General features: G+C 65.3%; 849 protein-coding genes, 3 tRNA genes, 2 rRNA genes, 2 other RNA genes, 3 pseudogenes and 3 riboswitches (2 of these 862 running past the window's edge). Of the genes and pseudogenes, 497 read left to right on the top strand and 362 right to left on the bottom strand.

Annotated elements, in window-relative coordinates; all coding sequences use genetic code 11:
• Window positions 1–124: the 3' end of a cytochrome P450 gene (locus BRADO_RS26800; protein WP_012029329.1), read on the top strand. The gene continues 1,055 nt to the left of window position 1, outside the view; only the last 124 of its 1,179 coding nucleotides appear in the window; its start codon lies beyond the left edge, outside the window; the stop codon is at window positions 122–124.
• A 219-nt stretch (window positions 125–343) separates the two neighbouring features.
• Here BRADO_RS26800 and BRADO_RS26795 read toward each other — a convergent pair whose 3' ends face one another.
• A complete protein-coding gene (locus BRADO_RS26795) occupies window positions 344–2,818 on the bottom strand; it encodes an LPS-assembly protein LptD (protein WP_012029328.1) in 2,475 nt (824 codons plus the stop codon).
• A 409-nt stretch (window positions 2,819–3,227) separates the two neighbouring features.
• Complete coding sequence (locus BRADO_RS26790; protein ID WP_012029327.1) at window positions 3,228–4,700, bottom strand: ATP-binding protein; 1,473 nt, start codon at window positions 4,698–4,700, stop codon at window positions 3,228–3,230.
• 378 nt (window positions 4,701–5,078) lie between these two features.
• Between BRADO_RS26790 and BRADO_RS26785 the strand changes: the two genes are divergently transcribed.
• A complete protein-coding gene (locus BRADO_RS26785; RefSeq protein WP_012029326.1) occupies window positions 5,079–7,208 on the top strand; it encodes a phosphocholine-specific phospholipase C in 2,130 nt (709 codons plus the stop codon).
• 48 nt (window positions 7,209–7,256) lie between these two features.
• Here BRADO_RS26785 and BRADO_RS26780 read toward each other — a convergent pair whose 3' ends face one another.
• Window positions 7,257–8,768, bottom strand: coding sequence for an ATP-binding protein (locus BRADO_RS26780; protein WP_012029325.1), 1,512 nt, complete (start codon window positions 8,766–8,768; stop codon window positions 7,257–7,259).
• A gap of 239 nt (window positions 8,769–9,007) precedes the next feature.
• Between BRADO_RS26780 and BRADO_RS26775 the strand changes: the two genes are divergently transcribed.
• Window positions 9,008–12,703 carry a PAS domain-containing protein gene (locus BRADO_RS26775; RefSeq protein ID WP_012029324.1) on the top strand — a complete coding sequence of 1,232 codons (3,696 nt, stop codon included), beginning with the start codon at window positions 9,008–9,010 and terminating at the stop codon, window positions 12,701–12,703.
• Window positions 12,696–13,067 (top strand): response regulator, encoded by a 372-nt coding sequence (locus tag BRADO_RS26770; protein ID WP_012029323.1) that lies wholly within the window; start codon window positions 12,696–12,698, stop codon window positions 13,065–13,067. The genes BRADO_RS26775 and BRADO_RS26770 overlap by 8 nt, the downstream gene beginning before the upstream one ends.
• A 37-nt stretch (window positions 13,068–13,104) precedes the next feature.
• Here BRADO_RS26770 and BRADO_RS26765 read toward each other — a convergent pair whose 3' ends face one another.
• Complete coding sequence (locus tag BRADO_RS26765) at window positions 13,105–13,692, bottom strand: TetR/AcrR family transcriptional regulator (protein WP_012029322.1); 588 nt, start codon at window positions 13,690–13,692, stop codon at window positions 13,105–13,107.
• 118 nt (window positions 13,693–13,810) lie between these two features.
• On the opposite strand from BRADO_RS26765, the gene BRADO_RS26760 reads away from it, so the two are divergent.
• Entirely contained in the window at window positions 13,811–15,049 is a 1,239-nt protein-coding gene (locus BRADO_RS26760) for an MFS transporter (RefSeq protein ID WP_157872618.1), read from the top strand.
• Window positions 15,050–15,090: 41 nt separating this feature from the next.
• Here BRADO_RS26760 and BRADO_RS26755 read toward each other — a convergent pair whose 3' ends face one another.
• Together BRADO_RS26755 and BRADO_RS26750 are read right to left on the bottom strand one after the other, a co-directional pair.
• Entirely contained in the window at window positions 15,091–15,933 is an 843-nt protein-coding gene (locus BRADO_RS26755) for a MoxR family ATPase (RefSeq protein ID WP_008964954.1), read from the bottom strand.
• A 104-nt stretch (window positions 15,934–16,037) separates the two neighbouring features.
• The gene (locus tag BRADO_RS26750) at window positions 16,038–16,283 is read right to left on the bottom strand and encodes a GlsB/YeaQ/YmgE family stress response membrane protein (RefSeq protein WP_041756979.1); all 246 of its coding nucleotides are present in this window, start codon (window positions 16,281–16,283) and stop codon (window positions 16,038–16,040) included.
• A gap of 114 nt (window positions 16,284–16,397) precedes the next feature.
• On the opposite strand from BRADO_RS26750, the gene BRADO_RS26745 reads away from it, so the two are divergent.
• From BRADO_RS26745 to sseA, 3 genes are all read left to right on the top strand, one after another.
• Window positions 16,398–17,573, top strand: coding sequence for a VWA domain-containing protein (locus BRADO_RS26745; RefSeq protein WP_012029319.1), 1,176 nt, complete (start codon window positions 16,398–16,400; stop codon window positions 17,571–17,573).
• A 129-nt stretch (window positions 17,574–17,702) separates the two neighbouring features.
• Window positions 17,703–18,116, top strand: a complete 414-nt coding sequence (locus tag BRADO_RS26740; RefSeq protein WP_012029318.1) for a rhodanese-like domain-containing protein — start codon at window positions 17,703–17,705, stop codon at window positions 18,114–18,116.
• Between the two features lie 109 nt (window positions 18,117–18,225).
• A complete protein-coding gene (sseA, locus tag BRADO_RS26735) occupies window positions 18,226–19,083 on the top strand; it encodes a 3-mercaptopyruvate sulfurtransferase (RefSeq protein WP_012029317.1) in 858 nt (285 codons plus the stop codon).
• A 9-nt stretch (window positions 19,084–19,092) separates the two neighbouring features.
• Here the strand turns inward: sseA and BRADO_RS26730 are convergent, their stop codons facing one another.
• Window positions 19,093–20,091 (bottom strand): hypothetical protein, encoded by a 999-nt coding sequence (locus tag BRADO_RS26730; protein ID WP_012029316.1) that lies wholly within the window; start codon window positions 20,089–20,091, stop codon window positions 19,093–19,095.
• A gap of 365 nt (window positions 20,092–20,456) precedes the next feature.
• On the opposite strand from BRADO_RS26730, the gene BRADO_RS26725 reads away from it, so the two are divergent.
• On the top strand, window positions 20,457–21,698 hold the full coding sequence (locus BRADO_RS26725) for a L,D-transpeptidase (protein ID WP_012029315.1): 1,242 nt from the start codon (window positions 20,457–20,459) through the stop codon (window positions 21,696–21,698).
• A 62-nt stretch (window positions 21,699–21,760) separates the two neighbouring features.
• On the opposite strand, the gene BRADO_RS26720 is transcribed toward BRADO_RS26725, so the two are convergent.
• Together BRADO_RS26720 and BRADO_RS26715 are read right to left on the bottom strand one after the other, a co-directional pair.
• Window positions 21,761–22,723, bottom strand: coding sequence for a D-2-hydroxyacid dehydrogenase family protein (locus BRADO_RS26720; RefSeq protein ID WP_012029314.1), 963 nt, complete (start codon window positions 22,721–22,723; stop codon window positions 21,761–21,763).
• Window positions 22,724–22,829: 106 nt separating this feature from the next.
• A complete protein-coding gene (locus BRADO_RS26715) occupies window positions 22,830–23,048 on the bottom strand; it encodes a hypothetical protein (RefSeq protein ID WP_012029313.1) in 219 nt (72 codons plus the stop codon).
• Between the two features lie 302 nt (window positions 23,049–23,350).
• Here BRADO_RS26715 and ettA point away from each other — a divergent pair, with 302 nt between their 5' ends.
• The 4 genes from ettA to BRADO_RS26695 all read left to right on the top strand — a co-directional run bounded on the left by ettA (window position 23,351) and on the right by BRADO_RS26695 (window position 27,226).
• Window positions 23,351–25,000 (top strand): energy-dependent translational throttle protein EttA, encoded by a 1,650-nt coding sequence (ettA, locus tag BRADO_RS26710; protein ID WP_012029312.1) that lies wholly within the window; start codon window positions 23,351–23,353, stop codon window positions 24,998–25,000.
• A gap of 144 nt (window positions 25,001–25,144) precedes the next feature.
• On the top strand, window positions 25,145–25,726 hold the full coding sequence (locus BRADO_RS26705) for a TIGR00645 family protein (protein WP_012029311.1): 582 nt from the start codon (window positions 25,145–25,147) through the stop codon (window positions 25,724–25,726).
• A gap of 56 nt (window positions 25,727–25,782) precedes the next feature.
• Complete coding sequence (locus BRADO_RS26700) at window positions 25,783–25,983, top strand: hypothetical protein (RefSeq protein ID WP_012029310.1); 201 nt, start codon at window positions 25,783–25,785, stop codon at window positions 25,981–25,983.
• A 13-nt stretch (window positions 25,984–25,996) separates the two neighbouring features.
• On the top strand, window positions 25,997–27,226 hold the full coding sequence (locus BRADO_RS26695; protein ID WP_371259370.1) for a lytic murein transglycosylase: 1,230 nt from the start codon (window positions 25,997–25,999) through the stop codon (window positions 27,224–27,226).
• 83 nt (window positions 27,227–27,309) lie between these two features.
• Here BRADO_RS26695 and BRADO_RS26690 read toward each other — a convergent pair whose 3' ends face one another.
• Complete coding sequence (locus BRADO_RS26690; RefSeq protein ID WP_012029308.1) at window positions 27,310–27,591, bottom strand: hypothetical protein; 282 nt, start codon at window positions 27,589–27,591, stop codon at window positions 27,310–27,312.
• A 222-nt stretch (window positions 27,592–27,813) separates the two neighbouring features.
• Window positions 27,814–28,152, bottom strand: coding sequence for a hypothetical protein (locus BRADO_RS26685; protein ID WP_012029307.1), 339 nt, complete (start codon window positions 28,150–28,152; stop codon window positions 27,814–27,816).
• Between the two features lie 164 nt (window positions 28,153–28,316).
• On the opposite strand from BRADO_RS26685, the gene BRADO_RS26680 reads away from it, so the two are divergent.
• The 3 genes from BRADO_RS26680 to bfr all read left to right on the top strand — a co-directional run bounded on the left by BRADO_RS26680 (window position 28,317) and on the right by bfr (window position 29,636).
• Window positions 28,317–28,583, top strand: a complete 267-nt coding sequence (locus BRADO_RS26680; protein WP_012029306.1) for a hypothetical protein — start codon at window positions 28,317–28,319, stop codon at window positions 28,581–28,583.
• 161 nt (window positions 28,584–28,744) lie between these two features.
• The gene (locus tag BRADO_RS26675) at window positions 28,745–29,029 is read left to right on the top strand and encodes a bacterioferritin-associated ferredoxin (RefSeq protein ID WP_012029305.1); all 285 of its coding nucleotides are present in this window, start codon (window positions 28,745–28,747) and stop codon (window positions 29,027–29,029) included.
• Window positions 29,030–29,150: 121 nt separating this feature from the next.
• A complete protein-coding gene (gene bfr / locus BRADO_RS26670) occupies window positions 29,151–29,636 on the top strand; it encodes a bacterioferritin (protein ID WP_006615586.1) in 486 nt (161 codons plus the stop codon).
• A 100-nt stretch (window positions 29,637–29,736) separates the two neighbouring features.
• Here the strand turns inward: bfr and BRADO_RS26665 are convergent, their stop codons facing one another.
• The 7 genes from BRADO_RS26665 to BRADO_RS26635 all read right to left on the bottom strand — a co-directional run bounded on the left by BRADO_RS26665 (window position 29,737) and on the right by BRADO_RS26635 (window position 36,913).
• The gene (locus tag BRADO_RS26665) at window positions 29,737–30,048 is read right to left on the bottom strand and encodes a DUF3240 family protein (RefSeq protein WP_012029304.1); all 312 of its coding nucleotides are present in this window, start codon (window positions 30,046–30,048) and stop codon (window positions 29,737–29,739) included.
• Entirely contained in the window at window positions 30,045–33,119 is a 3,075-nt protein-coding gene (locus tag BRADO_RS26660; protein WP_012029303.1) for an efflux RND transporter permease subunit, read from the bottom strand. Before BRADO_RS26660 ends, BRADO_RS26665 begins: the two co-directional genes overlap by 4 nt.
• The gene (locus BRADO_RS26655) at window positions 33,116–34,240 is read right to left on the bottom strand and encodes an efflux RND transporter periplasmic adaptor subunit (RefSeq protein WP_012029302.1); all 1,125 of its coding nucleotides are present in this window, start codon (window positions 34,238–34,240) and stop codon (window positions 33,116–33,118) included. The genes BRADO_RS26660 and BRADO_RS26655 overlap by 4 nt, the downstream gene beginning before the upstream one ends.
• 164 nt (window positions 34,241–34,404) lie before the next feature.
• Complete coding sequence (locus tag BRADO_RS26650; RefSeq protein ID WP_012029301.1) at window positions 34,405–35,010, bottom strand: pyridoxamine 5'-phosphate oxidase family protein; 606 nt, start codon at window positions 35,008–35,010, stop codon at window positions 34,405–34,407.
• A 28-nt stretch (window positions 35,011–35,038) separates the two neighbouring features.
• Window positions 35,039–35,455, bottom strand: a complete 417-nt coding sequence (locus tag BRADO_RS26645) for a DoxX family protein (RefSeq protein WP_012029300.1) — start codon at window positions 35,453–35,455, stop codon at window positions 35,039–35,041.
• Between the two features lie 24 nt (window positions 35,456–35,479).
• Entirely contained in the window at window positions 35,480–35,833 is a 354-nt protein-coding gene (locus tag BRADO_RS26640) for a hypothetical protein (protein ID WP_012029299.1), read from the bottom strand.
• An 18-nt stretch (window positions 35,834–35,851) separates the two neighbouring features.
• A complete protein-coding gene (locus BRADO_RS26635; protein WP_012029298.1) occupies window positions 35,852–36,913 on the bottom strand; it encodes an alpha/beta fold hydrolase in 1,062 nt (353 codons plus the stop codon).
• A 93-nt stretch (window positions 36,914–37,006) separates the two neighbouring features.
• On the opposite strand from BRADO_RS26635, the gene BRADO_RS26630 reads away from it, so the two are divergent.
• Window positions 37,007–37,279, top strand: coding sequence for a DUF2277 domain-containing protein (locus BRADO_RS26630; RefSeq protein ID WP_012029297.1), 273 nt, complete (start codon window positions 37,007–37,009; stop codon window positions 37,277–37,279).
• Between the two features lie 30 nt (window positions 37,280–37,309).
• Here the strand turns inward: BRADO_RS26630 and BRADO_RS34350 are convergent, their stop codons facing one another.
• Entirely contained in the window at window positions 37,310–37,864 is a 555-nt protein-coding gene (locus tag BRADO_RS34350; RefSeq protein ID WP_012029296.1) for a collagen-like protein, read from the bottom strand.
• A 161-nt stretch (window positions 37,865–38,025) separates the two neighbouring features.
• Window positions 38,026–38,295, bottom strand: coding sequence for a helix-turn-helix domain-containing protein (locus BRADO_RS26620; protein ID WP_012029295.1), 270 nt, complete (start codon window positions 38,293–38,295; stop codon window positions 38,026–38,028).
• A gap of 598 nt (window positions 38,296–38,893) precedes the next feature.
• On the opposite strand from BRADO_RS26620, the gene BRADO_RS26615 reads away from it, so the two are divergent.
• On the top strand, window positions 38,894–39,334 hold the full coding sequence (locus BRADO_RS26615) for a hypothetical protein (protein WP_012029294.1): 441 nt from the start codon (window positions 38,894–38,896) through the stop codon (window positions 39,332–39,334).
• Window positions 39,335–39,809: 475 nt separating this feature from the next.
• Here BRADO_RS26615 and BRADO_RS26610 read toward each other — a convergent pair whose 3' ends face one another.
• On the bottom strand, window positions 39,810–40,349 hold the full coding sequence (locus tag BRADO_RS26610; RefSeq protein WP_012029293.1) for a mismatch-specific DNA-glycosylase: 540 nt from the start codon (window positions 40,347–40,349) through the stop codon (window positions 39,810–39,812).
• A gap of 108 nt (window positions 40,350–40,457) precedes the next feature.
• Here BRADO_RS26610 and BRADO_RS26605 point away from each other — a divergent pair, with 108 nt between their 5' ends.
• Window positions 40,458–41,078: a glutathione S-transferase family protein gene (locus BRADO_RS26605; protein WP_012029292.1), complete on the top strand. Its 621-nt coding sequence runs from the start codon at window positions 40,458–40,460 to the stop codon at window positions 41,076–41,078.
• A 30-nt stretch (window positions 41,079–41,108) separates the two neighbouring features.
• On the opposite strand, the gene BRADO_RS26600 is transcribed toward BRADO_RS26605, so the two are convergent.
• Complete coding sequence (locus BRADO_RS26600; protein ID WP_012029291.1) at window positions 41,109–41,378, bottom strand: hypothetical protein; 270 nt, start codon at window positions 41,376–41,378, stop codon at window positions 41,109–41,111.
• Window positions 41,379–41,427: 49 nt separating this feature from the next.
• On the opposite strand from BRADO_RS26600, the gene BRADO_RS35915 reads away from it, so the two are divergent.
• Entirely contained in the window at window positions 41,428–41,550 is a 123-nt protein-coding gene (locus BRADO_RS35915; RefSeq protein WP_256374568.1) for a hypothetical protein, read from the top strand.
• A 37-nt stretch (window positions 41,551–41,587) separates the two neighbouring features.
• Here the strand turns inward: BRADO_RS35915 and BRADO_RS26595 are convergent, their stop codons facing one another.
• The 8 genes from BRADO_RS26595 to BRADO_RS35520 all read right to left on the bottom strand — a co-directional run bounded on the left by BRADO_RS26595 (window position 41,588) and on the right by BRADO_RS35520 (window position 48,667).
• On the bottom strand, window positions 41,588–41,842 hold the full coding sequence (locus BRADO_RS26595; RefSeq protein WP_012029290.1) for a hypothetical protein: 255 nt from the start codon (window positions 41,840–41,842) through the stop codon (window positions 41,588–41,590).
• A gap of 366 nt (window positions 41,843–42,208) precedes the next feature.
• Complete coding sequence (locus BRADO_RS26590; protein ID WP_012029289.1) at window positions 42,209–42,595, bottom strand: RidA family protein; 387 nt, start codon at window positions 42,593–42,595, stop codon at window positions 42,209–42,211.
• A 165-nt stretch (window positions 42,596–42,760) separates the two neighbouring features.
• Window positions 42,761–44,662: a phosphomethylpyrimidine synthase ThiC gene (gene thiC, locus BRADO_RS26585; protein WP_012029288.1), complete on the bottom strand. Its 1,902-nt coding sequence runs from the start codon at window positions 44,660–44,662 to the stop codon at window positions 42,761–42,763.
• Between the two features lie 138 nt (window positions 44,663–44,800).
• Window positions 44,801–45,409: a thiamine phosphate synthase gene (locus tag BRADO_RS26580; RefSeq protein WP_012029287.1), complete on the bottom strand. Its 609-nt coding sequence runs from the start codon at window positions 45,407–45,409 to the stop codon at window positions 44,801–44,803.
• On the bottom strand, window positions 45,396–46,178 hold the full coding sequence (locus BRADO_RS26575) for a thiazole synthase (protein WP_012029286.1): 783 nt from the start codon (window positions 46,176–46,178) through the stop codon (window positions 45,396–45,398). Before BRADO_RS26575 ends, BRADO_RS26580 begins: the two co-directional genes overlap by 14 nt.
• Before the next feature lie 328 nt (window positions 46,179–46,506).
• On the bottom strand, window positions 46,507–46,704 hold the full coding sequence (gene thiS, locus BRADO_RS26570; protein WP_012029285.1) for a sulfur carrier protein ThiS: 198 nt from the start codon (window positions 46,702–46,704) through the stop codon (window positions 46,507–46,509).
• Window positions 46,695–47,708, bottom strand: coding sequence for an FAD-dependent oxidoreductase (locus BRADO_RS26565; protein ID WP_012029284.1), 1,014 nt, complete (start codon window positions 47,706–47,708; stop codon window positions 46,695–46,697). The genes thiS and BRADO_RS26565 overlap by 10 nt, the downstream gene beginning before the upstream one ends.
• Window positions 47,696–47,806, bottom strand: a riboswitch (TPP riboswitch). Its footprint overlaps the gene before it by 13 nt.
• A gap of 78 nt (window positions 47,807–47,884) precedes the next feature.
• Window positions 47,885–48,667: a lytic transglycosylase domain-containing protein gene (locus BRADO_RS35520; protein WP_012029283.1), complete on the bottom strand. Its 783-nt coding sequence runs from the start codon at window positions 48,665–48,667 to the stop codon at window positions 47,885–47,887.
• 214 nt (window positions 48,668–48,881) lie between these two features.
• Between BRADO_RS35520 and BRADO_RS26555 the strand changes: the two genes are divergently transcribed.
• From BRADO_RS26555 to BRADO_RS26545, 3 genes are all read left to right on the top strand, one after another.
• Window positions 48,882–50,363 carry a hypothetical protein gene (locus tag BRADO_RS26555; protein ID WP_012029282.1) on the top strand — a complete coding sequence of 494 codons (1,482 nt, stop codon included), beginning with the start codon at window positions 48,882–48,884 and terminating at the stop codon, window positions 50,361–50,363.
• Between the two features lie 152 nt (window positions 50,364–50,515).
• The gene (locus BRADO_RS26550) at window positions 50,516–50,764 is read left to right on the top strand and encodes a hypothetical protein (RefSeq protein WP_012029281.1); all 249 of its coding nucleotides are present in this window, start codon (window positions 50,516–50,518) and stop codon (window positions 50,762–50,764) included.
• Between the two features lie 324 nt (window positions 50,765–51,088).
• Window positions 51,089–51,625, top strand: coding sequence for a PRC-barrel domain-containing protein (locus tag BRADO_RS26545; RefSeq protein WP_012029280.1), 537 nt, complete (start codon window positions 51,089–51,091; stop codon window positions 51,623–51,625).
• Between the two features lie 68 nt (window positions 51,626–51,693).
• Here BRADO_RS26545 and BRADO_RS26540 read toward each other — a convergent pair whose 3' ends face one another.
• From BRADO_RS26540 to BRADO_RS26515, 6 genes are all read right to left on the bottom strand, one after another.
• On the bottom strand, window positions 51,694–53,097 hold the full coding sequence (locus tag BRADO_RS26540; protein WP_012029279.1) for an ATP-binding protein: 1,404 nt from the start codon (window positions 53,095–53,097) through the stop codon (window positions 51,694–51,696).
• Between the two features lie 23 nt (window positions 53,098–53,120).
• Window positions 53,121–53,861, bottom strand: a complete 741-nt coding sequence (locus tag BRADO_RS26535) for a response regulator (protein ID WP_012029278.1) — start codon at window positions 53,859–53,861, stop codon at window positions 53,121–53,123.
• 442 nt (window positions 53,862–54,303) lie between these two features.
• Window positions 54,304–55,515, bottom strand: a complete 1,212-nt coding sequence (locus tag BRADO_RS26530) for an ABC transporter substrate-binding protein (protein ID WP_012029277.1) — start codon at window positions 55,513–55,515, stop codon at window positions 54,304–54,306.
• Between the two features lie 373 nt (window positions 55,516–55,888).
• The gene (locus BRADO_RS26525; RefSeq protein WP_008961706.1) at window positions 55,889–56,050 is read right to left on the bottom strand and encodes a Flp family type IVb pilin; all 162 of its coding nucleotides are present in this window, start codon (window positions 56,048–56,050) and stop codon (window positions 55,889–55,891) included.
• Between the two features lie 197 nt (window positions 56,051–56,247).
• Window positions 56,248–57,885, bottom strand: coding sequence for a DUF4403 family protein (locus tag BRADO_RS26520; RefSeq protein ID WP_012029276.1), 1,638 nt, complete (start codon window positions 57,883–57,885; stop codon window positions 56,248–56,250).
• Window positions 57,886–58,127: 242 nt separating this feature from the next.
• Window positions 58,128–58,826 (bottom strand): L,D-transpeptidase, encoded by a 699-nt coding sequence (locus BRADO_RS26515; RefSeq protein ID WP_012029274.1) that lies wholly within the window; start codon window positions 58,824–58,826, stop codon window positions 58,128–58,130.
• Here BRADO_RS26515 and BRADO_RS35305 point away from each other — a divergent pair.
• From BRADO_RS35305 to BRADO_RS26495, 4 genes are all read left to right on the top strand, one after another.
• The gene (locus tag BRADO_RS35305) at window positions 58,756–58,935 is read left to right on the top strand and encodes a hypothetical protein (protein WP_162093038.1); all 180 of its coding nucleotides are present in this window, start codon (window positions 58,756–58,758) and stop codon (window positions 58,933–58,935) included. The two genes, BRADO_RS26515 and BRADO_RS35305, sit on opposite strands and share 71 nt — an antisense overlap.
• 238 nt (window positions 58,936–59,173) lie before the next feature.
• The gene (locus BRADO_RS26505; RefSeq protein WP_012029273.1) at window positions 59,174–60,235 is read left to right on the top strand and encodes a glycosyltransferase family 1 protein; all 1,062 of its coding nucleotides are present in this window, start codon (window positions 59,174–59,176) and stop codon (window positions 60,233–60,235) included.
• A gap of 51 nt (window positions 60,236–60,286) precedes the next feature.
• Window positions 60,287–60,976 carry a class I SAM-dependent methyltransferase gene (locus BRADO_RS26500; protein WP_085972819.1) on the top strand — a complete coding sequence of 230 codons (690 nt, stop codon included), beginning with the start codon at window positions 60,287–60,289 and terminating at the stop codon, window positions 60,974–60,976.
• Between the two features lie 144 nt (window positions 60,977–61,120).
• Window positions 61,121–61,753, top strand: a complete 633-nt coding sequence (locus tag BRADO_RS26495) for a hypothetical protein (RefSeq protein WP_012029271.1) — start codon at window positions 61,121–61,123, stop codon at window positions 61,751–61,753.
• 248 nt (window positions 61,754–62,001) lie between these two features.
• Here BRADO_RS26495 and BRADO_RS26490 read toward each other — a convergent pair whose 3' ends face one another.
• Window positions 62,002–63,663: an aminotransferase class III-fold pyridoxal phosphate-dependent enzyme gene (locus tag BRADO_RS26490; protein ID WP_041757740.1), complete on the bottom strand. Its 1,662-nt coding sequence runs from the start codon at window positions 63,661–63,663 to the stop codon at window positions 62,002–62,004.
• 38 nt (window positions 63,664–63,701) lie between these two features.
• Here BRADO_RS26490 and asd point away from each other — a divergent pair, with 38 nt between their 5' ends.
• The 7 genes from asd to BRADO_RS26455 all read left to right on the top strand — a co-directional run bounded on the left by asd (window position 63,702) and on the right by BRADO_RS26455 (window position 71,601).
• Window positions 63,702–64,577 carry an archaetidylserine decarboxylase gene (asd, locus tag BRADO_RS26485; protein ID WP_012029269.1) on the top strand — a complete coding sequence of 292 codons (876 nt, stop codon included), beginning with the start codon at window positions 63,702–63,704 and terminating at the stop codon, window positions 64,575–64,577.
• A gap of 107 nt (window positions 64,578–64,684) precedes the next feature.
• Window positions 64,685–65,707 carry an NUDIX hydrolase gene (locus tag BRADO_RS26480; protein ID WP_012029268.1) on the top strand — a complete coding sequence of 341 codons (1,023 nt, stop codon included), beginning with the start codon at window positions 64,685–64,687 and terminating at the stop codon, window positions 65,705–65,707.
• A gap of 135 nt (window positions 65,708–65,842) precedes the next feature.
• Window positions 65,843–66,367, top strand: a complete 525-nt coding sequence (locus BRADO_RS26475) for a (2Fe-2S)-binding protein (RefSeq protein ID WP_012029267.1) — start codon at window positions 65,843–65,845, stop codon at window positions 66,365–66,367.
• Window positions 66,364–67,380, top strand: coding sequence for a xanthine dehydrogenase family protein subunit M (locus BRADO_RS26470; protein ID WP_012029266.1), 1,017 nt, complete (start codon window positions 66,364–66,366; stop codon window positions 67,378–67,380). The genes BRADO_RS26475 and BRADO_RS26470 overlap by 4 nt, the downstream gene beginning before the upstream one ends.
• A 4-nt stretch (window positions 67,381–67,384) precedes the next feature.
• Window positions 67,385–69,589, top strand: coding sequence for a xanthine dehydrogenase family protein molybdopterin-binding subunit (locus BRADO_RS26465; protein ID WP_012029265.1), 2,205 nt, complete (start codon window positions 67,385–67,387; stop codon window positions 69,587–69,589).
• A 35-nt stretch (window positions 69,590–69,624) separates the two neighbouring features.
• Window positions 69,625–70,551 (top strand): DMT family transporter, encoded by a 927-nt coding sequence (locus BRADO_RS26460; protein ID WP_244422894.1) that lies wholly within the window; start codon window positions 69,625–69,627, stop codon window positions 70,549–70,551.
• Between the two features lie 162 nt (window positions 70,552–70,713).
• Window positions 70,714–71,601: a DUF3313 domain-containing protein gene (locus BRADO_RS26455; protein ID WP_012029263.1), complete on the top strand. Its 888-nt coding sequence runs from the start codon at window positions 70,714–70,716 to the stop codon at window positions 71,599–71,601.
• 209 nt (window positions 71,602–71,810) lie between these two features.
• Here the strand turns inward: BRADO_RS26455 and BRADO_RS26450 are convergent, their stop codons facing one another.
• Genes BRADO_RS26450 through BRADO_RS26440 form a run of 3 tightly spaced genes read right to left on the bottom strand, consistent with a single transcriptional unit; the run spans window position 71,811 to window position 76,586 of the window.
• Window positions 71,811–73,772 carry a MacB family efflux pump subunit gene (locus BRADO_RS26450; protein ID WP_173363532.1) on the bottom strand — a complete coding sequence of 654 codons (1,962 nt, stop codon included), beginning with the start codon at window positions 73,770–73,772 and terminating at the stop codon, window positions 71,811–71,813.
• The gene (locus BRADO_RS26445; protein WP_012029261.1) at window positions 73,772–75,064 is read right to left on the bottom strand and encodes an efflux RND transporter periplasmic adaptor subunit; all 1,293 of its coding nucleotides are present in this window, start codon (window positions 75,062–75,064) and stop codon (window positions 73,772–73,774) included. Before BRADO_RS26445 ends, BRADO_RS26450 begins: the two co-directional genes overlap by 1 nt.
• A 34-nt stretch (window positions 75,065–75,098) precedes the next feature.
• A complete protein-coding gene (locus tag BRADO_RS26440; protein ID WP_012029260.1) occupies window positions 75,099–76,586 on the bottom strand; it encodes an efflux transporter outer membrane subunit in 1,488 nt (495 codons plus the stop codon).
• Between the two features lie 217 nt (window positions 76,587–76,803).
• On the opposite strand from BRADO_RS26440, the gene BRADO_RS26435 reads away from it, so the two are divergent.
• The gene (locus BRADO_RS26435; RefSeq protein ID WP_012029259.1) at window positions 76,804–77,571 is read left to right on the top strand and encodes a response regulator; all 768 of its coding nucleotides are present in this window, start codon (window positions 76,804–76,806) and stop codon (window positions 77,569–77,571) included.
• Entirely contained in the window at window positions 77,561–78,946 is a 1,386-nt protein-coding gene (locus BRADO_RS26430; RefSeq protein ID WP_012029258.1) for an ATP-binding protein, read from the top strand. The genes BRADO_RS26435 and BRADO_RS26430 overlap by 11 nt, the downstream gene beginning before the upstream one ends.
• A gap of 65 nt (window positions 78,947–79,011) precedes the next feature.
• Here the strand turns inward: BRADO_RS26430 and BRADO_RS26425 are convergent, their stop codons facing one another.
• On the bottom strand, window positions 79,012–79,776 hold the full coding sequence (locus tag BRADO_RS26425; protein WP_012029257.1) for a DUF2147 domain-containing protein: 765 nt from the start codon (window positions 79,774–79,776) through the stop codon (window positions 79,012–79,014).
• A gap of 399 nt (window positions 79,777–80,175) precedes the next feature.
• Here BRADO_RS26425 and BRADO_RS26420 point away from each other — a divergent pair, with 399 nt between their 5' ends.
• Together BRADO_RS26420 and BRADO_RS26415 are read left to right on the top strand one after the other, a co-directional pair.
• On the top strand, window positions 80,176–81,363 hold the full coding sequence (locus BRADO_RS26420; protein ID WP_012029255.1) for an extensin family protein: 1,188 nt from the start codon (window positions 80,176–80,178) through the stop codon (window positions 81,361–81,363).
• A gap of 292 nt (window positions 81,364–81,655) precedes the next feature.
• Entirely contained in the window at window positions 81,656–81,919 is a 264-nt protein-coding gene (locus BRADO_RS26415) for a hypothetical protein (RefSeq protein WP_012029254.1), read from the top strand.
• Window positions 81,920–82,242: 323 nt separating this feature from the next.
• On the opposite strand, the gene BRADO_RS26410 is transcribed toward BRADO_RS26415, so the two are convergent.
• The gene (locus tag BRADO_RS26410) at window positions 82,243–84,564 is read right to left on the bottom strand and encodes a TonB-dependent receptor (protein ID WP_041756971.1); all 2,322 of its coding nucleotides are present in this window, start codon (window positions 84,562–84,564) and stop codon (window positions 82,243–82,245) included.
• Between the two features lie 187 nt (window positions 84,565–84,751).
• Between BRADO_RS26410 and nikR the strand changes: the two genes are divergently transcribed.
• Window positions 84,752–85,249, top strand: a complete 498-nt coding sequence (gene nikR, locus BRADO_RS26405) for a nickel-responsive transcriptional regulator NikR (protein ID WP_012029252.1) — start codon at window positions 84,752–84,754, stop codon at window positions 85,247–85,249.
• A 1,175-nt stretch (window positions 85,250–86,424) separates the two neighbouring features.
• Here the strand turns inward: nikR and BRADO_RS26400 are convergent.
• Entirely contained in the window at window positions 86,425–87,057 is a 633-nt protein-coding gene (locus tag BRADO_RS26400; protein WP_012029251.1) for a TetR/AcrR family transcriptional regulator, read from the bottom strand.
• A gap of 186 nt (window positions 87,058–87,243) precedes the next feature.
• Here BRADO_RS26400 and BRADO_RS26395 point away from each other — a divergent pair, with 186 nt between their 5' ends.
• The 3 genes from BRADO_RS26395 to BRADO_RS26385 all read left to right on the top strand — a co-directional run bounded on the left by BRADO_RS26395 (window position 87,244) and on the right by BRADO_RS26385 (window position 92,509).
• A complete protein-coding gene (locus BRADO_RS26395; RefSeq protein ID WP_012029250.1) occupies window positions 87,244–88,587 on the top strand; it encodes an HlyD family secretion protein in 1,344 nt (447 codons plus the stop codon).
• A gap of 195 nt (window positions 88,588–88,782) precedes the next feature.
• Window positions 88,783–90,372, top strand: coding sequence for a DHA2 family efflux MFS transporter permease subunit (locus BRADO_RS26390; protein WP_012029249.1), 1,590 nt, complete (start codon window positions 88,783–88,785; stop codon window positions 90,370–90,372).
• A 319-nt stretch (window positions 90,373–90,691) separates the two neighbouring features.
• On the top strand, window positions 90,692–92,509 hold the full coding sequence (locus BRADO_RS26385) for an ABC transporter ATP-binding protein (protein WP_012029248.1): 1,818 nt from the start codon (window positions 90,692–90,694) through the stop codon (window positions 92,507–92,509).
• Window positions 92,510–92,553: 44 nt separating this feature from the next.
• Here the strand turns inward: BRADO_RS26385 and rnpB are convergent.
• An RNA gene (rnpB, locus tag BRADO_RS33470) (RNase P RNA component class A) lies at window positions 92,554–92,979 on the bottom strand.
• Window positions 92,980–93,119: 140 nt separating this feature from the next.
• Here rnpB and BRADO_RS26380 point away from each other — a divergent pair.
• Together BRADO_RS26380 and BRADO_RS26375 are read left to right on the top strand one after the other, a co-directional pair.
• A complete protein-coding gene (locus BRADO_RS26380; RefSeq protein WP_012029247.1) occupies window positions 93,120–93,473 on the top strand; it encodes a YciI family protein in 354 nt (117 codons plus the stop codon).
• Window positions 93,474–93,506: 33 nt separating this feature from the next.
• Window positions 93,507–94,751: an RNA polymerase sigma factor gene (locus BRADO_RS26375; protein WP_041756969.1), complete on the top strand. Its 1,245-nt coding sequence runs from the start codon at window positions 93,507–93,509 to the stop codon at window positions 94,749–94,751.
• Window positions 94,752–94,755: 4 nt separating this feature from the next.
• Here the strand turns inward: BRADO_RS26375 and BRADO_RS26370 are convergent, their stop codons facing one another.
• The gene (locus tag BRADO_RS26370; protein WP_012029245.1) at window positions 94,756–95,607 is read right to left on the bottom strand and encodes an N-acetylmuramoyl-L-alanine amidase; all 852 of its coding nucleotides are present in this window, start codon (window positions 95,605–95,607) and stop codon (window positions 94,756–94,758) included.
• Window positions 95,608–96,104: 497 nt separating this feature from the next.
• Between BRADO_RS26370 and rsmH the strand changes: the two genes are divergently transcribed.
• From rsmH to ligA, 19 genes are all read left to right on the top strand, one after another.
• Complete coding sequence (gene rsmH, locus BRADO_RS26365; RefSeq protein WP_012029244.1) at window positions 96,105–97,100, top strand: 16S rRNA (cytosine(1402)-N(4))-methyltransferase RsmH; 996 nt, start codon at window positions 96,105–96,107, stop codon at window positions 97,098–97,100.
• A gap of 3 nt (window positions 97,101–97,103) precedes the next feature.
• Window positions 97,104–97,496, top strand: a complete 393-nt coding sequence (locus BRADO_RS26360; RefSeq protein ID WP_012029243.1) for a hypothetical protein — start codon at window positions 97,104–97,106, stop codon at window positions 97,494–97,496.
• The gene (locus BRADO_RS26355; RefSeq protein WP_012029242.1) at window positions 97,493–99,241 is read left to right on the top strand and encodes a penicillin-binding protein 2; all 1,749 of its coding nucleotides are present in this window, start codon (window positions 97,493–97,495) and stop codon (window positions 99,239–99,241) included. The genes BRADO_RS26360 and BRADO_RS26355 overlap by 4 nt, the downstream gene beginning before the upstream one ends.
• A gap of 71 nt (window positions 99,242–99,312) precedes the next feature.
• The gene (locus tag BRADO_RS26350) at window positions 99,313–100,773 is read left to right on the top strand and encodes a UDP-N-acetylmuramoyl-L-alanyl-D-glutamate--2,6-diaminopimelate ligase (protein WP_012029241.1); all 1,461 of its coding nucleotides are present in this window, start codon (window positions 99,313–99,315) and stop codon (window positions 100,771–100,773) included.
• On the top strand, window positions 100,770–102,146 hold the full coding sequence (gene murF / locus BRADO_RS26345; protein WP_012029240.1) for a UDP-N-acetylmuramoyl-tripeptide--D-alanyl-D-alanine ligase: 1,377 nt from the start codon (window positions 100,770–100,772) through the stop codon (window positions 102,144–102,146). The genes BRADO_RS26350 and murF overlap by 4 nt, the downstream gene beginning before the upstream one ends.
• Window positions 102,147–102,329: 183 nt before the next feature.
• On the top strand, window positions 102,330–103,436 hold the full coding sequence (gene mraY / locus BRADO_RS26340; protein WP_012029239.1) for a phospho-N-acetylmuramoyl-pentapeptide-transferase: 1,107 nt from the start codon (window positions 102,330–102,332) through the stop codon (window positions 103,434–103,436).
• A 108-nt stretch (window positions 103,437–103,544) separates the two neighbouring features.
• Window positions 103,545–104,945 (top strand): UDP-N-acetylmuramoyl-L-alanine--D-glutamate ligase, encoded by a 1,401-nt coding sequence (murD, locus tag BRADO_RS26335; protein ID WP_012029238.1) that lies wholly within the window; start codon window positions 103,545–103,547, stop codon window positions 104,943–104,945.
• Window positions 104,946–105,085: 140 nt separating this feature from the next.
• On the top strand, window positions 105,086–106,237 hold the full coding sequence (gene ftsW, locus BRADO_RS26330; RefSeq protein WP_012029237.1) for a putative lipid II flippase FtsW: 1,152 nt from the start codon (window positions 105,086–105,088) through the stop codon (window positions 106,235–106,237).
• A 55-nt stretch (window positions 106,238–106,292) separates the two neighbouring features.
• Window positions 106,293–107,396, top strand: a complete 1,104-nt coding sequence (murG, locus tag BRADO_RS26325) for an undecaprenyldiphospho-muramoylpentapeptide beta-N-acetylglucosaminyltransferase (RefSeq protein ID WP_012029236.1) — start codon at window positions 106,293–106,295, stop codon at window positions 107,394–107,396.
• Between the two features lie 169 nt (window positions 107,397–107,565).
• Window positions 107,566–108,969 carry a UDP-N-acetylmuramate--L-alanine ligase gene (gene murC / locus BRADO_RS26320; RefSeq protein WP_012029235.1) on the top strand — a complete coding sequence of 468 codons (1,404 nt, stop codon included), beginning with the start codon at window positions 107,566–107,568 and terminating at the stop codon, window positions 108,967–108,969.
• Window positions 108,970–108,973: 4 nt separating this feature from the next.
• Entirely contained in the window at window positions 108,974–109,897 is a 924-nt protein-coding gene (gene murB, locus BRADO_RS26315) for a UDP-N-acetylmuramate dehydrogenase (protein ID WP_012029234.1), read from the top strand.
• A 68-nt stretch (window positions 109,898–109,965) separates the two neighbouring features.
• Window positions 109,966–110,955: a D-alanine--D-alanine ligase gene (locus BRADO_RS26310; RefSeq protein ID WP_012029233.1), complete on the top strand. Its 990-nt coding sequence runs from the start codon at window positions 109,966–109,968 to the stop codon at window positions 110,953–110,955.
• A gap of 292 nt (window positions 110,956–111,247) precedes the next feature.
• Entirely contained in the window at window positions 111,248–112,285 is a 1,038-nt protein-coding gene (locus BRADO_RS26305) for a cell division protein FtsQ/DivIB (RefSeq protein ID WP_012029232.1), read from the top strand.
• A complete protein-coding gene (ftsA, locus tag BRADO_RS26300) occupies window positions 112,282–113,601 on the top strand; it encodes a cell division protein FtsA (RefSeq protein WP_012029231.1) in 1,320 nt (439 codons plus the stop codon). Before BRADO_RS26305 ends, ftsA begins: the two co-directional genes overlap by 4 nt.
• Window positions 113,602–113,691: 90 nt before the next feature.
• Window positions 113,692–115,536 (top strand): cell division protein FtsZ, encoded by a 1,845-nt coding sequence (gene ftsZ / locus BRADO_RS26295; RefSeq protein WP_012029230.1) that lies wholly within the window; start codon window positions 113,692–113,694, stop codon window positions 115,534–115,536.
• A gap of 345 nt (window positions 115,537–115,881) precedes the next feature.
• On the top strand, window positions 115,882–116,841 hold the full coding sequence (lpxC, locus tag BRADO_RS26290) for a UDP-3-O-acyl-N-acetylglucosamine deacetylase (RefSeq protein WP_012029229.1): 960 nt from the start codon (window positions 115,882–115,884) through the stop codon (window positions 116,839–116,841).
• 380 nt (window positions 116,842–117,221) lie between these two features.
• Entirely contained in the window at window positions 117,222–118,115 is an 894-nt protein-coding gene (locus BRADO_RS26285; RefSeq protein WP_012029228.1) for an outer membrane protein assembly factor BamD, read from the top strand.
• 121 nt (window positions 118,116–118,236) lie between these two features.
• Window positions 118,237–119,910, top strand: a complete 1,674-nt coding sequence (gene recN, locus BRADO_RS26280) for a DNA repair protein RecN (RefSeq protein WP_012029227.1) — start codon at window positions 118,237–118,239, stop codon at window positions 119,908–119,910.
• A gap of 109 nt (window positions 119,911–120,019) precedes the next feature.
• Window positions 120,020–122,170: an NAD-dependent DNA ligase LigA gene (gene ligA / locus BRADO_RS26275; RefSeq protein WP_012029226.1), complete on the top strand. Its 2,151-nt coding sequence runs from the start codon at window positions 120,020–120,022 to the stop codon at window positions 122,168–122,170.
• A 389-nt stretch (window positions 122,171–122,559) separates the two neighbouring features.
• Here the strand turns inward: ligA and BRADO_RS26270 are convergent, their stop codons facing one another.
• Together BRADO_RS26270 and BRADO_RS26265 are read right to left on the bottom strand one after the other, a co-directional pair.
• Window positions 122,560–123,843, bottom strand: coding sequence for a multidrug effflux MFS transporter (locus BRADO_RS26270; protein ID WP_012029225.1), 1,284 nt, complete (start codon window positions 123,841–123,843; stop codon window positions 122,560–122,562).
• A gap of 287 nt (window positions 123,844–124,130) precedes the next feature.
• Window positions 124,131–125,954 (bottom strand): aminopeptidase P family protein, encoded by a 1,824-nt coding sequence (locus BRADO_RS26265; RefSeq protein ID WP_012029224.1) that lies wholly within the window; start codon window positions 125,952–125,954, stop codon window positions 124,131–124,133.
• Window positions 125,955–126,032: 78 nt separating this feature from the next.
• Here BRADO_RS26265 and BRADO_RS26260 point away from each other — a divergent pair, with 78 nt between their 5' ends.
• On the top strand, window positions 126,033–126,269 hold the full coding sequence (locus BRADO_RS26260; protein ID WP_041756966.1) for a hypothetical protein: 237 nt from the start codon (window positions 126,033–126,035) through the stop codon (window positions 126,267–126,269).
• A 175-nt stretch (window positions 126,270–126,444) separates the two neighbouring features.
• Here BRADO_RS26260 and BRADO_RS26255 read toward each other — a convergent pair whose 3' ends face one another.
• Entirely contained in the window at window positions 126,445–127,341 is an 897-nt protein-coding gene (locus BRADO_RS26255; protein ID WP_012029222.1) for a 50S ribosomal protein L11 methyltransferase, read from the bottom strand.
• Window positions 127,342–127,613: 272 nt separating this feature from the next.
• Here BRADO_RS26255 and BRADO_RS26250 point away from each other — a divergent pair, with 272 nt between their 5' ends.
• A complete protein-coding gene (locus BRADO_RS26250; protein ID WP_009031146.1) occupies window positions 127,614–127,778 on the top strand; it encodes a Flp family type IVb pilin in 165 nt (54 codons plus the stop codon).
• 193 nt (window positions 127,779–127,971) lie between these two features.
• Here the strand turns inward: BRADO_RS26250 and BRADO_RS26245 are convergent, their stop codons facing one another.
• Complete coding sequence (locus BRADO_RS26245; protein ID WP_012029221.1) at window positions 127,972–129,573, bottom strand: NAD(P)/FAD-dependent oxidoreductase; 1,602 nt, start codon at window positions 129,571–129,573, stop codon at window positions 127,972–127,974.
• A gap of 214 nt (window positions 129,574–129,787) precedes the next feature.
• On the opposite strand from BRADO_RS26245, the gene BRADO_RS26240 reads away from it, so the two are divergent.
• The 4 genes from BRADO_RS26240 (at window position 129,788) to BRADO_RS26225 (ending at window position 135,541) form a co-directional block, all read left to right on the top strand.
• Window positions 129,788–132,067, top strand: coding sequence for a spermidine synthase (locus tag BRADO_RS26240; protein WP_012029220.1), 2,280 nt, complete (start codon window positions 129,788–129,790; stop codon window positions 132,065–132,067).
• A 113-nt stretch (window positions 132,068–132,180) separates the two neighbouring features.
• A complete protein-coding gene (locus BRADO_RS26235; RefSeq protein ID WP_012029219.1) occupies window positions 132,181–133,131 on the top strand; it encodes an acyl-CoA desaturase in 951 nt (316 codons plus the stop codon).
• Window positions 133,132–133,170: 39 nt separating this feature from the next.
• Window positions 133,171–134,553, top strand: a complete 1,383-nt coding sequence (locus tag BRADO_RS26230; RefSeq protein ID WP_012029218.1) for an MBOAT family protein — start codon at window positions 133,171–133,173, stop codon at window positions 134,551–134,553.
• Complete coding sequence (locus BRADO_RS26225) at window positions 134,528–135,541, top strand: hypothetical protein (protein ID WP_041756964.1); 1,014 nt, start codon at window positions 134,528–134,530, stop codon at window positions 135,539–135,541. Before BRADO_RS26230 ends, BRADO_RS26225 begins: the two co-directional genes overlap by 26 nt.
• Before the next feature lie 9 nt (window positions 135,542–135,550).
• Here BRADO_RS26225 and BRADO_RS26220 read toward each other — a convergent pair whose 3' ends face one another.
• Together BRADO_RS26220 and BRADO_RS26215 are read right to left on the bottom strand one after the other, a co-directional pair.
• Window positions 135,551–137,269: a fatty acyl-AMP ligase gene (locus BRADO_RS26220; RefSeq protein ID WP_012029216.1), complete on the bottom strand. Its 1,719-nt coding sequence runs from the start codon at window positions 137,267–137,269 to the stop codon at window positions 135,551–135,553.
• Between the two features lie 22 nt (window positions 137,270–137,291).
• The gene (locus BRADO_RS26215) at window positions 137,292–137,546 is read right to left on the bottom strand and encodes an acyl carrier protein (protein WP_012029215.1); all 255 of its coding nucleotides are present in this window, start codon (window positions 137,544–137,546) and stop codon (window positions 137,292–137,294) included.
• Window positions 137,547–138,227: 681 nt separating this feature from the next.
• Here BRADO_RS26215 and BRADO_RS26205 point away from each other — a divergent pair.
• The 3 genes from BRADO_RS26205 to BRADO_RS26195 are packed head-to-tail and all read left to right on the top strand — an operon-like array spanning window position 138,228 to window position 141,735.
• Window positions 138,228–139,181 carry a sugar-binding protein gene (locus tag BRADO_RS26205; RefSeq protein WP_012029214.1) on the top strand — a complete coding sequence of 318 codons (954 nt, stop codon included), beginning with the start codon at window positions 138,228–138,230 and terminating at the stop codon, window positions 139,179–139,181.
• A gap of 13 nt (window positions 139,182–139,194) precedes the next feature.
• Window positions 139,195–140,697, top strand: coding sequence for a sugar ABC transporter ATP-binding protein (locus BRADO_RS26200; RefSeq protein ID WP_012029213.1), 1,503 nt, complete (start codon window positions 139,195–139,197; stop codon window positions 140,695–140,697).
• A gap of 12 nt (window positions 140,698–140,709) precedes the next feature.
• The gene (locus tag BRADO_RS26195; protein WP_012029212.1) at window positions 140,710–141,735 is read left to right on the top strand and encodes an ABC transporter permease; all 1,026 of its coding nucleotides are present in this window, start codon (window positions 140,710–140,712) and stop codon (window positions 141,733–141,735) included.
• Window positions 141,736–141,995: 260 nt separating this feature from the next.
• Here BRADO_RS26195 and BRADO_RS26190 read toward each other — a convergent pair whose 3' ends face one another.
• Entirely contained in the window at window positions 141,996–142,802 is an 807-nt protein-coding gene (locus BRADO_RS26190) for a L,D-transpeptidase (protein ID WP_012029210.1), read from the bottom strand.
• A 334-nt stretch (window positions 142,803–143,136) separates the two neighbouring features.
• Here BRADO_RS26190 and BRADO_RS26185 point away from each other — a divergent pair, with 334 nt between their 5' ends.
• A complete protein-coding gene (locus BRADO_RS26185) occupies window positions 143,137–143,487 on the top strand; it encodes a hypothetical protein (protein ID WP_012029209.1) in 351 nt (116 codons plus the stop codon).
• Between the two features lie 16 nt (window positions 143,488–143,503).
• Here BRADO_RS26185 and BRADO_RS26180 read toward each other — a convergent pair whose 3' ends face one another.
• Window positions 143,504–144,265 carry an ABC transporter permease gene (locus tag BRADO_RS26180; RefSeq protein WP_012029208.1) on the bottom strand — a complete coding sequence of 254 codons (762 nt, stop codon included), beginning with the start codon at window positions 144,263–144,265 and terminating at the stop codon, window positions 143,504–143,506.
• The gene (locus tag BRADO_RS26175; protein WP_012029207.1) at window positions 144,262–145,182 is read right to left on the bottom strand and encodes an ABC transporter ATP-binding protein; all 921 of its coding nucleotides are present in this window, start codon (window positions 145,180–145,182) and stop codon (window positions 144,262–144,264) included. The genes BRADO_RS26180 and BRADO_RS26175 overlap by 4 nt, the downstream gene beginning before the upstream one ends.
• 276 nt (window positions 145,183–145,458) lie before the next feature.
• On the opposite strand from BRADO_RS26175, the gene BRADO_RS26170 reads away from it, so the two are divergent.
• Window positions 145,459–146,193, top strand: coding sequence for a hypothetical protein (locus BRADO_RS26170; RefSeq protein ID WP_012029205.1), 735 nt, complete (start codon window positions 145,459–145,461; stop codon window positions 146,191–146,193).
• A gap of 116 nt (window positions 146,194–146,309) precedes the next feature.
• Window positions 146,310–147,353 (top strand): LysM domain-containing protein, encoded by a 1,044-nt coding sequence (locus tag BRADO_RS26165; RefSeq protein ID WP_012029204.1) that lies wholly within the window; start codon window positions 146,310–146,312, stop codon window positions 147,351–147,353.
• A gap of 13 nt (window positions 147,354–147,366) precedes the next feature.
• Here BRADO_RS26165 and BRADO_RS26160 read toward each other — a convergent pair whose 3' ends face one another.
• From BRADO_RS26160 to BRADO_RS26135, 6 genes are all read right to left on the bottom strand, one after another.
• The gene (locus tag BRADO_RS26160) at window positions 147,367–147,990 is read right to left on the bottom strand and encodes an isoprenylcysteine carboxylmethyltransferase family protein (RefSeq protein ID WP_012029203.1); all 624 of its coding nucleotides are present in this window, start codon (window positions 147,988–147,990) and stop codon (window positions 147,367–147,369) included.
• Between the two features lie 43 nt (window positions 147,991–148,033).
• Complete coding sequence (locus BRADO_RS26155; protein ID WP_012029202.1) at window positions 148,034–149,059, bottom strand: NAD-dependent epimerase/dehydratase family protein; 1,026 nt, start codon at window positions 149,057–149,059, stop codon at window positions 148,034–148,036.
• Entirely contained in the window at window positions 149,059–149,610 is a 552-nt protein-coding gene (locus tag BRADO_RS26150) for an Mpo1-like protein (RefSeq protein ID WP_012029201.1), read from the bottom strand. Before BRADO_RS26150 ends, BRADO_RS26155 begins: the two co-directional genes overlap by 1 nt.
• Before the next feature lie 237 nt (window positions 149,611–149,847).
• Complete coding sequence (locus BRADO_RS26145; RefSeq protein WP_012029200.1) at window positions 149,848–150,516, bottom strand: OmpA family protein; 669 nt, start codon at window positions 150,514–150,516, stop codon at window positions 149,848–149,850.
• Complete coding sequence (locus BRADO_RS26140; RefSeq protein WP_012029199.1) at window positions 150,516–150,932, bottom strand: hypothetical protein; 417 nt, start codon at window positions 150,930–150,932, stop codon at window positions 150,516–150,518. Before BRADO_RS26140 ends, BRADO_RS26145 begins: the two co-directional genes overlap by 1 nt.
• A gap of 120 nt (window positions 150,933–151,052) precedes the next feature.
• Complete coding sequence (locus tag BRADO_RS26135; protein ID WP_012029198.1) at window positions 151,053–153,650, bottom strand: ATP-dependent helicase; 2,598 nt, start codon at window positions 153,648–153,650, stop codon at window positions 151,053–151,055.
• 293 nt (window positions 153,651–153,943) lie between these two features.
• Here BRADO_RS26135 and BRADO_RS34335 point away from each other — a divergent pair, with 293 nt between their 5' ends.
• Window positions 153,944–154,117 carry a DUF1328 domain-containing protein gene (locus BRADO_RS34335; RefSeq protein ID WP_008964634.1) on the top strand — a complete coding sequence of 58 codons (174 nt, stop codon included), beginning with the start codon at window positions 153,944–153,946 and terminating at the stop codon, window positions 154,115–154,117.
• 192 nt (window positions 154,118–154,309) lie between these two features.
• Here the strand turns inward: BRADO_RS34335 and BRADO_RS26125 are convergent, their stop codons facing one another.
• The 5 genes from BRADO_RS26125 to BRADO_RS26105 all read right to left on the bottom strand — a co-directional run bounded on the left by BRADO_RS26125 (window position 154,310) and on the right by BRADO_RS26105 (window position 159,036).
• Window positions 154,310–155,545, bottom strand: coding sequence for an OmpA family protein (locus BRADO_RS26125; protein WP_012029197.1), 1,236 nt, complete (start codon window positions 155,543–155,545; stop codon window positions 154,310–154,312).
• A gap of 475 nt (window positions 155,546–156,020) precedes the next feature.
• Complete coding sequence (locus BRADO_RS26120) at window positions 156,021–156,665, bottom strand: hypothetical protein (RefSeq protein WP_041756959.1); 645 nt, start codon at window positions 156,663–156,665, stop codon at window positions 156,021–156,023.
• The gene (locus BRADO_RS26115; RefSeq protein ID WP_012029195.1) at window positions 156,662–157,405 is read right to left on the bottom strand and encodes an OmpA family protein; all 744 of its coding nucleotides are present in this window, start codon (window positions 157,403–157,405) and stop codon (window positions 156,662–156,664) included. The genes BRADO_RS26120 and BRADO_RS26115 overlap by 4 nt, the downstream gene beginning before the upstream one ends.
• 1 nt (window position 157,406) lies before the next feature.
• Window positions 157,407–158,168 (bottom strand): MBL fold metallo-hydrolase, encoded by a 762-nt coding sequence (locus BRADO_RS26110; protein WP_012029194.1) that lies wholly within the window; start codon window positions 158,166–158,168, stop codon window positions 157,407–157,409.
• A gap of 46 nt (window positions 158,169–158,214) precedes the next feature.
• Complete coding sequence (locus BRADO_RS26105) at window positions 158,215–159,036, bottom strand: roadblock/LC7 domain-containing protein (protein ID WP_012029193.1); 822 nt, start codon at window positions 159,034–159,036, stop codon at window positions 158,215–158,217.
• Between the two features lie 262 nt (window positions 159,037–159,298).
• Here BRADO_RS26105 and BRADO_RS26100 point away from each other — a divergent pair, with 262 nt between their 5' ends.
• Entirely contained in the window at window positions 159,299–160,798 is a 1,500-nt protein-coding gene (locus BRADO_RS26100; RefSeq protein WP_012029192.1) for an amidase, read from the top strand.
• A 1-nt stretch (window position 160,799) separates the two neighbouring features.
• Here the strand turns inward: BRADO_RS26100 and BRADO_RS26095 are convergent, their stop codons facing one another.
• Window positions 160,800–161,309 carry a thioesterase family protein gene (locus BRADO_RS26095; protein ID WP_041756957.1) on the bottom strand — a complete coding sequence of 170 codons (510 nt, stop codon included), beginning with the start codon at window positions 161,307–161,309 and terminating at the stop codon, window positions 160,800–160,802.
• 72 nt (window positions 161,310–161,381) lie between these two features.
• Between BRADO_RS26095 and BRADO_RS26090 the strand changes: the two genes are divergently transcribed.
• Window positions 161,382–162,803 carry an FAD-binding oxidoreductase gene (locus tag BRADO_RS26090; RefSeq protein WP_012029190.1) on the top strand — a complete coding sequence of 474 codons (1,422 nt, stop codon included), beginning with the start codon at window positions 161,382–161,384 and terminating at the stop codon, window positions 162,801–162,803.
• 131 nt (window positions 162,804–162,934) lie between these two features.
• On the opposite strand, the gene BRADO_RS26085 is transcribed toward BRADO_RS26090, so the two are convergent.
• From BRADO_RS26085 to BRADO_RS26070, 4 genes are all read right to left on the bottom strand, one after another.
• On the bottom strand, window positions 162,935–163,222 hold the full coding sequence (locus BRADO_RS26085; RefSeq protein ID WP_012029189.1) for a GCG_CRPN prefix-to-repeats domain-containing protein: 288 nt from the start codon (window positions 163,220–163,222) through the stop codon (window positions 162,935–162,937).
• A 246-nt stretch (window positions 163,223–163,468) separates the two neighbouring features.
• The gene (locus tag BRADO_RS26080) at window positions 163,469–163,708 is read right to left on the bottom strand and encodes a hypothetical protein (protein ID WP_012029188.1); all 240 of its coding nucleotides are present in this window, start codon (window positions 163,706–163,708) and stop codon (window positions 163,469–163,471) included.
• 321 nt (window positions 163,709–164,029) lie between these two features.
• Window positions 164,030–165,784, bottom strand: coding sequence for a SulP family inorganic anion transporter (locus BRADO_RS26075; protein WP_012029187.1), 1,755 nt, complete (start codon window positions 165,782–165,784; stop codon window positions 164,030–164,032).
• Window positions 165,785–165,817: 33 nt separating this feature from the next.
• Window positions 165,818–166,735, bottom strand: a complete 918-nt coding sequence (locus BRADO_RS26070; RefSeq protein ID WP_012029186.1) for a LysR family transcriptional regulator — start codon at window positions 166,733–166,735, stop codon at window positions 165,818–165,820.
• A 100-nt stretch (window positions 166,736–166,835) separates the two neighbouring features.
• On the opposite strand from BRADO_RS26070, the gene BRADO_RS26065 reads away from it, so the two are divergent.
• From BRADO_RS26065 to BRADO_RS26000, 14 genes are all read left to right on the top strand, one after another.
• Window positions 166,836–167,270, top strand: coding sequence for a DoxX family protein (locus tag BRADO_RS26065; protein ID WP_012029185.1), 435 nt, complete (start codon window positions 166,836–166,838; stop codon window positions 167,268–167,270).
• Window positions 167,271–167,481: 211 nt separating this feature from the next.
• Window positions 167,482–168,294, top strand: a complete 813-nt coding sequence (locus BRADO_RS26060) for a class III extradiol ring-cleavage dioxygenase (RefSeq protein WP_012029184.1) — start codon at window positions 167,482–167,484, stop codon at window positions 168,292–168,294.
• 1,018 nt (window positions 168,295–169,312) lie between these two features.
• Window positions 169,313–170,617: an MFS transporter gene (locus BRADO_RS26055; protein ID WP_012029183.1), complete on the top strand. Its 1,305-nt coding sequence runs from the start codon at window positions 169,313–169,315 to the stop codon at window positions 170,615–170,617.
• 71 nt (window positions 170,618–170,688) lie between these two features.
• Window positions 170,689–171,921, top strand: coding sequence for a cytochrome P450 (locus tag BRADO_RS26050; RefSeq protein WP_041756955.1), 1,233 nt, complete (start codon window positions 170,689–170,691; stop codon window positions 171,919–171,921).
• A gap of 174 nt (window positions 171,922–172,095) precedes the next feature.
• Complete coding sequence (locus tag BRADO_RS26045) at window positions 172,096–175,923, top strand: AsmA-like C-terminal region-containing protein (protein WP_012029181.1); 3,828 nt, start codon at window positions 172,096–172,098, stop codon at window positions 175,921–175,923.
• Window positions 175,924–175,954: 31 nt separating this feature from the next.
• On the top strand, window positions 175,955–176,896 hold the full coding sequence (locus BRADO_RS26040; protein WP_012029180.1) for a LysR family transcriptional regulator: 942 nt from the start codon (window positions 175,955–175,957) through the stop codon (window positions 176,894–176,896).
• A gap of 123 nt (window positions 176,897–177,019) precedes the next feature.
• Window positions 177,020–177,901 carry a shikimate dehydrogenase gene (locus BRADO_RS26035; protein WP_012029179.1) on the top strand — a complete coding sequence of 294 codons (882 nt, stop codon included), beginning with the start codon at window positions 177,020–177,022 and terminating at the stop codon, window positions 177,899–177,901.
• Between the two features lie 79 nt (window positions 177,902–177,980).
• Window positions 177,981–179,120, top strand: coding sequence for an ABC transporter substrate-binding protein (locus BRADO_RS26030; RefSeq protein WP_012029178.1), 1,140 nt, complete (start codon window positions 177,981–177,983; stop codon window positions 179,118–179,120).
• Between the two features lie 74 nt (window positions 179,121–179,194).
• Window positions 179,195–180,070, top strand: a complete 876-nt coding sequence (locus tag BRADO_RS26025) for a branched-chain amino acid ABC transporter permease (RefSeq protein WP_012029177.1) — start codon at window positions 179,195–179,197, stop codon at window positions 180,068–180,070.
• The gene (locus BRADO_RS26020; protein ID WP_012029176.1) at window positions 180,067–181,065 is read left to right on the top strand and encodes a branched-chain amino acid ABC transporter permease; all 999 of its coding nucleotides are present in this window, start codon (window positions 180,067–180,069) and stop codon (window positions 181,063–181,065) included. The genes BRADO_RS26025 and BRADO_RS26020 overlap by 4 nt, the downstream gene beginning before the upstream one ends.
• A complete protein-coding gene (locus tag BRADO_RS26015) occupies window positions 181,062–181,805 on the top strand; it encodes an ABC transporter ATP-binding protein (protein WP_012029175.1) in 744 nt (247 codons plus the stop codon). Before BRADO_RS26020 ends, BRADO_RS26015 begins: the two co-directional genes overlap by 4 nt.
• 11 nt (window positions 181,806–181,816) lie before the next feature.
• Complete coding sequence (locus tag BRADO_RS26010) at window positions 181,817–182,554, top strand: ABC transporter ATP-binding protein (protein ID WP_012029174.1); 738 nt, start codon at window positions 181,817–181,819, stop codon at window positions 182,552–182,554.
• Complete coding sequence (locus BRADO_RS26005; protein WP_012029173.1) at window positions 182,551–184,422, top strand: bifunctional sugar phosphate isomerase/epimerase/4-hydroxyphenylpyruvate dioxygenase family protein; 1,872 nt, start codon at window positions 182,551–182,553, stop codon at window positions 184,420–184,422. The genes BRADO_RS26010 and BRADO_RS26005 overlap by 4 nt, the downstream gene beginning before the upstream one ends.
• 46 nt (window positions 184,423–184,468) lie before the next feature.
• Complete coding sequence (locus tag BRADO_RS26000; protein WP_012029172.1) at window positions 184,469–186,037, top strand: carboxylesterase/lipase family protein; 1,569 nt, start codon at window positions 184,469–184,471, stop codon at window positions 186,035–186,037.
• Between the two features lie 15 nt (window positions 186,038–186,052).
• Here BRADO_RS26000 and BRADO_RS25995 read toward each other — a convergent pair whose 3' ends face one another.
• Window positions 186,053–186,976 carry a LysR family transcriptional regulator gene (locus tag BRADO_RS25995; protein ID WP_012029171.1) on the bottom strand — a complete coding sequence of 308 codons (924 nt, stop codon included), beginning with the start codon at window positions 186,974–186,976 and terminating at the stop codon, window positions 186,053–186,055.
• Between the two features lie 90 nt (window positions 186,977–187,066).
• Here BRADO_RS25995 and BRADO_RS25990 point away from each other — a divergent pair, with 90 nt between their 5' ends.
• Complete coding sequence (locus tag BRADO_RS25990) at window positions 187,067–187,849, top strand: NAD(P)H-dependent oxidoreductase (protein WP_012029170.1); 783 nt, start codon at window positions 187,067–187,069, stop codon at window positions 187,847–187,849.
• Window positions 187,850–187,866: 17 nt separating this feature from the next.
• Here the strand turns inward: BRADO_RS25990 and feoB are convergent, their stop codons facing one another.
• The 7 genes from feoB to ssrA all read right to left on the bottom strand — a co-directional run bounded on the left by feoB (window position 187,867) and on the right by ssrA (window position 193,583).
• Window positions 187,867–189,744 carry a ferrous iron transport protein B gene (gene feoB, locus BRADO_RS25985; RefSeq protein WP_012029169.1) on the bottom strand — a complete coding sequence of 626 codons (1,878 nt, stop codon included), beginning with the start codon at window positions 189,742–189,744 and terminating at the stop codon, window positions 187,867–187,869.
• 21 nt (window positions 189,745–189,765) lie between these two features.
• On the bottom strand, window positions 189,766–190,041 hold the full coding sequence (locus tag BRADO_RS25980) for a FeoA domain-containing protein (protein ID WP_012029168.1): 276 nt from the start codon (window positions 190,039–190,041) through the stop codon (window positions 189,766–189,768).
• A 107-nt stretch (window positions 190,042–190,148) separates the two neighbouring features.
• Entirely contained in the window at window positions 190,149–190,445 is a 297-nt protein-coding gene (locus BRADO_RS25975) for a ribbon-helix-helix domain-containing protein (protein ID WP_012029167.1), read from the bottom strand.
• Complete coding sequence (locus tag BRADO_RS25970; RefSeq protein ID WP_009029404.1) at window positions 190,445–190,630, bottom strand: DUF4169 family protein; 186 nt, start codon at window positions 190,628–190,630, stop codon at window positions 190,445–190,447. Before BRADO_RS25970 ends, BRADO_RS25975 begins: the two co-directional genes overlap by 1 nt.
• Before the next feature lie 232 nt (window positions 190,631–190,862).
• On the bottom strand, window positions 190,863–192,287 hold the full coding sequence (gene fumC, locus BRADO_RS25965) for a class II fumarate hydratase (RefSeq protein WP_012029166.1): 1,425 nt from the start codon (window positions 192,285–192,287) through the stop codon (window positions 190,863–190,865).
• A 96-nt stretch (window positions 192,288–192,383) separates the two neighbouring features.
• A complete protein-coding gene (locus tag BRADO_RS25960; RefSeq protein ID WP_012029165.1) occupies window positions 192,384–192,950 on the bottom strand; it encodes an SspB family protein in 567 nt (188 codons plus the stop codon).
• 267 nt (window positions 192,951–193,217) lie between these two features.
• Window positions 193,218–193,583: a transfer-messenger RNA gene (gene ssrA / locus BRADO_RS33520) on the bottom strand.
• A 94-nt stretch (window positions 193,584–193,677) separates the two neighbouring features.
• Between ssrA and BRADO_RS25955 the strand changes: the two genes are divergently transcribed.
• The 11 genes from BRADO_RS25955 to BRADO_RS25905 all read left to right on the top strand — a co-directional run bounded on the left by BRADO_RS25955 (window position 193,678) and on the right by BRADO_RS25905 (window position 203,501).
• A complete protein-coding gene (locus BRADO_RS25955) occupies window positions 193,678–194,274 on the top strand; it encodes a chromate transporter (protein WP_012029164.1) in 597 nt (198 codons plus the stop codon).
• Window positions 194,271–194,804 carry a chromate transporter gene (locus BRADO_RS25950; RefSeq protein ID WP_012029163.1) on the top strand — a complete coding sequence of 178 codons (534 nt, stop codon included), beginning with the start codon at window positions 194,271–194,273 and terminating at the stop codon, window positions 194,802–194,804. Before BRADO_RS25955 ends, BRADO_RS25950 begins: the two co-directional genes overlap by 4 nt.
• A gap of 99 nt (window positions 194,805–194,903) precedes the next feature.
• A complete protein-coding gene (locus BRADO_RS25945) occupies window positions 194,904–195,683 on the top strand; it encodes a tripartite tricarboxylate transporter TctB family protein (protein ID WP_012029162.1) in 780 nt (259 codons plus the stop codon).
• Window positions 195,684–195,690: 7 nt separating this feature from the next.
• Window positions 195,691–197,202, top strand: coding sequence for a tripartite tricarboxylate transporter permease (locus tag BRADO_RS25940; protein ID WP_012029161.1), 1,512 nt, complete (start codon window positions 195,691–195,693; stop codon window positions 197,200–197,202).
• Window positions 197,203–197,352: 150 nt separating this feature from the next.
• A complete protein-coding gene (locus tag BRADO_RS25935; protein ID WP_012029160.1) occupies window positions 197,353–198,147 on the top strand; it encodes a thymidylate synthase in 795 nt (264 codons plus the stop codon).
• A gap of 3 nt (window positions 198,148–198,150) precedes the next feature.
• Window positions 198,151–198,636: a GNAT family N-acetyltransferase gene (locus tag BRADO_RS25930; RefSeq protein ID WP_012029159.1), complete on the top strand. Its 486-nt coding sequence runs from the start codon at window positions 198,151–198,153 to the stop codon at window positions 198,634–198,636.
• A complete protein-coding gene (locus BRADO_RS25925) occupies window positions 198,633–199,145 on the top strand; it encodes a dihydrofolate reductase (protein WP_012029158.1) in 513 nt (170 codons plus the stop codon). Before BRADO_RS25930 ends, BRADO_RS25925 begins: the two co-directional genes overlap by 4 nt.
• 250 nt (window positions 199,146–199,395) lie before the next feature.
• Window positions 199,396–200,526, top strand: a complete 1,131-nt coding sequence (hflK, locus tag BRADO_RS25920) for an FtsH protease activity modulator HflK (RefSeq protein WP_012029157.1) — start codon at window positions 199,396–199,398, stop codon at window positions 200,524–200,526.
• Window positions 200,523–201,464: a protease modulator HflC gene (hflC, locus tag BRADO_RS25915; RefSeq protein ID WP_012029156.1), complete on the top strand. Its 942-nt coding sequence runs from the start codon at window positions 200,523–200,525 to the stop codon at window positions 201,462–201,464. Before hflK ends, hflC begins: the two co-directional genes overlap by 4 nt.
• Window positions 201,465–201,571: 107 nt before the next feature.
• Window positions 201,572–201,778 carry a DUF2065 domain-containing protein gene (locus tag BRADO_RS25910; protein ID WP_008960820.1) on the top strand — a complete coding sequence of 69 codons (207 nt, stop codon included), beginning with the start codon at window positions 201,572–201,574 and terminating at the stop codon, window positions 201,776–201,778.
• Between the two features lie 223 nt (window positions 201,779–202,001).
• Window positions 202,002–203,501, top strand: coding sequence for a Do family serine endopeptidase (locus tag BRADO_RS25905; protein ID WP_012029155.1), 1,500 nt, complete (start codon window positions 202,002–202,004; stop codon window positions 203,499–203,501).
• 953 nt (window positions 203,502–204,454) lie between these two features.
• On the opposite strand, the gene arsH is transcribed toward BRADO_RS25905, so the two are convergent.
• The 3 genes from arsH to serB all read right to left on the bottom strand — a co-directional run bounded on the left by arsH (window position 204,455) and on the right by serB (window position 206,882).
• Window positions 204,455–205,156, bottom strand: coding sequence for an arsenical resistance protein ArsH (arsH, locus tag BRADO_RS25900; RefSeq protein ID WP_173363513.1), 702 nt, complete (start codon window positions 205,154–205,156; stop codon window positions 204,455–204,457).
• Window positions 205,157–205,454: 298 nt separating this feature from the next.
• A complete protein-coding gene (locus BRADO_RS25895) occupies window positions 205,455–205,724 on the bottom strand; it encodes a hypothetical protein (protein WP_012029152.1) in 270 nt (89 codons plus the stop codon).
• A 267-nt stretch (window positions 205,725–205,991) separates the two neighbouring features.
• On the bottom strand, window positions 205,992–206,882 hold the full coding sequence (gene serB, locus BRADO_RS25890) for a phosphoserine phosphatase SerB (RefSeq protein WP_012029151.1): 891 nt from the start codon (window positions 206,880–206,882) through the stop codon (window positions 205,992–205,994).
• 3 nt (window positions 206,883–206,885) lie between these two features.
• Here serB and miaA point away from each other — a divergent pair, with 3 nt between their 5' ends.
• The 9 genes from miaA to ilvC all read left to right on the top strand — a co-directional run bounded on the left by miaA (window position 206,886) and on the right by ilvC (window position 215,185).
• A complete protein-coding gene (gene miaA / locus BRADO_RS25885; protein WP_012029150.1) occupies window positions 206,886–207,812 on the top strand; it encodes a tRNA (adenosine(37)-N6)-dimethylallyltransferase MiaA in 927 nt (308 codons plus the stop codon).
• 27 nt (window positions 207,813–207,839) lie between these two features.
• Complete coding sequence (locus BRADO_RS34325; RefSeq protein WP_244422893.1) at window positions 207,840–208,100, top strand: plasmid stability protein y4jJ; 261 nt, start codon at window positions 207,840–207,842, stop codon at window positions 208,098–208,100.
• Window positions 208,097–208,531, top strand: coding sequence for a PIN domain-containing protein (locus tag BRADO_RS25875; protein WP_012029149.1), 435 nt, complete (start codon window positions 208,097–208,099; stop codon window positions 208,529–208,531). Before BRADO_RS34325 ends, BRADO_RS25875 begins: the two co-directional genes overlap by 4 nt.
• A gap of 333 nt (window positions 208,532–208,864) precedes the next feature.
• The gene (locus BRADO_RS25870; RefSeq protein ID WP_012029148.1) at window positions 208,865–210,634 is read left to right on the top strand and encodes an acetolactate synthase 3 large subunit; all 1,770 of its coding nucleotides are present in this window, start codon (window positions 208,865–208,867) and stop codon (window positions 210,632–210,634) included.
• Between the two features lie 158 nt (window positions 210,635–210,792).
• On the top strand, window positions 210,793–211,776 hold the full coding sequence (locus tag BRADO_RS25865; protein WP_012029147.1) for a threonine dehydratase: 984 nt from the start codon (window positions 210,793–210,795) through the stop codon (window positions 211,774–211,776).
• Between the two features lie 151 nt (window positions 211,777–211,927).
• The gene (ilvN, locus tag BRADO_RS25860) at window positions 211,928–212,470 is read left to right on the top strand and encodes an acetolactate synthase small subunit (protein ID WP_012029146.1); all 543 of its coding nucleotides are present in this window, start codon (window positions 211,928–211,930) and stop codon (window positions 212,468–212,470) included.
• 3 nt (window positions 212,471–212,473) lie between these two features.
• Window positions 212,474–213,163: a class I SAM-dependent methyltransferase gene (locus tag BRADO_RS25855; protein ID WP_012029145.1), complete on the top strand. Its 690-nt coding sequence runs from the start codon at window positions 212,474–212,476 to the stop codon at window positions 213,161–213,163.
• Between the two features lie 249 nt (window positions 213,164–213,412).
• Window positions 213,413–214,015, top strand: a complete 603-nt coding sequence (locus BRADO_RS25850) for a LysE family translocator (RefSeq protein WP_012029144.1) — start codon at window positions 213,413–213,415, stop codon at window positions 214,013–214,015.
• A gap of 150 nt (window positions 214,016–214,165) precedes the next feature.
• Window positions 214,166–215,185 (top strand): ketol-acid reductoisomerase, encoded by a 1,020-nt coding sequence (gene ilvC / locus BRADO_RS25845; protein WP_012029143.1) that lies wholly within the window; start codon window positions 214,166–214,168, stop codon window positions 215,183–215,185.
• 329 nt (window positions 215,186–215,514) lie between these two features.
• Here ilvC and BRADO_RS25840 read toward each other — a convergent pair whose 3' ends face one another.
• Window positions 215,515–216,627 carry a DUF2336 domain-containing protein gene (locus BRADO_RS25840; RefSeq protein WP_041757734.1) on the bottom strand — a complete coding sequence of 371 codons (1,113 nt, stop codon included), beginning with the start codon at window positions 216,625–216,627 and terminating at the stop codon, window positions 215,515–215,517.
• 377 nt (window positions 216,628–217,004) lie between these two features.
• On the opposite strand from BRADO_RS25840, the gene BRADO_RS35175 reads away from it, so the two are divergent.
• The 6 genes from BRADO_RS35175 to BRADO_RS25815 all read left to right on the top strand — a co-directional run bounded on the left by BRADO_RS35175 (window position 217,005) and on the right by BRADO_RS25815 (window position 221,579).
• Window positions 217,005–217,145: a hypothetical protein gene (locus tag BRADO_RS35175; protein ID WP_157872617.1), complete on the top strand. Its 141-nt coding sequence runs from the start codon at window positions 217,005–217,007 to the stop codon at window positions 217,143–217,145.
• Between the two features lie 26 nt (window positions 217,146–217,171).
• Complete coding sequence (locus tag BRADO_RS25835; RefSeq protein WP_012029141.1) at window positions 217,172–218,029, top strand: SDR family oxidoreductase; 858 nt, start codon at window positions 217,172–217,174, stop codon at window positions 218,027–218,029.
• On the top strand, window positions 218,029–218,340 hold the full coding sequence (locus tag BRADO_RS25830; RefSeq protein ID WP_012029140.1) for a hypothetical protein: 312 nt from the start codon (window positions 218,029–218,031) through the stop codon (window positions 218,338–218,340). Before BRADO_RS25835 ends, BRADO_RS25830 begins: the two co-directional genes overlap by 1 nt.
• A 269-nt stretch (window positions 218,341–218,609) precedes the next feature.
• Complete coding sequence (locus BRADO_RS25825) at window positions 218,610–219,191, top strand: DUF3592 domain-containing protein (protein ID WP_012029139.1); 582 nt, start codon at window positions 218,610–218,612, stop codon at window positions 219,189–219,191.
• A 176-nt stretch (window positions 219,192–219,367) separates the two neighbouring features.
• Window positions 219,368–221,077 (top strand): sulfatase-like hydrolase/transferase, encoded by a 1,710-nt coding sequence (locus BRADO_RS25820; RefSeq protein WP_041757733.1) that lies wholly within the window; start codon window positions 219,368–219,370, stop codon window positions 221,075–221,077.
• 106 nt (window positions 221,078–221,183) lie between these two features.
• Window positions 221,184–221,579: a rhodanese-like domain-containing protein gene (locus BRADO_RS25815; RefSeq protein WP_012029137.1), complete on the top strand. Its 396-nt coding sequence runs from the start codon at window positions 221,184–221,186 to the stop codon at window positions 221,577–221,579.
• Window positions 221,580–221,885: 306 nt separating this feature from the next.
• Here the strand turns inward: BRADO_RS25815 and BRADO_RS25810 are convergent, their stop codons facing one another.
• Both BRADO_RS25810 and BRADO_RS25805 read right to left on the bottom strand, forming a co-directional pair.
• Window positions 221,886–223,442, bottom strand: a complete 1,557-nt coding sequence (locus BRADO_RS25810) for an ABC transporter permease/substrate-binding protein (RefSeq protein WP_041756949.1) — start codon at window positions 223,440–223,442, stop codon at window positions 221,886–221,888.
• Complete coding sequence (locus BRADO_RS25805; protein ID WP_041756947.1) at window positions 223,439–224,224, bottom strand: ATP-binding cassette domain-containing protein; 786 nt, start codon at window positions 224,222–224,224, stop codon at window positions 223,439–223,441. Before BRADO_RS25805 ends, BRADO_RS25810 begins: the two co-directional genes overlap by 4 nt.
• A 116-nt stretch (window positions 224,225–224,340) precedes the next feature.
• On the opposite strand from BRADO_RS25805, the gene BRADO_RS25800 reads away from it, so the two are divergent.
• The 5 genes from BRADO_RS25800 (at window position 224,341) to BRADO_RS25780 (ending at window position 229,044) form a co-directional block, all read left to right on the top strand.
• Entirely contained in the window at window positions 224,341–225,153 is an 813-nt protein-coding gene (locus tag BRADO_RS25800; RefSeq protein WP_012029134.1) for an ABC transporter ATP-binding protein, read from the top strand.
• 220 nt (window positions 225,154–225,373) lie between these two features.
• A complete protein-coding gene (locus BRADO_RS25795; protein WP_012029133.1) occupies window positions 225,374–226,159 on the top strand; it encodes an ABC transporter permease in 786 nt (261 codons plus the stop codon).
• A 222-nt stretch (window positions 226,160–226,381) separates the two neighbouring features.
• On the top strand, window positions 226,382–227,389 hold the full coding sequence (locus BRADO_RS25790; protein ID WP_012029132.1) for an ABC transporter substrate-binding protein: 1,008 nt from the start codon (window positions 226,382–226,384) through the stop codon (window positions 227,387–227,389).
• Window positions 227,390–227,392: 3 nt separating this feature from the next.
• Complete coding sequence (locus BRADO_RS25785) at window positions 227,393–228,109, top strand: NUDIX hydrolase (protein WP_012029131.1); 717 nt, start codon at window positions 227,393–227,395, stop codon at window positions 228,107–228,109.
• On the top strand, window positions 228,106–229,044 hold the full coding sequence (locus tag BRADO_RS25780) for a polyphosphate kinase 2 family protein (protein WP_012029130.1): 939 nt from the start codon (window positions 228,106–228,108) through the stop codon (window positions 229,042–229,044). Before BRADO_RS25785 ends, BRADO_RS25780 begins: the two co-directional genes overlap by 4 nt.
• A gap of 115 nt (window positions 229,045–229,159) precedes the next feature.
• Here the strand turns inward: BRADO_RS25780 and BRADO_RS25775 are convergent, their stop codons facing one another.
• Window positions 229,160–231,928: an EAL domain-containing protein gene (locus tag BRADO_RS25775; protein WP_012029129.1), complete on the bottom strand. Its 2,769-nt coding sequence runs from the start codon at window positions 231,926–231,928 to the stop codon at window positions 229,160–229,162.
• Between the two features lie 144 nt (window positions 231,929–232,072).
• Window positions 232,073–233,224: a FecR family protein gene (locus BRADO_RS25770; protein ID WP_012029128.1), complete on the bottom strand. Its 1,152-nt coding sequence runs from the start codon at window positions 233,222–233,224 to the stop codon at window positions 232,073–232,075.
• Between the two features lie 181 nt (window positions 233,225–233,405).
• Here BRADO_RS25770 and BRADO_RS25765 point away from each other — a divergent pair, with 181 nt between their 5' ends.
• The gene (locus BRADO_RS25765; RefSeq protein WP_012029127.1) at window positions 233,406–235,151 is read left to right on the top strand and encodes a ShlB/FhaC/HecB family hemolysin secretion/activation protein; all 1,746 of its coding nucleotides are present in this window, start codon (window positions 233,406–233,408) and stop codon (window positions 235,149–235,151) included.
• 7 nt (window positions 235,152–235,158) lie between these two features.
• Here BRADO_RS25765 and BRADO_RS25760 read toward each other — a convergent pair whose 3' ends face one another.
• Window positions 235,159–236,406, bottom strand: a complete 1,248-nt coding sequence (locus BRADO_RS25760; RefSeq protein ID WP_012029126.1) for a multidrug effflux MFS transporter — start codon at window positions 236,404–236,406, stop codon at window positions 235,159–235,161.
• Between the two features lie 214 nt (window positions 236,407–236,620).
• On the opposite strand from BRADO_RS25760, the gene BRADO_RS25755 reads away from it, so the two are divergent.
• Window positions 236,621–236,941: a YqfO family protein gene (locus BRADO_RS25755; protein WP_041756945.1), complete on the top strand. Its 321-nt coding sequence runs from the start codon at window positions 236,621–236,623 to the stop codon at window positions 236,939–236,941.
• Complete coding sequence (locus BRADO_RS25750) at window positions 236,942–237,559, top strand: CAP domain-containing protein (protein WP_012029124.1); 618 nt, start codon at window positions 236,942–236,944, stop codon at window positions 237,557–237,559.
• Window positions 237,560–237,568: 9 nt separating this feature from the next.
• On the opposite strand, the gene BRADO_RS25745 is transcribed toward BRADO_RS25750, so the two are convergent.
• Window positions 237,569–238,294 carry a Crp/Fnr family transcriptional regulator gene (locus BRADO_RS25745; protein WP_012029123.1) on the bottom strand — a complete coding sequence of 242 codons (726 nt, stop codon included), beginning with the start codon at window positions 238,292–238,294 and terminating at the stop codon, window positions 237,569–237,571.
• Between the two features lie 125 nt (window positions 238,295–238,419).
• Between BRADO_RS25745 and BRADO_RS25740 the strand changes: the two genes are divergently transcribed.
• Window positions 238,420–238,653 (top strand): hypothetical protein, encoded by a 234-nt coding sequence (locus BRADO_RS25740; RefSeq protein ID WP_012029122.1) that lies wholly within the window; start codon window positions 238,420–238,422, stop codon window positions 238,651–238,653.
• 145 nt (window positions 238,654–238,798) lie between these two features.
• Window positions 238,799–239,365 carry an HXXEE domain-containing protein gene (locus tag BRADO_RS25735; RefSeq protein ID WP_012029120.1) on the top strand — a complete coding sequence of 189 codons (567 nt, stop codon included), beginning with the start codon at window positions 238,799–238,801 and terminating at the stop codon, window positions 239,363–239,365.
• 181 nt (window positions 239,366–239,546) lie between these two features.
• Here BRADO_RS25735 and BRADO_RS25730 read toward each other — a convergent pair whose 3' ends face one another.
• The 4 genes from BRADO_RS25730 to BRADO_RS25715 all read right to left on the bottom strand — a co-directional run bounded on the left by BRADO_RS25730 (window position 239,547) and on the right by BRADO_RS25715 (window position 243,176).
• On the bottom strand, window positions 239,547–239,843 hold the full coding sequence (locus BRADO_RS25730) for a hypothetical protein (RefSeq protein WP_012029119.1): 297 nt from the start codon (window positions 239,841–239,843) through the stop codon (window positions 239,547–239,549).
• Window positions 239,844–239,945: 102 nt separating this feature from the next.
• A complete protein-coding gene (locus tag BRADO_RS25725; RefSeq protein ID WP_012029118.1) occupies window positions 239,946–240,545 on the bottom strand; it encodes a hypothetical protein in 600 nt (199 codons plus the stop codon).
• Window positions 240,546–240,752: 207 nt separating this feature from the next.
• Entirely contained in the window at window positions 240,753–242,291 is a 1,539-nt protein-coding gene (locus tag BRADO_RS25720; protein WP_371259345.1) for a serine hydrolase domain-containing protein, read from the bottom strand.
• A gap of 150 nt (window positions 242,292–242,441) precedes the next feature.
• Window positions 242,442–243,176 carry an alpha/beta fold hydrolase gene (locus tag BRADO_RS25715; protein ID WP_012029116.1) on the bottom strand — a complete coding sequence of 245 codons (735 nt, stop codon included), beginning with the start codon at window positions 243,174–243,176 and terminating at the stop codon, window positions 242,442–242,444.
• Window positions 243,177–243,937: 761 nt separating this feature from the next.
• Here BRADO_RS25715 and BRADO_RS25710 point away from each other — a divergent pair.
• The 9 genes from BRADO_RS25710 to BRADO_RS25675 all read left to right on the top strand — a co-directional run bounded on the left by BRADO_RS25710 (window position 243,938) and on the right by BRADO_RS25675 (window position 254,601).
• A complete protein-coding gene (locus tag BRADO_RS25710) occupies window positions 243,938–245,095 on the top strand; it encodes an IS481 family transposase (RefSeq protein WP_011923567.1) in 1,158 nt (385 codons plus the stop codon).
• Between the two features lie 334 nt (window positions 245,096–245,429).
• Window positions 245,430–245,558 (top strand): hypothetical protein, encoded by a 129-nt coding sequence (locus BRADO_RS35910; protein WP_256374567.1) that lies wholly within the window; start codon window positions 245,430–245,432, stop codon window positions 245,556–245,558.
• A gap of 127 nt (window positions 245,559–245,685) precedes the next feature.
• The gene (locus tag BRADO_RS25705; protein ID WP_012029114.1) at window positions 245,686–247,263 is read left to right on the top strand and encodes a 2-isopropylmalate synthase; all 1,578 of its coding nucleotides are present in this window, start codon (window positions 245,686–245,688) and stop codon (window positions 247,261–247,263) included.
• A gap of 289 nt (window positions 247,264–247,552) precedes the next feature.
• Complete coding sequence (locus tag BRADO_RS25700) at window positions 247,553–248,569, top strand: TRAP transporter substrate-binding protein (RefSeq protein WP_012029113.1); 1,017 nt, start codon at window positions 247,553–247,555, stop codon at window positions 248,567–248,569.
• 120 nt (window positions 248,570–248,689) lie between these two features.
• Entirely contained in the window at window positions 248,690–249,256 is a 567-nt protein-coding gene (locus tag BRADO_RS25695; protein ID WP_041756943.1) for a TRAP transporter small permease, read from the top strand.
• Window positions 249,253–250,578: a TRAP transporter large permease gene (locus tag BRADO_RS25690; protein WP_012029111.1), complete on the top strand. Its 1,326-nt coding sequence runs from the start codon at window positions 249,253–249,255 to the stop codon at window positions 250,576–250,578. Before BRADO_RS25695 ends, BRADO_RS25690 begins: the two co-directional genes overlap by 4 nt.
• A 149-nt stretch (window positions 250,579–250,727) precedes the next feature.
• Window positions 250,728–251,345, top strand: coding sequence for a Spy/CpxP family protein refolding chaperone (locus tag BRADO_RS25685; protein ID WP_012029110.1), 618 nt, complete (start codon window positions 250,728–250,730; stop codon window positions 251,343–251,345).
• A gap of 174 nt (window positions 251,346–251,519) precedes the next feature.
• Window positions 251,520–251,595 (top strand) — tRNA-Lys (locus BRADO_RS25680).
• Between the two features lie 588 nt (window positions 251,596–252,183).
• On the top strand, window positions 252,184–254,601 hold the full coding sequence (locus tag BRADO_RS25675) for an SIR2 family protein (RefSeq protein ID WP_012029109.1): 2,418 nt from the start codon (window positions 252,184–252,186) through the stop codon (window positions 254,599–254,601).
• Window positions 254,602–254,905: 304 nt separating this feature from the next.
• Here BRADO_RS25675 and BRADO_RS25670 read toward each other — a convergent pair.
• Window positions 254,906–255,145 (bottom strand): annotated as a pseudogene (locus BRADO_RS25670) (hypothetical protein); the annotation flags it as partial.
• Between the two features lie 71 nt (window positions 255,146–255,216).
• Here BRADO_RS25670 and BRADO_RS35830 point away from each other — a divergent pair.
• The 3 genes and pseudogenes from BRADO_RS35830 to BRADO_RS25655 all read left to right on the top strand — a co-directional run.
• Window positions 255,217–255,345: pseudogene (locus tag BRADO_RS35830) on the top strand (RidA family protein); the annotation flags it as partial.
• A 126-nt stretch (window positions 255,346–255,471) separates the two neighbouring features.
• Window positions 255,472–256,863 (top strand): M20/M25/M40 family metallo-hydrolase, encoded by a 1,392-nt coding sequence (locus BRADO_RS25660; RefSeq protein ID WP_012029107.1) that lies wholly within the window; start codon window positions 255,472–255,474, stop codon window positions 256,861–256,863.
• Window positions 256,864–257,066: 203 nt separating this feature from the next.
• The gene (locus tag BRADO_RS25655; protein ID WP_041756939.1) at window positions 257,067–257,291 is read left to right on the top strand and encodes a hypothetical protein; all 225 of its coding nucleotides are present in this window, start codon (window positions 257,067–257,069) and stop codon (window positions 257,289–257,291) included.
• Between the two features lie 33 nt (window positions 257,292–257,324).
• On the opposite strand, the gene BRADO_RS35515 is transcribed toward BRADO_RS25655, so the two are convergent.
• Window positions 257,325–257,480, bottom strand: coding sequence for a hypothetical protein (locus BRADO_RS35515; protein WP_012029106.1), 156 nt, complete (start codon window positions 257,478–257,480; stop codon window positions 257,325–257,327).
• A 176-nt stretch (window positions 257,481–257,656) separates the two neighbouring features.
• Here BRADO_RS35515 and BRADO_RS25650 point away from each other — a divergent pair, with 176 nt between their 5' ends.
• Window positions 257,657–258,157, top strand: coding sequence for a ferritin-like domain-containing protein (locus BRADO_RS25650; RefSeq protein ID WP_012029105.1), 501 nt, complete (start codon window positions 257,657–257,659; stop codon window positions 258,155–258,157).
• Window positions 258,158–258,358: 201 nt separating this feature from the next.
• Here BRADO_RS25650 and leuD read toward each other — a convergent pair whose 3' ends face one another.
• The 3 genes from leuD to BRADO_RS25635 are packed head-to-tail and all read right to left on the bottom strand — an operon-like array spanning window position 258,359 to window position 262,579.
• Complete coding sequence (gene leuD, locus BRADO_RS25645; protein WP_012029104.1) at window positions 258,359–258,976, bottom strand: 3-isopropylmalate dehydratase small subunit; 618 nt, start codon at window positions 258,974–258,976, stop codon at window positions 258,359–258,361.
• On the bottom strand, window positions 258,973–260,391 hold the full coding sequence (gene leuC, locus BRADO_RS25640; protein WP_012029103.1) for a 3-isopropylmalate dehydratase large subunit: 1,419 nt from the start codon (window positions 260,389–260,391) through the stop codon (window positions 258,973–258,975). Before leuC ends, leuD begins: the two co-directional genes overlap by 4 nt.
• Before the next feature lie 40 nt (window positions 260,392–260,431).
• Window positions 260,432–262,579: an FAD-dependent oxidoreductase gene (locus tag BRADO_RS25635; protein WP_244422891.1), complete on the bottom strand. Its 2,148-nt coding sequence runs from the start codon at window positions 262,577–262,579 to the stop codon at window positions 260,432–260,434.
• A 2-nt stretch (window positions 262,580–262,581) separates the two neighbouring features.
• Between BRADO_RS25635 and BRADO_RS25630 the strand changes: the two genes are divergently transcribed.
• The 11 genes from BRADO_RS25630 (at window position 262,582) to BRADO_RS25580 (ending at window position 274,842) form a co-directional block, all read left to right on the top strand.
• The gene (locus BRADO_RS25630) at window positions 262,582–263,406 is read left to right on the top strand and encodes a GntR family transcriptional regulator (RefSeq protein WP_012029101.1); all 825 of its coding nucleotides are present in this window, start codon (window positions 262,582–262,584) and stop codon (window positions 263,404–263,406) included.
• Window positions 263,403–264,626, top strand: coding sequence for an ABC transporter substrate-binding protein (locus tag BRADO_RS25625; protein WP_012029100.1), 1,224 nt, complete (start codon window positions 263,403–263,405; stop codon window positions 264,624–264,626). The genes BRADO_RS25630 and BRADO_RS25625 overlap by 4 nt, the downstream gene beginning before the upstream one ends.
• 246 nt (window positions 264,627–264,872) lie before the next feature.
• Window positions 264,873–265,745, top strand: a complete 873-nt coding sequence (locus BRADO_RS25620; RefSeq protein WP_012029099.1) for a branched-chain amino acid ABC transporter permease — start codon at window positions 264,873–264,875, stop codon at window positions 265,743–265,745.
• On the top strand, window positions 265,742–266,710 hold the full coding sequence (locus BRADO_RS25615; protein ID WP_012029098.1) for a branched-chain amino acid ABC transporter permease: 969 nt from the start codon (window positions 265,742–265,744) through the stop codon (window positions 266,708–266,710). The genes BRADO_RS25620 and BRADO_RS25615 overlap by 4 nt, the downstream gene beginning before the upstream one ends.
• Window positions 266,710–267,453, top strand: coding sequence for an ABC transporter ATP-binding protein (locus BRADO_RS25610; protein ID WP_012029097.1), 744 nt, complete (start codon window positions 266,710–266,712; stop codon window positions 267,451–267,453). Before BRADO_RS25615 ends, BRADO_RS25610 begins: the two co-directional genes overlap by 1 nt.
• Window positions 267,446–268,147 (top strand): ABC transporter ATP-binding protein, encoded by a 702-nt coding sequence (locus tag BRADO_RS25605; RefSeq protein ID WP_012029096.1) that lies wholly within the window; start codon window positions 267,446–267,448, stop codon window positions 268,145–268,147. Before BRADO_RS25610 ends, BRADO_RS25605 begins: the two co-directional genes overlap by 8 nt.
• A gap of 42 nt (window positions 268,148–268,189) precedes the next feature.
• Window positions 268,190–269,068 (top strand): oxaloacetate decarboxylase, encoded by an 879-nt coding sequence (locus tag BRADO_RS25600; protein ID WP_012029095.1) that lies wholly within the window; start codon window positions 268,190–268,192, stop codon window positions 269,066–269,068.
• The gene (locus BRADO_RS25595) at window positions 269,065–270,798 is read left to right on the top strand and encodes a hydantoinase B/oxoprolinase family protein (protein WP_012029094.1); all 1,734 of its coding nucleotides are present in this window, start codon (window positions 269,065–269,067) and stop codon (window positions 270,796–270,798) included. Before BRADO_RS25600 ends, BRADO_RS25595 begins: the two co-directional genes overlap by 4 nt.
• Window positions 270,795–272,855 (top strand): hydantoinase/oxoprolinase family protein, encoded by a 2,061-nt coding sequence (locus tag BRADO_RS25590; protein ID WP_012029093.1) that lies wholly within the window; start codon window positions 270,795–270,797, stop codon window positions 272,853–272,855. Before BRADO_RS25595 ends, BRADO_RS25590 begins: the two co-directional genes overlap by 4 nt.
• Window positions 272,852–273,466: a cysteine hydrolase gene (locus BRADO_RS25585; protein ID WP_012029092.1), complete on the top strand. Its 615-nt coding sequence runs from the start codon at window positions 272,852–272,854 to the stop codon at window positions 273,464–273,466. Before BRADO_RS25590 ends, BRADO_RS25585 begins: the two co-directional genes overlap by 4 nt.
• Complete coding sequence (locus tag BRADO_RS25580; RefSeq protein ID WP_012029091.1) at window positions 273,463–274,842, top strand: FAD-dependent oxidoreductase; 1,380 nt, start codon at window positions 273,463–273,465, stop codon at window positions 274,840–274,842. The genes BRADO_RS25585 and BRADO_RS25580 overlap by 4 nt, the downstream gene beginning before the upstream one ends.
• 1 nt (window position 274,843) lies before the next feature.
• Here BRADO_RS25580 and BRADO_RS25575 read toward each other — a convergent pair whose 3' ends face one another.
• Genes BRADO_RS25575 through BRADO_RS25555 form a run of 5 tightly spaced genes read right to left on the bottom strand, consistent with a single transcriptional unit; the run spans window position 274,844 to window position 278,810 of the window.
• Window positions 274,844–275,599 (bottom strand): ABC transporter permease, encoded by a 756-nt coding sequence (locus BRADO_RS25575; protein ID WP_244422890.1) that lies wholly within the window; start codon window positions 275,597–275,599, stop codon window positions 274,844–274,846.
• 8 nt (window positions 275,600–275,607) lie between these two features.
• Window positions 275,608–276,375, bottom strand: a complete 768-nt coding sequence (locus tag BRADO_RS25570) for an ABC transporter permease (RefSeq protein WP_012029089.1) — start codon at window positions 276,373–276,375, stop codon at window positions 275,608–275,610.
• A complete protein-coding gene (locus tag BRADO_RS25565) occupies window positions 276,372–277,175 on the bottom strand; it encodes an ABC transporter ATP-binding protein (RefSeq protein WP_012029088.1) in 804 nt (267 codons plus the stop codon). The genes BRADO_RS25570 and BRADO_RS25565 overlap by 4 nt, the downstream gene beginning before the upstream one ends.
• Window position 277,176: 1 nt before the next feature.
• On the bottom strand, window positions 277,177–277,875 hold the full coding sequence (locus tag BRADO_RS25560) for a GntR family transcriptional regulator (protein WP_012029087.1): 699 nt from the start codon (window positions 277,873–277,875) through the stop codon (window positions 277,177–277,179).
• The gene (locus BRADO_RS25555) at window positions 277,875–278,810 is read right to left on the bottom strand and encodes an ABC transporter substrate-binding protein (protein WP_012029086.1); all 936 of its coding nucleotides are present in this window, start codon (window positions 278,808–278,810) and stop codon (window positions 277,875–277,877) included. Before BRADO_RS25555 ends, BRADO_RS25560 begins: the two co-directional genes overlap by 1 nt.
• 99 nt (window positions 278,811–278,909) lie before the next feature.
• Between BRADO_RS25555 and BRADO_RS25550 the strand changes: the two genes are divergently transcribed.
• Together BRADO_RS25550 and BRADO_RS25545 are read left to right on the top strand one after the other, a co-directional pair.
• Complete coding sequence (locus BRADO_RS25550; protein ID WP_012029085.1) at window positions 278,910–279,899, top strand: fumarylacetoacetate hydrolase family protein; 990 nt, start codon at window positions 278,910–278,912, stop codon at window positions 279,897–279,899.
• A 46-nt stretch (window positions 279,900–279,945) separates the two neighbouring features.
• Window positions 279,946–280,722: a cyclase family protein gene (locus BRADO_RS25545; RefSeq protein WP_012029084.1), complete on the top strand. Its 777-nt coding sequence runs from the start codon at window positions 279,946–279,948 to the stop codon at window positions 280,720–280,722.
• A gap of 242 nt (window positions 280,723–280,964) precedes the next feature.
• On the opposite strand, the gene BRADO_RS25540 is transcribed toward BRADO_RS25545, so the two are convergent.
• On the bottom strand, window positions 280,965–281,576 hold the full coding sequence (locus BRADO_RS25540; protein ID WP_012029083.1) for a heme-binding protein: 612 nt from the start codon (window positions 281,574–281,576) through the stop codon (window positions 280,965–280,967).
• Between the two features lie 964 nt (window positions 281,577–282,540).
• On the opposite strand from BRADO_RS25540, the gene BRADO_RS25535 reads away from it, so the two are divergent.
• Window positions 282,541–283,335 (top strand): fumarylacetoacetate hydrolase family protein, encoded by a 795-nt coding sequence (locus BRADO_RS25535; RefSeq protein WP_012029081.1) that lies wholly within the window; start codon window positions 282,541–282,543, stop codon window positions 283,333–283,335.
• Between the two features lie 521 nt (window positions 283,336–283,856).
• The gene (ccoG, locus tag BRADO_RS25530) at window positions 283,857–285,350 is read left to right on the top strand and encodes a cytochrome c oxidase accessory protein CcoG (protein WP_012029080.1); all 1,494 of its coding nucleotides are present in this window, start codon (window positions 283,857–283,859) and stop codon (window positions 285,348–285,350) included.
• Between the two features lie 8 nt (window positions 285,351–285,358).
• Here the strand turns inward: ccoG and BRADO_RS25525 are convergent, their stop codons facing one another.
• Complete coding sequence (locus BRADO_RS25525; RefSeq protein ID WP_012029079.1) at window positions 285,359–286,297, bottom strand: acetamidase/formamidase family protein; 939 nt, start codon at window positions 286,295–286,297, stop codon at window positions 285,359–285,361.
• A 307-nt stretch (window positions 286,298–286,604) separates the two neighbouring features.
• On the opposite strand from BRADO_RS25525, the gene BRADO_RS25520 reads away from it, so the two are divergent.
• On the top strand, window positions 286,605–286,979 hold the full coding sequence (locus tag BRADO_RS25520) for a transposase (protein WP_012029078.1): 375 nt from the start codon (window positions 286,605–286,607) through the stop codon (window positions 286,977–286,979).
• A 71-nt stretch (window positions 286,980–287,050) separates the two neighbouring features.
• Here BRADO_RS25520 and BRADO_RS25515 read toward each other — a convergent pair whose 3' ends face one another.
• The 6 genes from BRADO_RS25515 to xoxF5 form a co-directional block, all read right to left on the bottom strand.
• Window positions 287,051–289,384 (bottom strand): molybdopterin cofactor-binding domain-containing protein, encoded by a 2,334-nt coding sequence (locus BRADO_RS25515; protein WP_012029077.1) that lies wholly within the window; start codon window positions 289,382–289,384, stop codon window positions 287,051–287,053.
• A 2-nt stretch (window positions 289,385–289,386) separates the two neighbouring features.
• Window positions 289,387–289,839, bottom strand: coding sequence for a (2Fe-2S)-binding protein (locus BRADO_RS25510; protein ID WP_008964122.1), 453 nt, complete (start codon window positions 289,837–289,839; stop codon window positions 289,387–289,389).
• Window positions 289,840–290,211: 372 nt separating this feature from the next.
• Entirely contained in the window at window positions 290,212–290,775 is a 564-nt protein-coding gene (gene gfa, locus BRADO_RS25505; RefSeq protein WP_012029076.1) for an S-(hydroxymethyl)glutathione synthase, read from the bottom strand.
• Between the two features lie 33 nt (window positions 290,776–290,808).
• Window positions 290,809–291,918 carry an S-(hydroxymethyl)glutathione dehydrogenase/class III alcohol dehydrogenase gene (locus BRADO_RS25500; RefSeq protein ID WP_012029075.1) on the bottom strand — a complete coding sequence of 370 codons (1,110 nt, stop codon included), beginning with the start codon at window positions 291,916–291,918 and terminating at the stop codon, window positions 290,809–290,811.
• A gap of 63 nt (window positions 291,919–291,981) precedes the next feature.
• Complete coding sequence (locus tag BRADO_RS25495) at window positions 291,982–292,461, bottom strand: c-type cytochrome, methanol metabolism-related (protein WP_012029074.1); 480 nt, start codon at window positions 292,459–292,461, stop codon at window positions 291,982–291,984.
• 132 nt (window positions 292,462–292,593) lie between these two features.
• Window positions 292,594–294,396: a lanthanide-dependent methanol dehydrogenase XoxF5 gene (xoxF5, locus tag BRADO_RS25490; protein WP_012029073.1), complete on the bottom strand. Its 1,803-nt coding sequence runs from the start codon at window positions 294,394–294,396 to the stop codon at window positions 292,594–292,596.
• Window positions 294,397–294,803: 407 nt separating this feature from the next.
• Here xoxF5 and BRADO_RS25485 point away from each other — a divergent pair, with 407 nt between their 5' ends.
• A complete protein-coding gene (locus BRADO_RS25485; protein WP_041757729.1) occupies window positions 294,804–295,757 on the top strand; it encodes a helix-turn-helix domain-containing protein in 954 nt (317 codons plus the stop codon).
• Between the two features lie 11 nt (window positions 295,758–295,768).
• Here BRADO_RS25485 and BRADO_RS25480 read toward each other — a convergent pair whose 3' ends face one another.
• Genes BRADO_RS25480 through BRADO_RS25470 form a run of 3 tightly spaced genes read right to left on the bottom strand, consistent with a single transcriptional unit; the run spans window position 295,769 to window position 298,735 of the window.
• A complete protein-coding gene (locus BRADO_RS25480; RefSeq protein WP_012029071.1) occupies window positions 295,769–296,704 on the bottom strand; it encodes an ABC transporter substrate-binding protein in 936 nt (311 codons plus the stop codon).
• Window positions 296,704–297,045: a cytochrome c gene (locus tag BRADO_RS25475; RefSeq protein ID WP_012029070.1), complete on the bottom strand. Its 342-nt coding sequence runs from the start codon at window positions 297,043–297,045 to the stop codon at window positions 296,704–296,706. Before BRADO_RS25475 ends, BRADO_RS25480 begins: the two co-directional genes overlap by 1 nt.
• A gap of 25 nt (window positions 297,046–297,070) precedes the next feature.
• Entirely contained in the window at window positions 297,071–298,735 is a 1,665-nt protein-coding gene (locus tag BRADO_RS25470) for a methanol/ethanol family PQQ-dependent dehydrogenase (RefSeq protein ID WP_012029069.1), read from the bottom strand.
• A 264-nt stretch (window positions 298,736–298,999) separates the two neighbouring features.
• Here BRADO_RS25470 and BRADO_RS25465 point away from each other — a divergent pair, with 264 nt between their 5' ends.
• Together BRADO_RS25465 and pqqA are read left to right on the top strand one after the other, a co-directional pair.
• Window positions 299,000–299,392 carry a hypothetical protein gene (locus BRADO_RS25465; protein WP_244422889.1) on the top strand — a complete coding sequence of 131 codons (393 nt, stop codon included), beginning with the start codon at window positions 299,000–299,002 and terminating at the stop codon, window positions 299,390–299,392.
• A 191-nt stretch (window positions 299,393–299,583) separates the two neighbouring features.
• Window positions 299,584–299,664: a pyrroloquinoline quinone precursor peptide PqqA gene (pqqA, locus tag BRADO_RS34315; protein ID WP_009031067.1), complete on the top strand. Its 81-nt coding sequence runs from the start codon at window positions 299,584–299,586 to the stop codon at window positions 299,662–299,664.
• A gap of 96 nt (window positions 299,665–299,760) precedes the next feature.
• Here the strand turns inward: pqqA and BRADO_RS25460 are convergent, their stop codons facing one another.
• Window positions 299,761–300,069, bottom strand: a complete 309-nt coding sequence (locus BRADO_RS25460) for an EthD family reductase (RefSeq protein WP_012029067.1) — start codon at window positions 300,067–300,069, stop codon at window positions 299,761–299,763.
• Between the two features lie 202 nt (window positions 300,070–300,271).
• Here BRADO_RS25460 and BRADO_RS25455 point away from each other — a divergent pair, with 202 nt between their 5' ends.
• Window positions 300,272–300,484, top strand: coding sequence for a hypothetical protein (locus tag BRADO_RS25455; RefSeq protein ID WP_012029066.1), 213 nt, complete (start codon window positions 300,272–300,274; stop codon window positions 300,482–300,484).
• A 26-nt stretch (window positions 300,485–300,510) separates the two neighbouring features.
• Here BRADO_RS25455 and BRADO_RS25450 read toward each other — a convergent pair whose 3' ends face one another.
• From BRADO_RS25450 to BRADO_RS25435, 4 genes are read right to left on the bottom strand one after another with little or no spacing between them, the layout of a single operon-like run.
• Window positions 300,511–300,858: a hypothetical protein gene (locus BRADO_RS25450; RefSeq protein ID WP_012029065.1), complete on the bottom strand. Its 348-nt coding sequence runs from the start codon at window positions 300,856–300,858 to the stop codon at window positions 300,511–300,513.
• A 36-nt stretch (window positions 300,859–300,894) separates the two neighbouring features.
• Window positions 300,895–301,605, bottom strand: coding sequence for an ABC transporter ATP-binding protein (locus BRADO_RS25445; RefSeq protein ID WP_012029064.1), 711 nt, complete (start codon window positions 301,603–301,605; stop codon window positions 300,895–300,897).
• Window positions 301,595–302,332 carry an ABC transporter permease gene (locus BRADO_RS25440; protein WP_012029063.1) on the bottom strand — a complete coding sequence of 246 codons (738 nt, stop codon included), beginning with the start codon at window positions 302,330–302,332 and terminating at the stop codon, window positions 301,595–301,597. Before BRADO_RS25440 ends, BRADO_RS25445 begins: the two co-directional genes overlap by 11 nt.
• Entirely contained in the window at window positions 302,332–303,312 is a 981-nt protein-coding gene (locus BRADO_RS25435; protein WP_012029062.1) for an ABC transporter substrate-binding protein, read from the bottom strand. Before BRADO_RS25435 ends, BRADO_RS25440 begins: the two co-directional genes overlap by 1 nt.
• Before the next feature lie 86 nt (window positions 303,313–303,398).
• Here BRADO_RS25435 and BRADO_RS25430 point away from each other — a divergent pair, with 86 nt between their 5' ends.
• The gene (locus BRADO_RS25430) at window positions 303,399–303,758 is read left to right on the top strand and encodes a hypothetical protein (RefSeq protein ID WP_012029061.1); all 360 of its coding nucleotides are present in this window, start codon (window positions 303,399–303,401) and stop codon (window positions 303,756–303,758) included.
• 23 nt (window positions 303,759–303,781) lie between these two features.
• Here BRADO_RS25430 and BRADO_RS25425 read toward each other — a convergent pair whose 3' ends face one another.
• Window positions 303,782–304,603 carry a quinoprotein dehydrogenase-associated SoxYZ-like carrier gene (locus BRADO_RS25425; RefSeq protein ID WP_012029060.1) on the bottom strand — a complete coding sequence of 274 codons (822 nt, stop codon included), beginning with the start codon at window positions 304,601–304,603 and terminating at the stop codon, window positions 303,782–303,784.
• Between the two features lie 56 nt (window positions 304,604–304,659).
• A complete protein-coding gene (locus tag BRADO_RS25420) occupies window positions 304,660–305,586 on the bottom strand; it encodes a quinoprotein relay system zinc metallohydrolase 2 (RefSeq protein WP_012029059.1) in 927 nt (308 codons plus the stop codon).
• A 161-nt stretch (window positions 305,587–305,747) separates the two neighbouring features.
• On the opposite strand from BRADO_RS25420, the gene BRADO_RS25415 reads away from it, so the two are divergent.
• Both BRADO_RS25415 and BRADO_RS25410 read left to right on the top strand, forming a co-directional pair.
• A complete protein-coding gene (locus BRADO_RS25415; RefSeq protein ID WP_012029058.1) occupies window positions 305,748–306,623 on the top strand; it encodes a substrate-binding domain-containing protein in 876 nt (291 codons plus the stop codon).
• Complete coding sequence (locus tag BRADO_RS25410) at window positions 306,620–307,180, top strand: PQQ-dependent catabolism-associated CXXCW motif protein (protein WP_012029057.1); 561 nt, start codon at window positions 306,620–306,622, stop codon at window positions 307,178–307,180. Before BRADO_RS25415 ends, BRADO_RS25410 begins: the two co-directional genes overlap by 4 nt.
• A 191-nt stretch (window positions 307,181–307,371) precedes the next feature.
• Here the strand turns inward: BRADO_RS25410 and BRADO_RS25405 are convergent, their stop codons facing one another.
• The 5 genes from BRADO_RS25405 to BRADO_RS25385 form a co-directional block, all read right to left on the bottom strand.
• Entirely contained in the window at window positions 307,372–307,983 is a 612-nt protein-coding gene (locus tag BRADO_RS25405) for a hypothetical protein (protein WP_012029056.1), read from the bottom strand.
• Window positions 307,980–308,834, bottom strand: a complete 855-nt coding sequence (locus BRADO_RS25400) for an ABC transporter permease (protein WP_008961651.1) — start codon at window positions 308,832–308,834, stop codon at window positions 307,980–307,982. Before BRADO_RS25400 ends, BRADO_RS25405 begins: the two co-directional genes overlap by 4 nt.
• On the bottom strand, window positions 308,831–309,658 hold the full coding sequence (locus BRADO_RS25395) for an ABC transporter ATP-binding protein (RefSeq protein ID WP_041757727.1): 828 nt from the start codon (window positions 309,656–309,658) through the stop codon (window positions 308,831–308,833). Before BRADO_RS25395 ends, BRADO_RS25400 begins: the two co-directional genes overlap by 4 nt.
• Window positions 309,658–310,725, bottom strand: a complete 1,068-nt coding sequence (locus BRADO_RS25390) for a YVTN family beta-propeller repeat protein (RefSeq protein WP_244422888.1) — start codon at window positions 310,723–310,725, stop codon at window positions 309,658–309,660. Before BRADO_RS25390 ends, BRADO_RS25395 begins: the two co-directional genes overlap by 1 nt.
• Before the next feature lie 173 nt (window positions 310,726–310,898).
• Window positions 310,899–312,107: an ABC transporter substrate-binding protein gene (locus BRADO_RS25385; RefSeq protein WP_012029053.1), complete on the bottom strand. Its 1,209-nt coding sequence runs from the start codon at window positions 312,105–312,107 to the stop codon at window positions 310,899–310,901.
• 140 nt (window positions 312,108–312,247) lie between these two features.
• Between BRADO_RS25385 and BRADO_RS25380 the strand changes: the two genes are divergently transcribed.
• Window positions 312,248–312,727: a DUF3280 domain-containing protein gene (locus BRADO_RS25380; RefSeq protein WP_012029052.1), complete on the top strand. Its 480-nt coding sequence runs from the start codon at window positions 312,248–312,250 to the stop codon at window positions 312,725–312,727.
• An 881-nt stretch (window positions 312,728–313,608) separates the two neighbouring features.
• Here the strand turns inward: BRADO_RS25380 and fghA are convergent.
• Together fghA and BRADO_RS25370 are read right to left on the bottom strand one after the other, a co-directional pair.
• Window positions 313,609–314,454 (bottom strand): S-formylglutathione hydrolase, encoded by an 846-nt coding sequence (fghA, locus tag BRADO_RS25375; RefSeq protein ID WP_012029051.1) that lies wholly within the window; start codon window positions 314,452–314,454, stop codon window positions 313,609–313,611.
• 60 nt (window positions 314,455–314,514) lie between these two features.
• Window positions 314,515–315,135: a response regulator transcription factor gene (locus BRADO_RS25370; RefSeq protein WP_012029050.1), complete on the bottom strand. Its 621-nt coding sequence runs from the start codon at window positions 315,133–315,135 to the stop codon at window positions 314,515–314,517.
• A 209-nt stretch (window positions 315,136–315,344) separates the two neighbouring features.
• Between BRADO_RS25370 and BRADO_RS25365 the strand changes: the two genes are divergently transcribed.
• From BRADO_RS25365 to BRADO_RS35510, 4 genes are all read left to right on the top strand, one after another.
• On the top strand, window positions 315,345–316,709 hold the full coding sequence (locus BRADO_RS25365) for an ATP-binding protein (protein WP_012029049.1): 1,365 nt from the start codon (window positions 315,345–315,347) through the stop codon (window positions 316,707–316,709).
• Window positions 316,710–316,815: 106 nt separating this feature from the next.
• Window positions 316,816–317,172, top strand: a complete 357-nt coding sequence (locus BRADO_RS25360; protein ID WP_012029048.1) for a hypothetical protein — start codon at window positions 316,816–316,818, stop codon at window positions 317,170–317,172.
• A gap of 133 nt (window positions 317,173–317,305) precedes the next feature.
• Window positions 317,306–317,494: a DUF2934 domain-containing protein gene (locus BRADO_RS25355; RefSeq protein ID WP_012029047.1), complete on the top strand. Its 189-nt coding sequence runs from the start codon at window positions 317,306–317,308 to the stop codon at window positions 317,492–317,494.
• 25 nt (window positions 317,495–317,519) lie between these two features.
• The gene (locus tag BRADO_RS35510) at window positions 317,520–317,675 is read left to right on the top strand and encodes a hypothetical protein (RefSeq protein ID WP_012029046.1); all 156 of its coding nucleotides are present in this window, start codon (window positions 317,520–317,522) and stop codon (window positions 317,673–317,675) included.
• A gap of 290 nt (window positions 317,676–317,965) precedes the next feature.
• Here BRADO_RS35510 and BRADO_RS25350 read toward each other — a convergent pair whose 3' ends face one another.
• Window positions 317,966–318,148 carry a hypothetical protein gene (locus tag BRADO_RS25350; protein ID WP_012029045.1) on the bottom strand — a complete coding sequence of 61 codons (183 nt, stop codon included), beginning with the start codon at window positions 318,146–318,148 and terminating at the stop codon, window positions 317,966–317,968.
• A gap of 151 nt (window positions 318,149–318,299) precedes the next feature.
• Here BRADO_RS25350 and BRADO_RS25345 point away from each other — a divergent pair, with 151 nt between their 5' ends.
• Window positions 318,300–319,157, top strand: a complete 858-nt coding sequence (locus BRADO_RS25345) for an SDR family oxidoreductase (protein ID WP_012029044.1) — start codon at window positions 318,300–318,302, stop codon at window positions 319,155–319,157.
• A 282-nt stretch (window positions 319,158–319,439) separates the two neighbouring features.
• Here BRADO_RS25345 and BRADO_RS25340 read toward each other — a convergent pair whose 3' ends face one another.
• Together BRADO_RS25340 and BRADO_RS25335 are read right to left on the bottom strand one after the other, a co-directional pair.
• Window positions 319,440–319,760: a bacterioferritin-associated ferredoxin gene (locus BRADO_RS25340; protein WP_244422887.1), complete on the bottom strand. Its 321-nt coding sequence runs from the start codon at window positions 319,758–319,760 to the stop codon at window positions 319,440–319,442.
• Between the two features lie 28 nt (window positions 319,761–319,788).
• Window positions 319,789–320,622: a xanthine dehydrogenase gene (locus tag BRADO_RS25335; protein ID WP_157872616.1), complete on the bottom strand. Its 834-nt coding sequence runs from the start codon at window positions 320,620–320,622 to the stop codon at window positions 319,789–319,791.
• A 326-nt stretch (window positions 320,623–320,948) separates the two neighbouring features.
• On the opposite strand from BRADO_RS25335, the gene BRADO_RS25330 reads away from it, so the two are divergent.
• The 7 genes from BRADO_RS25330 (at window position 320,949) to BRADO_RS25300 (ending at window position 329,655) form a co-directional block, all read left to right on the top strand.
• On the top strand, window positions 320,949–321,794 hold the full coding sequence (locus tag BRADO_RS25330; RefSeq protein WP_012029041.1) for an SDR family NAD(P)-dependent oxidoreductase: 846 nt from the start codon (window positions 320,949–320,951) through the stop codon (window positions 321,792–321,794).
• 413 nt (window positions 321,795–322,207) lie between these two features.
• The gene (nifA, locus tag BRADO_RS25325) at window positions 322,208–323,947 is read left to right on the top strand and encodes a nif-specific transcriptional activator NifA (RefSeq protein ID WP_012029040.1); all 1,740 of its coding nucleotides are present in this window, start codon (window positions 322,208–322,210) and stop codon (window positions 323,945–323,947) included.
• 567 nt (window positions 323,948–324,514) lie between these two features.
• A complete protein-coding gene (locus BRADO_RS25320) occupies window positions 324,515–324,709 on the top strand; it encodes a 4Fe-4S dicluster domain-containing protein (RefSeq protein WP_006609648.1) in 195 nt (64 codons plus the stop codon).
• Between the two features lie 39 nt (window positions 324,710–324,748).
• Complete coding sequence (gene sufB / locus BRADO_RS25315; protein WP_012029039.1) at window positions 324,749–326,266, top strand: Fe-S cluster assembly protein SufB; 1,518 nt, start codon at window positions 324,749–324,751, stop codon at window positions 326,264–326,266.
• A gap of 38 nt (window positions 326,267–326,304) precedes the next feature.
• A complete protein-coding gene (sufC, locus tag BRADO_RS25310; RefSeq protein WP_012029038.1) occupies window positions 326,305–327,066 on the top strand; it encodes a Fe-S cluster assembly ATPase SufC in 762 nt (253 codons plus the stop codon).
• A gap of 18 nt (window positions 327,067–327,084) precedes the next feature.
• Window positions 327,085–328,410: a Fe-S cluster assembly protein SufD gene (sufD, locus tag BRADO_RS25305; protein ID WP_012029037.1), complete on the top strand. Its 1,326-nt coding sequence runs from the start codon at window positions 327,085–327,087 to the stop codon at window positions 328,408–328,410.
• 3 nt (window positions 328,411–328,413) lie between these two features.
• Window positions 328,414–329,655 (top strand): cysteine desulfurase, encoded by a 1,242-nt coding sequence (locus BRADO_RS25300; protein WP_041757725.1) that lies wholly within the window; start codon window positions 328,414–328,416, stop codon window positions 329,653–329,655.
• A gap of 269 nt (window positions 329,656–329,924) precedes the next feature.
• On the opposite strand, the gene BRADO_RS25295 is transcribed toward BRADO_RS25300, so the two are convergent.
• Both BRADO_RS25295 and BRADO_RS25290 read right to left on the bottom strand, forming a co-directional pair.
• Window positions 329,925–330,383 carry a SufE family protein gene (locus BRADO_RS25295; RefSeq protein ID WP_041756932.1) on the bottom strand — a complete coding sequence of 153 codons (459 nt, stop codon included), beginning with the start codon at window positions 330,381–330,383 and terminating at the stop codon, window positions 329,925–329,927.
• 45 nt (window positions 330,384–330,428) lie between these two features.
• Window positions 330,429–330,821 carry a response regulator gene (locus BRADO_RS25290; RefSeq protein ID WP_012029034.1) on the bottom strand — a complete coding sequence of 131 codons (393 nt, stop codon included), beginning with the start codon at window positions 330,819–330,821 and terminating at the stop codon, window positions 330,429–330,431.
• Between the two features lie 448 nt (window positions 330,822–331,269).
• Between BRADO_RS25290 and nifH (BRADO_RS25285) the strand changes: the two genes are divergently transcribed.
• From nifH (BRADO_RS25285) to hspQ, 10 genes are all read left to right on the top strand, one after another.
• Entirely contained in the window at window positions 331,270–332,157 is an 888-nt protein-coding gene (gene nifH, locus BRADO_RS25285; protein WP_012029033.1) for a nitrogenase iron protein, read from the top strand.
• A gap of 77 nt (window positions 332,158–332,234) precedes the next feature.
• A complete protein-coding gene (gene nifD, locus BRADO_RS25280; RefSeq protein WP_012029032.1) occupies window positions 332,235–333,737 on the top strand; it encodes a nitrogenase molybdenum-iron protein alpha chain in 1,503 nt (500 codons plus the stop codon).
• A gap of 83 nt (window positions 333,738–333,820) precedes the next feature.
• Window positions 333,821–335,380 (top strand): nitrogenase molybdenum-iron protein subunit beta, encoded by a 1,560-nt coding sequence (gene nifK / locus BRADO_RS25275; RefSeq protein WP_012029031.1) that lies wholly within the window; start codon window positions 333,821–333,823, stop codon window positions 335,378–335,380.
• Window positions 335,381–335,510: 130 nt separating this feature from the next.
• Window positions 335,511–337,184, top strand: a complete 1,674-nt coding sequence (nifE, locus tag BRADO_RS25270) for a nitrogenase iron-molybdenum cofactor biosynthesis protein NifE (RefSeq protein ID WP_012029030.1) — start codon at window positions 335,511–335,513, stop codon at window positions 337,182–337,184.
• A gap of 10 nt (window positions 337,185–337,194) precedes the next feature.
• On the top strand, window positions 337,195–338,592 hold the full coding sequence (nifN, locus tag BRADO_RS25265) for a nitrogenase iron-molybdenum cofactor biosynthesis protein NifN (protein WP_012029029.1): 1,398 nt from the start codon (window positions 337,195–337,197) through the stop codon (window positions 338,590–338,592).
• Between the two features lie 25 nt (window positions 338,593–338,617).
• A complete protein-coding gene (gene nifX, locus BRADO_RS25260) occupies window positions 338,618–339,013 on the top strand; it encodes a nitrogen fixation protein NifX (protein WP_012029028.1) in 396 nt (131 codons plus the stop codon).
• Window positions 339,014–339,023: 10 nt separating this feature from the next.
• Window positions 339,024–339,494 (top strand): NifX-associated nitrogen fixation protein, encoded by a 471-nt coding sequence (locus BRADO_RS25255; RefSeq protein ID WP_006609661.1) that lies wholly within the window; start codon window positions 339,024–339,026, stop codon window positions 339,492–339,494.
• A 16-nt stretch (window positions 339,495–339,510) separates the two neighbouring features.
• A complete protein-coding gene (locus BRADO_RS25250; protein ID WP_006609662.1) occupies window positions 339,511–339,711 on the top strand; it encodes a CCE_0567 family metalloprotein in 201 nt (66 codons plus the stop codon).
• 23 nt (window positions 339,712–339,734) lie between these two features.
• Entirely contained in the window at window positions 339,735–340,022 is a 288-nt protein-coding gene (fdxB, locus tag BRADO_RS25245) for a ferredoxin III, nif-specific (RefSeq protein ID WP_006609663.1), read from the top strand.
• Between the two features lie 18 nt (window positions 340,023–340,040).
• Entirely contained in the window at window positions 340,041–340,367 is a 327-nt protein-coding gene (gene hspQ / locus BRADO_RS25240) for a heat shock protein HspQ (RefSeq protein WP_012029027.1), read from the top strand.
• A 502-nt stretch (window positions 340,368–340,869) separates the two neighbouring features.
• Here hspQ and BRADO_RS25235 read toward each other — a convergent pair.
• From BRADO_RS25235 to BRADO_RS25225, 3 genes are read right to left on the bottom strand one after another with little or no spacing between them, the layout of a single operon-like run.
• Window positions 340,870–341,187: a hypothetical protein gene (locus tag BRADO_RS25235; protein WP_006609665.1), complete on the bottom strand. Its 318-nt coding sequence runs from the start codon at window positions 341,185–341,187 to the stop codon at window positions 340,870–340,872.
• Between the two features lie 30 nt (window positions 341,188–341,217).
• Window positions 341,218–342,069, bottom strand: coding sequence for a sulfurtransferase (locus BRADO_RS25230; protein ID WP_012029026.1), 852 nt, complete (start codon window positions 342,067–342,069; stop codon window positions 341,218–341,220).
• A gap of 49 nt (window positions 342,070–342,118) precedes the next feature.
• On the bottom strand, window positions 342,119–342,577 hold the full coding sequence (locus BRADO_RS25225) for a hypothetical protein (RefSeq protein ID WP_012029025.1): 459 nt from the start codon (window positions 342,575–342,577) through the stop codon (window positions 342,119–342,121).
• A 196-nt stretch (window positions 342,578–342,773) separates the two neighbouring features.
• Here BRADO_RS25225 and BRADO_RS25220 point away from each other — a divergent pair, with 196 nt between their 5' ends.
• A complete protein-coding gene (locus BRADO_RS25220) occupies window positions 342,774–343,199 on the top strand; it encodes a Rieske 2Fe-2S domain-containing protein (protein WP_041757723.1) in 426 nt (141 codons plus the stop codon).
• Between the two features lie 217 nt (window positions 343,200–343,416).
• On the opposite strand, the gene BRADO_RS25215 is transcribed toward BRADO_RS25220, so the two are convergent.
• Window positions 343,417–344,025: a hypothetical protein gene (locus tag BRADO_RS25215; protein ID WP_006609669.1), complete on the bottom strand. Its 609-nt coding sequence runs from the start codon at window positions 344,023–344,025 to the stop codon at window positions 343,417–343,419.
• Between the two features lie 326 nt (window positions 344,026–344,351).
• Here BRADO_RS25215 and BRADO_RS25210 point away from each other — a divergent pair, with 326 nt between their 5' ends.
• The 20 genes from BRADO_RS25210 (at window position 344,352) to BRADO_RS25120 (ending at window position 355,043) form a co-directional block, all read left to right on the top strand.
• Window positions 344,352–344,672 carry an iron-sulfur cluster assembly accessory protein gene (locus BRADO_RS25210; RefSeq protein WP_006609670.1) on the top strand — a complete coding sequence of 107 codons (321 nt, stop codon included), beginning with the start codon at window positions 344,352–344,354 and terminating at the stop codon, window positions 344,670–344,672.
• Between the two features lie 29 nt (window positions 344,673–344,701).
• The gene (locus BRADO_RS25205; RefSeq protein ID WP_009032140.1) at window positions 344,702–344,992 is read left to right on the top strand and encodes a NifU family protein; all 291 of its coding nucleotides are present in this window, start codon (window positions 344,702–344,704) and stop codon (window positions 344,990–344,992) included.
• A gap of 9 nt (window positions 344,993–345,001) precedes the next feature.
• Window positions 345,002–346,216: a cysteine desulfurase NifS gene (gene nifS / locus BRADO_RS25200; RefSeq protein WP_012029023.1), complete on the top strand. Its 1,215-nt coding sequence runs from the start codon at window positions 345,002–345,004 to the stop codon at window positions 346,214–346,216.
• Window positions 346,213–346,434 (top strand): putative nitrogen fixation protein NifT, encoded by a 222-nt coding sequence (nifT, locus tag BRADO_RS25195; protein WP_012029022.1) that lies wholly within the window; start codon window positions 346,213–346,215, stop codon window positions 346,432–346,434. Before nifS ends, nifT begins: the two co-directional genes overlap by 4 nt.
• Complete coding sequence (locus tag BRADO_RS25190) at window positions 346,434–347,300, top strand: SIR2 family protein (RefSeq protein WP_012029021.1); 867 nt, start codon at window positions 346,434–346,436, stop codon at window positions 347,298–347,300. Before nifT ends, BRADO_RS25190 begins: the two co-directional genes overlap by 1 nt.
• Window positions 347,301–347,560: 260 nt before the next feature.
• Window positions 347,561–349,123 (top strand): nitrogenase cofactor biosynthesis protein NifB, encoded by a 1,563-nt coding sequence (nifB, locus tag BRADO_RS25185; RefSeq protein ID WP_012029020.1) that lies wholly within the window; start codon window positions 347,561–347,563, stop codon window positions 349,121–349,123.
• A gap of 55 nt (window positions 349,124–349,178) precedes the next feature.
• The gene (locus BRADO_RS25180) at window positions 349,179–349,403 is read left to right on the top strand and encodes a YfhL family 4Fe-4S dicluster ferredoxin (protein WP_006609676.1); all 225 of its coding nucleotides are present in this window, start codon (window positions 349,179–349,181) and stop codon (window positions 349,401–349,403) included.
• A 10-nt stretch (window positions 349,404–349,413) separates the two neighbouring features.
• Window positions 349,414–349,743 (top strand): iron-sulfur cluster assembly accessory protein, encoded by a 330-nt coding sequence (locus BRADO_RS25175; protein WP_006609677.1) that lies wholly within the window; start codon window positions 349,414–349,416, stop codon window positions 349,741–349,743.
• 11 nt (window positions 349,744–349,754) lie between these two features.
• Entirely contained in the window at window positions 349,755–350,288 is a 534-nt protein-coding gene (locus BRADO_RS25170; RefSeq protein WP_012029019.1) for a hypothetical protein, read from the top strand.
• A complete protein-coding gene (locus tag BRADO_RS25165; RefSeq protein ID WP_012029018.1) occupies window positions 350,281–351,054 on the top strand; it encodes a 4Fe4S-binding leucine-rich repeat protein in 774 nt (257 codons plus the stop codon). Before BRADO_RS25170 ends, BRADO_RS25165 begins: the two co-directional genes overlap by 8 nt.
• On the top strand, window positions 351,051–351,374 hold the full coding sequence (locus BRADO_RS25160) for a nitrogen fixation protein NifZ (protein WP_009032133.1): 324 nt from the start codon (window positions 351,051–351,053) through the stop codon (window positions 351,372–351,374). The genes BRADO_RS25165 and BRADO_RS25160 overlap by 4 nt, the downstream gene beginning before the upstream one ends.
• A complete protein-coding gene (locus tag BRADO_RS25155; protein WP_012029017.1) occupies window positions 351,371–351,610 on the top strand; it encodes a nitrogen fixation protein NifZ in 240 nt (79 codons plus the stop codon). The genes BRADO_RS25160 and BRADO_RS25155 overlap by 4 nt, the downstream gene beginning before the upstream one ends.
• A gap of 15 nt (window positions 351,611–351,625) precedes the next feature.
• Complete coding sequence (locus BRADO_RS25150) at window positions 351,626–351,982, top strand: DUF3024 domain-containing protein (RefSeq protein WP_012029016.1); 357 nt, start codon at window positions 351,626–351,628, stop codon at window positions 351,980–351,982.
• A 17-nt stretch (window positions 351,983–351,999) separates the two neighbouring features.
• Window positions 352,000–352,260 carry a hypothetical protein gene (locus BRADO_RS25145; RefSeq protein ID WP_012029015.1) on the top strand — a complete coding sequence of 87 codons (261 nt, stop codon included), beginning with the start codon at window positions 352,000–352,002 and terminating at the stop codon, window positions 352,258–352,260.
• Window positions 352,260–353,474, top strand: coding sequence for a DegT/DnrJ/EryC1/StrS aminotransferase family protein (locus tag BRADO_RS25140; RefSeq protein WP_041757722.1), 1,215 nt, complete (start codon window positions 352,260–352,262; stop codon window positions 353,472–353,474). Before BRADO_RS25145 ends, BRADO_RS25140 begins: the two co-directional genes overlap by 1 nt.
• A gap of 35 nt (window positions 353,475–353,509) precedes the next feature.
• Window positions 353,510–353,818: a 2Fe-2S iron-sulfur cluster-binding protein gene (locus BRADO_RS25135; RefSeq protein WP_012029013.1), complete on the top strand. Its 309-nt coding sequence runs from the start codon at window positions 353,510–353,512 to the stop codon at window positions 353,816–353,818.
• Between the two features lie 12 nt (window positions 353,819–353,830).
• Window positions 353,831–354,037 carry a hypothetical protein gene (locus BRADO_RS25130; protein WP_012029012.1) on the top strand — a complete coding sequence of 69 codons (207 nt, stop codon included), beginning with the start codon at window positions 353,831–353,833 and terminating at the stop codon, window positions 354,035–354,037.
• Window positions 354,038–354,075: 38 nt separating this feature from the next.
• The gene (locus tag BRADO_RS25125) at window positions 354,076–354,390 is read left to right on the top strand and encodes a DUF6156 family protein (protein WP_012029011.1); all 315 of its coding nucleotides are present in this window, start codon (window positions 354,076–354,078) and stop codon (window positions 354,388–354,390) included.
• A 10-nt stretch (window positions 354,391–354,400) separates the two neighbouring features.
• Complete coding sequence (locus tag BRADO_RS35505; RefSeq protein WP_012029010.1) at window positions 354,401–354,568, top strand: hypothetical protein; 168 nt, start codon at window positions 354,401–354,403, stop codon at window positions 354,566–354,568.
• A gap of 16 nt (window positions 354,569–354,584) precedes the next feature.
• Entirely contained in the window at window positions 354,585–355,043 is a 459-nt protein-coding gene (locus tag BRADO_RS25120; protein ID WP_012029009.1) for a group II truncated hemoglobin, read from the top strand.
• 478 nt (window positions 355,044–355,521) lie between these two features.
• Here BRADO_RS25120 and BRADO_RS25115 read toward each other — a convergent pair whose 3' ends face one another.
• The 5 genes from BRADO_RS25115 to BRADO_RS25095 all read right to left on the bottom strand — a co-directional run bounded on the left by BRADO_RS25115 (window position 355,522) and on the right by BRADO_RS25095 (window position 359,085).
• Window positions 355,522–356,868 carry an IS1182-like element ISBrsp2 family transposase gene (locus BRADO_RS25115; protein ID WP_050781079.1) on the bottom strand — a complete coding sequence of 449 codons (1,347 nt, stop codon included), beginning with the start codon at window positions 356,866–356,868 and terminating at the stop codon, window positions 355,522–355,524.
• Between the two features lie 209 nt (window positions 356,869–357,077).
• Window positions 357,078–357,320 (bottom strand): hypothetical protein, encoded by a 243-nt coding sequence (locus BRADO_RS25110; protein WP_012029008.1) that lies wholly within the window; start codon window positions 357,318–357,320, stop codon window positions 357,078–357,080.
• A 24-nt stretch (window positions 357,321–357,344) separates the two neighbouring features.
• Complete coding sequence (locus BRADO_RS25105) at window positions 357,345–358,100, bottom strand: dienelactone hydrolase family protein (protein ID WP_012029007.1); 756 nt, start codon at window positions 358,098–358,100, stop codon at window positions 357,345–357,347.
• A 36-nt stretch (window positions 358,101–358,136) separates the two neighbouring features.
• On the bottom strand, window positions 358,137–358,499 hold the full coding sequence (locus BRADO_RS25100; protein ID WP_012029006.1) for an iron-sulfur cluster assembly protein: 363 nt from the start codon (window positions 358,497–358,499) through the stop codon (window positions 358,137–358,139).
• 94 nt (window positions 358,500–358,593) lie between these two features.
• Window positions 358,594–359,085: a lipopolysaccharide assembly protein LapB gene (locus BRADO_RS25095; RefSeq protein ID WP_012029005.1), complete on the bottom strand. Its 492-nt coding sequence runs from the start codon at window positions 359,083–359,085 to the stop codon at window positions 358,594–358,596.
• 263 nt (window positions 359,086–359,348) lie between these two features.
• On the opposite strand from BRADO_RS25095, the gene BRADO_RS25090 reads away from it, so the two are divergent.
• From BRADO_RS25090 to BRADO_RS25080, 3 genes are read left to right on the top strand one after another with little or no spacing between them, the layout of a single operon-like run.
• Window positions 359,349–359,582 (top strand): BolA/IbaG family iron-sulfur metabolism protein, encoded by a 234-nt coding sequence (locus BRADO_RS25090; RefSeq protein ID WP_006609694.1) that lies wholly within the window; start codon window positions 359,349–359,351, stop codon window positions 359,580–359,582.
• A gap of 39 nt (window positions 359,583–359,621) precedes the next feature.
• Complete coding sequence (grxD, locus tag BRADO_RS25085) at window positions 359,622–359,951, top strand: Grx4 family monothiol glutaredoxin (protein ID WP_012029004.1); 330 nt, start codon at window positions 359,622–359,624, stop codon at window positions 359,949–359,951.
• Window positions 359,948–360,310 carry a ferredoxin gene (locus BRADO_RS25080; RefSeq protein WP_012029003.1) on the top strand — a complete coding sequence of 121 codons (363 nt, stop codon included), beginning with the start codon at window positions 359,948–359,950 and terminating at the stop codon, window positions 360,308–360,310. Before grxD ends, BRADO_RS25080 begins: the two co-directional genes overlap by 4 nt.
• Before the next feature lie 18 nt (window positions 360,311–360,328).
• Here BRADO_RS25080 and BRADO_RS25075 read toward each other — a convergent pair whose 3' ends face one another.
• Window positions 360,329–360,745 (bottom strand): ArsC/Spx/MgsR family protein, encoded by a 417-nt coding sequence (locus tag BRADO_RS25075; RefSeq protein WP_012029002.1) that lies wholly within the window; start codon window positions 360,743–360,745, stop codon window positions 360,329–360,331.
• A 1-nt stretch (window position 360,746) separates the two neighbouring features.
• The gene (locus BRADO_RS25070; protein ID WP_041756928.1) at window positions 360,747–361,178 is read right to left on the bottom strand and encodes a response regulator transcription factor; all 432 of its coding nucleotides are present in this window, start codon (window positions 361,176–361,178) and stop codon (window positions 360,747–360,749) included.
• 418 nt (window positions 361,179–361,596) lie between these two features.
• Between BRADO_RS25070 and nifH (BRADO_RS25065) the strand changes: the two genes are divergently transcribed.
• From nifH (BRADO_RS25065) to BRADO_RS25015, 11 genes are all read left to right on the top strand, one after another.
• Window positions 361,597–362,484 carry a nitrogenase iron protein gene (gene nifH / locus BRADO_RS25065; protein ID WP_006609699.1) on the top strand — a complete coding sequence of 296 codons (888 nt, stop codon included), beginning with the start codon at window positions 361,597–361,599 and terminating at the stop codon, window positions 362,482–362,484.
• An 84-nt stretch (window positions 362,485–362,568) separates the two neighbouring features.
• Window positions 362,569–363,294 (top strand): nitrogen fixation protein NifQ, encoded by a 726-nt coding sequence (locus tag BRADO_RS25060; protein WP_012028999.1) that lies wholly within the window; start codon window positions 362,569–362,571, stop codon window positions 363,292–363,294.
• 18 nt (window positions 363,295–363,312) lie between these two features.
• Complete coding sequence (irrA, locus tag BRADO_RS25055; RefSeq protein ID WP_012028998.1) at window positions 363,313–363,807, top strand: iron response transcriptional regulator IrrA; 495 nt, start codon at window positions 363,313–363,315, stop codon at window positions 363,805–363,807.
• Window positions 363,808–364,138: 331 nt separating this feature from the next.
• Window positions 364,139–365,278 carry a homocitrate synthase gene (gene nifV / locus BRADO_RS25050; protein ID WP_012028997.1) on the top strand — a complete coding sequence of 380 codons (1,140 nt, stop codon included), beginning with the start codon at window positions 364,139–364,141 and terminating at the stop codon, window positions 365,276–365,278.
• A 2-nt stretch (window positions 365,279–365,280) separates the two neighbouring features.
• Window positions 365,281–366,072: a serine O-acetyltransferase gene (gene cysE, locus BRADO_RS25045; protein WP_012028996.1), complete on the top strand. Its 792-nt coding sequence runs from the start codon at window positions 365,281–365,283 to the stop codon at window positions 366,070–366,072.
• Window positions 366,069–366,407, top strand: a complete 339-nt coding sequence (gene nifW, locus BRADO_RS25040; protein ID WP_012028995.1) for a nitrogenase stabilizing/protective protein NifW — start codon at window positions 366,069–366,071, stop codon at window positions 366,405–366,407. The genes cysE and nifW overlap by 4 nt, the downstream gene beginning before the upstream one ends.
• 258 nt (window positions 366,408–366,665) lie before the next feature.
• The gene (locus tag BRADO_RS25035; RefSeq protein ID WP_012028994.1) at window positions 366,666–367,511 is read left to right on the top strand and encodes an electron transfer flavoprotein subunit beta/FixA family protein; all 846 of its coding nucleotides are present in this window, start codon (window positions 366,666–366,668) and stop codon (window positions 367,509–367,511) included.
• A gap of 60 nt (window positions 367,512–367,571) precedes the next feature.
• Window positions 367,572–368,678, top strand: a complete 1,107-nt coding sequence (locus BRADO_RS25030; protein ID WP_012028993.1) for an electron transfer flavoprotein subunit alpha/FixB family protein — start codon at window positions 367,572–367,574, stop codon at window positions 368,676–368,678.
• 19 nt (window positions 368,679–368,697) lie between these two features.
• Window positions 368,698–370,005 (top strand): FAD-dependent monooxygenase, encoded by a 1,308-nt coding sequence (locus BRADO_RS25025; protein WP_008966546.1) that lies wholly within the window; start codon window positions 368,698–368,700, stop codon window positions 370,003–370,005.
• A 41-nt stretch (window positions 370,006–370,046) separates the two neighbouring features.
• Window positions 370,047–370,343 carry a ferredoxin family protein gene (locus BRADO_RS25020; RefSeq protein WP_012028992.1) on the top strand — a complete coding sequence of 99 codons (297 nt, stop codon included), beginning with the start codon at window positions 370,047–370,049 and terminating at the stop codon, window positions 370,341–370,343.
• Window positions 370,344–370,496: 153 nt separating this feature from the next.
• Window positions 370,497–370,703 (top strand): molybdopterin-binding protein, encoded by a 207-nt coding sequence (locus BRADO_RS25015; RefSeq protein WP_009032254.1) that lies wholly within the window; start codon window positions 370,497–370,499, stop codon window positions 370,701–370,703.
• Window positions 370,704–370,733: 30 nt separating this feature from the next.
• On the opposite strand, the gene BRADO_RS25010 is transcribed toward BRADO_RS25015, so the two are convergent.
• On the bottom strand, window positions 370,734–371,297 hold the full coding sequence (locus BRADO_RS25010) for a DUF2478 domain-containing protein (protein WP_012028991.1): 564 nt from the start codon (window positions 371,295–371,297) through the stop codon (window positions 370,734–370,736).
• A gap of 131 nt (window positions 371,298–371,428) precedes the next feature.
• Here BRADO_RS25010 and modD point away from each other — a divergent pair, with 131 nt between their 5' ends.
• Window positions 371,429–372,289: a ModD protein gene (gene modD / locus BRADO_RS25005; RefSeq protein ID WP_012028990.1), complete on the top strand. Its 861-nt coding sequence runs from the start codon at window positions 371,429–371,431 to the stop codon at window positions 372,287–372,289.
• Between the two features lie 13 nt (window positions 372,290–372,302).
• Here the strand turns inward: modD and BRADO_RS25000 are convergent, their stop codons facing one another.
• The 4 genes from BRADO_RS25000 to BRADO_RS24985 form a co-directional block, all read right to left on the bottom strand.
• The gene (locus BRADO_RS25000) at window positions 372,303–374,657 is read right to left on the bottom strand and encodes an ABC transporter substrate-binding protein (protein WP_012028989.1); all 2,355 of its coding nucleotides are present in this window, start codon (window positions 374,655–374,657) and stop codon (window positions 372,303–372,305) included.
• Window positions 374,658–374,759: 102 nt separating this feature from the next.
• On the bottom strand, window positions 374,760–375,680 hold the full coding sequence (locus BRADO_RS24995) for a hypothetical protein (RefSeq protein WP_012028988.1): 921 nt from the start codon (window positions 375,678–375,680) through the stop codon (window positions 374,760–374,762).
• 500 nt (window positions 375,681–376,180) lie between these two features.
• Window positions 376,181–376,726 carry a carboxymuconolactone decarboxylase family protein gene (locus BRADO_RS24990; protein WP_012028987.1) on the bottom strand — a complete coding sequence of 182 codons (546 nt, stop codon included), beginning with the start codon at window positions 376,724–376,726 and terminating at the stop codon, window positions 376,181–376,183.
• Window positions 376,727–376,728: 2 nt separating this feature from the next.
• On the bottom strand, window positions 376,729–377,283 hold the full coding sequence (locus BRADO_RS24985; protein ID WP_009032247.1) for a peroxiredoxin: 555 nt from the start codon (window positions 377,281–377,283) through the stop codon (window positions 376,729–376,731).
• A 582-nt stretch (window positions 377,284–377,865) separates the two neighbouring features.
• Here BRADO_RS24985 and BRADO_RS24980 point away from each other — a divergent pair.
• The 6 genes from BRADO_RS24980 to BRADO_RS24955 all read left to right on the top strand — a co-directional run bounded on the left by BRADO_RS24980 (window position 377,866) and on the right by BRADO_RS24955 (window position 383,586).
• Window positions 377,866–378,912 carry an ABC transporter substrate-binding protein gene (locus BRADO_RS24980; RefSeq protein ID WP_012028986.1) on the top strand — a complete coding sequence of 349 codons (1,047 nt, stop codon included), beginning with the start codon at window positions 377,866–377,868 and terminating at the stop codon, window positions 378,910–378,912.
• Window positions 378,909–379,733 (top strand): ABC transporter ATP-binding protein, encoded by an 825-nt coding sequence (locus BRADO_RS24975; protein WP_050781042.1) that lies wholly within the window; start codon window positions 378,909–378,911, stop codon window positions 379,731–379,733. Before BRADO_RS24980 ends, BRADO_RS24975 begins: the two co-directional genes overlap by 4 nt.
• A complete protein-coding gene (locus tag BRADO_RS24970; RefSeq protein ID WP_012028984.1) occupies window positions 379,730–380,581 on the top strand; it encodes an ABC transporter permease in 852 nt (283 codons plus the stop codon). The genes BRADO_RS24975 and BRADO_RS24970 overlap by 4 nt, the downstream gene beginning before the upstream one ends.
• 61 nt (window positions 380,582–380,642) lie before the next feature.
• Window positions 380,643–381,566: an acetamidase/formamidase family protein gene (locus BRADO_RS24965; protein WP_012028983.1), complete on the top strand. Its 924-nt coding sequence runs from the start codon at window positions 380,643–380,645 to the stop codon at window positions 381,564–381,566.
• A gap of 30 nt (window positions 381,567–381,596) precedes the next feature.
• The gene (locus BRADO_RS24960; RefSeq protein ID WP_012028982.1) at window positions 381,597–382,352 is read left to right on the top strand and encodes an SDR family NAD(P)-dependent oxidoreductase; all 756 of its coding nucleotides are present in this window, start codon (window positions 381,597–381,599) and stop codon (window positions 382,350–382,352) included.
• Window positions 382,353–382,473: 121 nt separating this feature from the next.
• Window positions 382,474–383,586 (top strand): mechanosensitive ion channel family protein, encoded by a 1,113-nt coding sequence (locus tag BRADO_RS24955; protein WP_012028981.1) that lies wholly within the window; start codon window positions 382,474–382,476, stop codon window positions 383,584–383,586.
• A 6-nt stretch (window positions 383,587–383,592) separates the two neighbouring features.
• On the opposite strand, the gene BRADO_RS24950 is transcribed toward BRADO_RS24955, so the two are convergent.
• The 3 genes from BRADO_RS24950 to BRADO_RS24940 are packed head-to-tail and all read right to left on the bottom strand — an operon-like array spanning window position 383,593 to window position 386,146.
• Window positions 383,593–384,294, bottom strand: a complete 702-nt coding sequence (locus BRADO_RS24950) for a DUF1045 domain-containing protein (protein WP_012028980.1) — start codon at window positions 384,292–384,294, stop codon at window positions 383,593–383,595.
• A gap of 5 nt (window positions 384,295–384,299) precedes the next feature.
• Window positions 384,300–385,487, bottom strand: coding sequence for an alpha-D-ribose 1-methylphosphonate 5-triphosphate diphosphatase (locus tag BRADO_RS24945; protein WP_012028979.1), 1,188 nt, complete (start codon window positions 385,485–385,487; stop codon window positions 384,300–384,302).
• Complete coding sequence (locus BRADO_RS24940; RefSeq protein WP_012028978.1) at window positions 385,484–386,146, bottom strand: acetyltransferase; 663 nt, start codon at window positions 386,144–386,146, stop codon at window positions 385,484–385,486. Before BRADO_RS24940 ends, BRADO_RS24945 begins: the two co-directional genes overlap by 4 nt.
• Window positions 386,147–386,327: 181 nt before the next feature.
• Between BRADO_RS24940 and phnC the strand changes: the two genes are divergently transcribed.
• The 9 genes from phnC (at window position 386,328) to BRADO_RS24895 (ending at window position 394,696) form a co-directional block, all read left to right on the top strand.
• A complete protein-coding gene (phnC, locus tag BRADO_RS24935; protein ID WP_012028977.1) occupies window positions 386,328–387,137 on the top strand; it encodes a phosphonate ABC transporter ATP-binding protein in 810 nt (269 codons plus the stop codon).
• Window positions 387,138–387,214: 77 nt separating this feature from the next.
• The gene (gene phnD, locus BRADO_RS24930) at window positions 387,215–388,147 is read left to right on the top strand and encodes a phosphonate ABC transporter substrate-binding protein (protein WP_012028976.1); all 933 of its coding nucleotides are present in this window, start codon (window positions 387,215–387,217) and stop codon (window positions 388,145–388,147) included.
• A 96-nt stretch (window positions 388,148–388,243) separates the two neighbouring features.
• On the top strand, window positions 388,244–389,128 hold the full coding sequence (gene phnE, locus BRADO_RS24925) for a phosphonate ABC transporter, permease protein PhnE (RefSeq protein WP_012028975.1): 885 nt from the start codon (window positions 388,244–388,246) through the stop codon (window positions 389,126–389,128).
• Window positions 389,125–389,973, top strand: a complete 849-nt coding sequence (gene phnE / locus BRADO_RS24920) for a phosphonate ABC transporter, permease protein PhnE (RefSeq protein WP_012028974.1) — start codon at window positions 389,125–389,127, stop codon at window positions 389,971–389,973. The genes phnE (BRADO_RS24925) and phnE (BRADO_RS24920) overlap by 4 nt, the downstream gene beginning before the upstream one ends.
• Window positions 389,974–390,128: 155 nt before the next feature.
• A complete protein-coding gene (locus tag BRADO_RS24915) occupies window positions 390,129–391,136 on the top strand; it encodes an ABC transporter substrate-binding protein (RefSeq protein ID WP_012028973.1) in 1,008 nt (335 codons plus the stop codon).
• A 50-nt stretch (window positions 391,137–391,186) separates the two neighbouring features.
• Window positions 391,187–392,002 (top strand): ABC transporter permease, encoded by an 816-nt coding sequence (locus BRADO_RS24910; RefSeq protein WP_012028972.1) that lies wholly within the window; start codon window positions 391,187–391,189, stop codon window positions 392,000–392,002.
• A gap of 3 nt (window positions 392,003–392,005) precedes the next feature.
• Complete coding sequence (locus BRADO_RS24905; RefSeq protein ID WP_012028971.1) at window positions 392,006–392,791, top strand: ABC transporter permease; 786 nt, start codon at window positions 392,006–392,008, stop codon at window positions 392,789–392,791.
• A gap of 2 nt (window positions 392,792–392,793) precedes the next feature.
• Window positions 392,794–393,849 (top strand): ABC transporter ATP-binding protein, encoded by a 1,056-nt coding sequence (locus tag BRADO_RS24900; RefSeq protein WP_012028970.1) that lies wholly within the window; start codon window positions 392,794–392,796, stop codon window positions 393,847–393,849.
• Window positions 393,850–393,853: 4 nt separating this feature from the next.
• A complete protein-coding gene (locus BRADO_RS24895) occupies window positions 393,854–394,696 on the top strand; it encodes a phosphodiesterase (protein ID WP_012028969.1) in 843 nt (280 codons plus the stop codon).
• Window positions 394,697–394,727: 31 nt separating this feature from the next.
• Here BRADO_RS24895 and phnF read toward each other — a convergent pair whose 3' ends face one another.
• Complete coding sequence (gene phnF, locus BRADO_RS24890; RefSeq protein ID WP_012028968.1) at window positions 394,728–395,453, bottom strand: phosphonate metabolism transcriptional regulator PhnF; 726 nt, start codon at window positions 395,451–395,453, stop codon at window positions 394,728–394,730.
• A 119-nt stretch (window positions 395,454–395,572) separates the two neighbouring features.
• Here phnF and phnG point away from each other — a divergent pair, with 119 nt between their 5' ends.
• Genes phnG through BRADO_RS24845 form a run of 9 tightly spaced genes read left to right on the top strand, consistent with a single transcriptional unit; the run spans window position 395,573 to window position 402,524 of the window.
• A complete protein-coding gene (gene phnG, locus BRADO_RS24885; RefSeq protein ID WP_012028967.1) occupies window positions 395,573–396,028 on the top strand; it encodes a phosphonate C-P lyase system protein PhnG in 456 nt (151 codons plus the stop codon).
• Window positions 396,028–396,639: a phosphonate C-P lyase system protein PhnH gene (gene phnH / locus BRADO_RS24880; protein ID WP_012028966.1), complete on the top strand. Its 612-nt coding sequence runs from the start codon at window positions 396,028–396,030 to the stop codon at window positions 396,637–396,639. The genes phnG and phnH overlap by 1 nt, the downstream gene beginning before the upstream one ends.
• Window positions 396,640–396,641: 2 nt before the next feature.
• On the top strand, window positions 396,642–397,745 hold the full coding sequence (locus BRADO_RS24875) for a carbon-phosphorus lyase complex subunit PhnI (protein WP_012028965.1): 1,104 nt from the start codon (window positions 396,642–396,644) through the stop codon (window positions 397,743–397,745).
• Window positions 397,742–398,626, top strand: a complete 885-nt coding sequence (locus BRADO_RS24870) for an alpha-D-ribose 1-methylphosphonate 5-phosphate C-P-lyase PhnJ (protein ID WP_012028964.1) — start codon at window positions 397,742–397,744, stop codon at window positions 398,624–398,626. The genes BRADO_RS24875 and BRADO_RS24870 overlap by 4 nt, the downstream gene beginning before the upstream one ends.
• Complete coding sequence (gene phnK, locus BRADO_RS24865; RefSeq protein ID WP_012028963.1) at window positions 398,619–399,413, top strand: phosphonate C-P lyase system protein PhnK; 795 nt, start codon at window positions 398,619–398,621, stop codon at window positions 399,411–399,413. The genes BRADO_RS24870 and phnK overlap by 8 nt, the downstream gene beginning before the upstream one ends.
• 11 nt (window positions 399,414–399,424) lie before the next feature.
• Window positions 399,425–400,123 carry a phosphonate C-P lyase system protein PhnL gene (gene phnL / locus BRADO_RS24860; RefSeq protein ID WP_041757715.1) on the top strand — a complete coding sequence of 233 codons (699 nt, stop codon included), beginning with the start codon at window positions 399,425–399,427 and terminating at the stop codon, window positions 400,121–400,123.
• Window positions 400,124–400,139: 16 nt separating this feature from the next.
• On the top strand, window positions 400,140–401,297 hold the full coding sequence (locus BRADO_RS24855; protein WP_012028961.1) for an alpha-D-ribose 1-methylphosphonate 5-triphosphate diphosphatase: 1,158 nt from the start codon (window positions 400,140–400,142) through the stop codon (window positions 401,295–401,297).
• Complete coding sequence (gene phnN / locus BRADO_RS24850) at window positions 401,294–401,935, top strand: phosphonate metabolism protein/1,5-bisphosphokinase (PRPP-forming) PhnN (RefSeq protein WP_012028960.1); 642 nt, start codon at window positions 401,294–401,296, stop codon at window positions 401,933–401,935. The genes BRADO_RS24855 and phnN overlap by 4 nt, the downstream gene beginning before the upstream one ends.
• Entirely contained in the window at window positions 401,913–402,524 is a 612-nt protein-coding gene (locus BRADO_RS24845; RefSeq protein WP_012028959.1) for a pyridoxamine 5'-phosphate oxidase family protein, read from the top strand. Before phnN ends, BRADO_RS24845 begins: the two co-directional genes overlap by 23 nt.
• 47 nt (window positions 402,525–402,571) lie before the next feature.
• Here BRADO_RS24845 and BRADO_RS24840 read toward each other — a convergent pair whose 3' ends face one another.
• Window positions 402,572–402,793, bottom strand: a complete 222-nt coding sequence (locus BRADO_RS24840) for a hypothetical protein (protein ID WP_012028958.1) — start codon at window positions 402,791–402,793, stop codon at window positions 402,572–402,574.
• A 326-nt stretch (window positions 402,794–403,119) separates the two neighbouring features.
• On the opposite strand from BRADO_RS24840, the gene BRADO_RS24835 reads away from it, so the two are divergent.
• The gene (locus BRADO_RS24835) at window positions 403,120–404,112 is read left to right on the top strand and encodes a YbhN family protein (RefSeq protein WP_244422886.1); all 993 of its coding nucleotides are present in this window, start codon (window positions 403,120–403,122) and stop codon (window positions 404,110–404,112) included.
• On the opposite strand, the gene BRADO_RS24830 is transcribed toward BRADO_RS24835, so the two are convergent.
• Entirely contained in the window at window positions 404,090–404,416 is a 327-nt protein-coding gene (locus BRADO_RS24830; protein ID WP_012028956.1) for a multidrug efflux SMR transporter, read from the bottom strand. The two genes, BRADO_RS24835 and BRADO_RS24830, sit on opposite strands and share 23 nt — an antisense overlap.
• A gap of 172 nt (window positions 404,417–404,588) precedes the next feature.
• A complete protein-coding gene (locus tag BRADO_RS24825; protein WP_012028955.1) occupies window positions 404,589–404,852 on the bottom strand; it encodes a hypothetical protein in 264 nt (87 codons plus the stop codon).
• A 226-nt stretch (window positions 404,853–405,078) separates the two neighbouring features.
• Between BRADO_RS24825 and BRADO_RS24820 the strand changes: the two genes are divergently transcribed.
• Window positions 405,079–406,053 carry a quinone oxidoreductase gene (locus tag BRADO_RS24820; RefSeq protein ID WP_012028954.1) on the top strand — a complete coding sequence of 325 codons (975 nt, stop codon included), beginning with the start codon at window positions 405,079–405,081 and terminating at the stop codon, window positions 406,051–406,053.
• A 96-nt stretch (window positions 406,054–406,149) separates the two neighbouring features.
• Here the strand turns inward: BRADO_RS24820 and BRADO_RS24815 are convergent, their stop codons facing one another.
• A complete protein-coding gene (locus tag BRADO_RS24815; RefSeq protein WP_012028953.1) occupies window positions 406,150–406,425 on the bottom strand; it encodes a hypothetical protein in 276 nt (91 codons plus the stop codon).
• A 120-nt stretch (window positions 406,426–406,545) separates the two neighbouring features.
• The gene (locus BRADO_RS24810; RefSeq protein ID WP_012028952.1) at window positions 406,546–407,172 is read right to left on the bottom strand and encodes a helix-turn-helix transcriptional regulator; all 627 of its coding nucleotides are present in this window, start codon (window positions 407,170–407,172) and stop codon (window positions 406,546–406,548) included.
• A 143-nt stretch (window positions 407,173–407,315) separates the two neighbouring features.
• Here BRADO_RS24810 and BRADO_RS24805 point away from each other — a divergent pair, with 143 nt between their 5' ends.
• The 3 genes from BRADO_RS24805 (at window position 407,316) to BRADO_RS24795 (ending at window position 409,302) form a co-directional block, all read left to right on the top strand.
• A complete protein-coding gene (locus BRADO_RS24805) occupies window positions 407,316–407,873 on the top strand; it encodes a GcrA family cell cycle regulator (protein ID WP_012028951.1) in 558 nt (185 codons plus the stop codon).
• A 51-nt stretch (window positions 407,874–407,924) separates the two neighbouring features.
• Complete coding sequence (locus BRADO_RS24800; protein WP_012028950.1) at window positions 407,925–408,539, top strand: DUF6456 domain-containing protein; 615 nt, start codon at window positions 407,925–407,927, stop codon at window positions 408,537–408,539.
• A gap of 334 nt (window positions 408,540–408,873) precedes the next feature.
• The gene (locus tag BRADO_RS24795) at window positions 408,874–409,302 is read left to right on the top strand and encodes a hypothetical protein (RefSeq protein WP_012028949.1); all 429 of its coding nucleotides are present in this window, start codon (window positions 408,874–408,876) and stop codon (window positions 409,300–409,302) included.
• 42 nt (window positions 409,303–409,344) lie between these two features.
• Here BRADO_RS24795 and bamA read toward each other — a convergent pair whose 3' ends face one another.
• On the bottom strand, window positions 409,345–411,666 hold the full coding sequence (gene bamA / locus BRADO_RS24790) for an outer membrane protein assembly factor BamA (protein ID WP_012028948.1): 2,322 nt from the start codon (window positions 411,664–411,666) through the stop codon (window positions 409,345–409,347).
• A gap of 247 nt (window positions 411,667–411,913) precedes the next feature.
• On the opposite strand from bamA, the gene BRADO_RS24785 reads away from it, so the two are divergent.
• The gene (locus BRADO_RS24785; protein WP_012028947.1) at window positions 411,914–412,969 is read left to right on the top strand and encodes a hypothetical protein; all 1,056 of its coding nucleotides are present in this window, start codon (window positions 411,914–411,916) and stop codon (window positions 412,967–412,969) included.
• A 45-nt stretch (window positions 412,970–413,014) separates the two neighbouring features.
• Window positions 413,015–413,692 carry an isoprenylcysteine carboxylmethyltransferase family protein gene (locus tag BRADO_RS24780; protein ID WP_012028946.1) on the top strand — a complete coding sequence of 226 codons (678 nt, stop codon included), beginning with the start codon at window positions 413,015–413,017 and terminating at the stop codon, window positions 413,690–413,692.
• 146 nt (window positions 413,693–413,838) lie between these two features.
• Here the strand turns inward: BRADO_RS24780 and BRADO_RS24775 are convergent, their stop codons facing one another.
• Window positions 413,839–414,072, bottom strand: a complete 234-nt coding sequence (locus BRADO_RS24775; RefSeq protein WP_012028945.1) for a hypothetical protein — start codon at window positions 414,070–414,072, stop codon at window positions 413,839–413,841.
• A gap of 431 nt (window positions 414,073–414,503) precedes the next feature.
• Here BRADO_RS24775 and BRADO_RS24770 point away from each other — a divergent pair, with 431 nt between their 5' ends.
• The 3 genes from BRADO_RS24770 to BRADO_RS24760 all read left to right on the top strand — a co-directional run bounded on the left by BRADO_RS24770 (window position 414,504) and on the right by BRADO_RS24760 (window position 415,930).
• Complete coding sequence (locus BRADO_RS24770) at window positions 414,504–414,692, top strand: hypothetical protein (RefSeq protein ID WP_012028944.1); 189 nt, start codon at window positions 414,504–414,506, stop codon at window positions 414,690–414,692.
• A 495-nt stretch (window positions 414,693–415,187) separates the two neighbouring features.
• On the top strand, window positions 415,188–415,487 hold the full coding sequence (locus tag BRADO_RS24765; RefSeq protein WP_041756924.1) for a hypothetical protein: 300 nt from the start codon (window positions 415,188–415,190) through the stop codon (window positions 415,485–415,487).
• Window positions 415,488–415,576: 89 nt separating this feature from the next.
• The gene (locus tag BRADO_RS24760; RefSeq protein WP_012028942.1) at window positions 415,577–415,930 is read left to right on the top strand and encodes a phasin; all 354 of its coding nucleotides are present in this window, start codon (window positions 415,577–415,579) and stop codon (window positions 415,928–415,930) included.
• A gap of 81 nt (window positions 415,931–416,011) precedes the next feature.
• Here the strand turns inward: BRADO_RS24760 and BRADO_RS24755 are convergent, their stop codons facing one another.
• The 3 genes from BRADO_RS24755 to BRADO_RS24750 form a co-directional block, all read right to left on the bottom strand.
• Window positions 416,012–416,326, bottom strand: a complete 315-nt coding sequence (locus BRADO_RS24755; protein ID WP_012028941.1) for a cytochrome c — start codon at window positions 416,324–416,326, stop codon at window positions 416,012–416,014.
• Between the two features lie 135 nt (window positions 416,327–416,461).
• Window positions 416,462–416,596 (bottom strand): hypothetical protein, encoded by a 135-nt coding sequence (locus tag BRADO_RS35905; protein WP_256374566.1) that lies wholly within the window; start codon window positions 416,594–416,596, stop codon window positions 416,462–416,464.
• Between the two features lie 284 nt (window positions 416,597–416,880).
• On the bottom strand, window positions 416,881–417,126 hold the full coding sequence (locus BRADO_RS24750; protein WP_012028939.1) for a hypothetical protein: 246 nt from the start codon (window positions 417,124–417,126) through the stop codon (window positions 416,881–416,883).
• A 366-nt stretch (window positions 417,127–417,492) separates the two neighbouring features.
• Between BRADO_RS24750 and BRADO_RS24745 the strand changes: the two genes are divergently transcribed.
• Window positions 417,493–418,644 carry an OpgC domain-containing protein gene (locus BRADO_RS24745; RefSeq protein ID WP_041756922.1) on the top strand — a complete coding sequence of 384 codons (1,152 nt, stop codon included), beginning with the start codon at window positions 417,493–417,495 and terminating at the stop codon, window positions 418,642–418,644.
• A 7-nt stretch (window positions 418,645–418,651) separates the two neighbouring features.
• Here the strand turns inward: BRADO_RS24745 and BRADO_RS24740 are convergent, their stop codons facing one another.
• Window positions 418,652–418,912, bottom strand: a complete 261-nt coding sequence (locus BRADO_RS24740) for a hypothetical protein (RefSeq protein ID WP_012028937.1) — start codon at window positions 418,910–418,912, stop codon at window positions 418,652–418,654.
• 210 nt (window positions 418,913–419,122) lie between these two features.
• On the opposite strand from BRADO_RS24740, the gene rocF reads away from it, so the two are divergent.
• Window positions 419,123–420,097, top strand: coding sequence for an arginase (gene rocF, locus BRADO_RS24735; RefSeq protein ID WP_012028936.1), 975 nt, complete (start codon window positions 419,123–419,125; stop codon window positions 420,095–420,097).
• 66 nt (window positions 420,098–420,163) lie between these two features.
• On the opposite strand, the gene BRADO_RS24730 is transcribed toward rocF, so the two are convergent.
• Window positions 420,164–421,795 carry an NAD-dependent malic enzyme gene (locus tag BRADO_RS24730; protein WP_012028935.1) on the bottom strand — a complete coding sequence of 544 codons (1,632 nt, stop codon included), beginning with the start codon at window positions 421,793–421,795 and terminating at the stop codon, window positions 420,164–420,166.
• 185 nt (window positions 421,796–421,980) lie between these two features.
• Window positions 421,981–423,279, bottom strand: a complete 1,299-nt coding sequence (locus BRADO_RS24725; protein WP_371259369.1) for an NRAMP family divalent metal transporter — start codon at window positions 423,277–423,279, stop codon at window positions 421,981–421,983.
• A 131-nt stretch (window positions 423,280–423,410) separates the two neighbouring features.
• Here BRADO_RS24725 and BRADO_RS24720 point away from each other — a divergent pair, with 131 nt between their 5' ends.
• Both BRADO_RS24720 and BRADO_RS24715 read left to right on the top strand, forming a co-directional pair.
• Window positions 423,411–427,310 carry an ATP-binding protein gene (locus BRADO_RS24720; protein WP_041756920.1) on the top strand — a complete coding sequence of 1,300 codons (3,900 nt, stop codon included), beginning with the start codon at window positions 423,411–423,413 and terminating at the stop codon, window positions 427,308–427,310.
• Between the two features lie 97 nt (window positions 427,311–427,407).
• The gene (locus BRADO_RS24715) at window positions 427,408–428,352 is read left to right on the top strand and encodes a hypothetical protein (protein WP_041756918.1); all 945 of its coding nucleotides are present in this window, start codon (window positions 427,408–427,410) and stop codon (window positions 428,350–428,352) included.
• Window positions 428,353–428,365: 13 nt separating this feature from the next.
• Here BRADO_RS24715 and BRADO_RS24710 read toward each other — a convergent pair whose 3' ends face one another.
• A complete protein-coding gene (locus BRADO_RS24710) occupies window positions 428,366–428,551 on the bottom strand; it encodes a hypothetical protein (RefSeq protein ID WP_012028931.1) in 186 nt (61 codons plus the stop codon).
• Between the two features lie 616 nt (window positions 428,552–429,167).
• Here BRADO_RS24710 and BRADO_RS24705 point away from each other — a divergent pair.
• From BRADO_RS24705 to BRADO_RS24685, 5 genes are all read left to right on the top strand, one after another.
• Window positions 429,168–429,428 carry a hypothetical protein gene (locus BRADO_RS24705; protein WP_041757711.1) on the top strand — a complete coding sequence of 87 codons (261 nt, stop codon included), beginning with the start codon at window positions 429,168–429,170 and terminating at the stop codon, window positions 429,426–429,428.
• Between the two features lie 163 nt (window positions 429,429–429,591).
• On the top strand, window positions 429,592–429,828 hold the full coding sequence (locus tag BRADO_RS24700; protein WP_012028929.1) for a hypothetical protein: 237 nt from the start codon (window positions 429,592–429,594) through the stop codon (window positions 429,826–429,828).
• Window positions 429,825–430,124: a hypothetical protein gene (locus BRADO_RS24695; protein WP_012028928.1), complete on the top strand. Its 300-nt coding sequence runs from the start codon at window positions 429,825–429,827 to the stop codon at window positions 430,122–430,124. The genes BRADO_RS24700 and BRADO_RS24695 overlap by 4 nt, the downstream gene beginning before the upstream one ends.
• A 4-nt stretch (window positions 430,125–430,128) precedes the next feature.
• Window positions 430,129–430,596 carry a GNAT family N-acetyltransferase gene (locus BRADO_RS24690; protein WP_012028927.1) on the top strand — a complete coding sequence of 156 codons (468 nt, stop codon included), beginning with the start codon at window positions 430,129–430,131 and terminating at the stop codon, window positions 430,594–430,596.
• A gap of 161 nt (window positions 430,597–430,757) precedes the next feature.
• The gene (locus tag BRADO_RS24685) at window positions 430,758–432,041 is read left to right on the top strand and encodes a CaiB/BaiF CoA-transferase family protein (protein WP_012028926.1); all 1,284 of its coding nucleotides are present in this window, start codon (window positions 430,758–430,760) and stop codon (window positions 432,039–432,041) included.
• A gap of 52 nt (window positions 432,042–432,093) precedes the next feature.
• Here the strand turns inward: BRADO_RS24685 and BRADO_RS24680 are convergent, their stop codons facing one another.
• A complete protein-coding gene (locus tag BRADO_RS24680; protein ID WP_012028925.1) occupies window positions 432,094–432,822 on the bottom strand; it encodes a CBS domain-containing protein in 729 nt (242 codons plus the stop codon).
• A gap of 159 nt (window positions 432,823–432,981) precedes the next feature.
• Between BRADO_RS24680 and BRADO_RS24675 the strand changes: the two genes are divergently transcribed.
• Together BRADO_RS24675 and BRADO_RS24670 are read left to right on the top strand one after the other, a co-directional pair.
• The gene (locus BRADO_RS24675) at window positions 432,982–433,344 is read left to right on the top strand and encodes a hypothetical protein (protein ID WP_012028924.1); all 363 of its coding nucleotides are present in this window, start codon (window positions 432,982–432,984) and stop codon (window positions 433,342–433,344) included.
• 98 nt (window positions 433,345–433,442) lie between these two features.
• A complete protein-coding gene (locus tag BRADO_RS24670; RefSeq protein ID WP_012028923.1) occupies window positions 433,443–435,203 on the top strand; it encodes an alpha/beta hydrolase in 1,761 nt (586 codons plus the stop codon).
• Between the two features lie 51 nt (window positions 435,204–435,254).
• On the opposite strand, the gene BRADO_RS24665 is transcribed toward BRADO_RS24670, so the two are convergent.
• Both BRADO_RS24665 and BRADO_RS24660 read right to left on the bottom strand, forming a co-directional pair.
• Complete coding sequence (locus BRADO_RS24665; protein ID WP_012028922.1) at window positions 435,255–436,805, bottom strand: bifunctional aminoglycoside phosphotransferase/ATP-binding protein; 1,551 nt, start codon at window positions 436,803–436,805, stop codon at window positions 435,255–435,257.
• A 16-nt stretch (window positions 436,806–436,821) separates the two neighbouring features.
• Window positions 436,822–437,817 carry a zinc-dependent alcohol dehydrogenase family protein gene (locus tag BRADO_RS24660; protein ID WP_012028921.1) on the bottom strand — a complete coding sequence of 332 codons (996 nt, stop codon included), beginning with the start codon at window positions 437,815–437,817 and terminating at the stop codon, window positions 436,822–436,824.
• Between the two features lie 254 nt (window positions 437,818–438,071).
• Between BRADO_RS24660 and BRADO_RS24655 the strand changes: the two genes are divergently transcribed.
• Window positions 438,072–440,765 carry a bifunctional acetate--CoA ligase family protein/GNAT family N-acetyltransferase gene (locus BRADO_RS24655; protein ID WP_012028920.1) on the top strand — a complete coding sequence of 898 codons (2,694 nt, stop codon included), beginning with the start codon at window positions 438,072–438,074 and terminating at the stop codon, window positions 440,763–440,765.
• Window positions 440,766–440,795: 30 nt separating this feature from the next.
• On the opposite strand, the gene BRADO_RS24650 is transcribed toward BRADO_RS24655, so the two are convergent.
• Both BRADO_RS24650 and BRADO_RS24645 read right to left on the bottom strand, forming a co-directional pair.
• Window positions 440,796–441,299 carry a phage holin family protein gene (locus BRADO_RS24650; RefSeq protein WP_041756916.1) on the bottom strand — a complete coding sequence of 168 codons (504 nt, stop codon included), beginning with the start codon at window positions 441,297–441,299 and terminating at the stop codon, window positions 440,796–440,798.
• Complete coding sequence (locus tag BRADO_RS24645) at window positions 441,300–441,569, bottom strand: hypothetical protein (protein WP_012028918.1); 270 nt, start codon at window positions 441,567–441,569, stop codon at window positions 441,300–441,302.
• 164 nt (window positions 441,570–441,733) lie between these two features.
• Here BRADO_RS24645 and BRADO_RS24640 point away from each other — a divergent pair, with 164 nt between their 5' ends.
• Genes BRADO_RS24640 through BRADO_RS24630 form a run of 3 tightly spaced genes read left to right on the top strand, consistent with a single transcriptional unit; the run spans window position 441,734 to window position 444,755 of the window.
• A complete protein-coding gene (locus tag BRADO_RS24640; protein ID WP_012028917.1) occupies window positions 441,734–442,870 on the top strand; it encodes an ABC transporter permease in 1,137 nt (378 codons plus the stop codon).
• Between the two features lie 2 nt (window positions 442,871–442,872).
• Complete coding sequence (locus tag BRADO_RS24635; RefSeq protein WP_012028916.1) at window positions 442,873–443,652, top strand: ABC transporter ATP-binding protein; 780 nt, start codon at window positions 442,873–442,875, stop codon at window positions 443,650–443,652.
• A 2-nt stretch (window positions 443,653–443,654) separates the two neighbouring features.
• A complete protein-coding gene (locus BRADO_RS24630) occupies window positions 443,655–444,755 on the top strand; it encodes an MlaD family protein (protein ID WP_012028915.1) in 1,101 nt (366 codons plus the stop codon).
• Window positions 444,756–444,774: 19 nt separating this feature from the next.
• On the opposite strand, the gene BRADO_RS24625 is transcribed toward BRADO_RS24630, so the two are convergent.
• Window positions 444,775–445,092: a cytochrome c gene (locus BRADO_RS24625; RefSeq protein WP_012028914.1), complete on the bottom strand. Its 318-nt coding sequence runs from the start codon at window positions 445,090–445,092 to the stop codon at window positions 444,775–444,777.
• A gap of 139 nt (window positions 445,093–445,231) precedes the next feature.
• Here BRADO_RS24625 and BRADO_RS24620 point away from each other — a divergent pair, with 139 nt between their 5' ends.
• The gene (locus tag BRADO_RS24620; RefSeq protein ID WP_041757710.1) at window positions 445,232–445,945 is read left to right on the top strand and encodes a helix-turn-helix domain-containing protein; all 714 of its coding nucleotides are present in this window, start codon (window positions 445,232–445,234) and stop codon (window positions 445,943–445,945) included.
• A gap of 573 nt (window positions 445,946–446,518) precedes the next feature.
• Window positions 446,519–447,250 (top strand): Crp/Fnr family transcriptional regulator, encoded by a 732-nt coding sequence (locus BRADO_RS24615; RefSeq protein ID WP_012028912.1) that lies wholly within the window; start codon window positions 446,519–446,521, stop codon window positions 447,248–447,250.
• Window positions 447,251–447,397: 147 nt separating this feature from the next.
• Here BRADO_RS24615 and BRADO_RS24610 read toward each other — a convergent pair whose 3' ends face one another.
• The 4 genes from BRADO_RS24610 to BRADO_RS24595 form a co-directional block, all read right to left on the bottom strand.
• Window positions 447,398–448,687, bottom strand: coding sequence for a TRAP transporter large permease (locus BRADO_RS24610; RefSeq protein ID WP_012028911.1), 1,290 nt, complete (start codon window positions 448,685–448,687; stop codon window positions 447,398–447,400).
• A gap of 23 nt (window positions 448,688–448,710) precedes the next feature.
• Complete coding sequence (locus BRADO_RS24605; RefSeq protein WP_012028910.1) at window positions 448,711–449,223, bottom strand: TRAP transporter small permease; 513 nt, start codon at window positions 449,221–449,223, stop codon at window positions 448,711–448,713.
• 33 nt (window positions 449,224–449,256) lie between these two features.
• Window positions 449,257–450,255 (bottom strand): TRAP transporter substrate-binding protein, encoded by a 999-nt coding sequence (gene dctP / locus BRADO_RS24600; RefSeq protein WP_041756914.1) that lies wholly within the window; start codon window positions 450,253–450,255, stop codon window positions 449,257–449,259.
• A 62-nt stretch (window positions 450,256–450,317) separates the two neighbouring features.
• A complete protein-coding gene (locus BRADO_RS24595; RefSeq protein WP_012028908.1) occupies window positions 450,318–451,004 on the bottom strand; it encodes a GntR family transcriptional regulator in 687 nt (228 codons plus the stop codon).
• 427 nt (window positions 451,005–451,431) lie between these two features.
• Here BRADO_RS24595 and BRADO_RS24590 point away from each other — a divergent pair, with 427 nt between their 5' ends.
• The 5 genes from BRADO_RS24590 (at window position 451,432) to BRADO_RS24565 (ending at window position 459,361) form a co-directional block, all read left to right on the top strand.
• Window positions 451,432–453,519, top strand: coding sequence for a molybdopterin oxidoreductase family protein (locus BRADO_RS24590; RefSeq protein WP_012028907.1), 2,088 nt, complete (start codon window positions 451,432–451,434; stop codon window positions 453,517–453,519).
• A 531-nt stretch (window positions 453,520–454,050) separates the two neighbouring features.
• Window positions 454,051–454,254 (top strand): hypothetical protein, encoded by a 204-nt coding sequence (locus BRADO_RS24580; RefSeq protein WP_244422882.1) that lies wholly within the window; start codon window positions 454,051–454,053, stop codon window positions 454,252–454,254.
• Window positions 454,255–454,346: 92 nt separating this feature from the next.
• On the top strand, window positions 454,347–457,772 hold the full coding sequence (locus BRADO_RS24575; protein ID WP_012028905.1) for an acyl-[ACP]--phospholipid O-acyltransferase: 3,426 nt from the start codon (window positions 454,347–454,349) through the stop codon (window positions 457,770–457,772).
• Window positions 457,772–458,509, top strand: coding sequence for an alpha/beta fold hydrolase (locus BRADO_RS24570; RefSeq protein ID WP_012028904.1), 738 nt, complete (start codon window positions 457,772–457,774; stop codon window positions 458,507–458,509). Before BRADO_RS24575 ends, BRADO_RS24570 begins: the two co-directional genes overlap by 1 nt.
• A gap of 72 nt (window positions 458,510–458,581) precedes the next feature.
• Window positions 458,582–459,361 carry an enoyl-CoA hydratase/isomerase family protein gene (locus BRADO_RS24565; RefSeq protein ID WP_012028903.1) on the top strand — a complete coding sequence of 260 codons (780 nt, stop codon included), beginning with the start codon at window positions 458,582–458,584 and terminating at the stop codon, window positions 459,359–459,361.
• A gap of 681 nt (window positions 459,362–460,042) precedes the next feature.
• On the opposite strand, the gene BRADO_RS24560 is transcribed toward BRADO_RS24565, so the two are convergent.
• The gene (locus tag BRADO_RS24560; RefSeq protein ID WP_012028902.1) at window positions 460,043–461,290 is read right to left on the bottom strand and encodes a DUF418 domain-containing protein; all 1,248 of its coding nucleotides are present in this window, start codon (window positions 461,288–461,290) and stop codon (window positions 460,043–460,045) included.
• 97 nt (window positions 461,291–461,387) lie between these two features.
• Between BRADO_RS24560 and BRADO_RS24555 the strand changes: the two genes are divergently transcribed.
• Complete coding sequence (locus BRADO_RS24555; protein WP_012028901.1) at window positions 461,388–462,251, top strand: GNAT family N-acetyltransferase; 864 nt, start codon at window positions 461,388–461,390, stop codon at window positions 462,249–462,251.
• Window position 462,252: 1 nt separating this feature from the next.
• Here BRADO_RS24555 and BRADO_RS24550 read toward each other — a convergent pair whose 3' ends face one another.
• The 6 genes from BRADO_RS24550 to BRADO_RS24525 all read right to left on the bottom strand — a co-directional run bounded on the left by BRADO_RS24550 (window position 462,253) and on the right by BRADO_RS24525 (window position 469,163).
• Window positions 462,253–462,615: a VOC family protein gene (locus BRADO_RS24550; protein ID WP_012028900.1), complete on the bottom strand. Its 363-nt coding sequence runs from the start codon at window positions 462,613–462,615 to the stop codon at window positions 462,253–462,255.
• A gap of 79 nt (window positions 462,616–462,694) precedes the next feature.
• Window positions 462,695–463,699, bottom strand: coding sequence for an SDR family oxidoreductase (locus BRADO_RS24545; protein WP_012028899.1), 1,005 nt, complete (start codon window positions 463,697–463,699; stop codon window positions 462,695–462,697).
• 106 nt (window positions 463,700–463,805) lie between these two features.
• Window positions 463,806–464,666 carry an MBL fold metallo-hydrolase gene (locus BRADO_RS24540; RefSeq protein ID WP_012028898.1) on the bottom strand — a complete coding sequence of 287 codons (861 nt, stop codon included), beginning with the start codon at window positions 464,664–464,666 and terminating at the stop codon, window positions 463,806–463,808.
• A 66-nt stretch (window positions 464,667–464,732) separates the two neighbouring features.
• A complete protein-coding gene (locus tag BRADO_RS24535; protein ID WP_012028897.1) occupies window positions 464,733–465,161 on the bottom strand; it encodes a heme-binding protein in 429 nt (142 codons plus the stop codon).
• 166 nt (window positions 465,162–465,327) lie between these two features.
• Window positions 465,328–468,282 (bottom strand): FAD-binding and (Fe-S)-binding domain-containing protein, encoded by a 2,955-nt coding sequence (locus BRADO_RS24530; protein ID WP_012028896.1) that lies wholly within the window; start codon window positions 468,280–468,282, stop codon window positions 465,328–465,330.
• 122 nt (window positions 468,283–468,404) lie between these two features.
• Window positions 468,405–469,163: a GntR family transcriptional regulator gene (locus BRADO_RS24525; RefSeq protein ID WP_012028895.1), complete on the bottom strand. Its 759-nt coding sequence runs from the start codon at window positions 469,161–469,163 to the stop codon at window positions 468,405–468,407.
• 127 nt (window positions 469,164–469,290) lie between these two features.
• Here BRADO_RS24525 and BRADO_RS24520 point away from each other — a divergent pair, with 127 nt between their 5' ends.
• The 6 genes from BRADO_RS24520 (at window position 469,291) to BRADO_RS24495 (ending at window position 476,055) form a co-directional block, all read left to right on the top strand.
• On the top strand, window positions 469,291–470,496 hold the full coding sequence (locus tag BRADO_RS24520; RefSeq protein WP_012028894.1) for an alanine--glyoxylate aminotransferase family protein: 1,206 nt from the start codon (window positions 469,291–469,293) through the stop codon (window positions 470,494–470,496).
• Between the two features lie 208 nt (window positions 470,497–470,704).
• Window positions 470,705–471,898 (top strand): alanine--glyoxylate aminotransferase family protein, encoded by a 1,194-nt coding sequence (locus tag BRADO_RS24515; protein WP_041756909.1) that lies wholly within the window; start codon window positions 470,705–470,707, stop codon window positions 471,896–471,898.
• Window positions 471,898–472,695 (top strand): enoyl-CoA hydratase/isomerase family protein, encoded by a 798-nt coding sequence (locus tag BRADO_RS24510; protein WP_012028892.1) that lies wholly within the window; start codon window positions 471,898–471,900, stop codon window positions 472,693–472,695. The genes BRADO_RS24515 and BRADO_RS24510 overlap by 1 nt, the downstream gene beginning before the upstream one ends.
• A gap of 129 nt (window positions 472,696–472,824) precedes the next feature.
• On the top strand, window positions 472,825–473,811 hold the full coding sequence (locus BRADO_RS24505) for a tripartite tricarboxylate transporter substrate binding protein (protein WP_012028891.1): 987 nt from the start codon (window positions 472,825–472,827) through the stop codon (window positions 473,809–473,811).
• A gap of 30 nt (window positions 473,812–473,841) precedes the next feature.
• Window positions 473,842–474,384 carry a tripartite tricarboxylate transporter TctB family protein gene (locus BRADO_RS24500; RefSeq protein WP_012028890.1) on the top strand — a complete coding sequence of 181 codons (543 nt, stop codon included), beginning with the start codon at window positions 473,842–473,844 and terminating at the stop codon, window positions 474,382–474,384.
• Between the two features lie 150 nt (window positions 474,385–474,534).
• Complete coding sequence (locus BRADO_RS24495) at window positions 474,535–476,055, top strand: tripartite tricarboxylate transporter permease (RefSeq protein WP_012028889.1); 1,521 nt, start codon at window positions 474,535–474,537, stop codon at window positions 476,053–476,055.
• Window positions 476,056–476,517: 462 nt separating this feature from the next.
• On the opposite strand, the gene BRADO_RS35500 is transcribed toward BRADO_RS24495, so the two are convergent.
• The 9 genes from BRADO_RS35500 to BRADO_RS24450 all read right to left on the bottom strand — a co-directional run bounded on the left by BRADO_RS35500 (window position 476,518) and on the right by BRADO_RS24450 (window position 487,007).
• Window positions 476,518–476,679, bottom strand: a complete 162-nt coding sequence (locus BRADO_RS35500) for a hypothetical protein (RefSeq protein WP_012028888.1) — start codon at window positions 476,677–476,679, stop codon at window positions 476,518–476,520.
• A 166-nt stretch (window positions 476,680–476,845) separates the two neighbouring features.
• The gene (locus BRADO_RS24490) at window positions 476,846–478,036 is read right to left on the bottom strand and encodes a CaiB/BaiF CoA-transferase family protein (protein ID WP_012028887.1); all 1,191 of its coding nucleotides are present in this window, start codon (window positions 478,034–478,036) and stop codon (window positions 476,846–476,848) included.
• A 133-nt stretch (window positions 478,037–478,169) separates the two neighbouring features.
• Window positions 478,170–479,393, bottom strand: a complete 1,224-nt coding sequence (locus BRADO_RS24485) for a phenylacetate--CoA ligase family protein (protein WP_012028886.1) — start codon at window positions 479,391–479,393, stop codon at window positions 478,170–478,172.
• A gap of 149 nt (window positions 479,394–479,542) precedes the next feature.
• A complete protein-coding gene (locus tag BRADO_RS24480) occupies window positions 479,543–480,382 on the bottom strand; it encodes an ABC transporter ATP-binding protein (protein ID WP_012028885.1) in 840 nt (279 codons plus the stop codon).
• A 165-nt stretch (window positions 480,383–480,547) separates the two neighbouring features.
• Window positions 480,548–481,834 (bottom strand): ABC transporter substrate-binding protein, encoded by a 1,287-nt coding sequence (locus tag BRADO_RS24475; protein WP_012028884.1) that lies wholly within the window; start codon window positions 481,832–481,834, stop codon window positions 480,548–480,550.
• A gap of 59 nt (window positions 481,835–481,893) precedes the next feature.
• Window positions 481,894–482,967: a branched-chain amino acid ABC transporter permease gene (locus BRADO_RS24470; RefSeq protein ID WP_012028883.1), complete on the bottom strand. Its 1,074-nt coding sequence runs from the start codon at window positions 482,965–482,967 to the stop codon at window positions 481,894–481,896.
• A gap of 110 nt (window positions 482,968–483,077) precedes the next feature.
• Window positions 483,078–483,971, bottom strand: a complete 894-nt coding sequence (locus BRADO_RS24465; RefSeq protein ID WP_009031500.1) for a branched-chain amino acid ABC transporter permease — start codon at window positions 483,969–483,971, stop codon at window positions 483,078–483,080.
• A gap of 238 nt (window positions 483,972–484,209) precedes the next feature.
• Entirely contained in the window at window positions 484,210–486,141 is a 1,932-nt protein-coding gene (locus tag BRADO_RS24455) for a long-chain fatty acid--CoA ligase (protein WP_041756906.1), read from the bottom strand.
• Entirely contained in the window at window positions 486,138–487,007 is an 870-nt protein-coding gene (locus BRADO_RS24450) for an ABC transporter ATP-binding protein (RefSeq protein ID WP_050781041.1), read from the bottom strand. Before BRADO_RS24450 ends, BRADO_RS24455 begins: the two co-directional genes overlap by 4 nt.
• Window positions 487,008–487,295: 288 nt before the next feature.
• On the opposite strand from BRADO_RS24450, the gene BRADO_RS24445 reads away from it, so the two are divergent.
• The 3 genes from BRADO_RS24445 to BRADO_RS24435 all read left to right on the top strand — a co-directional run bounded on the left by BRADO_RS24445 (window position 487,296) and on the right by BRADO_RS24435 (window position 490,113).
• Window positions 487,296–487,970, top strand: a complete 675-nt coding sequence (locus BRADO_RS24445) for a Crp/Fnr family transcriptional regulator (protein ID WP_012028881.1) — start codon at window positions 487,296–487,298, stop codon at window positions 487,968–487,970.
• Between the two features lie 123 nt (window positions 487,971–488,093).
• Complete coding sequence (gene gmd, locus BRADO_RS24440; protein WP_085972816.1) at window positions 488,094–489,176, top strand: GDP-mannose 4,6-dehydratase; 1,083 nt, start codon at window positions 488,094–488,096, stop codon at window positions 489,174–489,176.
• Window positions 489,160–490,113, top strand: coding sequence for a GDP-L-fucose synthase (locus tag BRADO_RS24435; protein WP_083794960.1), 954 nt, complete (start codon window positions 489,160–489,162; stop codon window positions 490,111–490,113). The genes gmd and BRADO_RS24435 overlap by 17 nt, the downstream gene beginning before the upstream one ends.
• A 270-nt stretch (window positions 490,114–490,383) precedes the next feature.
• Here BRADO_RS24435 and BRADO_RS24430 read toward each other — a convergent pair whose 3' ends face one another.
• Window positions 490,384–491,208, bottom strand: coding sequence for a uroporphyrinogen-III synthase (locus BRADO_RS24430; protein ID WP_012028878.1), 825 nt, complete (start codon window positions 491,206–491,208; stop codon window positions 490,384–490,386).
• Between the two features lie 149 nt (window positions 491,209–491,357).
• Here BRADO_RS24430 and purU point away from each other — a divergent pair, with 149 nt between their 5' ends.
• Window positions 491,358–492,221 carry a formyltetrahydrofolate deformylase gene (gene purU, locus BRADO_RS24425; protein ID WP_012028877.1) on the top strand — a complete coding sequence of 288 codons (864 nt, stop codon included), beginning with the start codon at window positions 491,358–491,360 and terminating at the stop codon, window positions 492,219–492,221.
• Window positions 492,222–492,225: 4 nt separating this feature from the next.
• Here purU and BRADO_RS35825 read toward each other — a convergent pair whose 3' ends face one another.
• On the bottom strand, window positions 492,226–492,522 hold the full coding sequence (locus BRADO_RS35825) for a hypothetical protein (protein ID WP_244422881.1): 297 nt from the start codon (window positions 492,520–492,522) through the stop codon (window positions 492,226–492,228).
• 276 nt (window positions 492,523–492,798) lie between these two features.
• On the opposite strand from BRADO_RS35825, the gene BRADO_RS24415 reads away from it, so the two are divergent.
• The 6 genes from BRADO_RS24415 to BRADO_RS24390 all read left to right on the top strand — a co-directional run bounded on the left by BRADO_RS24415 (window position 492,799) and on the right by BRADO_RS24390 (window position 499,050).
• Window positions 492,799–493,977, top strand: a complete 1,179-nt coding sequence (locus BRADO_RS24415) for an ABC transporter substrate-binding protein (protein WP_012028875.1) — start codon at window positions 492,799–492,801, stop codon at window positions 493,975–493,977.
• Window positions 493,978–494,214: 237 nt separating this feature from the next.
• A complete protein-coding gene (locus BRADO_RS24410; protein ID WP_012028874.1) occupies window positions 494,215–495,084 on the top strand; it encodes a branched-chain amino acid ABC transporter permease in 870 nt (289 codons plus the stop codon).
• Window positions 495,085–495,091: 7 nt separating this feature from the next.
• Window positions 495,092–496,129, top strand: coding sequence for a branched-chain amino acid ABC transporter permease (locus BRADO_RS24405; RefSeq protein WP_012028873.1), 1,038 nt, complete (start codon window positions 495,092–495,094; stop codon window positions 496,127–496,129).
• Entirely contained in the window at window positions 496,126–496,872 is a 747-nt protein-coding gene (locus BRADO_RS24400; protein WP_012028872.1) for an ABC transporter ATP-binding protein, read from the top strand. Before BRADO_RS24405 ends, BRADO_RS24400 begins: the two co-directional genes overlap by 4 nt.
• Entirely contained in the window at window positions 496,872–497,588 is a 717-nt protein-coding gene (locus BRADO_RS24395; protein ID WP_012028871.1) for an ABC transporter ATP-binding protein, read from the top strand. The genes BRADO_RS24400 and BRADO_RS24395 overlap by 1 nt, the downstream gene beginning before the upstream one ends.
• Window positions 497,589–497,931: 343 nt before the next feature.
• On the top strand, window positions 497,932–499,050 hold the full coding sequence (locus tag BRADO_RS24390; RefSeq protein WP_012028870.1) for a cobalamin-independent methionine synthase II family protein: 1,119 nt from the start codon (window positions 497,932–497,934) through the stop codon (window positions 499,048–499,050).
• Window positions 499,051–499,178: 128 nt separating this feature from the next.
• On the opposite strand, the gene BRADO_RS24385 is transcribed toward BRADO_RS24390, so the two are convergent.
• From BRADO_RS24385 to BRADO_RS24365, 5 genes are all read right to left on the bottom strand, one after another.
• Window positions 499,179–499,508, bottom strand: a complete 330-nt coding sequence (locus BRADO_RS24385) for an addiction module antidote protein (protein ID WP_008965667.1) — start codon at window positions 499,506–499,508, stop codon at window positions 499,179–499,181.
• Window positions 499,509–499,511: 3 nt separating this feature from the next.
• The gene (locus BRADO_RS24380) at window positions 499,512–499,805 is read right to left on the bottom strand and encodes a type II toxin-antitoxin system RelE/ParE family toxin (RefSeq protein WP_041756904.1); all 294 of its coding nucleotides are present in this window, start codon (window positions 499,803–499,805) and stop codon (window positions 499,512–499,514) included.
• 86 nt (window positions 499,806–499,891) lie between these two features.
• Window positions 499,892–501,016, bottom strand: a complete 1,125-nt coding sequence (locus tag BRADO_RS24375; RefSeq protein ID WP_012028868.1) for an acyltransferase — start codon at window positions 501,014–501,016, stop codon at window positions 499,892–499,894.
• A 105-nt stretch (window positions 501,017–501,121) separates the two neighbouring features.
• The gene (locus BRADO_RS24370) at window positions 501,122–501,814 is read right to left on the bottom strand and encodes an SGNH/GDSL hydrolase family protein (protein WP_012028867.1); all 693 of its coding nucleotides are present in this window, start codon (window positions 501,812–501,814) and stop codon (window positions 501,122–501,124) included.
• A gap of 47 nt (window positions 501,815–501,861) precedes the next feature.
• Window positions 501,862–502,239, bottom strand: a complete 378-nt coding sequence (locus BRADO_RS24365) for a DUF2147 domain-containing protein (protein ID WP_041756902.1) — start codon at window positions 502,237–502,239, stop codon at window positions 501,862–501,864.
• A 189-nt stretch (window positions 502,240–502,428) separates the two neighbouring features.
• On the opposite strand from BRADO_RS24365, the gene BRADO_RS24360 reads away from it, so the two are divergent.
• Window positions 502,429–503,592 carry a bifunctional 2-polyprenyl-6-hydroxyphenol methylase/3-demethylubiquinol 3-O-methyltransferase UbiG gene (locus tag BRADO_RS24360; RefSeq protein ID WP_157872615.1) on the top strand — a complete coding sequence of 388 codons (1,164 nt, stop codon included), beginning with the start codon at window positions 502,429–502,431 and terminating at the stop codon, window positions 503,590–503,592.
• A gap of 49 nt (window positions 503,593–503,641) precedes the next feature.
• Here the strand turns inward: BRADO_RS24360 and BRADO_RS24355 are convergent, their stop codons facing one another.
• A complete protein-coding gene (locus tag BRADO_RS24355; protein ID WP_012028864.1) occupies window positions 503,642–505,312 on the bottom strand; it encodes a caspase family protein in 1,671 nt (556 codons plus the stop codon).
• A gap of 155 nt (window positions 505,313–505,467) precedes the next feature.
• Between BRADO_RS24355 and BRADO_RS24350 the strand changes: the two genes are divergently transcribed.
• From BRADO_RS24350 to ahcY, 3 genes are all read left to right on the top strand, one after another.
• Window positions 505,468–506,817: a hypothetical protein gene (locus BRADO_RS24350; RefSeq protein WP_012028863.1), complete on the top strand. Its 1,350-nt coding sequence runs from the start codon at window positions 505,468–505,470 to the stop codon at window positions 506,815–506,817.
• 69 nt (window positions 506,818–506,886) lie between these two features.
• The gene (gene metK, locus BRADO_RS24345) at window positions 506,887–508,083 is read left to right on the top strand and encodes a methionine adenosyltransferase (RefSeq protein ID WP_041756898.1); all 1,197 of its coding nucleotides are present in this window, start codon (window positions 506,887–506,889) and stop codon (window positions 508,081–508,083) included.
• Window positions 508,084–508,321: 238 nt separating this feature from the next.
• The gene (ahcY, locus tag BRADO_RS24340) at window positions 508,322–509,734 is read left to right on the top strand and encodes an adenosylhomocysteinase (protein WP_008962703.1); all 1,413 of its coding nucleotides are present in this window, start codon (window positions 508,322–508,324) and stop codon (window positions 509,732–509,734) included.
• A 326-nt stretch (window positions 509,735–510,060) separates the two neighbouring features.
• On the opposite strand, the gene BRADO_RS24335 is transcribed toward ahcY, so the two are convergent.
• The 6 genes from BRADO_RS24335 to BRADO_RS24310 form a co-directional block, all read right to left on the bottom strand.
• Window positions 510,061–511,098: a D-alanyl-D-alanine carboxypeptidase family protein gene (locus tag BRADO_RS24335; protein ID WP_012028861.1), complete on the bottom strand. Its 1,038-nt coding sequence runs from the start codon at window positions 511,096–511,098 to the stop codon at window positions 510,061–510,063.
• A 143-nt stretch (window positions 511,099–511,241) separates the two neighbouring features.
• Window positions 511,242–511,877 carry a cytochrome b/b6 domain-containing protein gene (locus BRADO_RS24330; RefSeq protein ID WP_041756896.1) on the bottom strand — a complete coding sequence of 212 codons (636 nt, stop codon included), beginning with the start codon at window positions 511,875–511,877 and terminating at the stop codon, window positions 511,242–511,244.
• Window positions 511,878–511,917: 40 nt separating this feature from the next.
• On the bottom strand, window positions 511,918–512,196 hold the full coding sequence (locus BRADO_RS24325; RefSeq protein WP_012028859.1) for a PepSY domain-containing protein: 279 nt from the start codon (window positions 512,194–512,196) through the stop codon (window positions 511,918–511,920).
• Window positions 512,197–512,379: 183 nt separating this feature from the next.
• On the bottom strand, window positions 512,380–513,087 hold the full coding sequence (locus BRADO_RS24320) for a hypothetical protein (RefSeq protein WP_012028858.1): 708 nt from the start codon (window positions 513,085–513,087) through the stop codon (window positions 512,380–512,382).
• A complete protein-coding gene (locus BRADO_RS24315) occupies window positions 513,084–514,157 on the bottom strand; it encodes a hypothetical protein (RefSeq protein ID WP_012028857.1) in 1,074 nt (357 codons plus the stop codon). Before BRADO_RS24315 ends, BRADO_RS24320 begins: the two co-directional genes overlap by 4 nt.
• Window positions 514,158–514,166: 9 nt before the next feature.
• A complete protein-coding gene (locus BRADO_RS24310; protein ID WP_157872614.1) occupies window positions 514,167–514,427 on the bottom strand; it encodes a hypothetical protein in 261 nt (86 codons plus the stop codon).
• Window positions 514,428–514,494: 67 nt separating this feature from the next.
• On the opposite strand from BRADO_RS24310, the gene BRADO_RS33380 reads away from it, so the two are divergent.
• Window positions 514,495–514,662: a hypothetical protein gene (locus BRADO_RS33380; protein WP_157872613.1), complete on the top strand. Its 168-nt coding sequence runs from the start codon at window positions 514,495–514,497 to the stop codon at window positions 514,660–514,662.
• A gap of 86 nt (window positions 514,663–514,748) precedes the next feature.
• Complete coding sequence (locus BRADO_RS24305) at window positions 514,749–515,240, top strand: ATP-binding protein (RefSeq protein ID WP_012028855.1); 492 nt, start codon at window positions 514,749–514,751, stop codon at window positions 515,238–515,240.
• A 106-nt stretch (window positions 515,241–515,346) separates the two neighbouring features.
• Here the strand turns inward: BRADO_RS24305 and BRADO_RS24300 are convergent, their stop codons facing one another.
• Window positions 515,347–516,078, bottom strand: a complete 732-nt coding sequence (locus tag BRADO_RS24300; protein ID WP_012028854.1) for an alanyl-tRNA editing protein — start codon at window positions 516,076–516,078, stop codon at window positions 515,347–515,349.
• A gap of 147 nt (window positions 516,079–516,225) precedes the next feature.
• A complete protein-coding gene (locus tag BRADO_RS24295) occupies window positions 516,226–516,951 on the bottom strand; it encodes a hypothetical protein (RefSeq protein ID WP_041756893.1) in 726 nt (241 codons plus the stop codon).
• 146 nt (window positions 516,952–517,097) lie between these two features.
• On the opposite strand from BRADO_RS24295, the gene BRADO_RS24290 reads away from it, so the two are divergent.
• Window positions 517,098–518,555 (top strand): NAD(P)/FAD-dependent oxidoreductase, encoded by a 1,458-nt coding sequence (locus BRADO_RS24290; protein ID WP_012028852.1) that lies wholly within the window; start codon window positions 517,098–517,100, stop codon window positions 518,553–518,555.
• Between the two features lie 225 nt (window positions 518,556–518,780).
• Here the strand turns inward: BRADO_RS24290 and BRADO_RS24285 are convergent, their stop codons facing one another.
• Entirely contained in the window at window positions 518,781–519,233 is a 453-nt protein-coding gene (locus BRADO_RS24285; RefSeq protein ID WP_012028851.1) for a MarR family winged helix-turn-helix transcriptional regulator, read from the bottom strand.
• 101 nt (window positions 519,234–519,334) lie between these two features.
• On the opposite strand from BRADO_RS24285, the gene BRADO_RS24280 reads away from it, so the two are divergent.
• The 3 genes from BRADO_RS24280 to BRADO_RS24270 all read left to right on the top strand — a co-directional run bounded on the left by BRADO_RS24280 (window position 519,335) and on the right by BRADO_RS24270 (window position 522,618).
• Window positions 519,335–521,263 (top strand): FAD-binding monooxygenase, encoded by a 1,929-nt coding sequence (locus tag BRADO_RS24280; RefSeq protein ID WP_012028850.1) that lies wholly within the window; start codon window positions 519,335–519,337, stop codon window positions 521,261–521,263.
• Window positions 521,264–521,381: 118 nt separating this feature from the next.
• Window positions 521,382–521,627 (top strand): PilZ domain-containing protein, encoded by a 246-nt coding sequence (locus BRADO_RS24275; RefSeq protein WP_041757700.1) that lies wholly within the window; start codon window positions 521,382–521,384, stop codon window positions 521,625–521,627.
• Between the two features lie 121 nt (window positions 521,628–521,748).
• The gene (locus tag BRADO_RS24270; RefSeq protein WP_012028848.1) at window positions 521,749–522,618 is read left to right on the top strand and encodes a tetratricopeptide repeat protein; all 870 of its coding nucleotides are present in this window, start codon (window positions 521,749–521,751) and stop codon (window positions 522,616–522,618) included.
• Window positions 522,619–522,621: 3 nt separating this feature from the next.
• Here the strand turns inward: BRADO_RS24270 and BRADO_RS24265 are convergent, their stop codons facing one another.
• From BRADO_RS24265 to cpaB, 4 genes are read right to left on the bottom strand one after another with little or no spacing between them, the layout of a single operon-like run.
• Window positions 522,622–523,890, bottom strand: coding sequence for an AAA family ATPase (locus BRADO_RS24265; protein ID WP_012028847.1), 1,269 nt, complete (start codon window positions 523,888–523,890; stop codon window positions 522,622–522,624).
• Window positions 523,887–524,621 (bottom strand): CpaD family pilus assembly protein, encoded by a 735-nt coding sequence (locus BRADO_RS24260; protein ID WP_041756891.1) that lies wholly within the window; start codon window positions 524,619–524,621, stop codon window positions 523,887–523,889. Before BRADO_RS24260 ends, BRADO_RS24265 begins: the two co-directional genes overlap by 4 nt.
• Before the next feature lie 32 nt (window positions 524,622–524,653).
• Window positions 524,654–526,132 carry a type II and III secretion system protein family protein gene (locus BRADO_RS24255; RefSeq protein ID WP_012028845.1) on the bottom strand — a complete coding sequence of 493 codons (1,479 nt, stop codon included), beginning with the start codon at window positions 526,130–526,132 and terminating at the stop codon, window positions 524,654–524,656.
• Between the two features lie 8 nt (window positions 526,133–526,140).
• Window positions 526,141–526,950, bottom strand: coding sequence for a Flp pilus assembly protein CpaB (gene cpaB / locus BRADO_RS24250; protein WP_012028844.1), 810 nt, complete (start codon window positions 526,948–526,950; stop codon window positions 526,141–526,143).
• 798 nt (window positions 526,951–527,748) lie between these two features.
• On the opposite strand from cpaB, the gene BRADO_RS24245 reads away from it, so the two are divergent.
• The 4 genes from BRADO_RS24245 (at window position 527,749) to BRADO_RS24235 (ending at window position 530,614) form a co-directional block, all read left to right on the top strand.
• Window positions 527,749–528,444 carry a PilZ domain-containing protein gene (locus tag BRADO_RS24245; RefSeq protein WP_012028843.1) on the top strand — a complete coding sequence of 232 codons (696 nt, stop codon included), beginning with the start codon at window positions 527,749–527,751 and terminating at the stop codon, window positions 528,442–528,444.
• 180 nt (window positions 528,445–528,624) lie between these two features.
• Window positions 528,625–528,780, top strand: a complete 156-nt coding sequence (locus BRADO_RS35495) for a hypothetical protein (RefSeq protein ID WP_012028842.1) — start codon at window positions 528,625–528,627, stop codon at window positions 528,778–528,780.
• 394 nt (window positions 528,781–529,174) lie between these two features.
• Complete coding sequence (locus tag BRADO_RS24240) at window positions 529,175–530,104, top strand: aspartyl/asparaginyl beta-hydroxylase domain-containing protein (protein ID WP_012028841.1); 930 nt, start codon at window positions 529,175–529,177, stop codon at window positions 530,102–530,104.
• A gap of 114 nt (window positions 530,105–530,218) precedes the next feature.
• Window positions 530,219–530,614, top strand: coding sequence for a hypothetical protein (locus BRADO_RS24235; protein ID WP_041756889.1), 396 nt, complete (start codon window positions 530,219–530,221; stop codon window positions 530,612–530,614).
• A 170-nt stretch (window positions 530,615–530,784) separates the two neighbouring features.
• Here the strand turns inward: BRADO_RS24235 and BRADO_RS24230 are convergent, their stop codons facing one another.
• Entirely contained in the window at window positions 530,785–531,858 is a 1,074-nt protein-coding gene (locus tag BRADO_RS24230) for a GTP-binding protein (protein ID WP_012028840.1), read from the bottom strand.
• Between the two features lie 115 nt (window positions 531,859–531,973).
• Here BRADO_RS24230 and BRADO_RS24225 point away from each other — a divergent pair, with 115 nt between their 5' ends.
• From BRADO_RS24225 to BRADO_RS33515, 3 genes are all read left to right on the top strand, one after another.
• A complete protein-coding gene (locus tag BRADO_RS24225; protein ID WP_012028839.1) occupies window positions 531,974–533,077 on the top strand; it encodes a cyclase family protein in 1,104 nt (367 codons plus the stop codon).
• A 138-nt stretch (window positions 533,078–533,215) separates the two neighbouring features.
• Window positions 533,216–533,593 carry a hypothetical protein gene (locus BRADO_RS35170; protein WP_157872612.1) on the top strand — a complete coding sequence of 126 codons (378 nt, stop codon included), beginning with the start codon at window positions 533,216–533,218 and terminating at the stop codon, window positions 533,591–533,593.
• A gap of 820 nt (window positions 533,594–534,413) precedes the next feature.
• Entirely contained in the window at window positions 534,414–535,640 is a 1,227-nt protein-coding gene (locus tag BRADO_RS33515) for a reverse transcriptase/maturase family protein (RefSeq protein WP_012028837.1), read from the top strand.
• Between the two features lie 824 nt (window positions 535,641–536,464).
• Here the strand turns inward: BRADO_RS33515 and BRADO_RS24215 are convergent.
• The 3 genes from BRADO_RS24215 to galE all read right to left on the bottom strand — a co-directional run bounded on the left by BRADO_RS24215 (window position 536,465) and on the right by galE (window position 540,113).
• Window positions 536,465–537,166, bottom strand: coding sequence for a fumarylacetoacetate hydrolase family protein (locus tag BRADO_RS24215; RefSeq protein ID WP_012028836.1), 702 nt, complete (start codon window positions 537,164–537,166; stop codon window positions 536,465–536,467).
• A 24-nt stretch (window positions 537,167–537,190) separates the two neighbouring features.
• The gene (locus BRADO_RS24210; protein ID WP_012028835.1) at window positions 537,191–538,996 is read right to left on the bottom strand and encodes an ABC transporter ATP-binding protein; all 1,806 of its coding nucleotides are present in this window, start codon (window positions 538,994–538,996) and stop codon (window positions 537,191–537,193) included.
• Window positions 538,997–539,099: 103 nt separating this feature from the next.
• Window positions 539,100–540,113, bottom strand: a complete 1,014-nt coding sequence (gene galE / locus BRADO_RS24205; RefSeq protein WP_012028834.1) for a UDP-glucose 4-epimerase GalE — start codon at window positions 540,111–540,113, stop codon at window positions 539,100–539,102.
• Between the two features lie 128 nt (window positions 540,114–540,241).
• Between galE and BRADO_RS24200 the strand changes: the two genes are divergently transcribed.
• On the top strand, window positions 540,242–541,291 hold the full coding sequence (locus BRADO_RS24200; RefSeq protein ID WP_085972814.1) for a glycosyltransferase family 4 protein: 1,050 nt from the start codon (window positions 540,242–540,244) through the stop codon (window positions 541,289–541,291).
• Here BRADO_RS24200 and BRADO_RS24195 read toward each other — a convergent pair.
• The 3 genes from BRADO_RS24195 to waaF are packed head-to-tail and all read right to left on the bottom strand — an operon-like array spanning window position 541,273 to window position 543,519.
• Entirely contained in the window at window positions 541,273–541,800 is a 528-nt protein-coding gene (locus BRADO_RS24195; RefSeq protein ID WP_012028832.1) for an HAD-IIIA family hydrolase, read from the bottom strand. The genes BRADO_RS24200 and BRADO_RS24195 overlap by 19 nt on opposite strands.
• Window positions 541,801–542,397, bottom strand: coding sequence for a D-sedoheptulose 7-phosphate isomerase (locus BRADO_RS24190; RefSeq protein ID WP_012028831.1), 597 nt, complete (start codon window positions 542,395–542,397; stop codon window positions 541,801–541,803).
• Between the two features lie 57 nt (window positions 542,398–542,454).
• Window positions 542,455–543,519 carry a lipopolysaccharide heptosyltransferase II gene (waaF, locus tag BRADO_RS24185; protein ID WP_012028830.1) on the bottom strand — a complete coding sequence of 355 codons (1,065 nt, stop codon included), beginning with the start codon at window positions 543,517–543,519 and terminating at the stop codon, window positions 542,455–542,457.
• Between the two features lie 148 nt (window positions 543,520–543,667).
• On the opposite strand from waaF, the gene rfaD reads away from it, so the two are divergent.
• The 4 genes from rfaD to BRADO_RS24165 are packed head-to-tail and all read left to right on the top strand — an operon-like array spanning window position 543,668 to window position 549,348.
• On the top strand, window positions 543,668–544,648 hold the full coding sequence (gene rfaD / locus BRADO_RS24180) for an ADP-glyceromanno-heptose 6-epimerase (protein WP_012028829.1): 981 nt from the start codon (window positions 543,668–543,670) through the stop codon (window positions 544,646–544,648).
• A gap of 37 nt (window positions 544,649–544,685) precedes the next feature.
• Complete coding sequence (gene rfaE1, locus BRADO_RS24175; RefSeq protein ID WP_012028828.1) at window positions 544,686–546,158, top strand: D-glycero-beta-D-manno-heptose-7-phosphate kinase; 1,473 nt, start codon at window positions 544,686–544,688, stop codon at window positions 546,156–546,158.
• On the top strand, window positions 546,155–547,438 hold the full coding sequence (locus BRADO_RS24170; protein ID WP_012028827.1) for an O-antigen ligase: 1,284 nt from the start codon (window positions 546,155–546,157) through the stop codon (window positions 547,436–547,438). Before rfaE1 ends, BRADO_RS24170 begins: the two co-directional genes overlap by 4 nt.
• Window positions 547,435–549,348 (top strand): nucleoside-diphosphate sugar epimerase/dehydratase, encoded by a 1,914-nt coding sequence (locus tag BRADO_RS24165; protein WP_012028826.1) that lies wholly within the window; start codon window positions 547,435–547,437, stop codon window positions 549,346–549,348. The genes BRADO_RS24170 and BRADO_RS24165 overlap by 4 nt, the downstream gene beginning before the upstream one ends.
• Window positions 549,349–549,352: 4 nt before the next feature.
• Here BRADO_RS24165 and BRADO_RS24160 read toward each other — a convergent pair whose 3' ends face one another.
• The gene (locus tag BRADO_RS24160; RefSeq protein ID WP_012028825.1) at window positions 549,353–550,354 is read right to left on the bottom strand and encodes a glycosyl transferase; all 1,002 of its coding nucleotides are present in this window, start codon (window positions 550,352–550,354) and stop codon (window positions 549,353–549,355) included.
• The gene (locus tag BRADO_RS24155) at window positions 550,351–551,508 is read right to left on the bottom strand and encodes a glycosyltransferase family 4 protein (protein ID WP_012028824.1); all 1,158 of its coding nucleotides are present in this window, start codon (window positions 551,506–551,508) and stop codon (window positions 550,351–550,353) included. Before BRADO_RS24155 ends, BRADO_RS24160 begins: the two co-directional genes overlap by 4 nt.
• Window positions 551,509–551,756: 248 nt before the next feature.
• Here BRADO_RS24155 and BRADO_RS24150 point away from each other — a divergent pair, with 248 nt between their 5' ends.
• The 3 genes from BRADO_RS24150 to BRADO_RS33370 are packed head-to-tail and all read left to right on the top strand — an operon-like array spanning window position 551,757 to window position 554,575.
• Window positions 551,757–552,704, top strand: a complete 948-nt coding sequence (locus tag BRADO_RS24150) for a glycosyltransferase family 2 protein (protein WP_041756886.1) — start codon at window positions 551,757–551,759, stop codon at window positions 552,702–552,704.
• Entirely contained in the window at window positions 552,688–553,821 is a 1,134-nt protein-coding gene (locus BRADO_RS34280) for a polysaccharide deacetylase family protein (protein WP_012028822.1), read from the top strand. The genes BRADO_RS24150 and BRADO_RS34280 overlap by 17 nt, the downstream gene beginning before the upstream one ends.
• Window positions 553,822–553,831: 10 nt before the next feature.
• Entirely contained in the window at window positions 553,832–554,575 is a 744-nt protein-coding gene (locus tag BRADO_RS33370) for a trans-aconitate 2-methyltransferase (RefSeq protein WP_012028821.1), read from the top strand.
• 19 nt (window positions 554,576–554,594) lie between these two features.
• Here BRADO_RS33370 and cysN read toward each other — a convergent pair whose 3' ends face one another.
• The 30 genes from cysN to BRADO_RS23985 form a co-directional block, all read right to left on the bottom strand.
• Window positions 554,595–556,457, bottom strand: a complete 1,863-nt coding sequence (gene cysN, locus BRADO_RS24135; protein WP_012028820.1) for a sulfate adenylyltransferase subunit CysN — start codon at window positions 556,455–556,457, stop codon at window positions 554,595–554,597.
• Window positions 556,457–557,389 (bottom strand): sulfate adenylyltransferase subunit CysD, encoded by a 933-nt coding sequence (gene cysD, locus BRADO_RS24130; protein ID WP_012028819.1) that lies wholly within the window; start codon window positions 557,387–557,389, stop codon window positions 556,457–556,459. Before cysD ends, cysN begins: the two co-directional genes overlap by 1 nt.
• Window positions 557,390–557,430: 41 nt before the next feature.
• Window positions 557,431–558,558: a DegT/DnrJ/EryC1/StrS aminotransferase family protein gene (locus BRADO_RS24125; protein WP_012028818.1), complete on the bottom strand. Its 1,128-nt coding sequence runs from the start codon at window positions 558,556–558,558 to the stop codon at window positions 557,431–557,433.
• Window positions 558,555–559,574, bottom strand: a complete 1,020-nt coding sequence (locus BRADO_RS24120; protein ID WP_012028817.1) for an NAD-dependent epimerase/dehydratase family protein — start codon at window positions 559,572–559,574, stop codon at window positions 558,555–558,557. The genes BRADO_RS24125 and BRADO_RS24120 overlap by 4 nt, the downstream gene beginning before the upstream one ends.
• Window positions 559,571–560,590 (bottom strand): Gfo/Idh/MocA family protein, encoded by a 1,020-nt coding sequence (locus BRADO_RS24115; RefSeq protein WP_012028816.1) that lies wholly within the window; start codon window positions 560,588–560,590, stop codon window positions 559,571–559,573. Before BRADO_RS24115 ends, BRADO_RS24120 begins: the two co-directional genes overlap by 4 nt.
• A 72-nt stretch (window positions 560,591–560,662) precedes the next feature.
• Window positions 560,663–561,433, bottom strand: coding sequence for a sulfotransferase (locus tag BRADO_RS24110; protein WP_157872611.1), 771 nt, complete (start codon window positions 561,431–561,433; stop codon window positions 560,663–560,665).
• Between the two features lie 69 nt (window positions 561,434–561,502).
• A complete protein-coding gene (locus tag BRADO_RS24105) occupies window positions 561,503–562,630 on the bottom strand; it encodes a DegT/DnrJ/EryC1/StrS aminotransferase family protein (RefSeq protein WP_157872610.1) in 1,128 nt (375 codons plus the stop codon).
• An 87-nt stretch (window positions 562,631–562,717) separates the two neighbouring features.
• Window positions 562,718–563,215 carry an acyltransferase gene (locus BRADO_RS24100; protein WP_012028813.1) on the bottom strand — a complete coding sequence of 166 codons (498 nt, stop codon included), beginning with the start codon at window positions 563,213–563,215 and terminating at the stop codon, window positions 562,718–562,720.
• A 149-nt stretch (window positions 563,216–563,364) separates the two neighbouring features.
• A complete protein-coding gene (locus tag BRADO_RS24095) occupies window positions 563,365–565,698 on the bottom strand; it encodes a hypothetical protein (RefSeq protein WP_041756881.1) in 2,334 nt (777 codons plus the stop codon).
• Between the two features lie 491 nt (window positions 565,699–566,189).
• Entirely contained in the window at window positions 566,190–568,250 is a 2,061-nt protein-coding gene (locus tag BRADO_RS24085) for a TIGR04372 family glycosyltransferase (RefSeq protein ID WP_012028811.1), read from the bottom strand.
• 74 nt (window positions 568,251–568,324) lie between these two features.
• A complete protein-coding gene (locus BRADO_RS24080; protein ID WP_012028810.1) occupies window positions 568,325–569,383 on the bottom strand; it encodes a glycosyltransferase family 2 protein in 1,059 nt (352 codons plus the stop codon).
• Between the two features lie 41 nt (window positions 569,384–569,424).
• Complete coding sequence (locus BRADO_RS24075) at window positions 569,425–570,174, bottom strand: ABC transporter ATP-binding protein (protein ID WP_012028809.1); 750 nt, start codon at window positions 570,172–570,174, stop codon at window positions 569,425–569,427.
• Between the two features lie 36 nt (window positions 570,175–570,210).
• Window positions 570,211–571,053, bottom strand: a complete 843-nt coding sequence (locus tag BRADO_RS24070; RefSeq protein ID WP_012028808.1) for an ABC transporter permease — start codon at window positions 571,051–571,053, stop codon at window positions 570,211–570,213.
• A gap of 146 nt (window positions 571,054–571,199) precedes the next feature.
• On the bottom strand, window positions 571,200–572,465 hold the full coding sequence (locus tag BRADO_RS24065; protein WP_012028807.1) for a class I SAM-dependent methyltransferase: 1,266 nt from the start codon (window positions 572,463–572,465) through the stop codon (window positions 571,200–571,202).
• A 68-nt stretch (window positions 572,466–572,533) separates the two neighbouring features.
• Window positions 572,534–573,274, bottom strand: coding sequence for an SDR family NAD(P)-dependent oxidoreductase (locus BRADO_RS24060; RefSeq protein ID WP_012028806.1), 741 nt, complete (start codon window positions 573,272–573,274; stop codon window positions 572,534–572,536).
• Window positions 573,271–573,807, bottom strand: coding sequence for a WbuC family cupin fold metalloprotein (locus BRADO_RS24055; protein ID WP_041756876.1), 537 nt, complete (start codon window positions 573,805–573,807; stop codon window positions 573,271–573,273). Before BRADO_RS24055 ends, BRADO_RS24060 begins: the two co-directional genes overlap by 4 nt.
• Window positions 573,804–575,000 carry a class I SAM-dependent methyltransferase gene (locus tag BRADO_RS24050; RefSeq protein WP_157872688.1) on the bottom strand — a complete coding sequence of 399 codons (1,197 nt, stop codon included), beginning with the start codon at window positions 574,998–575,000 and terminating at the stop codon, window positions 573,804–573,806. Before BRADO_RS24050 ends, BRADO_RS24055 begins: the two co-directional genes overlap by 4 nt.
• A 306-nt stretch (window positions 575,001–575,306) precedes the next feature.
• Complete coding sequence (locus tag BRADO_RS24045; protein ID WP_012028803.1) at window positions 575,307–575,969, bottom strand: class I SAM-dependent methyltransferase; 663 nt, start codon at window positions 575,967–575,969, stop codon at window positions 575,307–575,309.
• A 27-nt stretch (window positions 575,970–575,996) separates the two neighbouring features.
• On the bottom strand, window positions 575,997–577,040 hold the full coding sequence (locus BRADO_RS24040) for an aminoglycoside phosphotransferase family protein (RefSeq protein WP_012028802.1): 1,044 nt from the start codon (window positions 577,038–577,040) through the stop codon (window positions 575,997–575,999).
• Window positions 577,027–577,641: a hypothetical protein gene (locus BRADO_RS24035; protein WP_012028801.1), complete on the bottom strand. Its 615-nt coding sequence runs from the start codon at window positions 577,639–577,641 to the stop codon at window positions 577,027–577,029. The genes BRADO_RS24040 and BRADO_RS24035 overlap by 14 nt, the downstream gene beginning before the upstream one ends.
• Window positions 577,642–577,650: 9 nt before the next feature.
• On the bottom strand, window positions 577,651–578,688 hold the full coding sequence (locus BRADO_RS24030) for a zinc-binding dehydrogenase (protein ID WP_012028800.1): 1,038 nt from the start codon (window positions 578,686–578,688) through the stop codon (window positions 577,651–577,653).
• Window positions 578,689–578,696: 8 nt separating this feature from the next.
• Window positions 578,697–579,620, bottom strand: a complete 924-nt coding sequence (locus BRADO_RS24025) for a transketolase family protein (protein WP_012028799.1) — start codon at window positions 579,618–579,620, stop codon at window positions 578,697–578,699.
• Window positions 579,617–580,465, bottom strand: coding sequence for a transketolase (locus tag BRADO_RS24020; protein ID WP_012028798.1), 849 nt, complete (start codon window positions 580,463–580,465; stop codon window positions 579,617–579,619). Before BRADO_RS24020 ends, BRADO_RS24025 begins: the two co-directional genes overlap by 4 nt.
• Window positions 580,466–580,507: 42 nt before the next feature.
• Entirely contained in the window at window positions 580,508–581,506 is a 999-nt protein-coding gene (locus tag BRADO_RS24015) for an NAD(P)-dependent oxidoreductase (protein ID WP_012028797.1), read from the bottom strand.
• A 12-nt stretch (window positions 581,507–581,518) separates the two neighbouring features.
• Window positions 581,519–582,127: an SIS domain-containing protein gene (locus BRADO_RS24010; protein WP_035640025.1), complete on the bottom strand. Its 609-nt coding sequence runs from the start codon at window positions 582,125–582,127 to the stop codon at window positions 581,519–581,521.
• Window positions 582,124–583,062 (bottom strand): NAD(P)-dependent oxidoreductase, encoded by a 939-nt coding sequence (locus BRADO_RS24005; protein ID WP_012028796.1) that lies wholly within the window; start codon window positions 583,060–583,062, stop codon window positions 582,124–582,126. Before BRADO_RS24005 ends, BRADO_RS24010 begins: the two co-directional genes overlap by 4 nt.
• A 95-nt stretch (window positions 583,063–583,157) precedes the next feature.
• Window positions 583,158–583,880 carry a nucleotidyltransferase family protein gene (locus BRADO_RS24000; protein WP_012028795.1) on the bottom strand — a complete coding sequence of 241 codons (723 nt, stop codon included), beginning with the start codon at window positions 583,878–583,880 and terminating at the stop codon, window positions 583,158–583,160.
• A gap of 21 nt (window positions 583,881–583,901) precedes the next feature.
• On the bottom strand, window positions 583,902–585,404 hold the full coding sequence (locus BRADO_RS23995) for a PfkB family carbohydrate kinase (RefSeq protein ID WP_012028794.1): 1,503 nt from the start codon (window positions 585,402–585,404) through the stop codon (window positions 583,902–583,904).
• A gap of 411 nt (window positions 585,405–585,815) precedes the next feature.
• The gene (locus BRADO_RS23990) at window positions 585,816–586,826 is read right to left on the bottom strand and encodes a hypothetical protein (RefSeq protein ID WP_244422879.1); all 1,011 of its coding nucleotides are present in this window, start codon (window positions 586,824–586,826) and stop codon (window positions 585,816–585,818) included.
• Between the two features lie 138 nt (window positions 586,827–586,964).
• Window positions 586,965–588,470 carry an MBOAT family protein gene (locus BRADO_RS23985; RefSeq protein ID WP_012028792.1) on the bottom strand — a complete coding sequence of 502 codons (1,506 nt, stop codon included), beginning with the start codon at window positions 588,468–588,470 and terminating at the stop codon, window positions 586,965–586,967.
• 233 nt (window positions 588,471–588,703) lie between these two features.
• On the opposite strand from BRADO_RS23985, the gene BRADO_RS23980 reads away from it, so the two are divergent.
• On the top strand, window positions 588,704–589,900 hold the full coding sequence (locus tag BRADO_RS23980) for an acyltransferase (protein WP_244422878.1): 1,197 nt from the start codon (window positions 588,704–588,706) through the stop codon (window positions 589,898–589,900).
• Window positions 589,901–590,009: 109 nt separating this feature from the next.
• On the opposite strand, the gene BRADO_RS23975 is transcribed toward BRADO_RS23980, so the two are convergent.
• From BRADO_RS23975 to BRADO_RS23965, 3 genes are all read right to left on the bottom strand, one after another.
• Entirely contained in the window at window positions 590,010–592,058 is a 2,049-nt protein-coding gene (locus BRADO_RS23975) for an acyltransferase family protein (protein ID WP_041756874.1), read from the bottom strand.
• A 238-nt stretch (window positions 592,059–592,296) separates the two neighbouring features.
• Window positions 592,297–594,099: a TIGR04372 family glycosyltransferase gene (locus tag BRADO_RS23970; protein WP_012028789.1), complete on the bottom strand. Its 1,803-nt coding sequence runs from the start codon at window positions 594,097–594,099 to the stop codon at window positions 592,297–592,299.
• Window positions 594,096–596,129, bottom strand: coding sequence for an acyltransferase family protein (locus BRADO_RS23965; RefSeq protein WP_012028788.1), 2,034 nt, complete (start codon window positions 596,127–596,129; stop codon window positions 594,096–594,098). The genes BRADO_RS23970 and BRADO_RS23965 overlap by 4 nt, the downstream gene beginning before the upstream one ends.
• A gap of 303 nt (window positions 596,130–596,432) precedes the next feature.
• Between BRADO_RS23965 and asnB the strand changes: the two genes are divergently transcribed.
• Window positions 596,433–598,403, top strand: a complete 1,971-nt coding sequence (gene asnB / locus BRADO_RS23960; RefSeq protein WP_012028787.1) for an asparagine synthase (glutamine-hydrolyzing) — start codon at window positions 596,433–596,435, stop codon at window positions 598,401–598,403.
• A gap of 6 nt (window positions 598,404–598,409) precedes the next feature.
• Here the strand turns inward: asnB and BRADO_RS23955 are convergent, their stop codons facing one another.
• A complete protein-coding gene (locus BRADO_RS23955) occupies window positions 598,410–599,372 on the bottom strand; it encodes a lysylphosphatidylglycerol synthase transmembrane domain-containing protein (protein ID WP_012028786.1) in 963 nt (320 codons plus the stop codon).
• 213 nt (window positions 599,373–599,585) lie between these two features.
• Between BRADO_RS23955 and BRADO_RS23950 the strand changes: the two genes are divergently transcribed.
• The 5 genes from BRADO_RS23950 to BRADO_RS23930 all read left to right on the top strand — a co-directional run bounded on the left by BRADO_RS23950 (window position 599,586) and on the right by BRADO_RS23930 (window position 607,930).
• Complete coding sequence (locus BRADO_RS23950) at window positions 599,586–600,869, top strand: nucleotide sugar dehydrogenase (protein ID WP_041756872.1); 1,284 nt, start codon at window positions 599,586–599,588, stop codon at window positions 600,867–600,869.
• Between the two features lie 10 nt (window positions 600,870–600,879).
• Window positions 600,880–601,896: an NAD-dependent epimerase gene (locus tag BRADO_RS23945; RefSeq protein ID WP_012028784.1), complete on the top strand. Its 1,017-nt coding sequence runs from the start codon at window positions 600,880–600,882 to the stop codon at window positions 601,894–601,896.
• 12 nt (window positions 601,897–601,908) lie between these two features.
• Window positions 601,909–603,321, top strand: a complete 1,413-nt coding sequence (locus BRADO_RS23940) for a mannose-1-phosphate guanylyltransferase/mannose-6-phosphate isomerase (RefSeq protein ID WP_012028783.1) — start codon at window positions 601,909–601,911, stop codon at window positions 603,319–603,321.
• A 69-nt stretch (window positions 603,322–603,390) separates the two neighbouring features.
• Window positions 603,391–605,610, top strand: coding sequence for a tetratricopeptide repeat protein (locus BRADO_RS23935; protein ID WP_012028782.1), 2,220 nt, complete (start codon window positions 603,391–603,393; stop codon window positions 605,608–605,610).
• Window positions 605,611–605,710: 100 nt separating this feature from the next.
• Window positions 605,711–607,930: a tetratricopeptide repeat protein gene (locus BRADO_RS23930; RefSeq protein ID WP_012028781.1), complete on the top strand. Its 2,220-nt coding sequence runs from the start codon at window positions 605,711–605,713 to the stop codon at window positions 607,928–607,930.
• A gap of 7 nt (window positions 607,931–607,937) precedes the next feature.
• Here the strand turns inward: BRADO_RS23930 and BRADO_RS23925 are convergent, their stop codons facing one another.
• Window positions 607,938–608,651, bottom strand: a complete 714-nt coding sequence (locus tag BRADO_RS23925; RefSeq protein WP_012028780.1) for a thioredoxin family protein — start codon at window positions 608,649–608,651, stop codon at window positions 607,938–607,940.
• Between the two features lie 344 nt (window positions 608,652–608,995).
• Between BRADO_RS23925 and BRADO_RS23920 the strand changes: the two genes are divergently transcribed.
• The 9 genes from BRADO_RS23920 (at window position 608,996) to BRADO_RS23880 (ending at window position 621,907) form a co-directional block, all read left to right on the top strand.
• Entirely contained in the window at window positions 608,996–609,997 is a 1,002-nt protein-coding gene (locus BRADO_RS23920) for a Gfo/Idh/MocA family protein (RefSeq protein ID WP_012028779.1), read from the top strand.
• 48 nt (window positions 609,998–610,045) lie between these two features.
• A complete protein-coding gene (locus BRADO_RS23915; protein ID WP_012028778.1) occupies window positions 610,046–611,194 on the top strand; it encodes a DegT/DnrJ/EryC1/StrS aminotransferase family protein in 1,149 nt (382 codons plus the stop codon).
• 1,261 nt (window positions 611,195–612,455) lie between these two features.
• Window positions 612,456–613,985, top strand: coding sequence for a murein biosynthesis integral membrane protein MurJ (gene murJ, locus BRADO_RS23910; protein WP_012028776.1), 1,530 nt, complete (start codon window positions 612,456–612,458; stop codon window positions 613,983–613,985).
• A 111-nt stretch (window positions 613,986–614,096) separates the two neighbouring features.
• Window positions 614,097–614,480, top strand: coding sequence for a DUF2946 family protein (locus BRADO_RS23905; protein ID WP_012028775.1), 384 nt, complete (start codon window positions 614,097–614,099; stop codon window positions 614,478–614,480).
• Window positions 614,481–614,521: 41 nt separating this feature from the next.
• Window positions 614,522–616,732: a TonB-dependent receptor gene (locus BRADO_RS23900; protein WP_012028774.1), complete on the top strand. Its 2,211-nt coding sequence runs from the start codon at window positions 614,522–614,524 to the stop codon at window positions 616,730–616,732.
• A 59-nt stretch (window positions 616,733–616,791) separates the two neighbouring features.
• Window positions 616,792–617,757, top strand: a complete 966-nt coding sequence (locus BRADO_RS23895; protein WP_012028773.1) for a DUF1775 domain-containing protein — start codon at window positions 616,792–616,794, stop codon at window positions 617,755–617,757.
• Window positions 617,758–617,962: 205 nt separating this feature from the next.
• Window positions 617,963–620,272 carry a xanthine dehydrogenase family protein molybdopterin-binding subunit gene (locus tag BRADO_RS23890; RefSeq protein ID WP_012028772.1) on the top strand — a complete coding sequence of 770 codons (2,310 nt, stop codon included), beginning with the start codon at window positions 617,963–617,965 and terminating at the stop codon, window positions 620,270–620,272.
• A gap of 130 nt (window positions 620,273–620,402) precedes the next feature.
• Window positions 620,403–620,855 (top strand): cytochrome c, encoded by a 453-nt coding sequence (locus BRADO_RS23885; RefSeq protein ID WP_041756870.1) that lies wholly within the window; start codon window positions 620,403–620,405, stop codon window positions 620,853–620,855.
• Window positions 620,856–620,992: 137 nt separating this feature from the next.
• Window positions 620,993–621,907 (top strand): cytochrome c, encoded by a 915-nt coding sequence (locus BRADO_RS23880; protein WP_012028770.1) that lies wholly within the window; start codon window positions 620,993–620,995, stop codon window positions 621,905–621,907.
• Window positions 621,908–621,956: 49 nt separating this feature from the next.
• Here the strand turns inward: BRADO_RS23880 and BRADO_RS23875 are convergent, their stop codons facing one another.
• Window positions 621,957–623,117: an ABC transporter substrate-binding protein gene (locus BRADO_RS23875; RefSeq protein WP_012028769.1), complete on the bottom strand. Its 1,161-nt coding sequence runs from the start codon at window positions 623,115–623,117 to the stop codon at window positions 621,957–621,959.
• 235 nt (window positions 623,118–623,352) lie between these two features.
• On the opposite strand from BRADO_RS23875, the gene BRADO_RS23870 reads away from it, so the two are divergent.
• Window positions 623,353–625,866: an EAL domain-containing protein gene (locus BRADO_RS23870; RefSeq protein ID WP_012028768.1), complete on the top strand. Its 2,514-nt coding sequence runs from the start codon at window positions 623,353–623,355 to the stop codon at window positions 625,864–625,866.
• Here BRADO_RS23870 and BRADO_RS23865 read toward each other — a convergent pair.
• Together BRADO_RS23865 and BRADO_RS23860 are read right to left on the bottom strand one after the other, a co-directional pair.
• On the bottom strand, window positions 625,820–626,881 hold the full coding sequence (locus BRADO_RS23865) for a helix-turn-helix domain-containing protein (protein ID WP_012028767.1): 1,062 nt from the start codon (window positions 626,879–626,881) through the stop codon (window positions 625,820–625,822). The two genes, BRADO_RS23870 and BRADO_RS23865, sit on opposite strands and share 47 nt — an antisense overlap.
• Before the next feature lie 351 nt (window positions 626,882–627,232).
• Window positions 627,233–627,478 (bottom strand): Lrp/AsnC family transcriptional regulator, encoded by a 246-nt coding sequence (locus BRADO_RS23860; RefSeq protein ID WP_012028766.1) that lies wholly within the window; start codon window positions 627,476–627,478, stop codon window positions 627,233–627,235.
• A gap of 121 nt (window positions 627,479–627,599) precedes the next feature.
• Between BRADO_RS23860 and thiD the strand changes: the two genes are divergently transcribed.
• Window positions 627,600–628,400, top strand: a complete 801-nt coding sequence (gene thiD, locus BRADO_RS23855; protein WP_012028765.1) for a bifunctional hydroxymethylpyrimidine kinase/phosphomethylpyrimidine kinase — start codon at window positions 627,600–627,602, stop codon at window positions 628,398–628,400.
• Between the two features lie 115 nt (window positions 628,401–628,515).
• Complete coding sequence (locus BRADO_RS23850) at window positions 628,516–628,974, top strand: ester cyclase (RefSeq protein WP_012028764.1); 459 nt, start codon at window positions 628,516–628,518, stop codon at window positions 628,972–628,974.
• 28 nt (window positions 628,975–629,002) lie between these two features.
• Here BRADO_RS23850 and BRADO_RS23845 read toward each other — a convergent pair whose 3' ends face one another.
• Window positions 629,003–630,052 (bottom strand): AraC family transcriptional regulator, encoded by a 1,050-nt coding sequence (locus BRADO_RS23845; protein WP_012028763.1) that lies wholly within the window; start codon window positions 630,050–630,052, stop codon window positions 629,003–629,005.
• A 150-nt stretch (window positions 630,053–630,202) separates the two neighbouring features.
• On the opposite strand from BRADO_RS23845, the gene BRADO_RS23840 reads away from it, so the two are divergent.
• From BRADO_RS23840 to BRADO_RS23785, 12 genes are all read left to right on the top strand, one after another.
• On the top strand, window positions 630,203–631,027 hold the full coding sequence (locus BRADO_RS23840) for an alpha/beta fold hydrolase (protein WP_012028762.1): 825 nt from the start codon (window positions 630,203–630,205) through the stop codon (window positions 631,025–631,027).
• Window positions 631,028–631,042: 15 nt separating this feature from the next.
• Window positions 631,043–631,549, top strand: a complete 507-nt coding sequence (locus tag BRADO_RS23835; protein ID WP_041756868.1) for a hypothetical protein — start codon at window positions 631,043–631,045, stop codon at window positions 631,547–631,549.
• A gap of 30 nt (window positions 631,550–631,579) precedes the next feature.
• Window positions 631,580–632,230, top strand: coding sequence for a hydrolase (locus tag BRADO_RS23830; protein WP_012028760.1), 651 nt, complete (start codon window positions 631,580–631,582; stop codon window positions 632,228–632,230).
• Window positions 632,231–632,238: 8 nt separating this feature from the next.
• The gene (locus tag BRADO_RS23825) at window positions 632,239–632,526 is read left to right on the top strand and encodes a XapX domain-containing protein (RefSeq protein ID WP_012028759.1); all 288 of its coding nucleotides are present in this window, start codon (window positions 632,239–632,241) and stop codon (window positions 632,524–632,526) included.
• A complete protein-coding gene (locus BRADO_RS23820; RefSeq protein WP_012028758.1) occupies window positions 632,523–634,400 on the top strand; it encodes an amidohydrolase in 1,878 nt (625 codons plus the stop codon). The genes BRADO_RS23825 and BRADO_RS23820 overlap by 4 nt, the downstream gene beginning before the upstream one ends.
• A complete protein-coding gene (locus BRADO_RS23815; protein ID WP_012028757.1) occupies window positions 634,400–634,825 on the top strand; it encodes a DoxX family protein in 426 nt (141 codons plus the stop codon). Before BRADO_RS23820 ends, BRADO_RS23815 begins: the two co-directional genes overlap by 1 nt.
• Window positions 634,826–634,851: 26 nt before the next feature.
• Window positions 634,852–635,742, top strand: coding sequence for a hypothetical protein (locus BRADO_RS23810; RefSeq protein ID WP_012028756.1), 891 nt, complete (start codon window positions 634,852–634,854; stop codon window positions 635,740–635,742).
• A 22-nt stretch (window positions 635,743–635,764) separates the two neighbouring features.
• On the top strand, window positions 635,765–637,156 hold the full coding sequence (locus tag BRADO_RS23805) for an alginate export family protein (RefSeq protein ID WP_371259344.1): 1,392 nt from the start codon (window positions 635,765–635,767) through the stop codon (window positions 637,154–637,156).
• 19 nt (window positions 637,157–637,175) lie between these two features.
• Window positions 637,176–637,865: a YoaK family protein gene (locus tag BRADO_RS23800; protein ID WP_012028754.1), complete on the top strand. Its 690-nt coding sequence runs from the start codon at window positions 637,176–637,178 to the stop codon at window positions 637,863–637,865.
• 162 nt (window positions 637,866–638,027) lie between these two features.
• Window positions 638,028–639,299 (top strand): HlyD family secretion protein, encoded by a 1,272-nt coding sequence (locus tag BRADO_RS23795; RefSeq protein WP_012028753.1) that lies wholly within the window; start codon window positions 638,028–638,030, stop codon window positions 639,297–639,299.
• Between the two features lie 13 nt (window positions 639,300–639,312).
• Window positions 639,313–640,893: a DHA2 family efflux MFS transporter permease subunit gene (locus BRADO_RS23790; RefSeq protein WP_012028752.1), complete on the top strand. Its 1,581-nt coding sequence runs from the start codon at window positions 639,313–639,315 to the stop codon at window positions 640,891–640,893.
• Window positions 640,894–641,427: 534 nt separating this feature from the next.
• Window positions 641,428–642,774: an IS1182-like element ISBrsp2 family transposase gene (locus tag BRADO_RS23785; RefSeq protein WP_012029481.1), complete on the top strand. Its 1,347-nt coding sequence runs from the start codon at window positions 641,428–641,430 to the stop codon at window positions 642,772–642,774.
• Window positions 642,775–642,917: 143 nt separating this feature from the next.
• Here BRADO_RS23785 and BRADO_RS23780 read toward each other — a convergent pair whose 3' ends face one another.
• From BRADO_RS23780 to BRADO_RS23765, 4 genes are read right to left on the bottom strand one after another with little or no spacing between them, the layout of a single operon-like run.
• Window positions 642,918–643,769 (bottom strand): fumarylacetoacetate hydrolase family protein, encoded by an 852-nt coding sequence (locus BRADO_RS23780; RefSeq protein ID WP_012028751.1) that lies wholly within the window; start codon window positions 643,767–643,769, stop codon window positions 642,918–642,920.
• Window positions 643,770–643,783: 14 nt separating this feature from the next.
• Window positions 643,784–645,103, bottom strand: coding sequence for an MFS transporter (locus tag BRADO_RS23775; RefSeq protein WP_012028750.1), 1,320 nt, complete (start codon window positions 645,101–645,103; stop codon window positions 643,784–643,786).
• 28 nt (window positions 645,104–645,131) lie between these two features.
• Window positions 645,132–646,652 (bottom strand): bifunctional 3-(3-hydroxy-phenyl)propionate/3-hydroxycinnamic acid hydroxylase, encoded by a 1,521-nt coding sequence (locus BRADO_RS23770; protein WP_012028749.1) that lies wholly within the window; start codon window positions 646,650–646,652, stop codon window positions 645,132–645,134.
• A 23-nt stretch (window positions 646,653–646,675) separates the two neighbouring features.
• A complete protein-coding gene (locus tag BRADO_RS23765; protein ID WP_012028748.1) occupies window positions 646,676–647,569 on the bottom strand; it encodes a VOC family protein in 894 nt (297 codons plus the stop codon).
• A 173-nt stretch (window positions 647,570–647,742) separates the two neighbouring features.
• Here BRADO_RS23765 and BRADO_RS23760 point away from each other — a divergent pair, with 173 nt between their 5' ends.
• Complete coding sequence (locus tag BRADO_RS23760; protein WP_012028747.1) at window positions 647,743–648,456, top strand: GntR family transcriptional regulator; 714 nt, start codon at window positions 647,743–647,745, stop codon at window positions 648,454–648,456.
• Between the two features lie 296 nt (window positions 648,457–648,752).
• Here the strand turns inward: BRADO_RS23760 and BRADO_RS23755 are convergent, their stop codons facing one another.
• Entirely contained in the window at window positions 648,753–649,409 is a 657-nt protein-coding gene (locus BRADO_RS23755; RefSeq protein ID WP_012028746.1) for a TetR/AcrR family transcriptional regulator, read from the bottom strand.
• 166 nt (window positions 649,410–649,575) lie between these two features.
• Here BRADO_RS23755 and BRADO_RS23750 point away from each other — a divergent pair, with 166 nt between their 5' ends.
• The gene (locus tag BRADO_RS23750) at window positions 649,576–650,004 is read left to right on the top strand and encodes a CHRD domain-containing protein (RefSeq protein WP_012028745.1); all 429 of its coding nucleotides are present in this window, start codon (window positions 649,576–649,578) and stop codon (window positions 650,002–650,004) included.
• 9 nt (window positions 650,005–650,013) lie between these two features.
• On the opposite strand, the gene BRADO_RS23745 is transcribed toward BRADO_RS23750, so the two are convergent.
• From BRADO_RS23745 to BRADO_RS23730, 4 genes are all read right to left on the bottom strand, one after another.
• Window positions 650,014–651,588, bottom strand: a complete 1,575-nt coding sequence (locus tag BRADO_RS23745; RefSeq protein ID WP_244422877.1) for an EAL domain-containing protein — start codon at window positions 651,586–651,588, stop codon at window positions 650,014–650,016.
• A gap of 168 nt (window positions 651,589–651,756) precedes the next feature.
• Entirely contained in the window at window positions 651,757–652,947 is a 1,191-nt protein-coding gene (locus BRADO_RS23740) for an MFS transporter (protein WP_012028743.1), read from the bottom strand.
• Window positions 652,948–652,976: 29 nt separating this feature from the next.
• Window positions 652,977–654,341, bottom strand: a complete 1,365-nt coding sequence (locus BRADO_RS23735; protein WP_012028742.1) for an NAD(P)-binding domain-containing protein — start codon at window positions 654,339–654,341, stop codon at window positions 652,977–652,979.
• 49 nt (window positions 654,342–654,390) lie between these two features.
• Window positions 654,391–654,708, bottom strand: a complete 318-nt coding sequence (locus BRADO_RS23730; RefSeq protein ID WP_012028741.1) for a helix-turn-helix transcriptional regulator — start codon at window positions 654,706–654,708, stop codon at window positions 654,391–654,393.
• A gap of 161 nt (window positions 654,709–654,869) precedes the next feature.
• Here BRADO_RS23730 and BRADO_RS23725 point away from each other — a divergent pair, with 161 nt between their 5' ends.
• The 3 genes from BRADO_RS23725 to BRADO_RS23715 are packed head-to-tail and all read left to right on the top strand — an operon-like array spanning window position 654,870 to window position 656,447.
• The gene (locus tag BRADO_RS23725) at window positions 654,870–655,232 is read left to right on the top strand and encodes a helix-turn-helix transcriptional regulator (RefSeq protein WP_041756863.1); all 363 of its coding nucleotides are present in this window, start codon (window positions 654,870–654,872) and stop codon (window positions 655,230–655,232) included.
• On the top strand, window positions 655,225–655,752 hold the full coding sequence (locus tag BRADO_RS23720) for an arsenate reductase ArsC (RefSeq protein WP_012028739.1): 528 nt from the start codon (window positions 655,225–655,227) through the stop codon (window positions 655,750–655,752). Before BRADO_RS23725 ends, BRADO_RS23720 begins: the two co-directional genes overlap by 8 nt.
• Window positions 655,752–656,447: an MIP/aquaporin family protein gene (locus BRADO_RS23715; protein ID WP_041756861.1), complete on the top strand. Its 696-nt coding sequence runs from the start codon at window positions 655,752–655,754 to the stop codon at window positions 656,445–656,447. Before BRADO_RS23720 ends, BRADO_RS23715 begins: the two co-directional genes overlap by 1 nt.
• A gap of 24 nt (window positions 656,448–656,471) precedes the next feature.
• Here the strand turns inward: BRADO_RS23715 and BRADO_RS23710 are convergent, their stop codons facing one another.
• Complete coding sequence (locus BRADO_RS23710) at window positions 656,472–656,672, bottom strand: hypothetical protein (protein ID WP_041756859.1); 201 nt, start codon at window positions 656,670–656,672, stop codon at window positions 656,472–656,474.
• A gap of 339 nt (window positions 656,673–657,011) precedes the next feature.
• On the opposite strand from BRADO_RS23710, the gene BRADO_RS23705 reads away from it, so the two are divergent.
• Genes BRADO_RS23705 through BRADO_RS23695 form a run of 3 tightly spaced genes read left to right on the top strand, consistent with a single transcriptional unit; the run spans window position 657,012 to window position 659,398 of the window.
• Window positions 657,012–657,317, top strand: a complete 306-nt coding sequence (locus BRADO_RS23705; protein WP_012028735.1) for a PepSY domain-containing protein — start codon at window positions 657,012–657,014, stop codon at window positions 657,315–657,317.
• Window positions 657,318–657,983 carry a response regulator transcription factor gene (locus tag BRADO_RS23700; RefSeq protein ID WP_012028734.1) on the top strand — a complete coding sequence of 222 codons (666 nt, stop codon included), beginning with the start codon at window positions 657,318–657,320 and terminating at the stop codon, window positions 657,981–657,983. It begins immediately after the preceding gene.
• Window positions 657,980–659,398 carry a sensor histidine kinase gene (locus BRADO_RS23695; RefSeq protein WP_012028733.1) on the top strand — a complete coding sequence of 473 codons (1,419 nt, stop codon included), beginning with the start codon at window positions 657,980–657,982 and terminating at the stop codon, window positions 659,396–659,398. Before BRADO_RS23700 ends, BRADO_RS23695 begins: the two co-directional genes overlap by 4 nt.
• Window positions 659,399–659,441: 43 nt before the next feature.
• Here BRADO_RS23695 and BRADO_RS23690 read toward each other — a convergent pair whose 3' ends face one another.
• Window positions 659,442–659,900, bottom strand: coding sequence for a hypothetical protein (locus tag BRADO_RS23690; protein ID WP_041756857.1), 459 nt, complete (start codon window positions 659,898–659,900; stop codon window positions 659,442–659,444).
• A gap of 230 nt (window positions 659,901–660,130) precedes the next feature.
• Here BRADO_RS23690 and BRADO_RS34270 point away from each other — a divergent pair, with 230 nt between their 5' ends.
• The 3 genes from BRADO_RS34270 (at window position 660,131) to glgX (ending at window position 663,792) form a co-directional block, all read left to right on the top strand.
• Entirely contained in the window at window positions 660,131–660,391 is a 261-nt protein-coding gene (locus tag BRADO_RS34270; protein ID WP_371259343.1) for a DUF3551 domain-containing protein, read from the top strand.
• Between the two features lie 850 nt (window positions 660,392–661,241).
• Complete coding sequence (locus tag BRADO_RS23685) at window positions 661,242–661,523, top strand: DUF3606 domain-containing protein (RefSeq protein ID WP_012028730.1); 282 nt, start codon at window positions 661,242–661,244, stop codon at window positions 661,521–661,523.
• A 34-nt stretch (window positions 661,524–661,557) separates the two neighbouring features.
• Window positions 661,558–663,792: a glycogen debranching protein GlgX gene (gene glgX, locus BRADO_RS23680; protein ID WP_012028729.1), complete on the top strand. Its 2,235-nt coding sequence runs from the start codon at window positions 661,558–661,560 to the stop codon at window positions 663,790–663,792.
• Window positions 663,793–664,047: 255 nt separating this feature from the next.
• On the opposite strand, the gene BRADO_RS23675 is transcribed toward glgX, so the two are convergent.
• Entirely contained in the window at window positions 664,048–664,965 is a 918-nt protein-coding gene (locus tag BRADO_RS23675; protein ID WP_012028728.1) for a LysR family transcriptional regulator, read from the bottom strand.
• A gap of 199 nt (window positions 664,966–665,164) precedes the next feature.
• Here BRADO_RS23675 and BRADO_RS23670 point away from each other — a divergent pair, with 199 nt between their 5' ends.
• The 4 genes from BRADO_RS23670 to BRADO_RS23655 all read left to right on the top strand — a co-directional run bounded on the left by BRADO_RS23670 (window position 665,165) and on the right by BRADO_RS23655 (window position 669,862).
• Entirely contained in the window at window positions 665,165–666,238 is a 1,074-nt protein-coding gene (locus tag BRADO_RS23670) for a tartrate dehydrogenase (RefSeq protein WP_012028727.1), read from the top strand.
• Window positions 666,239–666,393: 155 nt separating this feature from the next.
• Entirely contained in the window at window positions 666,394–667,812 is a 1,419-nt protein-coding gene (gene pyk, locus BRADO_RS23665; protein ID WP_012028726.1) for a pyruvate kinase, read from the top strand.
• Between the two features lie 191 nt (window positions 667,813–668,003).
• Window positions 668,004–668,816 (top strand): UDP-2,3-diacylglucosamine diphosphatase, encoded by an 813-nt coding sequence (locus tag BRADO_RS23660; RefSeq protein WP_041756855.1) that lies wholly within the window; start codon window positions 668,004–668,006, stop codon window positions 668,814–668,816.
• Between the two features lie 56 nt (window positions 668,817–668,872).
• Complete coding sequence (locus BRADO_RS23655) at window positions 668,873–669,862, top strand: threonine/serine dehydratase (RefSeq protein WP_012028724.1); 990 nt, start codon at window positions 668,873–668,875, stop codon at window positions 669,860–669,862.
• 7 nt (window positions 669,863–669,869) lie between these two features.
• Here BRADO_RS23655 and BRADO_RS23650 read toward each other — a convergent pair whose 3' ends face one another.
• Together BRADO_RS23650 and BRADO_RS23645 are read right to left on the bottom strand one after the other, a co-directional pair.
• Window positions 669,870–671,597, bottom strand: coding sequence for a caspase family protein (locus BRADO_RS23650; protein ID WP_173363511.1), 1,728 nt, complete (start codon window positions 671,595–671,597; stop codon window positions 669,870–669,872).
• Window positions 671,598–671,717: 120 nt separating this feature from the next.
• Window positions 671,718–673,256, bottom strand: coding sequence for a hypothetical protein (locus tag BRADO_RS23645; protein WP_012028722.1), 1,539 nt, complete (start codon window positions 673,254–673,256; stop codon window positions 671,718–671,720).
• A gap of 85 nt (window positions 673,257–673,341) precedes the next feature.
• Here BRADO_RS23645 and BRADO_RS23640 point away from each other — a divergent pair, with 85 nt between their 5' ends.
• Window positions 673,342–674,529: an MFS transporter gene (locus BRADO_RS23640; RefSeq protein WP_012028721.1), complete on the top strand. Its 1,188-nt coding sequence runs from the start codon at window positions 673,342–673,344 to the stop codon at window positions 674,527–674,529.
• Here the strand turns inward: BRADO_RS23640 and dgcA are convergent.
• Window positions 674,511–675,506 (bottom strand): N-acetyl-D-Glu racemase DgcA, encoded by a 996-nt coding sequence (gene dgcA, locus BRADO_RS23635; protein WP_012028720.1) that lies wholly within the window; start codon window positions 675,504–675,506, stop codon window positions 674,511–674,513. The two genes, BRADO_RS23640 and dgcA, sit on opposite strands and share 19 nt — an antisense overlap.
• A 158-nt stretch (window positions 675,507–675,664) precedes the next feature.
• Between dgcA and BRADO_RS23630 the strand changes: the two genes are divergently transcribed.
• The 3 genes from BRADO_RS23630 (at window position 675,665) to BRADO_RS23620 (ending at window position 678,606) form a co-directional block, all read left to right on the top strand.
• A complete protein-coding gene (locus BRADO_RS23630) occupies window positions 675,665–676,798 on the top strand; it encodes an ABC transporter permease (protein WP_012028719.1) in 1,134 nt (377 codons plus the stop codon).
• A 6-nt stretch (window positions 676,799–676,804) separates the two neighbouring features.
• Entirely contained in the window at window positions 676,805–677,575 is a 771-nt protein-coding gene (locus BRADO_RS23625) for an ABC transporter ATP-binding protein (protein ID WP_008962303.1), read from the top strand.
• Between the two features lie 149 nt (window positions 677,576–677,724).
• Complete coding sequence (locus BRADO_RS23620; protein WP_012028718.1) at window positions 677,725–678,606, top strand: MlaD family protein; 882 nt, start codon at window positions 677,725–677,727, stop codon at window positions 678,604–678,606.
• 561 nt (window positions 678,607–679,167) lie between these two features.
• Here BRADO_RS23620 and BRADO_RS23615 read toward each other — a convergent pair.
• Entirely contained in the window at window positions 679,168–684,930 is a 5,763-nt protein-coding gene (locus BRADO_RS23615; protein WP_012028717.1) for a methyl-accepting chemotaxis protein, read from the bottom strand.
• Between the two features lie 385 nt (window positions 684,931–685,315).
• On the opposite strand from BRADO_RS23615, the gene BRADO_RS23610 reads away from it, so the two are divergent.
• The gene (locus BRADO_RS23610; protein WP_041756853.1) at window positions 685,316–685,690 is read left to right on the top strand and encodes an Hpt domain-containing protein; all 375 of its coding nucleotides are present in this window, start codon (window positions 685,316–685,318) and stop codon (window positions 685,688–685,690) included.
• Window positions 685,691–685,773: 83 nt separating this feature from the next.
• Window positions 685,774–686,094, top strand: a complete 321-nt coding sequence (locus BRADO_RS23605; protein WP_012028715.1) for a 2Fe-2S iron-sulfur cluster-binding protein — start codon at window positions 685,774–685,776, stop codon at window positions 686,092–686,094.
• Window positions 686,095–686,148: 54 nt separating this feature from the next.
• Here the strand turns inward: BRADO_RS23605 and BRADO_RS23600 are convergent, their stop codons facing one another.
• Window positions 686,149–686,613: a thioesterase family protein gene (locus tag BRADO_RS23600; protein ID WP_012028714.1), complete on the bottom strand. Its 465-nt coding sequence runs from the start codon at window positions 686,611–686,613 to the stop codon at window positions 686,149–686,151.
• A gap of 176 nt (window positions 686,614–686,789) precedes the next feature.
• Here BRADO_RS23600 and BRADO_RS23595 point away from each other — a divergent pair, with 176 nt between their 5' ends.
• Complete coding sequence (locus BRADO_RS23595; RefSeq protein WP_012028713.1) at window positions 686,790–687,818, top strand: NAD(P)/FAD-dependent oxidoreductase; 1,029 nt, start codon at window positions 686,790–686,792, stop codon at window positions 687,816–687,818.
• 171 nt (window positions 687,819–687,989) lie between these two features.
• Window positions 687,990–688,610 carry a DUF2147 domain-containing protein gene (locus tag BRADO_RS23590; protein ID WP_041757693.1) on the top strand — a complete coding sequence of 207 codons (621 nt, stop codon included), beginning with the start codon at window positions 687,990–687,992 and terminating at the stop codon, window positions 688,608–688,610.
• A gap of 874 nt (window positions 688,611–689,484) precedes the next feature.
• Here the strand turns inward: BRADO_RS23590 and BRADO_RS23585 are convergent.
• A complete protein-coding gene (locus BRADO_RS23585) occupies window positions 689,485–691,434 on the bottom strand; it encodes a hypothetical protein (RefSeq protein WP_041756851.1) in 1,950 nt (649 codons plus the stop codon).
• 108 nt (window positions 691,435–691,542) lie between these two features.
• Entirely contained in the window at window positions 691,543–692,634 is a 1,092-nt protein-coding gene (locus BRADO_RS23580) for a YbhN family protein (RefSeq protein ID WP_012028710.1), read from the bottom strand.
• A gap of 394 nt (window positions 692,635–693,028) precedes the next feature.
• Between BRADO_RS23580 and BRADO_RS23575 the strand changes: the two genes are divergently transcribed.
• Window positions 693,029–693,535 carry a ferritin-like domain-containing protein gene (locus BRADO_RS23575; RefSeq protein ID WP_012028709.1) on the top strand — a complete coding sequence of 169 codons (507 nt, stop codon included), beginning with the start codon at window positions 693,029–693,031 and terminating at the stop codon, window positions 693,533–693,535.
• Between the two features lie 71 nt (window positions 693,536–693,606).
• On the opposite strand, the gene BRADO_RS23570 is transcribed toward BRADO_RS23575, so the two are convergent.
• A complete protein-coding gene (locus tag BRADO_RS23570) occupies window positions 693,607–694,038 on the bottom strand; it encodes a hypothetical protein (protein ID WP_012028708.1) in 432 nt (143 codons plus the stop codon).
• A 48-nt stretch (window positions 694,039–694,086) separates the two neighbouring features.
• Here BRADO_RS23570 and BRADO_RS23565 point away from each other — a divergent pair, with 48 nt between their 5' ends.
• The 3 genes from BRADO_RS23565 to BRADO_RS23555 all read left to right on the top strand — a co-directional run bounded on the left by BRADO_RS23565 (window position 694,087) and on the right by BRADO_RS23555 (window position 696,991).
• Window positions 694,087–694,677, top strand: a complete 591-nt coding sequence (locus tag BRADO_RS23565) for a hypothetical protein (RefSeq protein WP_173363531.1) — start codon at window positions 694,087–694,089, stop codon at window positions 694,675–694,677.
• A gap of 88 nt (window positions 694,678–694,765) precedes the next feature.
• Complete coding sequence (locus tag BRADO_RS23560; RefSeq protein WP_012028706.1) at window positions 694,766–695,353, top strand: YdcF family protein; 588 nt, start codon at window positions 694,766–694,768, stop codon at window positions 695,351–695,353.
• Between the two features lie 291 nt (window positions 695,354–695,644).
• The gene (locus tag BRADO_RS23555; RefSeq protein ID WP_050781079.1) at window positions 695,645–696,991 is read left to right on the top strand and encodes an IS1182-like element ISBrsp2 family transposase; all 1,347 of its coding nucleotides are present in this window, start codon (window positions 695,645–695,647) and stop codon (window positions 696,989–696,991) included.
• Between the two features lie 163 nt (window positions 696,992–697,154).
• On the opposite strand, the gene BRADO_RS23550 is transcribed toward BRADO_RS23555, so the two are convergent.
• Complete coding sequence (locus BRADO_RS23550; RefSeq protein WP_012028705.1) at window positions 697,155–697,580, bottom strand: universal stress protein; 426 nt, start codon at window positions 697,578–697,580, stop codon at window positions 697,155–697,157.
• A 53-nt stretch (window positions 697,581–697,633) separates the two neighbouring features.
• Window positions 697,634–698,173: a histidine phosphatase family protein gene (locus tag BRADO_RS23545; protein ID WP_012028704.1), complete on the bottom strand. Its 540-nt coding sequence runs from the start codon at window positions 698,171–698,173 to the stop codon at window positions 697,634–697,636.
• Window positions 698,174–698,290: 117 nt separating this feature from the next.
• Between BRADO_RS23545 and BRADO_RS23540 the strand changes: the two genes are divergently transcribed.
• The 10 genes from BRADO_RS23540 (at window position 698,291) to BRADO_RS23495 (ending at window position 713,376) form a co-directional block, all read left to right on the top strand.
• Window positions 698,291–699,718 (top strand): FAD-binding oxidoreductase, encoded by a 1,428-nt coding sequence (locus BRADO_RS23540; protein WP_012028703.1) that lies wholly within the window; start codon window positions 698,291–698,293, stop codon window positions 699,716–699,718.
• Between the two features lie 94 nt (window positions 699,719–699,812).
• Complete coding sequence (gene msrB / locus BRADO_RS23535; protein WP_012028702.1) at window positions 699,813–700,316, top strand: peptide-methionine (R)-S-oxide reductase MsrB; 504 nt, start codon at window positions 699,813–699,815, stop codon at window positions 700,314–700,316.
• 299 nt (window positions 700,317–700,615) lie between these two features.
• Window positions 700,616–702,421: a flagellar hook-basal body complex protein gene (locus BRADO_RS23530; protein WP_012028701.1), complete on the top strand. Its 1,806-nt coding sequence runs from the start codon at window positions 700,616–700,618 to the stop codon at window positions 702,419–702,421.
• 43 nt (window positions 702,422–702,464) lie between these two features.
• A complete protein-coding gene (flgK, locus tag BRADO_RS23525) occupies window positions 702,465–704,330 on the top strand; it encodes a flagellar hook-associated protein FlgK (RefSeq protein WP_012028700.1) in 1,866 nt (621 codons plus the stop codon).
• A 13-nt stretch (window positions 704,331–704,343) separates the two neighbouring features.
• Window positions 704,344–706,215, top strand: coding sequence for a flagellar protein (locus BRADO_RS23520; protein WP_012028699.1), 1,872 nt, complete (start codon window positions 704,344–704,346; stop codon window positions 706,213–706,215).
• A gap of 92 nt (window positions 706,216–706,307) precedes the next feature.
• On the top strand, window positions 706,308–707,111 hold the full coding sequence (locus tag BRADO_RS23515) for a hypothetical protein (protein ID WP_012028698.1): 804 nt from the start codon (window positions 706,308–706,310) through the stop codon (window positions 707,109–707,111).
• Between the two features lie 10 nt (window positions 707,112–707,121).
• Window positions 707,122–708,738 carry a hypothetical protein gene (locus tag BRADO_RS23510; RefSeq protein ID WP_012028697.1) on the top strand — a complete coding sequence of 539 codons (1,617 nt, stop codon included), beginning with the start codon at window positions 707,122–707,124 and terminating at the stop codon, window positions 708,736–708,738.
• A gap of 52 nt (window positions 708,739–708,790) precedes the next feature.
• Entirely contained in the window at window positions 708,791–709,981 is a 1,191-nt protein-coding gene (locus tag BRADO_RS23505; protein WP_012028696.1) for a RimK family alpha-L-glutamate ligase, read from the top strand.
• The gene (locus BRADO_RS23500) at window positions 709,978–711,492 is read left to right on the top strand and encodes an aspartate aminotransferase family protein (RefSeq protein WP_041756847.1); all 1,515 of its coding nucleotides are present in this window, start codon (window positions 709,978–709,980) and stop codon (window positions 711,490–711,492) included. The genes BRADO_RS23505 and BRADO_RS23500 overlap by 4 nt, the downstream gene beginning before the upstream one ends.
• A 336-nt stretch (window positions 711,493–711,828) precedes the next feature.
• Window positions 711,829–713,376, top strand: a complete 1,548-nt coding sequence (locus tag BRADO_RS23495; protein WP_041757692.1) for a flagellin — start codon at window positions 711,829–711,831, stop codon at window positions 713,374–713,376.
• A gap of 181 nt (window positions 713,377–713,557) precedes the next feature.
• Here BRADO_RS23495 and flbT read toward each other — a convergent pair whose 3' ends face one another.
• A complete protein-coding gene (gene flbT, locus BRADO_RS23490) occupies window positions 713,558–714,004 on the bottom strand; it encodes a flagellar biosynthesis repressor FlbT (RefSeq protein WP_041756846.1) in 447 nt (148 codons plus the stop codon).
• Between the two features lie 387 nt (window positions 714,005–714,391).
• On the opposite strand from flbT, the gene BRADO_RS23485 reads away from it, so the two are divergent.
• The 3 genes from BRADO_RS23485 to flaF all read left to right on the top strand — a co-directional run bounded on the left by BRADO_RS23485 (window position 714,392) and on the right by flaF (window position 718,483).
• The gene (locus BRADO_RS23485; RefSeq protein WP_041757690.1) at window positions 714,392–715,936 is read left to right on the top strand and encodes a flagellin; all 1,545 of its coding nucleotides are present in this window, start codon (window positions 714,392–714,394) and stop codon (window positions 715,934–715,936) included.
• A 230-nt stretch (window positions 715,937–716,166) separates the two neighbouring features.
• On the top strand, window positions 716,167–717,741 hold the full coding sequence (locus BRADO_RS23480; protein WP_012028691.1) for a flagellin: 1,575 nt from the start codon (window positions 716,167–716,169) through the stop codon (window positions 717,739–717,741).
• 376 nt (window positions 717,742–718,117) lie between these two features.
• Window positions 718,118–718,483 carry a flagellar biosynthesis regulator FlaF gene (gene flaF / locus BRADO_RS23475; protein WP_035648247.1) on the top strand — a complete coding sequence of 122 codons (366 nt, stop codon included), beginning with the start codon at window positions 718,118–718,120 and terminating at the stop codon, window positions 718,481–718,483.
• A 198-nt stretch (window positions 718,484–718,681) separates the two neighbouring features.
• Here the strand turns inward: flaF and BRADO_RS23470 are convergent, their stop codons facing one another.
• From BRADO_RS23470 to BRADO_RS23455, 4 genes are all read right to left on the bottom strand, one after another.
• Entirely contained in the window at window positions 718,682–719,068 is a 387-nt protein-coding gene (locus BRADO_RS23470) for a hypothetical protein (RefSeq protein ID WP_041756845.1), read from the bottom strand.
• A gap of 250 nt (window positions 719,069–719,318) precedes the next feature.
• On the bottom strand, window positions 719,319–719,804 hold the full coding sequence (locus BRADO_RS23465; protein ID WP_012028688.1) for a hypothetical protein: 486 nt from the start codon (window positions 719,802–719,804) through the stop codon (window positions 719,319–719,321).
• A gap of 48 nt (window positions 719,805–719,852) precedes the next feature.
• Window positions 719,853–720,269 (bottom strand): flagellar assembly peptidoglycan hydrolase FlgJ, encoded by a 417-nt coding sequence (flgJ, locus tag BRADO_RS23460; RefSeq protein WP_012028687.1) that lies wholly within the window; start codon window positions 720,267–720,269, stop codon window positions 719,853–719,855.
• Window positions 720,269–721,393: a flagellar basal body P-ring protein FlgI gene (locus BRADO_RS23455; RefSeq protein ID WP_041756844.1), complete on the bottom strand. Its 1,125-nt coding sequence runs from the start codon at window positions 721,391–721,393 to the stop codon at window positions 720,269–720,271. The genes flgJ and BRADO_RS23455 overlap by 1 nt, the downstream gene beginning before the upstream one ends.
• A gap of 269 nt (window positions 721,394–721,662) precedes the next feature.
• Here BRADO_RS23455 and BRADO_RS23450 point away from each other — a divergent pair, with 269 nt between their 5' ends.
• Window positions 721,663–722,076 carry a flagellar assembly protein FliX gene (locus BRADO_RS23450; RefSeq protein WP_012028685.1) on the top strand — a complete coding sequence of 138 codons (414 nt, stop codon included), beginning with the start codon at window positions 721,663–721,665 and terminating at the stop codon, window positions 722,074–722,076.
• Window positions 722,077–722,115: 39 nt separating this feature from the next.
• On the opposite strand, the gene BRADO_RS23445 is transcribed toward BRADO_RS23450, so the two are convergent.
• Complete coding sequence (locus tag BRADO_RS23445; RefSeq protein ID WP_012028684.1) at window positions 722,116–722,490, bottom strand: helix-turn-helix domain-containing protein; 375 nt, start codon at window positions 722,488–722,490, stop codon at window positions 722,116–722,118.
• Window positions 722,491–722,634: 144 nt separating this feature from the next.
• Here BRADO_RS23445 and BRADO_RS23440 point away from each other — a divergent pair, with 144 nt between their 5' ends.
• The 5 genes from BRADO_RS23440 to BRADO_RS23420 all read left to right on the top strand — a co-directional run bounded on the left by BRADO_RS23440 (window position 722,635) and on the right by BRADO_RS23420 (window position 728,313).
• Window positions 722,635–723,246 carry an NAD(P)-dependent oxidoreductase gene (locus BRADO_RS23440; protein ID WP_012028682.1) on the top strand — a complete coding sequence of 204 codons (612 nt, stop codon included), beginning with the start codon at window positions 722,635–722,637 and terminating at the stop codon, window positions 723,244–723,246.
• Between the two features lie 228 nt (window positions 723,247–723,474).
• On the top strand, window positions 723,475–723,840 hold the full coding sequence (gene dksA / locus BRADO_RS23435) for an RNA polymerase-binding protein DksA (protein ID WP_172889752.1): 366 nt from the start codon (window positions 723,475–723,477) through the stop codon (window positions 723,838–723,840).
• A 271-nt stretch (window positions 723,841–724,111) separates the two neighbouring features.
• Entirely contained in the window at window positions 724,112–726,223 is a 2,112-nt protein-coding gene (locus BRADO_RS23430; protein ID WP_012028680.1) for a sensor histidine kinase, read from the top strand.
• A 108-nt stretch (window positions 726,224–726,331) separates the two neighbouring features.
• The gene (locus tag BRADO_RS23425) at window positions 726,332–727,360 is read left to right on the top strand and encodes an aldehyde reductase (RefSeq protein WP_012028679.1); all 1,029 of its coding nucleotides are present in this window, start codon (window positions 726,332–726,334) and stop codon (window positions 727,358–727,360) included.
• Window positions 727,361–727,521: 161 nt separating this feature from the next.
• Entirely contained in the window at window positions 727,522–728,313 is a 792-nt protein-coding gene (locus BRADO_RS23420; RefSeq protein ID WP_012028678.1) for a 2-keto-4-pentenoate hydratase, read from the top strand.
• Between the two features lie 532 nt (window positions 728,314–728,845).
• Here BRADO_RS23420 and flgH read toward each other — a convergent pair.
• Genes flgH through flgF form a run of 4 tightly spaced genes read right to left on the bottom strand, consistent with a single transcriptional unit; the run spans window position 728,846 to window position 732,283 of the window.
• The gene (gene flgH / locus BRADO_RS23415; RefSeq protein WP_012028677.1) at window positions 728,846–729,625 is read right to left on the bottom strand and encodes a flagellar basal body L-ring protein FlgH; all 780 of its coding nucleotides are present in this window, start codon (window positions 729,623–729,625) and stop codon (window positions 728,846–728,848) included.
• Between the two features lie 5 nt (window positions 729,626–729,630).
• Complete coding sequence (flgA, locus tag BRADO_RS23410; RefSeq protein WP_012028676.1) at window positions 729,631–730,686, bottom strand: flagellar basal body P-ring formation chaperone FlgA; 1,056 nt, start codon at window positions 730,684–730,686, stop codon at window positions 729,631–729,633.
• A gap of 18 nt (window positions 730,687–730,704) precedes the next feature.
• A complete protein-coding gene (flgG, locus tag BRADO_RS23405; protein WP_012028675.1) occupies window positions 730,705–731,493 on the bottom strand; it encodes a flagellar basal-body rod protein FlgG in 789 nt (262 codons plus the stop codon).
• 25 nt (window positions 731,494–731,518) lie between these two features.
• The gene (gene flgF / locus BRADO_RS23400) at window positions 731,519–732,283 is read right to left on the bottom strand and encodes a flagellar basal-body rod protein FlgF (RefSeq protein ID WP_012028674.1); all 765 of its coding nucleotides are present in this window, start codon (window positions 732,281–732,283) and stop codon (window positions 731,519–731,521) included.
• A gap of 388 nt (window positions 732,284–732,671) precedes the next feature.
• On the opposite strand from flgF, the gene fliL reads away from it, so the two are divergent.
• From fliL to BRADO_RS23375, 5 genes are all read left to right on the top strand, one after another.
• On the top strand, window positions 732,672–733,166 hold the full coding sequence (gene fliL, locus BRADO_RS23395; protein WP_012028673.1) for a flagellar basal body-associated protein FliL: 495 nt from the start codon (window positions 732,672–732,674) through the stop codon (window positions 733,164–733,166).
• A gap of 19 nt (window positions 733,167–733,185) precedes the next feature.
• Window positions 733,186–734,388 carry a flagellar motor switch protein FliM gene (fliM, locus tag BRADO_RS23390; RefSeq protein WP_012028672.1) on the top strand — a complete coding sequence of 401 codons (1,203 nt, stop codon included), beginning with the start codon at window positions 733,186–733,188 and terminating at the stop codon, window positions 734,386–734,388.
• Window positions 734,385–734,873 carry a DUF6468 domain-containing protein gene (locus tag BRADO_RS23385; RefSeq protein WP_012028671.1) on the top strand — a complete coding sequence of 163 codons (489 nt, stop codon included), beginning with the start codon at window positions 734,385–734,387 and terminating at the stop codon, window positions 734,871–734,873. The genes fliM and BRADO_RS23385 overlap by 4 nt, the downstream gene beginning before the upstream one ends.
• Window positions 734,870–735,640 carry a MotE family protein gene (locus BRADO_RS23380; protein ID WP_012028670.1) on the top strand — a complete coding sequence of 257 codons (771 nt, stop codon included), beginning with the start codon at window positions 734,870–734,872 and terminating at the stop codon, window positions 735,638–735,640. The genes BRADO_RS23385 and BRADO_RS23380 overlap by 4 nt, the downstream gene beginning before the upstream one ends.
• Window positions 735,641–735,744: 104 nt before the next feature.
• Entirely contained in the window at window positions 735,745–739,494 is a 3,750-nt protein-coding gene (locus BRADO_RS23375) for a hypothetical protein (RefSeq protein WP_041756842.1), read from the top strand.
• Window positions 739,495–739,901: 407 nt separating this feature from the next.
• Here BRADO_RS23375 and fliP read toward each other — a convergent pair whose 3' ends face one another.
• Complete coding sequence (gene fliP, locus BRADO_RS23370; protein WP_041756840.1) at window positions 739,902–740,657, bottom strand: flagellar type III secretion system pore protein FliP; 756 nt, start codon at window positions 740,655–740,657, stop codon at window positions 739,902–739,904.
• On the bottom strand, window positions 740,654–741,703 hold the full coding sequence (locus BRADO_RS23365; protein ID WP_012028667.1) for a flagellar biosynthetic protein FliO: 1,050 nt from the start codon (window positions 741,701–741,703) through the stop codon (window positions 740,654–740,656). Before BRADO_RS23365 ends, fliP begins: the two co-directional genes overlap by 4 nt.
• A gap of 388 nt (window positions 741,704–742,091) precedes the next feature.
• On the opposite strand from BRADO_RS23365, the gene flgB reads away from it, so the two are divergent.
• The 10 genes from flgB to BRADO_RS23315 all read left to right on the top strand — a co-directional run bounded on the left by flgB (window position 742,092) and on the right by BRADO_RS23315 (window position 751,234).
• Complete coding sequence (flgB, locus tag BRADO_RS23360) at window positions 742,092–742,499, top strand: flagellar basal body rod protein FlgB (protein ID WP_012028666.1); 408 nt, start codon at window positions 742,092–742,094, stop codon at window positions 742,497–742,499.
• A 32-nt stretch (window positions 742,500–742,531) separates the two neighbouring features.
• A complete protein-coding gene (gene flgC / locus BRADO_RS23355; RefSeq protein ID WP_012028665.1) occupies window positions 742,532–742,957 on the top strand; it encodes a flagellar basal body rod protein FlgC in 426 nt (141 codons plus the stop codon).
• Between the two features lie 16 nt (window positions 742,958–742,973).
• Window positions 742,974–743,330: a flagellar hook-basal body complex protein FliE gene (gene fliE, locus BRADO_RS23350; RefSeq protein WP_012028664.1), complete on the top strand. Its 357-nt coding sequence runs from the start codon at window positions 742,974–742,976 to the stop codon at window positions 743,328–743,330.
• A 135-nt stretch (window positions 743,331–743,465) separates the two neighbouring features.
• Window positions 743,466–743,729, top strand: coding sequence for a flagellar biosynthesis protein FliQ (fliQ, locus tag BRADO_RS23345; protein ID WP_012028663.1), 264 nt, complete (start codon window positions 743,466–743,468; stop codon window positions 743,727–743,729).
• A 170-nt stretch (window positions 743,730–743,899) separates the two neighbouring features.
• Window positions 743,900–744,667 carry a flagellar biosynthetic protein FliR gene (gene fliR / locus BRADO_RS23340; protein WP_012028662.1) on the top strand — a complete coding sequence of 256 codons (768 nt, stop codon included), beginning with the start codon at window positions 743,900–743,902 and terminating at the stop codon, window positions 744,665–744,667.
• A 14-nt stretch (window positions 744,668–744,681) separates the two neighbouring features.
• Window positions 744,682–745,761 carry a flagellar biosynthesis protein FlhB gene (flhB, locus tag BRADO_RS23335; RefSeq protein WP_012028661.1) on the top strand — a complete coding sequence of 360 codons (1,080 nt, stop codon included), beginning with the start codon at window positions 744,682–744,684 and terminating at the stop codon, window positions 745,759–745,761.
• Window positions 745,762–745,916: 155 nt separating this feature from the next.
• On the top strand, window positions 745,917–748,487 hold the full coding sequence (gene cckA, locus BRADO_RS23330) for a cell cycle histidine kinase CckA (protein WP_041756839.1): 2,571 nt from the start codon (window positions 745,917–745,919) through the stop codon (window positions 748,485–748,487).
• Window positions 748,488–748,642: 155 nt separating this feature from the next.
• A complete protein-coding gene (locus BRADO_RS23325; protein WP_012028659.1) occupies window positions 748,643–749,617 on the top strand; it encodes a Tim44 domain-containing protein in 975 nt (324 codons plus the stop codon).
• 164 nt (window positions 749,618–749,781) lie between these two features.
• Window positions 749,782–750,474 (top strand): hypothetical protein, encoded by a 693-nt coding sequence (locus BRADO_RS23320; protein WP_012028658.1) that lies wholly within the window; start codon window positions 749,782–749,784, stop codon window positions 750,472–750,474.
• A 55-nt stretch (window positions 750,475–750,529) separates the two neighbouring features.
• A complete protein-coding gene (locus BRADO_RS23315; protein WP_012028657.1) occupies window positions 750,530–751,234 on the top strand; it encodes a glutathione S-transferase in 705 nt (234 codons plus the stop codon).
• 356 nt (window positions 751,235–751,590) lie between these two features.
• On the opposite strand, the gene BRADO_RS23310 is transcribed toward BRADO_RS23315, so the two are convergent.
• Together BRADO_RS23310 and BRADO_RS23305 are read right to left on the bottom strand one after the other, a co-directional pair.
• Window positions 751,591–751,803, bottom strand: coding sequence for a hypothetical protein (locus BRADO_RS23310; RefSeq protein WP_041756836.1), 213 nt, complete (start codon window positions 751,801–751,803; stop codon window positions 751,591–751,593).
• 164 nt (window positions 751,804–751,967) lie between these two features.
• Window positions 751,968–752,447 carry a hypothetical protein gene (locus tag BRADO_RS23305; protein WP_041756835.1) on the bottom strand — a complete coding sequence of 160 codons (480 nt, stop codon included), beginning with the start codon at window positions 752,445–752,447 and terminating at the stop codon, window positions 751,968–751,970.
• 511 nt (window positions 752,448–752,958) lie between these two features.
• On the opposite strand from BRADO_RS23305, the gene BRADO_RS23295 reads away from it, so the two are divergent.
• The 3 genes from BRADO_RS23295 to BRADO_RS23285 are packed head-to-tail and all read left to right on the top strand — an operon-like array spanning window position 752,959 to window position 755,793.
• Entirely contained in the window at window positions 752,959–754,614 is a 1,656-nt protein-coding gene (locus BRADO_RS23295) for a fumarate hydratase (RefSeq protein ID WP_012028654.1), read from the top strand.
• Between the two features lie 39 nt (window positions 754,615–754,653).
• Entirely contained in the window at window positions 754,654–755,097 is a 444-nt protein-coding gene (locus BRADO_RS23290) for a MaoC family dehydratase (RefSeq protein WP_012028653.1), read from the top strand.
• Between the two features lie 27 nt (window positions 755,098–755,124).
• Window positions 755,125–755,793: a DUF429 domain-containing protein gene (locus tag BRADO_RS23285; protein WP_083794947.1), complete on the top strand. Its 669-nt coding sequence runs from the start codon at window positions 755,125–755,127 to the stop codon at window positions 755,791–755,793.
• A gap of 1,027 nt (window positions 755,794–756,820) precedes the next feature.
• Here BRADO_RS23285 and BRADO_RS23280 read toward each other — a convergent pair.
• From BRADO_RS23280 to BRADO_RS23260, 5 genes are all read right to left on the bottom strand, one after another.
• Window positions 756,821–757,117, bottom strand: a complete 297-nt coding sequence (locus BRADO_RS23280) for a hypothetical protein (RefSeq protein WP_012028651.1) — start codon at window positions 757,115–757,117, stop codon at window positions 756,821–756,823.
• 137 nt (window positions 757,118–757,254) lie between these two features.
• On the bottom strand, window positions 757,255–757,806 hold the full coding sequence (locus BRADO_RS23275; RefSeq protein WP_012028650.1) for an inner membrane-spanning protein YciB: 552 nt from the start codon (window positions 757,804–757,806) through the stop codon (window positions 757,255–757,257).
• Between the two features lie 23 nt (window positions 757,807–757,829).
• Window positions 757,830–758,414 carry a hypothetical protein gene (locus BRADO_RS23270; RefSeq protein WP_012028649.1) on the bottom strand — a complete coding sequence of 195 codons (585 nt, stop codon included), beginning with the start codon at window positions 758,412–758,414 and terminating at the stop codon, window positions 757,830–757,832.
• 232 nt (window positions 758,415–758,646) lie between these two features.
• The gene (locus BRADO_RS23265; protein ID WP_012028648.1) at window positions 758,647–759,204 is read right to left on the bottom strand and encodes an inner membrane-spanning protein YciB; all 558 of its coding nucleotides are present in this window, start codon (window positions 759,202–759,204) and stop codon (window positions 758,647–758,649) included.
• Between the two features lie 62 nt (window positions 759,205–759,266).
• Window positions 759,267–760,679: a carotenoid oxygenase family protein gene (locus tag BRADO_RS23260; RefSeq protein WP_012028647.1), complete on the bottom strand. Its 1,413-nt coding sequence runs from the start codon at window positions 760,677–760,679 to the stop codon at window positions 759,267–759,269.
• Between the two features lie 109 nt (window positions 760,680–760,788).
• Between BRADO_RS23260 and BRADO_RS23255 the strand changes: the two genes are divergently transcribed.
• The 3 genes from BRADO_RS23255 (at window position 760,789) to BRADO_RS23245 (ending at window position 763,085) form a co-directional block, all read left to right on the top strand.
• On the top strand, window positions 760,789–761,499 hold the full coding sequence (locus BRADO_RS23255; RefSeq protein ID WP_012028646.1) for a TetR/AcrR family transcriptional regulator: 711 nt from the start codon (window positions 760,789–760,791) through the stop codon (window positions 761,497–761,499).
• A gap of 45 nt (window positions 761,500–761,544) precedes the next feature.
• Entirely contained in the window at window positions 761,545–762,243 is a 699-nt protein-coding gene (locus BRADO_RS23250; protein WP_012028645.1) for a DUF6321 domain-containing protein, read from the top strand.
• A 173-nt stretch (window positions 762,244–762,416) separates the two neighbouring features.
• The gene (locus BRADO_RS23245) at window positions 762,417–763,085 is read left to right on the top strand and encodes an SET domain-containing protein (RefSeq protein ID WP_012028644.1); all 669 of its coding nucleotides are present in this window, start codon (window positions 762,417–762,419) and stop codon (window positions 763,083–763,085) included.
• Between the two features lie 26 nt (window positions 763,086–763,111).
• On the opposite strand, the gene BRADO_RS23240 is transcribed toward BRADO_RS23245, so the two are convergent.
• The 3 genes from BRADO_RS23240 to BRADO_RS23230 form a co-directional block, all read right to left on the bottom strand.
• Entirely contained in the window at window positions 763,112–763,729 is a 618-nt protein-coding gene (locus BRADO_RS23240; RefSeq protein ID WP_012028643.1) for a bifunctional 2-polyprenyl-6-hydroxyphenol methylase/3-demethylubiquinol 3-O-methyltransferase UbiG, read from the bottom strand.
• Between the two features lie 122 nt (window positions 763,730–763,851).
• Window positions 763,852–764,250, bottom strand: a complete 399-nt coding sequence (locus tag BRADO_RS23235; RefSeq protein WP_012028642.1) for a hypothetical protein — start codon at window positions 764,248–764,250, stop codon at window positions 763,852–763,854.
• Window positions 764,251–764,282: 32 nt separating this feature from the next.
• Window positions 764,283–764,507 carry a hypothetical protein gene (locus tag BRADO_RS23230; RefSeq protein ID WP_012028641.1) on the bottom strand — a complete coding sequence of 75 codons (225 nt, stop codon included), beginning with the start codon at window positions 764,505–764,507 and terminating at the stop codon, window positions 764,283–764,285.
• A 101-nt stretch (window positions 764,508–764,608) separates the two neighbouring features.
• Between BRADO_RS23230 and BRADO_RS23225 the strand changes: the two genes are divergently transcribed.
• Both BRADO_RS23225 and BRADO_RS23220 read left to right on the top strand, forming a co-directional pair.
• On the top strand, window positions 764,609–765,424 hold the full coding sequence (locus BRADO_RS23225; protein ID WP_012028639.1) for a helix-turn-helix domain-containing protein: 816 nt from the start codon (window positions 764,609–764,611) through the stop codon (window positions 765,422–765,424).
• Window positions 765,425–765,493: 69 nt separating this feature from the next.
• On the top strand, window positions 765,494–766,156 hold the full coding sequence (locus BRADO_RS23220; protein WP_012028638.1) for a DsbA family oxidoreductase: 663 nt from the start codon (window positions 765,494–765,496) through the stop codon (window positions 766,154–766,156).
• Here BRADO_RS23220 and BRADO_RS23215 read toward each other — a convergent pair.
• The 3 genes from BRADO_RS23215 to BRADO_RS23205 form a co-directional block, all read right to left on the bottom strand.
• A complete protein-coding gene (locus BRADO_RS23215; protein WP_041756832.1) occupies window positions 766,134–767,357 on the bottom strand; it encodes a GNAT family N-acetyltransferase in 1,224 nt (407 codons plus the stop codon). The two genes, BRADO_RS23220 and BRADO_RS23215, sit on opposite strands and share 23 nt — an antisense overlap.
• Window positions 767,358–767,496: 139 nt before the next feature.
• Window positions 767,497–768,543, bottom strand: a complete 1,047-nt coding sequence (locus tag BRADO_RS23210) for an HD-GYP domain-containing protein (RefSeq protein ID WP_041757687.1) — start codon at window positions 768,541–768,543, stop codon at window positions 767,497–767,499.
• A 206-nt stretch (window positions 768,544–768,749) separates the two neighbouring features.
• Complete coding sequence (locus tag BRADO_RS23205) at window positions 768,750–769,160, bottom strand: hypothetical protein (RefSeq protein ID WP_050781038.1); 411 nt, start codon at window positions 769,158–769,160, stop codon at window positions 768,750–768,752.
• Between the two features lie 203 nt (window positions 769,161–769,363).
• On the opposite strand from BRADO_RS23205, the gene BRADO_RS23200 reads away from it, so the two are divergent.
• Complete coding sequence (locus BRADO_RS23200; protein ID WP_012028634.1) at window positions 769,364–770,875, top strand: caspase family protein; 1,512 nt, start codon at window positions 769,364–769,366, stop codon at window positions 770,873–770,875.
• A gap of 69 nt (window positions 770,876–770,944) precedes the next feature.
• Here BRADO_RS23200 and BRADO_RS23195 read toward each other — a convergent pair whose 3' ends face one another.
• Both BRADO_RS23195 and BRADO_RS23190 read right to left on the bottom strand, forming a co-directional pair.
• A complete protein-coding gene (locus BRADO_RS23195) occupies window positions 770,945–771,196 on the bottom strand; it encodes a PilZ domain-containing protein (protein WP_012028633.1) in 252 nt (83 codons plus the stop codon).
• 145 nt (window positions 771,197–771,341) lie between these two features.
• The gene (locus BRADO_RS23190) at window positions 771,342–771,782 is read right to left on the bottom strand and encodes a PaaI family thioesterase (RefSeq protein ID WP_012028632.1); all 441 of its coding nucleotides are present in this window, start codon (window positions 771,780–771,782) and stop codon (window positions 771,342–771,344) included.
• A gap of 268 nt (window positions 771,783–772,050) precedes the next feature.
• On the opposite strand from BRADO_RS23190, the gene BRADO_RS23185 reads away from it, so the two are divergent.
• Together BRADO_RS23185 and BRADO_RS23180 are read left to right on the top strand one after the other, a co-directional pair.
• Complete coding sequence (locus tag BRADO_RS23185) at window positions 772,051–772,353, top strand: hypothetical protein (protein ID WP_041756830.1); 303 nt, start codon at window positions 772,051–772,053, stop codon at window positions 772,351–772,353.
• A 101-nt stretch (window positions 772,354–772,454) separates the two neighbouring features.
• Window positions 772,455–772,700, top strand: a complete 246-nt coding sequence (locus BRADO_RS23180) for a hypothetical protein (protein WP_041756828.1) — start codon at window positions 772,455–772,457, stop codon at window positions 772,698–772,700.
• Window positions 772,701–772,717: 17 nt separating this feature from the next.
• Here the strand turns inward: BRADO_RS23180 and BRADO_RS35490 are convergent, their stop codons facing one another.
• The 3 genes from BRADO_RS35490 to BRADO_RS23170 all read right to left on the bottom strand — a co-directional run bounded on the left by BRADO_RS35490 (window position 772,718) and on the right by BRADO_RS23170 (window position 774,776).
• A complete protein-coding gene (locus BRADO_RS35490; protein WP_006610147.1) occupies window positions 772,718–772,891 on the bottom strand; it encodes a hypothetical protein in 174 nt (57 codons plus the stop codon).
• Between the two features lie 159 nt (window positions 772,892–773,050).
• Window positions 773,051–773,290 carry a hypothetical protein gene (locus tag BRADO_RS23175; RefSeq protein WP_015665825.1) on the bottom strand — a complete coding sequence of 80 codons (240 nt, stop codon included), beginning with the start codon at window positions 773,288–773,290 and terminating at the stop codon, window positions 773,051–773,053.
• A gap of 1,192 nt (window positions 773,291–774,482) precedes the next feature.
• Window positions 774,483–774,776 carry a hypothetical protein gene (locus BRADO_RS23170; RefSeq protein WP_012028628.1) on the bottom strand — a complete coding sequence of 98 codons (294 nt, stop codon included), beginning with the start codon at window positions 774,774–774,776 and terminating at the stop codon, window positions 774,483–774,485.
• 443 nt (window positions 774,777–775,219) lie between these two features.
• Between BRADO_RS23170 and recA the strand changes: the two genes are divergently transcribed.
• A complete protein-coding gene (gene recA, locus BRADO_RS23165; protein ID WP_012028627.1) occupies window positions 775,220–776,308 on the top strand; it encodes a recombinase RecA in 1,089 nt (362 codons plus the stop codon).
• A 164-nt stretch (window positions 776,309–776,472) separates the two neighbouring features.
• On the opposite strand, the gene gcvP is transcribed toward recA, so the two are convergent.
• The 3 genes from gcvP to gcvT all read right to left on the bottom strand — a co-directional run bounded on the left by gcvP (window position 776,473) and on the right by gcvT (window position 781,034).
• Window positions 776,473–779,346, bottom strand: coding sequence for an aminomethyl-transferring glycine dehydrogenase (gcvP, locus tag BRADO_RS23160; RefSeq protein ID WP_012028626.1), 2,874 nt, complete (start codon window positions 779,344–779,346; stop codon window positions 776,473–776,475).
• Between the two features lie 155 nt (window positions 779,347–779,501).
• Window positions 779,502–779,867, bottom strand: coding sequence for a glycine cleavage system protein GcvH (gene gcvH, locus BRADO_RS23155; protein ID WP_012028625.1), 366 nt, complete (start codon window positions 779,865–779,867; stop codon window positions 779,502–779,504).
• Between the two features lie 9 nt (window positions 779,868–779,876).
• Complete coding sequence (gene gcvT, locus BRADO_RS23150) at window positions 779,877–781,034, bottom strand: glycine cleavage system aminomethyltransferase GcvT (protein ID WP_012028624.1); 1,158 nt, start codon at window positions 781,032–781,034, stop codon at window positions 779,877–779,879.
• 142 nt (window positions 781,035–781,176) lie between these two features.
• Window positions 781,177–781,288: riboswitch (glycine riboswitch) on the bottom strand.
• Between the two features lie 181 nt (window positions 781,289–781,469).
• On the opposite strand from gcvT, the gene alaS reads away from it, so the two are divergent.
• Window positions 781,470–784,145: an alanine--tRNA ligase gene (alaS, locus tag BRADO_RS23145; protein WP_012028623.1), complete on the top strand. Its 2,676-nt coding sequence runs from the start codon at window positions 781,470–781,472 to the stop codon at window positions 784,143–784,145.
• 2 nt (window positions 784,146–784,147) lie between these two features.
• Window positions 784,148–785,377 carry a cyclic nucleotide-gated ion channel gene (locus BRADO_RS23140; protein ID WP_012028622.1) on the top strand — a complete coding sequence of 410 codons (1,230 nt, stop codon included), beginning with the start codon at window positions 784,148–784,150 and terminating at the stop codon, window positions 785,375–785,377.
• A gap of 111 nt (window positions 785,378–785,488) precedes the next feature.
• Here BRADO_RS23140 and BRADO_RS23135 read toward each other — a convergent pair whose 3' ends face one another.
• From BRADO_RS23135 to BRADO_RS23115, 5 genes are read right to left on the bottom strand one after another with little or no spacing between them, the layout of a single operon-like run.
• The gene (locus tag BRADO_RS23135; RefSeq protein WP_012028621.1) at window positions 785,489–785,734 is read right to left on the bottom strand and encodes a formate dehydrogenase subunit delta; all 246 of its coding nucleotides are present in this window, start codon (window positions 785,732–785,734) and stop codon (window positions 785,489–785,491) included.
• Window positions 785,724–786,560: a formate dehydrogenase accessory sulfurtransferase FdhD gene (gene fdhD / locus BRADO_RS23130; protein ID WP_012028620.1), complete on the bottom strand. Its 837-nt coding sequence runs from the start codon at window positions 786,558–786,560 to the stop codon at window positions 785,724–785,726. Before fdhD ends, BRADO_RS23135 begins: the two co-directional genes overlap by 11 nt.
• A 13-nt stretch (window positions 786,561–786,573) precedes the next feature.
• A complete protein-coding gene (gene fdhF / locus BRADO_RS23125) occupies window positions 786,574–789,453 on the bottom strand; it encodes a formate dehydrogenase subunit alpha (RefSeq protein ID WP_012028619.1) in 2,880 nt (959 codons plus the stop codon).
• A gap of 24 nt (window positions 789,454–789,477) precedes the next feature.
• Window positions 789,478–791,034 carry an NADH-quinone oxidoreductase subunit NuoF gene (locus BRADO_RS23120; RefSeq protein ID WP_012028618.1) on the bottom strand — a complete coding sequence of 519 codons (1,557 nt, stop codon included), beginning with the start codon at window positions 791,032–791,034 and terminating at the stop codon, window positions 789,478–789,480.
• Window positions 791,031–791,507, bottom strand: a complete 477-nt coding sequence (locus BRADO_RS23115; protein ID WP_012028617.1) for a formate dehydrogenase subunit gamma — start codon at window positions 791,505–791,507, stop codon at window positions 791,031–791,033. The genes BRADO_RS23120 and BRADO_RS23115 overlap by 4 nt, the downstream gene beginning before the upstream one ends.
• A gap of 261 nt (window positions 791,508–791,768) precedes the next feature.
• Here BRADO_RS23115 and BRADO_RS23110 point away from each other — a divergent pair, with 261 nt between their 5' ends.
• Complete coding sequence (locus BRADO_RS23110; protein ID WP_041756826.1) at window positions 791,769–792,662, top strand: LysR family transcriptional regulator; 894 nt, start codon at window positions 791,769–791,771, stop codon at window positions 792,660–792,662.
• A gap of 286 nt (window positions 792,663–792,948) precedes the next feature.
• Window positions 792,949–794,190: a YeeE/YedE family protein gene (locus BRADO_RS23105; protein ID WP_012028615.1), complete on the top strand. Its 1,242-nt coding sequence runs from the start codon at window positions 792,949–792,951 to the stop codon at window positions 794,188–794,190.
• Between the two features lies 1 nt (window position 794,191).
• Here BRADO_RS23105 and BRADO_RS23100 read toward each other — a convergent pair whose 3' ends face one another.
• Window positions 794,192–794,497, bottom strand: coding sequence for a hypothetical protein (locus BRADO_RS23100; protein WP_012028614.1), 306 nt, complete (start codon window positions 794,495–794,497; stop codon window positions 794,192–794,194).
• Between the two features lie 183 nt (window positions 794,498–794,680).
• Between BRADO_RS23100 and BRADO_RS23095 the strand changes: the two genes are divergently transcribed.
• Together BRADO_RS23095 and BRADO_RS23090 are read left to right on the top strand one after the other, a co-directional pair.
• The gene (locus tag BRADO_RS23095; protein ID WP_012028613.1) at window positions 794,681–795,232 is read left to right on the top strand and encodes a DUF4240 domain-containing protein; all 552 of its coding nucleotides are present in this window, start codon (window positions 794,681–794,683) and stop codon (window positions 795,230–795,232) included.
• 355 nt (window positions 795,233–795,587) lie between these two features.
• A complete protein-coding gene (locus tag BRADO_RS23090; protein ID WP_050781079.1) occupies window positions 795,588–796,934 on the top strand; it encodes an IS1182-like element ISBrsp2 family transposase in 1,347 nt (448 codons plus the stop codon).
• A gap of 170 nt (window positions 796,935–797,104) precedes the next feature.
• Here BRADO_RS23090 and BRADO_RS23085 read toward each other — a convergent pair whose 3' ends face one another.
• Together BRADO_RS23085 and BRADO_RS23080 are read right to left on the bottom strand one after the other, a co-directional pair.
• Window positions 797,105–799,429 carry a PAS domain-containing sensor histidine kinase gene (locus BRADO_RS23085; RefSeq protein WP_012028612.1) on the bottom strand — a complete coding sequence of 775 codons (2,325 nt, stop codon included), beginning with the start codon at window positions 799,427–799,429 and terminating at the stop codon, window positions 797,105–797,107.
• A gap of 209 nt (window positions 799,430–799,638) precedes the next feature.
• The gene (locus BRADO_RS23080) at window positions 799,639–800,952 is read right to left on the bottom strand and encodes a cation diffusion facilitator family transporter (protein ID WP_244422876.1); all 1,314 of its coding nucleotides are present in this window, start codon (window positions 800,950–800,952) and stop codon (window positions 799,639–799,641) included.
• On the opposite strand from BRADO_RS23080, the gene BRADO_RS35900 reads away from it, so the two are divergent.
• Window positions 800,933–801,061 carry a hypothetical protein gene (locus BRADO_RS35900; RefSeq protein ID WP_256374565.1) on the top strand — a complete coding sequence of 43 codons (129 nt, stop codon included), beginning with the start codon at window positions 800,933–800,935 and terminating at the stop codon, window positions 801,059–801,061. The two genes, BRADO_RS23080 and BRADO_RS35900, sit on opposite strands and share 20 nt — an antisense overlap.
• A gap of 97 nt (window positions 801,062–801,158) precedes the next feature.
• On the opposite strand, the gene BRADO_RS23075 is transcribed toward BRADO_RS35900, so the two are convergent.
• The 6 genes from BRADO_RS23075 to BRADO_RS23055 all read right to left on the bottom strand — a co-directional run bounded on the left by BRADO_RS23075 (window position 801,159) and on the right by BRADO_RS23055 (window position 807,259).
• The gene (locus tag BRADO_RS23075; RefSeq protein WP_012028610.1) at window positions 801,159–802,127 is read right to left on the bottom strand and encodes a zinc-binding dehydrogenase; all 969 of its coding nucleotides are present in this window, start codon (window positions 802,125–802,127) and stop codon (window positions 801,159–801,161) included.
• Window positions 802,128–802,259: 132 nt separating this feature from the next.
• Window positions 802,260–802,679: a CBS domain-containing protein gene (locus BRADO_RS23070; protein WP_012028609.1), complete on the bottom strand. Its 420-nt coding sequence runs from the start codon at window positions 802,677–802,679 to the stop codon at window positions 802,260–802,262.
• A gap of 214 nt (window positions 802,680–802,893) precedes the next feature.
• The gene (gene oxlT / locus BRADO_RS23065; protein ID WP_012028608.1) at window positions 802,894–804,213 is read right to left on the bottom strand and encodes an oxalate/formate MFS antiporter; all 1,320 of its coding nucleotides are present in this window, start codon (window positions 804,211–804,213) and stop codon (window positions 802,894–802,896) included.
• Between the two features lie 250 nt (window positions 804,214–804,463).
• Complete coding sequence (oxlT, locus tag BRADO_RS23060; protein ID WP_012028607.1) at window positions 804,464–805,750, bottom strand: oxalate/formate MFS antiporter; 1,287 nt, start codon at window positions 805,748–805,750, stop codon at window positions 804,464–804,466.
• Window positions 805,751–806,038: 288 nt separating this feature from the next.
• The gene (locus BRADO_RS35165; RefSeq protein WP_157872609.1) at window positions 806,039–806,176 is read right to left on the bottom strand and encodes a hypothetical protein; all 138 of its coding nucleotides are present in this window, start codon (window positions 806,174–806,176) and stop codon (window positions 806,039–806,041) included.
• Between the two features lie 270 nt (window positions 806,177–806,446).
• Window positions 806,447–807,259: a membrane protein gene (locus tag BRADO_RS23055; protein WP_041756823.1), complete on the bottom strand. Its 813-nt coding sequence runs from the start codon at window positions 807,257–807,259 to the stop codon at window positions 806,447–806,449.
• A gap of 315 nt (window positions 807,260–807,574) precedes the next feature.
• On the opposite strand from BRADO_RS23055, the gene BRADO_RS23050 reads away from it, so the two are divergent.
• Entirely contained in the window at window positions 807,575–808,054 is a 480-nt protein-coding gene (locus BRADO_RS23050; RefSeq protein ID WP_011927759.1) for a peptidoglycan-binding domain-containing protein, read from the top strand.
• Window positions 808,055–808,344: 290 nt separating this feature from the next.
• Here the strand turns inward: BRADO_RS23050 and BRADO_RS23045 are convergent, their stop codons facing one another.
• Entirely contained in the window at window positions 808,345–808,902 is a 558-nt protein-coding gene (locus BRADO_RS23045; RefSeq protein ID WP_244422875.1) for a hypothetical protein, read from the bottom strand.
• A gap of 68 nt (window positions 808,903–808,970) precedes the next feature.
• Window positions 808,971–809,378, bottom strand: a complete 408-nt coding sequence (locus BRADO_RS23040; protein WP_011927757.1) for a hypothetical protein — start codon at window positions 809,376–809,378, stop codon at window positions 808,971–808,973.
• A 278-nt stretch (window positions 809,379–809,656) separates the two neighbouring features.
• Between BRADO_RS23040 and BRADO_RS23035 the strand changes: the two genes are divergently transcribed.
• Window positions 809,657–810,406 (top strand): hypothetical protein, encoded by a 750-nt coding sequence (locus tag BRADO_RS23035; protein WP_011927756.1) that lies wholly within the window; start codon window positions 809,657–809,659, stop codon window positions 810,404–810,406.
• A gap of 124 nt (window positions 810,407–810,530) precedes the next feature.
• Here the strand turns inward: BRADO_RS23035 and frc are convergent, their stop codons facing one another.
• From frc to BRADO_RS23020, 3 genes are all read right to left on the bottom strand, one after another.
• The gene (frc, locus tag BRADO_RS23030; protein ID WP_011927755.1) at window positions 810,531–811,808 is read right to left on the bottom strand and encodes a formyl-CoA transferase; all 1,278 of its coding nucleotides are present in this window, start codon (window positions 811,806–811,808) and stop codon (window positions 810,531–810,533) included.
• A gap of 61 nt (window positions 811,809–811,869) precedes the next feature.
• Window positions 811,870–813,600, bottom strand: coding sequence for an oxalyl-CoA decarboxylase (gene oxc, locus BRADO_RS23025; RefSeq protein ID WP_011927754.1), 1,731 nt, complete (start codon window positions 813,598–813,600; stop codon window positions 811,870–811,872).
• Window positions 813,601–813,664: 64 nt separating this feature from the next.
• On the bottom strand, window positions 813,665–814,360 hold the full coding sequence (locus tag BRADO_RS23020; RefSeq protein ID WP_371259368.1) for a GntR family transcriptional regulator: 696 nt from the start codon (window positions 814,358–814,360) through the stop codon (window positions 813,665–813,667).
• Window positions 814,361–814,586: 226 nt separating this feature from the next.
• On the opposite strand from BRADO_RS23020, the gene BRADO_RS23015 reads away from it, so the two are divergent.
• From BRADO_RS23015 to BRADO_RS23005, 3 genes are all read left to right on the top strand, one after another.
• Window positions 814,587–816,728, top strand: a complete 2,142-nt coding sequence (locus BRADO_RS23015; RefSeq protein ID WP_011927753.1) for an acetate--CoA ligase family protein — start codon at window positions 814,587–814,589, stop codon at window positions 816,726–816,728.
• A gap of 126 nt (window positions 816,729–816,854) precedes the next feature.
• Window positions 816,855–817,700, top strand: a complete 846-nt coding sequence (locus BRADO_RS23010; RefSeq protein ID WP_011927752.1) for an IclR family transcriptional regulator — start codon at window positions 816,855–816,857, stop codon at window positions 817,698–817,700.
• An 83-nt stretch (window positions 817,701–817,783) separates the two neighbouring features.
• Window positions 817,784–818,245: a hypothetical protein gene (locus tag BRADO_RS23005; RefSeq protein WP_011927751.1), complete on the top strand. Its 462-nt coding sequence runs from the start codon at window positions 817,784–817,786 to the stop codon at window positions 818,243–818,245.
• A 135-nt stretch (window positions 818,246–818,380) separates the two neighbouring features.
• On the opposite strand, the gene BRADO_RS23000 is transcribed toward BRADO_RS23005, so the two are convergent.
• Window positions 818,381–819,019 (bottom strand): hypothetical protein, encoded by a 639-nt coding sequence (locus BRADO_RS23000; RefSeq protein WP_157872607.1) that lies wholly within the window; start codon window positions 819,017–819,019, stop codon window positions 818,381–818,383.
• 191 nt (window positions 819,020–819,210) lie between these two features.
• Here BRADO_RS23000 and BRADO_RS22995 point away from each other — a divergent pair, with 191 nt between their 5' ends.
• The 6 genes from BRADO_RS22995 (at window position 819,211) to BRADO_RS22970 (ending at window position 828,960) form a co-directional block, all read left to right on the top strand.
• On the top strand, window positions 819,211–821,013 hold the full coding sequence (locus tag BRADO_RS22995) for an adenine deaminase (RefSeq protein WP_011927749.1): 1,803 nt from the start codon (window positions 819,211–819,213) through the stop codon (window positions 821,011–821,013).
• A gap of 168 nt (window positions 821,014–821,181) precedes the next feature.
• Window positions 821,182–822,969: a glyoxylate carboligase gene (gene gcl / locus BRADO_RS22990; RefSeq protein ID WP_011927748.1), complete on the top strand. Its 1,788-nt coding sequence runs from the start codon at window positions 821,182–821,184 to the stop codon at window positions 822,967–822,969.
• Between the two features lie 33 nt (window positions 822,970–823,002).
• Complete coding sequence (gene hyi / locus BRADO_RS22985; RefSeq protein ID WP_011927747.1) at window positions 823,003–823,794, top strand: hydroxypyruvate isomerase; 792 nt, start codon at window positions 823,003–823,005, stop codon at window positions 823,792–823,794.
• A 439-nt stretch (window positions 823,795–824,233) separates the two neighbouring features.
• Window positions 824,234–824,821 carry a hypothetical protein gene (locus tag BRADO_RS33365; protein WP_050781037.1) on the top strand — a complete coding sequence of 196 codons (588 nt, stop codon included), beginning with the start codon at window positions 824,234–824,236 and terminating at the stop codon, window positions 824,819–824,821.
• 46 nt (window positions 824,822–824,867) lie between these two features.
• On the top strand, window positions 824,868–827,564 hold the full coding sequence (locus BRADO_RS22975; protein WP_083794945.1) for an AAA family ATPase: 2,697 nt from the start codon (window positions 824,868–824,870) through the stop codon (window positions 827,562–827,564).
• 40 nt (window positions 827,565–827,604) lie between these two features.
• Entirely contained in the window at window positions 827,605–828,960 is a 1,356-nt protein-coding gene (locus tag BRADO_RS22970; RefSeq protein ID WP_041756820.1) for a tetratricopeptide repeat protein, read from the top strand.
• A gap of 57 nt (window positions 828,961–829,017) precedes the next feature.
• On the opposite strand, the pseudogene BRADO_RS22965 reads toward BRADO_RS22970, so the two are convergent.
• Window positions 829,018–829,206: pseudogene (locus BRADO_RS22965) on the bottom strand (permease); the annotation flags it as partial.
• 189 nt (window positions 829,207–829,395) lie between these two features.
• Between BRADO_RS22965 and BRADO_RS22960 the strand changes: the two are divergent.
• Window positions 829,396–830,028, top strand: a complete 633-nt coding sequence (locus BRADO_RS22960; RefSeq protein ID WP_041756818.1) for a glutathione S-transferase family protein — start codon at window positions 829,396–829,398, stop codon at window positions 830,026–830,028.
• A 179-nt stretch (window positions 830,029–830,207) separates the two neighbouring features.
• Here the strand turns inward: BRADO_RS22960 and BRADO_RS22955 are convergent, their stop codons facing one another.
• On the bottom strand, window positions 830,208–830,675 hold the full coding sequence (locus tag BRADO_RS22955) for a hypothetical protein (protein WP_011927742.1): 468 nt from the start codon (window positions 830,673–830,675) through the stop codon (window positions 830,208–830,210).
• A 776-nt stretch (window positions 830,676–831,451) separates the two neighbouring features.
• On the opposite strand from BRADO_RS22955, the gene BRADO_RS35160 reads away from it, so the two are divergent.
• Together BRADO_RS35160 and BRADO_RS22935 are read left to right on the top strand one after the other, a co-directional pair.
• Window positions 831,452–831,679 (top strand): hypothetical protein, encoded by a 228-nt coding sequence (locus BRADO_RS35160; RefSeq protein WP_157872606.1) that lies wholly within the window; start codon window positions 831,452–831,454, stop codon window positions 831,677–831,679.
• 2,283 nt (window positions 831,680–833,962) lie between these two features.
• The gene (locus tag BRADO_RS22935) at window positions 833,963–834,352 is read left to right on the top strand and encodes a DUF1236 domain-containing protein (RefSeq protein ID WP_009030550.1); all 390 of its coding nucleotides are present in this window, start codon (window positions 833,963–833,965) and stop codon (window positions 834,350–834,352) included.
• Between the two features lie 57 nt (window positions 834,353–834,409).
• On the opposite strand, the gene BRADO_RS22930 is transcribed toward BRADO_RS22935, so the two are convergent.
• The 3 genes from BRADO_RS22930 to BRADO_RS22920 all read right to left on the bottom strand — a co-directional run bounded on the left by BRADO_RS22930 (window position 834,410) and on the right by BRADO_RS22920 (window position 836,076).
• Window positions 834,410–834,763: a VanZ family protein gene (locus tag BRADO_RS22930; RefSeq protein ID WP_041756815.1), complete on the bottom strand. Its 354-nt coding sequence runs from the start codon at window positions 834,761–834,763 to the stop codon at window positions 834,410–834,412.
• Window positions 834,764–834,931: 168 nt separating this feature from the next.
• Window positions 834,932–835,531 carry a thiamine pyrophosphate-dependent enzyme gene (locus tag BRADO_RS22925; protein WP_011927735.1) on the bottom strand — a complete coding sequence of 200 codons (600 nt, stop codon included), beginning with the start codon at window positions 835,529–835,531 and terminating at the stop codon, window positions 834,932–834,934.
• Entirely contained in the window at window positions 835,528–836,076 is a 549-nt protein-coding gene (locus BRADO_RS22920; protein ID WP_011927734.1) for a thiamine pyrophosphate-binding protein, read from the bottom strand. Before BRADO_RS22920 ends, BRADO_RS22925 begins: the two co-directional genes overlap by 4 nt.
• Window positions 836,077–836,216: 140 nt before the next feature.
• Between BRADO_RS22920 and BRADO_RS22915 the strand changes: the two genes are divergently transcribed.
• Together BRADO_RS22915 and BRADO_RS22910 are read left to right on the top strand one after the other, a co-directional pair.
• Window positions 836,217–837,266: a hydroxyacid dehydrogenase gene (locus BRADO_RS22915; protein ID WP_011927733.1), complete on the top strand. Its 1,050-nt coding sequence runs from the start codon at window positions 836,217–836,219 to the stop codon at window positions 837,264–837,266.
• Window positions 837,267–837,696: 430 nt separating this feature from the next.
• Window positions 837,697–837,909: a hypothetical protein gene (locus BRADO_RS22910; protein WP_011927732.1), complete on the top strand. Its 213-nt coding sequence runs from the start codon at window positions 837,697–837,699 to the stop codon at window positions 837,907–837,909.
• Window position 837,910: 1 nt separating this feature from the next.
• Here BRADO_RS22910 and BRADO_RS22905 read toward each other — a convergent pair whose 3' ends face one another.
• Both BRADO_RS22905 and BRADO_RS22900 read right to left on the bottom strand, forming a co-directional pair.
• Window positions 837,911–838,483 (bottom strand): GNAT family N-acetyltransferase, encoded by a 573-nt coding sequence (locus BRADO_RS22905; RefSeq protein ID WP_011927731.1) that lies wholly within the window; start codon window positions 838,481–838,483, stop codon window positions 837,911–837,913.
• Window positions 838,484–838,490: 7 nt separating this feature from the next.
• Entirely contained in the window at window positions 838,491–840,848 is a 2,358-nt protein-coding gene (locus tag BRADO_RS22900; RefSeq protein WP_011927730.1) for an Orn/Lys/Arg decarboxylase N-terminal domain-containing protein, read from the bottom strand.
• A 189-nt stretch (window positions 840,849–841,037) separates the two neighbouring features.
• On the opposite strand from BRADO_RS22900, the gene cobT reads away from it, so the two are divergent.
• From cobT to cobS, 3 genes are read left to right on the top strand one after another with little or no spacing between them, the layout of a single operon-like run.
• Entirely contained in the window at window positions 841,038–842,093 is a 1,056-nt protein-coding gene (cobT, locus tag BRADO_RS22895; RefSeq protein WP_011927729.1) for a nicotinate-nucleotide--dimethylbenzimidazole phosphoribosyltransferase, read from the top strand.
• Window positions 842,093–842,686 (top strand): histidine phosphatase family protein, encoded by a 594-nt coding sequence (locus BRADO_RS22890; protein ID WP_011927728.1) that lies wholly within the window; start codon window positions 842,093–842,095, stop codon window positions 842,684–842,686. The genes cobT and BRADO_RS22890 overlap by 1 nt, the downstream gene beginning before the upstream one ends.
• Complete coding sequence (gene cobS / locus BRADO_RS22885) at window positions 842,683–843,402, top strand: adenosylcobinamide-GDP ribazoletransferase (RefSeq protein ID WP_011927727.1); 720 nt, start codon at window positions 842,683–842,685, stop codon at window positions 843,400–843,402. The genes BRADO_RS22890 and cobS overlap by 4 nt, the downstream gene beginning before the upstream one ends.
• Here cobS and cobD read toward each other — a convergent pair.
• A complete protein-coding gene (cobD, locus tag BRADO_RS22880) occupies window positions 843,399–844,421 on the bottom strand; it encodes a threonine-phosphate decarboxylase CobD (protein WP_011927726.1) in 1,023 nt (340 codons plus the stop codon). The genes cobS and cobD overlap by 4 nt on opposite strands.
• A 22-nt stretch (window positions 844,422–844,443) precedes the next feature.
• On the opposite strand from cobD, the gene cbiB reads away from it, so the two are divergent.
• Complete coding sequence (cbiB, locus tag BRADO_RS22875) at window positions 844,444–845,415, top strand: adenosylcobinamide-phosphate synthase CbiB (RefSeq protein WP_011927725.1); 972 nt, start codon at window positions 844,444–844,446, stop codon at window positions 845,413–845,415.
• On the opposite strand, the gene BRADO_RS22870 is transcribed toward cbiB, so the two are convergent.
• Genes BRADO_RS22870 through cobU form a run of 3 tightly spaced genes read right to left on the bottom strand, consistent with a single transcriptional unit; the run spans window position 845,402 to window position 848,048 of the window.
• Window positions 845,402–846,889, bottom strand: coding sequence for a cobyric acid synthase (locus BRADO_RS22870; RefSeq protein ID WP_011927724.1), 1,488 nt, complete (start codon window positions 846,887–846,889; stop codon window positions 845,402–845,404). The genes cbiB and BRADO_RS22870 overlap by 14 nt on opposite strands.
• A gap of 3 nt (window positions 846,890–846,892) precedes the next feature.
• Window positions 846,893–847,501, bottom strand: a complete 609-nt coding sequence (gene cobO, locus BRADO_RS22865; RefSeq protein WP_011927723.1) for a cob(I)yrinic acid a,c-diamide adenosyltransferase — start codon at window positions 847,499–847,501, stop codon at window positions 846,893–846,895.
• A 13-nt stretch (window positions 847,502–847,514) separates the two neighbouring features.
• A complete protein-coding gene (gene cobU / locus BRADO_RS22860; RefSeq protein WP_011927722.1) occupies window positions 847,515–848,048 on the bottom strand; it encodes a bifunctional adenosylcobinamide kinase/adenosylcobinamide-phosphate guanylyltransferase in 534 nt (177 codons plus the stop codon).
• A gap of 34 nt (window positions 848,049–848,082) precedes the next feature.
• Window positions 848,083–848,276, top strand: a riboswitch (cobalamin riboswitch).
• Window positions 848,277–848,399: 123 nt separating this feature from the next.
• Here cobU and BRADO_RS22855 point away from each other — a divergent pair.
• The 8 genes from BRADO_RS22855 to cobJ are packed head-to-tail and all read left to right on the top strand — an operon-like array spanning window position 848,400 to window position 857,325.
• Entirely contained in the window at window positions 848,400–849,032 is a 633-nt protein-coding gene (locus BRADO_RS22855; RefSeq protein WP_011927721.1) for a HupE/UreJ family protein, read from the top strand.
• Between the two features lie 3 nt (window positions 849,033–849,035).
• Window positions 849,036–849,431: a DUF1636 domain-containing protein gene (locus BRADO_RS22850; protein ID WP_041757680.1), complete on the top strand. Its 396-nt coding sequence runs from the start codon at window positions 849,036–849,038 to the stop codon at window positions 849,429–849,431.
• 15 nt (window positions 849,432–849,446) lie between these two features.
• Window positions 849,447–850,484, top strand: a complete 1,038-nt coding sequence (gene cobW, locus BRADO_RS22845; RefSeq protein WP_011927719.1) for a cobalamin biosynthesis protein CobW — start codon at window positions 849,447–849,449, stop codon at window positions 850,482–850,484.
• A gap of 9 nt (window positions 850,485–850,493) precedes the next feature.
• Entirely contained in the window at window positions 850,494–853,904 is a 3,411-nt protein-coding gene (cobN, locus tag BRADO_RS22840) for a cobaltochelatase subunit CobN (protein WP_011927718.1), read from the top strand.
• On the top strand, window positions 853,901–855,181 hold the full coding sequence (gene cobG / locus BRADO_RS22835) for a precorrin-3B synthase (RefSeq protein ID WP_011927717.1): 1,281 nt from the start codon (window positions 853,901–853,903) through the stop codon (window positions 855,179–855,181). The genes cobN and cobG overlap by 4 nt, the downstream gene beginning before the upstream one ends.
• Window positions 855,174–855,806, top strand: coding sequence for a precorrin-8X methylmutase (locus BRADO_RS22830; protein WP_011927716.1), 633 nt, complete (start codon window positions 855,174–855,176; stop codon window positions 855,804–855,806). The genes cobG and BRADO_RS22830 overlap by 8 nt, the downstream gene beginning before the upstream one ends.
• Window positions 855,803–856,561, top strand: coding sequence for a precorrin-2 C(20)-methyltransferase (locus BRADO_RS22825; RefSeq protein ID WP_011927715.1), 759 nt, complete (start codon window positions 855,803–855,805; stop codon window positions 856,559–856,561). Before BRADO_RS22830 ends, BRADO_RS22825 begins: the two co-directional genes overlap by 4 nt.
• A complete protein-coding gene (gene cobJ / locus BRADO_RS22820; protein WP_011927714.1) occupies window positions 856,558–857,325 on the top strand; it encodes a precorrin-3B C(17)-methyltransferase in 768 nt (255 codons plus the stop codon). Before BRADO_RS22825 ends, cobJ begins: the two co-directional genes overlap by 4 nt.
• On the opposite strand, the gene BRADO_RS22815 is transcribed toward cobJ, so the two are convergent.
• Window positions 857,289–858,062: a cobalt-precorrin-6A reductase gene (locus BRADO_RS22815; RefSeq protein WP_011927713.1), complete on the bottom strand. Its 774-nt coding sequence runs from the start codon at window positions 858,060–858,062 to the stop codon at window positions 857,289–857,291. The genes cobJ and BRADO_RS22815 overlap by 37 nt on opposite strands.
• A 14-nt stretch (window positions 858,063–858,076) precedes the next feature.
• Here BRADO_RS22815 and BRADO_RS22810 point away from each other — a divergent pair, with 14 nt between their 5' ends.
• The 3 genes from BRADO_RS22810 to cobM are packed head-to-tail and all read left to right on the top strand — an operon-like array spanning window position 858,077 to window position 860,465.
• The gene (locus BRADO_RS22810) at window positions 858,077–859,312 is read left to right on the top strand and encodes a bifunctional cobalt-precorrin-7 (C(5))-methyltransferase/cobalt-precorrin-6B (C(15))-methyltransferase (RefSeq protein WP_011927712.1); all 1,236 of its coding nucleotides are present in this window, start codon (window positions 858,077–858,079) and stop codon (window positions 859,310–859,312) included.
• Window positions 859,309–859,707: a cobalamin biosynthesis protein gene (locus BRADO_RS22805; protein WP_041756812.1), complete on the top strand. Its 399-nt coding sequence runs from the start codon at window positions 859,309–859,311 to the stop codon at window positions 859,705–859,707. The genes BRADO_RS22810 and BRADO_RS22805 overlap by 4 nt, the downstream gene beginning before the upstream one ends.
• Complete coding sequence (cobM, locus tag BRADO_RS22800) at window positions 859,704–860,465, top strand: precorrin-4 C(11)-methyltransferase (RefSeq protein WP_011927710.1); 762 nt, start codon at window positions 859,704–859,706, stop codon at window positions 860,463–860,465. Before BRADO_RS22805 ends, cobM begins: the two co-directional genes overlap by 4 nt.
• Here cobM and BRADO_RS22795 read toward each other — a convergent pair.
• Window positions 860,435–861,577: a cobalt-precorrin-5B (C(1))-methyltransferase gene (locus BRADO_RS22795; RefSeq protein ID WP_011927709.1), complete on the bottom strand. Its 1,143-nt coding sequence runs from the start codon at window positions 861,575–861,577 to the stop codon at window positions 860,435–860,437. The genes cobM and BRADO_RS22795 overlap by 31 nt on opposite strands.
• 35 nt (window positions 861,578–861,612) lie before the next feature.
• Here BRADO_RS22795 and BRADO_RS22790 point away from each other — a divergent pair, with 35 nt between their 5' ends.
• Both BRADO_RS22790 and bluB read left to right on the top strand, forming a co-directional pair.
• Window positions 861,613–862,953: a cobyrinate a,c-diamide synthase gene (locus tag BRADO_RS22790; RefSeq protein WP_011927708.1), complete on the top strand. Its 1,341-nt coding sequence runs from the start codon at window positions 861,613–861,615 to the stop codon at window positions 862,951–862,953.
• Window positions 862,950–863,606 (top strand): 5,6-dimethylbenzimidazole synthase, encoded by a 657-nt coding sequence (gene bluB / locus BRADO_RS22785; RefSeq protein WP_041756810.1) that lies wholly within the window; start codon window positions 862,950–862,952, stop codon window positions 863,604–863,606. The genes BRADO_RS22790 and bluB overlap by 4 nt, the downstream gene beginning before the upstream one ends.
• A gap of 51 nt (window positions 863,607–863,657) precedes the next feature.
• Here the strand turns inward: bluB and BRADO_RS22780 are convergent, their stop codons facing one another.
• The 3 genes from BRADO_RS22780 to BRADO_RS35155 all read right to left on the bottom strand — a co-directional run bounded on the left by BRADO_RS22780 (window position 863,658) and on the right by BRADO_RS35155 (window position 866,598).
• Window positions 863,658–864,383 carry a formyltransferase family protein gene (locus tag BRADO_RS22780; protein ID WP_011927706.1) on the bottom strand — a complete coding sequence of 242 codons (726 nt, stop codon included), beginning with the start codon at window positions 864,381–864,383 and terminating at the stop codon, window positions 863,658–863,660.
• A gap of 19 nt (window positions 864,384–864,402) precedes the next feature.
• Window positions 864,403–865,731 carry a hypothetical protein gene (locus BRADO_RS22775; protein ID WP_011927705.1) on the bottom strand — a complete coding sequence of 443 codons (1,329 nt, stop codon included), beginning with the start codon at window positions 865,729–865,731 and terminating at the stop codon, window positions 864,403–864,405.
• Window positions 865,732–865,962: 231 nt separating this feature from the next.
• On the bottom strand, window positions 865,963–866,598 hold the full coding sequence (locus BRADO_RS35155) for a hypothetical protein (RefSeq protein WP_157872605.1): 636 nt from the start codon (window positions 866,596–866,598) through the stop codon (window positions 865,963–865,965).
• 20 nt (window positions 866,599–866,618) lie between these two features.
• Here BRADO_RS35155 and BRADO_RS22770 point away from each other — a divergent pair, with 20 nt between their 5' ends.
• From BRADO_RS22770 to cyoB, 13 genes are all read left to right on the top strand, one after another.
• Complete coding sequence (locus BRADO_RS22770; RefSeq protein ID WP_011927704.1) at window positions 866,619–867,323, top strand: RNA polymerase sigma factor; 705 nt, start codon at window positions 866,619–866,621, stop codon at window positions 867,321–867,323.
• Window positions 867,324–867,461: 138 nt separating this feature from the next.
• Window positions 867,462–868,289, top strand: a complete 828-nt coding sequence (locus BRADO_RS22765; protein ID WP_011927703.1) for a flagellin — start codon at window positions 867,462–867,464, stop codon at window positions 868,287–868,289.
• A gap of 61 nt (window positions 868,290–868,350) precedes the next feature.
• The gene (fliD, locus tag BRADO_RS22760) at window positions 868,351–870,063 is read left to right on the top strand and encodes a flagellar filament capping protein FliD (protein ID WP_041756809.1); all 1,713 of its coding nucleotides are present in this window, start codon (window positions 868,351–868,353) and stop codon (window positions 870,061–870,063) included.
• Window positions 870,063–870,488: a flagellar export chaperone FliS gene (fliS, locus tag BRADO_RS22755; protein WP_011927701.1), complete on the top strand. Its 426-nt coding sequence runs from the start codon at window positions 870,063–870,065 to the stop codon at window positions 870,486–870,488. The genes fliD and fliS overlap by 1 nt, the downstream gene beginning before the upstream one ends.
• A gap of 207 nt (window positions 870,489–870,695) precedes the next feature.
• Complete coding sequence (locus BRADO_RS22750) at window positions 870,696–870,992, top strand: hypothetical protein (protein ID WP_011927700.1); 297 nt, start codon at window positions 870,696–870,698, stop codon at window positions 870,990–870,992.
• Between the two features lie 353 nt (window positions 870,993–871,345).
• Complete coding sequence (locus BRADO_RS22745; protein WP_011927698.1) at window positions 871,346–872,002, top strand: flagellar hook assembly protein FlgD; 657 nt, start codon at window positions 871,346–871,348, stop codon at window positions 872,000–872,002.
• A gap of 22 nt (window positions 872,003–872,024) precedes the next feature.
• Window positions 872,025–873,272, top strand: a complete 1,248-nt coding sequence (gene flgE, locus BRADO_RS22740; RefSeq protein WP_011927697.1) for a flagellar hook protein FlgE — start codon at window positions 872,025–872,027, stop codon at window positions 873,270–873,272.
• A 2-nt stretch (window positions 873,273–873,274) separates the two neighbouring features.
• Complete coding sequence (locus BRADO_RS22735; RefSeq protein ID WP_011927696.1) at window positions 873,275–873,544, top strand: hypothetical protein; 270 nt, start codon at window positions 873,275–873,277, stop codon at window positions 873,542–873,544.
• Between the two features lie 16 nt (window positions 873,545–873,560).
• On the top strand, window positions 873,561–874,013 hold the full coding sequence (locus BRADO_RS22730) for a flagellar basal-body protein flbY (RefSeq protein ID WP_011927695.1): 453 nt from the start codon (window positions 873,561–873,563) through the stop codon (window positions 874,011–874,013).
• 21 nt (window positions 874,014–874,034) lie between these two features.
• Window positions 874,035–875,780: a flagellar hook-associated protein FlgK gene (gene flgK, locus BRADO_RS22725; protein WP_011927694.1), complete on the top strand. Its 1,746-nt coding sequence runs from the start codon at window positions 874,035–874,037 to the stop codon at window positions 875,778–875,780.
• Between the two features lie 15 nt (window positions 875,781–875,795).
• Window positions 875,796–876,704 carry a flagellin gene (locus BRADO_RS22720; protein WP_011927693.1) on the top strand — a complete coding sequence of 303 codons (909 nt, stop codon included), beginning with the start codon at window positions 875,796–875,798 and terminating at the stop codon, window positions 876,702–876,704.
• 126 nt (window positions 876,705–876,830) lie between these two features.
• Window positions 876,831–878,597, top strand: coding sequence for an SDR family oxidoreductase (locus BRADO_RS22715; protein ID WP_050781036.1), 1,767 nt, complete (start codon window positions 876,831–876,833; stop codon window positions 878,595–878,597).
• A 12-nt stretch (window positions 878,598–878,609) separates the two neighbouring features.
• The gene (cyoB, locus tag BRADO_RS22710) at window positions 878,610–880,610 is read left to right on the top strand and encodes a cytochrome o ubiquinol oxidase subunit I (protein ID WP_011927691.1); all 2,001 of its coding nucleotides are present in this window, start codon (window positions 878,610–878,612) and stop codon (window positions 880,608–880,610) included.
• 51 nt (window positions 880,611–880,661) lie between these two features.
• Here cyoB and BRADO_RS22705 read toward each other — a convergent pair whose 3' ends face one another.
• The 8 genes from BRADO_RS22705 to BRADO_RS22670 form a co-directional block, all read right to left on the bottom strand.
• Window positions 880,662–881,171, bottom strand: a complete 510-nt coding sequence (locus tag BRADO_RS22705; protein ID WP_011927690.1) for a hypothetical protein — start codon at window positions 881,169–881,171, stop codon at window positions 880,662–880,664.
• Between the two features lie 146 nt (window positions 881,172–881,317).
• Window positions 881,318–881,722: a BA14K family protein gene (locus BRADO_RS22700; RefSeq protein ID WP_011927689.1), complete on the bottom strand. Its 405-nt coding sequence runs from the start codon at window positions 881,720–881,722 to the stop codon at window positions 881,318–881,320.
• Window positions 881,723–881,879: 157 nt separating this feature from the next.
• Window positions 881,880–882,266 carry a hypothetical protein gene (locus tag BRADO_RS35150; RefSeq protein WP_011927688.1) on the bottom strand — a complete coding sequence of 129 codons (387 nt, stop codon included), beginning with the start codon at window positions 882,264–882,266 and terminating at the stop codon, window positions 881,880–881,882.
• 123 nt (window positions 882,267–882,389) lie between these two features.
• The gene (locus tag BRADO_RS22690) at window positions 882,390–883,175 is read right to left on the bottom strand and encodes an alpha/beta fold hydrolase (protein ID WP_011927687.1); all 786 of its coding nucleotides are present in this window, start codon (window positions 883,173–883,175) and stop codon (window positions 882,390–882,392) included.
• A gap of 3 nt (window positions 883,176–883,178) precedes the next feature.
• Window positions 883,179–884,474 carry an O-acetylhomoserine aminocarboxypropyltransferase gene (locus tag BRADO_RS22685; RefSeq protein WP_011927686.1) on the bottom strand — a complete coding sequence of 432 codons (1,296 nt, stop codon included), beginning with the start codon at window positions 884,472–884,474 and terminating at the stop codon, window positions 883,179–883,181.
• A 104-nt stretch (window positions 884,475–884,578) separates the two neighbouring features.
• Complete coding sequence (locus tag BRADO_RS22680) at window positions 884,579–885,196, bottom strand: nitroreductase family protein (protein ID WP_011927685.1); 618 nt, start codon at window positions 885,194–885,196, stop codon at window positions 884,579–884,581.
• An 82-nt stretch (window positions 885,197–885,278) separates the two neighbouring features.
• Window positions 885,279–886,208, bottom strand: coding sequence for an aliphatic sulfonate ABC transporter substrate-binding protein (locus BRADO_RS22675; protein ID WP_011927684.1), 930 nt, complete (start codon window positions 886,206–886,208; stop codon window positions 885,279–885,281).
• 1,329 nt (window positions 886,209–887,537) lie between these two features.
• The gene (locus BRADO_RS22670) at window positions 887,538–888,212 is read right to left on the bottom strand and encodes a TetR family transcriptional regulator (protein ID WP_011927683.1); all 675 of its coding nucleotides are present in this window, start codon (window positions 888,210–888,212) and stop codon (window positions 887,538–887,540) included.
• Between the two features lie 95 nt (window positions 888,213–888,307).
• On the opposite strand from BRADO_RS22670, the gene BRADO_RS22665 reads away from it, so the two are divergent.
• Together BRADO_RS22665 and BRADO_RS22660 are read left to right on the top strand one after the other, a co-directional pair.
• Window positions 888,308–888,979: an O-methyltransferase gene (locus tag BRADO_RS22665; RefSeq protein ID WP_011927682.1), complete on the top strand. Its 672-nt coding sequence runs from the start codon at window positions 888,308–888,310 to the stop codon at window positions 888,977–888,979.
• A gap of 205 nt (window positions 888,980–889,184) precedes the next feature.
• A complete protein-coding gene (locus BRADO_RS22660; protein WP_011927681.1) occupies window positions 889,185–889,835 on the top strand; it encodes an aspartate/glutamate racemase family protein in 651 nt (216 codons plus the stop codon).
• 16 nt (window positions 889,836–889,851) lie between these two features.
• On the opposite strand, the gene BRADO_RS22655 is transcribed toward BRADO_RS22660, so the two are convergent.
• Window positions 889,852–891,210: an LLM class flavin-dependent oxidoreductase gene (locus tag BRADO_RS22655; protein ID WP_011927680.1), complete on the bottom strand. Its 1,359-nt coding sequence runs from the start codon at window positions 891,208–891,210 to the stop codon at window positions 889,852–889,854.
• Between the two features lie 183 nt (window positions 891,211–891,393).
• Between BRADO_RS22655 and BRADO_RS22650 the strand changes: the two genes are divergently transcribed.
• Window positions 891,394–893,082, top strand: a complete 1,689-nt coding sequence (locus BRADO_RS22650) for a tannase/feruloyl esterase family alpha/beta hydrolase (protein ID WP_011927679.1) — start codon at window positions 891,394–891,396, stop codon at window positions 893,080–893,082.
• Between the two features lie 142 nt (window positions 893,083–893,224).
• Window positions 893,225–893,434, top strand: coding sequence for a hypothetical protein (locus tag BRADO_RS22645; protein WP_011927678.1), 210 nt, complete (start codon window positions 893,225–893,227; stop codon window positions 893,432–893,434).
• 7 nt (window positions 893,435–893,441) lie between these two features.
• Here the strand turns inward: BRADO_RS22645 and BRADO_RS22640 are convergent, their stop codons facing one another.
• A complete protein-coding gene (locus BRADO_RS22640; RefSeq protein WP_011927677.1) occupies window positions 893,442–893,861 on the bottom strand; it encodes an NUDIX hydrolase in 420 nt (139 codons plus the stop codon).
• A 258-nt stretch (window positions 893,862–894,119) separates the two neighbouring features.
• On the opposite strand from BRADO_RS22640, the gene BRADO_RS22635 reads away from it, so the two are divergent.
• From BRADO_RS22635 to BRADO_RS22570, 14 genes are all read left to right on the top strand, one after another.
• Complete coding sequence (locus BRADO_RS22635; RefSeq protein WP_011927676.1) at window positions 894,120–894,347, top strand: hypothetical protein; 228 nt, start codon at window positions 894,120–894,122, stop codon at window positions 894,345–894,347.
• A 301-nt stretch (window positions 894,348–894,648) separates the two neighbouring features.
• A complete protein-coding gene (locus tag BRADO_RS22630) occupies window positions 894,649–895,809 on the top strand; it encodes a transporter substrate-binding domain-containing protein (RefSeq protein WP_011927675.1) in 1,161 nt (386 codons plus the stop codon).
• The gene (locus tag BRADO_RS22625; protein ID WP_011927674.1) at window positions 895,806–896,471 is read left to right on the top strand and encodes an ANTAR domain-containing response regulator; all 666 of its coding nucleotides are present in this window, start codon (window positions 895,806–895,808) and stop codon (window positions 896,469–896,471) included. Before BRADO_RS22630 ends, BRADO_RS22625 begins: the two co-directional genes overlap by 4 nt.
• 9 nt (window positions 896,472–896,480) lie before the next feature.
• Window positions 896,481–897,719 carry an urea ABC transporter substrate-binding protein gene (locus tag BRADO_RS22620; RefSeq protein WP_011927673.1) on the top strand — a complete coding sequence of 413 codons (1,239 nt, stop codon included), beginning with the start codon at window positions 896,481–896,483 and terminating at the stop codon, window positions 897,717–897,719.
• A gap of 91 nt (window positions 897,720–897,810) precedes the next feature.
• A complete protein-coding gene (locus BRADO_RS22615) occupies window positions 897,811–898,683 on the top strand; it encodes a branched-chain amino acid ABC transporter permease (RefSeq protein ID WP_011927672.1) in 873 nt (290 codons plus the stop codon).
• 10 nt (window positions 898,684–898,693) lie between these two features.
• Window positions 898,694–899,758: a branched-chain amino acid ABC transporter permease gene (locus tag BRADO_RS22610; protein ID WP_041757675.1), complete on the top strand. Its 1,065-nt coding sequence runs from the start codon at window positions 898,694–898,696 to the stop codon at window positions 899,756–899,758.
• Complete coding sequence (locus BRADO_RS22605) at window positions 899,758–900,474, top strand: ABC transporter ATP-binding protein (RefSeq protein ID WP_011927670.1); 717 nt, start codon at window positions 899,758–899,760, stop codon at window positions 900,472–900,474. Before BRADO_RS22610 ends, BRADO_RS22605 begins: the two co-directional genes overlap by 1 nt.
• Window positions 900,467–901,183: an ABC transporter ATP-binding protein gene (locus BRADO_RS22600; RefSeq protein ID WP_011927669.1), complete on the top strand. Its 717-nt coding sequence runs from the start codon at window positions 900,467–900,469 to the stop codon at window positions 901,181–901,183. The genes BRADO_RS22605 and BRADO_RS22600 overlap by 8 nt, the downstream gene beginning before the upstream one ends.
• Window positions 901,184–901,214: 31 nt before the next feature.
• Window positions 901,215–902,204: an acetamidase/formamidase family protein gene (locus BRADO_RS22595; RefSeq protein ID WP_011927668.1), complete on the top strand. Its 990-nt coding sequence runs from the start codon at window positions 901,215–901,217 to the stop codon at window positions 902,202–902,204.
• 11 nt (window positions 902,205–902,215) lie between these two features.
• Complete coding sequence (locus tag BRADO_RS22590; protein WP_011927667.1) at window positions 902,216–903,955, top strand: nitrilase-related carbon-nitrogen hydrolase; 1,740 nt, start codon at window positions 902,216–902,218, stop codon at window positions 903,953–903,955.
• A 598-nt stretch (window positions 903,956–904,553) separates the two neighbouring features.
• Window positions 904,554–906,042, top strand: a 16S ribosomal RNA gene (locus BRADO_RS22585).
• A 245-nt stretch (window positions 906,043–906,287) separates the two neighbouring features.
• Window positions 906,288–906,364 (top strand) — tRNA-Ile (locus BRADO_RS22580).
• A 147-nt stretch (window positions 906,365–906,511) separates the two neighbouring features.
• Window positions 906,512–906,587: transfer RNA gene (locus tag BRADO_RS22575), tRNA-Ala, on the top strand.
• Window positions 906,588–907,107: 520 nt separating this feature from the next.
• Window positions 907,108–907,374: ribosomal RNA gene (locus BRADO_RS22570) — 23S ribosomal RNA — on the top strand; it runs 2,578 nt beyond the window's last position.
• Together the 16S and 23S rRNA genes with 2 tRNA genes alongside form the textbook arrangement of a ribosomal RNA operon.

The following is a 907,374-nucleotide window of genomic DNA, read 5'->3' as shown; positions in this document are numbered from 1 at the left end:
GCCGACATTGTTCGCGCGGCTGCAGAACCTGCGGCTGCGTGACGCCGAGCCGGTGCGCATCGGCGGTTGGGCGTTTCGCGGCCTGCTCAACCTGCCGGTGACGTGGGATGCGACACGGCGCTGACGGACGAAACGAGCCTTGACAGTCTCTTGGTCACATCGGCGGAATGCAGATCTCCACCGTCATCGTCCGCGCAGGCGGACGATCCATTACGCCGTGACATCTCGGTTCGAAATCCTCTGCCGCGGAGTACTGGATGCTCCGCCTTCGCGGAGCATGACAGTGGTGGAGACGGCGAGAGCGCACCCAGAAACAACAGCTGGTTCCAGTGGAAAAACAGGACTAATTGACCGGTACCGGCAATGACACATTGCCGATGGTCCGCAGCCCCAAGGTCAGCATGACTGTCTGATTGGTCTGCGGCGTCGCGCCGGCGATGGCGTAACTCGTCGAGGTGACATAGCTCGCGGCCAAGGTGAAGCAGTCGTCGACATAGCCGGCGCCGACGAGATATTGGTTCATCTTGTTGGCCACCAGATCCCAGCGCGCGCCGCCGGAGACGACCCAGTTCTGCGCCACCTTGACCGAGCCGTTGCCGAGCAGGCCCTCGCGCCGGTCGAGATTGCCGATCGCCGGCTGGGCCGCGTAGTTGCCGTAGGTCAGCGCCGCGGACCAGCGGTCGAAATTGACTTTGCCCTCGGCCTCGAAGCGCTGGACGTTGAGGCTCTGTTCGTCGAGCCGGCTGCGCATGCTGAGTGTGTAGGTCCGGTTCGGCGAATAGTCCACCCGCGTCACGTAGTCGGACATGGTCTTGTCGAGACCGGAACCGATACCGGTGTTGTTGGCGTCCTGGACGGCGTAGGAGTTCAGCCCGAACAGCTGGGTCGACTGGCCGAACAGCAGATTGACGGTGCCGCCGCGATCGAACTGCGTTGTCGCCTGCGCGCCAATATTGGCGCGGCCGCCGCCCGCGACGCGGTCGTAGCCGGAGAACTTGTCGACGCTGAACAGATTGCTGGCGTCGAACACGAGGCTCTGCGCGTCCTCGTTCGGCAGTCGGCCGGCCGAGGTCTCGTTCGGCCGGACGATGAGCTGCGCGATCGGCTCGACCGTGGTGGTGCCCCATGACTGCACGTTGATGAACGGGTAGCGATAGTCCAGGCCGACCGTCGGCGTCACCCGCAACGCCTGGGTATCGCCGGTCGGCAGGAAGTTGCCGACGCCAGGCTGCGCGGTTACGTTGGCATTGATCGCGTCGGCGCGCAGGATCGCGAACGGCGTCCAGATCTCGCCCATCGGATCGGTGAACGACTTCCGCCACTCCGCCTGCGCGGTCAGCCGCGTATAGGTGCCGGGCGCCGCGCGCAGCAGGCACTGCGATGGCAGCCGCGCCAGCGGATCCGCCGAGGCCGTCGTGCACAGGCCGTTGGTGTTGGCCGTGGTGGTGACCGGATCGAACACCGCCTGCTCGCGGGTGAGATTGACGAAGTTGGTCTTGGTGCTGAACTCGCCGCCGAGCACGGGAGAGTTCAGCACGTTTGAATAGTCCAGCACCGGATAGACGATCGGAACTGTCTGCTGGTTGCCCGAGAAGCTCAGATAGTGCATCGCCCTGATGTCGAAGACGCTGCGGCTGCCGACGCCGGTCAGATACAGCTGCGAGATCGCTTCCGTCGGCAGAGTCATGAAGGCGTTGAACGGATCGCGGTACTGCACGAGCCGATAGTCCGACAGGAACGTGTAGTCGGACAGCAGGACGCCGTCCCAGCCGAACGTCCATTTGTCCGACAGCGCGAGCTGGCCCCTGCTGTCGATGCCGCCGCGCAGCTGGCGATCGCCCGGCTGTCCGGCGAAGGCGTTGCGATCGAGCTGATCGATGCCGTAGAAGCGCACCTGATAGCTGCCATTGTCGAGCCGCTGGCGGAATTCGGTCTGAACCAGCACGCCCTGCCTGGAGGTGAGGCGCGGCGTGAAGGTCGCGTCGTAGCTCCCGTCGATCGCCCAGTAATAGGGGATGTCGACGCCGATGCCATAGGCGTTGTTCTGCGAGAAGCCCGGCATCAGGAAGCCGCTCTTGCGCTTGACCGTCGGATCGGGCGTCGAGAAATACGGGATGTAGGCGAGCGGGACGCCGAACATTTCGAGCTGGGCGTTCTCGAAATACAGCATCTTCTCGGTCTGGTCGTGGATGATCCGCGCCCCCTTCACCTGCCACAGCGGCGGCTTTTTCGGATCGTCCCGGCACGGCGCGCAGGCGGTGTAGACGCCGTTCTCGAAGACCGTGGTGTTGCCCTTGCTGCGGTCGGCGCGGGTCGCGGCCATTCGCGTCTGGTCCTCGGTCTCGACGCGCAAGGAATCGACGAAGCCATCGCGGTAGTCGTCGGAGAGATCGAGGCTGTCGGCGTAGGTGATCTTGCCGTCGGCGTCGGTCATGCGGATGTTGCCTTCCGCATGTAGGCGCTTGGTCTTCTGGTCGTAGATCACCCGGTCGGCCTCGACCGAGGAGCCGTTGTAGAACAGCTGCACGTTGCCGACCGCCGCGACGCGCGAATTGTTGGCGTCGTATTCGACGGTGGTCGCCTGCACCAGCATCTGGTTGTCGTTGGCGACGCGCGGTGGCGGCGGCTTCGGCGGGAGCGGATTGTAGGTGAAGCTCTGGGCGTACGCGGTCGCCGGCAGGACCGCCCCGGCGGCCAGCACAACGCACACGGCGAGCGCAGCGGGGCTCCTCCTGAGGGCCCGCACGCGGCGCGAGTCCGTCGACGCCGTTCGGGAGCGAGCAAAGCAGCGGTCGGTCACGCGGGCAGGCTTCGTCATGGGACGCTTCGACATCGATTCACGCAAAAGATTGCTGACGCGGCAAGGCGAATCCATGTTGCGCGGCGCTGGTGGCTTTTTTGGCGCGCTTGTGCCGTCTGCGGCTTAATTGGCGCAAAAATATCGTGAGCCAGGCCGGCGACATCCTCGAATCCATAGCCCAGGCACGACGTGCGGCGGGAAGGCGATGACGGGTCCTCAGACCAGCAGTTTGGTGGAAGATGCTGACGAAGACCTCCGCTGTCGTCCCGGCCTCGAGCCGGGACCCATAACCCCCAGGGAGATGTGCGAGGTACGATGGTGGACCCATCTGGCCTAGCCACCGAAGCCGGTGGCTATGGGTCCCGGCTCAAGGCCGGGACGACACCGGAATTTGGGGCGGGCATTGTGGCAAACCCTGCCGGCCGCCTCACGCCTCTAGCGCGGTCCGGATCATGCGTGCGAGATCGGCGCTGAGATAGGGCTTGGCGAGCAGCAGGACGTCGGCATCGAGGCGGCCGTGATGCACGATCGCGTTCTCCGTGTAGCCCGAGGTGTACAGCACCTTCAGCCCGGGGCGCCGCTTCTCGGCCTCGATCGCGAGCTGGCGGCCGTTCTTGCCGCCGGGGATGATGACGTCGGTGAACAGCAGGTCGATCCGCTCGGGACTGTCGATGATCGCGAGCCCCTCGGCGGCGTTGCTCGCCGACAGCGTCCGGTAGCCGAGCCGGCGCACCTGGGCGACGACGTAGTCGCGCACCAGCGCGTCATCCTCGACGATCAGGATCGTCTCGTCGCCGCGCGCCACCGCCGGACGGCCGCTCTCGGCGGCCGGCAGCTCCGGCGCGCTCGCCGCCCGCGGCAGATACAGCTTCACCGTGGTGCCGTGACCTTGCTCGCTGTAGATCTTGACGTGGCCGTTGGACTGCTTGACGAAGCCATAGACCATGCTGAGTCCGAGGCCGGAGCCCTTGCCGACGTCCTTGGTGGTGAAGAACGGCTCGAACACCTTGTCGAGCAGCGAGGCGGGAATGCCCTGGCCGGTGTCGCTGACCGCGATCATCACGTAGCCGCCGGGCTTGGCATCGCGGTTCAGCCGCGCGTAGTCCTCGTCGAGCGTGATATTCTTGGTCTCCAGCGTCAGCTTGCCGCCATCGGGCATGGCATCGCGCGCGTTGATCGCGAGGTTGAGGATCGCGGTCGAGAGCTGGCTCGGATCGATCAGCGCCGGCGCGCTGTCATGGGAGAGCATCGATTCGATCTCGATTTGCTCGCCGAGCGTCGGCCGCAGCAGGCGCGCGGCGTCGACCACGAGCGCGTTGATGTCGGTGGCGCGCGGCTGCAGCGGCTGCCGGCGCGAGAAGGCGAGGAGATGCCGGGTCAGGTCCGCGCCGCGCTCGGCCGCGGCGCTGATCATCGCAGCGATGCCGGCGAGCTGCGGCTTGTCCTTGACCGCGTCGGCGAGAATCTCGATCGTCCCGGTGATGACGGTGAGGATGTTGTTGAAGTCGTGCGCGACGCCGCCGGTGAGCTGGCCGATCGCCTCCATCTTCTGCGCCTGTCGGACCTGGGCCTCATTGGCCTCGATCTCCTGGAAGCGCCGCACCATGGCTTCCGCGGCGCGGCGCTGCCGGACCTCCTCCTCGAGCTGGGCATAGGCCTTCTGCAGCGTGATGCGCGTCGGCAGCACCAGGAGTTGCGGCAAAATCTTCAGCATGAGTGCGATGAGGCCGAACGAGAGCAGGGCCTGCACGGCGTCGATCACCGTGCCGGCGCCGGCAGTCGGAAGCCAGAGATCGACGATGGCAACGAGGCGCCCGACGCCGCAGACCGCCGCATAGCCGGCGAGCCCGGCGATCACGCCGCGAAACAACACGTCGCGCCAACGTCGCCACAGGAACATGCCGATCACCGCGGCGATCGTGAAAAAGGCGCAGGCGATGACGGCATGGGACGCGGCCTGCAGCCAAATCCATCCTGGCACGCCTGCCGCCAGCGGCGTCAACCTCGGCATCGGCAAAAAACCCTCAACAACGCAAGGCGTCCGGCCCGTGGCCAACCGGGCCTGCCATCGCCTCAAAACGAGGGGATCATTCAGCTTTTCCGCTCCAGCGCAAGGGCGATGCCGATCCTGATGGGGATGGCGGCGATCCTCGGTGCGCGCGCCCCTCGGCCAGCCGCTGTCAAACCCGTGCCACACATCCTTAACCGCCCGGTCACGCCCCTGTTAACGCAGCGACCTAAGTCGCTCGACACTGTCATCACTTGGGGAGTGAGAGAGATGTCGAACACGATCGCGCATAACCGGCGTGAGTTCCTGCGCCTGCTCGGAGCCTCGGCTGCGACGGCTGCGCTCAGCCAGAGCATCGAGCGCGCGCATGCCATTCCGGCGTTTAATCGCCATGGCAGCATCGAGGACGTCAAGCACATCGTCGTGCTGATGCAGGAGAACCGCGCCTTCGATCATTATTTCGGCGCGATGCGTGGCGTCCGCGGCTTCAACGACCCGCGCGCCGTCAAGCTGCCGAACGGCAATCCGGTCTGGCAGCAGCCGAACGGTTCGGGATCGGTGATGCCGTTCCGTGTCGACAATGCCGGCCAGGTCTATGTCGAGGATGTCGCGCATGGCTGGAACGACGGCCAGAAGTCCTGGAACAACGGCAATTACGACAAGTGGATCGCCAACAAGGGCACCACAACGATGACCTGCATGAACCGGCAGGATCTGCCCTGGCACTACGCGCTCGCCGACGCCTTCACGATCTGCGACCAGTATTTCTGCTCGGTGATGGGACCGACCGACCCGAACCGCTATTATCTGTGGACCGGCTGGGACGGCAATGACGGCAAGAACGGCGGCCCGGTCATCACCAACGCCGAGGCCGGCTACGACTGGACCACGTTCCCGGAGCGGCTGGAAAAAGCCGGCATCTCCTGGAAGGTCTATCAGGACATCGGCGTCGGCCTCACCGCTGCAGGCTACTGGGGCTGGACCGAGAATCCGTGGATCGGCAATTACGGCGACAACTCGCTGCTCTACTTCCACCAGTACCAGAACTCGCAGCCGGGCAGCCCGCTGTATGAGAAGGCGCTGCGCGGCAGCAACATCGCCAAGGGCGGCACGTTCGAGAACCTGTTCGATGGCCTGCGCAACGACGTCCGCAACGGGACCCTGCCTCAGGTGTCGTGGATCGCGGCTCCGGAAGCGTTCAGCGAGCATCCGAACTGGCTGCCGGGTCCGGGCGCCTGGTACATCTCCAAGGTGCTGGACATCCTGACCTCGAATCCGGAGCTGTGGAGCAAGACCGTTCTGCTCATCAACTATGACGAGGGTGGCGGCTTCTTCGATCACGTCGTCGGCCCGTATCCGGCGATGTCGCAGGCGTGGGGTCAGTCGACGGTCGACGTCAGCACCGACCTGTTCGCCGGCGACGCCAACCACGTCGCGGGTCCCTATGGCCTCGGCGTGCGCGTGCCGATGATGGTGGTGTCGCCGTGGTCGCGCGGCGGCTATGTGTGCTCGCAGGTGTTCGACCACACCTCGGTGATCCGCTTCATCGAGCAGCGCTTCCATCGCCACGCGAAGGATCTGTTCGAGACCAATATCCCGGCCTGGCGTCGCGCGGTGTGTGGCGATCTCACCTCGGCGTTCAACTTCACCTCGCCGAACGAAGGCATGGCGCCGCTGCCGAGCACGGCCGGCTTTAAGCCGCCGGTCGCCGATATCACCTCGGGGGCACGCTTCGACGACTATCATCCGGTGCCGCCGGCCAAGCAGGTCCTGCCGCAGCAGGAGCCCGGCATCCGCCCGGCGCGCGCACTGCCTTACGATCTGCGCGTCGACGGCGATGCCGATGCCTCCAACAAGAAGTTCGGCATCCGCTTCGTCAATCCGGGGCAGGCGGGCGTCTGCTTCCACGTCCGTTCCGGCAACACCGCAACCGGCCCGTGGAGCTACACGGTCGAGGCCGGCAAGTCGCTGAACGGCGTGTGGGACCTCGCGGCCAGCGCCGGCCAGTATGATCTGTCGGTGTACGGCCCGAACGGCTTCTACCGGCACTTCAAGGGCGGCGTCGTCTCGACGGCGGCATTGATCGACGTCGACACCGTGCATCTCTGCGACCGGGAGGAAGGCGACGACGATCGCAGCCTCGCGATTGCGCTAACCAACAAGGGCGCGGGCTGCGTGGTGACGATCGCCGACAACTACACCGGCCGCAGCGAGCGGCATCGCCTGCAGCGCGGCCAGCGCCTGGAGACGCAGGTTCGCCTGCGCCAGACCCATGGCTGGTACGACCTGACGGTCACGACCGACACCGATGCCAATTTCAACTGGCAGCTCGCCGGTCATGTCGAGAACGGCCGTCCCAGCATCAGCGATCCCGCGATGGGCAAGATCGCCGCGACCTGATCGCGGACTTTACCAACGCGATGCGCCCGGAGCGATCCGGGCGCATCGTCAAGACGAAGAGGTGACGAGCGATTGATCGGCGTCGTCGGCGTTGGGATCACCGGGTGCGGTGGCCCAGGCGAGCTCGACCAGGGTGACGATGCGGCGGCCGGCGCCGTCGAGCTGGCAGACGATCAGGCCCTGGTCCTCGATATAGGTGAGCAGGCGCTGTGCCCGGCGCAGCGAGTGCGAGCCGTAGGCGCGCGCGATCGCGGCGTCGCTTGGGCAGGGGCGGCCGTCCTTGGCGGCGCGGGCGAGCATCATGAACACGCCCTGCATGTCCTCGGGCAGCAGCGAGGCGCGCAGGGTGACGTCCTGCCAGCCGGCGTCGTCGGACGCTGCATCGTTCCCGAGTCCGGCGCGGGCGCGGGTGAGCATGCGGCGGAATTCGTTGAGGTCGGGCACGGCTGTTCCCAATCCCTCGATGCGGCAGCGGACGACGAATTCCTGGTAGAGCACGCCGACCGCGCGGAAGCCGGCGTCGGGCTCGGCCAGCACGGCGCGCAGCACGCGTTCCACACGGGTGCGGCGCTCGGCGAGCTCCTCCTCGCTGACCTCCGGCGGCGGCGGCTCGGGGCGCAGCTCCAGCGCGGCGGACTTCGCCGCCATCAGCTGGTCGAGCAGCTCCGGCTGCGGCTTGCGCTGCGGCCGCGCGGTGGTCTCTGGCGGCGGTGCGGCCAGGATGACCGAGCGGGCGTCCTCGAGCGCGGACTCCGGCAGCGGCATCAGCCGCGGCGTCGCGTTGCGCGGCTTGGTCTCGGTCGGGCCGATGCGCAGGCCGAGCGGCCGGCGCGACAAAGCGGGCCCGAGCGCCATGAATTGGCCGCGCTCGAGGTCGCGGAAGGCTTCGGCTTGGCGTCGCTCCATGCCGAGCAAATCGGCGGCGCGGGCCATGTCGATGTCGAGGAAGGTGCGGCCCATGAGAAAGTTGGAGGCCTCGGCCGCGACGTTCTTGGCAAGCTTCGCCAGCCGCTGTGTCGCGATCACCCCGGCGAGCCCGCGCTTGCGGCCGCGGCACATCAGATTGGTCATCGCGCCGAGCGAGGCCTTGCGCGCCTCGTCGGAGACTTCGCCGGCGACGGCGGGCGCGAACAGCTGGGCCTCGTCGACGACGACGAGCATCGGGTACCAATGGTCGCGCGAGATCTCGAACAGGCCGTTGAGAAACGCGGCAGCCCGCCGCATCTGGTTCTCGGCGTCGAGTCCTTCGAGGTTGAGCACCGCCGACACGCGATGGATCCGCGCCCGCTCGCCGGCCACCTGGAGCGCACGCTCGGTGTGGTCCTCGGCCTCGATGACGAGATGGCCGAATCGCTCCGCCAAGGTGACGAAGTCGCCCTCGGGATCGATGATCGTCTGCTGCACCCACGGCGCGCTCTGCTCCAGCAGCCGTCGCAGCAGATGCGATTTGCCGGAGCCGGAATTGCCCTGCACGAGCAGGCGCGTCGCCAAGAGCTCTTCGAGGTCGAGCGCCGCAGCCGATCCTGCCGCCGTCTGCCCCATCTCGATCGCAACCGTCATGTGCCCCGACTCAAACCGCATGCCGCAGAGGCTGCGCGCTTAACAAGCGAGGACCCACCCGTCGAGCCGTCGGTGCCGCGTTGTCCCGTGTTGAGCGGCAGCCTGTGGATGGTTCCAGCAGGCAATGGAACCGAGCCATGCTCGGTGAGTTCCACGCTGCTGGCTTGGTGGTCGGGAACTGGCCAAGCTTGGCCTGATGACGCGATTGGCGCTACTCTGCGGCCAAAGGGGGGCAGCGAGTGAACGAGCATTCGGACGCCGGTCGGGCAACGTTTCAGTCGATCGTGCGTGGGGCCGACTTCCTGCAGGGCGGCGGCGAGATGGGGGCGTTGATGCGCTTCCATGACTGGGCGCGGACGCCGCTCGGGCCACCCGAATGTTGGCCGCAATCCCTGCGGACATCAGTGAGCACCTGCCTTGATTGCGCGTTCCCGATCCTGATCTGGTGGGGCCGCGAGCTCGTCATGCTCTACAATGACGAGTATCGCGCGATCCTCGGATCGCAGAAGCATCCCGCCGCGCTGGGTACGCCCGGGCGCCTGGTCTGGCCGGAAATCTGGGATGTCATCGGTCCCATGCTGCAGCAGGTCATGGTCCGCGGCGAGGCCACGCGCTCGCGCGACCTCCCGCTGTTCATGGACCGTCACGGCTATACCGAGGAAACCTACTTTTCGTTCTCCTACTCGCCAATTCGCGACGAGACCGGCGGCGTCGGCGGCGTGTTCACGCCGGTGATCGAAACCACTGCGCGGATCGTCGGCGAGCGCCGCATGCGCACGCTGCGCGATCTCGCGGCACGCGGACGTTCGGACAGTCTTGAGGACGCCTGCCAAGAGGTTGCCGATGTGCTCGCCGAGAACCGGCACGACATTCCGTTCGCGCTGATCTACGAATGGAATGACGACGGTGACGCGCGTCTGCTCGCCGCGGCAGGTGCGCAGCCCGGCAGTTCCATCGCTCCCTTCCGGATCATGCGCCACAGCGGCGACGAGGGGCCATGGCCGATTGCCGCGGCGGTGCGCGCCGCCGCTCCTGTCCGCGTGACGCTCGACGCCACAAGATACCCCGACGCTCCGACCGGCGCCTGGCCGGAGCCGCCTCAGCTGGCGCTCATGCTGCCGGTCACCACAGGACGAGAGCGGCCGACGGCGATCTTGATCTGCGGCGTCAATCCGCGTCGCGCGCTTGATGCCGAACATCAGGGGTTTTTCGAGTTGATGGCAAGCCAGCTTGGCAGTTCGTTCGCCGAGACGCTGGCCTATGAGGAAGAGCGGCGTCGGGCCGAGACGCTGGCCGAGATCGATCGCGCCAAGACCGCATTCTTCGCCAATGTGAGCCACGAATTCCGCACCCCGCTCACGCTGATGCTCGGGCCGCTGGAGGACGTGCTGTCCCAGCCGCAGGTCCTGTCCGCGGCGGACCACGACAGGCTTGAGATCGCACAACGTAATGCGCTCCGGCTGCTCAAGCTCGTCAACACGCTGCTCGATGTCTCGCGCATCGAGGCCGGTCGGATGCAGGCCGCCTATGTCCCCACCGATCTGCCGAGCTTCACGGCGGAGGTCGCCAGCGTCTTCCGGTCCGCAATCGAGACAGCGGGTTTGAAGCTGATCGTCGATTGTCCGCCGCTGCAAGAGCCCGCTCATGTCGATCGGGAGATGTGGGAAAAGATCGTTCTCAACCTGCTCTCCAACGCGTTCAAATTCACCTTCTCGGGCGAGATCGAGGTGAAGCTCCGCGAGGTCGACAGCCACTTCGAGCTGACGATCCGCGATACCGGCACCGGCATTCCGCAGCACGAGCTGCCGAAGCTGTTCGAACGCTTCCACCGCGTCGCGGGCGCAAGCGGCCGCACCCATGAAGGCTCGGGGATCGGTCTCGCGCTGGTGCAGGAGCTGGCCAAGCTGCATGGCGGATCGGTCGGCGTCACCAGCACGCTGGGACAGGGCAGCACGTTTGCCGTGCGCGTTCCCCGCGTTCGAAGGCATCTGCTGGCCACGCTCCACGCCGTTCCTGACGCGCAGGCCGACATCGCGCGCGGTGCGCGCCCCTTCGTCGAGGAGGCTCTGCGCTGGCTGCCGGATGCAGCCTCTTTCGACACGAATGCGGCTACGAACGTTGATCTTGCCACCCCGTCCACCGAGGCGGCTGCGCCGCGTGCCCGCATTCTGCTCGCTGACGACAATGCCGACATGCGCGACTACGTGCGCCGCCTGCTCGTCACGCGGTACGATGTCGAGGCCGTTGCCGACGGCAAGGCCGCGCTCGAGGCGATCGCCCGCGCCAAGCCGGACCTCGTGCTGTCCGACGTGATGATGCCGCAGCTCGACGGTATGCAACTGCTGGCACGCGTCCGCGCGGACGCTCAGTTCAGCACCGTTCCCGTCATTTTGCTCTCGGCCCGCGCGGGCGAGGAGAGCCGTGTGGAGGGCATGCAGGCGGGCGCGGACGATTATCTGATCAAGCCGTTCAGCGCACGCGAGCTGCTGGCCCGTGTCGAGGCTCATCTCAAGATGGCGCGGCTTCGCGCCGAGGCGACGGAACGTCTGCGCGCCAGCGAGGAGCGGTTTCGCGCGTTCGTCACCGCGAGCTCCGATATCGTCTATCGCATGAGTGCCGATTGGACGGAGATGCGCTATCTGCAGGGCAAGGATTTCATTGCCGACACGATGACACCGAGCCAGCTCTGGCTTGCCAAGTACATTCATCCGGACGATCAGGCGCAGCTCACGGCCGCTGTCGCCAGAGCGATCGAGACCAAGAGCGTTTTCGAGCTGGAGCATCGCGTCAACCGCGTCGATGGAACGTTGGGCTGGGCGCATTCGCGGGCCATTCCCGTGCTCGGCGACGATGGCGACATCGTTGAGTGGTTCGGCGCTGCCCGCGATATCACCGATCAGAAACAGGCTGAGCACGAGCTGCGCAAGAGCGAGGAGCGGCTGCGCAGCGCGGTCGAGGTCGGCCGGCTCGGATTGTGGGACTGGAACGTCGTGAGCGGCGATGTCTACTGGTCCGACGAGCATTTCCGCATGGAAGGCTACGGCGTCGACGAGGTGACTCCGAGCTACGAGGCGTGGACGGCGCGCATCCATCCCGAGGATCGTGAGGCAACCGAGGCGGCGCTGCGTCGGGCAATGGACGCCCACGAGGAATATGCTCGCGAGTTCCGCGTGATCCATCCTGGCGGCATCGTGCGCTGTCTCTATGCTCGCGGGCGATTCTTCTACGACGACACCGGGCAGCCGGTCCGCATGACCGGCGCGATGATCGACGTGACCGAGCGGCGCGAGTGGGAGGAGCGGCAGAAGGTGCTGGTCGCGGAGCTGCAGCATCGCACCCGCAATCTCCTCGGCGTCGTCCGCTCGATGGCCGACAAGACGGCGCGGGCCAGCACGGATCTGGCTGATTTTCGCGCTCGCTACAAGGATCGGCTGGATACCTTGTCGCGCGTGCAGGGGCTGCTGTCGCTCCTGAAGGAGCATGACCGCATCAGCTTCGACGATCTGATCCGGAGCGAGTTGACGGCCGTCGCCGGCGTGTCCGAGCGCGTCGTCCTCGATGGGCCATCGGGCGTGCGGCTGCGGTCGTCGACCGTGCAGATGCTGGCCATGGCGCTGCATGAGCTGGTCACCAACGCGGTCAAGTATGGCGCCCTGGCGCAACCGGCCGGTCGCCTGGCGGTCGTCTGGACCCTCGAACGCGATGGCGATGACGACAGGCCGTGGCTGCATATCGACTGGCGGGAGAGCGGCGTCGACATGCCGCCTCCGGGGGCGGTGCCGGCCGGCACGGGGCAGGGCCGCGAGCTGATCGAGCAGGCCTTGCCGTATCAGCTCAGCGCCAAGACCTCGTACCGCTTCACCGACGATGGTGTCCGCTGCACGATTTCCATTCCCGTTTCGCTCAATACGCTGGAGCTCGACGAGCATGCTTGAAAGCCCGCTTCGTGACCGCCGTATCCTCGTTGTCGAGGACGAGTACATGCTTGCCGACGAGCTGCGCGGCGAACTCGGCGAGGCCGGCGCGACCGTGCTGGGGCCGGTCGGAACCGTTGCCGACGCGCTTGCCCTGGCCACACGCGAAGGCCGGATCGATGGTGCCGTTCTCGACGTGAACCTGCGCGGCGAAATGGCATTCCCGGTGGCCGACCTGCTGATCGAAAGCGGTGTGCCCTTCGTGTTCACGACGGGCTACGACGAATCGATCATTCCAGAGCGTTTCTCGACGATCCTTCGCTGCGAGAAGCCGATCGCCGTCGACGGCATCATCCGCACGCTAGAGCGCCTGATCGACAGATGATCGTCTGCAGTTCGACCAGTCCGAGGACGGAAAACGGTCAGGGGGCACGCTGACCCAAGCTTTCGGCAGCAGGCAGCGACCGCAGCCGTTGCAGCAGCTGCCGGCAATAGTCCGGAGTCAACGTACGGTCGCTGAACAGGATGTGGTAGACGATGGGCGCGACGACGTGGTCGATGACCTCCTCGACATCGAAAGGCCGCTCGCCACGCGCTGCGGCCCTGGAGGCAATGGTCTCGAGATTGGCGCGCGTGAACGTGCAGCATTGAGCCGGGAAGTTTTCTCCCGCCGGCCACAGCACGTCGCGCATCAACGCCTGTCCGACCGGGGAGGACATCTCCTCCGCGTACTGCTCGATGAACAGCCGCAGGTCGCTGGCGGTCGCCCCAGTATCCTCGGGATCGCCGGCTGGCCGCAGCCGTTCGACGGCGACATCGGCCAGCAAAGCGGCGAGGTCACCCCAGCGGCGATAGATGGTAGAGGGAGTGACGCCAGCCTCGGAGGCGATCTGGGGCACCGTCAGCGCGCTGCGGTCCGTCGCCGCGCTGAGGCGTTTCACCGCCTCGTGCACGGCCGTCTGGATGCGTGCGCTGCGACCTCCAATCCTGACGCGTTCCTTGAGGGCCACCTGTCACTCCGTGCAATCGAGCCATGCGAGAGGCGCGGTACTCCACTAAAGCAAATGATTTGCGTTAAGGCGGCCGCTCGCCTATCCTTAATGCAATATATTAGCTTTAGGAGATCCCATGCAAGGCTGTCCGACCGGTGCCTCCGCTGCGACGTCGACCGCCAACCAGGAGCCGACAGCTTCAAAGCGCGCCCTCTGGTCGTTGCCGCTGGGAGCCGTGACACCGTTCGCTGCGGCGAGCGTGATCATCCTCATGGCGGGCACCAGCGCGGTGACGCCGCTCTACCGGATCTATCAGCAGACGATGAATCTGACCCCGTTCTGGATCACGGTCGTTTTCGCAAGCTATGTCGTCAGCCTGCTCGCGGCCCTGCTGACTGTCGGCGGCCTTTCCGATTATGTCGGTCGCCGGCCCGTGATGCTGGCTGCGCTGCTGATCAACGCCGCGGCCATGATGATCTTTGCGGAGGCGGACAGCCTCTGGCAGCTGATCGCCGCGCGGATGGTGCAGGGCCTGAGCGTTGGCATCGGCACGACGGCGTTCGGCGCCGCCATTCTCGACACCAGCCGCACTCGCGGACCGCTGCTGAACAGCGTCGCGGCATTTCTCGGCATGACAGCCGGCGCGCTGGTGAGCGCGACGCTGATCGTGTTCGTTCCCGATCCGCTGCATGCCGTCTACGTCGTGGTGCTCGCCTTCACCCTGCTGATGCTGCTTCTGCTCGTGGTCATGCCGGAGAGCTGCACGCCCAAGGATGGTGCCTGGGCTTCGCTTCGCCCGCATGTCGCGGTGCCCCCGCAGTCACAGCCGGTGCTCGCGAGACTGACGCCGGCCAATGTGGGGGCCTGGTCGCTTGGCGGGTTCTATCTGTCGCTGATGCCGACCGTTGTCGCGACCGCGATGAAAGTTGCCTCGCCGTGGATCGGAGGGCTCGTCGTGTCGGCGTTGATGCTGACCGCCGCGCTCGCAGTGGCGGTGTTTCGCCATTGGCCGGCCCGCCGCCTCGTCCTCGCAGGTGCCAGCACGGTGCCGGTTGGTGTTGCCATCTCGATGATCGGGATTCAGCAGCAACACGTGCTGGCGCTACTGGCCGGCACGATCATCGCGGGCGCCGGCTTTGGCGCGAGCTTTTCCGGAACGCTGCGCGCCTTGCTGCCGACGGCGCACGCTCACGAGCGCGCCGGCTTGCTCTCGGCGTTCTATCTGCAGTCCTATCTGGCCTTTGCCGTCCCCGCCGTCGCGGCAGGACTATCTGTGCCGCTGATCGGCCTGTCGCTCGTGGCCTACATCTACGGTGCCGTCATCATCGTGCTGACGATCGTATCGGGCATCGCAACGCTGATGTCCAAGGGCTGAAAGGTGCCGGCGGCACCGCCAGCCCTCGGCGCATCCGAGGTTTAGACCTCTCTGCGGCTGAGGAAGGCGAGCCGCTCGAACAGGTGCACGTCCTGCTCGTTCTTGAGCAGGGCCCCGTGCAGCGGCGGGATGAGCTTGCGCGGATCGCGCTCGCGCAGCTGCTCCGGGCCGATATCCTCGTTGAGCAGCAGCTTGAGCCAATCCAGCAGCTCAGACGTCGACGGCTTTTTCTTGAGGCCCGGGACATCGCGCACCTCGAAGAAGATCCGCAGCGCTTCCTCGACAAGCCGCTTCTTGATGTTCGGGAAGTGGACGTCGACGATCCGGCCCATCGTGTCGGCGTCGGGGAACTTGATGTAGTGGAAGAAGCAGCGGCGCAGGAACGCGTCCGGCAGCTCTTTCTCGTTGTTCGAGGTGATGATGACGATCGGGCGCAGCTTGGCCTTGATGGTCTCGTTGGTCTCGTAGACGTGGAATTCCATCCGGTCGAGTTCGAGCAGCAGATCGTTGGGGAATTCGATGTCGGCCTTGTCAATCTCGTCGATCAGCAGCACCGGCCGCTGCTCGGCGGTGAAGGCCTCCCAGAGCTTGCCCCGCTTGATGTAGTTCTTGATGTCCGACACTCTGGAGTCGCCGAGCTGGCTGTCGCGCAGCCGCGACACGGCGTCGTATTCGTAAAGGCCCTGTTGCGCCTTGGTGGTCGACTTGATGTGCCAGGTGAGCAGCGGCGCGTTGACGGCCTTGGCGACTTCCTCGGCCAGCACGGTCTTGCCGGTCCCCGGCTCGCCCTTCACCAGCAGCGGGCGCTCGAGCACGATCGCCGCGTTGACGGCCACTTTGAGGTCGTCGGTGGCGACGTAGTCCTGGGTACCGGTAAATTTCATCGCGCCTCGCTTCCGGATCGAACTTGTGTTGGTCGAACTTGTGTTGAGTGGCTACGCCGCGGCTGCGGCTTTGAGATGATGGCTGCCATCGGAAGGAAAAATAATCAAGCGCGCCTGATCAAGGAGAGGATCACGAGCACGATGACGGCGCCGATCGTGGCGTCGAGGATCGCGCCCAACGTGCCGCTGGCGAGCGCGATGTGCAGCGCCGGCAGCACGTAGCTCGCGACCAGGGCGCCGATGATGCCGACCACCATGTTGCCGACCAGGCCGAAACCGGCGCCGCGCACGATCAGCCCCGCCAGCCAGCCCGCGATCGCGCCGATGATCAGCGCTGCGATGATACCCATGAAAGCCCCCATTCCATCCGATGTTCCAGGGATTGTAGAGCAAAAAGCAGCGCGGTCCAGGGCAGGCGCGCGGCGGCCCTTGACGCGCCCTCCGGGCCGCGCGATCTAATGGGCATGTTCCTGCAATTCTTCACAGCACTGCGCGACGCGCAGGTCCCGGTCTCCTTGCGTGAGTATCTCACGCTGATGGAAGCCGTCGATGCCGATCTCGCCGAGCATTCGGTCGAGAATTTCTACTATCTGTCGCGCACGGCGCTGGTGAAGGACGAGCGCAATCTCGACAAGTTCGATCGCGTGTTCGGCACCGTGTTCAAGGGATTGGAAAATCTCCTGGATGCGATGGAGAAGGCCGAAATCCCCGAGGAATGGCTGCGGAAGCTCGCCGAGAAATACCTCACCGAGGAAGAGAAGAAAGAGATCGAGGCCATGGGCTGGGACAAGCTCATGGAGACCTTGAAGAAGCGGCTGGAAGAGCAGAAGGGCCGCCACCAGGGCGGCAACAAGTGGATCGGCACGGCCGGTACGTCGCCGTTCGGCGCCTATGGCTACAACCCCGAAGGCGTGCGCATCGGCCAGGAGAAGAACCGCAACAACCGCGCCGTGAAGGTGTGGGACCGCCGCGAGTTCAAGGATCTCGACGGCAATGTCGAGCTCGGCATCCGCAACATCAAGGTCGCGCTGCGCCGCCTGCGCAAGTTCGCGCGCACCGGCGCGCCGGATGAGCTCGATCTCGACACGACGATCCGCGAGACCGCCAATCACGGCTATCTCGACGTGCACATGCGTCCCGAGCGGCGGAATGCCGTGAAGGTGCTGGTGTTCTTCGATATCGGCGGCTCGATGGATTCGCACGTCGCCCAGGTCGAAGAGCTGTTCTCGGCGGCCAAGAGCGAATTCAAGCACATGGAATATTTCTACTTCCACAACTGTCTCTATGAGGGCGTGTGGAAGCAGAACAAGCGGCGGTTCACCGATCGCACGCCGACCTGGGACGTGCTGCATAAATACCCGCACGACTACAAGGTCGTGTTCGTCGGCGACGCCTCCATGAGCCCTTATGAGATCATGGTGCCCGGCGGCTCGGTCGAGCACGTCAACGAGGAGCCGGGCTCGGTCTGGCTCGATCGGGTCATCCGCACCTATCCGCACACGGTGTGGCTCAATCCGGTGGCGCAGAAGCACTGGGACTATTCGGAGTCCACCACCATCATCCGCCGCATCTTCTCCGAGCGCATGTATCCGATCACGATCGAGGGGCTGGAAGCGGCGATGAAGGAGCTGGTGCGGTAGGACTGCCCCGTCATTCCGGGGCGGTCGCGACAGCGACTGAAGCCCCGATCTCGACATGGGGCCATCAACTCGAGCTTCCGGGTTCGATGCTTCGCATCGCCCCGGAATGACGTTGGAAGGACATAAGACATGCCCCAGACCATCACCCGCGGCATCAAGGCACTGATCGACGAGGCCAACGCCGAGATCGAGACGCTCTCTGCGGCTGAGGCGATCGAGGCGGCCAAGCGCGACGACGTTGTCATCGTCGATATCCGCGATCCTCGCGAGATCGAGCGGGAGGGTAAGATCCCCGGCGCATTCTCCTGCACGCGCGGCATGCTGGAGTTCTGGATCGATCCGCAGAGCCCCTATGCCAAGCCGGTCTTTCAGCAGGACAAGACATTCATCTTCCACTGTGCCGGCGGCCTGCGCTCGGCGCTCGCGGCCAAGACCGCGCAGGACATGGGCCTGACACCGGTCGCTCATATCGGCGGCGGATTTGCCGCCTGGCGCGAGGCCGGCGGGCCTGTCGAAGCCTGGGTGCCAAAGAAAAAGGATTGAGCCCAACTCGTCACACGCGGGCTTGACCCGCGTGTCTATCGCTTCGACAAGATGGATCGCCGGATCAAGTCCGGCGATGACGAATGTGAAGTGATGCTGGAGCCAGGCCATGACTACCCCCAACGACCCGCTCGTCTCCACGGACTGGCTCGCAGCGCATCTCGACGATCCCAAGATCAAGGTGCTCGACGCCACCTTCAAGATGCCCGGCGTGCTGCCGCTGCCGAAGGACGACTATCTGAAGGCGCACATTCCCGGCGCGGTGTTCTTCGACGTCGACGAGGTCTCCGATCATTCCAATCCGCTGCCGCACATGTATCCGAGCGCGGATCAGTTCGGCCGTGATGCGGCACGGCTCGGCGTCAGCAACGATGACACCGTGGTGGTCTACGATGCCGGCGGCTGGGTCGCCGCGCCGCGCGCCTGGTGGATGTTCCTGTCGTTCGGCCACAAGGACGTTCGCGTGCTCGACGGCGGCCTGAAGAAGTGGATCGCCGAGGGCAGGCCGGTCGACAGCGGGCAGGTGACCCCTGCGGCCGGCACCTACATCGCAAGCTTAGACGCCGCGCGTGTGCGCAAGGTCGAGCAGATGGTCGCGAACCTCACCGGCGGCGCCGAGCAGGTGATCGACGCCCGGCAGGCGCCGCGCTTTGCCGGCGAGGTGGCCGAGCCCCGGCCCGGCCTGCGCTCCGGCCACATTCCGGGCAGCCGCAATCTGCCTTATGCGGAACTGTTCGATGCCGCCACCGGCGTCATGAAGCCGCTCGATGAGCTTCGCAAGGCATTCGGCGCAGCCGGCGTCGATCTCGGCAAGCCGATCGTGACCTCGTGCGGGTCGGGTGTCTCGGCAGCGGTGCTGACGCTGGCGCTCTACCGGCTCGGTCTGCGCGACACCGCGCTCTACGACGGCTCCTGGTCGGAATGGGGCGTCGAGAACGGGCCGCCGGTCGCAACCGGGCCAGCCTGATCATCGCCTCTATCGCGTGCGCGGTCCGGCGGCCTGCTGGCCGATCGCTGCCGGCTGAGCGAACTGCTGGCTGAACGGATCGGGGAAGGCTTGCTGTTGCTGCTGCTGCTGCTGGGCAGCCGCATCGCGGGCCGCCTTTGCGCGCTGCGCGTAGCGCCGCTGCTTGGCACGGCGCGCCGCGAGCTGTTTTTCCCGCGCCTGGCGCTTCTTGAGAATGCTCCGGCGCAACTGGACGCTGGCGACCTTCACCGAGGCCCGATGCTCGCTTGCGGCAGGGCGCTCCGGATGCGCCGGCTGTTCGGCGAGCGCTGCGAGCTTGGCCGCGATCGGGTCGAGCACCGCCGCGACGGGCGCCGGGGCAGCGGAGGGAGGAAGGGACGCGGCCGTCGGGTCTGCGCTTGCGACGAGTTGGGCAGGGGGCGGCGCGACCGGAACGACCGCGGCATCGTTGGAGGCGACGGAGACGGCCGGACCTGAAGCATCCGGCGCGATGTCCATCTTCGGCTTGTCGACGGCCTTTTCGACGGTCGTGGTGATCGCCTCTGAAGCGGCGCGGTCCGATTGGACGCTGTCGCCGCCGTTGTCGGACGTCACGACGGCGTTGGCCACAATGGCGGCTTTGGACGTGTCGACGGTCTCTGCGGGCAGGGATGGCGTCGGTAGCGCGGGAGCCTCCGCGACAGGTGTGATTTCGGGCGTCTCCGCAACGGGAGTCGGCACGTTTGCCGCGCTCGGCTGCTCCGCCGGACTGGCCGCGGCCGGTGGCGGCTCGACTGGGAGCGTGGGCTGAGTCGGGCTCGGCTCGACCCGCAGCACGGCGAGGACCGGCGCCGGCTCGGCCGGAGGCAGGAACGTCGTGAAGCCCGAGGCCTGTGTCGAGCGCCAAGACGAGTTGCTGGCGAACTGCTCATGGGCCGCGCGCAACAGGGCGGCGGCGCCCATACCGAAGATGGTGAGAGAGATGGAGCAGACGATCGCGGCGACGAGGAAACGGAAGCCGGGAAGCATTGACGGGAACTCTCCGCCACGGCAGCGGGACTGCCGAGACATTCGAGCCAGTAGGGAACGCGGTGATCACAGGGAATGCCGCGTTCGCGACGGGGGCCGGCTTCTGCCGTGCATCGCGAATCAGGCTGAGGTCAGAATACCGAAAGCGTTCCCGGCCGCTCGCCAAATCGAGGCATTCATGCGGCCTTCATCGGCCCCGCTGCACTTTTTTGGCGGCGTGAGACTTCCGTGCAACGACGGGTGACATGATCACAAATTGCCGAATTGGGACCGCACTGGGCCGATTTGTCTTGAATGCGCCGCTATCTTCGGCCATCTGGCACAGCAGAGATCCCAATCGGCGGCTTGGGGATACTGCAAGGGCAATGATGATCAGACAAATCCTGACGGTTTGCGCGGTCGCGGCAGCGGGCGTGGCGGCAACTTCGTCTGTCGAGGCACAGCAGGTCTATCAGACGGCGCCCGGAGCGTATTCACCCGCGCCGACGCCTTACCCGGCAGATGTGCGCGGCCAGGGTCCGGATTTCGACGCGCTCGACGACGAGGACACGCCAGGCAATTCGGCCGCGCTGCCGCCGCCGGGGCCGGTGATATCGCCGGACGATCCGCGCTATGGCCGTCCAGCCCATGCTCCAGTTTATGGCGCCGGGCCGACCGGGCCGATTCTATCGCCCGATGATCCGCGCTACGGACGTCCGGCCGGTGCGCCGGTCTATGGCGCCGGGCAGAACGGTCCCGTGATGTCTCCGGATGATCCGCGTTACGGTCGCCCGGCCGGTCCACCGCCGGTGATCTATGCTGATCGTCCGGCCGCGGGCCAGCAGGCCTATGGTGGCACGTACGGCAATGCCGCGCCCGGCGTTGACGCCGGTGCGCCGCGCCCGCCCGGAGCCGTCGGTGGTGCATCCTCGGTGCCGGGCACGGCCCAGGCTCCGGCCGGCAATCGGCCGATGACGGTCGCGGCGCTTCCCCCTGAAGAGCAGCCCGACGCTGCGCCAGCGCCACTGCCGCCGAATCTGCGCCGCCAGGAGGTCGACTTCGTCACCAAGGAGCCCCCGGGGACGATCGTGGTCGATACGCCGAACACCTACCTCTATCTGGTGCTCGGCAATGGCCGGGCGCTGCGCTACGGCGTCCGTGTGGGCCGCGAAGGCTTTACCTGGACGGGCGTGCAGAAGATCACGAAGAAGACCGAGTGGCCGGACTGGTATCCGCCAAGCGAGATGATCGAGCGCCAGCCCTATCTGCCGCGCTTCATGGCCGGCGGCGAGGGCAACCCGCTCGGCGCCCGAGCGATGTATCTCGGCTCGACTGTGTATCGCATTCACGGCACCAACCAGCCCTCGACAATCGGCAAGTTCGTCTCGTCCGGCTGCATCGGGATGCTGAACGACGACGTCTCCGACCTGTTCGACCGCGTCAAGGTCGGCACCCGTGTCGTGGTCATGCCGGGCGGCGCGCCGGCGGGATCCAACAAGAACATGGCGGCCGCAGCCAACGGCGCCGCGATACCGGCCGCTCAGGCTCCGGTTCAGGCGCAAGCGAATGTCCCGGCCGCCCAGCCGGCCACCATGCAGCCACTGCCGCCGCCGGTCACCATTCGCTGAACAGGCGCTGATCGATCTCGCAACACCCTCCTCGCGGAGGGTGTTTTGCTTTTGGGAGCCGATCAGGCCAGCCGCCGCGGCGGCTCGGCGCCGTCAAGCCAGGCGGCGATGCACGCGACCATCTGGCCATAATGGGCGCGAAAGCTCTCTTCGGTGACGTAGCCGAGATGTGGGGTCAGCACGACGTTGTCGAGCCTGCGCAGCGGGTGCGTGACCGGAAGCGGCTCGACGGAGAACACGTCGAGGCCGGCGCCGGCGATTCGCTTGTCCTTGAGGGCCTGTAGCAGCGCGACCTCGTCCACGATCGGCGCCCGCGACGTGTTGACCAGATAGGCCGAGGGTTTCATTCGGGCGATGTCGGCCGCGCCGACCAGCCCGCGGGAGCGGTCGCTGAGCACGACATGGATCGTGATGATGTCGGCGGCGGCAAATAGCTCGTCCTTGCCGGCGTAGCCGACGCCGGCGTCCTTGCAACGCTCCGGCGTCAGGTTCGGGCTCCAGGCGATCACGTTCATGCCAAACGCCTTGGCAAGCCCGGCGACCTTGGTGCCGAGCTTGCCGAGGCCGAGGATGCCGAGCGTCCGGCCCTCGATTTCGATCCCGCCCAGCGCCTGCCAGGGCTCTCCGGCGTGCATGCGGGCGTTTTCCTGGCCGATCTTGCGGGTCAGTTCCAGGATCAGGCCCATGGTGAGCGGCGCCGTCGGATCACGGCCATATTGCGTGCCGCAGAGCACGATCCCGCGCGACTTCGCGGCTTCGCTGTCGATGGCGGCATTGCGCATGCCGGAGGTGATCAGCAATTTCAGCTTCGGCAGCCGCTCGATCAGGCCGCGCGGGAACGGCGTCCGCTCGCGCATCGCGCAGACGATGTCGACGTCGGCCAGCGCGGCGGCGGCCGCGTCCTCATCGGCGAACGGATGAGTGAAGGCCGTCACATCGACGCGGTCGGAAAGCCCAGGCCAGTCCGCCAGCGACAGGGCCGTGTCGTAATAGTCGTCGAGGATTGCACAGCGCAGCCGCGTCATCGGTCAAATCCATTCGGCAGGAAAGGGCGACGCGCGGTCGCCTGGGCGAATGGATGTCATGCTTGCGCGCAAAGCGCCGATGGCGCAAGCGGGGTGCCGCTCAAGATCAGTCGAGATCGGCCTTGAGCCGGAAAGCGGCGTCGCTGCCGTATTTGGCGCGCCAGGCCGGGCCCGGTCCGCGCATATAGTGCAATTCCGGCCGGTAGGGATTGAAGGCGCGGGTGACGAATTCGCGCCAGAAGTTCCTGATGTCGTCGATCAGGCCGGATCGATGCGGGCGTTCTGCCGCCGCGGCGGGCAGGGAGGCTGACGTGAAGGTGGCCATGACGGGCTCTCGCTGTTGTCGTCTCGGCTTGTCGCCGCTTGGGCGCGCGGTTCTTGCGGGCCGAGACGCAGTGTCCCGCCGAATTAATTAAAAGATGGTTGCAATTGTCGTGATCGACCGCACACATGGTGAGGGACCCGTAATCATCCTGGACACGCGGCCAAGCGGTACGCTCCGAGCCGCACTCTCCGGGTGATTGTCACGGCCAAAAGCCGCCTCGCCGGTTGCCCTTTGGGGACCGCGCGGTTACATCAGCGGCAACCATTTTCCGAAAATTTCCGGCCGGTTTCGAGGGACACGCGATGGCGCGCCAGTTCGTCTACTTCATGCAGGGTCTGTCCAAGGCCTATCCGACCCGCAAGGTGCTCGATAACATCCACCTGTCGTTCTATCCCGACGCCAAGATCGGCGTGCTCGGCGTCAACGGCTCCGGTAAATCGACCCTGCTTAAGATCATGGCAGGCCTCGACAAGGAGTACACCGGGGAGGCCTGGGTCGCGGACGGCGCCCGCGTCGGCTATCTCGAGCAGGAGCCGCAGCTCGATCCGAAGCTCTCGGTGCGCGAGAACGTGATGCAGGGCGTCGCCAAGCAGAAGGCGATCCTCGATCGCTACAACGAGCTGGCGATGAACTACTCCGAGGAAACCGCCGACGAGATGACCAAGCTGCAGGACGAGATCGAGGCCCAGGGCCTGTGGGATCTCGACAGCAAGGTCGACCAGGCGATGGACGCGTTGCGCTGCCCGGCCGACGATGCCGATGTCAGCAAGCTCTCCGGCGGTGAGCGCCGCCGCGTCGCGCTGTGCCGGCTGCTGCTCGACCAGCCCGACCTCCTGCTGCTCGACGAGCCGACCAACCATCTCGATGCCGAATCGGTGTCCTGGCTGGAAGGCCATCTGCGCAACTATCCCGGCGCGATCCTGATCGTCACCCACGACCGCTACTTCCTCGACAACGTCACCAGCTGGATTCTCGAGCTCGATCGCGGCCGCGGCATTCCCTACGAAGGCAACTACTCGTCCTGGCTGCAGCAGAAGCAGAAGCGGCTCGAGCAGGAGGGCCGCGAGGAGGCCGCGCATCAGCGCACGCTGGCGCGCGAGCAGGAGTGGATCGCGGCCTCGCCGAAGGCGCGCCAGGCGAAGTCCAAGGCGCGCTACCAGCGCTACGAGGAGCTGCTCAAGAAGGCCAGCGAGAAGCAGACCCAGACCGCGCAGATCATCATTCCCGTGGCCGAGCGGCTCGGCCAGAACGTCGTCGATTTCGAGGGCCTCTCGAAGAGCTTCGGCGACCGCCTGCTGATCGACAATCTCACCTTCAAGCTGCCGCCGGGCGGCATCGTCGGCGTGATCGGTCCGAACGGCGCCGGCAAGACCACGCTGTTCCGCATGATCACCGGCCAGGAGAAGCCCGACGCCGGCACCATCACCGTCGGCGAGACCGTGCATCTCGGCTATGTCGACCAGTCGCGCGACGCGCTCGACGGCAACAAGACGGTATGGGAGGAGATCTCCGGCGGCAACGAGCTGATCCTGCTCGGCAAGAAGGAGGTGAACTCGCGCGGCTATTGCTCGTCGTTCAACTTCAAGGGCGCCGACCAGCAGAAGAAGGTCGGGGCGCTCTCGGGCGGTGAGCGCAACCGCGTGCATCTTGCCAAGATGCTGAAGTCCGGCGCCAACGTGCTGCTGCTCGACGAGCCGACCAACGATCTCGACGTCGACACCTTGCGTGCGCTCGAAGAGGCGCTGGAGGATTTCGCCGGCTGCGCCGTCATCATCAGCCACGATCGCTGGTTTCTCGACCGCATCGCGACCCACATGCTGGCCTTCGAGGGCGACAGCCATGTCGAATGGTTCGAGGGCAACTTCCAGGACTACGAGAAGGACAAGATGCGCCGGCTCGGCCAGGACAGCGTGATCCCGCACCGGGTCAAGTACAAGAAGCTGACCCGCTGACCCCTCGATGGCGCGAGGCGCGACGTTGTCTCTCGCGAGGCAAAGCGTCGCGCCCCGGCTGCGACCCGTTGTCGCTTTTCCGCGTGCTGCGATTGCGTAGATAGATGATCCGCAAATCCCATCCCAGCCGCGAGATCTTCCATCATGTCTTCCTCCGACGCGACCCTGTCCTCCAAGGGCGGTGCGCTGCGCCCCATACCCATGCTGATCTTCGGCTCGCGCTGGCTGCAGCTGCCGCTCTATGTCGGGCTGATCATCGCCCAGGGCGTCTACGTCGTGCTGTTCCTCAAAGAGCTATGGCACCTGTTTGCGCACGCGTTCGATTTCTCCGAGCAGCAGATCATGCTTGCGGTGCTCGGCCTGATCGACGTGGTGATGATCTCGAACCTGCTCGTGATGGTGATCGTCGGCGGCTACGAGACCTTCGTGTCGCGGCTCAATCTGCAGGGCCATCCCGACGAGCCGGAATGGCTCAGCCACGTCAATGCCAGCGTGCTGAAGATCAAGCTGGCCATGGCCATCATCGGCATCTCCTCGATTCATCTGCTGCGGACCTTCATCGAGGCCGGCGCTCTGTCCTCTGGCAAGTCGACCTACACCGAGACCGGGGTGATGTGGCAGACCATCATCCATACCGTGTTCATCCTGTCGGCAATCGGCATTGCCGTGGTCGACAAGATTTCCAATGCCGCGATCGAGGAGGCGAAGCAGGCGGCGGGGCATTGAGGAAGCAGTGCAAGTCGGCTGTTCACATTTCGTTCGCAGCGTGGTACGCTCTTCACATGACCGAAGTCGAGAACCTCGTGCTGGAGCATCTGCGCCACATCCGCGGCGCTCTCGATCATGTCCGTGATGACATTCGCGAACTGAAGCAGCGTATCGGGAACCTCGAAAATCAGTACGCCAGCATGTCCAATCGGCTGGACCGGATGGACCTGAGAATAGAGCACATCGAACGGCGGCTTGGCCTTCAGGATGCCTGATCAGGTGCCGCGTCTGCTTCGCCAGTGCCTCGCGGTTTTCCTGTTCGGCGTCCTCCTGTGCCATGCCGGCTTGGCGACCGCCGCCGACGCCGCCTTCACCCAATTCGTCGCGTCGCTCTGGCCCGAAGCCAAGGACCAGGGCGTTTCGCGCGCCACCTTCGAGTCCGAGACGCGCGGGCTTGAGCCCGACTATAAGCTTCCCGATCTGCTGCTGCCCGGCCGGCCTGCAACCGGCGCACCGGCGCAAGCCGAGTTCGTGCAGGTGCCGGCCGACTACATCAAGGAAGCGTCGATCGCACGGCTGGCCGCGCATGGCCAGACGCTGATCCTGCAATACCGGCCGGCGCTGGCCGAGATCGAGCGCCGCTTCGGCGTGCCTGGTCCGATCGTGCTCGCGATCTGGGGCCGCGAGACCGATTTCGGCCGCTACGCGTTGCCCTATGACGCGCTGCGCGTGCTGGCGACCCAGGCCTATGTCGGACGGCGCAAGGAGCAGTACCGCACCGAGTTCATCATGGCGCTGAAGATGCTGAGCGATGGCGTGGTGTCGCGCCGCGATCTCAGGGCGTCATGGGGCGGCGCGGTCGGCCTGACCCAGTTCCTTCCCTCGGAGTACTACAAGCACGGCGTCGATCTCGACGGCGACGGCAAGGTCGATCTCTGGCACTCGGTGCCGGATGCGCTGGGCTCGGCGGCCAAGCAACTCGCCAACAAGGGCTGGCAGAGCGGCGTGCGCTGGGCCTACGAGGTCAAGCCGCCCGCCAACGTCGATTGCACGATGGGCGTGCCTGAGTTGAAGAAGCCGATCGCGGAGTGGCTGCGGGCCGGATTCGCGCCGGTGCGCGGCCAGCGGCTGAGCGCCGCCGAGCAGCAGCAGCCGGCGTCCCTGCTGCAGCCCGAAGGCATCTATGGCCCGTCATTCCTGACGACCGCAAACTACTTCGTCATCAAGGAATACAATTTCTCGGATCTCTACGTGCTGTTCGTTGGCCATCTCGCCGACCGGATGACCAGCCCGGCCGGCTTCGCGACGCCGTGGTCGGCTTCCCAGCAATTGCGGAGCAAGGATGTGGAGTCGATGCAGAAGGGTCTCACGCGCCTCGGGCTCTACGCGGACAAGCTCGACGGCAAGGCGGGGATGCAGACGCGTGCCGCGCTCGGCACGTTTCAGAAGAACGCCGGCTTGAAGGTGGATTGCTGGCCGAGCGAAGCCGTGCTGCAGGCGATCAACGCCTCGCGCTGACGGCCTGTGCGGCCATCGGACGCAGCCAGCAAAAAGCCCGGCCGCAGGGCCGGGCTCTGCCGCATGGAGATGCGAGGTTTCGATCAGTAGCAGACGCGAACCGGGCGGGAGACCCAGCCGTAGCCGTCCCAATAACGCTCACGGCGCCACACGCACGGCGGCGGGCCCGGCGGGGGGGCTTCGACATACACCGGACCGCCATAGGCCGGACGGCTGGAGGCGATCGCGCCGCCGATCAGGGCGCCGCCAATCAGGCCGGCAGCCACGCCAGCGCCGACGTCACCGGCCTTCGCAGCCGGTGCGGTAACGCTCAGCGAACCGGCGATTGTCGCAACCGCAAGCATTGCGGTCAGGATCTTCTTCATGGTTCGAGATCTCCTGGAGAAGCGCCGAAACAGGCGCCGGGTGGGTGATTGTTTTACGCTTGACCGAGGGGGCGTCAGCATCGTGAGAAAACACGACAATCTGTCAACCCATCGTAAACCCTCGTTGACCCCATGCGACCGAAAAACGGTTTTTTCTGGCCAAGGCTGCCGCGCCTATCCGATTTTCTGGTGCAAGGTCATGGAATTAATGAAGGTGAACGTTCACTCGCAAACGCGCACGCGGCGAATCCGCCAGCCATAGCCGTCCCAGAAGCGCTGGCGCTGCCAGTAGCAGGCATAGCCGGGATCGGCCACATAGGCCGGGCCGCCATAGTACGAGTAGCCTGGGCCATAGGCGTAGCCCGGAGAATAGGAATAGCCAGGGCCGTAGTAGTAGGGATTGCTGCCCGCGGCGATCGCGCCCCCAATGAGCGCTCCGCCGATCAATCCGGCCGCGACGCCCGCGGCAACGCGACCGTTGCGCGCTTCCGCCGGGGCAGGGGCCAGCGCGGCAGTCGACAGGGTCGCGACGGCGGCCAGGGCCGCAAGAGTCTTCTTCATGACCTCACCTTTCTCAGTCCAGGTCGGCAACGGCGCATCTAACGACGCGACAGGTTCCCACATCCCGCTTGAATGATCAATGAACGGGCAACTCCCATTGGACGACCTATGCCCAGGATGCGTTCAATGCTGCATTGCACAAAAGTCAATTGGACTCCAATTTCATGACCAAAACCGTAGCCATTGCTGTGTCGGTCGGGTTGGCCTCGGCTGTGGGTTACGTGCTCCTGGTAATGAAGGATCGCTGGCGGGGCGCGCGCCGCGGGTCGGACGGCGGCAGCCTCGACGCGGGCAACTCCTCGAGCAATGGCGAAGGATTCGATCCTGGCAATTGGTTTTCAAATACCGCAACCGACGTGACGGGGAATCCGATCGACGGTGGAGGCGACGGTGGCGGAGACGGCGGCGGTGATGGCGGAGGCGGCGATTGAGCCAGCACGGCAGCGACTTTGATCTGCAGCAAGGTCGCGTAGTTAGAGCCGTTCTAGTTAGCTTGTGAGATTGGAATAGCTTCAAAAGCGCGGTTTTCCCTTTGCGCCATTCGGGGCTGATGACTATCGATAGCTGACCAAGGACGATTGGCCGGTTTCTCATGATTGTTTGTTCCTGCAACGTCATCAGCGATCACGACATCCGCAAGGCGGTGAGTTCGGCGGACGAATTGCCGCGGAGCCCGAAGCAGCTCTACGGCTGCCTTGGCTGCAGCGCGGAATGCGGTCGGTGTGCGCGCACCATCAAGACGATCATCGATGAGGCCTTGGGTCCCTGCGCCCGTGCTTGCCAGGCCGGCTGCCAACACGCTCACAGCCATGCTCACGCGTCGGTTCAGCCGGCGGACGAAGATCTCCAGAGCCGGTTCGCGCTGGCGGCCTGCTGAGCCGCGTCTGCCTTCAATCTCGCCTGCTTACGCCCCAAAAATGCACATGAACGGGGGTCGTCTCCGCACTTCGAACCTGTTATTGAGCGCCTGCGGCCTCTAACTCTTTCGGAGCTTATCTATGCAGGGCGACCCCAAGGTCATCGAATATCTCAACAAGGGATTGCGCAGCGAACTGACTGCCATCAACCAATATTGGCTGCACTACCGCCTGCTGAACAATTGGGGCCTTTTGGAAATGGCGAAGGTCTGGCGCAAGGAATCCATCGAGGAGATGGAGCACGCCGACAAGTTCACGGACCGCATCCTCTTCCTCGACGGCTTCCCGAACATGCAGGTGCTCGATCCCCTGCGCATCGGCCAGAACGTCAAGGAGATCATCGAGTGCGATCTCGCCGCCGAGATCGGCGCGCGGACGCTCTACCAGGAAGCCGCAACCTACTGCCACGGCGTCAAGGACTACGTGTCGCGCGATCTGTTCGAGCAGCTGATGAAGGACGAGGAGCATCACATCGACTTCCTCGAGACGCAGCTCGATCTGATCGGCCGTATCGGCCTCGAGCTCTATACCCAGAAGCACGTCGGCGGGCTCGAGAGCGAGCACTGACCAACGCATCTCTCCTCCTTGGGGCGAGGTCGATTCGGGGCCGAGACCAGACCTTGAATCGACCGCCCGGCTTCCGAACGCCGGCAGTGGCGGACGCGGATCAGTCGATGCTGCCGAATTCCGTCACCGGCACGACCCAATAGACGAGCTTCGTTCCCGCGAACGCGCTCCTCAGCCGCTCCAGCAGCCGCTCGACAGCCTTCTCCTGCAGCACGATCGAAACAGCGACCGCGTCGGCATGTCCCTTGACCTGCTCCGCAGGCGTGCGCAGCCGGACGCGGGCGCCGTGCCCGGCGGCATCCAAGGCGGTGAAGCCGGTGACCAGATCCGACTGGTCGTTGATGTAGTCGAACAGCTCCTCGCGCAGCTCGCGCGGCGCGATCAGCGTCAGGCAGGCTGCTTGAGAGGTCATGCCGCCTCCTTGGCGGCGCCGTAGCGGCGGTACAGGATCGGCAGCAGGATCAGGGTCAGCAAGGTCGACGATAGCAGGCCGCCGATCACGACGATGGCCAGCGGCCGCTGCACCTCCGAGCCCGGCCCGGTGGCGAACAGCAGCGGGATCAGGCCGAGCGCGGTGATGCTCGCCGTCATCAGCACCGGACGGAGCCGGCGCTTGGCGCCGTCGACCACGATGCGCTGCTCGGACAGCCCGTGGGCGCGGAGCTGGTTGAAGTAGGAGACCAGCACGACACCGTTGAGCACGGCGATGCCGAGCAGGGCGATGAAGCCCACGGAGGCCGGCACGGACAGATATTCGCCCGTCGAGACCAGCGCGAATACGCCGCCGATCAGAGCGAAGGGAATGTTGACGAGCACCAGCAGCGCCTGGCGGACGGAGCCGAACGTCGTGAACAGCAGCACGAAGATCAGCCCGATCGCGACCGGCACCACGACCGACAGGCGCGCGGCGGCGCGCTGCTGATTCTCGAACTGTCCGCCCCAGGTCAGCCGGTAGCCGGCCGGCAGCTGCAGCTCGGACGCGACCTTCTGCTGGGCGGCCTGGACGAAGCCGACCATGTCGCGGCCGCGGACGTTGCTGCGCACCACGCTCATGCGATTGCCGTCCTCACGGTCGATCTTGACCGGGCCGTCGACGCGCTGGATGCGCGCGACCTGCGACAGCGCGACGTGCTGTCCGGCCGCCAGCGTCAGCGGCAGCATCGCGAGCAGGGTTGGCGCCTCGCGCGTGGTCTCGCTGCCACGGACCAGGATCGGCGTCCGCCAGCCGTTCTCGAGCGCGGTGCCGATCGTCCGTCCTTCGATCTGGGTGCGCAGCGAGTTGGCGATGGAATCCACCGTCAGACCCAGCCGACCTGCTTCGAGCCGATTGACATTGACTGTATAGTATTGCGCGCCTTCGTTCAGCGTCGTGTATACATCCTCCGCGCCATCGATGCTCGACAAGATCGTTGACAGCTTCGCGGCGATGTCATTGAGCGTGCCGATGTCGGGGCCGAAGATCTTCACGGCGACGTCGCCGCGCACGCCGCTGATCATCTCCTGCACGCGCATGTCGATCGGCTGCGTGAAGCTCAGCGAGATGCCGGGGAAATCAGCCAGGACATCGCGCAGCTTCTGCAGCAGCACGTCACGATTTTCGCTCTGCCGCTGATCGGCCGGCTTGAGCACCAGGAACGTGTCGGTCTGGTTGGGACCCATGGGATCGAGGCCGAGCTCGTCCGATCCGGTGCGGGCGATGATGCCGGCGATGTCGGGAACCTTCATCAGCGCCGTCTGCAGCCGGGCGTTGATCGCAAGGGATTCGTCGAGATTGACGGAGGGGAGCGTCTCGACGCTCACGATCACGTCGCCTTCGTCCATGGTCGGCATGAACGTCTTGCCGAGCTGAGCGTAGCCATAGCCTGCCGCGACGAGGCTCAGCAATGCGACGGCGATCACCTTGCGCTCATTGGCGAGCGCCCAGGTCAGCGCGGGCGCGTAGGCGCGCTGCGCCGCGCGGACCAGCAGCGGATCCTCATGCGAGGCAGATTTGAGCGCAAACGACGTCGCGACCGGAAGCACCGTCAAGGCGAGCAGCAGCGAAGCCGCGAGCGCGAAGATGATCGCCAGCGCGACCGGAATGAAAAGCTTGCCCTCCAGTCCCTGCAGCGTCAGCAGCGGCACGAACACGATGATGATGATCAGCACGCCCGAGGCGACAGGCTGCAGCACCTCGCAGACCGAGCGATACACGATGTGGACCAGGGGTGCCGCCCTGTTGGACTCGTGCCTGCCGAGATTGCCGACGATGTTCTCGACCACGACGACCAGCGCATCGATCAGCATGCCGATCGCGATCGCGAGCCCGCCGAGGCTCATCAGGTTGGCCGACATGCCGACGGCGCGCATCACCAGGAGCGCGATCACGATCGCGAGCGGCAGGCTCAGCGCGATGACCAGCGAGGCGCGCCAATTGCCCAGGAACAGCAACAGTAACACCACGACCAGCACGGTGGCCTCAGCCAGCGCCCGGACCACCGTTCCGACAGCGCGGTTGACCAGCCGGCTGCGGTCATAGAACACGTTGATGGTGACGCTCGCGGGCAGCGATGGCTTCAGTTCCTCCAGCCGCGCGCGCACGTCGCGCACGAGCTGTCCGGCATTGGCGCCGCGCAGCCCGAGCACGAGGCCCTCGACCGTCTCGCCCTTGCCGTCAGCCGTGACAGCGCCGTAACGGGTCAATGCGCCGATCCGCACCCGCGCCACGTCGCTGACGCGGATCGGGATGTTGTCGCGGGTGTCGACGACGATCGCCTTGATGTCGTCGATGCTGCGGATGCTGCCCTCGATCCGCACCAGCGCGCTGTCCTCGCCCTGGTTGACGCGGCCGGCGCCGTCGTTGCGACTATTGGCCTCGATCGCCTTGCGGAACAGCTCGTAGGAGATGCCGCGCGCCGCCAGCGCATCATTGCGCGGCACGATCTCGAAGGCGCGGACAAACCCGCCGAGCGAGTTCACGTCAGCCACGCCCGGTACGGTGCGCAGTGCCGGCCGGATCACCCAGTCGAGCAGGCTGCGCCGCTCGGCGAGCGACAGCTCCGGGCTCTCGATCGTGAACATGAACATCTCGCCGAGCGGGCTCGTGATCGGCGCGAGCCCGCCGCTGACGCCATCGGGAAAGTCGCGCGAAACGTTCGACAGCCGCTCAGAGACCTGGTTGCGCGCCCAATAAATGTCGGTGCCGTCCTCGAAATCGACGGTGATGTCGGCGAGCGCATATTTGGTTGTGGTGCGCAGGATCTTCTTATTGGGCAGGCCGAGCAGCTCGAGTTCGATCGGCACTGTGATGCGCTGCTCGACTTCCTCGGGGGTGAGGCCCGGGGCCTTCATGATGATCTTGACCTGAACCGGCGAGACGTCCGGGAACGCGTCGATCGGCAGGCTCGGCAGGAACACGAGGGCGGCGCCGACCAGCAGCAGCACGCTGAGCAGCACGAACAGACGTTGCGCCAGCGCGAAGGCGACCAGCCGCTGCAGCATCATTGCCCCAGCCGCGAGAGAATGCCGCGCAGCGCCGAGATGCCGCCGACCGCCACCTCGTCCTTGTCGGAGATGGGCCCGGACACCACCACATGGTCCTGGTCCTCCGCGAGCAGCGTCACCGGCACCTGCCGGAAGCCGCCTTCGATCGCGACGAAGATCGAGGTCTGCTCGCCGCGCCGGACCAGGCCGCTATAGGGGATCTCCCAGGCGCTTTCGCCGGCCGAGACGAAGCCGATGCGCGCGGCCGCGGTCTGACCGGAATGCAGCCCGCCATCGTTGGGAATCTCGGCGCGGACGAGGATCGTCTGGGTCGCCGTGTCGGTCGTTTCGGAGACCAGGATGACGCGGCCTGGCGTTGCATAGCCCTCGATGTCGACGCGCGCGCCGGTCTTGATGGCGGCGATGTTGGTGGCCGGGATCGCGATCTCGGCCCAGAGCGGCGACAGCCGCGCGAGTTTCACCAGCGGCGCGGCCTGCTCCATGCGCTGGCCGGGCGACACCATGATGTCGACCACGGAGGCGGCCTGCGGCGCGTTGACGGTCAGCGTCGCGCTGATCGCCGCTTCATTGGTGAGCCGCGCGACGGCCTCGTCCGAGAGGCCGCTGAGATGCAGCATCTGACGCCGCTCGGCGACGACGATGCTGGCCTGCCGCGCCTCGGCCTGGCTGGATTCGAGCACGCGTTGCGGGATCGCCTTGCCCTCGAACAGGTCGGCGTTGCGCTTCAGCTGCTGGACGGCGAGGACCTCCTGCGCCAGCGCATGCAGATACTCGCGCTGCAGCGACACGAAGCTCGGGCTCTCGAGCGTCAGCAGCGGCTGGCCGATGCTGACGCGATCGCCCCGCGCCACCGCCAGATTCGTAACCATGCCGGAGACTGGTGCGCTGACCACCCATAATTGCGGTGTTGGAATGACAATCTGCGCCGGGTAGGGCAGCGTCTGGTCGTTCCGGCTCGAAGTCGGATGTGCGACGCGGATGCCGAGATTTTGCGTCTGGGCCGGGGTGAGCTTCACATCCTCGGCAGACGCCGCGCAAGGCGTCGCGCAGGCGGACACCAGCAACAGCGCGCCGGCCAGATGGCGAGGCGACAGCAGATGAGCGGCACGGAAAGAGGGCATCGAGGGAGATCGTTTCCAGCTTCAGCGGCACGTCATAAATGAGCCCGGGCCGTTCGGCGACCCCTGAGCTGCATCAAGATGTGGGCTCGCAAGCGCGAGCGCGCCACTGATGGACCAGGAAAGATGACTCGACGCTGACGCCAGCTTGCGAATGGATGGCATTCTCAAAGCTGCTCGCGCCAGCGCGCGTCGGTCACCACCTGCGGCTCGGGCGTGCCCAGCGCGGTCTGATCATGGATGATCTCGCTGATGCTCGGCATCGCCGAGCGTGGCACCTGTGCATCCTGCAACCACAGCTTGGATCGCATGATGGCCTTGCCGCAATGGAAGTATGTCTCGTGCACGTCGATCACGAGCGCCGAGCGCGGAGCTTTGCCGAACTCCTCCAGCTTCGACAGAAGCTCCTGATCGGTCGACACCGATGCCGTGCCGCCGACCCGCAGCGTCTCGTTGATGCCGGGAACGAAGAAGATCAGTTGCACCCGGCCGGAGCCTTCGGACACGTTGCGCAGCGTGTCGAGCCGGTTGTTGCCCGGACGGTCCGGCATCAGCAGGCGCTGGTCGCCGTCGATGTGGACGAAACCCGGATGGCCACCGCGCGGCGAGGCATCGACGCTGCCGTCGACGCCTGATGTCGCGACCACGCAGAACGGCGACAGCCCGATGAACTTGCGGCTGTGCGCATCCAGCGCCGGACGCACCTTGGCGATCACGCGCTCGTTCGGCGGCGGATAGATCGCGGCAAGATCGGTGTTTGTCGGGTCGCTCACGGCGCGCCTCCATTCGGCTTCATCTGCGTCAGGTCCTGCGCTGCCACGGCCAATCGATCAGCCCCGCGCTGTACAGCCCCCACCACACCAGCACCGGCTGAAACGCCAGGCGCGGACCGTGATAGAGCCAGCTGCTGCCGAGAAGAGGCAGGTCGATGCCGTCGATCGCATGCTTGAAATTCGCCGGCCAGACGCAGATCGCATAGGCCGCGAGCCCGAGCCCCGCCCAACGCCGCAGCGGCGTCGTCACCAGCCCGACAGCGCCGGCGAGCTCGCACAGGCCGGTCAGCAAGATGACCTGTGGCGCGAACGGAACGAAGGACGGCGTGATGCGCAGGAAGGGCTCGGGGATCGCGAGATGCGCGATGCCCGCCGCCGCATAGAACAGCGCCATCAGCCAGCGCATGACCGCGCGGGTCATGTCGTCGCGCAAGCTTCCAGTCATGCCCCGCTTCCAATGACCGACCCCTTAGACCGCATCGGCCGGCACGAAGCAGCTGATGATGATGTCCCCGCGGTGATGAACGTACCACACCACGGCCTCGCCGACCGGATTGCCGCGGTCGCGGATGATGGCGCGCTCCGGCACTGCCATCCAGCGTCCCTCGATCGGCACCCAATAGGTGCCGTCGCGCACGTCGTAGGTGGTGCGGTGCCCGTCCGAGACGTCGCAGCAGGGCACGCCGTTCGGCGCGATCACGCTCTTGAACCAGGCGCGCACATCAGGCGGCACGTTCTCGAACTGGCCGTTGTCGATGGCCAGCGCGACGGGCGCGCTGGCCAGAGAGCTGAGCATCAGAGCGGCCAGCACGATCCCGCGCATTCACGACTCCTTCCAGGCCTACATGCCGCGCTGTGGCACCGTTGCCAGCAACTCGCGCAGCGACTCGACATAGAACTTCGCGTTTCCGGTGGTCAGATGACCGCGCGTCTCGGCCGAGGCCGGGATCAGCAGCACCTTGCCATTCTTGACGCGTTTCATCGCGTCGGCGGTTACGCCGGTCTCCGGCGGATTGCGCTCGTCGTCGGCGGAGTTGATCAGCATCACCGTGGCCTTGATCTTGTCGAGATCGGCCGACGGATTGTAGTCGTGCGAGGACTCCCACTGATAGATGAAGTCGTTGGCATCGCTCGGGACAGGCTGGGCCAGCCGTTCCTCGACCATCTTGTCGGCCTTGGCAGCCGTCGGTGCCGCCAGCTGATAGGCGATGGTGCCGCCGGCGGTTGCCGTGCCATAGGCCGTGACGGCATATTTCATCATGCGCGGCTGCGCGGTGTAGTTGCCGCCATTGTAGTCGGGATCGTTGCGGATCGTCTCTAGCATCAGCCGGCGCAGCATCCAGTTGCGCGCCGCCATCTCCGTCGGCTGCGAGGCCATCGGCACCGCGATGTCCATGAAATCCGGATAGCGCGTCGCCCACACCCAGCTGTGCATGCCGCCCATCGAATTGCCGATGATCAGCCTGAGATGCTTGATCCCAAGTCCTTCGGTCAGCAGCCGATACTGCGCATCGACCATGTCGGCATAGTCATAGGCCGGAAACTTCGTCTTCAGCCCGTCCGAGGGCTTGGACGATTTGCCGTGGCCGATGCTGTCGGGAATGATGATGTAGTACTTCGTCGCGTCGAGCGGCTGGTCCTTGCCGAACAATTCACCGGCGAACGGCGCCACCAGCATGCTGGCTCCGGAGCCGCCGGTGCCGTGCAGCACCAGCACGGGCTGGCCCGTCGGCTCACCGACGGTGGTGTAGTGCAGCTTCAGCTCCGGCAGCGTCTCGCCGGTGTGAAACTTGAAATCCTTGAGCACGACGTCGCCCTGCTTCGGGACGGGATACTCGGCGGACCAAGACGGCGCGCAAAAGACCACCCAAGCGGCAACAACGGCGGCAAACGGTCGAAGCATGTGTTTCCCCTGCGATTGCGCGGCTCTTTGCGACCGCGTCGGAGGCATGATAGCACATTCGACAAATTGGTTCAGCACCGGATTAGCCCCGCCATGTGCCGCAACATCAAGACGCTGTTCAATTTCGAGCCACCGGCGACGGAGGCGGAGATCCAGGCTTCGGCGCTGCAATTCGTGCGCAAGCTCTCCGGCTTCAACGCTCCGTCTCAGGCCAACGAGGCCGCCTTCGCACGTGCGGTCGAGGAGGTCGCCGATGCGGCGCGGCGGCTGTTGACCTCGCTGCAGACCCAGGCGCCGCCGCGCGACCGTGAGATCGAGGCGGCCAAGGCTCGCGAGCGCTCGGCGATCAGGTTCGGCAAGGTCTGAGGCCAGGCCGTCCGCGGGGTCGGTCGCGGGTCAGAACTCGTCGTCCTCGCCCTGCTGCTCGCCGTGGTCGTCGCCGGAGTGCTTGCCGTGCTTCTTTCTCTTTTTCTTGTGCTTCTTCTTTTTCTTCTTGGGCGCGTCGATCTCGTGCGGATCGTCGTCCTCGAACGCCTCTTCGAGTGCCTCGTCATGCTCGGTGGCGGCGAAGATGTCGCGGACGGCGATCAGCTGCGCGTCGCGCTCATGCGCCTCGCGATCCCGGTTGCGCTTGTAGTCGTCATAGGCGGCGAAGATCTGCTCGAGCCAGGGCATCAGCTGATCGATCGTCGGCAGCGTGCCCGGCGCTCCTTGTTCGCCACGAGGACCCTGCGGTCCCTCGGGTCCGGGCTTGCCGGGCGGGCCTTGCTCGCCGCGCGGCCCTTGCGGACCGGGTTTGCCCTGCGGTCCTGGCTTGCCCTGTGGCCCGGCCTTGCCGTCAGGACCCGGCTTGCCGCGCTGACCATCAGGTCCGCGCCGCCCGGGCTGCCCTTGCGGGCCTCGTGGACCCACGGGGCCCTGCAGGCCGCGTCCGGCCGTATTCTTCGCCACTACCGCAACTCCGCTACACATCTGTGATTCGCGGCGAAGCGTAACAGAGGCGCGATGACGGCAGCAATTGCACGAGGGCTGCGGAGCCGACTGATCAACATCAATCGGCGCCGCATCCTGATGAGTTCCACACGATGGGATATCGCGCGGTCGCCGTTGGATCAGGCCGAATAGGCCGGCACCGCGATGCCGTCGGCCGTGTAGCTGCGGATCTTGTTCCGCAAGGTGCGCACGGGCATTCCGAGCAGCCGTGCGGCGTGGGTGCGATTGCCGTTGCAGCGGGCCAGTGTCTGAACGATGAGCTCGCGCTCGATTTCGGACAGTGGCGTGCCGATCAGCAGCGGCAGAACCTCCGCCGCGGACGGCGGCGGTGGCACAATGAGGGGGACCAGTGACGGACTTGCGGCATCGGCTGACAACTCTTGCGACATAACTCCTCCCGATCAACGCCCGCACCGCCAGCAAGGACGGCGCGAAAACATCGAGACCAACTAAACATCCAGCCCGTAAACGACCGTGGTCCGACAAGGTTAACGGCTCCTTAACATCGGCCTCGGGCAGCTCTTTCCCGGCCAAATACCCCGAAATTGCCTTGGTTTCGCGCGGGTCTGGACGAATTTGACCCGGGAGCGTCCCTCCGTCCGGCGTTCATTCGGGCTTGGCCCTCGGAGACTGTGGTGGCCGCGGCGCAGCAGATGGTCCTTCGTCGCCAGCCCTTCGATCAGGCTCGGCACCGGCCTCGTGACCGCTTGATTAGTTGCCCGGCCACGGCCTGGTCCGCATGCCATTGTCCCGCACCTGACAAAGCCGGTGTCCGATGGCGTCGATCTGCGCGGAACCGGTTCGATCGCGCGCCCTCTTCCGAGATGGCGACTTTTCGAACACACCGGCGGCGGTGCATGCACGCTGCCGCGCAAACGGCTAAATTCGGCCCGATCGATTCGTTTGGTGGGCACGATCGTGATGCGCGGCCATCGAAATACCTTGAGTTTCGCGCAGTCCCTATTCACCTCGCTGGAGACTTCATCCATGAACATTGCATCCTTGCTTCGCGGTCTGTTGGTGGCGCTCGTGGCCGCGACCGGCGCCATCCTGCCGGCCACGGCGCGCGCCGATGGCGGCTTCATCACGCTGACCATCTACAAGGCGGGATGGATCATCGGTGGCTCCGGCGGCAGCGGCGTGCTGAGCTTCCACGGCCGGGCCTATCCGCTCTCCACCGGCGGTATCGACTACGGTCTCGTGTTCGGCGGCTCGCGCACCGTGCTGCGAGGCCGCGTCAGCAACATCTGGCGTCCGTCCGATGTCGAAGGCGTCTACGGCGCCGCCGGCGCCGGCCTCGCCGTCGGCCGCGGCGTGCGCGGCATCGTGCTGACCAACCAGAAGGGCGCGGTGCTGGAGCTGTCCGGCGAGCAGGTCGGCCTCCTGGCCAACGTCGACCTGTCGGGCCTCGCCATCACGATCAGATAGTTGCGGTATCGTTGACCGCTATCTCACAACTAGCAACAGCGTCGTCCCGCCCTCGAGCCGGGACCCATCGTATAGTCAGCCGAGCATGACGCTGTGAGATACAGCGCCTTCTCCCCCTTTGCGGGAGAGGGCATCGACGTCCCATCAGCATGCTCACTCGGGTGTGGGTCTCTCTCCCCGAGCTGCGGTCGTCGAGGCATACCCCTCACCCGAGCGAGCTGGCCGCGCTGTCCTGCATGCCCTCTCCCGCAAGGGGAGATGGCGCAGTCATGGGCATCGCGCATGCCGGTCTGTATGGCTGTCTACGCGACCATCATAGTTACTGATCGGGCACGAGATAACATCGAGCATGGGCCTGCGTAGGGTGGGCAAAGGCGCGCCCGCGTGCTCGTGTCTGCCGCGCTCCATCTCGCGGCGGGCACGCGGATGCATGCTGGGCACGCGATCTCCGTTGCCAGCGGCTGCTTTGCCCAGCTTACGGTGCATCGTTGAACGCCGGCTGTTTCGCGTGCGGACGATCGCGTTCGACATGCGCCGCCAGATCCAGCCATGGCTGCAAGGTCCACGCCCCCGATGCCGCGCCTGACGGCGACGCCAGCACGAAGGTGGCCGGAAAATCCTTCTGCGTCGGCTGCAGGCCCAGTGCGATCGCGCCGGTCGGCCGGCCGTAAAACAGGCTTGCGGCCTTTTTGCTGGTGAAAGCGATCGTCGCCGGCCGATAGCGTTCGATCTTGGCCGCGAAGCCCGCGACATCGACGCCGGCCTTCAGGGCGACGTGATCCATCCCGGCGCCCTGCTTGCACAGGTCGGTGAAGCCGATGCCGAGCGACAGCAGCAGAGGAAACTCCTCCGGCTGATGCAGCCGCGGCGTCAGGCCCGTCGCATGCAGCGTGCGCCAGAAGCGGTTGCCGGGGTGCGCGTAGTAGTGTCCGGTCGCAGCCGACCGTTCGCTCGCGGCCGTGCCGACGAAGACGAGGCGCAGGCCGGGCTGCAACTGATCGGGCAGGCGATCCATGAGCCGTTGTCGCATTATTGCGCCGGTCGCAACAAGCCATTGATGGCGGCCGGCGTTGTTGATCTGTCAGCCCGGCGCTACACGTCGCTCCAGCAACGGGAGCCCATCATGTCGCAACGCCGCCTTTATCATTTCGCCCTGTCCGGCCATGCGCATCGCGCGCGGCTGATGCTGAGCCTGCTCGGCCTGCCGTGCGAGCTCGTCGATGTCGATCTCCCGGGCGGCGCGCAGAAGCAGCCGGATTTCCTGGCCCTGAATCCGTTCGGCCAGGTGCCGGTGCTGGTCGACGGCGATGCCGTGATCCCCGACTCCAATGCGATCCTGGTCTATCTTGCCGGGCGCTACGATCCGGCTGGCCGGTGGTGGCCGCGCGATCCCTTGGGACAGGCGCAGGTCCAGCGCTGGCTGTCGGCGGCAGCCGGGCCGCTGGCGTTCGGTGCGGCGGCGGCGCGGATCGCGACCTTGTTCGGCGCGCCGCTCGACATGGCGAGGGCGCACCAGATCGCCAACAACCTGTTTGCGGTGATGGAGCGCGAGCTTGGCGTCCGGCCGTTTCTCACCGGCGAGACACCGACGATCGCCGATGTCGCGCTCTATAGCTACACCGCGCACGCGCCCGAGGGCGGCGTGTCGCTGACGCCCTATCCGAACGTCGGGGCGTGGCTGGCGCGGATCGCCGATCTGCCCGGCTTCGTGCCGATGCAGGCGAGCGCGGTCAGGGCCGCCTGACCGCCACGCACGATGGCGTGCGAACGCCGCTTACAGGAAGCAGCGGCGCTCGTCGCGCAGCTTGAGCTGGATGTTGGTGGCTTCGACGAAGGTCGACACCGGCTTGGAGACGATCTTGTAGGTCGAGGGCCATTCGAGCGGCTTCGACTGAAGATCGGTGTTCCAGATCTGGCAGATGCCGGTGTTCTCCCAGCGGATCACGTAGTAGCCGCTCTTGGGCGCGGGAGCGGCAAAAGCGGGGGCGGCGACCGAGGTGGCCGCGAGAGCGGCGGCAGCGGCAACAGAGGTTAAGCGGCGCATCGTCAATCTCCTGAACGGACCAACCAAATCATCGTCGGTGCACGCTGCGGTGATCAAACCGCGCGGCGGCAGCGACCGCGAAGTGGTGCGACAAAAGCGCGCGCGGCGCAAGACGCTGGCGCTGGTCGTTCACAGCGATATCAGGGATTTGTGCAAGATGGAGGCAGGATGAGGCCGCCGCGCCGGAGCGGGACGGCATCGAAGGGGGCTCACAGCGTGCACCGCCCCTGCCGGCGCAGCCTGACCTGCAGATTGACGGCATCGCTCAAGGTCGGCACCGGGCGGCTGATCACCTGATAGCGTGACGGCCATTGCACCGGCCTGAATGTGAGCGCCTCGTTCCAGACCTGGCAGATGCCGGTGTTGTCCCAGCGCAGGATGAAGTAGCCGGCTTGTGCCGGGGCGGCGGCGAGGCTCGCGGCAACGAGGCTCATGACAAAAACAAACATGGTGAAACGCGACATTGGCAAACTCCGGCAACAAACAGGCCCCCAGCCTCAAGCGCGGCCTGTGTCGGAGTGGCGTCGTTCAATTTAAAGGCGGTTCGCCGCGAACCGTGCGGCAAATCCGCGCGAGCAGACTTGCGTTGCTGATGGCGCATGGCCGGGCGGCCCGTTCGCGGGCCGCGCGTATGGATTGGCTGAGCGAACGACGGTCGTGCGCTTCGTTGCCACGTTGCTCGGCCAGAGCCAAGAACGTAGGGTGGGCAAAGCAGGCGCCCGCAGGGCGGTCGCGTGCCCACCGTCGTGCAGCAGGCTCGGCTGTGAGATGGTGGGGCACGGCGCCACCACCGCCACCGCAGAGACAGTGCGTCCGCGCCTTTGCCCACCCTACGTGGTCGCGATCGCCGCGACGCCCTCGATCTCGATCAGCATCTTCGGATCCGGCAGCGCCACCACCACGCACGTGGTCCGCGCCGGATAGGGCGCCGGCCCGAACGCCGCGGCATAGAGCCGGTTCATGACAGCCACATCGTTCGCGCGCGTCAGCAGCACGTTGACCTTGACGAGATCGCGGAGAGAGGCGCCGCCCTCTGTCAGCACGCGCGTGAAGTTGGTCACGACGTTGGCGAACTGCGCCTCGAAGTCGTCGGGCAGGTTGCCGTGGGCGTCGAAGCCGGGAATGCCGGAGATGAAGAGCAGGTCGCCGACACGGGTGCCGAAGGAGAGCGGCGGGGTTTTGATGTGCGGTGGGGCGGCGATGTGGTGGATGGGCATGGCAATTCCGTCTTGAGCGTTGTCGACCCGGAGTATTTAGTTGGACAGGCGCGTATTGTTGATGCGAATGGTCTAATCATCAAACAAAAAAGCCGGGCTTGCGCCCGGCTTGATGGATGGCCGGGTCAAGCCCGGCCATGACGATGGAGAGCGATGCGCGAGAGGTCAGGACAACGCCTTGTTGCTCTCCTTCACCTTCTCCGCATCCAGGTACACGCTGCCGCCCATTTCCTTGAACTTGGCGCTCATTTGGGCCATGCCGTCCTCGATGGTGCCGGAGATGGTCATGCCGACCGTCGCCGGATCGTTCAAGGTCGCGGCGTAGTCGCGGACGTCCTGGGTGATCTTCATCGAGCAGAATTTGGGGCCGCACATCGAGCAGAAATGCGCGACCTTGTGGGCTTCCTTCGGCAGGGTCTCGTCGTGGAAGCTCTTCGCGGTGTCCGGGTCGAGGCCGAGGTTGAACTGGTCGGTCCAGCGGAACTCGAAGCGGGCGCGCGACAGCGCGTCGTCGCGTAGCTGCGCTGCGGGATGGCCCTTGGCGAGGTCGGCGGCGTGGGCGGCGATCTTGTAGGTGATGACGCCGGTCTTGACGTCGTTGCGATCGGGCAGGCCGAGATGCTCCTTCGGCGTCACGTAGCACAGCATGGCGCAGCCGAACCAGCCGATCATGGCCGCACCGATGCCGGACGTGATGTGGTCGTAGCCCGGCGCGATGTCGGTGGTCAGCGGCCCGAGCGTGTAGAACGGCGCCTCGCCGCACTCCTTGAGCTGCTTGTCCATGTTGATCTTGATCTTGTGCATCGGCACGTGGCCGGGGCCCTCGATCATGACCTGGCAGCCCTTGTCCCAGGCGATCTTGGTCAGCTCGCCCAGGGTCTCCAGCTCAGCGAACTGGGCGCGATCGTTGGCATCGGCGATCGAGCCGGGGCGCAGGCCGTCTCCGAGCGAGAACGAGACGTCATACTTGCGCATGATGTCGCAGATCTCATCAAAGTGCGTGTACAGGAAGCTCTCCTTGTGATGCGCGAGGCACCACTTCGCCATGATCGAGCCGCCGCGGCTGACGATGCCGGTGACGCGGCTCGCGGTGAGGTGGATGTATTGCAGCCGCACGCCGGCGTGGATGGTGAAGTAGTCGACGCCCTGCTCGCACTGCTCGATCAGCGTGTCCTTGTAGAGCTCCCAGGTCAGCGCCACCGGATCGCCGTTGCACTTCTCCAGCGCCTGGTAGATCGGCACGGTGCCGATCGGCACCGGCGAGTTGCGCAGGATCCATTCGCGGGTGGTGTGGATGTTGCGGCCGGTCGAGAGGTCCATCACCGTGTCGGCGCCCCAGCGGATCGCCCACACCATCTTGTCCACTTCCTCTTCCACTGAGGAGGTCACCGCCGAGTTGCCGATATTGGCGTTGATCTTGGTGAGGAAGTTGCGGCCGATGATCATCGGCTCCAGCTCGGCGTGGTTGATGTTGCAGGGGATGATGGCGCGGCCGCGCGCGATCTCGTCGCGGACGAATTCCGGGGTGATGAAGGCGGGGACCGACGCGCCAAAGCTCTCGCCGTCGGCGAGCGCGGCCTCGGCGCGCTCGAGCTGAACTTTACGTCCGAGATTCTCGCGCTCGGCGACGTAGATCATCTCCTTGGTGACGATGCCGGCGCGGGCAAATTCGAGCTGGGTGATCTTGTGGCCGTCGAGTCCGCGCAGCGGCTTGTGGTGCGCGGTGAACGCCTTCGCCGCCTTGTCGGCGCCGACATTGCCATTGTCCTCCGGCTTGATGTCGCGGCCGACATATTCCTCGACGCCGCCGCGCTCGAGCACCCAGGCGATGCGGTTGCGGGGCAGACCCGCGTTGACGTCGATGGTGACGGACGGGTCGGTGTAGGGGCCGGAGGTGTCGTAGACCGGCAGGTTCGGCTCGCTGGCTGCTTCCGACAGGATGATCTCGCGCAAGGGCACGCGCAGATCGGGGGCGGAGTCCGGCACAGCGTAGATCTTGCGCGACGACGGCAGCGGGCCAGTGGTGACGGCGGGCAGGGTGGTGTCGGGATTGGAGCGGATGTTCATGGGGGCCTCCTTAATTGTCGTTGCCGGAGTGAATAGGAGCGTCATTGCGAGGAGCGTAGCGACGAAGCAATCCAGGGCGGCACGCGCGGCCCTGGATTGCTTCGCTTCGCTCGCAATGACGGTGGAGCGAGTGGGGCATCATGCCGGCTCCTTGGTCGCGTCGAGCCAGGCGCGGACGCGGGCGTCGGGATCTGCGTTCTGGGTGACGTCGGAGACAACCGCGATGGAATCAGCGCCGGCGGCAAAAATCTCCGCGGCCTGCTCCAGTTTGATGCCGCCGATGGCGACCAGCGGAATGCTGCCGACGCGCTGCTTCCACACGCTGATCTTCGGGATGCCCTGCGGCGCGAAGCGCATCGCCTTGAGCGTGGTCGGGAAGATCGGCCCCAACGCGACGTAGTCGGGCTTCGCCGCGAGCGCAGTCTCCAGTTCGGCATCGTCATGCGTCGACAGGCCGAGCGTCAGGCCGGCGTCCTTGATCGCCTTGACGTCAGCCTCCGCCAGATCCTCCTGGCCGAGATGGACATGCGCGGCGCCGGCGGCGATCGCGGCGCGCCAGTAGTCGTTGACGATCAGCTTGGTCGCGGTGCCCCGGGTGATGGCCAGCGCGTCGGTGACGATCTGCAGCGCCGCGGCGTCGTCGAGATTCTTCGCGCGCAATTGCACGGTGCCGACGCCGAGACGGGTGAGACGCTCGACCCAGGCGAGGCTGTCGACGACGGGATAGAAGCGATCAGGATACGGCATGCCAGAACGGAGTCCCAACGACAGGGGTGGAGGGCGAGGCGAAATCGCGGGCGTCCATCAGACCGGCCTCGTAGGCGGTGCGGCCGGCTTCGACTCCGAGCCTGAAGGCGCGCGCCATCGCGACCGGATCGGCGGCTTTCGCGATCGCGGTGTTGAGCAGCACGGCGTCATAGCCGAGCTCCAGCGCCCCCGCGGCGTGCGAGGGCGCGCCGAGGCCGGCATCGACGACGAGCGTGATATCGGGCAGGCGGTCGCGCAGCAGCTTCAGCGCGTCGCGGTTGATGATGCCCTTGGCCGAGCCGATCGGCGCCGCCCAGGGCATCACGACCCTGCAGCCGGCATCGACCAGGCGCGTGGCGACGGTGAGGTCCTCGGTGCAGTAGGGGAAGACCTCGAAGCCGTCCTTAATCAGGATGGTGGCGGCCTCGACCAGGCCTATGACGTCGGGTTGCAGGGTGTCGTTGTCGCCGATGACCTCGAGCTTGATCCAGGACGTGCCGAACAATTCGCGCGCGAGCTTGGCCGTAGTGACGGCCTCGCGCACGCTGCGGCAGCCGGCCGTGTTCGGCAGCACCGTGACGTTCAGCTCGTTGATCAGCTTCCAGAACGCATCGCCCGTCTTGCCGCCCGCGGCCTCCCGCCGCAACGACACCGTGACGATCTCGGCGCCGGAGGCACGGATCGCGTCCTGCATGATGGCAGGCGAGGGATACAGCGCGGTGCCGATGAGGAGGCGGGAGGTGACGGTCTTGTCGTAAAATTTCAGCATCGATTGTCTCCGTCATGTCGGACGGTGGTCGCCACAAGGAACGCCGTCATCCCCGCGCAGGCGGGGATCCAGTATTCCAGAGGCAGTCGTGTTGAGCCGAGAGGCCGCGGCGTACTGGATCCCCGCCTGCGCGGGGATGACGGCTGTGGGTGGGGCGCGACCTCCCACCTCGTGTCGTCCCGGCGAACGCCGGGACCCATACCGCGTGATGTTGCATCGAGGCACACTTGGAGAGATCGAGTATCACCACGGCCGGCGGTGACTATGGGTCCCGGCGTTCGCCGGGACGACAGCTGTGGGTGGCGTACGAGCGCGCGCTCCATCATCATCACCCTCCCTGCCGGGGCGTGATGATCTCGATCTCGTCGCCGGCCTTCAGCGCCGTGTCGGCCCAGCGGCTTTTCGGCACGACGTCGTAGTTCAGCGCGATCGCGAAATGCGTGCCCTCGTAGTCGAGCTCCGACAGCAGCGCGGCGACGTCGGTCGCGCTGATGTCGCGGGCCTCGCCATTGACCGTCACGCGCATCGCATCACCTCGTTGTCGATCTGGCCATGCGCCACGTAGTTCAATGTCGCCTGCGCCAGCGCGGGCGCGATCAGGAAGCCGTGGCGATAGAGGCCGTTGACGCGGATCTCGCGCTCGCTTCTGACCGTGATGCGCGGCAGATTGTCGGGATAGGCCGGCCGCAGGCCCGAGCCGAATTCGAGGATGCGGGCCTCGCCGAACGCCGGATGCACCGAATAGGCCGCGCCCAGCAGCTCCAGCGCCGAGCGCAGGCTGACGCCGGTGTCCTCGGCTTCCAGCGAGGTCGCACCCAGCATGAACAGATTGTCCTCGCGCGGGATCAGATAGAGCGGAAAGCGCGGATGCATCAGCCGCACCGGACGCGCGAGGCTCACCTCGGAGGTCTCGATCAGGATCATCTCGCCCTTGACGCCGCGCAGCTCAGGCTCGGCCTGGCGCGCGGCGAGACCGCGACAGTCGATCACGAGGCCGTCGAGATCATCAGTGCTGACATTGCTGTTGAACAGCACGCGGCCGCCGGCCTCGACGATGCGCTGGTGCAGCTTCGGCAACACGCGGCGCGGCTCGACATGGCCCTCGGTTGGATAGAACAGGCCTTCGCGGAAACGGCCCTCCAGCGACGGCTCCAGCTCCGCGAGCGCCGCCGCATCGAGCCGCTGATAGCCGGAGGTGCGGCGGGCGAAGCGGTCGTAATCGGCGCGGTCGCGGGCATGCGCGATGACCAGCGAGCCATTGAACGGCGTCTCGGGCATCTCGCGCCGCCAGATGTCGAGCGAGGCGAGGCCGAGGCGGCTGATGATCGGTTCGGAGACTTCGCTCTCGCAATAGGGCGCCAGCATGCCGCCGGCCCAATGGCTTGTCGAGAGCATCAGCGCCGCGTCGCTGCGCTCGTGCAAGGTGACATCGTGGCCGGCGCGCGCGAACAGCAGCGCCTGCCAGGCGCCCGCAATACCGGCGCCAATGATGGATACGGGGCGATCCCCGCGCGTGGGTGTCTGCTGCATCCCTGTCCCTTCGCCGGCATGACCCGGATCAGGTTCAAAGGGTCACCGCATCACGTGCGGTATCTCAGCTCCCCCTCGGAGCTCCCCTCGGAACGCGCTTAAAATAGACCGATACGGCAGCGTGTCAACGGAGTGTCACGGAAAGACCGTTGCCGTCCGTTAGGAACCAATCAGGCTCAGTGCGCGCGGGCGTGGCGCGAGGTGGCGATCTTCGGCGTGATGTCGAGCGGAGCGCTGACGCGCTCGGAGCGGCTCACGGGCCGCGCATCGGCCAGGCGCTGGCGCTTGGCCTCCTCGTAATAGCCCTTGGCGAAATAGGCGACCGCGCGGTCGTGGTCGCCATGGGCGGCGCGGTAGGCACCGGCGAGATAACGCACGCCATAGGTGAGGTTGGTGTTGGGATCGTGGAGGCCGGCCGCGTCGCCGGTGTAGCCGAGACCGCGCGCGGTGCCGAGCTTGATCTGCATCAGGCCGATGCAGCCGCAGCGGCCCACCAGGTCCTGCCGGTACTTGCTCTCGCGCACGATGACCCGGTGGACCAGCGCTTCGGGCACGTTGTTGGCAGCGGCATGCACGGCGACCAGAGCGTCGATGTGCGGATGGCCGGTGTTCATGTGCTGCGGCTTGGCGTCCGCGGACTTGCGCTCGGCCTCGGGCGCGGGGGCGGTCGCATCCGGTGCGGTTTCGACGTCGGCCGGCTGGGCCGACACATTGGCATCGACGGGAGTGGTCGTATCGGCTGTGCTCACCGCCTCGATCGCCTCGACCTCGCGCGCCGTCCGGGTGACGGCGCCGCGCGCGGCGAGATCCTTGATGCTGTCGGCGCGGACATGGGCCAGCTTGATCTTGCCAGGCTTCACCTTGGCGGCGCTGTCCGCCTCCTCGGCCGCTCCGGCCGGCGGCGCGGTGCCAAGCGTTGCGAAGCCTGCGAGGCAGGCCGTCAGCACAAGACGTCTCATGTGTCAGGATCCCCCGGGAACCACGCGCATGCCGAGCAAGGCCCCCCAGCATGCGTTTACGCTTTGCACACCCTAATTGGTCCAAACGGCGGGCGATATTGTGGCGTAAATGTGACGTGAGCCCTCGTAAGGTCACGGATATCAGGCGGTTTACCGCGAATTATGCCGGACCGTGCTTGGCTGCTTTACAGTCAGTCCACTGGATCCCGCTGCCATGACGCTTTCCGTCGCCCACACCGAAGCGAGCGCCAGACCGGCGCAGACGCTGCTCCCGCTGTGGGTCGGAGCCGGCGTCTATGCGCTCCTGATCCTGTCCGGCAACCGGATGCTCAACGATCCCGACACGATGTGGCAGATCACGGTCGGGCAGTGGATCATCGATCATCGCTCGGTGCCCGAGGTCGACGTCTATTCCTTCACCATGCGCGGCGCGCCGTGGATCTCCACACAATGGCTGGCGCAGGTCGCCTACGCGGCAGCCTACAAGGTCGCGGGGTGGACCGGGCCGGTGGTGCTGGCAGCCTTCGCCATCGCGCTATCGTTGGCGCTGTTCGCGCGCATGCTCAGCCGGCATCTACGCGACAGCACGACCTTGTTGTTCGTCGTCGCGGCCTTCCTGCTCTGCCTGCCGCACCTGTTGGCGCGGCCGCATGTGCTGGCGTTTCCGCTGCTCGTGGCCTGGATGGCCGGGCTGCTCGACGCCGCCGACCGCAAGGACGCGCCGCCGCTGGTGCTGGTGGTGCTGATCGCGCTGTGGGCCAATCTTCACGGCGGCTTCGTGTTCGGCCTGTTCTTCATCGCACCCGCCGCGCTCGACGCGCTGGTCAACGCCGAGGCCGCCGCGCGCCGTAGCCTGGCGCTGCGCTGGGCCGCCTTTGCGGCGCTTGCAGTGGCGGCGAGCTGTTGCACGCCCTATGGCTGGAACGCGCTGCTGGCATCGCAGAAGATCCTGTCGCTCGGGCAGGCGCTGCCGCTGATCCTGGAGTGGAAGGCGACCGACTTCCAGAATCTCGGCCCGTTCGAGATCTGCCTGCTGCTTGGGATCGGCTTCGCGTTGTTGCATGGGCTCAAGCTGCCGCCGGTGCGCATCCTGATGCTGCTCGGCTTGTTGCACATGGCGCTGGCGCAGGCACGCGCCGCCGAGCTGTTCGCACTGATCGGGCCGCTGGTGCTCGCGGCACCGCTCGCCCGGCAATTCGGCGTTGAAACGCCGCCGCTGACCACGCTGCGCCTCCCGCTCATCGCAGCGATCGTGCTCGCGCTCGGCATCGGCACGCTGACCTCGGCCTCGATCCTGACTTATGCGCCGAACATGCGCGGCACGCCGGTAGCCGCCGTCGTCGAGCTGAAGAAGCTCAACCTCGCCCGTGTCCTCAACGACTACGATTTCGGTGGTTACCTGATCGCTTCCGGCGTCGCGCCGTTCATCGACGGCCGCACCGAGCTCTACGGCGAAAAATTCTTCGTCGATCACAACGCCGCGTCAGGCCTGATGGAGCCGGACAATCTGTTCCGGCTGCTGAAGGACTACGACATCGAGGCGACGCTGCTGCGCACGCAGAGCGCGGCAACCAAGCTGCTTGACCATGTCGACGGCTGGCAGAAGGTCTATGCGGACGACATTGCCACGATCCATCTGCGCAGCCCGGGCGCACGCCATCAGGTGGAACCGGCAGTGGTTCCCGCTCGCCATTGAACACGCGTTCGAATCTCCGTGAGGCCGGATGTCGCGCGGCATCCCGGCGCGTGCAAGGGCTTAGCTCGGCAGCTATAATGCGATGGTCAGATCGACGGCGAGACTGACGCATTCAAAGCTCTTAAGAAACCTGAACAGAGAGGGAGTGTGTCATGGCCGCGAAGGCAACCGACATCCACTTTCGTCAGCTCGACATTCCGCAGGCTCCGGTGCGCGTCCTGGACCTGCCGCGCAACAATCCCTGTGCCCAATGCAGCGAACCGATTGCGCTGCCCTCCTGGGTCGAGAAGGATGGCCGGCGCACCGCCTATCTCTGGCACTGCCGCCTTTGCGACTATCGCTACGAGACGATCGCGTTCTACGCCGAGGCCGTCGACGAGGACGGCGCGCTGGCGGCGTAGTCGATGAGCTGCGCGATGCAATGAAACGATAGGCCGCGGTCTTGTCGGCGGCCGCGATCTGCAGCCGCGTTGACGCTGCACACCCTCGCCCCGTAAGAACGGAGCGAGGAGCGCAGCGTCATCCGCCACGAGCAGCCCCTGCGCATCGGATATTCAGCTCCGATTCGATACGTCTTCCGCACCCCTCTGTCGAACCGTCACTCGGTAACACTTCGCGCTGCGGTGGGACCGGTTGTCGCGCAGCATGGCGAAATCGTGGTTCCCTGGGAACGCGGACTGTTCGTTGCAGTTCTCTCGTCACCATTCACTGAGAGGAGAAACCACATGGTGATGAAGACTGTTGCGGCCGGCCTGGCCGGTTCCCTGCTGCTCGCGACCGCTGCCTTTGCCGCGGAGAGCACCACCACGACGACCAGCACCACGGTCAAGAGCGACACCACCGCGGCATCGTATCAGGGCGACTGGCGCGCCTCGAAGCTCGTCGGCGTGAAGGTCTACAACAACAACAACGAGAACGTCGGCTCGATCGATGATATGCTCGTCGACAAGAGTGGCAACATCAAGGGCGTCGTGATCGGCGTCGGCGGCTTCCTCGGCATGGGCGAGCATCTCGTCGCCGTCTCGTTCGACCAGGTGAAGTTCTCGGATCAGCCGGTGCAGTCCACCACCGCCTCGAACGCGCCGGCCACCGGCACGACCTCCTCGACCAACCCGCCGGCCTCGACCACGACGACCGGCGCCGCGACTTCGTCGTCCTCGTCGATGAGCTCCTCGAAGAACCGCTGGTATCCCGACCACGCGATGATCAACGCGACCAAGGACCAGCTGAAGTCGATGCCGGAGTTCAAGTACTCCGAGTAACGACGTCACCGACGATCGGTTGATTGTCTCGACGCGGCGCGCCCGGACCATCCGGGCGCGTTTGCGTATCAGGCCGCGGGGCGCAGCTTGCTCCGGCTGAGCGGAAGCTCGATGCGCGCGATTAGCCCATGCGGCTTGCGATCGTGCAGCGACAGCTCGCCACCATGCGCCTGGACGATCGCCTTGGCGATCGACAGGCCGAGTCCGAAGCCGGTCGCCTCGTCCATGTTGCGGGCGTCGTCGCCGCGCACGAACGGCTCGAGCATGTCGGACTTGCGGGCATCTGCGATACCCGGGCCGTCATCCTCGACATCGATGGTCAGGCGCTTGCCGGAGATGGTCAGCCGGACGACGATCTCCTTGCCGTACTTCGTGGCGTTCTCGACCAGGTTGGTCACCGAGCGCATCAGATCGTCCGGGCGCACCGTCGCCATCGCGCGCGCCGGTCCCACATAGCTGACAACGTGGCCCACGTCGGCGAACTGGTCGGCGACAAGCTGCAGGATGCTTGCGATGTCGACCAGGGTCATCGGCTCGAGCTTGCGGCCGTTGCGCAGGAACGACAGCACCGAGCCCAGCATCGCGTGCATCTGGTCGAGATCGGCCAGCATGCGGCTGCGCTGCAACTCGTCTTCAACGAACTCGCAGCGCAGCCGCATGCGCGTCAAGGGCGTGCGCAGGTCGTGGCTGATTGCCGCGAGCATTTTGGTCCGGTCATTGATCAATGCCGTGATGCGTGAACGCATCCGGTTCAGCGCGCGCGCCAGCGAGCGGATTTCCTCCGGTCCGCGCTCGGGCAGAGCAGGGCCCTCGCCATCGAGGCTGAAATTCTCGGCCGCCTTGGCGAAGCTCGACAGCGGCGACGTCAGCGCGCGCGCCGCCCACAGGCCGAGCAGTGTGGTGCTGATCAATGCGAACAGGATCGTGGTCAGCCACGGCGCGCCCCAGAACGGCGGCCGGCGGGGCCGCTCCGGCGCCTTGGCCGAAATGAGGTCGCCGTCCGGCAGCGCGAATACCACGCGGTGCGCGCTCGATCCCGGTGGCGGCATGAAGACTCGATAGCCAGGGCCGAGGCCGCGGAAGCCGCCCGGTCCGTGAGCGGTCTCCGATGGGCCGCGTGGCCCCGACTCGGGCTCCCCGCCATGAGCCGTGCCGTCTCTCTCCGGCCCGGCGGCCGGTTGTGCCAGATCGGACGGCAGTGGTCCCGATTGCGCCTTGATGTCGAACTCGGGATAGGCGCGGGCGATGTCGGCCAGCAGCCGGGCGCGCTCATCGGCGGGAGCGTGTCCGAGCACGCGGATCACGGTGGCGAGCTGGAACGGGCCGGCCTCGTTCTCACCCGGAGGCTGCTCGGCGCGATAGATCAGGAAGGTCGCAGTGATGATGGCGTGCAGCGCCACGATCGAGATGGCCACCAGCGCCGTGATCTGGCCGCGGATTCCCTTCAGGTTGAGAAAGCCGAACGACATCATGCCAGCGCCACCCGATCGACCGGTCAATGGCTCTGCGGCGCGGTCACCACCTCGACGACGGGCGTGAACATGTAGCCGCCGGACCGCACGGTCTTGATCATCGTCGCCTCCTGCGGATCAGGTTCGATCTTGCGGCGGATGCGGCTCACCAGAACGTCGATCGAGCGCTCGAACGAGCCGGCGCTGCGGCCTTGCGTCAGGTCGAGCAGGCTGTCACGCGACAGCACGCGGCCCGGCCGTTCGCAAAAGGTGCGCAACAGGTCGAACTCGGCGCTGGTCATGGCGACGCGCGCGCCTTCGGGATTGCGCAGTTCGCGCAGGCGGAAGTCGATCTTCCAGCCGAGGAAGCTCAGCGCGGTCGCGCCCTCGGTGGCGCTCGCGGTGATCGCCGCGGCCTGGCGGCGCAGCACCGCATTGATGCGGGCGAGCAGCTCGCGCGGATTGAACGGCTTCGGCAGATAGTCGTCGGCGCCCATCTCGAGCCCGAGAATGCGGTCGACGTCCTCGCCGCGCGCTGTCAGCATGATGATCGGCACCTGCGATTCAGCGCGCAGCTTGCGGCACAGGGTCAAGCCGTCCTCGCCGGGCAGCATCACATCGAGGATCAGGAGGTCGATGCGGTGATCGCCCATGATCCGGGTCATCTCGCGGCCGTCGGTCGCGGTGGTCACGTTGCAGGCGTTGTTGCGCAGATATTTCGCGATCAGCGTGCGCGTCTCGCGGTCGTCCTCGACGACAAGGATGTGGGGTTGTGTCTGGGCCATGCTGATCAATTGACCTAGAATCGCGGCGTTTTGCGAAATTTTTTGTTACGGAATGTTTCCTGGCGGCAACGTCCGGCAAGGCTGGGATACCGAGTGGCGCCGTGTTGCGGCTTTCGTAGGGAGGCGTCAAGCGCGATGCGTGTGGGAGAGCTGCTGCGGTGGGGCAGGCTGCATCGGGCTACCAGGAAAGCCACCGGCTGGAACGTGGAGCGATTCAGTGGTCGTTATTGCGCCCTCTCCCCATGTGGGAGAGGGCATGTAGGACAGAGCGGCAAACGCGCTTGGGTGAGGGGTATTTCTCCACGAGTGAGCCCGCGGAGAGAACCCCTCACCGGAGCGAGTAAGAGGATGGGCCGGCGCTGCCCTCTCCCGCAAGGGGAGAGGGCACGGTATCGGGCAGCGGTGCTGCGACAAATAACAAATATATGAGTTTCGTTCCGTCCTATTTCACCAGCGGGCAGCCGCCCTTGTCGAGCGGGCGGAACGCCTCGTCGCCCGGCACGGTCGCGATCAGCTTGTAGAGATCCCAGTCGCCCTTCGACTCCTCGGGCTTCTTGACCTCGAACAGATACATGTCGTGGACCATGCGGCCGTCGATGCGGATCTTGCCGTTCTTGGCGAAGAAGTCGTTCACGGGGGTGGCGCGCATCTGCTCCATGACCTTCGGCGCTTCGTCGGTGCCGATCGCCTCGATGGCCTTGAGGTAATGCATGGTCGCGGAGTAGAGGCCGGCCTGGATCATGGTCGGCATGTGCCCGACCTTCTCGTTGAAGCGCTTGGAGAAGGCGCGGGTCTCGTCGTTCATGTCCCAGTAGAACGCGTCGGTGACGATCAGGCCTGATGTCGACTTGATGCCGAGCGAATGCACGTCGGTGATCTCCATCAGCAAGGCGATCATCTTCTGGCCGCTCTGGGCCAGGCCGAACTCGGCGGCCTGCTTCAGCGCGTTCTGGGTGTCGCCGCCGGCATTTGCGAGGCCCACGACCTTCGCCTTGGAGGCCTGCGCCTGGAGCACGAAGGACGAGAAGTCCGACGAGTTCAACGGATGCCGCACGTCGCCGAGCACCTTGCCGCCGGCTTCCTTCACCACGTTGGCGGCGTCGCGCTCCAGCGCCTGCCCGAACGCGTAGTCGGCGGTGATGAAGAACCAGGTGTCCTCGCCGCGTTTGACCATCGCCTTGCCGGCGACGTTGGACAGCGCATAGGTGTCGTAGGTCCAGTGCACCGTGTTGGGCGAGCACTGCGTGCCGGTGATATCGGAGGAGCCGCCGCCGGAATTGATGTGGATCTTGTTCTTCTCGCGCGTCAGCGCCGAGATCGGCAGCGCGACCGAGGAGGTCGGCACGTCGAAGATCGCGTCGACCTTCTCGTTGTCGTACCAGTTGCGGGCGATGTTGACGCCGACGTCCGGCTTGTTCTGGTGGTCGGCGGAGACCACCTCGACCTTCTTGCCCTTGACCTTGCCGCCGTAATCCTCGACCGCCATCTGCACCGCTACCAGCGAACCCTTGCCGGTGGCGTCGGCATACAGGCTCGACATGTCCGTGAGCACGCCGATCTTGACCATGTCGTCGGAGATCGTCTGCGCGTGAGCGGTTCCGCAAAGCGCTGCAAGCGCGATGGCGGCGGCGACGGCGTGCGTCGAGGGCCTCATTGTTTTCTCCCGTTCTTGATGTCTTGCTCGTTGGCCTTTGCTCTCTAGCCGGTCTTGCAGCACCGGCCAAGAAAAACCCGAGCCAAAGCTGAGCAGATGGGGGAACCGCTGAGGATCGATCAGGCGGTCGTCAAAATTCCTTTGCGCGGCATGGAGAGGGTTCTCCCGACGGCAAGATGACCGCGACGGCGTGCCTGACGGGTTTGCTCGATAGCTCATGGCTCACGAACGCGGATCTCCGCGCCTGCGGCCGGAGAAATATCGACGTTCGATCGCGTGGTATTTGTCGAGATGAGCTGTTCGGGCGATCTCTCGAGCGAGACAAAAGCCGTATGAGTGTTCGATCCGCTCGAGTTCATGCCATTACCATAGACTACTTCAGGCTGCTGTTGATCGACGTGAACTTCGTGTTGAGCTTGCTGCCGAGGCCATTGACCGATGCGATGATGGCAATCGAAATACCGGCGGCGATCAGGCCGTATTCGATGGCCGTGGCGCCGCTCTCGTCTTTCAGGAAACGCAGGATGACCGACATTGATACCGTCCTCGTAAAATCCGATGATGAGTTGAACTAATTCCGCAGCAACGAGTAGGCGCCAACCTTTAAATGCAGGTTCAGCTGATCGCAGACTCTCTGCTGCTAAATGTTACCTCATGTGTCCGGAAGATGGGCCTTCGCGTCGGAGGGGTGATGCCGTCGCGCTCTGCCGGCGGCCGTTCGCCGGCCCGGCATTACAGGCCGGGCAGCGTGTTGATGCGAACCATCATGCTGCCCTCGGCGGTCGCGATCACGCGCAGCGTGGTGGCATCGAAGGTGATGTCGGCGAGCGCCAGATTGTTGACGTCGGTGTCGACACGGATGCCGTTCTCGTTCTTCTGCATCTCGGCGATCGCGGTCGCGATCTTCTCGCGGACATTGTCGGCGAACGGTTTGAGATCGATCACCGAGCGTTCGAGCAAGGCGCGCTGCAGGTGAGGAATGGCCGCGCGGGCCGCGGCGCCGAGCAGGCCGAAGGCGGCCTCTGATTCGACGGCGAGCTGCAGGTCGGAGAGGCGCAGGATCTGCTGCGCCTGATCGACCATCGGCCGGCCCCAAATGTGCACCGTCGCGTCGGCGCCGAAGCCGAAGAAGCTCTCCTTCTCCTTGCCCTTGACCTGCAGCGATATCAGCAGCCGGTTGCCGGAGGGCACAACGGTCGCATGCTTCACGGTGACCGCCACCGGACCGGAGCCGTCCTCGGGAAAGGTGCGGCCCGCAAGCTGCGAGTCGATCAGCTTGTTGAGCTCGGTGAAGGGGACGTCGATCGGCACCGCGACATTGATGCCGCCCGTCGTCGGCGGCACGATCGTGATCTTCTCGGGGAAGGGGCAGACCGGCTTGGTCTCGGCCGGCGTCACCTTGGTTTCCGCCTCGATCCCGATGGTGATGCTGGTGGTGGTGGAGTCGATCACCGGCTGCGCGGCCAGCGCGCGCGTCGGCTTGATCTCGAGCCAGACCGCGGGCAGCCCCGGCGCGGTGCCCTGCAGCGGCACCGAGCGGCAGGCGCGCGCCCATTGTGCCTGCGCGGTGCGCTTCAGCGTCGGATCCTTGCGCAGCCGGTCGCTGACCCCGGCGAGCTGGTCATTCACCGTCTTCTCGACGATCGGCTTCATCTGCGCCGGCACGTTGACCCGGGCGCCTGCGACCGTGAGCGCAGTGTCGCCGAGATTGACCTGGGCCGAGAAGTTCGGCTCGACATACCAGGATGCGGCAACGCGCGGCCGCATCGCGATCAGCACATTGCCCTTGATGTCGGCAGTGGCGTTCAGGTTCTTGATGTTGATGCCGCCGATCTGCTTGGCCGCGTCGGAGCCGAGCAGGCCCCCCAGCGCATCCCCGATCGCTCCGGTGGCCTTCGACGACAATGAGCCGGTGACGTTGAGCCGTCCGGACAGCGGCGTCGCCAGCGACAGCGTGTCCTGAGTGCCGGTCGCGGCAATGGCGCCGCGGTTGACCGTCCAGCCGATGTCGGCGTTCTGCAGGATCTGGCTGACGGGATTGTCGGCCTTGCCGGAGAAATTGCGCGGAGTCGTCCGTTCGGCGGCGTCGCGGATCGCCCCGAGCGAAATCGAAATAGGCGCCATGACGATCGAATTGCGCGTCGCCGGCGGCAGCGGCGGCAACTGGGCGATTGGCGGTGCCGGCGTGCTGCCCGAGAACAGAAACACTTCCGCGACGATGATTCCGATGAGGACGAGAGCTGTCAGCGCCACGGCGCCGATCAGGATCAGCCGCAGCCGAGGTCGCGAGCGCCGCGGGGGCCGCTGCGATTTCGGCGCGAGCGGGTGAGGCCTGCTCTGCCAGTCCGGTCGCGGCGTCGGAAGGTTCATGTCGGGTCCACGGACTCCAGGCGGCGCGGGCCCGGCAGGTCCGGGCGCGGCGAGATCGCGGTTAATACAAGATTGCCGAGCTTACAGGGCCGGACCGGGGCGCGCCAGAGCAGGCCGCAAAGCTGCGGGCCATCAATCGGCCGTGATGGTGAACGCCCCGGCATGCGCAAAGAAATGACCGCCGGGCACGGGGCCGCGGCGGTCCAGTCAGGGAGGATCCTGGAGAGCGAAAGAAAATGCGATCAGCGCGTAACGTGGCCAAGGTCGGCGCGGCGCTCCATCGGCAGCACGATTACTTTGGCGCCGACATTGACGCGGGAATAGAGATCGATCACGTCCTGGTTGGTCAGGCGGATGCAGCCCGACGACACATGCGTGCCGATCGTTTCCGGCGCGTTGGTGCCGTGAATGCGATAGACTGTGCCGCCGAGATACATCGCGCGGGCACCCAGCGGATTGCCTGGGCCGCCGGCCATGTGGCGCGGCAGATAGGGTTGACGGGCGATCATCTCCGGCGGCGGTGTCCAGTCCGGCCATTCCGCCTTTTTGGTGATCGACTGCACGCCCGACCAGGTGAAGCCGTCGCGGCCGACGCCGATTCCGTAGCGCATCGCCTGGCCGTTGCCGAGCACGTAGTACAAGTACTTGTTCGGCGTATCGATCACGATCGTGCCGGGCGCCTCGCGCGTCGAATAGCTCACGACCTGGCGGCGCAGTCGCGCGGGCAACTCATAAGGCGCCGCCTCGTCTTCTTGCGGATTGACGACCTGCGGCGCCGTTGCCGGCGGCTCGTAGGTCGCGACCGGCGGCGGCAGCAGGAACGGGAAGGGGAGCGGCGCCGGGGAGGCGGCGTAGGTCGGAGTGGCGGCCATGATCGCACCGGCAATGAGTGCGCCGAACAAGCCTCGGATGGGTGACCGGACTGTGCCTGACGTGATCATGGACGTCCCCTTGGTTGATCGCTTGGCGCGCGCCGCCGTCGTCTCGGCCGGCTCTTTTGAAATCAGCTGCTTGTCATCTTTGTTAGTGGCGCTTTGGACCTGCGCCTGATGTTGCAACTCATAAGGGAGAAAAGTTTCGTTGCGTTTGCGCGCTGCAGGCAAAACGGTTTCGTCGGCTTAACCGTTTGTTTCATGACGGTTTCACGACAAGGCGGGCACGTCACGGCCATCAGAACGGGGGACGCCGGTAAAAAGAACTCTCGACAGTTCGATGACGTCACACGCCTGAAATAACAATGTCGGAATTTGCGGCCGTTCAGAATCGCTGCAACTTTCCGGATCGCCTTATGCGGATCTTAATCGCAACCGACGCCTGGCACCCGCAGGTCAACGGCGTGGTGCGCACGCTGACATCGCTTTCGCGTGCCGCCGCCGGCCTCGGCGCCGACATCACCTTCCTCACGCCGGAGGGTTTTCCGTCCTTCGCGGTGCCGACCTATCCGGGGCTGCGGCTCGCGATCCCCAGGGCCGGCGAGATCGCGCGGCGCATCGAGGCGGCCGCGCCGGATGCGATCCACATCGCGACCGAAGGCACGATCGGCTGGGCGGTGCGCCGCTACTGTCTGCGTCGCGGCCTGCCGTTCACGACGTCCTACACGACACGCTTTCCCGAATATGTCTCAGTGCGCACCGGCATTCCCGACGCGGTGGGTTATTGGGTGATGCGCCGCTTCCACGATGCGGCCGCGATGACCATGGTGGCCACCAATTCGCTGCGGCAGGACCTCGCCTCGCGCGGCTTCAAGCGGCTGGGCTTCTGGACCCGCGGCGTCGATACCAAGCTGTTCAATCCCGACGCGCCGGCAGCGCTCGATCTGCCGCGCCCGATCTTCCTGTCGGTCGGCCGCGTCGCGGTCGAGAAGAACCTCGAGGCGTTCCTGTCGCTCGACCTCCCGGGCTCGAAGGTCGTGGTCGGCGACGGTCCCGCCAAGGCCGAGCTCGCGCGCCGCTTTCCTACGGCGCATTTCCTGGGCGAGAAGACCGGCCAGGATCTGACCGCGCATATGGCGGCGGCCGACGTGTTCGTCTTCCCCAGCCTCACCGATACGTTCGGCGTGGTGCAGCTGGAATCGCTCGCCTGCGGCACGCCGGTGGCAGCGTTTCCGGTTACCGGGCCGCTCGACGTGATCGCCGATCATCCGATCGGTGCGATCGACTGGGATCTGCGCGCGGCCTGCCTGAAGGCGCTGACCATGTCACGCGCCGACTGCCGGTCATTCGCGCTCGATCGCTCCTGGGAGAACAGCGCCCGCCAGTTCATCGGCAACCTCGCCATTCTCCAGCCTTCGCGTGTGCTTCGTCCGGCACCGGCACCGGTGCTCGCCGGCGAGAGCGTGGTGCGCGGCTGATCGCGAACGGCGCGTGACTTCATTCATTCCAAAACCAAGTGAGATGTAACGATGGCAGAAACCATGAAGCTCGACGGCGCGCGGGAGCTCGACTTCGACCGCGAGCAGGTCGAGCAGGCCTATGACCGCTGGGCGCCGATCTACGACCTGGTGTTCGGCGGCGTGTTCGCGAAAGGCCGCAAGGCCGCGATCTCGGCCACCAACAAGATGGGCGGCCGTGTGCTCGAGGTCGGCGTCGGCACCGGCATCTCGCTGCCGCTCTACGCGCCGCACGTTCGCGTGTTCGGCACGGACATCTCCGAGGCGATGCTCGGCAAGGCGATGCGCCGCGTCGCCGAGCAGCGGCTGAAGAACGTCGAGGGTCTGGCGGTCATGGACGCTGAAAACCTCGATTTTCCCGATGATTCCTTCGACGTGGTTATGGCGCAATACGTCGTCACCGCCGTGCCGAATCCGGAGGTCGCGCTCGACGAGTTCGCCCGCGTGCTGCGTCCCGGCGGTGAGCTCGTCATCCTGACCCGTGTCAGCGCCGATGACGGCCTGCGCCGCGTCATCGAGCAGGCGCTGCAGCCGGTGGTGCGCCGCCTCGGCTTCCGCACCGCCGAGTTCGGCTGGTCGCGCTACATGCGCTGGCTCGCCGGAGCGCAGCGCATGGAGCTGGTCGAGCGCCGCCTGATTCCGCCGCTCGGCCACTTCTCGCTCGTGCGTTTCCGCAAGATGGATCTCGCTGCCGCAGCCTGAAGGCGCGGCAGCCTCCTACCTCTTGGCGGCCTTCCCCGTAGTTTCCGACGTTTCCTTGCGTCCGACCGTGTGACATCTTGATGATGTCACACGATTTACACCGAATCCCTGTACACGACCTGCAACTCATTCTTCGGAGCAACCATGATCAAGAACTTTCTGGAGCAGCTGCGGATCCAGCGCTGGGACGACCACCGCTACTATCACCACAGCCGCATCAATCAGAGCCTTCACTTCGTCAGCGCGCTCAGCTTCCTGATCGCCTATGTCATGATGGTGTTCGACCCGCTGATGTCGGCGCTGATCGGCTGGCTGGTGTCGATGACCTCGCGCCAGGCGGGCCACTTCTTCTTCGAGCCGAAGGGGTACGACCACGTCAACCAGGCGACCCACGAGCACAAGGAAGAGATCAAGGTCGGCTACAACCTGCAGCGCAAGGTCGTGCTGATGTCGATCTGGGCCGCCGCGCCGGTGGTGCTGTATCTGCAGCCGACGTTCTTCGGCCTGCTGTCGCCATGGACCAGCGCGATGGATTTCGCCCGCGAGACCGCCAAGCTGTGGCTGGTGATCGGCATCGGCGGCCTCGTGTTCCGCACCGTGCAGCTGTTCTTCATCCGGGACGTCGAGACGGGCCTCGTCTGGATGACCAAGATCATCACCGATCCGTTCAACGACTTCATGCAGTACCGCTCCGCCCCGCTCGCACTGCTGCGCGGCGAGCTGATCGATCCGGGCCTGCATCTGATGAACGAAGGCCTCGAAGAGCAGCACGCCTGAGCTGGTTCGAAGTCTGAAGTGTCGCGATGCCCGGGCCAGTCCCGGGCATCGGTGTTTGTGGGGATTGCTTGATGTCGAACGGAGACTGGCGCGGCGCGGACGGTGCGCTCCCTCTCCCGCTTGCGGGGAAGGGCGGGGGAGGGGGAGGGCTTGCTCCGCTCACCGTGAGAGCGCGTCGTGCGGCGGCTCCCACCCGTCGGGCTCTGCGAGCCCGCCGACCTCCCCCGCAAGCGGGGGAGGCGCAAAACTCAGCGCTTGATGACCGCCCCGAGCATCTCTTTCAGGATCAGCCGCTTGATCGCCTTGTTGGTGAGGGTGCCGTCGTTCCACCACCAGCCGTCCTGCTTCATCTTCTCGGCCGCCGCGACGAAGCGTTTGGTGACCTCGGCGAAATCGGCGTCGGTGTAGTTCAGGCTGAAGATGAAGCGGCCGGTGCCGACCCAGCTGAGCGCCAGGCCTTCGGCGCGCAGATAGTATTGCAGCATCCAATTGTAGCGCGACGGCACGGTGTACTCGACCAGCCAGATCGACTGCATGTTGGACACGCGCACCGGCAGGTCCCTGGCGGTGAGCTCCGCATTGAGCTTGGAGGCGCGGCCGTTCCAGGTGTCGTCGAGGCCGTTGTAGACGGCGCGGAAGTTCGGACTGTGGAGCCGGCTCAGGAACTCGTCCATCGCCGTCATCACGTAGGGGTGCGAGTTGAAGGTGCCGCGGGCGAAGCAGATGTCGGCGGGACGGTCGTCACGGAAGCGGCGCATGTATTCCTTCTTGCCGCAGACCACGCCGATCGGGAGACCGCCGCCGAGGCTCTTGCCGTAGGTCACCATGTCGGCCTTGACGCCGAAATACTCCTGGGCGCCGCCCGGCGCGAGACGGAAGCCGAGGAAGACCTCGTCGAACAGCAGCACGATGCCGCGTTCGGTACACACCTCGCGCAGCTGCTTCAGCCACGCCGTGTAGGCCTCGCGGTCGTAACGGCCCTTGCGCGACGAATCGACCAGCGCCGAATCGCCGGGCGCATTGCTGTTCGGATGCAGCGCCTGCAGCGGGTTGACCAGCACGCAGGCGATGTCGCGCCGCGTGCGCAGCACATGCAGGGTCCGCTCCGACATTTCTGCGAGCGTATAGGTCTCGTGCGGCGCGATCGGATTGCCGACGCCGGGCTGCACGTCGCCCCACCAGCCGTGATAGGCGCCGGCGAAGCGCACCAGATGGCTGCGGCCGGTATGGTAGCGGGCGAGCCGCACCGCCTGCATCACCGCCTCGGTGCCGGACATGTGGAACGACACCTCGTCCATGCCGGACAGTTCGGTCAGCCGTTTCACATTGTCGGCAACCACCGGATGATACAGCCCGAGCACCGGGCCGAGCGCCTGCGCGCGGCGGTCGGCGGCGGCGATGCACTCCTTGTAGAAATCGTAGCCGAAGATGTTGACGCCGTAGGAGCCGGTGAGGTCGTAGAACTGGTTGCCGTCGAGATCGGTGATGGTGACGCCGGACGACGACTGCATGAACGATCCGGCGCCGAGCTGTTCCTTGACCAGCCTGCTGTACTGGAACGGCACCCGGTAAGCCTGGGTGAACTGCAAATCGGAGATGCGGCTTGCGGCCTCCGCCGTCAACGCGCGGCTCTTGGCGAATTTCTCCTGGAACTGCGCGCCGAGCCGGAAGAAGCCGTCCTGACGCCTGGTCGCGACGTCAGGCGGCGCGCCGTCGGAGCGGAAGAAATCGTCGATGTCGAATTCATAGCGCGGGATCAGCTTGGAGATCCGGCGGGACATCTTGGAATGGCCGGCCAGCGAACGGTGCTTGGCGCGCGACAATTCGATGCGGGCCTTGACCTTCGGGGCGACGGCGGCCGTCACGGCAGCGCCAACGGCGAGCGATACATAAGGAATCGAGGTTTCCATCATGTCCAAAAGCGCTAACCCCACCTGCTGACAGATTCATGACAGTCAAAAGCCTGATCGCTTCCTTCACCCAACAGGAAGATCTTAACTTCCTGCTCACCAACCGCGTGCCGCGCGCCGCGCTGACCCGCTTCATGGGCTGGTTCTCCAAGATCGAGAATCCGCTGGTGAAGGACACATCCATCGCGCTGTGGAAGCTGTTCTCCGACCTCGACCTCTCCGAGGCCAAGGAGAGCCGGTTCAAGAGCCTGCATGCCTGCTTCACCCGCGAATTGAAGCCGGGCTTGAGGCCGTTCGATCCCGATCCCGCCGTTGTGACGACGCCCTCTGACGGTATCATCGGCGCGCACGGCCAAATCCGCGACGGCGAATTGTATCAGATCAAGGGCGCGCCGTACTCATTGAAGGATCTGGTCGCCGATCCCGCCGTCGTCGAGACCCACCGCAACGGCAGCTTCGTCACCATCCGGCTGACGTCGAGCATGTATCACCGCTTCCACGCGCCGGCGGATATGACGCTGGAGCATGTCAGCCTGATCCATGGCGACGTCTGGAACGTCAATCCGATCGCGTTGAAGCGCGTCGAGCGGCTGTTCTGCAAGAACGAGCGCGCGGTGATCCGCACGCATCTTGCCACGGGCGAGCCGTTCACGATCGTGCCGGTCGCCGCGATCCTGGTCGCGAGCATCCGGTTGCACGCGCTCGACCGCGTGTTGAATGCGCAGACCGAACGGCCGCTGACCTATGTCTGTCACGACGCGGTGAAGAAGGGCGACGAGCTCGGCTGGTTCGAGCACGGCTCGACCATCATCCTGCTCGCGCCCGGCGACTTTACCTTCGCTCCGGGAATCGCGGAGGGCGCGCGCGTCAGGGCCGGTCAGCCACTGTGGCGCAGGCGCGTCGCTGCCGGCTGAATGTGACGGGCGCACGACGGGTATCTCGATTTCCCGTTGCGCGTCGCCATATCCTGGCGTTGAACTGGCGAATCGCATGGGTTGCAACCCGTTATGTGGGAGAGGCGATGGCGAGAACGCCGATCATGGCAGCAGGCGGCATCGTGCTGCGGCGGGAGCAACCGCCGCGGATCGCGGTCGTGCGCCTGCGCAAGCGCGACGAATGGGTGCTGCCCAAGGGCAAGCTCGATGATGGCGAGACGCCGCGCGACGCGGCCAAGCGCGAGGTGCTCGAGGAGACCGGCCACAGGGTGACCGTGCACGAATTCCTCGGCACCCTCGTCCACGACACCGGCGCGCGCTCTAAGGTCGTGCACTACTGGCGGATGGAAGCAAGCGGCACGCAGACGCAGCCGCTGATGGACGATGTACGCGCGGTCGACTGGCTGCCGCTGGATGCCGCGGTCGAACGCCTCTCCCGGGATCATGAAAAGACGTTCCTGGAGACCGTGGGCCCCTATGCGCTCGCCGGCCTGATCCGCAAGGCCAAGGCCAAGCCGGCGCTGGAGCCCAAAACTGTCGACAAGGCCGTGGATAAGGCTGTCGACAAAGCTGTGGTCGAGAAGATCGATAACGCGTCGGTCGAAAAGCTTGCCGCGGAGAAGCCTGCGACGGCGAAGCGGCGCCGTAGCCGCGTGGCTGCGCAGCCGGTGCCCTCCGAATTGCCGGCCGCGCCGCCTGTGGCAGCTGAGCTGCTCGCGCCGATCCCCGAAGCCGCGGAGCCGGCGGAGATCCTCCCGGAGGTGGCGAGCGAACCCGTGCGGGATGAGAGCCCCGCGTTGGATCTCCCGGAGCCGGTTGCTTCGGAGGCGGCGCCGCCGAAAACGCAGCCGGTGGCCGCGCCCGAGGCTGCGATCCCGGAGCGCGTGCCGGCGGATCTCGAGCGTGTCGAGGCTGTGGCGGCGGCGATCAAATCGCTCGTGCCTGCGCCATCCGAGCCTGTGAGCGACGACAGTCGACAGAGCAAGGATGCGCCGACGCCCGAGCCGGCGGCTGAGCTGCTGGACAGTGCCGGCGCCGACGCGCCGGACGGCCATGGCCGCCGCAGCCTGGCGCAGAAAATGCGGGCCTGGCTCGGCCGGGCTGCCTGAGCCCGCCGAACCTCGCGCCGGAGCGGAAGCGACCGCGCGGGCCTTGGCCATGCCCGTCGTCCGCCGCGCGAAAAATTGTTGAGAACTATTCGCGCCATTGCGTGTTGATGCGGGTCCGTCAACGGAGACCCCCGCATGAGCCAGTCGCGCGAGAGTGCCGCATCTCTCACCAAACCTGCCCCGCTGTCCGTCAGCTTGCGGATCAATGGCGAAAGCCGCACGCTATCGGTCGCGCCCTGGACGACGCTGCTCGACCTCCTGCGCAATCATCTCGACCTCACCGGCACCAAGAAGGGCTGCGACCACGGCCAGTGCGGCGCCTGCACGGTGCTGATCGATGGCCGCCGCGCGCTGTCCTGTCTGACGCTCGCCGTGATGAAGGACGGTGCCGAGATCACCACCATCGAAGGCCTCGCCAAGGGCGATGAACTGCATCCGCTGCAGCAGGCGTTCATCGATCACGATGCTTTTCAATGCGGCTATTGCACGCCCGGCCAGATCTGCTCGGCCGCCGGCCTGATCGCCGAGGGCAGGGCGAAGACCAAGGATGAGATCCGCGAGCTGATGAGCGGCAACATCTGCCGCTGCGGCGCCTATCCGAACATCGTCGGCGCCATCGAGCAGGCGATGACCAAACAGGCCATGGGAGGCGGCCAATGAACAGCTTTGACTACGCACGCGCCTGCGACGTTGCGGAGGCGGTCAGGCTGAAGGCGGGAGCACCCGACGCGAGATTCATCGCCGGCGGCACCAACCTGATCGACCTGATGAAGTATCATGTCGAACAGCCGCGCCGGCTGATCGACATCAGCCGCCTGCCGCTCAACGCGGTGGAGGAGACCAGCAACGGCGGCGTCAAGATCGGCGCGCTGGTGCCGAACAGCACGCTGGCCTATCACCCGATCATCGAGAGCCGCTATCCGCTGCTGGCGAGCGCAATCCTCGCCGGTGCCTCGGCGCAGTTGCGCAACATGGCCTCGACCGGCGGCAATCTGCTGCAGCGGACCCGCTGCGCGTATTTCTACGATGTCGCCACGCCCTGCAACAAGCGCGCGCCGGGCGCGGGCTGCTCGGCCATCGACGGCCTCAATCGCAATCACGCGATCCTCGGCACCAGCACGTCCTGCATCGCGACCCATCCGTCCGACATGTGCGTGGCTCTGGCCGCGCTGGAAGCGAGGGTTCACGTCGTCGGTGCGCAAGGCGAGCGTATGATTGCCTTCGGCGATTTCCACCGGCTGCCTGGCGGGCGGCCAGATCTCGACAACACGCTGCGCGCCGACGAGATCATCACCGCGATCGAGCTGCCGGCACGGGGCTTCGCCGCCAACTCGAGCTATCTCAAGATCCGCGATCGGCTTTCTTACGCCTTTGCGCTGGTCTCCGTCGCTGCAGCGCTCGAGCTGGACAACGGCCATATCCGTGGGGCCCGGCTGGCGCTCGGCGGCGTCGCCCACAAACCGTGGCGGAACGAGGCCGCGGAAGCGGCGCTGCGCGGCCAGGCGCCGGAGCGCGTCTCCTTCGAGCGCGCGGCCGACATCCTGCTCCAGGAGGCCAGGCCGCACCGGCACAACGCCTTCAAGCTCCCGCTCGCCCGCCGCGCTATCGTCAGGACCCTGACGCAGGCGGCCAATGGCACGCCGCAGATCCAATCCATCAAGTCCATCCGGTGATCTCATGACAGCTCACATCGGCACCGCCACCTCCCGCGTCGACGGCCGCGCCAAGGTCACGGGTTCAGCCAAATACGCCGCCGAGTTTTCCGCGCCCGATCTCGCCTTCGGCGTCGTGGTCAGCTCCACGATCCCCAAGGGGCGGATCGTCAGCATCGATGCCAGCCGCGCCCGCGCCGTCGAGGGCGTGATCGACGTGCTGACTCACAGCAATCGCGTCCGCATGGCGGACAAGGACGACGGCTACCGCGACGAGGTCGCGCCCGAGGATGGCTCGCCCTATCGTCCGCTCTACGACGACCGCGTGCATTTCAACCTCCAGCCGGTCGCGCTGGTGATCGCCGAGGACGAGGACACGGCGCGCTTCGCCGCGACGCTGGTCGACATTCGCTACCACACCGAGGATTTCGCGACCGACCTGCATGCCCAGCGCGAACAGGCGTTCAAGGTCGACAAGCCGATCAAGCCGCGCGGCGATGCGACAAAAGCGCTAGCCAGTGCGCCGGTGCGCCACGATGCCGACTATGGCGTGCCGATGGAGTATCACAATCCGATGGAACTCTACGGCTCGACCGTGCTCTGGCAGGACGGCGGCAGGCTCGTCGTCTACGACAAGACCCAGGGCGTGCAGAACGTGCAACGCTATGTCTGCAGCGTGTTCGAGCTGAAGGAGAACGACGTCCAGGTGATGTCGCCCTACGTGGGCGGCGCGTTCGGCTCGGGGCTGCGGCCGCAATACCAGGTCGCGCTCGCGGCGATGGCCGCGCTGAAGCTCAAGCGTGCCGTGCGGGTCGTGCTCAGCCGCGCCCAGATGTACGCGTTGTGCTACCGCCCCGCGACCATCGAGCGCCTGGCGCTGGGCGCCGCGAGCGACGGCGCGCTGAAGGCGCTGACCCACGAAGCCATTTCGATGACCTCGCAGCACGAGGCGTTCTCGCGCAATGACATCGGCTGGGGCGAGGTGCTCTACATATCGGAGACTTCGCGCGCGACACATCGGCTGGCCAAGCTCGACGTGCCGACGCCCGGCGACATGCGCGCGCCCGGTGCGGCCAGCGGCATCTATGGCCTGGAATGCGCGATGGACGAGCTCGCCGTCGCGCTGAAGATGGATCCGCTGGAGCTGCGGCTGCGCTGCTACTCCGATCGCGATCAGGACAAGAATCTGCCGTTCTCCAGCAAGCGGCTGAAGGAGTGCTATCAGCAGGGCGCCGAAGCCTTCGGCTGGGCGAAGCGCAGCGCCGAGCCGCGCTCGATGCGCGACGGCCGCGAATTGGTTGGGTGGGGCATGGCGAGCGGCGCGTGGGAGGCGATGCAGATGCCGTTCGCCTCGCGCATCGTGATGACCGCCAACGGTCATGTCGAGGTGGCCAGCGCGACCTCCGATATCGGCACCGGCACCTACACCATCATGGCGCAGGTCGCCGCCGACATGCTCGGCGTGCCGCTCGACAGCATCACGGTGAGGCTCGGTGATTCCACTCTGCCGAAGACGCCGGTCGAGGGCGGCTCCTGGACCGCCGCGTCGATCTCGCACGCCATCGTCAATGCCGCCGACGACATCCGCGCGGAGCTGCTCGCGATCGCGCAGACCATGCCGGGCTCGCCACTGCAGGGGCTGACCGCCGACGAGGTGACACTGGCCGACGGCGCCATCGTCGCCATCGCCGACCGCAGCCGGTCGATTCCGATGTCGGAGGTGATGCGCCACGGCGGCAAGGACCGCATCGAGAGGGAGCGTGGCGCTGACTTCGAGGAGGACGACAAGCACGCCCACAACACCCATTCCGCCGTCTTCGCCGAAGTGAAGATCGACGAGGAGCTCGGCGTCGTCAGGGTAACCCGTATCGTCAACGCCGTCGCCGCCGGCCGCATCCTCAACACCAAGACCGCATCGAGCCAGATCATGGGCGGCATCGTCATGGGCATCGGCATGGCCCTGCATGAGGAAGCCATGATCGACCATCGCTTCGGCCGCATCATGAATGCCAACATCGCCGAGTACCACATGCCGGTGAACGCCGACGTCCACGACATCCAGGTGATCTTCGTCGAGGAGGAGGACCGCATCATCAACAAGATGGGCATCAAGGGCGTCGGCGAGATCGGCATCGTCGGCGTCCCTGCGGCGATTGCCAACGCGGTCTATCACGCCACCGGCAAGCGCGTGCGGGACCTGCCGATCACGCTGGACAAGCTGCTGGGGTGAGCATCACTTGACCCGACGGCGCGAGCGGATCATGGTTGTCGGCCGAGTTCATTGTCCGACTTTGGACGCGCGTGCTGATTGTCATGGTCTCCGATCTGGCTGCGTTGGCAGCTGCGCTCAGCATCGCCGTTAGCAACATCATCGCGCCATCGGCGGTGCGCCTGCTCGGCCCGGTGGTTTTCAACGCGATCCGCTTGTCGGCTGCGCTTCTCGCGGTGCTCATCACGGTCACAATGCGGGGTCGATGGGCGCTGCCGTCGACGAACCACTGGCTGATGCTGGCGATCTCGAGCCTGCTCGGCATCGTCGTGGCAGATTCCTGCTTCTATGCGGCGCTGGCGCGCCTCGGGCCGCGCTTGACCGCTGTTGTCTATGCGAGCTGGGCGGGGTTCGCCGCCATGCTTGGCTATCTGCTGCTCGGCGAGAGGCTGTCTGCCATCAAGATCCTGGGCATCGGCTTCATCATGGCCGGCGTCTGCGTCGCCGTCATCTTCAGGCAACCCGGAGCGGTCGCTGCGGAGACGCACGGCTCGCTGCGGACGGGCCTTCTGTTCGGTCTCGCAGCCGCCTTGTTCGCGGCCGCAGCTGTCCTGATCGCGCGTCCCGTCATGGCGGCCGGACTGGATCCCGCATTGGCGACGTCCATCCGTGCCGGGATCGGATTGATCGCGTTGTTGATCTTGTCCGCCATGACCAGATTCCGAAGCTCCATCCCAGCTAACCGATCCGTCGTCATCCGGTCCGCGCTGAGCGGCGTGCTGGGGATGGGGGTGGGCATGACGCTCGTATTGTTTGCGTTGACGAGCCGCCCTGTCGGGATTGTGTCCAGCCTTTCATCGACGACGCCCGTCATGATCCTGCCGTTGCTGTGGTGGCACACAGGGCTCAGGCCTTCGGCGGCGGCCTGGCTCGGAGCGGTTCTTGCGGTCGCGGGCGTTGCCGCAATCACTAGCGGATTTTGAAACCCGCGCTCGTATCGCGACCAATCCTGCCCCAGTCTTACCTTGGTTTGCGGTGCGAGGTGACATCTCTCCACGCTTCCGCCCCATGCTCTCCGAATTGTCGGAGGACAAGCAGGCGGCGCCACAGCGGGCGCACATCGGTCAGCGTGAGGCAATCCCGCCATGGTCGACATTCAGCGTATGGTCCGGTCAAGGCCTCTGTCCCTCGCACGTCTGGCCGCTCTGTGCGCGGCGCTCGGCGTGTCCGGCTGCGCGACGGCACCGATCACCCAGAGCGGTGCGCTTGCGTCCTATCGCTCCCTCGAGGAGTCGAACGGCGTGCTCGCCAAGTCGGTGCTCAACATCAACAAGGACAACGTGCTTGCCGCCACGACCGTGCGGATCATTCCGACGATGTTCGCAGGCGATGTCGGGTCGGTGCTCGGCGAGCCGCAGCAAAGACTGGTGACCAACGCCATCGATCGCGCGCTCTGCCTCGATCTGAGTGAGCGCTTCATCGTGGTGGCGCCCAACGAGCGGGCCGATCTCACGACGCGCACGTTCATCACGCAAACAGCCGCGACGGATCCGGTCGCGGCGGGCGCCTCAAAGGTCGTGTCCGCCGTGCCGGGCGCGCTCGGCGTTCCCGTGCCGGTGCCGCGGCTTCCGATCGGGCTCGGCAGTCTGACCGTTGAAGCCGAAGCCGTCGATCGTCGCGGCCGGCAGCAGGCGGCCATGGTGTGGGCGCGCGGCGCCAACTCGTTCACCAACTCGCCGGTGATCTCGCAAGCCGGCGACGCCTACGATCTCGCGGGCTCGTTCAGCGCCGATTTCAGCCAGCTGCTGGTGACCGGCGAGACACCCTTCGGCAAGCCGCCCAAGATCCCCTCCATCGACCGCATCGGCGCCGCTCTCGGCGGCAAGCCGAAGAACCCCGCGTGCGAAGCGTATGGCAGAGATCCCGGACTGATCGGCATGGTCGCCAACCGCCTCGGTGCTCCGCCGGAATGGATCGACAAGGGGGCGCCGGCCGACGCGCAGGCGAGCACGCAGATGGCCGCGAAGCGGTAGGCGATGGCCTCACAACCGGCACGAGGCCGCGTCATACTTCGACGTCGTCCCGGCGAACGCCGGGACCCATACCGCGTGATGTGAATTGGTGGACGACTCTGCGTCGTCTTTCTTCGTCCGCAAGATCGACGGTGGTTATGAGTCCCGGCGTTCGCCGGGATGACGGCCGTTTGCGCGGCAACCCGTCGGGTTGACCGCAGCCGATAGAACTACTCCCGCGCCAGCGCGGTGGCCGGATCGAGCCGCGACGCGTTGCGGGCGGGCATGTAGCCGAAGCCGATTCCGATGGCCATCGAGATGACGGCGGAGCCGGCCATGGCGAGCGGCGAGTAGATCAGCTCGAAGCCGACGTCGAGCGCGTTGAAGACGGCGCCGAAGCCGACCGCGAGCGAAAGGCCGAGCGCGCCGCCGAGCAGGCAGACCAGCACCGCCTCGATCAGGAACTGCATCAGGATGTCGCTGCGCCGGGCGCCGACCGCCATGCGCACGCCGATCTCGCCGACGCGCTCGGACACCGACACCAGCATGATGTTCATGACGCCGATGCCGCCGACCAAAAGCGAGATCACGGCGATGGCCGCGACCAGCAGGGTCAGCACCTGCGTCGTGCTCTCGACCGTCTTGCGGATGTCGTCGGTGTTGAGCACGAAGAAGTCCTTGGCATTGTGCCGCGCCGTCAGCAGCGCCGTCGCCGCGCGCTCGGCATCCGCCATCGGCGTCGCCTCGTCGACGCGCATGCTGATGCTGCGCAGCACCTGGTTGCCGGTGAAGCGCGCCTGCACGGTGGTGTAGGGCAGGTACACGATCGGCGTCGAGCTGGAGCCGAAGCCGGCCTGCTGCTGCTTGGTGACGCCGACGATCCGGCACGGCACCTTGCCGATCAGGACAACGCTGCCGAGCGGGCTGACATCGGAATCGGGAAACAGCGCCTTGCGCGCATTGTCGTCGATGACGGCATCTTGCGCGTAGGACCTGATGGTCTCGGCGTCGAGATAGCTGCCTTCGGCAAGCTCGGTGTTCTTGACCCGGAAATACTGCTCGCCGACGCCCGAGACCTGGGCGGTGACCTCAATCGCGCCGTAGCGCAGCGTGCTGGTGGTCGAGACGGTCGGCGAGATCGCATCGACATAGGGCTGCTCGGCCATCACTTTGGAGTCCGCCAGCACGAGCGTGCGGATCTTGCTAGCCTTGGTGTCGCCGAAATCCTTGCCGGGGAAGAACTCCAGCGTATTGGTGCCGAGCCGGTTGATGTTCTCCAGCACGCGCGCCTGCGAGCCGCGGCCGAGCGCGAGCACCAGGATCACCGAGGCGACGCCGATGATGATGCCGAGCATGGTAAGGAAGGCGCGCAGCCGGTGCGCGTTCATGGCGAGCAGCGCCATCCGCGCGGCTTCGCGCAGGCGATCGAGATGGCTGCGCCACCACGACGCGACCGGGGCCGGATGGTCCTCGCCCCCGCCGGACGTCGCAGGGCTTGATGCGCGCGGGTTGGGCCGGTCGGAGATGACGCGGCCGTCCTGCAGCTCGATGATGCGCCGGGCGCGCTGGGCGACGCCGGCATCATGGGTGACGATGATGACGGTGCGTCCCGAGGAACTGATCTCGTCGAGGATGCGCAGCACCTCCTCGCCGCTGGCGCGGTCGAGCGCGCCGGTCGGCTCGTCCGCCAGGATCACGTCGGGATCGTTGACCAGCGCGCGTGCGATCGAGACCCGCTGCTGCTGGCCGCCCGAGAGCTGGCCCGGCCTGTGCCCGATACGGCCGCCCATGCCGAGCCGCTGCAGCAGCGCCTCGGCCTTGCGACGCCGCGCCTCGGGCGCAAGCCCCGAATAGACCGCGGGGACCTCGGCATTCTCCGCCGACGTCAGTTCGCCGAGCAGATGATAGCGTTGGAAGATGAAGCCGAAATGCTCGCGGCGCAGCGCTGCCAGCTCGTCCGGGTCGAGCGAGCTCATCTCGCGTCTGGCGATCCTGTAGCTGCCGGAGGTCGGCCGATCGAGGCAGCCGAGAATGTTCATCAAGGTCGACTTGCCCGAGCCGGACTGGCCGATGATCGCAACCATCTCGCCGCGCGCGATCTGGATGTCGACGCCGCGCAAGGCGTGGACGGTGCTCTCGCCGGACGCGTAGCGCCGTCCGACATTCTGCAGATCGATCAGGATCTCCGCCATCATGGACCTCCGGCTCCGGGCGGCGGCGGCATGATGGTCTGCTTGGGGCCTTCGCTGGCGGCCGAGATCACGACGCGCTCGCCCTCCTGCAGGCCGGTGTGCACCTCGGCCCTGATCTTGTTGTTGAGGCCGATCCGCACGCCGCGCTTCTGCACCGTGCCGGCGCTGTCGATCACGCGAACGCGATAGCTGCCGTCGGGTTCGGGATTGCCCAGCGCGGAGGAGGGGATGGTCGGCACCTTGCGGGCCTCGCCGAGCAGGATGTGGACCTCGGCGGTCATGTAGGTCATGAGCCGCCCGTCCGTATTGGCAACGTCGAAGACGCCGTTGTAGTAGATCGCCGACGAGGTGGAGGAGGACGACGTGCTGCTGCTGCTCGACGTCGTGGTGGTGCTGGACGAGAAGCTCGAATCGCTCTTGATCGATTCCGGCGCCGGCTCGATGAATCTCAGCGTCGCCTCATAGCGGCGATCGGGATCGCCGAGAATCGTGAAGTAGACGTTCTGGCCAGGCTTGACGCGGACGACGTCGGCTTCGGAGATCTCGACACGCACGGTCATCGTCTCGACCTGGCCGAGCACCACGATGGTCGGCGCGGACTGCACCGCATTCACCGTCTGGCCCTGCTGAGTGACGATCGACAGCACGGTGCCGTCGATCGGCGCGGTGATCTTGGTATAGCCGAGATTCACCCGCGCCGTCTCGATGGCGACCTCGGCCTCGACGAGCTGCGCCTCCAGCTGCGCGATCTGCGCCTGCGTCTGCTTCACGGTGGCTTCGGCGCTGTCATAGTCGGCGCGCGACGAGGCCTTCTGCGCCAGCGTGGTCTGCTGCCGCGCCAGGTTCGCCTCGGCGAGCGCCAGCGTCGCCTGCTTCTCGTCGCGCTGAGCGCGCACGTTGCGCAAGGCGGCCTCGTTGGTGCGCAGCGTGTATTGCTGGGTCAGCGAATCGATCTCGGCGATGAGCTCGCCCGCCTTCACCTTCTGGCCGAGCTTGACGTTGAGCGCGACCAGCCGGCCGGACGCCTGCGCGCCGACCGCGACCAGCTTGACCGGCTTCAGCGTGCCGGTCGCGAGCACGGTCTGCTCGATGTCGCCGATCGTGACCGGAGCGGTGGCGAGATTGGCGTTGGGATTGCGCGTCGCGCGCTTGACGCCGACGCCGAGCACCACCAGCACGGCCAGGCCGGTGACGATCAGCGGCCAGCGCCGCCGTCGTTTCGGCTTGGACGGGGACGCGACGCCATCCTCGACCGCGACCGGCTGGGGCATCTGTGGCAGGGGTGCATTCATCAGACGACTTCGCACGCTGGTGGATTACAGTTGGTCATCGAGGCGCGGCGGCCTGCGCGAGATGCGGTCCGGTGCCGCCGTCGACGACCTCCGGCACCGAGCTGTCGATCGGGCCGCTCCAGCCGCCGCCGAGCGCCTTGGCCAGCGCGACATAGTTCTTCGCGAGGGCGGCGCGGCTCGCGAGCAGGCTGTCTTCCGCCGTGAATTGCGAGCGCTCGGCGTCGAGCACGTCGAGGAAGGTGCTGGAGCCGGTCTGGTAGAGTCCGCGGGACAGCCGCGCGGCCTCGTTATAGCGGCGCGCCGATTCCGTCAGGCTGCGGATGCGCAGCCGCTCCTGGCCGAGATTGACGATGGCGTTCTCGACGTCCTCGAGCGCGCTCAGAACCGCGCTGCGCCAGGCGACGTGATATTCGTCGCGCTGCGCTTCCGCGACCTCGACCGCTGCCTGCAGCTTGCCGCCGTTGAAGATCGGCACCGAGAGGCTCGGACCGATCGACCAGCCGATGGTCGAGCTCTTGCCGAGATCGCCGAGCTTGAGCGCCGATGTCGAGACCGTGCCGGTCAGGCTGATATCCGGATACAGCGCAGCGGTCGCCTGGCCGATCTTCGCGGTGAACTGTGCGAGCTGCCGCTCGGCCTTGCGGATATCGGGACGCATCACCAGCACGTCGGCCGGGATGCCCTTCGGCAGCGGCCGGCGCGGCGCGGGGATCGGCAGACTTCGGGACAGCCGCTGGCTGAGCGCGGTCGGGTCGCGCCCGAGCAGCACGCCGAGGCGATGCAGCGCCTGCTGGTAGCTGCTCTCATAGGTCGGGATGGTCGCTTCCGTGCTGGCGGCGAGCGCGCTCGCCTTGGCGGTGTCGACGGCCGACGCCGAGCCGGCCTCCTGCTTGCGCGCCGTCAGCGCGGCGGTCTCACGCTGCGAGGCGGCGGTGCGCTGCGCCAGCGCGACCCGCGCCTGATAGGCGCGCGCATCGATGTAGTTCGAGGCGACGTCGCCGATCAGCGTCAGCAGCGTGGCGCGCAGATCGTCCTTGGCGGCGTCGACGCCGTAGGAGGCCGCCTCGACGGCGCGGCGGTTGGCGCCGAACAGGTCGAGCTCCCAGCTCGAATCGAAGCCAGCCTGGAACTGGCTGGAGGTGGTCGGCGCGATCGCGATGCCGGCCGTCGTAGAGCCGGCGCTGCGGGTCTCGGTCGCCGAACTGGTGCCGCTGACGGTCGGAAACAGCGCGCCCACCGCCTGGCGCTGCGTCGCGCGCGCCTCGCGGATACGCGCCTTGGCCGCGGCGACGTCGAGATTTCCGCTGACGGCTTCGCCGATCAGCTGATCGAGCGGCGCGTCGCCGAGGTTGCGCCACCATTGCGCGAGCCTGAGCTGTTGCGCCGGCTGGTTACGGTCGCTGCTCCAGCGCGCCGGCGTGCCGAAATCCGGCGTGACGTAGTCGGGCCCGACGGCGCAGCCGGCGAGCAGCGGGGAGGCGAGGCAGAGGGCGAGCAGGACGGGCTTCACGGGGCTGAGCATCGCGGTTCGGAGGAGAGCCGCGCCGGCCGGTCAGCCTCGCCGCAGGACTTCCCTGTTTGATGGTTGTCTGATCCACCAAGCCTTAGGCGCGATGGCCGTTGCGCAGGGTTAAGTCGCGTGAAGAAATGTTTCCGCCTTAACAATACAACTTGATTTCGCCACGATCGCACGCGGCTTCGGACTGTTCTTTTCGGCCTAAATCGACCATGTTCCGCGCATGATGTCGTCACACAATACCGCCGTGACCCTCGACGCGAACCTGCCGGCCGCCGCGCGCATCCTCTGTGTCGAGGACGATCGCGAGATCGCCGCCTTGCTCACCGAGCTGTTGCAGGAGCACGGCTTCGCGCCGCGCTTCGTGGCCTCGGCCGCGGCGATGAACGACGTTCTGCAGCGCGAGCAGGTCGATCTCATCATGCTCGACCTGATGCTGCCGGACGAGGACGGCATGAGCATCTGCCGCCGCCTGCGCCAGATCTCGGCGGTGCCGATCATCATGGTGACCGCCAAGGGCGAGGACATCGACCGCATCCTCGGCCTCGAGCTCGGCGCCGACGACTACGTCGTCAAGCCGTTCAATCCGCGCGAGCTGGTGGCGCGCATCCGCGCGCTGCTGCGCCGCTCGCAGCTGCATCCCGCGGTGATCGCCGCGCGCCAGGCGCCGATGATGTTCGACGGCTGGCGGATCGAGCCGGCGACGCGCACGCTGTTCGATCCCGACCGCGTCAAGATCACGCTGACCAGCGCCGAATTCGACATCCTGCTGGCGTTCTGCCGCAACGCCGGCCGCGTGCTGTCCCGCGAACAGCTGATCGAGCTGGCGCATGGCGGCCAGGCCGGCCCGGTCGAGCGCAGCATCGACGTCCACATCAGCCGCATCCGCCAGAAGATCGAGCCCGGCGCCAGGAGCTGGAGCATGATCAAGACCGTGCGCCTCGGCGGCTACGTCTTCACGCCAAGAGTCGAGACCCTCGATGAAGCCTGACAGCAAGACGTGCGGCAACACGTTGCCTCGCCTCGGCCTCACCACGCAGATCGTGACCTTGGCGTCGCTGTCGGTGCTGTTCGGCATGGTGCTGATGATCGCGGCGGCGATCCTGTTCCTCGATCCGCCGGACGAGCAGGAATCACCGGCCTATGGCGTCGCGCGCGTCGCCGAGGCGGTGCACTTCGTGCGCGCCGCCAGCGACTCCGCCGCGGTCGATAGCAGCCTGTCGAGCCTGCGCAGCTCCGGCATCCAGGTCGAGCTCGTGCCGCTGGCCTCGCTCACGCTGCTGGCGAAGCCGGTGCAGAACGTGCCCTTCACCTCGAAGCTCGCCCGCCGCCAGCTCAGCGTGCTGCGCGACGTCAGCCTGCTGCACGGCGTGAGCTATGGCGCGGCGCCGCCGACCCAGATCATCGTCCAGGTCGACGGCGAGCGCGCGCTGGTGTTCGACGACGTGCCGCGGCTGGAATTCTGGTCGATGGTGCTGAAGCCGACCGTCGTGTTCCTCTTCATCATCCTGATTCTCGGCGTGCTCCTGTCGTTCTACGCAGCGCGCGCGATCATTCGGCCGCTGTCGGAGATGGCACGCGCGGCGGCCGCGTTCGGCCGCTCGCCGGGCGCGCAGGAGCCGCTCGGCCGGCGCGGGCCAAGGGAGATCGTCCAGGTCGCCGACGCGCTGAACGACATGCAGGCGCGCATCCGTGCGCTGCTCGACGACCGCACGCGGATGCTGGCAGCGATCAGCCATGATCTCCGCACGCCGCTGACCCGGCTTCGGCTGCGCTCGGAGCGGATCGGGCAGGGCGACATGCGCAGCGCCATGCTGCGCGACATCGACCAGGTCAGCCGCATGCTCGACGAGACGCTCGACTATTTGCGCGACGACACCAAGGCCGAGCAGCCGGCGCGCATCGAACTGTCGAGCCTCTTGGAAACCATTTGCTGCGACTTCGCCGATGTCGGCCACGCGGTCAGCTATCGCGGCCCGCAGCGGCTGGTCTGCGAGGGCCGGCCGCGGGCGCTGTCGCGCGCGGTGACCAACGTGGTCGAGAACGCCGTCAAGCACGGCACCGAGGTCGTCGTGAGCCTCGACAGCACGGCGGACGGCGTGATCGCCATCGAGGTCGCCGATGACGGCCCGGGGATTCCCCAGGCGCTACAGGCGCGCGCGCTGGAGCCGTTCGTCAAGCTCGACCAGGCGCGCGCCGCCGGCGGCTTTGGCCTCGGCCTGTCGATCGCCCAGGAGATCATGAAGAAGCACGAGGGCGGCATCGCGCTGATGCCGAACACGCCGCGCGGCCTTCGCGTGCGGCTGTCATTGCCGCTGCGCGCGGCGCTGCCCGCCGCCGCGCCGATCCCCGCCAAGGTGGCGTAAGCGAAAGACCCCGCCGGAGGGACTGGTCCCGGCGGGGTCTCGCATCGCTGACGACGGGGGCGGCGTCAGCTGATCCGCTTCCAGGTCTGGCCGCCGCAGAACAGGCCGCCGAACGCGCAGCCCTGGACGCGCAAGGTGGTCGAGTTCTTCAGCACGATCGTGGAGTCGTAGTTGCCGCCGCCGTCGGGATCACGGATGCGGCCGACCCATTTGCTGTCCTTCGGCTTCATGTTGATCAGGATTTTTTCGCGCGACTTTTCCGCAAAGCCGCAGATGTTGGGGCCGCACGGCTCGATCACGACATTGCCCTTGCCGCCCTCGGTGGCCCACAGGCCGAGCGGCGAGTTCGGATCGGCGGCCGGCGCCGGCGCGCCCTGGGCTGCCGGCGGCGCGGTGGCCACGGTGGTCGGTGCGGGCGCCGGGTCCGGTGTCGCGGGCTGCGGCTGTGCGACGAGGGCGGTCGACGCGACGGGCGCGGGCGCCGCAGGCATCTGCACCGGCGCCGCGGCAACGGGTGTGGGCGGAGTCACCACCGGCGCAGCAGCGAGCGTCGCAGGCGCGGTCACGGCGGGCGCCGCTGCGACCGGCGCGGCCGCAGCGGGCGCGCTTGCGGCCGGAGCGGTGCTCGCCGCCGGCGCATCATCGTCGAGCTTGGATTTCAGACCGCTGAGATCGACGCCGGAGACCTGTAGGCAGGACAGCGCCTGGCAGTTGCGCGGCACGGTGACACGGATCTTGTGACCATCGAAATCGAACGCGATCGAGCTGCCGGCCTGTGCGGCGCTGCTCGCGATCAGAATTGCGGCGGCGGCGAGATACACGGTCTTCATGGATGAGCTCCCTCGGGCGGCGTCGTGAACCTGAGGGAACTTTTAAAGCGGCGTGACTCTCGCCTCCGTGATGCGCATCACGGTTCTCGTTCGCGCTTCGGATCGCGCGGTATCTCGGCCGGCCGCAATTCCTAGAGCAGCCCAATCACGATCGCGCCAACGAAGGCAAACGCAGCATATGCGATGATCGTGCTCAGCCGACCGGCATTGATCATGACACGGCTCCCGTTCTCAGCGGTTCCAGCGCATCGCAGATCCTAATCGTGCCGCTTCGCCCGAAAAAGACAGCGACGCTGCCGTGAGCGCGTCGATCGCCCGACCGCCGTCTCATGATGGTTTCCGCGCCCTCAACGGACGGCATTGACAGCTCCTTAAGCAAATTGCCGCAAACCTCTGCAGATGACGCGCGGAGTTCGTTTGTATCTCGTCGGCTCCATCGTCCTTGTCTCGCTTGCGGGTTGCGGCCGTGGATTCTTCCAGGAGCGCGAGCCGTGGCGGGCCGAGGCCGAGATCGCCTGCCTGAAGTCCGGTACGGTGAAGGAGAGCGCGGACATCGTCCGCATCGATCCGATCTCCGGCCCCGGCATGTGTGGCGCCGACTATCCGCTCAAGGTTGCGGCGCTCGGCGAGTCCGCCGCGACCTACGGCTTCGCCGACGAGAGCCTGCGTCCGCCGGGATCGATCAGCGGCCAGCCACGCTGGCCGATCAACCAGCCGCCGCGTTCTTCGCCGCCTGCGACCTATCAGTCCCAGCCAGCACCGCAGTCCGTCTATCCCGCATCGGGTGTTGCTTATCCGAACGCAGCGGCAGGCCCGCCATCCCTTGGCACACCCCCCGGCGCGCCGCTGCAGCTCGAGCCGCCGGCCGGCGAGGACGATGTCAATCTGCCGCCGGATGCATCCGATCCCGCCTCGCCCTATCGGCCGCAGGCTGCGCCGCGCACGGCCTATCCGCAGGACCCGCCGCGCCTCGGGCCATCGCGCGATCCGGTCGGCGCCACCGGCCCCGTCGCGGTGAAGCCGACCGCCACGCTCGCCTGTCCGATCGTGTCCGCGCTTGACCATTGGCTCGCGGAGTCGGTGCAGCCGGCGGCGCAGCGCTGGTTCGGCCAGCGCGTCGTCGAGATCAAGCAGATTTCAGCCTATTCCTGCCGCGGCATGAACGGCAATCCGAGCGCGCATATCTCCGAGCACGCCTTCGGCAACGCGCTCGACATCGCCGCCTTCACGCTCGCCGACGGCCGCCGCATCACCGTCAAGGACGGCTGGATCGGGCTGCCGGAGGAGCAGGGGTTCCTGCGCGACGTGCAGGGCGGCGCCTGCCAGCAGTTCACCACCGTGCTCGCGCCGGGCTCCAACAGCTATCACTACGATCACATCCATGTGGACCTGATGCGCCGCGCCAGTCGCCGCCTGATCTGCCAGCCGGCGGCGCAATCCGGTGAAGCGGTCGCCGCCCGCGCCCAGCAGCGCCGCTACGGCTACGGCCAGCGCGAGCCCGACGTGACGAGCTCGATCGCCTCGCGCAAGCAGCCCAAGTCGATCGGCCAGCTGATCAACGAGGAAGACGAGTTCCGAGACTATTGAGGACGGGCGAACGAGGAATGGCGATCCGCAGATCGAGGTCATGACGATCGAATGCCGGTCGCCATCCGCTATTCTGTGCTCACCTGTGCGCGTCTGTGGATTTCTCTTGCCAGACTCCGGCGCCGGCCGCGTCCTGTCCCGCTCCGGAACGAAACTGCGACCAGCGCCGATCGCGCGTTAGCAGTTCGTTGACCATTTTTGCCGTCCGCCATTGGCCGACACTAGACCTGCCACAGTCCCCAGGAACAAGGCGCGCGGGGTTCTGGTTGCACGCCGGATGGGAGAGGTGGACATGGCATCGTATCGCATCAAGGCGATTGGCATGGGTTTCGAGGTCAGCACCGAGGAGCATCCGGTGCTGCTCTGCCGCTCGCTGAAGATCGCCCGCCGCGCCGTCGCCGACGCGCAGCGGCTCGCACGGCTGCCGCCGAAGCCGATCCCGTGGCGCGTGCCGCCGCAGGCCGACGCCGCCCTGGGAACGCCAGACACTTCACGCAGTGATCATGCCGATCTCGACATCGCGATCTTGCTTGACGGACCGCCGCCGTGTGGTTGACGACCAGACCTTTGATCGCGTCCGCCGCGCATGCGGTGGCCATGGCTGTGCCCTCGCCCCTTGTGGGAGAGGGCATGTCGGACAGTGCAGCAAACTCGGTTGGGTGAGGGGTTTGCCTCGGCGACGCGCTCGCGGAGAGAGAACCCTTCACGCAACTGAACTCGTGGCGCCGTCCTACAAGCCCTCTCCCACAAGGAGAGAGGGCGCTCTCTCGCGCAGCGATGCTGCTGATCCAGTCTGCTCCGAGCCCGCAACGAGCACACACGTCCCCGCTGCTCGATTGCGGGAAGTGGTGAACAAGAAAAGGACGGGATCACTCCAGATCAGAACGTGCCCGCCACCGTCACCCGAAACGTCAGCGGCTCGATCGGGTGTAGCACGCGATCCATCACGCCGGTCTGGCACACTTGCGCGGGCAGTCCTTTGGGCGCGCTCCCGTAGCAATCCGCGTAGAGCTGATCGCTCGGCAGCAGCGAGCCATAGCCATAGGAGATCTGGTTGGCCTTGGTGTTGAACAGGTTCAGCACGTCGAGCTGGATGCGCCAGCCATTGGCGTCGCGGAAGCCGATACGGCCGTTGAAGATGCTTGTGGCGGTCGAACGGAAGTAGTTGTCCTCGGTCAGCGGCGTCGATCCGAGATAGCGCCAGCGGACGCCGCCGAACCAGCCGGTCTTTTCCCCGAGCGTGATGCCGGCGGAAGCGATCATCGACGGCGCGTTGGGGATGTAGTTGCCGGGCGCGTTGCCGCGCAGCACCTCGGACGGCGCGCCCGAACCGACCAGCTGGGCATAGGTCGTCGCCTGATCGGCATCCTCGCCGACGAACCGGGCATGCGTCATCGCGAGGTCGGCATCGATGTCGACCCACGACGCCGGGCGATAGTGATTGGTGAACTCGAAGCCGTAGCGCCGGCTGGGCCGGCTGGCTTCGGTGTCGCCCGCATCGCCGGAGAACAGGATCTCGGAATCCTGGTTCAGCATGAACAGGCTCAACGAGGAGTCGAGCCCCGGAATGACGCGCGTGCGCACGCCGACCTCGGCACCCTTGGTGCGGACCAGCAGCGGCGAGGAGTCGATCCGGTTGCCCGGCGCGTTCGGATCGTCCGTCGTCGTCGCGCCGCGTGCATCGTTGCTGTGCATGCCGTAGCCGGCGCCGAGGAAGAACTCGGTCTGGTTGAATGGCCCGAGCACCATGCGGAATTTCGGGCTGCCGAGACTCGCGGAGGCATCGCCGGTGTTGTTGCCATTAAAGTACGAGTAGACGTGGGTCTGGTAGTAGTCGCCGCGATAGCCGATGGTTGTGCGCAGCCAGTCGGTCCAGCGCACCGTGTTCTCAACATAGACTCCGACGCTGCCTTCGCCGACCTTGTCGTTGCGGACGGAGCTCAGATACGCTCGCTGCGCCGTGTAGCTCAGCGCCAGCGCGATGTCGTCGTAGCGCGTCTGGATGCCGAACGTCGTCTCCATCGGCTGCCCTGCAAAGCTGCCGTTCAAGGTGCGCGACGCGTTGGCGCCGAGCATCAGCCGGTCGTCGTGCTGGTGAAACTGGTCGCCATTATCCTGATCGCGCAACCAATAGGTGAAGTTGTTGTAGAGGTCGAGCTGGCTCTTCACCACATAGGCGTTGGCCTTCCAGGACCCGGCATCGTCGCTGCCGGCGATGCGGCCTGACAAGGCGAAGCGGTTGGTCTTGCCGCCGTCGGTTGGATCGATCGCGTCATAGCGGCCGAGCAGGCCCGAGGTGATCGCTCGCTCCGGCACCTGGTCGGTCGAGGTCCAGCGGTTCGCATAGGCCATGCCGGTGATCGAGAAGCCGTCGGTCGCGGTGCCCTGCGAATAGCGCATCAGGCCGTTGAGCTTCTTGGCATCGTCCGGCGTGGTCCACGGGCCGTCGTAGCGGCCGGCCTCGCCTGCGATCAGGAGATGCCCATCGCCGGCATGCACCGAGTCCATGCCGAAGAAGCGGCGATAGCCGAAGCTGCCCGCCGTCATCTGCGCGATCGCCTTGGGCACGCTGTCCACCAGCCCGATATGCACGCTGCCCACCGAGGCGAAGTCGCCTTCGTCGGCGAAGTAGGGGCCCTTGCGGACGTCGACGCGGCCGATCGTCTCGGGCATCAGCCAGTTGAGATCGGCATAGCCCTGGCCGTGCGCATGGGTGCGCATGTTGACCGGCACGTCGTCGACGAACAGCGCGAGATCGGTGCCGTGATCGAGATTGTAGCCGCGCAGAAAATACTGATTGGCTTTGCCTTCGCCGGAGTGCTGCGTGACGATCAGGCCGGGCACGGCCTCCAGCACTTCCCCGGGACGCGTTGCCGGGCGGGCGTTGATCTCGTCGCCGGTGATGACCGTCTCACTCGCCATGCCCTGCACTTGCGGGGCACCAGAGCCGACGTTCGGCGCACCTGACGGCGCAGAGGCCGCTGTGGCTGCCGAGGGCTGGGTCACCGGCATCCGAGACACGCCGGGCTGCGCCCGCTGTGCGTCACGCCGGATCTGCGGCTTGGGCTTTGACCTGGTCGTCCGCTTCGGCGCATCGACATCGACCGTCGGCAGTTCGGCCGGGACGCGCTCGGGATGCGCGGCCGCCTGTTGCGCCAATGCCGCCAACAGCACCCCGACACTTGCTCCACGCCACCGCATCGCCGCCACGCCCCTCGATCCCAGGCGGGACGCGCGTCATCGTCTGCCGCGAGCCCTCGTCGGCTCGTGACAAGCTCGCTTGGATCGCCCCGCTGTCGAGTGTTAGAGAACGCTAAGGTGACACCAGTATGATGTCAATGAGCAAACATCATACTCAGATGGCAGTGTTGCCGCCGGGAGACGATGCATGCAGCGCCTGACGATCACCATCGACGACGATCTGCTCGCCGAGGTCGACGCCTTCATGGCCCGGCGCGGCTACGACAACCGCTCGGAGGCGTTCCGCGACCTCCTGCGCAGCGGCCTGGAGAGCGCTGAGATTTCCGGCACTGACAGCCGCCACTGCATCGCGACGCTCAGCTACGTTTACGATCACGCCGCGCGTGAGCTGCCCAAGCGGCTGACGCAGGAGGCGCACGATCATTCCGGCCTTGCTCAGGCCACTCTGCACGTCCACATCGACCAGGAAAGCTGCCTCGAGGTCACCGTGCTCAAGGGCGAGCGTCGCGAGGTGAAGGCCTTCGCCGACCACGTCATCGCCGAACGCGGCGTCCGCCACGGCCACGTGGCGCTGATGCCGATCGACGCGGCGCATGATCATGGCCATGCGCACAGCCACTCGCACAGTCACAGCAGCAGCCACAGCCATTCTCATTCCCACACGACCAAGAGCGGGAAGAAGTAGCGCGCAAAGAGATCGGCCACGCCCCCCGCTGTCATGCCCGCGCAGGCGGGCATCCAGTACGCCGCGGCCTTTCGGCGTGATCAAGACCGTCTCGGCGTACTGGATCGCCCGGTCAAAGCCGGGTGATGACAGTTGTTGGTGTGGTGCGCAGCACGCCACAGGCTGTAGGGTGGGCAAAGGCGCGCCGGCGATGCTGCTGATAGGACTCCGTCTATCCCGCGCCGTGCCCACCGCGGTCCCTCGGTCGAGCACGGTGAGCGCGGCGCGACGCAGTGTTGCGCGTCGATGCAGCGGAGCAGGCGCCTTTGTTCACCCACTGCGGGCTTGTAGTTGAGCGCTCCGCCGTCATGCCCGCGCAGGCGGGCATCCAGTACGCCGCGGCGTCTCGGAGCTATCAAGGCCGTCTCGGAGTACTGGATCGCCCGGTCGAGCCGGGCAATGACGGTGTGAATGGGCGCGCAGCATGCCCAAATCGTCATTGCGAGGAGCGCAGCGACGAAGCAACCCAGAGTCGCGGGTGACGCCCCTGGATTGCTTCGCTTCGCTCGCAATGACGGAGGAGGGACATTTGCGAACTACAGAAACGGCGTGCGCGCAAAAGCGAATTTACTCCGTCCCATCAACCTGATTTGCCCTGTCCAGTCCCTCGCGCAAAAATAATCATCTTCCATTTTTCCGAATTCCATGCTTCACTCTTCCCATCCCGCCTCTCTCGAAGAGGGACGTTTCGCGGTCGTCACGAGCGTTGGGGGCGGGGAGCGGTGGCCTGTCGGCGCGCAGCGCGCTGAATCGCGAGCGGACGAACGCGACCGGCAGGACGGTGAAGTCGCAGGGTCCTGGCGCCCCGATGCTGGCGTCAAGTTCGCGGAAGATGCTCACGCATCGCGCGAATGACGGTGGCTAACAAGCCGGACACCGGGGAGACTGCGTATAAGCCGTAAGCCCATCGCGCAGGGGAGGCCGGGTGTTCTCGGCCAGACCTGTGGTACCTACCGCCTGCATTTTTCTCGCAGGCGGGCCACGGGCGCGGCCGGCGCCCGGCCTTCCCTGCGCCCTCCGATCCAGACGAGGGTGATCTGATTGCAAAGCTCGGGCGTCATACACCGCGAGAAGGACAGCTCATGCCTGGTGACGACGAGGCCGACCCTGCGATGCCGCGCGCGACGCGCGCGCCGTCAATCCCTCACGCCGTAATTGGCGAGAAACATCGTCACCGCGCTGCCCACCACCTTGCGGATGCGATCGGGCGAAGGGGCCGGCTCGGCCTGGAAGATGAAGGGGAGGAACAGCGTGGCCTGGCACATCAGATGAAATTGCGAGGCGGCGAGCTGGCAATCGTCGATCGCCAGCTGTTTCGCCTCGACTCGGTCGCGCAGGTAGGTTGTGAGACAGCTGATCGTGCCTTCGAGCACGCGATCGTAATAGCGGCGGCCGACATCGGGCATCCGCTCGGCGATCGCCATGACGGTGCGGATCGCGGAGCCGCCGCCCGGTCGGCAGACGAGCGCGATATAGGCCTCGCCGAACCCGAGCAGGTTGGTGGCGATGTCGCGGCTGGTGTCGAACCTGAACAGCAGCGCGGTGCGGGTTTCCTCTTCGACGATGGCTTCGAACAGGCCGATCTTGTCGCTGAAATAAACGTACAGCGTGCCCTTCGAGACGCCGGCCGCGCGCGCGATCTCGCCCATGCTCGCGCCGTCGAAGCCGAGATCCATGAAGACCTTGCGGGCGCCATCGAGAATCTGGCGACGCTTCGAGGAATCCTCGTCCTGGACCATCAGGGTAGTGTTGCTGGCGGTATCAATCATTGGTTCAGAATGTTCCCGAAGATTTGGCCGGCGGCAACGTGACGACAGCATCTGCGCAGATATGTTGCACACGCGAAATATATATTGACCGAACGGTTCGGTCAATGATACAGATCAATTGACCGATCGGTTCGGTCAAATAATCCGGGGCCGGGGCGGCCCCGCTTTGATGGGTGGGAGTCTCAGATGGCTGCTGCGAGAGAACAGGCTGTGCGGGCGCGTCGGCCGGATGCCGAGGAGGCATTGGGCCAGGCCAAGCACGATGCCGTCCAGCGCAAGCAAGCCGAGACCAACCCGGTCGAGACCAAGACCGTTGATACCAAGACCGCCGCGCCAAAAGCGGACCTCGGCGCCGAGACCCCGCTCGAGCTGCCGCCGGCTCCGCCCGCCTCAGCTCCCGCCGGCGCGAAGCCTCAGGCCGCGCCGGCTGCTCCGCCGAAATCCGGCAAGCGCAAGCGCGTGCTCGCAGGCATAGGCCTTCTGCTCGCGCTCGCCGCAGCCGGCTACGCCACGCATTACATCATGGTCGGCCGCTTCATGGTCTCGACCGACGACTCCTATGTCCGCGCCAACAACACGATGCTCGGCGCGCGCGTCTCGGGCCACATCCAGGAGATCGTGCCGCGCGACAACTCGGTCGTGCACAAGGGCGATGTGATCTTCCGCATCGACGACGGCGACTACAAGATCGCGGTCGACGCCGCGCGCACCAAGATCGCAACGCAGGAAGCAACGATCGCGCGCATCGGCCGCCAGGTCGCCGCGCAGCAGAGCGCGGTCGAGCAGGCGCAGGCCAATCTCACTTCCTCCGAGGCGGCGATGAAGCGCGCCGGGCTCGACTATGAGCGCCAGCAGGCGCTGAGCAGCAAGGGCTTCGCTTCGCATGCGACCTTCGAGCAGTCGGAGGCCGCGCGCGATCAGGGCCAGGCCGCGGTCCGCGCCGCGCAGGCGGCGTTCGACGCCGCGCGCGACAATGTCGAGGTCACCAAGGCGCAGCAGGCCGAGGCCCAGGCGCAACTCGCCGAACTGAAGACCTCGCTCGCCAAGGCCGAGCGCGATCTGGAGTTCGCCATCGTCCGCGCGCCGGTCGACGGCACCTTCTCCAACCGCCTCGTGAGCACCGGCGACTTCGTCGCGGTTGGCCAGCGGCTCGGCAACGTCGTGCCGCTCGATGATGTCTTCATCGATGCGAACTACAAGGAGACCCAGCTGAAGCGAATCCGTCCCGGCCAGCCGGTGACGATCAAGGTCGACGCCTATGGCGCGCGCGGCTTCAAGGGCGTGGTCGACAGCATCTCGCCCGCCGCCGGCTCGGTCTTCACTCTGCTGCCGCCCGACAATGCGACCGGCAACTTCACCAAGATCGTGCAGCGCCTGCCGGTTCGCATCCGCGTGCCGAAGGAGGTGGCGCGGCAGAACCTGCTGCGCGCCGGCATGTCCGTCTACGTGACGGTGGATACGACCGACGGCGCCAAGGATGCCGACAGCGACACCGACCTCGACGCGCCGGCGACGGTGCAGGGGAAGTAGTTAGAACTGATGCGATCGTACTCGCGGTCGCGTCATCGGAAGTCAGCTCCCTCCCCCTTGTGGGGGAGGGCTGGGGAGGGGGCCTCCGGGCGAGACCGCCGCTGTGGGCCCCCCTCCCCAGCCCCTCCCCACAAGGGGGAGGGGGGCGCACCACTCGTGCGGCGCGGTTATGGACCTCCAGCGGACTAACTGACCATGGCCACCGCCACCACAGCCAACCCCACCATGAGCGCGCCCGCCGCGCCGGCGGATCGCATCGCCCCGCGCCGGCTGATCGCATTCCTGATCATGGTGTTCGGCATGTTCATGGCGATCCTGGACATCCAGATCGTCTCGGCGTCGCTGAGCGAGATCCAGGCCGGCCTGTCCGCGAGCTCCAGCGAAGTCTCCTGGGTGCAGACCGCCTATCTCATCGCCGAGGTGATCGCGATCCCCTTGTCCGGCTTCCTGTCGCGCGCGCTCGGCACGCGGCTGTTGTTCGCGATCTCGGCGGCCGGCTTCACCATCTCCAGCTTCCTGTGCGGCTTCGCCTCGTCGATCGAGCAGATGATCGTCTGGCGCGCGCTGCAGGGCTTCCTCGGCGCCGGCATGATCCCGACCGTGTTCGCCTCGGCCTACACGGTGTTTCCGCGTTCGAAGTTCCACATCGTTGGCCCGATCATCGGCCTTGTTGCGACGCTCGCGCCGACCGTCGGCCCGACGGTCGGCGGCTACATCACCGATGCGATGTCATGGCACTGGCTGTTCTTCGTCAACATCGTCCCCGGCGTCATCATCACCACCGGCGTGCTGGCGCTGGTCGATTTCGACCAGCCGAATTTCGCGCTGCTTGAACGGTTCGACTGGTGGGGCCTCTTGTTCATGGCGGGCTTCCTCGGCTCGCTGGAATATGTGCTGGAGGAGGGGCCGCAATATGAATGGCTGCAGGACACGTCCGTGGCGATCTGCGCCGCGGTCTGCGCCGTCTCGGCGGTGTGCTTCTTCTGGCGCGTGCTGACTGCGGACGAGCCGATCGTCGACCTGTTCGCGTTCGGCAACCGCAACTTCGCGGTCGGCTGCCTCCTGCAGTTCTGCATCGGCATCGGCCTCTACGGCCTGACCTACATCTATCCGCGCTATCTCGCCGAGGTCCGCGGCTACAGCGCGCTGATGATCGGCGAGACGATGTTCGTCTCGGGCGTGACGATGTTCCTGATGGCGCCGGTGGTCGGCCGCCTGATGCTGAAGATCGACATGCGGCTGATCATCGCCTTCGGCCTCGTGATCTTCGCGATCGGATCCTATGAGATGACCGGGATCACCCGCGACTACGATTTCTGGGAGCTGTTCCTGCCGCAGGTGCTGCGCGGCGTCGGCATGATGTGCGCGATGGTTCCGACCAACAACATCGCGCTCGGCACGCTCGCGCCCGATCGCGTCAAGAATGCCTCCGGCCTCTTCAACCTGATGCGCAATCTCGGCGGCGCCGTCGGCCTCGCGGTCATCAACCAGGTGCTCAACGAGCGCACCGACCTGCATATCTCGCGCCTGCACGAGCGCGTGAACTGGGGCAATGCGACCGCGGTCGAGACGCTGAACATGCTGCAGCAGAAGCTGCAGGGCATGGGCGACTCGGCCTTGATGGCGATGAAGCAGCTGTCGCAGATCGTGCATCGCCAGGCGGTGGTGATGGGCTATGGCGATGCGTTCTTCATGCTGACATGCTTCTACGTCGCGCTCAGCATGATGGTACTGCTGCTCAACAAGCCGAGCTCGCCGATGGCCGGCGGCGGCGACGCGCATTGACGTGAGACGCCCCGCGGGGCCTGCGGGTTGCCAAATCATACCAGCGATGGTATGGAACGGGAATTGTCGCTCGAACCGGGGAGATCTGCATGACTACATCGCATCTGCAGACCGCATGCACCCGGTCGATGCTCCCGCTGTCGACGCTTGTTGTTTCTCAGCCCGCGCGGTCGATGCCAGTCCTGGTGTTCCGTCGCTCGCATTGAGCGCCACCGTTTCACTTCCCAACGCCTGATTCATCATTCGCAGACCACGCGCCGCGTCGTGTCTGCTTCATTTGGAGCCGGTCCGTCGCCCGCGAGCGCGGCCGGATGATGCCATGACCATCGAAGTCTCCGGCCTGAAGGCCGACAAGCGCCCCGCCGCCATCCGCGTCGTGATCCCGTTCGTGTTCCGCCACTGGCTGAAGCAGCCGCGCATGACCCTCGGCATTGCCATGTGCTTGCTCGGCGCCACCGTCGCCGACCTGTTCATGCCGGTGTTCTCCGGCCGATTGGTCGACGCGCTGACCCTCGGTCCGGCAAACATCGACGCACGCCACACGGCGCTGGTGTCGTTCGCGGGCATCGTCGCCCTCGGCTTCGCCTCGATCGTGCTGCGGCTGTCCGGGCTGCAGCTGATCGTGCCGTTCACGCTGCGCATCATGTCCGACGTCGCGCGCGAGGCCTTCGTGCGCGTGCAGCGCTTCTCCACCGACTGGCACGCCAACAGCTTCGCCGGCTCCACGGTGCGCAAGATCACCCGGGGCATGTGGGCGCTCGATCTCTACAACGACACCATCCTGCTGGCCCTGCTGCCATCGCTGTCGGTCCTGCTCGGCTCGATGGTCCTGCTCGGCCTGCATTGGGGCGCCCTCGGCGCGGTGATCGCCGTCGGCGCGGTGCTGTACGTCGCGATGACGGTCGTGTTCTCGACCCGCTACATCGCGCCCGCCGCGCGCATCTCCAATGCGTGGGACACCAAGGTCGGCGGGACGCTCGCGGATGCGCTGAGCTGCAACGCGGTGGTGAAGTCGTTCGGAGCGGAGGCGCGCGAGGACGGCCGACTGATGCGCGTCGTCAACCGGTGGCGGCGGCGCATACGCCGCACCTGGCTGCGTTACAACACGACGGCGGCCGTGCAACTCGGCGTGCTGCTCTGCCTGCGCTCGTCGGTGATCGGCGGCGCCGTGCTGCTATGGATGGCCGGCCGGGCCTCGCCGGGCGACGTCACCTATGTGCTGACGAGCTACTACGTCATCCACGCCTACCTGCGTGACGTCGGCATGCACATCAACAACCTGCAGCGCGCGGTCAACGACATGGATGAGCTGGTGGCGATCCATGGCGAGCCGATCGGCATCGTCGATGCCGCCGATGCCAAGCCGATCGCGGTGAGCGGCGGGCATATCGTGTTCGACGCGGTGACGTTCCACTATGGCGGCCACCGCACGCCGCTGTACGACCGGCTGTCGGTGGACATCCGGCCGGGTGAGCGGATCGGCCTGGTCGGGCGCTCCGGCTCCGGCAAGACGACCTTCGTGAAGCTGGTGCAGCGGCTGTACGACGTCAGCGGCGGGAGGATCCTGATCGACGGGCAGGACATTGCGCACGCGAAGCAGGATTCGTTGCGCAGCCAGATCGCGATCGTGCAGCAGGAGCCGATCCTGTTCCACCGCTCGCTGGCCGAGAACATCGCCTATGGCCGGCCGGGCGCCAGCCAGGCCGAGATCGAGCAGGCGGCGCGGCTCGCCAACGCGCATGAGTTCATCACGCGCCTGCCCAAGGGCTACGGCACGCTGGTCGGCGAGCGCGGCGTCAAGCTGTCGGGCGGCGAGCGGCAACGGGTGGCGTTGGCGCGGGCGTTCCTGGCGGATGCGCGGGTGCTGATCCTGGACGAGGCGACCTCGAGCCTCGATTCCGAGTCGGAGGCGCTGATCCAGGAGGCGATGGAGCGGCTGATGAAGGGCCGGACGGCGATCGTGATCGCGCACCGGCTGGCGACCGTGCGCAGCCTCGACCGCATCCTGGTGTTCGACCGCGGCCGCATCGTCGAGCAGGGCAGCCACGCCGTCCTGGTCGGCAAGCCCGGCGGACTCTACCGCAGCCTGTTCGAGCGCCAGGCCATCGAGTTCGGCCAGCTCTCGGCCGCAGGCTAAAATGGTGAGGGGCCCGGCGCTGTCAGCGCCGAGCCCCTCATGAACATATCAGCCGGCCTGTAAGCCGGGTTCTGTAGGGCACCGTGATGCTTGCGCATGACGATACGTGACGGCCATTCCTCTGGGATCGCGCTTGCGCGTGACCTCGGGCAACCTACCCGGACGGCGAGCCTGACATCGCTCCCGCGGACGTCATCGTCGAAACGATTGTCTCCGCGTGGCCGTCCCTATTCGGTTTTGCTCCCGGTGGGGTTTACCATGCCGGTTCCGTTGCCGGTCCCGCGGTGCGCTCTTACCGCACCTTTTCACCCTTACTGCCTCCCTCGCGGGAGGAAGCGGTTCGTTCTCTGTGGCACTGTCCCTAGGGTCGCCCCCGCCGGACGTTATCCGGCACCGCATGTCGATGGAGCCCGGACTTTCCTCCCCGGCGGCCTTTCGGCACCTGCCGGAGCGGCCGTCCGGCCGACTGACGGGGCTTGAATGGGGCTTATCGACCAGCGCGTCAAGCCATCGCCGCGCGGGTGTAAAATAATATCGTGGGCGTGTCGTGCGGCGCCTGCGCCGTTCGACTGGATGTCGGCAAACCAGCCGAAACCCAAGGAGCAGTCCCATGCAATATCTGCTGATGATCTACCAGAACGAGGTCGACTACGCGAAGATGGAGAAGGAGGCCGCGGAAAAGATGATGGCGGAGTATCAGGCCTTCACCCAGTCGATCATCGCGAGCGGCAATTTCAAGGGCGGCGACCGGCTGCAGCCGACCTCGACCTCCACGACGGTGCGGGTGCGCGACGGCAAGATCCTCGCGACCGATGGTCCATTCGCCGAGACACGCGAGCAACTCGGCGGCTACTACATGATCGAGGCGCAGAACATCGACGAGGCGATCGGCATCGCCGCGCGCATTCCTGGCGCCCGCCTCGGCTCGATCGAGGTCAGGCCGGTCTGGCAATACAATCCTTGAGGACGACGCTGCGGACCGGCGACGATGTCATTGATGACACCCGAGGCGATCGAGAGCGTGTTCCGTGACGAGGCCGGCCGCGCGCTCGCGACCTTGATCAGGCTCGTGGGTGACTTCGATCTGGCCGAGGATGCGTTGCAGGACGCCTTTGCGGCCGCGTTGCTGAGCTGGCGGGGGCGAGAGGTCCCCGCCAATCCCAGAGCCTGGCTGGTGAATGTCGCCCGCAACAAGGTGATCGATCGCTTTCGGCGGCAACGCAGCTTCCGCGACAAGGAAGCGGAGATCATCCATGCGATCGAGCGTGACGCCGCGAGCGACGCGTCTGACGTGCCGCCCGATCTCGACGACGACATGCTGCGGCTGATCTTCACCTGCTGCCATCCGGCGTTCGCGCCGGAGGTGCAGGTGGCGCTGACGCTGCGTACGGTCTGCGGACTGACGACCGCCGAGGTAGCCCGCGCTTTCGTGACCGGCGAAGAAGCCATGGCGCAGCGCCTCGTCCGTGCCAAGCAGAAGATCCGCCTCGCCGGCATTCCCTATGATGTGCCCGCTCGCGATACTCTCGAGGAACGACTCCGCGGCGTTCTCACCGTGATCTACCTCGTGTTCACCGAAGGCTATCTCGCGACCTCCGGCCCCGAACTGATCCGCCACGATCTTGCGCGGGAAGCGATCCGGCTCGGCCGCCTGCTGCTCGGGCTGATCCCGGACGCGCCGGGTATCAAAGGTCTGCTCGCCCTGATGCTGCTGCACGATGCGCGCCGTGCAGGACGCACCGATGCGTCGGGTGACATCGTGCTGCTCGAGGAGCAGGATCGCTCGACATGGGATCACGCGCAGATCTCGGAAGGGCTGACGCTGGTCGAGCAGGCGCTCCAGGCGAAGGGACGGCCCCAGCCCTATACAGTTCAGGCGGCGATCGCCGCGCTGCACGCCCAGGCATCGAGCTACGAGGAAACGGACTGGCGCCAGATCGTCGGCCTCTACGAGGTGCTGCTGCGGATCGCGCCGTCGCCCGTCATCGAGCTCAATCATGCGGCCGCCGTTTCGATGGTCGACGGTCCGGCGCGGGCGCTTGCGCTGGTGGATTCGCTCGCCGCGCGCGGCGGCTTGAAGCAATACGACCTGCTGCCGGCCGTACGCGCGGATCTGCTGCGGCGGCTCGACCGGCGCGAGGAGGCGCGTGTGGCCTATCAGGCGGCGAGCGATGCGACGCAGCTTGCTCCGCTCAAGCGACTCTATGCGCGCCGGATCGGGCAACTCGATGCCACAATTTGACGCGTCAAGCCCGCGGCACGGTCTCTTCGGCCGGCAGACTGGTCAGCAGCGCATGCAGCGTCCACAAAGTCGAGCGGTCGGCGATGCCGTCGACCCGCTCGGGACGAAAGTGGCGCTGGAACGCCGTGACGACCTCCATCGTGAGACCATCGAACTTGCCGGTGATCGGCACGCCATAGCCATATTTCGCGAGCGCCTTCTGCAAGCCTTTGACGTCATCGCCGATGCTCCCGAGCTTCAGGGTCTCGCCCTTGGTGATCGCCGCCGGCTGGACCCAGTGGCCCACGCCGGAATTGGCGAGGGAGTGCCAGGGAAACTTCTCGCCCGGGTCCTTCTTGCGCGACGGCGCCACATCGGAATGCCCGAGCACGCGGTGCGCCGGCACGTTGCGGCGGAGCATGATGCCGCGGCACAGCGCGATGACGGCTGCGATCTGGCGTGGCGGAAAATCCGGGTAGCCCCAGTCGTGGCCGCGGTTGACGATCTCGATCCCGATCGAGCACGAATTGATGTCCTCCTCGCCGCCCCAGGACGAAAGCCCCGCATGCCAGGCGCGCAGAGCCTCGGGCACGCATTGGACGATGCGGCCGTCCTCGAGAACGATGTAGTGCGCAGACACTTCGGTTCCGGCGGTGCAAAGTTTGTTGATCGCACCCTCGGCATCCGGCATCCCGGTATAGTGGAGGATGATCATGTCCGGCTGACGGCCGCCCTTGCGTTCGCCGAAATTGGCCGACGGGATCACATCGGACGCGATCGACGAGTCCGGCGTGAACATGGGCAGGTCAGACACGCCCTTGGGCATCGGCAGCGCGCGAAGACGCTTCGAATCCGGCTTGTCGGAGGAATTTGGCATGAACGACTCGAAGCGGGCGGCGAGGGCAATGGCTCAAATCGAATATGGGGTGGCACTACTCCTTTACATGTCCCAGCCGCAATCGAAATCGCATGCGAACGCGCATATTCGTCGGCGATTGCGCAGAGGAGCGGCGGCTTTCCAAGTGCCCAACATCTGCCACAGACCATCAACGGTTTGTTAACGCTAAACGCCGTTACTAAGTGGTGAAGAGCCAAGCCGGCTTTCGGGGCGGCAGCTGCCACATGCAAGGTCCTGCACGGGAGAACACGGTCTTGAGCGGTGCCGGGGACACCCGGTCGCGCGCGATCGACATCGGACCAGGTATCGCCCCGGCACGATCATCGCGTGGCGGGGCTCATGCATTGGCAAGGCGGGTCATCGTCGGTTCCAAACGATGGCTTGGCAAGTTGACGGGGTGCGGGGATCGAAGGCGCGATGGACTCGCAGCCGAACAACATCAGTCCGGAACGGCGGCCATCTCCGGGAGCGGCCCCGTGAGCACGGCTGACCCACGGCACATCCCGGTGCTCGGGCCCGAGGCGGTTGCCATGCTGGCGCCGCGCGACGGCGGAACCTATGTGGATGCCACTTTCGGTGCGGGCGGTTACACCCGCCTGATCCTGGCGACACCGGGAACACGCGTCATCGCGATCGACCGCGACAGCACGGCGATCGCCGGCGGCGCCGATCTTGTCGGCGAGGCAAACGGTCGGCTGACGCTGGTGGAGAGCCGTTTCTCTGCGCTGGCCGAGATCTGCGCCGCGCAAGCGGTGGGCCAGGTCGACGGCATCGTGATGGACGTCGGCGTGTCCTCAATGCAGCTCGATACGGCGGCACGCGGGTTCTCGTTCCGGTTCGACGGTCCGCTTGATATGCGCATGGCTGACACCGGGCCGTCCGCGGCCGATGTCATCGCGCAAGCCTCCGAGCGCGATCTGGCCGACGTCATCTACATTTTCGGTGAGGAGCGGCATTCCCGCGGCATCGCGCGCGCGATCGTAGCGGCGCGGAAGGAGCAGCAGATCACCACGACGCGACAGCTTGCCGACATCGTCGCGCGCGTGGTGCGATCGAAGCCGGGCGACATTCATCCGGCAACGAGGACCTTTCAGGCGCTGCGCATTCTCGTGAATGAGGAGCTCGACGAGCTGGAGCAGGCCCTGTCCGCCGCGGAGCGCATCCTCCCACCGAGCGGCCGTCTCGCCGTCGTTTCGTTCCATTCACTCGAGGATCGAATCGTCAAGACGTTCCTGGCCGAGCGCAGCAAGATAGGTGGCGGCTCTCGCCATCTGCCCGAGATCGCGCAGCAGGCGCCGAGCTTCCAGCTGCTCAATCGCAAGCCGGTGGTGGCCGACGAAGCCGAGACTGTGGCCAATCCGCGTGCGCGCTCCGCCAAGCTGCGCGGCGCCGCGCGCACGACAGCGCCGGCGCATCCGCCGTCCTCCTCGTCAGCCTGGCCCCGCCTGGCCGATGTCATGCGGGGAGGGTGACCGATGCGCCTCCTGCATCTCGTCGTGATCTGCTCGCTGATCTTCGCGGCGGCCTACGTCTATCGCATCAAGATGGAATCGACCGCGCGTGTCGAGCATGTGTTGCAGTTGCGTGCCGAGATCCGCGAGCAGCGCGAGGCGATCGCCGTCCTGCGCTCGGAATGGGCCAAGCTCGATGCGCCGCTGCGGCTGCAGGGGCTGGTCGAGCGGCATCTGCCGCTCAAGCCGCTGAACGCCACGCAGTATGACAGCCTCAAGAACCTGCCGGAGCGGCCGCCGCGCTTCGCCCGGCCGGACAATCCGGATCCGATCGGCTCGATGATCGATACGATCGACGCGATCAATGAAGAGCCCCCCGTGACCGGATCGGTCTCTCGTCCGGAGGATCAGCGATGACCGACCAGCTTCGGCCGCACGTGAAACCACAGGAGCCCTGGCGGCAGCGCCTGGTCCGCACGCTGCTGTACGGGCGCGATGTCGATCGCACGGCCAAGGCGCGCGCGCGCATCGGATTGGCGATCATCGCCTTCGCCGCCGTCTATGCGGTGATCGGCGGCCGTCTGGTGATGTTTGCGGTCGGCTCCGACGGCCCGAGCGCGCGGCGCGCCGCGCAGCAGGACGCCATTGCGACCGCTCGGCCGGATATCATCGATCGCAACGGCGCCGTGCTGGCGACCGATGTCAAGACGCCGAGCCTGTTCGCCGAGCCGCGCCGCCTCATTGACAAGGACGAGGCGATCGAGCTGCTCACCGCGACCTTGCCCGATCTCGATACGAACGAGGTGCGCGAGCGCATGATGTCCCGCAAGGGCTTCGTCTGGCTCAAGCGCGAGATGACACCGAAGCAGCAGCAGGACATCCATCGCCTTGGTCTGCCGGGCGTCGGCTTCCTGCGCGAGAACAAGCGCGTCTATCCGACCGGCAACGAGGTGGCGCATCTGATCGGCCTGGTGAACATCGACAACCAGGGCATCGCCGGCATGGAGAAGTGGCTCGACAATCAGGGCCTCGCGGACCTGCATCGCGCCGGCTTCGCGACCGACCGCCTGCAGCGGCCGATCGAGCTGTCGGTCGACCTGCGTGTCGAGCATGCGCTGCGCGACGAGCTGCTCAAGGCCAAGGAGAAGTTCAAGACCAAGGCCGCGTCCGGTCTCGTGGTCAACGTCCGGACCGGTGAGATTATCGCGATGGTGTCGCTGCCGGATTTCGATCCGAACAACCCGAAGGAGGCGCACGATCCGGACCGGATCAACCGCCTGACCACTGGCGTGTACGAGATGGGCTCGACGTTCAAGGCGTTCACCCTGGCGATGGCGCTCGACACCGGCAAATATGATCTCAACTCAATGTGGGATGCACGCGGAGCGCTGCATTACGGCAAGTTCGCGATCCATGACGACGAGCCGAAGGGACGCTTCCTCAGCATGAAGGAGGTGTTCTACTTCTCCTCCAACGTCGGCGCGGCCCGGATCGCGTTGACGCAAGGCGTGGAAGCGCACAAGGCTTTCCTGCGCAAGATGGGCCAGTTCGACCGTTTGCGCACCGAGCTTCCGGAGAGCGCCTCGCCGATCCTGCCCAAGCGCTGGAGCGAGTTGAATACGATCACGATCTCGTTCGGCCATGGCATGGCGGTGGCGCCGTTGCAGGGCGTGATGGGCGTCAGCGCGCTGGTCAATGGCGGCTACCTCATTCCGCCGACCTTCATGAAGCGCACTGAGGCCGAGGCGATGCAGATCGCCAAGCGCGTGATCAAGCCGGAGACCTCGGAGAAGATGCGCTACCTGATGCGCTTGAACGCCGAGGTCGGCACCGCGCGCAAGGCTGACGTCAAGGGCTACTACATTGGCGGCAAAACGGGCACCGCCGAAAAGGTGATCAACGGCCGCTACGCCAAGAAGAAGGTCCTGACGCTCTTCACCGCCGTGATCCCGGCGGACAAGCCGAAATATCAGCTCCTGATCATGCTCGACGAGCCGCAGCCGCTGAAGGAGACCTACGGCTTCATCACCTCCGGCTGGAACGCGGTGCCGACGGCCGGCAACGTGATCTCCCGGATCGGCCCGCTGCTCGGCATTGAGCCCCGGTTCGACCTGCCGCCGTCCGACCGCCAAATTCTTGCGGCATCGCGGCTGACGCAGTAAGCCGTCCGCGAATCGCATGGCTTTGGAGCCGCCGCCGCCCGGGGCGGGGCCAGGACCGGTACGGGACCAGGATGAAACTTCACGACCTCCTCGGCGATCAGGCGGGGCTTGACCCGCGCGTCGCCGCCGTCGAAGTCTCCGGCCTTGCCGCGGACAGCCGCGCTGTCCGGCCCGGAGACCTGTTCTTCGCGCTGTCGGGAACCAAGACCGATGGCACTCGCTTCATCGCGGCTGCGGTCGCTGCGGGGGCGATCGCGGTGGCCGGCCACGAAGCCCCGGCCGGTGATCTGCCCGTTCCCTTCGTCTCGCTGCCAAATCCGCGACGTGCTCTGGCGCTTGCTGCATCGCGCGTCTTCCCCCGGCAGCCGGCAACGATCGCGGCGGTGACCGGAACCAGCGGCAAGACGTCGGTCGCAGCCTTCACGCGGCAGATCTGGCAGAGCCTCGGCCACAACGCGGCGAGTATCGGCACGGTCGGATTGATTTCGGACAAGCGCACCGTCTACGGCTCGCTGACCACGCCCGACCCGATTGCGCTGCATCGGCAGATCGACGAGATCACCCAGGACGGCGTGACGCACCTCGCTTTCGAAGCGTCGTCGCATGGGCTCGATCAATACAGGCTGGACGGCGTCAGGGTCTCGGCCGGCGGGTTCACCAACCTGTCGCGCGACCACATGGATTACCACCCCGATCTCGTCCATTATCTCAATGCCAAGCTGCGGCTGTTTCGCGACCTTGTGCCGCCGGGCGGGCCGGCGGTGATTTCGGCGGATCATGAGTGCTCGGCAGAAGTGATTGCCGCGGCTGATGCGCGCGGGCTCCGGCTGATGACGGTGGGGACGCATGGCAATGGCGCAGGGGCGGGCATCCGTCTCGTGGCCGCCGCCGTCGATGGCTTTGCACAGCAGCTCGAGCTCCAGCATTGCGGCCGGATCACCTTCCTCCGCCTGCCGCTGGTCGGCGCGTTTCAGATCGAGAATGCGCTGGTGGCCGCGGGCCTTGCCATCGGCACCGGCAGCGATCCGCAGGCGGTGTTCGAGGCTCTGGAAAAGCTCGAAGGCGCCAAGGGCCGGCTCGAACTGGTCGGTGAGCACAACGGCGCGCCCATCTTCATCGACTACGCTCACAAGCCGGATGCGCTGGCGAAGGCGCTGCACGCCTTGCGGCCGTATGCCCAGAGAAAGCTCGTGGTCGTGTTCGGCGCCGGCGGCGACCGGGACAGCGGCAAGCGGCCGCTGATGGGCGAGATCGCCGCTGCCGGCGCTGATCGCGTTATCGTCACCGACGACAATCCCCGGAGCGAGAATCCCGCTGCGATCCGCGCCGCGATCCTGGCCGCCGCACCTGGTGCGCGCGAGATCGGCGATCGCGCCGAGGCGATCCGGGTGGCGATCAGCGAGCTTCAGCCGGGGGATGCGCTGGTCATCGCCGGCAAGGGCCACGAGACCGGACAGATCATCGGCGATACGGTTCTGCATTTCAGCGATCACGAAGCGGTCGCGGACGCACTGGCAACGAGGGCATCATGACGAAGGCGCTGTGGACGGTGGCCGAGGCGGCGCGCGCGCTCGGTCTCGCCGGCGACTATCCTGAGACCGCGATCGATTTCGTCACCCAGGACAGCCGCGCGGTGAAGCCCGGTAGCCTGTTCGTCGCGCTGAGCGGCACGCCGAGCGGCGGCTTCGTATCGAGCTTCGCCTCCAGCCGCGACGGCTGGGAGTTTGCCGCCAATGCCGAGCAGGCTGGCGCGGTGGCGATGATCGTGCCGCATCGGATCGAGGGCGTCACCGTGCCGCAGCTGGTGGTGACGGACACGCTGATCGATGGGCTATGGGCGCTGGCGCGCGCCGCACGGTCGCGCTTTCATGGTCCCGTGATCGGATTGACCGGCAGTGCCGGCAAGACCTCGACCAAGGAGTTCATCGCGGCCTATCCCGGGGCATCAGCGAGCCCGTCGAGCTTCAACAATTTCTGGGGCGTGCCGCTGACGCTGTGCAATGCCGATCCCTCCGCCTCGGTCTGGGTGGTCGAGATGGGCATGAACCAGAAAGGTGAGATCGCGCGGCTGACCGAACTGTCGCAGCCGACCGTCGCCCTTGTCGTCAACGTTCAGCCCGTGCATCTGGAAAAGCTCGGCAGCCTCGAGGCGATCCGGCAGGAGAAGGTCTCGATTGCGCGCGGCCTGCCGTCAGGCGGGATCCTGGTGCTGCCGGCCGATCTCGCGGCTCCTGAATGGTCCGGCAAGACCATTCGCTTCGGCGGCGATGCCGAGGTGCGCGAGCTGTCGCACACCGCCCGCGGCGAGAGCTGGGACGTGACGGCCGACATTGCAGGCTGCAGCGTCAACTTCGCGCTCACGCCCGGCGCGCCGCACCGGCTGCATAATGCCCTCGCGGCGCTTGCCTCTGTGGCCGCCGCCGGCCTCGATCCGGCGCTGTTGGCACCGGAGCTCGGCGAGGTCGGCATCATGACCGGCCGCGGCGTCGAGCAGACCGTCGGCGACATCGTGCTGATCGACGACAGCTTCAACGGCAATCCGGCCAGCATGGCGGCGGCGCTCGATGGGCTGCAGGCCCGGCCGGTGCGGGGGCGGCGGATCGCCGTGATCGGGGATATGCTGGAGCTTGGCGACGAGGCGCCGGCCTATCACGCCAAGATGGTCGGCCATCTCGCCGGCATCGACGGCGTCTTTTGTGTCGGGCCGCTGATGCGTCACCTGTTCGAGGCCTTGCCGCAAGGCAGACGGCTCGGCTGGCACGAGGACCCCGTCACGCTCGACCCGAAGCAGGTCGCGGCGCTGCTCGCGCCCGGTGACGTCGTGGTCGTCAAGGGCAGCAAGAAGATCTTCTGGGTCAACAAGTTCGTGGCCAAGCTCGCCGCCGCGCTGCAGGGCAGCGCGTGAAATCGGGCGGTATCGCGGCGCGGCAGAGGGCGATTTTCCACTGGTGGTCGGTGCAAGGGCGGGCGGAACAAACCGTCGGGATGAGTCGCACCGGGCTCCGATCATGGTTAAAAGAGGCGGGGCCGGATTCGCTGGGGCGGGTTCGCGTTCGCAGCCTCGGTTGAGGCGGCATAGGCGGGTTGGATGTTCTACTGGTTGATCGAGCTGACGAATACGTTCCCGAGCCTGTCGGTGTTCCGTGGCGTGCTGAACGTGTTCCGCTACATCACGTTCCGCACTGGCGGTGCCGTCGTGACCGGCGCGCTGTTCGTGTTTCTGTTCGGGCCCTGGATCATCGATCATCTGCGCCTGCGCCAGGGCAAGGGCCAGCCGATCCGCACCGACGGTCCGCAATCGCACATCATCAGCAAGAAGGGCACGCCGACGATGGGCGGCCTGATGATCCTGTCCGGCCTCGTCGTCTCCACCGTGCTGTGGGCCAACCCGCTCAATCCCTACGTCTGGATCGTGCTGGCGGTGACGCTCGGCTTCGGCTTCGTCGGCTTCTATGACGACTATCTCAAAGTCACCAAGCAGTCGCACTCCGGCTTTGCCGGACGTGCGCGATTGCTGATCGAGGCGGCGATCGCGCTCGTTGCCTGCTACGCGCTGGTCCGGCTGGGGCGTGATCCCTCGTCGACCGGGCTCGCGATCCCGTTCTTCAAGGATCTCGTCATCAAGTTCGGTTGGATGTACGTCATCTTCGGCGCCTTCGTCATCGTCGGCGCCGGCAATGCGGTCAACCTGACCGACGGTCTCGATGGCCTCGCCATCGTGCCTGTCATGATCGCCTCCGCGAGCTTCGGCCTGATCGCCTATCTTGCCGGCAACGCGGTGTTCTCCGACTATCTGCAGATCCATTATGTCGCCGGCACCGGCGAGCTCGCGGTGCTGTGCGGCGCGGTGCTCGGCGCCGGCCTCGGCTTCCTCTGGTTCAACGCGCCGCCGGCCTCGATCTTCATGGGCGACACCGGCTCGTTGGCGCTCGGCGGCATGCTCGGCTCGATCGCGGTCGCGGTGAAGCACGAGATCGTGCTGGCGGTGATCGGCGGCCTGTTCGTGCTCGAAGCCGTGTCGGTGATCGTGCAGGTCGCCTCGTTCAAGCTGACCGGCAAACGCATCTTCAGGATGGCGCCGATCCATCATCATTTCGAGCAGCTCGGCTGGACCGAGCCGCAGATCGTGATCCGGTTCTGGATCATCTCGGTGATGCTGGCGCTGGTCGGCCTCTCGACCCTGAAGCTGCGCTGATGATCTATCCTCAATCCCACTGTCATTCCGGGGCGCGCGGAGCGCGAACCCGGAATCTCGAGATTCCGGATCACCGCTGCGCGGTGTCCGAATGACGGAGGTCTTCGCATGATTCCCGTCACCTCTTTCGCCGGCAAGACAGTCGCCGTGTTCGGGCTCGGCGGCTCCGGGTTGGCCTCATGCCACGCGCTGCGCGCCGGCGGTGCCGAAGTAATCGCCGCCGATGACGGCGCCGATCGCATGACGGAGGCTGCAAAGGCGGGCTTCATCACCGCCGATCTGCGCACCGTCTCCTGGTCGAACTTCGCTGCGCTGGTGCTGGCGCCGGGCGTGCCGCTGACCCATCCGGTGCCGCATTGGAGCGTGCTGAGGGCGCGCGAGGCCGGCGTCGAGGTGATCGGCGACATCGAGCTGTTCTGCCGTGAGCGCCGGCGCCACGCGCCGGATGCGCCGTTCATCGCCATCACCGGCACCAACGGCAAGTCGACGACCACCGCGCTGATCGCGCATCTGATGCGGGTGGCCGGCTACGACACCCAGATGGGCGGCAATATCGGCACCGCGATTCTGTCGCTGGAGCCGCCGCGCATGGGGCGCGTTCATGTGATCGAGATGTCGTCCTACCAGATCGACCTGACACCGTCGCTCGATCCGAGCATCGGGATCCTGCTCAATGTCAGCGAGGATCACATCGACCGTCACGGCACGATCGAGAACTATGCGGCGGTCAAGGAGCGCCTGGTCGCCGGCGTGAAGCCGCAGGGCACCGCGATCGTCGGCGTCGACGACGGCTTCTGCCGCGCCATCGCCGACCGGCTCGACCAGGCCGGCAAGCGCGTGGTCCGTATCTCGGTGAAGAACCCGCTGGCCGATGGGCTCTACACCGAGCACGAGACCATCGTACGCAGCTCCGGCGGCGCGCGCAGCGAGGTCGCGCGGCTCGGCGGCATCGGCTCGCTGCGCGGCCAGCACAATGCGCAGAACGCGGCCTGCGCCGCCGCGGCCGCGCTCGCGATCGGCGTGAGAGAGGATGTGCTGCAGCAAGGCCTACGCAGCTTCCCCGGCCTCGCGCATCGCATGGAGCAGGTCGGGCGTCTCGGCAACGTGCTGTTCGTCAACGACTCCAAGGGCACCAATGCGGACGCCACGGCGCACGCGCTGTCGTCCTTCGCCGATATCTTCTGGATTGCCGGCGGCAAGCCCAAGGCGGGCGGCATCACCAGCCTCGCCGGCTTCTTCCCGCGCATCCGCAAGGCCTATCTGATCGGCGAAGCGGCCAAGGAATTCGCCGGTACGCTCGGTGAGAAGGTGCCGCACGCGATGTCCGGCACGCTGGAGGTCGCCGTGGAGCAGGCGGCTGCCGACGCCAAGGCATCAGGCTTGAAGGAGGCCGTCGTCCTGTTGTCCCCGGCCTGCGCCTCGTTCGACCAGTTCCGCAACTTCGAGATCCGCGGCACCCGCTTTCGCGACCTGGTCCAGGCGCTGCCGGGCGTGGAAAAGGTCGTCTAGGCTGCAAACTCCGCTGTCGTCGGCGCCGCGACGCGCTGGCGCGCGTCACGGCTTGTCCGGGACGACAGCGAGATTCTTAACCCTTCGATAACCATCCTGGGCGCCAATGGGCTGATTCCTTCGGCTCAGGTGGTGGCCCGATGCTCTCCCGTGAAGAACGCAATCCGCTGTCGGACTGGTGGTGGACCGTCGACAAGCCGCTGCTGGGCTCGATCCTGGCGCTGATGCTGTGCGGGGTGATCCTGTCGCTGGCGGCGAGTCCGCCGGTCGCGACTCGCATCGGGCTCGATCCGTTCCACTTCTTCAACCGTCACGTCCTGTTCCTGTTGCCGTCCTTCGTCGTGCTGATCGGCATCTCCTTCCTGTCCCCGCGGCAGATCCGGCGCAGTGCGCTGGTGGTGTTCGCGATCGCGATCGTGCTGATCGTGTTGACGCTCGCGATCGGCCCGGAGGTGAAGGGCTCGCGGCGCTGGATCACGCTGGTCGGCGTCAACATCCAGGCGTCGGAAGCGGCCAAGCCGGCCTTCGTCGTCGTCGCGGCGTGGTTGTTCTCGGAATCGGCGCGTCGGCCGGACATGCCTGCGACCACGATGGCGCTGGTGCTCTTGCTGATGCTGGTGTCGCTCCTGGTGATGGAGCCGGATTTCGGACAGACGATGCTGATCCTGATGGTCTGGGGCTCGCTGTTCTTCATCGCCGGCATGCGCATGATCTGGGTTGCGGGCCTCGCCGGTGCCGCGGCGGCCGGCCTGTTCGGCGCCTATCTCCTGGTCCCGCACGTCGCCGGGCGCATCAAGCGCTTCATGAATCCGGCCTCGGGCGACACCTTCCAGGTCGACACTGCGATGGAGGCCTTCTCCAATGGCGGCTGGTTCGGGCTCGGGCCGGGCGAGGGCATCGCCAAGCGCAGCCTGCCGGACAGCCACACCGACTTCGTCTTCGCCGTCGCCGCCGAGGAGTTTGGCATCATCCTCTGCCTGGCGCTGGTCGCGCTGTTCGGCTTCATCGTCATCCGCACGCTGTCGCGGGCCTATGCCAGCGAGGACGGTTTTTCGCGCTTCGCGGCCTCGGGCCTCGCGATCCTGTTCGGCATCCAGGCGGCCATCAACATCTCGGTCAACCTGCAGCTCATCCCGGCCAAGGGCATGACCTTGCCGTTCATCTCCTATGGCGGCTCCTCGATCGTCTCGCTGGCCTATGGCGTCGGCATGATGCTGGCGCTGACGCGGCAGCGGCCGCGGATCGAGGCCGAGGTCACGGATGCCGCGGGGACGCTACGCACCTACGCCTGAAGGTCCAGGTCCGGCCGGCTCGCAATGTCGACACATTGCCTGTAAACAAGCCCGCATGATCTCATCTGCGCCTCTCATTCTGCTGGCCGCCGGCGGCACCGGCGGCCATCTGTTTCCCGCCGAAGCGCTCGGCGTCGAGCTGATCAAGCGCGGCTACCGCGTCCGCCTCGTCACCGATGCGCGCGCGCTGAAATATAGCGGCCTGTTCACCAAGGACATGATCGACGTGGTGCCGAGCGAGACGGTGCGCAGCCGTTCGCCGGTGGCGCTGGCGCGCACCGCGCTGCTGCTCGGCACAGGCACACTGGCCGCCTTCAACCTGATGCGGCGGCTGAAGCCTGCTGCCGTGATCGGCTTCGGCGGCTATCCGACCGTCCCGCCCCTGCTGGCGGCGCGGCTCGCTGGCGTGCCCAGCCTGATCCACGACGCCAATGCGGTGCTCGGTCGCGCCAACCGTTTCCTGTCGGCGCATGTGAAGGCGATCGCGACCTCGCTTCCGGGGGTGCTCGATCGCGATCCCGCGCTGGCGGGCAAGACGACGACGGTCGGCACGCCGATGCGTCCGGCCATCCTCGAAGCGGCGGCCGTGCCCTATGTCGCGCCTGAGACCGCAGGCCCGCTGCGGCTGCTCGTTGTCGGCGGCAGCCAGGGCGCGCGCGTGATGAGCGACATCGTGCCCGGCGCGATCGAGCGGCTGGAGCCTGCTCTGTGGAGCCGGCTGGTGCTCGCCCAGCAGGTCCGGCAGGAGGACATGGCTCGGGTGCGCGCCGTCTATGACCGTCTCAAGATCAATGCCGAACTGCAGCCCTTCTTCACCGATCTGCCGGCGCGGCTTGCGGCCAACCATCTCGTCATCTCGCGCTCCGGCGCGGGCACCGTAGCCGAGCTCGCCGCGATCGGCCGGCCGTCGATCCTGGTGCCGCTGCCCGGCGCCATCGACCAGGACCAGTTCGCCAATGCCGGCGTTCTGTCGGACGCGAATGCCGCGATCCGGATCGTGCAGACCGCCTTCACGTCCGATCGGCTGGCCTCGGAGATCTCGTCGCTGGCCGCCGAGCCGACGCGGCTCGCAGCCATGGCCCAGGCCGCCCGCGCGGCCGGCCGGCTCGACGCCGCCGAGCGGCTCGCCGACCTCGTGGCGAAGACGGCCGGGCTCTGATCGAGACGGCCGAAATCGGCCGAAATCCGGGCGGAGCGTCTGAAAATTCGTGGTTTTTCCAGCTTTTGCGCACTTGTCCCGGCCTGTCATGTCTTGCATGAAGGGCGGATGATTCGGGGCGCGGCGGGCCCGAGCCGGGCGCCCCGCGAGACCATGGACGGGATGCCTCATGAGACTGCCGCGCGAGATCGGACCCATCCACTTCGTCGGGATCGGCGGCATCGGCATGAGCGGCATCGCGGAGGTGCTGTGCAATCTCGGCTACACGGTGCAGGGCTCCGACGCCTCGGACAATGCCAACGTCGCGCGGCTGCGCGAGAAGGGCATCACGGTCAGCGTCGGTCACAAGGCGGAGAACGTCGCAGGTGCCGATGTGGTCGTCGTCTCGACCGCGATCAAGCGTGACAATCCCGAGTTGATGGCCGCGCGCGCGCAGCGTATCCCCGTCGTCCGGCGGGCAGAGATGCTGGCCGAGCTGATGCGGCTGAAGAGCTGCGTCGCCATCGCCGGCACCCATGGCAAGACCACGACCACCTCGATGGTCGCGGCGCTGCTCGATGCCGGCGGGCTCGATCCCACGGTCATCAACGGCGGCATCATCAACGCCTATGGCACCAATGCGCGGCTCGGCGGCGGCGAGTGGATGGTGGTGGAAGCCGACGAGAGCGACGGCACCTTCCTGAAGCTGCCGGCTGATGTCGCCATCGTCACCAATGTCGATCCCGAGCATCTCGACCACTTCAAGACCTTCGAAGCCGTGCAGGACGCCTTCCGCGCCTTCGTCGAGAACGTCCCGTTCTACGGCTTCGCCGTGATGTGCATCGATCATCCGGTGGTGCAGGCGCTGGTCGGCAAGATCGAGGACCGCCGCATCATCACCTATGGCGTGAACCCGCAGGCAGATGTCCGGCTGGTGGATCTCACGCCGATGGGCGGCGGCTCGTCGTTCAAGGTCGTGTTCCGCGACCGCAAGAGTGGCGCGACGCATGAGATTTCAGACATCGTCCTGCCGATGCCCGGCCGTCACAATGCCTCGAACGCAACGGCCGCCATCGCAGTGGCGCGCGAACTCGGCCTTTCGGACGAGGCCATCCGCAAGGCGATCGGCGGCTTCGGCGGCGTCAAGCGCCGCTTCACCCGCACTGGCGAATGGAACGGCGTGACCGTGATCGACGACTACGGCCACCATCCCGTCGAGATCGCAGCCGTGCTGAAGGCGGCGCGCGAATCCAGCAATGGCAAGGTCGTTGCCGTGGTGCAGCCCCATCGCTACACAAGGCTGCAGTCGTTGTTCGAGGAGTTCTGCACCTGCTTCAACGATGCGGACGCGGTCGTCGTCGCCGACGTCTATCCGGCCGGCGAGGCGCCGATCGAGGGCATCGACCGCGATCATTTCGTGCTCGGTCTGCGCGCCCACGGCCATCGCGACGTGCTGCCGCTGCCGAAGGCCGCCGATCTCGCCGGCATCGTGAAGGACCTCGCCAAGCCGGGCGACCTCGTCGTCTGCCTCGGCGCCGGCAACATCACGCAATGGGCCTACGCGCTGCCGAACGAGTTGAAGGCGCTGGGGTAGGGCGGTGAGCTTTCCCGACATCACGCCCGATCTGAAGGCCGCGATGCCCGCGCTGCGCGGACGTCTGCTCGCCAATGAAAGCCTCGCGCCGCTCACCTGGTTTCGCGTCGGCGGTCCGGCGCAGGTGCTGTTCACGCCGGCCGATGCGGACGACCTCGCCTACTTCCTGAAGCACCTGCCGGCCGAGCTACCCGTGTACGTCATCGGCGTCGGCTCCAACATGATCGTGCGCGACGGCGGCGTGCCGGGCGTAGTGATCCGGCTGGCGCCGCGCGCGTTCGGCGAGGTCAAGGCCGAAGGAGACATCATCACGGCTGGCACGGCAGCGCGCGACAAGCGCGTCGCGGAGGTCGCGGCGTCAGCCGATCTCGCCGGTCTGGAATTCCTGTTCGGCATTCCCGGCACCATCGGCGGTGCGCTGCGCATGAATGCCGGCGCCAATGGTGGCGAGACCAAGGACATCCTGGTTGAGGCGACCGCGATCGATCGCCGGGGCGAGACGCATCGCTTAAGCAATGCCGACATGAAGTTCACCTATCGCGCGAGCGGCACGGACGCGGCGCTGATCTTCACGGCCGTACGCTTCCGTGGCACCCCGTCCGAACCAGCGGCGATCCGCGCGCGCATGGCCGAGGTGCAGGCGCATCGCGAGACGGCGCAGCCGATCCGCGAGAAGACCGGCGGCTCGACCTTCAAGAACCCGCCGGGCCATTCGGCCTGGAAGCTCGTCGATGCCGCCGGCTGCCGCGGCCTCAAGGTCGGGGGCGCGCAGGTCTCGGAGATGCACTGTAACTTCCTGATCAACACAGGCAATGCCACCGCCGACGATATCGAGACGCTCGGCGAGACCGTGCGCGAACGGGTCAAGGCCAGCTCGGGCATCGAGCTGCAGTGGGAGATCAAGCGGATCGGAGTCAAGGCGAGCTGACGACCCGCTTCTTCACGTGACGTCCACGCTGTCGCAACCGCATTCTGAGATCAATCGAGAAACCATTGATGCGCACCACGATTCTGTTCGGCGGCTCCAACAAGGAACGTCTCGTCTCGGTCGCCAGCGCCAAGGCGCTGCACGCCGCGCTGCCGGAGGCGGACCTCTGGTTCTGGGAGGCCGACGACACTGTGCAGCAGGCAAGCGGCCCAGCGCTGGTCGCCCACGCAAAGCCGTTCGAGGAGCCGTTCACGGCCGACGGCGTCCGGATCGGCACGCTCGCCGAGGCGCTCGATCGTGCCCGCGCCGAGGACCGGATCCTGGTTCTCGGACTTCATGGCGGACGGGCGGAGAACGGCGAGCTTCAAGTGATGTGCGAGATGCGGGGCGTGCCGTTCACCGGCTCGAGCTCGGCGGCCTCGCACCTCGCCTTCGACAAGGTCGCCGCCAAGCGCTTCGCCGTACTCGGTGGCGTCACGGCGGCCGAAGGTGTCGCGCTCGACAATGCCGAGACAGCTCTCGCGCGTTACGGCAAGCTGATCGCCAAGCCGGTGAAGGATGGCTCGAGCTTCGGCCTGATCTTCGTCAACGCCAAACAGGACCTCGTCGCCGTTAAGGCCGCCGCTGCGACCGAGGAGTATCTCATCGAGCCGTTCGTCACCGGGAAGGAGGCGACCTGCGGCGTGCTCGAGCAGGCGGACGGCTCGTTGATCGCGCTGCCGCCGATCGAGATCCTGCCGGCCGACGGCGCCTTCAACTACTTCGCGAAGTACCTGGCGGCCGCGACGAAGGAGATCTGTCCGGGACGCTTCAATCCGGAGGTTACGGCAGCGCTGCAGCGAGAGGCGATCAAGGCGCATCGTGCGCTGTCCTGCGGCGGCTACTCGCGCACCGACTTCATCGTCTCGGCCGACGGCCCGGTCTATCTCGAGACCAACACGCTGCCCGGCTTGACCGCCGCCTCGCTATATCCGAAGGCGCTCGCGGCGCAGGGTATCCCCTTTGCCGACTTTCTGCAGCAGCAGATCGCCTTGGCGGAACGCCGCGTTCGGCACTGAATTCGTGCGGTAGTCGCACCGGAGGAACCCGGCCCGGCGTCCCCCGGAGGTTCCTGTAACCCGTAAAATGCTTAAGAATTCCGGGCAAGGTCCTCATAAATCGGAGAAAAAAATCGCCTCTCCGGACCTATTTTACTTTTTGTTTACCAGGACGTCCGAAGGTTAACGCTGGCGCCTCAGTGGTGCTCGGCTGCCGGGTCATGACCGCGTCCATCGCGATGGTCACCAGCCGCCGGGACCGTGGGCGTGGGTCCGCGAGTATTGCGGGCGCAACAGTTGATGAGCTCGTGCAATGGATGGTGCAGGACGCCTCGCTCGATCGCAGAGGCCTCAAGCTGACCTGAAAGCCGCTGCCCTTGGCGCGGCGATCCTGCTGCGCGAGTATGTCTCAGCCCGCCTGCCGCGCATCAATCTGCAGCGCGGACGCAAGAAGAATGCGCGTCGAGATCGTGCGCCGATGAACGCGGCGCTGGCGCCCATGGTCGGGCGCGAGGCGCCGCCGCGCGTGGTCGATCTGGTCGAGCGTTATCTGCCGCGCCGGCTCGGCACGGTCGCCACCGTGGCGCTGCTGTTCGGCAGCGTCTGGCTCGGCATCGTCAAGGGCGGCCATGCGCAGGACGTCAGCGCGGCGCTCTCCGACACCCGCAACGCCCTGGCCAACGCAGCCGGCTTCCGCATCACCGCGGTCGCGATCAATGGCCGCAAACAGCTGACCCAGGACGAGGTGCTCGCGATCGGGGGCGTGTCCGGCCGCTCGTCACTCTTGTTTCTGGACGCCGCCGCTGTTCGCGACAAGCTGAAGGCCAATCCCTGGATTGCCGAGGCGACCGTGCAGAAGTTCTTTCCGAACCAGCTGCAGATCGACATCGTCGAGCGCAAAGCATTCGCGCTGTGGCAGCAGGACGGCCGCCTCTCGGTGATCGCCGACGACGGCGCCGTGCTCGAACAATATGTGTCGCGGCCGTTCCTTACCCTGCCGCTCGTGGTCGGCAAGGGCGCCGAGAGCCGCGCGCGTGATTTTCTGGCGCTGCTCGCCCGCTATCCGCAAGTGCGCGCCGTGACCAAGGCGGCCGTGTTCGTCGGCGAGCGCCGCTGGAACCTGCGCACCAAGGACGGCCTCGACATCCGCCTGCCGGAGAACGATGTCGGCAACGCGCTGGCGACGCTCAGCCAGCTCGACCAGGATGACAAGCTGTTCTCGCGCGACATCGTCGCCATCGACATGCGCCTGTCCGATCGGCTGACGGTGCAGCTGTCCGATGACGCCGCAAAGGCGCGCGAGGAGCTGTTCAAGGACAAGAAGCCCAAGAAGAAAGCCGGTGACGCATGACCGGCTTCGATCGCCAGACACCGAAGACGCGCCCGATGGGCCAGAAGCGCACCGCGCTGGTGGCCTCGCTCGACGTCGGCACAAGCAAGATCGCCTGCATGATCGCGCGATTGAAGCCGGCGCCGCCGAGCGATGCGCTGCGCGGTCGCACCCATGCGGTCGAGCTGATCGGCTACAGCCAGATCCAGTCGCGCGGCGTCAAGGCCGGTGCCGTCATCGATCCCGTGGAATGCGAGCAGGCGGTTCGGCAGGCGGTCGCGCTGGCCGAGCGCATGGCGAAGGTGCGGGTCGAGTCCGTTTTGCTGCCGGTCGCCGGCGGCCGGGTGATGGGCCATTTGATCGAGGCGACCTCGGATATCCGTGGCGGTGCCGTGACGCAGGCCGATGTCAGCCGCGTGACATCCACCGGCATGCATCATGCGACGGGCGAGGGGCGGGCGGTGCTGCACGCTTTGCCGGTCGGCTATACGCTCGACGGGGTGAAGGGCATCCGCGATCCCCGCGGCATGCTGGCACGACAGTTTGGTGTCGACATGAATGTCGTCACCACCGACGCCACCGTGGCCAAGAACCTGATGCTCGTGGTCGAGCGCTGCCATCTCAATGTCGAGGCGATGGCGGCGAGCCCGTATGTCGCGGGTCTGTCCGTGCTGACTGACGACGAGGCCGATCTCGGCGCGGCCGTGGTCGAGATGGGCGCGGGCACCACGACGATCGCGATCTATTCCGGCGGCCGCTTCGTCCATGCCTCCGGTTTTGCGCTCGGCGGGCATCACGTGACCATGGATCTTGCGCGCGGACTATCAGCGTGCATTGCAGATGCCGAGCGAATCAAGACGTTATATGGCACGGTGCTGACTGGCGGGTCCGACGCGCGTGAGTTGATGTCTGTTCCGACGGCGGGTGACAACGAGCGGGATGTTCCGCAGATCGTGTCCCGCGCCACCATCGCGAACATCGTCAGGCACCGCGCAGAGGAGATATTTGAAATGGTCCGCGACCGGCTGAAGGATTCGCCCTTTGCGGCAGAACCCAAGGCGCGCGTCGTCCTCAGCGGAGGCGCCTCCCAGCTGACGGGTCTGGTCGAATTGGCGACCCGGATCCTCGACCGCCCGGTGCGGGTCGGCCGTCCGCTCGGCTTCGGCCGTCTCCCCAACGAGGCTAAGAACGCCGCCTTCGCGGTGCCCACCGGGCTCCTGGTCTATCCGCAATACGCGCATCTCGAACACGTCGAACCGCGACATACGCGGCAGGTCGGGACAGGAACCGACGGCTACCTCGGAAAGGTCGGACGATGGCTACGCGAGGGCTTCTGATGACCGACGTCCGCACCAACCGAATTTCACCAACACCACCCACGGCCGGCGGCCGGGGCGAACCCACGCGCGCGTGATCGAGAGGCAATCATGGCACTCACAATTACCCCTCCTGATATCCACGAGCTGAAGCCCCGGATCACCGTGTTCGGCGTCGGCGGCGCCGGTGGCAACGCCGTCAACAACATGATCACGGCCGGCCTGCAGGGCGTCGACTTCGTCGTCGCCAACACCGACGCGCAGGCGCTGACCATGTCCAAGGCGCAGCGCATCATCCAGATGGGCACGCAGGTCACGCAAGGGTTGGGCGCCGGCTCGCAGCCGGACGTCGGCGCTGCCGCCGCGCAGGAGGTGATCGACGAAATCCGCGATCATCTCTCCGGCGCCAACATGGTGTTCGTGACCGCCGGCATGGGCGGCGGCACCGGCACGGGCGCTGCTCCCGTCATCGCCAAGACCGCGCGCGAGATGAACATCCTCACCGTGGGTGTCGTCACCAAGCCGTTCCACTTCGAGGGCGCGCGCCGCATGCGCACCGCGGAGTCCGGCATCTCCGAGTTGCACAAGGTGGTCGACACCTTGCTGATCATCCCGAACCAGAACCTGTTCCGGGTCGCCAACGAGAAGACGACCTTCGCCGACGCCTTCGCGATGGCCGACCAGGTGCTGTATTCGGGCGTCGCCTGCATCACCGACCTGATGGTCAAGGAAGGTCTCATCAACCTCGATTTCGCCGACGTCCGCGCCGTGATGCGCGAGATGGGCAAGGCGATGATGGGCACGGGCGAGGCCTCCGGCGAGAAGCGCGCGCTGACCGCCGCGGAAGCCGCCATCGCCAACCCGCTGATCGACGATTCCTCGATGAAGGGCGCCCGCGGACTGCTGATCTCGATCACCGGCGGCAAGGACCTGACCCTGTTCGAGGTCGACGAAGCAGCGACTCGCATCCGCGAGGAGGTCGACCAGGACGCCAACATCATCGTCGGCGCCACCTTCGACGAATCGCTCGACGGCCTGATCCGCGTCTCCGTGGTCGCCACCGGCATCGAGCAGGCGCAGTTCAACCGCGGCGTCACGACGACTGCACAGCCGGCGGCGGCTGTCGCCCCGATTGCCGCCGCCCCGACCGCTCACGCGGGTCTTCCTGAAAGCCGCCTCGCCGACCTGACGGCGCGCTTGCGCGCCGACAACCAGAGGCTGGCGGAACGCGCGGCCAAGCTCGAGCAGCAGGCGTCGCAGGCTCCGGCCGTCGCGCAACCTGCGCCCGCGCCGGTCGCACCTGCACCGCGTCCGGCTCCGAATCTCGAGCGTGACACCTTGGCCGCCGTGGCTGCCGCCATGGCGAACGAGCCCGCGCCGGCGCCCGCTCCGGTGCCGACCGCGGCGTCCTATGGCGACGTGACCGTGCGTCCGATCGCGCAGAAGCCGTCGCTGTTCCCCGAGCCGGAAGCCCAGCGCGCCGCGCCAGTCGAGCCGGCTGCTCCGCCGGAGACCTTCATCCCGCAGGCCGCCGAGCGGGTTCCCACCCGCGCGCCGCGCATGCCGAAGTTCGAGGATCTGCCGATGCCGGCCCAGGCCGAGATCCGGCAGGCGCGGGGCGACGAGGGCGAGGAGCATCCGCAGAAGACCCGCATGTCGCTGCTGCAGCGTCTCGCCAACGTCGGCCTCGGCCGCCGCGACGAGGAGAGCGAGCCGCCGATGTCCGGTCGTGCCGCCGCTCCGGCGATGCCGCAGATGCCGCCGCTGCCGGAACGGAAGCCGCAGCGGAACGTTTCCCAGCAGGTCGCAAGCCACGAATCGCCTGTCTCGGAATACGCCCGCCGCCCGGCTCCGCAGGGTCTGGACGTCCATGGCCGCCCCGCGCCTGTGTCCCCCGCGCCACAGGGCGACGACCATTTGGATATCCCGGCCTTCCTCCGCCGGCAGGCAACCTGAGAATTGTTACAGCCCCGAGGGTGCTGAACAGGCCCGGCTCGTGAGAGCCGGGCCTTTTTGCTGGGCTGAGAGGAACCGTGAATGTTCGTTCAACTAACTGATTTTAAATGATTAATTATTCTTTCGGTGTTTAGATGGGGAACACGGAGGGTTAAGGCGGCGTTCCAGTTTGGTTAAGGGTTGGCGCGAATACGGCAGAGATGGGGTAACAATCCGTAAAGAAGCGTGAGTTGGCGCTCTTTGGGGGGCTCGTTAAGTTCTGCCGTGACTTGGGGATGCCTGAAAATGAGTCGGTTCGCGAGGGGCGGCCGATGGAGGTTCAGGCGGGGTCTTGGGCGATCGTCGATGAAATTCAGCAGGCAAACAACGCTTCGTTCGCAAGCCACTGTCACTGGCGTAGGCGTCCACTCTGGCGCGCCGGCCAGCCTGACGATCGGGCCTGCGCCTGTTGATGCGGGGATCGTGTTCCTCCGCACCGGCCTGGAAGGCGCCGACCGCGAAGTTCTGGCCTCGTTCGGTTCGGTGATCGCAACGGAGCTGGCGACGGTATTGGGCGACCGCCATGGCCCGTTGGTTTCCACCGCTGAGCACATCCTCGCCGCGCTGCGCGGCATGGGCGTCGATAACGCTCTGATCGAGGTCGACGGTCCCGAAGTTCCGATCATGGACGGCAGCGCTGCGCCGTTCGTTGCGGCGATCGATCAGGCCGGGATCGTCACCCAGTCGGCCGCGCGCCGCTACATCCAGGTGCTGAAGCCGGTTCAGGTGACGATGGGCGCCTCGATGGGCGAACTGCGTCCCAACAACTCCGGTTTCCGGGTCGAAGCCGAGATCGACTTCGCCAATCCGGTGATCGGCCGCCAAGCCTATCATTTCGAGCTCAGCCCCGAGCGTTTCCGCCGCGAGATCTCCCGCGCCCGCACCTTCGGCTGCATGAGCGACGTGGCGCGGTTGTGGAACGCCGGCTTTGCACTGGGCTCCTCGTTCGACAACACCCTGGTGTTCGACGAGGAGCGGCTGCTGAATCCTGAAGGCCTGCGCTACGCCGACGAGTGCGTCCGCCACAAGGTGCTCGACGCGATCGGCGATCTCGCGCTCGCCGGCCTGCCGATGCTCGGCACCTATCGCTCCGTTCGCGGCGGCCACAAGCTCAACCACGCCGTCCTGACCGCGCTGATGGCCGATCGGACCGCCTGGCGGGTGGTCGAGGGCGAGACGGTGCGCCGTCCCCGCGTGGCGGCCGAAGTCGTCGGCGGCATGGTTGGTGGCATGATCGCTCCGGCCTTCGGCCCGGACGTGTCCTGAGCTTTTCGGGCTGGGCCGACTGCGACAGCTCGAATCGATGAGCGTTCGCCCACGTGCTGCGACGTCGCCGCAGCGATGATCTTCTAGAAATCTTCGTTAGCGGTTGTTGCCAGCGGTGTTCGCGTCACCGACGCGACAACTGCGTCTGCCCGCTTTTCCAACGCCTTTTCCAGCGGTAACCATGATGCGGGGCGGTAGCCTCGGTGTCGCCTTAATCCGGGCGGATTGGCTGCCTATGCGGTTGGTTGACGAAGTGTTTTCGGTTAGAGAGGCCGTGGCGGCGTGATGCGTGCCACAACAGGCTCTTCCTTCGCGGTCATGAGACGATGATCATGATGCGCGGCGTAGATCAGATCACAGGCATCGGGTTCCAAAGCAGCATGTCGACACAGCGTCTCCCGCGCGAGCTCAGTCCTCAGGCCATCTCGATCGGCCGCCGCATGCGCTTCGCCGCATCGCTGGCGCTGCTGGCGTTCCCGCTGGCCGGCTGCGGCACCGGCGGGCTCTGGGACAAGTTCCTTGCCAAGGACGATACGTTCGTCGATGAGCCCGCGGACAAGCTCTACAATGAGGGCTTGTACATGCTGAACGAAAAGAAGGACATGAAGGGCGCGAACAAGAAGTTCGAGGAGGTCGATCGCCAGCATCCTTATTCCGACTGGGCGCGCAAATCGCTGCTGATGTCGGCCTACGCCTCCTACCAGGCCGGTGATTACGACGGCTGCATCGGTTCGGCGACCCGCTACGTGACGCTGCATCCCGGCAGCCCGGACGCGGCCTATGCGCAATACCTCATCGCAGCGTCGCATTACGATCAGATCCCGGACATCAGCCGCGACCAGGGCCGGACGGAAAAGGCGATCGCCGCGCTCGAAGAGGTGGTGCGCAAATATCCGAACTCGGAATATGCCACCAACGCCAAGGCGAAGATGGAAGGCGCGCGCGACCAGCTCGCCGGCAAGGAGATGGATGTCGGCCGCTACTATATGCAGAAGCGCGACTACACCGCCGCAATCAACCGCTTCAAGACGGTGGTGACTCAGTACCAGACGACCCGTCATGTCGAGGAGGCCTTGTTCCGTCTGACCGAGGCCTACATGACGATCGGCATCGTCGGCGAGGCGCAGACGGCCGCCGCCGTGCTCGGCCACAACTTCCCGGACAGCAAGTGGTACAAGGACGCCTATAACCTCGTGAAGTCCGGCGGGGTCGAGCCGGAGGAGAACAAGGGCTCCTATATCTCGCGGGCGTTCAAGAAGCTGGGGCTCGGCTGAGCTGGCAGGGACTTGAAACTGGTCCTGCTTTGTTCTCAATTCTTGTTTTGTTCTCATTTTGCTGCTAGCATCGAGTCGTTCGCTCAGGGGTATCCTGCCCCGTTACGAAGGACCTCGGTTCATGCTGGCGCGACTGTCGATCCGTGACATCGTCCTGATCGAACGACTCGATCTCGAATTCTCCGAGGGGCTAGCGGTGCTGACCGGCGAGACCGGCGCCGGCAAGTCCATCCTGCTCGATGCCTTTGCCCTGGCCCTCGGCGGGCGCGGCGATGCCAGCCTGGTGCGGCACGGCGCCGATCAGGGGCAGGTCACGGCCGTGTTCGAGATCGGCAAGGATCATCCGGCCGCGCGGATCCTGGCCGCCAACGGGCTGGATGCCGACGGCGAGATGATCCTGCGCCGGGTCCAGTATGGCGACGGCCGCACCCGCGCCTTCATTAACGACCAATCGGTCAGCGTTCAGACCCTCAAGGCGATCGGGGCCACCTTGGTCGAGATTCACGGCCAGCATGACGAGCGCGCGCTGGTCGATGCCGCCACCCATCGCAGGCTGCTCGATGCCTTTGCCGGGCTCGAGAAGGATGTTGCCGGCGTCGAGACGCTATGGGCGGCGCGCCGTAGCGCGGTCTCGGCGCTCGATCAGCATCGCGCCGGGATGGAGCGCGCAGCGCGCGAGGCCGACTATCTGCGGCATGCCTCGGACGAATTGAAGAAGCTGGCGCCGAAGGAGGGCGAGGAGACGCAGCTCGCGACCCGACGCACGGCGATGATGCAGGGCGAGAAGATCGCCGGCGATCTGCGCGACGCTCAGGATGCCGTCAGCGGCAATCAGTCGCCGATCGCGGCGTTGGCAGCGGCGGTCCGCCGGCTGGAGCGGCGCGCGGTCAGCTCGCCGGCCCTGGTCGATCCCGCCGTCAAGGCGATGGACGCCGCGATCAACGCGCTGGAGGAGGCCGATCAGCATCTGACGGCGGCGCTGGCAGCCACCGACTTCGATCCGCTGGAGCTGGAGCGCATCGAGGAGCGGCTGTTCGCCTTGCGCGCGGCGGCCCGCAAATATTCGACGCCGGTCGATGGCCTGGCGGCGCTGGCCGCCAAATACGCCGCCGACGTCGTGCTGATCGACGCGGGCGCCGAGCAGCTGAAGAAGCTGGAGGCGGCGGCAGCAGCGGCGGATGCGCGCTACGCGGCGGCCGCGGCCAAGCTTTCGGCGGCGCGTATCAAGGCGGCTGAGAAGCTCAACCGGGCCGTCCATGCCGAGCTCGGCCCGCTGAAGCTCGAGCGCGCGAAGTTCATGACCCAGGTCGACAGCGACGCCGACGTGCCGGGGCCAGAGGGCATCGACCGCGTCGAATTCTGGGTCCAGACCAACCCGGGCACCCGGCCCGGTCCGATGATGAAGGTCGCCTCAGGGGGCGAGCTGTCGCGGTTCCTGCTGGCGCTCAAAGTGGTGCTGTCGGATCGCGGCTCAGCGCCGACCCTTGTATTCGACGAGATCGATACAGGCGTGGGCGGCGCGGTGGCGGACGCCATCGGCGCCCGCCTGGCGCGGCTCGCCCACGGCGTCCAGGTCATGGCCGTGACCCATGCGCCGCAAGTCGCGGCCCGGGCGGACCAGCATCTCTTGATCTCCAAGGATGCGCTCGACCGCGGCAAGCGCGTCGTCACCCGCGTCAACACGCTCGCCACCCTGCATCGCCGCGAGGAGATCGCCCGCATGCTGGCCGGCGCCGAGGTCACCGCCGAAGCCCGCGCCGCCGCCGACCGCCTGCTGGAGGCGGCGGCGGCCTAAGTTAGGGGGTGACCCGAACGCTTTTGGCACCGCCGCGCGCATTGTGTAAACCGTCGTCCTTGGGAGGCCTGAAGCCTGCCCCTGGTTCGACGAGCAGACATTACGCAGTATGGCCAAAACAGCAAAATCCAAGCAGTCCGTCGACGTCGCCGATCTGACCAAGGCCCAGGCCAAGGTGGAGTGGAAGCGGCTGGCGCTGGAACTCGAGACCCACGATAGGCTCTACTACCAGGAGGACGCGCCGAAGATTTCGGACGCCGCCTACGACGAGCTGCGTCGTCGCTTCAACGCCATCGAAAAGCGCTTTCCCGAACTCGTCAGCCGCGACTCGCCGTCCCAGACGGTGGGCGCCGCACCGTCCGGCCGGTTCAAGAAGGTCCGGCATGCGGTGCCGATGCTGTCGCTCGATAATGCCTTCGCCGAAGAGGACGTGCGCGACTTCGTCGGCCGCATCGCGCGCTTCCTGAAGCTTGCCGAGGATGATCGCATCGCTTTCTCCGCAGAGCCGAAGATCGACGGGCTGTCGATGTCGCTGCGCTACGAGGGCGGCCAACTGGTCACAGCGGCGACCCGCGGCGACGGCGCGGAGGGCGAGGACGTCACTGCCAACATCCGTACCTTGAAGGACGTGCCGCAGAAGCTGCATGGCCGCAACCTTCCCGACATCTGCGAGATCCGCGGCGAGGTCTACATGACCAAGCAGGCGTTTCTCGCGCTCAACGAGCGCCAGAAGGAAGCCGGGGACACGATTTTCGCGAATCCCCGCAACTCCGCCGCGGGGTCGTTGCGCCAGAAGGACCCGACCATCACGGCGTCGCGGCCCCTCGGCTTCTTCGCCTATGCCTGGGGCGACATGAGCGCGATGCCCGCGGAGACGCAGAGCGGCATGATCAAATGGTTCGAGCATTGTGGCTTCACCACCAACCCGCTGACCAAGCTCTGCCACTCGGTCGAGGAGCTGATTGCGTTCCACCGCGCGATCGAGGAGCAGCGCGCCGAGCTCGACTATGACATCGACGGTGTCGTCTACAAGGTCGACCGCATCGACTGGCAGGAGCGGCTCGGCTTCGTCTCGCGCACGCCGCGCTGGGGCATCGCGCACAAATTCCCGGCCGAGCGTGCCATGACCGTGCTGAAGGACATCGAGATCCAGGTCGGCCGCACCGGCTCGTTCACGCCAGTCGGCAAGCTTGAGCCGGTCGGCGTCGGCGGCGTCATCGTGCAGAACGTCACCCTGCACAATGAGGACTACATCAAGGGAATCGGCAACAAGGGCGAGGTCTTGCGGGAGGGGCGCGACATCCGTATCGGCGACACCGTCGTCATCCAGCGCGCCGGCGATGTCATTCCTCAGGTGGTTGACGTTCTCATCGACAAGCGGCCTGCCGATGCCGAGGTGTTTGCCTTTCCCAGAAAGTGTCCCTGCCCGCTACACACCGACGTCGTCCGCGAGGAGACTGCGGCCGGCGAGGAGGGCTCGCGCGCCCGCTGCACCGGCGAGTTCGCCTGTCCCTATCAGAAGATCGAGCACCTCAAGCTGTTCGCCTCGCGCCGCGCCTTCGATATCGACGGTCTCGGCGAAAAGCAGATCCAGTTCTTCTTCGATGAAGGCTGGGTGAAGGAGCCGGCCGACATCTTCACCCTGCAGAAGCGCAACGCCAAGCTGAAGCTGGAGGAGGTCGAGGGCTATGGCGAGACCTCCGTGCGCAATCTCTTCAACGCCATCGAGGCGCGGCGCGAGATGGCGCTGGAGCGGTTCATCTACGCGCTCGGCATGCGCTATGTCGGCGAGACCACGGCCCTGGCGCTGGCGCGCGGCTACGGCTCCTGGGAGGCGTTCCACGACGCCTGCCTGAAGGTTGCCAATGGCGACGAGGAGGCGATCGCCGAGATGGATGCGCTCGACCAGATCGGCGAAACAGTGATCAAGAGCGTCGCCGCCTATTTCGGCGAAGACCACAATCGCGGCATCGTCGAGCGGCTGACCCGCGAGGTGAAGATCCTGGATGCCGAGAAGCCCAAGCGTAATTCGCCGATCGCGACCAAGACGGTGGTGTTCACGGGCACGCTGGAAAAGATGACGCGCGACGAGGCCAAGGCCACAGCCGAGCGGCTCGGCGCGAAAGTGTCGGGATCGGTATCAAAGAAGACGGACTACGTCGTCGCCGGTCCTGGTGCGGGCTCGAAGCTGAAGGATGCCGAGAAGCACGGCGTCAAGGTGCTGACCGAGGACGAGTGGCTGCAGCTGATCGGGGAGTAGCTGTTCGTGGTGGCGGTCGCCGCCGATGCTGTTCGGCTTCGATCGCGCGCGCATGTTCTGCGCTGCGCCCCACGCGTGAGGTGGACCGCATGATCTGCCACAGCAAGCGCGTCATCCCCGCCGTCGTCCCGGCCTCGCGCCGGGACCCATAGCCACCGCCCGTCGTGGCTGGGAACGCGCCATCCACCAGCCTGCCTCGAACATCTCCCTGGGGGTATGGGTCCCGGCGCGAGGCCGGGACGACGGCGACACTCACAGCTGTCATCATCCGCGAAAGCGGATGATCCAGTATTCCAGAGGCGGTTGTGATGGAGCCGCGCCGCCGCGGCGTACTGGATACCCGCCTTCGCGGGTATGACACCGAGAGACATGCGAAAGCGCGCGATCCCTCACATCACCCCGCCCTCGTCCTCCTCCGCCGCTTCGATCAGCTCCTTGGTCACCGTCACCGTGACCGGCGTGCGGGGAACGAGGAAGATCATGCAGCCGGCGCAGGCCAGCGACAGCGTCAGCATCGCCGACGTCAGGGGCAGCGTGGTCGCATAGTGACCGCCGAGATACGCCCCGAGCTGCGAGGTCAGCGCGCCCAGCCCCATCTGCAGAAAGCCCATCGCGCCCGAGGCGGTGCCGGCGGCGCCCGGCCGCACGCTGATGGCGCCGGCGGCGGAGTTTGCCATCACGAAGGCGTTGGCGAACATCAGCAGCATCTGCGTGCCGAACAGCACCGACGGCATCTGGTTGAGACCGAAGATGCCCCAGGTGAAATTCAGCGCGGCGCTGGTCAGCTGCAAGGTCAGGCCGAACCAGATCAGCCGGTCGAGCGCGTGCCGCGGCGCGTAGCGGACGCAGAACAGATTCCCGACGAAATAGGCAAAGCCTGTCGTCGCGAACCAGGCGCCATACTCTGCCGACGAGCGGGCCATCTGCACCTCGACGATGTAGGGGCCGCCGCCGGCAAAGGCGAAGATGATCTGCGACGCCAGCACCTGGCACAGCATGTAGCCCAGAAAGGCGCGGCTCTTGACGAGTATGACCACGTCGCGGCGGAAGCTGGCGCCCTCGACGCGGGCTGGGCGGGTTTCCGGCAGCGCCAGCGTTACAGCGATGCCGACGGCAATCGACACCGCTGCCACCACGTAGAAGATGGCATGCCAGCCGAACGCGATCTCGATCAGGCCGCCGGTCAGCGGCGACAGCATCTGCGCGATCATCATGACGGCGACGACGAGGCTGATCATCGCGCCAATGCGCTCGCGCGGATAGAGGTCGCGGATGATCGCCCTGCTGATCACCATGCCGCTGGCGCCGCCGAGCGCCTGAAAGAAGCGCGCCGCGATCAGCTGCGGCAGGGTGTCGGCCAAGATGCAGCCAAAGCTCGCGATGATGGAGAGCGCAAGGCCGGCGAGCATCACCGGACGGCGGCCGAAGCGATCGGACAGCGGGCCCAGCAACAGCTGCGAGATGGCAATGCCGATCATGTAGAACGACACCGTCATCTGCACCACCGAGGCGTCGCGCCCGAAGGTGGTCGCGAGCAACGGCAGCGCCGGCACCAGCAGGTACAGCGAGATCGGCGCCAGTCCGGTCATGACGACGAGCAGCACCAGCAGCGTGCGCGACGGAGCCGCGCGCTGTGCGACGGCTCCCGGCGGTCTGCTGATCATTCCATGCATCGTGCCGCTCAAATCAGGTGGACGCCGCGACTGTAGCGGCCTTCCGCGTCACGGAAACGCCTGTTTCTGCATGCGCCCATACCGGCAGCGGGACCATGGCGGCCGGACACGCAACGAGGCTGGTGTAGTTCGTCGATCCGTAGGGTGGACAAAGGCGCGCCCAACTGCTCGCTCGTTGCGCTGAGCCATCGCGCGCCGTGCCCACCGCTGCGCGGATGAACGCACTGAGACGCGGTGGGCACGCTGCCGCCTGCGGCGGCCGCTTTGCCCACCCTACGGCTTCATGGTCAGAGTGGCGCTGTCGCCTGATCGAGCCACAGCTGGTCGGGCTCGTTGAGGGCCGCGTGCACGGCCTCCCTGACGCGGGCGTGATAGACGTCGAGCCAGCTGCGCTCCTCGCTGCTCAGCATCGCCACGTCGATCAGCCGGCGATCGATCGGCGCGAGCGTCAGCGCCTCGAAGCCGTTCATCGGCTTCTCCCCGCCCGCAATGTCCTTCGCCACGACCAGCTCGAGATTCTCGATGCGGATGCCGAAGGCATCGGTCTTGTAGTAGCCGGGCTCGTTGGACAGGATCATGCCGCGCTTCAGCGGCGTCGTGCCGAGCTTGGAAATCCGCGCCGGTCCTTCGTGCACCGACAGATAGCTGCCGACGCCATGTCCGGTGCCGTGCTCGAAGTCGATCCCGGCCTGCCACAGGAACTGCCGTGCCAAGGTGTCGAGCTGGGCGCCGGTGGTGCCGTCGGGAAACAGCGCGCGCGCGATCGCCAGATGGCCGCGCAGCACGCGCGTGAAGCGGTCGCGCATCTCCGTGGTCGGCGCGCCCACCGCGATGGTGCGCGTGACGTCGGTCGTACCGTCCTGGTATTGCGCGCCGGAATCGATCAGCAGCAGATCGCCGGTCATGATGCGCCGGTTGCTCTTGCGAGTGACGCGATAATGCACGATGGCACCGTTCGGGCCGGTCCCGGAGATGGTCGGAAACGACACGTCCTTCAGCGCGCCGGTGTCGCGGCGAAAGCTCTCCAGCGCCTCGACGGCGTCGATCTCGGTCAATGTCCCCTTCGGCGCCTCGCGATCGATGAAGGCGAGAAAGCGCGCCAGGGCGACGGCGTCGCGCCGGTGTGCGCGTCGCGTGCCCTCGATCTCGACCGCATTTTTCGCGGCCTTGAGCAGGCTCACGGGATCGGCACCACGCACCGGCTTGCCGCCCGCGCCCTGGATCAGCCGCGTCAGCGCGTCCGCCGCGGTGGCGCTGTCGAGCGCGATGGCTGCGCCCGACCGCGCGAGCTCCGTCAGGCGCGGCGCCATCGCGTCCGGCTCCGCCACGTCAGCGCTCTGCTCGAGGTGATCGCGTGTCAGGTTCGAGAGCTTGCGGGAATCGATGAAGATCGTCGGCCGTCCGGTCTTTGGCACCAAGGCGTAGGAGATCGGCAGCGGCGTGTGCGACACGTCGGCGCCACGGATGTTGAACGTCCAGGCCACATTGTGGGAATCGGACAGCACCAGCGCCTCGACGCCGAGCCTCTCGATCTCCCGGCGGATGCGTTCGAGCTTCTCGGCCTCGACCTCGCCGGACAATTCCGCGCCATGGATCGAGACCGCGCCGAGCGGCGGCTGAGGGCGCTCGGTCCAGATGCTGTCGACCGGATTGGTCTCCACTGGCACCAGCTCGGCACCTGCCTTGGCGCAGGCCGCCGCGAAGCGTTCGGCAGCGGCCGTCGTCTGCAGCCAGGGATCGAAGCCGATACGGTCGCCGCGCTGCAGATGCCCCGTCAGCCAGCTTTCGGGCGGCGGCTCGATCAGCGATTCCACGGCCCAGGCCTTCCCATCGACCTGCTTGCCCGCCTGCAATGTGTAGCGGCCGTCGACGAAGATCGCGGCCTCGTGCAGCAGAACGATCGCGAGACCGGCCGAGCCGGTGAACCCGGTCAGCCACGCCAGCCTCTCCTCGGACGGCGGCACATACTCGTTCTGCTGCTGGTCCGCGCGCGGCACGATGAAGCCGGTGAGCTGGCGCCGCGCCAGCTCCTCGCGGAGCGCGGCGAGTCGTGCCGTCAGCGCGACACCGGTTTCGGGTTCTTCGAACGTCTGGAACAGGGCTTCGAACATCGGTCTCATACTTTGGGCGTGGATCTTCACCGCGATCGATACTCATCCAGTTGGGCGTGCGGTGCACGAAGAATCTCCTTGCATTCGCCTGTGCAAAAAGATTTGCTGTCGCATGCTGGTCATCCGGAAGAGATGCAGCGAGGAAACGTGATGGATGTGGTGGCCATGATCGTAAAGATCATCCACGGTCACACAATCCGGGGAGTGCCTCAACTCAATGGCGAGGGGACGCACGATGCCTGCTTTTACCTTCGAGAAACTGTCGGCGCCGACGCCACGCGCTCCGACACCCGCACCCGCGGAGAAGCCGCGTAGCGCGCTGGCCGATCTCATCAACCGTCTCGTGGAACCGCGCGTTCGACGCGGGCGCGTGAAGGCCGAATCCAGCCTTCAAAAAGGCCAGCCCAAGACATAATCGTCTTCGGCCTGATCGTTCTGAATTTGCTGCCCTTGGTTCAATCCTTGGCCGACCAGCGGAGCTGATCGGATCTCATTGTTTCTTCTGCAGCAACAAGCTGCTCCACCCCTCGATTGTCAGATGCCGGATCGGAACCAGCCCGCGTGCGCGATAGGCTGCAAGAACGCCGCGGGCTTGTGGGGTCAGGAGACCTGACAGGATCACGTTCGCCCCTGGCGCAAGGTGGCGCTGCATTGGCGCCGCCAGTTGCCGCAGCGGATTGGCGAGGATGTTCGCCAACACCAGATCGAACGGGCCTGCTTCGGCAAATTCCGCCGCCGCAAAGCCGGTGGCGCGGATGACCTGGACCAGGGGGCCTGCGCCGTTGAGCCGGGCGTTCTCCCGCGCAACGCTCACGGAGGGCGCATCGATGTCGCTGCCCAGCACGGAGCGGCGGGTCGCCTTGGCGGCTGCAATTGCAAGGACGCCGGTTCCGGTGCCGAGGTCGAGGACGCGTTGCGGCGACCCTCGTTTCAGAACATGGTCGAGCAGCAGCAGGCAGCCGCGGGTGGTTCCATGATGGCCGGTTCCGAAGGCGAGCGCCGCCTCGATTTCAATGCCGATCTTGTTGGCCGGAACCCGAGCCCGGTCGTGAGCGCCATGAACCATGAAGCGTGCGGCCGGCACGGGAACCAGATCGTCCAGGCTTGCCTTGACCCAGTCCTTGACTTCAACCGTCTCGAACGTCAGGGTTCCCGCAGCCTCTGTTCCCGCCGCTCCGCCGATCAGCTTGCGCAACAGGGCCTGGTCCGGAGGATCGGCGAAATGCACCGTGACGTCCCAGCGCCCATCCGGCCGCTCGAACGCGGCCACCGCTGCGTCTCCCTCGAAGAAGACCTCCGTCAGACTATCGACCGCCGGCCGCGCGGCGCCCTCGTCCGCGACCGTGAAGCTCGCTTTGTACGTCGCCGGCGGGGAATCTGATGTCATCTGGCAGGGTCCGAAGCTGATTTGTTGGCGTGGTTAAGCAATCTGACCGCCAGCGCAAGCGCTTTGGCTAAGGCAGGACGATGTTTGCTGCAGCTTTCGGTTGTTTTTACATGCCGCCGGCATGTGTCTAAAAGTTGCGCCGGAATTGCTGCAAAAATCGCAAGGACTTGAACCGACCGCATTACACCAACCTTAGGTTTTTACCTCCTATGGTCCACGCCATGGGAACCGCACAACCCCAGGGTTCCCCGGTTGGGAAACGAGGTTTAGTGATGAAGACCTTTGTGTTGAAGTTTTTGCGTGATGAATCCGGTGCAACCGCCATCGAATACGGCCTGATTGCAGCCGGAATCTCGCTGGCGATCATCGCGGCGGTGAACGGCCTGGGCACCTCGCTGAGCAGCAAGTTCGACTCCATCAACTCGTCTCTGAAGTAATCGATCAAGCGGCGTTCTCGGAGAACCGGGCCTCGAGCCCGGTTTTTCCTTTTGGCGCGGCCATCTTCGACAGCCTATCCCGGATGTATCCAGAGAGTTATGCACAGCCCCAGTGCCCGGCATCCACAAGGTAGGCTGCTGCTTGTCCACAGGCTCTCCATGCACCGGTGAACAGCCTTTCCTCCGCCTGTCCTCAATTGAAGATCGCCCGGTGATCGGCCAGGACGGCCTGGGCGGCATTATGGCCGGGCGCGCCGGTCACCCCGCCGCCTGGATGGCTGCCGGAGCCGCAGTGATAGAGCCCCTTCAGCGGCGAGCGATAGTCGGCATGCCCCAGCATCGGCCGGGCGGAAAACAGCTGGTTCAAGCTCAGCGCGCCGTGAAAGATATCGCCGCCCAGCAGGCCGAACTGGCGCTCGAGATCGAGCGGTGACAGCACCTGCCTGCCGAGGACGCTGGCGGCAAATCCCGGCGCGTAGCGGTCGACGGTCGCGATCATGAGATCAGCGACCGCGTCGCGATGATCGTCCCATGACCGGCCGTCCGGAAGCTCCGGCGCGACATGCTGGCAGAACAGGCTGGCGACGTGCTGGCCGGGGGGCGCCAGCGTGGCATCGAGCGTCGACGGAATCAGCAGCTCGACGACCGGATCACGGCTCCAACCATGGGCGCGCGCATCGAGATAGGCCTGGTCCATGTAGCCGAGGCTGGGCGCCAGGATGATGCCGGCGGAGAGATGATCGCCATCGCCGGGCAGCGCGCTGAACGAGGGCAGGCGGCTCAGCGCGACGTTCATGCGGAACGTGCCCGAGCCGTTGCGCCAATTGCGGATCCGGCTCAGGAAGGCCGCGGGCAGGGCGCCTTCCGGCACCAGGCGGGTGTACAGCAGCTTGGGATTGACGTTGGCGACGACGAAGCGGGCGCGCAGCGCGCGGCCATCCTCCAGCACCACGCCCACGGCACGGTCGCGCTCCACGATCACCTCACGCACGCCGCAGTCGACCTCGACCAGCGTCCCCAGCTCTTTCAGCGCCCGCGCCATCGCCTGGGTGATCGCGCCCATGCCGCCGATGGCGTGGCCCCAGACGCCCTTCTTTCCGTTCACTTCGCCAAAGGCGTGATGCAGCATCACATAGGCCGAGCCGGCGGCGTAGGGGCTGGCATAGTTGCCGACGATGGCGTCGAAGCCGAACAGCGCCTTGACCAGATCGGTCTCGAAGATCTCGTCGAGCATCTCGCCGGCCGATCGCGTGAACAGATCGAGCAGATCGCGCTGCTGCTCCAGCGACAATGCGCGCAGCGCATTGGCGGTGCCGAGCGCGTTGAACGCTTCGCGGATCGCGCCCACGCCGAATTGCGCGACCAGATTGGGCGGAGCGCGCAGCACCAGGCTGCGCAGCACGTCCGCGATCGCCTCGAGCCGTTCGGAGAAGGGGCCGATGGCCTCCGCATCGCGCGGGCTGAGCCGCGCGACCGACGCCTGTGTGCGACCTTCGCCGGTCAGCAGATAGCGGCCATCCGGCGCGGGGAGAAAGTTTTGCGCGCGACGCTCGACGATCTCGAGCCCGTGCTGGTGCAGCTTGAGGTCGGCAATGACGCGCGGATTGAGCAGGCTCACCGTGTAGGACGCCACCGAGTTGCGGAAGCCCGGGTGAAACTCCTCGGTCACCGCCGCGCCGCCGACGACCTTGCGGCGCTCGACGACGTGCACGCGCAGGCCGGCCATCGCCAGATAGGCCGCACAGGTCAGGCCGTTATGGCCCGCGCCGATGATGATCACGTCGGTTTCGTTCATGTGCGCTTCAAAAAGCCCTGATTAATCACCGGCTGTGCGGGTCGCCGGGAACCGCGACGAGATGGTGCTGTCGCCCCGGATCGTCGCCGCGTCAAGGGGAACTCGGTTTTGCCGCAGCTCCTCGCCATACCGCCCCTCGATCCGCTATGTGTCGTCTGCACGTCGCGGCCGGGCCAGCTCACCTGAGACCGGCCGTCCCGCTGCTGGAGTTACCATGACCTCGATCGCCTCGACCGCCGCCGTCGCTCAGCCCTCCGCCGCCCGCAACCGGCTGGTGCTCGTGGTCTATACCGCCGCCATCTTCGTCAGCGCATTGCTGCTGTTCTCGGTGCAGCCGCTGTTCACGAAGATGGTGCTGCCGCGGCTCGGCGGCTCGCCGGCGGTATGGTCGGTGGCGATGGTGTTCTTCCAGGCGCTGCTGCTCGCCGGCTATGCTTATGCGCATTTTCTGACCCAGCTGCGCAGCCGGGTGATCCCGATCGCCATTCACCTGCTGCTACTCGGCTTCGCGCTGCTCAGCCTGCCGCTGTCGATCGCCGGGCACTGGGGCGATCCGCCGACGTCGGGCTATGCGCTGTGGCTGCTCGGACTGTTCGCTGCGTCGATCGGCCTGCCGTTTTTCGCGCTCGCCGCCAATAATCCGCTGCTGCAGGCGTGGTTCGTGCGCACCGGCCACCCGGCCGGTCCCGACCCGTATTTTCTCTACGCCTCGTCGAACATCGGCAGCTTCCTGGCGCTGCTGTCCTATCCGTTGCTGATCGAGCCGATCTTCAGCCTGCGCATGCAGAACCTGATCTGGGCCGGCGGCTATGGCCTGCTGATCGCGCTGATCGCCGGCTGCGGTGTGCTGCTGCTGCGCTCACCCGTGACGGTCGCGAGCCTGCTGCAGACCGATGTGGGCGACGCGCCGGCACCTTCATGGCTGCTGCGCCTGCGCTGGATTTTCCTCGCGGCCGTACCGTCCGGTCTCTTGATCGCGGTGACGGCGCACATCTCGACCGACGTCGCGGCGGCGCCGCTGCTCTGGGTGCTGCCGCTGTCGCTGTATCTGCTGACCTGGGTGCTGGTGTTCCAGTCGCGGCCGGTGCTGCCGCACAAATGGATGCTGGCGCTGCAGCCGCTCGCGATCGCCGGCGTCGTCGTGCTGCTGGCCTTCGGCGGTGAGCAGAATCTCGCGCTCACGCTCGGCGGTCACCAACTGTGCTTCTTCATCATCGCCATGGCTTGCCATGGCGAATTGGCCCGCACGCGTCCGGCAGCCAGATATCTCACCGGCTTCTATGTCGCGCTGTCGTTCGGCGGCATGGTCGGTGGCCTGTTCGCGGGGCTGATCGCGCCTTTCACCTTCTCCTGGGTGGCCGAGTATCCGATCCTGCTGGCACTGGCTGCGCTGTGCCGCCCCGCGGCTGATGAGCGTCTGCCCAAGATCACGCGCTGGTATTGGATCCCTTTGGCGGTGATCGCCCTGGCGCTGCTGGCGCCGGCCAGCATGACGGGGAAAGTCACGACCTATCTCGAGGATCATCGCGTCTGGGTGGCGGGTGCCGTCGGCGCGCTCGCGGCATTGCTCGCGCTGCTGCTCAATGCCGGCCGCTGGAAGGTGTTCGCGACGGCCGCGCTGGCGCTGGTCTTGATCCGTGCCTATCCGGCCGATGACGGCCGTGTCGAGACCGTGCGCAGCTTCTTTGGCGTGCACAAGATCGTGGTCACCTCGGACGGTCACTACCACGTGCTGATGCACGGCACGACCATCCACGGCGCGGAGAAATATCTCAACGCCGACGGCTCCAAGGTCACCGGGCGTCCCGAGCCGATCACCTATTATCACAAGGACGGCGGCATCGGCCGCGCCATCACCGCGATCCGCGAGCGCAAGGGCGCACCGCTCAAGGTCGCCGTGATCGGCGTCGGTTCGGGCACGCTGACCTGCGCCGCCGAGCCCGGCGAGGATTGGAAGTATTTCGAGATCGACCAGACCATGGTCGATACCGCGAGCGATCCGAAATATTTCAGCTACATCAAGAACTGCGCGCCGGACTTCAAGCCGGTCATCGGCGACGCCCGGCTGACTTTCGCCAAGGAGCCGGATGGTGTCTACGACCTGATCATCGTCGATGCCTATTCCTCGGACGCGATCCCGATTCATCTGGCCACGGAGGAGGCGATGGCCATCTACAAGGCCAAGCTGGCGCCGCAAGGCGCGGTCGTCATGCACGTGTCCAACCGCCATCTGGAGCTGGAGAGCGTCGTCGTCGGCATCGCCGACGCCAACGACATGAAGAGCTGGGTCTACAACGAGGACTCCGGTCGCGACGACGAGTACATCTTCTCCACCGACGTCGTCGTGAGCGCCCGCGAGGAAGCGGATGTCGGCAAGCTCGCCTCCTCGGACAAATGGACCGAGACCGAGCCGACCGACGGCGAACGGGTCTGGACCGACGATTATTCGAACATTCTGGGAGCGGTATACCGGCGGCTGCGCGACGGCGAGTAGCGGCGCTTCCGCCACACTTCCCGCCCTCCTTGCGAGGGAGCACCTCCTCGCGGTTGCAGCATGCCGCGAAGCGTGTACTTTGTCGTGCATTGTTTGATGATCTTTGGAAGGCCATGCGCGACAATCGAGTGCTCAGGGGCCGACATCTGCATCGGCTGCAGCGACGCCACTTCATCCTGTTCGACGTGCTGCCCTTCGTCGGTACACTAGCGGCGCTGGCGCTGCTGGCGGTCCGGCCGATCGGGGGCATGGAAATCGGCCTGTTCGCGGCGATGTGGTTGGTCACCGGCCTCGGCCTGACCGTCGGCTATCATCGCCTGTTCACTCACGGCGCCTTCACCACCACGGGCTGGGTCAGCAATCTCCTGATCGTCATGGGATCGATGGCCGGCAGGGGACCTATGATCTCCTGGGCCGCAATGCATCGCCGCCATCACGAGCTGTCCGACCACGACGGCGATCTGCATTCGCCGAACCTGCACGGCGCCGGCTGGCGCCGCCGGCTGCACGGCTTCGTCCATGCCCAGCTCACCTGGATGGTCGAGCACGACTATCCCAATGTCGCGCATTATGTGCCGGATCTGATCGCCCGGCGCAGCTGGGTGAACGTCAACGGCTATTACTACGCGTGGGTCCTGCTCGGCCTCGCCATTCCCGCCGTCCTCGGCGGGCTGATCTCGGCGAGCGTATGGGGCGTGCTCACGGGCTTCCTGTGGGGCGGTGTCGTGCGGATGTTCGTGGTCGAGCAGACGATGTCGGCGATCAACTCGCTCAACCATATGCTCGGCAGCCGCCCGTTCCAGACCCGCGGCGACAACAGCCGCAATCTCGGTGTCATGGCCTGGCTCGCCTGGGGCGAGGGCTGGCACAACAATCATCATGCCTTTCCGTACTCGGCCGCGTTCGGCCTGCGCTGGTCCGAATTCGATCTCGGCTTTCTGTTCATCAGGGCGCTCGAGGCCGCCGGTCTCGCCTGGAACGTCAAGGTGCCCGCGCCGGAGCGGATCACCGCGCGCATGACGGCGCACCCGGCCGAAGCCGCGCCCGATTTCGGGCATGGCTGATTGTCTTGGGATTGAGCAGGGCGGGCGGGACGCCGCCTGATGCTGTTCAATGGCTATCCGTTCCTGCTGGTGTTTCTGCCTGTCGCCATCGTGCTGGCGCGGCTTGCCGATCCCTTCCCGTCGTTGCGGATGCCCGTGCTGGCAGGACTGTCGCTCGCCTTCTACGGCTATGGCGATCCGCCGTTCCTGCTGCTGCTGATCGCCTCCATCCTCGGCAATTGGCTCGCCGCGCGACTGTTCGCCCGCTTCAAGGCCCGCGGCATCCTGACGTTTGCGATCCTCGCCAATTTCGTCGTCCTCGGCCTGTTCAAATACGCCGACTTCGCCGCTGCCAATCTCGGACTGCTGATCGGCCATCATTTCCCGCCGCTGCAGTTGGCGCTGCCGCTCGGCATCTCGTTCTTCACCTTCCACCACATCATGTATCTGGCCGATCTGCGCGCGGGGAAGGCGCCGTTGACGTCGCTCGACCGCTATGCGCTGTACATCGCCTTTTTCCCGCAGGCGATCGCCGGGCCGCTGGCGCGCTGGTCGGAGGTGATGGGGCAGTTCGGGCAACGGATCTATGCGCCGGGATGGCAGCAGCGGTTCTATCTCGGCATCGTCTTCATCGTCGGGGGCTTGATCGAGAAGATCATGTTCGGCGACCGGCTCGGCCGCCTGCTCGATCCGATCTATGCGCAGGCGGCGAGCGGCCCGTTGCCGGCCGGCGAGGCGTGGCTTGCAGCGTTCGCGTCGGTGCAGATCCTCTACGACTTCGCCGGCTACTCCGACATCGCCATCGGCCTCGGTTTGCTGTTCGGCGTGCGGTTGCCGTTCAATTTCGACGCGCCGCTGCGTGCCACTAACATGCAGGATTTCTGGCAGCGCTGGCACATGACGCTGATGGCGTTCCTGCGCGACTACGTGTTCCGGCCGATGGTCAACGCCCGGCTGCTGCCGCGGCGGCTGTTCGCGGTGCAGTATTTCGCGGCCATGTTCATCACCATGATCCTGTGCGGCCTGTGGCATGGCGCCAGCTGGAGCTTCGTGTTGTGGGGCACGCTGCACGGCATGGCCGTCGTCATCTGCGCGCTGTGGCGTCGGTTCGGTCCGCGACTGCCGGCGGGGCTCGGCTGGCTGCTGACCTTTCTCGTCGTGCTGGGCACCGGCGTCATCTTCCGCGCCGGCTCGGTGGAAGCGGCGTGGCACGTGTTCCAGGGACTGGCCTCACCGCCGCCGTTCGATCGCGGCGTGCGGCTGCTCCCGGTCGTGATCCCGACCCTGGCCGCGCTGCTGCTACCGGCCAGCCAGGACGTGGCCGCCCGGCTGACGCGCCGTCCGAATGTCGGCTTGGCTTGTCTGCTCGGCGTAGCGGTGCTGGCGCTGTTGATCGAGCTCGGAGAGCGTAATGTCCATGAGTTCATCTATTTCAAGTTCTGAGGCCGTCGCGCCGGCGGCCTGGGGCCGCTGCATCGCCGCGTTCCTTGCTGCGCTTGGCGGTGGCGCCTTGCTCGTGCTGGCGCTGATGATCATGGTCGATCCCTATGACAGCGGCCGCTTCGGCCTGCTCGGCATCAAGGGGACGGGCGACAGCTGGGTCGCGATGGCGCAGGCCAGCCGGGCGCGCGATGGCGGCTTCGATGCGGCGATCATCGGCAACTCCACCGCCCAGCTGATCCGGCCGGAGACGCTGTCGTCCGCGACGGGGCGCCGCTTCGTGCAACTGTTCGTTCCCGGCGCGTCGCCCAACGGGCAGCTCGCGGTGCTCGACTTCTTTCTCCGCCACCATCCGAAGCCGCAGGGACTGGTCGTCGTCATCGATGATCCCTGGTGCGCCCATGACGACGGCGTGGCGTCGAATGACAGCTTTCCCTACTGGCTTTATGGCGACAGCGTGCTCGACTACACCGCGCATCTGTTCACCTGGCGCGCCTTCGATCTGGCGATCCGCCGCATCAAGATCTGGCGCGGCGTTCGCGCCGCTGAGCCGGCCGACGGCTATGCCGACTACGAGATCGACTATCCGCCCGGCAGCCAAGCCCCCGCAGACGTGCCGCAGCCGCCGTCGCCTCGCTTCGATGGTGCGATCGACATGACGTTCCCGTTCGCGCAACGTTTGCAGCAGGTCGTGCGGCGGCTGCCGGACACGGGCGTCGTGCTGGTGGTGCCGCCGACCTTCTACAGGATCCTGCCGACGCCCAGCAGCCGCGCCGCCCGCGAGCGCGAGGCGTGCAACGCCGCGTTCCGACAGCTCGTCGCTGGGCGCGCGTCCAGCAACCTCATCGATTTCCGGGTCGACAATGCGCTGACGCGAAATCCCGCCAACTTCCTCGACTTCATCCACTATCGCGCGCCGATCGCGCGACGCGTCAATGGCGGCATCATCGCAAGCTTCCGCGATGCAGCGGCGGCGCGGATCGAGTTCTGACGCGATCCGTCATTGGGCGCCGTCGAGCGGCGGCAACTGTCCGTCGAGCCACATCTGCCGCGCCCGTCGGCGCTGGATCTTGCCGCTGGTCGTCTTCGGCAGCTGCCCGGGGCGGATCAGCGCGATGTGGCGCGCGAATACCTCGTGCTGCTCGGTGACGCGCTCCCGGATCATGCTCGTGAGCTCGGCGAGATCGATCCGCTTGCGCTCGGTGCGCTCGACCTCCTGCACGATGGCGAGCGTCTCGCTGCCATCCTCGTCCGGAACCGAGAACGCCGCTCCGCAGTTCGGCCGCAGCGCCGGATCGGTGGCCTGCACCGTGTGCTCGATGTCCTGCGGGTAATGGTTGACGCCCCGGATGATCAGGAGATCCTTGATGCGGCCGGTGATGAACAGCTCGCCATCGGCATCGAGAAAGCCGAGATCGCCGGTGCGCAGCCAGGACACCCCGCTAGCGTCGCCTGTGATGGTCGCGCGCAGGCTCGCGACGGTCGCTTCCGGATTGCGCCAATAGGAGCGGGCAACGTTCGGGCCGGCCACCCAGATCTCGCCGACCTCGTCGCAGGCCAGCCGCCTGCAGCTCTCGGGATCGACGATGGCGATCTGCTCGCCGGCAAGCGCGCGGCCGCAGCCGACGACCACCTGCGAATCCTCCGGGGTCGACGGAGCCTCCGCGCGATGCGTCTGCAACGCGCGATGGCTGAGCTCGCGGAGCAATGGCCCGGCGCCGCGACGGCCGCCCGAGATCAGCAGGGTGGCCTCCGCCATGCCATAGGCGGGGTAGATCGCCTCTGCCGCGAAGCCATGCGGCGCAAAGGTCTGCGTGAACCGGTGCAGCGTGTCCGCGCGCACCGGCTCGGCGCCGTTGAGGGCCACCTTCCAGCAGGACAGATCGACATCCTGCATCTGGTCGGCGCGATAGCGCGCGGCGCAGAGGTCGTAGCCGAAGTTCGGACAGCAGGCGACCTCGGCGCGGTAGCGGCCGATCGCGCGCAGCCAGTTCAGCGGGCGCTGCGTGAACGCATTGGGCGCCATCAGCACGCAGAGCGATCCGACATACAGCGTCTGGAGCGCGTTCAGGATCAGCCCCATGTCGTGATAGAGCGGCACCCAGTTGACGTAGGTCGAGCTCCGGCTGTTGCCGAGCGCGATGCGGATCATCTCCGAATTGGCGAGCAGGTTGGCGTGGCTCACCGCGACACCCTTCGGCTCCGATGTCGATCCGGACGTGTATTGCAGGAAGGCGACGTCGTCGGCCTCGATGCGGCGTGCCGGCGCGGTGCCGCCGGCGTCGGATGACGTCAGATCGACCTCCAGCCACGTCAGCCCGTCGCGCGCAAAGCGCTCTCTGAGATCGCCACGCAGCGCAAAGGCGGAGCTGCTCAGCGCGAGCCTGGGCGCGCAGTCGGCGATGATCGCGCCGCTCGCATCACGCGCTCCCAGCCGCCGCGGCATCATCATGGGAACGGCGATGATGCCCGCGATCAGGCAGCCGAAAAAGGCAACAAAGAATTCGAGCCCCGGCGGAAACACCAGAAGCGCGCGGTCGCCGGGCGCGGCGTGGTCGGCGAGCCGCGCCGCCATGTCGCGGGCTCTCGCCTGCAGGTCGCCGAATGTCAGCCTCGATTCCTCGGTGCCGCGATCGTTGAGGAACAGATAAGCGGGATCGTCGGCCTGCGATTGCGCTCGCGCCGCGAGCAGGGCCACCAGCGAGCCGAACTGATCCATTGGGCGCGTGTTGAGCTTGAGCCTACGCGGCAGACCGTGCCGCGCAACGACCTGCCAGCTGCTGCGACAACTCGTCGATCGTCGGATAGTCGTACAAGTCGTCCATCGACATTTCGAGACCGAGCTTCTCTTCGAGTTCCATCATGACATACACGACCATCGCAGAGTCCAGCCCGAGCCGGCTGAACTTGCTCGTCGTATCGATCCGATCAGGAGAGAGACGGAGAGTCTTGGCGAGCGAAGCGACGCAAAGTTCCGAGATCTGTTCACGCGTCATCAACGGACCTTATCTGCAAACTCGGGAAATATGCCGCCACAATACGAGGGCGGTGCAGCAAGTCAATTTCGCGCCGCCTGATGCTCGGTGTCGCATGCGATGTGCGGCCGAAAGATCATGCCGCCCTGACGCTGAGGAAGTGCTGCTGCAAGATCGAGGGATGCTTCTCCCAGAACCCGAGATGCCGCCGTGGGCGCCGCCGGCCGTTGCGGGTCATGGAAGGATCGATGTCGAACCGCTGTTTCGATCCGATCAGAAAGAGGTGCGCGCCTCGAATGGGGCGGCCGACCTGTTGCGCCGCCGCATGTCCTGGATAACGAGGCTTGGCAAAGCTGAGCGTACCGCGGCGCAAAACGCGAGAGTTGCGTCAGACTGTCATGGTCATCTGTTGCGTGCCGGTCACCACCATGCTACCTGAGGTGCGCCCCTCATGAGAGACCGCAGAATGCGGCTTCGCAGCGGGGCACGTTTGTCGGCAGCGGCGCCGCAAATGTCCGACGTCGCTCCGTGCCGGGAATGGCGGTCGTGGCTTTCAAAAGGTCGACGACCGGCTGATGCCGGCGGCGCCGAGGCGGAGGTCCCGCAAGGCCCGGGTCGAGCGATCGTTCGGGCAAGTCGCATCTGTCGTGAGTCCAAAACGCCGGTCGCATCAAGCAGGCCGGCTTACATGGGAGGGGTTCGATGAAGCGTCTTTGGATGGTCGGCGCGTCTGCTCTGTTGGCGATGGCGCTCGGCATGGGCTCGGCGGGAGCGGCCGATAAGAAGGTGCTCGCCTTCGTGGTCAACGGCGCGTCCGATTTCTGGAAGATCGCCGAGGCCGGCCTGAAGAAGGCGCAGGGCGAACTGCCCGATTACACCCTGCAGCTCAAATATCCGGAGCAGGCGGCGGCCGCCGTGCAGCAGCGCATGCTGGATGATCTCGTCGCGGCCGGCGCCGCCGGCATCATGGTCAGCGCCGTCGATCCGAAGAACCAGACCGAGCATCTCAACAAGATCGCCGGACAGACGGTGCTCTTCACCACCGACAGCGACGCGCCGCAATCGAAGCGCATTGCCTATATCGGCTCCTCCAACACCGAACTCGGCAAGGATGCCGGCAAGCTGATGCTGAAGGCGCTGCCGAATGGCGGCAAGTGCGTCGGCTTCGTCGGCCTGCTCGGCGCCGACAATGCGCGCGAGCGCATCGAGGGCGTGAAGGAGACGATCAAGGGCTCGAAGGTCGAGCTGGTCGACGTCCGCGGCGACGAGATCGATCAGACCCGCGCCAAGCGCAATGTCGAGGACATCCTGGCGGCCATGCCGGACGTGAGCTGTCTGGTCGGCTTCTACTCCTACAACACGCCGCGGATCTACGAGGTGCTGAAGGAGGCCGGCAAGCTCGGCAAGATCAAGATCATCGGCTTCGACGAGGATCCGATCACGCTTGGCGGCGTCAAGGACGGCGCCATCGAGGGCACCGTCGTGCAGCAGCCGTTCGAGTGGGGCTATCAGGGCATGAAGCTGATGGCGAAGGTGGTGCAGGGCGACAAGTCCGGCGTTCCGGCCAACGGCATCATCATCGTGCCCGGCAAGGTGATCGAGAAGTCGAACGTCGACGACTTCATGGCGCAGATGAAGACGATGCTGAAGAAGTGACGCGACGGCCGGCGTGCGCGAGCCCTTCCTCGAGCTGATCGACATCGGCAAGACCTATCCTGGCGTGGTCGCGCTCGACCACGTCAGCCTGTCGGTCGCGCCGGGCGAAGTGATCGCGCTGCTCGGCGAGAATGGCGCCGGCAAGTCGACCTTGATGCGCGTGCTCGGCGGCGTCGTGGCGCCGAGCCGCGGGACGATCCGGATCGATGGCAGCGACCGGACCAGCTACACAGTCACGGATGCGATCGCCGCCGGCATCGCCTTCGTGCACCAGGAGCTGAACCTGTTCGACAATCTCGACGTCGCCGGCAACGTCTATATCGGTCGCGAGCCGGTCTATGGCGGGCCGCTGCGGCTGATCGATCGCACGGCGCTCACGGCCAAGGTGCGGCCGCTGATCGCGCGGCTCGGCGCGGATTTCGAGCCCGACACGCCGCTGGCCGAGTTGTCGCTGGCGCAGCGCCAGCTGGTCGAGATCATCAAGGCGCTCTCGCTCGACGCGCGCTGTGTCATCATGGACGAGCCGACGTCGAGCCTCACATTGTCCGAGACCGAGCGGCTGATGCAGGTCATCGCCGGCCTGAAGGCCGACGGCGTCAGCGTCATCTTCATCACCCATCGCCTGAACGAGGTGATGCAATGCGCCGACCGCGCCATCGTGCTGCGCGATGGCCGCATGGTCGGCGCGCTGGCCCGCGACCAGCTCAATCCTGCCGCGATGATCCGGCTGATGATCGGCCGCGACCTGCGCTCCATCTACGTCCCGCCGGCCGCGCCGCCGGGCGGTGCCGTTCTCGACGTCGTCGATGCCGTGACCTCCACCTATCCAGGCCAGAGCGTCAGCCTGCAGCTCCGGCGTGGCGAGATCCTCGGGCTTGCCGGCCTGGTCGGCTCGGGCCGCACCGAGCTTGCGCGCGCCATCTTCGGCGTCGATCCCCTGCTCGCCGGCGGCGTCCATCTCGAAGGTACGCCGATCCGCATCGCCACGCCGCGCACCGCGATCGATCGCGGCATCTATCTCGTGCCGGAAGACCGCAAGGGCTGCGGCCTGCTGCTCGACCTCGCGATCGCCGAGAACATCTCGCTGCCGGACCTCGCTTCCCATTCGCGCTTCGGACTGGTCGATACCGCAAGCGAGACCGAGAATGCCGATCGCCAGCGGGAGCGGCTCAACATCCGGACGACGGACGTGCGAACGACGGTCGGTACTCTGTCGGGCGGCAACCAGCAGAAGGTCGTGCTCGCCAAATGGCTGTCGATGCGGCCCAAGGTCCTGATCTTCGACGAGCCGACCCGCGGCATCGATGTCGGCGCCAAGCAGGAGATCTACGACATGCTGCGGCGGCTCGCCGACTCAGGCGTCGCCATCCTGATGATCTCGAGCGACATGGAAGAGGTGATCGGGGTGAGCGACCGGATCGCGGTGATGCATGAAGGGCGAATCTCCGGCTTTCTGGCGCGCAGCGAGTTCAGCGAGCACAATGTGCTCCAGCTCGCTGTCGGCCATACGATCTAGAGCGAGGGGACGGTGCACAAGAAAGATCTCAGCCTCCTGGTCCTGATCCTGGTGGTCGGCGCGGTGGTGGCGTTCATCAATCCGCGCTTCCTGCTGGTCGGCAATCTGTCGAACACGGCCAATCAGGTCGGCATGTTCGGCATCTTCTCGATCGCGGAGGCCTTCGTCATCATCGTCGGCGGCATCGAGCTGGCGGTCGGATCGGTCATCGCGCTGCTGGGCGTGCTGTTCATCGACCTGATCGTCAACCGCGACGTCGACTGGATCCTGGCCTTTGTCCTGATCATTCTCGGCGGCGTCGCGATCGGCACCATTCACGGCACGCTGGTCACCAAGATGAAGATTCAGCCGTTCGTAGTGACCCTTTGCGGGCTCCTGATCTATCGCGGCGCCGCGCGCTACTACACCGAGGACGCGACCGCCGGTTTCGGCTATGGCGCGAGCTTCCCGGTGCTGGAATGGCTGACGGCCGGCCGCACCAATGTGCTCGGCTTCCCGCTGCCGCACAGCGTCGTGGCGCTGGTGATCGTGGCCGGCATTGCCTGGCTGGTGCTGCATCGCTCGGTCTACGGCCGCTATTTCTACGCCGTCGGCAAGAACGAGGAGGCCGCACGCTATTCCGGCATCCGGTCCGACCGCGTCACGATATCGGCCTATGTGATCTGCGGCGGCCTGACCGCGCTGGCGGCGGTCCTTCTCGCGATGTACACCCGCTCGATCTCGCCGGCGGTGCACGGCTCGTTCTACGAGCTCTACGCGATCGCTGCCGCTGTGCTCGGCGGCTGCTCGCTGCGCGGCGGCGAGGGCTCGATCATCGGCGTCGTACTCGGCACGATCCTGCTGCAGGTGCTGCAGAACCTGGTCAACCTCTTGGGCATTCCGAGCTCGCTGAATTTCGCTGTGATGGGCACCGTGATCCTAATCGGCGTGCTGGCCGACCAGTATCTGGTGCAGCGCCGCCAGCGTGCGCCGTCGGCGCGGGGGCAGGTGAGTGCCGAGACCAAGCCGGCCACGCTGGAGCGCGTCAGCGCCGAATAGGGCAGGGCTATCGGATATGGAGATTCGCAGCGTACCGGCGAGAGAACCTGCCAACTCCGTCATGCCCGGGCTTGTCCCGGGCATCCACGTCGATCCCAGCACTCCCGCCGACGTGGATGGCCGGGACAAGCCCGGCCATGACGACTTTGGAGAGACGACCGCATGATAACTGCGATCGTCAGATGCGATCGATCTGGCTGAGGCGGGGAGAGAGACCGAGCCGGGTCTCGCGCAGCGGATCCGGCCTCCGCCGATCGGGGTCAATCCTGATAGGTATAATAGCCGCGCGGCTGATAGGACTGGCGCGGCTGGTAGTAGCGTGGCTGCGCGTAGCTCGGGTTGTCGTAGTCGTAGGAATACTGCGGCTGCTGCTGCGGATAGGCCTGCGCGCCATACGTTTGTGCGCCGTAGACTTGGCGGCTGGTGCCGCGCGGCGCCGGATAGCGCGCGCCATTGTCGCTGCCATCGGCCGGATAGATGTATCCGTCATCCGCACGCTGCTGGGGCAAGACCTGACGTCCCGGCAGCAATTGCGGCTGCGGCGTCAGCACGACCGGTTCGCCATTGCTGTCATATTGCGGCTGGACGTCACGACGGGCGACTGCGGTGCCACGGCGAGGATTGCGCGCCAGCGCCACTTCCGCCGATCCGGTCAGGGTCACCGTGGTGTTGAGCACGCCGTCCTTCTGCACCAGATCATAGAGCGTCGTGGCGTTCGCCTTCGACAGCCGGACGCAGCCGTGCGACGCGGGCGTGCCTAGCCGGCCTTCGGAGTCGGTGCCGTGGATGGCATGTCCGACCTTGGTGAAGAAGATCGAATGCGGCATCGGCGCATCGTCGAACTCCTTCGAGAAATGGTCGGCCTCCATGCGGAAGGCCCTGAAGGTGCCATTCGGCGTCTCGCGCGACGGGATGCCGGTGGAGACCGGCCAGCGGTAGCGCTCGACGCCATCGACGGCGACCGTCATGATCTGGTTGTTCTTGTCGACGGTGATGTCGATCTTCGCCAGCGCCGGCGTGGCGAACAGCAGGGCAAAACCGGCAACTGCAAAAAGACTGGTACGCATCTAACCTCTGGCCTCCAGGCCCTCGACTTTGGCGAGACCTTGAAACGGTGTCTAGAATTTGCCGCAGGGATCACCGGAGCGGCCTGCACTATGTCGGAAGTCCGCGCTTTGTTCCAGCCGGCGCAGGTCTCAACCTTAATGTCCGGCACGGATGAGGCAAAGACGCCGGGCCGTTCATCGGAAGTGACATTTTCGCGACTGGTCGTGGAAGCCGGTCTTGAAGGCCGGCCGGTGTTTTAGGACCTCTCTAATCCGCCCCATTCATCGCGCCCCCGCAACTTTTTGGCCGCATCCGCGTTCCAGATAGTCCTCCATGCAGTTCCCAGGGTTCAAAATGTTGACGATGAAGGCCAAGACGGCGGTGCTCGATGACCGGGCGCCGCAGCGGCTGACCTATCTGCTTGCAGCGCTGGCGCTGTTCATCCTGGCGCTGGCCTGGGTCGCGCTCCCGCAATTCGCTCATGCCCAGGGCATCATCCGCGGCGCCCATGAAGGCGCGCATGAAGGCCATCGCATCGCAGGCCCGGTGGGCGGCGTGGTCGGAGGCGCCGTCGGCGCCGGCGTGGGTGGTGCGGTCGGCGCCGTCGAGGGCGCGCTCGGCATTCCGCATCGCGCCTACTATCACCGGCACTATCATTGCCGCGGTTATCGCGACGGCTACGGTCACTTCCACTGCTACAAGTAGCCCGAGCGGCGCCGGCTCAGCGCTTGAGCCGATAGCCCGTCTTGAAGATCCACCAGATCACGGTCATGCAGATCGCGAGGAACGCCAACGTCATCGCGACGCTGATCTCCACCCTGACGTCGGCGATCTCATAGAAGCTCCAGCGGAAGCCGGAGATCAGGTAGACCACCGGGTTGAGCAGCGCGATCGAGTGCCAGGTCGGCGGCAGCATGTTGACCGAGTAGAAGCTGCCGCCGAGGAAGGTCAGCGGCGTCACCACCAGCATCGGGATCATCTGCAGCTTCTCGAAGCCGTCGGCCCAGATGCCGATGATGAAGCCGAACAGGCTGAAGGTCACCGCTGTGAGCACCAGGAACGACAGCATCCACACCGGATGCTGGATGTGCAGCGGCACGAACAGCCCGGCCGTGGCCAGGATGATCAGGCCGAGAATGATCGATTTGGTCGCGGCCGCGCCGACATAGCCGAGCACGATCTCGACATGCGAGATCGGCGCCGACAGGATCTCGTAGATCGTGCCGATGAATTTCGGGAAGTAGATCCCGAACGAGGCGTTGGCGATGCTCTGCGTGAGCACCGACAGCATCACGAGACCGGGCACGATGAACGTGCCGTAGCTGACGCCCTGAACCTCGCTGATGCGCGAGCCGATCGCCGCGCCGAACACCACGAAATACAGCGAGGTCGAGACGACCGGCGACACGATGCTCTGCAGGATCGTGCGCCAGGTGCGGGCCATCTCGAATTTATAGATTGCGCCGACGGCTCGCAGATTCATTGGCTCACCAGGCTGACGAAGATGTCTTCGAGGGAGGATTGCTTGGTCTCGAGATCGACGAAGCGGATGCCGGCGGAGCGGAGATCGCCGAGCAGGCTGGTGATGCCGGTGCGCTCGCCCTTGGTGTCGTAGTCATAGGCGAGCCGCCAGCCGTCGGCGGACAGCGTGAGATGATACGGCGCGAGCGCGTCGGGAATGCTGTCGATCCTGTGCTGCAGTTGCAGGGACAGCCGCTTGCGGCCGAGCTTCTGCATCAGCTTGGCCTTGTCTTCGACCAGCACGATCTCGCCCTTGTTGATGACGCCGACACGGTCGGCCATCTCCTCGGCTTCCTCGATGTAGTGCGTGGTCAGGATGATGGTGACGCCGGCGGCCTTGAGCTCGCGCACGACGTCCCACATGCCCTTTCGCAGCTCGACGTCGACGCCCGCGGTCGGCTCGTCCAGGAACAGCACCTGCGGCTCGTGCGACAGCGCCTTGGCGATCATCACGCGGCGCTTCATGCCGCCGGACAGCGTGATGATCTTGGCGTCCTTCTTGTCCCACAGCGAGAGATCCTTGAGGATCTTCTCGATCAGCGCGGGATTACGAGGCTTGCCGAACAGGCCGCGGCTGAAGCTCACGGTCGCCCACACGCTCTCGAACGAATCGGTATGCAGCTCCTGCGGCACCAGCCCGATCAGCGACCGCGCCGCGCGGTAACCATCGTTGATGTCGTGCCCGCCGACCGCCACCTTACCCGTCGACGCATTGACGATGCCGCAGATGATGCTGATCAGCGTCGTCTTGCCGGCGCCGTTCGGGCCGAGCAGCGCGAAGATCTCGCCGCGCTCGATCGACAGATTGATGTTGTTGAGCGAGGTGAAGCCCGACGGATAGGTCTTCGACAGGCCGGAAACAGAAATGACGGGAGCCATTACGGGGGATTCGGTGTGATTCGGGAGCCTGCGCGAATGAGACGCGCATGTGCGGGCGAAGCGCTCAGATAGGGACGAGGTCACTGTCCCGCAATCGCAGGCCCGTGAATGGATCATGTCGATATCGGGACTTTTCCGTGGCCAATTCCGTCAGGTGTTGCCGTGCGGCCACGTCGGAATGATGAACGCCGCCGCTGATGCCGTGCCATGTTGCGTCCGCGAGCATCTCTTGTACGGTTCGCGCCGTCTCGACATTTCCGCCGTGGAGAAGGACCGATGACGCCACGAATCAGCACCACCAGCACCATCTCGCAGCGCCTTCCGACGCGCTGGCTCGGCATGGTCGCACTGGCGCTCGCGCTGGTCCTGCCGCTCGGAACCGGGTCCGTCCGCGCCGCGCCCAGCCCGGCGGCGGCAAGCGCCGCCAGCACCACGCATGTCTACCTGCTGCGCGGCGTGCTCAACATCTTCTCTCTGGGTCTTGACGATATTGCCGCCAAGCTCGATTCGCAGGGTATCCCGAACACCGTCGCGAATTTCGTCTCATGGTCGTCGCTCGCCGACGATGCGGCGACTGCCTACAAGGCCGGCCGCATCAAAACCATCATCCTGGTCGGCCATTCCTCGGGTGCGACCGCGCTGCCGGACATGATCAACAAGCTCGGCCAGCTCGGCGTGCCGGTGAAGCTCGCGATCGGCCTCGACTCCGTGTTCAAGACCAAGCTCGTCGGCGGCAATGCCGAGCGCTACATCAACTTCTATATCGCCAGCGGCGCCGGCGAGCCGGTGCGCCGTGACGACGGCTTCCACGGCAAGCTCGAGAATGTCGACGTGGGGTCTGCGGTGCCCGGCGTCGGGCACATCACGATCGAGAAGAACCAGATCATGCAGCAGAAGGTGATCGGCGCCATCGACTCGGTCGTCTTCAGCGGCAAGGGACGGCAGCCGGCTGCGCCGCCGACCCGCATGGCCGCCCCGCAGCGCGCCGCCAGCGCCACGGGATACCGGTAGTCATCCGGGGGGCGCGTTGTGGCGCCCCAAAATGCTCCCATTCGGCGACGACAAGCGGTATGGCAGGGCAGCATGACCCAGCCTGTTCCTAGCTTTGAGTTTTCCCGGGAGCGCGAATGACCCGTTCGGCGCGAATCGCGAGGGGCTGGCTCGGCGCCGCCCAGGTTGCCGCCAGGCAGGGACTGTCCGGGCTGCTTGCCGCAGGGCTCATCGCGACCGCCGCGCCGGCGACCGCCAAGGCCGGAGCTGCTCCGGCAACCGCCCCCGGCAAGGCCGCCAAGACCGCCGCGGCGTCACCGACCCAGGCTGCCATCCGCCCTGCCGCGCCGGAACATCCTCCCGAGCCGGTTCAGACGCTGCCGCCGCCCCGGGTCTATCTGTTCCGCGGCGCGCTCGGCCCGCTGTTCTCCACCGGCATGGACCGCCTCGCCGAGAAGATCGAGAAGGCGGGCTACTGGGCCAGCGTCTATGAATTCACGCTGTGCGACCTGATCGCGCTTCAGGTCGCCAAGAACTACCGCCAGGACCAGGCACCGATCGTGCTGATCGGCCATTCGATGGGCGGACTCTGCAGCGTCCGCATCGCGATCACGCTGCAGGAGCAGAACATTCCGGTCGCGCTCGTCGTCACCGTCGACCCCGCGCATGCGACCAAGAGCGTGCCGCCGAACGTGCAGCGCTTCATCAACCTGTTCCTGTCCGACAACATTCTCGGCGGCGGCGACGTCAAGCCGGAGCCCGGCTTTCGCGGCCATTACGCCAGCTTCGACATGAAGGACCATGACGAGGTCACACACATCAACATCGACAAGATGGAGGATGTGCATGCTCAGTTGGTCACCATGATCAGCCAGCTCTCGCAGACCTCGGCCAGCGCGGAGGCGGATCCGGTGCCGCTGCGCTATCTGATCCCGCCGAAGACGTCGGTCGAGCTGTGGGACAGCGGCACCGCCGTTGCGGTGCGCCCCGGCGAAACCCTCGACCAGATCGCCGCCGCGTACCGTATTCCGCTCTGGGCCCTGCAGCAGTCCAACCGTGGCCTCGCCACCCAGCCGCTCGTGCCCGGCCAGCGCATCATCCTGCCGCGCCATCTGCTGCCGCAGGCGGCCAACCAGCCGCCGCAACAGTCATCGGAAGCGCCGGCGCCGGCCCGGCGCTGACCGGGCGAGCCCGTCAGCCCGCCGGCAGGAACGGGATGATCATCGGCACGCGCCGGCTGTAGGCCACGTAGTCGGGCCCCAGCTCCTGCGCCAGGAAGACCTCTTCCATCTTCGCCTTCCAGGCCATGCCGAGCGAGATCAGGATGGCGCCGAGCACGGCGGTTACCGTCCCCACCGCGATTCCCGTCGCGATCATGCCCAGGATCAGGCCGGTATAGATCGGATGCCGCACCATGCCGTAGGGGCCGGTGTCGATGACCTTGTGGCCTTCCTTGTGGGTGATCGCGTTCGACCAGAACCGGCCGAGATGAATACGTGCCCACCAGGTGAAGGCGATTCCAGCCAGGGTCACGACGGTGAGCAGGTAGACGCCGGTCTCGCCGGGGCGCCAGAACGGCGTCTCGCCTAGGAGGCGCGAGGTCCAAGGCGTGAACAGGATACCGCCGAGCACGATCAGCGCATGGTAGCGGCTCGTCTTGATGACCGTGACGTGCTTGCGGGTCTGCCCGGACCAGAACGAGGCGCCGACCCAGCTGGCGAGCCAGATCAGCCAGATGATCGCGAGCAGGGAGGTCGGCCAGGTGGTGGTCCAGCCGCTGAACGCAACTGACGAGATGGGGCTGGCATCGCCGGACATGTCTTTGAAAACCGTTATGGGACGTGGGACCGGCTGCTCTTAGCTATTCGGCCGCAGTGCGAAAAGGGTGTTGTTTCTCGTCGAGCCGCTTGGCCTGCTCGGTGCCGAGCAGGAAGTCGATGGTCTCGCGCAAGGTCGGCTCGATCGGACGGGGCGTGTAGCCGAGCTCCCGCTTGGCCTTGTCGATCGACAGGTCAGAGGCCGAACGGGCGATCCGCACGCCTTCGGCCGTGCCGGACGGACACTGCTTGGTGAGGCGGTCGGAGATCAGCTCCAACATGCCGGCCGACAGTTCGGCGAAACCGCCAGGCACGGAGATCGCCACATGCTTGCGGCCGCTGATCGTCGCCATCAGCTCGAGGATGCGGCTGAGACGCAGGCTCTCGCCACCGAACACGTAACGATCGCCGACCTTGCCGCGCTCCATCGCCAGGATCAGACCCGCCGCGACGTCGCGAACATCGACCAGATTGACGATGAAATCGAGGTAGAGCTGCACCCGGCTGTCGAGGAAGTGCCGCAGCATCTGCGAAGGCGGTGTCAGGTTGCTGTCGTGCGGCCCGATCGGCATCGTTGGGGTGCCGACGACGACCGGGAAACCGTCCGCCGCTGCTGCCATGGCGCGGGCCTCGGCCAGCGCTTTGGATCGGGTGTAGGCGCCCGGCATCGCGTCCGCCGGCGGTGCCGTGGGGGCCGCGGCTGCATTGGTCGAGCCGGGGTAGTCGAACAGAATCGACTCGGTGGAACAATGCAGGAAGCGGCGCACCTTACCGGCGCGGGCCGCGGCCAGCACGGTTTCGGTGCCGACGCAGTTCACGCGGTAGAAATCCTCGCGGTCCGGCATCCACATGCCGGGCAGCCCGGCGAGATGGTAGACCTGATCGACCCCGGCGACCGCCCGCTTCACCAGGTCGGCATCCAGCACCGAGCCCTCAAGATACTCCGCCTCGGCCATCATATGGGTCGGCGAGCGGATGTCGAGCACGCGCACGTCCATCCCCCGCGCCACGAGCGCAGAGACGAGATGATGGCCGATGAAGCCGCTGCCGCCGGTAACGAGGACTTTCATTAGGGACGCGAGTGCTGATCGCCTTGAAGACGGTCCGATGCAAGCCGATCCGGCGACCAGTCCGGCGTGATGAGATCAGCCACCGACGGCTTGAATCCCAGCGCCATGTAAAGTTTCGCCATCACAAACATCGGTCCAAGGAAGAGGTGTGCCGGATGATCCAGCAAAGAAGGATTGTTGCGCTCGAAGAACTTGTGTCCGACGGCCTGCGACACGAGGCCGAGAATCACGAGCGCGGCAAACAGAGCCCACAGGCCCAAACCGTGGACGTGATCGGCAATCATCATGGCCACAGAAAGGAACACCACGGCAAAAGCGAGAATGCCGGCGCCGAGCGCGGCATCGAGCAGCAGCCAATACAGCAGCACGGGCAGCGCCAGCACCGCGCCCAGGCTGATCCGGACGCCGAACGCGTCGAAATGCCACAAGCTGAGCGGCAGCACGGCGCCCAGGAACAGCAGGATGATCCCGAGCACATGCATCAGCCCGTTGCGCGGATCGCGATGGTATTCGACGTAGTCGACCATCTGGCGTCTGAACATGGCATTCATGGCAGGCTCGCTCGTCCATGGATCGGCCACCGCTCAATCGACGGCCGTAAGGACGCGGCTATACCATCAAGCGGCTGCATCGACAAACCGGCAATCGAGGCACCCCGCGCGGGACCCTCCGCGCAAATTGACAGTGGGTTCCATGAGCGCCCGTCGGCAGGGCCGCAGACGTCGGATCTCAATGCTGTCGCGCCGGAGCACCCAAGGGTTCATGCGCAGATGCAGACCTCGCTTGCATCAATTGCGGTGCTTGCGTGGAGCCTGCTTGCTGGGCGCGGCGGGGGCCGCTGCCGGAGGCGGTGCCGCGGCCTCCTCGACGGCCTTTGCGACCGTGATGATCTGGATCTGCTGATTGATCGGCGCGGTCGGCTTGGACGGGTCGAGCAATTGCTCCTCCCCCAGGCCGACGGATTGCAGGCGCTTGACCGAGATCTTGAAGGTATTCGCCAGGATGTCCCGGATCGCGTCGGCGCGGCGCTGGCTCAGGATGACGTTCGACTCGCGCTTGCCGTTGGCTTCGATGTGGCCGACGATCAGGAACGTGTAGGGCAGGAGATCAGCGTACACCATCGCGTCGGCAATGCGCCCCACGGTCTGGTAGGATTCCGGGCGCACGATCGGCGTGTCCACATCGAACTGGATGTCGACGTTGAAGGTCGGCAAGCTCGTCAGCTCCGGCGCGATCGGCGGACGCTTCGAGGGCGGCGGCTCGTTGCGGCCGCGCATCTTAGAGCGTTCCTGTGTCTGCTGCTTGAGCGCGGGAAGGTCGATCGTGGGCGCGGCCTCGAACCGGCTGAGCTGGCGCACGATGTCCTCGCGCGTCACCTCTTGCGCGCGCGCCGGCGCGCTCGCCAGCGGCAGCGATGCGGCGATCAGCCAGAGCAGCGATGTCGTCGTCTGCCGCATCAGCGATACCCCGCCTCGCCCATCGCCTGCTGACATCGCGCGCTGACGCCATTGGCAGTCAGGAGGCACGGGATCGATTTGCTGGTTTCCTTGGTCGAGCCGCCGCACAGCTTGACGATCTCACGCTGGCAGGCGTTCGCCACGGTGACGCGGGCGGAGATGCGCTTCTGGATCGCCTCGAACGCCTTGAAATAGGTCGCCTTGCACTGCGCCGAGACGACGTCCTGGTTGCGCGACAGGCATTCCTTCAGACGGTTGGAATCGAGATTGACGCCGCGGCAATTGGCGGTGATGTCGGCGCCGCAACTCGACGCGATCAGCCCGGCGGAGTCGCCAAAGCTCATCGTCTGCGCCATCGCAAGCGAGGGCATGCTGAGCGCGACCGCCACCATGAACAGATTGTATCCCCGGACCATGCACGCATCTCATACGACGCGAGCTGCCATGGTCAAGGCCTAACAAAGGCGAAGTGTGAAGTTCGGTGACGATGATGCGACTGCTGTCGCACGGCGGCAGATCCCGCCGTGGCCGTCAGGTCACGCGCGCTGCACGAAGCTGTCGACGACGTGCTTTTCGCCGGCCTTGTCGAAGCTGATGGTCAGCTTGTTGCCGTCGACCTTGATGACGTTGCCATAGCCGAACTTCTGGTGAAAGACGCGGTCGTCGACCGAAAATTCCGACGTGGTGCCGGTGGATTTCGCCACCAGCTCGCCTTCGATGGTCAGCGGCCCGCGCTTGTTGCGGCCGAAATTACCGTTGAAGCCGCCGCCGAACGGATCGCGCCCCGAGAACGGTGATTGCTCCTCCTGGAAGCCACCCTCTGAGCTGCCCCGAGCCCCACCAGGACGCCGCGCCTGCGCGCGCTGCCAGCCGGGCGTCGAATAGCTCGACCCGAACGATTCGACATTGTCGAAACGCGATGGGCCATAGCCGCCGGCGCCGCCCCAGCCCGAGCCGCCCTTGGATTCGGTGATCTCGACGCTCGCGGCCGGCAGTTCGTCGAGGAAGCGCGAGGGGATGGTCGTGGTCCAGGTGCCGTGGATGCGGCGATTGGTGGCAAAATAGATCTTGGCGCGCCGCCGCGCGCGCGTCAGGCCGACATGGGCAAGGCGACGCTCTTCTTCCAGGCCGGCGCGGCCCTGCTCGTCGAGGGTGCGTTGGCTCGGAAACAGGCCTTCCTCCCAGCCGGGCAGGAAGACGTTGTCGAACTCTAAGCCCTTCGCCGAGTGCAGGGTCATCAGCGACACCGCCTCCTCGTCGGCGCCGCCCTCGCGGTCCATCACCAGCGAGATGTGCTCGAGGAAGCCGTGCAGATTCTCGAACTCCTCCATCGAGCGGATGAGCTCTTTCAGGTTGTCGAGACGTCCGGCGGCATCGGCCGAGCGGTCCTTCTGCCACATCTCGGTGTAGCCGCTCTCGTCGAGCACGATCTCGGCGAGCTCGGTGTGCGGCGTCACCTCGCGCTGCGCGCGCCAGCGCTCGAACTGCAGGATCAGCCCGCGCAGCGAGCCGCGCGCCTTCGGCTTGAGCTCATCAGTTTCGGCGACCGCGCGCGCCGCCTCGAACAACGGGATGCGACGCTTGCGGGCATGGTCGTGCAGCAGCTGCACGGTGGCATCGCCGAGCCCGCGCTTCGGCACGTTGACGATGCGCTCGAAGGCGAGGTCGTCGGCCGGCGAGTTGATGACGCGCAGATATGCGAGCGCATCGCGGATCTCGGCGCGCTCGTAGAAGCGCGGACCGCCGATGACGCGGTAGGGCAGGCCGAGCGTGACGAAGCGGTCCTCGAACTCGCGCATCTGGTAGGAGGCGCGCACCAGGATCGCGATGTCGTTGAGATGCTCGCCCTTGCGCTGCAGCTCCTCGATCTCCTCGCCAATGCCGCGCGCCTCCTCTTCCGAGTCCCAGGCGCCGGTGACGGTGACCTTCTCGCCCTCGACGTCCTCGGTGTGCAGCGTCTTGCCGAGCCGGCCTTCGTTATGGGTGATGAGGTGCGAGGCGGCCGCGAGGATGTGGCCGGTCGAGCGATAGTTGCGCTCGAGACGGATCACCTTGGCGCCCGGAAAGTCGTGCTCGAAGCGCAGGATGTTGTCGACCTCGGCGCCGCGCCAGCCATAGATCGACTGATCGTCATCGCCGACGCAGCAGATGTTCTTGGGCGCAGGCGCGCTCTGTGCCGCGTCGTCATTCCGGAGCGCACCGTCAGGTGCGAACCCGGAATCCCGCAGTTGTGGGTCCTCAGCTCGAGATTCCGGGCTCGCCTCTTCGAGCCGCCCCGGAATGACGGAGGATGGCGTGACGGCGCGCGACGAGCTCGGCGCCTGCGACAGCAGCCGCAGCCACAGATATTGCGCGACGTTGGTGTCCTGATACTCGTCGACCAGGATGAACTTGAAGCGGCCCTGATATTGCCGGAGCACGTCCGGGTTCTCGCGAAACAGCCGGATGTTCTCGAGCAGCAGGTCGCCGAAATCGGCGGCGTTGAGAATCTTCAGCCGCTCCTGGTAGCTCGCATAGAGCTTGCCGCCCTTGCCGTTGGCAAAAACGGCGGCTTCGCCCGACGGCACCTGCGCCGGCGCCAGGCCGCGATTCTTCCAGCCGTCGATCAGATTGGCGAGCATGCGCGCCGGCCAGCGCTTGTCGTCGATATTCTCGGCCTGCAGCAGTTGCTTGAGCAGGCGGATCTGGTCGTCGACATCGAGCACGGTGAAGTTGGATTTCAGCTGCACCAGTTCGGCATGGCTGCGCAGGATGCGGCCGGCGATGGAGTGGAAGGTGCCGAGCCATGGCATGCCCTCCACCGCCTGGCCGAGCATCTCGGCGAGGCGCGTCTTCATCTCGCGCGCGGCCTTGTTGGTGAAGGTCACCGACAGGATCTCGCCGGGACGCGCGCGGCCCATGCTCAATATGTGCGCGATGCGCGTCGTCAGCACGCGGGTCTTGCCTGTGCCTGCGCCGGCCAGCACCAGCACAGGGCCGTCGAGCGTCTCGACCGCGTCGCGCTGCTCCGGATTGAGGCCCGCGAGGTAACGCGCACCGCCACTCGCGGCTGCACGGGCGCGCGCAGCGATACCGCCGGCGACGGGCTGGTGGTCAGGCGCAGGAATACGGCTCACGCGATTGGGCTCGGTCATCAGCGAATCAGTCTCATCCCTCTGACGGCATCATATGACGACATCAAGGGGTCTACAGGAAGGAGCCCTCATAGCAGGGATTGACGGTGATATGGGGCCGCTCAGCGCGTTTTACAGCCCTAAATCGAGGGCCGTCGGCGCCGACGTGCCCATCACGGGCGGTTTTGTTCCGCTTCACCGCGAATTTTTACCCGGCGAGCCCGCCGGAACCTTTGTTCCCGACCTCGATTGTCCAGGCAACGGCGCAAGCTCCGCGTCGCTTGGAACCGCAATCGAGAGACAGAGGTCGTGTCATGTTAGGCTGGGTCGTTACCTTCCTGGTTATCGCATTGATCGCCGGCATTCTCGGCTTCGGCGGCGTCGCCGGTGCCTCCATCGAGATCGCCAAGATCATCTTCTTCATCGCCATCGTGCTGTTTCTGGTGTCGGCTGTCGTGGGCCTCGCCCGCGGCCGCACCCGCGTGTAGTCGGCCTCATCCCCTGACAATGAGGTCGGCGAAGGGCGCAGTGCCTCGCAAGAGGTGCTGCGCCCTTTGCGCTTTTTGGGGCACCTCAAGACGGGGCGACGGGCATCTCGCCGAGCGCGGATCTCTTTCGAGGTGGCGCGGACGAAAGGGGATCGATTGCGTCTGTTCGGAGCGCCGGCAGATCGATTCGGATCAGCTCGAGCAATTGATGATCCTGAGCTCGACACGACGGTCGAGTGCGTCGCTCGGATCGTCGCGGCCGGTACCGACGATCATCTCGCGAGACCCGCGGCCGCTGGCGATCAGTCGGCCCGCGAGGCCTTTGTCCTCGGCCAGGATCTGATCCTTGACATAGGCGGCGCGCAGGACGGACAGCCGGTCGTTGACGCCGGAATATCCCGTCGCGCTGGTATGACCGGCCACTTCGAGGCAGACATGATTGGCGGCGGTCCGTCGCGCGATCTTGCCGATCCAGGCCTGATAGGGCGCGCGCACCTCCGGATCGGTGTAGAACAACGTCGAGCCCGGCTTGAACAGGAACTTGATCGCGAGCCGATCGCTGTTCTTCAGCCCGAAATCGAGCAGCCGGTCGAATGCCTGCATGGCGAGTTGCGTGTGGCCGAGCTTGAGGGCGGACAGGTAGATTCCGCTGTAGATGCGCAGCTGCTCGCCGCCGTCCATCCGTAGCGCGGTCTGATAGAGCTCGAGCGCGGCCTTGTAGCGGCCGGCATTGTAGGCCTCGATTGCCTCGTTGACCTGAGCCGATGCGAGGATGTGATTGGTGTAGGTCTGGTCGACGGCGTCGCCCGGCTTTGCGCCCTGGCAGCTTCTCACATAGGCCTCGGTGGCCGGGTCCTTGGTGTAGACCGGACTGTCCTTGAAGAAGGGGACCGGTGTCGGATCGACGTCGTCGGGCAGCGCGCGCGCGACACCTTTTGAGACCACAGTGTTACTGTTCAGATCGGCGATCGCAAGGCAGATCCGGTAGGCGTCCCGAGGACCCGTAGGCAGGCCCTCGTTGTTGATCGGAGTCAGGGTGCCGATCAGCACGAGCGGCTTTCGTAACAGCGACGCCACCGTGAAAGGCAGGGTGTGGATCCGGGGGTAGTTCGCCGCGATGAGCGCGGTGATGCGCTGCTGCTCCAGCAACGTTGCCGTCGATTGCACCCGGGTGACGCCGTCGATCAACGGGTCGATCACCAGTTCGAGCTGGCCCTGCGCGTCGTCCTCGAATTTGGAGAGCAGGTCATGGGCCGCTTTCGACAGCGCATCTTCGAGCGGCACGGGCGTTGGAGGAGGCGCGATCGCTGCCAATGGCGGCGTTGCCTGTGCCGACGGCGAGACCTCCAGCGCCCGGATCGCCGGACCCGGACACGCGACGATCAGCCAGCAAAGGGCGAGCCCGATCGGGCCCTTGCGAAGAAACACGACGTGCTCTCGTCAGACGACAGATACCAACCTGTGGAATGATTGAGGAATTTCTTGTCGAAAGCAGGTCGCTCGACCGGGGTTTGTGGATTTTTCGAGTTGCACGAATCGTGCGCTCTGCCGGGGGTCTGGCGCAGACTCGCCACACCTTCGCTCGATTTCAAATGCCCCACGGGCGTCGCTCTGCCCGCTCCTCGATCACCTGATGCTTTTGAATCCAAGACCATCGCGGCCACGCATCGCGTCAGCGATCGCATTTCGTCGCCTCAATTATGACGGTCGGATCCAGCGGCGCATGGCGGCGCGCGCCCAAGTGTTGTGCGATATTCGCTGAAAATGTGGCTTGGACGGGGTCCGTGAATCGTTTGCCGCGTAAGAATGACTCTGCCGGCCCGCACCTGTTGTCGGCCGCATGCCTGACAATGAAATCGGCGAAGGGCGGGGCCTCGAAAGAGGTACTGCGTTGTCGCAAAATTCAAGCCGGCGCGGTCAGCGCCACCTGCACCTTCGCGAGGGCTGGATCGAGCGCCACCGATGCGAGGCGCGGATCGTTCGAAAGTGCCGTGAGCGTCAGCGTCTGATCCTGGACGCGGAAGATCCGGCACAACGTCGTCGCCTCCGAGGCATCGCGCAGCATGACCGACAGCGGCGCGACGTCGTGCGCGCCGCTGACCTTCTCGGCGACCAGCGACAGCCGCGTCGCCGCCGCGGCCAGCCGCTCGGTGTGACGGCCGGCCGTATTGGCGGCCAGCGGCAGGCCTTCCTCATTCGTCAACAGCACGGTCTCGAAGCGGCCGACTTCGGCGATCCGGTCGAGCAGCGGCACCAGCTCGCGCCGCCGGCCCGGCCTGGTTGCCAGCTGCGCAAGATCGAGCGAGATGCGCTCGCGCTCGACCAGCGGCGCTAGCACGTCCTGAATCGCGCTACGCAGGCTCGTTTCCCGCTCGCTCGCGTCGTGACTGTTTTGCTCCTGCAACTGATCGAGGCTTGCGGCCTGCACTTGCACCTGGCGCCGCAGATGGTCGCGTGCCAACGCGCCCCGGCGCGCGCCGACCAGATAGCCCGCTGTCAACAGCAGGATGGCAGCGCCGACGCCGCTCACGAGAGCAAAGATGGTCATGGTCGCTTGGCCTCCGTGACGTGATCGCAATCGTCGACGCCGGCGATCCGCAGGACGGCCTTGCGATCGTCCGCGGCCGCTTCGGTATCGCCGCGCGCCGTGCCCGCGCCGGCGGCGCGGACCGCCAGCTGTTGCGCCGGAATGCCGTCCTTCTTCAGGAGCTCCGCAACGGCTTTGGCGCGCGAGAAGCTCAAGAGCACGTTGAGGTCCTCGCTGCCGTTGGCATCGGCATGGCCCTCGACGAGCAGCGTCGCGTCGGCGTGCCGCGACAGCGCTTTCGGCAGGATCGAAAGCGCGCGTTTCATATCGGCCGGATTGGGGCGCGTGCTGCCGCGCTCGAACGCGATCGCCAGCGGCGCGAAGCACTCGGTGGATGCCTTTGCGATGCTTGGCGGCTCGGCGCGGCCGATCGGTGTGGCGGCCGGGACCGGTGGCTCGACCGGGATGGCTGAAGGAAGTGGCACCGGAGGAGCAACGATCTGAGCGGGCAGGGGGACCGGCGACTCCGGCTGCGGAGGCGGAGGCTCGGCGACGGTCGGCTGCGGCATCACGACCGCGGCCATGGCTTGCGGCGCGGCCTGCGCCTGTTGCCAGAGCGCGGCCGACATTACCGCGATCAGCGTTCCCGCGACGGCAAAGGCGATGGCGAGCCAGACTGGCGCATCTTCGCCGGCCACGATGCAGTTGTCGACGCGCGGAGCGGACGGCGGACATGCGAGGTTGGGGGAGGGCGCCAGCATGTCAGCCCGCCGGTACCTTGAACAATGGCGCGATCAGGTCGATGCCGCATTCGAGCCCGGCGCACCACTCGATGAACTGGCGCGACATCGCCGCATCCGGAAACAGCGCGCCATGCTGCGGGGCGATGATCTCGATGTCGAGCGGCCGCACCATCTGCGCCCACGCCTTCATCACCCGGTTGGACACCATGTAGCGGCGGTGGAAACCTTCCATGAAGCGCGTATGCGCCTTGAAGTCGCGCGTGACGATGTAGTCGACGCCGATCGAGGCGCCGAGATCGCCGCTATAGAGGATTTTCGAGACGGGATCGTAGAGCTGAAAGTTGCCCTCGCTGTGCAGGAAATGCGCGGGCAGCGCGTAGAGCTTGCTGCCGGCGAGATCGAACACCATGCCCTCATCGGGGATCGGCTTCAGCCGGTCCGCGACGATGTGATCGAAACCGAAATGCGGCACGAAGCGGGTCCATAGCGACGAGATGTAGGCGTCGGCATCGGTCGTCATCAGCCAGCCGTTGATGGCCGCGACGATGTCGGGGTCCTGGTGCGACAGGAACAGATATTGCAATCGCCCACCCGAGAGCTCGCTGAAGGTCTCGCCGAGCACCTTGGAATAGACCTTGTGGCCGCCGGGATCGAGCAGCATGCCGACGCGGTCGTGGATGATGAGATGCTGGTTTGCCTGCACCGCGAGGTCGCCGGCGCTGAAATCCTCCAGCAGGATGTTCTTATGAACGCCGTCATCATAGAGGACGGTATTGGCCATGACGCAACTCCCGCCGGCGCCTTGCGCCGGCTTATTTGTACGACCGCTACAGCACCTTCTGCAGCGAGCGGACGGCCTCGCGCATGTCGAAGAAGGTCAGGCCCAGCTTGCTGTTCTCATTGGTCAGCGCGAGCAGCAGCGCGCCGCGGCCGGCGCTGACCAGAACCGCGTACCCGGATTCGCCGCGGATGATCACCTCCTGCAGATGGCTGCGGCCGAGCTCCATCGCGGCGCGGCCGCCGAGCGAGAGAAGCGTCGCGGTCATGCCGGCGACGCGCGTCTCCTCCATGTCGGCGGCGAGCACGCTCGCGATCATCAGCCCGTCCTCGGAGATCAAGGCGCAGGCTTCCACGCCGAACGAGTCGCTCTGCAGCTTGCGCAGGACACGGTTGATTTCATCGAGTCGGGACATCGGCTTCTCCTCGACGGCGCGCGGGGAAAACTTGGACTGAAACTGACTGTGAGCCATGACGGGGTCCTCGGCTTCATCGTGAGCTGTTGAAACGAACATGGGCGAACGATCGGGATCGGAAGAGGAAACAGGCGGGGTGTCCGGCACCAGCGATGAATCGGCAGCGTCCTCCGCCGTCAGCGCGCGTGTCTCGATGGTGTCGACGGCGTCGTCGAGCGCGCGCTGCTCGGCCTTGATGCGCGAGCGAGACACCGGCGGATGCATCGCCTCGAGCTGGCTGACCAATGCCTGGCGTGCCGATTGATAAACTTCGGCGCGGCGCTCGGCGCTCGACTCAGGCAGGTTCTCCATCGCCCGCGACAGCAGGATGAAGTAGTCGGCCGTCGTCGACGGTGTGGCCAGCTCATCCTCGTGCGGGCCATGTGCGCGGCTCAGCAGGCTTGCGAGGCGTCCCATCGCTCTCTCGTCTACTCAACGCAACTAACGATGAGTAAGGTTAGGTCGACACAAGGCACGCGACGAATGATCTGAATCAAATTAACTCAACGTGTGACCGCCAGGCACAGGACGGTCACGTTCTGCGCGGGTTGATGACACCCTATCGCCGTCTCGATGGCGGTGCTGCCCTGATTTTGCCGCGTTCGATCCGGCGGTGCCGCCGTTGCAGCCAGAATCAGTTACCATCACGGCGGCCGTTTGCGGTCACGGGGAGGAGAATGTGAAGCTCCAGGACTTTCTGCAGCGCGACGCGACCGCGCTGGCCGAAGCCGTACGCGCCGGCGAGACGACCGCTGCCGAGCTGCTCCAGCTTGCGATGCAGCAGAGCGAGCGCGTCCAGCCGCGCACCAACGCCATCTGCACGATGATGGAGCGCGAGGCGCGCGCGCAGCTGGCCAGGCCAGCGACCGGGCCTTTCACCGGCGTGCCGTTTCTGATCAAGGACTGCGCGCAGGACTATGCTGGCCTGCCGACGGCCTATGGCAGCAAGGCGCTGTCCGGCCGCGTGGCAACCGAGCATGCCTCCGTGGTCCGGCGCTACCTCGCGGCCGGTCTCGTGATCTTCGGCAAGACCAACCTCCCGGAGCTCGCGCTCAAGGGCGTCTCCGACTCGCGCGCTTTCGGGCGCGTCAACAATCCCTGGAATGCGGCGCATACGCCCGGCGGCTCCAGCGGCGGTGCGGCGGCAGCGGTCGCCTCGGGCGTCGTGCCGATGGCCGCTGGCAATGACGGCGGCGGATCGATCCGCATTCCCGCCGCCTGCTGCGGTCTGTTCGGGCTGAAGCCGTCGCGCGGGCTGGTGTCGTCCGGGCCGGGCTTCGGCGAATACTGGTTCGGCGCCTCCTGCGAAGGCGTGCTCTCGCGCAGCGTCCGCGACACCGCGGCAGCGCTCGACGTGATCTCGGGCGCCGAGCCCGGCGATCCCTTTCTCGTCGCGGAGCCCGGCGTGGTGTTCGCGAATGCCGTCACACGCGATCCGCCGCGCCTGCGCATCGGGGTCACGACGGCATCGCCGATCGGCACCGAGGTGCACGCCGAGGCGAAGCTCGCGGTCGAGACCACCGTGAAGCTGTTGCGTGGACTCGGCCATGAGGTCGAGGAGGCCGCGCCCGAGATCGACGGCGCCGCGCTCGCGACCTCGTTCCTGCACATCTATTTCGGCCAGGTCGCCGCCTTCGTGGCCGAGGCTCGCGCCAACGGTGCGCGTGGCGACCAGTTCGAGCTGCTGACCCGCGTGCTGGCGACGCTCGGCAGCGCGATCTCGGCCGGCGCGCTGACGACGCAACTGCTCAAATGGAATGAGTTTGCCCGCGCGCTCGCGCGCTTCCATGCCCGCTACGACCTGCTGCTGACCCCGACGCTCGCGCATCCGCCGATCCGCCACGGCCAGGGCGATCCCTCGACCGCCGAGCAGACCCTGCTCGACATGCTCGACCGCATCGGGCTGCTCGGGCTGTTGACGCGCTGGGGCGCGCTGGACGGCATGATCGACAAGATCGCCCGCGACAGCCTGCAATATGTGCCGTTCACCCAGCTTGCCAATCTCACGGGAACGCCGGCGATGAGCGTGCCGCTGCACTGGACCGCAGACGGCCTGCCGCTCGGCGTGCAGTTCACCGGCCGGCTCGGCGACGAGGCGCGGCTTCTGCAGCTCGCCCGCCAGCTCGAGCAGGCGCAGCCCTGGTTCGACCGGTTGCCGGACTGGGTGCGATCGGACTAATTCATCGCTTCGCCGGCATGCTGATGGCGCGGCCGAGCCCGTCCGGTCGCGGCAGCGCGGCATGCGCCTGCAGCACGCGGGAAATGTTGGCCTGGATGTCCGGCGGAAACGGCGCGACTTTGCGCTTGGTCATGTCGATGTGCACCGACATGTTCTCCGACGTCGCGGAGATCCAGCCTTCTTCGGCGTGGCGCAGCTCCTCGAACGTATGCAGCCGTTTCTCGTCGGCGGCGATCAGCCAGACGGCGATCACAACGGGATCGCCGAGATGGATCTCGCGCAAGTACCGCACGTGGCATTCGGCGGTGAAGGTCGAGCCCTGGCGCTCCTTCATGTAGGCCGGTCCGATGCCGAGCTCGGCCCAGATCTGGTCGATCGCGCGGTCGAACATCACGTTGTAATAGGCCATGTTGAGATGGCCGTTGTAGTCGATCCATTGCGGCTCGATCTGCATGATGGACGACAGGAACGGTCCACCTGCAGCCGGCGTAGGCACTGCATTATCGCTCATCGGCTCTTCCGTTTGCTCCCTTGACCCTTGTTGCGTCCTTTGCCACGGTCCGCCCAACTTTCGGAGGAAGCTGTGGCGACGACGATCCCCCATCACGATCTGAAGCGGCCCGCGCCGGAGGCGCTGAAAAGCGCGCTCGACGCGCTCGCGGCCCGCTTCGGCAACAGGCTCATCACCTCGCAGGCCGTGCGCGAGCAGCATGGCCATACCACGACCTGGCTGCCGACGCAGCCGCCGGATGGTGTGGTCCTGGCGCAGGAGACCGCCGACATCCAGGACGTCGTCCGCATCTGCGCCCCGCTCGGCGTGCCGATCATTCCGTTCGGCACCGGCACCTCGCTCGAGGGCCAGGTCAACGCGCCCGCCGGCGGCATCTGCATCGACATGCGCGACATGAACAAGGTGCTGGAGGTGCATGCCGAGGATCTCGACTGCGTGATCCAGCCCGGCATCACCCGCAAGACGCTGAACGAATATCTCCGCGACCAGGGCCTGTTCTTCCCGATCGATCCCGGAGCCGACGCCTCGCTCGGCGGCATGGCCTCGACGCGCGCCTCCGGTACCAATGCGGTGCGCTACGGCACCATCCGCGAGAACGTGCTGGCGCTGAAGGTGGTGCGCGGCGACGGCGAGATCATCAAGACCGGCACCCGCGCCAAGAAGTCGGCCGCCGGCTACGACCTGACGCATCTGTTCATCGGCGCCGAAGGCACGCTCGGTATCATCTGCGAGATGACGATCCGCCTGCGCGGCATTCCCGAGACGATCGCGGCCGCCTCGTGCTCGTTCGAGACCGTGCGCGGCGCCTGCCAGGCGACGATCCTCGCGATCCAGACCGGCATCCCGATGGCGCGGATCGAACTCCTCAACGCGGCGCAGGTGCGGGCGTGCAACGCCTATTCGAAGCTGACCCTGCCGGAGACGCCGCTGCTGCTCTTGGAGTTCCACGGCAGCGAAACCGAGGTCGCCGAGCAGTCGCGGAATTTCGCCGAGATCGCCAGGGAATGCGGCGGCGGCGACTTCGCCTGGACCACCAAGCCGGAGGACCGCACCAGGCTGTGGCAGGCGCGTCATGATGCCTATTGGTCCGTCAAGGCGATCCGGCCCGGCGTCGGTGTCGTCGCGACCGACGTCTGCGTGCCGATCTCGCGTCTCGCCGATTGCGTCGGCGAGACCGAGGAGGACCTCGCGCGTCTCAAGCTGACCTCGCCGATCGTCGGTCATGTCGGCGACGGCAATTTCCACTGCTCGCTGATGTGCGACGTCGACGATGCCGACGAGATGGCGCGCGGCGAGGACTTCATGCATCGCCTCGTGGAGCGCGCCCAGGCGATGGGCGGCACCTGCACCGGCGAGCACGGCATCGGCCAGGGCAAGCAGAAGTACCTGAAGTCGGAGCTCGGCCAGGAAGCGCTCGACGCCATGCGCGCCGTCAAGCAGGCGCTCGACCCGCAGAACATCTTCAACCCTGGCAAGATCATTCCGGCGAATTGATCGCCTTCATTGAAGCCGAGCTGTTGCCGCCGGCATTGCGGCGACAGCTCCGAACTCACCTCATCAGAAAAGCATCAAATGAAAACGCCGCCGCATCCGGGATGCGGCGGCGGCCTTAGTTCGCGCGCAGGTCAGCGGCAGACGCGGCGCGGACCCCAGGGAGTCGGGCGGATCCAGCAGGTGCGCGGGCCGTATCCGTATCCATAGCCATAGCCATAACCATAACCGTAATAGGCGCGTGGGGCCGGGCGGCAGTTGCCCCAGCCGTCGCGGAACCAGCCCGGACCGCAGCCGCCGGCGACACGCTCGACATTGCTGTCCGGAGCAGCCGGCTGAGCCGGCAGCGTGAAGGCCTGCGCGGCCGACGCGCCCACCATGACGGTCGCGGCGAGCAGGGCGGAGGTGAACAGATTGCGCATTGCGGTGCGGTCCTCTCGTTGGTTTCGAATCAGTACAGTCGTGAGACGTCGGCAGTCGTCGTTTGGTTTCGCAGTTTTTTCGACGCGACGAAACCTCCGCCTCATACCATGGCATCGGCGTCGTGCCGATGATGCGCTGCAGCTCTGCTCATCATGTGGCGCATCCCTGCAGCGGCGTCACGATGTCGAAGTCCTACCGCAGGCCTGCTGCAGGGAAGATGAACAGCGGTAGCTTGTCGCGCGGAATCATTTGCCACCCTGTTGCGCCTTGACCTCGTTGGCCTCCTTCAGCGCGCTCCTGCAGCCGTCGGACAATCTGTCGGACTTCTCGACCATGCACTGTTTGATGCGGCCGCCGCCCGGCGTGATCCCGGCGCATAGCGTGCGCACCTCGGCTCCGCAGGCCTGGCGCACGGCGCTCATGTCCTCGGCGTGTGCGGTGGCGATCGGGCCGATGATGAACAGCAATGGCAGCAGCTTGCGCATGAACGATGATCCTTAGTCGGAGGCCGCGGCCGATCGGCCGGGCGTCATGAGGGAAGGACTTCTCGTCGCCGAACGTTGCCGGCATGTGTCGTGCCGGGCTCTGGTTCGTAACGATTTGTATCAGACGACGTTGGGCATGAGATTGATGCTCCCTTCGCCGTCGCGAAGACACGATCGCCCGGTCCAGTCACCGCTGTCGTCCCGGGCAAGCCTGAACGTCGCGATGCGACGTTCAGGCGCCGACCCGGGACCCGTACCGCGTGATCGATGTTCGAGGCAGGCTGGACGTCGACCATCCTGCTCAAGCAGCCCGGCCGGTGGCTATGGATCCCCGCTTTCGCGGGGATGACGCGAGTGTGGGGTGGCGCCGTTGGTCTCACGCGCACCGCTCAAAGGCTCGACGCGCAGGCTCCGCAGCGCGAGATCGACGCTGTGGAATACGTGATCTCGCGGCAGCACGTCGTACAGGCCGAAGCGTTCGAACGCGGCCTGTGCGCGCAGCGATTCGAGCCGTGCCACCGCGAACACGATCCCATCTTCATTGCATTGCCGGATCACCTCGCGCATCGCCTGCGCGGCGGTGAAGTCGATCTCCACCATCGCGCTGGCTTCGAGCACCAGGAGCCGCGGCTGGCGTTGCTGCAGCAGATGCTGCAGGTCGGCGCGGAAGGTCGCGGCGTTGAGGAAGCTCAGCGGCGCCTGGAAGCCGACTACGGCGATGTCCGACAGCTCCTCGCCGCGGATGTGCGGATGCGCCGGCCACCAGATCGTGGTGTCCGGCACGCGCTCGAAGATCATGAGATGCGCGCGCGTCGTGCTCCAGATGCCGTGCAGCAGCGACAGCGAGATGCCGAGCGCAACGCCTTGCTCGATCGGCAGCACGACGATCGCGGCTGCGGTGGCGACGATCAGCAGGAACTCGCCCTTGGAGGCATGATAGATCTGCACGATCTGCGTCACGCGGATGATGCGCAGCGCAACGAACAGCAGAACGCCGCCGAGCGCCGCTTCCGGGACGTGCGCCAAGAGCCGCGCGCCGAACAGCACGAGCAGCAGCACGATGACCGCGGCCGAGAGGCCCGCGACCTGCGAACGGCCGCCGGTCTCCACGACGATGCCGGTGCGCGGCGGGCTCGCATTGACCGGAAACGTGCCGAACAAGCCGGCGAGCACGCTGCCCGCGCCGGCGCCGAGAAAATCGCGGTCGACGTCGGCCGGACGATCCGGCTCGGACGGGAACGAGCGTGTCGTGGCCGCGGTCTGCATCATCACGACGACGGCGATCAGGAACGCGAGCGGCACCAGCTTCACCCATTGCTCCGGCGCAATCAGCGGCACCGACGGCATCGGTACGCCGCCGGAGATCGCGCCGATGACCGGGACACCGCGGGCTTCGAGCCCGGCACCGATCACGAAGATCGTGGCGGCGGCGAGCGCGATCAGCGCCCCCGGGATGCAGGCGCTGATCCGCTCGCACACCGCGACGGTCGCGAGCACGCCGAAGCCGATGATGAGGGTGTAGATGTTGGTCTTGCCAAGCTCCCCGGCCATGGCCGCGATCCGCGCCAAGGTCGATCCGCTCGGCGCGGGCAGGCCGAGAACGCCGGGCAGTTGCGACACGATGATGTGCACCGCGATGCCGGAGAGGAAGCCGACCGTGACCGGCACCGACAGCAGATTGGCGATGCCGCCGAGCCGGAAGCCGCCGGCCAGCACCAGCATGACGCCGACCAAGAGCGCCAGCGCCGCGGCGATGCTGCCATATTCGGGCGTGCCGCTGGCAGCGAGCAGCGCCAGCCCGCCGGCGAAGATCGGCGTGATCGTCGAATCAGCGCCGCAGGACAGGAAGCGGTTGGCGCCGAACAGCGCGAATCCGAGCGAGCCCGCGAGGAAGGCGAAGAAGCCGGTTTCCGGCGCGAAGCCGCCGAGCTTGGCGGTCGCCATCTGCTCGGGGATCGCGATCGCGGCGAGCGTCAGCCCGGCGGTGAGATCGGCGGGCAGGGTGCTGATCCGCCAGCCCTGCAGCGAGCGCAGCATCGCCCAATGATGGCTGCCGTCGTGAGGTTGCTCAGTCATGTCGATGTCTCCGCGCGCAGGCAGCGCGTGTGCTTATCCAAGGTCGCGATCCCATGGGGGGAGCGGCGCGAATGCCGCGGCGAGGTAATCGATGAAGGCGCGTACCTTGGCCGAGGGCGTGCGGTCCGGCAGGTACACCGCGTGCACCGCCAGCAGATCGGATGGCGGAACGTCGAGCGTCACCGGCACCAGCCGTCCGGTCCGCAACTCGTCGCCGACGATGAAGGTCGGCTGATAGATCAGGCCCTGGCCGGCGAGCGCCGCAGCGAGCAGCGCATCGCCGTTGTTGGCGCGCAGGTTGCCGCTGACGGTCACGTCGATCGCCGCCTTGCCGCCCATGCGCCAGCGCGACGGGCCGGCGGCGGCGAGCGTATAGCCGAGGCAATTGTGCGCGGCGAGGTCGGTTGTCGTGCGCGGTGTGCCATGCGTGGTGAGATAGGATGGCGCGGCACAGATCATCATCCGGCACGGCGCCAGCCGACGCGCCACCAAGGTGGAGTCTTTCAGCGTGCCGATCCGGATCGCCAGATCCCAGCCTTCCTCGATCAGGTCGACCAGCCGGTCGTTGAGGCCGAGCTCGACGCTGACGCCAGGATAGAGCGCGGCGAAGCCGGCAAGCAGCGGCGCAATCTGCCGGGTGCCGAAGGCGAGCGGGACGTTGAGGCGCAGCACGCCGCGCGGCTCGACGCGATCGGCCGCAATCGCGCTCTCGGCGGCCTCGAAATCGCCGAGCACCCGCTCGGCGAGATCGAGATAGCGCCGCCCTGCCTCGGTGATCGTCAGCCGGCGGGTGGTGCGGTGAAACAGCTTGGTGCCGAGCCGCGTTTCCAGCGCCGCGAGATGCTTCGTCACCATGGTCGGCGACATCCCGAGCAGGCGCGCGGCGCCCGACAGGCTGCCGCTGCCGGCCACCTTGGACAGCACTTCCAGCCCGGTCAGGCGATCGAGCAACCCTGGATCTCGCTCTCTCAGTGTGAACTGAATTTCCCTTGTACCGGATTATCGCTCGGCAGGGAATGATCCATATCCCCGGTGTCCCACGGAGGTTCTGATGATCGATTCCCGCACCGCGCCCTATGCCGCGCTCCTGCTCCGCCTCACCCTCGGCGGCCTGTTCCTGGCCCATGCCAGCCTGAAGCTGTTGGTGTTCACGCCGGCCGGCACGGCCAAGTTCTTCGGCAGCATCGGCCTGCCGCCCGAACTCGCTTATGTCACCATCACCGCCGAGATCCTGGCCGGCAGCGCCCTGATCCTCGGCGTCGCCACCCGCTGGGTCGCGCTCGCCGCCGTGCCGATCCTGCTCGGCGCCATCTTCACCGTGCACGGCTCGGCCGGCTTCTTCTTCAACAACCCCAAGGGCGGCTGGGAATATCCGGCGTTCTGGGCCGTCACCCTGGTGATCCAGGCCCTGCTCGGCGACGGCGCCTATGCGCTCGGCAACCTCCGCGCCAACCTCGCCGGCGGCCAGCTCCGCAGCGCGCATTGACGGTGAGGGGCGGTCGCCCTTCGCTCCAAACTCGGTGTCATCCCCGCGAAAGCGGGGATCCATAACCACCGGCGGCACTGAGTTGAGCAAGCTGGTCGACGCCCAGCCTGCCTCAAGCCGCGATCACGCGGTATGGGTCCCGGCTCAAGGCCGGGACGACAGTTGTGGATGGGGCGCGACCTGAGATACCAATCAAACGAGGAGTTCTGACATGACCCTGCCCAGCATCTTCCTGTCGCACGGCTCGCCGATGCTGCCGCTGACGGCGTCGGCGGCGCGGGACTTCCTGTCGGGCCTCGGCGACAGCCTGCCGCGACCGAAGGCCATTCTCGTGATCTCGGCGCATTGGGAGACCGACATCCCCGCCGTCAACGTCGTCGCCGCCAACGACACGATCTACGATTTCTACGGCTTTCCGCGCGAACTGTATCAGCTGCGCTACCCGGCGCCGGGCGCGCCTGATCTCGCCCGCGCCGTCGCCGAGCGCCTGCAGGCCGCCGGTCTTCCCGTCGGCGTCGACCGCGAGCGCGGCCTCGATCACGGCGCCTGGGTGCCGCTGCTCCTGATGTATCCGCAAGCCGACATTCCCGTGATGCAGCTGTCGATCCAGACCGAGCAGGGCCCGGCGCATCATCTCGCGCTCGGCCGCGCGCTGGCGCCCTTGCGCGACGAGGGCGTGCTGATCATCGGCAGCGGCAGCTTCACCCACAATCTCGGCGAGTTCCGCAAGCGCCGGCTCGACATCGACGATCCCGCGCCCTCCTGGGTGGTCGACTTCGCCGACTGGGTGCACCAGGCCGCGATCGAAGGCCGCGTCGACGACCTCGTCAATTATCGCCGTCTTGCCCCGCACGCGCGCGACAACCATCCGACCGACGAACACTTCCTGCCACTGTTCGCAGCGCTCGGCGCGGCGGGCGAGAACGCCCGCGTCGAGCGCCTGCACAACAGCGCCAATTACGGCGTGCTGCGCATGGACGTGTATGCGTTTCATGGCGCGGATGAGGTCAAGGCTGCGGCGTAAGCCTGCGCTATCCGAAATCCTTGTCCTTTCGCGACGGACATATGAACAGGCAAACACAGGTGTCATCGTCCACGAAGGCACGAAGGCGGACGCTCCAGTACGCCGTGACGTCACGGTTCAACGTCGTCTGCCGCGGAGTACTGGATGCTCCGCCTTCGCGGAGCATGACAGCTGTGGAGATGGCAAGAGGTCGACCACAGTTGCCGCCAGCCCTGGGTGGACACCTGTGTAGTTCATGAGAATGTTGCCCGTCGGGTTACTTTGTCGCAGCCGATTTCCCTTGTGTCGACGGGCAAATCACCACGATCCTCTCGCACATCCCGCCTCACTCTGAAGGGGCGTTGCGCGCGATCGTCACGACACGCGAGGCGGGGAGCGGTGGCCGCGGGAGCTCGCAGCATGTCCTGAAGGGCGTGCGGACGAACGATGCGCTTGCGGACGTGTAGTTGCAGGGTTCTGATACCTCGACGCTGGTATCTCCGCGCAGCGCGTGACACGCGCTGCCGCGCATGGCGGCCAACAAGCCCGAGCGCCAGGAAGCCTGCCTATAAGCGCGAAGACCACCGCGCAGGGAGGGCCGGGCGTTCTCGGCCACACCTGTGGTACCTGCCGCCTGCATTTTTGTTCGCAGGCGGGCCACGGGCGCGGCCAGCGCCCGGCCTTCCCTGCGCCCTTCGTTCGAAGAGCGCGAGCAACTCTCCCATAGCCCGGGCGCATCGCGTCGCGAGAACGTGCAGCCGTGACCGACGACGCGCGCCACACCTTCGGTGTCGTCCCGGCCTTGAGCCGGGACCCATAACCACCGGCGGCCCTGAGATGCGCAACTGGCAGCGACGTTCCTCGCGAGATCACGCGGTATGGGTCCCGGCTTTCGCCGGGACGACACCGAGAATGGCGACAGTGCGCCGCACACATGACCTCGGAGGTAGCTGACGCCGGTGCGCGAGCGGCAGAAAATCCTTGACCCCTCCGCATGCAAATGATGCGAAGGGTGCACCAGGGAGTGAAAACAACAGCCATGCGCCTGCCGTTCTATTATGGCTGGGTCATCGTCGCCGTGACCTTCGTGACGATGGCGATCGGCGTCAATGCGCGCACCGCGTTCTCGCTGTTCTATCCGCCGATCCTGGCCGAGTTCGGCTGGGACCGCGGCGTCACCGCCGGCGCCTTCTCCTTCGGCTTCGTCGCGTCCGGCATCGTCAGTCCGCTGATCGGACGGCTGATGGACCGCACCGGCCCGCGCGCGGTGATGGAACTCGGCGTCGCGCTGATGGGCGGCGGACTTCTGCTCGCGCCGCTCACCTCGCAGCCCTGGCATCTCTACCTCACCATCGGCGTGATGGTGGGATCCGGCAGCGTCTGCCTCGGCTATTCCGGCCAGTCGCTGTTCCTGCCGAACTGGTTCATCCGCCGCCGCGGGCTCGCCATCGGCATCGCGTTCGCCGGCGTCGGCCTGGGCTCGATGACCCTGCTGCCCTGGGTGCAGCACATGATCGCGCAGACCAATTGGCGCACCGCCTGCACCGCGATGGGCATCGTCGTGCTGGTCGTACTCGCGCCGATCAATCTCCTGCTGCGCAAGAAGCCGGAGGAGATGGGGCTGCGTCCTGACGGCGACGCTGCGCCGCTCGCCAATGCCGCGAAGCCAATCTCGAACATCGTCGATCCGGCCTGGGCGGGCATCGACTGGACGCTGGCGCGCGCGCTGCGCACAAGTCGGTTCTGGTGGCTCGCGCTTGGCTATTTCTTCGGCCTCTACGTCTGGTACGCCGTCCAGGTCCATCAAACGAAGTATCTGCTCGAGATCGGCTTCAGCTCGGGTGTCGCGGTGTGGGCGCTCGGCGCCGTCAGCCTGCTCGGCATTCCCGGACAGATCGCGCTCGGCCATCTTTCCGACCGGCTCGGCCGCGAGACGGTGTGGGGGCTCGGCTGCCTCGGCTTCGCAATCTGCTTCGCCGCGCTGATCGCGCTCAAGTCGTCGCCGTCGCTGCTGTTGATCTACGTGATGGTCGCGACACAGGGCGCGCTCGGCTACGGCATCACGTCGGTGATGGGCGCGGTGGTGCTGGAGATCTTTCAGGGCGCGCAATTCGGCAGCATCTTCGGAACGCTGATGATGATCGGGCTGTGCGGCGGCGCCGCAGGTCCCTGGGTCACCGGAGTGCTGTATGATCTCACCGGCAGCTACACGCCGGGCTTTGCGATCGCCTTCGCCGGCGCCTTCGTGTCGGCGGCCGCGATCTGGATTGCGGCGCCGCGCCGGGTGCGCGTCGTCGCCGGGCAGTTACATAGGTTGAAGACCGCGGCGGAGGCTGCGGCATGATGTGTGAACTGGCCGACTTGCCATAGCGCCGCGGCCGTGAACCAATGAGCGAACTCTGGGAAAGGGATCACATGAACGAGCACGTCCAGGCTGCCAAGGCGGCGCCGCTGTTCAATCCGCTGTCGCCGGAGTTCATCCGAAATCCCTATCCGTTCTATCAGCAGCTCCGCGACAATGATCCGGTCCATGTGACGCCGTTCGGCTCGTTCCTGGCGAGCCGGCACGCGGAGTCGAGCCTCGTGCTGCGCGACAAGCGCTTCGGCAAGGATTTCGTGGCCCGCTCGATCCGCCGTTACGGCCCCGAGATCATGAACGAGCCGATCTTCCGCAGCATGAGCCATTGGATGCTGCAGCAGGATCCGCCGGATCATACGCGGCTGCGCGGCCTGGTGGTGAAGGCGTTCACGGCGCGCCGGGTCGAGGACATGCGGCCGCGCATCCAGGCGATCGTCGATTCGACGCTTGACGAGATCATTCCGCGCGGCCGGATGGACCTGATCGAGGATTTTGCCTTCAAGCTGCCGGTCACGGTGATCTGCGACATGCTGGGGATCCCCGAGGAGCACCGCGAGGCGTTCTACAAGAGCTCGCGCGAGGGCGGGCGGCTGCTCGAGCCGGTGCCGCTGTCGAAGGCCGAGATCGAAGAAGGCAATGCCGGCAACGCGGTCTCCAGGGCGTATTTCCAGCATCTGTTCGAGCTGCGCCGCAAGCAGCCCGGCGACGATCTGACGACGCAGCTGCTGCAGGCGGAGGAGGACGGCGCCAAGCTCTCGCACGAGGAGCTGACCGCCAACATCATCCTGCTGTTCGGCGCCGGGCATGAGACCACGGTCAATCTGATCGGCAATGGCCTGCTGGCGCTGTATCGCAATCCTGACCAGCTCGCTTTGCTGAAGGCGCGCCCTGAGCTGATGACCAACGCGATCGAGGAGTTCCTGCGCTACGATTCCTCCGTGCAGCTGACCGGGCGGGTCGCGCTCGAGGACATCGAGGATCTTGGTGGCCGCCGGATCCCGGCTGGGGAGACCGTATTGTGCCTGCTCGGCTCGGCCAACCGCGACCCGGCCGTCTACCCGGACAATCCGGAGCAGCTCGACATCACCCGGGCGAACGTGAAGCCGCTGTCGTTCGGTGGCGGCATCCATCATTGCCTGGGGGCACAGCTCGCCCGCATCGAGGCCGAGGTCGCGATCGGAACCCTGCTGCGGCGGCTGCCGGAGTTGAAGCTGGATGATCCGGACAACCCGGAATGGCGGCCGACCTTCGTGCTGCGCGGCCTCAAGCGGCTGCCGGCGCACTGGTAACCATCTTCGTTAACGGAGTTGTTGTGCAACGCCCCCGGAAAGAACGACAGCGCTGTGACTTCGCCATACTTAATCCTATATGATGCAGCGCTCCGGTATCGACGTCCGTGGGGCCGCGGCCGCGCGGGCTGAAGGCTTTGGGACGCCGGAGCGTTGTCCTTTGAGGGAGACCCCGTGCAGACGACCCTGCTCGGCTTGGCGATTGCCTTCATCCTTGCGCTTCTTGCTGCGCTGATCGGCCCGTATTTCGTCGACTGGAACCAGTTCCGGCCGCAGTTCGAGGCCGAGGCGGGCAAGATCATCGGCGTGCCCGTGCGGGTCGCCGGTGCGCTGGACGCACGGCTGTTGCCGACGCCGACCTTGCGGCTGCGCCAGGTCACCTTCGGCGGCGCCAACCACCTCGGCAAGCTGCGCGCCGACAAGCTCGACGTCGAGTTCAGCCTCGGCGACCTGATGCGCGGCGAGTGGAAGGCGAACGAGCTGACCATCGGCGGCATGGCCGCCGATCTCGGCCTCGACGCCAAGGGCCAGGTCGACCTGCCGTCCGCGTCCGGCCGGTTCAATCTCGCCGCGCTCGCGATCGATCGCTTCAACCTGACCGGCCGCGTCGCCCTCCACGACGCCGCCAGCCGCTCGACCCTGGAGCTGACCGACATCGTATTCTCCGGTGACGTCCGCTCGCTGGCCGGCTCGCTGCGCGGCGACGGCGCGCTGTCGATCCGTGGCGGCCGCTATCCGTTCCGGCTGTCGTCGAGCCAGGACAAGGAGTCCAACGGACTGCGCGTCCATCTCAACATCGATCCCGGCGAGCGTCCGGTTGTGGCCGATGTCGAGGGCCTGATCAGCTTTCCCAACCGCTCGCCCAAGTTCGAAGGTGCGCTGACGCTGTCGTCCCCGCCGAAGGAGCAGGTCGCCGACAAGCCGGCCAAGGACCCGTCAGGAAAGGACCCGTCAGGCAAGGACCTGTCAGGCAAGGACCAGGCAAGCAGGGATCAACCGAGCAACGACCAGCCCGGCAGGCAGGCGAAGAGCGCTCCCGCGACCGCACCCTCCGGCACGCCGTGGCGCATTACGACCAAGATCGTCGGCGACCAGGCCTCCGCCAAGTTCGACCAGATCGAGGTGAGCTTCGGCCAGGAGGATCGCTCGCTGAAGTTCGCCGGCAGCGGCGATGCCAAGTTCGGTGCCGCCCCGGTGCTGAAGGCGTCGCTGGCAGCGCGTCAGCTCGATGCCGACAAGCTCCTCGCAGGCGACGAGGTGAAGGACCGTCGTGCAATCGCGCCGGCGCTGGTGCTGCCGGCGCTTCGCAATTGGATCGCGCAGCTGCCGACCCTGCCGCTGCCGGCGAACGTCCAGTTCACGACCGAGCAGATCATGCTGTCGGGCCGGCCGGTGCAGAACTCCACGGCCGATCTGCACAACGAGACCACCGCCTGGAGCCTGGAGAAGGTCGACCTGCGCGCACCCGGATCGACCCATCTGACGTTCCGGACCATCGGCATCTCGACCTCGGTCACCGCGGGCTTCACGGGCGCGCTCGATCTCGACTCCTCCGAGCCGGACGCCCTGGTCGCCTGGCTGCAGGGCCGCACCGACAACAGCTATCGCACCCAGCGCCCGCTGCGCATCCGCGGCGATCTCAACGTGGCGCCGGAGCGGGTGGCCATCGACGGCCTGAAGGCCGACATCGACGGCGGATCGGTCGATGGCCGCGTGGCGCTGATCAACCGGCCGGCCGGCGCCGGCTCCCGCTTCGAGGCGGCGCTGAAGGGCGACCGGCTCGATCTCGATGCCGCGATGGCGATGACGCGCTCGCTGGTCGGCGTCACCGGCGAGTGGCCGGCGGAGGCCAGCGTCGCGCTGGATGTCGGCCGCGCCAAGCTCAGCGGCCAGGAACTGCGTCCCCTAACTGCCCGCGTCTCCTACGATCCGAAGACGATCGCCGTCGACCAGATCAAGTTCGGCCAGAGCGGGGGCGTCACCACCGAGGGAGTCGGGCGTTTCGATCGCGCCGATGCCACGGGGCGGCTGACGTTGACGTCGATGGCCGGCTCGCTGAAGGAGATCACCGCGCTGGTGCAGCCGTTCGCGCCGCAGATCACCGCGCGCTTCGACGCGTTGGCGACGCCGGCCGGCGCCGCGCGGCTGAAGCTCACGCTGGACCTCGCCAAGGATCCCGCCAATGCCGATCGCAGCCAGGCCAAGGCGGTGCTCGATCTCGACGCGCCGCAGCTGAAGGGCCAGGCCACCCTGACGGCAAAGCCGTCGGCGGCGGCACTGCGCAGCTTCGAGGTCGATGCGATCGACCGGACCGAGCTCGGCGTCGAGAGCCGCATCTCGGCCGAGCAGGGCAATGTCGTGCTGGCGCTGCTTGGGCTCGATCGGTTCGCCGCCGTCGGTAACGGTCCGGCCGAATTCCAGTCGAGCGTGACCGGCGGCTGGCGCACGCCGCTGCGCGTGACTGCGAAACTCTCCGGCGTCGGTCTGGACGGCGACGCGCAGGGCACCGTCGAGCCCTGGGGCGACGCCACGAAGGCCAACGTCAATCTGCGGTTGCGCAATGCCAATCTCGCGCCTTTGTTGGGCCTGAAGCCGCAGGATGCCGCCGCGCAGAACATCCGCCTGTTCGGCAAGCTCGGACTGTCGGGCGGCCGCCTGACGCTGGAGGACATCGACAGCACGGTCGGCGGCTCGCGGCTGCGCGGCCGGCTGGCGGTGAATCTCGACGACGACAAACAGGTCGATGGCGAGGTCGGGCTCGACGCGCTCGAGGTGCCGCAGGTGTTCTCCGTGCTGGTCGGCGCGGCCGGGCGTGAGCAGGCCGAGCCGTTGGGTCCCGGCCTCGTGAAGGGCTGGCGCGGTCGCGTCGCATTCCAGGCGCTCAGCGGCGCGGTGTTGAACGGCACCGACCTGCGGCCGCTGGCGGGTGCGATCAAGAGCGACGGCCAGTCGGTGACCATCGAGAACCTCAAAGGCAAGCTCGGTGGCGGCGACGTGATTGCCACTGTCGAGGCGCGGCCGAACCCGAACGGCCTGGTTCTGAACGGACGGGTCGAGCTCGCCGGCATCGACGGCAGTGCGCTGCGCTACCGCAATCTGAAGATGCCCGCGGGCAAGATCTCGGCGCAGATGACGCTGGCGGCCGAAGGCCGCAGCGTGCAGGGACTGGTCAATGCGCTCTCAGGCAACGGCACCGTCACGCTCGACAATGCGTCGATCGCCAATCTCGACCCGCGCGCGTTCGACGCCGCCTTGCGCGCCGCGGATGCGGGGCAGGTGAGCGACGACGGCAAGCTGCGGCAGGTGGTCGAGCCGGCGCTGGCGTCGGGGACGCTGTCGGTCGCATCAGCTCAGATCCCCTTCATCATCCGCGACGGCCGCGTCCGCGTCGGCGCGACCACGCTGGAGGCGCAGGGGGCCCGCGCGATCGTCTCCGGCGGCTTCGATATTCCGGCTGATCAGGCCGACATCCGCGCCAGCCTGAGCTCGAACACGATCGGCAATGCCAATAGCCGGCCGGAGGTGCAGCTGTTCGTGATGGGCACGCCCGATACGCTCAACCGCGTCGTCGACGTGACATCGCTGTCGTCCTGGCTCGCGGTGCGTGCGATCGACCGCGAGACGCGGCGCCTGGATGCAATCGCGCGCGGCGAGGTGCCGCCGGCCTTTCCGTCGTCGACGGCGTCGCTGCCGGGCGGTCCGGAGGTTGCGCCGGTGACGCCCAATGCCGCCGACGTGCCGATGCCCGGACGTGATCCGCGGCGCGACCCACGCGCCAAGCTCGGCGGCCCGCGTGCCGCCGTGCCGCCGCTGACGGCGCCGCTCTCGGCTCCCGCCGCGACCCCGCCGGCTGCGCCCTCCGCGCCCGTCGCATCGAGCCAGCCCCAGATCGCGCCGCTCCCGCCCCCGGTCGAGATCAGGCCGGCGCCGGGCGCGGCGCCGCCGCGCCCGCGGCCCGTGCCGCGTCCGCCGATCCCGCTGACGCCGCCGGGCAGCCCGTGACGTCCGGGCGCGTCGGGGAGGGGCCGCGCCGATGATGACGCTGCGACAGGTCGAGGTCATTCGCGCGGTCATGGTGACCGGCACCATCAACGGCGCCGCGCGGCTCTTGAAGGTCTCGGCACCCGGCGTGAGCCGCCTGGTGAAATACACCGAGCGCTCGCTCGGCATCCGCTTCTTCCAGCGCCAGAACGGCCGCTACTTCCCGACGCCCGAAGCACAGAACATCTTCGAGCAGATCAACAGCGTCTACGAGAAGGTCGACGATCTCAGCTACATCATCTCCAACATCGGCCGCGGCGCGCTGTCAGAGCTGCGCGTCGGCTCGGTGCCGAGCATCTCCCAGGTGATGGTGCCGCGCGCGATCGAGCGCGTCCGCCGCCGCTATCCCGATCTCGGCATCGACATCAACATTCTCAAGATCGAGGAGGCGATCGACTATCTGATGCTGGGCAAGGGCGAGTGCGTGGCGATGAGCTATCGGCTCGATCATTCCGGTCTCGAATTCATGCCGCTCGCCTCGGGCGAATTGTACTGCATCGTGCCGCCTGGCCATGAACTGGCGGGACGCAAGCAGGTCTCGGCGGCAGAGATGACGCGCTATCCGCTGATCGGCATCGACCCGAATGACCCTTACGGCCGCATCATGGCGGAGATCTTTTCGCGCAACAAACTGAGCTACAACATTTCGATCAAGGCGCGCTTCGGCACCACCGTGTGCGCGCTCGTGAAAGCCGGGCTCGGCATCGCCGTCATCGACCAGTTCACCGTCGCACACGGCGGCTATCCCGGCATCGAGCTGATCAAGATCGCGGAGCCGACGCGGTTCGACACCTACATCGCGGTCAAGCGCGGCACTCCGCTGTCTCTCTATGCCGAACACTTCATCGAGTGCCTGCGGACGGAGATGCGCCCGCTCGAGCCGGGCCGGCGTCAGAGCCCGAGACCCGCGAAAGCAACCAGTGGCAAAAGATAACATGATGTTAGGTTCGGCGGATATTTGGGTAATTGTGTTAGGCGTGGGACGCGCTATCGTCCCCGCCGACATCCATCGCTCGTGCGGCGATCGCGCGAGGCGGCAGCAGAGACTGAAGCGAACGTGCCTGACCTTTCCGCGCTCAAAGCCCGCAAATTCCTGACCGGCTTGATCGGTGCCCCGATCGCGCATTCGGCCTCTCCAGCCATGCACGAGCATGCTGCGGCTGCGCTCGGTCTGCGCTGCCACTACCAGCTGATCGAGGTCGCCGGCGCCGACCGCGCGGGCCTGTCGATGCTGCTCGAAGGCGTGCGTCGGCTGGGCTTCGCCGGCGTCAATGTGACCTATCCCTACAAGGAAGCCGTCGTCGAACTGCTCGACGAGCTCGCGCCGAAGGCGGCGGCGATGGGCGCGGTCAATACCGTCGTCGTGCGCGACGGCCGGCTGATCGGCCACAACACCGATACGACCGGGTTCGAACGCGCGGTGGCGCCGCTCGTCGGCCAGAGCGGCCGCGGCGTGGTGGCGCTGATCGGGGCTGGCGGAGTTGGCAAGGCGATCGCCTTCGCACTTGCGAACCTCGAAGTCGCTGGGCTGCGCATCTATGACATCGAGCGGGCGCGTGCCGAGAAGCTCGCGAAGCTGGTGAGGGCCGGCACAACGGTTAATGTGGTCGACAGCGTCGAAAGCGCGCTCCAGGGCGCAGTCGGCGTCGTCAATGGAACACCAATTGGCATGCTGCCGAACCGCGGCACGCCGGTTGCGGATCATCTGCTGCGCGACGATCTCTGGGTCGCTGACGCCGTCTACTCGCCGCTTTGGACGCCGCTGCTGAAGGCGGCGAAGGCCAGAGGGGCTCAAGTCCTGCTCGGGCGCGAGCTCGCGATCTATCAGGCTGCCGATGCTTTCGAGCTGTTCACCGGACTTGCGCCGTCGACCGAAGCGATGGGCGCGGCGTTCGACAATCACATGGCGGAGAGATATCAGGCGGTTGACGCCGCCTGAGCCGACCGCCAATACGCGGCGGAACACATCGTTCAAGCAAGAAACGCAAACAAGCGTTTAGAGCAGAGGAGGAAACAACGTGAGATCGATCATCCTGGCCGGACTGTGCTCCGCCGTACTGCTGTCAGGAGCCGCCTACGCGCAATCCGGCGCCCCCATCAAGATCGCAAACGTCGCCGAGCTTTCCGGCGGCGGCGCGACCGTCGGTACCAACTGGAAGAACGGCATCGACCTCGCCGTCGAGGAAATCAACGCCAAGGGCGGCATCCTCGGCCGCAAGATCGAGGTCAGCCACGCCGACTCGCAGTCGAACCCCGGCGTCGCCCGCGCGCAGGTGCAGAAAGCGCTCGACAGCGAGCCCTACGTGCTGCTCGGGCCGGGCTATTCCGGCTCGGTGAAGGTGACCGCGCCGCTGGCCGCTGAAGCCGGCATCACCCAGATCATGGGCGGCGAGGCGGCCGAGCTGACGCAGGCCGGCAACAAGTTCCTGTTCCGCACTTCGTTCGGCCAGCAGTCCTCGATGCCGAAGGTCGCCAAGTACATCAACGATGAGCTGAAGGCGAAGTCGGTCGCGGTGGTCTGGGTCAACAACGATTTCGGCCGCGGCGGGCGCGACGTCATCACCAAGGAGTTCAACCGTCTCGGCATCAAGGTCGCCGCGGACCTCTCGACCGAAGCGGGCCAGGCGGACTTCGCCGCCGACGTCAGCAAGATCAAGGCGGCGGCACCTGATGCCGTCTTCATCTACGTCAACGAGGAAGAGAGCGCGCGCATCCTGAAAGAGATCAAGCGCCAGGGCGTGACCGCGCCGCTGATCGGCGAGACCACGCTGGTCGGCCAGAAGGTGATCGAACTCGCCGGCGATGCCGCCAACGGCGCCCGCGGCCACGTCGGCCTCACGACCGATGCGCCGGTCGAGGCTATCAAGGCGTTCCGCGACCGCTTCGTGAAGAAGTACAACTACGTGCCCGACCATAACGGCCTGAAGGGCTACCTCGCCATCTACATGGTCAAGGCCACGACCGAGAAAATGGGCAAGGTCGATTCCAAGGGCTTTGCCGATGCATTGCACGGCTTCACCATCAAGACCTCGGCCGAGCCGAACATCCTGATGGATGTCACCTTCGACCAGAACGGCGACATCGATCGCCAGGGCTTCCTGGTCGAGGTCGTCGAAGGCAAGCAGGTCGTCAAGCAGGTGCTGCCAAAGCTGAACTAACGAGACCGGTCGATCTGCGGCGCTGGAGGGGGACTGTCCAGCGTCGCCGTCACCCAAGGGCTCACGGGGAAACGATGTCCAATCTGCTCGACCTGATCGTGGCGGGGCTCGCCACCGGCGCCATCTATGCGCTCGTTGCCGTCGGCTTCACGCTGCTGTGGCAGACCTCGCAGACCATCAACTTCGCCCAGGGCGAGTTCGTGATGCTGCCGGCCTTCCTGATGCTTGCCGTCATGCATCTTGGTGCGCCGTTCTGGCTCGCAGTGCTCGTCGGCGTGCTGCTGTCGGCGCTGCTGCTCGGTCTCGCCTTCAAGCTGCTGCTGGTCGATCCGATGTTGCGGCACGGCGTGCTGCCGCTGGCGATCGCCACCATGGCGCTGGCGATCGGCATCAAGGAGGCGGTGAAGCAGTTCTTCAGCGCCGAGGCGTCGCCGTTCCCGTCGATCGTTCCGGTCGGCGATGTGTCGATCCTCGGTCGGACCATTTCGCTGCAGAGCCTCGGCGTGCTCGCGGTTGCGATCCTGGCCGTCGTCGGGCTGACCATGCTGTTGAACCGCACCTCGCTCGGCCACCAGATGCAGGCGGCGGCGCAGAACCCGACGGTGGCGCGCATCATCGGCGTGCCCGTCGAGCGCATGATCCTGCTGACCTTCCTGATCAACGCCGTGCTGGTCGCGCTGGCCTCGCTGCTGATCACGCCGATCTATCTGGCAAAATTCTCCAGCGGCGAGGTGCTCGGGCAGGCAGCCTTCATCGCTGCGATCGTCGGCGGCTTCAACCAGGTGCGCGGCGCCATCGCCGGCGGTCTGCTGATCGGCGTCGTCGACAACCTCGCCGCCGCCTATGTCTCCACGCAGTATCGCGCCGCCGTTCCGATGGTTCTGCTGATCCTGGTCATCCTGTTCCGGCCGCAGGGCCTGCTCGGTCGGGCCGAGGAGCGCACGGTATGAGCAAGCATAGCAGACTGCTCCTCGCCGCGCTGGCGGTCGTCGTCATTGCCGGCCTGATCATCATCCCGATGAACTTCAACCGCTATGGCCTGTACATCTTGAGCCAATGGGCTGTCATGACCATCGCCGCGATGGGGCTCAATTTGACGCTCGGCTATGCCGGCCAGGTGTCGCTGGCGCAGGGCGCCTTCGTCGGCATGGGTGCGTATGGCGCCGCCATCCTGACCACCCACGGCTGGCCGCTGATCGCGGCCCTCGGGCTCGTCATCGTGATCTGCTTCATCGTCGGCTGGCTGCTCGGTTATCCGGCGCTGCGCGTGCAGCATCACTATCTCGCTTTCGTGACGCTAGCGTTCTCGACCCTGATGTTCCTGGTGTTCCGCAACGAGACCTGGCTGACCAACGGCATCTATGGCATCAGCAACATCCCGCGTCCCGAGGTCTTTGGCTTTCCGACCCGCAAGCCACTGCCGTTCTACTACCTCTGCCTCGGCTCGCTCGCGCTGGTGACGCTTGCGATGTGGTGGCTGATCCGCTCGCCCTGGGGCCGCGCCTTCATGGCGCTGCGCGAGAATCCAATCCGCGCGCAGTCGCTCGGCATCGACACCCGCCGCTACACCTTGATGGCCTTCGCGATCGGCTCTGTGCTCGGCGGCATCGCCGGCGTGCTCTATGCGCCGCTCACGCAATATGTCGATCCCGTCCCGTTCAACCTGCAGCTCTCGCTCGATCTCTTGATGATGGTGATCGTCGGCGGGGCCGGCTTCATGCTCGGACCATTCCTCGGGGCGATGATCGCGGTGCTGCTGCCGGAATGGCTGCGCGTGGCCGAGGGTTACTATCTGATGCTCTATGCGATCGCGGTCATCGCGCTGCTGATCTACTCGCCGACCGGCATTCTCGGCATCCTCGATCGTTATCTCAGCTCACGCCGGACACAGGCGGCGTCCGCGTTGCGCGCAGCGGCGCAATCCAAGCTGGAGACCGCGCAATGACCGCAGTGCTCGATGTCCGCGACGTCAAGAAGAGCTTCGGCGGCATCACCGCCGTCGACGGCGTCAGCTTCGACGTGCAGGAGGGCGAGATCCTCGGCCTGATCGGGCCCAACGGCTGCGGCAAGTCGACCTTGTTCAACTGCATCCTCGGCCAGCTCGTACCGAGTGCGGGTGAAGTGCGGGTCGATGGCAAGCTCGTCACCGGACAGCGGCCGGCGGAGCTCAACCGGCTCGGCGTCAGCCGCACCTTCCAGCTGCTGCAGGTATTTCCGAAACTCTCGGTGCGCGACAATCTGATCCTCGCCGGACAGGAGCATCGCGGCAGCATGCTGTCGCGCCTGTTCGGTCCGTCCGATGCGGGCCTCACCGAAACCGCCGATCAGATGATCGGCTTCTTCAAGCTGGAGCATCTCGCCAACGAGCCGGCCGGCGGCCTGTCCTACGGCCAGCAGAAGCTGCTGGATGCCGCCATGGCGTTCATGGGCGGCCCGCGGCTGGTGCTGCTCGACGAGCCCGCAGGCGGCGTCAATCCGACCATGCTGGGCGACCTCAAGGAGCGGCTGATCGCGATCAACCGCGAGCGTCGCGCCACCTTCGTCGTGATCGAGCACAACATGGAGTTCGTGATGTCGCTGTGCTCGCGCGTCATGGTCATGGCGGAAGGCAAGGTCTTGGCGATCGGCAAGCCGGACGAGATCAGGGCCAATCCGGCCGTGGTCGAAGCCTATCTCGGACACTGACGGAGGCGGCCGTGAGCGAACCCATTCTCGATGTCCAGAACCTGGTCGGCGGCTACGGCAAGATGACGATCCTGAACGGCACGACCTTTTCGGTGCCGAAGGGATCGATCACCACCGTCATCGGTCCGAACGGCGCCGGCAAGTCGACCGTGTTCAAGGCGATCTTCGGGCTTCTCAAGCTCCGCGAAGGCAAGGTCGTATTCAAGGGCCGTGATGTCACGGGCCTCAGCCAGCGCGCGCTGCTCGGCGCCGGCATCTGCTACATTCCGCAGGGCCGCAACATCTTCGGCGAGCTGTCGGTGCGCCACAACATCGAGCTCGGCGGCGTGGCCGCGCCGGCCAACATCGATCTGCCGGCTCGGGTCGAGGCGGCGCTCGACGTGTTTCCGGTGCTGCGCAAGAAGGCGGATCGGCAGGCCTCGACACTGTCGGGCGGCGAGCAGAAGCAGCTCGAGATCGCGCGCGGTCTCTTGCTGGAGCCGCAGCTCGTGCTGATCGACGAGCCTTCGATCGGGCTGTCGCCGCTGATGGTGCAGCAGACCTTCGACATGCTGAAGCAGCTGCGCGACAAGGGCGTGTCGGTGCTGCTGATCGAGCAGAACGCGCGCTCGGCTTTGGAGATCTCCGACTACGGCATCGTCCTGGAGCTCGGCCGCACCCGGATCGTCGACAAGGCTGATCGCGTGCTGGCCGATCCGCGCATCGGACAGCTGTTCCTGGGCGGCGCGATGGAGGAGACGGCGGCATGAACCAGCGCTCGATCGCAACGGTCTCCATCTCAGGTGCCCTCGACGAGAAGCTCAAGGCGATCGCCGCGGCCGGCTTCGAACTGGTCGAGATCTTCGAAAACGATCTCGTCGCGTTCGGGATGCGGCCGCGGGAGATCGGGCAGATGTGCCGCGACCTCGGGCTCGCGATCTGCGCCTATCAGCCGTTCCGCGATTTCGAGGGCATGCCGGAGCCGCAGCGCGCCCGCAACTTTATCCGCGCCGAGCGCAAGTTCGACCTGATGCAGGAGCTCGGCACCGATCTGCTGCTGATCTGCAGCAACGTTTCGCCGCTGTCGCTCGGCGGCATCGATCGCGCCGCCGCAGATTTCCATGAGCTCGGCGAGCGCGCCGCCAAGCGCGGCCTGCGCGTCGGCTACGAGGCGCTGGCCTGGGGCCGCCACGTCCACGACTATCGCGATGCGTGGGAGATCGTGCGCCGCGCCGATCACAAGGCGATCGGCGTCATCCTCGACAGCTTCCATGCGCTGGCCCCGTCGCTGCCGACCAATGCGATCCGCGCCATTCCCGCCGACAAGATCTTCCTGGTGCAGTTGGCCGACGCGCCCAAGCTCGAGCTGGACGTGCTGTCCTGGAGCCGGCATTTCCGCAGCTTCCCGGGGCAGGGCGACCTGCCCGTGGGCGACTTCATGGAGGCGGTCGCCGCGACCGGCTATTCCGGGCCGCTGTCGCTGGAGATCTTCAACGACCAGTTCCGCGCCGGCTCGGCACCGCGCACCGCGCTCGATGGCATGCGCTCGCTGCTGCTGCTGCAGGACGATCTTGCCGGGAAGATTCCGGCATCGTCCGCCGCACGCTTCGAGCCGCGCGTGAGAAGCCACGGCATCGGCTTCGTCGAATTCGCCGTCAGCGAGGACAAAGCGGAATCGCTTGCGACGTTGTTCAGCCAACTCGGCTTCCGCAACACCGGGCGGCATCGTAGCAAGGCGGTGCAGCGCTGGTCGCAAGGCGCGATCGAGCTGGTGATCAATTGTGAGCCGGCGAGCTTCGCGCATTCGCATTACGTCACGCACGGTCCCGGTGTCTGCGCGCTGGCGTTGGACGTCGACAGCGCCGACCGCGCGATGGCCCGGGCGCAATCCTTGAAGACACGCACGTTCACGCAGCCGGTCGGTCCGGGCGAACTGGAGATTCCCGCGATCCACGGCGTCGGCGGCAGCCTGCTGTATTTCCTCGACACCCACGGTCGCCATTGGGACGTCGACTTCGAGGCTGTCCCGAGCGACAAGGCAGCCGATCGCCTCCTCGCCGTCGATCACATCGCGCAATCGATGCCGCACGAGGAAATGCTGTCCTGGCTGCTGTTCTATGCCGGGATCATCGACTTCTCGCGCCTGCCGCAGATGGAGATCGCCGACCCACGCGGTCTCGTGCAGAGCCAGGCGATCGTCAACGGCGATCGCAGCCTGCGCTTCATCCTCAACGGCTCCACGGCGACGCGCACGCTGTCGTCACGCTTCATCTCGGAGTTTTTCGGCTCCGGCGTGCAGCACATCGCCTTCTCCTGCGATGACATCTTTGCAGCGGTGGCCGAGATGCGCGCCCGTGGGGCGGGCTTTCTCGACATCCCCGACAATTACTACGACGATCTCGAAGCCAAATACGATCTGGCGCCCGAGACGATCGCCGCGCTCCGCGGCAACGAGATCCTCTACGACCGCGACGGCGACGCCGAGTTCTTCCAGGTCTACACCCACATCTTCGAGGAGCGCTTCTTCTTCGAGATCGTCCAGCGCCGCAACTACCAGGGTTTTGGCGCCCCCAATGCCGCGATCCGGCTCGCGGCGCAAGCACGCGAGGTCCGGCCGGATACGATGCCGCGGCTTTAGAAGCCCCTGGGCTCAGTGATAAAACAAGAAAACATCGGGAGAAAACATGACGCGGATGAATTGGCGGCTGGCCTGCATGGCCATGCTGATGGGCGCATGGACGGCTTCGGCTGAAGCTGCCGGCGTGGACGTCACGATCGACGCCGGTCCGATCAGCGGCAAGTTTCAGCGCAACACGTCGGTGCGGGCCTTCCTTGGCATTCCCTTTGCCGCGCCGCCCGTCGGTGATCTCCGCTGGAAGCCGCCGCAGCCGGTCGCCGCATGGCAGACGCCGCGCGCCGCCACGGCCTACGGCGCGCAATGCATGCAGCCCGGCCGCTCGAAGACCTCGGTGTATTTCGAATATGCCGGCGAGCAGCCGAGCAGCGAGGACTGCCTGTTCCTCAACGTCTGGGCGCCGTCCGACGTCAAGGATGGCAAGCTGCCGGTGATGGTGTGGATCTATGGCGGCGGCTTCCAGCAGGGCTCGGCCGCCAATCCGGTGTTCGATGGCGCAGCGCTCGCGGGGCGCGGCGTCGTGGTCGTGTCGGTCAACTATCGCGTCGGCATCTTCGGCTTCATGGCGCATCCCGAGCTGACGGCCGAGTCGCCGCAGCGTGCCTCGGGCAATTACGGTCTGCTTGATCTGGTCGCGGGACTGAACTGGGTCAAGCGCAACGCCGCGACGTTCGGCGGCGATCCCGACAACGTCACGATCTTCGGTCAATCCGCGGGTGCGGCCGCGGTCAGCTACCTCTACACGTCACCTTTGGCGCGCGGACTGTTCGCCCGCGGTATTGCCGAGAGCTTCGGCGTCGCCAACAAGACAATGGCGAGCCTCGTCGATGGTGAGAAGGCCGGCGTCGCGCTTGCTGACAAGACCGGCGCGCCCACACTGCCGAAATTGCGCGCGCTGTCCGCCGCTCAGCTGCTCGAGACCAAGCTCGGAATGAGCCCGATCGTCGACGGCTACGCGCTGCCGGCCAATCCCTACGCGGTGTTCGCTGAGGGCAAGGAGGCTCCGGTGCCGCTGCTGACCGGCTGGAACAGCGACGAGGGCACGACCTTCCCGCATGCGAAGACGCTGCCCGCCTATCAGGACTGGGTCCGCCGCAAATATCCCGAGATCGCCGACCAGTTGCTGCGATCGTATCCTGCCAGCACCGACGACGAAGCGAGGAACGCCAACAAGGCGATCGTGCGCGATGCGTTGTTTGCCTGGGGCCCGTGGGCCGTTGCGCAGCTTCACGCCAAGAACGGCTTTCCGACCTACCTCTATCATTTCAACCACAAGCAGCCGCTCAAGGCGGGCGTCAGCTATGACGAGATCGACACCGCCGAGGGGCTCGGGACCTTCCACAGCTCCGAATATCCCTACATCTTCGGCACGCTCGATGTGCTCAGCCGCGATTGGACAGACGCCGACCGCCTGATCTCGAACACCCTGCAGTCCTACTGGGTGGCCTATGCCTATGCCGGTAGCCCGAACGCGCCCGGCCTCTCCAGCTGGCCGCGCAGCGATGCAAAGGCCGAGACGACGATGTTCCTCGGCGACAAGGTGGGCGTCGGACCTGTGCCGCAGCTCGATCGCATCCGGCTGTTCGACCAGCTCGGCTCACCCTTCAAGGGCTTCTGAACGGTCGCCTTTGGATCATGGCTCCGGGCGGATGCCCGGCAGCCGGACGATCTCCTCGGCGAGATAGTCGATCAGCAGCCGCACGCGCGCGATGCCGGCGCGCTCCGGCACGATCAGCATGTTGAGGGGAGTCGACGGCAGACGGTGGTCGGGCAGGATTACCGTAAGCCTGCCGGCCGCGATCAGGTCGTGGACGAGCCATGCGTGGCTGCCGCCGATGCCGCGCCCGGCCAGCACGGCTTCGCGAACACCCAGTCCATGATTGGTGCGGAAGCAGCCCCTGAACGGCACCTCGTGGCGCTCGCCGCCGGGTCCGATGACGACGAGGACGTCGCTGCCGGCGACATTGGTCATGCGGATGCCGTCGTGGCCGATCAGCTCCTGCGGCGTGCGCGGCGTGCCGCGCTTCGCCAGGTAGTCGGGCGAAGCGACCAGCAGCCGGTGCGAGTAGCCGAGCGACCGCAGCTTGAGCGAGCTGTCGGTGAGCGGAGCCAGGCGCAGCGCGATGTCGACACCCTCGCGCACAAGGTCGATGCGCTCGTCGGTGAGATTGAGATCGATCGCAATGTCCGGGTAGCGATCCTGGAAGGCGAAGACGAGCCGTGTAATGTGCAGGATGCCGAAGGCCGCCGTACAGGAGATCCGGATCGTGCCGCTGGCGGCGCCACGCGCGCCGCGCGCCTCGTCACCGGCCTGTTCGACCAGGCGGAGGATCTGGACGCAGTTCGCGTAATACCGGCTGCCTTCGTCGGTCAGGGTCACGCGGCGGGTGGTGCGGCTGAGCAGCGGGACGCCGATCGCCTCCTCCAGCTCCTGCAGATGGCGCGAGATGGTGGATTGGCCGACTCCGAGCTCACGCGCCACCGCTGACAGGCTGCCGCGTTCGGCCACCCGAACGAAGCTGCGCATGTTGACGAGGCTAATGTCCAATTTATCCATAATACAGCATAGTATTATCAATATACGTCATGTAGCGGATAAATCGGTGCGCGTCTATGTTCCGGCTGTTTCCAGCAAAGGATCCAAGCCATGAACGTCCTGATCGTTTTCGCTCACCCCGAACCCCGCTCGTTGAATGGCGCCTTGCGCGACGTTGCCGTCGCCGAGCTGAAGGCGCAGGGCCACGAGGTCCGGATCTCAGATCTCTATGTGATGGGCTGGAAATCGGCGGCCGACCGCGCCGACTTCCCGCTCCTGGCGCCGGATGCGCCTCTGAATGTCGCCGCAGCCTCCGGCGAGGCCTTCAAGAATGGCACCTTGACCCAGGACGTCAGGGCCGAGCAGGACAAGCTGCTCTGGGCCGACGCGGTCATCCTGCAATTTCCGCTGTGGTGGTTCACGATGCCGGCAATCCTGAAGGGGTGGGTCGACCGGGTCTATTCCTACGGATTCACCTATGGCGTCGGCGAGCACAGCGACAAGCGCTGGGGCAATCGGTACGGGGAAGGCGTGTTCGCCGGCAAGCGTGCGATGCTGGTCGTGACCACCGGCGGCTGGGCCGAGCACTATTCCGACCGCGGCATCAACGGGCCGATCGACGACGTGCTGTTTCCGATCAACCACGGCGTCCTGTTCTATCCCGGCTTCGACGTGCTTCCGGCCTTCGTGGCGCACAGGGCGAGCCGGATCGATGCTGCCGGATTTGCTGACCTTGCCGAACGGCTGCGTGCGCGCATGCGGACGCTGTTCACAGATCAGCCCATTGCGTACCGGCGACAGAACCACGGCGACTATCTGATCCCGTCGATGCAGCTGCGTCCCGGGCTTGGCGATTCCGACGCCCACGGCTTCGCGCTGCATATCGCGCGATGAGGCCGATGGGCGTGGGCTCAGCCCGCGCCCATCGCCACCGCGATGTGGTAGGTCGCGAATGCCGCCGCATAGGCCAGCGCGAACATGTAGAAGAAGGTCACTGCCATCCAGCGCCAGCTGCCGGTCTCGCGGCGGATGACAGCGAGCGTGGAAGCGCATTGCGGCGCGAAGATGTACCAGGCGAGCAGCGCCAGCGCGGTCGCGAGGCTCCATTTGGTGGCCAGCACCTGGCCGATCTGCTCAGCCGCCTCCTTGCCGCCCTCGATCGCGTAGACCGTGCCGAGCGCCGCCACAGCGACCTCGCGGGCCGCCATGCCCGGCACCAGCGCCACCGCGATCTGCCAGTTGAAGCCGACCGGATGGAGCAGCGGCGCAATGGCCTGGCCGATCATCGCGGCCAGGCTGTAATTGATCGCCGGCTCGGTGGCGGCGGCAGGCGGCTGCGGGAACGAGGCCAGGAACCAGATCAGCACCATCATCGCGAAGATCGTGGTGCCGGCGCGCTGCAGGAACATCTTGGCGCGGGTGTAGACGCCGATCGCGATGCTGCGCAGCCGCGGCATCTTGTAGTCGGGCAGCTCGAGCATGAACGGCGCCGGCTGGTAGTCGCGCATCAGGAAGAACTTGACCAGGAACGACACCAGCAGCGCGCTGACGATCCCGGCCGCATAGAGCCCGAACATCACGAGGCCCTGCAGATTGATCAGGCCCCAGACCTTGGTCGGCGGGATGAAGGCCGAGATGATCAGCGTATAGACCGGGATGCGTGCCGAGCAGGTCATCAGCGGCGCGATCAGGATCGTGGTCAGGCGGTCGCGGCGGTTGTCGATCACGCGCGTCGCCATGATGCCGGGAATGGCGCAGGCGAAGCTCGACAGCAGCGGGATGAAGGCGCGGCCGTGCAGGCCGGCGCCGCCCATGATGCGGTCCATCAGGAACGCCGCGCGCGCCATGTAGCCGAAATCTTCGAGCAACAGGATAAACAGGAAGATGATGATGATCTGCGGCAGGAAGACGATCACGCTGCCGACGCCGGAGATCACGCCGTTCTGCAGGAAGCTCTGCAGCAGGCCTTCAGGCAGCTGGTCATGAACCAGCTGTCCGAGCGCGTCGAAGGCCGCCGACAGCAGCTGCATCAAGGGCTGCGCCCAGGCGAACACGCCCTGGAACATGATGAACAGAATGGCCAGCAGGATGACCAGGCCGCCGACCGGATGCAAAGCGACGGAATCGATCCGTGCCGTCCAGGTGTCGGGCCGCTCCGGCAGGCTGACGGTCGATGCGATGATGCGGTCGGCCTCGCGCTGGGTGGCGCGCAGCTCCGGCACGGTCAGCGGCCGCCAGGTATTGGCGCGATCGCCGCTTGCCGCAGTTGCCTCGGACAGCAGCCGATCGGTCAGCTGCAGCAGGTCGTCGGTCCCGCCCTTGCGGACGGCGATCGAGGTCACCACGGGCACGCCGAGCGCCTGCGACAGGGCGGCGACATCGACCGTCACGCCGCGGCGCTTGGCGATGTCGAACATGTTGAGAACCAGCGCCAGCGGTCGTCCGGTGCTCTTGAGCTCGAGCAAGAGGCGGATCGTCAACCGGAGGTTGGTGGAATCGGCAACACACAATACGAGGTCCGGCAGAACCTCGCCGGTGGCCCGTCCCAGGACGAAATCGCGGGTGATTTCCTCGTCCGGGCTGCGGCCGCGCAGCGAATAGGTGCCGGGGAGGTCGACCAGCGAGACCTGGCGCCCCTGCGGCGTCACGAACGCGCCCTCTTTGCGCTCGACGGTGACGCCAGGATAGTTCGCGACCTTCTGACGACTGCCCGTCAGGGCGTTGAATAGGGATGTCTTGCCGCTGTTGGGTGTCCCCACCAGGGCCAGATGCAGCAGAGGGCTATCCATGGTCGACGCTTCCCGCGCGGCCTACGCCACGATGACGGCCATGGCCTCGCGCCGGCGGACCGCGACGGTGATGTTGTCGACCCGGACGGCGATCGGATCCCGCCCGACGATCCCTTCATGCAGAATCTCGACCCGGGCGCCCTCGACGAAGCCGAGCTCGATGAGCCGGCTTTCCAGCTCGACGTCCGGAAGGGACGAGGCCGTCCCTTCCGCAGCAAGGTGCTGGATCGTTCCGGTATAGCCACGCCGGGCCAGACCGAGCGGCAGGGGCGGCCGTGTGTCGCAGATTTCGCTCATAGCCTGTATTTTCAATCGCGTGCCAAGAGGTCAAGCGCGGCATGCGAAATGCCGCGTCTTCTTAGAGCGATTTTAAACAGACCGGGCCGGCCGCCCTCTGATCTGCCTCAAGGAGCGGCAGCGGATGCCGAGTGCCGGCTGTCCACCGAGGCCTTCGGCTCGATGCCGGCGGAGGCCGACGAGGCCGCGGCGCGGCTCTTGAAGTGGTCGAGCACGAACAGACGGATCGCCGAGGACAGGTTGCCCTGCTGACGATTGTTGTCGATCTCTCCGACCAGTTCGGACAGGGTCATGTTCCGGAGACCCGAAATCTCCTTCATGCCGTTCCAGAAGGCCTCTTCGAGGCTGACGCTGGTCTTGTGACCTGCGACCACGATTGAACGTTTTACGACGGGCGACTTCATCACGCGTCCTCGCCATTGATACGATGTTGATCGAGTAATTCGTTCGCGCGCTTGTCGCGTTGTGCGTCAGTTGCGCGTTCGGACTTCGTCCTGCCGTAGCGAGCGCGGTTGCTTTCGGCGACCTTTGCTGCCTGATCGCGCTCAACGCGCTTTCTGAAACGCTTTAGGTTGATGACGTCCCCCATGCTTGCTCCGATCATCTAAGGCATCGAACATCGTTGTGAGAGCGTGCGCGTTGCGCAGAGCCTCGGCGTTATGCAGACAATCACGTCACCGCTCCCTGATAGTTCGACAGCCATCGCGTCGTTGCGAGCTGGATTTGTATTCACCAAACACAGCAGAACTTGTAGTCGAGACTATCCTTTAGGGGTTAACAGCGAGAATTGCATCACCCCCCGTAGTACTACGGGACTACCGTCATGATCTTCCGGGCCTCGTCATCTTCTCGGGCTGCACAAGACGGTCGAATTCATCTTCGGAGACAAGGCCGAGACGCACGGCTTCTTCCTTCAGCGTGGTGCCGCGCTGGTGCGCCGTCTTCGCCACCTTGGCCGCGTTGTCGTAGCCGATTTTCGGTGCGAGGGCCGTTACGAGCATCAAAGAGCGCTGCATCAGCTCGCGAATCCGCGTTTCGTCGGCCTGAATTCCGGTCACGCAATGTTCGTGGAACGAACGTGCAGCGTCGCCTAGTAATTGTATGGACTGCATCATGCAATGTGCGAGCAACGGCTTGTAGACGTTCAACTCGAAATGGCCCTGGCTGCCGGCCATGGTGATGGCGGTGTGATTGCCGAACACCTGGCAGCACACCATCGTCAGTGCTTCGCACTGAGTCGGGTTCACCTTGCCCGGCATGATCGACGATCCCGGCTCGTTCTCCGGCAGAATCAATTCGCCGAGCCCCGAGCGCGGGCCCGATCCGAGGAAGCGGATGTCATTGGCGATCTTGAACAGGCCGGTGGCGGCCGCATTGATCGCGCCATGCGCGAACACATAGGCGTCGTTGGACGCGAGCGCCTCGAATTTGTTGGCGGCGGTGGTGAAGGCAAGGCCGGTGATGTCGGCGACATGTCTGGCGAACAGGCCCGCGAAATCCGGATGAGCGTTGAGTCCGGTGCCGACCGCCGTGCCGCCCTGGGCGAGCGGCAGCAGATCGTGCGCAGCGGTCTTGATCCTGGTGATTGCGCTCTCGACCTGCGCGGCATAGCCGGAGAACTCCTGGCCGAGCGTCAGCGGCGTGGCGTCCTGGGTATGGGTGCGGCCGATCTTGACGATGTCCGCGAACGCATCCTGCTTGGCGCGGAGCGCCGCCAGCAGCTCCGACAGCGCCGGCACCAGATGTCCCGAAATCGCCCGCGCTGCGGCGATATGCATCGCCGTGGGGAAGGAGTCGTTCGAGGACTGGCTCATGTTGACGTGATCGTTGGGATGCACGGGCTTCTTGGTCCCGCGCTCGCCGCCCATCAGCTCGCTGGCACGATTGGCGATCACCTCGTTGAGGTTCATGTTGGTCTGCGTGCCGGAGCCGGTCTGCCAGACGACGAGCGGAAAATGGTCGTCGAGCTTGCCGTCGATGATCTCCTGTGCGGCCTGGACAATGGCGTCAGCCATCGCAGGATCGAGTAGTCCGAGCTCGCGATTGGTCTTGGCCGCGGCCAGCTTCACCAGCGCCAGCGCGTGCACCACGCCGAGGGGCATGCGGTCATGGCCGATGCGGAAGTTCTGCCGGCTGCGCTCGGTCTGGGCGCCCCAATAGCGGTCCGCCGCGACCTCGATCGGACCGAAACTGTCGGTCTCCGTCCGGGTCGGTCCGGAAGATGATGAACTCGCTGATGTCGCCATGTCGGATACCCATGATTGGTCGCGAACCGGCGTGGGCCAGTTCAAGCATGCGTCAATCTATGGGCTCGCTGGCCGTTCCGCGCGCGACGAATGCGCCTACTTCTTGCGGAATCGATCGAGGCGGACCACCTCAGCGCCTTCGCCCGAGGACGGCGGAGGGGCCGGCTCGTCGTCAGCGAGGTTGTCGCCTGCCTTGTCGCTTGTCTGATCACTTGTCTTGGCGGCCGAGGTCGGAAGAATGGCCGGGACGGCAGACGGCATCGGAGCTGCCGGCAATTTCGGCGCAGCCGGGGTTTCCGCGATCGCCTCCGACGGCTCGAACTGCAGGCCGAACTGCACCGAGGGATCGAAGAAGCTCTTGATGGCGTGGAAGGGCACCACGAGGCGCTCAGGGATGCCGCCAAACGACAGGCCGACCTCGAACCGGTCCTCGGTCACGACCAGATCCCAGAACTGGTGTTGCAGGATGATCGTCATCTCGTCGGGATATTGCGCGAGCAGCCGCGGCGACAGCTTCACGCCCTCGGCCTTGGATACGAAGGTGATGAAGAAATGATGCTCGCCGGGGAGGCCATGCGTGGCGGCGTCCGTCAGAACCCGGCGCAGAACCCCGCGCAGCGCGTCGCGCGCAAGCACATCGTATCGAATATGATCGGTCGCCATGGTCGGTCCTGTGTCGTGTGGGCCGTGCTTCGCCCGCGTCGGAATGCCGCGCCGCGGGCAGCAGCATCCGCGACTCGTATCCGGGCCCATCGTACTCCGGCTTGCCACGGAGGTCAGCAGCCAAGCCGATGTGAGATATGGGAACCGGTAGAAGCCGACGGAAGTCGGGTCAATGAAGGAATGAACGGGGAGAGGCTATCAAAAAGTTGGGGAGATCGGCTCCCATGAAGGGCTCCCTGAAGCGGTCGTGCCGGCGCGTCGGATGAAAGTGGAGGCTTCTGTTGCCAGGTGCCTCCGAACCCCGCCTAACGGAGCTTAACCCGTTAGGACTTTAAGGTGGTCTTTCAAACTGCGTTACGCAGCCTGAGCAACCGGAGCAAAGTTGTCGTTGGCAACTATTGCAGTAGCCCGATAACGGCGGAACAATACCGGGAAAAAGCTCGCCCTTTACGCCCTCGTCGATCCTATTTCGCCCCCGCCAAAACCCGTCTCAGCCACTCGACGGGACGGGCTTTGGTGGAGGCGCCGGGTACCGCCCCCGGGTCCGAATGGTTTATTTCGACGGCGATTTATTTCCATAGCCGGCAAGCCGGCGTCCCCTATATAGGCCGCCCGCGGGCCGATGCACAGAGCCCAGACGCCGCGGGCGGCGACAAAAATGTGGGCCGGTGCGGGGAACCGCCCGTTCGATCTTGGCAGGCCGGATTTTGTCCTCCTAGAGTGCTGCATGTCCTCCGAGATTGCGCCGGCGGCCGCTCCTGCAGCCGATATCGTCAACAGCCCTCCCAGCCTTCGCACTCTCTTTTTCGCATTTGCGAAAATGTCGCTGTCCGGCTTCGGTGGCGTGCTGGTGTTCGCGCGCCGCGCGATCGTGGACGAGCATCGCTGGATGACAGCGGAGGAGTTCAACGAGACCTTCGCGCTGTGCCATTTCATGCCAGGACCCAACATCGTCAACCTGGCGATGGTGTTCGGTGCGCGCCTGCGCGGCATTCCCGGCGGGATTGCCGCCTTCGCCGGCCTGCTCGGGCCGCCGATGCTGCTGATCACGGCGCTGGCCGCGCTGTATGATCATTCGGGGCAGGCGGAAGGGCTGAGGCGCGCGCTCGCGGGCGTGTCCTGCGCGGCCGTCGGCCTGCTGGCCTCGGTGGTCTTCCGGATGGTGTCGCCGCTTGTGAAGAAGAGCGACGTGATCGGGCTCTTGCTCATGACCGCGGTGTTCATCGCCATCGGACTGGCTCGGCTGCCGCTTCAGGCGGTGCTCCTGGTCGCCGTGCCACTGAGCCTTGCCGTCACCTTCGCGAAGGCAAGGTGGGTGCGATGAGCGGCGATGACAATCCGCTGTTCCAGCTGTTCTGGACGTTCGCCCTGATTTCGCTGTTCGCGGTCGGCGGCGCCGTCGCCGCCATTCCGGAATTGCATCGTATCGCGGTCGACGTCCAGCACTGGATGACCGACAAGCAATTCGCCGACGTGTTCGCGCTGTCGCAATTGTCGCCCGGTCCCAACGTTCTGATCGTCACGCTGATCGGCTACTCGGTCGCAGGCGTCGCAGGTGCGGCAGTTGCAACGATCGCAATGTGCGGTCCGACGGCCGTTCTCACCTACCTCGTCAGCCGCTGGCTCTCCAATGCGCATGGTGCGCGCTGGCCCGCGATGGTGCAATCGGCCCTGGTGCCGCTCTCGATCGGCCTGATGGCCGCGAGCGGCTGGATTCTCGGGCTGTCGTCCGACCAGTCATGGCGCGCGGTTGCGCTCACCGTCATCGCGGCCGTGATTGCCTCCGTCACGCGGCTCAATCCGCTGTGGCTGTTGGCGGCGGGCGGCTGTCTCGGTTTCGCTGGCCTTCTCTAGGGAAAGCCGTTAGGCAAAATGAACGCGGGTCCGGCGCTTGCCGGGCCGGCCAAACGAAAACAATCCCGGCCATCAAGGCCGATCGGGGAGGGCGAGGACATGGCCGAGACCACGGGCCAGTTGTCGGGCGGGGCGGCCAGCGTGCCATCCGCGCGCAACGTCACCGGCGCTTTGATCATTCTGCTGCTCGCTTTCGCGCCGCAACTCATCGAGCTTGCCATCTCCGTCGCCGGCCTGGTCGCCGCGGTCTCCGCACGGTCTCCGCTGCAGGTGATCTCGGCGCATGGCGCGGCCCTGGTCGATTCGCTGCCTGTGCTGCTTCGCCAGTGGACGGAGGGTGGCAAGATCAACTTGCGGTCGGATGCGCTGCTCGTGCTGATCTACACCTATCCGCTGGTCGCCATCGCGCTATTCACCTTCCTGGCGCGTCCGCGCGCGCCGCAGGACTATTTCGGTGGCGTCGCGCTGATGGCGATCGCCCTGTTCGCATTGTGGGCCGCCAGCGATCTGTCGGGCATGCGCGGCTTCACGTTCGGCCCTGGTACGGCGCCGCGCATGCTGGGCGTGCTTCTGCTCGGGATGGGGGCTGCGGTGGCCGTGATCGGCCTTGCGACCGAGGGACCCGCGCTTCAGGTCTATCATTGGCGCGGCCCGCTGTTCGTATCGCTCGCCATTTTGAGCTTTGCCGTGGCGATCCGGCCGCTCGGATTGATCGTCGCGGCGCTTGCGAGCTTCCTGATTGCGGCACTCGGCACGTCCGAGACCCGCTGGGGTGAAACGTTGATCGTCGGCGTGGTCCTGACGCTCGGCTGCGCGCTACTGTTTCCCTACGTGCTGGGCCTGCCGATGCCGTTGTTCCCGCGTTTCCTGGTGCAGTGAGGACGGCATGCTGGATCTGTTTGCGAACCTGGCCCACGGCTTCGCCGTCGCCCTCAGCCCGATCAACCTGCTGCTCTGCCTGGTCGGCGCCCTCGTGGGGACGCTGGTCGGCGTGCTGCCGGGCATCGGCACCATCGCCACTGTGGCGATGCTGCTGCCGATCACCTTCGGCCTGCCGCCGGTCGGCGCGCTCATCATGCTCGCCGGCATCTATTACGGCGCCCAATATGGCGGCTCGACCACGTCCATCCTCGTCAACATTCCCGGCGAGGCGACCTCCGTCGTCACCACGCTCGACGGCTTCCAGATGGCCAAGCAGGGCCGTGCGGGCCCGGCGCTGTCGATCGCGGCGATCGGCTCGTTCATCGCCGGCTGTGCCGCGACCGTGCTGATCGCGGTGCTCGGCGCGCCGCTGACCAAGCTGGCGCTGCTGTTCGGGCCGGCCGAGTATTTCTCGCTGATGGTGCTGGGCCTGATCTTCGCGGTCGTGCTGGCCAAGGGCAGCGTGCTCAAGGCGGTGGCGATGATCGCGCTCGGTCTGCTGCTGTCGATGGTCGGCGCCGATCTCGAGACCGGCGCCTCGCGCATGTCGTTCAACATCCCCGAGCTCGCCGACGGGCTCGGCTTTGCCACCGTCGCCATGGGCGTGTTCGGCTTCGCCGAGATCATCCGCAACCTCGACAGCGGTTCCGAGGCGGATCGCGAGCTGGTGCAGCAGAAGATCACCGGGCTGATGCCGACGCGGAAAGACCTCGTCGAATCGGCGCCCGCGATCTTCCGCGGCACCGTGCTCGGCTCGATCCTCGGCATCCTGCCCGGGGGTGGGGCCGTGATCGCGTCGTTCGCGGCATACACATTCGAGAAGAAGATCGCGCGCGATCCCTCGCGCTTCGGCCGCGGCGCCATCGCCGGCGTCGCCGCGCCGGAGAGCGCCAACAACGCGGCCGCGCAGACGTCCTTCATTCCGCTGCTGACGCTCGGCATCCCGCCTAATGCCGTGATGGCGCTGATGGTCGGGGCGATGACGATTCATGGCATCCAGCCGGGACCGCAGGTGATGCAGAAGCAGCCGGACCTCGTTTGGGGCATGATCGCTTCGATGTGGATCGGCAATCTGATGCTGATCATCATCAACCTGCCGCTGGTGGGCATCTGGGTGCGCCTTCTGCGCGTGCCGTACCGGCTCATGTTCCCCTCGATCGTCGTGTTCTGCGCGATCGGCATCTACTCGATCAACAACGCGCCGGTCGACGTGATCCTGGCCGGTGCCTTCGGCCTTTTCGGCTACTGGCTGATCAAGCACGATTTCGAGCCGGCGCCGCTGCTGCTCGGCATGGTCCTGGGCACGCTCATGGAGGAGAACCTGCGCCGGACGTTGCAGATCTCGCGCGGCGACTGGTCGGTGTTCGTCACGCGTCCGCTGTCGGCCGCGCTGCTGGCCGTCGCCGGCGCATTGCTGGTGCTGGCGGTCCTCCCGGCGCTCCGCCGCAAGCGCGACGAGGTGTTCGTCGAGGGGTAGCCGCCCGGTTCCATGGTGGCCCATCCGGCCCTGGCGATCGGCTTTTCCCCAGCATATTTCTATGGCGAAGGGGGCTCTGGCGGCCGGGACTGTCGGCGGCAAAGCGGGTCCGCTAAACCTGCACCTTCACAAACCCAGACGTCGCCGGCCATGCACCAGTATCACGACCTGCTCGAACGCATTTTGTCCGATGGCGCGCAGAAGCACGACCGCACCGGCACCGGCACGCTGTCCGTGTTCGGCCATCAGATGCGCTTCAACCTCGCCGCCGGCTTCCCGATGGTCACCACCAAGCGGTTGCCGCTGAAGGCGATCGTGCACGAGCTGCTGTGGTTTCTGAAGGGCGACACCAACATCAAATATCTGCACGACCACGGAGTCACCATCTGGGACGAGTGGGCCGATGCCAACGGCGATCTCGGTCCCGTCTACGGCTACCAGTGGCGCTCCTGGCCGACGTCGGACGGCGGCCAGATCGACCAGATCAGCAATGTCGTCGACATGATCCGGCGCAACCCGGATTCGCGCCGGCTGATCGTCACCGCGTGGAATCCGGCCGACGTCGAGAAGATGGCGCTGCCGCCGTGCCACTGCCTGTTCCAGTTCTACGTGGCCAATGGCAAGCTGTCCTGCCAGCTCTATCAGCGCTCGGCCGACGTCTTCCTCGGCGTGCCCTTCAACATCGCCTCCTATGCGCTGCTGACGATGATGGTGGCGCAAGTGACGGGGCTGAAGCTCGGCGAGTTCGTGCACTCGTTCGGCGACGTGCATCTCTATTCCAACCACATCGAGCAGGCCCGCCTGCAACTGAGCCGAACCCCGCGGCCGCTGCCGACCATGACGCTCAATCCCGACGTGAAGGACATCTTCGCCTTCCGCTATGAGGATTTTGCGCTCGCCGGCTACGATCCGCATCCGCACATCAAGGCCGAGGTCGCGGTCTAGCGCATGCCGGTCACGATCCGCAGCGCCAAGCCTTCCGACATCGGCGTCGTGTTCGCGCTGATCCGCGAACTCGCCGATTACGAGAAGCTCTCGCAAGAGGTGGTCGCCTCCGAGGCCGACATTGCCGCCGCGCTGTTCTGCGATCACCCGACGCTGTTCTGCGATCTCGCCGAGTGGAATGGCGCCGTGGCGGGCTTCGCGGTCTGGTTCGTCAACTTCTCGACGTTTGCCGGCAAGCCCGGCATCTATCTCGAGGACCTGTTCGTGCGGCCGGTGTTCCGCCGCAACGGCATCGGCCAGGCCCTGCTTGGCCATCTCGCCCGCACCTGCGTCGCGAAGGGCTGGGCCCGGATGCAATGGTCGGTGCTCGATTGGAACGCGCCGTCGATCACCTTCTACAAGTCGCTCGGCGCCGAGCTGATGGACGACTGGAAGCTCTGCAAGGTCACCGGGCCCGCGCTGACGCAACTGGCCGAAAGAGCCCCATGATCGAGATCGTGCAGATCGTCGCGGTCGCCGAGAACGGCGTGATCGGCGCTGCCGGCGCCATTCCCTGGCGGCAGAAGAGCGACATGCAGCGCTTCAAGGCGCTGACCATGGGACGGCCGATCGTCATGGGCCGCAAGACCTTCGTGTCATTTCCTCGCCGGCCGTTGCCGGGTCGGACCAACATCATCGTCACCCGCGACGCCGCGTTTCGCGCCGCGGGCGCCATCGTGACTCACCGCATCGCCGAAGCGCTCACCGTCGCGCGGGGCGATGCGCTGCGGCGTTCGGCCGCGGAAATCGCCATCGTCGGCGGCGCCGAGATCTATACGGCGACCCTGCCATTGACCGACAGATTGGAGATCACCGAGGTCCACGCGCGGCCGCCGGGCGACACGCTGTTTCCGGCGATCGATCCGGCGCAGTGGGAGGAGGTGGCGCGCGAGCGTCACGCGTCGGGGCCGGACGATCAGGCCGACTTCTCTTACGTCACCTATCGCCGGAAGCGCTGACCGGCACCTGCCCGCAAAGTCCCTGCCGCCCCTTCAAGACCATCCGTTAATGATGAAGTCGCGTTGTTTGGCCGCGGTGGCCCTGTCCAGCCGCGGCAAACCAGCGCTTGGCGCGCTGTTTACATTGACAAAACCGGGTTCGGGCTTAGCTGGAGCGCTACGTTGTAAGGGGCGGGGCCGTCCCTTATAAACCGGCCGCCGTCGGGGGCCGGCGTCTTTGCAGTATCAGCCTCTCGGAGGAGATCGATCGATGGCGTGGAAGAATCAGGGCGGAGGCCCGTGGGGTCCGGGTCCGAAGGGACCCTGGGGCTCGGGACCGCAACCGGTCGGTCCAAGGCCCCCCGACCTGGAAGATCTTCTGCGCCGCGGCCAGGACCGGCTCCAACAGTTCATCCCCGGGGGCGGCTTTGGCTCCGTCGGCGTCCTCCTGATCGTGCTCGGTGCGATTGTCATCTGGCTGCTGTCCGGCTTCTACCGGGTGCAGTCCGAAGAGCTCGGCGTGGTGCTCCGGTTCGGCAAATATGTCCGCGACGAGCAGCCCGGTCTGCGTTACCATTTGCCCTATCCGATCGAGACCGTGCTGCTGCCCAAGGCGCTCCGCGTCAACTCGATCTCGATCGGCTTCACCGCCAATGACGATCCCGGCCGCCGTGGCCGCAGCGGGCGCGACGTGCCGGAGGAGAGCTTGATGCTCACCGGCGACGAGAACATCGTCGATGTCGACCTGACCGTTTTGTGGCGCATCAAGCCGAAGGGCGCTGCCGACTTCCTGTTCAACATCCAGAACCCCGAAGGGACCGTCAAGGCGGTCGCCGAAAGCGCGATGCGCGAGGTGATCGGCAGGTCCAACATTCAGCCGGTGCTCACCGGCGCGCGCACGCAGATCGAGCAGAGCGTGCTGGAGCTGATGCAGAAGACGCTCGACAACTATGGCTCGGGCATCCAGGTCGACAATGTGCAGATGCAGAAGGTCGACCCTCCGGCGCAGGTGATTGCGGCGTTTCGTGACGTGCAGGCCGCGCGAGCTGACTTGGAAAAAGCGCAGAACGAGGCCCAGACCTACGCCAACAAGGTGGTGCCCGACGCCCGCGGCCGTGCCGCTCAGATCCTGCAGGTTGCCGAAGGCTACAAGGAGCAGGCGATCGCGGAGGCCAAGGGCCAAAGCGCACGCTTTCTGAAGGTCTATGAAGAGTACAAGAAGGCGCCCGACGTGACCCGTGAACGCATCTATCTCGAGACGATGGAGCGCGTGCTCTCCGGCTCCGAGAAGCTCGTGCTCGATGGCGGCCCCGGCGGTCCCGTGCCGCTGCTGCCGCTCGGCGATCTCGCGCCGCGGCGCCAGGCCGCCCCGAGCACCACGCAGCAGGGAGGCGTCCGATGAGGTCCCCCGTCACAGGCATCGTTGCGCTGGTCATCGCCCTCGCGCTCGTCGTCATCGGCTACAGCTCGCTGTTCACGGTGGCACAGACGGAGCAGGCGCTCGTTGTGCGGTTCGGCAAGCCGGTCGATGTCGTCACCGAGCCCGGGCTGAACGTCAAGGCGCCGTTCATCGACAACGTGATCCTGATCGACAAGCGCATTCTCGACCTCGAAAATCCGTCGCAGGAGGTCATCGCCTTCGACCAGAAGCGGCTGGTGGTCGACGCCTTCGCGCGCTACCGGATCAAGAACGCGCTGCAGTTCTATCAGCGAGCCGGCACGATCCAGAACGCGAACGTCCAGCTTGGCACCTTGCTCAACGCGGCCCTGCGCCGCGTGCTCGGCGAGGTCACGTTCACCCAGGTCGTGCGCGACGAGCGCGAGACCTTGATGCGCAAGATTCGCGACCAGCTCGATCGGGAGGCTGACGCCTACGGCATTCAGGTGGTCGACGTTCGCATTCGTCGTGCCGACCTCCCCGAGGCCAACAGCCAAGCGGTTTACGATCGCATGAACAGCGAGCGGCAACGTGAGGCGGCCGAGTTCCGGGCTCTCGGCGGCCAGAAGGCGCAGGAGATCAGGTCCAAGGCCGATCGCGAGGCGACCGTGATCGTCGCCGAGGCGAACTCGCAGGCCGAGCAGACCCGCGGTGCCGGCGACGCCGAGCGCAATCGGCTGTTCGCCGAGGCCTACGGCAAGGATCCCGATTTCTTCGCCTTCTACCGCTCGATGACGGCCTATGAGACCGGCCTGAAGTCCGGCGACACCCGCTTCCTGCTGCGGCCGGATTCCGAGTTCTTCCGCTACTTCGCCAATCCCTCGGGGAAGGCGGCGGCGGGACCGGAGACGCCGTCGGCCGCCAGCGCAACCGCGGCGGCGGCACAGGCCGCGAAACCCTGAGGTCGCCGGGCGGTTGTTGCCGGCGAATAAGAGTTGACACGGACGGGGCGAAGCCGTTGCTTCGCCCCGTCTGATATCAAGAAGGTCAAACGGGAGGTCCGGGTCCGATGAGGTCCATTGCGTTTTCCGATTTCCTCATCGGATTAGGTATCCTGTTCGTGCTTGAAGGCCTGATGTTCGCGGCGAGTCCGGAATGGATGCGGCGGGCCATGAAGACCGCCATGACCACCCCCGACAACGTGCTGCGCGCGGTGGGCATCGGCTCGGCGGTTGCCGGCCTGGTGCTGATCTGGGTCATCCGCAGGCCGATCTGAGGGGCAGCCGCCGCGCCACATCCCGACAGGAACCGCCGACCGCCGCAACGATTGCCGTCCGCTGCCCGGCCAACGCCATTGTGAGGCGATGGCTGTGCCATTTTGCCGTATTAGGTCGCCTTCAATGATGAATCGGGCGCCGCGCGCCGGCGCGCTTGCGTCGCTGCCCGGTTCCGGCGCACTGTACCCGTTGAATTTTCCGCCTTTTCTGGAGATCCGCCCGATGACCGCAACCCTTGCTTTCCGCCGTCGACTGCGTCCGATCCTGACTGCGGCAGTGCTCGCCGCGGGCTGGGCGCTCGTGCCGGCGCCGGCCTCGGCGCGGGGGCCGGAAGGGATCGCCGATGTCGCCGAAAAGGTGATCGATGCCGTCGTCAACATCTCGACCTCGCAGACCGTCGAGGCCAAGGGCGGTGGAGGCGAGGGCCGCGGCGCCAATCCGCAGGTGCCGCCGGGCTCGCCGTTCGAGGAGTTCTTCGACGACTTCTTCAAGAACCGCCGCGGTCCGGGCGGCCGAGGCGGCGCCGACAATTCGCCCCGCCGCACCAACTCGCTCGGCTCCGGCTTCATCGTCGACGACAGCGGCATCGTGGTCACCAACAACCACGTCATCGCCGATGCCGACGAGATCAACGTGATCATGAACGACGGCACCAAGATCAAGGCCGAGCTGGTCGGCGTCGACAAGAAGACTGACCTCGCGGTGCTGAAGTTCAAGCCGCCGCGGCAGCTCACCGTGGTCAAGTTCGGCGATTCCGACAAGCTCCGGCTCGGCGACTGGGTGGTCGCGATCGGGAACCCGTTCAGCCTCGGCGGCACCGTCACCGCCGGCATCGTCTCGGCCAAGAACCGCGACATCTCGTCGGGCCCCTATGACAGCTACATCCAGACCGACGCCGCCATCAACCGCGGCAATTCCGGCGGCCCGCTGTTCAACCTCGACGGCGAGGTCATCGGCGTCAACACGCTGATCATTTCGCCCTCGGGCGGCTCGATCGGCATCGGCTTCGCCGTGCCCTCGAAGACCGTCGCCGGCGTCGTCGACCAGCTGCGCCAGTTCGGCGAACTGCGCCGCGGCTGGCTCGGCGTGCGCATCCAGGGCGTCACCGACGAGATCGCCGAGAGCCTCAACATCAAGCCGGCGCGCGGCGCGCTGGTCGCCGGCGTCGACGACAAGGGCCCGGCCAAGCCGGCCGGCATCGAGCCGGGCGACGTCGTCGTCAAGTTCGACGGCCACGACATCAAAGAGCCGAAGGACCTGTCGCGCATCGTCGCCGACACCGCGGTCGGCAAGGAGGTCGACGTCGTCGTCATCCGCAAAGGCCAGGAGCAGACGCTCAAGGTCAAGCTCGGCCGGCTCGAGGACAACGAGAAGGTTCAGCAGGCGGCGATCAAGAAGGACGAGCCGGCGGAGAAGCCGGTGACCCAGAAGGCGCTCGGGCTCGATCTTGCTGCTTTGTCGAAGGATCTGCGCACCCGCTACAAGATCAAGGACAGCGTCAAGGGCGTCGTCGTCACCGGCGTCGACCAGGCCTCCGACGCCGCCGAGAAGCGGCTGTCGCCCGGCGACGTGATCGTCGAGGTCGCCCAGGAGGCGGTCACCTCCGGCGCCGACATCAAGAAGCGCGTCGACCAGCTCAAGAAGGACGGCAAGAAGTCGGTGCTGCTGCTGGTGTCCAACGCCGACGGCGAACTGCGCTTCGTGGCGCTGAGCTTGCAGTAGGGGCGCGGTCTTTCGTTCCAAACGCGGCTGCGTAGGGTGGGCAAAGGTGCGCCCACGTCTACGCGTGTTGTCTCTATCTCTCACGCGCCGTGCCCACCATTGCCTTCCGCATTTGCGGATCAATGGTGGGCACGCGACCGCCCTGCGGGCGTCCACTTTGCCCACCCTACGGCAGCTCCGCACTGCGCCGTCGTCCCGGCCTTGAGCCGGGATCCATACCCCAGGGAGCGGTTTGGGGCAGGCAGGTCGTTGGCATTTTGCCCATCACATCCGCCGCGGCGTATGGGTCCCGTATCGGCGCCGGACCGCGCTTGCGCGCGTCGCGGCTTGTCCGGGACCACGATTGAGGAAACATCCGATTCACATCTCAAACAGCGCAGAGCTGGCTGGACCAGCGAGCTAACTAATCCATGAGGCCACGAGATCGCATTCTCGCGGCGGATCTCGCCCGAGCTCTGCGACCACTGGTCCCTCGCGAATATGCAGAGGGCGCAGGGAATGCCGGGTGACAGCCTCACCCATGGCCCGCCTGCGGGAAAAAATGCAGGCGGCAGGTACCACAGGCAAAGCCGGACCACACCGGCATTCCCTGCGCGATGGTCTTCACGCTTATACGCAGTCTCCCTGGTGCGCCGGGCTTGTTGGCCACCATCACCACGCGGCACACTCTGGCGCCATCGCGGCTTGACACCAGCATCGGGGTATCAGGACGCTGCGACTTCACGTCCGCAAGCGATCGTTCGTCCGCGCCCTCGTGAGAGGACGCTGCGATCTTTCGCGGCCACCGCATCCCACCTCGCGTGTCGTGACGATCGCGCGCAACGCCCCTCTGCGGTGAGGCGGGATGGGCGGATCCAACCATGATTTCAGAAAAGTAGCAAGAAGATTATTTTTATCGGAAGTCGAGGACGCTGGGCCGGCGCCGCGGCGCGCTGGTTCTTCCTCCCGACCGCTCACAGCGAGCGCTGATTGACGCGCTTCGACAGCTCCTCGGCGCTCTCCTTGCGCTCGGAATAGCGGTCGACCAGATAGTCCGCCCGGTCGCGCGTCAGCAGCGTGAACTTCACGAGCTCCTCCATCACGTCGACGATGCGGTCGTAATAGGCCGAGGGCTTCATGCGGTCATCGTCGTCGAACTCCGCGAACGCCTTGGGCACCGACGACTGGTTCGGGATGGTGATCAGGCGCATCCAGCGCCCGAGCACGCGCAGCTGGTTGACGGCGTTGAACGACTGCGAGCCGCCACTGACCTGCATCACCGCGAGCGTCTTGCCCTGCGTCGGCCTGACTGCGCCGAGCGACAGCGGGATCCAGTCGATCTGGGTCTTCATGACGCCAGTCATCGCGCCATGGCGCTCCGGCGAGCACCACACCATGCCCTCGCACCAGGTGACGAGCTCGTGCAGCTCTCCGACCTTGGGATGATCGGGCCAGGCGTCGTCGACCAGCGGCAGCCCGTGCGGATCGAAGCTGCGCGTCTCCGCACCGAAGCGGGCGAGAATGCGCGCCGCCTCCTCGGTGAGCAGCCGGCTGAACGAGCGCTGCCGCAGCGATCCGTACAGCAGCAGAATGCGCGGCGGATGTGAGGAGAGCGTGGGCTCCAGCAGCTTGGCGCGGTCGATCGGTTGAAAGCAGCCATCGTCCAGCTGCGGCATGTCATCGGGCAACGCGGCACCTCAGAGTGCGATCGGCGTTCGGCGCTGAGAGCGGGATCCGACCGGGCGGCCGTGCGAACGGCACGATGCAACATGGCGGTCCCGATCGGGCCGGTCAACTCTGGGATCGCACGCGATCCGACGAACCACAAGCGAGGCGCAATCGTGGCGTCAACCTGTGCCGCCTGCGGCAATGATCTGGTGCCGCGCGCGAGATCCGTGATCTCGTCCCAGAGGGAGCGCGGTCTCGCCCGGCGAGACGCGCGCTGCCTGTCGCGTCGTGAGATGTTCGCGTCGCTTAGTTGCGGACGCTGCCGACGGTGGTCGGGGCGACCAGCGCAGTGCTGCGGCGGTGCTGGGTGAGCACGGCGAGCTGGTGCGGGGAGACGGCGCTGTCGGTGTTGATTGCGACAGTCTGCTGCGCACCGGAGGCGCCGACGACGGAGAGCTGGTGCGGAGTAGCCGGCAGCGCGCCGACTTCGTAGCTCGGCAGCTCTCCGGCGACGGCGGCGCCGCCCAGCAGCGCGAGAGCAACGAGAGAGGCGGGAATGATGTGCTTGATGGTCATCGGGAGGTCCTTCTGTGACGATGATCGGCTGCATCACATGCAACCGTTTTCGTTTCCTTGGACGCTCCCTAGCGCTATACGCGATATATGCGATGCAACATGATTTGACAATTCATGGATTTGTGACGCGGTTAAAATGGCAGGGTCGTACCTGCCTTGATGCGCAAGACGAATGGTCTGATTGGCGATCGCGAATGAGATTGGAATGGAGTTGCGCGGAAGTTAGCCGGATTGAAACAAATAAGCGGAATAACAGCCAGAGCGTCGTCACTCCACGAACTGATCGCGCGTGTAGCCCTGGGCGTAGAGCAAAGCGGTGAGGTCGCCGTGGTCGATGCGGGCTGACGCTGCGGCCGACACGGCGGGCTTGGCGTGATAGGCGACGCCGAGGCCGGCGGCCTCGATCATGCCGAGGTCGTTGGCGCCGTCGCCCACGGCGAGCGTGTCGATCTCGTCGAGGTCGAACGACTCGCGCAGCTCGACGAGAGTGGCGAGCTTGGCGTCGCGGCCGATGATCGGCTCGCGGACCTCGCCGGTCAGCTTGCCGGCGTCGATGACAAGCTCGTTGGCGCGGTTCTCCTGGAAACCGATCTTGGCGGCGATGGCGCTGGTGAACAGCGTGAAGCCGCCGGAGATCAGGCAGGTATAGGCGCCGTGGGCGCGCATCGTCATCACCAACTGACGGCCGCCCGGGGTGAGCTTGATGCGCTTGGCCAGCACCTCGTCGACGACGCTGACCGGAAGGTCTTTCAGCAGCGCGACGCGCTCGCGCAGCGCCGGCTCGAAGGCGATCTCGCCGCGCATGGCCCGTTCGGTGATGGCGGCGACGTGGGATTTGAGCCCGGCAAAATCGGCCAGCTCGTCGATGCATTCCTGGCCGATCATGGTGCTATCCATGTCCGCCAGAAAAAGCTTCTTGCGCCGGACGGCCTCAGGCTGCACGACGATGTCGATCGGCATGTCGCCGCGCAGGTCGCGCAAGCGCGCCTCGAGCTTGTGGACCTCGCCGTCATGCGAGAACGGGATGTCGATCGCGACCTCGTCGAACAGCCAGCGCGGCGTGCCCGGCGATGGCAGCACGGCCAGGAAGGCCTCCACGATCGTGGTATCAAGTGCGGGATCGGCGGGATTGCAGATGAAGGTGGCGACGAGAGACATCGGGTGACTTTGCTAAGCGACAACAAAGCGGTGCTTATCGCAGGGCCGACCGCCAGCGGCAAGTCGGCGCTGGCGTTGGAACTTGCGCAAAAAGCGGGCGCGGTCATCATCAACACCGACTCGATGCAAGTCTACCACGATCTGCGGGTGCTGACGGCGCGGCCGGCACCCGAGGACGAGGCGCTGGTCCCGCATCGGCTTTACGGTCACGTCGATGCTGCGGTGAACTACTCGGCCGGCCATTATGTCCGTGATGCCGCTCAGGTTCTCGACGAGGTCAGGCGCGAGGGCCGGCTGCCGGTCTTCATTGGCGGCACCGGCCTGTACTTCAAGGCGCTGACACGCGGATTGTCGGCGGTGCCGCCGGTGCCGGACGACATTCGCGAGGCGGTGCGTCTCAAGCTCGATCGCGACGGTGTCGAGGCGCTGCACGCCGAACTGGCGCGGCGCGATGCCGCGGCGGCGGCGCGGCTGAACGTCCGCGACCGCACCCGCATCGCCCGGGCGCTGGAGGTCATCGAAGCGACCGGTCGGCCATTGGCCGACTGGCACGCCGAGACCACGCCGCCGTTGCTGCCCCCGGAGCGCACGCATGCGCTGTTCATCGCGCCGGAGCGCGAGGCGCTGTATGCCAGGATCGACGCGCGCTTCGAGACGATGCTCGAGGCGGGCGCGCTCGCGGAGGTCGAGCGGCTCGCCGCCCGCGGCCTCGATCCGCTGCTGCCGGCCATGAAGGCCCACGGCGTGCCGGCGCTGATCCGTTACCTCCGGGGCGAGATCACCCGCGAGGAGGCGGCCACCATCGGCAAGGCCGATACAAGGCATTATGCCAAGCGGCAGTTCACCTGGTTTCGGCATCAGCTGCCGGAGTTCGAGTGGATGAGCCCGGAGGCAGCAAAAGGGTTGGTCAGAGCGTTGAAGGTTCGATGATATCGTGATATCAAGTCATCGGAGGCGATGATGGCCGATATCCTGATCCGCAAAGTAGACGACGAGACCAAGGAGTTGCTTCGGCTCAGAGCCGAACGCCGCGGCAAGAGCTTGGAAGCCGATCTCCGAGAGACACTCGAAAAGCTCGCGCGCGAAGAGGCTCAGTCGCCAGATGATGCTCAGCCGTTCGGAAGTTGGCTGGTCGCGATTTCGCGACCAGGAATCGACCTCGACGAAGCGCTCGATCAACTGCGCTCCGCACCGGTTCGGCCGGCCCAATATGAATGATCTTGCTTGATACCAACGTGATTTCCGAGGCGCTGAGGCCAGCGCCGTCACCAGAGGTCGTTCGCTGGCTCGACGCAAATTTTGCCGGCAGTGCAATTTCAAGCATCACCATCCTTGAGCTCGGTGCCGGGCTCGCGCTGCTCAACGCCGGCAAGCGCAAGGACGCGCTGGAGAACGCGATCACGCGAACAGTCAGGCGGTTTGGGAGTCGCGTCTACGCGTTCGACGCTGCCGCGGCGCATACGGCTGCAGCACTGCTCGCTGAGGCCCGGGCGCGGGGACTTGCTCTTCATCAGATTCCGAACAAGCTCGCTGATCTGCAGATCGCGGGGATCGCACTGGCCTATGGCCTCGACCTTGCGACTCGCAACGTCGGCGATTTTGAAGGCCTGCGCCTGAAGCTTATCAATCCGTGGTCGGTCGGGACCTGACAGCTATGTCGCAAATTACCGCTCGCCGAACGTCAAAATCCGCGCTACCTTGACAAAATCGCGCTGACGAGCCTCGCTTTGCCTTGACATCAAGGTCACCATGGTTATGTTCGCGCAACCTTTGGGAAGCCAGCTCGCCGTCATGCGCAATTTTATTGCCATTCTCCTTATCGTAGTCGTACCCAGGCGCATCGCCGGGGATGGCTAGCGGCCATCCAAAATCCGAGCGGTGCGCAGGGCCTTCCAGGGCCCTTTTTTATTGCCCGAACCGACCCCGACCGAACCGAAAGACCTAACGACAAGCCGCTGAGACACAGCGATCCGGAGCCCACCATGACCGACAAGAGCCACGATCCGAACCAGATGACCGGCGCCGCGATGATCGTGCGCGCGCTCATCGACCACGGCGTGCAGCACATCTTCGGCTATCCCGGCGGCGCAGTGCTTCCGATCTATGACGAGATCTTCCAGCAAAGCGAGGTCGAGCACATCCTGGTCCGCCACGAGCAGGGCGCCGGCCATGCCGCCGAGGGCTATGCGCGCTCGACCGGCAAGCCGGGCGTCGTGCTGGTGACGTCGGGCCCCGGCGCCACCAATATGGTGACGCCGCTGGCGGACGCGATGATGGATTCGATCCCGCTGGTCTGCATCACCGGCCAGGTGCCGACGCATCTGATCGGCAACGACGCGTTCCAGGAGTGCGACACCGTCGGCATCACTCGGCCCTGCACCAAGCACAATTGGCTGGTCCGCAATGTCAACGACCTGGCCAAGGTGCTGCACGAGGCGTTCTATGTCGCGACGTCGGGCCGGCCGGGCCCGGTCGTCGTCGACGTGCCGAAGGACGTGCAGTTCGCCACCGGCACCTATCATCCGCCGCGCAAGTCCGACGTCCACATCTCCTACGCGCCGCGCGTCAAGGGCGACGCGATGCAGATCCGCAAGGCCGTCGCGCTCTTGGCCTCCGCCAAGCGGCCGGTGATCTATTCAGGCGGCGGCGTCATCAATTCGGGGCCTGACGCGTCGCGGTTGCTGCGCGAGCTGGTCGAGGTCACCGGCTTTCCGATCACCTCGACCCTGATGGGGCTGGGCGCCTATCCGGCGTCGGGTCCCAATTGGCTGGGCATGCTGGGCATGCACGGCACCTACGAGGCCAACATGACGATGCATGATTGCGACGTCATGCTGTGCGTCGGCGCGCGCTTCGACGACCGCATCACCGGCCGCACCGATGCGTTCTCGCCGAACTCGAAGAAGATCCACATCGACATCGATCCGTCCTCGATCAACAAGAACATCCGCGTCGACGTCCCGATCATCGGCGATTGCGGCGACGTGCTCGCCGACATCCTGCAGGTGTTCAAGGCGGAAGCGAAGAAGCCGGACATCAAGGCGTGGTGGCAGCAGATCGCGACCTGGCGCGCGCGCAACTCGCTCGCCTACAAGCCGAACCGCGACGTCATCATGCCGCAATATGCGATCCAGCGGCTGTTCGAACTGACGCGCGGGCGCGACACCTACATCACCACCGAGGTCGGCCAGCACCAGATGTGGGCGGCCCAGTTCTACGGCTTCGAGGAGCCGCACCGCTGGATGACCTCGGGCGGCCTCGGCACCATGGGCTACGGCCTGCCGGCGGCGATCGGCGTGCAGGTCGCGCATCCCGACAGCCTGGTCATCGACATCGGCGGCGACGCCTCGGTGCAGATGACGATGCAGGAGATGTCGACGGCCGTGCAGTACGAGCTGCCGGTCAAGATCTTCATCCTGAACAACCAGTACATGGGCATGGTGCGGCAGTGGCAGCAGCTCCTGCACGGCAATCGCCTGTCGCATTCCTACTCGGAGGCGCTGCCGGACTTCGTCAAGCTCGCCGAGGCTTATGGCGGCGTTGGGTTGCAGGTGAGCAAGCCCGGTGATCTCGACGGCGCGATCAAGGAGATGATCTCGGTCAAGAAGCCGGTGCTGTTCGACTGCCGCGTTGCTGCGCTCGAGAACTGCTTCCCGATGATCCCGTCGGGCAAGGCGCACAACGAGATGATCCTGCCGGCCGAGGCGTCCGATCCCGCCGCCGCGTTCGCGGGCGGCAAGGCGCTGGTGTGAGGACGGATCGTGGGCATAACTCGCTCGACACACTCCGCTGTCATCGCCCGGCTTGACCGGGCGATCCAGTACGCCGCGGCCGTGGTGAGTCCCACGACCGCCGCAGCGTACCGGATGCCCGCCTTCGCGGGCATGACAGTCGTGATGAGGAGGCGGCTGTGTTCACACTAGCAGAGTTGGAGCAGGCCCACGCGATCGTCGGCATGGCCGTGCCGGCGACGCCTACGCATGCGTGGCCGCTGCTGGCGCAGCGGCTGGGGACGCATGTGGTCGTCAAGCACGAGAACCATACGCCGGCCGGCGCTTTCAAAGTGCGCGGCGGGTTGGTCTATGTCGACAACCTCAAGCGAACTCATCCGGATGTCCGCGGCCTGATCACCGCAACGCGCGGCAATCACGGCCAGAGCATTGCGTTCGCCGGCCGCCGCAACGGCCTGCCGGTAACGATCTACGTGCCCGAGGGCAACTCGGTCGAGAAGAACCGGGCGATGGCCGCGTTTGGGGCTGAACTGATCGAGCATGGCAGCGACTTCCAGGAATCGCGCGAGGAGGCGATCCGCCGCGCCGCGCGCGAAGGCCTGCACATGGTGCCGTCGTTTCATTCGGACATCGTCCGCGGCGTCGCGACCTACGCGCTGGAGCTGCTGCGTGCGGCGCCTGATCTCGACGTGCTCTATGTGTCGGTCGGGCAGGGCTCGGGCATCTGCGGCTGCATCCTGGCGCGCGACCTGCTCGGGCTGAAGACAGAGATCGTCGGCGTGCAGTCGACGGGCGCGCCGTCCTATGCGCTGTCGTTCGCGGCGCGGACCGTCGTGACCACCAACAGCGCCGACACACACGCTGACGGGCTCGCGACTCGCAGCCCGGATGCCGATGCGCTCGCGATCATCCTGAAGGGCGCGTCGCGCATCGTGCAGGTCAGCGACGCCGAGATTGCCGACGCCATCCGCATCTTCTGGACCGACACGCACAATGTCGCCGAGGGCGCCGGCGCGGCGTCGCTCGCCGCCGCGTTGCAGGAGAAGCCCAAGCTCGCCGGCAAGCGCGTCGGCCTGGTGCTGACCGGCGGCAACATCGATCTCGACCTGTTCAGGCGCTGGGTGATGCCGGCGGCCGCCGAAGACATCGCAGGAGCGTCTTGATGGGCACTCCGCTCACCACACCCACCGCTGTCATCGCCCGGCTTGACCGGGCGATCCAGTACGCCGCGGCGTCCGTGAGTCTCACGACTGCCGGCGTTGACTGGATGCCCGCCTGCGCGGGCATGACGGGAGACACACCACGGGGACACCAATGAACCAGCCAGCCTCCGCTTACTTCATCGAAGAGCGCCACGATCCCAACGAGACCCACACGCTCTCGGTGCTGGTGCAGAACGAGCCCGGCGTGCTCGCGCGCGTCATCGGGCTGTTCTCGGGGCGCGGCTACAACATCGAGAGCCTCACCGTCTCCGAGACCGAGAGCCAGAAGCATCTGTCGCGCATCACCATCGTGACCACGGGCACGCCGATGGTGATCCAGCAGATCAAGCACCAGCTCGACCGCATGGTGCCGGTCTATCGCGTCGTCGACATGACGTTGACCAAGCGCGCCATCGAGCGTGAGCTCGCGATGGTCAAGGTGCGCGGCACCGGCGATCCCCGGGTCGAGGCGCTGCGGCTGGCGGATGCGTTCCGCGCCCGCGTCATCGACGCCACGACGGAAAGCTTTGTGTTCGAGATCACAGGCAACACCGACAAGATCAATCAGTTTATCGATCTGATGCGCCCGCTCGGTCTGGTCGAAGTCGCCAGGACGGGCGTGGCGGCGATCGGGCGGGGACCGGAAGGGATGTGAGCCATGCTGGCGCGCGACTGGTACTACAACGAACGCAACCGGATCGGGCTCGATCATGCGGTGGCCTCGATCTACGGCTCCGGCGATGATGCCGACGAGCGCGCGCGCGCCGCGTTGAAGATGCTTGGCGTCAAGCCGGGCTGGCGGGTGGCCGACATCGGCTGCGGCAACGGCGTGCTGGCGACGGAAGCGGCGCTGATGGGCGCGGTCGTCGACGCCATCGACATCTCGCCGGCGATGCTGGCGCTGACCAGGATCTACACCCGCGACCGTCGTACCGCGGTGCGGATGCATTCCGCCGGGCTGTTGTCGTTCGCTTACGAGCCAGCGAGCTATGACCTGATCGCCAGCGAGTTCACGCTGCATCACCTCCCCGACTTCTGGAAGGCGGTGGCGCTGGCGCGGATCTTCGCGGCGCTGAAGCCCGGCGCGCAATTCTTCTTGCGCGACATCGTCTACGTCGCAATGCCCGACGGCGCCGAGCGCTCGGTCGAGCAATGGGCCGATTTCAACATCAAGAACCACGACCTCGCCCGCGACAGCGTCATCACCCATATGCGCGACGAGAACTCGACCTTCGCCTGGGTGATGGAGCGCATGCTGAGCGAAGTCGGCTTCGTGATGGTGTCTGCGGACTACCACGCCCCCATGCACGCCACCTACGTGCTGCAGAAGCCGGCGGGGCAGGGCTAGGCGCGAGGCGGTGGCGAACTTGGCAAACATAGGCGGGGGCATCCCGTCATCTCACGGGATTGCTCGGCCGTACGTGGGGCCGTGGCCGGTGCGTGTGGCCATCCTTCGAGACGCCCGCCTGCGGCGGGCTCCTCAGGATGAGGAGTCGTTTTCTGGCTCGCTGCCACTCCTCATGGTGAGGAGCGCCGCGTGCGGCGCGTCTCGAACGATGAGGCCCCCTGCGCTCGGCTTCAACGAGGACCGCTAGCCATGTCCCAGCAGCTCCTCATCGCCTTCGTGACCTTCGCCTTCGTGATGTCGTTCACCCCCGGGCCGAACAACATCATGCTGCTGTCGTCCGGCGTCACCTACGGCTTCCGCCGCACCGTGCCGCACATGATGGGTATCAGCTTCGGCTTCGCCTTCATGGTCGGCGCGGTCGGCGTCGGACTCGCCACGGTGTTCATCACCTATCCGGTGCTGCAGCAGGTGTTGAAGTATCTCGGCGCCGCCTATCTGATTTATCTCGCGATTGCGATCGCGTTCTCCGGGTCAACCAAGCCGGAAGAGGCCACACCGCGCGGGCCGATGTCGTTCTGGGGCGCGGCGCTGTTTCAGTGGGTCAACGCCAAGGGCTGGGTGATGGTGATCAGCACCATCACCGCCTATGCCGCGATCGCGCGCTTTCCCGCCAATGTTGCGCTGCAGGTCGCGATCAGCTTCGTGATGGCGATCGGATCGACCGTCACCTGGACCCTGTTCGGCACCGCACTGCGGCCGCTGCTCAGCTCCGAGCGCGCGGTGCGCGGCTTCAACATCGTGATGGCGGTGCTGCTGCTCGCCTCGCTCTATCCCGTGTTCATGGACGCATGAGGGAGGGCGCCGCCATGCGAGATCGGGGTTTCCATCCGCCCCCAAAATGCTCTAGACACGGGCCGGATTTCGTCCGGGCGCAGCCGCCCGTGCCTCACCCAAGCGTCTGACTTTTCAGCCAATTCCGGCATCTCTCAAGAGGAAACGACAATGCGTGTCTACTACGATCGCGACGCCGATCTGAACCTGATCAAGGGCAAGAAGGTCGTCATCGTCGGCTACGGCAGCCAGGGCCATGCCCATGCGCTGAACCTGAAGGACTCTGGCGTCAAGGACGTCGCGATCGCGCTGCGCAAGGGCTCGGCCTCGGCCAAGAAGGCCGAAGGCGCCGGCTTCAAGGTGATGGAAGTCGCCGAGGCCGCCAAGTGGGCCGACCTCGTGATGATGCTGACCCCGGACGAGCTGCAGGGCGACATCTACCGCGAGCACCTGCACGACAACATGAAGCAGGGCGCCGCGCTGGTGTTCGCGCACGGCCTCAACGTGCATTTCAATCTTCTTGATCCCCGGGCAGATCTCGACGTGCTGATGATCGCGCCGAAGGGCCCCGGCCACACCGTCCGCTCCGAATACCAGCGCGGCGGCGGCGTGCCCTGCCTGATCGCGATCGCCAAGGATTCCTCGGGCAATGCCCATGACCTCGGCCTGTCCTACGCCTCGGCGATCGGCGGCGGCCGCGCTGGCATCATCGAGACCACCTTCAAGGAAGAGTGCGAGACCGACCTGTTCGGCGAGCAGGCGGTGCTGTGCGGCGGCCTGGTCGAGCTGATCAAGGCCGGATACGAGACCCTGACCGAGGCCGGCTACGCGCCGGAGATGGCCTATTTCGAGTGCCTCCACGAGGTGAAGCTGATCGTCGACCTGATCTATGAAGGCGGCATCGCCAACATGAACTACTCGATCTCCAACACCGCCGAATATGGCGAGTACGTCACCGGCCCGCGCATCATCACCCCCGAGACCAAGGCCGAGATGAAGCGTGTGCTCGACGACATCCAGTCCGGCCGCTTCGCCCGCGACTGGATGCTCGAGAACAAGGTCAACCAGTCCTCGTTCAAGGCCACCCGCGCCCGCCTGTCGCAGCACCCGATCGAGGAAGTCGGCGCCCGCCTGCGCGACATGATGCCCTGGATCAAGAAGGGCGCGCTGGTCGATAAGAGCAAGAACTAAGGGGTGTGATCAGCGGTCGGGACGCGGATCCGCGTTCTCGGCCATCAGCTCAATCGAAAGCCTCCGTCCCGGCCAGGGCGGAGGCTTTTTACGGCCACAGCAAAACATCGCGGTTCAGCCCGCCTGGCTGCGAAACACACAGCCGTCGTCCCGGCGAACGCCGGGACCCATAACCACCGTCGTTCGTGGTGACGACCCGTGGCAACTCCGACCTCTCTCCGCCAACTGGCATCACGCGGTATGGGTCCCGGCGTTCGCCGGGACGACAGCGGGGGATGAGGTTGCGACGGAGGATGATGCATCAATTCAGGGGAGCTCGCCCGTCCCGCTCACTTCTCCACCTTGTTGTGCACCATCCAGAACCGCAGGGTGCGCTGGGCGGTGTCGAGCGACAGGCGGCCGTAGTCGCGTTCGGCGAGCTTGAGGGTCTCGCTGTCGATGGCGTGCTTGATCGGGCGGTGGGTCAGGATCTTCGCCACCACCGACCAGCTCAGGCCGGCGGCGCGGCAGGGGATCAGGACGATGTCGGTGCGCGGGCCTTCCAGCACCTTGGCCATCATCTCGGTGGGCACGTTGTTGAGCAGGCCGAGCGCGGCTGCGACCTCGCCGAAGCGGCGGGTCTCGGCGAAGAAGCCGATCGCGGAGTCATTCAGCTCGTTCAGCCCCTTCATGCGCTTGACCGCCTCTTCGGCCAGCGTGAAGTCGCGGCCGATCAGGCCGCCATCACTGCGCGCAGCATCCGCGATCCCCTTGAGGACCTTCTTGATCTCCTGTTGCAGCGCCGGCGGCGCCGACGCCATCAGCTTGGCGCGAACGGAGTCGGTGGCGCGGCGCAGGAGGTCGCGCAGGTGTTTGCTGGGCAGGTCGACGCGCAGCCCGATGATCTCGGTCAGCTCGTCGTCATCCTCGGCGTGCGCCATCATCCCCGAGTAGCCGGTCTCGGAGAAGCGGGCGGTCTGGTTGTTGGCGAGCTTGCGGATGACACGGCGTTCGCCGCGATCGACGATGATGTCGGTGACGGCCTCGGTCAGATGCGGACGGCTCGAGATCGCCATCAGGTGGTCCTGGCCCTTGGTCGTCGCGACCTCGACCAGCGTGTGCTCCGTCAGGCGGGTGGAGTGCATCAGCACGCTCTCGGCGACCGAGATCTCGTCGTCGCGCGCCAGCTGCTGGATGACGTCGATCGGGGCATAATCGACCGGGGCGAGATGCTTGCTGAGCTCGGCGCGCGCCCGGGTCTCGACGCGCGAGACCAGCATGCACAGCACGTTGTCGAACACTTTGATCTGGTCCTCGCTCAGGCGTTCGCCATCGTGCAGGAACAGATTGGTGACCTGGCGGAGCGTGTTGACACGTTTCTCGGACGAGCCGCTGCGGACGGCGTCCTCGAGTTCGCTGATGATCGAGTGTTCTGAAGGCGGAAGCTGTTCTGGCTGATGCACGTTGGCGCTCATCTGGTCCGGATGTCCGGGAGCGGCAGCGACGCGCGTCTGGTCCACTGCAGGTTTCCCCGGCGGAACCAGTTTTCGCCATGGGCGATAACAATGCGTTAGGGGCGAGGGGCGTAGTACTCCGGAGAAACACGGATACGGAAAATTAATTCCAGGGATGTAGTGCTCGCCGAAGACGGAACTCCGTTCGGCGCCGTCGATTCCGCCGACGGTTCGGTGAATTCCGCTCTCAAGCCCGCTGTCCGTGAACCGGAGCTGGAAATGAGATCGAAAGGTTAATGATCTCATAAGGTCACCAGCCTTTCCTCACCTGACTTGCCAGCCCGCGCCGACCTCACCTCAGCTGTCATCCATCGAAGAAATGAAACTTGAACCACATTCTTGCCGCGATTGCCGCGGCAGAAGCGGTGCTGGCCGGCTTCATCCGCGATATCTCCAGCCACGGGCGGCGCAGACGTGACTTGAAGCGCGAAATCAGCACCAGCGTGACGCCGCATCCCGTGCGATAATCGGTTCGCATCTTACTGAGGTCGCCATGAAATCCGTCGTCATCACCGGAGCCTCCACCGGCATCGGTTACGCCTGTTCGAAGCTGCTGCTCGCACGCGGCTTCCGCGTGTTCGGCAGTGTTCGCAAGCCTGAAGACGCGGAGCGTCTGCGCGGCGAGCTCGGCGCCAATTTCGTTCCGCTGCTGTTCGACGTCACCGATGAGGTGGCGGTGAAGGCGGCGGCCGGCGAGGTGCGCGCGGCTCTCAACGGCGAGGCGCTCGCGGGCCTGGTCAACAATGCCGGCATTGCCGTCGCCGGGCCGATCACCGAGCTGCCGATCGACCAGTTTCGCAAGCAGATGGAGGTCAATGTCATCGGCCCGGTCATCGCGACCCAGGCGTTCGCGCCGCTGCTCGGCGCCGATCCGGCGATGACCGGCGCGCGGGGGCGGATCGTGATGATCAGCTCGGTCGCCGGCCGCAATGGCAATCCGCTGATGGCGCCGTATTCGACCTCCAAGCACGCCGTCGAAGGATTGTCGGAGAGCCTGCGCCGCGAGCTGATGCTGTTCGGCATCGACGTCGTGATCATTGCGCCGGGCGCGGTGAAGACCCCCATCTGGGCCAAGGCCGAGGAGGTCGACCTATCGCCCTACCAGAGCTCGCCGTTCTTTCCGGCCCTGCAACGCATCCGCGGCTTCATGCTGCATCTGGCCAAGACTGGGCTGCCGGCTGAAACCATCGCCGAGCACCTGCACCAGGCGCTGACGGCGCCTTCGCCGAAGGTGCGTTACGAGCTCGCGCCGGATCCGCTCAGGCAATGGATCGTCCGGGTGCTTCCCAAACGCACGGTCGACCGTATCGTCGGCAAGCGGCTCGGCCTGTTGCCGGGGACCAAGGCCTGATGCCGGCGGGCACGACGACCGGCAAGACCCTGGCGGAGCTCACCGGTCTGGTGGAGGACGCCATCCGCGCCGAGCCGGGCTGCGACACCGCGCGCGTGCCCGCGGTGCAAGCGCTCGACGTGCGCAACGGTCGCAACTGGGAAATCCCCCGCGTCGTCCTCGGCGACAGCCTGATCAGCGACGTCGACCGCGCCGTGATGAGCGTGCAGCGCCGGCTGGGGCGGGAGTTTCATCTCGTCACGCTGCACGACGTCGAGGAGGCGGCAACGGGTCCGGCGGGCGCAGCGCATGTCGCTTCGGAAGAGTCCTGACATCCTTTGATCCTGGGGCGTTCCCTGGAGCGGATCGTTGCCATCGAATCACCGACGACGGCCCGCGCCTGTTCGGAGAGGCCGCGGGCGACAGCTGGCAGGCGCGACCAAACGAAAATTTGCGACGCGTCAGGGATGACACTTAAGCTGCGGATTTAGCAGGGCTATTATGTGGATTGCCGGTGTGGTCCAGTGGGTGTGCGGCATTTGAACGTCGTATTTTACCCACGATTGATTTTTTCGATGCAGCTTCCTGCGGGGGCATCGGAATGGTCGATCATCATTTTCTTGGCGGGACCGCTCACTACCAGATCGCGTTGTTGTTCATGGCCGCCGCAGCGAAGGCGCCGCATCGCCGCGCGTTGCGGTTGCCGGAGCGGCTTGCTGCCAGCATGGCGGCCATTCTGCTGGTCACGACGATCGCCCTTGCAGCCTACGCCATTCGCTTGGAATTGCCGGGGCTGCGGACCGAAGGCCAGGTCGTCGCGGTCAGGGTGGAGGGGTACGAACCCGACCGCGAACCGACCTATTTCCCCGTGATCGAGTTCGCGGCGATATCCGGACAGATCGCGCGCTTCGAGGATTTCGGCGGCAGTTCGCCGCGCTACCGCGTCGGCGACCGGGTCATGGTGCGCTATCGCGGCGACGACTCCTCGCGGTTCGCGATCGTCGATCGTGATCGAGGCTCGAACCTGCTGCTGCCGCTGCTGCCGCTGTTTGGCGCGTTATGGTTCGGCTGGCCCTTCATCCGACGCATCCCGCAGCGTCTCAAGGCCAGGACAACCGGCCGCGCCACACGTGGGACCACCCGCGGCGCCGTGCGGCCGCAACGCCCGATGATGAACGTTTGACAATCGTCCAGGCTCGTCGTCCGGATCGCTGCTGCGACGCGACAACGGCGCGGCATTCCGGGCAAATCCGGACTGTTGTTATTTGTGACGATTTCATTACGGTCACATGACAGGATCAGGCGTCCTTGATCAGCCGGCATGCGCCGGCGAAGGACGCTTGCCTGATCGACCGCCTGATGTCTCTGACCCCGAACCACGAACCGATCACGACGCTCACGGCGGCGAGCGCGACACGTTCGACCATTGTGCGGCTCTCGGCCGTCGCCGCGCCGCATGTGGCCGCGCTGGCGCTGATGCTGCACACCGAGACCGATTTCGGCTCGCGGCTCGGCTTCCTGCTGGCGTGGGGCATCCTGAACGGGTTCTGGCTGGTGATGTTGCGGCGGCCGGCGGTGTCGGGCGCGCTGGCCCTGACCATGGTCGTGGTGCTGGTGCTGCTGTCGCAGCTGAAGCATGCCGTGGTCCAGATGACGGCGAACTTCGTCGACGTGATGCTGATCGACCATGACAGCGCAGCCTTCCTGTTCACGATCTTCCCGAACCTGAAGCTGTCAGTGCTCGTTGCGGCGGTGGTCGTCGTGCCGCTGATGGGGCTGTTGTGGTGGGTCGATCCGTTTCGCGTCGCGCGCCTGCCGGCGCTGGCCGGCAAGCTCGCGTGCCTCGCGGCGCTGACGCTGTATTCGCTCAACTGGCGCGACGAGGCGTGGCGCGGCTATTATGACGACGGCTATCTCTCGAAATTCGCGCGCTCCGGCGTGACCGCCGTATCGGATTTTCTCGCCAACGGCTTCATGGAGTCCGATGCGACAGCCGACCGCAGGCTGGCCGCTTTCGTACCGGATTCCTGTCATCCCGCCGGGCGGCGCCCGAACATCGTGCTGATCCACGACGAATCCAGCTTCGACATTCGCTCCGCGCCGGGCATCAAGGTGCCCCAGGGCTATGGCAGCCACTTCAAGTCCTATGACGGCAAGGCGCGGCAGTTCATGGCCGAGAGCAATGGCGGGCCGAGCTGGTTCACCGAGTACAACGTACTCGCCGGCCTATCGTCGCGCTCGTTCGGCCGTTTCGCCTATTTCGTGACGCGCATCGCCTCCGGCCGCGTCGAGCGCGGCCTGCCGCTGGCGCTGCGCAATTGCGGCTACGACACTTTGTCGCTGTATCCCGCGCATGGCGCCTTCATGAGCGCGCGCAGCTTCCAGACCACCGTCGGGGTCGACCGCTTCCTCGACGCGCGCGATCTCGGCGCCAAGGGTGTCGAGCCTGACGGCTTCTTCTACGATGCCGCGCTCGACCTGATGCAGCAGCGCAAGCCGGGCAAGCCGCTTTTCATGTTCGTCTATCTTGCCGCCAATCATTTTCCTTGGGAAACGACGTTCCGTCCCGAACTGACGCCGTCCTGGCGCGCGCCTGGCAATCTGCCCGCGATCGATGAATATCTGCGCCGGCAGGCGATGAGCGCATCGGACTATCAGCGCTTCCTGGCGAGCCTGAAGAAGCGGTTCGGCGACCAGCCGTTCCTGATCGTGCGCTATGGCGACCACCAGCCGGAATTCTCGCCGCACATCCTCGACCCCAAGCTCGACGAGGCCGGCATCGGCGAGAAGCTCGAGAGCTACGATCCGCGCTATTATCAGACCTATTACGCGATCGATGCCGTCAATTTCGAGCCGCGCCAGAGCAGCGTCGTGATGGACAGGATCGATGCCGCCTATCTGCCGCTGGTCACACTCGAGGCCGCCGGCATTCCGCTCGATCCGTCCTTCGCCGAGCAGAAGGACATCATGCAGCGCTGCAAGGGCGTGTTCTACGCCTGCGGCGACGGCGCCGAAGCGCGCCGCTTCAATCGCATGCTGATCGACGCCGAGCTGATCCGCGGACTGTGAGCCGCCTCACGCTCACGGCATTGCGACGATCGTTCCTCGGCTCGGAGCATTGCGGCGACGACCGCGCTGGGCTACCGATGCGCTCCGTGCAATCGGAGGTCCGACAATGACTACATCCGTCAAAGAGATGATGGCCGCCGCGAATGCGGTGGTGCCGAAGATCACGCCGGCCGAGGCGCAGGCGATGATCGCCGAAGGGAATACGCTGGTGCTCGACGTGCGCGATGCGCCGGAGATCGAAAAGAGCGGCAAGATCGAAGGCGCGCATCACGTCTCGCGCGGCATGCTCGAATTCCGCGCCGATCCGGACTCGCCCTATCACGACAAGGCCTTTGCCAAAGACAAGAGCATCATTCTGTACTGCGCCTCCGGCGGCCGCTCGGCGCTGTCGGGCAAGACGCTCAAGGATCTCGGCTACGGCAAGGTCTTCAACGTCGGCGCGTTCAAGGACTGGGCCGAGAGCGGCGGCGCGGTCGAGAAGCCGATCGAGCCGGGGATGTGATTTCGCTCGGCTGATCGTTCGGCAATCGTTTTTCAACCACCACGCTCGCAATGAGGGCTGTGGTTCAAGCTCCGCTGTCATGCCCGCGCAGGCGGGCATCCAGTACGCCGCGGCGTTTCGGTGGACTCACGGACGTCTCGGCGTACTGGATCGCCCGGTCAAGCCGGGCGATGGGGGCGACCACACTTTCCACTATCGTCATCGCGAGCGTCAGCGAAGCGATGCAGGGCGGCAACGCAGAAGGTGTGCATCGTAGCCCCTGGATTGCTTCGCTGCGCCCGCAATGACGCGTCGAAGCAGGCGGAACTACTTCGCAATCCTGCTCCACAGCCAGCGCGCCACCGCGTGTGGCGATGAGTCCGCGTCGCTGCCCGATGCCCGCAGATTGGCCTGCTGCATCGTCGCGATGTCGATGCGGCCGAGCAGGGGGCGGAGCGCATCCTGCAGCGCGCGGTCGTCCGCGCGCTTGGGCGACAGCAGCAGGATCGCGTCATAGGGCGGGATCGCCTGCTTGGGATCGTCGAGCACGACGAGGTCGTATTTCGCGATCAGTCCGTCGCTGGTGTAGCCGGCAATGACGTCGACTTCGCCCGACGCCACCGCGGCGTACATGAAGTCGGGCTGCATCTGGCGCTGGGTACGGAAGGCGAGGCCGTAAGCGTCGCGCAACGCCGCCCATTCGGGCCGTGAGAAGAATTCGTAGTCGCCGGCGATCGACATCTCGCGAGTGTGGCGGGCGAGATCCTCGATCGAGCGGATGCCGAGCGCCTCGGCCCTCTTGCGCGGCATCACCAGAGCATAGGCATTCTCGAAGCCGAGCTCGCCGAGCAGGGTCACCTTGTCCCGGGCGAGGTCCTGCTTCAGCGCGGCCAGCAGCGCCTCGCGCGGTCGTTGCTCGGTGTGGTGGAACTGGTTGGCCCAGAGGGTGCCGGAATAGTCGACATAGGCGTCGATGTCGCCGTTCTTCAGCGCCTCGTAGATCACGCTGGAGCCGAGACCTGCGCGCGATGTGGCCGACAGGCCTGACGCCTCCAGACGCTCGCTGATCAGCGCCGACAGCACATATTGTTCGGTAAAGGTCTTGGCGCCGACCACATAGCGCGCGGCGTTGCCGGCGAGCGCAGGCAGCAGGCTGGCGCCGGCCATCAGCACGATCGTCGCGGTGCCGATCCCGACGCGGACGCGGCTGCGCCCGCGCAGCCCGTTCTCGATCAGCGCCAGGAGTTGGTCGACGGCGAGCGCCAGCACCGCGGCGGCGACGCAGCCGAACACGACCAGCACCCAGTTCTGCGTCTGCAGGCCGGCGAAGATGTAGTTGCCGAGCGAGGTCTGGCCGATCGGCGTCGAGAGGGTCGCCGTCCCGATCACCCAGACCGCGGCGGTGCGGATGCCGGCCATGATCACCGGCAGCGCCAGCGGCAATTCGACCATCGTCAGTGCCTGGCGCTCGGTCATGCCGACGCCCTTGGCGGCCTCGATCAGGCTCGCGTCGACGCCGTTCAGCCCGGTGATGGTGTTGCGCAGCACCGGCAGCATCGAATACAGCGCCAGCGCCAGCACCGCCGGCAGAAAGCCGAACGCCGAGAACGACAGCCCGAGCCAGCGCAGGCTCAGCGCGGCGAGCGCCAGCAGTAGCGGATAGAACAAGGCGAGCAGCGCCAGCCCGGGCACGGTCTGCACCACGCTGGCCAGGCCGAGCAGCAGATTGCGCAGCGACGGCGTGTTGCGCGCGGCCAGCGCCAGCGGAAAGCTGACGGCGAGGCCGAGCCCGAGCGCGGCGATGGACACGCGCAGATGGCTGCCGAGATAGTCGGCGAGATGCGACAAGGCCTCGGCGAAGCGGGGATCGGACAACAGACTCATGCGGCGCCGCTCCCGGGCAGCAGCGCGGCGAGCCGCGCGGCTTGGCGCCGCGGCGTCGACATCAGCTCCGCGACATAGGGCTCGTGGCTCGCCGCGAGCTCGGCCGGCGTGCCGATCTCGATCAGGCGGCCTGATCGCATCACCGCGACGCGGTCGGCGAGCAGCAGCGCCTCGGTGATGTCGTGGGTGATCATCAGCGTCGTCAGCGCGAGCTTGTCGTGCAGCGCGCGATAGTCGCTGCCCAGCGCGTCGCGCGTCAGGGGATCGAGCGCGCCGAACGGCTCGTCCATCAGCACGATGCGCGGATGCGCCGCCAGCGCCCGGGCGACGCCGACGCGCTGGCGCTGGCCGCCGGAGAGCGCGTCGGGCAGGCGGTTGCGGTAGGCCTTGCGGTCGAGCTGGACGAGGTCGAGGAGCTCGTCGACGCGCGCGGCGATCTCGCTTGAAGGCGTTCCCAGCAGCCTCGGGGTGATGCCGATGTTGGCGGCAACCGTAATATGTGGAAACAGCGCGCCATTCTGGAACACGGTGCCGATGCGGCGCCGCAGAGCGACGGGCTCCAGTCCGCCGATGTCCTCGCCGCCGATCCGGATCGTGCCGCTGTCCAGTGCGATCAGCCGGTTGGTCAGCCGCAGCAGCGTGGTCTTGCCCGAGCCGGAGCCGCCGACGATCGCCAGGAACTCGCCCGCGGCGATCTCCAGCGAGACGTCGTCCACCGCGACCACCGGGCCGGGGAAGGTTTTGCGGACATGATCGTAGCTGATGAGGGATGTGCGCGGCATGCAGCCTTTCGGGGCGGGGGGCCTCGGCTCCAGATCTAGCACGTCCAGCCCCCGCGTTGAACTTCGCCGCGCAAGCGGCTAAGCCGTCCCGGCCATTTTCGGGGAGGAACTTGGACGTGACGACACCAACGGCCGCCGCGGTCGCGCTCGACGGGACCACGGTCGCATTCCGTCTCGCCGGCGGCCGCACCTATACCGCCGTCGAGACGGCGCAGCTGAGCGTCGAGCACGGCGAGTTCGTCGCCATCGTCGGGCCGACCGGCTGCGGCAAGTCCACCCTTCTCAACGTCGCCGCGGGGCTGCTGAAGCCGGCCGCGGGCAGCGTGCGCATCTTTGGCCAGCCGCTGGCGGGACTCAATCGCGAGGCCGGCTACCTGTTTCAGGCGGATGCGCTGTTTCCCTGGAAGACGGCGCTGGAGAACGTCGCCATCGGCCTCGAGGTCGCGGGCACCCCCGCGCGAGAGGCCACCGCCAAGGCGCAGCAATGGCTGACGTCTGTGGGCCTCGGCGCCTTCGGCAACCGCTATCCACACATGCTGTCGGGCGGCCAGCGCAAGCGCGTCGGCCTCGCGCAGGTGCTGATCCGCAATCCCCGCATCATCCTGATGGACGAGCCGTTCGGCCCGCTGGACGCGCAGACGCGGCAGATCATGGGCAATTTGCTGCTCGACCTCTGGAACGCCGACCGCAAGGCGGTGCTGTTCGTCACCCACGATCTGGAAGAGGCGATCGCGCTCGCCGACCGCGTCGTCATCATGTCGGCGGGCCCCGCCTCGCGGATCATCGGCGACTGGCGCGTGACCCTGCCGCGCCCGCGCGACATCTTCGAGGTGCGCATGAAGCACGAGTTCCACGAGTTGCATCGCGAGATCTGGCAGACGCTGAAGGCCGAGGTCGAGAAGACCTACAGGCAGGCGGAGGCGGTGTGATGTCGCGGGTGTGTTCGGCTGCTTGCCAAGGGCTCCGCTCCGACTCCCCTCCCCCCGCGCGAAGCGAAGCTTCGCTAGGCGGGGAGGGGTCGGGGGTGGGGGTCCCAGCAAAGACTTCCCGTGTGGACCCCCCACCCCGACCCTCCCCCGCAAGGGGGGAGGGAGTGCACCACCTGCGCGGCATGGACATCGCGTTCCCCTTGCAGCGGGGAGCAGCCTGATGTCGCGCCTCGGTCTGCTCGCGCTGCAGCTGCTGGTCGCGATCGTCGCGATCGCGCTGTGGCAGTTGTTGTCCAACGTCCCGGTGTTCGGCCGCATCTGGCTGCCGCCGTTCTTCTTCTCCAACCCGGTCGACGTAGCGGCGCAAGTCGTGAAATGGTTCGCGACCGGCGCGATCTGGAAGCATCTGGCGATCACGCTGTGGGAGTCGATCCTGGCGTTCGCCATCGGCTCGCTCGGCGGTGTGCTGGTCGGCTTCTGGTTCGCGCGCAAGCCGCTGGTCGCTGCCGTGTTCGACCCCTACGTCAAGATGGCCAACGCGCTGCCACGTGTGGTGCTGGCGCCGATCTTCACGCTGTGGCTCGGCCTGGGGATCTGGTCCAAGGTCGCGCTCGGCGTCACGCTCGTCTTCTTCATCGTGTTCTTCAACGTCTATCAGGGCGTCAAGGAGGTCTCGACCGTCGTGCGCGACAACGCGCGCATGCTCGGCATGAGCGAGCGCCAGCTGATGCGCCACGTCTATTGGCCGTCGGCGTTGTCCTGGATGTTCTCGTCGCTGCACACTTCGGTCGGCTTCGCGGTAGTGGGAGCCGTCGTCGGCGAGTATCTCGGCTCGGCCGCCGGCCTCGGCTATCTCATTCAGCAGGCCGAAGGCGTGTTCGACGTCGCCGGCGTCTTCGCCGGCATGTTCGTGCTGTCGGCCTTCGTCATCCTGATCGACATCTGCGTGACGCTAGTAGAGCGGCGGCTCCTGGTGTGGCGGCCGGACGCGGCGGATGGCCGGTGAGGGTGGCGCCGTCGCTCCGCATTCCGCCGTCGTCCCGGCGAAAGCCGGGGCCCATAACCACAGGGAGTGGTTTGGGGCAGGCGGGACGACCGATCATTTCTCACCGCGACATCACGCGGTACGGGTCCCGGCTTTCGCCGGGACGACGGCTGCGGCTGGGGCGGCCTTCTCAATCAAATCGCAGACGCCTAATCTGGCCAACGACACGAACGGAGGAAACACATGAACAAGATCATCGGCCGGGTGGCCGGCGCGCTGCTGGCGTTGACGCTGAGCACGGGGCTGGCATCGGCCGCGACCAAGGTGACGATCGCGGTCGGCGGCGGCGCCTGTCTGTGCTATCTGCCGACGGTGCTCGCCAAGCAGCTCGGCGAATATGAGAAGGCCGGGCTCGATGTCGAGCTGGTCGATCTGAAGGGCGGCTCGGACGCGCTGAAGGCCGTGCTCGGCGGCAGCGCCGACGTCGTGTCAGGCTATTTCGATCACTGCGTCAATCTCGCCGCCAAGAAGCAGGAGATGCAGTCCTTTGTGGTCTACGACCGCTATCCGGGCCTGGTGCTGGTGGTGGCGCCGTCGCACAACAAGGAGATCAACTCGATCAAGGACCTCGCCGGCAAGAAGGTCGGCGTCAGCGCGCCGGGCTCCTCGACCGACTTCTTCCTCAAATACATGCTAAAGAAGAACGGCCTCGATCCCGCCGGCACCTCGGTAATCGGCGTCGGCCTCGGCGCGACCGCGGTGGCTGCGATGGAGCAGGGCCAGATCGACGCGGCCGTCATGCTCGATCCCTCGGTCACCGTGCTGCAAGGCACGCATCCGGATCTGAAGATCCTCTCCGACACCCGCACCCAGCACGACACGCTCGAGGTGTTCGGCGGCGAGTATCCGGGCGGCGCGCTGTATTCGACGGTGGCCTGGATCGCCGGCCACGAGAAGGAGACGCAGGCGCTGACCAACGCCATTCTCGCGACGATCGCCTGGATCCATGCGCATACGCCGGAGGAGATCATGGCCAAGATGCCGGAGGAACTCGTCGGCAAGGACAAGGCGCTCTATCTCGCCGCGCTGAAGAACACCATTCCGATGTATTCGCAGACCGGCAAGATGGACCCGAAGGGCGCGGATGCGGTGCTCGCGGTGTTCTCGACCGGCTCGCCCGACGTCGCCAAGGCCAATATCGACGTCAGCAAGACCTTCACCAACAAGTTCGTCGAGCAGGCGAAGAAATAGCGGATGACCGAGGTCGTCATCCATCGTGTCACCACGCTCGACCTTAAAGTCGAGCCATGGGACTGGCCGTTCGCGCAAGAGCGTCGCGATGACATCGCGGCGCATTTCGCCGAGCGGCAACGCGAGAAACCCGGGCTGTGGAACGGACGCATCCTGCTCGGACGTGACGCCCGCTTCGAGTCCGGGCAGTTCTCGGCGCGCTATTTCGAGACCGATTTCGCCAGCCTGCTCGCATGGCGCGACTGGGGCTTTCCGGACCGCACCGCTTTCAACGGCTTCGGCATGGGCGCGCTGCGCTCCGCCGACGGCGCCTTCGTACTCGGCGAAATGGGCGCGCACACGGCCAATGCGGGCCGGCTGTATTTCCCGGCCGGCACGCCGGATCTCGACGATGTCGATGGCAATACGCTCGATCTTGCCGCCAATGTCGCGCGCGAGGTCGAGGAGGAGACCGGGCTCACGCCCGCGGACTATCGCGCGTCGGCGCATTGGGACTGCGTCGTCACCGGCGCCTCGATCGCGCTGATGCGCGTGCTTGACGCGGCGCAGACCGGCGAGGTCCTGCAGCGCCGGATCGAGGCCCATCTCGCCGCGCAGGACGAGCCGGAACTCGCGGGCGTCCGGCTCGTTCGGTGCAGGGCGGATCTGACCGCGGCGATGCCGCGCTTCGTCACCGCCTTTCTCGAAACCCAGTTCAGCGCCGGAGAGCCGTCCTCATGAGCAAGAAAGCCCGTTCGCTTGCGGCGGAGCTCGACCCCTTCATCTCGCCGTTCCGGGTCGATGGCGGCGGGAAGTTTCGTCTGAAGTCGCACAAGACCAAGGAGAAGGGCGGGCTCGACAAGGAGCAGGGCGAGGCGATCATCGAACAGAACCGCAAGCGGCTCGCCGACTTCCAGGAGAAACTCTACGCGCAGGACCGCTGGTCGGTGTTGGTGCTGCTGCAGGGCATGGACGCCTCTGGCAAGGACAGCGCCATCAAGAGCATCTTCGAGGGCGTCAATCCGCAGGGCTGCGAGGTCACTTCGTTCAAGCAGCCGACCTCCAAGGAGCTCGACCACGATTTCATGTGGCGCAGCGTGCTGGCGCTGCCCGAGCGCGGCCGTATCGGCATCTTCAATCGCTCTTATTACGAGGAATGCCTGGTCACGCGCGTGCATCCGGAGATCCTGAAAGCGGAGAAGCTGCCCCCCAAGCTCGTCACCAAGAGTATCTGGCACGAGCGGTTCGAGGATATTTCCGCCTTCGAGCGCTATCTGACGCGCAACGGCACGGTGATCCTTAAGTTCTTCCTCAACATCTCCAAGGAAGAGCAGCGCGAGCGCTTCCTCGGCCGGCTGGAGGAGCCGGCGAAGAACTGGAAGTTCTCGATGGGCGACGTCACCGAGCGCGCCAAGTGGCAGCGCTATCAGGCGGTCTATCAGGACATCGTGCGTCACACCTCGACGTCCCATGCGCCATGGTACGTGGTGCCCGCCGATCACAAATGGTTTGCTCGCGTCGTCATCGGCTCGACCATCGTCGCCGCGCTCGAAAGCCTCGATCTGCAGTTTCCGCGCGTCGACGTTGCCTCGCGCGACGAGTTCAGGGCCGTGCGCAAGGCGCTGGAGAACGAGGGCAAGGGCGGGAAAAAGGGGCGGCCGGCAAAGGCAGATTGAAGCGCGAAGGCTGCACAAGACTTTCTCGTCATTCCGAACTCGCGCTGCGCGCGCCCCAAAATGACGGCGCAGACAGTCGGTGGCTTTCATTGGCTTTCAGCAGAAGATCTGAGCCTCATGCCACGCCGGCTTGGCGCGTCTCGTCGTCGACCTGCAGGAAGCGCCGCTCGAAGTCCGCTGCCGGCATCGGCTTGCCGAAATGATAGCCCTGACCTTGCTCACAGCCGAGCCGGAGCAGGAACTCGGCTGTCGCCTCGTTCTCGATGCCCTCGGCAATCACGGCCAGCCCGAGTTGCTTGCTGAGACTCACCGTCGAACCGACGATGGCAGCGTCGTCGGTGCGTGTCAGCACGTCCTGCACGAAGGATCGATCGATCTTGAGTCCGTCGAGCGGGAACTTCTTGAGATAGCTGAGGCTCGCATAGCCGGTGCCGAAGTCGTCGAACACGAGGCTGACGCCGAGCGCCTGCAGGCGGTTGAAGGTGTGGAGCACGCGGGGCTCGTCGTGCAGCAGGATATCCTCGGTGACTTCGAGCTCGAGCAGGGCCGGCGACAGCTCCGTCACGGTCAGCAGCTTGCCGACGAAGGCTGCGAGATCGCCCGCCTGAAATTGCGATGGCGACAGGTTGACACCCATGCGGATCTCATGCCCGGCAAGCTGCCATTGCCTGGCCTGCCGGCACGCCGTCGCCATGACCCAGGTCGCGACCGCCTCGGAGAGCGGCGAGGTGTTGACGACCGGAATGAACTCGCCCGGAGGCACCAGGCCGCGCGTCGGATGGCGCCAGCGGATCAGCGCCTCGGCGCCGACGACGCGGCCGCTCAGCAGGTCGACCTGCGGCTGGTAGAACAGCTCGAACTCGCTCCGTTCGACGGCGAGCGCAAGCTCCGCCTCCAGCGTGAGTCGTCGTTCGAGCTCGCAACGGATCGCGCTTTCGAAGATCACGTGGCTGCCGCGCTCGTCGGTCTTGGCACGACAGAGAGCGAGATGAGCGTTGCTGAGCAGTTCGTCCGCGGTCTGGCCACCGACGGGGTGAACGGCAACTCCAAGGCTGACCCTGACGCGCTGCTGGCGACCGTCCGCGTCGAGGGGCGTGTCGAACAGGCCCGCCAGAAGTTGGGCGAGTTCCGCCACGGTGCCGCCGATGGCAGAGGAAAGAATGGCTACGGCAAACTCGTCGCCGCTGAGACGGGCCACGCGGCCCATGTTTCCGATCTCGGCACCCAGCCGCTCCGCCGCCGCGCGCAAGACGCTATCCCCATAGGTGTGGCCGAGCATGTCGTTGATGTGCTGGAAGGCGTCGAGGCCGATCACCAGCAGCACGACCTGGTCCGACGCGGCATCGGCCGCGTCGATCATCGCCGCGAGATCCGTCTGCAGCGTGTTGCGGTTGATCAGCCCGGTCAGCGTGTCGTGATCGGCCAGGTACTGGATGCGCGCTGCCTCGCGCTTTCGTAGCGAGATGTCGCGCAGGATGACGCCATAGTGCAGGCCGTCGGCACCTTGCCACGCCGAGAAGCTCGCCTCGACCGGAAACACCTCGCCGTCCTTGCGGCGTCCGTCGAACTCGACCATGGCCCCGCCGGGCAGCAGCGTCGCCGGCAGCGCCGCCTCCTGCAGCGGAAACAGATCATCCGTCTGGCCATTATCCTTGGCGTGCAGCCGCGCGAACGGCTGGCCGATGATCTCCTCGGCGCTGTAGCCGAAGATCGCCACCGCGCCGGGATTCCACACCGTGATCCGCTTGTGCTGGTCGGTGCAGACGAGGCCGTCGCCGATCGACATTGCGATCCGCTCGAAGCGGCTCTCGGCGACGTGCCGCAACAGGCCGCGGAAGTCGATCTCGTCGAGCGCGGTCGCAACAAGATAGGTGACGAGCGCGATCTGCAGCAGCGAGCTGTCGAGCACCAGGGCGTAGCTGTGGTGCAGCACGAGTGCGAGCGCCTCGATGCCCATGCCGATGAGCACGATCAGCACGCAGCGCCGGGCGGCCGAGAAACGCGGCCAGCTCACGAACATCGCGAGGACGATCAGCAAGAGGGCACCCAAGGTGGCCACGGTCGACGTCTTGAGGAGGGTACGGTCCTGGATGATCGATTCGGCCGCTGTCGCCTGCAGCACGACGCCAGGCAGGACGCGGCCGTTCGGCACGCTGTAATAGTCGCCCAATTCGATAGCGGTCGCGCCGATGATGACGCGCTTGTCCTTGAGCGCAGTCAAGGCGGCAGCATCGCCTTCGAGCACGTCGACATACGACACTTTCGGGACTGACGACGGATCGATCCCATAGTCGATCAGGAAGTAGTCGGCCCGGATTGCGTCGCTGCCGGCCAGAAAGGCTCCGAAGGATTGCACGAACGTCCTCTCGTGATCGTTCTCGCAATACTCCCCGTAGGTGTAGCGCCTGACGCGGCCGTCGCGCGCCACCTCGATGTTCACCAGGGCGGACCAGGCCAGCTTCTCGAATTGCGGCAGCGGTCGGTTGGTGTGAATGGCCGTGTCGCGCTGCGCCGAATTGAGCTGCATGAACGCCGGCAGCGCGACCGAGCTCTTCGCATTCTGCAGCGCGTCCTGAAAGGCCCGGTCGCTCGCGGCATCCGAGGGGGAGCTGAAGTCCACATCGAAGGCGACATCGCGAACACCGGCACGCTGCAATTGGTCGAGCAGGCGCGCATGGGTCGCGCGCGGCCATGGCCAGACGCCGAGGGTCTTGATCGAGCGCGGATCGATCGTCACGACCGCGACGTCGCCGCTGGCCTGACGCTTGTCGAGGCGGAAGCGCAGGTCGACCAGCGCGTTGCCGAGCAACTCGTAGCAGCCTGACAGGCCGACGGTCAGCAGCGCAACGACGACCAGAACATGCGGCGTGAACCGCCTGAGCATTCCCCCTCCCAAATATCCGTGCGAGCGGACGACGCCATTGTCCCCGATCCCCGCAACCTCTCTGCGTCCCCATCTGCAGGGCCGTTATCGGTCCTGGCAGAGTCCCTTGTCAGCTATCGTCGCAAGAACAGCTGTCGCGCTGCGTCAATCCTTGTTGTGGCCGTAGGCATGACCCCGACCACGGCCGCTGCCATGGTCGTCGTCGCTGTTGCCCTTCCCGCTGTTGCCGCTATTTCCGTTGCCGCTGTTGCCGTTGCCGTTGTTATTTGCGGCGGCGCTACCAGTCGTCGTGCTGCTGGCAGAGGCAGTCGGTGAGCCGACGGCCGCGGTCACGGCGGCTGACACCGATGACGCCCCGGAGCTGCTGGTCGAGTTGCCGTTGTTGCCCCGGGTATCGGTCGATAGGCTGCTTCGTCCGCCGCCCATACCTTGTTGGGTGCCGTGGGCAAGGCCCCGCGTGGCCTTCTGAATGTTCAGATTGACTTCGCCGATGGAGCTCGAGATCCGCACCACGTTTGGTTTGGCTCCGGTGGACGCGGCGGCGGAGCGCTGCGGCGACGACGGTGGCGTGCTCGCGCGGGCTGGCGCGTTGCCGTTCAGCGCGTGGATGACGCTGCCCTTGGTTTCGCGCGGCGCATGCAGGCCGTCGCGTGGCACCGAAACCGGGTTGATGGTCGGCGCGCGGGGGCGGCCCTGTTCGATCGGATTGAAGTTGCCGGCGCCGGAGAGTTTGAGTCCCGAGCGGCCGATGGTGGACGTGGTCGCCGCCTGGCCGGGCATCACTTGGGCGATCTGGCCGGACTTGAAGTCGGACACCTGCACCTGGCCGCGACTGACTTCGACCTTGGCTCTGCGGCCTTCCACGGTGACTCTGAACTGCGTGCCCTTCACCACGGCGGCGAGAAAGGGCGTCTCGACCTCGAAATGCTGCACGTTGCGCTTCTCGACATCGAGCAGGATCGAGCCCGCGCGCTGCAGGATCGTGGTTGCCATGCCATCCTTGGCGGCGGCGGGCAGGCCGACCTCGGAGTTCGGCGCGATGACCATCGTCTCGGCGCCACGGGTCAGCCGCACGCGTCCGTTCGGGCCGGTGCGGATCGTATCGCCGGGCTTCAGCGCCTCTGCCGAACCGAGCGACACCTGTGTCGCGCCTTGAGTTCCGCCTTGCGTCGTCACCCAGATCTCGCCGGATGATTTGCTCACCAGCCACGGCTCTCCGTCGGCCGCGGAAGCGGCGGACGCCGCGCCGAGGAGGCACGCGATCAGTCCCGGAATCAGAAAACGCTTGGATGGCATGGCACGAGCTCGCGTCGTTGGCGACGCTCGAAACTAATCCAAATGTTTCAAGAGACCCTTAGGAGTTGCGATGGAGTCTGGTGCACGCATTTACGGATCATTGACCTTAATAAACTAAGAACGAGGCATGCGTGCTGGTTGTGTCGAGGGAACTGTGAGTACTACGGGCCGGCGCGCCAGGATGGCCGCCCGGCCCGCGGCGCGCGCGTGGGTCGGGACCGCATCCGTCACATCCGTGTGCCTCTCGTTGTTCTGTTTCGCCGGCGTCGCGCAGGCGCAGCAGGTCAGCCAGCCGGGCTTCGATCCGCGTCAGACCGAAAGGTATTTCGACGAGCAGTCGCGCGCAGGCCAGCCGGCGCCGCCGCGGCCGCGCGCGCCGCAATTCGAGACGCAGCGTAGCGGCGGCGATCGTAAGGCTCTGTTCACCTTGCGAGGCGTGAGTCTGACAGGCGCCACGGCGCTGCCGGCCGATCAGCTCGCAACGGTCTATCAACCTTATCTTGGGAAGCAGGTCTCGCAGGGTGATCTCGCCGACATTGCGACCGCGATCGGCGACAAGTATCGCGCCGCAGGCTTTCATCTCAGCCGCGCGATCGTGCCGGCTCAGGACATCAGCGGCGGCACGGTCCGCATCCAGATCATCGAGGGCAGCATCACCGAGGTGAGCCTGAAGGGCGAGGGGGCCGAGGAGTTCGGCATCCGGCCGCTGCTCGGCCCGGTGCTCGCCGAGCAGCCGTCCCGGCTCGCCACGCTCGAACGGCAGCTGATGCTGGTCAACAGCCGCGGCGGCGTTCGGCTCGCCGATTCCACGCTCGAGGAGATTGGCGGCACGACGGGTCGGTTCCGCCTGGTGCTCGAGCTCAAGACCTGGCACGTCTATGGGGCGGCGAGCCTCGACAATCTCGGCTCCTCGACCGTCGGTCCCTGGCAGAGCTACGCCACCGCCGCGTTCAACTCCTATCTTCTGCCCGGCGACACCCTGATGGCCAATCTGTCAACGACGCCCGGCGATCCGCGCCAGCTCGCGTTCGGACGGCTGTCCTATGACGTGCCGGTCGGCACCGACGGCGTCCATGTCGGTGCATCGGCACTGTACAGCGAGGTGCGGCCGGGCGACGTCAGGCGCCTGATCAACGACAGCACGGTGACAGAAACCGTCGAGCTGCGCGGCGGCTTTGCGCCGATCCAGTCGCAGCGGACCTCGCTCAACCTGACGATCGCTGCCGCCTTCAGCGACGTCACCGAGCGTGACGTGTTCGGCCTCTGGTATCGCGACCGCATCAGGACAGTGACCTTCACCGGGGATTATCGCTGGAAGGACGATGTCGGCGGCGACAACTATCTGACATTGGCCTATCGGCAGGGGATCAACGCCTTCGGCGCGACGGCGGCCGACGATCCGCTGGTCTCGCGCCCCGGCGCCTCGCCGAGCTTCTCGGTCGTCAACGGCTGGTTCGCGCGCTATCAGACGCTGACGGAGTCGTGGTCGCTGAAGCTTGCCGCCGCCGGCCAGCTCGCCTCGGGGCCGCTGTACAATTCGCAGCAGTTCTATCTCGGCGGGCTGTCCTATGGCCGGGGCTATGGCAGCGCGGAGATCAGTGGCGACAACGGCATCGCCGGCACGTTCGAGGTGCGCTTCGACCAGAAGCCGGATACGGCCTATCTCAAGAGCTATCAGCTCTACAGCTTCTTCGATGCCGGCCTCGCCTGGAACTTCGGCTTCCGGCCGTCGGATGGCGTGGCGCTGACCTCGGCCGGCGCAGGTGTCCGCTTCACCTTCCCGAACGACTGGCGCGCCGATCTCGGCGTCGCCGTCCCGCTCGGCTATCGCGCGCCCGACAATTCGACGCGCAGCGCGCGTCTGCTGCTGTCGCTGTCGAGCGTGCTGAAGATGTGCCCGCAGCGCGGGCAGGGGTCCTGCCTCTAGGGCCGGTTCAGACCGGCTTGGCGGCGCCGTGGAACAGACGGCCCTTCTCGGTGATCAGCACGATGGCCAGCGCGGTCGCGGTGCAGGCGAGGAAGCCGGTCGCGAACGGCAGCGGCGTGCCGTCGAAGGCCTGGCCGACCACGGCGCCGGCGGCCATGCCGAGCAGCGTGGTGATCGAGCCGTAGAGCGACGACGCAGTGCCGGCATTGGCGCGCTGCGGCTCCATCGCCAGCGCGGTGAAGTTCGCGAACATCAGGCCGAACGAGAACATCATCGCCGCCGACAGCACCATGAACAGCCACAGCGGCAGCGCGCCGAGCAGGGCCGCGGCGAAGCAGGCGAGTGCGACCATCACGCAGCCGACCAGCGCGCTGTGCGAGATCTTGCGCATGCCGAGCCGGCCGACCAGCCGCGCATTGAGGAAGCCGGCGACGGCGATGGTGGCCGAGATCGCGGCAAACGCCAGCGGGAAGTAGTGGCCGAGATGATAGACGCCGGTGAACAGCTGCTGCGACGACAGCACATAGGCCAGCACCGCGCCGAAAATGCCGCTGGCGGCGAGCGCATAGCCCAGCGTCTGGCGATTGGTGAGCGTAGCGCGGAAGGCGGCGCTGATCGCGGCGACGTTGAATGGCTTGCGCTCGGTCTCCGGCAGCGTCTCCGGCAGGCGGAACACCGTCCACAGCAGCGCGATCACGCCATAGATGGTCAGCACCACGAAGATGCCGCGCCATTGCGTCAGCAGCATCACCGCCTGGCCGAAGGCCGGCGCCACCACGGGGACCGCGATGAACACCATCATCGCCAGCGACACCACGCTGGCCATGCGCCGGCCGGCATAGCAGTCGCGCACGATGGACGTCGCGATCACGCGGGTCGCGGCAGTGCCGAGGCCTTCCAGCACGCGCGCCAGCAGCAGCGTCTCGAATGACGGCGCCGCGAGCGCGAGCAGGCTGGCGATGACGTACAGCACCATGCCGCTGAGCAGCACGGGACGGCGGCCGAAACTGTCCGACAGCGGGCCGATCGCGAACTGGCCGACGCCGAAGCCGATCACGAACGCCGACAGCACCATCTGCACCCGGTTGGCGGTGCCGATGTGGAACGCCGAGCCGATGTCCGGCAGCGCCGGCAGCATCATGTCCATGGCGAGCGGGTTCAGCGCCATGATCGCCGCGATCACGATGACGAACTCCGCGAACGCCATCGGGCGGTGACGGACGAGCTCGATGTTGTCGGCACTGGTGTCGGTCAAGGCGCGGCTTTCCGTAAGGGCGGGGGGACGGCGGTTGCGAGCTTTGATGTGTATCGGACTTGCTGCGTCGCACAAGACGCGTTTCGGAATGGCTGGTCAGCAGCCTGGCGCAGCGGCGCTGGCGCGATTGTGACCGGCTGTGAGCTGGTGAAAATTGCGCCAGCCGGAGGGCAATGGTAACGCGCGTGTGATCATCCAGCGGGTTCGCGGGCGCATGAAGACCTTCAAGATCGTCGTCTACGTCCCCACGGCAAACGCCGAGGCGCTCCGCGGCGCCATGGGCGAGGCCGGGGCCGGGCGGATCGGCAACTATGATTACTGCTCGTTTACCTTGACCGGCACCGGCCGCTTCCGCCCGCTTGCCGGCGCCAATCCGAGCATCGGCGCCGTCGGCAAGCTGGAAGACGTCGCGGAAGACCGAATCGAGACCGTCTGCGCCGAGGACCGGCTGAAGCCGGTGCTAGCGGCCATCCGTGCGGCGCACCCCTATGAGGAGCCCGCGATCGACGTCTATCCGCTCGCGGTGGTGGACTAGATGAGAGTGCTTCGTCTGCTGGGCGCGACGCTGGTTGCGGTCTCCATCGCCTCGCCGGCTCCGGCGTTCGCTCAGGACTCCGCGCCGGCCGACCAGATCTCGGCGTTCCGGCTGCAGCACGGCGAAGGCCGGGTCACGCGCGACGTCACGCTGGATCACATCGCGATGGAGCAGGCGCGCGCGATGGCCGAGAAGGACGATCTCAGCCATGAGGTGCTTGGTCCCTTCACCCGCCGCGTCGCCCCATCGAAAGCCGGCCGCGCTGCCGAGAACATCGCTTATGGCTACGACAGTTTCGACAAGACGCTCGGCCAATGGATCAACTCGGCCGGCCATCGCAAAAACCTGCTGCTGCCCAAGGCCACCAAGGTCGGCATCGCCAGTGCGAAGACGGCCGGCGGCAAGCGCACCTATTGGGCGATGGTGATCGCCGGCGACTACGAGACGGACAAGCCGAAGCCGGCTCCGAAGAGCAAGGGCAAGGCGGTCGTGGCGCAGAGGGGCGGCGGCAACACGGATAACAAGACCGAGGCCACGACACAGACGCGCTGGGGCGCCAAGCCTCCCGCCAGCAAGGACTGCCATCTCAACATCAAGCTGATCGGCCTGTGCATCTGACGCCGCGTCTCAGCGCGGCTGCTTCTTCAGGTGCAGATAGCCGGGATCGAACTCGCCGATCGCGCACAGCCGTTGCCAGTTGTGCACCGACATCGTGCCGCTGCGGAAATCGACCGCGCGGCTGGCGCGCAACTCGACCAGCGTGCGATTCACCGTCGCGATCGCCATGCCCAACGCCTCGCCGAGCTGCGCCAGGCTGACCGGGAGCAGCAGCTGATCGCCCTCGACATGGCCGAGCGTGCGGGCGCGATAGAACAGCTCGCAGAACAGATGGGCCATGCGCGCCGGCTTGCCCCGTGCGCTGTTGTTGGTGATCGCCTCGCGGAAGATCGCCGCGTCGATCAGCGTCTCGCGCCAGATCGCAAAGCCGAGCGCCGGGCGCCGGACGAGCGCCCGCGTCAGCTCCTTGTGCGCGATGCCGGAGACCACGGCCGGTCCGATCGCGCACACCGCATGATCCATGCGGTCAAGGAACAGCGCCTGCGCATCCGGCCAGTCGCCGGCCATGTGGAACGAGAGATATTGCCGGCCCCCGCCCGGCAGCAGATGATAGCGCGCCACCCAGCCGGAGAGCACGACGACGGACTTGTCGGGCTCGTCGCCCTGCCGGATCAGGTCCTCCTGATCGGCGAGCCCGCGCGGCATGAAGGTGAGATCTCTGATCTCGGCGATGTCTTCGCCGGAAAGCCGGGAATGCTCCCTGAGCTTGTTGATGACGATCTTGTCGGCATCCATGGAAATCGGGCCTGTTGATTCTCACGTATCAAATGAGATCACGCGGCCCACGGTTCCTACTAAGGTCGACGTTGGTATCAGGAAATGCGGAGAATGTCGCCGGTCGCCGCATCGGGAGAACTGCCGTGCCCCACCTCGCGTTCCTCGACCGGCTCCGCCGATGGCTTGGCGGCTCCGGCCCGCATATCGAGACCATCGCAACGGCGCTGACGGAGGGCCGGCTCCAACAGCCCGCGCATCCGATGTCGGACCAGGAGCTGTCGCAGGCGATCCGCGAGTTCCAGAGTCTGCCGCCGAGCGAGGCGAGCCTGAAAAAGCTTGCGCAGCGCCTCGGCGGTTCCGACCGGAAGTCTCATTAGGGCGGACTGTTTCGGTTTGCGGAACGCACGTGCCGCTCTAAGCTCCATCGCCTCGAGGTTCTCGCGGGCTGCGCAGGCGCGGCGCACCAGGGGTCCCGGAGGACTCCGGCTTGGCAACGCCGCTCGATTCACGCATCAATGGGTCATGTTCGATCTCCTCGCCCGACATTGGGTTGCCGGCGCCGTCTTCATGGCGGCCGCGCTGCTGGTGCTGGTGCCGCTGCTGGCGGCGGACTGGCCGCTGGCGCTGCTGCTGATCTTCCTGCACTCGCCGGGCTACATGATTCACCAGGTCGAGGAGCACACCGGCGATCGCTTCCGCAGCTTCGTCAACCGCGTGATGTTCGGCGGCCGCGAGGCGCTGACGACAGGCGATGTGCTGTGGGTCAATTGCGGCGCGGTCTGGGGCATCGATCTCGTCGCGCTCTATGTCGCCTGGGTGGCCGGTCCAGGCTGGGCGCTGGTCGCGCCCTATCTGATGCTGGTGAACTCGCTGGGCCACATCGGTCCGGCGCTGCGCTTCCGCAGCTACAATCCGGGTCTCGTGACGGGTCTCGTGCTGTTCATTCCGCTTGGGCTGATCACCCTGCTCGTCGTCCCGGCCAGTCCCGCGCAGCACCTGCTCGGCTTCGGCCTGTCGCTGCTGCTGCACATCATCATCGCCGCCAACGCCATTCGCCGCGCCCGCGTCGCCGGTCCGGTCAGCGCGTAGAACGACAACAAAGAAAGTAGGTGGGCCTAGGCGCGCGCATATGCCGCCGCTCGTGCCCTGTTGTCGTCCGCGCCGTGCCCACCATCGTGAGGTCGACACGATGCGTGGTGGTGAGCACGGCGCGCACGACAGCGCTGATCGATCAGCAGCATCACGGCGCGCCTTTGCCCACCCTACGGCCCTATTTGCCGTTGCTCTTGGCGCCGGCATGCGGGCTCATCGTCCCCATCGTGCCGTTGTCGGTGCTGCCATTGCTCATGCCGGTGTGACCGCCGGTGGCGCTGGTGTCGGTGCCGGTCGTGGTGCGGCCCATGTTGGCGCCAGTCGTGCCGGTGCCGTTGCCGGTCATGCCGGGGCTGGTCGTCGTTCCCGATGCGCCCGTGCCCGAATTGGCCCCGGCGCCGCTGCTGCCCTGGGCCAGTGCCAGCGAGCTCGTCAGCGCGAACGCGGTCGCAAGTGCGATGGTGGTGATCTTCATGGGGAGTCCTTTCTCTGTCTGCTGAGCAGAGCTAACAGGACAGTGCCGCCGCCGTTCCTTTGTGACCGGTGGCGCGCCGTGTCGGAGCGTCACGGTCCGTGCTCAGCCGCGGCCCTTGTTGTCGGTGTGATCCTGATATTGCTCGGTCTCGACCCAGCGGCCGTCGAGGTCACGCTCGCGCGAGCTCTCGGTCTTGTCGCGGTTCGATAGCACCATGTTGTCGCCGACCAGATCCTCCTGCAGATCGGTCATTGCGCCGGAGCCGTCGCCCTTGGCTTTGATGCGCGGCGCGGGAGCGCCGTCGGCGTTGCTCGCCCTGGCATCGGTCACACGGGCGCGGTGCTGGTCCCGCTCGATCTCGCGCGCGAGCTGATTGGAGTCCGGATGGTCGGGCTTGCTCTCGAGCATGCGCAGCTGCTGTTCATGCGTCTTGCGGCCCTGCAGCTCCTTGTGACGGGACGGCTGGTCGCGATCATGTTGCGGCGGCCCGCGCCGGCGGTCCATCACCTCGGCCTTGTCGATGCCCCCTTGGGCATTGGTGTCGTTCTCGATGTCGCCCTGAAACGTGTTGGCGCCTTCCAGCTGCTCGAGATCGTCGAGGCTCGCCTGCGCCATGGTGACGCCCTTGGAGCCGCCGATCAGCGGATTGCGTACGAGGTCGACATCGCTTGGGCGCGGCATCTTCGGATGCTTGTTGCTCATCGGCTGCCCCTTCCATGGAGGGGCTCGCCCTTGGTCTCGGTCGAGGTGGACATGATCGGTTCCTCGCGTTTCTAGCCCGTCGCAGACCGGCTTGCTTGCGAGAGACCAACGCGAGCCCCGCGACGGGGTTCTAAATACAAACTGGATTGATCACGCGGAAGAACGCGCGATGGCAGCACGCTGCCAGCTCGGGAAACGGCGTTTGACCTAGTTGACGGCCTGTCCCTCCACCGCCACGTCCTTGCCATAGCGGCCCTTGGTCCGGAACGTCACCTTGTCGCCGTCGAAGCTGAGCCGCCAGTTGCGCTCCTCGCCCTGGCCGATGAACTGCACGTCGATCGTGAAGGTCATGGCGTCGACCCAGCTGCCCTTCATCGCCCGGTAGACGAAGGGCTCCCACGGATGCGGTGGCACGGTCTTGCGATAGAGGCCGTCGAGGCCGATCGGGCTCTGCAGATGCACCGTGCCGCCGGAGCGGTCTCGCGACGGGATGTCCCAGGTGACCTGCGGCTCGGGTCCCATGAGGTCGAGCTTGATCGTGTTGATGCCGAGCGGGCCAGGCGGGAAGCTGTAGGTCTTCCCAGAGATGGCCGCCGCGGTCTCCGGCACCGCGCCGACGGGGCCTCGCAGTTCCGTCGCGGCCTCGCGGACATCAGTGGCGAGCGCGGCCGCCGCGTCGGGCGCCGCCGGCAGCGTGCTGTCGGACGTCGCGGCCGCCACGATGGCATTGGCGAGCTTGCGGAACGGACAGAAGTCACGCGCCGTCATCACCGCCACGATGTCGCGATCGGGCAGCACCATGATCACCTGGCAGTGATAGCCTACTGCCATGAATACGTGCTTGTCGGGCAGGGCCCAGAACTGATCGGCGTAGGAGAGCCCGGGATCGAATTTCGCATTCATGCTGACGGTGGCATGGTTGACGGCGTCGATCCAGTCGGGCGGCAGCAATTGCTGCGCGCCCCAGCGGCCGCCGCGCAGATAGAGGTAGCCGAGCTTCGCCATGTCGCGCGGCTTCAGCGCCAGCCCGAAGCCGCCGCTGGAGATCCCCTTGGAATCCTTGAACCAGGCGTGCTCGCTGATGCCGAGCGGCCCGAACAGTCGCTCCTGGGCAAAATCCTCCGCGCTCTTGCCGGTGAGCTTGGTGACGATCGCGGACAGCAGATGCGAGTTGCCGCTGTTGTAGTAGAACGTCTCGCCGGGCGCATGCGCCATCGGCCGGTCGAGAATGTACTGCACCCAGTCCGGGCTGCGGCCCATCTCGTAGAGCGACGTTTCGGCGCCGCCATTATAACCTTCGTCCCAGTCGAAGCCGGAGGTCATGTTGAGCAGATGCTGCACCGTCAGCGCCTGCTTGCGCGCGTCGACATTATCGATCTTGCGATCCGCAAAGAAGTCGAGCACCGGATGATCGAGGCTGTCGAGCACGCCGTCCTTGAGCAGCATCGCGATCAACGTCGCGACGACCGCCTTTGTCGAGGAATTGATGATGTGCGGTTGATCGGCGCTGTACGGCGCGTAGGAGGCATCCAGCACGACCCGGCCATGACGCGTGATCAGCAGGCTGTCGAACCGCATCGCCTTGCCCATCGCGACGAGCTTCGCCAGCGCGGCGGAATCCATGCCTTCTTCTTCGGGCGTGGCGGTCGCCCAATCGGGTTGAGGGAAGCCGGCGAGGCCGGCATCCTCGGCCGAAGCTGCATTGATCAGCAGACCGACGACAAGCAGGGTTGCGAATGATGCCATGAGACGCATCATGTCGGATGTCCTCCGATGAGCGACGTCATCTTAGGGTATCAGACGACCGCAATCCACCGAAGATTGTGTGATGACTGCTGCGCGCGTCGAGCCGCCGTAACGCTCTCCTCGTCAAGCGGATTCAACACTGGCTCATGCTCACGCGGCCCAATGCGCGCGCAGCGCCGCTGCGATGCTCTGCGGCCGCTCGACGATGCTCCAGTGACCCGCATCCGGCTCGACATGCAGCCGCGCGCCATGCGCGTGCGCGAAGCGGCTGAGAGTCTCGAGCGGCACGAAAGGGTCCTGCGTGCCCGAGATCACCAACCCGCGCCGCGGCAGCTGAGCAAGCCGCGCGATCCAGTCGCCGCCAAAGCGGAGCCCATCTGCGGAGCGATACAGCGCGAGGATCGCCCGCCGCATCGGCGCGCGCCACGCCGAAGCTTCGCGCGCCGCGAGCTGCGATGGCAATCCGCTCTGCCGGAACATCCGCGCCATGGCGCTCCGAGTCGACAATGCCATGAAGATTTCGCCCAGCACGGGCGTATTCCAAATCCGCGCGATGCGATGTCCCCGATAATCGGCATCGAGCGCGCCGCCGGCCACTGCCCAGGACCGCACCAGCTCCGGCCGCAGCGCCGCCGCGCGCAGCACCAGCAGCGCGCCCCAATCATGCCCGACCAGATCCAGTGGCCCGAACGCCGCATGCTGTGCTTCCATCAGCGCAATCAGCCAGTCGGCGTAGGCATCCTTGGTGCAGGCGAAGCCAGGAGGGACATCGCCATCGAAGCCGGGCAGGGCAGGTACTGCCACGGTCTCGCCGAGTGCCGCAATCAGCGGGTCCCAGATCGCGGGCGTATCGGGGACGCCGTGGAGCAAGATGCGGTTGGTCATGCAATCACGTTACCACACGTTCGATCTTTCGTGTTCGCCGAAATTTGCGCTTTCCTTTTTTCAGAATTTATGGTTGGATGCGCCATCCCGCCTCATCGAAGAGGGGCGTACGCGTCGTCACGATACGTGGAGTGCGGGGAGCGATGGCCGTGAGGCGCCGGATGACGACCGGCGGCTTGCGGACGGCGAAGTCGTGTGGTCCTGGCCTCCCGATGCTGAGGTCAAGTTCGTGCCGTTGCGCGAAGCAGCCGTGCGGATGATGGGGGCAAGAAAGCCCGGTCCCCAGGGAGAGCGCGAAGGAAGCCGTAAAGCCGTTGCGCAGGGAAGGCCGGGATGTCCTGGCCGATCCTGTGGTTCCTGCCCCGTGCACTCTCTTCCGCACGGGGGCCGCGGGTGTCGGCAGACGCCCGGCCTTCCCTGCACCCTCGATTGGCGAGGGGCGATGCTGATGATCAGCCCGGGCACGATGCTGTCGCGGGAGCGGAGAGGTGTGTGCGGATGCGATTTGAACAATCGGTCAAAGCCAGAGGGGCGCCCAGCTTGTGCGTCAAACACCGACGTCATTCCAAGCGAAGCAATCCAGGGCTGTGTGCATGAATCTGGATTGCTTCGCCTCGCTCGCAATGACGCGGGGAGAGTTTGCCCCACCCACGGCTGTCATCGTCCGCGCAGTGTTCAGCCCGGGGACATAGCTGACGGGTGTTCGGACACATGGTTGACACGTCAAAATCGGCTCGATTCGTCAAGCAAAGGGGCGAGCGATGCCGTGGCGAGAGGTGTCTGTCATGGACCAGCGACGAGAGTTTGTGATGCTTGCCAAGCAGGAAGGGGCCAACCGGCGGGAGCTGTGTCGGCGGTTCAGCATCAGCCCCCAGACGGGCTACAAATGGATCCAGCGGCATGACACTGGCGACACGGCGCTGGCAGACCGGTCGCGGCGGCCTCATCGCAGTCCTGAGCGCACTGCGGCTGCGATCGAGCAGCAGATTGTCGCGTTGCGCGATGCTCACCCGGCCTGGGGCGCGCGCAAGCTCGCACGTCGTCTCGAGCGCGACGGGCAAGCTGTCCCGGCGATATCCACCGTGCACACCATCCTGCGCCGCTACGATCGCGTGATGGAGCCTGCAGGCACGCCCGGACAGCCCTACACTCGGTTCGAGAAGGATACGCCCAATCAGCTTTGGCAGATGGACTTCAAGGGACACAGTGCGCTGGAAAACGGTGTGTCCTGTCACCCGCTGACGGCGTTGGACGATCACTCGCGCTTCTCGTTGTGCCTGGCGGCTTGTGACAACGAGCGCGGCTCTACGGTTAAAGGACATCTGGAGACGACGTTCCGCCGCTATGGATTGCCGGATGCGATGTTCGTCGACAATGGTGGCCCTTGGGGCTTTACACTTGAAGACCCCTGGACCGCACTGACGGTCTGGCTTCTGAAGCTCGGCGTTCGAACAATCCACAGCCGGCCCTACCATCCTCAGAGCCGCGGCAAGAACGAACGCTTCCACCGCAGTCTGAAGGCTGAGGTGTTTGCCTTCAGGCGCTACCGTGACCTTCCCGATGTCCAGCGGGCATTCGACGAATGGCGCTCCATCTACAATCTCGACCGGCCGCACGAGGCTCTGAACTTCGACGTGCCGGCAAGCCGCTATCGACCAAGCCAACGCACGATGCCGGACCGCCTTCCAGTAGTCGAATACGACGAGGGTGAGACCGTTCGCTCCGTGTCGACCACCAAGGCCTACGTCAGCTTCGAGGGACGGCTGTGGAAAGTCCCGCAAGCCTTTCGCGGAGAGCGGCTGGCTATCCGGCCACTCAGCGCCGACGGACAGTTCGGAATATTCTTTGCCGCGCATCAGATCGCAGCCATCGATTTGCGCGACCCCAAAAGTGTCAACTATGTCCCCGAACAGGTGTAAGCTATGTCTCCGGGCTGAACAGCAGGCGGACGATCCAGTATTCCAGAGGCAGTTGTGAGTGAGTCGAGGGGCCGCAGCGTACTGGATACCCCGCTTTCGCGGGGTATGACGGCGGAGAGTGGGGCAGCTGAGCGGGCCGGCCGCGCGAGCGCAACGGCGGAAGAAGGCGGCGCGAGAGGGAAGGGTTCAGGGCTCGATACGTCACCCCTCCTGACCCTTATTCGGCGTTGCGAGGCCCTGTCATTCCCGGTAAAAGCACCGTTGAGGACGCCTCGGCAACATTCCGTCAACGGTTTTGCCGCACCATTTTCGTGTCTTCGCAAAGGGTTTGGCAATGCTGATTCGCAGCGCAGAGATCGAGGCCATCGCCGGGGCAGACGCCCGGTTGATCGCGCTCGCCTCGCTGCAGCCTCGCGCCGCCCTGATCGGCGCGCTCGAGCTTCTGCTTCTTAGCTGCCCCTGAGGGCCGGCTGGGCGGGATGCGCCTGGGCACTCAGGGGGCTGCTTCGACACCGAAACACCCTTCAGCGCCCAATGTCTGGAGATCCTGACAGCCAGGCGCACCACCTTCAGACTCCGAGGAATAGCCAATGTCCAATCCCGTTCAGTCCGACAAGGACCGCGTCGTCATTTTCGACACCACCCTGCGCGACGGCGAGCAGTGCCCCGGCGCCACCATGACGTTCGAGGAGAAGCTCAACATCGCCGCCATGCTGGACGACATGGGCGTCGACATCATCGAGGCCGGCTTCCCGATTGCCTCTGACGGCGACTTCGAGGCCGTCAACGAGATCGCCAAGCGGTCGAAGAACGCGGTGATCTGCGGCCTGTCGCGCGCCGGCGCCAAGGACATCGATCGCTGCGCCGAGGCGATCCGCCCGGCCAAGCGCGGCCGCATCCACACCTTCCTGTCCACCTCGCCGGTGCATATGAAGTACAAGCTGCAGATGGATCCGCAGCAGGTGTTCGAACTGGTGATCTCCTCGGTGACCCGCGCGCGCAACCACACCGACGACGTCGAGTGGTCGTCGGAGGACGGCACCCGCACCGAGTTCGACTTCCTGTGCCGCTGCGTCGAGGCCGCGATCAAGGCCGGCGCCAGCACCATCAACATCCCGGACACCGTCGGCTACGCCGTGCCGGAGGAGTATTACGACCTGTTCAAGCGGGTGCGCGAGACGGTGCCGAACTCCGACAAGGCCGTGTTCTCCGTCCACTGCCACAACGATCTCGGCATGGCGGTCGCCAACTCGATGGCCGGCGTGCGCGCCGGCGCCCGCCAGATCGAATGCACAATCAACGGCATCGGCGAGCGCGCCGGCAACGCGGCGCTCGAAGAGGTCGTGATGGCGATGCGCGTGCGCAACGACAAGCTGCCGTTCTGGAACAAGATCGACACCACGCAGCTGACTCATGCCTCGAAGGTGGTGTCGGCGGCGACCTCGTTCCCGGTGCAGTACAACAAGGCCATCGTCGGCCGCAACGCCTTCGCGCATGAGAGCGGCATCCATCAGGACGGCATGCTGAAGAACGCGCAGACCTACGAGATCATGCTGCCAGAGACGGTCGGCGTGAAGCAGACCTCGCTGGTGATGGGCAAGCATTCCGGCCGTCACGCCTTCATCCACAAGCTGGAGGAGATGGGCCACAAGCTGTCGAGCAACCAGGTCGAGGATGCCTTCGTCCGCTTCAAGGCGCTGGCCGATCGCAAGAAGCAGATCTACGACGAGGACATCGAGGCCCTGATCGACGAGGGCATGGTGAGCGCCCATGACCGCATCAAGCTGCTGTCTTTGAGCGTGATCGCCGGCACCCGCGGCCCGCAGCGCGCGACCATGAAGCTCGACATCGACGGCGTGACCAGGATCGAGGAGAGCGAGGGCAACGGTCCGGTCGATGCGGTGTTCAACTGCATCAAGTCGCTGGTGCCGCACGAGGCCAAGCTGGAGCTGTACCAGGTCCATGCCGTCACCGAGGGCACCGACGCGCAGGCCGAAGTCTCGGTGCGGCTGTCGCAGGACGGCCGCTCGATGACCGCGCGCGCCGCAGATCCGGACACGCTGGTCGCCTCGGCCAAGGCCTATCTCGGAGCGCTGAACAAGCTGGTCATGAAGCGCCAGCGCGATGTCGCGCCAGGGCATGGCGCCTCGGCGGCCGCGGCGAGCTGATCCCGCGCAACGTCATTCCGGGGCAGCCGCGCCAGCGGCTGAACCCGGAATCCCGAGCTTGGTTTGCACCTCTTCCTACAATTTCGAGGTTTCCCAATGCGCAATTGCGCATCTGAGGTTCGGCGCTGCGCGCCGCTCCGAACGACGAGCGGATGGTGCATTGCAGCACTTGAATCCCGCGTCTGCGGCTAACGGTCAATGGCAATCCCGCCGTCGACCAGCTAACAATGTCCCTGGCATACAAAGCGGGGGCGTCATTGCAATGCCCCCCGAACGTCGGGAGGACACCTTGCAGCCGTTCAAATTCCGTCACGTGATCGCCACCGCCGCCTCGCTGGCCGTGCTCGCGCTGGCCGGCCCGGCACTCGCGGCCGATCCGATCGTCATCAAGTTCAGCCACGTGGTGGCCTCGAACACGCCGAAGGGCCTCGCCGCCGACAAGTTCAAGGAACTCGCCGAGAAGTACACCGACGGCAAGGTGAAGGTCGAAGTCTATCCGAACTCGCAGCTCTACAAGGACAAGGAAGAGCTTGAGGCGCTGCAGCTCGGCGCCGTCCAGATGCTGGCGCCGTCGAACTCGAAGTTCGGCCCGATCGGCATCAAGGAATTCGAGGTGTTCGATCTGCCCTACATCCTGCCCGACCTCGCCACGCTGCGGAAGGTCACGGACGGCCCGCTCGGCGCCAAGCTGCTCAAGCTGCTGGAGCCGAAAGGGATGATCGGGCTGGCCTATTGGGACAACGGCTTCAAGCAGATGAGCGCCAACAAGAAGCTCGTCGATCCCGCCGACTACAAGGGCCTGAAATTCCGCATCCAGTCGTCCAAGGTGCTGGACGCCCAGTTCCGCACGCTCGGCGCCATCCCGCAGGTGATGGCGTTCTCCGAAGTCTACCAGGCGCTGCAGACCGGCGTCGTCGACGGCCAGGAAAACACGCCCTCGAACATCTACACCCAGAAGATGCACGAGGTGCAGAAGTACATCACGCTCACCAATCACGGCTATATCGGCTACGTCGTGGTCGTGAACAAGAAGTTCTGGGACGGCCTGCCGCCGGACATCCGCGCCGCCTGCGACAAGGCGATGAAGGAGGCCACCGAATACGGAAACGGCCAGTCCGCGAAGGAGAACGACGACGCGCTGGAGGAGATCCGCAAGTCCGGAAAGTCCGAGCTCGTCAAGCTGACGCCGGCGCAGGACGAGGCGATGCGCAAGGCGATGATGCCGGTCTACAAGGACGTCGCCGGCCGCGTCGGCCAGCCGCTGATCGACGAGTTCCTGAAGGAGACTCGCGGCACGACGAACTGATGAATTGAGCGAGACAGGCGCGGGCCGGCGGCCCGCGCGGGGCAAGGCCTGGCAGGGCGCCAGGATAAGCAGACGGCGCAGTCAAGCGTCGCGAACGTTTGATTGTTGGGGGGAGGGGACTTGGGCTTCCTGTTGCGCATCCTCGATCGGCTCGAGGAGATCCTGATCGCATTCCTGATCGCGGCGGCGACCTCGATCATCTTCGTGGCCGTGCTGCACCGCTATCTGGTCGGCATCCCCTTGCTCTATCCGATCCTGTTCCCGATCGATTTGTCTTGGGCGCAGGAGCTCTGCATCTACATGTTCGTGTGGATGGCGAAGTTCGGCGCCGCCTATGGCGTGCGCACCGGCATCCATGTCGGCGTCGACGTCCTGGTCAACATGCTCCGGCCGTCGCTGCGCAAGGTGACCATCCTGTTCGGTCTGCTGTGCGGTGCGCTGTTCACCGCGATCATCGGCACGATGGGCGCCAAGTTCGTTTATGGCCTGTCACAGACCGACCAGGTCACGCCCGACATGGAGCTGCCGAGCTGGCTGGTCTATCTCTGCATCCCGCTCGGCTCGTACCTGATGTGCTTCCGCTTCCTCCAGGTCGCCTGGCACTATCTCCGCCACGACGAGCTGCCGCATCATGACCACGCGGCGGTCGAGGGCATCGAGACCCCGGGCGTGGAGGCTGTGCGATGAGCAGCCTCCTGATCTTCGGCCTGCTCATCTTTTTGATGCTGACAGGCATGCCGATCTCGATCGCGCTCGGCCTCACCGTGCTGTCCTTCGTCTTCTTCATGACGAACGTGCCGACCGAATCGGTCGCGTTGAAGCTGTTCACGGGCATCGACAATTTCGAGATCATGGCGATCCCGTTCTTCATCCTCGCCGGCAATTTCCTGACCCATGGCGGCGTCGCGCGACGGATGATCAATTTCGCGACCTCGATGGTCGGACACTGGTATGGCGGCCTCGGCCTTGCCGGCGTGATGGCCTGCGCGCTGTTCGCGGCCGTGTCAGGCTCGTCGCCCGCGACCGTGATCGCGATCGGCTCGATCATGCTGCCGGCGATGGTCAAGCAGGGTTTCCCAAAACGCTTCGGCGCTGGCGTCATCACCACCTCGGGCGCGCTCGGCATCCTGATCCCGCCTTCGATCGTCATGGTGGTGTATTCGGTCGCGACCGGCGGCAGCATCGCGCTCGACCCGGCCGGCCATCGCGTCTCGTCGGCCTCGGTCGGCCAGCTGTTCATGGCCGGCGTTATCCCAGGCCTGATGCTGGCAAGCCTGCTCGGCTTCACCACCTTCTACCGCGCCTGGAAGAACGACTATCCGCGGCTGCCCCGCGCCAGCTGGGCGGAGCGCTTCACCGCCTTCCGCAAATGCATCTGGGGCCTGCTGCTGATCGTCATCGTGCTCGGCGGCATCTACACCGGCAAGTTCACGCCGACGGAAGCCGCCGCCGTCAGCGCTGTCTACGCCTTCGTCATCGCCGTGTTCGTCTATCGCGACATGTCATGGAAGGACGTGCCGAAGGTGCTGCTCGGCTCGGCCAACATGAGCGCGATGATCCTCTACATCATCACCAATGCCGTGCTGTTCTCGTTCCTGATGGCGAACGAGAACATCCCGCAGCAGATCGCCAACTGGATGGCGTCGGCCGGCGTCAACTGGGCGGTGTTCCTCTTGGTCGTGAACATCCTGCTGCTGCTCGCCGGGAACGTCATGGAGGCGACCTCGATCGTGCTGATCATGGCGCCCATTCTTTTCCCGGTGGCGGTCAAGCTTGGCATCCATCCGGTGCATTTGGGCATCCTGATGGTGGTCAACATGGAGGTCGGCATGTGCCACCCGCCGGTCGGACTCAACCTCTACGTCGCCTCCGGCATCGCCAAGATGGGCATTACCGAGCTGACCATCGCGGTCATGCCGTGGCTGCTGACGATGCTCGGCTTCCTTGCGCTCGTCACCTACGTCCCGGAAATCTCGCTCTGGTTGCCGCGGATGCTGGGGATGCTCTGAGGCGCAGCAATGAAATGATACCGAATTGCAAAAACAGAAAGGTATCTGAAGCAATTACATCTTCGTAAGGTCGTACACTCTGTCCAAACTGTAAGTTGAAGGCCAGAGGCGGCGGGATCATGCTGGTCCGGCTTTCCAAGGAGGTTGGCATGAGAAAGTTCACCATTGCCGCGGTTGCCGTGCTCGCCATCGCCGGCTCGACCGCGGTCTACGCGCAGCGCGGCTGGATTCATGATCACATGCATCATGTGCGGATGAATCCGGAGGATCGCGCCGCCATGCTCGATGCGCGCATCGCTTCGGTCCATGCCGGCCTGAAGCTGAATGCGGACCAGGAGAAGCTGTGGCCGCCGGTCGAGAGCGCCGTCCGCGACCTGGTCAAGCTGCGCTTCGACCGCGCCAATGCGCGAATGAAGGCGGCCGACGACGCGCAGGACAAGGACCTCGATCCGGTGGCGCGGCTGCGTGAGCATGCCGACACCATGGCGGCAACGGCGGACGCGATGAAGAAGGTCGCGGATGCCGCCGACCCGCTCTACAAGACCCTCGACGAGGGCCAGAAGCGCCGGCTGTCGATGCTGACCCGGCCGATGGGCCGCATGATGGGACCGGACGGCCCGCGCCATCACCGCTGGATGGAGCGCGGCGAGGGCGGCCCGGATGGCCCCCGCTTCGGCGAGAACAGATTCGGCCCGGGCCCGATGGGCCATCCGCCGATGGGGCACATGGGCTGGTCCGACGACGAGCACGACTCCGGGCGGCTGTGAGGATCGTTAACGATCCCGCTGAATACGCTGCGGGATTCGCTTTAGGAAAACCGCCGCCCGCCGGCGGTTTTTCTGCATCGAAAATGCCAAATAATCGTCAGTGATCGCTGGACATCCCGAAATCGCTTTGCTAAACGACCGGCTCTCGCGGGGGCTTTCTCCGGATGAAGATCCGGGCGCATAGCTCAGTTGGTAGAGCAGCTGACTCTTAATCAGCGGGTCCTAGGTTCGAGCCCTAGTGCGCCCACCAAAAGCCTCTGCAAAATCAATGACTTATCAGGCGACCAACTCGCGTTCGGGTGCTCCAGGCGCATCTAAACTCGTCTAAATGAACCTGTTTAGATGTAGTTTAGACACCGCATGGCAGGCGATCGCGAACTTCGATGCTGCGTGGGATTTGTCTGCGGCGACTCTGCCGCCTTCCAGATTTCAAACGTTGTGAGAAAACCCTGCAATAATAGGCATTGGCGGAATTTTGAAAATGAAGCCGGAGGTAGAAAGGATACACTGGTCGCGGTAGCAGTTGGAGTTGCCGCGAAGAACAGCTGACAAACGCTCAGTCGGTCCGCCGCCAATAGAAGGTAAGAACTTGACTTTCTTCGTGATACCTCAGTTCTGAGCCTCTTAGTTCCACCGATACAGCAGCGATGAGCTCAATCATTTTCGAGATCCTCTCTGCCCTCTGCACGCCGTTGCCATCCAGCAGAACAAAACTTCAAGCTGAATTTGGACCGGTTCCCCCTAGCACAAGCATATGGATATGCTCCGCTTATTATGCTCCTCTAAGCTGTAGAATCAGCTGGGGTTATGCCAGCGATCATCCTTCAGAGGTGTCAGCTTGGTCGAGAGCGTCCAGAGCGTTATCAACCGCATCCAGCCCGACCGGACAATTCTGCTGTTCGGTGCTGGCTCATCCATCCCGTCCAGAGCGCCGACATCCCAGGATCTCATAAACCACTTTGCTAAACGCTTCATGGTTCCGAACAGTGGCTTCACGCTACCGGAGCAAAGCGGGTTGGCAGAGCGGAAAGCTGGAAGACGTTCGCTGATAGAGGCGTTACGCGAACTTTTTAAAACCCTGAAGCCCACAGGGGGCTTGCTAAATCTTCCACTCTACAACTGGAAAAGCATCTTCACGACGAACTACGATGATCTTGTGGAGCAGTGCTACCACCGTCGCAATCTGCCGATCAGTGTGTACTCGTCCGACTTTGACTTTCGTGGTCAAGAGAATGCTTTGGCTCAGAAGCTTTTCAAATTGCACGGGACGATCGAAAAGGATGTGGCGGACGGACACCAGTCCCGCATCATCCTCACAGATAGCGACTATGATCTCACCTCAGCTTTTCGCGAGCAGCTGTACGGCCGCTTGAAGACTGACCTCGCGGGCTCCACCCTCATCATTATCGGGCAATCGCTGGCTGATCCCGACATACGCGAGATCACTAACAAGGCGGCCAACCTGAATGCTCAAATGGACAACGGCGGGCAGATCATCTTGTTTCTGTACTCGCGAGACGAGGATCGTGCCAGCATATTCGAGGCGCGAGGTCTAACGGTCTGCTTCGGAGGAATAGATGAGTTCTTTGCTGCGCTCACGGTCAAGAAATTTGGTCAGGTCGCGGCGGAACCATCAGACGATCCTTTAGACAAACGTCCAGTGCTCCGGCCCGCGACTATCGACGTAGCCCATGCATCGGATCCGAGACGCTGCGATGTAGGCGCCATGTTCAACGGGCGTCCTGCAACTCACGCCGATATCCTCGCAGGGCTGACCTTTGAGCGCGCTCTATGTATACAGATCGCTCAGACGCTGGTGGACCAGACGAAGCTAGTCGCGATTCTTCTTGGAGCGAGTGGTGTTGGGAAAACTACTGCGGCGCGCCAAGTGCTGCAAAAATTGCGGCAGCAGGGCGTCCACTGTTGGGAACACAAGACCGATATGCCGTTGGCTGTAAAGGAGTGGTTTGCGCTTGCACATGAGCTGCAACAGGGTGGTTCAAGCGGAGTTTTATTGGTCGACGATGCTCATAGTCATCTCTTTGAGATCAATGAGCTGGCTGACAGGCTGCTTGCTGCAGATAATCCCCACCTCAAGCTAATGCTTGTTTCGACTCGGCATCAGTGGAATCCGCGTGTGAAGTCTGGAACGCTCTACAAGTTCGGAGCCGAATTTCGGCTTTCGCAACTCAGTGGCGAAGAGATCGAGCGACTTTTGCAGCTGGTTGACGTCAACCAGTCGATCAAGCGGCTTATAGAACCAAAGTTCACTGGCTTTTCTCGAGCGGAGAAGCGTCGCCGGCTTCTAGATCGCTGCGAAGCAGATATGTTCGTCTGCCTGCGGAGCATTTTTGACTCCGAAAACTTTGACGACATTATCCTTCGTGAGTACGCAGACCTGACGCCGCAGCTCCAAGACATATATCGTCATGTGGCTGCAATGGAGAACGCGGGAGTACGCGTACATCGGCAGTTGCTTGTCCGGATGCTCAACATCCCACCACAGACGATCTCGGCCATCTTGGATGGTCTCGTCGACATCATCACCGAATACGACGTGGATGTACGAGAAAGCATCTACGCGTGGCGAGCCCGCCATACGGTTATTGCCAACATTGTGGCGCGGTACAAGTTCAGCGACACAGACAAACTTGTCGCTCTTTTCGAGCAGGTAATCCGCAGCTTGCTTCCCACTTACGACATCGAGGTGATGACCATCAAGGAGCTGTGCAACATCGACACAGGCATTCCCTCCATTCCCGACAAAGAGACCCAGAACAGGCTATTGCGCATGATGATTTCTACCGCGCCAGGGGAGCGGGTTCCGCGTCATAGGCTTATCCGCAATCTAATCTCAGGCGGCGAGTACGACCGAGCGGAGACTGAGATCCGCGTTTTCGAGTCGGATTTTTCACTTGATGGACCTGTCTATCGTTACAAAGTCGACTTGATGGTCGCGCGCGCCAGTAGGTCACCTGGCTTAATGAAAGAGGATCGAATCACAATTCTTGAAGAAGCGCGCGAACTTGCCCTCATGGGAATGAACCGCTTCGGGCTCAATAAGTCTCTATTGGCCGCGTACGGCGAGTTGGGCGTTGAATACTACCGAATGATCAACGATTATGGCGTATTCGATGACGCACTAGCTAGACTGCGCGATGCAGCCGAACGGCTTGGAGATCCCGACGTTGGCCGGATCATAACCCGGCTTGAGAGGCGTATCCAAGGGAAGCCCACTGCCGCTGATATGGACTAGTGCGCATGGTGCAGAAGGCTGGTCTCGATTGGCTGTTTCAGAGAGGGTACCTCGTGCATTGCTGGCAAACTCTCTTGCTTTTGCGGCCGTCGAGTGGTCCATTCCGTTCGGTGTGGAAGCGAGGCTGGATCGCAAGTCCAGGGTCGACTTGCTTGTGGCAAGAAAGGTTTTCATCTTCAGATTGAGGTTGATCATTTTAGAAAACAATGCGTAACCCTTTGATTTTGCACAGGTCCAATTCTGTCATTTAGATATTAAGCTATTGAATTTGCTCGATAAAGCCTGGACTCTTAATCAGCGGGTCCTAGGTTCGAGCCCTAGTGCGCCCACCAAGCCTCCCCGAGCTTTCTCTTTGATCGTTCTGTCTGGCGAGCGCATTCAGCGCGCGCCGAACCGTCTCGACCAGATCGAGCGCGACCGGCGACGGGCTGCGTTGCGGCGGAAATACCGCGGCGAATTCGAAATCGATGCGCGGCGTGAAGGGTCGCGCCACGACGCCGCGGGCATCGAACTCGTGCGCGGTGAAGGGATCGCAGATCGAGACGCTTGCCGGCAGCACCGCGACGCGTGGCAGCGCCGGCAGCCTCACGCTCGGCAGGCCGGCATGCTCGATCGAAGAAGGAGATGGATGCGGCCTAGACCGGGTTCTTCGGCGATGATCTGCCGGTCCGCGCCACGGTCGGCGTGTCCGATCTCGGCGGCGGCGCGCTGATCGAGATCGTGATCACCGCCGTCAAGGGCTGAGCAGCGCATCACACGATTGATCGGTCGATGACGCGCGGAGTTCGCTTCGCTCGTCATTTGCGTTCCGGACGAATCCGATCGAACATGGCGACTCTCTCATCGCACGGGCCAGGAGAAGCCAGCCGCATGAACGACATCAGCAGCCTGCCGTCTCCATCCGCCGGCCTGGATGCGGTGTTCGCCCATGTCGATAGCAACAAGCAGGATTTCCTTTCCCGCGTGATGGACTATGTGCGTCATCCCTCGATCAGCGCGCACAATGTCGGCATCACCGAGGTGGCCGCGCTGCTGGTGAAGATGCTGCGGGAGATCGGGCTGGAAGCCGACACCGTGCCGACCGCCGGACATCCGATGGTGCTGGGACGCTGGCACAAGAAGCCCGATGCGCCGACTGTGCTGCTGTATGGCCACTACGACGTGCAGCCGCCGGATCCGCTCGATCTGTGGCTGAGCCCGCCCTTCGAGCCCACCATCCGCGACGGCCGCATCTATGCGCGCGGCATCGGCGACAACAAGGGCCAGCATTTCGCGCAACTGATGGCGATCGAATCTCATTTGAAGGTGCACGGCAAGCTGCCCTGCAATGTCACGTTTCTGCTCGAGGGCGAGGAGGAGATCGGCAGTCCGCGCATTGCCGAATTCGTGGCTGAACATCGCGAGCAGCTGAAGGCGGATGTCGTCGTCACCGCCGATGGGCCGATGCATCCGTCGGGGCGCCCGACAATGACCTATGGCGTTCGCGGCATGTGCTCGTTCGAGCTGCGCGCCAGCCACGCGAATCGGGACGTGCATTCCGGCAATCTCGGCGGCATCGTGCCGAATCCGATCTGGACCCTGGTGCATCTGCTCGGGACGATGAAGAACGCCGCCGGAGAGATCACGATTGAGGGTTTGCATGATGCCATCGTGCCGCCAAGCGCGCTCGATGTGGCTGCGGTGAAGCGCCTGCCGCTCGATCTCGACGCCGCCAAGGCGAGCCTCGGCCTTAGCCGGCTCGATGCGCCGGCCGAACGCGGCTACTACGAAAGGCTGATGTTCCATCCGACGCTGACCATCAACGGCTTCCATGGCGGCTATGGCGGACCGGGCAGCAAGACTGTCCTTCCCTGCGAGGCGTTCGTGAAGTGCGACATACGCCTGGTCGAGGCAATGACGCCGGACCACGTGCTGGCCAAGGTCGAGGCCCATGTGAAAAAGCATGCGCCGGAGGTCGAGTTCATCCGGCGCGGCGGCATGCTGCCGTCGCGCGTGCCGCTCGATTCGCCGTTTGCCGCGATCATCCGCGACGCGATCACGCTGGCGCAGGGCGTTGCGCCGCTCGAATTTCCGTGTACCGGCGGCAGCTTGCCGGACTACGTCTTCACCAAAATTCTCGGTGTGCCGGCTTTCGTCGTCCCCTATGCCAACGCCGACGAGGCGAACCACGCGCCTAACGAAAACATGATCATCGACTGCTTCACCGACGGCATCCGCACCGGCGCGGCGCTGCTTGACCGCGTCGGTGCAAGTCGCAATTAGTGCCGACGACGGGCGATCACGATTTTTTGCGTCGCCGAGGCGGTCATCGCGCGGCCACGAAACGATGGCATTGAGGCCGCGCTTGCTTGCAGCGCGGGATGAGCCGATCGCACGCGGCGAGATCGCGCATGGATTAACCCAGTTGATATCGCCTAAGCTCGATGAGGATTAGTAGCCGTCGCTTCAGGGCTCGGAGCTGCCATATGCACGACCCCGTTGACCAGCCGAGTGATCACGCGAGTTCCCGCAGGCCCGGCCGCCGTGTCGAGCCGGAAACCGCAGCGGCCGTGACGATCGCACCGGACATCCCAGCCGACGAGCCGACCGCGACCGAGCCTGCAGACGGCAATGGCCTTGCGTCCGATGATCGCGAGAACGCGCGTCCCGACGGCACGACACGGCTCGTCACGCCGACGATGTGGCGGTGACCTCTACGAAGACTTCACGCAGTTCATCCTCGATCAGGAGCGCCCTCTTTCAGGGACGGTGACCCGGGCGGGCGTGCCCTGCGTCTCGCTTTGCTCCTGCTGCGCGAGCTGCTTGTCGATCGTCTCGCGCGATCCCTCGGCGGGCTCCTTGTCGAACGGGCTCTGTTGCTGCGGCGGCTGCTTGGTCATCTCGTTCTCTTTGCGGCTCTGAAGCGAACAACGGCGCAGGTGAGGCGTTCCTGGCGCGCAAGCGATCTGCGGTGCGTGCGACACCGACGCGGGAAGCGATTTGGAACGTTTCCTCCGTGCGTCTGGTTGTGCGGACGATCGCGGCGCTTTCGCCCATACACACAGGAACGCAAGACATGAGCAACAAAGCGCGGGACATCTTCATCCTCGGCCTTCGCAACGCTCACGCCATGGAAGTCCAGGCGCGGGAATTGATGGAGCGGCAATCCGAGCGGATGGACGACTACCCGGAAGTCAAGGCGAGGCTGCAGACTCATCTGCAGGAAACAAATCAGCAGCTGCATCGGCTGGAGCGGTGCCTGGAGGCGTGCGGCGAGAGCAGCTCGACGCTGAAGGACACGATGCAGTCGGGCATGGCCAATCTGATGGCCATGGGCCATGCGATGTCCGGCGATGAGATCCTGAAGAACACCTTCGCCAACAATGCGTTCGAGAATTTCGAGATCGCCGCCTACAAGTCGTTGCTGGCGCTGTGCTCGGCCGCCGGGGCCGAGGACGCCCGCGGTCCGCTGCAGCAGTCGCTGCAGGAGGAAGAGCGGATGGCGGAGTGGGTGGATTCCAACGTCGAGAAGGTCACCCTGCAATTCGTCGAGAACGAGACGCGGCAGGCGGCCTGATCGTCGGTATCTCAGGCCGGATTTGGAACCGCTCACCGTGTCGCAACCTCCGGTATCATCCGGATACCCGCGACTCAGTTGATCGGGTACACCGAATTCAGCCCTTCTTGGGGCGTTTCCTCCCTGGACTTGGGCCGCCTGCACGCTACGTGCGGGCGGCTTCTTTCTGTGGAGGTCGATCAGCTCAATCGCTGCTGTCCTTCAGCTGCGCCCAGGCAGCTGCACCCAGGGCCGCACGGCGCTGTCTTGTTGCTCGAACCGGACGATATCTCCGGTCAGCGAGGCCGTGAGGTCGAGATCGTCCCAGCCGTTGAGCAGCTTGGTGCGCCAGATCGGATCGATCGAGAAGGTAAACGTACGGTTGCCCAGCCGTATCAGCGCGTCGTGGAGATCGACCGTGATGGTGGTTCCCGCCGTCTGCAGCAGCGCCAGGATCTCTTCCGCATCGGCTTCGCTGACCTTCGCCGGCAACAATCCGTTGTTCACCGCGTTCGAGGCGAAGATGTCGCCGAAGCTCGGCGCGATCACGCAGCGGAAGCCGAAATCGACCAGCGCATAGACCGCCGCCTCGCGCGACGAGCCGGCGCCGAAATTCCGCCGCGTCACCAGCACTTCGGCGCCCTCCGCCGAGGCCGCGTTGAGCGGAAAGTCGGAGCGTGCCGCGCCGGTCTCGTCGAAGCGCATGTCGTGGAGGAGAAACTGTCCATAGCCGTCGGCGCGCGAGCGCTTCATGAAGCGTGCGGGGATCAGCTGATCCGTGTCGATGCTGGCGAGCGGCAGCGCGCAGGCCGATGTCGTGAGGATGTCGAACGGCGTCATGCATCGCTCCTCAGCAGCGGCCGCACGTCGGTGAGATGGCCGGTGACCGCGGCGGCCGCGACCATCGCCGGCGACATCAGATGCGTGCGCGCGCCGGGGCCCTGGCGGCCCTTGAAGTTGCGGTTGGTGGTGGAGGCGCAGCGCTCGCCCGCTGGAACGAGATCGCCGTTCATGCCGACGCACATCGAGCAGCCTGAACCAACCCAGTCCAGGCCGGCATCGACGAAGATGCGGTCGAGGCCTTCCTGCTCGGCCTGCTGCTTGACAAGGTGCGAGCCCGGCGAGACGAGACCGGGCACGCGCGCCTTACGGCCAGCGAGGACGCTTGCCGCAGCGCGCAGATCCTCGATGCGGCTGTTGGTGCAGGAGCCGATGAACACGCGGTCGATCCTGACCGTCTCGAGTGATTGGCCGGGCGCGAGGCCCATGTAGTCGAGCGCCTCGCGGACATGGCTCGCGCGCGACGCATCGTCCATGGCTGCGGGATCAGGCACCGACGCGCCGATCGGCAGCGCATCCTCTGGGCTGATGCCCCAGGTCACAGTCGGCGCGATGTCCTTGCCATCGAGCAGGACCGCGCGGTCGAACGCCGCGTCGGCATCGCTCGTCAGCTCTCGCCAGGCCGCGATGGCGCCGTCGAGCACCTCGCCGGCGGGCGCGAGTGGCCGTCCCCTCACGTAGGCGAACGTCGTCTCGTCAGGCGCAATCATGCCGCATCGCGCGCCGCTCTCGATCGAGAGATTACAGAGCGTCAGCCGGCCCTCCATCGTCAGCGCGCGGATCGCGGATCCCGTATACTCGACCGCGTGCCCCTGCGCGCCGTCGGCGCTGATCCTTGCGATGATCGAGAGCGCGATGTCCTTGGCGGTGATCCCCGGCGCGGTCGCGCCGTCCACCGTGATGCGCATCCGCCTTGGCTTCTTCTGCCACAGCGTCTGCGTCAGCAGCACATGCGCGACCTCGGAGGCGCCGATGCCGAAGGCCAGCGCGCCGAACGCGCCATGCGTCGAGGTGTGGCTGTCGCCGCAGACCATGGTGAGTCCGGGCAGCGTCAGGCCCTGCTCGGGACCGACGACGTGCACGATGCCCTGGCGGGGATCGTCGAAGCCGAAGATGCGGATGGCGTTGGCGCGGCAATTGTCGTCGAGTTGACGGATCATGCCGGCGATGTCGGGCGCGACCTCGCTCAGCGCGCGCGTACGAGTCGGCACATAATGATCCGCGACACCGATGGTGAGATCCGGCCGCCGGACCTTGGCGCGCTTGTCCTTGAGCTTGTTGAAGGCATGGAACGAGCCCTCATGCAAGAGGTGGCGGTCGATGAACAACAGCTCCGCGCCGTCCTCGCGGCGCGTCACCACATGCCCATCCCAGACCTTGTCGAACAGCGTCCGCGGCTGCCCTGTTCCCGTCATTCCCGAATGTCCTCAGTCGATCGCATCATCAGCGCACCAGTCATGTCGGATGTTCGGCCGCTTCAGGGAAGGGGGCGCGCGCGGCCATGTGACCCTGATAGACCGCTTCGAGCGCCGTGCGCGGCGCATTGTTGTCGCCGACCTGCATCACCGGCTTTCCGGCGCGCCGCAAGGCGAGATACAGCGACTGATCCGTGCTGTTGTGATCGACGGCGATCAGCGCCGAGAACCCCGTCAGGCGCTCGACATCGCCGGTCGAGAGATCCTCGACCTCCAGCGTCTCGCCATCATATGCGCGAACGGCGCGCAAGGTCGCGATGCGGACCTTGCGCTCGCGCAGGCGGCGGCTGTTGGCGAGCGTCGAATAGATCGTGGTGCGCCAGGCGTAGCTCGTCGCCGGCACGAACAAGGTCACGGCCTTGCCGAGATCGGCGAAATGTTCCAGCGCCGCCAGCGTGCCCCATTCGCCGGTGCGGTCAAACACGGCGACCGATGCGCCGAGCTGCCCCGGCGCGCGCAGCGCATCGGGCAGGGTGAACACGGGGCCGTTGCCGGCCATGGGCATAGCGGTCGTGGCGGAGCCCGTCGCCAGTACGATGCGATCGGCGCCGAAGGCGGAGATCCCTGTGGCGTCCGCCTCCTTGTCGAAGACGATGGTCGCGCCGAGCCGCCTCAGTGCCGCGATCTGGAACTCCACGAACGCCTTGAAGTTCGTACGCTTCGGCATCAGCCACGCCGTGCGCAACTGTCCGCCAAGCTGATCGCTGCGCTCCCATAGCGTGACATGATGCCCGAGCGCAGCCGCCACGCGCGCGGCTTCCAGTCCTGCAGGCCCGCCGCCGACGACGAGAACGCGTCGCGGCGCCGTGCGAGGCAGCGCCTCGGGCTCGTCGAACTGCCCTTCCAGTCCGGCAATCGGATTGATCAGGCAGCGGATCGGCAGGTTCCGCTCCAGCATGCCGGCGCAGCCCTGGTTGCAGCCGATGCAGCGGCGGATTTCGTCGAGACGTCCCTCGACCGACTTCTTCACGATGGCCGGTTCGGCGAGATGCGCGCGCGCCATCCCGATGGCGTCGGCAGCGCCCGCGGCGATCATCGCCTCGGCCTCGTCAAGTCCCGTAAATCGGCACACGGCGAACACGGGCGTCCCGAATCCCTGCGCGCGCAGCTCGAGGCGGATGCGCGCGGGCAGAGCGCGGAACGGCGACGGATCGAGCGCCATGTCGGCCATCTGCGTCGCCAGCGAATAGTTCGCGACGTAGGCTGAATGCGAGACGTTGACGAAGTCGATCTGGGTCTGCCGCGCCAGCATTGCCACGATCCGCGCGGCCTCGTCGATGCCAAGGCCACCGTCGGCATATTCCTCGCCGCTGATGCGGATGCCGAGACAGAATTCGTCGCCAAGCTCGGCCCGCAACGCCGCGAGCACACGGGCCGGGAAGCGCAGACGGTTCTCCAGCGTGCCGCCGTATTCATCATCGCGCTTGTTCGACAGAGGTGACATGAACTGCTGCAGCAGATGACCATGCGCCATCTGCAGCTCGATGCCGTCGAATCCGGCCGCGACGAGGTTGCGCGCGGTGACGAGGTGCCCCTCGATCACCTGCTCCATGTCGAACTCGTCCATCGGCCGCGGCGGCAGCGCCGAGATCGACCACGGAATGGGCGAGGCGCCCCACGACACCGTCCGCTCGAAATCGCCCTCGACCTGCCGCCCCAGATGGATGATCTGGCCGAGCATGCAGGCGCCTTCGGCCTTCACCGCATCGGTGATGCGGTGGAAGGGATCAATGCAGGCGGGATCGAAGCCGCACACCGCTTGCGGACGGCCCAGCGAATTGGCGTGCACACGAATGGATTCGAAGATGATCGCGCCCACGCCGCCACAAGCACGAGCGTGATGATAGGCGAGGTGCTGCGCGCTCGGGAGGTGGTGCTCGCCGAAATTCGTGGTGTGCGCGGGAACGAAGATGCGGTTGCGGAAGCGTAGGCGACCGACATCGAGCGGGCTCAGCACCTGTGCGTATGGCCAATGCTGCGACAAATCGCGTGATCCTCCCGGTGCCCCATCCATGGCTCGATCCTTGCTCCAGAGGAGCCGCGCGAGCTGGTTGACCGAAGCTGTTATATTTTCTATACACCTACTGTATTGAAAGCAAGATAGCTCTGCAACCTCGGGACATCTCACCCTTGCGCACCGCGTCCGAGCCGCTGAAGGCACGACGGATCTACCTGTTGCTGAAGGACAAGATCGGATCCGGCGAGCTCGCGGACGGCGAGCGGCTGCCCGGCGAATTCGCGCTCGCCGAAGAGCATAACGTCTCCCGTGTCACCATCCGCCAGGCGCTGGATCTGCTCGCGGGCGAGGGCCTGATCGAGAAGAAGAGCGGGCTCGGTACCTTCGTGCATCGTCCTGCGTCCAAGGTGCGGACAGTTCTTGCTGACGTGTCCAACGTGTTCGCGCATCTGATCGAGATGGGGCGCACGACAGACGTACGACTGTTGTCGTTCGACTATGTCGCGCCGCCTGATCAGATCCGCGAAGCCTTGCAGCTCGCCCCCGACGAGCGCTCGCAGCGCTCGGTGCGCGTCCGCCTCGTCGACGGCGTGCCGTTCTCTTATCTCATCGCCAACGTACCCGAGCGCATCGGCCGTAACTATTCGCGCGAGGATCTCGCGCGCATGCCGCTGCTCGAATTGATCGAGCGCTCCGGTCTCACCAGCGCCTCGGCGCGGCAGGAGATCAGCGCGGTGCTGTCGAGCCCCGACGTGGCGGAGGCGCTCGACATCGATGTCGGCATGCCGCTCGTGGCCTTGCGCCGCACGGTCTACGGTAAGGACGGCCAGCCGATGGAGCACCTTCAGGCACTCTACCGGCCCGATCGCTACACATTGCAGATGAACCTCGAACGGACGGGCGACGAAGGGCACCGGCACTGGAGCCCGACCGCCGAGGTGTACCGCAGGGAGCGCCCGCGCCGGCGGCCGCCAGTCAGGAAAGTGGGGAAGTCATGACGTTGAGCTCGAAGTCACTGTCACGCCGCACCGTGCTCAAAAGCGGTGTCGCGCTCACCTCGATGCTGGCGGCGCCTGGCCTGCTGCGCGCCGAGCCGGCGCCGGTCAAGGTCGGCCTGCTGCAGCCGATCTCCGGCGCCTTCGCGCTCGACGGCGATCTCGCCAAGATCGGCGCGGAGTTCGCGATCAAGGAGATCAACGACGCCGGCGGCATCAAGGCGCTGGGCGGCGCCAAGCTCGAGCTTATCGTCGGCGACAGCCGCTCGAACGCGGAGGCCGGCGCGCAGGCGACCGAGGAGTTGCAATCGGCCGGCGTGGCCGCCGTGCTCGGCGGCTTTGCCTCGGGCATTGCTCTGACCGCCACGCAAACCGCCTCCCGCTACGATCTGCCCTTCGTGGTCGACTGTGCGGTGGCGGATACGATCACCGAGCGCGGCCTCAAGAACACCTTCCGCTTCAATCCGAATTTCAGCATGGCGACCGCGGTCGCGCTGAAGAACCTCGTCAAGCTCAACGACGACGCCGGCAAGCCGATCAAGACGGTGGCGATCGTGCACGAAGACGGCCTCTTCGGCTCGGGCCTCGCCAAGATCATGCAGGAGAAGCTGCCGCCGCTCGGCTTCCAGATCGTCGAGACCATCGCGCATCCGACCCCGGCGCGCGACATGACCAACGTCGTGCTGCGGCTGCGCGCGCTCAATCCAGATCTGATCGTGCCGTCGCATTACTTCAACGAGTTCGTGCTGATGGCCCGCACTCTGCAGCAGCAGCGCGTGCGCCCGAAGGGCATTTACGCCGTGTTCGGCGGCGCGGCATCGAGCTATCGCTTCGTGAACGAGTTCCCCGAGGCTGCCCAGGGCGTGATGGACTGCAACCATTGGGGTGATCCGAAGAGCCCGATCACGGCCAAGCTGCGCGAGACCGTGACCGCTGCCGGCAAGTTCTACGCCTACAATACGCCGATCAACTATTCGCTGGTGAAGGTGTTCGCTCAGGCTGTCGAGAATGCCGGCAGCGCCGATCGTGCCAAGATCATCGAGGCGCTGGCAGCGAACGAATTCGACAGCGGCGTCATGCCCTATGGCAAGACCAAGTTCGACGCCAAAGGCCAGAACACCAGCGCACTGCCGCTGAACACGCAGGTGCAAGGCAAGGACATCAAAGTGATCTACCCGGCGGACTACGCCGACGCAAAGCCGGTGTTCCCGATCAACGGGTGATCGGGGGGCACGACTCCCGCTTCGGTAAAAAAGCCGTGGCGATTGCGGTAGACTTGGCCATCCGTCGAGACGCCCGGCCTCGCCGGGCTCCTCAGGATCAGGACGGAGAGCGCTGCCTCGTCTGCTTACCCTCATGGTGAGGAGCGCCGCTTGCGGCGCGTCTCGAACCATGAGGCCCCCATATGCCGGTCTTTGATCCGGCTTCTCCGAGAAAGCGTTGAGCTTTCTCGATGACCAGAGGATCTCATGTACTCGCCCCAGATCGTCGTGGAGGCGCTGTTGAACGGACTGATGCTAGGCGCGATCTATGCCCTGATCGCGCTTGGTCTCACACTGATCTACGGCGTGCTGCACATCGTGAATTTCGCCCACGGCGCGCTGCTGACCGTGGCGATGTTCATGGTGTGGCTCGCCTGCGCTCGCTACGGGATGGACCCGTATCTCGCGATCCTCTTTGTCGCACCCGCGATGTTCGCGCTCGGCTATGCTTTGCAGCGCTTCATCATCGGCCCGGCGAGCCACAGCAAGGATAACGGCATTCTGCTGGTAACGCTCGGCCTGTCGATCATCATCGAGAACGCGCTACTCGCCGCCTTCCGGTCCGACACCCGCACGATCACCACGGACTACTCGTTCCGCGTCGTCGAGCTCGGGCCGCTGCTGCTGTCGTTCCCGCGTGTCGTCGGCTTCGGCGTCACCATCGCGACCACGCTTCTCCTTTGGCTGGTGTTGCAACAGACCGACATCGGCAAGGCGATCCGCGCGGTCGCCAAGGAGAAGCTCGGCGCCAGCCTCGTCGGCATCAGCGTGCCGCATGTCTATGCGATGACCTTTGCGATCGGCTGCGCCTGTCTCGCCGTCGCCGCTGGTCTGCTGATGCCGTCCTTCTATGTCAGCCCGAAGACCGGCGCGGCGTTCGTGCTGGTCGCCTTCACCATCGTCGTGCTCGGCGGCATGGGCTCGATCCCCGGCGCGCTGATCGGCGGTCTCTTGATCGGCGTCGTCGAAGCCGCGTCCAGCCTGTTCCTCGGTGACAGCCTCGGTCAGATCGGTATCTTCCTGATTTTCATCGTCACTCTGCTGGTGCGCCCGACCGGCCTGTTCGGAGCGCGCTCATGACCAGGCCGCGTCTCACCACGCTCGCCGTAATCGTCGTGGCGCTCGCCGTGGTCCCGTTCCTCGGCCTGTCCGGCGCGCTACTGAATCTCATGATCTTCATGATGATAACAGCGCTGGCGGCGCAAGGCTGGAACATCCTCGGCGGCTATGCCGGCCTGTCGTCGTTCGGCCACGCCGCGTTCTTCGGCGCCGGCGCCTATGCGATGGCCGTGCTGCAGACCCGCTTCGGCGTCAACGCCTGGATCGCGCTGGTCATCGGTATCGCGTTGGGCGCGCTGGTCGGCGCTGCCATCGGCTTTCTCAGTTTCCGCTCCGGCCTGAAAGGCTCGTACTTTGCGCTGATCACCTTGGCCTTCGCCGAGGTCGCGCGCATCCTCGCCAACAGCACCAATTTCACCGGCGGCGCCGCCGGCATCCTGCTGAAGCTGCAAACGGGTCTGCCGTACCTGCAATTCGCCGACCGCCGCTATTTCCTGCTGATCGCGCTCGGCTTCGTCGCGATCGGTCTGCTGGTGAGCTGGTGGCTGGAGCATTCGCGGTTCGGCGCCTATCTCGTGGCGCTGCGCGAGAACGAGCAGGCAGCGCAGGCGCTCGGCGTCGATGTGTTCGCGGTCAAGATGAAGGCGATCGCGATCTCCGGCGCGCTGACAGCTGCCGCCGGCTGCCTCTATGCGCAGAACTATCTGTTCATCGATGCCAATGTCGCGTTCGGCTCGTGGATCTCGATCGAGGCGCTGTTCGCGGCGATCGTCGGCGGCTCCGGCACCGTGCTAGGGCCCATGCTGGGTGCGATCGTGCTGCTGGGACTTGGCGAACTGACCAAGGGCCTCTCCGGCGGCATTCCCGGGATGGATCTCATGGTGTTCGGCGTCATCCTCGTGCTGTCCGTGGCGTTCTCGCCGAATGGCCTGGTGATGCTGATGAAGAGCCTGGGCTTGTCCACGGCAAGAGCGAAGGAGGCGTGATGCTCGAGGTCAAGTCCCTCACCAAACGCTTCTCCGGCCTCGTCGCGGTCGACCAGGCGTCGCTGTCGGTCGCCAAAGGATCAATCACGGGCCTAATCGGGCCGAACGGCGCCGGCAAGACTACGCTGTTCGCGATGGTCGCGGGCTTCTTGCAGCCTGACGGCGGCTCGGTCAGCTATGACGGCCGCGACATCACCCAGCTTGCCCCGCACGTCCGGGCGCGCGAAGGCATCGCGCGCACGTTCCAGATCGTGCAGCCGTTCGAAGGGCTGAACGTGCAGGAGAACATCGCGGTCGGGGCCTATCTGCATACGCCCGACGCCAGCGAGGCGATGCGACAGGCGGCCGAGATCGCCAAGCGCGTGGGCCTCGGCGCCGATCTCGCCAAAGCCTCGTCGGATCTCACAGTAGCTGGCCGCAAGCGGCTGGAGGTCGCGCGCGCGCTCGCGACCAAGCCGAAGCTGCTGCTGCTCGACGAAGTGCTCGCCGGTCTCAACCCTTCCGAGATCCGCGACGTGCTGCCGCTGGTGCGCGACATCCGCGACCGGGGGGTCACCATCCTGATGATCGAGCACATCATGCAGGCGGTGATGAATCTCTGCGACAAGGTCTACGTGCTGTCGCAGGGCCGCATGATCGCCGAGGGCGAGCCGAAGGCGGTGTGCGAGGATCCCCAGGTGATAGAGGCCTATCTCGGTCATGGCGCAGCCGAGCGTCTGCGCGCGGAGCAGGCCCATGCTTGAGGTTCGCGATCTCCGCGCCGGCTACGGCGGAACAGAAGTGCTGCGCGGCGTCAGCTTCGACGTCAACGCCGGCGAAGTCGTGGCCGTGCTCGGCTCCAACGGCGTCGGCAAGACCACATTGAACAAGGTGCTCTCGGGCGTCGTACCCGCCACTGCCGGCACCATCCGATTCAACGGTGCGTCGCTGGAGCATGCGGCCGCGCCCGACATCGTCACCGCGGGCCTGATCCACGTGCCCGAGGGCCGCAAGATCTTCCCCAATCTCTCCGTGCGCGAGAACCTCGAGCTCGGCGCCTATTGCCGGCCGCGCCGCGGGCGCACCGAGCGCATCGAGCAGATCTACGCGACGTTCCCCAAGCTGAAGCAGCGCGCGCGGCAATATGCCGGCACGCTGTCGGGCGGCGAGCAGCAGATGCTGGCGATCGGTCGCGGCCTGATGGGCGAGCCGAAGCTCCTGATCCTCGACGAGCCGTCGCTCGGCCTGTCGCCGCTGATGGTCGAGGAGATGTTCGCGCTGATCGCGCGGCTCGCGGCATCAGGCCTCGCCATCATGCTGGTCGAGCAGAACGTCGTGCAGTCGCTCGAGCTCGCCGGCCGCGCCTACATCATGGAGAACGGCATCATCACGCTCTCCGGACCAGCTTCCGAGCTGAAATCCAATGCCGAGCTGAAGCGCGCCTATCTCGGTCTGTGACGTCAGATTCAGCGAACAGTTGAGACAAACAAGGAAACGATAATGAGCCTGAGATCCACTCTGGCATCCGCCGAGACGACGATCGCGCCTGGCGTGTACGATGCGCTGACCGCGAGCATTGCCGTCGAGGCCGGCTTCAACGCGCTGTACCTGACTGGCGCGGGCATCGCTTACACGAAGCTCGGCCGTCCCGACATCGGCCTGGTGTCGATGATGGAGGTCGCCGACACCATCGCCATGATCCGCGACCGCGTCGACGTGCCGCTGGTGGTCGACGCCGACACCGGCTTCGGCAATGCGCTCAACGTGCAGCGGACAGTGCGGCTGTTCGAGCGCATGGGCGCCTCGGCGATCCAGCTCGAGGACCAGACCACGCCGAAGCGCTGCGGCCATCTCACCGACAAGACCGTGATCAGCGCGAGCGAGATGGTCGGCAAGATCAAGGCCGCTCTCGACGCCCGGCAGTCCGCCGAGACCTTGATCGTCGCGCGTACCGATGCGCTGGCGATCGAGGGCATGGAGGCCGCGATCGAACGCGCCGAGCGCTATGCCGAGGCAGGCGCCGACGTGCTGTTCGTCGAGGCGCCGAAGAGCAATGAGCAGTTGTCCGCGATCGCTGGCCGTCTCGCGTCGAAGCGGCCGCTGCTCGCCAACATGGTCGAGGGCGGCTCGACGCCGATCCATGCGGCCTCAGAGCTCGGCGCGCTCGGCTTCAAGCTCGTGATCTTCCCCGGCGGCATCGTGCGCGCGCTCGCGTTCTCGGCGCGGGCCTACTATCAGTCGCTGGCGCAGGCCGGCTCGACCAAGCCGTTCGCCGACCGCATGCTCGATTTCGCCGGTCTCAACGCGATGCTCGGCACCGCCGATATCCTGGCGAACGGTGCCCGTTACGCAGCAGATGACGAGGGAACGCGGGCATGACCAACATGGATCCGATCACGCTCGCGGTGCTGAAGGGGCGGCTGGAGCAGATCGCCGACGAAATGGATGCGACGTTGTACCGCTCCGCGTTCAACCCGACGATCGCGGAGGCGCGCGACGCCTGCCACGGCATCTATCACGCGACGACCGGCGACACGCTGGTGCAGGGGCAGGGCGGTCTGCCGATCTTCGTCGGCGCGATGGCTTTCGCCGTGCGCGCCGTCATCGCCAAGGTCGAGAAGGAGGGCGGGCTCGAGGAGGGCGACACCTTTATCTTCAACGATCCCTATGACGGCGGCACCCATCTTAACGATTTCCGCCTGGTGCGACCGGTGTTCCGCGACAACAGGGTGTTCTGCTGGATTGCCTCGGTCGGCCACTGGCTCGACATTGGCGGCAACGTCGCCGGCGGCTACAATCCGAAGGCGGTCGAGAGTTTTCAGGAAGGCATGCGTATCCCGCCGGTCAAGCTGATCGCGGCGGGACGCATGAACCACGACATCCTCGGCATCATCGAAGCCAATTCGCGCGTGCCGATGTCGAACTGGGGCGACCTCAACGGCCAGCTCAACGCGCTCGATCTCGGCGAGATCAGACTGCGCGCGCTGCTCGACGATTACGGCGACAAAACCGTCTCCAATGCGTTCGAGGCGTTCTCTGATCGCGCCGAGACCCTGATGCGGGCGGCGATCGCCTCACTGCCGGACGGCACCTATTCATTCGAGGACGTGCTCGACAATGACGGCATCGTCGACGAACCGCTGACCGTCGCGCTCGATGTCACCATTGCCGGCGACACGCTGACGCTCGATTTCACCCGCTCGTCGGCGGCCTGCAAGGGCCCGATCAACATCTCGCGCTCGACCACGATCGCGGCCTGCTACGTCGCGCTGAAGCATGTGTTCACCGAGGTGCCGGCCAATGCCGGCTGCCTGCGGCCGATCTCGTTCGACATCACCGACGGCTCGCTGCTGGCGGCCGGGCCGCCGAAGCCGGTCGCGGGCTATACCGAGACCATCCTGCGCCTGATCGGCGTCGTGCTCGGCGCGCTCGCCAAGGCCGATCCGTCGCGCGCCACCGCCGCGCCGTTCGGCACCATCAATGCGCTGTCGATCGCGGGCCATCGCAAGGACAACAGCCGCTTCGTGATGTTCTCGTTCTTCGGCGGCGGCCTCGGCGGCAATCCCGCGACCGACGGCCTCAACCACGCCAACAACCCGATCTCGACCGCGACCATTCCGCCCGTGGAAATCTTGGAAGCAGCCTATCCCGTCATGTTCACGCAATGGGCGTTGCGCCCGGATTCCGCCGGTGCCGGCACCCATCGCGGCGGCGTCGGCGCTGTCTATGAGGTCGAACTGCTGGCCGATGCCGATGTCGCGCTGCTCGGCGAGCGCGGCAAAGCGGCGCCGTTCGGCGTCGCCGGCGGCGGCAGCGCCGCGCTCAATCATTTCGCCTGGCAGACGGAGCAGGGCGAGGCGAGCCCGCCGATGGTGTCCAAGATCACCGACCTGCATTTGAAGGCCGGCAAGCGCGTGCGGCTGGAGACACCCGGAGGCGGCGGCTGGGGTCCGCCGGAGGCGCGGCCCGTTGCTGAGGTCGCGCACGACGTCGCGCTCGGCTTCGTCTCGGCGGCGCAGGCGCGTGACGTCTACAAGGTTGCCGTGAAGGCAGACGGCGCGGTCGATGAAGCCGCGACGCACACGCTCCGTGCGGGAGGTGCGGCATGAGCAAGCTCGGCACCATCGTCGGCGTCGATGTCGGCGGCACCTTCACGGACCTGTTCTACTTCGACGAGGCGAAGCGCAGCTTCCGCACCAACAAGGTGCCGTCGAACCGCGGCGACGAAGCGGTCGGCTTCCTCGAAGGCCTGCAAGGTTTCGGCGCGGTCTCGCATCTCACCTCGATCGTGCACGGCACGACCGTCGGCACCAATGCGCTGTTGGAGCGCAAGGGCGCGCGCATCGGCCTGATCACGACGCGTGGCTTCCGCGACGTGCTGGAGATGCGCCGCCGCGACCGCCGCAACACCTGGGGCCTGTGGGGCGACTTCGTGCCCGTCGTCGAGCGCGACATGCGCGCCGAGGTCGACGAGCGCGTGCTGTCGGACGGCACCATCCGCACGGCCGTTGACGTTGCGCAGGTCGAGACGACCGCGCGCGAGCTGTTGGCAAAGGGCGCGCAGGCGCTGGCGATCGTGTTCGTCAACGCCTTCGCCAATCCCGACAACGAGCGCCGCGCGCTCGAAGCCGTGCAGGCGATCTGGCCGAACGACAATGTCGCCTGCTCCAGCCAGATCCTGCCGGAGATCCGCGAGTTCGAGCGGACCTCGACGACCGCGCTCAACGCCTATCTGCAGCCGGTGGTCGGCTCCTATTTGCAGAAGCTGCAGAACGCGCTGGCGGGTGAAGCGTTCGACGGCCGCTTCCACATCGTGCAGTCCAATGGCGGCGTGATGTCCACGGACGCGGCGCGGCGCTTCCCGATCCGCACCGCGCTGTCGGGCCCGGCGGCTGGCGTGATCGCCGCGGCGGAGATCGCCAAGGCGGCCGGCTTTCCCAACGTCATCACCGGCGATCTCGGCGGCACCTCGTTCGACGTGTCGCTGGTGGTCGACGGCGCGACCTCGCTGGCGGCGCAGACCACGATCGATTTCGGCCTCGTCGTGCGCACGCCGATGATCGAGATCACCACCATCGGCGCCGGCGGCGGCTCGATCGCTCATGTCGATGCCGGCGGCCTGCTGCAGGTCGGCCCGGAGAGCGCCGGCTCGCGTCCGGGTCCGGTGTGCTATGGCGGCGGCAACGACCGGCCGACGCTCACTGACGCCAACGTCGTGCTCGGCCGCATCAATGCTGACAGGCCGATCGGCGGCAAGCTCAAGGCGCTCGATGTCGAGGCCGCCAAGCGCGCCATCGCCAAGCATGTCGGCGAGCCGCTGGGTCTCGGCGTGATGGAGGCGGCGGAAGCCATCGTGCGCATCGCCGACAGCAAGATGGCCGGGGCCATCCGGCTGATGTCGATCGAGCGCGGCCATGATCCGGCGCGCTTCGCGGCGGTGCCGTTCGGCGGCGGCGGCGCGCTGCACGTCTCGGCGCTGATCAAGGATGTCGGGCTCAAGGCCGCGCTGGTGCCGCGCTATCCCGGCGTCACCTCGGCGCTCGGCTGCGTCATCGCCGACATCCGCCATGACCAGGTGCAGACGCTCAACATGTTCGTCGACGGCCTCGACATCGCGGCGCTGATCCGGTGGATGCTGTCCGAGGCCGAGCATGCCCAGGGCGTGGTGAAGGACGCACGGCTCGCGGTCGAGCGTATCGACACGCTGTTCGAGCTCGACATGCACTATGTCGGCCAGACCCACACCATCCGCGCGACCGTGCCGGCCGAGATCCGCGACGGTGCCATTGCGCTGACCGTGGAGGACGTGCGCAAGGCGTTCGAGACCGCCTATCAGAAGAGCTTCAGCCGGCTGTTGCCGGGCGTGCCGATCAAGATCGTGAATCTGCGTACGGCGGCGATCGGCGTGCGGCCGCGCTTTGACCTCTCGGCCCTCGCGCCCGATGCCGGCGCCGATTTGATGACCGCGCGGCTCGGCAGCCGCGACGTCTGGTTCGACGGCAAATGGTGGAGCACGGCGATCTACGCCCGGCTCGGTCTTCCGGTCGGCAGCGACATCGCCGGGCCCGCGATCCTGGAGCAGCCGGACGCGACCACGGTGATCGCACCCGGCTTCAAGGCGCGGGTCGACCAGTTCGGCAACGTCATCGTGGAGCGCAGCGCATGAGTGATCACAAGGTGTCGGCCGCGCAGAGCGCGCTGCTGATCGTCGATCTCCAGAACGATTTCCTCGATCCGAATGGCGCGTATGGCCGTGCGGGACAGACGGCGGCTGACATCGCGGCGCTGCCGCCGCGGCTCAAGCCGTTTGCCGATCTGATGCGAAGCAAAGGCGGCTTCGTCATCTCCACCCAGTTCACGCTGGTGCCGGGCAAGGGCGGTGACCCCCTGATCTCGCCGCATCTGAAGCAGCTGCGGCCGTTCCTCGCCAAGGGCGATTTCCTGCCCGGCGCGTGGGGCCATCAGCTGGTGGAGACGTTGCAGCCGGCCGACGTCACGATCGAGAAGATCGCCTATTCGGCATTCTACATGACACGGCTCGAATGGGTGCTGCGCAAGTGCCGCATCGAGAAGCTCTATGTCGCGGGCATCGTCACCAATGGCGGCGTGGCGTCGACCGTGCGTGACGCGCACATTCGTGACTTCGAGACGGTCGTGCTCGAGGATGGATGCGCCGCGTTCACGGCGGAGACGCATGCGACCGCGATCGCCGCGCTGAAGCCGGTGTGCCGCGTCACCTCGATCGCGGAGGCGATCAAGGAATTGGCCGCGTCATGAGTTCGGTCGAGACGATCGATCGCACGCCCGAGCTTGCCGTCGACTGCCTGATCATCGGCGCGGGTGCGGCTGGGCTCGTCGCTGCGCTGTCGGCGGCCGAGAGTGGCGAGAGCGTGCTGGTGCTGGAACGCGATGCCGTACCGCAGGGCTCGACCGCGCTGTCGGCCGGACTCATTCCGGCTGCCGGCACGCGCTGGCAGGCGGCGCTCGGCATCGACGACAGTCCCGCGCGCTTCGCGGCCGACATTATGCACAAGGCGCATGATGAGCCGGATGCGGCGCTGGTGCAGCTCGTCACCACGACCATCGGCCCGACGCTCGAATGGCTCGCGGACCGGCATCGGCTGCCATTCTCGCTGGTCGACAATTTCAGCTATCCCGGCCACTCGCGCTATCGCATGCATGGGCTTCCGAGCCGCGCCGGACGCGAGCTTATCGACCGGCTGCGCACGGCCGCCGAGGCCGCCGGAATCGATATCCTCTGCGACGCGCATGCGGCGTCCTTGCTGCTCGACCGCGCGCAGCGCGTCGTCGGTGTGCGCTTCGCGCGGCCCGACGGCGGCAGCGACGAGATCGGCTGCCGCCGCCTGATCCTCGCCTGCAGCGGCTACGGCGGCAATCCCGCGCTGGTCGCCCGGCACATCCCGCAAATGGCGAGCGCGACCTATTTCGGCCATGTCGGCAACCAGGGCGATGCGCTGACGTGGGGCGAGCAGCTCCGCGCGGCGACGAGGCATCTCGGCGGGCACCAGGGCCACGGCTCGGTCGCGCATCCCGCAGGCATCCTCATCAGCTGGGCGACCATCACCGAGGGCGGTTTCCAGGTGAATTCCGACGGCCAGCGCTTCTCGAACGAGGCATCGGGCTATTCCGAGCAGGCGGCCCACGTCCTGGCGCAGCCGGAGGGCATCGCCTGGACGATCTTTGATGCGCGCATCGCTGGCATTGCCGCGCAGTTCGAGGATTTTCGGAATGCGATCGCGCATGGCGCGGTGCTGGAGGGGTACGATATCGGGAGCCTCGCAGCCGCGATGCGCGTCCCGGCCGATGTCCTTGCGCGCACATGCGAGGAAGTCAGCGACGCCAAGGCCCAGCATCGCACCGATCGTTTCGGCCGCAGCTTCGCCGGCGTGCCGCAACTCGCGCCACCCTATCGCGCGGTCAAGGTCACCGGCGCGCTGTTTCACACCCAGGGCGGCCTCGTCATCGACGAGCGGGCGCGCGTCGTGCGCAACGACGGCACCGCGATCGACAATCTGTTCGCCGTCGGTGGCGCGGCTTGCGGCGTCTCCGGCGCGGACGCCGCCGGCTATCTCTCCGGCAACGGCCTGCTCACCGCCGTCGCGCTTGGCCGCGTCGCGGGGCTGGCGCGCTGAGCTATCGCCGCGCGGCCTGCCAACGCAAGAGGCGGCTTTCGGCGGCGCCCATTGCGACCGACGTGACGTAGCCGATGGCGCCGAGCAACAGCACGCCGGCGAACAGGTCGGCGGATCGGAACGCGCGCGCCGACAGCAGCACCCACTGGCCGAGGCCGTCGAGCCCCGCGAGCATCTCGCACACGACGGCGAGGATCAGCGCCACGGTCAAGCTCAGCCGCATCCCGGCGAGAATGTCGGGCGCCGCTGACGGCAGCGCGATCTTGAAGATGACGGCAAGCCGCGACATGTGCAGCACGCGTGCGACCTCATAGAGCCGAGGCTCGACCGCGGCAAAGCCGTGGATGGTCCCGAGCAGCATTGGCCACAGCGAGCCGAACGCGATCACGAACAGCGCCATGCTTTGGCTCAGGCCAAGCGCGGCGATCGCGACCGGAATGATCGCCGAGACCGGCAGCGGCCGCAGCAGCTCGAGCGTCGGCGCGACGTAGCTGCGCATCGCCTTGGAGGAGCCGATCATCGCGCCGAGCGCGATGCCGACGATCGAGGCGAGCAGCCAGCCATAGGCCATGTGCGCCAGCGTGCCCGCGAGCTTCGTCAGCAGATCGCCGCTCGTGAAGCCGCGCAGCAGCGATGCCCAGGCGCGATCGGGCCCCGGCAGGAACACGGGCGAGACCAGGCGCCGATCGGCGGCAAGCTGCCAGGCCGCGATGAAGCCTGCGGCAACGGCGAAGCTGGCAACACGCCACGCGATCACGGACCATCTCATGGATTGTCACCTGACAATGCGGCGCGCCCGAACAAAGTCCGCTGTGCGGCGATCAACGCAGCATTGAGCGCGAATCCCGTGACGCCGATCCAGACGAGATAAGCGAGCATCAGGTCGGGCTGCAGTCCCTGCTGCGCCGTCATGATGCCGGCGCCGAGGCCGAGCGGGTTGATCGCGATCTCCACCGTGACGGCCACGATCAGCGCGATGCCGGCGGCGAGCCGGAAGGCGAGGAAGATGCGGGGCAGGGCGGCGGGAATGACGATCTTCATGACACGGTCGAGCTGCGTCAGCCGCAGCACGCGCGCGACCTCGATCAGCCGCGGCTCGATGCCGCCAACCGCGGCGCGCGTCATGATCAGCACCGGCCAGACGCACGCGAAGGCGACGATCGCGATCTCCATACGATAGCCGAAGCCGAGCGCGATCAGGGCGAGCGGCAGCAGGGCCACCGAGGGGATCGGCCTGATCGCCTCGATCGTGACCTCCATCAGCCGGCTGAGGATTTGCGAGAGCCCCAGCGTGATGCCGAGCACCAGCCCGATCGCGCCGCCGAGCGCGAGGCCGGCGAACGCCGAGGCGAGCGTATCGCGTGTCGCGATCAGCAGCGAGCCGTCGGTGAAGGCGCGCAGGAGCGCGAGCAGAACCGCGCTCGGCGGCGCCAGCGAGTCGCTCTGTACGGCAGCGAGCCGCATCCACGCCTCGAAGGCGAATAGCGCCGCGAGCGGCAGCAGCACCGGCTTGATGCGCTCCGGCAGGGTCATTCGCTGGCCTTGATGAAGTCGAACAGCGCGCGGCGCAGCCGCAGGAATTCCGGATGCTCGCGCGTCGCCAGCTGGTCGCGCGGCCGCGGCAGGCCGATCGTCAGGTCCAGGCCGACGCGGCCGGGATGCGGCAGCAGGCCGACGACGCGGTCGCCGAGATAGATCGCCTCCTCCAAATCATGCGTCACGAACACGACGGTGGCGCCGGTCGCCGCAACCAGCGCCAGCATCTCGTCCTGAAGGCCTTGCCGTGTCATGGCATCCAGCGCGCCGAACGGCTCGTCCATCAGCAGCACCTTCGGGTCCTGCGCGAGGCAGCGCGCGATCTGCAGCCGCTGCTGCATGCCGCCGGACATCTCCGTCGGATATTTGGCGGCGTGGCCGGCGAGCCCGACCTTGGCGAGCAGCTCGGTGATGCGCGCCTCGCGCTGCGCGGCGGGCATGCCGATCGTTTCCAGCGCGAGCGAGATGTTGCCGGCCGCGGTGCGCCAGGGCAGCAGCGCCTTGCCATAGTCCTGGAACACGACCGCGATCTCGCGCCGTGGCGCGCGCATCGGCTCGCCCTCGAAGCGCACGTTGCCAGCGGTCGGCTGATAGAGGCCTGCGGCGAGCCGCAGCGCCGTGGTCTTGCCGCAGCCGGAGGCTCCGACGACGCACAGGATCTCACCCGCCTGCACATCGAGACTGATCGTGTCGATGATCGCCTTGCCGCCGAGCACCAGCGCGACATTCTCGAACGCGATCTGCGCCCGCGCGGGCGAGGGAGATGATTGGACCAAAGCGAGGGCAGGCTCCGCCATCTCAGGCTCCCTTGGGCTGGGGATACACGATCTCTATCGTCGAGCGCAGATGCGCTGCGAGCCGCGCCTGCGCGGCGGCGGCATCGCGCGCGAGCACGAGTTCGGCGAGTGCCTCGTGCTCCCGGATGAAGCCGCTGCCGTCGTCGAAGCTGCGCATCATCACACGGCGGTAACGGTAGGCCTGGTCGTAGAGATCGGAATGGGCGGCGAGCAGGCGGCGCGATCCGCAGGCGTCGAGCAGGGCAGTATGAAACGCCTTGTGCAGGCGATCGAACTCAGGCGCGCCCTCGCGGAATTCGCTTTGCATGCGCTGGATGTAGCGTCGCATCTGGTGCAGCGCTGCAATGATGCCGGCCTCCCAGGAGTCGCCGCCGTTCTGCATCGCCAGCCGCAGCGCCTCATTCTCCACCACCGTGCGCATCCGCGTGATGTCCACGAGATCCTCACGGCTCACCTCGGCGACGCGAAACCCGCGCTGGCCGATGCCGACGATCAGACCGCGCGACACCAGCCGGGACAGCCCCTCGCGCACCGGTGTCGGCCCGATCTCGTAGCGTCTGGCGAGCTCGACGATGCCGAGCCGCGAGCCGGGCGTGAGAACGCCCGCGACGATGTCGCGCTCGATCAGCGCGGCGGCCCGCTCGCTGAGCGTATCGCCGCTCGCCGTCTCGGTCTGCAGGATTGGTGTCGAGGCCGTCATCAATTGAGGATCAGCTTCTTGAGGTCCAGCTTGCTCTGCAGCATCTTCTGCGCCGACATGACGTCGATCCACCATGCGAGCTGTTCCGGCTTCAGCTCCGGTTCGGCGTAGTTCGGCGTCGTCATCTTGACGAGGTCGAGCGGCTGCCTGGTGAACTTGGCGATCGCGGCCGAGGCCTTCTCACGATCGTTGTTCACGATCGGGGCCGCCTCGGCGATGGCCGCGCGGAATTTCTTCACCGTCTCTTGGTTCTTCTCGGCCCATTCGCGCGACGCCGCATAGAAGATGATCGGCTCGGTCCGGGCGAGCTCGGCGGCGTAGCGCGCGCCGACCATGCCGAGATTGGCGTTGGTCATGCGCATGACGAACGGCTCGGCCGTCAGGACGGCATCGACCCCGCCCGACTTGATGGTGTCGGCCATGGTCGGGAACGTCACCTCGACGAAGTTCACGCTCTTCGGATCGACGCCCTTCTCGACCAGCCATTTCACGAACAGCACCTGCAGGAAAGCGCCGATGCCGGGCGCGCCGACCTTTTTGCCCTTGAAGTCCTGCGGACCGTTGATGATGACGCCGTTGCGCACGAAGGCGGCGATGGCGTCGTTCGAGGTCTTGTTCATAATCGAGGCGCCGGAGATCGCAACGAGGTCGAGGCCGCCGTCGGCGGCCTGCAGGAACACGGTCGAGGTCGGCCCGCCGATCTGGATCGAGTTGGAGAGAATGGCGGCGGGGATGTTCGAGTTGATCCCGATCAGCACCATCTCGACGTCCAGGCCATGCTTCTTGAAGAGGCCCTCGTCGACCGCGATCATCGCCGAGGCGCAGTCCGACGTCGCCGTGCAGCCGATCTGGATCTTGTCGGCGCGGGCGGCAGACGTGAGCGCAAGGGCGGCCAGCACCGATCCCAGCACGGCTCCCATGACCTGATGACGCATGGTTGATGTCCTCCCCCGGGGATTGGCCCGTTCGGCCTCTTGTTTATCGATATTTTCTATGATTGTATATTTTGTAAGAAAACACAAGGGGAGGCCGGCGTGAAGCTTGCGACATTTCGAACCGAGGGCCGGGAGCGGATCGGCGTGGTCCACGCCGGTGATTCCCGGCTCTTCGATCTGGCAGCCGCCGCCGATCGCGCCGGCAAAACCAACCCGGCCTTCGCCTCGATGCTGTCGCTGATCGATGCCGGCGACGCCGCGCTCGACGAGGCCCGCGCGCTGATCGAGCGCTATGGCGGCGACGAGAGCCTGTCGCGAGATGCCGCGGGCACGGAGCTGCTGGCACCGGTGCCGGAGCCGCGGCAGATGCGCGACGGCATGTCGTTTCCGCTGCACATCCTCCAGGCGCCGCGCGGCCAGCGCAAGCTCGCGGCGCGCCAGCGCGGCGACACCGAGGAGCTCGCGCGCATCGATGCCGAGCCGCTCGGCGAACTGCCCGAGGTTTATCGCAAGGTCCCGATCTTCTACATCACCAACCGGTTCAGCGTGCGCGGTCCCAACACGGTCGTGACATGGCCGCGCTACAGCCAGGTGATGGACTACGAGCTGGAGTTCGGCATCATCACGAAGGGCCGGGGCAAGGACATTGCGGCCGGCAAGGCGGGCGACCACATCTTCGGCTTCACCATCTTCAATGACTTCTCCGCCCGCGACACGCAGCGCGTCGAGATGGACGGCCGCCTCGGTCCCTCCAAGGGCAAGAGCTTCGACGGCGGCAACGTCATGGGGCCGTGGATCGTGACGCCCGACGAGATCGGCGATCCCTATCGCCTGAAGATGGAGGCGCGCGTCAATGGCGCGGTCCGCTCGCGCGGCGTCAGCGAGGGCATGCTGTTCTCGTTCGAGGAGCTGATCGCCTATATCAGCAAGGACGAGACATTGATGCCGGGCGAGTTCATCGGGTCGGGCACGGTCGGCAATGGCTGCGGGCTCGAGCTCGGCTGGTACCTCGAGCATGGCGACGTCATCGAGCTCGAGGTCGAGAAGATCGGCATCCTGAAGAACAGGGTCGAGCGGCAGGACGTCTGACACGACCGGCGATGACAACCAAGAACGACAAGAGAGAGGACCGCCCATGGCCCGCAAGCTGATCGACATCTCCGTGCCGCTGCAGAACGACGTGCCGGCCGATCCGCCTGGTAATCATCCGACCATCACCTATATCGACCACCAGCAGGGACTGCCGCGCATGCTGCAGTTCTTTGATGGGCTGAAGGCCGAGGACCTGCCGGACGGGCAGGGCTGGGCGGTCGAGCAGGTCAATTTGTCGACGCATAACGGCACCCATCTCGACGCGCCCTGGCACTTTCATCCGACGATGAATCGCGGCGAGCGCGCCTGGACCATCGACGAGGTGCCGCTGGACTGGTGCCTGCAGCCGGGCGTGAAACTCGACTTCCGGCATTTTCCCGATGGCTATGTGGTGACGGCAAAGGACGTCGAGGCCGAGCTGAAACGCATCGGCCACACGCTGTCGCCGCTCGAGATCGTTGTGGTCAACACCTCCGCCGGCGCGCGCTTCGGGCAGGCGAACTACGTCAACTCCGGCTGTGGGATGGGCTATGAGGCGACGATGTATCTCCTCGAGCGCGGCGTCCGGTTGACCGGCACCGACGGCTGGAGCTGGGATGCGCCGTTCGTGTTCACAGCGCAGAAATATGCCGAGACCCACGACGCGGCGCTGATCTGGGAAGGCCACAAGGCCGGCCGCCACATCGGCTATTGCCACCTCGAGAAGCTGCACAATCTGGAGCAGCTGCCGCCGACCGGGTTCATGGTGTCGTGCTTCCCGGTCAAGATCGAGCGCGCGTCCGCTGGATGGACGCGCGCGGTGGCGATCGTGGAGGAGTGAGGGCAAAAAGCCGAGCTGAAATCTCAGACAGTGCTGTGATTTGATCACAGCTCGCGCGGCGACGGTGGTGTACCTCGCCCCGCTGGCTGGAAGAGGTCGGATTGCATCGAAGATGCAATCCGGGTGAGGGGGACAGGTCGATCCGCGAACAATTCCCGGGCGTTTTGCCCTCACCCAGCCCTCTCCCCGTGCAGGACGGGGAGAGAGAGCGCACCAGTATTGTGGCAGCAAACTCGGCTAGACTAACAACTACACGCCAGCATCACCTCGTTCCGCCGCAGCATCGGCAGCGTCCAGGGCGGATTGTAGAAGGCGAGCAGCGGCGTGCCGGAGACGGTGATGCCCTGCCGCTGCGCGTAGTCGCGCAGCTCGCGGGTCTTGTCGGCCAGAATTCCGTCGGAATACGAGCCCGAGAACGTGATCGCGAGCATGCGCTGCGCCGGCAGGGGCGTCAGCTTGATCCTGGCATCCGCCGGTGGCGGCAGGGTGTCGAGCGACCAGCTCGACGGCATCACGAAGCTGACGCTCCAGCGGTCGCTGGCCACGCCATCCGCGGGAGCTGCCGCGGCCGCCTGCTGCTGCACCGGCGCGGTCATCGCGATCTTCGCCTTGCCCTGGTTGGCGCCAAAGATGTAGCCGCCGATGATGCGGAAGCCTTCCTCGATCGCGGGCCTGCGCGCGCCCTGCACCTCGGCCTGCGCGATGATCATCGGCGCGTAGGCGCGGATCTCATAGTCGCCGTCGCGGCTGACCACGTCGTATTTGGGATGTTCGACCCGGCTCATGAGCGGCCCCGCAGCAATGGCGGCGCCGGCCAGCACGAGCACGACGAGACCGGTCAGCCCGATCAGCATGCGGCGTCTCCTCAGTGGTGTCGGCTCGGTCATGGCGTGCGCCGTTCGGTTGATGACAACGAGGGAACGAGGCGGGAGGTCCCGCGGATCAGAGGAACCGGTCACTGTACCCTTTGCATGAACACGCCCGTCGACGTGTTTATGATCAATGTGCAGCGCCGACCTCGGTGCCGGACCCTCACGGTGAGGAGCGCCGCGCCAATCAGGCCAATTGCGAATCAAGGTCGTCGTTCGCGGCGCGTCTCGAACCACGAGGCCCGACCGAGGCCTCGCCCTTCGAGACGCCCGCCGGAGGGCGGGCCCCTCAGGGTGAGGGTTTGGGGGGTCGTGCAGGACGACAGGGATCGGACCGAAGCGAACATGTCTGCCCTGGGTACGAGAAAAAAAACTATTGCGATTTTTCCGAAATAATGATCATATCAGCCCATCCCGTCCTCATGCTGAGGGGCGTACGCGTCGTCACGATACGCGGAGGCGGGGAGCGGTGGCCGCGGGCTTGTCAGGTGCTGAAGCGCCGGACGATTGGCAGCCTGCGGACGGTCAAGCCGTGTGGTCCTGGTGCCCCGAAGCTGGCGCCAAGCCCGCTGCGTCATGATCCGTGACGGGACGTGACGCGCGGGTGACGGGGGCAAACAAGCCGGTCCCCGGGGAGAGCTCGGAGCAGCCGTGAAACCCATCGCGCAGGGAAGGCCGGGTCTGTCCGGCTGAACCTGTGGTACCTGCCGCCAGCATTTTTTTGAGCAGGCGGGCCACGGGCCTCAGTCGAGGTCCGGCCTTCCCTGCGCCCTCGCCTGGTCGAGCGAGGGTCTCGGCCATCGCTTCGGGCGCGTGCTGCGTCGCGAGAGCGACGGCGCGTGCGCGGATTGTGGCGCTGGCATAATGGATATGCTTATCAGTCAAGACGCGCCGAAGCGCCGAAGAACAACAGGCTGCCTGGGAGGCGGCCGATCTCAGGAGGAACCGAATGGCAGAGCCCTCACGCCGCAATCTTCTCGTCGCGGGCAGCGCCGCCGCCGCGGCCGCGCTCCTCACGGACACTCAGCCTGCCGCAGCCCAGGTCGGACCGAAGCCGATCTTCGCCGTAGCGGCGACGACGATTCCGATCGCTGGCGAGCAGGGCGTGTTCCCCGTCCGCCGCATCTACTGCATCGGCCGCAACTACGCCGCGCATGCGATCGAGCGCGGCTCCGATCCGAACCGCGAGCCGCCATTCTTCTTCCAGAAGCCGACGGATGCCATCCAGAACGTCGCGGTCGGTGAGGTCGCCGACCATCCCTATCCGTCGCTGACCAAGAACTATCACCACGAGGTCGAGCTGGTCGCCGCGCTGAAATCCGGCGGCACCAACATCCCGGTCGAATCCGCGCTCGACCACGTCTATGGCTATGCGCTCGGCCTCGACATGACCCGGCGCGATCTGCAGAACGGCATGGCCGCCGAGAAGAAGCCCTGGGAGATCGGCAAGAGCTTCGATCATGCCGCCGTCATCGGCCCGATCCATCCGGTTTCGAACGTCGGCCATTTCACCAAAGGCGCGATCTCGCTCGCCGTGAACGGGACGGTTCGGCAGAGCTCTGATCTCACCAAGATGATCTGGAGCGTCGCCGAGCAGATCGCCAAGCTCTCCGAGGCGTTCGAGCTCAAGGCCGGCGACATCATCTATTCCGGCACGCCGGAGAATGTCGGACCCGTCGTGAAGGGCGACGTGCTGCTGTGCAAGCTCGAGGGCCTGCCGGATATGTCGATCAAGATCGTTTGAGGATGAAGGCGGCTGGCCTCGTAGCCCGCATGAGCGCAGCGACATGCGGGTTCTCCGAAGGCACCGGTGAGATCCCGGATATCGCTTGCGCTCATCCGGGCTACGGCACTGCCGCTGCCGATGATTTGCTCCGTCATGCCCGGGCATCCACGTCGTTCTCAGCATGCCGACCGACGTGGATGGCCGGGACAGGCCCGGCCATGACGATGTGGAGACAGACGCGTACTGAACTCCGAAGGTCATACGCGATTGCCCTGCCGCACACGGTGAGAGACGCGCGGCGGGCATTGCCGCTGCGCGGCACCAAGAGAACGCGGCGGACGCCATTATCCCATCGGGTGTTGCATTTGCCGCCATCGCACTCGCGGTGCCGCGCCCTCTCATCGCCCGCCCGGCCCTGGCACTCGTTGCTCCCGCGCAAACAGCGGCTGCCACACGTTCGCAAGTTTGTGGCCCGACAAAGAGCCGGCTCGCACCGCCGCCTATCGTCGCATGCAACAGGCAAGCGAACGAGGGCAGACGTGGCCATCACCATCGAGATCGATCACGCCAGGACGCGCCGCATGGCGCAGGGCGAACGCAAAAGCCAGGTCCCCGCTCAGGGCGCAACGCGTGTGCGCAAGCCGGCACGATCGCCGCGCCAGCCCGGCGGTCCCGTGGTTCCGCAAGGCGTCAGGGGGCCGATCCGCCGGCTCAAATGGCTGATCCTGATGCTCACGCTGTCAGTCTACTACGTCACGCCCTTCATCCGCTGGAACCGCGGTTCGAACGCGCCGGACCAGGCGGTGCTGCTCGATTTCGCCCACGGCAAGCTCTATCTCGGCCCGGCCGAAATCTGGCCGCAGGACCTCTATCTCATCACCGCGGCCATGCTGCTGGCGACCTTGATCCTGATTCTGGTGAACGCGCTCGCCGGCCGCTTGTGGTGCGGCTTCGCCTGTCCGCAGACGGTGTGGACCGACCTGTTCCTGCTGGTCGAGCGGCTGGTCGAAGGCGACCGCCGGCAGCGGCTGAAGAATCTCAGTTCGCCGCTGACGGCGAAGCGCGTCGCGCAGATCGCGACCAAGCATGCGCTGTGGATGCTGATCGCGCTTCTCACCGGCGGCACCTTGATCTTCTACTTCACCGACGCGCCGGAACTGCTGCGCGATCTGGCCCACGGCGAGATGACGGTCACCGCCTTGACATGGACGCTCGTGTTCGCCGGCACCACCTACGGTCTCGCCGGCTTCGCGCGCGAGCAGGTCTGCACCTTCATGTGCCCGTGGCCGCGTTTTCAAGGCGCGATCTGGGATCCCCAAGCCTTCACCGTGAACTACCGCGACTACCGCGGCGAGGTCCGGATGTCGGTGAAGAAGGCGGCCGAGGCGCGCGCGCTGGGCGAGCCGGCGGGCGACTGTGTCGATTGCGGCGCCTGCGTCGCGGTCTGCCCGATCGGCATCGATATCCGCCAGGGGCCGAACTTCGCTTGCATCAATTGCGGCCTCTGCGTCGATGCCTGCGACGGCGTAATGGCCAAGCTCGACCGGCCGCGCGGCCTGATCGACTACGAGAGCTGGACCAACATCGAACGCGGCCGCGCCGGGCAGCCGAGGGTCTCGCGGCTGCTGCGGCCGAAGACGATCGGTCTCGCGCTCGCCTGCGTGGCGCTGGCCGGCCTGATCGCGGTGTCGTTCGTGACCAAGACCACCGCCGTGCTGTCGGTGCAGCACGACCGCGATCCGATGTCGGTGCGGCTGTCGGACGGTTCGGTGCGCAACGCCTATACGGTCAAGCTGCTCAACAAGTCCTCGGCCGCGCAAAGCTTTACGCTCGGCATCAGCGGCGTCGACGCGGCGCTCGCGATCGTCGGGCACGCCACGGCGGATGCGATCGAGGTCGAGCCGGATGGCTCGGAGACGCTGCGGGTGACGCTGACCATGCCCGAGCCTTTGGATGCCGATGTCACCTTCCAGGCGATCGATGCCGCCGGGCAGGTCGTGCTGAGCGCGCACGACCGCTTCGTCAACCGGTAGAGGAGGGACTAAAGATAAGCCTTCGGCAGCAGCATGTGGATGCCCTTGTTGCCGTCCACCATCTGGGTGACGCGCAGATTGCCGGCCAGCGAGCACAGCATGTAGGCCTGGTTGCGCGACAGGTTGGTGCGGGCGCAGACATGCTTGACCATCTCGCGAGTCGCCTGCTTGGCGGCGTCGTCGAGATCCTCGTCGAGGCCGATCGACATCAGGTGGGTGGCGTTCTCGGCGAACGGCCAGGTGATATCCATGTCCTTGCGTACCGTGAGGCGGAAGGTGCCGGTGACGCCGGTCTCGAGCGCGGTGATGCAGACCTCGCCGTCACCCTGCACGCCGTGGCCATCGCCGGCGAAGAACAGCGCGCCCTCGTTGAACACGGGCAGATACAGCGTCGTGCCGGGCCGCAGCTCCTTGTTGTCCATGTTGCCGCCGAAGCTGCGCGGCACCGGAGAGCCGCACCGTCCCCACGCCGGCGGCGGCGCTGTCGCGATGATGCCGAAGAACGGATCGAGCGCGATCTCGGTGCCCCAGGGCATGATGCAGACCTGGCGCTCGTGATCGACCTTCGGATGGATGGTCTCGTAGTCGGTGAACTCGTCGGGCAGGGTGCCGAGCAAGGGCAGGATCGAGACGAAGCCCCAGTCCTGGCTGACCTTGCAACTGAGGATGTCGACCTGCAGCGTGTCGCCGGGCTGTGCGCCCTTCACATAGACCGGGCCGGTGATGAAATGCGGCCCCGGCCCCTGGATCATGGTGTCCAGCGCGGTGAGGTACGCAGGCGGAACGATGCTGTGGTCCTTGGGCAAGGTCTCCTTGCCGCCGGCCGGGAAGGAATGCAGCGTCACCGTATCGCCGGAGGCGACCTCGAGCACCGGCGGCGTGGTGCTGTCGAGATAGCCCCACACCATGCTCTCATGCGTCGCGGGAATCTCGTGGCGTTTGGACATGGGCTGTCTCCGTCGGGCTCGGGTCTGCGCGCTGATTTCAAGGCAGGTCGCGGCATCGAGCAATGCCAAAAACTGTTCAGCCTTGCTTACGCTCCTGGCAAAACGGTTGGGCCGCGGCGGCTTGTGTCAATTTTGACAATTGGCGGGGCGGCGGCGTCAGGTCTTGAGGAGCCATCTTCGGCGCGGTGGCCCGCTCTCGCCGCATGCGCATGCGGCGCGCGGTCGCGAGCGCCATGCGCTGGCGCTCTATCAAGCTTATGGAAATCATGCGAGAATAGTCGTGTTGGCCGCGTGGGGGTGTATGAGCATGCGACGTTCCCTGCACACCGAGCACGAGATCCTGGTTCTGCTTTGCGAGGCGGAGTCGGGCGTTCCGATTGCCGAAATTTGCAGCACGGCCGGCGTGTCGCTGCGCACCTTCTATCGCTGGCGGCAGCGCTATGGCGGTCTCACCAGTCCGGCCCTGCGGCATCTGAAGGAGCTGGAGATCGAGAACCAGCGGCTGCGCTCGCTGGTGACCAAGCTCGTCGAGGGCCACCCGCCTGCGACCGCTGCGACGAAGCCTGCGCCGGCGCCGCTGCGCCAGGATTGCGGCAGCACGCCGCATGGCGTGGCTGGTGTGCCGGGACAGACCCGTGGCGCGGTGATCGGCCGCTATGCCTCGGTGCGCTACGGGCGCTGATAGATCAAAGCTCTGTCGAGGCGCTCATCGGCCGGATTGCTCCGGCCGATGACGTCGTCGTGTCGCGGCCGTCAGGTCGCGAGCTGGTTGCCGATTGGCAGCGCCCGCAGCCGTTTGCCGGTGGCGGCAAAGATCGCGTTGGCGAGCGCCGGCGCGAATGGCGGCACGCCCGGCTCCCCGACGCCGCTCGGCGGCGTCTCGGCATCCGCCGGGACGATGTGCACGTTGGTGACCAGCGGCGCCTCGTCGATCCGGACCACCTGATGGTCGTCGAAGTTGCGCTGCTGCACCCGGCCGTTCTTAAAGCTGACCTCGCCATATTTGGCGAGGCTCAGCCCCATGATCGCAGCACCTTCGAGCTGCGACTGGATGCGCTCCGGGTTGACGAACACACCGCAGTCGATCGCGCTGTCGACCTGATGCACGGTCAGCTTGCCCTTGTCGTCGACCGACACCTCCACGATGGTGGCGATGTAGCTGACGAAGCTGCGATGTGCGGCGATGCCGAGCCCGTGGCCCTTGGGAACGCTGCGGCCCCAATTGCCCTTCTCCGCGACGAACTCGACAACGCGTCGCAGCCGTCCGGTGTCGATCGGATAGCTCTCATAGGGCTCGCCATAGTTCCAGAGATCCTTCACCGAGGCGAGCTTGACGACGCGCGGACTGCCGATCAGCTCGAGCAGCATCTCCTTCTGGTCGCGGCCAGTGGCGGCGGCGATCTCGCCGACCATCGACTGCACGGCGAAGGCGCGCGGAATGTTCGAGACCGAGCGGAACCAGCCGATGCGGGTCATTGCCTTGGCGGCGGGGTTCTCGCATTGGATGTTGGCGATCTCGAACGGCATGTCGACGAGGCCCATGCCGAGCTCGAACGGCGCGGCATGGTCGGCGCCGGCCGCGAAGGTCGACAGGATCGTCGGCGCGACGCTGCGGTGACGCCAGGCGACGACCTTGCCGCTCTTGTCCAGCCCCGCCTCGATGCGCTCGACCGAGACCGTGTGCAGGAAATCGTGCTGGATGTCGTCGTCACGCGTCCACTGCACCTTCACCGGCGCGCCCAGCTCCTTGGAGAGCAGGGCGGCTTCGAGCGCGAAGTCGCATTTCGATTTGCGGCCGAAGCCGCCGCCGAGCAGGGTGACGTTGACGGTCACGTTCTCGATCGGGATCTGCAGCGTCTTGGCGACGTCCTCGCGGGTGCCGCCGGGGCTCTGCACCGGCGCCCAGATCTCGGCCTTGTCGCCCTTGACGTCGGCGACCGCGACCGGCGGCTCCATGCTGGCATGGGCGAAATGCGGCAGGTAGTACTCGCCGGTGATCACCTTGTCGGCCGATTTCAGCGCCGCTTCGGCATCACCTTCCTGGCGCACGACAAGGCCCGGCTGTCGCGCAGCGGCTTCGAGCTCGGCGCGATAGGCGACCGAGTCGTAGGCCGCATTGGGACCGTCGTCCCACTCGACCTTCAGGGCGTCGCGGCCCTTGATCGCAGCGCCCGTGTTGCGCGCAATGACAGCGACACCACCAAGCGGCTGGAACTTCGATGGCCACGGCCAGCCCTTGACCTCGAGCACCTTCTCGACGCCGGACACTTTCAGCGCCTCGGCGGAGTCGAACGACTTGACCTTGCCGCCGGTCACCGGCGGCCGGGCGATGACGGCGTATTTCATGCCGGGCAGGCGGACGTCGGCGCCGTAGCTCGCCTTGCCGACGGTGATGTCACGGAGATCGACGATGCTGACCTGGCCCTTGCCGAGATAGCGGAAATCACCAGGCGACTTCAGCTTGATGGTGTCGACCGCGGGCACCGGCTGGCTGGCCGCATCGGCCGCGAGCTCGCCGAAGCTGAGGCGCTTGCCGCTGGCGCTGTGCACGACCTCGTGGTTGACCGCCTTCACCTCGCTTGCGGGCACGCCAAGTTTCTTGGCGGCAGCGGCTTCGAGCATCGCGCGCGCCATCGCGCCGATCTGGCGCATCGGCAACAGATAGTGCCGTGTGCTGCGCGAGCCGTCGGTGTCCTGGTTGCCGAACTTCACCTCGTCGCCGGGCGCCTGCACCACGCGCACCTTCGTCCAGTCGGCTTCCATCTCCTCGGCCACGATCAGCGGCAGGCTGGTGCGCACGCCGGTGCCCATCTCGGAGCGATGCGCCAGGATCGAGACGATGCCGTCGGGCGCGATCGACACGAAGACCTTCGGATCGACCACGGTGCCGTGCGGCATCTTGCCGGCGCCGGTCTCATAGGCGGCGAATGCGGGCCGCGAGAGCAGGGGCGCAGCGAGCACGAAGCCGCCCGCGAGACCTAGCGTCTGCAAGATGGCGCGGCGCGAGACGTTCTCGACCTTGAGATGCCGCTCGAAGCCGCGGCGCGAGTTGGAACTCGCGATGTCCGGATTTGCGATGATGGTCATGATCACACCCCCGTCGAGGCCAGATGGACCGCATTCTCGATGCGCTGATAGCAGCCGCAGCGGCAGATATTGCCGGACATCGCGTCCCGGATCTGGTCATGCGACGGCTTGGGATTTTCGTTCAGCAGCGCGGCCGCCTGCATGATCTGCCCGGCCTGGCAGAAGCCGCATTGCGGCACGTTGACCTGCCGCCACGCCTTCTGCACCGGGTGGTCGCCGGTCGGATGCAGGCCCTCGATGGTCGTGACCTCACGACCCGCGACATCCGAGATCGCCGTGATGCAGGAGCGCGCGGCCTCCTTGTCGACCATGACGGTGCAGGCGCCGCACAACGCCTGGCCGCAGCCATATTTCGAGCCGGTGAGCCCCAGTTCATCGCGCAGATACCACAACAGCGGCAGGCTCGGATCGCCATCCCAGCTCTGCTCCTGTCCGTTGATTTTCACCTTGATCATGATCGCCCTCGCTCTGTCGGACCAATGGTCGTTGGTTCTGATCGCTGGTGGACGCGCGCGGGACCACAAGTCCCGGATGCACGCGCCGGATCAATTGAGAGTTGTCGGAAAGTCTCTCATGATAACAGACCGGGACGGAGGTCGGACTACACAGGCGCGTGTGCTGATGACATGCGCGCCAGCCGTGTGCGGGTGCAGTATTGCAGATCCATGACGCCGCAGCGCGAAGCGCAACAGTGGCGCGCGCCGGACAGGTGGCCCCAAGGCAAGATGCACCACCAAGAAAGAATGCCTCGCCAGCGCGAAGGCGGGCGAGGCACCAAGTCTTCAGGAAGGAACGCTTCAGTCGTTACGCTTGGTAGTCCGCGGCCGTCAGGCCGCCTTTGCTTTCGCCACATGTGTGGCAATCGCATCCATCAGCGCCGGCGACAGGCAGTCATAGGGCTCGAGCCCCAGCTCCTTCAGCCGCGCGCGAATCTCGCCCATCTGCTCCGGCTTCACGCCCGATTCGATTACCGAGGAGACGAAGGCGGCAAAGCCTGGGGCTGCCGAACCCTGCTCCTGGAACAGCTCGGGATGGATGAAGTCGAGGCCATAGAACGGATGACCCGTGTTCTCGATCCGCCCGTACATATGCGTGCCGCAGCCCGTGCAGGCGTAGCGCTGGATCACGGCCGAGGCATCGACGATCTTCAACTTGTCGCCGTTCTCGAGCACCGTGACGTTCTGCCGCGGCACGACGGCTACGACGGAGAAGGTTGCGCCCGACGGCTTCCAGCATTTGGTGCAGCCGCACGCATGGTTGTGCGCGACGTCGCCCTTGATGCCGACCTTCACCGGCCGATCGTGGCACTTGCAGACCAGGGTGCCGCCCGCGAAGTGGCCGCTCCCTTGTTTCACTCCATGGTCGACGGACGGATGAATGTGGACAGTCATGGCGCAATCCTCCTCGGTTTTGCGTGGCTCGGGTCAGAACACGACGACGGAACGGATCGACTTGCCCTCATGCATCAGGTCGAAGCCCTTGTTGATGTCTTCGAGCTTGAGCGTGTGGGTGATCATCGGGTCGATTTCGATCTTCCCGTTCATGTACCAGTCGACGATCTTGGGAACGTCGGTGCGCCCGCGCGCGCCGCCGAACGCGGTGCCCTTCCAGACCCGTCCGGTGACGAGCTGGAATGGACGGGTCGCGATTTCCTTGCCGGCCTCGGCGACACCGATGATGATCGATTCGCCCCAGCCGCGATGGCAGGCTTCGAGCGCCTGGCGCATGACGGTGGTGTTGCCGGTGCAGTCGAAGGTGTAGTCGGCGCCGCCATCGGTGAGCGCGACGAGGTGCTGGACGATGTCGCCGGTCACCTTCTTCGGATTGACGAAGTGGGTCATGCCGAAGCGGCGGCCCCATTCCTCTTTGCTGTCGTTGATGTCGACGCCGATGATCTTGTCGGCTCCCGCCATCCGGGCGCCCTGAATCACGTTCAGGCCGATGCCGCCGAGGCCGAAGATGACGACATTCGCGCCGGGCGTGACCTTCGCCGTATTCACGACCGCGCCGACGCCGGTGGTGACACCGCAGCCGATGTAGCAGCTCTTGTCGAACGGCGCGTCCTCGCGGATCTTGGCGACCGCGATCTCCGGCAGCACGGTATGGTTGGCGAAGGTCGAGCAGCCCATGTAGTGGTAGATGGTCTGGCCCTTATAGCTGAAGCGCGAGGTGCCGTCCGGCATCAGGCCCTTGCCTTGGGTGGCGCGGATCGCGGTGCAGAGATTGGTCTTGCGGCTGAGGCAGCTCTTGCACTGGCGGCATTCCGGTGTGTACAGCGGAATGACGTGGTCGCCTGGCTTGACCGAGGTGACGCCAGGCCCGATCTCACGCACGATACCGGCGCCCTCATGGCCGAGGATCGAGGGGAAGATGCCCTCGCTGTCGAAGCCGTCGAGCGTGTACGCATCGGTGTGGCAGATGCCGGTCGCCTTGATCTCGACCAGAACCTCGCCGGCCTTCGGTCCCTCGAGGTCGACCTCGACGATCTCCAGCGGTTTCTTGGCTTCGAAAGCGACCGCGGCGCGCGTCTTCATGTCTCAAACTCCTGTTTCAGTCTCTCAAGGCCGCGGCCCTGCCCAGAGCGCGGCCTTCGTCGGTCATTTCTTGCCCATGCAGGAGTTTTCCGCTTCCGTATAGGCTGGCGGCTTGTCCTCGTGCTTGGCCGGGCGGACGCGTCCCACCGCGTCATTGCTGCGGGCGCGAAGATAGATATACAGGTCGTCCATGTAGCAGGCCACATTCGGATTGTCGCCGAACGCCGGCATGACGTTTTCCTGCGCGGTGCTGACATTCTTGCGGCCGCTGGCGACGACGCCGAGGAAATCGCCGTAGCTCATGTTCTTGACCGAATCCTTGAGCGCTGGCGCGTAGGTCGATCCCATGCCGTCGGGACCGTGGCAGACGTGGCACTCGGAATGATAGCGGCGGTATCCGGAGTAGGTGTACCAGTCGACCGTACCGTCGGCGGCGACCTTGTAGGTCGGATTGCCCTCCTTGTCGAAGTACTTCCCATCCTCGGACTTCACCGCCGAGGCGTCTCCCGGGCCTTCCGCCCAGGCGTTTTCGGCGACAGTCATCCCGCCGGTTGCCAGGCTCAGTGCCGCGGCGACCGCAAACCAGATTCTACGCAAGGGCGTTTTCCCTTAATTTTTTGGGGTAGGCGAGCCGGCGCATGGAGGACATCCATGCGCCGGAGCAGAGGACCTGGCTTACTGCGGGAGCGAGAACACGGTGAGCGCGCCGCCGAGAGCGGTGTAGTTGCTCAGCGCCGCATAGCCGCCGACCGCGCCGAGACCAGCCGTCGGATCGGTCAAGCCGGCCGCGAGGCCGATGCCGGCCCAGCCACCGACACCCGACAGCACCGCGACATACTGCTTGCCGCCGGCCTCATAGGTCGTGACGTTGCCGATGATGCCGGACGGAGTCTTGAACTTGTAGAGCTCCTTGCCCGTCTTGGCATCGACCGCCTTGAGGTAGCCTTCCAGCGTGCCGTAGAACACCACGCCGCCGGCCGTTGCGAGGGCGCCCGACCACACCGAGAACGGCTCCTTGTTCGACCAGGCGATCTTGCCGGTCTTGCCGTCCCAGGCGATGAAGTTGCCCATGTTGGTCTCACCCTGGGGCGGATACATCGAAAGCGTCGCGCCGACATAGGGCTGACCTGCGGTGTAGCTCACCTTGAAGGGCTCATAGTCCATGCAGACATGGTTGGTCGGCACGTAGAACAGCTGCGTATCCGGCGAGTAGGCCGCCGGCTGCTCGTCCTTGGTGCCGAGCGCGGCCGGGCAGATGCCCTTGGTGTTGACGTCCTCGCCCTGCTTGTCGGTCGAGTACTGGTCGAGAACCTTCGGACGGCCGTAGGTCGCAGAATTCTTGTCCATGTCGACGCCGGAGGTCCAGTTCACCTTCGGATCGTACTTCTCGGCGACGAGCAGTTCGCCATTGGCGCGATCGAGCGTATAGGCGAGGCCGTTACGATCGAAATGCGTCAGCAGCTTGCGCGGCTGGCCGTTGATCGACTGGTCCGACAGGATCATCTCGTTGACGCCGTCATAGTCCCACTCGTCGTGGGGCGTCATCTGATAGACCCACTTCGCCACGCCGGTATCGGCCGCGCGGGCGAAGATCGTCATCGACCATTTGTTGTCGCCCGGACGCTGCTTCGGATTCCAGGTCGAGGGGTTGCCCGAGCCGTAATACACCATGTCGAGCTGCGGATCGTAGGAGACCCAGCCCCAGGTGCAGCCGCCGCCGGTCTTCCACTGATCGCCCTGCCAGGTCTTGAGGCTCGAATCCTTTCCGACCGGCTTGCCGAGCGAGGTGGTGTTCGCGTCGAACAGGATCTGATCGTCCGGACCTTCCGAATAGGCCTTCCAGACCTGCTTGCCGCTCTTGATATCGTAAGCGGTCATGCTGCACTGGACGCCGAACTCGCCGCCGGACGTGCCGACCAGAACCTTGTCCTTCACCACGAGCGGAGCCGAGGTGCCGGTCTGGCCCTTGCTCGGATCACCATTGACCGCGGTCCAGACATGCTGGCCGGTCTTGGCGTCGATCGCGACGAGCTTGTCGTCGGCCTGATGCAGGAAGATCTTGCCGTCACCATAGGCGACGCCGCGATTCACCGTGTCGCAGCACATCACCGGAATGACGTTCGGATCCTGCTTGGGCTCGTACTTCCAGACGATCTTGTTGTCGTTGGCCAGATCCAGCGCATACACCTTATTAGGGAAGGGCGTATGCACATACATCATGTTGCCGACGATGAGCGGGCCGCCTTCATGGCCGCGCAGCACGCCGGTGGAGAAGGTCCACGCGACCTGCAGCTTGCCGACATTCTGGGCGTTGATCTGGTTGAGCTTGGAGTAGCGCGTGTTGGCGTAGTCGCCGGCCGGCATCACCCAGTCCTTCGGGTTGGCCGACATCTTGACCAGCTCTTCGCTGGCAAATGCGCCACCCGCGGCGAGCGCCGCGACTGACGTCAGACATGTTGCGAGTAGCACTCTTCGCATCGTCTTTCCTCCCGGGTTCAACTGAGGTTCCGCAGCACGCGGCCCAGTATTCGTTTTCGGCATCATTGATTATCCACTTCCGGATCGGGAAACTTGCCCAAGAGAGAAAAGCGCTTGCTCAAGAGTGAAGCGAAGAGAAGTTTTTGAAGGAGAATTTGCTTTGCTGGTCCGCAACACAAAACGCATTCTTGCTGCGTAGCATCAATTCGCAGCATGCGGTTCCACCGAAGGTTGATGTTTTTCTTGACCTTGCAGAGACGAAGGCGGAGGATCGTCGAGGGCGTTTTATGGAACTGATGTGTCGCGAAGGGATATCGCGGCCTTAAAATCGGAGTAATCTGTCAGCACTCTCATCCGCCGTCCTGCGGCGGACCCGTTGCGTCTCGATCTTGAATCGGTGGATGAAGATGTCCGATACGATCCGCTCGCTTACCACCTCCGGGTTCTCACCCAAGAGTCAGATCCAGCGTTGGTCAGATGCACTGACCGATCTCTGTGGGCGCTTCGATGTCGATCCGTTGGAAGGCGCCTCGTTCGAGGGACGCATCAACTTCACCACCGTCTCGCGCTTGAAGCTGTGCCAGATCGAGGCGAGCCAGCACCGCATCGCACACACCTATGCGCGGGCGCAAAAGGTGGCGCATCCCTACATCAAGATCCTGTTCCAGACCTACGGGACCTCCTATTTTGAGCAGGATGGCCGCCAGATCGAGATCGGTCCCGGCGATTGCCTTGCTTATGATGTGTCGACGCCGCACACCATCATCAGCCCGGCGCTGACACGCCATGACGTCGTGATCGTGCCGAAGGAACTGCTGCAGGAGCGCGGCTTCCGGTCCGAGAAGATGCCGGCCTACAAGCTCTCGGCCCGCAGCGGCACCGGCCGGATCGCGCACGATGTCACGCATTCCGCGTTCGACGAGGCGACACGGTTGTCACCGAACTCGGCGGCCAGCGTCGCCGAGTCGCTGATTGATCTGTTGCTGCTGCCGTTGCGCGAAGCGGATCGCATGCTCGACCGGGCCGGGCCCGAAGCCGTCTACATCCGCGCGCAGGCCTTCATTCGCGAGCACCTGCGCGATCCCGATCTCTGCATCGACCAGATCTCGGCAGCCTTGGGTTGTACCAAGCGCTACCTCCATATGGTCTTCAGCGACCGGGGCATGACGGTGAGCGACTACATCTGGCGCGCAAGGTTGCAGCACTGTCGCCAGGAGCTGGAAACGCAAGGCGGTAAGACCATCACCGACGTCGCGTTCTCCTGGGGCTTCTCGAGCTCCTCCCACTTCAGCCGCGTGTTCCGCAAATATTTCGGCGTGGTGCCGTCGTCGGTGCACAAGACGGCTGCGCGCGCCGACTAAGCGGGACGGCCCTAGCGCGCGCCACCCCGGATGATCTTTTGAAACGCATCGCCGAGAATCATCGGCTCGCGTGGGGGCAGGTAGGTCAGACCGGCCGACCGCGCCAGATCTGCCAGGTCGCCGGCGGCCCCGAGCTCCGTCAACACCTTGTCGATCGACGCCAGCAACTCGGCAGAGCTCGACAGCCCGACATAACCCCGGCTCACGCCGATCGGGTAGCTGTAGCCGGAGGCCGCAAGCTTGCTATCTGGATGAGCCGCCCGATACGCATCGAACCGCCGGCTGTCGAGCAGCGTCGCGTCGAATTTGCCCTGCTCGAGCGCGCCGAGAAGGTCATCGCGCGTGGGAATGAGATGCGTGATATCGTCGATCAGGCGGCCTCTATCGAAGGTCATCAGGATGGCGTCAGCCAGGGTGCCGCTCTCGATCGCCAGCCGAAGACCGGCGAGATCGCCGATATCGCTGATCTGGCGCTGCTTCGCGCCCGGTCCGAGAACCACGGTGAGAGTCGAGAACAAATACGGCTTGCTCGGCACCAGCGTGCCGACCGGGATACGCCGGCGCCGATCGTCGCGCGTCGCGCCGTCGAAGTCCGGCAGCTTGGCTGTCTTGACGCCCGGCGTGACCAACCCGTCCTGTGTGAACGCATAGCTTGCCACGAGCGCGCAGCGCCCGTCGGAAAGGAGAGCGTTCGCCTCGAGCGCGGGGCTCGAATCCTCGTCAAGCTTGCTTTCGAACCACTGGATCTCGAGCTTCTTGCCAAGGCGATCCGCGATCGTCTGGCCGAGCAGCACATCGAATCCGGTGCCAAACTTGCCGCGATGATGGACCGACAGCGGCGGAAGATTCTCGTCCAGACAGATACGCAGCACGTCGTCAGCAGCATACGCCGCTGGCGACGCCGCCGACATCAGGAGGGCAGCCGCCCACAAAGCAAGGCGGCGCATCATTGCGCTCTCCGGCTCGACACATAGGCCCACAGCGCGGTGATCTCATCATCGCTGAGAATATCGCCCCACGGCGGCATACGGCCGTTCTTGCCTTGCTTCACGGTCGTGACGAAGCGCGGCTGATCGTCTGGAAACCGGCGCAGGTCCGGCGTGATCGTGCCGGAGTTCACCATGTTCGGTCCATGGCAATGCGAGCACTTCTGAGCGAAGGTCATCTTGCCAAGGTCAATCGGACTATGTGCGGCCTCGCCGTCCTGCTGTTGAGCGAAGGCAGCCGCGGAAAGCGCGGCCGAGATCGCAACGACGGCGGCGAAGGTCGCCGCCGTTCTCATGAACATCTTCTCTGTCACGGGCAATCCGAACTCAGTTCTTGACCGCGAAGACCCAGAGCGAGCCACCCGCCGGAACGTTGGCGAGGCGCTCATCACCAGAGAACAGCGAGTACACGCCGCCATAACCAGACGTCACGGCGACGTACTGCACGCCATCCTGCTGCCAGGTGACTGGCTGACCTTCGATCCCGGAGCCGGTCTGGAACTGCCAGAGCTTCTTGCCGCTGTCGGCATCAAAAGCTTCGAACTCGCCCGTGAGCTTGCCCGAGAACACGACGCCGCCCGCGGTCGACAGCACGCCGGAGAAGCGCGGAATGTCGCTCGGCTGCTCCCACTTGGTCTTGCCGGTCATCGGATCGATGGCCTTCAGCTGACCGCGCGGACCTTCCGGCCAATCCCAGAGATCAGTCAGGTCCATGCCGAGGTACCACTCGCCGGCCTTGTAGGTCGCGGGCTCGGTCTTGTAATGGCCGCCGAACACCAGCGTGTTGGCATAGACGAGACCGGTCTGCGGGTTGAACGACATCGGCTCCCAGTTCTTGCCGCCGAGAATCGACGGATAGACCGTAACCTTCTTGCCCTCTCGCGCGTCACGCGTCACGTCGGTCTCGACCGGCTTGCCAGTCTTCAGATCGATGCTGGAGGCCCAGTTGACCTTCACGTAGGGGTTGGCTGCCAGCAGCTTGCCGTTCGTCCGGTCGAGCACGTAGAAGAAGCCGTTGCGGTTGGCGTTCATCAACACCTTTGTCGGCTTGCCCTCGACGTTCATGTCGGCAAGCACCATCTCGGCGACGGCGTCATAGTCGAACGGATTGTTCGGCGAGAACTGGAAGTGCCATTTCATCTTGCCGGTCTTCGGATCGAGCGCGAGCACCGAGCAAGTGTAGAGGTTGTCGCCCGGACGCACCGCCGCGTTGAATGGGCCGGGATTGCCGACACCCCAGAACACGGTGTTCTGCTCGGGATCGTAGGAGCCGGTGATCCAGGTCGAGCCGCCGCCGAGCTTCCAGGTGTCGCCCTTCCAGGTGTCGCCGCCCGGCTCATCCGGGGTCGGGACGGTGTGTGTGCGCCAGAGATGCTTGCCGGTGGCCGGATCCCAGCCGTCGATGAAGCCGCGAGTGCCGAACTCCGCGCCGGAGATGCCGGTCAGCACGACGCCGTCGGCGACGAGCGGCGCGACCGTCATCGAATAGCCTTCCTTGATGTCGGCGGCTTTCTGGCGCCACAGTTCCTTGCCGGTCTTGGCATCGAGCGCGATCACATTGGCATCGAGTGTGGTGCGAAAGACCTTTCCATCATACAGAGCCGCGCCGCGGTTGATGATGCCGCAGCAGACCACCCGCGGCGTCTCGGCCGGATATTCGACCTTGCTCTTCCAGATCTGCTTGCCGGTCTTGGCATCGACGGCCATCGTCGCATTGTGCGTCGTGACGTAGAGCACGCCCTGGTACACCAGCGGCTGCGATTCCTCGCTGCGATCGTCGGCGAAGCTGTAGTTCCAGACCGGAACGAGATTTTTGGCGGTGTCCTTGTTGATCTGCGTGAGCGGGCTGAACCGCTGCAGATTGTAACCCATGCCGTAGTTGAGGACGTTTGCCGTATCAGTTGCACCCTTGACCAACTGATCGGCGCTTTGCGCGTTTGCACCTTGAGATGCAAGCACAGCGAGGCCCGCGGCCAGCGCGATCCGCTTCATTCATTTCCTCCAAGATCTTTCTGCGCGCCTATCCTGACGCTGCGGGAACAACACTCCGCTCGATTGCGGAAAGCGTCAATACGAAAAGCTGGGCAATCACCTTCTGAAAGTCGGGAATGTTTTCCCGTGCGACGGCAAGCGCTCAGCCAAGCCTTTGTAGTTCCTCCACAATTGCGGTCGGCATGATCGCACCTTTTTCATGCTGCTCTGCGGCATGAACATTGCTTCGCTGCAACATGCCAGGATCAACAGAGGAGTAGACGGATGAGGCGAACCATCCTTTGGCTCGGCACGCTGTGTTGCCTTTGGGTGAGTGCGAATGCGCGGGATCTCGGTCAATGGGGGGCGGCCGATCCAGCGCTGCGAAAATGGTACGAGGCGCTGATGCAGCCCGATGTGCCGACGGCGTCCTGCTGCGGCGAGGCCGACGCCTATTTCGCCGACGAGATTCACGTCCGCGACGGCAAGACCTATGTGACCATCACCGATGATCGCCCGGACGAGCCGCGTGGGCGGCCGCATATCGATGTCGGCACGGAGATCGAAGTTCCCGATTACAAGCTGAAGTGGGACAAGGGAAATCCGACCGGTCACGGCGTGATCTTCCTGAGTCGCAACCGCTATGTGTTCTGCTACGTGCAGCCTGGCGGCGCTTGAGCGAGTGCCGATGATGATTGAGGCGGAACGTTGTCGGGCGACAGGTACGGGCGTCGCGCCGGTCAATTGAACGATCGCTCAGCCGAGCGAGCTCGTGCGGTCGCGTCTTGCGTTCAATCGGGCGCGGCCCTAGCTTCGATGTCGGCGCGCGTGACGCGCCAGTCAATGATAGTCAAACTTGGGAGCTTGAGATGGCCTGGAAGACACCGAAGATCGTCGAAGTGCCGGTGGGCATGGAAATTAACATGTACGCTTGTGCAGCGCGCAAGTAATCCGTAGCGATCTGCCAAGTCGTTGCGAATGATCAGTTCGCCGATGACTTGGCAGATCCAATCCTTGTCGGGCCGAACGCCTCGACGGTGCGCCGGTCAGACGTCCTGGGTGTCGAAGATGTAGAGGTCGACACCGCCGTCCGCGAAGTTCGGCAGATCTCCCGCCGCCGCCTTGCCCTCCGCCGAGCCCATGCCGGCCTGCAGGGACTGCATCGAATCGAACACCAGAGTGGCGACAAGGTGGATGTTGGTCGCCCCTGCCGGTCCGTTCACCGGCCCGCGGCTGATGTCGTAGGACCTCAAGCCCGGGATCTTCTTCGCCAGCGGTACATGGACGTTCATGTAGTGCTTGTCGAACGCCTCGGCGCTCTTGGGGGTCTTGTAGAGTACGAGAACCTTGGGCATCTGCTTCCTCCGCATTCGTCTTTTTGAGGTCGATCGACCGGTACCCATTGCAGCCGATCTGCGGGCTTGGATCAAGCGCCGCGACCTCGCAGGGGTCAGCGAAGTTCCGCCTGCAGAAAATGTGGCGCGCCGAGAAACCGATGCAGCCGGACGTCGTAGTTTGAGGTAATCTCCGTTCGGCCTTGCCCAGGGATTCCGAGCCATGAGCCCCATCGATCTCGTCATCACCGTCTGCGCGGTGCTGTCCCCCGCCACCTGCGAGGAGCAGCACCTCGTCTTTGCCGACGGCGGCGCATCGCTGCAGCAATGCGCGATGAAGGCGCCGCCCTACATCGCCCAATGGATCGGCGAGCACCCGAAATGGACCGCGGTGCGCTGGCGCTGCGAATATCCGCACAGCAACGACAAGGCCTGAGGCAAGCGCCTCAGCTTGCGTGGCGCTTACTTCGTGCACTCCTTGAGATCCTTGTCGGCCACCGAGACGACGGCATCGGCCTTGATGTCGATGTTTCGAACGATGCATTGCCGGTCGCCGGCATAGCTCACCTTGGCATCGTAGCGGCCCGGTTCGATGCCGCTGAGCTTCAGCCGTTCGTCGTGATCGAGCTCCTTGTCCTTGTCATTCAACGTCTGATTCGGACCCCAGTTGTTTTGTCCTGCCGGCGAGAGCTGGAAGCCGGTCATCGTCGCGCTGGTCAGATTCCACAGCCGGATGCCCTTGCTCTGGGCGGACACTGCGATCGGCAGAGCTGACAAAACGAGAGCGGTCACGGCGAGGGCGGATCTCATAGGCGTTTCCCTGGGTTCTGATGTTTATTTCCCTCACTATGACATGGAAAAATCCCGCCGCGCCAGATCGGCCCTGATGGCGGCCACGGTCTCCTCGCTGCGCTCGGCGCGCGGCACGGTGATTGGCGTCGTGCGCAGCAGCCGGGCGGGGCGCGCGGATAGCAGGAAGATGCGATCGCCGAGCCGCGCCGCATCGTCCATGCTGTGCGTCACCAGCAGCGTGATCATCGGCCGCGATGCCACCAGCGTGGCGATCTCCTCGCGCAGCCGTGCGGCCAACGCGTCGTCGAGCGAGGCCAGCGGCTCGTCGAGGATCAGGAAGTCCGGCTCGACCGCGAAGGCCCGCGCCAGCGCGACGCGGCGGGCGAGGCCGAGCGACAGCTCGCCGGGAAAATGGCTGCGATGGCTTTCGAGCTCGAGCACGCCGAAGATCGCGGCGAGCCGCTCCGCGGTGACCTCAGGCGCCGCCAGCCGGACATTGGCATCAACCGAGCGCCAGGGCAGTAGCCGTGGCTCCTGAAACACCATGGCCAGCCGGGCGCCGGCCGGTTGGGAGACGCGCCCCTCGTAGTCGCTATCCAGGCCGGCGAGGATCCGCATCATCGTGCTCTTGCCGCAGCCGGAGGGGCCGACCACGACGCCGAGCTCTCCGCGCTCCAGGGTGAAGGCAATGCCTGATATCACCTCCTGGCGCTTGCCATTGGCGCTGGTGTAGCTCTTTGACCTGATATCGACCTCAAGCCGCACGGAGACGCCACCTCGATGCGCGCTGCTCGAATGGCTGCACGAAGAGAGCTTCGATCACCAGAACGACGGCGGCGAAGCTGAGGGAGTAGGCGAGCAGCAGCGGGATGTCGAACAGCTGGAAGGCGACGCCGATCTCGAAGCCGATGCCGTTAGGCCGTCCGAGCAGCTCGGCCACCAGCACGATCTTCCAGACCAGCGACAGGCCGGAGCGCGCAGCGGCCGCAATATAGGGGGCGAGCTGCGGCAGCAGGACGTGGCGGAGGATGCGGCTGCGCGGCAAGGCGAACACCTTGGCCATCTCATCCAGCGACGGATCGAGCGCGCGGGCCCCCTCGCGCAAGGTGACGACGGCGGTCGGCAGCTTGTTGATCGCGATCGCCGCGATGGCCGCGACCTCGGTGAGGCCGGCCCAGATATAGGCCAGCACGATCACCACCAGCGCCGGCAGGTTCAGCAACAGGATCAGCCAGGGATCGCCGAGGCGGTTGGCGAGACGGCTGCGGCCCATCCAGTAGCCGAGCGCCGATCCGATCGCCATCGACAAGGTGAAAGCGAGGGCGACGCGGGCGAGCGTCGCGCCGAGGTGGAGGAACAGCGCGCCGGATTTTGCTTCCGCGACGGCGACCGCCAGCACGGTCGAGGGCGGCGGCAGCTTGGCGCTGCCGGCGAGGGTCGCGGCCACCCACCAGGTGGCCAGCAGGAGCGCGAAGGATAGAAGACGCAGCACTAATCCCTCGCATCCGCCCTGTAGTAAGTGCCGGGACTGAGCTCAGCGGCGGGGCCGACCAGATCGCGGCCGCCGATCGAGGCGAGCACGCCGTAGAGAATGCGCGCGTCGGCCTCTTCCTCGGCCACCGAGCGGCGCGGAATGCCCTCGCGGTAGCGATCGCGATAGGCGCGCAATGTCGCGTCGTCCTGGGCACCGGTCAGCGGCGCAATGGTCTGCCAGTCGGCATCGGACGTCGCCAGGATCTCCTTGGCCTTGCTCGTCACCGACAGGAATCGATTGACGAGATCGCGATGCTTGCTGGCCCACTCCTCGTCGAACACATAGCCGATCACCGCGGTGCGGCCCTTGGCGCCGAAGGCAGGCAGGATGTCCTCGATGCCGGCGAGGCGGCGAAAACCCTTGGCTTCCAGTGCCGCGCAGAAATTCCAGTAGTTCAGACCGGCATCCATCTCGCCATCGGCGAGCTTGGCGGCGAGCAGCGGCGGTGCGCCATAGGTGATGGTCGCCTGCGACTTAAGCTCCACGCCGTCGCGCTTGAGCGCCGCCTGCAGCAACAGCCAGCTCTTGTCGAGCGGGCCGCCGGCGACCGCGAGCTTGCGTCCCTTGAGATCGGCGAGCGTCTTCAGCGGCGAGCTGGCCGGCACCATCACCGCGCCGAGCGCGCTGGAATAGGGGGAGAAGGTCAGCCTGGCGCCGAGCGCGCGCTCGCGCGACACCCACAGCCAATCGGACACCATGATATCGGCGTTGCCCGCCCGCAGCGCGATCTTGCCGGCCTCGGGACTCGCGAGCTCGACCGAGTCGATCAGGATACCAGCCTGCTGGTCGAGCTCATGGGCGCGAATGACGGCCAACTCCCAGGCGAAAGTGCCGGTCTTCTGCACCGCAACCTTGACGGTCTCGGCGGCGCGCGAGGTCGAAAGCGGCAGCAGCGCGCAAGCGATGATAGCAATGAACAAGCGACCGAGCTGGGTCATGGGCGCGTCTGCGTTTCCTCGAAATGTGTTCTTTCCAGCCTCATTCCCTTAGCATAGCGTAGACGACGATGCTGCGGAGGACTGTCATGCGTTGCGCTGTTCCGGTAGGACCGATTGTCGCCACCTTCTGTGTTCTGGCCGCGTTGACCGGCCCGGCGCGGGCCGAGGACCTCAACGATTATCCGACCTCGGCGCGGGCGGAATATGTGTTCGGCTGCATGAAGGCCAATGGGGAAACGCGCGAGGCGATCTCGCAATGCTCCTGCTCGATCGACGTGATCGCCTCGATCATTCCCTACGAGCGCTATGTCACCGCGGAGACCGTGCTCAGCATGTCCCAGGTGAAGAGCAACCTCGGCACCCAGTTCCGCACCTCCGAGCAGGCCGCCAACGCGCTCAACGACCTCCGCCGCGCTCAGGCCGAAGCCGAAGTGAGATGTTTCTGACGCCTCGCGTTCTCGTCTGGCCATCAGGTGCCTGAGCCCTCCGCGGGCCACTCATGCTCGAAGACGTGACCCTGCGTATCCCGCGCTTCGGCGCGGAAGTGCTTCGCGCCGTTGGACACGTAGGTGAAGCGGATGTTGGGATCCTCCGAGATCGAGATGCCGCCTTCGACCGACAGCACCAGGCTGCCGTCCTGCGACAGCGTCAGCCGGTCGACGAAGAAGGCAGGGATGTAGAGCTGCGTCACCTGATCCATCTGGAGCCCGGAATTGTTGGGATGTCCGACCATCACCTGCGCCTCGCGAATGCCGCTGCTGGCGCCGTCGCCGCCTTGTGTGAACTGCCGGTAACGCATCTGGCCAATGCGCGCCTTGGCCTCGTCGGGATTCTTTGCCGCCGGCGCGGAGCACCCGCCGGACGCTTTCACGAACGTCTTGACGACATAGAGCTGGCCGTCGGTCAGCTCGGCCACGGCATGCACATCCGTGTAGTTGTTCACGCGAACGCGCGTCGAGATCGCCGTAACGTTGGCATCCTGTCCGAGCGTAAACCTGGCGGCCATCGGCGCCGGGTTCTGGTCGATCACAAGCGTGATCGTCTTGATGCGGCGGTCATCGGCGGGCGAGAGCTTGCTGCGCAGGGTGACCGGAACGACCGAGGCATCCTCGGCGCGCGTCGGCATCTCGATCGACAACACGTTGCCGCCGTCCTGCATCGGCTTGTTGTTGAAGATGTCCTGCACCAGTCCCGGCCAGGGATCGTAACCCTCAGCGGCTTTCGCAGGTGCGAAAGCAAGCGCCAGGACGGCGCTGAGAAGCACTGTGGACGGCAGGCGGAGCCCGATCATGGCGCAGTCCTCCGGAAGCGTTCTGGTTTGCTTGCGATCATAGCGCGTCCCCCACCTCATTCCCATTCCAATTCCGAGAAGGCCGCGGTGGCGTTGCGCGCATTGTAGTCGTCGAACAGCTCCCATTTGCCGCGTTCCGATTGGGCGGCGCCGGCGGCATCTGCGATCGGCCTGCCGGCCGTGACCAGCCCGCGGACGTCGTGAGCGAGCGTGTCGAGGTAGCGACGCTCATCGCTGAGCGCCCATGGCCACGAACTGACGGGCCCATGGCCCGGTACCACGCGATCGGCCGAGATCGCAGCGAGTTGCCGGAGGTCGGCAATCCAGCCGCGCAGGCTGCCGTCCATCACGGGGATGTGACGCAGGAAGACGAGGTCGCCGGCAAACAAGGTTCGGCTCCGCTCGTCATAGACCGTCAGATCGCAGTCGCTATGCGCCGTGCTCCAGGCCTTCAGGGTGAGTGTGCGGCCGCCGAGATCGAGCGGCATTTGGTCCTCGACGAGGATCGACGGCGGGACCAGACGGACCTCGTCGATCAACTCTGCGCCCATCAACCGGCGGAACGCCTCGATGTAATGCGGTCCGCGCAGGGCAAGCGCCCGGGGCAGATTCGTGGCGCCGACAAAGCTGGTTCCGTCAGCCTGGAACGCGGCGTTGCCGAACATGTGGTCGGGATGGGCGTGGGTGTTGATGACGTAGCGGATCGGCTTGCCGGTGCGGGCGCGGATCGCGGCGAGCAGCGCGCGGCCTTCACGGACGCTGCCGCCGGTGTCGATCACGGCCACGGCCTCATCGCCGATGATGAAGCCGACATTGGCGATGGCTCCGTTGTTGTCGGCTGTCATCAAGGCGGTTTGGCCGATGTACACGAACACGCCGGGCGCGATCTCGCTCACACGCAGGTCCTGCGGTTCGGCCCGCGCCGGGCCGCCGAATGCGAGAGCGCTGCACGCTGCAACGGCGATGATCAAAAGTCTCACCATCGCTTCGCCTTGCTCGCGTGAGACGAGTGCATCTCGCCGCCGACGTTGCGGCGCAGCATCCGCTCACCTCTTCGCGATGACGGCAGCTGTTGCGCATGCGAGGCCGGCGGCCTAGCATTTTCAAAAAGATCTCGATGGGCTCGATAGGGATGGAAGCAAGAATGACGAAGCGTCGTACTCTGATTGGTTCGCTGGCGGTTGCCGCGGGCCTCACGCTGCTGGGACCTGTCGCCTCCTACGCGCAAAGCAATGACGGCCTGGACCTGTCGATCGAGCTGGTCGATCCGAAGGTGCTGCGCGTCTGCGCGGATCCGCGCAACCTGCCGTTCTCGAACGAGAAGGGCGAGGGGTTTGAGAACAAGCTCGCGGATTTCCTGGCCGCCAAGCTGCAGAAGAAGGTCGACTATACGTTCTTTCCGCAGGCCACTGGGTTCGTGCGCATGACGCTCGGCTCGCACCGTTGCGACGTCATCATGGGCTTTCCGCAGGGCGACGATCTGGTGCAGAGCACCAGTCCCTACTACCGGACGGCCTACGCCATCGTGACTAAGCCCGGCTCCGATCTGGCCGACGTCACCACGCTGGAAGACGCCAAGCTCAAGGGCAAGCATATTGGCATCGTGGCCGGCACGCCGCCGGCCACCAACATGGCGCTGGCCGGTTTGATGACGACGGCGAAGCCGTATCCGCTGATGATCGACACCCGCGTGGATTCGTCGGCCGAGGCGATGATCAATGATCTGAAATCCGGCGAGATCGATGCCGGCGTGCTGTGGGGGCCGATGGCCGGCTACTACGCCAAGCAGGCGAGCCCGCAGCTGCACGTCACGCCGCTGGTGAAGGAGACGTCCGGGCCGAAGCTGATCTACCGCATCGCCATGGGCGTGCGCGGCGCCGATCAGAACTGGCGGCGGCAGCTCAACAAGCTGATCCAGGAGAACCAAGGCGAGATCAACAAGATCCTGCTCGATTTCGGCGTGCCGCTGCTGGATGAGAGCAATCATCTGATCACCGCCGAGGCTGCGACGAAGCCATGATCAGCCGGCTCGCCGTTGCGGCATTGGCAGGCCTGCTGCTGATCGCCGCGGCGGTGCGGGCCGACGATCTCGTGCCGGAGCCGGACAGCTATCGCACGGAGACCTACCGCGCGCCGGTGCCGACGACGCTCAAAGGCGCTCGCGTGCTGTCGACGCGCGAGACCGAGGCGATCTGGCGCGACAAGTCCGCTGCCTTCATCGACGTGCTGCCGCGCCCGCCGAAGCCGAAGAACCTGCCGGCTGGCACCGTGTGGCGGGAACAGCCGCGTCTGGACATTCCCGGCAGCATCTGGCTGCCCGACACCGGCTATGGCGTGCTGGCTGCCGTCACCGAGGACTATCTGAAGCGCGGCCTTGCGCAGGCGTCCGGCGGCGACCTGGGCCGTCTGCTCGTGTTCTACTGCCTCGAGGATTGCTGGATGTCGTGGAATGCCGCGCGTCGCGCGCTGACCTATGGCTACCGCAACGTCGCCTGGTATCCCGACGGCACCGACGGCTGGGCCCGCGCCGACCTGCCGCTGCAGCAGACCCAGCCCGAGCCAAGACCCGAGGAGTGAGCGGACAATTTGGCAGCTACAAACTCCGCTGCCTATTGTTTGGCTCGTCATGGCCGGGCTTGTCCCGGCCATCCACGCCGCGCCAAGCCGCCGGACGTGGATGCCCGGGACAAGCCCGGGCATGACGGTGTGGAGGCATCGGTGCCTTCGCTCGACTTGGTCGCTTGGTCTGGCGAGCGGCATCCGCGGGCCTACTCCATGTCCTGCTGGATCTCGCGGGCGAGGGCGAAGAGGCGCTGGTCGATGGCGGTCGGGACCTCGCAGACGAATTTCATCACGCGGCGGCGGTCCTCGAAAATGCGCGTCTCCCAGTTCAGCTGATTGCTCAACTCCTCCACCTTGGCTTCGTCGCGGGTGGCGCTGCTCTGCATCTCCTGCAGCGCGATGGTGTCGCCTCGCACCTTGTCGACCGCCTCGCGCTGCTTGCGCATGACGCGTTCGAGTCCGTTCATGACCGACGTGCGCTGGGCGTTCAGCGTGTCGAACAGGCCTGCAAACAGGAGCTTGCCCTTGCGGGTCTTCTCCTCGGCTGTTCCGGTCAGGAAATCGGCGACGTCCTTCTGCGCCTGCTCCAGGGGAATGCGTCGCGCCGCGAGCTTGACGACGAGCTCAGCGATCTTCGCGTCGTCCTTCCAGCTCGCGCCGACATCGTCGACCGGCGGACCGGCCCACACCGCGGCGATCGAGATTTCCGGCACTTTGGCCTGCGGACACGGCCAGTCGGGATAGCGCGGATCGGCCGCATATGCTGAGCCTGCGGTCGCGAGAAAGGCGATGCCTGCTATCAACGATCTCACCCTCATGCCTCGCCTCCGGGGCCACGCCTGACAAAACCCCGCGATGGATCGTAGGCCAGGATCGCGCCGATCATGAACACGGCGGTGCAGCCGCCGACCACGGCCAGCGACACCCAGTTCAGCTTGCCATAGAGCGCAAAGCGGATGAGCTCGACCGCGTGGGTGAAGGGATTGGCCTCGCAGAGATAGGCGAGCCACGGGCTGCCTTCCTCGACGCGCCACAGCGGATAGAGCGCGGACGAGGCGAAGAACATCGGGAAGATCACGAAGTTCATGACGCCGGCGAAATTCTCCAGTTGCTTGATGCCGGAGGAGATCAGCATGCCCAGCGCGCCGAGCATCAGGCCGGACAGGATCAGCGCAGGCAGCACGGTGAGATAGCCCATCGGCGGCGGTGTGATGTCCCAGAACCAGGCGATGACCAGGAACGCATAGACCTGCAGCACGGAGACGGCGGTGCCGGCGAGCAGCTTGCAGAACAGCAGATAGCCGCGTGGCAGCGGGCTCACCAGCAGGGTGCGCATGTTGCCCATCTCGCGGTCGTAGACCATCGACAGCGACGACTGCATGCCGTTGAACAGCTGGATCATCGCCATCAGTCCGGGCGCGATATAGACCTCGTAGAGGATGTAGGTCTCGTAGGGCGGGATGATCGAGATACCCAGCACCTGGCGGAAGCCGGCGGCGAAGATGAACAGCCACACCAGCGGCCGCACCAGCGCCGAGACGAAGCGCTCGCGCTGATGCAGGAAGCGCAGGCCCTCGCGCCAGACGATGCCGATCAGGCATGTGATGTACTCGCCGGCGGAAAAGCCGCTGCGGGCCGGGGCGGGAGTATGGACGGTCGTCACGGTCATGTGTCGGCACTCCGCGCCGGACCTGCGCTGGCCGGGCTGGCCTGGGTGGTCAGCCGTGCAAACGCGGCGTTGACGTCGGAGGCGCCGGCCTCGGCGATCACCTGCGGCACCGGCCCGCGCGCCAGCACGCGGCCCTGATGCAGCACCACGAGGTCATCACTTGCGGCGATCTCGTCGAACAGATGGGTCGCCCAGAGCACGCCGATGCCCTGCTCGGTGACGAGCTGGCGGACATGGCCGACGATGTCGGCGCGCGCCTTGACGTCGAGCCCGACGGTGGCCTCGTCGAGCAGCAAGAGGCGCGGCCGGTGCAGCAGGGCCCGGGCGATCTCCAGCCGCCGCATCTGGCCGCCGGAGAGATCGCGCACCTTGTTGCCGGCGCGGTCGGCCAGGCCGATGCGCGCCAGCAACTCCTCGCTACGCGCGCGGGCTTCGCGGCGCGAGATGCCGTGCAGGGCGGCGTGATAGAGCAGGTTCTGCCGCAGCGACAGATCGAGATCGACCGTGCGCGGCTGGAACACGACGCCGAGCAGCCGCAGCGCCTCGCCCGGCGTGCGGCCGATGTCATGGCCGAAAATGTCGATCTTGCCCGATTGAACCGCGAACAGGCGGGTGATCAGCGAGAACAGCGTGCTCTTGCCGGCCCCGTTGAGGCCGAGCAGGGCGGTGAAGCTCGCAGGCCTGACGGCGAAGCTGACGTCGCCGAGCGCCTTGCGTGCGCCATAGGAATGGCTGACGCCGGCGACCGACAGGGCCGGCACCTGATCAGACGCCGGCTGCGGCGCTAGGTTCGTGGAGTCGAGAGCGGGGGCGTTCTTCGTCATCATGGCTGTGCAATCGTGATGCCCCAGGGCAGCTCGCCGACCTGGATGGTCTTGATCACCTTCTGCGCGGCGACGTCGATCACCGAGACATCGTTGGAGACGCCGTTGGTGACGAGCAGATACTTTTCGTCGGGCGTGAACTCCATGTGCCAGACGCGCTGGCCGACGAGGAGATACTTCTTCACCTCATGCGTGGTGCCGTCGACGACCGCGACGCGGTTGGCCGGGCCGAGCGCGACGAAGCCGGTCTTGCCGTCCTTGGTCAGGCTGATGCCGACCGGCTGGATCGCCTCGCTGCGCAGGCCCGGCACGGCGAACTTGATCTTGCCGGTCACCTCGCGCTTGGCGGGGTCGATGATCGACACCGTGCCGCCGATCTCGGCGGAGACCCACAGCTCCGAGCCGTCGGTCTTGAACTCGGCATAGCGCGGCCGCGCATCGACCAGCACGTTGGCCACGATCTTGCGCGTGGCCGTGTCGATGAAATGCGCCATGTTGGTGGTCTCGGAGGTGCAGATCAGGATCTTGCCGTCCGGGCTGAGCATCATGCCTTCGGGCTCGACGCCGACCTGGACGTCGCCGATCCGCACGCGCTTCTCGAGATCGAGCACGGTGACGGTGTTGTCGTTCTCGTTGGCGACGTAGAGCGTCTTGCCGGCGGTGTCCTGCGCGAACAGCTCGGGATCCGGGCCGGAGGGCAGGGTGTCGACGATCTCCATCTTTTTCGCGTCGATGAGCTGGATGGTGTCGTCGTCGCCGACCGCCACCATCACGAATTTGCCATCGCGCGTGAACGCGATGCCGCGCGGGCGCTGGCCGACCTTGATGGTTTTTGTCACCGTCCAGCTGTCGGTGTCGATGACGGATACGGTGTTGCCTTTTTCGTTGGACACGAAGGCGACGTAGGCTGAGGCGGGGGAGATCGCGGCGAGGGAGAGTGCGGCCGCGAGCAGGCAGGCTGCTGCGTTGAAGCGCTTTCGAACTTGCGGCCGTCCTTCGAGACGCCCGCCGGCGGCGGGCTCCTCAGGACGAGGGCTGAACGCGCGGCGATATCGAAAACTCTCCATAGGGAGGGCAGCCCGGTGATGACCCTCATGGTGAGGAGCGCCGCCGGCGCGTCTCGAACCATGAGGCCCCAGCGAGGCCTCGCCCTTCGAGACGCCCGCCTTCGGCGGGCTCCTCAGGGTGAGGGGAGACGCTGGGCCGTAAAGCTGCTTCATCACCATCATCACATCCGACATCATTGCAGCTTGCACTTGGTTTCGGGGCGGTCGACGCCAAGGGTGTCCAGTTCGGAGACCTGGTGCAGGAAGCCTTCCTGCGGGGAGACGGAGACGATCATGCGGCCGTCGGCGAGCAGGATCGGCTGGCGCAGCTGCAGATTCCAGTCGCGCAACGACAGCCGCGTGCCCTTGAAGGCGGCGATGGTGAAGGCCGGGCTCTTCAGATAGTCCGTCATCGCCTTCGCATCGCCGGAGTTGGTGCGCGACGCGGCTTCGCCGACCATCCGCACGGCCATCCAGGCCTGCATGTCCAATGCATCCATGCGGCGCGAAGCGAGCTTCATGAAGCGGTTCTGCAACTGCGTCGCGCCCCACTGGTCCTGTGCCGGATCCCAACTGGTCGGCCGCAGCCCCGCCGAGCCCGCGACGGGGCGCGGATCCCAGGTGCGGTAGGGCAGATAGTCGGCGAACACCTCGCTCTCGTCGGCGGCGACCAGCACGTCATACGCCGGCGCCTTCTGCGTGAACACCGGCATCTGGCGCTGGATCAGGGTGACGCCGCTGTCGGTGCGCCGTGCGCCGCCGGTGTCCTCGAACGTGCGCTCCTCGACGATCTTGGCGCCGAAGCGGGTGGCGGCCCGGCGCAGCGCGTCGGCGAACAGCTTGTCGTTGTCATGCGAACCGGTGACCAGCAGCCAGCGCTTCCACTGCTTCCAGACCAGATATTGCGCGAGGCCATCGGCGAGCATCGAGCGCGTCGGCGCGACGTGAATGACGTTGGCGCGGCAATCCTGCTCACGCAGCCGATCATCGGTGGCGCCGACATTGAGCAGGGCGACGCCGCGGCCGCGCAGGCTGTCGGCGACCTTGAGCAGCGCATCCGCCGGGAGGTCGGCGAGGATGAAGGCTGTTTTCGCCGCGAGCTCATTGGCCGCCTGCGCGGCGTCCTCGTCGTCCTTGACCTTGCGGTCGATCAGCGTGAAGCGCTGGTTGAGGAACTTGCCGGTGGTGTTGTTGTCCTCGATCGCGAGCCTCGCGCCGGCCACGCCGTCATCGGCCGCCGGCTGGTCGAGCGGCGACAAGGTCTGCGGCACGCCGGCGCGGCCGAGATAGCCGATCGCGATGTCGACCGGGTCCGCCGCATCAGCGGCGGTTGCGGCGGCCATGAGGCCGATCGCGCCGATCAGAGATCGGGCCAGAACTCTCAGGACCACATGTCCTCCCATTGTTCCCTCGTCCTTTTTGGCGAGGTTTCGTCTTGCAAGATGAACGATTTGGCCTAGCTTTCAACCCCACTTTTCGCCGCTCCCGCGTCATTCGGATCACGACCTTGAAACTGGCTGTCCTCCTCGCGTCCCTGATCCTGATGTCTGCAGCATCAGCGCATGCCGAGCCGCCCAAAGTCGCGGTGTTCGATTTCGAGCTGATCGACACCAGCCTGCAGGGCGAGGTGCAGGGGCCGCGGCAGGACGAGCAGCAGAGGCTGGCACATGCGGCCGAGCAATTGCGCGCGGCGCTGCAGGAGTCCGGCAAATTCCGCGTGCTCGATATCGCCGCTGTTAACGATGCGGCGCACCACAGCAATCTGCAGGCCTGCGGCGGCTGCGACATCAAGCTCGCCGCCGACATCGGCGCCGATCTCGCCATCACTGGCACGGTGCAGAAGGTGTCCAATCTCATCCTCAACATGAACATCTATCTGCGTGACGCGCACACCGGGAAGCCCGTCGCGGCGATGACCGCCGACATGCGCGGCAACACCGACGAATCCTGGACCCGCACCATGGCCTGGCTGCTCCGCAACCGCCTGCTGGCCCCGAACTATGGCGCGCCGCAGGCGCAGTAGTCGGTGACCGCATCGGGCGTGGCCCCGGCAGCGCCCGCGGCCATCCTTCGAGACGCCCGCCTGCGGCGGGCTCCTCAGGATGAGGGTTGAGTGCGCGGTGAGATCCAAGACGTTCTCGTCGAGAGTGATGCTCCCGCCCCTCATGGTGAGGAGCGCCGTGCGCTGAAGCCTGCCTCACCATCGATGCCTCCGAAGGCGCGTCTCGAACCATGAGGCCCCGGTGATCGGTCGACTGATTAACAAAGGCTCTCATTGGATATGACGGTGCATCCTCGCGGCGCCTGACGCCCGAGCTTTGCATCTCGATCGCCTCCCTCAAACAGAGAGGCGCAGGGAAGGCCGGGAGCCTGCCGCCCCCATGGCCCGCCTGCAGACAAGAATGCAGGCGGCAGGTACCACAGGTTCGGCGGGGACATCCCGGCCCTCCCTGCGCGGATGGTCTTAACGGTTGCTTCGCGTTCTCCCCGGTGCGCCGGGCTGTCTGGTCACCGTGCGCGACGACGCGCTATGAGTGCGCCGCCGCGGGGGCATCGGCTTCGGGATGCCAGGACCACGCGACTTGGCCGTACGCCGGTGCGCGTTCGTCCGCACGCTCTCACGAGCCATGCTGCGCGCCGCCGGCGTCCACCGCATCCCGCCTCCACGTTCGTGACGACCGCGATACGCCCTCTCGACGAGGCGGGATGGGTGCCAGACAACCACGATTTCCGATAAGGCGAAAGTAAATTCTTTTTTGCTCAAGGGCTGGACAGCGCTGATCATGTTGAGCGCGCGACGGAAATGGCCATCTACGCGCAAGCAACGGTCCGACGAGGAACGCGATCGCCGCGCCGCCCGTCGCACGGCATCGCGCCCGACGGGCAACTCAAGCCGAGCCGATGTCAGCGGCCGAGCCGGGCCGCGTGCCAGCGCAGATGATCGGCCATGTAGGTCGAGATGAAGTAGTAGCTGTGGTCGTAGCCGTCCTGCTTGCGCAGCAGCAGCGGGATGTTGGCCTTGTCGCAGGCGGCCTTGAGCAGCTCGGGGCGCAATTGCTGCGTCAGGAACTGATCGGCGGTGCCGATATCGACCAGCAGGTCGGAGACGCGCGCGCCATCCTCGATCAGCGCCACCGCGTCGTGCTTGCGCCATGCCGCCTTGTCGCTGCCGAGATAGCCTGACAGCGCCTTCTCGCCCCATGGCACCTGCGAGGGGGCGACGATCGGCGAGAACGCGCTGGCCGCGCGGTAGCGGTCGGGGTTGCGCAGCGCCACCGTCAGCGCGCCATGGCCGCCCATCGAATGGCCCATCACCGATTGCCGGCGCGGATCGACCGGGAAATTCGCGGCGACCACGTGCGGCAGCTCCTCCGTGACGTAGCTCCACATCCGATAGTTCTTCGCAAACGGCTCCTGCGTCGCATCGACGTAGAAGCCGGCGCCGAGGCCGAAATCATAGGCGTTGTTCGGATCGCCCGGCACGCCGTCGCCACGCGGCGAGGTGTCGGGCGCGACGAAGATCAGGCCGAGCTCGGCGCAGGCGGCACGGAACTCGCCCTTCTCGGTGACATTGGCGTGGGTGCAGGTCAGGCCGGAGAGATACCAGACGACCGGCAGCTTCGCGCCGTCCGCATGCGGCGGCACAAACACCGAGAACGTCATCTCGGTCTTGGTCTCCTGGCTGGCATGGCCATAGACGCCCTGAACGCCGCCGTGGGATTTGTTCTGGGACACGGTCGTGAGCGTCATGGGATCACCTGTCGAAAAGGAACATGGGGCGGCGGAACGGAGCGCGCCGCCGGCCCGATGTCAAGCGACGCCGTTCTCGATCGCCAAACGCACGAGCTCGCCGGACGTTCTTACGCCGAGCTTCTGGCGGATGATGGAGGAGGTGTTGGCCACGGTCTTGTAGGACGAATGGATCAGCCAGGCGATCTCCGTCAGGCTCTTGCCGGCGCTGAGCAGGCGCAGGATCTCGAGTTCGCGCGAGGTCAGTTTCGCCAATGGGCTCTGCGCGACGGCGGCGCCCGCGAAGGCGATGCTGCGCGCGATCGCCGGCGGCAGGTAGCTGCCGCCGCTGAAGACCTCGCGGATCGCCTCGGCCAGGTCGTTCGGATCGCCGCTCTTCGAGACATAGCCCTTGGCGCCGATGTCGATCGCGCGCGCGGCGAACACCGGATCGTCGTTCATGCTGAACATGATCAGCCGGGCGTTCGCGTCATGCGCGAGGATGCGGCGCGCCAGCTCGAATCCGGAGACGGTCGGCAGGTTGATGTCGACGACGCAGACGTCGGGCCGGCGCGCGATGAAGCTCGCTTCGCCGCTCTCGGCATCGGCGGCCTCGATCAGCTCGAGGTCCGCATCGCCCGACAGCAGGGCCCGGCAGCCGGATGCAACAATGGGATGATCATCGACGATCAGGATGCGCATGGCCTTGAGGTCACCTTGGGGGTCCCGGACTCATTTTCAACCCGCGTTATTGTTGCGATGCATCATGGATGCATGGGCTGCGCGGTGCTGCAACATGTTGCAATTAGATCGCCGGCGGATTTGTCTGTCAATGAATGCGCGCGTGAAACAACTCAGTGAAACAGCTGAGTGAAACAGCTGAGTAAAACTGGGGCCTCGGGACGGTGACAATGTGGCAGAATTGGTCGTTGCGCAGGCGCATCAACGTGCTGCTCGCGCTGGTGCTGACGCTGGGGCTCGCGCTCAATATCGGCCGGCTGGTGCTGGAGGCGGCGCCGCGCGTGCTCGCCGAGGACCAGAGCGTCATCCGCCTGACCCGCGCCTTCATCGAGACCATCATGGACGAGGTCAACGACGCGCCGGATCCGGATTCCCGGTTGAACCGCATCGTCAGCGATCTCGGCCAGCTGCGCCATGTCAGCGTGGCGAGGCAGGGGGCGGCGGTGCAGTTGCCGTCCTCGCAAGGCGCGGCGCGGGCGGCGCCGGCCTGGTTCATCGCGCTGGTTCACCCGGACAAGACCTCGGTCAGCATGCCCGTGATCGTCGCAGGACGGGCCGACACGCTGGTGATCACCTCGCATCCCGACGACGAGATCGCCGAGATCTGGGACGGCATCGTCACGCAGCTGGTGGTCGGCTCCCTGGTCGGTCTGGCGCTGTTCGGAATCACCACGCTGGTGGTCGGCCGCGCGCTGGCGCCGCTGTCGGATCTGTCCGACGCGATGAGCCGTATCGAGACCGGCGCCTACGATGCCCGCGTCAAGCCGGGCGGCGCGCCCGAGCTCGCCGCGCTCTGCGCCAAGCTCAACCATCTCGCCGCCGCGCTCGGCGAGGCGGTAGAGGACAAGCGGCGGCTCGCCGAGCGGACAGTGTCGCTGCAAGACCTCGAGCGCAAGGAAATCGCGCGCGAGCTGCATGACGAGTTCGGCCCGCATCTGTTCGCGCTGCGCGCCCATGCCAGCGCGCTGATGCGATTGCCGGAGGCGGACAGGCTGGACGTCGGTGCGATGCGCCGCCACGGCCAGGCGATCCTCGACCAAGTCAATGCCGTGCAGCAATTCAATCGCCGCATCCTGGAGCGGCTGCGCCCGATCGGTCTGGCCGAGCTCGGCCTGCGCGAGGCGCTTGGCGCGCTGGTGCGGCTCTGGCGGGAGTCGCGGCCGGAGGTGGTGATAGCGACCAGCTTCACCGACGAGGTCGCGCACGGCAACGAGACCGCCGAGCTGACGATCTATCGCGTCGTGCAGGAGGCTCTGACGAACGTGTTCCGCCATGCCGAGGCGACCTCGATCGATGTCAGCATCGAGCCGCTGCAGCAGACCGGCTCCGGCCAGCGCCGCAGCTACACACGGGTGCGCGTGCGCGACGACGGCCGCGGCCTCAAGCCCGAGCACAAGCTCGGCTTCGGCCTCACCGGCATGCGCGAGCGGCTGCTGGCGCTCGGCGGCACGCTGACCGTGACATCGAGCGGCACGGGGGTCACGATCGAGGCCATGGTGCCGGCGGATGCCACGGTGCCGGCTGACGCGGCGTGAGTTCACGGCGAGGAACATTCAACCTCGGAGCGCATTCATCGGTCATCCTGGTGATCCCCGCGTGCGCCGCAGTCCGGAGCACGCGCAGATAGCTCGCGGTGATCAGATGACGAGAACCTTGCTTGCGCTGAGCGGCGCAGCCTTGGCGGCTGCGCTGTGGTTCAACACTGCCGTCGCGCGTGACGACGGTCGTTATACCAACTCGCCACTCAAGGGTTGGTTCGACAGCTTGAAGAGCGGCCGTGGTCCATGCTGCTCCGATGCCGACGGCTTCGCCGTCTCCGATCCGGACTGGGATCTGCAAGGCACGCATTATCGCGTGCGGCTCGATGGCGAATGGATCGTCGTCCCGGACGATGCCGTGATTACCGAGCCGAACCGCGCCGGACGCACGATGGTGTGGCCGGTCAAGGGCTCGCTCGGCACCTCGATCCGCTGCTTCATGCCGGGCAATCTGAGCTGATCGGGCAGGCGACGCGTCTGTCTGATCATGCTGCACGGCTGCGGCGGATCGCCCGCTCGCGACGGCGCTTGGAACTTCGACTGCTCGCGATGATTGCCTCGCAGGTCGGACGCGGCCGCATGCGAGGAGCATCATGGACCAGATCAGCGACGCGGAACTTCAGGACAGAATTCGTGAGCGCGCCCATCATCTGTGGGAGCAGGCGGGACGCCCCGGCGGTCGCGAGGACGAGTTCTGGTATCAGGCCGAACAAGAGATTCGTCAGATGCAGGAGCTGAACGACGAGGCGACGGCGCCGCCTCCGACGATGCTGCCGGATTGAGCGGCGATAGCAGGAAGGACCAGCGATGAGCAAGGAAACCCCGAAGGACGATCCGCGCCAGGAGAGCGATTGGGGATCGATGAAGCAAACCGACAAGCCCTGGGCCAAGAAGCCGGAAAAGGAGCAGCAGTCGGAGCCTGCCAAGGATCTGGAGAAGTGGGGTGAGAGCAAGACGCATTGAGGCGAGAAGTGGCGGCGCCCCATGAGTGCGTCGTGTCTTACTGAGACCGTCCGTGTGGCTGCCCCTCACGCCGACCCTCTCCCCGCAAGAACGGGGAGAGGGAGTGTACCGCTGGCTGTGGTGGATAGCCGACTCCTACTCACTTAGCTACGTCTTCATACTCACATCATGCCGCGCAGAATGAGCAACGGTCTCGACCGTGAGCTGATAGCTACGCTACGGCGGTGGTGACAGTCGTTAGCTTTGTCTCCTGCCGCCTTGCCCGGGGGCTCTCGATTGATGGCAACCCATCACGCCGTATGCCCGGGATCGACATCGTCCGGCGTCTTCTTGTCGCGCTGCGGCGTCATCTTCGCCGGATCTTGTCCGCCCGGTACGCCGCGCGGGCCGAGCTGATCGCGCTGGATGTCGTCCTCGGAGCGGTCGGGCTCGCGCCCGTTGATCGGGAGATCCTTCGGATCATCTTTGGCCATCGCGCGGTCCTTTCCTGGTCTGACGCAGCACGGCAATGCAGGCGGAGGTGCTGCCGTTCCGTAACGAACAGGCTGCCGCGGTCGCATCGCGCTCAGGAACGCCGTCTCCGCGCTGCGATTGAAGCTGCAGCAACCGCCAGGAGCAGCACCGATGTCCGATCACCCCACGCCGCCATTTCCGCCGCAGCGGCAGCCCATGCCGGGCACGACCGCCGCCATGCAGCCGAGGCCAGATCACGGCGAGACAAGCTACAAGGGGGCGGGCAAGCTGACGGGCAAGAAGGCCGTCATCACCGGAGGCGACAGCGGCATCGGCCGCGCCGTGGCGATCGCCTATGCCCGCGAGGGCGCCGACATTCTCATCGCCTATCTCGATGAGCACGACGACGCCAAGGAGGTTCAGCAACTGATCGAGAAGGAGGGCCGGAAAGCGCTGCTGATGTCCGGCAATATCCAGGATCCCGCGCATTGCCGGGCGATCATCCAGCGTGCCGTCGACGAATTCGGCGGGATCGACATTCTCGTCAACAATGCCGCGCACCAGGCGACGTTCAGCGACATCGGCGACATTTCGGATGAAGAGTGGGAGATCACCTTCCGCACCAACATCCATGCGATGTTCTATCTCACCAAGGCGGCGGTGCCGCACATGAAGCCGGGCAGCGCGATCGTCAACACCGCCTCGGTCAATGCCGATATGCCGAATCCCGGGCTGCTCGCTTACGCCACCACCAAGGGCGCGATTCAGAATTTCACCGGCGGACTCGCCCAGATGTTGGCGGAGAAGGGTATCCGCGCCAATGCCGTGGCGCCCGGCCCGATCTGGACACCGCTGATCCCCTCGACCATGCCGGAGGAGAAGATGAAGAGCTTTGGCCAGCAGGTGCCGATGCAGCGTGCCGGCCAGCCGGCCGAACTGGCGACGGCCTATGTGATGCTCGCCGATCCGTTGTCGAGCTACACGTCGGGGACGACGGTGGCGGTGACAGGGGGAAAGCCATTCATTTGATAAGTCTGTCGGGACATCTCGGGCCTCATGGTTCGAGACGGCGCTGCGCGCCTCCTCACCATGAGGGTCAAAAGCCGAGGGTGGAACTGCACAAGGACCAAAGCTGCGTCCGATGCTCAGGCTTCGCCCCTCACCCTGAGGAGCCCGCCGCAGGCGGGCGTCTCGAAGGGCGAGGCCCCGCTACAGCCAATTGATCCAAGGTGCGCCTCCCTGGGAGCTCGTGTCGGTTTTGTCCGACATCCGACAGCGCGCGATGCGACACGCGCGTGCGTCGTCGCCCTCTTACGCCGCCGACATCAGCTCGCACGGCGTGGGTTCGGCGTGCACGGGCCAGACCACCGCAGTTGCCGTTTCCCCGCTGTGCTCGTCCAGGATCCGCTTGACCGAGCGCGAGCAGAGGCCGCATTGGACCGAGCAGCCGAGACAATCATAGACTTGTGCCGGTGAGCCGAAGGTGGTGGCGGCCGTCGTGACGATGTCGCGAATGGCCGTGTCGCTGATGACGTTGCAGGAACAAATGATCATGGCTGGTGCTCGCTCCTGCCAACAATAAGCAACGGCGATGCCAAGCCCGATGCCGAGATGGGCGATCGAGACTCGCATTAGCGAGAATCGTTCGAAAGCGCTGCAATCAGCGGGAGGCGGCCGCGCTCGCGCCGATGCGATCGGCCGCGTGCAGCCGGATGGCCGCGAGCGTTGCCTGTGCGAGCGCCTGCCCCTTCGCGTCGATCCCGGTCCACTGGGCATGACGGCCGCGCGGGTCGATCTCGGCGAGCGCGATGCCCGCGGGCACGTCGCTGCCGTCGCGGACGATGCCGCGCAGGATGCCGTCATAGGGCGCGGTGATCGCGACGCCGGAAAGGTGACCGACCACGAACCCCTTGTAGATCCGGGTGCCGATCTCGACCGGCGAATGCCAGCGGCCTTCATGCGGTGAATTTACCAACCTGTCTGCTCCGACGCCGCCGAGTTCGCCAATATCGTCCTTCGCGAGGGTCCAGCCCTCGCGCACGATCTGCCCGAGCCGGTCCGGCCGGGTCTCGATCGCGATGTCGCAATTGGCCGATGGCGAGAAGCCCGGGCCGATGCCGATCGACAGACGGGTCATGCCGCGCAGATTGGGCGTGACCTCGCGCGTCTGCATTCGCGCATCGATCAGAACATCGATGGCGCGGACCGGCAGCAGATCGAGCAGGCCGAGCGGCGTCACCAGGACGTGCTGGGGATCGCCGAGTGCCTTGAACACGTCCATCGTGCTGTCGATGCGCTCGCCGATCACATTCTCGATACGCACGGCGTCGCCGAAGAGGGCGTCGTGAAACGCCATCTTGCGCCGCATGACCGGCGGGTTGGGGTCATGCGACAACACCACGCAGAAGCCCTCGCGATGCAGATGCACCGCGATTGCGGAGGCGACGTCGTTGGTCCCGAGGACAACGGCGAAGCGCACTGCATTCGTCCCCATGTCCCGGTCCATACGGCGTTCGATGTCTCGTGGCTGTCCGTCGTGAGACTGGAAAGCCAGCTTCCAGTTCGAATGATCAATGAGTTGAGCAAGAGTTGGACCAGCGCCGGAGCTCTTGGAAAAGGATCATCGTTTGAAGGCCTTGGGATCGGCGCGGCGGAAAGCCGACGCTGGACATTGTTCTGAAGCGGCCAATCTGTCGCGAACCCGACAAGGAGGTGCTGACAATCGCGCCGTTTTTTCTCTGGCCCGGAATCTGCACAACCGCCGCATGACAATACCGCGCGTGGTTTCAGCGAGCGCGGTGCAGGATCAGGACGAATGAGGTGAGCCTCGATCTCGACCAGGATGTTCGCGAGGGCGCCATCGACACGGCGGAGATCGAGTCGTGCCCGTTTCATCGGGACGCTGCGGCGGCCGAGCGTCCCGGACGCACCGAGCAGAAGACGCTGGTTCTGACCGGCGGCTCGCGCGGCATCGGCCACGCGACGGCCCGGCTGTTTTCCGATGCCGGCTGGCGTATCATCACCTGCTCGCGCCAGCCGTTCGATGGCGGGCGCTGTCCCTGGGATGCCGGGCCGGACAATCACGTTCAGGTCGATCTGAGCGACCGCAAGGCGATCCCGCGCGCGATCGCGGATATCAAGGACCGGCTGGACGGCGCGCCGCTCCATGCCTTGATCAACAATGCCGCGATCTCGCCGAAGGCTGAGGATGGCGGCCGGCTCGATTCGCTCGCGACCTCGGTCGAGACCTGGATGACGGTCTTTCACGTCAACTTTCTCGGGCCCATCCTGTTGGCGCGCGGCCTGTTCCAGGAACTGAAACGCGGCCAGGGCGCGGTCGTCAACGTGACCTCGATCGTCGGTACCCGCGTGCACCCGTTTGCCGGCACGGCCTATGCGACATCGAAGGCGGCGCTGGCCTGCCTGACCCGCGAGATGGCGCATGATTTCGCGCCGCATGGCATCCGCGTGAACGCGATCGCACCCGGCGAAATCAAGACCGAAATGGTGTCGCCGGAGACCGAGGCGCGATTCTCACCGTTGATCCCGATGCGCCGGATCGGCGCACCGGAAGAGGTCGCGAAAGTGCTGTTCTTCCTCTGCTCGGATGCGGCCAGCTATGTGACCGGCGAGGAAATCCAGATCAACGGAGGGCAGCACCTCTAGATTGAATTGAGCGACACGCCGATGTGAGACGTGCGACGTCAAAAGCTGGCAGCCGCATGCGGCGAGTGCTACGGCGGATGTGGAAAGTAGGTGTTCAGTTCGACGCTTTGCGAGCTGCTCGCAAACCGGTGCGTATGCTGAATCCTAGGTGTCGGGAAGACAACAGGAATTCGTCAGCTACGCGATTTTCATCGCGTCATAGGTCGTGCCATGTGTGCGTCGGCGGCGGTGTAAACTAATTTGTTAAGATCATGAAGTTCTGCAGCTTTTCTGTTCTTTTTGCTGCACACTACTTCTGCGGCAATGCAGCAAAGTTAGGCACGACAATCATCTGCAATTAAGGAAGGATGTTAGAACGCCTACAATCGCGGGTGTTCTCGTCAAGAGCGTCCGTGACCATCAGAGAAGCGACCATGGTCCAAACGGAAACACGTCAGGTCGAAGCTCAGGACATCAGGTCCCATGCCGCCCCGATACCGCTCAGCGAGATCGCGCTGACCGGAATTTTCGAAATCTCGAAAATTCTCGCCGCGCCGACGCGGCTGGAAATCACCCTCGCCAACGTCGTCAATCTGCTGCAGTCGTTCATGCAGATGCGCCACGGCGTGGTGTCGTTGCTCGCCGATGACGGCATTCCGGATCTCGCGGTGGGAGCCGGTTGGAGCGAGGGCAGCGATCAGCGCTATCGCGAGCGCCTGCCGCAGAAGGCGATCGACCAGATCGTCGCGACCGCCGTGCCGCTCATTGCTGAGAACGTGGCTGATCATTCCGCCTTCAGCGCGGCTGATGCGGCAACGCTGGGGGCAGGCGCCGACACGCGGGTGTCGTTCCTGGGCGTGCCCATCCGGATCGACCAGCGTGTCGTCGGCACCTTGACCATCGATCGCGTCTGGGACGGTCGCGCCGTGTTCCGGCTCGACTCCGATGTCCGCTTCCTGACGATGGTCGCCAATCTGATCGGCCAGACCATCAAGCTGCATCGTGTCGTCGCGCGCGACCGCGAGCGGCTGATGGCAGAGAGCCACCGGCTGCAGAAGGAGTTGATGGAGCTGAAGCCGGCGCCCGCCAAGGGCAAGAAGGTGCTGGTCGACGGTATCGTCGGCGACAGCCCGGCGCTGCGCGCGCTGCTCGACAAGATCAACGTCGTCGCCAAGTCGAATGCGCCGGTGCTGCTGCGCGGCGAATCCGGCACCGGCAAGGAGCTTGTGGCGAAGGCCATCCACGAACTCTCCAACCGCGCCAAGCGGCCCTTCATCAAGATCAATTGCGCGGCGCTACCGGAGACGGTGCTCGAATCCGAGCTGTTCGGCCACGAGAAGGGGGCCTTCACCGGCGCGATCAACGCGCGCAAAGGTCGCTTCGAGCTCGCCGACAAGGGCACCTTGTTCCTCGACGAGATCGGCGAGATCTCGCCGGCGTTCCAGGCCAAGCTGTTGCGCGTGCTGCAGGAGCAGGAGTTCGAGCGCGTCGGCGGCAACCAGACCATCAAGGTCGATGTCCGCATCGTCACCGCGACCAACCGCAACCTGGAAGAGGCGGTGGCGCGCAACGAATTCCGTGCCGACCTCTACTACCGGATCAGCGTGGTGCCGATCAAACTGCCGCCGCTGCGCGATCGGCGCAGCGACATCCCGCAGCTGGCGCGCGAGTTCCTGCGCCGCTTCAATTGCGAGAACGAGCGCGATCTCACCTTCGACGTCAGCGCCATCGAGGTGCTGATGCATTGCGGCTTCCCCGGCAATGTGCGCGAGCTGGAGAACTGCGTGCAGCGGACGGCGACCCTGGCTGCGGGATCGGCGATCGGCCAGCACGATTTCGCCTGCAGCCGCAATGAATGCATGTCGGCGATCCTGTGGAAGGGCAACACCGTGACCCCGCCGCCGCCGCGCGGCCAGCCGATGGTGCCGCTGCCGATCCTGCCGCGGACATCAGCACCGATCGAGACTCCAGTCGATCTGCCTGCGGTTGAGGCCGACGATGGTGAGTACTCCGAGGCGATGGATGGCGGCGCTGTCCCCGAGCGCGAGCGCATCGTCCAGGCGATGGAGCGCTCCGGCTGGGTCCAGGCCAAGGCGGCGCGGCTGCTGGGCCTGACACCGCGCCAGATCGGCTACGCGCTGAAGAAGTACAACATCGAGGTCAAGCGGTTCTGAGCGGATTGATTTTGCTCGGATCAAAAGGCGCGCGGATGTGCGCCTTTTCTGTTATGGGTGCATGCATCGTCATCGATCCGATGGTCGTGAAATCCGAGCTCGCGCGCCGACGGTGGTGGGCTCCCCTCCCCCTTGCGGGGAGGGGTCGGGGGTAGGGGTCCACGAGCACACTGCCGTGATGCGCGCTGGTGCTCTTTTCGTTGTCAGAACCATCGCCCTTCGTTGGTAGACCGAGTGCTGACTTAGCTCACGGTCGTCTTCGAGCGATCCCACAGCAATCCATCGGACTCACGACGTTCAGCGCCCGGAGACCCCCACCCCCGACCCCTCCCCGCAAGGGTGAGGGGAGCTCACCGGTCGCGCGGCGAACAGCTCGACAAACCGAGCGCACGCTCATCAACAGCGCCTGTCGCACTTACGACATGCTGTCGGGAGCGCGACAGCTGACCGCCGCCCGGGCCATTTAGAATCCTCCTTAGAAATCAACCAAATGCGCTCTGGCACGGTGCTTGAAAGATCATGCCTGAAAGACATCGTCCGATGTCGCTGGAGCGCGGGGAACAGCACATGACCTACAAGATCATCGCCTCACAATGCACGGTCTGCGGAGCCTGCGAGTTCGAATGTCCGAACGCGGCCATTCGGCTGAAGAACGACATGTACATCATCGATCCGAAGAAGTGCACGGAGTGCGAGGGCCACTTCGACGCGCCGCAATGCGCCGCCGTCTGTCCGGTGCCGGACACCTGCGTGCCCGCCTGACGCGGGCACCTCGTCGACAGCTTGGAAGCGGAGTGAGAGATGGCAGCGGTTCAGGAGACCATTGATCGCGTCAAGGGCATTGACGTCGATCAATATCGTTACGGGTTCGAGACGCAGATCGAATCCGAGAAGGCTCCGAAGGGCCTGTCGGAAGACACCATCCGCTTCATCTCGGCGAAGAAGAACGAGCCGGCCTGGATGCTGGAATGGCGGCTGGAGGCGTATCGCCGCTGGCTGACCATGACCGAGCCGACCTGGGCCCGCGTCGGCTATCCGAAGATCGACTATCAGGATCTCTATTACTATTCGGCGCCGAAGCCGAAGAAGAAAGTCGCCTCGCTCGACGAGATCGATCCGGAGATCCTCAAAACCTATGAGAAGCTCGGCATTCCCCTGCGCGAGGTCGAACTGCTCGAAGGCGTCGAGCGTCCCACCGTAGCCGCGGAATCCGAGGATGGCGAGGCGGCGGCGCCGCGTACCAAGATCGCGGTCGATGCCGTGTTCGACTCGGTGTCGGTGGCGACCACCTTCAAGGAGGAGCTGAAGAAGGCTGGCGTGATCTTCATGCCGATCTCCGAGGCGCTGCGCGAGCATCCCGACCTAGTGCAGAAGTATCTCGGCACGGTGGTGCCGACCACCGACAACTATTTTGCGACGTTGAATTCGGCGGTGTTCTCCGACGGGTCGTTCGTCTACATCCCGCCGGGCGTGCGCTGCCCGATGGAGCTGTCGACCTATTTCCGCATCAACGAGCGCAACACCGGCCAGTTCGAGCGGACGTTGATCATCGCCGACAAGGGCGCCTACGTCTCCTATCTCGAGGGTTGCACCGCGCCGCAGCGCGACGAGAACCAGCTGCATGCCGCCGTCGTCGAGCTGGTCGCGCTGGACGATGCCGAGATCAAATATTCGACAGTGCAGAACTGGTATCCCGGCAATTCGGAAGGCGTGGGCGGCATTTACAACTTCGTCACCAAGCGTGGTGATTGCCGCGGCGTCAATTCGAAGATCTCCTGGACGCAGGTCGAGACGGGCTCCGCGATCACCTGGAAATATCCGAGCTGCATCCTGCGCGGCGACAATTCGAGCGGCGAGTTCTATTCGATCGCGATCTCCAACGGCTTCCAGCAGGTCGATAGCGGCACCAAAATGATCCATCTCGGCAAGAACACGTCGAGCCGGATCATCTCCAAGGGCATCGCCGCGGGCAAGTCGCAGAACACCTATCGCGGCCTCGTCAGCGCCCACCGCAAGGCGTCCGGCGCGCGCAACTTCACCGCCTGCGATTCGCTGCTGATCGGCGACAAATGCGGCGCGCACACCGTGCCCTATATCGAGGCCAAGAATTCCTCGGCGGTGTTCGAGCATGAGGCGACGACCTCGAAGATCTCGGAGGACGTGCTGTTCTACTGCATCCAGCGCGGTCTCAGCCAGGAAGAGGCGGTCGGCCTCGTCGTCAACGGCTTCGTCAAGGACGTGCTGCAGCAGCTGCCGATGGAGTTCGCGGTCGAGGCGCAGAAGCTGATCTCGATCAGCCTCGAAGGTTCAGTCGGATAAGGACGTCGCGCGCGGCGACAACAGATGAGGAGTGTTCGATGACGGCCTTGCTCGAAATCAAGGGGCTCCATGCCGAGATCTCCGGTGGTCGCAAGATCATCCAGGGTCTGGACCTCACCGTGAACAAGGGCGAGATCCACGCCATCATGGGCCCGAACGGCGCCGGCAAGTCTACACTCTCCTACGTGCTCGCCGGCAAGCCCGGCTATGAGATCACCGCCGGTGAGGTCTATCTCAACGGCGAGGATCTGCTGGCGATGTCGGCCGACGAGCGCGCCGCGAAGGGCGTGTTCCTGGCGTTCCAGTATCCGCTGGAGATCCCGGGTGTCGCGACCCTGACCTTCCTGCGTGCCGCCTTCAACGCCCAGCGCAAGGCGCGCGGCGAGGAGGAGCTGTCCTCGCCCGACCTCATCAAGCGCGTGCGCGAGATCGCCAAGACCCTGAACATCGACTCGGAGATGCTGAAGCGGCCGCTTAATGTCGGCTTCTCCGGCGGCGAGAAGAAGCGCAACGAGACCCTGCAGATGGCGCTGCTGCAGCCCTCGCTCTGCGTGCTCGACGAGACCGACTCGGGCCTCGACATCGACGCGCTGAAGGTGGTGGCCAACGGCGTCAACGCGCTGCGCTCGGCCGAGCGCGGCATGATCGTAATCACCCACTACCAGCGGCTGCTCGACTACATCGTGCCGGATATCGTCCACGTCTTCGCGGCGGGCCGTATCGTCCGGACGGGGGCTGCGGATCTCGCGCGCGAGCTCGAGGCGACCGGCTACGCGCAGTACCAGAGCGAAGCGGCGTAAGGGGCGGGGAGCACGAGCATGGGCGTCGCGATCCGCAAGACCAAGGCCGAGCTGGGATTGGCCGATCTGTACCAGGTCGCCCGCCGCTATCTGCCGGGCGGCGAGGAGATCACGGCGGTGCGCGCCGCTGCGTTCGATCGCTTCACGGCGGTCGGCCTGCCACACCGGCGGGTCGAGGCGTGGCGCTACACCGATCTGCGGACGCAGATGAAGGAAGCCAAGCGGCTCGCCTCGCTGCCGGACGACGCGGCCAAGGCCAGGGCCAGAGAGGCAAAGGACCTGTTCGTCGGCGCCGGCTTCCGCAAGCTCGTCATCGTCGATGGCGCATTCGTACCTGAGCTCTCCGACCTCGCCGAGCTCGAGACCGGCCTCACCATTCAGCCGATGGCGGATGCGCTCGCCGCCGACAAGCCGCTGCTGTCGCAGCGCCTCGGCGCGATCGTACCGGATGACGATCCGGCGCTGGCGCTCAACACCGCGCTCGCCGCCAATGGCGTCGTGATCCTTGTCGCGCCGGGCACCGCGCTGAGCCGGCCGATCCATGTCGCCTTCGTCACGACCAACTGGGTCGCGACCTCGATGTTCACCCGCTCGCTGGTCAATATCGGTGCGGGCGCGAGCGCCACCATCGTCGAGTCGCATCAGGGGCCCGACGGCAGCGAGTATCAGGTCAACACCGCGATGCAGCTCGTCGTCGGCGACGAGGCGCGGATCGACCACATCAAGGTCGTCAGCGAGGGCGGCAGCGCGCTGCATATCGGCTCGCTGCTCGCCAATATCGGCGCGCGCGCGACCTTCAATCAGCTCGGCTTCGTTGCCGGCGGCAGCCTGGTCCGCAACCAGCTGTTCGTCCGCCTGGCGGGCGAGGGTACCGTCGCCGACATCCGCGGCGGTTCGCTGCTGTCAGGGACGCAGCACGCCGACACGACGCTGTCGATCGAGCATGCCGCCGAGAACGGCCAGAGCCGCGAGACCTTCAAGGCGGTGGTCGGCGACACCGCCCGCGCCGTGTTCCAGGGCAAGATCACGGTCGCCCCGGGTGCGCAGAAGACCGACGCCAAGATGATGTCGCGGGCGCTGCTGCTGTCCGACGAGGCCGAGGCCGATAGCAAGCCGGAGCTCGAGATCTTCGCCGACGACGTGCAGTGCGGCCACGGCACCACGACCGGCGCGATCGACGACGAGCTGCTGTTCTATCTGATGGCCCGTGGCATTCCGCCGGCGGAGGCCAAGGCGCTGCTGATCCAGGCCTTCATCGGCGAGATCATCGAGGGCGCGGCCAACGAAGCCGTGCGTGACGCGCTGACCGGGGCGCTGCTGGGCTGGCTCGGACGACGGGAGTAGATGATGCATGCAGCGGTGAACGGGAGCGGCTACGACGTCAGCCGCATCCGGGCGGATTTTCCCATTCTCGGCATGCAGGTCCACGGCAAGCCGCTGGTCTATCTCGACAACGCCGCCTCGGCGCAGAAGCCGCAGGCCGTGCTGGACCGGATGAACCAGGTCTACACGTCCGAATACGCCAACGTGCATCGCGGGCTGCATTATCTCGCCAACGCCGCCACCGAGGCCTATGAGGGCGCCCGCGCCAAGGTGGCGACCTTCCTCAACGCCGAGAGCCCCGAGCAGATCATCTTCACCCGCGGTGCCACCGAGGCGGTGAACCTGGTGGCCCAAACCTTCGGCCGCGAGCGCATCGGGCCGGGCGACGAGATCGTGCTCTCGATCATGGAGCACCACGCCAACATCATTCCCTGGCATTTCCTCCGGGAGCGCCAGGGCGCCGTGATCAAGTGGGCTCCCGTCGACGATGACGGCAACTTCCTGCTGGATGAATTCGAGAAGCTGCTGAGCCCGCGCACCAAGATGGTGGCGATGACGCAGATGTCGAACGTGCTCGGCACGGTCGTGCCTGTGAAGGAGGTCATCCGCATCGCGCATGACCGCGGCATTCCGGTGCTCGTCGACGGCTCGCAGGCTGCGGTGCACATGGAGGTCGACGTCCGGGATATCGATGCGGATTTCTACTGCATCACCGGGCACAAGATCTACGGCCCGACCGGGATCGGTGCGCTGTATGGAAAGCGCGAGCTCCTGGCCTCGATGCCGCCGTTCAACGGCGGCGGCGAGATGATCCGCGAGGTGTCACGCGACTGGGTCACCTATGGCGATCCGCCGCACCGCTTCGAGGCCGGCACGCCGCCGATCGTCGAGGCCGCAGGCCTCGGCGCCGCGATCGACTACGTCGCCTCGATCGGCAAGCAGCGTATCGCGGCGCATGAGCATGATCTCGTGACCTACGCGACCGAGCAGCTCCGCGAGATCAATTCGCTGCGCATCATCGGCAACGCCGCCGACAAGGGCGCCATCGTCTCGTTCGAGATGCAGGGCGCCCATGCCCACGATTTTGCAACGGTCATTGACCGTTCCGGCGTCGCGGTGCGCGCCGGGACCCACTGCGCCATGCCGCTCTTGGAGCGCTTCGGCGTGTCCGCGACCTGCCGGGCGTCGTTCGCGATGTACAACACGCGGGAAGAGGTCGACGTGCTGGTGCGCGCGCTGAAGAAGGCGCAGGAGTTCTTCTCGTAGAGACAGAATTCCGCGCGCAATTGACGCGAAGAAGCGGTGCCAATTGCTGCGCCCTCTCCCCTTGTGGGAGAGGGCTACACCGCTATCAGCTCCAGACTCGCTCGGGTGAGGGGTTGTCTCCGCAAATCACTAACGTCTGAGTATGCCGACGCAACCCCTCACCCGGCGCGCCTTCGCTGCGCTCGTGCGCGCCACCCTCTCCCACAAGGGGAGAGGGTGTATGCCGCGCTAGACGGGCTCAATTAAACAAGCAAACCAGCCGATTCGACTTATGCCGCCGCGGCCATCGCCGCCTGCGCATCCGCCTTGATCCGGCTCACCATCGAGCGGAAGCCGTTGGAACGCTGCGGCGTCAGATGCTCGCGCAGCCCGAGCTTCTCGAACAATGCGATCGGATCGGCGGCGAGGATCTCCGGCGCGGTGTGGCCGGAGACCATCGCCAGGAGGATCGCGACCAGGCCGCGGACGATGTGGGCGTCGCTGTCGCCGACGAAGTCCAGCACCGGCGCCGCACCGTGGCGCACCGAGGTGGCGACCCACACCTGGCTGGTGCAGCCCTGCACCTTGTTGCTGTCGTTGCGGTCGGCGTCGGCCAGGGGCGTCAGGCCGCGGCCAAGCTCGATGACGTAGCGGTAGCGGTCGTCCCAGTCGTCGAGCAGGGCAAAATTCTCGACGATGTCCTCGATATCGGGATTCGCGGGAGCTGCCGTCTGCACCATCTTCAACATGATCCTCTCCTGGTCGTCTGCTGATCTCAATCCGCCTCGGCGCGGCTACGTCGCGAGGCTCGGCTCAGTGCCGCGGCGCGCCAGCACCGTATCGACCGCATGCGTCACGCCGTCGAAGGTGATCGGCTTGGCGATGATGGCCTCGGCGCCCTGGCGAAGACCAGCCAGCGCCAGCGGCGACTTGGTCGAGCCGGCCACGACGATGATGCCGGCCTGATGCATCTTGCGGGCGAGCATGCCGACCGTCTCGGCGCCGTCGTCCTCCAGAATGCTGCTGCCGATCAGCACCGCGTCGGGCGTGGCCCGGGCGGCCTTGCTCAGCGCGTCCGCGGTCTCGGCGAAGGTGAATGTCTCGTGACGCTCGCTGAGGATATAGCCGAGCGCCGAGCGGATCACCTGGTCGGCTTCAATGACAAAGACGCAAGCTTTGCCGGACATCGAAATACTCCTGCTGCCCCGTCCGCAAACGGGTTTGATCTACATCAAGCAAACTCCGTACCGCGGCCTGAGCGGGCTTCATACAAGCGCTGCGAGGAAAGTTCGCTGCGGCGCTGCGTGGAGCCGGCGACGACATGTGTCGTTTCGGACAGCACGTCGCGGGAGCGTCGGGTGAAAAACTCCGATGTCGGGTTTGCAACAAGCTCATCCTAGCTTCGAGCTTGGCCGCATCTCTTTCAAAACATGGCCTTTTTAACGATTCCAAAGCTCTGGCACATCAGTTGCAAAACTCTGTTCAGGCAATGGTTGAGGGCTGAGTGCACGCCGACGCTTCGGACGAGCGATGCTCTCCTTCCCAATAACCCGTCTGCCGGTTCTGGAGAGAGGACGCGGTCCTGGTCATGCAAGGCGCATGCGGGACATTGGCAATCGGTTGATGGAGAGCAGAATGTCATCACTTCGACAAATCGCATTCTACGGCAAAGGCGGCATCGGCAAATCGACGACGTCGCAGAACACGCTCGCGGCGCTCGCCGAGATGGGTCATCGGATCCTGATCGTCGGCTGCGACCCCAAGGCGGATTCGACCCGCCTGATCCTGCACGCCAAGGCGCAGGACACCATCCTGAGCCTGGCCGCTGCCGCGGGCAGCGTCGAGGACCTCGAGATCGAAGAGGTCATGAAGGTCGGCTATCGCGACATCCGTTGCGTCGAGTCCGGCGGTCCGGAGCCGGGCGTCGGCTGCGCCGGCCGCGGCGTGATCACCTCGATCAACTTCCTGGAAGAGAACGGCGCCTATGAGGACATCGACTACGTGTCCTACGACGTGCTCGGCGACGTGGTCTGCGGCGGCTTCGCGATGCCGATCCGCGAGAACAAGGCGCAGGAGATCTACATCGTGATGTCCGGCGAGATGATGGCGATGTATGCCGCCAACAACATCTCCAAGGGCATTCTGAAGTATGCGAACTCCGGCGGCGTGCGCCTGGGCGGCCTGGTCTGCAACGAGCGCCAGACCGACAAGGAGCTGGAGCTGGCTGAGGCTCTCGCCAAGAAGCTCGGCACCCAGCTGATCTACTTCGTGCCGCGCGACAACATCGTGCAGCACGCCGAGCTGCGCCGCATGACCGTGCTGGAATACGCGCCGGACTCGGTGCAGGCCGGTCACTACCGCAACCTGGCGACCAAGATCCACGGCAATGCCGGCAAGGGCATCATCCCGACCCCGATCACGATGGACGAGCTCGAGGACATGCTGATGGAGCACGGCATCATGAAGGCGGTCGACGAGAGCCAGGTCGGCAAGACCGCCGCCGACCTCGCCGCCACGGCCTAAAGCGTCACCGGTCATCCGGCCCGTCGTGTTCGACGGGCCGGGCGATCTCCGCAACCGATCATCGAGGAAAAAGCCAGATGAGCGTTATCGAGAAACAAAGCGTTGCCGAGATCAAGGCACGCAACAAGGAACTGATCGCCGAGGTCCTCAAGGTCTACCCCGAGAAGACCGCCAAGCGTCGCGCCAAGCATCTCAACGTCCACGAGTCCGGCAAGTCGGACTGCGGCGTCAAGTCGAACATCAAGTCGATCCCGGGCGTGATGACCATCCGCGGCTGCGCCTACGCCGGCTCGAAGGGCGTGGTGTGGGGTCCGATCAAGGACATGATCCACATCAGCCACGGCCCGGTCGGCTGCGGCCAGTATTCCTGGGCGGCGCGCCGCAACTACTACATCGGCACGACCGGCATCGACACCTTCGTCACGATGCAGTTCACCTCCGACTTCCAGGAGAAGGACATCGTGTTCGGCGGCGACAAGAAGCTCGCCAAGATCATGGACGAGATCCAGGAGCTGTTCCCGCTGAACAACGGCATCACCGTGCAGTCGGAATGCCCGATCGGCCTGATCGGCGACGACATCGAGGCGGTGTCGAAGGTCAAGTCGAAGGAGTACGACGGCAAGACCATCGTCCCCGTCCGCTGCGAAGGCTTCCGCGGTGTCTCCCAGTCGCTCGGCCACCACATCGCCAACGACGCGATCCGGGACTGGGTGTTCGACAAGCTGCCGGCCGACGCCGCGCCGCGCTTCGAGCCGTCGGATTACGACGTCGCGATCATCGGCGACTACAACATCGGCGGCGACGCCTGGTCCTCGCGCATCCTGCTCGAGGAGATGGGCCTGCGCGTGATCGCCCAGTGGTCGGGCGACGGCTCACTGGCCGAGCTCGAGGCGACGCCGAAAGCGAAGCTCAACGTGCTGCACTGCTACCGCTCGATGAACTACATCTCGCGTCACATGGAAGAGAAGTTCGGTATTCCGTGGTGCGAGTACAACTTCTTCGGGCCGAGCAAGATCGCCGAATCGCTGCGTAAGATCGCCAGCTATTTCGACGACAAGATCAAGGAAGGTGCCGAGCGCGTCATCGCCAAGTACCAGCCCCTGATGGACGCCGTGATCGCCAAGTACCGGCCGCGCCTGGAAGGCAAGACCGTGATGCTGTTCGTCGGCGGCCTGCGTCCGCGCCACGTGATCGGCGCCTACGAGGACCTCGGCATGGAGGTCGTCGGCACCGGTTACGAGTTCGCCCACAACGACGACTATCAGCGCACCGCCCAGCATTACGTCAAGGACGGCACGCTGATCTATGACGACGTGACCGGCTACGAGTTCGAGAAGTTCGTCGAGAAGGTCCAGCCGGACCTGGTCGGCTCGGGCATCAAGGAAAAGTACGTCTTCCAGAAGATGGGCGTGCCGTTCCGCCAGATGCACTCCTGGGACTACTCGGGTCCCTACCATGGCTATGACGGGTTCGCGATCTTCGCCCGCGACATGGACATGGCGATCAACTCGCCGGTCTGGAAGATGACCAAGGCTCCCTGGAAGCAGGCGCCGAAGCCCCTTCTCCAGGCGGCCGAGTAACAACCACCACCCACGGCCTGGCTCTCCTTCGGCGGAGAGCCAGCGCTCCCTGATCGACACAGGAACATAGAGAGGGTTTTCCCATGACACAGTCTGCCGAACATGTGCTCGATCACTTCGAGCTTTTCCGTGGTCCCGAATACCAGCAGATGCTGGCCAACAAGAAGAAGATGTTCGAAAATCCGCGCGATCCCGCGGAAGTCGAGCGCATCCGCGAATGGGCCAAGACGCCCGAATATCGCGAGAAGAATTTTGCCCGCGAGGCGCTGACCGTCAACCCGGCCAAGGCCTGCCAGCCGCTCGGCGCCGTGTTCGTCGCCGTCGGCTTCGAAAAGACCTTGCCGTTCGTGCACGGCTCGCAGGGTTGCGTCGCCTATTATCGCAGCCATCTGTCGCGCCACTTCAAGGAGCCGAGCTCCTGCGTGTCGTCGTCGATGACCGAGGACGCAGCCGTGTTCGGCGGCCTCAACAACATGATCGACGGCCTCGCCAACGCCTACAACATGTACAAGCCGAAGATGATCGCGGTGTCGACCACCTGCATGGCGGAAGTCATCGGTGACGACCTCAACGCCTTCATCAAGACCTCGAAGGAAAAGGGCTCGGTTCCGGCCGAGTACGACGTTCCCTTCGCTCACACCCCGGCTTTCGTCGGCAGCCACGTCACCGGCTACGACAACGCGATGAAGGGCATTCTCGACCACTTCTGGGACGGCAAGGCCGGCACCGCGCCGAAGCTGGAGCGCGTTCCGAACGAGAAGATCAACTTCATCGGCGGCTTCGACGGCTACACCGTCGGCAACATCCGCGAGGTCAAGCACATCTTCGAGGAGATGGGGATCGAGTACACCATCCTCGGCGACAACTCGAATGTGTTCGACACGCCGACCGACGGCGAGTTCCGCATGTATGAGGGCGGCACGACCCTGGAAGACGCGGCCAATGCCGTTCACGCCAAGGCGACGATCTCGATGCAGCACTATTGCACCGAGAAGACGCTGCCCTTCATCGCCAACCATGGCCAGGAAACGGTCTCGTTCCATCACCCGGTCGGCGTCTCCGGCACCGACGCCTTCGTGATGGCGCTGTCGCGCATCTCGGGCAAGGAGATCCCGGAATCGCTCGCCGTCGAGCGCGGCCGCCTGGTCGACGCGATCGCCGACTCCAGCGCGCACATCCATGGCAAGAAGTTCGCGATCTATGGCGATCCGGACCTCTGCCTCGGCCTCGCCTCGTTCCTGCTGGAGCTCGGCGCCGAGCCGACCCATGTGCTCGCCACCAACGGCAACAAGGAGTGGGCGGAGCGCGTGCAGGCGGTGTTCGATGCCTCGCCGTTCGGCAAGAACTGCCACGTGTATCCCGGCAAGGATCTCTGGCACATGCGCTCGCTGCTGTTCACCGAGCCGGTCGACTTCCTGATCGGCAACACCTACGGCAAGTACCTGGAGCGCGACACCGGCACGCCGCTGATCCGCATCGGCTTCCCGATCTTCGATCGCCACCACAAGCATCGCTATCCGGTGTGGGGCTATCAGGGCGGCCTGAACGTGCTGGTCACGATCCTCGACAAGATCTTCGACGAGATCGATCGCAACACCAACGTGCCGGCCAAGTCGGACTACAGCTTCGACATCATCCGCTAAGACACGGCGCGCGGCGGTCCCCAGGGGCCGCCGCGCTTCGCTCCAGACGATGCGGCTCGTGGGAAGGCACCAAGCCTGAGCCGCCTCGTCCGACCAAGACGCGCAGAAGGTCCGCCAACAGGAGAAGCCGATGAGCTCGCTGTCTGCCACGATCCAGAACGTCTTCAACGAGCCGGGTTGCGGCAAGAACGCCAACAAGTCCGAGGCCGAGCGCAAGAAGGGCTGCACCAAGCAGCTGCAGCCGGGCGGCGCGGCCGGTGGCTGCGCCTTCGACGGCGCCAAGGTCGCGTTGCAGCCGCTGACCGACGTCGCGCATCTCGTGCACGGGCCGATCGCCTGCGAAGGAAATTCCTGGGACAACCGCGGTGCGGCCTCGTCTGGCTCGCAGATCTGGCGCACCGGTTTCACCACCGATATCAACGAGACCGACGTCGTGTTCGGCGGCGAGAAGCGCCTGTACAAGGCGATCAAGGAAATCATCGAGAAATACGATCCGCCGGCGGTCTTCGTCTACCAGACCTGCGTGCCCGCCATGACCGGCGACGACATCAACGCGGTCTGCAAGGCGGCCTCGGCCAAGTTCGGCAAGCCCTGCATTCCCGTCAATTCGCCGGGCTTCGTCGGTCCGAAGAACCTCGGCAACAAGCTCGCAGGCGAGGCGCTGCTCGACCACGTCATCGGCACCGTCGAGCCGGAGGTCACGACGCCCTACGATCTCAACATCATCGGCGAATACAATCTCTCGGGCGAGCTCTGGCAGGTGAAGCCGCTGTTCGACGAACTCGGCATCCGCATCTCCGCCTGCATCTCGGGCGACGGCCGCTACAAGGACGTCGCGTCGTCGCATCGCGCTCGCGCGGCGATGATGGTGTGCTCCAAGGCGATGATCAACGTCGCCCGCAAGATGGAGGAGCGCTACGGCATTCCGTTCTTCGAGGGCTCGTTCTACGGCATCCAGGACTCCTCGGACTCGCTGCGCGAAATCGCACGCCTGCTGGTCGAGCGCGGCGCGCCGGCCGACCTGCTGGACCGCACCGAGGCGGTGATCGCGCGCGAGGAGGCCAAGGCCTGGGCGGCGATCGAGCCGTTCAAGAAGCGGCTGACCGGCAAGAAGGTGCTGCTGATCACCGGCGGCGTGAAGTCATGGTCGGTGGTGGCGGCGCTGCAGGAAGCCGGCATGGAGTTGGTCGGCACCTCCGTGAAGAAGTCCACCAAGGAGGACAAGGAGCGCATCAAGGAGCTGATGGGCCAGGACGCCCACATGATCGACGATATGGCGCCCCGCGAGATGTACAAGATGCTCAAGGACGCCAAGGCCGACATCATGCTGTCCGGCGGCAAGTCGCAATTCGTGGCGCTGAAGGCCGCGATGCCCTGGCTCGACATCAACCAGGAGCGCTCGCACGCCTTCATGGGCTATATCGGCATGGTGAAGCTGGTCGCCGAGATCGACAAAGCGATCTACAACCCGATGTGGGAGCAGCTGCGCAAGCGGGCGCCCTGGGAGACGGCCAGCAACAACTGGCAGGCCAAGGCGATCGCGCAGGCCAATGCAGAAGCCGCGGCGCTCGCCGCCGATCCCGTCGCTGCCGAGGCCGCGCGCCGCGCCAAGAAGATCTGCCACTGCAAGTCGGTCGATCTCGGTACCATCGAGGATGCGATCAAGGCGCATGGTCTAACCGACGTCGCCGGCGTTCGTACCCACACCAACGCCTCGGGCGGCTGCGGCGCCTGTGCCGGTCGGGTCGAGGATATCCTGGCGGCGCAGAAGGCGCCCGCCGAGCTGCTGCAGGCAGCGGAATAGGGTGGCGCTCATGGCCAAGGTCACCATCGGAAAGAAGGCCTGCGCGGTCAATCCGCTGAAGATGAGCCAGCCGATCGGCGGCTCGTTCGCCTTCCTCGGCCTGCGCGGCGCGATGCCGCTGCTGCACGGTTCGCAGGGCTGCACCTCGTTCGGCCTCACCCTGTTCGTGCGCCACTTCAAGGAAGCGGTGCCCATGCAGACGACGGCCATGAGCGAGGTCGCGACCGTGCTCGGCGGATACGAGAATGTCGAGCAGGCGATCCTCAACATCTACAAGAAGCAGAAGCCGGAGATCATCGGCATCTGCTCCACGGGCGTCACCGAGACCAAGGGCGACGACGTCGACGGCTACATCAAGCTGATCCGCGAGAAGCACCCGGAGCTCGCCAATTATCCGCTGGTCTACGTCTCGACCCCGGACTTCAAGGATGCGTTCCAGGACGGCTGGGACAAGACGGTTGCCAAGATGGTCGAGGTGCTCGTCGACAAGCCGACCTCGACCCGGCGCGATCCTGCCAGGGTCAACGTGCTGCCGGGCTGCCATCTGACGCCCGGCGATATCGAGGAGCTCCGCACCATCTTCGAGGATTTCGGCCTGGAGCCGTCGTTCCTGCCGGATATCGGCGGCTCGCTCGACGGCCACATCCCCGACGAGTTCACGCCGACCACGATCGGCGGCATCGGCCTCGAAGAGATCGCGACCATGGGCAGCGCGTCCTGGACGATCGCGATCGGCGCGCAGATGAAGCGCGCGGCGGAAGCGATGCAGGCGAAGACCGGCGTGCCGTACCGGCTGTTCGAGCGGCTCTGCGGCCTGCTGCCGAACGACGAGTTCATGGCCTTCCTGAGCGAGATCTCGGGGCGTCCGGTGCCGGCGAAATATCGCCGCCAGCGCGGCCAGCTCGCGGATGCGATGCTGGATGCGCATTTCCATATCGGCGGCCGCAAGCTCGCGATCGGCGCCGAGCCGGATTTGCTGTTCGACGTCGCCAGCATGCTGCACGACATGGGCGCCGAGATCGCGGTCGCCGTCACCACCACGCAGTCGCCGGTGCTGGAGCGCATGCCGTGCGAGGAGGTGCTGATCGGCGATCTCGAGGATCTGGAGACGCGCGCAAAAGAGCGCGACTGCGGTCTGATGATGACGCATTCGCACGGCCGCCAGGCGGCGGCGCGGCTCAAGATCCCGTTCTACCGGATCGGCTTTCCGATGTTCGACCGGCTGGGTGCTGGGCACCTGTTGACCGTCGGCTATCGCGGCACCCGCGACCTGGTGTTTGCGCTCGCCAACCTGATCATCGCCGACCGCGAGGACAACCATCAGCCGACGCCGGACACCTGGATCGATCCCTGGAAGGATTTCCAGCAGGCCTCGACCGAGTCCGCCGTCGCGGCGCCGTTGCATTGACGCTCGAGGAGAAAGGACCGACGACATGAAAGTCGCATTCGCTACCCAGGATCTGAAACGCGTCGACGCCCATTTCGGCTGGGCCAAGAACATCGCGATCTACGATCTCGATCCCGAGGGCTATCGCTTCGTCGAGACGGTCGAGTTCGACGGCGATCTCAAGGAGGACGGCAACGAGGACAAGCTGGCGCCGAAGATCGAGGCGATCAAGGATTGCGCGATCCTCTATGTCGCCGCGATCGGCGGCTCCGGCGCGGCGCGCGTGGTCGCCAACAACATCCACCCGATGAAGGTCACCCAGCCCGAGGAGATCACCGATCTCCTCGGCAAGCTGCAGGCGGTGCTGAAGGGCACGCCGCCGCCGTGGCTGCGCAAAGCCTTGGCCAAAGGCCAGGAACGCGCGCTCGATTTCGAGGAATGAGGAAACGAACATGTCTGATACCGCAGTCGTAGAAGAAGTCGTCCCCGCCGAGCAGCGGCCCTTCGTCAAGGAGCTGATCAAGGTCTGGCGCGCCCAGGACACCCATGGGGCCTGGGAGGGCAAGAAGGACGTCGAGCTGCTCGAGCCCTACATCCTGGACAAGGAAAAGCGGCGCGCGCTGCCGATCATCGGCGATCCCGATCCGGAGACGATCTGGCGTCTCGAACTGTTCTTCAACGCGATCGCGCTGTCGATCGAGAAGGCCACCGGCGTGATGATCTCGCCGATGCTGAAGATGAGCCATGAGGGCTTTGGCCGCATGGTGCTGATCGGCGGCCGGCTGATCGTGGTCAACAAGCAGCTGCGCGACGTGCATCGCTTCGGCTTCGACAATCTCGGCAAGCTCGCCGACGAGGGCGACAAGTTCGTCAAGGCCGGCGTCGAGATGATCGAGAAGTTCAAGGACGTCGCGAATTACTAACGGCGAGGATGAGACGATGAGCGACCTGGATACATTGAAGGCCGAGATCAAGAAGCTGTCGGCCCGCGCCATGGATGCCAAGATGAACCTGCACGACCTGTCGGAGGAACTGCCCATCAACTGGGACCAGATCCTGCCGACGGCGCAGAAGGCGCATGAGGCATTCGCCGAGCTGGAGAAGAAGCGGGCCGAGCTGAAGAAGCTCGAGGCCGCGTAAAGCCCGCACAAGGACCTGTCACCATGTCCAATTCAACCCGCGACGGCCGCGACTGGCGGCCGGACTATCTGGTCGCGATCGATGCGGCCAAGTGCATCGGCTGCGGCCGCTGCTACAAGGTCTGCGGCCGCGAGGTCATGACCCTGAAGGGCATCAACGACGAGGGCGAGTTCGTCGAGCTTGACGACGACGAGGATGACGAGGTCGAGAAGAAGATCATGGTCATGCACGACACCGGCGCCTGCATCGGCTGCGGCGCCTGCGCCCGGGTCTGCCCGACCAATTGCCAGACCCATTCGCCGGCGGGCTGAGACATCGGACGTGCTACCATGCTGCGGATGGACGCAAAATTCACGATCGGACAGGTGGCCCGACACCGCGTCTACGATTTGCGCGGTGTCGTGTTCGACGTCGACCTGTCATTCTCCGAGGAGGAGGGTTGGCGGGCGATCACGATGGACGCCAGGCTCGACAAGGAGCAGCCGTTCTATTATCTGCTCGCCGAGAGCGGCGACAGCAGCTACATCGCCTATGTGCCCGAGCAGAACCTGATCGCCGACGCCTCGGGTGAGCCGGTGAAGCATCCGGACATCGGCGAGCTGTTCGATGTGGATGACGGCGGCAGCTATCATTACCGCGGGCGGATCTTCCAATAGTCGACTGGCTATCCAGCGACAGCCGTCATTGCGAGGCGCCGCAGGCGACGAAACAATCCAGAATCCCCGCACCGCCCTGGATCGCGTCGCTGCGCTCGCGATGACGGTTGGGTCGGTAGGGTGGGCAAAGGCGCCTGGGTGGTCTCACGATAGATACTCGGTCTCACGCGCCGTGCCCACCGTCTCTCCGCGCGCGCAGCGACAATGGTGGGCACGCCATCGCCCGGCGCTTCGCGCCGGCCGCTGGCTTTGCCCACCCTACGATTCTTGTCCTCCGAATCCAGCGCGGCTAGACGAAAATCAGTCCATCCGCTCGTCATTCCGGGGCATCGCGCAGCGATGCGCCCGGAATCCATAACCGCGATCGGTTGTTGCCTTCGAAGACAAGCGCCACGGTCATCCCGCGGCTTATTACCGGCTGTGCCTATGGATTCCGGGCTCGCGCTGCGCGGGCCCCGGGATGACGGTTGAGAGCGGCGGGGTGCAGCCGTGAAGCAGGGACCTACTCGATCCCCTGTTCCCTGGCCTTCCACATCGCGGCGATCCGGAAGCGTTCGTTGATCGCGGCGGGGCTGGCGAGGATCTCGGACTGGGCGCCAGCGAAGGCGCCCTCGACGATCGCGGCTTCCTCCTTCGTCAGCGTGATGCGGCCGGCCATGTGGGTGGCATCCGGCGCCGCTTCCCAGATCTTGCGGCGGTTCGGATGCAGCTTGACCTCGACCAGCTCGAACGCTTCGAGCTCGCCGTCGAGGCAGATGGCCAGCCCGATCACTTCCACCTTGCGGCCGTCCTGCGTGGTCTTGACCAGAGTCTTTGTCATGCGTGGGCTCCCGTCATCGAGGTCCAGAGGTCACGCCGCCGCCGGCGTGTCGTCGAGCTGGCTCCATTCCGCCCAGGCGCCGTCGTGGACCGCGACGGTGGGAACGCCGAGCCGGTACAGCGCCAGCGCCAGCATGCAGGAGATGATGCCCGAGGCGCAGGTGGTGACGATCGGCTTCGCCAGATCGACACCGGCGGCCGCGAAGCGCGCGGCAAGTCCGTCGGGCGGCAGCAGCACGCCGGTGTCGGGATCGACCAGATCGGCCCAGGGCAGGTTGATGGCGCCGGGAATGTGGCCCTGGCGCTTGAAGGAAAAAACGTCCGGCTGCGTGCCGTCGAACTTGCCCGGACCGCGGGCGTCGACCAGCTGCCCGCCACTTTGCAGCGCGCCCTGCACCTGCGCAGAGGTCGCGACCAGCTCGGGCCGGAAGCTGGCCGTGAAGCTGGCCGGCGACGGGCGCACCGGCGTCATCTCCGCCGGCTGCTTCTCCTTGGTCCATTTGCCGAAGCCACCATCGAGCAGGGCAACGTTATCGTGGCCGAAGACGCGGAACATCCACCACACGCGGCCCGCGGCGGAGCCGCCATAGTGGCGGTCATAGACGATGACCCGGTCGGCATTGCTGATGCCGAGCAGCCCGACCTTGTGGGCGAAGTCCTCCGCCGTCGGCAGCATATGCGGCAGCGGGTTGGTCTTGTCGGCGACCTGGTCGATGTCGAAATGCACCGAGCCCGGCAGGTGCCGGCCGCGATACTGTGTGCGGCCGTCGAGATTGGTGCTCGGATGATGCCAGGTGCAGTCGAGGATCTTGATATCCGGATCAGACAAATGCTGCGCCAGCCATTCGGAGCTGACGAGGGCGTCGGAAGGATCTCTGCTCATGCATGCGCTCTCGATGAGGGCCAACGGGACAGCTGACGCGAAAAGCGCGTCAGAGCGTTTTCGGCATCGCGTAGCCCGGGCGCGGATGGCTGTCGTAATATTCCGGCCGCTCAGGCCAGCCGCCATCGGCGATGATCTTGAAGGTCGCAACCGTCACCGGCGCGCCGGGCGAGCAGGACACTTCGGTGAACTTGATCTCGCGCTCGCCGGGGCCGGCCGAGAAATCGGCAACCGTGGTGCCGTCGGCCTTGCGGGCGCGGGCGAAGCCGGGCGTGCCGACGGTGGCGGCCGGCACGGCGGCGGCGACGAAGATCGGCTGCTCCAGGCCGTCGACTGCGGGTCCGAAAGCGGGCGAGCCAAAGGTGAAGGTCGCGAGCACGCCGCTGCGGTCGACCGCCTTGTCGGCGGTGGTCGGACGCGCCACGGAGTAGACCGTCAGCGTGCCGCCGTCGAGAGCGGCCTTGATGTCGTCGAGCGAGCTCTCGACGAAGTCCAATGTCACGTTCATGTCGATCTCCTTACAAAGGGCCGTTTGCAGGAGAAATTTTCAAGTTCTGTGCCAGTCTCTCGCAAAAGCGAGAAAGGCAGGTGACGCGCTGAGTTGCGCGAATCTTGCAACGTGTGCCGTCAGCGAGCCGACGGTCGCTCTCGCTGTGTGGAAAGCGGCAATGTCGGACATGCGCCAGACATCGATGGAGCCCGACATGACGACCGACGTCGCCTACGCCATCTGCAGCTTCAACGACATCCCGAGCCGCCGCGCCATGGGCTTTCAGCTCATGATCGTGGCGGAGGACGGCAGCCATCGCCCGTGGCCGATCTTCGTGATCCGCTGGGGCAAGCAGGTGTTCGGCTATCTGAACATGTGCCCGCACGACAAGGTCAATCTGGACTGGGAGCGCAACCAGTTCCTGGACGGCAACGGCCTGCGCATCCTCTGCGGCAAGCACGGCTCGCTGTTCGAGATCGGCACCGGGATGTGCGTCGATGGCCCGTGCAAGGGCGAGAGCCTGACGCCGGTGGCGCTGTCGGTCATCGATGGCGACATCTGCGTCACCGGCGTGACCCTGGTCGAGGACGACGAGGACGATGAGGAGTCCGAGACCGGGCTTCAGTGCGAAGAGGGCTGAGATCTCACCTGAAGTCCTGGCGCAAGGGCCGGGACTTCATCTTATGCTGAGCGCCTGTTCTACCGTCTTCGCACCTTGGTCATGTAAGCCCGGCTGTCATCGTCCGCGAAGGCGGACGATCCAGTACGCCGTGACACCTCGGTTCAATATCTTATGCCGCGGCGTACTGGATGCCCGCCTCCGCGGGCATGACGGCTGTGGAGATGGCGAAAAGACCTCAAACAGGTCGGTTTTCATTGCGGTTCTTCACCGGCTCCATCTTGGCCAGCGCGTCGGCATAGGCGATGACCTCGTAGCTCTCGCTGAACTTCACCGCGGCGTCGAGCACGTAGTCGAGCTTGCCGGCGGTATCGAGCTTCTTGATGTCGTTCTTGTCGATCGACAGAAGATCCATCATCTCCTTCCAGACCGTCGATTCATCGCACGGCAGGACGTAGAACGTCACATCGCCCATCTTGATGCGGTATTTCGCCAGCAGGTCGATGTTGTTGCAGAACATGAAGTAGCTGCCATCCGGCTTCAGCAGGCCCTTGAGCACCTCGACCGCCGTCTCGAGATAGGCGAGCGAGTGGATGTAGCCGACCAGCACCGGAATCGTCGGCTCGCCGTCGTTGACGATCGTCAGCACCTGCTCGATCGAGAAATCCGGCGGGCGCTTCTCGTCGGCGACCTGGGTCTGGAATTTCAACGCGATGTCGCCGCGGAAGCCGAACCGGCCGGGCTTCGTCGTCGGCGCCTTCAGCACGGCATTGAGCAGCCGTCCCTCCTTGTCGAGCTGCGCGAGCGCGGTGGTCTCGATCGCAACCGTCTTCTCCAATGTCGTCATCAGCAAATCCCCTCGCATGTCCTTCATGAGCCGTTCGCCGCACGGCGCGGTCAAAAGGGCGGTGATGCAAGTTGTCTGCCGATGTTCGTTGCGCGTTGATTTGCCTGGAATTTTCGCCCGTCGGGCCAACCGATTGTCGGATTTGCGCCGCGACATCGCGGCGTTACGGGCGCGACACGGCGTGAACCGCGTCTGTCGCAAAGTCGACACGCGTCGGAAACGCCACAGAGACAACGCGAAAAGCCGTGGTCTTTCAGGCGATTGTTCGATGGCACGAGACTTGCCAATTCCGTTCGCAACAGCCGGATGGGAAAGGCCAGACGATGATGATCAACCTGACTGACAGCGCCGTCAACGCAGTGCGCAACGCGATCACGACCTCCGACAAGCCGGTCGACGGTCTCCGGATCATGGTCGAAGCCGGCGGCTGCGCCGGGCTCAAATACAACATGGGCCTCGTCAGCGGCAGCGAGCCCGAGGACACCGTGATCGAGCGCGAGGGTGTGCGCGTGCTCGTCGATCACAAGAGCCTCGAATATCTCGAGGGCACGACGATCGATTTCGTCGTTGCGCTGGAAGGCTCCGGCTTCACCTTCGAGAACCCCAACGCCAAGTCGAGCTGCGGTTGCGGCAAGTCCTTCGCTTGACCCCTTCAACATCTGAAAGAGCTGATATCATGCTGGTCGAAACCCAGGGCGTCGTCGAAGCGCCGGCTCAGATGAGCGAACGCGAGCGGATCATCCGCGCCGTGATCGAGGAGGTTCGTCCGAACCTCAAGCGCGACGGCGGCGATTGCGAGCTCGTCGAGATCGACGGCAACAAGATCATGGTCAAGCTCGCCGGCGCCTGCATCTTCTGCAAGCTCGCCAGCGCGACCCTGGAAGGCATCCAGGCCCGCATGATCGAGAAGCTCGGCGAGTTCGTCCGTCTGGTTCCGGTGGCCGGCGCTGCGAAGGCGCGGCATTAAGGAGCGGCCGTGCGTCCGGTGTACCTCGACAACAACGCCACGACGCGCGTCGACCCCGAGGTCGTCGCGGCGATGTTGCCGTTCTTCACGGACCAGTTCGGCAATGCCTCGTCCTCGCATGCCTTCGGCAGCGAGGTCGCGGGCGCCGTCCGCCAGGCGCGCAAGAGCCTGCAGGCGCTGCTCGGCGCCGCGTTCGACCACGAGATCGTCTACACCTCGGGCGGGACGGAATCGGACAACACCGCGATCCTCTCGGCGCTCGAGACTCAAGACGGGCGCGACGAGATCGTCACCACCGCGGTCGAGCATCCCGCGATCCTGACGCTGGTCGAGCATCTCCGCGACAAGCGCGGCGTCACAGTCCACCTGATCGGCGTCGATGCCGCCGGGCGGCTCGATGTCGACGCCTACAAGCGCGCGCTTGGGCCGCGCACCGCGATCGCGTCCGTGATGTGGGCCAACAACGAGACCGGCACGCTGAACCCCATTCCGGAGCTGGCCAAGCTCGCGCATGATGCCGGCGCGCTGTTCCATACCGATGCCGTGCAGGCCGTCGGCAAGATCGCCATTGACCTGAAAGCCACTGCCGTCGACATGCTGTCGCTGTCCGGACACAAGCTGCACGGGCCGAAGGGCATCGGTGCGCTGTATGTCAGGAAGGGCACGCCGTTCGCGCCGCTGGTGCGCGGTGGCCCGCAGGAGCGCCGCCGGCGTGGCGGCACCGAGAATGTTCCCGCCATCATCGGCCTTGGCAAGGCGGCCGAACTCGCCGCCAAGCATCTCGCCGACGAGCAGGGCCGAGTCCGCGCGCTGCGCGACCGGCTGGAGCAGGGAATCACCCAGGGCGTCGGCCATTGCGCCATGCTCGGCGATGTTGCGCAGCGACTCCCGAACACCGCCAATATCGCGTTCCAGCATCTCGAAGGCGAGCCGATCGTGATGCGGCTGAACCAGGCCGGTATCGCCGCCTCGCTCGGCTCCGCCTGCGCCTCCGGCTCGATGGAGCCGTCGCACGTGCTCAGGGCGATGAACGTACCGCCGGAGCTGCTGCGCGGCGCGGTGCGCTTCTCGTTGTCGCGCGACACCACCGACGACGATATCGATGGTGTGCTGGCCGTGCTGCCCGACATCGTCGGCCGTCTCCGCGAGACCTCGCCGTCCTGGCTGCAACATCATCCGTCAAACGCGGCGGACGCCCTTCGTCCCACGGAGCTTACGCAATGAAAGTCATGATCCGCCGCTCGCCGGAAACCGGCCTCTCCATCTACGTCCCCAAGAAGGACCTGGAGGAGCCGATCGTCGAGACCGAGCACGAGACCTTGTGGGGCGGCTGGATCCGCATCGCCAATGGCTGGGTGCTCGAGCTGCCGCAGATGGCCGCCGACACGCGGCTGCCGATCACGATCAATGCGCGCAAGCGCGGTGGAGAAGGGGACGAGTGATGAATGCGCCGCTTCCTCATATCGACATCATCAGGCAGGCCGACGCCGAGGCGCTGCTGAAGGACGTCGTCGCCAAGCTGAAGGCTGGCAAGGTCGTTCCGTTTCTCGGTCCGGCCGTCTCGGAGCAGTCCGGCGCCCCTGTGCCGATGAATCCGGAGGCGCTGGCGGCGTTCTTCGGTACCAAGGTGGCGCTGCCGCGCCGCGCAAAGGGCAATGCCTGGGCCTCGGCGCAGCACATCGAAAGCACGCGTCATCGGAACACGGTGACAACGCTGATGACGGAGGCTTTCGCCACGCCGGTCGCGCCGACGCCGTTGCAGCAGCATCTCGCGTCGCTGCCGCTGCCGATGATCGTCGACAGCTGGTATGACGGCGCGATGCGGACGGCGCTGGCCGGCCGCGGCGACTGGGGCGAAGTCCAGGGCATCACCCGCGCCCATATCGGCGAAGACCGCTGGTATCGCTTCTACGACGCTGATGGCGGCGAGAGCGATCGCGAGAAGGCCAGTGGCTGGACCACGCTGCTGTACAAGCCGCATGGCGGCATCACGCCGGCCAAGAACTTCCTGATCACCGACGCCGACTATGTCGAGGTCCTGACCGACATCGACATCCAGACGCCGATTCCCGACACCGTGAAGGATCGCCGCACCGATCGCGGCTTCCTGTTCATTGGCTGCCGCTTCAACGACCAGCTGCTGCGCACCTATGGCCGCCAGGTCATCAAGCGCTCGGGCAGCGAGCACTACGTCCTGGTCGAGCCGGACACGCTGTCGAAGAACGAGTTGAAATTCTTCATCGCCGAGCGGCTGACGCCGATCGCGATCCCGCTCGCCCGCGCCACCGAGATCATCATCGGCGGCTGAGCCCCGCCCGTCACACTCACGAGCAGCGCGGCCACAAGCCGCGCTGTTTTGCTGTGCGTCCGCTCGTCGGTCTGAGTCTGTAACGTTTCTAACAACGCATCAAACGAGAGGCTTTCGCATGTTGGCAAGGCGACAGCCGCAATGATTTTGCTAACGCGTTGATAGTCCGAAGAAATGATCTTGTCCGCGGCGTGGCACGCGAGTTGCTGAACTCCTTACCAAGGCGGTTTGCGGCTCGCCAGCAACGTTAAGGAGCGGACATGGACGCGTCAGTGCAGCACGAACAGGCGACGATACCGGACGGCGACAAGCTGAGCTCGGTGATGCAGACCATCGCAGAACATAAGGGCTGCGGCACCTCGGGCGGCAGCGGCAAAGCGAGCTGCGGCTCGGGCGCCGGCGAGAACGACCTCCCGCCGGAGATCTGGGAGAAGGTGAAGAACCATCCCTGCTACAGCGAGGAGGCGCATCACCACTACGCGCGCATGCATGTCGCCGTGGCGCCCGCCTGCAACATCCAGTGCAACTATTGCAATCGCAAATATGACTGCGCCAACGAGTCGCGTCCGGGCGTCGTCAGCGAGAAGCTCTCGCCGGAGCAGGCTGCCAAGAAGGTGCTCGCGGTCGCCTCGACCATTCCGCAGATGACCGTGCTCGGCATCGCCGGCCCCGGCGATCCGCTCGCCAACCCCGAGAAGACCTTCAAGACGTTCGAGCTGATCGCGCGCACCGCGCCCGACATCAAGCTCTGCCTGTCGACCAACGGCCTCGCGCTGCCCGACCATGTCGACACCATCGCCGGCTTCAACGTCGACCACGTCACCATCACCATCAACATGGTCGATCCCGAGATCGGCGCCAAGATCTATCCCTGGGTGTTCTGGAAGCACAAGCGCTACACCGGCGTCGAGGCGGCCAAGCTGCTGACCGACCGCCAGCTGCAGGGCCTGGAGATGCTGACCGAGCGCGGCATCCTCTGCAAGGTCAACTCGGTGATGATCCCCGGCGTCAACGACAAGCACCTCGTCGAGGTCAACAAGGCGGTGAAGTCGCGCGGCGCCTTCCTGCACAACATCATGCCGCTGATCTCCTCGCCGGAGCATGGCACCGTGTTCGGCCTGACCGGCCAGCGCGGCCCGACCGCGCAGGAGCTGAAGGCGCTGCAGGACGAGTGCGAAGGCGAGATGAACATGATGCGGCACTGCCGCCAGTGCCGCGCCGACGCCGTCGGCCTGCTCGGCGAGGACCGCTCGGCGGAGTTCACCACCGACAAGATCATGGCGATGGAAGTGAACTACGACATCGACAGCCGCAAGGCCTATCAGGAGGCGGTCGAGAGCGAGCGTGTCGCCAAGGTCGTTGCCCGCCAGGAGGAGCTTGCCTCGCTCGCCGGCCAGTCCAGCGACGTCAAGCTGCTGGTCGCGGTCGCGACCAAGGGCTCGGGCCTGATCAACGAGCATTTCGGCCACGCCAAGGAGTTCCAGGTCTACGAACTCTCCACGGCCGGTGCGAAGTTCGTCGGTCACCGCCGTGTCGACCTGTACTGCCAGGGCGGTTATGGCGACGAGGACAGCCTGGAGACCGTGATCCGCGCCATCAACGACTGCCATGCGGTGTTCGTGGCCAAGATCGGCGGCTGCCCGAAGAGCGACCTGCAGGCCGCCGGCATCGAGCCGGTCGACCAGTTCGCCCACGAGTTCATCGAGAAGTCGGCGATCGCCTGGTTCAAGAGCTACCTGGACAAGGTCAACAGCGGCGAGATCGAGCACGTCGTGCGCGGGGACGCCGAGATCCGCCAGGGCGCCCTGACCTCGGCGGCGTGAGATCCGATCCCGGCGGCGTCGCGGCGCCGCCGGCCCCTTTCGACAGGAGCGTTTCATGACTTTGAAGATCATTGCCTCGCAATGCACGAGCTGTTCGGCCTGCGAGCCCGAATGTCCGAACGTGGCGATCTCCGAGAAGAACGGCACCTTCGTGATCGACCCCAAGAAGTGCACCGAGTGCATCGGCCATTTCGACGAGCCGCAATGCGCCGCGGTCTGTCCGGTCGACAACACCTGCGTCATCGACAATTCGTTCCCGCGCTATCAGCCGCCGGCCTGAGGAGAGCCAGATGAACTTCACGCTCACGCCAGCCGCGCAGAAATTCATGCGCATGATGCTGCGAGCCGACGGCGCCGCCGGCGCCGGCTTCCGCCTCGCGGTGTCGCCGGGCGGCTGCTCGGGTCTCGCCGCCGACATCAGCGTGCTCGCCACGCCGCTCTCCGGAGACGCTGTGGTCGAGCGCGACGGCGTCAAGCTGTTCCTGCCGGCCGAGAGCCGGTTGCTGCTCGATGGCGTCACCATCGATTTCGCTGACACCGCCACCCAGACCGGACTGGTGTTCCATGATCCGAAACAGGTGTCGTGCTCCAGCCATGCCTTGAAGGCGCTGCAGGACTAGGACAGCAGATCATGCCGACCGATGCCCGGCCCAACTCCCAAACTGCCATTGAGGACGCGCTGCTTGCGGACGCGCTGCTCGGTGGCGGGCTGCCGGAAGAGGCCGAGCATCAGCTGTGGCAGGCCAGTCAGAGCTATCATCTCGACGATGTCGCCGAGGCTCATCTGAAACAGGCCGAGGCGCTGGCGCCGGATCATGCGGCGGTCCTGATCGGCTTCTATCGTTTCTACTTCTACAAGGGGCGGCTCAACGACGCGCTCCGTATCGCCAAGCGCTGTCTCGCCAAGGCCGCGCTCGAAAACCATCTGCCGCCGCATTGGCGTGACGTCCGGCCGGAGCATGCCGAATTCGGCAGCTTCGACCACATGCTGCCGCGCTTCTTCATGTTCACCTTGAAGGGCTACGCCTACCTGCAGATGCGGCTCGGCAATCTCGTCGAGGGGCGGCTCGCGGTGCAGAAGCTGCTCGACCTCGATCCCACCGACAAGATCGGCGCGCGCGTGCTGCTCGAGGTCGTCGACCGGGTGGAGCTCGACGATGAGTGACGACATCGACGAAGCCATCGACTGGCAGGGCCACGAGATCAGCTGCACCGGCTGCGCCCACGAGCAGCTGAGCGCGGCCGGTGGCTGCAAGCTCCGCCACGCCTGCGTGCACGACCGCTACGCGCGGCGCATCGACCGCTTCTTCAACTGGAATCCGGCGCTCGCCAACGACTACGTCAAGCATCCGCATTTCGAGGTGCGGGCGATCGCCGCCAAGCATGCGAGCCCGTTCTACTTGCCGCCGCTGCTCGACGATCCCGAGGAGACCGTGCGCTGGAATGCGGCGCGGCGGCTGCCGAAACGGCTGGTACTGCGGCTGCGCCACGACCCACATCGCGAGGTCCGCATCCGCATCGCGACCGTGCTCGATCCCGAAGACCTGATGCCGATGATGATGGACGACGACTATTACGTCCGGCTGGTCGTCGCGCGCCGCATCGTGCCCTCAGTGCTCGGCCGCATGATGGGCGATCCCGAGGCCGAGGTCCGCCGTGTCGTCGCGCGGCGTATCCCGAGCGACTGGCTGCTCGGCATGATCAGCGATCCCGATGCGCGGGTGCGGCTGGAGATCGCCGAGCGCCTGGCGCCCGATCTGCTGACAGCGATGCGTCGGGATCCCGACTGGCGTGTGCGCCATGAGGTCGCGAGCCGCATCCCGCTCGCTGAGATCGCCGAGCTCGCGCGCGACGAAGATCCGCTGGTGCAGGAGATGGCGCGCGGCCGGCTCGACAACCGTTCGGGAGCTGCGATGGAGAAACCGGCATGAGCAACATCGTTCGTGACAGCGAGGTCGTCGAGCTGTCGGCGCCGCCATACTTCACCTTCGGCGAGAAAGTGAAGGCGAAGCGCACGATCCGGAACGACGGCACCTATGCGGGCAAGGAGATCGGCGAGATCCTCGCGAAGAAGGGCGAGATCGGCTACGTCGTCTCGATCGGCACCTTCCTGCAGCAATTCTACATCTACGGCGTCGAGTTTCTCGAAAGCGGAAACCGCGTCGGCATGAAACGCAAGGAGCTCGAATCCACTGTCCCCCGCGGGGAGGCCGAGGACGAGCTGCCGCTGCCGGGAGCGTACAGGTCATGATCGAACCGCGGATGCCGAAATACCAATGGGGCCAGCGCGTCAAGGCGCTGATCGACCTCGTCAATGACGGCTCGTTCCCGAATGCGCCGGCCGAAGCCAAGCTGGTCGGCATCGGCGACATGGGTGAGATCGTGCAGGTCGGCACCCATACCGAAGCGAACATGCCGATCTACCTCGTCGAGTTCGGCGAACAGCTCGTCGTCGGTTGTCTCGAAGAGGAGATTGTCCCGGTCTAAGGACAATGATCAGCCATGGTGGCAGCCGCGCTCAAGCCCAGCTTTGTCCTGCCCGCGCATCCCAACGAGTTGGATCGCAAGCGGATCGAGCGCGCGCTGAAGTCGCGCAAGCGTTACCGCTATGTCGAGCCGACGGTCGTGCCGGTCGATGAAGGTTATCAGGTCCGCAGTCCATGCTGCTCGCGCAACATCGACAAGGACGGCGGGGTGATCGATGTGGCGCTGCTGCGTCACGACCCCGCGAAGACGATATGGAAGCTGTTCTGGAGAGATCACGCGCAAGGGATCTGGGAGCTGCACAGTGTGCACCAGCGGTTGACGGCGGCGGTCGACGAACTGAACGCCGATCCCGAGCGGATATTCTGGCAGTAGAGAAAAGGACGGGTGACATGGCGCTTGCCGAGCAGGAACTTAATGAGATCGCGCAGGTCCTCGAGCAACCTGACGCCGGCAGCGCGGCGTTCGGCGAGCTGCGACGGCGCTTTCCGAAGCTGGTCCTGACGCGGTGCGACGCCTCGGACGTCACGGAGCCGCCGTTCCGCAGCTATCCGGCGTTCGACCTGCATCTGCTCGACGCGAGCGAGCACTGCGCGGGTGTGACCGACGATCCCTCGAAGGCCACCGGCCTGATCCTGGCCAAGCGGAGCTGATCATGAAGCCCTATCTGGTGCATGACGCCGACCGGCAGGAGCAGGACGAAGCCGAGCTGACGCCGGTCGAAGCCAGCTTCATTCCGCTGTCCGATCCGGACATCACGACGGCGGAGATCGCAGCCGTGGACGCCGCGTTGCGCTCGCCGCGGCTCTCCCACGGGCCGCTGGTCGAGGAATTCGAGGCCGCCTTCGCCGCCTATCTTGGGCGTAAATACGCCATTGCCGTTCCGAGCGGGACTCTTGGCCTTGTCCTGGTTCTGCGGGGCTTGGGAATCGGCCCTGGTGACGAGGTGATCGCGTCGTCCTATTCGTTCCGCGAGGTCGCGCATGCGATCAGCATTGTCGGCGCCAAGCCTGTGTTCGCCGATATCGACTATTATTCCGGTACGCTCGCGCCAAGCAAGATCGAGGCGCGCATCACGCCACAGACCAAGGCGATCCTGGCCGGCAACACCAATGGCCATCCGGCCAAGTGGTCGGAGCTGCAGGCGATCGCCAAGGCACACAGCCTGACGCTGCTCGAGGATTCCACCGAGGCGATCGGCTCGAAATACAAGGGCGCGCTGGTCGGCACCTTCGGCGCGGCCGCGGTGTTCGACTTCTCGCAGCCATTCGCGCTGACCTGCGGCGAAGGCGGCATGGTCGTCACCGACGACGTCGACATTGCCGTGGCCGTGCGCCGCCACCGCTCGCACCGGCTCGACGAGCGGAGCTCGGTCGTGGTCAGCGGCACGCCGTCGCATCAGGCGGTCATGAGCGACGTCACCGCGGCGCTGGGGTTGGCGCAGCTCAAGCGCATCGACGAGATCCTGGAGCGCCGCCGGCTGATCGAGCAGATCTATTACAGCCAGGTGCAATCGTTCGAGGGCATCAAGGACCCCTATGTCGGGCCAGATGTCACCGAGGTGAACTGGTTCCTCTACCAGGTGCATCTCGGGACGCGGTTCTCGAAGTCGAGCCGCGACTCGATCGTCGAGGACCTCCGCGTCGAGCAGGTCGAGGCTGTCGCCTATTCCAATCCGCTGCATCTGCAGCGGCACTATTTCGACATGGGCTACCGCCGCGGCGACTGTCTCGTGACCGAGAAGGTCGCCGATCGCGTCGTGGCCCTGCCGTTCCACGTCCATCTGACCACCGACCAGATCGCCTTCATCGTCGCGACGATGAAGGACGCCTCGGTCAACGTCGGAGCGGGCGCGGCGATCTACTGAAATAGAGCGAATCCAACCAGCAAAGGAGACTCCACATGGCAACTCTGACGGTCATGCCCTCTGGAAAGACGATCGAGGTGGGTGAGGGCACCACCATTCTTGCGGCGCTGCTCGCCGCCGACGTCGAGATCCCGCACAAGTGCGAGGGCCAGGCCAAGTGCGGCTCGTGCCACATCTTCCTGCAGGAAGGACGCAAGGGCGTGTCGAAGGTCAGCAAGCTCGAGAACGAGAAGCTCGACAGCATCGTCGGCGTCGGCTCGAAGTCGCGCCTCGCCTGCCAGGCGACAATCCTCGGCACCGAGAACGTCAAGATCGAGCTGCTCGGCTTCGGCTCGGGCCTTTAACAGGAGGATCCCATGGACAACGTCACGCTCCACGTTCGTTTTGCCCCGGATGGCACCGTCGCTGAGATCAGCGAGCGGCCGGCGACCCTGACGCCGCAGCAATGGTTCAACAAGCTCAGCGAGGCGATCGGCCTGAAGGCTTATCAGACCTTTGCCGGCGGCCGCGGCGTGTTCAAGACGACGCGCGACCAGATCGAGGCGTTGAAGACCGCAGCCTGACCTGTTGCGCCCTCAACCAGGAACGAAGCGGCGGCGCGATGACGGGTACAGGACAGGACTGCCAGTTCTTCGTCTCGTATACGGGCGTCAAGCTGCCGCTGCGGCTGGTGACGGCGATCGCGCCGGAGCAGCTGTCGAACCGCAACACGTTCATCCGCGGCTATTTCAATGCCGCGGGTGCGCTGACCGGATTCGAGAAGGTGGTCTATGGCGAGATCGAGCTGACGCACCGCTATTGCTACCATGCCAACGGAGCTCTGCGCAGTGCGGAGATCGTCATGCTCGACGAGGATCCGGTGACGTTGCATTTCGATGAGACCGGCGCTGTTGTCGCCGGTCAGGACGCTGCATGAGGGAGGCCCCGTGACCGTCGCCAAGCTGATCGAGGCTCTTGCCAGCATGCCCAAGGACGCTATCGTGCTGATGGACTCCGGCGCCGGATTGTCACGGGTCGATACGCTGGAGCTCGTGGCCGAGCAGGGGCCCGGCGCACCGGCCGAGGTGATCCTGCAGCCGAGCTTGGACGAATAGAGACGGGACTGGTTGGATGGCGGACGCAGGCACGACTGAGACTGACACATCTGCGACAGGGCCGGTGATCACGCCCTATGAGCGGATCGGCGGTGCCGCCGTGATCGATCGCCTGGTCGAGTCGTTCTACCACCGCATGGATACGCTGCCCGAGGCCAAGACGATCCGCGACATGCACGGCACGAACCTCGGACCGATCAAGGTCGTGCTGAAGCGCTATCTCTCGGAATGGCTCGGCGGCCCGAAACTGTACTCGCCCGAGAAGGGCCATCCGCGGCTGCGCCAGCGCCACATGGGATTTCCGATCGGCAACGCCGAGCGCGACGCCTGGCTGCTGTGCATGCGCGGCGCACTCGATGAGACGGTGGCGGATGTGGCGGCCCGGCAGGACGTCGACGCCGCGATGACCAAGCTCGCCGACTGGATGCGCAACCAGGCCGGCAATCCGCATGACGCGCGGGCTGCGCCGCCGTGAGTTCGGGTCACCGTCTCAGTCGTCATTGCAAGGAATCGAAGGCGACGAAGCGATCCAGAGTGCGGGACTCTGGATCGCCTAGCTACGCCGCTGTGCTTGCAATGACGATGGTCGACAGTGTCGCCCCGCCACGGCGTCATCGCTCGGCTTGACCGGGCGGTCCAGTACGCCGCGGCGTCCGTGAGTCCACCGAGAGGCCGCGGCATACTGGATGCCCGCCTGCGCGGGCATGACAGCGAAGCGTCAATCATAGTCGTCATCGCGAACGTCAGCGAAGCGATCCAGGGGCAACACAGAGGGTGTGCAGTTTAGCCCCTGCTTCGCTCGCAATGACGGAGATACGAGGCGTAGAGCTTGTGAGCCAATTTGAGTTCAGGGCTGAGTTTGCGACGAGGGGCTGTCGCCGCGGGATAGCCGTTGTGGGCGGCTCTGTGCGGCGGATTGTCCCGGAGGATCCCTCGGATGCCGCTCCCGGCGACTATGATGCTGCTTTTTGACAGGCGATGAGGTGCAATCCTTGCAGAAGGTTGTTGGTGAACGCGTACCAGCTCACGACGGCGCGAACCTTGTCGATGCCGCGTACCGTCACTTGCCGGAGGTCCCAGTTGCGCCAGCGGGCGTGGATGCATTCGCACAGCGAGCGGAGCTGATACTGAGCCTTGCCGGCTTCGCTCGCCATGCGCGCTCGCCAGGCCGCCACACCAGGGCCATCGGTATCTCGGGGCAGATAAGGATCAACACCGCTTTTTTGCGAGCGCGGCGGACAGTAGATCTCGATGTTCTGGCCATGCGCCCATTCGATGTCGTCGCCACGGCAGTATCCGCCATCGACGAGGTAGCGCCTGGGCAGGCGTTGCAGCTTGTCGCGCAGCCGCTCCAGCATCGGTCGCATCAGGCCGCCGTCTGATCCGTTGTTGTCGATGTCGATTGCGACCACGATCATCGCAGCTGCAGCGCTGACGACCTGCACGTTGTAGGCGGGACGGAAGCCGGCATCGGCCATCTTCATCCGCCGCGCCTGCGGATCGGTGGTGGAGGCCCGAGGCTCCTTCGGCTTCTTGCCGTTACCGCCTTTTTCCTCGAGCTTCTGGCGCTTGCGCTTGATCTCCTCCAGCGCCGCCTGCGCCGCTTCGACCTTCTGTTTATGCTCGCGTGCGGCGCGCTCACGCGCCGCGCGGATGCGCCGGTTGCTGGCTTCTGGATCTGCATCGACTTCCCGCTTGAGCTCTTCCACCACCTCCGTTGCTTCCGCCAGCTTCTGCTGCAGCCTCGCTTCGCGCCGGAACGAGCTGGCCCCCGCATTGGCGCGGATCCGCACCCCGTCCTGTGCCAGCGTATCGAGATCGACCAGCCCGGCCTCGCTCAACGCCGCCAGATGTTCGCTCATCAGGCGGTCGAGCACATCGGCACAGCCGACGCGGAAGTCCGATAGCGTGTGATAGTTCAGCGATACCCCGCCACACAGCCAGCGATAGGCATCATGGCTCTCGCACAGGCGATCCAGCGCCCGAGCACTGCCGACGCCGTCGCTGGTGGCATAGAGCCAGAGCGCCAGCAAAAGGCGTGGCGACGGTGCCGGATGACCAGGCCTGTTCTCCCGCGCCTTCACTCGGTCTTCCAACTCGCTCAGGTCGAGCGTCTCGACATAGGTCCAGATCATCCGCGCCGGATGATCCTGCCCGATCAGGCTGTCGATATCGACCGCGCGCAGCTCGACCTGGTTGCGCTCCGGAACCCGCAGACGAGGCGCACCCTTCGGAAGCTCCCGCGCTTTGGGACCCGACTGCTCCGGCAATCCATCGAAAAGCTCGTCCTTAGCCATCATGACCTCCAGCAAACCGCTCCGCTCAGAGAATCATAGTCAGCGAGAATAGGCATCGAAAGATTCACAGCCTCGTAGGGTGGGCAAAGCGAAGCGTGCCCACCGGCCGCTAGATCCCCAGATACCGCCGTTGGAATGGTGGGCACGGCGGACATCGAGCTGTGCTAAATCGCCGCCGCCGGTGGCGCCTTTGCCCACCCTACGGGCCTCAACTAATATAACGGCACCCCGAAGAAGTTCTCATCATCGCCGCCCCAGGCGCGGTGCAAGGCCAGCGCGTTCTGCCAGTGCGCCATCTCGGTCTCGCTGGCGTTGCGGTGGGTGATCTTGCCCTCGGGCATCTCCGCCAGCAGATAGGTCTTGCCGTTGCGGATGAAGCGGTTGAGGTCCTTGGTGTCGTTGGGCCGCACCACGCAGCGCGGCCGCTCGTCGATCAGGATGGTGGTCGGCAGCATCTCGGCGCTCACTGCAACGGATGATCAATCAGCCGGAGGTCCCATGTCGTCATCGGCCTTTTTCTTTTTTTTCTTGTCGACCTTGGCGAGCGCATAGGCGCCGGCGTTCTTCAGCGTGATCGGCGGCTGGCCGACGACGTATTGCGAGATCCAGGCGAGCGTCCTCTCCTGGGCGAGCGCGGTGGCCGTTTCGTCATACGTCGCGCCCTCGGCGTCGAAGTCGTGGGCGGCATTCGGATAGGAGAAGGCGCTGACTTCGGGATGATGGGCGCGGAACATGTTCACGGCTGGAAACGGCACGACCGGATCGGCTTCGCCGAAGTGCAGCAGCGTCGGCACCTTGCGCTTGGCGCCGGCGGCGTCGACCACGCCGGTCGCGTAGTAGCTCACGGCGCAGGCAAGCCCGGACACACGGTTCGCGGCGCTGTAGGCGAGCCCGCCGCCGGCGCCATAGCCGACCACGGCCACCTTGCCGCAGTTCTTGACGCTGTCGACGGTGGACTGGATTTCGGCGAGCAGAGGAGCGACCGGATCCTGTGTGGCGGCCGGCGGCTCGCCGTCTGCTTTGGGCTCAACGGTTGCTGGCGGTGACAGCTCCGGCGCAATGACGACATAGCCGCTCGCGGCGAAGGCGTCGGCGACCTTGCGGATCTTGCTGCTGCCATTGCCGTCCGGCAGCACGACGATGGCACCTTTGGGCGTGTCGGCCGGATCGGCCCGGAACGCCTGGAACGTATGCCCGTCATTGGCGGTGAGCTTGATGGTGCTCTCGGTAGCCATGTGATGCTCCTGCGTCGTTGGCGCGGTTTGCGTGCGTTACAACAAGCCCAGCTCCAGGGCGGTCTCTTCCGACATCCGCGACTTGTCCCACGGCGGCTCGAACACCAGGGTGACCTTGACCGAGACGACGCCGTCGACGGCCTGCACGGCGTCCTCCACCATGCGGACGATCTCGCTCGCGACCGGGCATCCCGGAGCTGTGAGCGTCATGTCGATCTCAACCGCGCCGCCGCCTTCATGCGCGATGCGATAGACCAGGCCGAGGTCGTAGACGTTCACCGGAATTTCCGGGTCGTACACCGTCCGCAGTGCGGCGATCACGCTCTCGGCGGCATCCTGGGAGCCGGTCGCCAGCGCGTTCGGCGACGGGGAGGGAGGGGCAGCGGCGTGCATGCTCATCATGCGTTGGGTCCTCTCATGGTCCTGGTTCGCACCGGGGGATGGTCGTTCGAAGTCGTGTCGAGATTGCGCTGAAGATGCTGCATGGCAAGCCTCACTCCGCGCCCAGTCCGTCGGCGAGCGCGGCCACGACCGGCCACCCGACGGCGCCGGACGGATCGAGCTGGCGCAGCGCGGCCAGCATCTCGACCGCGCTCTCCGGATCGTTCTTGCGCAGATGGATGAAGGCCAGCGCCTTCAACGTGTAGAGGGCGAAGCGGCCGGCGCCATCGGGCAGCGGATCATGCGGCGCCCATTGACGCCAATCCGACGACCAGCCGGCCTGGCGCGCAGCCTCGATGAGGCCGAGCTCGGCAACTGCCTTGGCTTCGTCGAGGTGGCCTTGATAAGTGTGGATCTTATAGAGGCAGAAATAGGTCGGCAGCTCCTGCGGTGCGGCAGCCAGCGCCTGGCGAAACAGCCGGTCGGCGCGCGCGTGATCGCGGCGATAGGCCGCCACGCCCTGCTGCAGCAGCGCGTCGATCTCCTCGGGAAGATCGCCGAAGTTGATCGTGTCGGGTTCGCTGACCAGTTCGAGCATCTGCATTGACCTCGATCAAATCATTGCAAGACGCGGACCGTTTTTGCGGTGGTGCAGCAGAGGCTGTCATCGCCGCGAAGTCGGCCAAAACGTGCGGGCCTGTTGGATTTTGAACGCCAGATCTGGGTCGCATTGTTGTCCTTGTCGCAAAGCCGACGCGACCATCGTCAATTCGGTGCCTGCGCAGAGGCGGCACGGCATTCGTGACCTGCAAATGGCTGGTTCGGAGCTTGCATGACACTGTCATCAATCCAGCGGGAGACACAGCGATGGCGATGGCAGCAACTGATATCGAACGTCTGATCAAGGAGGCGTTCCCGGATGCAGTCGTCGTGATCGAGGATCTGGCCGGTGATGGCGACCATTATTCAGCGCGCGTCACCTCGCAGGCTTTTGCCGGAAAGAGCCGGGTGCAGCAGCATCAGATGGTCTATTCGGCCCTCAAGGGCCAGATGGGCGGCGTGCTGCATGCGCTGGCGCTCGAGACGTCATTGCCGAAATGATCGCTGCCGCGACACCTCCAGGGACGAAAGGATAAAACAATGTCGACATCCGAACGTATTCAGAAGCTGATCGACAGCAATGACATCGTTCTCTTCATGAAGGGCGTGCCGGCGGCGCCGCAATGCGGCTTCTCCGCCGCCGTGGCGCAGATCCTGGCCAAGCTCGAGGTGCCGTATGAGAGCGTCAACGTGCTGGCCGATCCCTTCATTCGTGAGGGCATCAAGGAATTCTCCAACTGGCCGACTATTCCCCAGCTCTATGTGAAGGGCGAATTCGTCGGCGGCTGCGACATCGTGCGCGAGATGTTCCAGGCCGGCGAGCTCGCGACGTTGCTGGCCGACAAGGGCATCAAGGCGTCCGCATCATGAGTGATGGTGGTGTCGCGGAGGCGGAAGACGAGTTCGAGATTCCGCAGCTCTACAAATATCACGCCTTCGTCTGCCTGACGCAGCGGCCGCCCGGCCATCCACGCGGCAGCTGCGGCGCGCTCGGCGTGCAGCCCTTGTGGGACCGGCTGACCAAGACCATCGAGGCGCAGCGGCTGACGGATGTCGGCGTCACCGCCGCCGGCTGCTTCGGCTTCTGCAGCGCCGGGCCGATGATGGTGGTCTATCCCGACGGCATCTGGTATCGGCCGACCAAGCCGGAGGATATCGACGAGATCGTCGAATCCCACTTCAAGCAGGGCAAGCGCGTCGACCGTCTGGTGATGGTGCTGAAGCGCTGAAACCTGGACCGGAGCCGCTCAGCGCGGCTCCGGGCAGGGCGACGCTTCGGGCCGCGTGCAGCCCTGGACGTCGTCGAGATCATCCTCCCGCTGCAGCAGCGACAGCACTGGCTCGCGGTCGAAGCCCGCGCAGCACTGGCCGCCGGCCTCGATCAGCGGACGGCGGATCAGCAGCGGATCCTCCAGCATCAGGTCGATCGCCGCGACGGCCTCGATCGCCTCCGGCTCGATCTCGCCTGACTTCACGCGCGGCGAGGCCGGGTTGAACCAGGACCACACCGGCGTCCCAGCGAAGTAGGCGCGCAGCCGCTCGCCGGTCCACGGTTCGGTCAGCAGATTCCTGGCCTCGACCTCATGGCCGGCGCGCGTCAGCATCAGCTTCTGCCGGGCGTTGGTGCCGCAGCCCGGCTTTTCGTAGAACACGACGGTGGTCACGTCAAAGCCCGCCGAGTTGGACCAGCTGCGCGCCGCCGGCGCGGCCGAGGATGGTGTCGACCTTCTTGCGCACCGACTCGATCGTCAGCGGCTTGACCACCGCGCCATGCGCGCCCGCCTTCAGTCCTTCGATGGCGATCGCCTCGTCGGCCTTCGCCGTCACGATCAGAATGCGGACGCCCTTGAATTTGGCGGCAATCTCTCGCACCAGCTCGGGCCCACGCTGCTTGAGAAAGGAGACGCCCAGCAACACCACGTTCGGCGCCAGCCAGTCGACGCCCTTCTCATAGGCTTCTTCCGGCGTCGCCAGCTCGTGGGTCTCGATCTCATCGTGCAGCATGAACTGCAGGGCGGCGCGGGTGATCTCGTCGTCATCGATCACGAACACGCGCCGCTGGTCCACCGCTTTCGCCGTCTCCACTCCGATCTGCATCGCATCCTCCTCAAATCGCAAGATCCTTGGCCGCAAGGCTGCGATGAGGATCTAGCAAATCCCGTTCCGGCTCGGATTCCGCAGGAAAACAGCCGCTCTTGTGTCGTTTCGGACAGCGGCGCGCCGCGTCCGATCTTGCGAAGCGTTCCGATGTCGGGTTTGCAACAAGCCGCCATGATCGCGGGATTGTGCTTCATCTCCTTCAAAACATGATCGTTTTCGCTCGCCTCCGGCGCTGGCACAGCCGTTGCAAAACTCCGTTCAGGCAATGGTTGAGGGCTGAGTGCACGCCGACGCTTCGGACGAGCGATGCTCTCCTTCCCAATAACCCGTCTGCCGGTTCGGACACATGAGAGGACGCGGTCACGCCCTGCGGAGAAGCGGGCGCGGCCATAGCAATCGGTTGATGGAGAGCAGAATGGCATCCCTGCGACAAATCGCATTCTACGGCAAAGGCGGCATCGGCAAGTCGACGACGTCGCAAAACACCCTGGCCGCGCTGGCCGAGATGGGTCATCGGATCCTGATCGTCGGCTGCGACCCCAAGGCGGATTCGACCCGCCTGATCCTGCACGCCAAGGCGCAGGACACCATCCTGAGCCTGGCCGCTGCCGCGGGCAGCGTCGAGGACCTCGAGATCGAAGAGGTCATGAAGGTCGGCTATCGCGACATCCGTTGCGTCGAGTCCGGCGGTCCGGAGCCGGGCGTCGGCTGCGCCGGCCGTGGCGTGATCACCTCGATCAACTTCCTGGAAGAGAACGGCGCCTATGAGGACATCGACTACGTGTCCTACGACGTGCTCGGCGACGTGGTCTGCGGCGGCTTCGCGATGCCGATCCGCGAGAACAAAGCGCAGGAGATCTACATCGTGATGTCCGGCGAGATGATGGCGATGTATGCCGCCAACAACATCTCCAAGGGCATTCTGAAGTATGCGAACTCCGGCGGCGTGCGCCTGGGCGGCCTGGTCTGCAACGAGCGTCAGACCGACAAGGAGCTGGAGCTGGCTGAGGCTCTCGCCAAGAAGCTCGGCACCCAGCTGATCTACTTCGTGCCGCGCGACAACATCGTGCAGCACGCCGAGCTGCGCCGCATGACCGTGCTGGAATATGCGCCGGATTCCGTGCAGGCCGGCCACTACCGCAATCTGGCGACCAAGATCCACGGCAATGCCGGCAAGGGCATCATCCCGACCCCGATCACGATGGACGAGCTCGAGGACATGCTGATGGAGCACGGCATCATGAAGGCCGTGGACGAGAGCCAAGTCGGAAAGACTGCCGCCGATCTCGCCGCAACGGCTTAAGCAGTCTTGGTACCGGCCTTCCTCCCGTCGGAAGGCCGGTACCTCTTCTTCGAACTCTCATCGGCCTCGATAGGAGATCGCGCCATGACCATCGCAATCGTCGATACGTCGCATGCCGCCGCGGTGCACCTGCAAGCACCGCTCGCCTTCGAGGACGACAAGCGGCATCATGGCCGGCAGATCTACCGCCTGCTGACAGGCAACGACCCAGCCGAGGCAGTCATCGACGATGATTTCAACTTCGACCGCCATGTGATCGCATCGATCCTGGCGGTGTCGGCGATGGAGCATGGTGCGCTCGCGGAGCGCGCGGGGCTTTCGACCGTCGAGCTGATTGCGCTATTGGCGCAGCTGTTTCCTGCCGCAGCAATCGATTCCACCTGGCTGCCGATCAACGGCGCCGCGCCGGCGCCCGATGATGACGAGATCGCGATGGTGCGAGACCTGCTCGCCGCGCAGCGCTCGACCGATGGCGATATCAGCCGCTGGCTCGCGGCGATGGTCGCGCGCCGCGCGATGGAGCCGAACCATCTCTGGGAAGACCTGGGCCTGCGCGAGCGCTCCGAATTGTCGCGGCTGCTGATGCGCCATTTCGCGCCGCTGGCTAGCCGGAACGTCAGAAACATGCGCTGGAAGCGCTTCTTCTATCGCATGCTGTGCGAGGACGACGGCTTCGTGATGTGCACGACGCCGGTCTGCACCCAATGCAACGATTTCGCGCTCTGCTTCGGCGAGGAGAGCGGCGAGAGCCGGATGGCGGAGCGGCGCCGCGAGGTGGCGCTGCAGGAGGCGGCCAGCGCCGCACAGTGAGTTCGAGGAACTGCGACGATGTTGATGGACCCCCAGCTCGGATCCCCCTGCAACTCCGACCACGGACGCTGTCCCGAAGCGGAGACCTGCAAGGCTGGCGAGGCCCTGATGCGCCGTTGCGAGGACGCGCTGCGGCTGGCCGGGTTGCGCCCGACCCAGCAGCGCCAGCAATTGAGCCGCATCCTGTTCGGCAATGGCAACCGTCACATCACCGCAGACGTGCTCTATGCCGAGGCGGTCGCCACCGGCCTGAAGATCTCGCAGGCCACCATCTACAACACGCTCAATCAGTTCGTGGAGCTGGGCCTGCTGCGCCAGATCGGCGTCGACGGCTCCCGCTCGTTCTTCGACACCAACACCACGGTGCATCCGCACTTCTTCTACGAGGACGAGGGCGAGCTCGTCGACGTGCCCGATGTGGTCGCGTTCGAGCAACTGCCCGAGCCGCTGCCGGGCTATGCGATGGAGCGGATCGATGTCGTCATTCACCTGCGCCGCGCGCGCCAGGGCTGACGGGGCAAGCCTCCGTCTGGGCGCAGATCTCTCCATCTCCGCCACGTCCGATTCCCGACCCTGTTGCAAATCCGACAATCTCGGCTTTCCGAAAAAGCCGTTTGCATTCAAGCAAATAGCATGGTGCTTGGCCCTGGCATGGCCGTTGCTGAGTGACTGACAGGCCTCAGACTGAGCGAACAGCTCTGGCGGTCGACACAGGTTGCGACGGAGCAAGTGAATGCCTGACGTCTTCGGACCACGCGAGCCCAAGAATGTCAGCAGGAATGGCCGGGAGGCCGGCTCTGCGCTCGGGAGCAAGGGTCTTGTGCGTTCCACGTCCGGGAGCCCGATGCGCCGGGTTATCCTGAACGACACCACGCTTCGCGACGGCGAGCAGGCCCCGGGCGTCGCTTTCGCCCTTACCGAGAAGGTCGCGATCGCCCGCGCGCTGGCGCGGGCCGGCGTTCCCGAGATCGAAGCCGGCACGCCCGCGATGGGGGCCGACGAGATCGCCGCGATCAGGGCAATCGTCGAGGCCGGTCTGCCGGCGACCATCATCGGCTGGTGCCGGATGCGCGAGGCGGATGTCGATGCCGCCGTCGCAGCCGGTGTGTCGATGGTCAATGTCTCCATTCCGACGTCGGATGTTCAGATCGCAGCCAAGCTCGGCGGTGGCCGCAGCGTCGCGCTGGAATTGCTCAAGCGCGTTGTCAGCTATGCAAAGAGCCGGGGATTGGACGTTGCCGTCGGCGGCGAGGATTCCTCGCGCGCGGACGTCGGCTTCCTGGCGGAAGTGATTGCGACCGCAAAGGCGCTCGGCGCGCGGCGCTTCCGTGTCGCCGATACCCTGAGCGTGCTCGATCCCGACGCGACATCGGCGCTGGTCGGAGCCTTGCGCGCGACGACCGACCTGGAGATCGAATTTCACGGCCACGATGATCTCGGCCTTGCCACCGCCAACACGCTCGCCGCCGTGAAGGCCGGCGCGACGCATGCGTCGGTCACGGTGATCGGCCTCGGCGAGCGCGCCGGCAATGCGCCGCTGGAGGAGGTGGCGGTCGCGTTGCGGCAGCTCTACCGTCGCGAGACCGGCATCGTGCTCGCCGAGCTCGATCATGTCGCCAATGTCGTCGCAGCCGCTGCGGCGCGCGCGATCCCGCTCAACAAGGCGATCGTTGGCGAGCATGTCTTCACCCACGAGTCCGGTATTCACGTCGATGGCCTGCTCAAGGATCAGCGCACCTACCAGGCGCTCGATCCCATGCTGTTCGGCCGTTCCAACCGGATCGTGATCGGCAAGCATTCCGGTCTCTCGGCGATCACCTCGCTGCTGTCCGACCTGCGTCTGCCGGCGAGCGCCGACCAGGCGCAACGCATCCTCGCGCGCGTGCGCAAGCATGCGGTCGCGCACAAGGGTCCTGTGCCGAAGGAAGCCGTTGCCGCCATCTGGCGCGAAGTTTGTGATCACCCGCATGCGAGCTTTGCCTGATCATGACCGACATCATGGATAACCCGATTGCCAAGAGCGCTGCCGCCGACGCGAGCCCGCCGTCGCTGTTCCGCCTCATCCGCGAGGACATCGGCTGCGTCCGATCGCGCGACCCGGCCGCGCGCAGCGAGATCGAGACCTTGCTGACCTATCCCGGAATTCACGCGCTGATCTGGCACCGTCTCGCGCATCGCTTCTGGATCAGCGGCTGGCGGTTTCCGGCGCGGCTCTTGTCATGGCTTGGACGCTTCCTGTCGAACGTCGACATTCACCCCGGCGCCCAGATCGGCCGGCGCTTCTTCATCGACCACGGCGCCTGCGTCGTGATCGGCGAGACAGCCGAGGTCGGCGACGATGTCACGCTGTATCACGGCGTCACGCTGGGCGGCACGTCGTGGTCGCCGGGCAAGCGGCATCCAACACTCGAGAACGGCGTCGTCGTCGGGGCCGGTGCCAAGATCCTCGGGCCGATCACGATCGGGCCGCGCACCCGCGTCGGCGCCAACTCCGTCGTCATCCAGAGCACGCCGCCTGATGTCACCGTGGTCGGCATCCCCGCCAAGGTGGTGCGGCCGGAGTTCACGCACCGCCGCACCGTCGGCCGCATCGATCTCGATCATCACCTGATGCCTGATCCGGTCGGCGAGGCGTTGTCGGTGATGCTCGACCGTATCGAGTTCCTCGAAGCGCAGCTCGCGCATGTCCGCCAGAAGGTGCGCCAGGGACCGCCGCCGCCGGCGCCGATCAATGGATGCGAGGTTGACCCGACTTTGACTCAAGGAGCGAAGCAATGAGTGCGGCAACACCGAATGTGCTCGAACAACTGAAGCAGACGTCGGCGGCGGAAGAGTTCTTCAAGCTGCTCGGCGTCGACTACGATCCCAAGGTGCTGAACGTCTGCCGTCTGCACATCCTCAGGCGGATGGGGCAGTACCTCGTCAGCGAGGATTTCTCGGACGTTCCCAATGAGGAGATCGCAACGCGGTGCAAATCGTTCCTGGAGCAGGCCTATCAGGACTTCCTCGTGTCGACGCCGCTCGACCAGCGCGTCTTCAAGGTGCTCAAGGAAGCCGTTGCGCCGCCGAAGCCTGCACCAAAACCGTTCGTGTCGCTGACGACGCTGAAGTAACAGACGAACTCCTCTCGATATCCGCAAGCGCCGCCGGTCCTGCCGGCGGCGCTGTTGTTTGTGAGCGAGCGCAGCGAATTGACGTTCTGTCGTATTCCCGACGCGTGCTGCTTGCGACGTGTCGGACCTCTGCATGAACTCTAAGCAGAATTTCAGGTGCCTGGCGCAAGGCGTTGAATCGACGATGATAATCATCGTGCTCGAAACTGGTACGACAATTGCTGACCTCATCGCAGGCACACACACCGGAGAGATCGCATGCATATCGTCGTCTGCATCAAGCAGGTCCCGGACTCCGCGCAGATCCGCGTCCACCCGGTGACCAACACCATCATGCGCCAGGGTGTGCCGACCATCATCAATCCCTACGACCTGTTCGCGCTCGAAGCCGCGTTGCAGCTGCGTGACAAGTTCGGCGGCGAAGTGACCGTGCTGACGATGGGACCGCCGTCCGCCGAGGATTCGCTGCGCCGCGCGCTGACCTACGGCGCCGATCGCGCGGTGCTGCTGACCGACCGCTTCTTCGCCGGCGCCGACACGCTGGCGACGACCTATGCGCTCGCGACCGCCATCCGCAAGATCAGCGAGACCTTTGGTGCGCCGGATATCGTGTTCACCGGCAAGCAGACGATCGATGGCGACACCGCCCAGGTCGGTCCCGGCATCGCCAAGCGGCTCGGCCTGCTGCAGCTGACCTATGTGGCCAAGATCAACGAGGTCGATCCGGCCGCGCGCACCATCGAGGCGGAGCGCCGCTCGGAAGGTGGCGTTCAGGTGCTCAAGACCAGGCTGCCGTGCCTGGTCACGATGCTCGAGGCGACCAATGAGATCCGCCGCGGCGGCATGGCGGATGCGCTGCGTGCCGCGCGCGCGCAGATCGTGACCTGGAGCGCCAAGGACGCCGGCGTCGAGGACATCTCCAAATGCGGCCTGAAGGGCTCGCCCACGATCGTCAAGCGGGTGTTCGCACCTTCGGCGCGCGCCGAAAAGGCGGTCTTCGTCGATTTCAGCAATAAGCCGCCGGCGGAGGCGCTGATCGAGGAATTGTTCAAGCGGCAGCCGAAGCTCGAGGCCGAGCTGATCTCGTCGGCGCACGGCTACTGACTTCGCCATCTCACGACGGTTGAGACTTCCAGCTTCTTTCGGATCAACGGGACGACGACCATGAGCGAACCCACCAAAGCACCGCCCGCCGCAGCCGGTCGCGCCGCGACCAAGAAGGAGCTGCCGGAGCATTTCAAGGCCTACAAGCACGTCTGGGTGTTCATCGAGCAGGAGCGCGGGCAGGTTCATCCCGTGTCCTGGGAGCTGATGGGCGCCGGCCGCAAGCTCGCCGACAAGCTGAAGGTCGATCTTGCGGCCGTGGTCATCGGACCGCCCGGTGAGGCCGTGCAGCATGCCGCCGCCGAGTCGTTCTGCTACGGTGCCGATCTGGCTTACATCGTGGCCGACGAGGTTCTTACCGACTATCGCAACGAGGCCTACACCAAGGCGCTGACCGATACCGTCAACACCTTCAAGCCGGAGATCCTGCTGCTCGGCGCCACCACGCTGGGCCGCGACCTCGCCGGCTCGGTGGCCACCACCTTGCTGACCGGTCTCACCGCCGACTGCACCGAGCTCGACGTCGATGCCGACGGCTCGCTGGCCGCGACGCGACCGACCTTCGGCGGTTCGCTGCTGTGCACGATCTACACGCTGAACTACCGGCCGCAGATGGCGACCGTGCGCCCGCGCGTGATGCCGATGCCCGAACGGGTCGAGAAGCCGGCGACCCGGATCATCGAGCACAAGCTCGGCCTGGTCGAGGAGGACATCGTCACCAAAGTGCTGTCCTTCATTCCGGACCGCGACTCCGCCAAGTCCAATCTCGCTTATGCCGACATCGTCGTCGCCGGTGGGCTCGGACTGGGCTCGCCCGAGAACTTCCAGCTCGTCAAGGGCCTGGCGGCGGTGCTCGGCGCGGAGTTCGGCTGCTCGCGCCCGCTGGTACAGAAGGGCTGGGTGACTTCGGACCGCCAGATCGGCCAGACCGGCAAGACGATCCGTCCGAAGCTGTACATCGCCGCCGGCATCTCCGGCGCGATCCAGCATCGGGTGGGCGTCGAGGGCGCCGATCTGATCGTCGCCATCAACACCGACAAGAACGCGCCGATCTTCGATTTCGCGCATATCGGCATCGTCACCGACGCGATCCGGCTGCTGCCGGCGCTCACCGAAGCATTCCGCGCGCGGCTGTCGCCGCATTCGCGCGACCGCATCGCAAGCTAGGCACCAGAGGAGCAGGGCAATGATCGAGGAACGTTTCGACGCGATCGTCGTGGGCGCCGGCATGGCCGGCAATGCGGCTGCGCTGACCATGGCCCAGCGCGGCATGAAGGTCTTGCAGCTCGAGCGCGGCGAGTATTCCGGCTCGAAGAACGTGCAGGGCGCCATTCTCTATGCCGACATGCTCGAGAAGCTGATCCCGGATTTCCGCGAGGAAGCGCCGCTGGAGCGGCACCTCGTCGAGCAGCGCTTCTGGATGCTCGACGACAAGTCCCATGTCGGCCTGCACTACAAGTCGGACGACTTCAACGAGGAGAAGCCGAACCGCTACACCATCATCCGCGCCCAGTTCGACAAATGGTTCTCGTCCAAGGTCAAGGAAGCCGGCGCCACCGTGCTGTGCGAGACCACGGTGACGGAGCTGGCGCAGGACGCCTATGGCAAGGTGATCGGCGTCAAGACCGACCGCCGCGACGGTGAGATCCATGCCGACGTGGTCGTGCTGGCCGAGGGCGTCAACGGCCTGCTCGGTACACGCGCCGGCTTGCGCGAGCGGCCGAAGCCGGAGAACGTCGCGCTCGCGGTCAAGGAGATGCACTTCCTGCCGCGCGAGACCATCGAGGCCCGCTTCAACCTCAAGGGCGACGAGGGCGCGGTCATCGAGGCCGCAGGGACGATCTCCCGCGGCATGACCGGCATGGGCTTCATCTACTCCAACAAGGAGTGCATCTCGCTTGGTATCGGCTGCCTCGTGTCCGACTTCCAGAAGACCGGCGAGACGCCTTATGGATTGCTGGAGCGCTTCAAGCAGCATCCGTCGGTCGCGCCGCTGATCGAGGGCTCCGAGGTGAAGGAGTACTCGGCGCATCTGATTCCTGAGGGCGGCTACAACGCGATCCCGCAGCTCTGCGGCGACGGCTGGGTCGTGGTCGGCGACGCCGCCCAGCTCAACAACGCGATCCACCGCGAAGGCTCCAACCTCGCCATGACCTCAGGGCGCATCGCCGCCGAGGCGATCTTCCAGGTCAAGTCGCGCCGCGATCCGATGACCAAGGAGAACCTCGCGCTCTACAAGAAGATGCTGGAAGAGTCCTTCGTCATCAAGGATCTGAAGAAGTACAAGGACATGCCGGCGCTGCTGCACAACCAGTCGCAGAACTTCTTCCTCACCTATCCGCAGCTGGTCTCCAAGGCGATGCAGAACTTCGTGCGCGTGGACGGCACGCCGAAGAAGGAGAAGGAGAGCAGCATGCTGCGGTCCTTCGTGAGTGCGAGGTCGTGGACGGGCCTGTTCGGCGATGCCTTCAAGTTCGCCCGGGCGTGGCGCTAATCGGTGAATGAACTAAGCAATCGAAGCGAGGGAGATCAGAGATGAGCACGGACGTTGCAGTCAGGGTCGAAGACAAACTGTTCTACAATCGCTACCAGGTCGATCCCGGCCGGGCCCATATCAAGGTCCGTCCGCACACCACGCCGAGCCCGCAGCTGAAGGCGCTGCTCAAGGCGTGTCCCGCGCGCTGCTACGAGCTCAACGACTCCGGCCAGGTCGAGATCACCGTCGACGGCTGCATCGAATGCGGCACCTGCCGGGTGATCGGCGAAGGCAGCGGCGACATCGAATGGAGCTATCCTCGCGGCGGCTACGGCGTGCTGTTCAAGTTCGGCTGAGCGCCGAGGCAGGCAGGGCGGCGCATGTCCCGCGAAATGCGCCGCGGACCATCCGATGCTATATCATTCTTGATATAGGTCATTGAACACGGGTGTTCTCTCTGCTTTCATCGGACTGCAGCAGGGTTGCTGCCGAAGAGGAGGAGCAGGTCAGTGAAGCTGAGCGCGCGGAACGTCTTGCCGGGAACGGTGATCTCGGTCTCCAAGGGAGCGACGACGGCCCATGTCAAGGTCGAGCTCGCCCCCGGGCTGACGGTTTTCTCGGCCATCACCAACGAGGCGGTCGAGGAGCTCGCTCTCGCGGTCGGCGATCGCGTGTCGGCCGTGATCAAGTCGTCGGACGTGATGATCGGGAAATAGCCCTGGGGTAACGGCGACCGTGTGCGTCGCTTAGCCGGCGCTCGCGGGCTGGGAGCCCAGCGTCAGCCACCATGCGTCCATGGCGGAGCGCGACGGCGGCAGCAATGTGCCGAGGTCACCGGCGAAGTCCCGCCAGTCGGCGATGCACTTCTGCGGCACGGCCGTCAGCACCGGGATTCCCGATGTGATCGCGTCGGCCAATTCGCCGCGCAGGCCGCTTCCCGACGCCTCCTGCTTGGAGAATTTATTGATGACGATGAGGTCGGCGTGAGCCTTGATGGCGCGATGAACGGCCATGCCGGCTTCGGCGAGGCCGGCCGCGTCGAGCTTGCAGGCGGTCGATCCGCTGCCAAGATCCTGGCAGATCGAGATCGTGTCGCCATTGGTGAGGTCGATGACGTCCATCCCGCTCTTGCGGCCGATCGCGTCCCTTGTGTTGCGCTGGACAATTCCGCCGACGCGCACCCCGCGTTGCTGCAGCCCCTGGACAAAATCATCCAACAGCGTGTCGGCGTCGTCACCCGGTCCATAGAGCACCGCGGCGAGGCGTGGCGGGTTGAGCTCGGCCGGCTCGGCGAATTCATGCGGCGTCATGTGTCGACCTCGGGCCACTGCGATGCTTCCGTTCGGCCCGTCCACCTCATGTCAGGCCTGCCATCGTGAGCGTGCAGGGCGCCGTATATATATCGGGAATAAGGCCTGCCTACCAACAGGAGATCTCGCACGTGCCGACCACCGTGACGCACCATGATCTGGAAGCGCTGCTCCGGGACGATGTGCCCTATGGCGACCTGACCACGGAGGTGCTCGGAATCGGCGCCGAGCCTGCGGAGATGTTGTTCGTCGCGCGCGACCGGATGGTGCTGGCGCTCGCAGAGGACGCCGCCGCGCTGATCGAGCTGGCCGGTGGCCGTGTCGAACAGCTTGCAGCCAGCGGTGCGGCACTCGAGAAGGGCGCGCCGATCCTGCGGGCGCGAGGGGGCGCCGCCGGCCTGCTGCGCAGCTGGAAGGTCGCGCAAACGCTGATCGAGATCTGGTCGGGTGTCGCCACGGAGGCCGCCGCCATCGTGGGTGCCGCGCGCGCGGCAAGGCCCGGCATTGCCGTGGCCTGCACGCGCAAGAATGTCCCGGGCACCAAGCAGTACGCCGTGGCTGCGGTGAAGGCGGGTGGAGCCGTGATGCATCGGCTCGGCCTGTCCGAGACCATCCTCGTTTTCCCGGAGCATCGGGCGTTTCTTGGCGAGACGCCGCTCGCCGACATTGCCGAGCGGTTGCGCCGTACCGCTCCGGAAAAGCGTCTCGTCATCGAGGTCACGACCATCGAGCACGCCGTGGCGGCTGCTGCCGCCGGCTTCGACGTCATCCAAGCTGAAAAATTTCCGCCTGCCGACATCGCGGCACTGGTTCAACGCGTGAGGACGCTGGCCACCTTGCCGGTCCGGCCGATCGTTGCGGCCGCGGGCGGCGTCAATGCGCGGAACGCCGCGGCCTATGCCGAGGCTGGCGCCGATGTGCTCGTCACCTCCGCGCCTTATCTCGCGCGTCCCTGCGACGTGCAGGTCAGGATCACCAGGGCAGCGGCCTGACGCTTTGCATCGATCATTGCGGCGGCCGGGCGGCCGGCCGCTTCTGGCGGTTGGCCCGCCACTCCAGGAACTCGCGAAACAGTTTCGGGTCGTTCGCCGCGTTCGGCGGGAGGTCGCTGGCCTGGGCATTGGCGCCCACCACCTGGGCTGCCGGCATATTGCGATCGAGCCAGTCCTGCGCCGTCTTGAACCGGGTCCAGCCGGCGATCGGCGCCAGCGGCGCGACCTCCAGCCATTTCGGATGAAACGGCGGCCGCTGCAGCGTCTGAAGGTTGTTGAACAGCGCTTCGACCAGCAGCGACAGCCGGCGGTGGCGATCGCTGCCGGCCTGCCAATTATACGACGCCAGCAGCGCCTCGGCGGCGATCGTGTTCACCGGGGTGCCGGCGCTGACGAGGTTCGGATAGTCCTCGGCTGACAGCTGCGCCGGCAGATAGTCCTCGCGGAGCGCCTTGTCGTACTCGACCGGCACGAGATGCAGGTTCGGATCCCTGATCTGGCTCAGCCATTGCAGCGGCTTGCCCTCGACGGCGATAATCGCGTCGATGTCGCCCCGGCGCAGCATGTCGACCGCGAGCCGCGGCTCGATGTAGAGCAGATGCGGCCTGATCCCCAGACGCTCGAACACGTTGATCGAGGTGACGAAGGTGCCGCCATCGGGAAGGTCGACGGCGATCGTCTTGCCGTCGAGCTCGCTCAAGCTGGTGATCGATCTCGGCGCCACCACGTGCATTTCCTCGTTGAACAGCTTGGCGACATAGACCAGCTGCTCGCGGACGTTGTTGGCGAAGTCCTTCCGTTCGAGGAAGGCGAGGGTGTCCTTGCGGATGACGCCCGCATCGACGCCGCGCAGGAGCAGGATGTCGGCCACCGACTGCACCGAGCCGCGACCGATCACCGGCAGGACCCGCAGTTCGGCGCCCTTGTCGAGGACCGAAGCGAGATCCGCGCCCATGTTGGCATAGGTGCTGCCGAACGATCCGGTCATCAGCGTCACGGTGTTCGCGTTCAACTGATTGGCGAGATCCTTCTTCGCGGTGCCGTAGCGGAAGATCGTCTTGAAGGACTCGCTGACGGTACCTGGGTCGATGCCGCTGCGGACCGGACCGAAGCGCTGCCATTTGCCGCCGATGAACTGCATCATCTGCATCTGCTCCAGCGGCGCGTGATCGTGGACGCTGGTGTTGATCGTGATGCCCGGCAGCAGCATCGGCACCTGGAGGCCCTTGAGGGACGATGCCTGCCTGATGATGTTCTCGCGCGACAGATCGTCGCCGCATTGCTTCAGCACGGCCACCATCGTCTCGGCGACGATATAGCCGTAGATCGCAAGTCCGTTGCTGCGCGAGACCTGAGGCAGGTAGCGGTCCATGAACGACGCCCATTCGCGGTGGGCCGGATCGTCGGTCGTCGCCGTGTCGTCCTCATCGGTGAAGTAGTTGGCGGACAGGATGCCTTCCGAATTCTGCGCGCCGGCGGCCAGCATCACCGCGGAGGTCGAATCCGACACCGAGGTGAGGAGATGGTCCGGATGCCAGCCGATCTCGGCGACTCGCCGGATTGCCATGATCGCGAATTTCGGGGTGGTGACGTCGAGCAGGATGTCGGCGCCCGAGGCCTTCAAGGTCGCGATCTGCTGGTTGACGTTTGCATCGGTGACCTTGTAGCCGGCCTCGGCGACCACCGGAATCTTGCCGCCGAGAGCATCCTTCAGGCCCTTGATGTAGTCCTTGCCGAAATCATCATCTTGATAGAGGATCGCGATCTTGCCGCGTGAATGCGTCTCGAGCAGATATTGCGCGAAGATGTGCGCCTCGGTCTGGTAGCTCGGCTGAAAGCCCATGGTCCAGGGAAAGTCCTGCGACTGATCCCATTGCGAGGAGCCGGAAGCGACGAAGAGCTGCGGAATCTTGTTGGCGTTCAGATAGGGACGGACGGCGAGGCTCGTGGCGGTGCCCAGGCTGGCAAACATCAGCAGGACATTGTCCTCCTCGACGAGCTTGCGAGTCATCTCGACCGTCTTCTGCGGATTGTAGCCGTCGTCATAAGAAATGAAACTGATGCGGCGGCCGTCGATGCCGCCTTCGGCGTTGACCTTGTTGAAATAGGCCGTGATCGCCTTGCCGATGACGCCGTAGGCGAGCGCCGGGCCGCTATAGGGCATGGTGTTGCCGATGCGGATTTCATTACCGGCGGCTGCGGCTGGACGGGGCTGGGCGACCTGCAGCGGAATTGCGAATGCGAGCGCGAGACAGGCTGCCTTTCCGGTCATCTCCGCACGGCTCACCGGCCGTGCCGGGCGCGGCAAACCTGAACTGCACGGGGCCGTCACGTCGGCACGAATCGCAGTGTCGATGCCCTGCATCATGAATCCTCCCGTCGATGGTCCGGCTTTTGAGCGCAGGGGATCGCTGCCGCCCTTGTTGCCAGGCGGTCCGGATCGCGTCTGAGAAGCTGAGATCTGACGTCGTCAGCGCGCCGCGGAGATCCGGCGGTTGGCTTCCGGCGATCCCTGCTCTGCGGCCCTGAGATACCAGGTGCGCGCCCTGGCCGCGTCGGGGACGGCCCCGAGGAGACGCGACTTCGTCAGCTCGTTCGGGTCGTAGGTGCGTGCGAGCAGAAGCGATGCGTCGGCGATGCCCGCATCGGACAGCCTTGTCAGGATCAGGCGGGCGCTCGCAACATCGCCGGCGGCGAGCAGGTCGCGTCCGCGCTTCATCAGCGAATCGACTTCGTCGCGGGGCAGCGGGATTGTCGGACGAGATGTCGCGACGGGCGGCGGCGACGGCTGGCTCGAAGCTGCCGGCGGCGCGGCGGTCATGGATGGAGGCGATTGGGGTGCCGCCGGCCAGCTACGCGTCGCCGCCTCGGTCGTGCTGGGTGTCGCGAGCGATGCGACCGTCTGCGGCGGATCATCCTGCGCGACCTTGGCCTCCGCCGGGTCGATCTGGGCGAGACTCTCCAGCACGGTGGAGGGCATCATCGGGCCTTTGCCGGCCGCCGCGGTCCCGCTCCCGTCGACTGCGACCATATTGGCGACCATCAGCGCGATGGACGCTGCGATGCCGACGGCCGCGCTGATCTTGATCACGAGGCCGAGCGGCGACGCCTTGTCCATGTCCTCAGGCGGCAGCGGCATCACGACGGGATCGAGCTTCGCGCTCCAGGCGCGACGCACCTCTTCGTCGTCCAGATTGATCGCTGGCTGGCGCACTGGCAGCAAGTTTTTCCGTGCCACGAGATGGTGCGGCAGGGAACCGGCGTCCTGAGGCAGATCGTAAGGCGCCGGGCTAGCATCAGGCTGACGGCGGCGCGGCGCGTATTTGCGAAGCTCCGCGCTGGCCCAAGGCGGCGCCGGCCTGTCCGGATCATTCTGAACTGGAGCACTCATCACTAGCCTCCTGTCTCCGGCGATCCGCTCGCCGGAGAGAGCTTCAGGGCGTCAGGCATGCGCGGCCTGCCCGATGATCGCATGTTGCGAGATCGGAGGAAATGCATCCCCGCTTGCGTCGCGACTGACAGGTCCGGTTTCCTTCCGACACACGCGCCACTGTTTTCGCGCGCCCTGGTCACAATCGATGTTGCTTGGCCCTTAAGCTGATCAATGTTCTTGGCGGGAAGCGTGAGGTGGTAAGGCTATTTGATGGAAATTTCCCGGCTCGCACGACCCGGGAATGCTCGTTGTGCGGGAAGAGGCAGGAGCGTCCCGGTCTTACGGCAGGAGGCGCGGAGTACCCCGGTGCCGCCGGGGGCGCGGCTTCGCCGCGCGTTCAGGGGCTTAGTCGAATGAACGGCTGCATCGTCGCCGCGGCGACTTCAACCCTGAAGTGAACTCACAAAAAACAAATGCGGCCGGACATTGCCGGCCGCATTCACAGATAAGATAGATTTCTACTCGGCGGCCAGCGCGACCGTCACACCGGCGGCCTCGATGGCCACTGCGACCGACTGAATGATGGCCGCGAAGCGGACGGCGGTCTGGATCGAGGCAGCGGGAACGGCGGCCTCTTGCAGGACCTTTTCGTGGGCGTCGATGCAGGTGCCACAGCCATTGATGGCCGACACCGCCAGCGACCACAGCTCGAAATCCGCCTTGTCGACCCCGGGATTGGCGATGACGTTCATTCGCAGCCGGGCCGGCATCGTCGCGTACTCCTTGTTCGAGGCAAGGTGCACAAAACGATAGTAGACGTTATTCATCGCCATGATCGCGGCGGCCGACTTGGCCGCCGCAAGCGCCGTCGCCGACAACTGTGCCGCTGCGACCGCTTCGAAGGCCGCCATCACCATCGGATTGCGCGTCGCAATCGCGCAGGCGACGAACAGGCCATACTTCGCCTGCGGCGACAGCGTCTCGTCGGACGCCATCGACGACAGGTTGAGCCGGACGTCCTTGGCGAAGTCCGGAATCTGGTCCTTGAGCTGCTCGATCGACATGATCAAGCGACCTTCAGGGTCTCGCCGCCGACCTCGCGGTTGCACGGGCAGAGCTCGTCGGTCTGCAGCGCGTCGAGCACGCGCAGCGTGTCCTTCGGCGCGCGGCCGACATTGAGGTTGGTCGCGTAGACGTGCTGGATGGTGTTGTCCGGATCGACGATGAACGTATAGCGGTAGGCGACGCCATCCGGCGAGCGCACGCCGAGGCCGTCGACCAGGGAGCCCTTTGTGTCGGCGAACTGCCAGATCGGCAGCTTGTGCAGATCCTTGTGGTCGCGACGCCAGGCCAGCTTGCAGAACTCGTTGTCGGTGGAGCCGCCGAGCACGACCGCGTCGCGGTCGGCAAAGTCCTTCGACAGCCGCGCGAACTCCGCGATCTCGGTCGGGCAGACGAAGGTGAAGTCCTTCGGATAGAAGAAGATGATCTTCCACTTTCCGGGAAAGCTGGCTTCGGTCAGGGTCTCGAAGGCGCTCTCGCCCTTCTCCTCCTGCAGATGAAAACCAGGCTTCACACCGACGATTTCGAACGACGGCAGCTTACTTCCAATTCCGAGCATGTCGCACTCCAAGAAATTTCTGCGCTGCAATAGCGAGGCGCATTGTGCATTGCAAGCGATATGCCATTAGCTATCAACATCAATGCGTTGTCGGGAAAGCGACGCTTGACTTGGTCATGTTGCGATTGCGAACGAATGCGATGTCAGGGATGTGACACGGGCACGTGATGCATTCGCTCAACGTGCGATTCGCGACAGACCGTCTTTACGCATTTGCCGCGTGCATCCGTGCGAGGTCGCAGAGAGAAGTTGATCGTAGGGGTCGGCTGATCGCTGAGGCAGGAACTGACGGGACGCTAGCGAACGCGTCGAGACCTGCAATTTCTTTGTGCGGTCTGAGTGGCAAAATTGACATTAAGGGCCTTGCTGCGATGCACGTTTGACCACCGCGGCTCCGGAAGCGGCAGTCAGGTGACAAGCGCGCGGCAGCTCAAAGGTATCGGGCGCAACGGCGTCGTGGGCCGGACGTGATGACGTCAGCTTTTCAGCAGACCGCGTCTGTTATTTCGCCTTGCTGCTGAAGCGCGCGGCCATACTCTCCCGGCGGGATGACATCCACTGGCCTGGGAGGAGTTCTGCACCATGAGCGAACGTGTCTCGGCAATATCTGCGAGCGCGAGCCTGTCCCTCGATCGACGGCGCTTTCTGACAACATCGGCCGCACTGGCCGCGGGACTCGGAGCGCCCTCGCTCCTGGGAACCCGTAAGGCATTGGCGGCCGGCCTGAAGACGGTCCGCTTCAGCGAGGCCGTGCACAATCTCGGCTACATCAATCTCTACGTCGGCATGCATGCCGGCATCTTCAAGAAGAACGGCCTGGACATGCAGGTCAGCGCCGCCGGCGGCGACACGCAGACCTTCGCCGCCGTGCTCGGCGGCTCCGCAGATTTCGCCATCGGCGATGCGACGATGGCGCAGATTTCGCGCGAGAATGGCGGGCCCGGTGTGGTCGTCGGCACGGTGGTGCAGCGCGCGCATTATTTCGGCGTCTCCAAGACGCTGGAGCCGATCACCGATCCCAAGGGCTTCAAGGGTCTCAAGATCGTGACCTCGCCCGAGCCCAACACCAACTACAGCGTCGCCAAGCGCCTGCTCGAGAAGGCGGGCATGAAGGTCGGCGTCGACGCGACGATCGTTCCCGTCAATCCCGGCACCGAGATCGCCGCGATGCTCGCCGGGCAGGCCGACATCGCCATCGCCTATCAGCCGAGTGTCGCGGCGGCGGAAGCGCAGGGCGCCAAGGTGGTGTTCGACTTTTCCAACTATATCGGCCCGTTCTGCAACACCGGCATCATGGTGCTGCCGACCACGATCCAGAAGGATCCGGAGATGGTCCAGGCGCTGGTGACCTCGTTCGAGGAGGCCTCGCGAAAGACCTATGCCGATCCAGCCTTCTCGAAGGAGGTGGCCCGCAAGGAATTCCCGGATCTGCCCGGCGAAGTCGTTGACAAGGCGATCGATGCCGAGCTGAAATATCTCATCCCGGCGCAGTCGGTGATCACCAAGACCGATCAGTGGGCCAACCTGATGGAGATGCAGGTCTATCTCGGCAATGCCAAGGGCTCGGTCCCGTTCGATCAGATCATCGACAACTCGTTTGCAGAAAAGGCGATCGCCAGTCTCAAATGACTGAGGTGAGCGGTACGGTGCAGATCGGGCCGGGCGCCCCGGCGGCGCCCGCGCCCCCGCTCGTCGTCGAACATGTGGCCAAGAGCTATGAGCTCGACGGCGGCCGCATCGTGCCGGTCATCGGCGATCTCAGCTTGACACTGAAGGAGGGCGAGATCGTCAGCATCGTCGGCCCGTCCGGCTGCGGCAAGACTACGCTGCTGAATACGCTGTGCGGACTGCTCGCGCCCGATGCCGGCCGCATCCGCTGGCATGGTCTGGAGGTCGCGGGACAGCCGCAGAATGTCGGCTACATGCTGCAGAAGGATCTGCTGCTGCCGTGGCGGACCGCGCTCGGCAACACGATGCTCGGCCTCGAGATCCGCGGCGTGCCGGCGGCGCAGGCCGAGGACCGCTGCCGCGCGATGCTCGATCAACTCGGGCTGCACGGCTTTGCCGATCACTATCCTTCCACCTTGTCCGGCGGCATGCGCCAGCGCGTGGCTCTTGCGCGGACGCTGGTCAACGAACCGGACGTGCTGCTGCTCGACGAGCCGTTCGCCGCACTCGATTTCCAGAGCAAGCTGCTGATCGAGAACGACACGGTCGAACTGGTGCGGAAAGGCCGGCGCTCGCTGCTGCTGATCACCCACGATATCGAGGAGGCGGTGTCGCTCGCCGACCGCGTGATCGTGCTGACCAAGCGTCCGACGCAGATCAAGACGGTCTACGACATCGCGCTCGGCGCCGATCGCCGCGACGTGATCTCGGTCCGGCAGGCGCCGGGCTTCAGCGATTATGTCCGCAGCATCTGGGCTGATCTCGACGTGGTGCTGCAATGACCGCGGAGATCGACGTGACGCCGGCCGCTGCCAAGGGATTGAGCGATCGCGCTGCACCGGCAGGGCGGCGTTGGCTGCGTCTGCGCAACACGCTCGGAGTGCTCGCGACCCAGCTCGTCGTGCTCGCGGCCTTCCTGGCGTTCTGGGAGTACGCGACGGGCCAGAACAAGGCGGCGGCCTTCATGTTCGGCTCGCCCTCGGCGATCTTCAAGTTCCTGTCGCAGATGGCTTACGATGGAAGCCTCTGGCGCGACACGTATGTCACGGGCCTCGAGACGCTGCTCGGCTTCTTCGTCGGCAACTGCACCGGCACCTTGATCGGGCTGTCGCTGTGGTATTCACGTTTCGTCTCGCGCGTGGTCGAGCCGTTCGTCATCGCGCTCGGCTCGATCCCGATTATCGCGCTGGCGCCGATCATCATCATCTGGTTCGGCACCGGCCTGATTTCGAAGGTCGCGATGTCAACCCTGTCGGTCGTGATCGTGGCGCTGGTGACCTCCTACAAGGGCGCGACCGGGGTCGACCCCGACCAGATCAACCTGCTGCGCACGCTCGGCGCCTCGAAGTTCCAGATCTTTCGCAAGCTGGTCGTGCCGGCGTCGCTGACCGACATCTTCGCAGGACTGAAGCTCACGGTCGGCTTCGCGCTGATCGGCGCCATCGTCGGTGAGTTCATGTCGTCATCCGAGGGCCTGGGGCACGCGATCTTCAAGGCCGGCTCGTTGTACATCATTCCGAAGGTCTTCGCCGCGCTGGTCGCCACCATCGCGCTGGCCCTGGTCCTGACCTTTGCCGTTGGCAAGATCGAGCAGCTTCTGATGCCATGGCGACGGCAGCTGCAACGATGAGGCGGGATTCTCCGATCATGCATCACCAGAAACGAAACGGCGGACAAAACAGGGAGTGATCATGTCAAAGCGCGTCAGCAAGGCGGGCAACATCAAATACGCGCTCTCCGGCGATGATAAGTTCATCGCGTCAGTGGAGCCCGGTGAGATCTTCGTCGTCGAATGCGCGATCAACGTCAATGACGGCACCATTCGGGCACTCGGCCAGCAACTGGTCGAAAGCGACGTGACGCTGCCTTACGTCAACGGTGCGACCGGTCCGATCGAGGTGCGCGGTGCCAAGGCCGGCGACATGCTGCGGCTCGACATCATCGACATGGAGCTCGACCGCCTCGGATTCACGGCACTATGGCCCGGCATCGGCATGTTCCCCGACTGGGTTCGGCGCAAGGAGTTCGGCATCCAGACCCGTGTCGTCGCCGTCGAGAACGGTCAGGTGCTGTGGAACGAGCATGTGAAGCTGCCGGTGCGGCCGATGATTGGCGTCGCTGGCGTGGCGCCGGTCCATGGAGCGGTGCTGACGGTCGACAACGGCCCGCATGGCGGCAATCTCGATGTGCAGGAGATCACGTCGGGCAATTCGGTGTTCTTCCGCGTCAACAAGGATGGCGCGCATCTTTTCCTCGGCGACTGCCACGCCATCCAGGGCGATGGCGAGGCCAACGGCATGGGCGCGATCGAGATCGCGGCGAACCTCACCGTCAAGGTCTCGCTCGACAAGGCACCGGCGCGGCTGAACCATCCGCGTATCGAGACACCGACGCATATCTGCACGCTCGGCTGTGCGCGCCCCCTGGAGGATGCGATGCGGATCGCGTTCGAGGAGATGATCAACTGGCTCGAGGATGATTGGAAGATCCCGGCAGCGGAGGCCTATATGCTGCTCGGCCAGGTCGCCGAGGCGCGCTGTACCCAGGTGGTCAATCCGAAATACACCTACATCTGCAAGGTCAACAAGACCTTGCTCGCCGGCTATCACGGCTGAGGCCGTTCACTCGAGACGAAGGAGGACATCATGGATCTGGGATTGGCGGGCAAGAGCGTGCTGATCACGGGCGGTAGCAAGGGTATCGGACTCGCGATCGCCGAATTGTTTGCCGCCGAAGGCGCCAACGTGGCCATCTGCGCCCGCGACGCCGAGGCCGTGAGCAAGGTGGTCGCCAAGCTCGTGGCGAAGGGCGTGAAGGCCTGGGGGCAGGGGATCGACGTCGCCGATTCCGTCGCGCTGAAGGGCTGGGTCGAAGGCGCAGCCAAAGAGCTCGGCGGCGTCGACTGCGTGGTCTGCAATGTCAGCGCGCTCGCCGTCGGCGACACGGCGGAGACATGGGAGAAATCCTTCCGGACCGACATGATGCACACCGTCAATTCGATTGCGGCGGCGGTTCCCTATCTCGAGCAATCGAAGTCGGCCTCGATCAGCATCATCTCCAGCGTATCCGGCTTCGAGGTCGACTTTGCCGCGGGATCCTATGGCGCGATCAAGGGCGCGTTGATTCACTACGCGAAGGGCCTCGCTCATCAGCTTGTCAGCAAGGGGATCCGCGTCAACGCGGTTTCGCCGGGGAACACCTATTTCGAAGGCGGCATCTGGCAGAACATCGAGAACGGATCGCCGGATCTGTTCAAGATGGCGATGGGCCTGAACCCAACGGGGCGCATGGGAACCGCCGAGGAGGTCGCCTTTGGCGTGGTGATGCTGGCGAGCCCGCTGGCCAGCCGCATCTCGGGAACCAACCTGATCATCGATGGTGCCTTGACGAAGGCGGTCTAGATTCGCCTTCGCGCAAGCTTGGCAGCCATGCAGCAAAAGAATGCTGCACTGCGGCCAACGTCCGACTCTCCAAGCGGCCTCACGAGTTGAGAGCGCTTGAGGCTGCAAGGGAGAACAGGGCATGCAGGCACTCGTACAGCAGTTGTCCGCGCTGGTTCCCGACTGGATGGTCGGGCCAGCTTTGATCATCGGCGCCGTCCTGGGCGCGCTGCTTGTCTACAAGGTGCTCCGTGCCGTGGTGAGGCGCGCGATCGGTCCGCGTCAATCCATCCTGCTGCCGATCCTGCAGCGGACTGCAGGCCCGGCGCGACTGGCACTTTGTCTCATTGCGTTGGCGCTGGTGCTGCCGCTGGCGCCATTGAACGAGGGCTGGCGGCGCGCGCTGGCGCATCTGTTCGTGGTCGCGACGATCGCACTGGTCGGCTGGATTACGATCCGTATCGTCGACATGGTGTCCGCACGCTATCTGCAACGTTTTCGCGACGACATCACGGAGAACTTCCTCGCCCGCAAGCACGTGACCCAGGTCCGTGTCTTCAAGCGCGTCATCGATACGCTGATCATCACCGTCGCCGTGTCGGCGGCGCTGATGACGTTCGACTCCGTCAGGCAATATGGCGTGAGCCTGTTCGCATCGGCCGGCGCCGCCGGTCTGATCGTCGGTCTCGCAGCAAGGCCTTTGCTCAGCAACCTGATTGCCGGCGTCCAGATCGCGGTGACTCAGCCGATCCGGATCGAGGACGCCGTGATCATCGAGAACGAATGGGGGTGGGTCGAGGATATCGCCTCGACCTATGTCGTGATCCGGCTGTGGGACTGGCGGCGCATGGTGGTGCCGCTGTCCTATTTCATCGAGCGCCCGTTTCAGAACTGGACCCGGGATGCGGCCTCGCTGATCGGCTCGGTCGTGCTGCATGTCGACTACGCCGCTGATGTCCCGCGCATCCGCAAGCGGCTGGAGGAGGTGGCGAAGGAATCCAAGATCTGGGATGGTGCCGTGGTCAATCTTCAGGTCGTCGATACCAATGCGCGCACAATGGAGCTGCGCGCATTGGTCAGCGCGCGCAACGCGCCGCAGGCCTGGGACCTGCGCTGCGAGGTGCGCGAGAAGCTGATTGCCTTTCTGCAGCGGGAGATGCGCGAGGCACTGCCGCGCGACCGCGCCGACATCTCGCCGCCGCTGTCGGTGTTAAATCCGCAGTCGCCGCCGCATTTCGCGGCCGCGGCGAACTGAGCTAAATTAGCTTGCTGCGATCGGCCAGCTCCCGACGATGCTGAAGCGGCTGCCCGATCCCGATTGCCGGAACAGCGCAATGCGATCGATGGCGAGCTCGGTGAGATCGAGGCCGGCGAAACGGTCTTTGAGCATCGCGAGAATGGGCGGACGCCGCTCGTCGGACAGCCGGCACGTCAGTGTCATGTGGAAGCGAAAATCCTCCATGACATAGGGGTAGCCCCAGCGGTCGAGGTGCGCGCGCTGCCGCGGCGTCAGCAGCTCCGGCCTGCGCCGGGCGCGGTCCTCCGCGCTCATCGGCGCCCGGAACGTCTCGAACGTCTCGACACAGTCCGCGGCGAGCTGTTGCAGCCTCGGGACGACCTCGCTGGGAATCACAGCAATGAAGCCGCTGATCGCGTCGATGACGGGACCGATGATCGGCACGGTCCTGGGCGTCGTGGCGAACGCCGCGCAGGCGCTGATGAGCTCAGCCTCGGTCCGCGCATCATGCAGCGGGAACGGCGCCTTCAGGGTGGCGTGGAAGCCGTACTTCCGCGCGTCCGCGGTCAGCTCCGCCCAATCAGCTATCGTATCGAGAATTCCGCTTGGGAAATCCCGCTCCTGAGCGGTCCAGGCGTCGTAGCCGAGCAGATGAGCGCCAAACACGCTCAACGCTGTGTCCGGCGCAGGCGTGTAGTAGATGGCGTAGCGCGGATAGCCTTCCACGGTGCTCACTCCGCCGCCGCTGCGCGGCGTACCGCATGCGTGGTGAGACGGTCAGCGTCCGTGAGATGGACGAGACGCCCGGCCGCGATCACGGCGACGATGCGTGGACGCATCGAGGAGCTGTCATCGACCAGCACGATGTCCGCCCGCTGCCCTGGTGCGAGCGTGCCGCGGTCGGACAGGCCTGCGGCCTGCGCGGGGCCGGCTGAAATCAGGCTCCAGGCGCGGGCCAGCGGCAGAACGCCGTCCGCGACGAGACGATAGGCCGCGAGCAGGGGCGCAGGATAGTAGTAGTCGGATGCCAGCACCGAGCAGAGGCCCTTGGCGATCATGTCGCTTGCCTTGGTCCAGCCGGTATGGCTGCCGCCGCGCACCACGTTCGGCGCACCGAACACGATGGCGTCGCCGCCTGCGGCGGCCTCGCGCGCCGTTTCCTCGTTGACCGGGAACTCGGCGATGGAGACGCCCTGACCGCGAAAGGCGCGGCGCATCTCCGGACTTTCGTCGTCGTGCGACAGCATGCGCACCCCGGCCGTGCGCGCCGTCTCCGCCAGACGTGAGATGGAGGACGGCACCGCGTCCGCGCGAGCCGCGATGCGGCCGACGAGGCGGTCGAACTCGTCGCCGGACAAGCCTGTGCGATCGACCATGCGCTGGCGCTTGTGCGGCTTCTCCAGGCTCGCGACAGTCGAGTCCATATGATCGTTGAAGGCAAACAGGTCGATCCGCCGTGCAGCGAGCAACTGGCGGATCTCATCCTCGTCGTCGAGATTGTAGGTCTCGTGCCGGAGGTGGAAGCGCGTGTCCGCGGCGAGCCGCGGACGCAGGGTCTCGATCGCCTCCAACAACTGGCGTGCATTGCCGGCACTGCGCAGGCCGGGCTCCCACGACCATGTGGTCGCGTGGAACACCGTGGTGATGCCGTTGCTGACGGCCTGGCGGTCGCTGTCGACAAGCGCGACGTCGATCGGGAAGTCGACGCCAGCCCGCGGCATCATCTGCCGCTCGAACGCATCGCCATGGATGTCGACGATCCCGGGCAGGACCGTGAGGCCGGCGGCATCGAGATCCAGCGCGGCACCGCGCGTGGGGACATCGAGCCGGTCGATCACGCCTTCGGATACGGTCAGAGAGGTGTCAGCGAAGTCGGCGCCGATCAGACAGCGGCCCGAGGAGATGGAGATGTCTGTCATTGCGCGGCACTCTGCCGCACCTGGCGCCTGCCGTCGAGAGCCGTCTCGTATTTGTCCAGGAATTGGCCGATCTCGAGCTGCCGGAAATCCGGTAGCGCCGCGCGGAGCGTCTCATGGTCCCAGTCCCACCATGCCAGATTGACGAGACGCTGCTCGATTTCGATCGGAAACCGCCGCTTGATGATCCGGGCGGGATTGCCGGCGACGATCGTGTAGGCCGGCACGTCCTTGGTGACGATGGCACCCGCGGCGATCACGGCGCCGGTGCCGATGGTCCGTCCCGGCAGCACGATCGCGCCATGGCCGATCCAGACGTCGTGGCCGATGTCGACGTGATGGCGCCTGCGCCAGGCGAAGAACTCGGCATCGTCGGCTTCGCCGGGAAAGTAGGCGCTGGCGCGATAGGTGAAGTGGGCCTGGGTCGCGCGATACATCGGGTGGTTGCCGGGATTGATCCGGGTCAGCGCCGCGATCGAGCAGAACTTGCCAATGGTCGTATAGGTGATCTGCGCGTCGTTGACGACATAGGAGTAGTCGCCCATCGTCACCTCGTGAAGGATGGTTCGCGCACCAACCTCGGTATACGCGCCGAGATGCGTCTCATGGAGCTTGGCGCTGGGATCGACGGTGGGATCGATGGAAAGCGATTTGCCGACCATGTCTTTCTTATTCCCTTGAGATCAAGCAGAACCTGTAGGGCGTCCATCATGACATTCGCGTGACATCACCATGACAACGTCGATGCGCGTATGGATGAGCCAGGCGGCGTCAGCGGACTGTCACATAACTGTTTAAACCAGACGCTAGCGGTAGAGCAAAGCGAGGCGTCTGGAGAAGTCCATGCTGGTGGTCAATGGTCTGACGTGCCGTTTCGGCGCGAAAGCCGCGGTCGACAATGCGTCCTTCTCAGTGCCGCCGGGCAGCTTCGTCGGCGTGATAGGTCGGTCCGGTGCCGGCAAGTCGACCCTGCTGCGCTCCATCAACCGGCTGAGTCCGATCAGCTCCGGACAAGTCCTGTTCAAGGATCTTGACGTGACCTCGCTGCGCGGCCGCGATCTGCGCCAGTGGCGCGCCCGCTCGGCGATGATCTTCCAGCAGTTCAATCTGGTCGGGCGGCTCGACGTTCTCACCAATGTGCTGATGGGCCGGCTCGCCCAGGTTCCGTCCTGGCGGTCGCTGGCGCAAATGTGGCCGGCCGACGACGTCGCGATGGCATTGTCCGCGCTCGAGCAGTTCGACATGGCCTCGCTCGCCGCGCAGCGCGCCGATCAGCTCTCGGGCGGTCAGCAGCAGCGTGTCGCGATCGCCCGCGCGCTGGTGCAGAACCCGGAAATCATCCTGGCCGACGAGCCGATCGCCTCGCTCGACCCGCGCAACACCAAGATCGTGATGGATGCGCTGCTGCGCATCAACAAGCATTTCGGCATCACGGTGATCTGCAACCTGCATTCGCTCGATCTCGCGCGCAGTTATTGCGACCGCCTGATCGGCATGGCGCAGGGCCGCGTCGTGTTCGACGATTTGCCGGCGGCGCTCACCGCGCAGATCGCGCGCGAGCTTTACGATCTGGAGGCCGACGAGGTCATGGATGCGGTGCATCCAGCGCCGGTGGGGCCGGTCCCCGCACTCGGCGAAGCCGCCGTGGCCTGAGATCTTGGTTTCTACCGTCACGGGCTCCGCATCGCGGGGCGCGAGACTCGTTACTTACTGCAACAAGAGGGAATGTTATGATCAATCGTCGCATCGTTCTGGCGGGCGTCGCTGCGCTGGCTTTCACGGCCCAGGCGTCGGCCGAGGATTGGAAGGCGAAGTATCCTGAACTGACCTTCGCTGTGGTCCCGGCGGAGAATGCCTCGGGCGTGACCGAGCGCTGGACGCCGTTCGTCAACTATCTGTCCAAGGAGCTGGGCGTGAAGGTCACGCTCCGCATCGCCAACGACTACGCCGCCGTCATCGAGGGCCAGCGCGCCGGCAACATCCACATCGCGAGCTACGGCTCGGCCTCGTTCGCCCGCGCCCGTTTGACGGGCGTCAAGACGGACGCCTTCGCCAACGACATCAACGCCGACGGCAGCACCGGCTACTACTCGGTGTTCTTCGTCAAGGCCAACAGCCCCTACAAGAAGGTCGAGGATCTCAAGGGCAAAAACCTCGGCCTGGTCGATCCGAACTCGACCTCCGGCAACAACGTGCCGCGCTTCGAGCTCAACAAGATGGGCGTGACCGACGCCGAGGCCTATTTCGGCAAGGTCGTGTTCACCGGCAGCCACGAGAACGCGGTTCTCGCCCTCAGCCAGGGCACCGTCGACGTCGCCGCCAACCAGTGGACCAGCGACAACGACTCGACGCTCGCGCAGATGCTCACCAAGGGCATGCTGAAGAACGCAGACGGCTCGCCGATGAAGAAGGACGACTTCCGCATCATCCACAAGTCGGCCCCGATCATCAACGGCCCCTATGCCTACAACACCGATCTGCCTGAAGACGCCAAACAGGCGATCGCCAAGGCCTTCTTCGACGCGCCGACCAAGGACAAGGCGGCGTTCGACCGTCTCTCCGACGGCCAGAAGAAGGGCTTCCATCCGGCCACGACCAAGGACTGGGACGGCACGATCGATCTGATCAAGTTCGTCGACAGCCTGCGCAAGAAGGCGTCCTGATCGACGTCCCATCCAAGCGGGAGCCGGGTCGGGCATGACCCGGCTCTCGCCTTGACCAGAGCCAGATCGTTTCACAGAGAGAGCAGCACGCATCCGATGGCGGTCGCCGTTTCGATCCTGCCGAGCCAGCAGCTTGAGGCTCTGAGCGATGCGTATCGCCGGGCGGTCTCGCGCCGCCGACTGCGCCTCGCGCTGTGCGGCCTGGTGTTCCTGGCCGTGCTGCTGGCCGCCGCCGTCGGCGCGGAAGTCAATCTGCGGACGTTCTTCACCTATTTCGGCAACTTCCTCAGCTATTTCGACCGTATCTTCACGCTCGACGACGGTCACCGCGTCTGGACCAACGTCCCCGAATGGTTCTGGGGCTTCAAGAAGTGGATCAAGCTGCTTGGTGAGACGCTGCTGATCAGCTATGTCGGCACGCTCGCAGGCATGCTGGTGGCGTTCTGCCTCAATTTTCTCGCCGCCGAGAACACGTCGCCGGCGCCGTGGGTCCGATTCACGGTGCGCCGCGTGCTCGAATTCGCCCGCACCGTTCCCGGCATCGTGTTCGCGCTGATCTTCGTCATCGCCTTCGGTCTTGGCCCGGTGGCCGGCGTGCTCGCGATTGCGCTGCATTCCAGCGGCGCGCTCGGCAAGCTGTTCTCCGAAGTGGTCGAGAATGCCGACATGAAGCCGGTCGAGGGCATCAGAGCCACCGGCGCGAGCTGGCTGTCCTGCATGCGCTTCGCCGTGCTGCCGCAGGTCATTGCCGGCTTCTCCAGCTACACGCTGCTGCGCTTCGAGATCAACGTCCGCGAGGCTTCCGTCATGGGCTTCGTCGGCGCGGGCGGCATCGGCCAGGAGCTGGTCGTCGCGATCCGCAAGTTCTATTATTCGGACGTCAGCGCCATCCTCGTGATGATCGTGGTGACGGTGTTCCTGATCGATATCGGCACCGGCTGGCTGCGCGGGCGGCTGTTCGGCGCGGAGGCGCGGACATGAGCCTTCCGGACACGCCGGATCCGACGCAGCTGCGCGAGCGCTATCCGCACATCTTCAACCGGCCGATGTCGGCACGGCTCGCGACCCCCTTGGTGCTGCTGCTGGCGCTCGCCGTCTTCGTCTTCGGTCTCGTCGACCTGGATTTCTCGCCGTCGCGCATTCTGTCCGGCCTTGGCCAGCTCGGCTGGATCGCGCGTTTGATGCTGCCGCCCGACCCGGGCGGCTCGCTGCCGGTCTATCTCAAGGCGCTCGGCGAGACGCTGTCGATCGCGGTGCTCGGCACCACGCTCGCCGCATGCCTTGCGTTCCCGGTCAGCCTGCTCGCCGCCCGCAACGTCATTCCCTCGGCGATCTTCCGCTTCCCGGTGCGGCGGCTGTTCGACACGATCCGCGGCGTCGACACGCTGATCTGGGCGCTGGTCTGGATCAATGTCGTCGGGCTCGGCCCCTTCGCTGGCGTGCTCGCGATCGCGGTCTCGGACTTCGGCGCGCTCGGCAAGCTGTTCTCGGAGGCGATGGAGAGCGCCGACCGCAAGCAGGTCGAAGGCGTGCGCGCCGCCGGCGGCAACGCGCTGCATGAGATCCGATTCGGCCTGCTGCCGCAGGTGCTTCCGGTCATCGCGGGGCAGGTGCTGTACTTCATCGAGTCCAACACCCGTTCGGCGACCATCATCGGCATCGTTGGTGCCGGCGGCATCGGCCTGCAGCTCGCCGAACAGATTCGCGTGCTGGAATGGCAGAAGGTGTCGTTCCTGATCCTGATGATTCTGGTGGCGGTGGCCGCGATCGACTGGATCTCGAACAGGCTGCGCTTCGCCATCATCGGACGTCGCGCCGTCGCCTGATCGCGGCGGCATCTGAAGGTTGCGATTGTTCGTAGGCGAACGATCCAGCTGTGCTCGCGCGTGTGTGCACTTCACGCGCTGTCGCAAATCTTTCATCTGCCGGCCGTAAGGGGCTCCGGAACTGGCCGTGATGCCAGGCATACGGAGTTTCATTCATGAAGGTCATCCGCCTCGTTCTTGCGCTGCTCGCGCTGTTCGTTCTGGCGCCGTCGCAGCCCGCCAAGGCCGCTGACGTCATCTGCTACAATTGTCCGCCGGAATGGGCCGACTGGGCGTCGATGCTGAAGGCGATCAAGACCGATCTCGGCTACGACATCCCGCACGACAACAAGAACTCCGGCCAGGCGCTGGCGCAGATCCTCGCCGAGAAGGCCAATCCGGTCGGCGACATCGGCTATTTCGGCGTGACTTTCGGTATGAAGGCCAAGGCGCAGGACGCGCTGGAGCCGTACAAGCCCGTCAACTGGGATCAGGTCCCGGCCGGCCTGAAGGATGCCGACGGCTACTGGACCACGATCCATTCGGGCACGCTCGGGCTGTTCGTGAACAAGGATGCATTGGGCGGCAAGCCGATACCGGCGTGCTGGAAGGATCTGCTCAAGCCCGACTATAAAGGCATGGTCGGCTATCTCGATCCGAGTTCGGCTGCGGTGGGCTATGTCGGCGCCGTGGCCGTCAATCTCGCGCTCGGCGGCTCGCAAACCAATTTCGATCCCGCGGTCAGCTTCCTCAAAGATCTGCGCAGGAACGATCCGATCGTGCCGAAGCAGACCTCCTATGCGCGCGTGGTCTCGGGCGAGATCCCGATCCTGTTCGACTACGACTTCAATGCCTATCGCGCGAAATATACCGAGAAGGGCAATTTCGAGTTTGTCATTCCCTGCGAAGGCTCGGTGGTCTTCCCCTACGTCGTCGGTCTCGTAAAGAACGCGCCCGACAAGGACAAGGCGAAGAAGGTCATGGACTATCTCTTGTCCGACAAGGGCCAGGCGATCTGGACCAATGCGTATTTGCGTCCGGCCCGTCCGATCGAGCTGCCGGAAGCCGTCAAGAGCAAGTTCCTGCCGGACAGCGACTACGCCCGCGCCAAAAGCGTCAACTGGGGCGACATGGAGGCCGCGCAGAAGGGCTTCGTCGACCGCTATCTGTCCGAAGTCCGCTAAGGGAGTCGCGTGCCCCGCTGGCCAACAGCCGACGGGGCACGCTCGAGATCATGTCGCACAAATCCTTCGTCTGGGCGTGTCTGTTGCCATTGGCGGCCGTGACGGCCGCCTTCTTCGTTCTGCCGGTGGTGCATCTGCTGGTCACCGGCGCGGAGGGGCTGCGCGGACCGGCGGAGTATCTCGCCATCATCGCCGAGCCGCGCTATCGCGCCACGCTCCTGAGCACGGTGCTGCTGGCGGCCGCGACCACGGTCGCGACGCTGATCGTCGCGACGATCGCCGGCCTGTTCCTGCAGCGTCATCGCTTTCCGGGCCGTGCCGTTCTGGTGGCGATCCTGACCTTTCCGCTCGCGTTCCCCGGCGTCGTGATCGGCTTCATGATCATCCTGCTCGCCGGCCGCCAGGGCCTGATCGGCGACGTCTCCTCGCGTCTGCTCGGCGACAAGATCGTATTCGCCTATTCGATCTACGGCCTGTTCCTGGGCTATCTCTACTTCTCGATTCCCAGGGTCATTCTCACCATCATGGCGGCGGCGCAAAAGCTTGATCCGAGCCTGGAGGAGGCGGCCCGCTCGCTCGGCGCGAGCCCGTGGGCCGTGCTGCGCGACGTCGTCCTGCCGGCGCTGGCGCCTGCGCTGGTCGCCTCGGGCGCCATCGCCTTTGCAACCGCAATGGGCGCCTTCGGCACGGCGTTCACGCTCGCGACCAACATCGACGTGCTGCCGATGCTGATCTACACGGAGTTCACGCTGGCCGGAAACCTGGCGACCTCGGCGGCGCTGTCGGTCGGCCTGGGCGCGATGACGTGGCTGATCCTGGCGCTGGCGCGCAGCTTCACCGGCAACTCCGTGGCAGCGGCGGGCTAGCACGTGCGCAACCGGATTCTCTTCACGCTTCAATTTCTGTTCACGCTGCTCGTCGCTGCGTTTCTGGCGGTGCCTGCCGGACTCTCGATTGCCGCGGGCGTGACGGTGAGTTACTTCCGCGGCCTTCAGTCGGGTGTGACCCTGCAATGGGTCGCCCAGGTCTGGGAGCTCTACGCCGGAACGATCCTGGCCTCGATCATGATTGCGCTGGGCACGCTCGCGGTCACGCTCGTGGTCGGCGTGCCCGCCGCCTACGCCCTGTATGTCCGTGGCGGGCGGCTGGCGCGCCTGATCGAGGAGATCATCACGCTGCCGCTCGCCATTCCCGGGCTCGCGATCGCGCTGGCGCTGCTGCTCACCTATGGCGGCTTCGGCAGCTTCCGCCGCTCGTGGCTGTTCATCCTGGCAGGGCACGTGATCTTCACCATGCCGTTCATGGTCCGCTCGGTGATGGCGGTGTTCGCGACCATCGATGTCAAATCCCTCGACGAAGGTGCTGCCTCCGTCGGCGCGCCACCGTGGCGCCGTTTCGTCGATGTCATCGTGCCCAATGCCGCGCCGGGAATCCTGGCCGGCAGCCTGATGGTGGTGACGCTGTCGCTCGGCGAGTTCAACCTGACCTGGATGCTGCACACGCCGCTCACCAAGACATTGCCGGTTGGCCTTGCCGACAGCTACGCATCGATGCGGCTCGAGGTCGCCTCGGCCTATACGCTGATCTTCTTCGTCATGATCATCCCGCTGCTGGTGGCCATGCAATGGATCGGCGAAAGAGGACAATCACGGTGAACATGATGACCCGGCACGGCGCCGCGCTGAAGGTGGAGAATTGCGGCAAGACCTTCGCCGACGGGACCTGCGCGCTGGCGCGCGCGACCCTCGATATCGCCCAGAGCGAGACGCTGGTGCTGCTCGGGCCGTCCGGTTGCGGCAAGACCACGCTGCTGCGGATCGTCGCCGGCCTCGAGACACCGGACAGCGGCGGTCGTGTGCTGTTCGACGGCAAGGATCTCACGCGCCAGCCGATCGAGAAGCGCAATGTCGGCATGGTGTTCCAGTCCTACGCGCTGTTCCCGAACATGAGCGTCGCCGGCAACATCGGTTACGGGCTGAAGCTCCGCGGCCTGTCGAAGGCCGAGCGCGCGGCGCGCGTGGCCGAGCTCGTCGCGCTGACGAATCTCGGGGGTCTGGAGGACCGGCGCATCGACCAGCTCTCCGGTGGACAGCGCCAGCGGGTTGCGCTCGCGCGCGCGGTTGCGATCCGGCCGAGCGTGCTGCTGCTGGACGAGCCGTTGACGGCGCTCGACGCGGCGCTGCGCGAGCGCCTGCGCGGCGAGCTCAACGACCTCCTGCGCAAGCTCGGCATCACCGCGATCTATGTAACCCATGACCAGGCGGAGGCGATGGAGCTCGGCGACCGCATCGTGGTCATGCGCAAGGGGTCCATTGCGCAGGTCGGCACGCCGCGCGAGATCTACTTCACGCCGGCCAACCGCTTCGTCGCCGAATTCGTCGGGGCCGCGAATATCATCGAGGCGCCGATCGAGAGCGGCACGCTGATCCTGCCCGGAGGCCGGGTGCCGGTGAGCGGACGAGATGCGATGAGCAGGGCGGTCGCGATGGTCCGCCCCGAGACCATCATGCTGGCCGATGCCGCGACGGCTGACCTTGCGGGCACCGTCGACAGCGTTCGTTTCGCCGGAGATCGGCAGCGCATCATCGTGCGTGATGCGGCGTCGGTTCCGCTGGCGGTGGATGCGCCGAATACGTTCACGGCCAGCGCCGGCGAGCGCGTGGGGCTTTCGATTCCACCGGCGGCCATTCGCCTGCTTCCTGACGAAGGCTGACGCCATGACAAAGCCCCCCGTCACCATCGCCCAGATTTCTGACCTGCACATCAAGGCGCCCGGGCGTCTCGCCTATCGCCGTGTCGACACCGCGCAGGCGCTATCCCGCTGCATCACGGAACTCAACCGGTTCGCGCCCCGAATCGACCTCGTCGTGATCTCGGGCGATCTGGCCGACACGCCGTCCGCCGACGAGTACACTCATCTGAAGACCCTGCTGGAGGCGTTGCAGCTTCCGTTCGTCGCGATCCCCGGCAACCACGATTCGCGCGAGCTGATGCGCGCTGCATTCCCCGACCATGCGTACGAAACGGCGTCGGGTGCGCTCAACCGGCACGTCCAACTGGCCGAGCTCGATCTGCTGCTGCTCGACTCCAGTGTGCCGGGCCAACCGCACGGTGAGCTCGATGCGCACAGCCTTGGCTGGCTGGAAACCATGCTTGCTGCCAGCTCCGACCGACCGGCGCTGCTGTTCCTGCATCACCCGCCCTTCGCCGCCGGCATCTGGCACATGGACCGGCAGAATCTGCGCAATGCCGACGAGCTCGCCGCTATCGTGCGGCGCCATCCGCGGGTGCAACTGATCGGCTGCGGCCACGTTCACCGCGCCGCGCTGACGCGCTTTGCCGGCGTTCCCTGCACGATCTGCCCGGCGCCGAACCATGCCGTCGATCTCGACCTCGCCATGTTCCGCACGCCGGCCTTCAAGGTCGAGCCGCAGGCGTTTCATCTACACGCCTGGTTTGCCGGGCCGGAGTTCGGAACGATCGTGACTCATCAGGTCCCGATCGGCGACTTCGAGGGGCCGCACCCGTTCTTCAATCCGGATGGGACGTTGATCGACTGATTGGCGGTTCGAGCCGCGCCGCGGACGCCGATCAGCCTTCCACCTCGAAGGTCACGCGCTCCGCGGCAAAGCGCGAGCGCTTGCTGACCAGTGGGGTGCCGTCGGCGTCGATGTCGGTGCTGTCCACGACCAGCACGGGGCGCCCCAACGCGAGGTCGAGTCGCGCGGCGTCGCCGGCGTCGGCGATCGCAGCCGTGATACGGGTCCCGCCGCGGCGATAGTCGCGGATGCCGTAATGCGCCAGCAGGGCCGTCATCGAGCGGACCGCGGCAAAGATGCCCCCCGCGTCCGGAAACCGCTCGGCTGACAGAAAAGACGTGCTGACGCAGATCGGCGTCTTGTCGGCGAAGCGCAGCGCCTCGATGCGGATGAGAGGCGCGCCGGTCTTCAATCCCAACGCGCGCGCGAGCTCGCGCGTCGCCGGCTCCTCGGATGCCGCGATCAACTGTCCGCGCGGCTCGCGGCCGCCGGCGCCGACGATCTCGGAGAAGCGCGTGCGCGAACGCAGCGGATAGGACAAGCGAGGGGCCTCGACATAGGTCCCGCTGCCGCGCTCGGCGCGCACCAGTCCGCGTTCGGCCAGGGTCGCGAGCGCGCGGCGGACGGTGTGGCGGTTGACACGATAGCTCTCTGCGATCTCGGTCTCGCCGGGCAGCCGTGTTCCCGCCGGGAAGCGACCTTCGGCGATCTCGCGCTCGATGCCGTCGGCGACGCGCCGCCACAGTGCCACGCCAGATCCGGCGTCCTCAATGCTCATCGCGGCTCCAACCAGCGGCTGCCGAAAATCACAGCCATGTCATCAAACAGTCATGGCGCTCTCTTATCAAGTTGTCTATTATCATAGACAACTTGAGCCGGGCAAGATCGGAACGGGCGATGAGCGGTGACACGGCGTTGCAGGAGAGGCGGAAGGGAGCGATGCGCGTGCTCGCGCATGTTCCTTCTGCTGACATCGGGACGCGAATGGCTGAAGTGACGGTGCCGCCGCATCGGGAGCTCCGGGCCGCCGAGAGCGGTCTGGTCATGGTGCGCGGCCGTGTCGGCGGCGATGGCGCGCCGTTCAATCTGGGCGAGGCGACCGTGTCCCGTGCGGCCATCCGGCTCGACAGCGGCGAGGTCGGTTTCGGCTATGTGCTCGGGCGTGACAGCGACAAGGCGCGGCTGATCGCGCTGTGCGATGCGCTGCTGCAGTCGCCTGAGCATGCCCAGGCAATTGAGACCAAGGTTGTGGCTCCCCTGCGCGCGCAGCTGCGGGCGGATCAGCAGCGGAGCGCAGCGGAGGCCGCGGCTACGCGCGTCGATTTCTACACCATGGTGCGGGGAGAAGGCTGATGGCGGCGACGACGACCGAACTGCAGCCCGGGTTCGCCGACAAGGTGCTGTCGGCGCAGTCGATTTTTCGCACGGTGATGGAGGCGATGGCGCGTCCGGGGCAGGTGATGACGATCGACGGCGACGTCGGCCGTCCGCCGTCGATGATGGCGGGTGTCGCGGCTGTCGCGCTGACCCTGTTGGATCAGGACACGCCGGTCTGGCTGGATCAGGCCTTCGCGCGCGCGGCTGATGTCGGTGCCTGGCTGAAGTTTCACACCGGCGCGCCGATCGTCTCGCAGCCGGACGCAGCGAGCTTCGCGCTGATCGCAGAGCCCGGCGCCCTGCCGGATCTGGCCTCGTTCGCGCTGGGGACGGCCGAGTATCCCGATCGCTCGACCACGCTGATCATGCAGGTGCCGAGCCTGGCTGCAGGCGAGTCGTTTCGCCTGCGTGGTCCGGGCATTGACGGCACGACGGCGTTGACGGCCACGCTCGCGCCAGCCGACCTGTTCGCGCGGCTGTCGATGAATCAGGCGCTGTTTCCGCGCGGCATCGACGTGATCCTGGTCGATGATCGCTCGCTGGTCGCAATCCCGCGCACGACGCGCCTCGCAGCCTCGGGAGTCTGACCATGTATGTAGCGGTGAAGGGTGGCGAGCGCGCCATCGAGAATGCGCACCGGCTGCTGGCGCATGAGCGTCGCGGCGACCGCAGCGTGCCGGAGCTGTCGCTGTCGCAGATCTCCGAGCAGCTCGGGCTCGCGGTCGATCGCGTCATGAGCGAGGGCTCGCTGTATGACCGCGAGCTGGCGGCACTCGCGATCAAACAGGCGCGCGGCGATCTGATCGAGGCGATCTTTCTGGTGCGTGCCTTCCGCGCGACCTTGCCGCGCTTCGGTGCGACCGAGCCGGTCAATACCGGCGGGATGCGCGTGCAGCGGCGGGTCTCGTCCACCTTCAAGGACATTCCCGGCGGGCAGGTGCTGGGACCGACTTTCGACTACACGCATCGGCTGCTCGACCCGGGCCTGGCACAAGGCGGCGATCCGGAAAATCCGGCCCTCGCTGCAACGTCCGATGTCCCGATGCCGCGCGTGACCGATATCCTCGGTCAGGACGGACTGATCGAGCCGTCTCCCGCAGCGGAGGCCGATGCGCCGGTCGGCGATCTCACGCGCGATCCCCTGAGCTTTCCGGCCGGTCGCGATCTGCGGCTGCAGAATCTGGCGCGCGGCGACGAGGGCTTCCTGCTCGCGCTGGGCTACTCGACCCAGCGCGGCTACGGCCGCAATCATCCCTTCGCAGGCGAGATCCGCTTCGGCGAGGTCGAGGTAGAGTTCTTTGCTGAGGAGATCGGCTTCGCAGTGCCGCTCGGATCGATCGAGTTGACCGAATGCCAGATGGTCAATCAGTTCAAGGGCTCGGCCACCGAGCCGCCGTGTTTCACGCGCGGTTACGGGCTGGCGTTCGGCCAGAGCGAGCGCAAGACGATGTCGATGGCGCTGGTCGATCGCGCGCTGCGCGCGCGCGAACTCGGTGAGGACGTCATCGCGCCGGCGCAGGACGAGGAGTTCGTGATGTCGCACTCCGACAACGTCCAAGCGACCGGCTTCGTCGAGCATCTCAAGCTGCCGCACTACGTCGACTTCCAGTCCGAACTCGGCCTGCTGCGAAAACTGCGTCAGGAATTTGCCGACGCCAATGCCGCTCCCGCGATGAAGGAGGCTGCGGAATGAACGCGCCGACCTACAACTTCGCCTATCTCGACGAGCAGACCAAGCGGATGATCCGCCGCGCGATCCTGAAGGCGATCGCGATCCCGGGCTACCAGGTGCCGTTCGCGAGCCGCGAGATGCCGATGCCCTATGGCTGGGGCACCGGCGGCGTCCAGGTCACCGCGGCCATCCTCGGTCCCGACGACGTGCTCAAGGTGATCGATCAGGGCTCGGACGACACCACCAATGCGATCTCGATCCGTAAGTTCTTCGCCAAGACCGCGGGCGTCGCGACCACGACGTCGACGGATGCTGCGACCGTGATCCAGACCCGCCACCGCATTCCCGAGGCGCCGCTGCGCGCGGGACAGGTGCTGGTGTATCAGGTGCCGATCCCGGAGCCGCTGCGGTTCCTCGAACCGCGCGAGACCGAGACGCGGCGCATGCATGCGTTGGCCGAATATGGTCTGATGCACGTCAAGCTGTATGAGGACATTGCACGCTTCGGCCACATCGCGACCTCCTATGCCTATCCGGTCAAGGTCAATGCGCGCTATGTAATGGACCCGTCGCCGACGCCGAAGTTCGACAATCCCAAGATGGACAATTGCCCGGCCTTGCAATTGTTCGGTGCCGGCCGCGAAAAGCGCATCTACGCTATTCCGCCTTATACGTCGGTGGTGTCGCTCGATTTCGAGGACCATCCGTTCACGCGCTACAAGTTCGATGCGCCCTGTGCGCTGTGTGGAGCGGAAGATTCTTATCTCGACGAGATCGTGACCAACAACAAGGGCAGCCGGATGTACGTCTGCTCCGATACCGACTATTGCGAGGGCCGCCAGGCGGCCGGACATTGCGGCACCGAGAGCGCCGCTCCGCACAAGGAGGCGGCCCATGGCTGAGGTGACCGGCGCATCGGATCAGCCGCTGCTCGCCGCCGAGGGGCTGACCAAGAGCTATGGCCGTCTCGCGGCCTGCCGCGACGTATCCTTCGTGCTCTATCCCGGCGAGGTGCTCGCGATCGTCGGTGAATCCGGCTCGGGCAAATCGACGCTGCTGCAGATGCTGTCGGCCCAGCTCGCGCCGAGCGGCGGCCGCGTTTCGTATCGGATGCGCGACGGCGTGCTGCGCGATCTCGCTGAGCTCGGTGAGGCCGAGCGCCGCTTCCTGTTTCGCACCGACTGGGGCTATGTGCATCAGGACCCGGCCCAGGGCTTGCGCATGGCGGTCTCCGCCGGTGCCAATGTCGGCGAGCGGCTGATGGCGGTCGGCTGGAACAACTACGGTCGTATCCGGCAGACGGCGTCGTCCTGGCTCGAGCGTGTCGAGATCGACGTTGCGCGGATCGACGATGCGCCGCGGACCTATTCCGGCGGCATGCGGCAGCGGCTGCAGATCGCGCGCAATCTGGTCACCGAGCCGAGACTGGTGTTCATGGATGAGCCGACCGGCGGACTCGACGTCTCGGTGCAGGCGCGGCTGCTCGACCTGATGCGCAGCCTCGTCAACGAGCTCGGCCTCGCCGCGATTGTCGTCACGCACGACCTTGCCGTGGCGCGGCTGTTGTCCCATCGTGTGATGGTCATGAAGGAGGGGCGGGTGATCGAGACCGGCCTGACCGACCAGGTGCTCGATGATCCGCGAGAGCCCTACACACAGCTTCTCGTCTCCTCGATCCTGCCGCCATGAGCCCGATGACCATGACCGTGATGCTCGACGTCGACAATGCCCGGAAGACCTTCACCATGCACCTGCAGGGCGGCATCTCGCTGCCGGTGGTGCAGGGCGTCTCGTTCCAGGTCGCGGCCGGCGAATGCGTCGTGCTGTCCGGCCCGTCGGGGGCGGGCAAGTCGTCGATCCTGAAGATGATCTTCGGCAACTATCGCTGCGACGGCGGCCGCATCAGCGTCCGTCACCAGGGCGAGATGACAAATCTCGCCGGCGCCGAGCCGCGCCTGGTGCTCGACGCGCGGCGGCACACGATCGGCTATGTCAGCCAGTTTCTGCGTGCGGTGCCGCGCGTGGCGGCGCTGGATGTCGTCGCCGAGCCGCTGCTGGCGGCCGGCGGGACACGCGAGGAGGCACGCGCGCGCGCCGGCGCGTTGCTGGCCCTGCTGAACATTCCGGAGCGGCTATGGTCGTTGCCGCCGTCGACGTTCTCCGGCGGCGAGCAGCAGCGTGTCAACATCGCGCGCGGCTTCATCTCCGACCTGCCGATCCTGCTGCTGGACGAGCCGACGGCCTCGCTCGATGCGGCGAACCGGGCCGTGGTGGTCGATCTCATCGCCGCAAAGAAGCAGGCCGGCGTCGCGATGATTGCGATCGTGCACGACGATGATATTCGTGCTGCCATCGCGGACCGCACGGTGGATGTGACGAATTTCGCAGCGGCGGCGTAGCAGGCAGAGGGAGCAGATGAGCGCGAACATGTCCGACACCGTGATAGGCAACGCCCGGCTGGTGCTCGCCGACCGTGTCATCGAGCAGGGGTGGGTGGCGTTGGCCGGAGGCCGGATCGCCGAGATCGGCGAAGGCGCCGCGCCCGCTGGCAGTCATGACGCAGGCGGCGATCTGCTGATGCCCGGGCTTGTCGAGTTGCACACCGATCACCTCGAAGCGCATTTCGTGCCGCGCCCGAAAGTGTATTGGGATCCGGTCGCCGCGGTGATTTCCTATGACGGACAGCTCGCGACGGCCGGCATCACCACGGTGCTGGATTCGCTGCGCGTCTGGAGCGAGGAGGGCGCCGAAGGCGTCGATGGCCAGGCCAATGTGCTGGCGGATGCGATCGCGCGCGCGCGCGACGCACGCCTGCTGCGCGCCGATCATTTCCTGCATCTGCGCTGCGAAGTGCCGATGCCGACCGTGGTCGAGGAGGCAAAGCAGTTGGCGGGCCGCTCCGATGTCCGGCTGATGTCGCTGATGGACCACACGCCGGGCCAGCGCCAGTTCCGCGACGAGGGCAAGCTGCGGGACTACTACCGCGGCAAGAGCGGCGGCAAGACCGACGCGGAGCTCGACGTGATGTTCGCGCGTCGCTTCGCCTATCAGCAGGCCTATGCGGCAGCGAACATGCGCGACATCGTCGCGCTCGCCAAGACCCATGACGTGCCGCTCGCCAGCCATGACGACACCACCGACGAGAACGTCGCCGACGCGATCAAGGACGGCATCGCCGTGGCGGAATTTCCGACCACGATGGAAGCGGCACGCGGACTTCACGAGGCTGGCATCAGCATCCTGATGGGTGCGCCCAACGTGGTCCGCGGCGGCTCGCATTCCGGTAACATTGCAGCTGTCGATCTCGCGCGCGAGGGTCTGCTCGACATTCTGTCGTCGGACTATGTGCCGTCGAGCCTGCTGATGGGCGCGCTGCAACTGCCACGGCGCGTCCCGGCGATCGACCTCGCTGCCGCGGTTCGCACCGTCACCAAGGCCCCGGCCGACGCGGTCGGCCTGCGTGACCGCGGCGAGATCGCTCCTGGCAAGCGCGCGGATCTGATCCGCGTTCACGTCGCCGGCGACCATGCCGTCGTACGCAGCGTCTGGCGGGAAGGGCTGCGTGTGGCATGAGCGCGGCGTCGACTGGCTCGGATCACAACGCCCGCCTTGGTCCGGGCCGGCTGGTGCTCGTCGTCGGACCGAGCGGCGCGGGCAAGGACACGTTGATCAATCTGGCGCGGGCTGCGTGCGACGACGACGACCGCATCGTGTTTCCGCAGCGGGTCGTGACCCGTGAAGCGTCCACTTTCGAAGACAATCGTGAAATGAGCGAGGCCGCGTTCCGCGAGGCTCTCGCGTCCGGCGCGTTCGCGCTGCATTGGACCGCGCACGGTCATTGCTACGGCGTGCCGCGCGCGATCAAGGACGATCTCGCCGCCGGTCGCACCGTCGTGGTGAACGTGTCGCGCACGGTCATCCCCGCGGCACGCCGCGACTATGCCGATGTCGTCGTCGTGAACATCACCGCGCCGGCGGACGTGCTTGCGGAGCGGCTGGGCAAGCGGCATCGTCCGAGCGACACCGACATCGGTGAGCGGCTGCATCGGACCGTGGGCAACGAGTCGGTGATCGCTGACCTCACGATCAACAATGTCGGCGATCCCGCCACTCACGGACTCAGGCTGATCGAGGTGATCAAGGGATCCGATGCGAGTGCTTCGGCCGAGTTGATGGGAGCTGTGAACGATGTCGATCATCACCACCGTTGAGCAACTCGAGGCGATCTACGGCGAGACCGGACTGGCGTCGACGGCCAAGGTCGCCGATCGGGTGACGCCGCAGTATCGGGTGATGATCGAGAAATCGCCGTTCGTCGCGCTCGCGACATCGGGCCCGGAAGGTCTCGATTGCTCGCCCCGCGGCGACCGTCCGGGTTTTGTCCGCATTCACGACGACAAGACGCTGATGCTGCCCGACCGGCGCGGCAACAACCGCGTCGATTCATTGCGCAACATCGTGCGCGATCCGCGTATCGGCCTGCTGTTCCTGATTCCGGGATCCGGCAATACGCTACGCGTCAACGGGCGAGGCCATCTGTCAGCGGATGCGGAGCTGCTCGAATCGTTCCGGATGGAAGGCAAGCTGCCGCGGACGGTGCTCGTGATGACGATCGAGGAGATCTACTTTCAATGCGCCCGCGCCATCGTGCGTTCCGATCTCTGGAACCCGGACAAGCGCGTCGATCCGCGCGAGATTCCGACACCCGGGCAGATCCTGGCCGCGATGACCGCCAACGCCGTCAACGGCGAAGAGTACGACCGTGAGTGGCCCGAGCGTGCGCGGAAGTCGATGTGGTGAGCGCGGAGCTGCGGGCCATCAATGTGATGGGTTGGAGAGACGGCTGGTCAAGCGGCGACGTCGAGCAGGCGCGACGAGCCGCGGATGAGGACCTTCCGTCCATCGGGCGTGATCTGCGCCGTTTCGTTGCTGATCACCGCGAGCCCAAGCGCAACGAGTTGGCCGACGATGAAGCCGTTCGGCCGACGGCCGTCGCGCACGGGACCGCGGAGCGCCTTGAGCGTCTCCCATTGATCTGGCGTGAGCTCGTAATCGGATTCTGCGTTCATGTTGCCTCGAAGCTTCTTGTCGCGCACACGTCTTAGGAAGTCAGCGTGACGAAGATGCGACCGCTCTGCATCCGTAGTGATACGGCACACTCATTACGCGTGAGGGGCGCAGCGATTAATTCAAATTTGAATGATCCGCAATGTGCGATGCAGCGTTCTGAGCATCTCTGCAGCGCACCACGCCTCTCGTGCCTCGTTGACAAATCGTTAACTGCGTATGTCCCGCAATGGAACGGTAACGCAGCTGTCACATCGCCGTGTCAGACGGCGCCATTATCCTGCTCGAATCAGCCGGCGCGTACCGCCTCGGCGAGAAGATCCGCTGAATGGCCGTACTGAACGATGATCTGCCGCCGCAGCTGAACCGAAGGGCTTGGCTGCGGGGGCTCGCGGGCTTGGCGATGAGCCTCGTGATCGCGGGCATCGCAATCGCCGTGCTCATGCGCGCTGTCAAGAAGCTCGATATCGGCCATGTGCTCGCAATCGCAGAGGCGACGGATCCGAAGCTCATCGCGTTGGCGCTGATGCTGATCGCGCTGTCTTACGCTGGTCTGACACTCTACGACCTCTTCGCGCTGCGCGCGATCGGTCGCGATGACATCCCGTTTCGGGCCGCGGCTGTCGGCAGCTTCACCAGCTATCCGATTGCGCATGGCATCGGTGCGGTGGCGCTGATCTCTCCCTTGGTGAGATACCGGATCTACGCGCCTTATAGGCTGCGCGCGATGGACATCGCCAAGATCAGCTTTCTCACCGGCTTGACCTTCTGGCTCGGCAACCTGACTGCGCTTGGGCTCAGCCTGATGATCGACCCGGATGCGTTCGGCTGGGTGGAGTACTGGCCGCCCACGCTCAACCGGCTGATCGCGGCGGCACTGCTTTGCGGCATCCTCGGCTTCGTGATCTGGAGCTGGCCAGGACGCGGGAGCCGGCGATGGCGTGTGCGCCTGCCGTCGGGACCCCTGGTGCTGCTGCAGATCCTGATCGGACTGTTCGATCTCAGCACCGCCGCGCTCGCCATGTACATGCTGATCCCGGCCGAGCTCGGCATCGACGTCGCCCGGCTGATGGCGGTGTTCATCGCAGCGACCCTGCTCGGATTCGCAAGCCATGCGCCGGCCGGCATCGGGCTGTTTGATGCGACCATCCTGCTCGGCCTCGGTGGCGACGATCAGGAGAAGCTGCTGGCAGCGCTGCTGATCTTTCGCGTGCTCTATCACCTGATCCCGTTCGTGCTGTCGCTGGCGCTGTTCGGCGGCATCGAGATGCGACGGAGCTGGCGCAGGACGCGAGCGGTCAAACCGGCGAGTTCAGCTTGAGGCCCATGATGCCGGCGATGATCAGCGTCAGGCAGAGCAGCCGGACCGGATCGGCCGGCTCGCTGTAGAGCCACATGCCGACGACCATGCTTCCGGCCGCTCCAATTCCCGTCCACACCGCATAGGCGGTGCCGAACGGCAGCGACCGCAAGGCGAGCGACATCATCGCAAAGCTCAGCAGGATCGCCACGACGGTTCCGAGACTCGGCCAGAAACGGGTCAGGCCGTCGGAATGCTTCAGGCCGAGCGCCCAGATGATTTCGAGCAGACCTGCGGCCAGGAGTGCGAGCCAGCCGCCCGTCATGATCGCAGGCTCGCTGATGGCGGAGCGGTCGCACGCGCTGGTCCGGGCATTCTGGTCTCCACGCGATCCGAATGCCGCTCATCTGCAATCTTTGCACGACGCGCATGTGACAACGCCGATGGCTTACGCGCGCGCGAGCCTCGCAGCAGCGCGGACCGTACTTGGAGTCGTCTTAAGACCGCTCTTCCATCATCGTGAACACGAAGCCGGTCAGGCTCGCGCCGACGGCGAAGGCCAGCGTGAAGGTGCCGACGAAGACCACGAACGTCATATGCGGATCGGGGCTGTGAGCGATCAGTGTCGAGATGCCGAACGCGTCGACCTGCGTCAGGGCAAACGCCAGCCCCAGCCCCAGGGCGATGCCCATGATCGTGTGACAGGCAAGTTCGATCAGGATGGCCGGGCTGACCACGGCGCTGCGTTTTTTTGGCGGCATGAGACGGGTCCTCGACGTTCGCCGGTGAACGCAGGACCGGCCGGCGTGGTTCCTGGCCGGCGATCCGGGATCGTGAGGGCGGCTCTGAAGGCGGTTGCCAAGCGGCGAGGCGAGCGGCTACCACATGAGCCGGTATCGATTGCCCGAAGACGATTGTGCCGATGCAGGCAGAACGACCGCGACAGAGCGGAGCGGCCTCGGGCGTCAAGCAGGGAGGATGAGCAGCATGACGAACGCCATTCGTTTCCACAAGACCGGTGGTCCGGAGGTTCTCACCTGGGAGCAGGTCGAGGTCGGCAAGCCCGGCCCGGGCGAAGCGCGCATCCGCCATACCGCGGTCGGCCTGAATTTCATCGATATCTACAATCGGTCGGGGCTCTATCCGGTCCAACTGCCGAGTGGATTGGGCAGCGAGGGTGCCGGCGTCGTCGAGGAGGTCGGCGAAGGGGTGACGGACCTCAAGGTCGGCGACCGCGTCGCCTATGGCTCGTCGCCGCTGGGCGCCTATTCCGAGGCGCGACTGATGCCGGCGGCGCTGCTGCTGAAGTTGCCCGACGAGATCGACGACAAGACGGCCGCTGCAATGATGCTCAAGGGTCTCACGGCGCAGTACCTGATCCGACAGACCTACCGCGTCAAGGCGGGCGAGACCATTCTGCTGCACGCCGCTGCGGGCGGCGTCGGCCTGATCCTGAGCCAGTGGGCCAAGCACCTCGGCGTGACCGTGATCGGCACGGTCTCGAGCGACGACAAGGCGCAACTGGCCGAGGCGCATGGCTGCGAGCACACCATCGTCTATTCGCGCGAGGACTTCGTCGCCCGTGTCAACGAGATCACCGGCGGCAAGAAGGTGCCGGTGGTCTATGATTCCGTAGGCAAGGACACATTCCTGAAGTCGCTCGATTGCCTGGCGCCGCTCGGTTACGCGGTGCTGTTCGGCCAGTCCTCCGGTTCGGTCGATCCGCTCAATCTCGGCCTGCTGGCGCAGAAGGGCTCGCTGTTCGTGACCCGGCCGACGCTGTTCACCTACGCCGCCAAGCGCGAGAGTCTGGTGGCGATGGCCAATGAGCTGTTCGACGTCGTCAAGTCGGGAACTGTCAAGATCGAGGTCAATCAGACATACCCGCTGAAGGACGCGGCCAAGGCCCACGCCGACCTCGCCGCGCGCAAGACGACTGGATCCACCGTCCTTCTGGTCTGAGGCATCGAGACGTCATGGGTTGGCCGGACCGCAGAGGGCCGGCCAAGTTGATTGAGCGCGGTGACCACGGGTGGCGCGGGCGCCGGCAGGATGCCGTCAAGCCCGCTCGTGCTTGCGCAGGTCTCGCATATGGTCGGACCGCCCGGCCTGCAGATCGGCATCTGACGTGTCGATCTCGGGCGGCCGTGCTTCGGACAGCAGATCGGCCGTGATGTCAGCGACCGAATGGCCGGCGATCTCGTGAATGAAGCTGATATTGTCATACTCGCCCGACGCGATGCGTGCGACGACGTCGCGCCGGGTCAAATCCGGATCGACCACGGCCTCGCGTCCGCGGCGGCCGTAGTCGATCATCACGACGAAATACTGCATGGAGCGCCAGTTCGCCTTCGGCTGACGGTGATCGCGCCATTATTTCTGTAAATCAGAAATTTGTCAAGCTGATTCGGACAGGACGCAGGCGAGAGCGCCCGGCATCCCTCCGATCGTGCCTTAGCGCTCCGACTTGCTCGCCGCCCGGGCGCGCGACTTCGCCGCCGCCTTGGCGCGGATCCGCGAGATCTGGCCGCGCGGCAAGGTGACGAAGATCTCGCCGATCCAGTCCAGCTTGACGCCGACGATCGGTTTGGCGTTGAAGCTCTTCAGATTGACCACGGACGGCGACTTGCCGCGCTCGATGGTCTTCAGGTAACGCTCGCCGGACTTCAACCGCACCACGGCCTCCTCGCCGTAGTAGCTGGACAGCGGGTGGCGCTGCTCCTTGTACACGACGATCACGTCGCCATTCTCATATTTCGGCAGCATCGAATCGCCGGTGACCTCGAAGGCGATGGTCTCCTCGAAGATCGGGAAGGGCAGGGCGACCTCGCCGATGCCCTCCAGCGGAACCTGCTCGTAATCCGGCTCGATCACCGAGCCGGCGCCGACCCGGCCCATGATCGGGACGGAGTTGAGCTCCAGATATTCGGTGATCAGCGGGATTTCGGCGGCCTTGATCAGGCGCTGGCCCCCGAGGATCTCGGAGACGGCGCCCGGCCGCACGCCCATGGCGCGGGCAAGCCCTCCCTTGGTCTTTCCCGGCTTCTCGAGTGCACGCTCGATCATGGCGACGTCCAACATGGCTTTGACCCCTTTTGCGAATCTCGGAAACGAGTATATGTTTCGATTTATCAGAACTCAAGCTTGACTTTTTCTTCGGAATAACGGAAATTGAGCCGTCGGGCAAGAGCCTTCGGCGCCCGATCCAGAAGAAAGAGGCGAGAATGCAGTCCACCGACTGGCCAGACCACCACTCCAGGATGCTGTGCGAGCTCCATGCCAAGGGGCTCTCTTATGCCGAGATCGCGCGCGCCCTCAATGCGCAGTTCGGGACGGCCTATACGCGCAATGCGACGCTCGGCCGCGGCAAGCGCATCGGGCTCGTGGCGCCCGCGTCCAAGGGAGAGTTCAAGGCCGAGTTCGAGTCCGTCCGTTGCGAGCCCCGGGCGATGTCTGCCGCGGCCGCACCCGGACGACGGAGCCCGGACGCCGGCGTGCGGCCGGTCGCGATGCCCCGGTCGCCAAAGGCGGCCGCGCGGGTCAAGCTGCGCTCGGTCGGCATCAGTCCGCGGCTGCTGGCGTTCGACCAGCTCGCGCCCGATGATTGCCGCTACCCCTATGGTGGCGACCGCGACGGCGATCCGATCACCTTTTGCGGCCATCCGCGCCAGCCGGGCTCCTGCTATTGCACCCCCCACCATCAGCTGACGCGGACTCCGCCCGAGGAGACCGCTGTTCGTCCCGCCGGCCCTCTGGTCCTGCGGCTGGTCGCGGCCGCCTAGCGCGGCGAACCCGATCACACCTGACCCCATTCCATCTTCCGGAGACGAGACATGGCGCGCCCCCGACGCAGCAAGCCCCTTCGCACGTCCAAGATCCAGCACTCCAGCACTCACGATCGTCGCGCTCAGGAGCTGACGCGCCATGCCGACGTGGTTCCGGTCGAGATCGATGATCCCTTGGCGCTCGAGCCTGGCGAGAAGATCGTGACGCTGCGATCGGTGCGCAACGATCCGCTGGGTCGGCTCCATGCGCACAAGCAGCTCGACGACGCCCAGTATCGGGCGGGGCGGGCGTTCCAGAACGACTGGGAGCGGGCCGAGCGGGGCCCGCAGGCGATCGATCCGTCGCGCGAGCATGTCGACGGCGCGCGCGGGCGTGAGCCGGTCACCGAAAGTCAAAGACAGGCGGTGCTCCGGCTGAATCGGGCCGAGCGCGAGCTCGGTCTGGATGGAGCGGCGATCACCCATGACGTCCTGGTGCATGGCTTGACGATGGAACAGGTTGGGCAGAAGCGCGGATTGGCCAGCCAGCGCTGGAACGACTATTTTGCGCGCCGCTTCAAGGAGTGCCTGGATCGCCTGGCTGTGGTCTATGGCTTTTCCACCGGTCGGGTCGCAAGCCACGATGACCGCAGGGGGCGATCGGACTCCCGCATCGACCGCTAGCGGCAAATTGGGCCATCGCTCATGCGATCGACATGGACGATGGCCAGCGAGCCGAAAATCGTTCGGTTGAAAATGAATGTCATGAGTTCCTGTCCGCCCCGGACCTTGCGTGTTCCCGACAGTAGGCATTGGTATCCCGCGATGCCCTCAGGGTTCGTGAAAAAACCCGTTCATCGCGATTGAACCTTGGGTCAGGGGCGGAGCCCAAGGCATCGTAGATCGGCTCTGAGCTCAGAACGGCGCATGCGCCCGGGGCCGATGCTGTGTTGATGCAGGTCAACCGCCCCACGACGCCATGTTGTAATCGAGACGAGCGGAAAAGACGGGGGATATCATGGTTGGTCATCAGTATCTGTTCCGGTCGGCGAGCGCGAAGCTCGCGCTTGCTGCAGTCATGGCGACCGTGCTCACGGCGGCTCAGTCCGCGCCGACCTCGGCGCGAGCGGCAGGTCCGAGCACGCATCCGTCGGTGATCAAGGCGGCCGCAAGCGATGTGACGGATGTCAGTGCGCGGCGGCGTCATCGCCATGTCTATCGGGGCAACCCGGCCGCGGGTCTCGCCATCATGGGCGCAATGATCGGGACGTTCGGCGCGATTGCGGCGCACTCGCACGACGACGACTACTACTATGGACCGGGCTACTACGCCGGACCCGGCTACTATGGCCCGCCGGTGTATTATGCCCCCCAGCCGTATTACGTGCGTCCGTACTACGGTCATCCGTACTACGGCCCACGTGTCCACTATTATCATCCGTACTGAGGATGGAGGTCGGCGCCGCGGCTTTCACGCGGCGGCGTCTGCCTAGAAGCCGCCGGCGCTGAAGCGGAACGGTTGCACGACGTCATACGCCGCCTTGCTGATCGGCACGGAATAGTCGACCGTCAGCGGGCCGAAGGGCGACGCCCAGGTCATCCCAACGCCGACGGAGGAGCGCAGCACGTTCTTGTTCGCGACCTGAACGTTCTGGGCCGGCCCGCGATAGCCAAACACGGTGCCGGCATCGACGAAGGCCGAGCCGCGCAAGCCGTATTCCTGGGGCACTCCCGGGATGTTGCTCTGCAGCTCCGCCGTGGTCGCCCAGTAGAAGCTGCCGCCGACATTGTCCATCGTCGAACCCGCCGTGAGATCGCGCGGGCCGAATCCGCCGGGGGCGAAGCCGCGCACCATCGTCGGTCCACCGAAGAAGCTGTTGAGCAGCGGCGCCTGTTGGCCGCCCAATCCGGTGATGTAGCCGCCCTGGCCGCGCACCATGGCGGTCAGGTCGCTGTTGATGGATCGGTAGTAGCGGACGTCAGCGGTGGTTTTCAGGAAGCGGACATCGCCGCCGAGGCCGGCGAGATCCTGGCTCAGTTGCGATCGAATGCCGCTGGTCGGCATCTTGGCGTTGTCGAGCGTGCTGTAGGTGACGGTGTTGCCTAGCTGCGAGACTGTCTGCCGGCCCGCGGCGATTGCCTGCCGAACCGGAACGGACACCGCGGCAGGGGAGATCCCCGGCGCGAGCACGACCTTCTGGTCGTAGAGCGAATAGCGCCACAGCATCGCGGTCTGCTCGCTGACCGGCATGCCAAGGGTGAAGGCGCCCCCATAGGTGTTGTTGCCGAACGACTGGAACGTCGTGGCCATGCTCTGTCGCGCGAACAGCTCGACGCCCGGCGTCAGCCGTCCCAGCGCATAGGGCGATGTGAAGGACAGTGTGGCGCCGCGCGCGAACTGGCCATAGGTGAACGTGGCCTGCGCGGTATTGCCCGTGCCGAGCACGTTGCGGTCGCCCACCTTGACCTCGGCGAGCAATCCGTCCGTCGACGAATAGCCGCCTGAGACGTTGAAGTCGCCGGTTGCCTGGTCGACCACCTCCACGTCGAGCACCACGCGATCCCTGGTCGAGCCGGGGCGCGACGTGATCTTGACCGTCTTGAAGTAGTTGAGGTTGCGCAGCCGCCGCTCGGCACGGTCGATCAGCGTCTTGTTGTAGGCGTCGCCCTCGCCGATGTCGAACTCGCGGCGGATGACGTCGTCGCGCGTGCGGGTGTTGCCGTGAATGTCGATGCGCTCAACATAGCTGCGCTGACCCTCGTCGATCTGGAAGCTGACATCCGCCAGCCGCGCCGGCGTGTTGCGATTGACCCGGGGCTCGACCTGCGCGAAGGGAAAGCCCAGCTTGCCGAGCTCTGCGGTCAGCACCTCGGTGGTCTTGTCGAGCTTGCTTGCATCGAACGTGTCGCCCCGCTGAGGGAGCAGTTGCGTGCGCAAGCCGTCGCAGGCGAGCCCCTGCACATTGCAGGCGAAGTCGATCGCGCCGAACTTGTAAGCCACGCCTTCGTCGATCGTGAAGCTCAGATTGAAGCCGTTGGACGCGCGATCGAATTCGACACTGACATTGGTCACCTCGGCATCGGCGAAACCGTGGTTGCGGTAATATTGCCGCAGCTGCTCACGGTCCTCGTTGACGCGGTCGGCATCATAGGCATCGCCGCCGGTGACGAAGCTCAGTACCGTTGATTCCGACGTCTTGATGACGGCGCGCAACTGCCGCGCGTCATAGGCCTTGTTGCCGATGAAGCTGATGGCTCTCACCGGCGTTTTCTTCCCCTCGGTGATCGTGAACACAAGATCGACGCGGTCGTTGCCGCGGTCGATGATCTCAGGGACGACACGGACGTCGTCGCGGCCGACGCGGTGATAGGCCTGGAGGATGCGGGCAACATCGCCCTGCACGGTGGCGCGCTGCAGCGCCGAGCGCGGCTTCGACAGCACGGCGCTCGTCAGGTCCGCATCCTTCACCTTCTTGTTACCTTCGAAGGCGACCCGATCGAGCAACTTTGCTTCCGCGAGCCGCACGACGATCTGTCCGCCGTTGCGGCTGATCTTGACGTCGTCGAACAGACCGGTCTCGACCAGCGCCTTCAATCCGGCGTCAAGGGCGGCGGCGTCATAGCGTCCGCTGGCATCGGCGTGGAAGCGAGACGTGACCATCGCAGCGTCGACGCGTCGATTGCCCTGCACGGCAAGAGTTTCTGCGGAAGCAGCCAGGATCGGACACATCAGGACAGTCAGCGCTGCCGCGACCGACGTGACGTGCCGAGATTTGCCGAAGCGACGAGGACGCCGGTTCCTGGCGTTCATGGTGTTCGCTCCTGCCTGATGGTCATCACCGTCATGCAAGAGCGGGTGGAGGGCCAAATCATGTCAGGCGTGTGGAGACTTGGCGTCGCGCGATCACGCCTGCGAAGGGGAGAGCGGCGCAGACCCAATGATGGTCGTAGAATCGACGCAGACCGGATCCAAAGCGCTGATGGCTCATATGTCGTCGCCAACATGTCGTCCGGCGCGTGGCCGAGGACGATCGGCGAATGCTTGTCGGGAGCAGATCATGCGCACCATCGCTCTGGCCCTCATCGCGTGGACCTTCGTTCAATCGGCGCTAGCCGCGGCTGTCGTCCCTGACATCGATCCGCGCGCCTCGCTCGGCGTCGTTCAGAACTGGATATACAACTACCGCACCAAGCCCGATTACGCCCATGTGCCGGCAGCCGTGCGGGTGTTGTTCCATTCGCAGACGTTCAAGGAGCCGGAGAACTCCGGCATCTATCTCGGCTTCGTCGCGGGCGCGATCGGCTCGAACCCCGCGAAGGCCGAGCAGCTCGTCAACAGCTTCTTCCCTGTTCCGCCCGAGGAGGAGTGGGTCATCGTGCGTGCGATCGCCTATTCAGGTCTGCCGGACTGGCGCAATCTGATGCGGAAGGTCGCGCCGAAGATGCCAGGCCGCCGCGTGATGATCGATGGCTATCTCAACGGCACACAGCCGGTGCTCATGGAGATCCCCCTGGAGGAAGCCAAGCCGGGCATGATGGACAAGCTGCGCGGCGCGCTCACGGAAAACCCGTTCAAGAAGGAGGAGCGCAAGCTCGACACGCGGCTGACCTACGCGACCCACCAGGATCTGCTCGACATCCTCTGGGGCTATTACTTTGCAACCGGCTCGCATGTGCCGATCCAACGCATCGTGCAGATGCTCCCATGGTCGAAGAGCCGGGACACGGTCGACAAGCTGACCATCGGCAGCATGGCGCGCTATACGCTCGCGAGCTACGCGGTCCGCGATGCCAGCCTTCGCGACTATCTTCGCGAAGAGCTCGCGCGGCAGTCGGGTCCGGTCAAGGAGCCGCTGCGTGAGGTGGTCGAGGCGGCGGACACGGTGCAGCTCGGCGCCGTACGCAAGGATGCTGTCGCCGCGGTTGACGAGCTCAAGCTCAAGGGCTCCGACTCCAGGCGCAACATGGATTTCTGGGGACAGCTCGGCGTCGGCGCATTGGCGCTCGGCTGCGTGTCCGCGGCCGCGCTGGGTCAGGTTGCCGTCGGGATCCCCTGCGTGATTGGCGGCTCGGCCTCGCAGGGACTGCTCTCGTTCTGGGAGAAGCAGCAGTAGGAATTTCGGTCGGAACGGGCGGACGCCGGCGCTATTGTGGCAGGCATGAACGGCCTCAACGCGAAGACGCTGGCAAGCCTCGTCATCCTGCTGCTCGCGATGGGCGGGGTGATCTTCGGCGCTGCAGGCACCTTGAATTACTGGCAGGCTTGGCTCTTCCTGCTGACCTATTTCACCTTGTCTCTCTGTGTTTCAATCGATCTCATGCGGCGGGATCGCGCCCTGCTGGAGCGTCGCATGCGGGGAGGGCCGTTCGCCGAGAAAGAGCCGGTGCAACGCGTGATCATGGCGATCATTTCCGTGTGGTTCATTGGCTTGCTGCTGGTGCCTGCGTTGGACCATCGCCTCGGCTGGTCGCGCATGAGCCCACTGGCCTCCGTGGGCGGCGATGTCCTGGTTGTCGCCGGCTTTCTCGGGATCTGGCGCGTGTTTCGCGAAAACACGTTCTCCGCAGCGACCGTCGGTGTCGTTCAGGGCCAGGTGGTGGTATCGACCGGTCCGTACGCCATCGTGCGACATCCAATGTATGCGGCGGCTCTGGTGCTGCTGGCGGGCATCCCGATCGCGCTCGGATCCTGGTGGGGGCTTGCAATGACGGTCGTCATTCTTCCCATCCTGATCTGGCGGCTGCTTCACGAGGAGATCGTGCTCGCCGAGCGCTTGCCCACTTATACGGCGTATCAGGAGACAGTCAGGTGGCGGTTGTTGCCGTTCGTCTGGTGAACTCGATTCGGCACACGAAGCGACCAGACGTGTCAGCCGTCAGGCTGGTGCGGGCGACCACTCGATGGTTGCGTATCCCGCCATAATTTCTACGGAAAGTTGTATTTGGCGCCGTCCCTTATTCGCGAGCGCGACCCCTTCAAAAATCAGGACAGGCTGGCCTTCACCGCGGCGGGGTAAACGGGCTCGCGATGGATCTCCGCGCCGGACTCATCGACCACGACGATCGATAGCCGACGGTCGGTGATGCGGGGATCGTGCCGAAGCCGACGGGCCAAATCCCGGCTGTGCTCGATCGCGCCTGCACTTGTCGCGAACTCCAAACCGGTCCGGTCCCGGGTTGGAATGCCATCCTTCATGTCGAAATAATAGGTGCGCATGGTCTTCCTGCGGCGGCTGTACGGGCGAAAACGGAGGCCGGGCTAGACCCGCAATCCGTCATCTTCCCGCTTGAACTATAGAAGACCTCTAAGATGGAGGACAAGCTTACCTCTGCTGTAATCCCAGCTTCTGGTTCGGTAAATGACCGTTTTTTTCTGGTATACAGCCCCAAAAACTGCCAGAAGGCTCAAATTGTGTCGTAAAAATCGACCGTCTGGTCAGTTCGACTTGCTGCAGGAGTTGTTCGCTGGCATACTTTCAACCTGATCGCGTTCCGCGCGCTCGATTTGTGCAGCAGCGCCATTCTGAAGATCAGGGTCGTCGTCGTCAAACCAAGACTTTCAGCCTCGATTGGGGCAGTATCCGTACTGCGTACAAGGCCTCCACGTCTGCTGAGCACTGGCATTACCTTTTCTGCCGAAGGTGTGAGATGAAGAATCAAACTTTCACCGCTGAGCTGCATACAAAGCTCGGAGCCCCGACGAGCGAAGCGGTAGAGAGTCTTCGGCTGCTAAAGGCCTTTCTGAAGCTCGCGCCGGGCCAACGTGTCGAGTTGATTGAGATGGTCGAGAAACTCACCTCCAAGTCGCATATTGAGACGGACCGCCCTCTTTCCTGATCGTTTATCTGCAGCCATTGATTGATTTTCAGACTTGATAGTCTCTTCAATTGTATTTTGCGCCTCTCATTCGATGCTGTCTCGGTCTATAAGACGCCGTGCGCACCGGGCACGCGCCTGCCGTACCCCGAGCCCGCTCTTCAAAAACGCCTAAGGTACATCACAGGCGACGCGACGCTCGATCGCCGAATTGGAGCTTTGACTGGCAGCAGCAGGATGAGGCGGCAGAGTACCGCTCGTGCCTTCGCCTGCTGACAAGCAAGCCGGATTTTGCGCCGCGTTTGGGTGCCCCAACCATCGCAGGGGGATCATTGCGGCCTTCCAGGTCGATCGCGGCCCGATGCGGCTTGTTTTCGAGTTAATCCCGCCGCTCGCGTTGGGACCGTTGCGGCCATGCCGTCTGCAACCGGTCTAAGGCTTCAGTAAAATGCCGCGCGTATAAAAGCGAAAAATTGATTCAGATCCGCTTTGAGATCAGCAGCGGGGGAGAGCCAAATGTCCAACGTCATTCCGTTCAGCTCCCGGATAGTCTCGTATCGTGCCGCGGCTGCGACGGCTCGCGCGGAAGCCGTGGCTGCGGTTGCTGTCGCCGGCCGGCACGAGGACGGGGCGGGGGCATCGGTCGTCCGGGATGATCTCAGGAAGACCGTCATCCTGCTCGATCTCGCTCTGCAGCATGCGCGCGAGCTTTCGGATCTCGTCACCGACGAACGCGCGCATCGGACATTCGACCGTCATCTCGATTCGATAGCATATTCGCTGCAGATCGCGCGTGAGCGTATGGGCGCGTCCTGAGAAATCCGCATCCGCCGCGTTCCCATCCATTTGCACGGGGACGAACGGAGCCAGATGTGGTAGCTGGGATTGTCGTGGAGGACGTAACGATGACCCAAACCAAACTGGAAGTGCCCGCTGAGCTGCGCGACCTCGCTGAAAAGACCATCGCGCAGGCGGAGAGGGCATTCGAGATGTTCTTCGACGCAGCCGGTAAATCGATCAGCTCGGTTCCCGGACCTGCAGCCGACATGTCGAAGCAGGCGCTCACGCTCACCGAGCAGAACATCAAGACGGCATTCGAGCACGCCCGTAAGCTCGTCCACGCGACTGAGCTGGAAGAGGCGATGCGGATTCAGTCCGAATTCCTGCGCAGCCAGTTCACCACCGCCGGCGAGCACATGAAGACGATCACGGCGGGCATCATGTCGGCCGCCACCAAGGCCGCCGAACCGAAGTCCTGAGCGGCGGCCGCAGCCGCTGCAGCGGGCTCGTCATCATGCTGAGAGAGCGGCGGCCTGTCGGGCCGCCAGCTATCACCAGAACTACTTGCGCAATGACCCGATATAGGCGGCGATGTCGGCTGCTTCGAGCCGATTGAGCGGGAAGCTCGGCATTTTCGGATGCGGGTCCAGCAGGAAGAACGCGATCTTCTCAGGAGTGAAATCCGCCTTCTGTGCGATCTCCGCAAAGGACGGGACATCCGCGCTGGCCTGCTTTTGCGCTCCCTCGATCAGATGGCATGAGGAGCACCAGCGCCTTGCGAGATCGGCACCGTGGTCCGCATCGGCGGCCCAAGCCGAAGCCGAAGCCGCGGTCGAAGCTACGACCGCCAAAACTCTGATCAACAGGACGCGCATCCGGTCACTCCGATGATGTGAATGGGTGAGGTCCGAGCGAAATGCCGGCCGTTGAGGATTGCGGCAGCTCGGGGGTGTGGGACTGTCAAAAGATCCTGATCCGTCGATTTTCGCGGGCGAGCGCGCGCTTCGCGGTCAGCTGCAGCATGATCTCGGAAAATGCGACAGGTCGATGCGGCTGACGATGGTCTTGACGAGCGTGACGAGCCGGCGGAGCAGCGATGGGCCGGCTACAGGCGCTGCCGTCAGCTCATCTGCAATGGTCGACATGGCGAGCCCTCCCTGTCACTCGGCGTCTTTCCGGTGCGTCTGTTGACGAGGTGCAGACGACCGCATGCGGGACATGCGACCGCCTCATAAGCATCGACGTGGTCGCCCCACGGCGACGCCGTCAAGCCGATCTGCACGTTCGATCCCGTCTGGGAGCAGCGAAAAACGAGAGTTTCCATCGCCTGAAGATGACGGATCGCAGCTGGTATGCCTTGATCTGTCTCAACAGCGACGGACGGCGGATCGCGCGAGGATACGCTGGAAAAGCGTCAGGCCAGAAAGCGTCAGGTCAGACTATGCGAGACCTTGGCCATCTCCAGCCGATCAGCGACATTGGCGGCCGTCACCGAGCCCGTCTGGGTTGCACGGAGCGCTGCGTCGATCTTCGACTTCACGCGGCGTGCGGCGAGAGCGGCGAGCCTCGTTTGGGTTCGTCCAGTCTTCACCTGATCGCCGAACTCGTAGCGCCATTCCCAAATGTCCGGTTCGGCAGTCGCTACGACCGTATATTGGACACCTCGGTGGATCACGGAACCCCCCTTTAACTCTTCCACTGCAAGTCAACGTCTAACCAGCCTACAATCAATCCGGGTAAATACGGGAGTGGAACAATTGCCAGCTGAGCGAGCGTAAAATGGTTAACACCACCGACCGCAGAATGTTCCATTGCGTGCATGGTTCCCCTTGCGCACTTTTTCCGCAGCCGTCCGAACGTGCTGCGTGATGCACGCAAAAAGCGAGAGAGACAGTTTACGCAAGATTTTGGACCGCGGCGCAGAATCTGAAACGACATGGAACCCCGATAGGTCATCGGATATCGATTGTGAAGACGCTCCGGAAGCAGGCGAACGTTGGAAGGCGAATGCGGGATCAACCTCCGGACGAGGCTCAGCTTGATGGCAGGTGATCCAGAGCTGGCGAAGACCAGCATCGTCGGCGAAGCAACGGACGCACATCGCGACTTGAGGATCGACGCATGCCGCGGTCTGGCGCTGTGGTTCATCTTTGTCGATCACGTGCCGGACAATTCGCTGGCGTGGCTGACATTGCGGAACTACGGTTTCAGCGACACGTCCGAGGTCTTCGTCTTCATCTCAGGTTACACCTGCATGCTGGCCTATGGCGGGGCGGTGGAGGCGCAAGGCTGGGTCACGACGGCGGTGCGAGCCTTGCGTCGCGCCTGGGAAATCTATGCGGCTTTTCTGGTGCTGCTGCTTGCCTACGCAGCGCTGGTGTGGGTGATCGGCGGCGGGAGCCGCTTCGTCGACGAGACCAACACCGGGTTCTTGTTTCGCGAGCCCGGTCCGACGCTCGTGCACGTCGCGCTGCTGCAGTTCGCCCCGGTCAACACCGACATCCTCCTGACCTTCGCGATCCTGCACATCTGCTTTCCGGTCGTGTTGTGGCTGATGATGACGAGCGCGACAGCCACGCTCGCCGTCTCTTTTGTGCTCTACATGATGGTGCAGCTGTTCAGCTGGCAGGTGCCGGCGTGGCCGAGCGGCGAGCTGTACTTCAATCCCTACGCCTGGCAGTTCCTGTTCGTGATCGGCGCGTGGTACGCCTACGGCGGACGGCAGAGGCTGCGTCCTCTGCTGTACTCACGCACGCTTCTGATCATGGCGCTTGCCTATCTCGGCTTCAGTCTGCTCATGGCTTTGAGCTGGGAATTCAAGAGCCTCGAGAGCCTGCTTCCGCAGGCCATCGCCGCTCTGATCTATCCCATCTACAAGAGCCACCTGGCGCCGGTACGGCTGTTGCATTTTCTCGCGCTCGCTTTCGTGGTGTCGCGGCTGGCGCCACCGCAATGGCACGGCCCGATCCGTCCGCTGATGACGGCCATGATCCGGTGCGGCGAGAACTCGCTGTCGATCTACTGCATCGGCGTGCTGCTGGCGTTTATCGGCCAGGTGGTGCTGACCGACGTCGCAAGTGGCTTCGCGATGCAGCTCTTGATCAGCGTCATCGGCATTGCCGTCATGGTGTTCGCGGCCACGCTGCTGACGTGGGAGTCTCAAGTCGATCGACGCGGGCCGAGGCTGTTCTGATCGCTTCTCAACGCCGGCGCGCGACGGCCACGCCGAACAGGAAGGCAACGAACAGACTGGCGAGCGGAGCCTCGCGCGTAATCGCGCTCAGAGTGGACAGCGCCGTTCCCGGCCGGCGCGCATCCTGCGCCGCCGCGCTCAATCGGTCGACGGCGGCACTGAGCGTCCCCACCACCTCCCCAAGCGAGCGTGAGAGGTCGGTTGCGGTGTCGAGCGCGCGTTCGGCGACGCCCGGCTGCGGAGGTGTTTCAAACGATTCGGTGCTCACTAGCGTTGCCTTCTCGCCGCGCATCGGCCGGATTGAGTTTGCACCCTCGGGGTCAAATCGCGGGGTGGCTCTGACGATCCAAGAAATGCCGGCTGACGCGTTTGGTTCCGTCCGACCGCGAGGCCTCGAAACCGGTGGATCGTAGCCGTCGGGTGCGCCACTCCAGCACCACGCCCGTTATGGTGGGGCGGATGTTGAAAGGATCTCACAGTGGCACCATCAGACCCAGCATCGCCGCACCGCATCGCCGTGCTCGGTGCACCGATCGATCTCGGCGCCTCCGTCCGGGGGACGCTGATGGGCCCCGCGGCGTTGCGGACCGCGGGTCTCGTCCCTGTGCTGGAAAGCCTTGGGCTCGAGGTCACGGACTACGGCGATGTCGGCATTGCCGACATGGCCGAGCTCGGTGATGACCCGCCTTCCAGCGCCAAGCATTATCGCCAGATCCAGCGCTGGTCGCGGGTGCTGGCGCGCCGCAGCTACGAATTGGCGCAGACCGGAGCTCTTCCTGTGTTCCTGGGGGGCGATCATTCCCTGTCGATGGGATCGGTCAATGGCATCGCCCGTCACTGCCGCGATATCGGGCGTGAGCTGTTCGTGCTCTGGCTCGATGCGCATGCCGACTACAACACGCCTGCGACGACCATCACCGCCAACATGCACGGCATGTCGGCGGCGTTCCTGTGCGGCGAGCCGGGGCTGGATGGGCTGCTCGGCGACGAGCCGCGGGTCGGCATCTCATCGGCGCAGCTCGAGCTGTTCGGCATCCGCTCGATCGACAAGGCGGAGAAGGATCTGCTGCGGCTGCGGCGCGTCAGCATCGCCGACATGCGCGCGATCGACGAGTTCGGCGTAGGTGTCCTGATGCGCAGGGTGCTCGACAAGGTCCGTGCCCGCGACGGCGTTCTGCATGTCAGCTTCGACGTCGACTTTCTCGATCCCGACGTGGCGCCCGGCGTGGGGACCACCGTGCCGGGTGGCGCGACCTATCGCGAGGCGCATCTCATCATGGAGCTGCTGCACGATTCTGGACTGGTCTGCTCGGTCGACATCGTCGAGCTCAATCCGTTTCTCGACGATCGCGGCAAGACCGCGCGTGTCGCCGTCGAGCTGATCGGCAGCCTGTTCGGTCAGCAGATCACCGACCGGCCCACCCCGACCAATGCGATCGTGCCGGATCAATAGCCGGGTGCCTTCGGCGGGTCGTGGAGACGCGGATGCCTCTTTTGCAAGGCATCCGCGCGAGCGCGATCAGTAGCGCGCGTCGTACATCTTCGACTCGACGAAGCCGAGCAGATCGTTCGGTGCAGGGCCGGTGGCGAGCCCGTTCTGATAGGCGACGCCGGCGACGGCCGCACCGATATGGGCGGACACCTCGCGGATGCGCGGCAGGGCCGGATACAGGCTGCCCTGTTCGAGATCGGCACCCGTGACGCAGTTCGCAAGCGTATGAGCCGCCGCCATGAACATCTCGTCAGTCACCAGCCGCGCGCCGCTGGCGATGGCGCCGAGGCCGACGCCGGGAAAGATGTAGGAGTTGTTGCCCTGGCGCGGCACGAAGGTCTTGCCGTCGAGCTTGACCGAATCATACGGACTGCCGCAGGCGAACAGCGCGCGTCCCTGCGTGTAGCGATAGGCGGCCTCCGCCGAGCATTCCGCCTTCGAGGTCGGGTTCGACAGCGCAAAGATGATCGGGCGCTCGTTGAGCTCCGCCATCGCCTGCAGCACCTCCGGCGTGAAGGCGCCGCCGACCGCGGCCACGCCGATAATCGCCGTCGGCTTGAGCGTCTTGATCGCGGACAGGAAATCGCCGATCGGCGCCTGGTCGTGCGCATAACGCAGCTTGTGGCCGTGCAGATTCTCGCGCCCCTTGATGACGAGGCCGCGCGAATCCGTCAGCCAGTTGCGCCGCAGCGCCTCGGCCTCGGACAGCCCCTCGGCCATCATCGCCGAGACGACGAGATCGGCAATGCCGGTCGCCGCCTCGCCGGCGCCGAGAAACAGCACGGTCTGATCGCGCAGCTTGCCGCCGGTGATGCGCAGAGCGGAGAAAAGCCCGGCGAGCGCGACTGCCGCGGTGCCCTGGATGTCGTCGTTGAAGACGCAGGCCTCGTCGCGATATTTGTGCAGCAGCTTGAACGCGGCGTGGTTGGCGAAATCCTCGAACTGGATCAGCACGCCGGGGAAGGCCGTTCGGGCGGCGGTCATGAATTCGTCGACGAAGGCGTCGTAGGCTTCGCCGGTCAGGCGCTTCTGGCGCAGTCCGATGTAGTAGGGATCGGCGAGCAGCTCCTCATTGTTGGTGCCGACGTCGAGCATGACCGGAAGGCATTCCTCAGGGTGAATGCCGGCGCAGGCCGAGTACAGCGACAGCTTGCCGACCGGGATGCCCATGCCGTTGGCGCCGAGATCGCCGAGGCCGAGAATACGCTCGCCGTCGGTGACGACGATCAGCCTGGCGCGATACGGCCAATTGGCGAGGATCTCCGCGATCCGCCCGCGATCATTGGCCGAGATGAACAGGCCGCGCGGACGCTGGAAGATCAGGCCGTATTTCTGACAGGCGAGGCCGACGGTCGGCGTGTAGATCAGCGGCTGGATCTCGTCGATGTTGTCGCAGACCACCCGGAAGAACAGCGCCTCGTTGCGGTCGTGCAGCGCGTTCAGCGCGACGTACTTCTCCAGGTCGTTCGACAGGCTGCGCAGATTGACCAGGATACGCTCGGCCTGGGCCTGCATCGACATGACGCCTGCGGGCAGGAAGCCGCGCAGGCCGAGCGCGTCGCGCTCCTGCTCGGTGAAGCCGGTGCCCTTGTTGAGCAGCGGGTCGCGCAGCAGCGTCAGGCCGCGCGGGGAATGGGTTGAGTGCGTCGGTGCGCTCATACGTTGCGGTTGGGTCAAGGCAGTCTCCGAGGTCCTTTGTTCGAGCCTCGCCATTCCGGAGCGCGCCGGCGTTGATCGGCATCAACAGCGGCGGGATGGCGGGAACGGACTGTTAACACAGTTTACGTACCGCATTGCACCAATGACGTTGTGCAACTGCGTTGCGCCGCGCGCGGGTGGGATGGCTAGCCTTGGCCGGTGACGAAGGACCACAGCAGCGCCAGCACGGCGACCGCCATGATCGCGGTGCCGACCCAGCCGAGGCCGATCAGCCAGGAGCGGGCGCGGAAGCGGCCCATCAGCCCGACGTTTGAGACGATCACCATCATCATCGCCATGATCGGCACGGCGGCGATGCCGTTGAGCACCGCGCTCCACACCAGCATGTGGATCGAATCGATGCCGGTGAAGCCGAGACCGAAGCCGATCAGGGTGGCGGCGGCAATGATGCTGTAGAACCCTGCCGCCTCGTCAGGCTTGGCCTCGAGCGTCGCGTGCCAGCCGAAGATTTCCGCGACACCATAGGCCGCCGATCCCGCCAGCACCGGAATGGCGAGCAGGCCGGTGCCGATGATGCCGAGCGCGAACAGCAGGAAGGTGAAGTCGCCGGCGAGCGGACGCAGGGCGTCCGCCGCCTGGGTCGCCGAGTCGATCTTGGTGATGCCACTGCCGTGCAGGACGGTGGCGGTCGTCAGGATGATGAAGAAGGCGATCGCGTTGGAGAAGATCATTCCGATCGTGGTGTCGATGCGCATGCGGCGCAACTCGGGATGATTTTTTCTGGAGAGCTCGCGCAAGGGGCGGTCGACCTTGCCCTGGTTCATCTCCTCGACTTCCTGCGAGGCCTGCCAGAAGAACAGATAGGGGCTGATGGTGGTGCCGAGCACGGCGACGACGGTCAGCAGATAGTCGGCATCGGTCGAGGGATTCGGCCAGACCGCGGCGAGCAGCGCCGTGCCCCAGGGCACCTTGACCATCAGCGCCGTGGCGACATAGGCGAACAGGCTGAGCGTGAGCACCTTGATGAACGGGGCATAGCGCCGGTAGGGCAGGAAGACCTGCAGCAACGTCGAGGCGGCTGCGAAGATCAGCGCATGCTCGTGGTTGAGCCCGCCGATGACGAGCGACAGCGACTCCGCCATCGCAGCAATGTCGGCGGCGATGTTGAACGTGTTGGCGCCGACCAGCAGCGCCACGAGGCCGAAGACGATCCAGCGAGGCGCCACCGCTGTGATGTTGGCGGCCAGACCTTTGCCGGTCACGCGGCCAATGCGCGCGCTCACCAACTGGATCGCGATCATGAAGGGGGTCGTCAGGAAGACGGTCCAGAGCAGCCCGTAGCCGAACTGCGCGCCGGCTTGGGAGTAGGTGGCGATGCCGGAGGGGTCGTCGTCCGCCGCGCCGGTTACGAGCCCAGGGCCCAGCAGCCGGAAAAAGCTCCCCGCCGATGTCTTCGGCTTGTTGGGCTCGGTTGCAACGGTCATCGCCACGGCCACGTCCCCGCGAGAAAGCTAATGAGACTGGAAGTCGCTAGGCGCCGTTTTCGTTCCGGTCATTGGAACCTCATGAGAATACCGGCGTTCTGATCGCGGCTGAGTTTGTATGGGGGGCGTGTTTGCCGGACGAGCGGCAGTCAGGAGATCGCGAGGGGCTCGGCAGCGCCGAGCGCGAACGGCTGTTCTCGGGTGGCAGCGAGCTTGCCGGCTTGATGCTGCGGCTGGATTGGGCGAGCACGTCGATCGGCGCGCCCGAGCACTGGCCGCAAAGTCTGAAGACCGCTGTGAGGATCATGCTCACCTCGCAGCAGCCGATCTGGATCGGCTGGGGCCGGGAGCTGATCTACCTCTACAACGATGCCTACAAGGCGATCATCGGCGGCAAACATCCCTGGGCACTCGGCCGACCCACGTCCGAGGTCTGGCACGAAATCTGGGAGGACATCGGCCCGCTGTTGGCGACGGCGAGCGGGGGTGATCAGGGGACCTACGTCGAAGCGCAACTGCTGATCATGGAGCGCAACGGCTTTCCGGAGGAGACGTACTACACGTTCTCCTACAGTCCCATTCCCGATGACGACGGATCGCCCGGCGGCATCTTCTGCGCCAACACCGATGACACCCAGCGCGTGATCAGCGAACGCCAGCTCTCGCTGTTGCGCGCGCTCGCCAATGCCGGAGCCGAAGCCCGAAGCACTGACCAGGCCTGCCTGAGCTGCGCACAGGCCTTGGCGCATGAGCCGCGCGATCTGCCCTTCGTGATGATCTACATGACCGAGCCGGATGGTGAGACGGCGCGCCTCGAGGCCTTGACCGGCATCGCGCGGGATCATCCCGCGGTTAAGCCGACGCTGCGGATACAGACGGAGGGTTCATGGCCCCTGGCCGAGGCGTTGCGGCTGCAGAGCGCCGTGCTCGTCCGCGATCTTGCGCGATTGTTCGGCGTCACCTTTCCAAGCGGCGGCTGGCGGCAGCCGCCGCGACACGCCGTGGTCTTGCCCATTCCGTCCTCGGGCGAGACCGGGCAGGGCGGCTTCGTCATCGCGGGGCTCAACCCCTTCCGGCTTTATGACGAGAGCTATGCCCGCTTTCTCAATCTCGTCGCCGGACAGATCGCGGCCGCCGTCAGCAACGGCAGCGCCTATCAGACCGAGCGGCGCCGTGCCGAGGCGCTGGCGGAGGTCGATCGCGCCAAGACGACGTTCTTCTCCAACATCAGCCACGAATTCCGGACTCCTCTGACGCTGATGCTCAGCCCGCTCGAGGACCTTCTTGCCCGCGACGAGGGGACCATCGCCGCCGAGGACCGCTCGGTCCTGACACTGATCCACCGCAACAGCCTTCGCCTGATGAAGCTCGTGAACACGTTGCTCGACTTCTCGCGGATCGAGGCTGGCCGCATGACCGCAAGGTTCGAGCCAGTCGATCTCGGCGGGCTGACGTCCGAACTGGTCTCGAACTTCCGCTCGGCGACCGACCGCGCCGGCCTGCAACTCGTGATCGAGACCGAAGCTCTCCCCGAGCCTGTTCATGTCGATCGCGACATGTGGGAGAAGATCGTCCTGAACCTGGTCTCCAATGCGTTCAAGTTCACCTTCGAAGGCGAGATCGCGGTCTCAATAGGCTTGTCGTCCGACCGCCGTCAGGCCGAGCTCAGGGTTCGCGACACCGGCACCGGCATTCCGCCGGGCGAGCTGCCGCATCTGTTCGAGCGCTTCCGCCGCATCGAGGGCGCCCGCGGGCGATCATTCGAAGGCAGCGGCATCGGTCTTGCGTTGGTGCAGGAGCTGGTGAAGCTGCATGGCGGCGAAATCACGGTCGAGAGCGAGCTTGGCCGGGGCTCGGTCTTCTGCGTGCGTATTCCTCTCGGCACTGCGCATCTTCCCGCGGGGCAGCTTGGAAGCGCGCGAAGCGAGGCCGTCGCCACGCGGCGTGCGCAAGCCTATATCGACGAAGCGCTGGGCTGGATGAGCGGCGACGGTCCGCTGGATCGCCCGCACCCGTCCTCGCCCGATGATCTCGGCCTTCAGCCCTTGACCCTGTCGGCGCGCGATCGCGTCGTGCTTGCCGACGACAATTCCGACATGCGCGACTACGTGTGCCGCCTGCTTGGCGACGACTACGAGGTCGAGGCTGTTGCTGACGGCGTCGCCGCGCTGGAGACAGTTCGCCGCCGCCGGCCCGATCTGGTGTTGACCGACGTGATGATGCCGCGACTCGACGGCTTCGGTCTTCTGAAGGCGCTGCGCAGCGACCCACAGCGGCGCGACATTCCAGTGGTCATCCTGTCGGCGCGTGCCGGCGAGGAGGCGAAGGTCGAGGGGCTGGATGCCGGCGCCAGCGACTATCTCAGCAAGCCGTTCAGCGCGCGTGAGCTGTTGGCGCGGGTGCGCGTCAACATCGATCTCGCGCGGGTCAGGCGCGCGGCGGAGACCACCTTGCGCGACCTCAACGAACGGCTGGAGGCGCAGGTCTCGGAGCGCACCGCAGAGCTGCAGGCCAAGGAGGCGCGGCTTCGCACCATCTTCGAGGCGAGCTACACATTTCAGGCCTTGCTGTCTTCGGACGGCACGTTGCTCGACGCCAACGCGACGTCGCTCGAGGCCATCGCTGCGCCATTGCGCGAGGTCGTCGGCCAGCCGTTCTGGGAGACGCCGTGGTTTGCGTCCACGCCCGGCATGCCCGGGGTGATCAGATCACTGGTCGACGCCGTGGCCCGCGGCGACGAGGCGCGGCGGGAACTGCACCTCGACCTGCCGGTCGGCGGCTGGCGCTGGTTCAATTTCCAAATGCGCCCGGTGCGTGACGACACCGGGCAGGTCGTCGCCATCGTGCCCGAGGCGGTCGAGCAGACCGAGCGGCGCAAGGCCGAGGAGGCGTTCCGGCAGGCGCAGAAGATGGAAGCGATCGGCCAGCTCACCGGCGGCGTCGCGCACGACTTCAACAATCTCTTGACGGTGATCCGGTCGTCGGCCGATCTGCTGCGCCGGCGCCAGCTGTCGCCCGAGCGCATGCGCCGCTATGTCGATGCGATCTCGGATACGGCCGACCGCGCGGCCAAGCTGACCGGACAGCTGCTCGCCTTCGCGCGCCGCACCCCGATGGAGCGCTCGGTGTTCGACGTCGCCGGGCATATCGAGCAGATCGAGGACATGCTGCAGACAGTGCTCGGCGCGCCCGCCGTGATCGAGCTCGACCTGCGCTCGCGGCCGCTGCCCGTCGATGTCGACGTCAATCAGCTCGAGACGGCCCTGGTGAATCTCGTCGCCAATGCGCGTGACGCGATGAACGGCCGGGGTGTCCTGACCATCCGCGGCGATCGCGTTCAACAGCAGACTGCAGGCGGTGCGCAGCCGTTCGTGTCGATCGCGGTCAGCGACACCGGATGCGGCATCGCGGCCGATCAGATCGACCGGATCTTCGAGCCGTTCTTCACGACCAAAGGCGTCGGGCGCGGCACCGGGCTGGGCCTGTCCCAGGTCTACGGCTTCGTCCATCAATCAGGCGGCCGCGTGCTGGCGGAGAGCGAGCTCGGCAAGGGGACCACACTGACGCTGCTGCTGCCGCTCACGTCCAAGCCGCTCGGACGGCGCGAGCGCAGCGACGACGGACCCGAGATGCCCGCCGCCCGCTGGAACGTGCTCGTCGTCGAGGACAACCCCGAGATCGGCGAGTTCTCGACGCAACTCCTCGAGGACCTCGGCTATCGCACCGTGCTGGCGCGCAGCGGCCTCGACGCGTTGCGCCTGATCGAGGACAATCCCGACGGCTTCGACCTCGTGCTCAGCGATGTCGTCATGCCGGGAATGGACGGCGTGACGCTCGGCCAGGAAATCCGGCGGCGGCTGCCGACGATCCCGATCGTGCTCAACAGCGGCTACAGCGACGTGCTGGCCGATGGCGACCGACACGGCTTCAGCCTCATCCACAAGCCCTACTCGGTGGACGAGCTGTCGCGCGTGCTGCGTCAGGTCATGGCTGCGCGCGGAGCGGGTCCGTCGGGCCCGCCGCCGGGATAGGCCGCGATCGTCCCCTGATCTTCCGATCCTGACTGGTGGTCCAGACTTGAAGGCGCGCGCCGCGCCGGAGTAGCTTCGGGTGCTGGGGGACGTCAGAATGGCGCACGAGGACTCGTTGCGGGGTGAGGGCGCGTTGCGGTGGGTTTACGCTGTCATGGTCGGCACGGCGTTGCTCGTCGGCGACAGCGCAGTGGCAAAGGACAAGGCGGACGAGGGTGACGGCGCGTCGCCATCCGGCCTCGCCAATGTCTACATCGATTTCCGCACGAACTATTCTTATGTGCCTGGCGGGTCGCTAGCGACAGGGCTCGGCGACACCTCCCTGTTCGGAACGCTGTCGCAGCTCGCGACCGTCCGACGGCTGCTCGACCGCCCGACCTTGCCGGGGCGCCCGCAGCTCTCGGCTCCCACCAACCAGGGTGTCGGCGCCGACGTTCCGCTCACGGTGGATATCGGCGAGGCGCTGTCGCTCTATGGGGGCTTCACCGGCAGCGCCTCTTACAACGGCCGGTCCGCCTGGTCCGACGTCGCGGTGACCAGCTGGTTCCTCGGCTTTCAGGCCGATGTCTATCAGCAGAACGGCGGCGCGATCCCGACCGTCACGCTGCAGTCGACGCTCACGCGTTCGGTGCCGGACTCGCCGCTGGCGACCACGTCGTTCGCTACGGTCGTCGAAGCCAAATACGCACTCGATCCCGACGAGATGCGCGGCTGGCTGGCGGGCGTCCAATATACGCATACCGAGATCGAAACGGTTCTGGCGCGGGTCGGCGACACCACCGTTGGGTATGTCGGTGGCTTCTATCAATGGGACAACAATTGGAAGGCCTCGGCGCGCGTCGGACTGCAATCGTTCGGCGGCGCGCAGCTGCTCGCGGTCGCGCCGATCGCGTCCTATACCCAGCCGCTGGTCAGGCTCGATCTCGATCGTATGGATGACGATGACAACCGGCTGTTCGGCATCACGGCGCAGATCGCGTGGGCGCCGAAGCCGGTCTATCAGCTGACGGTCCGAACGCCGCTTTACGCAATCAAGAACTAATCGACGTTGCCGGCTAACGTATGCTGACGAACTTGCCCCAGAGGCCCGCGAGCACCGCACTCGTCATCATGTAGTACGGCTTGTCGCAGAACAGGCTGCCGACCTGGCAGACATCGGCGCCGACAGATCCGAGCTGATGCTGGCCGGCCGCATAGAACAGCGCGGACAAGACGGCTAGAATGACTGCGACGACATACATCATGAACCTCCTTCCGGCTCAGCCCGACGGGCTGCGAGATGAACTGACGATGGCCGCGCGTTTGCGCGCTTGACACGTCGGGCAAATCAGGCGCATTTTGTCATCGTCGCAGTAATCATAGAGCCCGCGCCGAAAATTGGCTGCGGGCTTTTTGTTTTACGGCGAGAGGAATTCGCGAAGCCGGTTATCGAAACTGGAAGTCCGGTCGCCGCAATTCCATCAAATTTGACACGTCGGGCAAATCACCGGCAGAATGCCAGCATCGAAATTTCCAAAATCGCTGCCGCCACGGCCCGTGCCAACAACCGCGGACCTTTGTTCGCCCGCAGCGCCTGCACGCCCCATCATCCGGATAATGACCGTCCGCGCGAACGGGGCGGCCGCGGGCATGGCGATCGCCGCCGCGCCCGCAGCGGTCCCTCTCGCGAGGGATAGGGTTCGCGCCCGAAGCGATCGCGTTGGCCGCGATCCGCCGCGCTTTTCTCTCAACGATCCGAAGCGGACGATGACCGTCACACTGATCTCGTTCGCCGCTGTCGGCCTCGTCGCGATTGCCGTCGCGACGCGTCGTCGCGACCACGTTCCGCATCGACACTGCAAGACCCGGGAAGCGACCATGTCGAAGACGATCACCGAAATCCGCTCGATGGCGCGCAGCCACACCAAGACTGCGATCAACACGCTGGTCGGCGTGATGCGATCACCCAAGGCAACCCATGCCGCGCGCGTCTCGGCCGCCAACGCCATCCTCGATCGCGGCTGGGGCAAAGCGCCCCAGGCTGTGCAGAATGGTGAGGACGGTGCGCTGGAGCTGATCCATCGCATCGAGCGCGTGATCGTACATCCGGACGACTCGGATGATGAGCAGGAGGGCTGACGAGGGAGAGCCTGAGGGTGGTCGTGCTTTCAAGCGACGGCTCGCGGTCGGCTCTCTGCGAGATATTCGTTGGAGGATTGCCGGCTTGGATTCGTCCTGATTGACGAAGATCCATTTGCGCCGAACCTTTGAGCCGAGCGATTGCCTCGAGAGAGGGCCGTCATTGTCCACCCTCAAGATCCCCACCGCAAAAGTGTTCGAGCCATTGCTCCGGCCGGCGCGCTACAAGGGCGCGTTCGGCGGCCGCGGCTCGGGCAAGCTGCTTGTGTGGGACAAGGTTCTCGGGCTCGGCTCGACGGATCCGCTGGCGGGCTTCGCCTCGACGACGGCCAATCTCGTCATCTCATTCTACTTCGCCAAGCGCGGCTTCGAAAACGTAGCGAGGATCATCCGACGATGAGCATGACGCATGACGAGATCAGAGCGGTCGTAGCCGAGACCCTGGGCACGCAGAGCAACCTGCAGCGGGAAGAGATGGACGCCGTCGTGATGCGGGCGATCGTCACCATTCTCACCTCGTTCGGCATCGAGGAAGAGGACCGCAAGGAATTGCGGGCCGACTTCCAGCACCTGCGGCGCTGGCGCAAGAGCGTGGAGCAGGCGCAGAGCTACACGTTCAAGGCCGTCATCACCGTCATCGCGACCGGCCTCGTCGGCGCGATCTGGCTCGGCATCAAAGTCGTGCTCGGAAAATGAGGTCATGCCGAGCCATGTTCCGCGGCGGCAGCGCCGCTTCCGCATCCGCGAGGTCGATGCCTCCGAGCCAGACGTCGCGGAGACCCTGAAGGATCTTCATGCAAGGACGTTCCTCGATCGGGCTCCCGTGCCGGATTTCGAAATTGGCCATTGGTGGATCACGACGGAGCAGGGACGTCCGACCGCCTTCGCTGGCCTCGTTCCGTCCATCCTCGGCGAGGGGATCGGCTATCTCGCGAGGGTCGGCGTGATTGGCGAACGCAGCGGGCAGGGCCTTCAACGCCGCATGATGCGGGCGATCGAACGATACGGGCGGCGTTCCGGACTGTATTGCATCGTGTCGGATACGACGGACAACATAGTCTCCGCGAACAACTTCATCCGCTGCGGTTACGCCTTGTTCCAACCTCCGCGGCCCTGGGCTTGGGACCATTCGCTGTACTGGCGGAAGATGATCCGTCCCGATTCATGACCGGTTGCGTTGCAGCAGGAAAGGCGAGGTGAGCCGAATTGTCGGCCGGGCTATTGTTATGCGATGATTCAAGTCACCGTGCTCCGGGGGAGGCTCGCGCAACCGCGTCCATCCGCCGGCCAACGATCGCTTGAGACGATCGACAAGGGAAGGGAACCTCAATGCCCATTCAGGTCGCGCTACAGGACCGCAACCCGCGCCCGGCTGATGCGCCGGCAGCTTTGGCTGGCCTGCTCGTGATCGATTTCACGCGCGTGGTGGCCGGGCCGGCGTGTACGCAAACCTTGGCGGACTTCGGTGCCGAGGTGATCAAGATCGAGCAGCCGATCAAGGGAGATGACACGCGGGCCTACGAGCATGCCGAGCTCGGTGGCGAAAGCGCAGCTTTTCTCAGCCTCAACCGCAACAAGCAAGGGATGGTGCTGGACCTCACGACTCCGGAAGCGAGAAATATTGCGCGCGCGCTCATCGCCAAGGCCGATGTCGTCGTGGAGAATTTTTCGTCGCATGTCATGGAGAAGCATGGTCTGGACTATCCGACGGTGTCGAGCGCCAATCCGAGCCTGATCTATTGCTCGATCTCGGCCTATGGACGCACCGGTCCGTTTGCGTGGCGATCGGGTTTCGATCCGATCACCCAGGCCGAAAGCGGTTTCATGTCGCTCAACGGTTTTCCCGATGGTCCACCAGTGCGGACAGGTCCCCCCATCGTCGACTTCGCTACCGGCATGTCGGCCTGCAATGCCATCCTGCTGGCGCTTGCGGCACGACAACGGCTCGGCCGGGGGCAGCACGTCGAGGTGGCCTTGTTCGACACGGCTCTGGCGCTGACAGGCTTTTCTGGAATGGCTTATCTGATGAGCGGCGTGAATCCCACGCGCACTGGAAACTCGCCGAACGATTCGCCGACGGTCGGTGTGTTCGAAGCGTCGGATGGTCCGCTCTATGTGGCCTGCGCCAACGATCGGCTCTACCATCGGCTGGTCGCCGAGGTGCTCGAGCGCCCGGATCTGCTGAGCGATCCGCGCTTCGCGACGAGGAAAGCACGCTGGAGCAACCGCGCCCAACTGCGTGGTATCCTCGCCGACATCTTTGCGGCCAAGCAGATGGAGGTGTGGATCTCGCGGATGAACGATGCCGGGGTCCCCGTCGGCCGCGTCCGAACGGTGGCACAGGCCTTCGGCGCGCCAGAGGTGCGAGAGCGCAACCGGATCTGTCGCATCCCACACATGACGGCAGGTGCCGTACCCAATATCGAGCCAGCGATCAGCATGCAGATGACGCCCGCCGTCACGCCCCGAGCGGCGCCGCGGCTCGGCGAGCACACGGCTACTGTTCTACGTGACAGGCTGGGATACTCCGAGCAGGAGATCGAAGCGCTTCGCGATCGGGGCGCCTTCGGTCCGGACGCCCCGGCTATCCAAGGTCAGCCGACTGACAAATAGCTGGCCAACGCCGGCGATCGACCGACTGGTTCATGCGGCCGACGTTTGATCCTCAGCTCGCCTTCGCCATGTCCTCGTCTTCCGGCGAATTCAGGTACATGCCGGACATCGTGTCGACCCAGCACAGATGGTCGTGAACCTTGCGGACCCCAGCGATATTTTCAGCTGCGACGACGGCCGCCTGCCGAGAGCGTTCCTCGGTGATGACGCCGCTCAGATGAACGATCCCGTCCTTGACGATGACCGACAAGCCGAACGGACACCAATCGTTCTTCTCCATCATGTCGATCACGCGGTCGCGGATGTGATCGTCGTCGGCGGTCGGATCGGGAACCTGCCGGCCCAGCGAGGCGACGGCCTGCAGCAGGTTAGCCCGTGAGACGATCCCGACCACCTGGTCGCCCTTGACCACCGGCAATCGCTTCACGTGATTCTTTTCCATGATCTCCACGATTTCAGCCAGCGCGGCGTCCTCCGTGATGGTCAGGGGAGACCTCGTCATGACCTCCGAGACTTTGCGGCCGTGCTCATGGACGAAATCGGCGGCCGACTTCCCGGGACCCAGGATGAAGCGAAGCCAGCGGCCGCGCTTACGTCCGGTACCGATTTCGGTCCGACGGATGAAGTCTCCCTCCGAGACGACGCCCACCAGCTTGCCGCTTGCATCGACCACCGGAAGGCCGCTGACATGGCGCTGAAGCATGATGTTGGCCGCATCCACAATCGAGGTATCCGGCGTGACGGTGATGACAGGACGGGTCATGATCTGATGGGCGCGCATGGGGAACTCCAGTGCCGTGGGTCAGACAACGGTAGTCCACCGGTCACGTCCTGAATTGACCCAGGTCAAAGAGCAGCTTGCCGGTTCTTGATGCAGCTCAAGGACGAGGCACCGCCCGCGGGCTAACAGACATCACCATCCAGCAAGAGGAGCGGTGCCATGTCCGAGCTCGCCAGCGCCAATGCCGTGGCCGAGGAAACGGCCCAGCTCACCGAACGTGTCGCGCTGTCCAACAAGCACGCACTCGAGCTGCTGATCGGGTCCCAGCAGATTGTCCTTGAGGAGATGCTGTTCGCCAGCAACGAGCTGCTGGATCGTACGCGGACGGAAACACATCTGCTCGCCGAGTTCGTATCGAAACTGGCCGGCGTGCATTCCGTCAAGGGCATACAGACAATGGTCCAGGAATGTGGACAGCATCAGCTTGACTTCATCAGGAGGGATTGCGACCGCCTTTTCAGGCACGGACAGCGCCTGATCGATGCCAGTGTAAATCTCATGGGGCAACGGTGGCAGAATTGAAGAGTACGAGTGTATCTCGTTCGGATCGCGAAGAACAGAATCAGCGCGGGCAGACGAGCATCGTCGAAATATCTCCGGCAGCCGGCGGTCACCTCGGCGTGACTGATGTCAGGCTGCTCGCTCAGGACGATGTCGGCGGAGAGTTTGGGCGCGAGGATCACGAACTCGACAAGGCCTTCAGCGCGGTTCTTGCCCGCGTGACCGGCGGAATCTCCCCGGCAGCGTTGTCGATGGCTTACCTGGACTGGGCGTGCCATCTGGCGGCCGCCCCCCAGCGGCAGCTCGACAATGTGCGTCGCGCGTGGGATGGCGTAACGCAACTCGCCGAACGGTCGCTCCATTTCGCCGATCCCAACCGTGGTCCCTGGGACCTGATCAAGCCGCAGGCCAATGATCACCGATTTTCCAAGCCGCAATGGGGTATGCAGCCGTTCAACCTGTTTGCCCAGGCCTTCCTGCTCGGCGAAGATTGGTGGCACAAGGCCACGACGAACATTCGCGGTGTCAATCCGGCCAACGAAGCCGTGGTCGACTTCTCGGTCCGTCAGCTGCTCGACATGTTCGCCCCGTCCAACTTTGCAGTGACGAACCCCGAGGTCGTGGAAAAAACTTTCCAGACCGGCGGCGAAAACCTCGTCTTCGGCTGGCAGAATTGGCTCGCCGATCTCATGCAGGTCTTGCAGCCGGGAAGAACGTCGGAAAAAGCCGAGTTCTTGCCCGGTCAGACGGTTGCGACGGCGCCCGGCAAGATCGTGCTCCGCAATCGGTTGATCGAGCTGATACAATACGCGCCGACGACCCGGCAGGTGCGTCCCGAGCCGATCCTGATCGTGCCGGCCTGGATCATGAAATACTACATTCTCGACCTGTCGCACTACAACTCGTTGGTCAGGTATCTGACGGACCAGGGCTTCACGGTGTTCATGATCTCCTGGCGCAATCCGGGCGCCAGAGATCGCGATATAGCCTTCGACGACTATCGCTCGACCGGTGTCATGGCGGCCTTGGACGAAATCGGGAAAATCGTTCCGAATGCGCCGGTTCATGCGGCCGGCTACTGCCTCGGAGGCACGCTGCTCTCGATCACTGCGGCTGCGATGGCGCGCGAGGGTGATACCCGTTTGAAGACGATCACGTTGTTTGCCGCACAGACCGATTTCACCGAAGCGGGAGAGCTCACTCTCTTCATCAACGAAAGTCAGGTCGCCTTCCTTGAAGACATGATGTGGGAGCGCGGCTATCTCGATACGACGCAGATGGCTGGAGCGTTCCAGTTGCTGCGATCCAACGATCTGATCTGGTCACGCGTTTCGCGCGACTATCTGCTCGGCGAGCGGGCTCATCCGAGCGATCTGATGGCATGGAATGCCGACGCGACACGGCTTCCGTATCGGATGCACTCTGAATACCTGCGCAAGCTGTTTCTGAACAACGATCTGGCCGAGGGACGGTATCGCGTTCAGGGGAAGCCGGTGTCTCTCTCCGACATCCACACGCCGATGTTCGTCGTCGGAACGCTGCGCGACCACGTCGCGCCGTGGAAATCGACGTACAAGATCCATTACGAGGTGGATGCCAACGTCACGTTCGTCCTGGCAAGTGGCGGTCACAATGCAGGCATCGTCGCGCCGCCCGATGAGCAGGGACATTCGCATCAGGTACGCACCAAGGCGGCCGATGAGCCCTATCTCGGGCCCGACGAATGGCAGAGCACATCCCCGCACATAGAGGGATCCTGGTGGCCGACATGGATCAGCTGGCTTGCTCAACATTCGGAAGCGCTGACTATTCCGCCGCGACTTGGAACGGATGACGGACATGAGCTTGGGGACGCGCCAGGCGAGTATGTGCACACGTGAGGTCGTCCTTCGGCACAGTTCGCCACGGGTTTGGCCATGAGTCCAGAAGCCTCAGTCTGACCTGCCGATCCGCAACACTGACAGGCTTTTGTCCAGCGTGGATTCTGGCGTTCCGGACGCGTCCACGCGGAGCCAATCCAGCATTCCGATGTCATAGCGTTCCTGATCCTGCGCAATCGCGCTGGTTGCATCGGAAGCGTCGTTGACTCGTCCCTCTATCCGCTCTTGTCGGATGCGGAGGTCGGCAACGAGAAAGAGGCCGGCGAAGGGCACGTTCTGCCGGGTCGCCAGTGTCCGGATCTCCTCTCGCTCATCGTGTTTTGCAAACACAGCGTCGACCACGACCGCGAAACCCTGCGCCAGCACACGAGCTGCTGTTTTCGTCAGTTCATGATAGACTCGTAAGCTCGCGTCGGGCGAATAGGCCTTTTGGGGCAGTCGCTCGGTTTCGGCGACGCCAAATAAATGTTTGCGCAGCACGTCGCTGCGGACAACGATCGCTCCCGGTCGCGGCTTCAGGATAGGTGCCAGCGCTCTTGCCAGGGCCGATTTGCCGGTTCCTGAGAGCCCGCCGACGGCAATCAGCATCGGAGCCGATGGCCGAATAAGCTGCCGCGCAAGCTGGAAATAACGCGTGGCAGTCTCGAACGTTGCGGAGCCGTCGGGATCGGTATGATCGGTGTCGCCACGATCGAGCTTTGCCAGGAAGACCTGTGCGCGGATGGCGGCGCGAATCGTCATGAACAGAGGTAACAGTATCAAGCCATCGATCTGGTCCGAGGCGGCTATCGACAGATAACGATTCAGGAGATGATTGGCCGCAACCGGCAGATCGAAGTACAGCATATCCATCAGCGGAAACGCGAGGTCGTAGAGAATGTCGATCGTAGCGATGCTATCATCGAACTCGATGGCGTCGAACAGCACCGGTCTTTGGTCGATCACCACGATATTTGCCAGATGAAGGTCACCATGACAGCGCCGGACATAACCCTTTTCGACGCGATGCTCCAGAATTGGCGTGAGCCGGGACAGCGCCGCATGGCAGAGTTCGCGGAGCTCCTCGATTTCGATCCGCGCCATCCGCGGGTTGGATTCGAAGCTCTCAAGGAAAGCGTCGATCCAACGCGGGATACTCCTGATCCACGAGTCAGGCGGGACTTCTGCTGCGACTCGATGCGAGGCTGCGACCGTCTCAGCCAGATCGTCGGCCAATCTAGCGGTCAGCTCGCCTCGGCGTGCGAGGTGATCGAGCGTATTGTTATCGTCGAAGCGACGCATCTCGACGGCATATTCGATAGGGGCACCGGATCCATCGATATCGAGCGATCCGTCCGCCGCACGGGTGATCGGGACCACGCGCAGGTAGATGTCGGGTGCGAACGGGCGGTTGATCTCCAACTCCTTCGTGCAGGCGGCGTGCCGGAGCGCGAGCGTCGAATAGTCGAGAAACGGCAGCCGGATCGCCCGCTTGATCTTGAAGGCGCGTTTGCCGAACAGGAAAACCGAAGCTGCGTGGGTGTCGATCCTGCGGACGTCCGCATGGCGATCGGTGTCGCCCAGGAAGGCGAAGACGAGATCCTGATCGGACGATGAGGTCATGGCCGCAGCTCTTGCATCAGAATCCGAAGTCCGGAACGAGAACGGCGGCCCCGAGAACGTCGCCGTGCCTCAAGCGGTTCAGAACATCATTCGCATCGGTCAGTGGATACGGCGTCGTGTGAGTGCGGATCTGCGCCTCACGAGCGACACGCAGGAAATCCAGACCATCCTGTCGAGTCAGGTTGGCAACAGACATCACGTGACGTTCGCCCCAGAGAAGCGAGTAGGGGAAGCTCGGAATCTCGCTCATGTGGATGCCCGCGCACACGACCCGACCACCCTTCCGCACCGCTTTCAATGCGGCGGGGACAAGCTCACCGGCAGGCGCATAAATAATGGCCGCGTCCAGTGGAACATCAGGACGCGCGTCGGACGGACCCGCCCATGTCGCACCGAGTTGGAGCGCGAGATCCTGCGCGGTCCGATCGTCTCGTCGGGTGAACGCATAGACCTTGCGCCCCTGCCAGCGGGCGACTTGGACGACGATATGACCTGCGGCTCCGAAACCGAAGATGCCCAAGTGCTCTGCGTCGCCGGCCATGACCAGCGATCGCCAGCCGATCAGGCCGGCGCACAGCAAGGGTGCAGCGGCGACGTCGTCGCCCAGACCTTCTAGCGGGAACGCATAACTCGCATCGGCAACGGCGTGCGTGGCGTATCCGCCATGGCGCGTGTAGCCGGTCAATCCGGGCGCGTCGCAGAGATTCTCCATTCCACGCGCGCAGAAGGGGCAGAGTCCACAGGTGTGGCCCAGCCAGGGAATTCCGACCCGTGTCCCAAGCCGATGCGTCGTGACGCCTGCTCCGATACGGTCGATGTGGCCGACGATCTCGTGACCCGGAATGATCGGATAGACGATGTCGGGCAGTTCGCCATCGAGAAGATGCAGATCGGTGCGGCAGACACCGCACGCGCTGACCCGGACCCGAATCTCACCAGGACGCGGCTCAGGATCGGCAAGCGTCTCAAGTCGAAGAGGTCCCCCCGGTTTTTGCAACACCATCGCGTGCATCGAGGCTCTCCTGGAGACTTGTGGCCGATCGCATAAGCCAACCCGGGGCGCACCGGTTTGATGTTCCTCAAGGTGCTCAGCGACGTCCGCAGACTATCAGACGTGAAGGCGGCGGGCGAGGGCATGCTCCTGGAACGGAGCCGTGTCACCGCTGTGTCTGCTTGAGATGATAAGTCGCGCTGGACCCGCGGCGGATTGAAACTAAGATGCCTGTGCGGGAATTGGCCGCCGTCCGCGGGCTGATGGATAGCGACATGTCGACGTACCGTTTGCGGAACCTGCTTTTGCCTCGCTCGATCGCCTTGGTCGGAGGCAGTCCGCGGCAGAACTCGGTGGGACGAGCCATTCTCGACAATATCGTCAAGGCGCGCTTCGAGGGAAAGCTTGGGCTGGTCAATTCACGACACAAGGAGATCGCCGGGGTCGCCGCCGTGGCAAGCCTCGCTGACTTGTCGTTCGTACCGGAAATCATTGTCATCACGACACCGCCGGCCTCGATTCCGGATCTGATCGAGCGTGCGGGCGCCCTGGGCACCGCCGGGGCGCTCATCATCACATCCGGGCTTGGGCATGGAGATGGCTCTGTGGCCGATCAGGCCGAGCGAGCGGCGCAGAAACACGGCATGCGTCTGGTCGGGCCAAATTGCCTTGGCATCATGATGCCGACCATCAAGCTCAACGCCAGTTTCTCCGCTCACATGCCCGTTGCAGGCAACCTTGCCTTGATTTCGCAGTCCGGCGCGATCGCTGCCGGAATGGTCGACTGGGCAGCTCAGCGCGGCGTCGGTTTTTCCGGCATCGTCTCGATCGGCGATCAGTTGGATGTCGATCTGGCGGACCTCCTGGATCACTTTGCCCTGGATGGCGGCACTCGCGCGATCCTTCTCTACATCGAAGCCGTCAAGGATGCGCGTAAATTCATGTCGGCGGCGCGAGCCGCGGCCAGGGTCAAGCCGGTCGTCGTGGTGAAGTCGGGCCGTGGCGCTGTGGGGGCCAAGGCCGCTGCAACTCACACGGGCGCGCTCGCGGGAGCCGATGCGGTCTATGAAGCGGCGTTTCGTCGTGCCGGCGTTCTGCGCGTCTCCGATCTGCGCGAGCTGTTCGACTGCGCCGAGACATTGGGGCGCGTGGAGTCGCCCACTGGCAAGAGTCTCGCGATTCTCACGAATGGCGGCGGAATCGGTGTGCTCGCAATCGATAGGCTGGTCGAACTCGGGGGTATCCCAGCGCTGCTGTCACCGTCCGTTCACGACCGGCTCGACGCGGTACTGCCGCCAACCTGGTCGGGGTCCAATCCTGTCGATATCGTCGGCGATGCCGATGCAGCCCGCTATACGACCGTGCTCGAGGCGCTTCTGGCAGACCAGGCGAACGACGCCATTCTCGTGATGAATGTGCAGACTGCGATTGCGTCCGCAAGTGAGATTGCCTCGGCCGTCACCGAGTTTGTCAGCGCTTATCGCAAACAGCACCGGCGTTGGGCCAAGCCGGTGCTCGCGGCATGGGTCGGCGCTGAGCAGCAGGTCATCGAATCCTTGAGCGGCGCGGGCATTCCGAATTATCCCACCGAAGATGACGCCGTTCGCGGCTTCATGCATCTGGTCCGCCACCGGGAGGTCGTCGAGTCGCTCGCGGCAGTGCCGCCGGCGATGCCGAGCTCATTTGCGCCCGACGTCGAGGCCGCTCGTAACATCGTGACCTCAGCGCTCGCCGACGGACGAACCTGGCTCGACCCGGTCGAGATCAGCCGACTGCTGGAAGCCTACGATATTGCGATGGTTCCGACCTTCGCCGCGAGTTCGGTTGACGAGGCGGTTGCCTATGCAAACCAGCTCTTTGCTCAGGGCGCGACCGTCGTGCTCAAGATCCTGTCACGCGACATCGTTCACAAGTCGGACGTCGGCGGTGTCGTTCTCAATCTGACCACCGCAGAAGCTGTCCGCAAGGCAGCCCACGAGATCATGGCGCGCGCCAAGGCGGTCCGGCCCGACGCTCGGATTTCGGGTGTGATCGTACAGGCCATGGTCGTGCGCGCCAAGGCACGGGAACTGATCATGGGCATTGCCGATGACCCGACCTTTGGGACGGTCATCGTGTTTGGCCGCGGCGGCACCGCCGTCGAGGTCATCAACGACAAGGCACTTGGCTTGCCTCCGCTCGACCTGCATCTCGCGCGCAACTTGATCGAGCGCACGCGGGTCTCCCGATTGCTGCGGGCCTATCGGGACGTGCCGGCGGTCAAGCCAGACGCGGTTGCGATGGTCCTGGTCAAGCTAGCGCAACTCGCAGCCGACGTGCCTGAGATTCGCGAACTCGACATCAATCCGTTATTGGCTGACGAGAGCGGCGTCATGGCGGTCGATGCGCGTGTCGCAGTCGGCAGGGTTCCACGGAAATTCAAAGGAGCGGGTCCGGCCAATTTTGCTGTCCGGCCCTATCCGTCCCAATGGGAGCGGCATCTCCAGGTCAAGGATGGCTGGCGCATCTTTGCACGGCCGATCCGGCCCGAGGACGAACCGATCATCCATGAGCTCCTCAAGCATGTCACGCCCGAGGACCTGCGCTTGCGGTTCTTTGCCCCGATGAAAGAGTTCACTCACGAGTTCATCGCGCGCCTCACCCAGCTCGATTATGCGCGCGCAATGGCCTTTGTCGCGCTCGACGAAGCGACAAATGAGCTGGTCGGCGTCGTCAGGATTCACTCCGACTCGATCTATGAGAGCGGAGAGTACGCCATTTTGTTGCGATCGGATCTGAAAGGGAGGGGACTTGGCTGGGCCTTGATGCAACTGATCATCGAATATGCCAAGGCGGAGGGCCTCAAAATGATCTCCGGCGATGTGCTGCAGGAGAACATCGTCATGCTGGAAATGTGCAGAAATCTCGGCTTCGAGGTCAAGACCGATCCGACCGAGCGCGATCTCTGCAACGTGAAGCTGAGACTTTAGGCGACTCGTTCAGCCGAGGCGGCAAAGCGGTCAAGTCGCGGGCGGGCCATCGGATGGTGGACTCGCCGGATCGCTCATGGACGAGGCGTGCGAACGAAGCGATTTGAGGATCATCGTTGCCAGCGGGACGATGAGGAGAGGAATGAGGCTGTTGAGCGGATGGTTGACCACGCTCGAGATCTGCGTTTGCAGGGAGCGCGCCTCCAGCTGGAGAGCGTCCATGGACGCGGAGTGGATTTCGTTGGCGAGCTCCAATTCGCGACCCGAGGGGGCGCCGGAGGCAACAGTCAGCAAAACGGCGGCAATGACGAAATTGCCGAAGCCGAGCGCAGCGGCCGCCAGAACCGCTGATGTCACCTGAACCAGTGCAAGATAGGCAGCCAGTTCGAGCATCAGAAGGCCAAAGACGGCAATCAGTGCGGCGAAAGCGCGCAAACCTAGTCCGGCGAGCAGATGCCGAAGCCTGATCTCGGCGATGGCGCGGTCGGTCCGCAAGAGGACGCGCAAATGCTTAGCGACGTTGTCCGTATCCACTTAGCTTCTCCGCAGTATGAAGCCGACGACCATGCCGACCGAAAATGCGGCAAGTGTTGCCGTGATCGGACGCTTCCGGACCAATCGTTCGAGTTCAACGTCTGTGTTGCTCAGACCAGCGCCCAGAGCGCTGATGGCCGCGGCGACCGGCTCCAGGATCGGCGAGCTGTCGAGGCCATTCTGACGTCTGCTGCGATCTCCCAACAACTGACTAAGCTCGCGCGTCAGAGCATCGAGCTCTTTCCTGAGAAGAGCAGGGTCAATCGCCATATTTGGTCTCATCATGGATTCATTGTAGAATCGGCTGCGCGGCGGAGCTTGATTTCGGTCAACAGGTCGCGAGCTGCGTGCTTGATGCATATCAAGCCGGGTAGATCGATGGGATCTAGGAACGGGTGATGCCCCCGGGCAGCGCGGAGCAAGGAGACATTCAGTTGGATTCTCGTCCAGGATTGATCGCCGAGGCGACGGAAGAGGTACTCGAGCTCCGTGCCAGTGGGTCCTGGGTGTCTCGCAATGTGACCCAGCTTGAAAGCCTGACCGGTTCTGCTTGCGCGAAGCTCGGCCATGCCGGCATCGTGAGGCTCGACCTCGGATCAGTCAGCGAGATCGATACCGTCGGCGCCTGGCTGATTGAGAAGCTCAGTCGCAGAGCGGGCGTTGGTGGCCGCCGGGTCGAGATGACGGGTGTCGCCGCGAGCTATAGCGGCCTCGTAGACGAAGTTCGACAGGTCAATCGGCGAGAGATCGCGCCGGCGCCCCGGCCCAATCCGATCGTGGCAAGGCTTACCGATCTCGGCCGCTCGACGATGGGAGCGGCGAAGGACGTCACCATTTTCCTGGACATGCTGGCGGCGTTGTCGTTTGCGTTGGTGCGAACGTTGCGCCGCCCACGGTCGCTGCGCGTCACGTCGCTCGTCTATCAGATGTACCGGATCGGATGGCAGGCCATTCCGATCGTGGTGCTGATCACATTCCTGATCGGCGCGATCATTGCTCAGCAGGGCATCTTCCACTTCAGACGGTTCGGTGCCGAATCCTACGTGGTCGACATGGTCGGAATTCTGGTTCTTCGTGAGCTTGGCGTCCTGATCGTTGCGATCATGGTGGCTGGCCGGTCGGGAAGCGCATACACCGCCGAAATCGGATCGATGAAGATGCGCGAGGAGATCGATGCACTGGTGACGATGGGGCTCGATCCGGTAGAGGTGCTGATCCTGCCGCGTATCGTGGCGCTGATTCTGACCTTGCCCATTCTCGCCTTCATCGGGTCGATGGCAGCGCTCTATGGCGGAGGACTGGTTGCTCAGCTCTATGGCGGCATGGGACCGCCGATCTTCATCGCGCGCTTACATGAGGCAATTTCGGTCACGCATTTTGAAGTGGGCATGTTGAAGGCGCCCTTCATGGCGCTGGTGATCGGCATCGTTGCCTGCAGCGAGGGCTTGCGGGTCAAGGGCAGCGCCGAGTCGCTGGGACAGCAGACCACGACGTCGGTCGTGAAGTCCATCTTCCTGGTGATCGTGCTCGACGGCCTCTTCGCCATCTTCTTTGCGTCCATTGGAATGTAGCAATGGATGATCGCGGCGTCTCGAGCGCAATCCGCGTTACTGATCTTGTCGTCGGATTTGGCCGGCAGATCGTTCTCAATCAATTATCCCTCGAGGTCCGCCGGGGCGAAATTCTCGGGCTGGTCGGGGCGTCGGGCGGCGGCAAATCGGTTCTGATGCGGACGATCATCGGACTCATCCCTCGCCGCAGCGGGACCATCGAGGTGATGGGAATCCCGCTCGGTCGCGCGGACGAACGCGCCACGCAGGACGTGGCGACGCGTTGGGGCATCCTGTTCCAGCAGGGCGCTCTGTTTTCGTCGCTGACGGTGAAGCAGAACGTTCAATTTCCACTGCGCGAAAACCTGCAGATGTCGCCGAGCCTCATGGATGAGATTGCGATCGCCAAGCTCGAAATGGTCGGGCTGCGCGCCGAGGATGGGGACAAATTTCCGGCCGAACTCTCCGGCGGCATGACCAAGCGCGCCGCGCTGGCCCGAGCCCTCGCACTCGATCCGGCGATCGTGTTTCTCGACGAGCCGACCTCCGGGCTCGATCCGATTTCCGCCGGCGATTTCGATGCGCTGATCAAGACGCTGCAGCAGACGCTGGGCTTGACGGTGTTCATGGTGACGCACGATTTGGCCAGTCTGAATACCGTTTGTGACCGCGTGGCAGCCTTGGCTGACGGCAAGATCGTTGCGATCGGTCCGATGCCCGATCTGCTCCGGTCCGAGCATCCTTGGGTCAAGGCCTATTTCCACGGCAAGCGGTCCCAGATGCTGCAACCGAAGGTGAATTGAACATGGAAACGCGTGCGCCATTCGCTGTGATCGGCGGGTTCGTGCTGGCCGCGATCGTTGCGATCTTTGGTTTCGTGTACTGGCTCAACAACACGGGAGGCCTTGGACCACGGACGACCTATCATGTGCAGTTTGAAGGATCCGTTCCTGGTCTGCTGGTCGGTGCCGCCGTGCTGTTCAACGGAATCCGGGTTGGCGAAGTCACCGAACTCGGTCTGGCGCCGGATAATCCGCGGCGTGTCAATGCCACCATCTCGGTCGCGTCGAGTACTCCTGTGCGAACCGACACCAAGGTGGGACTTGAATTCCAGGGCCTGACAGGCGTTCCGGTCGTTGCGTTGGAGGCGGGATCGCTGACGGCGGCGGCTCCTGGGTCGACGTTGATGGCGGAGCCCGGCGCTGGCCAGAGCATGACGCAGGCGGCGCGCGATGCCCTTCGCCGCGTCGATGCGGTGCTCGCCGAGAATGCCGGCCCGCTCAAGGACACGATTGCCAACCTCAAGACCTTTTCGGACGGCCTCGCGCGCAACACCGGCAAATTGGACGGGATCGTCTCGGGTCTCGAGAAGATGACGGGCGGCGGCGCTCCGGCCCAAAAGGTGACCTACGATCTCACGGCGCCGCGCGATCTCGGTCCGGTGAACAAGACCATCAAGGGGCAACTCGCGATCCCCGAGCCGACGGCTGTCGCGATGCTGCAAACCCAGCGCATGCTGTTTTCGCCGGCCAAGGATTATCCCGGGTTTGGCGATGTGCTGTGGGCGGACAGCATCCCGAAATTGCTGCAGGCGCGGCTGATCGATACGTTCGAGAACTACGATGTTGCTCACGCGCCGTTGCGCGCCTCGGACCTCGGACAACCGGACGTGCAACTGTTGATCGATGTCCGGCGCTTCCGAATCAATGTCGACGCAACGGCGGTCGCGGACATTGGTCTTTCGGCTCGCCTGGTTGACAAGAGCGGCAAGATCATCGCGTCGCGGCTGTTCGACGAAAGTCAGCCCGTCGGCCAGATCAATCCTGCCGACGCTGTTGCTGCCTTTGACCAGGCCTTCGGCCGGCTGGCCAAGTCAATCCTCGCCTGGACTGTCCAATCGCTCTAGAACCAGTCAGAAGCCTGACCTATTCCAGGCTCTTCAGATACGACAGGAGATCGTTGATCTCAGGCGGTGTCAGCTCGAACTGCGGCATGGCCGGATGCCCGGTGACGATGCCCTCGGCAAGAGCCTCGCCCAGTGTTTCGATCGGATAATGCAAGTGCAGCGTTCTGAATGGAGGAGCCGGCTTGAACGGACTTTCTCCCGTTCGGCTGATGGCATGGCAGCGTGCACAATGAGTCTTGGCGTACACGCGCCCCCGTTGCTCCGGCGTCGATGCCGCAAATGTCGGAGCGGCCAGCGAGAGGGTCATAAGAAGAGCGCAAAAAGCCGGGCGCCGCATGTGTCACGTCCATCGTACGAGCCGTTTCTGTCACGATAGGGCCCGGATCATCCCCTCATTTGATTTGAATCAACTGGAACTCCGCGCATCCGGTAGAATGCCGCCATTCTCCTTTGCGTGTGGCCTTGCGGAGCTCTGTATGAAGACGTCTCTGGTTGCAGTCGATTTGCATGGGCAGGGCTGTGCGGATTGTGCCGTACGAGGATTCAGCGTCTGCGCGTCCCTGGATCAGTTCGAGATGCGGGAATTCGAGCATCTGAGCCGCCGCGTGAACTTTGCATCCTGCGAGACGGTTTTCGCTCAGGAGGACACGTCGTCTTTCTTTTACAATCTGCTCGACGGAGTCATGAGGCTCTACAAGCTCCTCCCCGATGGCCGCAGGCAGATCGTCGGGTTCGTGCTGCCCGGCGATTTCGTCGGCATGACGACTGAGGAGCGGCATGGGTTTTCGGCCGATGCGATCGGCCCGGTCACGGTCTGTCAATTTGCCAAGGTGCCGTTTGGCCGGTTTGCCGAGGACAAGCCAAACCTTCTGCGGCGGATGAATGAACTGGCCGTGCAGGAGCTCAACCAGGCGCGCGATCACATGGTGCTGCTGGGCCGCCGCTCAGCCGAAGAGAAGGTTGCAACCTTCCTCGTCGGCTGGAGAGATCGCCTGGTCGAACTGCGGGGACCCTCTAATATAGTACCGCTGCCGATGAGTCGGCAGGACATCGCTGATTATCTTGGCCTGACCATCGAGACGGTCAGCCGGACCTTCACCAAACTGGAGCGGGATGGGGTTATTGCGATCCTCCCCGGAGGGGTGTCGCTGCGGGATTCGGCGCGTGCGGAGGCATTGGCAGCAGCCTGATACGGTGCTCGCCTGGGATCCTCGGCCTGCATTGATCCTGGTCAAAGACTGAAGAGCTGCCGCCGGGAACAATGTCTCAACTCTAAAAAGGGGAGAGAGACATGCCATTCGATGCCATGATGGTCAGCGTCGCGGTCGTGGGGGTTTTTGTCGCATTCGCGGTCGTTCTGCTCTGGGCTGATGCCCAGACCAAGCATCGCGCCTGACAGAACGGACCGTCGGTTGCAACGGCTTGGGTCACCGGCCGTTGCGAACGACGCCTGGGTCACTCCGGCGTGATGGGCTGACGGCTGATCTGCGGCGCAGAACGCGGTCGTCTTGCCTCCTCGGAGAGGCGCAGTGCCCCAGCCGACGGCCGGATTTCTGGCGCGGGGGTGTGTCTCTGCTGCATTTTTCTGGACAATCTCCCGATCTGCCGTATTTCCAAACAGCGTGGAATCGAGGGATCGGCTGTCGGATGGCCAAGGCGCGTGTGCTGGCAACTGGAGGTCATACCCGTCCTCTCGCGGCATCGGCGCTTGGCCATCGACATCTCCCTTGATTGGCGGTGCATGAACGCCAGGGAGAGTCGGGGTGATCGAGGACAAGAAGGGGAGCAACCGACCGGCCAGCAGCGGCAAGCTGTCGGTGCTGCGGCAGCATCCGATCTTTTGCGAACTCGACCCCGAAGCCCTCGATCAGCTCTGTCGGTATGCAAAGCCGACCACACTGAAGCGCGGCGCGACGATCTTCTCGAAGGGAGACCCGGGGTCCAGCCTGTACGCTGTGATCAGCGGGACGGTTAAAATCAGCGTTTCGTCGCCGGACGGCCGTAACGCGATCCTCAATCTGATCAGCGCGGGTGAAATCTTCGGTGAGGTCGCCGTGCTCGACGGCCGAGAGCGGACGGCCGACGCCACCGCAAACACCAATTGCGAGATCCTGGTCATCGACCGGCGCGAATTCCTGCCCTTCGTCAAGAGCCAGCCCGTGCTCGCGATGAAGTTCATCGAGTTGCTCTGCGACCGGCTTCGTTGGACCAGCGATCAGGTCGAGCAGGTCATCCTGCAGGATTTGCCACGACGTCTGGCCAGCGCTTTGCTCGGCCTGACTGAAAAGCAGAAAGTCGACTCGTCAAATCGAACCATCGCGATCACCCAGCAGGAGATCAGCGAAATGGTGGGCATGACGCGGGAAAGCATCAACAAGCAATTGCGCGCCTGGGCAGCCAGGGATTGGGTCCGGCTCGAGCATGGGGCGATTGTGCTTCTCAATCCCGAGCCATTGCGTGGATTGGCAGATGCGGGTCAACACGACGACGAATAGCCGCTCCGATCCGGCCTGCTTACGTCGATGTCGCCGATCCAGTCGTCAGCGACATCTCGCTCGCTGGTATGCGCTCTTTCTCAGCCTCTCAGCATAGATCAGACCAGTGCGAACCTGGCGGGGGCGCGGACCCGGATGCGAGAGCCTTCATCGGAGAATATGGCGCGGCAGCCAGAGCGAGATTTCCGGAATATAGGTGACGGCCATCAGGACGCCGAACATCACCGCGTAGAACGGCCAGATCCTGCGCATGACCTGCTCGATCGAGACCTTGCCGACGGCGCAACCAACGAACAGGATTGCGCCGACGGGAGGATGACAAAGCCCGATGCCGAGATTGAGCAGCATGATCATGCCAAAGTGAACCGGGTCGACGCCGAAATTCTGCATGACGGGGAGCAGGATCGGTGTCGCGATCAGGATCGACGGGGCCATGTCGACGAGCGTCCCCAGCAGCAAGAGCAGCACGTTGATCAGGAGCAGGATGACGTATTTGTTGCTCGAGATCGACAGGAAGAACTGCGTCATCTTTGACGGCATCTGCGTGAGGGCCATGATATAGCCGACCGCCGAAGCACAGGCGATCAGGGTCATGACCATGGCGACCGTGCGCAGCGTCCGATGCAGCAGCACAGGCAGATCACGCCAGCGGTAGTCGCGATAGATGAACATGGTGACGAAGAATGCCCAGATGCAAGCGACGGCACCGGCTTCGATCGCTGTGAAGATGCCGCCAAGAATGCCCCCGAGGATGATCACAAGCGTGATGAGGCCCCACGCCGCATCGATGGTGATCTTCACCGCGTCCTTGGCGGGAACCCTCTGGCCCTGCGGATGACCCTCGCGATAAGCGATCACGATGCACAGCATGATCAGTGAAAAGCCGAGCAGGAGGCCCGGAAATACGCCCGCCATGAACAGCGCGCTGATCGAGATCGTGCCGCCGGTCGCGAGTGAATAGAGGACCGCGTTATGGCTTGGCGGAACCAGAAGCGCCTGAACCGACGAACTGATGGTCAGATTGGTGGCGAAGACACGCGGATAGCCGTTGCGCTCCATCTGCGGGATCATCACCGAGCCGATTGCGGATGTATCGGCGACGGCTGAGCCGGAGATGCCGCTCAGGAAGGTCGTTGCTAGCACGTTCACGATCGAAAGGCCGCCGCGCAAGCGGGTCAGGCCGACCAGAACGTCGGCGAACGCCACGAGCCGTTTGGCCATTCCACCTTCCGCCATGATCGCGCCGGCAAGCACGAAAAACGGGATCGTCAGCATCGCGACCTTGCTGACGCCGTCCGAGATCTTGAGCATCACGGCTTCGAGTGGAATGCCGACGGAGAGTGCGCCGGCGATTGCGGCAAGCGCCAGGGAGTAGGCGATGGGCATCCCGATCAGGAAGCACACCAGCATTGTCGCAAGCAAAATAAAGATGTCCATCGGGTCTGACTCGGCTGGCGGGCTTACTCGAACGAATCTGTGTCGTGGTGCGGGATCGGGTCCGGCGGCGCGCCGAGGAACAGCCGTTCGATGATGAAAAGCAGCAGACACAAGCCGCCGATCGGGATCGGCAGGTAAGTGACGCCGACCGAGAGGAACGGGAAATCGCCGATCGTATTGCTCCAGGTGACCTCGACCAGCCTTTCGCCCCAAATGATCATGAACAGCGCGATGAGCCCCATCAGCAACTGCACGAGCACATCAAGCGCTCTTCTGATCGGGGGCGGTGTTTGATTGGCGAAGTAGGCCAGGTTCATATGCAGGTTGAGCCTGTACCCCGCGGCGGCTCCGATGAACGTGAGAAGGATCGTCAATAGGACGGCCATCGGTTCGGGCCAGGAGGCCGCGCTGTTCAGAATGTAGCGGGTGAAGACCGCCCAGGGTATGACCGCTGAGATCAGCACCAGCGCTATCACGCCCACGATGACGCAGGCGAGATAGAGCGCATCCATCGCTCGGCGATAGAGTCCGGCCATGGCAAACCTCCTGATTGTCCGACCGAGATCGCCCTAGGCGATTTCTTGGATGCGCTTGATCATGTCCTGGTATTTCGGGCCGTATTTGTCCCAGACCGGCTTGACGGCCTTCTGGAACGGCGCCTTGTCGGCGATCTCGATGACCTCGCAGCCGGCCGCCTTGGCCTTCTCCATGGCCTCGCGCTCGTAAGCCTTCCAGAGTTCGCGCTCTTCCATCTGAGCTTCGCGCGCGAACTTCTTGATCAGTGCCTGGTCGTCATTGGAGAGGTTCGCCCAGGCTCGTTTCGAGAACACGAGGACTTCCGGGATGACGAGATGCTGAGTCAGCGAATAATACTTAGCGGCCGTATAGTGATTGCTGAAGACGTAGCTCGGAGGATTGTTCTCGGCTCCGTCGATCACGCCGGTCTGCAAGGCGCTGAAGACCTGATCGTAGCCCATGGCCACGCCGTTGCCACCCAGCGCGTTCATCATGTCGATGAAGATCGGATTTCCGATGACGCGGATCTTCAGGCCCTTGACGTCCTCGACCGTCCTGATCGGCTTCTTGGTGTTGTAGATGCTGCGCGCACCCGAATTCATCCAGCAGAGCGCCACCAGGTTTGCGTTTGCATTGGCGCTCACGCGATCGAGGAGATCCTGCCCGATCGGTCCGTCCATCATCTTCTCGGAATGCTCGATGCTTTTGAACAAGAATGGCATGTTGACGACGTTGATGTCGTCCACGATCGGGCCCAGCGCGCCGGCGCTGACGCGCAGCATCTGGATCGCGCCGATCTGGGTCTGCTCGATGGTTTCCTTCTCGCCGCCAAGCTGTGCGGAAGGATACATCTGGATCGTCAGCCTGCCATTGGTCGCGGCTGCGAGCTTCTTGCCGAGGCTTTCGGTTGCCGCAACCGTCGGATAGCCGGGAGGCTGCACGTCAGACGCCTTGAATACGGCCTTCGATTGCGCGAGCGCCGCTGAAAACGGTGGAAGCGCCGTTGCACCGGCGATGCCTGCGGTCAATTTGATGAAATCACGTCTCTTCATGGCGTCCCTCCCACGGACTTTGCCTGGTCGACAGACCGCAGTGGATGCCGCGGCTGCAATTGCTAGCTCGGTTGGTCGAAACACTCGGGATTGAGGGTCTGAATTTCAGAGATATCGTCGAGCAGCCGTTCGAGATGACTGGCCATGGCAGCGCGTGCGCCGTCGGTGTCGCGCCGTTCGATCGCCGTCAGGATCGGCTCGTGTTCGCCAATCACTTCCGTCATTCGTCCGATCTGCGGCAAGGTCAGGCGTCGAAACCGGTCGACGTGCACCTTCACTTGCAGGATCAGCTTCCATATCCCAGGATAGCCAGCCACCTCGGCGATACCCGCATGAAACAGCTCATCCGCTTGGTGAAAGGCTTCGCGATCTTTCGCAGCGCACGCTTCGCGTTGGCGCTCCAGTATCGCTCGCAAGCTGAGAACTTGGCTGGATGTCGCGTGCTCGGCGGCCATTCGCGCGGTCGTCTCTTCAAGAGACTTGCGAATGATGATTGTTTCGGGGAGCGCAGCCACTGGTATTCGAGAGACGAAAATGCCGGACTGCGGGAAGATCTCGACCAGCCCTTCGTCCGAAAGTTTCAGGATGGCTTCCCGAACCGGCGTCCGGCTCACGCCGTAGGCCGTTGCGATCTGCGCTTCCGAAATCGGCTCGCCCGGCCGGCGCACCAGGGACACCAGCTCGGCGCGAAGGTCAGCATAGATCCGCGATGCCGCCGTGGCTCCACGCGGCCGGCCGTTGCGGCGCATGCGGGCGACGACGGGATGTGGCGCGGGAGTCAATTTCCTAGGGGCGCGGCTGGGCATCGATGTTTCCTCAACTAATATACTAATATACGAATTGACTTTGGCAATAGAAAATACCGCCTACCCGAAGCTTCATCGTGGTGCGGTGCGATGCCGATCTGCAGCGAAGAAAACAGGGCGATCCAGAGCCATCGGCCCCGATTCATTCTTGCACTGTTCGGCGCGTGCAATGCCTTCGGGAACGACACTCACGGCAAGCAGGCGAGGATGCGCTCGTGGGTTAGTACGGCAACCAATCAGCGCTCGGTCCTGTCGGTGCTGGTCCAAATGTCGCGACGGGGGTTCCCCTTGCGGTGGAGGCCTGCAGCCTTTGTGCAAATGCGTCGCGAAGGCTCTCGGCTGAGGTCTTTTTTGATGTTAAAGATTGGGGATGAACCAGCAGCCTCGCGTCGATATCCGCCATTCCACGTGTCCGCACGATTGTCCCTCAGCCTGTGCGCTCGATGTCGAGGTGATCGACCAGAGCACGATCGGGCGGGTTCGCGGCTCGAAGCGCCAGACCTATACGGCCGGTGTGGTCTGCGCCAAGGTGGCTCGATACGCCGAGCGCATTCATCACGCCGAACGACTGACCTTTCCCCTGCGCCGCATCGGGCCGAAAGGTTCGGGGCAGTTCGCGCGGATGTCCTGGGACGACGCGCTCGACGAGATCGCTGAGCGTTTTCTGCTGACGGAGCGCGAGTTCGGGTCGCAGGCGGTGTGGCCTTATTATTATGCGGGGACCATGGGACTGGTGATGCGCGACGGCCTCAACCGTCTGACGCATGTGAAGAGGTACTCGCGTTTCTATTCGACGATCTGCGCCAATGTCGCGCGTGTGGGATTTGCAATAGGGACAGGCAAGATCGCAGGCGTTGATCCCCGTGAGATGGCGCTGTCCGATCTGGTGGTGATCTGGGGCACGAACCCGGTGAACACGCAGGTCAATGTCATGACTCATGCCGCTCGGGCGCGGAAGGAGCGCGGGGCAAAGATCGCCGCCGTCGACATCTACGACAATGAGACGATGAAGCAGGCCGATATCAAGATCATCCTGCGCCCCGGGACGGACGGTGCCTTTGCCTGCGGCGTGATGCATGTCCTGTTTCGCGACGGCTATGCCGATCGTGCCTACATGGCGAAATACACCGACTGTCCAAGCGAACTCGAAGCCCATCTGAAGACGCGGCCGCCGGAATGGGCGTCGCAGATCTCTGGTGTTTCGGTTGTCGACATTGAGGCGTTCGCGAGACTGGTCGGCGAGACCAAGCGCACCTTCTTCCGGCTTGGCTATGGCTTCACCCGCAGCCGGAACGGCGCAACCCAGATGCACGCGGCGTCGTGTATTCCCGCGGTGACGGGCGCCTGGCAGTACGAAGGAGGCGGGGCCTTCTTCAACAATGCTGCGCTGTGGCACTTCGACGAGTCGATCATCGAGGGCCACGACGCGATCGATCACGCCACCCGTTTTCTCGATCAGTCCCAGATCGGCCGCATCCTGACGGGAGATCCAGAATCGCTTTGCGGCGGACCGCCGGTCAAGGCGATGCTGATTCAGAACACTAATCCCATGACGGTGGCGCCCGAGCAGGATCTCGTCAGGAAGGGCTTTGCGCGTGATGATCTGTTCGTTGCGGTCCACGAGCAGTTCATGACGGAGACGGCGCAGATGGCAGATATTGTGCTGCCGGCAACCATGTTCATGGAGCATGATGATCTCTACTACGGCGGCGGCCATCAGCACATTTCGGTCGGACCGAAGCTGATCGATCCCCCGGGTGAGTGCCGATCCAATCACGAGGTCCTGCGGGGCTTGGCGCGCCGGCTTGGCGCCCATCATCCCGGCTTTGAAATGACGCCGCGCGAACTGATCGATGCGACCTTGAAGAAGAGCGGCCATGGCGACATCGCCGCGCTCGAGGCAGATGTGTGGCGTGACCTGCAGCCTGATTTCCGCACCTCGCATTATCTCGACGGCTTCGCGCACAGGGACGGCAAGTTTCACTTCAAGGCCGACTGGGCTCATCCGCCGTTCGGGCGCGTGATGGGCCATCCCGAGCGCATGCCGTCGCTGCCTGACCACTGGGCGGTGACCGAAGAGACGGACGAGCAGCATCCGTTCCGGCTGGCGACGAGCCCGGCGCGCTCGTTCCTCAACACCTCGTTCAACGAGACGCCCTCATCCCAGGCTCGCGAGGGCGCGCCGACGGTGATGATCCATCCGCTCGACGCCGAACCGCTTGGCATCGCCGACGGCGAGGCCGTCACGCTCGGTAATCTTCGCGGACAGACGTCGCTGAGGGCGCGGCTGTTCGAGGGGGTCCAGCGCGGCGTTCTGATCGCCGAATCGATCCACCCCAATGCCGCCCATATCGGCGGCCGCGGCATCAATTCGCTGACCGCTGCGGACACTGTCGCTCCGATTGGGGGAGCGGCCTTCCACGACAACAAGGTGTGGCTGCGCAAAGCGCAGGCGTGAGGCGCTTCCGGAGATTCAAGCACAATCAAGTCGTTATGAGGCCGTCTGCGCTTGGCGCGGGCGGCTTTTAACGTTTTGGTGACCATCTCGCTTCGAGCTGTCGAAATAACTTGAGCGGCGCTCAACATTCCGGTAGATATTTGAGCGTTGCTCAAATATGGAGTGATCTTATGCAATCCCTCAGTCCTCGTGATCAGCCTTTCGTTGTCGATGTTCGAGCGTTGCTGAACGGCTTGGCTCGGGCAGCGTCTCATCTGACGGCTACGCGCATCGAACGCATCGCCAGCGCCTGCGATGTCGCCGGTCTGCTGGCGGCACGACGGATGCGCGCGGGCGCCGGCCAAGGCCTGTTTCGCGCGGCTCGCCGCGAAGGGCACCGGTCGCGAAGCCGCGGACTGTTCGGCTGCTTTCATTACCTCAGCGACCTGACCTGACCACGTCTCAAATCCCCCGCACACGCGCAAGGAAGCGGTCACCATGTCCTCACGTCCGATGTCCTCAGTGCAACGGCCCTCGCTTCGGATAAGCTTTTTGCACATCACCTTTGCGCTAGCCTTTGCGCTGGTCGGCGGTGGCATCGTTGCGTTGCCGCTCGACTGGCCGCTGCGCGGGGGGGTGGGAGCAGGGCTCGTGGCGCTGGTGTGGTCCTCGTTCACGCTGGCCGACACGATGACGCTGTTCACGCGACATTCTGCGCGGGGGCAACGACACTACCCAGTTGGTCGCCGCGCCTGACCGGGCGCCCGGCGGCAGATCTGATTTTCAGCACCAAACCTCGGCAGTCTCGCGATCCCGGCGGCCCAGCCGCAACACACCAGGAAACGACCATGATCAAGCAGTTGATGTCGTCGCGCCGCTTTGCCCCGCTGTTCTGGGCGCAGTTGTCCTCGGCGCTGAATGACAACGTTCTGAAGAATGCGCTGGTCATCATGCTGCTCTACGGCGGCATCGTCGACCATGGTGCGACGCTCGTCACCGCTGCCCTCGGGGTCTTCATCTTCCCGTTCTTCATTCTGTCGGGACTCGGTGGGGAGCTCGCCGATCGCTACACCAAGGGTATTGTCGCGCGGAAGCTGAAGTTCGCCGAGATCGGCGCCGCAGGCTTTGCCGCGCTGGGCTTCTTCCTGCATTCGGTCCCGCTGTTGTTCGTCGCGCTCGGCTTGTTTGGCGTCATCGCGGCGCTGTTCGGCCCGGTCAAATATGCGATGCTTCCCGACCAGCTCACGGTGGGCGAGCTCGCGACCGGCAACGCGCTGGTCGAGGGCGCGACCTTCATGGCGATCCTGATCGGCACCATAGCCGGTGGCCAGCTGGTCTCGGGCTCGTCGCATATGGGCTGGGTGTCCTCCGCCGTGATTGGGCTTGCGCTGATCTCCTGGGCCGCAGCGGCGCGCATTCCGCACACCACGCCGTCCGCTTCGGATCTGCCGATCACACGCAATCCGTGGACGTCGACGTTCCATCTGCTGAAGCTGCTGCATGCGACGCCGCGGCTGTGGGATGGCTCGGTCATCGTGTCCTGGTTCTGGACGGTCGGCGCCGTCGTCATGTCGCTGCTGCCGGCCCTGATCAAGGACGTCGTCGGCGGCACCGAAGGTGTCGTCACGCTTTGCCTTGCGATCTTCGCGATCGGCATCGCCGCCGGCTCGCTGTTCGCCGCGCAGCTCAGCCATGTCCGCCCGAACCTCGCTTTGGTCCCGATGGGTGCCATCGTGATGGGCGTGCTCGGCCTCGATCTCGCATGGGCGATCGGAACGACCGAAACCGCCAAGGACGTCACGGCGCTCGCCTTCATCGGCTCGTGGGCAGGGGCGCGCATGCTGATCGATTTCGCGCTGTTCGCCTTCGGCGGCGGCTTGTTCGTGGTGCCGGCCTTTGCCGCCGTGCAGGCCTGGTCGGAGCCGGCCGAACGCGCGCGCATCATTGCCGCGGGCAACGTGCTGCAGGCCGCCTTCATGGTGGGCGGAACGGCGATCGTGGCGACGCTGCAGGGGCTGGACGTTTCGATCGCCTGGATCATGTTCGGCCTTGCGGTCGCCTGCTTCGGCTCGGTCTGGTTCGTGCTCAACAAGTGGGGCCGTGAAGGCGTGCGCGACTTCGGCGCGATGCTGTTCCGCGCCCTGTTCCGCACCGAGGTGCGCGGCCTGGAGAACCTGCCGCCGGCCGGCACCCGCATGCTGATCGCGCCGAACCATGTCAGCCTCGTCGACGGTCCGCTGCTGCATGCCGTGCTGCCGATCGATGCGACCTTCGCCGTCGACACCGGCATCTCCAAGGCGTGGTGGGCGAAGATCTTCCTCAAGCTCGTCCGCCACATCACGATCGATCCGACCAAGCCGCTCGGCGCCCGCGACCTGATCAAGCTGGTCGCGAGCCAGGAGCCGGTGGTGATCTTCCCGGAGGGCCGCATCACAGTCTCCGGCTCGCTGATGAAGGTCTATGACGGCACCGCGATGATCGCCGACAAGGCCGATGCCGTCGTCGTGCCCGTGCGCATCGAGGGCGCGCAGCGCTCGCATCTGAGCTATCTCAAGGACGGCCAGATCAAGCGCTCGTGGTTTCCGAAGGTCACGGTGACGATCCTGCCGCCAGTGAAGCTCACCATCGACGCGGCGCTGAAAGGCAAGACCCGCCGCAACGCGGCCGGCGCGGCGCTGCAGGACGTGATGATCGAAGCCATGGTCAAGAACGCGATGCTCGACCGCACGCTGTTCGAGGCGCTGGCGCATGCTCATCGCGACCACGACACCGGCAAGGTGATGATCGAGGACCCGCTCGGCACCAAGCTGACCTATCGCAAGCTGCTGCTGGGTGCCCAGGTGCTTAGCCGCAAGCTCGAGCATGGCACGATGGTCGGCGAAAACGTCGGCGTGTTGCTGCCCAACTCGGCAGGCGTCGCAGTGGTGTTCATGGCCCTGCAATCGATCGGCCGCGTGCCGGCGATGCTGAACTTCTCCGCCGGCCCGGTGAACGTGCTGGCCGCGATGAAGGCGGCGCAGGTCACCACCGTGCTTACCTCGCGCGCCTTCATCGAGAAGGGTAAGCTCGACAAGCTGATCGCCGCGATCGAAGGGCAGGCACGCCTCGTCTATCTGGAGGACGTCAAGGCCGCCGTCAGCGCCGTCGACAAGATCAAAGGGATCCTCGATGGCACCAAGCCGCGTGTGGCTCGCAACGCCGATCACCCGGCCGTGATCCTTTTCACTTCCGGATCGGAGGGGACGCCCAAGGGCGTCGTGCTGTCCCACCGCAACATCCTCGCCAATGCGGCCCAGGCGCTGGCGCGGGTCGACGCCAATGCTAACGATCTCGTGTTCAACGTCCTGCCGGTTTTCCACTCCTTCGGCCTCACCGGTGGCATGATGATGCCCATGTTGGCGGGTATTCCGATCTACATGTATCCGTCGCCGCTGCATTACCGGATCGTGCCGGAGTTGATCTATCAGACCGGCGCCACCATTCTGTTCGGCACCGACACCTTCCTGACTGGTTATGCCCGCTCGGCCCATGCCTATGATTTCCGCACCTTGCGGCTGGTTATCGCCGGCGCCGAGCCGGTCAAGGACCGCACGCGGCAGGTCTACATGGAGCGTTACGGCATCCGCGTGCTCGAAGGCTATGGTGTCACCGAGACCGCGCCGGTGCTGGCGATGAACACGCCGATGGCCAATCGCGTCGGCACCGTCGGCCGCCTGTCTCCGCTGATGGAGTACCGGCTCGACAAGGTGCCGGGCATCGACGAGGGCGGACGGCTCTCGGTCCGCGGCCCCAACGTCATGCTCGGCTATGTCCGCGCCGAGAATCCGGGCGTGCTCGAGGCGCTGCCGGAGGGCTGGCACGACACCGGCGACATCGTCACCATCGATGCGCAGGGCTTCATCACGATCAAGGGTCGTGCGAAGCGCTTCGCCAAGATCGCCGGCGAAATGGTCTCGCTGACGGTGGTCGAGCAGATCGCCGCGACCCTGTGGCCGCAGGCGGCCTCCGTCGCGGTGTCGATCCCCGACCAGCGCAAGGGCGAGCGCATCGTGCTGATCACGACGCAGAAGGATGCCGAGCGCGCAGCGATGCAGCGCCAGGCCAAGGCGCAAGGCGCGCCGGAGCTCGCGGTGCCGGCCGTCGTCATGGTGGTCGACAAGATCCCGCTGCTCGGCTCCGGCAAGACCGACTATGTCGGTGCGAAGGCGCTGGCCGAGGAGAATGCGAAAGCAGTCGCTCCAGAGCGCGAGACGGAGGAGCGGGAAGTCGCGTGATGACCTCGCTGCGCCGACGTCGCCACCAGAACGGCCCCCGCAACGCGGGGGTCGTGCTGCTGCATGGCATCGCCGGCCGCTCATTGATGCTGCGTCCGCTGGAAAAGCGGCTGCAGCTGGCGGGCTTCGCCACGCTGAACCTGGACTATGAGAGCCGCAAGAAGCCGCTCGAGCAGTTGGCCGAGGATATCCATCCGGCCATCGCGGAGTTCGCGGCCGGCATCGACGGTCCGATCCACTTCGTCACCCATTCGATGGGCGGGCTGCTCGCGCGCGTCACCATTGCCAAGCATCGTCCGCCGCGTCTCGGTCGCGTCGTCATGCTCGGCACGCCCAATGGCGGCAGCGAGATTGCGGACCGGCTGCAGAATGTCGGGCTGTACCGCACCTATTTCGGGCCAGCCGGTCTGCAACTGGTCACGACCAAGCATGATACGCTCGCCGCCTTGCCACCGGCCGATTACGAGATCGGCGTGATCGCTGGAAACCGTTTCCTCGATCCGATTTCCGGCCTGTTCCTGCTGCCCTGGCCGAATGACGGCCGCGTCTCGGTCGAGAGCTGCAAGCTCGCCGAGATGACGGACTCCACGGTGATCAAGGCCTCGCATATGGGCCTCCTGGTGCACCCGGCCTCGTTCCGGCAGACCATCGCGTTTCTCCGCGACGGCCAGTTCGAGCCTGCGCGCCCGCTGCTGCGTGGCGTCATCGCCGAGATCGGCCGCCGCGCGGCCTCCTGACGCAAGTTTTCCTTGCCGTCCGCGGCTATCCCGCGACAATCCCGCACTCGACATCCATCGACAGGCGAAGCCATGACCAACGACAGCGTGATTCTCGACAGGCGCGGGCAGGCCCTCTGGATCACCATCAACCGGCCCGAGAAGCGCAACGCGCTCAATGGCGACGTCATCGCCGGGATCTCGCGCGGCTATCGTCAGGCGCATGACGATCCCGAGGTGCGCGTCATCGTGCTGACCGGAGCGGGTGACAAGGCGTTCTGCGCCGGCGCCGACCTGCAGAACTCGGGGGCCGCCTTCGCGATGGATTTCTCGCGGCCCAATGTCGACTATGCCGATCTGCTCAGGCTGTCGCAGAACGCCACCAAGCCGGCGATCGCCCGCGTGGGCGGCGTCTGCATGGCGGGCGGCATGGGCCTGTTGTGCATGACCGATATGGCGGTCGCGGCCGACCACGTCGTCTTCGGCCTGCCGGAGGTGAAGGTCGGCGTGTTCCCGATGCAGGTGCTGAGCCTGCTGCAGAGCATCGCGCCGCCACGCCTCGTCAACGAATGGGCTTTGACGGGGGAGCCGTTTGATGCCAAGGCGGCGCAGGCCGCCGGCCTGCTGAACCACGTCGTTCCCGCCGCCGAGCTCGATGCCAAGATCGACTGGCTGATCGGCCGTTTGGTTGACAAATCGCCGACAGCGATCCGCCGCGGCAAATACGCGATGCGCGCGATCGCCTCGATGTCGTTCGACGAGTCCATTGCCTATCTCGAAAGCCAGATCGCATTGCTGGCGATGACCGAGGATGCCAAGGAAGGGCTGAAGGCTTTCGCAGAAAAGCGTAAGCCGGTCTGGCCGGGGAAGTAGTCGCGCGCCTGACGGCCGCTCTGTTGTCCTCGCTGTCATGCTCTGCGAAGGCGGAGCATCCAGTACGCCGAGACCTCTCGGTTCGATCATAACCGCCTCTGGAATGCTGGGTTGCTCGCTTTCGCGGGCGATGACAGTGGAGTGGTGGCAAAGCGCTCGCTCCACTTTCGTCGACATAACGCAACACATAAGTCCGCGATCTCGCGGCGCTCAGCGCCCGAGTTTTGTCCTGATATCAGCCCTCTCAAGCAAGAGGGCGCAGGGAAGGCCGGGAGCTCGCCGCCCCCATGGCCCGCCTGCAGGAAGAAAAGCAGGCGGCAGTCACCACAGGTTTGGCCGCAACTACCGGCCTTCCCTGCGCGATGGGCTTACGGCTTATACGTGATCTCCCTGGTGCGCCGGGCTTTCTGGCCACCATCCCCACGCGAAGCAGAGCCTCGTCGCGAGTTGACATCAGCGTCGGGATGTCAGGACCACACGATTTCGCCGTCCGCCGCCCCACCAGTCGTCTTGCGCAAACGCGCCTGATGTCGCAACGGCCACCGCATCACCGGCCCAACGCTCGTGACGATCGCGAGGCGCCCCTCTCGTAGGCCGTGACGTCGGGAAATGTGCAGCTGATTTGCCCGACGGTGCAACAGCCATGGGGGTGCGACATAGTAACCCGACGGGCAGTTCGCATCAGGAAGGCAGCTGAAGCCGCAGCGGCTGCAGCTTGTTGTACATCAGGCTGCGCCACAGCCATTCGATCGGCCCGAACTGGAAGATCTTCAGCCAGCACCGGCTGGCGATCACCTGGATCGCATAGACGATCATGCCGATGCCAAGAGCGAGCGAGACGCTGAGCCGGCCGAACAGGCCGAGGCCGTAGCCGTAGAACACGATGCTGAAGATGACGGACTGCATGAGATAGTTGGTGAAGGCCATCCGGCCGACGGGAGCCGCCCAGCCGAGCAGGCGGACGCCCCATGTGGTGCTTGCAGCCGAAAGGATCAGCGCGCCATAGGCAAGCGCGAGGCTCACAGTTGCAAGCGATGAGCCGGCATCGATCGTGACAGCGAGTGCGGCCAGGGCCGTCAGCAGCAGCACGATGCGGTGATACGGCGTATCGCGCAGCACGCGGAAACGCCAGATGACGATGCCGGCGAGGAAAAGTCCGAGGGTCCGCGGAAAGATCCAGAGATGCAGCGGCGCGATGGCACTGATCTCGGACAGTCGGAACACCAGGGTCTGCGAGAAATTGCCGTCCGCGTAGATATGCGCAGCATCCGCGACATGTTGCATCATCCAGGCGGAGCTCGGCAGCGGCAGCATGTGGGTCAGCCAGCCGGTGAAGTATAAGCCGAGCAGGGCGAGGCCGCTCGCTAGCACCAGCCAGCCTGGCGCAAACAGGAACGGCAGCGCGATCAGTCCGGCGATCGCATATTCGGTCAGGATGTCGCCATTCCACAGCAGTGTCAGGTGCAGAATGCCGATCGCGAGCAGGACGAGCAGCCGCCGGATCAGCAGGGTAACACGTCGCTCCGGAGCGATCCGGTCGAACTGCATGGCCAGACCGACGCCGAACAGCAGCGAGAACAGGGCAAACGCCTTCATCGAGACGGCGCGCGCGAGACCATCCTCGATGGCGCGATTGAAGTGCGAGTCCCCGATGATCATCCACAACAGATCGACCATCTCTTGCGACAATGATCCTGCGAAGAAAATTGTCCCTGCCTCGTGCGTTGTCGTTGCTGGCAGAAACTGCCGGAAGATCGAGATCCGGAATTCAAACACGACGTTGATGGCCATCACCCCGAACAGAGCGAGGCCGCGCAGGATGTCGAGGCTGACAAGACGGTCGGTGGTTGCGACAGAGGAAAGCGGACTCCGCGCGGTGTCTCTGCTAAGAGGGGCTGTCAACTCGACCTCGGTGGTACGACGTTTCATCGGCGGGCAATGCCGACAGTGAAGGAGCAGTGGATGTGGCCTCAGTCAAGGCTTCGTTGTTGATGCGCGGCTGTATTCAAGGCATGAGGATGAGGACATGACCACGTCCCATGCCGTCGACGGTCTTCTCATTCGGCCGATGCGGCCTGACGAGATTCCGCTGGCCATCGACTGGGCGGCGGCCGAAGGCTGGAATCCCGGTCTGTCCGATGCGGCGTGCTTTGCCGCCGTCGACCCCGACGGCTTCCTCGTCGCTGAGCGCGATGGGAAGGCGGTCGCGACCGTCTCCTGCGTGAACTACGACGACCGCTTCGCGTTTCTCGGCTTCTATATCGTGCGTGCCGATCTGCGCGGCCAGGGCTATGGCCTGCGGCTCTGGCAGGCCGCGATGGCGCATGCGGGACCGCGTGTCGTCGGGCTCGACGGCGTCGTCGCGCAGCAGGACAACTATCGCAAGTCCGGGTTCAGCTATGCTTATGCCAATGTCCGCTACGGCGGTAAGGCACTGGCGCTGCCGGCTGCCGTGCGATCGGACGTGGTGCCGCTGACAAACGTGCCGCTGGCCGACATCGCAGCCTCCGATGCGGCGGTGTTTCCGGCGCCGCGCCGGGCCTTCCTGCGGGCCTGGACCGAAGCGTCCGGCCATGTCGGCCGCGCTGTCATCCGCGCTGGCGCGCTTGCCGCCTGGGGCGTGATCCGTCCCTGTCGCAGCGGCTACAAGATCGGGCCGCTCGTCGCGCAAAGCCGGGCCGACGCCGAGGCCATCGTCTCGGCGCTGCTGAGCGAGATCGGCGACGCCGAGGTCTTCCTCGACGTGCCCGCGATCAATCCGGACGCGGTGGCGTTGGCGGAGAGTCTCGGCCTGAAGCCGGTGTTCGAGACCGCGCGCATGTACACTGGCCCGATCGCGCCGCTGCTGATCGAGCGGGTATTCGGCGTCACCACTTTCGAACTCGGTTAGCTCAGCGCCGAAGGGGCCGGGCGAAGCTCAGCTCGTGGCCGTCGGGATCGGTGAGGTGGAAATAGCGCTCGCCCCATTCGGCGTCGCGCGGTGTCGTGGAGGGCGAGAAGCCGGCAGCCAGCGCCTTGGCGTAGACGGCGTCCACATCTTTGACATGGAAGATGATGCGGCCCCACCAGCTCCACTGCTTGTCCTCCGGCATGGTGATCAGGTTGAGAAAGCCTGCGCCGACGCGGAAGGTCGTGAACGGCGACTCCGCGCCGCCATAGGGGATGTCGTCGAAGCCGAGCGCGCGATAGAACGCGACCGCGCGGGCCATGTCGTGGGTCGCGATGGTGATCGCGCTGATGCTCTCGATGGTCATGGAGACGCTCCGGACCCGAAGGGACGCCGCGGACCAGAGAAGCGCACCTTGCCGGTGTCACGCAAGAGCCGGCGTGCGGCTAGCGCCAGCGCCGCCGGCCCATCGTCGCTCCCAGCGCAAAGAAGATCGCCGCGCCGATCGCGACGGTGGCGGCGCGCGCAACGTCGCCCGGCAGCAGCACCGACTGTTGCGCCGCGCCTTGGCTGAATGAGCCGCGCGTGCGGTGCAGGCGCGTCACTGGGCGGTCGAGATTGTCGCTGCGGTCTGGGACCAGCGGCACGTCGGTCTGCTGGCCCGCGATCGCCTTGGCGGCGAGATAGCGGTCGAGCACGGCCGGCGCGACGGCGTTGCCGATGATCGTGAGCAGCGTCGGCCAGCCGATCCAATATTCGCGGAAGCCGCCGTCGGCGACGCGATAGACCGCATCGGCAATCACCTCCGGCTCGACCGGCCGTCCCATCGGCCGCGGCGTGTGCGCGAGATGGGCGCGCGCCCAGTCGAATTGCGGCGTGTTCACGGCCGGCAGATCGACCATGCACAGCGTGATGCGCGAGCGCTCATGCATCAGCTCGGCGCGCAGCGAGTCGGTGAAGCCGCGGATCGCGTGCTTGGCGCCGCAATAGGCGGCCTGCAGGGGAATGCCGCGATAGGCGAGCGCCGAGCCGATCTGGATGATGCGGCCTTCGCCGCGGCGGCGCATGGAGCGTAGCGCCGCCATCGTGCCGTGCACGAAGCCGAGATAGGTGACCTCGGTGACACGGCGGAATTCGTCGGCCGTGATGTCGGCGACGGTCGAGAACACCGTTTCCATCGCGTCGTTGATCCAGATATCGACCGGACCCAGCCGCTGCTCGAGCCGTTCGGCGGCCGCGAACAGCGCCTGCGCGTCGGCGACATCGACCGCCTCGTATTCGGCATGGGCAAAGCGCGCCTGCAGCTCGCGCTGAACGTCGCGCAACGCCTCCTCGTCGCGGGCGATCACGCCGACGCGGTCGCCGGCCTCCGCGAAGCGTTTCGCCATGGCGCGGCCGACGCCGGCGGAGGCGCCGGTGATGATGATGGTGCGGGCTGGTCTGCGAGGCATGTCCGGGTTCTCCACGCGCCCCGTCGTACAAACGTGCAGCCCGCGGCAATGTTTCGGGCGCGAAGAGCCGCGCCGATGAAAGCTTGGTAAGATCCCGCAGCCTGGCTCAGCCCGGTTGCGTGCCGCGCCTGTCCTCGGGAACAGCGACGCTGTCGAAGTCCCGTGCCAGCTCGGCCAATGCCTGCTTCATCTCCTGGCCGCGCATGGCAGCGCCATGGCCGGTGATCGCCATCTCGGGCGACAACGCGTCGATGGCGCGAACGGAATCGCGCGCGGCCGCCCAGTCCGGGGTGAAGTACATCGGCGGTCCGTGCATCTCGGGTGCCTGGGTGACCGAGGCATAGACGGATTCCTGGGCCGTGGTGACGATGGCGTCCCCTGCGATCAGCAGGCGGTCGTGCTCGCGCCATAGCGAGACGTGGCCGGGCGCGTGGCCCGGCGTATGGATCCATCTGAAGTCCGGCATGAACGGGACGGAGTGATCCGCCGGCAGCTCGCGCAGCTGAGTGCCGACATCGACCGGGCTGGTCGGGAACAGCGGCGACAGCGTCGCGAGCATGCCGCCGCCGACATGGGGATCGGGCGGCGGGTAGGAGCGCGTGCCGTTCAGATAGGGGTGCTCCAGCGGGTGCGCATAGACCGGCACGTCCCACGCGCGGCTCAAGTCTTCGAGCACACCGACATGGTCGAAATGGCCATGCGTGAGGATGATGCAGGCGGGGCGTCCGCTGCCGCCGAACCGCGCCTGCGCGGCATGGCGGATCGCGGGGCCGGAGCCGAACATGCCGGCATCGATCAGCACCCATCCGCCGTCTCCAGCGCCGGGCCGGCCATAGAATACGACATTGACGATCGCGAGCTGGCGATAGGCAAGATCAGGCGCGATCTCGCGGACGCCGTCGTCGCGCGCCGCATCGGCCTCATGGTTCTCGGCCAGCGCCGATGCCGGCAACGGAATCTGGGTCATGCGAGCTCCCTCAGTTCAGATCAACCAAGGAAGCCGCAGCGGATCGAAAGGTTGCTAAGCGGGCGTTCAGCCCGCGTTCGCCTTGAGGCCGGCGGCCTCGATGCCAGCGACGGCGCAGATCTCGTCATTGTCGGAGGTGTCGCCGGAAACGCCGACGGCGCCGAGCAAAGTGGGCCCATCCATGATCAGCACGCCGCCGGGCACCGGCACCATGCGGCCCTGCGCCAGCGTGTTCACGGCGTCGATGAAATAGGCCTGCTCCTGGGCGCGCTGGAACAGCGCGCGCGAACCGAGGCCGAGCGCCAGCGCGCCATAGGCCTTGCCGTGCGCGACCTCTGCCCGCATCAGGCTGGTGCCGTCCTGCGCGGCGGCGGCCTTCAGGCAGCCGCGCGCGTCGAGCACCATGACGGCCAGCGGCTTCAGCTTCTTCTCGACGCCCTTGGCGAGCGTGGCGTCGAGGATCTTGCGGGCGGTGTCGAGCGAGAGGTCGGCCATGTCGGTGTCCTTTGTGATCTGCAATTCAAAGTGGGCTTTATCGGCCGTCATTGCGAGCGAAGCGAAGCAATCCAGGGGCCAAGCAAGAAGCCCTGGATTGCTTCGTCGCTTCGCTCCTCGCAATGACGGACATTGAGATCGCGCTCCGCGGTTGGCTGCGCGCGCATTACGCGCTCGGCTGCCCCCGCTCCAGGCTCATCGCCAGGAGCTGCGCGGCGTGGACGGCGCCGCGGGCGGCGCCGTCCTGGATTTGGTGGCGGCAGGAGGTGCCGTCGGCGACGATGAAGGTGGTGCTGTCGGCCTTGCGCACGGCGGGCAGCAGCGAGGCCTCCGCCATCCGCAGCGAGACGTCGTAGGTCTCGGCGCCGTAGCCGAACGCGCCGGCCATGCCGCAGCACGAGGATTCTATGGTCTCGACCGCGAGCTCGGGAATGAGGCGGAGCACCTGCTCGACCGGCTTGAACGCGGCGAAGGACTTCTGGTGGCAATGGCCGTGCAGCAGCGCCTTGCCGGGCAGGGGGCCGAGCGGCAGCGCCAGCCGGCCGCTCTCGGCTTCGCGCGCCAAAAATTCCTCCAGCAACAGCGCATGCGCGCTGATCGTCCTGGCCGTGGTGTCATGGCGCAGGGACAGCAGCTCGTCGCGCAGGGTGAGGAGGCAGCTCGGCTCGAGACCGATGATCGGCACGCCGCGCGACGCAAACGGCGCGTAGGTCTCGACCAGGCGCTGCAGCTCGGACTTGGCTTCGTCGACGAGGCCGGCTGAGAGGAACGTGCGGCCGCAGCACAGCGCGCGACCGCCATCGGCCGGCCTGGGCACATAGACGCGATAGCCGCCGGCGATCAGCACGCGCAGCGCGGCGTCGAGGTTCTCGCGCTCATAGATGCGGTTGAAGGTGTCGCCGAAGAGGACGACCTCGCGGCCGTTCTCGGGGCCGAACGCCTCGGCATCGGTGCGGAAGGTGTCGCTGCGGAATGCCGGCAGCTGGCGCCTGGCGCTGATGCCGGCGACGCGCTCCATCAGCGCGCGCAAGGGCGCGACATGATTGCGCAGGTTCACCAGCGGCGCGAAGCGGGCGACCATGTCGGCGTAGCGGGGCAGATAGGCGACGAGGCGATCGCGCAGAGTGAGGCCATGCGTGCTTGCCCGCGCGGCCAGCACCTCGATCTTCATCTTGGCCATGTCGACGCCGGTCGGGCATTCGCGGCGGCAGGCCTTGCAGGAAACGCAAAGCTTCAGCGTCTCCATCATCTCGTCTGACGACAGCGCGCCGGGACCGAGCTGGCCCGAGATCGCGAGCCGAAGCGTGTTGGCGCGGCCGCGCGTGACATCCTTCTCGTCGCGGGTGGCGCGATAGGACGGGCACATCACGCCGCCGTCGAGCTTGCGGCAGGCGCCGTTGTTGTTGCACATCTCGACCGCGCCCTGGAAGCCGCCGGCGGCGCCGGGATAGGCCGACCAGTCCAGCACGGGCTTGATGTCGTCGACGCGATAGTCCGGCGCATAGCGAAACAGGGAGCGGTCGTCCATCCTGGGCGGATCGACGATGCGGCCGGGATTGAGCACGTTCGTGGGGTCGAAGCGCTGCTTGACCTCCTTGAAGTCGGCGACGATCCGCTCGCCGAACATCTGCGCGTGGAATTCCGAGCGCACGATGCCGTCGCCATGCTCGCCGGAATGTGAGCCCTTGTACTCGCGCACCATCGCAAACGCTTCCTCGGCGATGGCGCGCATCGCCTTGACGTCCTTTTCCAGCTTCAGGTTCAGCACTGGGCGGACGTGCAGGCAGCCTTCGGAGGCATGCGCGTACATCGTGCCGCGGGTGCCGTGTTTGGCGAAGACCTCGTTGAGGCGCGCGGTGTAGTCGGCGAGATGCGGCAGCGGCACGGCGCAGTCCTCGACGAACGACACCGGCTTGCCGGCCTCCTTCATCGACATCATCACGTTAAGGCCGGCAGCGCGGAAGTCGGCGACGGCGGCCTGCAGCGCGGGCTCGGTGATCTCGACCAAGCCGCCCCATTTGCGGGTCTCGTTCGTCCAGTCAAAGCCGAGATCGCCCATCAGCTCGGACAGCTGCCTCAGCTTGGCGAGGTTCTCGTCGACAGTCTCCTCGGCGAACTCGACGACGAGAATGGCGTCGGGATCGCCGCGCACGGCGGCCGCGATCACCGGCTGGAACATCGCGATGTCGCGGCCAAGCCCGATCATGGTGCGGTCGACCAGCTCGACCGCGATCGGCTTCAGCTTGACGAGGTGCTGGGCCGCGTCCATGGCCTGGTAGAAGCTGCCGAAATGGCAGACGCCGAGCACCTTGGTGCGGATCAGTGGCCACAGCTTCAGCTCGATCCTGGTGGAGAAGGCGAGGGTGCCCTCCGAGCCGACCAGCAGATGCGCGAGATTGTTGGCGGCATTGCGCGGCGTCAGCGCGTCGAGATTGTAGCCGCCGACGCGGCGCTGCACTTTTGGAAACTTGTCGGCGATCTCCGCCGCCTCGCGCTCGCCGAGCGCCAGCATGTCGCGGAACAGCGCGCGGGCGTTGTCCGGCGCGCCGACCTCGCTGAGATCGCGCGGCACCTCGCCGAAACGCGCCAGCGTGCCGTCGGCGAGCGCGGCATCGATCGCGACGGTGTTGTCGCGCATCGTGCCGTAGCGCAGCGAGCGTCCACCGCAGGAATTGTTGCCGGCCATGCCGCCGATCGTGGCGCGCGAGGCTGTGGAGACGTCGACCGGAAACCACAGGCCATGCTTTTTGAGCTGGCGGTTGAGATCATCGAGCACGATGCCCGGCTCCACCACGCAGCTGCGGCCCTCGACGTCGAGCGAGACGATCCGGTTGAGGTGCTTGGAGACGTCGACGACGATGCCGTCGTTCACGGTCTGGCCGCATTGCGAGGTGCCGCCGCCGCGCGGCGTGACGATGCGGCCGTCGTCGCGTGCAATGGCCAGCGCGCGCAAGGCTTCGTCCATCGTCCGCGGAACGACGACGCCAGCCGGGACGATTTGATAGAACGAGGCGTCGGTGGCGTAGCGGCCCCGGTTGAAGCGGTCGAAGAAGACGTCGCCGGTGATCTCGGCGCGGAGCTTCCGTTCGAGGCTGGACGGACCGGCTTTGGCGTTCGGCATGGTGATCCCTGGTCAGCCCTGGTCGCGTCGCAGTTCCACGGGGCTCGTCCCGGTGTCAATCATTTATGAAGAAGGGTCAACCGGATTGCATGCAATTCCGGACGATGGACCTCGACTTTAGTCTATCCGGGACTGCCTCCAGGCGCTGCGGCGGGCCCTTCGAGGCTCTCCGCAAAATACGTGATCGCGGCCGCCCCTTTGTTGCGCAGGTGCTGAAACAGGATGTCCGACAGCTCGCTGCCGGCGCGGCGGCGCAGCGCGTCGAGGATCAGCTCGTGCTCGCGCATGGCCTCGCTCCAGCGCTCCCGCCTGCGGGCGAAATTGGCCGAGAAGCGCACCCGGCGGATACGTCCGGCCAGGCTTTCATACGTCGATTGAAGCGTGGCATTGCCGGCGGCATTGACGATCGCGCGGTGGATGAGCTGGTTCATGCGGAAATAGCCCTGCATGTCCTGCCGCATGTAGAATCCGTACATATCGTGATGATATTGCTCGATCTTCGCGATCGCTTCATCGGCGATCTTCTCGCAGGCGAGGCGTCCCGCGAGGCCCTCCAGCCCTCCCATCAGGTCGAACAGCTCGCGGATGTCGGCGGCGCTCAGCGGGCGGACGCGGGCGCCGCGGTTGGGTAGCAACTCGACCAGGCCCTCGGCAGCCAGGACCTTGAGAGCCTCCCGCAGGGGCGTCCTGGAAACGCCGAGCATCTCGCACAACTGCCGCTCCGACAGCCGGCCGCCATCGGCGACATGGCCCTCGACGATGTAGTCGCGCAGCCGCGCCAGGATCTCGTCATGCAACGATGTCTCGTCGCGCGCCGGAAGCGCGCGAACGCCAGGATCTGCCACGGAGGGCGCCTCGGTATCGGGAGTCGTGGAACTCATGCCCTACCATTGTAGCGGGGGACACAGATGAGGTCGATCTCATATATGAATGCATTAATTTCTTGTATTACTATATTTTGAATGCAATTGTTGGTGTCATAATGCCGCTTGTTCTCGGAGTTCTGCCGTGACCCGCCATCAAGGTCGTCATTTCCTGCACATTCCGGGGCCCAGCCCAGTCCCCGAGCGCGTGCTGCGGGCGATGGACATGCCGGTGATCGACCACCGCAGCGCCGAGTTCGCCGAGCTCGGCAAGGCCGTGCTCTCTGGTTCGCAGAAGATCTTCAAGACCACGGGCCCGGTCATCATCTATCCGTCATCTGGCACGGGCGCCTGGGAGGCTGCGATCGTGAACACGTTGTCGCCAGGCGACAGGGTGCTGATGGTCGAGACCGGCCACTTCGCGACGCTGTGGCGCCAGATGGCGGCGCGTTGGGGCATCGAGGTCGATTTCATTCCCGGCGACTGGCGCCGCGGCGTCGATCCCGCTGCCATCGAGGAGAAGCTGACGGCCGATACCGCGCACCAGTTCAAGGCGGTGATGGTCGTGCACAACGAGACCTCGACCGGCGCGACCAGCCGGATCGGCGAGGTGCGCGCCGCGATGGACCGCGCGGGGCATCCGGCGCTGCTGATGGTCGATACCATCTCCGGCCTCGCCTCGGCCGACTTCCGCTTCGACGAGTGGAAGGTCGACGTGGCCGTGTCGTGCTCGCAGAAGGGCTTCATGTTGCCGCCGGGCCTCGGCTTCAACGCCGTCTCGGACAAGGCGCGCGCCGTCGCCAAGGCGAACAAGATGCCGCGTTCATTCTGGGATTGGGAGGATATGCTGAAGCTGAACGCGAACGGCTTCTTCCCCTATACGCCGGCGACGAACCTGCTTTACGGCCTGCGCGAGGCGATTGCGATGTTGCTCGAGGAAGGGCTCGAACAGGTGTTCGCGCGACACCAGAAGCTCGCGGCGGCGACCCGCGCGGCGGTCGAGCATTGGGGGCTCGACGTGCTGTGCCAGGAGCCGCGGGATTATTCGCCGGTGCTGACCGCCGTGCTGATGCCGCCCGGGCATGACGCCGATCAGTTCCGCCAGGTTGTGTTGGACAATTTCAACATGTCGCTGGGCTCGGGCCTCTCGAAGGTCGCCGGCAAGGTGTTCCGCATCGGCCATCTCGGCGAGTGCAACGAACTCACCCTGATGGCGGCGTTGAGTGGCGTTGAAATGGGCTTGCGCGTCGCCGGCGTGCCGCATCGTGGCGGCGGCGTCGATGCCGCGATGGCGCTGTTGGAGCAGCCGCTGCCCGGCAACGCGCCGCGGCATCTCGCAGTCGTGAAGTAGGGTCGGAGCACGTGCAGCGCCGCGCCAGCCCCGGTCATGCCGCGCTGCACATAAATGGGAGATCTGTGTGTTGCTGAGAGATGCCAGCCCGAAGCCATCGGCGCCTGCGTCTTCTTTATTGACGCCAGCGGTCTGGCGGGAGAAAAGCGCGGCGAGCGCGTGGGATGCCACGTCCGCGCACCAACCAAATGACCGGGGATGGACGCCAATGACTGTGCACACAGGACGGCATTTTCTTCAGATTCCGGGGCCGACCAACGTGCCCGATCGCGTGCTACGCGCGATGGACATGCCGACGCTGGACCATCGCGGTCCGGAGTTCGCCGAGCTCGGCTTCGCCGTGCTCGCCGCCAGCCAGCGCATCTTCCGCACCAAGCAGCCGGTGGTCATCTATCCGTCGTCCGGCACCGGCGCGTGGGAAGCGGCCATCGTCAACACGCTGGCGCCCGGCGACAAGGTGCTGATGGCCGAGACCGGCCAGTTCGCCGTGTTGTGGAAGGCGATCGCCGACAAGTTCAAGCTCGATGTCGATTTCATCGCGGGCGACTGGCGGCATGGCGCCGACATTGCCGCGATCGAGCAGCGCCTCGTCGCGGACAAGGCGCACAAGATCAAGGCCGTCTGCGTCGTGCACAACGAGACCTCGACCGGCTGCCTCACGCCGCCGCTGGACGTGCGCAAGGCGCTCGATCGCGCCGGCCATCCGGCGCTGCTGATGGTCGACACCATCTCAGGTCTCGGCTCGATGGAGTATGAGCACGACGCCTGGGGCATCGACGTCTCCGTCGCCGGCTCGCAGAAGGGCCTGATGCTGCCTCCGGGCCTCGGCTTCAACGCCGTCTCCGAGAAGGCGCTGGCCGTCGCCAAGGCCAACCCCGGCATGCGCTCGTACTGGGACTGGCAGGAGGTCATCAGCTTCAACAAGCTCGGCACCTTCCCCTACACGCCGGCCTGCAATCTGCTGATGGGCCTCAACGAGGCGCTCAAGATGCTGGAGGAGGAGGGCCACGAGAACGTGTTCGCGCGTCACCGCCGCCATAGCCTGGCGACGCGCGCGGCCGTCAAGGCCTGGGGCCTGGACACGCAGTGCCAGGATCCGCAGGCGCATTCGCCGGCGCTGACCGGCGTCGTCATGCCCGAGGGCCATGACGCCGATGCGTTCCGCAAGACCGTGCTCGAGAACTTCGACATGTCGCTCGGTACCGGCCTCAACAAGATCAAGGGCAAGGTGTTCCGCATCGGCCACATCGGTCACTTCAATGACCTGATGCTGATGGGGACACTGTCCGGCGTCGAGATGGGCCTCGCGCTCGCCAATGTCCCGCATCGCGCCGGTGGCGTGCTCGCGGCGATGGATGTCCTCAAGGCGCGCGAGGCTGCGCCGATTCCGAAGGTGGCCTGATGAGCGCTCCTGCGACCGGATCCGACGATCTCCTCTATGCCGTCGACGACGGCATCGCCAAGATCACCTTCAACCGGCCGCAGGCGCGCAACGCGATGACCTTCGCGATGTACGACCAGATGGCCTCGATCTGCGAGGCCATCAACGCCGACCGGTCGATCAAGGCGCTGATCCTGACCGGGGCCGGCGACAAGGCCTTCGCCTCCGGCACCGACATCTCGCAGTTCCGCGCCTTCAAGACCGCGCAGGACGCGCTCGACTACGAGGCGCGGATCGATCGCGTGCTCGGCACGCTCGAGCTTTGCCGCGTGCCGGTGATCGCCGCGATCGCGGGCGCCTGCACCGGCGGCGGCGCCGGCATCGCCGCGTGCTGCGATATCCGCATCGGCACCGAGACCACGCGCATGGGCTTTCCGATCGCGCGCACGCTCGGCAACTGCCTGTCGATGTCGAACATCTCCCGCGTGGTATCGCTGATCGGGCCGGCGCGCACCAAGGACCTGATCTTCAAGGCCCGCCTGGTCGAGGCGCCGGAGGCGCTCGCGCTCGGCCTGCTCAACGAGATCGTGCCCGACGTCGAGACCTTGCAGACGCGCGCCCTGGAGACCGCGAAGCTGGTCGCCTCGCATGCGCCGATCACGCTCGAAGTCACCAAGGAGGCGGTGCGCCGCATCCGCCGCACCTTGTCCCGCGATGAGGGCGAGGACCTCATCCTGCGCGCGTATATGAGCGAGGATTTCCGCGAGGGCATGGACGCGTTCCTCAACAAGCGGACACCGAACTGGAAGGGCAAGTAGTCCGATGATGATGCGACCTTATGCCGAGGACATGAGGCTGCATCTCGCTTGTGTTCTTGAAGTGACCACAATAAGCCAGCAGTATCCTGGTAGGGTAAAAGCTGGCGCTTCGAACGGGGATGAAAACACGTGCGTAACCTGATCAAGATCGCGGCCACCACCGTGGCCCTTTTCGCAACCGCGCCGGCCTTCGCCGGATGGGAGCCGACCAAGCCGGTCGAGATCGTCGTCGCTGCCGGCGCCGGCGGTGCATCCGACCAGATGGCGCGCATGATGCAGGCCGCGATCCAGAAGAACAATCTGCTGAAGCAGCCGGTCGTCGTGTCGCTGAAGGGCGGCGCATCGGGCGCCGAGGCGCTGATGTACATGAAGTCCAGCGATGGCGATCCGAACAAGATCCTGATCGCCTATTCGCTGATCTATATGCTGCCGCTGTCCGCCAAGCTGCCGTTCGACTGGAAAGAGCTGTCGCCGGTCGCGGTGATTGCGCTCGATCAGTTCGTGCTGTGGGACAACGTCAACGGCCCGAAGACGGTGAAGGAATTCATCGACGCCGCCAAGGCGTCGAGCTCTCCGTTCAAGATGGGCGGCACCGGCTCCAAGCGCGAGGATCACGTGCTCACGGTGTTCGTCGAGAAGAAGACCGGCGCGAAGTTCTCCTATTTGCCCTACAAATCGGGCGGCGAGGCCGCAACCCAACTCGTCGGCGGCCACACCGAATCCAACGTCAACAACCCCTCGGAAAATCTCGAAGTCTGGCGCGCCGGACAGGTGCGTCCGCTCTGCGTGTTCGACAAGGAGCGCATCTCCTACACCACCAAAGTGACCGAGACGCAGTCCTGGAACGACATCCCGACCTGCAAGGAGCAGGGGCTCGACGTTCAGTATCTGATGCTGCGCGGCATGTTCCTGCCGGGCAAGGTCACGCAGGAGCAGCAGGAGTTCTACGTCGACCTGTTCAGCAAGCTGGTGCAGACGCCGGAATACAAGGACTACATGGAGAAGCAGGCGCTCAAGCCGATCTTCCTCACCGGCAAGGACATGCTGCAGTTCCTCGAAGAGGACGGCTCTCTCAACAAGCAGCTGATGACGGAAGCCGGCTTCGTCGCCAAGTAGGCGGCGAGGCGAGGGGAATAGGGAAGTTTGATGTCCAACGCTGAGCTCGAGATTGCCGTCGACGATCCGACCGCGCCGGAGGAAAATTCTCCGGCCGTGACCTCCAACCGGACCGTCGATGTCGCGGTATCGCTCCTCTTGCTCGCGCTGGCCGTCGTGCTCGCCTGGGACAATTGGCGGACCGGCGCGTCCTGGGACTCCACCGGTCCGGAGCCCGGCTACTTCCCGTTCTATCTCTCGGTCATTCTCGGCGGCGCCAGCCTGTACGGCATCGGCGCGGCGTTCCTGTCGCGCAAGGAGGCGGTCGAAACCTTCGTGACGCGGGCGCAGCTGCGCCGCGTCATGGCGGTGTTCGTGCCGACCCTGCTGTTCTGCATCGCCATGCAGTTCCTCGGCATCTACGTCGCGAGCTTCCTCCTGATCGCCGGCTTCATGCGCATCGTCGGCAAGATCGCGATCTGGAAGTCGCTGCTCACGGCGTTCCTGTTCAGCGCCGTGATGTTCGTGACTTTCGATATCGTGTTCGACGTGCTCATGCCCAAGGGACCGCTCGAAGCGGCGTTCGGCTATTAACTTTTATCTCTCCCGTCATTGCGAGGAGCGAAAGCGACGAAGCAATCCAGGTGCTGCGCTCTCGACTCTGGATTGCTTCCGCCTACGCCCGGTGGGCTTCGGCGGACACGTCGCTGCTGGCAATGACGACGAACTAGCTGGAATGGAATCATGGAAGCCTTGGGTCTGCTGCTGCACGGGTTCGCGGTCCTCCTGACCTGGAAGACGCTGCTCTTGATGATGGTCGGGCTGGTGCTCGGCGTCTTCGTCGGCGTGTTGCCGGGGCTCGGCGGCCCCAACGGCGTCGCCATCCTGCTGCCGCTGACCTTCTCGATGGACCCGACCTCGGCCATCGTGATGCTGTCCTGCATCTATTGGGGCGCGCTGTTCGGCGGCGCCATCACCTCGATCCTTTTCAACATCCCCGGCGAGGCCTGGTCGGTCGCGACCACCTTCGACGGCTATCCGATGGCGCAGCAGGGCAAGGCCGCGGAGGCGCTGACGGCGGCGTTCACCTCGTCCTTCATCGGATCGCTGGTCGCGGTGCTCTTGATCACCTTCCTGGCGCCATGGATCTCGTCCTTCGCGCTGAAGTTCGGCCCGCCCGAGTTCTTCGCCGTCTATCTGCTCACCTTCTGCTCGTTCGTCGGCCTGGGGCGCGAGGACAAGCACAAGACCGTCATCGCGATGTCGCTCGGCCTGCTGCTCGCCGGCGTCGGCATGGACACGGTGTCGGGCCAGCTGCGCATGACCTTCGGCTCGACTGATCTCTTGCGCGGCATCAACTTCCTGGTCGCCGTGATCGGCTTGTTCGGCATCAGCGAGATCCTGCTGACGATGGAGGAGCGCCTGGCGCTGCGCGGCCACGCCGCGTCGATCTCGCTGCGCACGGTGCTCGCGGTGTGGATGGACCTACCGAAATACTGGATGACGCTGCTGCGCTCGTCGGTGATCGGCTGCTGGCTCGGCATCACCCCGGGCGGCGCGATCGCCGCCTCCTTCATGGGCTACAACCTCGCCAAGCGCTTCGCCAAGGACCAAGACAGTTTTGGTAAGGGCCGCATCGAGGGCGTGTTCGCGCCCGAGACGGCTGCGCATGCCTCGGGCACCGCGGCGCTGCTGCCGATGCTGGCGCTCGGCATTCCCGGCTCGGGCACCGCGGCGATCCTGCTCGGCGGCCTGATGGTCTGGGGCCTCAATCCCGGACCGCTCTTGTTCGTCGAGCACAAGGATTTCGTCTGGGGCCTGATCGCCTCGATGTATCTCGGCAACGTCGTCGGCCTCGTGCTGGTGCTTTCCACCGTGCCGATCTTCGCGTCGATCCTGCGCGTGCCGTTCGCGGCTGTCGCGCCGATGATCGTGGTGTCCTGCGCCATCGGCGCCTATGCGATCCAGAACGCGATGTTTGACGTCTGGCTGATGCTCGGCTTCGGCGTCGTCGGCTACGTCTTCAAGAAGATCAAGATTCCGCTGGCGCCGTTCACGCTTGCGCTGGTGCTCGGCAGCCGCGCCGAGGACGCGTTCCGGCAGTCGATGATCATCTCCGGCGGCAACATGAAGGTGTTCTGGGCGAACGGCCTGGTCGGGACCATCACGACGCTGGCCATCGTGCTCTTGTTCTGGCCGCTGATCGACCGGCTGGTGGCGAGCTTCGGCAAAGCGAGCCCGCCGCCAGCGAAGGCGGAGGCGTAGAGCGCCTTCTTCGAAATACTTGTCATTCCCTGGCAAGGCCGCAGGCCTCGCACCCGGAATTTCTAGCTTGCAGGTCGAACGAGTGTGGCGCGGATGCCACGTTTCCAGACTACGATGAGCCGCGACGGACCGTTGTTCGATTCGCTCCGGCGCTTCTCCAGAGGTTGTGTCTTTGCGATGACAGTATTTTAGGCAGAGCGGTGGTAGGCTTCATTCGTGGGCAGACGTTGTGCTGCCCACGCGCGGTGCTCGATCTGTGGTCATCGCGTCCTGATGTTTCCTCCCGAGACGATCTCTTGCCCGGCGCTTGCGTCGGGCATTTTTTTGCCGCGAGGATCGGCTGCTGATCCCTGCGGCCTGCAGCTTTGAGGGGAAAAAGCAAAAGCCTCCGTTCGGGCTGATCGAACGAAGGCTTCGTGTCGAAGATCATCAGGACGCGCGTGGGATCGCGTCAGCTCCGTCTCAGTTGACGGTCTCCTCGACCGGCATGTGATACCAGTCAGACTCATTGTCGAGCATCGTCTCGTCAAACGGAAGAGCGCTCCCGTAGCTGAGGGCAGCAGCGTTGACGTCGCGAACCATGTCCATCGCCGTCAGAAACTCGTTCAACTCGGATGCGCTCATGACCCGCTACTCCTCACGCCCGCGGGCCCCTCAGGTCCGCGTCAACTCATGAGAAGAGATTAGCGCGGTCTTGCTCTGGCCTCAATCCGGCCAAGGTGGAAGTTCCAAAGTGGTGACATCTGGGCCACAGCGGTGGAATGCCACGGGTCCGTCATATTGCACATGCTCACACGACCCGATGCAGCCGGAGATCGGCGATCTCGCCGTCGGTAAAGCCAAATTCCAAGAGGATCTCCTCGGTCTGCTCGCCGAACTCCGGCGGCCGCGCCGCCATCCGGCTCGGCGTGCGCGACAACGTGAACGGCTGCGCCACAAGCGTGATGTCGCGGCCGTCGTCGCTCGGCACCGGCTGCGCCATGCCAAGATGCTTCACCTGGGGATCCTCGAACATCTGATCGATCGCATAGATCGGCCCGCAAGGCACGCCGGCGGCATTGAGCTCGGCGACCCATTGCTCGCTGGTCTTGGCGAGCGTACGGGCGTTGATCTCGGCGTTGAGCGCGTCGCGGTTCTTGGAGCGCGCCGGCGCGGTCGCGTAGTCCGGATGGTCGATCCATTCGGGTGCGCCGAGCGTCTGGCACAGGCGCTCCCAGATGCGGCCGCCGGTGGCGGCAATGTTGATGTAGCCATCGGAGGTCTTGAAGACGCCGGTGGGGATGCTGGTCGGATGATTGTTGCCGGCCTGGGGCGCGACGTCCTTTTCCATCAGCCAGCGCGCGGCCTGGAAGTCGAGCATGAAGATCTGCGCCTGCAACAGCGAGGTCTGGACCCACTGGCCTTCGCCGGAGACCTCGCGTTCGAGCAGCGCGGTGAGAATGCCCATCGCGCAGGACAGGCCCGCCGAAAGATCGGCGATCGGGATGCCGGCGCGCATCGGGCCCTCGCCGGGGGCGCCGGTGATCGACATCAGCCCGCCCATGCCTTGCGCGATCTGATCGAAGCCGGGCCGCTTGGAATAGGGGCCATCCTGGCCGAACCCGGAGATGCTGCCATAGACGATGCGCGGATTGACCTTGCGCACCGCCTCGTAGTCGATGCCGAGCTTGGTCTTCACGTCCGGGCGATAGTTCTCGATCACGACGTCGGCCTGCTTCGCCAGCCGCATGAACACGTCGACGCCCCTGGGATCCTTCAGGTTGAGCGTCATCGCACGCTTGTTGCGATGCAGGTTCTGAAAGTCGGAACCGCGCCGCGGACCGCCGAGCGCCTCGCCGCCGTCCTCCATCATCGCGTCGATCTTGATGACGTTGGCGCCCCAATCGGCGAACTGCCGCGCGCAGGTCGGGCCGGCGCGCACCCGCGTCAGATCGAGCACGGTGAAGCGGGACAGGGCTTTGGACGCGCGCGGGAAGGCCATGCGGACGAACTCCAAGAGAACGTGACATGGCTGTATAGGAGAGCGCGCGGGAGGCGACAATTGCGCAACGGCGATGCGCGCTGCACGGCTCATGCCACCGCCGCAGGGCTTCGGTTGGATGCAGGAACCAGCCTCAGCGTTCGTCCGCGATGACCTTACCGTCGTTGGGGAGCGTTCCCGGCGCGACCAGCGCGACACTGCCGCCGAGCTTGGTGACGCTGCGAAGACTGGCGTTCAGCGCCTCGGAGAGACTGTCGGAGGGCGCAGCGGATTCGGCCTTCAACGTCATCGCATCGGTCTCGCCGGCGCGGGTGACGACCAGGCGGAGGCGGCCGAGCTCGGGATGGCGCTTGCCGATCTCGGCGACCTGCTCGGGTCGCACGAACATGCCCTTGATCTTGGTGGTCTGGTCGGCACGGCCCATCCAGCCCTTGATGCGCATGTTGGTGCGGCCGCAGGCGCTGATTCCGGGCAGGGCGGCGGTGAGGTCGCCGAGCGCAAGGCGGATCCAGGGATGATGCGGATCCAGCGAGGTGACGACGATTTCGCCGACATCGCCTTCGGCGACGGGATCGCCGGTGCCGGGGCGGACGATCTCGAGGATCAGGTCCTCGTTCACGACCATGCCCTCACGCGCTGATGTCTCGTAAGCGATGATGCCGAGATCGGCGGTGCCGAACGCCTGGTAGGCGTCGATGCCGCGCGCCTTGATCTCGGCCTGCAATGACGGCGGGAAGGCTGCGCCCGACACCAGCGCGCGCTTGAGCGAGGTGACGTCGCGGCCGGCGCTGGCGGCGCCGTCGAGCAGGATCTTGAGGAAGTCGGGCGTGCCGCTGTAGCCGATCGGGCGATAGGCCTCGATCAGCTCGAACTGTGCTTCGGTATTGCCCGGGCCCGCGGGGATGACGGCGCAACCCAGCGCGCGCGCCGAGGCGTCGAAGATGAATCCGCCGGGCGTGAGGTGATAGCTGAAGGTGTTGAGCACGACGTCGCCGCAGCGGAAGCCCGAGGCGAACAGCGCCCGCGCGCCGTGCCAGGGATCGCTATGCGCGGCCTCCGGCTCGAAGATCGGGCCGGGCGAGGTGAACAGCCGCGAGAACGCGCCAGGCGCCTGCGCGACGAATCCGCCGAACGGGGGCGCGGCCTTGTGCAGGGCAGGGAGCTCGGACTTGCGCAGCACCGGTAGTTGGGCGAGCGCGGCGCGGGTGGTGATGTCGCCGGGGTTGATGCCCTGCAGCAGCGCCGCATAGGCCGGTGCCTTCATCGCCGCACGCAGCACGTCGGGCAGGCGGCCGAACAGATCCTGCCCGCGCTCGGTAGGGTCACGTGTCTCGAGGGCGTCGTAGTGGGTATTCATGCCCGGTCCTTCGGTCTTGTGCCATCATGCCCGGGCAATAGCGCGAAGCGCGTCTTCGCATTTTCGCCCCGGGCATCCACGTCGTTCGTCGTTGCGGCTCGCGCGTGGATGGCCGGGTCAAGCTCGGCCATGACGAGGAGAGAGTTACGCTAAAGCCACCGCTTGCGCCGCTTGAAGCTCTTCAGGTTCTTGAAGCTCTTGCGCTGGTCGCCGGCGCCGCCGAGGTAGAATTCCTTGACGTCCTCATTGTCGCGCAACGCATCCGCAGTGCCGTCGAGCACCACCTTGCCCTGCTCCATGATGTAGCCGTGGCTCGCGACCGACAGCGCCGCGCGTGCGTTCTGCTCGACCAGCAGGATGGTGACGCCGAGATCCCGGTTGATCTCCTTGATGATCGCGAACACCTCCTTCACCAGCAGCGGCGACAGGCCCATCGAGGGTTCGTCCATCAGGATCATCTTCGGCCGCGCCATCAGCGCGCGGCCGATCGCCAGCATCTGCTGCTCTCCGCCCGAGAGGTAGCCGGCGAGGCCGGTGCGCTCCTTCAGCCGCGGGAAATAGTTGTACACCATCTCGATGTCGCTGTTCACTTCGCGGTCCGAGCGCGTGAACGCGCCGAGCTTGAGGTTCTCCAGCGACGTCATGTCGGCGACGATGCGCCGGCCCTCCATGACCTGGAAGATGCCGCGGCGGACGATCTTCTCCGGGTCGATGCCGTCGATACGCGCGCCGTCGAACATGATCTCGCCGCGCGTGACCTCGCCGTCCTCGGTCTTGAGCAGACCGGAGATCGCCTTCAGCGTCGTCGACTTGCCCGCTCCATTGGCGCCGAGCAGCGCGACGATGGCGCCCTTGGGCACGTCGAGGCTGAGCCCGCGCAGAACGAGAATGACGTCGTCATAGACGACCTCGATATTGCGCACGGAGAGCAGCGGGGCGGCTGTCGTTGCGCTTGCGCTCGTTCGCGGAGTGTCGAGTGTCTCGGTCATTGTGATTGTCCACCGCTGTCGTCCCCCGCGCCGGCGGGGAACCCAGTATTCCAGAGACGTCGTTGCTTCACCGAGAAGCCACGGCGTACTGGATCCCCGCCTTCGCGGGGATGACGATTGTGTGTGGAGTTGCTGCCGAAACTCACTCGGCAGCAACTCGGCAGCTTACCAACCCGCCCATTCCGCCTTGCGCGGCAGCTCGATGGTCTTCACCTTCTCGAGCTTGATCACGCCCTTGGCCATGAGGTCGTTCAGGTCGCCATCGGTCGGGCCGGTCACGCGCGCGCGATAGAGGTCGACCTTCATCGTCCCGCGGTGGTCCTTCTCGGTCCAGGTCGAGGGGCTGCAGACGCCTTCCATGCCGGCCGGCACCCAGTCCTTCTTCTGGTGGAAGCCCTTGGCGACGTTTTCGCCGGTGGCGCCGCCGTTCTTGGCCGCCCAATCCAGCGCTTCCTTCATGTAGAGCGAGGAGCAGATCGCCGCGACGTAGTGCACCGGGCGATACACCTTGCCGGTCGGGTCGGACATCTTGGAGATTTCCTGCACCGTCTTCATGCCCGGCGCGTCGCCGCCCCAGCCGACCGCCGTGCGCAGCGGGAAGATCACGCCGTCGGCGGCATCGCCTGCGGTCTTGGCGGCGTTCTCATCCATGCCCCAGACGTTGGACAGGAACTGGATGTCGACGCCGGCATTCTTGCAGGCCTTCATCACCGAGATGTTGGAGGCCGCGGTGTTGCCGAGATAGGCGTAGTTGGCGCCGGAGCTCTTCAGGCTCAGGCACTGCGCGCTGTAGTCGCCGGGCGCGAGCGCGAACACCAGCGGCGGCAGCACCTCGAAGCCGAGCTCGGTGGCGAGCGCCTCGCCGGCCGCCTTCGGCGCGTTGGGGTAGGGGTGATTGGCGCCCATGTGGACGAATTTCGGCTTGCCCGGCTTGCCCTTGGCCTTCCAGTCCTCGGCCGCCCAGGTCAGCTCGGCGCGCAGCGCGTCCGAGTAGCTCGGGCCGTAGAAGAAGTTGTAGGGCGCGGGCTTGGCCTTGCCGCTGGTACCCTCGGGATCGGTGAGCGCGGCGGCATAGGAGCCGGACATGTCCGGGATCTTGTCATTGGCGAGGAAGCCGGTCAGCGCCTCGGTGTCGGCGGTGCCCCAGCCCATGATCGCGGCGACCTTGTTGTCCGGCGCCGACCACTTCTTGTACAGCGCGATCGCCTTCGGCACCTGGTAGCCATAGTCGTTGCTGTCGACCGCAAGCTGCTTGCCGCCGATGCCGCCGTTCTTGTTGACCCAGGCGAAGGTGTCGACCACGCCCTGGCCATAGGGCGTGCCGACGTCCGAGGTGCCGCCGGAGAGATCCTGCAGATGGCCGATCGCGATCTGCTGCGCGTTCGCGGATGACGCGAAGGTGCCGGCGAGCAGCGCCAGTGCCGCCGAGCCGAGCCATGATTTGATCGTCATAGTGCTTCCTCCTGTGGTGCGTTCCGGGCCGGATTGTCGCCGGTCCCTGTTGGTTGGAATCAATGCGAGAACGGGTAGAGCTTCCAGTATGTCTTGATCTGCCGCCAGCGATGCGCCAGCCCGTCCGGCTCGAACATCAGGAAGGCGATGATGATCAGGCCGATCGCGATCTCGCGCAGGAAGGTGATGTTGTTGTTGAGCGCGAGCGCCTTGTCGATCGCGCCGCCCTTGAGGTAGTGGCTCAGCAATTCCATCGATTCCGGCAGCAGCACGACGAAGGCGGTTCCCATCAGGGTGCCCATGATCGAGCCGGTGCCGCCGATGATGATCATCGCCAGGAACAGGATCGAGCGCTCGATGCCGAATCCTTCTTGTGAGACCACCAGCTGGTAATGCGCGTAGAGCGCGCCGGCGATCCCTGCGAAGAAGGCGGCCAGCCCGAACGACAGCGTGCGGTACTTGGTCAGGTTGATGCCCATGATCTCGGCCGAGAGATAATGATCGCGGATCGCGATCAGCGCGCGGCCGTCGCGGGTGCGCATCAGATTGGTGACCAGGATGTAGCAGACCAGCACATAAGCGAGGACGACGTAGAAATATTGCCGGTCGCCGCGCAGCGTGTAGCCGAAGATCGAGAACGGATTGGCCGAGGCGGGCACCGAACCGCCGGAGAACCATTCGGCGCGGGAGAAGAAGTCGAGCAGGATGTATTGCGCGGCCAGCGTCGCGATGACGAGATAGAGCCCCTTCAATCGCGCCGCCGGTAGACCGAACACGAGCCCGACCAGCGCGGTGATGACGCCGGCGAGCGGGATCGCGAAGAACACCGGGATCGCATAGGTGTTGTTGATGTAGGCCGAGGTGAAGGCACCGAGCAGGAAGAAGCCGGCCTGGCCGATCGAGATCTGGCCGGTGAAGCCGACCAGGATGTTCAGGCCGAGGGCAGCGATCGAGAAGATGCCGATCTGGATCGCGATCGACAGCCAAAACTCCGAGAACACTTGCGGCGCGAAGCACAGCAGGATCACGCCGGCGATCGCGAAGTTGCGGCTCGTCTTTGTGGGGAAGATCGTGGTGTCGGCCGCGTAGGAGGTGCGGAAGTCACCGGCGGGAATGGTGGAGCGTGCAACCATGATGGGCTTCTATCTCGCCTCAGGCTTGAGTTGCGTCATGGGCTCGCCCTTCTCTTTTGTTCGAGCATGATCGTTACCGAAAACCGGTGCCCACTTTTCGGCGATCATGCTCATATCCGCTCGATGTCTCTGGTGCCGAACAGGCCGTAGGGCTTGATCATCAGGATGATGATCAGAACGTAGAACGGCGCGATCTCGTAGAGATTGCCCCAGTGCAGGTACTGGCTGTCGACATATTGGGCGATGTTCTCCAGGAGGCCGATGATGATGCCGCCGAGCACGGCGCCGCCGACGGAGTCGAGACCGCCGAGGATCGCCGCGGGAAACACCTTGATGCCGTAGGCCGACAGTCCCGAGGACACGCCGTTGACCACGGCGACGACGACGCCGGCGACGGCCGAGACGGTCGCCGAGATCGCCCAGGCCATCGCGAACACGCTCTTCACGGAGATGCCGAGCGACTGCGCGACCTGCTGATTGAAGGCGGTGGCGCGCATGGCGAGGCCATATTTTGAGGCTTTGAAGAACCAGGCCATGCCGAGCATCATCAGCACGGAGACGACGAGGCTCATCACATAGACGGTCTGGATCTGCAGCCCGAAGATGTCGACCGCTTTGCTGGAAAACACCGGCGGGAACGGCTGCGGGTTGACGCCGTAGATCCATTTCAGCGCGGCCTGGAACACGGTCGACAGGCCGATCGTCACCATGATGACGGAGATGATGGGCTCGCCGATCATCGGCCGGAGGATGACGACCTGGATCGCGATGCCGAAGGCGAACATGAAGATCAGCGACAGCGGCATGCCGGCCCAGAACGGCACCTGGAATTTGGTGAGCAGCGTCCAGCACACCCAGGCGCCGATCAAGAGCAGCTCGCCTTGCGCGAAATTGACGACCTGCGTGGCCTTGTAGATCAGCACGAACGACATCGCGACCACGCCATAGAGCGTGCCGACCACGAGGCCGTTGACGAGGAGCTGGATGAGGAAGGCGGTGTTCATGATCGGTCTCACTCGTCATCGCCGGGCTTGACCCGGCGATCCCTGGCGAGAGGGATTGTAGGGTGGGCAAAGCGAAGCGTGCCCACCCTCGGCTGCGTTCGGAGTGAGTCGGTGGGCACGGCGCTTTGCGCCTTTGCCCACCCTACGGATATCCGTCCGACATCCGCATTGCTCGCAACGGGATGGATGCGCGGGTCAAGCCCGCGCATGACGGTCTCGTATGACAAAACGCCCATTATCACTCCGCCGCCTCCGACATCGGTCCATGCCCGCCGAGATCCACCACCTTCAGCGTGGTGCGGATGCGCTGCGTGGTGCCGTCCTGGAAGCGGATGACGGTGTCGACGGGGATGGCCGGCTTGCCGCCGTAGATGCCGTCGATGATGTCGGCGTATTTCTCGTTGATCACGCTGCGGCGAACCTTGCGGGTGCGGGTCAGTTCGCCGTCGTCGGCGTCGAGCTCCTTGTAGAGCAGCAGGAAGCGTGCGATGCGCTGGGCCGGCGGCAGGTGCGCGTTGACGGTCTCGACCTCCTTCTGCAGCAGCGCATAGACCTCGTTGCGCGAGGCGAGATCCGAGTAGGTGGTGAACGCGATGCGGTTCTTCTCCGCCCATTTCGAGATGATCGAGTAGCGGATGCAGATCATCGCCGCGAGGTGCTCGCGGCCGGCGCCGAGCACGACGGCCTCCGCGATATAGGGCGAGAATTTCAGCTTGTTCTCGATATATTGCGGCGAGAAGCGCTCGCCGCGCGACGTCTCGGCGAGGTCCTTGATGCGGTCGATCACGACGAGCTGCCTGGCGTCGTTGAAATAGCCGGCATCGCCGGAATGCATCCAGCCGTCCTTGATGTCGGCGGCCGAGGCTTCCAGGTTCTTGTAGTACCCTAGGAACATGTTGGGATGACGCACCAGGATCTCGCCGATGCCCTGGCTGTCGGGCTGGTCGATCCGGATCTCGATGTCCGCGGCCATCGGCACGCCGGTCGTGTCGGGATCGACCTTGTCGTCCGGATGCAGCGTATAGGCGCCGAGCAGTTCGGTCTGGCCGTACAGGGTCCGCAGCGGCACGCCCATGGCGCGGAAGAATTTGAACGTGTCGGGCCCGAGCGCGGCGCCACCGGTGGCGGCCGAGCGCAGCCGGGTGAAGCCGAGCCGGTCGCGCAGCGCGCGAAACAGCAGCATGTCGGCGAAGCCGGAATGCTGTCCCTTGTCCAGCGCCGCAAGGCCCGCCGACATGCCGATGTGATACAGCCGCTGCTTCAGCGGCGAGGCGTCCATGACTGCCGCGCGGACGTCAGCCGCGATCTGCTCCCACACCCGCGGCGCAAACAGGACGAACGTCGGCGCGATCTCGCGGAAGTCGTTCATCATGGTGTCCGGCTCTTCGACGAAGTTGACCTTCATCCGGCAGAGCAGACCTTTGCCGAGCACATAGACCTGTTCCATGATCCAGGGCAGCGGCAGCACCGAGACGTATTCGTCCTCCGGTCCCTTGGGGTCGAACGCGAGATAGTTCGCGCAATGCCTGAGCACCCGCGCGGCCGAGAGCATCGCCAGCTTGGGATGTGATGTCGTGCCTGAGGTGGTGCAGAGGATCGCGACGTCGTCGCCGACGGTCGCATCCACCATCCGGTCGTACAGATCGGGCTCGCGCGCCGCCCGGGCGCGGCCGAGCTCGGCGAGCTTGTCGGCCGGCATCAGCCTGGGATCGTCATACTTCCGCATGCCGCGCGGATCGGAATAGATGATGTGCTTGAGTGCCGGCACGCGGTCGGCGAGGTTGAGCAGCTTGTCGACCTGCTCCTCGTCCTCGGCGAACACCAGCCGCGCTTCGCCGTAGTTCAGGAGATAGGCGGCCTCGTCGTCGAGCACGTCGCGATAGAGGCCGAGGCTGTGGCCGCGGATCGCGTGCGTCGCGATCTCCGCAGCCACCCAGTCGGGCCTGTTGTCGCCGATGATTCCGATCACGTCGTCCTTGCCGAGCCCGACATCGACCATGCCGAGCGCAAAGTCGCGCACGCGCGCCTGGTAGTCGGCCCAGGTGAAGGTCCGCCACAGCCCGAGATCCTTCTCGCGCAGCGCAATCTCCTGGCCGTGCTCTTTGGCGTTCAGGCGCAGCAGCTTTGGATAGGTGTCGGCCTGCGTCACGCGGCGAGCATAGTCCATCATGCCGCGTCCTCCGCGATGGACGGCGCCTCGTCGGGATCGACGAGCAGTTCGTCTTCCTCGCCGAGATAGGCGCGCTTGACGTGCGGATCGGCGAGCACGGCGGCGGGATCGCCCTCGGCGATCTTGCGGCCGAAATCGAGCACCATCACGCGGTGGGAGATGTCCATGACGACGCCCATGTCGTGCTCGATCATCACGACCGTCATGCCGTATTCCTCGTTGAGATCGACGATGTAGCGGGCCATATCCTCCTTCTCCTCGAAGTTCATGCCGGCCATCGGCTCGTCGAGGAGGATGAGATGCGGCTCCAGCGCCATGGCGCGGGCGAGCTCGACGCGCTTGCGCAGGCCGTAGGAGAGGGTGCCGGCCGGCGCCTTGCGCACCGACTGCAGGTCGAGGAAGTCGATGATCTGCTCGACCTTCTCGCGGTGCTTCAGCTCCTCGCGCCGCGCGCCGGTGAGCCAGTACAGCGATCCCGTGAGGAAGTTGTTCTTCAACAAATGATGCCGCCCGACCATGATGTTGTCGAGCACGCTCATGTGGTGGAACAGCGCGAGGTTCTGGAAGGTGCGGCCGATGCCGATATTGGCGCGCGCGTTCGGCGGCAGGCCGGTGATGTCGCGCCCGCGATGGAACAGGCGGCCTTCCGTCGGCTTATAGCGGCCGGAGATGCAGTTCACGATCGAGGTCTTGCCGGCGCCGTTCGGGCCGATGATCGAGAACAGCTCGCCCTCGCGCACGCCGAAGCTGACGTCGGTCAGGGCTTTCACCCCGCCGAAACGCAGCGAGACTCCGCGCGCTTCCAACGTATAGTCCAAGTCGTCCTCCCGAACGGTCTTCGGCGCTTGGCGCGCTCTCTCGGTCATCGTGTCTCGCGACGTTCAGCGCGTCGCTTTGGCCGCAATCCTATCCCGGGCATGGGTTCCGCGCCATCCGACGAATGACGGGCCACACCGGTGGTGCAGTTTGCCGCACCTTGATGCGCCCCGGCGCTGTGCCGCGCCATGGATTCGGCCATCGAATGCGGTGGTCCTGGATAGGAGAAAGCGCTATCAGGAACTGTCTTGTGCCTGACAATTCCCAGGCAAAATTCACCGGGGTGTTGTTGCAATGCAATATGATCGCCGTGAGATTCGACACGACGAGATGACGGCTTGATTGCTTCCGACACCCTGCTGCGCATCGCGCCCTGGTCGCGCCATCTGAAGCCCGAGGAGATTGACGTCGCCGCGGCCGGCGTCGTCGAGCGCTCCTTCGCGGCCAACGAGCACATCTTCCTCCGCGGCGATCAGTTCGAATATTGGACCGGCATCGTCACCGGGCTGGCGCGCATGAGCACGGTGTCGCGGAGCGGCAAGGCGACGACCTTCGCCGGCATGTCGGCGGGCGCGTGGTTCGGCGAGGGGAGCGTGCTCAAGAACGAGCCGCGCCGCTACGACGTGGTGGCGCTGCGCGACACCCGCGCGGCGCTGATGGAGCGGCCGACCTTCATGTGGCTGTTCGAGAACAGCGTCGGCTTCAACCGTTTCCTGGTGACCCAGCTCAACGAGCGGCTCGGCCAGTTCATCGGCCTCGTCGAGGTCGGTCGCACGCTGGATGCGACGGCGCGGCTGGCGCGCAGCATCGCCTCGCTGTTCAATCCGATCCTCTACCCCAACACGACGCGCCATCTGGAGATCACCCAGGAGGAGATCGGGGCACTGTCGGGCCTGTCGCGGCAGAACGCCAATCAATGCCTGAAGACGCTGGAGCGCGAGGGCCTGCTGCGCGTGGAATATGGCGGGGTGACGGTGCTCGACCTCGACCGGCTGCGCTGCTACGGGGATTAAATCCGGCCTTGAAGCATCTGATCCGGCACGGCTTTGTCCCGGCACTTGACCGCTCGTCCCGGCTATGAACTGGTCACAGGACCCCTCGGCTCTGACGGCCGGGGGCAGTGTGGTGGAGACGGTATGACGGAGCAGAATTTCAGCGGCCGCGTGGCTCTGATCACCGGTGTGACGGGACAGGACGGCGCCTATCTCGCCGAATATCTGCTCGGCCTCGGCTATACCGTGCACGGCGTCAAGCGACGTTCGTCGTCCTTCAATACCGCGCGCGTCGATCATCTCTACCGCGACCCGCACGAAGACAACGTGCCGTTCCTGCTGCATTACGGCGACATGACCGATTCCACCAACCTGATCCGGCTGGTGCAGCAGATCCGCCCCGACGAGATCTACAATCTCGCCGCCCAGAGCCATGTCGGGGTCAGCTTCGAGAGCCCGGAATACACCGCCAATGCCGACGGGCTCGGCGTGCTCAGGCTGTTGGAAGCCATTCGCATTCTCGGCATGGAGAAGCAGACGCGATTCTACCAGGCCTCGACCTCGGAGCTGTATGGCCTGGTCCAGGAGATCCCGCAGCGCGAGACCACGCCGTTCTATCCGCGCTCGCCCTATGGCTGCGCCAAGCTCTACGGCTACTGGATTACGGTCAACTATCGCGAAGCCTACGGCATGTTCGCCTGTAACGGCATCCTGTTCAACCATGAGAGCCCGATCCGCGGTGAGACCTTCGTCACGCGGAAGATCACCCGGGGCGTCGCCCGGATCGAGGCCGGCCTGGAGGAGACGATCTATCTCGGCAATCTCGAGGCCAAGCGCGACTGGGGCCACGCCCGCGACTATGTCGAAGGCATGCATCGCATTCTCCAGGCCGATGCGCCGGACGATTACGTGCTGGCCACCGGCGAGACCCATTCGGTGCGCGAGCTGGTCGAGCTCGCCTTTGCCGAGGTCGATCGCCGCATCTCATGGCGCGGCGAGGGCGTCGAGGAGACCGGCATCGATTGCAGATCCGGCAAGACAGTGGTGCGCATCGACCCGACCTATTTCCGGCCGACAGAGGTCGATCTGCTGGTCGGCGACTGCAGCAAGGCGCGCGACAAGCTGGGCTGGACGCCGAAGACGAGCTTCGCGCAACTGGTGAAGGAGATGGTGGCGAGCGATCTCAGCACGGCGCGGCAGGAGACGACCCGTGGCCACGCCTTTTGATCTGCATGGCAAGCGGGTCTTCGTCGCCGGCTATCGCGGCATGGTCGGCAGCGCGCTGGTGCGGCGCTTGGCAAGCGAGGGCGTCGAACTGCAGACCGTGTCGCGCGGCGAGGTCGATCTGCGCGACCAGGCTGCAGTGTTCTCCTGGTTCGCGCGCGCGAAGCCCCAGGTCGTCTTCCTCGCGGCCGCCAAGGTCGGCGGCATCGTCGCCAACAACACGCTCCGTGCCGAGTTCATCTACGACAACATCGCCATCGCCACCAACGTCATCCACGCCGCGCATGTGAACGGCGCCGAGAAGCTGATGTTTCTCGGCTCGTCCTGCATCTATCCCAAGCTCGCTCCGCAGCCGCTGCGCGAGGATGCGATGCTTACAGGGCCGCTGGAGTCGACCAACGAGCCCTATGCGATCGCCAAGATCGCCGGCATCAAGATGGTCGAGGCCTATCGCAGCCAGTATGACGCCGACTTCATCAACGTCATGCCGACCAACCTCTACGGCCCCGGCGACAACTATCACCCCGAATACAGCCACGTCGTCGCGGCGCTGATCCGCCGCTTCCATGAGGCGAAGCTTGCGGACGCGCCAGAGGTCGTGGTCTGGGGCACCGGCACGCCGCGGCGCGAATTCCTCTATGTCGACGACATGGCGGACGCCTGCGTGCACCTGATGAAGACCTACTCGGATCACGAGCTGGTCAACATCGGCACCGGCGAGGACATCACCATTGCCGACTTTGCCCGCGTGGTGGCCGCAACGGTCGGCTATCAGGGGCGCCTCAGCTTCGATCCCTCGCGCCCCGACGGCACGCCGCGCAAGCTGCTCGACGTCTCGCGGCTCGCCAAGCTCGGCTGGCGCGCGACGACGTCGCTGGAGGATGGCATCGCGCGCGCCTATCAGGCGTTCCTGCGCGAGACCGGGCAGGCCGCCGCGTAACTCTCCGCCGTTGTCCCGGGTCAAGCCCGGGACGACACCGTTAGTGAGGCGCCATTCGCTGTGCTTTCACAGCAAGCGCAGTAGTCATGGCGAGATCAGCGGCGTGCGGCAGGCTGCTGCCTCACACTCCGCCGTCGTCCGGCCTCGAGCCGGGACCCATAGCCACCGAACGCCATGGGACGCGTGGGATGGGCCGCCTGCCTGTTTCGGACATCACGCGGTATGGGTCCCGGGTCAAGCCCGCGACGACACTGTTAGTTTGGCCGCGCGCTACGCCTTCACACCCAGCGCCGTGGCCATCGCCGAGATCAGCGGCTTCATGAAATAGGCCTCGCCCACTGGGGTGATCGATGGCGACAGGCCGTGCGCGGCCAGCTCCTCCGTCACGACAGGCCCGACCGAGGCGATTTGCGTGCGCGCCAGGCCATGGCGCAGCCGATCCTCGACGCCGTGCGCCTTGGCGACATCGAACAGCCGGCGCGGCTGGCCCGAGCTGGTCAGCGCGATCGCATCGACCTTGCCGGCGGTCATCTCGTCGATGGCGGTGAGGATGTTCGCATCGGCCGCCTTGGCGTCGTAGACATAGGGCAGCACGGCGTCGACCTCGGCGCCGGTCGCTTCGATGGCGCCGATCAGCGCGGAATGGTCCTTGTCGGGATAGAGCTGCAGGCCGAGACGATGGCCTTTCAGGTCGTAGCGCCCCAGCAGTTCGGCGACGCCTTCGGAGGTCGGCTTCTCGGTGGTCACCTGCGACTCGAGGCCGAGCTCGCGCAAGGCGCGCCCGGGCTTCGGCCCGCGGGTGAACTTGCGGGCCTTGCCGAGCGCGGCGACGAACTCGGTTTCCACTCCGATTCGGCGCACCACGGTCATCAGCCGCCGCAGTCCTTCGCCGGTCATCAGCACGAGATCGTCGAACGGCCTGTCGGTGCAGCGGCGGATCCAGGCCTCGATCGGCGCCGGGTCCGGTGCGTCCTGGATCGTGAACATCGGACATTGCAGCACGTCGGCGCCTTGCTCGGCGAGCAGACGCGAGAACTGCGCTTCCTCGCGCGTTTCCAGGATCAGGATGCGGTTGCCGCTCAGCCGGTCGGCCATGGTCAGTCTCCACCGAAAGAGGTGATGTTTTGTTCATCCTGCCCCCGCGCCGAGCGTTGGCGCAAGGGCGCGGAGGGTGATAGAGCAGGGCATGGAACGGCCGTCAGGCCCGCCGCCAGATCACTTTTCCCATTCGGTCCCTCATCGCCATGTCCGACCACCAATATGTTCTGACCCTGTCCTGCCCGGATCGTCCTGGGATCGTCTCAGCCGTCTCTACCTTCCTTGCCCATAACGGCCAGAACATCCTCGATGCCCAGCAGTTCGGCGACTTCGAGACCGGTCACTTTTTCATGCGCGTGGTGTTCACGGCTGCCGATCTCGCGGTCAACCTGCCGGCGCTGCAGACCGGCTTCGCGGCGATCGCCGAGCGCTTTGCGATGGATTGGCAGATGCGCGACCGCGCCGGCCAACGTCGTGTGATGCTCTTGGTCTCGAAGTTCGACCATTGCCTCGTCGACATCCTCTATCGCTGGCGCACCCGCGACCTGTCGATGATCCCGACTGCGATCGTCTCCAACCACCCGCGGGAGACCTATGCCGGGCTGGATTTGGGCGAGATCCCGTTTCACCACATGCCGGTCACCAAGGAGACCAAGCGCGACCAGGAGCAGGCGATCCTCAAGCTGGTCGACGACACCAAGACCGATCTCGTGGTGCTGGCGCGCTACATGCAGATCCTGTCGGACGAGATGTCGGCCAGCCTGTCCGGCCGCTGCATCAACATCCACCACTCGTTCCTGCCGGGCTTCAAGGGCGCCAAACCCTACCACCAGGCCTATGAGCGCGGCGTCAAGCTGATCGGCGCCACCGCCCATTACGTCACCCGCGACCTCGACGAGGGCCCGATCATCGACCAGGACGTCGAGCGGATCAGCCATCGCGACACGCCCGAGGATCTCGTGCGCAAGGGCCGCGACATCGAGCGCCGCGTGCTGGCGCGTGCGATTCGTTATCACCTCGAGGATCGCGTCATCCTGAACGGCCGCAAGACCGTCGTGTTCATGGATTGATTGTTCAGCGAGTGGGGGCAGCCGCCTGCGCATTGGCGTCGGACTGCGTCTCCTTGTCGCGTTCGGCGGCCGGCAGCTGCCTCTGCCGCTCGCGCTCTTGCATGAAGCGCGCATATTCCGGGGTGCCGGGCCGGGGCGGCGCGCCGGCCGGCAGGCCGCCGGCCCATTGCGGCATCAGATCCCCCATACCCGCGCCGACCTTCTCGTTGATCGACGAGCAGCCGGCCAAAATCAGCACAACCCCGGTCAGCACGGTGATCGCGGCCAGCGATCTCGTGCCAAAGACAGTCCTCGCCGGCATTGAGGGAACACCTTTCATCGTCGCGGCTGCGACCCTATCGGCTTGCCATCAATTGGTAAAATTTGGCCGTTCGAAGTCGAAGTAACATAATACCTCTAACGTTCTGTGATCTGTTCCGGAAACTTACCGTCCACGAAACGCTCCCATGAAACGCCATTGACAATACCGTCCCGAGTCCGCAGCGATGCGCGCGCGATATCGTGAACGAGATCGCACAGGTGAGACAACAATGGCCGGCGGGCTTTCGGTCCTGATCCGACCAGGGAGGTGGTTTCCATGTTCGTGCGAAACAAGACACTGACGCTGGCTGCCGGTGCGGCCGTGGCCGCGGCGCTTGCGTCCGGTGCGGCGCGGGCCGAGGACGTGTTCAAGATCGGCCTGATCGTGCCGATGACCGGCGGCCAGGCGTCGACCGGCAAGCAGATCGATAATGCGATCAAGTTGTACATGCAGCAGAACGGCGACACCGTGGCCGGCAAGAAGATCCAGGTCATCCTCAAGGACGACGCCGCGCTGCCGGACAACACCAAGCGCCTGGCGCAGGAGCTGATCGTCAACGACAAGGTTAACGTGATCGCCGGTTTCGGCGTGACGCCCGCCGCGTTCGCCGCCGCGCCGCTCGCCACCCAGGCCAAGATTCCCGAGGTCGTAATGGCGGCCGGCACCTCGATCATCACCGAGAAGTCGCCCTACATCGTCCGCACCAGCTTCACCCTGCCGCAGTCCTCCACCATCATCGGTGACTGGGCGGTCAAGAACGGCATCAAGAAAGTCGCGACGCTGACCTCCGACTATGCGCCGGGCAATGACGCGCTGGCCTCGTTCAAGGAGCGCTTCACCGCCGGCGGCGGCGAGATCGTGGAGGAGGTCAAGGTTCCGCTGGCCAATCCGGACTTCGCGCCGTTCCTGCAGCGCATGAAGGATGCCAAGCCGGACGCGATGTTCGTGTTCGTGCCGGCCGGCCAGGGCGGCAACTTCATGAAGCAATATGCCGAGCGCGGACTCGACAAGAGCGGCATCAAGGTGATCGGGCCGGGCGACGTGACCGACGACGACCTGCTCAACGACATGGGCGACGCGGTGCTCGGCGCCGTCACGGCGCACATCTATTCGGCGGCGCACCCGTCGGAGAAGAATAAGGAGTTCGTCGCAGCCTACAAGAAGGCCTTCAACAGCCGTCCGGGCTTCATGGCGGTCGGCGGCTATGACGGCATCAACCTGATCTACCAGGCGCTGAAGAAAACCGAGGGCAAGACCGACGGCGATTCCCTGATTGCGGCGATGAGGGGCATGGCCTGGGAAAGCCCGCGCGGTCCGATCTCGATCGATCCGGAGACGCGCGATATCATTCAGAATGTCTACATCCGCAAGGTCGAGAAGGTCGACGGCGAGCTCTACAATGTGGAGTTTCAGACCTTCGAGGCCGTCAAGGATCCGGGCAAGGCGAAGAAGTGACGCGTGAGCGTCGTGAGGGGGGAGCCGACGGCGGCTCCACTCCCTCCCCCGCCTGCGGGGGAGGGCCGGGGTGGGGGCGCCCCACGGCACACTGTTCGTGGAGAGAGTTTCCCCCACCCGGATCGCATCGTTCGATGCGATCCGACCTCCCCCGCGCGCGGGGAAGGCGCTGACCGAGCCAAGCGTGACATGGCCCTTCGCTGGAAGGGATGAGACCGGGGACAGACGTACACTTCAATGACCGCCATCCTCACCAACCTGTTCGACGGCGTCGCCTATGGCATGCTGCTGTTCGTGCTGGCCTGCGGGCTCGCCGTGACGCTCGGCCTGATGAACTTCGTCAATCTGGCGCACGGCGCCTTCGCGATGGCCGGCGGCTATGTCTGCGCCGTGCTCGTCAACCGGATCGGCTGGCCGTTCTTCGCCGCGCTGCCGCTGGCCTTCGTTGCCAGCGCGATGATCGGCGCGCTGCTGGAGCGGACGCTGTATCAGCATCTTTACGCGCGCAGCCATCTCGACCAGGTGCTGTTCTCGATCGGGCTGGTGTTCATGACGGTCGCGACCGTCGACTACATCATGGGCTCGTCGCGCATCTTCATCAAGCTGCCCGACGTGCTGCAGGGCCAGTTCGACATTTTCGGCGTCGGCATAGGCCGCTACCGGCTGATGATCATCGTGATCTGCGGACTGCTCACGGTGGGCTTGCAGCTCGTGCTGTCCAAGACCCGCTTCGGCAGCCGGCTGCGCGCCGCGGTCGATGATCCGCGCGCGGCCAGCGGCCTCGGCATCAACGTGCCCCAGGTGTTCGCCTTCACCTTTGCGTTCGGCTGCGGCCTTGCCGGCCTCGGCGGCGCGCTCAGCGCCGAGATCCTCGGCCTCGATCCGTATTTCCCGCTGAAGTTCATGATCTACTTCCTGATCGTGGTCACCGTCGGCGGCTCGTCCTCGATCACCGGACCCTTCCTGGCCTCGCTGCTGCTCGGCATCGGCGACGTCGCCGGAAAATACTACGTGCCGAAGCTCGGCCCTTTCGTCATCTACACCATCATGATCGTGATCCTGATCTGGCGTCCGAACGGCCTGTTCGGTCGCACGGCGACGCGGTGAGGATCGCATGACAACGAATGCACAAACCGAGGTCGGCTTCCACGCCCGGCAGCATGGCCGCTGGCACTGGAGCGAGTTCGCCTTCTGGATCGTCGTGCTGGCGGTGGGGCTCGCCGTTCCGTCGCGCTATTTGATCATGACCGAGATCCTGCGGCTGGCGCTGTTCGCGCTGTCGCTCGATTTGATCCTCGGCTATGCCGGCATCGTTTCGCTCGGCCACGCCGCCTTCTTCGGCGTCGGCGCCTATTGCGCCGGGCTGCTGTCGGTGCACGGGATCATCAACGAGCCGGTGCTGGCGCTGATCGTGGCCGGCCTCGCCGCCACGGTGCTCGGCTTCGCCACCAGCTTCCTCGTCATCCGCGGCGTCGACCTGACGCGGCTGATGGTTACGCTGGGCATCGCACTGCTGATGGAAGCGCTCGCCGAGCGCTTCTCCAACATCACCGGCGGTACCGACGGCCTGCAGGGCATCGACATCCAGCCGATCTTCGGCCTGTTCGCCTTCGACATGTTCGGCAGGACTGGCTTCTTCTATTCGCTCGCAGTGCTGTTCGTGCTGTTCCTGCTGGCGCGGATGATCGTGCATTCGCCGTTCGGCCTGTCGCTGCGCGCGATCAAGAACAATCCGCTGCGCGCGTCGGCCATCGGCATTCCCGTCAACAAGCGCCTGATCGCGATCTATACCGTCGCGGCGTTCTATGCCGGCATTGCCGGCGCGCTGTTCACGCAGACGACGGCGCTCGCCTCGCTCGACGTGTTCTCGTTCGAGCGCTCCGCCGACCTCGTGCTGCTGCTGGTCATCGGCGGCTCCGGCTATCTCTATGGCGGCCTGATCGGCGCGGCCGTGTTCCGGATGCTGCAGGAGCTGTTCCAGTGGATCACGCCGCAATACTGGATGTTCTGGATCGGCCTCGTGCTGGTCGTGATCGTCATGGTCGGCCGCCATCGCATCCACGCCTATGCGCTGTGGTTGCCCAATCTGATCCTGAAGCAGATCGCCGGCCGCAAGGCCGCGGTTGTCCTCACCGACAACGAGGCGCCATGACCTACGCATTGGAAACGCGCGGCCTCGACAAGCATTTCGGCGGACTTCACGTCACTCGCAATCTGTCGCTGCAGATCAGGCCCGGCGCGCGGCATGCGCTGATCGGCCCGAACGGCGCCGGCAAGACCACCGTGATCAATCAGCTGACCGGCGTGCTCGAGCCGAGTTCGGGGCGCATTCTGCTCGAAGGCCAGGACATCACCGACCTTCCGGTGCACAAGCGCGTGCTGCGCGGCCTGTCGCGGACCTTCCAGATCAATCAGCTCTATCCGGATCTGACTCCGCTCGAGACCATCGGGCTTGCGGTGTCGGAGCGGCTCGGCGGCGGCGGCAATTGGTGGCGACGCATGGGCACGCGCGACGACATCAATGCCGAGATCGCCGACACCCTGGAGCGCTTCCGCCTGCTCGACGTGATGAACGACCGGACCTCGACGCTTCCCTATGGCAAGCAGCGCCTGCTGGAGATCGCGGTTGCGATCGCCGCCAAGCCGCGCGTGCTGCTGCTCGACGAGCCGGCCGCCGGCGTGCCCGAGGGCGAGCGCAAGGACATTCTCGCCGCCGTCGCCGCGCTGCCGCGCGACGTCACGGTGCTCTTGATCGAACACGACATGGACCTCGTCTTCTCCTTCGCCGACCGCATCTCGGTTCTCGTCTCCGGCGCTCTTCTGGTGGAGGGAGCCCCCGACGAGGTTGCGCGCGATCCGCAGGTCAAGGCGGTCTATCTCGGCGAGGCCGCGTGATGACCGATCTGCTCGCCATCGAGAATCTCCGCGCCGGCTATGGCCAGGCGGTCGTTTTGCCGAACATGTCCTTGAGGCTGCCGGAAGGCCAGGTACTGGCGCTGCTCGGCCGCAACGGCACCGGCAAGACCACGCTGATCAACTCGATCGTCGGTGTCACCCGTCGTTTCTCCGGCAAGCTCGCGCTCGGCGGCACCGACATCACGTCCTTGCGCGCCGACCAGCGCGCCCGCGCCGGCATCGGCTGGGTGCCGCAGGAGCGCAACATCTTCCGCTCGCTGACGGTGGAGGAGAACATGACCGCGGTGGCGCAGCCCGGGCCGTGGACGGTCGAGCGCGTCTACCAGATGTTTCCGCGGCTCAAGGAGCGCCGCAATAATTTCGGCAACCAGCTCTCCGGCGGCGAGCAGCAGATGCTGGCGATCGGCCGCGCGCTGACGCTCAATCCCAAAGTGCTGCTGCTGGACGAGCCGACCGAGGGTCTGGCGCCGATCATCGTCGAGGAGCTGCTGGCGGCGATCGGCACGATCAGCCGCGCCGGCGGGCTGTGCTCGATCATCGTCGAGCAGCATGCGCAGAAACTGCTCGCGCTCGCCGATCGCGTTGTCATCCTGGAGCGGGGCACCATCGTCCACGACGCGCCGTCCAGCGCCCTGAAGGCCGACCCTGCGCCGCTGGAGCGGCATTTGGGAGTCGCGAGCGCCGCCGCGCATTGACCCGCCGGCTTCTGCCGCCGAGCAGGCACGACGGGAAAAGAGGTTTGGGGTTATTCTGTATACCGGAATGGCCGGATGACTATCGAGGCGATCAGGCGGCACCGGAGGTAAAGGCGGCGGAAATGAACGATAACGGGCGGATAGTGCCCGCTGCACTGGACCGAACGCTCAGCGTGCACAATCCTGACCGGAACGTAATTGTATACTGGTCGGATACGAGGTAGGGCTTGCCCCGGCCTTTCAGGACGCGCGTGTGCCGGCCACGGGACCGCTCGTTCGGGTAGAACAGTTAACCGGTCGATCGCTCAGATCCAAGACGTCGAGCATTCCAAGGAGTGAAGAGATGCAACGCACCAAGCCCCCCTTCCGCGCCGACGAAGTCGGCAGCCTCTTGCGCCCGCAGAAGATCAAGGAGGCCCGCGCCAAGCTCGAGAAGGGCGAGATCTCCGCGGCTGACCTCGCCAAGATCGAGGATATGGAGATCGAGAAGGTCGTGCACCGCCAGGCCTCGACCGGCCTGAAGCTCGCGACCGACGGCGAGTTTCGCCGCTCCTGGTGGCACTTTGATTTCCTCGCCAAGCTGACCGGCTGCGAGCTGTTCCACCCCGACACCGGCATCCAGTTCACCGGCGTTCAGACCCGTCACGACGCGGTGCGTGTGATCGGCAAGCTGGACTTTCCCGATACTCATCCGATGCTCGACCACTTCCGCTTCCTCAAGAAGCACGCCGACACCGCGCATGTGACGGCGAAGATGACGATCCCGTCGCCGGCCGTGCTGCATTTCCGCGGCGGCCGCAAGTCGATCTCGAAAGAGGTCTATCCCGATCTCGACGCCTTCTACGAGGATCTCGGCAAGACCTACCGCAAGGCCGTGAAGGCCTTTTATGACGCCGGCTGCCGCTATCTGCAGTTCGACGACACCGTGTGGGCCTATCTCTGCTCGCAGGACGAGCTGAAGAAGGCCAGGGAGCGCGGCGACAATCCGGACGGCTTGCAGCAGATCTACTCGCGCATCATCAACTATGCGATCGCCGAGCGTCCCGCCGACATGACGATCACGACCCATGTCTGCCGCGGCAATTTCCGCTCGACCTGGATCTCCTCGGGCGGCTACGAGCCGGTTGCCGAGACCATGCTCGCCAACACCAACTATGACGGCTACTTCCTGGAGTATGACAGCGAGCGCGCAGGCGGCTTCGAGCCGCTGCGCTTCCTGCCGAAGGGCAACAAGGTCGTCGTCGTCGGTCTCGTCACCTCGAAGGTCGGCGAGCTCGAGAAGAAGGACGACATCAAGCGCCGCCTGGAGGAGGCCTCGAAGTTCGCGCCGCTCGATCAGCTCGCGCTGTCCCCGCAATGCGGCTTCGCCTCGACCGAGGAAGGCAACATCCTGAGCGAGGAAGAGCAGTGGGCCAAGCTGCGCCTCTGCGTCGAGCTCGCCGAGGAGATCTGGGGGAAGTAAGAGGCTCGCGACCTACGCTCGTCTGATCAGGCCGGATCGGTTTATCCCGATCCGGCCTTCTGTTTTGAAGACCTGACGATTCACGCCAATAGGGCTTTGGTTTCGATGTGGGCGGCAGCGGTCAGGAACTAAGCCGCCCGCCGACTTGTTTTCTTTGCGCTCTTCCGCTTCGGAGCCGCCTTGGGGGGCGCCGCGGTGAGCTTCACGCCGAGGGCGCGCAGCACCTTCAGGATGGTCGCGAACTCCGGGTTTCCGTCTTCACCAAGAGCCCGATACAGCTGCTCGCGACGGATGCCGGTCGCCTTGGCGACCTCTGACATGCCGCGTGCCCGGGCAATTGTGTTGATCGCAGCGCGGATGTCATCAGCGGTGCCATCCTCGAGCGCCGCCGCCAGGAATTCGGCTTGGGCCTCCGGCTCTGCAAGATATTCTGCGGCATCGAAGCGCGTCGTTGCCATTCGCTATTCCTCTCTCTCAGCCAATTCCTGAGCGCGCCGGATATCGGAACGCTGGGTGCTCTTGTCACCTCCGCAAAGCAGGATCACCAATATCTTGCCTTTCTGGTGAAAATAGACGCGATAGCCGGGGCCATGATCAATCCGCATCTCGGAGACGCCGCCACCGACAGGCTTGCTGTCTCCAAGGTTGCCAGCTTCGGCCCGAGCAATGCGGGCAGCAATACGCGCCTTTGCTCTCGCATCTCGCAAACCAAGGAGCCATTCCTTGAATTCGTTGGTCTGCCTGATTTCGAGCATGGAGAAATGTATCTTAAAAGATACAGATTTGCAAGAGAGAAGAGCGCGACGTGGCTGCTGCCCGGCAGCAGGACTGCGCGCCTCGATTAGAGTTGGGACGCCGGAGCCATCCGCCCCGCTTCATTCTTGCGCAGCAGCGCCCGGCGGATCCGCCGCTGGGCGGGGGCCTCGAACCAGACATAGGTGAGATACGCCGACGTCAGGGTCAGCCCCATGAAGCCGATCCAGAACGAAGGATTGCCATAGGGGATCGTGCGACCCCAAGCATCGAAAGCCAGCGCGATGGCAAGCTGGATCGGGAAGTGCAGCAGATAGCACGAGTAGGTCATGTTGCCGGCGGCCTGCAGCAGGTCCTCGATGCGGCGGGGCAGGGTGATGGGTGTCGCGCAGACGAATAATAGGACCGGGACATAGATCAGCAACAGCGCCGCGGCGCGTTCAGCAAGCTCGATGCCCGAAAGCCAGAGCGCTGCCGGGATGGCGACGGCCGCGCAGCCGGCGAGAGCCTCGAGTTTCGCGCGGTAAGGGGCACCGGCCACGTTCTGCCGCGCCATGGCGGCGAGGCCGCCCGCGTAGAAGAATACAAAGCATTTGCCGACCAGCGTGCCGCTGGCGATTCCGGCCAGAATCATCGCGAGATTGAGCAGCGGCGATGTCGTGACGAAGCGCAGCCCAAGGAAGAACACGGCATAGACCAGCACCTCGATCGAGACCGACCAGATCGGGCCGTTGAAGCTGACGCCGGTCGGCGGCAGCCAGTCGCTGGCCATGAAGAGTTGCGCGAGGAAATGGCCCAGATCGTTGCTCTGGTAGACGAAGGCGAAGCCGTGCTGCGCGACGTAGATCGCCTGCAGGCCCGCGACCAGCAGCAGCGTCGCGAGATGCAGCGGGTAGAGCCGCGACAGCCGGTTGATGAAGAAGGTCCAGCCATCGACCGCGCCATTCGGGATGAGCGCGCTGTACTTCAAGAAGAAGATGAAGCCCGAGATGCACCAGAAGATCACGACGCCGTATTCGCCGAGCTCATAGAACGGGAACAGCACGCGGTAGAACGGCAGCTCGCCGCGGACGAGGCCGACCGGCGTATCGGCGACATAGGCGAAATGGGGATAGTGCCACAGCAGCACCGAGATCGTGGCGAGGAAGCGCAGCAGCTCCAGTCCGAGCAGCTTGTGAGGTCCTGGCGACGACGATGGTGGGGGCAGGGCCATGCAGTGTTTCGTTAACCGTATCGACGGGAGGCGCTGCGCGATCCTAGCCCTGACGGAGTGAAGGATTGTTTTCGCTGGCCGAGTCACGGCTCGGCGCGATTGGCCTCAGCGGCAGGCGAGCTCGATGGCCTGCTGGATGGCCTGGTCCCAGGACCGGTAGCCGGCCGCATTGAGGTGGATGCCTTCGAGCGTGAACGGCGCGTCCATCGGCGGCAGCGGCACGAAGGTCGCGCCGGCGCGCTTGGCGAGGTCGGGCAGCGCGGTACGATAGCCGGTGATGCTCGCCATCGCAGTCTTCTCCATCGCCGCCGTGAACGGTCCGCGGGCTTCGACCGGAGGAAACTCGATGACGAACAGGCGCGTGGTCAGCGTCGTCAGCTCGCGCAGCAGCGCCTCGAAGCGGCCGGCGAACGCCTGGCTGGAGTCGGGCTTGGCGCTCAGCGCATCGTTGACGCCGAGCGAGACGATGATGGCGAACGGCCGCTTGGGTCCGAGCGCCGGCTTGAGCCAGCCGGCCAGATCGCTGCGTGTCCCGGCGCCGCCAAGGCCGGCATTGACGATCGGATGTCCGCAGGCGCTGGCCGGCAAGGTCGCCGCCTCGACGATGCTGTCGCCGAGCACGATGATCGGATCATCCGGGCGTGACAGCAGGTTGTAGTGCACGACGAGCTGGCGGACCGTGCGATGGTCGCTGCCGGACGGCGCCGCCGAGCGGCGCACCAGCACGAAGGTCGCGGCCGCCGCGACGATCACCGCGAACAGCACGAATCCTAGCCGGGCCTGCGCTCTTGCTGCCATTGGACGATCGATGTCCTCGTGTGGCCCGCCGTGGTGCGAGGCTGGCCCTAGTTCGTCCGTGTCCAGGTCGAGGAGCGGCAGATCACGCCGCCGAACGCGCAGCCGGCGGTGGTCAGCGTGCCGCCCGAGAGCGTCATCTTGGCGTCATAGGTCTTGCCGTCGTCGGGATTGCTGTAGCTGCCGGCCCAGGCGTTGGGTCCGGTCGGCTTCATCCCGGAGAACAGCCGCTGGCCGACCTTGGCGGGGGTGTCCGTGCCCTCCTTGATCCAGACCAGGGTGCCGCAGATGGCGCCGCCACACGGCGCGAACTTGACCTTGGACGCGCCGCTCTCGCGCAGCCAGACGCCGGTGACGTCGTCGGCGACCGCGGGGCCCGCAGCCAACGCGAGACCAAATGCCAAGACCAGACCAAGTCGACTGGACATACGTAACCTCCCATGCGGATTCTGAAACGAGCAAGTTGCCAGCCGATCGTGTCGACCGAGCGGCATGTCGAGAACGTTCCGCAGCGTCTCCATTGAGAGACGATAACAGGATTCGCGCGCACTGCATCGTCTGCGGGATGGGCATGTTGGTCTGACTTGTCGCAGGCCCTGGGGAGCACGGAGGCAGGTGTGACGCGCCGTTTGCGGCTGTTGGACAGATCCGCGTACAGATCTACCGCCACGAAATCTAAAGGCTTCGTGCTGAACCATGCTGCGGCCATTGACCGGCGCTCCGGTTTGAGAAAACCTGCCGTGGTCGAGACCGGGGCATCGCGCATGAACACCGATCCAGTCTGCCCCGTCTGCAGCGGGCACAGGACGGACGTACGTTTCGCTGTTTCGGCCAGTCAGGCCGCCCAGCACTTCGTGCAGCAGCAGGAGCATCCGGATCTCAACCGGACGCTCGCCTCCCATATCGAGACGCTGTGGGGGAATGGGAGCTGCCAGATCAGGGCCTGCGAGTCCTGTGGCTTCGGCTTTTGCTGGCCGTTCGTCGCCGGTGATCAGCTCTTCTACAATCTCGCTTATCCTTACGTCGCCTATCCGCGCGACAAATGGGAGTTCGGCAGAACCATCGAGGCGCTCCGGGGGCAGGATCTGCGAGGCAAGGCCATGCTCGAGGTCGGCGCGGGCTACGGTTACTTCCTCGACTTGTTGTGTGGGCGAGGAGCCTCGCCGTCGCTGCTGACGGCCACCGAATACGGTCGGACCGCCAGCGCCAGGCTGCGCGCCCGCGGCGTCGAGGTCATCGAAGATGATGTGCGAAGCGACGTCTTGCTCGCGATGTCGTCGCGCTTCGATTTCATCTTTCTGTTCCAGGTCGTGGAGCATATGGACCGTCTCGACGAGCTCTTTCACCGTCTGGCGCAGCTCGCCAAAACAGGAGCATGCGTCTTCATCGCCGTTCCCAACACGGCGCATACTGACTACCAGGAAACGCACGATTCTCTGATCGACATGCCGCCGAACCACGTCGGGCGATGGACGATCGAGGCATTCAGGCGCATCAGTTCGCGCCATGGCTTCGAGGTGATCGCGCACGAGACGCAGCCCTTCAATGCGCGTCTCTTCATCAGGCACGACCTCGTCTTCAGCCATGTTAGACGGGCTCAGGATGCTCCCCGGAGTCTGTCCGGGCGCGTGAGATCGTTGCCAAGATCGCCGCTCAGGACGGTCCTGGAAGCCGCCGTGATCGCGGCCGGCAGCATTCGCCGTCTGCCGCATTGGCGTGCGGCCTATGCTGATCGGGAACGCCTCGGGCACTCGCTCTGGGTCCAGTTGAAAGCGACCTGACGTGGACGGCCCTGCTCGACGCGCCCGCGCCGGTGCGCGGCACTCCGACTCATCTGGCCGCCAGATAGACCTCGCCCAGCAGCGAGGAGTTCGACCACGGCACCTGCTTGTTTTTGGTGCCGGCAACGACCTCGGCGCGCACGCGTGTCAGCATCTGCTGCACCTCGAGTCCGGGCGTACCGATGTGGCGCGACAGCGCCGCGGAGAACGGGCTGTTCTCGCCGTCGCCGTCGAGCGCCGCCTTGCCTGGCGCGGTCGCGAACGCGATCAGCGTGCCGGCGCCGGACGTCGCGCCGGTGCCGAGCGACGAGGGGGCCGCAAGGCCAGTGGCGCTCAGGCCGCGGCTCGGCGCGGGGCCTGAGCCTTCCGGCGGCGCGAACGGATTGTTGCGGCAGGCGTCGAGGATCAGGATGTTGGTGCGGACCTGGTCGTCGAGCCCGGCGAGGATCTGGTCCATGTCGACCATCGCGGAGACGACGTCGCTGCCGTTCGACAATGCGATGTCAGTGGGGAGGAGATAGTTGCGGCCGTCGATCTGCACGCCGTGACCGGCATAGAACACGACCGCCACCTGCGCTCGCGCGGCCTCGCGCAAGAAGTCGCGGGTCCTGGCCTGCATCGCCGCGCGATCCAGATCGATGCCTTCGACCACGCTGAAGCCGATGTCGCGCAGGCTCTTGGCGATCGCGCGGGCATCGCGCGGCGGATTGGGAAGGGCTTGCACATGCGCATAGGCGCCGTTGCCGATGACGAGCGCCATGCGTTGGCCCGTCGTCGCCGGAGCAGGAGATGACGGCGAGACCGGCGCCTCGGCGCGCTGCTGCGGCGGCGGGGCCGGCTCCGACAGCAGCGACAGCCGCACCTTGGCGGTCGCCTGGTTGGCTTTGCTGCCGGAATCCGATGCCAGCGGCTTCAGCGCGGCCGCATAGTCGGCCTTGGCGGCGTCGAACTCGCCCCTGGCTTCATAGGCGAGCGCGCGATGCACCAGCGCCGCGATGACGACGCTGCCGGGCGGGGTCATCACATTGGCGGGCGGGTTCTGCGCCAGCCTGACCGCCTCGGAGCCGTCGGCGATGGCGCGCTCGATATTGCCCTTGGCGCGCCAGATCACCGAGCGGTTGGTCATGGCCGAGGCCAGCGATGGCGACAACCGGATCGCTTCGTTGATGTCGATCAGGGCGCCGTCGAGATCACCCTGGGCAGCCTTGGTGATGCCGCGGTTCTGCCAGCTATAGGCTTCGCGCGGGCTCTGCTTGATGGCCTCGTCGTAATCGCTGAGCGCGTGGGCGTAGTCGCCCTTGGAGCGATAGGCATTGCCGCGGTTGTGATAGATCGTCGCGCTCGGCGGACCCAGCTTGAGTGCGTCGTTGAAGTCGGCGATGGCGATGTCGTCCTCGCCCTTGTCGTAATAGGCCGAGCCGCGGAGATTGTAGACCGCCTGCGACGGCTGCAGCCGGATCGCCTCGGTGGTATCAGCGATCACATGGGCGTAGTCGCCCTTCTTGTTCCAGCCGACGGCGCGCCAGAAATAAATCGTGGCAAGCTGGCCCCCGGAAAACACCTTCAGCGCGATGATCTTGTTGCAGGCTGCGATCATCTGGTCCGCCGGCGTGGTTTCGGTGGTGCAGAGCGGGCCGAGCTGGGATTTCGACTGAGCGAGGCTGGGAGACGCCCAGAGCAGGCCGAGAAGCGGGAGAAGAAGCAGGGGCGAGCGGCGCATAAGGAGGGACCGGAACGGGAAGCGCGGGGAAACCATATCCCGTTTGTTGCGCCCGGAAGGTTCCGGGTTCAGGCCCTTTCCATTGGTGGGCAGAAGGTGCTAGGAAGTTGGGCCAGAGGCTACCTGCCCACTCAAATTTCCCACCGATTGGCCGCATGAAGAACGACCAGCTGCTCGCCCAGATCACGGAGTTCTGCCGCCAGTCGGACATGGCGGAATCGACGTTCGGCCGGCGCGCCGTCAACGACGGCAAGCTGGTGCAGCGGCTGCGCGAGGGCAAGCGCATCACCATCGACACGCTGGATCGCATCCAGGCCTATATCGCCGCGTCCACCGGCACCTTGCCGCCGCCGCGGCTCGACATCGTGCCGGAGAAGCGTGACCCCAAGAGCAATTTCCGCTTCTTCGAGAACCGGCAGAAATACCTGCTGTTCGTGCATACCTGCAGCGAGAAGCGGGTGGTAGCCGAGCGCGTGGGGCTCGAACTCGCCAGCATCCATCCGCGGCCGCCGGCGCTGCGGCTGTTCGATGCCGGCGTCGGCGACGGCACCGTGCTGTCGAAGGTGCTGCGCACGATGCACGGCCGTTTTCCACACATTCCGTTCTATGTGGCCGGCAAGGAGCTGAGCCTGGAGGACGTCCGGCTGACGCTCGAAAAGGTGCCCGACCGGCTGTTCGAGCATCCGGCCTCCGTGTTCGTGTTCACCAACATGAACTATGCCGAGGCGCCCTGGCTGACGCCGGCCTCGCCGTCGGTGGCGGCCTCGATGATCTGGCATGAGGTCGTGCTGCAGGGCGATTCATCCGGCGATTTCGAGACGCAGATCACCGCGCTGAAGCCGTTCCTGGAGCAGAACTGGCGCGCCAACGTCTCGCCGCGAACGGGCATGCCAGTCTATGAGCGGCCGATCGCGCTGGTGCTGTACCGCGAGGATCATCGCTTCCTGCTCGACAACATCATTCCCAGGGCGGGGCGGGTCGAGGCCAATTTCGATCTGATCATCGCCTCGCAGCCTTATCGGGCGCGATCGTCGGTCAATTTCCGCGCCAAGCGCATCATCGCACCGCTGGCCCGGGCCCTGAAACCGGGCGGCCGGCTGATCGGAATCCACTCCCATGGCCAGGATCCCGGTCTGGAAATCATCCAGTCGGTCTGGCCGGGAGAAAATCCTTTCTCGGTCAGCCGGCATGAGCTATTGCGCGCCGTCAAGTACGAGCTGGGTTCCGGTGGGCGAGACTTAAATTTTAACGCCTATGCGGACAATCGCTCGATTTTCAGGTATGAGATGGAGGCTCTGCCCAACGAGGTCACCGGTGCGATCGGAACCTCGACGGCCTTTGCAGCCTGGAACGCGGCGGTGTATGTCGCGCAGATCGAGGAGGACCGCCTGACGGAGGTCGCCCACTCGTCCCGCGCGCTCGACGCCGCCAGAGAGGTCCTGCGAAAGCACAACGGGTTGTGGTTCTACGACGAGTCCTACGTCATCTCGCGGCGTCGCGACTGACATCCTGGGATCAGGACATTTGGGATCAATACGAACGACCGCCGTGGGCGGCAAAGAAGGGATTGCTTGATGCGCGCGTCATATCTGTTCACCTCGGAATCGGTGTCCGAGGGCCATCCGGACAAGGTCTGTGACCGGATCTCGGACGAGATCGTCGACCTGTTCTACCGTGAAGGGCCGAAGGCCGGCATCGACCCCTGGCAGATCCGCGCCGCCTGCGAGACGCTCGCCACCACCAACAAGGTCGTGATCGCCGGCGAGACCCGCGGCCCGTCCTCGGTGACGAATGAGCACATCGAGCACGTCGTCCGCGAGGCGATCAAGGATATCGGCTATGAGCAGGAGGGCTTCCACTGGAAGACCTGCGACATCGAGATCCTCCTGCATCCGCAGTCGGCCGACATCGCGCAGGGCGTCGACGCGCTGCAGCCGGGCGAAGTCAAGGAAGAGGGCGCCGGCGACCAGGGCATCATGTTCGGCTACGCCTGCAACGAGACGCCCGACCTCATGCCGGCGCCGATCTTCTATGCCCACAAGATCCTGCGCATGATCGCCGAAGCCCGGCATTCCGGCGTCGAGAAGGTGCTGGGCCCGGATTCCAAGAGCCAGGTCACCGTGCGCTATGAGAATGGCAAGCCGGTCGGCGTGCGCGAGATCGTCGTCTCGCACCAGCACCTGATCCCGGATATGACCTCGGCGCAGGTGCGCGAGCGGGTCGAGCCCTATGTGCGCGAGGCGCTGCCGAAGGACTGGATCACCAAGGACACGATCTGGCACATCAACCCGACCGGCAAGTTCTACATCGGCGGCCCCGATGGCGACACCGGCCTCACGGGCCGCAAGATCATCGTCGACACGTATGGTGGCGCGGCCCCGCATGGCGGCGGCGCGTTCTCCGGCAAGGACCCGACCAAGGTCGACCGCTCGGCCGCCTATGCGGCGCGCTACCTCGCCAAGAACATCGTGGCCGCCGGCCTCGCCGATCGCTGCACGCTGCAGCTCGCCTACGCCATCGGCGTGGCGCGGCCGCTGTCGATCTACATCGACACCCACGGCACCGGTAAGGTCTCCGAGGACAAGCTCGAGAAGGCGGCGGCCGAGGTGATGAACCTCACCCCGCGCGGCATCCGCTCGCATCTCGACCTCAACCGTCCGATCTACGCGCGCACCGCGGCGTATGGCCATTTCGGCCGCACGCCCGACAACGAGGGCGGCTTCTCCTGGGAGAAGACCGACCTCGCCGAGGCGTTCAAGCGCGCGGTGTAGTTGCTACTTCACCTCTCCCCGCCAGGGCGAAGCGAAGCTTCGCGGGGGCGGGGAAAGGTCGGATTGCACCGAAGATGCAATCCGGGTGAGGGGACTCTCCACGAATTCTTTACGTGGAGGCTCCCTATGATCCCAGCCCTCTCCCCGCCGGATCGGGGGAGAGTGATCCAGACAGCGCTGCGACGCGTCTCGTTCAATCGTTACAACCCGTTCGAATTCATCCGACCAGGAACCCCACATGACCGCCTTCAACGACTACATCGTCAAGGACATTTCGCTCGCCGAGTTCGGCCGCAAGGAGATCTCGCTCGCTGAGACCGAGATGCCCGGCCTGATGGCGACGCGCGAGGAGTATGGCCCGAAGCAGCCGCTGAAGGGCGCGCGGATCGCAGGCTCCCTGCACATGACCATCCAGACCGCGGTGCTGATCGAGACGCTGAAGGCGCTCGGCGCCGACATCCGCTGGGTCTCCTGCAACATCTATTCGACGCAGGACCATGCCGCCGCGGCGATCGCCGCCGCCGGCATTCCGGTGTTCGCCGTCAAGGGCGAGACCCTGGTCGACTACTGGGACTACACTGCCAAGCTGTTCGACTGGCATGGCGGCGGCCATCCCAACATGATCCTGGATGACGGCGGCGACGCCACCATGTACGTCCATCTCGGTCTCAAGGCCGAGAACGGCGACGCGGCGTTCCTCGACAAGCCCGGCTCGGAAGAGGAGGAGGTGTTCTTCGCGCTCCTGAAGAAGCAGCTCAAGGAGAAGCCGAAGGGCTACTTCGCCGAGATCGCCAAGTCGATCAAGGGCGTCTCCGAGGAGACCACCACGGGCGTGCATCGTCTCTACGACATGCAGAAGGCCGGCACGCTGCTGTGGCCCGCGATCAACGTCAATGACAGCGTCACCAAGTCGAAGTTCGACAATCTTTATGGCTGCCGCGAGTCGCTGGTCGACGGCATCCGCCGCGGCACCGACGTGATGATGTCGGGCAAGGTCGCGATGGTCGCGGGCTTCGGCGACGTCGGCAAGGGCTCGGCCGCCTCGCTGCGCCAGGCCGGCTGCCGCGTCATGGTCTCCGAGATCGATCCGATCTGCGCGCTGCAGGCATCGATGGAGGGCTATGAGGTGACGACGATGGAGGACGCCGCGCCCCGCGCCGACATCTTTGTGACCGCCACCGGCAACAAGGACATCATCACCATCGAGCACATGCGCGCGATGAAGGATCGCGCCATCGTCTGCAACATCGGCCACTTCGACAACGAGATCCAGGTCGCCTCGCTGAAGAACCTGAAGTGGACCAACATCAAGCCGCAGGTCGACGAGATCACCTTCCCCGACGGCAAGCGCATGATCCTGCTGTCCGAAGGCCGGCTCGTGAACCTCGGCAATGCGATGGGCCATCCGTCCTTCGTGATGTCGGCGTCATTCACCAACCAGACCCTGGCGCAGATCGAGCTCTACGCCAACAACAAGGACGGCAAGTACAAGAAGGAAGTCTACGTGCTGCCGAAGTCGCTCGACGAGAAGGTCGCGCGCCTGCACCTCGCCAAGATCGGCGTCAAGCTCACCGAGCTGCGCCCCGACCAGGCCGCCTATATCGGCGTCAAGCCGGAAGGCCCGTTCAAGTCGGAGCACTACCGTTATTGAGCTGCACTCAAGCGCGGTGGAGATGACGAAGGCCGGGGCATCGCCCCGGCCTTTTGCTTGATCGCGTACTTGATTAGCTATCAGCAGTTCTGCGATGAGCTATCAACGGTGTCGCAGATCGGCAATGGTCGTGAATGCGCCCTCTCCCCTTGTGGGAGAGGGCATGTATGACAGTGCGGCAAGCTCGGTTGGGTGAGGGGTTTCTGTCCACGAGCGTGCTCCCGGAGAGAGACCCCTCACCCAACCGCGCTTGGGGATGGGCCGGAGATGCCCTCTCCCACAAGGGGAGAGGGCGCATTCACGAGCACCGCAACGGACGCTTGTAATCACCCCGTGCGCCGTGACGACGGCGCCGCGGCCCGCACGGCCTTGCCGCGCTTGGCAGCGTGATGCTCCGCCCGTGCCGCGATCCGCTTGTGCTTCCTCGTCTCCGCCGCCGCGACCTTCACTGCCGGCGTGCGGTGCTTGGTGTATTCCTCGCCGTCGACCGGGCCGACATGCGGCGGGTCGCGGTCGAGATACGGCCGGCCGATGCCAAAGCTCTTGCCGTTGGCGTCGACCCATTTCCACAACTGCTCGGTCGCCACCCAGCGCTGCGCGCGCGTGGCGCCGTTGACGGAAACGATGTCGGCCGCGAGCCCGTGGCCATAGCCGCCGCGCAGGCTGCCGCCGTGATAGGAGCGGTTGGTCGCCGCCTTCAGCCCGCTCGCGATCTCCTGGCGATAATCGTCGCGGAAGCCGCTGGTGATGCCCGGCGCCAGCCCCGCGGCTTCGGCGGCGTGCAGCGTCTGAAACAGCTTCATCTTGAAACCGCGGTCCATGCCGCCGATGACGTATTCCATCATCGTCTGGCCGACGCGCTCGGCGGCCTTCGGATCCTTCCATGCGAAATCATTGTCGACGAGCTTGCTGAAGCTGCGCGTCACCTTGACCTGGCGGCCCTTGCGCTTGACCGTGACGACGCGGCGCTCGGTCTCCCGGATCTTGTCGAGCTTCGGCGCGCGCTCATACAGCGCCCACAGATAGCGATCGACGCAGACATCGATGTCGGGACATTCGTCGAGGATCTCGACGCGGTCGGCGCTCGCCACCGTCGATTTGGGCATCTCGCCCGACGGGGTCGGAGAGGGCAGCTCGTCGACCGGGAGAGGCGCCGAGGGCGTGATCGATGCGGTCGTGAGCGCCGTCTCCGAGGGGAGGGGCTGTGTCGCCGTCGGTGCCGTCGCGGAGACCGTCACGTCTGCAACCGCCGGCGTCGTGGTTGCCTCCGGCTCGGCGGCGGTTGCGGGCCAGGCCATGACGCAGCCGGCAAGGACAACTGATCGGCACAACGCACGCGTGGTGAACTGCTGCGAGCTCATCATCCGGCCTCCGAGATCCAGGCACCTGCAAGCAGGCGCGGTCAGGCATCCGATACCTGCGATTGTTTGGTGCTTGGCGGCCGCGCGCAATAACGCAGCGCGCGATGTCGGCAGCTTTTGCGGGAACTGTGGCTTGTGCGCAACGATCAGGGATTGTGAGTTCCGTGTGTCCCTGATGAGTCCGTTTGGCGTTGAACGATGCGTTGCGTCGTGCGGTGGAGCAGCTTGCGTCCCGTCAGCATGGCGCGTGCGAGGTTCTCCCGCTGCAGGCGGCTGACCAGCACGACGCCGGCGACATGCAGCACGACGAGCAGGATCAAGAGATACGACGTCACCTCATGCGTATCCTCGACCCACCACACGCCGAAGAAGCGCACCGTGACCTGCATCGCGCCGGTCACCGCGGAGACGATCAGCACGAGCAGCAGCGCCAGCTGCATCGCCGTGCCGGCGGGGTTGAGCCCGAGATAGCGTCCGGTTCTGCCGCGCCGCAGATTCCACAAATAGGCCGGCGTGGCGCGCAGCCGCGCGCGAAGGCTGCGGAAGCGCGAATGGCGGCTGCCGATCAGGCCCCAGATCAGGCGGAAGGCGAGCAGCCCGAGAATCGCGTAGCCCGCCACGCGATGCAGGCCGTCATGGACGTTCGGCGTCACCCAGGCGACGAGCACCAGCACAGCCAGCATCCAATGCCACAGGCGCAGCGGAAGATCCCAGACCTGCACGGTCTCGGCAGGGCTGGGGTCCTTCAATCCGGCTCTGGGAGCTGTGCCGTGCATGAGCATCACGAAGCGGCGTGCAGCGCTGCGGCACGCCGCGCGCCGACTACTTGGCGATGGTGTGCTTCAGGCTGAGGTCTTCCGGGCTGTAGAACAGCTCATACAGCTTGCCGCCCTTGACGCCGTAGACCTCGTAGCAGCTGCCCTCGACCTTCGAGCGGCGCACCTCGTAGCCCGCATCCTTCGCCTTGGCTTCCGCCTCGGCGGCCGGCTTCCACTGGGCCTTGTCGAGCTTGGTGCAGGTCTTGTAGCCGTCGGCCATGGCGGGCGAGATGGCAAAGCCGGCGAGTGCGGCGCCGAGCAGGGCGGCGGTGATCAGTCTCATCAATCCCTCCAATGAGCAAACTCAAACACGATGCATCGTGGCACCAGTGGAGACGGCATGGGGCCGAATGTGTCAACGGAGCGGCGGCTGGAATTGCTCTTAGAGGGGTTCCAAAATCGTACCGGCTTGCAAAACAAGGCCTTGGAGAACAGCCGCGGTCTCCGCGACGTTAGGTCTCGCTCGTCACTTGAAGCCCAGAGCGAGCCGCCAAGTCGCTTCGAATTCGGAAGCCGAGATCGCGTGCGCGGAAAATCCGCTGAGATCATTGATCTCCGAAACCGTCGGAATCACGCCCTCCGGCATCATGTCCCGCCAGTTCGCCTGGGCGTAGCTGCAGGTCTCAAAACGACCGTCGGAATACTTCCGGATCCACCGGATCGGATAGCGATCGCGATCGAGTTCGCCATAGCACTCGAGCTCGATGTCGTCCTCCCGGGGATTGACCGTGTGCATGTAGCTGTCGGGTGGCCCGACCGAAGGCGGCGGTGGCAAGTTGCGCATGTCGTTCACGAAGTCGATCGCGGATTGTTGACTTCCCGCTGTCGCGATCCAGCTCACGTCGTGCTCCGTCAACCCGAGCGTCGCGAGAACCTCGGCGAGCAGGTCAGCAAGGCCGTGGGTGGCGAGCACGGCGCCATCGACGAAAGCCGTCGGTCCCGTTGCGCCGAAATGCTCGATCTCGTGGCGCAGTTCCATGAGAAGAACCGTGTGCCCCGAGCCGAGCCTGAGGAACACGCCTGACGCATCGCCGAGCCCGCCCTCCTGCCACGTCTCCAAGGTCCAGCCATGGCTCGCCGCGAGCTCGGCGAGCGGACGCGACAGCGTCAGGATAGCGGTGGCACAATCGACGTTCGGAAAGCGATAGTCGAAGATCTGTTCTGCCGGCGTCATCGCGGTGGCTCGCTCCGGTCCGCTGCCGCCAGCGCCGTGCGGTCGAACGTGATCACCGTGATGCTCTCCTCTTCGGCGACGGCGAACCGCAGGCCGTTCCGGTCGAACGCCATCGGTGGCGGCTTGGCGTTTTCATCCCTGTTGATGATGCTGCTGATCTGCAGGCCGGTTTTCAAGGCGCTCCAGCTATGAACGATCTCGCCAGTCGACATATCGATCAGCTTGGGGTGGCGATAGAGCGACAACAGGTGGCGGTCTCCGACGGCGAAGATCGTGCCTGCCGGCTCGCCGAGTTGCACCGTGCGCAGGCAAGTTTGGCGCGCGACATCGTACACGGCGAGCCCGCATGGACGCAGGCGGGGGGCGGCCTTTGCTGCGGCTTCGTTCATCTCGGGTTCCGCCGACGCCGCCACGATGAGACGATCGTCGTCTAGCCAACAGGCGGCGCTCTCCTCGGCCAGATACGGATTGTACGGGCGATGCGCGACGTTTGGCGTGTCGAGATGCTGTGGGTTTGCGAGCGCCTCAGCGACGTCGAACCAAATGACTTCGTCCCGCGGATGCCAGACCCAGCCCGCGCTGAGCAGCCGTGTGCCGCTCGGGCTGGCTGCCAGTCGCGAGTGGAAGAAGTCGGCAGGCTTGCGCTCCATCACTGACGTCAGTAGGCGCCCGCTTTCGGCTTCCTCCAGGTCGAGCCGGCAATAGTCTTTCGGGCAGTGGGCAAGGAGAGTGCGACGATCGGGGTCGTCGAACAGCGCCAATGGGAATTCGTACGTTTCGGCAAAATAATAGCTTCGATTGATCTCACGCAGGACGCGACCGTTATCGAACAGCAAGCCCTTGGTCCCGAGCTTCTCATAAATCACGACGAACCTGCCATCGGGCGACGAAGTCGCGGCGTCGAAACGATAGGGATAGTAGACGTTGCTCGGCCGCTCCGTCCCATCCAGCGCAAACGCCCGTCCTCCGCTGACCCAGTCGATCAGTTCGTCGCCCCGCCAGCACAGCGAGGCGACGTTCTTGGCGGGGAAGCTGGTTTGCGTGAACAGCGGCGGACATTCCGCGGGCATCGGCGCGACCTATTCCTTTCGCGCGAACACGGCGACGTGACCGAGTAGATTCGGTATGCGGTCTGGCATGTCGATCCGCAGGCAATGCTCCTGAACCGTCACATCAGGAAAGTCGGCCAGCACCTCCGTCGCCACGCAGCTCATCGACTCCCGGTCATGCTCGGAGATCTCGCCGTCGAAGACACAGAAGATGTCGATGATGCCGTCAGTGAAGGCATATCGAACCTCCCGCAGTGACGCCGACACCTCGCCTAGAAGGGCGCGGTTCACCTAAAAAAGAATGGCCGATCTCTCGAGCAAGGCCGGACTCCAACTCCGCACGTGCCTGGAAGGCTTGATGATCGATACGGCACGCCATTCTAACATAACCAGCGCGGAGATCGTCAACGCGGGCAGGGTGTTCTGCTGGACGACGTCGCCGATGTCTGTCAAGATGTTCGTAATGACCTTGCATGTTCACATCGCAGGCGCGGCGCTCTGCCGCCGAATTACCGACCCGGCCTGATCCGTCGGGCCGGGCACGTTTGCCTGCGACTTGATCTGTGAACATCTACGGCGCCCGGGGCGGTGCCGCACGCGAGGTCTCCATCCATGTCTCCGAACCGACCCATGCTGCACCTCGTGTGCGGCAAGATCGCTGCGGGCAAGTCGACGCTGGTCGCGGAGCTCGGCCGGCGCCCGGCCACCGTGGTGGTGGCCGAGGACGAGTGGCTGGCGCAGCTCTACCCAGGCGAGCAGAACAGCCTCGCTGACTATGTCCGGAATTCGTCCCGGCTGCGCGCCGTGATGGGCCCGCATGTCGTGGCGCTGCTGCGCGCCGGCGTGTCGGTCGTGCTCGATTTCCCCGCCAACACGCGGGCGAGCCGTAGCTGGATGCGCGGCCTGTTCGAAGCGGCGGAAGTGCCGCACCGGCTGCATCATCTCGACGTGCCCGACGCGCTCTGCAAGGCGCGGCTGCGGGCGCGGAATGAAGCGGGGGAGCATGCGTTCTACGTGACAGACGAGGAGTTCGACCTGTTCACGTCCTACTTTGAGGCGCCGTCGCCCGAGGAAGGATTCGACGTGATCGTGCATCGGCCGTAGCTGTTACAGCCTGGTAGCCCGGATGAGCACAGCGACATCCGGGATCATCGAGAGAGCGCGTGAGACCCCGGATGTCGCTGCGCTCATCCGGGCTACGCGGCCGTTGCTAATCACTCCCCAGCCCGATCCTGAACCGCCGGTTCTGCCGCCCCTTGTTGTCCACCTTCAGAATCCGAATGCGCCGCGCCTGCGCCGTCGACACCAGATGCGTGCCGCCGCAGGCCTGGCGGTCGAGGCCGTCGATGTCGACGATGCGGATCATGCCGTCGGCCTGGCGCGGCGGGGCAACAGATTTGGCGCGAAACAGCCCGGCGGTGGCCTGCGCGTCGTCATAAGGCATGTCGAAGGCGCGCACCGGGCGGCCGTCGGAGATGGCGGCGTTCACCGCGTCCTCCACTGCGCGCAACTGCTCCGGCGCCACCTTCGGCAGGTCGAAGTCGACGCTGAACTCGTCGGTGTCGGTCATGCGCACGCCGGTCAGCAGCGCGCCGTCGAACAGCGTGTAGACCGCGCTGTTGACGAGATGGGCCACAGTGTGCTGCTCGCACATGCGCTGGCGGAAGGCCGCGTCGACGCGGAGCGTGATTGTCCCCCACGGCACCGCGTCGTCACCGAACTGGTGCCAGAGGCCGTCCGACGTCGGCTCGAAGCCAGTGACGTCGCGTACGATCCCGTTCCACGCGATGGTCCCGCGGTCCGGCAATTGGCCGCCGCCTCCGGGATAGAACGGCGAGCGTGACAGCAGCACGGCGCCATGGCGGACGTTCAATGCCGTCGTATCAAGCTCGAGCACATCGGGATGATCGACGGCGAACGGGCGGGCCAGGACATTGGTCATGCAAAACGGCTTGCTGTCGTAGCCCGGATGAGCGAAGCGACATCCGGGTTCATCGAGAGGGTGCGCGAGAACCCGCATATCGCTGCGCTCATGCGGGCTACGAATTCTACGCAGCGTCACCCGTTCGCACAATGTGCTCGCCGCCAATCACCGGCACGCCGTCACCGTGAACCAGGCCATGCGGAACGCACCGTCGCCGAGACGCAGGCACACGGTGTCGCCGGGCTGCAGCCGCTCGTAGAGCGCCTGGGGCACATGCGCGTCCGTCGCCGCCGCGAACGGCCCCCAGGCGTCCAGCGTCACCTGATGCATCGCGAGCCTACTGTGGCCGAGATGTTTCGCCAGCACGCGGCTGCGCAGCAGCGCCGGTGCCGAGCGGTCGAGCGCGGCGTTGAACTGGCCGAGCGTTCCGAAGGCATAGGCGGCGACGAAGACGGCGGCGAGCAGGAGCCGCCAGCCGCGCCGGCGCAGCTGGGTCTCGAACCGTGCCGCCACGATCAGGAAGACGACCGCGACCGCGATCGCGAATGCCGTGATCGGCAGCCAGCTCACGAGATTGATATCCGAGAGCGTGCGCGCGGCGAGCGTGCCGGCGGCCACGATGCAGCCGGTGCCGAGATTGGCGCCGTAGCCGGAGCCGAGCCCGATGCGGAACCGGCCGGGGAAGCGCAAGGTCAGGCCCAGCGCCAGCAGGGGAATGACGGTGATGACCGCGATCAACTGGCCGGCCGGGAAGCTCGGGAAGAGCGACCAGCCGGCGAGCCCGATGGCGGCGATGGTGAAGCCCAAGGCGATGCGCTGCGCCGGCACGCTGCCGCCTTCCCGGCTGCCATCATGGCCAGGCGTTTCGTGCTGCGGGGCGGCGGCGTTCATGGCGATGTCCGTGTGAGTCTGGCCCTCTTGATAGGACAGGAGGGTTGATCGATGACGAACGCGCCTGCGATTTGACACCGTCAAGCGGGGTTGCCACTGTCGGTCACCGGCGCGGGACGCCGGCCAGGGAACGCCAGGATCACCTCATGTCAACAGAGCATGTCGACGTGCTGATCGTCGGCGCCGGACTGTCCGGCATCGCCGCCGCCTATCATCTACAGCACAAATGCCCGGGCAAGCGCTTTGCGATCCTCGAAGGGCGGGGTGCGATCGGCGGCACCTGGGACCTGTTCCGCTATCCCGGCATCCGCTCCGACAGCGACATGTATACGCTCGGCTATTCGTTCAAGCCGTGGACCGATCCCAAGGCGATCGCCGACGGGCCGCAGATCCTCAACTATGTCCGGGACACCGCGACCGAGAACGGCATCGATCAGCATATCCGCTTCAACCATCGCGTCATCAGCGCCTCCTGGTCGAGCGCGGATGCACGCTGGACGGTGGAGGCTGAGCGCAAGACGGAGCAGGGCACTGAAACCGTGCGGATGACTTGCGGCTTCCTGTTCATGTGCTCCGGCTATTACCGCTACGAGAACGGCTATCTGCCGGACTTCAAGGGCATGGCCGATTTCAAGGGCCGCATCGTGCATCCGCAGGCCTGGCCTGAGGATCTCGACTACGCCGGCAAGCGTGTCGTCGTCGTCGGCTCCGGCGCCACCGCGGTGACGCTCGTGCCGGCCATGGCCAAGACCGCGGCCCATGTCACGATGCTGCAGCGCTCGCCGACCTATGTGGTGTCGCGCCCGGCGCAGGATGCCCTCGCCAACAAGCTGCGCCGGCACCTGCCGCCGAGCCTCGCCTATCACCTGATCCGCTGGCGCAACGTGCTGTTCGGGATGTATTTCTTCCAGCTCAGCCGGCGCAAGCCGGAACGCGTCAAGCAGCTCATCCTCGGGGGCGTGCGCGCCGCGCTCGGCGCCGACTACGACATCGCCACCCATTTCACGCCGCGCTACAATCCCTGGGACCAGCGGCTGTGCCTGGTGCCGGACGGCGATCTGTTCAAGACCATCCGCGAGCAGCGCGCCTCGGTCGTCACCGCGGGGATCGAGACCTTCACCGAGCGCGGGCTGCGCCTGTCGGACGGCCGTGAGCTCGAAGCCGATGTCGTCGTCACCGCGACCGGCCTGGTGCTGCAGGTGCTCGGCGGCATCGCGGTCGCGGTCGACGGCCGCACCGTCGATTTCGCCAAGACGCTCAACTACAAGGGCATGATGTATTCCGACGTGCCGAACCTCGCGGCGACGCTGGGCTACACCAATGCGTCCTGGACCTTGAAATGCGATCTCACCTGCGAATATGTCTGCCGTCTCATCAACTACATGGACCGGAACGGCTACCGGCAATGCGTGCCGCACAATGACGACTCGACCGTCACGCCGCTGCCGTCGCTGAGCTTCAGCTCCGGCTATGTGCAGCGCTCGATCGCCGACCTGCCCAAGCAGGGCTCGAAGCGGCCGTGGCGGCTGTATCAGAACTACGCCCTCGACATCGTCTCGCTGCGTTTCGGCAAGGTCGACGACGGAGTGATGCGGTATTCGTGAGGGAGGACTGCGGTGAGCATGAGAGCCTCATGGTTCGAGACGCGCCGCATGCGCGCCCTACCTCGATTTCCTGCGGCACATTGATCGTGAGCGGAGTACTCATGCAGAGGCCTTCGATGGAGACCGGGAGAGCGAGCGCAGCGGTGCTTGAAGGCCGATGCTCTGGTCGGGGATGCCGATGCGCGCTCTGATCCCGAGACGATCCGAAGCCGCGGTTGTCGACAATCACCGACCCGTCGTCCCATCGCGCAGCGGCGCGCGGCTGAGCTCGTTGCCGGCGGCGATGACTTTTCGCAGCAGGCGGGTGAGCTCTTTGGCCTCGGCCCCCGTCAGACCACGCACCATCAGACGCTGCGCCGCCTCGACGGCCGGCGTGATCGCGTCCAGTGTCCGCTGTCCGTCCGCGGTGATCAGCAGCTCGCGCGCGCGGCGGTCGCGCAGGCTCGCCTGACGAACCACCAAACCCTTCTGCGCAAGGCGGTCGATGACGCCGGTGATCGTGGTGCGGTCATAGGCGATCAGGCCGGCGAGGGTGATCTGGTCGATCGCGGGATTGGCCGCGATGGCCGCCAGCGCCGCATATTGCACCGGCGTCAGGTCGAAGCCGGCCGCGCCGACCTCCGCAAGAAACACCGCCACCGCGATCTGCTGGAACCGGCGCGCCAGGTGTCCCGGCATGTCCTCCATTTCGGTCACCACGAGTCTCCTTCGGTCTGCTTGACAAGCATACTGATGATCAGCATACTGATCAATAAGGAAGCGCAAGGGAGGGTGGTCACGTGCAATTTCATCTCAACGGCTTTCAGCCGGGCGACCCTGAGATTTTCGATACGGCGGAGCGCGTGGCAAGCTCCGGCGCGGCAGGCGCGCTGCCCTCGGAGGTCGACGTCCTCATCGTCGGCTGCGGCCCGGCGGGATTGAATCTCGCGGCCCAGCTGTCGGCTTTTCCGGACATCACAACCGCTATCGTCGAGCAGAAGCCGGGCCGCCTGCTGCTCGGCCAGGCCGACGGCATCGCCTGCCGGACGATGGAGATGTTCCAGGCCTACGGCTTCGCCGAGAGGGTGCTGAAGGAGGCCTGCTGGATCAACGAGACCACGTTCTGGAAGCCCGCTGAGGCGAACACCGCGCAGATCGCGCGCAGCGGCCGCGTGCAGGACGTCGAGGATGGCCTGTCCGAGATGCCGCATGTCGTGCTCAACCAGGCCCGCGTGCACGATTTTTTCCTCGACGTCATGCGACACTCGGCGGCGAAGATGCAGCCGTACTACGCGCGGCGCCTGCGCGATCTCACGATTGATGAAGCCGCGCCGGCCGGCGCGCACGGTGTCAGCGTGAGCTTCGACCGCATCGATGCCGCGCATGAGGGGCAGGTCGAAACGGTGCGCGCGCGCTACGTCGTCGGCTGCGACGGCGCCCGCAGCGTGGTGCGCAAGGCGATCGGCCGCGAGCTGCATGGCGATTCCGCCAACCACGCCTGGGGCGTGATGGACGTGCTCGCGGTCACCGATTTCCCCGACATCCGTTTCAAGTCGCTGATCCAGTCGCCCAAGGACGGCAGCCTGCTGGTGATCCCGCGCGAGGGCGGCTATCTGGTGCGGCTGTATGTCGAGCTCGCCAAGCTCGAGGTCGGCGAGCGTGTCGCCGGCCGCAACATCACCGTCGAGGAGGTGATCGCCAAGGCGCAGCGCATTCTCGCGCCTTATACGCTGGAGGTGAAGGAGGTCGCGTGGTGGTCGGTCTACGAGATCGGGCAGCGCATCACCGACAAGTTCGACGACGTGCCGGAGGCGGAGGTCGCCACAAGGCTGCCGCGCGTGTTCATCGCCGGCGACGCCTGCCACACCCACAGCCCCAAGGCGGGGCAGGGCATGAACGTGTCGATGCAGGACACCTTCAATCTCGGCTGGAAGCTCGCCGCCGTGCTGGGCAAGCGCTGCGCGCCCGAGCTGCTGCACAGCTACTCGGCCGAACGCAAGGCGATCGCGCAGGAGCTGATCGATTTCGATCGTGAATGGTCGGGGATCCTCGCCTCCGCCGCCAAGCAGGGCGGTGCGGATGCGGCCAAGACGCAGGACTATTTCGTCCGCCACGGCCGCTACACCGCCGGTACCGCCACGCAGTACCGGCCCTCGCTGCTGACCGGCGACGACACCTTCCAGCAGCTCGCCGCCGGCTTCGTCATCGGCAAGCGGTTCCACTCAGCACCCGTGATTCGCCTCGGCGACGCCAAGCGGGTGCAACTCGGTCACGTGGTCCAGGCCGACGGCCGCTTCCGCCTGTTCGCCTTCGCCGGCGCCGAGGACCCCACGGCTCAAGTGTCCGCCATCCGCCGCCTGTGTGATTTCCTCAGTGACAACGCGGCCTCGCCGCTGCGGCGCTACACGCCTGCCGGCGCCGACATCGATTCCGTGATCGACCTTCGCGCCGTATTCCAGCAGGGCCATCGCGAGCTCGCTCTGGAGGAGATGCCGTCGCTGCTGCTGCCGCGGAAGGGCCGCTACGGCCTCGTCGATTACGAGAAGATGTTCTGCTCCGATCTGAAGAGCGGGCAGGACATCTTTGCGATGCGCGGCATCGATCGTGAGGGCGGCTGCCTCGTGATCGTGCGGCCTGACCAGTATGTCGCCGACATCATGCCGCTCGACGATGTCGGGCGGCTGTCGGCCTATTTCGACGGTTTCTTGCTGGCGGCCGGCTCAAGGTAAACGAAATCCGAATCGCAGCCCCGGAATCCCCGACGTCACGCTAGCCAGATTCCAATGTTTCGCCGTTACAGATGATCGTCCAGGATGGACGATTGAGTGGGCGAGTGACGAAATGTTGATGTTGGCGAACCGTCGTAAGAGCGAACGTCGGCTGTGCAGGCGGATCGCGAAGATCCATTGCGGCAATGGCAGCCTGCCGCGGGACTGTACGGTCACGGATATTTCCGACGGCGGCGTCAAGGTGGTTGCCGAATTCGTCGAGATTCCCCAGCAGTTCACCATCGTGTTCGCGCCCGACCATCAGCGCAAATGCCGTCTCGCCTGGCGGATCGGCTGCGAGTTCGGCGCCGAATTCATCGATTGAGCTTTGAACAGGGCCTTGGATTGAGCCTTGGATTGAGCCTTGGCGATCGCGCAAGCTTAACGGGACCTTAGGGTTAATCTGCCAGCGTGCAGATCATCTGGTCCCGAAGTAGTTCAGTTGCATGCGTCCACGGCCCTCTTACTCTCGTCCTGTGTTGCGGCCGGCTGCGTTCGCGCTGTCCTTCACCGTCGTGCTGTTCGGCCTCGGTGCCTGCCAGACCACCGACCTCGGCGACATCACCGGCGCGCTCGGCGGCAAGTCCGAAAAGCCGGGCGCCGCCGCCTCTGATCCGCGCGCCGAGGTCGATCAGCTGCGCGAGCGCTTTCGCGCCACCCCGAACGATCCCGACCTCGCTTTGCGTTACGGCAGCGCGCTGCGCGCTACCGGTCAACGCTCGCAGGCCGTCGCCGTGCTGGAGCAGGCGACCATCGCCAATCCGGGCAACCGGGCGCTGCTCGCGGCCTATGGCCGCGCGCTCGCCGACAACGGCAATTTCCAGCAGGCCTTCGACGTGCTGAGCCGGGCGCATTCGCCGGAGGATCCCGACTGGCGCATCCTCTCGGCGCAGGGCGCCGCGCTCGACCAGATGGGGCGCAACGAGGAGGCGCGGCAATACTACGCGACCGCGCTGAAGATCGCGCCCGACGATCCTTCGGTGCTGTCCAATCTCGGCCTGTCCTACGCGCTCTCCAACGAGCTGCCGAAGGCCGAGGAGCAGCTGCGCAAGGCGGCCGCCAATCCCGACGCCAGCCCGCGCGTGCGCACCAATCTCGCCGTCATCGTCGGGCTGCAGGGCCGCATGAGCGAGGCGGAGAGCATCGCGCGCGCGGCACTGCCGCCGGAGCAGGCCAGCGCCAACGTCGCCTATGTGAGGAAGATCCTGGTGCGCCGGCAGGTCGCGCAGCGCGAGCTGTCGCCGCGGCAGGACCGGCCCGTCGCGGGCCAGCCGGACAAGGCGCTGGCAAAAGCGCTGAGCCGCTCCGACGACTGAGCGCTATTTCGCGCCGAGCAGCTTTGCGATCGGCGCCAGCAGCGAGCCGCGCTGCGGCTTCGGCTCGACGCGTCCGGTCAGCCGGTTCGCGAGCTCCTTGAACAGCTTCGGCGTGCGGCTGAGCGCACCGACCTCCGCGATCATCTGGCCGTTGTTGGCGGCGGTGCCGAACAGCTTGCAGTCGAACGGGATCACCGCGACCGGCTCGGCCTCCACCGTCTTGGCGAAGCGCTTCAAATCGATCTCCGGCCGCTTGGGCATGCCGACCTGGTTCAGGCAGTACAGCGGCGGGCGGTCGTTGGGGCGCGAGGATTTCAGCACGCTCAAGAGGTTCTTGGCGTTGCGCAGATTGGCGAGATCCGGTTCGGCGACGACGAGGATGTCATCGGCGTTGATCAGCGCATGCCGCGTCCAGGCCGACCATTGGTGCGGCACGTCGAGCACGATGCATTGCTGCGTTAGCCGCAGCGTGTCGAAGATCGCGTCGAACGCGTCGGCGCCGAAATCATAGACGCGGTCCAGCGTCGCGGGGGCTGCGAGCAGATTGAGGTGCTCGGTGCATTTGGCGAGCAGGCGCTCCATCAGCGCCGTGTCCGGCCGGTCCGGCTGGAAGATGGCGTTGGCGATGCCCTGCATCGGATCCTGGTTGTAGTCAAGGCCGGCGGTTCCGAACGCCATGTCGAGATCGATCACCACGGAATCCAGCGTCAGGTCGCGCGCCATGCTCCAGGCGACGTTGTGCGCCACCGTGGAGGCGCCGACGCCGCCCTTGGCGCCGACCACCGCGATGATGCGGCCGGTGATGACGGCCTCCGAGGCCGAGAACAGGCTGCAGATCGAGCGGATCACGTCGATGGTCTCGACCGGGCCGATCACGTAGTCGTTGACGCCGCGGCGCACCAGCTCGCGATAGGCAACGCCATCGCTCGGGCTTCCGATCAGCACCACGCGTGTGCCGGGATCGCAGACGCTGGCGAGATCGTCGAGGCCGCCGATGATGTCGCCGCCCGGCTTGGTCTCGATGACGATGACGTTGGGCGTCGGCTGCGAATGATAGGTCTCGATGGCGCGGGCCATGCCGCCCGCCTTGATCGTGATGTGCGCCTTGCCGAGCCTCCGGTCCTGGCTCGCCGCGAGCACCGCGGACGAGGTCTGGTCGGTCTCGGTGAACGCCTGCACCGAGACGCGGGGAACCGGCGCGATGTGATCGTCGAGCACCGGGCCGCTCGGCGCCGGCTGCTCATGCTGGCTGTGACGGGACGCGTTGATCATTTGCCTGTATCGCTCAGCTTGGCCTTCTCGGTCTCCGGATAGGTCACGGCCGTCGACTCGCCCTTGCGGTACTTCTCGAACAGAGCGGAGCGGCGCGGCGTGTAGGCGGCGGTCTCGGAGCGCGGCTGCTCGAGATCGGCCGGATTGTCGATCATCGCTGCCAGATTGCGCTGCGTGGCGCAGCCGAAGTTCTGATAGTGCTGGTTGCTGCTGTAGCCGGGATTGTTGATGTTCGGCCCGAGATCGTCCTGCCACAGCCCGCAGGGGCCGGCGACGGCGGCGATCTTCGGATAGCTCAGCCGGATCACGGCGAGCTGCCGCGGGTCGTCTGGCGTCGGATGGCGCATCGTGATGGCGCGCGACGGCACGCCGCCTTCGGTCAGCATCGCATGGATCTCGCGATAGGCATCTTGCGCGGCGCGCGCGTTCGGCGTGCCGGCCGGGACATCGGCGACGATGGCGCCGGTGCCTTCGCGCCGCCAGGAGCGCGCCAGGCCCGCGACGTCGGCGCGCTGCGGCATGGTCAGGCCGCCGCGGCCTGAGCCGATAAACACGACGATCGATTGCCGGCCTTCCTCGATCGCGATCGGATGCCGCATCTTGTAGTCATCGGGGATCGTCGCCACGACCTCGCCGCTGGTGGAGTTGCAGGCGCCGAGCGTGAGCGCCAGCCCCGCCAGCGCGCCGAGGCGAGCCGCTGCGCGCCGCCTGTCTGCAGATGATCCCGTCATGTCCGTTCCCCCGTGCCCCTGATCCCGCCGTCTCAATCGATGATGAAGCCGAAGCCGGCCGGCTGTCCGGTCACGGCGTCGACCTTGGCGGCGACGCCGTAGAGCCGGTTCATGCGGCCGAGCAGCGCCGATTCCGAATCGGTCGCCGGCGCGAAGCCGTCATCCGGGCGCGACAGCTCCTTCTGCGCGACGGCGCGCACCACATAGGGCGTCACCAGCACCATCAGCTCGGTCTCGTTGTTGACGTAGTCCTGGCTGCGGAACAGCTGGCCGAGCACCGGCAGCTGGTTGAGCCCGGGCAGGCCGTTGATCGCCTGCTTGGTCTGGTTCTGGATCAGGCCGGCCATCGCCATCGAGCCGCCGGAGGGAATCTCCAGCGTCGTCTCGGCGCGGCGGGTGCGGATCGCAGGGATGGTGACCGACGAGGCCGAGTTCGCGCTCGTTGCGTAGGACAGCGTGATCGCGTTGTCGTTCGACAACTCCGACACTTCGGTCATGACGCGCAGGCTGATGCGGCCCTCGCTCAGCACCACCGGCGTGAAGTTGAGCGAGATGCCGAACTTCTTGAACATCACCGAGGTGCTGCACAGGCCGGTCTTGGGATCGCAGGAGTAGCCGCCGGGGACCGGAAACTCGCCGCCGGCGATGAAGGTCGCGGACTCGCCGGAGATCGCGGTCAGGTTCGGCTCGGCCAGCGTCTTGACCACGCCCGCGGTCTCCATCGCGCGCATGGTCGCCGACACCGACGACAGATTGCCGCCGCCGATGGCGGAGAGGCCGTTGCCGGCCGCCAGCGACTTGCCATAGGCCGTGAACGGATTGGTCTGGTTGAAGTTCACGACCGCGGTGCCGTAGGTCATGCTGGCGCTGAGATCGATGCCCAGCTGCTTGACGATCTCGCGCCGCACTTCGGACACGTTGACCTTCAGCATCACCTGGTCGCGGCCGCGCACGACGATCGAGTTCACCACCTTGTCGGCGCCGCCGACCAGCCGCGCGGCGATCTCGCCCGCCTGCTGCGCCTCGACCGGGCTCGATACGGACCCGGTCAGGATCACGCCGTCGCCGACGCCGTCGATCTTGACGCCGGGAATGCTCTGGCTGAGCGCCTGGCGCACGCCGTTGAGATCGCGCTTGATCGCGATGTCATAGGCCGCGACCTGCTGGCCCTCGCCGTCGAAGAACACCACGTTGGTCTGGCCTATCGCTGCTCCGATGATGTAGGCGCGCTTGGCCGAGCGCACCACGGCGTTGGCGATCTTCGGATCGGCCACCAGCACGTCCTTGACGTCCTGCGGGAAGTCGACCACGACCGACTTGCCGATGCCGAGCGAGAGATAGTGCACCTTCGACGAGCCGACCGAGACCGTCGGCGCGTCCCTGTCCTCGGCCGCCTTCACCGGCGCCAGCGCCGGATTGAGCACCAGGGCGATGGCCGCCGACATGGCGAGGGCGCGCATCAGCGCCGTCCCCATTTTTCCGCTTTGATGCCCACCCATCATTGTCCCCATCCTTCTCGTCACTTCTGCGCCGTCAGCGAGCTCGTGACCCCGTAGCGAATGATCTCGATGGCGTTGCCCCGCCGCGCCATCTGCTGCTGCTCTGTCTCGGTCTTGCCCGTGTCGGGCGCGTTGATGTCGGCGATGCTGCGCAGCGCCAGCGCCAGCGTGCCGGCCTGTCGCGCGCGCGAGAGCGTCTCGGCCTGCTCGGGCTTCAGCTCGAGCGTCACGGTCTTGCCGACGACCGTGTTCTGGCCTTCCTTCTCCTTCGGCGCCTGGTCGATCGCCAGCACGCGCACATTGGACAGGATGATCTCGGAGACGATGGAGTCGGCGGCGGCCGGCTTGTCGGGATTCTTCTCGCGCCGCGACAGGATCACGTCGACGCGGTCGTTCGGCAGGATGAAGCCGCCGGCGCCGGTCTCCGGCGAGATCTCGGTGGAGATCGCGCGCATGCCCGCGGGCAGGATCGCCGCCATGAAGCCCGAGCCGTCCGACTTGACCAGCTTCTGCTCGCGGATCGGCTCGCCGATCACGAACGGCGCCCGCGCGATCGAGCCGACCAGCTGAGTGGCGGCCTCGGGCCGGTCGCCGCGGCGAATGAAGATGTTGCTCGCCGCCTCCGGCCAGGTCTGCCAGATGAGATCGCCCGGCTTGATCGCCTGTCCCAGGCCGATGTCGGCCTTCGCCACCAGCACCTCGACGGTCGGCAGCTGAGCGACCGGCGCGACCGGCGCCGGCTGCTGGCTTTCGGAACTGCTGACCAGATAGGCCGCAACACCGCCTGCGCCGAGAGCGATGGTTAACACTACGATGCGTGCCGTCATCATCAGCGAACGACTTTCTACTCATACACCGGGAGCAACGCGCAGGCCTGCGGTCAGCGGTTCGCCCTGACTAACGACTAAGCGCCAATGGTATAAGCAGACTTGAACGACGCGGGCCGCGGCGCTTGCGCCAAGCGACGATTGCGCAAGTGGTGAACAGGTTGTTAGCTCGCTAATAGTGAAACGCCGCGAATGTGTTAGCTATTTGCGCGAGAGCCGCCTGCGCGCGGCGGTTGGTGAGGCCGTGTCCGAATCGTGCGATGAGTTGCGCCGCTGCATCAGGCGAAATCCGTTAAGCTGAATCCTTTGCTAAGCGCGTCATGCGCTGGATTTGTCATGCGCGAGATGCGCAGCTGCAGCGCCGTCTCGAATCATGGGGCCCGAGCAGGGGCCTCGCCCTTCGAGACGCCAGCCTGCGGCGGGCTCCTCAGGGAGAGGAGCAGAGCGGGGTGTCCTGAGGCGCGACCGGCGCGTCGCGTGAGTCCTGCTGGACGCTGATGCGTCCAACCTGCAGCGTGCAACCGATGGTTAAGTGTCCTGCGTTCACCCGTAATCAGACGGGCCAGTATCTTCAGAAACCGGAAACTGGTTGGTCCTACGATTCCGTTGGGCGGGATTCCATCTCCAGATTCAGAGTTCCTTAGGGATTTGCGCGCACGGTCCGCGCATGACGGCTGATATCGTTTCATTTGATGTAGCTCGCGTGAAAATACACGCAGAGATTGTATCAAGCGCATCGCGCCGCGGCGGGGGCCCGGCCATCAGCCATGGGGATGCAAGAGGGACGAGGGGAGGCGTGCAATGTCGTCAGTTGCCCGATTCCTGAAGCAGCGCGCCGTCAGGATCCAGACGGCGGGGACCTACACGCTGCCCAACTGGTACGACCCGGAAGGCAAGCTGCGCTCCTTCGCCTGCCGCACGACGAGGGTGTCGCCGTTTCGCGCGCTGCTCGACGTGCCCGTGGTCGGCAAGGTCGGCGACCGGCTGACGTCGTATTTCCGCGACTTCGGCAAGTTCGAAGGCGAGATCAGCGACACCGTGCATGGCGGCTTCCTGCTCGAGCTGGAGATGACGCGCGCCGAGCGCGCCAAGCTCGCCGAGAAGCTGGTGTGGCTGGAGAAGAAGCAGAAGGATCCGACCGTCCGGGATTCCCGCCGCGAGGCGCGGTTCGTGCCGAACTCGCCGCACTCCGCGCTGACGCTGGCCGATGGCAGCATCATCCCGTGCTTCGTCATCGATGCGTCGATGTCGGGCGCTGCGGTGTCGGCGGAGGTTCAGCCGGAGATCGGCACGCCGCTTGCCGTCGGCAGTTGTGTCGGCCGTGTCGTCCGGCATTTCCCCGACGGCTTTGCCGTCAAATTCGTCGACACCCTCTCGGCCACAACCGAGCTCGAGCGGCGCGTCATCACGCCGCCGACCCGCCCGACGCGGCAGAAGCTGGTCTCCCATGCCGATGATGACCGGATCGAGGCACCGGAGGATTTCTTCATGGTCTGATCGCGGCGGCTTCACGTCGCAAGCTGATGCGGGCGTTCGTCATGCGCGGTTTCGCGTATTGGGCGAGCGCGTGAATCAATGCATGGAACTGGCAGCCCGGTCGCACAGTTAACGCGGTGTTAAGCGACATCGTGAACCCTGGTGCGCGCCGGGTTTGCACGCCCAAGAGGAGCCAGTGCCATGGAGGCCCAGAAGACCGCCGTCGACGCGATCGTCGTCCTGACCGGTTACGACCGCGATGCCGTCGCCGCCTATATCAGGCGCATGTATCTCGCCGGCGTCCGCGATCCCAAGCGGCTCACCTTCAAGGGCCTGCAGGAGCTGGCGCGCAGCTAGGGCGGCGCGCTCGGTCAGTACCGCGCGCGTGGAAGGCGAGCTATCGCGACCTCCACCGCTGCCATGCCCGCGAAAGACGTGACTAGGCCGAGACGTCACGGCGCTCTGGATCATCCGCGGACGACAAGCGGGCGTTTAAGGTGGATCAACCAGGACTTTGGAGATAGGTGCGCGAGCGATCGCGTCGGTTCCGGCTGTGGCCTGTCGGACACGCGGGGGCCGTGTCGTTTCAGCTTTTTGCTGACAACTGCCAAGCTGGGGGATGCAGCCCGCCGCGCATGCGGCTATTGTGGGGGCTTGCGGCCTGTATCAGATCACCGTCGTTGAGAACGTCCATCGGGGCGACACGGTTCTGCGCGAGCGCTCTGAGCGGCCGGATCAATGGGGATCGGGTATGCTGCGTCAGCTTTTCGCGCCACAGCTCATTGGGCTCTATGTTCTGATCGGGGCCACCATCTACGTCCACTTCCGCGGCAAGCAGCGGCTGCGCTTCGCCCGCCAGCTCGGCGATCACTCCACCTATCTCGCCCCCTACAACGTGCTGATGTATGCCGGCTCGGCCGTGCCGAACACGCCGGTCATCCCGGTCGAGCAGTTTCCCGAGCTGCAAAAGCTCACCGACAATTGGCAGGAGATCCGCGAGGAGGCGGTGCGCCTGTTCGACGAGGGCTTCATCCGCGCCGCCGCCGCCAACAACGACTGGGGCTTCTATTCCTTCTTCAAGAGCGGCTGGAAGCGCTTCTATCTGAAATGGTACGACGACTTCCTGCCGTCGGCGCGCACGCTGTGCCCGAAGACGGTGGAGCTGCTCGACTCCATCCCGAACGTCCACGGCGCGATGTTCGCGATGCTGCCGCCCGGCGGCAAGCTCGGCGCCCACCGCGACCCCTTCGCCGGCTCGCTGCGCTATCACCTTGGCCTGGTGACACCGAACTCCGACAAGTGCCGCATCCTGGTCGACGGCGTGCCCTGCGTCTGGCGCGACGGCGAGGCTTTCATGTTCGACGAGACCTTCATCCACAGCGCCGAGAACTTAACCGACGTCAACCGCATCATCCTGTTCTGCGACGTCGAGCGCCCGATGAAGTACGGCGCGATGACCGCCATCAACCGCTGGGTCAGCCATCACATCGTAAAGGCCTCGGCAACGCAGAACGTCGAGGGCGAGCACGTCGGCGTGCTGAACAAGGTGTTCGGCAAGCTGTACGAGTTTCACCTGGCGACACGCAAGGTGAAGGCGTGGAATCGGACGGTGTACTACGCGGCAAAGTACACGCTGACGGTCGCGATCGTCGGCGCGATCGTGGTCTCGGCGTTTCGGTGAGCAGAGTAGGGCGGATGAGCGAAGCGTAATCCGTCGTTCGTCGGGGTGAACCGCGGCGGATGACGTCTTCGGCTAATCCGCCCTACGAATTGCTGGCGCAAATGGAGCGTTGCAATGATGTCGAGAGTCGACAGATATCTGGCGATGCTCCTGCTGGTCACGAGCGTCAGTCCCGCGCTTGCGGAGATGAAGAAATTTCCTTCGGGGCACTCTTATGATGTCACCTGCGCCAAACTGCCTTTGTCGCCCGGCAAAGAGGATGCGCGGCCTGGTATAGATGAGTTGAGTTTCGGTTTCTCGGATACTCAGCAACGTCGCGTCGATCTGATTGTCGGTCCCGTACGCAGTGATGAGGAGCGGGTCGTCCTCTTCGATGCTGAGGAACATCGTGGGGCAGGCTTGGACGTTTCACTCTCCCGCGTAACCGGTGTTTTGACGATTGGGGACCGGTCGGGGTTGAGGGAAGCGACGTATCTCTGTGAAAGCAGCCCAGCTGGAAAGTCATTCTAGGCGCGTCGTTCGTGTGATGACTGCATGCGGGTTGACGGTGGCCAATGTCGGCGTGATCGTGGTGCCAGCGGTCCGCTGAAGGGCCGGGAGAGTGGACGAGCCACGCGTCGTTCACGTTCTTCGTCGTAGCATGCGGCGGATGACGCCGTCGGCTAATCCGCCCTACACGCCTACGCCGCCGCGCGTCCAGCTTCCCACAACGCGAGCACATCGTCTCGCGTAATCCCCCGCGTGATGAAGACGATGCGCGAGCGACGGTCGGCATCGGGCCATGCGGGAAGCGCAACTGGCGGATGGAAAACATGGTGGACGCCGTGGATGACGACTGGTGTCGCTTCTCCGATAAGATTGAGGACGCCCTTCACCCGCAGCAGATCCTCGCCACGCACCTGGCGAAGATAAGCGAGCCAGCCGGACACGTTCGTCCAGTCCAGCGGCTCGTCGAACGCGATCATGAAGCTCGTGACTGACGACTCATGAGCGTGGCCGTGATCGTGATGGCCGTGACCGGCATGATCGTGGGTGTGATGCTCATGCGCGGCCCCGACATCGTCAGCGAAAACCTGTTGGTTGAGCCAGCGCGCAACGTCGATCGCCTTCTTGTCCGGATCGATCAGCGCGCCACCGAACAGATCAGCGGGATCGATCTCGCCATGACTCACGCGTTCGATCCTGGCGCCTGGATTGAGCCGCCGCAGCCGCTGCTCCAATGCGGCAACATCGCTGACCAGGTCAGATTTGGTGACCAACAGCCGGTCGGCCAGCGCAACCTGCTTCACCGCTTCATATTGGCGATCGAGCTGATGCGCCGCGTTGACGGCGTCGACCGTCGTCACGACGGTGTCGAGCCGCAGGAAATGCGAGACCAGCGGATTGTTCAGCAGCAGCTGGAGGATCGGCGCGGGATCCGCAAGGCCGGTCGTCTCGATGAGGATGCGCCGGAACGGCGGCACCTCGGCGCGGTCGCGCCGCACCAGCAGCGCGCGCAGCGTCTCTTCGAGGTCGCTGCGGATTGTGCAGCACACACACCCACTCGCGAGAACCGCGACCTCGCCGTCGACGCGTTCGACCAGGAGATGGTCGAGCGAGATCTCGCCATACTCGTTGATGATGACGGCGCTGTCGCTCATCTCGTCGCGGCGCAGCAAGCGATTGAGCAGCGTCGTTTTGCCGCTGCCGAGAAAGCCGGTGATCAACGACACGGGCAAACGCTGGGCTGACTTGTCGCTCTCGAACAGACTCATCGGCGTCTCCACCCGCTGTCTTATTTTTGTCTCTGGACATTAGACTAATGGAGGAGGAGCATGGCGAAAATCATTTTTTAAAGCCCAGCAAATGGGCGCAACAGGGGAGGCGACAATGGACGACGGGGTCAGGAGTCAGCAGACCAATCAGGATCGCAACGAGGGGCCGGCAACCGATCGCCGGACTTTGCTACGCACGGCAGGTCTTGCCGGTGCGGCCGGCGCGGCGCTCGCCGGCTCCATGCACGGCAAGTTCTCGCTGGCGCCGATCAGCGAGGCGCAAGCGCAGGCCGCGCCGATGCCGAAGGGGACCGACAAGCCGTGGTGGCCGTCGAAATGGGGCAAGGACGACGAGGCCGGCGCGTCCAACCACATCACCCCGGAGAAGGTTCTCGACACCGTCAAATGGATCAAGGACGGCAAGATCTACAAGATCGGCCGCGTCTACGAGAGCGCAATGCCGCTGTTCGGGGCACGCGCGTTCTCCTTGCGCATTCCCGGCAGCCCGACCGGCGGACCGTTCGGCGACAATCGGATGGTCTATCACGACGAGTTCCTCGCCACCGAGATCGGCCAGACCGGCACCCAGTTCGACGGCCTCGGCCACATCGGCATCCAGCTCGGCAAGGACGGCGACAAGAGCGAGATGAAGTTCTACAACGGCTTCTCCGCGCAGGAGATCAGCGACGCCTACGGCCTCAAGAAGCTCGGCGTCGAGAAGCTGAAGCCGCTGTTCACCCGCGGCCACCTCATCGACATGGTCGCGCTCAAGGGCGGCATGATGGATGCCGGCCAGGAGATCACCACAGCGGACATCAAGGCGGCCTTGCAGAAGCAGAACATGAGCGAGGCCGACATCAAGCCGGGCGATGCGATCTTCTTCCACACCGGCTGGGGCTCGCTGTGGATGAAGAACAACGACCGCTTCAACAGCGGCGAACCCGGCATCGGGATGGATGTTGCAAAATGGGTGATCGAGAAGGATCTCGCGCTGACCGGGGCCGACACCTGGGCCGTCGAGGTCGTCCCCAATCCCGACAAGTCGCTCGCCTTCGTCGTCCACGCCGAGCTGCAGACCAAGCACGGCATCCACAACCACGAAAACCTGGTCTTCGACGAGCTGATCGCCGCGAAGAAGTACCAGTTCGTCTATTGCTTCACACCCGCCCCGATCAAGGGCGCCACAGGCAGCAACGGCTGCCCGATTGCGATTACGTGATCGGGGGCGCCGACGTTTCGGTGAAAAACGGAGGAGGGCGGATTAGCGAAGCGTAATCCGCCGTTCTTCGTCATGAAACGCGGCGGATTACGCCTTCGGCTCGTCCGCCCACGAGCTGTGTCTGGGGATCAAACAACGATGACCACCGATCTCACGACAGCTTATCTCGATGACGTCGTTGCTCGGGCTGTCAGCGCGCCGGTCTTACCGAGAGAGCCGTGGGCGGACGCGTTGCCGAACGACTGCCACACCAACGCGGAAAATTTCGCCCAGCTATCTCCGGAGTATGCGGTTGTCCGCGGCTGGCTTGTTAACAGCGGGCATTGGCTTATGCCGCACAGTGTTGTGCGGCATATTCCATCAGGTCGGCTCATCGACGTCACGCCTGACCCGAGCAATAGCTCCCATCCTTTCGTCGAGCATTGTGGCACGGAGCGGGATTTTGCGATTCTGCGGCATGGTCGTGATGGTGGTTGGCTGCATCCACCGTTCGGCATGGAAGTGAGGGCGAAATAGCGCAGCGTGATCCGCCGTTCTCTTCACCGCCTCGTGTACTTTAAATCATCTCCGGCCGGCGCTGGTCCAAGTACCTGCACATCCCAGGCATGGTTCGTATGAACGAATTCGTTTCCGCCGTCTTTGTCAGTCAGCTTGGCATAGACCAGAAAGCGTGTGCCCAGCGGGTGAGCCCGACGCAGTGCTTTCGGAAAGCGAACCCGTAGATCTTGCGGGAGAGCTTGACCAGAGATTGGTCTGACGTGGAGGTCTCCATGGAGACCGGCGCCGCTCTCAAGGTAGGTTTCAACGACGATTAGGACGTAAGGCTCTTACGGTTTTCCCATGTTCGCCTCCATTTCAGGACCTGCCGGCGCGCTCACGTCCGTCAATCTACGGATATTGCAGTCGTACGAATCGATTCGCGGGTGGATCGACTAAGTGTCAAGTTATAATGTGAGTGCTTCAACTACAAAATGTGTGTTAGCACCCGGTTGCGTCGATCTTGCAAAAATTGAGACCCCCGCCCAACTAAAGGCGGCCCCCGGAATTGGCCGAAGGGCACGGTCGTTGAACCTGTCAACTGGTTGCATGATGAGCGCGACGCTGAAACTGATCAGCATCGGCCAACTGTCCTGCAGCGACGAGACTGCGAGCATCGCTCGTACCTCCACGACTAGACTATACCGCCTTGTGTTCTAAGACCCGCGTTAGCAATCGACCACTTACTGCAGTGGAAAATCGCTGATGGATATAGGCGTGCGTTTGGGAGGCGTTCGACTTTTGTCGAGGCTCGGGGTCAGAGCTAGTCTCCCAAACTCTGCACATCGAAGGGGCAGATGTGACGATCGATTGGTTTAAGCCGCGAGGCTATAGGCATTTTGATGCGCAGATCGGCGAGCAATATGCCATTAAGGTTGCAGATGAAGGTTTTGTTGAGCGCCATGCTTGGCTGCCTTTAATCCGCTACCAAAAGCGGGTTAAGCGCTATAAGCCAAAGCTCGGCAAGACGGTCTTTAAGCAAAGACCGATCATGTATGCTTCGCATAGAGACTCGTGCATTCTCTCTAAATATGCGTGGGATCTATCCAAGCGCCTGGATGCGTATTATGAGCGCAAAGGCTTGGATCGGAACGTAATTGCCTACCGAAGGCTTGGAAAGTCGAACTATCATTTCTCGGCTGAAGCGTTCCAGTTCGCAAAGAGTAGGCCGGGTTGCGTGGTATTATGTTTTGACATAAGCGGATTCTTTGACAATCTTGATCATCGAATCCTGAAGCGACGATTGAAGTTCATTCTCGAAGTCGAGGAGCTTGGTCGCGACTGGTTTGCAGTCTTTCGTCACGTGACGCGGTTTAGCACAGTCGATAAGTCCGCACTTGCTGCTCACCCCCGATTTTCTTCGCAGCTTTCGGGCGACTCTAGAGAGCCAATCGCTACAATTGCCGAAGTCAAATTGGAGGGGATTCCAATCCTGGTGAATGATGAAAGGTTTGGAATCCCGCAGGGAACTCCTATTAGTAGTGCGCTATCGAACTTGTACATGTTGGAACTAGACGAAAGAATGGTTGAGTGCTGCCGAAGGTGTGGGGCCCTATATCAAAGGTATTCGGACGATATTTTGATAGTTTGCAATATCGGTGACGAAGTTCAGCTCAGGTCGGCCTTCCTAACTGAGCTAAAGAAGCATCAACTGGAAATCAACGAAGACAAGACTGAAAGGGTTGTGTTTGGCTCGGTGGGGGCGCGAGAGTTTCAGTACCTTGGATTCAACATTTCCGCCAAGGGCGCTGCGATCAGGCCGGGCTCGCTAGCTAGGCAGTGGCGAAAGGCAAAGCGCAGTATAGCTCGCACCAAGCGTATCGGGAGGGCGGAGATGGCATTGGGAAACGCTACCAAGATTTATACTAAGAAGCTTAGGAAACGATTCTATCCAGTAGGATCTCGTAACTTCTCTTCCTATGCGCGGCGTTCAGCTAGTGTTTTCGAGAGTAAGCAGATGTTGAGGCAGGTTCTCCGTTTTGAGCGAATGATAGATGCTGCCTTGCGCAGCATGGACGATCCTTAGGCTGGTTTAGCGCGGGCATTTTCATAATAACGGCGCCTTGACAAATTCGCCAAATCAGCATTACAGTCCCGTCCATCCCGATGCGCGGTAGGGGACGGTTCGCGGTCGTCACGGACGTTGGCAGCGGGGAGCGGTGGACGCGGGAGGCGGCGTGTGATGAGCACGGACGAACGTTTGGCTCGCGGACGGTGAAGGCGTGTGGTTCTGATACTCCGATGCTAGTGTCAACCCGGCGACGATGCCTAACGGCATCGCGTTGGGGATGGTGGCCAGAAAGCCCGGTGCACCAGGAAGAGCGCGCTATAGCTTGTTAAAACCATCGCGCGGGGAAGGCCGGGTGTGTTCGGCCAGACCTGTGGTGACTGCCGCCTGCTTTTTTGTCTGCAGGCGGGCCACGGGCGCGGCCAGCGCCCGGCCTTCCCTGCGCCCTCCATTCTTAAGAGGGCGGGAGTTGGAGCATCACTCGGGCGCGGAATGCGTCGCGGGAAGGTGGATGCTCGTTCCCTGATCAGCCCCATGCTGTTTGAGATTGTGGATCAGTGTTGCCGCTTGCGTCATTGCGAGCGGAGCGAAGCAATCCGGAGTCCTCGTGACGCCCTGGATTGCTTCGCTGCGCTCGCAATGACGGAGTTTGGGGCAGGCGATCTGCCAAGCCACCAGGTGTCATCGTCCGCGAAGGCGGACGATCCAGTATTCCAGAGGCGGTGATGATGAACCGAGAAGCCTCGGCGAACTGGATGCCCGCCTTCGCGGGCATGACGGCGAAGAAAAAGCCGCGCAGGGCGCGGCTTTTTGGAGTGCTAGCAGAACGTTTGAAGCGCCGCTTACGTCGCCGCCGGCCCGATGCTCACCTTCAGCGTGCCGACGCCGTCGACGCCGCATTCGATCTTGTCGCCGGCGACGACCGCCGCCACGCCCGCCGGGGTGCCGGTCATGATGATGTCGCCGGCGGCGAGCTCGACCTGCTGGGAGAGTTTCCAGATGATCTCCGGCACGTTCCAGATCAGCTCGGAAAGGTCGCCGGTCTGGCGCTCGGTGCCGTTGACGGACAGCCAGATCTTGCCTTTCGACGGGTGGCCGATCTTCGCCGCGGGCACCACGGCGGAGCAGGGCGCGGAGTGGTCGAAGGATTTGCCGACCTCCCAGGGGCGCTGCATCTTGCGCGAGGCGAGCTGCAGGTCGCGGCGGGTGAGGTCGATGCCGACGGCGTAGCCGTAGACGTGGTCGAGCGCCTTGTCGGTCGGGATGTTCAGGCCGCCGCTCTTGAGCGCGACGACCAGCTCGACCTCGTGATGCATGTCCTGCGTCAGCGGCGGGTAGGGGATGACGGCGCCGTCGGGCGCCAGCATGTCGGCGTGCTTCGCAAAGAAGAACGGCGGGTCGCGCTCGTCATTGCCCATCTCGCGGATGTGCTCGAGATAGTTGCGGCCGACGCACCAGATGCGGCGGACCGGGAAGACACCGGCTTCGCCTGTGACGGGAAGCGAAGGCTGCGGGAAGGCCGGGATGACGGTGGAGGCGCTCATGACATGTCTCGATGCGGTCGCGGTTCAGGAGGTGGCGGTCATGGGGATCACGTTCGGCCCCATGTCGCGCTGTTGCAGGCGGAAGAACGAAGCATAGCGGCCGCCACGGCGCAACAGATCGTCATGCCGGCCCCGCTCGACGATCTCGCCGGCCTCGACGACCAGGATGGCATCGGCGTTCATGATGGTGTGCAGGCGATGCGCGATGACCAGGGTGGTGCGGTTCTGGCAGAGATGCTCGATCGCCTCTTGCACCTGCCGCTCCGACTCGGAATCCAGCGCCGCGGTGGCCTCGTCGAGCAGGATGATCGGCGCGTTGCGGATCAGCGCGCGGGCGACCGCGATGCGCTGGCGCTGGCCGCCGGAGAGCTGGGTGCCATGCTCGCCGACCGGCGTGTCGTAGCCGAGCGGGAAGCTCATGATGAAGTCGTGCGCGCAGGCCGCCTTCGCCGCCTCGATGATCTCCGCCTCGGTCGCGCCTGGCTTGCCGAAGGCGATGTTGGCGCGGATGGTGTCGCGGAACAGATAGACGTCCTGGCCGACATAGGCGACCTGCTCGCGCAGGCTCCGTCGCGACACCTTGGCGATCGACTGGCCGTCGATCAGGATGTCGCCCGCGGTCGCCTCGTAGAAGCGCAGCAGCAGCGCCAGCACCGTCGACTTGCCGCCGCCGGACGGGCCGACCAGCGCGGTGACCTTGCCGGGCTCGGCCGTGAAGCTCATGCGGTTGAGCACCGGCTCATTGTCGCGATAGGCAAAGGAGACGTCGCGCAGCTCGATCCTGGCTTGCGTGAGCTTCAGCGCCGGCTTGTCGTCGTCAGGCTGCTCGCTGGCCGGGCTGTCGACGACCTCGAGCAGCATGCGGGCGCCGACCAGCTGGCTGTTGAGATCGATGTTGAGCCGCGCCAGCCGCTTGGCCGGCTCGGTCGCCATCAGGAAGGCGATCATGAAGGAGAAGAACTGGCCGGGCGTGGCATTGAGCGCGACCACGGAATAGCCGGCATACATCAGGCAGCCGGCGACGGCGAAGCCGCCGAGCATCTCCATCAGCGGGTTGGAGCGGTTGGAGACGCGGGCCATCTTGTTGGCGTTGCGCTCGACCACGGCGATGTTCTCGTCGATGCGCGCGCGCATCGTGTCTTCGAGCGTGAACGCCTTGACGGTGCGGATGCCCTGCAGCGACTCCTGCATCGTCTCGAGAATGTCGGCGGTGCCGGTGAACTGGTTGTAGGCGAGGCCCTTGATGCGCTTGACCAGCTTGCGCAGCACCAGCATCGCCGGCGGCACCACCAGCAGGCCGAGCAGCGACATCCAGGGATCCTGCAGCACCATCACGGCGATCATGCTGATCAGGGTGACGAGATCGCGCCCGATGGCGTTGATCAGCATGCTCAGGATGTCGGTGATCGACTTGGCGCCGGAGGTCAGCCGCGCCAGGAACTCGGAGGAATGGCGCTCGGAGTAGAAGCCGACGCTCTCGTTCATCAGCTTGGCGAACAGCTGCCGCTGGTTGTTGGCGAGGATGGCGTTGGAGATCTTGGACAGGATGACGGCGTAGCTGTAGGTCGTCACGCCCTTGACGAACAGCAGCAGCACGGTGACGCCGGAGAGCAGGACGATGCCCGGAATGCTCTTCTCGACATAGGCCTTGTTGATGACCTGGCCGAGCACGTAGGTCGCCGCGGCGCTGGCTCCGGCGGCGACCGCCATCAGCGCAAACGCAGTGAGATAGCGGCGCCAGTAGGCGAGGCCCTGTTCCAGCACGAGGCGACGGACCAGGATCGCGGCGCCATAGGGATCGTCGGTGATCTTCTTCGGAAATTCGGCCATTCTGGTCCCTGGCCGCGCGGGCAAATCGCCGGGCGGACCAGGAGTGCTTGCCCGCTCGGGGCGGCTTTTTCAAGCCCCCCGCTTCGGGCTTAAGTGCTTGATTCTAGGCCGAGGCCCGCTGCTCCCCATGGCTGTGGCGTTCCAGGAACAGTTTGTGCTCCCAGGCCAGCGCGTGGGCCGCGATTGTGTCCAGATTGTCATAGGCCGGCGTCCAGTCGAGCGTCGCCCGGAGCCGGCTGGTGTCGGCGACCATGCTCATGATGTCGCCGGGGCGGCGCGGCGCGGTCTGCACCGGAATGGCGCGGCCGGAGGCGCGTCGGACCGCCTCGATGGTCTCGAGCACGGAATAGCCGCGGCCATAGCCGCAATTCAGCGTGACCGAGGGGCCGCCGGCGCGCAGATAAGCCAGCGCGGCGCGATGCGCCTGGACGAGGTCGCAGACATGGATGAAGTCGCGGACCGCGGTGCCGTCCGGTGTCGAATAATCGGTGCCGTAGACGTCGATCTTGGCGCGCTGGCCGGTGGCGACCTCCATCGCGATCTTCATCAGATGCGTGGCGCCGACGGTGGCGAGCCCGATGCGTCCCTGCGGATCGGCGCCGGCGACGTTGAAATAGCGCAGCACGGCGTAGTTGAGCTCATACGCCGCGGCGGTATCGTGCAGCATGATCTCGGCCATCAGCTTCGAGCTGCCATAGGGCGAGGTCGGCCGCGTCGGCGCGGTCTCGGGCACCGGAACCTGGGCCGGATTGCCGTAGACGGCCGCGGTCGAGGAGAAGATGAAACGGCTCACGCCGCGCTTGACCGCCGCATTCAACAGGCTGCGCGTGGTCATGGTGTTGTTGCGGTAATACAGCAGCGGATCGCGCACCGATTCCGGCACCACGACCGAGCCGGCGAAATGGATGATGCTGTCGACCCCGTGCTGGCTGATGACGCCGTCGACCAGGTTCTCGTCGCCGGCATCGCCGATGAACAGCGGCACCTCGCTCGGCACGAAGGCGGAGAAGCCGGTCGAGAGGTTGTCGATCACCACGACGCTTTCGCCGGCCTCGGCCAGCGCGAGCACCATGTGGCTGCCGATATAGCCGGCGCCGCCGGTGACAAGCACGGTCATTGTTTGACGCGATCCCTGTTTGTTTTGCGCGACGCTAACGCCCGCGAAATGAAGGACCGGTTGAACGCGGATGCGAACTGGCGATGGTGCTCAATGTTGCGTATAGGGAACCGTTAAAATTGGAGTGGATGGTGCAAGCCGAGCCGTTTTCCGCCGGAGACCTCGACGTCATCGTGCCGAACCTGCACCGCCGCTATTCCGGCGTGACGGCGACCAACCGCATGGTGGCGCCGAAGCTCGCGAGACTGGTGCGCGCGGCCTGGCTCGGCAGCTACGCGCCGGAAGGGATCGCGCGGTTGCGCGCGCGTGATCTGCTCAAGGTGCGGGGCCGTCGCCGGCCGTTGATCTGGCACGCGCGCCGCAACGACGAGATGATCGTCGGCGTGATCCTGCGCGCGCTGGGCTGGCCGTTCAAGCTGCTGTTCACCTCGGCCGCGCAGCGCCATCATAGCTGGATCACACGCGGGCTGATCCGGCGCATGGACGCGATCATCGCCACCAGCGACATCTCAGCGTCCTATTTGAAGCGCGCGGCGACGGTCATCACGCATGGCGTCGATACCGAGGTGTATAAGCCACCCGCCGATCGCGCCGCAGCCTTCGCCGAGAGCGGCCTGCCCGGCCGATATGCCATCGGGTGTTTCGGCCGCGTCCGTGCGCAGAAGGGCAGCGACCTCTTCGTCGCGGCGATGTGCCGGCTGCTGCCGAAGTATCCGGACTTTTCCGCGGTACTGGTCGGCGCCGTCACGCCCGAGCAGATGCCGTTTGCAGCCGAACTGAGGAAGCAGATCGCCGCTGCGGGATTGGAGCAGCGCATCGTCATCACCGGCGAGCTCGACATCGCCGACGTGCAGCGCTGGTACCAGCGCCTGACGATCTACGCCTTTACCTCGCGCAATGAAGGCTTTGGCCTGACCCTGATCGAGGCAATGGCCGCCGGCGCAGCGCTGGTCGCTGCGCGCGCAGGCGCTGCGGAGATCGTGGTGGAGGAGGGCGTGACCGGGAGGCTGGTGCCGCCGGGCGATGTCGATGCGCTGGTCGCCGCGCTGGAACCGCTGATGCAGGATCCCGAGGCGGCGCGGGTGATGGGGGAGAAGGCGCGGACGCGCGTGGTGGAAAAGTTCAGCCTCGAGGCCGAGGCCGAGAAGATCGCCGCCGTCTACCGCGGACTGGTCTGAGCGATGACCTCGGTGACAAATGCATCGAGGTCGCCGCCGGCGAACAGGAAGCCGGGCAGGCCGGCCGCTTCGGCGGCTGCGATGTCGGAGGCCCGGTCGCCGATCACGAAGCTGCCCTCGCGCCGGACAGCCCAGTGCTGCATCAGGTCGAGGATCATTCCCGGCTGTGGCTTGCGCCAGGGATGCTCGCGCAGGTATCGCTCGACGGAGCCTTCGGTATGGTACGGGCAGTAGCGGATGTCGTCGATCACGGCCCCCTGCGCCGCCAGCTCCGCCCGCATCCAATCATGCAGGCTGAGCACGTCGTCCTCGCTGAACAGCCCGCGCGCGACGCCCGACTGGTTGGTGAACAGGAAGACGTGATAGCCGGCCTCGTTCAGCCGCCGGATCGCAGCCGCCACATTCGGCATCCAGCGGATGCGCTCGGGCGAGCCGATGTAGTTGTCGTCGTGGTTGATGACGCCGTCGCGATCGAGGAACGCCGCGGGCTTGAGCTGAGGAGTCGTCATCTAGCGCGCGTCCTGCATCAGCGCCGCCTCGATGGTCTCGCAGATGCCGTGCGCGGTGGCGAGGTGGATCTGCTGGATCAGCGGCGTATCGTCGCTCGGCGCGACCAGCAGCTCGTCGCACAGTTCACCCATGCCAAGGCCGTTGGTGCCGGTGAAGCCGATCGTCACCAGCCCGCGCTCGCGAGCCTTGCGCAGCGCGTTGAGGATGCTCGGCGAGCGGCCGGAGGTCGAGATCGCCAGCAGCACGTCGCCGCTGGCGCCGAGTCCCTCGACCTGGCGGGCGAACACGTGATCGAAGCCGTAATCATTGCCGATCGCGGTCAGCGCCGAAGTGTCGGTGGTCAGCGCGATCGCCGCAAAGGCGGGCCGCTCCTGCTTGTAGCGGCCGACGATCTCGGCCGCGATGTGCTGCGCATCCGCCGCGCTGCCGCCATTGCCGACGATCAGCAGCTTGTGGCCGCCGCGCAGCGCTCCGATGATCGCCGTCGCGATCCGCTCGGCGCTGGCGAGAAGTGCGCCATCGACAGCCGCGCGCTCCATCGCCGCGCGGGAGCGGGCGAGATGGTTGGAGATCAGGCTGTCCAGTGCGTCGGTCACGATGGCGGCTCGGATTGCGATAGGGCCGGTGTAGGGGGCGCGCCGTCCCCGCGCAAGCTAGGGGGCGACCGGGATCGCCGCCTCAGCCAGCACGCGCTGGGCGATCGCGGCCACATCGATGGCCGGGATGTCCCGCATGCAGCGGTGATCGTTCATCCGGCAGACCGGACGATGGCAAGGCTGGCAGGGCACCTGCGTCTTTGTCTGCACGGTCGCGGCGAGGCCGTTCAGCGGCGCCCAATGGTACGGGCTGGTCGGGCCGAAGATACCCATGGTCGGCGTGCCCAGGGCGGCGGCGATGTGCATCAGGCCCGAATCGTTGGAGATGGCGACACCGGCCGCCGCCATCGCCAGGATGCCGTTGCGCAGGTCGGTTCCGGTGAGGTCGCGGACCTCCGGGCCGCCTGTGGCGACGATCTCGGCGGCGAGCGCCTTCTCGCCGGGACCGCCGACCACCCAGACATCGAGGCCCGCCGCGTGCAGCAGTCGGGCTGCCTCGCCGTAGAAGGGCCAGCGCTTCGCGGCGCCGACCGACCCCGGCGCCAGCGCGACCGCGGGCCGACTCCCCAGGCCGTTCGCCTCGCGCCAGCGCGCGACATCTCCCGGCGGCACCCGGAGCTGCGGCACCGGCCATTCCGGCGGCAGCGGCGCGCCGTCGGGCAAAGCGAGGGCCGCGTTCTTGTCGATGAAGCGGGGCAGCGCCTTCTCGCCCCAGCGCCAGCGGTTCAGCAGGCCGAACCTGATCTCGCCGACGAAGCCGACGCGTTCGGGAATGGCGGCAAGCGCCGGCGCCAAGGCGGACTTCCACGTGCGCGGCATCACCAGGGCGGTACCATAGTGGCGCTCGCGCAACAGGCTGGCGAGATGCCACTGCCTGGCCAGCGCCAGCCGGCTGCGCGGCAGGTCCCAGACGATGCCGGAGCGGACGCCGGGCATGTAATCGACCAGCGGCGCGCACAACGAGGTCACCAGCAGGTCCACGGGCCGATTCGGCCAGCGCTCCTTGAGCACCCGCACCACGGTGTGGCCGCGGACGAAATCGCCGATCCACATATAGGGAATGATCAGGATCGGGCTGGTGTCGTCAGCGTCCACCGCGATGTTGGCCGAATTGGAATTCATTCTTTGTCTGCCTGGCTCCGGCGCGCTGGTAGCCGCTCAGCCGCCACAGGTAAAGTGGCCGGTCTCGGCCGTCACCAAAGCGCTTACACTTTGTCGCCGCATGCGCTACGCGAGGGCCGGGTTTTCGGGATCAGGACGGGCTAACGGAATGTTGCTGGTGACCGGCGGCGCCGGGTTTATCGGATCGAATCTGGTCGCGGCGCTGAACGACGCCGGCCGTACCGATGTCGTCGTCTGCGACACCCTCGGCAGCGAGGGCAAGTGGCGCAATCTGGCCAAACGTCAGCTCGCCGATGTCGTGCCGCCGTCCGACCTGGACGCCTGGCTGAAGGGCCGTCGTCTCGACGCCGTCCTGCACATGGGCGCGATCTCCGCGACCACCGTGGTCGACGGCGACCTCGTGATGGAGCGCAATTTCCGCAGTTCCCTGCGTCTGCTCGACTGGTGCACGGCCAACACCACGCCGTTCATCTACGCCTCCTCGGCTGCGACCTATGGCGACGGCGCGCAGGGCTTCGTGGATGATCCGTCGCTCGCGGCGCTGAAGACGCTCCGGCCGATGAACCTCTACGGCTGGAGCAAGCATCTGTTCGACACGGCGATCGCGGCGCGCGCCGAGCGCGGCGAGCGGCTGCCGCCGCAATACGCTGGCTTGAAGTTCTTCAACGTGTTCGGTCCCAACGAGTACCACAAGGGATCGATGATGAGCGTATTGACGCGCCGCTTCGACGACATCAAGGCCGGGCACACTTTGCAGCTGTTCAAGTCGCACCGGGACGGCATTGCCGACGGTGACCAGCGCCGCGACTTCATCTATGTCGACGACGTCGTGCGCGTGATGCTGTGGCTGCTGGCGACGCCATCCGTCTCCGGGCTGTTCAACGTCGGCACGGGCCAGGCGCGCAGCTTCAAGGACATGATGCTGGCGGTCTACGCCACGCTTGGCGCTGTGCCGCGGATCGACTACGTCGACATGCCCGAAGCGATTCGCGGCAGCTACCAGTACTTCACCCAGAGCAATGTCGATCGCCTGCTGGCCGCCGGCTACAACGGCGGCTTCACGCCGCTCGAGGATGCCGTGGCCGCCTATGTCCGAGACTATCTCGATTCCGCCGACCGCTTCCGCTAGACGAACTGTTCTGGATCACCTACCGAGACTGCCGCTGATGTTCGACTTTGACGATCTCTCGCAAGCGATCGCCCGCCAGACGGTGCTGTGCGTCGGCGACCTCATGCTGGACGAGTTCGTTTACGGCGAGGTGTCGCGGATCTCGCCGGAGGCACCCGCGCCCGTCATCGCGGTCCAGCGCAGCGAAACCAATATCGGCGGCGCCGGCAATGTCGCGCGCAACATCGCAGCGCTCGGCGCGCGCGGCATCTTCGTCGGCCTGGTCGGGCAGGACGCAGCGGGCGACCAGCTCGAGGCCGAGCTTGCGAAGGTTGATGGCATCGAGAGTGTCCTGGTGCGCGACCCGTCGCGGCCGACGACGCGCAAGGTGCGCTTCGTCTCGGAGCATTTCTCGACCCACATGCTGCGTGCTGACTGGGAGCGCGCCGCGCCTGCGTCCGAGGACATCGAGCAGAAGCTGATCGCCGCCATCCTGCCGCTGATCGCGCGGGCCGACATCGTGCTGCTGTCGGACTACGCCAAGGGCGTGCTGACCGCGCGCGTGCTGCGCAATGTGATCGACGCGACGCGCAGGGCCGGCAAGCGCGTGATCGTCGATCCCAAGAGCGCGAATCTCGCGATCTATCGCGGTGCCAGCGTGCTGACGCCGAACCGCAAGGAATTCTCGGAAGCGACCCGCAGCCGCGCCGAGACCGAGCAGGAGATCGCCGCGGCCGCGCAGGATGCGATCTATCTGGCCGATTGCGAGGCGATCCTGGTGACGCAGAGCGAGCGCGGCATGACCCTGGTGCCGCGCCAGGGCGATCCGATCCACGTGCCGGCCTATCCGGTGAAGGTGCGCGACGTCTCCGGCGCCGGCGATACAGTCGTCGCCGTGCTGGCGGCAGCGCTCGCCGCCGGCGCAGCCTGGGAAGACGCGCTGCGGATGGCGAGCGCGGCAGCGGCCGTAGCTGTCAGCAAGCAGGGGACGGCAAGCGTGACATCGGCGGAGCTGCGCCGCAAGATTCTGCCGCATGCCTACCGTGCCGCCGAAGAAAAGATCATCGAGAACGATGGCGAACTCGCAACGCGTGTCGCCGTTTGGCGAAGCGAAGGTCTGCGCGTCGGCTTCACCAATGGCTGCTTCGACATCCTGCATCCGGGCCATGTGAAGGTACTGACGGCGGCGCGCGCCGCCTGCGACCGGCTCGTCGTTGGACTGAACAGCGACACTTCGGTCAAGCGATTGAAGGGTGAGAGCCGTCCGGTGCAGGACGAGCGCGCGCGGGCCGAAGTGCTGGCCGCATTGGAAGCGGTGGATCTTGTTGCGATCTTTACGGAGGAGACGCCGCTGCGCCTGATCGAGCTGGTGCGACCGAGCGTCCTGGTCAAGGGCGGCGACTACACGCGAGAGCAGGTGGTGGGCCACGAGGTGGTCGAGGCCGCCGGCGGCGAGGTGCTGTTGATCGACATCCTGAAGGGACACAGCACGACAGCGCTGGTCGATCGTGCCCGGAGCGATCAGCGATGAGCGCGCTTGCAGGTCATCCCGGCCCGGCGCTGCTGGCCCGCCGCTGGCGCGATCCGGCGGCGTGGCGGACCACGGTGGACGTCGTCGCCGTTCTGCTGGCCGCGTCGCTGCCGTGGTCGACCTCGCTGGTGTCCATCCTCGGCGTCGTCATGCTGATCACGATGGTGCCGTTTCTCGATCTCGATCGTCTGCTGCAGATCCTGAAGCGGCCGATCTCGCTGGCGCCGATCGCGCTGTTCGTGCTGGCGCTGGTCGGCACGTTATGGTCGGACGCGGCCTGGGGCGCGCGGCTCTATGCGGTCGGGCCGGCCGCGAAGCTCCTGGTGCTGCCGGCGCTCCTCTACCACTTCCAGCGATCCGAGCGCGGCCTGTGGGTGTTCACGGCGTTCCTGGCGTCCTGCGTGCTGATGGTCGTGATGTCCACGGCGGTGGGGTTCAATCCGGCCCTGGCGCTGAAGGCCAACGCGGATCGCGGCATCTTCGTGAAGAACTATATCGACCAGGGCCAGGAATTCTCGCTCTGCGCGGTGGCGCTGGCCTATCCGATCGCTCAGCTGTTGCGCGCGCGCCGTTTCGTGCCGGCGGGCATTCTCACCGCGATCATGATCGCATTCCTGGCCAACATGATCTTCATCGTGGTCTCGCGCACGGCGCTGGTGACAATTCCGGTCCTGCTCGCTGTGTTCGGCCTGATCCATCTGAAATGGCGGGCCAACCTGCTGATCGCCGTGTCGGCTGTGGTGATCGGCTTGGCCGCGTGGTCGGTCTCGCCGCAACTGCAGCAGAAGGTAGCGACATTCACGCAGCAGTATCAGGATTACCGGAACGACCGCGCCGTCACATCGATCGGCGAACGCCTGGAGTTCTGGCGCAAATCGCTGCATTTCTTTGCCGACGCACCGGTGATCGGCCATGGCTCGGGCTCGACGCGGCATCTGTTCGAGCTGGCCGCGAGCGACCGCACTGATCTCGCCGCCGGCACCGTGGTCGGCAATCCGCACAATCAGACGCTCAACGTCGCGGTCCAGTGGGGCACGCTCGGCGTGGTCGTTCTCTACGCGATGTGGGCGTTGCATCTCCTGCTGTTCCGCGGCGACGGTCTCGTGCCGTGGATCGGGCTTCTCGTGGTGGTGCAGAACATCTTCACCTCGCTGTTCAACTCGCACATCTTCGATTTTCACGAGGGGTGGATGTACGTCATCGGCGTCGGCGTGGCCGGCGGCATGGTGCTGCGGCTGAGGAAACAGCCTGATGCGGAGCAAGGGGGCGTCGTGCCATGACGCGCCTGTCGCAGCTCACCTCGCGGAACCTGCTGATCGCGGCGCATGACCTTCTGGTGAGCATCGCCGCGCTGTTTGCGGCGTTCTACATCCGCTTCGAAGGTGCCAGCACGTTCTGGGAGCGGGTGCCGCTGCTACTGCAGATCCTGCCGTACTTCATCGCCTTCAGCTTCGTCGTCTTCTACTTCTCCAACCTGCTGACCACCAAGTGGCGATTCACGTCGCTGCCGGATGCGCTCAATATCGTGCGCGTCGCGACCGTGCTGACGCTCGCCTTCCTGGTGCTCGACTACATCATCGTCGCGCCCAACGTCCGCGGCACTTTCTTCTTCGGCAAGCTCACGATCATCCTGTTCTGGTTCCTGGAGATCTTCGCGCTCAGCGCATTGCGCTTCGCCTATCGCTATTTTCGCTACACGCGGGTGCGCCGTCACGCGAAGTCGGAGGATGCGGCCCCGGCGCTGCTGATCGGCCGCGCGGCCGACGCGGAGGTGGTCCTGCGCGGCATCGAGAGCGGCGCGGTCAAGCGGATCTGGCCGATCGGCATTCTCTCGCCGTCGATGGCCGACCGTGGCCAGTTGATCCGCGGCGTTCCCGTGCTCGGCGGCATCGACGACGTCGAGGATGTGGCGGCCGACTTTGCCCGGCGCGACCGGCCGATCGCGCGCGCGCTGATGATGCCCACCGCGTTCGAGCCGGACTGCCATCCGGAGACCTTCCTGATGCGTGCGCGCCGCTTGCGCCTGATCGTCAGCCGCCTGCCGTCGCTGGAGAGCGGCGATGCGCCCCGTCTCGCCCCGGTCGCGGTCGAGGATCTGCTGCTGCGGCCAAGCCACAAGATCGACTACGGACGGCTGGAAGCGCTGGTGCGCGGCAAGGCCGTGGTCGTGACCGGCGGGGGCGGCTCGATCGGCGCCGAGATCTGCCAGCGCGTCGTTGCGTTCGGCGCGGCGCGGCTGCTCATTCTCGAAAACTCCGAGCCGGCGCTCTATGCGATCACCGAGGCGCTCGCGGCCGATCCCGAGGCGGATGTCGCCGTCGAGGGGCGCATCGCCGACATCAGGGATCGCGACCGGGTGTTCGCGCTGATCGGCGAGTTCAAGCCTGACCTGGTGTTCCACGCCGCGGCTCTGAAGCACGTGCCGATCCTGGAGCGTGACTGGAGCGAGGGCGTCAAGACCAACATCTTCGGCTCGATCAACGTGGCCGATGCCGCGGTGGCGTCGGGTGCCGAGGCGATGGTGATGATCTCGACAGACAAGGCGATCGAGCCGGTGTCGATGCTCGGCCTGACCAAGCGCTTCGCCGAGATGTACTGCCAGGCGCTCGACCGTCAGCTCGCCGAGCGGCCCGTTGGCCGGCCGCCGATGCGGCTGATCTCGGTACGGTTTGGCAATGTGCTGGCGTCGAACGGCTCGGTGGTTCCGAAGTTCAAGGCGCAGATCGAGGCGGGCGGTCCGGTCACGGTGACGCATCCGGACATGGTGCGCTACTTCATGACCATCCGCGAGGCTTGCGATCTCGTCATCACCGCGGCCTCGCATGCGCTCCGGCCGCAGCGGCCCGATGTTTCGGTCTACGTGCTGAACATGGGTCAGCCGGTGCGCATCGTCGAGCTCGCCGAGCGCATGATCCGGCTGTCCGGCCTGCAGCCGGGCTACGACATCGAGATCAAGTTCACGGGCATTCGTCCGGGCGAGCGGCTGAACGAAATTCTGTTCGCGAGCGAGGAGCCGCCGATCGAGATCGGTGTTGCCGGCGTCATGGCGGCGACGCCGAACGAGCCGCCGATGCCGACGCTGAAGGGGTGGATAGCGGCGCTCGATCAGGCGATCGGGCGCAACGATCCGGTGACGATTAAATCGGTCCTGAAGGATGCAGTGCCGGAGTTCGGCTCGACCGCGGCCTGAGCCGTCAACGGCGAGGCCGTGAGAACCGGCTCAGCACGAAGGCGACGGCGCCGAGACCGAACACGAGCAGGATGACGTCGGCGACCAGCGATTGCAGCGCCACCGAGAGGACAGCGAGCGCCGCAAGCGCGATATTGAGGACGAACACCTCGCCGACGACGCGCGCGACGGTGAAGCCGTTGTCGGTGGCTTGTTGATAGAAGTGGGTGCGATGCGCCGCCCAGAACGGCTCGCGCCGCGCCATCCGCCGCAGCAGCGTGAAGGTGGCGTCGACGAGATAATACAGCGGCAGCAGCAGCGCGGCGGCGATGGAGCCTTGCCAGGCGAGATGCAGCAGGCCCCAGCCGAGCAGGAGGCCGATCGGCAGGCTGCCGACATCGCCGAGAAAAACATTTGCGACCGGCTTGTTGAAAGGCGCGAAGCCGAGCATGGCGCCGGCGAGCGCAGCGGAGATGGCGGTCGCCGGCCATGGCAGGCCCCCGGAGAGGCCAAACAGGACGAGCGTCGTCGTGATCGGCGCTGCTTCGGCCACGGTCATCAGGTCGAGCCCGTCCATGAAGTTGACGAGATTGACGAACCACAAACCGGCGATCAGCAGCAGGGTGCGCTCGACCGCCAATGGGATCTGAAACAGCCTGAGATCGTCAGGCGCGGTGAAGACGACGAGGCCGACGGCGAGCCCTTGCAGGACGAAGCGCGGCAGCACCGGGATCGGCCTGATGTCGTCGACCAGGCCGACCAGCGCCAGCATCGGCACGGCGATGAACAGCATCGAAAGCGGCGCGAAGCCGAGCACGGAGGCGAAGGCGCCGCCGACCACCAGCGTCGCGCCCACGACCGCGATGCCGGCGCCCTGCGGCGTCGGAATCTTGTGCGACGAGCGCGCATTCGGCCGCGCCAGCGCATAGCGCTGCAGCAGCGGGCGCAGCAGCACGATCGAGACGGCGCACATCACCGCGGCCAGCAGGGCGATGAGAGCGGCATTGGCAGCGGGGCTGGCGATCATTGGTGGTCGCCTGAGGCCGCGGTGAGACGATCATAAAGCGCCACGACGGAGCGGCCGATGATCCTGGCCGAGAGCTTGTCCTCGACGAGCTGCCGCGCGGCCTGACCATAGCGCGCGCGCAGCTCGGGCGACGTCGCGAGCTGCGCCATCGCTTGCGCGAGCGCGGCGGCATCCTCGACGAGGACCGCGAGCCCGGTCTGGCCGTGGATCGCGATCTCGCGGCAGCCGGGAGCGTCCGTCGAGACCAGCGGCCGGCCGCAGGCGGCAGCCTCCAGCAGGCTCACCGGCAGTCCCTCGCGATGCGAGGGAAGCACGGCGACGTGGCAGCGCCGCCAGAGCTCGGTGATGTCTTTGATCTGGCCGAGCAGGGTGATGCCGGGCTCTGCGCGCCAAGCCTCGATTTCCGCGGCCGAAACCGAGGCCGGGTTGGCCGGATCGGGCGAGCCGGCGATCAGCAGCTGATCGTTGCGGCCTTGCTGCCGCAGCATCCGGTGCGCCGCGATCAGCGCGCGAATGCCCTTGTCGGTCAGCAGACGTCCGGCGAAGCCGAAGGTGATCGGCCCGTCGGGCTCCGGCAGCGGCCGGAAGCGGTCGGTGTCGACGCCGGAGCCGGGGATCAGCGTGATTTTGTCGGCGCGCACGCCCATCGCCTGAAGGGCATCACGATCGTCGGGGTTCTGCACCAGCACGCAGCTCGGGCGGCGGTTCATCAGCCACGGCAGCAGCGAGAGCAGGCCCCGCTTCAGCAGGCGCGAGCGCCAGCTCGACGACGTGAAGATGTAGCCCATGCCGGTCATGGCGTTGACGACCGGGGCAGGGCGCCCGAGCGCGGCCAGCGAGCCGAGCACGCTCGCCTGCAGCCCCGAATGATGCACGATGTCGGGTCGGATCGCCGCTTCCACGGCGCGGATTGCTCGGACCGTGGGCAGAGCTGACGACGGCGAAAGTCCGCCGCGCCGGAACGGGATCGGATGCAGGACGAAGCGCTCGGCGGCGATCGCGGCGGCGCCCGCATTGACGTTGGTCGCGACATGCACCTCGTAGCCGGCATCGCGCGCGGCGCGCGCCATCGGCAGCCGGTGCATCAGGAACGCGAAATCCTCGTTGGCCACGTAGAGCAGGCGGCGCGGCGAAGCGGAGTGGGGCGGGGGCATCAAACTCACGGGTCTCGGGCGGTCTTGGCGCCGTATAGGCCAAGACCGGGCTGCACGCGAGCCGTACGTTATTAGGGCAGATGATGTTTACTTTTCGTTCTCGACGGCGTGCGGCGTCTCCGCCGAACTCCCAATGGTGTTCGCTCAAGGGTTTGCCGCTTGACATCTCCTCTTGAAGGCATGATGCAGGACGATGGAATGACGGCGACCGAGGGCGAATTGTGAATGGCCAGTCGAGACCATGCTTATTGCTGATTACGCCCGTCTTCAATGAAGCGGCCAATCTGGATCGTTTCGTCGACCAAGTTTCCCAAACTCTGCTCACAGCCACAGACGTCGATATTCGCCTTCTTCTTGTCGACGATGGCAGCAGCGATGACAGCTGGACGAAAATCGAGCAGATTTGCAAGAAAAATGCTGCGTTTTCAGCTCTACGGCTCTCCCGCAATTTTGGAGCGCATCTGGCTCTGACGGCGGGTATGGACCATGTCAGCGCCGACGTCGACGCCGTTGCAACACTGGCGGCTGATCTACAAGATCCGCCCGAAGTTGTTCTGCGGTTTTTCGCCGAATGGCGCAAAGGTGCGTCTATCGTGTGGGGGCGCCGTCGCACAAGACAGGATCACGGCTGGCGCCGCTTGGTGTCGACGCTGTTTGAGAACCTGATCCGTCGCTATGCCATGCCGCGCGGCTCGAAGTTTACGACCGGAAGCTTCTTCCTGGCCGACCGTCGGGTCGTCGATTGTTTCAGGGAAATGCGCGAGTCGGCGCGCGTCACTTTCGCCCTCATTGCATGGACCGGCTTTGACCAAGCGGTGGTGGAATACGACCGATTGTCGCGAACGGCAGGCAAGTCCGGGTGGACGTTCGGTCGCATGATCCACGCATTCTATGACGTGGTTATGAGCTTTTCTCAGATGCCTGCACGCCTGTTGACGTTCATTGGACTTGCAACCTCGGCCCTGAGTGGTGCGGCGCTAATTTATCTTGTTGGAATTTGGCTTCTCTCCGAGGTGCAACCGGGCTGGACCGGAATCATGGCGACCATGACTCTCTTCTTCGGCATCTTGTTCCTTATGCTGGGCGTCATTTCCGAGTACCTCTATCGCATCCTGTTAGAAACAAAGAATCGGCCGCTATATTTCGTAGCCCAATCAGTCGGCTCCCGAAGCGAGGCTCGTGAACTTGAACACTGACGAACTTGTCTGGACGGAGTTGGAGCGTTATGCGCTGCCTCCATCGCTGAGTTGGATTGCGGATCGGGGGTTCAATTGGCCCGAAGCGATCCACAAGTCGCAGGGACGGGGCGCGACAGCGATCGATGTCGAAACGCTCAGAGCTCTTGCAGCTTTTACCAACGAACGTCCGGCATCCGCGAAATTGCCGTTCGCTTACACGAGGGTTCCTCCTTTCGCCCGCCAGTTGATCGCCAAGGCGATCGGTCGCATGCAGCGGGTGAGACAGAAAAAATGGGCGAGATTTCCCGCATGGCCGGTCGATCTCAGCGTCGACGCACTCGCGGACATGTCCGGCGTCCCCTCGATCAAATTCCCGGTTACGCCGGTCATGGTGTCGCACGACATCGACAGCCCGGAGGGGCTTGCCAACCTCGTCAAGCAGTTCCTGCCGATCGAGGAGCGGGCCGGGTGCCGGTCTGCTAACTATATCGTTCCATGCGCGTGGTCGATCGACCACGCTATCGTCCGCGAGGCTGCTCAGCGCGGACACGAAATTGGGGTGCACGGCTACGATCATTCCAATTGGACGCCTTTTGCAGATCCAGCCGAGCGGGCCCGCCGCCTCGAAGAGGGTTATCGCCTGGCGGAACGCTACGATGGCATTGGCTATCGGGCTCCATCGCTGGTCCGGACACAAGAACTAATCGACGGACTTAAGCGACACTATAGATATGACTCCAGCATACCCACGTCAGGAGGTCCGTTTCCGGTACCTAACAACGGATGCGCGAGCGCACGGCCTTGGCTCTTCGGAGACATGTGGGAACTCCCTTTGACGATGCCGCGCGACGGCAGCCTGCGATTTCTCGGCTATTCTCCGGACGAGATTCTGTCACTGTGGACATCCTCAGCTGAGTACATTTCACGCTCTGGTGGAATTATTTTTCTATTGACCCACTGCGAAGCGGGGTTTTCTGGCAATCCTCCAATGCTGGCGATCTACGAAGCTTTTCTGCAATGGTGCGCCAGTAATCCTTCGATGCGCTTCTGCTGTCCTCGCGATCTAGTTGACGAACTGGCTGCCGCTGAGAACGGTCCTGGCGGCGCCGAGCCGACGGCTCGGGCAAACCCATAGGGGATCGAGAGTGGATGAACGTCAGACAGGATCTCTCAAGCGTCTCAAGCGTCCGGTCGACTACGTTGGTCGATATCAGACCTCAGACTACGTGGCCGACAGAGTCAGCCGGGCGGTGATCGATTGCCTGGTCGGGGTCAAGGAACCGACGGTCGTTGAAATCGGGTGCGGCACAGGCGAAACGTTGCTAGCTGTCGCCCGTGCCCGGCCGGATGCGCAATTGATCGGCCTCGACATCTCCTCATTGAACATCGAGGCTGCAGACCGCAAAAGAGAGAATGATCTGGCTGATCGCGTGACTTTTGTCGCCTCCGATTTCATGAACTGGCAAGGTCCTCAGGCCGATCTCATCTTTGCCGAAAGTGTACTGCACCTGGTTGTGGCTGACACGGATCGACTTGTGGAGAGGTTGGCAAGCACTCTACGTGCTGGGGGCCAGCTTGTGTTCACGATCCCGCGCGATTGTCTGCGGAATCACGCTCTCTTCCTGCTGCGACGTGCCTGGAGTACCCTGCCGCACAAAGCGGCGGACCACGTAGCGCTCGCTTTGGCGCGGAAGGTCTATCCAACACTTCCCGAGGATCTGCTTCGAGACCGCTTGGGCTATCTCAGGTTGATTCCCGAGCGTACTGATGGAGCTAAGCTTCACGAGTCTCTTCGTCGAAACGGGCTCTCACCGTCGCGCCGAACGGTATGGCCAGTCACGACACTCCTGCAGGCAAGCCATAGTTTTTCGGTCTGGAGAAAAGATTGACACTCATTAGTTGATTAACTCAGTTTCGGGTCGCGAGTTTATCGACGATCTTCTGTGCGAGTTGCTCAGGCTCGTGCCCAACGGTGCTAAGGTGGAGATCGGGATTGAGCGGTGGTTCGTACGGAGCGTCGATCCCGGTGAAGTTTGCGATCTTTCCAGCCCTGGCCTTGGAATACAGGCCCTTGGGGTCGCGTCGCATGCACTCTTCAAGTGGAGTATCGACGAACACCTCGAAGAAAGTCGCCGGAGGCATGAGCTCCCGCACCATGTCTCGGTCCGAGCGGTAGGGAGAAATAAAGGAACATATCACGATCAGTCCGGCATCGACGAAGAGCTTGGCGACTTCACCGACCCTTCGAATGTTCTCGACACGATCGGCTTCAGTGAAGCCGAGATCACGATTTAGGCCCTGCCTGATGTTGTCTCCGTCCAGCAGCATCGTATGGAAGCCGGCGGTGTGCAGCTTCTTCTCAAGGCAGTTTGCAATGGTCGATTTGCCCGCGCCAGAGAGGCCAGTGAACCATACGACTGCTGGGACTTGGCGCTTGATCGCCGCGCGTGCCTCTCGATTAACGAGGAGCGGCTGCGATTGCACATTGGAACCCCGCCGCAACCCGAAGAGGATCATGCCCGCTCCGACCGTCTCGTTCGTGAGGCGATCAATGACGATGAAGCTGCCAGTCGCGCGGTTGGCTGCGTAGGGGTCGAACGCGATCGGTCTGACCGTCGCGACGTTGCACAAACCGATCTCGTTCAGAGCCAGGACGCTTGCAGCCAAGCGCTCACCGGTGTTGACGTCCATTTTGTGTCTTATGGCAGTGACGCTCATGGATATCGTGCGCGTACCGATACGGGCGAGATAAGACCGGCCGCTGATCAGTGGCCGGTCGCTCATCCAGATGATGTGCGCGGCGAACTGATCATTGATTTCTGGAAGGTGATCGGGCGACGCAAGGAGGTCGCCGCGCGAAACGTCTATCTCGTCCACCAGTGTCAAGGTAACGGCTTCTCCGGCCCGGGCTACTTCGAGCATCCCGTCAGCTGTGACAATTTCCCGAACCGAAGTGGTCTGCCCGGCAGGGGTTGTCGTGACCCGGTCCCCCACCCGGATATCACCCGACGCGACCGTCCCCGAATAGCCCCGAAAGTCCAGATTGGGACGGTTCACCCGTTGGACTGGAAATCGGAATGGCAGCTTGTTGAGATCGGATGCGACATCGACATTCTCGAGGCAATCGATCAGTACAGGCCCCGAGAACCATGGTGTTCGATCGGAGCGGGTCGTTACATTATGGCCGTAGCGGGCCGAAAGAGGGATGGGGACGATCGTAGCGAAGGCGAGGTGTGCAGCGAAAGCCGTATAATCATTGACGATCGCGTCGAAGGTCGCTTTGTCGAAGTCGACCAGGTCCATTTTATTGATGGCAAGAACGATGTGGCGAATGCCAAGCAGCGAGCAAATCAGCGAATGCCGGCGCGTCTGCAGCAGGACGCCCTTGCGTGCATCAATCAGGATGATGGCCAAACTGGCTAATGAAGCGCCAGTGGCCATGTTGCGGGTGTATTGCTCGTGCCCCGGAGTATCGGCCACGATAAACGACCGCAGCGGCGTACTGAAGAAGCGGTAGGCGACGTCGATCGTAATTCCCTGCTCCCGTTCGGCTTCTAATCCGTCCACGAGCAGCGCCAGATCGATCTCTTCCCCTGTGGTGCCGAACTTCTGCGAGTCGGAGGCAAGGCTGCGCAGCTGGTCCTCAAAGATGACGTGAGAATCGTGCAGGAGGCGTCCGATGAGTGTCGATTTTCCGTCATCGACCGAACCGCAGGTGATGAAGCGCAGAAGGTCTCTGGACGGCGCCCCTGGTGCCTGAGCTGCAGCCATCAGAAGTAGCCCTCTTTCTTCTTTTTCTCCATGGATGCGGCCTCGTCCGTATCAATGAGGCGTCCCTGACGCTCCGAGATACGCGTAGTCCTCATTTCATCGAGGATGTCTTCGACCGATGTTGCAGCCGACTCTATGGCGCCTGTCAGAGGATAACAGCCGAGTGTTCTAAAGCGGACCTTGCGAAGCTGCGGTGTCTCGCCAGGCGCCAGCGGGAAGCGCGCGTCGTCAACCATGATCCAGGTGCCATCGCGCCAGACGACCGGACGTTCCTTAGCGAAATAGAGTGGGACGACCGGAATCCTTTCGAGAGATATGTAGTGCCAGACATCGAACTCCGTCCAGTTCGAGAGTGGGAATACGCGGAGCGATTCGCCCGGCCTAATACGTGTGTTGAACAAATTCCAAAGCTCGGGACGCTGATTGCGCGGCTCCCAAACGTGACCTTCCGCTCGAAACGAAAAGATCCGTTCTTTGGCTCGACTCTTCTCCTCGTCTCGACGGGCGCCGCCAAATGCGGCGTCGAAACCATGCAAATCGAGCGCCTGCTTCAGCGCCTCCGTCTTCATCACGTGCGTGTGCAGCGAGGGGCCCGAGGTAAAAGGATTTATGCCCGCGCGCAGGCCGTCTTCATTCGTATGAACCAGCAGGTCGAAACCGAGTTTCTTGGCCAGCTCATCCCGGAACATGATCATGTCCCTGAACTTCCACGTCGTATCGACGTGCAGCAGTGGAAACGGAAGGCGTCCGGGGAAAAAAGCCTTGAACGCAATGTGGAGCATGACCCCGGAATCTTTGCCTATGGAATACAGCATCACGGGATTCTTGAGCTCTGCTGCAACCTCGCGGATGATCTCGATCGATTCGGATTCGAGCCGCTTCAGATGTGCGGGGAGCTGCGAACGTGATATCGGGACCTGATCCATCGTCATCTGTATTGCGGTTTGAGCTGACTCATCGATCCAGAGCTTACCTACTTCAGCGCGTCCGTCAGCTCGTCAGCTATGAAATCGATCTGGTCTGCTGTCAGGCGGGGATGCATCGGGAGCTGCAGGCATTGCCGAGCCAGCAGTTCCGTCACGGGCAGGATCGCGCAATGTGAACGGTAAGGAGGCTCCATGTGGGAGGCCATCACACCGCGGCGGGTAGGTACGCCACGTTCGTGGAGGCGCTCCATCAGTTGGTTGCGAGTTAGTCTTGCGCCTTCGCGCAGCCGGATTTGAAACGACTGCCAGTTGGGCGTCACGTGATCAGGTACGAGCGGCATGATCAGGTCAGGATGTCCATCAAGACGGGAGAGATAGTGCTGCGCTATCTCACGTCTCAACCGCAGCATCTCGGGCAGGCGAGCCAATTGCGCGACCCCGATCGCTGCCTGAACGTCGGTGATCCTGAAATTGTAACCGACCTCCGGGTAGGTCTCGAACATCGTCGGCAATTGGCCATGGCGCTGATAGTCTGAGAGGGACATGCCCTGATGCCGCTGCCTTCGCAAACGTTCTGCGAAGTCGCCGTCGTTGGTGACGATCATGCCGCCTTCGCCCGTCGTGATGATCTTTCGGGCGTGCAGGCTGAAGATCGTGATTGTCGCTTGACTTCCAACCGCGACACCGCGAAACGCGCTTCCAAAGGAGCAGGCGGCGTCGGCGATCAGCAGCAGATCGTTTGCCGATGCAATCCGGCTGATCTCGTCGATGTCGCATGGGAGCCCCAACTGGTCGACCGGCAGGATGGCCCGCGTGCGTGATGTGATCTTCTCGGGAATGTCGGCTGGATCGATGTTATACGTTCCAGGATGAACGTCGACGAATACCGGTGTGGCGCCGACGTGAACGATTGCGTTGACGGTCGCGATAAATGTCAACGAAGGTACCAGAACCTCGTCGCCCGGTCCGATCCCGAGAGTTTTGAGCACCAGGAATGCGCCGGTGGTCCAGGACGACACACCCACGCCGTGGGAGACGCCGCAATGGTCTGCAAACGCGGTTTCGAGCTCTCTCAGCCGAGGCCCGCCGACCACCCAGCCGCTTTGAACGGCGGCGGCCGCCGCTGCGGCTTCCTCCGGTCCGAAATAGGGTAGCGCGAACTGTATGGGGGTCATGGCGCGGGTTGGTCGGGTGCGGTGGGCATGGTCCAATTCACGATGTCCCGCTCGATCAGTTGAGACGGGTCTGAATGCTTGAGGCGGAACCAGTCGAGGTAGCGTCGAAGTCCATGCGCAAAGTCGATCTCTGCCCGGTAGCCAAGCAGGCGACGTGCGCGACTGACGTCGGCGCTCAGTACGCGCACGTCGCCCGGTCGGCCTGAGATGTGCTCGATACCGAGATCATTTCGGCCGGTGGCCTTGATGACTTCGGCAGCCACCTGACCAATTGAGATCATTTGCCCATAGGCGATGTTCACCTTGGAGCCGACTAAACCATCCGCATCGCAAGCCAGAGCGAGTCCGCGGGCGACCTCGGTAACGTAGGTGAAATCCCGGCCATTACTCCCGTCGCCAAAGATCACGGGTGGAAGTCCATTCAGACAACGGATGAAGAAACGCGGAATAACTTCGGCGAGGTCGCCTCGCTCGTGGGCGCGTGGACCATACGCATTGAAGGGCCTTACCACGACCGTCGGCAAGCCGTAGGTCTGGTGATAGGCGTCGGTATAAAGTTCACCAGCAAGCTTGGCCGCTCCATAAACGGTGACGGGGCGGCACAGCGTATCTTCGTCCAGAAGCCCGGTTGATACACTGCCATAGACCTCGGACGATGAGCAGTAGACGAACCGCTTGATATTGTGCTTGCGGGCGGCCTCAAGCATACGGAGAGTGCCGGTCGCATTGATCTCGTGGTTTTCGATCGGTTTTCCCAGCGACTTTCGAACGCATTGCACGGCGAGGTGAAATACGTAGTCGCATTGGTGCATGGCTGTCTCGACGGCCTGAGCGTCGAGCACGGAGCCCTCGATCAGCCGGAGACGTCCCGTCTCATTTGCTTCTGCGAGGTTATCGATGCTCCCCGTGGAGAGATCGTCGAGCACGGTCACTACGTAGCCGGATGACAATAGATGTTCAACGAGATGGCTGCCAATGAAACCGGCGCCACCGGTCACGAGAATCCGCCGGCTCACGATCGCGGCTCCCGGACTTGCCGTCCCGCGGTTGGCGCACCGTCCAGGATCTTCTGTGTCATCTCCAGAATACGTACGATCTTCGTCCCTCGTTCAGGAGACAGTATCGAATTCTCATCTCCACGAATGACCCTGGAAAAATGGTCTACGACACCTGCAAGTGCCTCGGTCTTAGGAAGCCTGGGCGAGTAGATGTCTCCAATGCGGTACTGGGGGATCATGCTGTTACGTTGGTCGGCGGGGAGGTACTCGATTCCCGAATTGTAGACGCGGATCTTCTGATCCTGGTCAAGATCATCCCACACCAGCATCTGCTTCGTACCTCCCACCGCAATGCGGCGAACTTTCACCGGAGACATCCAGCTGAGGTTCAAGTGGGCGACCGTGTTTCGAGCGAAGTGAAGCGTTACATAAACCATGTCCGGAAAGCCCGGATTGAGATGGCAATAGCTTGAAGCGTCGATGCCGACGACTTCGTCCTCCAGCAGATAGTCGATGATGGATAGATCGTGGGGGGCAAGATCCCAGAGGCAGTTCACGTCCTGCTGGAACAAACCCAGATTGACTCGCATCGAATCGAAATAGCAGATGTCGCCGAGCTCTCGGCGTTGCGCCAGCTGCTTGATCATCTGCACTGCGCCGGTGAACAGGAACGTGTGATCGACCATCAGAACGCGATTGGCCCGGTGTGCAATCGCGGTAAGTTCCTGGCATTCGGCGACCGAAGCGCACATCGGCTTTTCAACGATGACATGTTTGCCGGCTAGCAGTGCGCGACTGGCCAGCGAAAAATGTGTCGCGACCGGCGTAGCAATAGCCACGACCTCGATACTAGCATCTCGAGCGATCTCCTCGAAATCAGCGACGACGCGGATGCCGCGCTGTTCAGTGGAGGCGCGTTGCCGAACGGATTCGTTTGCGTCGACGATCGCGGCGACTTCAAAGTCGGGGTGGGCGGAGAAGTTTCGGACGAGATTGGGACCCCAATACCCGTACCCAACGACAGCAACGCGCATCTTCGTTAGTTCCTGTCCGTCAGAGTCAATGAACGCAAATCGAGTGGAGCCTGATGGAATGGGCGTAGCCAATCATGAATAACCCCAAGAGCTGATGTCAGTGCCGGTAAGCTCGGCGAAGCGAAGAACCTCTGGACGGATCCGGAGCCGCAGCTCCTTCTCGAGATGCGGATCGATGGGCGACCGGTCGCGGGCGGCATTCACGATACCGACCTCAGCAAAATCATCAGCAAAAGCCCGGACACCAACATAGCTGAAAACGTCCGCGGCCCAGGCGCCCGGATTCGCTACAACCTGTTCGAAAACATAAAATCGCAGACGAGATCGTCCGACGGCGTCGATCCAGGCTGACGCGAGGCGGCCATATTGACTACGAGGGATATAGTCGAAGGGGCGTGCGTGCCGCTGTCGCTGTGGCAGTGGGCTCGGTCGGTCTGAGCGATCGAAAGCTTCACCGAAAGGCAGGGTTTCCAGACCGTTCTGAGTTGACCACCGCCAGTTGGAATAAGCCCTCGCGACCGGCTCACGCAGGATGAAGACGAAACGGGTTTGAGGCAATATGCGTGCTAGGCGTTCGCGCGCCTCGTCGTTCTCCCAATAATTACTGGTCTTTTCGACGCAGCAGGCGTGCTGGGGAGCCGACGCGAACAGTTCTGCGTAGTGGTCCAGATATGCGCTGTCATCTGAACCAAGATCGAGGAGACAAACCTTCGGCTCCGGAATGAAGGGGCGAACGACAAACACGTCAGGATGTCGGGACATGATCTCGCACAACAACGTCGTTCCGCTTCTAGGAGCGCCACCGATGATGAGATCTGGGACGCGTCTGCCGAGGGCTTCCATGGGCATGTTGTTCGTACCGGCCTTTCCGCGAGAGTCCAGGAGGGACTGCATCGCGGTCGAGTATCTTGATTAGCAGAGGGCGCGGATCGCGTCGGCGACATAATCGACTTGATCTTCTGTCATGCCCGTGAACAGCGGAAGCGATAGACACTCCGCGGCCCAAGCTTCGGCAGACGGGAAGCTCAATTTGGCCGAGGGTAAATGGTTGAGGCAGGGCTGCTTGTGGAGAGCGATCGGATAATGAAGTCCGGTTTCGATGCGGCGCTCCGCCAGCGCCGCTCTCAAGCGGTCGCGCTCCGGGGTGCGCACGACGAACAAATGCCACACATGTTCCCCGTACTGCACCGAAGGCAACACCAGGGGAGTTTCCAAGAGTTTTTGCCTGTACCTCTCGGCCAATTTTCGCCGTGACGCCGTCCAGGCCGCGAGCCGCGGGAGCTTTCGTCTAAGCACGGCGCCCTGCAAGCCATCCATGCGGCAGTTGTAGCCGACGATCTGATGTACGTAACGTTCCGATTGGCCGTGATTGCGCAGCGAACGCACTTGCTTGGCAACGTCGTCGTCATTCGTGACGATCAGCCCAGCCTCGCCCGCTGCACCGAGGTTCTTTCCAGGATAAAAGCTGAAGCAGCCTAGATCGCCGATGCTGCCAAGATACCGCTGCTGCCAGGTCGCGCCGATCGCCTGCGCGGCATCCTCGATGACCGCCAAGCCAAAGCGTTGTGCGAGCTCCATGACGGCTTTCATGTTCGCCGACTGCCCGTACAGGTGGACGGGAATGATTGCCTTCGTGGCCGCTGTGACACATCGCTCGGCCGCTGCCACGTCCAAGTTGCCGGTCGTCGGCTCCACATCGCAGAACACAGGCGTTGCTCCGGCGTAGAGTACGCCCCAGAGCGTCGCAATGAAGGAGTGTGCCGGCACGATCACTTCGTCACCGGGGCCGATGCCTTTGGCAAGAGCCGCCAAGTGAAGAGCAGAAGTCCCGGAATTCACGCCAATAGCGTGCCTGACGCCAAGATACTGCGCGATGTCCGCTTCAAAGCGTTCGACAAACGGCCCGAGGCAGAACGCGCTTTGCTCAAAGATCATCTCGAAATCTTGGCGGACGTCGACGGCAATCTGTTGCCATTGGATCGACAGGTCGTTGAAAGGAACCTTGCGGTCCAATACCGTCGCCAGCCTATTCTCGGTCATTCCGGTTCCACCCATGCCGGTACCCCGACGCACCATCTGCCCTGGCGCCGTTCGATTCAGTACAGCTCCAGAGCAGCTGCAGGTCCACTATGATTCCGCCGCATTTCCCGGTCGACGACTTCGGACATCCCCAATCACCCGAGCCGGGTTGCCCGCCACGATTGCAAAATCCGGCACATCCTTGGTGACGACAGCTCCTGCCGCCACAAGCGCACCCTTGCCGATCCGAACCGGGAGCAACACAGCCCCGCTTCCGATCGAAGCCCTTTCGGCAACAACCGTCGCCTTGAGCTCCCAATCCTCGGCACCGAGCAACTGACCTTCGTCATTCGCCGCGCGCGGCCAGAGATCGTTCGTAAACATGACGCCGTGACCCACGAAGACCTCGTCGCCAATGCTGACGCCTTCGCAAATGAAGCTATGAGACTGGATCTTGCAGCGAGCACCGACACTGACGCCGGCCTGGATTTCGACGAACGGCCCTATTCGGCTATCGTTTCCAATGACGCAACCGTAGAGATTCACGAATTCGGGTTTGAGGATGCGAACCCCCGAGCCCAAGACCACAGTGTCGCTGATAGCCATCGCAATCTCAAGTTTATCGAAAGATCCAATCCGCGACCTTTGTGCTCAGGTAAAGAGGAGAGGGGGCGGTCTGTCAAGCATCTCGGCCAGAACCAGCTGGATCGCCCTCACGACATCTCACCTCAGCGGAAGTGGGTTGCAACGTGGGATCAAGCAGCCTGACCCGCTCCAGGTATCCGGCGAGCACCATGAGCCGTGCCGCTCAGTGCCGCCGACTTCAAGACCAGAACGACGATCAGAATCAGACAAAGCGCCTGATGGGCCTTGAAGACCACGGGGCGGACATCGCCACGTCCAAAGTGCCATTCGACGCTATGTTCACCAGGGCCCAAACGAACCGCCTTGTAGGCGAAGTTCGCCCGCCAATTCTCCGCAGGTTTTCCGTCGATGTCGACGCTCCACCGAGGATCGAAGGCGTCAGCATAGAGCAGCCAGCCGGGACTGTCGACCGTCAGCGAAAACCTGACGTTGTCGAAGTAGAACCGCTCCACCCTTATTCCCTGCTGCTTCAAGCTCTTCCGATTTGGAGGTTCATGTTCCGGCCAGGGCACGGCCAGGCGGGTCCCATGTGAGTCTTCGAGGCACAGCCTCGACCGCGCGCAATCCTCGGCCCAGTCTTGTCCGGCGACGAGCTTTTCAGCGGAAGAATCGGAGGCGGGTACCCACTGCAGCTTGGCGACGTCGCATCCGGAGAGCGGGAAAAAGGCATTCTCCGGCGATGTTTTATAGGCGTCTTCGAGATCGTTCAGGTTCTTGCCCTTGCCGAATTGCCGGCGGACCAGCTCAGCGACTCCCTTCATGGAAAAGTCGGTTCGGGAGCGCTTGGTGAAGCAGGCGTCAATCTGGAGAAAGCTGAACACTTCCGCATAGGACGTGATGATCTGCGCGATGTGGTCGTAAATTCGTCCGTTCCGTTGCGCGAGGATGTCCGTCGTTCGTGCCTCCTCGAACGGCTGCGGTGTGGTCTCCAGCAGTGACTTCGTGAATCCCAGCGGCACATGAAAGACGGTGTAGGTCTGTACGACTTGATAGATTGTCGCCTGAATGAGAACGACCGCTCCAATTCCCGAGAGGAAATGCCGTGCAGGAACTCGCTTGCAGATGAGCCATATCATCGGAGCTCCAAGCCACGAAGCGGCGAGCAGCAGCCAGAGCCATAGGCCCATGGCGGGCTCAAAGTACGATCGCGGTGCATAGCGTTTATAGACCGTGACGTACCAGATGCCGACGCCCAACGAAGCGACGGTCACCACCTTGATGATCGGTCGAATGTGCAACGCTGCCAAATTTCTCGCATCTGCGGTGCTGCTGACCTGATCAACGAATTTTTGCAAGCCGATTGCAGTGAGAATGGTCGCGAACAATTTTGGAAAAGCAAAAGTGTAGCCAACGTGTCTGAAAAAGCTCATCCCCGGAAAATAGTAGGCGATCGTCGCAACAGGCGTATTCGGTCCCCAGCAGAAAAACAGAGTCAGCCAGAACAGGAAAAGGAAGGCGACGACGTCCCGACTCCATCCGTTGAACATCGCGTAGAGTGGGAAGACGACGGCTATCGTCGTCAGAAAGAACAGCGGATTGGGGCCGGACAACGGCACGCCGATCAAAGGCTCGAGGGATTTGATCATCCCAAAAGTGCCGGCGTAATAGAGATAATCGTGCAGCGTGCTCCTTAGATTCTCGTCGCGGTCGGGCGCAAAAAATTCGATGTTCTGCAATGAGGAAAACGCAAGATAACCAGCCGCGACCAGGATCGTCACGGCAATTGCCGTCCAGATCCAGAAATCAAGCCTGAGTTTCCAGCTAAAGCGAGGGCGATAGATGGCCGCAAGTGTCAGCGTCACCGAGCTGTAGACGAGCGCATGATAGGGGGCAAAGTACAGAGTGGGAAGAAAGGCGCCGAGGCCGGCAAAGACAACGGCGATGGCGAGATAGGTCAAATTCTCCCTTTTCACGCTCAATACGATGAACAGGAGGGTAAACGGGGTCGTAATGAAGGTATACAGCGAGAAATAGATGTTGTTGTCGATGACAATCGTCCACACCAGAGCCGACGCAACAACAGCCGCGACCGATCTGGACGCGAACTGGCGCAGGAGGAGATAGGCTCCGACGGAGGTCAGCCAGAGGTCGATGGCCAGGACGACGAGAAAGGTGTTCCAGGTGTTAGTTGACCCCAGAAGATTGGCCGCCTCCATCACCGGGACAGACAGGAAGGGCAAAACAAGATGTCGCAGGTCCGCCGATATTCCGAAAGCGGAATAGGGCAACCATCGGGGGATTTCGCCGGTCTGATTGAGCTGGCTGAAAACGCTGTAGAACACTTCGTAGATGTACAAGCCGTCGCCAAGTAGGACTTGGTCAGACGACAGAGCGTAGCCGCTGAGCAGGCACAAGCCGACCGCGGTGATTGCTGACGCAATTGCAAGCTCAGAAAGCATCGAACCCAGCGCGGAAGAAGCGAATTTTGGGAAGCTGGATGCCATGCGGTTCAATCGATGTTGCTTGTCGCTGAGGATCAGTGGACGTTGCACCAGCTTGGACAGCGAATGTCAAACACAAAGCACTGGACCGTGTCCCCAGGTGTCGTCCTGGTGTGAGTTCAGTCGGGAGATTGGATGCGCCCCATGCAGCCTTTGGTAGCGGCCGGAGCGGACGCAAGGCTACACGCCCCCCTCAAGGACCAGTTCACCTGCGGCCTGCGACGGATGCTCACGCCGAGGATCCGCCTCGGCTATCTCTGCGGCTCACCGTGGGCCGTTTTCCTCCATACAGCCGGAATGCCTCTTGCGATCGACGAGGTCATCCTCCCGCTCCAGCAGGACGTGCAGACGACCATCACCGAACCGTCGACGCCCTCCAGCGCGATCGCTCTCACACGCTGCCGTATCCGGCATCATCGGCGCGGGTGAAATTGCATGATGCCTCAGGGGCAAGGTCACATCCTGCGCAGGCGCAACTCCCGCGCGGCGGAGGCTTAATCCGAGGCCAGCCGACCGTCTGTCGTTAGTAGGTCAGGAAAGGTTTGGAGGAATGAGGGCACAGGTTTTGCGGCTCCGAAATTGTATGGATTATGCGACATTGCGGAACGGTAACGTGTGAGCGACTCGTTCTCGGCTGAATTCGATGGGCGCGTTCCCTCCAGGCAATCGAGCTTGTACCGGACGGCCTCCGTGATGTCGCTCGCGCTGTTGGGATGGATCTCGAGCCCGTGGCGCGCCAGCACCGCAGTATCGATGAGCAGCGCCTGCAGCGGTTGCCGATAGGTCTCCTTGAGGGAGAGATAGCGCTTGGCGCGCCGGTCATAGACCGGACGCACGGTGAAGTCGGTGCGTTCGTGCCAGAACTGACAGTCGTTGGAGATGCAGTTGACCAGCAGCATCGGTGTTCCCAGCGCCTGCACCGCCGTGGTCAGGCCCGACGTGGTTCCGACGAACAGCCGCGCGGCGGCGCAGAGAAAGAGGTCCATCTCGGCCGACTTGATCTCGCTATGGGCATAGTCGAACACGCCCGGCACATGGCCGAGGGGCGTCATGCTGCGGTCGCCGAGCCTCACGACCGCACCGCCGCGTGCGACGATGGCGGCGATGGCCTCCATATAGTCGCCGACATTGGCCGAGCGGTGCTGTCGGGTCGTACCGGGGCCGTCACCGTGATAGCCGCCCTCGCGGATGTGCATCGCGACGAACCAGCTGGCCGTCACGCCCGCCGCGCACAGCTTGGCGGCCCCCGATGCCATCAGGTCCGAAGGGACCTCGACGATCGGCCCGCGCTGCTGCTCGGCCCAGGCCACCTGGGCGCGCGAGGCCGCGTGGGCCCACGGCTCGGCAAGGCCATTGTCGCCACGCACCGCGATGAATTGGTCCCCGACTAAGCGCTGATAGGGCAGGAGATCGTCGACCAGAACGGGGTCCTCGACGATCGTCACGTGCGACGCGAACAGCCGGAGGAACGGCTGGTTGACGACTTTGGCCGGCGGGGCGAGCAGCACGTAGTTGGCGCGCGGCAGCAGTCCGAGGGCCGCCATGCGAAGGTGGCAATCGATGAAGCCGATGTGGCCGATCAGGGTCACCCATTCGTAGCCGAGCAGCCGGACGGGCAGAGCGGGATCGAAGATGGCGCTTGCAGCCGCGATACGACGGACGAGACCCTCCGGGATCGACCATTTGGCGGCCAGCCTGTCCTGTTGGTCGAGCGCCAGCTGGTAGCAGCGGAACGTGTCCTCGTAGCGGCCCTGGTGGTAGAAGTTCTCGCCGAGCTGGATCAGATTGTCGTAGATCAGCAGCTCGCCCGCATGCTCGATTTCCCATGTGCTCGGCGTGTAGGTCGATGGATCGTAGCCGCCGGCGTAGTTCTGGTGCGCCATCACCGAGCGCGGATCGCGCGCCACCGCGGCCGCGAAGCACTCCGCAGCTTGATCGTGAGTTCCGGCGAGGGCATGCACTGCGCCGAGCTTGCGCAGCGCGTTGCTGTCGCCTGAGGCCGCGGCTGCCTTCAGGAAGTTGGCCGCCAACGACAGATTGCCGCGATACATATGGGCAACGCCGACCGCGAAATTGATGGCGAAGCTGTCGATCGCCTCCGCCCGCGGGACCTCGCGCACGATCCGGTCGTAGGCGCTGCACAGAGCGAGGGTAGCGAAATAGGCCTGCGCACCGAAGCCCGTTCGCGCCCGCACATTGCTCCGGAACATCAGGTTCAGGAGCCGCACTGCGCGAAGCGCGCTCGGCTTTCGGCTGGCGGCCAGATGAACCTGCGCGGCCGCGGCCAGTGTGGCCAAGGTGAGCCGCGCCAGCAGCTTGCCCGTCCGGGATCCGCGCGCGAGCTGGCGGTCCATCAGCCGCATCATCGCAGCTCCGGCGGGCGCTGCGATGAGCCTGCGGTCGACGAGGCCGGCGGCGCGTGTGGTCAGCGGCAGCAACTGACGGCGGCGGGCGCTCAGAAAGGAATAGGCCCGGAAGGCCGATGCGGTCAGCCACGCCTTCACCGAGGATGGCCGGCGCGATCCCAGCGAAGCGGGCTGTGCGGCTTCGATCACGGCGGCTGGTTTGCTGACCGGGGCCTGCAGCCTGCTCAGACGATGCCGTAGTGAGCCAACGGGAGCCCGCATCGTCATGGCGCGCGGTAGGGGGGCGTCGCGGACACGATGGCGCGCCGTGTCTGAGTTTGGGCTGCGACATGCAGCAGCGACATTGGGCGTGTCCGCAAGGTGGCCCAAGCCAGCGCGGCGAGGCGGCCGCCGGCCCCGAGGCTCAGGACCAGCTGCAGCAGGTGCCGGTCGAACGCCGTGCCGTCGAGCAGCGCCGCGGCCCGCTCGGCTTTCGCCGCCGCAGAGGACTCGCTGCCCAGCACCATCCGGACCGCTCCGAATCGGTTGCGCCGTGCGAACACGTCGCCGTAGCCCTCCGGGAACAGCTTGCTCTTCGCGATGAGGGCGCCGATGTCCCTTAGCCTGTCATTGAGCAGGGCGGGATCGGTCGCCGAGGCGGTCGAGTAGTTCTGGCCGTGGATGCGCCAGTACCCGAGAATGTCGGCGATGAAGTAGCAGCCATAGGTCAGCGCAAGCCGTCTGGCCAGAAAGGCGTCCGAGAACGAACCAAGTTTGACGTCGAAGCCGCCGAGGGCCCGAAGCGCAGCGCAGCGGTACAGCGACGTCGTGCCGGAGAAGTAGTTGTCTCCGACGCGCAGAACCCGCCGAACGTCAGGTGGAGAGAGCATTCTCGAACTGGTGGCGGGCAGCATCATCGGGCGCAGCATGCGGCGTGCGGAAGGACCGTTCGGGCCTATGATCTCGCAGCATGCGAACAGCAGGCCGGCGTCGGGCCATCGCGCGGCCTGCGCCATGGTCTTTTGCAGATAGGTCGGATGCAGCGCGTCGTCGGCTCCGAGAAAGCCGATCCACTCGGTCTCGGCGAGGGCCAGCGCCTCGTTCTGGCTGCGTACCACGCCCTGGTTGGCTGGATGGCGGATCACATGCCAGCTCGGCCGATCTGCTGCGAATGTTGCAATCACCGACAGGCTGTCATCGGTCGAGCAGTCGTCGATGACGAGCACGCGGTCGGGCGCGCGGGTCTGGGCCGCAATGCTGCCGAGCGACTCCCGCAGGTAGCGTGCGTGATTGAAGTTCGGGACAACCAGTGTAACGGTCGGTGAAGCGGTCGTCGGGGTCATGCTCAGCGAACTCTATACCGCATGCTGTCGCATTGGACAGCTCAAGCCGCGGGCAGCTCTTTGAGAACGTCCTCCAGCGCACCGAAGGCGCGCACGCGTCCGCCGTCGAGATAGAGCCCGAGATTGCAGGTTTCGCGCAGCAGGCCGTGATCGTGAGAGGCCAGCACCACGATCCCGGAACGCATGGTGATGTCCTGCAGCCGGTCATGGGTCTTCTTGCGAAACTGCGCGTCGCCGACGGCGATCCACTCGTCCATCAGGATGATGTCGCCGTGGATGGAGGCTGCGATCGAGAACACGAGACGAAGCAGCATGCCCGACGAATACGTCCGGATCGGCAGTTCGAGATAATCGCCAAGCTCGGCAAACTCCACGATTTCGGGTACGCGCTCTTCGATCTCCTCGGGAGAGAGGCCCAGGATGAGGCCGCGGGTCCGGATGTTCTCGTATCCGGACGCCTCCTCGTCCATACCGAGTCCGATGTCGAACATCGGCACGTTGCGGCCCACCACCCGCAATGAGCCGCGCGTGGGTTCGTAGATGCCGGCCAGCACGCGGATCAGCGTGGTCTTGCCGGCGCCGTTGTGGCCGACAAGCCCGAGCCGGTCGCCCTGCTTCAGGGTGAAGCTGATGTCGTCCAGCGCCTGCACGAACTGGAACGAGCCCTCGTTCCTGGAGACGTGTCCGCCGACGCGGGACGCGGCCTTGATCGCCAGGTGCCTGAACGACCGGGCGTTGGGCGGCGCTACGGGAAATTCAATGCCGAGTTGCTTGGCTTCGATCAGAGGCATGAGAGGCTGGTCCCGAGGTCCTGAATGGCTGTCACGTCAGGCCCAGTACACGACGCGCGAGCGATAGCGCGTGTAGATGTAGATCATGGCGGCCGTCAGCACCGCAATGAACCCTGCGGCACCGGCCCAACTGGCAAGGTTCGGAGTATGGCCCATCAGCGGATCGCGGGTGATCGCCAGCAGATAGGCAATGGGGTTGAGCGCGACGGCGAGTTCGCCGCCCTTGATCTGCGATGGGGCCCAGATGATCGGCGAAACGAAGAACAGCAGCTGAATGATCGCGTTCATGACCGGCGGAACGTCGCGATAGCGGACGCATATCATCGAGACGATCGTCGATGTGCTGACGATGAAAACGTAGACCAGCGCCAGCCCGAACAGGCTGAGCAGGCTGACGATGCCGATCGGCCAGGGATAGATTAGCCAGATGATGGGGATGATCGCAATGTTGTGGAGGAAGATGATCAGGTTGCGCTGAACCATGCGCATGACGTGGATCAGGATCGGCATGTCCACGGCCTTGATCATGCCGCCGGCGTTGATCATCGTGTAGCAGGACTCGCCCAGCGAGGAGGCGATGAAATTCCAGATCGTCATGCTGACCATGAAGTGCGGCAGATAGGTCTTCATGTCGGCGCCGAGAAAGCGGCCGGCGACCGCACCCATGATCAGGGCGGTAATCGCGTTGGTCGCCGTGATCCACCACGGACCCAGCATGGTTCTGCGGTATTTAGATCGGATGTCGCCAGCGGCCAGCGCGCGCCATGTGACGTGGCGAGTCAGGAACGGCGCGATGTCCTCGCGGCAGCGAGCCCATGTGAAGCGGCCGCGCTCCGCGACCACGAACCGCTCGACCTCTCCATCGGTCAGGGTGGACATGCTTCTACCTCACGACAGCCCTAAGTATTTGGTTTTCCAGCTTAAAGCGCTCAAGCGCCGCGGCCGACAGCGGCCGATCGGCTGGCGCTTGCTGGATCACGTTACGTCGAGGCTGTCAACCGCTCTGCTCCGGCTGCAGCCGTCGCTCAGATCGGAGCCGCCCCCGTCACGCCGACCAGCCGGGGCTCCGGCAGCGGCACCAGAAACCGGCCGCCGGCTTCCAGATAGGCCTGGTTCCGCTTCAGGATCGGATCCGCGTAGATCCAGGCAAGGATCACAACAACGTCGGGCTTCCGCGTCGCAAGCTCGCTCGACGGCAGAACCGGGATATGTGCGCCGGGGCTGAAGCGGCCGTGCTTGAGCTGGTTGTCGTCGACGATGAACTTGACCCGGCTCTCCAACTCGAAATGGTACAACAGGGTGGTGGTGGTGGTTGAGGCGCCGTAGGCGGCGATCAGCTTGCCCTCGGCGATCGCAGCGTCGAGCGTGGCCAGCACCTTGCGCTTGCAGGCCTCGATGGCCACGAACCAGTCGCGGTAGATCTGCGGCTTGGTCACGCCGCGCCGCTCCTCTTCGGCGATCAGTTGCGACAGCTCTGCCGAGCGCGGACGCTGGCCGGTCGATTTCGGCTGGGCGAAGGCGCGGATCGAGCCGCCTTTGGTCGCCGTGCGCTCGACGTGGAACAGCGTCATGTCATGCCGATTCAGGAAGGTCTCGAGCGGGATGAGCGCGTGGTGCGAGACGTGCTCATGGTAGATCGTGTCGAACACCATGTTGTCGATCATGTCCACAATATAGGACACCTCGAACACGAAGGCGCCGTCGTCGGCGAGCAGCAGTCGGATGCCCTTCACGACGTCAGACATGTTGTCGATGTGGGCGAACACGTTGTTGGCGCAGAACAGCTTGGTTTCGCCCTGTTCGGCCTTGATCCGGGCGGCCAGGGCGCTGCTGAAGAAGTCCGGGATCGTGGGAATGCCTTCGCTGGTGGCCGTGGCCGCGATGTCACGGGCGGGATCGATGCCCTGCACCCGCATGCCCTCGTTCTTGAACGCCTTGAGGAGCGAGCCGTCATTGCTGCCCATCTCGGCGACGAGGCTGCCCTTCGGTATCGCAAGCGTCGACACCACCGATTGCGCATAGCGCTTGAAATGCTCGACCAGCCCAAGCGAGACCGAGGTGCGGTAGGTATAGTCGCGGAACAGGATGTCGGGGTCGACCACGTCGAGATTCTGCAGGTGACCACAGTCAAGGCAGAGATAGCAGTCGAGCGGGTAGAGGTCCTGCTTTTCGTCCAGCCGGTCCGCCGTCACGAACGCATCGCCGATCGCCGACGCCCTGATGGGCAGCACGTGATCGAGCGAGGTCGATCCGCACAGGCGGCAATCGGTCTTGTGCTTCACGTGCTGCATGATGTCGCGATCCTGGGTTGGCGGTCCCGCAGGCGGGATGGTAGGCCGAAGCGAATTTGCGGCGCGTTTTACAGGCCCGCGAAGCTCTTGGCGACCTCTTCTTGCCAGACTGTGGACACTCCGCCGTCGAGGAACAGGCTCTGCCCGTTGATGAACGAGGCGCGTTCGCTGCACAGGAAATCCAGCGCGTCGGCGCATTCCTCGGCGGTCCCGAGCCGGCCGAGCGGGACAAGCCGGCGGTACGTCTCCATGAGCTTCTCGTTCTGCTCGTAGAAGGTCCGCGATTCGCGCTTCAAATACGTGAGCGGCATGATCGCGTTGACGCGGATGCCGCGCCGGCCGAGGGTGGCGGCATAATGGCGGACCATCGCGTTCAGGCCACCCTTGACGACGTGATAGCCGACCGGCTGCGACGAGCCAACGAATTCGGCGTAAACCGAGCTGACCACGCCGATGGCGCGGTCGCCAGCCTCTGCGAAATGGCCGGAAAACCCTTCGATCAGGTCGCGCGAAGCGGTCAGGCCGACCTGGATTTCGCCGGCCCAGGGATCGCCTTGACCGCGGAAGCGCTGGCTCAGGACGAGGTAGCGCACGGGACCGTGGCCATCAGCGATCTCGCGCCAGAGCCCGGCAAAACTGTCGCTGCGCTCAAGATCGGCTGCGAAATGCGCCAGGCCGGGCTGCTCTGGGAAATCGGCCGGACGTTGCCGCGATACCACGCTGACGGCGCAGCCTCGGGCCAGGAAGCGCTCGACGACAACGCGACCGAGGCCGCGGGTGCCGCCAATCACCACAGCATGCACGGTCATGCTGCAGCATCCTGCAGGTCGGCGACGCGGCGGGCGAGCTCGGCCTGGTAGGCCGCGACCTTGGTGGTGTCGCTGTCCTCTGGCGCGAAGTCGGCGAACACGCTCGCCCCGGGCCGGAACGGGCCGTTGGTGATCTCGTGCACGATCAGGAGATCGCTACGTATGATCAGGGTATGAAAGAACGCGTTTGACATCCGGTAGTAGAACGGGCGGGCGCCGCCCGGGGGGCCAAGCTCCACCACTTTCTCGATCTCCCCGTCATCCTTGAACACGACGATGTCGACCTCGCCTTCGATGATGTGAAAGGCTTCGCTCTTGCCGGGATGCTTGTGCGGCCGGATGTAGGAGGCCGAATCGATCGCGATGATCATCTCGTGCAGCTGATCCTCGCCGTCAGGGTGGGCATTGATGCGCGCCCGTCGCTTGGGGCTGGCGGCAACGGCGGCCTTCAATGTTTCGATTTCGGCCTGTCCGACCGCCGCAATCGGACCTTCGGCCAGGAAGACCTCAGGAGACTTTTGAACGAGGCTCATGGAGCATTGTCCTTGAAAATAGCGTTGTCGAGCGCCGCGTAGATGGAGCGGAATTCGACGCCCCGGGCGGCGAGGGGAGCCAGCTTCGCGCGCACCTTGCCCTCGATGTGAGGTGCGACCGCAAACAGGCAAAGTGTGACGTGCTCGTCCGCCAGCAGACGGTCCGAACCTACCACAGGCACCTCGAAACCCGGCGGGAAAAAACCGGCCTTGTCGCTGTCGTCATCGACGGCCAGCGCGATTCTATTCCCCACCCCGAACGCGTTGACGAACATGATGGCGTGGTGGCCAATCCCGAACAGCGCAACGCCGTCGCCGTCCGGGCGAGCCGCGGCTCTCAGCCGGCTCTGCACGGTCTCCCGTCGCCCGGCGAAGGCCTGGCGATAGGTCTGAAACAGCCCGGTTGACCCGAGAGGCGAAATCATTGCGGTCGGAGACATCGCCGGCTGCAGGATAGCCACCAAGGCATCCTCGAGGGCGCCTGGATAGCGAAGCAGGGACACCACATGGTACCCGCTCATCTCGGCGAGGCGCCGCAGCGTCGGCTCGACGAAATAGCTGCTGTGCTCCTCCCAGAGGAAACAATAGTCGCAAGCGGCCAGAAATTTGCTGCTGTCGGGGACTTCGACCAGCAACAGACCGTCAGGTGCGAGCAGGTGCCTCATGGCCCGCAAAGCGAGAACCGGAGCGGGACTGTGCTCGACGATGTAACGGCAAGAGACGAGGTCGAAGGTTCCGCTTCGGGCCGTCGCAGCCGCAAGATGATCCGCGTTGAGGATTGCCTGCCAGCTTTCCAGATAGGGATGACGGCCTGCGGGAGCAGTCGTTTCGAGCGTCAGCGCCTGCGTCTGGAGACCACGCGCGTCAAGTCTGGACAGCAGCGGCTGCTCAAACGGGCCGGTGCCGCACGCGCGCCGCGCGCCAGGGTGCAGGGACAACAAGCTCGCGACGAGGTCGTCGAGATGACCCTCGGGCTCGCGATAGCGGATCCACGGCACCGCCGGCATCAAAAGTTCGGGCGCGGCAACGCGGCCCAGCTGCACGAGTTGGCACGTCTCGCATTCGATGATGTCGAGATCGATCGTTCGAGTCGTGGAGCGATTGCGGTCGAATGCATTGCAAACCGGAAGCGAGCCGAGCGACAATGGCATCGCCTGAATCATTTGGTTGCATAGCCGACATCGCGTGGTCATGGGATGCGTAGACATTTGTTTCAGGACAATCCCGATTTGCCTTGCGCTACAAGCCAAGGATCAGTTTTTTTCCGTCACGCGGTCACGATTCAAGGACCTCTGATGGCCGGGAAGCCTGATGTGGTGAGCGGCTCTCGACCGGTCGCCACGATCAACAAAGTTCTGAATCAGGTTCTCCCGCCAGTCCGCAATCATCGCGGCTGTTGGACTAACAATGGCGCGGCAAAAGCGCCAAGCATGGCCACAGTAGCGCCGCACTTGGCGTCGATTTGACAGCGGCGCCACCGAGGCTGTGAAAACTTCAGCTCATTCGAAGAAGATGAACTCGTGGTCGCCGGTGTAGCCGGAGCGCTTGAATTCGAAGGCCCATTCCTCGGGGGTGTGGAAGATGCGGCAGGTGAGCTGCCAGTACATCAGGTTCACCTTCTCGCGCTCGTTGCGGTATCCCTCGACGCAGAGATACTTGGCGCCGCGGCTGACACGCTCCATCTCGCGCAGCGCAGCGTCGAGATCGTAGTTGTAGAGGTTGTGCAGCGTGTTGATCGAGATGACGAGGTCGAAGTGCTTGTCCGGGTAGGGCAGCTTGGCGGCGGAGCCGACCTGGCAGAACGGCTTCACGCTCTCCATCGTATGCTCGACGCCGTAGGAGGAGATGTCGATGCCGGCGACCTCGAGGTCCGGAATGGCCTCGCGGAAATCGTGCAGGATGAAACCCTTGCCGGAGCCGACGTCGAGCACGCGCATGCCGGGCTTGATGCCGTAGGTCGCGATCATCGCGTCGGCGACCTTGCGCCAGCGGCCGTCATATTTGTAGCCGCCATAGCCGGTCTCGCGGCTGCCGTCCCAATAATCGTAGTCGTACTTGATCGCCATTTCAGCGACATCGGCCTTGTCGCGCTGGGTGACGCGCGCGAGATAGTCGCGCTTGGTCGATTTGTGGACGAGACTGACGAACTCGCGATAGGCCATGAAGCTCTCCGGGCGTGTGAGTGTCGGTTAATCGGATGTGGCGCCGATCAGGCCGAGCTGTATTTCGGCCTTGGCGAGCTGCGCGGCGCAGCGCTGCGCCCAGGCGCCGGTGTCGGCGAAGGCGCGGCGTGTCGCCCCGAGCGGCAGGAAGTCGTTGAGGATGATGCAGGTCCACTTGACCTGGTAGGCGTCGATCAAGAGGCGGCAGCGCGCCACGCTGGCGGCATCGAGCCCGAGGCCCTCGGTCAGACGGTCGATGAAGTGCTCGTGCACGGCGAGCGGCACCGGCACCTCCGGCTGGCAGAAGAAGTCGGAGACCAGCTTGGCCGGATCGTCGCGCCCGGCATATTCGAAATCGAGGAAGGTGAGCTTGCCCTGATCGTCGATCAGCGCGTTGTGGAAGCCGAAATCGGACGGCGACAGGCAGACCTGGTCGGCGGGGATGGCGGCGTTCAGGACGAGCCCTTCGGCCGCGGCGCCTTGCAGAATAGTCGCCTTCACCTCGGCCCAGGCCGGCTGCAGCCGTTCCGCCACGAACTGCCGGGCCTCGGCGACATGCGGCACGTCGGCATCGAGCGTCGCGAGCCGGGCGACGCGGCGCTCGACGGTGGCGAGATGCTCGGCGAGCGAGAAGCAGGCCTCCGATCCCGGCGCCAGGGCAGGGCGGGGCGGAGCATTCACCGCGAGCACGAAGTCGATCGCGGCATCGACATGCGCCGGCGCCAGTTCGAGGGCGGTCAGCTTGCGTCCCTCGACGAAGCTGTAGAGGCCAGCCTGCTCGGCGCGATCGCACGCCAAGGGCTCGGGCACGACGCGGACGCCGTGGGACCAGGCATGGCTGATGAAGCTCCACTCGGCACCGAGCCGGTCGCGGGTGTCGCGCGCGTCGGTGAAGTAGCGCTTGAGGACCAGCGGGCCCTCGGCGGTGTCGAGACGATAGACTTGGTTGTTGCGGCCGCCGGCGAGCCGGGTCAGCGCCAGCGGGCTGGCCTTGCCAGCCTGGGCGGCCAGGCGCTGCGCCAGAGGCAGCAGGGCGGCATCGGCCTCAGTGCTGGCCTCAACCGCGGTCACGGAGATCCGCCGCGATCTCGGCCCACGACGCGCGTCGTTCGTAGGGCACAGCCTTGGCCGCGAACTGGTTCTCCGGGTCGAACAGCACCTTGCGCATGCCCTCGGGAAAACCAGTCATCCCCAGGATCTCCGGCAGATCGTCAACGAACAGCTCGCACCCCAGTGCATGGGCACGGGCGACCTTCTCGTCCTTGGTCAGCTCGAAGAACACCCGGTCCGGCGCGATCTGGCCGGGGGCCGAGCCCATCAGGCCGCGGTCGGTCAGGAAGCCGCGCGCCGCGGCGTGCATGTCGTGCTTCGGCCCGAGAATGGGGTGCTTGGTCTTATGGCTGACGATGAACAGGTCATGCCCGGCACCGCGAGCCGCCGTGACGAACTCGGCAAACCCGGGGTAGGGCGACACCAGGTCCATGCGGGCGCCGTAGACGTAGCCCTGCAGCTCGGTGAAGTCGTCCTTGCGCCCCGAGCCGTTGAGATGGTCGCGGACGCTGTTCTTGTCGCGGCCGAGGTCGGCCGGGATCAGGCCGCGCTCCAGCGCTGCCGCATGAAACACGCCGTCATAGCAGGCGATCGTGTTGTCGAAGTCGATCCCGATCCGCATGGCCTCAACTTAACGCAAGGACATGTCGATCAGCGGACGGCCGACCTTGCCGGCGGCGAGATCCTGCAGCGCCTGGTCGGCCTGGGCGAGACTGTAGGGTTTCGACAGGAGGTCGCGCACCGGGAAGCGGCCAGAGCTCAGAAGACGCCCGTAGCGCCCGTAATCGCGATCCGGCACGCTGTCGCCGCCCCAGGTGCCGAGCAGGCTCTTGCCATGGTTGAAGACGCCGGGGTTCAAGGTCAGCGCCGCGCCATGCTTGGCATTGCCGATCACGACCGCGCGGCCGCCCTGCTGGCGGGTGGCATTGACGGCCTGATCCATCACGCCGGGGATGCCGGAAGATTCGACCGCGAGATCAACACCCTGCGGCACGATCTTCTTGATCTCGGCCAGCACGTCGCCGGAGGCGTCGATCACGTGAGTTGCGCCGTAGAGCTTGGCGAGCGCGCGGCGGGTCGGGTTGGGGTCGATGCCGATCACCGGCATCGCGCCCGCGAGGCTAGCTGCCATCAGCGCGTTGAGGCCGATGCCGCCGGTGCCGAACACCGCGACGGCGTCGCCCGGCTGCACCTTCAGCACGTTGTAGACCGCGCCCATCCCGGTCGGCGCGGCGCAGCCGAGCAGCACCGCGACGTCCATCGGCAGGTCCGGCGGCAGCAGGGTTAGGCGGTTCTCGCTGACCACCGAATGGCGCTGGAAGGTGGTGACGCCGCCGGCATTCACCTTCTTGCCGTCCCAGTCATAGACGGCGCCGCCGGCCTCGATGCCCGTGCCCTTGATCCAGGACAGCACGACCTTGTCGCCGACCTTGACCTTGGTGACGGCGCTGCCGGTTTCGATGACCGTGCCGGTGCCCTCGTGTCCGAGGCAATGCGGCACCCATTTGTCCTCGCCCTTGTCGCCGCGCCACTCCATCACCTGCGTGCCGCAGGCGCCGGAATAGGCGATCTCGACCAGCACCTGGCCCGGCTTCAAGGCAGGGGTCTCGATCTCGGCGAGCACGAGCGGCTGGCCGGTCTGGACCAGGAGGGCAGCTTGGGTCTTCATGTGATGTCTCAGCTCAAGGCGTGGATGATCTTGTCCGCGATCTGGTGGCCGGTCAGGCCGAGCACCTCGCGGGCATATTCCTGTTCACCGGATTTCTTGAAGAACGCATCGGGCGTCCCGAACCGCAGGAACTTTTTTGACTGCGTCTCGCTGTCGACGAGCCACTCGGAGACCGCCGCGCCGAAGCCGCCGATCAGCGAATGCTCCTCGATGGTCGCGACCAGCTTGAAGCGGCTGAAGGCCTGCTTGAGCTTGTCCTCATCCAGCGGCTTCACGGTGTGGAAGCTGACGACCTCGGCGGAGATGCCCTTTTCCTTCAATCTGTGTGCGGCCTCAATGGCTTCCGGCAGCATGTTGCCGGTCGAGAGCAGGCACACGTCCGAGCCTTCCTCGATCGTGATCGCCTTGCCGATCTTGAAATCCGCGATGGGTCCCTTGTGAACGACAGGCTCACCCTTCTTGCCCATGCGGATATAGACCGGCCGGTCCTGCTGCATCGCCGCGCGCAGCGCGCCGCGTACCTCGAAGGCATCGCCCGGGCAGATCACGACCATGTTCGGGATCGAGCGCAGGAACGAAATATCCTCGCAGGCGTGATGGGTCGGGCCGAGGCCGGAATAGGCGAGGCCGGCGCCGACGGCGACGATGGTCACCGGCGCCTCGTGATAGCAGACGTCGGTGCGGATCTGCTCCAGGCAGCGCGTCGTCACGAACGGGGTGATCGTATAGGCGACCGGGCGCAGGCCGTTCATCGCCATGCCGGCGGCGACGCCCATCATGTTGGCTTCGGCGACGCCGCAGTTGAAGAAGCGGCTCGGATGCTTGTCCTTGAACTTGTCGAACAGGCGATTGCCGATGTCGCCCGACAGCATCACGACGCGCGGGTCGTCATTGCCGAGCTTGGTCAGTTCGTCCGCGAACGCGTTTCTCATGACAGGCCGAGCTCCTTGAACGACTTGACGACTTCCTCAGCGGTGGGGGCGCGATAGTGCCAGTTGTTGTCGTCTTCCATGAACGACACGCCCTTGCCCTTCATGGTATGGGCGATCAGCGCCACCGGCTTGCCCGAGCCGTTCGGAATGTTCTGCATGGCCTCCGCCAGCGCGCCGACATCATGGCCGTCGATCTCGTGCGCGTCCCAGCCGAACGCGGCCCATTTGTCGCGCAGCGGCGCCAGCATCAGGGTCTCGTTGGAGCGCGCGGTCGCCTGCCACTTGTTGTAGTCGACGACGACGCAGACGTTCTCGAGCTTCTGGGCGGCGGCGAACATCGCGGCCTCCCACACCGAACCTTCGTTGTTCTCGCCGTCGGAGAGCAGCGCGAACACGCGAAAATTCTCGCCCTTGATGCGGCCGGCCAGCGCCATGCCGCAGCCGAGCGGCAGGCCGTGGCCGAGCGAGCCGGTGGCGGCCTCGACGCCGGGCAAGAGGTTCGCCGGCGGATGCTCGGCGAGCCGGCCGCCGTCCTGGCAGTAGGTGTCGAGCTCCTCGATCGGGAAGTAGCCCTTCATCGCGAGCGTCGCGAACAGCGCCGCGGCGGCGTGGCCCTTCGACAGGATGAAGCGATCGCGCAGCGGATCGGTCGGGTTCTTGGGGTCGATGTTCAGGACGTGCCAATAGGCGGCGGTCATCGCATCGGCGCAGGACAGCGACGAGGCGAGATGGGCGGCCTGCGCCTTGTGCGACATCTCGATGATCTTGCCGCGCAGCTTCGCGGCCTGCGCCTTCAGGGCGGCCACGTCGGGCTTGGCCGCGGTGTTCCGGACTGCCACGTTCATCGTGCTCTCCAGTCGCGCCTCCCGGGGAGGCGCAGGTATAGATCAGGGTTTATGCTCGTACTTGGTCGGCAGCTTGTTCATGACATCCTCGAAGCGCCGCGCCCAGGCGATGACGTCGTCGATGCCCTGCTCCAGGGCGAAGGTGTCGCGCCAGCCGAGCTCGGTGCGCAGCTTGAAGCTGTCGAGCGTGTAGGCGGTGTCCTTGCCTGGCCGCTCCGGTCCGATCTCGACGCAGTCCTCGAAGTTCTTGCCGAGCCGTGCGAGGATCATCTCGACCAGCGTCCGGATCGAGACCAGCTCGTAGCCGGAGATGTGATAGGTCTCGCCGGGCTTGCCGCTGCGGCCGATCTTCACCGTCGCATCCGACACGTCGGTCATGTGGATGAACACGCGCACCGACTTGCCGCCGCCGTCGAGGCGCAGCTTCTGCCCGGTCATCGCCGCCACGATGGTGCGCGGCACGATGCGGTAGAGCTGCTGGCCCGGGCCGTAGACATTGGCGGCGCGGGTGAAGACGACAGGGAATTGGTAGTTGGCGAAATAGGTGCGCAGGCTCATGTCGCCGGCCGCACGCGACACCGCGTAGGGCGTCGACGGGTTGAACGGCGCATCCTCGCGCACCCAGCCCTCGGTCGAGCCGTAGACTTCCGGGGTCGTGACGTGGACGTAGCGGTCGAGGCCGTCATAGTTGCGCAGGATGTCGTGCAGGCGGACGGCGGAGACGACGTTGGTCATCATCCAATGGTCCGGATACAGCCAGCTCTCGCCGACCATGCTCTGCGCCGCGAAGTTCACGACATGCGTCGGCCGCTCGCTTGCCAGCAGCGCCTTCAGCACATCCAGATCGTGGTTGAGGTCGACGCGTTTAAAGCGGACCTTGCCGGGGCGCTTCTGCCACTTGTAGGGCAGGAACGCGTCATGCGGCTCGTCCGAGCGGCTGGTCGCGATCACGTCGTGACCGGCCGCGGCCAGGAAGTCGACGAAGGTTGCGCCCGAGAAGGAGTTCGAGCCGAGGATCAGGTACTTTTCGTTCGCAGCCATCGTCCCTGTCCGTCAGACCTCGCGCGTCGTGATGATGTCGCCACGCTGGGCGTACAGCCACTGCATGATCATGTGGCCGATCACCATCTGCGCGTCCTCGGCGATCTGCATGTCGTCAACAGCGAAATGGATCGGCACGTCGGCCAGCGCCTTGGCCTTGCCGCCGGTGAAGCCGAGCACGGCGTAGGAGGTCATGCCGATCTTCTTGCCCTCTTCGAGCGCCTTCAGGATGTTCGGCGAATTGCCGGAGCCGGAGAAGGTGATCAGCACGTCGCCCTTGCGCGCGAGCACCGCGAGTTGCAGCGAGAACACCTGGTCGTAGCCTTCGTCATTGGCGAGGCAGGTGATGACCGACGGGTTCGACGACAGCGAATGCACGCGCAGGCCGGAGCCCGGCGTCTTCGACAGCGCGTAGAGGAAGTCGTTGGCGAGATGGTTGGCGTTGCCGCCGCTGCCGCCATTGCCGCAGAAGAACACCTGACGGCCGGTCTGCCAGCAGTCGCGCAGATCGTAGGCGAGCTTCTCGACGGGGGCCCAGTCGAAATCCTTCAGCACGGTGCTGAAGCGGCTGGTGTAGTCGGCGAACAGGCTGCCGGGAGTCTTGAAGGCGAGAACGTTCATTTCACGACCTCCTTCTCCATCCATTTCAGATTGTACCAGCGGTCCTCGTTCTTGAGGGCGCCTTGCGAGTACATGCCGATGATTTCCTTGATCGCGTCCTCCACCGTCTTCTTCGGACGGAAGCCGGTCGCGAGCAGGCGGTCGGAGTTGACGCGATAGCTGCGCGGATCATTCGAGGGCGTCACGATAACCTCGGCCGGCACGTGCTTGGTGACCATATTGGCAATGTCGAGGATCGAGATGTTCTCGAAGCCCGCATTGTAGACGCCCGTGTGCTCGGGATGATCGAGCAGGAAGAGATAGAGATCGGTGATGTCGTCGATATGAATGTTCGGCCGGGTCTGGTCGCCGCCGAACACGGTGATGCGGCCGTTCATCAGCGCCTGCATCGTCAGCATGTTCACCGACACATCGAGGCGCTGGCGCGGAGAGTAGCCGCACACGGTGGCCGGGCGTACGATCTGCACCACCATGTCGTCCTTGTAGGACAGCACGATGCGCTCGCCGCACATCTTGGTCTTGTTGTACTCCGAGATCGGCAGCAGCTCGAGATCCTCGGTGACCTGCTCCTCTTCCTTCACGCCATAGACGCTGCCGGAGGAGGCGTAGATGAAGCGCTTGATGCCGTGGCGATAGGCGCGGTCGGCGAGCTGCATCGTGGCGAGACAGGAAATCTCCCAGGTCAGCTTCGGATCGAGATCGCCGCACGGATCATTGGCGACGCTGGAGAGATGGATGATGGCATCCACGCCGGTCAGGTCGATCGCGTCGGGATTGCGCACGTCGCCCTGGACGACGGTGAGATCCGGATGCGGCTCGAGGAAGTTGCCGAACCACATGATGTCGAACGCGACGACCTTGTGGCCGGCCTTCAACAGCTTCGGCACGAGCACGCTGCCCTTGTAGCCGCACGCTCCGGTCACGAATATCTTCATCTGCGCAATCCCCGTGGCTCGCCTGTCGTCTCGCCGGCTGGCGCGTCGCGCGCACCTTTATGCAAATTGGTGGGGGAGGCAGCCACAGCCGCCCGTCAAGCGTCCCCGCCACGGCGCGGTTCGTGCTTAAACTCCAAATGAGCCCGGCGCAAGCTTTCCGGGTTGCCGATATCCCGATGATAACCGCGGGTTTCGACGCATAAAATGCGTCCGAGATAGTTGGGGATGATTTCGGTGGAGAGATCGACGACCGGCTTTCCGAGCGCCGCGATGTCGGCGATGACACTGGGATCAAACACGTAGACCGCGCCATTTGCGAGGTTCCCGGGCGGATTCTTGACCTTCTCGTAGAAGGCGATCACGCGGCGCTGAGCATCCAGCTCGAGAATCCCGCACGAGCTCGGATCGTCGGTCCGGAAGGCCAGCATCGTCATGATGCAGCCGTCGGGCCGGCCCTGATGCGCGGCGAGCAGCCCCTTGACGTCGAAATCGGTCAGATTGTCTGCATGGGCCACCACGAACGGCTGGTCGCCGAACCAGGCGCGATTGGCGAGCACGGTGCCGCCGGTGCCGAGCAGTTCATCTTCGTGAACGAGATCGATCCGGTCGCGCCATCGCGACTGCGCGACATGGGCGCGGACCTGCTCGGCCAGCCAGTGCGTGTTCAACAGCGCGCGCTCGACGCCGCCCTCGAACACGAGGTCGAGCCAGTAGTCCAAGAGCGGCCTGTCGTGCACACGCACCAGGCATTTTGGCGTCGTATTGGTCAGCGGGCGCAGCCGGCTTCCAATGCCAGCGGCGAGCAGAAGGGCACGCATGACGGCATCCTACTCTGGGATTTATTCCTGGCTGAACCCCGTCTCGTCGATCTCGCGCACCAGTTCGGCGGTCGTCAGCGGCAGGTTGCCGACTCGGGAGACCTGGAGGGCGGCGGCCAGCGAGCCGAGATAAGACGCCTGCCAGATATCGGCGCCGGCGCGCAGGCCCATCGAGCAGGCCATGAAAAAGCTGTCGCCCGCGCCGGAGACGTCCTTGGGCGACGGGTTGAACGCGGGCAAGCGGTCGGAGGTGAAGATGCCTTCGGCCATGGTGTTGATCAGCGCGCCCTCGGCGCCGAGCGTGATCACGAGGTTCTTGGTGCGGGCGCGCTCGACCAGTCGCTCGCTGATGACGGCGAGGCCGGAGATGAAGTCGTTCAGCGCGACGCGCGCCTCGCGCTCGGTTGGCGTCAGCAAGGTCATGCCCTTGAAGCGGGAGACGTCGCCGGTCTGCGATGACACCTGGCTGTCGGCCGCCATCATCACGCCCTGGGCACGGGCGCGATCGGCGATTGCGTCGACCAGATCCTGCGGCAGACAGCCATAGTTGAAGCAGGAGAACAGCAGCAGATCGCAGGTCTTCAAGGCGCGCTCGACAGAGGTCAGCATCTGCCGCTGAAGGTCGGCGTCGGAGGCATGCTGGCGCAGATGATTGACGCGCAGCAGCGTCTTGTTGAGCGCCCGAAAACGCTGCTTGCGCGTCGTCGGACGGCTCTGATCGGTGAAGGCGTTGAAGTTCACGCCGTGCTGCTCGAGCGTGCTGCGCGCAAACCGCGCGGCTTCGTCGTCGCCGACCAGGGTGAAGAACTTGACGTCGGCGCCGAGGCCGTGCGCATGCGCCGCAACCGCACCGGCGCCGCCGACGAAGGTGCGGGTCATGAGCGGCGTCACGACGATGGTCGGATCCTCCTGGGACATGCCGACCGCATCGCAGGTCACATATTCGTCGACGATGAGGTCGCCGATGACGGCCACCCGCATGCCCGAGAGCTTGCCGAGCAGGTCCTTCAGATTCGAGATCTCGAAGCCGTGGCGCTTGGGAAACTCCAGCGGCTTGCGGACCGTCGAGATGTCGATGTTCGCGTCGCGTTCCAAGAGCGACAGAGAGGCGAAGCGCAACTCACCGGACGAAAAGATCAGGCGGCCGCCATATGCGTCCACAGCATCTTGCTCGGCGTTGGCGCGGTCCTCGAACTCCTTGCCCTTGACGACGACGGTCGGTTTCAGGTGCGAGATGAAGTCGGATGCGGAAGCTTCCAGGCGCACGGCATGATGCACAAAGGAGATCGACCGCACATTTTCCAGCCGCATGTCCTGAGCGAGGGTGACGCCCGGCGTCGAATCCGGATTGACGCCGACGATGAGAACGTCGGCCTGCTCGGCCGCGAATTTCAAGAGCCGTAAATGTCCGGGGTGCACGACGTTGAAGTTGCCCGACACGAAGGCGATCGTCTGTCCGGATTCACAGGACGCGCGAATCTTCTCGCAGACAGCATCGACCGGAACTGCAATTATATGGTCCAAAAATCGGTCTCCGGCGGCGGCTGTGGGTGACGATCTGCGCGTTGGCGCAGGGCCCCTTCTCAGGGGCCTGGCAGAATCGGATCAATAGTCCAAACGGTTGGCGCAGAGAAGCCAGCGATCTCAAAAATTCCGCCTCATCTGTGTCCGCATCAACGTCGAAAACCGAGCATTGCCGAGGCAAGTGCACGCGCGACTTGGAAATCTTCGAGCGGAACCTCTGAGTGGGAGCGGTTCATGGAGAACGGTATGATCCTGAACTTTGACGCAAAACGGGCAGCCCCATGAGCCTGCGTGTCCGCGTCATGCGTCTGCAGTCGCTGCTACGAAATGAGCCTGGCCGCATGTCTTTCCGTTCAACCGTGATCGATGGGTTCCGTTGTCCGCGCAGGCCACGCCGCCGATCGCCTTCATTCAGGGCGTGCGAGGCGGCAACGAGCTGCGCGAGGCCGTGATCGCCTGGAAGCTCGGGAGGCGCTCCAATTCCTGGAGAAAGTCCGCGGTGAAGGCTCGGGCGCCGTCGTGGTCCAGGTGCCCGCCGCCGTCTCCCGACGTATACGCCGTCTTGCCTAGAATCAGAACATCGAGGTCGAGAGCCTGCCCGATCTGCTGCACACGAAGCGGACAGAAGCCCCAATACGGGACGAGCATCAGCGCGGCCGTGCCGCCGACGCTGGCCGTGAACGTCCTCGCCTTTGCGATTTCATCGATCGATGCCGGGCAATTCTGGTTGCGTGTCAGTTGGATCGGAGGATTGTGGGAAGGCTCGAGATATTGTGAGAGGCGATCGAGATACCAATCGCCATGCTCGATGCTGCGCCAAAGCGGGAGGCCGGGCCCCGGAAGCAGGACGGATTTTATCGCTGTCGACAGATTGGTGGCGAGGTACTGCTGAATGCGCCATCGCATGTTGCGAAGGGCAACGGTGAGGTAGCCTTTGAACCGGCCATGACGAACCACCTGGGCGGCCGAGCCGGAGCCCGACATCCCCAGATCCTCGAGCTTGACGTCGAAGAAGCTGCCGCCCTTGTCGTCGGCGTTGAGCAGCCAGAGCTTTGGATGCAGTCTCCACCGGACTGCAACCCGGCGCAAAAACTCGCCGCTGGCGTCGCCGGCCGATGCCATGTTGTAGATCTTAATTCCGTGTTTGCGCTCGAACTCCCGAAGCTGCGCCGGATCGAATCCCCACAACACCATCGAATGGCCGAGCAGGATGATGTCGGCTTCGCGCGCGCGTTCGATCGACTGGCCGATGCCATGAAAGAGAATGTCACGGTCCTGGATCTCCTTGCTCATCCAGTCACCATAGTTGCGATAGTAGCTATAATCATCGTCGAGTGGAATCTGTCCGAGATGATCGATCTTCGAGAGCGGGCCTCCGATTGTCACACAGATCGCGGCGAGCCCGAGAACGGTGGCGACCACGGCGCTGATCAGCGCCCTGAGGTAGCGCGTGATGGCAACGGAGGATTTCAGCTCCTCGGGCCGGCGTGACGCGTCCGCGGTCTCCGACGTGCCGTCGTCAGCTCTTCGATGTTCCAACACGTCGTGCTCCGGCGGATTTCAGAACTGGAAATAGAGAAACTGCGCTCCGTCGCCGGCGAGCAGGCTCACGAGCAGCGCTGCCGAGCAGACCAGGGATGCCGCAACGGCCCAGCCGGTGGTCGGTCGCCATTGCAATTCGACGAGGCTCCAGCCCCGCGGATTGTCGTAGCTCTTCAAGCCGACGTTCCAGACATCGAACATGGCGTTGACGTTCGTGAGCAGCAGGCAGGCGGCGTAGCCGGCGATCACGGCCGCGAGCGACAGCCAGGTCACCGTGTTACTGGGTGCGATCTGATCGTTCAGCGAGGCTCCAACCATGGCGCGGAGCACACGACCGGCGATCCTGGGAGTCTCGGCGCGGAAGAACACCCATGCGATCACCACAGCCAGCTGCGTCAGCACCAGCGTAGATGCGAGGTACCAGAAGCTGTTCAAGTGCCGCTGCAGCGCTGGCCAGCGACCGACGGTCTCCCGCCACACGTGATTGACGATCAGGTAGCCACCGTGAAGCGCGCCCCAAATCACGAAGGTGAAGCCTGCGCCGTGCCAGAGGCCACCGATCACCATGGTCAGAAACAGGTTGAGGCGGCGCCGGCTGCTGCCGTGTCGGTTGCCGCCGAGAGGGATGTACAGATAATCTCTGAGGAAGCGCGACAGGGTGATGTGCCAGCGGCGCCAGAATTCGATGATGCTGCGGGATTTGTAGGGCGCATCGAAATTGAACGGAAGACGGATACCGAACAGCAGCGACAGTCCGATCGCCATGTCCGAATAGCCGGAGAAGTCGAAATAGATCTGCAGCGAGTAGGCCAGCGCACCGCCCCAGGCATCGATGGCGTGAAGATGAAACCGGCTTGCGGTCTGGAAAACGGGATTTGCGATCAGCGCGAACCCGTCCGCGATCACCGCCTTCTTGAACAAGCCGATGATGAAGATGGTGATCCCGGTGGCGACGCGCTCGACCGAAACGCTCTTGCTTTCATCCGAGCCGAATTGCGGCATCATCTCCCGGTGATGCAAGATTGGTCCTGCGATCAGATGCGGGAAATAGGTTACGAACAGGGTGTATTTGACGAAGCTGCGCTCGGTTGCGACGCCGGCGTAGACGTCAGCAAGATAGGCCAGCTGCGTGAAGGTGAAGAACGAGATCCCGAGCGGCAGCGCGATGTCGAGATGTGGATGCCGGTTCCGCATGATTGCATCGAAGATGTCGATGCCGAAATTCGTGTACTTGAAGAAAGCGAGAGCGAGAAGGTTTGCGACCACTGCGACGGCGAACAGCCTGGTTCGCACGGGCTTGGATGTCTGAGCGGCGATCAGAAGTCCAAGGGCATAATTGAAGACGATTGACGTCAAGATGATCGGAATAAAGCCGATGTCCCAATTGGCATAGAACACGAGCGAGGCCGCAGCCAGCCAGACGAGACGCGGAGTCGGATCGGCAAAACGACGCCCGATAAGAAAATAGCCGGCGAAGGTCACCGGCAAGAACAGGAAGATGAACTCGAATTGGGTGAAGAGCATGTCGAAAGGCCAAGGCAGCACTGAGCCGGGGATCGTATCAACTCTGACCGGGCCTGCCAAGCTAGCCCCCCGTTGCCCGGACATGGACCCGGTGAAGGCGCGGCTCCGTGCGGGAGATCTACAGAGTTGAATGCTTCGAAAACATAGGATCCGCTTGGGAAACCATGTCGGAGCTGCTAGCAGTCCTTCCGGAGCGATGAGGGGGAGAAGGAATTTTGGGACGAGACGTTTCCATGTCCGGTGAAATGGCGCGGCGGCCGTTTCTCGACGGCTTGCGTGGGAGCGCCGCCTGCATCGTTTTCTTCGGACACTTGATCCTGGCCGTTTTCCCGGGGATGGTGAGCTTCGCGCCGGCGGAGATCCACTTTCCCGCTGAGATGTGGCTCGGCGTTTCACTCCTGAGCTGGCTCTGGAAGGGATCTTTCGCCGTCTGCATTTTTTTCGTGCTCAGCGGCTACGTGCTGGGAGGCTTCAGTGAGGCGACGTCTCTCAGCTTTCCGGCCCAGATCGTGCGGCGCTATCTGCGACTCGCGGTACCGATGCTCATGACCTCGACGATCGCCTGGGCCATCATGGCTGCAGGACTGATGAGCAATGTCGAGGCGGCCCATCTGGTGACTCACAGCGACTGGCTCGCAATGTGGTACCAGGGATTCGAGCCTAGCTTCTGGAGCATGGTGCGCGAAGCTCTGTACGACGCATTTCGCAACGGGCGCGCCGACTACAATTCCAATCTGTGGACCATGCGCATCGAACTGATCGGCTCGGTCACGATCTTCCTCGCCTATACCTGCATCCGCAATCCCATTACGCGCATCGTCGTCACGGTCATTTGTCTCGGATTCAGCTACGATTCTTACTACGCGCTGTTCGCGGTCGGTGTGCTGTTCTACGAGCTGGAGGAGCCGATCCGGACGGCCCTTGTCCGCCTGCTTCCTTTGTCGGGAGGGCGCGAGGCACTCGCGCTGGCAGTGTTCGTCGTCGGGCTGTATTTCGGCGCCTATTCCCACACGCCCGACGGAGTCGCAGCAACATGGCATCCGCTCTTTCCCCGACGTCTCCCGACCACCGCCTTCCACATGATCGGGGCCGTTCTCGCCGTCGGCGCGCTTCTGTACAGCCAGATCCTGCAAGCCGGCTTCGGCGGTCCCATGGGGCGCTATCTCGGAAGATTGTCCTTCGTACTCTATTTGGTTCATATCCCGATCATCTGCAGCGTCACCGCAGCCAGCGCGCTGGCGCTGAGCGGTCTATCCTACGGGATCAACGCCGTCGTCACGATCCTAATCACGTTTGTGATTGTGTTCGGCATGTCGACGCTGCTCCACCGTACGGTCGATGCCCGGACCACGGAGCTTTCTCGGCTGGCCGGGTTGATCTTCGATCGATGGTTTTCGGAACGGCTCGGGAAGATGCTCCATCGAAGCTGAGGCCTGACGCATCCCACGAGCAGATCAATCGAGGCCGAGGTGCTGCGATCTGGACGCCGCGATCCGACCCTCAGAAATAAATTCGTCCCGGCCGGAGCCGGGACGTCTTCTAACGCGGGCTCTCCGCTTGGCCTCGGTTTTCGGAGGTGCGATCGTTGGCCAGGAGCCGCAGGATCACGGGGGTCAGCGTGGTCTTGGCCACGTAGGTCGAGGCCATCGGCCGCAAATGCTGATGGTCGAACACAACGAGCCCTTCATAGACGTCGTCTCCGACATAGGCGAGACACCCTTCGTTGTTGCAGAAGGTATCGAACGTATGAATGAACTCGAACGGCTCATTGGCGGAGAGGCTGTCACGGAACTCCTGATCGAACTTCACGTGACGCGGATCCAGGAATCCGTTCGTCCGGCGCGGAATCTCCGGCCAGTACCGGCGCATGATGATCTTGTAGAGGAACGCGCGATAATGAGGGACGAGGCCCATGACGATGACGTGCTTTACGCCATAGCCTTTCAGCGTCGCCGTCATGCGGCGTGCAAAATCGACGTCGAGTGGCGTCGTCGCAGCCATGATGACGATGTCAGGCGTCCGTTCGCGCGCCACCTTCAACGCGAAGGAGTTCGACTTGTCGCACCGCTCCTTGTCGATATTGGCCTCGTTGGGGTAGTTGGCTCTACACCCACTTCCGAACACCAGAAGGGGCGTGATGTCGGCCGGTAGGGTCTGCTGGAGTCCATACAGATAGTGGGCGGCGTGCGAGTCTCCCCACAGCAACACCGAACGTGATCCGGTTTTTGTGTAGCATTCCGGTGCGATCTCGGGCAGTGGAACCAAGGTCGGAAGCTTGCTCTTATAGTCGTAGAAGTTGCACTTGTTTTGAGCAATTTGCTCGCGCTGCTCGACAAACTTGCTTCCGTCGTATGCGAGAGCATTGAAGTAGTCGGCGAACTGCTGACGATCCTTCAAACGCGAGCTGAACCCGCCATTCGTAAAGTCGAACGCTCCGAACGCGCCGATGGCGACCATGGCCGCAACCAGTCCTCCGGTGACGGCCGCCGGGCGCTTGATCGCCCGGATGGGACGTTCTACGACGACATAGGTAAGCCAGGCCAACACAACGCTGAGTGCGACGATTGCAAGGGCGAGGGGAGCTGCCGGCCACTGCTGATCGCGGATGTAGGCGAATGAGAGCAGCGGCCAGTGCCACAGGTAAAGGGGATAGCTGATCAGGCCAAGCCAGACCATCACGCGATTTCCGAGTAGATTCCTGTTGATCCAGGTCTCCGGTCCAGCGGCGATGAGCAGCGTCGTTCCAACCGTCGGCGCCAGGGCGGCCCAACCGGGAAAATGCTCCGAGCGGAGATCGATGATCGAATAGGCGACGAGAACGAAACCCGCGATCGATGCAGCAGTGCGGAGTTGCTCGACCTGGATGCGCGGCCCGGACGGGTTGAAAAGGACGGGGGTCAGATTAGCCGCCAAGCGCTCGCCGAAGGGATGCCCCGGATCGGCGGCTGCGCGAATTGTCAGGAGAGCGAGAAGGCCACCCATGAACAGTTCCCAGCTGCGGGTCAACGGGGAGTAAAAGGCGGCAGTGGGATTGTATCGTACGATGTCGGTGCAGACGAAGAGCGAAAGCAGAAGGCCGGTGATGGTGAGAGTGACGAGATTGAGCCGAAGCCGGACGGCCAGCCACAATATGGCGGGACAGATCAGATAGTACTGCTCCTCAATACCCAGCGACCATAGGTGTAGGAACGGCTTGGCTCCCGCCGCGGCATCGAAGTAGTTGGCCTCACTCCAGAACACCAGATTGGAGACGAACGAACTGCCGGCCAGCGCATGTTTTCCCAGCATCCAGTATTCGTCGGGAAACAGCATCGTCCAGCCCACCGCAAGGCTCGCTGTCATGACGATGGCCAGAGCGGGAAACAAGCGCCGAATGCGTCGGGCGTAAAACTCAGCAAAGCTGAATTTGCCCTGCTGCATGTTCTTCATGATGATCGAGGTGATCAGGAAGCCGGAGATCACGAAGAAGACGTCGACGCCGACGAAACCACCGAGCGGGCGACGCGGCGTCGCATGGAAGAAGACGACCGCCAGTACTGCCACGGCGCGGAGTCCATCGATGTCGCGCCGATGATCCAGATGTTGCATAATCAATACACCTCGTATGGTGGAAAGCTACCTAAGGTCCAGGTACATCGCAAGGCGTAACGTGGAACGGAAGCCGTCACGAGTAGCACTCGTTGCCCACGTTCATTCCTTCGCCTTTCGATGAAACTGCTCGCACGTGCTCTTCAAATTCAAGAGCCCGTTGCCCCAAGACGGCTTCCGGCGGAATGGTCACCTGACCCTGCTTCCGTGCCGCACCGGCAAGGTCATATCCAAGGGACTACTCCGGATCCAACAGCTCGTTCTTGTACTTCTCTAGAAAGTAGGAACTCGGTGCCGATGCACCGTAGAAGCCGGGCAAGGTCAGTGATCGGCGCCACTGTCCGATCAGGGGCGATGCCGGTTGCTCTCCCTTGGCGATCTGCTGCACCTCCTTCACTGTTTCCAGGATCTCGTCAGCGCTATTTTCGCTCAACACCAGACCGGCCTCCGCCAGGGATTCGTAGGTCGGGAAAGCCCAGCGCCACCTGTCGCAGGTGAGATCACGTTGGCTCAACATTTGTCCCGCCGAGGTGCGGAGCGGCTTCAGCGCGAAACGAGTCCGGTCAGTCCAGAGAAGGCCAATCGAACTAATGCAGTTGACCATCGCAGAAGGGACATCGAAACTGCTGGCTACATAGGCGAACCCAGAGGTCGTGCCGATGAAGGACTGCGCATTGCGGACCAAATGAAGGTCCATCAGCGGGGACCTGAACTGGGACCGCGCATAGTCGATCACACGGGGCATTTTCGGCAGCGGGGGAACATCTGGGCCGCCCATGCGGACGACCCAGCCGCCCTGAGCCGTAATGTAATTGATGGCCGCGATGTAGTTGGACAATCCTGCGTTCCGGACGGTTTCTCCCTTGCCTTCTCTTTCGCCCCGGGTCGCGGCATCGCGCATATGGAGGCAAACGTACCATTCCCCTCCGGCCATGCCGAAATAACTTCTAAAAGCCGTCATGGCCGATGAGACTTCATCGGAGTTCTGGAATTTTCGGTCGTACGCATCGCGCATCGGGTAGCCCAGGCCGCGAGATGTCCATTCCTGGAGAGCGGCAGCGCCCCAATCATTCCAATATCCGATCGGTCGTTCTGCAGAGCCCCAGAGCTGATGCGAGACACCGAAATACTTCGTAAGCGCGCAAAGTTCTACCCAGACGGCCGGGCTCAGTTTCTCTTCGAGAACGAGCGTCGGACAACGCTCTTCGAGGAGAGAGAGATAGGCGCGGTTGGCGATCTTGCCGGAATAGGTCGCGAGCAGTGGTGAGCCGCTCCACCATTGCATGTCGTGCATCCGCAGATGAACGTCCAAATGTCCCATATGGCCGATCAGCGCCGACCAATCGGGAGAAAGGAGCCGCAGATTTGCGTATTCGATGTTGTGGTCCGCAAGGACGGCAGTCAGCTCCCTGGACGGACGCGGAAGATCTGATCTCAGCTGGGCTTGCAGCTGGACGGATCTGGCTCCGATCTGTGGGACGAGGCTGCCTCGGCCATCGTGATAAAAGATCAACAGAAGTTTTCTGAGCGCAAAGAACAGCCATCCGCCAACGACGGAGCGCCGTTCAGGCGGCAGCCGATCCAACCCCTCGATCGCTGCATGCAAGGCTTTGTCGTCGTCATAGATTGATTCGTCGGACACCGCAGCAAGATAGCGCTCCTGTGCCTGCTTGCCGTGGAACTCGAAGTGATGGAGGATGGCCTTGGTTGCCTCCAAATAGCAGCGGTCGGATCCGAGCTCCGGTTGATTCGGACCGTATTCGACCAGCTCGCACACAGCTCGGTCGGCCGCGGCGCCTTCAATGATGAAGCGTGCCGTGCCGGCGATCCAGGGAACACGAGTTAATCTGCTGAAGATCGCGAGGTACCTGCGCGACGGAACGGTGACAAACTGATCGAGTCCCCTGCGGCCCGTCATGGAGCGCCACATCACGAACAGGATTGTGCTGATCAGGTAAGGGCATCTCGTGAACACGAATTTCGCAATTCGGTACTTGTAGCCCGTCTCACGCGCAGCGCCCGGGAAGAGAATGGAGTTCATTGAACAGGCTTCTCTGTGCCGCTGATGGTTGGAAGCAGCTGGGATTTCATGGCCTGGGCCAGATAGATCGAGCCCGGAACGGTTAGATGACCGGTATCGAACGCGGTCAGATCAGATGGAGAATCTCCTACGCGGGCGAGACATCCTGCGGGATCACACATGAGATCTAGCGGAGATATGAACTGAACCTTCAAGCGACCGGCAATTGCCTTCAGCTTGTCGTTCTGGTCGCCGCTCGGGAAGAGGCGGAATTTTGTTCGGGCCGGCAGCAGCGGGTGTGAGGGATCTTTCATGTAGTAGTCGACGAGATTCTGAGGCAGGCTCCGTCCCCGCCAGGAGGGAACGAGACCGATGATGACGACGCGTTTGACGCCGGCCTCGCGGAGCCGAGTGACCGTCTGCTGCAGCATCGGCTCGAGAGATGCCAGATCGAACATCCAGGTCGAATGAAGAGCGACGATCTCCGGCTTCAGCTCTTCAATCTTACGCACCACTTCGTCGTTTGCTCCTTTGCAGAAGGGACGCTGCGGATGCACGAAGCCGATTGCGGGCGGGCAAGCACTTGCCGTCAGCTCCGCCAGACCGAAGCTTAGTTCCGATTGCAGTGACTTCAGTCCAGGATAGAGTGCCGCAGCGTAAGAATCGCCCCACAACAACACCAAGGGCCGTCTGGCGTCACCGGTGCATTCCGCTCCGAACTGACTGGCGTCCTGCTCGGGCAACAGCAGACAACTCCCTCGTCGCCAATGTGCCGAGGTCTCGTCTCCACGATTTGCCGCGACGTAGGCGCGGACGGCTTCCGGCAGCCGTCCGTCGAACCCGTTGCCCAGCACAGCTGCGCCTCCGACGAAGCAGAGCAATGCCATGGCTGACGCGAGCGCAACGATGCGCGGCTTGCCCTGCCATCCGAATCGAATCGGCTTCTCGATAAAGCGGTAAGTCAACCAAGCAAGCAATATGCTGGCGGCGCCGATGCCAAGCAGCAGGCCTCTGCTCGGGGCTTCGTCACTGACGAGCCTAGCATATGCGATGAGAGGGTAATGCCAAAGGTAGAGTGGATAACTGATCAGTCCGATGAAGACGAAGAGGCGGCTGGCCAGGATTCGTCGATTGAAAATCGCGTTTGGTGCTGAAATCAACAGAGCGGCTCCGATCACCGGAAGCAGGGCTGCTACCCCGGGAAAGGGCGTTCGACTGGTCAGGCTGAAGGCCGAAACCAGGATCAGTATGATCCCGATCGATGCTCGAAAATCGCTGGCCACGCGGGGGGGCTTCGAACAGCGCGTGGTGTCCCAGATTGCTGACGCGAGAGCGCGATCAAGTCGTTCATGGGCGGTGGCCAATGTCTGGTTTTGCGAAAGCTGCCTCAGGAACAACAGCCCAGCGCCGGCCGCGAGTTCCCAGGCGCGCGTCAGAGGCAAGTAGAAGGCCAGATCCGGATACTTGTGGACGACAGCGAGATTCAGAGCGAAGGAGGCGAGGGATATGATGCAGATCAGGCTCAGGAGGTTCAGCCTCCATCGGTAGGCAGCTGCGAGGATCAGCGGCCAGCCGATGTAGAATTGCTCCTCGACACCGAGTGACCAAAGATGTAGCAGAGGCTTGTTTTCCGCCGCAATATCGAAGTAGCCGATTTGTTTAAGCAGAACCAGATTAGCTGAGAAAGTGGCGCCACCTAAAGTTGTCTGCCCAAGTGAAATCAACTCGTCGGGCGACAGTAACACCCATCCGGCCACCAAGGTTGAGGCCAGTACGACGATGAGCGCAGGAAAGATCCGACGTATACGTCTATCGTAAAATGACAACAAGCTATAGTTATCGAGGCGCAACTCCGAGTACAGTATGGATGTGATCAGATAGCCTGAGATCACGAAAAATATGTCGACCCCAACGAAGCCGCCGCGCACCGCCTTCGGAAACAAGTGATAGATTACGACCAGCATGACAGCTACGCAGCGCAAACCGTCGATATCAGGTCTATAGCTGGAGCCGAAGCTCGTATGTGTTGCAGGCTGGCTGATTGGTTTCATTTCGTACAGTTTCGCGCGGAATTGCCGAACAAACGTTTAGGACCGATGCCGGCAAACATCATGTTTCTCGACATGCCATAATGCATTTTGGAGCATCGCGATAGCTCACTCCTGTGCAATCTTGTGTCTTGGCGGAGGACGTGCGCTCCATTTTGAAATGCCATACGCGAATTTCGCTCGAAAATCTCCAGCCTAACGGCCGCAAGAGAAGCTTCGAGAGAAAGATTGCGTGTTGTCGGCTGGGTCCATCGGCGTGTATAGCGCATCGGGTAAAATTCTGGGGCAGGTTGGAAGATCTGGCATATGTGTGGCATCGCGGGCTTGCTGCAGACCGAGCGGGCGACGGATCATGCCGGGTTGGTCTCGATCACCGATTGCATGACCGCGGCCTTGGCGCACCGTGGCCCGGATGCATCGGGCACATGGATAGACGCGCGGCATGGGGTCTGCTTTGGTCAGCGACGCCTCGCGATCCTCGATCTGTCCGAGGCTGGCGCGCAGCCGATGCATGACGCCTGCGGGCGCTACACGATCACCTTCAATGGCGAGATCTACAATCATCTGGACATAAGGGCCGAGCTGGATGCGGGTGGCGCCGCCCCGAATTGGCGCGGTCATTCCGATACCGAGACGCTGCTCGCCGCGATCAGGCAGTGGGGTGTGAATCGGGCGCTGCAGCGGCTGATCGGCATGTTTGCGTTCGCGCTGTGGGACGCAGAGGCGCGTGAGCTTGTGCTGGCGCGTGACCGTTTCGGCGAGAAGCCACTGTTCTATGGCTGGATCGGTGGCGACCTGGTGTTCGGATCGGAGCTCAAGGCGTTGGCCGCGCATCCGTCCTGGTCCCCGTCGCTGGATCGCGCGGCGCTCACGGCGTTCATGCGCTACTCCTACGTTCCGGCACCGGCCACAATCTGGGGTGGCGTTCGTAAGCTTCCGCCCGCATCGTTCGTAAGCTTTCCCTCTGACGCCGTGCCGGGCGAGTTGCCCGAGCCGCGACCCTATTGGTCGCTGCGCGATCGGCTGACCTCAGGCCGGGGCGACCGGATCGACGGCGAAAGCGAAGCGATCGATCGGTTAGGGCAGCTTCTTTCGACCGCCGTCAAGCGGCAGTGCCTTTCGGACGTGCCGCTCGGCGCGTTTCTCTCCGGCGGAATCGATTCATCGACGATTGTCGCCTTGATGCAGGCGCAGGCCAGCCAGCCGGTGCGCACCTTCAGCATCGGCTTCGCCGAGGGCGGCTACAACGAGGCCGAGGATGCGCGCCGCGTCGCGCGGCATCTCGGCACCGATCATACCGAGATGTATGTCGACGCGCGCACTGCGATGGACGTGATCCCGAAGCTGCCGCGCATCTATGACGAGCCGTTCGCCGACTCCTCGCAGATCCCAACGCATCTCGTGGCCCAACTCGCCCGCCGGCACGTCACGGTCGCGCTGTCCGGCGATGCCGGGGACGAGTTGTTCGGCGGCTACAACAGGCACGTTTGGGGCGGCGCCCTGCAAGCGCGTCTCGGCCGTTGGCCGCTGCCGCTGCGGCGTGCTCTCGGGGCCGTGCTCGGCGCTATCGCTCCGGAACCGGCCGATACCGTTCTCGGGGCGTTGCAGCCGCTGCTGCCGCGCCGGTTCAAGGTCCGGCATCCCGGAGATCAGGTTGCCAAGCTTGGACGTCTCATCGCGGCCGATGGATTCGACGGTTTGTACCGAGCGCTGTGCTCGATCGATCCGTCTCCGACGCGCACGGTCTTGGACGGGGAGGAGCGCGCGCACTGGGCCGGCGAGCAGATGCGGCAAGGCGCAGCGGCTCTCGATCCGCTCGACCGCATGACGCTGGCCGATTCGCTCAGCTATCTCAGCGACGACATTCTGCAGAAGGTGGACCGTGCGGCCATGGCGGTGGCGCTGGAGACGCGGGTGCCGTTCCTCGACAAGGACGTCGTCGAATTCGCAGCGCGGGTTCCGCCCGATATGAAGGTGCGCGACGGCCGCGGCAAATGGCTGGTGAGGCAGGTGCTTTACCGGTATGTGCCGGCCGAAATGATCGACCGGCCGAAGACCGGCTTCAGCATACCCCTGGACTCGTGGCTGCGCGGGCCGCTGAAATCATGGGCCTCAGACCTGCTGTCGCCGGAGCGGCTGAAGCGGCAGGGTCTGTTCGATCCGGTGCGGGTGACGCGCATGTTGGACGAGCATCTCAGCCGACGGCACAATCATGCCTACTGGCTGTGGAACGTGCTGATGGCCGAAGCCTGGTACGACGAATGGGCGCGGGCTTGAGGTCGCTCAGTCCTCGACGGTAGCGGGGACCGCCAGCTTGCCCTGGCCCTTCTCGGCGCTGAGAATCCAGACGATGCCGCCCATGCCGCCAACGATGAAGTAGACGGCGCCGAACAGGATCGAGACCACCGTGCCGTCCGCCGGCGCCAGGCCGGCGTAACCGAACGCCACCATCATCGTCGCCTCGCGCACGCCCCAGCCGGCGATCGAGATCGGCAGCATCGTGATCAGCATGATCGGCGGCGTCAGCAGGAACAGCTGCTCGAACCCGGCGGGGGCGTCGATCGAGCGCACCGCGCACCAGGCGATGACGACGGCCAGCACATGGATCGAGAGCGACAGCGCCGCGATCTTGACGGCCGTCGTCCGGCCGAAGATCACTTTGTTGGCGATCACCGAGCACGCGTGGACATGGCGTGTCGGCCACCACGCCTTCATCCATTTCGCCGGCAGATAGCCCATGACGAGAAAGCCGACGCCGGCCGCCAGCGCCGCGGCATCGACCAGCACCAAGGCCAGGCGGCCGTGCTCGTCGGCGATCATGCCGTAGCTCCAGGGCAAACTCGCCACGATGATCAGTGCCAGCGCGATGAAGCCGACAGCGCGGTCGGTCAGGATCGAGTAGCTCGCCGCGCGCCAGCCGGCGCCGGTGCGGCCGATCAGCCACAATCGCACGGCGTCCCCGCCGATCGATGAGGGCAGGGTCTGGTTGAAGAACGCGCCGATCATGTTGTAGCGGAACGCCTTGAGGTCGGTGAGCGGCGCGCCGCACAGCGCTGAGATCTCGCGCCAGCGCAGCGCGCCGATGAAGATCTGGAACAGCGTGATGGCGACAGCCAGTACGATCCAGCCGATGCTGATCTGGCTCAGCCGTTCGCGGATCGCCGCGAAGTTGATCCCGCGCAGCGCGAGATACAGCAAAGCGAGCGACACCACGATTCGAAGGAGGAGAATCAAAAACGCACGCATGCGAGGTCGGCTTCGCTCTTGGTTGTCGCTTCGCTCTTGGTTGAAGGGGCCCAAGCCGAGTGCGAAGACGCGCAACCCCCGTCCTGGCGGACCGGACCTCAGACGAGGCCCCGCGCCGTGGCGGCGGCCGACCCCTTGCGGTCCTGACGCCCCGGTGGCTAAACAGTCGCAGGGGTGGCGTCAATGCCTCCGAAACGACCGGAATATCAATTTATGTCTCATGGCCGGAAGATTGCGGTGATAGGCCTTGGTTACGTCGGCCTGCCGGTCGCCGCGGCGTTCGCGCGCGCCGGCTGCCCGGTGATCGGATTCGACATCGATGCTGCCAGGGTCGCCGAGCTGAGGGACGGCAGGGACCGCACCTGTGAGGTCGAGGCCGCCGATCTTAAGCGGCCCGGCCTGCGCTTCACCAGCGATCCGGCTGACATGGCTGCGGCCGATTTCTTCATTGTCACCGTCCCGACCCCGATCGACAGTGCTCGCCGGCCCGATTTGAGCGCAATGCGCTCCGCCACGCGCACCGTGAGGGCGGTGCTGAAGCGCGGCGACATCGTGGTCTATGAGTCGACGGTGTATCCTGGCGCGGTCGAGGAGGACTGTGTTCCGCTGCTGGAGAGCGGCTCCGAGCTGAAGGCCGGCCTTGATTTCAACGTCGGCTACTCGCCGGAGCGCATCAATCCGGGCGACAAGACGCATCGCTTCGAGACGATCACCAAGGTCGTCTCGGCACAGAATCCGCAGACGCTGCAGATCGTCGCCGAGGTCTACGGATCAGTGGTCAAAGCCGGTATTCATCGCGCGCCCTCGATCAGGGTTGCCGAGGCTGCGAAGGTGATCGAGAACACGCAACGCGACCTCAACATCGCCTTCATGAACGAGCTCTCGCTGATCTTCCAGGCGCTGGAGATCGACACCGGCGACGTGCTCGCGGCGGCCGCGACCAAGTGGAACTTCCTGCCGTTCACGCCGGGCCTCGTCGGCGGACACTGCATCGGCGTCGATCCCTATTATCTCACTTATCGCGCCGAGAAGGCGGGCTATCATCCCGAGGTGATCCTGGCGGGCCGTCGGATCAATGACGAGATGGGCCGGCGCATCGCGCGCGAATGCATCCGCGGACTCCTGAAGCGGAAGGGGCGCAGCGGCGTCGTGACCATTCTCGGCATGACGTTCAAGGAGAACGTGCCCGACATTCGCAATTCGCGGGTGATCGACATCATCAGTGAGTTGCAGTCGTTTGGTATCGACGTTCAGGTGGCCGATCCCCTGGCCGATGCCGCGGCCGTGCACGAGGAGTATGGGATTGCCCTGACGGCGGCCGAGGCGCTGCGCCCGGCCGACGCGGTCGTGCTCGCCGTGTCGCATGATCAGTTCCTCGCCGGCGGCTGGCCGCTGGTGCAGGGGCTGCTGCGCGAGGGGAGCGGCCTCGTACTCGATGTCAAGATGAAGCTCGACCGCGCGAGCAAACCCGGCGCCATCGAGCTGTGGCGGCCCTGACGGAGCGACCATGGCAAACGAACCCATCCTCGTCACCGGCGCCGCCGGCTTCATCGGGTTTCATCTGACCCAGCAACTGCTCGCTGAGGGGCGGCAGGTCGTCGGCCTCGACAACATCAATTCCTACTACGATCCGACGCTCAAGGAGGCGCGACTTGCCCTCCTGCAGGCGCAGCCCGGCTTCAGCTTCCACAAGCTCGATCTCGTCGACCGCGCCGCCATCAAGGCGCTGTTCGCCGCGCACCGCTTTCCCGCCGTGGTGCATCTCGCCGCGCAGGCCGGGGTGCGCTACTCGCTGGAAAATCCGCACGCCTATGTCGATGCCAACCTCGAGGGCTTCATCAACGTGCTCGAGGGCTGCCGGCACCACGGCTGCGGGCATCTGCTGTTCGCCTCCTCGTCGTCTGTCTATGGCGCCAACACCAAGCTGCCGTTCTCGGTCAAGGACAATGTCGACCATCCGATCAGCCTCTATGCGGCGAGCAAGAAGGCGAACGAGCTGATGGCCCACTCCTACAGCCATCTGTACCGGTTGCCGGCCACCGGCCTGCGCTTCTTTACCGTCTATGGTCCATGGGGCCGGCCCGACATGGCGATGTTCATCTTTGCCAAGGCCATCCTCGCCGGACAGCCGGTCAGGCTGTTCAATCACGGCCAGATGCGGCGCGATTTTACCTATGTGGACGACATCGTGCAGGCCATCGTGCGATTGATCGGCCGTCCGCCGCAGGGAAACCCGGATTGGAACGGAAACACGCCGGATCCGTCGAGCAGCCGGGCACCATGGCGGATTTACAATATCGGCAACAATCATCCCGAGCAGCTGACCGACGTGATAACCCTCCTGGAGAAGGAGTTCGGGCGGCCGGCGATCAAGGAGATGCTGCCGATGCAGCCCGGAGACGTCGAGGCGACCTACGCCGATGTCAGCGATCTCGAGCGCGATATCGGCTTCCGGCCAGCGACCTCGATCGTCGACGGCATCGCGCGGTTCGCAAGGTGGTATCGCGACTATCATCGGATTTGAGGATCTCATTTCATGACCGGACGGATCATTCCCCTCATCATGTGCGGCGGCGCTGGAACCCGGCTGTGGCCGGCCTCGCGCGAGGTCAGGCCGAAACAGTTCCTGCCGCTGTTCGGCGCCCGCTCGACCTTCCAGGACACGCTGCTGCGCGTCTCCGACGCCGATCTGTTTGCGCGTCCCATCATCATCACCAACGCCGCCTATCGTTTCATGGTGCTGGAGCAACTCGCGGAGATCGGGATCGAGGCTGACGTGCTGCTGGAGCCGATGCGGCGCGATTCCGGGCCCGCGATCGCCGCGGGCGCAGCGTTTGCGCAGTCGCGCGATTCCGAGGCCGTGGTGCTGGCGCTCGCCGCCGACCACGTGGTGCGGGATACCGCAGCGTTCCTCGCCGCGTGCCGCGCCGGGCTCGCCGCGGCCGAGGCCGGCCGCATCGTCACCTTCGGTGTCAATCCGGAGCGCGCGGCCACCGAATACGGCTATATCAGCCCCGGCGCGCCGGTCTCCGGAGAGGTACGGGCGGTCGCCAGATTCGTCGAGAAGCCGGACCGGCCGACCGCCGAGAGCTACATCCGCGAGGGCTATCTCTGGAACAGCGGCAACTTCATGTTTCGCGCCTCTGTCCTGCTCGACGAATACCGCAAGTACGATACCCCGAGCGTGCAGACGGTGAGCGACGCCGTGGCCAAGGCCGGACGCGACCTCAGCTTCATCATCCTGGACTCCGACGCCTTCGCGGCAGCCAAGCCGATCTCGATCGACTATGCCGTCATGGAGAAGACCGAGCGGGCCGCCGTGGCCCCGGTGTCCTGCGGCTGGTCCGATGTCGGCTCCTGGCATGCGGTCTGGGAATTGTCGGACAAGGACGGGCAGGGCAATGCCGCCCGCGGCACCGCCGTCTTCGAAGATTCCCGCAATTGCAACGTCGTCACCGACAAGGCGCTGGTCGCACTCGAAGGCGTCGACGATCTCGTCGTGGTGGCCGCGCAGGACGCCGTGCTGGTGTCGCGCCAGCGCGACGCCAACGGGCTGAAGCGGCTCGTGGCCAAGCTGAAGACGGTCGCGCCGGAGGTGACCGAGGCTCACATCAAGGTGCACCGCCCCTGGGGCAGCTATCAGTCGGTCGACAATGGCGAGCGCCACCAGGTCAAGCGCATCGTCGTCAAGCCCGGCCAGCGGCTGTCGCTGCAGAAGCACTATCACCGCTCGGAGCATTGGATCGTGGTGCGCGGCGCGGCGCGGGTCACCGTCAACGAGACCGTCAAGACCGTCCACGAGAACGAATCGATCTACATCCCGATGGGCGCGGTGCACCGGCTGGAAAACCCCGGCAAGATCCTGCTGGAACTGATCGAGGTCCAGACCGGATCCTATCTCGGCGAGGACGACATCATCCGCATCGAGGACGATTACCGCCGCGAGTAGGGCGGGCTCTCCCCGCGAATCACGCGAGCCGTGCTAGATAGCGCCGGAGTCCTCCGCCGGAGCGCATCCTTGCAAAGCACGATCGGATCGCGCGCGTTCCAGAACGCGCGCCTGCAGAAGAAGAACCGAAAGCAGGCCGATGGCCTGCTGCCGAAGGCTGTCGAGGCCTATCGGGCCGGCCGGCATGCGGATGCGCAGGCCGTGTGCGGCCAGATCCTGGCGCTGGTGCCGGACCATTTCGATGCGCTGCATCTGCTCGGCGCGTCCGCGCTGGATAGTGGCCGGCTGGATCTCGCCGAGCAGGCGCTGACCCGCGCCGTCGCGCTCGAGCCGCGCCATGCCGAAGCCCAGGCCAATCTCGGCCTCGTCCTGTTCAGCATGAAGCGCTACGCGGAGGCCCGCGCCGCGCAGGAGCGCGCCATCGCGCTGAAGCCCAATTTCGTCATGGCGCTGACCAGCCTCGGCAACACGCTGATGAACATGCAGCTGTTCGCGCCGGCGATCGAGATGCATGACCGCGCCATCGCGCTGAAGCCGGACTTTGCCGATGCCTATTGCAACCGGGGCATGGCGCAGCTGCTGCTTCAGCGCAACGACGAGGCCCGCCAGAGTTTCGATCGCGCCCTGACGCTGGCGCCGCGCCACTTTCAGGCCGCCTTCGGCAAGGGGCTCGTCAGCGTCAATCTGCGCCATCTCGAGCAGGCGCTCGCAGCCTTCAATGCCGCACTTGCCATGAAGCCGGGCATGCCGGCCGTCATCGCACAACGGGGGCGGCTCTACGTGCAGATGGGACGGTTCGAGCCGGCCGAGGCCGATTTCGATGCGGCTCTGGCCATCGATCCCGGCCTGGAGACCGCCTTGCTCGGCAAGGCGCATGTCTGCGTGCTCACCGAGCGGATCGCCCCGGCGATGCTCGCCTGCAAGCGAGTGCTCGAGCAGAACCCGGCATCGGAAGTGGCCCTGGTCTGGCTCGGAGCCTGCTTCGCGAAGCAGGGCGATACGGCTGGCGCCATCCAGCATTTCGACCGCGCGCTCGAGATCAAGCCGGATTTCGAGGACGCGATCTTGAAGAAGATCTTCGCGCTTGATTTCTATCCCGGCGCCGACGTCGCCGTGCATCAGGCCGTCCGGCGCGAATGGTGGGAGCGGATCGGCGCCCGCATTCCGCAGCGCCAGCTGGGTGCGATCGACCGCGATCCGGAGCGCCGCATCACGATCGGCTACGTGTCGTCCGACTTCCGCAGCCACTCCGCCGCGCTGACCTTCCTGCCGGTGCTGCGCCATCACGACCACGGCGCGTTCAAGGTTGTCTGCTACTCGTGCTCGCCGCAGGTCGATTCCGTCACCGAGCACTGCAAGGCCGCGGCCGACGTCTGGGTGGACGCCGTGCAAATGTCCGACGATGAGCTGTCCGATCGCATCCAGGCCGATCAGGTCGATATTCTCGTCGACCTGTCCGGCCACTCGGCCGGCAATCGCTTGACCGTCTTCGCGCGAAAGCCCGCGCCAATCCAGGTCACGGCCTGGGGCAATGCCACCGGCACCGGTCTGCCGACGATGGACTATTTCTTCGCCGATCCGGTCACGGTGCCTCAGGCTGTCCGGCCGTTGTTTGCCGAACGGGTCTACGACCTGCCGGCGCTGATCACCACCGATCCCCTGCCGGACGCGAAGCCAACGCCGCTTCCGATGCTGCGAAACGGCCACGTCACCTTCGGCGTCTTCAACCGAGTCGACAAGATCTCCGACCAGGTTCTCAACGTCTGGGCGGCGCTGCTGCGTGCGCTTCCGTCCGCGCGGATCGTGGTCAAGAACGGCGCGCTCGACGATGCATTCCTGCGCGATGGACTGATCGCGCGGTTCACGGCGCAAGGCATCGAAGAGAGCCGGCTGACATGTCTCGGCTCGTCGATGCGGCATGAGCACATCGCAGCCTTTGCCGGGATCGACATCTCGCTCGATCCGTTCCCGCAGAATGGCGGCGTCAGCACGTGGGAATCGCTGCAGGCCGGCGTGCCGGTCGTGGCCAAGCTGGGCAGCAGCGCGGCGTCGCGCGCCGGCGGCGCGATCGTCAAGGCGATCGGTCTCGACGATTGGGTGGCCGAGGACGACGACGGCTACATCGCCATCGCGCTGAAGCATGCGGCTGATCCCGTCACACTGGCGCGCATCAGGGCCGAGCTGCCGGACCAGGTGGCGAATTCCGCCGCCGGCAATGTCCAGACCTACACGCGCAAGGTCGAAGAGGGCTATCGCAAGTTCTGGCGCGACTACTGCGGGGCCGTCTGACGTGCTGTTGCGCGGATTGCGCAGGTCAAGTCCAAGTCCTGTTCCGGTGCTACGAGTTGCGTTGAGGTGAGTGCTTTGCGTCAGCCCGTGGAGACCCCTCTTGGCAGGCAATGTCGGTTCGCGCGCATTTCAGAATGCGAGGCTCCTGAAGCAGCACCGCAAGCAGGTCGATGATCTCTTGCCGCGCGCGGTCGCGGCCTATCGTGCCGGCACGCTGGCCGAGGCGCAGGCGATCTGCAGCCGGATCCTGGCGCTGCTCCCTCACCATTTCGACACGCTGCATCTGCTCGGCGTGGTGGCGCTCGATGGCGGCCAGCTCGATCTCGCCGAGCAGGCGCTGACCAGGGCGGTCGAGATCGAGCCGCGCCATGCCGAGGCGCTCTCCAATCTCGGTCTCGCGCTGTTCAACCGCAAGCGCTACGAGGAGGCACGCAAGTGCCAGGAGCGGGCGGTCGCGCTGAAGCCCAATCTGTTGGTCGCGCTGACGGGGCTCGGCAATACGCTGATGCGGCTGGGTCTGCCCGAGGAGGCGATCGCGGCGCACGACCGCGCGATCGCGCTCAAGCCCGACTTCGCGGACGCCTATTGCAATCGCGGCATGGCGCTGCTGCCGCTCGGCCGCAACGTCGAGGCCGACCAGAGCTTCGACCGGGCGCTGTCGCTCAACCCGCGCCACATGGAGGCGATGTTCGGCAAGGGCCTCGCCAGCATCGCTCTGCGCCATTCCAACGCGGCGCTCGCCGCGTTCGATGCCGCGCTCGCGATCCGGCCGCGCGCCGCGCAGGTGCTGGCGCAGCGCGGCCGGCTGCATCAGCAGGCCGGCCGGTTCGATCCCGCGATGGCCGATTTCCAGGCGGCGCTTGCGATCGATCCGCGGCAGGACGTGGCGCTGATGGGCTTTGCCCAGCTCAGCGTCATCAGGGACAACATCGCGCCGGCGATGGAGGCCTGCCGCAAGGTGCTCGAGCAAAATCCGCAGTCGGAGGTCGCCTGGACCTGGCTCGGCGAATGCTTCTGCAAGCAGGGCGATCTCGCCGCGGGTCTCGCGCATTTCGAGCGGGCGCTCGAGATCAAGCCTGATTTCGGGGACGCGATCACCGCCAAGATCTTCCTGCTCGACTTCATGCCAGACACCGATTTCGCCCAGCATCAGGCGGTCAGGCGCGAATGGTGGACACGGATCGGCGCAGAGATCGCGCGGCGGCCGACGCCGGTGCGCGCGCGCGATCCGGAGCGGCGGCTCACCATCGGCTATGTCTCGTCCGACTTCCGGACGCATTCGGCCGCGCTGGTGTTCCTGCCGGTGCTGCGCCATCACGACCACCATTCGTTCAAGGTCGTCTGCTATTCCTGCTCGCCGCTGCAGGACACGATGACGGCGCAGTGCCGCGCCGTCGCCGACGTCTGGGTCGATGCCTGGCAGATGTCCGACGACGAACTGACGGAGCGCATCGAGGCCGACGCCGTCGACATCCTGGTCGATCTGTCCGGCCATTCTGCGGGCAACCGCCTGCCGGTGTTCGCGCGCAAGCCGGCGCCCATCCAGGTCACGGCCTGGGGCAGCGGCACCGGCACGGGATTGCCGACGATGGACTACTTCTTCGCCGATCCGGTCACCGTGCCGGAAGATGTCCGTCACCTCTTTGCCGAGCAGGTCTACGACCTGCCCGCGGTCATCACCACCGACCCGCTGCAGGGCTGGCAGCCGACGCCGCTGCCGATGCTGCGCAACGGCCATGTGACGTTCGGCGTGTTCAACCGCATCGACAAGATCTCCGATCCCGCGCTCGCGCTGTGGGCGCGGCTGATGGCGGCGCTGCCGAACTCGCGCATCGTCATCAAGAACGGCGCGCTCGACGATTCCTTGGTGCGCAACGCACTCGTGGCGCGCTTCGTCGCGCATGGGATTGCCGAGGGGCGCATCACCTGCCTCGGCCTGTCGTCGCGGGAGCAGCACATCGCGCAGTTCGCAGCCATCGACATGTCGCTCGATCCGTTCCCGCAGAATGGCGGGGTCAGCACCTGGGAGTCGCTGCAGGCCGGCGTGCCCGTGATCTGCAAATTGGGGCGGAGCGCCGCGGGCCGCGCCGCCGCGGCCATCAACACCGCGGTGGGGCTGCCCGGCTGGGTGGCCGCGGACGACGAAGACTATGTCGCGATGGCGTTGAAGCATGCCACGCAGCCGGAGGAGTTGGCGAAGCTGCGCGCGGCGCTGCCGGCCATGGCCGCCACTTCCGAGGCCGGCAACGTCGAGACCTACACACGCAAGGTCGAGGAGGGCTATCGTCGGTTCTGGTGTCGTTACTGCACCTCCTCCTGACCTCCGACTACAGGCGCGCGGCGCCGACGATGCGGCCATCCGGCGCCTCGAGCAGCACCGCGACATCCTCGCCCTCGGGCATCGGCTCGCTCAGCCGCAGCGCGGCGCCGCTCCAGTCGCCGAGCGCGCGCACCGAGCGGACCACGTTGAGCTCCTCGAGCGTGCGGCCGCCATTCTCGCCGCGGCGGATCGCGGTCTCATGCTGGTGATCGAACCCGACGAGCAGGACACGCCCGCGGCCCTCGCCCCCGCCGATATCGACCGTCAGCTTGTCGCCATTGCGCGCGAGCCTGATGGCGGCTGCCGTCACGCTCCGACCCCTGGCGCGATCGATCGCGGGTCCGATCTCGGTCCGGTTCGAGCCGACATGGCTGGTGAGGCCGTCCACCACGATCTCGGGTGTGTAGGAGCCGTCGCCGAAGCGGCTGCCATAGCGCGCCTGGCGATCGGTCGCTGCCGGCAGCGAGAACGGGTCCTTCCAGCCGAGCCGGTCCCAATAGGTGACATGAAAGGCGAGCGGCAGCACGTCGCGGCGCTGGCGCACCATCTCGTTGAGATAGGCATTGGCCGGCGGGCAGGACGAGCAGCCCTGCGAGGTGAACAGCTCGATCACCACCGGCCGCTCAGCTGCGGCGGCCGCCGAGGGCGACCATGGCGCGAACGACGCGAACAGGATGGCGAGGTGAGACGCGTAGCGAAGCGAGGCGAGGCGTAGGACCATGGACGTTCTCCCGCGATGTGACACGACCTCCTTCGCAAGCCGATCCCTCGCGTTACCTCCGCCGCCCCCCCACACGCAGGCGTGATGCCGGTCAAGCATTCTGTCCACCGCCTGTCGCAACGCGTGAACAAGGCATGCGGCACACGCGAGGACAGTGGGGCAGGCCCTTCAAAACACTCCTGTTTTCGTGCTGCTCCGATGTAACTTTCTGAATCAAATCGTGTCCTGAAAAAGGTTTCGGCGTTCGCCTCGGTTCAAGTGACATGCTAGGAGAGCGTCGACCGGCTGATTTGCAGTTCGTTAACTGTCATGGCCAAACCGTGAAATCGATGGGGTCGAGCGACATGAGTTCCAAGGGGGCGGGCCACAAGGCCGAGCTGAGGCAGGCGCTGCGGGTCGGCGTGATCGGAGCCGGCGTGATGGGCAGCAACCATGCCCGCGTGCTGGCTGGCCTTCCCGATGTCCACCTCGTCGGCGTCGTCGATCCCTTGCCCGCGCATCGCGATCGCGTCACCCAGCTCGCCAATTGCCAGACCTTCGAAAGCCTCGATCAGCTCGCCGCCGAGGGCGTCGACGCCGTCACGATCGCGGCGCCGACCCATCTGCATCATGAGCTCGCGCTCGCCTGCATCGCCCGCAAGGTGCATCTCCTCGTCGAGAAGCCGATCGCCTCCACGGTGGAGGAGGGCAGGGAGATCGTGTCGGCCGCGCATCGCGCCGGCGTCACCCTGATGATCGGACATGTCGAGCGCTTCAACCCGGCGGTCGCCGCGATCAAGAAGGCGATCGCGGGCGAGGACATCCTCTCGATCGCGATCACCCGCGTCGGCCCGTTCCCGCCGCGCATGTCGAATGTCGGCGTCGTCATCGACCTCGCCGTGCACGACATCGACCTGATCCGCTGGTTCACCGAATCCGACATCGTCGAGGTGCAGCCGCAGCTGTCGAGCGCGGTGGCCGAGCGCGAGGACATCGCCCTCTTGCAATTCCGCACCGCCTCCGGCGTGCTCGCGCACATCAACACCAACTGGCTGACGCCGTTCAAGGCGCGCAATGTCACCGTGGCGACGCGGGGCAAGTACATCATGGGCGATCTGCTCACCCGCCAGGTCACCGAGTGCTTCGGCTTCAAGCCGGATGGCAGCTACTCGATGCGGCATCTGCCGGTCGGCCATGACGAGCCGCTGCGCGCCGAGCTGATCGCGTTCCTGCATGCGGTGCGCTCCGGCACCTCGCCGGCCGTGACCGGCGACGAGGGCGTCGCAAGTCTGGCCATCGCCACGCAGTGCCTGGAGACCTCGAGCCATCGTCCGGCCGAGACCGCCAAGCTTCGCGCGGCGGGCTAGCCGCGAATCCGCGCCACCCATTTCCAATCTCGAAACGTTGTAGAGCTCATGAACCAGCATTTGCGTCATCAGCCCATTCCGTTCATCGACACCGCCGCGCAGCGCCAGCGGCTCGGCAAGTCGCTCGATGACGCCGTGGCCCGCGTGCTCGCGCATTGCCAATTTCTCGGCGGCCCCGAGGTGATCCAGCTCGAGAAGGAGCTGGCCGAGTTCTGCGGTGCCAAATACGCCGTGAGCTGCTCCAGCGGCACCGACGCGCTGCTGATGGTGCTGATGGCCCAGGGCATCGGCCCGGGCGACGCGGTGCTGTGTCCGTCCTTCACCTTCTGCGCAACCGGCGAGTCCGTCGCGCTGACCGGCGCCACGCCTGTTTTCGTCGACGTGCTGGAGGACACCTTCAACATCGACCCGGCCTCGCTCCGCCGCGGCATCGCCACCGCGAAGCGGCTCGGCCTGAAGCCGAAGGCGGTGATCCCCGTCGATCTGTTCGGCCAGGCTGCCGACCACGATGCGGTCGCCGCGATCGCCGCGGACGAGGGCCTGTTCGTGCTCGACGACGCAGCCCAAGGTTTCGGCGCCAGCTACAAGGGCCGCCGCATCGGCACCTTCGGGCTCGCCACCGCGACCAGCTTCTATCCGGCCAAGCCGCTCGGCTGCTTCGGCGACGGCGGCGCCATCCTCACCGACGATGCCGGCCTGCTGGAGCGCCTGCGCAGCGTGCGCGCCCATGGCGGCGGCAGCGACAAATACGACAACGTCCGCCTCGGCCTCACCGCGCGTCTCGACACCATCCAGGCGGCGGTGCTGATCGAGAAGCTCCGGATCTTCGAGGACGAGATCACAGCGCGCAATGCGGTCGCCGCGCGCTACACCGCGGCGCTGGCCGACGTCGTGAAGGTGCCGCGCCTGGTCGAGGGCTGCACCTCGGTGTGGGCGCAATACACCATCCGGCTGCCCAAGGGCGTCGACCGCGACACGTTTGCTGCCGCGCTGAAGGCGCAGGGCATCCCGACCATGGTGTATTACCCGAAGTCGATGCACCAGCAGACCGCGTATCGCATCTTCCCGAGCGCCGACGGCGGCCTGCCGGTCAGCGAGCAACTCTCCGCTGATGTCATCAGCCTGCCGATGCACGCTTATCTTGACGAAGCCACGCAGGCCCGCATCATCGACGTCGTGCGCGGCGCGCTGGCCTGAGGCTCTGCGGATCGTCAGGCCATTCGGCTCGCCGCGTCGCGGCGAGCCGCGCGTGCTGAACTGATCTGCCCCCACCGGGAGCCCCACACACCAATGTCGTCCCGGCGAACGCCGGGACCCATACCCCCAGGAAGTAGTTTGGGCCACGCTGGTCATTGGCCCTTTGCCCACCACGTCCGCCACGGCGTATGAATCCCGGATCAGCGCCCGCCGCCGGTTCGCGTCGGCAGGCTTGTCCGGGATGACGGCGGTGGGTGGGGCGATCCACGTGACAAACAACACGATCCGTAGGGTGGGCAAAGGCGCGCCGAGCTGTGAGTTGTTTGCTCAGCTCCATCGCGCGCCGTGCCCACCATTCCCCACCACCGATGCCGATGCGCGGTGGGCACGCGACCGCCCTGCGGGCGGCTGCTTTGCCCACCCTACGGCCGCGTGACTCGATTCCGATTTACATCTCAGACAGCGATCGACACAGGGGCGCACTCTCGCGGCACATCATGCCCGAGGCTTGCGATCAGTTCGCCCCTCGCAAACATGCAGAGGGCGCAGGGAATGCCGGGTGAAGGCCTCACCCATGGCCCGCCTGCGAAAAAAATGCAGGCGGCAGGTACCACAGGTGCAGCCGACCATCCGGCATTCCCTGCGCGACGGGCTCACGGCTGCTTCGCGATCTCCCCGGTGCGCCGGCTCGTTGGCCACCGTCGTCCACGCCGTGCATCTGCAGCGGCGCGAACTTGACCTCAGCTTCGGGAGGCCAGGACCACGCGACTTGACCGTCCGCAGGCGCCCGTTCGTCCGCACGCCCAAAAGGACATGCTGCGAGCTCCCACGGCCATCGCATCCCCGCCTCGCGTGTCGTGACGATCGCGCGCTACGCCCCTTCTGCATGAGGCGGGATAGCGGGGAGATAAGCATGATTTCCGTAAAAACGCAAGAATATTATTTTTATCGGAATTTCACGGGCTGAGCGCAGTTCTCACCTCGCCACTGGTGTCGTCTCGGCGAACGCCGGGACCCATACCGCGTGATGTCAGTAACAGGCAGGCGGCGCGTTCCGCGCGCCTCATCGAAGGCACGGCGTGGGTCCCGAATCGGCGCCCGCCGCCGCGTCGCGTCGGAAGGCTTGTCCGGGACGACAGCGAATGTGTGGCGCATGTCGATTGTCTGCCGCTGCGCTTGTCAGTGGCCGCCGCGATGCAAGCATCGGCAAAATCCGCGTTCCCCGCTTCAAACTCCGCTCCCGATCCTCTACAAGCCCCCCATGCTCGGACGTATCTTCACCGTTGGCGGCTATACGCTGCTGTCGCGCCTCACCGGTTTTGCCCGCGACATCATGCTGGCGGCGATCCTCGGCGCCGGGCCGATTGCGGACGCGTTCTTCATTGCGTTCAGGCTGCCGAATCATTTCCGGGCGATCTTCGCGGAGGGGGCCTTCAACGCGGCGTTTGTTCCGGCCTATGCGCATGTCCATGGCGAGAAGGGGCTGGCCTCGGCGAGCCTGTTTGCCGACCGGATCTTCACGCTGCTCCTGGCCTCGCAAATCGTGCTGCTGATCCTCGCCTGGGTGTTCATGCCGCAGGCGATGACGATCCTGGCGCCGGGCTTCACCGATGATCCGGCGCAGCGCGAACTCGCGATCACGCTGACGCGGATCACGTTTCCATATCTGCTGCTGATCACCTTGGTGACGCTGTATGGCGGCATGCTCAACGTGATGCAGCGCTTCGCCAGCGCCGCGGCGGCGTCGATCTTCCTCAATCTCGCGATGATGGTGACGCTGGCGCTCGCAGCGTTCTTTCCAAATGCCGGCCATGCCGCGGCGTGGGGCGTGCTGATCTCCGGCTTCCTGCAATACGTCCTCTTGGCTGGCGATCTCGCGCGTCACGGCGGCCTGCCGCGGTTTGCGCCGCTCAAGCTCGACGACGACATCCGCGCCTTCTTCAAGGCGCTGGGGCCGGCCACGCTCGGCTCGATGGGCACGCAAGTCGCGATGTTCGCCGACACGATCATCGCGACGTTCCTGCCCGCCGGCGCGATCTCGGCGCTGTATTATGCCGACCGCCTCAACCAGCTGCCGATCGGCGTGATCGGCATCGCCATCGGCACGGTGCTGCTGCCGGAGATGTCGCGGCGGCTGACCGCGGGCGATCATGACGGCGCCATGGCGCAGCAGCGCCGCGCCTTCGAGTTCACGCTGTTGTTCTCGGTGCCGTTCGTCGCCGCCTTCCTCGCCGTGCCCGACGTCATCACGCGGGCGATGTTCGCGCGCGGCGCGTTCACCAAGGGGGATGCGGCGGCGGCCGGTGCGACGCTCGCGGCCTATGCGGTCGGCCTGATTCCGTTCGTGATGATCCGCAGCGCGGTCTCGACCTTCTACGCGCGCAAGGATACGGCAACGCCCGTGAAGGCGTCGCTCACGGGGCTGACGGTCAACGTCGTGCTGAAGGTGCTGCTGATGGGCTCGCTGGCGCAGGTCGGCCTCGCGCTCGCGACCGCCGTGGGCGCCTGGATCAATCTGCTGCTGGTGCTCGGCTTCGCCGTGCATAAGCGCTATCTCGTCGTCGATCGCCGTCTCGCATCATCACTGTTGAAGTTCGCGGCGACCGGCGTGCTGCTTGCGGTCGCGTTGTGGCTAAGTGCCGTCCTGGTTTCGCCGCATTTGACGTCTGTCGGCCGTGCTCAGGACGAGGTCATGCTCGTCCTGCTGATCGCGATCGGCGCCGTGATCTATGCCGCCGCCATTCTCGGCCTGTTCGGCCTGCGCTGGCTCAAGGCGCTCGTTCGCCGCTGAGACCGCGCGCTGCAAAGCACGACGCGCGAACTGATGAGATCATGTCCGCGCGCCTGTTACGCCTTGCGCCACTGCAGCGCGGCGAATATGGTCGGCGGGGGGAGACCATTCGTGACGCGACGGCGGCAAACTGCAAACTGGGCGAGGAGGGCGGTCGGCATTCTGGCCGCCTATCTGATCGCGTTGCAGATGGTGCTCGCGGGCGCGATGTCGGCGCAGATGGCGGCCGCTGCCGCAAACGATCTCGGCGTGATCTGCACCGATGCTGATGGGACCGTCCACGGCACCAGCGCGCCGAACCCGGCAGTCCTGCACAAGGACTTCTGCGCGGTCTGTGCCTTCTCTGCCCATGCCGCGCCGGTGCCGACGCCGGCCGTCGTCCTGCTCGTGCGCAGCGCCAGCGAACTGCGGCTCGAAAGCTTCGCCGCCTGGGCCGCGCGCGATTCCCGCCTCCGTGAACCCCGCCTGTCGCAAGGACCTCCCGCGAACGCCTGATCGACCTTTCTCATCAGGTTTCGTTCGTCCAGAGGTTCATCATGTCCCGCTCCGTAACCGCGCTTTGCGCGGCGACGTGCCTTGTCACGTTGTCATCTCCCTGTTTCTCCCAAGCTTCCACCCAAGTCCGAGAGCTAACCAATCTGCCGATGGTGACGGTCGACCCGGCCAAGCGCGCAGCGCCGCGCGCGGCCAGGCCCGCCGGCAATGATCAGTCCGCAGCGCCGACGCGCGCGGCCAGATCGGCGGCTGAGCCGCGCGCCGCTTCTGCCGTTCCTGCTGGCCCGGCGCCGAGCCGGACCGCCCCCAACACGCAAACCGCGACCCAGCGCATCCAGCAGACGCCGGGCGCGGTCGCCGTCGTGCCGGATACCGCGTTCAAGACCGGCGCGGCGCAGACCATCAAGGACGTGCTCGACTACGTGCCCGGCGTGTTCGCGCAGCCAAAATGGGGCGACGACACCCGGCTGTCGATTCGCGGCTCCGGCCTTTCGCGCAACTTCCATCTGCGCGGCACCCAGCTCTATCTCGACGGCATCCCGATCAACACCGCCGACGGCTATGGTGATTTCCAGGAGATCGACCCGACCGCCTATCGCTATGTCGAGGTCTACAAGGGCGCCAATGCGCTGCGCTACGGTGCCAACTCGCTCGGCGGCGCCGTCAACTTCGTCACGCCCACCGGCCGTGACGCCTCCGCGTTCGAGAGCCGGCTGGATGGCGGCGCGTTCGGCTTCCTCCGCGGCCAGGCCTCGTCCGGCGGCGTCGCCGGCGCGGCCGACTATTTCGTGACCGGCTCCGCCTCGCGCGTCGACGGCTATCGCGACCACAGTTGGGGCACGTCCGAGCGCGGCAGCGCCAATGTCGGCTATCAGGTCTCGCCCGATTTCGAGACCCGCTTTTATCTCAACGCCAATTCGGTGCGGCAGCGCATCCCCGGCGAGGTCAGCAAGACCAGCGCGCTGACCTCGCCGCAGACGGCCGCGGCCAACAATTTGCTCAACGACTGGCAGCGCAACATCGACACGGTGCGCGTCGCCAACAAGTCCACCCTCCATCTCGACAACACCGATGTCGAGTTCGGCGTGTTCGCGGTCGACCGGCATCTGATGCATCCGATCTTCCAGTGGCTCGACTACCGCTATCACGATTACGGCGGCTTCGTGCGTGCCATCGACGATCGCGAGATCGGCGGCCATCGCAACCGTTTCACCGTTGGGCTCAACATCCAGAACGGCACGACGGATGCCAACCAGTTCGTCAATATCGGCGCCAACAAGGGCATGCAGATGTCCTCGCTGGTGCAGAATCCGGAGAACTATACGCTGTATGCCGAGAATGCCTGGTATGCGCTGCGGAGCGTCTCGCTGATCGCCGGCGCGCAGTTCCTGCATGCGGTGCGCAGCCAGCAGGTCAATTTTACGCTGAACGGCGATGCGGCGGGGACCGCCACCTACGACCTGTTCAGCCCGAAGCTCGGCGTGCTCTGGGACGTCGATCCGGCCTGGCAGGTGTTCGCCAACGTCTCACGCAGCGGCGAGGCGCCGAGCTTCGGCGAGAACGTGGCGCCGACCTTTCTCAACCCGAACTTTCCGACCATCCCATTCTACAAGATCAAGGCGCAGACGGCGACGACCTGGGAGATCGGCACCCGCGGCCGGCGGCCGGACGTCACTTGGGACTTCGCGCTGTATCACGCCGACATCCGCAACGAACTGCAGTGCTTCTACTCGTCGTTCGGCAATTGCAACGTCACCAACGCTGACAAGACCATGCACCAGGGCGTCGAGGCCGGCCTCGGCTTCAGCCTGCTCAAGGGGCTCGCCGTCAAGAGCGACACGCCCGACCGCGTCTGGCTCGATCTCTCCTACACCTACAGCGACTTCCGCTACAGCAACGATGCGACCTGGGGCAACAACCGGCTACCGGGCGCGCCGCCGCATTTCCTGCGCGCGGAGCTTTTGTACAAGCATCCCGCCGGCTTCGCGTTCGGGCCGAACGTCGAATGGGTGCCGCAGGCTTATTTCGTCGACAGCGCCAATACGCTCAGCACGGATTCCTACCTGCTGTGGGGCATGAAGGCGACCTACGACGACGGCAAGAACTTCTCGGCCTATCTCGAAGGCCGCAACCTCGCCAACAAGGCGTACATCGCGACCACCAGCATCATCGATCGCGCAACGCCGACTTCGACCCTGTTCAATCCCGGCAACGGCCGCGGCGTCTATGCCGGCCTGCGCTACAAATTGTGAGGAGGCGCATGATGCGCGGTCGCACCATTCGTTTGCACCACACCCAGAGGACATCCGTCGTGAAATCCATCCTGTTCGCTCTCGCCGCCCTGTCGGTCGCATTCAGCGGCGGCGCGGCGCGCGCGCATGTCGTTCTCGACAAGCCCGAGGCGCGCATCGGCAAGACCTTCAAAGCGGTGCTCGCTGTGCCGCATGGCTGCGAGGGATCCGCCACGGTGCGGCTGACCGTGCCGGTTCCGGAGGGACTGATTGCGATCAAGCCGATGCCGAAGCCGGGCTGGACCATCGAGGTGAAGAAGGGCGCCTATGCGCGGGCCTATCATTTCATGCATGGCGCCGACCTCAGCGAAGGGGTCAAGGAGATCAGCTGGAGCGGGCGGCTGGAGGACGGCTTCTACGACGAGTTCACCTTCACCGGCTTCGTCGCAGATACGTTCAAGTCCGGCGATGTCCTTCCCATTCCGGCGATTCAGGATTGCGAGAAGGGCACGGCAAAATGGGTCGAGATCGCCGCGCCCGGCCAGGATCCGCATGCGCTGAAATATCCTGCGCCGCTCTTGCGGCTGACGGCGGCAGAGCCGACGCCACGCGGTGTCGCCAAGGCCGACATCATGGTGTCCTCGGGCTGGAGCCGCGCGACGCCGGGCGGCGCCAAGGTCGGCGCCGGCTTTATCACGCTCACCAATACGGGCCGCGAGCCAGACCGTCTGATCGCGGCCAGCGCCGATATCGCCGATACGGTCGAGATCCACGAGATGTCGACGCGCGACGGCGTCATGGTGATGCGGCCGATCGAGCAGGGGCTTGTGCTGCCACCGGGACAGACGGTCGCGCTGACCTCCGGCGGCACGCACCTGATGCTGACCGGCCTCAAGGCGCCGCTGGTTGAGGGCAGGTCGGTCGCGGTGACGCTGCAATTCGAGCGCGCCGGCAAGATGGCCGTGCTGCTCGACGTGCTCGGCGTCGGCGCGCAGGCCCCCGATGGCCAGCCGGACGGCGCCAAGGCGGGGCACGCGCATCATTGATGGCGGACAAGGGTGGCTCCGGGGCCGATGCGTCTCCGGAGCGGCATGATTGCGGCGCAACATAATATGACCCGCTGGCCGCGCGTTGACCCGACGAGAGTTGACCGATCGTGTCCCCCTGCGGCGGAGTTGCCGTTTGCGCGAGGCCTCGTTCCGCTGCAATATGGCGCCAACATCGCCAAAACGAAGTGGGACGTGAAACCAGATGGCAGCTCCAATCAAGTTCGGTATGGGACAAAGCGTTCTCCGGAAAGAGGATGACGCGCTGATTCGCGGCAAGGGCCGCTATACCGACGATCTCGCGCCATCCGCCGCCCTGCATGCCCTCGTGCTGCGCTCGCCGCAGGCCCATGCCAAGTTCACCATCGACGTGTCCGCAGCGCGGCTGCTGCCGGGCGTGGCGCTGATCCTCACCGCCGAGGACACTGCGGAACTCGGCGGCCTGCCGTGCCTGTTCAACCTCGAGACCGATCCCTTCACCGCGCCGCCTTATCCGATCCTGGCCAAGGACGAGGTGCGCCATGTCGGCGACGCCGTGGCCTTCGTCGTGGCCGACACGCTCGATCACGCGCGCGACGCGCTCGAGGCAATCAAGGTCGAATGGACGACCTTGCCGGCGGTCACCGGCGTCGTGAATGCGATCAAGCCGGGCGCGCCGCAGGTCTGGCCGGATCACAAGGGCAACGTGCTGTTCGACGTCTCGATCGGCGACAAGGCCGCGACCGAGGCGGCATTTGCGAAAGCTCACGCGGTCGCCGAGATCCGCATCGTCAATCCGCGCGTGGTCGCGAGCTTCATGGAGACGCGCGCCGCCGTCTGCGAATACGACACCAAGCGCGATCATCTGACGCTCACCGCCGGCAGCCAGGGCAGCCACCGGCTGCGCGACATCCTCTGCCAGAACGTGCTGAAGATCCCGACCGAGAAGATGCGGGTGATCTGCCCGGATGTCGGCGGCGGCTTCGGCACGAAGCTGTTTCCGTACCGGGAATATGCGCTGGTCGCCGTGGCAGCGCAGCGGCTGCGCAAGTCGGTGCGCTGGGCCGCCGACCGCTCCGAGCATTTCATGGGCGACGCGCAGGGCCGCGACAACGTCACGACAGCGAGGATGGCGCTCGCCGAGGACGGCAAGTTCCTCGCGATGGACGTCGACCTGATGGGCGACATGGGCGCCTATCTGTCGACGTTTGCGCCCTACATCCCGCATGGCGGCGCCGGCATGCTGCCGGGCCTCTACGACATCCAGAAATTCCACTGCCGGGTGCGCACGATCTTCACCCATACCGTGCCGGTCGATGCCTATCGCGGCGCCGGCAGGCCGGAGGCCGCCTATGTCGTCGAGCGTCTCGTCGATGCCTGCGCGCGCAAGCTCGACATGTCGGTCGATGCCATCCGGCGCAAGAACTTCATCCCGCCGCGCGCGCTGCCTTACAAGACTGCGACCGGCAAGGTGTACGATTCCGGCGACTTCAACGCGCATCTCAAGCGCGCCATGGAGATCGCCGAGTGGAAAGATTTTTCCAAGCGCGCCAAGGCCGCCAAGAAGAATGGCCTCGTCCGCGGCATCGGGCTGGCCAGCTATGTCGAGGTCTGCGGCACGATGGGCGAGGAGACCGCCCATGTGAAGCTCGATCCCAATGGCGATGTGACGATCCTGATCGGCACGCAGTCGAGCGGGCAGGGTCATCAGACGGCCTATGCCCAGATCGTCGCCGAGCAGTTCGGCCTGCCGCCGGAGCGCGTGCACATCCACCAGGGCGACACCGCGCAGGTTCCGACGGGGCTCGGCACCGGCGGCTCGGCTTCGATTCCCTCGGGCGGCGTCAGCGTGCAGCGCGCCACCCATGAGCTCGGCGATAAGCTCAAGCAGATCGCGGCCGAAGCGCTCGAAGCGGGCTTGGGCGACCTCGAGATCGCCGACGGCGTGATCCGCGTCGCCGGCACCGACCGGTCGATCACCTTCGCCGATCTCGCCAAGCGGCCCGGCGTCGATCCGGCCAAGCTCAACGGCAGCGCCACCTTCGCCAGCGCCGACGGCACCTATCCGAACGGCACGCATGTCGCTGAGATCGAGCTCGATCCGGCCACCGGCATTATCAGAATCGTGAACTACGTGATCGTCGACGATTTTGGCGTGACGCTGAACCCGCTGCTGCTCGCCGGCCAGGTGCATGGCGGCGCGGTGCAGGGCATCGGTCAGGCGTTGATGGAGCAGGTGGTCTACAGCAACTCGGATGCGCAGCTTGTCACCGGCAGCTACATGGACTACGCGCTGCCGCGCGCCGCGGACGCGCCGTCCTTCACCTTCGAGACCCACAACGTGCCCTGCAAGACCAATCCGATGGGCGTCAAGGGCGCGGGCGAGGCGGGCGCGATCGGCTCCTGTCCGGCGGTGGTCAACGCCGTCGTCGAGGCGCTGTGGCGTGAGTACAAGATCGACCACATCGACATGCCGGCGACGCCCGAGCGGGTCTGGATCGCGATCCGGGAGCAGCACCGCCGTCACAGTCTCTGAATACTGTTTCCCAAACACTCTCGGATAACCGCCTCAATTGCGGAATAACCCGCCGACTGAGGGGTTGACCAACCAGGCGCGACCCGTCCAGGTGGGCTGGGCGGGATTGTGACAACAAAGGAGCGAATTGATGAAGCGGACTGTCGTGGTGGCAGCAGCAGCGCTGCTGCTGGGGGCCGGCGCCGTGATGGCAGAGGACAATCTGGTCAAGCAGAGCCAGGACATCATGAAGGCGAACGCCAAGAATCTCGGCGGTGTCCTGATCGCCATGGTCAAGGGCGAGAAGCCGTATGACCAGGCCGCCGTCAATGCCGCTCTGGCGCAGCTCGAGGACACCGCCAAGAAGCTGCCGACGATGTATCCGGCGAGCCTGAAGGGCGCGAAGTTCGAGGGCGACTACGGCCCGTCGCCGAAGATCTGGGAAGACCAGGCCGGCTTCAAGGCCAAGATCGACAGCTTCGCCAAGGTCGTCACCGAGGCCAAGGCCAAGATCAAGGATCTCGACAGCCTGAAGGCGACCGCGCCGGGGATCGGCAAGGAATGCGGCGGCTGCCACGAGACCTTCCGTCTCAAGAACAGCTGATCTGACGCAAGTTTGAGGGGGCGGACGCGGCCACGCGTTCGCCCCCGTTTGTTTGTCCGGCGCAGGCGTCTTATTCTCCCGGCCGCATCCGAGAGTCTCCGGATCGATCTCATCCTTCCCGCAGTGACGGAGCCACCATGCTACGCCGCCTCCTGCTTGCTTTGTGTGTGCTCGGCGTCGCCGGTCTCTCGGTATTCTGGTGGTTGACACAACCCTCGACGATCGCGCTTGCGGCCGCGGCTCGGGCGCCCGATATGGCCAACGGCCAGGAGATCTTCAACATCGGTGGCTGCGCGTCGTGCCATCAGGTGCCGAACCAGCCGGATCGTTTGAAGCTCGGCGGCGGTCTGCCGCTGGAATCGCCGTTCGGCACCTTCTACGCGCCCAACATCTCGCCCGATCCGACCGACGGCATCGGGCGCTGGAGCGAGGCCGACTTCGTCAATGCCGTCCTGCGCGGCGTGTCGCCCGGCGGCGGCCATTATTATCCGGCGTTTCCCTATACGTCCTATGCCGGCGCGAAGGTCGACGACGTCAGGGATCTCTTCGCCTACATGAAGACGCTGCCCCCGGTGAGCGGCGCCTCGCGCCCGCACGATCTGCCTTTCCCGTTCAACATCCGTCGCACCGTCGGCGTCTGGAAGCTGCTGTTCTTCGACGACAAGCCGTTCGTCGCCGACGCCTCGCGCTCGGCGGAGTGGAATCGCGGCGCCTATCTGGTCAACACGCTTGGTCATTGCGCCGAGTGTCACAGCCCGCGCAACCTGCTAGGCGGCATCAAGACGGCACAGCGGCTCGCTGGCGGTCCCGATCCGGAAGGTCACGGCTTCGTTCCGAACATCACCCAGAAGGGCCTCGCGGACTGGAGCGAGAGCGACATCAGCTATTTCCTGGAGACCGGGCAATTGCCGGACGGCGACAGCGCCGGCGGCTCGATGGCGCGCGTCATCCGCAACACCTCGCAGCTGACGCCGGAGGATCGCAAGGCGATGGCGATCTATCTGAAATCGCTGCCGCCGGTCGAAGGCCCGCCGAAGCCCAAGAAATCTTAGCTAAATCTTCGAGCGAGCCTTCGAGCTAAACCTGCGAGCTGAGGCGTGGTCAGATCGGCTTGAAGCTGCCGTCGCTCTGAATCACCACCAGCGACACCGGCGGCGGATTATCCTTGCGTGCGCTGCCGAAGCTGACGACGAGACCACCGATGTCGAACTGTCCCACATCGTTGATGATCCGCAGCAGCTCGGCGCGGGTCGGATTGGGCCCGGTCATCGCCAGCGCGCGCGCCACAAGACGCCCGGTAATGTAGCCTTCGAGCCCGATGAAGTCGGGTGTCTGGCTCGGATCGAGCTCCTTCATCGCCGCCTGATAGTCGGCGACGATCCGGCGATCGGTGTCCCACGGGAAGGGCACCACCTCGGAGACGATGACGCCACGCCCTTCCGAGCCGAGCTCCTTGGCGAGCGCGTTGCCGCCGACGAAGGACACGGCCGAGAAGGTCGGGTTGAAGCCGCTCCGGTGCGCCATCTTGATGAACTCGGCGCATGGCCCGTAGGTGCCGACGAGGATGACGGCCTCCGGCTCGGCACGGCGGATCACCTTGAGCGCCGCGCCGACGGCGCGCGTATTGCGCTCGAAGGTGCCTTCGGCGGCCAGCTCCAGGCCGCGTTTGTCGAGATGGGTCTTCACGCCCGCCAGCACGTCGCGGCCAAACGCGTCATCCTGATAGAAGATGGCGATGCGCGTCAGACGCAGGTCTTCGGTGAGGTGCTTGATCGAAGCTTCCGCCTCGGCCGCGTAGCTCGCGCGAATGTTGACGATGTTCTGAAAATCAGGCGTGCGCAGGAATTCGGCGCCGGACACCGGACCGATGAACGGCACGTCGTTCGAGGCCGCGATCGGCGCGGTGGCCATCGCGGTCGGCGTGCCGACGGCGCCGATCAATGCGAACACCTTGTCCTCGTAGATCAGCTTGATGGTCTCGACCACGGAGCGGTCGGGATCGTAGCCGTCGTTGCGGCTCGCGAGCTTCAGCCGACGGCCATAGACGCCGCCCTTGGCGTTGAGCTCGCTGAACGCCGCCAGCAGCCCCTGGCGCGCCGCCTGACCGAGCGCAGCCGACGGACCCTCCAGCGCCGCAACCTGCCCGAACAGGATCGAATCATTGGTGACGCCGAGCTCGTCGGCGCGCGCAGACCCGAGCGGAAGCAGTCCCGCGAGCAGGATGAGGACAAGGGATGTCCGGAAGCTTGAGAACCAGTTCATTGCGATCTTCGATGCACGGGTGCGCTTGATGAGATCGAGCCTACACGCGTTGAATGAAGACCTCGCTAAAGACGTACCGCCGGCTTGATCGCGTTTTACGCGGTCCGCAAAAGTGAGCCGTTAACCAAGCCAGGGTTTCCGGTACTCCACCACTGATCATCTTTGACCGTCCTTAACTTAGCCGGTTGACCATGCCCGATACGTCGTGAGGGGCAGCCGTTAGGCGGGGGCCATATTGCAGGTTGAAGAGTACAGCGCACCGACGCTGCAGGAACGTGATGGCGCTCGCATCGGTAGCGGGCGGGAGAAGCTGCGCGAGTCGCTATCTCGCTACCGGCTCTATCGTCCCGCCATCATCGCCGCTTGCGTCGGCGTCATTCTGTCGGTCGCCGGGACCGTCGCCGTCGGCCGCTGGGAGAACCGGCTGGCGCGCACCGATTTCGAAGGCGTCGCCGAGGCCCAAGCAATCCTGGTCCAGAACGGCGTCAACGAATATGTCAGCCGGCTGACCGCGCTGCGCACCCGCTTCGAATCCGCCAACGACGACATCACCCGCAGCGAGTACCAGACGTTCAGCGCGCGCCTGTTCGAAGCGCATCGCGGCATGCTGCGTCTCGCCTGGCTGCCGCGGATCAAGCGCAAGGAGCGCGGCGAGTACGAAGCCGCCGCGATCACCGACGGCGTTCCGGCCTTCCGCATCAAGTCCTATCCGGACGGCACGGTCGCACCGGAGAATGATGAGTATTATCCGGTCTACTTCTCGACCGAAGCAAAGACCTCGCCCGTCTACGGGCTCGACTATTGGAGCATTCCCGATCATCGCGCGGTGCTGGAGCAGTCGCGCGACTACGACATGATCGGCGCGCTGCGCACGCGCCAAAACCTGATCAATCAGAACGAGCGCAACAACGCCGTCATGATCGGCATCCCCGTTTACGCCAAGGGGACGTCGCGGACGACGGTCGCTGACCGCCGCCGCAACCTCTCCGGCTTCATCGTCGGCGTGTTCGATCTGCCGACGCTGCTGCAGTCGGTGCGTGCGAGCAATCCCAACAGCCCGGCGCTGCAGATCAACCTGCTGCCGCCGGAGCGCGTCATCAATGCCTCCGGTGTCGACCCGCAGCGCTGGCCCAGCGATCCCAACATCTGGTCCACGACGTTGCGCATCGGGGACGCCGACTGGGTGTTTCAGGCCGCGCCCGCCGGTGGCGGCCTGATGGCCAGCCACAATCGCGCGCTGGCGCTCTACGCCGCCGGCATGGCGACCACGATCTTCCTCGCGGTGTATCTGGCGCTGTCGAGCCGCAATGCGCAGCAACTGGCGCTCGCCAACCGCCGCGTGCTCGAGCTGGCGCAGACCGATGCGTTGACCGGGCTCGCCAACCGGGCTTTCTTCCTCGAGGAGATGGAGCGCATCAACGACGACAAGAACGGCCGCTTCACCGTCTTCCTGCTCGATCTCGACCGCTTCAAGAACGTCAACGACTCGCTCGGCCATGGCGCGGGCGACGAGCTGCTGATGCAGGTCGCGCAACGGCTGCGCTCGCAGCTGCGCGACGAGGACGTGCTGGCCCGGCTCGGCGGCGACGAGTTCGCTGTGATCCAGGCCGGCTTCGACGACCAGCGGACCGCCGCGATCGAGCTGGCGCAGCGCATCACGCGGTTGATCGCCGAACCGTTCCAGATCGGCGGGCAGCGGGTCGAGATCGGCACCAGCATCGGCATTTCGCTCGCTCCGCAGCACGGCCGCGACCAGGAGCACCTGCTCAAGAAGGCCGACCTCGCGCTCTACCGTTCGAAATCCGCGGGCCGCAGCTGCTACACGCTGTATGACGATGTCATGTCGGCCGAGCTCGAGGCGCGCAACACGCTCGAGGGCGATCTGCGCGACGCCATCGCGCAGTGCCAGTTCGAAGTCCACTATCAGCCGTTCTACGACGCCGAGACCCGCGAACGCCGCGGCGTCGAGGCGCTGGTGCGCTGGCGCCATCCGGTCAAGGGCCTGGTGCCTCCGGACAAGTTCATCCCGCTCGCGGAATCGACCGGCCTGATCGTGCCGCTCGGCGAGTGGATCATTGGCAGGGTCTGCGACGACGCGACAGCCTGGCCCGACGACGTCAAGGTCGCGGTCAATCTGTCGCCGGTGCAGTTCAAGCAGGCGGAACTGTTCGACGTGATTCAGTCAGCGCTGTCGCGTTCGGGTCTCGATCCGAAGCGGCTCGAGATCGAGATTACCGAATCCGTGCTGCTGGAACGCGCGGCCGAGAACGAGAGCTTCATCGACCGGCTGAAGGGCCTCGGCATTTCGCTCGCGCTCGACGATTTCGGCACCGGCTATTCCTCGCTGCGCTCGCTGACAGCCTTCCCCTTCAACAAGATCAAGATCGACAAGTCCTTCGTCGCCAATCTGTCCGTGCGTGACGAGAGCGCGGCGGTCATCTCCTCGGTGGTGACCCTGGCGCGCGGGCTCGGCATCCACATCACCGCCGAAGGCGTCGAGACCGAGGAGCAGCTCGCGCATCTGTGCGAGCTCGGTGTCAACTTCGCTCAGGGCTATTTACTCGGCCGGCCGATGCCGGTCGAACAGCTCGAGAAGCATCTGGAGATTTCGCGCGCCGCGCCCGAGCCGGAGGCTGCTGAGAAGGCTGTCGAGCAGGCCGATGACGTGGAGCGTGATGCGCGCTCGGCCGCGGTTGTCGCGCTCATTCCCCGGTCCGGGGCGCTGCTATCCCTCGCATCCAACGGCTGAGCGGCGAGGCCGGCTCCGCATCCGTCCGGGCCGACAGCTGCGGCGGGCCGAGCATGGCCGCCTCGCGCGCCGCGCTCGGCGTGATGCCGTAGGCGGTCTTGAACAGCCGGGTGAAATGCGCATCGGTGCCGAGCTGCCAGCGTCGCGCCACCTCGCTGACGCGCACGCTGCGCGATCCGGTCGCGGCCAGATCGAAGAAGGCTCGGTGCAGGCGCCGGCTCCGGATGTAGTCGGCGATGCCGCCGATGGGCGCGAACAGCCGATACAGCGACGCTCGCGACAGTCCGAAATGCAGCGCCACGGCGTCGGCGCTGAGCTCGGGGCTCGCCAGCCGGGCTTCGATATACTGCCGGATGCGCAGCAGCGAGGGATCGGCCGTCGCGCCGCGGTCCGCATCGCGGCGCTCCAGCTCGCCGCGCAGGCAGGCCGAGATCAGGGAGATCGTGCCCTCGACCACGGCCTGGCATTCGTCGAAGCTCATCCGTGGCGCGCAGTCGAGCAGTGCGCCGAAGTGTCGCGCCAGGAGCGGCGCCATCGCGCCGCCGCGCGGCAGCACCAGCCCGTGCAGATCGTCGACTTGCAGCAGGCGCGCGTCGAACATCGGACGGGGGACGACCAGGGTGACATTCTCGAACGCGCTCGCGCGCGTCTCGAGTGTCTGGGCGAGATCGAGCACGCAGAGATCGCCGGCTTCGACCTTGATGGCACGGTGGCCGGCGACGCCCTCATATCCGCCGGTCACATAGAGCTGCACGATGACATGATCGACGCCGCTGCGCGCGATCGTCTCGGCCGACCGCCGGAAGCGCTGGCCACCGGCGCGCGCCGATCCGAGCAGGACCGAGCCGAGCGCATAGGACAGCACGTCGGCCCTGAACGGCGCAGCTTCGGCAGCGAACTCATCGACGTCAAAGAACGTCGAGGTCGCCTCGCGCCAGGCCGCGATGTTGGTCTCGGTGTCCATCTGCTCGGCCGAGAAGCCATAGCTCGGCAGCAGGGACGATACAGCTTTCATCTCACGCGTCACTGAAGTCACAGACTGTCTTGAGCTTTCGTCTCAACTTCTTGATCGATCGTATCGCGGTGCGCGTCCGCCTTGACCCGATGTGCGATGCACACGTTATAGGACGCCTATCGCCAAGTTGCCGCAAAGGAAAGCCGGGCCGTTCGATGGTCCCCCCGTTTCCCCTCGCGATCGAAGGGGCCGGCTTCCCTGGACCGCGGCAATCCTTGGCGTGAGGCGGGGGCGGGCTCGCTCACCGTCTTTCATGACGAAATCATGCTTGTGTCCTTTTGAGGATTTCGGCGCCCGTCGGTCACGGCGGGCGCCTTTCTCATTCGGGCGCGCGGTGACGCTTGCAGCCGGCTAGGTGGCGCCGAAGGCCTTGAAGGTGATGATGGTGTGGGTGTCCTGGATGCCCGGCAGGACCTGGACCTTCTCGTTCACGAAGTGGCCGATATCGGTCTCGTTGTCGACGTAGAACTTCACCAGGAGGTCGTAGTTTCCGGCCGTCGAGTAGATCTCGGAGGCGATTTCGGCCTCGGCCAGCGCATTGGCGACGACGTAGGACTGGCCGAGCTTGCACTTGATCTGGACGAAGAAAGGAACCATGGCGGGCGGTCTCCGGAAGACGTTTCAAGCCTCAATATAGCGTTTTCGGGCGAAGTCGAGCCGCATTCTGGGGGCCCGGGTCTGCTTGCCGGGCGCGGCCGCCCCGCGCTAGGAATGGCGGATGAGCACGCCCATAGCCCTCACCATCGCCGGCTCGGATTCCTCGGGAGGAGCCGGCATTCAGGCCGATCTGAAGACCTTCGCCGCGCTGTCGGTTTATGGTGCCTCGGTGCTGACGGCGCTGACCGCGCAGAACACCCGGGGTGTCACCGGCGTGCATCTGGTGCCGCCCGATTTCGTCGCCGCGCAGATCGACGCCGTGTTCGACGATCTCGCCGTCGGCGCGGTCAAGATCGGCATGGTGGCGCAGGGGCCGATTGCCGACGCCATCGCCGCCAGCCTGGCGCGCTGGCGCCCCGCGCACATCGTGCTCGATCCGGTGATGGTGGCAACCTCCGGGGCGCGGCTGTTGCCGGAGGACGCGATCGAGGCGCTGCGCAGCCGGCTCATCCCGCAGGCGTCGCTGATCACGCCAAACCTGCCGGAAGCGGCCGCGCTGCTCGGCGAGCCGGTTGCCGAGACCGACGAAGCGATTGCCGCGCAGGGCCGCCGCTTGCTCGCGCTCGGCTGTCCGGCGGTGCTGATCAAGGGCGGACATGGGCAGGGCGCCGAAAGCACCGATCACCTGATCACGTCCGATAGGAGCATCCCGCTGCCGGCGCCGCGCGTCGGCACGAAGAACACGCACGGCACCGGCTGCTCGCTGTCATCGGCGGTCGCCGCGGGGCTCGCGAAGGGCGAGGATCTGGAGACCGCCGTGCGCAACGCCAAGGCCTTCATCTCCGGCGCGATTGCGGCCGCCGACCGCTTCACGGTGGGCCGCGGCCACGGCCCGGTGCATCATCTCTATCGGTTCTATTGAGGTCACACGGTTTTGAGGCCGCGGCGCGCGGTCGATCCGCGTGAGAGTGGCCGGTCATGCTAGGTGAGACGTGCCGTCGATCATCACGGGCGGCAATTGGCATCGGGGGCGTTGAATGAGGACACCTATCGTCGGGGCTCTGGCTGTTGCGTTCGCCGGTCTTGTTGCGACACCCGCGCTGGCCGAGCGCGCTCATTCGGCCGAGGAGGAGCGCAACAAGCAGATCGTGCTCGACTTCTATGAGCAGGGTCTCAACCGCAAGGACTTCGCCGCGGCCTCGAAATATCTCGGCACCTACATTCAGCATAATCCGAATGCCGAGGACGGCCCGGAGGGATTCCGCAAGTTCGTCGAATTCCTGAAGGTCAAATTCCCGCAGTCTCATAGCGAGATCACGAAGGTGCTGGTCGACGGCGACTTCGTCATCCTGCGCGTGCATGCCATCCGCGAGCCCGGCACCCGCGGCAATGCGATCGTCGATATCTTTCGTTTGAAGGACGGCAAGATCGAGGAGCATTGGGATTCGGTGCAGCCGATCCCCGAACAGTCGGCCAATTCGAACGGCATGTTCTAAGCCGTCTGCAACGACGCGCGGCGCCGGCTCAGCTGCCGCGCGCGAGCACGGTCTCCCGCTGATATCCATTCAGCACGCGGCTGCGATATTCGCCCGGCGACTCGCCGAACCAGCGGTTGGAGGCGCGGAAGAACGTGCTCTGGTCGGCATAGCCGAGCAGATAGCCGATGTCGGTGATCGTCATGCGGGAATCGGCGAGGTAGCGTTGCGCCAGCTCGCGCCTGACATCATCGACGAGATCGCTGAAGGAGATGCCCTCGTCGGCCAGCCGGCGCTGGAAGGTGCGGTCGCTCAAGCCGAGCTCGGCTGCGATCGCCGATCGCAGCGGGCTGCCGTCGGGCAGCAGCTTGGCGATCGCCGACCGCGCGCGATGCGTCGTATCGTTCCTGACCAGCCGCTCCAGCGCCTCGTCGGCGATGCGATCGTGAATGGCGATGAGCTCGGGCGCGGAGGTCGTCAGCTTGCAGGCGAGATCCTGGTCCGACACCAGGAAGCCGTTGAATGGCGCGTCGAATTCGAGCGGTGACTGGAAGGCTTCGTTGTACGCCGCGATCGACAGCGGCACCGGATGCGTGAAGCGGGTGGCGAGCGGCGTCAGCCGCCGGTCGAGCATCCAGCGGCACAGATTGAGCAGGTTGACGACGCCATAGTCGTAGCGCTGCCGTGGAATGGGACATTCACCGCCGAACACGTCGGTGCGCACCCAGTGGCCCCCCTGGCCGGGTTCGAGCGTGATGGTCACCGCGTCGCTGACGAGACACATGTAGCGGATCAGGCGGGCCAGCCCGGTCTTCAGATCGGGGCTCGACATCATCGCATAGCCGGCGACGCCGTAGTGATCGGGCCGCGGCGCGTCGCGCTTGGCCAGTCCGATGTCCGGATTGCCCGACCGCTCCGCCGCCAGCACCCACAATCGGCTCAGCGCCTCGGTCGGCCAGCGATGATCGCAATCGTCGAGATCGGCGATCGACAGGTCGACCTCCGCAAACAGCGCGGCCGCATCGAGTCCCTGACCAGTGAGCATGGTCGCGACGCCACGCATCCAGGCTGATGAGGTCGTTCGAAGCGGCTGCGCCATTCCCTTGGCCTACTCCATGGCTTCTGGAGCCAGTGCTTTGGCATCCTCGGATCATTGTGCAGGTGCACATGAGGCTGCATAGCACCTGACATCGGCGATCGCGATACGAAATTCGTCGTGCGGCCGCGTCACCCCATCCAGGAGAAAATCATGCCCGTTCTGAAAACCAACGACGGCACAGAGATTTACTACAAGGATTGGGGCGCCGGTCAGCCGATCGTGTTCAGCCATGGCTGGCCGCTGTCGTCGGATGATTGGGACGCCCAGATGATGTTCTTCCTCAATCACGGCTTCCGCGTCGTCGCCCATGACCGGCGCGGCCACGGCCGCTCCGCCCAGGTGTCCGACGGCCACGACATGGATCACTACGCCGACGATCTCGCGGCGCTGACTGCGCAGCTGGACCTCAAGAACGCCATCCATGTCGGCCATTCGACCGGCGGCGGCGAGGTCGTGCATTATCTGGCGCGCCACGGCGAGAGCCGCGCCGCCAAGGCCGCGATCATCGCCGCGGTGCCGCCGCTGATGGTGCAAACGGCGGCCAATCCCGGTGGTCTGCCAAAATCGGTGTTCGACGACTTCCAGACCCAGGTCGCGACCCGTCGCGCCGAATTCTATCGCGACGTCGCCGCCGGCCCGTTCTACGGTTTCAACAAGCCGGACGCCAAACCATCCGAGGCCGTTATCCAGAACTGGTGGCGGCAGGGCATGATGGGCAGCGCCAAGGCGCATTATGACGGCGTGGTCGCGTTCTCGCAGACCGACTTCACCGAGGATCTGAAGAAGCTCTCGCTACCGGTGCTGGTGATGCACAGTGAGGACGACCAGATCGTGCCTTACGCCGATTCCGCGCCGCTGTCGGCCAAGCTGCTCAAGAACGGCACCTTGAAGACCTACAAGGCCTTTCCCCACGGCATGCCGACCACCGAGGCCGCCACCATCAACGCCGACCTGCTGGCTTTCATCAAGGGCTGATGAGGGGAGGTGGTCATGACTTTGGGAATTCCGACGACTCTGTTTCTTCAGATTCACGTGGTGCTGAGCCTGATTGGAATTGCGACCGGGCTCATCATGCTCGCCGGCCTGCTGGCGGGCCGCCATCTGGCGGTCTGGGCGGCGTTGTTCCTGCTTACGACCTTCCTCACCGGCGTGACCGGCTTTCCGCTGCCGCCCTTCGGCCTCGATCCGCCGCGGATCATCGGCATCATCCTGCTCGCGCTGCTCATTGCGGCCGCTGCCGCGCTCTACGTGTTCGCACTGTCGGGATGGTGGCGACGCGTCTACGTCGTCACTGCGATGCTCTCGCTCTATCTCAACGTCTTCGTCGCGATCGTGCAGTCGTTCCAGAAGATCGGCGTGCTCAACGCGCTGGCGCCGACCCAGAGCGAACCGCCGTTTGCGGCTGCTCAGATCGTCACGCTCTTGCTGTTCATTGGCCTCGGCATCGTCTCATGGCGGCGGTTCGCCCCCGTGGCGCCGCGTGCCTCCCTGGCCTGATCCAATCATCCACTTCTCGAGGAGAACCACATGTCCAAGCTCGAAATGCTCACCCCGCAGAACTGCGCGGTGGCGCTGATCGACTATCAGCCTGCGATGTATCAGGGCGTGCAGTCGCACGACCGTCTCGGCGTGTTCAACAACATCCAGATCGTCGCCAAGGCGGCCAAGCTGTTCAAGATCCCGACCGTGCTCACCACGGTCGCCAAGGATTCGTTCTCGGGCCCGTTCATGCCCGAGGTGACCGAGCTGTTTCCGGAGCATGACATCGTCGACCGCACGGCGATGAACTCCTGGCTCGACGCCGGCTTCCGCAAGCAGGTCGCCGCCACGGGGCGCAAGAAGTTCATCATCGCTGGACTCTGGACCGAGGCCTGCGTGCTGTTTCCGACGCTCGACATGCTGCGCGAGGGCTACGAGGTCTACATCCCGGCCGATGCGTGCGGCGATCTGTCGCTGGAGGCGCACAACCGCGCGATGGATCGTGCGGTGCAGGCCGGCGCGGTGCCGATCACCTCGTGCCAGTTCGCCTTCGAGCTGCAGCAGGATTGGGCGCGCGCCGAAACCTATGACGGCATGATGGAGATCCTCAAGGCGCATTCGCCCTACGGCATCCAGATCCGCTTCTCGAAATGGGCGCTCGGCGAGCACGCCTCCGAGGGCGGCACCAAGGCGGCCTGAATCATCCGATGAAGATCTATCTGTTCTCGCTCGGGGCAGGGCTTCTGGTCGGCGTGATCTACAGCCTGCTTCACGTCCGCTCGCCGGCGCCGCCTCTGGTGGCGCTGGTCGGCCTACTCGGCATCCTCGTCGGAGAGCAGGTGATTCCCGTGGGCCGGCAGCTCCTGAACGGCAGCAGCCTTGCTGCGGCCTGGCAGAAGGCGGCCTGCGCCACGCACATCTTCGGCCTGCTGCCCGGCCATCACGGCCGGGCAGAGACCACGAACTCTCCTGCGCCAGACGAGAAGGCCTCATGAGCGACCATCCCGATCTCATCCTGCATCGCGGCCTGTTCACGACGCTCGACCGCTCCAATCCGCAGGCGGATGCGGTGGCGATCAAGGATGGCTTGTTCACCGCCGTCGGTCATGCGCAGGACGTCATGAAGCTCGCCGGCCCGCAGACGCAGGTGATCGATCTCAGGGGCCGGCGTGTGCTGCCGGGGCTGATCGATAATCACCTGCATATCATCCGCGGCGGGCTCAATTTTAACATGGAGCTGCGCTGGGACGGCGTGCGCTCGCTCGCCGACGCGATGGCGATGCTGAAGGCGCAGGTCGCGATCACGCCGCCGCCGCAATGGGTCCGCGTGGTCGGCGGCTTCACCGAGCATCAGTTCGCCGAGAAGCGGCTGCCGACGATCGATGAGCTGAACGCCGTGGCGCCGGAGACGCCGGTGTTCCTGCTGCATCTCTACGACCGCGCGATCCTCAACGGCGCCGCGCTGCGCGCCGTCGGCTACGACAAGGACACGCCGCAGCCGCCGGGCGGCGAGATCGTGCGCGATGCCCAGGGCAATCCGACAGGGTTGCTGCTCGCCAAGCCCAATGCCGCGATCCTCTACGCGACGCTGGCCAAGGGACCGAAGCTGCCGTTCGATTACCAGCTCAACTCGACGCGCCACTTCATGCGCGAGCTGAACCGGCTCGGCGTCACCGGCGCGATCGATGCCGGCGGCGGCTTCCAGAACTATCCGGACGACTACGCCGTGATCCAGAAGCTCGCCGATGACGGCCAGCTCACCATCCGGCTCGCCTACAATCTGTTCACGCAGAAGCCGAAGGGCGAGAAGGACGATTTCCTGCGCTGGACACAGAGCTCGGCCTACAAGCAGGGCAACGACTATTTCCGCCACAACGGCGCCGGCGAGATGCTGGTGTTCTCGGCCGCCGATTTCGAGGATTTCCGCGTGCCGCGGCCGGATATGCCGGCCGAAATGGAGGGCGAGCTCGAGCAGGTCGTGCGCATCCTGGTGCAGAACAAATGGCCGTGGCGGCTGCACGCGACCTATGACGAGACCATCTCGCGGGCGCTCGATGTGTTCGAGAAGGTCAACCAGGACATGCCGCTCGAAGGGCTGCACTGGTTCTTCGACCATGCCGAGACGATCTCGGATCAGTCGATCGACCGCATCGCCGCGCTCGGCGGCGGCATCGCCGTGCAGCATCGCATGGCCTATCAGGGCGAGTATTTCGTTGAACGCTATGGCTGTGGCGCCGCCGAGGCGACGCCACCGGTGAAGAAGATCCTGGACAAAGGCGTGAAGGTCTCCGCCGGCACCGACGCGACCCGCGTCGCGTCCTACAATCCCTGGGTCTCGCTGTCCTGGCTGGTGACGGGGCGCACCGTCGGCGGCCTGCGGCTGTACCCGCAGCGCAATTGCCTCGACCGCGAGACGGCGCTGCGGATGTGGACGGAGAACGTCACCTGGTTCTCCAATGAGGAAGGCCGGAAGGGCCGCATCGCCGTCGGGCAGCTCGCCGATCTGATCGTGCCGGATCGCGACTACTTCGCCTGCGCCGAGGTCGAGATCGCTGACATCACGAGCCATCTCACCATGGTCGGTGGCCGCATCGTCTACGCGGCGGCCGACTTCAAGCCGCTCGACGAAGGGGCACCGCCGCCCGCGATGCCCGACTGGTCGCCGGTGCGCCGCTTCGGCGGCTACGGCGCTTGGCTCGACAAGGGGGAGGACGGCAAGGTGCGTGCCCAGGCGATGCAGATGTGCGGCTGCGCCAATGCCTGCGGCGTGCACGGCCACGATCACGCGCGCTCCTGGTCGAGCCAGCTGCCGGTGTCCGATCTCAAGAGCTTTTGGGGCGCGCTCGGCTGCGCCTGCTGGGCCGTGTGATGGCGGCGAACGCGGACACGCCGCGGCCGATCGCAGCGGTGCTTGCCTGGCCATGGATATGGCCGCTGGCCCGGCTCGCATTGGTCTCGGCCTATCTGATCGGCGGCGTCCAGAAGCTCATGGACTTCCCCGGCGCCGTCGCCGAGCAGGCCCATTTCGGCCTGCAGCCGGCGGCACTGTGGGCGGTCGCGGCGATCGCCGTCGAGCTGATCGGCTCCGTCCTCGTCGTGATCAACCGCTTCGTCTGGTTCGGCGCCGGCGCGCTCGGCGTGCTGACATCAGTCGCGATGCTCACCGCCAACGACTTCTGGCACATGGACGGCCACGACCGTTTCATGGCGCTGAATGCCTTCTTCGAGCATCTCGGCCTGATCGCAGGCCTGGTGCTCGTCTCCCTCATGTCGTGGCGCGCGCGCCGCGCCTGATCCGTTTGCATTTGTCCGAGGTTGTCATGATCCGCTCCCGTCATCTCGTCGGCGCACTCGTCGCCACCACGCTGCTCGCCGCTCCCGCGCTCGCCAGGGACACCGCGCCGCTCGTCGGCGTCGGCGCGCAATACGACACGACGCATGTCTACGTCGCGCCCGACGATGTCGATAAGTTCGTCGCGAGCTTCGTCGCCACCTTCGGCGGCCAGAGCACCAAGCAGGTCGTCGCGACGGTGACGCCGACGCCGAGCAGCACGACCTCGCAGCTGTTGCAGACGCCGGTCGGCACGGTGTCGCTGTTCGGCTTCAAGACCGGCATCCCCTTTCCGTTCGGCGCCGAGCGCACCGGCTATCTCGTCACCGACATGGACGCCGCGATCAAGGCGGCCAAGGCCGCCGGCGCCGATGTCGTGGTCGCGCCGTTCCCCGATCCGATCGGCCGCGATGCCGTGGTCCAGTGGCCCGGCGGCGTCAACATGCAGCTCTATTGGCACACGACCAAGCCGTCCTACCCTGCGTTCGAGACCGTTCCGGACAACCGCGTCTACGTCTCGCCGGATCGTGCCGACGCCTTCACGCGCGCCTTCCTGCGCTTCTCGCATGGCAAGGTCGTTTCCGACGAGGCCAAGGCGCCGGGCGTCGAGATCGGCCGCCCCGTGGATCACTACCGGCGCATCCGCATCGAGTCGGTGTTCGGCCGCATGACGGTGCTCGTGACCGATGGCCATCTGCCATATCCGTTCGGCCGCGAGATGACCGGCTATGAGGTCAAGGATCTCAATGCCACGCTCGACAAGGCCAAGGGCGCCGGCGCGACCGTACTGGTCCAGCCGTTCACTTCCGACAAGCGCACGCAGGCGCTGCTGCAGTTCCCCGGCGGCTATGTCGCGGAGATCCACGCGCTGGTGAAGTAGCCCGATGCTCACGCGGATGCGCATGGCTCAGCCACTGACGCGGACAGCCGCGGCGCTTGCGATCGTCGCGACCTCGTGCGGCGCGGCCGTCGCCGAGGACGCACGCCCCGCCATCCGCACCAACCGCTGGCAGGAGGACTGGTCCGCCCTTGGCAATCCTGCGCTGCGCACGGCGCCGTTCGACCCGATCAAATACGTCCCGCTGCAGCCCGGCCGGCCCTCTAGCTACGTCTCGTTCGGCATGACCTTGCGCGAGCGGTTCGAGAGCCTGGATGCCGCAAGCTTCGGCATCGGCGGCGCCAAGCCCGACACTCACGTCCTCCATCGGCTGCAGCTCCATGTCGATGCGCATTTCGACGAGCACTGGCAGGCATTCGTGCAGCTCGAGGACGACCGCGCCTTTGGCAAGGCCAACATCACCCCGGTCGACCAGGACCCGCTCGATCTGCGGCTCGCCTTCCTGGCCTACGTCAATGCGACCGGGCAGGGCACCTTCAAGGCCCGTGTCGGCCGGCAGGATTTCGATTTCGACCTGCAGCGCTTCGTCTCGTCGCGCGACGGCCCCAATGTGCGCCAATCCTTCGATGCGCTGTGGGGCGATTGGGAGAGCGGGCCGTGGCGCTTCATCGGCTTCGTCAGCCGACCGGTGCAGTATAGTGTGGTGCATCCGTTCGACGACACGTCCAATGGAAAATTCCTGTTCCACACCTTCCGGGTCGAGCGCCAGGTGCTCGGCACCAACGAGCTGTCGTCGTATTACTCCTACTATCAGCGCGACGCTGCGCGCTTCCTCGACGCCGCCGGCCTCGAGCAGCGCCACGTGCTCGACATCCGCTTCGCCGGCAAGCTCAAAGGCTTCGACTGGGATCTCGAGGCGATGGGGCAGGCCGGCTCGGTGGGATCGAAGCAGATCCGGGCCTGGGGCGCCGGCGCGCGCGCCGGCTACACCTTCGCCGATGTCGCCTGGCAGCCGCGCATCGGCCTGCAACTCGACGGCGCCTCCGGCGACCGCCATCCCGGCGACGGCACGATCGAGACGTTCAATCCGCTGTTTCCCAACGGCTATTATTTCACGCTGGCCGGCTTCACCGGCTATACCAACCTGATCCACGTCAAGCCGTCGCTGACCCTGAAGCCCACGGACGCGCTGTCCTTCATGGCCGCCATCGGCCTGCAATGGCGTGCGACGACGGCGGATGCGATCTATGTCCAGCCCAATGTCGCGTTGGCCGCGACGGCGGGGCGGGGCAGTCGGTGGTCCGGCGCCTATGCACAGCTGCGCGCCGATTGCCGCTTCAACGCCAATCTCACCGGGGCGCTCGAGGCCGTGCACTATGAGATCGGCGATACGCTGCGCCGGGCCGGCGGACACGATTCGAACTACATCGGCATCGAGCTGAAATACGCGCTCTGACCAACGAAGGCAGGATCCCATGGCGACCACCGAACAGCGCATCGTGCCGCTCTTGCTCAGCGTCAATGCCGGCTATGTCGACACCGCCGGCTTCCTGGCCCTGCAGGGCCTGTTCACCGCGCATGTCACCGGCAACTTCGTGACCTTCGGCGCGGCGCTGGCGCTCGGCACCTCCGGCGCGATCGCCAAGCTGCTGGCGCTGCCGGTGTTCTGTGTCGTCGTGATCGCGACGCGGCTGACCGGCACCTTGCTGTCGCGCCGATGGTCGCGCGTCTTCGAGATCCTGATCACCGTCAAGCTGCTGCTGCTGATCCTGGGCGCCGCGCTCGCGATCCATTTCGGGCCGTTCCACAATGGCGACAGCCACGAGGCGATCCTCACCGGCATGGTCCTGGTCGCTGCGATGGCCATTCAGAATGCCGTGCACCGGATCCATTTGCCGACCGCGCCGCCCTCGACCCTGATGACTGGCACGACGACGCAGGTCATGATCGACATCGCCGACAAGATCTATGTCGGCGACAAGGGCCAGACTCCCCCGCCGGGGCGGCTGGTGCAGATGGCGATCAACGTGGCGGCCTTCGCGCTCGGCTGCGGCGCCGCAGCGCTGCTGTTCGTGCGGCTGGGCAGCTGGTGCTTCGTCATCCCGCCGATCGTGGCGGCGCTGACGCTCGTCGCGCGCATGGCTGGTCCGCAACCCGCGCGTTGAGGCTGTACTCGCGGCTCGGTCTTCGTGCCTACGGTTGGATGACGGAAATTTTAGCTGCCGCTCACGAAAAGTTATCGATCCCGAAGCGGGGGTTCGGGCTTGCCTGTTCAGATCCCTCGCCTATTTTAGAACGAAACAGTATCGTTCTTTTCGGAGCGCCGCATGGCCGTGCAGTCGTCGTCCACCACCGAGTCCACGCCCCCCGCCAGACCCGCCGAGCAGACCGTGCCGGCGCGCGAGCGCGCGCTGAAGCAATGGCGTGGCGACGCCGTGAAGGAGCTCCGCCGCGAGGCCGACCGGGAAACGCAAGAGCCGGATCAGAAAGCTCCCGCTCCCGAGGAACGCAGCGAGCAGGGCGAGAAGCCGCGCAGGGGACTGCTGCGGCGGCACCCCGTGGGCGCAGCGGTCGGTCTCGTCGTGCTGCTGGCGGCCGCCGCCGGCGGCTATGTCTATTTCGACGCCGCCAGCCATTTCGAGAGCACCGATGACGCCTTCATCGCAGCCCGCCAGTTCTCGATCGCGCCGAAGGTCTCCGGCTACATCACCTCCGTCCCGGTCACCGACAACCAGCACGTCAAGGCCGGCGACGTGATCGCGCGCATCGACGATCGCGACTACAAGACGGCGCTGGCGCAGGCCGAGGCGCAGGTGCGGTCGGCGGAGGCCGCGATCCACAACATCGACGCGCAGATTGCGGTTCAGCAGGCACAGATCACCGCGGGCCAGGCGCAGGTCGACCAGTCCCAGGCCGGGCTCACCTTCGCCCAGCAGCAGGCCGACCGCTACCAGCAGCTCGCGCGCACCGGATCCGGCACCGTGCAGAGCGAGCAGCAATACACCTCTCAGCTCCAGCAGGCGAAGGCCGCGTTGACCTCGTCGCAGGCCAATCTCCAGGTCGCGCAGCGCCAGCTGGAATCGCTCAAAGCCCAGCGCGAGAGTGCGGACGCCAATCTCGCCCAGGCGCAGGCGCAGCGCGACCAGGCGCAGCTCAATCTGTCCTACACGGTCGTGACCGCGGCGCAGCCCGGCCGCGTCGTCAATCTCAGCGCCGCCGACGGCCAGTTCGCCGCGCAAGGCACCGCGCTGTCGATGTTCGTGCCCGACGAGGTCTGGGTCACCGCCAATTTCAAGGAGACCCAGCTCGACCAGATGCGTCCCGGCCAGCCGGTGACCCTGGAGATCGACGCCTATCCGGAGCGCGAGATCCGCGGCCATGTCGCCAGCGTGCAGTCCGGCTCGGGTCCGGCGTTCTCGCTGCTGCCGCCGCAGAACGCGACCGGCAACTACGTCAAGATCGTGCAGCGCGTGCCCGTGAAGATCGACATGGACGATCCGCCGACGGATGTCGCGCTCGGCCCGGGCATGTCGGTGGTGCCGACGGTGCGCGTCGATCCCAAGCCGTCGCTCTATGAGCGGCTGAAAGCCATGCTGTGATGAGGCTGATGCCATGAGCGAGTCTGCTGCTCTCTCCGCGCCGCGCGCCGGCAGTCCGTGGATCATCGCGGTGCTGGTGGCGCTGGCGACCTTCATGGAGGTGCTCGACACCACCATCGCCAATGTCGCGCTGCCCTATATCGCGGGCGGCATGGGCGTGAGCCAGGACGAATCCTCCTGGGTGGTGACGACCTATCTGGTCTCCAACGCGATCATCCTGACGGCGTCGAGCTATCTGGCCAAGCGGTTCGGCCGCAAGGCTTTCTTCATCATGTGCCTCGGCCTGTTCACCACGAGCTCGGTGCTGTGCGGCTTTGCCTGGAATCTGCAGGTGCTGTTGATGTTCCGCATCCTACAGGGGCTCGGCGGCGGCGGCATGGTGCCGGTCGCGCAATCGATCCTCGCCGACTCCTTCCCACCGGAAAAGCGCGGCCAGGCCTTCGCGCTGTTCGGTGTCGCCGTCGTCGTCGCGCCGGTCGTGGGCCCGACGCTCGGCGGCTATCTCTCGGACAACGCCTCGTGGCACTGGTGCTTCCTGATCAACGGTCCCGTCGGAGTCGCCGCGATGCTGCTGATCTGGCTGATCCTCAAGGAGCCGGCAGAGGTGACGGAAGAGCGGCGGAAGCAGGCGCATGGCTTCGACGTGGTCGGATTCGTGCTGGTCGCGACCTTCCTCGGCGCGCTCGAGCTGATGCTCGACCGCGGCCTGGAGGACGACTGGTTCGACTCCCGCTTCATCGTGATCACCGCCGCGGTCTGCGCCACGGCCTTCGTCGCCATGATCCCGTGGGAGATGAACCAGAAGAACCCGACGGTCGACGTGCGCATGCTCGCCTCGCGGCAGTTCGGCGCCTGCTTCCTGGTGATGCTGGCGACCGGCGCGATCCTGCTCGGCACCACGCAGATGCTGCCGCAGATGGTGCAGCAGGATTTCGGCTACACCGCCACCTGGGCCGGTCTCGTGCTGTCGCCGGGCGGCCTGGTCACCATGGCCATGATGTTCGTGGTCGGCCGGCTCTCCGGCAAGGTACAGCCGAAATACATGATCATGACCGGCGCCGCGGTGGTGGCGTTCGCCATGTATGACCTGACGCGTGTCTACGCCAATGTCGACTTCTGGTTCTTCGCCGAGTCCCGCATGCTGATTGGCATCGGCCTGCCGCTGATCTTCCTGTCGATCACGACGGCGTCCTACAACGGCATTCCCCCTGAACGAACCGACCAGGCCTCGGCCCTGATCAACGCGGCCCGCAACACCGGCGGCTCCATCGGCGTGTCCTTGGCGGCCAACATCCTGGCGCATCGCGGCCAGTTCCACCAGAACCGGCTCGTCGAGAGCACCATCCCGTCGAACCCGGCCTATCAGGACACGCTGAACCAGGTTACCAACTACTTCGCCGCCCATGGCAGCTCGATGGTGCAGGCGAAGCAGCAGGCGCTCGCCTGGATCGGCCAGACCGTGCAGATGCAGTCGTCGCTGCTGGCCTATGTCGACGTGTATTGGGCGCTGATGCTGATCTCGCTGTCAGCCATCCCGCTGGCGCTGACCCTGCGCAAGGTCAAGCTCGGCGGCGGCCCGGCGATGGCGCATTAGGAAAAACTGCGTAGGGTGGGCAAAGGCGTTGCCGTACTCTTTCCTCAGCTTCCGATCGCAAAGGCGCCGTGCCCACCATCTGGCCGCTGTGCTCGCTGATAAACGGTGGGCACGCTGCCGCCTCCGGCGGCTGCTCTGCCCACCCTATGGATATTAGTCGTGCTAGTTGTGCTGGTAACTTGAGGCGCGCTGGTGCCCATGAATGCGCCCTCTCCCCTTGTGGGAGAGGGCATGTAGGACAGTGCAGCAAGCTCGGTCGGGTGAGGGGTATGCTTCTCCGAGCGCTACTCGCGGAGAGATAGCCCTCACCCAAGCGGGTGTGTTGATCGGCTGGCGATGCCCTCTCCCACAAGGGGAGAGGGCGCTGTATCGGGCAGCGCACTTGGTCGGCACCGTTAGTCCAAAGCGTTGCGCTTCGAGGTGGGCACGCTGCCACCTTCGGCGGCTGCTTTGCCCACCCTACGAGGCTGTGAATCTTTCGATGCCTGTTCTCGCTGACTATGATTCTCTAAGCGGAGCGGTTTGCTGGAGGTCATGATGGCTAAGGACGAGCTTTTCGATGGATTGCCGGAGCAGTCGGGTCCCAAAGCGCGGGAGCTTCCGAAGGGTGCGCCTCGTCTGCGGGTTCCGGAGCGCAACCAGGTCGAGCTGCGCGCGGTCGATATCGACAGCCTGATCGGGCAGGATCATCCGGCGCGGATGATCTGGACCTATGTCGAGACGCTCGACCTGAGCGAGTTGGAAGACCGAGTGAAGGCGCGGGAGAACAGGCCTGGTCATCCGGCACCGTCGCCACGCCTTTTGCTGGCGCTCTGGCTCTATGCCACCAGCGACGGCGTCGGCAGTGCTCGGGCGCTGGATCGCCTGTGCGAGAGCCATGATGCCTATCGCTGGCTGTGTGGCGGGGTATCGCTGAACTATCACACGCTGTCGGACTTCCGCGTCGGCTGTGCCGATGTGCTCGACCGCCTGATGAGCGAACATCTGGCGGCGTTGAGCGAGGCCGGGCTGGTCGATCTCGATACGCTGGCACAGGACGGGGTGCGGATCCGCGCCAATGCGGGGGCCAGCTCGTTCCGGCGCGAAGCGAGGCTGCAGCAGAAGCTGGCGGAAGCAACGGAGGTGGTGGAAGAGCTCAAGCGGGAAGTCGATGCAGATCCAGAAGCCAGCAACCGGCGCATCCGCGCGGCGCGTGAGCGCGCCGCACGCGAGCATAAACAGAAGGTCGAAGCGGCGCAGGCGGCGCTGGAGGAGATCAAGCGCAAGCGCCAGAAGCTCGAGGAAAAAGGCGGCAACGGCAAGAAGCCGAAGGAGCCTCGGGCCTCCACCACCGATCCGCAGGCGCGGCGGATGAAGATGGCCGATGCCGGCTTCCGTCCCGCCTACAACGTGCAGGTCGTCAGTGCTGCTGCCGCGATGATCGTGGTCGCAATCGACATCGACAACAACGGATCAGACGGCGGCCTGATGCGACCGATGCTGGAGCGGCTGCGCGACAAGCTGCAACGCCTGCCCAGGCGCTACCTCGTCGATGGCGGATACTGCCGTGGCGACGACATCGAATGGGCGCATGGCCAGAACATCGAGATCTACTGTCCGCCGCGCTCGCAAAAAAGCGGTGTTGATCCTTATCGGCCCCGAGATACCGATGGCCCTGGTGTGGCGGCCTGGCGAGCGCGCATGGCGAGCGAAGCCGGCAAGGCTCAGTATCAGCTCCGCTCGCTGTGCGAATGCATCCACGCCCGCTGGCGCAACTGGGACCTCCGGCAAGTGACGGTACGCGGCATCGACAAGGTTCGCGCCGTCGTGAGCTGGTACGCGTTCACCAACAACCTTCTGCAAGGATTGCACCTCATCGCCTGTCAAAAAGCAGCATCATAGCCGCCGATAGCGGCATCCGAGGGATCCTCCGGGACAATCCGCCGCACAGAGCCGCACACAACGGCTATCCCCGCGGCGACAGCCCCCTCGTCGCAAACTCAGCCCTGAACTCAAATTGGCTCACAAGCTCTACGAAGGGGCGATCACTCCGCCTCGTCCGCGATCCCATTGCGCAGCAGCCCGATCTTGTCGATCTCCACTTCCACGACGTCGCCCGGTTTCATCCACAGCGGGGGCGTGCGGCGGGAGCCGACGCCGCCGGGAGTGCCGGTGGCGATGACGTCGCCGGGCTCCAGACGGGTGAAGGAGGAGCAGTATTCGATCTGGCGCGGGATGTCGAAGATCATCTGGCTGATCGTCGCCTCCTGGACGACCTCGCCGTTGAGCCGCGTCTGCAGCTTCAGCGGGCCGAGATCATCGATCTCGTCTGATGTGACGAGCCACGGGCCGAACGCGCCGGTGTCGGGGAAGTTCTTGCCCGGGGTGAACTGATGCGTGTGGCGCTGGAAGTCGCGCACGCTGCCCTCGTTGTAGCAGGCATAGCCCGCGATGTGCTGGAACGCCTCGGCTCGCGGAATGTAGCGGCCGGGCTTGCCGATGACGATGGCGAGCTCGCCCTCGAAGTCGAGATCGGTCGAGACGCGCGGGCGGATGATGTTGGAGAGGTGCCCGGTCTGGCTGTTGGCGAAGCGGCCGAACACGGTGGGGTTCTCGACCTCCGAGCGGCCGGTCTCCTTGCGGTGGGTCTCGTAGTTCAGGCCGATGCAGAGGATCTTGTCGGGGTTCGGGATCACCGGAAGAAAGGTGATGGCCGAGAGCGGATGCCGCTTGGCGCCGGACGCCGCCACAGCGACGTCCTTCAAGGCGCCGGCGGCGATCGCCGACTTCAGGTCCGGGAAGCGGTCGCGCAAAAGCGCGCCGAGATCGGCGACCTCATCGCCTTCGACCAGTCCCCAGGACCTGACGTTGTTGATCGTGAAGCTCGTGAATTTCATGGGACGTCCTTTTGTCAGGTCGAGACCGCCGGTACGGCGGAGGGGGAAGCGGGTTCCTGCGCCGTTCTTGCAAAGCGCGCGATGGTGCGCTCCGGGAAGATCAGGGCGAAGGCGGAGAGCGCGCCGACGATGAGCACGCCGGCGGTGAAGGTCATGGCATGGGCGTAGCCGAGCGGGGCGTTGGGGCCGGCCTCGCCGACGATCCAGCCGGTGAGCGCGTTCGAGATCAGCGCCGACGCGGCGTTGCCCGAATAGATCACGACGATCAGACGGCCGCGCTGCACGGCCGGAGCGATCGCGCCGAGCGCCACGGGACCGAAGATCGTGGTGAGGCTGGGGGCGGCGAAGGCAATCGCAACGCAGGCGAGCTGCAGCGGGCCCGTGGTGACGATGCTGAGCAGCAGGGCGCAGCCGGCGGCGAGCAGCGCCAGCCCCGAGGCATGGCCGAGGCAGGCGCGCAGGCTGAAGCCACGGCGCTGCAGAACTTGCGTCAGCCAGGAGCCGCCGAGCAGCAAGGGTGACTGGAACAGATAGATGCCAGAGATGATCCATCCCACCTCGACCTGCTTGTAGCCGAGTCCGAGCTGCAGAAACGGCGGCAGCCAGGTCGCAGACATGCCGACGATCCAGTACGACGCGGTCGACATGATGATGACGCCGATCACCGTTGCATCGCCCCACAGCACGCGCGCGGGAAGCGCCTTGTCGCTCGCTACGGCTTGCGGCGCCTGCGCGGAGTAGGGACCTTCGCCGCCGACGAAGAACCAGCCGATCATCCAGGCGAGCCCGAGCAGGCCGCAGAACAGGAAGCCGGTGCGCCAGCCATAATTGACGATGACATAGGTCAGGATCGGACCGCCGGCCAGGAGGCCGACGCTGATGCCCTGCAGCACCACGGCGCTCGGCACGCTGCGCCTGTGCGCCGGGAACCAGTTGTAGCAGGCATGCAGCGCGGTCGGCAGGCCCGGGCCTTCGCCGGCGCCGAGGATGATGCGGCAGATCACCAGCACCGCGATCGAGCTGGAGAAGAAGATCGGCAGCTGCGTCGCCGACCAGATGCCAGCCATGATCAAGAGCAGCCATTTCACGGGAAAGCGGCCGACCACGAACATGCCGACGGCCATGCCCGACAGTGAGAACAAGAGGAAGAAGCTGCTGCCGATCAGGCCGAAATCCTTCGGGCTCAAGCCCAGCTCTTTCATCATCGGCACGGCGGACAGGCCGAACACCAGCTTGTCGAAGAAGTTCAAGGTCTGGAACAGGAACAGCATGATGAGGACGGCAATGGCGCGTCCTCCTGCCGATCCTGTCGTGGTGTCCGTCTGTGTCGTCATGGCGCTTCCCCGTTCAATGTTGTTTTGATTAGTTCAGTCGAGTTTTCAGCTCGCTCAGGACAGCTGCGAGCTCCGGTGCGTCCCTGGCGACGCCGTAGACGTAGTGGTCGGGCCGTACCAGCGCGGCGTGGCAGCCATGGCGCTCGAACCAGCGCGCGACCACGCCGCTTTCCTCCTTCAGGCCGCTGCCGCCGATGGTGATCGCCGTGATCTCGGAGGGCATGGCCGGAGCGCTCAGCGCGGAGCCGTCGAGCACGAGACGCCAGCCGCTGCCGGCGATGGTGTCGAGCAGCGCACGGCCGGCGTCGCTGATGATCCAGGGCTGCGGAAACAGCGTGCCGTTCACGGCATTCGCCTTCGTCGCCAGCAGTCCTGTGGTCAGCGGCGGCACGATCTCCTGCCGCGTGATGGTGCGTGGCGCGCCGCCGCCTTCGGCGAGAATGCGTTCATCGCGCGCCGCAGCAGCCGCCGGATCCTGCTCGCAGATGACGCGGCCGATCGCCTTGATGCGCGTCGTGAGCTCGCGCACATGGGTGCTGCGCTCGGCCTCGTAGCTGTCGAGCAGCGTGTCGTGCGACTCACCTCGAAGCACGCGGATCAGCTTCCACGAGAGATTGCCGGCGTCGCGCAGGCCCTGGCACATGCCCTGGCCGATGAAGGGCGGCTGCTGATGCGCGGCATCGCCGGCGAGCAGCACGCGGCCCTGCCGCCAGCGGCTCGCCACCAGTGCGTGGAAGCGATAGCTCGCCGCGCGCCATAGCTCGCCATCTGCAGGAGAGAGCCAGGGCGCGAGCAATTGCCAGACCTGCTCCGGCCGCTCCATCGCATGGCGGTCCTCGCCTGGACGCAGCATGATCTCGAAACGTCGATGGTTGCCGGGTCCGATGATGTAAGTGGTCGGCCGCGCCGGATTGCAGAACTGAGCCGCCGTTTTCGGCAGCTTGCCGGCGCCGCTGGCGTTGACGCTGATATCGACCACCAGCCAGGGCTCGTCGAAGTCGAGATCGTCGAAATGGATGCCGAGCTTCTGGCGCACGGTGCTGGAGGCGCCGTCACAGGCGATGACGTAGTCGGCGCTGACCTCGCGCGTGCTGCCGTCCTCCCGCTGCAGCACGACCGTTGCCGCATTCGCATTCTGCCGGATGTCGACCAACGTCGTGCCGAGCTCGACGGTCACCGAAGGACAGGCGGCGACGCGGTCGCGCATCACCTGCTCGACCGGCGGCTGGGTGAACACCATGCTCGGCGTGTAGCCGAGGGGATAGGGCTCGCCGACCATGTCGATGCGGCGGATCAATTGTCCCTGCGCGCCAAAGTGCTCGGAGGCGGGGAACGGCGCGACGTAGCGGCTGACCTCGCCGGCGATGCCGAGATTGTCGAACAGCCGCATGATCTCGTGGTCGAGCGCGATCGCGCGCGGCTTGTCGTATATGTCGACGGCGCGATCGATCGCGAGCGTCGCGACGTCCTCGCGGCCGAGCAGGCTGGCGACGGTGGCGCCGGTCGGACCCAAGCCGACGATGACGACCTGATAATGGTCTGCTGACATGAGAAAGCTCGTAGCTGAGAGGATCAGGCGGCGAAGCCGACCGCGAGCTGCGCGGCCTTGACGTGGTCGGCCTTGGGCGGCGCGATACCCCATTGATCGGTGCGGCCGGGCGGCCAGACCCAATGCTCCGGTCCGCGCACGACATAGTCGTCATCGACCTGCAGCACCTCGGCGGTGTATTCGATCACCGTGCCCTGGGGATCGATGAAATAGGCGAACACGTTGTCGCCCGGCCCGTGGCGACCGACGCCCCAGGCGATCGGATAGCCGGCGTCGATCATGCGGCCGGCGCCGCGCATCACACCTTCCCAGGTCGGCATCAGAAAGGCGACGTGGTTGAGGCTGTTCACCTTGGCGCTCGCGATGACCACGGCATGGTGGTCCGAATTGCAGCGCACGAAGGCCATCGCGGCCGATCGGTCGGTCAGCTTGAAGCCGAGCGCATTCGCGTAGAACGCGGCGGTGCGGTCGACGTCGGTGCTGTTGAGATTGACGTGAGCGAGGCGCTCCGGCAGCTCCGGCCGCGACGGCCTGGCCTCGTGCGCGACGTCGCCGTGGACGAAGCGCAGCACGCAGCCTTCCGGGCTTCGCAGGCTCATGATCACGCCCCCATCGGGCGCCGCGTTCGGCGCGGCGGCTGCGATCAGCGTCGCGCCCTCGTTGATGGCGTTGTGCGTGATGGCGTCGAAATCGCTCGCCGCGGCGAGACGGAACGTCACCGCCTTCAGCTCGGTGCGGTCGCTCCGGTGCAGGGCGACCACGTGATGGTCGCTTCCTGTGGCACGCAGGTAGACGACGCCGTCGGCTGTCGCGACCCGCTCCAGACCCCAGACGTCGCGATAAAACGCTTCGGACCGCCCGAGATCGGACGTGCCGAGGTCCACGCTGCGCAGGGCCGTGACCGGAAATCGGGTCATGGGCGAGTCCTCCGGCGCGATCCCGGAGGGGACGCGCGATGTTCTTGTGCGATGGCCGGCGAGCCGGCTCGTTCCTTTTATTACATAAAAAATCGGAATCAATCATAATTTATAAATTTCATGTTTAGAGGCTAAGCCCTATACATAGGCGACGATTCCGAGGGAGATCGAACGTGGACGCGGTGATCGAGGTCGACGGGCAGGGTCCGTCGACCCAGGCAAGCCATGTGTATGACCGGCTGCGCGAGGACCTGCTGTCCGGGCGGCTCGCGCCGTCGCGCAAGCTGCAGATGCGCTTCCTCACGGAGGCATATCAGACCGGCCAGACGCCGCTCCGCGAGGCGCTCAACCGCCTCACGGCCGATGGACTGGTGGAGGTGCGCGAGCAGCGCGGCTTCTACGTCAAGGACATCAGCCGTGCCGAACTCGCCGAGCTGACCAAGACGCGCTGCTGGGTCGAGGCGCTGGCGCTGCGCGAATCGATGAAGGCGGCGACGCCGCCATGGGAGGAGCAGCTGGTGCTGGCGCAGCATCGCCTCAGCCGCGCGCCGCGCTCGCTCAGCGCCACCACCTTCGAGGACAATCCGGAGTGGGAAAAGCTGCACCGCATCTATCACCGCGTCCTGATCGCGAACTGCGGCTCGCAATCGCTCGTAGCGTTTTGCGGCCAGCTCGCCGACCAGCTTTACCGTTACCGCCGGCTCTCGATCCGCAAGGCGTTCCCCTCACGCGCGGTCGGCGACGAGCACGCCGCGATCGTCAATGCTGTCCTGAACGCGGATGTCGAGGGCGCGGTCGCGCTGCTGACTGCGCACTACCAGCGCACGGCTGACGTCATCCTGCAGGACGAGACGATCTTTCCGGAGCTGAAGGCGAACGGCGGATAGGGCTGGGTCGCGACGCCTCTTGCATCCCCCATATCTTCAGAGATGCGCCGTCTCTCTCCCTTCATTCCGGGGCTCGCGCAGCGATAGCCCGGAATCCATAGCTCCGACTGGCCGCCGGGCCGACGCGTGTGCCGCACCCCATCTCGCACCTTATGGCCGCCTGTGGGTATGGATTCCGGGCTCGTTCGCGCTGCTTCAAAATGTCGGCGCCATTTGCGCGCGAACGCCAAGGAATGACGTGTGGAGAGAGTTGCGCCAAAGCGGGCGGGGCGGTGCGCGTGGCGACGACCAGTCAGTCACGTCGTCGCGGCGAGGAAGAAGTCGACGCGCTTCTCGACATGCGTCTGGGCCTCCTTCTTCAGCCCCCGCAAATCTTCGCCGAGCAGGATCCGCATCAGCATCGCGAAGACGACCAGGTCGAGGAACACTCGCGCCGTCTCCTCGATCCGGTCGGCGGCGAAGGCTCCCTTGCCGGCGAGGCCCTCCGCGCGGGCCAGCTCGGCGATGGCGTGGCCGACATTGACGGTGGCGCGCTTGCGCGCGCTGTCCTGGATCTCGAGCGTCAGCTCCGGAAAGCGCGGATTCTCGGCAATCGCAGTGCGCATCAGGCCGATGGTCTCGTCCACCATGGCGCGCTCGATCAAGGTCTGGCCAAGGCTGATCAGCCGGGCGCGAAAGCTGCGCCCCTGCGGCACCAGGTTCTCATATTGGGTGTTGCGGCCGGCATGGCGGGCGATCACGGCCGCGAACAGCGCCGCCTTGCTGGGAAAGCGCGCGTAGATCGTCGGCTTGCCGGCGCGCGCCGTCTGCGCGATCTCGTCGACGCTCGCGCCCTCGAAACCATGGGCCAGGAACACGGTCTTGGCGGCATCCAGGATGCGCTCCTCGACCTCGCCGGCGCGTTCGAGCGGGGGGCGCCCGACCTTGCCGCGCGCCGTCTTGGAAGCCGCCATCCGATCCGCCATCGCCCTATCGCGCTTTTGAAACCGTTTCGTTCTGTCCTGTGTCGCACAGGGGGCGCGAGAGTTCAATCAAGGCCGTCAGCGTCCTACCCGCGGAATATCAGCTTGCCTGCGGGGTCCTTCGACTTCAGACTGCGGAAAAAGGACGGGGGAAATCATGCATCGGATGTTGCGCCTTTCGCTGCTCGCCTGCGCTGCCCTGCTGTCGGCCGCACCTCTGGCGCACGCCGAGATGATCATGCTGAAGTCCGAGCTCAAGGCGGCGAACGAGGTGCCGCCCAATGCGAGCACCGCGTCTGGCGCGGCGGAAGCGAGCTTCGACACGTCCACCAAGACCCTGACCTGGAAGGTCACCTTCTCGGGCCTCAGCGGGCCGCCGATCGGGGCGCATTTTCATGGTCCGAGCGAGCCCGGCAAGACCGCCGGCATCGTGCTGCCGTTCAAGAGCCCGGAGCCGCCGATCACCGGTGCGGCCGCGCTCACCGATGCGCAGGCAGCCGATCTGCTGGCCGGCAAATGGTACGCCAACATCCACACCCAGGCCAATCCGGGCGGCGAGATCCGCGGACAGATGACCAGGCAATAGCGGCAGACCTCAGGCCGCCAACTCCGGCTTCGTGACTCGCGCGACTGTCGCGGAGGCGCGGCGCACGTCGAGGAACTGCTTGAAGCGGTCGAGCGACATCGGCGGCGCGACCAGATAGCCCTGGCCTTCCTCGACCCCGCAGGCGATCAGCGCATCGACCTGTTCCTGGCGCTCGATACCCTCGGCGATCACCGACATGTCGAGCTCGTGCGCCAGCGCAACCAGCATCTGCACCACCACCACGGCGGACTGATCGCGGGTGATCGCGTCGACGAAGAACTTGTCGATCTTCAGGATGCGCGCGCCGAGCCGCTGGATGGTCGAGAGGCCGCTATGGCCGATGCCGACATCGTCGAGCGCGATGCGGAAGCCGAGCTCGCTGAGCTCCTTGACCACGGTCATCGCCTTGTCGAGATCGGCGAGCGCCTCGCGCTCGGTCACCTCGAGCACGACCTGCCGGGTCGACACCGAGGACGTGGCAACCACCTTGCGCAACTCGTCGATGAAGCCGTCGCCGAGCAAATGCCGCGGCGTGATGTTGACTGACAGCTTGAAGAGCTTGTCCCGCCGCATCTCCTGCTGCAGCTCGCGGAGCGCGGTCTTCAGGAGCTGCCATGTCAACGTTTCGATGCGGCCGGAGCTCTCGGCGAGCGGGATGAAGCTCATCGGCTGGATCAGCCGGCCGTCCGGTTTTTCCCAGCGCGCCAGGATCTCGCAGCCGACGATGTCGCCGGTCTTCAGCCGGAAGGTCGGCTGCACATGGGGCTTGAACTCATTGCCGCCGAGGGCACGGTCGAGCTCGGCCACTGGATCCACCGGGCGGCTCAGATAGCTTGCCAGCAACAGGCCGAACAGCCCGCCGAGCAGGCCGGCGGCGAGCATCGTCAGGAGATAGGTCATGTCGCGGCGCGCGCTGAGGCTGCGCGGCGGCACATGGATCGCGGCCTGCAGCGGATAGCGCTCGGAGGCGGTCGTGAAGGCAACCGTCTGCGCCGGCGGCTTCGCGGACGCATCGGGATGATAGCCGGCGACCTGCTCGCCATCGGGCAGCGTGAGGGTGACGTAGCTCTCGCCGCGCAGGCCGACCGGCATCACGTCGAGCAGATTGCCGTCGATGCGCAGGATCGCCGCCAGCGACCGCCGCGCATCGATATCGCGCAGCACGCCGAAGGCGGAGCCGGTGAATTGCTCGACCCGGAACAGCCGCAGCTCGCCGTCGGTCGACTTGAACATCTCCTCCTGCCGCGCCCAGCCATTGTCGAATTCGAGCGTCTCCGGATAGGCCGCGCACAGCACCGAGCCGTTGCGATCGACGGTACGGATGTCCTTGATGATGGTCCCTTGATAGACGTTCAGCCGCAACGATTGCAGCGCGATGGCGCTGCAGTCCATCGGTCCCTTCGCCACCAGACGGTTGAGGATCTCGCCGGCCGAATCGATTGCGGCCTCGGAGCGGCGCAGCGCCACTGTGCTGAGATCGCCGAGCTGCCGCGCCGTCTGTCCGCCGATCAGCGCGGTCATGGCGAGATCGGCGCCGGTCAGGAACAACCCGACGCAGGCGGCCACCGCTCCGACACGAAGCATCTGTTTGCGCTGCAACGCCATCGTGCCGTGAACGTCCCCCGTATGGCCACGGAGCATCGTTCCGCCCAACCTTCAACTTTCCGTATATGCGCGGCGACGGGCGTTGCGTCGGCGTCGAGGCGCGGACGAACGCTCCGAAAGCTGGTTAAGGAAGGTTTAAGGCGGCGTTCAGGCTGCCTTGTCCGGCGCGCTGCCGGGGACGGCGCTGGCATCCGCACGCTCCGCCGAGAGCAGCATCAGCGCCGTCAGCGCCGAGAGGCTGAGGCTCGCCGACACGATCAGCACGCCGCGGCCCAGCGCATCGATCAGCAGCCCGAACACCAGCGGCGCGAAGGCCTGGCAGATCCGCGAGGGCGCACCGATCAGGCCGAGCCGATAGGCGTAGTTGGCGGGGCCGAAGATCGCGAGCGGCAGCGTGCCGCGCGCGATGGTCAGGATGCCGTTGCCGGAGCCGTGCAGCAGCGCGAACGCGGCGGCGGCGCCGCCGCCGAACAGGCCGATGGTCAGCGCGCCGATCGGATGGGTGATGCAGGCGAGGCGGGCCGAGGCGAGCGGATGGAAGCGGCTGAGGAAGCCCGCCTCGAACACCCGCGCAGCGACCTGCGCGGGGCCGATCATCATGCCGGCGAACAGCGCCTGCGCCGGCGTGGCGCCGAACGCCTGCATCAGCCGCGGCAGATGCACCGCCATCGCCGCGGTCACCGTCCAGGCCGCGGCCATTGCGAAGGCGATCAGCACCATTGGACGGTCGAGCGGGATGTTCGGCTTGCCCACGGGCATGTCGCCGGGCGCCATCGCTGTGGTCCGCGGCAGCGACAGGTTGAGCGGCAGGCCAATCACGAGATGCGCGACCGCCCAGGCGAAGCAGGTCTCGCGCCAGCCGATCGTCGCCAGACCCCAGGTGCTCAGCGGCCAGCCCACCGTCGAGGCGAAGCCGGCGAGCAATGTGATGCCGGTGATCGCGCCGCGCGCGTCCTTGCCATAGATGCGCCCGAGCGCGCCGAACGCGGCGTCGTAGAGCCCGAGCCCCATGCCGACTCCGAGCCACAGCCAGGCGATCGCCATCACCCAGAGCGAGTGCGACAGGCCGAGCAGCGTCAGTCCGATCGCCAGGACGAGGTTGGAGGCGCACAGCACCTGCCGGCCGCCGACCCGATCGATCTGCCGGCCGATGCGCGGGCCGAGCAGGCCGGAGATGATCAGCGAGGCGGAGAAGGCGGCGAAGAACCAGTTGTCCGACATGCCGAGATCCCTGGCGATCGGGTCGGCGAGGATCGCCGGCAGATAGTAGCTCGAGGCCCAGGCCAGTGTCTGGGCGGTGCCGAGAGCGATGACCACGCCCAGCCGTCGTGCCTGCATTCCGAAAAAACCTCTCGTTCGCGCCCGCGTCAGGCGCAGCCGCAGCCCGCGCGCCCGGCCGCCTTGGCTTTGGCGTCGTCGGCGCAGCAACTCTCTACCCCTGACGGAGCCGGCCCGCCACAGCAGCCGGACAGGGCAGGAATGCTCGCCAGCCCGCCGCGGGTGCATACGCCGGTCTCCGGCAGCGTCAGCTCGACGCGCGCGGCGGCCTTCTTGTCCCCGGCGATGTCGGCGGTGATCGAACGCACCTGCTCATAGCCGGTGATCATCAGGAAGGTCGGCGCGCGGCCGTAGCTCTTCATGCCGGCGAGGTAGAGTCCGGCCTCGTCGGCCTGCGCCAGCTCGCGCGCACCGTGCGGCCGCACCGTGCCGCAGGAGTGCTCGTTCGGATCGATCAGCGGCGCCAGCGCCACCGGCGCCTCGATCGCCGGGTCGAGCCGCAGCCGCAACTCCGACAGCAATGAGAGATCAGGGCGGAAGCCGGTGGCGACGATCAGCTCGTCGGCGTTGATGCGGCGATCGCCGCGCGCGGTGATCTTGAGCCGCCGGTCCTCATCCTCGATGCGCGCCACGGAGAATCCCGTCTCGACCTGGATGCGTCCCGAGCGCACCAAAGCGGCGAAGGCCATGCCGAGCTCACCGCGCGCGGCGAGCTGGTCGGCGCTGCCGCCGCCGAACGATTTCGCCGGATCGTTCGCCCGCAGCAGCCAGATCGCCTGGGTGCCCGGTTCGTCCGCAGCGAGGGCCGCGAGGTCGAGCAGGGTGCCGACCGCGGAATGACCGCCGCCGAGCACGGCGACAGCCCTGCCGGCATAGCGGCTGCGCTGCGCGTCTCGAACATCCGGCATGCCATAGGCGATGCGCGGCGCATGCTCGGCCTCGCCGAGCGCAGGCAGGCCGTTGCCGCCGGCGGGGTTGGGCGAGAACCAGGTGCCGGAGACGTCGATGACGGCATCGGCCAGCAGCGCCGCGTCGCCCTTGCCATTGCGCGTGCGAAGCTCGAACCGCGCGGCGGCGCGGCCCTTCGATTTGGCCTTGTCGAAGCCTGTCCGGCTGATCGCGGTGACGCGATGCGAGGTCCTGATGACGTCGCGCAAGGCCGTGCGCGTCGCCAGCGGCGCGAGATAGCTCTCGATCAGCTCGCGCCCGGTCGGATAGGTCTCCGGGTCAGGCGCATTCCATCCCGCCGCAGCGAGCAGCCGCGCCGAGGCAATATCGACGTTGTACTTCCACGGCGAGAACAGCTGCACATGCTGCCACTGCCGCACTGCGTACGCCGCCTCGGGGCCGGCCTCCAGCACGACCGGCCGCAAGCCCCGCTCCAGCGCATGCGCCGCTGCCGCCAGCCCGACCGGGCCGGCGCCGATGATCGCGACCGTCCTCGCTTCCATCATGTCACAACTCCTATACTTCTAGAATGATCGAAATATAAAACAAAACGCTTCAGGCTGCCGTGGTCGCAGCGCCGCAACCGCGTTCTTCGACGCAGCATTCGGCAACGAGAAAGCCGAGCAGGGTGCGCATCACGTCGTATTCCGCATGACAGACCAGGGTCGTGCCCTCGCGCTGCTGCGAGATCAGCCCGACCGCGACCAGCGTCTTGACGTGGTGCGACAGGGTGGAGGCGGGGATCTTCAGCCGCTCCTGCAGCTTGCCGACCGGCATCCCGGCATGCCCGGCGCGCACCAGCGCCCGGTAGATCTTCAGGCGCGTGGTATTCCCCAGGGCTTCGAGGCGGGCGGCAGCATCGTCGAGCTTCATGCCGATCAGGATGGTGCAGGCGTGGGCCGTGAGTCAAACGATATTTCTAGAATATTGGAAGTATCGAGATTGGACGGCGGTCGCACGCCGCAGCGCTCGTCCGCCCGACTCGCCGGCGCGCAAGCTTGACGTCGCCCTTATATATCGATAATTCTCGATATATGGAAAACGAACAAGCGGTTCTTGCCTTGGCGGCGCTGGCCCAGCCGACGCGGCTGCAGGCCTTCCGCACCCTGGTGCAGCATGAGCCCGAGGGCCTGCCGGCCGGCGAGCTCGCGCGCCTGCTCGAGGTGCCGCAGAACACGCTGTCGTCGCATCTTGCGGTGCTATCGCGTGCCGGGCTCGTCAGCTCCGAGAGACACAGCCGCTCGATCGTCTACCGCGCCGATCTCGCGGCGTTTCAGGAGGTCGCGCTGTTCCTGCTCAGGGATTGCTGCGGCGGCCGGCCGGAGGTCTGCGCGCCGCTGATCGAAAGTCTCACCCCGTGCTGTCCGCCCAAGCGCAAGGAGAAGAGCCGTGCCTGACCGCATCTACAATGTCCTGTTCCTCTGCACCGGCAACTCGGCGCGCTCGGTGCTCGCCGAGTCGATCCTGCGCAAGGACGGCGCCGGCCGCTTCCGCGCCTTCTCGGCCGGCAGCACGCCGAAGGGCGCGGTGCATCCGCTCGCGCTCGAACTGCTCCGGCGCATGGACTATCCGACCGCGGATCTGCGCTCGAAGAGCTGGACGGAGTTCGCGGTGGCCGGCGCGCCGGTGATGGATTTCGTCTTCACCGTTTGCGACAACGCGGCGGGCGAAGCCTGTCCGGTCTGGCCGGGACAGCCGATGACCGCGCATTGGGGCATCGAGGATCCCGCGGCCGCTGATGGCACCGAGCTGGAGAAGCTCGCGGCGTTCACCACCGCGTTCCGCTATCTGAAGAACCGCATCGGCGCCTTCATCAATCTGCCGCTCGATCGCATCGACAATCTGTCGCTCGGCACGCGGCTGCGCGAGATCGGGCGCTCCGAAGGTGCGACGCAGCCGACGCCAAAGGCCGGATGATGGCGACCTTCGATCTGCCGCGTCGCGTCGTCGCCGAGGCGCTCGGCACGGCCGTGCTCGTCGCCACCGTGGTCGGCTCCGGCATCATGGCGGAGCGCCTGACCAGCGACGTGGCGCTGCAGCTGTTGTGCAACACGCTGCCGACCGGCGCGATCCTGGTCGTGCTGATCACCGTGCTCGGCCCGGTGTCGGGGGCGCATTTCAATCCCGCGGTGACGCTCGTCTTCGCCGCGCAGCGCGCGCTATCGCCGCTGGAGGCGGCGGCCTATGTCGCCGCTCAGGTCGCCGGCGGAATCGCCGGCACCATGACGGCGCATCTGATGTTCGCGCTGCCGCTCGTGGCCGGCTCGCTCAAGGTGAGAACGGGCGGGGCGCAATGGTTCGCCGAGGCGGTGGCGAGCTTCGGGCTCGTCGCGGTGATCCTGGCAGGCTTGCGCTTTCAACGGGCCGCCGTACCCTGGCTGGTCGGCTTGTATATCACCGCAGCCTATTGGTTCACCGCCTCGACCTCGTTCGCCAATCCGGCGGTCGCGATCGCGCGGTCGCTGACCGATACGTTTTCCGGCATTCGCCCGCTCGATCTGCCCGGCTTCATCGTCGCCGAGCTGTGCGGCGCGGCCGCCGGCGCGTGGCTCATGGCGTGGCTGCTTGGTTCGAAAAGCCAAAGTCCTGGGCGGGTGGAGCTGTCGGCCTGACGGCTCGCGCGCTGTCGGCGTGCCTCAGTGCCGCGGCTCGTCCTGATCGTCGTCGTCGCCCTCGCGGTCGCGCTTGCTCGGCTCGTAGCCCAGCTCCCGCGCGGGCGCGACATGAGGCTGCGCCGCAAGCACAACGACCGCAGGTCGGCCACGTCCGGCGTCGGCCGGGGTCAGGGTGCCGCCGAGGGCCGTCAACAGGGCGGCGATGATCACGGTACTACGCAACGCTACTCTCCTCATCCGATATGGTCGTGGGCCATCCGTTGCAAACCGTGCCGCAGCTGCGCTGACGTCATGCTGTCACGGCGCGTCAGCGAATCGTCAGCCTGTCTCGGGCAGGGTGCGGCGCAGGTGTGAGTCTCACCCCTGCGGCGATCCGGCCACAATTCCGACATCGGACCTTCCAACTAGGACCAGCAGCACGTCCCCCAATCTGCACATGCTCCGCAGTCCGACCTCGGCGGGCACGGGCGCACCGGATGACAGGCTCGCTACGACAAACACGGCGCCACGCCCAGGACCATCATGCCGACGATCATGCATTTGCCTCAAATTGGACGGTTCATGCGCATCACGGCCCTGGCGATGCTGATCTCGACGGCGGCCTCCGCCGCGACGGATGCGCGCGAGGATGATCTCGAGCGCCGTGACGCGATGCGTCGCGCCGTGGAGGCGGGCGACGTGCTGCCGCTGTCGCAGATCCTGCCGCGACTGCGCGGCCGCATCGCGGGCGACGTGACAGGCATCGACATCGAGCGCCAGCGCGGCCGCTGGCGCTATGAGTTTCGGGTGATCGGCCGCGACGGCCGCATGCGCGAGGTCTATATCGACGCGCGCAGCGGCGAGATCGAGCGGGTCGAGGAAAAGTAGATGCGCGTGCTGCTGGTCGAGGATGATCCGCGCCTGTCGTCGGATCTGTCGCGGACGCTGCAGGCCGCCGGCTATCTGGTCGAGACCTCAGCCAATGGCGAGCAGGCCTGGTTTCTCGGCGACACCGAGGATTACGGCGCCGTCGTGCTCGATCTCGGCCTGCCCGGCATGGACGGCCTCTCGGTGCTGAAGCGCTGGCGCGGCGCCGGCCGGCACATGCCGGTGCTGATCCTGACCGCGCGCGCGAGCTGGGCCGAGCGGGTCGACGGCATCGATGCCGGCGCCGACGATTATCTGCCAAAGCCGTTCCGCAACGAGGAGCTGCTGGCGCGCCTGCGCGCCATCGTCAGGCGCTCCGCCGGCCACGCGGCGCCGGTGCTGTCATCGGGCGATCTCGCGCTCGACGAGCGCCAGATGAAGGTCAGCCTGTCCGGCGTGCCGGTGGCGCTGTCGCAGCTCGAATACCGCCTGATCGCCTATCTGTTGCGGCACAACGGCCGCGTGGTGCCGCAGCACGAGCTCGAGGAGAACGTCTACGGCCTTGGCCACGACCACGATTCCAACGCGCTGGAGGTGCTGATCCGCCGCGTCCGCAAGAAGCTCGGCGCCGACATCATCGAGACCCGCCGCGGCTTCGGCTACATGATTCCGGAGACCGCCGAATGAGGCTGGGCTCGCTGCGGCTGCGGCTGGTCGCGGCAGGCACCATCGCCATCCTCGTTGCGCTCGGTGTCGCCGGCGCCGGCATGGTGGTGCTGTTCAAGCGCCACGTCGCGCGCACGCTCGCCTCCGATCTCGATGTTCACCTGCGCCAGCTGCTCAACGGTCTGGAGGTCGACGCCGACGGACGCATCGCGGTGCCGCGGCCGCCCGCCGATCCACGCTTCACGGTGCCGCTGTCCGGCCTGTACTGGCAGATCTCGGACGATCACGGCCAGCTCCTGCGCTCGCGCTCGCTGTGGGACACGATCCTGCCGCTGCCGATCGACGAGCCCGGGCCGAGCGACGTGCATCAGCACGAGCTGATCGGCCCCGTCGGCGCGCGCGTTCTGGTCGCCGAGCGCGGCATCCTGATGAATCCGGACAGCCAGATCCGGGTGCGTGCTGCTGTCGCCTACGATCTCGATGGCGCGACCAGCGCGGTGCGCACCTTCGCCAAGGACCTGTCGATCGCGCTCGCCGTGCTCGCCATCATTCTCGCGGTCGGCACCTCCGTTCAGGTCAGTCTCGGCCTGCAGCCGCTGGCGGTGCTGCGGCGCGGCGTTGCCGAGATCCGCAGCGGCCAGCGTCGGCATCTTCCGATGCAAGTGCCGACCGAGGTCGCGCCGCTGGTCGAGGAGGTGAACGCGCTGCTCGATGCGCAGAGCCGCGAGATCCTGCGCTCGCGCAGCCGCGCCGCCGATCTCGCGCACGGCTTCAAGACGCCGCTCGCGGCGCTGATCGCGGACGCGGCGCGGCTGAAGCAGCTCGGTCAGCTCGAGCTCGCGCGCAATGTCGAGGACGTTGCCGAGGCGATGAGTCGTCAGGTCGACCGTGAGCTGGCGCTGGCGCGGCTGCGCGGCAAGCTGCGCGGCGAGCCGGCGGCGGCGACCGAACTGGGGCCGCTGGTCGAGGCGCTGCTCGGCACCCTGGCGCGCACCCCGGCGGCGGCACATGTCAGCTTCGAGGGGCAAGTGCCTGCTGGCCTGCGCGTGCCGATGGATCGCACCGATCTCGCCGAGGTACTCGGCAATTTGCTGGAGAATGCGGCGCGTCACGCCGCGAGCACGGTGCGCATCGTCGCGGGCGCGAGCCCGCTGGTCGTGACGGTGGAGGATGACGGTCCCGGCATCCCGGACGCGCAGATCGGCCGCGTGCTCGAGCGCGGCGGCCGTCTCGACGAGCAGGGGCCGGGCAGCGGCCTCGGCCTTGCCATCGTGCAGGACGTGCTCGAGGCCTATGGCTGGCGGCTGCAGATCGGTCGCGCCGAGCTCGGCGGCGCCCGGATCGCGATCGCGCCGGCCATGGTGCCGGCGCTGAGCGCGTCGCAGCGCGCGGTTTCGAAGGCGAGTTACTCGTCTTCCATTCTGACCGCAGGCTGAGGAAGCAGTGAGCACGAACGACATGACGTGCGCGGTCGTGGGATCATGAGGAGGACAGGTCGGGATCATAGCCCTGAAGCCGGTCGACCAGCCGGATGATGGCGCGTACCGCCATCATCGCGACCGTGAACATGCTGAGAAAGAGCAGGGCGATGCCGGGCAGGTCCCATGTCATGACGCGCGCGAAGACGCCGGTCTCGTAGTACCGAACGAGCTCGTCGATATTCATCGCCAGGATCGAGAGCAGCAGCGTGGTCAACAGGGCCACGACCGGCGCGAAGCGACGAAAGACGAACAGCGCGAGGCTGGGGGACAGGAGCGGGATCCCGACGAGCAGAACCAGCCACACCCCCGCGACGACGCCGTGATGGAAATCATCGGATGTCAGATAGCCGCGATGGAACGTGAGCACGATGCAGAGCAGGTTGGCGGCCGCCCCGAGCGCAGCGAACGCGGTGATCGATCTGCGACGCAGAGCCGACCAGAGGGCTTCGTCCATCATCTTCCATCCCCGGCTGCATGATCCATTCGAAGCCACAGCTGCGCGGTGGCCGGTGTCGCTCCCGGTCTGATCCTCGTCCGCGCCGGTGAATCGCGCCATGACACGTTCGTGCTACCGGCTGCGGGTCACTGGCCGGCGTGCCGCGCTTGATGATCCGCCGGCCAGTTCCATGTGGAAGGTGCCGCGATCAGAATCCTTTCGGATTCGAATGGCTCATGTCATAATCAGCCATGATGCGCGCGCTTCTCTTGCTTATCTCGATCACGCTATTGGCAACCGGCCCAGCTGCGGCCCAACGGTTCGCTGGCGGCGCTCCCGTGTGCCTTCAGGTCTGGGAGTGGGGTGGCTCCAGTTCGATCTCGTGCGAGTTCAGGTCGTTGGATGCGTGCCGGGCCGCGGCTGCGGGTCTGCCGGCGATGTGCCTGCCGAACCCCTACGGTGAGAGTCCCCTGGAACGAGTGGAACGTCATCGCCGTTTACCGCCCCGGTAGGCACCGTTCGCTGAGCAAAGAGGTTGGTGCGACATCGGTGTGTCGCATGGTGCCCGTCCCGCGTCTTAAGCGGCGTGGCACGCGCAGCCTGGCTCCGGCGCTTTGCCTACCCTGCGGCAGCCGAGCTCGTTCGCCGTCTCATTCCAGGGCGATGAAGCGTGCGACGTCGCCACGAGCATCTCGAGCCTCCCTGACATCGTGCGGATTGATTCCGGCTCGCGCTGACGTTCGCCCCAGGAATGGCCACGAGGCACGGGCAAATGATTCCGTAAAAAAATAAAATAGTTGCTATTTTTCAGAATTTATGGTTCTCTTGCGTCATCCCGTGCTCCTCGAGAGGGGCGTTTCGCGATCGTCACGGACCGTCGGGCGCGGGATGCGGTGGCCGCAGGCAGGCTGCAGCGCGGGGCGACCTGCGCGGACGAACGGCAGGCTTGCGGACGCGAAGACGCGTGGTCCTGGCGCCCCGAGGCTGGCGCCAAGCCGTCGGGTGACGATGATCCCTGCGGCGACGGTGGCTACAAGCCGGACACCGGGGAGAGCGCGGATATAAGCGTGAAAACCATCGCGCGGGGAATGCCGGGACGTCTCGGCTGCACCTGTGGTGACTGCCGCCTGCTTTTTTTCTGCAGGCGGGCCATGGGAGTGGCCAGCTCCCGGCATTCTCCGCGCCCTCTGCGTGATCGGAGGGCAACGTCGCTGACAGGACTCGGGCGGATCACGCTGCGAGAACGATCAAGCTCATCCCGATGGGGCATCACTTCGACCCGTCACACGCTTGCGGCAGCGCGGCCGTCCAGGGGAACCAAATTCCAGAGCCATGGTTAGCTCTGATGCAGGAGGAAGCCCCATGCGCCGTCCCAAGATTCAGCCGATCCGCAACAAGCTCGATCTGACCGATCGGGTCCAGGTGCGCATCGTCACGCGCAGGCTGCGCGTCACCCAGGCCGAGCTGACCGAGATCGTCGGCCGCATCGGCAACTCCATTGCCGCGATCTCCAAGGAGGTCCAGCTGCAACGATCGAGCAAGACGGCGCTGCCGGCCGACGTGCCGCCCGCGGAGGTGATCGCCTCCGTTACGGCGACCGAGACGGTCGTCGCTGATGCCGTCGCAACCACCGAAACACGTTAGTTCAGTCGGCTCAGAAGCCGGGCAGGGGGCATTGATGGATCAACTCACTGACAGGGCCGATGCCCTGACGCAGGCGGCTTTCAGTCTGCGCAAGGCCAAGATCAGCGAAGGCCGGCCGTTTCCGCTCGGCGCCACCTGGGACGGGCTCGGCGTCAATTTCGCGATCTTTTCCGCGCACGCCACCAAGGTCGAGCTGTGTTTGTTCGACGAGACCGGCGAGACCGAGCTCGAGCGCATCGAACTGCCGGAATATACCGACGAGGTCTGGCACGGCTATCTGCCGACCGCGCGTCCGGGCACCGTCTATGGCTATCGCGTGCATGGCCCCTACGAGCCCGATGCCGGCCATCGCTTCAATCCGAACAAGCTCGTCATCGACCCCTACGCCAAGCAGCTCGTCGGCCAGCTGCGCTGGGGTCCCGAGCTGTTCGGCTATCAGCTGGATCACGCCGACAAGGATCTCTCCTTCGACGACCGCGACAGCGCGCCCCTGATGCTGAAGTGCCGGGTGATCGATCCCGCCTTCACCTGGGGCACCGCCCGCAAGCCGGAGATCCCGTGGGAGCGGACCATCTTCTATGAGATGCACGTCAAGGGCTTCACCAAGCTGCATCCGCTGGTGCCGGAGGCCGACCGCGGCACTTTCGCCGGCCTCGCGCATCAGGATATTCCGGCCTACCTGCGCTCGCTCGGCATCACCTCGGCCGAGCTGCTGCCGATCCATGCCTTCATCGATGACAGCTATCTGGTCGACAAGGGCCTGCGCAACTATTGGGGCTACAATTCGATCGGCTTCTTCGCGCCCGAGCCGCGCTACCTCAAGACGCCGCTCGCGACCGAATTCAAGACCATGGTCAACCAGTTCCACGCAAACGGCATCGAGGTGATCCTCGACGTGGTCTATAACCACACCGCCGAGGGCAACGAGCTCGGCCCGACCCTGTCTTTCAAGGGCATCGACAACGCCAGCTACTACCGGCTGCTGCCGGACAAGAAGCGCTATTACATCAACGATACCGGCACCGGTAACACTGTGAACCTGTCGCATCAGCGCGTGCTCCAGCTGGTCGCTGACTCCTTGCGCTATTGGGCGACGGAGATGCGCGTCGACGGTTTCCGTTTCGATCTCGCCACCATTCTCGCGCGCGAGCCCTATGGCTTCGACGAGGGCGGCGGCTTTCTCGATGCCTGCCGCCAGGATCCGGTGCTGTCGGGCGTCAAGCTGATCGCAGAGCCCTGGGACATCGGTCCGGGCGGCTATCAGGTCGGTCAGTTTCCGCCGGGCTGGGCGGAGTGGAACGACAAGTTTCGCGACACCACGCGCGCGTTCTGGAAGGGCGACGGCGGCACCCTCGCCGATTTCGCCAAGCGCATCTCCGGCTCCGGTGATCTTTTCAACAAGCGCGGTCGCCGGCCGTGGGCGAGCGTCAATTTCATCACCGCCCATGACGGCTTCAACCTCAACGACCTCGTCTCCTATAACGATAAGCATAATGAGGCGAATGGCGAGGACAATCGCGACGGCCACAGCAACAATCATTCGTGGAATTGCGGCGTCGAAGGGCCGACCGACGATGCGGAGATCATCGCGTTGCGCGAACGGCAGAAGCGCAACATGCTGGCGACGATGCTGCTGTCGCACGGCACGCCGATGCTGCTCGCCGGCGACGAGTTCGGCCACACCCAGGACGGCAACAACAACGCCTATGCCCAGGACAATGAGATCAGCTGGCTCGACTGGATGGGGATATCAGCGCCCGGGCGGCAGCTGCGCGAGTTCACGCGCAAGCTGATCGCGATGCGCAAGGCGTTCCCGATCCTGTATCGCTCGCGCTTCCTGGTCGGCTCGCTCAACGAGGAGCTCGACGTCAAGGACGTGACCTGGCTGGCGCCATCAGGCGAGGAGATGGCGACGGAGCAGTGGACCGACGGCAACGCACGCTGCTTCGGCATGCTGCTCGACGGCCGCGCCCAGGAGACCGGCGTCAAGCGGCGCGGCTCGGATGCGACGCTGCTCTTGATCTACAACGCGCATTTCGACGTCGTGAACTTCACTTTGCCGTCGGTGCCCGAGGGGCACAATTGGCTGGCGCTGATCGATACCAATCAGCCGGACGCCCAGGTGCAGTCGCTGCCGTTCGGCCATGTCTACGAGGTCACCGGCCGCTCCATGCTGGCGCTCGGCCTGTCCTCGGAGCAGCAGCCGATGCGCGGTCTCCGCCACGGCCTCGGCGCCCTGCTCGACATCGCGGAGACGCCGCTGGGGTAGGGGTGTGGGGGGAGAGCTTGTTAAACGCGTCGGGGCAGGGGAGCTCGTGGCCGTCCTTCGAGGCATGCGCCGAGTCGGAGCCGCTCCCGCGTAGCCCGGATGAGCGTCAGCCGACGCCTCTTCGGCGTCGGCGCGAGCGACATCCGGGTTCACCGCAGACAGCTGGTGAGAACCCGGATATCGCGTCCGCCTCCGCCCTGCGGGCGCAGGCTTCCGCTCATCGGGCTACGACTCCGTTCATGAGAACTCAGCGCGTCACGCCCCTCGCGCGTACTTCGCAAGCCGTCTCTCCAGCACACCCAGCATCGCCTCGCGCGCCGGATCGCGCGAGCCGTTCAGCCAAGCTGCGGCCAGCGGCAGTCGCCCTGCGGTGCTGCCTCTCTTCAGCCGCAGCGGCACGAAGCGCACGCCGGAGATCGCCAGCCGCGACGTCCAGCGCGGCACGATGGCGATGCCGAGCCGGGCCGCGACGAGATGCACGATCGTCTGCTTCTCGTCGGCGACCTGCGCCACGTCAGGCGACAGTCCGGCCTGCGCGAACAGCTTCATCGTGAGATCATGGCTGTGCGGCCGCGAGCGCCGGTCCGGCACGATCAGCGGCTCCTCGGTGATGTCAGACAGCGACACCGACGCCCGCGCCGCCAGCCGATGCCGCTGCGGCAGCGCGACCACGGCGCTCTCGCTGAGCAGCGCGCGAAACTCGAGCCTGACATCGCTGCGCTCCGGCGGCCGAACGAAGGCGAGATCGAGCGCCCCGGAGAGGATCTTCGGCAGCAGCCGGAGGGTCTTCTCCTCCAGGATCTGCACCGCGATGTCGGGATGTGCCTCTCTGAAGTCATGCAGCAGCTGCGGCAGCAGACCTGCGGCGGCGCTGTCGATGGCGCCCACGCGTAGCCGCAGCGTCTTCATGCCACGGGCGCGGCGGCGGAAGCCGGTCTCAACCGCTTCGACCCGCGCGAGGATGGCGCGGGCGTCGCCCAGCAGCGCGCTGCCGTGCTCGGTCAGCGCCACCGCGCGCGTGGTGCGTGTGAACAGCCGAGTCGCGAGGTCCTCTTCCAGCAGCTTGATCTGGCGACCCAGCGCCGAGGGCAGCATCTGCAGCCGCTGCGCCGCCTTGCCGAAATGCAGCTCCTCGGCGGCAGCGACAAAGCAGCGGAGCTGGTGCAATTCCATGATCGGCGGTCCTGTGAGGGCTCTGGGATTATATCATTTTTTTGTATAATGAGGCGAATATTGAAGCCATCACCTGCGCTGCCTTACGGTCCTGCGAACCAGCCTGCCGGGGTCTCCGCCACGCTGACCCTGTTGCTCTTGCTATCCCGCAATGTCGGGGCCGACGCGGCCACGCAATCCCTCACACGGAGCTCATTCCATGCGCACCCATTCCATTGCCGCCATTCCCGCCGACGGTATCGGCCCCGAGGTGATCTCCGCCGGCGTCCGCGTGCTCGAAGCCCTGGCCAGGCGCGCAGGCGACATCAGCTTCAATGTGAAGACCTTCGACTGGGGCTCGGACTACTACAAGAAGCACGGCGTGATGATGCCGGCCGACGGTCTCGTCGAATTGAAGAGATTCGACGCGATCTATTTTGGCGCGGTCGGCGCGCCCGACGTGCCGGATCACATCACACTGTGGGGCCTGCGGCTGCCGATCTGCCAGGGCTTCGATCAATACGCCAATGTGCGCCCGACCAAGATCCTGCCCGGGGTGGCCTCGCCGCTGCGCAATGTCGGCGTCGGCGATCTCGACTGGGTGATCGTGCGCGAGAATTCGGAAGGCGAATATGCCGGGATGGGCGGCCGCGCGCATCGTGGCCTGCCTGAAGAGGTCGGCACCGAGGTCGCGGTGTTCACCCGCGTCGGTGTCACCCGCATCATGCGATACGCGTTCAGGCTGGCGCAGTCGCGGCCGCGCAAGCTTCTCACCGTTGTGACCAAGTCGAATGCGCAGCGCCACGGCATGGTGATGTGGGACGAGATCGCCGCGGAAGTCGCGCGCGAATTCCCCGACGTGACCTGGGACAAGATGCTGGTCGACGCGATGACCGTGCGCATGACGCTGCAGCCGAAGAGCCTCGACACCATCGTCGCGACCAATCTGCACGCCGACATTCTCTCTGATCTCGCCGGCGCGCTCGCCGGCAGCCTCGGCGTCGCGCCCACCGGCAACATCGATCCGGAGCGGCGCTACCCGTCGATGTTCGAGCCGATCCACGGCTCGGCCTTCGATATTACCGGCAAGGGCATCGCCAATCCCGTCGCGACGTTCTGGACCGGGGCCCAGATGCTCGAGCATCTCGGTGAGAAGGACGCTGCCGCGAGACTGATGGCCGCGGTGGAGAAGGTGTGTGCAGCGGGCGTCCTGACGCCCGATGTCGGCGGCAAGGCGACAACCAAGGAGGTGACGGACGCCGTGATCGACGCAATCCATGGCTCCAACGTCTGACGGGTGCCTCCTTCTCGTGCAATCCGAGCGTGTTGTGCGAACCGCTTGCAATGGACGCCGCGGGGCGTATACAGCCGCTTCCGCTGCGTCCACGCATGCTCAAGGCATGCGCGTCATAGAGACGCGATATCTGGGTTGGGGAGAAAGGACACATCATGCGTCGTCACCGTCGAGCCAAGATCGTCGCGACCGTCGGTCCCGCCAGCAATTCTCCTGACATGCTGAAGGAGCTGTTCCTCGCCGGTGTCGATACGTTCCGTCTCAACTTCAGCCACGGCACGCAGGCTGATCACGCCAAGGTTCATGCCGCGATCCGCGCGCTGGAAAAGGACGTGCAGCGTCCGATCGGCATCCTGATGGATCTGCAGGGACCGAAGATCCGCGTCGGTACCCTGCGCGACAAGAAGATCCAGGTCGAAGCGGGCGAGACGATTCGATTTGTGTTGAATGGGACCGAGGGTGACAAGACGTCGATTCCGTTGCCGCATCCGGAGATCTTTGCGGCGGTCGCGCCCGGTCACGATCTTCTGATCGACGACGGCCGCGTGCGCGTGCGTGTCACCGGGCTCGGCGACGACTGGATCGAAGCCAAGGTGATCGTCAGCGGCGCGATCTCCAATCACAAGGGCGTCAACCTGCCCGGCACGATCCTCGAACTGTCGCCGCTGACCGCGAAGGATCGTTCCGATCTTACGTTCGGCCTCGACCTCGGCGTCGACTGGGTCGCGCTGTCCTTCGTGCAGAAGCCATCCGACGTGATCGAGGCGAGGGGGCTCATCGACGGCCGCGCCGGCATCATGTCCAAGATCGAGAAGCCTGCCGCGCTCGACCGCATCGACGACATCATCCAGCTGTCGGATGCGATCATGGTGGCGCGCGGGGATCTCGGTGTCGAAATTCCGAATGAGGATGTGCCGGGCAAGCAGAAGGAGCTGGTGCGCGCCTGCCGGCTCGCGGTGAAGCCGGTGATCGTCGCGACGCAGATGCTGGACTCGATGGTCGCCACACCCACGCCGACGCGCGCGGAAGTCTCCGACGTCGCGACCGCGATCTATGACGGCGCCGATGCGGTGATGCTGTCGGCGGAATCGGCCAGCGGCCAGTATCCGCGCGAGGCCGTGGCGATGATGGACAGCATCATCAAGTCGACCGAGAAGCACAAGATGTACGCCTCGATTATCCAGGCGACGCAGCCCGACGAGGAGCAGACGCCGCCGCATGCGGTGGCGACCGCCGCGGCCGATCTCGCCTCGGCGATCCATGCCAAGGCGATCGTGGCCTACACGTCGAGCGGTACCTCGGCCTCGCGCGTCGCGCGCAAGCGGCCGAGCCTGCCGATCCTTGCGATCACGCCGAACGAGGACACCTCGCGGCGGATGTGCCTGTTGTGGGGCGCGCACAGCGTGCTGTCGCAGGACGTGCAGAGCTATGAGGAGATGGTCGAGCGCGCGACGTTTTTCGCGGTCCAGGAGGAGTTCGCCGACAAGGGCGATCTGCTGGTCGTCGTCGCCGGCATCCCGTTCGCGCAGGCCGGCACCACCAACAATCTACGCGTCGTCACCGTGCCCAGATAGGAGGCAGCCGAATTCCCTGTATGCGCCGCCCGCTTGTCGCCTGATTGTCGCACCCCGCTGGTATCGCGGGGCAGTGGCGAGGACATCGTGAGTCGTCATGCGAACGATGTCAGTCGCGATCCGGCAGGATGGGTTCTGCCGGTGCGGCGTTCGTCATCGCCTTGTCATCAGGGACTGTTAGGTGGGCGCGCATGGGACTCGAGACTGCTGGTGAAGAAAGCCCGACGAAGCGCTTTCGGACGTTGTTCATCTCCGATGTTCATCTCGGAGCCCGCGGCTCGCAGGCCAATCTCCTCGTCGATTTCCTGCGCCATCACGATGCCGATACGATCTATCTGGTCGGCGATATCATCGACGGCTGGGCGCTCAAATCGAGCTGGCACTGGCCGCAGTCGCACAACGATCTCGTGCAGAAGATGCTGCGCAAGGCGCGCAAGGGCGCCAAGATCGTCTACGTGCCCGGCAACCACGACGAGTTCCTCCGGGGCTATTACGGCACGCATTTCGGCGGCATCGACGTCGTCGAGAACATCGTCCACACCGGCACCGACGGGAAGCGCTACCTGGTCATTCACGGCGACATCTTCGATCTCGTCGTCCAGAACGCCCGCTGGCTCGCCCATCTCGGCGACAAGGCGTATGACTTCGCGATCCAGATGAACCGTCTGGTCAACTTCTTCCGCCGCATGTTCGGCGTGCCCTATTGGTCGCTGTCGCAATGGGCCAAGCAGAAGGTCAAGAACGCGGTGAACTACATTGGCGCGTTCGAGACGGCGCTCGCGGCCGAGGCGCGGCGGCATGGCGCCGACGGCGTGATCTGCGGCCATATCCATTGCGCCGTGATCCGCGACCAGGACGGCATCCGCTACATGAACTGCGGCGATTGGGTCGAGAGCTGCACCGCGCTGGTCGAGCACGAGGACGGAAGGTTCGAGATCCTGACCTGGACCGATCCGCTGAAGCAGCCGGCGCCGGTTCCGCAACTGGCGGCCCGCGCGGCCTGAGAGCAAGCGAGCGGGCTCCCTTGCCTCGCAGCGACCGGGCGCGGTAAATTGAGCACATGACAGCTCATGCCCCGATCCCGCCCGTGACCGCCGCCGACATCGATGCGGCGGCCCGGGTTCTCGCGCCGGTGGCGGTGCGGACCCCGCTGCTGCCAGCCCCGGTGCTCAACGAGCAGCTCAAGGCGAACGTGTTCGTGAAGCCCGAGGTGCTGCAACGCACCGGCTCGTTCAAGTTCCGCGGCGCCTACAACAAGCTGGCATCAATTCCCGAATCGTCGCGGGCGAATGGTGTCGTCGCCTTTTCTTCGGGCAATCACGCCCAGGGCGTCGCGCATGCCGCAACGCTGCTCGGGATGCATGCGACCATCGTGATGCCGTCCGATGCTCCGGTCGCCAAGCGCGAGCGCACCAAGGCCTTCGGGGCCGATGTCGTGCTGTATGATCGCGACCGTGAAGACCGAGAGGCGATTGCCCGCGAGATCGCCGGCAAGCGCGGCTCGACCGTGGTGCCGCCCTATGACGATCCCTATGTCATTGCCGGGCAGGGCACCGTCGGCCGCGAGATCGCGGAAGATCTTGCGGTACTTGGCCTGTCGCCCGATGTCGTCATCGTTCCCGCCTCGGGAGGCGGTTTGCTCGCAGGCGTGTCGACGGCGGTGAAGGCGCGCTATCCGCAAGCCCAGATGATCGTCGCCGAGCCCAAGGGATACGATGACCACGCCCGCTCGCTGCGTGCTGGCCATCGCGAGGCGCACGACGCGAAGGGACGCACCATCTGCGATGCGCTGATGGCGGCGATCCCCGGCGAGATCACCTTCGCCATCAACAGCAAGCTGTTGTCCGCTGCGGTCGAGGCGTCGGATGAGGAGGTCGGCCGCGCGGTCGGCTTCGCCTTCCGTGAGCTGAAGCTCGTCGTCGAGCCCGGCGGCTCGGTCGGGCTGGCGGCCTTGCTGGCGGGGCGGCTCGATGTTGCAGGCAAGACGGTGGTGATCGTTCTTTCCGGCGGCAATGTCGATGCCGATCTCTATGCCATGCTGATCGCCTGACCTGGCCTCAGTGGAAGCCGAGGCCACCCCGCGAAAAACCTCCGCCTCCCGGACGCGGTCCGGATTGCGCGAAGTGCGGTGCGCCGGGCCCGCGTGCCACCGCGGGGCGCGATGCATTGAAGCCGGGCTTGAACGGTCCAGAGTTGCCGGGGAAGTGGTTTTTCACGTCACGGCTCTCGAACGGCCTGCCGGGCGCCCGCTTCAGCGGATCGCGTTGGATCTTCGTCACAGCAGGCGGCGTCGATGGCGGCGGGCTCTTGTCGCCGATCTTGCGCGGGCCGGTCGGCTGCGCATCGACGACCTTGCCGGGCGTGTTGATCGGCTTGCCGCTGGTCACGACCGAAGGCGGCAGCGTCTGGCGCGGCGGCAGATTGGTGGAAGGCGGAGCGGCGTTCGGCAATTTCGGCAGCGGGCCAGGGCGCGCCTGTATCTGATCGCCGCCGTTGAAGGGCCGCGGCGCCATGTGCGGCGGCACCAGCAGCCGGCTGGGCTGCAGCAGCGGGATCGGTCGTGGCTGAACCTGCAGTCGCAGCGCGACCGGCGCGTACGGGCTGTCGGCATACGCCTGGCTGAAGCTCTGATAGGCCGATGGTGAGTTCGCCAGCACCGCCTCGTGCCAGGCCGCGGCCTGAACCAGGCCGGCGAGCAGGGCGCGGATGCGGTCGGCGAGCGGATCGCGCGGATACATCGCGATGAACTCGCGATAATATTGCGGGCGGTTCTCCGACAGCACGTAGTCATAAGCCTGCCGCACCGAGCGGCTGGGCAGGTCGGCGGCCATCTGCACGACAGGCGCGTTGTCGGCGGGCCGCGCGGCCGCTACCAGCGTATCGCCGAAGAAGGTGAAATCGCTGGTCAGCGACGAACTCTCCCACGGCGTTTGCCGTCCGCCGGTGGTCTGGTTCACCTGCAGGCGGACGCGCTTGAACAATTGCTCGATCGGCAGGTTCGGCTGCTGTGCGAGATTCAAGAATGCCTGCGTGTAGGGGCTGTGCTCGCCGCGTCCGTCGAGCGCCTCCTCGCCCGGAGAGGTCGAATAGCCGACGATCGAACCGTTCGGCGCATCGACGATGGCAAGGCCGCGCCCGGCGTCATTGATGGAGGGAAACGGGTTGTTGCGGCAGGCATCGAGCACGACGATGCGCAGGCGGCTCGGCACCGCCTCGAGCGTGGCCATCAGATCGACCAGCCGGACAGTGCCGGTCGTAAGGTCCGAGGGAGCCGAGATGCGTGCATCGATGGGAATGAGGTAGTTTTCCCCGGCAAGCTGAACGCCATGGCCTGCGTAGTACACCATGGCGACGGCATTCGGCCCGTGGGCTACGATGCGGCTCGAAAAGTCCTGCACCACCTTGAGCATCTCGTTCTGCGTCAGGTCGGTCGCCGTGATCACTTCGAAGCCGGCCGAGTTCAACAGCTTGGCGACGGCATGTGCGTCGTTTTCCGGGTTCTCCAGCGGCGGTGCGTTCTGATAGCTGCCATTGCCGATGACGAGCGCAACGCGCGGCTCGGGCGCCTGCTGCGATGGCGCGGCCTGCACGTCGGCTGACACCGACGGTGGTGGCGCCAGAGCACGCGGCGGTGTCTGCAGATTGTCGATCTCGTTATTAGTTGCTGACGCGGAGCTGAGCCCGATACACGTCAGCAAGCCCAGCAGGGCCAATGACAGCAGAGATGTCCATCGGGACCTGGGAGCGCGGATTGTCGAAAGGGGCACGGCGTTCTCCTCGAGCATGCGCAAGGCGGATGACTGGAGGAGCAGGTTAGGCTTGTCACGTTCGCGGGTACGTGATGCGCGTCACCTCGCCATGGGCCGCGAGCGTCACAATGATCGATGGACGACCGACATTCCGGCTCAGGAGAAGAACGCGATCTTCTCGGGCTGCGTCATGCGACGGATGGGCGCCAGCGGGTCGGTGGCAGGCGTCTGCGGACGCTGCAGAAGCCCGTTCGACAGCAGCGTCGACCCCAGCGACGGCTCATAGGCGGGCTTCGGCATCGTATAGGCGGTCGCGCTCGTAGCGGGGGCTGTTGCCACCGGGCTCGGCGTCGGCTCGGCGAACTGCGGTGCTGGCGGGGGCTGGGGTGTGACGGCCATAGCCGCGGCCACAGCCGCCAGTGTCTCGGCAGCGATGGACTCCGGGAGCGGTGCCGGAAGGGGCTCACTGGGAGCTGGAGGAGGCGCCATCGGCGGCGCGACGGCCACGGGCGGAGCGATCGGAGTCGGAGCCGCCTTGACCACGGGTGCTTCGGCTGGGGCCACCGCGGGCTCAGGCTCCGACAGAGGTTCGCTGAAGCTGGCAACGATGTCGTCGTCGACCGATGCCGGCTCCTCGATGTCGAACCCGAGAGTCCGTACGCGACTGAAATCCTCGTCGTCGATCGGATCGGGCGCCCCCATCTCCGCGGCGACCAGCTCGAGGATCGCCTCGTCCTGCGCCTCCGCAGCTGCCGCATCCTCAGCGTCGCCGGTGGCCTGTTGCTCGATCTCGACCAGGGCCTCGGCAACGGACGGCTCGGCGATCATCTCGACCGGCACGGCGGGGGAGACTTGCGCGGCAAGGGCGGGGACCTCAACATCCGGACCATTACTGGTTGTCACTTCGGCAACCATGACGCTGCCCGACGCGGCGGACGTCTCGATGTCCTCGATCGCGGTCACGGCCGCAACAAGCTGGCTTTGAGATGCAAGCACCGGCTGGAGGTCCGGCTCGGGCGCGTGCGGCGACTCTGCGGCCAGATCGTGCGCCGACACCGGCGCCTCGGCACTGGGAGCGGGTGCGGCGGTCGAGGGCGCCGATGCCGCAGTTTCGTTCGCCGGAGCCGAAGTCGATGCTTGCCGCTCGTCCAGCTCGTTCAGCCGCGTCTTGATGATGTCGAACGCGGCGAGCAGCGCCGCCATGGGGTCGGCGTTCGCGAGCTGGTCGCAGGCGGCTTCGATCGAGACGACCTGGGAATCGATCAGGTCGCAGATCCGGGAGTCGGCGCCGATCTCGCGCCAGCGCCAGGAAATCTCCTTGATGATCCGGGTGCCCTTACGCACCGGTGTGAGGTTTTCCTCCAGCGCGAGCCTATCCACGGCCGAGGCTGCCGCCAGCGCGGCGTCCTCGACCGCCGCGCGGATCGCGGCCAGCGCTTCGGGCAGGGCCCTGGTATCGGCCTGGTCGAGCTCCTGCTGCTGCAGACGTTGCGAGGCCAGCGCATGCTCGATGCGCGCTACGGCGTCGAGCACCATGCTGGTGTCAGCATTGCGGTTGCGTTTGGCATACTCACCGAGGAACCAGCGGCCCCGCGCGGTCTCCATGAAGGCGTCGCGGATCGCCTCGTAATCCGCCTCGTTCGGCTGGGCCGCGCGGGCAGAAATCGGCGAAAGGGCGAAGACTTCATCGACCATGACAGACCACGACAGACCCATCGCGCAAATTGCTGCGCGTTGGCATAACGATCACCATGATATTGACCGAATCGCAATTGAATTGATGCCACTGTCCCGACAAATCTCCACCACATCGCCGGTATTGTCGCGTCGATTCGCGGGGAGGTTGGGGCTGTTCTATGGCGCCGTCTTCGCGCTGTCGGGCACGCATCTCCCGTTTTTTCCCGTGTGGCTACGGGCGATCGGGCTTGATGCCTCATGGATCGGCATCATCATCGCGGTTCCAGCCGTCACCCGTTTCACCGTCCTGCCGCTGATCACCGCGCTTGCCGAGCGCCGGCACGCTTTGCGCGGCGCGCTGCGGCTGACGACGTTCGCAACTGCGTCAGGCTTTGCTGTTCTCGCCCTCCAACATCAGCCCTGGGTGGTCTTTCTCGTCTATGTCGGGCTTTGTAGTCTGTGGACGCCGGTCGTGCCGCTGACGGATGCCTACGCGCTGCGCGGCGTGATGAGCTATGGCCTGAACTACGGCCGCCTGCGGCTCTGGGGATCGGCCGCCTTCATCGTCGGGACCTTGCTGTGCGGCGGCCTCGCCGACATCGTTCCGGCGCCGCAGCTGGTCTGGATCATCGTCGCGCTGGCGCTCTGTGGCGCCGCGAGCGGACTACTGCTGCAGCCGCTGCCGCCGTTGCCGCGCAGCACGGGCCCGGCGCAGGATGGCCGCAGCCTGCTCGGCAGTCCGCGTTTCCTGTGCATCATCGCAGCGTCGGCGCTGATCCAGGGCAGCCACGCCGCCTACTACACTTTTTCCGCCATCGAATGGAAGGCGCAGGGTCTGACCGGACTTACCATTGCATGGCTGTGGACCATGGGCGTGCTCGCCGAGATCGTGGTGTTCGCGCTGTCACCCCGGTTCACGCTCTCGCCGGCCATCCTCGTTGTCATCGGCGCCATCGCCGCGGTGCTGCGCTGGACGCTGACGGCCCAGGAGCCGCACGCGGCAGGCCTCGCGGCGGTCCAGATCAGTCATGGCTTCACCTTCGGGCTCACGCTTGTCGGCACGATGGGGCTGCTGGTCCGCGAGGTGCCGGCGCATCTGACCGCGCGCGGGCAGGGCTATTACTCCGCTGCAAGCGGCGTCGTCGGCTCGGCGGCCTCGATCCTGTCGGGACCGCTCTACGCGGCCTATGGACCGGGCGTCTACTACGTCATGGCCGTGATGGCCGGTCTCGGCGGCGCGCTGATGTGGCTTGCGCGTGCCGGGCTGTCGCCTCAGCCCCACAGGGCCTGATCGGGCGGGTAGACCAGGCTGTCCTCGTAGTAGAGCCCGTGCGGGCAGTCCTCGGCGAGCAGCAGCGGCCCGTCGAGGTCGACATAGCGGGCGAGCGGCGTCAGCAGCATGGCCGGCGCCATCGAGAGCGATGTCCCCACCATGCAGCCGACCATGATGTCGAAGCCCAGCGTGCGGGCGGCGTCGGCCATCGCCAGCGCCTCGGTCAGGCCCCCAGTCTTGTCGAGCTTGATATTGACCGCGTCGTAACGCCCACGCAAGCCGTCGAGCGAATTGCGGTCGTGCACGCTCTCGTCGGCGCAGACCGCGAGCGGGCGCGCCATCCTGGCAAGCGCCTCGTCCCTTCCGGCGGGGAGCGGCTGCTCGACCAGGGTCACGCCGGCCTCGGCGCATGCTGCGAGATTGATTTCGAGATTGGCCTCGGTCCAGGACTCATTGGCGTCGACGATCAGCTGCGACTGCGGCGCGGCCCCGCGCACCGCCGCGATCCGCGCCGGATCGCCGTCGCCGCCGAGCTTGATCTTGAGCAGCGGCCGGTGCGCCGCCTTGGCTGCGGCCTTGGCCATGATGTCGGGCGCGGCGAGTGAGATCGTGTAGGCGGTCACGCACGGCTCTGGGGCGCGGCGACCGAGCAGGTCCCAGATGCGCCGGCCGCTGCGCTTAGCCTCCAAATCGAGCAGCGCGCAATCCAGCGCATTGCGTGCGGCGCCGGGCGGCATCGCCGTCTGCAGCGCGTCGCGACCGAGACCGGACGCGATGGCGTCGCGCATCGCGAGCAGGGCGCCGAGCGCCCCCTCGGGTGTTTCGCCATAGCGCGGGTAGGGCACGCATTCGCCGCGACCAACGAGGCCGTCCTGTCTAAGCTCCGCGATCACCGTCACCGCTTCGGTCTTGGCGCCGCGGCTGATCGTGAAGCTGCCCGAGATCGGCCAGTGGCCGATCTGGGCGTCGAGTATTGGAAAACCGTTGGAAGTCATTTGAAAGTCTGGCGCTTTGTGAACCGGATTGCGGCGCATGGGACTTGCGCGACGGCAGGGACTATGGCTGTTGATAGGGGTCTCCGGCAAGGTGGTGGCGACGCGGTGGGATTGTTCTCGTCCAGGAGCGGATATCCGCAGCTCCGAGGTTGGTCGTCGTGACGGGCAGCCCTGATCTGCAACGCAGCGGTGAAGGCAATGCGCTGGCGCTGCGTGCGACCGGCGCCTGGACCGCGCCGTTCGCGCCGGCGCTCGAACGCCTGGTCGCCGATGCCGAGAAGCTCGCCGGCAAGTCCGGCAATGTGTCGATCGACGTCTCGCAGGTCTCCAAGCTCGACACGTTCGGCGCCTGGCTGATCGAGCGGCTGCGCCGCAGCTTCACGACCGGAACGGTCGAGGCCAGGATCGACGGGCTGTCCGCCAACTACGCGAGCCTGGTGGATGAGGTCCGCCGCGTCAGCCTCGCCCCCGGTGACGATGCGACCAACGTGACCATCACCGGCATGCTCGGGCAGATCGGCCGCAGCGTCGCGGGCATCGTGGGCACGGTCGCGGCGCTGATCGACATGCTCGGCGCGGTGATCGTCGCCAGTGGCCGCGTGCTCGTGCATCCGCGCAGCTTCCGGCTGACCTCGACCATTCATCACCTGGAGCAGGTGTGCTGGCGGGCGGTGCCCATCATCGTCCTTATCACGTTCCTGATCGGCTGCATCATCGCCCAGCAGGGCATCTTCCATTTCCGCCGGTTCGGCGCCGACATCTTCGTCGTCGACATGCTCGGCGTGCTGGTGCTGCGCGAGATCGGCGTGCTGCTGGTCGCGATCATGATCGCGGGCCGGTCGGGCAGCGCCTACACCGCCGAGCTCGGCTCGATGAAGATGCGTGAGGAGATCGATGCGCTGCGCACCATGGGCTTCGATCCGATCGAGGTGCTGATCCTGCCGCGCATGCTGGCGCTGGTGATCGCGCTGCCGATCCTGTCCTTCCTCGGCGACATCGCCGCGCTCTATGGCGGCGGGCTGGTGGCATGGTTCTATGGCGGCGTCGATCCCGAAGCTTTCCTGCTGCGTCTGCGCGATGCGATCTCGATCGATCATTTCACCGTCGGCCTGCTCAAGGCGCCGGTCATGGCGGCCGTGATCGGCATCGTTGCCTGCGTAGAGGGTCTGGCAGTGGAGGGCAGCGCCGAATCGCTCGGGCGCCATACAACTTCGTCGGTCGTGAAGGGCATCTTCTTCGTCATCGTGATGGACGGCGTGTTCGCGATCTTCTTCGCCGCGGTCGGGATGTAAACTGAGATGATCCAGGCCGTGTCCGATCCGATCATCCGCGTGCGCGATGTCACCGTGCAGTTCGGCAAGACGCGCGTGCTCGATGGCCTCGACCTCGACGTCAAGCGCGGCGAGATCCTCGGCTTCGTCGGCCCGTCCGGCGCGGGCAAGTCGGTGCTCACCCGCACCATCATCGGACTCGTGCCGAAGCTGTCGGGGAACATCGAGGTGTTCGGTGTCGATCTCGATGCCGCCGACCGCGCCGGCCGTCGCGCCGTGGAGCGGCGATGGGGCGTGTTGTTTCAGCAGGGCGCCTTGTTCTCCTCGCTGACGGTGCGGCAGAACATCCAGTTCCCGGTGCGGGAGTATCTGAAGGTCTCGCAGCGGCTGCTCGACGAGATCATGGTCGCCAAGCTGGTGATGGTCGGATTGCGGCCCGATGTCGCGGATCGTTTTCCGAGCGAACTCTCTGGCGGCATGATCAAGCGCGTCGCCTTGGCGCGGGCGCTCGCGCTTGATCCCGAGCTGGTCTTTCTCGATGAGCCGACCTCCGGCCTCGACCCGATCGGTGCCGGAGATTTCGACGAGCTGGTGCGCACCTTGCAGCGGACTTTGGGGCTGACGGTTTTCATGGTAACCCATGATCTCGATAGTCTTTACACGGCCTGCGACCGCATCGCGGTGCTCGGCAACGGCAAGATCATTGCCGCGGGATCGATGGCCGACATGCAGGCCTCGGAGCATCCTTGGCTCCGGCAGTATTTCCACGGCAAACGTGCCCGCGCCGTGATGGGGTAGCGCTGAGCGCCCCGGGATGAATTTTTGTGAGCGGGAGTGGGGACTCCCGCGACAAAGCTGATGGGGTGGGTGCCGCAGTTCGGCGCCAACCGAGAGCGCACGGAAGCGGGGACGACTGTCTCTGCGGCGTGCCGGTACCGGAGCTGGTAATGGAAACGCGGGCGAATTACGTCCTGATCGGATCGTTCACGCTGGCCGTGCTTGCCGCGGCGGTCGGGTTCGTCCTGTGGTTCCAGAGCCTGCACACGACCAAGCAGCGCAGCCCGCTGCGCGTCGTGTTCGAGGGGCCGGCGGCCGGACTGCGCAACGGCGGCAGCGTCAATTTCAATGGTATCCGGGTCGGTGAGGTGATCTCGGTGAAGCTCGACAATCCGCGTCGCGTGGTGGCGCTGGCGATGGTCGAGAACAACGCGCCGATCCGCAAGGACACTTTGGTCGGCCTGGAGTTCCAGGGCCTCACCGGCGTGGCCGCGATCTCGCTGAAGGGCGGCGAGGAGGCGGCTCCGCCGCCGCCGCTCGATGAGGATGGCGTGCCGCTGCTGCGCGCCGATCCGACCCGGCTGCAGGACGTCACCGAGGCGATTCGCGCCACCCTGCAGAACATCAACAAGGTGGTGGCCGACAATCAGGAGGCCGTGAAGAACTCGATCAAGAATCTCGAGGTCTTCACCCAGTCGCTCGCCCGCAACTCCGAGCGCATCGACGGCGTCATGAGCCGCGTCGACGGCATCATGGGCAAGGCGGACACCTTGATGCTCGGCCTCAACACGCTGGCCGGCGGCAAGGATGGCGGTGAGCTGTTCCTGACGGTGAAGTCGATCCGCGAACTCGCCGAGGATTTCGACAAGCGCTCGGGCGCGCTGATGGCCGATGGCCGGCGGACACTGTCCGACATCAGCCGCGCGGTGAACAATTTCGACCGCAACCCCACTCGCGTCCTGTTCGGCGCCAGCAACTCCAGTCCCAGCAACGCCCAGGCCTCGCAGCCCGCGCCCGCCGCCGCACCGGCTCCCGCGAGCGGGCGGCGGTGAGGGGCGAGCGGATGGCGAATAGGGAGTAGCGAATAGGGCGAACAAGGCGTGCTGCTGCGCCGGTGGCCGTTGGCATCCTGGTGGTTCGTCTGCCCTGACGCCGACCAGCGGCGGTATCGTGCGCGGCCAGCCTTGCTGCCATCGAACAGCCTCGCGGACGTTCGCAATTGCGCAAGCTTGGGGTGGGCTCCGCCGTCCCCCTCCCTTGGAGGGATAGGGCGTATAGCTCGATCGGAGTTTTGCGCTCGTCACTCTCCACGTCGTCATGGCCGGGCTTGTCCAGGCCATCCACGTGGCGTTTGCCGTCGACGCCATCGAGGTTTGGCGCCGTCGCGCAGAGTGGCCGCTCGACCTCATCTCAATAATCAACTGGGCATGATGCGTTTCCAAGCAATCGCATCGTGCTCTCGTGCTCTCGTGCGAGCGCGGGGCCGGCTTTGCCGAACGAAGAAGCCTTCATTCCTCCCCTCAAACGCGAACGGAGGCCTTGCGGCCTCCGTTCGTTTGTCGATCGCTGATTGGCTCCTCGCCATCATCATTCGCTATTCGCCTTCTCCTCCATCACGCCAGCCGGCCGGCGGCATGGGCGAGCAGGGTGTAGACCAAACCCGTCTCCGAGGTCAGCTGCGCGCGCAGCGCCTGCGGGTTGCGGTCGTCGCGGGCGACCTCGTCGAGCAGGCGCTCGAACTCGGTGATGTAGCGGTCGACCGTCTGCTTGAAGGTGCGGTCGGCGCGATATTTGCGGGCGACCTCGTCGAACGCCTTCTGGCCGGCCGGCGTGTAGAGGCGCTTGGAGAACGCCTTGGTCTCGCCGCGCTGGTAGCGGTCCCACATCTCGGCGGCGAGCGTGCGGTCCATCAGGCGGGCGATGTCGAGCGACAGCGACTCCAGCGGATTGCCGGGCTGCTGTTGCGCCGGTCCGCGGCCACGCTGCGCGGGCGGCTGCGGCGGCCCTGCGGCGGTGCTGTCGGCGCGGTTGAGCAGATCGGACAGCCAGTTGTCGCTGCGCTGGTCGGCGACCGGGCCCATCGGCGGCGCCTCGACGCGGCGCGGCTGAGGCGGCGGCGGAGCGGGCGGCTGCATGCCGAGATCCGGCGGCGGCAGGTTGGCGACGCTGGTCGCGGCGGACTCCCGCAGGCGCATGTCGGGACGGCCGCCGACGGCGGCAGCTGCCACCACCGGCACGACCGGCTCCTCCTGGCGGATCACGGCTGCGGGCGCTGCGACCGGACGCGACGTGCTGACGACGTCGAGGCCACGGCCATGATGCGCGACGATGCGGTTGAGCTCGGCCAGCGCCTCGATCTGGTCGACGATGACCTTGCGCATCTGCGCCGTGCTCTCGGCCGCCTCCTGCGGCATCTCCAGCACGCCGCGTCGCAGTTCGTTGCGCGTCGCCTCGAGTTCGCGATGCATCTCGGAGGTCATCTGCTTCATGCTCGACACCAGCGAAGCGAACTTGTCCGCCGACTGCTTGAACATCGCATCGGCTTCCTGCGTGCTCTGCTGGTAGATCTCCTGCATCTGCGCGGTGGTGAGGCGGCGCTCCTCCTCGGCATTGGTGCGGATCGCCTCGAACTGGCGGCTGAGCGCCGTCGAGCCGGCGCCGGCCGTCTCCGCCACGACGCGGGCGATGTCGCGCGCGCGCTCCTCGGCGGCCGCGAGCGACTCGTCGAGCAGGGTGGTGAAGCGCGTCAGGCGCTGGTCGAGATCGGCGGTGCGCAGGTCGATGGTGGTGACCAGCGATTCCAGCGTCGTCTTGCGATCCGAGATCGAGGCGGTCGCATCGCGGTTGCTCTGCTCGACGATCGCGGCGGCCTCGATGAGGGCCTTGCCATGGGCATCAAACTGCGTCGACAGCGAGCTGAGATCCTGCAGCGCGCGCGAGGTCTTGGCGTTGAAGACGTTGAGCTGATCTTCCAGCGTCTGCGTCGCCGTGCCGTTGCGCGACGTCACGTCGTTCATCGCGGTGACGAAATCGGCCACGCGGGCGACCAGCGCACGCTCCAGCGAGTTGAGGTTGTCGTGCGCCCCGGTCAGCACCTCCTGCAGCAGGATGTTGCCTTCGCGCAGGCGCTCGAACAGAGCCACGGTGTCGGTGCGCAGGATCTTGCTCGTCTCCTGCATCTCGGTGACCGCGGCCACCGAGACCTGGCGCGACTGCTCGATCGCGGCGCGCGAGGCCTGCTCGAGATCCTTCAGCGACTTGGTGATCGCCGTGGTCGCCAGCTCGCCGGCCGAGGTGATGGTGCGCGCGACCTCCGAGCCGTTGCCATTGACGGTCTGGGCGAAGGCCTGGCCGCGCATCTCGATCTGCTTGAGCGCATCGGTGGTGACGCGGTCGATCTCGATCGTGAGCTGGTTGGTCTTGGAGTTGAGCGTCTCGACCAGGGTGCCGCGCTTGCCGTCGAGCATCTGCGACAGCCGCTCGCTCTGCTGCTGCACATAGGTGACGATCTCGTCGGTCTTGCCGGTCATGGCCGAGCCGAACGAGTTGCCGGCCGCGAGCACCGAGCGCTCGATCTCGGTCGAGGTCGACTTCACGCGCGTCGAGACCTCGTTGGAGGCCGCGACCAGCGCGCTCTGTGCGTTCAGCGCGCTGCTCTGGATCGCATCCGTCGTGTTGGCCGCGACGGTGTTGATCGAACGCTCGATCTCCGAGGAGATCGCCTTGAGCTGGCCGGCGGTGTCGGTCGATGTCGCCGTCAGTACGGTCTGCGCCTCGCGGGCGCCGGCGACGATCACCGCGACCGTCTCGGTCGTGGTCGTCGTCAGCAGGGTCTGGGCCTCGCGTGCGCTGCCGACCAGGCTGGCCGCGGTGTCGGCGGAGGTCGCCGTCAGCGACATCTGCGCCTGGCGCGCGCTGTTGAGGATCGAGCTCGCGGTATCGGCGCCGACCGAGGACAGCGTCCGCTCGACATCGACCGCGAGCGACTTGACGTGCTCGGCAGCTTCTGTGGAGCTCGAGATCAGCTTCGACTGGACCTCGCGGGCGCTGTCGATGATCACGGTGGCAGTGGTGGTCCCGACCGCGGCCAGCGTCCGCTCGACGTCGATCGCCAGCGACTTGACGTGGTCGGCCGCCTCGGTCGAGGCGGTGACCAGCTTGGATTGCACATCGCGCGCGCTGTCGACGATGGTCGCCGCAGTGTTGGTGCCGACGGCTGCGAGCGTGCGCTCGACGTCCGCTGCCAGCGACTTCACGTGATTGGCGGCCTCGGAGGACGCGCTGATCAGCGTGCTCTGCGCCTCGCGGGCGCCGCCGGTGATCGACTCCGCGGTCGTGGTGCCGGCGATCGACAGCGAGCGCTGCACGTCGACCGTGAGCGCCTTGACCTGTTCGGCGGCCTCCTGCGAGGCGGCGAGCAGGGCGCTCTGCGCCTGGCGCGCGCCGGAGGTGATGGTCTCGGCGGTGTCGGTGCCGGCCGCGGTCAGCGAGCGCTGCACATCGGCGGCGAGCGACTTCACGTGATCGGCGGCGTTGGCGGAGGCCGAGACCAGCGTGTTCTGCACCTCGCGGGCGCCCGCGAGGATTGAGGCAGCGGTGGCCGAGCCGGCCGCCGTCAGCGCCTGCTCGACATCGGTGGCGAGCGACTTCACGTGGGTCGCCGCATCGGCCGAGGCGGAGACGAGCGTATTCTGGACTTCGCGGGCGCCGGCGAGGATCGAGGCGGCGGTGGTCGAGCCTGCCGCCGTCAGCGTGCGCTCGACATCGGCCGAGAGCGACTTGATCTGCTCGGCCGTCTCGCTCGATGCCGTGACCAGGGTGGCCTGAGCCTCGCGGGCACTGGTCAGGATGGAGCTGGCCGCGGCGCTGCCAGCGCCGGTGAGGGCGCGCTCGACCTCGGCGGAGGTGCTCTTCAGCTGCGAGCCGACATCGGTCGACACGTTGAGCAACGCCTGCTGCGCCGACCGCGCGCCGGTCTGGATGGTCTCGCTGGTGTTGACGACGAGGGTGGTGAGCGAACGCTCGGCATCCTCGACATGCGACTTGATGCTCGCCGACAGCAGCTCGGCGCGCGTCATCAGTTCGTCGCTGGCCTGGCGGCCGCTGCTCTCGATGCGGCCCGCGACCGCCTCGACGCGCGAGCCCAGCAGGTCCTCGAATTGCGACACGCGATGGTCGATCTCGGTGGCGATCGAGCCGACGCGCGTCTCGATGCCCTGGTGGATGTCCTGGAAGCGCGCGGTGACGGCCTCGGTCAGCTCGAAGCTGCGGCCATCGATGATGTTCGACAGACTGACGATGCGCTGATCGATCGCCTCCAGCGCCTTGTCGGTGCCTTCGGTGAGCGAGGAGGTCAGGATGTTGAGGCGGGAGTCGATCGACTGGATCGCCTGCGCCGAGCCGTCGGTCAGCGACGACGTCAGCACCGTGAGCCGCGAGTCGATCGCGTGCAGCACCTGCGCCGCACCGTCGGTCAGCGAGTTCGACAGCGTGCCGAGCCGGCCCTCGATGGTCGAGGTGACCGAGGTCGCGCGGCTGTCGAAGTTCTCCTCCAGCGTCTTCAGGCGGCTCTCGACGGTGTCGTCGAAGGTCTTGATCTTCGTATCGAACGCGGAGTCGAAGGTGGTGATACGCGCCTGAAGATTGGTCTCGAACTGATTCAGCCGTTGATCCAGCGTCGCGGTGATCTCGCCGCTGTTCGACGACAGGCGCGAGTCGAAGGTGTCGACATAGGTCTTGAGATTGTCCGAGATCTCCTGAGTCCGCTGGCCCATGCGCTCGACGATCTCGCCGCCATAGGTCTTCACGGTACGGTCGAACTCGGTGATGTGGCGGGTGATCAGCGCGCCCAGGGTCGAGCTGTCGCGGGCGAAGCGCTCGGCAAGCTCCGTGCCCTGGTTCTTCACCAGCTCATCGAAGGCGTTGATCTGCATCGACAGCGTGTCGTGCGTGCTCTCGGTCTGGCTGGCGACCTTGGCGACCAGCGAGGTGACGGTCGCATCCAGCGACTCGCTCGCCTTCTCGCCCGAGGTGACGATGTGGCCGGACAGGCGCTGGCTCGCCTCGTCGATCTTGGTGACCAGGTCGCCGCCGCGCAGCTCGAGCTCCAGCAGCAGGGATTCCCCGGAGGCCTTCAGCGAATCGTGCACCTGCTCGGTGCGGACCGAGATGCCGTCGACGATCGCCGCCGTGCGCTGCTCGAAATCGCTGGTGATGCGGTCGATCCGCTCGTTGAGCATTTCGTGGACGCGGTCGGAGAGGTCCGCGAACTCGTCATGGACGTGGCCGGTCTTGAAGTTCAGGCTGGTGGTCAGCCGCTCCGAGGCGTCGAGCACGGCGCGGGTGGTCTCGGCGCTCGCTTCCTCGAGACGGTCGAGCAAGTCGCCGCCGCGCTCGCCGAGCGCGAGGATCATATTGTCGCCGGCGTTGCTGAGCGCGGCCGTGATGTGGGCGCCACGCTCTTCCAGCGCGCCGGTGATGCTCTTGGCGACCTCGTCGACGCGCGAGGCGATCGCATCCGAGATCAGCGCGATGTCGTGGCGCAGGTCGATCTGCACGCCCGAGATGGCGCTGCGGACCTGCTCGGCCTGGCCGACCAGATTGTCGCGCTGATGCGCGATGTCCTGGAGCAGGGCGCGGATGCGCACCTCGTTGTCGCTGTAGGCGCGCTCGAGCGCCGCGACCTCGTTGGCGACCAGCATCTCGAGCTCGCCCGCGCGCGCGATCGCGCGCTCGACGCCGTCGCCCATCGCCGCGACCTCGCGACGGATCGCCTGGCCGACGGTGACGATGGAATCGCTGACGGCGCCTTCCGGCTCCGAGAACCTGATCGCGACCTGGGCCATCGACTGCGCGATCATGCGCAGCTCCTGGCCGCGCCAGGCGAGGCTGGCGAGGAAATAGAACAGGAGAACAGGCGCGAAGAACACAGCGGCCAGGCCGGCGAGCACCAGCACGCCGCCACTCTGGCCGATCAGGGCCTGCAGTGCGGGCAGGAACCCGATTGTCAGCAGCACGCAGCCGACGATCCAGATTCCCGCAAAGACGGTTGCCAGCGTGTAGACGCCGCGCGACGGGCGGCCCTTCTGGATCGCCTGCAGCAACTGGCCGATGGTCTCGCGATCATCATTGGCCGGGCGGCGCTTGGCGAGCGGCGGCGGCTCGATCTCGTCGAGGCTGCGGTTGTCGATGCCGGGACGGGTGTCGAACGAATCGAACGCCGATCCGCCGGACGGCATGACCGGCGGCGCCCCGTCAGCGTGGACCGGGCCCTGCAAGTCCGGGGGCGCGGACGTATCGCTGATGTTCAAAGCCTCCTGAATGGCGGACAGCGCAACTTCAGTCGGGTCTTTGACCTTTTTGGGGGTGTTCGCCATGTTGAGTCCGAGCCCTCGTCTTAATTTCGTTCCGGCAAGCCGCGTACGAGTACCCCCTCGCCGCGCTCGAACCGGACGTCATCCCTTGCAGGCACCAGGGGTGGCAAATTCCGCCGGGTGACCCACTCCATCCGGGCATCATCCTATTGGCTGTGCCAGTTGAAAGAAATGGCCGTGGTTAAGAGATTCTTAATCATCGTTAACAGCAGCCGCCGTTAACACACTAGAAGTTCTGCGAATTCCGGTTTCGGCCGCGATTGGGGCAGAGCCGGGCCGAAATCGCGGCAAACCCGCGGCAATCGGGCGCTAACCATACATTAACCATTGTCGTGCTTGGGTGACCACAGGGGCGCGCGGAGCGTGCCCGTCGGACCGGATGACCGCCATGACTCCCGACCTGTCACGGATCGAATGGATGCCCTCGCCGCCGCTGGTTCCAGATGACGGGCCGATCAGCCTCGACCTTCTCCGGCGCATGACGCTCGGCGACGAAGCTCTGGAGCGCGAGGTGCTCGAGATGTTCTCCACCCAGGCGGTCCGGCTGCTGGAGCGGCTGCAGGTGATGCCGGAGGACGCCGCGACCGTCGCCCATACGCTGAAGGGCTCCGCCCGGGCGATCGGCGCGCTCGATGTCGCGGACGCCGCCGAAGGCCTCGAAGCGGCGCTGCGGGCGGGCGATCCGGCCGATGCGCTGGCCTGGCTGGCGACCTCCGTCGCGCAGGCCCGCGCGGCCATCTCGGACATGCTCGGCGCCGCCTGAGCGGCCGGCCGCGGCACTAGCGCAGAGCAGAGCGGTCCGTTATAGGACAGCCCGACCTCATTCCCTGCGCAGCACGAGCACACATGGCCAAGATCACCTTTGTCGACCACACCGGCGAATCCCGAACCGTTGACATCGAGAACGGCGCGACCGTGATGGAAGCGGCGATCCGCAACGCCATTCCGGGCATCGAAGCCGAATGTGGCGGCGCCTGCGCCTGCGCGACCTGCCATGTCTATGTCGACGAAGCCTGGCGCGAGAAGGTCGGCCCGCCGACCCCGATGGAAGAGGACATGCTCGACTTCGGCTACGATGTGCGGCCGAACTCGCGCCTTGCCTGCCAGATCAAGGTCTCCGACGAGCTCGACGGCCTCGTTGTTGCAACACCCGAGCGCCAGGCCTGATCTCCCGTCTTCGGGATCTTTCCTCACGGCACCTCCCCTTGTCGCCGCCCGGCCTCAGGCCGGGGGCGCGATCGAGACACCGCGGCGCGCCCACGGCTTCAAAGCCGCCATGATCTGCGGCGTCAGCGGCGCCGGCTTGCGCGTCACCTCGTCGATCAGGACCATCACGGCGGTGGCCGAGGCCGCGCACAGGCCGTCGGAGAACACGACCTGTTCGCAGGTCACCGACGTCCGCCCCAGCTTCACCACGCCCAGACCGAGTTCGATCGTGCCCGGCCAGCGCAGCTCGGCGCGGAAGTGCATGTCGAGCCGCACCATGATCCAGGCCAGTCCGTCCTGCAGCAGGCCGTGGCGCGGATCCTTCATCAGCGTCACCCGCCCGGTCTCGAAATAGGTCGCGTAGACGGCGTTGTTGACGTGCTGGTTGGGGTCGAGGTCGCCGAAGCGCACATTGTCCGTGAGGCGGTAGGGGAAGTCCTCGAGCCGTGGCGCGTGGTCGTGGCGGGCCGTCTCTGTCACCGATTGATCTCCATCATTCCGTCTTCCCTTCAAACCTCGCTAGACCACATGCTGCAAGCGGCGGGCGCCGCGGAGAGCGGCTTTTGTGCCTTCCCTGCGACCGTCCCGTTGGCTACAAATTCGGAACCGCCATCTGCCGCCAGCCTTCGAGCGGCGCCTCCAACGAGAAGAGCGACATGAGTGAAGCGATCAAGACCGATGTGCTGATCATTGGCGCGGGCCCCTGCGGACTGTTTGCCGTGTTTGAACTGGGGCTGCTCGACATCAAGGCACATCTGATCGACATCCTCGACAAGGTCGGCGGACAGTGCGCCGAGCTCTATCCGGAGAAGCCGATCTACGACATTCCCGGCGTGCCGATGGTGACGGGGCAGGGCCTGACCGATCAGCTGATGGAACAGATCAAGCCGTTCAGCCCGACCTTCCATCTCGGCGAGATGGTCTCCAATGTCGAGAAGATCGGCGATCCCGGTTTCCGTGTCACCACCGATGCCGGCAAGGTGTTCGAGTGCAAGGTCGTGGTGATCGCCGCCGGCGGCGGCTCGTTCCAGCCGAAGCGTCCGCCGGTGCCGGGCATCGAAGCCTATGAGGGCACCTCGGTGTTCTACGCCGTGCGCAAGATGGAGCAGTTCCGCGGCAAGAACGTCGTCATCGTCGGCGGCGGCGACTCCGCGCTCGACTGGACGCTCAACCTGCATCCGATCGCCAAGCGCATCGCGCTGATCCATCGCCGCGACGATTTCCGCGCCGCGCCTCACAGCGTGGAGCAGATGCGTGCGCTCGTCGCCTCCGGCAAGATGGATCTGCGCATCGGGCAGGTGACGGCGTTGGAAGGGACGAACGGTCAGTTGTCGGCTGCGACGATCAAGGGCAACGACAACGCGGTCGAGACCATCCCCTGCGAGATGATGCTGCCGTTCTTCGGCCTGACGATGAAGCTAGGTCCGGTCGCCGATTGGGGCATTGCGCTCGAGCACAATCTGATCCCGGTCGAGACCTCGGCGTTCGAGACGTCGGTGCCCGGCATCTTCGCGATCGGCGACATCAACACCTATCCGGGCAAGATCAAGCTGATCCTGTGCGGCTTCCATGAGGGCGCGCTGATGGCGCAGAAGGCGCACCGCTACGTGTATCCGGAGAAGCGGCTGGTGTTCCAGTACACGACCTCGTCGTCGAGTCTGCAGAAGAAGCTCGGCGTGAACTAATTTGCTCACACGGTGGAACCTGACGCCGTCGGACCAACTCAAATGTGAAGAAATGTTTCCTGCGCGTGCCGGTTTCACCGGCGCGCCAGACCTGTTATGGGCTGGAACGATGCACGAAACGGCCGTACTGTTCGGCCATTCATTTTTTGACTTGGTCAAGGTGAGATGATGATGCGCAACGCGTTTCCCCGACTTCGGCTGGTGCCTGCTGCAACGACGCTCGCGCTCGGCGCGCTCGGCGCGCTCGTTGCCGCCGGCGCGCTGCCGACGCGGCCGGCGCTGGCGGCAGAGCCGACTGCCGCCGGGCTGTGGCAGAAGGTCGAGGATGGCCGCCCGGTCGGCTGGTTTCTCTTCATCGACCACGACGGCGTGTTCGAAGGCGTGATCGCCAAGACGTTTCCGCGGCCCGGCGACAATCCCAACGAGGTCTGCTCGAAGTGCACCGACGACCGCAAGAACGCGCCCATCGTCGGCATTTCCTTCGTGCGCGACATGAAGCGCGAGGGACTGAAATATGAGGGCGGCAACGTTCTCAACCCGCGCGACGGTAACATCTGGAAGGCCAACATGCGGGTCACGCCGGACGGGCAGTCGCTGATCCTGCACGGCTATCTCGGCATCTCGCTGTTCGGCAAGGACGAGACCTGGACCCGCCTGCCGGATACCAACATGGCGCAGATCGATCCCGCGATCCTCGCCAAATATCTCCCCGCCCAGGCGACCACCGCCACCGCTCCGCCGACGACCAAGCAGGCACCCCCGATGATGAAGAAGCCGGCGCCGGTGAAGTAGTTGGCCACGCGCGTGACGAGCGTCTCACGCGCAGTCTTTTCGCGTCGTAACGTTCTGCCGCATGACATGGTGTCGCGATCTCGCGGCGCATGGCGTCCGAGTTTTGTCATGTGAGAGCGACCCTCTTCGAGCAAGAGGGCGCAGGGAATGCCGGGTGAGGGCCTCACCCATGGCCCGCCTGCAACAAGATAAGCAGGCGGCAGTCACCACAGGTTCAGCCGGTCAACCGGCATTCCCTGCGCGATAGCTTGACGGATCATACGTACTCTCCCCGGGGACCGGGCTGTCTTGCCCCCGTCACGGATGGATCATCACCACCCGCTTGGCACCAGCGTCGGGATGCCAGGACCATACGACTTCACCGTGCGCCGCCGTTCGTTCGTCGGCATGATCATTCACGCTGCGACCGGTGGCGCCCACCGCAACCCGCGCTCCACGCTCGTGACGACCGCGAACCGCCCCTCTCATGAGCACGGGATGCGTCATGAGAGCATGATTTCTGTAAAAAAGAAACTGAAAATTTCGCTCGGCAGGGCTGGACGGAGCGATCGGCCTGACGCCGCTGAAGAATTTCGTGTTCTGCGACCACGTCGCGCTACGCTCGCAGCCTCCTCGTTGACGTCGTCGGCTGACCGACGTGCGACTCGGTCCAGGCGGCGCAGCGCTATCGCGATATGGAGACGCTGAGCTATCGCGACGAACGACTGCGCCGATTAGTTACTCCGTCATGCCCGGGCTTGTTCCGGGCATCCACGTCGTTCTCAGCATGCCGACCGACGTGGATGGCCGGGACAAGCCCGGCCATGACGACGTGGCGAGTGACGGCGCAAAGCCCGATCGCCAATGCCACAGCGCCGGGGGGCGACGACGGCAGCTATTGCTGCGCGCCGCCGCTCGGCGGCAGCGGTTGGCTTGCGATGCTGGGTTCGGCGGCATCGAGGTTGAGCACCTCGGCGGCGGCGGGGAACGCCGCGTCGGCCATCGCCGCATGGCCTTCCGCCGTCGGATGCACCGCGCCGCCATACACCGCGGACAGCACGCCCCAGCTCGCATCGTGGATGTCGGCGGGCTGCATCGCGGCCGGCAGGCCCTGTGGATAGGTCATCGCCGAGAAGTAGCTGTCATTGGCGTCGCGGATCCAGCGCGCGCGCGGCAGATAGGGACGGTATTCGCTGGCGCCGCGGCCGCACAGCAGCGGCTGGTTGGCGGCGGAGACGATGTTGGAATCGAAGCTCTCGCCATTGGAGGCGAAGCATTCGCGGTCGAACGGCGGATCCTGCGGCGAGCGCGCGCAGAAGCCGTGCTGCGCGAACGCCGGCTGATGCGCGTCGACGAAGGTCATTCGTTCGCTGCGCGGATCACGGCACAGCACGCCGGCGGTGCATTGCGCGAGCCCGCGCAGGGCAGGCAGGAATTCATTCTCGACGAAGCCCGCGACATTGGCGAGCCGCTGTGGATTGGCATTGAAGGCGGGATGCACCTCGAATCCGGCCGGACCGCCAGGGCAGGGCGTGCCGGGGCCGCTCAGCGCCGGGTTGCCGTAGGACGTGTAGATCACGCGCGAGAGATCGCCGACCAGCGGCCTCAGCGCATCGCGCAGCTTGGCGAAGCCACGCGGCAGGTCGCGCGCGAGCTCGCCGCGCGACTCGTCGACCGAGCCGATCACGCCGGAGCGCTTGAACAGCGTGCGCTCGGTCGGCGTGTCGACGATGACGTCGGCGACGAGACCGGAGAAGTTGATGTCATTGGCGCCGATCGACAGCAGCACCAGATCGAGCCGGCGATCCGGCTGGCGGCGCTGGGCGGCGGTCAGCGCCTCGCGCAATTCGCCGAGCTGGCCGTTGACGCCGCCGGCACAGGTCGCAAGCGATCGGCCCGGCGTGCATTCGCGGGCGCGCTGGCTGCCGAACAGGCCGTCGGCGATGGTCGCGCCGGTGCAGGCGAGCGGCAGATAGGTCACCGCGACATGCGGATAGCGCACGGCGAGCGCCAGCGCCGTGCGGGTCTGATAGCTGTACAGCGAGCGGTGACAGGCGGCGTTCAACCAGACGGCGCTCTGCTTCTGCCAGTTCTGCAGCGTGTCCGGGGCTTCGCAAGCCCGGCCGCCTTTGAAGCCGGCGCGGCTCGGCCGATAATACTGGCCGCTCGGCCCGCCGAGATAGGAGCGGAAGCAGAAGCCGTCATCGGCGAGCGCGACCGGCCGGTCCGGATTGCCTTCGCCGGAGGCGATGCTGTCGCCGAGGCCGGCAATCAGCACGTCGCGGACCTGAATGCCGGTCGAGACCTGCCGCGTGCCGTCGGGGCTCGTGACATCGACGGTGGCGACGGTCTGGCGGCCATAGCGCACCCGCAGGTTCACCGGTTCGGCGCAGTCGAAGGTCGAGGTCTGCGGCCCGTCGCCGTCGTCGAACGACCAGGCGCAGGTGGCGCCGACCGGCACCGGTCCGGTCAGGCGCACCGTGACCGGATGGTCGATCGGCGTCAGATAGCTTTCCTTGACGTTGTCGCGCGTGCAGGGCTCGTTGACCCGGCCGGCGAGGTCGATGCACAGGCGGTTGACGATGTTGCGGGCCCAGCCGCGTCCGTCGCTCTGCACGGCCAGCGCCTGCTCGGCCGACAGGATCGAGCGGTCGCGGGTGCTCTCGACGTGCAGGAGGAAGTCGCGCTCCTCACGAAACAGCCGGAAGCGGTTACGAACCTCCCAGCTGATCTGGAGCTGCGGGGCTGTGCCGAACTGGGCGGCAGCCGGACGCGCCGCGAACGTGGAGAGCAGGCCGGCCAGCACGCAGGCGGCAAGCATCGGACGAAGAGACATACGGGTCATACGCCAAGGATTCATACGCCAGGCATTCAATTGAGCGATGGGGCGGAAGTAAGAGAGCGGCTGGTCAGGTCAACCGCACCGCTGTCAGCTCTCGCTCAAAGCGTCAAGTCAACCCTGCGAGTGGCGCTTGATCCGCTGCGGGACGGCGGCACGCGCCGTCGCCGCCGCACGCTTGGCGGCGATCTCGTCGGAGACGGCCGTCTGCAGCCGCCGCCGCTCCTGCCATGGCTTGACGACGTTGAGCCAGAGTTCCCGGACGCCCATGATCGAGATCGCGATGGCGAACGGGATCACGAAATACAGCACGCGGAACACCAGCAGGGTGGCCACCAGCTGCTCGCGGCCGAACTGCGGCAGCGCCACCAGCATCGCGGCGTCGAACACGCCGAGGCTGCCCGGCGCGTGACTGGCGAAGCCGAGCAGGGTGGCCAGGATGAACACCACCGAGAGCGACAGAAAGTCGATCGGCGGGTTCGACGGCACCAGCAGATACATCGCCAGCGCGCAGAAGCCGAGATCGACGACGCCGATCAGGATCTGCACCAGCGTCAGTTGCGCGGAGGGGAGCACCACCTTCCAGCCGTTCTGGCCGAGCTGGCGGCGGTTCTTGCCGGCATACAACCAGCCCAGATAGGCGAAGATCGCCCCGAGGATGCCGATCGCGATCAGCTGGTTCACGGCCGGCGGCAATTGGTCCATGGTCGAGGCGGCGGCGGGGTGCAACGTCATGCCGATACCCAGCACGAAGAGGTTGCCCAGCCAGAAGGTCAGTCCGGACAGGAAGCAGATCTTGGCGACGTCGATCGCCGACAGGCCGTAGTCCGAATAGATCCGGAAGCGGATCGCGCCGCCGGTGAACACCGTGGCGCCGATGTTGTGGCCGATCGAATAGCTGGTGAAGGCGCTCATCGCTGCAATGCGATAAGGCACATGCTTCTTGCCGATCGTTCGCAGTGCAAAATAATCATAGAAGGTCAGCGTGCAGAACGCGCCGACCACACACAACGCCGCGAGCGCGATGTGACCGGGGGGGATCTCGGTCAGCGTGGAGAGGATCACGCCGCCGTCGACGCCCTTCAGCGTGCGGACGAGCGTGGTGATCGCGAAGGCGATGATCGCAAGGCTTGCTGCAATCCCCAGCCGCTTCCAGCCGATCCATTTCTTGAAGCCACGCGAGAGCGCGGTCAGCAGGCGCTGCATTCATCCTCCCGGCGGGGCGGCAGTAAATCTTGGAAAAAGGGCGAAACCATCTGATCGAAGAGGGCGGGCAATCCGTGACAGCCTGTTCCTTAAGCTAAAACATGCGCCTTGTGCAGTCCTTGACTCAACGCAGCTCGGCGTTCGCTGTGCGGGTCTGTCACACTCCAGTCACATGGCTGGGACCGCCGCGTCCCGCCTCAGTTTCGTCCCAAAGCTTACGCCCGCGGTTCGATCACGAACGTGCCCTCGCAGCCCGGGTTCCGATCGGCGCTCGCGGCGCGGCTCCGGAACAACCGGTCGGACCGCCGGTTAGCCCAAGGCAAGACGTCGATGGACATGCACGCGGTCGGGGAGGGGCCCGCCATGTTCCGAACCCCGGAAGGACGTGTGACACATGGGACTGTTCACCAAAGACATCAAGACGATGAATGACCTGTTCGTGCACCAGCTGCAGGACATCTATTACGCCGAGAACCAGCTCATCAAGGCGCTGCCCAAGATGGCCGACAAGGCGACCGATCAGCAGCTGAAGCAGGGTTTTCTGACCCATCTCGAGGAAACCCGCACGCATGTGAAGCGGCTCGAGCAGGTGTTCGAGATGCAGGGCATCGCGCCCAAGGCAGTCGACTGCCCGGCGATCGACGGCATCATCGAGGAGGCCGAGGAGGTCGCCGGCGAGGTGGCCGACAAGACCGTGCTCGATGCGGCGCTGATCAATGCCGGCCAAGCCGCCGAGCACTACGAGATCACCCGCTATGGCAGCCTGATCGCGTGGGCCAAGCAGCTCGGCCGCAGCGACTGCGCCGCTCTGCTGCAGAAGACGCTCGACGAGGAGAAGGCGACCGACATGAAGCTGACCAAGCTCGCCGAAACCAGCGTCAACCTGCGCGCCGCGAGCTGACCGCACTGGTCTCGCCTGAGACAAAACGCCGCGTGGGTCTGCCGCGCGGCGTTTTCATGCCAGCAACGCGCTCAGCTCTTTCTCAGCGCGAAATTGGCGCCGCAGAACGCCATGAGGGCGCCGAGGCAGAGCGCGGCGAGGCCCGCCAGCACGCCGGCCGCCGACGGCACTGGGCTGGGGCCCGAGATCGCCTGGCCGATGCCGGCGAGCATCAGCACGCCGACCACGACCAGGAAGTTGCGGGCGCGCTGCGGAATCTCGCCGGAGACCGCGCTGTGCATGATGTTGGCGATGAAATAGCCGGAGGAGAAGCCGACGGTCGCGATCAGCCACCAGGCGATCGCCGAGCCGGCCGGCATGAACGCGCCGTCGCTCTGCCACAGGCCGCCGAGATCGAGCCCATAGCGGGCGCCGAGCATGTGCACGGCGAGCGCCAGCAGGATGCCGGCGGCCATCGCGCCGGCCAGGATCAGGTGGCGGGGAAAATGGATCGTTTCGCTCATGCCCCGTTTGTAGGATAAGGCGCGCGGACCACGCAACAGGACCGCGCCATTTCCGACGACGCCACCACAGCCGACGACCACGTCATCCGCTACGCCTACAAGGCGTCGCTGATCGGGGCCGCGCAACAGTTCGAGCTGACGGAGCAGGGCCTGTCGTGGCGGTTCGCCGGCCGTGCGGGCTTCTGGTCTTACGCCGACATCGCCGCGGTCGGGCTGTCGTTCCGGCCGGTGTCGATGCAGGCGAAGCGCTTCCGCGCCGACATCACCCATCGCGACGGCCGCCGCCTCAGCGTCGTCTCGACCTCCTGGCAGACCGCGACCCTGATGGCGCCGCAGAGCGAGGCCTATCGGGCCTTCGTGATTGGCCTGCACGCGCGGCTCGCCGCCAGCGGCAGCACGGCGCGGCTGACTGCCGGACTGGGACGCTTCACCTATGGCGCGGCGCTCGCCGCGATCGCGTTGTTCGCCGTGGCGATGGCCGGACTTCTGGTCCGGGCGCTGCTCATCCGCGAGTGGACCGGCGCGCTGTTCCTGGTCGGCTTCGCCGCGATGTTCGCCTGGTATGTCGGCGGCTTCATCACCCGCAACCAGCCGCGCAGCTATACGTTCGCGGAGATCCCGGTCGTGCTGCTGCCGTGATCACGCGGCGACATGATCGGTGATCGAAAGTGACCGCGCGGCAGGTTCTGGTGATGCCACGATAGGCTGCCGCTCTCGGAGAAATCTGATGCCGGACTGCGCGAACCGTCTGCCCGATGCCGACGAGATCGCCGCGATCAACGCGCGGCATTTCGCCGACACGCCGCTGCGGCGGGCCGATCTCCTGTTCGTGTTCGGCACGCGTGTCGATGAGGAACTGCGCGCCGAGACCGCGGCTGGGTTATGGCAGCAGGGTTATTTCCGCCATGCCATCGTCAGCGGCGGCGTCACGCCAGGGGCTGTCTTGTCGGAGTGCGCGCTGATCAAGGCCGCGATGGTCAGGCGCGGCATTCCGGCCGAGCGGATCCTCGAGGAGCATCGCGCCATGAACACCGGCGAGAACGTCCTGTTCGCGCTGCCAGTGATCGACGCAGCGCTCGGTCTCGCCAATGTCCGGAGTCTCATTTGTCTCGGCAACAGCTGGACCGCGCGGCGCTACGCCATGACGGTGCAGCGGCACTGGCCCGAGGTCGAGAAGATGCTGCTGACGGTCGACGGGTTTGGGGTGCCAAGGCATTTGTGGCACATCCATCCGGAGTATCGCCGCCGAGTGCTGCACGAATGGGACAAGATCGAGAGCTACAAGGCGAAGGGGTTTGTTGCGGAGTGGCCGTGACCGGAGCGACGGTTGATGTGAAAAGCAGTTAGCTGCTTCAGCAAAATCGCGTAAATGAGCTTGCTCAGTCGAAGTCCGTAGGGTGGGCAAAGACATCGTGCGGCGCAAGCCGCGCGATGGCGTGCCCACTGCTTCACCATCCGCCCAAGACGGTGGGCACGGCGCGATTAGGCAGCATGGACTAAAAAAGTACATCTGGGCGCGCCTTTGCCCACCCTACGAGGCTGTGAATCTTTCGATGCCTATTCTCGCTGACTATGATTCTCTGAGCGGAGCGGTTTGCTGGAGGTCATGATGGCTAAGGACGAGCTTTTCGATGGATTGCCGGAGCAGTCGGGTCCCAAAGCGCGGGAGCTTCCGAAGGGTGCGCCTCGTCTGCGGGTTCCGGAGCGCAACCAGGTCGAGCTGCGCGCGGTCGATATCGACAGCCTGATCGGGCAGGATCATCCGGCGCGGATGATCTGGACCTATGTCGAGACGCTCGACCTGAGCGAGTTGGAAGACCGAGTGAAGGCGCGGGAGAACAGGCCTGGTCATCCGGCACCGTCGCCACGCCTTTTGCTGGCGCTCTGGCTCTATGCCACCAGCGACGGCGTCGGCAGTGCTCGGGCGCTGGATCGCCTGTGCGAGAGCCATGATGCCTATCGCTGGCTGTGTGGCGGGGTATCGCTGAACTATCACACGCTATCGGACTTCCGCGTCGGCTGTGCCGATGTGCTCGACCGCCTGATGAGCGAACATCTGGCGGCGTTGAGCGAGGCCGGGCTGGTCGATCTCGATACGCTGGCACAGGACGGGGTGCGGATCCGCGCCAATGCGGGGGCCAGCTCGTTCCGGCGCGAAGCGAGGCTGCAGCAGAAGCTGGCGGAAGCAACGGAGGTGGTGGAAGAGCTCAAGCGGGAAGTCGATGCAGATCCAGAAGCCAGCAACCGGCGCATCCGCGCGGCGCGTGAGCGCGCCGCACGCGAGCATAAACAGAAGGTCGAAGCGGCGCAGGCGGCGCTGGAGGAGATCAAGCGCAAGCGCCAGAAGCTCGAGGAAAAAGGCGGTAACGGCAAGAAGCCGAAGGAGCCTCGGGCCTCCACCACCGATCCGCAGGCGCGGCGGATGAAGATGGCCGATGCCGGCTTCCGTCCCGCCTACAACGTGCAGGTCGTCAGCGCTGCAGCTGCGATGATCGTGGTCGCAATCGACATCGACAACAACGGATCAGACGGCGGCCTGATGCGACCGATGCTGGAGCGGCTGCGCGACAAGCTGCAACGCCTGCCCAGGCGCTACCTCGTCGATGGCGGATACTGCCGTGGCGACGACATCGAATGGGCGCATGGCCAGAACATCGAGATCTACTGTCCGCCGCGCTCGCAAAAAAGCGGTGTTGATCCTTATCTGCCCCGAGATACCGATGGCCCTGGTGTGGCGGCCTGGCGAGCGCGCATGGCGAGCGAAGCCGGCAAGGCTCAGTATCAGCTCCGCTCGCTGTGCGAATGCATCCACGCCCGCTGGCGCAACTGGGACCTCCGGCAAGTGACGGTACGCGGCATCGACAAGGTTCGCGCCGTCGTGAGCTGGTACGCGTTCACCAACAACCTTCTGCAAGGATTGCACCTCATCGCCTGTCAAAAAGCAGCATCATAGTCGCCGGGAGCGGCATCCGAGGGATCCTCCGGGACAATCCGCCGCACAGAGCCGCCCACAACGGCTATCCCGCGGCGACAGCCCCTCGTCGCAAACTCAGCCCTGAACTCAAATTGGCTCACAAGCTCTACGCGATCACGGCGTAACGCGTGCGATCCGCGCCTCACGGCCTGACCACCAGCACCGAGCATTTCGCGTAGCGCACCACGTGCCCGGCATTGCTGCCGAGGAAATAGGTGCGCATCGCCGGGCGGTGCGAGGTCATCACGATCAGGTCGGCCTGCACCTTGGCGGCTTCCTCGAGGATCTCGTGATAGATGCCGCCCTGACGGACCGTGTAGCTGATGCGCTCGGTGGGGATGCCGGATTCGCGGGCGACGATCGAGAGTGCTTCCTCGGCGGTCTCGCGCTGCTGCGCGTCGAAATCGGCCGGCACGTATTCGGCGAGCATCACCGGTGTCATCGGCATCACGTTCAACAGATGCACCGTGCCCTGCCACGTCTCGGCGAGCGTTGCTGCGGTCGCGATCGCCGGCTTGGCGAGGTCGGTGTCGGCCAGATCGATGGGAACGAGAATCGATTTGAACATCGCGTGGCCTCCTCACTCGGCGTCGATATTACGCGCCCGGCGAGGCTGACCTGTCAATCGGAGCCGTGCTTGAGCAGCTTCGGGGTGACGAACGTCAGCAGATTGCCACGCGCGAAGCTGACATCGCCCCAATCCTCGGTGTCGAAGTCGAACACGGCAAGCCCTGCCGTCGGCATGTTGCGCGCCAGCTCCTGGCGCGCCTCGGCATCACCGCGGCCGGTGAGCGCAAGCGCCAGCTCGTGCATGCCGGGATTGTGGCCGACGACCAGCAACTGCTTCGGATCGAACGCGCCGGCGAGGCGGATCTGATACAGGATCTGCATCGGCTCGGCGGCGTACAGCTCCGCCACGGATTCCACCTGTGGCGCGGCGATGCGCTCCTTCATCGCGGCGAAGGCGAGCTCCCAGGTCTGCTGCGCCCGCACGGCGGTCGAGACCAGCACGAGATCCGGGACCGGCGGGTTGCTGGCGATGAAGTCGCCGATCACGGCGGCATCCTGGTGCCCGCGCTCGTCGAGACGGCGGTCCTGGTCGCGGCCCGACGGCGCGTCCGTCTCGGTCTTGGCGTGGCGCAGCAGCATCAATCGGCGCATGGAATCCGGTCTCGAATCGGTCAGGCCTGAGTCAGGCTGTATCACGTCTCTTTGTCGCCACTAAAAGCGTCATGACGTCAGGTGACAGACCGGCGCAGGGTTCGCTAAGAAAACGCCATGAGCGAGACTTTCACAAGCGCGAACGATGACGCGGATGCCGCAGGCGTGGTCGCCCGGACCAGGCTGAATTTCGACCTCGACGTCGACGTCTGCGTGGTCGGCGCCGGCCTCGCCGGGCTGACCACGGCGCTGTGCGCCGCCCGGCAGGGCGCGAGCGTCGCGGTGCTGGAGGGACGTCAGGTCGGCTGGAACGCCTCCGGCGCCATGGTCGGCACGGTGCTGCCGGGGTTCGACCTGGCGCTGCCGGATCTGATCGAGCGCGTCGGGCTGGAGCGGGCGCGGGCGCTGTGGGCGCTGTCGCGGGAGGGAGCCGAGTTCATCCGCGCCCAGGCGGCTTCGATGCCGGGCATCGCCCTGAGTGAGGGCGCGCTCGAGGTCTCCAACGTCGATGCCGGCGATGCGCTGATCCGCCGGCTGCAGATGCTGCACGAGGATTTCGACACCGAGGTGGAGGGCTGGCAGGTGGAGCGGGTCCGCTCCGAGCTCAAGACCAGCCGCTATTTTCATGGCGTGCATTATCCCCGGGCGTTCCAGCTCGACGGCCGCAAATACGTCCACGCGCTGGCGCGGCTCGCGCACCGTGCGGGCGCGCGGATCTTCGAGGACACGCCGGTGGTCAGCATCGACGCCTCAGGCGTGCGCAAGCGCATCGTGACGCCGTCGGCGCGGATGCGCGCCTCGCATATCGTGCTGGCCGGGAACATCCATCTCGGCGCGCCCCTGCAGAAGCTGTCGGACACGCTGCTGCCGGTGTGGCGCTATGCCGGCGTCACCGCGCCGCTCGGCGCTGACCTGGCGGAGGCGATCGCCTTTCAGGGCTCGGTGCAGGACACCGATGGGGTCGATCAATTCCGCATCGTCGCCGGGGACCGGCTGATGTGGGCTAGCCCGGAGACGACCTGGGACGGACGCCCGAGCCGCTTTGCCGGGGCCTTGCAGCGCCGCATCCGCACCGTGTTTCCGCAGCTCGGCCGGGTCGAGATCACCGAGACCTTTGGCGGCGTCACCGGCCAGACGGTCCATGGCATGCCGCAGATCGGCCAGCTGCGCAAAGGCCTGTGGGTGGCGAGCGGCTTCGGCCGCCAGGGCATGAACACATCGGCCATGGCCGGGCAGCTGATCGCGCAGGCCATGTTCGCCGGCGACGACCGCTGGAAGCTGTTTTCGCCGTTCGAGCTGGTGTGGGCCGGCGGCGTGAGTGGCCGGGTGGCCGGTCAGGTCGTCAATCTCTGGGTCCGGGGCCGCGCCGCCGCCGCCGGAACCCTCGCCCGGCATCGCGAGCGGGCGCGGGCGCAGGAGCGGATCCGCGAGGCTCGGGCTGCCGAGGCCCGGCAGAGGGCCGCGCAGCGTCCCGGTTCGCGGCTGCCGCTGCGGCCGCAGCCCTCCGATCTCACCCGCCGTCCGGATGCCGGGGAGGGCGGCTAGCTCGCAAGAAAGTGAGGCGTCGGGCGCGGACCCGGCGTAACTTGGTGCAATCTCATCCGTAAATCCGGTAATCCCTGTCGTACGGAGACCAGAGATGATCGATCGACGCATGATGCTCACGACCACAGCCGGACTGTTCGGCTTCGCCGCCCTGCGCTGGTTCGGCGGCTCCGCGCCCGCCCGCGCCGCCGAAAAATTCGAGATCGAGAAGACCGAAGCGGAGTGGCGCGCCCAGCTGACGCCGGAGCAGTTCGACATCCTGCGCAAGGAAGGCACCGAGCGGCCCTGGACCAGCCCGTTGTTGAAGGAGCACCGCAAGGGCACCTTCGCCTGCGCCGGCTGCGACCTGCCGCTGTTCTCCTCCGAGACCAAGTTCGACAGCGGCACCGGCTGGCCGAGCTTCTTCAAGCCGCTCGACAACGCCGTGGGCACCCGCCAGGACAAGACCTACGGCATGGTTCGCACCGAGGTGCATTGCCGGCGCTGCGGCGGCCATCTCGGCCACGTGTTCGACGACGGCCCGAAGCCGACTGGCCTGCGCTACTGCATGGACGGCCTGTCGCTGGTGTTCCATCCGGCCAGCCAATCCTCGACCTGACGAAAATTGTCCGCCTGGATTGGCCAGCGCGTCCGTTGAAGATCTGAAAAGCGGGTCTTGAGGACGCGCCGGCGCCTGCTTGCAGCAGTGGAGCCGGAGCGCGTTTGGGCGCGGCTGCCCCGGCAAGATCTGCCGGCTCGGCAATTGTTCACCACTTCCGGCACCGCTTTTTTCACGTTGTTATTTTTTAAGTCGCTGATTTCACACCGGTTTCATGTCTGGCACGGTGATTGCGACAGCTCTCCACGAAAACGCGGCCATGGGCGGACCGGCCGCCGGGTCAATGTGGAGAGAATGGTATGGGTATCTTCGACGCGATGAACACCTCGGTGAGCGGCCTGTCCGCTCAATCATTCGCGCTGCAGAACATTTCCGGTAATATCGCGAACGCCTCGACCGTTGGCTACAAGGGCATCGGCACCAGCTTCGAGGACCTCATTCCGAACGCCACCAATCCGACCCGTCAGAACGCCGGCGGCGTCACCGCTTTCGCCAAGGCGACCATCACCACCCAGGGCACGGTCTCGACCTCCTCGGTCGCCACAAACATGGCGATCAATGGCGACGGCTTCTTCAACGTGCAGAAGGCGACATCGGTGGTCGACAACGTGCCGGTCTTCACCGGCGTCACCAACTACACCCGCCGCGGCGACTTCCAGCTCAACGCCAATGGCAATCTGATCAACGGCGCCGGCTACTATCTGATGGGTGTCGCGGTCGACGCCAAGACCGGCAACGCCACCGGCAACGTGCCGACGGTGCTGCAGTTCGCCAACAATTTCGTCCCCGCGCAGGCGACCACCGCGATCCAATACGCCGCCAACCTGCCGACGCAGCCGAAGACCGGTGCCAGCGGCAATGCGGCGACCGGTACGCTGGTGGCGGCCGGCGGCCTCAACTCGGCCGACCTTTCCAACGTGCCGCTGCCGGTCGGCACCAATTTCTATGCCGACGCCACCACCACGGGCGGTACCGCGGTCAACAAGAACGCGGCCAACATCACGACGTCGACCCTGCTGTCCGGCGGCGCGGCCACCGATTCCATCACCTCGAACTTCACCTCGGGCGACACCATCACCCTGACCGGCAGCGCCGGTGACGTCGTGACGTTCTCCTTCGTCTCGTCCGGCGCCTCGGGCACGCAGATCAATGTCGGCGATTCCGTCGGCACGCTGCTGGCCAAGGTCGCGGCGGTGACCGGCGTGTCGCCGACCATTACCGCCGGCAAGATCACGCTGCATTCCGGCAGCGGCGAGGATTGGACGATGACCAGCGCCTCGACCGGCTTCACCGCGCTCGGTCTCACATCGCCAGTCGCATTGACACGAACGGCCAGCGCCGGCACCGGCATCGTGATCGGCAACGATCTCACCAACTTCAACAACGAGACGATCTCGGGCGGCGCGGTCACCACCTACAACTCCGCGGGCACGCCGGTGAACGTGCAACTGCGCTGGGCCAAGACCGACAGCTCGACGCTCGGAACCGGCCACAAGGATACCTGGAACCTGTTCTATCAGACCAACTCCAGCGCCACCGGCTCGACGGTAGCGTGGCAGAACGTCGGCACCAACTTCACCTTCGCCTCCGACGGCTCGCTGACCTCGCCGACGACGTCGTCGATCTCGATCCCTAACGTCGTGGTCGACGGCACCACGCTCGGCACCGTCAGCCTCAACATCTCCTCCGGCGCGCTGACGCAATATGCCAGCACGATCGGCTCGGCGACGATCAACAACATCTCGCAGAACGGCTTCGCCGCCGGCCAGCTGCAGTCGGTCGCCGTCAACAACAGCGGCATCGTCACAGGCACCTTCTCCAACGGCCAGACCATCAACCTGGCGCAGGTGACATTGTCGCACTTCAACGGCACCAACTACCTGAAGGCGCTCGACGGCGGCGCCTATGAGGCGACCGACCAGTCCGGCCAGGCGATCATCGGCGCGTCCGGCAAGATCTCGGGCGGCTCGCTGGAGGGCTCGAACACCGACATCGCCGACGAGTTCACCAAGCTGATCGTGACCCAGCAGGCCTATTCGGCCAACACCAAGGTGATCACGACGGCCAATTCGATGGTGCAGGATCTTCTGAACGTGCTGCGCTGACGCGCAGCCACGTGGCAGTTGAATTGACATAAGGCAAACGAACATGGGTTTGAGTTCAGCCCTCGCCACCGCGATGTCCGGCCTGCGCTCGACGCAGGCGGCGCTCTCGATCATCTCGTCGAACGTCGCCAACGCCAATACGCCCGGCTACGTCGCGCAGAACCCGAACCAGATCGAGGTCGCCTCCGGCGGCTTCGGCTCGACGGTGATGACGACGGGCGTCAACCGTCAGCTCGATTTGTTCGTGCAGAACCAGCTCCGCACCGAGACCTCGGGCGGAGCCTATGCCGACCAGATGGCCAACATCCTGAAGCAGCTGCAGAGCGTGTACGGCACGCCGGGCGGCAGCGGCACCCTGGAAACGGCGCTCAACAACTTCACCACGGCGCTGCAGTCGCTGTCGAACAATCCGAGCAACCAGTCGGCGCAGTCGGTGGCGCTGTCGGCGGCGCAGGGCGTGGCGCAGCAGCTCAACGCGACCACCAAGGGCATCCAGACGCTCCGCAGCAATGTCGAGCAGGACATCGGCGATTCGGTCACGCAGGTGAATGGGGCGCTCAAGCAGATCGCCACCTTGAACACGCAGCTGCAGGGCCTCAGCTCGTCGGATCCGTTGGCGGCAACATTGCAGGACCAGCGCGACAACGCGATCGACACGCTGTCGAAATATGTCGATATCCGCGTCGTCCCGGACTCGACCAACGGCATCAGCGTGTTCACCAATTCCGGCATTCAGCTGGTCGGCGCGGGACTGACGTCTGAGTTCACCTTCTCCTCGCCCGGCACGCTCGACGCCACCTCGCAATACAACAGCAATCCGACCAAGAACGGCGTCGGGCAGCTCAACATCAAGCTGTCCAACGGCGTCTCGCTCGACGTCGTCGCCAACAGCCTGCTGAACTCCGGCCAGATCGCGGCCGACCTCAAGCTGCGGGACCAGACCCTGGTGCAGGCGCAGACCCAGGTCGACCAACTGGCGGCGACGTTTGCCTCGGCGCTGTCGGACAAGACCACCGCGGGCACCACCGTCTCCGGTCCGCCGGCCGGCTTCGACGTCTCGACCACAGGCCTGTTGGCCGGCAACACCATCAACCTGACCTACACGGATTCGAGCAACGTCCAGCGCCAGGTCAAGATCGTCAACGTCAACGATCCCGCCGCGCTGCCGCTGCAGAACGCGACCGGGGCCAACCCGTCCTATGTCGGCGTCGACTTCTCGCTCGGCATGGCCTCGGTGGTCACGCAGCTCAACAGCGCGCTCGGGTCGGCGCATCTGCAGTTCTCCAATCCGACCGGCACGACGCTGCGCATCACCGATGACGGCACCAGCCAGGCGACGGTGAAGGCGGCCTCGAGCACGACGACGGTACAGACGCTCGCCAGCGGCAATGCGCAGCTGCCGGTGTTCACCGACGGCGGCGCGCTCTACACCGGCGCGATCACCTCGTCCGGCTCGCAGATGACGGGGCTCGCCGGCCGGCTCAACGTCAATCCGGCGCTGCTCAACGATGCCACCAAGCTGTCGACCTACTCGACCTCGCCGGCGACCGCCGCGGGCGACTCGACCCGACCCGACTTCATCTTCGCACAGCTGACCTCGGCCACCTTCAGCTATTCGCCGACGACCGGTCTCGGCTCGGCGGCGCAGCCGTTCCAGGGCACGGTGTCCGGCTATCTGCAGCAGTTCGTCAGCCAGCAGGGCAGCGCCTCGACGCTCGCGACCCAGCTGAGCCAGGGCCAGAGCGTCGTCGTCGCGACGCTGAAGGAGAAGTTCCAATCCACCGCCGGTGTGAACATGGACAGCGAGATGTCGAACCTGATCCAGGTCCAGAACACCTACGCGGCCAATGCCCATATCATGTCGGTCGTGCAGAGCATGATGCAGAGCCTGCTCCAGGCCTATCAGTAAGGGTTCGTGTCAGATGACGATCAGCAGTGTCAATTACGGAACGTCTCTGCTCGGCCTGTCCGTGCGGAACATCTCCAACCAGCTCGCCGATCTCTCGACGCAGCTGTCGAGCGGCAACAAGGCGAGCAACTACGCCGGGATGGGGCCGGACGAGGGGTTTGCGATCGCGGCGCGGGCCCAGCTATCGAACATCTCGGCCTTCACCTTGACGATGACTCACGTCAACACGGTCATCGGCGCAATGAATACCTCGCTGCAATCGCTGTCCAAGATCGGCGACCAGGTGCAGAGCGGCGCCTCTGCGACGCCGCAGAACCTGACCAGCACCGGCCAGACCACCGGCCAGCAGACGGCCTCGTCGAACCTGTCGGCGATCGTCGGCATCCTCAACACCCAGGTCGGCGACCGCTTCATCTTCTCCGGCAGCGCCACCGACCGGCCGGCGATCGCCTCCGCTGACGAGATCCTCAACGGCACGGCCACCCAGGCCGGCCTGAAGCAGGTCATCGCCGAGCGGCGGCAGGCCGATCTCGGCCTCAACGGTCTCGGCCGCCTCAACCTTTCAGCCTCCGCCACGGTGCCGATCACGCTGTCTGAGGACGTCGCCGGCTCGCCGTTCGGCTTCAAGCTGAGCTCGGTGACCTCGTCGCTGACCAACGCCACGGTGACCGGCCCGTCCGGCTCGCCGGCGGGTATCTCGGTCGATCTCACGGCCGGCAATCCGAATGCCGGCGACCAGATCAGCTTCACCTTCAAGCTGCCCGACGGCACCTCGGAGTCGATCCAGCTGACGGCCTCGACCACCACGCCGGCGCCCGCCAACACCTTTGCGATCGGCCTGACGCCGGCGGCGACCTCGGCCAATCTGAATGCGGCGCTGAACACGGCGATCGGGACGCTCGCCAACACCGCTCTCGTCGGTGCCTCCGCGGTGACCGCCGGCGACAACTTCTTCAACACGGCCAGCGCCGTGTCCGGAACGGTGGTCAACAACAAGGCCGCGACGCCGGCGCCGATCACCGGCGCCACGCTGCTGTCGGGCGCGGCCAGCACCGATTCCATCTCGACAAATTTCGCCAGCGGCGACACCATCACGGTCAACGGCCAGACGCTGAGCTTCGTCACCTCCGGCGCCAGCGGCAACACCCAGATCAACATCACCGACAGCGTGCAGACGCTGCTGTCGAAGATCGACGCGCTGAGCGGCACCTCGAAGGCCTCCACCGTGAGCGGTGGTGCGATCACTCTGCGCACCGACAATGCGGCAAGCTTCTCGATCTCGAGCTCGAATGCGGGCGCATTCGCCGCGCTCGGCTTCTCGGGCACGGTGACCGCGCCGACGCCGCCGTTGCGGGTGTCCGGAACGCCGCTGGGATCGGCGACCACACTCGTGAACGGCTCGACCAACACGATCTCCTGGTACACCGGCAACAGCGGGCCAGGCACGGCGCGCGCGAGCGCCTCGATCCGCATCGACACCGCGCAGAGCATTCAGTTCGGCGCCCAGGCCAACGAGTTCGCGATCCGCAACCTGGTGCAGCAGACCGCCGTCTATGCCGCGGTGAACACGCCGCCGACCGGTGCGAATGCCGGCCAGCAGATCGGCGCGCTCAGCGAGCGGATCGCCTATAATCTGACGTCCCAGCTCGGCCAGCAGTCGATCTCCGATATCCAGACCGACTTCGCGAACGCGCAGACCACGATGAAGGATGCGACGGCGCGCCAGACCCAGGCCAAGGCGGCGATGCAGAGCCTGGTCGACCAGACCGAGGGCATTTCGCAGCAGGAGGTCGCGAGCCAGATTCTGCAGCTGCAGACCAACCTGCAGGCGTCCTACCAGACGACCGCGATGCTGGCCCAGCTGTCGCTCGTGAAGTACCTGTAAAAAAACGGGGACGGTGGTTAAGTTCTCGTTAACCACGTCTCTTTAGCTTTTGTTCAGATTTGAGGCGGGAGCCTCTGCATCTGGAGGCTGACGTGAGTAACGCGACCGACGAGCGGATCCATCTGGTGATCGCGACGCCATGCTTCGGCGGGCAGGTGTCGAGCATCTATGCGAGCTCGATCTTCGCCCTGCAGCGCGCGCTGCGCGCGACCTCCAATGTCGATCTGACGGTCCACATGCGCGACGGCGACGCGCTGATCACCCGCGCCCGGGCGAACCTGGTCACGCTGTTCCTCAACGACCCCACCGCGACGCATCTGCTGTTCGTCGATGCCGACATCGGCTTCACACCGAAGCAGGTGTTCCGGCTGATCGAGTCCGGCGGCGACATGGTGGCCGGTGTCTATCCGGTCAAAAAGGTCAACTGGACCAAGGCGCGCCGCGCCATCCACGACAACCGCATGGACGTGCCCGCGGCCTCGCTCGACTATGTGCTGGAGATCGAGAATCCCGATCACGTCGCGGTGGTCAACGGTTTCACCCGCGTGCGCTATGCCGGCACCGGCTTCCTGATGATCCGCCGCCGCGTCATCGAGGCGATGATCGCGCACCCGGCCTATGCACAGCTGCAATTCTTCCGCGAGCACTCGCAGGACGCGCTGGCCGGCAGCCCGAACCGCTTCGCGCTGTTCGAATGCCTGATCGACCCGGAGACCGGCACCTATCTCAGCGAGGACTTCGCGTTCTGCAAGCGCTGGACCGATCTCGGCGGCGAGATCTGGGCCGATCTCGACAGCCGTCTCGATCATGTCGGTCCGTCCGTCTTCCACGGCAATGTCGCCTCGCAATTCGCCTCGGCCATCGCGGTCCCGACCGCCGCCGCAGACGCCGCCTGACGATCGCGCCATGACGCCGCCTGCGATCCGGCCGGAGCTTTCCACATCGTCCCTGACCGTCATGCGAGGGCAGGGCGCGGCGACCGGTCTGCGCGATCTGTTCGCCTTGCTCGGCGATCTCCTGATCGACGGCGGCGACAGCCGCTTGGCGCTCGACCGGCCGTGGGGCCGCAACGCCTATGGCTGTCCGCCGACTCCGGCGCCTGATCTGCTGTGCCTGTCCTCGAGCACGGCCTCGCCGATCTCCGAACGCGCCTATGCGCGGGTCGAGCTCGCGCGCGAGCAGCTGATGCACGCGGCGATCTCGCTCGGCGTCGACGAGGCGCTCGATCGCCGCACCGAGGAGATGCGTCGCGAACTGCGCGGCCATCTTGGTCTCGCCGACGATGTCGACATCGTCTTCTCGCCGTCGGGCACCGACGCGCAGCTTCATGCGCTGGCGCTGGTGCGTGCGCAACTCGGTGACGTCGTCACGAGCGTCATCATCGGCAGCGATCAGACGGGCAGCGGCACGGCTGCAACCGCCCGCGGACGGCATTTCAGCACGCGGACCGCGAGCGGCCTCGCGGTCACCAGGGATGCTCCGATCGACGGACTTTCGGGTGACGCGGTGTTCGTCCCGCTGTTCGATGGCGCGGCGATGCAGCCGCGCAGCGACATCGACACGGTGGTGCTCGACACGGTCGCCGGCCTCGTCCGCGACGGACGCAACGTGCTGCTGCAGGTGATGGATGCCTCCAAGCTCGGCTGGCGTGCGCCGGGCTCGGCCTGCCTCGACGAGGTGGCGCGCCGCTGGCCGGAACGTGTCCAGGTGGTCGTCGATGCCTGCCAGATGCGGCTCGGAGCGGGGCGCCTGCGCGCGCATCTCGATCGCGGGCATCTGGTGCTGATATCCGGCTCGAAATTCTTCGGCGGGCCGGCCTTCAGCGGCGCCTTGCTGGTGCCGCGCTCGGTTTCGTCGCGCAGCCATGCCGTTGCATCCGGCTTGCTCGACTATGTCAATCGCAGCGACTGGCCGCTCGCCTGGACCGATCTGCGGGCGCGCTCGGCACAGCGGGCCAATATCGGCCAATGGCTGCGCTGGGAAGCGGCGCTGGAGGAGATCGCGGCCTATCACGCGGTGCCCGACTCGTTCCGCCGGATGGCGATCCGTCAGCTCGGCGAGGCGATCGAGAGCCTGCTGACGCTGTCTCCGGTGCTGTGTCCGATCCCGACCCATGCCGGGGCCGACGAGACGGACGACGAATTCGCCGTCCCCACGATTTTCCCGTTCGCGCTGCAGCGCGCCGGGCAGCTGCTCGATCCCGGTGAAACGCAGGCGGTCTATCGCGCCCTGCAGCAGGATCTCGGCAGCCGCTTCAGCGGACCGGCGGCCTCGGTCGCGGCGCGGCAATGCCTGATCGGCCAGCCGGTGCGGATCGAACGCGACGGCGAGCGGCCTGCCGCAGCGCTGCGGCTGTGCATCGGCGCGCGCCAGGTCACGGACGCCTGGAGCGACGACATCACCGCCGCGCGCGTCAATCTCGAAGCCGACATCGATCGTATCGCCGATGTGGTCGCCAAGACGGAGCTGCTCGTGTCGGATCTGAGCAGTCAGGATCTCAGGGATATCTGCCATGCCAACTGATTTGCTCGCTCTGGCCGACGCCGCCGGCGCAGGATGCGCCGAGCGGATAGGCATGGCCAAGATCGCCAAGGCGGCGTTCGACGGCCAGGACCTGAAGCCGATGTGGACGGCCTTGCTGGACAAGCTGCTCGACGGCACGGCGACACCGGGCGAGGGGCTCGATCTGGCGCTGGTCGCGCAATTGATCGGCGAGAAATCCTCGGGGCTCGCGATCCAGCACGATGTGCTGCAGGCGCAGCAGCTCTATCGTGTGGCGGGCGGCAATTCGAAGCCGCGGCTGCGCGTGCTCGCGCTGGCGGCATCGACCGACATGGGCAGCAACACGCCGATCGAGTTCCTGCTCGAGGACACCGATATCGAGCTGATGCTGCTCTATGTCGTCCCCGGCGCGGAGCTGCCGTCGCCGCTGCCGGCGCACGACGTCGCCATCGTCATCGCCTCCGACTCCGAGGACTGCCAGCACGCGCTGCATGAGATCAATGCGGCCGCCCCGCGCTGGCCGCGTCCGCTGCTCAACCCGCCGGAGCGGGTCTGGCATCTCGATCGCGACAAGCTGCACGCGCTGCTCGCCGGCATCGAGGGGCTTTCGATCCCTGTGACCATCCCGGTCGAGCGCGAGCGCCTGGTCGAGGTCGCGGACGAGCGCGAGCCGATCGAGGACGTCGACGGCGCCCTCGACTTTCCGATCATCATCCGGCCGCGCGGCTCACATGCCGGCGTCGGTCTCGAGAAGGTCGAAGAGCCGATCGAGCTGTCGCTCTATCTCGACGAGCGCGACGAGCAGGAATTTTTCGTCTCGCGCTTCGTCGACTATGCAAGCGAGGACGGTCAGTTCCGCAAATACCGCATCGTGTTCGTCGATGGGGTGGCCTATGCCTGCCACATGGCGATCGCCAAACGCTGGGACATCTGGTATCTCAACGCCGGCATGGCCGCGAGCGAGAGCAAGCGCCTCGAAGAAGCGACGTTCATGCAGACTTTCGACATCGGCTTCGGCCGGCGTCACCGCAGCGTGCTCGCGGCGATCGCCGAGCGCATCGGCCTGGACTACTTCATCATCGATTGCGCGGAGACCAAGGACGGCGCGCTCCTGGTGTTCGAGGCCGACAATACGGCGGTCGTGCACAACATGGATCCGCCGGACGTCTTCCCCTACAAGCCGCCGCAGATGCGCAAGATCTTCGCAGCCTTCGCCGACATGATCACCAGGCGCGCCGTCGCGGCGGCGGAGCAGGCGGCGTGAGCACGGAGCTGCGCAGCGACGCGTCGTTGCGGCCAGCCGAGACGCTCGATCCACAGGACTGGTCCGAGCTGCGCGCGCAAGGTCATCGCATGCTCGACGACATGATCGACTACGTTGCCGGCATCCGCGACCGCACGGTGTGGCAGCCGATGTCGCAGGCGACGCGGCAGCGCTTTCGCAGCGATCTTCCGCACAGGCCGACCGATCTCGCCGAGGTCTATCGTGATTTCAGCGAGCTCGTCGTTCCCCACGCCACCGGCAACGTGCATCCCGGATTCATGGGCTGGGTGCATGGCGGCGGCACGGTGGTCGGCATGCTCGCGGAGATGCTGGCGGCTGGATTGAACGCCAATCTCGGCGGCCGCGACCACGCGCCGATCGAGATCGAGCGCGAGGTCGTCGACTGGACGCGGCAGCTGTTCGGCTTCCCGCAAGGCGCCAGCGGCCTGTTCGTCACCGGCACCTCGATGGCGAACCTGATGGCGGTCGTGATCGCGCGCCGTGCCGCGCTGGGGGCCGCGGTTCGTCGCGACGGGCTCGGCGAGTCCGGCCAGCGCCTGCGCGCCTACACGTCGAAGGCCGCGCATGGCTGCATCGCCAAGGCGATGGACATCTGCGGGCTGGGCAGCGCTGCGCTGCGCAGCATCGCCGTCGACGCGGCACATCGGATCAGTATCGCCGCGCTGCGCGAAGCCGTGGCGGCCGATCGCGCGGCAGGCCTGAATCCGTTCCTCGTCGTGGCATCGGCAGGAACGGTCGACATCGGCGCCATCGACGATCTCGCCGATGTCGCCGAGCTGTGCCGCAGCGAGGGCCTGTGGTTTCACGTCGACGGCGCATTCGGCGCGCTGGCCATGATGTCGGAGGAGCTCGCGCCCAGGCTCGCCGGTATCACGCGCGCGGATTCGATCGCGCTCGACTTCCACAAATGGGGGCAGGTGCCTTACGACGCGGGATTCCTGCTGGTGCGCGACGGCGAGAGGCATCGTGACGCCTTTGCCTCACCGGCCGCCTATCTCCGCCGCGAGACGCGCGGGCTTGCCGCCGGCGCGGAATGGCCATGCGACCTCGGGCCCGATCTGTCGCGCGGCTTTCGGGCGCTGAAGACCTGGTTCACGCTGCGGACGTTCGGCACCGACCGGCTCGGCAGCATGATCGCCAGGAGTTGCCGGCTGGCGCGACACCTCGCGGCAAGGGTGCGTGCGGAGCCGGAGCTGGAGCTGCTGGCGCCGGTCAATCTGAACATCGTCTGCTTTCGCTACCGGTGCCAAGATGCCGACGCGATCAACGGCGCCGTCGTCGCCGACATCCATGAATCCGGTCTCGCGGCGCCGTCGACGACGATGCTGGAGGGCCGCCTGGCGATCCGCGCCGCGATCGTCAACCATCGCACCGGCGTCGATGACGTCGATCGGCTGGTCGACGCGGTCCTGATGTTCGGACGTCAGCGCGCAGCCGGTGTCGCGCCATTGATCGATGCCCACGCGCCGCCACTGGTGCCGGGATGGTAAATTGCTGGATCGTTCCAGGGCGATGTTACCACCCGCAAAGATGAACCGAGATGGTGCGCGGGAGCTTTCGAAAGTTGGTTGACGCGTGGTGAAGATGCCATCGCGTGAATGAATCTGTCTGTCTTTTCAAGGGGCGGCTTGCTCGCAGGGCCGCGCGCTGGAACTCGTCGCTGCTCTCTCCGATCGATTGAGCCGAGCCGGCGCCACAACCACTTCAGCAATCGTTAGCTACTGGCATTCACCGTGACGCCCGTCGTCCAGGCCGCAAGGTCGTCCTGGGCTTCACCCTGATCTCGAAGGGATCGAGGGTTTGTTTCACACCAGAAGGGTATGAAAATGTCAGGTATCGTCCTCTCGGCGTCGGTGCGCCAGAATCTGCTTTCGCTCCAGTCGACGGCACAGCTCCTCGCCACCACCCAGAACAACCTCTCGACGGGCAAGAAGGTCAACTCGGCGCTCGACAATCCGACCAACTTCTTCACCGCCCAGGGCCTCGACAACCGCGCTTCCGACATCAACAATCTGCTCGACGGCATCGGCAATGGCGTGCAGGTGCTGCAGGCCGCCAACACCGGCATCACTTCGCTGCAGAAGCTCGTCGACAGCGCCAAGTCGATCGCCAACCAGGTGCTGCAGAGCGCGGTGGGCTATTCCACCAAGTCGAGCGTGACCTCGGCGGCGCTGTCCGGTGCCACGGCCACTGACCTGCTGGGCTCCAGCTCGACGGCCGTGACCGGCTCGGTCGTGCAGAACGACGCCACGACCTCGTCCGCGATCACCGGTTCGACCAAGCTGTCGGGCACCTCGGGCTCCTCGTCGAACGACCTGGCCACCGGCATCACCTCCGGTGAGACGCTGGTCGTCAACGGCACGACCTTCACCTTCGTGACCGGCACGTCCTCCTCGGGCACCACCATCGGCATCGGCGACACCGTCAGCAACCTGCTGTCGACGATCCAGACGGCGACCGGCGTGACCGGCTCGGTCTCCGCGGGCGCGATCACCCTGACACCGCCGGCGGCAGGATTGACCCTCTCGGGCAGCAGCGGCACCTTGGCCAAGCTCGGCCTCAGCACGGTCGGCGACGGCTTGGCGGGGCAGACACTGACGGTCGGTGCCACAGGAGGCGGCACGGCAACCAGCATCACGTTCGGCCTAGGGACAGGGCAGGTCAAGTCGCTGAACGATCTCAACACCAAGCTCGCAGCCAACAACCTGCAAGCCTCGATCGACTCGTCGACCGGCAAGATCACGCTCTCGACCACCAACGATGCGGCCTCGGCCACGATCGGCACGATCGGTGGTACGGCGGCGGCCTCCAGCCAGTCCTTCAACGGCCTGACTGCGGCGGCTCCGGTGGCGGACTCGACCGCGCAGACGCAGCGCTCGAACCTGGTGGCGCAGTACAACAACGTGCTGACGCAGATCAACCTGACGGCGAGCGATGCTTCGTTCAATGGCGTCAACCTGCTCAACGGCGATACGCTGAAGCTGACGTTCAACGAAAACGGCAAGTCGACGCTGTCGATCACCGGCGTGACCTTCAACACCGGCGGTCTCGGCCTGTCGACGCTGACCTCGGGCACCGACTTCCTCGACAACAACTCGGCGAACAAGGTGATCGGCCTGCTGACCACCGCGAGCTCGACCCTGCGCAACGAGGCGTCGACGCTGGGTTCGAACCTGTCGGTGGTGCAGATCCGTCAGGACTTCAACAAGAACCTGATCAACGTGCTGCAGACCGGCTCGTCGAACCTGACGCTCGCCGACACCAACGAGGAAGCGGCCAACAGCCAGGCGCTGTCGACCCGCCAGTCGATCGCGGTGTCCGCGCTGTCGCTGGCCAACCAGTCGCAGGCCAGCGTGCTGCAGCTGCTGCGCTGATCGGCGGCCTATCAAAATCGAAGGCGGCGGGGGCAACCCCGCCGTTTTCGCGTTTGCAGGCAGCGCTTGCGATGGCCGGCGTGCCCGGCCGGTCGGCCGTAGCGATGATGCGTCTTTCGCTCACAACGCGGAGCCCGGCTCCGCGCTCAGAGCCGGGCTCCTCGTTCTGATTCCGTCGTTCTCAGGCCGCGGAGCTGACCGGCTTTTCCGCCTGTTCGATCTGTTGAGCCTGCTGCTCGGCCTGGGCCTGCTCGAGCAGCTTCTTCTCGAAGGCGACCAGCTTCTTCGCCTCCTTCAGCGCCTGATAGAGATCGCCGTTGAGAATGTGGCCGTTGATCGCTTCGATGATCGGCCATGCGCTCGGCACGGTCGTGATGATGTCGCGCAGCAGGTTGAAATAAGTGCCGTGATCTGCGTCCGCCCCGGGCGAGATGTACATCAGCTGGACGGCGAGATAGACGAGCTTGGCCGGCGTGTCGGCCGTCTCCGGCGTCAGAATGTCCTTCTCGCGCAGGATCGGAATGTTCTCGCCGTCGATCAGCAGGCGGGCGCGCTGGTCGGTGTTTGTGATCACGCAAGAGCCGATGATGATGCGCTCATGCGGCTTCAGTTCGACTTTCAGGGCCATTCTTGTTCTCCGTTGCCGCAATCGCCGCGGCGCCCAACCTGCTTCGTCGAAGCCGCTGACCGGCTTGGCTGCCGTCGAGATCCTGCGGGGAGTCTGCGCGCTCGATCGGTCAGCGCGCAGCAATCCTTTCCGAACATGGTTAACAGCCGGTAAACGGTCCGCGCGCTCGGTGAAATGCGCGGTGTTTTCAAGGTGATCGGTCGCGAATCGACCTGAGCGTCCGAGACGGGGCGGGCTTCCGACAGGGCAGCCGCTGATGCCGCTTCACCCTTTGTTAGCCACTGCCGTTTACCTTAACGGACGTCGCCCGGCGGTGCAGTCAGCCGCGGGCTTCGCCCTGATCCTGAATGGATCGGGCAGTTTGTTTCACACCAGAAGGGTATGAAAATGTCAGGTATTGTTCTCTCGGCGTCGGTGCGCCAGAACCTGCTCTCGCTCCAGTCGACGGCTCAGCTCCTCGCCACCACGCAGAACAACCTCTCCACGGGCAAGAAGGTCAACTCGGCGCTCGACAATCCGACCAACTTCTTCACCGCCCAGGGCCTCGACAACCGCGCTTCCGACATCTCCAATCTGCTCGACGGCATCGGCAACGGCGTGCAGGTGCTGCAGGCCGCCAATACCGGCATCACCTCGCTGCAGAAGCTCGTCGACAGCGCCAAGTCGATCGCCAACCAGGTTCTGCAGAGCTCGGTGGGCTACTCCACCAAGTCGAGCGTGACCTCGGCGGCGCTGACCGGTGCGACCGCCACCAGCCTGCTGGGCGCCAGCTCGACGGCTGTGACCGGCTCGGTCGTGCAGAACGACGCCACGACCTCGTCCGCGATCACCGGTTCGACCAAGCTGTCGGGCACCTCGGGCTCGTCGTCGAACGACCTGGCCACCGGCATCACCTCCGGTGAGACGCTGGTCGTCAACGGCACGACCTTCACCTTCGTCACCGGCACGTCCTCCTCGGGCACCACCATCGGCATCGGCGACACCGTCAGCAACCTGCTGTCGACGATCCAGACGGCGACCGGCGTGACCGGCTCGGTCTCCGCGGGCGCGATCACCCTGACGCCGCCGGCGGCAGGATTGACGCTCTCGGGCAGCACCGGCACCTTGGCGAAGCTCGGCCTCAGCACGGTCGGCGACGGCTTGGCGGGACAGACACTGACGGTCGGTGCCACAGGAGGCGGCACGGCAACCAGCATCACGTTCGGCCTAGGGACAGGACAGGTGAACTCGCTGAACGATCTCAACACCAAGCTCGCAGCCAACAACCTGCAGGCTTCGATCGACTCGAGTGGCAAGATCACGCTGACCACCACCAACGACGCGGCCTCGGCCACGATCGGCACGATCGGTGGTACGGCGGCGGCCTCCAGCCAGTCCTTCAACGGCCTGACGGCGGCGGCTCCGGTGGCTGACTCCACCGCGCAGGCGCAGCGGGCGAGCCTGGTCTCGCAGTACAACAACGTGCTGGCGCAGATCAACACGACCGCGGCTGACGCCTCGTTCAACGGCGTCAACCTGCTGAACGGCGATACGCTGAAGCTGACGTTCAACGAGAACGGCAAGTCGACGCTGTCGATCACCGGCGTGACCTTTAACACCGGCGGTCTCGGCCTCTCGACGCTGACCTCGGGCACCGACTTCCTCGACAACAACTCGGCGAACAAGGTGATCGGCGTCCTCAACACCGCAAGCTCGACGTTGCGCTCGGAAGCCTCCACGCTGGGTTCGAACCTGTCGGTGGTGCAGATCCGTCAGGACTTCAACAAGAACCTGATCAATGTGCTGCAGACCGGCTCGTCGAACCTGACGCTCGCCGACACCAACGAGGAAGCGGCCAACAGCCAGGCGCTGTCGACCCGCCAGTCGATCGCGGTGTCCGCGCTGTCGCTGGCCAACCAGTCGCAGGCCAGCGTGCTGCAGTTGCTGCGCTAAGGCTAAGGCGTTCTCACACAAGCAGCGAAAGCGGCGGGGGAAACCCCGCCGCTTTTTTGCGCCTGGTCCGGCCGGGTTGTCCGTATCATTACTGCTTCCCGACGAGGGACACGAGCACGGAAGGGGATCGCAACCAGTCGTTAAGCAAGAAATTTAAAGTGCCATTAACCATGTTTTAAAAGTACCTGTACTAGAACCGCCTGGTGAATAACTAGGAAGGTTTCACAAACATGTCCGGTATCGTTCTTTCGGCTTCGGTTCGCCAAAACCTGCTGGCGCTGCAAAATACCGCATCGCTGCTGGCCACGACTCAAAACAACCTGGCCACCGGCAACAAGGTCAACACGGCGCTCGATAACCCCACCGAATTCTTCACCGCGCAGTCGCTCAACAACCGCGCATCCGACATCGCCAATCTGCTCGACAGCATCGGCAACGGTGTCCAGGTTCTGCAAGCCGCGAATACCGGTCTGACCTCGCTCCAGAAGCTGGTCGACAGCGCAAAGTCGATCGCGAGCCAGGTTCTCCAGGCCCCCACGGGCTACACGACCAAGTCCAGCATCACCTCCGCGGTGATCCCCGGCGCGACCGCCAACAATCTGCTCGGCAGCTCCTCAAACGCCTTCGCGACGGGTAGTGCCGTCAGCAACGATAATCTCAGCACCTCCGTCGCCATCACTGGTACGACCCGGCTGTCGGGCACGCCAAGTTCCACCTCGAACGATCTGGCCAGCAGCATCACCACCGGCGACACGCTGACCGTCAACGGCGTAGTGTTCACCTTCGTCGCCGGTTCGGTCTCAGCTGGAACCAACATCGGTGTCGGCGATACGGTCAACAACCTGCTGGCTGCGATCGACTCGGTGACCGGCGCCAGCGCGACGCCGTCCTCGGTGTCAGGCGGCAAGATAGTCATTGCCACAGGCACGGCTCAGGATCTCACTCTCGGGGGCACAGCGCTGGCGAAGCTCGGATTGGGGTCCGTGAGCCCAGTGAGTCGAAATCCACCGGCGCTGACGGGCCAGACGTTGACCATAGCCTCGACAGGAGGCGGTGTCGCAACGAACATAACGTTCGGCACAGGCGCATCGCAGATATCGACATTGGCGCAGCTCAACACCGCGCTCGCGGCGAACAATCTGCAGGCCAGCCTGAGCACCACCGGCCAGCTCACGATCCTGACCACCAACGAAGCCGCGTCCTCGACCATCGGCACGGTGGCCGGATCGTCGACGGCCGCGAGCCAGGCGTTCAACGGCGTGACGGCCTCCACCCCGGTGGCTGACACCAACTCGCAGACCACCCGCGCCGGATTGATCGCGCAGTACAACAACGTGCTGGCGCAGATCAACACCACGGCGCAGGACGCTTCGTTCAACGGCATCAATCTGCTGAACGGCGATACCCTGAAGCTGACGTTCAACGAGACCGGCCGGTCGACGCTGAACATCACCGGCGTGACCTTCAACAGCACCGGTCTCGGCCTGTCGTCTCTGGTGGTCGGAACCGACTTCCTCGACAGCAACTCGGCGAACAAGGTGCTGACCACCTTGAACAGCGCCTCGACCGCGATCCGCTCCGAGGCCTCCTCGCTCGGCTCGAACCTGTCGATCGTGCAGATCCGCCAGGACTTCAACAAGAACCTGATTAACGTGCTGCAGACCGGCTCGTCGAACCTGACGCTGGCCGACACCAACGAGGAGGCGGCCAACAGCCAGGCGCTGTCGACCCGTCAGTCGATCGCGGTCTCGGCTCTGGCGCTGGCCAATCAGTCGCAGGCCAGCGTGCTGCAGCTGCTGCGCTGAGCACAGCGGTTCGTCCATCGGATCTTCGCGAAGCGGCGGGCATGGCCCGCCGCTTCTGCGTTTGGAGTTACGCTGTTTCTGGACTGCGGGACAATGAGGCCGGCGTGGCTTGTCGCGCGACCTTTAGCGCCAGGGCTCGTAGCGGTCGTCAGTCGGCCATCCGTCGCGTGCTGCTGAGCGAGACCAGAATCTTTTCTCGCAATTTGAATCGCTCCGTTCGCACCAAATTAAGACGTTTGGCAGGTGCGGTTGTTTTAGGTATCTGCTGATATCAAGAGGCGAAATGCGCTAACAGCTGCTAACCATATTTTAAACGCGGGCAACGTACAAAACGCGTGCAGTTTGTTGGTGTCCCCGCGTCAGTCCGGAGTACTTGATGTCATATGCCGCTCAAGCCTATGCACGCACGTCGCAAACGACGGCATCACCACGGGAGATCGAAGCTCAGGCATTGCTGAAGGCGGCGCGGCAGCTGCAGGAAGTCCAGGCCAATTGGAATGGTCCCGATCGCAACATGTACAAGGCGCTGCTGTTCAATCGCCGCCTCTGGACGATTTTCATGAGTGCGATGGAGGCCGAGGACAATCCGAATCCGCTCGATATCCGGCAGAATATCGCGAACATCGGCGTGTTCGTCATGAAGCAGACCATCGAGATGCAGATGGATCCGGATCCGGCGAAGCTCAAATCGCTGATCGACATCAACTGCCATATCGCCGCGGGATTGTCGGGGCGCAGTTGAGCGGTTGCGCGAGCAGGGACTGACGGGGCAGCTGACATCGTCAGCATCCAGTTCGCGTCCGACCCGCCGAGCCTGTCTGGAGCTGTGCTCGTCAACAGGTGATACGCCGCCAGCGCTTTCCGGAAGCTGATTCAGAGAACGAAAAAGCCGCCTCGGCAAAACGCCGGGCGGCTCGATGTTTGCCGCCGACAGACGGAATCAGGCGATGCGATCGGTCGGCACCACGCGCGGCGTATCTTCCTTCTGCAGATCCTTCTGCAGGTCGAGCGTATTGAAATAGGCGCGCCGCCGCAGCACGGCCTCGTCCGGATATTGCGTCACCACCTGGTCGGTCTTGCGGTTCACCACCTGGAACACCAGCGCGGCAGCCGCGCGGTCGTAATAGGCCTGGTGCGACACGGACAGGTCGTTGGCAACGTTGAGCTGGGAGTCGTTTCTGACGGGCGTGCCGGGATCGGCCGCAGTCACGGTCTGGCTCGGAGGAAGGTCCGTCGGAACAGCGTTCGCCACCGCCGGGCTCGACGGTTGAATGATCGGAACGGACGCTGGCGCGCCCACCGGCCTCACGCTGAAATCGGAACTCATGGCAGCCTCCTCATGGCCATCGAGTCAATTCCCAACCCATCCCGCTTGCAACTATGCCGACCACCAATCAACGTTATGTTAGGAAATAGAATGAATGACAGGTACTGAATCGCGCGGCCTTTTAATCTTATTGAGCCGTTAACGGGCGCGAGCCGCGCGGCCCCGGGCGGCGCGGCTTCTCGACGTTCAGGATTGGACCGTGTTCAAAGTGGCGCGAGCTCGGCGCCGGAGGCGGCCCGAGACGCCGGGTTCAGAGCGTCCGGCTCACGGCGAGCGGGGTCAGATGGCGCGAGCCGGGCGCGGCGCGGCGGCCGCCGGCGGTGTAGGTGCTGGGGATGTTCTTGCGCTGGACCTCGGCATTGACGCCGCGCACGATCTTCTCGGAGATGGCGTGCGCCGTGGCAAGGACGGTCAGGTTGACCTGCAGCATCGCGCGGAACGTGTCGTGGTGACGGTGCAGAGTGGCGAGCAGTTCCGGCGCGGTCTGCTTCATGAACGCCTGGCTGGCCTTCAGACGGCCGACCATCGCGACGTAGTGACGCGACAACTCCGTCTTCTTCGGTCCGTAGGCCATGCCTTCCTTGAGCTTGCCGGCGCGGACGAGCTCGGTCTCCTGCTCGATGACCGCGATCAGCTCGCTCATGACGCTGACCATCTCGTCGGCGAGCGCGCGCGCCTCGGCCGCGGTGGCTGCGGCCGCATAGGTTGTCTTCTTCGCCTGGCCCTGTGCGCTCATCCTCAAACTCCTCCGAACGGCGGCCTCAGACCCCCGCAATGCCTACGCTTACGTTGACGCTTTGCTGTCGTTAGAATTGCTGCCCAAACTGCTGCCCGAACTGCTGCTCTTGGCTTGCTGCAGGATCAGCGTGCGGAACACATCGTTGGAGATGCCGACGCCACCCGCCTTGGCGAAGTTCTTCGAGTATTGCTCGGTCAGCATCGAGCGCCAGACGCCGGTGCCCGGCGTGTCGCCGAACGGGCCGTCGCCCTTCACGCCGCTCATCATCTGCGAGAACATCGAGTTGAGGAACATGGCCTCGAAGTCGGTCGCGGTGGCTTTGGCCTTGGCCTGAGCCTTTGGCGAGACCTTGCTCAGCGCGTCCGTGAGCTCGATGTCCGTCCGTGGCACCGTTCTCGCGGCCGCCGAGGGCATGCTGAGCGGAACGCGGCCGGCATAGGAGTCGACGAAGGAGGTGGCCATCACATCACCTCGATGTCGGCTTCGATCGCCCCGGCGGCCTTGATCGCCTGCAGGATGCTGATCAGGTCGCGCGGGCCGATGCCGAGGCCATTGAGGCCATCGACCAGCTGCTGCAGCGACACGCCGTCCTTGACCACCGCAAACTTCTTGCCGTCCTCCTGCACGCCGACGCTGGTCCGCGGCGTGACGACGGTGCGGCCTTGCGACAGCGGGTTGGGCTGGCTGACCTGCGGACTCTCGGAGATCGTGACGGTGAGGTTGCCCTGCGCCACGGCGACGGTGGCGACGCGGACGTCGCGGCCCATCACGATGATGCCGGAGCGCTCGTCGATCACGATCTTGGCGGCGAGATCCGGGTCGACCTGCAGCTGCTCGATCTCGGTCAGGAAGGCGACCACATTGCCCTTGAATTCCGGCGGGACGCTCAGCTGCACCGTGGAGGGATCGATCGGCTCGGCGGTCTTGACGCCGAGAAAGTCGTTGATGGCGGCAGCGATGCGCTTGGCCGTGGTGAAGTCGGCGTTGCGCAGCGCCAGCCGCACGTTCGGCAGCCGGTTGAGTGCAAATTCGATTTCGCGTTCGATGATGGCGCCGTTGGCGATGCGGCCGACCGTCGGCACGCCGCGCACGATCTTGGCCGCCTCGCCCTCGGCCTGGAAGCCGGAGATCGCGAGCGAGCCCTGCGCGACGGCGTAGACGTTGCCGTCGGCGCCGAGCAGGGGGGTGACGAGCAGGGTGCCGCCCTGCAAATTCTTGGCGTCGCCGAGCGCGGACACCGTCACGTCCATGCGCGTGCCCTGCGTGGCGAAGGGCGGCAGATTGCCGGTCACCATCACGGCGGCGACGTTGCCGGTGCGGATGGTGGCGCCGCGGATGTTGACGCCCATGCGCTCGAGCATCGCCTGCAGCGACTGCTTGGTGAACGGGATGTTGTTCAACGTGTCGCCGGTGCCGTTGAGGCCGACGACGAGGCCATAGCCGATCAGCTGGTTCTGGCGCACGCCTTCGATATTGGCGAGATCCTTGATCCGCGACGTCGCATGCGCGGGCATGGCGGTAGAGGCCAGCGCCAGCATGGCGGCGCAAGCGGCCTGAAACAGGCGCGTAAATCGGACGCGTCGCATCCTATGCTCCCCTCGAACTCTGCAGGTGATCACTTGGCCACTCCCATGACCGCATGATCGGCGTTAACTATGCGAGGGCCGTGCCACCTCGATGCTCCGAGCTAACTCATTGAAAGAGTGTGAAATCGATCGCGCGATCTGTTGTGAAACCGGGGCGGCCCGGAGGAACGAAGCTGCCGCCCCGGCAGAATTTGCCGGGCCATTTACGCACCATTAACCACGACGCGGCCAATCTCCGCTCCGACACGCAGAGCTTGCGGGAGCCACCGATGCGCATCTATGGACCGAACGGCACGACGCTGAACACGTCGACCAGCTCCACGCGGAAGACCTCGTCCGGAGGCTTCAAGCTGCCCGACGCCGGCACCACGCAGGAGACGCGCGCGACCCTGGCGCCGAAGCAGACTGCGAACATCGACGCGCTGCTCGCGTTGCAGGGTATCGAGGAGGAGCCGGCCGAGCGTCGCAGGCGCTCGGTCCAGCGCGGCAAGCGCGCGCTCGACGTGCTCGACGATCTCAAGCTCTCGCTGTTGTCGGGCAGGCTCGACACGACGATGGCGCTGCGGCTGCGGGATGCGGCTGCCGACCTGAAGCAGACATCGGGTGATCCCGGTCTCGACGCGATCCTCTCGGAGATCGAGCTCCGCGTCGAGGTGGAGCTCGCCAAGTCTGGGCAGGGCTAAAGGCCGGACAGGGCTAGTTCAACCGAGGAAAAAGCCCGCTTACGCGGCCTTCGATGGCTGCTGCGCGTCGTAGCGCCGCTGCGCGGCGGTGACGTCCTTCAGATGCCGCTCCGCCCAGTCGCGCAGCGGATCGACCGCGGCGGCGAGCGTCAGCCCGAGCGGCGTGATAGAATATTCAACCGTTACTGGAACGGTCGCGATCGCGCGCCGCCGCACCAGGCCGTCGCGCTCGAGACTCTTCAACACCTGCGAGAGCATCTTCTGCGAGATGCCTTCAATCGCGCGGCGCAACTGATTGAAGCGCAACGGCTCATTGCGCAACAGGATCAGGATCAGCACCGCCCATTTGTCGCCGACCCGATCGAGGATCTGGCGGGTCGGGCAGTCGGCCGAATAGACGTTGGCAGCTCGCATCGGTTACTCCGGCGTGACCTGGTGATCTCAAAGTGCGCTCTTAACACCAGCATTCGTTCCGCTATCTAGTTACTATCGGATACCAAAGGGATCTCGTCCAGGGCCTTCGGTCCGAGCGCATCAATCGCAAACAGGAGTTGCAGCATGAAGATCGCCGTCGCCGGCGCCTCCGGCCGTGCCGGGTCGCGTATTACCGCCGAGCTCGCCAATCGCGGCCATCAGGTCACCGGTATCGCCCGGAACCCCGACAAGATCGAAAAGCACGCCAACGTCACGGCGGTGCAGGGCGATGCCAACGACCGCGCCGCGTTGGCCAAGCTCTGGGCCGGCCACGACGTGGCGATCAGCTCGATCCACTTCCTGGCCAGCGATGCCGAGGCGCTGATCGGCGCCGCCAAGGATTCGGGTGTATCTCGTTACCTTGTGGTGGGTGGTGCCGGTTCGCTCGAGGTCGCGCCCGGCGTGCGGCTCGTGACCACGCCGAACTTTCCGGCGGCGTACAAGGCCGAGGCGGAGAAGGGGGCGGCGTTCCTCGACCGTCTCAAGCAGGAGAAGGACCTCGACTGGACCTTCCTGTCGCCCTCCGCCATGATCGCTTTCGGCGCTCGGACGGGCAAGTTCCGGCTGGGAACGGACCAGCTGCTGGTCGACGCCGAGGGCAAGAGCTTCATCACCTTCGAGGACTTCGCGGTTGCGATGGCCGACGAAATCGAGCGGCCGGCGCACCGGCGAGCCCGTTTCACGGTCGGCTATTGAGGCAGCCCCCTGGGGCCCAGCCGTCCGGCTGCGATTTAGGCTGGACAAAGGCGGGACGGCGGGGCGCCCGTGTCGATGGAAATATTGTCTGTCACATGAGGCCGCTATATAACGCGGCCGCGAACGGGCGTATTCCGTCCGCCGGTGCCGCGACCGGCGCCAGCACGTACAGATGGGCTGACCTTGGAAAAGTTGAAGAACTACAAACCTTCCGAAAAAGAGCCTTTCATGAACGACCGCCAGCGCGACTACTTCCGCGCCAAGCTGCTGGCATGGAAGGAGGAGATCCTGCGCGAATCGAAGCTCACCCTGCAGGCTCTGCAGGAGGAGAACGTGAACCACCCCGACCTCGCCGATCGCGCGTCGTCGGAGACCGACCGGGCGATCGAGCTTCGCGCACGCGACCGCCAGCGCAAGCTGATCTCCAAGATCGACGCCGCGCTCCAGCGCATCGAGGACAACACCTACGGCTATTGCGAGGAGACCGGCGAGCCGATTTCGCTGAAGCGGCTCGAGGCCCGTCCGATCGCGACGCTGTCGGTGGAGGCGCAGGAGCGCCACGAGAAGCGTGAAAAGGTCTATCGCGACGAATAGGTCGCGGCGCTGACCAGACGAGCCCGATTGCGGCCGCCCGCCGGGTGCGGCCGCGTCACCGTTTGGTCTGCGATCACGCTGAACAGGTCGGTCCGTTGAACCGGGCGCGACTTCCAGCCGCTGTCGTCCATTGCTGAGCGTCGTCGACTGGCGCAGCGTTGCGCATGCGGCCTGCCCGACACAGCCGGGCCTCATCTTGAAAACCGTCCGGAACCTTTCTGCGCCTGCGGAATTAGTTTCTGTTCCGTCTGGGAACACGCCGTGGGGGATCATGCGCGAGCTCGAAAGACCGGGAAGCCCGCTCGGCGGCGCGCTGGCAGCAGTTCAGCGCTCTTACGGCGCGCTCAGCATCAAAGGGCGGCTGTTTCTGCTCGCCGGCATTCTGTTCCTGCCCTGCGTCGGGCTCATCGCCTATGTCATCGCTTCCATGGCGCAATCCGCTGACGGATCGATCCGGCGCGGGCTGTCCTATGCCGCCCAGACGATCTCCGGTGCCGTCGATGCCGAGTTGCGGCGCTACATCATGCTTGCCGAGGTCCTGGGGAAGTCTCCTGATCTGAGCGCGGCCGATCTTGCCGACTTCGAGGCGGAGGCGCGCCGTGTCGGTGCGGTCAGCGGCGAAGGTTGGATCATCGTCTCCGACGCCGATGGCCGCCTGCTGCTCAACACCCTGGCGCGGCCGGGCAAGCCGCTCGGCGAGCGCACGCCCGAAGGCCGCCGCTCGCAGGAACGGGCCTTTGCGTCGGGACGGCCATCGATCTCGGACATTTTCACCGGCCCGAACTCCGGCGAGTGGGTGGCGACCGTCGATGTGCCCGTCTTCAAGGACGGCAAGCCGTTCCGCTGCCTGTCGATCGCCATGCCGGCCGCGAACTATACGCGGCTGCTGGCCCAGCAGGAGCTGCCGGCCGACTGGCTGGTCGGCATCATGGACGGCCAGGGCCGCTATGTCTCCCGGATCCCGAAGAATGCGACCAGCACCGGTCAGCTGGCGTCGGCGGGGTGGCGGGCGACCGCCAGGGAGGACGGGATTGCTGAATTTCCATCGATCGAGGGCGATCGCGTCATCAATGCCAACGCTCATCCGCAGCTCAGCGATTGGACCGTCGGCGTCGGCATCAAGCAGGGCGCCTTCGCGCAGGCGATCTCCTCCACGGTGAAGACCGCGACGATCGCGGCGACGACGATCTGTGCGCTGGCGCTGCTGCTGGCGGCCGGTATCGGGCGCAGCATCGCCCGGCCGCTCGAAAGCATCGCAATCAAGAGCACCAATCCCGGTGAGGCCGCGCCCTCCGATCCTCCCGAGGTGCGGGCGCTCAACGCCCGGCTCGCCGCGGCCGAGAAGGCCCAGGCCGAGAGCGCGCGCATCATCCAGGAGAATTTCGGAATGCTGGCGAAGGCCAGGGACGATGCGTCGCGGACCGCCGAGCAGCTGAAGCTCGCCGCGAAATACGGCCGGCTCGGCACCTTCATCTGGGACGGACGCTCCGGTACCAGCCACTGGTCCGACGAGATCGAGGAGCTCTATGGCCTGAAGACCGGCACGTTCCCGGGGACCTATGACGACTGGCTCGCGCTGGTGCATCCCGACGACCAGGCCCGTGCCGACCGGGACAACAAGCAGGCGCTGATCACCGGCGAGCTCGATTCGGAATGGAGAGTGCCATTGCCGGACGGCTCGATCCGGTGGATCGAGGCGCGTGCCCGCATGCTGCCCGGCGAAGGCGATAGCGATCGGCGGATGATCGGCGTCAACATCGACGTCACCGCCGCCAGGGAGGCCGACCGCAAGCGCGAGCTGCTGGTCCATGAGCTCGCCCATCGGGTGAAGAACAGCCTCGCGGTTGTGCAGTCGCTGGCGCACCAGTTGCTGCCCCGGCACGACGTCAAGGTCCGCGACTTCACCTCGCGTCTGCACGCACTGGCCACCGTCCACACCAGCCTCGCCGAAAACGACTGGCAGGGCGCGGATCTCGCGGCGCTGATCACAAGCCAGGTGGCGCCGTTCGCCAGCACGCCGGATCAGCTCGCGCTGAGCGGCCCGACCATCCTGGTCCCTGTCGAGCTGACGACCCAGCTCGCGCTCGTCATCCATGAGATGGCCTGCAATGCCAGCAAATACGGCGCGCTCACCACGCCGTCGGGCCGTATCGAGGTGGACTGGTCGCTCGGGCCGGATGCGCTGCACATGCGCTGGCAGGAGAGCGGCGGCCCGCCGGCCAGCGAGCCGCCGGTGGTCGGCTTCGGCAGCCGCCTCCTGACCCGCACCGTCCGGCATCTGCAGCGGACCTTCGCCGAGACCGGCCTGACCTGCCAGTTCGAGCTGCCATGGCTGGAAACGCGCAGCGAGGGCGCCGCGGCGGCCCTCAGCGAAGCGAAGTAAACCGGCAGTCACCGAGCTCGTTCAGAGCTGGCGAAGCGGATCGCTCCTGACACGGCCCCGACACGGCGCTCTGCCATGCTTCGACCCTCGGGGGGCGAGGTGAATGCAATGAGCGAGGTTCTGGTCACCGGTGGCTCCGGCTTCATCGCGACGCATGTCATCTTGCAGCTGCTCGCGGCCGGCCATCGCGTTCGCACCACGCTGCGCACCCCCGACCGGCAGAGCGAGGTGCTGGCCGCGCTCGCCCGCGGCGGCGCGACCGATCCCCATTTGCTGTCGTTCCACGCTGCCGATCTGACCCGGGATGACGGCTGGGCCGCGGCGGTGTCGGGCTGCGACTACGTCCTCCACATCGCGTCGCCGCTGCCCGACCACGTGCCTGACGACGAGAACGAGCTGATCGTGCCGGCACGCGACGGCACGTTGCGGGTGCTGCGGGCGGCGCGCGACGCCGGCGTGACGCGCGTGGTGCTGACTTCCTCCTTCTCCGCCGTCGCCTATGGCCATCGCCCCCGCGCAAAACCGTTCGACGAGGCCGATTGGACCGATCTCGACGGTCCCGACGTGCAGCCTTACCCGAAGTCCAAGACCCTGGCCGAACGCGCCGCCTGGGCGTTTCTCGCCAGCGAGGGCGGCGCGTTGGAGCTTGCGACCATCTGTCCGGTCGCCGTGCTCGGCCCGGTGCTGGGCCCGGATTTTTCGCCCTCCATTGCGCTGGTGCAGGCGATGCTGCAGGGCAGGGCGCCGGCCGCGCCCAGGATCCATCTCGGGCTGGTCGACGTCCGCGACGTCGCCGACCTGCATCTGCGTGCGATGACCGACCCCGCCGCCCGCAACGAGCGGTTCCTGGCGGTGGCCGGTTCGCCGCTGTCGATCCTCGAGATCGCGACCGTGCTGCGGACACGGCTGGGCAACGCGGGACGACGGGCGCCGCGGCGCGAGCTGCCGAACTGGCTGGCCCGTATCGTGGCGCTCGCCGTACCGCAATTGCGCGACGTCAAGCCGCTGCTCGGCCTGCGCCGCACAGCCTCGAGCGACAAGGCGCGTCGGCTGCTCGGCTGGAATCCGCGGCCGAATGATGAGATCATCGCAGCGACGGCCGAGAGCCTGCTGAGGCTGGGCCTGGTGCGGCCGTGAGGCGGTTGAACCGCCGTCTGAAGGACAGGGCTGACTTCGAGCGCGGTGCCAACTGCCGCGACAGGAGATGAAGTGAGCGGCAAAAGCCGCGTCGTGACAACCTGTTAACCATAAGACCTCAGAGGCCGCTTGGAGCGGCCGACAGCGGGAGTTGAACGATCATGGGAGCAGACGAGGTCCTTGCCGCCGCGCAATCGATCGTGGCCGCCCGCCGCGCGCGGACGCCGCTGGCGCCGCTGCCGGCTCACCTTCAGCCGAAGGATGAAGCGGCTGGCTATGAGATCCAGCATGAGGCTCACTGGCTGCTCGCCGAGCATGCCGGCGATTTCGCCGGCTACAAGATCGGCTGCACCAGCCAGGTGATGCAGGACTATATTGGCATTCCGCATCCTTGCGCCGGCGGCGTCTTCGCGGGCGGCGTGCACGCCTCGGGTGTCACGCTGCGCGCGGCCGACTTCGTTCGCGTCGGCGTCGAATGCGAGATCGCGGTGCGGCTGGCCAAGGACCTGCTGCCGCTGGACGCGCCGTTCACCATCGCCCATGTCGGCGACGCGATCGGCGACTGCCATGCGGCGATCGAGATCGTCGACGACCGCTACGTGCAATGGGAGACCATGGGCGCGCCGACCCTGGTGGCCGACGACTTCTTTGCCGCCGGCTGTGTGCTCGGTCCCGCCGTCCCGCGGGAAGCCGCCGGAGACCTCGCTGCCGTGCAGGGCCGCGCCTTCGTGAACGACGCCCTGGCCGGGCAGGGCTCCGGCGCCGACGTGCTCGGCCATCCGCTGCACGCGCTCGCCTGGCTCGCCAACCACCTCGCCTCCCGCGGCGACGGGCTCGAGGCCGGGCAGCTGGTGCTGACCGGCAGCCTGGTCAAGACGCTCTGGCTCAAGCCGGGCGACCGGGTGCGGATGGAGCTGGACGGGCTGGGCGTGGTCGAGGCGGTGTTCGCGTGAGGGCACGATAGAAAACAAGAATGCTGTGCCAGCCCGCAAGCCCCGCTGTCATCGCGCGGCTTGAGCCGGGGCAATCCAGGATGACGTGAGATCCCGGTTCAATATCTTCTGCCGCTGAGTACTGGACGCTCCGGCTTCGCGGAGCATGACAGCGGCGGATGCGGCGAGGTCACCTTCCCGCAATCACCACGAGGTCCGACGAAAAGCCGCGCTTGAAGTGATCGCTGATCCCTCAAACGAACACGGCCTCCGGCAGGGGAGCTACCGGAGGCCGCGTATACATTACCCGCGGCGCCTAGGTTCGCGTTGGGCAATGTGGGAGCTCGTTTCAGGACGGACGGCGGCTGCGGGTCATGCGCATGACCATGGTCGCGCTCGGCCAATTCCTTGCCTGACCCTCGCCGTGCGGCGAGGGATTTTCGTCGATGTCTCTACCGTCCTCGTTGTCTGCTGCCGATCTCGATCAGAGCCGGCGGTCGTCTCGCGACCGGGCGGGATGCGATCCGCCCGGTCCTGCGATCGTGTCGCCGCCTCAGAATGGCAGCAGGATGTCCATGACCTGCTGGCCGTAGCGCGGCTGCTGCACGTCGGTGATCTGGCCGCGGCCGCCATAGGAGATGCGGGCCTGGGCGATCTTGGTCGAGTCGATGGTGTTGTCGCTCTGGATGTCCTCCGGGCGGACGATGCCGGCCACGATCAGCTCGCGGATCTCGTAGTTGACCCGGATCTCCTGCTTGCCCTCGACGACCAGGTTGCCGTTTGGCAGCACCTGGGTCACGACCGCGGCGACGCTAGTGGTCAAGGATTCCGAGCGCTGGATCGTGCCCTTGCCGTCGGAGGACGAGGTGCCGTCGGCGGTCAGGATGCGGCCGGGCAGCACCTTCTGCGCCTGCGCGCCGAGCGTCTTCGAGCCGATGAAGTCGGTGATCCCCGAATCTTCCTTGTTGGTGCGGCTGCGCTGGGTCTCGTTGGCGAAGTTGGCCTTGTCGGAAATGCTGACGGTGACGGTGAGGAGGTCGCCGATCTGGTGCGCGCGCTGGTCCTTGAAGAAGGCGCGCGAGCCGTTGCGCCACAGCGAGTTCGGCGCATAGGACACGGTCTCCGGCTTCGGCATCGGCATCTGCACCGGCTTGTAGCCGGGCTGGGTGGTCGGATTGTCGATCTCGGTCAGCTTCGGCCGCTCGCCGATCTGGCTGAGCCGGTCGATTGAGGAGCAGCCGCCCGCGACGGACAGCACAGCGAAGGAGACCGAGATCAGCGCGACGCGCCGCAGACCCGAAACGCCCTGACCATTGAACTTGAACGTCGACATGAAACTTACTCGGCTTTCGGGGTGGCGGAGGAGGACAGGCGGCTCGCGACGGCGACCGGCGCGGCGTCGGCTTCGGAGGTCTGGGCAGGTTTGGCGACGGCGATGTCGATCGAGACCTGGCCGCGGCCGATGACGCGGCCGGTGATGGTGCGCTTGGACTGCAGGTTGAGCACGCTGACGACGTCGCCCTCGGTGCCGGACTCCAGCGCCTTGCCGCGCGTCGTGAGGTAGATGCCGGCGGTCTGGTAGATCAGCGTCACCGTCTGGTCGCGCTGCACGAGGTCCGGCTTGGCGAGGTCGGTGGCCTTCAGCGCCTGGCCGGCGCGCACCGGACGGCGCATCTGCATGCCGACCGCGAGTTCGCGCGAGGCCGGCTCGGCGCCGCCGAGCTCGACCTTTGGCCGTCGCTCGGTCTGCAGGTCGCCCGCGCGGATCACCTCGTTGCGGTCGATGTTGCGGGTCAGCACCACGGCCTCGACGGTCTCGATGGCCGTGCCGGTGTAGCGAAGCTTGGTGCTGCCGGCAGTGCCGAGCTCGAAAACGATATCGAAGCGGCCGCTGCGCGGGTCGAAGCGGACATTGGTCGGAGCCAGCGAACCGTTGCTGGAGGCCTCGAACTTCAGGTCCTGCACCGGCTGGTCGAAGTTGATGCTGAGGGCGGCCGCCTCGCCGAGACCGTTGCGATGCTCGAGCGCCTGGGCCACGGCGCCACTGATCTCCTTCGCATCGATGGCGCGGGCGAGCCTGGTGACCGCAACCTCCTTGATGTCGCGGACGTCAACGCCGATGACCTGGTGACTGCGCAAGGTCGCGATCACCTGCGCGGCCGGCAGCACGCCGGTGGTGCCGAGATCGGGCGCGCGGTAGACGGCGACATTCGCCGCGACGCCGGCATTCTCGATCAGGTCGCCGACGCGCACGATCTCGCCGGTGACGTTCACGGTGGCGCGCAGCACGGGCGCCTTGATCTGGTCGTCGGCCTCGCCGGCGAGGGCCGACAGCGCGGTCGAGGCGAGCAGGGCGGCCGCAAGCAGGATGGGACGGGCGGTGCGGGTCATCATCGTGATCTCCCTCAGGCCTCAGCGGAACAACGCGGTGGTGGATTGCATCATCTGGTCGGCGGCGGAGATGACCTTGGCGTTCATCTCATAGGCGCGCTGGGCGGCGATCAGCTCGCTCATCTCGCTGACGACGTCGACATTGGCCTGCTCGAGACTGCCCTGGGTGATGCTGCCGAGACCATCCTGGTTGGCGATACCGTCCTGCGGCGCGCCGGAGGAGGGCGTGTCGGTGAACTGGTTGTTGCCGACCGGCTGCAGACCGGCCTTGTTGATAAAGCGGGTGACCTGGAGCTGGCCGATGATGTTCGAGGTGGTCGAGCCCGGCAAGGTCACCGAGACCTGGCCCTGCGAATTGACCGTGATGCCCGAGGCGTTCTGCGGGATCGAGATGGTCGGCTGCACAGGGTTGCCCTGGGCCGTGACGATGCGGCCCTGATTGTCCATCTGGAAGGTGCCGTCGCGGGTGTACTGATAGGTGCCGTCGGGCATCAGGATCTTGAAGAAGCCTTCGCCGGAGATTGCGAGGTCGAGGTCGTTGCCGGTCTGCGACAGCGTGCCTTGCGTCATCGAGCGCGGCGTGCCGACGGTCTTGACGCCGCCGCCGATGTCGATGCCCACGGGCAGGATCGTGCCCTGATCGGAGGACTGCGCGCCGACCCGGCGCACATGCTCGTAGATCAGGTCCTGGAACGCCGCCGTCTGCTTCTTGAAGCCGGTCGTGCGGAGGTTGGCGATGTTGTTGGAGATCACCTGAACGTTGAGTTCCTGGGCCGCCATTCCGGTCGCAGCGGTGTGAAGCGCCTGCATCTTACGTCTCCTTCAGTCTCTGCGGTCAGGCCGGAACGTCGGCGAGTTTCTCGATCGCGCTCTTGCGCAGGTCGCTCTGGACCTGGAGCATGTTGGCGACCTGGGTGTAGGCACGCATCACTTCGACCATCTTGCTCATCTCGCCGACCGCGCTGACGTTCGACTTCTCGATGTAGCCCTGCTGGACGGTCGACTTCGTATCCTGCTGCGGCGCGGCGCCGCCGACGGCCGCATACAAATTGTTGCCCTGCTTCTGGGCCTTCTGCGGATCGGCGAAGCTGACGATGCGCAGCTTGCCGCGGATCGAGTCGGTGCGGTTGACGCCCTCGACCACCGTCACGGTGCCGTCGGGCGAGATGTTGATGTCGTGGTCGGTCGGCTGGAACACGATCGGGCCGCCGGTGCCGAGCACCAGGTCGCCGGCCGCGGTGACCAGCTGACCGGTGTTGTTCATGTGCAGGTTGCCGTCGCGGGTGTAGCGTTCGCCGCCGGCGGTCTGCACCGTCAGGAAGCCGTCGCCGGAGATCGCGACGTCGAGCGCGTTGCCGGTGCGCTCCGTCGAGCCCTGCGTGAAGTCGCGATAGGTGCCGCGGTCCTGGACGTAAGAGACCTTGCGGGCGGCGCCCGGAAAATTGTCCTCATGCGCGCCGGAGGAGAGATACTCCTCGAACAGCTGCTGATCGGCCTTGAAGCCGTTGGTGTTGACGTTGGCGACGTTGTTGGCAACGACGTCGAGTTGCCGCTCCAGCACCATCTGCCGCGACAATCCGATGAGAAGCGCATTCTCCACCGGTCGATCTCCCCTCTTAACGAATCCCGTCCGCGGCGCCTCTCCCAAGGCGGTCTCGACCGGGTCTTCTCCGAACCTTTCAGCTCTCCCAAGCCGGCGGGTTCGCAAGAGGTACAGCGAAAGCCGTGCCAATTAGAAAAATTGTTATATATCAATTATTTGTCGTTTTGGCGGGGCTGGAAAGACCCGGCAATAACGGCGCGCTAACCATAATTGCCCGGCAAGATTTTCCCACCTCCTGACCAAAAGAAAGCTTCCGTTAACCATTGTTACCGTAGCGTTCCCCTTAACGAAGCGCAGATGCGCTGGGAGCATTGGTTTCGCGTCATCGAGCTTTCTGGCGGCATCGGTTGGCTTCCCGTGATTTTCTCTGGGGACACCGAAGGCCATGGCTGAGAACGAAGGCGGAGCGGGCGAAGGCGAGGAGCAACTCGGCTCGCCGAAGAGCAAGCTCAAGCTGATCATCATGGTCGTCGGTGCGCTGGCGCTGCTCGGCATCGGCGGCGCGGCCTATTTCTTCTTCTTCAGCCACAAGGCTGACGAGCATCACGCCGAAGCGGCGCCGGCGCCGAAGCCGCCGGCCTTCGTCGAGGTGCCGGATCTCCTGGTCAATCTGGTCGGGAATCCCGGCGACCGCGTCCAGTACTTGAAGGTGAAGATCGTGCTCGAGGTGAAGGAGGAGAAGCAGATCGAGCATATCAAGCCGACGCTGCCGCGCGTCACCGACATCTTCCAGACCTATTTGCGCGAGCTCCGGCCGAGCGACCTCAACGGCTCGGCGGGCCTGTTCCGGCTCAAGGAGGAGCTCACCAAGCGGGTCAACGTCGCGCTGGCGCCCAACCAGGTCAACGCGGTGTTGTTCAAGGAAATCGTGATTCAGTAAGGCACGGACGCGCAAGATCATGGCAGGCAACGATCCAGTCGACCAAGATGCGATAGCCGCGCAATGGGAAGCCTCGCTCGATTCGGAGGACCCCGCAGAGGCCGCGGAAGCCGCAGCAGCTAACGAACTCACGGAATCGATGGCCCTGCAATGGGCCGCGATGGTCGAGGACGGCAGCCGCGATTTCGGCGCCACCAAGAACGGCGGCGAGCGGGTGCTGTCGCAGGAGGAGATCGACAATCTCCTCGGCTTCACCGCGGGCGAGGTCAATCTCGACGACCATTCCGGCATTCGCGCCATCATCGATTCGGCGATGGTGTCCTACGAGCGTCTGCCGATGCTCGAAATCGTCTTCGACCGCCTGGTGCGGCTGATGACGACCAGCTTGCGCAACTTCACCTCCGACAACGTCGAAGTCTCGCTCGACCGCATCACCTCGGTGCGCTTCGGCGACTACATGAACTCGATCCCGCTGCCCGCCGTGCTCTCGGTGTTCAAGGCCGAGGAGTGGGAGAATTTCGGCCTCGCGATGGTCGATTCGACGCTGATCTATTCCATCATCGACGTGCTGCTCGGCGGTCGCCGCGGCAACACCCAGCTCCGCGTCGAGGGCCGCCCCTACACGACGATCGAGACCAATCTCGTCAAGCGCCTGATCGAGGTGGTGCTGGCCGACGCCGAGCAGGCGTTCCGGCCGCTGTCGCCGGTGCGCTTCACCATCGACCGGCTCGAGACCAATCCGCGCTTCGCGGCGATCAGCCGGCCCGCCAATGCGGCCATCCTGGTGAAGCTGCGGATCGACATGGAAGACCGCGGCGGCAACATCGAGCTGCTGCTGCCCTATGCGACCATCGAGCCGATCCGGCCGGTGCTGTTGCAGATGTTCATGGGCGAGAAGTTCGGCCGCGATCCGGTCTGGGAAGGCCATTTCGCCACCGAGATCACCAGGGCCGAAGTCGCCGTCGACGCGGTGCTCTACGAGGCCGACGTGCCGCTGAAGCAATTGATGCGGCTGAAGGTGGGCGACACCCTGCCGCTCGACATTCGTCCGGATGCGCTGGTCGCCGTCCGCTGCGGCAACACGATGCTGACGGAAGGCCGCATGGGCCGGGTCGGCGACCGCGTCGCGATCCGTGTCACCAAGAATTTGCGCAAGCCGCATACGACGCTTGCGATGTTCGAAGGCGCCGAAAGCCAGAACAAGTTGATGGAGGCCCAATGAACCACTCCCTCGGATTGATCATCGAAAGCCTGGTGGCCGTCCTTCTGGTGCTGACCATCGGCTATTGCATGCTGCTGAACTCCCGGCTGAAGCGGCTGAAGGCGGACGAGCATTCGCTCAAGGCCGTCATCGCCGAGCTGATCACCGCGACCGAGATCGCCGAGCGCGCGATCGGCGGGCTCAAGCTCGCGGTGCGCGACGTCAACGACAATCTCGGCAATCAGCTCGCCGCGGCGACGCAGATGTCGGATCAGCTGCGCAAGCAGCTCGCCGAGAGCGACGGCGTGGTTCGCCGCCTGTCGCGCATCGCCAGCGCCGCGCGCCCGATCACCTCGCCTGACGCCGCCGCGCCCGAGCCGGTGGCCGCACCGGCGCCCGTGCCGGCGATCACGACCGAGCCGGTGCGCGTCTCCGGCGCCAAGGCGGTCGCCGCGGCCGCGCAGGCCTTCTCTGAACGTCGAAGGACCGGTGGCCTTGCCGCATGAATGCGTTCCGTAACATCCGCGTCATTCCCGTCGTCCTGATCGCGGTGGCGTGCCTCGCGGTCCTGAAGGTGGCCGGCCTCGTGATCGACGGCGGCTACGTGTTCGACTATGACCCGCAAGCCCCCAAGCGGTCCTGGGCCCAGGAGAACCTGGGTTATCCGGGCCGCGAGGACAATGACATCGTCACCGGGTCGACCCATGGCGAGCCGAAGGAGAAGAAGGAAGAGGCGCCGAAGCCTGCCGCGCCCGAGACCAAGCCCGACGGCATCGTGATCAAGCCGGAGGAGAACCAGCAGCAGGTGTCGCCGGCGGAGAAGGCCATTCTCGAGCGGCTGCAGTCGCGCCGCCAGGAGCTCGAAGCGCGCCAGCGCGAGATCGACATTCGCGAGAGCCTTCTGAAGGCCGCCGAGCAGCGCATCCAGTCGAAGACCGAGGAGATGAAGGCGATCGAGAGCCGGATCTCGGGCGCGCAGGCTGCGAAGACCGAGGCCGACAACGCCCGCTTCAAGAGCATCGTCACGATGTACGAGGGTATGAAGCCGAAGGATGCCGCCAAGGTCTTCGACCGGCTCGAAATGTCCGTGCTGATCGAGATCGCCTCGCAGATCGCGCCGCGCAAGATGTCGGACATTCTCGGCCTGATGTCGCCGGAGGCGGCCGAGCGGCTCACCGTCGAGCTCGCGCGCCGGGCCGGCGCCGAAAAGCCCGAGGCGAGCGCCGAGCTGCCGAAGATCGAAGGCAAGATCGTGCCTGTGAAAAGCAATTGAGCCGCATGTTTAATGCCCCCTTAAACGCCGGCTCCTAGACTTCCGGCGTGGCGGGGCAGGCGTATCCGTCAAGTCAGCGGATATCGAACTGGAAGCTTGTGACCATGGCGCGCACGACTCCCAATGGATTGCGGTCGCAGGCCCGCGCGCGCGTGCGCGCCGGCCTTGCGCTGCTGTCGGCCATCCTGATCGGACTGATGCTGTCGACGGTCGCGGCGGGTGCGGCTCCGGTGCCGGGCGAGGCGAGCCTGTCGGCCCAGAACGGCTATGCGCGGCTGGTGCTGAAATTCTCCGAGGATGTCGGTGCCGACGTCACCACCGCGGGCTCGATCCTGCTGGTCAGGTTCGACCGTCCGGCCAATGTGCCGATCGACCGCTGGGTCGATGCGGCACCGGACTACATCTCCTCGGCGCGCGGCGATCCGGACGGCTCGGCGCTGCGGCTGTCGCTGTCGCGCAAGGTGCGCGTCAACACCATGGTCGCGGGCGAGCGCGTCTTCATCGATCTGTTGCCGGACAGCTGGACGGGCGCGCCGCCGCCGCTGCCGGCCGAGGTCGTGCGCGAGCTCGCCGAGCGCGCGCGTGCGGCCGAGCGGGCGCTGCGGCTGCAGCGGGCCGAGGCGGAATCCAAGCGGCGGCCGCCGATCCGGGTGCGCGCGCTGGTGCAGCCGACCTTCGTGCGCTTCGTGTTCGAGATTCCGGATGGCGTCGGCATCTCCTCGGTGCTGAGCGACCAGAAGATGTCGCTGTACTTCACCGCGCCCCTCAATTTCGATCTCGCCGATGCCAAGATCGTGTCGCCGCCGAATGTCGCCGCGATCAACCAGCGCATCGAGGGCAGCAAGACCGTGGTCGAGATCGGCCTGATTGGCGAGGTCGACGTCCACGCCTTCCGCGAGGAGAAGAACTACAATATCGACGTCGCCTATCAGCAGCCCGACAAGAAGGTGGCCGCGATGTCCTCGGACACGCTGCCCGGCGCCAAGGCCCCGGCGGAGAAGCCGGCTGCCGAGAAGGCCACCGCGGAGAAGCCCAATGGCGAGAAGCCCAAGGCCGCGGTTCAGCCCGAGCTCGTGCCGCCGACCTCCGAGACCATTGCCAAGGAGATGAAGGCGGAGGCCAAGCCCGCCATCGCGGCGCCGGCGACGGAGCCTGCCGCCGAGCCGGCGCAGGCCGCTGCTCCTGCCCCGATGAAAGCCGAAGCCGCGTCCGAGGCACCGAAGCCCGAGGCACCGAAGTCCGAGACGCCCAAGTTCGAAGCACCCAAGTCCGAGGTCGCCAAGGTCGAGACTCCCAAGGCCGACATGGTGAAGGCGGAACCGGCGAAGCCCGAGGCCGCCAAGCCTGAACAAGCCAACGGCGAGACGGCCAAGCCGATGGAGAAGCCGGCCGAGATGGCCGCGAACGGCGCGGCGACATTGGAGGCGCTGCGCGACAGCGAGGGCCTGCGCCTGACTTTCGGCTTCGGCCAGGTCACGCCGGCGGCACTGTTCCGCCGTGGCGACACGGTTTGGATGGTGCTCGATTCCACCAAGCCGATCGACCTCGAGCCGATCCGCGCCAAGGGCGGCGCCATCATCGGCGAGGTCAGCCGGATGCCGCTCGACAAGGGGCAGGCGATCCGCATCCGTCTCAACCGGCCGCAGATGCATTCGCTCGGCAGCGACGACGGCGGTCGCAGCTGGACCCTGTCCTTCGCTGACAAGGGTCTGGCCAATCAGCAGCCGCTGATGGTGATGCGCAACGTCACCGATCCCGCCCTTGCCAATGTGATGATCCCGCTCGCCAACCCTGGCGCCGGGATGCTGCACCGGATGACCGATCCCGACGCCGGCGACACGCTGCTGGTGGTGACCGCACCGCCGCCGATCCGCGGCTTCATCAAGCGCCAGGACTTCGTCGACCTGTCTTTGCTCGATTCCATTCACGGCATCGCCGTGCGGCCGAACTCCGACGACATCGCCGTCGAGATCGCGCCGGACAAGGTGATCCTGGGCCGGCCGGGCGGCCTGACCTTGTCGTCGATCGGCTTCTCGCCGGAGCGGGCGCCGACTGCGGTCCGGCCGATGTTCGACATCGACGAATGGCAGCAGAACCAGACTCAGCCATTCGTGCCGCGGCAGGACATGCTGATCAAGGCCACCGCCGAGGCCGATCCGGAGCGCCGCGCCCAGGCGCGGCTGGCGCTGGCGCGCTTCTACATGGCGCGCGGCATGTATCCAGAGGCGCGCGGCATCACCAATCTGATGATCTCCGACGACGATCCGCGCACCGACGAGACGGCGATGCTGATGATCCATGCGGTCGCCAGCATCCTGATGGGACGGCCGGACCAGGGGCTGAAAGATCTCGCGACCTCCTCGATCGGCAACAATTTCGATTCGCAGATGTGGAAGGGCCTTGCCTTTGCACGGCAGGGCAAGTTCGCCGATGCGCGCGAGAAGCTGAAGAACGTCGAGTTCGCGATCGCGTCGCTGCCGCTCGACCTGCAGCGCCTGGTGATCGCGGACGCGATGAAGTCGTCGCTCGAGATCAAGGATTTCGCCGGGGCCGCCAAGCGCCGCGCCGAGCTCGACGTGATCGGCGTGCCCGCGGACATGAAGCCCGACGTCGCGGTGCTGCGCGGCCGCCTCGCCGAGGCGATGGCGCAGGAGAAGGATGCGCTCGACGAGTATCGCGCCGCCATCAACTCCAACGACCGCATGGCCGCCGCCGAGGCGAAGCTGTTCGAGATCAGGCTGCTGCAGAAGCGCGGCGAGATCAAGCCGGCCGAAGCGCTGAAGGAATTGGAGACGCTGCAGGCGACATGGCGCGGCGACGCCGTCGAGGTGCAGACCCTGCAGATGATGGCGCAGCTCTATGAGGAGGCCGGGCGCTATGCCGACTCGCTCGAGGCCGCGCGCATGGCGAGCCGCCTGATGCCGAACTCCGACATGGCGCGCCAGGCCCAGGACGCCGCGCAGAAGCTGTTCTCGCAGCTCTTCCTCGGCGGCAAGGCCGACGACCTGCCGCCGGTCGATGCGCTCAGCATCTTCTACGGCTTTCGCGAGCTGACCCCGATCGGCCGCCGCGGCGACGAGATGATCCGCAAGCTCGCCGACCGCCTGGTCGGCATCGACCTGCTCGACCAGGCCGCCGAGCTGCTGCAATATCAGGTCGACCGCCGCCTCGAAGGTGCGGCGCGCGCCCAGGTCGCCGCGCGCCTGGCGATGGTCTATCTCACCAACCGCAAGCCCGATCGCGCGCTCGAGGCGCTGCGCACCACCCGCATCGCCGATCTCTCCGGCGAGCTGCGCCAGCAGCGGCTGCTGCTCGAGGCGCGCGCCAACAGCGACATCGGCCGCCACGATCTCGGGCTCGACATCATCACCAATGTCGCCGGGCGCGAGGCGATTCGGCTACGCTCCGACATCTATTGGGCATCGCGGCGCTGGCGCGAGGCCTCCGAGCAGATCGAGCTGTATTACGGCGACCGCTGGCGCGATTTCCGTCCGCTCAATCCGGCCGAGCGCGGCGACATCCTGCGCGCCGTCGTCGGCTACGCGCTGGCGGATGACGCGATCGGCCTGGCGCGCTTCCGTGAGAAATACGCGCCGCTGATGACCGGCGAGGCCGACAAGATCGCCTTCGACGTCGCCAGCAAGCCGGCCAGCGGCTCGAGCGCGGAGTTCGCCCAGATCGCCAAGATGGCGGCCGGTGTCGACACGCTCGACGGCTTCCTGCGCGACATGAAGGCGCGCTTCCCCGACGCCACCGGCAAGCCGGAAGGCAAGGATGCGGCGAAGGCGCCGTCGGAGTCGACCGGCGCCCTGCCGCGCATCCAGGGCGTCAAGCAGGCCATCGCGGGCCGTTGATCTCGGCGCAGAGCAGAAGGCTGGTTGTTCACCGTCATTCCGAGGCAATCGTCGATGCGGAGCCGCGAAGCGGCTGCGCATGGACGATTGAACCCGGAATCCCGAGCTGGTTTGGCATCGACGCAAGACAGGCTCGAGATTCCGGGCTCAAGGCCTCCGGCCTTGCCCCGGAATGACGGTGGTTACGCCGGCCGCTAACCCCCGTAGCTCTGCACCAGCAGAAGCGTAGCCCGGATGAGCGGAAGCCTGCGCCCGGAGGGCGGAGGCGGACGCGATATCCGGGTTCTCACGAGCTGTGCCGGTGAACCCGGATGTCGCTATCGCCGACGCCGAAGTGGCGTCGGCTGACGCTCATCCGGGCTACGAGGTGCTGACGCCACAACGCAGGCCGACGAGCCGCCGCTGATCTACCCCCCGTAGCTCTGCACCAAACTGCCCGCGACCAGCGACCAGCCGTCGACCAGGACGAAGAAGATCAGCTTGAACGGCAGCGACACGACGACTGGCGGCAGCATCATCATGCCCATCGACATCAGCACCGAGGCGACGACGAGGTCGATGATCAGGAACGGCAGGAACAGCAGGAAGCCGATCTCGAAGGCGCGCTTGAGCTCGGAGATCATGAACGCCGGCACCAGGATGCGCAGCGACAGCTCGTCGGGCGTCGCCGGCGGCGCCTCGCCGGAGAGGTCCATGAACAGCTTCAGGTCCTTCTCGCGCACGTTCTTCTGCATGAAGCCGCGCAGCGGCACCGAGGCGCGCTGCAGCGCGTCCTCGACGGTGATCTGGTTCTCGATCAAGGGACGGACGCCGTCGTCATAGGATTTCTGCAGCACCGGCCCCATCACGAAGGCGGTCAGGAACATCGCCAGCGCGATGATCACCGAGTTGGGCGGCGCGGTCGCCGTGCCCATGGCGGTACGCAGCAGCGACAGCACGACCACGATGCGCGTGAACGACGTCATCATGACCAGGATCGACGGCGCGATCGACAGCACCGTGAGCAAGGCGATCAGTTGGACCGCACGCTCGGTGACGCCGCCACCCCCGGCGCCGCCGAGATTGATGCTGATGTCCTGCGCAGCCACGCTCCCCGCGAACGCGCCGGCGGCAATCAGGACAGCGAAGAAGAGAACTCTACGCGGGAAGCTCGCCGATCTCACTGCGAGGACTTCGGGCGGCCGAGCAGCGAAGCCATCTCGTCCTCCAGGTTCTCGAAGCTGGTCTTCACCGGCGCGGGGGCGGACGCTGCCGCCGGCTCGCCGCGCGCGGGGCGGAGCGCCGCCGGGCCGCCTGGTGCGGGCGCGTCCGCGCTCGGTCGGCGCAACGCAGCCTCGAGCCGCTGCGCCATCTCGGCCAGATTGGCCTCGGCGCTCTGATCGACCGGCGGCGGCGCTGGCGGCGCCGGGGGCGGAGACGGCATCTGCGCGACCGGCGGCGGAGGTGGCGCAGCCACCCGCTCGGCCGGCTCGATCCGTTCGGCACGCTCGGCGGCACGGACCGGCGGCAGCCGCGGGCCCTCCGGCGCGCGGGCCGCTTCGGCCTGGCGCTGCGGCTCGGCGGGCCGGAGCGGGCGCGGCATGGCCTGCTCGCTGCGCGGGATGACCCGCTCGGGACGCGGCTCCAGGCGCGGCTCATCGGCCACGCGCGGCTCGGCGCGCACGTCCTGACGCGGGCGCCGCGGCGGCAGCGGAGGCTCTGGCGGGAAGGGGGGCGGCGGCTCGCGCCGCTCGGCCGCGGCCGGCACAGTGCGGCGGACCTCGTCGATGAATGATGGACGCTGCGGACGCGGCGGCAGCTCGGGAACCGGAACCTCGGCCAGCTCGGCGGCCTCGGGCTTCGGCTCGGGTTCGTTCCAGGCGGGCATGTCCTGCACGGGCGCGATGCGCGCCGCCGGCTGCTCGGCATTGAGGCCGGGCCGCTGCGGCAGCTGCTCGCGGGCCGGCATCGCGCGCACGATGTTGGATTCGACCACGATGTCGGTCGGGCCGCCGATCATCAGCAGATGCTCGATGTTGTCTCGACGCACCAGCACGAGGCGGCGGCGGCCATCGACGGCGGCGGCATCGATCACGGCCAGCCGGGGCATGCGGCCGCGATTCGGGTTGGTGCCGAGGCGATTGCCGGCGAATCGGCGAACCAGCCATGCGGCAAGGCCGATCAGGGCCAGCACGGCCACGAATGCGAAGAAGAACGTCAGCGCCTGCATCTCTGTCCCCGGCAAATACCGCGTCCTTTCGAAGTCTCTCCTGTCCGACACGCAAGTTTGCCGACACGCAAGTCTGCCAACACGCAAGCGTCAGTGAAACGAGGCTTTCAGAACCGGAACCAACCCGTTAACGCAAAACGGCAGGATCTGCCGCTTGGTATCTTAATAACCCATGAATCGGCCGGGCCAAAACGACTTCTTGGCCGCGCCCACCGTCCCGGATTGGTGCACCCTTCGAGCGAAAAGCCAGCACTTTCCTAAGAAAGTGTCAAAACCCCGGGATAGTCCCGGGGGGCAGCGCATCGTTTCTTAACTGTTCATTAACCATAAGCGCGGCAATTTCTACCTACCGAAAACGTCCGGTAGTCGGACACAACCGAGCGACGCAATGTCCATCAACGATATCCCAGTGCTGTCGGCATTGCGCACCAAGATGCAATGGCACCAGGAGCGCCAGCGCGTGCTGTCGGAGAACGTCTCCAACTCGGACACGCCGAACTTCAAGCCGAAGGATCTAGTTGAGCCGAAGTTCGATTCAACCGGTCAGTCGGTGGGAGGCTTCGCCCCGCTGTCGCTGACACGCACCAGCGCCGCGCACATCACCCCGGCCTCGGGTGACAGCGCGAGCTTCGACCAGAATCGCAAGATCGGATTTCAGACGCGGCCCGCCGGCAATGCCGTGAGCCTCGAGGAGGAGATGCTGAAGGTCTCCGCCAACCAGATGGACTACGCGGCGGCGACGTCGCTCTACGGCAAGAGCCTGCATTTGTTGAAGACGGCGATCGGCAAGGGCTGAGGCCGGAGATCTGAGGACGGAGACCGACACGCATGGCAAACGACTCCAGCGATTTCCTGCGCTCGATGACCATCGCGACGTCGGGCCTGCGCGCGCAGGCCGGGCGGATGCGCGTCATCTCCGAGAACATCGCCAATGCCGATTCCACCGCTGCGAAGGCCGGCGGCGATCCCTATCGCCGCAAGGTCCCGACCTTCACCTCGGCCCTCGACCGCGCGCTCGACGCCAAGGTCGTGACCCTCGGCAAGGTGGTGCCCGACCAATCTTCGTTCCGCGTCAAATACGACCCCAGTAACCCGGCCGCGGACGCGTCCGGCAATGTCAAGTACCCCAACGTCAATCCGCTCATCGAGATGACCGACATGCGTGATGCACAGCGGTCCTACGAGGCGAATTTGAACATCATCGGCGCTACGCGCCGCATGATCCAACGCACACTCGACATTCTGAAGACCTAGGACAGGAACGAAAGTCATGGCCTCCCCAATTTCCGCAGCGAATGCCTATGCGAATTCCGCCCGCGTGCTCGATACCAATGGTACGGGCAACGCCTTCGGCGGTCTCGCCCGCGTGCGTGACGTCCTCGGCAATGGCGCCGGCGCCGACAAGGGTGGTCCGTCGTTCAGCGCGCTGCTGAAGGATGCGATCGGCAGCGTCGTGGAGACCGGACGCAAGTCCGACAGCCAGGCGGTCGCGATGGCCTCGGGCAAGGCCAACGTGATGGATGTCGTCACCGCGGTCGCCGAGACCGACGTCGCGGTGTCGACGCTGGTGTCGGTGCGCGACCGGGTGATCCAGGCCTATGAAGACGTGATGAAGATGACGATCTGAGCTCGCTTGCGGGCGCTGACGACGTGACGCGCCCGGTGCGTGCCACGTCACACGAATTGCGGGGCCGGACGAGCCGGAGCCGTGTGCAGCATCAAGGCGCTCGACCGGCGCCGCCAGGATCAGGGACGACAGGACATGACCGGAGCTGAAACGCTCGACGTCGCGCGCGATGCGATCTGGACGATCGTGATCGTCTCCTCTCCCTTGATGGTGGTCGGTCTGGTCGTCGGCGTGGTCGTGTCGTTGTTCCAGGCGCTGACGCAGATCCAGGAGCAGACGCTGGTGTTCGTGCCCAAGATCATCGCGATCTTCGTCACGCTGCTGTTGGGGCTGCCGTTCATGGCCGATGCGCTGCATCAGCACATGATGCGGATCTCGTCGCGAATCATCGGCGGATGAGGCAATGTCCGGCGCGGCAGAGCTGTCCCAGCCAAGGGCGCTGCGACCGGTCGTGAGGGGCGGTGCGGGGGGCGCTGCTGCTTTCGATCGGGCGCGAGCGGCTTGCTCGCTTGGCGCTCTGCAAACCGGCGTGCCGCGGCTCGCGGCCGGCGGCGCCGGGACCGCTGAAGATGCGCATCGACATCTCGTTTCTTCCGACCTTGGCCGCGGTGTTCATGCTCGCTTTCGCGCGCATCGCCGCGATGGTGATGCTGCTGCCGGGGCTTGGCGAGGTCAACATTCCCGTCCGCATCAAGCTCGCCACCGCGCTCTTGCTGACGATGATCGTGCTGCCGCTCAACCGTCAGGCCTATCAGGTCGACCTGCAGGCGCTGTCGCCGCTGGTGGTCATGATGGTGCACGAGATCGTGATCGGCATTGTGCTCGGCGCGACCGCGCGGGTGACGTTGTCGGCGCTGCAGGTCGCGGGCTCGGTGATCGCCCAGCAGATGGGGCTCGGCTTCGTCACCGCGGTCGATCCGACGCAGGGCCAGCAGGGCGTGCTGATCGGAAACTTCCTCACCATGCTCGGCGTGACCTTGCTGTTCGCGACCGACAGCCATCATCTGGTGATCGCGGCGCTGAGCGACAGCTACAAGATCTTCGCGCCGGGCGAACTGGTTCCGAGCGGCGATGTCGCCTCGCTGGCAACCAAGGCATTTGCGGCGGCGTTCAAGATCGGCCTGCAATTGTCGGCACCGTTTCTGGTGTTCGGCCTGGTCTTCAACATCGGGCTCGGCGTGCTGGCGCGGCTGATGCCGCAGATGCAGGTCTATTTTGTCGGCGCGCCGCTCTCGATCCTGATCGGCTTCCTCATCTTCGCGCTGGTGCTCACCGCGATGATGGGCACGTTTCTCGGCTATTTCGAAGGCGTCCTCCACGAGCTGATGCCGCGGTGAGGGGAGCCTGACCGATGGCCGAGGAGGGTGATACCGAGGACAAAACCGAAGACCCGACGCAAAAACGCCTCGACCAGGCGCTGGAGCGCGGCGACGTCGTCAAGAGCCAGGAGCTCAACACCTGGTTCGTGATCGCGGCGGCGACGCTGGTGATGACGACGTTCTCCGGCTCGATCGGCACCGCGGTGCTGGTGCCGATGCGCAATCTGATCGCCAATTCCTGGATGATCCACACCGACGGCGCGGGGCTGCTGGCGCTGGCGCGCAGCCTGTCGTTCGCCGTCATCGCCGCGATCGGCGTGCCGATCCTGATGGTGATGCTGGCGGCGATCGCCGGCAACATGATGCAGCACCGCCTGGTGTGGTCGGGCGAGCCGCTCAAGCCGTCGCTGAGCAAGATCTCGCCGCTGTCCGGCGCCAAGCGGCTGTTCGGCAAGCAGGCGGCGGCCAACTTCGCCAAAGGCCTATTCAAGCTGGTGCTGCTCGGCACCGTGATGGTGATGATCCTGTGGCCGGAGCGGCTGCGGCTCGAAGCGCTGCTGCACATGGACGTCGCCGAGCTGCTCGGCGTGACGATGTCGCTGACCACGCATCTGATGGGCTCGGTGGTCGCGCTGCTCGCGCTGGTCGCGATCGGCGACTATCTGTTCCAGTACCGGCAATGGTACGAGCGGCAGAAGATGTCGCTGCAGGAGATGAAGGAGGAGTTCAAGCAGTCCGAAGGCGATCCGCACGTCAAGGGCCGCATCCGCCAGATCCGCCAGCAGCGCATGAAGAAGCGCATGATGGCCGCGGTTCCCAAGGCCTCCGTGATCATCACCAACCCGACGCACTACTCGGTCGCGCTGTCCTATGAGCGCGGCATGCAGGCGCCGGTCTGCGTCGCCAAGGGCGTCGACAACATCGCCTTCAAGATTCGCGAGATCGCCAAGGCGCACGACATCCCGATCGTCGAGAACGTGCCGCTGGCGCGGGCGCTGTATGCCACCGTCGAGATCGACGAGGAGATCCCGGTGGAACATTATCACGCGGTCGCGGAGATCATCGGCTACGTGATGGGGCTGCGGCGCAACCTCTCGGGACGGCCGCGATGACAACCGAGCAGGCCCTGGAACGGGCCGCAAAATACGGATAAATCATGGAATATCGGCTTGACGGGCTTGCGCTTGACCCGTCGATTCAGGCAGGTGGGAGCGGGAGCCGCGTGAACGGGCTGGGGCTCCCAGCCGACAGGTCGCGTCCTCGAGCCATGAGCGCCGATACAGACAACGAAGCGTCACCGGACCAGGTGAACCTGCCGGAGCGGCCGCGCCGCAGCGGCAGCATCCTGCTGATCCTGCTGGTGGCGTTCGGCCTCGTCGCGGTCGCGATCGCGCTGATGACGATCGGCCGCAACCAGGCGCAGCCCTATATTCTCGGCCTGCTGTCGCTGCTCGCCACCGTCGGCCTGTTCAACCTGTTCGCCTTCGCTGCCGGCATCGTCCGCTTCGCCGACAAGGCGGCCGACGATCCCGTCATGGGCGCGATCGCCGATCACGCCTTCGACGGGCTCGCAGTGACCGATCCGCGCGGGCATGTGGTCTATGCCAACGCGGCCTATCTGAGCATGACCGGGGCGGCCAGCGCTCAGGAGGCGCGCCCCGTGGAGCGCGTCTTCATCGGCAATCCCGACGTCTCCGAGGCCGTATTCCGCCTGTTGAAAGCGGCGCGCGAGGGCAAGCGGCAGCAGGAGGAGGTGCGCATCACCGCCTCCGAGGGCGGCCAGGGCCGCTGGCTGCGCATGCGGGTGCGCCCGCTCGGCCAGACCAAGCGCTATCAGCGCTACGCCGTGTGGTCGATCGCTGACATCACAAGGGATCGCGAGCGCCAGGAGGACGTGTTCCAGGAGCTCCAGCATGCCATCGAATATCTCGACCATGCGCCCTGCGGCTTTTTCTCGGTCAATCCGGAAGGCGGCCTCGTCTACGTCAACGCCACGCTCGCCAACTGGCTCGACTATGATCTCGCCGAGATCGGCTCCGGCGGATTGAAACTCGCCGACGTCGTCTCCGGCGACGGCGCATCGCTGCTGACCTCGATCGTCGCGGTGCCCGGCGAGGTCCGCACCGAGGTGTTCGACATCGACCTGAAGATGCGCGGCGGCAAGACCATGCCGGCGCGGCTCTATCACAAGCTCGCCTTCGGCGCCGACGGCAAGCCGGGCGCCTCGCGCACCCTGGTCATCAGCCGCGCCCGCGACGAGCGCTCCGATCCGGAGCGCGCCGCCGAGGTGCGCTTCATGCGCTTCTTCGACCACACGCCGATGGCGATCGCGACCGTCGACCGCGGCGGCGCCGTGGTCCGCGCCAACGCGCGCTACGCCAAGCTGGCGCAGAGCGTGAGCGGCGACGTGGCCGCGGCGAAATCGATCTTCCGCGCCGTCAGCCAGCGCGACCGCCACCTGCTGATCGCTGCGATCAACCAGGCCGCCGAAGGGCAGGCGGACATCCCGCCGGTCGAGGTCATGCTTGAGGGCGCGAGAGAGCGCTTCGGCCAGTTCTTCGTCACCGCGGTCGACGAGGACGAGCGCGAGACGGAAGCCGCGATCGTCTATCTGCTCGAGACCACCGAGCGGCGGGCGCTGGAGAACCAGATCAACCAGTCGCAGAAGATGGAGATGGTCGGCCAGCTCGCCGGCGGCATCGCCCACGACTTCAACAACGTGCTCTCGGCCATCATGATGGCCAATGACTTCCTGCTGAACGCGCACAAGCCGACCGACCCGTCGTTCCAGGACATCATGCAGATCAAGCAGAACGCGACGCGCGCCGCGACGCTGGTGCGGCAGCTGCTGGCGTTCTCGCGCCGCCAGACCCTGCGGCCGCAGGTGCTCGATCTCGGCGATGCGCTGTCGGATCTGACGATGCTCTTGCGCCGGCTGATCGGCGAGAAGGTCAAGCTCGACCTCAGCCACGGCCGCGACCTCTGGCCGGTCAAGGTCGACGTCTCGCAGTTCGAGCAGGTGATCGTGAACCTCGCCGTCAACGCCCGCGACGCGATGCCGGATGGCGGCAAGCTCTCGGTGCGCACCGCCAATGTGACGGCCGAGGAGACGGCGCAGGCGGCCTACAAGGGCATGCCGGTCGCCGACTACGTCAAGATCGAGATCAGCGACACCGGAACCGGCATTCCCGCAGAAATTCGCGAGAAGATCTTCGAGCCGTTCTTCTCGACCAAGGAGGTCGGCAAGGGCACGGGTCTCGGCCTGTCGACCGTCTACGGCATCATCAAGCAGACCGGCGGCTTCATCTATGTCGACAGCGAGGTCGGCAAGGGCACCGCATTCCAGATCTTCCTGCCGCGCCATATCGTCGTGCCCGAGGTCCAGCCCGAGCCGCAGGCGACCAACGGCGGGCCCAAGGAAGCGGCTCCTGCCGCCGAGGCGCCGAAGCCGCGCGCGGATCTGACCGGGCAGGGCACCATCCTGCTGGTCGAGGACGAGGAGGGCCTGAGGGCGCTGAACGCGCGCGGCCTGCGCTCGCGCGGCTACAGCGTCATCGAGGCCTCCAACGGCATCGAGGCGATGGAGGCGCTGGAGGAATGCAACGGCGAGCTCGATCTCGTGGTGTCCGACGTGGTGATGCCGGAGATGGACGGGCCGACGCTGCTGAAGGTGATGCGCGAGAAGAACCCCGACATCAAGATCATCTTCGTGTCGGGCTATGCCGAGGACGCCTTCGAGAAGAGCCTGCCGGAGAACCAGCAATTCGCCTTTCTGCCAAAACCCTTCACGCTCAGTCAGCTGGTGGCGGCGGTGAAGGAAACCATGGCGCCGCAATAGGTTACCAGAAGAGCCGGACAAGGCGGGCGAGCGGCTTGAAGCCGCGACCCAGAGCCGCAGCCGCGCGGCCTCGTGCCGCCTTCCTTTTCGGCCCGAAGTGCCCATCTTACGGGCATCCCCATTCCGGGGACTTATGGGAAACACAGATGAGCTTCTTGCAGCGCAAAAGCGGCCTCCTCAAGGCGATGGCCGTGGCCCTGTCCTTGGCGCTGCCGACGGTGCTCGCCGTCTCGGCGGCCGACGCCCGGATCGGCGGCGGCTCGAGCTCGGGATCCCGCGGCACGCGCACCTTCTCCGCGCCGCCTCCGACCGCGACCGCGCCGGGATCGGCGTCGCAGTTCAACCGCACCATCACCCAGCCGGGCCAGCCCGGCGGCTTCAATCAGGCTGCGCCGTCCCGCGGCGGCCTGTTCGGCGGCCGCGCCGGCGGCCTGCTCGGCGGCCTTGCCGCGGGTTTCCTCGGCGCCGGCCTGTTCGGCATGCTGTTCGGCGGCGGCCTGTTCTCCGGCCTCGGCGGCTTCGCCTCGTTCATCGGCCTGATCCTGCAGATCCTGCTGGTGGTGGTCGCGGTCCGCTTCGCGATGGCCTGGTGGCAGCGCCGCAACCAGCCGGCCTATGCGTCCGGCCCGACGCCGGGCCCCAATGACGGCCAGCAGAGCTTCCGCTCCGGCCTGAGCGGCCTCGGTGGTGGCTTTGGCGGCTTCGGTGGCGGCAGCAACCAGCCGCCGCTCCAGATCCAGCCGGCCGACTATGAAGCGTTCGAGCGCCTGCTCGGTGAGATTCAGTCGGCCTGGTCGAACGAGGATGTCGGCCGCCTGCGCCTGCTGTCGACGCCCGAGATGGCCTCGTATTTCGAGCGCGATCTCGAGCAGAACCAGGCCCGCGGCGTGGTCAACAAGGTCACCGGCGTGAAGCTGCTGCAGGGCGACCTGGCGGAATCCTGGCGCGAGAACGGCGCCGACTATGCCACGGTGGCGATGCGGTTCACCCTCGCCGACAAGACCATCGAGCGCGCGTCGGGCCGCGTCGTCGAGGGCTCCGACCAGCCGCAGGAGGTCACGGAGATCTGGACCTTCCTGCGCCACCCCGGCGCCGACTGGCAGCTCTCGGCGATCCAGCAGGTCAGCTGAGCCGAAGCCTTAATGACAAAGATCAGGCGCCGCGGAGCCCTCTGCGGCGCCTTTGCTTTGCCCGGGTTCTGGCGGAATAAACCGGGCCGGAGCGGGTTCCTTAGCCAGACACGACATCGCGTCGAAGCGATGCGCCCGCATCACGTCCACCAGGGGAGGACTCCATGACACCGATCCGCAATCTGTTGATCGCAAGCGCGCTGCTCGCCGCAGCTCCCGGCCTGATCGCGACCGTGTCGGCCCAGAGCGCCGACATGAGCTTCTTCCTCACCAGCAACGGCCCGGGCAATGGCGGCAATCTCGGCGGCCTCGCCGGCGCCGACAAGCACTGCCAGACGCTGGCGCAGGCGGCGGGCGCAGGCGCCAAGACTTCTTCCAACAAGACCTGGCGCGCCTATCTCTCCACCCAGGCCGCCGACGGCCAGCCCGCGGTCAACGCGCGCGACCGCATCGGCAAGGGTCCATGGCAGAATGCCAAGGGCGTTGTCATCGCCAGGGACGTGACCGAGTTGCACAGCGCCTCCAACAATCTCTCCAAGCAGACCGCGCTGAGCGAGAAGGGCGAGGTCATCAACGGGCGCGGCGACACGCCGAACCGCCATGACGTGCTCACCGGCTCGCAGGCGGATGGAACGGCGTTCGGACCCGGCGAGGACCGCACCTGCCACAACTGGACCAGCGCGACGCAAGGCGCGGCGATGGTCGGCCATTCCGACCGCATCGGCCTGCGCGACGACGAGCCCTCGAGATCGTGGAACACCTCGCATCCCTCGCGCGGGCCTGACGGCGGCTGCTCGCAGGCCGATCTGAAGAGCACCGGCGGCGATGGCCTGCTATACTGTTTCGCGGCGAACTGACACGCGCGTCCCGTATCCGTCGCACGCATGGGCGCATCACACCCGAGGATGACCCATGCGCTACGAGCTGTACTACTGGCCGATGATCCAGGGCCGCGGCGAATATGTGCGGCTGGCGCTGGAGGAGGCGGGCGCCAGCTATCGCGACGTCGCGCGCGAGGAGGGCCTGGCGGCCATGACCGCGATGCTCGAAGCCGACGGTGACACGCCGCCCTTCGCGCCGCCGTTCCTGAAAGCCGGTCGCCGCATCATCGGCCAGACCGCCAACATCCTGCTGTTCCTCGGCGCCCGCCACGGCCTCGCGCCGAAGGCCGAGGCGGGCCAGCTCTGGGTGCACCAGCTGCAGCTCACGATCACCGACTTCGTGGTCGAGATCCACGACACGCATCATCCGCTCGGGCCGACGCTCTACTACGAGGATCAGCGCTTCCCCGCCAAAAAGCGCACCGCCGAGTTCTGGAATGAGCGGGTGCCGAAATTCCTCGGCTATTTCGAGCAGATTTTGGCGAAGGGCGGCGGCGCCTACGTCACCGGCCGAAGGCTCACTTACGTCGACCTGTCGCTATTCCAGGTCGTCGCCGGCCTGCGCTACGCGTTTCCGAACCGGATGGCCGCGTTCGAGCGCAACGTCCCCGGTCTCGTCGCGCTGCACGATCGCGTCGCCGCCAGGCCGAACATCGCAGCCTATCTGGCCAGCGAGCGCCGCATCCCCTTCAATGAGGACGGCATTTTCCGCCACTACAAGGCGCTGGATGCGTGAGGTCTGAATGCGCGTCGAGAAGCGCGCAGCAGGTCCATGATCATTGCCAACGTGCAGCGCAGCTCGCGGCTCTCAACCCTCATGGTGAGGAGGCGCGCAGCGCCGTCTCCAACCATGAGGCCACAGCGGGGGCCTCGCCCTTCGAGACGCCCGCCTGCGGCGGTCTCCTCAGGGTGAGGGGCGAAAGCAGGGGTGAGAGCCACCGCCTCAACGTGCCCCCAAGGCTCGAAAGGCGATCTTTGCATCGTCTCGACGTCGATCAGGACCGCCTGTCGCGACCTGCGGACCCAACACGTATAGCGGCGAGCGCCGAAGGCGCCGCCGCTATACGAAGTTGGCCTGAGGGTGTGGGATCGTCAGGCGATGATGTCGACCCGCGTGCCCTGGCCGGGCGGCAGTGGCGGACGGGACGCCTGCTTCTCGGCGGCGTTCTCGTCGCCGGTCTTGTCGGCCTTGAACGACTGCGTATCTTGGCTCTGCGTCTGTTGGGTCTGCGGTTTGGTCGTCTCGGTCGACACCGGCGGCGGTGAAGGCGGCGCTGAAGGCGACGAAACGCTCGAAACGGACATGGTCCAGCTCCTCGCTTGGTGTTCGCCCAAGCGTGGCCATGTCCAACGAAGGAAGGGTCAACCGGATCGGTCGAATTGTCTGCAACTGTGAGTGGCGGGCGCGAATAGTGAACGGTGCGCTGATCTCCTCGCAGAAACCAGTGGCACCCTGGTCCCGGCGGGCCTCACTGGTCCTTGCTGCGGGTGATCGTGATCGACGATTCCGTCTTGGTCCTGGCGCAGCGCATGTCGAGCCGGCGGTAGCGGCTGGCGACGTCGTCGCCGCGGAAGATGCCGAGCCGGCGGTAGCAGCGGCTGACGCCGCGCGCCATGTCGTCCTTCGGCAGGGTGAACACGATCGCCGCCGCGCTCGCCATCAGCTCGACGAAATCCGGCGGCGGCTTGCGATCGGTTTTCCCGAACAACTGGTTGGAAAAGTTCTTCGATGAGCAGCCGAGCGTAATCTCGCGCGCCTTGGGATGGGCGAGATAGACGGTGCCCGCCGCGGTCTGGCCGATCTTGATGCCCTCGATGCCGTTCTTCAGCTCCTTGGCGAGGTCGTCGCAACGGTCGGCCCGCGCCGCCTGCGGCGCGAGCAACGGGCCGAGCGCGACGAGAACGGCAAGTCCGGTCGAGCGGCCCAATGAACGAAGATATGACTGCATTCCAAATACCCCCCTGCCATTGAAGCGTGCATGCGCAGGTCATGCAAGCGCCGATGGGATCGGGCAGGGCCACAAGCCGGCGGGTGTGGCAAACGAAGCAGTTCTCAACTGGATATGCGATGGAGCGCCATGGACCGGACGTGGACCGAAAGCCGTCAGAACGTTGGGGGTTCAGAACGTCGGGGGTTCAGCATCAGTCGGCTCTCCGCCTGACCGAGGGGCAGTTGCTTGACGTCGAGCGCCCCCGTTCCGACTTGAGTGCTGGTCAGCTGTCACGGGGCGCGTTCAACGCACAGATCAACCGTTTGCTCAGCGCGCGCTGATCCTTCGTCCGGGAGCGGGCGGTCAGCCGTTTCAGCTACCTCCCACCCGTCATTCAGACCAAAGGTGGCATGGTCCCGCCCAGGAACGGCCATGCCGAACCATATGTTGCGCGTCGGCCCCAGGGTGATATCAGACCTGTCAAGACCGCTTTGGGCGGCCGCCTTTAGAACCCCTGCGAGATTTCGCCATGAACGCGCCCACCGCTTTCCCCGACCAGTCCAAGCCCGTCCCGCCCTACAAGCACACGCCGCTGTTTCCGCTCGGGCCGGACACCACGCCCTACAAGAAGATCACGACCGAGGGCATCAGGGTCGAGAAGGTGCTGGGCCGCGACATGCTGGTCGTCTCGCGCGAGGCGCTGCGGACCCTGTCGGAGGCCGCGTTCGGCGAGATCAACCACTTCCTGCGCCCTAGCCACCTGAAGCAGCTGCGCGGCATCCTCGAGGATCCCGAGGCCAGCCCGAACGACAAGTTCGTCGCGCTCGACTTTCTCAAGAACGCCAACATCTCCGCCGGCGGTGTGCTGCCGATGTGCCAGGATACCGGCACCGCGATCATCATGGGCAAGAAGGGCTGCAACGTCATCACCGACGGTGACGACGAGGCCGCGCTCTCGGAAGGCGCGCGCGACGCTTACTTGCGCCGGAACCTGCGCTACTCGCAGGTCGCGCCGCTGTCGATGTACGAGGAGAAGAACACCGCCAACAACATGCCGGCGCAGACCGAGATCTACGCCGAGGGTGAGGACGCCTACAAATTCATGTTCATGGCCAAGGGCGGCGGCTCGGCCAACAAGAGCTTCCTGTTCCAGGCGACGCCCTCGGTGCTGACCAAGGACCGGCTGCTGGCGTTCCTGAAGGAGAAGATCCTGACGCTCGGCACCGCCGCGTGCCCGCCTTATCACCTCGCCATCGTCATCGGCGGCACCTCGGCCGAGCTGTGCATGAAGACGGTGAAGTTGGCCTCGGCGCGCTACCTCGATGCGCTGCCGACCCACGGCTCCGCCGACGGCAACGCCTTCCGCGACGTCGAGATGGAGCAGGAAATCCACAAGATGACGCAGTCGCTCGGCGTCGGCGCGCAGTTCGGCGGCAAGTACTTCTGTCATGACGTGCGCGTCATCCGCATGCCGCGCCATGGCGCAAGCTTGCCGATCGGCTTGGGCGTGTCGTGCTCGGCCGACCGCCAGGTGCTCGGCAAGATCACCAAGGACGGCGTCTATCTCGAGGAGCTCGAGCATCACCCGGCGCAGTATCTGCCGGAGGTCGAGCAGGCGCTCGGCGGCGAGGTCGTGAAGATCGACCTGAACCAGCCAATGCAGGACATCCTCGCCACGCTGTCGAAGAATCCGATCAAGACCCGGCTGTCGCTGACCGGCACCATGATCGTCGCCCGCGACGCCGCGCATGCCAAGCTGCGCGAGCGCCTCGACCGCGGCGAGCCGCTGCCGGACTACTTCAAGAACCATCCGGTGTACTACGCCGGTCCGGCCAAGACGCCCGAGGGCTACGCCTCCGGCGCGTTCGGTCCGACCACCGCTGGCCGCATGGATTCCTTCGTCGACCAGTTCCAGGCCGCCGGCGGCTCCATGGTCATGGTCGCCAAGGGCAACCGCGCGCCGGCCGTGCGCGAAGCCTGCAAGACGCACGGCGGCTTCTATCTCGGCTCGATCGGCGGCGCGGCGGCGAACCTTGCCGAGCACTGCATCAAGAAGGTCGAGGTCGTCGAATATCCCGAACTCGGCATGGAAGCGATCTGGCGCATCGAGGTCGTGGACTTCCCGGCCTTCATCATCATCGACGACAAGGGCAACGACTTCTTCAAGGAGCTGAACCTCGGCTGACCGCTCACCGACATAATCCACTATGGATGTGAGGGCGGCATGATTGAGTGGTTCGACGACCTCAAGATCGGGATGACGTTCAAGAGCGGCGAGACGACAGTGTCGCGCGAGGACATCAAGCGCTTCGCCGCCGAATTCGATCCGCAGCCGTTTCACCTCGACGAGGCAGCCGCGGAGCAGACGATCTTCAAGGGGCTCGCCGCCTCCGGATGGCACACCGCCGCGATCGCGATGCGGCTCGCGGCGGAGACGCGTCCCTTCGGCCCGCATCCGCTGTTGGGCGCAGGCGTCGACGAACTGCGCTGGCTCAAGCCGGTGCGGCCGGGCGACGCGCTTCGTCTCGAGGGCGAAGTCGTCGATCTCATTCCTTCGCAGAGCAAGCCGCAAGGCGTGGTGCGGATCAAATGGACGGCCTTCAACCAGCACAATGAGGCCGTCTACACCTTCAATCCGATCGCCATCGTGCCGCGGCGCCCGGCCTGAGTCAGCAAGTTTGTAGCGTCGTGACGGATGTTTCTCGGACTTGATGGCTTCCGCAATGGCTGGGTCGTGGTCTCTCTTGACGGGGACCGCAGCGCGATCAGCTTTCCCGCTGACATCTCCATCGCCCTTGCATCTCCTTTCACACGCGCCGCGATCGACATCCCGATTGGCATGACCGACAACGGCAACCGTGCCTGCGACACGCTCGCGCGCGACAAGCTCGCGCCGCATCGCTCCCGCGTGTTCACCGGCGCGCGGCGCTGGCTGTGGGAGAACTACACCGATCCCGATGACGCCAACGCTGAAGCCACCCGCCGCGGCCAGCCCCGCGCCTCGCGCCAGCTCTGGCATCTCGGCCGCAAGATCATGGAGGTCGACGCCTTCGTCCGCGCGCACCGCGACCGCGACATTCGCGAGGCGCATCCAGAGCTGGTGTTCCTGCGCCTGAACGGCACGTCGCTGCCGTCGAAGAAGACGGAGCAGGGCGCCAGGCTGCGGCGCGACCTGTTAGTCGCTGCAGGCTTCTCCGACATCGACGACTGGCTGACCCGCGCCCGCCGCGGCACCGGGGCCAAACCCGACGACGTGCTCGACGCCTGCGCCGTGGCGCTCGCGGCGCGCGACTGCGCGGGTTGCGCGCCCGAGGGCGAGCCGCTGCGTGATGATTATCACGTCCCAATGCAGATCTGGTTTTGACGCATGGACAGGGCACCATGGTCACCACAATCCCCGCCGTCATTCTAGGGCGACGCCCATAGCGCGGCGAGCCCAGAATCCATCGGGCTGCGTCTGCTGTCGCCCGATGGAGTCCGGGTTCGTGCTTCGCACGCCCCGGAATGACGGGGAGAGTGCGTCACATTTCCGGCAGATCCGCATCAGGCGCGCGCGACGCGAGTCAAAATTCCGAAAAAACAAAAACTTGCTTGCTAATTTCCGGAAATCGTGATTATCTCCCTGCATCCCGCTCCACTGCGAAGGGGCGTTGCGCGCGATCGTCACGACACGCGGGGCGGGGAGCGATGGCCGCAAGCGAGCCGCAGCGTATCCTTGTGATGCGCGGACGAACGGCTCGGCGCGGACGGGAAGTCGCAGCGTCCTGACACCCCGAAGCTGGTGTCTCCCGCGCAATGCGCAAAGCATTGTCCCGGTATGGTGGCCAAAAAGCCGGCGCACCAGGGAGACTGCGTATAACCGTGAAGACCATCGCGCAGGGGAGGCCGGGCGTTTCCCGGCTGCACCTGTGGTACCTGCCGCCTGCATTCTTTCTCGCAGGCGGGCCGCAGGCGTCAGCCGACGCCTGGCCTTCCCTGCGCCCTTTGCGCTGTCGAAGGGCATGACGATGCATCACTCGGGCGTTGTCCGCCGCGAGGCCGCGCACGCTTGTCCCAGGCTGTTTGAGATGTGAAGCGGAAATGCCGGCGGAAAAACTCGCCGTCGTCCCGGCCTCGAGCCGGGACCCATACGCCGCGGCAGCGGTTCGAGGCAGACTGGCGATCGGCTTTTTTGCCCATGAGATTCGCCGCGGCGTATGGATCCCGGCTCGGAGGCCAGGACGACGGCGGAGGGTGCCGAGGCAGCGTAGGGTGGGCAAAGCGGCGCCGTCAGGCGTCGCGTGCCCACCGTCTATCGGCGTAATCGAAGAGAATGGTGGGCACGGCGCGTGCGAGGTCACCGGCATTGCGGCGGTAGCGGGGCGCGCCTTTGCCCACCCTACAAATGCCGATCAGCCGCGGGCGCCGGTGAAGGGGAAGCTGCCCATGAAGCCGATTCCCATCTCGCCGGAGATGGTGTCGCCGGCGACCTTGCCCTTGAAGTCGAGCGTCAGCGGCATCGGGCTGGTGATGGAGACCTTCCAGGCGACGTCGTCGCCGTTGACGGTGCCGTCGAAGATCTCGGCGGAATCGCCCTCGGCCGCCTGGGTGCCGGTCAGCGTCGAGCCCGAGCTCGTCAGGCTCAACGTCGCGCTGCGCTCGCCCATCGGCGTATTCAAGGTCAGATTCCAGTTGCCGTCCACTGCCATCGATCGTTCTCCTGGCGTTGCCATGCCGGGGCCCGACGCATCAGCGCGCGGGCCGTCGCGCGCCCCTATAGCGCATCTTTGCCGATAATCCCAATGCGGCGATCAAGCCGTCGTTAGGCGTTTGTTCGAGCCATTGCTCAAGCTCTGGCGGCGCGCAGGCGGTTGGCGACGACGAACCGGAACGCGAGGAACTGCAGCGCGAAGGCGGCGACCTTGGCGCCGCCGGCGACGACGGTAATGTAGAGCACCCACAGCTTGATGTCGCCGGTCATGGCGACGGCGACCGTGCCGATGCCGAGTGCGAACATCAGCGCCGCCCAGGCATAGCCGGCGACGGTGACGTATTCCGGGATGGTCTCCGACACGATCGGCGGCACGTAGCGCAGCATCCAGCCGCGCTTGAGCATGATCACGCCGATGGCGAAGTGGCCGATCGCGGGCTTTGCGAACATGAAGCGGGGATCATTGGTCAGCAAGGTGACCCCGCCGAGCACGATCACCAGCGCGACGCTGGCATAGGCCATGAAGCTGAGGCTGACGCCCTTGATGCGCGCCCAGACCACCTGGACAATGGCGACGCCGACCGCGGCCGCGGTGGCCAGCACGACGTCATCGGTGGCGATGTAGAGGATGAAGAAGACGGCGGCCGAGAGAAAATCGGCCGTCAGCTTCGTAAACACGTCTTTCACGCACGTCTCCCTGGGCCCAACCGTCACGAATCCTGGCCGGACATTGCGGCGGCAGTCTGCGCGGCGATGTCCTTTGTCCTGCGATACTCAGGATACCAGCGCGTGAAATAAAGTGCACTGTTGCGTGCAGCAAAGGCAATGGCGAGGCCGGTCCAATACGGCAGGCCGGGGACGTAGAGCGTCATCAGGTTGCCCACGATCATCAGCAGCGCCGAAAGCGTCCAGGCGCCGGTGATGACGTAATTTGCGCGCAAAAAGCCGGGCATGGCGGCGGTTTCGGCCGGCACGGCCTCGAGGGCATATTGCAGCGTGAAGGGATTGCGCAGCAGGATCGAGCCCAGCGATAGCGCGAAAATGCCGCAGTCCACCGCGATCCGCACCGCCGAGGCGGTCATCGCGGGATCGATGAGCTGAAGGTAGGCCGCTACGCCTGCGAACACGATGGCCGAGCCGAGGCCGAGAATCTTGACCGAGCGGCCCTTGACCACATCCAGCATCACCACCGCCAGACACAGCGCGGCGCCCACGACCAGGCTGAGCGTGGCCGAGACGACCGTCAGCAGCGCGGCGTAGACGCCGTACGGGGCGAGGATGAGGAAGATCGTCATCGCGGCTCCTCCCGAGCTAATCTTTACAGTGCAAAGATGAGTACGGGCCCGAGCGTTCCTGGTCAAGAGGAATCTTGACAGTGTCAAAATCTTGTGAGGAGCGACGCAACTGGAATGGTTATCAAGGGGTTGCCGGCAGGCGAGGCCGCGAAGGGCGGCGTCTCGGCGAATTGCTCCTGGCGTCGACAGAGCGAGGGCCGGTGCCGCCGACAATATGGCGTCTGATCCGGCGTCAGGCCGCCGCGCGGGCGGCGCGGATCCGGCGGATCACCAGCAGGCGGAAGACGACGTACTGGATCGCGAAAGCTGCGATCTTGGCGCCGACCGCGACCACCGAGATGTACAGGACCCACAGCTTCAGGTCACCGCTCAGCGCCACGGCTATGGTGCCGAGCCCGAGCGAGAACATCAGCGCCGCCCAGGCATAGCCCGCCACTGTGACGGCGTCAGGGATATTGTCGGTCACGAGCTGAGGAACGTAGCGCAGCAGCCAGCCACGTTTGAGCATGATGACGCCGACGGCGAAATGAGCGATGGCCGGCTTGGCGAACATGAAGCGCGGATCGTTGGTGATCAGCGTGATCGCCCCGAGCACGATGACCAGTCCGAGACTGGCATAGGTCATGAAGCCGAGCTGCTGGCCGCGGATCTTCGCGTGAGCGAATTGTGCGACAGCGACCCCGATCGCAACCGATGTCGCAACGACCACGCTGCCGGTGGCGAGGTAGAGCACGAGAAAGAAAATGGCCGACAGGAAGTCGGTGCCCAATTCGATCAATGCGTGTTTCATGGTGACATCCTGAATGCCGGTGTGCGGTTGGGGCTTGCGCAGGAAGTGGCGGCGATGCCGGGTCAGGCGGCGCCGACCCAGTTGCCGTGAAAGCCGTCGGGCACGCGGTGACCGAGATGGACCAGCGCGATCGGCCCGGCGCCGATCTCGGTGGCGCCGAACACCGCGATTTCGGACGTGTTTGTCTCGGCGCGCCACACCACCGTCAGCAGCCAGCCGTCGCCTTCGGGCGCCTCGGGGCTGCGCGGCACGAACACCGGCTCCGACAGGCTGTCGCCGTCCGGCAGCAGGTATGTCGCGCGTCGCGCGCCGACGCAATCGACATGCGCGAGGCCGGAGAGGGCGCCGAACGGTGGTCCATCGGGATTGGCGCAGGCGTACCAGCCGTGGCGGCTCGCGAGCCCCGCGCGGCGGTCGTCGATGCGGGGGAATTCGCCGGTGAGATCGTCCAGATAGGTTTGCGTGAAGCGGTCGGTGTTACCGGCGAGATCGAAGCTCCAGCGGCACAGCCGCGCGCGCGACTTCACGGGATCGGTAGGGCGGCCGTCGGGATGCGGAAACAGCGGCGGCTCGTCGAACTGCATGACGTCGGCGGTGATCCGGTGACCGTCGTCCCAGGCGTTCATGATGTGAAAGACGTAGCAAGCGTCACCGCGAAACCAGACGATGTCCTTGATGTCGCCGCTCCGCTTCATCACACCAATATAGGCGCCCTTGTCGGGCTCCCACGCGTAGGGCGGCCGGCCGGACATCGCGCGTTGCATGCTGCCGGTGAGCGGGAGGATTGGAAACAGGACGTGGTTGGCGGTGACGATGAAGTCATGCACCATGCTGGCATAGGGCGCCTCGAAACGATTGAGGCGCGTCAGTTGGCCGGCGGCGTCGATCGTGCCGTAGGTCAGCGCCGGCGTCAGCGGGCCCGCGGCGTTGTAGCCGAAGAACAGCAGCTCGCCGGTCACCGGATCGGTCTTCGGATGCGCGGTAAAGGCGCCGCGCAGGCGGCCGCCGAAATCCTGATAGCCTTTGGTCGCGAGCGTGCCCGGCTCGATCTCGGTCGGCAGATGCGCCTCCTCGAGCGCGAGCAGCTTGCCCGCATGGGAGATGATGTTGGTGTTGGCGACGCCGCCATCGGTGAGGTCAGAAGGCGCGTCGGCCAGCTTGCGGCCGAAGCCGCCGAACAGCGCGCGGCCCGCCTTGCGCTCGGCCTCGAATTTGGGCGTGCGGACCCAACGGTTGCGATACGATGCGCGTCCGTTGTCCAGATGGAAGGCGTGCAGCATGCCGTCGCCGACGAACCAGTGCGCGCCGGGCGAGTCGAACTGCGGATTCGGACCGTTGCGATAGAGCGTGCCGTTGAGCTCGCGCGGCAGCTCGCCGGTGATTTTGAGGATCGGCGCGTCGCATTCGAACGGGATCGGCGCGAGATTGTTGCGTCCGCTGCGGGTCTGCCCGGCGGGGTGTGCGCCGTTGATCATGATCGTTCCTCCACTTTATCTTTACGATGTAAAGATAAACCTACCGGCAGGAACGTCGCGGGTCAAGCTAAATCTTTACGCTGTCAAAATTGCTTGTATAAGGAGGCTCATGAGCACCAAGACTGAACAGCTTCGGGCCCGGCCACGCCGCGCCGCGACACCCTCGCTCCGAGCGCGCCCGCGCCGTGCCGCGGAGGTCGTGACGCCCTATCATCACGGTGCGCTGCGGGAGGCGCTGCTGGAGGCAGCCGAGCGCGTGCTCGAGCGCGACGGGCTTGCGGGGCTCACCTTGCGCGCCGTTGCACGCGAGGCGGGCGTGTCGCATGCCGCGCCGACGCATCATTTCAAGGATCTCACCGGCCTCGTCAGCGAGCTCGCGGCGATCGGCTTCACGCGCTTCAACGCGGCGATGAAGGCAGCAGGCGAGTCTCCGGGCACGCCGATCGACAAGGCGATGGCGCGGGCGCATGCCTATGTCGCCTACGCGCAGGCCAATCCCGGCATGTACGGACTGATGTTCCGCACCGAGCGGCTCGACTATTCGCGCCCGTCGCTGCACGATGCTGCCGAGGCCTCGTTCGCGGGATTGGCAGGTTCGGTGGCGGCCCGCGGCGAGGGCCAGGCCGGCGGCGAGGACCTGTCGATCGATCAGGCCGCAGCGATCGCGCGCGCGTGGTCGCTAGTGCATGGCTACACGATGCTGCTGCTCGATGGCCGTCTCACCGACATCCTGCGCCGCTTGCCGCCGGGAACCGATGCCGATTCGCTGCTCGACGCGATGCTGCGTGCGACGGTGCCGAGGCTGCCGCCCGGGAGCTAGTTCGACACGCGGGAAACTGGGTGGCGCGTCATGCGTTGATCACGCATGGCACGATCACCCCGCACTCCCTGGAGCAAGGCCAATCCGCGCAAGCGCGCGGGCAAGCCCTCCAAGCATCTGACCCTGTCCGAGAAGGCGACGGCCAAGTCGCGAGCGCGCCGCGCCGGGCGGCCCTATCCCAATCTGGTCGACAACATGAGCGTTGCGGCCAAGAAGGCTGGCAAGACCAAGACGAGTGGTCGCAAACGATCGGCGCAGGCCAGGACTAAGAAGGCCAGCACCAAGAAGGCCACGACCAAGACGGCACGGAGCAGGACGCGCACGGCCTCCTCGGCCAAAACGCGGTCTGCCAAGCGCGCCCCGCCGCGCAAGGCAAAGACGCGCAAGCCTGCGGCGCGCAAACGCGAGAAGGATCCGCGCGGCGGTCTGACCGCGGCGGGACGACGGGCCTTCGCCGAACGCGACGGCGCGCATCTGCGCCCCGGCGTTACCAAGACGATGTCGGAGATGACGCCGCAGGACATGCGCCGCAAGGGCAGCTGGGCGGTGCGCTTCTACGGCCGCGATCCTCTGCCGCCGCTGGTCGACGCCAACGGGCGTCCGACGCGACTGGCGCTGTCGGCCCATGCCTGGGGCGAGCCGGTGCCGCGCACCGTGGCCGCCGCGCGCAAGATCGCCGCCAAGGGCGAGCGGCTGCTCGCCCGCTATCACCGCATCAAGGACAAGGGCTCAAACCGCAGCTAGGACTGCGCGACGTCGATCGCGCGCGCCGACGACCCTCACTTTGTCCTTAGAATCGTGCGGCGCGGGGTGTTGCAAGCTGGGGACGGCGCGAAACAGGGCAGGGAAACACCTGACAGCGCCGTGAATTTATCCTAGAACGTCCACCTCGCGAGGTCCATCTCTTCCCATAGATCATGCCTGTCATCCCCTCGACCAAACCCTATCGCATCGGCCGCTCAAAGACGGGGCTCGGTCTGTTCGCCACCCAGCCGATCAAGAAGGGCACCAAGATCATCCGCTACTTCGGACCGCTGTTGGATTCGAAGAAGGCCGAGGACGATGCGATCGAGAACAAATATCTGTTCGAGCTCGACAACCGCTGGACCATCGACGGCTCGGTCCGCGAGAACGTCGCCCGTTACATCAATCATTCGTGCAAGCCGAACGCCGAGTCGGACGTCAAGCCGCGCAAGAAGAAGATCTTTATCCGCGCGATCAAGAACATCGCGCCGGGCGAGGAGATCAATTACGATTACGGCACCGATTACTTCAAAGCCTATCTGAAGCCGATCGGCTGCAAATGCGACGCCTGCGAGAAGAAGCGGGCGAAGAAGAAGGCCGAGGCGCGCGCGGAGCGCGCCAAGCAAAAGGCCAAGGACGAGCGGAAGGCCGCGAAGAAGGCCAAGAAGAAAGCCAAGAAAACGTCCGACAAGCTTCCCAAAGAGACGGTCAAGTCCAAGCAGCGCGTGAAAGCGAAGACCTCAACGCGGGCCAAGGCGGAGAGCCGCCGGCCGGCTGCCGGCAAGCGCGTCAAGACCAAGTCCAGCCCCGCGAAGACCCTGACCCGCGCCAAGGCGGCCTGATCGGGCGAGCTCGCGTCCAGCGCCGCTCATCCCGGTTTGCTGAACGCAAGCGTCGTCCAGGTCACTCCCGCAGCCCGGTTTTCTCTGTTCAGCGACGCGCCGTCGCGGTTGAGTTCAAGGCTGAGACCGAGCTGTCGTGCCGGCGCGATGACGCTCTCGGCGTCGATCTCGAACATTCGTCGTCCCGGCGGCACCGGCCCGTGCCGCAGCGTCATGATCAGTCGGCCGCCGCTCGCGATCCGCGCGGCGATATTGGGCAGCGCGCGTCGCCGCTGCACCTCGTCGAGATGCATGAAAACGGCGGTCATCATCACCAGATCGAACTGCTCGTCGCCGTCCGCCAGCGCGGCGAGCTCTGGCAGGCTGTCATCGATCCAGGTGATCGCAGGCGACGCATGCAGATGCATCGCGCGCAGCCGCAGCGCGTCGGTCGGCTCGACCGCGACCACCCGATGCCCGAGGCTCGCGAACCATGCGGCATCGCGCCCCGTGCCCGCGCCGATGTCGAGCACGCGCGCGGGCGACTTCGGCAGCAGGTGAAGTACGGCGGCATGCGCCTGCTCGGAGGGGATGCTTTCGTAACGCACGAAAAGGCTATCCGCCTCGGCGGCGTAACCTTCCGTCCCGCTGACATGCGGCGGCATCGCGGCGGTCTCCTGTCGGCTTGCAACGATGCCAAGGATGCTTTCGCCATGCATGTCAAATCAAGCGGAGATCGAGCGCCGGGCCGCTCGTCGCAGCGGCCGGCGCACGTCATCTCCGCGGCTCAAGCCGTCAGCGCTTCCGTGCTCCGACGCAACCCCATGTACTGCAACTCGGCGAACACGCCTGTTCCCACGGCCTGGGCCGCGACGAAGATCTCGCCGAGCACGTTCGGCGTCACGAGGCCGGAGAACAACAAGCCGATGCTGCCGACGGTCCAGGCGGCATTGCCGGCGATGACGAGCAGGATCAGCGGCTTCGGCGTCAGCGCGCGCGAGCCGAGCCAGCCGACGACGCTCGCATAGACGATCAGGAACAGGCCGGTCTCGCGCAGCAGCGCTTCAGGCAATTGCATCAACGCCGCCAGCGGCGACGCGTCGAAAGTGAGCGCGAGGCCGGCGATGCCGCTGAACACGGCGTCGGCGATCAGGGCGCGACGCAGCAGGGTGGACGAAACGATCATGGCAAGTCTCCTTCGGTGCGGTGAGGGGGTTTTCAACGGAACCAGGCGAGGAAACGACGACGCAGGCGCGCCGGGCACAGCGAGCGTGCGGCCCGAGCCTCGATCTCGCTGACCTGCGCGACGACGAGGCTGCCCGTGGCGTGCAGCAGCGGCTCTGGCAGGTTGAGCGAGCGTGCGAGCAGCGTTGTCGCGAGGCCGGCCAGCCAGCGGCTGAGGGTCGTGAAAGCGAAGGTCTCGGGACGGTGCTGCCTGCGCATCGTCATCTCCTCTGATGTGGAGGATGGCCGGCGGCGCGGGGCAATTCGATTACCTGGCAGGTCATGGAGGCGCTGACGTCCTCGTGATAGCTCTTCTGCCCATGACACAGCTCGCTTCGGCGCGCGCCGACCGCGCCAAACCCGTTCATGTCGGCGAGCACCTGCGGCAATGGCGGCAACGCCGGCATCTGTCGCAACTCGACCTCGCGCTCGATGCCGAGATCTCGGCGCGGCATCTGAGCTTCGTGGAGACCGGCCGCGCCGCGCCGTCGCGCGACATGGTCCTTAAGCTGGCGGAGCGATTGGACGTGCCCCTGCGTGAACGTAACGTGCTGCTGGTGGCCGCCGGCTATGCGCCCGCCTTCCAGCAGCGGCCGCTGGAGGATCCGGCGCTGAAGCCGGCCCGCGAGGCGATGAACCTGGTGCTCAAGGCCCATGAGCCGAACCCGGCCGTCGCCGTCGACCGGCACTGGAACCTGGTCGCGGCCAACCGGCTGATCGCGCCGCTATTGGCCGGCGTCCCGGAGCGTTTGCTGGCGCCACCGCTGAACGTGCTGCGGGTCGCGCTGCATCCCGAAGGGCTGGCGGCGCGGACCGTGAACCTGCCCGAATGGAGCGGGCATCTCCTGGAGCGCCTGCATCGGCAATGCGAGGCGACGGCGGACGCCGGTCTGCTGAAGCTCTACGAGGAGCTGAAGTCCTATCCGATCCCGGCGCGATCGGCGCCGCTCGCCGTCGACAGCGTCGCCATCCCCTTGCGGTTGCGGGTCGGGGCGGACGTGCTGAGCTTCTTCTCGACGACCATGGTGTTCGGCACGCCTGTGGACATCACGCTGTCGGAGCTGGCGCTGGAAACCTTCTTCCCGGCCGATGACCTGACCGCCGCCAGGCTGAAGGAGATGGTTACCTCGCTGTGACTCTGGCTTGTGCCGGCGTGGCATAGGCTTATCTTGGGCGGAACGCCAAGCGAACCCGGAGCGACGCGCATGAGCCTGAAGCCGCTGACCATCGACGTCGTGTCCGACGTCGTCTGTCCCTGGTGCTACATCGGCAAGCATCGCATCGAGGAGGCTCTGAAGCTCGTTCCCGACGTGCCGGTCGAGCTGAACTATCGGCCGTTCTTCCTCAATCCCTGGGTGCCGCGCGAGGGCATCAGCCGCGAGCAATATCTGACCACCAAGTTCGGGTCGGTCGAGGCCTACAAGGGCATCGCCGGCCGCGTCGTCGCCGCCGCCGAGCAGGAGGGGCTGAGCTATCGGCCCGACAAGGTCGCGCGCCAGCCCAACACGACCGATTGCCACCGTCTGATCCACTGGGCCGGCCAGATCGGCAAGGCGCCTGAGATGAAGCAGCGACTGATGGAGCTTTACTTCCGCGACGGCGGCGATCTCACCGACGTGGAGGTGCTGGTGCAGGCGGCCGCGGACTGCGGGCTCGATGCGGCCGTTGTTCGCAAGATGTTGGCGACCGAGGATGATGTGGCTCTGGTGTCGGGACAAGCGCAGGAGGCCGCGGAGAAAGGCATCTCCGGCGTGCCGACCTATGTGTTCGCGCAGAAGTACGCCGTCTCCGGCGCGCAGGATCCGCAGATGCTCGCGCGCGCAATCCGTCAGGTGTCCGCGGAGATCAACGCTGAGGCTGCGGAGTAGCCATCCGGCGCTTCCGCCAGCCGCGGATCGTGTGAACCGAGCGCCGTGCCAGGGCCTGTGCCTCGCGTCGGGCGATCAGTGCGGCGTGGACGATCTCGACCGCCGGATCGCGATCATAGAGGGGGATCAGCACGTCGCCGATTGAAAGCCGCCCGCGCCAGATCGGGTTGATCATGGGATGGTCCGGGCCGGCGGTGGAGTCGGCGGAGCTGATCGTCGGGTCGTTGCAGAGGTGACGTGTGAGTTCGAGCGTCAGCTGAACCCCTGGCGAGTACTTTGCAAACCGCTCGTCGACGCCGAGCTTGAAGAAGAAGGCGCGGTCCTGATGGCGCAGCACGAGACCGGCGGCGACAGCGGTCTCGCCCGCGAAGAAGCTGATGATCTCGCAGGCGCCATGATAGGCCAGCGTCGGTGCTGCTCGACGGATGAAGGCGGCGTCGCCGTCATGCTGGATCAGGGCGGTGCCGCGGCGCCCCTTCCAGCCGCTGGCCTCCAGCGCGAGGAAGGTCTCGAGAGCTGCGGCGACCTCGCCGGGCGCGCGTGCAATCGCGACGCGGACCGCGCCGTGCTCAGCCAGCCGATGACGCTGGCGGCGCAGCTCCTTCAGCTTCTTGGCACCGAGCCCGTCATGCAGCACCGTTTCGCCGTCCACCGTCGCATCGAGCAAGGCGCGCTCATAGCACTGCAGGACGCGTGATCGCAGGCGCTGACGACGCAGGACGGTGTCGAACGCCTGCATCACAGGACCCTCGACCGACATGTCCCGGAGCAGAAGCGCGCGGGCGCCCGCGCGCCGTGCCGTATCCAGCAGCCGGAATGCTGCGGGCTCCGCGCTGTCAGCGTCGAGCAGCGGTGTGCAGAGCGTGCCGTATGGATGGCCACTGGCGAGGACAGGCAGCGGCAGCCGACAGGCGCGCCACAGCGACGTGACCGGCATCAGCCCAATGAGCCGCGAGGACGGATCGTCGCTCCAGGCGCACAGTGCCGAGGCTCCAGTTCGGCCGCGTGCGGACGCGTTCACCGCGCTTTCCCAGTCGGGCAGGTAGTAGCCGTTCGGCTCCAGCACACGCCCCGCGAGCTGCCGCCATGCGGTCTCGGTGACCGCATCGAGCGGCACCAAAGCTGGCGACGACGCGCTCAAGCCGCGCCGGCCTGCTGCTGGCGACGCATGCGCAATCGTGTGATCAACGATATCAGCCACGTCCCGACACCCCCTGAATGCGCAAGGACGCACATTCACAGGGTCGATGCTATTGCAAAGCTGCCAAGATAGGCCTTGCCGATCAGTTCAGATTTGCGCTGCGCGTTTTACCACGTATTGACCATGATCGGAGTTCCGCTCAACGGATCAGCGCGACGTCGCGGAACGCGCCGACCAGCGGCTTCTCCAGCTTGCCTTCCATGCCCTGAAGGATCTCATAAGCCTTCTCGCGCGCCATTACCGGCTTGTAGCTGCGGTATTCGATCAGGGCCGAGAAGATGTCGGAGATGGTGAGGATGCGTGTCAGATCCGGGATGTTGTGATCCATCAGTCCATCCGGATAGCCGCTGCCGTCGAGAAACTCGTGATGGTGGCGCACCGCGTCGAGCACCTCGACGCTGATCGCCTCGTTGTCCTTCAGAGCGTCGTAGCCTGCCGACGGATGAGTCTCGACCAGCGCGCGCTCCTTGACGTCGAGACGGCCCGGCTTGTCGAGGATGGTGAGCGGGATCGTGGCCTTGCCGATGTCGTGGAACATCGCGGCCATGTAGAGCCGCTCGAGATCGGAGCTGTGAACGCCGAGGCTCAGGCCGAAGTCCACGGTGATTCCCGTCACCAGCAGACAGTGCTGATAGGTGCCCTCATGGTGGCGGCGAACGGTCGCGAGCCAGTCGGAAAGGCCGTTTTCAGCGATGCATTCGGCGATGTGCTTGCCCGCGCGGCGCGTTTCCTCGATGTTGATTTCCGTGCCGCCCAGGACCGCGGCGAACATCGAGGCGATGCTGGACGCACCTGCGAACGCAGCCTGGCGACCGTCGACGGCGACGCTGTTGGCGGCCGAATCCGGTCGCGCGTCGAGCAGCTTTCCCAGCAACTGATTGCGACTGGGCGTGCTCGACAGCACGCTCGTCGCACCGAGCGCATAGGCCTGGACCGTCGACAGGCGAGACTTGTGGTTGGTCAGGAAGATGCGGCGCGGAATGCGGGCGAGCCGGTCGGATATCTCTTTCAACGCAGCGATGTTGTCGACATCGCGCAGATCCGCCGCCACGACGATGGCGTCGATGTCGCGACTCTTGATATCGGCGTCACCGATGAGTTCGGATGTGAGCGAGCATCGCTCCGCCAGCATGCCGCGAAGCAGAGCGAGCTTGGCCTTGTCATCGCCAACGAGATGAACGTTCATGAAGAACTGGTCCGGGATCATTCCGCACTTGCGCATGAAATGATGCGGAGGAATCGTTAAATTTGGCCCATTCGTTCGCTGGCCGGTCGTTGGTTTGCGTTAGCTAAGAACTAACACTATCGCTCGAAATGGTAGCAGGTTCCGGACGGTCACGGGTGGTGATCAGCTGAGGTCGACAATGCTCAGGTCGTCACCTTCGAGTTGCATCACTTCGTCGGCATGATCGGGCGGTAATCTTCAGAAACACAATCGTCGCCCGCCATCGCGCGCCGTCGGTCGATGATCTCGTTTTGCCGGATTGTCAGCTTGTAGGTCTGGTTCCGAAGCGGCGCACCGGCGACCGAGACGATCTGCGCGCGAACGCAAGCGGTCCACGCATCGCCGCGATCGGTGCGTCTCGCGGATGTGGCCTCGAGATCGCGCGGCAGGCTGGTGGCCACGAAGATCATGTCGAGGTTCTTGCGGACAAGAAGGGCGACGTCAGGCGGAGCTTCGGGAGGTGGCGGTTCCGGGTCTCTGACGCGCATGAATGCTGGGAGGCGGGACTGGCTGTCGGCGGCGCAGCCGGATAGCAGCAGAGCCGCGAACAGCCCCATCTGTGATGCCGTCAGCCGCATGATCCATCTGCCCCCCGGATCGGCGGACGCTAGTTGCGCATCACGGCAATGCTGCGGGAATCTCGTGCAGCAATGATGTCCGCCAGCGCGCGGCATTGCGCCTCGACGGACCGGCATTGTCGAAAGACATTTGCGCTCGACGATGAACCGGGTCGCAAACCATCTCGACCAACTGGCACGTCACGCGCAGATTGGAGATCGCCATGTTTCGCCACGCCCTCAGGGCTGCCTTGGTCGCAGGCGGCCTGCTGGCCGGTTTGTCATCCGCCATGTCGTCCGCCATGGCCGAAACCAGCAGGCTCGCGCTGGTGATCGGGCAATCGGCCTATCGCTCGGTGACCCCACTTCCCAATCCGGCGAACGATGCCAAGGCGATGGCGAAAATGCTGGAGGAGTCCGGCTTCGACGTGACCAATGCTGCCGACCTGTCGCAGCGCGATCTCAACCGCGAGGTCGGTGATTTCGCGGCCAAGATCGCGAGCAAGGGGCCTGACACGGTGGCCCTGGTGTTCTACGCCGGCCACGGCCTGCAGATCGACGGCGAGAACTATCTGGTTCCAGTAGACGTGGATCCACGCCGCGAGGCGGATATTCCGCTGCAGGCGGTGCGACTCAACGATCTTCTCAATACGCTCAACTCGGTACCGAGCCGGATGCGTATCCTGCTGCTGGATGCCTGCCGCAACAATCCGTTCCCGGCGATCAATCAGAGCGCGGGCCGGGGCCTGGCGCTGCTCGACACCAAGAGCGGCGCGCCCGGCACATTCTTGTCCTACTCGACATCGCCCGGTGCGGAGGCCGAGGACGGCAACGGCGCCAATAGTCCTTACACCACAGCGCTGCTGCAGGCGGCGCGCGAGCCGGGGCTGCCGATCGAGGAGGCGTTCAAGCGGGTGCGCGTCGCGGTCAACAAGGCGACGGAGGGGCGGCAGACGCCATGGGATTCCTCGTCGCTGACCGAGGATTTCCGCTTCATCGCCGCGGCCGATGTCAGTGCTGCCAATGCCGCGCCGCGGCCGGAGGCGGTGAAGCGCAGCGTCGACGAATGGAAGCGCAGCCTGCAGGGCAAGCCGATCGAGGCGGCCAATGAGATCATCGTCGGCGATGGCAGCGTCGAGGCCTATGAGGCCTTCGTCACGCTCTACACGGCGGCGCCCTATGGGCCGCAGGCGCGGCAATGGCTCGATCTGCACAACCGCATGGCCGCCTGGAATGAGGCTGTGCTGATCAACACGGTTGCCGCCTATCAGGGCTTTCTCGATCGCTATCCGGACAGCGATCTGACGCCGACCGCGCGCAAGCTGATCGAGCGTCTGCGCAATCGTCCGGTGGTGACGCCGGTCGTCGCGGCAGCCAATGCAGCAATTCCGGCGGCCGCGCCGCCGATCGTTTCGGCCAGCGCCACAGCCGGACCGACGTGTCCGTGCTCGCAGACGCCAACCCGCAAGGCTGAGACGCCCAAGCGAGTCGAGGAGAAGCCGGCGAGGAAGCGCGCCGATGATCCGCCGAAGCGGGCAGCCCGTCTGCCACGCCGTGATCCCGGAGACGATGTCGTGGTCTATGCACCGCCTCCGCCGCCGCGGGAGTATTACGGGCCGCCGGTACGGGTCGTGCCGCCGGTCAGCATCGGGATCGGTATCGGCGGCGGATATGGCGGCGGTGGCTACACACGCGGCCCTCAGAGCTATCCGACGCGTCGGGGCTACGGGTACTGAGGGCTTTCGCGACGCCTCCGTCGCGCGGGTCGGGCAACGATGGCCAACCCGACCCGCGCGGCCGTCGCATCAGTCGAAGGCGACGCCGATCCGCTTGTCGTGGCTCCAGACCTGGTGGCAGCGCCGCGTGAACTTGTCGGCGGGGATCATCAGCGTGAAGCTCTTGGGAACACCGAGCGGGCTGACCACCTCGAGGCGTGCGCCGGTCTCGGACATGTTGCGGACGGTGCAATCGACAACGCCGCCGCTGTCGAACGCCAGCCTGCCTTGCTTGAGCACCCGATGCCGGGGCGCGATGCGCTTGTCAGTCGTCTCGCTCATGGCCTGTAACCCGATGCCGATGGCCTCACCTTTCGCGTCAAAGATGCGTAAAATAGAGCATGTCCGTGTTTCAGCGCGGTAAATCAGCCCGGTCAAAGGCCGCGTCTTGTGTTCAGGTTCCGTTAGGCGTTCCGATTCCGCCGGCTCAGAGCATCGCGAAGGCGCTCGACACCATGGCCGCGGGCTTGCCGTCGCTGGCACTCGTCAGCGTCACCCGGCCGAAGCTCATGGTTCGTCCCATCCGGACCACGCGTGCCTCCGCCAGCACGTCGGAGGTGACCACTGCGCGCATGAAGTGCGTGGTCTGATCGACGGTGGTCATCGGCCGGTAGCCTCCGCTCGCGGTCACCATCGCTATCACCATCGCGGTGTCGGCGAAGGCCATCAGCGCCTGGCCGCAGACCACGCCATTGTCGCGGCACAGCCGGGATGAAAACGGCATGCGCAGGATGGCCCCGGGCTCGCCTTGCGCCGATGGCGTGATGTCCTGGACGGTCAGGGCAAGATCCCTGATCCAGGGGGCAAACACGTCGTCGAGGATGCGTCGCGCCTGGTCGATGGTGAAATCAGGGGTGTCGTTCTGCACGCGCGAGGTCCTCCCAGTCCGTATCTTTATGCTCTTAGCGGGCGTCAGCCGGGCCACTCCGAATGGGGCAGCTATCCCATGGCCACCGGCCTGCGGCTTGAAAAGGCCGGAGTTCGAATCCTATGATGAAAGCCGTTCGGGTGACAGTCCGGCGCGACGGCGCGAGATCATCGAAGCGCGACGCCAAGACACGGCGGATGACGCGCCGATCCACCCTTGGCGCCTGGCACGGCAATGGTATAAGGCGACGGATACCGGGGAGTAGCCGATGAAGAAGCTGATCGTGACGATGGCGGTCGCCTTGCTGACCAGCTGGGCCTGGGGCGTGCCTGCGCGAGCCCAGATGCCGAACGTCAACCTGCTCGCGGATGGTCCAGCCAAGACTCCCGAGGAAAAAGAGGCGGAAGTCGAGCGCGAGAAGGCCTACAAGGAAACCATCCGCAAGATCCCGGACGCCAAGGCCAGTTCCGATCCCTGGGGCAATGTGCGCAGTGCGGAACAGCCGAAGACGACGCCTCCGGTCAAGACCACGGCGGCCAAGAAGCCCAAAACGGGCGCCAGCACCAACTGATCCCCGGGGCAGGCCGTTTAACCCGGTCCGGCCCGCATGATGACTCGGATTCCGCGCGGCCTCGTCTATATTGACGGGGTGTAACGCGTTGGAGTTCGTCGATGGGGTTGCGCCCGCGAGACATTGCCAGCCGGATGGCGGCCCGGCGCCGGAACGAAGACAGCCGTGTGCATGATGGCTACGTGCGCGACACGTTCACGCTGCCTCGGGAAGAGGCGCGCGCCAAGGCCCGCGATTATCTGACCCGCTATCCCAAGGCTGGCTATATGAGCGCGGTCGAAAGCTGGCGCGAGCTTCCCGACGGCGCGATCGAGTTCACGATGCGGCGACTCCCGAGCGCTGACTGATCCGTGCGGTCAGCCGCTCACTCCCTCTCGCCGAGCAGTTTGCGGGTGTCGCGGTTGATGAAGTGAAGCCGCGTACAGGCCTTGCACACGACCGTTTCATAGGCGCATGCGGGATCGCCCGGCTTCGGCTCTTCAAGCCAATGCTGCACGTTCATGCCGGTTCGCGGACATTTGAAGATCAGATTACCCATACAGATTTAAGTTTCAGGCAGGATTGGAACTGGCTACTTGATCTGGATCAAGTACGCATGCCGAAATGACAGGCAGTCGCACCCATCTCGGCAAGCCGGGATTGCCGGATGGCGGGAGCGCAATCCAGAATCGGCGAGGGATGTGGGGGCAAGCTGGTGTCAGGCCTGATCCAGCGACTCAGCGACGATCCGGATGCGAAACACCGGTTGCCGGGTCTCGTCGAGCAACTCCATCTGCCACTCAGAGTTTTCGGCGAGCTTGCGCGAGATGCTGCTGGCCATGTCGGCGCAGACCGTGGTCATCTCTTTCCACGCTGCATTGCGATCGGCGCATTCAGTCCCATACTCGGACGCGCCTGAGAAGTGGCCGTTACGGATACGAAAGAAATAGAGCGGCATTGCCAAAACCGGTGAGCCCTGACCGCCCCAGGCCGCTGGGTTTGATGTACGCAACGCAAATGGAGGCGCAAACGCCGCTTGGATCAATTCCGGTAAAATACGGTCGCTCGCGGCGCTCGATAAAGGGCCGCTGTTAGTTGGCCGCCATCAAAGACGCGGCATTTTCAGCAGTGCGCCGACACATATGCGGCCGACGCGTGAGCCTCGGATCGCTGATCCGAGGCTCGAGGTCAGCGTCGCAGCTTCCCGACCAGGGCAGTTCGGCAGTGACGTGATCAACTTACTCGCGCACTGGCATGCGCGCCTTGCGTCAAATCAAGGTTGCCGAGTTCGGCACTTAGAACGGCGAAGCGCGCCTAGCGTAGATCGGAGGTCCGCGCCGGCGCGATTGCGACGCGGTAGGCGTCGCCAGTGCTCGCCCAGCGTCAAAAGCCTTGGACCTGACCTGGGTCCAAGGCTTTCTTTGGCGCGGATGGTTTCAGGGCCGTGCGCCGACGTTCGACGAGCCTGCCGGTGGTATCGCAGATGCTCCCTCCGGATACCTGGAAGGACAAAACAACGCTATCGAACGAGTAAACTGTTCGACATGCGCCGCACGAAATCGAACACGAACAAACAAATCCGGGGCCATTTAAAATTCGCTGTCATGTTCAATACGTGTTTTGCTACCACAACCAAAAGTTTATGACAACGATTGTTGTGCTCGAATGTAAGACCGCTACTCGAGATGCATGAGCTCAGTTCCAACAGCTCCTTTTGCGAAAGAAACGGTTGTCGCGCGCAGTTGGGATGACATCGCTGCCGACATCCGAACACATCGGATTGGCCGCGCCCTTCGGGTCACATGTCGTCCATCATCCTCTGCTGCAGGTGACGGCTTGCTCCTGCGGCGATAGAGGAGGTGAAACCGGCCATGCCATGATCTCGTGTCGTCGCAGCAAACAGGAGTTCAATCCTCGACATCCTCGCCTGACAAGAAGAGTCCCGGCAACGGTCTGGCGTTGAACTCACAGCAAACTCAACTCGACGTAGATCAAAGATGGAACCGACTGGTGCGGTCCGAAGCTGCACCAAATTCAAGCGCCTGCTCAATCGATGAGCCGAACAAAAGCAGAAGGCGCGCAGGAACTTCGTTCCTCTCAGGAGAACCACGGGCGTGCGGTGTTCGGACGTCAGCGGAAGTCCGGTTGTTTCATGGAAAACTTTTGACGAGCGCGATGGTGCCGACGATGGCCGCGTTGAACTCCGCGAGGTCCTCGCTCGGAATCCAGTACTCGCGATGATCGCGGCCGCCGGCCTCGCGGACCTCATAGCGGTCGATGAACTCTCTTCGGACTTGAAAGCGCAGGACATGACCGCTGCCACTGGCCGGCACGTTCCAGTCGCGCGCGATCTTCACCGCGTAGTCCTCGGTGAGAACCGGATAGAAGATCGGCTGTTCGGGCAGGCGCGGCGGAAACGCGCGCATGCCCGTCGCCTGGATCAAGGCGATTTCCTACGGCCCGACGGGGCGCCACAGGGTGACGGCGTGATTCGAGTGAGGTGTCATGAGGTTCTCGCGAGCAGCGGATCGCTCTCTCCGGATACACGACGGGAAAGGCGTGGCAAGCGTCCGGCGCATCTACAATTTCTGGTAGAGGCCGAGTCGTCGCATTCGAGGAAAGAGCTGCAGCGCCATCCGCACCATTGTCTGTCATCCCGCGGCGCTCGCGATCCGTGACTTCGCGAGTTTTCTGAGGGTGGCGCGGCTGCTCGTGGGGCCTCGTCGGCCACCGAGATCTGCATCGACAGCCGGAGGTTCTGAAGTCGCCAATGGGCGAAAGAACATATTGCGAACAAAGAACAGATCAGGTACATTCACCTCAAGATTGTTGCCCGCCCTCGTTAACCATTTGTCCATCCCGCGAATCCCCGCCATAAGGAGCGCCAATGTCCGCCACCGCCCTGCGTATCGTCGAAGGTTCCTCCATGGATAAGAGTAAGGCGCTCTCGGCAGCGCTGTCCCAGATCGAGCGTCAGTTCGGCAAGGGCTCGGTGATGAAGCTCGGCAAGAACGACCGCTCGATGGACGTCGAGACAGTGTCGACGGGCTCTCTCGGGCTGGACATCGCGCTGGGGATCGGCGGCCTGCCGAAGGGGCGCATCGTCGAGATCTACGGGCCTGAATCGTCGGGCAAGACGACGCTGGCACTGCATACAGTGGCGGAGGCGCAGAAGAAGGGCGGCATCTGCGCGTTCATCGATGCCGAGCATGCGCTCGATCCGGTCTATGCGCGCAAGCTGGGGGTCAACATCGATGAGCTCCTGATCTCGCAGCCGGACACCGGCGAGCAGGCGCTGGAGATCTGCGACACGCTGGTCCGCTCCGGTGCCGTTGACGTGCTGGTCGTCGACTCGGTGGCGGCGCTGGTCCCGAAGGCCGAGCTCGAGGGTGAGATGGGCGAGTCGCTGCCCGGCCTGCAGGCGCGATTGATGAGCCAGGCGCTGCGCAAGCTGACGGCCTCGATCAACAAGTCCAACACGATGGTCATCTTCATCAACCAGATCCGCATGAAGATCGGCGTGATGTACGGCTCGCCCGAGACCACCACGGGCGGCAACGCGCTGAAGTTCTATGCTTCGGTGCGCCTCGACATCCGCCGCATCGGCGCGATCAAGGAGCGCGACGAGGTGATCGGCAACACCACCCGCGTCAAGGTCGTCAAGAACAAGCTGGCGCCGCCGTTCAAGCAGGTCGAGTTCGACATCATGTATGGCGAGGGCGTGTCCAAGATGGGCGAGATCCTCGATCTCGGCGTCAAGGCCGGGATCGTCGAGAAGTCGGGTGCCTGGTTCTCTTATGACAGCCAGCGGCTCGGGCAGGGGCGTGAGAATTCGAAATCGTTCCTGAAGGCGAACCCCGACATGACCGCCAAGATCGAGGCGGCCATTCGCCAGAATTCCGGCCTGATCGCCGAGCAGATCCTGGCCGGCGCCGCCGAGCGCGACGCCGACGGAGAGGAGCCGGCGGAGGAGTAGGGCTCGCGGGCGATCCGAAAGCCAAAGCGGAGCGGGCGCCGGTCGGTTGACTGCGGCGCCCGTTTTCGTTGGAGCGACTGCGGGACGGATCTTTTCAGCAAACTGAAAGCCGGGTGTGATGCACCCGGCTTCCGATTTTCAAGCGACCTTGAGAGCCGGCGGTCTCACTCCGCAGCCTGCGCGTAGTCCTCGACCGGCGGGCACGAGCACACCAGGTTACGGTCGCCATAGACGTTGTCGACGCGGCCGACCGGGCACCAATATTTGTCGGTGCGCGAGCTGCCCGCCGGGAAGCAGCCCTCGCTGCGGCGATAGGCGCGGCTCCATTCGTCATCGGCGATGTCGTGCACCGTGTGCGGCGCATGGCGCAGCGGCGAGGCCTCGATGGTGAAGCGGCCCTGCTCGACCTCGGCGATCTCCTTGCGGATCGCGATCATGGCGTCGCAGAAGCGGTCGAGTTCGGCCTTGGATTCCGACTCGGTCGGCTCGATCATCAAGGTGCCGGCGACCGGGAAGCTCATGGTCGGCGCATGGAAGCCGTAGTCGATCAGCCGCTTGGCGATGTCGTCGACGGTGACGCCGCTGGTCTGCTTCAGCAGCCTGGGATCGATAATGCATTCATGCGCGATGCGGCCACGCTCGTTGCGGTAGAGCACCGGGAAATGCGCATCGAGCCGCGCCGCGACGTAGTTGGCGTTGAGGATCGCGATCTCGGTGGCGCGCGTCAGGCCCTCGCCGCCCATCAGCAGCATGTAGATGTAGGAGATGGTCAGGATCGAGGCCGAGCCGTAGGGCGCGGCTGAGACCGGCCCGACCGGATGCGCGGTCTTGCCATCGGTCGCAGGATGACCGGGCAGGAACGGCGCCAGATGCGCCTTGACGCCGATCGGGCCCATGCCCGGGCCGCCGCCGCCATGCGGGATGCAGAACGTCTTGTGCAGGTTGAAATGGCTGACGTCGGCGCCGTAGTCGCCGGGCCGAGCGAGGCCGACCTGGGCGTTGAGGTTGGCGCCGTCGAGATAGACCTGGCCGCCATGCGCATGGACGATGTCGCAGATGTCGCGGATGTGCTCCTCGAACACGCCATGGGTCGAGGGATAGGTAATCATGATCGCGGCGAGCTTTTGGCTGTGCGCCTCCGCCTTGGCCTTGAGATCGGCGAGGTCGACATTGCCGCCCGCGTCGCAGCCGACCACGACGACCTCCATGCCGACCATGTGCGCGGAGGCCGGATTGGTGCCGTGGGCGGAAGAGGGGATCAGGCAGATCGTGCGGTGAGCCTCGCCGCGTGCGGCGTGATAGCCGCGGATGGCCAGCAGCCCGGCATATTCGCCCTGCGCGCCCGAGTTCGGCTGCAGCGACACTGCGTCATAGCCGGAGATCCGGCACAGCCAGTCCTGCAGATCGGCGAACATCGCGTGGTAGCCGGCCGCCTGCGCGCGGGGAACGAACGGATGCAGGCTGGAAAATTCCGGCCAGGTCAGCGGAATCATCTCGGTGGTCGCGTTCAGCTTCATCGTGCAGGAGCCGAGCGGAATCATCGCGCGGTCGAGCGCGAGGTCGCGGTCGGCGAGCTTGCGCAGATAGCGCAGCATCTCGGTCTCGGAGCGATGCGCGTGGAACACCGGATGGGTGAGGTACGGCCGCTGCCGCTTCAACTCGGCCGGGACAGCGTCGCGCGCTTCGGCTTCGATGTCGGCGTAGGACAGCTCGCCGCCGAACGCACGCCAGGCGGCTTCGACGACATCGGCCGTCGTGGTCTCGTCGAGCGCGATCCGCAGCCTGCTGCCGTTGTGGCCGAGATTGATCCGCTCGGCTTCCGCACGCGCGATGATCGAGGAGGCGTTGGCGCCGGCCTCCACGGTGACGGTGTCGAAGAAGGCGTCATTCGCCGGCGCGAAGCCGAGCTTGCGCAGTCCGGCTGCGAGCACCGCTGTCCGGCGATGCACCGTGCGCGCGATCGCCTTCAGCCCCGCGGGACCGTGATAGACCGCGTACATCGCCGCGATTACCGCAAGCAGCACCTGCGCGGTGCAGATGTTGGAGGTCGCCTTCTCGCGGCGGATGTGCTGCTCGCGGGTCTGCAGCGCCAGCCGATAGGCCGGCGCCCCGCGCGAATCGACGGAGAGGCCGACGATGCGGCCGGGCAGCGAGCGCTTCAGCGCATCGCGCACCGCCATGTAGGCGGCGTGCGGCCCGCCATAGCCCATCGGCACGCCGAAGCGCTGCGCCGAGCCGATCGCGATGTCGGCACCGAGTTCGCCGGGCGAGGCGATCAATGTCAGCGCCAGCAGATCGGCGGCAAGGATTGCCAGCGCACCCTTGTCGTGCAGCTTGGCGATGGCGGCGCGCGGATCGCGCAGGGCGCCGGTCGTGTCGGGATATTGCAGCAGCCCACCGAACACCTCGGCGCCGTCGAGATCCCCAGCGGGATCGCCGACGATCAGCTTCCAGCCCAGCGGCTCGGCACGGGTGCGCAGCACCGTCAAAGTCTGCGGGTGAACATTGTGATCGACGAAGAACGCCTTGGTCTTCGCCCGCGCCGAGCGCTCCGCCAGCGCCATGGCTTCCGCCGCCGCAGTGCCCTCGTCGAGCAGCGAGGCGTTGGCGACGTCGAGACCCGTCAGGTCACAGATCATGGTCTGGAAATTGAACAGCGCCTCCAGCCGGCCCTGGCTGATCTCGGGCTGGTACGGCGTGTAGGCCGTGTACCAGGCCGGGTTCTCCAGGATGTTGCGCTGGATCACCGCCGGCATGATCGTGCCCGCATAGCCCTGGCCGATCAGCGAGGTGAAGACCTGGTTCTGCGCCGCCAGCGCGCGCATGTGCGACAGCGCCTCGGTCTCGCTCAGGGCGGGACCGATGTCGAGCGGGGCGGCCTGGCGGATGGTGCCGGGCAGGGTCTGCGCCATCAGTTCGGCAACGCTCTTGGCGTTCACGGTCTCCAGCATCGCCGCGACATCGCGCGGCGAGGGGCCGATATGGCGGCGGGCGAAGCTGGTGGCGGCATCATCGAGCGGCTTGAGCGGCGTGGTCATGAGGGCCTCGCTGGAAGATCCAAAGTTGGTGTCATCGTCCGCGAAAGCGGACGATCCAGTACGCCGAGGCGTCTCTGGTCGACCGCTGCCGCCGGGAGTACTGGATGCCCCGCCTGCGCGGGGCATGACGGCGGGTGTGGTGACCCGCGGGAGCATCACGCCGTGTGTGCCTTGTAGGCGGCCTCGTCCATCAGGCCGCCGAGCTCGCTCTTGTCGGCGATCTTGAGCTTAAAGAACCAGGCCTTGCCGTCGGCATCGGTGTTGACCAGCGCCGGCTCGTCGACGATGGCCTGGTTGACCTCGAGCACCTCGCCGGTGATCGGCGCGTAGACGTCGGAGGCGGCCTTGACCGATTCGACCACGGCGGCGGCTTCCGTCTTCTTCAGCGCACGGCCGACCTGCGGCAGCTCGACGAACACGACATCGCCGAGCTGCGCCTGCGCATAGTCCGTGATGCCGATGGTGGCGACATCGCCCTCGATGCTGAGCCATTCATGGTCGGAGGTGTACAGCGTGGTCATGGACGTCCTTCAGCGCTTGTAGGTGTTGGGGACAAAAGGCGTGGCGGCGACGCGCAGCGGCAGGCGTTGCCCGCGCACATCGGCGAACAATTGGGTGTCCGGCGCGGCGAGGGTGGTCGGCACGTAGCCCATCGCGACCGGCGCATTCAGAGTCGGCCCGAAGCCGCCGGAGGTGACTTTGCCGACCGGCTCGGTCGAGTCGGAGGTGGCAAACAGCGTGGCCCCTTCGCGCACCGGCGCGCGGCCCTCCGGCCGCAGGCCGACCCGGCGACGCGCCGCGCCGCCGTCGAACTGCGCCAGGATCTTCGCCGCGCCCGGGAAGCCGCCGGCGCGGGCGCCGCCGCTGCGGCGGACCTTCTGCACCGACCATTCCAGCGCCGCCTCGACCGGCGTCGTTGTCGTGTCGATGTCGTGGCCATAGAGGCAGAGCCCGGCCTCGAGCCGCAGGCTGTCGCGGGCGCCGAGCCCGATCGGCAGCACGTCCTTGTCGGACAGCAGCGCTTCGGCGAGCTGCTCGGCCTGGTCGGCAGGAACCGAGATCTCGTAGCCGTCCTCGCCGGTGTAACCGGAGCGCGAGACGTAGCAGGCGAGGCCGTCGACCGCGCGCGGCCCCGCATCCATGAACCGCATGCCTTCGGCCTCTGCACAGAATTTCGCCAGCACCGACGCCGCCTTCGGCCCCTGCAGCGCCAGCAGCGCCCGGTCGGCCAGCGGCTGCACCTCGCAGACGTCGGACACGCCGTCGCGCAGCAGCTGGATGTCGGCCTCCTTGCAGGCGGCGTTCACGACCAGCACCAGGTGCTCGCCGAAGTTCGCCACCATCAGGTCATCGAGAATGCCGCCGTCGGCATTGGTGAACTGGGCGTAGCGCTGGCGGCCCGCTGACATGCCGACGATGTCCTGCGGCACCAGCCGCTCCAGCGCGGCAGCGGCGTCTGCGACCTTGCCGAACTTCGGCAGCAGGGCGACCTGGCCCATGTGGGAGACGTCGAAAAGACCCGCGTGGCTGCGGGTATGAAGGTGCTCCTTGAGCACGCCGGGCGCGTATTGCACGGGCATCTCATAGCCCGCAAACGGCACCATCTTGCCGCCGAGGCTGACATGCAGCGCATGCAGCGGCGTTCGCATTAAAGAGGAAGAGGAGGTTGCAGCAGCCGGTTCAGCCATCAGGGGTCCTCGCGCGGTTCCTCGGGACCAGTCCCGGAAAACACTACCGAAGCCCCATCTGTCGCTGTGCCTGAGAGTATTATCCCGTCGGCGGACGCCTCCCGGGATCAGGCCCGGCCAGCGTCTCTTTCCAGATGCAGTTGAAGTCGCGAGGGTCCTTTTGCCTGAGAGTTTCCGGGGCGGTTGCTCCTTCGGCGCCGGCCCTTGAAGTTCAACCAGAACCTCAGAAGACCAGTCTCTCCCGACGCGACTGTCGTTGAGTGGCGGGAGAAAACACCAGCTCAACCGAGCTGTCAACGCGTCACCATGGCTTTCAACCAGCTTTAGGAGCCGTGCAGCAACCCCATGATGTTTCTGCACAGTTTCTGGACACGCGATAGTCCCTTGTCTAAAAGCAATGCCGCCGAATTCCCGGACTTCTTCGATTGGATTGCTATGAGCGGCGTCAACGAGATCAGGTCGACTTTCCTCAATTTCTTCGCTGCGAACGGCCACGAGATCGTGCCGTCCTCGCCGCTCGTGCCGCGCAACGACCCGACCTTGATGTTCACGAACGCCGGCATGGTGCAGTTCAAGAACGTCTTCACCGGCGTCGAGAAGCGGCCCTACCACCGCGCCACCACGTCGCAGAAATGCGTCCGCGCCGGCGGCAAGCACAACGACCTCGACAATGTCGGCTACACCGCCCGGCACCACACCTTTTTCGAGATGCTCGGCAATTTCTCCTTCGGCGACTACTTCAAGGAGAACGCCATCGAGCTCGCCTGGAAGCTCGTCACCAAGGAGTTCGGCCTCCCGAAGGACAAGCTGACCGCGACCGTCTATATCGACGATGACGAGGCGTTCGGGCTCTGGAAGAAGATCGCGGGCCTCCCCGAGTCGCGCATCATCCGCATCGCCGGCTCGGACAATTTCTGGCAGATGGGCGATACCGGCCCGTGCGGCCCGTGCTCGGAGATCTTCTACGACCATGGCGACAAGATCTGGGGCGGCCCGCCCGGCTCGGCGGAGGCGGATGGCGACCGCTTCATCGAGATCTGGAACCTCGTGTTCATGCAGTACGAGCAGCTCGAGGGCGGGGTCCGCAATCCCCTGCCGAAACCGTCGATCGACACCGGCGCGGGCCTTGAGCGCGTCGCTGCGGTGCTGCAGGGCAAGCACGACAATTACGACATCGACCTGTTCGTCGCGCTGATCCGCGCGATTGCCGACCTCACCAATGCCGATCCGCAGGGCCCGCAGAAGGCATCCTTGCGCGTCATTGCCGACCACCTGCGCGCCTCGTCGTTCCTGATCTCGGATGGCGTGCTGCCGTCCAACGAAGGCCGCGGCTACGTGCTGCGCCGGATCATGCGCCGCGCGATGCGCCACGCCCAGCTGCTCGGCGCGCGCGAGCCCTTGATGCACAAGCTTGTCGGCGCGCTGACCCGCGAGATGGGCCAGGCCTATCCGGAGCTGATCCGCGCCGAGGGGCTGATCAAGGAGACCCTGCGCCTGGAGGAGACCCGCTTCCGCAAGACGCTGGAGCGCGGCTTGGCCATCCTGGACGAGAAGTCGGCCTCGCTCTCCAAGGGCGACATGTTCGACGGCGACGTCGCCTTCACGCTCTACGACACCTACGGCTTCCCGCTCGACCTCACCCAGGACGCGCTGAAGTCGCGCGGCATCAGCGTCGACCAGGCCTCCTTCACCGACGCTATGGAGCGGCAGAAGGCGAAGGCGCGCGCGGCCTGGGCCGGCTCCGGCGAGGCGGCCACCGAGACCGTCTGGTTCCCGCTGCGCGAGAAGCTCGGCGCCACCGAGTTCCTCGGCTACGAGACCGAGACGGCCGAGGGCGCGGTCACCGCGCTGGTCAAGGACGGCGCTGAGGTCGACAGCCTCAAGGCGGGCGAGAGCGGCGCGATCGTGTTGAACCAGACGCCGTTCTATGGCGAGTCCGGCGGCCAGGTCGGCGACACCGGCGTGCTGACCGGCGAGGGCGTCCGCGTCCGCATCACCGACACCCAGAAGAAGGCGGGCGACCTGTTCGCGCATATCGGCACCGTGGAGCAGGGCACGCTCAAGCTCGGCACCCCGCTGCAGCTCGACGTCGATCACATCAGACGCTCCGCGATCCGCGCCAACCATTCGGCCACTCACATCCTGCACGAGGCGCTGCGCCAGGTGCTCGGCGACCACATCGCCCAGCGCGGCTCGCTGGTCTCGCCCGACCGGCTGCGCTTCGACTTCGTCCATCCGAAGCCGATCACGGCCGAGGAGCTCGCGCGTGTCGAGGACATCGCCAACGACGTCGTGCTGGAGAATGCCGAGGTCACGACCCGGCTGATGGGGCTCGACGACGCCCGCGAGGCCGGCGCGCGCGCGCTGTTCGGCGAGAAATATGGCGACGAGGTCCGCGTCGTCTCGATGGGCAATGCCGCGCGCGACCACGGCAATAACGCGATGGGCTGGTCGGTCGAGCTGTGCGGCGGCACGCATGTCAAGCGCACCGGCGACATCGGCCTGATCGCGGTGACCTCCGAGAGCGCTGTCGCCTCCGGCGTCCGCCGCATCGAGGCGCTGACCGCGCGCGGCGCCCGCGCCCATGCCAACCACAATCTCTCGCTCGCCAAGGCCGCCGCGGCCGAGCTGCGCACCACCGTCGACGAGGTGCCGGCGCGCATCACCGCGCTGATGGAGGAGCGCAAGAAGCTCGAGCGCGAGCTGTCGGATGCGCGCAAGAAGCTCGCGATGGGCGGCGGTGCGGCGGCGGGCGGAGCTGCCGCCGGCATCCGCGAGGTTGCCGGCATCAAGCTGATGGCCCGTGCGGTCGATGGCGTCGAGGTGAAGGATCTCAAGTCGCTCGTCGACGAGGCCAAGAAGCAGCTCGGCTCCGGTGTCGTCGCGATCGTCGGCCGCAGCGAGGACGGCAAGGCCGGCGTCGTCGTCGGCGTCACCGCCGATCTCACCGCGCGCTTCAACGCGGTGGAGCTGGTGCGCGCGGCGTCGGAAGCACTGGGCGGCAAGGGCGGCGGCGGCCGTCCCGACATGGCCCAGGCCGGCGGCCCCGACGGCGCCAAGGCGGAGGCGGCGCTGGCCGCGATCGAGAGCGCGATCGGCAAGGCCGGCTAGCCGTGCCGCTGCTCGGGCCGGGCGAGAGCGTTCGTCATCCCGACCTGCGGGACCGGCTCTACGAGCTGCTCGAGCACGACCATCTGCCGAGCACCCATGGCTCGCGCCTGATCCAGCTGATCGTGGTGGTCATCACGCTCGACGTGCTGGCGGTGGTGCTGGGGTCGGACCCGGACATTGCCGCCAGCTTCGGCTGGCCGCTGCGGCTGATCAAGATCACAGCGCTGATCGTGTTCGCCACTGAGTATGCCGCGCGGCTCTGGAGCGTCGCCGGACACATGCCCCGGCGGCAGTCGCCGTGGCGGGACCGCCTGGCTTATGCCCTCTCTGCGCTAGGGGTCATCGACCTCCTGTCCTTCGTCCCGGCCACGATTGCGCTCGGGCTCGGCGATCGCAGCCTGGAAGCCGTGGCCATCGTGCTGCCGTTCCTCAAGCTGGTGCGCTATTCGCCGGCGCTGCGCTCGCTGTTGTCGGCGGTGCAGGCCGAGCGGCGCACCTTGGTCGGCTGCCTCGTGATCCTGGCCGGCGCGGTGCTGCTGTTCGCCTCGCTGCTCTACGCCGTCGAGCGCGACGTGCAGCCCGACAAGTTCGGCACCATCCCGCATGCGATGTGGTGGGCGATCGTGACGCTCGGCACCGTCGGCTATGGCGACGTCGTGCCGGTGACGCCGCTCGGCCGCATCATCACGGTGGTCGCGATCGTCTGGGGCTTCGCGATGATCGCGCTGCCCGTCGCCATCATCTCCACCGCCTTTGCCGAGGAGATCAAGCGGCGCGATTTCGTCGTCACCTGGGGCATGCTCGCCAAGGTGCCGCTGTTCTCGCATCTCAACGCCTCGGAGATCGCCGACATCATGCGCCTCTTGCGCGCGCGCACGATCGAGTCCGGCGAGGTGCTGGTGCGCCGTGGCGATGCGGCATCATCGATGTACTTTATCACCGCGGGCGAGGTCGAGATCGAGCTGCCGACGCAATGCGTCAAGCTCGCCGACGGCACCTTCTTCGGAGAGATCGCGCTGCTCCACCGGACCAAGCGCTCCGGCACCGTCACCGCGACCCGCAAGACCCGCTTGCTGGTTTTGGATGCCCAAGACTTCCACGCCCTGATCGCCCGCATGCCTGCCCTCGCCGCGCATGTCCGCACCATCGCCAAGGCCCGCATGGCCGACTCCGGCGACCTTGCCATCGCCGAACTGTCGCAGGCAGAGCATGAGGACCAAGCGGGCGGGTAGGGCAGGTAGCCCGGATGAGCGTAGCGACATCCGGGTTCAAGTTTGCTCCGAGTGTTCGGAAACACCGCCCCGCATGTCGCTTCGCTCATGCGGGCTACGGGATCGTGCCCGTTACGCCTTCTCCTTCGCGACCGCCGCGTCCTTCAGCTTGCCGATGGCGTCCTTCACGGCCGGGTCCAGGCCTTCGCCGCCGGCGTCGTGATGCGCGTAGATCGTCTTGAGCATGCGCGGGTCCCAGAACTTCTTGATGTGCTCGGCGACGCCGGCGACCTCTTTTTCCCGGCCCTGGCTCTGGAAGAATTTTCCGATCTGGTTGGCCATGTAGACGAGGCGGTCGTGGGTGCTGCTATGCGACATGGGGCTTTTCCGTCTGAGGTGATTGCGCGCGCGGCTCCGCGCTCGCCACGATGCGGTGGGGGTGGGTGAATATTTCGAAGCCGTCATTTCGCGCGACAGCAATCAGGGTGATACCGGCGGCCTCGGCCATGCGGATCGCCAGCGCGGTCGGGGCTGACACCGCAACCAGCACCGGGGCGCCCATCGCGGCGGCCTTCTGCACCAGCTCGACGGAAACGCGGCTGGTCATCATGACCAAACCTTCGCTCGCGGCGCTCCCGGTCTGCGCCAGATGGCCGGCGAGCTTGTCGAGCGCGTTGTGGCGGCCGACATCCTCGCGCAGGCTCACGATGCCGCGGGCCGGCGTCCAGAACGCCGCGGCATGCACGGCGCGGGTTTCGTGGTTGAGCTTCTGCAGCGGCTCGATCGCCGCCAGCGCGGCCATGATGTCGCGCGGGGCGAAGCGCCGTCCTGCGGGGACATGGGCTGCGGGCCGCACGGCTTCGGCAAGGGAGTCGATGCCGCACAGGCCGCATCCGGTGGGGCCGGCGATGTTGCGGCGGCGTTCGGCGAGGCGTTCGGCAAGGGCGTCGGGCAGCCACATCCGAAGCTCGATGCCGTCATCGAGCTCGACGACATCGAGCGAGACGATGTCGTCGCGGCTCTTGATAAGCCCTTCGTTGAGGCTAAAGCCGATGGCGAAGTCGCGGAGATCCTGCGGCGTCGCCATCATGACGGCCTGGGTGCCGCCATTGTAGGTCAGCGCGACCGCGGTCTCCTCCGGCACGCGACGGTGGCCCTCGGTGAGGGCTCCGTCGCGCCAGACCAGACGATCCGCGATGCGCACTGCATCCGTCATGCTACTCCGCCGCCTCCACGATCGGGGCGATGCGGCGCGAGTTGCGGGCCTGCTCGTCATACGCCTTCTGCCAGTCCGACGGACCGTTTGACTGCGACACCTGCACCGCCGTCACCTTGTACTCGGGGCAGTTGGTCGCCCAGTCCGAGTAGTCCGTGGTGATGACGTTGGCCTGCGTCAGCGGGTGGTGGAACGTGGTGTAGACCACGCCCGGCGCCACGCGCTCCGAGATCAACGCGTGAAGCGTCGTCTCGCCGGCGCGGCTGGTCAGCCGCACCCAGTCGCCGTCGCGGATGCCGCGCTGCTCGGCGTCATGCGGATGGATCTCCAGCACGTCCTCGCCATGCCACACCACGTTGTCGGTGCGCCGCGTCTGGGCGCCGACATTGTACTGCGACAGGATGCGGCCGGTGGTCAGCAGCAGCGGGAAGCGCGGGCCGGTGCGCTCGTCGGTCGCGACGTACTCCGTGACCACGAACTTGCCCTTGCCGCGGACGAAGCCATCGACATGCATGATCGGCGAGCCCTCGGGATACTTCTCGTTACAGGGCCACTGCACCGAGCCCATCTCCTCGAGCTTCTGGTAGGAGACGCCGGTGAAAGTCGGCGTCAGCGCGGCGATCTCGTCCATGATTTCGGACGGGTGATTGTACGTCATCTCGAAGCCCATCGCCTTGGCGAGACCGATCGTGACCTCCCAGTCGGCGAGGCCATTGCGCGGGGTCATCACCTTGCGCACGCGCTGGATGCGGCGCTCGGCATTGGTGAAGGTGCCGTCCTTCTCCAGAAAGGTCGAGCCGGGCAGGAAGACGTGGGCGTAGTTGGCGGTCTCGTTCAGGAACAGGTCCTGCACGATGACGCATTCCATCGACGACAGCGCCTGCACCACATGCTTGGTGTTGGGATCCGACTGCAGGATGTCCTCGCCCTGGACGTAGAGGCCCTTGAAGGTGCCGTCGATCGCGGAGTCGAACATGTTGGGGATGCGCAGGCCCGGCTCAGGGTTGAGCTTGACGTTCCACATCGCCTCGAACTGGTCGCGCACCGCATCGCCCGAGATGTGCCGGTAGCCCGGCAGCTCGTGCGGGAACGAGCCCATGTCGCAGGAGCCCTGGACGTTGTTCTGGCCGCGCAGCGGGTTCACGCCGACGCCGCGGCGGCCGATATTGCCGGTGGCCATCGCTAGGTTGGCGATCGCGATGACAGTGGTCGAGCCCTGGCTGTGCTCGGTCACGCCGAGGCCGTAATAGATCGCGCCGTTGCCGCCCTTGGCGTAGAGCCGGGCCGCGCCGCGGATCGCTTCTGCATCGACGCCGGTGAACTGGGCAACCGCCTCGGGGCTGTTCTTCTCCAGCGCCACGAACTCGGCCCAGTCCTGGAACTCGCTCCAGTCGCAGCGCTCGCGCACGAAGGTCTCGTTGACGAGGCCCTCGGTGACGATGACATGCGCCAGCGCGGTCAGGATCGCGACATTGGTGCCGGGCAGCAGCGGCAGGTGATAGTCGGCCTTGATGTGCGTCGACTTCACGAGGTCGATCTTGCGGGGATCGACGACGATCAGCTTGGCCCCCTGGCGCAGCCGCTTCTTCATGCGCGAGCCGAACACCGGATGCGCGTCGGTCGGGTTGGCGCCGATCACCATGATGACGTCGCTGTCCTCGACCGAGTCGAAGTCCTGCGTGCCGGCCGAGGTGCCGAAGGTGGTGGCCAGCCCATAGCCGGTCGGCGAGTGGCAGACGCGGGCGCAGGTGTCGACGTTGTTGTTGCCGAAGCCGGCCCGGATCAGCTTCTGCACCAGGTAGGTCTCTTCGTTGGTACAGCGGGACGAGGTGATGCCGCCGATCGAGTCGCGGCCATACTTGGCCTGGATGCCGCGCATCTTTTGTGCTGCGAAGGTGAAGGCCTCGTCATAGGAGACCTCGCGCCAGGGCTGGTCGATGGTCTCGCGGATCATCGGCTTGAGGATGCGCTCCTTGTGGGTCGCATAGCCGTAGGCGAAGCGGCCCTTGACGCAGGAATGGCCGCGATTGGCCTTGCCGTCCTTGTAGGGCACCATGCGCACGATCTCCTCGCCGCGCATCTCCGCCTTGAAGGTGCAGCCGACGCCGCAATAGGCGCAGGTGGTGACCGCCGAATGCTCGGGCTGGCCGATCTCGATCACGCTCTTCTCGGTCAGGGTCGCGGTCGGGCAGGCCTGCACGCAGGCGCCGCAGGAGACGCACTCCGAGCCGAGGAAGCTCTCGCTCATGCCCGGCGACACCCGGCTTTCGAAGCCGCGGCCGGAGATCGTCAGCGCGAACGTGCCCTGCACCTCCTCGCAGGCGCGGACGCAGCGCGAGCAGACGATGCACTTGGAGGGATCGTAGGTGAAATAGGGGTTCGACTCGTCCTTCGGCAGCCAGGCCGGATTGGCCTCGCCGCAGGCATCGGCGAACACGTGGTTCTCACCCTGGTTGCCGTAGCGCACGTCGCGCAGGCCGACCGCGCCCGCCATGTCCTGCAACTCGCAATCGCCATTGGCGGCGCAGGTCAGGCAGTCGAGCGGATGGTCGGAGATGTAGAGCTCCATCACGCCCTTGCGCAGCTTCTTCAGCCGTTCGGTCTGGGTGTGGACGACGAGGCCCGCGGCGACCGGCGTGGTGCACGAGGCCGGCGTGCCGGCGCGGCCCTCGACCTCGACGAGGCAGAGGCGGCAGGAGCCGAACGCGTCGACCATGTCGGTCGCGCACAGCTTCGGGATCTGCGTGCCGGCCTCCATGGCCGCGCGCATGATCGAGGTGCCCTCGGGAACGGTGATGCTCTGGCCGTCGATGGTCAGCGTCACCATCTTCTCGGACTTGGAGAGCGGGGTGCCGTAATCGGTTTCGTGGATGAGCGACATGGCCGTGTCCTTATTACCGAATGTCTATTCCGCAGCCTGCAGGCGCGGTTGCTGAGGACCGAAATCCTCGCGGAAATGTTTCAGTGCCGAGAGCACAGGGTAGGGCGTGAAGCCGCCGAGTGCACACAGCGATCCGAGCTTCATGGTACCGCAGAGGTCCTCGACGAGAGCGATGTTCTCGGCTACGCGCTCGCCGCGGCGGATCTTGTCGATGGTCTCGGCGCCGCGCGTCGAGCCGATGCGGCAGGGCGTGCACTTGCCGCAGGATTCGATGGCGCAGAACTCCATCGCGAAGCGCGCCTGCTTCGACATGTCGACGGTGTCGTCGAACACGACGATGCCGCCATGACCGATCAGGCCCTCCTTGGCGGCGAACGCCTCGTAGTCGAACGGCGTATCGAACAGCGCGCGGGGGAAGTAGGCCCCCAGCGGTCCGCCGACCTGCACCGCACGAACGGGGCGGCCGGTGAAGGTGCCGCCGCCGATGTCGTCGACGAGTTCGCCGAGCGTGATGCCGAACGCGGTCTCGAACAGGCCGCCGAATTTCACATTGCCGGCGATCTGGATCGGCATCGTGCCGCGCGAGCGCCCCATGCCGAAATCGGCATAGGCCTTGGCGCCTTCATCGAGGATGAAAGGGATCGCCGCGAACGACAGCAGGTTGTTGACGACCGTCGGCTTGCCGAACAGGCCGTGATGCGCGGGCAGCGGCGGCTTGGCGCGGACGATGCCGCGCTTGCCCTCGAGGCTCTCCATCAGCGCGGTCTCTTCGCCGCAGACATAGGCGCCGGCGCCGGTGCGGACCTCCAGCTCGAACGTGTAGTTCGAGCCCGAGATCTTGTCGCCGAGCAGACCGGCCTTCTTGGCGATGTCGATCGCCTTGGTCATGGTCGCGATCGCGTGCGGATATTCCGAGCGCGTGTAGATGTAGCCCTTGGTGGCGCCCACCGCGATGCCGCAGATGGTCATGCCTTCGATCAGCACGAACGGATCGCCTTCCATCAGCATGCGGTCGGCGAAGGTGCCGCTGTCACCCTCGTCGGCGTTGCAGATGACGTACTTGCGGTCGGCCGCGGTCTGCGACACCGTCTTCCACTTGATGCCGGTCGGGAAGCCCGCGCCGCCGCGGCCGCGCAGGCCCGACGTGGTGACCTCGGCGATGACCGCATCCGGCGACAAGGTCAGCGCCCGCGTGAGGCCCTTGTAGCCGCCATGCGCGCGGTAGTCCTCGAGCGACAGCGGATCGATGATGCCGCACCGGGCGAAGGTGAGTCGGGTCTGCCGCTTCAGCCACGGGATCTCCTCGGTGAGCCCGAGCGAGAGCTTGTGCGACTTGTCGTCGATGATGGCGTCGAGCAGCGACGGCACGTCATCGGCGGTGACGGGACCGAAGCCGAACCGGCCCTGCGCCGTCTCCAGCTCGACCAGTGGCTCAAGCCAGTACAACCCACGCGAGCCGTTGCGCACGATCTCGACATCGAGCTTGCGCTCCAGCGCCGCCTTGTGCAGCGCGTGGGCGACCTCATCGGCGCCGACGGCGAGCGCGCCAGCATCGCACGGGACAAAAAGACGCAACGTCATCGCTGGGCCTCCGAGACGAGAGCATCGATCCGGGCCTCATCGAGCCGGCCGACCAGCCGGCCGTCGATCATCGCAGACGGCGCGGTCGCGCACAGGCCGAGGCAGTAGATCGGCTCGAGCGTCACGCGCTCGTCGGCGGTGGTGTTGCCCATCGCAATCCCGAGCTTGGCCTCGGCGCGCGCCGCGAGCGCATCGCCGCCGGCGGCCTGGCAGGCCTCGGCACGGCACAGCTTGAGCACGTGACGGCCGGCCTTCTTGCCGCGGAAGTCATGGTAGAACGTGAACACGCCGTAAACCTCGGCGCGAGACAGATTGAGGGTGGATGCGATCATCGGAATGGCATCCTCGGGCACATAACCGAACGTCTCCTGCAACGCGTGGAGGATCGGCAAGGTTGCTCCCTCCATCTGGCTATGTTCGGCGATGATCTCGGCGCCGCGCGCCGCGTCCCAACTTTCGTACACCGGCGTCATTCTAATCCCAATTCTGCGTTGCAAGCGTTTCGCACATCCAAGTTGGAATTGCTCAAGATATCAATAAAGCAGTCCCGTGCTGCGATAGCGAAACGCAATCGTGAGATAGCTACAAGTTGACGAAAAACCGACCTTCGCGCGACCGAGACGCGGCGCGTTTTACCGTGTCCGGCACACCCTTGCCGTGATAGGGTTTCCGTGTGGCCGAACGTTTCCGAAAACGTGCGGAACCAGGCCATTCAACCGTTGGAAGGCCGACCTTTGATCGACAAGCTCGAACTGCTGCTGGCGCTGGCCAAGGAACGTCATTTCGGCCGCGCGGCCGAGGCCTGCGGCGTGACCCAGCCGACCATGTCGACCAGCATCAAGCAGCTCGAGGAGATCCTTGGCGTCATGCTGGTGCAGCGCGGTTCCAGGTTCCAGGGCTTCACGCCGGAGGGCGAGCGGACGCTGGACTGGGCCCGCCGGATCGTCGGCGACTTCCGCGCGATGCGCCAGGAGATCAACGGCCTGAAGGACAAGCTGTCGGGCGAGATCCGCCTCGCGGCGGTGCCGACCGTGCTCGGCATGGTGGCGTCGCTGACGACCCCGTTTCGCGCCAAGCATCCGGAGGTCCGGTTCCGCATCATGTCGTGCACGTCGGCCGACGTGCTGGGCCTCTTGGAGAACCTCGAGGTCGATGCCGGGCTGACCTATATCGAGAACGAGCCGATCGGCCGCGTCCGCACCATTCCGCTCTACAACGAAAGCTACCGTCTTCTGACGGCGCCGGACGCGATGTTCGGCGATCGCGACCAGGTGACCTGGCAGGAGGTGGGGCAGGTACCGCTGTGCCTGCTGACGCCGGACATGCAGAACCGCCGCATCATCGACCGCGCGCTGAAGGCCGCCGGCAACGAGGTCACGCCGACCCTAACGTCGAACTCGCTGCTGGTGCTGTACACCCATGTGAAGACCGGCCGCTGGGCGAGCGTCATGCCCGCCAAGCTCGCTGAGACGCTGGGTTTGGCTGACAAGGTGCGCTCGATCCCGATCATCGATCCCGTGATCAACTACCAGATCGGCCTCGTCATTCCGCAGCGCGACCCGATGACCCCGCTGATCGCCTCGCTGGTCCAGATCGCCCGCGAGGTCGCGCCGAGCCTGCAGGCGTAGGCAGCGATTCTCGTCAGCGAATGTTAGCTCCGCTTGACGGCCTCCGAAGTGTAATTGTGTGCAAGCGGCCCTGGATTGCTTCGCTGCGCTCGCAATGACGGCTGTGGTGAAACTCCGCTGTCATGCCCGCGCAGGCGGGCATCCAGTACGCCGCGGCCCCTCGGTGGACGCACCGACGCCTCGGCGTACTGGATCGCCCGGTCAAGCCGGGCGACGACAGCTGTGGCTGGAACGGCCCGCAGCAGCGGCTGTTAGCCCACGTCAACCCATCACTTCCGGAACTGTCATGACCGACCTCTCCATCGACGCGCGGCTGCTCGCGCCGGACAATCACCGCCACCATTCGAACATGCCGGTCGTGGCGATCGCCTCCGCAGCCTTGCTCCTCGGCGCATTGGCGCTGAGCGCGTCCTTCACGTGGCGGCAGGGCGTGCTGTTCCTGGTCGGCGGCGGGCTCGGCCTGTCGCTGTACCACGCGCTGTTCGGCTTCACCTCGGCGTGGCGCGTATTCATCGCCGCGCGCCGCGGCGCCGGCTTGCGGGCGCAGATGGTGATGCTCGCGATCGCGGTGGTCCTGTTCTTTCCCGCGCTCGCGCATGGCACGCTGTTCGGTCAGCCCGTGCATGGGGAATACGGCGCGGTCGGCGTCGGCATGCTCACCGGCGCCTTCCTGTTCGGGCTGGGCATGCAGATGGGCGGCGCCTGCGCCTCGGGCACGCTGTACACCGCGGGCGGTGGCAACACCCGCATGCTCGTGACCTTGGCCGCCTTCATCGCGGGATCGACGATCGGCGCGCGGCACCTGCCGTGGTGGAGCGCGCAGCCGAACATCGGCGCGGTGTCGCTGATCGACACGCTCGGCTGGATGCCGGGGCTGGCGCTCTGCCTCGTTTTGATGGCCGGGATCTATCTATTCACAGTGCAGGCCGAGAAGCGCACCTATGGCCGGCTCGAGCCTGGCGCACGGACTGATCTCACCGGTGTCCGCCGCTTCCTGCAGGGACCATGGCCGCTGTTGTGGGGCGCCGTCGCGCTCGCGCTCGGCAATTTCGCAACGCTGTATTTGGACGGCCGACCCTGGGGCATCACCTCGGCGTTCGCGCTATGGGGCTCGAAGATCGCGATGGCGCTCGGCGCCGACGTGGCCTCCTGGGGCTATTGGCAGGGCGCACGCGCCGCCTCGCTGCAGCAGAGCATCTTCTCCGATATCACCTCGGTGATGGATTTCGGCATCATGCTCGGCGCGCTGCTGGCCGCGGGCTTGTCCGGCAAGTTCAACCCGACCTGGCGCCTGCCGCTGCCCTCGCTGCTCGCCGCCATCGTCGGCGGCCTGCTGCTCGGCTATGGCGCGCGGCTCGCCTATGGCTGCAACATCGGCGCTTATTTCAGCGGCATCGCCTCGGGCAGCCTGCACGGCTGGTGCTGGCTGGTCGCGGCCTTCATCGGCAACATCATCGGCACGCGGCTGCGCCCGCTGTTCGGGCTGACGGTCGAGCGCGGGCCGGTGCCGATTGCGAAGCCGGCCTGAGTCAGCCGATGCGTAGCTCGTACTGCGCGGCGTGCGGTTCATAGCGGCTGAGCAGCTTGCGGGCGGCCGGCGGCACGACGGCTTCCTTCGAAGGTCCGGCGAAACGAACGACGGCGTCGTCGTCGGCGAACGTCATGATCGTCATGAACTCGACCTCGGTGTCGAGGGACCGCCGCAGCAGCTCGATGGCGATGAACCCGGGGATCGCCCGATCCTTGATCCCGGGAAAGACCGTCGACCGCAGCAGTTCTTCATAGGCATCGGCATTCGCAGGCCTGGTCCAGCCGCGCCAGATTCGTTTGAGCATCAGATTGTCCTCCACCAAAGATGGCACCGGCCATCGCATGCGTCCGCACCGCACGCTTGGTGAAAATTGCTGTTCGCGAACGTGGTCTGGCGCGAAGCAGGCCGCTCTATTGGAAAATGCAGGCTTGCTGGCTTAAAATGGCAAACGGCACGATCGTCTTTGGTTGCCGAGAGGAGAGAATCCGTGACTGCGCCAGCCATGCCAGCCGATCAGTTCTGGTCGATCATCGGACAGACGGAGGCCGCATCGGGCGATGATCCTGCCGCGCAGTGCGAGGCGCTCGCCGCGGCGTTGCGTGGGCTGCCGCTGGATCAGATCATCGGCTTCGAGGTGGCCTTCCGCCGCTATCTCAATCAGGCCTACAGCTGGAACCTCTGGGGCGCTGCCCATGTCATCCACGGCGGCTGCTCGGACGACGGCTTCGAGTATTTTCGCCGTTGGCTCGTGACGCGCGGGCAGGATGTCTATGAGGCCGCCATGGCTGATCCGGACAGTCTGGCCCGGTTCGATGGCGCCGCAGGACCTGAGGGTGCCTGGGATTTCGAGGAGATCTATTACGTCGCCAATCAGGTGTTCCGGGAGAAGGGCGGGGAGGGCGACGTGCGCGACCATTCCGAGCCGGAGGCCGGGCTCGGCGGACCAGAACCGAGCGGGGATCCGTTCGAAGAGGACGAGGCGCATCTGGCCGCTCGCTATCCGAAGCTGTGGCAGCGCTTCGGGGAGAGCCCGCTGTGAGTTTGGCGATGTGAAGCTGATCTCTGGCGACGCCTGAGAAAAGGACGCCGCGACGGAACCCAGGGCGCGGAACCGGAAGTGCCGGCTCCCGCCGCGCCACGGCCGCTCGATACAGTGCCCTCTCCCCCAAGCGAAGCAGAGCTTAGCCAGGGGAGAGAGGGCGCAGTCACAGGCACTGCGCTAGCTGCAAATGAGTAGTCCGCCGCGCAAGGCGCGGTGGGCACGGCGCGGTCGAGAGCTTGGCTTGATCCGCAGTCGCGTGGGCGCGCCTTTGCCCACCCTACGAGGCTGTGAATCTTTCGATGCCTATTCTCGCTGACTATGATTCTCTGAGCGGAGCGGTTTGCTGGAGGTCATGATGGCTAAGGACGAGCTTTTCGATGGATTGCCGGAGCAGTCGGGTCCCAAAGCGCGGGAGCTTCCGAAGGGTGCGCCTCGTCTGCGGGTTCCGGAGCGCAACCAGGTCGAGCTGCGCGCGGTCGATATCGACAGCCTGATCGGGCAGGATCATCCGGCGCGGATGATCTGGACCTATGTCGAGACGCTCGACCTGAGCGAGTTGGAAGACCGAGTGAAGGCGCGGGAGAACAGGCCTGGTCATCCGGCACCGTCGCCACGCCTTTTGCTGGCGCTCTGGCTCTATGCCACCAGCGACGGCGTCGGCAGTGCTCGGGCGCTGGATCGCCTGTGCGAGAGCCATGATGCCTATCGCTGGCTGTGTGGCGGGGTATCGCTGAACTATCACACGCTATCGGACTTCCGCGTCGGCTGTGCCGATGTGCTCGACCGCCTGATGAGCGAACATCTGGCGGCGTTGAGCGAGGCCGGGCTGGTCGATCTCGATACGCTGGCACAGGACGGGGTGCGGATCCGCGCCAATGCGGGGGCCAGCTCGTTCCGGCGCGAAGCGAGGCTGCAGCAGAAGCTGGCGGAAGCAACGGAGGTGGTGGAAGAGCTCAAGCGGGAAGTCGATGCAGATCCAGAAGCCAGCAACCGGCGCATCCGCGCGGCGCGTGAGCGCGCCGCACGCGAGCATAAACAGAAGGTCGAAGCGGCGCAGGCGGCGCTGGAGGAGATCAAGCGCAAGCGCCAGAAGCTCGAGGAAAAAGGCGGTAACGGCAAGAAGCCGAAGGAGCCTCGGGCCTCCACCACCGATCCGCAGGCGCGGCGGATGAAGATGGCCGATGCCGGCTTCCGTCCCGCCTACAACGTGCAGGTCGTCAGCGCTGCAGCTGCGATGATCGTGGTCGCAATCGACATCGACAACAACGGATCAGACGGCGGCCTGATGCGACCGATGCTGGAGCGGCTGCGCGACAAGCTGCAACGCCTGCCCAGGCGCTACCTCGTCGATGGCGGATACTGCCGTGGCGACGACATCGAATGGGCGCATGGCCAGAACATCGAGATCTACTGTCCGCCGCGCTCGCAAAAAAGCGGTGTTGATCCTTATCTGCCCCGAGATACCGATGGCCCTGGTGTGGCGGCCTGGCGAGCGCGCATGGCGAGCGAAGCCGGCAAGGCTCAGTATCAGCTCCGCTCGCTGTGCGAATGCATCCACGCCCGCTGGCGCAACTGGGACCTCCGGCAAGTGACGGTACGCGGCATCGACAAGGTTCGCGCCGTCGTGAGCTGGTACGCGTTCACCAACAACCTTCTGCAAGGATTGCACCTCATCGCCTGTCAAAAAGCAGCATCATAGTCGCCGGGAGCGGCATCCGAGGGATCCTCCGGGACAATCCGCCGCACAGAGCCGCCCACAACGGCTATCCCGCGGCGACAGCCCCCTCGTCGCAAACTCAGCCCTGAACTCAAATTGGCTCACAAGCTCTACGATGGCGCTCTTCGTGGTCGCTCAGCAGCGCACGCCGCTCACGCCGCGACCGAGATGCTCGCTGTGGCCTTGTAGGCGTCGCGGGGGAGGGTGACGCGGACGACGGTGCCGTGTTCGAGGCGTGAGCGCAGGCGCATCGAGCCGCCGTGCAGCTGTGCCAGCGAGCGGGCGATGGCGAGGCCAAGGCCGGAGCCGTGATAGGTCTTGGTCATCTGGCTCTCGACCTGCTCGAACGGACGGCCGAGCCGGGCCAGCGACTGCGCGGGGATGCCGATGCCGGTGTCGGCGATGATCAGCACCACCTTGTCCTCGAACACCCGGCTGCGCATCGTGACGCGGCCGCCTTCGGGGGTGAACTTCACCGCATTCGACAGCAGGTTCACCATGATCTGCTTGGTGGCGCGGCGGTCGGCGATGACCGGGATGTTGCCCTCGATATCGGCATCGAGCACCAGGCTCTTGTCCTGGGCGCGGCCGGAGACGACGCGCAGCGATTCCGCGAGCGTCTTGGCGAGATCGAGCGGCTCCATGTCGAGCTTCATGCGGCCGGCCTCGATCTTCGACATGTCGAGGATGTCGTTGATCACCTCGAGCAGATACTGACCCGAGGTCAGGATGTCGTGGCAGTATTCCTGATACTTCTCCGAGCCGAGCGAGCCGAACATGCCCGAACCCATGATCTCGGAGAAGCCGATGATGGCGTTGAGCGGCGTGCGCAGCTCGTGGCTCATATTGGCGAGGAATTTCGACTTGGTCTGGTTGGCTTCCTCGGCCCGTGTCTTTTCCTGCGAGTATTTCTCTGCGAGATCGGCGAGCTCGATCGCCTGACGCTCCAGCGCGCTCTGCGAGCGCTGCAGGTCGATGACGGTGGCGCGCAGACGGAGGTCGTTGTCGACGAGCTTCTGCTCGTGCTCCTTGATGCGGGTGATGTCGGTGCCGACCGAGACGTAGCCGCCGTCCTTGGTGCGGCGCTCGGAGATGTGCAGCCAGCTGCCATCGTCGAGCTGCGCCTCGAAGGTGCGGCCGCCCTGCGCCTGCTGGCTGTTGTCGTGCAGCCTTGTGCGGATCTCCGGCATCTTGCCGACCTCGATCACGGTCTCATAGGACGTGCCGGGGGTGACGGCGGAGTCCGGCAGCTTGTGCAGCTTCTGGAAGTGCGAGTTGCACAGCACGAGGCGGTTGTTGGAGTCCCAGAGAACGAATGCTTCCGAGATCGTCTCGATGGCGTCGCGCAGCCGCAAGTCGGCCTCGACGGTCTTCTCGACCAGGCTCTTCTGCTCGGTGACGTCGACGGCGATGCCGATCAGGTGCAGGCCGGAGTCCGTGGTGCCCTGGGAGAGCTCGCAGCGCACCCGCAGCCAGATCCAGTGGCCCTCGGTGTGGCGCATGCGGAAGCTCTGGTCGATGTGGCGGAGCTCGCCGGCGACGAGCTGGTCGGCGATCGCGAACAGGTCGATGTCGTCGGAGTTCACCAGCGCGTTGACCTCCCCGAAGGTGAGCAGGTCGGTGCGGTTGTCGAGGCCGAGCATCGCGAACATCGAGTTCGACCAGAAGATCCGGCCGCGCGACAGGTCCCAGTCCCACAGGCCGCAGCGGCCGCGGTTGAGCGCGGTGTCGATGCGGCCGCGCACGGCGTCGTTGATCAGGTCGCCCTCGCGGGCGCGGGTCGACTGCCAGTGGAAGGCGAAGCCGAGGATCAGGACGACGAAGCCGGTCGTCGCCGACAGTGTGATCGACAGCGCGGCATCCGAACCCCAGATCGGCTCGAGCTTCTCCTGGATCACGACGACGCGGCCGGGCAGCGCCTTGATCAGCTGCGACACGGCGAAGGCGGGCCGGCCATTCGGCAGCGTGATCTCGGTGACCGCGCCCTGCAGGCCGGGCGTGGCCAAGAGCTGCGCGGTCGAGATCAGGTCGAGGATGCGGTCGTTCTCGCCGAGACCGGTGTCGACCGGCACGCGGGCGAGGATGCGGTGATCGGCGCCGGTGACGATGACGTGGCGGCCGGGTGCGGAGCCCCAGGCCGGAATGAGATCCGGCAGCAAAGCCTGCAGATGCTCGATGTTGGCGATGCGGTCCGGACGCATGGCGATGTGGCCGATCCGATCGGCCAGCAGGTCCGAGATCGCCGCGAGGTCGCGCTTGGTCGCGCCGCGCTTCTGCCGGCTGTGATCCAGCACCTGGACAAAGGCGCCGAGGCAGATGGTGACGAGAAAGGCAATGATCAAAGTGGGGACAGCACGACGCAATACCGGCTCAGCAGTCAGCAGCCTCTGATAGGCCGGTTTCGCGATCGATTGCGCCAACCCCTTGATGGAATCAGAAGATTGGACGCACGCGTTCGCGGCATGCGCACGCGCCATGCTGTAGACCCCCGAAACTTTCCTTGGATACCCGAATTTCGAAAGAGCCCCAGCCGCTTCCGAATCAAGTTGATTTGAATCCAGATTTCTCGGGCTGTCGAGAGTCAACGATTTGGCAAAAGCTAATAAATCTTATCCAATGCGGATTTGCCATGGCGAAAAGCCGGCGAGATGAGTCCGAAGCGAGAACGCAGCGTGACGTCTGGGCTTCAGCCGTGCGGGGGCTCGGCGTGACTGATGACGCGCTTCACGGTCGGGAAGGCGCGACGTAACCCGCGCTCGATGTGGTCGACATTGTCGTGCACCTTCAGCACGCTCATCGACGGCGCGGCGCGGCAATGGAAGTTGACGATCTCGCCGGCCTCGGTGTTGCGGACGCGGACATTGTGGACGTCGTACATGTCCGTCTCGGCGGCGAGGCGCTGCAGCGCGTCGGCGATGTGCCGGACGCGCTCGTCCGGCGCGTCGATGCCGAACGGCAGCTCGGGCTCGAGCGGCTCTATATGGGTGTCGACCTCGACATCGGCGCCGAACTCCTCGCGGATCGAGCGCTCCAGATCGTGGGCGATCGCATGCGCCGCCACGAGGCTCATGTCGCCATCGACCTCGAGGTCGATAGCCACGATCAACCGGCCGCCGATATCGTGGACGGTGACGTGGTGGATCGCGAGGCCGGAATTCCGCGCGATCACCATGATGCGCTCGCGCACGCTCTCATTGCTGAGCGCGACCGGCACCGTGGTGAAGGTGACGTCGGCCTCCGACAGGCTCTTGCCGACGGCGGCCTGGGCCTGGCGCTTGATCTCGTCGACGCGGTCGATCGGATAGGTGCGGGGCACCTGCACGGTGGCGTCGACGAAATGCGTGGCGCCGACGAGGCGCACGCGCAGCCGCTCGACGTCGACGACGCCGGCGACCGAACGGATCGCGGCGTCGGCTTTCTCGGCGGCGCCATCAGGCGCGCGGTCGAGCAGGGTCTCGACGGTCGAGCGCGCGAGCCGGAGGCCGAGCACCGAGATCATCGCGGCCACCGCGATGGCGGCGGCGGAGTCCCCCCACCAGAAGCCAAGCGCGGTCAGCACGAGGCCGGCGATGACCGCGATCGAGCCGAGCACGTCGGACGCGAAATGCAGCGCGTCGGCGGCGAGCGCCTGGCTGTGGGTCTCGTGCGCGGCGCGATGCAGCGCGCGGGCGCGCCAGAAGTTGACGGCGATGTCGATCAGCAGCACCACGAACGGAATGACCGACAGCGATGGCGGCGGCGCCGCTTCGCGCAGCCGGCTCACCGACTCCACCAGCACGCCGCCGGCGAGCACGTAGAGCAGCGCGATGACGCCGAGCGCGGACAGGCTCTCCAGCTTGCCATGGCCGTAGTGATGCTCGTCGTCCGCGGGCCTGTCCGATACCCGAACCACCATCCAGGTGATGATGGTGGCGACGACGTCGACTGCGCTGTGCAGCGCTTCCGAGACCAAAGCGAGGCTGCCGATCAGAACACCGACGATGAACTTCGCCGCCGCCATGCTGGCGCTCGCCGCGATCGAGATCGCGGCGACACGGGCTTTCCCGGACTCGATGGGGGAGGCGGCGTCGCTCATAGCCGCGGATGTAGCAGCCGACGCCGCGCCGTGAAAGCCGGGATCGCGCGGCCCAGATGCATAACAGCCTGCATGACCTGCTGCAGGATCGCGCGCCGTTTCGATTGCTTCTAAATGTCAGGAGATTGCGTTCACAAGGTCACCACGATCTTGCCGAGATGCTTGTTTGCTTCCATGTGCGCGAAGGCTGCGCCGATGTCGTCGAAGGCAAACACGCGGTCGATCGGCAAGCGCAGCGTCCGCTGCTCGACAGCGCCCCAAATGTCCGTCTTCACCTCGTCGAAGATCGCGCGGATCTCCTCGATCGAGCGGGTGCGGAAGGTGACGCCGACATGGCTGATGCGGCGCGCGGCGTGGAGGTCGAAGTTGAAATCGGCATGGGTGCCGCCGAGCCTGCCGACATTGACGATGCGGCCGAGCACCTTGGTCGCGGCGAGATTGTGGTTGGCGACCGCGCCCGAGACCTGGTCGATGATCAGGTCGACGCCCTGGCCGTTTGTCGCCTGCAGGACCTGATCGACCCAGGCGGGATCGCTGGAATCGATCGCGAGGTCGGCACCGAATTCCTTGAGTCGTCCGCGGCGCGTCGCGTCGGTCGAGGAGCCGATCACGAGCCGGGCGCCCTTGAGCTTGGCGATCTGCATCGCCATCAGGCCGACGCCCGAGCTCGCGCCTTGCACCAGCACGCTTTGCCCAGGCTGCAGTGCGCCGTTGGTGACGACAGCATTGTGCATCGTCGACAGCGCGATCGGCAGCGTCGCCGCCTCGTCGAAATTCATGTTGGACGGCGCGTGGAACAGCCGACCATGATCGGCGAGGGTGTATTCGGCGAAGGCCGCGGCGCCCGAGCCCATCACGCGATCGCCGACCTTCACGCCCTTGGCGTCGGGACCGAGCTCGGCGACTTCGCCGGCCCATTCCATGCCGAGCACCGTACCGACGCCGCCGGCGGCACCATGCGCATGGCCCTTGGTCATGCCGAGGTCGGCGCGATTGAGGCCGCAGGCGCGCACGCGGATCAGAACCTGCGTACCCTTCGGGGTCGGCTTGGCGACGTCGGTAATCGCGGCGCCCTGGGCGCCATAGACATAGGCTTTCATCGCGGGATCCTGTCGGGTCAAACAAGGCGACGGCCCGGTGCCGTCGCCCTCCATCGTGCCGCCTAGCAGGCGGCACGATGCTCCGACAAGCCTCTGTTGGCGAGGAACCTCGCCCGCCGTGCAGGCCCGCAATCAGGCTGCGGCGGATGCTTCCGCCTCGTCGAAGGCCGAGGAAACGTCGCGCATGCTGATGACGCCGGCGAGCGCGAAGTCGACGATCACGGGCAGGTGGCGGATGTGGTGCACGTTCATGAGATGACGCACGTGCTCGAGCGAGTCCTCGGTGCTGCAGGAGATCAGCCGCTGCGGCGAGATCAGCTGCGACACCCTCATGGTGACGCCGGCGGCGCCGTGCTCGGCGATCGCGCGCACCACGTCGCGCTCGGTGAACATGCCGGCGGCGGTGTTGCCCTCGGTGCGGACGACGTCCTTGACGACGAGGGCGCTGACATTGCTGGCGCGCATCAGCTGCGCCGCGACGCCGACGGTCTCGTTCATTCGCACCGTGATCACGCGCGCCGTCTTGTTGCGCAGGATGTCTCCGACTTTCATGGCACCCTCCCGTTTGTGTTGAACGAGAGGAAGTCTGGTATACGTTATGCCAGAAGTCAATTGTGATCTTGATATTTTCTGGGTGAGTGGCGGGAAAATAAGGTCAGTTAGGTTGCCCGATGTCGGGATCACGGGTGGCATCTGGCATTCCTGGCGTCAAAAAAAGGAGGCGCACCGGGATGCGCCTCCTCGAGTCGTGGGAAGAAGCTGTCGACTAAGCCGTGGTGCGGACGTCCTGAGCGGCGGACTGGGTGACCGCCGCCTCCTTGCCGAGGATGAAGGCGCGGCGCAGTGGCTTGATCACGAACAGCGCCATCAGCGCCGCCGTGGCATTCAGCGCGACGCCGATCACGAACACGGCCTGCCAGCCATATTTTGCAGAGACGAGGCTCGCGAGCGGCACCAGCAGCGAGGCGGTGCCCTTCGCAGTGTAGAGCATGCCGTTGTTGGTCGCGGCGTACTTGCTGCCGAACGTATCGCCCGATGTCGCCGGGAACAGGCTGTAGATCTCGCCGAAGACGCCGAAATAGACGGCTGTGGCGAGCACGAACACGATCGGGTTCTGCCCGTAGTTCGACAAGGTCAGCAGCATCAGCGCCGCGGTGCCGAAGGCGATGAACATGGTGTGCTCGCGGCCGATCGTGTCCGAGATCCAGCCGAACAATGGACGGCCGAAGCCGTCGAAGATGCGGTCGAGCGAGATCGCGAAGGTCAGCGCCGCCATCTGGAAGCCGGCGAGCGTCACCGGCTCGTTGGCGATCTTGAAGTCGTGCGCGATCGGGGCGATCTGAGCCGCCGTCATCAAGCCACCGGAGGCGACCATCACGAACACGAGATACATGATCCAGAAGATCGGCGTGCGCAGCACCTGCGGCGGCGTGTAATCGATCTTGCTCTGCGGCAGGTTGAGCTGCTTCTTGCGGGCCGGGGCCGCCTTGGTCGGCGGCCGCAGGAAGAGTGCGAGGATGAAGACGACGACACCTTGGCCGATGCCGAAGGTGAAGAAGGCGGACTGATAACCGCTCGAGGCGATCATGCTGGCGATCGGCACGACGGTCAGCGCGGCGCCCGCGCCGAAGCCGGCGGCGGTAGCGCCGGCGGCGAGGCCGCGGCGGTCGGGAAACCATTTCAGCGCATTGCCGACGCAAGTGCCGTAGACCGCGCCGGCCCCGATGCCGCCGATCACGGCGCCCGCGTAGAGCAGGGTGAGCGAGTCGGCATAGGAGTTGAGCACCCAGGCCAACGCGATCATCACGCCGCCGAACATGATCACGACGCGCGGGCCGTATTTGTCGACGAACCAGGCCTCGACCGGCACCAGCCAGGTCTCGGTGACGACGAAGATCGTGAACGCCAATTGGATGGCCGTGCGGCCCCAGTGGAATTTCGCGTCGATCGGATCGACGAACAGCGTCCAGCCATACTGAAGGTTGGCGATCATCGCCATGCAGACGATGCCCATCGCGAGCTGGATCCACCGGAAGCCGCTCGACTGCGGCGGGGTGGGCGGTGACGCCTCTGTGCTGGAAACCATAAATCCTCCCAAACCGCGCTCTCTTGGAGGATGCCGGTGCAAGCAGCCGGCTCCTCATCTGCGCATCTGGTCATCTTGGTATAATATATTCCAGCCCGCAATATGGCGTGCGACAGCAGGTGCGGCATGGTGCTGTGCAGCACGGCGCGTTTGAGCCAGCAAGCAAAAGAAAACGCTCGGCAAAATGCCGAGCGTTGCTTGTGTCAAATCGGCTTATTTTTATTTTTCGCTGCGATGCGAAGGGCGGTCGTCAGAGCGTCGACTTCTCCACCACGACTTTACGCCAAGGCTTGAGCACCGCGATCGCCAGGATCGAGGCCAGGATGTTGGCGCCGGCCGCGATCATGAACACCTGGTCCCAATTGCCCGACGACTGCTGCATGTAGTTGGCGATCGGCACCAGCAGCGCGGCCGTGCCCTTGGCGGTGTAGAGCAGGCCGGCATTGGTGGTCGCGAACTTGGTGCCGAAGGTGTCGGTGCAGGTCGAGGGGAACAGCGAATAGATCTCACCCCAGGCGAAGAACACGAAGCCGGAGAGGATCACGAACCACACCGGATCATGGCCGAGCATGTACAGCGCCCAGATCCCGATGCCTTCCATGCCGAAGGCGATGAACATCGTGTTCTCGCGGCCGATCATGTCCGAGATCCAGCCGAAGAACGGACGCGTCAGGCCGTTGAGGATGCGGTCGATGGTCGCCGCGAAGGTCACCGCCGTCATCGTCATGCCGATCAGCGTCACCGGGATGTTGTCGACTTTCCAGTCGCCGGCGATCGGCTTGAGATTGGCGGTCACCATCAGGCCGCCGGCGCCGACGATCACGAACATGAAGTACATCAGCCAGAAGATCGGCTGCCGGATCACTTCGGTCGGGTTGTAGTTGCGGCGGCTCTGCACGAGGTTGGAATTCTGCGTGACCGCGGGCACCTGGCCATCTTTGGGAGCGAACAGGAAGAAGGCGAGGATGACGATGATGATGCCCTGTCCCAGGCCGAAATACAGGAAAGTGGTCTGGAAGCCGGAGTCGCGGATCATGGCCTGGATCGGAACGACGGTGGCCGCCGAGCCGGCCCCGAAGCCTGCGGCGGTGATACCCGCCGCGAGGCCGCGCTTGTCGGGGAACCACTTCAGCGCATTGCCGACGCAGGTGCCATAGACGCCGCCGGCGCCGATGCCCGCGATGATCATGCCGACATAGTAGCCGTTGAGCGAGGTGGCGTAGGCGTTGATCATCCAGCCGATCGCGCAGAGCACGCCGCCTACCAGGACGACGATGCGCGGGCCGTATTTGTCGACGAACCAGCCCTCGACCGGCACCAGCCAGGTCTCGAACAAGACGAACAAGAAGAAGGCCCACTGGATCGAGGCGCGGTCCCAGCCGAAGGTCTTGGAGATGTCGGGGACGAAGAAGGTCCAGCCATACTGGTAGTTGGCGATCATGACCATCGCCGCGACGCCGACGACGAGCTGTGTCCAGCGATAGGCGTCGCTTACTCTTGCCGATGCGGGGGCCCCCGCGTGAGCCAGGTCCGTCATTTATCCTCCCAATCGCGCTTCTCGTATTATTTCTGGCGCTCGGCACATCCTTGTATGCTTGATGCCAGCGCTCAAGCCGCTCCTCGCGCATCGCGCCACTATGTCGCATGCGACTCCACCCGTAAAAGTTGAGTAGTCGAGGTGGTGTGGAGACACCAAAGCATAAAAAAATGGCCCCGGTAAATCCGGAGCCATCAGTCGGGAGGATACTTTAGTCGCGAGATGCGATCGTCACGTGGTCAACGTCCGCACGCCCTGTCGGAATGCGGCGATTGCGCGGATGCGCGATCACAGACCGAAATAGGGGAGGTCGCCGTTGCGGTTGGCGGCGCGGGCGCTGGTCATCAGCACGCGATCGAGCACGGCCAGGAAGCGGCCGAACAGAGACACGGGCTGGACGAGGGGGAGAGCGACAGTCTTGGCCATGGATTGTCTCCTTCAGTGAGGCGGTAGAACGTTCTGACTGAGGAGAATTTACGTATACCAGATGCCAGATACAATGGATCATATTGCATAGCGGTATGATAGTTTTGCGATGCAGCAGGAATGTTACAATAGGAATATCTAATCGATATCGGCATTTTTATACGGAAAGATCCGCCCAATGCGAATGTGAAGCCTCGATAAAGGTATTTTGTTACTTTTTTTCGCGCCACTACGTTCCTATCGGGGCTGGCAAGCCGGACCCCGGCGGTATCACGACCTGGCCGCAGGTTGGGAGGACCAGCCGGCGTGGCGACCGGGTCGCTGCGGCAACAAGGCGATCAGCAGGACGATCGCGGCGAGGATGATGGCGGAGGCGAGGGGCCGGCTGAGGGAGAGCCCACCATGGCTCGCCGGCTTGTCGAGAAAGTCGCCGACAGTCGCTCCAAGAGGGCGCGTCAGGATGAAGGCGGCCCAGAACAGCAGGACCCGGGATGCGGCGGTCCAGACGTAGAGAGCGGCGAGCAGAACCAGTCCGGCGCCAAACAACAGGGCGCCGCCATCATAACCGAGGCCTGTGCCGTCAGCGGTCCAATCGCCAAGGGCGGTGCCGAGGGTCTGGGAGAAGGTGATCGTGATCCAGTAGAACAGCTCGGCTTTGAAAGAGGTGACGGTGCCGACATCGATCGATCCACAAGCGATGTACCATGTGCCGAGGGAGCAGAGCACGCAGATCAGAAGGATGGATGAGCCCCCGAGATAGCCGATGCCCAACGAGCGATCGAAGAGGTCGGCCATCGCGGTTCCCACGGTGGTGGACGCCACGATCGCGAGCCAGTAGATCCAGGCGTTGAACTTCGTCGTCGAGATTTGAGCGATCACCGCGGCTACGAAGATGATCAGAAAGATCGCCGTTCCGATCAGATAGCCGCCGTTGTGAGCGTCCTGATCCGCATGCAGCCAGCTCATGGTGACCGCGTCACCTCCCGTTTCCCCGAGCGTGGTGGCGAGGATCTTGATCACCCAGAAGCCGAGCGTCACGGCAGGGACTTTGCTGATGGCCTCGTCGTCGCTGTCGATTGGCATCGCTTGCGCTCCTTCCCATGCGGTCCAGCGCGATGTTGAACGCACCGGCCCTCGATCGGCGCCTCTAGGGATGCCGGATCACGGTAATTTTCATCCGGAACGATGACGAGGCGTTCCCATGCGGCATGCCATGCCGATCGAGGCGTGCGATGCGATGTAACGATCCACGTCAAGCGATGGAACTGTGCCGCAGGGGCCGCAGTTGGTCGGCAATGAAGCGGAATGGCGTCGCCAGATGTTGCTCGTTCAGTCGATCGCGCTGTATCTCTCGTGGTCGCACGCATCATCGGCAGACTTGAGGGCGAAGGACGGACCATGCGCGCGTTGATCCTGGCATTGTTCATCCTGACGATCGTCGCCAACGCGCCCATCGCCCACGCTGGCCTGAGCACATCACCTCGTGGAGCTACCGCGCCCGCCGAGACGGCGAGCGTGGGCGAGGATGCCAATCAGCAGAGCGAGAACCAGATCGGCCTCACCAAGGCGAAGCGTCGTGCCGTGCAACGCGGGCTCACGCGGCTCGGCTTCGACACCAAGGCCGACGGGACTTTCGATGAGCAGACTCGCGCCGCGATTTCACGCTGGCAGGAAGAGCGCGGCTACCCGACGACCGGCTTCCTCAACGCCGCCCAGCACAAGGCCCTGATAACCGCCGCCGCGGAGGCCGCCAGATCCGACCGCCAAGCCCGCCGTCAGTCAGGGGGCCGGACGCGGCATTCGCGCAATGCCGGAGGTCCCATCGGAGCAATCGGCGGTGCGATGCATCGGGTGGTGGGCGGGATCTTCGGCAGGTAGATCGTCTGACCGCCGCAGAGTCGGAAGGCGCTCCCGTCATCTCGAAGATGAGAAGATCAGCAGAGAGCAGTTCGCGGCAGCTCCCAGTCCGTTCTCGACCTCGATGCGCAGCGGCAACCGCGCCCGACGTCGCGGGTGCTGGAATTACGGTGACAGTGCATTTAACTCGTCACTCCGGACGGCAGTGATCACGCGACGCACGGTACTGATCGTCTTGCGCTTCAATGAATTTGTGCACTGTCACCGTATTTCCTCGCGCCACGCCAGGCTTGATGGGCCACTGCGGTTGCCTATCGAAACATCGGGAAATCGCCAACTGGTCCAGCCGGATCTCTTTTGGGCGGCCCCAGCACGTCGCCCTCACCTGGGTTGCCCGACTGCGCGATCGCGCAGACTCTGGTCTGCAAGGTCTCGGTTTTCTCGTGGCCAGCCTTGAGCATGCCCGCGACGTCAGGCGGAATTCTGCAATCGGTCGAATGAGCTTCGACATATTCGATCATTTTGAGTTCGGCCTCAGAGAAATTGCGAATGAGTTCACAGGCGTCTTGCGGCGTTGCGCGGCGCTCGGCGGCGGCCTGGATCAACCGGCCGCGCCGCTCTGCCTCGACGCGCAACGGAAAAAATCCGCTGCAGGCATCCGAAGCGCCGTCAGCAACCGCCGGCGCGCTGTCGACCTGCGGAGGGGCGGCGGTCTGCCCGGGCAGCGGCGCTGGAAATGCGCCCTGAGCGAAGGCGTGACCGACGGTCGGGGTCATCGCGGCTACGACGAAGCGTAAGATCAGGTGTCGCGCTGTCCTTGTGATCACGATTTGCGCTCCGTCCGCATTCACCTCGAAAGCTCCAGCCATTTGGCGTGATCCCGTTCGGTTTGTAAACGCGCTGAGCAGACGACAGCTTTCCATCGCCCGGAGAGGTCTCAGGAGGCCAGCCCGTAGTAGCGTCGATAAAAAGCAAGATGCTGCTGGGGCGCAAAGCCGTCAAAATCACCGGTGCGCTTGTAATCGTCCAGTCTGGCCAGAAGCTCCTGCGCTTCAGGAGCGCTGCTCGAACGGAGAAAATCTTCCGTGGCCTCGAGCCCAGCTCCGCAGACAAGTTGAATGTCGATATAGCATCCGGCGTCGAAAGACGACATCTTGGCCTCGTAGATGAGCAAGGCGTCACTTGCGATTCCGGCCGAAAACAGCTGGATGCACATGAGCTTCAACGGCTCATTGCTGTCGCGATTGGTGTCGGCAGTCGCAGCTTCGATGAGACGGCGGATTTCGGACAGATCGTCCGCGGCCGGCGTGAGACCGTAGCGCGCGAGCAGTTCGTTTTCGTCCATGATGACGCAATATCCAACAGGGCTATGCTACGGTCAATTGGTGATCGCCCGGCCGTTTTGTGCACCGTCACCGTGTTTCCGGGCTCTCAAGCGATTACCGGCGCTCGCGGCAAGACGTCTCGACGACGAGGAGCCAGCCTATTGCCGCGCAAGAGATAAAAGGGTGCGCCCTGACTGAGATCCTTGGCAACTCGCGAAATTGGTTGCCAATGAAGTCCACGTGGTCATCTCATTGGCGAATGATCGATCTCGACGCGAATCCAGGGAGCCACCGGTAGATGCGGCGCGATGGGACACTGTTGAAGCGTTATCTGGCGGGAGAGTTCGACCAGGTCTGGCGGGAAATCCGGGCCTATCCACTCATCGAAGGTGAGTTCCGCGACGAAGTGATGGAGGTCGCCGATGCGACCATGCGACGGGTCGCGCAGAACGCCGACCTCATAGCCTCCCGTTTGGAGGCCGTTGGCTGGCAGGCCCTCTCATCCGAATATCAGGGTCTTCGAACACCTCCGGCAACGGGTGACGAGGCAATCTTCGCTCGCATTGTCGAGATCTCCGGAGCACCTATTCCGCCGACGCTCCTGGCATTCTGGCGTGTCGTGGGTGGCATCAACTGGGTGTGGGACTACAACTCCAAGGATCATCCGCCTGATCTTGGATTCAGTTTGCCGTCTGAGGAACACGACGCTCTCTGCGTCGATGCGCCCTCTGTCATCACGTATCTGTTCGACGAATGGATCTATCAAAAGGCAAGCATATGTCCGAATGCTGAGCATCACCTGCGAATCGATCTGGCCCCCGACTATCTTCACAAGGCCAACATCAGCGGAGGCAGCCCGTATTGCATCCGGGTGCCATTCTTCGGTGCCGACCCTCTGTTCTCTGACGAGCGGCATGGGTTGCCGTTTCTCGACTATCTGCGTCTCGCATTCCGTTGGGCCGGCTTTCCCGGGCTCGATCGGCATGCAGCGCGCCGCGATGTGCAGGACTTCGTCGCCAGATTCGGAAAGGATTTCATTCCCTTCTGAACCCGTTTCAGGACAAGCGGCTGTCTGATCGGTAGAATCAAAAAGCCGCCGGGCGACCCGGCGGCTTCCTAGAGGTGAGCAGGCTCAGGGGCGATCTCGCCGAGCCTCTGTCTCGCGCGCCGGCTTACTCCGCGGCTTCCTTCCGCGGCGGATCCAGCGCGCCGGAGTCGTGGATCTCCGCGACCTGGTGGTCGCTGAAGCCGAGGACCTGGCGGAGGATCTCGTCGGTGTGCTCGCCGAGCAGGGGAGAGCGGGTGACGTCGGCCGGGCTGTCCGACAGCTTGATCGGGTTGCCGACCGAGAGATACTTGCCGCGGGTCGGGTGGTCGACCTCGACCAGGGTGCCGGTCTTGCGCAGCGACTCGTCCTCGGCGATCTCCTTCATCGAGAGAATGGGACCGCAGGGGATGTCGAACTCGTTCAGGATGTCCATGGCCTCGAACTTGGTCTTGGTCATGGTCCACTGCTCGATGCGGCCGAAGATCTCGTTCAGGCGCGGCAGGCGGGCGGCGGGCTTGGCGTAGTTCGGATCGGTCTTCCAGGTCGGCTCGCCGATGACATCGCAGATCTTCTCCCAGACCGGGGCCTGGGTGATGAAGTAGATGTAGGCGTTCGGGTCGGTCTCCCAGCCCTTGCACTTCAGGATGCGGCCCGGCTGGCCACCGCCGGAATCGTTGCCGGCGCGCGGCACGGCATCGCCGAACGGCACGCCCTCGCCGAACTGGCTGTATTCCTTCAGCGGGCCGTGATCGAGGCGCTGCTGGTCGCGCAGCTTGACGCGGCAGAGGTTGAGCACGCCGTCCTGCATCGCAGCCGTGACGCGCTGGCCACGGCCGGTGTGGGTGCGCTGATAGAGGGCGGTGACGATGCCGAGCGCGAGATGCAGGCCGGTGCCGGAATCGCCGATCTGCGCGCCGGTGACCAGCGGCAGGCCGTCACGGAAGCCGGTGGTCGAGGCGGCGCCGCCGGTGCACTGCGCGACGTTCTCGTAGACCTTGCAGTCCTCGTAGGGGCCGGGGCCAAAACCCTTGATCGAGGCGACGATCATCTTCGGGTTGATCGCCTGAATCTTCTCCCAGGGGAAGCCCATGCGATCGAGCACGCCGGGGCCGAAATTCTCGACCAGCACGTCGCACTTCTTGATCAGCTCGGTGAGAACCTCCTTGCCCTTCGGGTTCTTGGTATCGAGCGTGATCGACCGCTTGTTGTGGTTCAGCATCGTGAAATAGAGGCTGTCCACGTTCGGAATGTCCTGCAGCTGGCCGCGGGTGATGTCACCCACGCCCGGACGCTCGACCTTGATCACGTCGGCGCCGAACCAGGCCAGCAGCTGCGTGCAGGTCGGTCCGGACTGGACGTGGGTGAAGTCGAGAATGCGAACGCCCTCGAGCGCCTTGGTCATGTTGTTCCTCTCCGTAACGAATGGTCATCCCGCATCACGCGGGCAGGTGATGTGGGTGGCCTTACTTCTTCTTCGTCAGCACGCTCTGCGGATTGAGGTTGCCGATGCGGCCGCTCTCCGAGCCCGCGGCGGGATCGATCACAGCGTTGATCAGGGTCGGCTTGCCGGAATCCATCGCCTCGTTGACGGCGCGCTTCAGCTCATCCGGCGAAGTCGCGTTGACGCCGACGCCGCCGAAGGCCTCCATCATCTTGTCGTAGCGCGCGCCCTTGACGAACACGGTGGTCGCCGGATCAGAGCCCGCCGCGTTCTGGTCGGTGCCGCGATAGATGCCGTCATTGTTGAAGATGACGACGCAGATCGGCAGATTGTAGCGGCAGATGGTCTCGACTTCCATGCCGGAGAAGCCGAAGGCCGAGTCGCCCTCGATCGCCAGCACCGGCTTGCCGGTCTCGACGGCGGCGGCGATCGCCGAGCCCATGCCGATGCCCATCACGCCCCAGGTGCCGACGTCGAGCCGCTTGCGCGGCTGGTACATGTCGATCACGCCGCGGGCGAGGTCGAGCGTGTTGGCGCCCTCGTTGACGAGGATCGCGTCGGGGCGCTCCTTGATGATGGTGCGGAGCACGCCGAGCGCGCCGTGATAGTCCATCGGCGAGTTGTTGTTCATCAGCCGCGGCGCCATCTTGGCGACGTTGTCCTCGCGCTTCTTCTGCACCGCGCTCAGCCACTCGACCGGCGCCTTGGTCCAGCTGCTGCCCATCGCATCGGAGAACGCCGTGACGACCGAGCCGATGTCGCCGACCACGGGGGCCGCGATCTCGACGTTGGAATCCATCTCCTTCGGCTCGATGTCGACCTGGATGAACTTCTTCGGGGAATCGCCCCAGCTCTTGCCCTTGCCGTGCGACAGCAGCCAGTTGAGGCGGGCGCCGATCAGCATGACGACGTCGGACTCCTTCAGCACCGTCGAGCGCGCCGCGCCCGCGCACTGCGGATGCAGATCGGGCAGCAGGCCCTTGGCCATGCTCATCGGCAGGAACGGCACGCCGCTCTTCTCGACGAAGGTCTTGATCGCTTCATCAGCCTGCGCATAGGCAGCGCCCTTGCCGAGGATGATCAGCGGGCGCTTGGCGCTCTTGAGCACGTCGAGCGCGCGCTTGACGGAGTCGGGGGAGGGGATCTGCGCCGGCGCCGGATCGATCACCTTCACCAGCGAGGCGTGGCCTGCCTGCGCGTTCATGACCTGGCCGAACAGCTTGGCCGGTAGATCGAGGTAGACGCCGCCGGGACGCCCCGAAACGGCGGCGCGGATGGCGCGCGCGAAGCCGATACCGATGTCCTGGGCGTGCAGCACGCGGAACGCCGCCTTGCACAGCGGCTTGGCGATCGCGAGCTGGTCCATCTCCTCGTAGTCGCCCTGCTGCAGGTCGACGATCTCGCGCTCCGAGGAGCCGGAGACCAGGATCATCGGGAAGCAGTTGGTGGTGGCATGCGCCAGCGCGGTGAGGCCGTTGAGGAAGCCCGGCGCCGACACGGTGAGGCAGACGCCCGGCTTCTTGGTGAGGAAGCCGGCGATCGCGGCGGCGTAGCCGGCGTTCTGCTCGTGACGGAAGGAGAGCACGCGGATGCCTTCAGCCTGCGCCATGCGGCCGAGATCGGTGATCGGAATCCCCGGAACGTTGTAGATCGTGTCGATCCCGTTCAGCTTCATCGCGTCGATGACGAGATGAAAGCCGTCCGTCAGCTCCTCGTGGGTTTCCACCTCGGTCTTCATGGCTGTCTGCGGCATGCGCCTCTCCCTGGTCGTCTATGAAGGCGCATTCCGCGTCTTCTGTTTGAAGTTAGCTGAATAGCTAGCTGAATAGTTCCTGGCCGTGCGTCTCGACATAGGTCGCGAGGCCCAGCGTATGATCACGGGCGCGCTTTTCGGCGAGCTCAGTGTTGCGTTCCTCCAGCGCCTCGATGATCGCGAGGTGCTCGGGCAGGGACGCCGCGATACGGTCGGTGCGGCCGATCGTGAGCTGGCGATAGCCGCGCACATGGAGCAGAATGTCGTTGGTCATGTCGACCAGCACCGGCGACTCCGACAGCGAGATCAGCGCCTGATGAAACGCGATGTTCGCCTTGGAATATTCCTCGATGTGCTCCTGCGGCGGGCGGTCCTTGCCGAAATCCTTGAAGTAGTCGCGCAGCGCCGTGATGTCCTTCTTGCGCGCGATCGTGGTGATGAGGCGCGCGGCCATGCTCTCCAGCGCCGCCCAGGCGCGGATCATGTCGACGATCTCGCTCTTGGTCCGCCGCACCACGACGATGCCACGGCGCGGCACGGTCTTCACGAAGCCGTCCTGCTCGAGCATCGCGATGGCTTCGCGGATCGGCGTGCGGCTGACACCGAGGCGTTCGGAAAGAGCGCGCTCGTCGAGCATGACAGGCTCGGGCGAGGCGTAGATGTCCATCTTCAGAATGGCTTCTTTCAAGGCCTCATAGGCCTTATTCTTGAAGCTCGTCTCCGGGGCGATGCGAGCGATCGCGATGTCAGCCTCGGCCATGATGGGCAATGCCTTGTTCGTTTTCTCTGTCGACACGACCGATCTCCTCTCCTTGGGAGATCACTGTGTACAGCATTTTGCGTCCAATATTTTTGGCATGCCAGATGCCAGACTGTCAAGGTGAGCGATTTTTCCGCGTTTCCACATCTTCGATGCGCTTGACAAAGTTTGCTTCTGGCATACCAAATGCCATAAACCACGAGCAATCCCCCAGGAGGAAGCCCCAATGTCTGACGCCATCCCCAACGCCAAGGCCACGATCCGAGACGTGCTCGATCGTGTGAAGGCGGACAAACGCACCGCCCTGACTGCGCCCGAAGGCAAGATCGTCTGCGACGCCTACGGGATTCCGGTGCCGAAGGAGGGATTGGCGAAGTCGGCCGGTGATGCAGCGAAGCTCGCCGGCGACATGGGTTTTCCGGTGGTCATGAAGATCGTCTCGCCGGACATTCTGCACAAGACGGAAGCGGGCGGCGTCATCGTCGGCGTCAAGACCGCGGACGACGCGCAGAAGGCTTATGAGACCATTCTCGCGAATGCGAAGAAGTACAAGGCGGACGCCAAGATCGAAGGCATCCAGGTGCAGCAGATGCTGACCGGCGGTACCGAGGTGATCGTCGGCTCCATCACCGACGGCTCGTTCGGCAAGCTGGTCGCCTTCGGCCTCGGCGGCGTGCTGGTCGAGGTGCTGAAGGATGTGACCTTCCGTCTCGCCCCGGCGACGAAGGACGACGCCCTGTCGATGCTCGACGGCATCCAGGCGCACGAAATGTTGAAGGGCGTGCGCGGCGGCGATGCCGTCAGCCGCGAGGCGCTGGCCGACGTCATCGTCAAGGTCTCGAAGCTGGTCAGCGATTTCCCCGAGATCGTCGAGCTCGACCTCAACCCGGTGTTCGCCACCAAGAATGGCGCGATCGCCGCTGACGTCCGCATCGTCGTCGATTTCGACTACAAGCCCCGTCCGGCGCCGCGCTCGAACGAAGAAATCGTCACCGCGATGAACCGCATCATGAAGCCCCAGGCGGTCGCCGTGATCGGCGCCTCCGCCGAGGACGGCAAGATCGGCAACTCCGTGATGAAGAACCTGATCAACGGCGGCTACAAGGGCCAGATCTACCCGATCCACCCGAAGGCTTCCGAGATCCTCGGCTACAAGGCCTATAAGAGCGTCAAGGACGTCCCGGGCGTGATCGACACCGCGGTGTTCGCGATCCCCGCCAAGTTCGTTGCCGGCGCGCTGACCGAATGCGGCGAGAAGCAGATTCCTGGCGCGGTGCTGATTCCGTCGGGCTTTGCCGAAGCCAACGAGCCGGAGCTGCAGGCCGAGATCGTCGAGATCGGCAAGAAGTACAATGTCCGCCTGATGGGGCCGAACATCTACGGCTTCTACTACACGCCGGCCAATCTCTGCGCGACCTTCTGCACCGCCTATGACGTCAAGGGCCACGCGGCGCTGTCGTCGCAGTCGGGCGGCATCGGCATGGCGATCATCGGCTTCTCGCGCTCGGCCAAGATGGGCGTGTCGGCGATCGTCGGTCTCGGCAACAAGTCCGATATCGACGAGGACGATCTGCTCGCCTTCTTCGAGCAGGACCCCAACACCAATTTGATCGCGCAGCACTGCGAGGACCTCAAGGACGGCCGCGCCTTCGCGGAGGCCGCCAAGCGCGTCTCCAAGAAGAAGCCGGTCATCGTGCTCAAGGCCGGCCGAACCTCGGCCGGCGCCAAGGCGGCCTCGTCGCACACCGGCGCGCTCGCCGGCAACGACAAGATCTACGAGGACGTGCTGAAGCAGTCGGGCGTCATCCGCGCCCGCTCGCTGCGTCAGCTGCTGGAGTTCGCCCGCGGCGTGCCGGTGCTGCCGACGCCGAAGGGTGAAAACGTCCTCATCATCACCGGCGCCGGCGGTTCGGGCGTGCTGCTGTCCGACGCCGTCGTCGACAACGGCCTGTCGCTGATGAGCATGCCGCCGGATCTCGATGCCGCCTTCCGCAAGTTCATTCCGCCGTTCGGTGCCGCCGGCAACCCGGTCGACATCACCGGTGGCGAGCCGCCGATCACCTATGTGAACACGGTCAAGCTCGGCCTGTCGGACGAGCGCATCCACGCCCTGATCCTCGGCTACTGGCACACGATCGTGACCCCGCCGATGGTGTTCGCGCGCAACATGGTCGAGGTGAAGAAGGAGATGGAGGCCAAGGGTTTTGTGAAGCCGATGGTCGCCTCGCTCGCCGGCGACGTCGAAGTCGAGGAAGCCGCCGAATATCTCTACCAGAACGGCATCCCGGCCTATGCCTATTCGACCGAGCTGCCGGTCGAGGTGTTAGGCGCGAAGTACAAGTGGGCGCGCGGCGCGGGCCTGCTCTAAGTCATCGTGACGCGAATGCCGCTCCGGCTCTCGCCGGGGCGGCACTTTATTTGATAGCGTGACGAAGCAAGATCCGTCCGTCCTGCAACGACGCCGCCTCATGAGGGCCGCGCAGAGAGGCGCCACGTGATCCGTCGCAAGACGATCGAGCCACGCGCAGATGCCGCGGCCGAGCCCCGCGACGGCGGCGTGCAATCCGTCGGCCGCGCGCTGCAGATCCTGGAAATTCTCGCCGAGGACGACGAAGGCTATCGCCTCAGCGATCTCGCCATCCGCGCCGGCCTGTCCACCTCCACCGTGCATCGCCTGCTGACGACGCTCGAGAAGCGCCGCTTCGTCCAGTTCGACAGGATGGAATCGAAATGGCACGTCGGCGCGCAGAGCTTCGCCGTCGGCGCGATCTTCACCCGCCGGCGCAATTTCGTCGCGCTCGCCATTCCCTATCTGCGGCGCCTGCGCGATCAGTCGCGCGAAACCGCCAATCTCGCCGTCGTCGACGATGAATCGCTGATGGTGCTGCTGCGGCTCGAAAGCCGCGAGATCATGCGCTCGCTGACCAAGGTCGGCGGCCGCCTGTCGATGGTCGCCTCCGGCATGGGCAAGGCCGTGCTCGCGACCTATTCGGACGACGACGTCAACGGCATCATCCACCGCCAGGGCATGCCGCGCTTGACCGAGAAGTCGATCATCCGCGCCAGCGACCTGTTCCGCGAGCTGGAGACCATCCGCCGCCAGGGCTACGCCGTCGACGACGAGGAGGCGAGGCTCGGCCTGCGCTGCATCGCCGCCGTCGTTCACGATTCCTGCCGCGAGCCCCTGGCCGCGATCTCGGTCTCGGGCCTAGCGAGCCGGCTGACGGAGGAGCGGGTGCCGATGGTCGGGGGAATGGTGCGGGATATTGCGGCGGAGCTGACGGCGGCACTTGGGGGCGGGGGGCCGCCTGGTGGCAACGAGGATCGGCAGCCCGATTGACCGCAGCGCCCGCGGCATCGATAATCTCGGTTAGCGCGAGTTTTTCGATTTGCACAACCAGACCGTTCCTGGGAGCTATGTCCATGTCGATCAGCGATGATGAGATCTTCGATCGTTGGCTCAACAAGGTCGGCGAGTACGGCGGGATTGTGCCGGCTCGGATCGCGTCGAAATTGATGGCGGGCGGACGCTTGGTGATGAAGTATCTTCCGATCGAACGCTGCACGGAAACGATCGTTCAACGAATTCCTGCCCAACGAGCGCTTGAGTTGGGAACGGCGGCGCTTTCGAAACTCGGGAAACTGGTGCCTGATGACGACATCGAGCATTCGGGGCGCGTCCTCAGAGCGGTTGTCGGCGCTGGCATCTTCAACATGAACCCCGCTATCGTGCGGGTGGAAATCGTCGGTCGTGATCCCGGCGAATGCGAGTTCAGGATCAGCGGAGTTGCTAAAGAGGGCTTTATCATCAAGCAGGATACAGCGCCCAAAGCGGTCGAGAGGGTCGCCTCGGAGCTGCGGAAACTCATTGGTCTCTATCAATAGCTCTATCGGACATTTAACTACGCGTCGAGCAGGCGGCGGCACTGCACCGCAGTTGCAAGAGGGCGCATAAGCTCAAATCCGAGTTGAGCTGCGTGTAATCACTCCGACGCGGAACGTTTTGCAGCGTTGTCTCCGTCACGGCGCTCTGCGCGCCGTTCCCAGCGACGCACAGGCGAAGCACCATTGCCACGTGCCGTCCTGCGACGCTTGGCGCTCGCCGACATACATGTTTCCGCCGAGCAAATCGTGCAATCGCTCAATCCGCGCTTCGAGCGGCACCACGAAGGGACAGATCATGATGCCGACGGACGCATGCAGCTTCTGGGTCCGGGCGAAGAAGTCCGCGCGATCGAGTGCCGCACTTCCAGGAGGAAGATGCGACGCGGAATCGAAGATGTCCAGCTGCAGGAGCGTCGACGGCCGATCGCCGTCATACAGAGCCACGTCCGCGTGATGACCGCCCAGAAATCCGATCAGCTCCTTGTCGAGCGGCGTGCCGAGCTCGAGGGCGATCGCTGTGAACAGCCGGTCGACACGGGCGTGCGAGCCGAGGTGCTCGAATAGCCGTTCCGCGATGACGCTGCGCAGGAAGCTCTTCGGAGTCTCGTTGTCGAGGTGATTGCCGGCCATGGCCCGATACCGAAGAACTGCCTCGGTCCCCGCCTCCACAACCGCTCTCTCGAATTGCACGGCGATATCTCGCTTGTAAAACGGGGTAATCCACTCTTCCAAGACTAGCACCGTCGCGAGACGATGCGAATGGCCCGTGACCATCGGCTCTGGAGGCCGGCCCCCGAGCACCCGGCTGCCGCAGCCCAGGCGACCAAAGGTGGTGAGGGGAGAGGCAAGGCCACGCGGGACTGCTCAAAGCGTGATCAGGTGGCTGACCTATTTGGGCTTGCAGTTGCCAGCATCGCACGTGAGCATCGCGGCGGATCACCCGAACACGTCCAGCGAGTTGTGCCATGACCAATCTCACCCGCTTCTCCGTCGCCCCCTTGCACACCATGACGCGCCGATTGGCCGACGTCGCCTCAGGACGCGTGGCGCCCGACCTCGTGATCACTGGCGCCCGGGTGCTGTCGACCTATTCGGAGCGCATTCTCCGAGACCGCGAGCTCTGGATCACCGGCGGACGCGTGGCCGCGGTGAAGCCGGCCGGGGCGCACAAGGCGCTTCCCTCAGGCTTTACGATCTACGACGCCGCCGGCGGCATCATCGCCCCCGGCCTTGTGGATCCGCACATCCATATCGAGTCCTCCATGGTGACGGCCTGCGCCTATGCGGAAGCCGCGCTGCTCAACGGCACCACGACGATCTTCTGCGACAGCCACGAGATCGGCAACGTGATGGACACAGCCGGCGTCGAGGCGATGCTGGAGGATGCGCGGCAGGCGCCGCTGTCGATCTTCCTCACCGTGCCCTCGACGGTGCCGGCGACCTCGGCGGCGCTGGAGACCGCGGGTGGCGATCTCACGCCGGACAAGATCGCCGGCCTGTTCGACCGCTGGCCGGAGGCGGTGGCGCTCGGCGAGAAGATGGATTTCGTGCCGGTCTGCATGGGCGACGAGCGCAGCCACGCCATCCTCGCCGCCGCCTTGCAGCGCGGGCGGCCGGTGTCGGGCCATGTCTATGGCCGCGAATTCGTCGCCGCCTATGCCGCGAGCGGCGTCACCGACACGCATGAGGCGATCGACCGCGACATCGCCGACGATCTGCTCGATGCCGGCGTGTGGATCTTTCTGCGCGGCGGGCCGCCGACGACGCCGTGGCACAGCCTGCCGCAGGCGATCCGCACCATCACCGAGCTCGGCGCCTCGCACAAACGCACGGCGGTCTGCACCGACGATCGCGATGCCGACGATCTCATGCTGTTCGGTTTGGACTGGGTGGTCCGCGAGGCGGTGAAGGCCGGGATGTCGCCGGAGCAGGCGTGGTCGATGGGCTCGCTGCACGGCGCGACGCGCTTTGCCATGGACGGCGAGATCGGCGGCCTCGGTGGCGGCCGCCGCGCCGACCTTGTGCTGCTCGACGACGGCCTCAAGCCGCAATCGACCTGGTACGGCGGCGAACTCGTCGTCGACCAGGGAAAGATCACGTCGCTTCTCGATCAGGCGCTGTCACAGCGCTACCAATATCCGAAGGCGGCCTATGCCACCGTGAAGCTGCCGGCGCAGATGAAGCTGACGCCGGAGCTGCCGGCCAAGGCCTGCACCGTCAACGCGATCAAGACCGCGCTGCCGGGCATCACGCTGATCCATGAGAAGGTCGCGATCAAGCCGGCCAACGACTGGGACACGCTGTTCGCGCGCCACGGCCTCTGCTTCGTCGCCGTCATCGAACGCCACGGCAAGTCGGCCGGCAATGTCGCGCATGGCCTGTTGAAGGATTTCGGCCTCAAGCGCGGCGCCGTCGCCTCCAGCGTCGGCCATGACAGCCACAACATCATCGTCGCCGGTACCAACGAGGCCGACATGCAGACGGCGGTCGCCGCGATCGGCGCGCAGCAGGGCGGCGTCTGCGTCGTGGCCGATGGCAAGGTGCGGGCGATGGTGCCGCTGCCGATCGCCGGCCTGCTCTCTGACAAGCGCGTCACCGCGGTCGCGGAGGAAGTGAAGCTGCTCAAGAAAGAGTGGGCGGAGGCCGGCTGCACCATTCCCTACATGGGGTTCAATTTGATTCCTCTATCGGTCATTCCGGAAATTCGTATCACCGACAAGGGCCTGGTGCTGGTGCCGCAGATGGAGCTCGCGCCGTTGTTCGAATAGGTCGATCGACGGCAAGGCTGTTAGGACATGTCAGCTGTTTGTCATCCTAACTAACTGAGTCATCCGTCGTTTTGCCGAGCATGCCGCATCGTGGGAAAAATCGACGACTGAATTGAGATCGCTGCCCACAGCAGCGATCCTCGCGCATCAAAAAGATGGAGGCGCGAGATGGCGAAGATGCGGGCGATCGATGCTGCGGTGCGGATCTTGGAGAAGGAGGGCGTCGCCTGCGCCTTCGGCGTTCCCGGCGCGGCGATCAATCCGCTCTATTCCGCGCTGCAACGGCGCGGCTCGATCCGCCACATTCTCGCCCGCCACGTCGAGGGCGCCTCGCACATGGCCGAGGGCTACACCCGCGCCAAGGCCGGCAATATCGGCGTGTGCATCGGCACGTCGGGGCCGGCGGGCACCGACATGATCACCGGACTTTACTCGGCGATCGCGGATTCGATTCCGATCCTCTGCATCACCGGCCAGGCGCCGCGGGCGCGGCTCTACAAGGAGGATTTCCAGGCCGTCGACATCGAGCAGATCGCCAAGCCCGTGACCAAATGGGCGGTGACGGTGCGCGAGCCCGGCCTGGTGCCGCGGGTGTTCAGCCAGGCCTTCCACATCATGCGCTCGGGACGCCCGGGTCCTGTCCTGATCGACCTGCCGCTCGACGTGCAGCTCGCCGAGATCGAGTTCGACGACGAGACCTATGCGCCGCTGCCGGTCTACAAGCCCGCCGCGACCCGCAAGCAGATCGAGAAGGCGCTGGAGATGCTGAACGCCGCCGAGCGTCCGCTGATCGTCGCCGGCGGCGGCATCATCAACGCCGATGCCAGCGATCTCCTCGTCACGTTCGCCGAGACCGTCAACGTGCCCGTCGTGCCGACCCTGATGGGGTGGGGCGCCATTCCCGACGATTATTTGCTGATGGCCGGCATGGTCGGGCTGCAGACCAGCCACCGCTACGGCAACGCCAATTTCCTGGAGTCCGATTTCGTCCTCGGCATCGGCAATCGCTGGGCCAACAGACATACGGGCTCGCTCGAGACCTACACCAAGGGCCGCACCTTCGTGCATGTCGATATCGAGCCGACCCAGATCGGCCGCGTGTTCAATCCGGAGCTCGGCATCGTCTCCGATGCCAAGGCCGCGCTGGAGATGTTCATCGCCGTCGCGCGCGAGTGGCGCAAGGCGGGGAAGCTGCGTGAGCGGCAGGCATGGCCCGCGGCGTGCCAGGACCGCAAGCGCACCATGCTCCGGCGCAGCGATTTTGACCAGGTGCCGATCAAGCCGCAGCGCGTCTATCACGAGATGAACAAGGCGTTCGGCCGCGACACCTGCTATGTCAGCGTCATCGGTCTGTCGCAGATCGGCGGCGCGCAGTTCCTCAGCGTCAACCACCCGCGGCATTGGATCAATGCCGGGCAGGCGGGCCCGCTCGGCTGGACCCTGCCGGCCGCGCTCGGCGTCCGCGCCGCCGATCCCAAGCGCGAGATCGTCGCGCTGTCCGGCGACTACGACTTCCAGTTCCTGATCGAGGAGCTCGCGGTCGGCGCCCAGTTCAATCTGCCTTACATCCACGTCGTCGTGAACAATGCCTATCTCGGGCTGATCCGGCAGGCGCAGCGCGGCTTCTCGATGGACTACCAGGTGCAGCTGTCGTTCGAGAACATCAACGCGCCGGAGGTCGGCGGCTACGGCGTCGACCATGTCGCGGTGGCGCAAGGCCTCGGCTGCAAGGCGATCCGCGTCACCGATCCGCGCCAGGCGCAGGCGGCGTTCGCGACCGCGCGCGAATGGATGGCGGAGTATCAGGTGCCCGTGGTGGTCGAGTTCGTACTCGAGCGGGTCACCAACATCGCGATGGGTACCGAGATCGACAATGTCGTGGAGTTCGAGGAGGTGCTCGACCTGCCGGTGGACGAGACGCCGGCCGAGTCGCAGCGCACCCTGCAGCCGGCGTGATCGCAGCCAACGCATTCAGTCGAGGACCACCCTATGCCGCACTTTGCCGCCAACCTGACGATGCTGTTCAACGAGCTGCCGTTTCTGGAGCGTTTCGCCGCCGCCAAGGCGGCCGGGTTCAGCGGCGTCGAGTATCTGTTTCCCTACGAGTTCGACAAGGCCGAGCTGCGCGAGCAGCTCGCCCGCCACGGCCTGACCCAGGTGCTGCACAATCTGCCCGCCGGCAACTGGGCCGCCGGCGAGCGCGGCATCGCCATCCTGCCGGACCGCGTCGACGATTTTCGCGAGGGCGTCCGCCGCGGTATCGAATACGCCCGGGCGCTCGACTGCCGTCAGCTCAACTGCCTCGTCGGCATCGCGCCCGATGGTGCCGATCCGCGCGAGCTCAATCAGACGCTGCTGCGCAATCTGCGCTTCGCCGCGACCGCGCTGAAGGCGCAGGGCATCAAGCTCCTGATCGAGCCGATCAACACGCTCGACATTCCCGGCTTCTTCCTCAACCGCACCGCTCAGGCGCTGCAGCTGATCTCCGATGTCGAGTCCGACAACCTGTTCGTCCAATACGACATCTATCACATGCAGATCATGGAGGGCGATCTCGCGCGCACCCTACAGAAGCATCTCGCCCGCATCGCCCACATCCAGCTCGCCGACAACCCCGGCCGCCACGAGCCCGGCACCGGCGAGATCAACTACGCGTATCTGTTCCGCCACCTCGATGCGATCGGCTATGCCGGCTGGGTCGGCTGCGAGTACAAGCCGAGGACGAAGACCGAGGAGGGGCTCGGCTGGCTGACGGAGCGCGCGGCCGTGACGTCGAGTTGAGGTCGGCGATCGACAGGTTCAGCCCGCCGCTGCCGGCTCCGCGTGCAAGCTCGAGGCAGAGCCGCTGTCGCGCATCTATCTCATGGCCACGCTGCCCGCGGCGATCCAGGGGTGCCGAGCCGGCTATTGCGCGCGCCACGGCCGAGGGGCGGGCCGGCATCGACCGACTGACACGTGGGCGCCGGGATCGCGAGCCCCGGCTCGGGCCGGGCGGATCGGCTTCCGACCGACGCAGATAGCTGAGGCGGCGATGTCTCAAACCGACGTGTGATCCGGCGCATGTCCTGTCACAATGTTTGTCATAAAATCTTATCGAGATTCATTTCCGCTTGAAAGTGTGCTGCACGCTTTCGGTCTCGCGTCGCGGGAAATCTGGTTGTGGTCAGGTCGGCCGTCGATCATAATGTTGCGGCTTCATCAACAAGCATAATGCCGCACCGTGACTGAAACAGACGTACAACCTCCGATAGGTGAGGCCGAACAAGGCAGGGCTCCGCGTCCGGAGCCGCCGCGCGGCAAAGGCTCGGGCTCCGCTCGCGGCACTCTGATCGGCATCGCCGGCGGCCTCGTCATCGTTGGCATCGCCAGCGGGGTCGTGTGGGCCCGCGTCCACGGCGACAAGTCCACGGGACTTGGCGAGGAATCCACGCTCGAAGTGCTCCAGCCCGCCGAGATCAACGCGGCCCTTCCCACCCTCGATCCGGTCACCGCGAAGGCTGCGGTGGACGATGCGAAGAATTGCAAAGCGCCGCTCGCTTGGGTCACGCTGACACAGCGACCGAGCGGGAATGGTGGATTGATTCGTATCAGGTCTGGCCCGTATCTGTCGCCGCCGATCAAGCTCACTCCGGTGCCGCAGCGCGTCGCCATTCCGTATCCAGCCCCCTATCCGGCGGGCCGAGGGGTCCTGACATTGGTGGGGGAGGCGGATCAGGTGGGGTTCTACCTGACGCCTGGGAGCATTCAGGACGTCAACGGCGTCTACGCCGTCAATGTCCGATGGCAGGTACGCAACCCATGCCTGTGAATGCCCTGACGGGGGACGACGACGCCGCGCGCGGGAATGGCCGATCATGAAGAGTTTCTTTCGCCACCCGATGGTTGCGATGTGCATCGCCATGATGGTGGCCGCCATCGGCACGCAGTGGATTCTCAATCCGAAGTCCGGCCCCTTCAGCGCATTGACATGGGCGAACTCGCTCACGATCGGCGCCGTGCTCCTGATCATGCTGGCCGGCTTTGCATTGACCTATGTCGCCGTGCGGCTTGGCAGCGACCCGTCCGGCTTCGGACTGGTGCCGGTCGGGGAGGGATACACGCCCGGGCGGCGGCTGACCGTGCAGGCGACGGGCATGGTCCGCAATGCCGACGAAGTGCTCGACGAGCTCGACCGGATGATCGGGCTGAGCTCCGTCAAGGAAGAGGTCAACAAGCTGCTCGCAGGCATCGAGGTCGAACGCAAGCGCCGTGAACAGGGGCTGCCCGTGCCCAAGGTCAACCGGCACATGGTGTTCACCGGGCCGCCCGGCGCAGGCAAGACCGAGGTTGCGCGCGCCCTGGGAGAGATCTACCGATCGTTGAAGGTGCTGCGCAAAGGCCACGTGGTGGAAGTGCAACGCGCCGATCTGATTGCCGGATATATCGGGCAGACGGCGCTGAAGACGTTGGACAAATGCAAGGAAGCCCTCGACGGCATCCTGTTCATCGACGAGGCCTACTCCCTCGCGGGTGAGGGCAAGGATTTCGGCCACGAGGCGATCGCGACGCTGCTGAAGTTCATGGAGGACAACCGCGATCGCATCATGGTGATCGCGGCCGGCTATCCGAACGAGATGCGGCGCTTCATCGCGATGAATCCCGGCCTGGCGAGCCGCTTCAACCGGACCATCGAGTTTCCGGCCTATGAGCCGAAGGAGTTGGCCGCGATCTTGCGGCTGATGGCCACGCGACAAGGCGCGGAACTGCCCGACGACCTCGAGCAGAGCCTCATTCCCTGGATCGAAACCCGCTGGAAGGGCGAAGGCTGGGGTAACGCGCGCGAGATGCGCAGCCTCCTCGACAAAGCAAGTGAAGCCCAGTCCCTGCGCGTGGCCGTCGACGCCGCTGCCGATATCAGCAAGATCGAGATGGCGGACTTCGAAAGCGCCGGCGTGCCCGTGGTGCGAACCTATGTTCCGCCCCCGCTCGCTGCGCCGGCGCCGGTTCCTGCCGCCCTCGAACCTGCTCAGGCGGCGTCATCCTCGACCGACCCAACGCTGCCTCGCGCCGGACGAAGGTTGAAGGTCGAGTCCGCTGTGCCTCCCGAGCGCACGCTCGACCAGGCGCTGGACCGCCTCGAGCAGATGATCGGCTTGACGGCCGTGAAGCAGGAGGTGAACGCCCTGATGTCGTCGTTGGAGGTCGAGCGCGTGCGGCGGGAGCAGGGGCTTGCTGTCGCGCCGATCAGCCGACACATGGTCTTCACCGGGCCGCCCGGCGTGGGCAAGACCGAGGTCGCCCGCGCGCTCGGTGAGATCTATCGCTGCCTCCACGTTCTGCGAAAAGGTCACCTGGTCGAGACTGATCGCTCCGGTCTGGTGGCGGGCTATGTCGGCCAGACCGCTGCCAAGACGCTCGACAAGTGCAGGGAAGCGCTCGACGGCATCCTGTTCATCGACGAAGCCTATGCGCTGGCGCGGTCCGGCAACGATTTCGGCCAGGAAGCGATCGACACGCTGCTGAAGTTCATGGAGGACAACCGCGACCGCATCGTCGTCATCGTGGCCGGTTACGGCAGCGAAATGCCGCGCTTCATCGCCAGCAATCCCGGCCTTGCAAGCCGCTTCACCAAGACGATCGCGTTTCCGTCCTATTCGGCCAGCGAGCTCGCGGCCATTCTGCGGGTCATGTCCGAGCAGCAGAACTTCATCCTGCCGGATGATCTGTCATCCAGGCTCGATCCTTGGCTTGATGTCGGGATGCGCCAGCCATCGTGGGGACAAGCCCGCGAGATGCGGACGCTGCTCGAGCGCGCCCGCGAGGCCCAGGCCACGCGCATCGCCGGCGACCCCAGCGCGGACGTGCGTCGGCTGACGCTGGCTGATATCGAGGTGGCTATCGACAAATCCGGATATCGGGAGACCGTCGCCGAGATGATCAGCGACGATGTCATCAGGATCCCCGCGCTGCCGCGCTCGGCCACTCCGCTGTCGGATGGAACATCCGCGGTGCAGGCCGCCGTGGTGACGATCAAGATGGCGGGCGGGCACGGCAGCGGCTTCTTCATCTCGCGAGACGGTTATCTGCTGACCAACCGACACGTGGTCAACGACAGCAAATTCGTTTCGGTCAAGCTCACGACCGGCCGTGAGATGCCCGGCGAGGTGCTGCGGTCGCACAAGGCCCGCGACGTCGCTCTGATCAAGGTGAATGAGTCGGCAATGGCGGCCTTGCCGTTGCGGCTCGATCCGCCCGATGTCGCCGCCGAGGTCTATGCGGTCGGGACGCCGCACAAGGAGGAATTCGCGACGACGATCAGCAAAGGCATCGTGAGCGCCTATCGGACGCAGGATGATCTCAAGCTGATCCAGAGCGACGCCGCCATTCACGGCGGCAGCAGCGGAGGACCCCTGGTGGACCGATGCGGCAACGTCGTCGCCGTCAGTGTTGCTGGAATCAGCTCGACGGCAACCAAATTGGGCACGAGTCTGAATTTCTTCATTCCGATCGGCGATGCGCTCAAATTTCTGGCGGTCGAGCTCGTTGGTCAGGATGAGATGTCGGTGACTTGAGCGAATTGATCGAGCCATGCAGTTGGAGCGGACATCCCAGATGAGCGCGATCGGGCGAGCTGCGGCCTTGCATATCGCGTTCTGGCAATATGACCCCTGGTACCGCCGCGCCTGGTTCGTCTGGCCCCAGGTGACCGCGATGCTTCTCGCGGTCTGGCTGCTCGCGGGGCGAGGAGGGTCCGAGGCGTCAAGCCCGGCGGGAGATTGGGCAAAGCCGGTCGATTGTACCAACCCGTCGCTTCCCGGCTGCGCAGCAACCCGGCATGCCAGCTTCGTCTGGGACGACGAGATCGCCAGGCCCATGATCGCCAATCAGGTCACGATCAGCGTGGACCGCTCGAACTTTCGCAACTCCGCCCTCGAAGATCAGCCGAAGCTCGTCGCGGCGCTCGGCGCCTATTATCGTTATGACTGGGCGAAGGCGATCGAGGTCCTGAAATCGGCGGCCGTGAGCGATCCGAACGTTCAATACCTGACGGCGCTCGCTCTGCTGGTCCCGAACTCGACCGATCAAACACGGAATGCGGAGACCTTGCTGCGCGAGGCCGCGGCCGGAGGAGTTCTTCAGGCGAACAGCGTGCTCGGGCGCATTCTGTTCGTCGGCGCGGGCGGTGTTCCCAAAGACGAGGCGGCGGGCCGCAAGCTGATCGATGACGCCGTCGCGGCGGGCGATCCCTATGCGATGCGGCTTGCCGCGGCGGGATACGTCAGCGGCGAATTCGGCGGGACATACGACACCGTCAAGGCCGTGGATCTGCTGCGCAGGGCGGCGGAGATCGGTGGCGATGCTGTCGTGCTGGCGCAACTTGCATTCTGCATCAATACCGGACGCGGCGGCCTGACCCGCGACACCGAAAAGACGATCGAGCACCTGCGGCGCGCGGCGGATGCCGGCTTCGAGAGTGCGCAGATCGCGCTCGCACGGTGGTTCAGGGACCGCTATGGCAATCGGGAAAGCACGGACCTGCCGGAAGCGATCAAATGGTATGAGCGCTCCTATCAGCAAGGTCACTCCATCTTCGCCCTTGGAGAGCTCGCCGTCATCCGCAGATTTGCGCGCGAGGCGCCGTGGTTCGACACCAGGAGATCCGCCGAATTGCTGCAGCTTTGCGTGCCCTATAGAAATGCCTTCTGTCATTTCTGGCTGGCGCGCGCCTACCATGATGGCGCCGGAGTCGCGCGAGACTACGTCAAGGCCTACGCTTACTATACGGTTGCAAAGGAGCTCGGATGGAAGGATGCCTTCGGCAACCTCCAGAAGCTCGACGATTTTCTCCAACCCGACGTCAAAAGCAGCGGCGCGGAGTTGGCGAAGAGCATCCTGGCCGGCCTCAAACCGATCCCCCGTCCCAACCGGCTCGAATTCGCCGAGACCGAGTCGCGCCCATCTCCGTGACGAGATTTCCAGTCAGGATGATGGGGAGCATATCATTCGGGGCGCGGACGCACCCTGGGCGATGAAGAAGATGCCGGCGCCGAAGCCGAACGCGGTCTGCGACAGGCCGAGGTCGGCATTCATGGTGAGCGCGGCAAAACCGACATTCACCCGGTCGAGATAGGCCACGAGATAGCAGACGACCAGAAATGGAACGAGGCGCGCCGTGACTTTGGCGATTGTGCTGGCTTCGACGTCTCGCAGCATTTGAGGTGTCCGATATCACGGCACAATGCGCCATTCGGACACGTGTTCCTCGGGTGAGGCTGCGGATGGCGAGCAGTGCGTCGCAACATCGACAACACCGCTCGGAGAGCTGAACAAATCCCGCCGCCGATGTCGGGCTGGCCGAGCGAGCCTCGTCCTGTGGAGCGGATCAGAGAGGACAAGGCGAGCATGATCACAGTGTACGGCGAGGGCAGGGGCTTCCGGGTCGTCTGGCTGCTCGAGGAAATGGAGTTGCCGTACCGGCTTCGGGACGTCGATCTCCTCGCCGGCGCCGAGAACGACGCCGAGTTCCTGACGATCAACCCGGCCGGGTTCATCCCGGCGATCCGCGATGGCGATGTCACGATGGTCGAGTCCATCGCGATCATGGAGTACATCCTGGGGCACCATGGTCCGACCACGCTGGCACCCTGCGCGCAGGATGCGGCCTTTCCGGCCTATCAGCAGTTTCTCCACCTCGGCGAGGCCGGCCTCGCCGCCTCGCTGTATTTCGTCTCGGGCGCGCGGCACCTCGCGCCGGAGCATGAGCGCGACAATTGGAGCGCGCGTCAGGCGATGGGCGTGTTCACGAGTCGGCTGCGCCTGGTGACGCGACAGCTGCAGCGGGCGCCCTACATGGCAGGCGATGCGTTCACCGCGGCGGACATCTCCGTCGGCTATGCGCTCGAGATGGCGCGGAAGAACGTCGGCGTCGTGTTCGACGACCTGGTGCAGGCCTTCATGACGCGGCTGCGCGCCCGCCCCGGTTATCAGCGGGCGCTGGCGACCTGCCACGCGACGCGGCGCTGGTGGGAGAGCTAGGCGGGCGTACTCGACTTCAATCCATCGCAATGCTGTCGCGGAGTTTAGTACGCTGTCAGGAAGACCTTGTCTGTTTCCGCATCGTCATGGCCGGACTCGTCCCGGCCATCCACGTCGTTCGGCACGGTACACTGGCATATAGGCGACAGCCTCCGCTATGGATGACGGTTGCCGGCCCCCTAAGCGCTCGCCACGCCAGCTTCCTCCTTCCAGAACCAGGGCCGCGCGCTCGGCAGAAAGACGAACACCAGCGCCGTGAACTGCACGATCGTTTGCAGGATCAAGAGCACCGCGACGGTTGGGTTGACCGGTAGCACGTCCGTCAGATTTGCGAAGGCCGCCGGCAACCCCAACAGAAATATAGCTGCCAGGAGCCAGCGCACCCAATTGAGCCGCCGCCGTGCAGCAAGCCACACGAAAAGCAGCCCAAGGAGGATGGTTGAAGACAGGCCGGCAAGGACCATGATGTTCATCACCTCGAATTCCGTGGTCAGGAGATAGTCGGGGATGTGCTCGTTCGCGCCCTGGTGGACAGCCCTGGCGACCATCCGGTGCCAGTCGAGTGGGGCTATCAGGCAACCGAATAGGAGGGAGCCCCACAACAGCTTCTCGAACCACCAGACGGACTTCGGCATGTCTTCGGTCACGACAGATCTCCTGGATGTGAATTGTCCCGTGCCGGGCAGCTTCGACAGCGCCTCTAGCGAACCATCGGCCTACGCGTTGCGGATCGTCATGCGCGATTGAGCATGGACGACCGCGCAGGGGAAGCATTGCATCCAAAGGTTGAAAATTCTTATGCGCCGTTCCGGCGGGCGCGGGGGGGGGGGGGCGATCGTCTCTCACCGCTCAGGGTTGCAGCCTTCGCTCGAAGTCGTTAGCTGGAAGCTCTCCTTCGGAGACGATGACGGTGGCGCCGACCCGACGACTGACGTTTGATCTGGGTCTCCAGCATGTTCGAGGGATTGTGCGGGAGCTCGATACAACCCTTGAGCCTGTGAAGGTCAGCCGTCTTCACAGCGGTAGCACCGAGGTCTATCGGGTCGACCTGGACGGGGGCGCCGACCCGCTGGTGAACGCCATCGGCTGCTCCAGCACGTAGCGGCACGGGTCGTTGGCTTCGAGCAGTTGCCGTTCGTTGTTGCGCCGGCTCTTCCAGCCGCGCTTTCATCCCACTGCAGCCCATGGGACATCGCGAGCAGGTGGATCGATGCATTTGCCGCGCAGAAGCTGTTCGGTCCGCTTGGCATCACGGATGTCGAGTGGTTGAGCTTTCCCGGTAACACCGAGCCTGCGGCCTTTGCCGGCTTGCGGCTACGGCCTCGCGATCTCGCCAAGCTGGGTCAGCTCATGCTGGCCGACGGGAGCTGGGACGGCAGTCAGGTCGTACCTGCTCGGTGGGTCGCCGGTTCGAGCGCTGCGGATGAATACCGAGGGGCACGGGGTGCTCTATTACGGCTATCACTGGTGGCTTAGCCGTTCCCTGCTCAATGGTCGAGATCTGGCCTGGATCGCCGGCTTCGGTAGCGGCGGCCAGAGACTGTTCATCTTGCCGGCGCTCGATCTTGTCGTTGTCGTGAATGCTTTCGACCACAGACGTTCGATCCCGCTGGGGCATCCTCAACCCATTTGTGCTGCCTGCCGTGACTGACTATTCCATTTCTCCGAAACGGTCACGCTGAAGTCGATGGATTGGCCTTCGGCCAGAAGGGCGGGCAGAATGAAGCCGTTGGCTCCATCATCCGGATAAGGATGGGGGATCGATGCCGTTGTCAGAGCAACACGCGGGTCCGCCACAATCGGTTGGATGGCGTCCGCATCCTCAATTCGAGGCGTTCGCAACCGAAGGCGCTCGGTTGATAACTCTAGCAAGTCCACCGCGATTTCTCAACCGTAGGACTTCGTCTCTTCCTCAAACGCCAGGTGGGCACAAGGTCGTCCAGGGGCGAATGCAGCCATCGCGCCCTCCGGCAGACAATGTCAGCCTACACGCCAACAGCAGAAATACCCAGCGCCGTTCCAGAGGCCCGGGATGGAAAGACAGTCAGCGAGAGCTTTGACACTATTTCAAGCAATATGCCTTTAGAATATTACTCGGATCGAGGTGCCTTTTATGTTTGATCAGCCGTCATTTTGTAAGATCTTGCGGATCAGCGCAGTGATCTGCTTTGCAATAGCGGCTTTGACTGTCACCCTGAGAGTCAGCACCGGAGGCTCGTCTTGCCCGGCGCTCGTCGGAGCTCCCCTCCCAGTGTTCGTGTCCGCGATTCTCGGATGGATGTCGATATCGTGGCGGAGAAGTCTCGACCAGATCGCGGCCACGAAAGCACGGCTCGACGACATGGGTCTTCCAAGCACCTACTTGGAGAACATCAACTACAACATTCTGCTCGGTGCCGTCATGGCGGGGTTTGTCGGCTTCTCAGCGCTTCCCCTGGTTCTCTATTTTACGCAGTGTTCATAACTCTTCAAGTCGGTTGTCCGTCGATGCGCCTCATCTTCGTGGGTTTTGCAAATGTCTGCCATGCAGGCCCACGCGACCATAATGAACTCGCGCCGTCTCATCGCTCTCCCCGAGATGTGGTCAGGCGTCATCTTGGGAGCAAAGAATGTGCGCACGAATATGGAGCCGTATGATTGGCCTCGTGGCGATCGAACTCGCAATATTCGTTTCGTGGCTGTTCGGCGTCAACCGAATGCTCGTGATGGTCGCGATGATCGGCTTACCAATACTCGCTGTCACGGTTGCACTGCCGATAGCGATGCTGATCAGGTTCAATCGTATCCCAACCCAAGATCGGCCAGCTTCGAAATCAAGCTAGACCGTTGGGAGCCAGCACCGATCCGCGGCTGTCCTTCACCCCAATTCTCTCCCCGTAAGGACAGCCGTAGAGAACGGGGAGAGAGAGCGCACCAGCATCGCCGCGCCGATTTTCCTTCCGCTTCGTCAAGTGGCCGAGTTTCTGTCCATCTCTTCAAGAGATCCTTTGCGTATCCATGGTTGGCGTGCGGCAGGGTCCGTGCTCGGACGTCATGGTGAGGAGCGCCCCGGCCGCGGTGGGTCTCGCACCATGAGATCATAGAGGTCGCGGACGAGATGCGATCGCCGCGCCTGTGCCGGCGTGAGCGCCGATCGCGCGTGCCCGTCGGGCAAATCAGGTGTTGCGGAAGGCGTCGGATCGGTCGAGGTCATTCCGGCGACGCGTCGACACCTCGTGGCGGCGGGCTGAATTTGCAAGCTTGATCAAACATCTTCCGCATCATACCGGGGAGCGCGAAGAAAAGACTTTCGCTTTTACAGAAATAATGCATGATGCGCGCATCCTGTTCCGCCGAGAGGGGCGTAGCGCGCGATCGTCACGACACGTGGGGCAGGGATGCGGTGGCCGTGAGACGTTGCAGCATGTGCTTGCACATGTGGACGAACGACGCATCACGGACGCGAAGTCGTGTGGTCCTGGCCTCCCGGTGCCGAGGTCAAGCGCGTGACGAGGCTTTTGGTCTCGCACGATGTGACGGGGTCAATCAGCCGGTCCCCGAGGAGAGCGCGAAGGAAGCGTTAAGACCGCCGCGCAGGGAATGCCGGTTGACCGGCTGAACCTGTGGTACCTGCCGCCTGCATTCTTGTTCGCAGGCGGGCCATGGGTTGCGGCCAGCACCCGGCATTCCCTGCGCCCTCTCGAGTCATCGAAGGGCCGATCGATCGCAACACTCGGGCGTGATCCGCCGCGGGAGAGCGAACGCGCGCGCGTTGTTTGAAGCGTGGATAGCAATGAGCGCTCTCGCCGGCTTCGGCGCAGAGCGGGTCATGCAGCGTTTCCCTGCGCGAGATTCGTTCCCCCACGGCTCATGAAGTTTCGGCCATTTGGAACCGGAACCGCAGGCGATCTCCCGGTGTTGAGCGGGCACCTTGAAACCACTGGAGGAGAGATTGATGAGGACCCGTCTTGCCGTTTCGCTGATCGCCACTTCGCTGCTGGCGTCCACCGCTGCCTTTGCGCAGTCCACCACTGTCGAAGGCGCGGCCAATGGCGCGGCCGCCGGCGGCGCTGTCGCCGGTCCGGTCGGCGCGATGGTCGGTGGCACCGTCGGTGCGGCCGTTGGCGCCGGCCTGGAGATCCCGAATGCGGTGATCAACTCGATCGATGCCGAGCGTGCGCCGTCCGTCGTGGTGCGCGAGCGCGTCGTTGTCGGCGAGCCGCTGCCGGATACGGTCGAGCTGCGGCCGGTGCCGCGCTACACCGAGTACCGCTATGCCGTCGTGAACGATCGCCGCGTCATCGTCGATCCGCGCACCCGTCGCGTGATCAAGATCATCGAATGATCTGACAACCGTCACATCACGGGGCCTCGCCGCGTCAGCGGCGGGGCCCCGCTGCGTTCAGGTCGGTTGCGGGCCGAGCTGGCGCGCCAGCCAGTCGAGCCCGGCCGCAAGGCCGAAGCCGATGCAGGCGGCGGCGGCGTCGACGATGAAATCCTCGAGCCGCGCGTGCCGTCCCGGCGCCCAGAGCTGTGCCAGTTCCAGCAGGCCGATCAGGCCCACAGCCAGGGTCGCCACCGCGAGCCGGCGGGTGCGATAGGCAATGCCGAAGGCAAGGCCGACCAGGATGAAGGCCAGTGCATGCTCGCCATCCTGGCCAAGCTGGGAATGCGGACGAAAATTGGGAGGACCCAAGGTGGCGAAGGCTACGGCTGCAGCGAGCAGCCAGGCCGTGACACGAAATGCGATTCTCATAACCGGCTGCTTAGCATGATCTGGTCCGCGAACTCCGCTCACACCGGCTTGAGGCACAGGTGTAGTTAACGGTGCGGGTGATGAAGCACCTATCTAGCGTGATCAAGCGGGCTGCTTCATGACATTTCGTGGCCCCAGGCGGGGTAGCGCGCGGATGTCGCAGGATCTTCAAATCGGTATTCTGACGCCGAGGCCCTGCATGAAGCGCTCGCGGATCTGCGCCGGATCGCGGTGGGTGGCGCCGACGCCCGGTTTGTCGTCGATCTTGACCGCGATCAGCATCGGGCCTGGCAGCTCGAGCGCAGCATCGACCAGCCGTTCGAAGTCCGCCTCGTCGGCCGCCCAATGGCTGGACACGATGCCGCAGCCAGCAGCAATGGCGACGATATCGGCCTGCTTGGCCGGTGTCGGCTGGCTGCCGGTGATCTGGTAGATGCCGTTGTCCATCACGATGATAGTCAGGTTGCTCAGCGCCAGCGACGCGATCGTGGTCAGGCAGCCCAATTGCATCAGCAGCGAGCCGTCGCCTTCGAGCGCGAACACGCGGCGCTGCGGCTGCGCCAGCGCGACGCCGAGCGCGATCGGGCAGGCCAGTCCCATGCTGCCGAGCATGTAGAAGTTCTGCGGCCGCGGGCCCGCCGCCCACAGATCGAAATTGGTGTTGCCGATGCCGCCGATCACGGCCTCCTCGCGCGTCAGCTTGGCGACCAGCCGGCAGGTGAGATCGTGGCGGTTCATGATCTTGGTGTTGCTGATGGCGGCGGTCATGCGAACACCTTTCCGCCCGTGAGCAGCGGCGACAGGATCAGCGCCACCGGGGCCTGCGTCGCCACCGCCTGTTTGATCGAGCGGTCGACGATGAATTCGAGCTCGTCGAGCCGGGTCATGGTGTGATGCTCCATCGCCAGCGCATCGAGCACCGGCCGCATCGTCCGGCACACCAGCGACTGGCCGTAGTTGAACTCGCCGAGCGTACCGCGCTCGGAGACCAGCATGATCAGCGGGATCTGGCAGGGCACGACCAGCGAGGCGAGCACGTTCGGCAGCGTCGCGAAGCCGGAGGTCTGCATCAGCAGCGCGCCGCGCCGGCCGCCCATCCAGGCCCCGGTCAGGATGCCGACTGCTTCCTCCTCGCGCGCGGTCGCGAAGGTGGTGAAGAACGGATCGTCGTGCAGGCTTTGGATCAGTGGCGTCAGGACACGGTCGGGAACATAGGGGACGAGCGAGACCTCGTTGCGCTTGAAGGCGCGCAGGATGATCTCGGGCCAGCCGTGTCCGGATGATGCGCGCGCCGCATCGGCGTCAGTGGCCATGGGTTCCTCCCGTGCTTGATCCGGCGGCGTGTCGGCCCGAGCTTGACGGCGCGGGATCGATTGTCAACATGCCGGCCCGGCCGGTCAGGCAACCGCCGTTCGTGTCGACAAGCAGCAAAAAACCAGGAGGTCGCCCGGCCATGGCCGCGAATTCCAAGCGCGTGTTCTACGTCAAATATCTCGCCCATCCGATCTTCAGCGAGCTGCTGGCGGCGCGCCCCGACGTCCGGCTCGACCGGCTGGAGAACGAGAGTGCCGAGGCCGACACGGCGCCTATCCTCGCGGCGGCCCATGCCTACCAGATCGGCGCGGCCCGCGACGAGCTCGCCCCGCGCTTTCATGTCGATGCGTACCTGCTGCGCCGCGCGCCGAACCTCTTGATCGTCTCGAGCAACGGCGCCGGCTACGATCCGGTCGATGTCGAGGCCTGCACGGCAGCCGGCGTCCTGGTCGTCAACCAGTCCGGCGGCAACGCCCATTCGGTCGCCGAGCACACGCTCGGCATGATGCTGACGCTGTCCAAGCGCATCATCCAGTCCGACCGCAGGCTGCGCCGCGATCGCGACGTCAACCGCAACGACCTGATCGGCAACGAGGTGCAGGGCCGCACCGTCGGCATCGTCGGTCTCGGCAATGTCGGCCGCAGGGTGGCCGAGCTGTGCCGCGGCCTGCTGGGCATGACGGTGCTGGCCTATGATCCGTATCTCTCGGCCGAGGAGATCGCCGCGCGTGGTGCGGAGAAGGTGGAGTTGGATGATCTGATGCGGCGCGCCGACTTTGTCTCGGTCAACTGCCCGCTGACCCGGGAAAGCCGGGGCATGATCGGCGCGGCAGAGTTCGCGCTGATGCAGCCGAGCGCCTATTTCGTCACCACCGCGCGCGGCTTCATCCATGACGAGGACGCGCTGCTGGCGGCCCTGGCCGAGCGGCGCATCGCCGGGGCCGGGCTCGACGTCTGGTCCAAGGAGCCGCCGCCGCCGGACCATCCGCTGCTGCAGCTCGACAATGTCCTGGCGAGCCCGCATACGGCGGGCGTGACCCGCGAGGCGCGGCAGAACATGGGCCGGATCGCCGCCGAGCAGCTGCTCGCCGCGCTCGACGGCAGCCGGCCGCCGCGGCTGATCAACCCCGAGGCGTGGCCGCGCTACAGCGCCCGGTTCCGCGAGGCGTTCGGAGTGACGCCGGAGTAGCTGGGAAGGGTCCAACGCGAGGAGAAGATTTCATGCGTCGCCGGCTGCAGCGCAGCAATGAATCTTCTCTCCGGAGCGGTCGAGGCGAAGCGGATATTGCTATTTCCGACGCCGTCTCGACAGCCGGCCGGCCGCCCATCACTTTCCCTGAAGCGTCATGAGCTTGAGCCTGATCTTTCGCTCGGCACAGAAGGGAAATGGATCCGATGCGCCAGCTGAACGCCATCCTGAAGTCCGCTCCCGGCCGCGTGCGGCGCGCAGTCTCCCGGTTCGTCGCGATCGCCGCCGCGAGCCTGCCCTCGGTCGGCGCCTGAGCCGGTTCCATCAGCCGCATCAAATATTTGCATCGGCCGCTTGATATCGGTCAACAGCCGGCGTCCAAGCGCGGTAACATCAGCTTCGAGCACTGCTTCAAGGGCAGGGAGGTTGCATGTCGCGCTATGTCATCCACTTCATGAAGGACGTTCTGGGCGAGAACGGCCGCCAGTGCGAAATCTGCCAGAGCACGCTGGAGGTTGAGGCCGACAGCGAAGGCGAGGCGGCAGAGATTGCCAAGCAGGAGTTCTGCAAGACGCAGAATTTGCACGACTGGTCGCTGCATGCCGACCGGATGCAGGTGAAGGCGGCCGACTTCCCGTCGTGACTCAGCGGCCGGGCGTGGCGGGCGCTTCGGCGGCGCCGGGGCCGAGCGAGCGCTGAACCATCACGGTGTCCGACCAGCGGCCGTAGCGGTAGGCGACGCCGGGCAGCAGGCCGACCCGGACGAAGCCGAAGCGCTCGTGGATGCCGAGCGAAGCGGTGTTGTCGGCATCGATATAGCCGATCATCTGCCGATAGCCGGCGGCGGCGGAGGCATCGATCAAGGCCTGCATCAGGAGCCGGCCGACGCCGCGGCCGAGATGCTCGTGATGGACGTAGATCGAGTGCTTGACCGCAAAGCGATAGGCCGGCCGCTTCCGGAACTGGACCACATAGGCATAGCCCACGACCTCGCCGCGAAACGTCGCGACGAGATGCGGCAAGCGGTGGTTGCGCAGATTCTTGCGCCGCTGCTTCAGATCATCCGGCTCCGGCGCGCCGGTATTGGCGGCGCTGTCCTCGACCCCGCGGCGGATGTGCCGGCGGTAGATCGCGAGCATCGCCTCGACGTCCTCGTCACGGGACGGGCGGACGAGGACTTGCGGTTCGGTCTCGAGCGCCGCGATCGGGGTGTCCATGGTCAGATTACTCTGCGCAGACATAGGTATAGAGCCGGATCCGGCCAGACTCGTCGATCTCCTTATACAATCCCTGAATCTCGACGTCGAAGCCGGGGAATGTGTTGAACGCCCGCTCGAACATCTTGAGGTAATCGATCATCGGCTTGGCGCGATCGGACAACCGCTCTCCAGGGACGATCGTGGCGATGCCCGGCGGATAAACCACGAAGGGGGTGGTCGCGATGCGGCCGGCGATCTGGTCGATCGGCAGGTAGTCGACCTCGTTGCGCATCAGCGCGCGGGCCGCCTCGCGCGGCGACAGCGCGATCTCGGGCAGATGCTGCGGCTGAAACTGCTTCGCCTGCAGCGCGCTGACCTCGGCCTCGCGGTAGAAGCGGTGCATCTCGCCGCAGAGGTCGCGCAGCCGGGTCTTGCCGTAGCGCGCGAAGCGCTTGCGGGTGAACTCGGGGATGGCGTCGTCGAGCAGCACGTTGTCGTCATGCAGCCGCTTGAAGGCGACGAGCCCGCTAATCAAAGTGCCGGCCTTGCTGGCCTCGACGCCGGGAGTGAGCAGGAAGAGCAGCGAGTTGAGGTCGTTCTTCTCGGCGACGATGCGATTCTCGCGCAGATATTGCGCCACGACCGGCGCCGGTATGCCGTGCTCGGCATAGCCGCCGGTGGAACGGTCGAAACCGGGGGTGAGCAGGGTCAGCTTGTTCGGATCGGTCATGGCGAAGCCGGGCGCGAGGTCCGGGAAGCCGTGCCAGGCCTCGCCTGGCGCGAGCTGCCAGAGCGTGGCGTCGGTCGCGAGCTGGTCGGTCGAGATCGCCTCCCAAGCGACGTCGTGGCGGCCGCCGGGACTCGCGGCATCGGGGATCGACACCCGGTCCGGCACGAACGGCTCGAAGAACCAGCGCCGCGCCGGATCCTTCTCCTTCTCGTCGAACTCGCGGCGCATCGCCCGGATCTTCTTGCGCAATTCGATCCCGAGCCGGATCGTGTCGTCCCACAGCACCTCGCCCGAGCGGCCCTTCATCATCTGCGCGCCGACATCGAGCGAGGCGAACAGCGGATAGAAGGGCGAGGTCGAGGCGTGCTGCATGAAGCTCTCGTTGAAGCGGCGATGCTCGACCCGGCGGCGCTGGCCCTTGATGTGGCGGTCCTTGATGTGGATCTGCGAGGCCTGCGAGAAGCTCGCGAGCTGCTTGTGGGTCGACTGCGTCGCGATAATTCCGGGGGCGTCCGGCCCGAGCTCGGAGAGGCCCATCGCGAAGCGGCCGGCATAGAGCGGGTGAAACTTCATGAAGCCGGCCCAGGCCTCGTCGAACATGATGTAGTCGCAGAGGTGGCCGATGCGCTTGAGGATCATCTCGGCGCTGTGGATGGTGCCGTCGTAAGTACACTCCTCGACGACGGCGACGCGGAACGGCCGCTCCTTGCGCCAGGCATCGGGGTCCTTGACGAGCGGATTGTTGCGGATCTGCTGCCGCAGGTGCTCCTCGTCGAGGAGGTCCCAGCGCATTGGCCCGATCAGGCCCCAGGCGTTGCGGACGGTGGGCACATAGACCGGGATTCCGCCGGAGATCAGCAGGGCTCCGTGATGGGCGGCCTTGTGGTTGTTGCGGTCGAAAAGCACAAGGTCGCCGTCGGTGACCAGCGCCCCCAGCACGACCTTGTTGGAGGTCGAGGTGCCGTTGAGCACGAAATAGGTCTTCTCGGCGCCGAAGATCTGAGCCGCCTCCTTCTGCGCGCGCAGCGCCGGCCCTTCATGGGTGAGGAGATCGCCGAGGTCGAGCACGGAATTGTCGAGGTCGTCGCGGAACACCGCCTCGCCCAAATGCTCGACGAAGATCCGCCCGATCGGGCTGCGGCTGTAGAATACGCCGCCATTGTGCCCGGGACAGGTCCAGAGCTGGTTGCCTTCCTCGGCATAGTCGACCAGCGTGCCGAAGAACGGCGTCTTGAGCGTCTCGGCATATTGCTTGAGCCGGCTGATCAAATTCTTGGCGATGAACGCCGGCGTCTCCTCGGAGAGGAAGACATAGCCGTCGATGAAGTCGAGCACCTCGACCGGCAGATCCTCGAACCGCTTGCGCCGGATCAGGAGGATGATCGGGAAGTCCAGGCCGCGGCGGCGCATCAGGTTGATCAGCGACGCCGTCTTGCCCTCCAGCCCCTTCTTGCCCCAGTCCACCACCATGCAGCCGATCGCCGCATCCGTCTGCACCGCGATCTCGGCATCCTCCAGCTTGCGGGCGCGGACGACCTCGAAGCCCGAGCGCTGGATCTCCTCGATGATCTGGTTGAAGCGGACGCCGGCCAGGTCGTCGGTTTCGAAGACGGGCGCGGCGAACAGGAAGGTGAAGCGGCGGAAGTAATCCATGGGCATCTTTCGGGCTGGGTAGGGCAGCCACCTGTCGGATGGTTCGATGACAGTTGGATGACAAAGTGGGCCGTGGAGGAATGCCGGTGCCGGCTGTTTCACGTCCTGCACCTGACGCACGGCGGCGCTTGTCCTGGCCGTGATACGGTGGCAATCGTCCGGCACCGAGCAACGCCAAAAGGACAGATCGTGCTCCCTGACTGGATCAATTCGGAGTGTCCGGCGCCATCCGGGGCGCACCGCGAATCGGCCTTGGCGCGCCAGGCGCAACTGACCAAGCCGCTCGGTGCGCTGGGACGGCTGGAGGAGGTCGCGGTCGAACTGGCGGCGCTGCAGGCCGCCGAGAAGCCTGCGGCTGAGCGTGTCCCGGTGGTGCTGTTCGCCGGCGACCATGGGATCGCGGCCCAGGGGGTCTCGGCCTATCCGCCGGAAGTGACGGTGCAGATGCTGCACAATTTCGCCGGCGGCGGCGCGGCGATCGCGGTGCTGGCGCACAGCCTGGGATGTCCGCTTGAGGTGGTCGACGTGGGCACGCTGGCGGATGGTCAGATGCGCGGCGTGGTCGTCGACAAGCCGCGGCGCGGCACGCGCGATTTCAGCGTGGAGCAGGCGTTGACGCCGGCGGACGTGGCCTTTGTCTCGGAGGCGGGGCTACGGGCCGTCGCACGCCAGGCCGACCACGCGCCTGACCTCGTGATCTTCGGCGAGATGGGCATCGGCAACACGACCTCAGCGGCGGCGATCGCGGCTGCGCTGCTGGCGTGCGCGCCCGCCGACATCGTCGGTAGTGGCACAGGGCTTGATGCCGAGGGGCGAGCCCGAAAGGCAAAGGTCATCGAGGACGCGTTGACGCGCCATGGCCTGACCGCGGCGACGCCTGTTGCGGAGGTGCTGGCGGCCGTCGGCGGCCTGGAGATCATCGCGATGGCCGGGGCGATCGTCGCCGCCGCACAGCGGAGCTGGCCGGTCCTGGTCGACGGCTTCATCGTCTCGGTCGCGGCGCTGGTGGCGACGAGGCTCAATCCGTCGTGCCGGCCCTGGCTGCTGTTCTCGCACCGCTCGGCCGAGCGCGGCCATGCCGTGGTGCTCGACGCCCTTGGTGCCCGTCCGCTAATCGATCTCGATCTCCGGCTCGGCGAGGCCTCGGGCGCTGCGACGGCGCTACCGATCCTGAGGCTCGCCTGCGCGCTTCACAACGGCATGGCCACCTTCGCGGAGGCGGCTGTCTCGGGACGCGAGGCCTGATGCGGCTCGACCTGCTGCGGCATGGCACCACCGGGCGCAACGGCCATCTCGACGGCCGCACCGATCCCCCGCTGAGCGAGGCGGGTTGGGAGCAATTCCGGCGGCAGACTCGAAGCGGGGAATGGAGCCGGGTCGTGAGTTCCCCATTGATGCGAGCGCGGGCGGCGGCGGACGAATATGCCCGACAGGCCGGCTGCGCGCTGCAGGTTGATCCAGATTGGAGCGAACTGCATTTCGGACAATGGGACGGGCGCAAGCGCAGCGACATCGTGAGTGAACCGGAGCAGGCCGCCTTGCTCGATGCCTTCTACGCGGATCCCTTGGTCGCCGCACCCGGCGGCGAGAGCTGGGCCGATCTGCAAGTACGGGTGTCGCGCGCCGTGGATCGCATCCTCGCGACGGCGGAGCCTGCGGCGGTTCTGGTCGTCACGCATGGCGGCGCGATCCGCGCTGCGCTGTCGCATCTGCTCGGCTGGCCCTTGCCTCAACTCTGGAGCTTGCGCATTCATCCCGGCACCCGTCTGACGCTCGAGGCTGGGCACGGCCCGGATGGCGCGCCGTGGGCCGAAATCGTCGAGATCATCCAGCCATGAGCCTGCGTGAATTCTGGATCGCTCTGCAGTTCCTGACGCGTCTGCCGACACCGCGTGTGGCGGAGTCCCGGCCCGACGATCTCGCGCGGGCGTCGGTATGGTTTCCTGCCGTGGGGCTGGTGATCGGCGCCTGTCTTTCTGTCATCGCCCGGGTGTTTCAAAGCGCTGATCCGTGGATCGTCGCGCTCGCCGTCCTGATCGCCTGGATCTGGATCACCGGCGCGCTGCATCTCGACGGGCTCGGCGATGTTGCCGATGCGTTCGGTGCCTCGCATGGCAAGCCTGAACGCTTCGTCGCGGTGCTCGGCGACCCCCATGCCGGCAGCTTCGCCGTGGTGGCGATCGCCTTACAGATTGCTGCGAAGCTGGTGCTGATCGCAGAGTTGGCCACGGGGCCGACGGCCTGGGCGCTCGTGCTGATCCCGGCCTGGGCGCGGTTGGGCACACTGGTCTGCACCAAGACGCTGCTGTCGCTGAAGCCGGGGCTCGGTGCGAGCGTTGCGAACAGCGTCGGCTGGAACTGGATTGTCGGATGGGGCGGCGTTCTCGCCATCGGCGCGCTCGCCGGTGCAGTCCCGACTTTGATAGCCATCGTGCTGATTCCGGTCATTGCCTTCTACTGGCAATGGCGGCTCGGCGGCATCACCGGCGACTGTCATGGCGCCAGCATCGAGGTGACGGAGACGCTGCTGCTCGCAGCTTGCGTGCTCGGCTAGCCGGCAAGCGCCTGCGTGAGCCGCTGCCACTGAGCTTCATCGCCCGGCAGGCCGAAACGCAGCCAGCTCGGTTGCCCCGGGAAGCGGCGGACGTGAATGCCGTGACGCGCGAGGCGCTCGGCGATGTCGGACCCGCTGACCGATGCGATCAGCCGGAACAGCGGCGTGCCGCCGATCGCCGTGCATCCGGCGTCGGATAGAAGCGCATCGATGCGCGCGCAATCATGCACCAGGCGCGCGCGTGTCTGGTGCAGCCAGGCGTCGTCGCTTAGTGCGGCCGTTCCGATGGCGAGCGCTGGACCCGAGACCGCCCACGGCCCGAGCTCGTCCCGGATGTGCCCGATGATGTCGTCCGGGCCGATCGCAAAGCCGAGGCGTATACCGGCAAGCCCGTAGACCTTGCCGAACGAGCGCAGCACGATCGTGGCCGGCGGCAGATCGGCCGCAAGGCTTGCTTCGTGCGGATACAGATCGGCAAAGGCTTCGTCGACGACCAGCAGGCCGTCGCGCCGGCGCAGGGTCGACGCCAGGCGGCCCAGCGCATCGAGCGGCTGCAGGCGGCCGGTCGGATTGTTGGGATTCACGATCACTGCAACATCGGCCGCGGCGAGCGCATCGAGATCATCGACCAATTCGACCCGATGGCCGGCGCGGCGCCAGCACAGCGCGTGCTCCTCATAGGTGGGCGCGAGCACGGCGACGTGCGATCGCGGGCGCAGCCGCGGCATGATCTGCAGCAGCGCCTGAGTGCCCGGCGCGGCAATGATCATCTCGCCCGCTACGCCGTAGCGCGCCGCGGCCACAGACTGCAGCGCGCGCTGCTCGGCCTTGCTCGGCAGGCGCGCCCAGCTTGCCGGCGGGAGCTCGGGCAGAGGATAGGGGACGGGATTGATGCCGGTCGACAGGTCGATCCAGGGCTGTGGCGCATCCGGGTAGCGGCGGCTGATCGCGTCGAGATCGCCGCCGTGAACGATGGCTTCCGGCTGATCCACGCGCGTGCTAGTCGCTCTGTCGTCCATGTCCATCCCTTAGCGGAGATCGATGTTCGTCTCACTCGCGCTCACGGCGCTCCTCTTCGAGGCGGCGGTCGGCTATCCCCAAATGCTGGTGCAGCGGATCGGTCATCCCGTGATGTGGATGGGCGCGCTGATAGCATGGGCTGATGATCGCTGGAACAGGGCAGGCAACAGCTTCGCGCTGCGCCAGGCGTTCGGCGTCGCGCTCGTCGTCCTGCTCGTGGCCGGAATGGCGGCCGTCGGCGGGGTTGCGACCTGGCTGCTGGCGGCGGCTCTCGGCGACATCGCCGCGACGCTCATTCTCGGCGTGGCGGCGAGCAGCCTGCTGGCGCAGCGCAGTCTCGACACGCATGTCGCAGCCGTCGCGGAGGGATTGGAGACGAGCGGGCTCGAGGGTGGCCGTCGCGCCGTGGCGATGATCGTCGGGCGCGATCCCGAGCGGCTCGACGAAGCCGGCGTGTCGCGCGCGGCGATCGAAAGTCTCGCCGAGAATTTCTCCGACGGTGTCGTGGCGCCATTGTTCTGGCTGTTCATGGGCGGGCTTCCCGGCGTCCTGATCTACAAGGCGGTGAACACCGCCGACAGCATGATCGGCCATCTCTCCGATCGCCACCGCGCGTTCGGCTGGGCGGCGGCGCGGCTCGATGATCTGATCAACCTGCCGGCCTCGCGCCTATCCGCCGTGTGGATTGCAGCAGCTGCGCGCGTGGTTCCCGGTGCATCCTCTTCGTCGGCGCTGCATGCCGTGGCGCGCGATGCTTCGAACCATCGCTCGCCCAATGCCGGCTGGCCGGAGGCCGCGATGGCCGGCGCGTTGGGGCTGCGTCTGGCCGGGCCGCGCGTCTATCACGGGCACCTCGTCACAGATGCCTGGATGGGCGACGGACGCGCCGATCTGAACGCCTCCGATATCCGTCGCGCCCTCCAGCTCTACCGGTTCGCTTGTGTGATCCAGGCGCTGTTCGTTGCGATCATCTTCCTCGTCAAGGTGCTGTAGGACGCGGCGTCGGCCTACGCGCCAGCGCAAGAATTCCGCTGACGTTGACGTGGCGCTCGAGATGCGCCGCAAGCCCATCCAGGGTCGCCTCGACATCGCTCTCGTAGGCCAGCCCGGTCGTGACGGCCCCGAGACGACCGAGCCAATGCGCGCGAAGGCCGTCATCGGCGAACAGGCCGTGCACATAGCAACCGGCGATCTGCCCCTCGCGCGCGACCGCGCCATCGCTTCGGCCATCGGCGAAGGTGAGAAACGGAGCTCGAGCGGTCGGCCCGTCGGTGCGGCCGATATGCATCTCGTAGCCGCGGAACGGGATCTGATCCTCGGTGAGCGCGCCGTGAACCTCGCGCAACGCCTTGTCGTCGGTGAGGGTCGTCTCGACGTCGAGCAGGCCAAGCCCCGCGACGGAACCGGGTGCGCCTTCATGGCCGTCGGGATCGCTGATTTTTCGTCCGAGCATCTGGTAGCCACCGCAGATGCCGAGCACGCGGCCGCCGCGGCGCAGATGTGCCGAGAGATCGATGTCCCAGCCGGTCTCGCGCAAGGCCTGGAGATCGGCGATGGTGGCCTTCGACCCCGGCAGGATCGCCACGGCCGCATCGCCTGGGATCGGCGTACCCGGCCGCAGAAACTGCAGATCGATCCCATCTTCGAGCCGCAACGGGTCGAACTCGTCGAAATTGGAGATGCGGGGATAGGCGAGCACGACGACCTTCGGGCGTTGTCCGCCTGCAGCGCCATGTCCGGGCAGGCCGAGTGCATCCTCCGCCGGCAGCCGGCGCGCATCCGAAAAATGCGGAATGAGCCCGAGCGATGCCCAGCCGGTCCGTGCCGCGATCTCGTTCATGCCCGCTGCGAACAGCGCCGGATCGCCGCGAAATCGGTTGACCAAAAAGCCTGCGACGAGGGCGGCATCGTCCGGCGCGAGAACCGCCTTGGTGCCGACGAGGCTCGCAATGACACCGCCGCGATCGATGTCGCCGATGATCACGACCGGAGTCTGCGTCGCCTGCGCGAAGCCCATGTTGGCGATGTCGCCCGCGCGAAGGTTGATCTCCGATGCCGAGCCCGCGCCTTCGACCAGCACGATGTCTGCGTCGGCGGCGAGGCGATGGAAGCTCTCCAACACGGCCGCCATCAGCTGCGGCTTCATCGCCTGATAGGCCGACGCCTTGGCGTTGCCGATCACGCGTCCCTGCACCACGACCTGCGAGCCGACCTCGCTCTGCGGCTTCAACAGCACCGGGTTCATGTGCACCGTCATCGGCCGGCGCGCCGCCCGCGCCTGCAGCGCCTGGGCGCGGCCGATCTCGCCGCCGTCCGCGGTGACGGCGGCGTTGTTCGACATGTTCTGCGGCTTGAACGGCGCGACCGTCAGCCCGCGCAGAGTCAGCGCGCGCGCGAGTCCGGCGACCATCAGCGATTTGCCGACGTCGGAACCGGTGCCCTGGAACATGATCGCGCGCGCAGCCATGGACTAGAACTCGATGCCTTCCTGCGCCTTCACGCCAGCTGCGAAGTGATGCTTGATCAGGGTCATCTCAGTGACGAGATCGGCGGCCTCGATCAGCTCGGGCTTGGCATTGCGGCCGGTGACGACGACGTGCAGATCGGGGCGGCGCGCGGCGAGCGTGGCGACGACGTCCGCGATCGGCAGATGATCGTAGCGCAGCGCGATGTTCAGCTCGTCGAGGATCACGAGCCGGATCGCAGGATCGGCCATCAGCTCTTTTGCCTTGGCCCAGGCGCGCTCGGCTGCGGCGACGTCGCGCGCGCGATCCTGCGTCTCCCAGGTGAAGCCTTCGCCCAGGGTGTGCCAGGACACCTGATCGCCGAAGGCCGCGATCGCCTTGCGCTCGCCAGTCTCCCACGCGCCCTTACCGAACTGCACCACGCCGATGTGAAAGCCGCGCCCGAGCGCGCGCAGCATCAGGCCCCAGCCGGCCGTGGACTTGCCCTTGCCCTTGCCGGTGTGGACGACCAGCAGACCTTTTTCGACCGTCTTCGAGGCGACCTCGGCATCCTGAACCGCCTTGCGATTCTCCATCTTGGCCTTGTGACGCGCGTCGTCGTCGTTCTCTGTCATCGGTTCGTCCTCTTCACTTCAAGATGAGCGGCAGCCCGGCCGTCATCAGGATCACGCGATCCGCAACGGCTGCGACGTCCTGGTTCAATCGGCCCTGGGCATCGCGAAAGGCGCGTGCCAGCGCGTTGTCCGGCACGATGCCGAGACCGACCTCGTTGGAGACGGCGACGATCGGGCCACGCGCAGTGCCGAGCGTATCGATCAGGTCCGCGCAAGCCGCTGGAACATTCCTGTCGGCGAGCATCACATTGCTGAGCCACAGCGTCAGGCAATCGATCAAGATCGGCGCGCGATGCTCCGCGCATGCGCGGATGAGACCTGCGAGATCCTGCGTCGTCTCGCGCGTCTGCCATCCCTCGGCGCGGCGTGCCTTGTGTTGGGCGATGCGCTCGGTCATCTCGGCATCGAACGCCTGCGCAGTCGCAACATAGATCCAGGGCGGCGCCTGCGCGGTGATCAGCGCCTCGGCGTGGCGACTCTTGCCCGAGCGCGCGCCGCCGAGCACCAGGGTGAGGCGCGGCAGGTCGGGGGGCGGAGCAGGGGGCATGGGAACGATTCCGATTGACGGGCTTTGGCGCGACCCGTATCTAACAGATGACGGTTCTCCGAAAGGAGAGATTTAGGGAACACGGTGCGGGTCTTCGACCCCAAGCCGCGGCTGCCCCCGCAACTGTAATCGGCGAGTGTGAGGCCAAGACACCACTGGGCAACCGGGAAGGTGGTCTCACGCAGCGACCCGAGAGCCAGGAGACCTGCCGTCGACATTGCTGTTGGCCGACCCGTCGCGCGGGGAGTCGCGATGCTGGTTCTGATCCTGCCGCAAGATCGGCGGGATGCCGTCGGATGCAGCGCATCGTCCGGTCCTCCTGGGGGGAGCCGGCAAGCGACGGAGACGGCCATGAAGTTCACTCGTTATTCGGCGTTTGCTCTCGCGAGCCTCGTGCTGCTCGCGGCGGAGCCCGCCTTCGCGCATCACATGATGGGTGGCAAGCTGCCGCAGACCTTTGCGCAGGGCCTGCTGTCGGGCCTTGGCCATCCCGTCATCGGACTCGATCATCTCGCCGCAATCGTCGGCGCCGGCATCGTCGCAGCGCTGCTGGGGCGCGGTTTCACACCGGTCCTCGCCTTCACGACCGCCATGATCGCCGGTGTCGGCCTGCATCTGGCGAAGTCGAACATTCCCGCAGCCGAATTGCTGGTCGGTCTGTCCACTGCCGTGGTCGGTCTCGTGGTCGTGCTGCGCGGCCGCTTCGGCGTCCTGCCCGTCGCGGCGCTGTTTGCGCTGACCGGCGTCGTGCACGGCTACGCGTTGGGCGAGTCGATCGTCGGGGCCGAGACCACGCCGCTCGGTGCCTATCTCGCCGGCTTGCTCGTGATCCAGACCGCGATCGCTGCCGGCGCGTTTGCCGGCACCACGCTGCTCTCGGCCAGGGCTGACAAGCTTGCGCCGCTGGCGCTGCGGCTCGCCGGCGCTGTCATCGTGCTTGTGGGCGGCGTTGCGGCGGCGACCGCCGCCGGCGTGATCGGCTGATTGATGTCCGCATCGGAGTCGGGTCAGACGACCCTGTTCGTCTGCGTCACCTGCCGGACGCAGGCCGCCGACGTGTCGCCGACTGATCAGCCGCGCGCGGGCGCCCGGTTGATCACGGCAATCGAAGCCGCGCCCGCCGAGCAGCGCGCCGGCGTGACAGTTGTTGGGGTCGAGTGCCTCTCCAACTGCAATCGTGCCTGCACCGTTGCCGTGACGGCTCCCGGCAAATGGACCTATGTGCTCGGCGCGCTGGATCCGGATGTGCACGCGCAGGACATCCTGACGTTCGCGCAACTGCATCAGCGTCACGAGGCGGGCCTGCCGGCATGGCGCGAGCGTCCTGAGTACATCCGCAAGAACACGGTCGCCCGCGTGCCTGCGTTGCCGATACTGCGCTGAAGACCGGAGATCGCAATGACGACATCGTTCGCCAAGACGCCTTGCACCATCGTCACCGGCTTCCTCGGTGCCGGCAAGACCACGCTGGTGCGCAATCTGATCGAGACGGCGAACGGCCGCCGTCTCGCGATCATCGTCAACGAGTTCGGCGATGTCGGGATCGACGGCGATATCCTGAAGGGTTGCGGCGTGCCGGATTGCCCGGAGGACCGCATCGTCGAGCTGTCCAATGGCTGCCTGTGCTGCACCGTCGCCGACGATTTCGTCCCGGCGCTCAAGAGCCTGCTGGACCAGAAGGAGCCGCCCGAGCATATCGTGATCGAGACCTCCGGCCTCGCCTTGCCGAAGCCGCTGGTGCAGGCGTTCAACTGGCCCGAGATCGCGACGCGCGTCACGGTCGATGGCGTCGTCGCGGTGGTCGATGGCCCGGCCGTGGTCGCCGGCCGTTTCGCCGATGATCCGGAGGCGCTCGCCGCTCAGCGCGCGGCCGACGATTCGCTCGATCACGACAATCCGCTCGAGGAGGTCTATGAGGATCAGCTGCTGTGCGCCGACCTCGTGGTCATGAACAAGAGCGACCTCATGAGCGATGACGAGCGCAAGGCGGTTGCATCCGAGATCGCTGCCAAAGTAACACGCGCGGTCAAGGTGATCGCGACCGAGCATGGCCAGCTCTCGGCCTCCGTCCTGCTCGGACTTGGCGCCGCAGCCGAGGACGATCTCGCGGCGCGGCCGTCGCATCACGACAACGAGGCCGATCACGACCACGACGATTTCGAGAGCTTCGTGCTCGACGTCCCGGCGCAGACCTCGCCCGACGCGCTCGTCCACCGTATCGCGGCCGCTGTCGATGCGCATGACGTGCTGCGCGTGAAAGGCTTCGTCGAAATTGCCGGCAAGCCGCTGCGCCTGCTGGTGCAGGCGGTCGGCAGCCGGATCCAGCATCAGTTCGAGCGGCCGTGGCGCGCGGGCGAATCGCGACAGGGCCGGCTCGTCGTGATCGGCGAGCGCGGCCTCGACGAGGCCGCGATCAGAACCCTGATCGCGGGCTAGGCGGGAGCGATGCACCTCCTGGCGACATCCGGCGCTGACATCGACGACCTCGAGCAGGCCGTCGATCTCGCGCAGTCGCCGGCGGAGGTCGTCATACTGTCCTTCTCCGACAGCGACCTGTCCGCGCTTGCCGAGGCCTGGACTGCGAGCGCTGGAGATCTGCCGAGCCTGCGCCTGGCCAGCCTGAAGCGGCTGAAGCATCCGATGTCGGTCGATCTCTATATTGATCGCGTCGTGCTCGGCGCGCGCGCTGTCGTGGTGCGCTGTCTCGGCGGCCTCGACTATTGGCGTTATGGACTCGAGCGGATCGCCGCGGTGTGCCGTAGCCGCAACATCCTGTTTGCGGCCCTTCCGGGCGATGATCGCGCCGATGAGCGGCTCGATGCGCTGTCGACGCTGCCGTTGCAGACCACATTAAAGCTCTATGGCTATCTGCACGAGGGTGGTGCCGGCAACGCGCGCGAATGCCTTCGCTATATCGCCACGCTGCTCGGCCGCGACCTGCCTGTAGCGGATCCGGTGGCGATCGGCTCACTCGTCGGCTTCGTTCCCGATCGCGGCGCTGTCGTCGTCGATGATCTCTGCCGCTCCGGCGATGCGCGGCCGGCGGCCTTGATAACGTTCTATCGCGCCAGCCTGCTCGCCGCCGATACGGCGGGAATCGCGGAGCTGATGCGCGCGCTGGAGCGCGAGGGACTTGCGGCCGTTGCGGTGGCGGTGACAAGCCTGAAGGATCCGTCCCTTGTCGAACCGCTTGCGCGTCTGATCGAACACCGACGTCCCGCGATCATCCTCAATGCCACCGCGTTCTCCGCGTTGCGCGACGACGGCAACACCGTTCTTGATATCGCCGACACGCCGGTGCTGCAGATCATCCAGGCGCAGAGCAGTGAGGACGCCTGGGCGTCGTCATCGCGCGGCCTGTCGCCGACCGATCTTGCCATGAACGTCGTGCTACCCGAGCTTGACGGCCGTCTGCTGGCGCGGACCATCGCCTTCAAGGGCGAGGCGGCGATGGACCAACGTCTGCAGTTCGGCGCGATGCGTCATGTGCCGCAGCAGGATCGCATCGCCTATGTCGCGCAGCTCGCGGCGCGATGGGCGCGCCTGCGGACGCTGCCGGCCGGCGATCGCCGCGTCGCGTTGATGTTGTCGGACTATCCGGCGCGCGGCGGCCGCCGCGGCTACGCGGTCGGTCTCGACACCAGCGCGAGCGCGGCCGCCATCGCTGCGCTGTTGGCGGAGGCGGGCTACGATCTCGGTGACGCGGCTCCGACCACGGAGCAGGTCGAAGCGCTGCTGCGCGACGAGAGCGACGAGCTCATCGTGCCGCTCGCGGTCTATCGAAGCCGGCTCGCGCTGTTGCCCGGCGATATGCAGCGCGCCTTGCAGAACAATTGGGGCGCTGCGGACGCCGACCCGGCGTGTCGCGACGGCGCGTTCCGCTTTCGCGTGCTGCGCACCGGCAAGCTGTCGATCCTGCTGCAGCCGGACCGCGGCAGCCGCGCCGATCGCAAATCGAGCTATCATGATACGGCCGTGCCGCCGCGGCATGCCTATGTCGCGCTCTATGCGCATCTGCGCGAGGTCGAACGGATCGATGCGCTGATTCATCTCGGCGCCCATGGCACGCTGGAATGGCTGCCGGGCAAGGCGCTGGCGCTGTCGCGCGACTGCTGGCCCGAGGCGGTCCTCGGCCCGCTGCCGGTGATCTATCCCTTCATCGTCAACAATCCGGGCGAGGCGATGCAGGCCAAGCGGCGGCTGGCCGCGCTGACGCTCGGACACCTGACGCCGCCGCTCTCGCAGGCCGGCCTGCACGGTCCCTTGCTGGAGCTGGAAGGCCTGGTGGAGGAATATGCCGAAGCCGACGGACTGGACAAGCGACGCCTGAAGCTCCTGGAGGACGAGATCATCGCGCGCGCCTGGCAGAGCGGGCTCGCTGCCGATTGCGGGCTTGAACGCACGATGAGCGGCCGCGAGGCGATTGCGCAGCTCGATGCGCAATTGTGCGACATCAAGGAGCTCTCAGTGCGCGATCGTCTGCATGTGTTCGGCCAGGCGCCGGATGCAGCCGCCAACGCGCTGCTCTGCGATGCGATCGTGGCGGCGACTTATGGCGCCGTGGATCGCACGTCGGTTGACGCGCGGATTCGCGCGAGCGCCTCGGCCGAGCGTAGCGCGTTGCTGGCCGGGCTCGACGGCCGCCGCGTGGCTGCAGGTCCCGCCGGCGCGCCGAGCCGTGGCCGGCTCGACGTGCTGCCCACGGGACGCAATCTCACAGCGATCGATCCGCGCGCCATTCCGACGCGCACGGCCGTTCTCGTCGGCGCCCGCGCAGCAGATGAGGTCATCCGGCGCTATCTGCAGGAGCATGGCGACTATCCGCGGGCGCTCATGCTCGACCTCTGGGCGTCGGCCTCGCTGCGGACCGGCGGCGATGATCTTGCCCAGGCGCTGGCCTATCTCGGCGCGCGGCCGCGCTGGGATCACAACTCCAATCGTGTGACCGGCATCGAGATATTGCCGTTGGCGGTGCTCGGCCGTCCGCGCATCGACGCGACGTTGCGGATCTCCGGCCTGTTCCGCGATCTGTTCGAAGCGCAAATCGCGCTGTTCGATCTCGCCGTTCAAACAGTCGCGGCCCGCGACGAGGACGATGCGGACAATCCGCTGGCCGCCGCGCGCCGCCGCGGTGAAAGCCTCGCGCGCGTGTTCGGCGGTGCGCCCGGCAGCTATGGCGCCGTTGCCGCTGATCTCGCGCTCGGCATGACATGGGAGAGCCGTGCAGAGCTCGGCGCGGCCTATCTCGATGCAACCGACTATAGCTTTGGCGGGCCGCATGACCACGTGCCGGCCGCCGATGCGTTCCGGGCTCGTGTCCGCGGCGCGGATGCGCTGGTGCACACGCAGGACGACCGTGAGCGCGACCTGCTCGACGGGGAGGAGGTGGCCGATTTCGCTGGCGGCTTCGCCGCCGCCGCGGCGTCGCTCGGTGCGTCGCCCGCGCTGCTTCATCTCGATACCAGCCGACCCGACCAGCCCCGTGCGCGCAGCTTCAGCGAGGAGATCGCCCGCGTCGTGCGCGGCCGTCTCACCAATCCGCGCTGGCTCGCGGGCATGCTCCGTCACGGCCACCGGGGCGTCGCGGAGATCGCGCAAGGCGTCGACGCGCTGTATGCCTTCGCCGCGACGTCGGACACGGTGCCGGAGCATCTGTTTGATCTGGCGCATGGGGCGCTGCTGCGCGACGGGGCAGTGTTCGAGGCCATGATCGACCGGAACCCCGCGGCGGTGGCCGCCATTGTCTCGCGCTTCGAGGATGTGCTGAAGAGACGGCTGTGGGTGCCGCGCCGAAACGCGGTCGCCGACGAGCTTGCGGCCGCCCGCGCGCGGCTCGCAACGGAGGCGGCGTCGTGACCGCCGCGAGCGACATCAAGGGTTGGTGTCCGGGCGCGCGGCGGCCGATGCTGAGCGGCGATGGATTGATCGTTCGCGTGCGGCCGCATGGCGGCGCGCTGACCGTGGCCGCGTTGCGCGCGTTGGCCGAGGCTGCGTCGCGCTTCGGCAACGGCCAGATCGATTTCACGCGCCGTGCCAATCTGCAGATCCGCGGCGTGTCGCTGGCGACGTTGCCGCCGTTATGGGAGCTGATGGCGTCGCTCGCGCTGCTCGACGACAGTGCCGAGACAGAGGCGATCCGCAATATCGCAATCAATCCGCTCGCCGGTCTCGATCCGGCCGAGATCATCGACATGCGTCCGATCGCCATGGCGCTTGAGCTGCAGCTCGCGGCCAACGCGGATATGCGGGCGCTGCCGGCGAAGTTCGGATTTGCGCTGGACGGCGGCGGCCGGCTGCCGCTGACGACCTTGGCCGCTGATATCCGCCTGGCGGCGTGGACTCAGAATGGTCCGCGCCGCATCGCCGTCGGGCTTGCCGGCGCGGATGGCGTGATGTGGCGCGGACCGGTCGCCGTTTCGGATGCAGCGGCCGTCGCGGTGAAAGTCGCGCGATGGGTGCTGCGGTACAGCCCGAGCAAACGTGCCGCGGCCCTGCCGGCGACGGCACTCGCCGCCATCACCACCGACCTCGGACTTGATGAGTTTGATGCGATCGCACCAACGTCAGTAGCGGTGACGCGGCAACGTCACGGTGTGATCAGACTGACGGAAGAGACTTGCGCGGTTGGTATCGGTTTCCCGTTCGGCCTCGTCGACAGTTCGACGCTGGCGCGGCTTGCTGCCTCGCTGGCCGCATCCGACGTCTCTGAAATTCGCTTGTCGCCATGGCGCGCATTGTATGCCGCTGCCGGCGGTGATGTTGCCGAGCGGCTCGCAGGCGATGCGGCTCGGCTCGGCCTGATCGTCGACGACGCCGATCCCTTGCTTCGCGTCGACGCCTGCTCGGGCGCCGGCAGCTGCCCATCGACCCGATTGGCGACGCGGCAGCATGCGCGCCTGCTGGCGGCCGACATCGCTCGCTCGCAGTTTCAGGGCACGCTGCATGTGTCCGGCTGCGCCAAGGGATGCGCGCGATCTGCGCCCGCCGACGTCGTGCTGGTCGGCGAGGAGGACTCCTATCGCGTCGTGCGCAACGGCACGGCGAAGAGCGAGCCCAGCAGCACGCTCGATCCGTCTGAAATCGGGATCACGAGCCAGAAGCTGTTCCAATCGCGAGAGAGCGTCCATGTCTGATCTGCGCGATTACATCAAGGATGGCGCGGAGATCTATCGCCGCTCGTTCGCGACGATCCGCGCCGAGGCCGATCTGTCGCGCTTCCAGGGGCTGGCCGAGAAGATCGCGGTCCGCATCATCCATGCCTGCGGCATGGTGGAGATCACGTCCGACATCGAGATGTCGGAGCACTTTGCCGCCGCGGCGCGCGCGGCGCTCGATCGCGGCGCGCCGATCCTGTGCGATGCCAAGATGGTGGCCCAGGGCATTACGCGCGCGCGGCTGCCAGCCAGGAACGAGATCATCTGCACACTCGATGCGCCCGATGTTCCGGCGCTCGCCGCGCAGCTCGGCACGACGCGCTCGGCCGCAGCGCTTGAATTGTGGCGGCCGCATCTCGAAGGGGCGCTGGTCGCGATCGGCAATGCACCGACCTCGCTGTTTCATCTGCTCGACATGCTCGATCAGGGCGCGCCGCGGCCGGCGGCGGTGATCGGAACGGCGGTGGGCTTCGTCGGCGCGCGCGAGTCCAAGGAGGCGCTCGCGGCCGACGGCCGGGTGCCGTACCTGATCGTGAAGGGGCGCAAGGGCGGCAGCGCCATGGCCGTCGCGGCCGTCAATGCGATCGCGAGCGACGTTGAATGAGTCTGCTGGAGACCATCGCCGGTCGAGCTGAGGCCGGGACGCTCTACGGCATCGGGGTGGGGCCCGGCGATGTGCGCTATCTGACGCTGCGCGCGGCCGGACTGATCCAGTCGGTCGACGTGATCGCCTTCTTCGCCAAGCGCGGCATGGAGGGCAACGCACGGCGGATCGTCGCGCCGCTGATGCGGGCCGGCCGCCAGGAGCTACGGCTGGAATATCCGGTCACCGAGGAGGTGCCTGTCGCCGACGCGTCCTATCAAGCGCAGATCGGCAATTTCTATCAGCGGGCCGCCGGCAGCATCGCAGCGCATCTGGCCGCCGGGCGATCGGTCGGCCTGCTGTCCGAAGGCGATCCCTTCTTCTATGGCTCGTTCATGCATATGTGGCGGCGCCTCGAGCAGGATCATCCGGTCGAGGTCGTTCCCGGCGTCACGGGCATGTCCGGCTGCTGGACCAAGGCTAACGTGCCGATCACCTGGGGCGACGACATCCTGTCGGTGCTCCCGGGGACGTTGCCCGAGGATGTCCTGCAGGATCGGCTGACGCGCTGCGAGGCCGCTGTCATCATGAAGGTCGGGCGCAATCTCGCCAAGGCGAAGCGTGCGATCGCGCAGGCCGGACTGCTTGGTCGCGCGCTCTACGTCGAACGCGGCACGATGGAGGCGCAACGCGTCGCGCCGCTGGCCGAGGTCGAGCAGGACCGCGGTCCGTATTTCTCGATGATCCTGATCCCCGGACAAGGGCGCCGGCTGTGACGGGCACGCTCACCATCGTCGGCGTCGGCCCCGGCGCGTCCGAGCTGATCACGCCGGCGGCGTCGGCCGTGATCGCAAGGGCGACTGATCTGATCGGCTATGGTCCTTATCTGGACAGGGTCACGACCAGCCGTCCGGGTCAGATCCGGCACGCCAGCGACAACCGTGTCGAGCTCGATCGGGCGCGGCATGCGCTCGAGCTTGCGAGCGATGGTCGGCATGTCGCGGTGGTATCGGGCGGCGATCCCGGGGTGTTCGCGATGGCGGCCGCGGTGTTCGAGGCGTTGGAGGCGGGCCCGCCGGAATGGCGCGCGCTCGACATCCGCGTCGAGCCGGGTGTGACGGCGATGCTCGCCGCCGCAGCCGAGATCGGCGCGCCGCTGGGCGGGGATTTTTGCGCGATCTCGCTCTCCGACAACCTCAAGAGCTGGGCGACGATCCGGCGCCGGCTGGAGGCCGCGGCGGGCGCCGATTTCGTGATCGCGCTCTACAATCCGATCTCCAAGGCGCGGCCTCATCAACTAGGCGAAGCGTTCGCGCTGCTGCGAAAGATCAAGCCGCCGTCCACCGTGATCGCGCTGGTGCGCGCCGCGGGCAGCGGCGATGTCAGCTCGATCGTGACCTCGCTGGCTGAGGTCGATCCCGCCAAGGCCGATATGCGCACGCTGGTCCTGATCGGATCGACGGCGACGCGCCTGATCGCGCGCGACGGCAAGGCGCCATTCGTCTATACGCTGCGCCGAGAAGCCGGAGCAGGGCGATGAGCAAGCTGCGTCTCGAGCCACTGCAGCGCGGCTCGCGCACCGTCCAGCGCGACGCCGTGCGGCTTCTCCGGCCGCGAGATCATCACGACGGGAATGCCGAGCTGTCGCGCGGCCGCGATCTTCGGATAGGTCGCCGCTCCGCCGGAATTCTTCGACACCACGACAGCGATGCGCTCCTCCGCCAAGAAGGCGTGCTCCTTCGCCCGATCGAACGGTCCGCGGTCCCTGATGAAACGGATGTCGGGCGGCAGCGCGATGTCGCCGGGCGGATCGATCGTGCGCGCGATGTAGTGATGCTGCGGCGCCGCGGCGAAGGCCGCGAGCTCGAGGCGGCCGAGACTGAGAAACACGCGCGAAGCTTCGGACCCGAGCGCACCGACAGCGGTCTCCGCGCTGGCGACCTCGATCCAATTGTCGCCCGCCTGGCGATGCCATTCCGCGCGTTGGATCGAGGCCAGCGGCAGAGACAGCGCGGTGCAGGCCGCAACGGCATGCCGCGAGATCTGGTCGGCGTAAGGATGGGTCGCGTCGATCACGGCGTCGACAGCATGATCGCGCAGCCACGCTTCCAGCCCGGCGATGCCGCCAAAGCCGCCGATGCGGGTCGGCAGCGGCTGCGGCCGTGGCGTGGACGTGCGGCCGGCGAGCGACAGCGTCGTGTCGAACCGGCGGTCGCCGGCCAGGAGCTGTGCCAACTCGGACGCCTCGGTGGTACCGCCGAGTATGAGAATGCGCATGCGGGGCTGGATCCATGGTGAGTCCAAACGCAACCTGCAACGCGCCGCGCTGGCTGTCCATCATCGGGATCGGTGAGGACGGCGTTGACGGTCTCTCTACGCCCGCGCGTGACCTGATTGCCAGCGCGACCTTCGTGGTCGGCGGCGCGCGTCATCTTGAGCTCGCTGCGCCGCTCATCAGGTCGGAGCGGCTCGCATGGCCGAGCCCGCTGCACCTGGCGTTCGAGCAGATCGCAGCACGCCAGGGGCAGCCCGTCGTGGTGCTGGCCAGCGGTGATCCCTTCAACTACGGCGTCGGCAAGCAGCTGATGCAACGCTTTGCACCCGCGGAGATGCTGTGCCTGCCGCATGCTTCGGCCTTCAGTCTCGCCGCGGCACGGCTCGGCTGGCCGCTGCAGGATGTCGCCCAGGTGACGCTGCATGGCCGCGCGCTCGAAGGCATCATTCGCCATCTCGCGCCGGGCGCACGCATCCTCGCGCTGGCTTGGGACGGATCTACGGCCGCAAAACTCGCCGGACTGCTGACCGCGCGCCGCATGGGCCGTTCGCGGTTGACCGCGCTCGAAGCCATGGGCGGGACGCAGGAGCGTGTGCGCAGCGTGAGGGCCGACGAGTTCGACCTGTCCGATATCCATCCGCTCACGACGCTGGCGCTGGAGATTGATGTCCAACCCGGTGCGCCGGTGATCCCGCTGACGTCGGGCCTCGCTGATGACCTGTTCGAGCATGACGGCCAGCTCACAAAACGTGACGTCCGCGCCGCGACGCTGTCGGCACTCGCGCCGACGCCCGGCGAGCTGCTGTGGGATGTCGGTCTCGGCTCCGGCTCGGTTGCGATCGAATGGCTGTTGCGTCATGGCTCGCTGCGCGCATTCGGCATCGAGGCGCGGCAGGACCGTGCGGATCGGGCCATGCGGAACGCGCTTGCGCTCGGTGCGCCCGACCTCCAGGTGGTGGTCGGCCGCGCGCCGACGGCGCTGGCTGATCTCGAACCGCCGGATGCGATCTTCATCGGCGGCGGCATTTCGGAAGCTGGGGTGTTCGAGGCGGCCTGGTCGCGCCTGAAGCCGGGCGGGCGGCTGGTCGCCAATGTCATCTCGCTCGAAGGCGAGGCGCGGTTGATCGATCTGTTCGGCCGTCACGGCGGCGAACTGATGCGCATCGCGGTGTCGCGCATCGAGCCCGTCGGCCGCATGCACGGCTGGCGGCAGGCCATGCCGGTGACCCAATGGCGGGTGAGCAAGCCATGATCGCGCTCGGCATCGGCTGCCGCCGCGACGCGAGCCTCTATGCGATCGAGAACGTGATCGCGCAAGCGCTGAGCGCTGCGAAGCTCGTCGTCGATGACATTGCAGTCGTGGCGACTGCGCGCGACAAGATGAGGGAGTCGGGCATCATCGAGGCGGCGAAGCGGATCGGCTGCCCGCTTCTCGGCCTGACACAAGATGAACTCGCCGCGGTGGCGGATCTCGCGGTCACGCGCAGCGATGTCGTCCAGCGCCTGAAAGGCGTTCCCTCGGTCGCCGAGACGGCCGCGCTCGCAGCGGCCGGCCGCAATGCGCGGCTGATCATGCCGCGGCTCGCCAACGCCTCGGCGACCTGCGCACTGGCGCAAGGCGAGGGACCTGCGGAGACCGGCCGATGACCGTGCACTTCATCGGCGCCGGTCCGGGCGCGGCCGATCTGATCACCGTGCGCGGCCGCGATCTCATCGCGCGATGTCCGGTGTGTCTCTATGCGGGCTCGCTGGTTCCGACGGCGCTGCTCGACCATTGTCCAAGAGGCGCACGCATCGTCGACACCGCGCCGATGGCGCTCGACGAGATCATCGCCGAAATGGCGCGGGCCACCGCTGCCGGTGAGGACGTGGCGCGACTGCATTCGGGCGACCTCTCGATCTGGAGCGCGCTCGGCGAGCAACTGCGCCGCCTCGACGCGCTGAAGATCCCCTACACGGTGACCCCGGGGGTGCCGTCCTTTTCCGCCGCCGCGGCCGCGCTTGGCCGTGAGTTGACCTTGCCGGGGCTCGCGCAGTCCGTCGTGCTGACGCGGACGTCCGGGCGGGCCTCGGCGATGCCCGAGACGGAGCAGCTCTCGCTGTTCGCGCAATCGCGCGCAACGCTCGCCATCCATCTCTCGATCCATGTGCTCGATCAGGTCGTCGCGGAGCTCCGACCGCATTATGGCGAGGACTGCCCGGTCGCGATCGTGTATCGCGCGAGCTGGCCGGATCAGCAGATCATCACGGCGACGCTCGCGACGATCGTCGATCGCGCCGCCGCGGCCAGGCTGGAGCGGACCGCGCTGATCCTGGTCGGCCGTGCGCTCAGCGGCAGAAATTTTTGCAACAGCGCGCTGTATGATGCCGATTATCAGCGGCGCTTCCGCGGGAGGGGCGAATGATTAGCTCCGTGGCTTTGGCCGACCAGTCTGCCACCGCGGTCGAACACCGCGATATCGAGCGCGATGTCGTTGTCGCCGAGCGCGCGGCGCGCGGTCTGCCAGGCCGCGTCAGCAACGACCTGTCCAGCAGGGAAGCCCACGCGTTCTGCCTCCTGCAGCACCTGCAAGGCCGTGTTGGCGCCGCGTGCCGTCGCGACGAGCGCGTCGGGCGCGTGGGCCTGGCGCAGCGTGTCGGCAAGCCAGCCGAGATCGACCTCGCCAGCCCGCGAATGCAGATCGAGCAGGCCCTGGCCAAGCTTGGTCATCTTTGCGAAGCCGCCGGCCACGGTCACGCGCGCCACCGGGTGCCGGCGCAGATATTTCATCATGCCGCCCGCGAAGTCGCCCATGTCGATCAGCGCCGCGTCCGGCAATTGGTACAGCTGCTGCACGGCCTTCTCGGACGTGTTGCCGGTGGCGCCGGCGACGTGCGCCAGGCCGCCGGCGCGCGCGACGTCGATGCCGCGATAAATCGAATGGATCCACGCCGCGCAGCTGAAGGGGACAACGACTCCGGTCGTGCCCAGGACCGACAGGCCGCCGACGATGCCGAGCCGCGGGTTCAGCGTTTTCCTTGCCAGCTCCTCGCCTCCGGGGATGGAGATGGTGACGGCCACGTCGCGCGGGCCGCCGAGCGCGGACGCGGCTTCGCGGATCGCGGCCTTGATCATCTCGCGCGGCACGGGATTGATCGCAGGCTCGCCCGGCGGCAACGGAAGCCCCGGCCGGGTCACCGTGCCGACCCCGGAACCGGCGCGAAAGATGACGCCGGTTCCGTCAGCACCGAGCCGGACCGTTGCCTTGATCAACGCACCGTGCGTGACGTCGGGATCGTCGCCGGCGTCCTTTACGACCGCAGCAGTCGCGCCGGCGTCGCCGGTCTCGTGCATCGCGATCGCAAAGCTGACGCGACGGCCGCCCGGCAGGGCGATCTCGACCATGTCCGGGCAATGGCCGGTGATCAGCAGCTCATAGGCGGCGCGCGCGGCCGCGGTCGCGCAGCTGCCGGTGGTCCAGCCACGCTTCAACGGTCGGTTCGGCGCCACAGCAGATCCCGTCATGGCCGATCGCATAGCATATTTTGCCGGGCGGCGGCGGGGCCCCGACGATGACCGGAACGGCGACCAAGGGACTTATCATCGCGGCCCCGCGCTCGGGGGCGGGGAAGACGACCATCACGCTCGGGCTGTTGCGGGCGCTGGTGCGTCGCGGCGTGCGCGTGCAGCCGTTCAAATGCGGTCCCGACTACATCGATCTCGCCTTTCATGCGGTCGCGGCCGAACGGACGAGCTACACGCTCGACAGCTGGGCGATGTCGAGGCCGCAGATCACCGGGCTGGTCTCCGACGTCGCTGCCGGCGCCGATTTCTCGATCGTCGAAGGTGTCATGGGCCTGTTCGACGGCGCGCCGCAGGCCGGTCGCGCCGCCCGTGGCTCGGCCGCGGATCTCGCCGCGCTGCTCGGCTGGCCGGTGCTGCTCGTCCTCGATGTCAGCGGCCAGACCGAGACGGCGGCAGCGATCGCGCTCGGCTGCGCGCGCTTCCGCGACGACGTCGTCATCGCCGGCGTGATTCTCAATCAGGTTGCGAGCGAGCGGCACAGGGCGCTGATCGCGCCCGCCTTCGCCACCATCGGCATCGACGTGCTGGGCGCGCTGGCGCGTGACCGGCAACTGACCTTGCCGGAGCGTCATCTCGGCCTGGTCCAGGCCCAGGAGATCACCGCGATCGAGACGCATCTCGATCGGCTGGCGGCGCAGATCTCCCAGTCGGTCGATCTGGGCGCAGTGCAGGCGCTTGCGCGGCCGATGCGCACATCCGGCGAAGCCGTGGAGCGATCCGATTTCGGCATCAATCCTCCAGGGCAGCGCATCGCACTCGCATCGGACGCCGCATTCTCTTTCAACTATCCGCATCTGCAGCGGCACTGGCGGGCCGCAGGAGCCGACATCGTGCCGTTCTCGCCGCTGAATGACGACGCGCCCGATCCGTCGGCTGATGCCGTGTGGCTGCCCGGCGGCTATCCCGAATTGCATGCCGGCCGCCTGGCGTCGGCGCCATCCTTCCTGCAAGGCCTTCGCGCGATGGCCGCGCGCGGCGTTCCGATCCACGGCGAGTGTGGCGGCTACATGATGTTGGGAGCGGGGTTGGAAGATTCTGATGGTACGCGGCACGCGATGGCGGGGCTGTTGTCGCTGGAAACCTCCTTCGCCAAGCGTCGCCTGCATCTCGGCTACCGCCGGGCGGCGCTGCTGGCCGACTGCAGCCTCGGCCGAAAAGGGGCGGCCGTTCATGGTCACGAGTTCCACTACGCGACGATCCTGCAAGAGGGCGATGACCCCCTGATCGACTGCCGTGATGCGGCGGGACGCGCAACCGCCGAGCGTGGCGCGCGGCGCGGAAGCGTGACGGGATCGTTTCTGCACGCGCTGAGCGGAGAGAGCGCATGAGCATGACGAGGCCAGCGCCGCCACGGTTCGATGCCGCCTTCAAGCAACGTTTCGCCGAGCTCGTGCGCTGGCGCCGCGACGTCCGGCGGTTTCGCACCGATCCTGTTGACCCGGAACTGATCGACCATCTGCTCATGCTCGCCTCCTACGCGCCTTCGGTCGGTTTTTGCCAGCCATGGCGCTACGTGCTGGTCGAGAGCGCGGCGCGGCGTGCGGCTGTCATCGAGAATTTCAAGTCGGCCAATGAGGCGGCGCTGGCGGGCTATGACGGCGAGCGGCGGGCGCTGTATGCGCGACTGAAGCTGGAAGGACTGACGCAGGCGCCGGTGCATCTCGTGGTCTGCGCCGACGAGGGCGCGGCGACCGGCCACCGTCTCGGCCGCGCCACGATGCCTGAAACCCTGCGCTACTCAGTGGTGGCGGCTGTCCAGACGTTCTGGCTGGCGGCGCGCGCGGAGGGGCTCGGCGTCGGCTGGGTATCGATCCTCGATCCCTTGGCCGCGTGCAGGAAGCTCGAGCTCCCGCCCGACTGGTCCTTGATCGCCTATCTCTGCGTCGGCTGGCCGGAGGAGGAGCATGACGATCCCGAACTGGAGCGTCACGGCTGGGAGAGGCGGCTCGATCCGTCGGCGATCGAGCCGCTGAAGCGCTAATTAGTTAGCGCATGATCCGGGAGAGCCGCTCTTCCAACCGGATCACTCCTCTCACGACGCCAGTGCCAGCGCAGGTGCGTCCGGCGCGACGGGAGCTGCAGCCGGGTACGCTGCGCCGTCCAGCCGGAAGCGATGGCCGTGAACCGTCACGGTGAGCGGGATGCCGCGAAAGTCGTCGTGGAAAGCCTGGATGCGGCGCTTCATCTCGGCCGCATCGATGTCGGCCGGCATGTCGCACATCGCGGCATACATCTGCCTGCTGCTCTTGGTCCCGCTCCAGGCAATCGGGAGAACCGGCAGCGGAGCAAGGTGGCAGGCCAGATCGCGCGACATGCGCCAGAACAGATAGGCAAGGCGCACGAACGCCATCTGCTCCAGGCCACGGACGTCGACGCCGTCAGGAATGTCGAAGGTCTCGACACCGACAATTCCTCCGCAATCGACACGCGGCTCCATCACATGAGCCGTCGCGCCGAAACGTTTGGCGCCGTCGTAGATTGCGAAATGCGCCGGTGCCCAGCCCGGATAGTCCGGCGGTCCCGGATGAAAATTGTAGGCGCCATGACCGAGCGCCCGCAGGATGGCCGGAGGAACGACAACGCCGGAGGTGAAGGCAAGCAGACGGGCTCCGGCGAGCACGTCGATCTCGATCGCCTCGAGCTCCTGCAGGGTGACGGCACAGCGAAACCTCAGTGCGGGATTGTGTGCCTTGAGAAGCTCGGTCAAGGCAAGCTGCTGATCGCGGCTGCCGGTGAGAAGGATGATCGTATCGAGCATGAGCAGATCCAGTTTGAGTTCAGCGCCCGCGGGCATCGATGTTGGTCGGCTGCCGCGATGTCTTCGCGGCGGCCAGTGCACGGAACAGGTCCGGTTGCAGCTCTTGTCCGGACGCCAACACGATGACCTCGTGGCCGGCGAGACGCCCGGCCTCGCGGGCGACCCGCACGTCGCGTTGCCAAGCGCAGAGCGAGATCTCAAGACGGGAGAAGCCGCCATGATCGTTCGTGAATGCGCTGGCCAGCGCTTCGACGCTCGCCGCCGCGTCGCGCGCATTGCCGCCTTCATCGCGCAGGATGATGCTGATCGCCTTGTCGCGCGGTGCGTCCGATCGAAGGACCAGCAGCGGATCGCGTCCCCCGGCGCGTCCCGCGTGCCGGGCTGACCGGACCATCTCCGCGAAGCTCGGATCGGGACCGAGATCGACCGTCGACGGATTCAGATTGTGAACGATCACGGCGTTCCCTGCGCCGGGCTCGCCGGCAACGGCATGGTAGGAGCGGGGAAGCCAGATCGTATCGAGCGGAAGCTGGGACGATACGGAGCTCCAGGCCTGGTCGATGAGATAGCCTTCCCAGACGTCTGGGTAGGATGACGCGATCTCACCCCATGCCGACAGCAGCATCTCCGCCGCGCTCGACTGGCCGAAGTAGAGGGTCCGCGCCGACATCTCCCAGCCGTTCCACTTGTGAGCGCCGAAATCGCGGCCGGCGAGCAGGGGCAGCGACGGCACGGATTGCAGCATCACGTCGGGGGCGACGAACAGCAGCGGCGCCGCATGCCGCCGCCACATGCGCTGGATGAAGGCGATCTTCTCGGCGGTGCTCACGACATCCGGCCGGCGTGTTTGGATCGGCTCGATATCGAACGGCAGCCCGAGACGCTGCAGCGAGCGCCTCAGATGATAGATGTGCAGATCACCGGTATCGCTAGGATGACAGCACACCACGCGTGGCGCGTCACGCGCGGACGCAGCTTCCGGCAGCTTCCAGCCGAGGCCGCCCCACCATAATTCGTGCGGGCCGGCGGCGCATGCCCCGACCGTGCCGAACTCTGTCAGCTTCGATTTCAGGAAATCAAAGGCGGGATTTTCACCGAATGGAATCACGACCGCGTCGTCTGCGGTGAGCCGGCCATAGAGCAGCTCGGCACCTGGACCGGTCGGCGGATCGATCACGACGAGCGTTCGCCCCGCTGCAGTCGAGAGGCCGTTGGCCGACGACACCAGCGGTCCGAATGTCCGCGACAGCCATTGCAGACGGCGTTCTTGCTGGGTGCTGAGTCTGACGCCGACAGCGCGCAACTCCTCGATGGGATCGTCGGCGTTCATGTTGGCGGGTCGCGGCATCGGGCAGGGTCCTCCTGACCAGTCAAACGAACCACGAGCGCCAATCAGGCGCGGCGAATATGCAATGGACTGAACTGATGATTGTGATCCGCCTGTGAGCAAGTAGTGCGTGTGTTTTGTGCCTGATTGTTGCGCAGTCTTGTCTGGATATTGGAGCCGGCGGATTGGCTCTGCACCCAATTCAGCGCGTGTCCTCGCTCACGCCCGAGATGCAGTGCGAAGATTGTACGGTCAGACAACGCGAATGAGCATCTTTTTGCGGTCGTCAACTACAAAGTCCGTGATAGCGCGAACCGGTGCCTTGTCGACGGAATTGCCAGTTTGAAACATTGCGAAACATGCGCGATTAATCGAGGCGCCCGACATGTCGCGTCGTTCGCATCGCATTTGGCCGCTGCTATCAACTCTAACGTATGAGCTCGCGGTATCAGGCGCGCAAAGTCGAAAAAAACGTCGCGAGAATGGAAAAACCTCGCCGGCAAGAACTGACAGGTCTGGAAAATAAGATAGTTTTGTCGGTGTGATTCGGAAAAAATTGCCGAGCGATTTTCTCGCCTGGCGGGCAGTTTTTTGTGAACTCAACCGGGCGGCCCATTCGTCGTAGTTTTGATCCCGGGGCGTTGTTAGTAAGCGTTGCAGCTGCGTTTTCAGTCGAATTCGTCTTCTGGAATGAACCCCGCCATGCCGACCCGCGGCCATTTTGAATCCGCCATCGCTCCCGGCCTCGTTCGCATGCGGCAGAATTTGCCCGGTGCTCGGCAAAAAACTCCATCTAACCAATTGAAAAACCACAAAAATATTCCGCCTGTTTATCTCGATGACGGCGTTCAACGATTGGAAGCCGTCTGCGAATTGCGCGTTCGGCATTGCGGGTTGGAGAGTCGGAAATGAGCTACGCGCTGGACGTCAGAGCCCCGGCCGATGGCATGTCTTCGAGCGAGCCCGCGTCACCGGAGATCATGACGGTGCCGTGGAGCGAGTCGGTCAGCACTGTTCCTGATGGCGCGCCGCCAAGCGAGGATGCGGTATTCGACGAGGACTCCGAACTGCTCGACCGGCTCGCGACCGGCGACGAGGTTGCGTTCCGCCTCCTCGTCGAGCGTCACATCGACCGGGCCTATGCGATCGCGTTGCGGATCGTCGGGAGCGCGGCCGATGCCGAAGACGTCGTGCAGGACACGATGTTGAAGGTCTGGACTCATCGGGGGCGATGGCAGCACGGTCGCGCGAAGTTCTCCACCTGGCTCTATCGCGTCGTCAGCAACCGCTGCATCGATCTGCGCCGCAAGCCGCGGACGGAAAATGTCGATGTCGTGCCCGAGGTCCCCGACGGCAAGCCCGACGCGGTGAGCGTGATCGAGCGTGCGCAGATGAGCGACCTGCTCGAGTCGGCGATGCAGCGTCTGCCGGAGCAGCAGCGCGTCGCCGTCATTCTGTCCTATCATGAGAACATGAGCAACGGCGAGATCGCCGAGGTGATGGAGACAACGGTGACGGCGGTGGAGTCGCTGTTGAAGCGCGGCCGCCAGCAGCTGCGCGAGATGCTGCGCCGGCACGAGCGGGACATCCGCGGCGCCTTTACTGATTGCTAACCATAAGTTTCCCAGCGGAAGAGAATTCCCGCCTGAATCCCGCACGCGATTCCGTTTGATCGATCAGACGGGGCTGATCCGCGCCGTCAGTCCTTCCACGATGCGGCGTGTCTCGCCGATCACCCAGGAGTCCTCACCGTGCCCGCAATCTCAACCAACGTCGCCGCCAACTCGGCCGTCCGCTATCTCAACATCAACTCCTCGCAGGAGACGAGCTCGCTCTCCAAGCTGTCGAGCGGCTCGCGCATCACCTCCGCCTCCGACGACGCCGCGGGCCTCGCGATTTCCACCCGCATCTCCTCCGACATCACCACGCTGCAGCAGGCGGCCACCAACGCGTCGCAGGCCACTTCGATCCTGCAGACTGCCGATGGCGGCGCCTCCAACATCAGCGATATTCTCGCCCGCATGAAGTCGCTGGCGTCGGAGTCGGCCTCGGGCACCACCGTCGATTCGAGCAGCCGCAGCTACATCCAGTCCGAATTCTCGCAGCTGATCTCCGAAATCGATTCGATCGCGTCCGGCACGCGCTACTCCGGCACCAGCCTGCTCGACGGCACCAGCTCGTTCTCCACCGGCGTGAACGTGCTCGTCGGCTCCAACAGCACGGACGTGATCCAGATCAAGCTGTCGAGCCTGACCTCGACCGCGCTCGGGGTCTCGACGCTGGATGTCAGCACCCAGACCGGCGCATCGACGGCGCTGACGACGCTCGATACGGCGATCAGCAACGTGTCCGCGGCGCGCGCCGACATCGGCGCGCAGGAGTCGCGCTTCAACTTCTCCGCCGACTCGATCTCGACGCAGACGCAGAACCTGCAATCGGCGAACTCGGCGATCAAGGACGTCGATATCGCGTCCGAGCAGGCGAAGCTGTCGTCGGCGCAGGTCAAGACGCAGGCTGCGGTCTCGGCGGAAGCCGCCGCGAACCAGATCCCGCAATACCTGCTGAAGCTGCTGGGCTGATACCTGACCCGCCGGGCCGGCGTGACGCCGGTCCGGCGCTTTTCCTGGAGGACGTCGACGAATGACCGTGAGCAGCGCGACCTCGAGCTCGAGCAGCACGACCTCGTCATCCTCCTCGTCGACGAGCTCTAGCAGCTCGCTGACCACCTCGGGTACGAGCACCACCAGCACGATCGACTGGACTGCGCTGATCCAGTCGGCGGTGAACGCCAAGCTCTCCCAGGCGACGCAGATCTCGACCAAAATCACCGCCAACGAAGCCAAGATCACGGCCTATCAGACGCTGCAGACGTCGCTGAAAACGTTGTCATCCGGACTATCGTCGCTTGCGACCGCCGTGGTGAACTCGCTTGCCACCAACGTCTTCGCGACGCGCGCGGCGACGATCAGCGCGACCGGCGATGTCAGCGCCTCCTCGGCGCTGTCGATGTCCGTCAACAACGGTGCGGCGACCGGAAGCCATACGCTGACCATCAGCCAGATCGCGACGGCGCAGAAGGTGACGGGGACGGCGCAGTCCAGCCAGACCACGGCGCTCGGCTATTCCGGAACGTTTTCGCTCGGCCTGTCCGGCGGCAGCACCGCGGACATCAGCATCACCAGCGACATGACCTTGCAGGACGTGGTCAGCGCGATCAATGCTCAGACCTCGACCACCGATGTCGCGGCGTCGATCGTCCAGGTGTCGAGCGGATCGTATCAGCTGGTGCTCACGGGCACCAAGGATGCGGCCGACATCACCTATTCCAGCTCGTCGGGCGACGACATCCTCAACAAGCTCGGCGTCACAGACGGCTCGGGCGCCTTCTCCACCGTGCTGCAGACGGCGCAGGCCGCGCAGTTCACCCTCGACGGCATCAGCCTCACGCGCGACACCAACGATATCACCGACGTGCTCAGCGGTGTGACCTTCGATCTGCTACAGGCGACGCCGTCCGGCACCACGCTCAACATCAGCATCGGCACCGACACCAGCCAGATCTCATCGGCCTTGCAGACCTTTGTTACCAACTACAATGCATTCCGCGATGCCGTTCTGACACAGCAGACCACCAATTCCGACGGCACGGCCTCGTCCAGCGCGGTGCTGTTCGGCGACGGCACCATGCGCCAGATCATGAACTCGCTCCAGAACGTGCTCGGAACCTCCGTCGGCGGTCTGACGATGGCCGATCTCGGTTTGTCGTTCAACGAGAAGAACGAGCTCGAGCTCGACACCGGCACGCTGTCGACGATCCTCAGCACCAATCTGAGCGGCGTGACGACGCTGCTGTCTGCTCAGACCACGACATCGTCCAGCCAGCTCAGCGTCGTCAACACCGGCACCTCGCCGCAATCGTTCACGCTCGATCTCACGGTGGATTCGTCGGGGAGCCTCACGGCCGCCTCGGTTGGCGGCGACAGTTCGCTGTTCACGATCACCGGCAACACCATCGTCGGGAACTCCGGCACGATCTACGCCGGCATGGCCTTCACCTATACCGGAACGACGTCGCAATCGATCACCGTGACCTCGACGCAGGGGCTTGCGACACAAATCTACCAGATTGCGAAAACCGCCTCGTCCAGCAGCGGATCGCTTCAGACGTTGATCGACAATCTGACGACGCAGGACGATACGATGCAGTCCAAGGTCGACGACATCAACAGCGCCGCGGCGACGTTCCAGACTCAGCTCACGGCGCAATACGCCAAGTACCAGGCCGCGATCGAGAGCGCCAACAACACGCTGACCTATCTGAAAGCACTCCTCAACCAGAGTTCGAGTAACTGATGACCCAGAGTTCGATGGCGCAATTGGCAAGTCAGGCCTACCGCGGCGCTGCTGTCGCAGTACCGCCGCTGCGGGCCGTGATCATGCTGCTGAACGGCGCCGTAACTTGCCTGCAGAAGTGCCTCCAGGCGCAGGAGGCCCGCCGGTTCGAGGAGGCGCATGCGCATCTGACCAAGGCGACCGCTATTCTTCGCGGGCTCAGTCTTCACCTCGATCCCGTCAGGGGCGGGGCGGTGGCCGATGGGCTGTTTTCGACCTACAACGCGCTGATCATGGCTGTGCTCCGGGCCTATGGCCGGCCGCGCATGCGCGAGAATTTTCAGCGCATCATCGAAAGCCTGCTGGAACTGCGGTCCGCCTGGGAGACCGTCGATGCCGCAGGTCGCAGCGCGCGAAAGCCAGGTGATTCGGCCAGCCGCCGGTAGCTCTGGCGAATCACCTCCCTGCTGCGACGCGGAAATCTCGGGAAACTGAACGGAAACAGGCTGCATTGGACGGTCTTCGCGGTATTCGGGGCCGTGCGCGGTGCATCGCTCCCCGAAAATCTACGGATTTTTCGGCCCGTCTTGCGGTCCTTCGCCACAACAGGCCGATATCAATTTCGTTCGCCCGCTGAATGCTTTAAGAGGGGCATGGCAACGCTGGATGGGCGGACGATGGACGTCAGCGAATTTGAGGATCTGATCGATCGCCTGGGCGAGGACCTCTCCCAGTGGCCTGCCGAGCAGCGTCTGGCGGCGGCCGAACTGCTGGCATCCTCGTCTGCTGCGAACGAACTGCTGTCGGAAGCCCGCATCGTTCGCGAGGCGCTGTCGAGCCCGTCCGTTCGGGCCCCTGCGGGACTCGCCGCCCGCATTCTGGCCGCAGCCAGCCGTTCGACCCAGGACGAGGTGACCAAGGCGGCCGCTGATGCCCACGAGCCTGGCTGACGTTCGAGATCGACCCAGCCGAAATCGGTCCGGCGCACGACGCGAGGCAGGGCGGGCATTGATGACCCTGTCGCCGCGGTCGGCCTGACGCTTGCGCCGCTCTCTCAAATTGTCCGGCTGCCGACTGCACGGGCCCCAAGGTCGCTGCTGGTCGGATCCGTCGCGGCACCGGGCGTTTTTTGCCGCCTCTGCCCAACGTCGCGGCGGCAAATTCTGCCGTAGGATCAACTAATTCACCCAACTAATTGTGCGCCTGGATTCGCTCTTCCGGCCGTTTGATCAGCAAACGCCTTCATGACCCCTCGTGGTCGTGATGTCCCGCCGCCGCTCGCGGCGAGAGCCGGAGTTCTGCCATGACCATTACTGCGACAAGCTCGTCGACTGCGACCACGACGTCCTCGACGTCGTCTTCCAGCGGCACGCTGAGCTCGACCGACTTCCTTCAGCTGCTCGTGAGCGAGCTGCAGAACCAGGATCCCCTCAATGCGACCAGCGTGACCGATTTCGTCAATCAGATGACATCCTATGCGAACTACACGTCGCAGCAGTCGCTCAACACGAGCATGAACTCGCTGGCCAGCTCGTTCTCGAGCCTGGTGACACTGAACTCCGTCAACTACATCGGCCATACCGTCGAGGCCAAGAGCGACACGGCGCTGCTCTCCAACGGCTCGGCCACGTTCGGCTACTCGCTGTCGTCAGCCGCGTCGAACGTCTCGATCTCGATCAAGGATTCGTCGGGGAGCACGGTCTGGACCGGCACCGGGACCGGCAACAAGGGCTCCAATTCGATCACCTGGGACGGCAAGGATTCCGGCGGCAACCAGCTCAGCGACGGCGGCCAATACACGATTTCCGTCACGGCGACCGACTCGAGCGGAAATTCCGTTCTCAACTACACGACGGTCACCGGCACGGTGACCGGGATCGACACCTCGACCAGCACGCCTTCGCTGACCGTCAACGGTGTTGCCGTCAGCGCCAGCAACATCATCGGCGTCACTTCCTAATTCTGTCATTCGGAGTACAAGCATGAGTCTTTCCGGAGCTCTCTCATCGGCAATCTCGGCGCTCAACGCGCAGAGCTCGTCGCTCGCCATGATCAGCGACAACATTTCGAATGCCGACACGACCGGATACAAGACAACCTCCGGACTGTTCGAGCAGCTGGTGACGGCATCGAGCAGCTCGAAGGCCTACTCGTCGGGCGGCGTGTCCGTCTCCGGCCGCTCCAACATCACCCAGCAGGGCCTGCTGGCCGCAACGACCAATGCGACCGACGTCGCCATCCAGGGCTCGGGCTTCTTCGTCGCGACGAGCTCGACCGCGGCCGGCGGCGAAACCTTCTACACCCGTAATGGCGCCTTCACGACCGACAACGCCGGCTACATCGAGAACAACGGCTATTATCTGGAAGGCTGGCGCACCGATGCAAGCGGGAATGTCGTCGGAAGCGGCCTCGAGCCGATCAACACGAAGGTTGCGCTGACCAATGGCGGCGCAACCACCAAGACCTCGCTCGCGGCCAACCTGCCGGCTGATGCGGCGGACAATGCGACGTTCAGCAGCTCGATGACCGTCTACGACTCCCTTGGGCAGGCCCATACAATGGACGTCACCTGGACCAAGGTCGCCACATCGACGGCGTCCAACGAATGGACGGCCCAGATTGCTCCGGCGACGAGCTCCGAGGGCACGGTGACGAGCGGGACCTATACGATCGACTTCAACTCCGACGGCTCGTTGAACAAGGTGTCGAGCACGAGTCTTGGCATCCAGTGGAAAAACGGCGCGGCCGACAGCACGATCGCGCTGAGCTTCGGAACTACGGGAGGCGGGACCGACGGCCTGACCCAGCTGTCGTCCGGCAGCACCACGCCGAGTGTCTCGAACTTCAGCGCGAATTCCGATGGCATCTCGTTCGGCACGTTGAGCAGCATTTCGGTCGGTAAGAGCGGCCTTGTCGAGGCGACGTATTCCAACGGCCAGACGGTTCCGATCTACAAGATCGCGGTCGCGACGTTCGCCGATCCGAACGGACTCGTGGCGCATAGCAGCGGCATGTACACGTCGACGGCCACGTCCGGCAATGCGACGCTGCAGGCGTCCGGGGAGAATGGCGCAGGAACGATCTACGGCAGCGAGCTGGAGTCCAGCACGACCGATACCACCGGCCAGTTCAGCAACATGATCTCGGCGCAGCAAGCTTACTCGGCCGCGTCTCAGGTCGTCTCGGCCGTCAACAAGATGTACGACACGCTGATCTCGTCGATGAGGTAACGATGGCCGATCTGAAGAGCGAGCGGCTCGGCGAGGGCGAGGCGCTCTTGACGAGGCTGCGCCGGCTGAAGCTGCGCACCGCGGCAGCCGGCAAGGACGATCGCGCCGAGCTGCTGGCGCTGATGGACGACATCGAGACGATTCGCCGCAAGCTGCTGCGCGAATGCGCGCAGCTGGAGGAAGAGCTCCGCATCGCCGCTGTCCGGGTGACGGCATTGAACACCTATGCGCGGGTCGCGCAGGCCAGTCGACGACCGCAGCGTGAGCACTGAGATCGAGGATAAACACATGAAGCAGGCAGTTCAGGTTGAACAGCGCGCCGCGAGCGAGGACGAGGTACGCACCTTGATCGCGCTGATCGACGAGCTCATCGCGGTGGTCTCGGAGGAGAACATGGAGCTCGCCAAAGGGCTGCCGGCCTCGCGATCCCGGCAGCTCGATGACAAGAACCGGCTCGCCGGGTTGTTCGAGCAGCGCGTGGCCGAATGCGCCAGGCATTCGGCAAGCCTCAACGTACGCGACCGTATCCTTCGCGAGCAGCTGATGGAGCACATCTTCAATCTGCGCCATGCGATGGATGAGAATCTCGTCCGTCTGCGCGCCGCGATCGAGGCGAGCAATCGCCGCATCGAGGCTGTGATGCAGGCCATCCGGGAGCAGATCGCGAGCGCGTCGCCGTATGGCGCGAGCGGCCGCCGTACCGCGCGACCGACCTCGTGCGGGACCAATGTCAGGGCGTGACGGAACGACGGGGGCAGGGCGATGTCGCTCGATATAGCGCGTCTGGTTGCATTCACCGGCATCTCCACCACGGAGCTGCAGATCAGCGTGGCGTCGTCGAACATTTCGAACGCCGACACCAAGGGCTACACGCAGAAGACTGCCAATCAGGTCGCGGACGTCACGGGCGGCATCGGAACCGGTGTATCCATCACCGGCATTTCCAGCAATGTCGACAAGCTGCTGCTCAAATCTCTGATCGGCGCCAATTCCGATCTCGGCGCCGCGGACACGACCAACAGCTACCTGACGCAGCTGCAGCAGCTGTTCGGCAGCGCCTCGACCTCGGGCACGTCGACCACGGGCACGTCGCTGGCCAATTCGCTCGCCTCGCTCGAAAGTGCATTGTCGTCGCTGGCGAGCTCGCCCAGCAGCGTCTCGCTGCAATCGGCCGCGGTCAGCGCGCTCGACGATTTCGCCAGCCAGCTGCGCAGCACGTCGAGCAGCGTCCAGACCTTGCGCGGCAATGCCGATAAGGACATTGCCTCGTCGGTCCAGAGCGTCAACGACGATCTCAAGCAGATCTCCGACCTGAACGTCGAGATCCGCAAGATGGCTGCGTCCGGTCAATCGACTGCGGACCTGGAGGACGAGCGCAACTCCGCGCTGCAGGATCTGTCTTCTTACATGAACGTGAGCTATTACACGGCATCCAACGGGGATCTCCAAGTCTACACGTCCTCGGGACGCGCACTCGTCGACAGCTCGGCGCATACGCTGAGCTATACAACGTCGGCCAACATCTCGGCGTCGTCGAGCTTCAGTGGGATTATGGTCGACGGCGTCGACGTCAGCTCGCAGATCACGTCGGGCAAGATCGGTTCGCTGATCACGTTGCGCGACGACACGCTGCCTGCGGTCCAGACTCAGCTCGATCAGCTGGCGTCGCAGCTCAGATCGGCGCTGAACGGAATCACAGAGGGGGCATCGGCGGTGCCGCCGCCGACCACTCTGACCGGAACGGCGAGCGTCAGCAGCGCCACCGGGCTGTCGGCCTCGGGAACGGTCCGGATCGCCGCGGTCGACCAGAGCGGCAATCTGACCGCGTCCTATGATTTCGACCTGTCGGGCTACTCGACCGTCGGTGATCTCGTCGCCGACATCAATGCCAAGAACATCGGCGTCACCGCATCGATCGATTCGAGCGGCGATCTCGCGCTGACGGCCACCGCCACCGGAAATGGTGTCGCGGTGAATGACATGACGAGCAGTTTCGGCGGACCCGACTTCTCGGGGTATTTCGGCATCAACGATCTGGTCACCGGGAGCAGTGCAGCCGATTTCGCCGTCAACAACAGCATTCTGAGCGGAAGTGCGGGGCTGCCGACCGGAACGCTCGACAGCTCGGCCACCTTGACGTCCGGCAGCCAGGTCCTGACCGCCGGATCGGCGACGGTCATCAACGCGCTTTATGACAAGTTGACGGGATCGACGAGCTTCAAGGCGGCAGGCGGGCTGAGCGCCACAACCGGGTCGTTCGCTGACTATGCTGCGGCGATCGTCGCCAATGTCGCCAGCAAGGCGTCTCAGGCCTCCAGCAACTATACAGCCAAATCGACAGCTCAATCGAGCTATGCCAGCTCGCTATCGTCGCAGTCGGGCGTCAATATCGACGAGGAGACGGCGCGGCTGAGCTCGTTGCAGAACAAATATGCCGCTGCCTCGCAGCTCATTTCGGTCGTCAACAGCATGTTCTCGTCGCTGCTGACGGCCGTACAGTCGACCTAGCCAGGAGCGGATGTCATGGCCATGCGGATCGCGACCTTCGCGAACTCCGACCAGATGATCACCAACGCGCTGCGCACGCAGGCGACGATGGCCACGCTTCAGGTTCAGGAGGCGTCCGGGCTGAAGTCGGAGTACCTCGCGGATTTCGGCGCAGACACTCAGCACATCGTCAATCTGCAGGTGTCGGTCACCCGGGCGCAATCCTACATCGACGCTGCGACCCTGGCCGACAGCAAGGTGCAAGTAATGTATTCCGCGGTCGGCCAGGTCTCCGATATCGTCAGCCAACTGCGCACAGCGCTCAGCGCGGCGAGCTCCGGCACTAGCACGGGCACGACCTCCGCCATCAGCTCCGCACAGCAATTGCTGGAGCAGATGGCCGGCATTCTGAACACCCAATATGATGGGCAATATGTCTTCGGCGGAGCGTGGACCTTGACCGCGGCTGTGGATACGTCGTCCTTCGCGACGGGAACCGGCTCCTTGAGCACGGTCGACACGAGCTATTACCAGGGCGACAGCGAACTGGCCTCGGTTCGCGTCTCCGATGGGCAATCCGTGACCTACGGTGTGACGGCGGACAATTCCGCCTTCGAGAAAGTGATGCGCGTCCTGAAATTCGTGGCGAACAGCTCGTCCCTCTCCGCGTCCGATCTCAGCTCCGCCCTGGATCTTGCAGACCAGGCTGTCGACGACGTCGCTACCGTGCAGTCCAACCTGTCCGATTCCGCATCCCGGATCGAGAGCGCCAAGTCGCAACAGACGGATTTCAAGAGCTACGCCGAGAGTCTCGCGACGGATTTGACGAGCGTCGATGTCGCGGCCGTCACGGCGCAGCTGTCGACCTATCAAGCCCAGCTCACGGCGTCCTACTCGGCGATCTCCAAGATTCAGAGCCTGAATCTCGCCAGCTATCTGAAGTGATGCGTCGCGCCCCAAGAAGGCATGCGACGCACCAGCGGTTTGTGGCCGGGGAACTTCTGCTCGGGCGATTGAAACCATGCCGGGGTGAGAGGGTTTGTTGACGGGCAACCCGTCGGCGGACATCTCATGGATCAGACAACTCAGCCTCGCACCATCGGTCACCTGCGGCCGGTCGCCGATAACATCTGGATCGTTGACGCCGGCCGGATCAGGGCAGCTGGCTTGCCGCTTCCGGTTCGGATGACCGTCATCCGATTGGCGAGCGGCGAACTGCTGCTGCATTCGCCGATCCGATTTTCTGACGCGTTGCGCGAGGAACTGGAGCGGCTCGGGCCGATCAAATATTTGTTGGCCCCCAATGTGGCGCACTGGATGTTCCTGCCGGATTGGCAGGCGGCATTGCCGAATGCGCATGTCTACGCAGTCCCAGGACTGAGCGAGCGTCAGCAGGTTCGCCGCAGCGGGCTGCGGATCGACCGCGAGTTGACCGACGTTGCTCCCGATGAATGGTCCGAAGAGCTCCAACTCGTGCTGATCACGGCACCCTTGTTCAGCGAAGTGGCCGTATTCCATAGGCCCAGCCGCACGTTGGTTCTGACGGATTTGGTGCAGAACCTGGCGCCGGAGGGGCTGGGCGTGCTGCCGCGAATGGCTGCTCGACTGCTCGGGATTACCGCGCCCGATGGTAAGGCGCCGGCCTATCTCCGATGGCTCCTGCGCCTCGGCGGCCGCGCCGCGCAGCTCGCTGCGGCGCGGCTGATTGCGCTGGCGCCGGAACGCGTCATTTTCGCCCATGGCCGCTGGTTTGAGACCGGCGGCACCACGCAGCTCCGACGCGCGCTCGGTTGGCTGCTGGATGGCTCGCCCGAGGCTCGACGGTTGATGCGGGATCTCCGAGGGAAGCGCGTGGTGATCACGGGCGCGTCCAGTGGCATCGGGCGCGCCACAGCGCTGGCCTTGGCACGGGAGGGGGCAAGCCTGGTTCTCGCCGCCCGGCGCGAAAATGTGCTGAAGGACGTCGCTGCCGAGTGCGAGACGCTCGGTGGGCAAGCGATCGCGGTGGGTACCGATGTCACCGACGCCGATGCCGTGAGGCGACTGGCAGAGCAGGCGGTGCAGAGCTTCGGCGGAATCGACGTCTGGATCAATAACGCGGGAACCGGCGTATTCGGTGCCTATCAGGATGCCGACCTTGCGCTCCATCGCAAGACCATCGAGGTCAATCTGCTGGGTACCATGAACGGTGCGTACGCAGCGCTTCCGGTGTTCCTGCGCCAGAGGCGGGGAACTCTGATCAACAATATCTCGCTCGGCGGCTGGGCGCCGACCCCGTTTGCCGCGGCGTACACTGCGAGCAAGTTCGGTCTGCGCGGCTTCTCTGCCAGCCTGCGCCAGGAGCTTGCGGCGCATCAGGACATCCATGTCTGCAGCGTGTTTCCTGCCATGGTGGACACGCCCGGCTTCGTGCATGGCGCGAACGTCTCGGGCCGCAATCTTGATCCCGGACCGCTGCTGTACCGTCCCGAGGATGTCGCCGAGACTTTCGTTCAGTTGATCCACGCGCCACGCGACGAAGTCGCCGTCGGCTGGCCGGCGCGGCTTGGCCAGATCTCCTACGCGCTGGCCCGTCTGCCTACAGAACGTTTGATGAGCACGACCTTCCGCTTCCTGCTGTCGCGCGCCAAGGTCGCGCCGCGGAGCTCTGGAGCCGTGCTCGCGCCGATCGCGGCCGGCACCGCCGTGAGCGGCGGATGGCTTGGCCGCAAGAAGCTGCCGCCCGCCGGACAGCTGAGCAAAATCGGCCTCGCCGTGGGACTTGGCGGACTGGCTCTCATGCTGATCGCACGAAGTCGCAGCGGGCGTCCAGCGCCGCGCGCCCGCGCGCACCGCTGATTGGGAGGCCGCATGCTTGGCAAGCTCACGTGGTCGGCGATTCCGTTCGGCCAGCCGATCCCGCTGGTGGCCGCAGGGATCGTGCTGCTCGTCATCCTTGCTGTTCTGGTCTGGGTCTTCGCGAAGGGCCACTTTCCCTATCTCTGGCGCGAATGGATCACGAGCGTCGACCACAAGCGGATCGGCGTGATGTACATCTTCCTGGCGTTCGTGATGCTGCTCCGCGGCGGCACGGATGCCATCATGATGCGCACGCAACAGGCGGTCGCATTCCACTCCAACGGCTATCTCCCGCCGGAGCACTACAACCAGATCTTCTCGGCGCACGGCACGATCATGATCTTTTTCGTCGCGATGCCGTTCGTCATCGGGTTGATGAATCTCGTCGTGCCGTTGCAGCTCGGCGTCCGCGACGTCGCTTTTCCGACGCTGAATTCCGTCGGTTTCTGGCTGACGGCGACGGGCGCGCTGCTGGTCAACGTCTCGCTCGTGGTCGGCGAGTTCGCCCGCACAGGCTGGCTGCCGTTCCCGCCGCTGTCGGAGCTCACATACTCGCCCGGGGTGGGCGTGGATTACTACATCTGGGCGCTGGAGATATCCGGCGTGGGAACGCTGGTCTCCGGCATCAATCTCGTCACGACCGTCTTGAAGCTGCGGACGCAAGGCATGAGCTATCTGCGCATGCCGATGTTCTGCTGGACCACGCTCGCGTCCAATCTGCTGATCGTCGCGGCCTTCCCGATCTTGACGGCGACGCTGACAATGCTGATGCTGGACCGCTATTTTGGCTTCCACTTCTTCACGAACGAGGCCGGTGGCAACATGATGATGTTCATGAACCTGATCTGGGCCTGGGGGCATCCCGAGGTCTACATTCTGGTTCTGCCTGCATTCGGTATCTATTCCGAGGTGGTCGCGACGTTCTCGAGCAAGTCGCTGTTCGGCTATCGCTCGATGGTGCTGGCGACAATGGCGATCTGCGTCGTGTCCTTCATGGTCTGGCTGCATCATTTCTTCACGATGGGCGCCGGGCCGGACGTCAACGCGATCTTCGGCATCGCCAGCATGATCATCGCGGTGCCGACCGGCGTGAAGATCTACAACTGGCTGTTCACGATGTATGGCGGGCGAGTGCGCTTCACGACGCCGATGCTGTGGTCGGTGGGCTTCATGATCACCTTCATGATCGGCGGACTGACGGGTGTGCTGGTTGCCGTGCCGCCGGCCGACTTCCTGCTGCACAACAGCCTGTTTTTGGTGGCGCATTTCCACAATGTAATCATCGGCGGCGTGCTGTTCGGTGCGTTCGCGGGCGTCACCTACTGGTTTCCGAAGGCCTTCGGGTTTCGTCTGTATGAGAGCTGGGGCAAGGCGGCATTCTGGTTCACCTTGACCGGATTCTACGTCACGTTCATGCCGCTCTATGTGGTCGGTCTGCTCGGGATGACCCGGCGCATGCAGCACTACGACGTCGCCGAGTGGCGTCCATGGCTGGCAGCGGCCACGGTCGGCACGGCGCTGCTCGCGATCGGCGTGATTCTGCAGATCCTCCAGCTCGTCTTCAGCATACGCGACCGCGCGCTGTTGCGTGACACGACCGGCGACCCCTGGGATGGCCGCTCGCTCGAATGGGCCACCTCGTCACCGCCGCCGGTCTTCAACTTCGCGGTGCTGCCGAACGTGACGGGGCAGGATGCATATTGGCGGATCAAGGAAAACGCCAAAAACCAGCAGCGTCAGACAAGGGACAGGGACTATCAGGACATCGAGCTGCCGAAAAACTCCCCGACCGGCTTCGTCTGCGCGTTCTTTGCCACCGTGATGGGCTTCGCACTGATCTGGCATATCTGGTGGATGGTCGCGCTTGGCGCAATAGGGGCGTTCGCGACATTCGTCGTGTTCGCCTGGCGCGATCATGATGAGTACGTCATCCCGGCGGCGGAGGTGGCTCGGATCGATCGGCGGATCATCGAAGCGCGGGAGCGATTTTCGACCGCGGCTGGTGACGCCTGAACGCGATCGACAGGTGCGGGCAGGACTGCTGACCGCACCTGTCGGGTCACATCACCAGCGATGATGCGTGCGGATCACGCCATGGCCATGGCGGTGGCCGAAATGCTGCCCGCCATGCCAGCCGTGATGATGGCCAAAACCGGGACCGCGGTAGTAGCCGTAGCTGTGTCGCCAGGGCCGGGGGCCATAGGAATATCCGTAGCTGCGGTACACCGGGCGTGGCGCGTAGCCATAGCGGTAGCCGTAGTATGGACGGTAACCGTAGGGGTACGAAGCATAGCGATATCCGCCGTAATACGGCGCGTAGCCGCCATAGTAGGAAGGCGCGGCGATCGCCGAGCCGATCGCGGCGCCGGCCAGAAGCCCTGCGCCGATCGCGGCACCACCACCCCAGCCGCCATGCCAGCCGCCGTAGCGGACCTGAACGGTGTTCGCGCTTTCAGTACCGGACTTGGCGACGGCTGAAAGCGACGTCAGGGGTGCCGCAGAGGCTGATTGCAGCGTGGCAAAAGAGACTGCGCCGGCGATGGCGAGCGTCGCGGCGGTCTTGAACGTGATCATCCTGAGTTCTCCCGTTGATGTCAGGGGTGTTGCTCAAGCCGGACGAGGCGATCTTCGTTGCAACCGTTGCGGCGGACGTATTGTCGCGCCACATTGGTCTAAGGAGAGCGATCGATGCCGGCGCTCCGGCATCGATCGTCGTGTCGCTATGGACAGGAATGCCGTCGGCCGTCGTTGCCGAGATAGGTGCCGGAGCGCGGGTCGTAGGAGCGATAGCGCTGGGCGCAATAGACTTGCGACTCGCTCGCCTGGGCCCGGCTGTTGGCAACGGCCCCGCCGATGATCGCACCGGCCGCAAGGCCGCCGAGAACAGCCGCGCCGTTGTGGTGATGGCGATAGCCGTACTGATAGCCGTGCCGGCGGCCGATGCCGGGATGCCAGTCGTGTCCGCCGCGCCAGTGGCGGTACTGCACCTGCTCGACGCCGGAGTTGACCGCGGACGACGCGGGGACCGGAGTGTTCGGCAGCAAAGGTGCGGCGGCGAGCGGCGTCACTGCGGAGAGCGTCATGGTCGCGATGACGGCGGCCGTCGAAAGTTTGCGCAGCTGCATCTGCATGCTCCTATCTGTTCTCGAGATGTGAGGAGCAACGTTTCGCCGCAATGGTCCGTTCCGGGTCTCGATGTCGCCTGATCGGTGGCACAAGGTCGCATCGGCGCCACAATGTCGCAGCGGCCCCGTTAAGGGCCGCTGCGGATGTTTGAAGATGTCAGCGCGGCGGAAGACCGTTGCGCACACCTTTCGTGCTCGGCGAGCCGCCGCCGTAGCTGTTCGACGACGACGATCCGCTGCCCGTGCTGGCTCCCGAGCCGCCACCGCTTGTGGTGCCTGCTGTCCCCGAGGCTCCCGTGCCCGCGCCGGTCGTTCCGCTTGCTCCGCCGGCCGATCCACTGCCGGCCCCCATGCTGCCGCCGCCCATGCCGCCACCGGCGCCCGCACCGGCACCGCCGACGCCAGCACCGGCGCCTGCGCCGCCGCCGGCACCACCACCCGCGCCGCCACCTGCACCACCGCCGCCGCCCTGAGCCAGGGCTGCGCCGACCGAACCGGCCGCAATCACCGTCGCCGCGAGAATCGTGAGCATTGTCTTTCGCATTGTCTTGCGCTCCCTTGAGGTTTCACCAACCACCAATGGGGCGCGTCACGCGACGTTCCTAATCGCGGCCTGCGCAAACGCCGCGCCGTCACCGGATCCGCGCGGAACAACAGTGTCCTCGCATCAACTGGCAATGAGCGCATCGAGCAGCGCGTCCGGATACTCAGCCATCATCGTATGGCCGGCGCCGGGCAGCACGATCACGCGGGATTGCGCGATCGCCGCGGCCAGCGCCTTGCCGGCCCTCAGCGGCGTCATCATGTCCTTCTCGCCGAGGATCAGCCGCGTCGGCACCTTGATCCGGGCCGCCGATGCCAGCGCATCCTGATAGTTGTTGCAGGCGGAGAGATCATTGAATAGCACGCCCGGCGCGCAGCGCTCCAGCGTCGCTTGGGCGCCGCCATGCATCCACAGGCCGGGCGCGCGGCTGCCGCCGAGCTCGGCTGCAAAACCGAGACCCCAGATCGAGACCATGTCGATCGCGGTGTGATCATTGGCTTCCGCGGCTTTCAGGAGATCCGGCCCGACGGTCATCGTTGCGGCGGTGCCGATCAGGCTCAGCGCAGAAACGTGATCCGGATGGCGCGCCGCGGTGTCGAGCGCGATCAGCGACCCCATTGAATGGCCGATGAGATGTGCGGGCTTCGCGTCCACCGCCCGCAACAGCGCGACGATCCAGTCGGCCATCGCGGAGATTGTCGGCAGCGCCGGCCCTCCGGAACGGCCATGGCCGGGCAGGTCGGGCGCCAGCACGGCAAAGCCGTGATGCGCGAACCAGCGGCTGTGCAACGCCCAGACCGAATGATCGAAGCCGGCGCCGTGCACGAAGACGGCAGCGGGCAGGGATGAATCGAACGCGCGACCGCCGGTCGCCACGAACACATCGCGATCAGCAATCGACAGCTGCATGGCTCACACCTTCTGCGAGGCGCGCAGCGCCTGTCCGAGATCATCGATGATATCAGATGCGGCCTCGATGCCTACCGACAGCCGGATCAGCTCTTCGCCGATCCCGGCTGCTGCAAGCTGTGCGGCATCCATCTGCTGATGCGTCGTCGAGGCCGGGTGAATCACCAGCGTCTTGGCGTCGCCGACATTGGCGAGATGGCTGATCAGCTTCAGGCTCTCGATGAACTTGCGTCCGGCGGCGCGGCCGCCCTTGATGCCGAACGAGACGATCGAGCCGGTGCCGCGCGGCAGCAGCTGCTTGGCCAGCGCGTGATCGGGATGCGTCTCCAGCGACGGATGCAGCACCCAGTCGACGGCCTTGTTGGCGGTCAGCGCGGCGAGCACGGCCGCCGTGTTCGCGACATGGCGCTCCATGCGCAGATGCAAGGTCTCGACGCCCTGCAGAAGATGAAAGGCGTTGGTCGGCGACAGGCAGGCGCCGAAATCACGCAAGCCTTCCGTGCGCGCCCGCATGATGAAGGCGGCGGTGCCGAACTGCTCGTCGAAGACGATGCCGTGATAGCCGGCATAGGGTTCGGTGAGCACAGGGAATTTGCCTGACGCCCGCCAGTCGAAGCGGCCGCCATCGACGATCACGCCGCCGATCGCGATACCATGTCCGCCGAGCCATTTGGTCGCCGAATGCATCACGATGTCGGCGCCCTGCGCGATCGGCCGGCTCAAATAGGGCGTCGCGAAAGTGTTGTCGATCAGGAGCGGGATGCCCGCCTCGTGCGCGATCGCGGACACTTTCGGGATGTCCAGCACTTCGAGGCCGGGATTGCCGAGAGTCTCGCCGATCACGAGCCGCGTGTTGGGCTTGATGGTGCTGCGGAAGCCGTCGAGGTCGCGCGGCTTCACGAAGCTCGTGTTGATGCCGAAGCGCGGCAGCGTGTGGGCGAGCAGGTTGATGGTGCCGCCATAGAGCGAGGAGGAGGCGACGATGTGGTCGCCGGCGTTGAGGATCGTGGCGATCGCCAGATGCAGCGCGGCCTGGCCGCTCGCGGTGCAGACCGCGCCGACACCGCCTTCCAGCGCGGCGAGCCGCTCTTCGAGCACGGCGGTCGTCGGATTGGAGATGCGGGTGTAGATGTGGCCGGCACGTTCGAGGTTGAACAAAGCGGCGGCGTGCTCAGTGTCGTCGAACACGTAGGACGTGGTCTGATAGATCGGCACCGCGCGGGCGCCGGTCGCGGGATCCGGATGCTGGCCCGCATGCAGGCTCAGGGTTTCGAAGGCAGGCGGTTTCGGCGGCGGCATGCGGGTCTCGGCTTTCGTCTGACGATGGTCCTGCTTTCTGCCATAGATTTCACCGGGCGTCAGGGGCGGCGCCATGACGCCGCCCCCAGCATGCCAACGCGTCGTCAGCCGAAGCTCTTTGGGAACAGTCCCGAGGCGGCGATCTCGGCGATGGCGAGCCGCGGGCTCGGCTTCTCGCGCTCCTTGAGCATGGCGGGGAGCTTCTCGCCGTCGCCCTTGCGGCCGACCGCGATGGCGATCTCGACGGCGAAGTCATCGGGCGCGCCGAGCGCGGTCTGCGCGGCCGCGACGTCGAAGCCGCTCATGCCGTGGGTGGCCCAGCCGGACAGCGCGGCCTGGTTGGCAAAGTTGGCCCAGGCGGCGCCGGCGTCGAAGGAATGGGTGCGGGTCGGCGCCGGCTCGGTCTTGCCGGCCGGGATGAAGGTCTTCTTCGACAGCACGTAGACGAGGGCGGCGGCGTGCTGCGCCCAGCCGCGGTTGAACTCGATCAACGGCGCCAGGAAGGTATCGAACGCGGCCTGGCCGCGCAGCGCGTAGAGAAAGCGCCAGGGCTGCGAATTGTAGGAGGAGGGCGCCCAGCGCGCCGCCTCGATGAAGGTCAAGAGCTCGCTCTCGGGCAGCGCCTCATCGGTGAAGCCGCGCGGCGACCAGCGGTCGACGAAGAGGCGATGTGCGGGGTGCTCGGTGGTGCGGTCGGTCGGCGGGGGAAGATGGGCGGTCACGATGGTCTCCTTGCGTTCAGGCTCGTCGTCGGGCCTCGCGCTCCGCTTCGTTGCGGAGCACAATGCTCGGTTCCTCTCTGGCTCACGGCGCCTTCGGTGTCCAGATCGCCAACGCAGATGTGTCCACCTTCACCGGCAGCACGCGTTCGGCGAGAAACGCGTCGGCGATCTTCTGCTGCTCGGAGAGGCCAGCCGCCGTCACCGGGCCGACCAGGTAGGAGCGGTGGCTGTTGGCCTCTTCGACAGTGGCCGCGTCGATGCCCCAAAGCGTCGCGAGCTGGCTCGCCGCCGCGGCCGGGTTCGCCTTCACCCATTTGCCGGTCTCGACCAGCTTGCCATAGATGACGTTGAGCGCATCAGCATGCTTGCCGGCATAATCGGCGGAGGCGAGGTAATAGCGCTTGTAGCTCGCCAGCCCGTCGCTGCCGTCGGCGAGCACGCGCGCGCCCGACTGCCGGATCGTGCTCGACAGGAACGGATCCCATGCCACCCAGGCGTCGACATTGTTGCTGACGAAGGCGGTGCGGCCGTCGGCCGGCGGCAGATAGGCCGGGGTGATGTCCTTGAAGGACAGGCCGGCCTTGGCGAGGGCCGACAACAGCAGATAATGACTGCCGGCCCCTTTGGTCACCGCGATCTTCTTGCCCTTGAGCTCGGCGAGCGATTTGGTCGGCGAGGCCGTCGCCACGAGGATCGCTTGCGCGGATGGCGAGGCGGCTTCCTCAGCCACATAAGCGAGCTTGGCGCCCGCGGCCTGCGCGAACACCGGCACGGTGTCGGCGACGTCGGCGCCGACATCGATGCTGCCGATGTTGATGGCTTCGAGCAGCGGCAGGCCGCTGGAGAACTCGTGCCAGCTGACCTTGATGTCGAGCGGCGCAAGCGCCTTCTCCAGCTCGCCATTGGTCTTGAGCAGCGCGATCAGGGTGGAGGATTTCTGATAGCCGATGCGTAGCGTCTCGGCGGCTTCGGCGCGTGATGTGGCAAGGGCGCCCAGCAGGGCGATGCCCATCATCAGGACGCCGCGCCGGGCGAGGGGGAGGGTCCGCGCGCGGCGCCGGCCGCCGAAAGCTGGTGTCATTCAAAAATCTCCTCAGAGGCGATCGCCTGCAATGTCCCGGGATCATTCGCAGGATCAGTCACGCTGCGCAATTTTGCAGATCAGCCTGGATAGAGACGAAAGTTCTTCATTCGGCTGTCTCGCGAGAAGTTTGTTTTCTTTGATGACGGAGACAGCCGGCGGCAATCCCGCGGCGCCGTTTGCGTCCGAGCTGTCTCTGCCGTTCGTCCCTCTCGGGAAGAGAGGGCGCAGGGAAGGCCGGGCGTCGGCTGACACCCATGGCCCGCGTGCAACAAAAAAAGCACGCGGCGGTCACCACAGGATCAGCCGGACATCCGGCCTTCCCTGCGCGATGGGCTTACGGCTTATACGCGATCTCCCCGGTGCGCCGGGCTGTCTGGCCACCGTCATCCGCAAGACACGCTGGGCATCGTTGCGAACTTGATACTAGCGTCGGAGTATCAGGACCACGCGACTTCGCCGTCCGGCTCCCATCGTTCGTCCACGCGCTTGACACACGCTGCGACGAGAACCGGCCACCGCATCCCACCCAACGCTTCGTGACGTTCGCGACAGCGCCCCTCGATCGGGCGGGATGCACGAATATGAACATGATTTCGGTAAAAAAGAAACAAGAGTTTTTTTCGCCGCGGGACTGGACAGGGCAAATCAGCTTGAGATCGCGGGCGAATTTCGGATCTTGGCGCAAGTGCGCGCGAGGGCGCAGTCATGGGCGACTGCGTTCGCTGCGGCATAGGCGCGCGCAGATCGTCTCTCCAACGCGCTGCAATCAGCAGAATAGGCCGCTTCTCTCCAGACACTCGCGCTTTTCTCACCGCTTCCACATCGGCGGCATCAAGTGACCCCGGCGGATCGCGATGAGCAGGAGGATGACGCCGGCCGTGGTGCAGAACACCAGCGCGACCACCGAATGCTCCATTCCGAATGCGCCCCCGGTCAGCAACTCCGGTCCTTCGACAGCAGGCCGTAGCGCACATGAGCGCAGCGACATTCGGGTTCAGCGCTCGCGTGCGCGAAGCCGGCGCCGAGGCGAGCGGATGGGCCGGCCCCGCATGTCGCTGCTCTCATGCGGGTTACGGGATCGTGCCTCGGTCTCGCTGATTGGCACGCAGGTTCGGAGCGCGTGGGGCGAATGAGCCGAAGTCGTAGTCCGCCGCTTTCGTCAGGACATGCCGTATGCCGGATTCCGGATAGACGGATTGCGCTCCGCTGATCCGCCCTACGAGCTTCCCGTGAATAACGGGCAGACGGGGCGCACCGTTATTGGGAGCGGACGCGGGGCGACATGGTGGTGCGCGGGCGGCGCGGTGCGCCGGCCTTCTCCAGATACGCACAGAACATGTCCGCCATCGCGTCGGCATAGGCCGTGATCTCGGCGCGGCTGCGCGGGGTTTCGGAGAAGTGCTTGCCGACCTGGCTCAGCGTTGTCTTGATCAGATCGGCGGCGCGCGCGCGTTCGGCGGGACGGGCCTCGGGCAGCGCCTCGCGGATGAAGGCCTGCATGGCGCGGCGGCCGCTCGACTGCGCCGCTCTGGATTCCGGCGCGTCGCGGTAGAGCGGGGCGGCGTCGTCGAGCGCGCCGCGGATCGCGGCCTCGTCGCACTCCGATTGCAGAAAGGCGTGGACCAGCGCGCGCAGCCGCGCCAAGGGCGGGCGGCTCTTGTCCTCGAGGATGCCGTGCAGCAGCGCCGTGGTCTGCTGCCACTCGTCGCTCTGCAGCCGGAACAGGATCGCGGCCTTGTTGGGGAAGTACTGATACAGCGAGCCGATGCTGACGCCGGCCCTCTCGGCGACGCGCGCGGTGGTGAAGCGGGGTGCGCCCTCCGTCGTCAAAACCTGAACAGCGGCCTGCAGAATGGCCGCGACGAGGTCGGTCGAGCGGGCCTGCTGCGGCTGTTTTCTTGCGGAGATCTGGGCTTTTCGGGCGGGAGCCATGGCGCGATCCGGAATGCGATTAGCGAATGCGATTGATTATTCGTATTTTGCCGAGCACGCAAACGACACCTCCTTGGCAAAGACGGAGAACCTCCATGATCACCCTCATCACCCAGCCCGTGGCCCCGCTGCTCGATCGCCTGCTTGCAGAGGCCGCGCTGCTGCGGCCGGAGACGAGCCCGGTCTTCGCCGGCATGGCCGAACGGGGCGAGCAGCTGATGCGCAGCAAGTCCGGCCATGTCGAGCTCTATTCGCAGCTCAAGGATTATCCGCTGCCGGTGTCGCGCGACACAGGTCTGCTGCTCTACATGCTGGCGCGCAGCTTCAACGCCAGATCGATCATCGAGTTTGGCACCTCGTTCGGCATCTCCTCGCTGTTCCTGGCTGCAGCCTTGCGCGACAATGGCGGCGGCCGCCTGATCACCACCGAGTTCGAGCCATCGAAGGTCGCGCGCGCCCGCGGCCATTTGGAGGAGGGCGGTTTGGCCGATCTGGTCGAGATCCGCGAGGGCGACGCGTTGCAGACGCTCGCCGCCGATCTGCCGGAAGCGATCGACCTGGTGCTGCTCGACGGCGCCAAGCCGCTCTATCGCGATATCCTCGCGCTGCTCGAACCCCAGCTCAGCGCAGGCGCATTTATCGTGGCCGACAATGCCGATTATTGTCCCGATTATCTCGCTTATGTCCGCTCGCCGGCGAACGGCTATCTCTCGGTGCCGTTCGGCGACGAGGTCGAATTGTCGATGCGGATCGGACGGCGCCCGTAGCCCGCATGAGCCCAAGCGACATGCGGGTTCAGCATCGGTATGCGCGAGGGCGCCGCGTCGGTGCGAGCGGAAAGAGCGTTCCCGCATGTCGATCGCGCCTCGCACTTGCTGATCTGCACGCATGTTGGAGAGCAGCTGAGGAGTTGACGGAGGGGCGGCGATTGGCCAGGAGGGGAGGCCCGTCCTCTTGCGCGACCGAGCCTGCATGCCCCGCATCCTCCTGATCAATCCCAACAGCTCGGCGGCGACCACCGCGATGATGGTGTCGATTGCCGCCGAGTGCTGCGCCGGGCGCGCCGAGGCGATCGGCGCGACCGCTTCGCGGGCGCCGGCCATGATCGTCGATCCCGAGGCTCTGGCGGCCTCGGCTGCCGAGGTGGTCGAGATTGCGCGTGGACATCGTGATGTCTGCGACGGCATCATCATCGCGGCCTTTGGCGATCCCGGCGCTGCCGAGATTGGTGCATGGGGCCGTTTGCCGGTGATCGGGATTGGCGAGGCTGCCATGCGCGAGGCCGCCAAGGCAGGCCGGCGCTTCGGCGTGGCCACGGTGACGCCGGCCCTGGTCGCGAGCATCGCGAGCCTTGCAGACAGGTTGGGGCTGTCGCCGCAGTTCACCGGCACGCGTCTGGCGCCGGGCGAGCCGGCCGCGCTCGCCGCCGATCCGTCGCGCCTCGCCGCTGCACTGGCCGAAGCGACGCATGCATGTCTCGTCAAGGACGGCGCCGACGCCGTGATCATCGGCGGCGGCCCGCTGGCGCAGGCTGCCGATCAGTTGCAGCTGCAATTCTCCGCGCCGATCATCAAGCCGATCGCAGCGGCGGTGGACCAGTTGCTGCAGCGGTTGGCGGTTTAGGCGGCAAGCGTCGCTTTTACGGCCGATAGCCCGCCGCTGGATGCGGCGCCGCGAGCCGCGCGCGGCCGAACATTTTCTCGCGCAACGTCCCGGGCTGATATGCTTTCTTGTAGCGGCCGCGCCGGGTCAGCTCCGGCACCAGCATGTCGGCGACGTCGGCAAAGCTCTCCGGTGACAGCGCGAAGGCCAGGTTGAGGCCGTCGACGCCGGTCTGCTCGACCCAATGCTCGATGAGATCGGCGACCTTGGCGGGCGAGCCGACGAAGACCGGGCCGATGCCGCCGATCCCGATGTGCTCGGCGACCTCGCGCACGGTCCACACCCGGTCGGGATCGGCGCGGGTGACGTTGTCCATCGCGCTGCGGCCGGCGTCGTTGAGCACGTGGCGCACCTGCTGGTCGAGCTCGTAGGTGGAGAAGTCCACGCCGGTCCAGCCGGACATCAAGGTCAGCGACGCCTCGTGATCGATATAGCGGCGGTAGTCGGCGAATTTCGCCTCGGCCTCCGCATCGGTCTCGCCGAGCACGACGGTGGCGATGCTGAAGATGACGATGTCGCTGCCGGCGCGCCCGGCCTCGACGGCGGCCTGGCGGATCGCGGCGACGCGCGGCGCGATGATCTTGGCCGATGGGCCGGACATGAACACGCATTCGGCATGCCGGCCGGCGAACACGCGGCCGCGCGGCGAGGTGCCGGCCTGGTACAGCACCGGCGTCCGCTGCGGCGACGGCTCGCAGAGATGGATGGCGTCGAGCTGATAGTTCTCGCCGTGGTGGACGACGCGATGCACCTTGGCCGGATCGGTGAAGATGCCGCTGTCGCGGTCGCGCTTCACGGCGTCGTCCTCCCAGCTGCCTTCCCACAGTCTGTAGACGACCTCCATATATTCGTCGGCGACGTCGTAGCGGTCGTCATGCGCGGTCTGGCGTTCCTTGCCCATGCCGCGCGCGGCGCTGTCGAGATAGCCGGTGACGATGTTCCAGCCGATACGGCCCTCGGTGAGATGATCGAGCGTCGACATCCGCCGCGCGAACGGGTAGGGCGGCTCGTAGGACAGGGTGCAGGTCACGCCGAAGCCGAGATGCTCGGTCACCGCGGCCATCGCAGAGATCAGCATCATCGGATCGTTGACCGGCACCTGGATGGCGTGGCGCAGCGCGGCATCGGGATTGCCGCCATAGACGTCGTAGACGCCGAGCACGTCGGCCAAGAAAAGTCCGTCGAAGCGGCCGCGCTCCAAGGTCTTGGCGAGGTCGAGCCAATAGGGCAGGCGGTTGTAGTCGGAGGAGCGGTCCCGCGGATGCCGCCACAGGCCGGGCGACTGGTGCCCGACGCAGTTCATCGCAAACGCATTCAACCGGATGTCCGCAGCCATGATGTCCCTCGATCGTATCGAGCCGACAGATGACATGCTTTGCCCGCGGTTTTCAATCGAACGCTTGCGCGCGGACGCTTGCGGGCCGCGCGCAGGCTTGGCTATGGTCGGATGCGAGTTAAGCGCCGCGGAGCAAATGACGGCGTGACGGGCGCTAGCCCGGACGATGGGAGGACGAGACTGATGCGGATCCGAATGACGGCGCTGGCCGCGATGCTGCTGACCACGTCGGCGATGACGTCGGCCATGACTTCGGCCATGACTTCGGCGCAGGCCGAGGATTTCAAGGCGAGCTGCGCCGCGCTGGCGCAGGGCTTTTCCGGCAGCGGCCGCATCGTTACGGCGGAGTTCGTCGCGGCAGGCGGCGTGCAGCTCGCGCCTCCCGCGCCGGCCGGCGTCACAAGCCCGGCGCCGGATCATTGCCTGATCCGCGGCAAAATCAACGAGCGCACCGGCATCGACGGCAAGCCCTATGCGATCGGCTACGAGCTGCGATTGCCCGCGACGTGGAATGGCAAGTTCGTCTTCCAAGGCGGCGGCGGCGTCGATGGCGTGCTGCGGCCGGCGCTCGGCCTCTTGACCGGCGCAACGCCGCCGAACGCGCTTTCCAACGGCTATGTCGCGGCGTCGACCGATTCGGGCCACCTCGAAGAACCAGGTCCGCTCGGGCCTTACCAGTTCGGCCTCGACCCACAGGCGCGGCGCGACAAGGGCTACAGCTCGATTCCGCCGGTGGCCGAGGCCGCCAAGGCGGCGAGCGAGAAGCTCTACGGCCAAGCGCCGCGGCGCTCCTACTTTGCCGGCTGCTCGAACGGCGGCCGCCAGGCGATGGCGGTGACGCAGCGCTTTCCCGATCTGTTCGACGGCGTCATCGCCGGTGCGCCGGCCTATCGCGTGCCGCTCGCCGGCGTCGACGTGATCGTGCAGGAGCAGGCGCTGCTGGCGATCGCGCCTCCCGGACCCGACGGCAAGGCCGATGTCGGCAGTGCGCTCACCGATGAGGACCTGAAGCTGGTCGCCGACGGCGTGACCGCGGCCTGCGATGGCGCCGATGGCGCCAAGGATGGCATGGTGCAGGACGTCATGGCCTGCCGCTTCGATCCGGCCGTGCTCGCCTGCAAGGAGGGCGAGAGCGCGCAATGCCTGTCGGCGCCGAAGCTCAAGGCCCTCAAGCTGATGTTCGACGGCAGCCGCAATGCGATGGGCGGGCTGATCTATTCCCGCTGGCCCTACGACCCCGGCCTCGCCGCGCCGGGCTGGCGCGCCTGGAAGCTCGGCACGCCCAAATCCAGCCCGCCGAACGCGCGCAACCTGACGCTGATCGCCGGCGGCGTGCCGTATGATTTCATGAGCCCGCCGGAGACGCCGACGGATCTCGTCGCCTGGGTGCGCAATTTCGACATCGACCGCGACGTGCCCAAGGTGATGAAGGGCGCCGGCGGCTTCGACGCCGGCATGGAGTACGAGGCGGCGACATCGACCGATCTCGACACGTTCAAAGCCAAGGGCGGCAAGATGCTGTTCTATCACGGCACGGCCGATCCGATCTTCTCCGCGCTCGATACGATCGACTATGTCGACCAGCTCAAGAAGAAATACCCGGACACGGACGGCTTCGCCCGGCTGTTCCTGGTTCCCGGCATGAACCATTGCGGCGGCGGACCCGCGACGGATCAGTTCGACCTGCTGAGCGCACTGGACAATTGGGTGGAGGGCAAGGCCGCCGCGCCGGAGACGATCCGCGCCTCGGCGCGGCGCGCGCCCGATGTGCCATGGCCGGGGCGCACGCGCGATCTCTGTGCGTTCCCCAAGGTCGTCACCTACAAGGGCAGCGGCAGCCTGGAAGATGCCGCCAATTTCGAATGCCGTTGAAGAGGGCGTGCACGCTGCGCAAGCGGCGTGCACGATCGCTTGAGGGGCGGTTGACCCGGCGCGCGCAAGCCCCGATCTCTTGGCCAGCGTTGGCCTGCTCCGCAGCGTCGCGGCTCTCTCTCACTCCTCACACCGTTCCCTCATGGTTGCCGTCAAGACGCGAGCCTTCACGATTCTGTACGAGTTCGAGCATGCCCAGACCGAGCTGATCGGGAAGTGCGTGGCGCTGAGCGACGGCAAGGCCGGAACCGTCGAGCAGGTCTATCTCGACGAGCTGCATGGACTGCGGATTTCGATCAACGGACACGAAGGCCGCTGGCCGGTGTCGACCATCAAATTCGCGGAGCGCTGAGCGGCGGTCAGCTTCGCTTGCGCTGCTGCCGGGAGAAGCCCTGGATCAGCCGGCGCAGCTCAGGGTGATGGACGCGGCGCGCGGCTTCGGAGGCGGATACCCAGACCAGCTTGCGCTGGCCACGCTCGGGAAAGCGGCCGTGCTGCTTGGTTACCTTCAACGGATAGAGCTTCACCTCGCAGGGAATCTTGCGCTTGCCCTTGCGCTTCCGGTGCTTGAAGCGGCCGAGCGCCTGGCGGCTGATCTTGCCGCGCAGCCCGGCTTCTTCGTAAGCCTCGATCGCCGCCACCCGGTGCGCGCGCTTGCGCAACATCGGAGATCCCTTCGGCACCGACCAGCGCCGCTTCCGGCGCGTGGTGATCAAGAGGATGCTGAGCTCCGCGGCCTCGATGCGAAAGGGCAGGGCGGCGAATTGCTTGTGCTTCATGGGACCCCCCTTTTACTGCGGTGAGAACCGGGCGCGGAACGGTTGGTTCCTCTGCGCGACGACCCGCACGAAGTCAACTGTGCGATATCAATTGATACGACGGTTTCCCCGAGCTGCGGTTAACGTCCCGCGCCGGCCGAGGGCGGCTGGCAGCCCTCAACACGGCTCGTCGATTGCGGATTCACCTATGTGGATGCAGGTGCCGACGGATCATCTAGGGTTGTGTTTGCGTATATGACGAAACCGGGTCCGCACTGCATGGAAGTCGAAATTCCGAAGAAGCGAAGGCGGCGCGTCAAGCAGACGATGACGCTGGGCGAACGCCTGTTGCAGACGGCGCGCGAGGCGCGCGACATGGCCAAGCGTCTGCCGCCGGGCATCGAGCAGGCGCGGCAGCTGCGACGCGCGCGCGAGGCGGAAGCCATTGCCGAGCTCGATCGCTTCCTGACCGCTCCGGCACGCAGCCATCCGCCGCGGACGCGCTGACAGCTCGGCGCATTCAGCGGTCGCGACGGCGCGCTCGTCGCGGGCGCCAAGCAAGAATGTCGCACCTGCATCAATTTGCTGCACGCGAGCACGATTTGATGCAGCCACCGCTGCTACAACGCGCTTGACAGGTCATGCGTTCTAAGAGACCGTAATGTCCACGCGTTGGGCACAGCGGCCCTGAGACGCGACACGATCAAACCATTTCCAACGCCGCGCTGATCTCAAGCGTGTTTGGTTGGTGGCGAGGGCGCCCTCGGCTTGACAGCCGATGGGCGCTTTTTTGTTTTTGGGACGCGGGATGACACGGACGACGTTTCGCATCGGGGTGATGTTCTCGACGACCGGCTCTTACAGCGTCGTCGCGCGCTCGATGCTCAACGGCGCCCAGCTCGCGCTGGCCGAGATCAACGCCGCTGACGGCCCCATCACGCTGGAGCCCGTGGTCGTCAATCCCTCCGGCGATCTCGCCCAATATCGCGCGCTGGCGCGCGATCTCCTGAGCTCCGGCATCCGCCAGGTGGTCGGCTGCTACACGTCGTCGAGCCGCAAGGAGGTCATTCCCTGCTTCGAGAAGTTCGACGGGCTGCTGTGGTATCCCTCGCACTACGAGGGCTTCGAGAGCTCCGACAACGTCATCTACACCGGCGCCGCGCCGAACCAGCACGTGCTCCCGCTGGTCGACTATCTCGCCTCGCGCGTCGGCACACGCGCCTTCTGCGTCGGCTCGAACTACATCTGGGCCTGGGAGAACAACCGCATCTTCCGCGAGGCGCTCAGCGCGCGCGGCGGCACCGTGCTGGCCGAGCGCTATCTGACCGTGGGCGACACTGAATTCGACCAGGTCATTGCGGCGATCCTGGAGCAGCGTCCGGATGTCGTCTTCAACAACCTGATCGGCACCAGCGCCTACGCCTTCTTCCGCGCCTTCCGCGCCGCCTGCCGCGCCGCGGGCATCGAGCAGGCAAGGGAGATTCCCGTCGCGAGCTGCACGCTGTCGGAGCCCGAGCTGCAGGAAATCGGCCCTGATGCCGTCGACGGCCATCTGACGTCGAGCGTGTACTTCTCGTCGCTGAGCTCGCCGGAGAATTCAGCGTTCCTGCAGGCCTACAAGGCCGCGTTTCCCGACGGCCCCGTGGTCTCGGCGGATGCCGAAGCGTCGTACATCGCGGTGAAGCTGCTCGCCGCGACCTTGGCGCAGGCCGGCAGCGACGAGTCCCGCCTGGTGCGCTGCGCCGTCGCCAATCAGCGCCTGCTGGCGCCGCAGGGCGAAGTGCGGATCGATCCGCAGACCTATCACGCCTGGCTGACGCCGCGGATCGGCCGCTCGTCCGCCGATGGCCAGTTCGAGCTGCTGCTCGAAGCCCGGCTGCCGATCGCGCCCGATCCTTATCTCGTCCAGTCGTCGCCGCGCTTTGCGACATCCATGCGTCCACCGCTGCTCCGAATGGTGAAGTCATGACCTTCCGATTGCTGCAGAACTTCAAGGGTGGCCGCGCGCTGGTGATCACGCGGCGGGCAGGGTGGGAGACCACTCTGGAGACGACGCTCGCCAAGCTCGGCGTCGCCTGCGACTACCCCGAGATCGTCGACGGCCGCGCGCAGCTCGACGTCAGCGCGCTGCAGCCGGAGCGCGACATCCTGTTCGTCGACGGTGACCTCGAGGGCGTCGTGGCGCTCGAGGTCAATCCGGCCTCGAAGCTGCCGCCGGTGCCCGTGATCGGCCTCGTCGGCGTCGAGGCGCCGAGCCGGCTCAAGGCGCTGGTCAATCTCGGCGCCACCTCCTTCCTGCGCAAGCCGGTGCATGGCGGCGCCGTCTACACCGCGCTGTTCCTCGGCATAAATCAGTTCCTGCTGCGCACCGACATGTACGAGAAGCTGCAGGACCTGGAAAGCCGCCGGCGCGGCCGCCGCGCCGTGATCCGCGCCGTCGTGTCCCTGATGCAGGAGACCGGTCTCAACGACGACGATGCCTATTCCGCGCTTCGCCGCGACAGCATGCGGGCGCGGCAAAGTCTGGAGCTCTATTGCGAGGAGTTCCTGAGGAGGCGGGCGAGGCCGCCCGATACGCCGGAACGCCCGAGCAGCATCACGCTGCAAGGCGGCAACAAGCAAGCGATGTAGGAGCATCACATGACCAGATCTGGATTGCGAGGGCTGCGCGCCGCGGCCCTCACGGGGACGCTTGTCCTTGCGTCAGGCGCATTTGCAGCCGAAAACCCGATCAAGCTCGGCGTGCTGGAGGACCAGTCCGGCGACTTCGCCGCCGCGACCATCGGCAAGGTCCACGCCATTCAGCTCGCGGCCGAGGAGATCAACAAGGCCGGCGGCATCATGGGCCGTCCGCTGGAGCTCGTGACCTACGACACCCAGTCGGATAACACCCGCTATCAGGAATTCATGCGCCGCGTGCTGCAACGGGACAAGGTCGACGTCGTGTTCGCCGGCTTCTCGTCGGCCTCGCGCGAGGCCTACCGGCCGATCGTCGACCAGTTCAACGGCTTCGCCTTCTACAACAACCAGTATGAAGGCGGCGTCTGCGATGGCCACATGGTGGTGACGGGCGCTGTCCCGGAGCAGCAGTTCTCGACGCTGATCCCCTACATGATGCAGACCTACGGCAAGAAAGTCTACACGCTCGCCGCCGACTACAATTTCGGCCAGATCTCGGCCGAATGGGTGCGCAAGATCGTCAAGGAGAACGGCGGCGAGATGGCCGGCGAGGAGTTCATTCCGCTCGGCGTGTCGCAGTTCTCGCAGAGCATCCAGAACATCCAGAAGGCCAAGCCCGACTTCGTCGTGACCCTGCTCGTCGGCACCGCGCAGGCCTCCTATTACGAGCAGGCGGCCTCCGCCAACGTCAATCTCCCGATGGCCTCCTCCGTCAACGTCGGCCAGGGCTATGAGCACAAGCGCTTCAAGCCGCCGAGCCTGAAGGACATGTACGTCACCACCAACTACATCGAGGAAATCGACAGTCCGAAGAGTAAGGAGTTCTACGCCAAGTTCAAGGCCAAGTTCCCGAACGAGCCCTATGTGAACCAGGAGGCCGAGAACTCCTATCTTGCGCTGTATCTCTACAAGCAGATGGTGGAGCGGGCGAAGTCGACCAACCGCGACGAGATCCGCAAGGTGATCGCGATGGGCGACGTCTGCATGGATGCGCCGGAAGGCAAGGTCTGTATCGATCCCAAGAGCCAGCACATGTCGCACACGATCTATCTTGCCAAGGTCGGCGCCGACCACGCGATCTCGTTCCCGAAGGTCTGGGAGGACATCAAGCCGTACTGGCTGGGCGAAGCCGGCTGCGACCTGACCAAGAAGGATCCGATGGCGCAATACACGCCGTCGAATCCGCCGCCGAAGCCCTGATCGGCGGAAGCGGCCGCTCCGGCGTCCCCTCACGCCGGAGCGGCTTGCTCTTAATCGCTTCTCGTATCTGAACCCCGTATCGATCGAAGACATGGACATCGCATCCCTGGCATTCTCTGCGCTCTACCAGTTCGGCGACGCGTTCGCCTTCCTGGTGCTCTCGGCCTGCGGGCTCGCGGTCATCTTCGGCATGATGGGCGTGATCAATCTCGCCCATGGCGAGTTCATCATGTGCGGCGCCTATGTGACGGCAGCGACGGTGCATGCCGGCTTGCCGCTGCCGCTCGGCATTCTCTGCGGCACCTTGGCTTCGGCCTTTGTCGGCGTGCTCGTCGAGCTGCTGGTGATCCGGCATCTCTATGAGCGGCCGCTCGACACCATCGTCGCCACCTGGGGCCTCAGCCTGATCGCGACGCAGGGCACGCTGATCCTGGTCGGCTCGACCATGGCCGGCGTCGGTACGCCGTTCGGAAGTTTCCAGGTCGGCGCCTATTCCTATTCGATCTATCGCATCGTGCTGTTCGTCGCCGCGCTTGCCGTGCTTGGGGCGCTGTATGCGTTGTTCAACTGGACGCGGTTCGGTGTGCTGGCGCGCGCCACCATCCAGGTGCCGCATATGGCGGCCGCGCTCGGCGTCGACACCCGGCTGATCTACAGCCTGACCTTCGCCTGCGGGGCAGGGCTCGCGGGCCTCGCCGGCGGGCTCTACGCGCCGACGATGACCCTTGTGCCCACGATGGGGGCGACCTTTATCATGGAGGCGTTCGTCACGGTCGTGATCGGCGGCGCCGACGTGTTCCTCGGCACCGCGCCGGCTGGCGGCATCCTCGCCATCGTGAAGTCCGGCATGACGTCGTGGCAGGGCCAGCTGTTCGGCCAGATCGGCCTCCTGATCGCGGTCATCATCGTCGTCCGGGTGCTGCCGAAGGGCATCTCCGGCTTCGTGCTGCGCGAGCGGACCTGAGGAGGTGACGGTGACCGGATTCCTTTCGCTGTTTCGCCGTCTCGAAGGACCTCAGACGCTCGGCCGCGGTCCCGCCTTCTGGGCGCTGTTCGCACTCGTGCTCGGCGGCGCGCTGGCCTATCCGCTGTTCAGCGACGGCTACACCGTCGGCAACACCGTCTACTTCTTCGTCTGGGTGTTCATCGCGCTCAGCCTCAGCCTGATCTGGGGCTATGGCGGCTCGCTGTCGTTCGGCCAGACCGCGTTCTTCGGCATCGCAGGCTATGGCTACGGCATCCTCACCATCAATTTCGGCGCATCCTACGGCTTCACCTGGATCGCGCTGCTGCTGGCGATCGGCATGGCGGCGCTGGTGGCGGCGCTGCTCGGCTATTTCATGTTCTTCGGCCGCATCGGCGGCGTGTTCCTCGGCATCGTCACGCTCGCGGTGACCCTCATGCTAGAGCGCTTCATGGCGCAGACCGCCGGCCCCGAATGGCGCATCGGGGCTGCCCGGCTGAACGGCTTCAACGGTATGAGCGCGATGCCGCCGCTGACCATTCCGTGGTTCGGCGGCCCGATCGTGCTGTTCGCCGATGTCGGCCTGTACTACGTCGTGCTCGGCATTCTCGTGCTGGTTTATCTAGGCTTGCGCATCCTGATGAATTCGTCGTTCGGCAATGTCATCGTTGCCATCCGCGAGAATCCAGAGCGTGCCGAGATGCTCGGCTACGACATCCGGAAGTATCAGCTGATCACCTTCGTGATCGGCGCCGCGCTCGCCGGCCTCTCCGGCGTGCTCTATACGGTGTGGGGGCAGTACATCACGCCCTCCAGCATGGGCATGACGGCAGCCTCGCTGCCGTTGATCTGGGTCGCCGTCGGCGGCCGCAGCGATCTCACGGCGACCGTGATCGGCACGCTGGTCGTGCTCTCCGGCTTCCAGGCGCTGACGATCTACGGCAGCCAATATGCGCTGGTGTTCATGGGCGTGCTGCTGGTGCTGACCGTGCTGATCGCACCCAACGGCCTCGTGCTCGGCGTGATCAAGGGGATCACCAGGCTCCTGACCCGGCGCAAATCGGAGGCCGCGTGATGGCGCTCTTGCAATTGCGCGACGTCAACAAGCATTTCGGCGGCCTGCACGTGACGAATTCCGTCAACCTCGTGCTGGAGCAGGGTGAGATCCACTGCCTGATCGGACCGAACGGGGCCGGCAAGAGCACCTTGTTCCGGCTGATCCTCGGCGAGCATCATCCCGGCAGCGGCCAGATCTATTTTGCCGGCGAGGACATCACCACGCTGAAATCCTTCGCGCGCATTCGCCGCGGGCTCTCCGTCAAGTTCCAGGTGCCGGGCGTGTTCAAGGGCCTGTCGGTGCGGCAGAACCTGGAAATTGCGCTGCAGAACCGGCTGCATGGCGCCGCGCTGGACAAGGAGATCGATTGGCTGCTCGCCTTCCTCAACCTCGACGCCGAGCAGGCGCAACTCGCCGGCAATCTCAGTCACGGCCAGAAGCAGTGGCTGGAGATCGGCATGGCGATCGCGCTGAAGCCGCGGCTGTTGCTGCTCGACGAGCCGACCGCCGGCATGTCGCCGGAGGAGACGCATATGACCGGCGAGATGGTGCGGCGGCTGAACGCCGCCGGCATGACCGTGCTCGCGATCGAGCACGATATGGCGTTCGTGCGCCAGGTCGCGCAGCGCGTCACCGTGCTGCATCTCGGCCAGGTGTTCGCGCAGGGCTCGATCGACGAGATCGTCGCCGATGAGCGGGTCGCGGCCATCTATCTGGGGCAGGCGCATGCGTAGGGAAGTCATCCTCACCACCGTCGGGCTCCGCGCCGGCTATGGCGGCAAGCCGGTGCTGCAGGGGCTGGAGATCGAGGTTCGCGAAGGCGAGATCGTCGCCGTCATCGGCCGCAACGGCGTCGGCAAATCGACCCTGATGAAGAGCCTGATCGGGCTGGTGCCCGCGATGAGTGGCTCGATCGTCTATCGCGGCGAGGCGGTGGAGCATCTGCCGGCGCACAAGCGCGCGCGGCTCGGCATGGGCTACGTGCCGCAGGGACGCGACGTGTTTCCGCGGCTGACCGTCGGCGAGAACATCGCGGTCGGCGCTGCGATCAAGGGCGGCGGCGTTCCGGAGGAGGGGCGGCAGCGCGTGGTCGGTGCATTTCCCATCCTGCAGGAGCGCTGGAGCCAGCGCGCCGGGACGATGTCCGGCGGCCAGCAGCAGCAGCTCGCGATCGGCCGCGTGCTGATCGCGGATCCCAATCTGATCCTGCTCGACGAGCCCTCGGAAGGAATCCAGCCCAATATCGTCCAGGACATCGCCCGCAACATGGTGGAGCTCAACCGCAGGACCGGCGTGACCATCATCCTGGTCGAGCAGAACCTCGACATGATCCGCGCCATGGCGCAGCGCGCCTACGTCATGGACAAGGGCCGCATCACCGCGAGCCTCGCGCGCGAAGCGCTCGACGATGCCGCCGAGATGCGCCGCCACCTTGCAGTCTGAAGAAACGCAAATGAGCACAAGGAGAACGAGCATGGCCTGGCAGTCGGAATCGATCATGGCCCGCAAGGGCTTGGCCAAGGGCGCACGCGGCGCGCACCATCTCATCACCGAGCAGGACCAGGGCAAGTACCACTACGTGTACGGCCCCTATGTCGATCCGGTGCTGATCATCGATCCTGGCGCCGTCGTCTCGGCCGAGACGCATGATGCGTTCGAGGGCGCGATCAAGCACGAGACCGACAGCCCGTCCAAGATCCTGAACTTCCCGTTCCTCAATCCGCAGAACGGCCCGATCTACGTCAACGGCGCCGAGAAGGGCGATACGCTCGCAGTATACATCGAGAGCATCGTGCCGCGCGGGCCGCAGCCGCGCGGCACCACCGTGATCATGCCGGAGTTCGGCGGGCTGGTCGGAACGGGCAACACCGCGCTGCTCAATCCGGCGCTGCCGGAGCGGGTCAAGAAGCTGGAGATCACGGCCGAGAAGGGCACGGTCTGGAACGACAGGATCACACTTCCCTATGAGCCGTTCATCGGCACCATCGGCACCTCGCCGGAGATCGAGGCGATCTCCTCGCTCGTGCCCGACTACTACGGCGGCAACATGGACCTGCCGGATGTCGGCACCGGCGCGATCATCTATCTGCCGGTCAACACCAAGGGGGCGCTGCTCTATCTCGGCGACTGTCACGCCGCGCAGGGCGACGGCGAATTGTGCGGCGTCGCGATCGAGCATCCGACCGTCACGACGGTGCAGGTCGATCTCATCAAGAACTGGACCATCGCCTGGCCGCGGCTCGAGACCCGGGACTTCATCATGACCATCGGCTCGGCCCGGCCGATGGAGGATGCGGCGCGCATCGCCTATCGCGAGCTGTGCCGCTGGATGGCCGCTGATTACGGGTTCGACGAGATCGACGCCTACATGCTGCTGACGCAGGCCGGGCGTGTCCGGCTCGGCAACATGGTCGATCCGAAATACACGCTCGGCGCCTCCATCAAGAAGCACTTCCTGGTCTGAGGTCGCCGACAATGCCGATGACGTACAAGGCCGCGACCGTCCAGTTCGAGCCTGTTCTGGCCGGGAAGGAGCGCAACATCGAAGGCCTGCTCGCGCTGTGCGAGCAGGCGGCCGCGTCGGGCGCCAAGCTGATCGTGACGCCGGAGATGGGCACGACAGGCTATTGCTGGTACGACCGCGCGGAGGTGGCGCCCTATGTCGAGAAGGTGCCGGGCTCGACCACGCACCGCTTCGCATCGCTGGCGCGACGGCATGATTGTTACATCGTGATCGGCATGCCCGAGGTGGATGACGACGACATCTACTACAACAGCGCGGTGCTGATCGGCCCGGATGGCGTGATCGGCCGGCACCGCAAGACGCATCCGTATATCTCGGAGCCAAAATGGGCGGCGGCCGGCGACCTGCACAACCAGGTGTTCGAGACGCCGATCGGCCGCATCGCGCTCCTGATTTGCATGGACATCCATTTCGTCGAGACGGCGCGGCTGATGGCGCTCGGCGGCGCCGACATCATCTGCCACATCTCGAACTGGCTCGCCGAGCGCACGCCGGCGCCGTACTGGATCAGCCGCGCTTTCGAGAACTCCTGCTACGTGATCGAGAGCAACCGCTGGGGGCTGGAGCGCACGGTGCAGTTCTCCGGCGGCAGCTGCGTCATCGCGCCCGATGGCAGCCTGCCGGCCGTGATCGACAAGGGCGACGGCGTTGCCTTCGCAGAAATCGATCTTGCATGGGCTCGGGCACGCAAGGTGCTGGGCGAGCCGGTGTTCGCACAGCGCCGGCCGGAGCTTTATCCTGAGCTGCTCACCAATACCTACAGCTGGAACCCGCGCGATTTCTTCGGGCTGTACGGCCACGAGCCGTGGCCGGTGGGCAAACGCTCCCGCGTCAGCGTGGCGCAGTTTACGCCGAGCCCCGACGTCGCTTCCAATCTCGCCCGCATCGCCGAGCTCGCGGCTGCGGCGAAGGAGAAGGGCGCCGAGCTGGTGGTATTCCCGGAACTTGCGGCGACGGGGCTGACCCATTCGGCCGAAACCGCCGAGCCGATCCCGGGCCGCATCACGGCTGCGCTCACCGAACTCGCCGCGGAGCGCGGGCTCACGCTGGTCTGCGGTCTTGCAGAACGAGACGGGAACACCATCTATAACTCAGCCGTCCTGGTCACGCCGGACGGTAAAATCAGCACTTACCGCAAGACGCATCTCACGACGGCCGAGCGCAGCTGGGCCACGGCGGGGGATGAGTGGACCGTTGTCGACACGCCGATGGGGCGGATCGGGATCCTGATCGGCCATGATGCGGTGTTTCCGGAGGCGGGCCGGGTGCTCGCCTTGCGCGGCTGCGATCTGATCGTGTGTCCCTCCGCGGTGAAGGGCATCTTCAGCGCGGCGCATGCAGGGACGAAGGTGATGCAGCCGTCACCCATCCCGACCGGGGCCGATCCGTATCACTGGCATCATTTCCGCGTTCGCGGCGGCGAGAACAATGCCTACTTCGCGTTCGCGAATGTGTGCGACGCCGCGGATGAGGATTGCGGGCTGAGCGGCGTGTTCGGTCCGGATACGTTTGCGTTTCCGCGCCGCGAGGCGATCGTCGATCGCGGGGAGGGGATTGCGACGCTCGAGATCGACACCGGCAATCTCGACAGCGTCTATCCGACCAACGTCGTTCGCCGGAAAGATCTCGTCTGCATGCGCATGCCGCACTCCTATCGAGCGCTGGTGCAATCCAAGGCGAGCAATTTCTGAGCTTGCGCGGCCGCATCCGTTCCAAAATGGAACGGATGCGGCGTGTGACAGCGCATAGAGCAGGGTACGACAGCGCTATCCACATTTCTTCACAGCCGTCGCAAAAAGTTCTTGCGCGGGATGCGGCGTCGCACTATCTCACCACCACGCCAGCCGGACATCACCGATGACTGAGGCCCCCGAACTTTCGGGACCATCGTTGTTTTCCTTGATGTTTCTTCTTCCGACTGGCTCTTGAGTTTTTCTTCAGAAAAGCTCTTGACGGTCTCTCAAAATCAGCTATTTGAAGCGCCCCGGCAACGGAGACTTCGACGGCGAAAGAGACCGAAGAAGGTGCACTCATTAGTTCGGAGCGACTGAGTTCGCGAACTAACAAGTGCGGGCTGTTTGACAAGTGAAGATGAAGAAAGAGAAACGTGGACGGCGGAGTCCTTGCGGGTCTCGGGGCTAAAGCTTCGGCTTGGTTTCGAGATCGGACGAGAAGACTTCGGCGGACAATGTTTCAAAGGTAACACCATGGTCTTTGCGCTGTGAAGCGCGGGACTGATTGGTGGGACCTCGTCAAACGTTGTGATCAGCCGGTTCAAAGCTTCAAGTTCAACTTGAGAGTTTGATCCTGGCTCAGAGCGAACGCTGGCGGCAGGCTTAACACATGCAAGTCGAGCGGGCGTAGCAATACGTCAGCGGCAGACGGGTGAGTAACGCGTGGGAACGTACCTTTTGGTTCGGAACAACACAGGGAAACTTGTGCTAATACCGGATAAGCCCTTACGGGGAAAGATTTATCGCCGAAAGATCGGCCCGCGTCTGATTAGCTAGTTGGTGGGGTAATGGCCCACCAAGGCGACGATCAGTAGCTGGTCTGAGAGGATGATCAGCCACATTGGGACTGAGACACGGCCCAAACTCCTACGGGAGGCAGCAGTGGGGAATATTGGACAATGGGCGCAAGCCTGATCCAGCCATGCCGCGTGAGTGATGAAGGCCCTAGGGTTGTAAAGCTCTTTTGTGCGGGAAGATAATGACGGTACCGCAAGAATAAGCCCCGGCTAACTTCGTGCCAGCAGCCGCGGTAATACGAAGGGGGCTAGCGTTGCTCGGAATCACTGGGCGTAAAGGGTGCGTAGGCGGGTCTTTAAGTCAGGGGTGAAATCCTGGAGCTCAACTCCAGAACTGCCTTTGATACTGAAGATCTTGAGTTCGGGAGAGGTGAGTGGAACTGCGAGTGTAGAGGTGAAATTCGTAGATATTCGCAAGAACACCAGTGGCGAAGGCGGCTCACTGGCCCGATACTGACGCTGAGGCACGAAAGCGTGGGGAGCAAACAGGATTAGATACCCTGGTAGTCCACGCCGTAAACGATGAATGCCAGCCGTTAGTGGGTTTACTCACTAGTGGCGCAGCTAACGCTTTAAGCATTCCGCCTGGGGAGTACGGTCGCAAGATTAAAACTCAAAGGAATTGACGGGGGCCCGCACAAGCGGTGGAGCATGTGGTTTAATTCGACGCAACGCGCAGAACCTTACCAGCCCTTGACATGTTTGGGACCGGTCGCAGAGACGTGACCTTCTCTTCGGAGCCCGAAACACAGGTGCTGCATGGCTGTCGTCAGCTCGTGTCGTGAGATGTTGGGTTAAGTCCCGCAACGAGCGCAACCCCCGTCCTTAGTTGCTACCATTTAGTTGAGCACTCTAAGGAGACTGCCGGTGATAAGCCGCGAGGAAGGTGGGGATGACGTCAAGTCCTCATGGCCCTTACGGGCTGGGCTACACACGTGCTACAATGGCGGTGACAGTGGGAAGCTAAGGGGTGACCCTTCGCAAATCTCAAAAAGCCGTCTCAGTTCGGATTGGGCTCTGCAACTCGAGCCCATGAAGTTGGAATCGCTAGTAATCGTGGATCAGCACGCCACGGTGAATACGTTCCCGGGCCTTGTACACACCGCCCGTCACACCATGGGAGTTGGCTTTACCTGAAGGCGGTGCGCTAACCAGCAATGGAGGCAGCCGACCACGGTAGGGTCAGCGACTGGGGTGAAGTCGTAACAAGGTAGCCGTAGGGGAACCTGCGGCTGGATCACCTCCTTTCTAAGGATGGCTCTTCAGTCTGGCTTTCGGGCCACGATCTTCGGATCGCGTACTATCGAGCTGTTTTAGAAACATCAGGGGCCACCGAGACCGCCAGGTCTTGCGTGAGCTCCATTGGCGGGATTTCGCCGTCTTCGTTTCTCTTTCTTCGCGGACGAACACGCTGCCTGGGGCTTGGCGCTGTGCATCATCATGGCGCTGAACGGTGCCGGGTGGTTGACTTGATCCGAGCCTCTCAAGCGTTAGGGCTTGTAGCTCAGTTGGTTAGAGCGCGCGCTTGATAAGCGTGAGGTCGGAAGTTCAAGTCTTCCCAGGCCCACCATGCTTCGCCCTTCGGGCTACGCATGGCGCAGCCATGCAGGAGCCTGAAAGGCGAAGCATGGTGCCCGGCGGAGCCACTTGGCGAAGACGGGCAGCTCCGATCGAGATCATCGACGCTGTGCAGCTGACGCATTCGTCTTCTGGCTATGGGGCCTTAGCTCAGCTGGGAGAGCGCGTGCTTTGCAAGCATGAGGTCGTCGGTTCGATCCCGACAGGCTCCACCACGCTTCGCCCTTCGGGCTACGCGTGGCGCGGCCAAAGGGTAGAGCACGCTGGATCATCCACGCATGAGCCGAAGGGCGGGGCGTGGTGCCCGGCGTAGCCACTTGGCGAAGACGGGCTGCTGCCTGTTGCGTGTTCAATTCGTCCGCGAGACAACATTTCGCATTGTCTGGTCCTCACCGGGACTTCAGGCAACTGCGTGTTATCTGACATCGTGAAGAGGAGATCGATCCGAGTAGGGTCGTGCAATGAGGGCCACCGCGCAAGCGGTCCGCACCTCGACTTTGCACCGACGCCTTCACTATCTCCGAGTCATTTCGGCGCAGGCTGAACGCTGTGAAGCGGGCTGCTTGTTGTAAATGACTCTGTTGGCTGCGCATGACCGCGACAGTCATCGGTTCGATCTTAAGAAGCAAGCTGGTCTTTCTAATCAGTGTCCTGCAGCTTCCTGACGCTTGTCCCTCGGGGCAGGTGAGGGGCTGACAACATTCTGCCGAGTGTGTGGACATTGATAATGAGAGCAATCAAGTGCCTTAAGGGTGTTCGGTGGATGCCTTGGCGCTGAGAGGCGATGAAGGACGTGCTACGCTGCGATAAGCCGTGGGGAGCTGCGAAGAAGCTTTGATCCGCGGATTTCCGAATGGGGAAACCCACCTTCGATAGCCGGAACTCCAAGACCTTTGGTCATTGGGGTTCGATTGGGAGACCGAGAGGATCTGAGGCCGTGAGGTCTTGGATTTCCGGTTATCAAGAGAAGGTATGAGATCTCTGAATCCATAGGAGGTTTCA

The sequence above is a fragment of the Bradyrhizobium sp. ORS 278 genome (genome assembly GCF_000026145.1).
Taxonomy (GTDB): Bacteria; Pseudomonadota; Alphaproteobacteria; order Rhizobiales; family Xanthobacteraceae; genus Bradyrhizobium.
Note: the sequence above shows the minus strand (reverse complement) of the source record. Positions and strands in the feature narration are given on the sequence as shown.

Coding starts and splice junctions, on each gene's coding strand:
- BRADO_RS26795 (WP_012029328.1), bottom strand. CDS start 2,818: ATGACGAAGCCTGCCCGCGTGACCGACCGCTGCTTTGCTCGCTCCCGA.
- BRADO_RS26790 (WP_012029327.1), bottom strand. CDS start 4,700: ATGTTCCTGTGGCGACGTTGGCGCGACGTGTTGTTTCGCGGCGTGATC.
- BRADO_RS26785 (WP_012029326.1), top strand. CDS start 5,079: ATGTCGAACACGATCGCGCATAACCGGCGTGAGTTCCTGCGCCTGCTC.
- BRADO_RS26780 (WP_012029325.1), bottom strand. CDS start 8,768: ATGACGGTTGCGATCGAGATGGGGCAGACGGCGGCAGGATCGGCTGCG.
- BRADO_RS26770 (WP_012029323.1), top strand. CDS start 12,696: ATGCTTGAAAGCCCGCTTCGTGACCGCCGTATCCTCGTTGTCGAGGAC.
- BRADO_RS26760 (WP_157872618.1), top strand. CDS start 13,811: ATGCAAGGCTGTCCGACCGGTGCCTCCGCTGCGACGTCGACCGCCAAC.
- BRADO_RS26755 (WP_008964954.1), bottom strand. CDS start 15,933: ATGAAATTTACCGGTACCCAGGACTACGTCGCCACCGACGACCTCAAA.
- BRADO_RS26750 (WP_041756979.1), bottom strand. CDS start 16,283: ATGGGTATCATCGCAGCGCTGATCATCGGCGCGATCGCGGGCTGGCTG.
- BRADO_RS26745 (WP_012029319.1), top strand. CDS start 16,398: ATGTTCCTGCAATTCTTCACAGCACTGCGCGACGCGCAGGTCCCGGTC.
- BRADO_RS26740 (WP_012029318.1), top strand. CDS start 17,703: ATGCCCCAGACCATCACCCGCGGCATCAAGGCACTGATCGACGAGGCC.
- sseA (WP_012029317.1), top strand. CDS start 18,226: ATGACTACCCCCAACGACCCGCTCGTCTCCACGGACTGGCTCGCAGCG.
- BRADO_RS26730 (WP_012029316.1), bottom strand. CDS start 20,091: ATGCTTCCCGGCTTCCGTTTCCTCGTCGCCGCGATCGTCTGCTCCATC.
- BRADO_RS26725 (WP_012029315.1), top strand. CDS start 20,457: ATGATGATCAGACAAATCCTGACGGTTTGCGCGGTCGCGGCAGCGGGC.
- BRADO_RS26720 (WP_012029314.1), bottom strand. CDS start 22,723: ATGACGCGGCTGCGCTGTGCAATCCTCGACGACTATTACGACACGGCC.
- BRADO_RS26715 (WP_012029313.1), bottom strand. CDS start 23,048: ATGGCCACCTTCACGTCAGCCTCCCTGCCCGCCGCGGCGGCAGAACGC.
- ettA (WP_012029312.1), top strand. CDS start 23,351: ATGGCGCGCCAGTTCGTCTACTTCATGCAGGGTCTGTCCAAGGCCTAT.
- BRADO_RS26705 (WP_012029311.1), top strand. CDS start 25,145: ATGTCTTCCTCCGACGCGACCCTGTCCTCCAAGGGCGGTGCGCTGCGC.
- BRADO_RS26700 (WP_012029310.1), top strand. CDS start 25,783: ATGACCGAAGTCGAGAACCTCGTGCTGGAGCATCTGCGCCACATCCGC.
- BRADO_RS26690 (WP_012029308.1), bottom strand. CDS start 27,591: ATGAAGAAGATCCTGACCGCAATGCTTGCGGTTGCGACAATCGCCGGT.
- BRADO_RS26685 (WP_012029307.1), bottom strand. CDS start 28,152: ATGAAGAAGACTCTTGCGGCCCTGGCCGCCGTCGCGACCCTGTCGACT.
- BRADO_RS26680 (WP_012029306.1), top strand. CDS start 28,317: ATGACCAAAACCGTAGCCATTGCTGTGTCGGTCGGGTTGGCCTCGGCT.
- BRADO_RS26675 (WP_012029305.1), top strand. CDS start 28,745: ATGATTGTTTGTTCCTGCAACGTCATCAGCGATCACGACATCCGCAAG.
- bfr (WP_006615586.1), top strand. CDS start 29,151: ATGCAGGGCGACCCCAAGGTCATCGAATATCTCAACAAGGGATTGCGC.
- BRADO_RS26665 (WP_012029304.1), bottom strand. CDS start 30,048: ATGACCTCTCAAGCAGCCTGCCTGACGCTGATCGCGCCGCGCGAGCTG.
- BRADO_RS26660 (WP_012029303.1), bottom strand. CDS start 33,119: ATGATGCTGCAGCGGCTGGTCGCCTTCGCGCTGGCGCAACGTCTGTTC.
- BRADO_RS26655 (WP_012029302.1), bottom strand. CDS start 34,240: ATGCCCTCTTTCCGTGCCGCTCATCTGCTGTCGCCTCGCCATCTGGCC.
- BRADO_RS26645 (WP_012029300.1), bottom strand. CDS start 35,455: ATGACTGGAAGCTTGCGCGACGACATGACCCGCGCGGTCATGCGCTGG.
- BRADO_RS26640 (WP_012029299.1), bottom strand. CDS start 35,833: ATGCGCGGGATCGTGCTGGCCGCTCTGATGCTCAGCTCTCTGGCCAGC.
- BRADO_RS26635 (WP_012029298.1), bottom strand. CDS start 36,913: ATGCTTCGACCGTTTGCCGCCGTTGTTGCCGCTTGGGTGGTCTTTTGC.
- BRADO_RS26630 (WP_012029297.1), top strand. CDS start 37,007: ATGTGCCGCAACATCAAGACGCTGTTCAATTTCGAGCCACCGGCGACG.
- BRADO_RS26620 (WP_012029295.1), bottom strand. CDS start 38,295: ATGTCGCAAGAGTTGTCAGCCGATGCCGCAAGTCCGTCACTGGTCCCC.
- BRADO_RS26615 (WP_012029294.1), top strand. CDS start 38,894: ATGAACATTGCATCCTTGCTTCGCGGTCTGTTGGTGGCGCTCGTGGCC.
- BRADO_RS26610 (WP_012029293.1), bottom strand. CDS start 40,349: ATGGATCGCCTGCCCGATCAGTTGCAGCCCGGCCTGCGCCTCGTCTTC.
- BRADO_RS26605 (WP_012029292.1), top strand. CDS start 40,458: ATGTCGCAACGCCGCCTTTATCATTTCGCCCTGTCCGGCCATGCGCAT.
- BRADO_RS26600 (WP_012029291.1), bottom strand. CDS start 41,378: ATGCGCCGCTTAACCTCTGTTGCCGCTGCCGCCGCTCTCGCGGCCACC.
- BRADO_RS26595 (WP_012029290.1), bottom strand. CDS start 41,842: ATGTCGCGTTTCACCATGTTTGTTTTTGTCATGAGCCTCGTTGCCGCG.
- BRADO_RS26590 (WP_012029289.1), bottom strand. CDS start 42,595: ATGCCCATCCACCACATCGCCGCCCCACCGCACATCAAAACCCCGCCG.
- thiC (WP_012029288.1), bottom strand. CDS start 44,662: ATGAACATCCGCTCCAATCCCGACACCACCCTGCCCGCCGTCACCACT.
- BRADO_RS26580 (WP_012029287.1), bottom strand. CDS start 45,409: ATGCCGTATCCTGATCGCTTCTATCCCGTCGTCGACAGCCTCGCCTGG.
- BRADO_RS26575 (WP_012029286.1), bottom strand. CDS start 46,178: ATGCTGAAATTTTACGACAAGACCGTCACCTCCCGCCTCCTCATCGGC.
- thiS (WP_012029285.1), bottom strand. CDS start 46,704: ATGCGCGTGACGGTCAATGGCGAGGCCCGCGACATCAGCGCGACCGAC.
- BRADO_RS26565 (WP_012029284.1), bottom strand. CDS start 47,708: ATGCAGCAGACACCCACGCGCGGGGATCGCCCCGTATCCATCATTGGC.
- BRADO_RS35520 (WP_012029283.1), bottom strand. CDS start 48,667: ATGAGACGTCTTGTGCTGACGGCCTGCCTCGCAGGCTTCGCAACGCTT.
- BRADO_RS26555 (WP_012029282.1), top strand. CDS start 48,882: ATGACGCTTTCCGTCGCCCACACCGAAGCGAGCGCCAGACCGGCGCAG.
- BRADO_RS26550 (WP_012029281.1), top strand. CDS start 50,516: ATGGCCGCGAAGGCAACCGACATCCACTTTCGTCAGCTCGACATTCCG.
- BRADO_RS26545 (WP_012029280.1), top strand. CDS start 51,089: ATGGTGATGAAGACTGTTGCGGCCGGCCTGGCCGGTTCCCTGCTGCTC.
- BRADO_RS26540 (WP_012029279.1), bottom strand. CDS start 53,097: ATGATGTCGTTCGGCTTTCTCAACCTGAAGGGAATCCGCGGCCAGATC.
- BRADO_RS26535 (WP_012029278.1), bottom strand. CDS start 53,861: ATGGCCCAGACACAACCCCACATCCTTGTCGTCGAGGACGACCGCGAG.
- BRADO_RS26530 (WP_012029277.1), bottom strand. CDS start 55,515: ATGAGGCCCTCGACGCACGCCGTCGCCGCCGCCATCGCGCTTGCAGCG.
- BRADO_RS26525 (WP_008961706.1), bottom strand. CDS start 56,050: ATGTCGGTCATCCTGCGTTTCCTGAAAGACGAGAGCGGCGCCACGGCC.
- BRADO_RS26520 (WP_012029276.1), bottom strand. CDS start 57,885: ATGAACCTTCCGACGCCGCGACCGGACTGGCAGAGCAGGCCTCACCCG.
- BRADO_RS35305 (WP_162093038.1), top strand. CDS start 58,756: ATGATCGCACCGGCAATGAGTGCGCCGAACAAGCCTCGGATGGGTGAC.
- BRADO_RS26515 (WP_012029274.1), bottom strand. CDS start 58,826: ATGATCACGTCAGGCACAGTCCGGTCACCCATCCGAGGCTTGTTCGGC.
- BRADO_RS26505 (WP_012029273.1), top strand. CDS start 59,174: ATGCGGATCTTAATCGCAACCGACGCCTGGCACCCGCAGGTCAACGGC.
- BRADO_RS26500 (WP_085972819.1), top strand. CDS start 60,287: ATGGCAGAAACCATGAAGCTCGACGGCGCGCGGGAGCTCGACTTCGAC.
- BRADO_RS26495 (WP_012029271.1), top strand. CDS start 61,121: ATGATCAAGAACTTTCTGGAGCAGCTGCGGATCCAGCGCTGGGACGAC.
- BRADO_RS26490 (WP_041757740.1), bottom strand. CDS start 63,663: ATGGAAACCTCGATTCCTTATGTATCGCTCGCCGTTGGCGCTGCCGTG.
- asd (WP_012029269.1), top strand. CDS start 63,702: ATGACAGTCAAAAGCCTGATCGCTTCCTTCACCCAACAGGAAGATCTT.
- BRADO_RS26480 (WP_012029268.1), top strand. CDS start 64,685: ATGGCGAGAACGCCGATCATGGCAGCAGGCGGCATCGTGCTGCGGCGG.
- BRADO_RS26475 (WP_012029267.1), top strand. CDS start 65,843: ATGAGCCAGTCGCGCGAGAGTGCCGCATCTCTCACCAAACCTGCCCCG.
- BRADO_RS26470 (WP_012029266.1), top strand. CDS start 66,364: ATGAACAGCTTTGACTACGCACGCGCCTGCGACGTTGCGGAGGCGGTC.
- BRADO_RS26465 (WP_012029265.1), top strand. CDS start 67,385: ATGACAGCTCACATCGGCACCGCCACCTCCCGCGTCGACGGCCGCGCC.
- BRADO_RS26455 (WP_012029263.1), top strand. CDS start 70,714: ATGGTCGACATTCAGCGTATGGTCCGGTCAAGGCCTCTGTCCCTCGCA.
- BRADO_RS26450 (WP_173363532.1), bottom strand. CDS start 73,772: ATGGCGGAGATCCTGATCGATCTGCAGAATGTCGGACGGCGCTACGCG.
- BRADO_RS26445 (WP_012029261.1), bottom strand. CDS start 75,064: ATGAATGCACCCCTGCCACAGATGCCCCAGCCGGTCGCGGTCGAGGAT.
- BRADO_RS26440 (WP_012029260.1), bottom strand. CDS start 76,586: ATGCTCAGCCCCGTGAAGCCCGTCCTGCTCGCCCTCTGCCTCGCCTCC.
- BRADO_RS26435 (WP_012029259.1), top strand. CDS start 76,804: ATGATGTCGTCACACAATACCGCCGTGACCCTCGACGCGAACCTGCCG.
- BRADO_RS26430 (WP_012029258.1), top strand. CDS start 77,561: ATGAAGCCTGACAGCAAGACGTGCGGCAACACGTTGCCTCGCCTCGGC.
- BRADO_RS26425 (WP_012029257.1), bottom strand. CDS start 79,776: ATGAAGACCGTGTATCTCGCCGCCGCCGCAATTCTGATCGCGAGCAGC.
- BRADO_RS26420 (WP_012029255.1), top strand. CDS start 80,176: ATGACGCGCGGAGTTCGTTTGTATCTCGTCGGCTCCATCGTCCTTGTC.
- BRADO_RS26415 (WP_012029254.1), top strand. CDS start 81,656: ATGGCATCGTATCGCATCAAGGCGATTGGCATGGGTTTCGAGGTCAGC.
- BRADO_RS26410 (WP_041756971.1), bottom strand. CDS start 84,564: ATGCGGTGGCGTGGAGCAAGTGTCGGGGTGCTGTTGGCGGCATTGGCG.
- nikR (WP_012029252.1), top strand. CDS start 84,752: ATGCAGCGCCTGACGATCACCATCGACGACGATCTGCTCGCCGAGGTC.
- BRADO_RS26400 (WP_012029251.1), bottom strand. CDS start 87,057: ATGATTGATACCGCCAGCAACACTACCCTGATGGTCCAGGACGAGGAT.
- BRADO_RS26395 (WP_012029250.1), top strand. CDS start 87,244: ATGGCTGCTGCGAGAGAACAGGCTGTGCGGGCGCGTCGGCCGGATGCC.
- BRADO_RS26390 (WP_012029249.1), top strand. CDS start 88,783: ATGGCCACCGCCACCACAGCCAACCCCACCATGAGCGCGCCCGCCGCG.
- BRADO_RS26385 (WP_012029248.1), top strand. CDS start 90,692: ATGACCATCGAAGTCTCCGGCCTGAAGGCCGACAAGCGCCCCGCCGCC.
- BRADO_RS26380 (WP_012029247.1), top strand. CDS start 93,120: ATGCAATATCTGCTGATGATCTACCAGAACGAGGTCGACTACGCGAAG.
- BRADO_RS26375 (WP_041756969.1), top strand. CDS start 93,507: ATGACACCCGAGGCGATCGAGAGCGTGTTCCGTGACGAGGCCGGCCGC.
- BRADO_RS26370 (WP_012029245.1), bottom strand. CDS start 95,607: ATGCCAAATTCCTCCGACAAGCCGGATTCGAAGCGTCTTCGCGCGCTG.
- BRADO_RS26360 (WP_012029243.1), top strand. CDS start 97,104: ATGCGCCTCCTGCATCTCGTCGTGATCTGCTCGCTGATCTTCGCGGCG.
- BRADO_RS26355 (WP_012029242.1), top strand. CDS start 97,493: ATGACCGACCAGCTTCGGCCGCACGTGAAACCACAGGAGCCCTGGCGG.
- BRADO_RS26350 (WP_012029241.1), top strand. CDS start 99,313: ATGAAACTTCACGACCTCCTCGGCGATCAGGCGGGGCTTGACCCGCGC.
- murF (WP_012029240.1), top strand. CDS start 100,770: ATGACGAAGGCGCTGTGGACGGTGGCCGAGGCGGCGCGCGCGCTCGGT.
- mraY (WP_012029239.1), top strand. CDS start 102,330: ATGTTCTACTGGTTGATCGAGCTGACGAATACGTTCCCGAGCCTGTCG.
- murD (WP_012029238.1), top strand. CDS start 103,545: ATGATTCCCGTCACCTCTTTCGCCGGCAAGACAGTCGCCGTGTTCGGG.
- ftsW (WP_012029237.1), top strand. CDS start 105,086: ATGCTCTCCCGTGAAGAACGCAATCCGCTGTCGGACTGGTGGTGGACC.
- murG (WP_012029236.1), top strand. CDS start 106,293: ATGATCTCATCTGCGCCTCTCATTCTGCTGGCCGCCGGCGGCACCGGC.
- murC (WP_012029235.1), top strand. CDS start 107,566: ATGAGACTGCCGCGCGAGATCGGACCCATCCACTTCGTCGGGATCGGC.
- BRADO_RS26310 (WP_012029233.1), top strand. CDS start 109,966: ATGCGCACCACGATTCTGTTCGGCGGCTCCAACAAGGAACGTCTCGTC.
- BRADO_RS26305 (WP_012029232.1), top strand. CDS start 111,248: ATGGATGGTGCAGGACGCCTCGCTCGATCGCAGAGGCCTCAAGCTGAC.
- ftsA (WP_012029231.1), top strand. CDS start 112,282: ATGACCGGCTTCGATCGCCAGACACCGAAGACGCGCCCGATGGGCCAG.
- ftsZ (WP_012029230.1), top strand. CDS start 113,692: ATGGCACTCACAATTACCCCTCCTGATATCCACGAGCTGAAGCCCCGG.
- lpxC (WP_012029229.1), top strand. CDS start 115,882: ATGAAATTCAGCAGGCAAACAACGCTTCGTTCGCAAGCCACTGTCACT.
- BRADO_RS26285 (WP_012029228.1), top strand. CDS start 117,222: ATGTCGACACAGCGTCTCCCGCGCGAGCTCAGTCCTCAGGCCATCTCG.
- recN (WP_012029227.1), top strand. CDS start 118,237: ATGCTGGCGCGACTGTCGATCCGTGACATCGTCCTGATCGAACGACTC.
- ligA (WP_012029226.1), top strand. CDS start 120,020: ATGGCCAAAACAGCAAAATCCAAGCAGTCCGTCGACGTCGCCGATCTG.
- BRADO_RS26270 (WP_012029225.1), bottom strand. CDS start 123,843: ATGCATGGAATGATCAGCAGACCGCCGGGAGCCGTCGCACAGCGCGCG.
- BRADO_RS26265 (WP_012029224.1), bottom strand. CDS start 125,954: ATGTTCGAAGCCCTGTTCCAGACGTTCGAAGAACCCGAAACCGGTGTC.
- BRADO_RS26255 (WP_012029222.1), bottom strand. CDS start 127,341: ATGACATCAGATTCCCCGCCGGCGACGTACAAAGCGAGCTTCACGGTC.
- BRADO_RS26250 (WP_009031146.1), top strand. CDS start 127,614: ATGAAGACCTTTGTGTTGAAGTTTTTGCGTGATGAATCCGGTGCAACC.
- BRADO_RS26245 (WP_012029221.1), bottom strand. CDS start 129,573: ATGAACGAAACCGACGTGATCATCATCGGCGCGGGCCATAACGGCCTG.
- BRADO_RS26240 (WP_012029220.1), top strand. CDS start 129,788: ATGACCTCGATCGCCTCGACCGCCGCCGTCGCTCAGCCCTCCGCCGCC.
- BRADO_RS26235 (WP_012029219.1), top strand. CDS start 132,181: ATGCGCGACAATCGAGTGCTCAGGGGCCGACATCTGCATCGGCTGCAG.
- BRADO_RS26230 (WP_012029218.1), top strand. CDS start 133,171: ATGCTGTTCAATGGCTATCCGTTCCTGCTGGTGTTTCTGCCTGTCGCC.
- BRADO_RS26225 (WP_041756964.1), top strand. CDS start 134,528: ATGAGTTCATCTATTTCAAGTTCTGAGGCCGTCGCGCCGGCGGCCTGG.
- BRADO_RS26220 (WP_012029216.1), bottom strand. CDS start 137,269: ATGGATCAGTTCGGCTCGCTGGTGGCCCTGCTCGCGGCGCGAGCGCAA.
- BRADO_RS26215 (WP_012029215.1), bottom strand. CDS start 137,546: ATGACGCGTGAACAGATCTCGGAACTTTGCGTCGCTTCGCTCGCCAAG.
- BRADO_RS26205 (WP_012029214.1), top strand. CDS start 138,228: ATGAAGCGTCTTTGGATGGTCGGCGCGTCTGCTCTGTTGGCGATGGCG.
- BRADO_RS26190 (WP_012029210.1), bottom strand. CDS start 142,802: ATGCGTACCAGTCTTTTTGCAGTTGCCGGTTTTGCCCTGCTGTTCGCC.
- BRADO_RS26185 (WP_012029209.1), top strand. CDS start 143,137: ATGTTGACGATGAAGGCCAAGACGGCGGTGCTCGATGACCGGGCGCCG.
- BRADO_RS26180 (WP_012029208.1), bottom strand. CDS start 144,265: ATGAATCTGCGAGCCGTCGGCGCAATCTATAAATTCGAGATGGCCCGC.
- BRADO_RS26175 (WP_012029207.1), bottom strand. CDS start 145,182: ATGGCTCCCGTCATTTCTGTTTCCGGCCTGTCGAAGACCTATCCGTCG.
- BRADO_RS26170 (WP_012029205.1), top strand. CDS start 145,459: ATGACGCCACGAATCAGCACCACCAGCACCATCTCGCAGCGCCTTCCG.
- BRADO_RS26165 (WP_012029204.1), top strand. CDS start 146,310: ATGACCCGTTCGGCGCGAATCGCGAGGGGCTGGCTCGGCGCCGCCCAG.
- BRADO_RS26160 (WP_012029203.1), bottom strand. CDS start 147,990: ATGTCCGGCGATGCCAGCCCCATCTCGTCAGTTGCGTTCAGCGGCTGG.
- BRADO_RS26155 (WP_012029202.1), bottom strand. CDS start 149,059: ATGAAAGTCCTCGTTACCGGCGGCAGCGGCTTCATCGGCCATCATCTC.
- BRADO_RS26150 (WP_012029201.1), bottom strand. CDS start 149,610: ATGAATGCCATGTTCAGACGCCAGATGGTCGACTACGTCGAATACCAT.
- BRADO_RS26145 (WP_012029200.1), bottom strand. CDS start 150,516: ATGCGGCAGACGACGACATCGCTGCTCTGGCTGATCGCCGCATCGCTG.
- BRADO_RS26140 (WP_012029199.1), bottom strand. CDS start 150,932: ATGGTCCGGGGATACAATCTGTTCATGGTGGCGGTCGCGCTCAGCATG.
- BRADO_RS26135 (WP_012029198.1), bottom strand. CDS start 153,650: ATGACCGAGCCCAATCGCGTGAGCCGTATTCCTGCGCCTGACCACCAG.
- BRADO_RS34335 (WP_008964634.1), top strand. CDS start 153,944: ATGTTAGGCTGGGTCGTTACCTTCCTGGTTATCGCATTGATCGCCGGC.
- BRADO_RS26120 (WP_041756959.1), bottom strand. CDS start 156,665: ATGACCATCTTTGCTCTCGTGAGCGGCGTCGGCGCTGCCATCCTGCTG.
- BRADO_RS26115 (WP_012029195.1), bottom strand. CDS start 157,405: ATGCTGGCGCCCTCCCCCAACCTCGCATGTCCGCCGTCCGCTCCGCGC.
- BRADO_RS26110 (WP_012029194.1), bottom strand. CDS start 158,168: ATGGCCAATACCGTCCTCTATGATGACGGCGTTCATAAGAACATCCTG.
- BRADO_RS26105 (WP_012029193.1), bottom strand. CDS start 159,036: ATGGGACGCCTCGCAAGCCTGCTGAGCCGCGCACATGGCCCGCACGAG.
- BRADO_RS26095 (WP_041756957.1), bottom strand. CDS start 161,309: ATGAGCGATAATGCAGTGCCTACGCCGGCTGCAGGTGGACCGTTCCTG.
- BRADO_RS26085 (WP_012029189.1), bottom strand. CDS start 163,222: ATGCGCAATCTGTTCACCTCCGCCCTGCTCGCCGCGACCGTCATGGTG.
- BRADO_RS26080 (WP_012029188.1), bottom strand. CDS start 163,708: ATGCGCAAGCTGCTGCCATTGCTGTTCATCATCGGCCCGATCGCCACC.
- BRADO_RS26075 (WP_012029187.1), bottom strand. CDS start 165,784: ATGACTGAGCAACCTCACGACGGCAGCCATCATTGGGCGATGCTGCGC.
- BRADO_RS26065 (WP_012029185.1), top strand. CDS start 166,836: ATGATCGATTCCCGCACCGCGCCCTATGCCGCGCTCCTGCTCCGCCTC.
- BRADO_RS26060 (WP_012029184.1), top strand. CDS start 167,482: ATGACCCTGCCCAGCATCTTCCTGTCGCACGGCTCGCCGATGCTGCCG.
- BRADO_RS26055 (WP_012029183.1), top strand. CDS start 169,313: ATGCGCCTGCCGTTCTATTATGGCTGGGTCATCGTCGCCGTGACCTTC.
- BRADO_RS26050 (WP_041756955.1), top strand. CDS start 170,689: ATGAACGAGCACGTCCAGGCTGCCAAGGCGGCGCCGCTGTTCAATCCG.
- BRADO_RS26040 (WP_012029180.1), top strand. CDS start 175,955: ATGATGACGCTGCGACAGGTCGAGGTCATTCGCGCGGTCATGGTGACC.
- BRADO_RS26025 (WP_012029177.1), top strand. CDS start 179,195: ATGTCCAATCTGCTCGACCTGATCGTGGCGGGGCTCGCCACCGGCGCC.
- BRADO_RS26020 (WP_012029176.1), top strand. CDS start 180,067: ATGAGCAAGCATAGCAGACTGCTCCTCGCCGCGCTGGCGGTCGTCGTC.
- BRADO_RS26015 (WP_012029175.1), top strand. CDS start 181,062: ATGACCGCAGTGCTCGATGTCCGCGACGTCAAGAAGAGCTTCGGCGGC.
- BRADO_RS26005 (WP_012029173.1), top strand. CDS start 182,551: ATGAACCAGCGCTCGATCGCAACGGTCTCCATCTCAGGTGCCCTCGAC.
- BRADO_RS26000 (WP_012029172.1), top strand. CDS start 184,469: ATGACGCGGATGAATTGGCGGCTGGCCTGCATGGCCATGCTGATGGGC.
- BRADO_RS25995 (WP_012029171.1), bottom strand. CDS start 186,976: ATGGATAAATTGGACATTAGCCTCGTCAACATGCGCAGCTTCGTTCGG.
- BRADO_RS25990 (WP_012029170.1), top strand. CDS start 187,067: ATGAACGTCCTGATCGTTTTCGCTCACCCCGAACCCCGCTCGTTGAAT.
- feoB (WP_012029169.1), bottom strand. CDS start 189,744: ATGGATAGCCCTCTGCTGCATCTGGCCCTGGTGGGGACACCCAACAGC.
- BRADO_RS25980 (WP_012029168.1), bottom strand. CDS start 190,041: ATGAGCGAAATCTGCGACACACGGCCGCCCCTGCCGCTCGGTCTGGCC.
- BRADO_RS25975 (WP_012029167.1), bottom strand. CDS start 190,445: ATGAAGTCGCCCGTCGTAAAACGTTCAATCGTGGTCGCAGGTCACAAG.
- BRADO_RS25970 (WP_009029404.1), bottom strand. CDS start 190,630: ATGGGGGACGTCATCAACCTAAAGCGTTTCAGAAAGCGCGTTGAGCGC.
- fumC (WP_012029166.1), bottom strand. CDS start 192,287: ATGGCGACATCAGCGAGTTCATCATCTTCCGGACCGACCCGGACGGAG.
- BRADO_RS25960 (WP_012029165.1), bottom strand. CDS start 192,950: ATGGCGACCGATCATATTCGATACGATGTGCTTGCGCGCGACGCGCTG.
- BRADO_RS25955 (WP_012029164.1), top strand. CDS start 193,678: ATGTCCTCCGAGATTGCGCCGGCGGCCGCTCCTGCAGCCGATATCGTC.
- BRADO_RS25950 (WP_012029163.1), top strand. CDS start 194,271: ATGAGCGGCGATGACAATCCGCTGTTCCAGCTGTTCTGGACGTTCGCC.
- BRADO_RS25945 (WP_012029162.1), top strand. CDS start 194,904: ATGGCCGAGACCACGGGCCAGTTGTCGGGCGGGGCGGCCAGCGTGCCA.
- BRADO_RS25940 (WP_012029161.1), top strand. CDS start 195,691: ATGCTGGATCTGTTTGCGAACCTGGCCCACGGCTTCGCCGTCGCCCTC.
- BRADO_RS25935 (WP_012029160.1), top strand. CDS start 197,353: ATGCACCAGTATCACGACCTGCTCGAACGCATTTTGTCCGATGGCGCG.
- BRADO_RS25930 (WP_012029159.1), top strand. CDS start 198,151: ATGCCGGTCACGATCCGCAGCGCCAAGCCTTCCGACATCGGCGTCGTG.
- BRADO_RS25925 (WP_012029158.1), top strand. CDS start 198,633: ATGATCGAGATCGTGCAGATCGTCGCGGTCGCCGAGAACGGCGTGATC.
- hflK (WP_012029157.1), top strand. CDS start 199,396: ATGGCGTGGAAGAATCAGGGCGGAGGCCCGTGGGGTCCGGGTCCGAAG.
- hflC (WP_012029156.1), top strand. CDS start 200,523: ATGAGGTCCCCCGTCACAGGCATCGTTGCGCTGGTCATCGCCCTCGCG.
- BRADO_RS25910 (WP_008960820.1), top strand. CDS start 201,572: ATGAGGTCCATTGCGTTTTCCGATTTCCTCATCGGATTAGGTATCCTG.
- BRADO_RS25905 (WP_012029155.1), top strand. CDS start 202,002: ATGACCGCAACCCTTGCTTTCCGCCGTCGACTGCGTCCGATCCTGACT.
- arsH (WP_173363513.1), bottom strand. CDS start 205,156: ATGCCGCAGCTGGACGATGGCTGCTTTCAACCGATCGACCGCGCCAAG.
- BRADO_RS25895 (WP_012029152.1), bottom strand. CDS start 205,724: ATGACCATCAAGCACATCATTCCCGCCTCTCTCGTTGCTCTCGCGCTG.
- serB (WP_012029151.1), bottom strand. CDS start 206,882: ATGTCTCTCGTCGCCACCTTCATCTGCAATCCCGCCGATCCCGCACTT.
- BRADO_RS34325 (WP_244422893.1), top strand. CDS start 207,840: ATGATGGCCGATATCCTGATCCGCAAAGTAGACGACGAGACCAAGGAG.
- BRADO_RS25875 (WP_012029149.1), top strand. CDS start 208,097: ATGATCTTGCTTGATACCAACGTGATTTCCGAGGCGCTGAGGCCAGCG.
- BRADO_RS25870 (WP_012029148.1), top strand. CDS start 208,865: ATGACCGACAAGAGCCACGATCCGAACCAGATGACCGGCGCCGCGATG.
- ilvN (WP_012029146.1), top strand. CDS start 211,928: ATGAACCAGCCAGCCTCCGCTTACTTCATCGAAGAGCGCCACGATCCC.
- BRADO_RS25855 (WP_012029145.1), top strand. CDS start 212,474: ATGCTGGCGCGCGACTGGTACTACAACGAACGCAACCGGATCGGGCTC.
- BRADO_RS25850 (WP_012029144.1), top strand. CDS start 213,413: ATGTCCCAGCAGCTCCTCATCGCCTTCGTGACCTTCGCCTTCGTGATG.
- ilvC (WP_012029143.1), top strand. CDS start 214,166: ATGCGTGTCTACTACGATCGCGACGCCGATCTGAACCTGATCAAGGGC.
- BRADO_RS25835 (WP_012029141.1), top strand. CDS start 217,172: ATGAAATCCGTCGTCATCACCGGAGCCTCCACCGGCATCGGTTACGCC.
- BRADO_RS25830 (WP_012029140.1), top strand. CDS start 218,029: ATGCCGGCGGGCACGACGACCGGCAAGACCCTGGCGGAGCTCACCGGT.
- BRADO_RS25825 (WP_012029139.1), top strand. CDS start 218,610: ATGGTCGATCATCATTTTCTTGGCGGGACCGCTCACTACCAGATCGCG.
- BRADO_RS25820 (WP_041757733.1), top strand. CDS start 219,368: ATGTCTCTGACCCCGAACCACGAACCGATCACGACGCTCACGGCGGCG.
- BRADO_RS25815 (WP_012029137.1), top strand. CDS start 221,184: ATGACTACATCCGTCAAAGAGATGATGGCCGCCGCGAATGCGGTGGTG.
- BRADO_RS25810 (WP_041756949.1), bottom strand. CDS start 223,442: ATGAGTCTGTTGTCCGATCCCCGCTTCGCCGAGGCCTTGTCGCATCTC.
- BRADO_RS25805 (WP_041756947.1), bottom strand. CDS start 224,224: ATGCCGCGCACATCCCTCATCAGCTACGATCATGTCCGCAAAACCTTC.
- BRADO_RS25795 (WP_012029133.1), top strand. CDS start 225,374: ATGTCGCGCCTCGGTCTGCTCGCGCTGCAGCTGCTGGTCGCGATCGTC.
- BRADO_RS25790 (WP_012029132.1), top strand. CDS start 226,382: ATGAACAAGATCATCGGCCGGGTGGCCGGCGCGCTGCTGGCGTTGACG.
- BRADO_RS25785 (WP_012029131.1), top strand. CDS start 227,393: ATGACCGAGGTCGTCATCCATCGTGTCACCACGCTCGACCTTAAAGTC.
- BRADO_RS25780 (WP_012029130.1), top strand. CDS start 228,106: ATGAGCAAGAAAGCCCGTTCGCTTGCGGCGGAGCTCGACCCCTTCATC.
- BRADO_RS25775 (WP_012029129.1), bottom strand. CDS start 231,928: ATGCTCAGGCGGTTCACGCCGCATGTTCTGGTCGTCGTTGCGCTGCTG.
- BRADO_RS25770 (WP_012029128.1), bottom strand. CDS start 233,224: ATGCCATCCAAGCGTTTTCTGATTCCGGGACTGATCGCGTGCCTCCTC.
- BRADO_RS25765 (WP_012029127.1), top strand. CDS start 233,406: ATGGCCGCCCGGCCCGCGGCGCGCGCGTGGGTCGGGACCGCATCCGTC.
- BRADO_RS25755 (WP_041756945.1), top strand. CDS start 236,621: ATGAAGACCTTCAAGATCGTCGTCTACGTCCCCACGGCAAACGCCGAG.
- BRADO_RS25750 (WP_012029124.1), top strand. CDS start 236,942: ATGAGAGTGCTTCGTCTGCTGGGCGCGACGCTGGTTGCGGTCTCCATC.
- BRADO_RS25745 (WP_012029123.1), bottom strand. CDS start 238,294: ATGGATGCCGACAAGATCGTCATCAACAAGCTCAGGGAGCATTCCCGG.
- BRADO_RS25735 (WP_012029120.1), top strand. CDS start 238,799: ATGTTCGATCTCCTCGCCCGACATTGGGTTGCCGGCGCCGTCTTCATG.
- BRADO_RS25730 (WP_012029119.1), bottom strand. CDS start 239,843: ATGAAGATCACCACCATCGCACTTGCGACCGCGTTCGCGCTGACGAGC.
- BRADO_RS25725 (WP_012029118.1), bottom strand. CDS start 240,545: ATGAGCAACAAGCATCCGAAGATGCCGCGCCCAAGCGATGTCGACCTC.
- BRADO_RS25720 (WP_371259345.1), bottom strand. CDS start 242,291: ATGGCATCATTCGCAACCCTGCTTGTCGTCGGTCTGCTGATCAATGCA.
- BRADO_RS25715 (WP_012029116.1), bottom strand. CDS start 243,176: ATGACCAACCGCATCTTGCTCCACGGCGTCCCCGATACGCCCGCGATC.
- BRADO_RS25710 (WP_011923567.1), top strand. CDS start 243,938: ATGCCGTGGCGAGAGGTGTCTGTCATGGACCAGCGACGAGAGTTTGTG.
- BRADO_RS35910 (WP_256374567.1), top strand. CDS start 245,430: ATGCTGATTCGCAGCGCAGAGATCGAGGCCATCGCCGGGGCAGACGCC.
- BRADO_RS25705 (WP_012029114.1), top strand. CDS start 245,686: ATGTCCAATCCCGTTCAGTCCGACAAGGACCGCGTCGTCATTTTCGAC.
- BRADO_RS25690 (WP_012029111.1), top strand. CDS start 249,253: ATGAGCAGCCTCCTGATCTTCGGCCTGCTCATCTTTTTGATGCTGACA.
- BRADO_RS25685 (WP_012029110.1), top strand. CDS start 250,728: ATGAGAAAGTTCACCATTGCCGCGGTTGCCGTGCTCGCCATCGCCGGC.
- BRADO_RS25660 (WP_012029107.1), top strand. CDS start 255,472: ATGAACGACATCAGCAGCCTGCCGTCTCCATCCGCCGGCCTGGATGCG.
- BRADO_RS25655 (WP_041756939.1), top strand. CDS start 257,067: ATGCACGACCCCGTTGACCAGCCGAGTGATCACGCGAGTTCCCGCAGG.
- BRADO_RS35515 (WP_012029106.1), bottom strand. CDS start 257,480: ATGACCAAGCAGCCGCCGCAGCAACAGAGCCCGTTCGACAAGGAGCCC.
- BRADO_RS25650 (WP_012029105.1), top strand. CDS start 257,657: ATGAGCAACAAAGCGCGGGACATCTTCATCCTCGGCCTTCGCAACGCT.
- leuD (WP_012029104.1), bottom strand. CDS start 258,976: ATGACGCCGTTCGACATCCTCACGACATCGGCCTGCGCGCTGCCGCTC.
- leuC (WP_012029103.1), bottom strand. CDS start 260,391: ATGACGGGAACAGGGCAGCCGCGGACGCTGTTCGACAAGGTCTGGGAT.
- BRADO_RS25625 (WP_012029100.1), top strand. CDS start 263,403: ATGACGTTGAGCTCGAAGTCACTGTCACGCCGCACCGTGCTCAAAAGC.
- BRADO_RS25620 (WP_012029099.1), top strand. CDS start 264,873: ATGTACTCGCCCCAGATCGTCGTGGAGGCGCTGTTGAACGGACTGATG.
- BRADO_RS25615 (WP_012029098.1), top strand. CDS start 265,742: ATGACCAGGCCGCGTCTCACCACGCTCGCCGTAATCGTCGTGGCGCTC.
- BRADO_RS25610 (WP_012029097.1), top strand. CDS start 266,710: ATGCTCGAGGTCAAGTCCCTCACCAAACGCTTCTCCGGCCTCGTCGCG.
- BRADO_RS25605 (WP_012029096.1), top strand. CDS start 267,446: ATGCTTGAGGTTCGCGATCTCCGCGCCGGCTACGGCGGAACAGAAGTG.
- BRADO_RS25600 (WP_012029095.1), top strand. CDS start 268,190: ATGAGCCTGAGATCCACTCTGGCATCCGCCGAGACGACGATCGCGCCT.
- BRADO_RS25595 (WP_012029094.1), top strand. CDS start 269,065: ATGACCAACATGGATCCGATCACGCTCGCGGTGCTGAAGGGGCGGCTG.
- BRADO_RS25590 (WP_012029093.1), top strand. CDS start 270,795: ATGAGCAAGCTCGGCACCATCGTCGGCGTCGATGTCGGCGGCACCTTC.
- BRADO_RS25585 (WP_012029092.1), top strand. CDS start 272,852: ATGAGTGATCACAAGGTGTCGGCCGCGCAGAGCGCGCTGCTGATCGTC.
- BRADO_RS25580 (WP_012029091.1), top strand. CDS start 273,463: ATGAGTTCGGTCGAGACGATCGATCGCACGCCCGAGCTTGCCGTCGAC.
- BRADO_RS25570 (WP_012029089.1), bottom strand. CDS start 276,375: ATGACCCTGCCGGAGCGCATCAAGCCGGTGCTGCTGCCGCTCGCGGCG.
- BRADO_RS25565 (WP_012029088.1), bottom strand. CDS start 277,175: ATGGCGGAGCCTGCCCTCGCTTTGGTCCAATCATCTCCCTCGCCCGCG.
- BRADO_RS25560 (WP_012029087.1), bottom strand. CDS start 277,875: ATGACGGCCTCGACACCAATCCTGCAGACCGAGACGGCGAGCGGCGAT.
- BRADO_RS25555 (WP_012029086.1), bottom strand. CDS start 278,810: ATGCGTCATCAGGTCATGGGAGCCGTGCTGGGATCGGTGCTGGCCGCC.
- BRADO_RS25545 (WP_012029084.1), top strand. CDS start 279,946: ATGGCCCGCAAGCTGATCGACATCTCCGTGCCGCTGCAGAACGACGTG.
- BRADO_RS25540 (WP_012029083.1), bottom strand. CDS start 281,576: ATGCTGATCGGGCTGACCGGTCTCGTCGTGCTCGTGCTGGCCGGCGCC.
- BRADO_RS25535 (WP_012029081.1), top strand. CDS start 282,541: ATGGCAGAGCCCTCACGCCGCAATCTTCTCGTCGCGGGCAGCGCCGCC.
- BRADO_RS25525 (WP_012029079.1), bottom strand. CDS start 286,297: ATGTCCAAACGCCACGAGATTCCCGCGACGCATGAGAGCATGGTGTGG.
- BRADO_RS25520 (WP_012029078.1), top strand. CDS start 286,605: ATGCGACGTTCCCTGCACACCGAGCACGAGATCCTGGTTCTGCTTTGC.
- BRADO_RS25515 (WP_012029077.1), bottom strand. CDS start 289,384: ATGACCATCATCGCAAATCCGGACATCGCGAGTTCCAACTCGCGCCGC.
- BRADO_RS25510 (WP_008964122.1), bottom strand. CDS start 289,839: ATGATCAAGGTGAAAATCAACGGACAGGAGCAGAGCTGGGATGGCGAT.
- gfa (WP_012029076.1), bottom strand. CDS start 290,775: ATGACTGTCCACATTCATCCGTCCGTCGACCATGGAGTGAAACAAGGG.
- BRADO_RS25500 (WP_012029075.1), bottom strand. CDS start 291,918: ATGAAGACGCGCGCCGCGGTCGCTTTCGAAGCCAAGAAACCGCTGGAG.
- BRADO_RS25495 (WP_012029074.1), bottom strand. CDS start 292,461: ATGACTGTCGCCGAAAACGCCTGGGCGGAAGGCCCGGGAGACGCCTCG.
- xoxF5 (WP_012029073.1), bottom strand. CDS start 294,396: ATGCGAAGAGTGCTACTCGCAACATGTCTGACGTCAGTCGCGGCGCTC.
- BRADO_RS25485 (WP_041757729.1), top strand. CDS start 294,804: ATGTCCGATACGATCCGCTCGCTTACCACCTCCGGGTTCTCACCCAAG.
- BRADO_RS25480 (WP_012029071.1), bottom strand. CDS start 296,704: ATGCGCCGCCTTGCTTTGTGGGCGGCTGCCCTCCTGATGTCGGCGGCG.
- BRADO_RS25475 (WP_012029070.1), bottom strand. CDS start 297,045: ATGTTCATGAGAACGGCGGCGACCTTCGCCGCCGTCGTTGCGATCTCG.
- BRADO_RS25470 (WP_012029069.1), bottom strand. CDS start 298,735: ATGAAGCGGATCGCGCTGGCCGCGGGCCTCGCTGTGCTTGCATCTCAA.
- BRADO_RS25465 (WP_244422889.1), top strand. CDS start 299,000: ATGAGGCGAACCATCCTTTGGCTCGGCACGCTGTGTTGCCTTTGGGTG.
- pqqA (WP_009031067.1), top strand. CDS start 299,584: ATGGCCTGGAAGACACCGAAGATCGTCGAAGTGCCGGTGGGCATGGAA.
- BRADO_RS25460 (WP_012029067.1), bottom strand. CDS start 300,069: ATGCCCAAGGTTCTCGTACTCTACAAGACCCCCAAGAGCGCCGAGGCG.
- BRADO_RS25455 (WP_012029066.1), top strand. CDS start 300,272: ATGAGCCCCATCGATCTCGTCATCACCGTCTGCGCGGTGCTGTCCCCC.
- BRADO_RS25450 (WP_012029065.1), bottom strand. CDS start 300,858: ATGAGATCCGCCCTCGCCGTGACCGCTCTCGTTTTGTCAGCTCTGCCG.
- BRADO_RS25435 (WP_012029062.1), bottom strand. CDS start 303,312: ATGACCCAGCTCGGTCGCTTGTTCATTGCTATCATCGCTTGCGCGCTG.
- BRADO_RS25430 (WP_012029061.1), top strand. CDS start 303,399: ATGCGTTGCGCTGTTCCGGTAGGACCGATTGTCGCCACCTTCTGTGTT.
- BRADO_RS25425 (WP_012029060.1), bottom strand. CDS start 304,603: ATGATCGGGCTCCGCCTGCCGTCCACAGTGCTTCTCAGCGCCGTCCTG.
- BRADO_RS25420 (WP_012029059.1), bottom strand. CDS start 305,586: ATGGTGAGACTTTTGATCATCGCCGTTGCAGCGTGCAGCGCTCTCGCA.
- BRADO_RS25415 (WP_012029058.1), top strand. CDS start 305,748: ATGACGAAGCGTCGTACTCTGATTGGTTCGCTGGCGGTTGCCGCGGGC.
- BRADO_RS25410 (WP_012029057.1), top strand. CDS start 306,620: ATGATCAGCCGGCTCGCCGTTGCGGCATTGGCAGGCCTGCTGCTGATC.
- BRADO_RS25405 (WP_012029056.1), bottom strand. CDS start 307,983: ATGAGGGTGAGATCGTTGATAGCAGGCATCGCCTTTCTCGCGACCGCA.
- BRADO_RS25400 (WP_008961651.1), bottom strand. CDS start 308,834: ATGACCGTGACGACCGTCCATACTCCCGCCCCGGCCCGCAGCGGCTTT.
- BRADO_RS25395 (WP_041757727.1), bottom strand. CDS start 309,658: ATGACGAAGAACGCCCCCGCTCTCGACTCCACGAACCTAGCGCCGCAG.
- BRADO_RS25390 (WP_244422888.1), bottom strand. CDS start 310,725: ATGGAGAGTTTTCGATATCGCCGCGCGTTCAGCCCTCGTCCTGAGGAG.
- BRADO_RS25385 (WP_012029053.1), bottom strand. CDS start 312,107: ATGGGAGGACATGTGGTCCTGAGAGTTCTGGCCCGATCTCTGATCGGC.
- BRADO_RS25380 (WP_012029052.1), top strand. CDS start 312,248: ATGTCTGCAGCATCAGCGCATGCCGAGCCGCCCAAAGTCGCGGTGTTC.
- fghA (WP_012029051.1), bottom strand. CDS start 314,454: ATGACGCTCACGACCGTGTCCCAGAACAAATCCCACGGCGGCGTTCAG.
- BRADO_RS25370 (WP_012029050.1), bottom strand. CDS start 315,135: ATGCGCATCCTGATCGTCGATGATCATCCCATTGTTGCATCCGGCTGC.
- BRADO_RS25365 (WP_012029049.1), top strand. CDS start 315,345: ATGTGGCAGAATTGGTCGTTGCGCAGGCGCATCAACGTGCTGCTCGCG.
- BRADO_RS25360 (WP_012029048.1), top strand. CDS start 316,816: ATGACGAGAACCTTGCTTGCGCTGAGCGGCGCAGCCTTGGCGGCTGCG.
- BRADO_RS25355 (WP_012029047.1), top strand. CDS start 317,306: ATGGACCAGATCAGCGACGCGGAACTTCAGGACAGAATTCGTGAGCGC.
- BRADO_RS35510 (WP_012029046.1), top strand. CDS start 317,520: ATGAGCAAGGAAACCCCGAAGGACGATCCGCGCCAGGAGAGCGATTGG.
- BRADO_RS25350 (WP_012029045.1), bottom strand. CDS start 318,148: ATGGCCAAAGATGATCCGAAGGATCTCCCGATCAACGGGCGCGAGCCC.
- BRADO_RS25345 (WP_012029044.1), top strand. CDS start 318,300: ATGTCCGATCACCCCACGCCGCCATTTCCGCCGCAGCGGCAGCCCATG.
- BRADO_RS25340 (WP_244422887.1), bottom strand. CDS start 319,760: ATGCGAGTCTCGATCGCCCATCTCGGCATCGGGCTTGGCATCGCCGTT.
- BRADO_RS25335 (WP_157872616.1), bottom strand. CDS start 320,622: ATGGGGACGAATGCAGTGCGCTTCGCCGTTGTCCTCGGGACCAACGAC.
- nifA (WP_012029040.1), top strand. CDS start 322,208: ATGGTCCAAACGGAAACACGTCAGGTCGAAGCTCAGGACATCAGGTCC.
- BRADO_RS25320 (WP_006609648.1), top strand. CDS start 324,515: ATGACCTACAAGATCATCGCCTCACAATGCACGGTCTGCGGAGCCTGC.
- sufB (WP_012029039.1), top strand. CDS start 324,749: ATGGCAGCGGTTCAGGAGACCATTGATCGCGTCAAGGGCATTGACGTC.
- sufC (WP_012029038.1), top strand. CDS start 326,305: ATGACGGCCTTGCTCGAAATCAAGGGGCTCCATGCCGAGATCTCCGGT.
- sufD (WP_012029037.1), top strand. CDS start 327,085: ATGGGCGTCGCGATCCGCAAGACCAAGGCCGAGCTGGGATTGGCCGAT.
- BRADO_RS25300 (WP_041757725.1), top strand. CDS start 328,414: ATGCATGCAGCGGTGAACGGGAGCGGCTACGACGTCAGCCGCATCCGG.
- BRADO_RS25295 (WP_041756932.1), bottom strand. CDS start 330,383: ATGTTGAAGATGGTGCAGACGGCAGCTCCCGCGAATCCCGATATCGAG.
- BRADO_RS25290 (WP_012029034.1), bottom strand. CDS start 330,821: ATGTCCGGCAAAGCTTGCGTCTTTGTCATTGAAGCCGACCAGGTGATC.
- nifH (WP_012029033.1), top strand. CDS start 331,270: ATGTCATCACTTCGACAAATCGCATTCTACGGCAAAGGCGGCATCGGC.
- nifD (WP_012029032.1), top strand. CDS start 332,235: ATGAGCGTTATCGAGAAACAAAGCGTTGCCGAGATCAAGGCACGCAAC.
- nifK (WP_012029031.1), top strand. CDS start 333,821: ATGACACAGTCTGCCGAACATGTGCTCGATCACTTCGAGCTTTTCCGT.
- nifE (WP_012029030.1), top strand. CDS start 335,511: ATGAGCTCGCTGTCTGCCACGATCCAGAACGTCTTCAACGAGCCGGGT.
- nifN (WP_012029029.1), top strand. CDS start 337,195: ATGGCCAAGGTCACCATCGGAAAGAAGGCCTGCGCGGTCAATCCGCTG.
- nifX (WP_012029028.1), top strand. CDS start 338,618: ATGAAAGTCGCATTCGCTACCCAGGATCTGAAACGCGTCGACGCCCAT.
- BRADO_RS25255 (WP_006609661.1), top strand. CDS start 339,024: ATGTCTGATACCGCAGTCGTAGAAGAAGTCGTCCCCGCCGAGCAGCGG.
- BRADO_RS25250 (WP_006609662.1), top strand. CDS start 339,511: ATGAGCGACCTGGATACATTGAAGGCCGAGATCAAGAAGCTGTCGGCC.
- fdxB (WP_006609663.1), top strand. CDS start 339,735: ATGTCCAATTCAACCCGCGACGGCCGCGACTGGCGGCCGGACTATCTG.
- hspQ (WP_012029027.1), top strand. CDS start 340,041: ATGCTGCGGATGGACGCAAAATTCACGATCGGACAGGTGGCCCGACAC.
- BRADO_RS25235 (WP_006609665.1), bottom strand. CDS start 341,187: ATGACAAAGACTCTGGTCAAGACCACGCAGGACGGCCGCAAGGTGGAA.
- BRADO_RS25230 (WP_012029026.1), bottom strand. CDS start 342,069: ATGAGCAGAGATCCTTCCGACGCCCTCGTCAGCTCCGAATGGCTGGCG.
- BRADO_RS25225 (WP_012029025.1), bottom strand. CDS start 342,577: ATGAACGTGACATTGGACTTCGTCGAGAGCTCGCTCGACGACATCAAG.
- BRADO_RS25220 (WP_041757723.1), top strand. CDS start 342,774: ATGACGACCGACGTCGCCTACGCCATCTGCAGCTTCAACGACATCCCG.
- BRADO_RS25215 (WP_006609669.1), bottom strand. CDS start 344,025: ATGACGACATTGGAGAAGACGGTTGCGATCGAGACCACCGCGCTCGCG.
- BRADO_RS25210 (WP_006609670.1), top strand. CDS start 344,352: ATGATCAACCTGACTGACAGCGCCGTCAACGCAGTGCGCAACGCGATC.
- BRADO_RS25205 (WP_009032140.1), top strand. CDS start 344,702: ATGCTGGTCGAAACCCAGGGCGTCGTCGAAGCGCCGGCTCAGATGAGC.
- nifT (WP_012029022.1), top strand. CDS start 346,213: ATGAAAGTCATGATCCGCCGCTCGCCGGAAACCGGCCTCTCCATCTAC.
- BRADO_RS25190 (WP_012029021.1), top strand. CDS start 346,434: ATGAATGCGCCGCTTCCTCATATCGACATCATCAGGCAGGCCGACGCC.
- nifB (WP_012029020.1), top strand. CDS start 347,561: ATGGACGCGTCAGTGCAGCACGAACAGGCGACGATACCGGACGGCGAC.
- BRADO_RS25180 (WP_006609676.1), top strand. CDS start 349,179: ATGACTTTGAAGATCATTGCCTCGCAATGCACGAGCTGTTCGGCCTGC.
- BRADO_RS25175 (WP_006609677.1), top strand. CDS start 349,414: ATGAACTTCACGCTCACGCCAGCCGCGCAGAAATTCATGCGCATGATG.
- BRADO_RS25170 (WP_012029019.1), top strand. CDS start 349,755: ATGCCGACCGATGCCCGGCCCAACTCCCAAACTGCCATTGAGGACGCG.
- BRADO_RS25165 (WP_012029018.1), top strand. CDS start 350,281: ATGAGTGACGACATCGACGAAGCCATCGACTGGCAGGGCCACGAGATC.
- BRADO_RS25160 (WP_009032133.1), top strand. CDS start 351,051: ATGAGCAACATCGTTCGTGACAGCGAGGTCGTCGAGCTGTCGGCGCCG.
- BRADO_RS25155 (WP_012029017.1), top strand. CDS start 351,371: ATGATCGAACCGCGGATGCCGAAATACCAATGGGGCCAGCGCGTCAAG.
- BRADO_RS25150 (WP_012029016.1), top strand. CDS start 351,626: ATGGTGGCAGCCGCGCTCAAGCCCAGCTTTGTCCTGCCCGCGCATCCC.
- BRADO_RS25145 (WP_012029015.1), top strand. CDS start 352,000: ATGGCGCTTGCCGAGCAGGAACTTAATGAGATCGCGCAGGTCCTCGAG.
- BRADO_RS25135 (WP_012029013.1), top strand. CDS start 353,510: ATGGCAACTCTGACGGTCATGCCCTCTGGAAAGACGATCGAGGTGGGT.
- BRADO_RS25130 (WP_012029012.1), top strand. CDS start 353,831: ATGGACAACGTCACGCTCCACGTTCGTTTTGCCCCGGATGGCACCGTC.
- BRADO_RS25125 (WP_012029011.1), top strand. CDS start 354,076: ATGACGGGTACAGGACAGGACTGCCAGTTCTTCGTCTCGTATACGGGC.
- BRADO_RS25120 (WP_012029009.1), top strand. CDS start 354,585: ATGGCGGACGCAGGCACGACTGAGACTGACACATCTGCGACAGGGCCG.
- BRADO_RS25115 (WP_050781079.1), bottom strand. CDS start 356,868: ATGATGGCTAAGGACGAGCTTTTCGATGGATTGCCGGAGCAGTCGGGT.
- BRADO_RS25110 (WP_012029008.1), bottom strand. CDS start 357,320: ATGCTGCCGACCACCATCCTGATCGACGAGCGGCCGCGCTGCGTGGTG.
- BRADO_RS25105 (WP_012029007.1), bottom strand. CDS start 358,100: ATGGCTACCGAGAGCACCATCAAGCTCACCGCCAATGACGGGCATACG.
- BRADO_RS25100 (WP_012029006.1), bottom strand. CDS start 358,499: ATGAGCATGCACGCCGCTGCCCCTCCCTCCCCGTCGCCGAACGCGCTG.
- BRADO_RS25095 (WP_012029005.1), bottom strand. CDS start 359,085: ATGCAGATGCTCGAACTGGTCAGCGAACCCGACACGATCAACTTCGGC.
- BRADO_RS25090 (WP_006609694.1), top strand. CDS start 359,349: ATGGCGATGGCAGCAACTGATATCGAACGTCTGATCAAGGAGGCGTTC.
- grxD (WP_012029004.1), top strand. CDS start 359,622: ATGTCGACATCCGAACGTATTCAGAAGCTGATCGACAGCAATGACATC.
- BRADO_RS25080 (WP_012029003.1), top strand. CDS start 359,948: ATGAGTGATGGTGGTGTCGCGGAGGCGGAAGACGAGTTCGAGATTCCG.
- BRADO_RS25070 (WP_041756928.1), bottom strand. CDS start 361,178: ATGCAGATCGGAGTGGAGACGGCGAAAGCGGTGGACCAGCGGCGCGTG.
- nifH (WP_006609699.1), top strand. CDS start 361,597: ATGGCATCCCTGCGACAAATCGCATTCTACGGCAAAGGCGGCATCGGC.
- BRADO_RS25060 (WP_012028999.1), top strand. CDS start 362,569: ATGACCATCGCAATCGTCGATACGTCGCATGCCGCCGCGGTGCACCTG.
- irrA (WP_012028998.1), top strand. CDS start 363,313: ATGTTGATGGACCCCCAGCTCGGATCCCCCTGCAACTCCGACCACGGA.
- nifV (WP_012028997.1), top strand. CDS start 364,139: ATGCGCCGGGTTATCCTGAACGACACCACGCTTCGCGACGGCGAGCAG.
- cysE (WP_012028996.1), top strand. CDS start 365,281: ATGACCGACATCATGGATAACCCGATTGCCAAGAGCGCTGCCGCCGAC.
- nifW (WP_012028995.1), top strand. CDS start 366,069: ATGAGTGCGGCAACACCGAATGTGCTCGAACAACTGAAGCAGACGTCG.
- BRADO_RS25035 (WP_012028994.1), top strand. CDS start 366,666: ATGCATATCGTCGTCTGCATCAAGCAGGTCCCGGACTCCGCGCAGATC.
- BRADO_RS25030 (WP_012028993.1), top strand. CDS start 367,572: ATGAGCGAACCCACCAAAGCACCGCCCGCCGCAGCCGGTCGCGCCGCG.
- BRADO_RS25025 (WP_008966546.1), top strand. CDS start 368,698: ATGATCGAGGAACGTTTCGACGCGATCGTCGTGGGCGCCGGCATGGCC.
- BRADO_RS25020 (WP_012028992.1), top strand. CDS start 370,047: ATGAGCACGGACGTTGCAGTCAGGGTCGAAGACAAACTGTTCTACAAT.
- BRADO_RS25010 (WP_012028991.1), bottom strand. CDS start 371,297: ATGACGCCGCATGAATTCGCCGAGCCGGCCGAGCTCAACCCGCCACGC.
- BRADO_RS25000 (WP_012028989.1), bottom strand. CDS start 374,657: ATGATGCAGGGCATCGACACTGCGATTCGTGCCGACGTGACGGCCCCG.
- BRADO_RS24995 (WP_012028988.1), bottom strand. CDS start 375,680: ATGAGTGCTCCAGTTCAGAATGATCCGGACAGGCCGGCGCCGCCTTGG.
- BRADO_RS24990 (WP_012028987.1), bottom strand. CDS start 376,726: ATGTCGATCGAGCAGCTCAAGGACCAGATTCCGGACTTCGCCAAGGAC.
- BRADO_RS24985 (WP_009032247.1), bottom strand. CDS start 377,283: ATGCTCGGAATTGGAAGTAAGCTGCCGTCGTTCGAAATCGTCGGTGTG.
- BRADO_RS24980 (WP_012028986.1), top strand. CDS start 377,866: ATGAGCGAACGTGTCTCGGCAATATCTGCGAGCGCGAGCCTGTCCCTC.
- BRADO_RS24975 (WP_050781042.1), top strand. CDS start 378,909: ATGACTGAGGTGAGCGGTACGGTGCAGATCGGGCCGGGCGCCCCGGCG.
- BRADO_RS24970 (WP_012028984.1), top strand. CDS start 379,730: ATGACCGCGGAGATCGACGTGACGCCGGCCGCTGCCAAGGGATTGAGC.
- BRADO_RS24965 (WP_012028983.1), top strand. CDS start 380,643: ATGTCAAAGCGCGTCAGCAAGGCGGGCAACATCAAATACGCGCTCTCC.
- BRADO_RS24960 (WP_012028982.1), top strand. CDS start 381,597: ATGGATCTGGGATTGGCGGGCAAGAGCGTGCTGATCACGGGCGGTAGC.
- BRADO_RS24955 (WP_012028981.1), top strand. CDS start 382,474: ATGCAGGCACTCGTACAGCAGTTGTCCGCGCTGGTTCCCGACTGGATG.
- BRADO_RS24945 (WP_012028979.1), bottom strand. CDS start 385,487: ATGACAGACATCTCCATCTCCTCGGGCCGCTGTCTGATCGGCGCCGAC.
- BRADO_RS24940 (WP_012028978.1), bottom strand. CDS start 386,146: ATGGTCGGCAAATCGCTTTCCATCGATCCCACCGTCGATCCCAGCGCC.
- phnC (WP_012028977.1), top strand. CDS start 386,328: ATGCTGGTGGTCAATGGTCTGACGTGCCGTTTCGGCGCGAAAGCCGCG.
- phnD (WP_012028976.1), top strand. CDS start 387,215: ATGATCAATCGTCGCATCGTTCTGGCGGGCGTCGCTGCGCTGGCTTTC.
- phnE (WP_012028975.1), top strand. CDS start 388,244: ATGGCGGTCGCCGTTTCGATCCTGCCGAGCCAGCAGCTTGAGGCTCTG.
- phnE (WP_012028974.1), top strand. CDS start 389,125: ATGAGCCTTCCGGACACGCCGGATCCGACGCAGCTGCGCGAGCGCTAT.
- BRADO_RS24915 (WP_012028973.1), top strand. CDS start 390,129: ATGAAGGTCATCCGCCTCGTTCTTGCGCTGCTCGCGCTGTTCGTTCTG.
- BRADO_RS24910 (WP_012028972.1), top strand. CDS start 391,187: ATGTCGCACAAATCCTTCGTCTGGGCGTGTCTGTTGCCATTGGCGGCC.
- BRADO_RS24900 (WP_012028970.1), top strand. CDS start 392,794: ATGATGACCCGGCACGGCGCCGCGCTGAAGGTGGAGAATTGCGGCAAG.
- BRADO_RS24895 (WP_012028969.1), top strand. CDS start 393,854: ATGACAAAGCCCCCCGTCACCATCGCCCAGATTTCTGACCTGCACATC.
- phnF (WP_012028968.1), bottom strand. CDS start 395,453: ATGAGCATTGAGGACGCCGGATCTGGCGTGGCACTGTGGCGGCGCGTC.
- phnG (WP_012028967.1), top strand. CDS start 395,573: ATGAGCGGTGACACGGCGTTGCAGGAGAGGCGGAAGGGAGCGATGCGC.
- phnH (WP_012028966.1), top strand. CDS start 396,028: ATGGCGGCGACGACGACCGAACTGCAGCCCGGGTTCGCCGACAAGGTG.
- BRADO_RS24875 (WP_012028965.1), top strand. CDS start 396,642: ATGTATGTAGCGGTGAAGGGTGGCGAGCGCGCCATCGAGAATGCGCAC.
- BRADO_RS24870 (WP_012028964.1), top strand. CDS start 397,742: ATGAACGCGCCGACCTACAACTTCGCCTATCTCGACGAGCAGACCAAG.
- phnK (WP_012028963.1), top strand. CDS start 398,619: ATGGCTGAGGTGACCGGCGCATCGGATCAGCCGCTGCTCGCCGCCGAG.
- phnL (WP_041757715.1), top strand. CDS start 399,425: ATGACCGTGATGCTCGACGTCGACAATGCCCGGAAGACCTTCACCATG.
- BRADO_RS24855 (WP_012028961.1), top strand. CDS start 400,140: ATGAGCGCGAACATGTCCGACACCGTGATAGGCAACGCCCGGCTGGTG.
- phnN (WP_012028960.1), top strand. CDS start 401,294: ATGAGCGCGGCGTCGACTGGCTCGGATCACAACGCCCGCCTTGGTCCG.
- BRADO_RS24845 (WP_012028959.1), top strand. CDS start 401,913: ATGTCGATCATCACCACCGTTGAGCAACTCGAGGCGATCTACGGCGAG.
- BRADO_RS24840 (WP_012028958.1), bottom strand. CDS start 402,793: ATGAACGCAGAATCCGATTACGAGCTCACGCCAGATCAATGGGAGACG.
- BRADO_RS24835 (WP_244422886.1), top strand. CDS start 403,120: ATGGCCGTACTGAACGATGATCTGCCGCCGCAGCTGAACCGAAGGGCT.
- BRADO_RS24830 (WP_012028956.1), bottom strand. CDS start 404,416: ATGACGGGCGGCTGGCTCGCACTCCTGGCCGCAGGTCTGCTCGAAATC.
- BRADO_RS24825 (WP_012028955.1), bottom strand. CDS start 404,852: ATGCCGCCAAAAAAACGCAGCGCCGTGGTCAGCCCGGCCATCCTGATC.
- BRADO_RS24820 (WP_012028954.1), top strand. CDS start 405,079: ATGACGAACGCCATTCGTTTCCACAAGACCGGTGGTCCGGAGGTTCTC.
- BRADO_RS24815 (WP_012028953.1), bottom strand. CDS start 406,425: ATGCAGTATTTCGTCGTGATGATCGACTACGGCCGCCGCGGACGCGAG.
- BRADO_RS24810 (WP_012028952.1), bottom strand. CDS start 407,172: ATGTTGGACGTCGCCATGATCGAGCGTGCACTCGAGAAGCCGGGAAAG.
- BRADO_RS24805 (WP_012028951.1), top strand. CDS start 407,316: ATGCAGTCCACCGACTGGCCAGACCACCACTCCAGGATGCTGTGCGAG.
- BRADO_RS24800 (WP_012028950.1), top strand. CDS start 407,925: ATGGCGCGCCCCCGACGCAGCAAGCCCCTTCGCACGTCCAAGATCCAG.
- BRADO_RS24795 (WP_012028949.1), top strand. CDS start 408,874: ATGGTTGGTCATCAGTATCTGTTCCGGTCGGCGAGCGCGAAGCTCGCG.
- bamA (WP_012028948.1), bottom strand. CDS start 411,666: ATGAACGCCAGGAACCGGCGTCCTCGTCGCTTCGGCAAATCTCGGCAC.
- BRADO_RS24785 (WP_012028947.1), top strand. CDS start 411,914: ATGCGCACCATCGCTCTGGCCCTCATCGCGTGGACCTTCGTTCAATCG.
- BRADO_RS24780 (WP_012028946.1), top strand. CDS start 413,015: ATGAACGGCCTCAACGCGAAGACGCTGGCAAGCCTCGTCATCCTGCTG.
- BRADO_RS24775 (WP_012028945.1), bottom strand. CDS start 414,072: ATGCGCACCTATTATTTCGACATGAAGGATGGCATTCCAACCCGGGAC.
- BRADO_RS24770 (WP_012028944.1), top strand. CDS start 414,504: ATGAAGAATCAAACTTTCACCGCTGAGCTGCATACAAAGCTCGGAGCC.
- BRADO_RS24765 (WP_041756924.1), top strand. CDS start 415,188: ATGTCCAACGTCATTCCGTTCAGCTCCCGGATAGTCTCGTATCGTGCC.
- BRADO_RS24760 (WP_012028942.1), top strand. CDS start 415,577: ATGACCCAAACCAAACTGGAAGTGCCCGCTGAGCTGCGCGACCTCGCT.
- BRADO_RS24755 (WP_012028941.1), bottom strand. CDS start 416,326: ATGCGCGTCCTGTTGATCAGAGTTTTGGCGGTCGTAGCTTCGACCGCG.
- BRADO_RS35905 (WP_256374566.1), bottom strand. CDS start 416,596: ATGTCGACCATTGCAGATGAGCTGACGGCAGCGCCTGTAGCCGGCCCA.
- BRADO_RS24745 (WP_041756922.1), top strand. CDS start 417,493: ATGGCAGGTGATCCAGAGCTGGCGAAGACCAGCATCGTCGGCGAAGCA.
- BRADO_RS24730 (WP_012028935.1), bottom strand. CDS start 421,795: ATGAGCGCACCGACGCACTCAACCCATTCCCCGCGCGGCCTGACGCTG.
- BRADO_RS24725 (WP_371259369.1), bottom strand. CDS start 423,279: ATGACCGTTGCAACCGAGCCCAACAAGCCGAAGACATCGGCGGGGAGC.
- BRADO_RS24715 (WP_041756918.1), top strand. CDS start 427,408: ATGGCGCACGAGGACTCGTTGCGGGGTGAGGGCGCGTTGCGGTGGGTT.
- BRADO_RS24710 (WP_012028931.1), bottom strand. CDS start 428,551: ATGTATGTCGTCGCAGTCATTCTAGCCGTCTTGTCCGCGCTGTTCTAT.
- BRADO_RS24705 (WP_041757711.1), top strand. CDS start 429,168: ATGTCGAAGACGATCACCGAAATCCGCTCGATGGCGCGCAGCCACACC.
- BRADO_RS24695 (WP_012028928.1), top strand. CDS start 429,825: ATGAGCATGACGCATGACGAGATCAGAGCGGTCGTAGCCGAGACCCTG.
- BRADO_RS24690 (WP_012028927.1), top strand. CDS start 430,129: ATGCCGAGCCATGTTCCGCGGCGGCAGCGCCGCTTCCGCATCCGCGAG.
- BRADO_RS24685 (WP_012028926.1), top strand. CDS start 430,758: ATGCCCATTCAGGTCGCGCTACAGGACCGCAACCCGCGCCCGGCTGAT.
- BRADO_RS24680 (WP_012028925.1), bottom strand. CDS start 432,822: ATGCGCGCCCATCAGATCATGACCCGTCCTGTCATCACCGTCACGCCG.
- BRADO_RS24675 (WP_012028924.1), top strand. CDS start 432,982: ATGTCCGAGCTCGCCAGCGCCAATGCCGTGGCCGAGGAAACGGCCCAG.
- BRADO_RS24665 (WP_012028922.1), bottom strand. CDS start 436,805: ATGACCTCATCGTCCGATCAGGATCTCGTCTTCGCCTTCCTGGGCGAC.
- BRADO_RS24660 (WP_012028921.1), bottom strand. CDS start 437,817: ATGCACGCGATGGTGTTGCAAAAACCGGGGGGACCTCTTCGACTTGAG.
- BRADO_RS24655 (WP_012028920.1), top strand. CDS start 438,072: ATGTCGACGTACCGTTTGCGGAACCTGCTTTTGCCTCGCTCGATCGCC.
- BRADO_RS24645 (WP_012028918.1), bottom strand. CDS start 441,569: ATGGCGATTGACCCTGCTCTTCTCAGGAAAGAGCTCGATGCTCTGACG.
- BRADO_RS24635 (WP_012028916.1), top strand. CDS start 442,873: ATGGATGATCGCGGCGTCTCGAGCGCAATCCGCGTTACTGATCTTGTC.
- BRADO_RS24630 (WP_012028915.1), top strand. CDS start 443,655: ATGGAAACGCGTGCGCCATTCGCTGTGATCGGCGGGTTCGTGCTGGCC.
- BRADO_RS24625 (WP_012028914.1), bottom strand. CDS start 445,092: ATGCGGCGCCCGGCTTTTTGCGCTCTTCTTATGACCCTCTCGCTGGCC.
- BRADO_RS24620 (WP_041757710.1), top strand. CDS start 445,232: ATGAAGACGTCTCTGGTTGCAGTCGATTTGCATGGGCAGGGCTGTGCG.
- BRADO_RS24610 (WP_012028911.1), bottom strand. CDS start 448,687: ATGGACATCTTTATTTTGCTTGCGACAATGCTGGTGTGCTTCCTGATC.
- BRADO_RS24605 (WP_012028910.1), bottom strand. CDS start 449,223: ATGGCCGGACTCTATCGCCGAGCGATGGATGCGCTCTATCTCGCCTGC.
- dctP (WP_041756914.1), bottom strand. CDS start 450,255: ATGAAGAGACGTGATTTCATCAAATTGACCGCAGGCATCGCCGGTGCA.
- BRADO_RS24595 (WP_012028908.1), bottom strand. CDS start 451,004: ATGCGCCGCAACGGCCGGCCGCGTGGAGCCACGGCGGCATCGCGGATC.
- BRADO_RS24590 (WP_012028907.1), top strand. CDS start 451,432: ATGAACCAGCAGCCTCGCGTCGATATCCGCCATTCCACGTGTCCGCAC.
- BRADO_RS24575 (WP_012028905.1), top strand. CDS start 454,347: ATGATCAAGCAGTTGATGTCGTCGCGCCGCTTTGCCCCGCTGTTCTGG.
- BRADO_RS24570 (WP_012028904.1), top strand. CDS start 457,772: ATGACCTCGCTGCGCCGACGTCGCCACCAGAACGGCCCCCGCAACGCG.
- BRADO_RS24565 (WP_012028903.1), top strand. CDS start 458,582: ATGACCAACGACAGCGTGATTCTCGACAGGCGCGGGCAGGCCCTCTGG.
- BRADO_RS24560 (WP_012028902.1), bottom strand. CDS start 461,290: ATGAAACGTCGTACCACCGAGGTCGAGTTGACAGCCCCTCTTAGCAGA.
- BRADO_RS24555 (WP_012028901.1), top strand. CDS start 461,388: ATGACCACGTCCCATGCCGTCGACGGTCTTCTCATTCGGCCGATGCGG.
- BRADO_RS24550 (WP_012028900.1), bottom strand. CDS start 462,615: ATGACCATCGAGAGCATCAGCGCGATCACCATCGCGACCCACGACATG.
- BRADO_RS24545 (WP_012028899.1), bottom strand. CDS start 463,699: ATGCCTCGCAGACCAGCCCGCACCATCATCATCACCGGCGCCTCCGCC.
- BRADO_RS24540 (WP_012028898.1), bottom strand. CDS start 464,666: ATGACCCAGATTCCGTTGCCGGCATCGGCGCTGGCCGAGAACCATGAG.
- BRADO_RS24535 (WP_012028897.1), bottom strand. CDS start 465,161: ATGGCCGACCTCTCGCTCGACACCGCCCGCAAGATCCTCGACGCCACG.
- BRADO_RS24530 (WP_012028896.1), bottom strand. CDS start 468,282: ATGCCGAACGCCAAAGCCGGTCCGTCCAGCCTCGAACGGAAGCTCCGC.
- BRADO_RS24525 (WP_012028895.1), bottom strand. CDS start 469,163: ATGAGTTCCACGACTCCCGATACCGAGGCGCCCTCCGTGGCAGATCCT.
- BRADO_RS24515 (WP_041756909.1), top strand. CDS start 470,705: ATGACTGTGCACACAGGACGGCATTTTCTTCAGATTCCGGGGCCGACC.
- BRADO_RS24510 (WP_012028892.1), top strand. CDS start 471,898: ATGAGCGCTCCTGCGACCGGATCCGACGATCTCCTCTATGCCGTCGAC.
- BRADO_RS24500 (WP_012028890.1), top strand. CDS start 473,842: ATGTCCAACGCTGAGCTCGAGATTGCCGTCGACGATCCGACCGCGCCG.
- BRADO_RS24495 (WP_012028889.1), top strand. CDS start 474,535: ATGGAAGCCTTGGGTCTGCTGCTGCACGGGTTCGCGGTCCTCCTGACC.
- BRADO_RS35500 (WP_012028888.1), bottom strand. CDS start 476,679: ATGAGCGCATCCGAGTTGAACGAGTTTCTGACGGCGATGGACATGGTT.
- BRADO_RS24490 (WP_012028887.1), bottom strand. CDS start 478,036: ATGGCCTTCCCGCGCGCGTCCAAAGCCCTGTCCCGCTTCACCGTGCTC.
- BRADO_RS24485 (WP_012028886.1), bottom strand. CDS start 479,393: ATGAATACCCACTACGACGCCCTCGAGACACGTGACCCTACCGAGCGC.
- BRADO_RS24480 (WP_012028885.1), bottom strand. CDS start 480,382: ATGACCGAGACACTCGACACTCCGCGAACGAGCGCAAGCGCAACGACA.
- BRADO_RS24475 (WP_012028884.1), bottom strand. CDS start 481,834: ATGACGATCAAATCATGGCTCGGCTCGGCGGCACTGGCGCTGCTCGCC.
- BRADO_RS24470 (WP_012028883.1), bottom strand. CDS start 482,967: ATGGTTGCACGCTCCACCATTCCCGCCGGTGACTTCCGCACCTCCTAC.
- BRADO_RS24465 (WP_009031500.1), bottom strand. CDS start 483,971: ATGAACACCGCCTTCCTCATCCAGCTCCTCGTCAACGGCCTCGTGGTC.
- BRADO_RS24455 (WP_041756906.1), bottom strand. CDS start 486,141: ATGATGGACTATGCTCGCCGCGTGACGCAGGCCGACACCTATCCAAAG.
- BRADO_RS24450 (WP_050781041.1), bottom strand. CDS start 487,007: ATGACCGAGAGAGCGCGCCAAGCGCCGAAGACCGTTCGGGAGGACGAC.
- gmd (WP_085972816.1), top strand. CDS start 488,094: ATGACGGAGCAGAATTTCAGCGGCCGCGTGGCTCTGATCACCGGTGTG.
- BRADO_RS24430 (WP_012028878.1), bottom strand. CDS start 491,208: ATGGCCGACCGGCTGAGCGGCAACCGCATCCTGATCCTGGAAACGCGC.
- purU (WP_012028877.1), top strand. CDS start 491,358: ATGTCCGACCACCAATATGTTCTGACCCTGTCCTGCCCGGATCGTCCT.
- BRADO_RS35825 (WP_244422881.1), bottom strand. CDS start 492,522: ATGCCGGCGAGGACTGTCTTTGGCACGAGATCGCTGGCCGCGATCACC.
- BRADO_RS24415 (WP_012028875.1), top strand. CDS start 492,799: ATGTTCGTGCGAAACAAGACACTGACGCTGGCTGCCGGTGCGGCCGTG.
- BRADO_RS24410 (WP_012028874.1), top strand. CDS start 494,215: ATGACCGCCATCCTCACCAACCTGTTCGACGGCGTCGCCTATGGCATG.
- BRADO_RS24405 (WP_012028873.1), top strand. CDS start 495,092: ATGACAACGAATGCACAAACCGAGGTCGGCTTCCACGCCCGGCAGCAT.
- BRADO_RS24400 (WP_012028872.1), top strand. CDS start 496,126: ATGACCTACGCATTGGAAACGCGCGGCCTCGACAAGCATTTCGGCGGA.
- BRADO_RS24395 (WP_012028871.1), top strand. CDS start 496,872: ATGACCGATCTGCTCGCCATCGAGAATCTCCGCGCCGGCTATGGCCAG.
- BRADO_RS24390 (WP_012028870.1), top strand. CDS start 497,932: ATGCAACGCACCAAGCCCCCCTTCCGCGCCGACGAAGTCGGCAGCCTC.
- BRADO_RS24385 (WP_008965667.1), bottom strand. CDS start 499,508: ATGGCAACGACGCGCTTCGATGCCGCAGAATATCTTGCAGAGCCGGAG.
- BRADO_RS24380 (WP_041756904.1), bottom strand. CDS start 499,805: ATGCTCGAAATCAGGCAGACCAACGAATTCAAGGAATGGCTCCTTGGT.
- BRADO_RS24375 (WP_012028868.1), bottom strand. CDS start 501,016: ATGGCCCTGCCCCCACCATCGTCGTCGCCAGGACCTCACAAGCTGCTC.
- BRADO_RS24370 (WP_012028867.1), bottom strand. CDS start 501,814: ATGGCAGCAAGAGCGCAGGCCCGGCTAGGATTCGTGCTGTTCGCGGTG.
- BRADO_RS24365 (WP_041756902.1), bottom strand. CDS start 502,239: ATGTCCAGTCGACTTGGTCTGGTCTTGGCATTTGGTCTCGCGTTGGCT.
- BRADO_RS24355 (WP_012028864.1), bottom strand. CDS start 505,312: ATGCGCCGCTCGCCCCTGCTTCTTCTCCCGCTTCTCGGCCTGCTCTGG.
- BRADO_RS24350 (WP_012028863.1), top strand. CDS start 505,468: ATGAAGAACGACCAGCTGCTCGCCCAGATCACGGAGTTCTGCCGCCAG.
- metK (WP_041756898.1), top strand. CDS start 506,887: ATGCGCGCGTCATATCTGTTCACCTCGGAATCGGTGTCCGAGGGCCAT.
- ahcY (WP_008962703.1), top strand. CDS start 508,322: ATGACCGCCTTCAACGACTACATCGTCAAGGACATTTCGCTCGCCGAG.
- BRADO_RS24335 (WP_012028861.1), bottom strand. CDS start 511,098: ATGATGAGCTCGCAGCAGTTCACCACGCGTGCGTTGTGCCGATCAGTT.
- BRADO_RS24330 (WP_041756896.1), bottom strand. CDS start 511,877: ATGCTCATGCACGGCACAGCTCCCAGAGCCGGATTGAAGGACCCCAGC.
- BRADO_RS24325 (WP_012028859.1), bottom strand. CDS start 512,196: ATGAGACTGATCACCGCCGCCCTGCTCGGCGCCGCACTCGCCGGCTTT.
- BRADO_RS24320 (WP_012028858.1), bottom strand. CDS start 513,087: ATGACGCCGGCAGAACAGATCTTCGACTATCGCTTTCCGAACGTCGAT.
- BRADO_RS24315 (WP_012028857.1), bottom strand. CDS start 514,157: ATGCCCGCGGAATGTCCGCCGCTGTTCACGCAAACCAGCTTCCCCGCC.
- BRADO_RS33380 (WP_157872613.1), top strand. CDS start 514,495: ATGATCGATACGGCACGCCATTCTAACATAACCAGCGCGGAGATCGTC.
- BRADO_RS24305 (WP_012028855.1), top strand. CDS start 514,749: ATGTCTCCGAACCGACCCATGCTGCACCTCGTGTGCGGCAAGATCGCT.
- BRADO_RS24300 (WP_012028854.1), bottom strand. CDS start 516,078: ATGACCAATGTCCTGGCCCGCCCGTTCGCCGTCGATCATCCCGATGTG.
- BRADO_RS24295 (WP_041756893.1), bottom strand. CDS start 516,951: ATGAACGCCGCCGCCCCGCAGCACGAAACGCCTGGCCATGATGGCAGC.
- BRADO_RS24290 (WP_012028852.1), top strand. CDS start 517,098: ATGTCAACAGAGCATGTCGACGTGCTGATCGTCGGCGCCGGACTGTCC.
- BRADO_RS24285 (WP_012028851.1), bottom strand. CDS start 519,233: ATGCCGGGACACCTGGCGCGCCGGTTCCAGCAGATCGCGGTGGCGGTG.
- BRADO_RS24275 (WP_041757700.1), top strand. CDS start 521,382: ATGTTGGCGAACCGTCGTAAGAGCGAACGTCGGCTGTGCAGGCGGATC.
- BRADO_RS24270 (WP_012028848.1), top strand. CDS start 521,749: ATGCGTCCACGGCCCTCTTACTCTCGTCCTGTGTTGCGGCCGGCTGCG.
- BRADO_RS24265 (WP_012028847.1), bottom strand. CDS start 523,890: ATGATCAACGCGTCCCGTCACAGCCAGCATGAGCAGCCGGCGCCGAGC.
- BRADO_RS24260 (WP_041756891.1), bottom strand. CDS start 524,621: ATGACGGGATCATCTGCAGACAGGCGGCGCGCAGCGGCTCGCCTCGGC.
- BRADO_RS24255 (WP_012028845.1), bottom strand. CDS start 526,132: ATGGGGACAATGATGGGTGGGCATCAAAGCGGAAAAATGGGGACGGCG.
- cpaB (WP_012028844.1), bottom strand. CDS start 526,950: ATGATGACGGCACGCATCGTAGTGTTAACCATCGCTCTCGGCGCAGGC.
- BRADO_RS24245 (WP_012028843.1), top strand. CDS start 527,749: ATGTCGTCAGTTGCCCGATTCCTGAAGCAGCGCGCCGTCAGGATCCAG.
- BRADO_RS35495 (WP_012028842.1), top strand. CDS start 528,625: ATGGAGGCCCAGAAGACCGCCGTCGACGCGATCGTCGTCCTGACCGGT.
- BRADO_RS24240 (WP_012028841.1), top strand. CDS start 529,175: ATGCTGCGTCAGCTTTTCGCGCCACAGCTCATTGGGCTCTATGTTCTG.
- BRADO_RS24235 (WP_041756889.1), top strand. CDS start 530,219: ATGATGTCGAGAGTCGACAGATATCTGGCGATGCTCCTGCTGGTCACG.
- BRADO_RS24230 (WP_012028840.1), bottom strand. CDS start 531,858: ATGAGTCTGTTCGAGAGCGACAAGTCAGCCCAGCGTTTGCCCGTGTCG.
- BRADO_RS24225 (WP_012028839.1), top strand. CDS start 531,974: ATGGACGACGGGGTCAGGAGTCAGCAGACCAATCAGGATCGCAACGAG.
- BRADO_RS35170 (WP_157872612.1), top strand. CDS start 533,216: ATGACCACCGATCTCACGACAGCTTATCTCGATGACGTCGTTGCTCGG.
- BRADO_RS24215 (WP_012028836.1), bottom strand. CDS start 537,166: ATGAGCGCCTCCACCGTCATCCCGGCCTTCCCGCAGCCTTCGCTTCCC.
- BRADO_RS24210 (WP_012028835.1), bottom strand. CDS start 538,996: ATGGCCGAATTTCCGAAGAAGATCACCGACGATCCCTATGGCGCCGCG.
- galE (WP_012028834.1), bottom strand. CDS start 540,113: ATGACCGTGCTTGTCACCGGCGGCGCCGGCTATATCGGCAGCCACATG.
- BRADO_RS24200 (WP_085972814.1), top strand. CDS start 540,242: ATGGTGCAAGCCGAGCCGTTTTCCGCCGGAGACCTCGACGTCATCGTG.
- BRADO_RS24195 (WP_012028832.1), bottom strand. CDS start 541,800: ATGACGACTCCTCAGCTCAAGCCCGCGGCGTTCCTCGATCGCGACGGC.
- waaF (WP_012028830.1), bottom strand. CDS start 543,519: ATGAATTCCAATTCGGCCAACATCGCGGTGGACGCTGACGACACCAGC.
- rfaD (WP_012028829.1), top strand. CDS start 543,668: ATGTTGCTGGTGACCGGCGGCGCCGGGTTTATCGGATCGAATCTGGTC.
- rfaE1 (WP_012028828.1), top strand. CDS start 544,686: ATGTTCGACTTTGACGATCTCTCGCAAGCGATCGCCCGCCAGACGGTG.
- BRADO_RS24170 (WP_012028827.1), top strand. CDS start 546,155: ATGAGCGCGCTTGCAGGTCATCCCGGCCCGGCGCTGCTGGCCCGCCGC.
- BRADO_RS24165 (WP_012028826.1), top strand. CDS start 547,435: ATGACGCGCCTGTCGCAGCTCACCTCGCGGAACCTGCTGATCGCGGCG.
- BRADO_RS24160 (WP_012028825.1), bottom strand. CDS start 550,354: ATGATCGCCAGCCCCGCTGCCAATGCCGCTCTCATCGCCCTGCTGGCC.
- BRADO_RS24155 (WP_012028824.1), bottom strand. CDS start 551,508: ATGCCCCCGCCCCACTCCGCTTCGCCGCGCCGCCTGCTCTACGTGGCC.
- cysN (WP_012028820.1), bottom strand. CDS start 556,457: ATGGCTGCAGCTCAGGCACCAGGGGCGCCGTCCAGAGACCTTCTGCGC.
- cysD (WP_012028819.1), bottom strand. CDS start 557,389: ATGACGATGGATCAGGTCCCGATATCACGTTCGCAGCTCCCCGCACAT.
- BRADO_RS24125 (WP_012028818.1), bottom strand. CDS start 558,558: ATGACCCCCATACAGTTCGCGCTACCCTATTTCGGACCGGAGGAAGCC.
- BRADO_RS24115 (WP_012028816.1), bottom strand. CDS start 560,590: ATGCGCGTTGCTGTCGTTGGGTACGGGTATTGGGGTCCCAATCTCGTC.
- BRADO_RS24110 (WP_157872611.1), bottom strand. CDS start 561,433: ATGGAAGCCCTCGGCAGACGCGTCCCAGATCTCATCATCGGTGGCGCT.
- BRADO_RS24105 (WP_157872610.1), bottom strand. CDS start 562,630: ATGACCGAGAATAGGCTGGCGACGGTATTGGACCGCAAGGTTCCTTTC.
- BRADO_RS24100 (WP_012028813.1), bottom strand. CDS start 563,215: ATGGCTATCAGCGACACTGTGGTCTTGGGCTCGGGGGTTCGCATCCTC.
- BRADO_RS24095 (WP_041756881.1), bottom strand. CDS start 565,698: ATGGCATCCAGCTTCCCAAAATTCGCTTCTTCCGCGCTGGGTTCGATG.
- BRADO_RS24080 (WP_012028810.1), bottom strand. CDS start 569,383: ATGACCCCGACGACCGCTTCACCGACCGTTACACTGGTTGTCCCGAAC.
- BRADO_RS24075 (WP_012028809.1), bottom strand. CDS start 570,174: ATGCCTCTGATCGAAGCCAAGCAACTCGGCATTGAATTTCCCGTAGCG.
- BRADO_RS24070 (WP_012028808.1), bottom strand. CDS start 571,053: ATGTCCACCCTGACCGATGGAGAGGTCGAGCGGTTCGTGGTCGCGGAG.
- BRADO_RS24065 (WP_012028807.1), bottom strand. CDS start 572,465: ATGCAGCACGTGAAGCACAAGACCGATTGCCGCCTGTGCGGATCGACC.
- BRADO_RS24060 (WP_012028806.1), bottom strand. CDS start 573,274: ATGACCGTGCATGCTGTGGTGATTGGCGGCACCCGCGGCCTCGGTCGC.
- BRADO_RS24055 (WP_041756876.1), bottom strand. CDS start 573,807: ATGAGCCTCGTTCAAAAGTCTCCTGAGGTCTTCCTGGCCGAAGGTCCG.
- BRADO_RS24050 (WP_157872688.1), bottom strand. CDS start 575,000: ATGACCACGCGATGTCGGCTATGCAACCAAATGATTCAGGCGATGCCA.
- BRADO_RS24045 (WP_012028803.1), bottom strand. CDS start 575,969: ATGGCCTATCGCGAGTTCGTCAGTCTCGTCCACAAATCGACCAAGCGC.
- BRADO_RS24035 (WP_012028801.1), bottom strand. CDS start 577,641: ATGCGGATCGGGATCGACTTCGACAACACGATCGCCTGCTATGACGGC.
- BRADO_RS24030 (WP_012028800.1), bottom strand. CDS start 578,688: ATGAAGACCCAAGCTGCCCTCCTGGTCCAGACCGGCCAGCCGCTCGTG.
- BRADO_RS24025 (WP_012028799.1), bottom strand. CDS start 579,620: ATGAGAAACGCGTTCGCGGACGAACTGACCAAGCTCGGCAATGACGAC.
- BRADO_RS24020 (WP_012028798.1), bottom strand. CDS start 580,465: ATGAACGTGGCAGTCCGGAACACCGCGGCCAAGCCCGACGTGGCCGCC.
- BRADO_RS24015 (WP_012028797.1), bottom strand. CDS start 581,506: ATGGCTGCGAACGAAAAGTACCTGATCCTCGGCTCGAACTCCTTCTCG.
- BRADO_RS24010 (WP_035640025.1), bottom strand. CDS start 582,127: ATGAACGTTCTCGCCTTCAAGACTCCCGGCAGCCTGTTCGCCGACTAC.
- BRADO_RS24005 (WP_012028796.1), bottom strand. CDS start 583,062: ATGAAGATATTCGTGACCGGAGCGTGCGGCTACAAGGGCAGCGTGCTC.
- BRADO_RS24000 (WP_012028795.1), bottom strand. CDS start 583,880: ATGCGTGCCCTTCTGCTCGCCGCTGGCATTGGAAGCCGGCTGCGCCCG.
- BRADO_RS23985 (WP_012028792.1), bottom strand. CDS start 588,470: ATGCTCTTCACCCAATTCGAGTTCATCTTCCTGTTCTTGCCGGTGACC.
- BRADO_RS23980 (WP_244422878.1), top strand. CDS start 588,704: ATGTCCGGTGAAATGGCGCGGCGGCCGTTTCTCGACGGCTTGCGTGGG.
- BRADO_RS23975 (WP_041756874.1), bottom strand. CDS start 592,058: ATGCAACATCTGGATCATCGGCGCGACATCGATGGACTCCGCGCCGTG.
- BRADO_RS23970 (WP_012028789.1), bottom strand. CDS start 594,099: ATGAACTCCATTCTCTTCCCGGGCGCTGCGCGTGAGACGGGCTACAAG.
- BRADO_RS23965 (WP_012028788.1), bottom strand. CDS start 596,129: ATGAAACCAATCAGCCAGCCTGCAACACATACGAGCTTCGGCTCCAGC.
- asnB (WP_012028787.1), top strand. CDS start 596,433: ATGTGTGGCATCGCGGGCTTGCTGCAGACCGAGCGGGCGACGGATCAT.
- BRADO_RS23955 (WP_012028786.1), bottom strand. CDS start 599,372: ATGCGTGCGTTTTTGATTCTCCTCCTTCGAATCGTGGTGTCGCTCGCT.
- BRADO_RS23950 (WP_041756872.1), top strand. CDS start 599,586: ATGTCTCATGGCCGGAAGATTGCGGTGATAGGCCTTGGTTACGTCGGC.
- BRADO_RS23945 (WP_012028784.1), top strand. CDS start 600,880: ATGGCAAACGAACCCATCCTCGTCACCGGCGCCGCCGGCTTCATCGGG.
- BRADO_RS23940 (WP_012028783.1), top strand. CDS start 601,909: ATGACCGGACGGATCATTCCCCTCATCATGTGCGGCGGCGCTGGAACC.
- BRADO_RS23925 (WP_012028780.1), bottom strand. CDS start 608,651: ATGGTCCTACGCCTCGCCTCGCTTCGCTACGCGTCTCACCTCGCCATC.
- BRADO_RS23920 (WP_012028779.1), top strand. CDS start 608,996: ATGAGTTCCAAGGGGGCGGGCCACAAGGCCGAGCTGAGGCAGGCGCTG.
- BRADO_RS23915 (WP_012028778.1), top strand. CDS start 610,046: ATGAACCAGCATTTGCGTCATCAGCCCATTCCGTTCATCGACACCGCC.
- murJ (WP_012028776.1), top strand. CDS start 612,456: ATGCTCGGACGTATCTTCACCGTTGGCGGCTATACGCTGCTGTCGCGC.
- BRADO_RS23900 (WP_012028774.1), top strand. CDS start 614,522: ATGTCCCGCTCCGTAACCGCGCTTTGCGCGGCGACGTGCCTTGTCACG.
- BRADO_RS23890 (WP_012028772.1), top strand. CDS start 617,963: ATGGCAGCTCCAATCAAGTTCGGTATGGGACAAAGCGTTCTCCGGAAA.
- BRADO_RS23885 (WP_041756870.1), top strand. CDS start 620,403: ATGAAGCGGACTGTCGTGGTGGCAGCAGCAGCGCTGCTGCTGGGGGCC.
- BRADO_RS23880 (WP_012028770.1), top strand. CDS start 620,993: ATGCTACGCCGCCTCCTGCTTGCTTTGTGTGTGCTCGGCGTCGCCGGT.
- BRADO_RS23875 (WP_012028769.1), bottom strand. CDS start 623,117: ATGAACTGGTTCTCAAGCTTCCGGACATCCCTTGTCCTCATCCTGCTC.
- BRADO_RS23865 (WP_012028767.1), bottom strand. CDS start 626,881: ATGAAAGCTGTATCGTCCCTGCTGCCGAGCTATGGCTTCTCGGCCGAG.
- BRADO_RS23860 (WP_012028766.1), bottom strand. CDS start 627,478: ATGGTTCCTTTCTTCGTCCAGATCAAGTGCAAGCTCGGCCAGTCCTAC.
- thiD (WP_012028765.1), top strand. CDS start 627,600: ATGAGCACGCCCATAGCCCTCACCATCGCCGGCTCGGATTCCTCGGGA.
- BRADO_RS23850 (WP_012028764.1), top strand. CDS start 628,516: ATGAGGACACCTATCGTCGGGGCTCTGGCTGTTGCGTTCGCCGGTCTT.
- BRADO_RS23845 (WP_012028763.1), bottom strand. CDS start 630,052: ATGGCGCAGCCGCTTCGAACGACCTCATCAGCCTGGATGCGTGGCGTC.
- BRADO_RS23840 (WP_012028762.1), top strand. CDS start 630,203: ATGCCCGTTCTGAAAACCAACGACGGCACAGAGATTTACTACAAGGAT.
- BRADO_RS23835 (WP_041756868.1), top strand. CDS start 631,043: ATGACTTTGGGAATTCCGACGACTCTGTTTCTTCAGATTCACGTGGTG.
- BRADO_RS23830 (WP_012028760.1), top strand. CDS start 631,580: ATGTCCAAGCTCGAAATGCTCACCCCGCAGAACTGCGCGGTGGCGCTG.
- BRADO_RS23825 (WP_012028759.1), top strand. CDS start 632,239: ATGAAGATCTATCTGTTCTCGCTCGGGGCAGGGCTTCTGGTCGGCGTG.
- BRADO_RS23820 (WP_012028758.1), top strand. CDS start 632,523: ATGAGCGACCATCCCGATCTCATCCTGCATCGCGGCCTGTTCACGACG.
- BRADO_RS23815 (WP_012028757.1), top strand. CDS start 634,400: ATGGCGGCGAACGCGGACACGCCGCGGCCGATCGCAGCGGTGCTTGCC.
- BRADO_RS23810 (WP_012028756.1), top strand. CDS start 634,852: ATGATCCGCTCCCGTCATCTCGTCGGCGCACTCGTCGCCACCACGCTG.
- BRADO_RS23805 (WP_371259344.1), top strand. CDS start 635,765: ATGGCTCAGCCACTGACGCGGACAGCCGCGGCGCTTGCGATCGTCGCG.
- BRADO_RS23800 (WP_012028754.1), top strand. CDS start 637,176: ATGGCGACCACCGAACAGCGCATCGTGCCGCTCTTGCTCAGCGTCAAT.
- BRADO_RS23795 (WP_012028753.1), top strand. CDS start 638,028: ATGGCCGTGCAGTCGTCGTCCACCACCGAGTCCACGCCCCCCGCCAGA.
- BRADO_RS23790 (WP_012028752.1), top strand. CDS start 639,313: ATGAGCGAGTCTGCTGCTCTCTCCGCGCCGCGCGCCGGCAGTCCGTGG.
- BRADO_RS23785 (WP_012029481.1), top strand. CDS start 641,428: ATGATGGCTAAGGACGAGCTTTTCGATGGATTGCCGGAGCAGTCGGGT.
- BRADO_RS23780 (WP_012028751.1), bottom strand. CDS start 643,769: ATGAAATTCACGAGCTTCACGATCAACAACGTCAGGTCCTGGGGACTG.
- BRADO_RS23775 (WP_012028750.1), bottom strand. CDS start 645,103: ATGACGACACAGACGGACACCACGACAGGATCGGCAGGAGGACGCGCC.
- BRADO_RS23770 (WP_012028749.1), bottom strand. CDS start 646,652: ATGTCAGCAGACCATTATCAGGTCGTCATCGTCGGCTTGGGTCCGACC.
- BRADO_RS23765 (WP_012028748.1), bottom strand. CDS start 647,569: ATGACCCGATTTCCGGTCACGGCCCTGCGCAGCGTGGACCTCGGCACG.
- BRADO_RS23755 (WP_012028746.1), bottom strand. CDS start 649,409: ATGGCGGCTTCCAAGACGGCGCGCGGCAAGGTCGGGCGCCCCCCGCTC.
- BRADO_RS23750 (WP_012028745.1), top strand. CDS start 649,576: ATGCATCGGATGTTGCGCCTTTCGCTGCTCGCCTGCGCTGCCCTGCTG.
- BRADO_RS23745 (WP_244422877.1), bottom strand. CDS start 651,588: ATGCTTCGTGTCGGAGCGGTGGCCGCCTGCGTCGGGTTGTTCCTGACC.
- BRADO_RS23740 (WP_012028743.1), bottom strand. CDS start 652,947: ATGCAGGCACGACGGCTGGGCGTGGTCATCGCTCTCGGCACCGCCCAG.
- BRADO_RS23735 (WP_012028742.1), bottom strand. CDS start 654,341: ATGATGGAAGCGAGGACGGTCGCGATCATCGGCGCCGGCCCGGTCGGG.
- BRADO_RS23730 (WP_012028741.1), bottom strand. CDS start 654,708: ATGAAGCTCGACGATGCTGCCGCCCGCCTCGAAGCCCTGGGGAATACC.
- BRADO_RS23725 (WP_041756863.1), top strand. CDS start 654,870: ATGGAAAACGAACAAGCGGTTCTTGCCTTGGCGGCGCTGGCCCAGCCG.
- BRADO_RS23715 (WP_041756861.1), top strand. CDS start 655,752: ATGGCGACCTTCGATCTGCCGCGTCGCGTCGTCGCCGAGGCGCTCGGC.
- BRADO_RS23705 (WP_012028735.1), top strand. CDS start 657,012: ATGCGCATCACGGCCCTGGCGATGCTGATCTCGACGGCGGCCTCCGCC.
- BRADO_RS23700 (WP_012028734.1), top strand. CDS start 657,318: ATGCGCGTGCTGCTGGTCGAGGATGATCCGCGCCTGTCGTCGGATCTG.
- BRADO_RS23695 (WP_012028733.1), top strand. CDS start 657,980: ATGAGGCTGGGCTCGCTGCGGCTGCGGCTGGTCGCGGCAGGCACCATC.
- BRADO_RS23690 (WP_041756857.1), bottom strand. CDS start 659,900: ATGATGGACGAAGCCCTCTGGTCGGCTCTGCGTCGCAGATCGATCACC.
- BRADO_RS34270 (WP_371259343.1), top strand. CDS start 660,131: ATGATGCGCGCGCTTCTCTTGCTTATCTCGATCACGCTATTGGCAACC.
- BRADO_RS23685 (WP_012028730.1), top strand. CDS start 661,242: ATGCGCCGTCCCAAGATTCAGCCGATCCGCAACAAGCTCGATCTGACC.
- glgX (WP_012028729.1), top strand. CDS start 661,558: ATGGATCAACTCACTGACAGGGCCGATGCCCTGACGCAGGCGGCTTTC.
- BRADO_RS23675 (WP_012028728.1), bottom strand. CDS start 664,965: ATGGAATTGCACCAGCTCCGCTGCTTTGTCGCTGCCGCCGAGGAGCTG.
- BRADO_RS23670 (WP_012028727.1), top strand. CDS start 665,165: ATGCGCACCCATTCCATTGCCGCCATTCCCGCCGACGGTATCGGCCCC.
- pyk (WP_012028726.1), top strand. CDS start 666,394: ATGCGTCGTCACCGTCGAGCCAAGATCGTCGCGACCGTCGGTCCCGCC.
- BRADO_RS23660 (WP_041756855.1), top strand. CDS start 668,004: ATGGGACTCGAGACTGCTGGTGAAGAAAGCCCGACGAAGCGCTTTCGG.
- BRADO_RS23655 (WP_012028724.1), top strand. CDS start 668,873: ATGACAGCTCATGCCCCGATCCCGCCCGTGACCGCCGCCGACATCGAT.
- BRADO_RS23650 (WP_173363511.1), bottom strand. CDS start 671,597: ATGCTCGAGGAGAACGCCGTGCCCCTTTCGACAATCCGCGCTCCCAGG.
- BRADO_RS23645 (WP_012028722.1), bottom strand. CDS start 673,256: ATGGTCGATGAAGTCTTCGCCCTTTCGCCGATTTCTGCCCGCGCGGCC.
- BRADO_RS23640 (WP_012028721.1), top strand. CDS start 673,342: ATGCCACTGTCCCGACAAATCTCCACCACATCGCCGGTATTGTCGCGT.
- dgcA (WP_012028720.1), bottom strand. CDS start 675,506: ATGACTTCCAACGGTTTTCCAATACTCGACGCCCAGATCGGCCACTGG.
- BRADO_RS23625 (WP_008962303.1), top strand. CDS start 676,805: ATGATCCAGGCCGTGTCCGATCCGATCATCCGCGTGCGCGATGTCACC.
- BRADO_RS23620 (WP_012028718.1), top strand. CDS start 677,725: ATGGAAACGCGGGCGAATTACGTCCTGATCGGATCGTTCACGCTGGCC.
- BRADO_RS23615 (WP_012028717.1), bottom strand. CDS start 684,930: ATGGCGAACACCCCCAAAAAGGTCAAAGACCCGACTGAAGTTGCGCTG.
- BRADO_RS23610 (WP_041756853.1), top strand. CDS start 685,316: ATGACTCCCGACCTGTCACGGATCGAATGGATGCCCTCGCCGCCGCTG.
- BRADO_RS23605 (WP_012028715.1), top strand. CDS start 685,774: ATGGCCAAGATCACCTTTGTCGACCACACCGGCGAATCCCGAACCGTT.
- BRADO_RS23595 (WP_012028713.1), top strand. CDS start 686,790: ATGAGTGAAGCGATCAAGACCGATGTGCTGATCATTGGCGCGGGCCCC.
- BRADO_RS23590 (WP_041757693.1), top strand. CDS start 687,990: ATGCGCAACGCGTTTCCCCGACTTCGGCTGGTGCCTGCTGCAACGACG.
- BRADO_RS23585 (WP_041756851.1), bottom strand. CDS start 691,434: ATGACCCGTATGTCTCTTCGTCCGATGCTTGCCGCCTGCGTGCTGGCC.
- BRADO_RS23580 (WP_012028710.1), bottom strand. CDS start 692,634: ATGCAGCGCCTGCTGACCGCGCTCTCGCGTGGCTTCAAGAAATGGATC.
- BRADO_RS23575 (WP_012028709.1), top strand. CDS start 693,029: ATGGGACTGTTCACCAAAGACATCAAGACGATGAATGACCTGTTCGTG.
- BRADO_RS23570 (WP_012028708.1), bottom strand. CDS start 694,038: ATGAGCGAAACGATCCATTTTCCCCGCCACCTGATCCTGGCCGGCGCG.
- BRADO_RS23560 (WP_012028706.1), top strand. CDS start 694,766: ATGCCGGACTGCGCGAACCGTCTGCCCGATGCCGACGAGATCGCCGCG.
- BRADO_RS23555 (WP_050781079.1), top strand. CDS start 695,645: ATGATGGCTAAGGACGAGCTTTTCGATGGATTGCCGGAGCAGTCGGGT.
- BRADO_RS23550 (WP_012028705.1), bottom strand. CDS start 697,580: ATGTTCAAATCGATTCTCGTTCCCATCGATCTGGCCGACACCGACCTC.
- BRADO_RS23545 (WP_012028704.1), bottom strand. CDS start 698,173: ATGCGCCGATTGATGCTGCTGCGCCACGCCAAGACCGAGACGGACGCG.
- BRADO_RS23540 (WP_012028703.1), top strand. CDS start 698,291: ATGAGCGAGACTTTCACAAGCGCGAACGATGACGCGGATGCCGCAGGC.
- msrB (WP_012028702.1), top strand. CDS start 699,813: ATGATCGATCGACGCATGATGCTCACGACCACAGCCGGACTGTTCGGC.
- BRADO_RS23530 (WP_012028701.1), top strand. CDS start 700,616: ATGGGTATCTTCGACGCGATGAACACCTCGGTGAGCGGCCTGTCCGCT.
- flgK (WP_012028700.1), top strand. CDS start 702,465: ATGGGTTTGAGTTCAGCCCTCGCCACCGCGATGTCCGGCCTGCGCTCG.
- BRADO_RS23520 (WP_012028699.1), top strand. CDS start 704,344: ATGACGATCAGCAGTGTCAATTACGGAACGTCTCTGCTCGGCCTGTCC.
- BRADO_RS23510 (WP_012028697.1), top strand. CDS start 707,122: ATGACGCCGCCTGCGATCCGGCCGGAGCTTTCCACATCGTCCCTGACC.
- BRADO_RS23505 (WP_012028696.1), top strand. CDS start 708,791: ATGGCCAAGATCGCCAAGGCGGCGTTCGACGGCCAGGACCTGAAGCCG.
- BRADO_RS23495 (WP_041757692.1), top strand. CDS start 711,829: ATGTCAGGTATCGTCCTCTCGGCGTCGGTGCGCCAGAATCTGCTTTCG.
- flbT (WP_041756846.1), bottom strand. CDS start 714,004: ATGGCCCTGAAAGTCGAACTGAAGCCGCATGAGCGCATCATCATCGGC.
- BRADO_RS23485 (WP_041757690.1), top strand. CDS start 714,392: ATGTCAGGTATTGTTCTCTCGGCGTCGGTGCGCCAGAACCTGCTCTCG.
- BRADO_RS23480 (WP_012028691.1), top strand. CDS start 716,167: ATGTCCGGTATCGTTCTTTCGGCTTCGGTTCGCCAAAACCTGCTGGCG.
- flaF (WP_035648247.1), top strand. CDS start 718,118: ATGTCATATGCCGCTCAAGCCTATGCACGCACGTCGCAAACGACGGCA.
- BRADO_RS23470 (WP_041756845.1), bottom strand. CDS start 719,068: ATGAGTTCCGATTTCAGCGTGAGGCCGGTGGGCGCGCCAGCGTCCGTT.
- BRADO_RS23465 (WP_012028688.1), bottom strand. CDS start 719,804: ATGAGCGCACAGGGCCAGGCGAAGAAGACAACCTATGCGGCCGCAGCC.
- flgJ (WP_012028687.1), bottom strand. CDS start 720,269: ATGGCCACCTCCTTCGTCGACTCCTATGCCGGCCGCGTTCCGCTCAGC.
- BRADO_RS23455 (WP_041756844.1), bottom strand. CDS start 721,393: ATGCGACGCGTCCGATTTACGCGCCTGTTTCAGGCCGCTTGCGCCGCC.
- BRADO_RS23450 (WP_012028685.1), top strand. CDS start 721,663: ATGCGCATCTATGGACCGAACGGCACGACGCTGAACACGTCGACCAGC.
- BRADO_RS23445 (WP_012028684.1), bottom strand. CDS start 722,490: ATGCGAGCTGCCAACGTCTATTCGGCCGACTGCCCGACCCGCCAGATC.
- BRADO_RS23440 (WP_012028682.1), top strand. CDS start 722,635: ATGAAGATCGCCGTCGCCGGCGCCTCCGGCCGTGCCGGGTCGCGTATT.
- dksA (WP_172889752.1), top strand. CDS start 723,475: ATGAACGACCGCCAGCGCGACTACTTCCGCGCCAAGCTGCTGGCATGG.
- BRADO_RS23430 (WP_012028680.1), top strand. CDS start 724,112: ATGCGCGAGCTCGAAAGACCGGGAAGCCCGCTCGGCGGCGCGCTGGCA.
- BRADO_RS23425 (WP_012028679.1), top strand. CDS start 726,332: ATGAGCGAGGTTCTGGTCACCGGTGGCTCCGGCTTCATCGCGACGCAT.
- BRADO_RS23420 (WP_012028678.1), top strand. CDS start 727,522: ATGGGAGCAGACGAGGTCCTTGCCGCCGCGCAATCGATCGTGGCCGCC.
- flgH (WP_012028677.1), bottom strand. CDS start 729,625: ATGTCGACGTTCAAGTTCAATGGTCAGGGCGTTTCGGGTCTGCGGCGC.
- flgA (WP_012028676.1), bottom strand. CDS start 730,686: ATGATGACCCGCACCGCCCGTCCCATCCTGCTTGCGGCCGCCCTGCTC.
- flgG (WP_012028675.1), bottom strand. CDS start 731,493: ATGCAGGCGCTTCACACCGCTGCGACCGGAATGGCGGCCCAGGAACTC.
- fliL (WP_012028673.1), top strand. CDS start 732,672: ATGGCTGAGAACGAAGGCGGAGCGGGCGAAGGCGAGGAGCAACTCGGC.
- fliM (WP_012028672.1), top strand. CDS start 733,186: ATGGCAGGCAACGATCCAGTCGACCAAGATGCGATAGCCGCGCAATGG.
- BRADO_RS23385 (WP_012028671.1), top strand. CDS start 734,385: ATGAACCACTCCCTCGGATTGATCATCGAAAGCCTGGTGGCCGTCCTT.
- BRADO_RS23380 (WP_012028670.1), top strand. CDS start 734,870: ATGAATGCGTTCCGTAACATCCGCGTCATTCCCGTCGTCCTGATCGCG.
- BRADO_RS23375 (WP_041756842.1), top strand. CDS start 735,745: ATGGCGCGCACGACTCCCAATGGATTGCGGTCGCAGGCCCGCGCGCGC.
- BRADO_RS23365 (WP_012028667.1), bottom strand. CDS start 741,703: ATGCAGGCGCTGACGTTCTTCTTCGCATTCGTGGCCGTGCTGGCCCTG.
- flgB (WP_012028666.1), top strand. CDS start 742,092: ATGTCCATCAACGATATCCCAGTGCTGTCGGCATTGCGCACCAAGATG.
- flgC (WP_012028665.1), top strand. CDS start 742,532: ATGGCAAACGACTCCAGCGATTTCCTGCGCTCGATGACCATCGCGACG.
- fliE (WP_012028664.1), top strand. CDS start 742,974: ATGGCCTCCCCAATTTCCGCAGCGAATGCCTATGCGAATTCCGCCCGC.
- fliQ (WP_012028663.1), top strand. CDS start 743,466: ATGACCGGAGCTGAAACGCTCGACGTCGCGCGCGATGCGATCTGGACG.
- fliR (WP_012028662.1), top strand. CDS start 743,900: ATGCGCATCGACATCTCGTTTCTTCCGACCTTGGCCGCGGTGTTCATG.
- flhB (WP_012028661.1), top strand. CDS start 744,682: ATGGCCGAGGAGGGTGATACCGAGGACAAAACCGAAGACCCGACGCAA.
- cckA (WP_041756839.1), top strand. CDS start 745,917: ATGAGCGCCGATACAGACAACGAAGCGTCACCGGACCAGGTGAACCTG.
- BRADO_RS23320 (WP_012028658.1), top strand. CDS start 749,782: ATGACACCGATCCGCAATCTGTTGATCGCAAGCGCGCTGCTCGCCGCA.
- BRADO_RS23315 (WP_012028657.1), top strand. CDS start 750,530: ATGCGCTACGAGCTGTACTACTGGCCGATGATCCAGGGCCGCGGCGAA.
- BRADO_RS23310 (WP_041756836.1), bottom strand. CDS start 751,803: ATGTCCGTTTCGAGCGTTTCGTCGCCTTCAGCGCCGCCTTCACCGCCG.
- BRADO_RS23305 (WP_041756835.1), bottom strand. CDS start 752,447: ATGCAGTCATATCTTCGTTCATTGGGCCGCTCGACCGGACTTGCCGTT.
- BRADO_RS23295 (WP_012028654.1), top strand. CDS start 752,959: ATGAACGCGCCCACCGCTTTCCCCGACCAGTCCAAGCCCGTCCCGCCC.
- BRADO_RS23290 (WP_012028653.1), top strand. CDS start 754,654: ATGATTGAGTGGTTCGACGACCTCAAGATCGGGATGACGTTCAAGAGC.
- BRADO_RS23285 (WP_083794947.1), top strand. CDS start 755,125: ATGTTTCTCGGACTTGATGGCTTCCGCAATGGCTGGGTCGTGGTCTCT.
- BRADO_RS23280 (WP_012028651.1), bottom strand. CDS start 757,117: ATGGCAGTGGACGGCAACTGGAATCTGACCTTGAATACGCCGATGGGC.
- BRADO_RS23270 (WP_012028649.1), bottom strand. CDS start 758,414: ATGACGATCTTCCTCATCCTCGCCCCGTACGGCGTCTACGCCGCGCTG.
- BRADO_RS23265 (WP_012028648.1), bottom strand. CDS start 759,204: ATGAAACACGCATTGATCGAATTGGGCACCGACTTCCTGTCGGCCATT.
- BRADO_RS23260 (WP_012028647.1), bottom strand. CDS start 760,679: ATGATCAACGGCGCACACCCCGCCGGGCAGACCCGCAGCGGACGCAAC.
- BRADO_RS23255 (WP_012028646.1), top strand. CDS start 760,789: ATGAGCACCAAGACTGAACAGCTTCGGGCCCGGCCACGCCGCGCCGCG.
- BRADO_RS23250 (WP_012028645.1), top strand. CDS start 761,545: ATGGCACGATCACCCCGCACTCCCTGGAGCAAGGCCAATCCGCGCAAG.
- BRADO_RS23245 (WP_012028644.1), top strand. CDS start 762,417: ATGCCTGTCATCCCCTCGACCAAACCCTATCGCATCGGCCGCTCAAAG.
- BRADO_RS23240 (WP_012028643.1), bottom strand. CDS start 763,729: ATGCCGCCGCATGTCAGCGGGACGGAAGGTTACGCCGCCGAGGCGGAT.
- BRADO_RS23235 (WP_012028642.1), bottom strand. CDS start 764,250: ATGATCGTTTCGTCCACCCTGCTGCGTCGCGCCCTGATCGCCGACGCC.
- BRADO_RS23230 (WP_012028641.1), bottom strand. CDS start 764,507: ATGCGCAGGCAGCACCGTCCCGAGACCTTCGCTTTCACGACCCTCAGC.
- BRADO_RS23225 (WP_012028639.1), top strand. CDS start 764,609: ATGACACAGCTCGCTTCGGCGCGCGCCGACCGCGCCAAACCCGTTCAT.
- BRADO_RS23220 (WP_012028638.1), top strand. CDS start 765,494: ATGAGCCTGAAGCCGCTGACCATCGACGTCGTGTCCGACGTCGTCTGT.
- BRADO_RS23210 (WP_041757687.1), bottom strand. CDS start 768,543: ATGAACGTTCATCTCGTTGGCGATGACAAGGCCAAGCTCGCTCTGCTT.
- BRADO_RS23205 (WP_050781038.1), bottom strand. CDS start 769,160: ATGCGGCTGACGGCATCACAGATGGGGCTGTTCGCGGCTCTGCTGCTA.
- BRADO_RS23200 (WP_012028634.1), top strand. CDS start 769,364: ATGTTTCGCCACGCCCTCAGGGCTGCCTTGGTCGCAGGCGGCCTGCTG.
- BRADO_RS23195 (WP_012028633.1), bottom strand. CDS start 771,196: ATGAGCGAGACGACTGACAAGCGCATCGCGCCCCGGCATCGGGTGCTC.
- BRADO_RS23185 (WP_041756830.1), top strand. CDS start 772,051: ATGAAGAAGCTGATCGTGACGATGGCGGTCGCCTTGCTGACCAGCTGG.
- BRADO_RS23180 (WP_041756828.1), top strand. CDS start 772,455: ATGGGGTTGCGCCCGCGAGACATTGCCAGCCGGATGGCGGCCCGGCGC.
- BRADO_RS35490 (WP_006610147.1), bottom strand. CDS start 772,891: ATGGGTAATCTGATCTTCAAATGTCCGCGAACCGGCATGAACGTGCAG.
- BRADO_RS23175 (WP_015665825.1), bottom strand. CDS start 773,290: ATGCCGCTCTATTTCTTTCGTATCCGTAACGGCCACTTCTCAGGCGCG.
- recA (WP_012028627.1), top strand. CDS start 775,220: ATGTCCGCCACCGCCCTGCGTATCGTCGAAGGTTCCTCCATGGATAAG.
- gcvP (WP_012028626.1), bottom strand. CDS start 779,346: ATGACCACGCCGCTCAAGCCGCTCGATGATGCCGCCACCAGCTTCGCC.
- gcvH (WP_012028625.1), bottom strand. CDS start 779,867: ATGACCACGCTGTACACCTCCGACCATGAATGGCTCAGCATCGAGGGC.
- gcvT (WP_012028624.1), bottom strand. CDS start 781,034: ATGGCTGAACCGGCTGCTGCAACCTCCTCTTCCTCTTTAATGCGAACG.
- alaS (WP_012028623.1), top strand. CDS start 781,470: ATGAGCGGCGTCAACGAGATCAGGTCGACTTTCCTCAATTTCTTCGCT.
- BRADO_RS23135 (WP_012028621.1), bottom strand. CDS start 785,734: ATGTCGCATAGCAGCACCCACGACCGCCTCGTCTACATGGCCAACCAG.
- fdhF (WP_012028619.1), bottom strand. CDS start 789,453: ATGTCGCTCATCCACGAAACCGATTACGGCACCCCGCTCTCCAAGTCC.
- BRADO_RS23120 (WP_012028618.1), bottom strand. CDS start 791,034: ATGACGTTGCGTCTTTTTGTCCCGTGCGATGCTGGCGCGCTCGCCGTC.
- BRADO_RS23115 (WP_012028617.1), bottom strand. CDS start 791,507: ATGACGCCGGTGTACGAAAGTTGGGACGCGGCGCGCGGCGCCGAGATC.
- BRADO_RS23105 (WP_012028615.1), top strand. CDS start 792,949: ATGACCGACCTCTCCATCGACGCGCGGCTGCTCGCGCCGGACAATCAC.
- BRADO_RS23100 (WP_012028614.1), bottom strand. CDS start 794,497: ATGCTCAAACGAATCTGGCGCGGCTGGACCAGGCCTGCGAATGCCGAT.
- BRADO_RS23090 (WP_050781079.1), top strand. CDS start 795,588: ATGATGGCTAAGGACGAGCTTTTCGATGGATTGCCGGAGCAGTCGGGT.
- BRADO_RS23085 (WP_012028612.1), bottom strand. CDS start 799,429: ATGGCGCGTGCGCATGCCGCGAACGCGTGCGTCCAATCTTCTGATTCC.
- BRADO_RS35900 (WP_256374565.1), top strand. CDS start 800,933: ATGAACTTCGCCGCCGCCATGCTGGCGCTCGCCGCGATCGAGATCGCG.
- BRADO_RS23080 (WP_244422876.1), bottom strand. CDS start 800,952: ATGGCGGCGGCGAAGTTCATCGTCGGTGTTCTGATCGGCAGCCTCGCT.
- BRADO_RS23075 (WP_012028610.1), bottom strand. CDS start 802,127: ATGAAAGCCTATGTCTATGGCGCCCAGGGCGCCGCGATTACCGACGTC.
- BRADO_RS23070 (WP_012028609.1), bottom strand. CDS start 802,679: ATGAAAGTCGGAGACATCCTGCGCAACAAGACGGCGCGCGTGATCACG.
- oxlT (WP_012028608.1), bottom strand. CDS start 804,213: ATGGTTTCCAGCACAGAGGCGTCACCGCCCACCCCGCCGCAGTCGAGC.
- oxlT (WP_012028607.1), bottom strand. CDS start 805,750: ATGACGGACCTGGCTCACGCGGGGGCCCCCGCATCGGCAAGAGTAAGC.
- BRADO_RS35165 (WP_157872609.1), bottom strand. CDS start 806,176: ATGGCCAAGACTGTCGCTCTCCCCCTCGTCCAGCCCGTGTCTCTGTTC.
- BRADO_RS23055 (WP_041756823.1), bottom strand. CDS start 807,259: ATGCCAATCGACAGCGACGACGAGGCCATCAGCAAAGTCCCTGCCGTG.
- BRADO_RS23050 (WP_011927759.1), top strand. CDS start 807,575: ATGCGCGCGTTGATCCTGGCATTGTTCATCCTGACGATCGTCGCCAAC.
- BRADO_RS23045 (WP_244422875.1), bottom strand. CDS start 808,902: ATGGCTGGAGCTTTCGAGGTGAATGCGGACGGAGCGCAAATCGTGATC.
- BRADO_RS23040 (WP_011927757.1), bottom strand. CDS start 809,378: ATGGACGAAAACGAACTGCTCGCGCGCTACGGTCTCACGCCGGCCGCG.
- BRADO_RS23035 (WP_011927756.1), top strand. CDS start 809,657: ATGCGGCGCGATGGGACACTGTTGAAGCGTTATCTGGCGGGAGAGTTC.
- frc (WP_011927755.1), bottom strand. CDS start 811,808: ATGACCAAGGCGCTCGAGGGCGTTCGCATTCTCGACTTCACCCACGTC.
- oxc (WP_011927754.1), bottom strand. CDS start 813,600: ATGCCGCAGACAGCCATGAAGACCGAGGTGGAAACCCACGAGGAGCTG.
- BRADO_RS23020 (WP_371259368.1), bottom strand. CDS start 814,360: ATGGCCGAGGCTGACATCGCGATCGCTCGCATCGCCCCGGAGACGAGC.
- BRADO_RS23015 (WP_011927753.1), top strand. CDS start 814,587: ATGTCTGACGCCATCCCCAACGCCAAGGCCACGATCCGAGACGTGCTC.
- BRADO_RS23005 (WP_011927751.1), top strand. CDS start 817,784: ATGTCGATCAGCGATGATGAGATCTTCGATCGTTGGCTCAACAAGGTC.
- BRADO_RS23000 (WP_157872607.1), bottom strand. CDS start 819,019: ATGGTCACGGGCCATTCGCATCGTCTCGCGACGGTGCTAGTCTTGGAA.
- BRADO_RS22995 (WP_011927749.1), top strand. CDS start 819,211: ATGACCAATCTCACCCGCTTCTCCGTCGCCCCCTTGCACACCATGACG.
- gcl (WP_011927748.1), top strand. CDS start 821,182: ATGGCGAAGATGCGGGCGATCGATGCTGCGGTGCGGATCTTGGAGAAG.
- hyi (WP_011927747.1), top strand. CDS start 823,003: ATGCCGCACTTTGCCGCCAACCTGACGATGCTGTTCAACGAGCTGCCG.
- BRADO_RS22975 (WP_083794945.1), top strand. CDS start 824,868: ATGAAGAGTTTCTTTCGCCACCCGATGGTTGCGATGTGCATCGCCATG.
- BRADO_RS22970 (WP_041756820.1), top strand. CDS start 827,605: ATGAGCGCGATCGGGCGAGCTGCGGCCTTGCATATCGCGTTCTGGCAA.
- BRADO_RS22960 (WP_041756818.1), top strand. CDS start 829,396: ATGATCACAGTGTACGGCGAGGGCAGGGGCTTCCGGGTCGTCTGGCTG.
- BRADO_RS35160 (WP_157872606.1), top strand. CDS start 831,452: ATGAATACCGAGGGGCACGGGGTGCTCTATTACGGCTATCACTGGTGG.
- BRADO_RS22935 (WP_009030550.1), top strand. CDS start 833,963: ATGAGGACCCGTCTTGCCGTTTCGCTGATCGCCACTTCGCTGCTGGCG.
- BRADO_RS22930 (WP_041756815.1), bottom strand. CDS start 834,763: ATGAGAATCGCATTTCGTGTCACGGCCTGGCTGCTCGCTGCAGCCGTA.
- BRADO_RS22925 (WP_011927735.1), bottom strand. CDS start 835,531: ATGACCGCCGCCATCAGCAACACCAAGATCATGAACCGCCACGATCTC.
- BRADO_RS22920 (WP_011927734.1), bottom strand. CDS start 836,076: ATGGCCACTGACGCCGATGCGGCGCGCGCATCATCCGGACACGGCTGG.
- BRADO_RS22915 (WP_011927733.1), top strand. CDS start 836,217: ATGGCCGCGAATTCCAAGCGCGTGTTCTACGTCAAATATCTCGCCCAT.
- BRADO_RS22910 (WP_011927732.1), top strand. CDS start 837,697: ATGTCGCGCTATGTCATCCACTTCATGAAGGACGTTCTGGGCGAGAAC.
- BRADO_RS22905 (WP_011927731.1), bottom strand. CDS start 838,483: ATGGACACCCCGATCGCGGCGCTCGAGACCGAACCGCAAGTCCTCGTC.
- BRADO_RS22900 (WP_011927730.1), bottom strand. CDS start 840,848: ATGGATTACTTCCGCCGCTTCACCTTCCTGTTCGCCGCGCCCGTCTTC.
- BRADO_RS22890 (WP_011927728.1), top strand. CDS start 842,093: ATGCGGCTCGACCTGCTGCGGCATGGCACCACCGGGCGCAACGGCCAT.
- cobS (WP_011927727.1), top strand. CDS start 842,683: ATGAGCCTGCGTGAATTCTGGATCGCTCTGCAGTTCCTGACGCGTCTG.
- cobD (WP_011927726.1), bottom strand. CDS start 844,421: ATGGACGACAGAGCGACTAGCACGCGCGTGGATCAGCCGGAAGCCATC.
- cbiB (WP_011927725.1), top strand. CDS start 844,444: ATGTTCGTCTCACTCGCGCTCACGGCGCTCCTCTTCGAGGCGGCGGTC.
- BRADO_RS22870 (WP_011927724.1), bottom strand. CDS start 846,889: ATGGCTGCGCGCGCGATCATGTTCCAGGGCACCGGTTCCGACGTCGGC.
- cobO (WP_011927723.1), bottom strand. CDS start 847,501: ATGACAGAGAACGACGACGACGCGCGTCACAAGGCCAAGATGGAGAAT.
- cobU (WP_011927722.1), bottom strand. CDS start 848,048: ATGCCCCCTGCTCCGCCCCCCGACCTGCCGCGCCTCACCCTGGTGCTC.
- BRADO_RS22855 (WP_011927721.1), top strand. CDS start 848,400: ATGAAGTTCACTCGTTATTCGGCGTTTGCTCTCGCGAGCCTCGTGCTG.
- BRADO_RS22850 (WP_041757680.1), top strand. CDS start 849,036: ATGTCCGCATCGGAGTCGGGTCAGACGACCCTGTTCGTCTGCGTCACC.
- cobW (WP_011927719.1), top strand. CDS start 849,447: ATGACGACATCGTTCGCCAAGACGCCTTGCACCATCGTCACCGGCTTC.
- cobN (WP_011927718.1), top strand. CDS start 850,494: ATGCACCTCCTGGCGACATCCGGCGCTGACATCGACGACCTCGAGCAG.
- BRADO_RS22830 (WP_011927716.1), top strand. CDS start 855,174: ATGTCTGATCTGCGCGATTACATCAAGGATGGCGCGGAGATCTATCGC.
- BRADO_RS22825 (WP_011927715.1), top strand. CDS start 855,803: ATGAGTCTGCTGGAGACCATCGCCGGTCGAGCTGAGGCCGGGACGCTC.
- BRADO_RS22815 (WP_011927713.1), bottom strand. CDS start 858,062: ATGCGCATTCTCATACTCGGCGGTACCACCGAGGCGTCCGAGTTGGCA.
- BRADO_RS22810 (WP_011927712.1), top strand. CDS start 858,077: ATGGTGAGTCCAAACGCAACCTGCAACGCGCCGCGCTGGCTGTCCATC.
- BRADO_RS22805 (WP_041756812.1), top strand. CDS start 859,309: ATGATCGCGCTCGGCATCGGCTGCCGCCGCGACGCGAGCCTCTATGCG.
- cobM (WP_011927710.1), top strand. CDS start 859,704: ATGACCGTGCACTTCATCGGCGCCGGTCCGGGCGCGGCCGATCTGATC.
- BRADO_RS22795 (WP_011927709.1), bottom strand. CDS start 861,577: ATGCGATCGGCCATGACGGGATCTGCTGTGGCGCCGAACCGACCGTTG.
- BRADO_RS22790 (WP_011927708.1), top strand. CDS start 861,613: ATGACCGGAACGGCGACCAAGGGACTTATCATCGCGGCCCCGCGCTCG.
- bluB (WP_041756810.1), top strand. CDS start 862,950: ATGAGCATGACGAGGCCAGCGCCGCCACGGTTCGATGCCGCCTTCAAG.
- BRADO_RS22780 (WP_011927706.1), bottom strand. CDS start 864,383: ATGCTCGATACGATCATCCTTCTCACCGGCAGCCGCGATCAGCAGCTT.
- BRADO_RS22775 (WP_011927705.1), bottom strand. CDS start 865,731: ATGCCGCGACCCGCCAACATGAACGCCGACGATCCCATCGAGGAGTTG.
- BRADO_RS35155 (WP_157872605.1), bottom strand. CDS start 866,598: ATGCCGAACGCGCAATTCGCAGACGGCTTCCAATCGTTGAACGCCGTC.
- BRADO_RS22770 (WP_011927704.1), top strand. CDS start 866,619: ATGAGCTACGCGCTGGACGTCAGAGCCCCGGCCGATGGCATGTCTTCG.
- fliD (WP_041756809.1), top strand. CDS start 868,351: ATGACCGTGAGCAGCGCGACCTCGAGCTCGAGCAGCACGACCTCGTCA.
- fliS (WP_011927701.1), top strand. CDS start 870,063: ATGACCCAGAGTTCGATGGCGCAATTGGCAAGTCAGGCCTACCGCGGC.
- BRADO_RS22750 (WP_011927700.1), top strand. CDS start 870,696: ATGGCAACGCTGGATGGGCGGACGATGGACGTCAGCGAATTTGAGGAT.
- BRADO_RS22745 (WP_011927698.1), top strand. CDS start 871,346: ATGACCATTACTGCGACAAGCTCGTCGACTGCGACCACGACGTCCTCG.
- flgE (WP_011927697.1), top strand. CDS start 872,025: ATGAGTCTTTCCGGAGCTCTCTCATCGGCAATCTCGGCGCTCAACGCG.
- BRADO_RS22735 (WP_011927696.1), top strand. CDS start 873,275: ATGGCCGATCTGAAGAGCGAGCGGCTCGGCGAGGGCGAGGCGCTCTTG.
- BRADO_RS22730 (WP_011927695.1), top strand. CDS start 873,561: ATGAAGCAGGCAGTTCAGGTTGAACAGCGCGCCGCGAGCGAGGACGAG.
- flgK (WP_011927694.1), top strand. CDS start 874,035: ATGTCGCTCGATATAGCGCGTCTGGTTGCATTCACCGGCATCTCCACC.
- BRADO_RS22720 (WP_011927693.1), top strand. CDS start 875,796: ATGGCCATGCGGATCGCGACCTTCGCGAACTCCGACCAGATGATCACC.
- BRADO_RS22715 (WP_050781036.1), top strand. CDS start 876,831: ATGGATCAGACAACTCAGCCTCGCACCATCGGTCACCTGCGGCCGGTC.
- cyoB (WP_011927691.1), top strand. CDS start 878,610: ATGCTTGGCAAGCTCACGTGGTCGGCGATTCCGTTCGGCCAGCCGATC.
- BRADO_RS22705 (WP_011927690.1), bottom strand. CDS start 881,171: ATGATCACGTTCAAGACCGCCGCGACGCTCGCCATCGCCGGCGCAGTC.
- BRADO_RS22700 (WP_011927689.1), bottom strand. CDS start 881,722: ATGCAGCTGCGCAAACTTTCGACGGCCGCCGTCATCGCGACCATGACG.
- BRADO_RS35150 (WP_011927688.1), bottom strand. CDS start 882,266: ATGCGAAAGACAATGCTCACGATTCTCGCGGCGACGGTGATTGCGGCC.
- BRADO_RS22690 (WP_011927687.1), bottom strand. CDS start 883,175: ATGCAGCTGTCGATTGCTGATCGCGATGTGTTCGTGGCGACCGGCGGT.
- BRADO_RS22685 (WP_011927686.1), bottom strand. CDS start 884,474: ATGCCGCCGCCGAAACCGCCTGCCTTCGAAACCCTGAGCCTGCATGCG.
- BRADO_RS22675 (WP_011927684.1), bottom strand. CDS start 886,208: ATGGGCATCGCCCTGCTGGGCGCCCTTGCCACATCACGCGCCGAAGCC.
- BRADO_RS22670 (WP_011927683.1), bottom strand. CDS start 888,212: ATGGCTCCCGCCCGAAAAGCCCAGATCTCCGCAAGAAAACAGCCGCAG.
- BRADO_RS22665 (WP_011927682.1), top strand. CDS start 888,308: ATGATCACCCTCATCACCCAGCCCGTGGCCCCGCTGCTCGATCGCCTG.
- BRADO_RS22660 (WP_011927681.1), top strand. CDS start 889,185: ATGCCCCGCATCCTCCTGATCAATCCCAACAGCTCGGCGGCGACCACC.
- BRADO_RS22655 (WP_011927680.1), bottom strand. CDS start 891,210: ATGGCTGCGGACATCCGGTTGAATGCGTTTGCGATGAACTGCGTCGGG.
- BRADO_RS22650 (WP_011927679.1), top strand. CDS start 891,394: ATGCGGATCCGAATGACGGCGCTGGCCGCGATGCTGCTGACCACGTCG.
- BRADO_RS22645 (WP_011927678.1), top strand. CDS start 893,225: ATGGTTGCCGTCAAGACGCGAGCCTTCACGATTCTGTACGAGTTCGAG.
- BRADO_RS22640 (WP_011927677.1), bottom strand. CDS start 893,861: ATGAAGCACAAGCAATTCGCCGCCCTGCCCTTTCGCATCGAGGCCGCG.
- BRADO_RS22635 (WP_011927676.1), top strand. CDS start 894,120: ATGGAAGTCGAAATTCCGAAGAAGCGAAGGCGGCGCGTCAAGCAGACG.
- BRADO_RS22630 (WP_011927675.1), top strand. CDS start 894,649: ATGACACGGACGACGTTTCGCATCGGGGTGATGTTCTCGACGACCGGC.
- BRADO_RS22625 (WP_011927674.1), top strand. CDS start 895,806: ATGACCTTCCGATTGCTGCAGAACTTCAAGGGTGGCCGCGCGCTGGTG.
- BRADO_RS22620 (WP_011927673.1), top strand. CDS start 896,481: ATGACCAGATCTGGATTGCGAGGGCTGCGCGCCGCGGCCCTCACGGGG.
- BRADO_RS22615 (WP_011927672.1), top strand. CDS start 897,811: ATGGACATCGCATCCCTGGCATTCTCTGCGCTCTACCAGTTCGGCGAC.
- BRADO_RS22605 (WP_011927670.1), top strand. CDS start 899,758: ATGGCGCTCTTGCAATTGCGCGACGTCAACAAGCATTTCGGCGGCCTG.
- BRADO_RS22600 (WP_011927669.1), top strand. CDS start 900,467: ATGCGTAGGGAAGTCATCCTCACCACCGTCGGGCTCCGCGCCGGCTAT.
- BRADO_RS22595 (WP_011927668.1), top strand. CDS start 901,215: ATGGCCTGGCAGTCGGAATCGATCATGGCCCGCAAGGGCTTGGCCAAG.
- BRADO_RS22590 (WP_011927667.1), top strand. CDS start 902,216: ATGCCGATGACGTACAAGGCCGCGACCGTCCAGTTCGAGCCTGTTCTG.